Genomic DNA, 922,746 nt, shown 5'->3' on the forward strand with positions numbered 1-922,746 from the left:
AGAAACCCGTCCACCGCAAAGCTAAGGATTCCATGGCAATGCTAATCAGCCATGGGTTAGTCAGGACCTAAGGCGAACCCGAGAGGGGTAGTCGATGGCAAATCGGTTAATATTCCGATACCTGCGTATAGAGTGATGGGGAGACGGAGTAGTGACAGGTCCGCGTGCTGACGGAATAGCACGTTAAAGCATGTAGGTAATGTTGGTGTAGGCAAATCCGCACCGATAGCTGAATGTGATAGTACTGCAATCCTTCGGGAGCGCAGATAGTGACCGTAATCAGACTTCCAAGAAAAACCTCTAAGCATATGTATACGCAGCCTGTACCGTAAACCGACACAGGTAGCTGAGGAGAGTATCCTAAGGTGCTCGAGTGATTCGTGGCTAAGGAACTAGGCAAAATGACCCTGTAACTTCGGGAGAAGGGGTGCTTCCTCACCTTCGGGTGAGAAGCCGCAGTGAAGAGGCCCAGGCGACTGTTTAACAAAAACACATGGCTCTGCGACACCGAAAGGTTAAGTATAGGGCCTGACACCTGCCCGGTGCCGGAAGGTTAAGGGGGGACGTTAGCTTCGGCGAAGCGTTGAACTGAAGCCCCGGTAAACGGCGGCCGTAACTATAACGGTCCTAAGGTAGCGAAATTCCTTGTCGGGTAAGTTCCGACCTGCACGAATGGTGTAACGATCTGGGCACTGTCTCGGCCACGAGCTCGGTGAAATTGTAGTAACGGTGAAGATGCCGTTTACCCGCAGTGGGACGGAAAGACCCCATGAACCTTTACTATAGCTTCACATTGGTATTGTGTAAACGATGTGTAGGATAGCCGGGAGGCTTTGAAGCTGCGTCGCCAGGCGTGGTGGAGCCGTTGTTGAAATACCGGCCTTTGTTTACGTGATATCTAACCCGTTAGACGGGGACAGTGTGTGGTGGGTAGTTTGACTGGGGTGGTCGCCTCCAAAAAAGTATCGGAGGCTTCCAAAGGTACCCTCAGCACGGTTGGTAATCGTGCGTAGAGCGCAATAGCATAAGGGTGCTTGACTGTGAGACCTACAAGTCGATCAGGAACGAAAGTTGGGTATAGTGATCCGGTGGTTCCGCATGGAAGGGCCATCGCTCAAAGGATAAAAGGTACTCTGGGGATAACAGGCTGATCTCCCCCAAGAGCTCACATCGACGGGGAGGTTTGGCACCTCGATGTCGGCTCGTCACATCCTGGGGCTGGAGAAGGTCCCAAGGGTTGGGCTGTTCGCCCATTAAAGTGGCACGCGAGCTGGGTTCAGAACGTCGTGAGACAGTTCGGTCCCTATCTACTGTGGGCGTTAGAAGCTTGAGAGGACCTGACCTTAGTACGAGAGGACCGGGTTGGACGAACCTCTGGTGTATCGGTTGTGGCGCCAGCTGCAGTGCCGAGTAGCTATGTTCGGAAGAGATAAGCGCTGAAAGCATCTAAGCGCGAAACTCCCCTCAAGATGAGGCTTCTTTTAAAGGACGTCAGAGACGATGACGTTGATAGGCTGCAGGTGTAAAGTTAGAGATAGCATAGCCGAGCAGTACTAATTACCTGTAACTTTCCAGGGATCTCCTAAGGATCCAGTCTTAATGTACTTATGATTATTTTAAATCTGAAGTTTACTTGTGTGTTTGATATGTCAAAAGATATTGGTGTCAGTAAAAGAACTGACCAAGAGTTTATGGTGACTATAGCGAGGGGGATCACCTTTCCCCATTTCGAACAAAGAAGTTAAGCCCCTCAGCGCTGATGGTACTGCAGTTAAATGTGGGAGAGTAGGTCATCGCCATTTTATTATTTAGAACCCTGACAACTAAAGTAGTCAGGGTTTTTTTATTATAGTTCAAAGAAAGACCAGACCCTGACATTTATCGTCATGGGTCATCGCCATTTTATTATTAAGGAGCCTTGTCTAAACAGATGAGGCTCTTTTTTTGCTCTATCCTACCAAGACGACTGATCTCCACTCTCGCTCTCACACCCACTCTCCAATCTACGCCCTCCGTTCTCCTACCTTCCTTCTTTTTTATCTATTGATAAATTATAATATGATTCTTTATGCAAGCTAATTAAACAGATGATCCCTGAAAATCATGATGGATAGGAAACACATATGTTTTGAGCAAACATATTACTGTTTCATTAAGGTTAGAAGGGATATGTTAAATGTGGAAGGAGCTGGTCAATCAATATACGTTATTGACTTCTATGGCTTTAAGGTTAAATTTTAAGCTTACATTTTCTCGTACTTTAACCATGCCAAAAAATCGGTCAGGAGTATCGAGCTCGAAATCATTAAGTGAGATAGTATTAGATCCCTCGCAATTATATTGATTACTTTCTTTGGCAAGTTCAATAGGGAAGTTATACTCCTTATTTTGTCCGGCTATATTTAATGTTATTTCTGCGGTGAGATCATCAGAGGTGTTATTTGCTTTGATGAAATTAATTCTGACTTTTAAATAGGGATATTTATCAGAATCTAATGTTTCGTGAAAATCTTTAGTGAGTTGTTTGATTCCACAATTAAATGATTGGACTGGAACCTGAATATTGGCATTATTAAATCTGGCGATTGACTGATCTTTATAAACGTAAACTTTAAGTGTATCGCTTAAATTATCTGCAGATGTAGAACAGGTGAATGAGTTTATGTTCGTCTTACAATGAACTTTAAAATCCGCCTGATCAATAATAAAGTAGTGTATGTCGGGCTTTTCTGAATTCGTGGAGATCAATCCGATTACTAAAAGTAATATTATTGAATTCAAAAACGACATACACTACTTATTGGTTTATTTATACTTTATGATGATATCTTAGAAACTGATACCTGCTTCAAGAACGACTCCGTCGAAACTTGCATCCTGGTATTTAGTGCCATTCCAGCCATCACCACTGTAATCCTGAGTAACATACTCGAATTTAACAATTACGTTTTTAGTCATGAACCAACCAGCACCAAGATTTAATCTTGAGATATCTCTGGTATCTAAACCATCTGCTTGTTCACCACTTACCAGGTTATATCGACCTCCAACGTAAAAGTTTTCAGTGTTTCCAAATCTGTAGATTACTTCACCAGCATACTGGTTATATGATCCATCATTTTGTCCATCACTTATGTTTTCGTAGATACCGAAGAACTCTAAACCACCTACTTTAACAAATGGGTTGATTTGGAAAGAAGTATTCTCTCTGAATCTTGGACCGAATCTTGGTTCGAAATCGCTACCGCCATCTAAACTTTGTAATACTCCGTAATATCTACCACCTGCACGGTCACCATTGTATAAGTAAGTTCCTGTAGAAGTACCTCCGTTTGTATACCATGATCCTGTTAATCGGAATCGTACTCCGTCAGTGGCATAATTATCGTAACCTACCTTGCCGTAGAAAGACGCAGCATTATCAGTATTGTCATTTACAATAACATTTTGATTTAATTTACCATTTGATACACCAAGCATACCGATGAAATTACCTGGTAATAAGTAAAACTCGAAATAAGCTTCAGTGGTAAATGAATCCATGATATAGTTACCAACGAATGGATTGTAAATTACTCTGGCATTATCTGATCTTCTGAAATGGGCATCACCATAGTTGATTTCATCTAAACCAATCTTAAATCTAGCCATTTCCATGAAGTTTTCAAGAAATCCTTCCTGGACGAAGTTTAGGTTATCTACTTGCAAGTGTCCACCTTTAATCCATGATTCTACGTGGTGTCTTGAAGAAAGATAAGTTCTCAAGTGCATTTGTAGACCATCATATAATTGAACGTCAAAGTTTAAGTTTGCTGTAGGAAGGTTGAAGTTTGTTCCCATGTCAGCTAAAACAAGATCATCAGGATCTCCTGATCCATAAACATTTTCCTGGCTTAAACTTTGAAATTGCATAGCAAAATCACCTCCGATCACAACTCTTATTCCTTCAATATCAGTTGTGTCAACTTTTGGATCTTCAAATACATTTAAGCCTCTTTTATCATTATATCGGTAATTAGGAAGCTCTCTTTCAAACTGAGCAAACGCTGAACTGACTGTTATGAACATCAGTCCTACTAATAACGAAATTTTAATTAGTGGTTTCATAATTGAAATATGATTTAGTAAAGTCTATTTTATATAATTAACATTGAATTCTATTTTCACTTCATCCCCGGTTTTAATAGTACCAAAGACTGCTGTTGGTGGATCGATATCAAAAGATGTCATTTTCATAGAATAACTACCTTTAATATTTACTTTGGATCCTGATGCGTCAGCTGTAACGGTCATTTTAACATTTCTTGCATTCCCTGCGATAGTTAATACTCCAGAAGCTTCAATCTTGCACTTACCTCCACTTAAAGGAGTAATTTTATTCACCTCTTTAAGTTTAAAAGTTATTTTGTCGTGGTTCTTTGCCTCCAGTGCGTCATAAGTGTTATTATCCATTCCCGACTTTCCACTTTTTAAGCTTTTCACTACCACTTCAAAAGTCAGGTTGTTTATATCTTTTACTATCCCTTCTGAAACATCAAAATTTGCCGATCCCTGCAATGTATTGGCTTCGATTTCCCAATCATGCAATGAAGAGGTGCCAAAAATTGAAAGTGTTGAACTTTTGCTGTCCACCTTATATTGTGCCATTAACTCTGTGTTAAAAGCAGTCAACAATAAGAGCGAGAGTACTATTGCTGTTATTTTGCTGGTATACCTCATATCTATTGACTTTAATTAAATATTTGTTCTGTTCTTTTTATTTGACTGCATTTTAACAGGTATTTGGTGGATTAAAAGTGACAAATATTTGAGATGGATATGATATTCGTCATATATACTCTTTACTTATTCAAATCTTATTTTAGATAATGTAGTTAAGGCGCTTACTGTCAGTGTTTTTATTTAAGTTATTGTTTGTGATTTTTACTATATTTATTGTTATATCATAACAGGAAAACTATTGATTAATAAGAGTAATTGAAATGTTAGATTCATTTAGCAATCTTGGGCAAGTTCATTTGTTTTTTGCATTACTGGCACTAATAACAGGTACTCTCATTCTGATAATGAAAAAAGCGACTTCCAATCATAAGCGAATAGGTTATCTGTATGTATTTTCTATGATTGGAGTTAATCTTACTGCTTTTTTTATATACAGATTATTTGATGGATTTGGGATATTTCATGTTGCTGCGATTATTTCGGGAATCACTATTATATTAGGAATGATTCCTTTTATGTATAGAAAGCCAAATCTGTATATACACTTCTCTTTTATGTATTGGTCTGTAGTTGGTCTCTATGCTGCTCTAGCTTCAGAAATACTTACACGAATTCCTGAAAGTCCATTTTTTTGGGTTGTTGGTTTAGTTTCAGGAATCATATTTTTTATAGGAGGAATTAATTTTAGATTTAAAAAGAAAATCTGGGCTAAGAGGTTTGTTTCTTCTAAAAATCAGATTTGAATAATATTATTGCTATTATTTTAGTCTAAATTGCTCGTTAGTATCATTAAAGAGATTACATGTTTTTGCATGAAGAAAAAATATTTGATAATGGTTTAAAGATTAAAATCTTTAATGGGCGGGAGAAATTCAAAGGTTGCCTACTTGTTGCTCCAGCTAATGCTGTACCAATGATTTTTTATCAACCATTAGCAGAATGGATAGCAAAAAATCATAATATTAAAGTAGTTATAATGGATTACCTGGGTGTGGGTGAATCAACTCCTATTCATCCTAAAAAGATATCCCGAAGTGCTTCGGCATGGGCTAAAAAAGATATTAAAAATGTCATCGATTTTATTAGTAATGACCTGAAAGTTGAGACCATTAATTATCTTGGACATAGTATTGGAGGGCAATTAGTTGGACTGATACCTAATATTAATAAAATTGATAAAATCATTTTAATTGCTTCTCAAAGTGCTTATTTCGGGTTTTGGAACGGCTTTTCAAAACTTAAGATGATTGCCAACTGGTATGTTCTAATTCCTTCAATCGTTAAATTATATGGTTATTTACCCGGGAAGTTTTCATCAATGGAGGATCTCCCTGCGAATGCTGCGTTGGAATGGGCAAGATGGTCCAGGTCTAAGAATTATTTCATCGATCATGAGAAGGAAGTTTTTTTTAAAGAAATTACAAGTCCGATTGTTTCGATAAGCTTTTCAGATGATAATTATGCCCCATTAGACTCTGTAGAATGGCTTGCTGAAAAGTTTGAAAATACTGTGGTGGAAAGGATCCATTACCAACCGGTTGATCTTAAAAAAGATAAGATTGGCCACTTCGGATTATTTAAAAAGAAAAATTCAGATCTATGGCCAATTATTTCAGAACACCTAAAGCTGACCTAATTTTCGTCATCCTTATTAAGTAACTTATTCTCTAGTTTTTTTGCATAATCCATTAGAAAAGGAACTGAAAAAGAAACGATAAATTGCCATCTGTTCCAACTCAAATTACCGGTATCCTCAGTATCTACGATTGGGCCTGAGTCATTTCCATCAGGAATATTCACAGGTCTTGAAAAATCAGTTTTCCCTCCGGTGTGAGTAGCTCCCAAAGTAAAATCAGCGCCTTTAAAAGAGAGTAAGACCCCGGCAGCTGAATGAAAAAAATCAGCATTAACTGAGGAATTTGAAGCTATAGGTCGCTGATTCATAAATCCGATACCATCTTTAGGAGCAGTGTTAAAATCAGTACTAAAACTACCATATACAGTAACCTTATCATTGATAAACCATTCCGCACCGATTCCAACATTCAGAATGCTTTTGTATTCATCTACTAGCCTGAAAGATATCGTGGAATCGGATTTACTTTGCATTTGATGTGGGGTTACACTAAAGATCTGATATTGACTTACTCTATGGAAATATTCAGCGCTGAAATGTAGCTTTCTTTTTTTATCTGATTTATAAGTGGCTCCTATACCTATAGAAAGTGGTGATTTGATTTTGAGATCAAGATCCCTTTGGTAGCTATTAGCATATATGTCTTCAAAATCTGAAGACGGAGGTGTCGAAAAATAAAATTGATAGGTATATGATGCATCACCGAAAACATGAGCCCGGGGGGTCGTCAGGGTTAGTCCATAATCCCACTTTTTCTTAGAATATGCAACTGCCAGTTTAGTGATTAATCCATAGCTTTCAATGTTGTAATTTCTTTTGTAATCATAAATACTGACATCGCCTGCGTTGGAAAGTGCCCTGAGGGAATAATTTGTACCTTTGGCAGTCGTACTATTGGATACAAACAAAGATACTCCTACGCTGAGATTGTCGTTGATCAAGTAAGCTGCACTGCCACCAAACCATTCATCTTTTGATTTATTATTAATAGTAACTTCACCTTCAAAAAGTTCGTCGCCAGGCTCATCTGGAAATATATCAGCCGTAACTTCTTCTCTGTAAGTGAAGCCCAGATCATTATTGTATCGTAACAATACAGCATATGCAAAAAACAGTTTTGGCCAGTTTTTAATTTTATAGCTACCTGCGGCAAGGCTGGGAGCCCCTCCAAAAGAACTTTTGTTTAAGTCAGCTCTTTTACCTACGGCATCTTCAATTTTATATGAATTTAACTCGAAAACATCGGCACTAAGTATAAAAGCAGGATTCTCCGTTAATGCTAGTCTGGCTGGATTATAATAAACTGCACCCAGATCTGATACTCCTCCAATAACAGACCCACTTAACAACATGGATTCACTTCCATAATTCCGTGTCCAGAAATGAGAAGTCTGAGCGTTAAGGTTAAATTGAAATAATATGATTAAGGATAAAATTATCGGGTATTTCATCAACGGTTATTTTTCTTGAACCGGCAAATAAGACCTTATTTAAAATAATTTACAAATTATTAACGATTAGCATTCACATTTTTTGACATTCTTTAGTACCGAACTAATTATATCAGGAATTATATTTGATTAAACAATTTACCTGCCACTTTCATGTTTGCATATCAATTAAAAATAGTATTTCGAAAACTCCTTAGAAATAAACTGTATTCAGTTATAAATATAACAGGATTATCAATCGGATTTGGAATATCTTTCCTGGTTGGACTTTTTGTTTATAGTGAATTAAACTATGATTCTTTTCATAAGAAAAGTGATAGCATAGAAAGGCTGACAATGCATATAAACAGGCCGGGATATGATATGCACTGGGCCAGGGTTAATAATGATATTGTTAACAGGTTTAAGAATGAATTTGGTGAGATAGAACACCTGGTTAGATTTCAGGATTACCATCCAAGAACTATACAGGTTAGAAACAGCTCATATTCTTTAGAACATGCTTATTCGGTTGATGAAGAGGTGTTTGAAGTTTTTAATTTTGATCTTGTTCAGGGGGATAAATCTGCCTTATCCAAACCAAACACGGTTGTTTTGACTCAAGAAACAGCTAATAAATTTTTCGGTGATAATGATCCTGTCGGAAAAGAGATCACTGTAATCCAGGCAGATGGAGATACAAAAATAAGGTACACAGTGACCGGTATTATTAAGGATCTGCCAGGAAATACCCACCTGCCAGTTAATCTACTAACTTCGATAAACAGGGAGGAAGAAAGGACCGGTTGGGCATATGTTTATTTATTGTTAAAAGAAGGCTCAGATAAAGAAATACTCGAAAGAAAAATCGCTTCATTTATCAATCAATATGGGGATGAGAATCTGGATGATGTAGTATTCCCTCTACAGAATATTGGTGATATTCATCTTAACTCCAGATTGGCCAGAGAGATAACCCCGAATGGTGATATAACTTATGTCTATTTATTTGTTGTTATTGGCCTGGTGATTTTGATTATGTCAGTAGTTAATTTTGTCAATCTTAATACTGCTCAATCAATTAAATCTCTTAAAGAGGTTGGGATAAGAAAATTTCTGGGTTCAAGCAAAAAAGATCTGAAGCTATATTTTTTACTTGAATCAGTAATTATAGTGTCAGTTTCTGCTTTAGCATCTATTTTAATCCTTGCTTTTTCCCTGCCATTTTTCAAAGACCTGGTAGTTTTAGAATTTTCGGTTTTCCTACTGATACTATTTTTAATAGTGTTCATTCCTCTGATTTCGTTAGCAGGCGGATATTTACCTGCTAAATTTTTATCCTCTCAAAAAATTTCTGATGCCGTTAAGAATAATTTGGCCGGGTTTAATAATAACTCAAAATGGAGCCCAAAAAACTTTCTCTTAGCTTTCCAGGTCATTTTATGTATAGTTACCATTTCTATAGCGGTAATAACAAATTCCCAATTCAAATACGTAGTCAATAAAAATCTTGGTATTGAAAAAGAACAGGTGGTTGCTCTTACCGGTATTCCCGGAGCTGTAAAGTGGAGAATGAATAAGTATCGAAACGATCTTAATGCATTGCCCGGAGTCAAAGGCGTTACAACTGCTATGGAAGTTCCTTCACGTGAGATCAGAGATTCAGGTCCGGTATATGCAGAAGGCAAAATAGCTGAGGATAACAATGATGTTTCAATGGATATTCAGGTGGTGGATAAATCATTTATTGATGTAATGGGCCTTGATCTACTTGCCGGAAGAAACTTTACTCAATATAAAAGCAATGATATTTCTTCTGAAATAGATGCAGATGTTTATGGGTATTTGCAGCGTGCTCCCAGAGAGTATCTGATCAATGAAACAGCTATGAAAATGATTGGCTGGGAAGATCCAAATGAAGCGATAGGAAGAATGTTCAGTTGGAGTATCGGTGAGATTAAGCTTCAAAAAGGGCCAATAGTTGGAGTGGTTAAAGATTTTCACCAGGAAACTTTGAAGAATAAGGTCGATCCCCTGGTGATGATAAACGAACCGGTATGGATTAATAATATCCTTGTTAAAATAGATGGTAGCAATACCGAACAAACATTATCGGGTATAATCGATGCATGGGATGAAAATTATCCCGGTCTTCCGATAAAGTATAGCTTCCTTGATGATTTGTATAACGATCTCTATAATGCTGAGCAAGATCAATTAAAATTGATCTATATATTTTCTGCCCTGGCAATACTTATAGCCTTTATTGGTATGTTTGGTGTTATATCGTATTCTTTACGATCAAGAGAGAAAGAATTGGCTGTGAGAAAAGTTCATGGAGCAAGTATTAAATCATTAGGGATGTTGTTAAGTAAGGACTTTTTACTGATCACACTTCCATTATTACCCCTGGCATTTTGGTTAACTTATTCTGGAATGGAAAAGTGGCTTCAAAACTTTGTTTACAGAATAGATCTTGATATTTGGATTTTTCTGATAGGTCCAGCATTTATTTTAGCTGTGATTGCAATAAATATTTTCATTCAGCTAATTAAAGCCGGGGCGGAAAACCCTGCTGTTATTTTGAGGTCGGAATAATTTAAAATTCTCAAGGTTTTATCCCACTAACTAAATAAAGCAATACTCCACCGGATGAATGAAATTCACCGTGTTGAAGGGCATATGACTGTCGGGCATCTGCAAAGCTGTATTTGATATGATAGCTTTTATAGAAATCAAGATATTTTGTACCCATCGCTTCAAAATAGGTTAGGTCAGATAATCCTTCCTGCTGCTGCATACCAGCATCATCCCATTGATCCAACGCTGCTCGTTGTTCTTGCTTTTTATAAGGAGGATATAATGGGATGGCTTTGTCTGATTGATAAACATGGATGTTTTGTAATCCCATTCTGTTAATTACGCCGGGTAGCAGGTCTCCGAAACTACTATCTCCACGACCTAATTTCTTTTTGCCTTCTTCGACGATCATGGCATATTTAACATGATCGAGGCGAGCTTCAAGGCTATCCTGCCTGCTAAGTGAGGTCTGGATCAATGCCTGGATGCCATTATTTGGTTCGACGCATAATAGCAGGCCTCCCGGTTTTAATACCCGGATCATTTCTTTTAATGCTCGCTCAGGATCCGGAACATGAATTAACAAGGTCTGGCAAGTTACCATATCAAATGACCCTGATTCAAAAGGCAGCTCTGAAACGTCAGATTGAATAACTTCAAATGAATCAACATTATCAAAGCTCTCTTTAAAGTTTGTAATAGTAGACTGCGTATACTTACTTTCTTTGTCCACACCTGTTAATTTAAGAGGGGAACCAAGGTAGGGAATGAGCTTTTTGCTCCAGTGACCATGACCAAACCCAACATCAAGCACTTTATGCATCTGATTTAGATTAAGCCTGTTGGCAATAAGTTCAAGGAAATCTTCGTTCCACCAGTAATCCCGATAATTTCCAAAATATGCTTCTGAATGGCCACCTTTATTTTGATTCATACGTAAAATTAAATTATATAGATGATTACTTCATCCGCACTTTTAAGAATTATTTGATCTTAGAGTACATCAGTTCTTTCAATCCAATAAAATAAACCTACCTTTGTCTTATGAGTTTACCGATATCACCAAATTCTTTTATTGAATTAGATCCGGAACAAAGCGTTTTCCTGGCAGAACTTTCTATGGCTGAGGTAGATTTTATTATAGTCGGAGGTACAGCGATGAAGATTTATGGAATCGAAGCTTCTTCGGATGATCTGGATATTTTATTTAAGCCTGAGGAAAGCAATGTAAAAAAGCTCATAAAAATAGTACATGACATGGGGTACATTGAAGCGGCATTTCACCTTATGCGGTATCATAAACCGCTGTATCTCGAATTGGGTTATGGCCAATCCAAGATTGACCTTTTAAATGAAACGCCAGGACTTGATTTTCACGAAGCGTATTATGATGCCTGCCAGGTATTATTAAACAATGTCCATGTTTCTGTTTTGAGTGTTGATGACCTTTTATGTAATAAGTCTATGCTTCAGCTTGGTCATCACCAGCGAGACATCAATTATATTCTTGCTACAATGTCAAATCAATATCGAAACTGATAATTATAATTCGATATTTCGCTTCTCATTTGATGATTTAAACGCCGTCTCGATTATTTTTATGGTGTTATACCCATCAAAGGCAGTTACTTCAGGATCTTTTTTATTATTTATCGCATGAGCAATGTTTGAGTAATATCCACGGTAATCTCCCGGTATAGCGATGATTTTTTGCTTTGATCCATCCGGATTTATAATAAGCGGTGATTTCTCGTATGATTCTTTTCCCCATAAATCGGGCAAATCCTGCGGCTTGGTACCATCTTTCAAAAGATTTTCCTGTGGGTCAAGTCCGAATTTCAGATAAGCTCCCTTTGATCCCTGAATTAAAATTTTAGGACCAGCATAAGAAGCCAGCATTCCGGCTTTTAAAATCACCTTCAGTCTCGGATAGTATAATACGATCAAAAAGGAATCTTCAATAATTGCTTCGGGACGTTCTTTTCTTATATCTGCGTATAACTCAGTAGGCATCCCAAAAAGATTAAGTGCCTGATCTATCAAGTGGGGTCCCAGATCATAGAGTATTCCTGCGCCGGGAACTGCTTTTTCTCTCCAGTCATCTTTTAGATAGTCTCGAAAACGATTAAAAGTGATCTCTGCCTCATGGATAGTTCCCAGTCTTTTTTCTGATATGACCTTTTTTAAAGTAAGAAAGTCAGTATCCCATCGTCGATTGTGGTAGACGGATAATAATAATTTCCTTTCTTTAGAAATTTCAATCAACTCTGAAGCCTGGGTAGAAGTAACTGTCATCGGCTTGTCAATAACAACGTTCTTTCCAGCCTCAAGGGCTTTTTGGGCAAGCTTGAAATGAGTGTCGTTTGGAGACGGTAACACGACCAGATCAATGTCACTATTTAACAGGTCTTCGTAAGAATTAAATACAGAAGCATGAGGGTAGTTTTCTTTTATGAATTCCCTGGTATCCTCACTACTTGTGTTTATTGCTGAGAGAATAGTTTCACCACAGGAATTAATTATTGGTGCATGGAAAACTCTTCCTGACCTGCCGAAACCTGAGATACCAACCTTTATTTTATTTTCACCTTTACTCATATTTTCTTTACTTCAATAGATAAAAATTTAGCTAATACTCTGAGATTTTGTAAAAGTGAATTTTCTTCTGAGTCTTTTAATAATAGAAAATTATCTTTCTCAGTATGTAGGTAAGCCTTGAAATTATTTTTGGGTTTAATTATGCCTTTCCCTTCATCTCTTTGGGTATTTACATAATAGATATGATCTGCAATTTTGTATTTTCGGGGCTTTCCAATTCTGATAAATAAAACTGAGGTATATCGTTTAACTGTCTTATTTTTCCTGTTTATTTCAACTCCCTCAAACGATAAAATAGCAATTAAGGCCGCAATTGCGTTTAAAATACCTATAAATGGTTGTGAGTTGATATAATATACTCCAACGATGATCAGCACGATTCCAAACAATCTGAACGGAAGTGCAAACATCTTTGGTCCTTTAATATCAATAATATCTCCTTTCATAGATTAAAGATACGATTTCCTGGTACTTATTAAATCTAGTTGCTAATGAATATGAGTTCTGAAGGTGATAATGTATATTTATTAAAAGGCAAAAACGAAATATGGAAGGACTAAACGGAAATTTGTATACAGATTTATATCAATTATCGATGGGTCAGGCCTATTTTGAAAAGAATCGTCATGAAAACATTGCCTCATTTGACTATTTTTTCCGGAAAATTCCATTTAATGGCGGGTACGTAATTACAGTCGGACTGGAAGATGTAATAGAAGCTCTTGAGAACTTCAGGTTCACAAAAGAGGAAATTGAGTACTTGGAAAGCATAGGGTTTAAACCAGATTACCTCAAGTATCTCAAAAAGCTGAAATTTACAGGAGATGTATACGCTGTTCCGGAAGGCGGAGTAGTTTTTCCACAGGAACCGGTTGTCCGTGTGGTTGCACCAATGATCGAGGCTCAGCTGGTCGAAACAATGCTTCTAAATTTAATGAATTATCAGTCCCTGATAGCAACCAAAGCAGCACGGATCAGGCATGTGGCAAATGGTAGGCCGCTTGCAGAATTTGGTATGCGGAGGGCTCATGGATGGGGGGCAATGCAAGCATCCAGAGCTGCTGTAATTGGAGGCTTTGATTCTACGTCAAATGTCCTGGCAGGCAAGTATTATGGTATCCCTGTAACCGGAACTATGGCGCATTCATATATTCAAAGCCATGATGAAGAACTTACCGCATTTAGAAATTTTGCTGAAGCGAGGCCGGAAAAGTGTGTTTTGCTTGTAGATACATATGATACTTTACGCTCGGGACTTCCCAATGCAATTAAAGTTGCTAAAGAGATGCGGAGTAGGGGGCAGGAACTTAATGGTATCAGGCTTGATAGTGGTGACCTGGCATATTTATCAAGGGAAGCAAGAAAGATGCTTAATGAAAATGATCTGGAGGATGTTAAAATTGTGGCTTCTAATCAACTCGATGAAGGAGTTATAAAAAGTTTACAGGAGCAAAATTCAGCGATAGACATATACGGGGTAGGTACTAACCTTGTGGTAGGTAAACCAGACAGTGCTTTAGATGGCGTTTATAAATTAGCCTATGCTGATAATAAGCCAAGACTGAAAATTTCTGAGAATATCAAAAAACTAACCCTTCCCGGAATGAAAAGAGTCCATAGATTTACAAACAATGAGGGACAGTTTGTAGCAGATGTTATTGCGACTTTGGACGAAAAAATTCCTGAAAAAATGATTCACCCTTATGAATTAGATAAAGAAATGTCGCTGAAAGGATTTGAAGGAAAGGAATTACTTAACCAGGTAATGAAAAATGGCGAAAGAACATTTGATAAAAGATCACTCGACGAATTGAAGGATGCAGTTCAATCTAATTTGTCCAGTCTTCCGGATGAGCATAAACGATTTAATAATCCACATATATATAAAGTTGGAATCAGCCAGAATTTATTAAAACTAAGGCAAGACCTTAAAAACCAAAAGACATCTAAGCTATGAAAACATTATTAATTGTTGATGTTCAATATGACTTTCTTCCGGGAGGAGCTTTGGAGGTTCACGATGGAGATAAGATAATAGATGGGATTAATGATATTCAAGATAAATTTGACCTGATAGTTGCTACTCAAGATTGGCATCCTGATGGTCATTTTAGTTTTGTCAGTAGTCATAAAGGAAAAGAACCATTTGATAAGATTACTTTAGATAATGATGAAGAGCAGGTTCTTTGGCCAGACCATTGTGTGCAGGGATCTAAAGGGGCAGAAATTTCAAGAGACCTGAATACAAATAAGGTTCAGGCCATAATTAGAAAAGGAACCAACCCTAAGATTGATTCTTATAGTGGGTTTTACGATAATTTTAAAGAGATAAACACAGGCTTAACAGGATACCTTGAAGACAGGGAAGTATTTGATTTGTATATATGCGGGCTTGCAGGCGATTTTTGCGTTTATTTCACTGCGATGGATGCAATAGATGAAGGGTTTAATACTTTTTATATCGAAGATCTTACCAGGCCGATTGATGAAAGTGGTTTTGAGGAAGCAAAGAGTGAAATGAAAAAATCAGGAATAAAAATTATAAAATCAAAAAATCTTGACTAACAAAAGCAACCATCTGATTTCCTTTTGCATCTGAATAATATTAAGATCTATCACAAAACTAATTTGAATATGAAGCCAAGATTATTATTATCATTATTTTTTCTATCCTTTTTAATTTTAGAGATAAGAGCCCAGGATGAAGAAGTTGAAGAGATTTATCGAAAAAGAATCGATAAGACATACCACAAGGTAGGTGGTGAATTAATATTCCAGTTTGCGGACGTAGAAAGATTCGGAGTAGACCTGGGAAGTCCGGTAAGGTTTAGTGCTGTTTTTCACGTCAACCACGAATGGCATGTTGACTTTAATAATAATTTCGGAATGTATATCGGAGGTTCATTACGGAATATCGGTATGATAACAAGAGATGAGCCTGCATACACTGAATCAGATAATAAAATAAAGAGAAGGGCCTACACAATAGGCTTTCCCCTGGCTTTTAAACTTGGGAATTTTGACGAACGTATATTCTTTTTTGGTGGAGGAGAAATTGAAATCCCCTTTGCATATAAAGAAAAGTTATTTATTGATGGGGATAAAGAAGCGAAGAATACAGAATGGTTTACAGGTAAAGTCAACCCTTTTCTACCGAGTGTATTTGCCGGGTTTCAGTTTCCAAAAGGGACAAGCGTAAAATTTAAATATTATCTGAATGATTTCCTTGATGATAGTTATTCAGGCAGGTCTTTCGGACAAGACGATAATTTTTCATCATTCGGGAAGTCGCAGATATTTTATATTTCAGTTTCTCATATGATCAGAACAAGGAAGATTATCAGAGAGATTAGCGAGTTGTAGTATTGAAATATTCATGATTTTATTAAAGTGCGACCAATTTATTTTGGTTGCACTTTTTTGTTGTGGAAATGTAAACCAAATAATATTTTTTAATTATTCAGAATAAGTTGTCTGGTTCTGGTAAAGAAAATTCCATTTATTATTAGTAATTTTACATCTCAAATCCAGTTCCGCCGATTCAAGGCGGTTTTTTTTAACCACTTTAAATAAATCTTAATGAGTAAACCTACAATTCAAAGAACCAAAGCACAAGAATCAAGACAAGCCATCGAACGACTTTATATCGTAATGAGGCATTTGTTTTATCGGGGGTATTATAAGCCTTTAGGGGCATCAGGCCAGGCTTTGCTGAATTCTTTGAGAGTATTGAGTCCGGAAATCTACGGCAGTATGAATGAGACAGAAAAAGTGGAGCTCGATGGACTTGTATATGTTATTGACAGGTTACCAAAAGGAATTGAGGAATGCAGATTTGTTAAGTTGACTTCAGAAGAGGGGTATGAACATAGTACTTTTGAAGTTATAATTCCCTCTAAAAGACGAAGAAATTGTTATCGGGTAGATCGTGAAACGATGTGTATCGAGGTTACCAGGGGGCGTTCTGAGATCTATGATATTCTGACTCACTTAACCTTTATGTATAACGAAGCATTGAAGATCAAGAATAATGCAACTAATGAAAAAGGGTTAAAAAGGAGAGAATGGGAAAAACTGGAAGATATAGTATTAAGGAAAGGTGGCAAGCTCAATAAAGATGATAGGGAGGTCGCATTTACCTACCTGTCAACCTTGTTAGGACGAACCTATGAGGAAACAGAAAATGCCTTTCTAAGACTTGAATCCAACAGAGCTGAGAATAACGGCCTATACCAGGTTGTTTACTGGCTGGGTAAACTGGCAATTTTATCTGAAGAGGATGGAGTTTCCAGGGAGGTTAGTTTTACTTCTACTCTGAGAGAACGAATTGGCCATCACATTTACGGAGAGCAATGGGCTGATAGAATCAAATCAGTTTTAGCTAAGAAGGATCTTTTAGATCGCCCTATTCATATTATCAGTGCCAATTTGCACTCGGTGGTTAATAGCATTTATGCAAAGGCAGCAATATCTGAATTTAAAAAGGATGAAGTTTCTTTTGATGATATGATCGTAAAGATCGCCAAAGATGATAGTGGAGCCCTACAAAATAGCATCTACTCTTATGCCAACAAAAACGGGTTAACATTCATAGAAAGCAGAAGTGGTACTAATCTATCGGTTCAGATAATTGATACCAGTAAACTTCCATTGACCAATGTCCATGAAGAACTGGGGCTTGATGCTAAATACATTAAACAGGAGAAACCAGTAATTTTCGTAATGGATTATGCCTTTGGTGAGCAGGCTTTTGAGACAATGGATGAATTATTGAAGCCATATTACCGTGATGAAGAGGAGATAAAAATGAACATTGCCTCAATATCTATCATGGGTAAAGCAGGAATTCTGGAAGGAGATAAAGGTGATATAATGACACCCAGTGCACATATATTTGAAGGAACTACTGATAATTACCCTTTCAGGAATGATCTAACGGCAGAAGATTTCAAAGATGAGAAAGCAGATGCTTATGAAGGTCCTATGGTAACAGTATTAGGAACCAGCCTTCAAAACAAAGATATTTTACAATACTTCAAAGAAAGCTCGTGGAAGAGTATCGGTCTCGAGATGGAGGGAGCGCATTATCAGAAAGCCATTCAGCTTGCTTCTAAAATACGTGGCTTTATCAAGGAAGATGTGATAGTCAGGTATGCATATTACGCTTCTGATAACCCATTATTGACTGGTAAGACACTTGCTTCAGGCAGTCTGGGAATGGCAGGAGTAAGACCAACATACCTAATTACTAAGAAAATTCTTCAGAAGGTATTCAAACCGGCTTCTAATCAAAATAAAAATAAAGAAAAAATGGTGACGGCTTAATTAGTCGTCATCATCTTTTTTTAGTGATTTGATGAACTTAGCCCAATTAAATGGGTTAAGAAGTGGGTTAGACCAGGATCCATATCGCTGATGCATACGTTCGTACTGAATGTTTTGCATGTATCGATAATTAAGGGTTCCGTCATAAGGAGTATTGCGTAGCATTTGCTCCATGGCTTTATCGCCATATAAGTCCCTGTAGTCTATCGCATTTCTTTCTTCAGGTAAGTTAAGAGCTAATACAGCTTCTTTAAATAATTCTTCGGTTGGTAATGGAAAAACTGTTACCTCTGGTAACTGAGTAACGTCTTCGTTCATTTGAATTCTTACAGTATAATTCTCCTCCACATTTGCAGGAATAACTATTCTCTTTTTTTCGAAACCAATAGCACTGACTACAATAGTATCACCGGCAAGCGTGGGCATAGAGAAAAAGCCAATGTAATTGGTTGTGGTCCCTCTTCCGGTGCCGGGAACATATAAGTGAACTCCGGGGATACCGATAGAATCAGTGTCTATAATAATACCTGAGAATTGAATTACATTTCTGTCCTGTGCTTTAATTTCCTGTTCAGAGCCGAAAATTAATGCAAGGGAAAGTAATGTTGTTAATATAAATGCGTTGGAAAAATTCAATACTTTATTTACCATTGGTTATCTTGCAAGATAGTAATCTTAACGCACTTCTCTTATTATGTGTTTATAATATTGTGTTAAAATTCGATAAATCATGAGGCTCAAGAATTTTAGTCTGACTTTCGGAGTTCAGGTGTTTAAATCTCTTTCGGATGACGCCAGGGTAAGGATTTTAAATCTTATGCTTAATTATGGCGAATTGTGTATTACAGATATTGAGCTTATTTTATCATTTACTCAAACAAAAACGTCCAGACATTTGTCTTATCTTAAGAATGCCGGACTTGTGGGAACAAAAAGATATGACAAGTACGTTTTCTATTATATAAAAGACGAAGTTCTCGATATTCTTCAGCAGGTATTTTCATACCTGGAGAAAGATGTTCAGTTAACAGAAGATAAGGATACCTTCGTGGTGTTGTACAAAAACAGAGAGTTGGTGTTGAATAAATTAAAAGGTATACAACTTTATCCCGATTTATGAAGAAATCATATAAGCATTTATTTTTTGACCTGGATCATACCCTTTGGGATTTTCAGGTAAACAGTCATGTGACTTTAAAAGAGCTATTCTTCGAGTTTGGTTTATGTGATCTGGGTGATTTTATGGTTGATGAATTTATCTCGGTTTTTGAGGAGGTTAATTTTGAGTTATGGGATTTGTACAATAAAAATCTTGTTGACAAAGAAACTATCCGGGATGTCAGGTTTAAAAGGTCTCTTAGTCGATTGGGAGTGGAAGAAAATGCAATTCCGGAAATGCTGGGGAAAGAATATTTGTTGAGGTGCCCGACCAAACCTGCTGTAATAAAGTATACCTTTGAAATACTCGATTATCTGAATGAAAAATATAATCTCCACATAATAACTAACGGTTTCAAAGAAACTCAGGCGACGAAATTAAAACATAGTGGCTTGAATGAATACTTTCGATCGGTAGTAACTTCAGAATGCACGGGATATAAAAAGCCCCATTTAGAAATTTTCAGATTTGCTCTGGAAAATGTTGAAGCAGTACCTGAAGAAAGCTTAATGATCGGAGATAACCTGGAAGCAGATGTCAAAGGAGCAATGCAGTATAATGTTGATGCTGTGTATTTTAACCCCGAAAAAGTCCGCCACAATTCTGAAGTAAGTTATGAGATAAGCTGTTTGAGCCAGCTTAAAAATATATTGTAGTTCCAACAGGCATGATTAATTAGTTATCAATTGGTGTTAAATTTTGCAATGGTTAACTTTGCGGACAAATTTAAATTAATTGTAACATGCCAAAAGGAATATACGACATACCCTACCCAACTAACGAACCGGTAAAAAGCTATGCACCGGGATCTCCTGAACGTGCTGAATTAAAAGCAGCGTTAAAGGAAATGAAATCTCAGGAAATTGATGTGCCAATGTATATTGGCGGAGAAGAAGTGAGGACTGGAAACAAAATCCCTATGAATCCTCCTTATGAGCATTCTCATGTCCTTGGACATTTTCATGAAGGCGATTCTTCCCACGTGGAGCGAGCAATAGAAGCTTCTTTAAATGCCAGAGAGCAATGGGCAAGTCTGTCATGGGAACAAAGAGCATCAATTTTTCTGAAAGCGGCAGATCTTCTAGCTGGTCCATACAGGGCTAAGATCAATGCGGCGACTATGCTGGGACAATCTAAAAGTGCATTCCAGGCAGAGATTGACGCAGCATGTGAATTTATTGATTTCTTAAGGTTCAATGTTTATTTTATGCAGCAGATCTATGCTGATCAGCCTGACTCAATGCCAGGTGTTTGGAATAGAATGGAATACAGGCCTCTTGAGGGGTTTATTTTCGCAATTACACCTTTTAACTTTACAGCTATTGCGGGTAACCTTCCTTCTGCACCTGCTATGATGGGTAATGTGGCTATCTGGAAACCTGCTTATACTCAGGTTTATTCTGCTAACGTTATCATGGAAGTATTCAAAGAAGCAGGATTACCTGATGGTGTAATCAATTTGATCATGGTAGATGGTCCTGAAGCAGGAGATGTGATTTTCAACCACCACGATTTTGCAGGTCTTCACTTTACAGGCTCAACAGGCGTATTCAGACAGCTTTGGAAAACTATCGGTCAGAATATCGATAAATATAAAACGTATCCTCGAATTGTTGGAGAAACAGGTGGTAAGGATTTCATCGTTGCCCATCCTTCAGCAAACGCAAAAGAAGTATCCACTGCTATAGTAAGAGGAGGATTTGAATTCCAGGGTCAGAAATGTTCTGCAGCCAGCCGTGTGTATCTTCCAAAGAGCATGTGGAATGAGGTGAAAGGATATATCGAAGAAGACTTCAAGGATATTCAAATGGGTAGCCCTGAAGACTTTGAGAATTTCTTTAATGCAGTGATCGATAAAAGAGCATTCGATAAGATCAGTAAATACATTGACGATGCAAAAGCTTCAGATCTTGTAGAGGTAGTAGTTGGCGGTGAATACGATGATTCTAAAGGATACTTTATTCAGCCAACTGTATTATTAACTCAGGATCCGATGTACACTACAATGGTCGAAGAAATATTCGGGCCTGTCGTAACAGTTTATCTTTATAATGATGAAAACTTTGAAGATACGCTGACATTGGTCGATGAGACTTCTCCTTATGCATTAACAGGAGCAATTTTCTCTAAAGACAGGTATGCAGCTGACCTTGCGACTAAAAAGCTTGTTAACGCTGCAGGTAACTTCTATATCAATGATAAGCCTACAGGAGCAGTAGTTGGGCAGCAACCATTTGGTGGTGCCAGAGCTTCAGGTACAAATGATAAAGCAGGATCAATGCTTAACTTATTGAGATGGATAAGTCCGAGAACAATCAAGGAAACCCAGGTTCCGCCTACAAATTATAGATATCCATTTATGGATAAAGAATAAGTTTCTGATAATCCGAGGGTTGTAAAAAACCTTCGGATTTTTCTTAAATTTTTTTGTTTGAAGTGTTGCAAAAAAGATAGAAGCCGACTAATATTGCATTCCCATTTGAGGGGAAAACAAATTAAAAAGATTCCTCAGTAGCTCAGCTGGTTAGAGCACCTGACTGTTAATCAGGGGGTCGTTGGTTCGAGCCCAACCTGAGGAGCAAAATCCAAAAGTCTTTCATAGCAATATGAAAGACTTTTTTTATTCTGTTTTTTTACTCCAAAGAAGCTTTTAACCTTTCTTATTGCCTCTTAACATTAAATGCTAGTCTAATTATTTTTTTTTAAGATAAAATCAATATCTTATATAATTATTTAAGGTTAGTGTTCATTTCGGAATAAATAGCAATACAGTAAATGCTTTTTAATGAATGAATTTCATATCATAAATTAATGTTAGTATGAAATCAACTCGTATAGTTCCTTTTGTCTTATTTCTGGGATTTTCATTGTTCTCCTGGCAGGCAAACTCTCAAGTGTTAATATCATTGTTGTTAGGAGATAAGCTAAATACAGAAAAGCTGGAGTTTGGATTGGTTGCTGGAATAAACAGATCTTATCTTTCTAATGTCGAAGGAGCTGAAGGCCTGAATAATTTTAACCTGGGATTTTATTTTCATATCAAAATGCTGGAATCGTCATATCTGAGTACCGGAGTACTTGTTAAATCGAATGTTGGTGCTCAGGGAATGTCTACCTATTTAACAGGCGATGATAATTTAGATGAAGTTTTTGAAAACGGGGAATTAACAAAAAAAATCCGCTATTTCTATGTTCCTGTGTTATGGCAGCAGCGTTTTAAAAACAGATGGTTATTAGAAGGAGGTTTTCAGGCTGGATTAAGACATAGAGCTGAAGATGTTTTTGAGGTTGATACTGGAGGAGGTGATGCTAGTTATGAAATAGATGCGCGGGACCAATATACAAGATTTGATATCGGATTATTGTTTGGCGTAGGTTATAAGTTAAAGCCTATCCCCAAGAGTATGAGTGTAGGTATAAATTATTATCAGGGCTTTACGGATATTATGAAGATGGGGTCAAACAAAGTAAGAAATTCATCTTTGAATTTTTACTTTAAAGTCCCTATAGGTACTGGTAAGGATGCGGCTGGTGATTGATCATATAATTCTAGGTAAGGTTGAAAAATTGAAAGGGTGACTGCATATGTTCGTATTATTCGATTCACAAAAGTTAAAATAGTATCGATACTATTTTTTCTATTGACTCATAACTTTGCTTTTGCTCAGCAAACTGAGAATGAACCATTAAGAGTACCTAGTGAAGATGATATTGTTATAACAGCAGAAAGGTATGTTCCCAGGCCTACCTTCTTAGAATTGTCGTATGAGTCATTTCAGTCGTTTTTTGTTACTGCTAAATATCGTGATGTAAATGAATCTGCGCAGGTCGAACAGAACTTGGTAAGAAAGATCAAATTCAGATTTCCCATTATACTTAAAGATAGATTGAATTTAATTGGTGGGTTTGGGTACCGTCATGAACAATTTAAATTCGAAAAACAGTCAGATCCTGATTTTCCCTTATTTGTTCGATTTGAAGACAAGCCTCTGAAGCAAATAGCCTTTAAGCTGTATTTTAAAAAAGACCTGCAGAAGGATCATTTTCTATATATTTATCTCCAGAGTTCGCTCAATAGTGATGTACCTACATTTGATGATTTAAGTGATCAATTAAAATTATCGCTGACCACTATATATGGTAAAAACATTAGTCCTCATAAATCTATAGGGTATGGAATATCTTTTGGATATGATTTTGGGCGCCCCGCCATTTATCCAGTGTTTATTTTAAATAATAATTTCAATCTGAATTGGGGTTATGAATTGTTATTGCCTAAAAAAGCTCAGATCAGGTATTCGCCTAATAATTCCAATCATTTTTATACAGGTGTTGAAGTTCAGGGAGCTAGTTATCATTTGCGAAATGAAGTGCTTCAGGATTTCTCAAAATTAGAATTCAGGAGGTCATCTATTCGTGCTTTGTTTACTTATGAGAGAGAGGTGTATGATTGGATTTGGGTCGGTTTGAAGATCGGTTATCGTTATCCAATTAACATATACATAAGTGAACCCAGAAAGAGGAGGAGAGATGCTTTGATCTTATTAGATGCTAATGGTGCGCCCTATCTTCGGTTTTCAATTTTCCTGGTTCCACCGAAGGTATTGATTGATAAGGCGAAATCCAGCTTTTGATTTTGAGATCAGTAGTAAAAAAATATTAGCTATGACTTTAAGTAGAATGGAATGTGGAGGATAAAAAAAGCTCCGAAACCGGAGCTTTAATTTTTTTATAATCCTCTAAACATTCTTCCTGCCTGATCCCAGGGGATTCTGGAAAGGATAAGAATAAGAGCAATTAAGTTGTAAATTAACATAGCTTTGTATTTGCTCTTGTCTGTTGTACCTTTTTTAATCTTTATTCTTCCAATTTGAGCTACTACAACAGCAATAATCATAATTGAGATATGCTCAACAGCCCAATACCTCAAGGAGGCTTCTTTCATTACATTGGCTCCGGAGCTAAATGCATCCAGTCCGAGTGGGCTGTAAATAAAATAAAGAATCAGTCCAATAAGAAGCTGTAAGTGCATTGAGCCAATAAATGCAGCACTTAGACCATTTTGAGCCTTTCCAAATGGTTTGCCCGACATGCCTGTTAAACCCATAATAATTGTTACCAGGGCCAGGATCAATATAATCCATCTTAGCCAGCTATGAGTAAATAATAAAAATTCGTACATATTCTGTGTGTTTATTTTTCAAGGGTAAAAATATAATATAAACTATCGCGTACCAATTTGTAGATGATCTTTATATAAAACAACAGAATTTGATAATTTGAAATTTGCTAATATGACATAATGACTTGTTTATTATTTTTTTTACCATTAAAAAGCGTCATAATGACATGCTTTTTGAACGATTTTAGAGTTGGCACATTTTTGAATGATATGATTTTGAAATTGATTTTAAACATAAAATATTATAGATATGGCATTATTAACATATAAACCGAACGTAGAAAATTCACTGGATAGTGTTTTCAGAAAATTATTCGATGACCTTTCAGAGGGTGTGGTTGATTCAAAACCGAACTCATTTTCTCCGAGAACAGATATTTTCGAAACTGAAAAAGAATTTATAATGGAGCTTGCTGTTCCCGGAATGGAAAAGAAGGATTTCAAAATTGACCTGGATGATGATTTGCTTTTAATCTCAGGAGAGCGAAAAAGAGAAGAGAAAGAAGGAGTTAAATACTATAGAAATGAGCAGCTTTTTGGGGTTTTTGAGAAGTCATTTAAAGTGACGGAGTTGATAGACAAAGAAAATATTAAGGCATCCTATGAAGCGGGAATTTTAAGAATAGCACTTCCTAAAATCGAAAAGAAGGAAACCAAAAAAGTGATTGATATTAAATAAAGTTGATTGGTGAATGGTTTGAAGGGATGCGTCGTGTATCCCTTTTTTTTTGATTTTTTAAACTGCTGGGTTAAAGATTGTTAAAGGTAAACACTTTGCCAAATTAGTGCGTTAGATTAATATGTAAACTAAGAAATAGGCTATGAACAGATACAATTATTTTATTGGATTATTTGTTGCCGCATTTTTCGGAGGAATTGTGGCAATGGGAGGATTTTATTTTATAGGTGGTCAGGAGACGAAAGTAATTGAAGCCAGCCCTAACGAGACGGTCAGGTTTTCAAATTTTGTTCCTGACGAGGATTATATAGTTCCTGAAGGGTTAAATTTTATTCATGCTGCAGAAAAAACAACTCCTGCGGTAGTGCATATTAGGTCAAAGGTTATTCAACAACCTACGAGTGGAAGTTCGCAGAATCCTCTGTTTGATTTTTTTCAGCCAAGAGGAGGGCAACGCATGCCAATGGCTGCCTCCGGTTCAGGAGTAATCGTTTCTTCAGATGGCTATATAGTAACTAACAATCATGTTATTGATAATGCTGATGAAGTGAGTGTTACACTTTCTGACAACAGGCAGTATACTGCTGAGGTAATCGGCACAGACCCTAATACAGATTTGGCTCTTATAAAGATCGAATCAGAAACGAATTTACCATTTCTTAAACTCGCTGATTCCGATGATGTAAAAGTCGGTGAATGGGTTTTAGCAGTGGGTAATCCGTTTGAATTAAATAGTACGGTTACAGCAGGAATTGTGAGTGCTAAAGCGAGGAATATTAATATAATGAGAACTCGCTATGGAATTGAGACTTTTATTCAGACTGATGCAGCAGTAAATCCGGGTAACAGTGGTGGAGCTTTAGTGGATCTGAATGGAGACTTAATAGGAATCAATACTGCTATTGCATCTAATACAGGTAGCTATCAGGGGTATAGTTTTGCAGTGCCATCATCTCTTGTTAAAAAGGTTATGGAAGATTTAAGGGAGTATGGAGTGGTACAAAGACCTTTATTAGGTGTGGAGATCGTATCTAATAATGCTCAGATTGCTGAACAGGAAGATCTTGAGGTTGTAGATGGTGTTTATATTGCAAATGTATCAGCCGGAGGTGCTGCAGAAGAAGCAGGAATTAAGCCCGGTGATGTTGTGATAGAGATTGACGGTGAGAAGATCAATAATTCAGCTGAACTACAGGAAATGGTTGCACTTCACAGACCTGGCGATGTGATCGAAGTAAAAGTTAACCGTGATGGTAAAAATAAAAGTTTTGAAGCTAAGCTTAAAAACCAGAATATGGGTTATGAGGTTGTTGAGCTGGAAGAAAGGGGTGAAGCCGGAGGAGCTACAGTGGTCGTTCCATCTGCGGATGTAATGGAAAAACTGGGTATCGATAATGGGGTGATGTTGAAAGACATCTCCGGTACACGCTGGGAGCAATTAGGTATTGACGAAGGGTTTATTTTGACTAAAATCAATAATCGTCAAATCAGTAATCCTGATGAGCTGAGTCAGATACTCAGGCAGTCAGATGGTAAAAGAGTAAAAATAGAAGGAGTTTATCCTGACGGTCGTGAACTGGTTTACGGGTTCACATGGTAGTAATAATCGAATAAAAAATTGAGAGCGGTGAAATTAATTCACCGCTCTTTTTTTTACAATATGTTTCAGAGCAAAAGTTAATTATTATCTTTAAAGCCTCAATAATAAACACAACCAAAATTCGAAAGCAATGAGTATTAAAAAGTCATTTGGAATCGAGGAAGCCCTTAATTTATTTGGAATTAAAGATAAGAATCCAGGAACACTTGTCGGTGAAAAATCAATCACAGGCACAGGAGAATATATCGAAAGCTCATCCCCTGTTGACGGTGGATCTTTAGGTAGCGTTGATGTAACATCTAAAGAAGCTTATGATCAGGTCATCGAAGAAACATCTAAAGCATTTAAGGAATGGAGGATGATGCCAGCTCCAAAAAGAGGAGAGATCATCAGGCAGATCGGTGAGGCTTTAAGAGAGTATAAAGAACCTTTAGGAAAGCTTGTTTCTTATGAAATGGGTAAATCTCTGCAGGAAGGATATGGTGAAGTACAGGAAATGATCGATATCTGTGATTTTGCGGTAGGCTTAAGCCGTCAGCTTTATGGGTTAACCATGCATTCGGAAAGACCCGGGCACAGAATGTATGAGCAGTATCATCCGCTAGGAGTTGTAGGAATTATTTCAGCTTTTAATTTTCCTGTAGCGGTATGGAGCTGGAACTCGATGCTCGCATGGGTATGTGGAGACGTTTGTATCTGGAAACCTTCTGAAAAAACACCAATTACTGCATTAGCTTGCCAGAAGATTACCACAGAGGTATTGAAAAAGAATAATGTACCAACAGCCATCTCATGTGTCATCAATGGTGATTATAAAGTTGGAGAAATGATGACTTCAGACAAGCGTGTGCCATTGATATCAGCTACAGGAAGTATCCGAATGGGAAAAATCGTAGCTCAGGCAGTAGGGGCCAGATTAGGGAAAACCTTATTAGAGCTCGGTGGTAATAATGCTATAATAATTTCTAAGGACGCAGATCTTGATATAGCAATCAGAGGAGCATTATTTGGTGCTGTCGGAACTGCCGGTCAGAGATGTACAAGTACCCGACGCCTTATAATTCATGAAGATGTATATGATGAGGTTAAAGAAAGACTTGTAAATGCTTACGGAAAACTTAAGATCGGTAATCCACTTGATCAGTCAAACCAGGTAGGACCATTGATCGATACTCATGCGGTGGATCAGTACACAAAATCTATCGAAGCAGTAAAAGCTGAAGGTGGAACAACTGTAATTGATGGTGAAGTATTAAAAGGTGAAGAATACGAAACCGGTACTTATGTAAAGCCAGCAATTTTTGAGGTTGAAAATCATTTCGAAATCGTTCAGCATGAAACATTTGCTCCGATACTTTATATGATGAAATACAGTGATCTTGAAGATGCTATCGAGATGCAAAATGCAGTTCCTCAGGGGCTTTCTTCTGCTATTATGTCGACGAATATCAGGGAAACAGAGATGTTCCTTTCTCATGCGGGTTCTGATTGTGGTATTGCCAATGTTAACATCGGAACATCAGGTGCTGAGATTGGTGGTGCCTTTGGCGGTGAAAAAGAAACCGGTGGAGGACGTGAATCGGGTAGTGATGCCTGGAAGGTATACATGAGGAGACAAACGAATACCATTAATTACTCTACTCAGTTGCCATTGGCACAGGGGATCGAGTTTGATATCTAGGTATAGATCGTAAAAACATTTTGATACTAATAAGTCTCTACATATATTGTGTCACAATAAGACATATTTGAACATCATATTTTGAGGTTCACCTTAAATGTTTTATTTTGGTACCAATACAAATTATAACAGGATTTAAGATATATAATAGATGGCAGATAATAAATACTTTTCGGTAATGCTCATTGATGACAATGAGATAGACAATCTGATCAATCAGAAGATGATTGAAGCCGCAAATATTACTGAGCATATTTATGTGCACACTGGCGCTAAAAGTGCGATTGAATTTCTGAGAAATATTGAAAAACTCGGTGATAATATCGGAAAGGTTTTGCCGGAAGTGATATTCTTAGATATAGATATGCCTTTAATGGATGGCTTTCAGTTCCTTGATGAGTTTGAAAAGCTTTCTGAAGATACAAAAGGGCAGTGTAAGATTGTGATGTTGACATCTTCTATAAACCCTCAGGATGTAAACAAATCACAGAAGTACAGTTATGTGAAGAAGTACATTAATAAACCTCTTTCACAGGAAAATCTGGAAACCTTATCTATTTAGTACTGTTATTATTATTGAATATACTGTTTTAGCAAATAAAAAAAGCCGGGTTTGACCCGGCTTTTATATTTTTATACTTTCTAATTTTTACAAGTGAATTACCTCGTCATATGCTGCAGCTGCTGCTTCCATAACTGCTTCAGACATTGTAGGGTGAGGGTGAACTGTTTTGATCAATTCATGCCCCGTTGTTTCGAGCTTTCTTACAGCAACTATTTCAGCGATCATTTCAGTCACATTATTTCCGATCATGTGTCCGCCTAGTAATTCGCCATATTTAGCATCAAAAATTAGTTTAACAAATCCATCTGAAGCACCGGCGGCTTTTGCTTTTCCTGATGCAGAGAAAGGAAATTTACCAACTTTGATATCATAGCCTGCTTCTTTAGCCTGCTTTTCAGTATATCCTACTGATGCAACTTCCGGTGAGCAATAGGTACAACCCGGTACGTTCTTATAATCAAGAGGCTCAGGATTCTCTCCGGCGATCTTTTCGACGCAAATAATTCCTTCAGCAGAAGCAACGTGAGCCAGAGCCGGTCCGTGAACAATATCACCAATTGCATAATAACCAGGCATGTTAGTCTGGTAATACTTATCGACAACAATTTTTCCTTTATCAGTAGAGATGCCAACATCTTCAAGGCCAATTCCTTCTATGTTTGTAGCTACTCCAACCGCTGATAACACTACGTCTGCCTCTATCTGTTCTTCACCTTTTTTGGTTTTAACAGTTACTTTGCATTTTTTGCCTTTAGTATCAACCTTAGTTACTTCTGAGCTGGTCATGATCTTCATGCCTGCTTTTTTATAAGTTCTTTCCAGTTGCTTACTAACTTCTTCATCTTCTAATGGAACAATTCTGTCAAGGTATTCAACGACAGTTACTTCTGTGCCAATAGACTTGTAGAAATATGCAAACTCAACTCCGATAGCCCCTGAACCTACCACAACCATAGATTTAGGCTGCTTGTCAAGAGTCATAGCTTTTCTATATTCAATAACTTTTTTGCCGTCGATAGGAAGGTTAGGAAGCTCTCTGGCTCTTCCACCAGTAGCGATAATGATATGCTTAGCCTGGTATTTAGTAGCTTTTCCTTCTTCATCCGTTACTTCGACTACCTTGTTTGGTTGTACTTTACCAAAACCGTTTATTACGTCGATTTTATTCTTCTTAAATAAGAACTGGATACCTTTACTCATGCCGTCAGCAACACTTCGACTTCTTTTAACCATTCCGTCGAAATCAGGTTTAGCATCCTTTATCGTAATTCCATAGTCTTCAGCGTGGCTGATATATTCAAATACATTAGCACTTTTTAATAGTGCTTTGGTAGGAATACATCCCCAGTTTAGGCAAATTCCGCCTAGAGATTCCTTTTCTACAACTCCTACTTTCATACCAAGCTGACTGGCACGAATAGCAGCAACATAACCACCGGGACCTGATCCCACAACTATTAAATCATATTTTGCTGACATTATACTATATTTTTAATTTGGTGTGTTTGAATCATTTATGAATGTTGCAAATTTACGTTATTTGCTTAGATATGCAATGAATTAAGATGCTACAGAGCTATTTATCATCTGGCAGGCAGATTTAATTGATAAATATTCATAGATTTGCCTCACACAACCTTGTTAACTTATATTATCAGGCAATAACAGAATAGTCTGTGAGCTTTTCAAATTAAATATTTTATACGATGAAATTATTAGATGGCAAAGTAGCCTTGATAACTGGAGCTTCTAAAGGAATCGGAAGGGCAATTGCAACAGCTTATGCCGAAGCTGGTGCTGATATCGCCTTTACATATTTATCCAGTGTCGAAAAAGGCCAGGCTCTTGAAAAAGAATTAGAGGCGTTTGATATAAAAGCTAAAGGATTTAAATCTGATGCTTCTGATTTTTCTGCAGCTGAAAAACTGATCGCCGATGTGGTTTCAGAATTCGGACAGCTAGATATCCTTATCAATAATGCAGGCATTACCCGGGATAATCTTTTAATGAGGATGACCGAACAAATGTGGGATGATGTCATTAATGTCAATCTGAAGTCTTGCTTTAATACCGTTAAGGCAGCTACAAGGACATTTATGAAACAAAAAAGTGGATCAATCATTAATATGTCATCTGTAGTAGGTGTAAAAGGTAATGCCGGGCAATCAAATTATTCCGCTTCAAAAGCAGGAATTATTGGTTTTACAAAATCAGTTGCTTTAGAATTAGGATCAAGAAATATCAGGGCGAATGTTGTGGCTCCTGGTTTTATTGAAACTGAAATGACTGAGGTATTGGACGAAAAAACTGTTCAGGGCTGGAGAGATGCCATTCCATTAAAAAGAGGAGGAACTCCAACTGACGTAGCAAATTTATGTGTCTTCCTTGGGTCTGATATGTCTTCTTACATTACCGGTCAGGTAGTGCAGGTAGATGGTGGAATGTTAACCTGATGGGATTAATGAAATAAAAAATCAAGGGGGGTATTTTACCCCCTTTTTTTATGCTTCAGGAGTATTTATTTTGTAGATTTAGAAATTAACATCTCCATTGTATGATATCAGATATATCAACTCAATACAGTTTTTTATGGTTGTTGCCAATAGCAATCCTTGCTGCGGCTTTGGCTTATTTTTTATACTCCAAGAAAGCACCATGGGGAAAGAAGCTTAATGTTTTACTCAGTATTTTCAGAGCAGTACTGATCTTTATCCTGCTAGGACTTTTACTTGATCCGGTGATTAAGCAATTAATAAATGAAGATGAAATGCCATTGGTAATTATTGGAATAGATAATTCTCAAAGCATTGGTGAAAGCCTGGATTCTACAAATATTATTGACCTAAAAAATAAAATAGATGAGCTGAAAGACCATTATGAAGGAGAAGAGGTAGAGGTTATTATCACCGATATTACCGGAAATACTTATGAAAATACTCAAAACATAGAGTTGGGTCTCAACTATACAAATCTAAATCAATATTTTGACTTTATATTAAACAGGTACACCAATAGAAATTTATCTCATGTAATCATTGTTTCAGATGGTATAATTAACAGAGGAGTAGATATTCGCTACAGGAATTATCCATTTGAAGTTTCAGCGGTAGGTGTTGGTGATACAACCACATATAAAGACATTTCCATAACCGAAGTTTTAACAAATTCAATTGCATACCAGGGAAACAGGTTTCCTGTAAATATTAAGTTGCTCGCTGAAAAAGCTACTAATGAAACTATCAAAGTTCAATTATTAAAAGGAAATAAAACTGTTTCTGATACTACGTTAAAAATAAACTCGATCGTTCAGTCCTTTGATTTTACATTTTTACCCGAAGCCAAAACACAGGGATTGAATGAATATGAATTAGTTGTTTCCTCACTTGAGAATGAAAGAAACGTAATTAACAACAAGGAAAAAATATTTATAGAGGTACTGGAAGGTAAAAAACAGGTATTAATTTATGCCAATGCGCCACATCCTGATATTGGTGCAATTAGGTCTGCTATTGAGTCCAGAGATGGTTACAAAGTGAATTTGTTTATCAGGTCGATCAGTACGCGTGATACGATCATGTCTACCAGTCTTAAGCCTGATCTTGTCATTACTCATGGATTTCCTTCATCTGCAAGTGAAATGAGTATTTTTAGAAATCTGGAGCAAAAATTTGGTGCGCCTGTTTTCATAACCGGTATTGAAAGAAGGGAAATAGTATATGTTTCTAATATTTACAGGGGCCTGAATATCGATCAGATAGGATCTCAAATTGATTATGTGACTCCTGTACTAAATAATTCTTTTAATTTATTTTCCTTACCGGAGAGCACCCCCTCAGTATTATCTGAAGCTCCCCCGGTTCTTACTCCATTTGGTGAGTATTCTGTTACTAAAAGTGGGACTGTTATATTAGAACAACAAGTTAATGGAATTAATACTGGAAGGCCATTGTTGGTGTTAGATCAGGTAGAAGGAAAGAAAAAAGCACTATTATTCGGCACTAAATGGTGGGCTGTGAGATTGGTTGAACATAAAGAAACAGGGAGAAATGAAGTGTTCGATGAAATTATAAATCAAACGGTACGATGGTTAACAGCCGACTCTGATAAAAAGAAGTTTAAAGTTTATCCACAGGATAGAGAGATCCTTGAACAGGAAAGCCTGAATATGATGGCCGAATTTTATAATGATATATATGAACCTATTTATGGAAACCCTGTGGACTTGAGGATATTTTCCGGAGATTCACTGGTTCAGGAATATGAATTTAATAATAGTCGATCGCCCTATAAAATTTCAGGTTTGAATGCTGGGGTTTATCGTTACACTGCAAGGGCAGAGCTGGAAGGCGAGAAAGTGACAGACAAGGGACAGTTTGTTGTTAAACCATTTAGCCTTGAGAAAAATAACCTTAAAGCCAATTGGACGGATCTTAAATATTTTGCAAATAAGCAGTCAGGGGCTTTTTATTCTCTGGATCAGTTAGATGAAATTCATAATGATATTCCTATCGATAAAACAGTAAAGATTCATTCTAAAATTAATTACAGGTCATTGGTCGAATGGAGATGGTTATTGGCTATTCTTTTAGTTTGGGTATCTGTTGAATGGTTCTTAAGAAAATACTTCGGGGATATTAAAAAAAAGCCCGGTTTATAAGCCGGGCCATCTTGGTCAAATTTTATTCTTAATAATTACTCTTCGTCCTTTTTAGCAGATTTTTTAGATCTTTTCACCTTCAGTGTAAGATGATCTGCATCTTTCTTATGATCTGCAAGGATAACGTCACCCTCTGAGATATCCCTTTAAGGATCTCTTCTGCTACATTATCTTCCAGGTATCGCTGTATTGCTCGGTTGAGCGGTCTTGCTCCATATTGTGGGTCATACCCTTTTTCAGACAAGAAATCTTTGGCAGCGTCCGTAAGTTCGACATCATAGCCAAGATCCTTAATTCTGCTGAATAGTTTTTCAAGAGAAATGTCGATGATTTTATGGATATGTTCTCTTTCAAGAGAGTTAAACACAATCACATCATCAAGACGGTTAAGGAACTCAGGACTGAATGCTTTCTTGAGTGCACTTTGAATAGTGGACTTCATTATTTCATCCATGCTTTCCTGCTTTTTCTGGGTACTGAAACCTATACCGGCACCGAAGTCCTTAAGGTCTCTAACTCCAATATTAGAGGTCATGATAATGATAGTATTTCTGAAGTCAACTCTTCGGCCGAGTCCGTCTGTAAGAATCCCGTCGTCAAGGACCTGAAGCAGTAAGTTAAATACATCCGGATGAGCTTTTTCAATCTCATCAAGAAGTACAACGCTATACGGTTTGCGTCTTACCTTTTCAGTTAACTGACCACCTTCTTCATAACCGACATAACCCGGAGGCGCTCCGACAAGTCTGGAAACAGAGAATTTTTCCATGTATTCAGACATGTCAATTCTGATCAGACTATCCTTCTTGTCAAATAAATAAGAAGAAAGAACCTTAGCTAACTCAGTTTTACCTACACCAGTTGGTCCTAAGAATATGAACGAACCAATAGGTTTTTTGGGATCTTTCAATCCCACTCGGGTTCTCTGAATTGCTTTTGTCAACTTAGCGATAGCTTCATCCTGACCAATCACATTCTTCTGAAGCTCTTCTTTCATGCCAAGAAGCTTAACACTTTCAGTTTCTGCGATTCTTTTAGTAGGAATTCCCGTCATCATAGCGATCACGTCTGCAACAGCAGATTCATCGACGGTGTAACGCTTAGTTTTTGTTTCTTCTTCCCACTTCTTTTTCTCGAAGTCTAGTTGTTCAAGTAGTTTTTTCTCTTTATCTCTGAGTTGCGCAGCCTCTTCATATTTCTGGCTTTTAACAACTTTATTTTTTTCGTCTTTAATATCTTCTATGGCCTTTTCAAGGTTGAGAATCTCATCAGGAACATGAATGTTATTGATGTGAACCCTGGCTCCAGCCTCATCAAGGATATCTATTGCTTTATCAGGAAGATACCTGTCGCTGATATATCGGTCTGATAATTTTACACAGGCTTCAATAGCTTCAGGAGTATAATTTACATTATGGTGATTTTCATATTTATCCTTGATGTTATTGAGGATTTCCATCGTCTCCTCAGGAGATGTAGCATCAACCATAACGATTTGGAATCTTCTCGCTAAAGCACCATCCTTTTCGATGTATTGACGATACTCATCTAGAGTAGTCGCACCGATACATTGTATTTCTCCTCTGGCAAGAGCAGGTTTGAACATGTTCGAAGCATCAAGTGAACCTGAAGCTCCACCGGCTCCTACGATTGTATGAAGTTCGTCAATAAAAAGAATAACATCAGGAGATTTTTCAAGCTCGCTCATCACAGCTTTCATCCTTTCTTCAAACTGCCCACGGTACTTCGTTCCCGCTACCAGAGAAGCAAGGTCTAATGTGACGACACGCTTATTGAAAAGTACTCTCGATACTTTTTTCTGAACTATACGTAAAGCTAACCCTTCTGCTATTGCTGTTTTACCGACACCAGGTTCACCAATCAATACAGGGTTATTCTTTTTTCTTCTACTAAGTATCTGGGCTACCCGTTCGATTTCTTTTTCACGTCCTACGATCGGATCGAGCTTATCGTCATCAGCAAGCTTGGTAAGGTCTCTTCCGAAATTATCCAAAACAGGAGTCCTGGACTTTTCAGTTGACTTGGAAGAACCACTGCTTCCTGAAGATGAGCCACCTCCGAATATTCTTGATGTTTCCTCATCACCATCATCTGTATCTGATGATGCACTTGGATGATTCATCTGGTATTCCAGAAGATCTTTTACCACATCGTAGGTGACATCAAATTTTTCGAGTATCTGAGTAGCGATGTTATCTTCATCTCTCAGAATACTAAGTAATAAATGTTCAGTACCTATTAATTGACTTTTAAAGATTTTTGCTTCTAAATATGTGATCTTGAGAACCTTTTCAGATTGCCTGGTCAAAGGTATATTTGCCAGATTTTTAACGTTACTTCCTGCGGTAGATCTCGTATTTTGCTCTATGGTCTCTTTTAACTCTTCAATTGAAACGCCGAGCTTCTTAAGCAGGCTTATCGCCACACCTTCACCTTCACGAATCATGCCTAGCAGGAGGTGTTCTGTCCCAATATACTCATGCCCCAATCGCAACGCTTCTTCACGGCTCATGGAGATCACCTCTTTTACTCTATTTGAAAATTTTGCTTCCATTCTAATCCGGCTGATTTTTTATGAGAATTCAAGCGGTAAATCGCTTTAATCAATCTATTTAATTCTTTTGAATTATACTAATTAACGTAATAATTATTTGTATTGTTTTTATATCTCTTTTTATTCTTACTTAATGAAGTTTATTGCATTTGGTCCTTCACAGAAAATTAAGTCTAATACACTTAAATTACACTCAAATTTGTTGCCAAAACACTGAAAGTAAGGTTTAGGTTCAAATTTTAGCGAATCTTTTAACGATTTTTTAGGATGAATCGCAGATCTGAGGTCTTTATTATGATTTTTTGAATAAAATGAAGTCTCGTTGATTTGGACAGAAAGTCCGAGTAAGTTCCGACATGTTGTCAGAATTTCAAGGTTCAGATCCCATAAAAAATTATAATTCTTAAGAAAGAAAGGTTCGATATAGTCTATATAGTGATCGTAAAAAGGGCTTTTACCATAAGATGCCTGGATGCTTCTCAAATGAATAGATTGCCACCGTTGAGAGTTTTCTATTTTAATATCTTTGGTTTTTATTTTTTTCTGGGCTCCGATCACCGGAACTGTCAGCCGGACTATATTATTGGGCCCCAGGATATGGCATCTGTTTCTATATGTTTGTTTTTCGAAATACTCATGTTTTTCCAGGGATACTTCACTGTGGGAAGATATTGCATTCCACCAGGCGATTGAAGGGAAATACTGTGTGTCTATTACTGGTACTTCATTATTAATCATGTTGTAAAAATGCGCTAAAAAAATACAAAAAAAAATGGCTATTCATTTTTGAACAGCCATTACCAATCAACTAGCACTAATCAACTAGAACCTATAAACAACCACTATAAACCATGAAATCTTTATATCATTATAGCCAGGTTCTTTAATTCACCTGAAACTAATAATCCTTTTTCTTTAAACTGTCTGAGTTCATTTCAAATCTTAGCTTACCACCAACATTTGTGAAGTTGATCTCAGAACCTTTTTTTGCGAAGCCACTTTTTTCTGTTACGATCAGGGTAGGAGAATTTCCCACGGACTGCTTGACTTGCTGTATATTATCTACCTTATCAGTGACAAAAAGTATATTACACTGTTTGGCTTGAGCCAGGCTTGTCACCTTAATAATTTTAAATCCAGGTCTTGTTTTTGCCATGTTTACCAGGGCATTATATATCGGGCCATCACCATATACTCCATATGTAAATGATCCATTATTTCCAGGCCACTGGATATATCTGGAAAACTGATATAAAAATGCAGTTTTAATTTTTTCGTTTTGCGCGACACTATCAAAATTCAGTGTTAATGCTAAAAACCCTATCGCAAATAATTTAAAAATCTTCATGTATCAGCTATGTTTTTATAGTGCAAATCTGCTGAGTATGAATTGAATAAAAAAGTTGGTCGTGCGGTGGGGTGTGTAATTTGATGTGTGAAAAGAAACCTTTTATGATTCTTTATTGACTGAAAATATGAAATAATATTTTGTATCACACTTAATTATCACTGCTTTTATTAGTGAAAATTCTGTTATTTGTCATTTAAAACGATTGCACGATCTGCTATTTCTTCTGTAGCCTGTGATACGGGTGAAATTATGTTACAGGTAAGGTTTTTTCAGACTTCGAAATATATCAAATTAGCAAATCTTCAGTTTTTCCTAATCCTTCTCGTAAAAGTACAGCTTGGTCGTCTGAACAGTCGATTACAGTCGAAGCAATGTTACCACCATATCCGCCATCAATAACAATGTCTACAAGGTTTTTGAATTTTTCATAAATCAAAGATGGATCTGTGCTGTATTCTATGATTTCGTCCTCATCTTTAATTGAAGTGGTAATGATGGGGTTGCCTAATTCGTTTACTATCTCTCTCGGAATATTATTATCCGGAACACGAATACCAACTGTTTTCTTTTTGACGTTTAGAATTTTCGGCACCTTACTGGATGCATTTAGTATAAATGTATAAGGACCGGGTAATGCCCTTTTCATTAGTTTAAAGGTGCTGTTGTCTATGTTTTTGGCATATTCACTTATGTGCGAAAGATCATAACAGATAAAAGAAAGATTTAGTTTTTTAGTCGATATTTGCTTGATACGACAAACTTTTTCAATAGCTCTGCTATTTGTTAAGTCACAACCCAGGCCATACACAGTGTCGGTAGGATATATTACCAGTCCACCTTCTGCCAGCACCTGTGCTACCTCCTTAATTTTTTTAGGATTGGGGTTGTCCGGGTGTATTTGAATGAATTTAGCTTCCATTTATTAAGGAGTTTGACCTGTGAATAAAAATGTAAAAAGAAAAATACTAATTTTGCACTAATATGAAAATACGTAAAAGATTAATTTTTGCTTTAGTAGCGGGAACAGTGATTCTTTCAACTTTTTCACTGTACACATATCAAATGCTATATACACCAAATGTTTTGGTCGAACGAGATGCTAAAATAGTGTATGTTAATGATAGTACCGATTTCACTACTTTTCTGAAAAAACTTTTTAATGATAAGGTGGTTGAAGATCCGGCTACATTTGGTTTTGTAGCCAAAGCCATACTTGATTATGATGAAAACATGAAACCCGGCAGATATTTGCTTACGCCGGATATGACTAACCTGGAAGCGATCAGGCTCTTGAGAAGCGGTGCCCAGGAACCTGTGATGATTACTTTTAATAACGTGAGGTTTAAAGAGGATCTGGCAGGGAAGATCACCAATAATATAAAATTAGATTCTGCCACTTTTCTTCAGGCATTGAATAATGATGAATTACTTGGCAAGTATGGCTTTAATGATACCACTGTTTTGGCTATGTTTATTCCAAATACATACGAAGTTTACTGGACTGTTACTTCTGAAGAGTTAATGGAAAGGATGAAAACGGAGTATGATCGATTCTGGACGGAAGAAAAATTGGCTAAAGCTGAAAAAGCCGGGCTTACACCGATTGAAGTTGCAACTCTTGCGGGGATAATACAGGAAGAGAGTAATAAGCCGGAAGAGTATTCTAAGATCGCTGGTGTTTACATAAATAGATTGAAAAGGGGGATGTTGTTACAGGCTGATCCGACACTGAAGTTTGCTGCCGGTGACTTTTCAATAAAAAGGGTGTTAAATAAACATAAAGAAATAGACTCTCCGTACAACACTTATATGTATGCGGGATTGCCCCCAGGCCCAATTAATTGTCCGGAAATTGCTTCCTTAAATGGAGTGCTAAATTATCAGGATCATAATTACTATTACTTTGTTGCCCGACCTGATTTTTCAGGGTATCACGATTTTTCAAAAACATTATCTCAGCACCTGGTAAAAGCACGCCGATATCAAAATGCTTTAAACAAAGCTAAAATTTACGAGTAATATGTACGTACATGAAACGCAGATAAGAGTAAGGTATGCCGAAACCGACCAAATGGGATATGTGTATTATGGTAATTATGCCATGTATTTTGAAGTGGGTCGGGTTGAGGCATTAAGAGCTCTGGGCTTTAGTTACAAGCAGCTGGAAGAAGAAGGGTACATGCTCCCGGTATTGGATAGCAGGTTTAAATATCTTGCTCCTGGAAAATATGATGACCATCTGAAGGTAATTGTAAAAATACCTTTGAAACCCAGTTTAAAGTTTTATTTTGAGTACGAAATTTTAAATGAACAAGATGAACTTTTAACAGAGGGAAGTACGACACTAGTATGTGTTAATAAAGAAACTGGTAAGCCATGCAGGCCACCTGCAAAGCTTATTGATCTTTTTGATGAATTCTATTAATGAGGAAAAGAGTTGAACGACGTATATTACAATCTGAAGCTTACAGGAAAACTGTAAGAAGACTTAAAGAAAGGCGTCTGAAGAAGCACGACATTTCTTTTTACTCAGTCGTGATCATATTGTTACGAAAGCTTCAGACTGATAGAATATCAGAAAAGGCGAGTAGCGTTGCTTTTAGTTTTACCCTGGCCATATTTCCTGCTATAATAGTTCTTTTCACCCTGATACCTTATATCAACACAGGTGATATTGATTTCACTCAAAATGTAATGGATTTTCTGGCTGAGAATATGCCTGAAAGTGTCTATCAATTTACAAGTACGACTATCGAAGATATTATTAGTAAGCAACGTGGAGGACTACTTAGTATTGGTTTGATAAGTTCACTCTTTTTGTCTTCTAATGGAATGATGTCGTTGATGTCTGCATTTAACAGTATCCATAGAACTATCGAAAAAAGGGGCTTTTTAAAAGCCAGGCTTATAGGTCTGGGATTAACTTTTGTCCTTGCTTTAGGGTTAATTGTTGCTACTGCACTCCTTATTGTGGCTCAATATGCGATAGAGATATTAGATCAAATGGATATTATCTTTATTTCAGATAAAACCTTTCTTCTATTTGTCGTACTAAGATATGTTATTCTGTTTGTGGTATTCTTGTTGACAATTGCTTCGATATATCATTTTGCCCCAAGCTTACACAGTCGACTAAAATTCTTTAGTCCGGGAGCGATTTTCGCTTCTATATCTCTTATGTTAGCCTCGATAGGGTTTTCATTTTATATAAATAACTTTGGAACATACAATAAATTCTATGGTTCCATTGGTGCCTTGATCGCGATCATGGTTTATTTGTATATTTTATCTATCATCTTTCTCCTTGGTTTTGAGCTAAATGCGAGTATTGACAAAGCAAAGCATGAAGATTATGGATAAAATTTTTCTTAAAATATTGGCGTAGTTTAAAACAGTATTTATATTTGCACTCCCGTTAGCAAAGAGACGGGGAAAGATCACGAAGAGGAGTGGCAGAGTGGTCGAATGCACCGGTCTTGAAAACCGGCGTGCCGCAAGGTACCGGGGGTTCGAATCCCTCCTCCTCTGCAACCAAAAGCCGAACACGAAAGTGTCCGGCTTTTTTTATTTTATATTTCCTGTGCTTGCACAAAGGGAATAAAAATGAAAAAAGTCGACTATGCGATAGCGAAGGTGGGGCTATTGATTGCTTCCCCCCGTCAGGCCCAGGAATATCAGTGTGTAAACACCCAGTAGGTCGAGCACTGGTTCAAGATTTTTCTTGGACCGATTGCTAGTTAAATTTATGATTGACAATTATTTGTATGTATTTTTCAGCAAAACTCGTTCGGCTAATCTGTCTGAACTAATATTAAACAATTAAAGGATATAATGAATACAATCCTGTGGTAATCTCAAATCAAAGACCTCAAGTTTACTTAATGAAGATGGTACAAGAAAAATCTTGCACCTTGTAGTGAATCTAACTGAATAAAAAAGGAAAGAAAAACTAGTGCCAGAATTGGTTATGGACTCCCAATGTTTTTTTATTTTTGATTTTTATTGATATATAGGAACATCAACAACTTGTACATATGGAACACTTGGTTGTGTTACAATATCAACATATAAATGTGATGACGGAGAAAGCTGTTAAATTGTAAGTTTTATGATTATTAAATTAAGAGAATTATGTTTTTAACTGAATTTCAAGTTCGAAATATTTTTATCGGTTACGTAATATTATTTGTAATTTCAGCAGCATTAATTTTATATAACAAGAATTGGACATTTAAATCTAAGCTTTTACGTCTGATAATATTATTTTTCTTACCTGTCATTGGATTTATAATAATAGCTACGGAGTTTTTAATTGATAAAATATCCTATCATTTATTAAAAATGAAAGGAATACATAGATAGTTGAACTAAATATGGAGTAAAGTGCATTAGGCTTTTTAATGATTTTAGCCATTGTACCGACATTAATCTGAAAAGCCTTGTGTTGGTATAGTAGAAGCAGCGATCCGTGCTCTTTATTCCCCGGCAACTGGTTTAGTTTGTGCTGGGGTTGCTGTTTGTAAAATCATGAAAGAATCAAATAATTGAATATTATGAAAAATCTATTGAATTATTATTTAGTCACTATTGTCCCCTTGATGGCTATTTTGGCATTATATTATTTTACTAATATCCATTTAGGGTTGTATTTGGGTGTTTTTTTTGCTTTTTCTTTTATATACTGGCCTATTATAGATAAAAAAAGGTTAAAGGCTTTAGGGATATACAAAGGAGAAGGGTATCTAAAATTCACTTTTATTACCCGATTCAAACATTATTCTAAAATCATGTTTGGAGTATAATAATATTCTAAGTGCTAGAAAGCTTTTAGCCTGCTAGTAGTTCTAGTAGGCTTTTTTTTATAGTTTCTGCTTGGCTGCCTAACTCCACTCTGTCAGGTCCAGGAATACCAGTGTTTAAACCTAGTAGGTCAAGCGCTATCTTGGACTGATAAATGCTATTCTATTTATCATCAGCAAGTTGCATTATTGTTTTAGAATAATGCTTTCGAGCAGTATAGTATATTGATATTAAATTATAAGCTTTTAGATTATTTATGTAGGTTTTTTTGATTTTACTCTCCTCAGGCGTGTTGTTTCTCCAACACAACTAATTCACCTAATCTGTCTGAACTAAGATTTACAGGATTGAAGGACTGCATTTTATTACCATCTTTGAAATACCTGGTTTTGTGGGGTGTGAAAAAGTAATTTCTATTCTATATATAAAATCTAAGCCTCCGGCCAGTGAGGAATAAGTTAGCTTAACGACAACGGCAGAAGAAAGTACCTTGAGCAAGAAAGGGCGATCCTGATTCAGGACTAGAAAGAAAATACATGTCATAAAATCTACCCGGTATGTAAAGGGGTCGGTTGGTAACCGTGGCTGTATTTGATGGCCTGGGGTCACGGCTACACTTTAAAAAAATGCTGCTAAACAATAAAATAATGCAATACCATTGGGCGTAAGGGATTACTATGGCCAATAGCCACTAAAAATGAATGAAAACACCGTTGAATTACCTTTTGGAAGCAAATTTGAAAACTTTAATGAACAATAATTAAAAAGAAGCGTAAAGCAAACAACAAGCAAACGCATACTAAAAATATCGATTTAGTCATAGTACTATTTTCAGCAACGGATTTGTCAATACTGCATTCAATTTATGACCTATCGGCCACTCGAATGCTTAGTTAATGTGAGGCGTACTTTTTTTAAGTTAAATATCTTTTTTAAACCATACATTTCGAGTACGACCATTTGACATTCTTAAGCCCGTAATATTTCCGTTTTCATTTCTTTTTTTAACAGTTCCTACAGGCCAATGACCGGAAAAAATATTATCATATAACTGTTCTAGTTTTATTAATCCATGTCTAGAATGCTCGAGGTAAATATTAGATTTGTTATCAATGGAAATTGAATACATAGTTTTTAATTCCGGACTGTAATAATTTCCAACATGCGTATTGAACTCATTTGTTTTTATCTCTAGATTCTTTTGAAGAAAGATGAAGATTCCAGGTAAATTATTATCGGTTTTAATAATTATTTGATGTGTACTATTATCAAATTTTACGATTGATTTTATAGATGGATGATTCATTATAAACGTTTGTTTGCCTATTGGTAACAAGGGCCATTCGTTTTCCGCTGAACTTGAGTATTGTAAAGTGTCATTTTTTAAATAAATCTTGCGTCCGGATTTCTCAGAATCACTCCAGTAAATACCTTCAAACTCCTGAAGTTTTTTCTTTGACAACTTGATAAATTTAGCCGGTAATTTCGCAGATGTTGTTGCGGGTTTTGTTATTGAATTATTCTTTTTAACTAATAATATATCAGAAATCTCGTTTGCTTTAGATCCAATATTACTCCTTGAATAATTAGTTAGAATTACAATATTGAGTTGTTCTTCAGGAAAGGTTCTTGCTAACGCCCTAAAACCACCAAAAGTCATATTATGCCAAATGGTATAATTCGGATAATGTTTCTTTTAAACTTTAGGGTGATCATAAAATTTGTTTCATATTAATGATTTAAAAAAGAATATCAGCACTCACCCAGTAAACTTCTCCTTTTTCAACACCAGCCCAGCCTTTTTTATCAGGATTATTATACCGTCTTGAGTACATAAAATACCTGCCATCAGAAGTCATGTAGGGGCATAATACCGCCAATTGCTGTCATATTTAAATGGAATTTCTACCGGTTTTGACCAGCCTGTGTCATCTTTAAATGTTATTTGAAATTTACCTTGCCCATTTAAAATAGCATATTGTTCATCTGGTGAGATATACGTTAGTAGTTCATTTTTATCTGACTCAAGGCTTATCAAAACAGGTTTTTTAAATTCATCCTTTCCTAAATATTGGGCACGATATGAGTTCATGCCACCTTTATCGCTCGGTCTATTTGAAAGAAAATACAAACTACCATCAGCTATGACAATAGGGTAGGTGTCAATAAATTCAGTGGAAATTCCGAAATCAACTTTTGTAGCTATTTGCCATTTACCATTAACTTTTTTACTCATATATATGTCTGGTGGAATTCTGTAAAGAATTTCTTTGGTAACATCATTTTTATAGTTCTTTGGATCAACACCCAGAAAATACATGGTCTTTCCATCTTTGGTAATGGTGGGATCACAGGCAACAAAAGTCTTGATGCTATCATCGTATAATTTAATGGGTTTAATATCTGACCATTTGCCATTAATTAACTCGGCATGATGAATGATAAAGCTATTATCTACAATTCTTGAAAAGAACATTTCAGTATAATTATAATTAAACACAACATTAAGTTCGATGTTTTCAGTATTAACTAATGAGGAAGCAAATAATTTAGGACTGGAATCAGGAGGTTCTTGATTGAAATAAGATGTCTTTTTGGTTTTGTTTAATTCTTGCTTTACTCTTTCAAAATCTATCCAATAGATATCGCCAGTTTCTTCCTCTTCGCTGACCAACCCTCTATGGAAAAATAAATACTTACCACCCGGAGAAACACTTGCCGTGAATTCACATAGTTCCGTATTGACCAGAGGACCTAGATTTTGAGCTTTGGTCCAGTTACCATTCTCATTGAAACTGATGTATAAGTCACAATTTCCTTGTCCTATTATTTCGCTTTTGCCATCAAATATAATATAGCTTTCATCCGGAGCTATGTAGGGATGAGCGATCATCTCCAGATCCGGTAAATTAATTGCCTCACCTAGCATATTTATGGTATTATATTTTCCTTTAGAATTAACTGAACGGTAAATCCCATTGTCTTTATATTCTCCATTTTCACTTACCCAGGAAGTAAAATAAAGATTTCCTTTTTCGGTAGAAGTTAGATACATGGCAATGTTTTCTAGAAAGGGGCCTTTCAACGGAATAGGATTGCTCCAACCACTCGCTGCTTTCTCACTGTACCATTGGTGCAGTCCTGTACTTTTTGATGAATCCGGCAAAGGGCGTAAACTTCCAAAATAAAGCCGATCTCCTGTTGGATTAATATGAGGTTCAAAATCCCAACCTATAGTTGGTTTAAAAAAAGCTAGTACCGGATCTGACCAACTACCATTTAGTAATTTCGAAGTATAGATTTCATTGTCTGCTCCAGGCTTTCTCCTAGTAAAAAAGAGCTCGTCCATTTCTGGGCTGAAAGTGATGGCAAATTCAAAGGCATCCGTTGAGATTATTCCGGGGGCATATATAAGTGCTGAGTCGGTCGGTGTCTGATTGCTGAATAACTCAAGGTTTGATTTGAAGGATTCTGTATTTTCATTAGTACCACAGGAATAAAGCATTGTGGAAACTATACTTACCAGAATAATAGATTTCATATTATATGAATTGGAATGAATTTACTTCTCTTAAATACGGATGATTTAATCTTTCGATTTAAAAAATGGTAGATATGAAATGACGATCCAGAGGAATGCAAGCCCAAACCCCAATATGCCGATATTGATACCTAACAATGTTTTTTCACTTCCATCCAAATATTTCATAGACCCACCATAAGAACCCTTAATCATAAATGCGACAAGAAACCCTCCCATAACGAGTAGACTTAAGACTGTACTTAGTTTGGTGTCATTCTTGCCCCATATAAGCCATAGGCAAACTATGCCAATTCCTGTATTTGTCAGTAGCTGCCATACTTCGTGAATTTTGGCATGTGGGGTCCAGTCTGGATTAAAAACATGTGTGTCATTTATTTCTAAAAAAGGTACAATAAAAGCGAAAAGGATAACACTGACAGTAATTGAGTATTTTTTCATAGTTCGAATTATTTAAGTAAAATGAAGCTTCATTCCTTCATGTGAATTAATAAACCCAAGCGATTTATAGAATTCCAGAGCCTCAATTCTATTTTTATCCGTTGTCAACTGAATCAAATGAGCGCCATTTATTTTAGCCCTTTCAATTGCCCAGTTAAACATTTTTTGACCAAACCCTTGACCTCTATAATCTTTATTTACTCTTACGGCTTCAATTTGAGCTCTAATTCCACCTTGATAGGTCAGGTATGGAATCATTGTTAATTGAAAGGTTCCTATTACTTTTTGATTATAATCGGTCATAACCATCAGTTCTTGATTGGGGTCAGAATAGATTCGCAAATAAGCAGAAAGGTAGGGGGTAAGTTCATTGATATCCTCTCTTTTATTACCAAGATCGTCATCGGCTAACATTTCGATTATAGCGTTTAGATCTTCTACTAGTGCTTTTCTTATTTTAAAGTTATTCATGGATATGTAATGGCAACAGCTAATTGTAGATGGTGATAGCTAATACTAATTATTGTTTATGCCTTTCTATTTCAATAGCCAGATCTTCCTCTTGTCCAAGCTTTAATTTTTTAGAAAGTGCTATCCTTTTCCGTAGGTTGAAATAGGGATGAATTCCTTGATTAATTTTTTTTATTGAAGTTGTTTCAAAAAACTCATCCCCATGTCATAGGTTTATCAGACTTTTTTACCAGTCATAGACTTTGAGTAATGCCCTCATTCCAGACTCCGGTTTCGGCAGTCTTTGTTGCAAATTCTTTGAAGTCAATAGCAGGTCTTCCCAATACTTTTTCTACATCATGTGATACCACCTGGTTTTCAGAGTTACCTAATACCTCTTTAAATAAGTAGCCAAAAAGCCAAACATAAGAGTCAGGCAAGCCAGCTGCTTTCATACCTTCCTTAAATTCTTCAATTGATATTGGCTGATAATGAATTGCTTTTCCGGTTGCATGGCTCATAATTTCTACTACTTCTTTAAAAGTCATTTTTCTTGGGCCTGTCACGGTTATAGTCTGACTATTATAGGTATCGTCAAGTAAGACTTTAGTGACCACATCAGCGATGTCATTCACATCGACAAAAGGTATTTCAGCATCGGGCATGGGTAATGCCACCTGACCGGCTAAAACAAACTCTTTAAAGGCTCCTTCACTAAAGTTTTGATTAAACCAGGAAGCTCTTACCAAGGTGTAGTTCAGCCCTGAGTTAGCTACTATTTCTTCACAAGCCTCAGCTTCTTTTTCTCCTTTACCAGAAAGTAATACCACTTTCTCAAGTCCCTGCTTTAATGCAGCTTCTGTTAATTTAGAGATAGCTTCTCTTGCTCCCGGCACTGCTAAGTCGGGGTAATAGACGATATATGCTCTGTCCATACCCCTCAGAGCCGGCTCAAAGGTGTTAAAATCTTCCCAGTCAAATGCCGGGCTTCCACTTCTGGAGCCAATAGTTACATTATGGCCCAGTTTAGTTAAGTTTTCAACTACGCGGCTACCGGTCTTACCAGTGCCACCGATTACTAAGATGTTGTGTTTCATTATTTTTTAATTTACTCGTACTTGATTTTCTAATGCTTTAAGCTTTTTGAGTTTACTTTTCTTAATCATATTTTTTATAAATCCAATAAACCATGGAACACCATAACCATTTTTAGACAAGTGCTCTCCGGCAAATTGATAGATTGCATTATTGCCTTTAACACCATGTCCGTCTAGCAGACGATTGTAAAAGTTGAATAAACATCCTACTAATATTGCTTCATGCAGTGCTTCTTCAGACCAGCCAGCTTCCTTTACTTTTTTTACATCTGATTCCACAAGCTTACTTGGTGTAATGGTGAGTTTTTTGAGATAATGGAATATTGGTTTTAGTTTATCACTTACAGGTGATGAATCAATATCTTCTACCAACTGCTCAATTACCGTTGGGGGCACTCCAAATTGTTCGGCTACTGCTTTATGTGAGCCGTGACAAAAAGAACACGCATTTAAACCGGATACATAGGCTGCCATAATTTCCCTCTCGGCAATACTGAAAGAAGATTTTCCTCGCATGATTTCTTGAGAGGCTTTGTCCATAGGCCCAAGCCTTGGACGATCATTAAATGTGATGTCTGTAATGTCAGAATTTGAGTCTAGATTGCTAAAGAAAGCCATGATTTTATACGTTTAAAGTGATGCTATTTTTTCTTGTACAAATAGTGCTGTCACAGCCAGTATGAATGACAGAACAGACAAAACTGTTCTAGCCAGGTGTAGTTGATTCCATTTGGTCTCATAAAACTGCTTGAACTCAGACGCCTTACCAGCACTTAATTCACTAATATTTATATTATCTAATTGATCATTTAAAGGAACATTTCCTAAACCTGTAATTGCTAAAGGGCCAACGAGGTATATTATTGACGAAGCCAGCAATAGTGAAAAAAGTGTTTTATTTACCTCGTAACTCAAAAGGGTAGAAATTCCTAACACGATTAAGCTTCCAAAGAAAATAGTAAAGAAAGCCGGATTAAGAATTGCCCTGTTTATCGATTGCATAGTCTGTAGGTACACTTCATCGGAAACCTTTTGTGTTCCTGGTATCACTGACACAGACCACGCATAAAAAAGACCTGCTGAAAGCCCTGTTAAGATTACTGCTCCAAAAAGGATGATTGATTTAAAAGATAGTTCCATAGTTAATATATGTTTTCAGTGTTAAGCCATTTTTTAAGGGTTGCGTATTCTTTTGATGTCAGTTTGATCTCATCGCCTTTTGGCATTCGTTGTTTTACAAAGACTTGTGTATATATTTTAGCTGCTTTTTTAGACATGTTTTTACCTTTAAATACCATAAAAGGATTTTGCTTTCGATGGCAGCTATTGCATTTGGTTTCGAGAATTTTCAATGACTCTTTTTTTAGCGTATCATTATTAAATGTTATCGCTGTCGGGTGAATTACTGAAGCCTCAGAATTTTGATGGTAAGCTATTAAAAGTATGACAGCAGCTTCGATTATACCCAGAAGGATAAGTTTATAAGAGTGCTTTTTCATTGCTTTCATGATTTAATCTGAAAGCAAATTTGAGCACAATTTCTACCTTTAACTTGACTGATTAAGCCAATGATTTGACTTTTTGAGCCAAATGATATGAGTTGTTAACTTTTTCGAAATTCGACAGGGGAGAGTCCACTCCATCGTTTAAACGCACGATTGAATGCACTTTGTTCTGAGAATCCTGTTTCAAAAGCAATTTCCGCAATACTTCTAGACGTGCTTTTGAGCAGATGCTTAGCAACTTCTTCTTGGGTCTTCTTAATTAGGTCTCGATAAGATACACCGGATTCTGATAATCTTCTTGTCAACGTTCGGTTGCTCATACCAATATGCTCGGCAATTTGATGAATACTGGGTATTCCACTTGGAAGAGCATCTTTTATAAGTTTTTCAACATCGTATACCAGTTTACTTCCCGAGATTTTTAAACCACTGGCTTCTTCTTCAACCCGGGCGACAAGAAAACTGTTAATGCTTGAGTCAGCCTTAGCTGTCCTAGTCTCTAAGTCTGATGTTTTATAAGTAATAGAATAATGAGGCTGGTTAAACAGTATACAGCATTGGAAGGCATCTTTATAAGAGCTGAGATCTTTAGGTGGACTGTGCTTGAAAGAAACTTCCACGGGCCTGATGGCTGTTTCGGTCATAGCTTGTAATACCACCACAGTAGCCGATAAAGTGGCTTCGTTAGATAATTCAAGTCCTCTTCGATGAGGTTCTCTTTGTAAATAAATAACTGACTTATCAGGCTTTTTATCGACTTTAAATATATAGGTATTCGAAAGAAGTTTGAAATAGCGCTCACTTCGATCAAATATTTCTCCAGCCCAGGAGCAAGTCCTCCATGACAGCCCCAAAACACCGTAATCTGCAATTTTCATCTGCTGACCTACCCTTACTGAAAAGCCAGGGCCAAGCTTTTCATCAATCATTTCATGTAGGGCAAAAAATTCATTAGCTGGAACGGCCTGGATAGAATCAAGATCAGAAATAGGAGTAGAAAGGTGCTGAAATTCATCCTCTGTCATGCCTTCAGCAAGTGCATGGTTAATTACTTTGCGATATAGGTTTACAGAGATGTATTTCAAATGAATGAAACTTCTATTAAAGCACTATTTCTAAAGATAATCAACGCTTTTATTCGGAGCAAGGTTATTCTTGAGCCAGTCAATCGAAATTTCACCCTTATTGGTGTTATGACCAACAAGCTTCACCCCAAGTACGTCATTCCGGAAGTAGCCTGTCTGCCGAGAGGCAGGCGTAACGGATATCCGGAATCTCTTAGCCTCATTGTTTCAGTTTCTCCACAATTTCAATAGACGTGCACTGAGCACTCTTTTTAAAATCTACCCAAAGTATTGGTTTGTTTACTTTCAGGTAGGGCAGTTGAGGTATCTGCAATAATATTTGTTATCATCGAATATACCTAAAACCCCAATTATCGCTCCACTATCAGGTATTCTGCATACCTCAATGCTGTCGCTATTAAATTATTTCTATTCTTTGCCTTTTCTTTAAAAAGACTTAATTGCTCAGGATTGATTTTTCTTCCTTTTACAAAAACCATATTGGGTTTTTGAAGAGTTTTTAAATCGTCAAGAGGGTTTTCTTCCAATAGAAGGAGGTTAGCTACTTTACCATTCTCTATACTTCCTAGTTCAGTCAAAAATGCATGTGTCTTCGAAGGATTTATGGTAGCTGTCTTAAGTACCTCATAATTGCTCATTCCGGCCTCTTTATAGAATTCCAGTTCTTGATGTATAGAGAAACCAGGTAAGGTAATACCAATACCCGCATCAGTTCCGCAGACAATGTTGACTCCATTTTCATATAACTTCTTTATGATAAGCAGATGAAAATCATGTTGGTCCTTAATACGTTTTGTAACAGTTGAATCTTCCTGTTTAGTGCTATTCCATCTATCAAATTGAGCTTCGCTATCTATCGCATGTATGAGTGGATTTATATAATCCAACTCCTCAGAGGTGAGGATATTTTCATTTTGAAGCATATTGTAGATGTTATAATAAACAATGAGGGTAGGGCTCAGAGTTGCATGAGGGTTCGCTACATAACCATTAATTATTTCATTAAGCTTTGCTGTATCTAATTGATAATTCAAAGGTTGTTGCACAAACTCTTCAGCATGCTCTATAGTTGTGATCAGTGAATTAAAGTGATAATCATAAGAAACTTCTGGAGTTGGGTGAGCAACAACATCCATTTTGGAAATATCAGCTTGCTTAAGAATTGCCTCGAATAATTCCTCTGTTAGTCCATAATAAGTCTTAACGAAATCATATCCTCGGTCTTTGTAGTTGATGATTTTTTCTTTTGCTTCTTCGGGTGCTACAAGATTGACGTTATCATCGCCAATGAACTGCGGGCCTGTTAGTTTAGGAGAAGAGGTAAAGAATAATGGAGCAATTAATTGACCTTCCATCACCTCTTTTTTTATTCTTAGGTGCATGGGTTGCCCCCAAAGATTGCGAACGGCTGTAACACCGTTAGCTAAATACAAACCGAGTTCATATTTATCCCAGACATGCACGTGCATGTCAGTCAAACCAGGTGAAAGAAAGCCACCTTTACCATCTATCTCAGCCAGATTTTCACGATTCAAAGTGTCGCCTATACTACTTATCAAGCCGTTTTTGATTGTAACACTGGAATTTAATATTACCGTATCGGCAGTCATTGGAATAATGTTGACATTTCTTATCATATAGTTATTCAAACCAGCCGCAGGTTGATTCTTCAACTTCAAAAAGGAAGTCTGATAAGAATCCACAATAAGAATACTAATTAAGGCGATAAGAATTAGTACTATCAACCCTCCAAGCCCAAGAAGTGCTTTCTTTAGAATTTTCATACTAAGTTTTTAGCGTTTGCATATTTGGAGATAAATTACTTATCCTAAATTCAGTTATAAAAACAGGAGAGTCTTGACTTTTAAAGCCAAAGATTTGACATGTTATGCCAATAGATTGAACAATTCTGACAAACAAAGACAGGTTAGCCTACTGTTAGATAATATCAATGATTCAAAAGATTGCGCGTATTTCGCTTTATTTAATTAGTTTAAAATCACCTTTACTAAACTCTTTGGTTAATGGTTTAATAAAAATATTTATTGTTGTAGTGGTTTAAGCGTCCGTCTCAAATTTTTATATCTCCCAGAACTTAATAGGGATTATATTCCAAACCCATAATATAATTATCCATTGTATGAGGAGCGTGAAAATTAAAATGTCGATATTCCATCCGTTCTGATTTCTCCAAGAAACTACAATACCATAAAGTAAGGAGAAAGGCAGGGCTCCTGTAATAATGGTCAATAGTAAATTACCTATTGTCAAATCCCCCATTTGGTTAAAAGAATGAATAAAGAAAAATGGAACAGGCACAAATAGTAGCAAAATAAAAAGGAAGGGTACAAAGACGGCATGATTAATAAATAACCTTTTTTGCTTAATCAGTACAAATACCCCTTTGGATAAAATAATAATCATTCCGGCAATTCCTAAAGCAAGACTGAGCCAAAGTAGAGCCAAATAAAATGGACTTACTTTTTTATAAGTGGCTAAGCCATCTGAATATATATATTCGCCATCCAACTTATAGAAAATATGAGACGCTTTAACACGATCATCCTTTCTGTACAAATTTTTTTCTACTTTAAACAAAGAGTAATTTTTTTGTTGTAAAGATTTTATTATTAATTCCTCTTTTTCTTTTCCTGATTCAATTCTAATGCTATTAAATAGCAAATCAAGATAAGCAAACAGTTCAAATCTGACCGGAGCTAATTTGTAATATCCTTCAACATTCTTCACATTTAAAGAAGTCTGTGAATTAGATAATGGTGATGGGAGTGGCTGATGAACTTTAAGGTGTTCTATGAAAATTTTGTTGAACGCTTGATAATCTGCAGTTTTATGATCCATATTAAAGCTGATAAAAAACGACTTCTTTTCTTCAGGAAATAAGTAAAGTGATGCTCGGTACCCGATTACGTTCCCTGAATGATAATATCCTATAACACCATATCTATCTCTATAACTTAAGCCGAATTGATACCCACGATCTAAACCTTGTTTATTTACCTCTGTCTGTGTTGGTTTTCCCATTGCTCTCAATAATTCTAATTCAATGAAGGGTTTACCTTCTATTTTACCATCACTCATAAGGAAACGGGCCAATAATGCCATATCATAGGTAGTTGTAGTAAACTGTCCAGCTGGCCGCAAGTACATAGGGACACATGGCTGAATTACACCCCCATCAAAATGCCCCATTGCGAGATCGGGATCATCATCCTGAGAAACAAACTGAAATGTACTGTTTTTCATTCCCAGAGGCATCAACAGGTTCTCATCAAGGTAGACTTCATAGGGTTGGCCTGTTACATGTTCGATGATTGACCCCAACAACGTATATCCCATATTCGAGTAAGAAAAACGACTCCCGGGCTTTGTTCTAATAGTTAAAACATCAGGATCTCGGCTGAACACTTCCAATAATGGGGAGTTTGTTTGAGCTTCCTCACTAAATACCTGCCAAAACCTGGCATCCTCTAAACCTGATGTATGATTTAAGAGATCTATCACTGTGACTTTCCGTGTTTTCTGCCAGGGGTTTTCGAAAGAGATAGCAGGAATTAATTGCTCAACAGGAGTTTCTAAATCTATTTTATTTTCGGTTATCAACCTGAGGATTCCTGTGGCGATAAGTGTTTTGGTTATAGAACCAATTTGTATTTTATTATTAGCTGTTAGTTTTTCACCTGTGGTAGCATTCTTTAAACCGACTGCTCCCGTGGAAATCATTCCATCGTTAATCGTTGACCAAGAAGCTCCAATCAGCTCTTCTTGTTGCAAGGTGTTTTTTAGTTGTTTTTTGAGGTCTTCATCAGATTGCGCTAATAAGGTTGATGTGGCAAAAAAATAAATAATGAGCCAAGTGAATCTCTTCATATCAGGATCACGAGTATAGTGATGTTTTGTTTCATTTTATGATAAACTGTTTGCAACAATCTTATAAATGAAAAGTAGCTGACTTATGTATTCTATTTTTTATTTACGTTTTTTAGTGGTATACTTTTTAAACCATACATTTCGAGTACGACCATTTGACATTCTTAAGCCCGTAATATTTCCGTTTTCATTTCTTTCTATTTCAACAGTTCCTACAGGCCAATGACCAGAAAAAATATCATCATATAACTGTTCTAGTTTTATTATTCCGTGCCTTGCATGTTCAAGGTAAATATTAGAGTTGTTATCAATAGAAATTGAATACATGGATTTTAATTCCGGGCTGTAATAATTTCCAACAAGCGTATTAAAATCATTTATTTTCATCTCTAAGTTCTTTTGAAGAAAAGTGAAGATTCCGGGTAAATTACTATCCGTCTTAATAATCATTTGATGTGTAATATCCTCAAATTGTACGATTGGTTTAATTGATGGGTGGTCCATTATAAACGTTTGTTTGCCTATTGGTAACAAGGGCCATTCGTTTTCCGCTGAACTTGAGTATTGTAAAGTGTCATTTTTTAAATAAACTTTGCGTCCAGTTTTCTCAGAATCACTCCAGTAAATACCTTCAAACTCCTGAAGTTTTTTCTTTGACAACTTGATAAATTTAGCCGGTAATTTGGCAGATGTTGTTGCGGGTTTTGTTATTGAATTATTCTTTTTAACTAATAATATATCAGAAATCTCGTTTGCTTTAGATCCAATATTACTCCTTGAATAATTAGTTAGAATTACAATATTGAGTTGTTCTTCAGGAAAGGTTCTTACTAACGCCCTAAAACCACCAACAGCTCCTCCATGTTGTATTACCTTTCTACCCGAGTAATCTTCAATACGAACCCCAAAACCATAGTTTGTTTCAAAACCATTTTTTAGTGGTTTCGTGAATAGCAACTTCTTAAAGGCAGATTCCCAATTATTTTGAGGCGCACTAAAATTTTGTAGCCAGATATTCAAATCTTCTATTGTAGAGTGTATATTTCCAGAACCAAAATAACCCCAATATTCTACAGCTCGCTCAAAGTCTTCTCGCAAGTAGTATGATGTAGCATTATTCGGGACAATTTCATTTATAGAGGTTTCTACATATGTGTCTTTCATTCCCAATGGTAAAAAGACATTTTGCTTCATCCATAGATCAAATTTCAACTGGCTAATATTTTCAATAATTTTAGCTAAAAGTATATATCCAGTATTGCTGTATAAAAATTCTTCGTTAGGTTTAAAGTTGAGTTCCTTTTGATTTTTTATTATTCTATAAATATCATCATTTGTTTCCAAATCCCCTCTTCTCCAACCAGCTAACCCCAATAAACCATGTAAATCTCTCAACCCACTTGTATGGTACATTAAATGACGAATGGTAATGATTTCACCAAAATCTGGTATATCTGGAATGTGTTTTCTAATATCATCATCAAAGGAAAGTTTGTTTTGCTCTTCTAATAATACAATACCCATAGCTGTGAATTGTTTTGATATGGAACCAATATTAAAAAGAGTGTTGTTTGTATTTGGGATGTTATATTCAATATTAGCTAAGCCATAGGATTTTGAAAAAATGGTTTTTCCTTCCTTTGATACTAATACAACGCCACCTGGATGATTAGATACATTCCAGGAAGTAAAAAGGCTATCAATTTTATTTAACTGTTTCTGACTTATTTGTCCAAAGCCCTGAAAGGAAATAACCAGGAAAATAATTACAACAGAGTTTTTATGGCCTTTCAGTAATCTCAATTGGCTTCTTTTTAAAAGTGCTCCTATCATGGTGTGATTATTTAATATTGTTAGTACAAAAATCATCAGAAACCTGAAGTTATTTTTGACACCTTGGGCCACTTTTTTGACACTTTAAGCCAGATTGATATTTTTAGTATGATCTTTTACCCTTGTTGGTGTTGTCACCAACAAGCTTAATGCGTGGAAGTAAGCTCGATTCAATTCGATCATCATTACTATAAACGATATGATGTTGGCGAAAACACCAACATCGGCATAAATTAAAGCAAGGTTAAAATTTCACCCCAAAATAAATATTCGGCTCAAAGAGGAAATAATTTTTCCACTTATCATCCAGCTCTTTAAAATCAGATGGTGCCTTGGTGTCAATCCAGAATTGAGAGTGGATTTGAGGCTCCAGAAAAAAGCGTTTCTTCTTCCCAAAAGAGGTGTGATACCCAAGATGAATGGAATTATATAGTTTAAAGCCATTGCCAACTTTATTCTTGTGTTCATCGAGGTAGGTTTGAAATAGTGGTAAAACTTCAATTGTTGTAAATAGCCCTTTCCATAGCATACGTTGATATGTTATCCCTAATCCAGTCTCTCGTACGTGGCCGGGGTAAAATTCACTTTCCGTTTCAATTTTGTCTAGCAAACCATCCCACCAAAGGATACCCATAGGTTGAAATAACCGCCAGGTGGCAAATTTTATTCCTACAATGTTTTTGTTGTCCAGATTACGCCTGACATGAAATTCTATATGCTGCGTATGTATTCTGTCATCCCAGGCTTTTTCAACTAATTGAGGTAAAATGATCAGCGGCAAGCTAACCCTGTATTTGTAATCAATATCGTTGTTTACATCTGTTTGGAAGTCACTCTGTGCAAAAGCACCCATAGATAGTGCAGTTAAAAGGACAATTAATAAGCTTTTCATAAGTAAAATAATTTGTTGTTAAAATTTAAGCTGCAACACACGTTTTGTAAAGTATGTAGTTTGAAACTTCAATTGACTTTTGACCAATTGATTGTGTGAAGATGGAGCTTAAAATCTGGTCATTCGCCCGGAAATGAAATTCCGGATTAGATTATGTTATTACGGACTTTTTGGCCTTGTCTCTAAAGGTGGGAGGTTCATTTTTTGTAATTATAATCAGCTATAGCTATATTTATTCAACTATTCGAAAGAAGTTGATCAATCAAAAGTCCATAGCCGTTCTTCCTTTTGAAAATCTAAGCTCTGATCCTGAGAACGAATACTTTTCAGACGGAATGACGGAGGAGATCATCAATGCCCTTAGCAAAATAGAAGGGTTAGAGGTCACGGCACGCACTTCTACCTTTGTATTTAAGAATATAAAAAAGGATATTAGGCATATAGGTAATGAGTTGGGCGTAGAGTTAGTATTAGAAGGTAGCGTAAGAAAATCTGGTAACAGGGTCAGGATTACAACCCAGCTCATCAGAACCGACAATGGATTCCACATTTGGTCCGAGAATTTTGATCGACAGTTAGATGATATCTTTTCTTTACAAGATGATGTAAGCCTGTTAATTGCAGAAAAAATCCGTGAGAATTTTGGACATCTTTCCTTTGAGGATCATCTCGTAAAATCACAAACTACAAATATTCAGTCTTATCAGGCATTTTTGAAAGGTCGATATTTTCTGAAAAAGTGGAACCTGCATGATATAGCAAAAGGAGCAGATTACTTTGAAAAAAGTACCATACTTGATCCAAATTTCGATTTACCATTTTTTGGAGCCGGACTGTCCTATAGTTTATTAGGGTCATGGGGGCAAGGGAATTGAAACATGCCTTCGCAAAAGCTGAAGTTTTTTTTAAAAGTGGTAAAGACCTGGGTAAAAAATCTGTGTATGCCTTTCATAGCCTTGCTACACATGAATTTTGGGGATTATGGGATTATAAGAATGCCAATCAATCTCTTCAAAAAGCCCTGGAGATAAACCCAATGGATACTGATGTTCATGAATGTTTAGCGGAGATACATACTTCCCTTGGTGATTTTACATCTGCATTAACATCTATTGATAGAAGCTTGCAAACTAATCCGCTTTCGCCCAATCATTATTATACGAAAGCTAATATTTTCTACCTGCAAGGCCATTATGATACAGCTCAAAAACTCCTAAATAGGTCCCTTGAAATAGATCCTAATTTTGCCCTTTCTATTCAGCTAAAGCTCGCCACTTTTATTCATAAAGCAGAAAGAGAAAATATGCGAGCCTTCCTAAGCCAACAGCACAACTTAATCTATCCGGAGCTTTATGAAATCCTTTATGATCTTTTGTATAAAGAACGAACTTACGATAGGAGCTTTATCATTCAATTCATTCAAAAGCTTCAGGCTCTACAGCCACGGCCATTGATGCCATGGGATCTGTTTTTAATGGTACAATTTGATCGTAATGAGGCTGTGAAATTATTGTGCTCAAAAGTCGAACAGAAAATGGGGCAGGTCATCAACTTTAAACATGAGAAATTTCTCGAACCTCTAAGGAAACAAACGGAGTACAACAACCTTGTAAAGAAAACATTTCCGGACAATAGCCTTACTTTTAAGCCGGAGAGACCTCAGCCTATTATAAGGCCAAAGGAGTATTTAACTGAAAGTGAAACGGAGCATTTCTTAATTGCATTAAAAAATAAAATGCAACCTCCGGAGTCTGTTTATTTAAATGCAAAGCTTACTTTGCGTAGCTTGGCCGAAATGATTGATCTTCATCCAAATAAGCTTTCCTGGCTTTTGAATGAGAAAATAGGAAAAAACTTCAATGATTACGTTAACGGATATCGATTAAAAGCTTTTCAGAAGAAGGCTACAGACCCAAATAATAGTCACTTTACACTCCTCGGCTTGGCCTATGAAAGTGGATTTAACTCAAAATCTGTTTTTAATGATTTTTTCAAAAAATCCACCGGGCTTACCCCTAAGGAATGGGTGAAAAAAAACATTTAAAACCTCCTGTTCATCCAATCAGTTTTCTAAGCTATCAAAAATTGGTGCACTTTTCTAATACCCTCGCCAGCAGAATTACCGCATCTTTAGATGATTCCAATTGATTTAACGTGCCTACTAAATAAATATCCTCATCAGGGCAGTAGTACATAGAGGTGCCGTTGCTGCCAGAATGACCAATAACTTCCAGGTTTGGAAAAGAAGGATCAAGCTCGCTAAACTTTATTTTGCGAAGACCATAGCCATAGGTCATTCCTACAGTTTCATAGGTCCATTCTTGCATTTTATTTAAGGTTTCTTCTGAAACCAATTCTGTACCAAATAAGGCAATTTGAAATCTAATCAGGTCTTTTCCAGTCGATATAATGGCCCCACCAGCCCAATCTGCACTCAGGCTTTTAAAAGTACTGATCTCATATCCACCGGCATATAATTCAGCCATCTTACCCAATGCATTTTTACCTGTCGATCTTAGGTTAAGGTAGGTGGAGTTCATAGAAAGAGGCTCAAAGATTTCTTTTGCAAAAAAATCATGAAGCGGCATTTTACTTACCTCTTCGATAATCATTCCTAATAGCACATACTCTGTATCCGTATATAAATACCCTTTCCCTGGAGCAAAGTTGGGGCGAAAATGGGCTTTAGAAAACTGTATTAATTCCGAAGGCTGCCAGAAGTGTTCCTTATCTGTCATGATCAAATCAAAAATACCTGTAGAGCCATCAATCGTCTCTCGGTTAAAGTAATCGGGCAGCCCGGAAGTATGCTGTAATAAATGTGAAAGCCTAATGGAATCTTTATAATCTACCCCATTGAGTATATGTAATCCATCCATTATTTCATCAGGTAAGTATTTTGATATGGGATCATCGAAGTGGAGCTTTCCCCGATCTACCAATATTCCCAAAGTAGTTGCGGTAAAGGTCTTACCAATGCTTGCCGTATAGAAGGGGTTTGCTTCTGACACCAGTGAACCATCACTGAAACTTCCCTTTACAGAATGCAGATCTATGCTTTTGGTAGGTGAATAGATAGAGAAAAATACATTATGGACATTGTCCTTATCAAGCTCCTCATCCAATAGTTTGTTGATCTCCGCGATCATTCCTTCCTGAGCAACAATAATGAAATTGAGCATCAAAAAGCTTAAAAATAAAGTAATCTTTTTCATAATCTAATATTTAACAGTACGAATATCATTGGTATTTATGTATAGTTCGTCCGGAATTGTAAAAGTATGACATTTCGGACTTATTGATTTGGGAATATTAGCAAATACCATAATAAAAATTTCTGAATCTATTTTTTTAAACTGCTTTAAAATACTCTTCAGGCTTGGAACCATTAATTATAGACTAATTTTACTCATTGGGAATGGTTTTCTAAATGATGGAAATTGATAAAAATATGGCACAAGGATCACTTAAAAAATGAAATATAAATAAACTTAATAATATGGAAATAAAGTAGTTGGAAGATTTTAATCTGCCAACTGTTTCCTCATCAGTGAATTGCTTAAAAAGCAAGGTAATAATTTCAAATTCATATGGAGATTTGATGCTGTAGAATCGCACAGTGATCTTAATTCAAATAGCTTTCGATCGTCATAGTATGCGTCTCTTAGAATTACTTTTCCTATTGACCTGCAATTAATGTCAAGAGGATTTTTAGTCAGAATCAATAAGTCTGCAATTATAGCCTCATTTACACTTTAATAATCATTTTTTTAACCGCAGTACATTAATAGCCTTACTGTTGCGGACTTAAACGCCTGATGATTGTTCACCCAGTCACAATCAGATCGGCCAAATCAGTGTGTAGGCTAAATCCAGGAATAATATTAGTTTCGGGAACATCTGTACCTGACATCAGTGGAACTTTATGCTTAGCAGCCCCCTATTGCCTTGTTAGCAGTACAGGTTCAATAATATATTTAATACTTCGATTTACTATAGAGGGATAATGCTTGTTCTAAAACCATTTTCTCTAAGTAGCTGACAAAAATGATTAGTTAATTAGTCATTCCAACTCTTTAAATAAAGCACTATATTTCACTTTAAGGGGTTGAAGATTTTTAGTGTAGATTCTAAAGAGGGTATTCTTTTACCTTGTGTTCTATTTTTGCCTATGAAGACGGGGTCCACCTCCACTGCAGAAGCAAGTTTCTCTTGGGTCAATCCCTTTTCTTCCTGTATTTAGCAATTACTCCCTCATTAAAAAAATTAGTAAGTTTTAAAATATGCTTTATTATTTAAGTATCTCTAAATATCATTGACTATTTTCATTTATTAATAATATTTAATCTCAATACTAATCAACTATGTTAGCTAGGATATTTCTATTGGTTTGCATAAATTAAGCCAAGGAAGATATTATGCTCTTAATGAGTATAAAAATCAATGTTTGAAAGTTGCTCAACTTTTAAGCATTTCAACGAATAAAGGGAATAAAACATTTTATTAATGAAATCATTTACTGATATCATCAGACGTCAGTTTAATTTACTACTGTCTGTTTTTACCTTTGGTGAATCTGAAAATGAAAATAATGAAGAAATCACCATATCCAATAATTGTTCCGGTAACATGGACACTGTGGGTGATGTGCAATACTTGTACCTTACAATTCAAGGTGTTTTAGATCCGGATGAGTTTGAAAAAATCATGGAGTGGGGGCTTGAAAAAATCTCAAAAGGAAATATTAATATTATAATTAATTCCAGTGATTTGAGAGCGATGCCCGGGCAGTCTATTAAATATATGGAAGAAGAATGGTTGCCAAATGCATTAAAAGAAAATATAAAGCTAATAGTCTTTATCAGGCCAAAAGACTTATTCGGGTATATATCCCTGGAGTCAATCAGTAAAAGATACCCAATAATTAATTATAAATTCGTTCCTTCTCTATTAGATGCCCAATTGGAAATATTAAAAGCTAATTAAAAAAATAAACGGACAAATTATTGCCCGTTTATCTGATTGATAGATTAGTCTTCCGTAATTATTAACAAGTCTTTATATGTGATCGAATTTTAACTTTCAAATAATTGAAAACTAATGTATAGTGGTGGTGTTCGATTACTTTTGTTAATTATTCATGAATATATTACATATATTTTTAATGTCAAAATCTGACAAATGTTTTTTTAACATTCTGGTGAAGTTGTCGAAATGTTAAAATACTAACTGATTAATAAGATTTTACTAATTAATGATTAATTAAGACTGTACAGGTGATAGAATCTAATATTTGGAGTTTTATCGTAGAAGAGGTCTTACCTTACATTATTTAGTGACGTGTTTTAATAGGAACCCAGAACCGGCATTTTAATTTATTCAATTATTTATCTAAAAATTAAAACCGTTAAGAATTTTAATACGTTCTTAAGATATACCCCGAGACAGAATAAAAAAAGGCAGTCCTTTAAAGACTGCCTTTATTCGTTTTAACACTTTTTCTGCTATAAGCTTTTGTTCTCAAGATCTAATAGAAAAGCATATTCCAGTGCCGTTTCTTTTAAGCTTTCAAATCTTCCTGAAGCCCCTCCGTGCCCCGCTTCCATATTGGTTTTGAGTAAAAGAAGGTTTTTATCTGTTTTATAATCCCGCAATTTCGCTACCCACTTGGCAGGTTCCCAATATTGTACCTGGCTATCATGTAATCCGGTTGTTACAAGCAGGTTTGGATAATCCTGCCTTTTAACCTGATCATATGGTGAATAAGAAAGCATATACTCATATGAATCTTTGTTTTTAGGATTACCCCATTCGTCAAATTCGTTTGTAGTCAACGGGATACTTTCATCCAGCATGGTTGTAACAACATCGACAAATGGTACTGCAGCAACTACTCCATTAAAGAGTTCCGGAGCCTGGTTAATGACAGTACCCATTAGTAATCCACCGGCACTTCCACCCATAGCATACAGATGTTCAGGACTAGTATATTTTTCTTCAATCAGACCTTTTGCTACATCCACAAAATCATTGAAGGTATTTTGCTTTTTAAACATTTTACCTTCTTCGTACCACTCCCTACCTTTGAGTTGGCTACCTCTTACATGTGCGATAGCAAAACAGAATCCTCTATCTAAAAGGCTTAATCTGGCACTACCAAAATAAGGATCGATTGTATTCCCATAACTACCATAACCATATAGTAGTAATGGTCCGTTACCATTCTTTTTATATCCTTTCTTGTAAACTAATGAAACTGGAATTTCAACACCGTCACGAGACTTAATTGAAATTCTCTCAGTTTCATAATTCTCTTTGGAATATTCACCTACTACCTCCTGTTGTTTTATGAGAGTTCTTTCGTTGGTCTCCACATTATAATCGAAATGAGAGAATGGTGTTGTTAGAGAGCTGTAATAAAACCTGAGTACATCAGTATCGTAAACATCATTTGAGCCGATCCCGGTGATGTATGCATTTTCATCAAATTTTATCTCGTATTCTTTTTTGGTCTTTTTATTCCTGACTTTTAGATGAGTCAGACCATTATACCTTTCTTCAAAGACCAGATGATCTTCAAAAACCTCCATGTTTTCTAATAAAACATCTTTTCTATGTGAGACCTCTGTGTTCCATTGATCAATATCTGATCCGATTTGAGAGGTAGACATCAATTTGAAGTTCAAAGCATCCTTGTTAGAGATTATCCAGAATTTATCCTGATCAGGAAAGATATTATATTCATGACCGGGAGTTCGTTTCGTGAATTGTTTGAATTCACCTTCAGGATTATTTGATTTTAGTAAATGGTAATCGCTTGTTGTCGTGCTGCTATTCCATATAATGATATATTCACCCGTTTTTTCACGGTAAACCCCTATATAAAATGACTGATCTTTTTCCTCGTAGACAAGCTCATCATTTTGTTCATTAATGTTGTGCCTGTATACTTTTTCACTTAGGAGGGTTTCGGTGTTTTTTGAGGTGTAAAAGATGTTTTCATTATCATCAGCCCAGGCATATCCCGGTGATGTGTTGGCAACAGTTACCGGGAGTAATTCTCCCGTTTCTAGATTTTTAATGTATAAAGTGTACAATCTCCTGCTTACTGTATCTGCTCCAAATGCTAATAATTTATTATTTGGACTTACTTCTAATCCCGCTACGTTAAAATATTCATGACCTTCTGCCATTTTATTGGCATCGAGGATAATTTCTTCCTCAGACTCGAGGGTTTCTTTTTTTCTGCAATAGATTGGGTATTCCTTATTTTCTTCATATCTGCTATAATACCAATACCCATTACTTTTAATAGGAGCAGACTGATCCCGTTCTTTGATCCGGCCTTTCATTTCCTCAAACAGGCTATCCTGAAGCTCGTTAGTATGAGCAAGTAAATTATCTGTATACTCATTCTCTGATTCCAGGTAGGCAATTACCTCAGGATTTTCTCTGTCGCGTAGCCAATAATAGGGGTCCACACGGGAATGTCCGTGAATAGTCAGGGTTGTGTCTTTTTTTTCTGCTTTAGGTGCACTCATTTCTTTTTCACTATTTTCTTTATTATTGCATCCTGTCGCTATTTGTAATAGGACAATAAGAAACGCTAAACTTAAACTATAGCTGATAATTTTCATGGTTGATAAAATATTATTCTGATTTTATTTGAAGATAAATCAAATATGGTATGGGAACAATAGGAGAACCTGATATTCCAACGTTATTTAGCGATTTAGACCTGGCGATTCCAACTTGCTCAACTTTTATTCCTTCAACAACTAAACCTTTCGAGCTTAAATATTCATAAATAGGTGCATAAGCACGTGATTCGTGGATCATTACTCCGATTGCCTCATAATCATCGAGAAATGGCTTTTCATCCAGATCTAAATAATGATTAGCTAATCTTTTGAGTACATCATTAAATTTTTCCGGTTTATCTATTTGAATAGTTTTCACTTTCAAATCACCACTTTCAACAGCAGTTTCCCACATTAAGCTAAATGTAGGAATTTCATTTGCCAGATTTAAGCTATCCTTTTCACTTGCATCTATTTTATATTTAGCATGATCAAATTTCTTGGTCGAATCATTTTGATGTAAGTATAGAAATGATTGACTACTTTTTCTCTTTACACTGTATAGCTCATCGCCTACCAGGGAGGCTCTTTGCACCTGACCATACATAAGTGTTTGAAAAGCAAGCAAGATAAAAGCAAGTAAGATTCTCATTGTATTGAAATTAAAAAATGAAAGGCAATTTAAAGTTTTATTTTAATTTGCACCTATTATATTTCAATGTCGAAAGATAATACTTTTTTAATATTACTTACATAGAGGTTACTTTTTTGATTATTCCAATATTTTATATAAAACCCTCATAGGGAAATAACATTCAATTAGTATGAAAACAAAAGCAATTTTTTTAGGACTTTTTCTACTTTTTAGTATATCAGCATTTGCACAGGTAAAAGTTCATGTTGGTGCTACGACCACTGGTCAGATGAATTTTGTTTTGGATAAAGGATTAAAATCTGATCCAAGATACGTTCAAACCAACGATGTGAAATTTGCCCCGATTGGTTTAGCATTCGGAGTTGATTTAACTGATAATTTCGGGTTGCAACTGGAGTCTATTTACTCTATTCAGGGAGCTTATTACCAGGTAGTGGATATATATGAAACAGTTCAGGGGTACCGTGATTTCGAAGCAAATTATATTCATCTTCCGATGCTTTTTAAATTTATGAGTGCTTCAGCTGACAGGGCAAGATTTAATTTTATGATCGGTCCGCAGCTTTCATTTTTAACATCCGGAAGCGAACGATTACAATATGATGCTTCACAATATTATATTCCTGAAGGGGTAACTCCTCCCGAAGGAGCTGAGCCAGTTCCGGGAGAGGATTATTATGATGTTCCTGCAACAGATGGTGAGATAGTTTTATTTACCACAGAAGAGGAGATCGTAAGAGAATTTAAAGAAGCTGAATTCCAAATTGCTGCAAGTATGGGATTTGACATTGATATCGCAAGAAACTTATCAATAAGTACCCAACTAAGAATGAACTATGCTATTTCTGATTTCAGAAATGAGGATTTCATTCAGTACATGCAAGATAAAAAGTATGATGAGCTTTATGAAAGAAGATCATCTCTACTTGTTGGTGTTCAGATTGGTGTGAATTATGTTTTTGGTGGAACCAGGTTCTTTACCAGATAAATAGAAAATTGAAGGAGTCTTTTTTTAAGGACGTATACGAAGTAGTGAAATTAGTGCCTCATGGGAGGGTAACTTCCTATGGGGCTATTGCTAATTACTTAGGAGCAAAATCATCCGCCCGGATGGTTGGCTGGGCGATGAACAGTTCCCACAATATACCCGATGTACCAGCTCACCGGGTAGTAAACAGAAATGGAATGCTCACAGGCAAGCATCATTTCGACACTCCTACTAAAATGGAAGAGCTTCTGACCGTCGAAGGAGTAAAAGTTTCAGATGACAAAATTATTAATTTCAAAGAGGTATTCTGGGATCCTTCTTTAGAGTTGATCTGATCTTACCTCACTTTCTATATTATTTTGCTCTGAAGACCAGTCAGTGATTAATAAAAGTCCGATAATTGTAAGGAATCCGTTTATTAAAAGCCTTTCAAATCCAATTTCATAACCATCGAAGATTTCAGGTGAATATTCTACCAGTAAATAGGTTAGTATGGGAGCTATTATAGCTATAACAGGCACTAAATATTCCTTCGACAATTGTTTCTTAATGAAAAGGCCATAGGCAAAAAGTCCTAATAGAGGCCCATATGTATAACCTGCAGCATTAAATAATTCTTTTATAACATTGTCTCTTTCTATCTCATTGAAGACCAGGATTACCACCAATAAGATTGTTGACATCCCAATATGAGTAAGGAGTTTTATCCTCTTCCTTTCCTTTTCAGGATACTGTTTTATATCGAGAAAATCGTGACAGAATGAAGTAGTAAGTGCTGTCAGCGCTGAATCCGCACTGGAATATGCAGCTGCTATTATACCAAGCATAAATAATATTCCTGCTGCTGAGCCTAAATTATTTAGTGCTAAAAGGGGATAAAGATCATCTGTATCTTTTGGAATAGGGATACCATTTTGCTCCGAATAAATAAATAGTAATGCTCCGAGACTTAGGAAGATCAGGTTTACAAAAATAAGAACAACACTAAACCAGAGCATATTTTTTTGTGCGTCTTTCAAAGATTTACAGGTCAGGTTTTTCTGCATCATGTCCTGATCCAGCCCAGTCATTGTTAATGTAATGAAGGCTCCTGCAATAAAGTTTTTAAGCCAGAAATTCGACTCATTTATATCGGTTTCAAACCATTTGCTGTATTCAGAATTGTCGACGTTGGAAACAATCTCTGATAGACCCCAACCCATTTCATTACCTATAATTATTATTGTCACCGACACGGCCAATAACATGAATAATGTCTGAAGAGTGTCTGTCCATACCACTGTTTTAATTCCACCTTTTAATGTATAAACCCAGATCAAGGCAATTGCAACAGTCACTGTTACTCCAAAAGGAACTCCCCAATGGTCAAAAACTGCTAATTGAAGAACTCCGGCGACCAAAAATAATCGAAAAGAAGCCCCGATGATTCTGGATATTAAAAAGAATCCTGCTCCTGTTTTATAACTGTAAAAACCGAACCGTTTTTCCAGGTAGGTATAAATTGAAACTAAATTGAGTTTGTAGTAAAGTGGAAGTAAAATAAAAGCAATAGCAATATATCCTGCCAGATATCCAAGCACCATCGCCATGTAGGTAAATTCACTCGAACCTACCCAGCCTGGAACTGAGATGAAAGTAACTCCTGAAAGCGAAGCTCCAATCATGCCAAATGCCACCACATACCAGGGAGATTGCCTTCCGGCAGTAAAAAAAGTTTCTGTATCAGCCTTTTTTCCGGTTAACCGGGCAATGATAAAAAGCACTAAAAAATAAAGAGTAATTATGATTGCTACAGAAGTGGCTTCCATGCTGTTCTATTTCATTTTTTAAAACTAAAATGTCATAAAGCTGTTAAATTAAAGTGAGAAAAACTATATAATTTGTAATTTCGCCATAAAATTAAATTTGAATTAACCATGAGATTTTCCCATCAGGAAGAAACGCTTGAAGAAGTATTGGAGGTGGTCACTGACCAGTCTGAACGGAATTTGATGGTGTATAACGATGACTTTAATACTTTTGAACATGTGATCAATACGTTGATCAAGGTATGTAAACATAACCCGACACAAGCTGAACAGTGTACCTATATCATCCATTATAAAGGTAAGTGTTCTGTAAAGCAGGGTACATATGAAAAGTTAAAGCCCATGAGAAATTCGATCAGAGAGGCTGGTATAGACGCTAAAATAGTTTAAGAAAAGCTATGGAATACCCTTCTAAACTGATCGAAAATGCCGTTCTGGAAATTTCCCGACTTCCGGGAATAGGTAAAAAAACCGCTTTCAGACTTGTAATGCATCTTTTAAGAACTGAAGAGTCAGCTTCAGTCAGCTTAAGTGATGCCATTATTAAATTGAGAACTGAAACGAGATACTGCAATAAATGCGGTATGGTCAGTGAAGATACTTTGTGTAAATATTGTTCATCAGCTAAACGAGATCATTCGCTTATTTGCCTGGTTGAAGATATTCCGGATGTAATTGCTATTGAAAACACAGCTCAGTTTCAGGGAGTTTACCATATTCTTGGAGGATTAATATCTCCGGTAAATGGCATTGGGCCCGATGACCTTCGTATTAAGGAATTGTTTGATAGAATTGATAGTAAAACGAATGCTGTAAAAGAGGTGATTTTGGCATTAAGTCCGACTATGGAAGGAGACACCACATCATTCTATCTTAATAAAAAGCTTTCAGAGAAAGGAATTGAAGTTTCGACAATTGCCCGGGGAGTTCCTTTAGGAGGAGAGCTGGAATATGCTGATGAATTGACCCTTGGAAGGAGTATCGTGACAAGAACAAAATACGATTAAGCCCCTTAATTTTTATTTTTTCAGATCTTTGATTAAATAATTTCCCTTCTTTATTAAAAAAAATGCAAAGTATTAGGTCTGAATCATTCATGGTTTTAATTTTGGACATCAAATATTTTAAACCTAGATCATTATGGCAATAAAATTGGCAGACCGGGTAACTTCAATGGCAGAATCAGCTACACTAGCTATGGCTGCAAAAGCCCGGGAATTTAAAGCGAGAGGAATTGACGTAATCAGTTTAAGTCTCGGCGAACCTGATTTTAAAACACCTAAGCATATACAAGATGGAGCTAAAACTGCAATTGATAGCGGTAAATATTTTGGCTATCCTCCGGTAAATGGATATGCTGACCTTCGTGAAGCAATTGCCAATAAGCTTAAAAATGAAAATAGAATTGAAACCACTCCTGAGCAGATAGTAGTTTCAAATGGTGCCAAGCAATCCCTGGCCAATTTATTTCAGGCAATTTTAAATCCAGGTGATGAGGTGATTATTTATACTCCTTACTGGGTTTCTTATGAAGCTTTGGTGAAGTTAGCGGGTGGAGAGCCGGTTTACATTACCGGAGAACTCGAAAACGAATATAAAGCATCAGCTAAGCAACTTGCAGATGCTATCACAGATAAAACTAAGGCAGTAATTTTTTCATCTCCTTGTAATCCAACGGGATCAGTGTTTACAAAAGAAGAACTGACAGAAATGGCAGATGTTCTAAAAAAACACCCTGATGTAATCGCTATTGCAGATGAAATCTATGAATTAATAAACTATACAGGTAATCATGTTAGTCTGGCCTCATTGCCGGGAATGGTTGATCAGACTGTGACTGTCAATGGATTTGCCAAAGGATTTGCTATGACAGGATGGAGGGTAGGGTATCTTTCTGCGCCTTTACATATTGCCAAGGCATGTAGCAAAATTCAGGGACAATTAACCAGTGCTAATTGTTCGATTGCTCAAAGAGCCGCTCTCACAGCAATAACAGAAGATCTTGGCCCGTCTAAGGAAATGGCAAATGAATACTTAAGACGACGAGACCTTGTGTTAGAGTTATTGAATGAATTGCCAGGCTTTAAAAATAACACTCCAAAAGGGGCATTTTACTTTTTCCCTGATGTTTCGTATTATTTCGGAAAATCTGATGGAAATACTACAATAAATACTTCGTCTGATCTTGCAATGTATATTCTTGAAGAAGCAAATGTATCGACAGTAGCAGGAGAAGCCTTTGGCCTTCCAACTTCTATCAGGTTAAGTTATGCTGCTTCTGAAAGTGAATTAAGAGAAGCAATCGAACGAATCAAAGTTGCTTTAGCTAAATTGAAATAATGGATTATTCATCAATAGACGACATTTTAAAAGCTTTTTCCAAACTAAAAGTGCTGATCATCGGTGATGTGATGATCGATGCTTATACATGGGGAAAAGTTGACAGGATTTCTCCTGAGGCTCCGGTTCCGGTAGTAAATGTTTCCAGAAGAGAAAAAAGACTTGGAGGGGCAGCAAACGTTGCGATGAATATCAGGGAACTGGGAGCAACTCCGATCCTTTGTTCAGTAATTGGAGATGACACTGAAGGAGACGAATTTTTACACTTACTCAAGGATAATGATCTTCCCGATCAGGGGATAATCAGAAGTAAAACCAGGATGACAACAACTAAGCTAAGGGTGTTGTCGGGTTCGCAGCAAATGATGAGAATAGATCATGAAACAGATACACCCCTGGTAAACCTTGAAGAGCAGAGCCTGATCGGACATATCAAAAGATTAATTGATAAAGAGGTTGATGTAGTTATTTTTGAAGATTACGATAAGGGGACAATTAACGAACACGTAATACAGGAAACTGTTGATTATGCCAAATCCAGAAATGTCCCCACAGTAGTCGATCCAAAGAAAAGAAATTTCAACTTTTATAAAAATGTAACTCTGTTTAAACCTAACCTGAAGGAACTCAGGGAAGGATTACATCTTGAGTTACATGGTAATAACCGCCCTGAAGTAGATAAAGCAGTAAAAGTACTGAGAGATAAACTTAACGCAGAATCAGTGCTTTTAACTTTGTCAGAACACGGAATCCATTATAATGCTAATGGAAGATCTATATACCTGGATGCTCATTACAGAAGAATTTCTGATGTTTCCGGTGCAGGAGATACTGTTGTGAGTATAGCTGCATTATGCCTGGCATTAGGTCTGGACCCGGATACTCTGGCAGGATTGGCTAATTTGGGGGTGGTATTGTTTGCGAATATCTTGGTGTAGTGCCGGTTGACAGGGACAGACTGAGAGAAGAGGCATTAAAAAACAACATACCTTCATAGCGTGTTTAAATCTCTGATAGACAGGATAAATACAATTCTTTTTGATAGTAAGGACGCTGTACTTAAGGCAGTCGGTGGCCTTGGTAGTGTTGCATTCATTGCCGGATTTAGCCTTCTGATTTACCTTCAGGGATTTGACTTACCGGTAAATGCTCAAAAAGCACTGGCATTCTGGCTCGAAGTTGTCTTTGGTGTTTTTATTTTCACATTCGCTGTTAAACTTCTTTATAATTCTGAAAGAAAGCAATTTTTAAGAGCCAATCTAATAGAGTTTATAATGCTGTTCCTGATACTGTTGAACGGTGTTTTTAATTTATTTACGGAAGCCAGTTTACTACAGCGTATTTATCGGTTTTTTGGAGAAGGAGAGTATTTTGAATTCTATAAAAAAGTCTTTTCTCTCTATTTATTGATAGTCCTGCTGATCGAGTTTGTCAGGATTATAGAAAGTATATCACAGATTAATGTTCGACCAGCGGCATCATTTATTATCAGTTTTCTGATGTTGATATTCATCGGATCAGGATTGTTGATGCTTCCATCGACGACTGTTGGCACTGATTCGATGTCTTTCATCGATGCACTGTTTACTGCAACTTCGGCAACATGTGTTACAGGGTTAATTGTTGTTGATACGGCTACTTATTTCTCATTTAAAGGCCACCTTGTAATCCTTGTTCTAATGCAGTTAGGTGGAATAGGCATCGTTTCATTCGCAACTTTCTTTAGTGGATTGCTAAGACATGGAGTAGGAATAAAACAGCAATCATTAATCCAGGATCATCTGAATTCTGATTCCCTGGCATCAGCAAAAGACCTTCTAAGAAGAGTTGTGAATTTTACTCTTCTCATTGAGCTCATAAGTTTTGTAATGATTTATACATCATGGGAAGATGATGCTATTTTTTCATCCGTTGGTGAAAAGGTTTTCGTCAGTTTCTTTCATGCTGTTTCTGCTTTTTGTAACGCCGGGTTTAGCTTATTTACCAATGGACTATATAATTCGACGGTTGTAAATAGCTATGCCATCCATGTGATAGTTATTTTAACTGTTATTCTTGGTGGATTAGGTTTTTCAACTTTACAAGATCTGTTTTCAATTAAAAAGCTTCGTGACCGTCTTAATAACCCGTGGAAAGATTGGGAACTGGGAACTAAAGTGGCTGTTTATATGGCTGCCACCTTATTGATATTTGGGATGGTCATGTTTTATATTCTGGAGCGAAACAATACTCTTCAGGGTATGAATTTCATGGAGAGTATGATCACCAGTTTCTTCCAGTCGGGTACTACCAGAACCGCTGGTTTTAATACAGTTGACATAGCCTCTTTAACCATGCCAACTATATTTATTTTTGTTTTCCTGATGTTTATCGGTGCGTCTTCGGGATCAGTTGGTGGAGGTATTAAGACGAGTACATTTTTTATCATCGTTCAATCGGTGATTGCAACCATAAGAGGTAATAAAAAAGTAGTGATCAATAAATTGTACATTCCTAATAGTACGATTTTCAGGGCGTTATCGACTTTTGTCTTCGCAGTTGTTCTTAATCTTATCGGCGTTTTTGTTTTATCAATTACAGAACCTGGGGCTCGATTGGAGCAAATAATGTTTGAACAGGTGAGTGCCTTTGCTACCGTTGGTTTATCGATGGGGATCACACCTGAATTATCGATGGGCGGAAAAGTGATGATAATTATTTCGATGTTCCTGGGTAGGGTAGGAACATTAACTTTTGCGCTGGCACTAAGTTTCAGAGGATGGAAAGATACTGCCAGGTATCCTAGAGCATCATTAATGGTCGGTTGATGTCCTGGTTCAGATTACCAGCCAACGGCTTTTAAAGAAGAAGCTGTTATAATAGTCACGCGTATTGCTTTGCTACGCACGCCAGGGGAGTATTTAACAGTTTGATCAAAAATTATCTTTTTGGTAAAACCACTCACACAATAAAAGATGAAAAATAAACCAATTAGAAAATTATTTTTAATAGTAATAATTTTTAGCTTATTCTCCTGCGAGAGAAGAAAGTCACTATATATCTATATTTCTAATGAAAGTTATGATCAAAAAGAGGTCCCAATCAATGTATTCATTGATGATAGTCTGTATATAGAAGATACAATTCATTTTTCCATAGTTTCGAACAATTTTGACTCATATGTATTTAAAATAGATAATGGTGATCATGAAGTTAAGGTTGTAACAGATAATCTAATTGAAATTAAAGAAATAGATTTCCCCAAGGAAAACTATTTAACAATTTTATATAGATATAAACTATTAGGACAAGAGGGAAGGGAGTTTTATAAAAACTTATATGGTAAAGACCACGGTTATGATACTGTGTTAAATCCAAAGCAAATATTAATTGGAATTGAAGAAAATCAAGACCATGTAATGTATTAATAGCTTCCTTGCTGTTTGAAGTGTTCCGCAGGACAACTTCAAACTATTAATGAAAAGCAGGGATTGTATCTCGGGCATTTAAGAAAGTTGTCTGAACTAGGATTTTTATGATTGATAGGATGATAGGATAGCAGATTTAGTTGGGGAATAAATTAAATTCGAGACATACTATTATCAATAAAACTGCCTAATAAAAAGACTCCAAATCTCAATTTTTCCGTCTTTTCGAACGTATTTACTGATGAGCGAGAGCGAAGTCAGTATGTGAGAAATCTGTTTCATGAGAAGGTAGATATATAGGATAAGGGTCTGCACTATACAAACAGATCTCTCCTTTCGTCGAGATGACGCGGTGAGTTTTGGCTGCTACCTTTAATAGACAGATCAATTCACAGCCAAAACTTCTATATATCCCTACTATTCCAAGAATACGCGTAAGTAAACTTGGGAGGTCCTTCACAGGTTCAAAATTGATCTTGAACCACTTTGTCAGAATCAAGATTTTCAGGATTCAAGGATTAACAAGATCAAAACATAAAATGAAAACCATCAGATTTTTCTGAGGCGCTTTTATTTGATATTCGGCATTTATCATGAGTTACTCCTACCTCATTATTTATGATATTGTCAAAAAACTGAACTACATACATTAAGTTTGCTTAACGACGACGGTACAAGAGAATTCTTGCACCAGGGGAGGGCTCTTAAAAGGAGAAGCTGTTATTATAGTCACGCGTATTGCTTCGCTACGCGCGACAGAGTACCGGCAGGGTATCCTGAAGCATCATTAATAGTCGGCTGATATTCTGAATCAGATTACCAGCCAACCATCAAAATTTTATTTCTGTGTATAACTTTTTACTGTTTCAATAAAGACTTTTACCTTTTCAGGATCTGTGTCCGGGTAAACTCCATGACCAAGATTAGCTATGTGTCGAAGTCCTTTGAACTGATCAAGCATCTTGATCGTTTCAGCCCTAACCTCACTAGTACTTCCGTACAATGCACAAGGATCTAAATTTCCCTGGAAAGTCATATTAGGACCTGCCATTTTTAATGCAAAATCAACCGGAGTATTCCAGTCAAGGCCTAGTGTTTCACAATTTAATTTCCCGAGTGAATGCAAAGAAAAATAAGCTCCTTTTGAGAAAACAGTAACTGGTACCTCATCGATCGAATCTACGATCTGTTTAATGTATGGCATTGCAAATTCCTCGTATTGATCAGGGCTTAATATTCCTGCCCATGAATCAAAAACCTGGACAAGATTTGCTCCGGCATTTACTTGTTCTTTTAAATATGCTTTAGTGCAATCTGTGATAGATTGTAGTAGCGCATGAGCAGTTTCAGGTTGAGTAAAAAGCATTTTCCTTGCCTTACTAAAAGTTTTTGATCCGCTACCTTCTACCATATAGGCCATAATAGTCCATGGAGCACCTGCAAAACCGATCAAAGGCACCCGATCATTTAACTCTTTCTTTGTTATTTTAATAGCTTCAATAACGTACCCCAGCTTATCAGACATATCAGATGTCGATAACTTTTTGACGTCATCCATATCAGAAATGGTCTGAGGAAAAACAGGTCCTCTTTTTTCTACCATATCGTAAGGAAGTCCCAAAGCTTCAGGGATAACTAAAATATCAGAGAAAATGATCGCAGCATCTACATCAAGGATATCAACTGGTTGAATAGTTACTTCTGCAGCTCTTTCAGGATTTTTGACGAGGTCTACAAAACCATTCATTTTTGCTCTTACTTCTCTGTATTCAGGTAAGATTCTTCCTGCCTGTCTCATTAACCAGACAGGTGTTCTTTCTACGGGCTCACCTTTGGCAGCCCTGATTAAAAGGTCGTTTTTTAAAGCCATGTGCAAATATACATAAATCCGACCCGGCTCTGCATAACATTAAATACCATAATCCGTAAAAATTTATCTAGTTTTGCATAAACATTAACCCAATAGTAATATGAAGTTTCTTTTTGACTCATTTGAATCCTGGAAGAACCATTGTCTTGAAAATGACATTTCGGTTTTCCAACCTGTGATCGATTATGAAATCGAACAGAAAGGTAAAAAAGAAGAGCATATCTGGGATGGTATGCAAAGGGCTTTGGATGTAATGAGAGATGCTGTGAATTCAGGTCTGACCAAGGATATGACCAGCCATTCAGGGATGGTTAATAATGGAGCTAAAAAAGTCTATAAGTCTGAAAAGCATGTGTTAAACAAAGGGTTCACTGATATGATCTCACGTGCTTTAGCCGCAAAAGAGGTAAATTCCTGTATGGGGAAAGTGGTGGCTGCTCCAACGGCCGGTGCCTCAGGAATTATGCCGGGAGTTCTGAATACTCTTCAGGAGGAACATGGAATCTCTGATAAAAAGATAACCGAATGCATGCTGGTATCGGCAGGGATAGGTTTGATAATTGAAAGAAATGCAGGTATAGCAGGTGCTGTTGGTGGATGCCAGGCTGAAACTGGAACAGCTGCAGCCATGGCAGCCGGGGCAATTGTACATGCTTTTGATGGGACAATTGATCAGATATTTAATTCTGTAGGTATTACCATTCAATGTATGCTCGGACTTATATGTGATCCGGTTGCAGGTTTGGTGGAAGTGCCTTGTATTGTTAGAAATGCCAGTGCTGCAGCTATTGCACATTCATCGGCTCAAATTGCCATTGCAGATATGGATGCTGTAATCCCTGTAGACGAATGCGTTATGGCAATGGGAGAAGTTGGCCAAAGCATGGAAGACAGGTATAAAGAAACAGCTCTTGGTGGCTTAGCCAATACACCTACAGGCAGATCGATCTCTAAAAGAGTATTGATACAGGATATTGAGATGCTACCGGATGAAGATAAAGATGAGGATTAAGTAAAATACTGAAGATCAGGGATTATAAATCTGAGCGCAAATGTTATTGTTGCAGACCAGAATAATGCAGAAACCAGCATTGAAGGGATGATCTTTTTAGGGGGAGCTCCTACGGCATTAATCAAAAGTGCTCCACCGATAGGGGTGAAAATAAGGGGGTTAATAATGACACTCCCCAAATTCCGTATTTTGACCAGACTTTTACAAATTGGCGACTTCTTTTAGAGAATTTTTTTCGGGTTTTCTTTTTGTTCCTCTTAGCCTTGTACTCTTTGATTTTTTCACTTAATACAGTAATGATAATTACCGTAGTCATCATTCCGAAAGCAGTTAACAATACAGTTTCTATATAAGAGAATCCCATTGAAGTTCCAGCTACGGGACCAAAAATGAATTTCACCATGCTGCTGCCAAACACTATCAAATACTTTGAAATTTCTTCTATCATTTTTTGTTTATCAGTGTAAACTCTTTGTTAAATAATAAGTGAAAAAGAATGAAAAAAACAGGAAGTTTTTTCAACTCAACTTAAGATGATCTTCATTATATATTTAACCGAAAAAAACGGGATTATGTTTTGGGTCCGAAGGATAAATCTCCTGCATCACCCAGCCCCGGGACAATATATGAATCATCATTCAAACCATCATCAATTTTTCCCAGATATAAAGAGTAACCAAAAGGCAGATTTGCATTGAGATATTTAACTCCTTCCGGGGCAGCGATCACTGAAGCGATATGTAAAGATTGCCAGGAGCCAAAGTCAGCCAGGTGTTCTACAGCTTCGACCATCGATTTTCCGGTTGCCAGCATCGGGTCAATAACAATGACATCTCTGTTTGACAAGTTTGGTAACGCTGCATATTCTCTTTTAATTTTTATTTCTTCGTCGGTTTGTTCGACTCTGTACTCACCGATAAATCCCATATCAGCATCATCAAACATATCCATGAATCCATCGAGCATGGGCAGGCCGGCTCTTAAAATGGTTATGATTACAGGGGGTTTGCTAAGTTTATGACCAACTGCCGTTCCAAGAGTAGTTTCAATTGTCTCCTCAGCATAATTAAGATTCTTAGATACTTCGTAGGCTAACAGAGCCCGACTTTTGATAAGTTTGCTCTGAAAACAGGGCGATTTTTTTGAATCTCCGGGTTTCGAAGATTACCAAAAAAACGATCAGCAATTGATCTTTTATCTGTAAGTACAAACATGTGCGTAAATAAATTGGCTTTCGAGTTTCGAGTTAACAAATTTAATCATTCCATCAAAAGGATGTACAACTATTTAAAAAAATGCATTTTTGCCTAATGTATCAGACATTAAAAGATTTATGCGAGGTATTTGCTCCGTCGGGCGACGAAAGCAGGATGAAAGATTTCTTACTTGATTATATAAGTAAAAATCAATCAGAATGGGTTGTGCAGCCGGAAATTATCGCTGGTGATGAATGGCATGATAATGTTATTCTGGTTTTTGGAGAACCGAGAACCGCTATTTTTGCTCATATAGATAGTATAGGTTTTACTGTCAGGTATGAAAATCAATTGGTACCGATTGGAGGTCCGGATGTTCAATCAGGATATTTTCTCAGAGGAGAAGATTCTAAAGGTGAAATACTCTGCCGATTAGAGATGAATAAAGAGGGGAATTTATTTTATCATTTTGGCAGGGCGATAGATCGTGGTACTAACCTGGTTTTTGAATCCAACTTCAGAGAGACAGATGAGTATGTTCAAAGCTGTTACTTGGACAATCGACTGGGTGTTTTAAATGCGCTCAAAGTAGCAGAAACTTTAGAAAATGGAATAATTGTTTTCTCAACCAGGGAAGAACATGGTGGGGGTGCGGTTCCCCAGGTAGCAAAATTCATTTATGAAAAATATGGAGTCAGGCAAGCCTTGATTTCTGATATTACCTGGGTTACTGATGGTGTACACCATGGTAAGGGAGTGGCGATATCAATGAGAGACAGAGGACTCCCCAGGCGCACCTGGCTAAATAGAATCTTAAAATATGCTACTGATTCAGGTATCGCATATCAGCTCGAGATAGAAGGTAGCGGATCAAGTGATGCAAGGGAATTGCAAGAGTCAGATTATCCTTTCGACTGGTGTTTTATAGGAGCGCCGGAAGACCATGTACACAGTCCTGAAGAAAAAGTATTTAAATTTGATTTTGAATCAATGATAAATATGTATCAATACTTAATGAAAAAATTATAAGCCATTATGAAGGTATTAGACAAGACAGCCACATTATACATGGAGAGTGAAAAGATCCAAACTAAGGTTAATGAGCTGTCTGAAGAAATAATAAATGAATATCAGGATAAGAACCCGGTTTTTCTGATAATTCTCAATGGTGCATTTATGTTTGCATCTGATTTGCTCAAAGAGACCAAAATTCCATGCGAAATCAGTTTTACCAAAGTTTCGAGCTATGAAGAAACCAAAAGTACCGGGGAAATTAAATCTTTAATAGGGATCAATGAAGACCTAACAGACCGTCACATTGTGATAGTTGAAGATATTGTCGATACTGGTAATACCATGAAATGGTTGCTAAATGAATTAAATAATTTAAATGTCAAATCAGTAAAAACGTGTGTGTTATTAATGAAACCAGATGTTTTTAAAGGTCAGTTTGAAATTGATTACCTGGGTTTTGAGATACCAAATGACTTCGTGGTTGGTTACGGAATGGATTATAATGGCCATGGAAGAAACCTGCCCGACATCTATCAATTGGATTAACCTGTAAAATAGTCTTAAACTTCAGGGATAGTTTTTATATTTGCTCTTTATTATCCCTAAATGCAAACAAAAAATATATCATGCTTAATATAGTCCTGTTTGGCCCTCCGGGTGCCGGAAAAGGTACGCAAAGTGCCAAATTGATTGAAAAATACAATTTAACACATATTTCTACCGGAGATCTATTCCGTAAACATTTGGGAGAGGGTACGGAATTAGGTAAAAAAGCAAGAACATACATGGATCAGGGAAGATTAGTGCCGGATAGCCTGGTTATCGACATGGTCCGTGAAAAAATTAAAGGAGACGGGAAGGTAAACGGAATCATATTTGATGGCTTTCCAAGAACTGTCGCTCAAGCGGAGGCATTGGATGAGTTGATGGGTGAGTTAAATACAAAGATCGATTGTATGATAGCCCTCGAAGTACCTGAAGAAGAATTGAGAAACAGGATCATGGAAAGAGGTAAGACCAGCGGCCGTACAGATGATCAGGATTCCGAAAAAGTAACTACCAGGATTCAGGTGTACGAAAAGGAGACTCTTCCGGTGGCAGGATATTATAAAAAACAAGATAAATTCTATAGCGTAAATGGTGTAGGATCAATTGATGAGATATTTGATAACATCTGTTCCGTTATAGATGAGGTGAAATAAAACGACTTAATGTCAGGAAATAACTTTATAGATTACGTGAAATTCTGCTCCCGCTCCGGTCATGGAGGTCCGGGAGCTGTTCATTTCAGGAGGGAAAAGCATGTAGCTAAAGGAGGCCCTGATGGAGGTAATGGTGGCCGGGGAGGTCATGTAATACTCAGGGGTAACAGTCAGCTATGGACTTTGCTTCATTTGAAATATCGTAAACACGTATTAGCTGAAAATGGTGAACCGGGTGGTAGCATGAGAAGTTCCGGGGCCGCAGGTAAGGATGAAATCCTCGAGGTACCATTGGGTACAATAGCTAAAGATGATGAAACTGGAGAAGTACTGTGTGAGATCACTGAAGATGGACAGGAAGTAATTCTATCCCCCGGGGGAAGAGGTGGATTGGGAAATGAGAATTTCAAAAATTCAGTCAATCAAACACCGAGATATGCCCAGCCGGGAGAACCTGGAGAAACCAGGTGGGTGATTCTCGAACTAAAACTTCTTGCGGATGTGGGATTAGTAGGATTTCCTAATGCGGGGAAATCGACATTATTAAGCTCTGTTTCGGCTGCTAAGCCGGAAATAGCAGATTATCCTTTTACGACTTTGACTCCAAATCTTGGGGTAGTTGCCTACAGGGATCATCAATCATTTGTCATGGCTGATATTCCGGGAATAATTGAAGGAGCTGCTGAAGGAAAGGGCCTTGGACTACGGTTTTTACGACACATTGAGCGAAACAGTATGTTGCTGTTTCTTATACCAGTGGATGCTGACGATCTGAATAAGGAATATGAGGTACTTGTCGATGAACTTAAAAGGTACAATCCGGAATTATTAGATAAGCAAAGGCTGATTGCAATATCCAAAGCGGATATGCTTGATGAAGAGTTGATGAATGAAATGGAAGAAACTTTGAACTATGATGTACCATATGTGTTTATTTCTTCTGTAACAGGATATGGAATCCAGCCGTTAAAAGACAAGATCTGGCAGGTGCTAAATGCAGATCGCTGACAAATTGTCACAAGATAAGTCTTTGGCAAACTAATTGAGAAAAGTAAGCAAGATTATAAATATTAAGATATGGGTAATTCGCAAAACGAAAACAAGAATCAACAAGAACAGGAAGTGAAAGAGAAAAACCAGGAAGTGGAGAACGCTGTTGAGGAAAATGTGCAAAAAAGCGAAAACGAAGAGAACGAGGAAAGTAAACAGGAATCTCCGGAAGAATTATTAAAAGCGGAAGTCGATTCCCTCAACGATAAATATATTCGATTATATAGCGAGTTTGATAATTACCGTCGAAGAACAGCTAAAGAGCGATTGGAGATGGTAAAAACTGCCGGTGAGGATATTTTAAAAGATCTTTTACCAATAATGGATGACTTTGAAAGAAGTCTTCAGGCAATAAAAGATGAAAATCCTGACGTTGTGGCCGGGGTGAAATTAATTTATGACAAACTTGCAAGGTTATTAGACGCAAAAGGTGTGAAAGTGATGGAACTGGAGCAAGGCAGCGATTTTGATGCTGACTACCAGGAAGCAGTAACGGCAATTCCTTCACCTTCACCTGAACTTAAAGGCAAAATCGTAGATGTGATTGAAAAAGGATATATGATCGACGAAAAAGTTTTACGATTTGCAAAAGTAGTTATTGGATCTTAATTATGGCGAAACGAGATTATTACGAAATATTAGGTGTAGATAGAAATGCTTCTGAAGCAGAAATCAAGAAAGCTTATCGGAAATTAGCTATTAAGTATCACCCGGATAAAAATTCCGGTGATCCTGCAGCTGAAGATAAGTTTAAAGAGGCAGCAGAGGCATACGAGGTTCTAAGCAATACTGAAAAACGTGAACGATACGATCGTTTTGGCCATGAAGGCATGAAAGGTGGCGCCGGAGGTATGAACATGGATGATATCTTCTCTCAGTTTGGAGATATTTTTGGTGGAGGCGGCAATCCTTTTGAATCATTCTTTGGAGGTGGTGGCGGAGGCCGTACAAGAAGAAGAAAAGGTTCGAACCTTCGAATAAAATTAAAGCTCAGTCTTGAAGAAATGGCTACGGGAGCTGAGAAAAAGATCAAGGTTAACAGACTTGTGGCAGCAGATGGAGCTACATTTAAAACCTGTTCTTCTTGTCAGGGTACCGGTCAGGTCAGAAAAGTAGTTAATACGATGCTGGGACAGATGGTATCCAGCAGTACATGTCCGACTTGTGGTGGTAGTGGTCAGATAGTGGATAACCTTCCTCCAGGAGCAAACAGCCAGGGTCTTGAGCCAAAAGAAGAAGTTATTTCTATAAAAATTCCGGCTGGTGTTTCTGATGGCATGCAATTGTCCATGTCAGGAAAAGGTAATGAAGCGCCAAACGGCGGACCTGCAGGTGATCTTCTGATTTTAATAGAAGAAATCGAACACGATCACCTGAAAAGAGATGGTAACAATGTAGTTTATGATCTTTATGTAAGCTTTATTGATGCAGCTTTAGGTTCAGATGTGGAAATACCAACACTGGAAGGAAAAGTAAAAATTAAAATTGCTGCCGGAACTCAAAGTGGTAAAGTTCTTAGATTAAGAGGTAAAGGTATTAAAGATCTTAACGGATATGGTACCGGCGATCAGTTGATCCATGTAAACGTATGGACTCCGAAATCACTCACTAAAGATGAAAAGCAAGTTCTCGAAGATTTGAGGTCAAGTAATAACTTCAAACCTAACCCGGGAAAGAACGAAAAAGGGTTCTTCGAGCGCATGAAAGAATACTTTTAGCAAGAGATATGCTCAACAATTTAATCGGCAATCGTATTGAAAATACGGTTGCCGATTTTTATATTAGGGGGTTGTGCAACTAAATGAATAAAGCTTACGTTACTGTTAACGATGTGGTTAAGAGTTATTTTTTATAGTGTTATAGTCTTCTCAGCTGTGTGCGAAATTACCGCACAGGATAAGAAGCATCTTGATGTTGATCCTGAACCAGGAGCCAGATATGTGCGCTTTAATCTCACTTCATTGGAGGCGATCAGTTATTTAAAGCCATCACAAAATAACAAACCACTTAATCTTTATTTTATTTCCGATGATGAGAAAAGTCTTCCTAAACTTGAATCAAAAAAAGTAGGAGATGTTCAGGATGTAAATGTGATGCTTGAAAAGCCTGCACTTTCCAATAATGGGTTGTTAGGACTGGGGCTTTTTGGTACCAATAAATACCAGGAAAAATGTAATATGTACCTTAGCAGGGATCACAACTTCGAACTGGATCTCAAGTATGGTACGGGAAATGCATTTCTCGATCTATCCGGAATACCTGTCAGGAAAATGTCAATAACCTCCGGAAGTGCTGATGTATTTGTGAACTGCAATGAAAATACTCCTAACCCTACCTTTCTTGATACCTTGAATATAAAATCCGATTTAGGAAAGATCTACATAAAAAATCTTAATGAACTTAAAGCAAGGGTAATAAAGGCTAATATTAGTTTTGGAAGTGTCGAATTAGAGCTAAATAATAAACTTTTCAGCAATACTCATATTCAGGCCAGTCTCGGCGCAGGAAGTTTAAATGTTATTTGCACCAATCCTGAAATCCCTGTAAAAGTCGTAATTCAGGATTCACCCCTTTGTAAAATTAAATTAAACGATAAGTTTATTAAGGTTTCACAAAATACCTTTGTAAATCAGGCATTTCTGGACAGAGTTTCTCCAAATCAGTTTTACATCAGGTTTGACCTGGCAGTGGCCATGGGAAATATTTCATTTCAATAATCTCTTTCTGACGAATTAATTATATACTCGGTTTCGTTTTAAGTTTTTACTTTGTATATTATTGGTTATCAACCAAATATAACGCAAATAACCATGAAAAACTTATCTAGACTCATCGTGGCCATGATGATTATGGCCATAATGAACTCCTGTAACCTTCAGGAAAACCCTGTTCAAAAAAAGGAAATTGAAATTTCAACCAAAACTGAATTAAACTCTGTAATCGAACAATCATTATTGCAAGATGATGAGTTTAAATGGGATGAGTTATCAGACAGTGAACTTTACAGTGCTATTATATCTCATGACAGCATTGCGGTAATTGGATACCAACCATCAGAGAGTTCTTTTTCGAATTGGGAAGATTTTGACATCAAAGAAAGTGAATGGACAAAATCTTTAAATAATGTGATGCAAACTCTGGAGAGGGCGCACTTATCTGATGGAATCCAGATTCCGGAAGAAGGACTTCAAACGCAGAGTCATTCTACATTGCCTTTTTTAAAGGTAAAAATTTCATCTCCATCAGCTGTTACTATGCTCAGGCAGATGGGTGAAGTCAGGTATATTGAACCTCATACTTATTATTTTTCAGAAATTGCAGATGTTGACAGTGAAGAATATCGCACGATGGGTAAACTCGGGTGTGGGAATTCTCCTGATAGTTATTTGGAGCCTGCCGATTATGTATCAGCTTCACCTGCAGTAAAAGTATCGTGGAATTATTATACAAGTAATATACCACAAGCCTGGAATTTAACCACAGGTAAAGGAATCACGATCGGAATGATCGATACCGGGCTATCGCCTGACCAGGCCGGGCTTAATTCTCAATTTAATTCCGGATGGTCATCTGGCAGGTACTTGCGTAAATACGGCACTTATGTAAGCTCCTGGTGGTGGTGGGCCAGACCGGATGGGCCTAATGATAAATGTGGCCACGGTACTCAAATGGCAGGAGTTATAGCGGGCCAAGAGGAACTGTAGGTTCTTCAGTAGGTGTCGCTTATAATTCTAATTTTGTGGGAGTAAGAGGTACTGGTGATGTCGTGATTGAGGAAGGAAGAGAAAAAGATGGAGTGACAGATGCTTTAGTACTGCTAGGAAATCGATCCGATGTTAGGATTATCAGTATGTCTATTGGTTCTCCATTATCAAGTGGCCAGGTCGCAGATGGAATCAGATATGCCTATGCAAGAGGGAAACTGATGTTCTGTGCTGCAGGAACTTCTACTTCTTTTACGAATTGGTATGGAGTGATTTTTCCGGCAAACATGAGTGAGACAGTTGCTGTAACAGGAATTACAGATGCAGGCTACCAAAGATGTAGTAATTGCCATTCAGGTAGAAAAGTTGATTTCACTATTGTAATGCAGCGAGCAGGAGATAGTGGTAGAACTAGTCTTACACTTGCACAAAGTGGGTCTGATCCTTCAAGGGTCGGCGGGTCTTCAGTAGCTACAGCCACGACTTCAGGAATTGCCGCTTTAGTTTGGAGTACAAATCCTTCTCTTAGCAGAGAACAAGTATTAAATCGATTAACTCGTTCAGCAGATTTATACCCGTCACGTAGTAGTCAGTTTGGGTGGGGAACGATTGATGCTTATAAAGCAGTTACGATACAGTAAAATTAAAAATTCACCTTCAATATAAAAAAGCTGCCCTTCCAGGTAGCTTTTTTGTAATTTAAGAGCATTATCTACCAGATGATTTTTAATGAAACCAATTGTAGAAGCAAAGCATATTACTAAAAGCTATGGTAAGAATATAGCGTTGGACGATATCACACTAGAGATTCATTCAGGGAAAATATTCGGATTACTGGGTCCTAATGGAGCCGGTAAAACTACTTTTATCAGAATTCTAACCAGCATTATTGCGCCAGATAAGGGGAAGATACTAATTAATGGGAAAGAGTTAAATTCTCATACAATAGAAAAAATAGGTTATTTGCCAGAGGAAAGAGGCCTTTATAAAAAAATGAAGGTTGGAGAGCAATTGATGTACCTGGCCGGCCTTAAAGGTATGAAGAAGAAGGAAGCTAAAGAGGCGATTATTTCCTGGATGAAAAGATTCGAGATGAAGGGTTGGTGGAATAAAACAGTTCAGGATCTATCTAAGGGGATGCAGCAAAAAGTTCAGTTCATCAGCACTGTAGTTCATGACCCGGATCTCATAATTCTTGACGAGCCCTTTTCAGGTTTTGATCCTGTAAACGCAAACCTGGTAAGAGACGAAATAATAAGACTAAAAGGAGAAGGCAAGACAATTATACTATCTACTCACCGAATGGAATCAGTGGAAGAGTTATGTGATGAAATTGCAATGATAAATAATTCCAAATTGATATTGTATGGTGAAAAAAATGAGATAAAGAACCAGCATAAACAGAATATTTGGACTATTGGTCATGCAGAAGGAAACCTGAATCTGACATCAGGAGAAGTTGTCCACACTTTTCTTGCTAATGGTGAACAAAGGACTGACGTGAAACTGAACTTTGATCATGGAGCCAATGATTTATTAAAAGAAGTTATAGATCAGAAGGAGGTTTTTAGCTTTAATGAAAAACTACCTACGATTAACGATATTTTTATTCAATCTGTAAATAAAAAAAATGAATAAGATCTTATTAGTCATCAGAAGAGAATACCTGACTCGTGTCACGAATAAAACGTTTATTCTGATGACATTTTTAACACCATTATTAATTGTTGGCGTTTATGCCCTGATAATTTTTTTATCAGTCAAAGGAGTTGAGGATCAAAAGAAAATTATAGTCCTGGATAAATCCGAAAAATTCAGAAAGGCTTTAATATCCTCAGACAACTTAGAGTTTGAGTTTTTATCTGAATCTTTATCCGGTGAGTTAGCCAAAGAGACATACCTGGACTCTAAGGCCTATGGTTTGTTATATATTCCAGATTTTAAGGGAGATGACCCTAAAGACGTTGTGTTAAGAACTAAGGGAAACCCGGGGATTGGAACGCTTACGGTTATTGAATCAATGTTAGAAGACGAAATTGAGCGTTTGAAACTTCAGAAAAAAGGACTTTCAACAGATATTTTTGATGAAATAAATTCGGATATCGATATAACGACTATCAATTTAAGTGAGGATGGAACAGAGAAAAAAACCTCAGCTCTGGTGGGTACGATTGCAGGGGAGTAAGTGCTTATATGATTTTCATATTTATAATGATTTATGGAAGTCAGGTAATGAGAGGGGTAGTGGAAGAGAAATCAGGAAAAATAGTTGAAGTGATTGTTTCTTCTGTAAAGCCTTTCCAGTTGATGACAGGTAAGATTATTGGAATTGCAGCAGTAGGATTGACTCAATTATTTATGTGGGTGGTTTTAACAATGGTGCTATTAGGAATAGCAAGTGCATTCATTGGTCAGACAGAAGTGGTGAATACGGCAATGGAAAGTCAGCAACAATTAAATGATTTAAATCAGGGAGGTGCACCTTCTGAATTTCAGGTTAATGTAATTACGGATATTATATCATCTTTGAATCTGCCTTTGATACTAGCTTGTTTTATTTTTATTTTCTGGGAGGTTTTCTATTATATGCTTCTCTTTTTGCGATGATAGGATCAGTGGTCGATTCGGAAACAGATACCCAGCAATTTATGTTTCCTGTGATCTTGCCTATAATAATAAGTATAGGAGTCGGCTTACCAGCAGTTGAAAGTCCGAATGGCACCCTTGCCACAGTATTTTCCATGATTCCTTTAACATCTCCTGTTGTAATGATGGCCAGATTGCCATTTGATATACCGGTATGGCAAATAATTGTTAGTATGTTGCTACTAATTTTGGGTATAATAGGAACTGCATGGCTGGCGGGAAGAGTATACAGAATAGGGATTTTAACCAGGGGGCTAAAGTTTCCTATAAGCTAATATTTAAATGGATGATCAAAAATTATTGATCAGCCTGCCTTTGCAAAAGCTTTGCAAGTAGTTGAAGCCTGTTGTGGGAATTGATGTTGCATTTTATTTTTTTCCATCTTAGAACAAGGTCTGTCAAGCATTAACGATATCCAGAAAGAAGCGTACTTTCTATCCTCAGGAGTACTGGAATTGTATTTGGATTTAATAGAAGTGACATGATATTCATAGGTGCAATGGAGAGATGAAGTAGCCTTTTTAAAGTGATTATTATTTAAAATAACTTCTTCAGTGTTTAATATAAAGAAGGATATAATCACCAATAGCGAAAGGGTTACAACAGAAAACTTCATGGCTATAGATTTTGTATATTATAAACGTAAATATAATGCTATTTGGTGCGTTTGTATTTTAAAATCTTATAACTTATGTTAATTTTTTAATCCGTTTGATGATGGCTAAACGTCAGAATGATGGGAATTTCTGGTTTGAGAGCAATAATTTCGTAAGGTTACTGATCTTACTGACAGCTATTGGTATAAGTATGGGAACCATTATTTATACTAATATTTTATCCAAAAGACTTAAGGAAAGAGAGCGACAATCAATCGAATTGTTCGCCAAAGCACTGGAATTTGTAAATAACACAGAAAATGCTGAAAATTTACAATTCGTATATAATGAGATAATTGGAGCTAATTCTTCAGTACCTTGTATAGTCGTTGATAGCCTGGGGAATGCAATAATGCATCGGAATCTGGATCTTCCTGAGGATATAACCCCTGAAAAGCAAAAGTCACTTATTCTGGCTGAGCTTGAGGAAATGAAAGCCGAACATTCACCAATTATTATTCAGGCTCAACTGGATAATGTAGTTTACAATACATGGCGATTATATTATAACAATTCAAATCTGTTTAACCAGTTGAAATATTATCCTTATGTCCAGCTCTCTATCTTGTTGGTTTTTGGATTCCTGGCCTATGTAGCATTCTCTTACAGTAAAAAAGCTGAGCAAAACAGGCTCTGGGTCGGTTTGGCCAAAGAAACTGCCCATCAATTAGGTACACCAATCTCATCTTTAATGGCCTGGGTAGAGTATTTTAAGGCCGTTCCCGAATTCAGAAACAGTGATTATATCAAAGAGGTTGAGAAAGATATAGAAAGGCTGGAGTTAATAACTGAACGTTTTTCAAGTATAGGAAGTACTCCTGCTTTGAAGGAAGTTAACCTGGTTGATCATGTAAAACACACGATATCATACTTACAAACAAGAATATCCCGTAAAGTATCAATCAATATAGAAACAGTTGTCGATCCGACATTGGTGAGTTTAAATCCATCTCTGTTCGCCTGGGTTATTGAAAATATTTGTAAGAATGCAGTAGATGCAATGAATGGGCAGGGAGCGATAAATTTAAAAATAATAAAGGCCAATGAAGGAAAGGTGTTTCTTGATATTTCAGATACTGGGAAAGGAATCTCTAAAAGCCATTTGAAGACAATATTTGAACCTGGTTTCACCACAAAGAAAAGAGGGTGGGGATTAGGTCTTGCACTAGTTAAAAGAATTGTTGAGAGTTATCATCAGGGAAAAATATATATAAAGCGCACAGAGTTGGATAAAGGAACTACTTTCAGAATAATTTTACCCTCTGCCAACTCCAGGATTTAAATTCAATTCGAATTTAATAATTTGTTTCTGCTGAAACTAAATCGAATACTATCATTAACAATTTGATAATTTTTTAGCTATTTTATTAAAAATCATCTAAATAATAAGAATTGACTCAATTATTGTTTGATTTAATGCCTGTAAATTGGTAAAATAGCAATATGAAAAATTCTATAGAAACAAAAAAATCGGTCTTAAAGAAGTTAATTGAAAGTGAAAATGATGTAAACACGCTTGAGAAAATCGGCAACATTTTAGGTGATGATGCTGATTCAACAGCATTAAAGGGAGGCCACAGCCGTCGTACCCTTACGCAAAGCGGGCGCCTGCTTAGCTTACGCGAAACAGACGATTATCTCAGCAGAAGACACGGACTGTAATTTTTTAAAAAGAAAATTAAACCCTGGCAGCTATAGCTTGTCAGGGTTTTTTTATGGATAATTGTAAGGTTAAAAAAGCGGATTTAGAAATTCTTTTATGCAACCGATTGAACTTCTATCATAAATTTTATCATAAGCTTTGGTTTCAGATAAATTAGTCCTACTTTTGCAGTCAAATTTTAAGGTTGCAGTTTCTTAATATTTAGAACATACAATGGCAAATATTGGTAAAGTATCCCAGGTTATTGGTCCGGTAGTGGATGTTAGCTTCGAGGGAGGAAAACTTCCTGACATATTCGATGCACTCGAAGTAACGATGCCTAACGGGCAAAAAAACATTCTAGAAGTACAGTTACACTTAGGTGAAGATCGCGTGAGAACTATCGCGATGGACGGAACAGAAGGACTTTTAAGAGGTCTTGAAGTTGTTGACACCGGTGCTAACATTTCGATGCCGATCGGAGAAGATATTAAAGGACGTCTTTTCAACGTAGTAGGAGAGGCTATCGATGGTATCAAACAACCTGAAGGTAATAATAAACTACCTATTCACAGAGATGCTCCAGAGTTTGAAAATCTTTCAACTTCCTCTGAAGTACTTTATACTGGTATTAAAGTAATTGACCTTATCGAGCCTTATTCAAAAGGTGGTAAGATCGGATTGTTCGGTGGTGCCGGTGTAGGTAAAACCGTACTTATTCAGGAGTTGATCAACAACATTGCAAAAGGACACGGTGGTCTTTCTGTATTTGCAGGTGTTGGTGAGCGTACTCGTGAAGGAAATGACCTTCTTAGAGAGATGATCGAAGCTGGTATCGTAAAATACGGTGAAGGTTTCCTTGAGTCAATGGAAGAAGGTGGCTGGGATCTTAGTAAAGTAGATCACAGCGAATTAAAAGAATCGAAAGCAACTTTCGTATTCGGTCAGATGAACGAACCTCCAGGGGCTCGTGCTCGTGTGGCACTTTCAGGTCTTACTCTTGCTGAGTATTTCCGTGATGGAGAAAATCCAGGTGAAGGTCAGGGTAGAGATATTCTTTTCTTCATTGATAATATATTCCGATTCACTCAGGCAGGTTCTGAGGTATCTGCACTTCTTGGTCGTATGCCATCTGCTGTGGGTTACCAGCCGACACTTGCTACTGAAATGGGGGCGATGCAGGAACGAATTACTTCGACAAAAAATGGTTCAATTACTTCGGTTCAGGCTGTTTATGTACCTGCCGATGACTTGACTGACCCTGCTCCGGCAACTACTTTCGCTCACCTTGATGCGACAACAGTACTTTCAAGAAAGATTTCTGAGCTTGGTATTTACCCTGCTGTGGATCCATTGGATTCAACTTCAAGAATTCTTTCACCTGATGTAGTTGGAAATGAGCATTATGATTGTGCTCAGAGAGTAAAAGAGATTCTTCAGCGTTACAAAGAACTTCAGGATATCATTGCAATTCTTGGTATGGAAGAACTTTCTGAAGAAGATAAAATGGTTGTTCACAGAGCAAGACGTGTTCAGAGATTCTTATCTCAACCATTCCACGTAGCAGAGCAGTTTACTGGTCTTAAGGGAGTGTTGGTTGATATTAAGGACACTATCAAAGGATTTAACATGATCATTGATGGTGAGCTTGATCATCTTCCTGAAATGTCATTCAACCTTGTTGGTGGTATCGAAGAAGCTATCGAGAAGGGTGAAAAAATGCTCGCTGAGACAAAATAAATTTAATAACGCAAAACAAGAATCGCTGATTCTTGTTTTCTTATACTGTGGAAGATATGTATCTAGAAATAGTAACACCTGACGAAAAGATCTTTGAAGGAGCAGTATTATCTGCTACTTTCCCGGGATCTAAAGGGTCTTTTCAAGTCTTAAATAATCACGCTCCGATAATTAGTTCATTAGACAAAGGAACTCTGTCTTATGTAACTAAGGACAATAACAATCATGAGATCACTGTTGACGGTGGTGTTGTGGAGGTTGCAAGTAATAGAGTTGTGGTTTTGGCTGAAAAAGTTATTCAGGAATAAGAATTACAATATCATTTGATAATAAAAAAGACCGATGATCATTCATCGGTCTTTTTGTTTTTTTTACCTTTCCCGGTCATTCTTCTAAACATCTTCTTTTCAAATTCCCAAAAGAATTTAAATTGACCGAATAAAAATGCATAAGCCAGTAATAATATCTGGTAGTTGATAAATGTGATTATAATTAAAAATGGGATCTTAACCCACCACGATGTTTCCGGTCCAAAACCTGCAATATCCAGCATGAATTTTTTCAGGTAAACTGCAGTGCTTCCGGTTAGAGCAAAGACAATTAATACTATCGCTACCTGCTTACCACTTTTTAAATTCCAGTGTTTCTGTAATTTTTTAAACCATTTCATTGGATAATATTTTCTATTGGGATCTCGATCTCACCCGGCTTTAACATCGCATTGATCAAACAAACACTTTCAAATTCTCCTATGTTTTCTACATTTATATCTTTTTCAGATATATAACCGTTTTCCAGTAAATACTGTCTGCGCGTACCGGCTAACAATGGAGTTTCAGGAGTGAAGTACATCCCTTTCTTTTTAAATAACAGATTTGAATAGGAGCTGTCTGTCACTTTTCCATCTATGACAATAATTATATCCTGAGCCGGCTCTTTAAGGTTATATAGTTCAGAAAGACTCTCCCGGTTTTCAAATTTAAAGGAATAATCGAAGGATGAAGATTCTATTAATTTCAAACTATCGATTTTTTTTGGTGAATATTCGATTATTGAAAAGTCTTCTGGTTTTTCATTGTAAACTATCCTCACCTTGTATCGGTTTCCATCCTGTGGTAGCTCTTTAAAGGTTAAAAAATTGTTAAGGTCAAAAGGATTTTGTCCAGGGTAAAAATGCTCAAAAGTACGATTAACCCTTTCCTGATGGTGCTTCAAAAGAGGGAAGTCATAATCTTCAAAACAGATGGATTCAATAAACCGGAACATAGATTTTATTCAAGACTTCTTCGTATTCGGTTTGGGCTTCACTTAAATGTGTAATGCCCCCGCCGCTGCGAAAATACAATTTTCCGTTTATATCTTTTTCAATAAAACGGATCAATACACAGCTATCAAAGTTTTTACCATCATAAATCCCCGCCACCCCGGTATAGTAGCCCCGGTCTGTTGATTCGGCCTTCTTTATTATTTCAAGTGTTTTCTTTTTTGGGGCGCCACTTATAGAGCCGGCAGGAAGCATTGAAAAAATTATTGAGCCTATATTTTTATACCAGTTCTCACCCAGTAGTGTGGATATTTGAGAGGACATTTGTAATAATTTCCCGCGGTGAGTGTTGAGTACATCCAGGTATTTAAATTTTGTTACTTCAACTTTTTTCCCAAGAATGCTCATGTCATTCCGTATCAAGTCAACAATGGTGACATGCTCTGCAGTTTCCTTGTGATCATTCAACAAACGTTCAGCATCTTTGTCATTCTTTAATACTCTTGTACCCTTCATTGGATACGAATGCATTTTATCTCCCTGGATCTTAATAAATGTTTCCGGTGAAAAGCTGATGAATTTATCTCGAAGCCATAGCTTGTATTTTGCTTTAGCACATTCAATAATTTCTTCCAGGGTATAATTTGAGGTGATTTCCGATCTGAAGGTCAGGTTGAGCAGATAGCTGTTGCCTTTAAATATTTCATTTTTGACGAGATCAAAAGCTTTATTAAACTCAGCAAAGCTAACGGGATTGAAGTCGAATGTTAAAGGAGTTGAACTGTGTGAAGAAAGCTGTTCAACATTTTTTACTCCATTAAAGTTAAAAGCTATTTCTTTAGGATTTATATCCTTGAGTGGTAGACAAATCGGATGATTGTGTTCGAAATCTATAAGGAAGAAAAATGGAATATGGCGGCTGCCAAAACTATTCATTTGATCAATAGTTCGATTGACAGCCTCCATGTTGCCAATTTCTAGAAGAGGCAGTTTTCTTGTCTTCTGGTATCGATTATCGATGATATTTTCCAGTTTCCGTCAATTTTTACTAGTTCGAACACATTAACACCACAATGGCTGAACTGTTCTCCGATATAGAATTTATAAGGAACCCAAGCTGAAGCTAGTGGTCCATCAATTTTTATTTCCAGGTTATCGATAACTTCGTTATACACTTCATCATGTGGAGTGCCAACTGCAACAGCGAAATCATTCAAGGATCCCGAGTGAAGGAGAACCTTGCCTTCTTTTTATAAACGGTTTTCATAGCAGGTTGCTTGATAAAGTATGTTACAAGAACTGTACTGTCGCCTGCTCTCATGGCATCAAAAACCTTATGGATAACCTCATCTACTTTTTCTTCATCGCTTTGAGCATTCGCAAAAGATAAACTGGTAAGTAATAATGCTAGTATAAATATATTTTTCATATTTAAATTGATTTTTAATGCATTATACTTATCAAGAGATTTAAAGTCTACAAAGTTTCTGTGAGCGGTTTTAGAGATTTCCAAAGATCATTGCCTGGAACCTCGGCTCTGATCTCAACATGTTCTTTTTTAACAGGATGTTGGAAACTAAGCTTGAAACCGTGAAGGGCAATGTCGGTTCCCGGGTTTTTTATTGTCGATCCATATTTTACATCTCCCTGAATCGGGCAGCCCATGCTACTCAACTGAACCCTTATCTGATGTGGTCTACCGGTCTCTGGTTTTACCTCCAATAAATATTTATCAGCGATCCTGCCCACAAACTTATAGGATAACACAGCTTTTTTAGCCCCTTTTTTAGGTTTGATATGAGCGTGAGTTTTGTTTTTTGCAGTGTCTTTTAGCAAATAGTGCTCAAGGGTGCCTTCTTGATTTTCCGGAAGCTTATTTACTATCGCCAGGTATGTTTTGTCAACCTTTCTTTCTTTAAAAACTTCGTTCATACGAGAAAGCCCCTTACTGGTCTTGGCCATTAATACCAGGCCACTTACCGGCCTGTCAAGACGGTGTATAACACCCAGGTACACAGCGCCGGGTTTGTTGTATTCAACCTTAATAAAGTCTTTGACAGCTTCTTCTAAAGTCGGGTCCTCTGTTCTGTCTGAATGGACTAACACCCCTGATGGTTTATTTACTGCAATCAGGTGATTGTCCTCATATATAATTTCAATGTGCTTTCCTTTTCTGGCCATATCTTAAAATTCAGAAGTGAAGTGTACCTTAATATCAGGGAAATTATCCTGGATCATCTGTAACCATGCTTTGGATTCTGCCATAAATACATATTTACCATCTTTGTCTACGGCAATATGTCTTCTTTTAGACTTAATGAATTCATTCATGTCCTTTTCATTTTCTGCCGATACCCAACATGCTTTATATATATTTTGAGGCTGGAATGCCACTGAAGCTCCATACTCTTCTTTAAGTCTGTGTTGAATTACTTCAAATTGTAGTGCACCAACGGTACCGACAATCTTCCTTGAACCCATTTCATATTCGAAAAGCTGGGCAACACCTTCGTCCATTAACTGCCTTAATCCTTTTTCAAGCTGCTTAGTTTTCATGGCATCCTTATTGATCACCTCTTTGAAAATCTCAGGAGAGAAGGCTGGAATTCCCTTGAAATTACTTCCATTTGATTCAAACAGAGTGTCTCCGATCTTTAAATTGCCTGTATCATAAAGTCCTACGATGTCGCCTGGGTAGGCCTCATCAATTATTTCCTTATCCTGGGCCATGAATGCAGTTACATTTGAGAATCTCATTTTTTGATTTTCCCTGACCCTGTGGTAAAATTTGTTTCTTTCGAATTTTCCGGAACAAACTCTGATAAAGGCAATTCGGTTTCTATGCTTCGGATCCATATTTGCATGTATCTTAAATACGAATCCTGTAAAGTCTTTTTCTGTTGGTATTACTTCTCTTTCCTCAGTCTCTCTCGATTTAGGCTCAGGAGCGATCTGAACAAAGCAGTTTAATAATTCATTGACACCAAAATTATTTACTGCCGAACCGAAAAATACAGGAGCTACTTCACCATTAAGATATTCATCTACACTAAACTCAGGGTAAACACCCTCGATCAATTCAATTTCCTCTCGTAATTCAGCAGCTGCATTTTCGCCGATATAATCTTCCAGCTCAGGGCTGTTTATATCTTCAAATTCGATCTGGTTATCAGTAATTTTAGCTTTTCCCGGTTCGAAAAGATTGAGTCTTTTTTCGAAAAGATTGTAAACCCCTCTGAATGATTTCCCCATCCCGATCGGCCAGGAAAGAGGACGAACTTTAATATTCAGTTTTTGCTCTATCTCATCAAGAAGTTCGAATGGGTCACGACCTTCCCGGTCAAGCTTATTAATAAATGCCAGAACGGGAGTGTTTCTCATTCGGCATACTTCCATCAGCTTCTCTGTCTGAATCTCAACACCTTTCACACAATCAATTACCATGATCACACTATCGACAGCGGTGAGTGTTCTAAAGGTATCTTCTGCGAAATCCTGGTGACCAGGAGTATCAAGAAGATTGATCTTTTTACCATTATATTCAAAACCCATAACTGAAGTAGAAACAGAGATACCTCTCTGCTTTTCAATTTCCATCCAGTCTGAACGGGCATGCATTTTTATCTTATTACTTTTTACCGCCCCCGCAGTATTAATGGCACCTCCAAAAAGAAGAAGCTTTTCAGTTAAAGTGGTTTTACCTGCATCGGGGTGAGAAATAATACCAAATGTACGTCGCCTGGCTATTTCTTGCTCTAGTCCTTTCATCCTCAAAAATTTAAAGATGCAAAGTTAGGGAATATATGGTTCCCAATACAGTAATCGGAACGAATTACTTAGAATATTTGGCAGAGAAGCCGGGGAATGCCAAAAAGGCAAAGATTTATTGATAATTATTAATTCTGACAGACAAAAATATGTTTCAAAACTCGAATTTGGTTAAAAATGACATTTTGTCAGTGAAAAAATCAATGGCACAGTGCTTGATAAATACTGGGTGTTGAAATAATTGTGAAATCATAATATAGATATAAATTTTAGTATGGGAAAAATTATAGGTATAGACTTAGGTACTACCAACTCCTGTGTGTCGGTAATGGAGGGTAACGAACCGGTTGTTATTCCAAATAGTGAAGGAAGAAGAACCACACCTTCGATCGTGGCATTTCTGGACGATGGTAAAGGAGAAAGAAAAGTTGGGGATCCTGCAAAAAGACAGGCAATAACAAACCCAAAAAATACAATTACATCGGTTAAGCGTTTCATGGGTAAAAAATGGAGCGAAGTAACTGATGAGCGTAAGCATGCTTCTTATGAAGTGGAGAAAGGTGCGAACGATACAATCAGAATAAAAATTGGTGACAGAAGCTATACACCACAAGAGGTATCTGCAATGGTTCTTCAGAAAATGAAGTCTACTGCTGAAGATTATCTTGGTACTTCAGTTACAGAAGCAGTTATTACTGTACCAGCATATTTCAATGATAGCGAGCGTCAGGCAACAAAAGAAGCCGGACAAATCGCAGGACTTGATGTTAAAAGGATTATCAATGAGCCTACTGCCGCTGCTCTTGCTTACGGTCTTGATAAAAAAGATAAAGATCTTAAAATAGCTGTATATGACCTTGGTGGAGGTACTTTTGATATCTCTATCCTTGAAATGGGTGATGGCGTATTTGAAGTAAAATCAACTAATGGTGATGTTCACCTTGGTGGTGATGACTTCGATGATGTGATCATCAAATGGTTAGCAGAAGAATTTGAGAAAGATGAAGGCATCGACCTTAGAAAAGACCCGATGGCACTTCAAAGATTGAAAGAAGCGGCAGAAAAAGCGAAGATTGAGTTGTCTAGTTCTACTAACACAGAGATCAACCTTCCTTATATTATGCCAGTTGACGGGGTACCAAAACACCTTGTTAAATCATTAAGCCGTTCAAAATTTGAACAACTTGCAGATAACCTGATCAAGAGATCAATGGATCCTGTGAAGAAAGCAATGAACGATGCAAGTTTAAGTCCTTCAGATATTGATGAGGTAATACTTGTTGGTGGATCAACTCGTATTCCTAAGATCCAGGAAGAAGTAGAGAAATTCTTTGGTAAGCGTCCTTCTAAAGGTGTTAACCCGGATGAAGTAGTAGCGATTGGTGCTGCAATTCAGGGGGTGTTCTTACCGGTGAAGTAAAAGATGTTCTTTTACTTGATGTAACTCCACTTTCTCTGGGTATCGAAACCATGGGAGGTGTATTCACAAAGCTGATCGAATCGAATACGACAATTCCATCTCGTAAATCTGAGGTGTTCTCTACGGCTGCCGATAATCAGCCATCAGTTGAGATTCACGTATTGCAGGGTGAGCGTCCGATGGCGAAAGATAACAAGACTATCGGTCGATTCCACTTAGATGGCATTCCACCTGCACCAAGAGGAGTTCCTCAAATCGAAGTAACATTCGATATTGATGCTAACGGTATCCTTCACGTATCTGCGAAAGATAAAGGTACAGGTAAAGAGCAGAAGATTAGAATTGAGGCATCTTCAGGTCTTACCGAAGAGGAAATCGAAAAAATGAAAAAAGAAGCAGAAGCAAATGCTGAAGCTGATAAGGCTGCCAAGGAAAAAGTTGATAAGCTAAACCAGGCTGATTCAATGATATTCCAGACAGAAAAGCAGCTTAGTGAGTACGGAGATAAGCTTTCTGCGGAAAATAAATCTAAGATCGAGTCTGCACTTAACGAACTGAAAGAAGTTCATAAGTCAGAAAACATCGAAAAAGTTGACGAAGCGTTAGAAGCACTCAACAAAGCATGGGAAGGCGCTTCTCAGGAGATGTACCAGGCACAGCAAGGTGCTGCGGGTGCTGAAGGTGGCGCACAGCCAGGAGCTGAAGGTCAGGCTCAGGGCGATGATGCCGGAGGTGCAGATGATGTTTCTGATGTTGAATACGAAGAAGTAGACGACGATAAGAAATAAATCTAAGATTAAGTTATAAATTCATTAAGCCCTGACAAGCGAAAGCTTCGTCAGGGTTTTTTTATGTCTTAAATCTTTCTGAGCATAGATTAAATATGCGTTTGATAGATCGCGATCAATGAAATCCTAAGAATCACTTTGGTGTGTTTAATAGGGCTATTTATTATATTTAAATAAACTAAAACAGATAATGAAAATTACGTATCAGGATCTTACTGAAGAGATATTAAAACGAACTAAATTTTGCCTGGAATTTGCCAGGTCGATCAGAGATATCTCAGATGCTAAATTAAATCATCGCCCCACAGATATCAGTTGGTCTGCTCTTGAGTGTATTGAACACCTGAATCGATATAGTGAATTTTATTTACCCATTTTTATGAAAGAAATTGAGAATAAATCAGGTGCAAGCAAAGATTATTTTTCTACTGGCTGGTTGGGTAAAAAATTTGCAGAGAGCGTAAAGCCTTTGTCTGAAGGAGCATCTAAAATGCCAACATTTAAGAGTAAAAATCCATTACATCAGGAATTGGATCCATCAGTAATTGATGAATTCACTACAGATCTTGAAGCTTTCCTCAAATCTCTTAATGCAGGTCTTGATGGGGTAGACCTGGATAAAAGGGTTAGCACGACTTTGCCAATAATAAAATTAAAACTGGGAGATGCTATGCGAGTTTACACATTTCATAACCACAGGCATATCGAACAGGCTAGAAAAGCTTTAGAATCTTATTAAATTATTGTAAGCTATTGTAGAATATTTCAATTGGATGAATAGCTGTCCTCCCGGTTCCATCTTTAATCTGATGTCTGCAGCTAGTACCCGGTGCTGCGATTAATGTATCCTCTTCAGTGGCTCTGACTATGGGTAATAATACTGTCTCACCGATCTTCATCGAAAGCTCGTAATGTTCTTTTTCATAACCAAATGAGCCTGCCATTCCGCAGCAACCACTAGGGATCATTTCAACTGTATAGTTCGGAGGAAGAGATAGTAATTTTTTTACCGGTACCATTGAGCTTAATGCTTTCTGATGACAATGCCCGTGAAGTTTGACCTTGTTTTGCTCTTCTTTATACTTAATGTCTTTTAGTTCTCCAAGCTCTATTTCACGAATTAAAAATTCTTCTACGAGATAGGTTTGCTTAGCGATTTCTTCTGCTTTTGGTTTTAATTGAATATCACAAAGATCTATGTATTCATCCTTGAAAGTAAAAATCGCTGAGGGTTCTATTCCTAATAATGGAGTTTCAGCATCCAGTAATGGATAAAGATTACTAATATTTTTATCGGCTAATTCCTTCGCTTTTTTCAAAAGTCCCTTACTGATATGTGCACGACCACTTTCTTCGTGATCTGGAATAAAGACTTCATAGCCTAGTTTTGCCAGTAATTTAATTGTAGTTATTCCAACTTCAGTGTCCAGGTAATTAGTGAATTCATCGCAAAATAAAATAACTTTTCCCCTTGAGGGTGCCTGAAAGCCAAAATTGTCTGCTTTATTTTTATTGTACCATTTCTTTACAGTGGTTTTATGAAGAGGAGGGAGAGACCTTTCAGTAGCAAATCCATTTAGATTTTTGATCAGGTTGCCGGTTAATTTATTTCCGATTATGAAATTGTAAAATGCAGGAAAAATCGAAGCTAACTGATTGACTTTATTCACATTGGCAATCATTTTACTTCTTAAAGGGATTCCTTTTGTTTGGTAACGTTGATGAAGAAATTCGGCCTTTAATTTGGCCATATCAACATTACTGGGGCATTCAGATTTACAACCCTTGCAACTCACACAGTGATCAAGAATTTCAAAAGCCTCATCACTTTCAAACGGTTTGTTTCTGTTTGGGTCGGAAATCATCTCCCGAAGGATATTAGCCCGGGCTCGTGTTGTTTCAATCTCATCCCGGGTAGCCATATAAGTCGGGCACATGGTCCCGCCTGCAGTAGAAAGTTTTCTGCAATCACCGGAACCATTGCACAGTTCTGCAGTTCTCAAATACCCTTGGTAGTCGTCAAATCTTAGAATCGTATTAAATTCAGGAGTTTCTTGATTTACAGCATATCTGAGAGATGTATCCATGGGTGGTGTATCGACAATTTTTCCTGGGTTGAATATATTGTCAGGATCCCAGCTATATTTAATCTGTCTCATCATCTCATAGGCTTTTTCGCCGACCATATAAGAGATGAATTCGGCTCTCAATCGCCCATCCCCATGCTCTCCACTTAAACTTCCTTTATATTTTTTTACTAATTTAGAAATCTCTTCAGCGATTAATCTGAATTCATGTTGGCCTTCAGAGGTCTTAAGGTTTAAGAGCGGTCTGAGATGTAATTCACCAGATCCTGCGTGAGCATAATGAACGCATGACATATTGTGTTTTGCAAGAATTTCATTGAATTCGTTGATATACTCGGGCAGGTCGTTTACATCAACTGCTGTATCTTCAATCACAGGAGCAGGCTTTGCATCGCCTGGAACGTTTGATAATAATCCCAACCCGGCTTTTCGCAGGGTCCATACTTTTTTAGTGTCCTCACCCCAGACTATCGGATAATGATAACCAAGACCTTCGGCTTTCAAAGCTTCTATTAGCTCTTCCGTTGCTTTTTTTAATTCTTCTTCCGAATTTTTTTTGAGTTCGATTATTAATATCGCTTCCGGGTTACCCTGAACGAAGAAACGATTTTTTCGCTGTTCTATATTTCCTTTTGTACGCTCTAAAATTTTGTCATCCATTAATTCAGAAGCACTGGGGTTGAATTTTAATCCGATCAGGTTCGCTTTCAATGAATCATAGATCGTTTCAAAATGAGGGCAAACCAGGGCTGTGTATTTCGGAGGAGTTGGAAGTACATTAACTTTAATTTCAGTGATGAAAGCAAGAGTTCCTTCAGATCCTGCAATTAGTTTGCAGAAATTAAATTGTTGATCTGAGCTTCCAAATACTTCTGCATCACTTAAAAGATCTAAGGCATAACCCGTATTTCTCCTGTGGATGGTTTTTTTAGGAAATGTATCTTCTATTAATTTGCGATTTTCTTCTGGACTTAAAAGTTCAAGGGCTTTGCGATAAACATCTCTTTCAGCTTTATTGGGGTTGTTCTCGCGGCACTTTTCTTTGAACTCATCTGCAGTGATATCCTTAAAAGTGACTTTCGAGCCATCATGAAGAAATGCTTTTATTTCTAACAGGTGGTCGCGGGTGCTTCCATAAATAACTGAATTTGCACCGCAGCTATTATTTCCAACCATTCCACCAATCATTGCCCGATTGGCCGTGCTGGTTTCAGGCCCAAAATATAGGTCATAGTCAGTTAAGAAACGATTTAGCTCATCCCTGATAACGCCGGGCTGCAGCCTTACCCAGGATTCTTCCTTATTTACCTCCAGGATGTTGGTAAAATGTTTAGAAACGTCTACAATGATGCCATTTCCAACTACCTGTCCGGCTAGAGATGTACCTGCTGTTCGTGGGATAAGACCCACTTTGAATTTTTTGGCAAGCTTTATTAAACTGATAATATCTTCCTCATTCTTAGGATATGTAACAGCAATAGGAAGCTCCCTGTAGGCGGAAGCATCTGTTGCATAAATGTGACGAAGGCTATTTTCAGTATGAATTTCTCCCGCAAAAGAATTTTTCAGGTGTTCTAATTCTCCTATGATCTCTTTCTCTTTCATTTCTATTCGCTTGCCATATAATTTTTATACCATTGTTGAAAAACTATCATTGCCCAGACGGTGGCATGTGAGTCTCCCGGGTTTGAAGAATATAGTTTTTTCTTAAGTTTTTCTATTGTATGGCTATCAAAAATACCCTGTTCCTGAATGAATTCCCGATTAAGCCATTGGTTATTTATTTTATCTTTCAATTTACCTCTCATCCATGGTAGTAGAGGTACTTCAAAACCTTTCTTTGGTCTGTTGTAAAGCTGATCTGGCAGAATAGCTTTAAAAGCATCCTGTAGTATTCGCTTTTTCATCTTACCATCGATCTTGTATTCTTCAGGTAGAGATTGGGCAAAATCGATGATTCTGTGATCCAAAAAGGGCACTCTTACTTCAAGACCATGTGCCATAGACATCAGATCTACCTTTGTCAACATATCGTAGGGAAGAACAAGAGACAGATCATTCGTCAATACCTCATTGATATTGCCCTTATCAATATATTTACACAGTTCACTGGCAATATGTTTAGTATTTCCGCGGTACTCAGGGGTTAAATAGTTTTGAGCTTCCTTTTCTTGCATAAATGTTGCCCAAAACCAATACCTGTCTTTTGGATTTAATTTGGATCCACCGGCAAACCGGTTTAATTGCCTGAATGTATTTCCTATTGCTGAATTTCTCGATTGAGGAAGATATTTCCACAACCCAGCACCAGCTAAAGCTATATTTTCTTTTATTCCTGGATTTAAAGACCTGTAAAAAGCCTGGTATTTGTTATATCCTGCAAATAATTCGTCAGCACCATCACCTGACAATGCTACAGTTATATGTTCTTTTGTGAGTTTACTTAGTAAATAAACAGGTAGTGAAGAGCTATCCGCAAAAGGTTCGGATAAACTGTTAAGCATCTGGTCTAATTCTGCATACAGATCATCCAGGGTTAATGAAAAAACATGATGCTCAACTCCCAAATGTTCAGCAGTTGCCTTTGCATAGTTTGTTTCATCATAATAAGCCTGGTCTTTAAATCCAATAGAAAAACTTTTTATGTCAGGTTTGAATTTCGATGCTACAGCAGTGATTATTGAAGAATCTATTCCCCCGCTTAAAAATGTCCCCGTAGGCACATCTGCTATCAATCTTTCCTTTACAGAATTTTCAATTAGCTGGACCAATTCTTCCTTTGCCTTGTTATAGGATGTCTCCTTACTGATCTGGGATTCCGGGATCTGATAGTATTTTTCAATTGTAGTATTTCCTTCAGCATCACATGTCATGTATGAACCCGCGGGAAGTTTGCTAATACCTTCAATCATTGTAAAAGGTGAAGGGATGTAGTTCAGTTGAAGATAAAGTGAAAGAGCATCCTTGTTTATTTCTTTTTCAATGCCATATGAATGAATAGCTACAGCTTCAGAAGCAAATAAAAGCTTATCATCGTCGAGATGGTAATACAAAGACTTAATGCCTATGCGATCTCTTGCTATGAATATCGATTCTTTTTCCGAATCATAGAATGCAAAAGCAAAAAAACCGTTTAATTTGTTAAGAGCTTCTACTCCCCAATGGATCATAGAATAAAGCAAAACTTCAGTGTCAGAATCGCCGTTGAATTCGACTCCGGCATTTTGCAGTTCTTTTCTTAGTATTGGGTAATTGTAAATTTCTCCATTAAAAACGATGTGATACCGACCGGTTTTATCAGACATGGGCTGGTGGCCTGTCTGAGTAAGGTCAATGACAGAAAGCCTTCGATGCCCTAAAGCAACCCTGTAATCATTAAATAAACCCTGGTCGTCAGGACCACGATGAGCCAATGTGGAAGTTGCATTGGATAAATGGATCATTTGCATCCTTCCGATTTCATTAAGCGCAAAAACTCCGGTTATACCACACATTTCAGTAAAAAATTCAATAAATTTAAAATTGCGATCGTTAAGATACAAAAGAGACAATTAAGTAGCTTGTTGCATAATGAATTTTAATTAAATGAGTCTTTGTATTGAATTTATTATCATTAGCTATTTGAAAGAAAAGGATTTTTTTAACTAAATAAATAAATATGCTACGGTCAATAAATTATTTTAAAAAGGGTTTATTTCTTTTTATCATCTCTGTGTCTATGAGTTTTGTTTTTACCTCATGTGGTTCTGCCAAGAAAATGGCCATCAGGGAAAGTAAAGCAAATACAGCTGTCAAAGCTGCCCGATCTTATTATGGCACACCTTATAAGTATGGAGGAACGACCAGGAGTGGTATCGATTGTTCTGCATTAACCTGTAAAGCATATAATGCCATAGACCAGCCGCTTCCCAGAACAGCAAAGGCTCAAAGTAAAGAAGGAGACCGGATTAAAATGAAAAAATTAAAGCCCGGAGATCTTGTGTTTTTTAGTTTTAAGCCGGGCAGGAGGAAAATAACTCACGTAGGAATAGTTTCTTATAACGATGGTAAAGTAATTAAATTTATACATGCCTCAACTAAGCTTGGAGTGACAGAAAGCGTACTTAATGAAGGTTATTATGAACGCATATTTGTAAAGGCCAGACGCTTTTTCTGATTAAGTAAAAATATCCTATATTTGCTAGCCTCAATTATGGGGCATTAGCTCAGCTGGCTAGAGCGCTACGCTGGCAGCGTAGAGGTCATCGGTTCGACTCCGATATGCTCCACTAGAAAGACCACAAATACTGTGGTCTTTTTTTTACTTGTTAAAAGAGATTACAATCAATCAAGAGATCTGCTTAAGTGATTCTTAATAATAGAGATTACTTCTTAGGAAAGGTTATCAGAGATCGTATATAAAAAGATCTCTGATAATTTGAATATTCATATCTTCAATTCAATTAATAAGATTTGGTGAGAGTATAAAAAGTTTTAGGATATTTCATTATTAGTTAATAAAATTATTCTCAGCAGAATTACTTAAAAGCACTCTTTTTCAAGAGATTTGATGCTATTATTATGCGTATGAAAAAAGGATAAAATGCTAAATAAGCTACGAGGCTATATACTAAATGACTTATTTTGTATATTGAGCTATGAAGTAGAAATATTCTTTAATAAAATGTAGAAAAGGCTGGTAAATTAAATTTAATTAAGATTTTTCTATAAGGTAAATAAAGGTTAGGATTATAAGATGTTGCTAATCAGTTACTTAATGTATTTACAAGCTTTTGTAGAGAATATTCTATATTGTAATTTGTTCATATAATTCATTATATTGAATATCGTGTGTAAGGTTTATGCACAAAAACTAAATATAATCTTACAATGACTATAAAATAAAATATCCTATTTTTGAATACGGAATTGGAATTTTATAAATAACCCAATTTGTACCACTTACATTATGGCCAAACTCAAAAATATTATAAAGCAACTGTCTGATAATGATTATGAAACTATTTATAATCAATTAATGGATAGTGGTGCTGATAAATCAGCATATTTACTTAAATCAATGCGTGATAAGTCTGTTTCTGATACTGCAGTAATGGATGAACTCGATGTAAATACTAACGCTTATTATACTTTAAGGTCACGACTAAATCAAAAAATTGAAGAGTATTTGCTTCAACAAATGGAAAATCCGAGAACGGATATTCTTAAGAAAGTAGCAAATATTAATGAAGTATTGTTTACTAAGAAAAGAGCAATTGCCATTGCCACATTAAAAAAGCTCGAAAAAGAGTTGCTGGATTATGATCTGGCCAGTGAGTTAACTATAGTATACAAAGCGTTGAAAAAGCTTCATATAAACTCACCCGATAATTTTAATTATAGTCAGCTTTATAATAAATATGTAGCCTATACTCTTGCAGTAGATAAGGCCGAAGATCTTCTTGCTGAATATTTCAAAAAATATGGTTCTTATATTCTATCAGGAGAAGAAACTGATAAACTTGCTCTGACATTACTCAATAAAGAAATGTTGAGCACCAGTGCTCTTTATGATTCGCACAGAATGTATGTTTACAAAAGCTGTATAAATATTTTTCACAGGCTTTTTGTGGAGCAGGATTCTGAGATGGAAAATGACCTGGAGCCAATTGAAGATATTCTGGATAATGTTCAAAAGATCTTCGAATCTTATCAGTTGGACACAATATACTTCCATTTAAAGATCGTCCATGAGTTTTTAACCCTCGAGTATTATAACCACTATAAGGTTTACAGGAAGGCTGAAACTTATTTTGAGGAAGTAAATGAGGCAGCAGAAAACTTATTAACTAACTATAGCCTGTTTACCTTTCCTTCCCAATTCCTATTAACTAAAATAGACAGGCATTTAAGAATGGGACTTGAAGGGGAGATCTATGAAGAAAATGAGGCATTATTTCAGGATTACGAAAGTAATACAAATGATATACCTCAATATGTTATTTACATGACATACAGGTCTTTAAGCTGTCACTTTGCTAAAAAGCATGATGAGGCAGCAAGATGGATCAATAATTTGCTGAATGAAGTTAGTTTAAAGAAATATCCTTATGCCCAGCTTGAAGTAAAAGCTGTTCTTGCATTGCAATACTGTATTATAAATGATTACGATCTTTTTAATCAGTTGATAAATAGTATTCAAAGACAAATAAGGATATTAAATAAAGAAACTTGTGAACATGTTCAAATCCTCGCTAAAATGATGAAAATATCAATTAGTGAAGCGAAGAGAGATAAGTATGATAAAATTAAAGCCCTGGTAGATAAGTTTAATTCTGTACCAAAATCCGGATTTACTCCGACGTCATTGGTGAAAATGGATGATGAATTTATCAGGGTATTAGCAAGGGAACAATAAAAATGGCGGATGCTATCGCACCCGCCTAACTAAATCCCATATAACAATAGCAATTTTAAGCTACCGTTATTTTAAATGTAAAGTTATTTGACGTTAATGTCAAGAAAATTTAACAAATTTTGAAGAAGTTCAAGATATTCGGAGAGAACCTTAAAAGGCTTAGGAAAGCAAAAGGTTATAGTCAGGATGAGTTTGCATCCTTACTAAATGATTCGGCAGGAATCCAGTTTAAGCGTCATACTATTTCTAATTATGAAACAGGTGTGAGTTATCCTTCTTTGGATCTCGTTCCTCATATTGCTCGTATTTTGGATGTTTCTGTTGATACGATGTTAGGGGTTAAAGTCAATGAAGGGGTCATTGCTATAGATGATAATGAAGATGAGTTTTCAGTAAACAATTCACTCACAACTGAAATGATTTTAAGCATGGCTCAAATGGCACATGCAGAACCTTTAACTCCAGAGCATTTAAGTCGTGAACAACTTGAAAGACTATTTAATAGGTTTCAACAGGTAAATGACCAGCTTGTTAAAGAAGTTGTAAGATTAAGAGATGAGAATATTAACCTTAAAGACAGGATGATATCGCTTCAGGAAAAAATAGCGACCATTATTGAAAAAGAGCTTTAATTAAGCAGGTCGCTGAGAGATTTTTTCAGCTTTTCCTTTCGTTTCTTTCTTCTATAAAAATGAACTCCTACCGCTATCAATATTAGGCTTAGAACTATTATATAGGTCCAATAATTAATTTTTTTATCTGCCTGAATCCCACTTACCGCAGTAGTATATTTATATTTTGAATCAGCAAGACGGATGAGATATTGGCTTTTAGCATTATTTAAAACCTTATTTTGCTGCTGAAGTAACTTGGTTTGTTCTACCAGAATATTTGATATTTTTATTGAATTAGCAGTGTTAGAACGAGAAGAGTTTTCTGAAAGAGCAAAATACAGACTAATAGCATTGAAATAGTTTTCGTGAAAACCGGAAGGGTTTTTCTCAAGAATTCCATTTTCAAGTAATTTCATTCCTTTCTCGATATTCCCGGATTGAGAATATGCTTTAGCCAGAGTAATCAATGCGTCCGGAATATCGTATGATTCAGGATTTCCATTTGGCTTTTCTTTATAACTCAATGCTTTTTCTGCAACTGAAATTGCCTTATCAAAGTTGCCAAGTGATAAATGGATTTCTGCAAGGTTCGAATAAGCAATGCCATATCTTTCTACCGGGATTTCATCATTGGCATATATTTCCATAGATAGATGGTAGTATGATCTGGCTACTTCATAATCCTGTAATTGAAAATGTATAGCTCCAAGTAAGTTATATATTCTGGCACTTCTATCAATATTACTCACCCGTTGATTGTTCTCTAAAGCATCGTAAAAGTATGTTTTGGCAGATTCATAATCTTCCAAATCATAATAAGTAAGTCCAAGATTATAATTTACCATTGCCATATTATCGTAATTATCATAAATAGCGAAATATGATAATGATTCTTTAAAATAGTCAATGGCAGCAATGTATTCACCACCCTGGCGATACACCTCACCAAGGAAGTTGTAAGTCAGTGCAAGTTTTTCTTTATCATTCAGAGCTACGAAAATATCAGAAGCTAAAAATAGATTCTGGACACAATTAATAAGATCACCTTTGTTATTATATGATTGAGCCATCATATACCTCACCTTACCTTCATTTGGTTTTGAAAGTGCATCCAGATTTATTGCAGTGGTGCAGGAGTTTATAAAAATCTCATGTGACCTGGTCTTAAAATTTATCTTGAGTTTATTATAAACAGAATCTGATTTACTGGTTGCTTTCGTAACAGGAGTCATTAACAAGAATAGTAGAATAGCGAAATAGCTACTAATCTTGTTTTGGGTTAAATAAATTTTACAAAAAGACTCCATTGGAAATATCCTTAATAAATATTTCCTTAAAATAAAAAAGCCTGGCAGGTATTTCAAAATTATTGATCGAAAAGGCGGCTTTTTTGCAAAATAATTTTAATGTATTTTACCGATTAGTCAATATCCTTGACCTCTCCCTTCTTATCGCCGTCTGTCGCAACTAAATCTTGAACTTCTTCAAGCTCAGGGCGTAAGGGTTGAGGATCTTCAGTTTCGCATTGTGTAAAACCTAGAACAAAGAAAATTGATACTGCGATTAATTTAAGAGTTTTCATAACTTTTTGATTTATGTGATAATTATTTGATTACTTAGATAAAATATTTCAGCTCAACCCGGATAACAGGTTTGTGTTGGAATGATGAAAATTGTAATAATTTTGTTGACCCTAAATAGGTATTTTAATATAACTAATGTAAGTAATATATCATATAACTATCTGTAAATAAGTTAGTTATGTTAGTATTTCTTGACATTTAACGATAAAATGGTCAATATACTTTACCTTTTTATTTTACTTTTAGCCGTAGGTGCTTTGCTCAGTGTTTTTTTGAAATGGCTAACTCCCGGTGGTGCTGTTTTAGCATTTGTCTGTGGAGCTTTAATACTATTTGAATTTGGCGGAGTAGCTTTTATGACCTTAGCTTTTTTCTTTCTTTTTGGATCTGTACTAAGTAAATGGAGCTATCGCTCTTACCTGTCTGCAGATAGTGATAAGGGTGTCAGAGGCTGGCAAAATGTTCTTGGAAACGGAGGAGTGATTATATTGATTTCGGTGATAAGCATAATACTAAAATCAGAGTATAAATTTATCCTCGAAATAATGGTAGTGGCAAGTATAGCAGCAGCTTGTTCTGATACCTTTGCGAGTGAAATAGGGCAAAGGCTTGGTAATAAGTTTGTGTATTTCCCTTCTTTAAAGGAAGCACACAGAGGAGAGGATGGAGCGATTAGTTTAGAAGGCATAGTCGCTGCGATAATTGGTTCTTCTATCATTTCACTACTCTATTTTGTATTGATTTTCAATGTTGGATTTAAGGTATTTTTAATTGTTACTATATCAGGATTTTCGGGTAATTTAGTGGATAGTTTACTGGGTGCTACATTAGAAAGAAATGGATATCTGAATAAGCACACAGTTAATTTTTTATGTACAATGTCAGCAGCCATGTTTTCTATGCTGATGTTGCTGATTTTTTAATGTACTATTTAGTTTAAATTAGTCTTCAATAATATGAGGTGTTTTTTATTAATAATGCTGGCCTTTCAAGTTATTAGCATTTTCGGACAGGATAAAAGCTTAGGGTTTTCAGTAGATAAGGATCAAACCGGCGTTTTCATTGCTGATAAGGGAACTTATGTCACTTTATCAGGTGCTGCTGGATCTACTATAATTACTCAGGACAGTTCAGTTCACCAACTTCAAACTGTTGTAAAGAAGTTAAACCTCCTGGGTTTAGAAGCATATTCTATTAACAATACTCTTACTGCTTCCTTTGTTACTGCCAATCCTAAAGGAGATACATTTAAAAATCAGAAAGCATTGTGGAAGTCACAATACAATTCTATCAATACAACCGGAATAGATTTAACCAATAAAGCCAATACCGGATTCGGTGAAGTTGCCTTATTGAATCAGGGTAATCTTCCCGAAATCTCTTTTACATTTGAAAACGGAAATTTAAATGGTATCATAATAAATAGATCCGAAGGTGCATTATGGGTATCTTCTTCGCATATTAATTCCAATGATATTTCAGGTAAAGGTTCCAAAGGACAGGATTATTTTTATCAGGCTTATGTATTCTATTTAAATGGGCAAAAGGAAGATGCCCTGAAAGCCTTTGATAAATACTTAAGTCTCAATAATTCCGATAAAAACGCTTTTCATATAGCGATCCAATTATCTTTAGATCTTAACGATAATCAAAAAGCAAAATTATTTCTGAACAGGTTACTGGATCAATATCCCAATGATCAAAAGGCTCTTCTTACAAGAATTCAATTAAATCTTAAAGAGGAGAGGTATAGTGACGTAGTAAATGACATAAATAAATTAAACAATCCATCTGACTCTTTAATTCTTATTAGAGCACGTTCAAATTTTAATCTTAACCGGAAAGAGGATGCTATTAGCGATTACAATGTTGTGATATCGAAATTCCCTAACCTGGAAGATTACGAAAATTATACTTTAGCATTGATTGATCAGAATACATCCAAAATGAATGAAGCTGCATTAAAAGCAGCAGACCTGGGTTCTGAAAATTTAATAATTTTATCATTGGCTGGTAAAACTCTAATCGATGATAAAAGCTATGATAAGGGCATTGTCTTACTGGAAAAAGTTTTAAATGAACAGCCAAATAACCAGGTTATTCTGGAGTATTTGGCCAGAGCATCTTTTAATAGCGGAAACTGGGAAAAAGCAATTAAATATTATGATGCTCTACTAGCAATACGACCCTTAAGTGCAGAGGAAGCTTTTAATGCTGGGGAAGCATTTTTGACTTTAGGAATGACTTCTAAAGCTATTGAAATGTGGAATAAAGCTGCTGGTGCAGGGTATTCCGGAAATGATTTTTATAAGAGGAAAGGAGATCTGGAACTTCAAGCCGGGGATTCAATTGCTGCTTCAGCAGATTATAAAATGTATTTTGAAAAAACTGGAGATAAGTCAATAGCTGTAAAAATTGCAAAATTAGAATATGGTCAGAAAAACAATGATTTAGCTTTAGAGTGGTCTAAAAATGCTATAGAAGCTGGGAGTACTGATCCAAAAATGGATTTGATAGCCGGGATTTCCTCATACGAATTAAATAATCAGGAAGAAGCTTTTAATTTTCTTTCTTCACTAAGAGGAACTCAAGTCCTTTCTGATAAGGGCCACTATTATCTAGGCTTGTTAATGGCTGATAAAGAACTTTATTCGGATGCATTGGATCAACTTAACAAGGCGAAAGTCTCAGGTTATCAGGCTGCAGAACTGGATAGGTTATTAATGGAATTAAATTACCAGGCTGGAAATTATCAGGAGGCTATCAAGTTTGCAACAGAAATTTTAAAAAAGGATGCAGAAAATTCAGAAGCGCTGATCACCAGGGGAATGTCTTATTACCAACTTAGTGATAAGGATAATTCTTTTAATGATTTAAAAGCTGCAGGAAGCTCAGTGAAAAATCAAACTAAGGCTCTTGAACTTCTGGCAATGCTGGCAGTTGAACGTAATGATGATGAGGCTGAGAAATATGTCAATGCTGCGATATCAAATGGAATAGAAAAGTCAGCTTATTATATGTATCTCGCTGAACTGAATGAGTCCAGAGGTGATAAAGAAAAAGCAGCTCAAAATCTTGAAAAGGTTATCTCACTGGGTAATGGAAATGCACAGATTTTTTTAAGACTTGCCGAATTGTATTATGATCTTGAAAATTATGATAATGCTGTCTCAAATTATGATAAAGGTATTTCAGAGGCTTTGAATGATGTTAATATTGTTACAAACTACTCATTGGCTTTAGTGAATACCGGCAGAATAGATGCCGCCAGAAATCAACTTGAAAAAGCTGTTGCTTTAGAATCTCAAAATCCCGCTGTTTATTATCATCTGGGAGTGATTTATATTGCTGATAGTAAACCCAACGAAGCACTGGAGGTGTTCAGTCGTGCAGAGGATTTGGGATTGAAATCTGAAGAGCTTTATACAGCCAGGGGAAATGCATATTCGTTAAATACAAATTATGAACAGGCTTTATCTTCTTTTGATAAGGCATTAAATATTAACTCTGACTTTTTACCTGCATTAAATGGACGAGCAAAAGTTCAACTCGAACTGGGTAATTATGAAAAAGCATTAGCTGATGCTAAAATGATCCAGGAAGCCGGAAATTCCGATGCAGTAACTTATTCGATTATTGGCAGGTCGTTGTTCAACCTGGGAAAATATGAGGAAGCTCTGGATCCACTGACCAAAGCGATTAATGGAGGGATTAACAATGGGATGTTATATGGATACAGAGGCATCGTTAATTATAAGACAAATAATTGTGAAGAAGCTACAACTGATATAACAGTTGCTATGAACAAAGGCTTTAATTCTCCTGCCTTGAAAGGTGCTAAAGGAGGATGTCTATTCAAAAACAATGAATATTCCGAAGCATTACCTCTTTTAATTGAATCTAAAGAAGATGGCTATTCAGAATCTGAAATTAATAAGAAAATAGGTGTTAGTTATTATCATACTGGTGAATATGAAAAGGCTAATAAATACTTAGAGGAGGCATCTGAAGACTTACCTGAAGATAAAGAAACCCCATATATTTTAGGTAACAGCTATTTCAGATCTGAATATTTTGATAAATCAGTTATTGCCTATCAGGATGCTGCTTCAAGAGGTAATCAGGATCCGTTATTATATAATAATCTTGGAAAAGCTCTTGAAAAGGATAATAAACCAGGAGCTGCACTAGATGCATATGATAAAGCAATCGAATTAGATGAGCAGTATACAAGAGCCTTTGAAAACAGGGGAGTGCTCAATATTCAAATGGAAAATTTTGAGGATGGTATCGATGATCTGGTATTTGCTGAGCAATTAAACGGAGGTAAACTTCAAGGTGAGTTATATGTGAAGATTGCGGAAGCATACAACCAGTTGGAGAGATATGGTGCTGCAATTTCTTACTATGAGAAGGCTATTAATAATGGGGCAGGGAGCCCGGAACAACTAACTGCCCTGGGTGATGTATTTATCGAGACTGAGAGCTTCAGAGATGCCATAAACAGATATACCCAGGCACTAAATATTAATAAAGAATACCTGCCTGCATATAGCAGCCGGGCATTGGCTCATATGTACCTGGGAAATAACCAGGCAGCAGTTGAAGATCTGAATGTTATACTTGCCAATGATCCTGATAATGCAAATGCCAGATATAATCGCGGTTTCTTAATGGAACAACTAGGGAATTTTGAAGCAGCTATCAGTGATTACAATAAATTCATTGATAATAACCCCAAAGATGATCAGGTGGTATTTGACCGGGCAAATGCATATTTTTCTCTTGAATCATATTCCGAAGCTTTAAAAGATTATAATAAAGCCATTGAAATTAATCCGGAGGAAGGTAAGTACTATCGAGGAAAAGGGTCTTCTCTTTATCAGTTGAAAGATATACAAAACGCCTGTGAGGCATGGGGGAAAGGAAAAGATTTAGGAGATAGAGAGTCTGCATTTTATTTAAAACAATATTGCGAATGATTGTCGATTTAAGAAGTGACACTGTCACAAAGCCTTCAAAACAAATGAAGGAGGCTATGTTTTCAGCACCTGTTGGAGATGATGTTTTCGATGAAGATCCAACGATAAATGAATTACAGGAGTATGCTTCAAATCTGTTTGGTATGGAAGCAGCTCTTTATTGCCCATCAGGAACAATGACTAACCAGATTGCCATCAGATGCCTTACTCAGCCTCAGGATGAAGTGATCTGCGATCAAAGAAGCCATATTTATAATTATGAGGGTGGAGGACTAGCATATAACTCGATGGTTTCTGTAAGGCTGGCAGATGGCAAGAGAGGTATTTTAACGCCGGAATTAATTGAGCCAAACATTTTAAAGGAGGACATACATTATCCTATATCCAGAGTAATAGGTCTTGAAAACACTGTTAATAAAGGTGGAGGGGCGTGCTATAGAGAAAAAGATATCGAACCCATTGCCAGTCTGGCTACTCAACATGGGTTAAAGATGCACCTTGATGGAGCAAGGTTCTTTAACGCTATTGTTGCAACCGGAGAGGAGATTAAGGACCATGCAAAACATTTTGATACGATCTCAATATGCCTGAGTAAGGGCTGGGAGCACCCATAGGTTCAATACTTATAGGCACGCATGAAGTTATCAAAAAGGCTAAAAGAGTTAGAAAAGTACTGGGAGGAGGAATGAGGCAAGCTGGTTTAATTGCCGCAGGAGGGCTTTTTGCTTTAAAAAATAACATTGAAAGGCTTTCGGAAGATCATCACAGAGCCAAAACACTAGCACAGGAGTTGGAGAAAGCTGATTTCGTCAAAAATATTATACCTGTTGATACTAACATAATCATTTTTGAAGTTAGAGATGATCTTTCGGTAGAAACGGTATTGAATAAACTTGAAGAAAATAAGATTTATGCTGTGCCGTTTGGAAAGGGTGCGATAAGGTTTGTTACCCATCTGGATTTTGATGATGATCAAATGGATCGAACCATAAAAGTGATCAGGCAGCTTTCTTTTTAAAACCAGGCTGGGAAACCATATATACGCCAATAAATATGAGCAAACTGTAAACTATCTTTTCCAGGGTCAATTCATTATTTAAAATGAATACTGATATGAGCATTGCACAAACAGGCTGCAAATAGATATAAGCTCCGACTACGGAAGGATTTACCTTTTTCATTGCAAACAAATTAAGCATATAGGCTAAAATGGTAGTGCAGATGACCACGTAGCTTATTCTTAATACAACTGTCCAAGGCATTACCACATATGATGTTTGTATAGCATCGGCAATACCAAACGGGAATATAAATAATAAACCAAAAGTAAAAACCCATTTAACAACAGTCATCGCATTATATTTCACCATTAGTGGCTTTACTAATACCAGATAAAAAGCATATGAAGAAGCGTTGACTAGTATAAAAAGGTCACCTATAAAACTATCGTTGTCGAGATTGAAATTTTTTTGACCCAATAATAAACCGGCACCAATAGCTCCCAGAATTATTCCGGAGATCTTAACCGTAGTCATCCGGGTTCTCAATATAATAGCGCTAATTACCAATACGAGAATTGGGCTTAAGGTCATGATCACAGACGCATTCACTGAGCTCGTATAAACCAACCCTTTAAAAAAGAAAAGCTGGTTCATGGCTGTACCTGTAAGTCCACATATCATAAGACGTGGATAATCGGACTTACTTATCTTCTCATTACCGCCAAATAGCGGAGCTAATATCCAAAAGGCCACGGCACCTGAAGCAATTCGAATAAAAATGAAAGCATTGGGAGTTAGCCATTCCGGCATAATAGACTTTGCTATGGAATAATTGGCTCCATATATTAAAGCGACTATAAATAGCTGAATATGAGGCACAATTTGACTTTTCATCCAGTTTTTCGAGGCTAACTTTATTGATTGTTCTTTAAACTTGTGGCAAATGTATTACATTGCATTGGACCTTGGAAAATTTATTTGAATAATATGTTGTTCGAAGCTGAAAAACCATTAGCTGAAAGAATGCGACCTCAACGCGTTGCAGATATTGTTGGACAGGATCACCTGGTGGGGAAGACGGTGTACTCAATCGGTTTATTAAAAGGGGTGCTGTACCAAGTATGATTTTATGGGGGCCTCCCGGAGTAGGAAAAACCACAATTGCCGATGTTATCAGTCACGAACTAAGCCTTCCTTTTTATACTTTAAGTGCAATAAGCTCAGGGGTAAAAGATGTCAGGGAGGTGATAGCAAGAGCAAAGAAACAACAAGGTACAATTTTGTTTATCGATGAAATTCACCGATTTAATAAATCCCAGCAGGATGCTTTACTTGCTGCAGTAGAGAAAGGAACCATCACTCTTATCGGGGCCACAACTGAAAATCCAAGTTTTGAGGTTAACGCGGCGTTATTGTCGAGGTGCCAGGTTTATACTTTAAAGCATCTGACAATAGATGATCTTTTGTCTTTACTGGAAAAGGCAATGAAGACAGATGATAAGCTTAAAGGCAAGAATATTAAAATTAAAGAGCATGGCGCGCTGTTAAAATATAGTGGAGGAGATGCCAGAAGGCTATTAAATCTGTTTGAGTTATCTGTTCAAAATTCTACCTCCGAAAATGAGGCTGAGATTACCGATGAGGTTGTAATGAAGGTAGCTCAACAAAAGATGGCTATCTATGATAAGACCGGAGAGCAACATTACGATATAATATCTGCTTTTATAAAGTCAATGAGAGGGAGTGATCCGAATGCAGCACTTTATTATTTGGCCAGAATGATTGAAGGGGGTGAAGATGTTAAATTTATTGCTCGAAGGCTCACGATTTTTGCTTCCGAAGATATTGGTAATGCTAATCCTACAGCCATGGTAATGGCAGTAAATACATTTCAGGCAGTAAGTTTTATTGGGTATCCTGAAGCAGAGATAATCCTTTCTCAATGTGTAGTTTACTTAGCATGTTCTCCAAAGTCGAATGCTTCATATAAAGCAATTAAAGATGCTCGAAAATTTGTTAAGGAAACAGGAGACCTCCCAATTCCTTTACATTTAAGAAATGCACCGACCAAATTGATGAAAGAGCTGGGGTATGGTAAGGAATATAAATATCCTCATGACTTTCAGAATAATTTTGTCTTCGATGAATACTTACCGGATGAAATAAAGGATAAGAAATTTTATGAACCGGGGTTTAATGCCAGAGAAAATGAGATGAGAAAGCGTATGAAGGCTCTCTGGAAAGAGAAATACGGTTATTGACTTAAAGGTTTCCTGCCTACATAGAGAAACTTAAAAGGTCTGAGACTACCAATTCTTGCAATAATTCTGGCTTTAGGAGAAGAAATCAGCTTTTGGATATCATCTAACATATCTATCGTATAAAATAGTCTGATTACTTTCCCATTATCCCCTTTTACTCTTATATAATACTCATTGCTCATATAAATATCAGGGTCATGGCGAGTGGTCAGGTTTTTAGTTATTGGGATTCCTGTGAATTCTACCAGTTTACCTTCACTATTAGCCAGATCGTTTCCTAGTTCAGTAAATGAATTATAAGAGATTTGCCATGGAACCCGTTTATTGAACATGGAATACAATTGAGTGAAAGTCTTAGATAGTCCGGTGAAATACTCTTCTTCTTCAAAATAAGATTTGGTAATATTAGTGATGCTATCTTCAAATGACCTACCATAATGCCATTTCAGGGATTCACCGGTGATCAGAGCAAATTCATTTTCTTCTTTAGAATAAATGTAAAGTACCCCCTGGTCTATAATGTCATTTTTGGTAATTATATTGGAATATAATCTTTTCCCAACCTCATAAATGTCTTCTCCCATTAGTCCATTCAAAGAATAGAATACATATTCAGGAGCATTTTCTTCATTAATACCACGCATAAAGAATTCAAGAGATGAAAATTCTTTCTTTTTAAGCAATTCAGCATTGTCAAAAATATATCCCTCAATTTGAGCCTTTGCGGTAAGAGAAGAAATAAAAAATAAAAAATACAGCCCGACTATTCTGATCATTAATATAATCCTCCGGTTTGAATATAATATTCTTTGTTTAAGATTATAAATTTTGAATGATTTATTTTAAATCTCCGACTACAACTTTAGTCCAATCGTTATTTAAAAGGTATTTTTCTACAGTATTTTTAATATCTGCGGGTGTAATTCGATCAAGATTTTCAAAATAATTATCATAAAAGCCATAATCAAGATCATAAAAATAGAGGCTTTTAAATTTGTCCACGAGTGAATAAGGTGTATTTATAGAAGAAATAAAGTTCCCTTTTAAATAATTTATTACCGTGTCAAATTCAAATTGTTCTACTGATTCGGTAGCCAGTCTTTCCAATTCAGATTGAATTTCTTTTAAAGAATCCTCTGTTTTTTCTCTTATAACATCCGTTCCAACTATCATATAGCCCTCGTCTTCAAGATGCATTAATCTTGAATGAACTCCATAGGTGTACCCCTTATCTTCTCGAAGATTTTTCATTAATCGGCTACCAAAATAACCTCCAAATAATTCATTAGTAACTACCAATTTATAATAATCTTCATGCCCTCGGTCTATAATTGGTAATCCCATTCTTATTGTAGATTGCAGACTATCCGGACGGTTAATTACTATCAGGTCTGTGATCTGTTCTGGCTTTTTAATCTTTGAATTATTTGCCTTAGATACCGGTATTTTCTGCAGATGATCCTGCAGAGTAGTTAAAACATTATCACTTACCTTACCACTTAAAAATATTGCCGGGTTTCTATACATTGTCGGATGAAAGTCTATTAGATCTTCTCTGTTTATAGATTTGATCTCTTCAGGTCCGACAGTACGTCCATAAGGATGATTTTTACCAAAAAGAGAATTTTTGAAAACTTCTGCAGCTTTATATTGATTCTTTTTTCTCTGCTGGGCGATCTGTTCTGCTTTTTGGGTCTGATATCTTTCAAGTTCGTCTTCAGGGAAAGATGGATTTATCCAGACATCAGACATTAGTTCAATAATTTCAGGAAAAAACCTTTCAAGGGTATAGCAAGACATGTGCTGTCTGTCACTCGTATTATTAAAATCCGTAAAAGCTCCGCGGCTGTCAAACCCATCAGAAATCTGGCTGCCGGTACGACTTTTAGTTCCTTCATTTAAAAGAGATAGAGCGGTAGATGCAGCTGCCGGTTTTTGTTCAAATTTTGAACCTGAATCTGTTATGATTTCAATTTTCAACGCTTCCTGAGTATCAGAATGAACAAAAAACACAGGAGTATTTTCAAAAATGAAAGCTTCCTGTGCTTTTATAATGTCCGGCTGAACTAAATCGTTTTTGTATGGTGCTTTAGTTCTGTCAAGCATTTAATAATTTTTAGTCGTTATCAGTGTCCTCTTTTTCGTCGAAGTTATATTGAAGGGTAAATCTTAAAGTCTCAGCAAGTGGGTGGTTCTGAATAGTTGGTATCAAATATGAAAAATCAATTCCAAATTTTTGGTATTCAAGACCAAGACCTAAAGTAAAATATCTTCGGTTTCCTTTCATTTCATTTTCATAGAAATAACCTGTTCGGGCGAAAAACGCATTTCTATAGGCGTATTCCATTCCAAAGGCAATTTGAAATTCCTTCATTTCCTCACTAAAACCACCCGGAGCATCGGCAAATGAACCAAACATTCCGCTTAGTAGTCCCCTGTTAGGATCTTTTCCCTCTCGTATGATTGGATCTCCTGTATTAGGGTCAAAGATTATATTGCCATTTGAATCTCTTTCATAAATAGGAGGAGTAGGAACCATTAATTTATTTAAATCGACTGCAAAAGTAAATTTATTGTAAGGATCTATTTCTATTCCAAAAGAAGTTCCAACTCTCAGATTTGTTGGCAGCCAGTCTCTGTTGTTATCATTAGTGTATGTCATTTTTGAACCAATATTGGTTATAGCTGCGGCAAATATCCAATCAGTTGGTTTTTTCAAAAATGTAATCTCTTTATTATTATAATATCCGATATCAACAGCAACTGAGGTACCCGGTTTGGTGTCAAAAGCGCTATTAGTGAAGTTGCCTGATAAATTCGAATGAATAAATCTGAATGAAGCACCGACACCTCTACCTTCGTTAAGCTTCCGGCTATACACTACATCTATAGCAAATTCACGAGGGCTAAATGTGCCTGACTCAGTACCGTCATCTGTTGCTAAAGGTATATCACCAAGGTCAAAATATTTTAATGAAGCACCTAACGTGTTATTTTGATCAAGTTTTTTATAACCATTAAGGTAATAAAGCCCCATGTCGTTGATGATTTTGCTAAGCCATGGAGAATAGGAAAATGAAAAGCCCATGTCACCTTCCACAAATACAAGTTTTGCAGGGTTCCAATAAGTTGCATTGATATCCGGAGATAATGCTCCTCCGGCATCGCCCATTCCGGATGCTCTTGCATCAGGGCCAATAGTTAAAAAAGGCACTGCAGTAGTTATAACATTCCTGGTTGAATCCTGACCAGCAATGATAGCCCCCTGCGCAAAAGTTGATAAGTTAATTCCTAAAAATATGATTGGAACAAATAGGATTTTTTTCATTGAAAAGTGAGTTATTCTGCGGTTAAATATAGTTAATTCCTCTGTAAAATCATCCGATTATAAATTTCATTTTTGGCCCCATCCCTGTAAGAACGTATGGTAATCCGATAAACGTATACCCCATCCCTGAATTTTTCAGTATTTAAAGGCAAATTTAAGTCAGCTATTTCAAGGCTATTACCTCTACTGATAATATCAGTTGTATAAGTCAGCATGCTTTCTCCCTGTATACTGTATATCTCAATTGAAATGTCAAATAATTCTCCGGGCCTGTTGTGATCGATTACAAAGGTGGTATAATCTTTTACAGGATTTGGATAGTTCCAAGCTTTATAGATCACAATACCATTTTCGTCCTTTACCCTGAAATCTAACTGAACACTTGCAAGGTTATTGAAATTGTCTCGAACTACCAGGGTTAAAGTATGATCTCCTGGTTTAAGGCCTTCCAGTGGTAAAGAAATAGTACCTCTGGTTTCATCATCTGAAACGGCGGTATAGAACTCACTAAGCTCTATGTAAGTCGTATCATCAATTATTGCATGCGGACCAAAATCTAATGATCTATTACTTAAATTAATACCATTTTCATCTGATAATCTTGCGATCATTATGGAGGAAGAAGATACTTCCTGGCCATTTATAAAGTCGGGCGAATTTATATATGCTTTAATTTCAGGAGCTTTTTTATCCAATTGGGGAGAAGGGTTGCTGCCTGAAATTTTTAAATTCGTATAAAATCCTGAAGCGGGGATTCCCTCTGAACTCACAGAATAAAAACTAACCTTTCCATATCCTGTTCGATAATCTATGTTTTTGGAGACTGTGAATTCGAACTCAAACTTGCCATGGACGGCATCAGTTTTTCCTTTGAAAATATAATTATCAGTTGCATTATAGGTGTACGGATCACTTTCATCCCCAAGGGTAGTTCTTGAAACCGGCTGATCAAAGATGTTAATATCTACTTTTCCGTTGAAATCCGCGTCTATTTGATTTGTTGAGGGATCAATAATTTTTCCTGATATTCTTATTTTGGATAGTGCAGATAGTGTATCAGAGTTATTTGAAAGGTTTTTTACTTCCTCAATTTTAATTTCATTTTTGGGAACTGCCGGTTTTATTGCCGGATCGCCTAAAAGCACAAATCCTCTGCTTCCTCGATTGTCCTGATTGAGGTTTTTTGTTTCCTTAAACCATTGACCTAAGGTCATATTTCGGCTATTTCCCTGCCTCAATACTTCCATCAAAGCTTTGTTAACTCTGAAGTTATCAGAAATACTAACCGGTCTGGTGGTCGTTAGCATTGCTATTGCTCCGCCTGCAGGGTTATATAACATTTTCTCAGCCCCGGAGTTTTTAATGGAAAATCGAAGCGTCCATACTCGCAAGTTGCTGTTACGAAAATAGTTAATTTATCAAGGTTGTTTAGCTCTGCAATTGACTCATCATCAAAGAATTCCTCATGACCCAGATTTTCCTCTCTACCATGACCCGTGTAATTAACCATTAATGCACCTTTATTCATCGCATTGATTAGTGCTTCCTTAAATTCAGGAGATCGCTGGCCACTTGGAAGAGATCTTTGAGGATAGTCGTCTAAAGCAAGTTTTTTAATATTCAGAGCAGTTTCTCCTTGTTGAAGAAATGTTCCCAGGTCGTTTATATCTTCAATATGGGCGTTAAAGTCACCGTCGTCTGCAACCATGACCACTTTGTTTTGCCAGGCTGTGGTATCAGTCGGTGAAATCGACTCGTAATATTTTACCTTCTCTAAATAATTCCTCAGAACTTCAGGATCATCAGTAGGAATTCTGCCTATTGATATTTCCATATCATGACCCTGGCCGAATTGTTCACGCCATAATCCTTCACCTTTTTCCAGAAAACCATAATAATCATCAGAAACAAAACTATAAACAGGATCTGTGGAATTATTCGACTGGTAAGAGGAGACTATATCACTTCCCGGACGTTTAATACCCCGGAAATCATATGATGCAGGACCAGCTAACAGTAGGTATTTTAATTTACCACCACCATTATTGTATGCGTGGTAAATATAATTTCGTATAGCTGTCACATCCTTTCTACCTAATCCATAAACGTCATAAATAGATTTTGGAGTAATTATATCAACCTGGAAGTTGTTCTTTTCATTTCTGTATTGAGCGAGATATTGAGCTTCAATCTTAAGTGAAGGGGCAGAAATTATTATGTAATCAGAATGATAGGAAGGAATTGGTTTTATGATTGTACTTTCTGCTGATTCAGGTGGTGGTAATACCTGACTTTCGTTAAAAATAATAAGTCTTTGCCCTTTGACTACATTAATAAAGCAGTTATTGCTTTCGCATTGAGCAGTAATTTCTTTTGGATCATACCAATCATCAATTTCCCAAATCACTGAGTTTTCAGACACTTTTATTGATCCTGATTCAGTAATAAAAGAAGGAATGTTTACAGGAATATAAGTACCTGAATTGTAAGAATAGCTTATTAATCTATCGATGTAAAAACTTCCCTGACCTGAAAATGAAAAATCTACAGTAAATGATTCAGAATTTAATGTGGTTAATTCATATTCTTTATTAAAGGAGATGCCTTTATTAGCATAATTTGCATTAGAAATCTGTGGCAGTGAAATGTTCTCGAGAATTGATCCATTCAATGAAATGTTAACTGTTGATGGATCGGTAGCTGCACTTATAAGTTCTAATCTTAGATTATCCGATGAAATTGATCCTGTATTTATTATGGGTAAGTCGAAAGACCGGGAACTATTAGTAGTAAATAATGGATTAAAATACCAATCTTTTCCAGATATTAACATTTTAAACTCATCATCTTCTTCTATTTTTGCAGTAATCCACTCTGCACTTTCAATAGAATTTCCTTGTGTTTCTTCCTTAGTTATAATCTCAGCATCCGAATTGCCGGAAAAGGATATATAAACGAATGCGCTATCTGCATAAGCACTTTTATTATTAGTGACAGTATTAGTTATCGTAGAATAATAAGTTTTTTCAATTGCCTCTGCAAAAAAGTAAACCTCAGTTCCTTCACTAAATGAAGCCCCTTGATTTTTAATTTTTACAGGGATTTCTCTGGGCAGATTATTTTCATCATCTATTAATTGAGGAAGAGAACCTCCTGGTAAGGCAATTATTTTTAGTTTAGCAGGATTAATGTCGTCAGGATTAATACCACTTGAAATAAGGTATTCTTGATCAATTTTATAAATACCGGTTTCAGGGATATATACTTTAAATATATTTCCTGTGAATATTGAACCAGGTAATTCCTGTCCCAGGATCAATAATGGAAAAAATAATAATATTAAAAAATGATATAATCGATCTAAAAGCCTCATTACCTTCACTTAAATCACTGACTACTGGCTAATTGATTTTCCAGTATTGACATTATTATATACGCCAAAAACACAAATGGTATACCTTTAACCCCCAAAATTACTAAAATAATTATACTAAGGAACAATAGCATGTATTTAAAAGCATTGGCTTTCAGGTCATAAGATTTAAATTTAAATGCTATTAAAGGTAGTTTACTAACCAGCATGAAAGAAAAAACAACCGTACTTATCATTAAAAAATGAGGGTTACTAAACCATCCTATCCACTCTTCACTACCATTATTTATAATTAACGGTAAAGAACTAATATATATTGCGTGAGCAGGAGTTGGTAAACCAATAAAAGAATAAGTTTGGGAATCATCGACATTAAATTTTGCCAGCCGAATTGCAGACATTATTGGTATCAGGGCAGATAAATAGGGTACCCATGAATATACCATTACATCATCAATCAGGTGGTACATAATAAATCCGGGTAGTACCCCGAAAGATACTACATCAGCCAGACTGTCCAGTTCTTTTCCTATTGGAGAACTAACTTTTAAAAGCCGTGCTGCAAAGCCATCAAAAAAGTCCATTAATCCAGCAATCCAGATCATGTAAGCTGCCAGATCAAGCCTGTTAGAAAAGGCAAATGATATACCAATTACTCCACAAAAAGATTTAGTGAGGTAATCGTATTTGGGATGTTTTTTACTACCTTTTTTAACAGCATATCAGGCTTTTACAAATGGGTTTGAAACTTTTTCTTTTCCTATTGTTGTGGATTCTCCATGTCCGCAATAAACTGTGACATCCTCGGGTAGTGTATAGAATTTTTCTTTAATTGACTTAGCCAGGGTATCAAAATCTCCACCCGGTAAGTCAGTACGTCCAATGCTGCCATTAAATAGCACATCTCCTCCTAAAAGAACTTTTTCAATTTTATTATACAGTGCAATATGACCCGGTGCATGGCCTGGAACATATAATACTTCAAATAAGTCGTCACCCAGCTCTACGGTATCTCCCTCTTTTAAATAAGAATCCATATCAGTAGATTCATAATTAGCAAATCCATAAGCAGGAGCATATGTTTCTACAGCTTTTAATGTTTCTACATCATTTTCATGTCCCTCTAAATTGACGCTGTATTTTTTCTTAACATATGCATTTCCCAGAACGTGGTCTATATGGCAATGTGTATTAATGAGCTTTTTCACCTGATAATTATTCTGAGTGATAAATTTATCAAGTATCTCCTTTTCTTCTTTTTCATAACAACCCGGATCAACAATCATACAGTCTCCATTATCATTGGCTACTACAAACGTGTTTTCATAAAATGGATTGAAAGTAAAAGTGTGTATTTTCATAGAATTGTTCTTAGCGCTTTGCAAATTTGTGTAATTAATTCACTCCGGAAATATGGGCAAAGATAATAAAAGGATATTAATAATCGGGCAAGGCCTTGCAGGTACAGTTCTCGCTCTTGAATTATTAGATAAAGGTCAGGATGTGACTGTTGTGAATGATCCGGAAATTAAGGGCTCTTCATGGGCTGCCGGAGGCATTATTAATCCAATTACTGGTCGCAGGATGGTTAAAACCTGGAATGCTGATGAACTATTCCCTGTGCTGAAAGATTTTTACAATTCCTGGGAAGCTATTTTAAACTGTAAATTTTATCATCAAAAGAATATATACAGACCTTTTCTTGAATTAAGTGATTTGAATGACTGGCTTGCCAAATATGATGATCCGGAATATCTTGATTATGTCAAAAAAGTAGAAAAAGGACCTATATTAGAGAAGAAATTACAAAACCCGCATGGTGGTCTTCTTTTAAAAAATAGTGGGTATCTCGACATTCCTGTATTTTTAAAAAATGCTCAAAAGTACATTGAGGATAAGGGAACATTAGTAATAAAAGAATTTTTATATCAGGATCTTTTTCACAGTGAAAACCATATTACCTGGAACGGTAAAGAGTATGATGATATAGTGTTTTGTCGCGGAGCCAATGAGAGGCATTCTGAAATTTTTGGTTGGTTACCATTCAGACCCAATAAGGGAGAATTGTTAAATATTAAAATAGATTTGAATATTGATTTTGGAATTACCCGTGGGAAGTTTTTAATGCCTGTAGCAAAGGGGTTTTTCAAATTGGGTGCAACATATGATAACCATTATGATCATGAAGAAAAAACTTTCGAAGCAAAACAAAAAATACTGAATGATCTTAAAAACTTTCTCGATACGGAACCTGAAGTTTCCGATCATTTCGTAGGAATAAGGCCAGCCACTAAGGATAGAAAGCCAATTATCGGAAAACATCCGGAAATAAATAACGTTTTTATTTTTAATGGACTGGGAGCCAAAGGCGTTTCATTGTCTCCATGGTGTGCTAAAGAGTTGTCTGGTCAGATTTTAGAAAATAAACCAATAGATAAACGAGTAAATATCGATCGTTTTTTCTCGTTATTAAGGTAATTGCTTATATTTATTCATATGAAAAAATATCAATTGTTTTTTTTAGTGCTGACTTTTTTTGGAGCAATAAATATCGCAGCCCAGCAAGCTGATGAAGAATTTGGTCAAAACAGACTTCAGTTTAAGACTTTTAATTGGAGATATTACGAAACTGAGAATTTCAACCTCTACTTTTATGACGATGGTAATGAAATAGCCAAGAGTGCGATCGATTACCTTGACTCCGAATTTAATCGTATAAGTGATATTTTAGGATATCTACCTCCTTACAAGACGGATATTTATTTATATAATTCGATTACTGATCTTCAGCAAAGTAATATCGGCATAACCGAAAATGAATACAATGAAGGTGGACAAACTAATTTTAACCGGAATTTTGTTGAGGTTGCATATCAAGGTACACAAACGGAGTTCCATAAAGAATTGTCTTTTCATGTGGCTAATACCTTAATCAATGATATGCTTTTCGGGGTAGCCTTGGAGATATGGTTCAAAACACTTTTTTACTTAATCTTCCTGAATGGTTTAGTGTTGGAGCAGCAAGGTATATCGCTTATGGTTGGGATGAAGAAATGGATGATTATGTCAGGGCATATTTCAGAAAAGATACACAAAAAGAATTTCATCAATTATCCAAGCAGGAAGCAGTTATTTTAGGGCAGTCTGTATGGAATTATATGGTAGAGGAATACGGAAGAATATACATGAGTAACGTATTAAATCTAACCCGTATCAATCGTAATGAACAAAGTAGTATTGCCTATACATTAGGTATTCCGTTCAAACAGTTTCTAAAAGGTTGGGCTGATTACTATAAGCAAATTAATGAGCCAGTCTTAAATGCCTATGGTGATTTACCAGAAGATCCTATTAAAAAAATCAAAAATTCAAAGAAAGGAACATTTACTGATGTAGCGATTAGCCCTGATGGACGAAGACTTGTTTATGTAGAAAACATAAAGGGAAAACATAAAGTAATTCACCGAAATCTGGAAACAGGAAAAGAGAATGTCATAAGCAGGGGAGGACAATATATTATCAATCAGAGGCTGGATGATGAATTACCAAAAATAGCATGGCAGGATTCGATCACGGTGGGAATACTGAGTTCTAAAAGAGGTGTTTCAACGTTAGAAGTTATTAATGTAGAGACCAAAAAGGGTTTTAGCCGATCTACTGATAGATTTTTAAGAATCAATGATTTTAGTTTTAGTCCTTCTGGTAATCAAATCGTTATGAGTGCCAGTGTGAATGGACAGACGGACTTATTTATATTTAATCTTAGACGTAATACTGTAAGAAGAATAAATAACGATAAATATGATGACCTGAGCCCAAGTTTTGTTGAGGGGGAAAGGGCATTGATTTTTTCTTCTAACAGACCTTTAGATTCTTTATCGAATATAAAAGACCTAAACACTTTTAATCTGTATATATGGCCTACTGATAGTTCTTTTTCAAAATCATATGCCCCATTAAAAACTATAAGTAATGATACAAAGCCGATTGCAAGAGGTAAAGAGATAATATACTTAAGTGATCAAAAGGGAGTTACAAATGTATTTTATTTCAATACTGAAACCGGAATAAACAGGCAGTTAACCAAGTTCTCGCATAGCCTTGATGATCTTTCCTATAGCTTCGAAACATCTACTTTGGCTTATTCAGTTGGAGATATGGAAGGTGAGTATATTTATGCTGAACCTGATTTTGATGTCGATATAAATGTATTCACGCCTCAAACACCACGACAGCAGAGGATTCTGGCTAAAATTGTGGCAGATCGGTTAAATGCTCAGCAAGAAAGAGAGCAGGAACAATCTATTGAAGAAACTGAAGTTCTTCCTGATACGACGATCATTTCTACTGATACTATCGATACTGAGCAAGTTCAAGAGGTAGAGCCAGATAAAGAACAGGCGAATATTATTGATACAGATGACTATCAATTTGATCTGACACCTGAACAATCTGATGATTTTCTTGATACGGATGATTATGCTTTTGAGAGAAGTAATAATCAACCAACTCAAAGGAGGCAGCCCGATATACAGGGGAAATCTACATTTTTATCAAACTACAGGAAGTTCAGACGTAAGAGCCAGATTGAAGGGCCGTTTGAATACACTCCGAAGTTTAGTACTAATTTTGTAACTACAACAATTGGTGTAGATCCTTTATTAGGTTTTGGTCTAAAGCTAAAGGGGAATATGTCAGACATTCTGCAGAACCACATTATGAGTGGAGGAGTTTTTCTCTCTTTCAGAGACTTAAAAAGTGGTGGAATCTTCGCAGAATATCAGTATTTGAAACACCTTATAGATTTTAAAGCTGAATACAGGAGAGAAACATTTTTTGTTGATCCTGAAAGTGAATCCGCACAATTAGCTGATGACAGGCATAAATATGTGAAAAATGAGGTGATAATTGGTGCATCCTATCCGTTTAGTGTAAGATCCAGAGTAGAGTTTAATCCCTTCTACCTCAATACACAATTTCATAGCCTCAGTCCTCTATATACGCAGTTTCCTGATCCTGATTTATCGAGGCAGGTCTCGCATTTTGGCGGTTTTAATTTAAGCTATGTATTTGATGATTCAGAAGTATTGGGTCGAAATGCCATTGTGGGAACTCGTGCAAAAGCTGTATTTACCAGTATGAATTCGTTTACAGATAAGGAACAGTCTTTTAATAAAATTACAGTTGATATAAGGCATTATGAAGAAATATTCAGATCGATGACTTTTGCAGTAAGAGGATTCTATGGTCAATATTTCAATAATAAACGAGAAACATTCCTTTTAGGTGGAATGGATAACTGGTTGTTTTTTGATAATGCGGAAAGGCCTAATCAGCAACATCCTTTAAACTTTAATAATTTCGAAGAGAATCAGGATATCTATTTTGTAGATTATATAACCTCATTGAGAGGATTCGATTATAATACCTTTAATGGATCGAAGGTAGCATTATTTAATGCTGAGCTAAGAATTCCTATTGCCAGAGTATTGTATAGAGGTTTTATAGGATCTAATTTCGTAAGAAACTTCTCATTTGTTGGCTTCTATGATATAGGTACAGCCTGGACATCAATTAGCCCGTTTGATGATGAAAGTGAACAAAATGTAGACATAATTACTACTGGACCGAATGGTCCTTTTGTAGCAAGAGTGCAGAACTTTTCAAATAAATGGCTTTATAGTTGGGGTGCAGGAGCAAGAACCGTATTTCTCGGTTATTACATTAAATTTGATGTAGCCTGGCCAACTATTAATTATACGGTCCAGGATCCGAAATTTTATTTTACACTAGGCTACGACTTTTAAATAATTTATAAGGCAGAATACATATTTTAATTCATATTTGCATATGATTAAATCAATGACAGGTTATGGGATGGCCAGACATGAAGATGAACATTGTCTGGTTATGGTTGAAGTGAAATCACTTAACTCAAAATACCTAGACACACAAATTAAATTACCAAAGGAATTTACCTCAAAGGAAATTGAAGTGAAATCACTCATTTCAAAAATTCTTCAGCGTGGTAAAGTTTCAGTTTCTATTGATTTCCAGGTAAAGGATGATAGTTTGGCGAGGATTAAGTATAATAAATTACTTTTTCAACATTACTACAAAGAACTGACAGAACTAAAAAATGCAGTTGGTCACCAGTCTGATGCTGATCTATTCCGCCTGGCAGTCCAATCACCTGATGTAATGGAGGATTTCCTGGATGAGGAAGAAATCGCAGAATTCTGGCCTGTATTAGAAGACACCATTAGTGAGGCTTTGAACAAGACAGACGGTTACAGGCAGAAAGAGGGTGAAACTCTTTCCAGACAAATTCATGAAGAAGTAGAAAATATTGATAAATTTCTTGAGAAGGTAAAAGATAGAGATCCTGAACGTGTAGAGGTAATCAGGGAGCGAATAGAAAAAAATATTAAGGAATATATCGAAAAGGATAAAGTTGATGAGAACAGGTTTGAGCAGGAACTGATCTATTACATTGAGAAATTAGATATAAATGAAGAAAAGGTGCGATTAAAAGCACACCTAGACTATTTTATAGAAGTTCTCGATTATACAAATAGTAGTGGTAAAAAACTTAATTTTATCGGTCAGGAAATTGGCCGGGAGATCAATACAATTGGCAGTAAGGCTAATGACGCTGTGATTCAGAAGTATGTTGTAAACATGAAAGAATCACTCGAACAAATAAAAGAACAGATATTGAATATATTATAAAAAAAGCGAGGTATAAAACCTCGCCTTTTTTTGATCAATAAAACTAAATATTTAGTTAAATAAGGTGAAAAATTATTGCAATTTAAAGAAAACCGGGATGGTCATTCTTTGTCGTACTTCGCGACCACGCTGTTTACCTGGGTTCCATTTAGGAGCATTTTTTATTACTCTTAAAGCCTCTTCATCTAACCCGCCTCCAATAGGTTTTACAACTTTAATATTGGTTAGTTTACCTGTTTTGTCGACAATGAATTGAACGTAAACACGACCTTCGATACCCATTCTTCTTGCCTTTGATGGATATTTTAAATTATTTCTCAAGTATTTCATCCACGCTTCCTGTCCGCCGGGAAAGTGAGCACTTTCTTCTACGATATCATGTACTTCATTATTAATTTTCTCATCCTTCGGCTTTTCAGTTGATACCGGAATATCAATAATGGTTGTTTCATCAATTTCAATCGTAAAGTCATCCAGGTCAGGATCTTCTATTGGTTCATCTGTCTCTACAAATACAACAGGTTTTGGTTCAGGAGGAGGTGGAGGAGGATTTATATCCGTTGGAGGAATAATCAATGGATCCTCAATTTCACCCTTATCAAACACATATTTATTAATATCTTTGTCAGGCTCTGTTTTATACTCAAACGCTACCAAAACAGCTCCCATAGCTATAATAAATCCCAGGCTTAAAAACATTGGAGATTTCTTCTCAAGATTCGCTTTTTCTGATTTTTTCGGTTCCATAAAAACTAAAATTTTAGTTAAACTTTATAAAAAAAAACTATATATTAAAATACACTGGTATTATTATTTGTTGCTTTACAGGGATGCCCTGAAGCTTTCCCGGTTCAAAATCAGGGAAGAGTTTTACTATTCTAATTGCTTCCTGATCTACTATATCCTCAATACCTTTTACTACTTTTATATTAGAAATTTGGCCTGTTTCTGATATTGTGAAACGAACAAAAACCCGTCCTTCAAAGTACTTTCTATTTAATATTGAGAGGTTTATATTTTCTTTGATAAATGTTGCTATATGTTCGATTCCTCCCGGAAAAGTTGCTGATTCTTCTAAGGGACATTTAAAGATGCATGAGTTATAATCGTTTTGATCAATTTCAATTATTGACTTGTCCTCTTTCATTGGCTCCACCTCAGTTTGTTTACAAGAGATAGTAATCAATAAACTTATAAGCGCTATATTTTTAATATGTTGTAAATTAGTGTTCATATTAACTATGTCTTTAGTTAAATATAACTAATATTTTAGTTTTAAGCAAATAGACATAAAAAAAGCGTGAGAATTTTCTCACGCTTTTTATATCTTTTGTTTGTAGTCTTATTGCAACTTAAACATTATAGGGAAAGTCATTTTCTGAATCACCGGGCGACCTCTTTGCTTACCAGGCTTCCATCTTGGTGATTCTTTTAGTACCCTTACAGCTTCTTCATCACAGCCTCCGCCGATACCCTTTACAACTTTGATATCTGAAAGCTGACCAGTTTTACTAACTATAAACTGTACATAAACTCTACCTTCGATTCCCATTCTACGAGCTTGAGAAGGATAGTTCAAATTCTTTTTCAAGAATTGGTACCATGCATCCATTCCTCCTGGGAAACTTGCAGACTCCTCAACAATCGTAAATACCTGCTCAACCTCTTCTTCAACAGGCTCAGCTTCGAACTGTACTTCTTCAATTACAGTTTCCTCGTCGATCTCTACGTCAAGGTCTACTTCAATATCTTCTTCTATTTCTTCTTCATCTGGAACCTCAATAATCTCTGGTTGCTGAATTTTTGGTGGTGGTGGAGGAGGCTGTTCCGTGATCGGAATATCAATAGTCTCTTCAACCGATTCGTTCATTGCACCAAAGTTCTGAATGTCTTCATCATCTTTGAAGCCATATTCGAACGCGAATAAAACCAAAGCAAGAGTTACCACATATCCTATACTAAGGAATAGAGGTGATTTTCTTTCAAGATCTGCTTTTGGACTCTTTTTAACTTCCATAATATCTTTAACTTCAAATGAATCTCAAATATACCTATTTTATAGTACGTTTCAAATATACTAAAAGTTTAGTTTAAGACAAATTTATCCCCGCCTTGTATACAAGGAAAAAAATAAAATACCCTGTAAGGCAACCTATACTATTGGCAATCAGGTCGATAACCTCCAGGCTTCTATTTGGTATAAGGGCTTGAATGAATTCAAGCAGGAATCCAAAGATTACTGCAAAAACTACAGCAAACTTTTCAGGCCTTTCTTTAATTTCCTTGAATTTGTATTGCTTTGTGAACCCAATGCATAGTAGAAAAACCAAAATTGCGAAAAAGCCCACATGAGCAAAGGTGAATATATCCGCCTTGCCCCAAATATTTAATTCAACCATTTCTCCACCAGGAGTAAGGGTTAGCACTGCAATTATCAGTGCCCAGACAATACCGAATAAATTATATCTAAAAAACAAAACTTAATTATCCTACAAGATCTTCGTATTCTGCAGCATCGATCAATTCATCGAGTTGAGATTCATCTTCAACTTTGATTTTGATCATCCAGCCGTCACCATAGGGATCCTCATTTACTTTTTCGGGAGAACTTTCAAGTTCATCATTAAATTCAATGATATTTCCGGATACAGGCATGAAAAGATCTGAAACAGTTTTTACAGCTTCTACAGTACCAAAGGTTTCACCTTGTTCTATATCTTCACCTTCTGTTTCAACTTCTACATAAACAATGTCACCTAGTTCTTTTTGAGCGAAATCTGTAATTCCAACAGTTACAACATCGCCATCAATTTTTACCCACTCGTGATCTTTTGTGTATTTGAGGTCTTTAGGGATATTCATCAGTTTTCTTTTTTTAATTGTTTATCGTTGGCCAAAAATAAATCAAATTTTGAAGTCTGAAAATGTTTTGACGTAATATCCTGATTATTGTGCGAGGCTAAATTGTACCTGGAAGCCAAAAGCCGTAGTAGATCTTGGAAAAGTGTTGGTTATTCTTGGTCTGTTTACACTTCTCTCAAAATAAAACTGGACATTCCATTTAGGATCGATCATATATCTGATTGTTGGCTTTACCTGAAAGTTATAATTTCCATTTGTAGCCTGTGGGTCTTCTCCAATTGTCCTTTGAACAGTATAAGAATCACTGATTGTCAGGCCTAACCTGAATTGGAGTTCATTTTTTAGTGATAGATTCTGGCCTTGAACTTTAATAGGTAATTTCATTCCTGTTTTGGTATACCCCACATCAATAACCAGGTCATTTCTTCTTAATTCAGTCACTTGGCTATTGTTAATATTTAATCCAAGATTTCTTTCTTTTTATATTCAACCCTAATTGAAGCACGATTTTTAGTTCTCAGATTAATACCAATTAATGGATTGAAACTTTCTTTAATGATTACCTGACTGATTGTGTAAAGTGGTACGAGAATACCGTTGGGATCAGTTGGATCAATAGGATTTCCATTTTGATCGAAAGGAGCTGCCAGACCATAATTACCAAATCTGTTAACTAGTTCCAGGTTTTCTTTATACAATAGTGAACTCGAATAATTATTGATATTTATTGAAGAGCTATAACCATGCGTTATACTTATAGATCTGAATGATTTCTTAAATAATTTCAACTTCGATAATCCATTATAAGATACAGTCCATGATGGAATCGGGAATTTTGGTAATCTACCCAGTCGGGTATCTCTGGCATTTTCTCCGGAATATGCGGCCAGGAATGCCGGTATTAAGACGTCCTGAGCATTAGTATCATATGAAATGGTACTTTCATTATTAAAATTCAATCGATCCTGAATAATTTCCCGATTAGCAACGAACTCTTCATATGCCGGAGAATAGTAATCATCAGTTGACTTTTCAAAAGATGTAGCAATAGAAAGCCAGGAGATCTCATATGAGCCTGTTCTAACCGGGGTTAAAGACCGGAATCCTGAATTTTCTGATTGATCGTTGTTCGGGTTATACCTGAAAATTTCTTCGAAATTATCCTGGGTTCTTTTTCTTGCATCTAATGTTATCTGAAGATCATTTGCCGGTTCAATTGTTATTCTGAAATTCAAATCTTCAGTTCGCATTTGCCTGAATGGTGTTGTCAGGGTAGTGTCCTGAGTAAGCCATCCATTATTTGCAGCTCTGTACCGGATAGTTGGATCCTGACTACCAAAAACGAAACCCCATCCTGGTGATTCAAAATCAACATCCATTCCAAGAATCTGAGGAGTTCGAATATATCCTGCAAGTTGGGTTTGCTGACTTACGTTATATGAGAAATTAGCTGATCTTATCATCATCAGGAATCTCAAAATCGAGTTCCCTGCATTTCCTCCGGATTTTTCATCTTCTTCTTCCTGATCCCTGTTTCTTGATCTTGATCTCGATCTCGATCGTGAGGAAGGAGTATTAATTTTTTGTAAAGCTTTACTTTTATTGTAGAGTTTTACAAAGTCTAATCTTCCTGAAACATTTTGATCATTTCTGTTATTCAGGGTATTTCCGTATTGATCGATCTGATCTCTCGCAGCAGCAAGGAAATTATATCCTGTGGTGTATCTCAGATCAGCACTTACCCAGTCAACCAGTGGTATTTTGTCTAGTGGAACTGTATAATTTAAAGTGGCAGTCTGTTCATATCGTTTCATCCTGCCAAAGTTTTTAATATTATCCCAGATCACCTGTTTTTGGGCATCGGTAGTTATCTCACCTTCCGGTTCATCAATAATTGCATTAGCAGTCGATCTGAAATCCAGGGATAAGTTATTAGACAGGTCCCATCTAACACCATGAGTTCTGTTGAAAAAGAAAAACTTCTCGATATTGACCAGGGACGGGTCAAGTTGAAAGTCTTCTGTCCAATATTGTCTTTTAGTAAATTTCCTGTCTAATTCATACCTCACATTTATATTTTTCGGAACCGGATTGAAATTAAAATCTTTTATTAATTTCATCCATGGTGATCTCATTTTCTCACTTTCCTCAAAAGGACTCCAGCCCTGATATTGAGAAGCATAATTATAGGCTATGCTTCCACGATACTGGCGATTGATAAATGCCGCCATTTGATCATTATTCGCTTCTGATTCACTGAAAGAATATGAAAAAGCAAAATTTTCTATATCGTAAATCCTTGATTTGGCATCCGGGTCTGTTTTAGTCTTTTGAACATTGATGAAGTTAATCGAACGCTGGGTTCGACGGGCAATAGCAACTCTTTCATATAACTCTCTCTCCTCCGGATCATCAATAGCTGCAAGAGCTGCCTCCAGTCGGATATCCTGATCGAATGGATCAAATAAAGGAGTGTCTTTTTGCCCATTAAAACTCATGTACATTGGTATCTTCAATCCCCAGTCTTCCGGGAAAAATTTATCCAGATTAAATGTAGAAGTTATGTCATAATTGAGAATATCAGACCTCTGAGTTTCACTAATTCTTTGCTGAATGCCTCCAAAACCAACTGTAGAATACCTTAAGCTCGAATTTATAACAGCGAAATCAGCTAATTTCAATCCCATCCTTGCTGTTGCAGCCCAACCCCGGCTGGTAGCTAAGCCTGTCACTCTTAATTCGTCAAACCAAACACAAACATCATGAGTAAGTCCATCAGGACTTTCAGGGTTAATTACACCCATGGAAAGATTTCTTACATTTTGAAGATTTGGTCGACCTTTGATGGTAACTGTATATTGTCGAACCTGCTGAGAGAATGAAAATGCAACACTATCTCCAAATTGAAGATCTCTATTCCTTTTTACTGTCTGTATCTCATCGAGTGCAATATCTATCCAGTTTTGTTCCGGCCATATTCCTTCTCTATCTTCAGGACTAATTCCAAAAGGAGTCATTTTAAGAGGTACTGCGATCTGGTAATAGTTTTGGCCATCATCCTGACCCAATCTTATGAATGCCTGTAATTCATCATCCTGAGCAGTTCTTGAATGGGCATGTATGAACATTTTCAACCTCTCAAAGTTGACCATGTCCAGATCGTCTACCTTATATATTGATTTTTTGGTTCCATTTGGAAGATCATCGACACATAGCTGAAGTGATTGTTCATTTAATCTTCTGGCTACATTTGATGTATTATCCTGATCTCTTGAAATTCCCGGTGGAAGGTTATACGGAACATCATCGGGGCCTCCGCTACCATTTTCTTCGATATTAACTACTGAAATGTTAACCGGAATATCTTTTGGTTCTTCGATTTCTCCAAATCCCGGTAGATATGGAGATTCAAGTGATTCCCGCCATTGGCTACCTACTAACTGAAATTTGGCCATTCTAACAACTGCAGGTTGTTCGAATTCAGTCATGTAGAGTCTGACAAATTTTATCGATTTGAATCCATTAATGCTTCCATATTTCTTTTCTGGTTGCCTGATAGGGATTCTTACCAGATACCATGTAGTTGGTTCCTGAGCTTCGTTAATATTATTAGTTACTTTATCAACGATATAATTTTTTCCTACTTCCAATTCCCCGGCCTTAAATCCAACGAATATTCATAGTAGTTTTCTACATCAGAAATACTATTATCATTATTGAGGTCTTCATTATCAGGGAAATTGTTACCAACCGGCGAAAAGTTCAGATTTGTGGTATTTATAACCGGAGTGTTTCCATCGTGGTTATTATAATCTTTATATCGTTCCAGAATTTTGGCATTACTTTCATCGAGTGAAGGACCTAGATAATATTGAAAATTGTCTGCTGAAGGATCATCCTGGACTGCAATGGCAGCACCACCTGACAATCCATTTATAAAATCTTCATAAAACTCTACTTCCTGGTCATTTCTAACTCCGTCGTGACCCACATCCTGATTTTCTCTTGATTCTGCATTATTATCAAATGCATCTGTAAGGAACTGCCTGTTAGTAACTTCTCCCCATTCTGTTATATCTTCGTTTTGATCACCTCCGGTAGGATCGAGGCCATTTTCAAAGCCGTGTTTTCCATCTTTGATGACATCTTCTGAAATATCTCCCAGGTTAAACACCAGCTTACCACCAGTCGTGTTAGCTTGCGGGTTTCCCCGTCCATCATCAATTAATCCATTTGGATTTGACAGATTACCCTGAGTAACATTTATGAAAGGATCGAGCATCCAGAACTCGATATATTGTATATTATTGCGATCGAAATCGATATCACCAGTTATCGCTCGCGTAATACCACCAAAATTATCTTTGGGGTCTCCGGCAAGAGTACCATCGTTTTCAAGATCGGGATTGTAATTATACGGACCTCTTTCTTCAGGATAATAGGCAAGATCAAAAACAGGTAAGTTTACGTTGATCTGTTGCCTGTCCTGTCTTTCAAAAATTTGCTGAGGATATACCGGGGCGACATAATGATTCTGAATATCTTCATCTGTGATATTCGATGGCTTTTCTGTCCCTCCATCTCTGTAGAAAACATTATCGATAGTATACCAGGCTAATTTAGCCCTTTTAAAACCGTATTCAAGGTTATTTATACCTACGTCGCCAAAATATCTGTTGTCGTCAGTTGCCGGAGTAGACGATAAGCGCCAACCCTGTGCACCACCTCCGAGGTTAAACGGAGTTACTGCTGATTCAAAATCATCAATGTAAAATGTCTGGTCTCCATCAACGACGTTGGTAGTACCTGATATCAATTCTGCATATTCTCCTGAAATATTTACGGTCGATTTTTCTTTAGTTGATATCAGTGGTATTGCATCTACTAACCTGGTCAGGATTCTACTGTCATCACTAAAATTAAAATCGAGACCGTATTTAGTGTTTCGGGTTGGTTCATCACCAATTCTCCATCGGGTTCTGCTGCCACGCCTTTGCCAGTGATGTAGGAAAGTACCTCCGAAATTTATTTTATCGCTGATCCGGTAGTCAAGCCTTGTTCCTGCTAAAAACCGGCTGTTGAATGTAAAAACATCGTCCTTTTCGTAAGTGATCTGTATCTGTTTGCCCGAATTCAGAACACTTTCATTTAGAATAGTAACCCTGCCGATCTGATAATTCACCCTGTAGTCAACTCCTTCAAGAAGTGGGGTACCACCAGCGTATATTATAACGGATCCTTCTGCGATATTATATCCTCTCAAAGCTATTTCTGAGCTGCTTCCAGATTGGAAACTACCTGAGATCAGATATTTATTTTTAACAGTTTGAAGTTCCGCATCAGCCTGGGTATTCGTATACAATGAATCGAAAACGTATTTTGAGTACCATTCCTCAGTGACTCTTTCTTTAATTGTTTCACCAAAAGGCTCGATCACTGGAAATTTTATTAACCCTCTTTCTGTATCAATTGTGATTCCTTCAATAAAGTCAAAGTTTCCGTCAGCAGGAGGGTCATTTGCGGGCCCCAATTGATCAAGCTTTACAACTTCGATTAATGGAATATCTTTGATCTGACTTTCCGATAAGTTGGGATAATACTGACCAGTACGATCATCCTGATAAATTACTCTTAATTGAAAGTCTTCTGGGTTTATTCGGTTTGCATTTAAATTATAAATGTTTTTCATCATCAGGTCCCAGGTAGGGGCCTGTGTGAGAATCTGCCTTGGTCTGAGCATTTTCAGGTAAATAACAGATTCATTTCCCCGAGACTGATAATCAGACTGAAGTTCACCTACCTGGTATCGATCACCATTGTAAGTGTATTCGTAAGCTACAGCCAGCATTTCATCATTTTGTAATTTTCTTAATAGAGTAATATACCCTAGTTGAGAATTGATGATGTATTCTGAAGGATCAAGCTTACTTGCCGATTTTATCAATTCGAAATCCACACCTTTTTCAAGGTTAAAATCATTTTCCAGAATCTGTGATGCATTGTCAACATCAAAAATTGTCGGTCCATAATTTTGGATATCACTAAATAACGAATTGGCCTGGTTTCGGGTAGGGGAGTTGGCTGCATTCGTGGCCGATTGAAACTGATCGTTATTTACAATTACATTTTCTCCAAGGTCCATAAGAGCAACTACATTTCTGAGGGACTCTGTATCATTACGACGGTTTAAAACATATACTTCAACTCGTGGTGTTACATTAAGACCTGAGGTGAGGTTTGGAAGATTATCATGCCACGTATTATAATTTGCCCTGAAAAACTGACCTAATAGAAAGTGTCTGTTTTCATCATAGTCTGAGGCTCTAAATTGAAATTGCCTGCCCTGAAATCCCTGGTTAATTGTAATGGTTTCTGATTTACCTCTTTGTTCGGAAAAAAGTGTGGTTATAAAAAGTCTACCAAACTGCATTTGAGTTTTTACTCCAAATAAGTTTTGTCCACCTGTTATTAAAGAGTTTGATAGAGGTAAACTAACATTACCAACTTCAAGTTTTTTTATAATGTCTTCTTCAAAACCTGAATATTCCAGCTTCAGGTCATTTTGAAAGTCAAAAGAATTATTGTTGTCAAATTGAGCCGTAACTTTCATCTTTTCCCCGATGTTACCTACGACATTCATACTGATCTGCTGATCGAACTCGAACGTTCCGTTTCTTTGTTGCCTTACCGGTATGGATGGATTAAGTACTCTCTGATGTCTGTATCCTAAGTCAAGGGTTATAAACCCATTAGGCACAATATTAATTTCAGAGCCTCCAAAAATCCTGTCAAATACAGGGCTTATGTATAGTGTCGGGATTAGATTTCTACCACTTACAGCACTTTCTCCATCAAGACCTGCAGATTTCGATTTGAAATAATCCTTTTTTAATTGCTGTTCCTGAAGTTGATTGTACTTGTCAAAAGAAAGCCTTGTTGGAGGTCTATAAGGTATCCTGCCTAATTGTTCAAATACATTGTATGTTCCGGAAGTATCATATTCTAGTATGATCTCAGTTTCCTGTGGCTGACCAAGGTCAAAAGGAGAGTAAACTTTATCACTAGTAAAAGGATCGCCATACCTGTCTCTTAATTGAATATTCGGAACGAAAGATTCTTCATAAGGCTGATCATACCTGTCATCTTTCAGAGTGTCGGCCACAGCGGTATCCTGAAGTATATAATATGCTTCATTTAAACTCTCAGCTCCCGAAATAAACGGGATAAATACTACCCATAGACAAAATGTCCTTTTTAGATTCCGTAACAACAAATCAATATAAAGTTGAAAAAATCACGAGATTTTTAATGCTTGACGAATTAATTCTTCCAGACCAACCGTGTTTCCGACCTTTTTCAAAACAAGGTCTATATTTTTTTCTGCAGCAGGCTTAGCTATGCCTAAGGTTGTTAACGCAGACAATGCCTCATTTCGTATGTTTGACACTGAACTTTTTTCTTCATTAGCACCCAGATTCAGTTCTGCAGCTTCTTTCTTTAGTTTGTCTTTGAGTTCAAGGATTAATCTCTGTGCTGTTTTGGCTCCGATTCCTTTCACTCGTTGGATTGTTTTTACATCCTCGCTGACTACAGCATCAATAATTTCTGAAGCATTCATACCTGAAAGCATCATCAGCGCTGTACTCGGTCCAACGCCAGAAACACTAATAAGGTGCAAAAATAATACTCTTTCGCTTTCCTGGGCAAAACCAAAAAGGGTATGCGAATCCTCTTTAATGTGAAGATAGGTTAATAACTTAATATCTTCCTTATCAGGAATGGCCTCGTAAGTCTGTAATGATATTAATAAACGATATCCGACACCGGCAGCCTCAATGACTACCTGTGCCGGATCTTTATAATCTAATTTTCCTTTTATGTACGCAATCATTTTTTACGTTTTTTCTCATCATATGATTGAGCATCTACTACTGCAATTGCTACCATATTGATGATCTCCCTTATGCTTGATCCTAGTTGAAGAATATGAACAGGTTTATTCATTCCCAGAAGTATTGGTCCGATACCTTCTGCGCCTCCCATTTCCATAAGCAATTTATAAGCAATATTTCCCGAAGTCAAGTCAGGGAATATTAAAGTGTTAGCTCCTTTCTCTGCTAACTGACTGAAAGGGTAGGAATTTTGTTGAATTTCGGTGTCCAATGCCACATTTGCCTGTATATCTCCATCGATAACAAGGTTAGGGAATTTTTCTTTCGCCATTTTTACCGCTTTTTGAACCTTTTCAGGAATTCTCCCTGATGCAGAGCCAAAATTACTGTAAGAAAGCATTGCAATTCTAGGTTCAGAGTCAAAGAATTTTACTCCATCGGCAACTAATCCTACCAGATCCGAAAGTTCTTCTGCGGTTGGATCTACATTAACAGTCGTATCACCAAAGTAAAAAGTACCTTTATTATTTTTAATGATATAAATACCGGCTACTTTCTCTACGTCTTCAGCAGTACCGATTACCTGTAGGGAAGGTTTAATGGTAGAGCGATAATCTTTAGTTAATCCGGAAATTAAAGCATCCGCTTCACCCGTTTCGACCATCATTGCACCAAAATAGTTTCGGTCTCTCATCAGTTTAATAGCCTCACCTTTGGTAATTCCCTTTCTCTGGCGTTTTAAATATAGCTCTTCACCATATTCTTTTCTCTTCTCCTTTTCGAGATATGGGTCAATTATTGGGCAATCGTGCAATTCAAGACCGTTTTCTTCAACCAGTTCCTTGATTATTTGCTCGTTACCCAAAAGTACCGGTTTGGCGATACCTTCATCAACCAGAATTTGAGCAGCTTTTAATATTTTAATATGATCTGCTTCTGCAAAAACCACTCGCTTAGGATTTTTCCTTGCTCTTTGTATGATCCTTGCCATTAATCGAGTATCGATACCCAGCCTCTGTTGCAGGTTTATATTATACTCTTCCCAGTTCGAAATATTGATACGTGCTACGCCTGAATCTATAGCTGCTTTAGCAACAGCAGGGGAAATTGTTGTGATCAACCTCGGATCAAGAGGTTTTGGTATGAGATATTCTTTTCCAAACGACAGGGTTGGTTCATTATAGGCCTTCGTCACCATCTCCGGGACAGGTTCTTTAGCCAGTTCTGCAAGGGCATAAACAGCAGCTAGCTTCATTTCTTCATTTATTTCTTTGGATCGGACATCTAACGCCCCTCTAAAGATATATGGGAAGCCTAAAACATTATTTACCTGATTAGGATGGTCAGATCTTCCCGTAGCCATAATAGCATCAGGTCTTGCTTCCATTGCATCATCATATGGAATTTCCGGATCAGGGTTGGCCAACGCAAAAATTATTGGATTATCAGCCATCTTTTTTATTTGCTCTTGACTAAGAACATTTCCTACAGATAACCCTAAAAACATATCTGAACCTTCAATGGCATCATCCATCGTGGTTATATCACGAGCGGTGGCAAATTCAGCTTTGGTTTCATCGAGATTATCGCGATCTTTTCTTATAACGCCCTTACTATCGAGCATCACTATGTTTTCTTTTTGGCTCCCAGTGATAAATATAGTTTTGTACAGGAAACTGACGCTGCACCGGCACCATTTACTACTATTTTGAGATCCTCAATCTTCTTTTCTGTTAACTCCAGTGCATTAATCAACGCAGCCGCAGATATAATTGCGGTTCCGTGTTGGTCATCATGCATTACCGGAATATTGAGTTTTTCTTTTAGTTGTTTTTCAATTATAAAACAATCCGGTGCTTTTATATCCTCAAGGTTGACCCCACCAAAAGTAGGTTCTAAGGATTTAACAATATCGATAAATTTCTGCGGATCGTTTTCGTTAATTTCAATATCAAAAACATCTATACCTGCAAATTTTTTGAAAAGTACGCCTTTACCTTCCATTACCGGCTTACTGGCTTCAGGTCCGATATCACCTAAGCCAAGTACAGCAGTTCCATTTGAAATTACTGCTACCAGATTTCCTTTGGCAGTATAGGAATATGCTTTTTCCGGATCCTTATTAATTTCTTTACAAGGTTCGGCAACTCCCGGTGAGTATGCTAAAGCAAGATCAAGTTGAGACCCGAGTGCTTTTGTCGGTACTACTTCTATTTTTCCGGCAGGCTCCTGTTTATGATAATTCAGAGCATCTTGTTTTCTGATTTTAATCGCCATAACTGTTTTTTTATCTCCGTTACAAAGCTATTAATTTAGCTTAAAATTGCCGTATCAATTAGTTATATTATCGCTTTATCAAAATAAAAAAAGCCACTGATGTCAGTGGCTAAATATTTTATCCGATAGATTGGGATCAACTTTCGTTTGCCATCTTAAATGATTTAAGAATTAATTCTATTCTTCTCATCGGGTTTCTTTGATCTAATCCCGGAGAATACAGGAATCCTTCAATGTAGTACAACCTGTTTTTTGATTGATCCACCATGGTATAACTAAGAAAAGGCCCACCCATCGTGACATGGTTGGATCTCCATAACCCTCTCATTTCAATTGCAAAATTACCGTTGAAATTAACTGTGTCAATTTCTACATCGGCGTATTCCTGTTCTGTCGTTATGTAAGTTCGTTTATCAGCAGGATCAACAAAGAAATTTTCTTTTGTTATTTCATTTCTAAAAGCCAACAGACTATCCTTCAAGAAAATATTTTCATTATCATAGTCTGTATAATAAACGAAAATATTGTAATCAGACTTATCCAGAGCACTTCGGAACCATACCATATTGTCACTTTCCTGAGCAAGCATATATTCTCCGGGAAGCTGCATGGTAAATTCATGCTCCTTTCTCAGTTGTTCACTAACTGATTTTTTTGGTTTGTTGGCGTAAGTTCTCCTTTTTAATACCTGAATATCGCCGGAGACAAAAAGATCTCTTAATTCTTCTTTATTATCCTCAAGGTATTTTATTAGCTGGGCGGTATTATCAGCGTATAATAAACCAATAGTTTGATTTTTTGAATATACATTTCGCTGAACTGAAAAATGTATTTCAGGATCTTTTTTGATTGCTTCTTTTGCCTCAGTACTATAAAGTTCCAGAACTTCTTCAGGAGATTTAGAAGTTGCCACAATAAGAACATTTCTCATTTCTCTCAATGTTCTGTTTAATCTTTGAGGAGCAACCTGAAATACATCGTAGATTGGTTCAGGTCTGGGAAGCCCGGGAGTATTTATTCCAAAAACATTATTCACAGCTTCACTGATCATCCCTTCATACTGATTGTTATCAGCTATAATCATTAATGAAGAAACCTCACCAGCAGCTCTTGGTAAATTATTTTTGTTTTCACTCTCGTTAGAAGATTTGTCACACGAGGAGAAAAATAAAATTATAGAAAGTAAATAAGCGGTCTTGATTACTGCTCTGTACATAATTTATTTATTAGGATTTATGTAAAACTAATGGTTTAGTTTTAATTATCCTATTCTTAATTGCTGTCCAGGCTTAATTTTGCTTCCTTTAGAAAGATTATTAAGTTTTTTTAACTTTTCTACAGTAAGTCCTTCGTATTTTCTTGAAATATCCCAAAGTGTATCTCCGGGTTGTACTGTATAAACTTTAGATCCTTCCGGAATAGGTTGACGCTGAGGAGCTGAAGCTTTAGCGGTTGCAGATCCTTTAGAAATAGACTGACCAGGAATGATCCAAACACTAAGATTTTGTCCGCTGCGGATCATGTTACCCCTAATTCCATTCCATGCGCGAAGGTCTGCAATTCTGACGTGATATTTTTCGGCAATCAGCCCAAGAACTTCACCGCTTCTGACTTTATGATAAACTCTGGTTCTTCCATAGGTAGAGCCCACACTATTTCTGGCAAGGTATGCGACTCTTTCTTTTCCTTCTTCCTCAATTTTAGCGAGGATCTCTTTTTTATTTTCCAGGAAAAATGGTTTAACATCTACCGGAATATTAAGAGGGAAATTCCTTGTATCATCAGGAAGTGCGCCGTGTTTAATTTGAGGATTTAGCATTCTCAGATCATCCGCACAAACATTCAATTCTGAGGCAAGTGCATTTAAATAAACATAGTTACTGACATGCACCGTATCTACTGCAATTTCATATTCTAGTTCTGTGTCCAGATTATGCTCATGTCTATATTTTAAGGCATAGATCATCGCATAAAACTGAGGCACATAACTTCTTGTTTCTCTTGGTAGGTAAGGATAAATTTCCCAGAATGTTTTTTTATAACCAGATCTTCGTATTGCTCTTCTGACATTTCCAGGACCGGCATTATAAGCTGCAAGGGCAAGTTCCCAGTCATTAAACATATTGTGAAGAGACCTCAGATATTTACAGGCTGCAATTGTCGATTTTACAGGATCCATTCTTTCGTCAATGTAAAAATCATTGTTCAGGCCATACATACGGCCCGTAGCACCCATAAATTGCCAAAGACCAACTGCTCTTGCTCTGGATTTAACCTGTGGTTTAAGAGCCGACTCAATAATAGACAGATACTTTAATTCATCTGGTAGCTCATATTCCTCAAGATATTTTTCAAATAGTGGGAAATAAACTTCTGTCTTAGCTAATACCTGCCTGGTATGACTTCTGTTTCTTTCCACAAAATATTGAATGAACCCATATACAGTTCTGTTAAGCTGCATAGGAAGCTCAGTATCTATATTTTTTATGCGCTCTTCAACTTCTGTATAGGTGAAGTCAGGCGAATAATCAAAATTATAATGAGAGCCGTATGCCTGTGTTTCATTCAGACTATCTAACTCTTCCTCATCAGATAAAGCTACATTTACAGATGTTTGATTTATTTCGCTCCCGGAAGTGACAGGGATTAAAACTATATTATCTTCAAATTCTTTTAATCGCTCTTTCGAAACGGGTAGGGACGTAATCACATTTTTCTGAGCCTGCATGCCTAAGAAAAAAGTGACATTCAAGAAGTAAAAAATTATAACCTTTCTCATCTTATCAACCAATAGAATAACCTTTAACTACACAATATATAATTTTTTGGAGATTTAAAAAAGCTTTTCACAGCTTACTGAAAAAATTCCCAGCTTGTAAAAGTTCTTTTTCATTAAATGGTTTTCCTGTTATCTGCACTCCTACAGGAAGACCAGAGTCTTTATTCGAAAATGGAATATTTAAAGAAGGCAACCCGCAAAGTGATGCTTGAACTGTAAATATATCACCAAGATACATTGCCATTTGATCTTTATTCTTTTCTCCTAATTTAAATGGCTCAGTGGGAGCCGTCGGAGTAATGATAAAATCATATTTCTTTAATATTTCCAGTGTTTTATTTCTTATTAATTTTCTTGCTTTCAGGGCCTTAACGTAATAAGCATCGAAATAGTCTGCTGAAAGCACAAAAGTTCCAAGCATAATTCTTTTCTGAACTTCCGGACCAAAACCTTCTGTTCTGGATTTTTTATATAATATTTCAGGATTTTCGGCATGATCAGATCTATGCCCGAATCTTACCCCATCATATCTTGATAAATTACTACTAGCCTCAGCAGTAGTCAAAATGTAATAGGTGGGAAGTAAATAAGGAAGAAGATCAAATTCAATTTCTTCGACCTGGTTACCAGCTTCCTCTAATTTTGACAAAGTATCCTGAAACACATTTCTGACCTGAGGAGATAAACCCTCATGATTTAATGCTTCTGCAAGGTAGGCTACTTTGTACGTTTTTGACTGCTCTTCTTCCAACTCATAACTTTCTTTTTTGGATGAAGATGAGGTGCTGTCTTTATCATCTTCACCTGCCATAATTTCGAGAAGTAAGGCAGCATCTTCGGCACAATTTGTGAATGTTCCGATACAGTCAAAAGATGATGCATAAGAAGCCAGTCCGTATCTGCTTATTCTTGAGTAAGTAGGCTTGAAACCCCAAACTTTGCAAAAGCCAGCAGGCTGTCTTACTGACCCACCGGTGTCTGTTCCCAGAGATACAGTGCATAAACCGGCTTGAACAGCTACTGCACTACCACCACTGGATCCACCCGGTACTCTTTTATTATCGATAGCATTTAGAGTTGGTCCGTATACAGAAGTTTCGTTTGAGGACCCCATTGCGAATTCATCACAATTCAGGATACCGATAATAATCGCGTCTTCATCGATAAGTTTCTGAACCGCAGTTGCTGTATATAATGATTTAAATCCTTTTAATATTCCGGATCCACAGGTTATTGAGTGATCTTTATAACAAAGTACATCTTTAATTCCTACAACCACTCCTGCAAGTTTACCCGCTTTGCCTTCATTGATTTTCAGATCTATTTCTTTGGCTCTTTCAATGGCTTCTTCTTCAAACACTTCAATAAAAGCATTGAGGTGTTTTTGCTCATTAATAGAAGAAAGGTAATGCTTTACTACATTTTCGCAGTTAGCATTACCTTTCAAAATTAAATCTTGAATTTCTTTGATCGTCTTTGAAGGCACGGAATGAAATTATTTCTCTACTTCTTTCTTGCTTTCGTCTATTTCTTTTGAGATGTCTTTAGTAGCATCTTTGAACTCACGGATTCCCTTACCCATTCCTCTGGCTAATTCAGGAATCTTTTTTGCTCCAAACAGTAGTACAACTACAAAAGCAATTAATATTAATTCTCCGGCTCCCGGAGTCCATGCTAAAATTAAATCTAACATTACTAAAGTGTTTTAAATTCAGTTGTAAAATTAATCAATTTACGTTCACCAACAAACACAGTGGTATTATTTTAAGTCACTATGTAATGTTCTTAACGTAATGAATATTAATAAGTTATTAGAAAGGCTTCAGTATATCCGTATTCTTTTATTTTCTTCAAAGAATTCATTGCCTCTTGTTTATTCAGAAAAGGACCTACTCTATATTTGAAAAGGCCGTTATCTTCTTTATGAACGACTAATTTTTCCAAATGATCATTTGGAAGATCAAAATACCTGGATTCATCCTTTAAAGCTGCGATTTGGACAAAGAATTGACCAGGAGTGTTTTTTTGAGATATTTTATCTGATTCAGATTCTCTGGATGTATGGATATTTAGCTCTCCTTTGTAATTAGGCTTATAATCCAAAAGTTTGTAAGACCTGGTAACTAAAAAATTATCGAGTAGAGGAGAATATCTTTTTTCACTAACTCTGTAATTATTTTTGTTAAGTAATGATCTTGAATCAGTAAGAAATGTATTGATCATAGATTTATCGTTCCCATTAAGCTTTAATGAGTTAATTAAATCCATTTTGTCAGCAGGGATTATATAAAAACGCTTCAGGCCTTCAAAATACTCTTTATATACCCAGGTTAAATAGTAACCGGCATCGCCAAAGCGAATTGTATTATCAATTTTGCTTTTTTCTATTTCAAGACTAAAAAGCATTCCCCCATCGGTATATCTTTTTCTCTGATTACTAACAAAGTTTCCGAGACTATAGGCCGTTATTTTTTCTTCGTTTTCCGTTTTGTTGAATGTTCTTTTAACAGGCTGGATTACATGAGGATGCATTCCAATAATTGCGTCAGCCCCATAATCATAAAATAACTTTTCCCATTTAAGCTGGTCCTGACCCGGTAATCTTCTGTATTCTGCACCCCAGTGTACAACCACAATTATTTTATCGACATTACTGTTACGGGCTTTTTTCAGGTCTGCAGTTATTTGTTCTTTATCAAGACGATTTACAATAACAGGAGGGGAGTCAGGAATCCCATTTGTCCCATAAGTATAATTTAGAAAGGCAATTTTAAACCCGCTTTTTTCAATTATTAAAGGATAGAGTTCATCTCTTTCTTCTTTATTTCTAAATGTCCCGGTATGATTGATGCCGAGACTATCTAAAACATCTAAAGTTCTGATGACACCTTTTTTTCTTCTGTCGTTTGAATGATTATTAGCAGTAACAAGAATATCAACTCCGGAATTTTGGAGAGCCACTGCAAGTTCATCCGGAGCAGAAAATTGTGGGTATCCTTTGTATGGAGGGCCGGCAAGAGTTAATTCCAGATTGGCGATGACCAGATCGTGACTTTGAAAAACAGGTTTAATATATTTAAAAACCGGGTTATAGTTATATCCTTCACCCTTATAATATGCAGCATTTATTTGTGAATCATGCTGCATAACATCTCCTGTAAACAAGAGTGATATACTATTTTCCTGCCCGTGAGCAAAAAAGAATAATAAAACTAAAGAAAAAGTTGAAATTATTTTTTTGATAGCCATATTTCAGGATTTAATACTTTTGCTCCCTGTCTAACCTGAAATTTCATCTCTGAAAGTCCTTCACTGTTAGTATAAACCTGTCCGATAGATTGGCCAGCCTTAACCTGATCTCCTCTTTTTACTGAGACATTTTTAATATTGGTATACACAGTCCTGTATTCTCCGTGCTGAATGATCACTACAGAACCTGCCATATCTCTTACACTGCCCTCAAAAGTCACTACACCATCGAAAACCACTTTAACTGACTCATTGGCCTGGGTTTGAATATTTATTCCATTATTTTTTATAACAACCTGCCTTAATACCGGATGATTTTGTTCTCCGAATCCCTGAGATATAAACCCCTGGTTTACTGGCCAGGGTAATCTGTTCTTATTTTCAGCAAATGATGCGGATAAGATTTTACCTTCAGGAGTATTTTCAACCCGTGTGTCAGATGCTTTTGATGCTTCAGCAGCTATCAGTTTATCAATTAAATTAGAAATTTCGACTGCTGCTCGTTTATTTTTTTCTATTTCTGCAATCAATAAGTTTTCTTTTTCTCCAAGTTCTGCAATAACATTAGACTGCTTATCTTTTAGTGATTGAAGCTTTTCATTTTCAGCAATCTGTTCATTTAACAGTATTTCCTGTTCTACTCTTTTAGTTTGCTTTGAAAGTCTGTTTTCTTTTAATAATTCCTGCACTGTCTGAATTTGATTAACCTGTGTCTTTCTTGCTTCAGAGTATTGCTGAAGGTATTTCATCCTCATTAGAAACTGGTTGAATGATTCAGCACTAAATAGAAAAGCTAATTTCCCGTATGAGCTATTGTTTTTGGAAAGCCCATAAATCATTCTGGCATATTCTTCTTTTAGATTTTCAAGATCACTATCAAGGGCATCATAAAGGAGGTCAATTTCAGAAATTTCAGAATCAAGCAGGTCGATTTCCGATTCAATTGCAGATATCAATTGTGAGCGGGTTTTGATTTGTTGATTGATAGCGCTTAACTGGCCTAAAGTACTCTTTTTCTGTTTAGTAGTTTGTTTAAGGATATTCTCAGCCTCATTGATTTTTTGCAAAGTACGTTTCTTTTTTTCTTGTAACTCGGCTTTGTTTTGAGCTGTTACAGAGAAAAATGAAGTCAAAAATATTATCAATATAAAAAAATAGCCTTTACACATATCTATTCAACTCTGGTATACTTTTCTGGAAGACTAAACGGGAAACTGATTGGTTTATCTTCTATTTCGATCTTATTATATTCTAAACCTATTTGGGCCATAAATTTAGCATTGTCTTCAAAATATTCAAGATAAATTATTGAAGTGAATGCCATAGGTACCTTTTTTCCTTTTGGATAATCAAAATTTCTATATACAACATTTAATTTATGGGGTACCGGAGTATCCGTCATGGTAATATTCTCTAATTTTAGCGTTACAGAATTCACCAAATTAACGACCTCTTTATCATTATAGTCCTGAACAACCTTATAAAAATTTCCTTCTTTTTCTACTTCAGCATTTTCTATATCCTCAATAGGCATTTCACCTAATAATAAAGCCTGCACTATATCAAAATCGAGTTCGATTTTATATTTTTCGGAAAGCTCCTTAAAACTAAATACTCTATATTTTTTTCGAGCCGATTCATCATTACCATCGAATCGCGGTTGATAAGAACTCGTCCTCCTTCAATTCCAATTGCAGAACCTAAAGACATCCAAATCAAAGAATCTTTTTTTACTCTGATATTAACGGTCGCATTTGTTTCGCTGGCATCGGTTTCCAATTTTATTTTACCTTTTGCTTTCAGGTAGTTAAATGTCAGCGTTTCAACCTTTAGCTTTTTTTTCTTTCCAAAATTGAAGTTTAGATCGGAAAACTTTTTATTACAAGATGTTAGTGTCAATAATGCCAGCAAAAAAATGGCCTGGTACTTAATTTTCATATAAGCGTTGTTCTGCAATTTTTTTATCAATAAACTCACTTGTCGAACCCTTGCTTTTTGCTATCTGCCATTGTTCGACTGCCTTTTGTTTCTCTCCTAATTTATAGAGAACATCACCATAATGTTCATAGATTGTTGCATTTGCATCATTTGTATCGATAGCTGATTTCAAAAATGTTTTTGCCTCTCTATATTTCTCCTGATTGAATAAAACCCATCCATGTGTATCTAGATAACGTGCATTTCCCGGGAAAAGCTCAATAAGCTTCGAAGACATTTTATGAGCCTTTTCCAAATTATATTTTCTTATTGCCAGGAAATAGGAATAATTGTTTAATACATGAGCAAGATCAGGATTTATTTTTAGTGCATTATCGTAAGCCTGATAAGCTTTTTCAAATTCTTCTCTGGCATGATATGCATCACCTTTGAGGCCATAAAAAACAGCCTGAAGATCTTTATCATTGTTTGTGTAAGGGATTGCCTGTTCAAAATACAATGCAGCATCATTATATTCTTTCAGTGTTAAAGCGGCCATGCCAGCATAATAGTACACTGATGGCTGGTTTGGATACAAGATCATTGCTTCTTCGGAATGAACTTTCAGATCTTCGTAATAGCCTAAGCTGTATTCCAGGTTGAGGATGTTTTGCCAAACTTCAAAATCATTCTCTTCTTTCTCTATTGCAGTAAGATATTTTGTTAAGGCTGATTTTTTATCACCAGCCTGAAAGTAAATATCACCCATTAACGCATGAGATTTGGGTTCATCCGGATGGGTTTCAATAATATCATTGCCCATGCTGATAATAAATGGAGCAGCCTCCGGATTATTAATTTCTTTAATGTATTCAGCTATGATATTAACTTTTGTTTGAAAATCGAGATTTGGATTTTTTACTGCCTCAGTCAGGATCTGCCTGCATTTGTCTTCTTCTCCTCGCTTACGATAGAGTTCTGCCAGCATTACCTGGGCTTTTGCATTATCAGGGTCATTTTTTAGTAGTAATGCAACCATTTTTTCAGCCTGGTCAAATTTTTCTAAGCTTACATACAGATTACTCAGTTCAAATATATACTTTTCGTTGTCCGGATATATATTGACAAGCTTTTGTAGTTCCTTAGCGGCTTCTTCTTCCTTACCCATTTGGAGCAGGAGAGTCTTTTTCCTGAACGCGGTTTCATACGAAACTCCCAGTTTTTCTTCTGCTTCATTCAGGATCTTCAAGGCCCTGTCGAAGTCTTTTTTGTACTGATAAAGAGTTGATAAGTTGAATAAATAGACATTCGAATTAGGAATGTTCTCGATTAGCTTTTCATAAGTTTCTATAGCTTCCTTAACGTCCCCGGTTTGAGTGCTTACCTCGGCATATAACAGGTAGATGTATTTATTATCTTTCTGATATTTAAGAGCTGCTTCAGCATAAGGTTTAGCCTCAAATGGTTTTCCGAGATTAAGATAAATTTCTCCTATTTTGTATAAGACAGTAGGATTGTTTTTATCTACCTCCAGAGCGGCTTCATAAAGAGTAAGAGCGGTATCATAATCCTGAAGAATAAAATACTTATTTCCTTCTCCAAAGTAATTTTCAAATTCTCTACGCTCTTTGTAATCCATGTTTTTGGATTGAGAATAAAGCGTATAAGTACTTGAAGCTACCGCAAAAAAGAAAATAAGATATTTTATCCCTCTATAGATCATTATTTTTTAACTGTATAATCGCCTATGCTAAGATCTTCGGCTTTGCCATCATATTGAACGTAATTCCCGATCATTGAGTTTGTGGCGTTTAATCCTGTAATCTTAGTGTCATCCTGTATTAATGAAGTATCAATTATACTTCTGTTTATTTTTGTATTATTCCCCACTGAAACGTGAGGGCCAACGACAGAGTTTTTGATTTCTGCATTTTCACCAATATAAACGGGCTCTATAATAGTGGAGTTGGAGATCTTTGCTGAATCCGCTATGAGTTTTTTATCTTTTATAAAATCAAGATATCTCATATTAGTATTTACAGTTACGTCTTTATTACCACAATCCAGCCACTCATCTACGGTTCCAGGAACAAATTTGCTACCCTTGGCTTTCATGTTTTCAAGGGCATTGGTTATTTGATATTCGCCCTTATCCTTGATGTCATTATCAATTAGATACTGAAGTTCCTTTCTTAAGAAATCTCCATCTTTCATGTAGTAAATACCTATTATTGCCAGGTCACTGACAAATTCCTGCGGCTTTTCAACAAAATCTGTTATGATTCCATCCTCATCGTATTTCACGACACCGAAAGCCTTAGGATCTTCTACTTTTTGAACCCAAATAATGCCGTCTTTTGAACTGTCAAGAGTGAAATCAGCACGGAACAATGTATCGGCAAATGCAATTATAGTGTTACCGGTCAGTAATTCCTCCGCACATAATATAGCATGTGCAGTACCCAGAGCTTGTTCCTGATGGTATATATGCCCTTTTGCTCCCAGGCTATCTGCAATTTTTAAGAGTTTTTGCTCGACATCTTTTCCAAAATCACCAATTACAAAACCGATATTTTCTACTTTATCATTGCAAACTTCGACAATATCTTCGACCAGGCGTTGGACAATTGGTTTACCTGCGATCGGAATTAAAGGTTTTGGAACAGTTAGAGTATGGGGTCTCAGTCTGGTGCCACGTCCGGCCATTGGAATGATAATATTCATACTTGGTTGTTTAGTTTTATATAAGAAAAATGGCTATTTAATCAAAAATATAAAATTTTAATCAGTTTTTACTGCGATTCTCTTTCTTTCCGCGAGGAATATAGCCAATACGATAACACCTGTAATTAAAATACCTGAAATGCCATTTTGCAGGTCGAAGAAATAAGTAAGATAAATTGTAAGTCCACCTCCTATTACATATAGGACAATTCTAAACCAATTATAGGGAACAGGGAAATGTCTCTGGCCTAAAATAGCACTAAGGATAACCATAGTTAGGTAAGATAGAATAAGCGTGACAGCCGAAGCCCAGTACCCGAAGTAAGGGATAAAGAAAAAATTACCAAGGAAGGTTACAATAGCGCCTGCAAAACTGAGTAGAGTTCCAAAATAGGTTTTGTCACTAAGTTTAAACCAGATACTGAGATTTACATATAATCCGTAAAGCAGCTTACCAAATAATAAAAATGGAACGATAAATAAGGCACTTTTAAAAACATCGTCACCTAGCAGAATATCACTAATTAACTGGATGTTCAAGCTTATTCCAATCCAGATTAACACAGCGAAAACCATGAAAAAATAAGTGACAGTAGCGAAAAGTTTTGGTGAGTTTTTTTCAGTTGACTGGGAAAAGAAAAACGGTTCTCCGGCAAATCGAAATGCCTGAACTGCTATACCCATTACCATTGATAGTTTAAAAGCAGCACTATATACACCCAGGGCTTCTTTAGAACTTAATCCTTCATAAAAATTATCAGGAAGTCTTAATTCCATCAATATTTTATCCAGATTATCATTGGCCATACCGGTAAGTCCCATTGCCATTATTGGCAGGGCGTAAATCAGCATCGGTTTCAGTATTTTTTTAGAAATGTTGATTTTAACATCAAACATTGTCTTGAAAAGAACAATAATAGCAATCCCATTTCCGATTAGGTTTGCTGCAAACAAATAGGGTAAGGGATTTTCAGGATTGTAGATCTTTGATATAAATGGTCTCCATGATTGAAATATTTTACCTTCTAATACAGCCTCACAAAACCAAAGAAAAAACACCTGGATACCAATCTGAATAAAAATGCTCAATAGTTTTGCAGATGCAAATTTAATTGCTTTGTTCTGAAGCCGAAGTCTTGCGAATGGAATTGCGGTAATAGCATCTACAAAAAGTATCAGGGCCAGCCATTTAATGAATTCAGAGTAATTTGGATCGCCAATACTCAATGCCCAGAAATCTGATCCAAACCACAATACAGATGAAATTAAAATTCCGGTGATAAGTAAAAATGAAAAAGAGGAATTATAAGCAGTTTTTTCGTCGTGCTTTGTTGCAAAACGAAAATATGAAGTTTCCATTCCCATCGTGTAAAGCACCAAAAAGAAGGCAGTATATGAATATAGATAAGTGTATGTACCATATTCACCTTCGGTAAGCACACTGGTGTGCAGCTTGATCAATAAAAAATATAAAAAGCGTCCCAAAATGGTTGGGACGCCATAAATTACCGTTTCACCGGCAAGTTTTTTAAGAGGATTCACGATCAAAAATTATTCTCCGGTAAACTCTGGTTTCCTTTTTTCAAGGAATGCCTGAGTTCCTTCTTTAAAATCTTTTGACTTGCAACAGTTGCTAAAGCTGTTCGCTTCAGTCTGATAACCATTTTCATCACTTCTAAATACCGCGTTGACACAGTCAATGACCATACCTACGGCTAAAGGAGCTTTATTCATGATTTTGGCAAGTATATCTTTTGATTTTGACATTAAGTCATCATGATCTTCTGCAATATGGTTGATGAGGCCAAGTCTGTACGCCTCATTTACGTCGATCATATCACCGGTCATCATATATTCCAGCGCTTTGCTTTTCCCTATAAGTTGGGTCATCCTTTGAGTACCCCCGTATCCCGGGATAACACCAAGATTAACTTCGGGCTGTCCAAACTTGACATTTTTGGTAGCTATTCTGATATGACAAGCCATGGCCAATTCACATCCACCACCCAGTGCGAACCCATTTACAGCTGCAATTACAGGTTTAGTGCTGTTTTCAATACTTTGAAATATTTCCTGACCTTTTTCAGCAAATCCACGGGCAGTCATTTCATTCAATTGAGCCAGTTCGCTAATATCTGCTCCGGCAACAAATGCTTTTTCACCAGATCCCGTAATTATCATAGCTTTTACATCGTTGTTGTCAACTGCCAGTTGTATGGCTTCCTCAATTTCATCTAGCGTCTGAGAATTTAATGCATTAAGCTTATCAGGACGATTAACTGTAATGGTGAGGATAGCATCCTCAAGCGATAACAGTAAGTTTTCAAATTTTTGCATAAAAGCTAAATTGTCTTTTAAGAATGGTTCAAATATAAACCTACCCTATGGAATCACAAAATGTACAGGCGAAGATTTCCGTACGATACCCGGGATTGTTTTTTTTCTTAATTTATGAATAAATATAAAATAATTAAGTGTAGTTTTGTGATTTAATTGATTAAATGTATGGCTAACTTGTTGATTGCTAGACAAGATTTGCTTTTTTTAAAATTGAGGTAGCTGGTTGTTTATCGATCTATTATAAGTATTCGTCGAAGCATTTGGCCTGGATGGTTACAACCTCTGATGTCATAGTATATATATCTGATATGATACGATTTAATAGTGTGAGAATGAAGCATTTTTACTTTTTATTCATTTTTTTATTTGCATTTCAAGCTCAAAGCCAAACGTGTATCTTTCAAGGAACTGCTCCAAAAGCTAAAGATAGAACTGATTGGGATGTAGCTTCAAATTGGAGCTGTGGATTTGTGCCGAATGGATCACAAGCCATAAATGATATAGTTATTGCAGCAGATGTAGTTTTAGGTAATAATACAATATACGATTTTACCTCTACATCCATCGCTTCAATAACAATTCAATCAGGATCAACATTAACATTTGGTGCTAACTCTCAAATTATTTTACCTTCAGGTGCTGAAATTATCGTAGAGAATGGCGGAACCATCGATGCCGGGAACAATAGTAGTGGTACATTGATTGAAATCGGAGGTAATGGTGTATGGGGAAGACAATGTGAAGCAAATGGATGTACTAATGATCAGTTAGCCGGACCTTTGACAGTAGATGAAAATTCATCTCCAGGTCAACTTCCTGTCGAACTAATATATTTTACCGGAGAAATTGTTGATGGAATTGTGGAATTAGAATGGTCAACTGCTTCTGAAGAGAATTTTAATTTTTTTACTGTTGAGCGCTCTTTAGATGGAGTAGAGTTTACAGCACTAGGTAACGTTCTTGGAAAAGGAGGAGACCAGATTAACTATTACTCTTATAGTGACGATTACAATGTGCAGGATATAACATATTACCGTTTAAAAGCAACTGATTATGATGGGTTCATTGAATACCATCCGATCACTGCGGTTTATCCATCAACTCAATCTTCTAATGAAGAAGTTGCTGTTTATCCTAATCCGTTGACAAAACTCGATGATGAACTGGTAATAGATTTAAAAGATAATAAATTAGCGAATAATGCCTCTGTTAGGATATTTAGTACCTCAGGGAAGTTAGTTTTTGAACAAGATTTAATGAATAAAGTGACAGTATTCAACGATCTTGATCTCGAATCAGGATTATATGTTGCTAAAATTCAGCACGTAAAAGGGCAATATACACTAAAGCTTGTCGTAGAATAAATATTGATTTGATCGTAATGTGTGAAAAAACGCCATCTCTTAAGAGTGGCGTTTTTTTTATTTAACAGTGTCTCGTCCTGAAATAGCGTTACACAAAAAGTAATGTTATGAAGCAAAAAGATGAGAACCAGCACGTTAAGCGAACACAAAAAGACTACAGTTACACTTTTAAATTATCAGTGGTCGAAGAGATAGAAAGAGGAGAGCTTGGCATAAGAGCCGCATCAAGGAAGTATGGAATACAATCTCACTCTACCATTACAAATTGGTTAAGAAAATATGGTACCTTTGATTGGTACAACAAAACCCATTTAAACTTGTCAAAGAGCCCAGAACAGAAATTATTGGAGCTTGAACAAAAAGTCAAGCTCTTGGAGAAACAGAAAGCTTCATTGGAAAAGAAACTAGAGTTTACTGATAAAAAGGCTATTTTCTTTGATATGATGATCGATATTGCAGAAGAAGAGCTAAAGATTCCTATTAGAAAAAAGTACTCACCCGAACAATCGAACGATTCAAAGAACAGTACAAAGAAAGCTTAACAGCTACCTGTAGATTGTTTGGGAAGAGTAGGCAGGTTTATTATCGAGCAAAGAAATCTGAGGCTAAAAGAAGAGAAACAGCTTCTGTAGTAGAGAAAAAGGTTCAACAAGTGCGGATGAGAATGTCTGAATTAGGCACAAGAAAGCTCTACGAAAAGCTTTATGATGAGCTTCGGGAACTTGGGGTTGGTAGAGACCGGTTGTTTGCCATTATGAAAGCTAATCACATGCAAATACTCCCAAAACGGCAATACCACATCACGACCGACTCCCATCATAGATTCAGAAAACATCGCAACTTGGTTGAGAACTTAACCCTTAATAGGCCCGAGCAGTTGTGGGTTAGTGATATTACCTATATAGGGAACCGACAAAATCCAATGTATCTATCTCTGGTGACAGATGCTTATTCAAAGAAAATAATGGGGTTTAATGTATCTAACAGCCTCCATGCGCAAGGGGCAATCAAGGCATTAAAACAAGCGATTAAAAATAGAAAGTATTATGATCGAGAACTAATTCATCATTCAGACCGAGGTTTGCAATACTGTTGTGATGATTACCAAAAGGAACTTGATAAAGGTAATCTGTTGTGTAGTATGACAGAAAAGTATGATCCCTACCAAAATGCTATTGCAGAACGAGTGAATGGTATTTTAAAGCAAGAATTTATTAAGGGCATACTGGTAAATGATATAGTTCTAATGAATAAATTGATCAAACAATCTATTGATATTTATAACAGAGAACGTCCTCATTACAGCTGCTATATGAAGACTCCAGAATTTATGCATGGACAAGAAAAAATTAAAATAAGAACCTATAAAAAAAATAGCACCGCAAAATTGTGCGATGCTACTTAATTATTTATCCTTGTAAAAACTGTAACGTTTATTCAGGACTAGTCACAGTTTAGCAAATTAATAATTTGCATTCGATTTCTGTTATGTTTTTTTTAATTCTTGTAATTTTTTGTTGTCAATTAACTCTTAGGGGTTAAGTTCTTTTGAAATCTTGACATTATCATTAAATTCAGCATTCCAATTTCATAACAACACACATGGAGGATCAACAAATACACAAAATTCAGAAGATTCTCGTTGCCAACAGGGGAGAAATAGCGATCAGGGTATTCAGGGCAGCGTCAGAATTAAATATCAGAACAGTTGCAATATTTACATTCGAGGACAGATATTCTCTGCATCGGTATAAAGCTGATGAGGCCTATCAGGTAGGGCCCGATGACGACCCTTTAAAACCATATCTCGATATTGAAGAGATAATTAGCGTAGCTAAAAGGGAAGGAGTGGATGCAATTCACCCAGGCTATGGGTTTTTATCTGAAAACACCACTTTTGCGCGAAGGTGTAGGGAAGAAGGAATAATTTTTATTGGTCCAACACCAGAGGTAATGGAAAAACTCGGTGATAAAGTTGAGGCCAAAAAGGTAGCTATTGAAAGTAATGTGCCAATTATTCAGGATTCTCAAGAAGACCTTACTTCGTATGAAATAGCAAAAAAAGAGGCTAATAATATCGGATATCCGGTAATCGTCAAAGCAGCTGCCGGAGGCGGAGGAAGAGGAATGAGGGTTGTTCAAAATGATAAGCAACTTGAAGTTGCATTTCATGAAGCAAAAAATGAGGCAAAAAATGCCTTCGGGGACGATACTATTTTCCTTGAAAAGTTTATTGACAAGCCTAAGCATATCGAAGTGCAAATCATGGCTGATAACTACGGAAATACTGTTCACTTATACGAAAGAGACTGCTCGGTTCAGCGCCGCTTTCAAAAAGTAGTGGAAGTAGCTCCTTGTGTTAGCATTAAACAAGAAACAAAGGATAAGCTTTACAGTTACGCATTGAAGCTCGCAGAAAATGTAAGCTACAATAATGTTGGAACGGTTGAATTCCTCGTCGATAGTGAAGAGAATATATTCTTTATTGAAGTAAATCCCAGAATTCAGGTAGAGCATACGATTACTGAAGAGATTACTCAAATCGATATCGTCAGATCGCAAATTCAAATTGCCAGAGGATATGCTCTTTCCGATCCGAGGATTTTTATCAAGAGCCAGGATGATATCAAATGCGAAGGTTATGCCATCCAATGTCGTGTAACTACTGAGGATCCTGAAAATAATTTCAAACCTAATTACGGTACTATAATAGCTTACCGAAGTGCCGGTGGTTATGGAATCAGGCTTGATGCAGGAAACTGTTATACCGGTGTAAAAGTATCACCTTTCTTCGACAGTATGCTGGTGAAAATATCTGCTAGTGGAAGGACTTTAAAGGGTACTGCTCAGAGATTACACAGGGCATTACGTGAATTCAGGATCAGAGGAGTTAAAACCAATATTGGTTTTCTTGAAAATGTTATTAATCATGAAATATTCTATTCAGGAAAGGCAACCGTTAAATTTATTCCGGATCATCCGGAGTTATTTGATATTGGGATAAAATTTGACAGGGGAACAAAAATGTTATCTTACCTGGCAGATGTTACCATCAATGGTAATCCGGATGTGAAATTTGTGGACAGATCTAAAACCTTTGTAACCCCAAAGATTCCTGATTACCCTAAATTCTCATCACATCCGAAAGGCAGTAAAGATAAACTTAGTGAACTGGGGCGTGATAAATTTATTGAGTGGTTAAAGAATGAGAAGGAGATCAAATTTACGGATACAACTTTTAGAGATGCTCACCAATCATTGTTAGCAACCCGGTTCCGGACTCATGATATGATGAAGGTGGCTGAAGGTTTTGCCAAAAACCACCCAAATGTTTTTTCAATGGAAGTCTGGGGTGGAGCTACATTTGATGTTTCATACCGATTCCTGAAAGAAGATCCATGGGAACGCCTGAGAAAATTGCGTGAAGCAATTCCTAATATTTTGCTTCAAATGCTATTAAGAGGCTCTAATGGAGTTGGTTATAAAGCATATCCTGACAATTTAATCATTAAATTCATAGAGGAGTCTGCTGAAACAGGCATTGACATTTTCAGGATTTTCGATTCATTAAATTGGGTTGATAATATGAAAACCAGTATAAAGGCTGTTTCTGAGAGGACTGATTCCTTAGCCGAGGCAGCAATCTGTTATACAGGGAATGTCCTGGATAAGGACAGTAAATATAATTTGCAGTATTATATAGATATGGCTAAAAAGCTTGAGGATTGCGGTGCTCATCTTCTAGCCATTAAAGACATGGCCGGATTATTACGACCTTATGCTGCTGAAGAATTAATACCCGCATTAAAAGATGCAGTAGATATTCCAATTCATTTACACACACATGACACTTCATCTATACAGGCTTCTACTTATATGAAATCCATTGAGCAGGGTGTCGATGTAGTTGATGTAGCTCTGAGTTCCATGAGTGGGTTAACTTCTCAGCCCAACTTTAACTCCTTGGTAGCAGCCCTTGAAAATCATGAAAGGGAGCCTGATTTTGATCTCGAAAGTCTCAATGCTTACAGTAGATACTGGGAAGAAGTGAGAGAGTATTATTATCCTTTTGAATCAGGTTTAAAGGCAGGTACTGCCGAGGTATATGAAAATGAAATTCCCGGAGGCCAGTATTCAAATTTAAGGCCACAGGCGCGAGCATTAGGTCTGGAAGAAAAATTTGAAAAAGTAAAGAAGAATTATGCCGAAGTAAACAGGATGTTTGGCAACATTGTTAAGGTAACCCCATCATCAAAAGTAGTTGGTGATATGGCACTCTTTATGACTTCCAATAATCTAACTCCTGAAGATGTTATGGAAAAAGGATCTAGTATATCTTTTCCTGACTCTGTAGTTTCTTTTTTCAAAGGTGAACTCGGACAACCTCATGGTGGATTTCCTGATAAGATAAGTGAATTAGTACTTAAGAATGAGGAACCGTTCCATGATCGTCCAAATGCACATCTGGAACCAATAGATTTTGACAATGAGTTTAAGGAATTCAAAAAGGAATTTGATGAAAGTGTTTCATTCAAGGAGTTTCTTTCTTATAAACTATATCCGAAAGTTTATAAAGATTATTATGAATTCAGAGATACCTATGGAAATGTAGATTACCTTCCTTCGACGGCTTATTTCTATGGAATGAAAACAGGAGAGGAAATTCTTGTAACAATTGGAAGAGGTAAAACTCTAATTGTTACACTACTGTATATTTCTGAACCGGATGAAAAAGGGATGAGAACAGTGAGTTTTGAACTCAATGGTCAAAGCAGAAAGATTCTTGTAAAAGATAACGATATTAAGTCTCAGGTTGTCGTTAATAAAAAGATAGAGAAAGATGGTGATGTAGGTGCTCCATTACAGGGAAGGCTTGCCGATGTTAAAGTGAAAAGCGGAGAGAAAGTTGAGGAAGGACAGGTGCTTTTTGTAATTGAAGCGATGAAAATGGAATCCAACGTTACTGCCCCCAAATCCGGAGTGGTGAACAAAGTATACCTTGAACCGGGTGCGATGGTTCAACAGGATGACCTTGTAGTCGAATTGGATTAATAAAAAAATAAGAGGCTTCGGCCTCTTTTTTTATAACATATAGCCATAAAACCTTGTTGGGGATTTATATGGAAACAACTGTCAAGGAAAAAGTTTTTGAATATATAACCGAAGAAGGTGAAGTAAGGTCATGTGACAAGATTAAAGAGGATGCTTGTAATCATCAGCCCGGTAATTATTTAAAGTTTGTTGCTAATGGAGCATGCTCTAAACTAGCTGAAACACTTATTTCACCTGGAATTACTCTTCCATGGATAATATCAGCATTAGGAGGGCAGGCATTTTTAACTGGTGTACCCGTTCCTCTTAAAAACATCGGATCTCTTTTGCCACAATTGGTCATTTCCGGTAAAATCAGGGCAGAGAAAATAAGAAAGAATTTCTGGCTCTGGCATCATTGGTTCAGGCTATCTGTATGGGAGCTTCTGCCGGGTTGGTATTGATAAACAATAGTTGGGTATCATGGCTGATATTATTTTTATTTTTAATTTTTAGTATTGCCAGTGGGGTTGCTTCGGTTGCTTTTAAGGATGTTTCAGGAAAAACTATCGATAAGGGTTTAAGAGGACAGATGCTGGGTGCAAGAGCAACCATTGGTGGAGCGTTATCATTAGGTGCTGGAGTTGTATTACATTTATTTATCGCCGGATCTCAAAATATTAAAATATATGCTGCTTTATTTGGTATCTCATCGATATTATGGATCGGTGCTGCATATTTATTTTATAAGATTAAAGAACAACCGGGAGCAACTGAGGGGGGAGAAATCCTTTAGATGAGTTCAAAAGCGGATTAAAAATTTTAAAGCAGGATGATAATTTCAGAAAGTTTATCATTACCCGTGCTTTGTTGATGAGCATTCCACTAGCTACACCATTTTATGTTGTACTTGCAAAAGAATATACTGGTGATTCGATTTCAAACCTGGGTTTATTAGTTGTTTTATCTGGTATCGCTAATGTGGTAAGTAGTCCATTATGGGGAAAGTTTGCAGATCGGTCGAGTAGAAAAATGATGGCAGTAGTTGCTTTAATAGGAATTGCCACAGGGATCTATAGTCTTCTTTATCCATTATTTAATTTTGATAATTACGAGATATATTTATTTGCTCCGGTTATTTTATTTAATAACGTAGCTCATGCAGGAGCTCGGCTTAGTAGGAAAACTTATCTGGTAGATATGGCACCTGAAGATGAAAGACCGACATATGTATCTTTATCTAATACATTGATCGGTTTATTTACAATTTTGGCTGCCACATTTGGTGTGATTTCATCATTGATATCTAATCAGGCACAGATTGGATTTTTTATGGTAATGATGATCGCCTCTATCGGGTTTGCATTTAGTTTGAAAGAAGTTTGAGCCTAAAACTCATCTGTTTTAATGATATTATGTATTTCATTAACTTTTAATAGTGCAGCTGTGCCATACCATGTATGCAATTCCATAATCAATCTTCCGGCTTTTACTGCTGGATCAGTTTCAGTAAGTTTTTTGGCTTCCTCTATAGTTTCTACATTAAAAATATAAATGCCTTTAATGTCACCATCATCAGTAAATGGACCAGCAAGAACCAGGTCACCATTTTGAGCCATTCGTTTTATATTTTCAAGATGAGCCTGTTGTAACTCTGCAGCTTCTTGTTCTGATTGGTTTCTATTTGGACCTTTTTTTAAGAATGCCATAACATACTTTTTCATTCCATAATCATCTGCGCCCAGAGATTCTGTACTTAAAGAGTCATAAGCTATTACAGGATTATTTTGGGCAGTAATACCAGTAGTTAAAAAGAAGAGAAGAACTAAGGTGGTGTAAAGGTGCTTCATGATTGTTTTTTCTATAATTTATATTTTTCCAGGAATAATATTCAAGGACTTTGGCAGAATTTTAACTTTATAGGTTTTGTATCCTTTTTCGAGTGGTATTACCTCTCCATCAACATGTAAAAAATTACAATCTGTTTTTATGGTGAATGTTTTAGGTAGCTCAATAGTGCTATAGTAATTATCCGGGATTAATTTTTTCTGGAATAGTTTATATAAAAATCCTGGTAATAAATAAGAAGGCATTTTTTTTAAAATGACTAATTCTGCTTTGCCATCTCTAATATCAGAAAGTGGACTTATCCATGCATTATTACCGTATTGCCCCGCATTTGCTATAGTGATTCCGATGGCATCTACAATGATTCGGTCTTTTCCTGCCAGGAGAATTTCAAAATTTTGATCAGGAAATTTAAAATAAGAACCCACAGATGCTTTAGCATAGCTCATTAGTCCACGTTCAGGCATATTATGAAATTCATGTGTAACAAAAGCATCAAACCCGAAACCGGCAGTACAAAAGAATGCTTCTCCATTAATTTCAAGGCTATCAATAGCGGTTTTTTCCAAATTCACAGCTACTTCCCAGGCCTTCTGTCTGTTCATCGGAATATTTAGCTGTCTGGCTAATCCATTTCCTGAACCAGCAGGTATGATTGCAAGCGCTGTTTTGGAATGAACCAGCTCCCTGGCAATTTCATTTACAGTCCCATCTCCACCAACTGCGATTATCTTTTCGACACCTTGTTTGATTGCCTTTTTTGTTATTTCAGATGCATGGCCTGGATGCTGGGTTTTGAATAGGTTTTGACCAGGAGACTTTCTGATAAATTTAGCCTTTGCTTCAATATCAGGAATTAAAGTTTTATCCTTAGTCCCGGCATTGGGGTTTAATATGATCCAGGTACTGTTCATGTTTAGCAAATATACAGAGCCTGTATAAATTTTGGATAATTAATTAAAAAAGAAAGGGACCCATCAGGTCCCCATATTAAGATTATTTATAGCAGAGATTAATTATTCATGGCTTCAACTGAGCCACTTCCCATAGTGTTTGTATTTACCATATCAGGATTTCCTTTATACACTACATCTCCGCTTCCTGAAATATTACAATCTAATGATCTTGTAACATATGCTGTAATATCTCCGCTTCCGGCAATATGGATATTCATGTTTTCCACTTTGTAATCTTGCATATCAATATCTCCTGATCCGGCTACTTTAGCTGATGCATCACGGCCATTTCCTTTTAAAGTAATGTCACCACTTCCGGCAAGGTTTACTTTAAGGTTTTCAGATTCAATATCTAATATAATATCACCAGACCCGCTAAGAGAAATTCTCATATTGTCATTTTTGAAAGTTGACTCTCCCTTAATAGTTCCTGATCCAGAAAGATTAACCGATTTAAGTTTTGGAGTGCTGATATAAATTTTGATTTCATCCATGTCATCAGACCAGCTCCATCTTCCATTTTTCTTTCTTCTGATGTTAAGTTTTCCATTTTTAATTTCTGTTTCTAATTTTTCTATATCTTCAGAATCACCTTCAAATCTAATGCTGGTTGATCCCTGGCTAAGGTAAACTGTAGCCGGTAAAGAAATTGAAACTTCGTCAAAATCATCAGGGTTATTAATATTCTGAGCCTGAATACCAATAATTGACGATAAGATGATTGCAAATGCAGTAAGTAGTTTAGTTTTCATGATTTAAAATATTAGCTTTTTTCAAAGATGATCTATCAAGGATAATAGTTGCATTTGCCTGAAAAAACTTAGTAAGATATATTCAGTTTTTTAAAAATGAAGTGCATCAACCAAGCAGGGCCAATCAATAAAAATTGCAAGTCTTTAAGAAAAGAAGGCTTTTTACCTTCTATATTATGACCTATAAATTGTCCTATCCACGCCAGAATAAATATTCCAATACTAAACATCCATAATGGAATTGGTAAGATAGATTCTAACAAGTTGCATAAGAAGAGGCATAAAGCACCAAAGACCAGCATTCCTATTGCCAGCGGAACAGACAATGAGAAATAATAAATAGACACCAATAATAATATTAAAGTTGCCCAGTTGATATATGGAGTTAAACTGCCCGCTTCAATGGTTTCCAGGGGACCGGAAGGAATACTCCATATTAAGCCGACAATTGAAAAAAATATAACCGGAACACAAATCCAATGAATGGTCTTATTTGTATCATTTTTATGACTTGCCCCATATTCAATTAACAATTGATCTATTCTTCTCATTGGTTTGATATTTTTAAGCTTTAGTTTTGACTTTATCCCAGGATTTGATCTGCCAGTTAATCGTTCCGGTGCTTATTAAATTTTCTTCAGAATCGTAAGTTTTTACTATGCACGGGACGACAATTTTTTCAGCAGATTCCAGCGGAGAAAATACATTTTCTTTTAACCAGTTTTCGTCAACTGAAAAAGTAGCATAGCAATCGCTTTTTCCCTGATAATGATACTCCATTTCAAGTTTTTGCAAAATTATTCTATACTTTTTGCCTAGCTTTCTCAGAAGTAAAGCGCCACTTGAAAATTCACTAACAGTAGCCAGAGCACATGCATGAACACCTTTAATATGGTTAAAATTTCTTTTTATATATGGTAACTTTACCGTTATTGAATCATCATCGATTTTTTCGACTTGAAATCGATGTGGTTTATTAAATGGTACCATTTTATAGAGTACTGAATTCAGTATTTTTCTATATAGGTTGGATGTTTTAGCTTTTTCGAAAAGTTGATCCTGACTTAACATAGTGAATAGTTTGATTTTCTTTATCCGAAATATACATAAATAATAAAAATAGATGCTAAGCTTTTGGGAAAAGTCTGCGATGATCGATGCGGATATCATCATAATTGGAGGAGGGATAACTGGTCTTTCTACTGCCGCAGCTTTAATTGAAAAAGATCATAAGCTAAAAATTAAAGTGCTGGAAAGAGGTGTTTTGCCGAGTGGAGCGAGCACTAAGAATGCAGGATTTGCATGTTTCGGAAGTCTGACTGAGATCCTTGATGACCTCGAAACATTATCTCCGGAGGCCGCTGCCGAATTGGTTGAAACCCGATGGAAAGGTCTGGAGAAGTTAAGGAAACGTCTTGGTGATGATAAGATCGGTTACGAAGAACATGGAGGCTATGAGTTAATTAAAACAGAAGATTATGACTGTTTGAACAGGATGAGTGAAATAAATAAGCTCTTGCATCCCCTTTTTAACAAAAATGTCTTTCATGAGGATAAAGAACTGATTGATATTTTTGGATTTAACTCAGACAAGGTCGAGACAATAATTACTAATCCACTCGAAGGACAGTTACATCCTGGTATGATGATGAAATCCCTCGCCAATTATGTTAAAAATAAACATGTAGACATAATTACTGGTGCCGAGGTTATAGAAGTCAATAAAACTACCGAGCCTGTTGAGGTGAGTATTAAAGTGCCATTTGATCATAGTAAGACTATAAAGTTTAAGGCCCCCAAAGTTCTGATATGCAACAATGCTTTTGTTAAACCACTTTTACCGGACATTGATATTAAGCCTGGCAGAGGATTAGTTATGGTTACAGAACCAATAGAAGATTTGAAATTTCAGGGAGCCTTTCACTATGACCGGGGATATTTTTATTTCAGGAATATAGAAAATAGGATTCTAATCGGTGGAGGTCGAAATCTTGATTATTCAGGCGAGGAAACAACTGATTTTGGTATAAACGATCAAATAAAAAATCAATTGATAGATGACCTTAACAATACAATATCTCCAGGTATAAATCCGAAAATAGAATACGAATGGTCGGGGATAATGGGGTTTGGACCCAATAAGAAGCCAGTCATTAAAAAAGAGTCAGAAGGTGTATGGACCGCCGTCAGATTAGGTGGTATGGGAGTAGCTATTGGAAGTAGTTTGGGAAAAAAATTAGCAGAAATAGTATTAAACGATTAAATTCGAAGATTATTTTTATAAGATAGCTTAGACGTATATGACTAATACAATTAAACGGCCTCATTTTTTACTGGCACTTTTTCCTGTCATTTTTTTAACTACAATATTATTTCTTAATGTTAGAATCTTCGGAGATGCTTCTTTAGATGGTTCCAATCAAATCGGATTATTGTTTTCTGCAGCCTTAGCAGCTATAATTGCATTGTTTTTAGGAGTAAAGTGGGAAGCAATTCTTGATAAGACAGTACAGAGTATCAGTGCTGCAATGTCTTCAATATTGATTTTATTAGTTATAGGTGCTTTAGCAGGTACATGGATGCTTAGCGGAGTGGTGCCCGCAATGGTGTATTATGGTCTTGATATTATGAAGCCATCATACTTTCTTGCTGCAGCTTGTATAGTTAGTGCGATCGTATCATTAGCAACAGGATCTAGCTGGTCCACCATTGCCACAATAGGTGTGGCACTGATCGGCATAGGAAAAACCCTTGGCATTGATATCGGGTTAACCGGAGGAGCAATTATTTCAGGGGCTTATTTTGGAGATAAGATGTCTCCTTTATCTGATACTACTAACCTAGCTCCTGCAATGGCAGGTACTGATATATTTACTCATATCAGATACATGGCTTTTACCACAGTACCTAGTATATTAATTACCCTTGTAATCTTTACCATCATTGGATTAAATATCGATGCTGGAGGAGGAATGGCAGAGGTTGAGGCAGTTCAGGAAGCAATTAAAGCCCAGTTTAATATTAATGGGTGGCTGTTTCTTGTTCCGGTTGCAGTGATATTTCTTATAATTAAAAAAGTTGAAGCACTTCCTGCATTGCTTTTAGGTACCCTATTAGGTGCTGTTTTTGCATTGATTTTCCAAAATGATCAGGTATTTGAATTAGGTAAATCAATTCTGGCTGATTTGAGAGGGCTTGACGCACCAGGTGTTAAAGAATTAGAGGGTGATTCTCCTTTAACAATTTATTTTGCAGCCATAATGAAAAGCATGTATGGAGATGTATCCATTTCATCAACAAATGAAAAGGTAAGTAACTTACTTTCAACAGGAGGTATGGCAGGAATGCTTAATACAATATGGTTGATTTTATGTGCAATGATCTTTGGTGGAATGATGGAAGCCGGCGGACTTTTAAAACGTATCGCAGATGAAATTATCAGACTGGCAAAATCAACCGGGTCTCTTATATTCAGCACCGCTGCAACTTGTATTTTTTTCAATGGTACAGCATCAGACCAATATATGGCTATTGTAGTACCAGGAAGAATGTTCAGGAAAACATATAAAGAAAAAGACCTTAAACCAGAGGTTTTAAGCCGGACTCTTGAAGATAGTGGAACAGTAACTTCGGTTCTCTTTCCATGGAATACCTGCGGTGCAACACAGGCAGGAGTACTCGGTGTCGCAACCTTGGTTTATGCCCCTTATTGTTTTTTTAATATTATTAGTCCTTTTATGACCATATTGTTTGGTGTTCTGGATGTAAAGATGAGAAGATATTCTGAAGAGGAAAAAAAGGAAATGGATGAAGAAGTAAAAGCACCTGAATATGCAGAAGAAAATAAGTAAAGATGAAGTAAATGCTCTTCCTCTTCATGCATACGACGGAGAGGTGGAAATTATTAATACACCGGCAGGATATAGGAAAGCTGTAGAAGAAATTAGTGATTTTACATTATTGGGGTTTGATACGGAATCCAAGCCTTCCTTCACAAAAGGAATTAAAAATCCGATAGCACTTGTTCAATTAGCAACTGATGACAAAGTGTATCTTTTCAGACTTCCGAAGGGTGATATGCCTAAAGAGCTTAAGAAGATTTTGGAAGATGACAATATAGAAAAGATTGGCATCGGCATAGATGATGATCTGAATGATTTGAAGAGAATTGGTGTAAAAAGGCCGAAAGAATTTATTGACCTAAATAAATTAGCTACAAAGGCAGGTTTTCATAATACCGGGGCAAGGAATCTTTCTGCTATGTTATTAGGGTTTCGAATTAGTAAATCGGCACAAACATCAAATTGGGAAAGGGAGGAGCTCACTGAAAAACAAATCAGCTATGCTGCTACTGATGCCTGGATTTGCCTGAAAATATATGAGAAACTATGGCAATACGATTATTCTGATGTAAATAAATGATCAGATTAATTTAAGCTTGTGATAGTTCTTTATCTCTTCCCTGACCTGTTCAGCGTCAGATAGAGGTACATCTGCCCATAATTTACAGTCGATCATTAATTCCTGATTCACAACTTCAAGATTTCTATCTTTGAAAAATCTGATTGCATCATTGAGCATGGGATATTCACAATGAATTCCTATTCTCTCTGTTAGCGTTTTTTCAATGATTTTAGCATTATTAAGTGCTTCCTGAGCTGCAGTTTTATAAGCGTGAATAAGGCCTCCAACACCTAATTTCGTTCCTCCAAAATATCGGATCACCACGACCAGAACACCACTTAATTCAAATGATTTTATTTGTCCCAAAATTGGGTCTCCCGCTGAATGATTAGGCTCTCCATCATCATTAGCCCTGAATATTTTACCATCAACGCCAATGAGATATGCATAGCAATGATGCCTGGCATCGTGATATCGTTTCCTGAGGTCATCTAAATGCTGCTTTACTTCCTCTTCAGAATTCACAGGATAGGCGTGAGAGATGAATTTAGATCCTTTTTCTTTGTAAAAACCTTCTGAAGAACTGGCTATCGTTTTATATGAATCTTTAATTTCAGACATACGAATTCTTAGTTTCCGATCGATAATAGTAAAATAGCAACCACAGACATCGCTATGCCTACTGCTTTCTTCAAACTAATTACTTCATCATAAAAGAATTTACCTACAAGAGCACTTAATCCAATAATTGAAATATTAATAAATGGGAATACAAATGATCCGTCATTTCCAAATGATGATAATGCTTTTAGTAAAAGGTAAATCGAAAAGTAATTAGGAATTCCTAGTAATACTCCTCCGACAATTGTTTTTAAATCAAATTTTTGCTTTTTGACCAACGAACCTACCAGACCAAAAATCCCGGCAGAAAAGAAAATCACTACGGGGAAAATTTTTTGTTCACTTTCAGCTAATAGAAACCTGTTGGCATAATTTAAAGATGTGTCCAGTCCGCCAGAAAATAAAAACACTCCCACAGGTAGCAAATAAACCCATTTACTAACAACCTGCTGAGTTTGTTTTTTTCTTGAAAGGCTAACCAGGACTATGGAACAGATGCCTAATATTATTCCTGAGATCTTAAAAAAATTAGGATCACTTCCCTGGTATTTGAATACATATAATGAGAAGAACGCAGGAATAACGAGGGATATTTTGGTGGCCATACCCGCTGCAGCGACTCCTGTTTTTTGTGTTGCGGCTGCCATCAGAAAAAAGGTGAATATAAATATAAACCCTAATCCCAATGCAAAATAGGACCAGTCAGAGCCGATTAAATTGATAGTTTGAATTGAATCAACTGAAAGAATTAATCCGACAATTCCACAGATTATGTAATTAATTGTTAATGCAGGGAGTAGTGTTATATTTCGTCTACCAAACTCCTTAAAGCATACAAAAATGTATACATTGAGAAAAATGACTATAATCAAATAAAGCATGCTCAAAATTATGATTTAAAATTTCAAAGGTGGTAGTTATTGAAGGTTATATTTTATTTTAGCTAAATGATTTTTATATAATGAAAAAGTGGTCATTTGATATAATTGATGCATCTGAGAATCTCAAAATGGAAAAATTTCCAGTGTTTGAAACGGATAGGTATATCCAGTGCAAGAACAATTATGCTATAAGACTAATTCTAAGAAAAGGTGACGAACTTTTTGGCCAGATTTCATTTACTGTTCATGAAGACGAGCTTATTTCGGGTTATTGTGCTTCATATGGAGGGTTTTATTTAAAGTCATTTCCAGGGACCGAAGTTCTCAGATCATTTATTGAACAAAGTGTTGTGGTTGCCAGGCAGGTACATTGTAATAAGATTATTATCAGGCAACATCCTGAGTTTATATATCCTGAAATCACCCCTTGGATCAGCGTACTGTTGAAGGAGCAAGGTTTTGCGATGTGCGAGATGAAAATAAACCATCATTTGGATTTGAATGAAGAAAGTAATTTTAAGAAATATAAGAAGGGGAGGCATGGTAACAGGTTGAAGCATGCTGAAGATTTCAATTTAATTGAGCATTCGATAGATCATTGGGAAGAATATTTCGATTTTATTAAAAAGTGCAGAGATAAAAAGAATTATACTTTGAGCCTTACTAAAGAGCAATTAAAAGATCAACTGGATAATCTTCCTGATAATCATTTATTTTTTGCTTTAATAAATATACAAGATGAAGTCATTGCCCGGTGTATTTCGCTGATAATAAATGATGAGGTTATTTATAATTTTTATCCAGCTCATGATCCGGATTACAGTATGTTTAGTCCATATGTGGTATTACTCTTGCATCAATCTAAAATATTAAAACAACGAGGATTTAATTATATTGACCTTGGCTCATCAATGCAGGATTCATTTGTTCAGAACCAACTTGCAGATTTCAAATCATCAGTTGGGGGTAAGGTATCGACAAAATTAAATTGGATTAAATCAGTTTGAAAAAGCTTTTACCATTTTTTACGCAATTATTAAAGGGGTTATTTCAGGTTGGGATTAATAAATTATTCAGCGTGTTAGGTGGAGGTATAGCATTACTTAGCCTATCTCATTTGCTTAATTTTTTTCAATTATGCCTGGCTCCTGTTAATACCTTCTATAGTCAAAGTTTGCATCATTACCTCGGAGGTGGTGGAGAAAGAAGTAAACCTTTTTCAGGGTATCTTATTATCATTGCTACTCTTACAAGTTATTTTCTTGCTTTCATTGCCCTGATTTTTAGTCCTGTACTTTTTAAAGGGTTTGAATTGGACTTATGGGTGTTGATATTATTATCAATCGGAATACTGCCGTTTTATGTCGTTTTAACAGTGGTTGAAACTCAGTTAATTTTTAATAGTCGTTTTGATATCCAATTCAAAGGGTATTTATTAAATGTGATAATCACTGGTGCAATAGTATCGATAATAGCATGGATGGATTGGTATTATGGGATAATCTCACTGATTATATTAAGAGTTCTTGTGATATTAATAGCCTTTGTTAAGCAAAGGAAGAACATTTCATTTAAGTTCAGAAAATATTTCAGGTCCTTTTATGAAATTACACGGCCATATATTGGTATATCAGTACTCGCAGTTATATTGACTCAGTTTATTTTTCTGGCAGAAAGAAACCTGGTTAAAGGATTTGCAGATCTGTCAGCTGCAGGAGCCTGGCAGGCGGCATCTACCACCGGATTTTATATCCAACTCATTGCAATTACCATTTATAGTAGCTTCTACATACCTGAAATTAGTAAAAGAAAGGGAGCCTTATTGTTGCAATATGTCTGGCGATATTTTTTGATTCTGTCTATGTTTTTTCCAGCAGGAGCTATGATTATAGTTTTTTTTAGTGAATACCTTCACATGATGCTATTTTCAAGTAAAATAATATACAGAGCAGAACTTTATTACTTTATTATTAGTGGTTTTGTTCTACGTTCGATGGCACAGTTGTTTTCACTACTATTTTTAAAGGAGAAACTCTGGAGAGATTACCTGGCAATCTTATTATTAATAACTTCTATCCATATTTCGGGACTAATATACCTTTATAATTCAGTTTTTACTGTAAATAATATTGCTATTCTTTTCCTCATTGTATGCACAGTACAATTCATAATGTCCCTTGGTTTTTATATATTCAGGAGACAAACTTTCAGAAATGGGTAGCTTGGTCACAGTCATTTTAATATGCTATAATCAGAGAGGCTGGGTGCAAGAGGCGATCGATTCGGTACTCAACCAGACATATCCTTATGTTGAACTCATTGTTGTTGACGTAGGAAGTAATGATGGGTCAAATTTATATCTAAAGAATGTTTGTGATCAATTGGATCTGGAATTTATAGGTCTTGAGGAAAATATCGGCAACTGCAGGGCTTTTAACTTAGCATTTAAGTTTTGCAAAGGTGACTATGTTATTGATCTCGCCGGGGATGATGTATTGTTATCTGAAAGGATTGAAAAAGGAGTTAAAAAGCTGGAGGAGTATGGAACTGATTTTGGTTTTCATTACTCTGATGCGGAATATATAGATGAAAAAAGTCGCTTGATTGGACAACATAGTAGTTCTTTGAGAAATTTACCAGATGAATTTTTTTCAGATCCCTTTCCCGAAGGTGAATTATTCAATCTTATCTTACGTAATTATTTTATTTGTCCACCTACAATGATGGTAAGAAAAGATGTGGTGGAAGAATTGGCGGGGTACGATGAGTCATTATCTTTTGAAGATTTTGATTTTTGGTTAAGAGCTGCAAAAATAACCTCATTTTGTAGTTCTCAAGAACCCTTGGTTCAAAAAAGAACTGTTATTGGGTCTCAATCGAACAATCCAATTTATCATAAAGACCATGCTAGTTCCATGGTGAAAATCTGTAAAAAAATTCAGAGGAATTTACTAGAACCGACTGATGATCACGATGCTTTTAATAAAAGGCTGGAGTATGAAATGAGATTGTGTTACCGTCGAATGTTGAAAAAAGAGTTGAAAGAGTTAGCAGAAATTTACAAAGAACATAATCGGAATAATAAAAAATCCTGGAATTACTATGTCCATATTTTTTTAAGCCGAATGTAATGAGCAAACGCTTTTACCTCCTGTTGTCTTCGTCTTCTAATATACTCAAGTAGCTAAAATATCTGCTTTCACTTATTTCACCGCTTTCTATTGCAGCTTTAACAGCACAGCCCGGTTCGTTGATATGAGTGCAATTATTAAATTTACAGTCCTGCCTGACTTCTCTCATTTCGGGGAAATAATCACTTAATTCCACTTCATCCATATCAACCAGTCCTAATTCCTTGATTCCCGGTGTATCAATAATACTGGTTTTACCGTCTACAAAAAACATTTCTGCAAAAGTGGTTGTATGAACGCCTTTATCAGCAAAATCTGATATTTCAGCAGTTTTCTGATCAGCTTCAGGGATTAACCTGTTTAAAAGTGTGGATTTCCCTACTCCACTATGTCCTGCCATAAGGGTAGTTTTGTCTTCCAGAATAGCATAAAGTGGAGAAATATCTTCATCATCATGAGCAGACATTAAAATACAAGGGTAACCTAATTCCGAATAAAGATGAGACATAGCCTCAAATAACTCCAGATTATCCTCATCTAATAAGTCACTTTTATTGAATAAAAGAATGGCTGGTATCCTGAAACTTTCGCAGGCTACCAGAAATCTATCGATAAAACCAACGGAAGTTCTGGGGCTGGAAAGAGTGACCATCAAAATAGCCTGGTCTAAGTTGGTAGCGATTATGTGGTGCTTGTATTTATGCTTTGGAGATTGCCTGATAATATAATTTTTACGCTCTTTTAGCTCCTTAATTACTGCTGAACCCTCTTCGGTATCTTCCGGATCGATAATAACATAATCACCAACAGCCAGCGGGTTAGTGCTTTTGGATCCTTTTAACCTGTATTTCCCTCTCAATCTTGAATTGATTATTCCCTGATCAGTCAATACTTTATACCATGATCCTGTTGATTTAACGATTCTTCCTTCAATCATGACCCGAATATAATACCTTTTCCACGTATTTAAGAATCTGATCGGTAGCTCCTTTATTCTTTCTCACAAAATCATAAGAAATTTTTGAAATCCGTTCTCTCTCCCCATCCTGGAGGAATAATTTTTTAAGTAAAGATTCTGCTTCATCAGAATCAGCGATAGGGAAAGCCCCACCTTCTTCTATCAACAAAATGGCCTCATTAAATTTTTTGTAATTTTTATTTCCAAATAATACCGGCATTCCAAAGGTAGCTGCTTCAAGAATATTATGAAGTCCATCTTTAAAAGCCCCTCCGATAAAGGAAATCTCACCATATTGGTAGACAGAAGCCAGCATACCGAAATTGTCAATTATTAGAAAATCAGAATCAGAACTATCTAAAATTTTTTCTGATACTTTACTATATCTCATCGTCTTCTGAGGTAGAGAGCTTTCTAGTTTATTGATGCTTTTTTCAGATATCTCATGAGGAGCAATGATCACTTTTACATCATTTGGTAATGAGTTGAAAAACTTTTGCAAAGCATTAATATCTTCCGGCCAGCTACTACCAACTATTAATAATTTATTGTTTCCTTTAAACTTTTCTACTAATGGTATTTTTTTTACAGAATTACATGTATCAATCACTCGGTCAAACCGTGTGTCACCGGCTATTTTAACATTGTCGGATAATCCGATACCATGAAGTAATTCTTTTGACTTTTTGTTCTGGACGTACAGAAAATCGAATTTCTTTAACATGTTTCTGAAAAAGTCGCCACTTGGCTTAAAAAACTCCTGAGAGGATCTAAATATCGCTGAAAATAAGATAGTCGGGATATTTCTACTATCAAGTTCTTCAAGGAAATAATGCCAGAATTCGTATTTAGTAAATAGGACCAGGTCAGGTTTTATTAAATCGATGAAATCTGAAGCATTGGATTTGGTATCAAATGGGAGATAGGTTACCAAATCGGCTTTTTCATAATTCTTTCTCACTTCGTAACCACTAGGAGAGAAGAAGCTAACGATAATACAAATATTATTATCTGAGAGTTTTTCAATTAATGGCCTTGCTTGTTCAAATTCACCAAGAGAAGCACAATGGAACCAGACTTTTGACTGGCTCACACTATTAAGTGTAGTTGTTAATTTTTGTCGCCAGTTTTTTCTGCCCTCGATCATATTGCTTGCTTTTTTATTGAAGGGAGCAGCTAATTTGATGAGGAAACGATATAAATTAATACCTATGGTATAGGTTGTTTTATTCATGGGGCAAAGATAAGGTAAATTAGGATCATGGTCATTTTTAGGAGATTTGAATATGGGTATAATTGATTTAGATAGAATCTATATTATTTAAAATGTTATATCCACAATTAGACCAATTAATATTTTATTAGAATAAGTATTTCTAAACAATAATTCTAATTATGGGTTTTATAAATATGAAAGAATATACCATAATATATAAAGACGGTAATTCGGAAGTGGCGATGTTTCCTAACAAGCAATCTATTATCGATAAAAAATTTGGTGGAAATAGTGATGCTTTCGAAAAAGAGGTGAAAATGCTACAGTGGACCACATTGAGTATGAGGTATGTAGAGGATATTAAATCCGGTAAAATTAATGCAGTGATTAGTACAGCTGATGCTAATCCTTATGGGTGGAGAGGTAGAGTTTAAAAAAACGATAATTGTAGTTAAAATAAAAAAGGCAACCATGTTAAAACAGGTTGCCTTTTAAGATTATTTTAAAGCTGAATTATTTAGCATGCTTGCTAAGATAATCAGATACACCTTCTCTTGTTGCTGACATAGCGTCTTCACCTTCTTGCCAGTTAGCAGGGCACACTTCACCGTGCTCCTGAACGTGATGCCATGCATCTACAACTCTGATCATCTCATCGATATTTCTTCCTAAAGGAAGGTCGTTTCTGGTCTCGTGTCTTACGATTCCTTCTTTATCAATGAAAAATGAGCATCTGTAAGCAACTGGAGTACCTTCAAATTCTAATTCACCTTCTTCGTTATAATTCCAGTCTCCTGCAAGAGCTTCGTAGTTTGTAGCAATTGTTTTAGAAGTATCAGCTACAAGAGGGTAAGTAACACCTTCGATTCCTCCTTTATTAGTAGGAGTTGTTAACCATGCCAGGTGAGTTTCCTCTGTATCTGTAGAACAACCTACAACCACAACGCCTCTTTTTTCAAATTCTTCCAGTTTCTTTTGGAAAGCAAGGATCTCAGTTGGGCAAACAAAAGTGAAATCCTTTGGATAGAAATAGAATAAAACTTCTTTCTTTCCGATGTATTGCTCAAGAGAAAATTCCTGAACGATTGAAGTTCCATCTAATACTGCTGGTGCTTTGAAAACAGGTGCTTTTTTTCCTAATAATGACATACTAGTTATTAAATTTTAAATTAAATATATGCTTAAATTAAACTTTTCTTTTTCCTCGTAATTGTAACTCAATATCCGTAACGTCGAATCCCTGTATAGGTTTTTCTCTTAGGTATTTTTTTATTAACCCTGTAAGATCTTCATCAAAATAATCAAATACTTCATTCGATTCATTACAAACTAAATGATGATGCGGAGTATCCGTTACATCAAATCTTTTAGGTCCTTTTTCTACAGAAAGTCTTTTTGCTAACCCTTTCTCACAGAAAACATCCAGAATGTGATAAACTGATCCCTGAGACAAGCTTGGGATTTCTTCTTTTAGCTTATCATAAATTTCTTCAGCAGAATAATGTTTTGAATTTTCAGAAAGGCACTCCATCACAGCTATACGCTGCTTTGTTGCTCTTACTCCTGCTGATCGAAGTTTTAAGACTATATTTTTATCCGTTTTATTCAAGTATTTTCTAGTTCGGAATTTTTACGAAGTGCAAAGATAGGAAAGCAATTATTTTTCATCAACCCTTTTCTAACAGAATCAATAATTATTAGTTAATAAACTATAGGGTGCAGCTTGTTATATTGATTATATTTAGTTTTATTTTATTCAAGAGCAAAAAAACATGGCCACAACGAAGTTAGACGGAGAAAAAATACAGTTAGCAGGTAAAATGCCTGCAGTAGGAGGGGCTGCTCCAAAATTTACTGTTGTAAAAAAAGACCTTTCAGAAATGAAACTTGCGGATTTGAAAGGCGAAATTGTTGTTCTGATGTCAATCCCGAGTTTGGAAACCGGGGTTTGTGCAAAAGAAATAAGGACTTTCAATGAAAAGCTTTCAGGATTAAATGGAGTGAAGGGGTTGATGGTTTCTAAGGATCTTCCATTTGCTATGCACAGATTTTGTGAAGTGGAAGATATTGATAATATTATTTCAGGTTCTGATTTCCGGTATGATGAATTTGGCAGGCAGTATGGAGTCGAAATATTAGACGGCGCCTTTAAAGGATTACTGGCAAGGGCTGTTTTTATTGTTGATCAGGAATTACAATTAAGATATCTTCAGATCGTTGATGATATAGGGAACCAGCCGGATTATGAAATCGCAATGGACGTTGTGAAAAAATTACTTGACGAAACTGAGTCATGAGGTTTATTTTAATATTTTCTTTTTGTTTGCTATTTAGCTTACCTGTTTTTACCCAGGAAAATCAAATACGTGATTTAACAAGGTCAGGACCAGAAGACCTCAATAAATATATAGAAAATTATACAAGATCATTTATAGTCAATACTCCACAGCTTTTTTCTTATGGATGGTTTAATACTCCACATCTATATGAAAAATTTAATTTCGACCTTTCTATAAATTATAGTTCACTAAATATATCTCAGGGAGATAAATCTTTTTTATTTAAGAATAGTGAATACAATAATTTAAGATATACCTCTGCAGATGAGCTAGAACTTGCAAGCTTCTTAGGAATTGTAAATCCAGCAGACCAATTAACTATAATTCAATCTGGTGAAGTTTTGAATGTACCTGGCGGAGTTAATCTTAATTCAATACCTGCTCCCATCATTCAAGCTGGTATTGGCTTTAATCATGCTTCGGTTAAACTCAGATTTTTACCTGGGTACGATCAGGATGGTGTAAGCTTTTTTGGATGGGGAGTTGGCGCTATGTACGACTTTAGTAAAATGTTGATGAAGGACAAGTATGATGATGAAACTGGTGATCGACCAATTGATTTAGCAGTACTTGTTGGATATACCCGATTCAGAGGAAAAGCCGACCTTTCAGAGAACAATGTGTCTTCAGAAGATGAGGCAAGGATGATAATTCAAAACCTGACAACTCAACTTATTTTGGGTAAACAGATGGATATTTTTAATGTTTACGCAGGTTTGTTAGGAAATTTTAATTCCGGAAATACTAAAATTACCGGGACATATAACTACGAAGATCCGGAAACTAATTCTGAAAAAGAGTATTCCGACCCGGTCGACCAATATTATTCAGATGAAAATTTGTCTGCTTTGTTGGGTATGGATATTCAATTGGCTGTTTTTTCTATACACGGACAATATCATTTTATTGGATATCGCGGCTTTACAGTAGGATTTGGTTTAAGCCTGAAATAGAATTGATATAAAAAACGAGACCTTCTACAAATTTTTGCAGAAGGTCTTCAACTTTAAACAGGCCAACAAATTATAATCATTCATAGGTATATACTACAAGGCATATCCAAGGTAACCTTTGAATTAAAAAAAATAATCTGCTAGAAATCTTTTTTAGAAACTGCGATAGTTTTTGGAAATTGAACAGGCACCGCACCTTTTTTTATATTGATGGTGTCAGGTTTATTTTTCACTTCAGTTAATTCCATTTGTTTATTAGGTTGAACTTTCATTAATAGAAGTACGAACAATGAAATAACTTTAAGAAAAAAAATACGATGGTTGATCAGTGCCTTCATTGATTGATAGAAGTTTGGTGCTAAAATAAATTTTGTTCTTGAAGTTTCAATGAATTATAGAAGTTTTTCGATATTCATTAAGAAATTAAGAATGAAAAGAATCAATTGATGAAATTAATAGTCGTATAACTTAATTTAAGAATTTTAAATTTCGATAGATAGAATGATGAAAAAACGAATATTATTTGTTTGTTTGGGGAATATATGCAGATCACCGATGGCAGAAGGGATTTTCAGGCATTTAATAATTAATAAAGGTTTGGATGATGAGTTTGAGTGGGATTCAGCAGGAGTAGCGGGATATCATATTGGTGAAAAGCCCGATAAGCGAGCGATTAGTTCGGCGGCAAAACACGATGTTGAACTGGTATCTAAAGGCAGGCAATTCAGACATGCGGATTTTGACGAGTTCGATGTGATACTTGCAATGGATAAAAGCAATTATCATCATATTCTTGCATTAGCCGGGGATAATGAGAAGTATAGAAAAAAGTTCATATGATGAGAGAGTTTGATGATAACAGAGATGAGATGGATGTTCCCGATCCTTATTATGGAGGACAGGAAGGATTTGAAAATGTTTATCAAATGCTTTTTAGATCATGTAATAATTTAATTTCAGAATTAAATGCTGAATCCTGAATTATTAAAAGAAATAATTTCTAAATCCGGATTTGCAATAGAAAAAGAGCCTAAAGTAAGCTCTATTGGAGGAGGTAGTATCAACCAGGCTTATAAAGTCTCTACAGATAATTTTGAAATTTTTATAAAACTAAATACTGGGGTGAATCCATCCTTTTTCGAAGTAGAAAGAAAAGGTCTTGAGATTCTTTCTGAGAATTCAGAATTTGAAGTTCCAAAGGTATATTCTGTTGATCAAACAGGTAATTATAGTTTTCTTTCAATGGAATATTTTGGTGCCGGTAAAAGAAAACCAGATTATTGGTATACTGCGGGTAGCAGATTAGCCAAAATGCATAAGATTAGCGAAGAAAAATATGGGCTTTCTTTTAATAATTATATGGGAGCTTTACCTCAAGACAATACTTATCATGATAGCTGGGCAGACTTTTTTATAGAACGGAGGTTAAAACCCCAGGTTGAGCTGGCAATAAACAAAGGTTTAATGGATCATTCTCATAAATCATTATTTGAGCAACTATATGTCAAATTAGATTCATTAGTTCCAAAAGAAAAGCCATCCCTGATTCATGGGGATTTATGGAGTGGGAATATTATGACAGCAAATAATGGTGAAGCAACGATAATTGATCCGGCTGTTCATTTTGGACATCGTGAAAGTGATCTGGCCATGACCCAAATGTTCGGAGGTTTTTCCACAGAGTTTTATGATGGTTATGAGTCTGTATACCCATTGGAACCAGACTTCTCTTCGCGGATTGGTTTGCTGAATCTTTATCCACTTCTAATTCATGTAAATCTGTTTGGCCTTGGTTACTTGAGAGAAACAATAAATAATGTAAAAAGGTATATATGATTAAAAGGTAATGTCTTCTCCTACAACTATTCTGTAATTATTCCTGGACCTTTGTTCGAGTAAAATCTTTTCTTCCTTAAATCGTTCGATACTTTCTTCTGTGTAATTTTTAACAGTGATCAACTGCAGCTTTTTGTTAAACAATATCTTGAATTCAGAACTTAATTGTTCTATTAATCTGTTTACCTGGTACTCCTTATAGTCAATACAAATACTAAATGAAGTAGCTGAGTTTTGCATCAGGTTAAGTTTGATATTCAGGTTTGTGATAGTATGGAAAATAGTTGTTAAGTTGTTTTCATCAATAAATGAAAAATCTTTTACTTTAAATGAGACCAGCGCCTGATTGTTTTTTGTGATAAAGGCAGGAAATACTTTATGAGATTTTTCATTGCCGATCAGAGTTCCGGTTTCTCCGGGACGTTCAAAACTTCTTACGTTTAAAGGGATTTTTTTATTTGCAAGGGGTTTAATTGTCTTTGGATGAATAACAGAAGCGCCATAATAAGTCATTTCTGCTGCTTCACGATAAGAAAGGTAGTCATAAAGCTGAGCATCATGAAATATTTTTGGATCAGCATTAAGTATGCCTGGCACATCTTTCCAGATTGTTAGCGATTCTGCATTCAGGCAATTTGCAAAAATAGCCCCTGTAAAATCGGAGCCTTCTCTCCCTAGTGTGGTGGTATTGTTATAAGGGTCTGCACCAATGAAGCCTTGAGTTATTTTAATACCATTAAATTTGGTTATTTGTTTTTTTACTCGATCGTTGGTTTTCTTCCAGTTTACTTTTCCCTCTGTATATGTGCTGTCAGTAACAATTATTTCTCTGGCATCTAACCATGAGTTTTTTATACCGGTTAAATTCATATATTCAGAAACAATATTAGAGCTAAGTAATTCCCCATAGCTTACGATCTGATCATAACTGAATTGATATGATTCGACGGAACCATTATATTGATTAACTAATTCTTTAAGTTTTATTTCAAACGATTGAAAAAGGTTATTTACTAAGTTTGTAATATTTGAAGAATCATTATTCTCTAAATCAGAAGCCGTTTCAAGGTGGTAATTTTTGAGTTTATTCAGGTCTTGCATATAATCTTTGCCGTTTAAAGCATTTTGAAGGATTATTTCCAATGCATTGGTCGTTTTACCCATAGCAGAAACAACAACGATTAGAGGATGTTCGTTTTTATTACTGCAAACGATTGAAACCATGTTAATTATAGCATTTGCATTTTTTAAAGAAGCTCCGCCAAATTTGAAAACTCTCATTTTATTTAAGTTATATATGTTGTAATTTCGAGCTTAAATTAAACAACAACGATCTGGATTTCTCACAATAAGCCCCTAAAAAAATGAATGCAGAAACAGAAAAGCTGGCTTTGCCGGTAGGTACCACATTAGACAGATTCATAAAAAAGAAACAAGATGACTTTCCTTTTGCTAGCGGTGAACTATCTCAGCTTCTGAGAGATATCGCCTTAGCAGGTAAAATTATTAACAGAGAAATTAACAGGTCAGGTCTTTTGGGAATTGAGGGTGCTTTTGGTGCACAAAATGTACAGGGAGAGGAGCAGCAAAAGCTGGATGTTATTGCCGATATACGGTTTATGCGTGCTTTGAGAAATGGAGGAGAGGTTTGTGCAGTAGTCAGTGAGGAGCAAAATGAAATTATCGACCTTGATAACCCAAATGGTAGATATATCATAGCAATGGATCCTTTAGATGGATCGTCAAATATTGACGTTAACGTATCGATTGGTACAATATTTTCAATTTATCGAAGATTGTCACCAGTAGGAGGGCCGGTTCAAATGGAGGACGTTCTTCAGCCTGGTGTTGCGCAGGTTGCAGCAGGTTATCTTCTGTATGGATCATCAACGATGCTCGTTTATACAACAGGAAGAGGAGTTAACGGATTTACTTATGAAGCAGGGCTTGGTGAATTCTTTTTATCCCATCAAAATATCCAAACCCCTCTGGATGGAAAAATTTTCTCAATAAATGAAGGTGCCTATAATGTTTTTGAACCTGCGGTAAAAAAATATATCGAAGATTGTAAGGAACAAAGATTCTCTGGTAGATACATCGGTTCGCTGGTTGCAGATTTTCATAGAAATCTTTTTAAAGGAGGGATTTACATATATCCGAGAACTGATACTGCTCCGGAGGGGAAATTGAGACTTTTATATGAAGCAAATGCACTAGCTTATATTGTTGAGCAGGCTGGCGGGAAAGCTTCAAATGGAAAAACCCGTATTTTAGAAATTGAACCAAAGGAACTTCATCAGAGAACCCCGTTATTCATTGGAAGTAAAAAAATGGTAGAAAAAGCTGAGGGTTGCTTTTAATTGCAACCCTCAAATTTTATTTATTTTCGTTTCCTTCGTCTTCACCATCTTCAGACCCTTTTGATAATAAGTCTTTTTCATGCTTGTAAAGAATATTGTACCAGCTGACTAGCTTTTTGATGTCAGAAGCATAAACTCTTTCTTCATCATAATCCGGCACAAGGTGTTTAAGGAATGCATGAAGCTCATCATCATCCGAAGTTGAATTAACACCGGGATCATCATCAAACTCATCCTTTATCTTTTTGAAAACATCAGCTACTGGAACAGATCCCTCAGCATCTACTGTATAAATTGATATATCAGATAGTACCGAAACCCGGGCATTCCCTCCAACTACCAGTTTCTTCTTTTGGTCGTCTATTGTTTCAAGAATTACTCCCGCTCTTGTTGGTTTTACAATATTGAATAACCCTCCTTTTCCGGCAACAGCCGCTATATTTGTATAGCCCATAATATATAATTGATTATTTTTTATCTCTGTCTGGCAAAATTAGCTCAAAAAAAATCACTCAACCAACAATTCGCTGCGGTTAATACAAGCCATTCAATTCTTCGATATAGTTAATTACTTCTTCTCTTCCTGAACCTGTTTCAGAAGATGTTACAAAAGTTGGAGGTAATTCTTCCCAGTGTTTTTTCAAGTATTTATTGTGCCTTGCAACCATGCTTTGTGCCTTGTTTTTCGAAAGTTTATCAGCCTTGGTGAAAATTCTTGCAAAAGGAACACCTTTGAGTATTAGATCATTCATGAATTCAAGATCTATATCCTGGACATCTAATCTAATATCAATAAGGACAAACAGACATAGCAAATTTTCTCTCTTGCTGATATAATCATTGATCATGATATTCCAGTCGATCTTTTTCGTTTTCGACACTTTAGCCCAGCCATATCCTGGCAGGTCGACCAGATACCAAGTATCGTTAATTAAGAAATGATTAATAAGTTGAGTTTTACCTGGTTTAGAAGATATTTTAGCAAGTTTTTTTGCCCTGTAAGCATATTTATCAATGAAGACTTTCCCACATTAGATCTTCCTATAAATGCATATTCAGGTTTGTCAGCTTTTGGAAGACCAGTAATCTTGGTTTCGCTTTTAATAAATTTTGCTGACTTTATTAAATTATCCATATATCAGAGCAATAAATAAGTTCTAAGATTATTAAATATTCTCGCAAAAATGCTTTTTTATGGATGTTTATAATTAATAATGAGCTATTATTTTTGTAACTTTCGGCCAAATTTAGCAAATAATTGCAGGAATTAGAGATTAATCAGCTTAAAGGGTTGATTTTTTAGTAGTTGAGTTTGAATATTCTAATATACTTTAGTAATATTAATTTAATTTTTTTCTATTTTATGAACGTAATGCAGCGTATTATTTTTTATGCTGGCTTGCTGTTATTATTAGTAACAAAGCCTTTCATACTTCAAGCCCAAGAGGACAACGAGGAAGTTGCGGAACAACTTGTTGAATTGGGTAAAGAGACTATGCGGGCTACGCAGGCTCTTGAGATTGCTAAAGAACAGTTTGTACAAGCTGCAGATCTTGATCCGGATAATATAGAAGCAAACTGGCTTGCCGGAGAATATATCCAACGAACATCCAATAAAGACAGAAGCGTAAAATACTTCAAAAGAGTTCTTGAATTAGATGCAGATTACAGGTTCGATGTCCTTTACTGGATTGGCAGGGGCTATCAATATGGTTATGATTTCTCCAACGCCCTGGAATTTTATCAGAGATATTACGATAAGCTATACTCGGATGTTAATTATCGTGGTATGGATAAAGTATCTGTAAAGGAAACAGAGAAGAAAATTGAGGAGGCGAAAAATGGAATAGAGTTTATGGCTAATCCCATGAATTTTTCCATTGTTAATGTTGGATCATCGATCAATTCTCCAATGCCTGATTATGGACCGGTATTGAATGAAGATGAAACAATTATGATCTTCACTACGAGAAGAAAAGACGGGAACCTTAACCAGGACGTGTTCGAAGATAACTTTCCATATGAAGATATTTTTATATCATATAAGAAAGATGGTCAATGGACAGAAGCCAGAAATATTGGTGATGCGATTAATACACCATTTCACGATAGTAACCTCGCTCTTTCTGCTGATGGCGACGACCTTTATATTTATATGGATGAAAATGAGGGAGATATATACGTTAGTAGTCGGATTGATGACAGTACCTGGTCAGAACCAGAGCCTCTTTCAGATGCAATAAATAGTTTAAATTATAACGAGAAATCAATTTCCATTTCGCCAGATAAAAGCATCATGTTCTTTTCGTCTAACAGACCGGGTGGTTTTGGAGGTGATGATATCTATTATGCTACAAAAAATGAGCGTGGGGAATGGTCTCGAAGCAGGAATCTTGGACCTGTAATCAATACAGAATATAATGAAGACGGACCGTTTATAGATTACGACGGCAAAACTTTATACTTTTCAAGTAACGGCAGAGGAGGAATGGGAGGTTATGATCTCTTCAAGGTAGAGTATGATAGTATAGAAGATGCCTGGAGTGAACCCGTAAATCTTGGGTATCCTATAAATACCCCGGACGATGATATCTATTTCGTAAGTACCAAAGATGGTGAACGTGGATATTATGCTTCAATTAGAGAAGACGGCATGGGCTTTACAGATATTTATATGGTTACTATTCCTGAAAATCTGGATGAACAACTAGTGGCAATGAATTCTGACAATAATGTAGCAGAAGAAAAAAATGGTGAGATAGATACCCCACCGGTTGTTGAAGAACCAACTGAGGTTATCGAACCTGATCCGGAACCAGAACCTGAGGTTATATCACCTGTTCAACTGGTAGTAGCAACATTTGCAGAAGGAGCACCGGTTAATGCCAGGGTTAGATTAACAAAAAAAGATGATAATACAGTAGTTGCTGTTGGTACAAAGCAACCAGGTGTTTATGTAAGCTCTTTAACCCCTGAACAACCAACAGATTACATTTTGTCTGCTGAATATCCGGGATACGTATTTAAAAATGTAAGCGTTACAATTCCTGCGGCAACAAGTGAAACACAGACTATTACAAAAACAATAGATTTTCAGAGAGCGTCAACCGGGGCCAGAGGAGTTTTAAGAAATATATATTTCAAGTTTGACCAGGCTAAACTGACAGATAATTCATTTAACGAACTGAATAAGCTTGAACGTATGATGGCTGAAAATCCGGGTATCCGTGTTGAAATTGGAGGGCATACTGATAATATTGGATCTGCTAGCTATAATAAGGACCTTTCAAAAAGGCGAGCGATGGCTGTAGTGAATTATCTCATTGATAAAGGGATAGATCCAAGCAGGCTCACAGCTGTAGGGTATGGTGAAGAAAGACCACTTGCTTCAAATGATGATGAACGCGATGGAAGAGAGTTAAACAGAAGAGTAGAGTTTACAATTATTAAGTAAAAGAATTTATTTTTATAGATATAAAAGGGGCTTTTTGCCCCTTTCTTTTTTAACAAATAGTAATGTTACAGGTTATACTCATTAACTTTGCAACTTAATTATTTACAGATGACAGTAGTACCATATAAAAATAAGGAAGAAGGTAAGAAGAAGCAGGTTGCTGATATGTTTAATAGTATCAGCAAGAAATATGATTTTTTAAATCATTTTTTAAGCTTGGGTATTGATATACTTTGGAGAAAAAAGGCGGTTAAGCAATTAAAACAATATCAACCTGAAGTAATACTGGATATAGCTACAGGAACCGGTGATTTTGCAATTGAGGCAGCTAAAGGATTACCTGCAAAAGAAATTATCGGAGTCGATATTTCTGAGGGTATGCTGGAGGTAGGCAAAGATAAGATGAAGGAAAAAGGCCTTGATAATCTTATCACGATGGAACTTGGCGATAGTGAGAACTTACGATTTGAGGACAATAAATTTGATGCTGTTATCGTTGCATTTGGAGTAAGGAATTTCGAAAATCTTGAAGCAGGTCTGAGTGAGATGTATCGAGTTTTAAAACCCGGGGGCGATTATCTATTATTGAGTTTTCTCAACCGGAGAAATTTCCTTTTAAACAGTCTTACAATTTTTATTTTAAATATATTTTACCTTCAATTGGAAAATTAGTCTCAAAAGACAATGCTGCATACACATATTTACCAGAATCTGTTGAAGTTTTTCCATATGGTAAAAAATTTGTTAATATATTAGAGCAGTTAAACTATAAAAAAGCTAAATGTCAACCGCTTACTTTCGGAATAAGTTCAATATATACGGCAACAAAATAGTAATTATTTTTTTCCTGGTAATCATATCAGGATCCACATTTATAAAAGGACAAAACCGGTCTGATATAAATTTACCCAATTATGATGACCGGTGGTTACATTATGGGTTTCAATTAGGTGTGCACTCTTCAATGTACAAATTGAAATACAGTAATGCCTTCACATCACCAGATCTTGCCTCTTTACAGGCAATTTATACTAAACCCAGCATAGGTTTCTCTGTCGGATTTATAGCTAATTTTCGAATTAGTGAATTCTGGAATTTCAGGGTTCAACCAAAGATCGGGTTTTATGATTTTCGTCTGGAGTATATATATAATGATCCTCAGCAACCGGTGGTAGACGAATTAGTTGAGTCCACTTTTATAGAGGTTCCATTATTACTGAAGGTTAAATCTTCCAGAATGAAAAACTCCAGGGTATATCTAGTAGCGGGCATTACGCCAATGTTTGAGGCAAATGGAAAGAAGAAAAGGCAAAATGACGACAGATTGCACACCGAAAGCTTTAATCTAGCAGTCGAATTCGGGCTTGGTCTGGATAGATACAATGAATTTTATAAGTTTTCACCGGAATTGAGATACTCACTTGGAGTTCTTAATATGTTAGGGAATGTCGACAATGAGTTCAGTGAAGGGATAAAGTATATAAATACTCATACAATCACACTATATTTCTTATTTGAAGGTGGAAAATAAAACTGTATTAATAACCGGCGCTACATCTGGAATTGGCCTTGCTACAGCCAGGCTTTTAGGCTCTAATGGATTTAACATCATTGCATGTGGAAGAAGAAAGGAAAGGCTGGATGAGCTTAAAAATATACTTGAGAAGGATACAAGGATTCTTACTTTAGAATTTGATGTTCGAAATAAAAATGCAGTCAATAAAGTTTTTAATTCTTTACCTGAAGAATGGAAGAAGATCGACGTTCTTATAAATAATGCAGGAAATGCTCATGGTCTGGATACTATCGACCAGGCTAGCCTGGAAGACTGGGATTTGATGATCGATATAAATGTCAAAGGTCTGCTTTATGTTAGCCGGGCTGTAATTCCAGGAATGGTTTCAAGAAAATCAGGACATATAATTAATATCGGATCACTGGCTGGTAAAGAAACATATGCTAAAGGAAACGTGTATTGCGGAACAAAACATGCTGTTGACGCGATATCTTCCGGAATGAGAAAAGATCTTCTCGAGCATGGTATTAAGGTTAGCCAGGTATGTCCGGGGTTAGTTAATACTGAATTTAGTGAAGTTAGGTTTAAGGGTGATGAGAAAAAGGCAGAAAATGTTTATAAAGGAATGGAACCTTTATATGCAGAAGATATTGCTGAGATAATTGAATTTGTTATTACAAGACCAAAGCACGTTAATATAGCTGATTCGTTAATTCTTCCTTTAGACCAGGCCTCTTCAACTGAGGTCAAAAGAAGTTAGCTATAAATTAATTTTATTAACAAAAATAAGAAAGGGTATAACCAATGGTCATACCCTTTATATTTTTAAACTTTATTAGTTGGCTTATCTTTTGAATCCAAGTACTGCTCCTCCGCAATTATTATTGGAATTATTGAACGTAAATGTGATGTAATAGATTCCTGTAGCATTGCAGGGGTATGCAATAGTGCTATATAGCTTACCATTGGCGTTATTTGTACTTACAAGCTGCCTGTTTGAGTCGTATAAGGAAACTACAATGCCATCAGCATCATTAGTGCCTGTGCACATATTAATCATGTATTGTGTTCCTTTAGCAAAAACGTAAGAGTATTCTATCTTTTTCTTGCTACCTCCTTCACCATCGATTTTATAACTTTTTACAAAGTTAAAACCTTGTTTAAGCTTAGGTATGCAAGCTTCAGCATATGATCCTGCCTCGCATTGAGCAACAGCATCCGAAGGGTTTAGCACGAAGAGAAGGCCAAAAAATAAAGCTAGGTGGAGTATCCTTTTCATATATTTTAAAGGTTAATTAGCTAATAATATTTTTTCTGATTTCTGAAGTTATATCAATTATCTTTTTAAGCTGTTCGTCAGACATCAAGATTTCTGATGTTGTTTCCTGAACAATAGTCAATACACCGTCAACTTCTTTAAACGATGATTCACCATGAGTATATTTTATTTCAACTTCTGCATAAATATCTGCCAGTTTTTTCATCTCAGTTTCAAGTTTGGCAATATCCGGATCGTCATTATAAAATGACAACAGAAGCATTATATTTTCCAGAATGATTTTTTGCTCCCCGATTTTCTCTCTCAACGCTTCACTTTCAGGGTTTTCCTGATATACCTGTTCAGCAATATGGAGTGCCTCAAGCCATCCGCCAGTTAATAATAATATGCTAAGATTTGCTCTTTTTTGCTCTTGAAGATAGCTATTGATATCATTGAAGTTTTTCGTGGTAATCAATAGCAGCGAATCAAGATTACTTGAATTCGTGGCAAGTCTTTTAATAGTATTAAAATCAAAAAATTGTCCGATGTTAAGCTCATCCGCCAATTCTTTTATTGACGATAAATAAACAACACCATCCTGGTTTTGCTCATATATATTGGTGTATCCAAGATCCGTGCCATAAATTCCCAGGTTTAACGCTTTTTCGAAATTAGTATTATATTTCGATACATTGTCTGATGAGTTTAGATAGGACTTGTTGTATTTATGTCCTGACTCTTTTAAAAGAACCGAAATTTCCAGTGGAGAGGGGATCTGCTGTATAATGGCAGATAGCGTCTCCTGAGAAATTTCAGGTTTTAAAGAATCTCCTTCGTTAATATCTTCTAGAAGGTTTTCATCTTGTGCCGTTTCCTTACTGTCTCCGCAAGAAGCCAGAAAAAATACAGCCAGGAAGAGAACTAAAAATTTCTGTGTCAATGAGATTTGGTTTAGTTTCATTTTTCTAATATAAAAAATGGAGTTCAAATATAAAACTTTACTGATTTACCTGTGTTCAAAATACCGTATAATTATAAATATATGTAATATTTAGACACTATTTGTCTGAATCCCTACTAAAAGAAATAGTACCTAACTTATCAATCAGCTTTTTTAACAATTCAAAATATAAAATTATGTATAATACGAAAGTCATAAACCAGATGACCAAAGTATTAAATATAAAGGTAGAAAAATTAATTCCTAAAAAGTGTTTCTCCGGAGCGTAAAAATGTGCTCTGTAATCTAGTTTATGTTTCGGATATGTTTCTGTATTATAAATAGGGTTAATCTGTTGTAAAAGACCACCTTTATATTCCAAAATTCTATCTTCTGTCGAAATATTTCTTACCAGATCGCTCAGGCTTTCATTAAAATATTCATTTTTTAATTCAGCAAGGTATTCTTCGCCATATTTATCTTCAGCTTCATGAACTGTTTTAGCAAGCTTTTTATTCATGAAATTAAATATTTCATAATATCCTTCCTCTATCTGATCAAGATATTGATTAAGTTCTTCAGCTTTTTCTTCATCAAATTGTTTATAGGCATCAGCTTTTAATTCTGGCAATTCGGCATTTTCAAATTGTTTAATGTTTGCTTCATGAACTGAATAACCTGCCTTTAGCTTGTCCAGTTCTCTTAAGATTAGTGAATAATCCTCTTCCGCAATATCCAGTGTAGAATCCGTTTGGATATTTACATTTTTAACTACTGCATCAATTTTCTCCTTTAATTTAGGAATATGATAAGCAGTAGCATAATCAGCTTTCATTTGTAATTGCTCGAAAGGATATATTCCACTTTCGTATTTATTATCCTTAAACTGTTTCACTGCCATAGCTTCAAAAGCCCATCTTGATGCCATCATGTCAGCAACTATTGGTACTTCCCCTTTGCTACTGATAGTCGTATTTAGCTTATCAAAAGGAAATAACAGGCCACTGAGGATCATTTGTGGAATCAGCAGTATCGGAATTAAAATATATACAGTTACAGCTGAATTAAAGGCCGAACTGATATTGAGGCCCAGTATATTCGCAAAGCAGCTTAGACTGAATAAAATAAACCAGTAAGGAAGGGTCATTCCCTGTATTTCAAGAATAAAATTGCCGATCAGAACAAAAAGCAAAGTCTGAATTGCAGAAATTAAAAACAGGTTAGTGATCTTAGATAGCAAATAAGAATTCCAGCTTAGATTCAAGAACGCTTCCCGTTTTAGGATTTTTCTATCCTTAATAATTTCCTCTGCACTGACAGACAATCCCATAAACAGAGCCACAACGATTGCCATCATCATAAATGCAGGGATGTTTTCATTAAATCTAAAGAAATAACTGCCTGCATCAGGAGAATTTTTATACCTGATGATAAATGCCAGTATAATAGCAAGTAATGGAGCTTCAAGAAGATTAATTGTCAGGTATTGCTTATTACTAATCTTTGAAAGAAAATCTCTTTTCACAAATACCATCATCTGCTTGAGCTTAGATGGAATATTTAGTGATTTTGGAGGTTCTTCTTTAACCGGCTCAACCTTTTTAAGTGAGAATTTCTCTTTAAATAAGTTATACCAATCTTTCGGATTCATTTTCCGTTTATTGGTAAATTCCCCATATTCATCAACAACCTTGGCCTCGATGATATTAAATATCTGTTCCGGGTTAACGTTGCCACATGACGCACATTGTCCACGTTCGCTATCTACCTGGTTTGAAGCACTTTTGAAATAAGTTACTGCTCCAACAGGGTTGCCATAATAGGCAGGATATCCTCCAGTGTCGAGGATGTACATCTTATCAAACATTTTGTAGATGTCTGAAGATGGTTGATGGATTACTACAAATATTAATTTTCCTTTTAGAGAAAGTTCTTTAAGAAGGTCAATTACATTTTCAGAATCTCGAGATGAAAGTCCTGAAGTTGGTTCATCAACAAACATAACCGAAGGCTCCCTGATTAATTCCAAAGCTATATTCAGCCTTTTTCTCTGCCCACCGGAAATAGTTTTATCCAATACTGATCCTACTCGGAGATCTTTACGTTGCTCGAGCCCCAGGCTCTGAAGAACGTCCATCACTCGTTCATCTATTTCCTTATCTGACAGATCTGCGAAGCATAGTTTAGCATTGTAAAATAGGTTTTCGTAAACAGTCAGCTCTTCTATTAGCAAGTCATCCTGAGCGACATATCCTATTACGCCATGAATATTTTCTTTTTCTTCAAAAATATCAAAGCCATTAATAGTGATTTTTCCTGAGGATGGTTTGTTAATACCGGCCAGGACATTAAGTAAAGTGGTTTTACCTGCTCCACTTGCCCCCATGATACCGATGAGTTTTCCGGGACCTTCAGAAATATTGATATCTCTGAGTCCGACACCTCCGTTTGGAAACTTGTATTCAACATCGATCGCATTGAAACTAAGCTTAACATCTTCGGCATCAGATCTGAAATTTCTAATTAACTCTGAATAATATAAAGCTGCTCCGGCCGGGGTTTTGATCGTTGACCCGTGACCAAAAAGGTAAACACGGCCAGGTTTCATTATAAAACCATTAAGAACGATCTCGTCGTTCCCTATATATTTCACAAAATAGAGATCAACACTAGAAACCACCAGAAATATGATCTCTCCGTTTATGTCTGTTTGAACATGTTTAAACGGAACACCTTCTTGTGGCTTCTTATCACTCAGACAGAGTATGTTTTCAAAGTTGATCTTATCACAGCTTTCTTCAGACACAAAACTTCTGATAAGTTCGTATTCTTCGTTAGAAAATTTAAACACTTCAGAGACAGTGTTTATAATCTCCATTCGCTGTGGAGTGAACTTTTTATCTGAAGCTACAAGTTCAAATAGCTTAATTAATACAACAACCTTCTGTTTTTGAGTAAGTGTTTTATTGATCTTCTTACATATAGCAAGAGTTTTAACAGAATCTCGTACAGAGGTTAGTTTTCGTTCTTTTTTAGGTTTGTCATCGGAATCGGAAGATTTTCTCTTTCTTTCCTTTTTCTCTTCCTGAGAATACTTATCGTAAAGATCGAGATACTCCTTTACAGAGTCCTGATCAAGTTCCTGTTTGAAATAATCTATTACAAACTTCCGCTCATTATCAGTTACCCCTCCATCCTGTTTTGTAATAATGGCAAACAGTTGAGTTAAGGCTTTTAATATTTCTTCACTCATGTCCTGATCTAAAAAATCTTACCTAAAAGAAAAAAATGTATTTAGTAATTAATAGGTTTTGAATTCGAATGGCAATTCTACCAATTCAGAAAATTCTTCTCCTGCTTCTTCCATATCTTCATCATCTTCGTGGAAGTACCAGTGAATTGTCGTATTGTCAATATCTTCAAGAGCAGACAATACATCAAGGATCAGTTTCGATGACGCTGTATTAAAATATTCTAATTTAAATACAAAGTCAGTTTTATCATTTGGATCCTCGCTGTAAGATTCGAGCCATTCCAGAATTGGATTGAAAAATTCTGCTGAATCTTCAGGTAATGACCTACCTGATATCTCAAATATCCCATTTGATTTATCAAGGATGATTTTAGGAGTATCTTCTGTACCTTCGAGGTTTATAATTTCCATTTTCTTAATCGTTTTTTATTTTTTTAAACTCTTGAAATTAAAGTTTGAAGAGAGAAAAATGAATGACTATCGTCGATCTCTATAAAGTCAAAGTTAAGCGGTTTTCCTGATTTTCTTGCCATATCAACGAAACCTAATCCTGCACCACCTTTATCTGAAAGGCTTCCGCTCTTAATAGTTTCTTTATATAACTGTTTCAGGCCATCTTTATCTAAAGAATTAATCTTTTCCAGCTTTACTTTGATTTCACTTACATCAGCACTTTTACAAGCATTGCCTGATGTAATCAAATATTCGCTGTCGCTTTTCCCAAGCATAAAAATGGCGTTTTGCCTCCCTTTGCCATTGTTTTCAGTGTTTTCACTGTGCTTAACGATGTTTTGAAGTGCTTCCACCATCACATTAAAGACTTTTCTTTTAATGCTGGAATCCTCACCGATCGCATCCATGTTTCTTTCAGCCATGGATAAGACCGATTTCGTGATTTCCTGGGTGAACTCACCCTCATAAACTAGGATCAAATGATGATCCAGCATCGTTTTATGCAGGTCATATACATATTTCATTGGAACAGATTTATTAAAAATTGTGTTTAAAAAATTACTTTTATCGTTGTTATTTATTCATTCAGTTAAAAAAACGAATATAAAGATTCCAAGATAGTTATTTTATTTTGGAATTATTCTTCGTTATTATCAAAACTTGATTCCGATCATCAGAACATCATCAGTTTGTTTTTCGTCACTCTTCCAATCTTCCCAAGTATTCTTAAATATACCGTAAACATCTTTCATTGACTTAGTATGATGGTCCATAATTAGTTGTCGTGTACGTTTTGGACCAAATTTACGGTTTTGTGGGCCTCCAAACTGATCAGGGAATCCATCAGAACAGAAATATGCTGAATCTCCTTCCTTGAATTCAATCACTGTATTAGTGAATTCAGTCTGGTTTTTGAACAGTCCACCACCAATTGGGAATTTGTTTCCTTTTACTTCCATCATTTCGCCGTCTTTTACCATGTAAAGAGGCCTGTGAGCACCTGCATACTCAAGTGTTTGATCTTTTAAATTGATCTTACAAAGTGCAATGTCCATACCATCTTTGGTCTTTGAATCATCGCTGTCCTGACGTAGCGTAGATGTTACACCTTCATCCAGAAGGTCAAGAATTTTACCAGGTTCCGTTACCTTTCTTGATCTTACAATATCATTTAATAAGAAATACCCTATCAATGAAAGTAGTGCGCCCGGAACTCCATGACCTGTACAATCTACAGCAGCAATAAAAATATCGTCACCAGACTGCAAATACCATGGGAAGTCACCACTGACCACATCTTTTGGTCTGTAGAAAATGAATGATTCCGGAAGGGTTCTGTTGATCACTTTATTATTTGGAAGAATTGCCCCCTGAATACGCTTAGCATAATTTATCGAGTCATTGATCTTTTTGTTTTTATTCTGGATCTCTAACTCAATAGCCTTTCTAGCTGTGATATCGTGAGATACGACAAGAACTGATTCTATATTTTCAGCTTCGTTGTATTCAGGAATAGCATTCACCTGCATCACGAGTTTCCCATTATCTGTAGGAAAATCGATCTCATTGGTAATTTTTTCTTTATTTTCTTTAACCAGGTTAAGTACTTCTAACCAGTAATCAGTTATACCTGAATTCAGGTCCAGTTCTGCTACCTGTTTGTGTAGATAATTCTCAGGCTGCTGGCCGGTAAAAGTTTCAATTGTCGGGTTAATATAACTTACTTCCCCATCAGATTCTATCCTGGTAATAAGGTCAGGTGAGTTTTCAGAAAGCGACTGCATTTTACTTCGCATTCTTTGCTCTTGTTCTGCACGTCTTCTTTCGGTAATATCCCTTGAATTGACAATAATTCCCTGAATCGCCTTATCATGTAGAAGGTTGTTTCCGGTAGACTCGATCCAGATAAGATTACCTTCAGAAGTTTGGTATTCATACTGGATAGTAACTTGCTCATCAGGATTCTCAAGGAGCTTCTGGAACATATCGTTAAAGTGATTTTTGTATTCATCATCAACGAATTTTATATCCTTGATACCGATCATCTCTTCGGTTTTGTGTCCGAAGATTCGCTCAACCGATGGCGAAATGTATCTGATCGTCTGATCTTCTTCATAAATAGTAATAACCTCAGAGGCATTTTCAAGAAGTAACTGCATTCTTTTTTGAGTACGGTTTACTTCTTCTATTTGCTCTTCTAGCTGGTTATTAGTTCTCTTTAACTCTTCCTGAGTAGCCTCCATTTCTTCAGCATTCTGTCTTAAGACTTCCTGCTTTTCCTGAAGTTCGTTACTCATGGCCTGAGATTCTTCTAAAAGCTTTCTTGTACGGTCATTTACCTGGATATTAAAAATTGTCTGGGCAATGATAGTCGACAATTCTTCAACGAATTTCACGTGAGTAGGAGTGAATTTCTTAAACCCGGCGATCTCAACTACACCATAAACAATTTCATTAGCGATCAAAGGAACGATCAATAATGAAGTTGGCCTTTGTTCTCCGAGCAATCCGCTGGTAAGTGTTACATAATCATAGGGAATTTCAGTTCTGAAAACTGTATCTCTTTCTGCCCATGCCTGGCCTACCAGTCCTTCAGCAAATTTAAACTTTGCTTTTAATTGCTTTTGTTTATTGTAAGCGTAAACGGCTCTCGCCTCTGCAAAGTCTTCTTCTTCTTTTTGATTTTGAACAACATAAAAAGCACCTTGAATTGCTTCAGTCTTTTTAGTAATGTACTTTATCAATTCATATCCAAGAGTATCCAGGTCATTGTGTGCACGTAGGATTTCTCCGATCTCAGCCACACCAACGACGATCCAGTTTCTTTCCTGGTCACGCTTTTCAGCCTGCTGGATACTATCACGCATATTGATTAGTGATGTACCGATCGTATCTTCAGAAGAAAGAGGTTCGAATTCGGCATCGTAATCTCCTTCTCCAATATTCTTAGCAAAGTTTGCTGTTCTCTTAAGGCCTGATACAAGGTTGCGGGTTGCTGAAGCTATCTGACCGATTTCATCTTTTCCTTTTATTCGAATTCTTTCGGGAAGAACTCCTTTTGATAACTTTTTAACTATCTCTTGAAGTTCTTTTAAAGGTCTTGTCAGAGATCTCGTTACTAAAAGACTGATAACAATAGTGAAAATAAGAGCTGCTACACCACCTATGATCAGTTTTCTTAACAGGTCATAAGAAGTAGAATAAATTTCTTCCTGATCTATTTTTGAAATTATGCCCCAGTTTGTTCCTTCAACCGGTCTCCAGACTGATAATACTGGAGTTCCGGAATAATCAATGTCTTGCATGCTTCCAAGAGTATCCGTTTTGATGACTCTTCTAATGGCATTTTGTTGATTACCCTGTTCTTCTATATCAACACTTCTCTTTACCAGTTCACTACCAATTTCTCTTGATGGGCTAACATAGATTCCGCGATCCAGTATATTTGTTACCAGGAGGTTTTCACCCGTTTTTCCCATATAAGAAGTATCGGATAGAATTGAATTAATTTCTTCGATTCCATGTCCGGATACAATATACCCTACGTTTGTGCCATTAAATTTAACAGGTGCCGCAGTATAATATCTAAAGCCATCTTCAGTTTCCTGAAGATTTCCTACTGCAGGACCATCAGTTGCTTTCATTAAAATACTTTCGGCTTTATCCTCGATATTTATTCCTGATATTCCTTCGGTAGAAGTAAGGATAGTACCGGTGATATCAGTGAAATATAAGTCCTTTTCAGTTAACGAGTATATTTTTGAATTAAGGACAGGAGTTATCAGACTGTCAACACTATCAGCATTGATGTAACTATAATTGTTGTACAAAGCCATAGCCTCTCTTAAAGCAAGGTCTTCCGTGATGATCTCGACTTTGCTTTTATTTAAGTTAAGTCTGTTAATAACGTCTTTTTCAATCGACCTGTTTACAACAGAAAGCTGGGTTAAATATTCTGATTCTAGTTTATCTCTATTAAGGTTGTATGCCACAGTAATAGACATAGCAACACCTATCAGAACAATTAACGCTGTTAAAGTCGTTATTTTTCCCCCGATATTGATGTTTTTAAACATAGGTGAAAAAATTAAAATTGTTAATCATTTGTTTCTTTTGATTGTTTCGAAGCTCTTGCTGTTTTGGCTTCATTTTTCAGCTTTTTCGCAATGTAATTCGAACACTCAGCAATGTATTTTTTCTGCGCCTCAGAAAATTGTTTGAAAGAAGCTATTTCAACAACTCCATAAAGCATTGATGAGTCCACTAAAGGAGCAACAAGCAGGGTAGAAGGAGTTGATTTACCAAGTCCTGAAACAATATTTATATAGCCCTCAGGGACATCGTTTATCTCAATAAGCTTTTTTTCTTTTCCGACAGTACCAACGATGCCTTCGCCCACTTCGAAAGATATTTTCCTGCTTTCGCCAAAACTTAATGCATAACCGGATATCAAATTAAGAGTTGATTTACCATTAGCTCTTTCTTTTACATAAACGGCAGCCTGCCCCGCTTCGACCACAGTGCTTATTTTATTAACAGCTTTTTCAAGAACATTTTTAAGTTCCCCGTCCGAGTTAATAATCTTAGCAACTTCTTTGAGGTCTGAATCTTCTATTTCATCATCATTGACGATTCTTTCATCCGAATCTTCTGCATTTTCTTTGTCAGCTGCAGACTTTTTACTTGAAAAGCTTTCTGACTGATTATCTTTTCTATCATAGATCAAAAGAAAAACGATAGTAAGAAGAGCTATTCCATAAACCCCGATGACCGTGTAATACAATTCGTTAAATTGCTTTTGGGCCATCTCGATGTTGGTCAGATTTAAGTCAGGTATATTTTGGATCAATGCACCTTTAAAATTCTGCATCAAATAAGCCAATAATAAACCACCGACTAAAAAAATTATGAACAGCAGGCCAGCAATTTTTTTCAGGCTATTTTTCATTTAATTTTAAGTTTATATCTAAAAATACAGCAGCTAAATAATCAAATCATTTATACTGACTGTCCAATTGTTTCAAAAAATTAATGATCTCATCAATATCTAATGAGTAATCAATTTCCGTCATGTTTTTTGCCGCTGTAGGCATTGTATCAATCATACAAGTTGACGGATCTTGTATAATTGTCAATCCACCTCTGTCTTTGATCCGCTTCATCCCTTTTGCTCCGTCTTTGTTTGCCCCGGAGAGCAGGATACCAATCAGCTTTTCTTTATAAACATAAGCGGCTGTTTCTAAAGTGATGTCTATTGCCGGTCTGGAATTATTTTCCAGTCTGTCAGTTGATAAAGCAAACGTATGACCGAGCTCAATGTGAAGATGATAATTGGCCGGAGCCAGGTAAACTCTTCCTCGCTTTATACTTTCTTTATCAAATGGTTCATGTACCGGTTTTACACTTTTTATACTCAAGGCCTCTACAAAACCATTTCTCACATGTTTGAGTCTATGCAAACACATGATAATCGGCAACTTAAAATTTTCAGGGATATTTGATAAAATCTTAACTACACCCTGAAAACTTCCGGCAGATCCTCCGATAACTATGGCTTTATATTTATCGCTTAAATCGTACTTTTTCATAGTATTTGATTCAAGATCCGCCGATTATTCTTTTATTTTTTTATAAATTTTTTCTTCATTGTTAACAACAATAAATTTGTTTGCTATCTCGCACCAGATCAAAGATTCTTTACTTCCTATTGCCAGGTAACCATACTTGAACATTGATTCATGTATTTTCTTAAGTACCTCGTTTTGCAGATTCTGATTAAAATAAATCATTACATTTCTACATAAAACAAGGTCAAATTTATTGAAAACAGGACCATTGACCAGGTCATGTTCTCTCCAGCTAACATTTCTTACCAGTTCAGGATTCATTTGAATCTCATCACCTTTGATCGTATAGTAGTCTTTAATAGAATGTGTACCCTGAAACCTGATATAGTTCTTTTCATGAAGCTCCATATTTTTGAGCTTATATCTACCAGAACGAGCTCTTTCAAGAATCCCTTTATCAAGATCAGTAGCAATGATCTTTGATTTATCCAGGATCCCCATTTCATTTAGTAACATACACATGGAATATACCTCTTCTCCTGAAGAGCATCCTGCATGCCAAATGTTAATACTAGAATGATTCAAAAGTAAGTTGGGTACAATATCTTCCCTGAGTAACCTCCAAAATGAAGGATCTCTGAACATCTCAGTAACATTTACTGTGATTTCCTGAACGAAAGACTCAAAAAACTTAGGGTCTGATTCCACTTTGCTTATCAATGCATCAACAGATTGAAAATTGAATAAATCCAATACCCTGCTGATTCTTCTTTTAAAAGAAGACATTGCATAATTCGTGAAATCATAATTATAAGTAGCTTTGACAACTTCCGTTAGCTTCCTTAAATTAGCTATTTCTATTTCTTGCATTCCAATCACTTAACAGACTTCAGGTGTTTATATCAGAATTACCTAAAAAGTAAACACTCATTGCTTTACTAACCGTAAAAATTTACTGAAAACTAGGAATAAAATTGGAATTAACCGTTTCGATGTAAGTTATTTTTTGAAAAAGACAGCTATGATAAATACAATCCATCCAATTATAAGTGAAACGCCACCTATTGGAGTAATTATTGCAAAAGTTTTAATACCATTGAGTGAGTAAATATAGAGGGAGCCTGAAAAAATTATCATACCTATCAGGGTAAATAAAAAGGTGGCTTTAATGTATTTTTTGGGGATTCGCCTGCTTAACAGACCTATAACTATTAATAAAAAAGTATGATAGAAGTGATAGTCTGACGCAGTCTGGTATGTGTCGAGAGTTTCATTAGCCATCAGGATCGGTTCAAGCTTGTGTGCTCCAAATGCTCCAAGTCCTACTGCAATCATTCCTGAAAGGCCGGCTATAGCTAATATTGTTTTTTGCATATCAGGTATTTCGTTCTCCAAAAATTTTACTTCCTACCCTGATCATGTTAGATCCTTCTTCAATAGCAATGTTGAAATCATTACTCATCCCCATTGAAAGATATTTCATTTCGATATTAGCATCAGATTCAAGCGAGGAAATTCTATCAAAAATTCCTTTTAGGGATTTAAATTCTTTTCTGATCTGATCAGTATCTTCAGTGAAAGTTGCCATACCCATTAATCCGACGATTTTAATATTATTATATTCATCAAATTCACCACTTTTGATAATCTCTAAAATTTCGTCTTCATCGAATCCAAATTTAGATTCTTCTTCAGCAATGTGTACCTGGAGAAGGCAGTTGATTGTTCTTTCATTCTTTCTGCCTTGTTTGTTTATTTCTTTAGCAAGTCTTTTACTATCAACAGAATGGATCAGATCAACAAAAGGAGCGATGTATTTTACTTTATTTCTTTGTAAATGGCCTATCATGTGCCATTTAATATCTTTGGGAAGTTCTTCGTGCTTTTCTTTTAATTCCTGGGCTTTATTTTCCCCGAAGACCCGGTGTCCATCGTCATAAAAAGACTGTATATCTTCTTTTGGCTTCGTTTTACTTACTGCAACGAGCACAACGTCTTCACCAATTTCTTCTTGTATTTTTTTATAATTATCTAAGAGTACCGCCATAAAATATCAATCCACTAAGATGTTCGAAAAGATAGTTATTTTAGTTAATAACCAACAAAGGAACAAAGCTAAGGCCCAGTAAAGATATACGAAATAATAGTCGAAGGTATTTTTGTAACGATTTTCGTAGATTTTGGCTTTTTCAAGCTCATCAATTGTATTAAACACCCTTTGGAGTCCTTTATTATTTTCAACACGAAAAAATTCACCATTTCCAATTTCTGCAATCATTCTTAGCGTGGTCTCATCGATACTGTTTTCTACATAATATGGTTGCCCAAAATTGTCGGTACCGTATCTTACTCTTCCTTCACGACCAATTGCAATGGTGTACATCTTAATATCATAACCCGCAGCAAATTGAGCAGCGGTTTTAGGGTCAATATTACCTGCAGTATTGTCCCCGTCACTCAAGAGAATGAATACCTTTGATTTAGCCTCAGATTCTTTCATTCTGTTAATTCCCATGCCCAGGGCAAGGCCAATAGCTGTCCCACTTTTTCTGATTTTGCTAAAAGTGATGTCTTTTATCTCTGATCTAAGTAGATCATAGTCAGTTGTCATTGGGGCAAGGGTAAACGCCTCACCTGCAAAAATCACAATTCCTATTCTATCCTGATTTCTGCCATCGATAAAATCCAGGGCAGTTTGCTTAGCAGCTTCAAGCCTGTTAGGCTTTAGGTCCTGAATCTTCATTGATTCCGAAATATCCAGAAGCAACATAATGTCGATCCCTTCAGACCATTGCTCTACTCTTTCATTAGTTTTTTGAGGCCTGGCTAATGCGATAACCATACAAAAAAATGATAGAATAAGCAGGATAGTCGGAATGAACCTCAAATAAGATGTAAAATCCGTTCCCACATCTTTTTTTGGTAATGCGATTTCCAGAGTTTGGATCCTTTTTCTTAAAAATGGAATAACGGCAAGAATGACAGGTATGAGAAGTAAAAAATAGAATACCCATTCATTTTTCCAGTCAAAATATTCACCTGATCCAATCAAAGGGAATTTTTCCGGATCAAACCACTCCAGTGAATACCATGGGGTTTCTGTTAATTTATCTCCTTCTTTCATTACCTAATCGCTGTAACTTTTGTTCTAAAATTTGATCTGATAGTTCTGCCAGAGTCAGAAAATCATTATTGAGATTAGAATCCTGCTTTTTATTACTGTAGATATATCTATCAATTGATCTCAATTCGTTTTCCACTTTTGAAGTTTCAGAGAATTTAATTATTTCATCAGTGGTAAATGCAGGAACCGGAAGTTCAGTCGATACTTCAAGCATGCTTTTCCATATTGCAAGCTTTTTAGAAGCTTCATGCTTATCACTGAATTCCGTTTTGAGAAATTTATTTTTTAGTTTGTTATATTTTCTTTTAAGTACCCATCTCCTTAATGCAGTTTTTATTGGTTTGGCCAATACAATGATTAAAGTGATGATGATAATAACCGCTAAGAATGCAATTAGTGTTATGATAGGATAATTCACAAGTTCTTTTAGTGGTTGTAATGCAGTATTCTCTTTAACATTCAGCGTATCGGAAACGACCGGAATATATTCTACAAAATAAAGCGTGTCATTTTCTGTATTAATTAACCCACTATCACTTTCTGCATAATATTTAATGGGAACACTTAAGGTCTGAATATTTTCTATACTAAAACTCGTCAACTGGTACACTACACTATCATAGCTATAAATAGAATCAGATACCGTGGGATAAAAATTTCTTCCCGTTAATATAAAGTCACCAAAATTATGAGTTGTATCCGGTAAAAGAACATCATAATCTTTAGGGTACTTAATATTTAGCACGTATTCGAGGGGCATTCCAGCCTTAACACTATCACTTCGAAAGTATCCTTCGTAGGTAATATCCTGAGCGATGACATTATAGCCCAGCATGAGAAATAATAAGATGTACCTAAAAAAATTAGCCACGCTTAAAAGTTTGATTTCTGATATTAAACAATTGAATAAGTTTGGGCACGTAGTTTTCTTTTGTATCTATATGCACGTAATTAATCTGATGCTTATTGGAAAAATCCTGCAATTCTTCAGACTGCCTTTCAAATCTTTTGGCAATGTGCGTTCTGAAAAATGAAGAAGAAGAATTTATCCATTTAGTTTTACCTGTTTCTTTATCGTGTACCGGAACTATACCCAGTTTAGGCATTTTTCGTTCTCTTCTATCAGAAACATGTACGGCAATCACATCGTGCTTTCTAGCTAACCCTTTTAATGTATGCTGATAGTTTTCGTCAATAAAATCCGAAATCAGAAAAACCACACTCTTCTTTTTCAAATGATTTAATGTGTACTTAAAAGCAGCATCAAGATCAGTTTGTGAAGACTTAGGTTTTAAAGTAAAAAGGCTTTTGATCAATTGATAAATATGATTTTGACCTCTTAAAGGTTTAAAATATAATTCTTTCCTATCTGAAAATGCTATGAGCCCAACCTTACTGGCTTCCCGTGATGCAGCCATTGCGAGGACACCCGTAATCTCTTTACAGATTTCTAATTTAGTTTGATCTCTGGAGCCTATATCCTGAGAGCCACTGACGTCGATGATGAAGTAAACTATCTGTTCTTTGTCTTCAACATAAGTTTTAACAAAAGTGCCATGACCTTTTGCACTCACTCTCCAATCGATGGTTCGAACATCGTCACCATACTGGTACTGCCTGACATCATCGTATTCCAATCCGGAACCTTTGAATACAGACTTAAAGTCACCCTGCAATTGGGTGTTTATTGCCTTTCTTATTTGTATCTCGTATTTACGTAGCTTTTTTATTAATTCGCGCATACGTTATTTGATTTTCCGGATTATCGACAGTACGAATGTATTCATTATAAATGGATAATTGGCGCTAAAGTTACTATTTTATTGATTTTAGCAACGTTAAAAAATGTAAAATGAAAATAGAATTATGGGGATTTACAATATAAAAAAAGGAAATTTGAACCATATGAAGTTACAATATTTATTTCTGACGTTAATTTTCCTTTCATTTGGTTCTTGTTCTGAAGATAATTCGGAAGACAAGCCTGAAAATCTTATTGATAAGGAAAAAATGATTTCAATTCAAAAGGAATTGTACATTCTTGATAGCGAGGTCAATTATGTTTCCGGGTCAGTAGATTCTCAAAGAACAGTATTTAAAATCTATGAAGACTCTATTTTTGAACGTTTCGGCGTCGATTCGACGACTTATTTCGAATCCTACCAATGGTACCTCAAAAACCCTGATGAATTGAAAGACGTAACTAATGCTGTAATAGACAGTTTGACTCTTGAAGAACAAAAATTAGAATAATATTTAATGCTATATCCCCAAAATCTAGAAGAGAAATTAGGATTTCAATATATCCGCAAAACACTATCAGAAGGGTGCAAAACTAAAGCAGGGAAGGAATTTGTTGACAAGATCAGATTTTCCCACCATAAAAATGATGTATCTAAAATGCTTACTCAAACTAATGAGTATAAGATGCTTTTGGAGGAAGGTGTGGTGATTGATCTTGCAGATGGTATAGAGATTTCTCCATTTATTAATAAAATAAAATTATCCGGGGCATGGCTCGAAGCCATCGAATTACTTCAACTGGTACAATATTTATCTAAATCTTTGTCATTACTCACTTTTTTTGAATCACAAAGTGAGGAATTTCCTTCTTTAAAGAGGTTAGGCGAGAATTTAAACATTCCCCGACATCTCTTTAAAGAGGTTGAAAGGGCTATTGATGAAAAAGGTACTGTAAGAAATACTGCCAGCAAAGAATTAAACCTGATCCGAAAGGATCTGATCGATGCTGAGGTAAAAGCCAGGAAGGTATTAAACAGGGTGATGTCTGATGCTGACAAACAGGGATTCATACCAGAAGGCATGACTCTGACAGTGAGAGGAGGCAGAATGGTGATACCGGTTCAGGCAGAATATAAAAGAGTTTTAAAGGGGTTTGTTCATGATGAATCTTCGACCGGACAAACTGTATTCATGGAACCGACCGAAGTACTGGAGATTAATAATGATATCAGAGATTTACAGCTACGGGAGAGAAGGGAGGTAATTAGAATATTAACTTCTTTAACAGAGCAATTCAGTCCCTTCTTTGAGGATCTGGGACAAATAATAAAATACATCGGGTTATTAGATTTTATTCGGTCTAAAGCAAGGTTAGCTCAAACACTGGAAGCTGTTTATCCGGGCATCAATAAGGATGGTAAACTTGAAATCGTTGATGGATTTAACCCTGTATTATTATTAACTCACCAGGGATCAGAAAAGCCGGTGCGTCCACTCACAGTTCACCTTGAAAGAGATCAACGGATTTTAATAATAAGTGGCCCGAATGCCGGAGGTAAATCAGTTGCTCTTAAAACAATGGGTGTCATCCAATATATGTTGCAATGTGGGTTATTGGTTCCAGTTGGAGAAGGAAGTACTTTTCCTTTATTCAGAGATATTTTTGCTGACATTGGGGATGAACAGTCAATTGAAAATGATTTAAGTACATACAGTTCTCATCTTAAAAATATGTCCCATTTCCTCAAATTCTGTGGAAAGAGAACATTGTTTTTAATTGACGAATTCGGAACAGGTACCGAGCCGAAATTTGGAGGAACCATCGCAGAGTCGATTCTTGAAGAATTATTAAAATCATTAGCATATGGAGTGATAACTACCCATTATGGAAACCTGAAAGCAAGGGCAGAATCAACCGAAGGTTTGATTAATGGAAGCATGTTGTTTGATCAACAAAAACTCGAACCCCTTTACATGCTTGAACAAGGAAAGCCAGGTAGTTCTTTTGCCTTTGAAATCGCATCTAAAACAGGTATTCCTAAATCAGTTATTGAAAAAGCAAAGTCACTTCTGGGAGAAGAAACTGTAAATATGGAGGAATTACTTCATCAGCTTGAGAAAGAAAGGCTCTCTTTTTCACAATTAGTTGCAGAAAATAGCAAACTTAAAAAAGATCTTTCCAGTCAATTACAAAGCTTCCGCGATAAGGAATCAAATCTTGAGGCAAACCGAAAGAAGTACATTAACGAAGCCAAAGCAGAAGCAAAAAGGCTAATTAAGGAGGCTAATAAAGAAATTGAAAATACGATCAGAAGAATCAAAGAAGTTAATGCTGAAAAAGAGGCTACTAAAGAGGCTCGCCAAAAGTTATCAGAAAAAGAGAGTAAACTAAAAGTTAAAGAACAACCAAAAGAAACTGAAGTTGAAGGGTATGATGTTGAAGAAGGCCCAATTAATGTAGGTGATTCAGTAAGAATTAAAGGTCAGGAGGCAACAGGAGAGGTAATGTCGCTCAAAGGTAAGGACGCAACTGTAGCAGTCGGACAATTACAGACTACTATAAAATTAAACCGACTGGAAAAAGTTTCAAAGCGTAGTGCCAGAAAGCAAGAACGAGAGAAAAAATTTAGTGGTGGAGGAGTTTATCAATCCTTAAATATGAATCAACGGTTAGCTGAATTCAATTCAGAACTAGATATTAGAGGTAAAAGGGTAGAGGAGGCATTTAATGTTGTAGAGAGCTTTATGGATGATGCTCATATGTTTGGAATTAAAGAAGTCAGGATTCTGCATGGAAAAGGTAATGGAGTTCTTAAAGACTTCGTAAGGAATCAACTTGGGAACATGAGTTTTGTCAAGTCTTACAGAGATGAACATGCTGACAGAGGCGGTGCCGGGATAACGATTGTCAAGCTCGGCTAATCTTAATATATCCTTTATTAAGTATAAAAAAGGGAGCTATTTCAAATAATAGCTCCCTTTTTATTATATTAAATGTCTTTAATTATCTCGTAAACTCAAATACAAAGTTTCCTGAGATCCCCATCATTTTTGCTCCAGATGGAGGGTCAGATATTGTAAATGATACTGTCAATGTATTTTCAGTAACATTTGATAGGTTCATTTCAACACCACCGCTCACAGAAGGATTTCTGATAATCGTATTGATATCAGGAGTTCCATTGTTGTCTGCATAATCCCAGTTTCCTGACACTGGCCAAGTAGTATAAAGCTCGTTTGGAGTTGCACTTGTGTAAGTAGCAACATAAGTTTTGTTATCGTTAAATGTAACTGTCATACCTGAATATGAACCAGTAACATCCTCGCTACTATTTCTTGTTGCAGTTTGAAGATTCCATGCTCCGTTTGATAATAATTCTGTTCTTACTTCATCTGCAGGTTTAGGATTATCTCCATTCTTATCGCAACTTGATAACACTACAGTGAGAGATAAAAATAGTCCTAATAAAATGGTTAAATTCTTTTTCATATGATGCTTAGTTAAAAAATATTCTATAAATATAGTGTCTTTAGTTTAAAATTCAATAGGGTATAAAACCTAAAATTATTTATAATCCATCACATTTAAAACAAAATCAACAAATTCATATTCAAATTTTTGATTAGATGATACGATTATCAGACGTTCATTGTGGATTTTTAATATTTCTTCTTTGTACCAATTGATACCTGTTTCGTCAAGATTAGAACACGGCTCGTCAAGAAACATTACAGGAACATCGCTATAAAATGCTAACCCCAGCTTTAAACGCTGTTTCATTCCCGAAGAAAAATGTTTGATGGCTTTATTCTGGGCACCATCCAAAAGCATTTTTTCCGGAAGCCTCATTAGGTCAAGATTTCTAACTACCGGTTTAAAAGAAAAGTGAAATTCTAAAGCTTCTAATAGAGTGAATTCTTCTATCAGGTCAAAATATGGAGCAGCGTATACAATTTTTTCAAAAACTTTATCGTCGGAAATGATATTTCCATCCTCTTGTATATAATCAACCTTTCCCTTTGTTGGTAAAACAGAACCCGATAAAATTTTTATAAGAGTACTTTTTCCTGAACCATTATTGCCAGTAATAGCGTACGATTTTCCGGACTCGAATGTGTAGCTGAGGCCACGGAAAATCCACTGTCTTAAATATTTTTTACTGATACTCTTACAGGAAATTTTGGGTGTCGTCATAGGGGTTAGACGCCATATCCTTTCATAATCCCACGGTCAGAACCGGATATGAAATTAATGATGTAATCTCTTTCTTTACTTGCAGGAATCTCCAGTCTGATTTGATCAATAGACCTTGACCTGTTAAGTCCTTTCTGGTATATTATTCTATAGATTTCCTGAATCTCGTTGATCTTTTCGTTGTCAAAACCGCGTCTTCGAAGTCCTACTGAATTAACTCCGCAATAACTTATAGGTTCTCTTCCAGCCGTAACAAAAGGAGGGATATCTTTCCTGACCAATGACCCCCTGACACCATTACATGGGCGCCTACTTTAGCGAATTGATGAATGGCACTTGCCCCTCCGATAATTGCATAATTATCTACTTCTACGTGTCCTGCCACCTGAACTGCGTTAGCAATAATACAATTATCTCCTACAAGACAATCATGAGCCAAATGAACATAAGCCATAAGAAGGCAATTTGATCCTACTTTTGTCTCACCTCTATCTACGGTTCCTCTGTTTATAGTTACGCATTCTCTAACCACTGTATTGTCACCTATTACTGCAAGAGTTTTCTCTCCCTTGAATTTCAAATCCTGGGGAACAGCACCAATAACCGCTCCCGGAAAAATCTTACAGTTTTTCCCTATTCTTGAACCGGACATTATGGTCGCATTGGGACCAATCCAGGTTCCATCACCAATTTCTACGTTATCTTCGATTGTTACAAAAGGAGAGACGGTTACATTATCTCCAACTTTTGCATTAGGATGAATATAGGCTAGGTTTTTACTCATGAATCTTTTTTAACTATACTTGCGGTCATTGTCGCTTCACAAACAAGGTTATTACCTACATAGGCTTTACCAGACATTTTTGCGATGCCTCTTCTTATTTGACCAATTAATTTACACTCAATAATGATAGTATCCCCCGGAAGAACCATTTTTCTGAATTTGCAATTTTCCACTCCAAGGAAATAGGTCCAGTAATTCTCCGGATCAGGAACGGTATTGAGTACGAGAATCCCCCCTACCTGAGCCATTGCTTCAATCTGTAATACTCCCGGGAATACAGGATTATTGGGGAAGTGCCCCTGAAAGAATGGTTCATTAATGGTTACATTTTTAATACCGGCAACACTGGATTCATCCAGATGGTAAATTTTATCTACCAGTAAAAACGGGAATCTGTGAGGTAAAGTATTAGATATCTGATTTATATCAAGAACAGGAGGTAATTTCGGGTTGTATTTAGGAATATTATTATTCGTTGTTGATTCCATCAGTCGCTTAAGTTTTTTAGCAAAAGCAACGTTTGAAGCATGACCCGGTCTGGCTGCAAGTATCTGAGCTTTAATAGGTTTACCAACCAGGGCAAGGTCACCAACTACATCGAGTAATTTGTGTCTTGCAGGTTCGTTTTTATATCTAAGATCGACATTGTTCAGAATACCTTCCTCTTTAACTGCAACTTTTTCTTTATTGAAAAGTCCCGCTAAATGATCCAGTTCATTGTCATCAACAACTTTGTCAACAATAACAATAGCATTACTAAGGTCTCCACCTTTAATCAGGTTCTGACTATGCAGCATTTCCAGCTCATGTAAAAAGCAAAAAGTTCTGCAAGAGCCAATCTCTTCTGCAAATTGACTTATATCATTTAAAGAGGCATGCTGACTACCAAGAACAGGAGAATTATAGTCGACCATTACAGTCACTCTATAATCATCCAGCGGAAGTGCAGCCATTTCTACATTTTTTTCGTGGTCTCTATAGAAGATTCCTTCCGGTACCTCGAAAAAGTCTCTTAATGCACCTTGTTCTTCCAGTTCTGCATTTCTAAGAATTTCGATAAATGGCTGAGCTGATCCATCCATAATAGGAATTTCAGGACCATCTAATTGAATAAGGATATTGTCTATCTGCTCCCCGACAAGAGCGGAAAGGACATGTTCTATAGTATGAACCCGTGCACCGTCTTTTTCAAGAGTAGTTCCTCTGGAAACATCCACAACAAGGTCACAATCTGCCTCAATAATGGTTTGTTCTTCCAGGTCTACACGCTGAAACTTAATGCCGTGATCCGGCGGTGCCGGGCAAAAAGTCATGTTAGTCATCGCACCGGTATGTAAACCGACACCTTTGACAGTTACTTTGTTCTTAATTGTGTGTTGTCTCGTGTACATGCTCCCAATTTTCTACGAGGGCGTAAAGTTAATCTTTTTTTTCAAGTTTCGTAATTCTCTCAGCTAATTCAGGTAATTTCTTGAAATATATGAATGATTGCCTGAAATTACGAATATCTATAGCCGGACTACCCAACATGGTAGTACCTTTTTCTTTTATTGACTTTGTAATACCTGACTGAGCAGCTATCGTTGTTTTATCAGCGATCTTAAGGTGACCAATTATTCCTGCCTGGCCTGCAATGACACAGTTTTCGCCTACTTTGGTCGATCCGCTAATGCCAGCTTGTGAGGCTATGACAGTGTTTTTTCCGACAACAACATTATGGGCTATCTGTATCAAATTATCAAGCTTTACGCCTGATTTAACAATTGTTGAATCAAACGTAGCCCGATCGAGTACCGTATTGGCACCAATATCAACATTATCTTCTATAATAACATTACCCAATTGAGGTATTGTCTTATAAGTTCCATCTTCCTGAGGTGCAAATCCAAAACCATCACTACCTATTACCGCACCTGAATGAATGGTGCATTGACTTCCAATTTGACACCTTCCATAAATCTTAACGCCACTATAAATCACAGTGTTGTCACCCACTACACAATCATCACCTATATAACTGTTGGGATATATTTTGACGTTATTGCCAATCTTGCATCGTTCACCTATATAACTGAAAGCACCCCTGTAGATATTTTCACCTACTTGTGAAGAATCGCAAATAAATGAGGGAGATTCTACACCGGATTTTACCGGACGGATCATTTTTTGTATCTGTTCTAATAAAGTTGTGAACCGCGTATACGGATCATCAACGAATATTAGCGTTGTATTAACTTCTTTTTTTGGTTTGAAATCGTCTTTTACGATTACTGCTGACGAATCTGTTTCATAAATAAAGGGTTCATATTTCGGGTTGGAGAGAAAAGAAATACTTCCTTTTGTTCCTTCTTCAATACCCTTTATTGTATAGACTTTTTCTTCACCATTCCCCTCAACTCTGCCCTCTAGTAATTCTGCGACCTGATTTATAGTGAATTCCATTCAATTTTACTTTTTAATCCTTACAAAGATAAAGATTTGGGCCAGCATAGGTAATATTTTTTCACGATTTTGGACATAGCCTTAATATTTGGCAAATCTGACGCCTGAGCGACATCTTTTATCTCTCCATTTTTTGTCTGGATATAAATTGGTTGATTTGTCGGCATATAGGCTGAGTTGGTCATACTGCCATTGTCTATCAGGTATTCAGCTTCATGCTGAGCAATATCAAAATGTTTTTGAATCTTATCTGTAATTTCTTTTATCTGACCTTCCTGTACTGGATCAGGACTTAATTGAATTTTAAACAGTTTCCTGTCGATAATCATCCTGCACAACGATGAAAGAACTTTATCTTCATGCCTGGACCATGATTTAACTGCGTTCCAAATATCAGCATCATCCAGTTCGCAGTAATTATTGAGTATTTCAGGGTTGTTTTTAATTTGGTCTATAGTGTAATTGTTTTCTAAAAAAGGCTTTAGAAAAGGGGAGCAATGCACTTCGACTCCAGTTCTGGCAAGAAATTTTGCTCTTTTAATGGTTTGAATGAGCATTTTTTCGGCTGCAACAGCGGTTTTATGCAAATAAACCTGCCAGTACATTAATCTCCGACTATTCAGGAAATTCTCGATTGAATAGATACCTTTTTCTTCCACGACTAATCTGTCGTTTTCTATTTCCAGCATTTTTATGATTCTTGATGAACCTACCGTTCCTTCACTCACTCCGGTGAAAAAGCTATCCCTCATCAAGTAGTCCAACCGATCGATATCAAGCTGACTGCTTACTAATTCATGAAAAAAGTGTCGTTCATATTGATTAGTGAAAATCTTGAGAGTAAGGTCAAGAGTTCCTTCGAATTCCTCGTTCAGCCTCTTCATTATTTGAATTGACATTTCTTCATGTCTTATTCCAGGCATCAATGAGTATTCCAGAGCATGACTGAATGGACCGTGACCAATATCATGTAGTAAAATAGCCATTTGACAGGCTTCAAATTCTTTATCAGAAATATCATGACCTTTATTCCTGAGCTGTAGCAGGGCAAGTCCCATTAGATGGTAAGCACCAAGTGCATGATGAAACCGGGTATGTAGAGCTCCCGGATAAACCAATTCAGCAAGTCCTAGTTGTTTTATTCTTCTTAGCCGTTGAAAATATGGGTGGTCGACTGTATTCAGGGGTAAACCGTAGGGAACGGAAATAAATCCGTAAACAGGGTCATTGAATATTTTGGTTTTATTCTTCAATCTTCTTTCGGTTCCTTAATTAAATTATTTAGCGCAAAAATGTTAAATTATGCTTAGTATTATGTTCTGTTGAAACAAAATCTTTATTTAAATAAAGTCTTTTCCAATGCAAAAGTATAATATTTTATGGGCGGATGATGAAATTGACCTATTAAAGCCGCATGTCTTATTTTTAGAGAGCAAAGGTTACGACGTCACCGGAGTTAATAGTGGGTTTGATGCATTGGATGAAGTAGGTAAAAGTATTTTTGATATCGTCTTTCTCGATGAGAACATGCCCGGAATGAGTGGGCTGGAAACACTACAGAAAATTAAAATAAAACATCCTTCTCTTCCGGTTATAATGATCACAAAGTCTGAGGAAGAACATATAATGGAAGAGGCTATAGGTTCGAAAATCGCCGATTATCTGATCAAACCTCTCAATCCTAATCAGATATTACTCTCGGTAAAAAAGATCCTCGACAATAAAAGACTGGTGACTGAAAAGACCAATATGGGGTACCAACAGGATTTCAGAAATATCAGTATGGCTTTTGGTGATAACCTGGATTTTAAAGAATGGGCAGAGATTTATAAAAAGCTGATTTACTGGGAGATGCAGATTGACGAAACTGAAAATAAAAGCATGGCTGAAGTGCTTGAATCTCAGAAGACCGATGCAAATCATAATTTCGCCTCGTTTATTGCAGATAATTATGAAGACTGGCTCAATAACCCTTCTGTAGAACGTCCGGTCCTTAGTCATCAGCTGATGGATTATTTTGTTTTTCCTGAATTGAAAGATGATAGCCCTTTGTTTTTCTTTATTATTGACAATCTAAGGTATGACCAGTGGAAAACCATTGAGCCTATGGTCAATGATAATTTTTCAATTGTATCGGAGGATACCTATTACAGTATTTTACCAACTACAACTCAATATGCCAGAAATTCTATTTTTAGTGGATTATTACCACTTGAAATGTCAAAAAGGCATCCTGATCTATGGGTAGGTGAAGATGAACCAGAGGGAAAGAATAATAATGAGGATAAGTTCCTGGCAGAACATCTTAAACGAAAAAGGATCGATGCTAAGTTTTCATATCATAAAATTAAAAATATTCATGAGGGAAAAAGCCTGATTAAAGAGCTTCCAAATCTAATGAATAACCAGTTGAATGTACTGGTGTATAATTTCGTCGATCTTTTATCCCACTCCAGAACTGAGTCGCATATGATAAAGGAACTGGCACCGGATGAATCGGCATATAGATCGCTTACGCAATCCTGGTTTTCACATTCACCTTTATTAGAAGCGCTTGAAAGAATTGCTGCTGCAGGAGGGAGGGTCATTTTAAGTACTGATCATGGTACAATCAGGGTGAAAAGACCATTTAAAATCATTGGAGACAGAAATACTAATACAAATCTTAGGTATAAAACAGGTAAAAATCTGAATTACGAGCAAAAGAATGTTTTCAGTGTAAAGCATCCGGAAAAGATTTATTTGCCAAAAGTAAATGTTACCTCTACATTTGCGTTCGCGATTGAGGATAACTTTTTTGCTTATCCTAATAAATTTAATTATTACGTAAATTATTACGATGATACCTTTCAGCATGGAGGAGTATCTTTGGAAGAAATGATAATTCCGATTATTAAGTTAAAACCTAAGAATACCTGATGACAAAAGATTTGTCCGGATTAGATTTTAAATTAGAAGATATAAAAAATGTTTCTGCTAATCTGCTGCAGGCATTCGGTGATTATAAAATATGGCTTTTTGATGGAGACCTGGGAGCAGGGAAAACCACATTAATAAAAGCAATATGCGATGAGCTGGAGGTTGAGGACCAGGTAAGCAGTCCGACTTTTGCCCTGGTGAATGAATATGCTTCAAATAAAGAGGAAACCATTTACCATTTTGACTTTTACCGGATCGAACATGAAAGTGAAGCATTTGACATTGGGTTGGAAGAATACTTATATTCAGGCTATAGATGTTTGATTGAATGGCCTGAGCAAGTATCATCTTTCTGGCCTGAAAAATATATACACATCAAAATTATTGCTAATTTAGATGATAGCAGAACTATAGAAATAGCTAAGCATGACGAAACAGCTTAAAACGGGACTCGAAGCACTTTCGAGGGAGCACGGTCTGATGACTCAGGAAAAACCGGAACCAACCAAAAAGGAACATAAGTCTTTATTTATTGGTATTCCAAAAGAAACAGCCTACCAGGAAAATCGGGTTTCTCTTACTCCTGAAGCTGTTGGGTTATTGGTTAATAACGGTCATGAAATATTGATTGAAGCCGGAGCAGGAGAAAGATCTAATTTTGGGGATAATGAGTACAGTGAAGCTGGAGCAAGGATTTGTTATGATCCAAAACAGATATTTAAAGCTGATATTATTTTGAAAGTCGAGCCATTGACGAATGAGGAAATGGAATGGCTCGAGCCGGGTAAAACTTTGTTTTCTGCTATGCAAGTGGGTAATCAGACTCCTGAATATCTCAAGGCATTAATAAATAAAAAGATCACCGCCATAGGATTTGAATACATTGAGGACAAAGTAGGCGGTATGCCAGTGGTGAGAGCCATGTCAGAAATTGCAGGTAGCACAGTCATGCTTATTGCTGCAGAATATTTGAGTAGTGTAAATCGGGGAATGGGGATAATTTTAGGTGGGATTACCGGTGTACCTCCGACTAAAGTTGTTATCATCGGAGCGGGGACTGTGGGTGAATATGCCGCGAGAACTGCTATCGGCCTTGGAGCTGAAATTGAAGTCTATGATAACCAAATTTATAAATTAAGAAGAATCAAACATGCACTGGGTCAGCAAGTGTTTACGTCCGCTATTGATACTGTCAGACTTGGGCGTTCATTAGAAACAGCAGACGTAGTCATTGGTGCAGTCAGAGCTGAGAAGGGCAGAAATAAAATAGTTGTGACTGATGACATGGTAAGCAGGATGAAACAGGATTCTGTAATTGTTGATGTCAGCATCGATCAGGGAGGTTGTTTTGAAACAAGCAGAATCACCACTCATGATGACCCGATTTACAGGAAACATGGTGTTTTACATTATTGCGTGCCCAATATAGCATCGAGAGTTGCCAGAACCGCAACTGAAGCATTTTCAAATATTTTTACGCCTATTTTACTCAGAATGGGCGATTTAGGTGGGGTAGATGATATGATCTTTACTAATCCCTGGTTTATGAAAGGTGTTTATGCATACCGAGGTAGTTTGACAAATAAGCATCTGGCTCAACGATTTAATTTAAGATACAGAGATCTTGAGTTGCTTATTACAGCAAGATTTTAAAACCTATTTATTTGATAACTCTAAGAACAGTTCTTTAAAATCGTTAAAATTTTTATCTGCAAAAGCCACCGGTGCTAACTCTTCTTCAGAATGAGTAGTTGTGATTCCGGCTGTCGGCATGCCTGCTCTTCTCCCTGCTTCAACTCCGGCAAGAGAATCTTCAATTACCAGGCATTCAGCTGAAGGAAAACCAAGCATTTCTGCTGCTTTCAGGAAAATTTCGGGGTTAGGTTTGCCACTTTTAACCATATTCCCATCTACAATAACTTTGAACGCCGATTTGATATTAAAGCTGTCCAGGATGAAGTCAATGTTGCTTCGTGGAGCCGAACTAGCAACGGCCATTTTTATATCTTTTTCTTTCAGAAACTTTATGAAGTCGATTAGACCGTCAACTGGCTCTAATTCCGGTCTGATTAAGTCACGGTAAATAGCTTCTTTTTCCTCGCCTAGTTTAGTAGTTAGCGATTTATCAAGCTTTTTTCCAAAAAGATTTTCAAGAGCATCGTGATTGGTATGACCATAAACATGCTTTTCCATAAGCTTGTCATTGATCTCCAGACCGATTTTTTCACCATAGATTGGCCATGCCTTTCTATGGTAAGGATTGGAGTCAACCATGACTCCATCCATATCAAATAATACCGCCTTAATGTCGTACATTTATTTCTGTAATAATGTTTTCCAGGCTTCTTCTACTTCATTTGCACCAAGGTATTTTTGAGCTAATAAATGAAGAAATTTTCTATATTCCTCAGGCTGATCAGCGTGCTGTTCCCTTAATGAAATAATTTCAGTATCCACTTTCCCAAACTCGTCTACAACCTCCTGTTGGGGTAATTTTTCAACATTGCCAAGTTTCCCTAAGTCATTTCCGGTGAGGATGGTAGAGTTTTTTACATGATCCGGAAGACTGTCCACTCCGATTCCTTTTTTTGCCAGAGGTTTTGCAATTTCAAACAATGCATCTCCATTTGCTCGACAATACCAATTGCCGCCCATTCTGGCTACAAGGTCTATTTTGAATGGATCGATTGTTTCAGTTTCATCAAGAACATCTCTTTTGATGTGCATTTTGAGCACTTCGCATATAATTAAATTACCTGCACCCCCCTCTGATCCGGTCTCTACGATTTCATTAACCCTGCACTCAAAAGCGACTGGTGATTCACCAACACGAGGAGGTTTTACTAAATCTGATTCAACTGGTGTTAATCCGGATTTTACAAATTCATTTATGCCTTTATCATATTCTGTACTCGATAGAGACATCTGTTCGACTATATCGTAATTCACGATATTTATAACTACTTCTTTTACCTCTTTAACATTTTCAAAGGTGTGCTTAGTAGTATTGTCCCGTCCTCTGCGGGCAGGAGAAAATATCATGATCGGAGGATTAGCACCAAAGACATTGAAAAAGCTAAAAGGGCTTAAATTAATCTTTCCGTTTTTATCAATAGTCGAAGCGAAGGCAATCGGCCTGGGAGCCACTGATCCTAATAAATAATGGTGGAATTTGGGTACCGGTATATCGCCTGGTTTAATTGTCAGATATTCTTCCTGGGCCATTTTTGTTTATAGTTTAGGTAAAAAGTAAAACGGGAAGTAAACCTTCCCGATAAACAAATGTTTTATTGATCTTCTCTTGCGGGTAGAATCTTTGAAGTTACTTCTCCAAAACCAATTCTCACACCATCTTTTTCAGACCATCCTCTCATAGTGACGGTGTCACCATCCAGTAAAAATACTCTTTCTGATCCGTCATCAAGTTTTACGGGGCGTGTTCCTTTCCATGCTAATTCGAGCATTGAACCATACGAGTCCTCAGTTGGGCCTGAAATCGTACCTGATGCATACATGTCACCCACATTGATGCTACATCCATTAACAGTCTGATGAGCTAACTGCTGATTAACACTCCAATACATGTGCTTGAAATTAGAATGACAAACAGTTTTAGGTTTTCCATCTTCAGGAGTGATGTCAACTTCAAGGTTGATGTCAAAGTTATGATTACCTTCAAATTTCAAATATGGAAGTACTTCCGGTTCTTGCTGCGGTTGAGCTACTCTAAATGGTTCTAGTGCTTCTATCGTAACTACCCATGGGCTAATGGAAGAAGCAAAACTTTTAGCAAGGAATGGTCCCAATGGCTGATATTCCCATACCTGAATATCTCTGGCAGACCAGTCATTAAAAACGACCATTCCAAAAATGTGATCAGTTGCTTCATTGACATCAACAGAATCCCCCATTTTAGTTGGTTTTCCTGTGATGAAAGCCATCTCTAGCTCAAAATCCATTCTTTTGCTAGGGCCAAAAGAGGGTTTGTCAGCATCAGGGGCTTTTGTCTGACCAAGAGGCCTTTGAACAGGTATTCCTGATGGAATGATCGTAGAAGCTCTACCATGGTATCCTACAGGTAAGTGACGCCAGTTAGGTAATAAAGCGTTGTCAGGATCTCTGAACATTGTTCCGACATTAGTAGCGTGTTCAATACTACTGTAGAAATCAGTATAATCTCCTACTTTAACAGGCATATGCATGGTTGCATCTTCCATTGGGATCAATGCTCTTTCTCGCATTTCTTCGCTGTCTCTCAAAACTTCGTTGTCTTCTTGCAAGATTTCTGAAAGTCTTTCTCTCACAGCATTGGTTGTAGATTTGCCAAGTGCTATAAAATCGTTAAGATAGGTACTAGTGAAAACATCGTTTGGAAGCTCGATATCCTTAAAGAAGTCATTTACCAAAAGGTAATCCAGATCTATGATATATTCACCAATTGCAACACCTACTCTTATATTAAGGTAAGAAGTTTCAAAAATTCCGAAAGGAAGATTTTGAATCGGAAAGTCTGAGTCTTTAGAAACTGAAACCCATGATTTGAGTTTAGGATCGTTTGCTTTGCTCATGGTTTTTTATTTAATGTTGTTTATTATTTTTAATCTCGTAAAATTAAGAGATATCCTTCAAACAAAAAACCGGATAATAATACACGCTTTTCCCTGCCTAACATTACTCAAACGAGCGAAATTTGCTATTTTTGCCAATCAAAATGAAATTAAACTAATACAATGAGCATATCGGCTAAATATAACCCTGCTGAAATCGAAGATAAATGGTATCAGTACTGGATGGATAAGAAATTTTTTCATTCAACTCCTAAACCTGATAAAGAACCATATACAGTGGTCATTCCACCTCCTAATGTCACAGGAGTTTTACATATGGGCCATATGCTCAATAATACTATTCAGGATATTCTTGTAAGAAAGGCAAGAATGGAAGGAAAGGAAGCCTGCTGGGTTCCGGGTACAGATCATGCATCTATTGCAACTGAAGCCAAAGTGGTTGCAATGTTGAAGGAAAGAGGTATTGATAAAAAAAGTATTTCACGAGATGAATTCCTTAAATATGCGTGGGAATGGAAAGAGAAATATGGTGGTATCATCCTTGAGCAGTTAAAAAAGTTAGGCGCCAGCTGTGATTGGGACCGTACAAGGTTTACCATGGAGGAAGATCTGTCGGATGCTGTGATCAAGGTATTTGTCGACCTTTATAAAAAAGGAAAGATTTACCGAGGGGTTAGAATGGTTAACTGGGATCCACAAGGGAAAACAGCTCTGAGTGATGATGAGGTGATACATAAAGAGGTGAATTCAAAACTCTATTATGTGAATTACCAGATTGAAGGTAGTGACGAACATGTTACTATCGCTACGACCCGTCCTGAAACTATTTTAGGTGATACAGCCGTGTGTGTTAATCCTAATGATGAGAGATATGCTCATTTAAAAGGCAAAAGGGTGATTGTTCCGGTTGTGAACAGGTCAGTGCCAATTATTCAGGACGATTATGTATCAATGGAATTTGGTACGGGAGCATTGAAGATTACTCCGGCTCATGATGTGAATGACTACGAGTTGGGAATAAAGCACAATCTTGAAAGCATAGATGTAATCGCAGATGATGGGACAATGTCAGAAGCTGCTGAGCACTTTGTTGGTGAAGATAGATTTATAGTGAGAAAGAAGATCTCCAAAAAAATCGAAGAACTCGGTCAGTTAGAGAAAGTAGAAGAATACAAAAATAGTGTTGGTTTTTCTGAGCGAACTGATGCAGTGATAGAACCGAAATTATCTATGCAGTGGTTCCTTAAAATGGAAGAAATCACTAAGCCTGCTCTTGACAATGTAATGAATGACGAGATTCAGTTACATCCGCCGAAATTTAAGAATATGTACAGGAGCTGGATGGAAAATGTTCGTGACTGGTGTGTAAGCCGTCAGTTATGGTGGGGACATCGTATTCCGGCTTATTATTTACCAAATGGAGAGTTTGTTGTAGCTGAGTCAGATGAGGAAGCATTAAAACTTGCACAGGAAAAAGACAGTTCGATTACAGCTTCAGACCTGAGACAGGATGAAGATGTATTAGATACATGGTTTAGTAGCTGGTTATGGCCTATTTCAGTTTTTGATGGATTCAAAGATCCTGAAAATGAAGATATAAAATATTATTATCCTACTAATGACCTGGTCACAGCCCCAGAGATTTTATTCTTTTGGGTTGCCAGAATGATCATAGCAGGATATGAGTACATGGATGAAAAACCTTTCAAAAATGTATACTTAACTGGTATTGTGAGAGATAAGCAAAGACGAAAAATGTCTAAATCTCTTGGTAATAGTCCTGATCCACTAGACCTGATCAAGCAATATGGAGCTGACGGGGTAAGAACAGGTATGTTGTTTAGTTCTCCTGCCGGAAATGACTTGCTTTTTGATGAAAAGCTTGTTGAGCAGGGACGTAATTTCAGTAATAAGATCTGGAATGCTTTCAGGCTGGTTAAAGGCTGGGAAGTAGATGAGAACCTGGACAATGTTTCTAATAAAGTAGCAATAGACTGGTTCGAATCGAGGTTTAATAAAGCGTTAGCTGAGTTAACTGATCATTTTGAAAAATTCAGGATCTCTGATGCCCTTATGGTTGTATATAAATTGACCTGGGATGATTTCTGTAGCTGGTATCTTGAGATGATTAAACCAGAATATGGTAAACCGATCGACCAGGCGACATTAGATGCTACGATTGGTTTCTTCGAGAAGGTGATCAAATTGCTTCATCCTTTTATGCCTTTTATTACAGAAGAAATCTGGCATCAGATCAAAGAAAGAGGTGAAGATGAAAGTTTGATCGTTGCTGATTGGCCGAAACCGGGAAAAACAGATGAAGATCTTCTGGAGATCACAGAAAGGATATTTGAAATTGTTACACAGATAAGGAATTTCAGAAATAACAAACAAATCTCTCCTAAGGAAGGTCTGAACTTATCAATAAAATCTTCTGATTTCGGTATTTATACGCCATTTGAAGATATTCTTAAGAAAATGGCGAATCTGAATGAGATAGAAAAAGTTGATGAGCAGCCTGAAAATGCGACGGGATTTGTTGTTAAAGGAGATGAATTCTTTATTCCTATGGAAGGCTTAATTGATACGGAAAAGGAAATCGAAGAAATTCAAAAAGAATTGGAATACACAAAAGGGTTCCTTAATTCTGTGATGAAGAAATTGAGTAATGAACGATTTGTTAATAATGCTCCTGAGAAGGTAGTTTCGATGGAAAAACAAAAACAGGCTGATGCAGAGGCGAAAATCAAAGCTCTTGAAGATCAGTTAGGTTCACTCAAATAAACCTTATAAATAAAATTAAAGTAAAAAGCGCCCTTAATCCGGGGCGCTTTTTTGTTGATTGATAAACGACTGTGTAATTGATTTTCATTAGAAACAAAATAGTATGGTGGGATTGAATTATATCAACCCCACCAACTGAATGAACTATTCAACAGACCATTCCTTTAATAGTTCACCATTACTTTTGTATTTCAATGCTTTTGTTTCTTCTTCCATTTTAACATGAATCTCATAAGTGTTATCATCATGTTTCATAATTTTGGCTACGCTTTCTTTTGAGTAAGTTTTTGTAAAAGCGTCTTTTATGGCAGTAGGCAATTGTTCGTATGTTATTTCATCATTGAATTTGAATTCAGAAATAACATTTTCTTTTTCCAACGTGTTAGCTTGAATAGATACAAATTCAAAAGTACCTATTAATGCAGCTGTTAAAACTAACTTTTTCATATTGCAAGTATTTTAATATTCTTTCATTGCAATGGTGTTACAAATAATTTAATAACCATGCCAAATCCTTTAATCCGCTTTAAAGAGCATTTAGGAGGGGTGTTTATCAGTTAAGGTGTAGATTTTAGTTTCAATTTTTGTACAAATCGTGGATTTAATGCACAATTAATAGTATTGTAGGTCTTAAAAAATTAGTTTGGTGTAAATGAAGGAACACAAAAATAAAGTAGTGCTTATTACCGGTAGCAGTTCAGGAATTGGAAAAGCCGCTGTGAATTTTTTTGCCACAAAAGAATGGTGTGTGGCAGCGACAATGCGTAATCCTAAAAAGGAGCCTGATTATAAAAAAGGCAGTAATGTTAAAGTTTTTAAGTTGGATGTGACTGATCGCGCTGAAATAGAACAGTGTATTAAAGATGTTATGAATACTTTTGGGAAAATCGATGTGGTAGTAAATAATGCCGGATACGGATTAATCGGTCCGTTGGAATTAGGCACTGTTAAGCAGGTGAAAAAGCAAATGGACACTAATGTTATCGGTCTTATAAACGTTACTCAGCTTATTATTCCTTATTTCAGAGAACAAAAAGAGGGAAGAATAATCAATATTTCAAGTATTGCAGGTAAAGTTGCTTTACCTTTTCATAGTTTTTATAATGCAACGAAATTTGCAGTCGAAGGACTTTCAGAAAGCTTGTCTTACGAGTTGAAACCGTTCAATATTAAGGTCAAATTGATTGAACCCGGTGCTATAAAAACAAGGTTTTATGATGAGTCATTGGAATCAATTAAAGTAGGCAACATTAAAGAATATGATAATCACATGGCTAATTCTTTAACTAAGATTCATGAATTTGGTCGAAACGGCTCAGGTCCTGAGGAAGTGGCTAAGGCGATTTTTACGGCAGCGGTTGATCAGGGAAACAGGCTGCGGTATGCTGTTGGAGGAGGGGCTCCATTTCTTTTGTTTTTAAAACGAATTACCCCTGCTCCTTTGTTCAGATCAATGATCAGGAAGTTTCTCTGAAATATTTAGCCTGAGACATTATGATGCCAAGATGAAGTGCTTCGTGTACGTTGTTAAATGATATAGCATCTTCAACCGAATTCAATTTAACTCCATAACTGGTCTCGTATTCTTTAAATTGTTTTTGGGAAAGCAAAGCATAATCTTTTGCTAATTTTTCTGATTGAGATAGAAGGTTGTTATTTATGATGTTCACATCTTCTTCTTTTATTTCATCGTTAACCGGTTTGGTGCCTTTTCTGTATTTTTCAATAAATTTCTCAGGAATATTCATTTTTGAATTGCTCAATTGGTAAATCAATAGCTGGTGTGTAACCAGGCAATGGGCTACGTTCCATAATATATTATTTTTAAATCCATCAGGGATATGTGCCAGATCATGAGGTTTGATTGCATCCCAAAATACTTTTATATGTTTTCTGGTGTTTTTATGGATAACTATTGTGCTATTAATCGAAATATCTTGCATATACTTGACGGTTTGGGAAATATAGTTAAAAATTGTAGTAAACTTTTTTTGTATGAATTTTTTCAATACACTTTTTAATCTTGGGGTATCCGAAGATATGGATAACTCATTGAAGTATAAAGTTAAGTTAACCAATATTGTTGCAGTAACATTATTAGCGTTAATCATTGTTTATACTATTATTTCAGCCATAATATATACTCCACTATTGCCATACTGTGTTGTTGGACTTTTTGGATATGCCTCTGTTCTAGTTTTTAATAAAATTGGATTTCAATATTTATCAAGATTTTTTGTTTCCATACTTCCAACAATAGTTGTTGCTCTTTTGCATGCAGTTATCGTCAGAGCAGGAGAACAGGTAAATATAGAAGTTTACTTATTTAATTTTGCTGCATTAGTATTGCCATGGGCAGTTTTTTCCTTAAAGGAATATAAAAGTATAATCCTGACCTTTGGATTTAACCTTTTAATATTCTTTAGCATAGATGAAATTAATTCTTTTATTGAGCCAGAGGAAACTACTGATGTATTTAATACAGGGTGGGTACAGCTATCTGTTGTTCTTGGAGCTATATCTTTTTCATCATTTATTGTAATATTTCTCCAGTATCTGAATTCACAATACGGTGAAGAGATGCGTTTACTATTGAAAAAATATGATGAAGAATCAAAGCTGGCCAAAGAAAAGGAAGAAGAAACTACAAAATATTTAAAGGAACTAGAGAGATCTCAAGAGGAGGAAAAGAAAAGAAACTGGGCTACTCAGGGGTTGGCTGAAATTGGATCATTATTAAGAAAAAGTGATGATTTACAAGAATTATGTGATGAGATAATCTCTTTTACAGTAAATTATTTGAAAGCAAACCAGGGAGCTCTTTTCTTAGTTGATGATAAGGACGAAGATGCAGTTTTAGAGCTGAAAGCTACATATGCCTATTCCAGGAAAAAGTTTGAAGAAAAAATTATCAGGCCAGGTCAGGGACTTGTCGGCCAGGTATTTTTAGAAAAATCATCTTTACTGCTAAAAGAAATACCTGAAGATTATGTAAGAATTACCTCCGGACTTGGTGATGCTACTCCTGGAAGTCTTATCATTGTTCCGATGATCGTAAATGAGGAAGTACATGGCATCTTTGAAATCGCCTCATTTAAAGATTTTGAAGATTATGAAATTTCATTTTTAGAGAATATTGGGGAAAATATAGCAACCTCCTTAAACAGCATACAGGTAAACTTAAAAACAAAAAGGTTACTCGAGGAATCTCAGGAATATACGGAGCAACTCCAGGCTTCGGAGGAAGAAATGAGACAGAACCTGGAAGAAATGCAGGCTATTCAGGAAAATCAAACCAGATTGCAAAACGAAGTAGCTGAAAAACAAGCTCAATTATCTGAAAAGATCGAAAAGATCGATAATTTTAATTTTGTATTAGACAGTTTGAGAACTACCGCGGAAGTTTCAAATGGTGATCCTGACGGATTAAAATTGATCCTTGAGGAAATCGCAAAAGTTATGAAAGTAAGCATGGCTTCATTTTGGTCATACTCTCCTTCAGCATCAAATATTATTTGTGAAAATAATTATGAATTATTTGCTGATGAGCATCAGAGTGGAGAGAAGTGGTCTCGAGGAGAGGTTCCAAATTTCTTCAAGGGTCTTGACGCAGATAAAGTGATCATGGCAGGAGACATTTCAAATCATGAAAACACTTTTGAATTAAAAGAAAAATATTTATCGGGTACAGAGGTGGTTTCAATGATGAGTGTACCGGTTTATATAGGAGGTAAGAATTCCGGGATTTTAAAAGTGGATCACGAAGATAATTACAGGGTATGGAGTCAGGAGGAGCTTACCTTTATGAAATCGGCTGCTGACCTTATTACTATACTTTATCAGAATAGCGGCGAAATTTCTTAAAAAGTATCAATTATTTTTATTTAATAAAAGGAAGTCTTAATTTAAGGTTTCCTTTTATTTTTTTTATAGGGTATTAACAATGAAATGCATTTTTTTAGTATTTATCCTGGCATCTTTTGCAGGATATTCACAAAGCCTTGATAAACCATTTGATAAAAAAGAGTTAATCCGTCAGGATAGTTTATTCTGGGTTTCATTTAATAAATGTGATGTCGACCAAATGATGACTTTTTTCACCAAAGATATGGAATTCTATCATGATCGGGGTGGATTAACGAAGGGGATAAAAGAGTTTGAAGAAGATACGAGGACAGGAATGTGTAAAGACCCGGAACTATGGAGCCTAAGAAGGGTAGAGATCGAAGAAAGCACTGAAGTTTATGAAATTAGCCAATATGGGGCATTGATCTCAGGTGAACATTTGTTCTATATAAAAGAGGCTGGGAAGGAAGAATTTCTTGATGGGTACGGCAAGTATCAAAACATCTGGAAGTACAAGGATGGGAAATGGAAAATGTCCAGAATATTGAGTTATGACCATAAGGCTCCTCCTGAAAAATACAACTAGGACTATAAGGATTTTTTAATAGGAATATCTATTGACATGAAATTACGAATATTTTTTTTATTACTTTTTTTATCACCAATAATTAAAGCGCAAGTCATTCAGGAAGGATTGGTTGCTTATTATCCTTTTTCTGGTAATGCAGATGATGTAATCGGGGTAAATGAAGGTACTGTATATGGAGCAAGCCTTGCAACAGACCGTTTTGGTAATCAGAATAATGCATATTATTTTGACGGACAAAACGATTGGATTGAAATTCCTGATAATGATTTGCTGGATTTTGCTGCTAATCAGGATTTCACTATTATTATCTGGGCTAATATTGCTTCCGTTCAAAATGATATGAGAGGTAATAATCATGAGTTGATAGGTAAGTGGAATGCCTTTAGGTCTCAACAATATCCATATGCAATCAGAATTACTAATGAAACTGCCAGCAGTCCTAATCGATTAGCTACCTGGAGATTTGACTCTGATTATTGTGGTAATGGACCATATACATTTTCTGCGTGTGAGTTTAAAAGAGATTTTTGGCATCAGTTTGTGTTTAGAAAAGCCGGCGAAGAATTAACTATTTTTCAGGATGGAGTAATAGTAGGTACATTTACAGATAACACTTCATTAAACTGTAATACAGAAAATAACCATCCGATTTATATAGGGAAAAGAGAATTTGATATGCGTATGTTTACCGGCTTTATGGATGATATTGCTTTTTACAATCGCGCATTGAGTAATGAAGAAATAAAAACCACCGTTACAGCACAAGAATGGGATCCGAAATACGGGACCACTAATTTTGTTGAATATTTAATACCACAGCAAATTGAACCAGCTAAAATTGATTCGGTAAATAATACAATAGAAATTAAAGTAAATTGTGAGGCCGATATAACAAATGTTATTCCAGAGTTTAACACAAATAATGCTGTAGTAAAACTAGATGGTATTGTACAAGTCAGTGGTTCTTCTTCCATAGATCTAAGCTTCCCCCAAATTTATACTGTTGAAACCTTTACAGAGCATGGTTGTAATGAAGAAAACTGGACTGTTTCGGTTGTTAAAACCTTTCCTTCAGAGGAAGAAATAAAAGCTCAAACAAAATTCACTTCATTTTATATTCCAGGTCAAATAGGGAATTCAGAAATTGATTCTGTAAACCAGATTATCAATATTTTGGTTCCTTGCAATTTTGATAAGAGTAATATCATAGCTGAATTTGGTTTGGCAAATGAACATGCAAAGGCAACTATCAATAATGTAGTTCAAATTAGTGGTGAAACATCTAATGATTTTACTAATAAAATTTATTATGATGTTATATTTAAGGATTGTGGGACTACCAGTTGGGAAGTGAATTTATTAGAAGAGGAAATAACAACAGCAGAAATAGAAAATTATAAATCCTTCTTTGATTTTGATATTCTTGGGAAGACAAAAAGTGTAAATATTGATTCTGAGAATCATCAAATTGATGTAGTTGTTTATTGTGATATTGATTTAACCAACTTAACTCCTTATTTCGAGGTATTTGAGGGTGTAAAGGTGTACCTGGATGATGTCATACAAGAAAGTGGTGTTAATTCAAATAATTATACGAAGACAAGATATTACAAGCTTGAAGAACCAACTAAGTGCATTATACAGGAATGGAGCGTAGATATCACTAATTATGAATTAACTGATACTGAAATCACTAATAAAACATCAGTTATAGATTTCTATATCGAAGATCAAATCGGAGAAACATCAATTAATACTCAAGAGAAGGAGATAAATGTTATAGTGCCGTGCAACTTTAAACTAGATTTGGTAAATGCTGATTTTGAATTAAGTGAAGGTGCGTCAGGATATGTTTATGAGGAAAAATTATTAAGTGGAATTTCTGAAATCTCCTATGAAAGTCCTGTGAAATTTCAGGTGTTTGGAGAAAAAGGATGTGTATCTACCGAGTGGACTATAAATGTAGAGAAAGAAGTTGTGAATCCTTCAGAGGTATTGACTCCCGACAATAGGAAATATTTTGTTCCAAATGTTTTTACACCTAATAATGATGGTTTTAACGAATTTTTTGAGATTGGTGAATATCTTCAGGGTTCGGAGTTGACTATAGTTAATAATAAAGGGAAGATAGTATATCAGAGTGATGAATATTATAACACTTTTGATGGCGAAGGGCTACATAATGGTATTTATTATTATGTAATCAGAAGTAAGTGTTTTGAAAAGGAAATTGATGGGTATGTAGTAATTGCATTTAAGAATTCAGGTAAATAGTAGGAAGGGGAAATTTTTAGTAAATTATAGTTAAAGATTTTATTATGAAAAATTTAACTACCTACCTGATGTTTGATGGCAAGTGTGAGGAAGCCTTTAATTTCTACAAATCTGTTTTTGGGGGAGATTTTATAAGTTTGGAAAGGTATAAACACATGCCTCCCTCAGAAAAAGAAAGCCCTGAAATTCCTGACGAACACGGTGATCGTATAATGCATATATCTCTGAAGATATCTGATGAAATAATCATTATGGGAAGTGATACTGCCGGAAAGTGGGCAGAAAACCATAATCAGGGTAATAATTTTTCGATTTCTATAGATACTGAAAATAAAGAAGAAGCAGATAAGTTATTCCAGGAATTATCTAAAGATGGCAAAGTCACCATGCCCCAGGTAAATACTTTTTGGGGCGCATACTTTGGTTCTGTAGAAGATAAGTTTGGAGTAAACTGGATGGTTAATCTGGATACTGAATCCTGATCATGAATCTAATTTAGATTTGAACTCATTAACCTTATCCCTGCTTACAATTATATCATCTTCAGGTTGATTTTCAATAATCACTTTTAAGCGACTATTTGAATAAGCAATTATGTCTTTTATTGCCGAAAAGCTAATAATGTATTTCCTGTTCACCCGGTAAAATGAATCGGGATCTAATAATGACTCTAATTTATCTAATGAATGGTCGAGAAGTAAATTTTTCCCATCCAGCGTATTGCAAAAAGTGGCTTTTTCTCGTGAATAAAAATAATTTATCTGATTTACCGGCACTGATTTGTAATGCTCTCCTGTCTTAATTAAGAATCTGTTTTTATAATTCTTGGTAAGAGATTTCATCGTATCAGTTAATTGTTGAATTTGATTCTCACCAGAAAATGAACTTTTCAGATCTTCGAGCTTATTTAATGCTTTCTCAACATCCTCATCGTCTATAGGCTTTAGCAAATAATCAACAGAGTTTAATTCAAATGCTTTTAAAGCATATTCGTTGTAAGCAGTTGTAAAAATAATTGGAACTTTCACTTCTACATGATCAAATATTTCAAAGCTAATACCGTCAGAAATTTGAATATCTAAAAAGATTAAATCCAGGTTAGAGTTATTTTTAAGGAATTCAACAGAATCTTTGACAGAATCTATCTTTGCAATGACTTTATAATCAGGTTTAAGTTGCTTTATAATGGATTCCAGCCTTTTAGCTGCTGGTTTTTCATCTTCTATTATCAGTATGTTCATTTTTTAATCAGGGGTAAACTAACAGAAAAAGTATTTTGGTCTTTGGTTATTTCTATTGCATCTGAAGACAGGTATTTATAGCGAGACTTAATGTTTTCAATTCCTACACCAGTGTTATTTTCGTTGATCGTGTTTTTTATTTGGAGATTGTTTTCAACTATTATTCTTTCGTCTTTTATATAAATATCAATTGTCAAGGGGCTTTCAGAAGAAAGCACATTGTGTTTTATGGCATTTTCAGTCAATAACTGTAAAGTCAGAGGGGGGATCATTATATTACTGGATTCTTCCAGACCTAGAAGGTTTTCATTAATAAATAAAGCATCTTCATGTCTTATTTGCTGCAGGAAGACATAGGATCTGACAAAATTCATTTCCTCTTTTAATTTAACAAGCTCTTTATCTTTGACTTCCAGCACATACCTGTATACTTCAGAAAGCTTTTTTATAAATTTTGCGGCTGTATTTTGATTCTCAAACACCAGGTTGGTCAGGGTGTTCAAACTGTTGAAAAGAAAATGCGGATTAACCTGGTTTTTAAGAGTTTCAAATTTGGCAGTCATGATTTCCTTTTGCATTCTCTCACTATCAATAGCAGCCTGTCTCCAGGCTAATAAGAATTGTCGGGCATAAAGGATCAAAGTCATAACCAGAGTAATTCCTATTGCTATTAAAACGGTTGTTTTATAATTGGATATAGTAATTCCAAATAGCGCTGTGACTTCAAATATCACTGTCACAAGTACGAAGGTAATCAGAGAGTGGCCTATAATTCCAATAAATGCTCTGAGCAGTGGTGTTTTAACCCATGAAACTTTCAAGTCCAGTACTGCAGACAAAAATTGATTTCCTTTCCAAAGAGTCACCCAGAATGTACCACTTATAATAATGGAATAGATCTTATTCTCGCATGTTAAACACATGAGGTATCCCCAGGGGATTCCAATCAGGAATATGAGAAAGGACTCGAGAAGTTCCTTTTTGAGGTTAAAGTTAATTGCCGGTTTTTCAGACATAGTTTGCAAATAAACAGATTTTCGAACTAAAGATGAAATCGTGGAATTATTTATATTTATTCCCGGTAAATTCTTGATGAGTGGGTCTTTTAAATAAGGCTGCCGGATCAGCGGCACGTTCTACTGATCCGGCAATAATATACAAATTAGAGTGCCCCGAACAATTAGTTTACTTTAAGGTAACTGTTAACATTCTATCTTTCTGAAAGCTCATTTTAGCCGATTCATATGGTGCAGGACCATATGGGTTAGAAGCATTATTAGAATATCCCAAAGGTTCTTCCGGTCCCATCATCCCTATATCAATATTGTTATTTGAATTTAAATCCTGATAAATAATAATAGCATAATCTCCTGCCGGAAGGTTTTCAACTTTATAAATATCCGACTGTTCGTTTTTTAAGTCTACGATGACGTCTCTAAATGCCTGATCAGGATAATTTACATTAGTGTTAAAAACTCTGATCATTAACTGACCTTGTTGAGCTTTAATCCCCTCAATTTTGAGAGTGATATTAATTGATTCTTTTTCTTCTTGAGCAAAGCTGTTAAAAGCTATAAGTAAAATTCCAATTCCAATTAGTTTAAACTGTTTCATTATTCGATTATTTTTGTGTTTTTTTATGATTACACTGGAAAGTTGATGTTTTATCAGATAACCTGATAATAATTGTTGCCGAATCGTTGAATCAGCTTACTGAATCGTAGATATTTAATTTTTTCCTGTTTTGGAAATTAAAAAACTTGTAGAGATCACCGAGAGAAAATGAAATTTGAGGGACAGATTTATTTCATAATTTTTATATTATTTCTATTAAGTGCAGGTAGTATACAATCTCAGGAGATAGATAATCCATATATTGATTCTTTAAACAAAATACTTAAAACAGATTCAATTTCTAATAATCAGGAGCAAAGGCTTATCATTTTAAATGAAATAGCAAATCAACACTATATAAAAGGAGATTTCAGAGAAGCTCATTCAAAATATAACGAAGTTGTTTCTGATTCTACGAATGGGATTTTTGAACGAGAAATAGCAAAAGCTCTATCCGGTTTATCTCACATAGAATGGAGATGGGGTGATAATGTTTCAGCCATAAACAAGGCAATAAAAAGTATTGAAATTTTTAAAGCAATAAATGACACTGCTAACATCTGTAAAGCTTCTGATATTTTGGGTGGTATATATGCTAGTCTTGGAAAATACGGGGAGGCTGAAAAAACATACAGACAAATACTGAAGTTAACGGGGGCCACTAATGATTCTGTCAATGAAGGGTCCGCTCTTGAGCATATTGGAATTGTAAAGTTCTTCGAAGGTAATTATGATTCTTCAATCCTGTATTATCAAAAGTCCTATGATATATTTAATACGATAAATGCTCCAATACGTGCAGCTATTGCAAAGTCAAATATAGGAGAGGCATATCTTTATAAAGGAAATTATTCTAAGGCTATTGAATACCTTGAAGAGGCAATTACGGAAATGGAAAAGGAGTCTTTTCGTTCAGGGTTAATATTTGCTAACTATAGTCTGGGGAGTAGTAAGACAAAACTCGGTCAATACAAGGAAGGATTAAAACATTATGAAAAGGCCCTGGAGTTAATTAAAATAACTGGAGAGTTCAGGGAAAAACCCTTTGTTCTTGAACTCATGTCAGAAAACCTGGATCAGCAAGGGGATCATGCCAGGGCTCTGGAGTTGTATAAATTAAGTGCTGAAATAAAAGATTCGATAGATAATATTGAAAACAGAGCAGCTATCGAAGAAATCAGGACCAGGTACGAAGTGGCTGAAAAAGAGAGAAAAAATAAGATTCTTTCAGATCAAAATAAGCAGAAAGAAGCTTCGATTAAGGTTAAGAATCAGATGTTATTAGCTCAATTTTTGCTGGTATATTGTTGATATTAGTATTAGTCGTAGGTATATACTCTTACAGAAAGGTTAAAAAGCAAAAGAATAATCTTAATGCCGTAAATAAAGTTAAAGACCAGATATTAAGAGTAATTGGTCATGACCTGCGAGGACCTGTAGGTAACCTGAAAGTGATTACTGATATCATAACCTCCAAGGATAACATTTCAAATCCTGAAGAGCAGGCATGGATATTAAATCGATTAAAGTCAGAAATTAATGATACTTATTTTTTATTGACAGATCTTCTGGCATGGTCTCAAATGCAGAGAGATAATCCTAAGTTGACATTTTCGAAATTTAACTTAGTTGTCCTTGTCCACAGATCAATAAAAATCATGGAGCCTAACGCGACGCGTAAAGGAATTGAAATTAACTTTAATTACAGCGATAAAACAGTTGAATGCTTTTCAGATCCAAATATGATTCAATCAGTTTTAAGAAACCTTATCGGAAATGCTGTAAAATTCACACCTTCCGGTGGTTCTGTGAATATCAAACTTATAGAAGATATCCAGAAAGGTAAAGCCATAATCGAGGTATCTGATACCGGGGAAGGTATTAAAAGAACTGAAATGGATAAAATATTTACTTATCAGGGTCTCAAGTCTTCGCGGGGAACCTCGAATGAACCTGGTACGGGAATAGGTCTCTCTTTATGCTATGATATTATTTCGATGTGTGATGGACAGATAGGCGTAAGAAATAACAGTGACTTGGGATCAACATTTTACTTTACAGTTCCTTTAAATACCTGACTATTATCAAGTATGATAATAATCAGTTAAAATAATGAGAAAATCACAGGCTTTTATAGAGTTAAAATTTTAATTTATATAAAAAGGTTTTTCGTTGATATTCATACGGTTAACCATTAAAAAATAACTCAAAATACAAAGCCATGAAAGAACCAGTTGACGAGTCACGCGACGAGGTTGTTATTCACTTCGCAGGAGATTCAGGCGATGGTATTCAACTTACTGGTGGCCAATTCACTGAAACTGTTGAATTATTTGGTAACGACATTAGTACATTTCCTAACTTTCCCGCAGAGATAAGAGCTCCTATCGGAACCCTTGCAGGAGTATCAGGGTTTCAGTTAAAATTTGGATCTGTAGAGGTATTTACCCCTGGAGATATGTTTGATGTGCTGGTTGTAATGAATGCTGCAGCATTGAAGATCAATCTTAAAAATTTAAAGCCAGGTGGCATTATTATTGCGAACACAGCAGGTTTTGATAAGAAAAATTTAAATCTGGCAAAATATATCGATGGTGCAAATCCACTTATTGATCATTCCTTAGATAATTACCAGCTTCATGCTATAGATATTACCAAGATGACTCGTGAAGCCCTTAAAGACTTTGGGTTATCAGTAAAGGAAGTGGATAGATGTAAAAATATGTTTGTCCTTGGATATGTCTATTGGATGTTTAGTCAAACCCCCGACAACACGATAAAATTTATTCGAAATAAGTTTAAGAAAAATACTGAAATAGCGGAGGCTAACATTAAAGCCCTCAAAACAGGTTACAATTTCGGAGATACCAATGAAACCTTTAAAACTCGGTTTAGGATTAAAGCAGCTTCATTACCTAAAGGCAAATACAGAAATATTAATGGAAATAGTGCTTTAGCTTTAGCTCTAATTGCTGCTTCTCATAAAAATAATCTCGAACTTTTTTATGCAAGTTATCCGATAACCCCTGCTTCAGATATTCTACATGAATTAAGCAGACATAAAAATTTTGGTGTTAAAACCTACCAGGCAGAGGATGAGATTGCAGCGGCTTGTGCAGCCATTGGCGCTTCATTTGGAGGATCATTAGCTGTTACCGGTTCCTCCGGGCCTGGAATAGCTTTAAAAGGCGAGGCATTAGGCCTGGCAGTGATGCTGGAAACACCAATGGTAATTATTAATGTCCAGCGTGGAGGCCCATCAACAGGTTTGCCAACAAAAACCGAACAAGCTGATCTTTTACAAGCTATATATGGTAGAAATGGTGAAGCACCGATTCCGGTACTAGCAGCGTCTTCTCCAAAAGATTGCTTTGATGTAGCCTATGAAGCCTGTAGAATCGCAGTCGAACATATGACTCCGGTTCTGGTACTCTCTGATGGTTATGTAGCAAATGGGTCAGAGCCATGGCAATTTCCTGAATCAAAGGATTTGAAAGAATTTAAGGTTCACCGTCCTACCGGAGATGAGTTCGTCGATGAGCAGTACCTACCTTATTATCGCGACGAAAATCATGTTAGGCCCTGGGTGGTGCCCGGAATGAAGGGGTACACACATAGGGTAGGTGGATTGGAAAAAGAAGCAAACACCGGTAATGTATCTTATGATGGGAATAATCACGAGCTTATGGTTAAAACCAGGGCTGAAAAAATCGAAAAAATAGCTGATTTTATTCCTAAGCAGGAAATTAATAGAGGTGAAGCCGGTGCAGATATATTGATTCTTGGCTGGGGATCAACTTTTGGTGCTATCGAAACCGCTACCAAAGAATTAATTGAGGAAGGATTATCGGTTGCTCACATTCAATTGAAATACCTATTCCCCTTCCCTTCAAATCTGGGAGAATTGTTGAAAACATTTGACAAGGTAGTGGTTCCGGAAATGAATCGTGGTCAGCTAACTAAATTGATCAGAGATAAATTTTTAATAGATGCAAAATCGATTAGTAAGGTTAAAGGACTTCCATTTACAGTTGATGAAATCAAGGAAAGAGTTTTAAAATTGAGAGAATATGCAGACCAAAAATAAAAGTAACGGACATGGTGAAAATCTTGTAGCTAAGGATTTTGCAACTGATCAGGATGTAAGATGGTGTCCAGGTTGTGGTGATTATTCAATTCTTAAGCAGATTCAGACTATTTTACCTTCTATTAATGTTCCCAGGGAAAATATCGTCTTTATTTCGGGTATTGGCTGTTCTTCACGGTTTCCATATTATATGAATACTTATGGCATGCATAGTATTCACGGTCGGGCAGGAGCAATAGTCAGTGGACTTAAATCTGTAAATCCTGATTTAGATATTTGGATGATTACTGGCGACGGAGATAGTTTGTCAATAGGCGGTAACCATCTCATCCATCTTTTAAGAAGGAACTTTAATGTGAATATCGTTTTGTTTAATAACCAGATTTACGGATTGACCAAAGGGCAATATTCTCCAACTTCTCCTAAAGGTCAGGTAAGTAAATCTACTCCTTTTGGTTCGGTAGACAGGCCATTTAACCCGATCACTCTTGCTTTAGGAAGTGAAGGTACATTTGTTGCCAGGGCCATCGATCGGAATCCTATTCACTTGAGAGAAATTTTAAGTGCCGCTCATGATCACAATGGAGCATCTTTTATCGAGATATATCAAAATTGTAATGTTTTTAATGATGGTGCTTTTGAAGAATTCACGGATAAATCGTTAAAAGATAAAAACACCCTGTATCTTGAAAATGGAAGACCATTATTATTCGATAACGAATCAAAAGGCATTGTTTTGGATGGATTTAAGCCTGTAATCGTAGATATGGATTCCTATTCTCCTGATGATTGCTGGATACATGATGATGAAGATAAAATTAAAGCCTCGATATTGGCTGAGTTTTTTGACTATACAGAAGAGAGGGGGAATTACCTCGTCCTTTTGGAATATTTTATAAAAATCAGAGGAATACCTATGAGCAGGTATTCCAGGATCAGATCGACCTTTATAAATCTAAAAGAGAAGCTGATCTGGATTCATTGCTCAGTGGTAATAACTTCTGGGAAGTTAAATAAGGCCTAAATGTAAATAATGAAATAAAACCGAAGAGAGATCTTCGGTTTTTGTTTGTATATTAATAATATCAGAATTATTTCCTTACGGAACTTTCTATCATAATAATATTAATTACCAATGACTAAATATTTCATATTAACAGTTTTTGTAGTTCTTTTTTTTACTTCTTGTCAACCGACCGAAAAAAAGAAATTAAGTGAAACTTTGGAGATGGACACTGTACAGCAGCCGCTTTATCCATATGATGTGGAAGAAAAGATTGAAGAGTTGGGTTTAAATATAACAGAGCCTGGTACACCTGTAGCTAATTATGTGAATGCAGTAAGGTCAGGAAACCTGGTATTTCTGGCTGGTAAAGGACCCAAAAAAGAGGATGGATCTTATATAACCGGAAAGTTAGGTTCAGATCTTTCAGTAGAACAAGGGTATGAAGCAGCCAGATATACAGCTATAGAACAGCTAAGATCTATAAAAGCCGAGGTTGGAGATCTTAATAATGTAGTAAGAATAGTAAAGGTTCATGGTATGGTAAATGCAGGTCCGGATTTTGTTGATCACCCTTCAGTAATTAACGGTTTTAGCGATCTCATGGTTGAGGTTTTTGGTGAAAGGGGGAAACATGCAAGGGCTGCAGTAGGGATGGGATCTTTACCATCTAATATTGCAGTTGAAATTGAGGTGGTAGTCGAAGTAAGAGATTAATTTATAATATCGATTTTAAATGATAGTTCCCTTGGGAAAAAGCATTTTTGATTATTACAAGGTTGATACTTAAGTTTTCCAAAGATCGAATTCTGATTTAATTTCCCGGAGTATATTAGTGGCACTTTTACGATCAGTTCGTTGCTAAATACCAGAGTTTTGAAATTTCCCACATAAAAATATTCAGGTTCAGGAAATGCAGGGCTGCCAAACGATAGGTTATTAGTTTCCTGCAAATATAATTCTGTTGGGATCAATAGGTCATCTTCAGGTTTATGTGACTGAATATGGAAGCCCTGATTTATTGTAAAAAATAATACCAGAGTATCGGGATTAACTTGTGGCGACAATATGGATTTTTGGTAACTGACCCAATTATTGTCCTGAATGTTACCACAAGTTAAACCTGATAGAATTATCAGAAAGCTAGTGTTCCTGAAGAAGTTCATTTAACCTTTTTTGTAAAGAAATCAGTTTTGCGTCGAAATTCTTTGAGTCTAACAATGACATAAACTGAATATTTCCCTCGGGATCTACGATTAAATTAGAGGCCAGCATAACTTCATCTCTTGCAAGATCAGGTAAAACGTTATCCGGAGCAAAAGAGGCAGCAACTTTACCGTCAGAATCGAGTAACACCGGGAAAGTAAAGTTAAATCTGTCTTGTAATTTAGCCTTGACTAATTCCTTAGGCTCTTTGACATCAATTATCAGTACATTTACGTTCTTAGACTGGTATTTTTCATATAATGCTTGTAGATATGGAGCTTCTGCATTGCAGAAAGGACACCATGTAGTAGCAATATGAATCACAAGGAATTCACCTTTGTACTCATTCATAGAAATTTCATTTCCACTGAGATCACTTAAATTGAAATCAGGAGCTTTTTGTAAAGGGGCATCGTTGGCATTTTTCTGAGAATACGAGGTGAAAGAAAGATTAAAAAACAGAAAAGTAATCAACAAAACCCAATTTAATTTGAAATGGGTCATTGTATTAAACTGTTTTGTGGTCTATAAATTTACTTAAAATAATCTTCACTAAGATTAAAAACAGATTATTTATTACCAAAAGGGATTGTTACTCCAAGAATAGGAACTCCCACAATAAAACTTGGATAGGCAAAGTCCATAGCCAGAATAGCTCCATAGTTAAAACTAATGTTTTTCGACCCGGTCTTACCGCCAATAGTTAAAAGCATGCCCTCACCAAATTCCTGGTTTTCTATGGGATTAATTCCCGCAATAAAACCTTCTACGGTAAAATAGGTAGATTTTGAAATACGAACAGCACCGCTGATCTTACCGAGTGGATATTTTACCAAGCCATATCCTTGCTGATAGGGAACTCCTAAACCTAAGGTTAGATTTAAATTTTTATCGCCAAAAGTTGTGGCACCATATAATGCGCCAAGAACAGGCATGTCTACATTGAATAATTTCAGACCTGTAGCTCCTATAGAAAAATAAATGTTTTTTCCTTTATTAGGAAAACTGTATTTAGCAGAAAACCAAAATGGAAGAGCAATTCCATTTTGAAAATCAATTATAGGTAGTATACCTGTGCCTATAGAAAAGTTATCTGTAATCCCATAAGCCAAACTATTTGAGAATATCCAGATATTGTTGTAATATCCCTGACCTTTTTTAAGAGGAATTGCATTTCCGGTTAGTATATATTGAGAAGCATATATATGTTCATGCCAGATTTTCCCGTTTTTTATTGACTGTCCGTTGTCATGTTCAATTTCTCGAATGTCATCTCTATTAATTTTTAATTGACCAAATTTCTCTGTCTGAAGTGAAATCCTCTCATCTGATTGATTAGTTATTCTTCCTTTATAAACGGCTTTGTCTTTAGTGGATACATAAACAGTTTCTGTCGAGTCGAATTCTATCTTTTCCTGACCAGCCAGGTTTAAAGCAAGAAATGATAAAAATATCATGTAAATCATGGAGTAGACTCGCATCTCTTAAAGAAATATAGTTGATAAATTTTGATTCAAAAGAAAGGATTTTTTGTTAAAAATCATAATGCTGACTGATGTTTGTTTTGTGGTTATATCATCTCAGGCATTACATTAAGTAAGGATAAATAATGCTTTACTTATGGGAGAACATACAGTGAAATCCATATCTGATGGTCAATTAAGAGCTAAGTATATCAAGAGGTTGCTGGAAGATATTCAGATCCTCGATGAACTCATACAAAATAAAAGTTTCGAAGATGATGTTGTCAGGATAGGTGCTGAACAGGAATTTTGTTTAATAAATAAAAACTGGAAACCGGCAGATAATTCCCTTGAGGTTCTTAACGAAATTAATGACAGCCATTTTACAACTGAACTGGCAAAGTATAATCTTGAAATCAATCTCGATCCTTTACTTTTTGAAAAAGATTGTTTTTCAGTCTTGGAAACTACTTTATCCAGTTTTTTAGAAAAGGCTAAAAAGGCGTCCAAGAAACATGACAGTAAAGTGTTATTAACAGGGATTTTGCCGACAATCAGTAGAAAAGAACTCCAGCTTGACTACATGACTCCCATTCCACGTTACTTTCTGCTCAATGAGGTAGTAAAAGCCATTAGAGGGACAGATTTTAGTTTTCACATGATGGGTGTTGATGAACTTACTTTTATTCATGATTCAGTATTATTTGAGGCATGTAATACAAGTTTTCAGATGCATTTACAGGTTTCCTCAGATGACTTTGTTTCCGCTTATAACTGGTCACAAGCTATCTCCGGACCGGTATTGGGTATATGTGCTAATTCACCTTTGCTATTGGGAAGAGAGTTATGGTTTGAAACAAGGATCGCATTATTTATGCAAAGTGTTGATACCAGAATCAGCTCCTATGCATTGAAGGATCAGGAACCAAGAGTTTCCTTTGGAGATGAATGGGCAACTGGTACAGTTACAGATATTTTTAAAAAGAATATTTCTAAATACAAAGTGCTTCTCACTAAAGAACTCGAAGAGAATATTTATGATAAAATGAAAAGAAATATTTCTGAGATTCCGAAACTTGAAGCCTTGAGTTTGCACAATGGCACAATCTATCCATGGAATAGACCTTGTTATGGAGTGGGAGGGGGAAAACCACATTTGAGAATTGAAAACAGATATATTCCTTCAGGTCCAACTGTAATTGATGAAGTTGCGAATTTTGCTTTTTGGGCCGGTTTGATGAAAGGGCGTCCGACAAAATATAATGATATGGAAGGAAAAATGGACTTCAGAGATGCTAAGAGTAATTTTATCCGTGCAGCACGTACAGGTAAAGAGTCTGTTATGAGATGGGAGGGAGATTACAGTTCAGTAAGGCAATTGATAGCCAAAGAATTTTTACCTCTGGCCTATGAGGGGCTGAGAAAAATGAACGTGGATAAAAGTGATATAGAAAAATATCTTGGCATCATTGAACAACGGACCTGCGGAAAATCGTCTGCTCAGTGGATCATCAAAAATTTCCGAGAGTTAAAGAAGAATTTGAAAAGTGATGATGCCTTGATGGCATTGACGAAGTCGATGTACAAGCATCAGCAAAAAGGAAAACCTGTTCATGAATGGAAGACTTCCAAACCAATTACTGATATCCATGAATCTGCCAAGTTTGCCGGGCACATTATGTCTACACATTTATTTACTGTTAATGTGGATGATCCTGCTGAATTTGCATTTAAAATTATGGAATGGAACGATATCCATCATTTGCCTGTAGAGGACTTAAAAGGAGATCTGGTTGGTATATTAGGCGAAGGGTTTCTCAGCAAAGTCAAAAATGGCTTGCTTGATATTTCAAAATATAATGTCGGGGAGATTATGGAAAAGGATTTTCAAACTGTAGATATCCATCAATCAATTAAAGAAGTAGTCGATATTCTTAAAAATCATCACCTGACATGCCTTCCAGTGGTAGAGAAAAATCAGATGGTAGGAATAATCACAGAAAATGACCTTAAGTCGATGCAATATGGTGGAATTAACTGATCAATTTAGGGGACATAAGATCAAGGTAGGAAGACTGATCGGTAAAATCGAGGGCAAAAAGGAAGGCCCCAGCATGATATTTACAGGTGGTATACATGGAAATGAGCCTTCAGGTGTATTTGCTATTAGAGAAGTGATTGAGGAGATCTCCAGGAATAAAATAAAGGTCAGAGGAAACATTTATGGCATTAGTGGTAACCTAAAAGCCCTCGGTAAAGGGCATCGGTACGAAAAGTATGATTTAAACCGACTTTGGACCAAAAAAAAGATTGAAAGCTTACTTAACGATGTCCAAAAGGAACCGGCTCAGGATATTATTGAGCAAAAGGAGATACTTACTGAAATAAGAAAAATTTTAAATGAGGACAACGGTCCTTTTTATTTTTTTGATCTTCATACTACCTCTAGTGAAACTAATCCATTTTTGACTGTTAATGACTGTTTAGCAAATAGGAAATTCGCTGAATTATTCCCTGTTCCTATGATCCTGGGAATTGAAGAATATCTTGAAGGCCCATTGTTAAGCTATATAAATGAATTAGGGTATGTGGCCTTCGGGTTTGAAGGTGGGAGTCATGGTGATAAATCATCGGTAGATAACCATAAAGCTTTTATTTTGTTAGCTCTGGTCCATGCTGGCATGATCAAAAGAAAATCGTTTAATTATTACAAATATTACGATCAACTTGCAAAAACTTCTTTTGATTCACATGAAATATTTGAGATTTTTTACAGATTCCAGGTCTTTGATAATTCTAAATTTAAAATGAAGCCCGGGTTTGTAAATTTTCAGAAAATAAAGCAAGGGACTATTTTGGCTAAATATAACGGGGAGCGTATAAAAGCAGAAGAAAATGCACGCATATTTATGCCTTTATATCAAAATCAGGGTGATGATGGTTTTTTTCTTATCCGGAAGGTATCTCCATTTTTTCTAAAATTATCTGAAAAATTAAGAACCTTGAAAGTAGATAAGATTCTTCCGGTGTTACCTGGTGTGAAGTGGCATAATAAAGAAAAGGATACTTTAGAAGTAAATACTACCATAGCAAAATTTTTTGCAAAGAGATTTTTTCATCTCCTTGGATTTAGAGCAATAATTTTAGGGGAAAATAAATACCTCATGAAAAATCGTGAAAAAGCAGTTCGAAGCAAAGATTATAAGAATGAAAAATTTTTTCAATGACGAAATGGGGTATTATTATAATCAATTATTGAAGTGAGGTTTCGATTTTATAATTGTATTTTTCGAAGAATAATATTGAGAGTTGGTATTGGTGTAGCACGTTACCATTAATGGTTATTTTATATGGATTGATAGTTCTATTAGTATCATTAAATTAAATAATTCGGGAATAATTTAAATGGGTTTCATTTTTGATTTTGTAGTAAATCAATATTCAAAAATCCCCACTTTTATAATTGTATTTTAAGTGCTATTTTAGGGAGTAGTGAAAATTTGATGGACTCAAATATCATGAAATCCGTCGCTTCAAATTTATCAATTAGGGACCAGTTAATTGATGATTTCTATAAGCGCCTAACTATCAGAGAGTCAAAAAAGAGTTCCATAAATTAATAAATAATAAACACGCAGAAGGCTGGATAATTAGGCTGTCACTATTTATAATTGCAGCCATTTGAAAACCAATGCGCAATTAGATCTATTGAGGGAGCATGAAACAAAGTCTTATTTGGAAACATTACCACAAACCACTTCATAACTTTATTTTATTTAAGGTTAAAGATAAAGATCTTGCAGAGGATATAATTCAGGAAGTCTGGTTAGCATTACTTAGATCTATGCTGGAAAACCAGAATATTTCTAATTTAGTTGTTTGGTTATTCGATAAAGCTGCAAAAGAGGTAGCCAATTTTAATGAGAGAATAGAATATCAAAAGTGTTCATTAAAAGAGTTTAGAAATGAAGATCCTAAAAAATCAGTAATAAGCTATTTATATGAAATACAGGAAATGTCAATTCCTGAGATTTCTAAAGTAGTAGAGGAGTCTTCAGATGAAATTGTATCCTTAATTGAGGAAAATTCTAATAAGGCAGCAAACGTTAATAAGGCAGCAAACAATAGTAATGAGGACTATCTGATAATAAATTAACTAAAATTCCTTTTGTAAAGGAGTAATTTTAAATAACTCTATTAAACGGATTCGCGGGTCGCATCAATTTTAATACAAAGGTTATCCGGGTCATATAAATTTTCATCCCTATTGATCCGAATTTAAATCTGTTTTCCACACCTGGTTTAATTATTCAGTACCTTTTAACTGAATTTTAACAATTAATTTTACTAATATAATTTTTCATTTTCTAGTGGAATTTACCGATATTAAAATGGGTTTTTTTAAGTAATTACCCGATTTTATTGAATTAATCCGTCAAACCGATATACCATGAAAAATTATTTTAGAATTATACCTTTCCTTACAGGTATTTTATATTGTTTAAATGTTTATAGTCAGGTGGATGCCAGACTTTTTTATTTCCCGGATGTTTCATCCAGTCACATTACTTTTGCTTATGCAAATGACATTTGGATAGTTCCTAAAGAAGGAGGAACGGCCAACAGGCTTACAACAGCACAGGGGATTGAGATTTTTCCGAAGTTTTCTCCTGATGGAAATCATATAGCCTTTAGCGGTAATTATGAAGGAAGTGCTGATATATATGTTATACCGACAATGGGTGGTGTGCCTGACAGGTTAACATATCACGGTTCTGGAGACCGAATGCTGGACTGGCATCCTGATGGAAATAAAGTTCTTTTTGCATCTGCTCGTGAAAGTGGCAGGCAGAGGTATAACCAGTTTTATTTAATAGATAAGAATGGAGGTGAGGCTGAAAAATTACCAGTTCCGTATGGAGAAATGGCTTCCTTTTCTCCGAATGGTCAGAAATTAGCTTATACAGACAAATCGAGATTGAACAGAACCTGGAAACGCTATAGAGGAGGTATGGCTCCCGATATTACGATTTTCGATCTGAGCGATATGTCACATAAAAATATTGCTCAAAGTGATGCAAATGAAGAATTGCCAATGTGGTCAGGAAATAAAGTCTATTTTTTATCTGATCGCGGACCAGAAAAAAGATATAATCTCTGGGTTTATGATTTAGATTCTGACGAATCAACACAATTGACAGAGTTCGAAGATTTTGATGTCCATACTCCATCGATCGGACCAGAGGAAATAGTTTTTGAGGCGGATGGAAAATTACACCTTTATAGCTTATCTGACGGCTCAATCAAACCGGTCAATATTAATATCATTTCAGATCGATCAAACCTTTTACCCAAAACTGTAAAGACCCACAAACAAATGCAAAATGCATGGCTTTCTCATGATGGAAAACGTGCAGTAATTGAAGCTCGGGGAGATCTTTTCTCTGTACCAGCAAGTAAGGGGCCGGTGATCAATCTCACCAATACTTCCGGATCTGCAGAACGATTCCCTGCCTGGTCGCCTGATGGTAAAAAGATAGCCTATTGGAGTGATGAAAATGGTGAATATAATCTTCACGTGATGGATGTTGAGTCAGGAAATAAAACTCGATTAACAAATTATGATGAGGGATTTCGATATCAATTGTATTGGTCTCCGGATAGTAAGAAACTTGCATTTGTAGACCAGGCAATGGCAATTAATGTATTCAATACTGATAACAATCAAACAACAAAAATTGACGAAGGTCTATGGATGTATCAGGGTGCTTTGAATAATTTTTCAGTATCATGGTCTCCTGACAGTCGTTGGATGGTATACTCCAGAGGTGAACCCAATCGAAATAACTCTATTTTTATTTATGATCTTGAAAATGGTGAAAGAAAAAGAGTGACCAGCCAGTTCTATAGTGATTATTCACCGACGTTTGACCCTGATGGAAAATACTTATATTTCTTTACAAACCGGGCAATGAATCCTACTTACAGTGATTTTGATTGGAGTTTTATTTATTCAAAATCTGCCCAATTAGCGGTTCTTCCTCTTGAAAAGAGCACTAAAATACCTTTTGAACCAGAAAACGATGAGGTAGAGATCAAGAAATCAGAAGAAAAAGAGGAAGAAAGCAAGAAAAAGAAAAAGAAAAATGGTGATTCTGATACCGAAAAAGAAATGGAGAAAGAAGTAAATATTGATTTTGCAGATATAGAGAGTAGAATAGTTTTAATGCCTTTAGAACCGGGTAATTATGGAGATCTTTATGCTATTAAAGATAAACTTATCTATCATGACAGAACCGGAGCCCGTGGTCCTGCTCCTATAAAAATTTACGATCCAAAAGAAAACGAATCTAAGGAAGTCTTTGGAAAAGCAAATGGATTTAGAATGTCAGCAGATGGTAAGAAAATCCTTGTTCTCCAGGGTAATGACCTTGCTGTTATAAAAGCGGAGCCCGGCCAGAATATAGAAGATAAATTACCTTTGGGTGAAATGGAATCCAGGGTAGATCCTAAAAAGGAATGGAATCAGATATTCATGGATGCATGGAGATTCCAGAGAGACTATTTTTATGATGAAAATATGCATGGTGTTGATTGGCAGGCAGTAAAAGATTATTACAGTAATCTTGTTCAACAGGCAAATACCAGGCGCGACTTAAATTACATAATAGGAGAGATGATTGGCGAACTCAATGCTTCTCATACTTATCGTGGAGGGGGAGACACTGAAAATAATGAGTGGACCCAAGTTGGTTATCTGGGTGTAGACTGGAAAGCTGATAACGGATATTATAAAGTATCAGAAATTATAAAAGGAGCACCATGGGATGCGGAGGCTATAGCTCCAGTGGCTATGCCAGGAGTAAACATTAAAGAAGGTGATTATATTTTGGCAGTAAATGGAGTTCCTTTAACAGCTGATAAGGAACCGTATAGTGCCTTTTATGGTCTTAATGGAAAAACAGTTCAATTAACAGTTAATGATAAGCCTTCTATGGAAGGTGCCAGAAAAGAACTTGTTAAAACATTTAGTAGAAATGAGGATGCTCGATTGAGGCATCTAGCATGGATAGAAACAAATAGAAAACAAGTTGAGGAGGCAACGAACGGAAGAGTAGGATATATCTATGTGCGTAGTACAGGGTTAGATGGACAGGCAGAACTGGTGAGGCAGTTTGCAGGGCAATGGAATCTTGATGGGTTAATAATTGATGAACGATTTAATAGTGGTGGTCAGATACCTGATCGATTCATTGAATTATTAAACAGAAAGCCTTTTGCTTACTGGGATGTAAGAGATGGAGAGAACTGGCAATGGCCTCCGGTAGGTCATTTTGGACCAAAAGCAATGCTAATTAATGGATGGAGTGGTTCCGGTGGAGATGCTTTCCCCGATTACTTTAGAAAAGCAGGATTAGGGCCACTAATCGGATCCAGAACATGGGGAGGTTTAATCGGAATCACTGGTGCACCAGCTCTTATTGATGGTGGTCGAGTTACTGTCCCGACTTTTAGAATGTATAATCCTGATGGAACATGGTTTAAAGAAGGACATGGGGTTGAACCTGATATTAAAGTTCCTGAAAACCCTTCTGAGTTAGCGCAAGGAAATGATGTTCAGCTTCAGAAAGCCATAGAATATGTTATGACCGAACTCGAAAATAAAGATTTAGGTGTTCCTGAACACGAGGCTAAAGAAACGAGGTAGGAATATCATTATCTTTTATAGATATAAAGCTTAAACCGAAGGGGTAACCTCTTCGGTTTTTTTCTCTTAAATGTAAATCATATACCGGAGACCGTTGTCTAAAAACCTTTAAATGTATGCTAAAAAAATATCATTAAAGCTGATTATAATGTGATTTTAATTTGATATATTATATTAAATATTCAAAAAATCATATAAATCAAATTGACATGAAGAGAATACCACAATTGTTTGTCCTGTTATCAATAGGATTGATAATGGCCTGTGAGAGTAATGAGCAATCCTCTCTAGTTCAAATAGAAGTTCAACCAGAATTTAAAGATCTGGAAGCGCTGGGAATCAATGCGAGATCAGCTTCGGATATAGAAGGTTTACAGTTTGCGCTTTATAAAGCAGAATATCTCACAATCGGAGAAAATGGTGAGATGGGAAATACTGTATTCTTTATGGATACAGGAAATAAGCAACTAGATGCTGATTTTGTACCCGGTACCAGTATTGATGGTACAAATGACATTTCGTACTATATTGATGAAAACAGGCCATCTGCTGATTTGGATGTTAGTACAACAAGTGAAGCAATTGACAGGGCAATGAATACCTGGGACAACGTGCGTTGTAGCGATTTGAATGTTTTCAAGGTGCCTTCTAACTCAATGGCAAATACTGGTTTTATTTCGGCACTCTTTGGATTTGGTGGAAGTTTGGATTACTTCGGAGATGTAGTTCATTGTGGCTGGATGGGCCCTGATTTCTTTAATTTTCTCAGACCCGGAGGTGCCAATGGCATTTTGGGAGTCACTTTTACGATAATATTTGTGGATGAAAACGGTCCAACTGATATTGATAATAATGGAAAGAATGATGTGGCATTCAGGGAAATTTACTACAACGATAATTTCCCATGGTTTGATGGAGGAAACATCGATGTAGAAACTGTAGCCTTACATGAAGCGGGCCATGGTTTAAGCCAGGCACACTTTGGGAAAGCCTTCTTAGACAATGGTACAGGTAAGGTGCATTTTGCTCCACGAGCAGTGATGAATGCAACATACTCAGGAGTTCAAACAGATATTCTCAGAACTGATAATGCCGGTCATTGTTCAAATTGGGCTGATTGGGCAAATAACTAAAAGAAAGCATATTTTAAAGGGATCTATCTTATTCTAGAGATAGATCCTTTTTTATACAAAAATGAGTATTCGATTTTTTATAATATTGATTATCCTATTTATACCAGGGAAAATCTTCTCCCAGGAAACCCGGGATCAGCAATTTTCTGATTCTACCAAAACCGCATTACTTAAATTATATGAGAAAGAGCTGAATAAGATAAAGCAACGAAAACTCGAAGATTCATTGATGGAAATAATCATCCTTGATAGAATTTCGACGCTCAATTCAGATACCATTCAGGAAAAGGTTAGTGAAAATGAAAATCAGGTAATTCCAGATCCTATTAAAGAAGTGGAAATAGAAGATGGAGAGCCAGTAATTGGTGTATCAGGTGATACCCTATTTTATTTGTTCCAGCCAATAGGAACTTTAAGTATACCTCAAAGAGCTGAAAATCTGAATTTGAAATTAAAGGAACTTTTCAATGATGATACATTTTCACCAGATTCATTAAAAATTATTAATACAGGAAATGAAATTGAAATTTACTATCAGGATCAGCATTTGCTGACAGCCACTAATGAAGAAGCAAATTATTATCAACTAACCTTAGATCAGTTATCCCTGTTTTATCTAAATTCTCTAAAAAAGGATTTTGAGAAGTCGTATCGCGAAAAGAGCTTTTTTATAAATTTATTAAAAGCAGGAAAGGTACTATTAATCCTAATCGGATTATGGGTATTAATAAAGCTTATCAACTCAGGTAGTAATCGCTTATTTAAACTGGTTGAAAAACATAAAGATAATTGGTTAAGAGACCTTCAGTATAAAAACTACACCTTTTTATCAAAAAATCAGGAAATCGGATTGATAAAATTTTTGATTGGAGTAGGAAAATGGGTTCTTATAATTCTGGCGTTTTATATCTCCATACCATTAATTTTTAGTGTATTTGCCTTTACGAGAGGTTGGGCTGATAAGCTGTTTGACCTGGTGTGGTCACCGTTTTCTTCGATTGCTAACTCTATCTGGAATTTTCTTCCTAACATGTTTACAATAATTGCCATATTAGTGGTGATGAAATATTTCCTGAACTTCATCAAATATATTTTTCAGGAAATCAGAAGAGAAAAACTGAAAATACCGGGTTTTTACCCTGATTGGGCAAAACCAACTTATGGAATAATTAAATTTTTATTGATCGCATTTACTGTAGTCTTGGTTTTTCCATATTTGCCGGGGTCGGATTCTAAAATATTTCAAGGAGTTTCAGTTTTTGTTGGTGTCTTATTTTCTCTTGGTTCTACGAATGCTATTTCCAATATGGTCGCCGGTATAGTAATTACTTATATGAGGCCATTTAAGCGGGGAGATCGCGTACGAATAGGATCTATTACCGGTGATATTATAGAGAAAAACCTGTTGGTAACCAGAATAAATTCAATAAAGAATGAGGTGATCACGATACCCAATTCAACAATTCTTTCCGGAAATATTTTAAACTATAATTTGCTGGGTTCAGAAAGTGGGCTAATCATTTATACTACTGTTACGATTGGGTACGATGTACCATGGAAAAAAGTGTATAAAGCCTTAAAAGAGGCCGCAAGCCTGACTGAATTACTATTGAAAGATCCAGAGCCATATGTATTTCAAACGGAATTGTCTGATTTTTATGTTGCTTATCAATTAAACGCTTATACAAAAGAACCCAATAAACAGGCAGCTATTTATTCAGCTTTACATGCCCATATTCAGGATGTATTCAATGAAAATAATATCGAAATAATGTCACCACATTACCAGGCCAATAGAGACGGGAATAAATCTACAATACCTGGTGTTAAATCAGAAAACACAAAAATTAAAAAGAAAAGAAATCAGGAACAAACTGGGGAAGATGAACCCGTTTTAGGAGACAGAGGGCAGATCATCGAGGAGGAAATCGATGATGTAACTAAAAATAGTGATTCAACAGAGGATAAATCGACAAAAAATTCTGAAATTGAAGTCAAGGAAAAAGGTCAAAAGACTCATAGAAAAAATCAGGATGATAACAAAAAAGGTACAGATGATTCCCGGAAATCCTAAAAATAGAAATCCATATTATGTGGGTAAATTTTTAAGGATATTTATTTTCGTCTTTTTAGTACAATTAAATTACGATTCCTTTTCACAAGTCAAATTCGAAAGAGAATACAAAATAGGAGAAAATGAGGTTCCTGATAAAGCATTAAATTTCATAAATGAAAGTGAAGTTAATTCCCAAATAAACTGGTTTCGGGAAGAAAGCGAGGATGGTATATCTATCGAGGCAAAATTTAAGAATAATGGAAAATTATATAGTGTAGAGTTTTCAGAGTCAGGGGAAATTCAGGATATAGAAATCATTGCAAGAAAAAAAGAAATTCCAAAAGAGGTATGGGAAATACTGGACGAGAACCTCACTACAGAATTCGATAAATATGGAATAATGAAAATCCAAACCCAATTCACAGGGGAATCTGCCGGTTTACTAAAACTTTTAAAGGAAGGGGCGGAAGATCATGGTTGTATATTGAAATATGAAATCATCATCAAATCTGTAGTAGAAAAAGAGTGGAGTAAATATGAAATTTTAGCTGATGATGAAGGAAATATTTTACAAGTTAAAAAATTAATTGTCCGAAATACCGATAATCTTGAATACTAGAACATTTTTTATATTTCTTATTTCATTAAGTTCAAATTTATACTTGTTTTCTCAGTCTGATTATCAATTCGGAACATTACCTTCCATCAATGTTAATCACAAAATATCAGGAAACTGGACATTAAATGTGAAATGGGAGGGTAGGCAGGTTTATTCACAAGGTGAAATAAACACTGAGTTTGATGATCTACCCGTTTATGAGCGGAATGATATAGCTACATTAATAAGCTATAAAACAGACTTGCAACAAGTTATTGCTGTAGGTTATCTTATTCGATTTGAAATGGGTGAAATTTTCCATCGATCAATTCAGCAATACACATTTTTAGAATCCGGTTACTCATCACGCAGATCTCACCGGATATCAACAGACCAGACTTTTAGTGAAGTTGAAGATACAGAATTTAGATTTCGATACAGGTTTACCATTGAAAAACCATTGAGTGGAATTAAAGTTGACTCCAGGGAGTTTTACCTGAAATTTAATAATGAATATCTCAATGTTTTGCAGGGAGGAGAATACGATCTGGAAATTAGAATTGTTCCACTAGTGGGTTATAAATTTACAGAGGATTTTAAAACCGAAGCCGGGCTTGATTACAGGATCGAATCAATTATTAACAATACAACCTCTCATAATTATTGGGTATCTTTAGGAGTGTATTTATCCTTTTAAATATGAGATGGCTACCTGTATTTATATTTTCAATACTAGTTATTTCCAATTCTCTTGTTGGGCAGAGCTTTTCCGCCATGACTTATAATATTAAGTATGATAACCCATCAAGCGAATTGAATAGCTGGGATGATAGAAAAGAATCTTTAGTAGAATTGATAAAGTTTTACCATCCTGCCATTATTGGAACCCAGGAGGGATTATTCCATCAGCTCGAATATATTGATTCTGCCCTTGTTGATTATACCTATTTTGGAAAAGGCAGAGATGATGGGCAGAAGGAAGGAGAGTTTTCTGCAATATTCTACGATTCTACGAAATTCAATGTTAATAGTAAAAATACCTTCTGGCTATCTGAGAACATGAAGATTCCATCTTATGGCTGGGGAGCTAATTATCGAAGAATCTGTACATATGCTTTGTTTACATTCAAAGAGTCAGGGGAGGAATTTTGGGTTTTCAATGCTCATTATGATCACGAGAATAAATTATCGAGGGTCAATTCTTCTAAATTGATTTTAGAGGTGCTAAATAGCGTGAATAGAAATAACTTACCTGTTATTGTAATGGGCGATTTTAATAGCCAGAAGGTGGATGAGCCTATGAAGATATTGAGTTCAGTTCTATCAGATTCCTTCCAACAGTCAAAGGTTGTTTATGGACCATTCGGAACCTATAATGGATTTAATATTGAATCGCCATTAAATAGAAGAATTGATCATATTTTTATTCGAAAGATTGATGTTGATACTAGCTTAACAATAGATGATCGGAGGGATAATAATCTTTATATAAGCGATCATTTTCCAGTCTTTATTAAGGCAGATATAAAAAAAAGGTGAAGGTGTTGAAAACCTTCACCGGGTAGGAATTTCTAATATTTATTATCTTTTTAATTACTTCTTGACATACCTAGCTGCATGCTTGACCTTGCAATAAGGCTTTGGTATTCTTCCCAAATGGCTTTAGCAGAAGCGCCCTCATCCTTAGCTATTTTTTCCATAGCCTTTCTCCATTTTATATTGTCAGGACTTACTTCCCAGTTCATTTCATCTAGCCCGTCCTTCATTGACCAAACCACCATCATATCCCAGGGACCGGTTTTTAATTCGATCATTGTTTCAGGGAAGCTGGTTGCGGACATATCCGCGGCTTTCCTAAAGTAATCATTGATGATTTCCAGAGCTCTCCCCATTTTTCCAGGCTTGAAATCTACGAATACGACTTCTTTCCAGGTTGCGTTTTCTAATTTTTTAGGTTGCATTTCTTCCTGCGCCATGATATCACAAGGCATAAGAAAGTATACAAATATAAATGCTGTGGTAATTGTGGTAAGTATTTTCATTGGTGTGGTATTATTAGTTAATATTAGAATATTACTAATTAATATAAGAATAATTAATATGAATAGCAAGAGGTTTTTTTCGAAAAGGTTATTGCTTTAATATTGATTTTCAGTCTTTTGAAGACTGAATGTTCGACCATAAAATTTAAAAGACTTATGGTTACCAGGACTTCCAGATTTATTGATAAATATTATGAAGTATTAATTACAAGATTAGATATTATGAGGACCTTTAATTTTTACTAATCTTTATTTGATCATTCATAAATAAATTCAGGTTTTCCATCAATGCATACTATACCAGAAGGTTTAGCAGGCACTGAACAGTCTGAATATACTCGGTATTTTTTGTTAAATTCTATTTGTTCAGATTTATAGTCATCTACCAATTCAAGAAGTAGAGAAGTATCAGATTTTACTGAATACGGCAAATAGTGGGTTGGGCCACCACATGCCTTTGATCCTATCGGAGTGATTAGCCAATTTGAAGATTCTGTACAAGTTTCGCTGTAAGCTATTTCTTCTATTTTCTGATATATTTTTTCAATACGCTGGATTTCTTCTTCTTTCGAGATAGAATCTTCTAAGCATGCAACCGAGACCATTGCAGGAATTAATAACAGAATAAGTCTTTTCATATTGAAGGTTTTACTAAAAACACATCAAAAATCATTCCGTAAGTAACCTAGTACTAATGAAAAAACATAAAGTAATTATATTTTTGACTTTGAATTAGCCTACCTCCTTTAACTCTTCTTTCTCTAATAAATTCCTGATACTTTTTACTACAATTTCCAGATCCTTCACCTCTTTAACAAGCATAGGAATAATTATATCATAATCCTTATTCTCATTCTTATCATTCATCAGGTTCACCAAACCAATTACCCTGGCAAGAGGCCCTCTTATTTTGTGGGCATTCATGAATGAATATTTTAAGATTGTTTTATTTTGTGATTTAACTTTTTCAGTCCTCATCAACACCTCTTTTTCCAGATTAATATTCATTAATGATATTTCCTGGTAAGCCTTAATTAGTTTATTTGACTGTTCATCTAACTGTTCTTTCTGCTGAAGAATCTGACGATTGGATTTGGTCAATTCTAAATTTGCTTGTTTTCTTAACCTGTTAAATCTCATTAGGATTATCGATGCAATAATCAGAATTACAAGGCAGGATAAAGTAGCAATAATTATGATGGCTTGGTTTTGTATTACTGATTCCTGGAGTTCAGCTTCCTTTTTGAGCACCTCATTTTCATGTGATCGTTGAATGGACGCATAATTACTTTTTAGCTGTGAGATTTTGAAAGTATTTTCCCTGGTAATAAGGCTGTCTTTTAGAATAGAATGTTTTTCAAGAGCAGAAAGTGCTTTTTCCGAATTTTCGGTTTCTTTATAAAGCTTATAGAGTGATTTATATCCTATCTCTTCCACTCGCAGCATTTTCTTTTCAGAGGCAATTTCTATTCCCTTTAAAATATATTCTTCTGCAACACAAAAATTTCCGGAATTATAATGAGCTTTTCCAATACTGATTAAAATAGACGGTATCTGAACTTCATTCTTTAGTTTTTTATTTAAAGCTAATGCCCGGTCATAATAATCAAGTGATTTTTTAAACTCATTTTTATCCAGATACAAAGTCCCCAGGTTATGGTAAATAATAGCACATTCCCGCATATCTCCTTTATCTAATGATATTTCGAGTGCTTCATTATATGCTTCCAGAGCCTTTTTGAAATTTTCTTTTTTCCAATAGACAACTCCCAGATTCATGTAATAATTTCGCCAATTATCTACGTCGCCTTCTTTTAAAAATCTTTTGAGGTTCTTATAATTCTTTTCAGCATCATCGTATTGGTTCAGATACATATAAACCACTCCTATGTTGTTATATGCTTTAATTATTCCATCGTAATAATCAATTTTCTGAGCCAGGTTTAAGGAATTAATCGTTTGGTCAATTCCCTGTTCATACAAGCCGATATTAATATAAGAAATTCCCAGGCCTCTCAAAGAATTGGTAAGAAAGATATCATTCCCTGATTTTCTACTTATATCAATTGCTTTCTTGTTAATATCCAGTGCGAGTGAGGGGTCAGTATCATTTAATAATTCACCGTATAGCACTAATATTTCAGCTCTCTCTTCAATAGAAAGCGTTTTGTTCTCCAAAATGTTTGAGATACTATCTAGTTTTGGGTTAGCATCTAAAATTTCGAGGCACAAAAAAATGCCAAGAAATATAAGTGTTCTTTTCATTTTGGTGTATAGGTTGTGACCGATAATTGTTAGAAATAAGCAATACAGCATACTTATTTCTTCCGGTCACGAATATTGCACCTACAAATGATATTTCAAATTTATTTTATGATTTTTTTTAGAAAGAATTATCTGTTTAGAGTAATCCCGTCGGGTTCAATCGTTATTTTACGGTTTTTATACAGATCACCAAGTGCTTTTTTAAATGCTTTCTTACTTATTCCGAATTGATCGTAGATTGCTTCAGGTTTACTTTTGTCAGATAAAGGTAAAAATCCACCATTATTAATCAGGGTATTGTAAATGGTCTCAGCATTTTTATCATTGAAATTTTGATATCCAATTGGCTGCAGGGTTAGATCGATCTTTTTGTCTTCCCTGATTTTTTTGATATATCCTTTAGTTTTATCTCCGACATTAATATTTCTGAAAACTTCATCTTTATATATCAAGCCTCTGTGTTGACCATTAACAATTGCAGAATAGCCCATATCAGATATATGGTATATCAGTAATTCTACCTCTTCTCCTTCATTAACTGTCAATAATGCATTTTGCAGGTACTTGTCAATTTTATTAGATGCATATAATCTGTTTGTTTTTACATCAAAGTCCATATAAACAACATACCATCTGCCCGGTTGCATTTTTTGCCTTTGTTCTTTAAATGGGACCATTAACTCCTTCTCGAGCCCCCAATCCATAAAAGCCCCCACCGGGGTTACATCTGAAACTTGTAAGAAGCCAAATTCATCTAATTTTATTTTTGGTTCGAGTGTTGTGGCAACTTTTCTTTCTTCATGATCCAGGTATACAAAAACATCAAGATAGTCGTCTATTTTGTAATCTTCTGGAATATACTTATTAGGCAATAAGACTTCCTCTAAAGATTCACTTATCAAATAAAGTCCATGGTCTGTTTTACGGTTGATTCTTAGCTTATTATATTTACCGATCTCAATCATGCAGAATATTTTTTGTAAAGCTAATGCTAATATTGCAGTCGATGGTAAATTATGAGAATTAATTTATGATATTGAATGGTATCACTATAGATAATATTAAATAATGAAAAAGCACAACAGCTGTTGTGCTTTTCACCTTTATATAGTTACTGAACTTCAGTAAAATTTCCGTAGTAGCTTCCCGTCAGGGATTCGTCATCCGGATAGATAAGATTGAATGTTAAGTAGTAACGATTTTCCTCAATATTACTCTTTAATTCAATAGTACCGCTTACCGGTCTTATATCTACCTGGTTTTGATTTAGTACTAACCTGGCATCAAAGAAAAAAGTTGAATTTGCCACATCTTCCGGTGTGACCAGGCCTTCATCTCTAAACTCAAAGGTGTTATTTAAAAAATCACTTTCTTGTGGAGCATATAAATATATGTCAAGAATGATGTTTTCCAATCGATCCCCAATTTCAAAATTGTATAGATAGTGTGTAGGGTTAGAATTATTGTCTTCGTCAAATGGATCTGAAAACCCCTCTTTATAAACAAGGGATAATTCATTATCCATAAGGTAATTAGTGCCATTAAAATTAACCAGCCATTCTTGTCTTGCAACAATGGTGAAAACGGTAAAATGATCAACATCAGCCTGTATAGTTTTTGTTGATGCATTTACAATGGAAGGAAGCTCAATTAATGCTGAGTTTTCATAATATGCCATTGTAAGAAGCTCATCAGCACCTGAAATCGGTATATTGTCATTGCGATAATTATATGTCAAAACTGCAGGTATATCAAATTGCGTTCCATCAGGCCCCCAATCGTAAGCACTTTGGGCTAAAACTAATGTACCAGGAACGGGCTCCTCAGTCTGTTCAACAGTAATCGCTGTAGCTTCAGATAATGCCTCCGCAGGAACATTTAATTCCATTACTCCGTCTTGTGTTGCAACAGAACCACCTTCCTCATCAATGATATTTTCTTCTATTGGATTAGGGTTACTCTGATTATCATCATCGTCATCACAAGAAATTGTTATGATCATTACCATAGTAACTATTAAGAAAAGATTAAATTTCATAATCTGATGATTTTGGTTCAAGCCTTTATTCAACTCGGTGAGAACATATTAAAAATAACTCATTAGAATCTACTTATGAGAAATTTTCTACAAATCAAGATTAAGTATCGATGAAAGATTGTTAACGGTCAAGAGTATGTTGATTCAAACTTGAAAGCCATTACTCTTCTGTAAATAATCTGTTATAATTACCTTCTTCATTACTTCCCAGGTGATCAATTCTGCAAGGTACAAATTCAATTCCTTCAATGTTTTCATCACACCAATCACTAAATAAGTTAATAATAGGTACCAGGGATTTACCTTTATTTGTTAAGGAGTAATCAATATGGGGTTGTATATCATGAAATAATCTTTTTTCGATAATACCATCTTCTTCTAATTCCTTTAATTGAATTGTGAGCATTGCTTTGGATATCGCTGGTATACAATGCAACAATCCATCAAATTTTATCGGCTTATGTCCAATCACATGAATGATTATGATTTTCCATTTTCCTCCAATAATATTCATCAAATGTGTGATTGCACATTTTCTTGGGTTATTAATTATTTTTCTCGCCATTTTTTTAAGAGTAGGTATTAATTTACCAAAATTCAGAATAATAATTCCTAAAAAATGAAAAGATAATGATCAAAGTCTTGATAGATTGTATAGCAGGAAGTCTTGATTCCTGGAATTTTTCTGATTTGAAAGGAAAAAGGGAGCAAAAAACTCCACTTTTGATTTAATCTTCTTTTATAAACTTGAATTTGTCAACTATACCAGTCTGGTTAGTTATTATACCAATATAGTTTCCGTTTTTCAGGCTGCGTATATCTATTTTAACAGGATGGTTTATACTTATAGATCTGATAAATTGCCCCTGAATGTTATAGATGGTAAGGGTACCCTCTAAGGAATTGTTACTTTTAAAATTAAGATATTCCCTGGCTGGATTAGGGAAGGCTAAAAATTGGCTATTAAATTGATCGTCTAAAGACAGTATTGTATTCAGATCCTTATCAACATAATTATCGTTTGTAAAAACTGCAATAGTATGATCATCTAAAAATGAAGCAGATTTTTGAAAATCAGAATCCCATTTTGTTACCTCTGTTCTCAATGAAACTATGTAAGGCAAGTCTCTGCTAATTTGTTCTGCATTAGTAATGGTTATCTTGATTTTATGATATGTTGTGTCATTTACTGTTGAATTTTCGATGGTGTAACTAATATTATTTTCATATTGAAAAAGCTCCGAGATCAATTGAGTCTCAACCGTGCCTCCAATATATTCGATCAAAACTTCTTTAGTTTGTACTTCTCCTTCGCCTAAATGCATTTCAAACTGATTTATTTTACCATTATTTAAAATGACAGGCTCATTCTCTAGAGTTATTATATTAAAATCTCTGATAACATAACCAACGATATTATCAAATTGGTCAAATTGATAAACTTTTATTGCTGCTGAAAATTCTCTTTGATCAAGTAATCCCTGGGGTAGTAAGTCCTCCACATAGCCATTCCAGGATAGGTGTCCACTTACATGATTAATTTTTAAGCTATCTAAAAAATGATAATTTGGAACGGGAGAATTTTTTCCTTGTTTAGGTTCTACAAAAGAATAATATAGACGATAGTTATTCGGATCATAGCCACCCATCGATAGATTTAAATTTCCCGGGAAATAGTAAAAATTTGATTGATCTAAGTTAAATACCGGTGATTCATATCTCTGGCCGTGTATCAGGCTGAACATAGACTCTATATAAAATGGTATATCAACAGAATATCCTCCACTAATATTTTCCAGAAAATCATTTCTGTTTTGTTCAGTATAGGAGATTACATATTGACCATGATCGGGGAAGGTATGATAAACTGTTAATTCAACTTTTTGTAAAAAATCTATGTATGAGATATTGTTGATTTCAAATTCATTTGGCCTAGTTTCAATAACAGTTCCATCTCCAAAATCCAAAAAACCATAACCAAATTCGACACCTGATTCAGCATCTCTCCAACCCGTAAAAACAACTTTACATTCCAGACTATTTGGATCTTCCTGAATAATCCTGATTTCTCCGCCACGAATGTGAGTAGCCTGAGAATTAAAAAGTAATAAGAATTGTAATACTATTAAAAGTAAAAATTTATTATTCATTATTATAGTTGATAAATAAAAAATGAGACTCAAAAATAGTATTTAATACTATAAAATCAACAGTGGAATTAAATTAAAAAGGGAGCCTTTGAAGGCTCCCCTGTGTTAAATTTAAAGTACGATTTTATAATAATTCATAAACCTCTCTTTCGAGTGCTTCCTGATGATCAGGGTGAGCGATACTGATCAGGAGGTCAGTTCTTTCTTTCAGTGTTTTACCATAGACATTAACTGCTCCGTATTCGGTAACGATCCAATGAACGTGGGCCCTGGTTGTTACTACACTTGCTCCCGGAGTTAACCGGCATACAATTTTACTTTTACCGTTTCTTGTTTGAGACGGAAGAGCAATGATTGGTTTACCACCCTGCGATAGGGATGCACCTCTGATAAAATCCATTTGACCACCAACTCCTGAATATTGCCTGCTACCGATACTATCAGCACACACCTGACCGTAAAGATCTACCTCGAGCGCAGAATTGATTGCAATGACTTTAGGGTTCTGCCTGATCATTTTTGTATCGTTAATGAAGGAGGAATCTAGAAATTCAAAGGCCGGGTTATCATCAATAAAGTCATAAAGCTTCCTGGATCCTAAACAAAATCCGGATGTTACTTTACCTTTATAAATAGCTTTTTTATTGCCATTTATCACTCCCTTCTCCATCAGGTTCATTACGCCATCAGAAAACATTTCAGTATGCATACCCAGTTCTCGATGGTTTTCCAAAGCTAATAGAGCAGCATCTGGAATGGAGCCAATGCCGGTTTGAAGGGTAGAACCGTCTTCAATCAGATCTGCAATATGCTTTCCTATTTGTAGTTCGATATCACTTAATGGTTTTGTAGGATGTTCAAAAAGCGGATCATTAACAGCTATCATGTTGTCGATCTGGCTAATATGAATAGTTCCATCTCCAGAGGTCCGTGGTACGTTTGGATTAATCTGAGCAATAACCTTTTTTGCACAATTTACTGCTGCATAAGTGACATCAACAGAAATACCCAGACTGCAATATCCATGTTTATTGGGTGGTGATACCTGGATCAAGGCCACATCGACCGGGATAATTCCATTCCTAATAGCAAGAGGTATTTCACTTAAAAACATTGGAATATAACTTGCTCTACCTGCCTGGACATGCCTTCTGATGTTGGCCCCGACAAACATTGCTTTCACATTAAAACTATCGGAATATTGTTCTTCTGCATAGGGTGCATCCCCTTCAGTATGAATACTATAAATTGTTACATCTTTTAATTCATTGTGCCGTGCTGTCATTGCATTTACTAACTGTTGAGGAGTAGAAGCAGCAGAGTGAAGAAAGACATTATCACCAGATTTTATAATTTCAACTGCCTGGGCAGCTGTATCACAGACCTTCATGTTTTTTTTCTTAAAGGTCGCTGGTTAGAGATAAAAATTAGATAAGAATGGTCTGCTTATTCTATGATGTAAATCATAAGCTAATAATTGAATAGAATTTTAGTTTTTTGGTTCTAATTATTATTCAGATTTATAAATTTTGTATTGAGAGATTCAGCGTATGGTTTTATGTTTTTAATTAGTGATTCCTCATCTTTATAACTTCCAAGGTGAACCTTTTTGTTATCAGAAAACCTGATGTATGCATCGAAATCGATTTTTCTTTTAGTTGATGAATTAGCCGTGGAATAGTCTGACCTGGTTTCTAAAGTTGAGTTTATTTTGTAAAAAATACAGTCTATTTCTTCAAATGCATGCTTTTGTCCTATCTTAAATCCAAAGACTAAGGTGTAGTCATGATAGATGTTGTTTTTCAGATCAATTGAAAAACCATATTTAGTTGTTAATACGACAGCACTTAATAAGAGTAAAATTAACGAAAGAACTAAGTTGGCTTTAAGCAACGCCAGAATCCCAAATATCATTAGGATTATGAATATGACGATTCGTCCTTTGGAAAAATAATTGCCAATAATTAATGATTTCATTATACTTATTTCAGCTTATTTTCTCGCTCCCCAAACTAGGGAAATCATTCTGTAAAAATCACCCTTGTTAAAGGTATATTCATTTTCAGTATCTACCCGGTGAATTAACACCATTTTTGAAGCCGGATATACTGCCAGCATATGTATTCCTGTTCCCGTGTGGAAAAATGATCTGGAACTTCTGTTTTCTGTTTTCATTAATACATTCCATAGCATACCGTATGCTATACCATAACCGGGATCATATACTGAAATAGGTTGGGTACTGGCATCTATCCAATCTTCAGGTACAATTTGGTTCCCATTCCAGGTACCTTTATTCAAATAAAGCTGAGCATATCGAGCCATATCTCTTGATGACAATCTGAAATGGTAGGCCGGGTATTTTGATTTACTGTTTTCAAACATGTAAAAACCATCTGTATCTGGTATTTCCATGTTTTCTACCTCTCCATCGATTGAAACATAATTTGCTTTATAATGCTGCATACCCGTTGGAACAGCGATTTGTTCATAAAACAGATCATAAATTTTTTTGCCAGTTCTTTTTTCCAAAATATATCCTAGGACATTAAAATCCCAGTTGTTATAATAATAATGTTCCCCGGGTTTATGTGTGCCTCTGGGAGGCATCTTGGCCAGCATACCCTCTGAAACTGCTGCTGCATGGTGATAAATTCCGGATCGTGATTTTAATAGATCAGCTACAGTTGCCTGTAATTCGGTTTCTGTAAGCCCAGGATCTATATCATCTATTTCTAATTCTCCTAATGTCATGGTTGTATCAATGAGACCATCATCAATAGCAATCCCATAAAGAGAGTTTAACATTGCTTTTCGAATACTATGAATAGTATGAGGTTTTTTAGTATCACCGTATTCATAGACTATTTGGCCATCAACGAGGATCAATAGGGAAGAGGATCCTGCTTTTTCAAGGAATTGAGTCAGAGTATCTAGTCTTGATTTTGAAAAACCCTTACTTTCCGGATTGGCATATTCAAATTCAATAAATGATTGTGAATTTATACTTTCCACAGAACTGATAATGAGAAGGAAGGCGATTAAAAAATGATTGGTTTTCATATTAAATAATTAAAAAAATCCGTACCAAATATTTGCTACGGATAATGATAACTTATTTTATATTGTCTTAGTAACTATTTTTGATAAGTGGTGAAAACTAGGCTATAAAATCCTTCATATATTCAAATTCAATTTTCTTATCATTCTTCAATCAATCGGAAGTTTTCTATTTTCATTCCTTCTAATTGTTTGTTCCATTTATCTAACAAAGGTTTCTCCAGGCTAAACTCCCTGTATTCATCCGGATTCATTATAGGAATGCCACGGACAATAGGATAGATTCTTCTGCATTCTTTGCAGGTGAAAAAACCTTCAAGTATATTCTCAGTTGTGTCCTTAGTGACCACAGTCAAGTCAAGATCATTTTTATCAAATGGACAGCAAAGTTTATCTATCGTATCTCTTTTCATTTCTTTTTTAGCTTCTTTTTATAATTTCTCAATGCATCAAGTGGGTCTTCTGAACTCATTATTCCCGATACTATTGCTATTCCGTAATAGGGTAGATCATCTAGATCTTTCATGTTTTTTGTAGTGATTCCACCAGATAAAAATATCGGAATATCCGTTAACTCGGCAGCTTTTTAACAATCTTTGGATCGACCAGTTCACAACTATTATTGGTCTCACTCGGGAAAACCGTACAAAAGGATAAATAATCAAATCCGTAATCAATGGCCTCCTTAATTATATCAAGGTCATTATTTACAGTCAATCCAAAAATTCTATTATTAGGGACATTGGATTTGATCCGATCGAAGTCACGGGGTATTTCATCGAAGTGAATACCATCGAGTGCAAGTTCAGCAAATAATTTTTTTGATTATTTATCAATACAGGTGTGTCGAAATCTTTACACACTTTCTTGATTTCTTTAATATAATTTTTGAGATCGGGTGTTTTTTTAAAATTATCCCAAATCTGAACTGCTGCTAATCCTTCTTCCAGAAGATCATTTAATATATCAATGGTCTCTTGCAATGGCTCTGAAGGGTCAATAACAAGGTAGATGCCGCTATTAATTCTACTTTTTTTCATTATTTCCATCCTGATTTTAAAGCATTGAAAAATGCCGACCAATAAGGGTCTTCTTCAAAATAGATAATATCTTCCGAAATACCATTAGTGGTGACTTTTATTCCTTCATTTTCATCAGTCAATTCGCCAACTTCGGAACATCTGATCCCGTTTTCGTTAAGATGAGCACTAATCTTCTCTGAAGCTTCAGGAGTACAGCAAATGATCATTGAACCGGCACCGATGACATATCGTGAATCTAAATCAAAGACTGAACATACTTGCTCGATATTTTGATTCTTAGGAATTTTCTCATTATCGACTAAAACTCCATTTCCGGAGGCAATAGCTAATTCATAGATTGCTCCAAGTACGCCACCTTCAGTCACATCGTGCATAGCAGAGATATCTGAATTTTCAATTTCCGGAGTTGTTACTGCTGTAAGTGCATCCTGAAGAGATGAAGTCTGGAAAAATAATTCTTCTGTTTGTAATTGAACTTCTTTTCCAAGTTCACCTGTTAATTTATCCGGAAAGCTTTTCGCAAGAATCGCTGCCGAACTCATTGCGCAGGCTTTTGTTACCAGAATTTTATGACCTTTCTTGGCATTGTGAGATAATTTAACTTTCTCTTTTTCAGCAATAGTGGTTAAGGTTCCACCTCCAGAGATTGTCGAATTCTGTCCTTCAATAAAACCGGTATGACCTCCGGTTATTGCAGTACCTATTTCATCACAAAATTTATGTATGTAATTCCAATAAGTATCAAAATCTTCTTTAGTAAAACCAGCTGGTAGATTTAGAACAAACTGGCCAAACTGAGGAGCAAAGCCTGTGGTAGCCATATCATTAGCCATAAGATGAACCGATAACCAGGCCGATTCTTCCAGTCCTAACGATGGAATGAGAGATAAAGGGTCACTAGTCATTGCCAATGCCAGATTTCCGGGTATATCAACCAGCGATACATCTACTCCGAAACCGGGGCCTGTAATTACGTCCGGCCTATTATGACCGGAGTACTTTTTGATCTTATTGATCATTTTATGATCTGCTTTTCCTAGTATTTCACTCATTATTCAAGATCGTTAAGTTGAACATAAAGGCCGAAGAAGTCACCGATCGGAACACTCCATTGTTGTACAGGAAACCATTTTGGTAATCCTGTACACGACCACTCGATCGTGTAGTCCCTTCCCTGGAGCGCTTCATCAATTATTTTGGTAAGCATTTTAGGAGTATAAAAAGTAGCCGTTACGTAAAATGGATTTTTACCAAATAATTGCTGAACCCTTCTTCGAGCCACTTTTGGGGAATTTCTATTCATCATTCCCATGGCGATACCATGTTTAGCTACTCTGGCTGCTTCCCTGATCACTTTAACAGGGTCTTTATAATACTCGAAAGTGGTAATAAAAGCAAGAGCGTCAAAGGTGTTATCTTTAAATGGCATATGATGAGAATCAGCCATTACAAGGTCTCCCTCAAATAAGTGAATAGCCTGTGATAACATTAGTGGAGAGATATCTCCTCCTGTGGCTTCGATACCGATTTCCTTCCACCACCGTGTAAATCTCGTAGTTCCACAGCCAAATTCAAGTAATGTTTTAACTCGCTTATCTTTACTGACGAGTTGTTCCATTACTTTTTTCTGCCAGACTTCTGCTCTTTTATAACGTCCTTCGTACCACAGTTCATAAGTGTCAGTATGTTCACGGTTAAAAAACCATTCCGGTCTGCCTTGCCAGTTAGGTTGTTGTTCTGGTATCAGAACAGTTGAATTTTTTTTATCTATTTCCATTTTCAAGATGTTTAAAAACTAAAAATCCATCCTTTGGCCTGATACCAACAGAATGGATACAAAATGGAAATAATAGTTTTTGCTATCCCTACGTTGGCATTATCCAAATCAGGTTGCGGGTATGATCTCAGCCAAGTTGGCACCCCGTGCATTAATAATTACGTGAAGCTAAGACAATTGTTATTGTTGAGCAACAATTATAAGGTTCTGTTGAATCAAATTATTGCTATTCTGAAGTAAGAAAGTATCCAGCCTTATTCATCTTGTAACTACCAAAGTATAGAGTGTCTCTCGTTTGGACTGCGCTGGTAATATCATGATAAAGCCCTGATTTATCCTGAAGATTATATACGACATTTCCAAGCGTATCATACCCTATAATCATACCGTAAGGAGGAGGCATTTCTGGTGGAAATACAGAAGATACCCTGTAGGCTATTTTACGAAGCATTGGTTTAGTATATAAAGGCTCGAGGGTTCCTGTTCGAACAGATGGAAATGCTACCCAGAATATACCCTTTTCAGTATAAGTTATATTATCAGGGTACCCGGGAAGGTTATCCTGAAAATATTCTACATCACCTTTTTTAGGACCTTTTAACCAAAGCTTTTTGATTCTCATCCCGACAGTTTCATTCACCAGTACGTATTTATCATCAGGGCCTAGAGCGACTCCATTTGCAAATCGCAAACTATCCATTTCGACAATGGTTGATTTAGTGGCGGGGTTGTATTTCAAAAGCCGGCCGGTTGGTTGCAGCTCCCAAAATTCCATTAGCACCTCATCAGCGTGGTGTCTTTGGCTGGCATCGCTAAACCAAATTGTTCCATCCGAAGAAATATCCAGATCATCAGCTAACTTAATTTTAGTACCTTCAACACTATCAGCCAGTACCTCCATCTTACCGGTACTATTTATAGAAATCAGCCCTTTATATTCGTCTGCAATAATCAGGTTCCCTTGTTGGTTAAACTTCATACCCAGTGGTCTGCCTCCTGTGTTAGCAAACTCTTCTATATTGATTCCACCATGATCGAATCTAATAATTCGACCATCTTTTAAACCTGTATATAGACGGTTATCCGGTCCAAGTGCTATGGCTTCAGGTTGTGGGTAGCCTTCAAGAATTGGAGTGGCATTTCTTAATTCATTGTTGGGAGCAAGGTCTTCGACAAGTCCCGGGTTTTCCATTTGATGCCAGCTTACCGGTTCAAATGGCACTGGATAGAGTAGGAGGTAAAGAAATAAAAACAGAACAATCACTCCGAAACCTATGACAATTTTCTTAAGCATATCAGGTTATTTGGTGTGATTTCAATAAAAATAAAAACGGATTAAAAAGCAAAAACAACCAGATGATTATAATACTGGATATTTCTATTTAATAAGGTTGGATTTGTTGAATAGGTATTTTAGGGATAATAAACTCCATTCAGATCTGAGGCTAAATAGTCAGGATCTGGTAATCCTAAATAATAGGAAGTGAGAAGGATTATTCCTCCTCATGGTTGGAAAGAAGTGCCCATGTAGCAATTCCTGCAACTGTTACCACTGCTCCTACGGCTAATGCTAGGTTAAGATTTCTTTGTATACGTTGTGCTTTAGTTAGATAATTAGAACCCACTCCTTTTTTGGCTATGTAATCTTCAATCTCGTGAATTCTTTTCTCTAATTCGTCTTTAGCTTTATTTTTAATATCCATATTATTTTTATGTTAATTTACTTCCTTAAACGAATTATAAGTCATAATGTTTATTAACACTGCTTATTTCATTAGATATCACTTATTTATAAAATAATACTCATGACTTTTTAGTATTAAATTTTCATTTAACATTCAGTTTGATAAGCTGTGAATTAAATATTAAATTAAATCTAATTGACGGCTTAGATCATTTTAAATAAGAACAGCAAATGACAGAAGAACATTTACCCGAACATCTATTTAATCTTGGTCAGTATAATTATAAGTATGCTTTCGCAACTTTTCCTTCTGTAAAACTATACAGGTACTCAGACAGCGATGAATGGAGAAATCACCTGCTTTTCGGAGACATGATAAATATTATCGACACTGAAATTACAAATGAACGGGTCAGGGTAAGATGTCGAAATAATGCAGGATGGGTAAAAGTAAGTGATATTCAGAAAGACCGAGTCCTCGAAATGAATTTTATTGACGGTGGGGAAGGAGATGGCTGTCATATAATTACTCCCGATGAAAAAAATATATTGATAGATGCCGGGAATTCTGCCAATATGAATCATTATTTATTCTGGCGATTTGACCTATACAGAAAAGAAAAAATTCAACAAGCATTTTCAGCAGTTGTTACAAGAAATGACCGGAATTATTTCGGTGGATTTAAACACATATTTAATAACAAAGAACTGCCATTTGACAATCTGTACTTTAATGGTTTCCTGGCTAAGAAAGGTAATGGAGAAAGCTTTGAATTTGTAGCTGATCAACACAAATTGTCAGATAGAATAAAAACTGAAGGAACATCACTAATAAAGATTTTTAGAAATGCCTTAGATCATAATGAAAATTTAAAGTTCTACCCGATTAATAATAAGACTGAATTCTTAAATGGTTATGACAGTGAAAATATAATAAATGATAAAAAGTTTAATATCCGGGTGCTTTCTCCTCTTGCAGATAATTCTATGAGGCTTAACCAGGCCATCAGGCTGAAGGTAAGTTATGGAAATGCAGAAATTTTATTAGGAGGTGAATCAGATAAGGAAGATTCCCGGGAATTTATTGATTATTATTCTGATAATAAAAAATCCAAATGCTTGAAGGCGGATGTAATTAGTGCGGGACCATTAAATAAGAAGTTATTTGATCAAGGTTTAATCGAGGCTGCAGACAGTCGGGTAATAATCTTTTCAACAGGTGGAGATGAAAGCGATTTTAATTCAGTTAATGATATAACTGAAGCCCTGGGTGAAAAGATCAAAGATTTAAATGTACCGGTTGTAACCACTGATCTTGCACATGCAAAAGCAGAATTCAATAAAGAAAAAAAGAAGTATATATTCGATCGCCTGGAAAAGATAAAACAGGTAGAAGATGAAATGAAAAGTGAGGATAATCAGGAAAAACTTAAAACTTTTGAAGCGATAAAAATTAAAGCCAGAAAGGAAATTGATTCCATGATCACCAAATATGGAATGATCAATTTACGTACAGATGGAGAAAAGCTGGTGGTAGCCAGGGAACTCGATAAACCTGAAAAAGATACTAAGTGGAAAATACACTCGCTGGAGTATTCTGATTCCTCAAAAAGATTTGAAATTATAAAATAAAAATAACCAAAATGAAAAAAATTCTACCTTACATACTTGGAATAATAATGATACTAGGTGGAGTAAATCACCTAATCAATCCGGAAATTTACATTGAAATGATTCCGCCATTTATTGCAAATAATCTGGCAAATATTGGTGCTGGTGTAGTTGAGATTTTGATTGGTATTCTATTTTTTATACCAACCTTCAGGGGAATTGCCGGACTTGCTTTTGCTGGCCTGATGCTTGCCTTTTTGCCTTTACACATTTGGGATGTTTTTAGAGCAGATCCGGTAACCGGGAATACTTTAATTGCAATAATGAGATTAGGACTGCAAATATTATTAATTTATGCGGGCTGGTGGGTGTATAAGAACGAAAGATAGAATCTAATCGGTTATTCATATTTATTTATAATACCGAAATCAAACGGTGTCCAGACACAGGCTCTTAACCCACTGTTTTTTAACACCTTGTTTGTCCAGGAATTACAAGTGTTGAACAGGTTATAGCTACCTGTAGCTTTGTAAAAATTATCATTCGAATGGTATCCTGCTCCTTCAAGAAGCTGGACTTTGCCGTTATCGTATTCAAATGAACTGACTATCTGAGATTTTAATTTTCCTAATTGCTGATGATTTATATTTGTTTTTACCCAATGATCAGAAACGTTTGAATATTTTGTAAGATGGATAAGGGTAGGGCTATCGACAAATAAAGCAGTGATTGCATTTTTTACTGTCAGGTCTGCCCAGGTAGTAGTGTTCAAATAAAAGTTTTCATCTCCCCATCCAAAAGACAAGTATTCCACGGTTGGATTTGTATCTAATTGATTTATAAATGCTGAATCAAAATAATCTATAGGAATAATAATATCAGCGTGAACACCATTCGTACTTAGATAAATCTGATTTTCACCGGCAGATGAATCAAAATCATTATTTACCGGTATCCATGTAAGGATAATGGCGATTAAAAAATATATCAATGGAAGTAAAAGTAAAGAAAAGATTACTTTAAAAAATAATTTCAAATATTTCATACGATTATTTCAAAAGTACAAAATAGCAAATGGATAGTTTATTTCAATTTTTTTAACGAAATACTCGATTTTTTAAGGTATTTATCACTCACAATATTGCAGATATTCAATCAGGATACTTTAATGGTAGTGGGAGGGTAGATTTTCATTCTTTTTTTCACGGGCAGATCTTTTTTTGTATAAAATAATTTTTCCTCGATATTATATGGGTCAATAAAAACCCATAGAAGAATTACGCTAAATGTTAATTCCCATAATTCCCATTTTTTTGAATCATCGATAGACATCACTAAAGCTGTAATACCCAATAGAACAGCTGTTTGAGATGCTTTAGGAATAGGGATACCAAATTCATTAATTATTTTTCTTAGCGAAGTGTTTTTGCGATAGATTATATACCCAAATAAAAAGTAGATCCCGAAAATAACAGTTAACATTTTACCAAATATTAATTTGTTGATTCCGATTCCTAATACTTCAAGGTTGTGAAGATTAGTTTCCTGCTGTTTATTATTTTCCAGGAAAAATTCACTTGATTCAATTGAGAAAATTCTCTGACCCCAGGATATTTCTTCGCCAAAAACAAAGAATAATGCGAATATCATCATCAAATTAAAAAGCTTCCATTTTGCTTTTTTTTCCCTTGAGACTTTGATATATCTTGATAATAAAAGGAGTGAAAAAATCAGGCAGGTTATAGCAGTAAGATTTTCGACCAAACCGTCTTCTTTGGCTAACCTGAGAAATAATTCTAAGTCTACAAAATAGATGACACTGCAAACAATATTAATAATAAGCAGTATGGTAATAGTTATTTTTAGAGTTTTGTTCATGGTTTTAAGGACAATAAATTTGAAATGTTTATTTTCATTAAAACCGGCGAGATACGATCTGTAAATAAATTACCTAATTATTAATTAAAATTTTAGTTTTTTGAGTCTAAATTTGAATAGTCTAAAATAAAAAATGGACCTGGCATTACCAGGTCCATTTTTATTTTTTATTAGCTTTGAGATTAAGCGTTTTCTAATGTAGTGTTGGATAGGGCAAGCCAATCGCGGGCGTTTTCTAGTGAATCAAAATGGTTCATCATTTTGTTTTCAGTCTTTTTATTAATGCTACCAACATATACCTGCTTGAAAATGTCAGAATCCATTACCACAGCTATTCTTGACAATCCATACCCGATAGCTTTAGGTATTGCTTCGTCTTGTAACCATCTCGAGGACGAGGGCCCTACAACTCCTTCTTTTCTTATGTCAGATAACCATCCAGTTGCTCCGAAATCTTTCAGAAATTCGATTCCTTTTGTGAATAATAATTTATAGGTATCAGCATCCTGATATTTTTTCCAGATAAGTTCTATAGAATTGGTTTCCTGGTTAAAGTAAAGGTCTGCTTTGTCGTGTTCAAAAAGTAATTTCATATTAAAGGAATAATTGAGTTAAAAAATTTACCGCAATTTCCAGAATAACTGATTTATTCGCCATATAATGTAAGATGAGTTACTATATATGTAGGCTTTCATAAGACAGAAATCCATAAGAAAACAAGAAGGCAGATAACTTACAATTGATTTAAATCAAATAGCCTGTAAAACTCATTATTTAATACTATTTTAAATAATTATAATCAATGTTAGTATCCAGGCATTTTCGACTTTATAGCAACATTACGTTAATGTAACATTTTTCTGTTTACAGGATAGTTATTTTTAATAAGTGAGTAATTATTTAAGGAAGTTTTCCTTGGTAAAAGCAGGTTCAGGATAATTGTAAATTCCTTCACCTACAATCAACCCCATTTTCTCCTTCTTGATGAAATTTTCATAAATGAATTTTACCCGCCTGGCTGAAGCATCAGAATTTTCTTGGTTATCGATCAATTTACAAACATCGTATACTGTTTTCATACCAATCATATCCATAATTGCAGCAGGACCTAATGGGCCACCCATTCCAATCATCCAGGTTTTATCAATATCCTCAGCTGAGGCAATATCGTTTGCCATAAGATCAATAGCTGCAACTAAAAAGGAACAAGTAAAGAATTAATGACATAACCAGAATGTTCTTTCTTGATTACTATTGGCACCATTCCAATATCCCTGGCAAATTGCACTACGGTATCAAAAATTTCAGGATCTGTTTCTTTATGTCCCATCACCTCACCAATGTTTGCTTTCCAGATTTGATTGGCAAAATGCAATGCAAGAAACATATCAGGTCTTCCTGTTTCCCGTGCATACATACTCGGTATGGTGGTTGAAGAATTGGTTGTAAAAATGGTTTTTTCCGGTGCTACAATAGCCAGTTCTTTGTAAAAAGCAGTTTTGATTTCCGGGTCTTCAGGGATAGATTCGTTGATAAGGTCGGCATCTTTTACAGCTTCTGCCAAATTAGTAGTGTAGGTAAGTCTTTCATGTGTTTCTTTAATTTGCTGATCCGAAGCATTCATTTCATTTTTATAGATTTTTCCGTACCGGTTATGAAGATCTTTACAATGCTCAATTCCTTTTTCAAAAGCATCATAAACGGTAACATTAAACCCACTAAAAGCTACTTGAAAAGAAATTTGTGATCCGAGAGTTCCCCTCCTGCAATGGTGATATTTTTTATAGACATAGATAAGTTGGTTGATTGGTTTCTATTTAATTTAGCTAATAAAATATAAACAGCTAATTGAATAGATTCCTAATTTTTGATTTAAGGCTAAATTAAAGGGTACAACATAAAAACAGCCGGTAAGACTACCGGCTGTTACATATTGGTTAATTGAATTTTAGTTTACATCCCAAAAGATTCTCGTGTACTTTTCATCACCTCCAATAGCTTGTGATGCTGCTGCTACGTTGTCTCCGTTTAACTGATCTTCGATTAATGGATAAGTCAATCGTAACGGAACTGTTACTTCGGTGTCACCTTCAAGGGGTTTTAATGTGTCATGATTGAGTCTCTTCCATGAGTTCCATGATTCTACACCCATATCATATAGTGCGATCCAAAGTTGACGACCTATTTTATTTCTCCAATCACCATCAGCAGTGGCGTAAGCGACCTCTAGCTGAGAAATATAATCTTCATATCCATTGACTCCCCATTGATCAAACGATGCCTCTATACCTGCATTATAATGTTCTTCTGCCGTTCCTGATACATTGTATCCACCTCTTTCAACTGCTTCCGCAAGTAAAAACTCTACTTCTGAATAACTCATGATAGTTCCGGGAAGAGAAGGATCAGCATAAAGAGCAGGTCCTACCTTTGCATGAGTGACGAATGAATTATTTTCACCAATCAATCCACCCCTGAAAACTCTGGGGTTCAGGTTGGCATCCGAAGCCGAAATAGTGAATGTACCTTGCTGCCAGGATAATGAATCAGAACCATTGACAGCATCCCAGACAATAAAATAACCGGGAGAATCAACAATTGTCGAATCGAGTCTGTTATTATTGTCATCAGTTCGATACCCAAATGCCACAGGAGTTGCAAACGCAGTAATCCTCGGGTCCTGAAGGGAATTAAGAACATCTCCGACAGTTTCGGCAAGAATAAAGTCTTGTCTTCCGCTCAAGACAAGATCTTCATATACGGGATTGGTATTCGGTGCAGCACTCAGATATTCCAGCGATGCATTGTCAGCATTGCTTTCAAATATGCCAGCTGAAAGGGCTTCATTTACCAGCGATGTAGATCTGTTAGGATCAACATCTGCATATCGCATGCCTATTCTCAGCTTGAGAGTATTAGCAAATTTCATCCATTTACTCAGGTCATCATGATACAGGATGTCCTGTGTAGCTCCAAATGCCGGCTGTGATTCATCAAGATTGCTCAAAGCCGTATTTATTTTCATTATGATTTCATCGTAAATGGCCTGAGCATCATCATAGACCGGTGTAATATTATCTGGATCCAAAGCCTCTGAGTATGGTACATTTCCAAATACATCTACCAAAGTATGATATAAATACGCTTCGAAAATGTTTATTATCGCTATTTGATTAGTGAGCTCTTCCGGATTTGTCGGTTCATTCTCCAGATCTGAATTAATCAGATTTTTTGCTTCATTCAGATCAGAAAGAGCATCAACGTAAATTGAAAACCAGAAATTTTCCGGAATGGTTCTGGAAGTTAAATTATATCTGGTTTCTTCCGGGTACGTGGTCGTTGTAAAGTATTGAACATATAAATTAAAAACATTTTCATTTACATTTATACTATTCAGGATATCGAATCCATTTTTTAGTCCATTACTAAACAAAGAGGAGGCAGGAACCTGGGCAGGATTTTTTTTGTCCGTATTAAGTTCATCCAGCCTGTCATCACAACCAAAGGCGATGACTGAAATTATGATTATGGATATTATCTTTTTCATGACTAATTTAAATTTAACTGATTAAAAAGTTGCATCGACTTTAAACCCAAAGGTTCGTACTGTGGGGTATGCCCCGGTAATAAATCCCTGGCTTACACCTGCTCCAAGTCCGGATTCAGGATCTGCATAAGGAAGGTTTTTATCGATGATCCAAAGATTTCTTCCTACAAATGATAGACTCAGTTTTTCAAGGACATTATCAAATAGACTTCTGGGGAAAGTATAGGTCAGTGATAATTCTCTTAGTCTTACGAATCCGGCATCATAAACTGTCATTGTGTTGGGGTTATAATCATCATTACCCCAGTAAAATGCTCCATTATAGGCCATAGCTTCTCCGTAAGTAGTATTCGGTTCACCAGCTTCAGTTACACCTTCATATAGGAATCCACCTCCATCAGCAACCGGAGATCTTATCGGATTACCTTTATCGTTTAAACCTGCAGTTTCAGGATATAAACCTGTTCCCCGACCATAGTGCATATCAAGAGAGTATATGTCGCCTCCTTTTTGGATATCAATGAGGAAACCAAGGGAAAGTGATTTATAACTGAAGGTGTTATTTATACCCATAGTCCAATCCGGGTTTGGATCACCAATGATCTGATCTGTTACTGCCACGGGGTAGCCATCTGAATTAATTACTCGTTGGCCATCTATATATTGGTATCCGGTTCCTTTGAGCACGCCAAAAGGCTGACCAACCTGGGCATTTGATGTTACACCACTCTGATAGGAGGCAAAAACGTAGGTTTGGACATCACCGATCAATGATTTTACCTCACTGCGATTTCGGGTGAAGTTAACGGTCGTATTAAATCTGAAATCATTATTTTTGATCCAGTCACCACCAATCATTAGTTCTATACCCTTATTTTCAATTTCGCCGGCATTAATAAATGTTGCATCATATCCGGTTGCTTGTGATACTTTAACAGCCATTAACTGGTTGTCCGTTGTCCGGTTATAATAGGCTAAATCAAAATTGAATCTTTGCTTGAAAAGGGTAAGTGCCAGACCAACTTCCCATTCCCGTGTTAATTCAGGTTTTAGCTGATCATTGTTTTTTTCGTCTGGTAAAGAGGTTAATACAGCACCACCAAAATTATTAATCCGTTCATATGTTTGTTTTACTCTTAGTGGCCTGGTGTCATTACCAACTGTACCATAACTGGCTCGGAATTTTCCAAAATCCATCCAGTCAATACTGAACATTTCAGAGAATACATAACCAAGACCTATAGACCAGTAATCGTATTGATTATTTTCTACAGGTAAAGTTGAAGTAACATCGATACGATAATTACCATCCAGGTAGAAAGTATTTTGCCAGCCAATATTAACATTACCAAAATAGCCATATACTTCTCTTTGCCAGAGCCTTTCATCAGGAAATGGGTTTGGGAATAAAGAGTTGCTTAAGCTGTAAAGATCCGGAACTGCCAATCCTCCGCTGGTTGATTCCCATATGAAATCATAATTTTCCCTTCTTAAGTTAAAGCCTAAAAGACCTGCTATATTCAAATCGTCAGTGATTTGTTTATTAGCATTAAGTAATGCATTGTAATTAAATTCCTCACTGTCAATGGTATATTTCTGGTAACCTGAGGGTACTTCCAACCTGTTCACAGTAAATTCAGCAGGAACACTTCCTACAGCTCTTCTTTCTTCTCTGAGCCAGTTATACATGTCGCCTGAAAATCTCAGGTTCAGACTTAACCAATCGAGAATCTGGTAATTAACACCGACTTTCATAATAAAGCGATCTCTAAGGTCTGAATTAAAGTTTTTGAACCTTGTCCAATAAGGGTTATCCCAGTAAATCGGTCTTGTAGGGTCAGAAGTAGGGTCAGCAGCATTCCAGGTATAATTTTTACCTGTTCTGTGAAATATTTCCTCCTGTGCTTTAATGTCTACATTGGTTTGCCACCATTGCCTGTATTGGGACATTAGATTATCTGAATATCCGGTACTGTAACGACCTATTACATCATTACGATTATATTGAAAGAAAATATCTGTGGTAAGCTTTTTATTTAGTTTAGCACTTCCATTAAAGTTTATGGTATTTTTTGTCATTTCAGAATTGGGTAGTATACCATTTTGATTCACATTGGTATAACTCACTCTATAGGAGAGATTCTCATTTCCGCCAAAAAGAGCAATGGTGTTATCCCAGATAGTTTGTGTTTCAAAAAACTCTACCGGATCGTTTGCTCCTGCTACCCATGGTCTGGAAGTTCTGTAAAATTCAGATTCAGGAACAAAGGCATCCCAGTGATATACGTTTAGTGAAGGATCGAAAGCACCACCAAAAGAGGCATCTTCGGTAGTAGGTACTACAAGATCATCTATTCCATCACCATCAACATCTAAATCATTAAAATATCCTGTAGAGCCATAATAGGCTCCATAACCGGCTCCATATTCTTTTTGATATTCTGCAAAAGTAGACTTATCAATAGTACCAACGGTAAACCCTGAGCTTACGCTTATTCCTAATCCTTGCCTGTTCTGTCCTTTTTTGGTCGTAATTAAGATCACTCCATTCTGACCCCTTGAACCATACAGAGCAGTAGCTGCTGCGCCTTTTAATATTGACATTGATTCAATGTCTTCGGGATTTATATCGGCAGCCGGGTTGCCGTAATCGTAACCGTTACGACCATTTATCTGCCCTTCTTCATTTTCAGTAGCATTATTTATTGGTGTGCCATCTATAACAAATAAAGGCTGGTTGTTTGTGAAAGAAGAGTTACCACGAATAATTATATTCGTTGATCCTCCCATGGTATTATTCTGCCTGACATTTACACCAGCAGCTTTTCCGGAAAGAGAATTGATGAAGTTGGTTTCTTTTACTTTGCTTACAGCATCTGAGTCCAGCGTTTGTTGTGAGTAACCTAATGAAGCTTTTTCCCTGGAAATGTTCATTGCTGTCACTACTACTTCACTGAGCTGTTGAATGTCTTCTCGTAAAACAACATCGATAGTGCTTTTCGAACCAACTGGAATTTCCTGGGAAACATAACCAATAGATGAATAAACAAGAATGGATTCAGACGAAGGCACGTTTATAGAATACTTACCTTCTATGTCTGTAACTACACCTGTACTGGTACCTTTTATCAGTACATTTACACCGGGTATGCCATTACCGCCCTGGTCAGTAACATAGCCGGATACGTTTTTATCCTGCCCGATTGCGATAAAGCTAACCAGGCAGAATGCCATTAAGTAAATTTTTAACATAAGAGTGTGGTTTGGTTTAATAAAATTAACCGAGGTAAGATTTAACGAGTATTATAAATTTACTTAATAATATTTATAAATAAAATAATGTTAATTGCTTTAAAATGGATTTTTATTAAATTTAAATTGTATTATTTCTATATTTTTAAAATACCATGGAATGGGGGTTTTACGTATTTTATCCATAGATTACCTGGAAAGGTATAACCCTGCATTTATTTTAGTATTCAACAATTCGCTTTTATTAAATTATTGATAAATATGAGGAGAAAATAAAAAGAAATTCAATTAATGATGATTCACCGGCTGGAAAATATCATTCATTTTGGGGGATTAAATTGAATATTTAAATGCTGCTATTTTCAATTAAAATAAGCCTTATAGCTTTTGTATTAATGGCTATATTTTTTGAATTAGTATTATTTCTAGTTGAAAGGAATAAAAAATATTATTCATTTTATGCTTTACAAGTTCTGGACTAATTATAATATGTACTGAAGTCCTATGTTCAGACCTATTTGGCTAAAATCTTGTCTGATATCACTTTCAGTAATCTCATAATTAGCTGAATTGTCCTTTTGGCCATCAATTTTTCGATCTAAAAGTTGACCTTCGGTATAATGGAAAGAAATATTTATTATTGATATAGAAGAAACTAAACTAAGGTTATCATTTAAATCATAATTAAGTTCTATACCAGATTTTATCCCCAAATTCATTTTTGAGGTGAGGCTTCTTTTAATTTCATGATTTTCATATGTATCAAAATAGAAGTCGTAATAACTATAGCTTTGCCGTTGATATTGTTTAGAAAAGGCCATAGTGGCTCCGAAACTAAAAGCAAATTCAATTTGTTCATTTAAAGGGTGATAAATTTTTAATAGTGGAGAAATATAATATGAATTATTATAAAACTTGTTTGATCCATAGCTACCCATTATCATGAAACTGTTACAATCGCAGTTAAAATATTCAGAGACATCATTGAAGTATTCATGTCCAGTAAAAAGTTGAGTTTTAGCATCAATTGCCACTGATAATGTTGTATTTAATCGATACTCAATTTTTAAACCAATATTCATCCCTCTACCGTTGGGAACTTTAGAGGGCTTATTTTGAGCCACAGAATCTATCATCCCTGTGATTCCAAATTGTTCTTCCGGATTCATTGAAAGAGAATAGCCAGAATAAATTTCCATTGAAACCTGGGCAATAGTAGTTTTGCCACTGAAAATTAACAGGGAAACGAATAAGAGCAAGAATTTATTCATCTTCATTTTTATTAAAAGTAAAACGAATTCCTAATTCTATTGTGAGAGAATTAAGGACAAGCTGTTGTTCCGGAATATTATATTGATATTCATTTGACGGATCTATTATTGGATCTTTTCCGTAAGAGTTAAATCCAGTGATAGGGTAGAATTCTTTATTTGTGTATTTAATATAATACAGAGAGGGATCAAGGTCATACTTTTCTGCTTGCTTACTATATTTGAGATATCCTTTTTTGGGAGTATAAAATTGATTTTGAATACCAATTGAAAAATATAGTTCGGTTTGATTTTTTAAAGGATAAGTTGTATTCAGACCCATGGTATAGCCTAAAGAAAAAGACCTGCCAGTTTCATAAATTCTATAATATTCTCCGTCAAGTTCTTGTTCATGTCTGATTTTAGCTAAACCAAGCAGTAATCCTCCGTAAAAATTCATTTGAATTTCACCAACTTTGTTATTCAAGAGAACACTTGGAATAAAATTAATTGCGTTTACATCCCATGAAAGACTTATTCTATCATATAAATTACGATTGTAATTGTAGTTAGTGAAATACTGAAATTGCGTTTCCAGGGAAATTTGATCCGATATTTGCTTGCCTGCTGATAAATTGAATGATATTCCTTTTGATAAAGAGTAATCTGTTTCTCGCAGATGATCAGGCACAATAAACGCATCACGATTAGAGAAATTGCTTCGAGGATCATAGCCTGAATAGAAAGGGGTGAAACCAGAGAAATAATCTAAATCTTGAGCGTAATTAAGGGCAAAATGATTTTTCACACCAACACCAATATAAAAATTATTTTGAGCTGATAATTGAAGACTTGCAATAGTACTCAGTAACAAAATGAGAATACGAAAATACATAGTTGATAATAGATAAATCGCTTAAAGATAAATCCCTCTATCGGCATTTCAAAATGAAAAATAATATGGATTTTATGTCCAGTATTTTATACTGCTGATTTTGGATGAGTCCTAAATAGGTAACCAAATGATATAGCGAAAAGGAAATAAATAACAGAAGCAATTAGAAAGATCAATTCTGTTGTTTTTAAATAAAATTTTAGTATTAATATTCCTCCAATCATGAAATGAGATAAGTTTCCAATCACTATTGCTCTGCCATAAATTCCCCCAAGAATAGAGTTTTTTGATGTCCAGTTTGACATGGCAAATCCAAAATAAAGGGCTCCGATAACTTGAAGAATTATTGAATACTGGTTATTTCCTGATAGTTTATGCATAATCTCATCTGGAAAAAATAACAATGATATTCCCGATATGCCCAGAGTCAAAGCACTTAGAGTCATAATAATCTTTGAAGGAGATTTTAATATTTCGCTATTGCTCATTTTTTGATTTGATAAAGATTGTGGTTCAGTAAATTAAATATCGATGATAGTGATTGAAATTCATTTAATCATGTCAGCACTTACCTGTTAAACAGTTTGCTTAACTTCACTACATATTTTTTTGAGAAAATAAGAAAAATTGAAATAACTCCTACACTGATAAACGCGATGGTGCCCAGTTTACCCCCAAAACCTTTAAGAATTCCCTGTGAGTAGTAAAAGATAAGTCCGCTTAAACCACCTGCAAAAGCAATAGCTGCGAGTGGCATTAGATTAACACTGCTCATACCAACAAAAGACCCACAGAACATGGCAGCTGCAAACGCAGAATGTGAAGTATATTGACTCAAAAGCCCAGCGATTAAGCCAATAATAGCTGAGGAAAGTATCGCATTCAGTCCTGCCTTTTGTAGTGAAAAAGTAATTGTAGAACCGATAACTCCGGCGATTATTAAAAGTAAAGACTGGTGCATACCTTTTTAAACGTATTTAAAGTGAATGCGAATTTAGAAGTTTTAAAAAGAAATAAAAACAAAGAGGCACCTACAATAGGTGCCCCTCAACGGTTGATCCCTCAACAATAAACCCAAACCTTCAGGATCACTCTCCATTCTTTACGATCTCATATACACGAACGTAATCTACTATCATTTTTTGTGGCCAGACTGAATCGTCAATTCCATGTTTTCCGCCCCAGTTTCCTCCTACAGCTACATTAAGGATCAAATGAAATTCCTGGTCGAATGGCCATGTCTCAGACCCGTTATTTTCATTTTCAAAAGTATTGTATACTTTACCGTCGACCATAAACTCAATTTTCTCAGGGCCCCATTTTACCGCATAATCATGAAACTCATTTGAGACAGTTTCGACTAGTAAAGAATCCCCTCTTTGAGTACCCTTATTGTGGTTATATGCGGTTGTATGAACTGTACCGTGAACATTGCCATGGTCATAACCGACGTGTTCCATAATGTCGATCTCACCACTAGCAGGCCAGTTTCCGTATTTCCAGTTAGTCGGTAACATCCAGATTGCCGGCCATGTTCCTTTACCCCTGGGAAGCTTCGCTCGAACTTCTATCATACCATACTTCCAGTCACCTTTATTTTTGGTTTTTATCCTGGCAGAAGAATATTTCACCTTTTCATCATCTCTGTTTTTATGCACTTCAATGATCAAATTGTCATCTTCAACCCTTACATTTTCCTTATTCTTCGTATAGTATTGCAGTTCACTGTTTCCCCATCCGCAAAGGGTTGGACAACCATCTCCCAGGTCATAATCCCATTTTTCAGGGTCAGGACTTCCGGTATAATCAAATTCATCATGCCAAACCAGCTGCTTTTGGTCCTGAGAAGGTTCTGAACTTCCATTTCCACATGAAATAGCCAGGGCAGTAATGAAAAGGATTATTACATTATTGGTTATCTGTTTCATTTGGTATTAGTTTAAAGTTGGCGGATTTTAATTCGCCGGAATTTGGTCCTGTCATCACCTGAAATTCACCAGGCTCTGCTTCGTAATCAAAGTCCCTTGTATAGTAAGCCAGATCTTCAGTAGTCAATTCAAATTGAATCTCTTTTGATTCTCCTGCTTTTATAGCGACTTTTTTAAAGCCTTTAAGCTGCTTTACCGGCCTGGTAATGCTGCCAGTAATATCTCTTGTATAAAGTTGGACGATCTCTTCTCCATCAACATCACTTGTGTTTTTTACAGTTAATTTGATCTGTAACTTGTCATTCATTCCCAACTCATTTTTAGATATCTCAGGTTCGCTGTATTCAAATTCCGAGTAGCTAAGTCCATAACCAAACGGATATAATGGACTTGGATCTATATCATTATGATGAGTGTAGAACACCTGGTTCGGACCTGATGAAGGTCGTCCGGTCATTTTATGATCATAATAGATCGGAACCTGGCCAACAGATCGAGGGAAAGTCATCGTTAACTTTCCTGATGGATTGAATTTACCTGTAAGAACATCTGCAATGGCATTTCCTGCCTCGTGACCAAGATGCCAGGCTTCAACAATTGCAGGAATGTTTTCGTCTTCCCAGCTTATTGCTAATGGCCTTCCGTTCATAAGAACTAAAACTATGTTATCATTAACCTTCTTTAGTTCTTTCAACAACTCAGGTTGTAATCCAGGTAGATCAAGAGTAGATCTGCTTCGACCTTCACCGGACATGTAAGCGGTTTCACCCATAGCAACAATGACTACATCAGAGTTTTTAGCAACCTGGATAGCTTTAGCAAAACCTGATTTATCTTCTTCTTCAATAATTACCTGGTTGAAGAAGTTATTAGGGCCAATTGAAAGCTTAACTCCTTCGGCATATTCAATATCTGCATTTGGGAAGTTTTTTACGATCCCCTCGTATAGTGATACTGCAGTACCTTTATCCGCTGCTCCTCTCCAGTTACCCAGAGGACTGTCTTTATCCTTCATTAAAGGACCAATCAAGCCTATTGAGAGTTCTTTTTCTTTGATAGGCAGCAGGTCATTTTCATTTTTCAGAAGTACAATCGATTTTAATGCAGCCTCATAGGCGAGTTCCAGATGTTCTTCATGAAAAAGGGTTTTTTCCTCTCTTTCTGTATCAAAATATTTATACGGATCATCAAACAGACCCAGGTCATATTTTAATTTCAGAACTCTTCGCACAGCATCATCGATATCTTTTTCTTCGACATCTCCGTTTTCAACAGCTTGTTTAAGATTGTCAATGTATGCAGTTGCTTCCATATCAATATCACTACCGGCATTTAGAGCCATTACTGCAGCTTCGTATTTATCTGCAGCTACACCATGGGTAACAATTTCACCGATTGAGTTCCAGTCAGAAACGACGACACCATCATAATCCCATTCTCCTTTTAACAGTTCTCTCAATAAGAATTCATTAGCAGTAGAAGGGATGCCATCAATATCATTAAAGGCATTCATAAAAGTGGCAACATTCGCATCAGCTGCCGCCTCGAAAGGCGGCAGAATAGTGTTCAATAGCTGATGCTTACCTAAATAAACATTATTATAATCTTTACCGCTTTCTACGAACCCGTATCCTGCAAAATGTTTTGCACAAGCGGCGATAGTATTTATATCACTCAGGTCATTTCCCTGGAATCCATTAACTCTTGCTACAGCGATTTCGCTACCGAGGTAAGCGTCTTCACCGGCTCCTTCCATCACTCGTCCCCATCTGGCATCCCGGCTAATGTCAACCATTGGAGCAAAAGTCCACTGTATTCCTGCAGCTGCGGCTTCTTTAGCGGCAATTGCTGCAGTTCTTTCCATTAGGTCAAGATCCCAGGAAGAACTTTCAGCCAGTGGAAGAGGGAACATAGTTTTATAACCATGAACCACATCAAAGGCAAAAATTAAGGGAATACCCAGTCTCGTGTTTTCAACCACGAATTTCTGAGTCTCGTATGCTTGTTCAGCACCCAGTAAGTTCAATACAGAACCTACCTGTCCTGATTTAAGTTGCTCATATCTGATTTGCTGATTGCCTTCTTTGGCTCCTGGGCCTGTTAGGTCAGGGCCTATAGAATATTGATTTAATTGACCGATCTTTTCTTCGAGGGTCATCAAATTCAGCAAACTGTCTATTTTTTTATTTGCAATACTATCTTTTTCCGAGTCCTCAGTTGTGAGATAAGTCATTGCCACAATACCGACTACAATAAAAGCCAGTATAAGTATATGTTTGTATTTCATTTGTCTCTTGGTAATCAGTTAGCCTGAAAAACGCGTACGTAGTCTACAATCATTTGCTGTGGGAAAGTGGTAGAAGCGTCCGGATTACCCGGCCAGTTTCCACCAACAGCCACGTTAAAAATGAAGAAGAAATTTTCATGGAATTCACTTAGTTGAGCAGGTGTGATATCTGCTTCGTGATATTTGGTATCATCAATATACCATTTAATTGATGTCTCGTCCCATATGATACTGAACACATGAAATTTATCAGCTAAAGTGCCAGATGTAAGAGTTTTTGAACCAGAATAATCAGCTTTAGTACCATCATGATCCCAATGGATAGTGCCGTGAACAGTATTTTCAGAACCACCGACCATTTCCATGATGTCAATTTCTCCACAAGAGGGCCATCCCACAGTTGGAAAATTAGATCCGAGCATCCATAAAGCAGGCCAGATTCCCTGACCTTCCGGCATCAAAGCTCTGATGTCAATCCTTCCATACTGGAACGATTGATTACTCATTGTTACAATTCTGGAAGAAGTATAGTTTTGTCCACTAAAACTTTCTTCTCTGGCTTCAATAGTCAGGTAACCATCTGCAACTGTTGTGTTTTGGCTGCGGTAATATTGAAGTTCATTATTACCCCATCCATTAGATCCTGTTCCGATCTCATGAGTCCAGTCTGAAGATAATGTCGTTCCATCAAACTCATCCTGCCATACTAGGGTATATCCATCATAGGAAAGGGGAGTAGTGTAACCGTCGTCTGGTATTACAACATCACCTTTTTCTATTGTAATTTCTTCCGTATGATTAATATAAACTGAAGAGGTAGCATTTGCTCTTACCTCAAGTGTATAGGTTCCATTTTCGGCATATGTATGTGTTATTTTACCATCATCATCTCTTACCAGGCCATTTCCATCGCCGAAATCGAATTGGTAAAAATTAGCCATGTCAGCTGTTGCCTCAACGTTTATTACGCCATCTGTTATATTTGATTTATCAACAGTTACAACAAGATTTGATGGTGGCTGAGCAGAAGGTCCGTTACTATCTTCTTCACAAGCCAATAAAGTTACACTTACTAGTATCAGACTTAAAATTTTTCTCATGAGGTCAAGGATTATAACCGGCGGCTTTTACGCCACCGGTTTATTATTTAAAACTTCTTATTAACTACGATTTATTGCTGAGCAATATCATCGACATAGAATGTTCCCGCGTCAGCTACACCCCAGCCAGGGAAGATCACGATACGGGCATAAGGACCAGCAGGTGCTCCCGAAACATCAAAAGTCAATTCAACCCATTGATTAGCTGTATCAACTGAAGCATCAACCTCAATGAAATCGTCACTATTGGCAATATTCTCAAGCTTAAACCTGAACGTTCCTGTTGTAGGAGCCCAGACTTTTACTGTCATTGTTGTAGAAGCAGTTAAATCGATTGGATCAGATAGGTCAACAAATAGCCCTGCCCAGGTTTCGTTTCCATGAGTTGTTTCCAGTACTCTTGCACTGGTGTTTATACCTGAAGCATCAGGATTATCCACATATTGATATGTACTACCACCAAAAGTTACCCAGTTTGGCTCAGCACCTTCAAAAGTTAGTGGAAGAGTTGTTTTTTGTTTAATGTCATCGACATAAAAAGTACCCGCGTCTGCAACATTCCATCCCGGGAATATCACAATTCTTGCGTAAGATTTTCCTACAGCGGCAGATACATCGAAAGTAAGCTCAACCCATTCATTGGCAACAGGAACTTCCTGATCAATTTCAATGAAATCATCGCTATTGGCAATGTCTTCTAATTTAAATCTGAATGTTCCGGTTGCCGGAGCCCATACTTTTAGAGAGATCTCAGTTGACTGACTAAAGTCGATTGGCTCATCCAGGTCTACAAATAATCCAGCCCAAGGTTCATTTCCGTGCACAGTTTCTAAAACTCTTGCACTTGTATTAATACCTGATTGATCAGGGTTGTCTACATATTGATAGGTACTATTTCCAAATGTAGTAAATACTGGTTCAAATGTCTCAAATGATAGTGGAAGAGCAACCGGAGTGATTGAAACAACAATTTCTTGTGTTGAAACAGCCTCATCTGTTCCGTCGGTAGCAGTTAGAGTAACCGTATACGTGCCTTCAGCTGCATAAGTATGAACAGGATTTGTTTCAGTACTTGTATTTCCGTCACCAAAATCCCAGGTATAACCTGTAGCATTTTGTGATTCATTAGTAAATGCAACTTCTAAACCATTCGCAGAATAATTAAATACAGAAGAAATAGGTGTCACTCCTGCAGGAATTAATCTGTGATACCATCTTAAATCAGGATTAGTCGCATCCTTAAATCGAAGGAATAGTTCATTTTCACTGATAGAAACTATCTGATATGAATTAACACCCGTTGCGTACCCAATGAATCCACCATTATTAAAACTGATGTTAGTATATCCTTCCGGACCTTCGAAAATTGAGTAGTTGATGTTTTCAGGTGCTGTATAAGGAGCAGTGAAATCACCTACATCAGGATTTTCATATGCACCAGGGAAGTTAGACGCCTGCCCTGCATTAAGGTAGATATCACCATTGGTTTCCTGAATGAATACTGATTCGTTAAGAACAAAAGTATATTCATCATCATACATTCCACCACCCTCTTTTTCATTTGGTCCTGCAGCATACCACTCAGGAACATATGAAGTAGTTGGGCCAACACCAAAATGTCCACCTCTGGAGGCATCGATTACCCAGGTTTTTCCTTCAGGCATGTCGCATCCACCGGTAAGCAGTGATAATACCTCAACATTACAGATCTCAGGGTCTGTGTTTGCGATAGTAATCATTTGAGAAGAGGAAACAGACCCTCCTTTTTCATATACAGTCAGGGTAACCTCATATTCACCGGCAAATGGATAGTATGCCGTTACCTGGTCGCCTTCAGCACTAGAACCATTTCCGAAGTCCCAAACTTTTAGAAAAGCATCTGAAGAACTTGAAAAATTGATCCAGTTTTCACCTTGAGCATCTTGCTCCGCAGTAAATTGCGCATCTTGTTCTGTAGGAGGAGTACCTAAGCTGTACTCTTCCTCTTCACAACCACCCAATATTAACAGGGTGGCTACAAAGAAAATATTTAATAATTTTTTCATGATCTAAAAATATTTGGGTTTAATAATTTGGGTTTTGTTCCCATCCTGCACCTGCTAAATCGATCTCCACTTGTGGAATAGGGAATAATTCATGTTTACCCGGTGTGAAGCCATCAATTTCAGCTTCTGCCTGACCGGTTCTAACCAGGTCAAAGAATCTTAATCCTTCACCCGCAAATTCCCATCTTCTTTCCTGCCAGATATCATTGATCAGATCTTGTCCTGATGAAGAAACCGGATCAAGGTCAACTCTGGCTCTAACTTCATTTAAATAGTCAAGAGCAGTTGCTTCATCCGGAGATGCCTGTCTTGCCAGGGCTTCTGCAGCCATTAATAAAACATCTGCATATCTGATCACCTGGTGATTTAACGGACTTGTTAAATCGTCATCCGGAGCACCACGCTCATCTGCTCTCTTGATATATTTATTATTAAAATATCCTGTGTGCTGATATCCTTCTGCATAAGATACTCCGTCGTTATCAGCAGCAAAAGCCTCAATATCCAGAACAGAAGCATCTCTTCTGATATCTCCTACATTATAAGAATTATAAAGGTCTGCAGTTGGAACATTATAGCTGTTGCCATCTCCGTAAAGTGGGCCTTCATACTGTCTGATGCCGTGGAATCCTGGAGCTGCAAAGCCTTCAAGACATACAAAACATCCGTAGCTACCACCTTCAATGCCTACATATTGAATACTGAAAACTGTTTCGATGTTATCCTCATTTTCAAGGAAGAACATGGTAGAGTAATCATCAAAAAGATCATAAGGCCCCTCGTCGATCACACGTTGCAAAACTGTAGCAGCTTGTTCAAATTTATCCTGGTAAAGGTAAGCACGTCCAAGAAGCGCCAGAGCAGCACCTTTAGTGATTCTTCCTTTCACAGGATTCGTCCAAGGCAGTACTTCTGCAGCGGCCTGTAGATCAGATTCAATTTGACTATACATGTCCTCAATTGATGATCTCTGAATTGTACTAATCTCATTGATACCCAATCTTCGATCTATTATCAAAGGCATTCCACCAAAGAACTTTGTTAATTCAAAGTAGTAATATGCTCTCAGGAAATGTGCCTGAGCAAGGATTTGATCTTTTCCTTCGAACTCAATATTATCCTGATTCTCGAAAATATAATTTACCCGAGTGATTCCAGCGTAATTATATCGCATGATATCCCTCAGTTCGGCATTTACTCCACCGTGATTCATATTATCAATTTGGTGCAGACCTTCAGTATCAGTTGGGCTTTCGCCTCCTGCCAGTGAATTGTCTGATGCGATTTCTCCGATCCAGATACTTAAATAGGAAGTCTGAAGAAGATCATAAGCAGCAGTTAATGCTTGTTCATAATCCTGCGGGCTTCTGAAAAAGTTTTCAGTGTCTTGTACCCCAGTAGGTTCTACATCTATGTAATCCTCACAACCTACTGATATTGTAAGTATCGTGAGAAAAATCAATGTTAATTTATTAAAGGTTTTCATTTTTTTAGAAATTTAGGTTTACTCCAAACATGTAAGTTCTTGCTTGCGGATAGAAACCGTAATCAATACCTGCAGCTACAGGGTTAGGAGAATTCACATCCGGATCATATCCCATGTAATCAGTAAGAGTAAATAAATTATTTGCTGATACGTAAAATCTCACTCTCTCAAAACCGATGTTTTCAATAATTCTATTAGGTAAAGAATAACCGATCTGGATGTTTTTTAATCTTAAGTAAGATCCATCCTCTAAGTAAAAATCAGATATTACATTATTCCTGTTAGGTCCATTTGTTAATCTAGGCTGATCTGAAGAACCTTCTCCAGTCCATCTGTCGATACGGTATGACATGAGGTTTGCAAGAGGAGTTTGTCTTTCGTAGTTTCTCAAGATCTCGTTTCCGACCTGAGCATAAAGAAATGCAGAAAAATCAAAACCATATAGTTCAGCACCTAATGTAAGACCCATTGTGAAATCAGGAAGAGGTGAGCCAATAAACGTTTTATCTGTATTTCCACTAAAATCGATTACACCATCACCATTAACGTCCTTAAATCTAAGATCACCTGGTTGTGCACCTTCTTGCGTAGGAGCGTTGGCAATTTCTTCCTGGTTTTGGAATACTCCTTCTGTTTGATATCCGAAGAAATATCCAAGAGGGAATCCTACCTCCATTCTACTTGGGTTAACTCCACCTACTCCGAATGCTCCACTAGGGATAAAATCAACACCTTCTGGTAGAGCCGTTACCTCATTATCATTTGTGGAAAGGTTATAATTAACATTAATCCGAACATCATCAGTAATCATTTTTCTATAATTCAATGCTAACTCAAAACCTTTATTAACAATTTCTCCAGCGTTTATAAATGGAGGAGCACTTCCTGCACCATAGGCTCCACTAATTGCTGATACATCTGGTTGGAAGATCAGGTCGTTAGTTGTTTTGACATAATAGTCTAATGATACCGAAAGGTCTCCTTTTAATATGTCAAAATCTAAACCAATGTCTAATTGTGAGGTTGACTCCCATTTCAAATCAGGGTTTGCTAAAGTACCAAAAGCTCTTCCAGATACCAATTGATCGTTAAATGGATAAACACCTTCACCATTTAATAAACCTCTATAGGCAAAAGCAGATTGAGACCTATCATTACCTGCTGTTCCGTAAGAAGCTCTTAATTTCATGAAATCAAAGAAGTTATTATTAAAGAAATCTTCTTCCGAAATCACCCATGCAGCAGAAAAGGTCGGGAAATAACCTATTTGTGTATTAGTACCAAATTTAGATGAACCATCACGTCTGAAAAGTGCAGATATTAGATACTTTTCATCATAACCATACTCTCCTCGAATGAAATAGGATAGTAAAGATGTTTGTTCCTGATAACCACCTGTGTTGTTTAAAAGGTTAGTTTGGTCAGCAGCGGAAATATACGCAAACTCCCATGAATTGTAAGGAACATCATATGCTGTGCCTGTTAAAAATTTATATGTAATACCCTGTAAAGATCCCCCTGCAGTTCCTTTTACTTTATGAACATCATTGAATGTTTCTTCATAATTAAGGAAAGCATCAAAATTGTAGTTAAAAAAAGTTGATTCTGATTGTGTTACACTGTTTGGAATGGGAATTGAGGTTCCCGGAGCAATTTCTGTAGTATTAGGCTCCAAATCAGCATTAAGAGCTGTATTCTGTGCTTTTCCTGCTCCGTAATATACTAATGGACTGAAGCCTCTGAATTTTACATCTGCATAATTATATGCTGCTCTTCCAGTTACGCTGAATGCATCATTAATATCCCAGTTTAATGCTAATTTACCAGTAACCTTATTAGTATTAGATTCATTAAATGTATTAGACATTTGAGCAATCGGGTTGATCACGTCTCCAATACCGTCCGCATAGGTAAAGTTTCCGTTTTCATCATATACATCGAAGATGGGGCTGTTATTTAGCGCATTAAATAGTACAGATCCGATTACATTCTCAGGAAGTGTTTTCCTCTCTTCATTTGTATAAAGAAGAATGTTATCCAATGTTACGTTATCAGCAAGGTCAGTAGAAAAGTTTATACGACCATTATATCTGGTGAAGGAAGATTTATCACCTCCTACAATACCTTTCTGATCAAAATATGTACCACCGATTGAGTAAGTACTTTTACTTGTACCTCCTCTAACGCTCATTGTATAGCTTTGGATCGGAGCTGTTTCAAAGACCTCATCCTGCCAATCAGTGCCTTCTCCAAGATTGGTATTATTAAATGGAGGAGTGTCTCCGGCTGCAGCAGCTGCCTCATTTTTAAGAATAGCGTATTCAGTAGCATTTAATACGTCAATCTTATTAGAAGTTTCCTGCACACCATAATATGCATCAAATGATACCCGGGCTGCCTGGTTTTTCTCACCTTTTTTAGTGGTGATCATAATCACACCGTTTGCCGCCTGAACACCATAAATACCTGCGGTAGCATCTTTGAGAACATCGATAGATTCGATATCAGAAGGGTTTAAAGCTGATAGCCCACCATCGTAGATAATTCCGTCAACTACAACTAAGGGAGCAGCGTTACCATTGGTAGATGCACCACGAATATTAATGTTTTGAGCTCCACCCGGCGAACCTGAGTTAGAAGTAATGTTTACACCGGCAAATTGACCCTGCAGTGCATTTTCAATTCGGGGCGCATTTAGTTTCTCAAGGTTTTCACCTTTAACGGATGCTACAGCACCTGTCAGTTCTTTCTTGGTAGTAGTACCATAACCAACGACAACTACTTCATTTAAAGCAGTTATGTCTTCCATCATGGTAATATCGATAGTGCTTCGGTTCTGAACCGGCACCTCCTGTGGGGTAAAACCGATATATGTGTAGGTCAAAACTGCATCAGAAGGTAAAGTTAAACTGTAATTACCTTCAACATCGGTTACAGTTCCGTTATTCGTTCCTTTTTCAAGGACGTTAACACCAGGGATCGGAAACCCGTCGCTGTCAGTTACAGTTCCGCTTACTGTCTGCTGTGCATACGATGATACAGCCAGCAGCATAAACAGCAACTGAATGAGTAGTGTTTTTTTCATAAGTTTATTAGGGTTTGATTTTAAATCGTTAAAGCAAATCGTTTTTTGCAATCGTTTGAAATAACTCTTTATTATTACGGAATCAAAAAATTGTGATACAACAAGACTACATCATTGATCAAAAGTGTATTTCACAATTATTCATCATTTCAAGTGTAAATGTTTGTTTATTACATTTAAAAGCCTTTTTTTGGGTTCAAACTTTTTCAATTTTAATCAGTTTAAATACATCAATGAATATTATTGAATTTAATTTCATGATATCTGATGTGACCAGCTGATATTGATTGTTTTCAAAATGAGAAGCCTGTTTTTAATATTATTTTTATTTTCTTTCAACGCAATTGCTCAAAATGCGGAAGGACTACCTTTTACCAGGTACTTCTCAACTCAGGATTATGAAGGGGGAATACAAAACTGGTCAATCACTCAAAATAATGAGGGACTTATATATGTAGCTAATAATTTCGGGCTGTTGGAATATGATGCCAATTCATGGAATCGCTATGTCGTACCCGGTGGAACTAAAATGAGAGATGTGACCATTGGTCCCGGAGGTGAAATTTATGTTGCCATCCAGGGAGATTTTGGTTACATAATCCCATCTAATCCGGAAGGCGAACGATATATTTCTCTAGCTGACAGTCTTCCTGAAAAATATCGGAATTTTGATGAAGCCTGGCGAATATTTCACGATGGTGAGAATTTATATTTTTGCACCTTCAGGCAAATTTTTCTTTTTAATGGAAAAGGACAATTAATCGATGTGATAGAACCAACCTATCCTCCTGAGAATTTTCATTTTGTCAATAACCGCTTATTTGTTAATGAACTCGAATATGGATTGACTTATTTGGATAATGGAAAACTTAAACTTTTTGAAAAGGGAGAGTTTTTTAAGGGAAAGGCTGTCACTTCCATTATCCCTATAGCAAATAACCACTTGCTTATTTTTACTAACAGCCACGGAGTATATACCTGGGATGGGACAAAATATAAAATATGGAATGAAAATAATCATGAAATATTTTCTTCCGCCTCTGTGAATACAGCAATTAGATTGTCATCCGGAAATATGGCAATAGGAACTCAAAACAAGGGTTTGTATATCACTGATTCGAATGGTGAAATACTATTTTACCTGAATAAAGGAAATGGATTAAATAACAGAACTGTTCTTTCACTTTTTGAAGATATATATGGAAACCTGTGGGTAGGGCATAATAACGGAATTTCTGTCATTGAATTAACCGTTCCCTTTACTCTTATCAGTGAGCAATCAAATCTTCCAGGAACAGGCTATGACGGCATGGCCGTTGATGACATAATTTATCTTGGTACCAATAATGGTCTTTATTCAAAAAATATCACAGATCCCACGATTCAAAATTATACTTTCGTTGAAAATTCACGAGGTCAGGTTTACTCTATAAAAGAAATTGACGATTATCTTTTAATGGGCCATCACCTGGGTACGTTTTTGATTAATGATAGAAAAGTTGAGCAGATATCTGATGTTTTGGGAGCCTGGACCTTTGTTGAATTGCCTGATCACCCAGAATATATCATTTGTGGAACTTATAAGGGATTACTTCTGTTCAAACGGGAGGGGAAGTCACTAAAGTTTGTTAGAAAACTAAAAGGATTTGATGAATCTTCCAGGGTAATGGAGGTTGATGACTCTGGTTATATCTGGATGACTCATGGTTACAAAGGAGTTTACAGATTACACATTCATGATGAGCTTGATTCTGTACAGGTCAAATTTTATGGAATAGAGCAGGGTTTACCATCAAATTACCTGGTGAATGTATGGAAAATAAATGGGCGGTTGATCTTCTCAACAGAAACCACTATTTATTCATATAATGAAAAAACTGATCGATTCGCTCCTGATGAATATTTCTCCGAATTTTTTGACGAGAATTCGAATATTAGCTTTATGGAACAGGACCCGATGGGTAATATTTACTATTTATCTTCTACTGAAATCGGAGTTCTTCTCAGGCAATCTAATGGTACTTTTGAAAAAAACACTAAAATTTTCAACAGGCTAAAAGGTTTGTTAAATGATGATTTGCAAAATTTATCCATATTAAATTCCAACCAGGTACTCTACGGAGCAAAGGAAGGTTTTATTATGTATACAAAGCAGGGAGGGGATCCGTCTGATGCTTCTTTCGATGCACTAATCAGGAAGGTTTACAATACCAGTACGTTAAAAGACAGCGTAATTTATTCCGGATATTATTACAATGGTGAAAACCTTTTGTCCGATATTCCCGAAGAAAAAATTCCTGAATATCATTATTCTAAAAATTCGATCAAATTTGAATATAGTGCCCCGTTTTATCAAGGTTCAAAATATACCAGGTACCAGTATAAACTAGAAAATTATGACGAGGACTGGAGTAGCTGGTCAGAAACTAATGTTAAGGAATACACTAATTTGCGGGAAGGGTCATATACCTTTAAAGTGAGGGCAATAAATATTTATGATCAGATAAGTGAGGTTGATTCATATAGTTTTGTGATAGTTGCTCCCTGGTACAGGACCACTTTAGCATATATAGGAGGGGCATTTTTACTTTTGTTTATCATTGCCAGTACCTTTTATTTTGTCGATAGCAGGCATAAAAAAGAAAAGCGCTTAATGGAATTAACCCAGGAAAGGGAAATAAACCAGAAAGAATCCCAACTGCGTTCTTCTGAAGAAATGTTAGAGAAATTGAAAAGTGAAAAATTAAAGGCGGAGGTAGAAAGTAAAAATCAGGAACTGGCTACTTCTACCATGCACCTTCTCAACAAGAATAGCTTTATAAATAGTATTAAGCATAATATCAGTTCCATAATAAAGCGGAGCAAAAACCAGGAGGTAAAGAAAGAACTCAATAAGATTATGGTCAATATTGAAAAAAATATTGCTTCAGATGATGATTGGGAACATTTCGCAATACATTTTGACCAGGTCCACGGCGATTTTACAAAGAGATTAAAAGATAACTATCCAAAGTTAACACCACAGGAAATGAAGCTTAGTGCCTATTTGAGAATGAACCTTTCCACAAAAGAAATAGCACATTTATTAAATATTTCAGTTAGAGGTGTTGAGATAGCAAGATATCGTTTAAGGAAAAAACTTACCCTGGAACGTTCGGAAAATCTGCAGGAGTTTATTTTGAAATACTAACAGATAACTTAATTATAAAACCAATTTATTGTCTTATAGGTGTAAATTATTTAACTTTTAATTAACCAAACAACTAAACACTTATGACTAAAAATATATTGACTTTGATGCTGGTGGCGTTATTTGCTATTAGTTGCGGAAGCAGTGAATCATCTGACGAAGATTCGGATGATATGATTAACGAAGATGTTCCCATGGAGACCATGCCTGATCCTCCAATGACTGAAGAACCACTATCCGAACCTCATACGGAAGAAGATGTAGATCCAATGGAAAGCGCCAATGCAGATGGGTCTGTTGCTAATGTTGGAGATCCACAATTGGTTAATAAGGAAGATTCCGACTACTACACTAATGAAGATGGAATGGTTATTCATAATGTGATGGATATCAAACCAACGTATATGGGAGGTGAAGAAGAAATGGATAAATGGATAGCTAAGAACATTACTTACCCTTCTTCAGCAAGAAGAGATAATGTTGAAGGAACCATGGTTGTTTCTTTTATAATTGATAAAGAGGGAAATATAGTTAATCCTGTGATTGAAAGTGGACCTGAAAATGAAGCATTAAGAGAGGAAGCGAAAAGAGTGATTAGCGAGATGCCCAAGTGGCAGGCCGGTATGAAAAACGGAGATCCGGTGAATGCTAAATATAAACTTCCAATTACTTTTAAACTTCAATAATAATCTAATTCAGAAGTTATTTCAGATATAATACCCGGTAGAATCCGGGTATTATATTATAATATTAACTTATTTTAACATCCACTCCGTATTTAATTACGTTAAATTTATAGTGGTCTTTATTAGAAAGATATCTTCGATTTTAAGACTTCATCTATAAAACTGTTCGAAATATGGATCGCATTCTAAGTCTTGCATTAGTGATTTTTACCATTCTTTCCTGTTCAGGTCAGGAATCGGATGATAATAATACCACCCGGACGCTTATTGGAAATTGTGAAGGATGCGAAGCTGTTTTTGAATTTAATGGCAGACCATTAAATGCGACAGATACACTTCCGGGGTTTGAAAATGAAGGAACCAAGATTAAAATTTCAGGTACGATTTATGAACAAGACGGAGAAACACCGGCAAGCGATGTAGTAATGTATGTATATCATACCAATCAGAAAGGAATTTATGAACCAAAACCAAGTTCTGAAGGCTGGGAAAAAAGACATGGCTATATCCGTGGCTGGGTTAAGACTGATAGTGAAGGGCATTATGAATTTTATACGTTAAAACCAGGCCATTATCCAAACAGGAAAACACCTGCTCACATCCATCCGATAATTCTGGAACCAGACGGAAAGTATTACTGGGTTGGATCTTATTTTTTCTCCGATGATCCTCATTTAACTTCCGAAATGAAAAACAATAAAAATCCAAGGTGCGGGTCAGACGGCATATTGCAATTAACTGATGCTGATCAGGATGGCATTTTGGAAGGGCATCGCGATTTTGTTCTCGGTAAAAACATATCAGAATATCCAAATTAATTCCTTACAGGTTCATTTCCAGAATTTTAACCTTTGATATTATTTGCACTATATGGCATTTATTTTGTATTTTAAAAATAAGGCCAGACTAAATCCGACTGTAAAGGAAATTTTAACTAAATAATATCTATCAATGTCATTTTATCGACCCAATAGTAAATCCAGGAGGGATTTTTTAATAAAGTTGTCTTCTGGAATTACAGCATTTACCACATTTTCGATGGTTCCTTTTAATTTAGAAGCTGAATCATCTATTAAGGGACGAACCACATCACCAAAAAAAGTTATTATTATAGGTGCCGGATTATCCGGATTAGCTGCTGCCAGGGAATTAAATAAAGCTGGCCATGACGTTACTGTTCTGGAAGCCAGATCAGTTTCCGGAGGTAGAGTAAAAACTCTCAGACAACCATTTGCTGACGGATTAAATGCAGAAGCAGGAGGATATATGTTTTCTGAGGCATATTCCACCGCTAACCAATTAATTTCAGAGCTGGGATTAAAGAAGGAACCAGTTCAATTCCCTGTTGGAGGAACTGCTTATTACCTGGCCGGTAAACGAATGGTTTCAAGTGATAACCTGGAGGTGTTGCCCTTTGATATCAGGCCCGAAGAAGCTGAATTAGGAGCTATGGGTTTAGTAAAGAAATATATAATTGATACACTTCCGCCAGATATAAATAACCCGAATAACTGGAGTGATCCTGAAGTGATAGCCCTCGATAAAATATCCGTAGAACAATACCTTAAGAAACAAGGAGCTAGTAAAGGGGCTATTGATCTGTTAAAAACAACACAATATTATGCCACAGCTCCAGAAAAAACATCTATGCTGGCTGTTGCCAAGTCAGATTTTGGACTGTTTATGCAGGGAGCCCCTTTCATAATAAATGGAGGAAACGATGTATTGCCAGGAAAAATGGCTGCAGATCTTAGTGGTAAGATCCACTATGGTGTTGAAGTAAAGAAAATCGCTTATAATAATGATGGTGTTACAGTAGAAGGAATGAGACATAATAATTCGATGTCATTTGATGGTCATCATGTTATTTGTACCCTGCCTTGTCCGGTGATGCAGAAAGTGAATTTTGAACCGGGACTATCAGCGGGCAAGAAAAATGCTATTGAAAATTATCCTTATCTGAAAGTTACCAGGGGATATGCCCAGGTAGGTAGTGCTTATTGGAAATCAGAAGGACTGGGTAGTATGGCTTATACTGATAAATCTACTTTTGTATATACCCATCCGACATATAAGTCATTTGGAGCGAATGACAGGTGCATTATGGAAGCTTATATGGACGGTGATGAATCAATTAAGTGGGGTAAAAAGGATAAAGAGGAAATAATTAATCATACAATTAATACGCTTAATGCAGTTCACCCCGGATTAAAGAATCATTATGAAGGCGGTGCAGTGAAAGACTGGACTTATGACCCTTACTCTTTAGGAGGACCTTCATGGGCCGGTCCGGGTGATATATCTAAATATCTCGCTGATCTTCAAAAACCTGAAGGCAGGATCCATTTTGCCGGAGAGCATACCACAGTTCTTAGAAGTACTATGGAAGGTGCTCTGAGATCTGGAATAAGAGCTGCAAAAGCGGTAGATAAGGCTTAAGAAATAATTAACCAGCTAGTAAAAAACCCGGCAAGCGCCGGGTTTTTAATTTTAACTAATTCATTTTCTATCTGTCTCTCATATTAATAATGTTCGCAGTATATGCCGGATTTCCTGTTTGCCATAAACTGAAACTAAGGATATCAGCCATCTCTCTTATTTGCTGACTTTTAGTATCTCCGACACCATGGCCTCCTTCGAAATCAACTGTAAATAATATCGGATTATTAGAGGAATTATATGACTGAAGTTTGGCTGCATACTTAGCCGGTTGCCATACCGCTACTCTGGGATCGTTATATCCAGCAGTTATTAATGTGGCAGGATAGGCTCTGCCATCTTCCAGGTGATGGTAGGCGTCCATTTCCAGCAAGGCTTTATATTCCTCAGGATTTTCAGTGCTACCAAATTCAGGTATATTAACCGGGCCATTTGGTGAATTTTCCATTCTGACAGGGTTCATACAACCAACAACCGGGATTGCAGCTGCAAAAAGATCCGGTCTTTCAGTCATCGCTCTACCGATCAATATACCACCGGCACTTCCTCCGAAAATGGCTGTTTTTTGTGGTGAAGAATAATTTTCTGAATGCAGATATTCTGCACAGGCAATGAAATCTTTCCAGGTATTGGGTTTTGTAGATTTATAGCCTGCACGGTGCCATTTCTCTCCAAGTTCACCACCACCACGGACATGGGCTACGGCAAATATTCCGTCTTCGGCTGTCCACATTAAGGCTTTAGGATTGAAAAATGGGTTAATAGACGCACCATAAGATCCGTATCCTAACATCAATACCGGATTATCTCCATTTCTTTCCAGTCCTCTTTTATAGATTAAAGAAAGTGGCACCATCGTTCCATCATGGGACGGAACCATCACCTCTTCTACTACTAAATTTGCAAACTCCGGATATTCGGGTCTTTCGGTTAGTTCTTCAACCTTAAATGAATTATCATCCGGGTTATATTTAAATCTTCTGTAATCTGAAGTCCAGCCATTCAATCTTACCCAAATGTCATCATAGTTATGGCCCTTAGTCATAACATTGACATTTCCGGCAATAAACGGTAAATCAATATGATTTGGGTTTTCACTATTTTCAGATATATGATAAAGCTTTGACTGTACTCCATTTTTTCTCGTGGTATAGAAAATGCCCTTATTAGATAAGTCAAAATCTTTTAATACCTCATTTTTATTTTCAGGAATTACTGTTTTGGCTGTTGCAAAATCAGGGTTATTTACCGGCATCCTCATTACCTTATAATTAGGAGCATCTTTTGAGGTCGTGAAATAGATGAATTGTTCATCGGTTTCAAAATCCATTACCTCGTGTTCCTTATCAAAAATCTTTTGCCAGTTGATGTTTTCGTTAGTTAGTTCGTCAGCATCGGCCATATACATAGTAAGATATTTGTCAACAGTAACGGTTAACCCATACAATTTGTCAGAATGCTTATCGTAATAGACTAAAGGAAATTCCTCTGCCTTTATTCCAAGATCCGGATTGTTTTCAGTTGATAATATTTGTTTATCCTCATTTGGATCTGTTCCTACTTTATGTAAAAAGTTTTTGCTGTTAAGTTCTCTTTCTTCATCATTCAGATCGGATGAGTTAAGCCTGTTGTATAGAAAATGATTTGCATCGGGTAGCCATGATACAGTTGCAAACCATACCCTGTCGATCAATTCCGAATGAATGTTTTTTGAATCAACATCCATAATGAGTAGGTGTGCATTTTCTGATCCATTAGGAGCGACTTCAAAAGCAACTTTCTCAGCATTATCGCTTGGATAAACCCCGGTAATAACATAATTTTTGTTTTCTGCCGCCTGGTAGTTTTGCGGGTCAAATAGTAGTTGTTCGGTACCGGATATGTTATCTCGCATATAGAGCTTTCCGATTTCTTCATCTGCTGTTCTTTTTACATAAAAATATTTATCGTTTTCAGTAATGTTTACGTACGATAACCGAGCTTTTTGCCTGTTTTCAAGTTCCATTAACTTATTTTGTAAGTCATTTCTACCTGATATGGAGTTTAAAACGTTCCTGGCATAGGTATTTTGAGCTTTTAACCATTCTACAAACTCAGGTTTATCGGTTTTTTCCATATAGTGATATGGATCCTCAAGTTTATCTCCGTGATACTTGTGTGTATGGTTTTTAACCGGAGCTTCGGGGGCTGTGCATTCATGAAACTTATAGCGAATATTGCTACAAGAAAGGGGAGAAGTCTCACTGCTTTCATAACTGGTAGTTTTGATAATGATTGATAATTAATATAACTGGATATCGAGGTTGGGTAAGCTTTGTTTGCTTATCTTATTCTTTAAATGGTGTTATATAAATTATAAAATTTATTCTATAAGTACAATTTAAAAAGAATAGATTTTTGCTTTATTGTATTAATTGCTAAACATTTAATTCAGATTAGATAATTGATTTTTCTTTTTTAATATCTAGCTTTGTATTCATTCGGATTTTTAATCAAAATCCGGTGAGGGAATTTATTTATATCACAACTATTTTTTTAAGTTATGAAATGGAAATTAATCACTATCACTTTATTGATAGCATTTTTTAACACATACAGCCAAAATACAGAAATAGCTGATGTGCAATGGGGAACATCTTCAAAGGTTAAGAGAGGATTGGCTTACAGAGGGGTAATAGGTTATGAAGGAGAAAACATGATCGCCATAATGTCTAATATGTCGATTAAAGAAACAAAACAGGTTTATTTTCCCAGTTCTAAATATACAATTGTCAAAGTTGATTCTAAATTAAGAACGATCAAGGAAGAGGAAGTAAAATTAAAAGTTGAAAAATATCGTTCAGATTTAAAGAAAATCATTCAGCTTGGTGACGATATTTATTTTTTCTTAAGTTATGAAAACACCAAAACTGACAAACAAGTTCTGGTAGCTAAGAAATTGAATAAGAGTACCTTAGTTCCTCAACCCGAAGGTAAAGTACTTGCGGAGGTAGATTTTAATAGCAGTAGTTGGGACAGAACAGAGTTTCATGTAGAAATATCTGATGATAGTTCCAAAGTCCTGGTTTACAATAAAGTTCTGTCAGAGGATAAAGAAGCTAACGAGTTTATCCTATCGGTTTATAATAAGGATTTAAATGAATTATGGTCTGAGAAAATTGAATTGCCATATGACCCGGATCTCTACCAGGTAGAAAGTGTAAAGTTAGATAACTCTGGCAATGCACATGTGCTTGGAAAGTTATATGATTCTAAAAACTGGATGGGCAAGGCAAAAGGGAAAAAGAATGGAAAAGTAAATTATGGCTTCAAGCTATTAAGCTTTTACCAAAGAGGTAAAATAAAGAAAGAATATAATATTGAATTAAAAGATAAGTTTTTGAATAACCTGACTATCAGGTTTGACGAGAATGAAAATATTCTTTGTGCAGGTTTTTATTCTGAAGAAGAGGAAGTGAATGTAAAGGGTATATACTTCTTAAGAGTTGATTCTAAGACCAAAAAAGTAGAAGTAAAATCATATGAAGACTTCATAGTTCAGCATCTGAAAGAAATTTCAAGTGAAAAAGGGCAAAAAAGAATAGATCGAAAAATTGCCAAAGGTAAAAATATCGAGCTGGATAATTTTTATATAGATCATATGATGGTCAAAAATGACGGAAGTATCTTGCTGGTAGCTGAAGAATTTTATGCCACCCAAACCTATGAACCTGGTATGAACGGAGGTTCAACCACTCGAACTGAGTATAATTTTGGAAACATATTACTGGTTAACATAGATCCTGAGGGAAATATAAATTGGACTGATCATATTTTTAAGCTGAAAACAGGATTTTTCTATTCATCTTATGACATGGCTAGTGTAAATGGTAAAGTATTCTTTATTTACAATACAGCATGTGATCGTTTGGATGCCGGTCAGGAAGAAAGCCCCAAATTGCTGTTTAGTAATAATCAATGTGCTGCGCTAATAGAATATGATACGGATGGAAATAAAACTGAGCATATTTTATATCGATCAAAAGAAGTTGATATGATGTTGGTCCCTAATGGATGCCAGCAAATAAGTGAAAATGAAATGATGATTAGTAATTACCTTGGTAGGAAAGCGGCATTGGCAAGGATTAAATTTCAAAACGACAACAGAAGCGAAAGAAGTAACAGCCCTAATCAGTAGAGTTCTTGATATATTAAAGAAAATACAAAGGTAAATTAATGTAAAAAAAGGCCAGCGATTTAATCGCTAGCCTTTTTTATAATAAAGAATGAAATCAATAATTATTGTTTTATTATCTTTTTCTGAGTGATTATCATTCCTGATTCTGAAATCAACCTTAGTATATAAATTCCCGGTCTTAAAGTTTCAACACTCAAAGCGTTGGTTCTGTTACCTGAAATATTGCTAAGATCTGAAGTCAGAACATTCTCACCATTTAGATTATATATTTCTGTATGGTATCTTTCGCCAGTTCCTTTGAAGTTTAATTTGATAAAGTTTTGTGCCGGAACAGGATAAACTCTGATATCAAAATCTTCTTCATTAGTAACCAGGTTTTCAGCATCCTCGAGCTTAACTATAAGCTGTTCTCTGGCATCAGCAGATAATTTGTTGATTACTATAATGCCATCCAGATCGTAGCCGTCAGCATTTCCACCTCTGAAATCTGCAGCGTCCGAAATGTCTGTGATACGAATGTAGCTTGCTCTTTCGAGTCCACCATCAGCGAGATCAACAGCTCCATCTTTGCATATTTCTTCTGCAACAACGAACCAGTCAATTCCGTTTTCTGATGCTTCGATCCTGGCTTTTTCAGGATAACTCGAGCATGCTGAATTACTATCTCTGAAAGAAGTTTCAACGATCAGCAAATCATCTCCTTCCCGATCCATTACTTCACATCCCAGTGCAATTTCTATCGATCCACCAAATCCTAGAGAAACGAAATTGAAATTGTCATTTTCCTGTGGTTCTCCCAAAGCTTGCTCTGGATTAGATCTCGATTCTGGTAAATCTCTGCCATTTTTCCTTTGCCCTGGATTATAAGATAAAACAGATTCACCATAACATTCGGAAGAATTGTTATTGATAACTTCAAAGTTAACAGTAAGTGGCATCCCTTTAAATCCATTGCCGTTTCTTTGAGTAAATGGTGTGGCTGTAACTGTATTTATACCTAATGGGAATTCCACCGGGTAAAATTTATTGCCGTTACTAAAATCACCATTCAAAGAATACGGAGCAAAATTTTCTGTTTGGAAGGCATCCTGATCATTAAAATCAAATACTACACTTCCCACATTTTCGCCGTTTACTTCCGCGACAATACTGAATTTATTTTTACGGAAATTATCCAGGTTAAGAACATCTCCCTCAGACAGAGGACCGATTTCTTCTTGTAAATCAGCGTTGATCAAAGTAAAGCTGATTACCTCCGGAATAGGTAAAACGGTCAATGCAACAGGAATAGTTTCAATTGGAGTTATCGGATCATTACTTCTTACAGTTATATCTCCGAAATAAGTTGAGTCAGCTTCCAATTCATCTGTGAAGAATGTTACTGATACTTCATCCGTTTCACCGGGCTGTACTGTTCCGCCAACGGGAGGTGTAAATGTAACAGCCAGTTCATTAGTTAAATATTCATTATTAAATATCACTTGAAGACCGTTCATACCCATTGGTCCTTCTATGCCAACTGTACTACTTGTGGCAATGGTCGATTCAACATTTTTGTATTGAAATTTAAACGAACCATCAGGGAATAGAATTACCTGGAAGCTAACCGGATCAGGAATTGGTAAAAACGGAGGGAATCCAAATCCGGGAACTTCTTCATACTGCACGATAAAGTATTCAGAAGTTCCATGATAGAACACTCCCGTTCCATTTTGTGGCTCAAGATCATCCCATAATGGTGCAATAAAATTATTTGGATTAGTTACATCCGGAATTTGCTGATTTGTGAAATTGTTTCCAACAATTGGTCCGAAAGTAAGAAATCCGTTTGCCCCGATTGTTACTTCACTTTGATCATTTCCGAAGAAATTAAAATCAAAAGGAAGGGGAACGGTAACGTCTCCATCTCCGCCTACATCTGCAGGAGTACCGGTTGAAGAAATATCCATATAATCGTAAGCCGGTCCGCCACTGTTATTATCTACCCATGTATATCCAAATGTACCTGGTCCGCCACTTGCATTAAGGAAGGTTGGGCCTACACGTGTATCCTCAGATTCTTTACTAAGGATCTTTTCAAACTCAAGTTTTTCATAACCCTTTGAAACCAGGTCGTTTTCAGCTTTGCCAAACGGTGGTGTTGACAGGGTATAAGTTAATGGGAAATTACCTGCGTTTGAAACATTAACAGTCGAGCTGATCGAATCTGTTTTAAAAACTGATAAAGCTATCGAATCAGGATCCAGACTGATAACCGGTGGATCAACTCCTATTCCCGATAAATATACCGTTGACGTAGTATTGCCAAATGCATCATCACTTTCAATAATCACTTCATTAGCTATTAAACCAAATGATGTTGGAGTGAAAGTAACATTAACGATCCTCGATTCATCAGGCTGTAAAGAAATCGGGCCGGTTTCATCGATAACGAAATCACTATTTGAGTTTGTTAAACTAGCGACTTCCAGGGTTTTGCTTCCTGTGTTTGTAATCAGGAAAGATGCCTCACTGCTAAGACCAACAAATAGTGAATCGAAATTCAGGCTATCGGGCTCCAGAGAGATCTCCGGGAATCCAATTACTGTTAATTCGAATAATGCCGTATTGTTTTCTTCAGAAGGAGCATTGCTTGATAAGAACAATTCATCAAAATACACTCCATCATTTAGATCTGTCGCATCCAGGGTCACATCTATTTGTTTAGATCCTCCAGCCGGTACAACTCCGCTTAGTGGTGTAACATTTGAAATAAATGGCGTGAGAACTACATCTGGTTTTACAAATCTTAATGCGAGTCCATTTTCTACATAATCTGTATTAAAGGCCACTTGTGCCCCATCAGAACCATCTGCGTTTTCTATTCCTATGGTTGCGGTATTCACAAAAGATGCTGTTAAAACATCTTCATAGAACACATCGATATTTCCGTCATCATATAATACTATTTGGAATGTAACATATTCTTCAGCGGTGCCAAAAAATTCAGTTACCTGTGTCCACTGAACTATAAAGTGATCTCCAAAATCCTGGAAATGAACGGCTCCATCAAACTCCTGAGGTTCCAGATCATTCCAGAACCCTGCAATTACATTGTTTACATTATCATCAACAGGAATTTGGGTGTTTAACCACGTTGGAGCAGCAGGAGGGGTAAAAGCTAAAAATCCATTAGCATTGATAAAGACTGAATTCTGTTCTTCGCCATAAAATTCAAAAGGGAAAGACAAGGATACCTCAGTTGAGCCATCTCCTCCTAATGCATCAGTTATTTCTGTACCAGTGGAGGTAATGTCATTGAAGTTATACACTGGTCCTCCTGCCTCATCACTGTCGATCCACGAGTAGCCAAAACCATTGTCAGTACCCAGGCTCTTATCAACAGGCGTTCCTACTCGAGTGTCTTCAGTTGACTTTTCAGCAGTTTCGACATTGAAATTATCGAAGGCAAGAACCTCAGCATTTTTAAGATCTAAAGAAGGATCCATCAAGGCTGCTTTTACTGCAAGGTCAGGGAATGAGAAAATCAGCGGAGAATTACCCTCGTTTTTAAGAGTCACTGATGATTCGACTGTAGTGCCCGCATCGGTGGTTTCTTCCGTAGTGGAAGGTTCAAATAATGCTATCGGAGGGTCAACACCAACGCCATTGACAACCAGATCAAACGATGTATTGTTAGCAGCATCGCTTTCTATGCTTATCAGCCCATTAATACTTCCGGTTGATGTAGGTTTGAATGTCACTGAAACCTCTAAAGATTCTCCGGCAGGTATCTGAGCAGAGGAAACGTCGACAGTAAAATCAGAATTGTCTGAAGAAATCTCCGAAATATTAATCGCTGCTAAACCTGTATTTGATATGGTGAATGTACGAGTTCTTTCTGCTCCAATAAATACATCGTTAAAAAGCAAAAACTCTTCGGAAAAGTCAATATTTGAAACTTGTCCGCTTACCGAAAACTGAGTGTTAACTGCAACAGACGGATTTACCGGATCATTACTTGTAATATTTAATGGGGTGTTATAGGTACCATTCGCCAGTGTTGAGCCATCAAATGTTGCCATGATGGTCAGCGAATCGCCAGGTGCTATACTTCCTGATTCTGGCTCAAGCGCAATGTAACCTTCTGTACTACTGCCACTGAGTGCGCGTATAAAGAATACAAATCCTGAAGGATTATAAGTTGCACCTCCATCTCCACTAAAGAAATAAGTATCTGGCCGTTGAGTTGCATTGTCATCTACTCCCTGAGGAAATTCGATTCCATCAGGATATTTGTGAACGACCCAAAATGAATCGCCGGCTTCGAAATTAAGGGATTCTTCTAAAGTTTCTACAATTACAATGCCTTCTTCGCTTCCCTGCTCGATAGTCTGTGATAAAAGCAACTCGCCTTCTGTAGGATCATTACCACCGGCATAAATTTCAAGGATAATCACAGGATCTGAAACTGCTTCTGTTCTGAAACCATTTCTTACCGCAGTTAATGTGAAGTCATTCTCCACATCAAATTTCATCGCAGTGGTGTAGGCAGATGTTTGTAATCCAGCAAAGTTATCAGGAAAATCAATACCTGAATCGTAGTAAATAGAATCGTTGAAAGAACTATTCAATGGCTGACCAGGAGTACTTTTTCTGACTGACCGCATTAATCCTTTTTCAAAAACTGATCCTTCGGTATATTCTTTTTTATTTCCTAAGCCGTAGTTGGTTAAGTCAAGCTGTGTTACAGCTCTTCTGGCGTTAGTAGATGGAGGTTCAAATGAGGTGTTGCCCGTGTTTATATTAAACTCCAATACAGATTCTCCTGAATTTTTGATTGTAAATGATTCATTGTCTGTTGGAGGATCATCGACGGTCACGTCTACTTCGGCACTAAGATTATCCGGGTTAACACTAATTAGCGGAGGCGCCACAACTGTTAATTCAACCGGGATATTTATTGGTGAATTAGTTGAATCATTGCTCAACACATTGATTGTAGCATTGTAGGTACCTGAGGTAAGGATTCTTCCGTCAAATTTCACATTTAATGTTTCAGACTGACCAAAGGGAACAGCCCCTGAACTTGGTAGAACACTTAAGAAGAATGCGTCCGGATCACCATCTGTAACTTCCAGGTTATCAACATCAAAAGTTGAACCAGTAGTCTCCATCGCCGATAAAAAGATAACTTGTTCGATAATTGATGCAAATCCCTGTCCGGTGAAAATTAATTCACCGTCAATAAACAGAGAAAAGGATGAATCATCTTTGTCAACAACTATTTTCAGATTAAAATATCCATCTGGAACCGTTGCATTAAGCCGTGTGAAATTTGATTCTGTAAGAGCATCTATTGTTCCATCTGGATTGAACCTGATTCTTGTCACAACAGAACCTTCAGTTGGCGATTGTGGGATGAATTCCCATGTTACTCCTGATCCCTGAATATTTATATCAGCTGAAGCAGTCATAAAAGGTTCGGCCAAAGGAGTGATTGTAGGAGAAATAGCTAATATATTTCCTGGCCTTGTGCCACCAAGACCATCGGAAACCCCTCTGAAATGAAGAGTGCTGTCTTTTGGGTTTTCGCTGGAAATAATCCAGTTATCCGCATATTGACTTAGCCATCCATTTTGTCCATTAATATCTCCCTGAGTAAATGATTCGAATCCTGTGGCATAAAGGGTGGTAACCAATCTATTTTGAGAGGTATAAGGCCCTACAATTGCATTCGATAGATCATTTCCTGCAGGCTGCTTTACGCCAAATTTTTGAAATCCGGCACTTTTAATAGTTGCGTCAGATTTTTCAACTAACTGGCTGAAGGAATTTAGTGCATCATCTTCTATTTCAATATTAAATATCAAATCATCATCACCTGAATTACTAATTGTCAGATCTCTCGTTTCCTGCTGAAATTGCTCCAGTATTACTGAATAAGAAGATGGGTCTACTGATATTTCCGGGGCTTCGGTACCATCGATTACCCTCACGTTAACAGGAACTGAAATTGTATTATTAAAATTCGCTACTTCTACTATCAAGGTATCAAAGTATATTCCCTTATTAATACCTGAGGCATTGATATCAAAAGTGATCGAGTCAGTTTCGCCAGAGGCAATCGACAGCGATTGAGGAGATATGTTAGCGATTAATGTCGATCCTGAGGAAGGAACAATATTAATAATAATAAGTGAATCAGAAATATTCGATAATTCAAGCTGTTTCGATATTGTGTTTCCAGTAAATATTTCTTCATCGAATGTAGCCGGACTAACCACTACCGGAGGAGCGTCGTCATCATTAATCACCCATCCCATATCTTTAAACAATCCCCTTGTAATATCACCAATATCAAAATTTGATTCAGCAGATCCAACCTGAGGTGTCATAAGGGAGTTAGGGTTTCCCGCAGGGAATGCTGCCTCATCCCAGTGAGCGATACTCGATCCACCCTGGAATGTCGGTGGTGCGTATAATTCAGGCCTATCTCCACCTAAGGCTGCTTTAGCGAAAGTTCCATCCATAAAAATATCACCTCCGGTAAATGCGTCACCTAATTCTTGTGATGGATCAGGGAAATTGATTAGTAAATTTCCATCACCATCAACTATGAAAATTCCAAATATTGAAGGAATTCCATTAGAACGGAGAGTTCCTACTCCCGCATTATATCCTCTGACGGTAGTGAAACCAAGGCCATGACCTGCTTCGTGCAAGGCAACGGTAACGAAGTCAAACAAGCCAGCAGGTGTGTTTCCGTCCAGACCAAAGTACCACGGGATACCATTTCCCAGGTTTACAATAAGATCAAATTCTTCGTCTGGAAATAGCACTTCGCCAGCCAGTGAATTGGCTAACGCTGCCGGGTATAAGACGTCTTCTTCCGGAGCTCCGGGAAAATTGAAAACGTTGTAAGCCGGACCTGCAGAAGCCAATACTCCCGGGCCTAAGTCTGCAAAATCTGCAAAAACTTTAATCGGAACAGGAGAAACTATCTGCGTAGCCCAAATGTCAAGAGCATATTGAAATGCTGCTTTTGCTTCAGGGTTTGCTTCGGCACCTGGTCCAAAAGTTATCTGGAATTCAGCTGTAGCATTTTGTTTTAATACTCGCTGATTTTCAAGATTGTCTGAATCGGGAATATTCACCCGAGTAAACATATCTTCAAATTTTGCCGGGCATATTACAGGTTCAGCCGGGGCTTTTTGTGCCTGGGAATATGTTGATAATGGAATGAAAAGCAACAAAAGGAATAGCCAGGCTATTTTCCTTAAGGCGTATTTCTTCCAATACCAAGCTCCAGGTTTGGTAGAATTAGTAAAGGTTTTCATTGATAAGTAATTAGTGTTTGAAAATTTATTGGTTTTGGTTTTAATTAGGAATTTCTACGGCGGTCGGAAACCGAAACTGAATTCGATTCCTTTGATACTGGCATAAAGATTTACAAGAGGCAATAGAATGCTATTGCAGACTTCTTTAATCAGCATAGTGATTTACTACTTTAATATTTAGTTACCATAAGAAAATGATTGATCACCTTTTTCATAGAAAATCGAGATCTAAAACCAGTGAAATAGTTTTGGTTGATTTAAACTATTCCTGAAAAATCATTTTAATTAATATCGTAAAAATTTAACTATTTGCAAATTTAATTGTAGTATTTAATGTAAAATTAATTATGAATTGATTTTAAGTATAAGTAAAAAAATATCATCCAATAGCTTAATAATCTGGTTTAAGCCCTCCTACAAACTAAGTGAAAAAAATCTGTTCGGTTTCGGGTAAGTTTTTTAAGTTTAATCGTTTGATGTTATTTACATTTTGTCTGAAATATTTTGGATAAACCCCAATATCAATTCGGCGGTTTCAATGTTCGTACTATAAATTATACTATTTTCATGCATAAAAGTGGTGTGCTTTTTATTGAGGTTCAACGGCTCACCCCATTCATTCACACAGACCAACCCTAATTCGTTATAAATACAACAAGTAGCAGCAAAATCCCAGAAGCTTCCACCGCCTTCTGATTCTTTTGATAACTTAAAATAACAACCCGGTGCATTTTCGATTCCTTTAAGAGCATTCATCACCGCACCGTACCCAATTTTCGGACCTTCAACTTTTAATCCATTTTGTTTTAAATGATCGAGCAGGTTTTCATATCGCTCATCTTCTGTAGAACTTCTATCCAGGTAGACCGTTAGTTCACTATTTTCACTTATAGTGATCTCTTTTCCATCTTTGAAGGCTCCCAATCCTTTTGCAGCGTGGTAAAGTGATGAGTTGACCGGATCGTAAACAACACCGATATAAGGCATGCCATCCCGGGATATCAAAGCGATTGAAACTGCATACCCTTCCTGGTTTTCGACAAATGATAACGTTCCGTCTATCGGATCTATACACCAGAAAAAATCTTTTTCTAACCTGCTTTTGTCATCGGTGGTTTCTTCTGTGAGGAGGCCAAGATTATATTTAGCCATTGAATCTTTTAGATGCTCAACTATTAATGATTCTACCTCGGTATCAACTTGAGTAACTACCTGGGAGGCTAGAGTCTCCTGATCACCTTTCATTTCTACATTGACATCTTTCCTTGGAAAAGACTTAATATGTTTCCCTGCTTTCTTTACTGCATCTATTGCAGTATCACTCAATTCCTTTAAAGTCTTTTCATTCATGATCAATCTCTTTTAAACACTTTTCAACAACCTCTTCTGTGATTTTCATCGCATGATCGTTCACTTTCCAGTGACCGGGGCTCCAGCCATTTAAAAACCGCTGGAAATCTGCGATGGCGTAAGGATAGAGATCCCGCCATTCCTTTTCAATGTCATCGTTTTTTAAATTCTGGTTAATAGTAGATTTAAATTCTTTGAAATAAAAATTTAAGTAATCCTCTTCAGTTATCCTATCTACCGAGGTACAGGCTCCTAATAAATAGGCAACATCTTTCATGCCGCATCCACCTCCCACATACTGGAAGTCTACTGCGGCAACATCATCGTTATTTACCGAAAAACAAAAGTTAGCTGGTTTAGCATCTCCGTGGATAATCGTTTTATATTTACAATCCTTGAGTTTTTGGTCTATGTGGGGAGCAGCTTTTTGCAGCCGTTTATTCTCCATTTCCTTAAATTCATCCGGTCGGGTATCCAGGTGCCAGTAGCTTCCCTGTTCCCAGAGACCTTCAGGTTTCTTCATCATGAACTCACCATGAAAATTGGCAAGCCAGCTTAGGCATAATTTGATTTGAGCGGGATTTAGATCAAGGCTTCTTCCCGGAAAACCTGCGAGATCAAGGTCTTCTAATAGTATCAAAGCCTGCTCATCATATTCTTTGATTTGTAGAGTTTTTGGAACTCTGCATCTTTCATTGCATAGGTGACTGTATTGTTGATACCATTCTAATTCTACTTCATAAGAATGGAGTTTTCTTTGATGGGAAATGTTGGTATTCCATCCCCTGGGGTGGGAAGAAGCATTTCTGAAGTTTATGAGTTTGAGAATTACCGATTTTGGTTCCGAATCAGGAAGAGTTATACGCAAAATTTGCCCATATCCACTCCAAAGCTCCTGGATTTCTTCAATTTTCGAAATAGCTGAGGCGTCTGTATTACTGAGAATAAACTCTTTGATATGTTGATCAATTTCTATCATAATTGGTGTAAATATAGTTTAATTTTGATCGTCATTTCGAACCTTAGATAGCCAATTCACTAAGAAACAGATTTCCCACTATTTTCGAAATGAGGGTTAAAGTTTAGCCTTTTCATATGTGAGAAATCTGTAGAGAAGTGCAATCAGGATGAGAGTGAACATCGTTTGTAACGCTGAATTTGTTGTTTCTTATAGAAATGGATTGCAAATCCATGGATGAGGCTTCGGAATTGCAAATTCCAAAGAGCGTTAATTATTAAACCACAGTTGCTTTCCTGTGTCTCCACAGGAAAGGTGTAGTTGGATTTACATTTCAAGTGGGGACACTTGAAATCAGGGGCTGGGATGATGTGGTTACCCGACATTTGCAATTCAAATTTAAATTTCATTGCTGGATTACAAATCCACCGATAAGGCTTCGGAATTGCAAATTCCGAAGAGCGCAATTTTTCAAATGATTCATATATTAAAATTGAATCAGAGATAAAAGCCGCTGCTCGACATTTGTAAGGTCGAACTTTTATCATAGGATCTGTGATCAATTAAAAACTTATGATTCTTAAAAGAGGTTGTTATTACTGTTTTTACTTAAACAATTTTTCAACTCCTTTCTAAAAGAAATCAACAGTGGTTTTTAAATAATATGAATAGTGAAATAAGTGAAATAATAGTTACCTTTATAAAATAAACATTAAAGTGCGAATGGATATACATTCAGTAAAAATCGATCTTATACATTGGCTTACAGAGCTACAGGATAAATCAATCTTGGAAAAGCTGCAAGTGATCAAGGAACAGCAGGAGGGTACATCTAATTTAACGCCGGCGCAAAAGAAAGAATTGGACGACAGGCTTAAAAAGTATGAGTCAGGAAATATGAATTTTTCTTCCTGGAATACAGTAAAAGACCGAATCAGAAAACGCGGAATGGATGACCTATAATTATCGATTTTCTGAGGAAGCAGAATCAGATATTTATGACTCATACCTTTGGTACGAAAAGCAGCGATCAGGTTTAGGAGAAGAGTTTTTGAAAGAGCTCGAAAATGCTGCAAGAGCAATCATTAGTAATCCCACTACGTATAGAATTCGTTTTAAAAAGAAAGTAAGAGTATTTGTAGTCAACCGCTTTCCATACTTGATTTTATATATAGTAAATGGGGGCAATATTGATGCGATATCAGTATTTAATACCAATCAGGATTCTAAAAAATGGAAGAAGCGTGTAAAATAACTCTCAATAGGTTGGGTAGCTTTTTCTGCAAAATACGTTCGGTAAATCTGTCTGAACTAGGATTTACAGGATATAAGGATGATAAGATATGAAGCCTCTGTTAGATCAGGGGCTTTATTTATGAATAAGCTTTTTTAGCCTTAAAATCTCTAATCGACATATCCATGAAGTAGTAAATCTTTTCCTGGATGTCTTAGGGAAGCTTTTGCAGCTATAGCACCCGGTTAAGTGTTTTTTTATCGATGAGCTGGCAGTACTAACTAGATAATCATGGACGGCAGATTATTTCTGAAGGCTATTCCAAGTGTCAGAATCAGGATTTTCAAGAATTTAGGATTAACAGGATTTTGGGCTAGCCAGCGTAACAAGTGTGTTGATGAGAACAGCGTTAGTACCACTGAAATTATTGTTTCATTTCATTTTGATGACATCATAAACAAGAACTGCTCCATTGCTTGACTGTGTCTCCACAAGCAAGGTGTAATTTGGGGTTTACATTTCTTGTGGAGACACTTGAAATCAGAGGCTGGGATGAAGTAATTGTTCGGTATTTGCGATCCGAGTTTAGATTTAAATATCATTATTGGATTACAAATCCACCGATAAGGCTTCGGAATTGCAAATTCCGAAGAGCGTAAATTTGCGGCGATGTAATCGCATACCTCGCGCATCCTCGTTGCAAACGAGGACGATGGGCAACCCCACTCGTTCAGCAAAACGCGTTCGGATAACCTGTCTGAACTAGGATTTATTGGATAAAAGGATTTATAGGATAAGAAACAATAGCCTCTAATCCCGCAGCTGTTCGTAGTTTAGCGATAGCGTAACTACGAACTTTTAAATGAAAAGCAGGGATTGCATCCCGTTCATTCATATAGGATGATATATATTAATTTAAGTCTTTAGATTTTTCTATGGGATTTATTATGATTGCTAGGAATTCAGCTATAATTTAGTCATGCGCATTGCTTCGCTATGCAGGCCAGAGGGTGGCAGGAATTGATTGATGTTATAATGTTCTAGATTAACTGAGTTACAGACTTTGCATTTTATTATAAATTTGAAGTTGTCTTGCGGTACACTCCAAACAGCGGGGGTAGCTAAAGCTTATAACCTGGATACTATTACCTACGACCTTAATGGTAATATCACAACATTAAATCGAATGGATGGCCAGGGAGCCGGTATGGACCAAATGACATACAATTATGTCAATGGCAACCAGCTCAAAGGCGTTACGGATGCCGGAACCGAAGAAGGTTTCAAAGATGGTAATAACAGCAATGATGACTACGATTACGATGCCAATGGTAACATGATCGCTGATCGCAACAAGGGCATTACTAAAATAACTTATAATCACCTGAATCTACCTGAAGAGGTGTGGTTCGATGTTACTGGTAGCAAAAAGATTGTTTATACTTATGATGCTGCCGGTATAAAATTAAAAAAAGAAGTTTTTGAAGCTGGGAATTTGATTAAAACTACTTCCTATATCGGCGGTATGATTTATGAAAATGGCAAGCTTCAACAAATAGCTCATGCTGAAGGACGAATAGTTCCGGATACACTACCTGATGAGACTGTTCAGTTTAAATACCAGTACCATCATAAAGATCATTTGGGTAATGTACGAATGACCTATGGTGAAACGAATGATCAGGATGTTTACCTGGCTACGATGGAATCTGAAAATGCATCCACAGAAGACGGACAATTTGAAAAATTAGGCAATAGAGTGCCCAGCATCGCAGCAAATAGTACTATTAATGGAAATGAAGCGCTTCGATTAAATGGTGTGCCTGGAAATATTGTTGGAAGTGCAATAACTATTACAGTAAATCCAGGCGATGTGGTGGATATTTCGGTGACCGGTTACCATGAAAATGTAACCAATGGCAGTCCGCTTTCCACATCTATCTTGATTACAGCATTAGCTGGAGCATTTAATCCGGCGACTACAGGCATCGGAGAATCTACATCTCAAATGGAAAGTGCATTTACCGGAGCATATGGAAGCAGTGCCTTTGTTGGTTCTTCAACTTCAGATGCACCGGCTGCCTACTTGAATTACCTGTATTTTGATACTGATTTTAATTTAATCACCGGAGGATTTGTTCAGGTTCCTGCTACAGGGTTTATGCAACACTCCTTGACTTTAGATAATATAAATATCAACCAGGTGGGTTATGTTTACGTATACACCAGTTATGAAAGCGAAAGCACCGATTGGGTTTATTTCGATGATTTGACTGTTACCCACAACAAAAAACTCGAGATCATTCAAAGCGAAGATTACTATCCCTTCGGTTTAACCTTTAACGAGTATCAACGAAAGGGATTTAGGGAGAATAACTTCCTTTATAACGGTAAAGAACTTCAGGACGACTTCGATCTAAACTGGATGGATTATGGGGCTAGGATGTATGATGCCGAAATTGGAAGATGGGGTGTTGTTGATCCAATGAGTGAAGAAAGGAATTGGTTATCACCTTATAATTATGTTCAGAATAATCCACTAATTAGGATTGATCCTAATGGGGCATTAGATGAGTGGTTTAGAAATGATGAAACCGGAGAATTAGAATGGGTAGATGTTCAGGCTGACGAAAATGGCAATAAAGATTATAACATTGAAGGGAAAACATTTGTAGCAGACAATGATGCTTCTTTTTTGGAAGTTAGGGATGCTTATAATTTTTTAGAGGGAGACGGTGCATTTGGTTTGGATGAATCATATCGAGTAGGATCTTATGTGTCAAGCAGAACAATTGACGGTATATCTGAATCAATAAAATCTGTTCCTGATAAGTTACACCAAGCAGACTTGGCTGTAATTAATTTTTCTCATTCTGTCAAAAGAACAGAATTTGGGGGAGTGTTTTCTGTTGGTACTAAATCATTAAATCTATCTTTAAAATTAGGAGCCTATAGCACTGGTGAAACAACAGGTGGTGGTTTTGTTAAAATAAATGGTAATTACGATTTCAATAATGTATCCATACAGGAGTTTGCTACATTTAATACAACTGCTGCAGGATTTCTTTCATTGGATACAGAATTGAATTCTGGCGCAAATAGAGCTCAGCTTAATGCCTCAATAGGTAGAGCTTCAGTAACAGCAGATTCCAATGGTAAATATACTTTAGCTATAGGTAAAATGAGTCCGGGCTTAAGTATATCTACAGGAGTTTCAGGTAGCAAGGAACTTTTTAAGTATGAAACTAAAGAAATTCAATTAGGGAATTAATTAATTTTGCAATTTAGTATTTTTATGAAAAAGTTTATATGGATCAAATTATTTTCAATATTTCTATTTACAGTTTTTGTTATTGCTTTCACTATTAATTTAATTGATTACATAGCATATATTAATAATAGAATAATAGTCAAAGCATCAATTATTGATGTAAATCCTGGTTCAACGTCAGGATATAAAGATTACAAATTATCTATTAATGATACTGTTACTTCAACAATATCATCATCAGAAGATTTTGCAATAGACGAGACTTTAAAAGTCTATTTTGTACCCGATTATAATAGTGTATATCTAATTAATGAAAATTTATTTTTAAATTTGCTTTTACTTTTTATTGGAATACTCTTTACCCTGTTCATATTAGTTAAATCATTTAAGGAACCTAATTTTGTTAAAGATATGTTTAGTCTCAATAGAGGAGAGGGTGGGTAAAAGGATTGTCTTGTCCTGAAATAGGTTTACACAATTAGATGTAAACAAAATGAATTATTCTAAGAAAAGAGTACCCCGCTGTTAGTAGTTTAGCGATAGCGTAATTACGAACATTAAATGAAAAGCAGGGATTGTCTGAACTAGGATTTATAGGATAGAAGGATTTTAGGATAAGAAACTAAAGCCCCCACTCGGGCGCGTTGTTTTTTCAACAAAACGCGTTCGGCTAGTATGTTTGAAGAAAGGATGTCAGGATAAGAAACCCAAAGCCTCTGCTAGATCAGGGGCTTTTTTTATGAATACGCTTTTTTAGCTTTAAAATCCCGGATTGACATATCCATGAAGTAGTAAATCTTCTCCTGGATGTCTTCGGGTAGCTTTTGGAGTTCGAGTACCCGGTTGAGTGTTTTTTTATTAATGAACTCATTGGCAAACTGCTGCTGCTCGACATTTGCAATGTCGTGCTGTTATCATAGAATCTGTGATCCTAATTAAATTAAAGGCGATACAATCGCCAACCTCAAGCATCCTCGTTCCAAACGAGGACGATTGCTGCTTTTAATTACGAAGCTGCATGTTATATTGATACAGAATTTTTCATCATTTATAGATGATGAATTTTTAAAAACTACTCCATCGCCCATGTTTAGCGAAGCGTAACGAGGGTGTATTGAGAACAGCGTTTGTAACGCTGAAATTGTTGCCTCTAATTAGAAAGCTGCTGTTTGACATTTGCAATGTCGAACTGTTATCATAGGATCTGTGATCCGGATTAAGAAGGAATTGTTTGAGTTGATTTGGGCACAAGTGGGACGCATGCCCTAGTGTGGCAATTATTGGTGGATTGCAAATCCACCGATATGGCTTCGGAATTGCAAATTCCGAAGAGCGCAATTTTTCATATAAATCATATAATTAAAATTGAATCAGAATGAAAAGCCGCTGTTCGACATTTGTAATGTCGTACCGTTATCATAGGATTTGTAATCCGGATTAAAACATAGTTAGTTCGTTGTCTTACAGTTACTTGTGTAGTGTGTTACTATAAAAGTAATCATATAATTATAAATATAGTTGTATAATTATTTTTATAGTAATACATTTGTCATCATGAAAGAGTTAACTAAGGCAGAAGAACAAGTAATGAACATTGTCTGGAAACTGGAAAAGGCATTCTTAAAAGATGTCGTTGATGAGTTTCCTGAGCCCAGGCCAGCATACACGACTATATCGACTGTTATGCGGGTGTTGGTGAAAAAAGATTTCATCGCATATAATACCTATGGGAAGGTTCATGAATATTTCCCTAAAGTTTCAAAGGAAGATTACTTTAAGAATCATATAGGAGGAGTGATCAAAAACTTTTTTGATGGCTCTTTTAATCAGTTTGCTTCCTTTTTTACCAATTCGCAAAATGCGGGGGTTGATGAACTTGAAAAAGTTAAGAAAATGCTTGAGAATAAAATTGATGAGTTAAAAAAGAAAGATGAATAAGTTTTTAGTTTATATCGCAGAGGTCAGCATTGTATTTTCGCTCCTCACAGTCATCTATTATTTGTTTTTAAGGAGGCTTACTTTTTATAGTCTTAATCGCTTCATTTTGCTATCTATAATACCGGTTTCATTGATCATTCCACAGTTAAAATTGAATTTCGGATTTAGCGAAAGCATTATGGTTTCTCCTTTTTCCGAATACGGTTCTGCATCTCCGGGTGCTGAAGTAATAGCAGAAGGGAAGGTCAGTTCGGGAATTATTGATATGAATGAAATTACTTTGTGGATCTATTTTAGCGGAATGGTGATTTTCTCTTTCATATTTATTTTCAATATCACCAGGGTTTTTCTGCTTGCTAAAAGATCTTCAAGCCGGGATTACAACGGTTACAAAGTAATCCAAACAGATATTCCTCATGTGTTTTCTTGTTTTAAGATGATTTTTCTTCCGAAGAATTATGATCTGGCGAGTCATGGATCAATCCTGGAGCATGAAAAAGCACATATCCGTATGTATCACACCGTTGATCTGATTATTACCGAATTATTCATCATTCTGAGTTGGTTTAATCCTTTTGCCATACTCTTTCGAAGTCAACTCAGGTCTGTGCATGAATACCAGGCAGATCAACAAGTAATAGCATCCGGAGTCAGGAAATCTGACTATCTGCAACTAATGCTGAGTTCGATAACTATGACAAGTTCTCAGAGCATTACAAGCAGCTTTAACAGTTTAACAATTAAAGAAAGAATTGAAATGATAACAAAAAATAAAAGTAAAAGAACAGAGCAATTGAAGTATTTGGTATTAGTACCTGCTCTTGTGTTTATGATATCAGCGTTTGCTCATTTTATAGGATCCGAACCAAGGGTTATGCCGATACAAAAAGGATATGAATATAAGCTGACAGCAAAATTCAATAAACATGTGGTGATACCGGAGAAAGGAATAGATAAAGTGCATGGTGGAATAGATTTTGCTGCAAAAGAAGGAACACCAGTGGTTGCTTCCGGTGCCGGCAAAGTTATTCATGCCAAAATAAAAGGTAACTGGGGTAACCTGGTAATTATTGATCACGGAGATGGCTTAATATCCAGGTACGCTCATTTGCAGGGATTTGATGTTAAAATAGGTGAGGAGGTCAGTGAAGGAGATGTGATTGGTAAAGTCGGAAATACCGGAAAATCCACAGGTCCACATCTTCACTTCGAAATAGAACGAAATGGAAAGAAATTGGATCCGGAAGATTTCATCAAATTATAATAGCATTTCAGGTCAACAAATAAAACCGGGTGAGGATTCTCCCCGGTTTTTTTATTATAAGAGGCGCCCGTATCTGGACCTTATTATCGGCGATACAATTGCCAACCTCACACATCCTCGTTACAAACGAGGACGATAAACATCTCCTTAGGAAACATAATTAATAGTTGTTCCATCGACCTTGTTTAGCGAAGCGCAACGAGGTTGTTATCGAGACCAGCGTTTGTAACGCTGTGAATAAATACTGATTTTACATTTTATAAAAGTTTGAAGTTGTCTTGTGATTCGAGACGCTTGGTAAATTTTGATTTAAACTAAATCAACAAATTTATATCATCCAATTTTTTGATATATTAGGGATTTAGGCGATAAGAAATCATGAAGAAAAAATCAGAAATTAGAATTTCATATTTAGATAGTGAAAGCCAAATATCCCAAAATATTAGATTGGGGTTGAATGGGTATCTGAATTTATTAAAGCTTCAAGATGAAAAATGCTTAACTTTTGATAAAGCAATTAGAATTGAACTAGGTGAAGATTTAGAGAATAAGGTAATTAATTTTGATGATTTTGAGTATTTGGCAAGAGTAAAAATTAGTAGGGTTCCTGAAATTTTTAATAGTAGAAATGATTATAATGTACTTATTGAGTCAATTTTTAAAGAGATATTAAACTTGTTAAAAAATAAATTCAATTTCGATACTTCTAGTTTGGAAAAAGCAATTGAGAATGTAAGAATCAAGGAATTTATTGAGTTCAAGCAAATTGGAGAGTTTAAAGAAATTGAAGATTTTAAATTAATGCTTGGAGCGAATTTTAATATACATAAAACTAACTTTTTTGTAATTATTTTCAATTCTGATAAAAAGAAAGTATTCGAGTATAACCTTTATTCATTAATGTCTTCACAAACTATTATAAATGAATATTTTCCTGAATTTTCCAATCATAAAAAGAATCAAGTTGATATACTTTTACGAAGATTAGCGAGAAGATATAGCATAGTTTCTTATAACCACACTTTTGAAGTACAAGTGGATGATAAATTCCCATCTGATTTAGTAGAGTTAAAATTAAAAGCATTAAATCCCGATACATTACAAAAAGATAGGATTGAAATTCTAAAGGAATGCCTTCAACACGGAATTTGATAAATTAATTGTCTAATCGGACTTTCATTCTGGCTGGATTACAAATCCAGAAGAGCATCAGTATTAAATTAATCAGAGTTACAAATTGAAAGAACTTTCATGAAAGAAAGCTGCTGTTCAACATTTGTAATTTTGAACTTTTATCATAGGATCTGTGATCCGAATTTATAAAGGCGATACAATCGCCAACCTCACACATCCTCGTTGCAAACGAGGACGATTGACTTCTATGTAGGTATCATATTAATAACTGCATCGACCTTGTTTAGCGAAGCGCAACAAGGTTGTTATCGAGACCAGCGTTTGTAACGCTGAAGTTGCTGCCTCAAGTTAGTTTTGATCACTGCATAGAAGAAAGTAGCATTAGACATTTTCAATTAGTAAAATTCCATAGAGCTTTTCTATTGAGTAGTGTGAATTTTAAATGTATTATTGTGATAAAATGACCGAGTCACAGACTCTGCATTTCATAAAAAGTTTGAAGTTGTCCTTCGGAACACTCCAAACAGCGGGGGTGGAAATATATGGAAAGAAAGGTGATGGTAAAGGTGGTTGGGTTGATGGATGGATCAACAAAAAGTCAACTTTCTTCCCAGACAGCTGGTCGAAATCAAAAATACAAGCTGAAGTTGCACATGCTTTCAAGACGAAAGAATTTGATAGACTAGAGAATGGAGCAGAGATTTTTAGAGGAACAGGTTCGGATGATTCAATTATAGAAATCGTGATAAGAGGCGGAATAGTCAAGACAGCTTATCCTATAATTCCATAAAGATGATGAATAAGTCAAGATTTGGTTTAAGCATGAAGATTGTAAGTAAGAAAGAACACCAATTAAATGGATATCTTGTGATTTTTTACTTATCAAAAGATGGCCGTTTACTTGTAGACGTAATAGATGAAGAAAGCGATTCACATAGTTATATTGAAGGATTTTTACATCATTGGAGTGACTTTGGTGATATAAAGGAAGACCTTATACCTATGATAGACTCGGTTAAGAATGGTTATTCTGTAAATGAGTTTGTAAGTTCTGAAATCTCATGTGCTTATATTGAATCGGAAACAACCTTTTTTATTCATGAAAGTGATATAGGTGAAGGAAAAATAGAAGCAGCAAAAGATCCAAATAGGCATATGCCTACTTCAATATTTGAAAAGATTATCTTAAAATGGGTTGAATTTCTAGAGAGCCAAGGTAGATGAGATTTTTCACTTGGGCGCTTTGCTTTTTCAGCAAAATGCGTTCGGGATGTCTGAACTAGGATTTATAGGATAAAAGGATATCAGGATAAGAAACCAAAGCCTCTGATCACTCAGGGGCTTTTTTATGAATAAGCCTTTTTAGCTTTAAAATCCCGGATCGACATATCCATGAAGTAGTAAATCTTTTCCTGGATGTCATCGGGTAGTTTTTGAAGTTCGAGTACCCGGTTGAGTGTTTTTTTATTAATGAACTCATTGGCAAACTGCTGTTGCTCGACATTTGCAATGTCGTGCTGTTATCATAGAATCTGTGATCCTAATTAAATTAAAGGCGATACAATCGCCAACCTCAAGCATCCTCGTTCCAAACGAGGACGATTGCTGCTTTTAATTACGAAGCTGCATGTTATATTGATACAGAATTTTTCATCATTTATAGATGATGAATTTTTAAAAACTACTCCATCGCCCATGTTTAGCGAAGCGTAACGAGGGTGTATTGAGAACAGCGTTTGTAACGCTGAAATTGTTGCCTCTAATTAGAAAGCTGCTGTTGACATTTGCAATGTCACACTGTTATCATAGGATCTTTGATCCTAAAAACTCTAATGAAAGAGGTAGAAAATAGCTCGATTAGGCTGCCATCAACAGACAGATTCCTCCTTTCGTCGGAATGACGTTGTGAAGGAAGTTTCTACCAGAAAGGAACAAATCTGCTCCATTGCTTGCCTGTGTCTCCACAGGCAGGGTGTAATTTGGGTTTGCATTTCAAGTGGGGACATTTGAAATCAGCGGCTGGGATGATGTGGCTACTCGACATTTGCAAATGAAATTTAATTTTATTGCTGGATTACAAATCCATGGATAAGGCTTCGGAATGGCAAATTCCGAAGAGCGTAAATTTGCGGCGATGCAATCGCCAACCTCACGCATCCTCGTTGCAAACGAGGACGAGGGGCGTGTTAAATATTAAACCACAGTTGCTTGACTGTGTCTTCACAGGCAAGGTGTAGTTGGATTTACATTTCAAGTGGGGACACTTGAAATCAGCGACTGGGTTCTTCTAGCATCTGTCACCTTAATTACCGAATTTTAGATTATGAAATCTTGCTTAGCTGTTTTTATCTTCTCATTGATTTCCAATTGCTTAATTGCGCAGGTGCCTAATGATAATATACAGGACAGGATGAAGCTAAAAATAGGGGAGGTTGCCCATTCTAAAACGGATGATTGCACCGTCCAGTTCAACTGCATCGATCAGAGTGTTACCGGTACCTGCCTGATTTATCACAATGACCAGTGGTTTGAATTTAATTCGGGTAATCATCAAAAGCTATTTCTCAATGTTTATAATCAGCAGTGCAGAGATCTAAAAGGGGTTCAGGTGGTCGTAGTGCAAGGTACACCCTGCGATAAAAAATCTTATGACCTGATAACATGTGCTTCATTTGGAAACCAGGATGATGTCTTTTTAACCCTCGATAATTTAAAAAAGAATACTGATTACCTGGTGCTCATCGATGGATACCTCAATGATTTCTGCCGGTTTAATATCCAGGTAGGAGAGGAGGCGAAAGGTATTCCTGTCAACCAATACCTGAAATTGCCTTTTAAAGCAGCAAATAATAACGGTGTAATTAAATTTGATTGGCTTTTGCCTGATTCCATTCGGTCTGAAGTAGAAAAGTTTGAGATCTATCAGAGAACAGGGGCAAGGTTTAAAAGTGCTCTGATCAAAACCATCAATGTAAAAGACTATGCTTATGGCAATTCGGAAGGTAATTATTCCTTTATTGATACAATAAGTAGTGATACCAGCTATCATTATAAAATCGTCGCAAGGCATTTAAACGGAGCAGCAGATATTGTTTCTGAATATCTCATCACAACAGAAGATGAACTGGTACCTCTTAAAGTTTCTGAAAGTATAATTCCGTCAATTAAAATCAGAAAGAAAGACCAGGTAACAGTATTAGTAAGAGATTTTTATTCAAGGAAGGTAATTAAAACCTTTCAGTACATCGGCAGGGAAATTCCGGAAGAGGGCTTTTTAATCAATAAGGCTCAATACAAAAACCTGGGATTAGAAAGATTGAGAATTGAAATCATAAATAATGATTCTGGTCGAAAGGAAGAAATATATTTAGATATAAAGTAGCAAGGTTTGTCAACCTGAATTAATTACTGCTTGTTTTAATTCATTTAATCGCTTTTGCTTTTCTGGTTCCCTATGCTCTATCGCAAAATCTGTATGATAGTGGTGTTTTTCAAGGAAGTTTATTTGAGCTTTATTCCAGTCATCGATCGAATCAATAACACCGAACCCTTTTAATTCTTTGAAAAGCTGGTTACTGATTTCATAAAACTCATCCCCACCCAGGTAGTCAAGGTCAGCATCACAAATAATTCTTTCAAGATCGGTTTTAGGCGATTGCGGTATTTTTGTTGCCATGATTAAACCGGCGACTAAGGTGATTTCATCATCCGTATAACCGTATTTTCTCATTATTTCAGTTGTAATCACCACTCCGTGCTCTTCGTGATTTTTGTTTGAAACGGTAAATCCAATATCATGGGTAAGAGCTCCAATTCGCAATAATTCCGCCCGATGGCGGTCAATTTTATCTCGCTCGATGTATTCATTGCATACATCGTAAACCCCTAGTGTATGATCTATACTATGATAATATAATTTATCAGATAGTTTATTTCTTAAAATATCTAATGCATGTTCTTTTACCTTTGTGAATGCATCCATTACTAAAAAATTAAATAATAGCTACAGAAATATTACCCAATACAATAATATAAGGATCAGAGCAATAAAACTGACTGCAAAATATTTTATTGATAATTGTACGCTCGCAAACTTTTTGTCAATGATTTTGCTTTCAATATGAACCTGCTGACTCAACTCGAGGCATAACTCTTTAATATCTCCACAAGTTTCAATATAATTTTTATTGAATTCATCTACATCACCAAAAGCATATATCGCATCTCGAAAGAAAAATACATTACTTTTATAATTTAACACCATTCTTGGCATAAAACACCTAAAACAGTAATAAATTGATACTAAAACCAGTAAAATCCATAATCCGGCAAGAATGAGTACCACAATACTTTCCGCAAAAAGAGCCTGAAAATAGTCGAGGCGATCTACGAAAAGCCCGAGGATTAAACTATGAAATGAAAATATCACACCTGCTTTTAACTCAGATGCTCTGATTAGTCGTTCGAGGCGTTCTAATTGTAACCAGTAATTTTGAGGATCCTGGTCTCCGTATTTTATATTCTCCTTAGTTTCTGCCATTTATGATTTTAAGTGGCTTCTTTAATTTAAGAAATTTTTCCTGAATGTTTTAAATTGGCATCTATTTCTTCCTCATTTTTAATCCCTTCTACAAAATACATGTTCAACTGCCCTTTATTCTTCACATCCAGTGCACCTCGATATGAACATTCAAATTTATCTTTTACTAATTCGTAAGTTGTTTCAGAAATATTAATCTTGCCAGGTGTGGATGATGATTCCATTCTCGCAGCCACATTCACAGTATCTCCCCAGATATCATAAGCGAATTTTTTAATTCCTACAACCCCGGCAACTACCGGACCGGTATTAATACCTATTCTTACTTCAAAAGGAAATATCTCCGGCTGATCCTTTTTCACATTATTAACTATTTCAATAATCTCCATAGCCGCCAGAACAACATTTTCAGGGTTATGATTGTCAGGGAAAGGCATTCCTGAGGCACACATATATGCATCGCCAATAGTTTTTATTTTTTCGATGCCATATTTTTCCATTATTGCATCGAATTCAGCAAAATAATAGTCCACACTTTTCACCAGGTCTTCTGGGGAAAGAGTTTCAGAATAATATGTAAACCCTTTAAAATCGGTGAACATCACGGTAACCTCATCAAATCTCTTTGCCTTTACTTTACCATATTGTTTTAGTTCGTTGGCTGTTTCTTTTGGTAAAATATTCAGTAAAAGATTATCTGATCTGGCTTTCTCAATATTGATAAGTCTGTTGGTCTTTTGAATAAATCTATACCTGTTAAAAAGCCCGAGAGCAATAATAAATATTAACCCTGCACCGATTCCAGTAGCTAAAGTCAGGTTTTTTTGACGCTTTTCATTTAATTGGGCAATTTCTCTTTCCTTTTCCAGTAAACCTATTTGATTTTGTTTTTTATCCAGTTCAAATTCAAATTGTAGGCCCCTGATGCGATCATCAGTAGCTATATTAAAAAGAGAGTCTTTCTGTGCCAGGTATTGTTCATGAAAAACCAGCGCTTTTTCATAATCTTCTTTTTGCTGATACGCTTTGTATAAACCCAGGTAAACATCCCGGAGTTCTCCGGAAATCCCCATACTTAAAGCTATTTTTTCTGCTTTTTGATAACTGTCGATTGCTTTATCGGGATCTGTCTTCAGATAGATGTCGCCAAGAGAAAGTAAGGATTGAACATGATCCAGCTGCAATTCATTATCAATAGCGTATTGGTTAGCCTTATTAAGATATTCTACAGCTTTCTGATCATTATTTAAAGCAGTTTCAATCCTGCCGAGCATGATGAGGTTATAGGCGTAATCCAGACTATTTTCACTCAGGGGTATAGTTTTTTCGAACTTATCTAAAGCTTCTTCAAATTTATCCTGCTTGAAATAAACTTCCCCGATACCCATGAGTTGACCAGCCGTAAGTTGATTGTTGTTTAGCCCTGGAATGTATTCATCCATCCGCTGATAATAAGTTAATGCTTTTCATAATTTTTCATTTGAGCATATACGCCGCCAATATTGGCAAGGCTTGTAGCTATTCGGACAGGGTTTTCTTGTTTTTCTGCAATACTCAGTGATTCGAGATAATATTCCAATGCCTTCGCCTGGTTTCCTGCACTGTAAAATATTGCCCCGATATTATTAGCCATGTTTGACATCCCATCGAGATCATTTATTTCGCCAAATACTTCGTGCGCTTCAGTCCAGGTTTCTAATACTGCGCTATATTTTCCCTGGTAAAATTCCGCCATGCCAATCTGCTTGAGAGCCTGGGCTTCACCTGAACGATATTTAATATCCCTGCTTAATGAAAGTGCATCTTCTGCTATCTCTTTCGATTTACCAAGGTCTCCTTCGTTTCTAAATTCAACACTCAGACCGATCAGGTGGTTAACTTTGGTAGTATCCAGGTCAGCTTGCTCTATGAGATCATTTATACTATCAACAGCATCAGTTTGACCCTCACAAAGGAAGGTCAAACTGAATGTTATTATTAGTATTGTCTGAGTTATATACTTCATAGTTTGTTATTCTTTCATTATTGAGAATGTCTGTACTCCGGATTTACTGGTACACCTGATGACGTACATTCCATTTTGGTAATTCGTGAAATCTATTTCAATACTCGTGCCTATGCCCACCGGAATGATTGCTGAGGTAAAGAAATTGCCGTAATAATCAAACACTTCAACGGTAGTCTCATCTTCAAAATTCTTCTCAACTGTCAGGTAGGTCTGAACCGGATTAGGATAAATATTGTACGCTTCTGTTCCCTCACCACTATCACACTTATTTGAAGAAGAACTTGCATCACTACTGGTGGAGGTTTTATTAGTGCTCTCACGCGAGGTCAGATTCCATTTCAGATCATTGCCATCAAAGCGTATTTTAAATGTTCCTTCACCTGACAAGAAAATTTTTGGTAGAGAACCGGATCTTTCCGCTGATCCACTTAAGTAATTATCCGGACCTTCGAGGATATAAATAGTATAATCATTTGGATTCAAATATCTGAAATTAGCTACATAAACCAGCCCATCAGGATCGTCTGGATTATACTCTACGCAATCGAGATAAGTCCTTATTTTTCTCATATTTTCATCATCTACGTTTATATACAATTTAGCATCATTGAGATACTGTACTGCATAATTTTTAGGATCCCGGATTTTAATATCGTATAACCCGACATCTCCGGATTGATACTCGTTGCCATTCTGGTCAACAAAATAAAAATCAATACCGGATGGAAAAACACTGCCGGTTGAATCCTGGTAAACATATCCGGAAAATTGAACCTTAATGCTATCAGGATTAATTTCTTCGCCCTGGGTTATCATATAATCTCCAATTGAAGCGAAAAGATCTGCTTTTGTAATAGTGAGTCTTCCGGAGGCGTATGTGTTTTGCAGGTTTGCAGCTACAGGACCGATAAATGCACCAGGGAATGTATAATGTAAGCTGTCAGGATGTGTGACATCTAATCCTGTAATTAGATCCATCGAATATAATTTTTGAACTCCATTTTCTTCAGTGTCGGTGGAAGCATCTTCTGCATCGACAATTGTAAATGTAGAACCGTATTCCGTTTTATCGGTTTCATCACCACGCCCGGTATCATTAACTATTGCTCTGAATTTATTTTCCAGGCTTAGTTCAACATTATTTCCCAGCAGGTCAGCAGTATTCACAATCGCTCGAAACTTATTAACTATTGCACGGAACTTATTGGTAGTTCCATCATCAAGGGCAGCATCGTAATCTACAAAGTGATCTGTTTCCAGCTCGATTACATTCATTCCGTTTACGATGGCTCTGAATTTGTTTTGAATGGTTCTTTCTGTTGTTGTCCAGCTAGCGTCCTGTAAATAGGAAAGTATGTCAACCTCGTTTACGATGGCTCTGAATTTATTGATAATTATTAAGGTGTTTTCTTCAAAGAAAGTTGATTGATAATCTGTGGATACCAGTGAAAGAAAATCAGCTGGATCTGCTATGCTTGTCGGATCAAAATCAAATGTTTTGCGCAAGGTAATCGCTTGTCCATACACAAAACTAGTATCGGCAGGAGTTATTTTCATATCATTTTTAAAGACGGTAAAAATCCCAGATTTAAAGTTTAACTGATATAATTCTTTTTGCTCAGCAGTTAATTCAGTCTCTGTAATTGCCGTAAGCAAATAATTGTTGACATCCGGATAAGGAAAAACTGCCGGTGTGGTAAACTGAATTGCCGGTAGTCCTGTGCTTTCATAAGTCTGACCCTCAGGTAAACCAGAAACTAGATATTCAAATGATGTGGCCTGTCCGAAATTTATTGTATCATTTACTGCCTGGATAGATAAAGCCAATTTATTCCCATCAAAGAATCTTAAAGTATTCGAATCACCCCCATCCAGGCCTGAAGGAGTAGTAGGCTGAGTTTCAACAGTCAGGTCCGGGTTTCCGTCAAATTCAGGGACAATTGCTTTTATATAGCCATCTCCGGTTTCAACTATTGTAAGTTGTTGCCCATCAAAATTAACAATTGGGTCATCTGGTAAATATTCGCCCAGTATTGTAACGATAAAAGGTTCTGCACTCGGTGTTTTACCATCTTCCACGATCAATTTGGTAATCTTTGCTGTTTGAGATGCGATTGCTTTAAAGGCTGCTTCAACGTCAATGAATCCAGCACCTACCTGATCGGGATCGCCACCTGCACTGGTTGAAGTGTTTTTCAGTAGAGATAATATAGAGTTATTTTCACTGGTATTATTCAAAGCACTTATATCTGCCGGTAAGCCTTCGGGAAACCAGTCTCTGGTACCTTGTAATAATAAGGCATGAGCCGCAGCTGCATGAGGAGCCGCAGCTGATGTTCCAAAGAAATTCGGAAAGCCATCACCATCTACATCAGACGAAAAATCCACGACGTTAATATTTCCTCCGTCAGGAGCAAGGAAATCAGCCTGAACAACCTGTCCGTTAGGTAGTGTTCCTCCATAAGATGAAAATGGTTGTGCCTCAGGAGAGGTATTTGCATAATACGATGCACCGACTGTTGCTACTTCCGGAGTCATCTGGTGTCCACCAATAGTGGAGGCTCCGGCATATTCTGTAAACTCCAGACCATTGGCCACGTAGGCTACAAGTCTTATAGCAAGTCCTTCAGGAGCAGGGCCATTGGCACTGGTAATCACAATATTTGCCTCACCAGCCTCAAGTGCTTCAAATACAGCTATTTCACCAGCGTCTTCTCCAGTGCTAAAGCGATTTATGTTCACCAATAGATTATTATTGTCATCTACCACATAAAAATCAAGGTCAGTACTGGCTCCGGTTGTTATATCTTCACTGGAAAAAGGCTCTGACCAATGCATCGTCACAAGGAATACACCAGGAGTCACTGAAAATTTCATTTTTATATCTTCAGATCCATCCGGGTTTGTGCCAAAAACGTGTGCCCGGGTATCAGATCCGGGAGGGATAAAATCAAAGTCGGGAACAGAGGAAGAGTTTTTGAAGGTTGCTTGATATGCTTTATCATAAAAGTTACCTACAGAGCTGTATACTATCTTATCAGGAAGTGCAGAAAAATCCTGCATTAATGATCCAATCCGGGTTGTTCCAAATAATGGTGCGTTAACAAATGAGATGTCATCGAAGATAATATCAGCTCCTGCATCAACTAAATTTTGAAAGTTAACTTCAAAACTTTTTTGAGTGATTGTGCCTGTACTAAAAAGTAATTCTGCTCCGGGAGCCACATCGTGAAAAGTTTGCAGCATTGCTCTTCCCTCATCAGAAGTAGGTCCGTAAGGATAATCGAATGTCACATTTACAGGTAAGTCATATCCATTTGGATTACCTATCCCTGGTAGATCTCCGTTTTCAACATCCACCTGTGCACGTGATTTTCCTGAAGCAGCAGGTTGAGTATCAAATCCATTAGACATCGCTGCAGCTTTTACACCCGTACCATCTATGAATGCGGGCTCACCATCTACTAATGTTCGGAATGATTCTCTTACAATGTCTGAACGTTGAGTTGTGTCCCCCTGGGTGGTGGTGATTCCAACATTGTTCTGTCCCGGATATGCAGACCGTGCAAAATTAAATGCTTCACCGTATGAATTTAATTGATTTAACCTGGCTATCGGGAAAAAAACATCGATCGAAGGTAAATTTTTTGCAATTATAATATCGGGATCAATGATGAAATCTGAGCTAAGTGGATCAGTTGAATAAACCAGCCCAAATGTATTCTGTAATATGTCCAGAGAATTTTGAAGCTGTCCCGGATTGTAGATTATCTCAATGATCACCTTATCACCTGCATCATTTAATTGGTAAACTAATTTTGAAGGTATATCTCCTGCATTGCCTTCAAATAATGCATTAAGTTCAGTAGTGGTAACATCACCTGATTTTCCATCCTGGTAAGCAGGGACTATTATACCGGACTCTACATCTTTGCACCGACTGGAATTTGCATTAGCGTAAACAATATGGGTTTTTCCGTTAGGATTAACCACAGTCCATTCGACTGTTTCTTTTTCATTGACTACCTCAGAAAAAGCTCTGTTGACGGTTCCATATTTAAAATTTGTTATAGCTGATTTTGATTTGTTGCTTTTTTCAAACTTTACCCTGCTTTTTTCCTCTGAAATCTGTAATCCCTTTCGATTTGGATTTTCGTAACTGAAATTTAAGCTAATAAGTCCGTTTCCGATCTCTTCTTTACAAGCCCTCACAATAAGATCTTTCGTGCCTTTCTTTTGACCGTAAGAGAAACAGGGTAGAAATATTAATAAGAAGAAAATAATAAATTCCCTTCTTAAGCCTGTGTTAAAAAGATAGATTAGTTTGGTGGTCTGTATATTAAGCATAACAACTTTTTGATTTAGGTAAATACTACCATTAGCATATTGCTCCTAATATTGATTGAAACGCGGGCACATTTGTAAATCACTGTATTGGAATCGTAAAGTTGTTTTGCTCCGTTCGTTTATCGGAATTTGGCTCTTTATTCACTAATTCCTTAGGTTGACCCCCCTGGCATACCTGGTCAACAATGTGCAGTGATTTACCGGGATTTAGAATATCGATAAAGTTATATTTTTTCCATGAAATATCAAATTTGCAGACCATTATATTTTTACAATAATTACAGCAGTCGTTTTTTATCAATAAATAAAACCGTATATGGATGATTGAACCTGATAGTCATAATATAATTGAGAATATACCAGACATGAGTTTATATTAAGAGATCATTCAAACATGACAATTAATAAATAATACTTTTATGCTTAAGAAAAATCTATTATTACTTTTTCTGGCTTTGATAGTGGCTTCTTGTTCTTCTTCAGAAGAAGCTGGTGAAGGGTCAGATAATGAAACTGCATCTGAATTTAAGGTGCCGGTGGAATATTACAAATTAGATAACGGATTGAAGGTAATCTTATCTCAGGATAAAACTTCTCCGACAGTAGCTGTAGCCGTTTATTATAATATTGGTTTTCGAATAGAACCAAAAGATCGTACGGGTTTTGCTCACCTTTTCGAGCATATGATGTTCCAGGGATCTAAAAATCTTGGCAAAGCTGAATTTATTAATTTGGTACAAAAAAATGGCGGGGTTTTAAATGGTTCTACCAGATTTGACTTTACTAATTACTTTGAGATAATGCCTGCTCATAAATTGGAAACTATGCTATGGGCAGAAGCTGACAGAATGAAAGGGTTGGATATTACCCAGGAAAATCTAACAAATCAGCAAGGTGTAGTAAAGAACGAAGTAAAAGTAAATGTGCTTAACCAGCCTTATGGTGGTTTCCCCTGGTTGGATATGCCACAGTATGCTAATGAAAACTGGTATAACGCCCACAATTTCTATGGTGATCTGGAAGATCTGGATGCAGCTACCCTGGAAGATGTAGAAAGTTTCTTTAATACTTATTATTCACCTAATAATGCTGCTTTATCAGTAGTTGGTGATTTTGACATGGAAGAGACTAAAAAATGGATTGAACAATATTTTGGTGGTATTGCTTCCTCTGAAATCCCTCCATTGCCGGATATTTCAGAACCAGTTCAGCAAGAAGAATTAAGATTTGAGAAAGAAGATAAGCTTGCAACTAAGCCGGCAATCGCTATTGCTTATGATATGCCCGAGAAAAACTCTCCTGAATATTATGCAATGGGACTGTTAGATCAAATACTGGTTCAGGGAGATAATAGCCTTTTGCATAAAAAACTTGTGAAGGATGAAGGTTACACTGGAAATGTTAGCGGAGGCATCAATTACCTGGGTAACATGTTTAATTACAATGGTCCGATGCAATGGATGTTCAACCTCACCTATGATAATTCAACACCTGCGGATTCGGTAATTACTTCCGTAGATCAGGTAATTGCCGGGTTGCAGGAAGACGGTGTATCACAGGAAATGCTCGATCAGGCGATCATTAAAATCAGAAGTGACCTGTATGATGATCTGGGTTCATTTTTCGGTGTTGGACGCGCTGACCTGCTTTGTTCTTTCGCTTTATTTGAAGACAATCCTTCAAAGATAAATTCGATCGAAGAAGAGTTTAAAAAAGTAACTCCTGAAATAATAAACAGGACGATCGAACAATACTTGCGAAAAACTAACCGAACAATTTTAACTGTTAAGCCTTTAGGCGGTGAACAGCAAAATCTATAATCAAATTCGATAATGACCATGAATAGAATAGATATAAAAAGTTTTTTAGCAGTATTTTTTGTATTGCTAACTATCTCAATTACTGCTATAGCGCAAAATGATGCTTCAGAGCAGAAAGAAACTCCTCCCGAAGGTGGAGAGCCAAAAGACTTCACGTTACCCGAAAAATCAGTTGTGAATTACGACAATGGATTACAGTTGGTAATGGTTCAATACGGACAAATTCCAAAAGCCACAATCCGAATCGTAACAAAGACGGGTAACATCAATGAGTCAGAAAATCAGGTTTGGCTGAGTGATATTACTGCAGATATGATGAAAGAGGGCAGCACCAGTATGAAAGGTAACGAGATTGCTGATAAAATGGCCGGTATGGGTGGAGAGCTTAATTTAAGCGTATCTATGCATACGACCAATACTTCTTCTTCAGTGCTATATGAATTTGCTCCTGAAGCAGTAAAGGTGATGGCAGATGTTCTTATGAACCCTGCATTCCCGGAAAGTGAATTTTCACGGATCATTAATGACAGAAAAAGAAGTCTTGCTGTTTCAATGTCAAGGGCTCAACCTAAAGCAAGAGCAGCTTTTTATTCAGCAGTTTATCCCGACCACCCATATGGAAGGATTTACCCAACTGAAGAAATGCTTTCAAATTACACACTTGAGGATGCTAAATCGTTTTATAATGCTAATTTTGGAGCGAAAAGGACCACAGTTTATGTTGTAGGTAAATTTGATGAAAGTGCAGTTAAAAATGCTGTGGAAGAATCAATGTCTTCATGGAAGTCAGGTTCGGAAACTAACTATCCGATAGCAGAGCCACAGGTAACCGATGTCGTGAAGATTCTAAACAGGGATGGTGCTCCTCAGTCGACAATTATGTTTGGTATGCCCGTAGCAGGTCCATCAAGTGAAGATTGGATTGCATTAAATGTAACTAATACTTTATTGGGAGGTTCTTTTGGTTCGAGAATCACACGAAATATCAGAGAGGATAAAGGGTATACCTATTCTCCAAGAAGTGCAGTGAATGACAATTTTAAGTCAGCTGTATGGTATGAAGTTGCTGATGTTACAACTGATGTAACTAAACCTTCTCTTGAAGAAATAACAAAAGAAATATATAAACTTCAGGAGGAAGCTCCTTCGGATGATGAGCTGGAAGGTATTAAAAATTATAGTGCGGGAATTTTTGTATTGCAAAACTCAACTCCTGGAGGAATAATTGGTCAGTTGGTTAATATGGATGTTCACAATTTGGATGAATCTTATTTGACTAATTACGTTCAGAATATTTATGCGGTCACTCCTGAAAAGGTAAAAGAGATGACTCAGAAATATATTAAACCTGAGGATATGACTTTGGTAGTAGTTGGTGATGAATCAGAAATAAAAAATCAGGTTGAAGAATTTGACAAACAGCGCGAGTCTTACAGGCTTCCTGTGAAACAATAACCTGATAAAAATATATTAAATAATAAAGCAGGCCTGTGCAGGCCTGCTTTTTTTATTAGTTGTGAAAATATTTTCAAAAAAATCATACTTTCTGTAATAAAACTTCCTGATTCATCAACTAATTATATGAAATAAAAAAAATGATGATGTTTGATCTAATTGAAATTTCTGATGAATAAAAATCGCTTTTTATCGATGATTGATACTCATCAGGGTATTATTTACAAAGTAGCCAAAATGTACAGGGATGATCCATTGGATCAGGAAGATCTGTTTCAGGATATAGTTTACCAATTGTGGAAATCAATATCGACGTTTAGAGAGGATTCCAAAGAGAGTACCTGGATATATAAAGTGGCATTAAATACAGCCCTGGCATCATTCAGAAAGAGAAAAGTCGAAATTGATTACTCTGCTAATAAGTTTTCTCCAGAATACATTGATGAAGAAAATAAGTCAGAAAATGAGGAAAAGCTTTTCGATGCATTGAGAAAGTTAGAAAAGAGTGACAGAGCACTGATCTCATTATTTCTTGAAGGATATTCTTATAAAGAAATAGGGGATATTACAGGAATCAGTGTTACCTACGTCGGGGTAAGATTAAATCGAATTAAAACAAGGTTAAAAGAGATATTATTAATTAAAGTATAATGGAAGATCTAAAGAATTTATGGGAGAACGCCGGAAGATCTCCTTTTGAAAAAAGACAATTGAGGCAATGATAAAGTTGAAATCACATCCTCAACTCAACCGGTTAAAAATTAAATTCATTATCGAGATAGTAGCCATTTCCTTATTTGTGGTTCTTTATTATGATGCCTTCGATGGTCATCAAAAACCATTGTTACTAAATGCGATATTAATTTTTTTCGCTCTTGCCTATATAATTAGCGATCTGGCAGGAATGTATAATCTGTATAATCCTGTACAAAAGGGTAGTTTGGTTCAATCGCTTTTAACTTTTTCGAATAAGATCAGGTTTTTTGGATTATTGAACACAATTAGCGCATTCCTTTTTGGATTGGCAGTGATAGGATTTTTTGTTTATGGAATAGAAATTACCGGAACAAAGACATTGCTTATAACGGGCTTTTTTATATTTCTTGTTGTGATGACATTCATTGGATGGAGGATCTGGAAGAGGAGAATCAGGAGCATTGAAAGTATATTTATTGAATTAACCTCTGAGTAATTTTTATAGATTTTAATAAGTTATTTAACTTATTAATAATGATTCCTTTATTAATAAATCTTATAATGTGTATAAATATTCAAAGATAAATCACTATATTAATTAAGAATATTCATATTAAGAATCATCAAAACATAAGATTTATGAAGAAACATATACTTATTATTTCGTTGATTTTATGCCTGTCTGAAATTGATGCCCAAATAAAAGTCGGTATACATGGTGGTTCACCAGTAGGAGATGCTGAAGCATTATACAATTCAAGCTGGGGAATAAACGGGTACTATATGTTTGGTTCAGAACGGGAATCTTTACTCAAATTTGGTGCGGGCGCCGGATGGATAAAATATTCTGGTGAGGAGATAGTTTTACCAGGTAGTACAATAGATGTAGAGAATGCCTCATTTTTAACAATATGTTCTGCCGCCAGGGTTTATTATAAAATTTTCTTTACTGGCGTTGATATAGGTTATGCTTTTGGATTATCAGAAAGAGATGGTGGTTTTCATTGGAGACCAGTTTTGGGTGTCGTATTTCTCAAGATTCTGGAAGCTAATTTATTTTACCATAGCATTAACCCTGGAGATGGAGATGTGAGTTCACTAGGGCTAGGTTTACATATTAAGCTTTAGTCTTTTAACAAATCTATTTTATTGTTTCAAAACCACATATGGGTAACCGTTATATGTTTTTGAATGGTAATATTTAGATTATTTACCCTAAAAACACTATTTTATCATTAAAAAATGCTATATTATAAGTGAAGATGCTATTTTTCATTTAACCATTACACTTATGAAAAATTATTTGTACTAATTCTGTCTGTATTCATTGTATCATCTATACAGGCGCAAATTAAAATTGGTGTCCATGGGGGTAACCCTGTAGGTGATGCAGCTGATTTCTACCATTCGAGTTGGGGGATAAATGGGTATTACATGTTTGGCGATGAAAAGGATGCGCTCCTTAAGTTTGGTGCTGGTGCCGGATGGATACATTACATTGGAGATGATGTTAACATTGGTGGTATCGAGGTCGAGTTTGATGACGCTTCTTTCCTGCCTATTTATGCTGCAGGTAGAATTCACTTTCTCGGATTATATGCTGGGCTAGATGCTGGTTATGCCATTGGGCTTACTGATGTAGATGGAGGCTTTTACTGGAAACCCTTAATTGGAATAGGACTGTTTAAAATCCTTGAGCTTGATTTATTTTATCATAGCATATACCCCGGGGATGGTGACATAAGCTCAATAGGATTAGCATTATATTTAAGACTTTGAAGTTGTTGATTGAAAATTATAAATGATTTGCGTACTTGTTTGAATTTGGCCGGTAATTTGACCGGCCTTTTTTTATTTTGCCATTAAGGATAGTGTTCTTATTTTAGGGCAAATTAAAAACACCTGTATGACCAGTAGATCATTAGTATTACCTGTAATAGTAATTGCTCAATTTTTTGTACTTCTTTATGGTTTGCCGGAAATGCAGTAATGAATAACCTGGTTTCTGATTTTGGCCTTGAAGCGGGAGCCCTTGGAATTCTTACCTCTGCTGTTCAATTCGGCTTTATATCAGGTACATTACTGTTTGCAATACTTACTATAGCAGATCGGTTTTCACCTTCAAAAGTATTTGTGGCCTGTGCTGTCTTTGGTGCCTTGTTTAATCTTGGAACGATATATCCTGGAAGCTCTTTTCCATCGCTGGTTATTTTTAGGTTTTTAACAGGCTTTACCCTGGCAGGTATTTATCCTGTTGGAATGAAAATAGCCTCAGATTATTACAAAGAAGGTCTCGGGAAATCTTTAGGATTTCTTGTTGGGGCTTTAGTCCTTGGTAAGGGATTTCCTCATCTTGTCAAAGCATTAACAGCAGACTTGCCCTGGGAAACAGTGATTATACTAACTTCGGCAATAGCTGTTATCGGGGAATATTACTATTTCTTACAGTACCAGACGGACCCTATAGGAAGCCTGCATCAAAATTTAATTTTACAGCCTTATTTAATGTCTTTAAACATCCCCGATTTCGTCAGGCGGCGTTTGGTTATTTTGGTCATATGTGGGAATTATATACTTTCTGGGCTTTTGTTCCTGTAATATTAGTTTCATTTCAGGGGATTCATCCCGACACATCTTTTAATGTACCGGTATTATCATTTATCATTATTGGGCTCGGGGATTAGCATGTGTATTTGGAGGTTATATATCCAAAGATTTTGGTGTTAAACGAACAGCTACAACTGCATTGTTTTTATCATTTATATGTTGCATGATCTCTCCCTTTGTGATTTTATCAGGTTCTGAAGTAATATTGATCATATTTTTAATTTTCTGGGGATTAGTTGTTATTCCTGATTCCCCGTTATTTTCCACTTTAGTAGCACAATATGCACCTGAAGAATCCAGAGGTACAGCTCTTACAATTGTTAATTGTATCGGATTTGCCATTACCATTATCAGCATATTACTGATTGAATATTTAAGATTTGTAATTCCGGTAGAATGGGTCTTTGTTTTTCTCGCAATCGGACCCGGTCTCGGTTTAATTAACTTAATCATCAAACCTGGGAAATTACCTAAAATAAAAAGTTAGACATATAATAATTTTATTAAAAAATTAAATAGTGGTAACTTATATAAAAAAATATACCACTATGAAAACTAACATTTTTATCATACCTGCTTTATTTATATTTCTAATTATTACTTCCTGTGAGTCTAAGACAGACCAGGACACTGATGAATTGTCCTATTCTAACGTTACTGAAGAAATAATTACTGATGAAGATAAAGAGGAAATAAAAAACATTATTGATCAAAAGAACACCGAATTAGAAAAGCTTTATAAAGAAGGGAAGATGGAAGAGGCTGCAACGTACTTTTCTGAAGATGTAATTCAATTGGCACCGAATACTAAGCCTATCAAGGGAACTCAGATGTTTATTGATGAATGGAATAAAGCCATTAGTCAAGGGGAGTGGAATTTTGATTTCAGAGTTGAAGAAGTAAAATATTATGGAAATGCTGTGGTTGAGCTGGGTAGTTATGATCTTGAAATATTACCTGCAGGAGGTTCTGAAATGCCACCTTTTAAAGATGAAGGATATTATGTTGTATTATGGGAAAAAATTGACGGGGACTGGAAGATCGTCTGGGATGCACCGGTAAGTTCTTTACCTTTACCCGGTCAGGGAAGTGAAACAGAAATGTAAAACTTTTCAAATAAAAATAAAGCCCGGTTGAACTTTTTCAACCGGGCTTTTTAGTATAATAATTACAGACTTAATAATCGGTCTTAATATTTTTATCAAATGGTATTTTAAACTGATACATTACATTTGTATCCGTTGAATCATCCAGCACATCTAAACCATATTTTATTTTCTTCGGATCATCCATAACATAGGTTCCAAATATTCTATCCCAAAGTGAAAATATATTTCCAAAATTAGTGTCAGTCCATGGTCGCTCAAAATGGTGGTGAAATTTGTGCATATTTGGGGTTACAAATATTAACCCAAGGGTATTATCTATCCATTTCGGAGTGGTTACATTGGCGTGAGAAACATACGTAAAAAAGACTGTAAGAAAACGATAGATTAAATAGTAGGAGATAGGTGCTCCAATTACAACAATCGCCCCGAGAGCAAATGTCTCTCTTAAAAAATAATCCCCGGATGGTGCCTTGTGCCACTGGTTACATCTACTTTAGTATCACTGTGATGGATCATATGGAATTTCCACATCCATTTTATTCGGTGTAAAAGAAAGTGGATAAAGTATTGCGCTACAAGATCCAACACCATTATTGCAATGATCAATTCAACCCATACAGGAAGATCAACCATATTTAGCAATCCAATATGGTTTTCACCTATCCATTGGAAAATACCAAGAGTGGCTATTCCAAAAACGATATTAATCACAAGAGTAATACTGAGGAATATAAAATTCACCTTAGCATGACTCCATTTTTTATAAGCATGTTTGAATAATGGGTAATACCCTTCAAAGAGCCAGCAAGCTATCAGGACGCTTACGACCCAAACTAATTTTTGCCAAGCCGGCATTGTTTCAAAGAATAGTAAAAAGGACTCCATACACTTAGTTTTTCATATTTGGGTTAGAAAGGACCTTTAATCGCATTTGATCAAATAAACGATCTTTTCCGACTTTTAATTTAATTATATATTTTTAAACTGTATTGATCATGTCAGGTTTTTGCTGATTTTATATATTTATAAATATTATAGGAGGGAAATCATTTTTTAAAGTGATTATAAACTAAAAAAATGCCTTTAATTGATCTTAGCCATTTAATAGACGAAAATACGATTACTTACAAAGGATTGCCTGCACCGGTGATATGTGATTACTGGAGCAGGGAATCATCAATAGATAATTATGATGACGGCTCTTCTTTTCAAATCGGTAAAGTCGATCTGGTAGCAAATACCGGGACTTATATTGATAGCCCTTTTCATAGATTTAAAAAAGGAAAAGATATAAGCAAAATATCTCTTGAGGTACTTGCCAGCCTGGATTCCCATAAAGTGAAGTGGGATTATCAGAATAGAGGATTAGCAGTCGGTAAGGAAGCTTTTGAAGGGCTTAATTTAAAAAATAAAGCTGTTCTTATTAACACTGACTGGAGTGAAAAATGGATGACTGAGGAATATTATTCTGACCATCCGTTTCTTTCAGAGGAGGCTGCTATTTACCTTAAAGATTCAGGTGTTCTTTTAGTTGGTATAGATTCCTATAACATCGATGATACCCGCACAAAGAAAAGGCCTGTTCATACAGTTTTATTGGGAAATGATATCTTAATTGCAGAACATCTGACAAATCTTCATCTTCTACCGGATAATAAATTCAGGTTTTATGCAGTTCCACCTAAAATAAAGGGAATGGGAACTTTTCCGGTTAGGGCATTCGCTCAGTTTTGATTTATTTAGTTTTGGAAAACATCCATTCCAATAATCCCGGGTGTGCAAATGCCGGATCCCAACTGTTGTGATTTGCATCTTCAAACAAAGTTAGCATGGGGTATCCACCTGCTTCCAGAATTCCTTTAGCCATATTTAAGCTGCCAATTGGGTCAACGATATTGTCCTTTGCTCCATGAAAGATCCAGAGTGAAATCTTACTGGCATATCCCTTGACCATATCTGAATTTCCACCACCGCAAATAGGGACAGCTGCAACAAATAAATCAGGCTCTCTGTATAGTATTTCAAAAGTACCCATTCCACCCATAGAAAGACCTGCTACATAAAACCTGTCATTGTCTGTATATGATTTGGTGAGCATATCTTCCATTAAAGCAATTACTTTTGCAAGCGGGGGTGAGGGGGGAGCGGAATATTCATATTTTCTTTCAGGGATACCTTCAGTAACTTCAGTAGTCATATTAGACCAATAAGCATCCTTCGGGCACTGAGGGAAAATCACTATGGCAGGAAATTCTTTTCTATTTTCATCTGAGGCGAATAAAGAACTTCCGTGGATAAGTTGTTTCGTATTATCACTTCCTCTTTCTCCTGAACCATGTAAAAATAGAACGACAGGATACTTTTTATCTTCTGAAAAATTCTCCGGATACATGATTCGGTATTGGAGGTCACCATTTTTTGTTTCAAATACTTTTTTCTCATAAAGGTCATAATGCTCATTTTGAGCTGAAAGTATCGTTGAAGTCAATAGAAGTAGAATTATAGTTCTCATTAGTGTTTCATTTCAACTATAATTTAGCTTATAAGACTAAATAAAAAAACATTTAACAAGGTCAATGATCGTTAGTTTGCCTTAACTCGTGATCCGGAAGAAAAAAGGTAGCAATAGCAGCTAAAAGAGATACGATTAGAGCAAAAAGAAATATTCTGGACACTGCGTCACTAAAGGCAGTTATAATTGTATCCAAAGCACTTTTATAAGTTGAATTGTTACTTGTATTAACTACCTCTTCGTCTAATTTTTCTCTTAATTCCTGAATGTTTGTTTCGCTATCAACTTTGATCTCTATCGGTGAGTCCTTAAGTTTTTTAATCTCTGGTTTTTGGATAATACCGCTAACTGTTAATGCCAGGATCATTCCCATGATAGCAGCCCCGGTGACACCACCAATTTGCCTGAAAAATTGAGTCGAACCTGTTGCCTGTCCCAAAACATTTCTTTTAACACTATTTTGAACTGCCAGTGGAAACATAGGCAAGGTAGGCCCCATACCCAGTCCAGCAACAACCATCAGGATTACGACTTTATAATATTCAGTATCTGTATTAAGAGTGGTGAGCAATCCAAAGGCGAGCATCAAAATACCAATTCCAAAGAGTATTATGATTTTTACTCTTCGAAATTTATTTGATAACCTGCCGGCCAGCGTGGATCCGGTAACTAATCCCATAGATAAGGGTATCAAACTAATCCCTGCCTTTGTGGCTGAAACTCCAAGAACATTGGTTAAATACAATGGAATAAAAAGTGTCAGACTAAAAAAAGACATTCCGAGAAAGATCACCGCAATTACCGATACTTTAAAGACACTATTCTGAAATAATTGAAGATTTATAATTGGGTTAGGACTTTTTTTAGATCTAAAATAAAATAGGAGGGATCCTGCAATCGCCAGCGACACAAAAATCAGAAATTCAGGAGAGGTAAGCCCACTTTTTTGCTTATCCGTTTCAAGGGCTAGTAATAATCCACCTGTACCGATTGTTAAATAAAAAGCTCCTCTGAAATCAAAGTATTTTGAACTGTCTTTTTCAGGGAAAAGTTTTGGCATATACCTGACTATAAAATAGACTGCTATTGCTCCAAAGGGAATATTTACATAAAACACCCAACGCCATCCTTCAACTCCCGGAATAATTCCTCCGGCATAATCAGTTAATAAACCGCCAAAGAATGGCCCTAATAAGCTAGCTATTCCGAAGGCTGCGCCTATATATCCCTGGTATTTCCCTCTTTCAGCTGGAGGGAACAAATCTGCTATCACAATGAATGCCATTGAAAATAAACCGGCACCTCCCAGGCCCTGTATAGCCCTGAATAAGATTAACTGATTCATACCATCTCCGATAATAGGTAGATCACCCCAACTACCTGCTAAGCCGCAAAGCACAGAACCGGTTAAAAAGATTGTAATTGCACCAAACTCAATAGATTTTTTACTAAGCATATCTGCCAGCTTACCATAAATCGGTACGAAGACTGTACTGGCAGTTAAATAGGCAGTAGCTACCAGGCTATATCGACTAAGCCCCTGAAGATCCCTGGCTATTGAAGGCAATGCTGTTGCCACAATAGTCTGATCCAACGCTCCTAAAAATAAGGCTGTTAATACAGCAGCAAGCGTAAGTGCTTTTTCTTTGGTCATAGGCAATTAACGCCTCATATTAAGATTGGTTTTGGAATTAATTCTTAATCTTTTGAGTCACCGGTAACCATTGGTATAACGAGTATAGGAATTTTAGCTCTTTTAACTACTTTTGACGTGGTCTCTCCAATCAGAGCTTTATACATGAATGAATGATCCTCATTTCCGATAATTATCAGGTCAGCTTTTAAATCCCTGGCTTCTTTCAATAATGTATCAACTGTAGGTCCCTGGATTAAAAGCGCATGAGTTGTAATTCCTTCATCTGATTTTATTTTTTCGGCCAACTCCTGTAAGTAGCGGTGCTCCTGTTTAATAGTTTTTGCACGGTCATCACGGATAAATTGAGGCCCTGGATCGTATCCGACAAAATCCGGATCCGGAAATGTCACGTGTATCAACCAAAGTTCAGATCCAAATGCCTTTGCCTGTTTTATTGCCGAATCAATAAGAGCAGGGGAATCAACATCATCGATTGCAACAACTATGTTATTAAACATGATTTAAATTGATTTACCTTTTAGAACCTGTTTTTTGTTTCTGGAAAATCTGGATAAATGCAACTATAGCAAGTATCAAACAGGTGAGGACTAATTCCATACCGTTTGATTCCAGAAAATCTAACCAGTAAAGCACAGGGATTATTATCATAAGAGCAGAAGCTCCTATTAAAATGTACTTACCTGTCTTACTTTTCTTTTTAAAGCTTTCCAGCAGGCCATATACACCGATGCATACGAAAGCAATTCCAAATATTAAAGCCATGGTATAATTTCGAAAAAAATTAGATGAAAGACAAATAAAAAAGGCCGCATAATGTTATGCGGCCTCAAATTAAACGATTGCAACGGTAGGTTCTTTATTAATAACCAGGATTTTGTGTTAACCCGGCAACTCTTACTTCTGCAATTGGAATAGGAAGTAATTCATGTTTTCCAGCCTGGAATCCTTCTGAAGCTAAAACTTCATCAGCAATTCCCCATCTAACAAGATCTCTGAATCTGTGTCCTTCAAAAGCTAACTCAAGTTGACGCTCTAGGATCAATGCATCAACTAGTGCCTGACCAGAAAGGTCTATTGGTGCTAAACCAGCACGATCTCTTACATCATTGATATAATCAACTCCTGTACCTTCATTTCCATCTCTGATATGAGCCTCTGCTGCCATTAGCAATACATCTGCATATCTGATGATTCTGAAGTTTGTAGCGTAGTTTAATTCACCAACTGCTCCGCCTTCTAAATTTGTTTCACCAGAGTATGTTCCGTATTTTCTTCGAATATATCCTTCGTATCCATATGCATCAGGATTGGTCCAATCACCACCCATAGCACGTAGCTCTTCTTCAGACATCAGGTTGTTGATTCTTCTTTCAACATCACCGGCATCCATAAAAGCTTGATACATTGATGGTTCAGGTACATTAAATCCCCATCCACCCATTAATGAGTCTCCAGGAGCTGCCTGATAGAAGTCGCCTCTTGGTCCCATTAGCTGAATGTGTATATTAGATTCCTGGAAACGTCCTTCACCCCATGGGAAATTCCCCCAGTTATAAGCTTCCTCTGAAATGAATTGGACTTCGAATATAGATTCCATTCCGAATTCATGTTCTTTTGTGAATATTTGACCATAATATGGTTCAAGAGCATATTCTCCCGAATTTATTACTTCATCAAGTATACTTGCAGCATTTGTCCACTCTTCAAGATAAAGATAGGTTTTACCCAGTAAAGCTTTCGCTCCACCTGAAGACCATCTGAATTTTTCTCCAGCACCGTAAGCACTTTTTGGAGGAAGTGACTGTATTGCGCTTTGAAGATCGTCAACGATTTGTGCGTATACTTCACTAGCCGCAACTCTTGGAGTTGAAGAGTATTCTGCCGGAGGCACCTCATTTAATACTAAAGGTACATCTCCGAACATGGTTACTAATTCAAAGTAATAATATGCTCGTAAACATTTAGCCTCGGCTATTAGTCTTTCCTTTAAATCAGTGTCAGGTTCGGTGTTATTTATTACAAGGTTTGCACGATAAATACCATAATAAGCCATTTTCCAGTAACCCAAAATAGCACCATTATTTGAATCAAAAGTATAATTGTCAAGAGTTTGATAACCTGGCTGGTCTCCTAAACTACTTCCGCCTGCATTTGATTCATCAGATGGAAGAGTTTTTACCAGGTATGGGCTCGCCCAACCATTACTAAAATGGTATTGTAAAAGATCGTAAGCAGCAGTCGTAGCTTGCAAAACATCCTCTTCGGTAGAATAAAATTCTTCTACGGGTGCTCTACCAGGAATTTCTTGTTCCAGAAAATCTTCGCAACTCTGGAAGGTAAATCCTACGAGAGCAACCATAATAAGTGTTGATAATTTATTTATAGTTTTCATGTTCTCGTTCAATTAAAATGTAACATTTAATCCAGTTAAGAATACTCTTGGTATTGGATAAACCCCTCTGTCAATTCCAAGACTGGTGCTATTTGCACTACCGGCCTCAGGATCAAGCCCCGGGTAATCCGTAAAAGTAAAGAAGTTATCCAGTGAAACGTAGAATCTCAATTTCGAAATTCCAGCATTTGAGAAGATATCCTCCGGAAGAGTATAACCTACTTGTAACTGCCGGATTCTCATATATGAACCGTCAAATACCATTAGGTCACTGTTGTAAATGAATGGATTATCTGTATTTGCTCTGAACCAACTGTTTGTGCTTCCTTCTCCTGTCCATCTGTCTTCGTAGTAGAAAGCAGGCTTGTTAGCAGTCGGACGGTCAGTTCGGTTAAAGCCCATTAAAATGTCATTTCCTTGTTTTCCTTGTAAGAATAAAAGGAAATCAAATCCTTTGTAAGATGCTGTCGCTCTTACTGCATAGATGAAATCAGGGAATGGATCTCCAATATAAGTTTGATCATCTGGAGAGATTGATCCATCTTCGTTTACATCAACAACGATAGGATCACCTGGTACCGGGTTATATCCGGTTAAGCCTCCTTCAGAAACGTAAGCATCTATTTCTGCCTGATTTTGGAAAATTCCATTTGTTTTATAACCACTGAAATACCAGATAGGGTAACCTTGCTCAAAGAATGTTGCGGTCCATCCTGTTCCTACTCCGACACCGCCAATTTGGTCAACATTCTCATTTAAAGCAGTAACTTCATTGTCTAATGTTGTGAAGTTTGCTCCAATAGAGTAGTTAAAATCTCCAACCTGATCTCTCCAGTTAAGAGCTAATTCTATACCTTGGTTTTGAATTGTACCACCGTTAATAAAAGAAGGATCGTTACCGGAGAATAGTGGTGGAGTACCCAGTGTGATAAGATCTACAGTTTCTTTTCTGTAGTAGTCAAACTCAAGAGTTAATTTATCCTCGAAGAATCCGGCTTCTAATCCGATATCTACCTGTCGACTTGTCTCCCATCTTAAATCAGGGTTTGACTGGAAGTCAGGTTCTGCACCGATCAGGTAATTGCTTTGAGAATTTGGGTATCTGATACCTTCTGTAGTAATTAAAGCGGCATATTGACCTATGTTCAATGACCTTACACTACCATTTTCTCCCCAACTTGCTCTCAATTTCAAGAAATTCATTGGAGAAGTACGAGAATAAAATCCTTCTTCTGAAATTACCCAACCTGCAGAGAAACTTGGGAAGAAATCCCATCTGTTGTCAGGATGTAATTTTGAAGACCCATCATAACGGCCTGTGATATTTAATAGATACTTACCTTGATAATCATACAATACTCTGAAATAGTATGACATGATAGTTTGAACATTTCTTCTTCCTCCAACTCTGTCATTATCATCCGGAAGGAAATCGTAGTAAGCATATTTATCAGCTTCTTTAAACATTGGGCCACCAGACATAAAGAGGTAATTATGCTCCATTTTTTGAGCTGTAGTACCTAATGTGACATTGAAATTATGATTATCAAAAGACTTATCAATATTCACAAAGTTGTCCCACTGCCAGTTGAACCATTTATCGTCAGAATCATTTACTGTAGCAGTATTATTTAATCTTTCAGAAGAATAGTAATAACTTGGAGTCCATGTGCTAAATCGCTGGAATGCAGCGTCTATACCAAATCTAGTAGTGAATTTTAACCATTCAACCGGTTGGATATTTGCGTAGATATTTCCAACTATTTTATCCTGAACAGTACCACCTCTGGCAGTTTGAATACCTGCTAGCGGGTTAAAGATTTCACCAAATACATATTGTGAAATTCCATAGTACTGGCCGGCATCATTTGTTACCAATGTATTTCCATTATCTAATACTTGTTGAGCATAATCAGGTAATGTACCAGTGTATACTGTTGGAGTTAATGGGTCAAGCAATAGTGCGTTATTCATTATTCCACCAAACTCACTGTCTTCAGCAATTGTAGATCGCTCAAAGTGAGAGAATGACATGTTGTTACCAACTGTTAACCAGTCTTTAACTTCATGATCGGTATTTAATCTGAATGTATAACGTTCAAAATTTGACTTTTCACCGCCTACAATACCATCCTGATCAAAGAAACTTCCTCCAATAAGGTATTTTGATTTTTCAGTTCCTCCACTGATATTAAGACTGTGTCTCATCATAGGCGCTGATTCAAATACTTCGTCCAGCCAGTTTGTATTTACATTTCCAACATTTGATGGATCAGGACCGTTAGCAACTCCGGCTTCATCTAAATAAGTAGCGTATTGCTGTGAGTTCATTAAGTCCAGGTTTGGATTTGCACTCTGAATACCATATTGGAACCCGTAGTTGATCTGTGCAGCACCAGCTTTACCTTTTTTAGTTGTAATATAAACTACACCATTACCACCTTGTGCACCATAAATAGCTGCTGAAGCAGCATCTTTTAGTACTTCTATTGATTCTACTTCATTCGGATCCAGGTATTCTATTCCTCCGGTAATTACTCCATCAACAACATAAAGTGGCTGTGAGTTACCATTAGAACCAGTACCACGAATGTTAATGTTAATACCACTACCAGGAGATCCTGAATTTGGTAAAACATTTACCCCTGCTACTCTTCCCTGAAGTGTCTGATCAATTCGGGTGTTAGATACGGATTGAATTTCATCGGCATCCACACTAGATATAGCTCCAGTTAATAAACTCTTCTTTTGCTCGCCATACCCAATGACCACTATTTCTTCAAGCGAAGTAATGTCGGGCATTAAAGCAACACTGATTGTGGATCTTCCATTGATCTCTACTTCCATTGATTCGTATCCAACAAAAGAAAACACCAGAATTTCTGCACTTTCTGGTACTGTTAATGAATAATTACCATTAACATCTGTTACTGTACCATTTCCGGTACCTTTAATGAGAATGTTTGCTCCGGGAATTCCAGAGTCGTTCATGCTGTCTGTTACCTTACCGCTGATCACTCTGTCCTGAGCAATGATTGCAACCTGACAAAGCATCAGTGCAAGATAAAGGATTAGGTTTTTCGGTTTGTTTATGTTTTTCATATGCACTGAGTTTTGTGTCAATATTAAATTGTTACAGACAACAAAAGCAGGGCATTTAAAACAAATGCGCGTGGTATTTGTAACAACCGTTTGAAATGGCTCTCAGGGGCTTGTTTCAATGGTTTTTCACTGTTTCAATGTTATAAATTCCGAAGGATTCATACCAAATTGTTTTTTAAATGTGGTTCTGAAATATTGAAGATCTGTAAATCCTACCTGATAAGTTATTTCAGCAATCGAAAGTTTATTTAATTTTAAAAGTTGGGCAGCCCGTTGCATTCGGATATGGCGAATCAATTCGTTAGCACTCATTGAGATCGCATTTTTTAATCTTCTGTATAATTGCATCCGGCTCATTCCAATCTCCTTACAAATATCATTTATGGTGAAATTTGGTTCACTAATATTTTTTTCAATTATAGCGACAATTTCTTCAACGAATTTCTCGTCTGTATTTTTTATTTCCGGAGATTTTGGGGTGAGTTTATGATGTTTCTTTTGTGTGATTTTCTTTTTAAAGTTTTTGCCGGTAAGGAGCATATTGTGGATCTGCATTTTTAATTTATTCGGGTCAAATGGTTTTGTGAGGTATGCATCGGCTCCACTATAGTACCCTTTTTCAAAACTCTCATCAGAAGCTTTTGCTGTTAAAAGGATAATAGGAATATGATTTAACTCCGGGTTTGATTTAATAGTATTACAAAGTTCATAGCCATTCATCTCAGGCATAACTATATCACTGATTATAAGATCAGGTTTTTGATCAATGGCAATTTCTAATCCCCTGGCTCCATTAATTGCACTTAATATTTCAAATTCATCTTTTAAATATTCAACTATAAATTTTTGAATTTCTTCGTTGTCCTCTGCTATTAATATTGTCTGTTTCTGTGAATTATCATCATCTACTTCTTTATTTTGGGATTGAACAGAGTCAGGTTCTAAAACATCTAATTCTGATATATTATCAATCAGGCTTTGTTTTACTCCTGGTAAAGCTATTACAGTTTCAGGAATGATATCAGTAAGATTGATAGGTATATTAACATTAAAACAAGCGCCAGATTTATTGTTGTTTCCGACTTCAATCCTACCGTCATGTAATTCAACTAATTCTTTTGTCAGTGCTAATCCAATTCCTGTTCCCAGGTCATTTCTGCTTTTAGAACTTGAACTTTGGTAGTATCTCTTAAAAATTTCTTCTTTATCCGACTCAGCAATTCCATCTCCGGTATCACAGACTGAAAATGAAAATTTATTTTCTGAGCTTTTCAAATTAAAGCTAACCTCACCAAACTCTGGAGTGTATTTGATTGCGTTTGATAATAAATTGGTGATAATCTTTTCAAGTTTGTCAACATCTACTGAAGCAATAATCTTTTCCTCCGGAAAACGCACCGAAAAGCGTATATATTTCTTTTCAGCCAATCCTGAAAATGAATAAACCACGGGTTTTAAAAAAGCGGAGACGTCTATTACTGTGAATTCTGGATTTATACTGCCCGATTCTAATTTTGACAGATCAAGAATTTGGTTTATAAGGTTTAACAGTTTATCCGCTTGTCTGATGATATCAGTAATTCTCTTTCGATGTTTTGAAAAGTGTTCATCGTAATAAATAGTTTTTAGAGGTGAAAGAATTAAGGTTAATGGAGTCCTGAATTCATGAGAAATATTAGCAAAAAACCTGGATTTCATTTCATCCAGCTCTTTTAATTTTTCTAATTCAAGATGCTCTATTTTTAAATTTGTTTTTAACTTTTCTCTACTGATAATCGTATTTCTTCTCCATACCAGAAGGCTTACAATTATTGCTATATATGCTATGTATGCCCATATGGTGCCATACCATGGCGCATCAATATGAATTTTTAAGGAAGCGGTGTTTTCCGCAGGCTTTCCGTCTGCATTAAATGCCCTTACCTTAAAAGTATAATCCCCGGCAGGTACATTAGTATAGTATGCCACATTTCTTGTTTCGGCTTCCTGCCAATTCTCATCATATCCCTCCAGCTTATATTGATAGGTGTTTTTATTCGGTTGAGTATAGTTTAAATAGGTAAATGAAATATTAAAATCATTTAAAGAATAGGGTAAATTCAGATTTCTGCTATGAAGTATGTTTTTATTCTTTTCTACTAGATATTGAGTGCCGTTTTCAGAATTAAACTTAATATCTGTAACCAGTACTTTTCCGTCAGTTGGGATTTCAGGTATATTTAGTGGGTTGAATCTATTAAATCCATTGATACCACCAAAAAGTAGATCTCCGTTTTTAAGCTTTAACGAGGCTCGTTTGGTAAATTCCGATGATTGAAGTCCATCAGCTTTGTCGTAAGTCTTAATTACGAGGTCTTCTGGAGATACCGATGCAAGACCTTTATTTGTACTTACCCAAATTAATCCACTATCGTCTTGCTCAATGCTTAATATCATGTTACTGGGAAGTCCGTCAACTACAGTAATTGCGACAAACTTTTCAGATTTTTCATCAAAGTAATTTAATCCTCCACCATGACTTCCTGCCCATAATCTATTTTGAGAATCCAGAAGAAAAGAAGAAACAAATCCATGATTCAGATATTGTTTGCTATCAATTGGATGTTCAGGTGAATAATTTGTCAGAGTTTTAGTTTTCAGATCATCAGTCAGGGTTATTTTATCAATCCCATATCCTTCAGTTGCTGTCCAGATATTACCATATTGATCTTCAATAACAGCGTGTATAGTAGTGGAGGTGATTTTTCTATCTTCAATATTCGGACTGAAAAAATGAACCTCATTAGTTTCAGGGTTATATACTTCAAGTGAATGCCTGAAGGAGGCTATCCAAATACGGTTTTTACTATCCTTATGGATGTCAAAAATATACTTTCCAAATGACCCATTTCTGGTTCGTTGGTCAAAAAAGGAGATCTTCTTTTGACCTTTCTTTTTTGTGAAGACTCCTCCTTCCCATGTTCCGATCCACAAGGTGCTATCCTGATCTTGTTCGAGACATAGAATACTGTTGCTAGTCAAATTGCTATTTGACTTATTGAAATACCTGGTTTCTTCTCCCGGAACTACATAATTTAATCCCCCTCCATCAGTTCCCACGTAATATCCTTCGCCTTGCTCGGAAAAGGCACTTACTAGGTTGTAGCTCAGTGCTTTACCCGGCTTTTGGGTTTGGTGATAATGTATGAAGCGTTTTTCGTATGGATCAACTTTAAAAAGCCCCTGATCAAAAGTTCCTATCCATATAATTCCGTTTTTGGATTCGGCAATGTTCCAGATTGAATTACTTTTTAATGCGTGGTTATTATATGGATCACGAAAATATCTGAAAAATTCTTCAGTTTTAAGATCGAGAATTATCAATCCTTCATTTTCTGTACCGATCCATAAGTTATGATCTTTATCTTCAAGAAGGCAAAGTATAGTTGTCTCACCTATTAGTTTATTAAATTCTTCATTCTCAATGGTGGGTAATTCAAATTTGTATACCCCATCTTTAAAAACAAGTCTTCTTAAACCTTTTTGAAAGCCAATCCAGATATCACCATTTTTGGTGGTGAACATTGTTCGAACAACATCATGAGGTATAGAAGAATGACTCTCGGTATCATAATTGACAAATCTTTTTTCTTTCTTATTAAATAGGTATAACCCTTTCCCCCAGGTTCCTATAAAGTAATTGTTTTGAGAGTCTTCAGCAATACCTACAATACTGGTTTCAGTAATTTTCCCATTATTGATGAAACCTGTATAACTATCAACTACTTTATTTTTTGGGTTATAAGACATCACACCTGATTTTTCGGTAGAAAACCAGATTACACCCTTAGAATCAATTAGAGAGTTTGTAATTAGTTTATTGTCAAATTCAGAAGATAATTCGCTTAATCTTCCTGTTTCATTATCTAGAGAAAAGGCCCCACCACCATATGTACTTATCCAGATATTATTTTTCTCATCCACGTTCAATCCACTAACAAAACCATTTTCCAAAGCATTTTGAGTGGAGTCATTAACAAAGGTTAATATTTCTTCACCATCGAATCTGTTTAAACCATATCGTGTAGCAATCCACAAGAATCCATCTTTATCTTCCACTAATCTTGTAACACTGTTTTGAGACAATTCCACATCTATATGATGGAAATAAAGATTGTTAAGATCTTGGCTTTTAATACCTTGGGTTAGTATTAAAAGAATTATTAAAAGGGGGAGGTTTTTCATATAGCTATTTTAATAAAAAATATTTACCCATCCTTAATATATAACGCTTCTGATACAAATACCATGTATTGTTGTGTCATTTATCTACCTGTCAGTCTTAATTATTTATAGAATTTGCAATACCCAAATACGGAAATGGTGTATTGTCACTTTTACAATCCCATTTTTTTTAACCTCTAAATAAACTAAATATGAAAAACTTATGGATAGCATTTATTCTATCTGTTTTAACACTGTTGGTCTCTTGTGATAAAAGCTCTGATATGAAAACAATTGAAGCTTCAGCAGGCAACAATACTAACGCTTTTGTCGAAAGTTTGCTTGATAAAATGACAGTGGAAGAAAAGGTAGGACAGATGACTCAGGTTACCATCGATCTTATTTTAAAGGAGAATTCTACTACTGAAATTGATCCTGACAAACTCCGAAAAGCTATAGTAGAGAAAAAAGTAGGAAGTATTCTGAATGTTAAAGGTCATGCTTACTCTTATGAAACATGGAGAAATATATTGACTAGTATTCAGGAAGTTGCTGAAAATGAAACTCCGAATAGTATTCCGGTTTTATATGGTATAGATGCTATTCATGGTGCAACTTATTTAAAGGGATCTTCCTTATTTCCTCATAATATAGGGATGGCTGCTTCGCGAAATAAAGATCTTGTTCATAAATCTGCTTCTATTACAGCCTTTCAAACTCGTTCAAGCGGCATACCATGGGATTTTGATCCTGTATTAGGACTGGGACGTCAACCTTTGTGGTCAAGATTTGAAGAGACATTTGGTGAAGATGTACACCTTGTTACTGAAATGGGAGAAGCAGCAATAACCGGTTACCAGGAGGATGGTCTTAAAAGTAATACTGCCGTTGCCGCCTGCATGAAGCACTTTCTTGGGTATTCAGTGCCTTCAAGTGGAAAAGACCGTACACCGGCTGATATTTCTGATATTTTTCTAAAAGAATATTTGTTACCTCCATTTAAAGCTGCTGTAGAAAATGATGTAGCAACTGTGATGATCAATTCCGGAGAGATTAATGGGGTTCCGGTTCATGCCAGTAAGCATTGGTTAACAGAAGTGTTACGAAATGAATTGGGATTCCAGGGGGTTGCAGTGTCAGACTGGGAAGATGTTATTCGTTTGCATACTCGTCACAGGGTTGCTTCTACTCCAAAAGAAGCAGTTCGAATGGCGGTAGATGCCGGATTAGATATGAGTATGGTTCCTTATGATTATTCATTTTATGACCTGCTTGTTGAATTGGTTAAAGAAGGAACTATTTCTGAAGAAAGACTCGATGAGTCTGTTAGAAGAATTCTCAAGCTAAAATCCGATTTGGGTTTGTTTGCTCAACCAGTGAGCCCGGCGGTATCCGAAGAAGAATTGTTCAAGCCTGAGTTTGATACTGCTGCCTATACTTCTGCGGTCGAAAGTATGGTTTTAACTAAAAATGAAGGTATTTTACCTCTTAATAAAAACACAGAGATTACTATTGCAGGACCTACCGCTAATGCCTTCGGTCCATTACATAGTTCCTGGTCATTTACCTGGATGGGAAATGATGAATCTCAGTATTCTGAACAGACAAAAACTTTCTATGAGGGAATGAAAGAGGTGTTTGGCGAAGAGAATGTTAATTGTAATTCAACCAATGAATGGGATGATAAAGGTAATTATCAGCTGGGTAATGTATCCGGTTCTGATGTGATTATCCTTGCTTTAGGAGAACCTCCATATGCTGAAGGTCCCGGTGTGATCGATAATCTTGATTTAGATGAGAGGCAATTGAAATTAGCCAGGGAAGCAATGGATACGGGCAAGCCGGTGATTGCAGTATTCTTTACCGGACGTCCCAGAATAATTTCCTCGATAGAGCCTGGCCTTGATGCAATTCTCCTTGGTTTAAGACCGGCAACTTTTGGTGGTCTGGCAGCTGCAAACCTTTTAGCCGGTGTGGAAAACCCATCAGGGGTGTTACCTTTTACTTATCCAAAACATTCAGGAGATATTGTTCATTATGATCATAAACTTACTGAAGAGATCAGAGAGGATATTCCGAATACCTATGGTCAGACCGGTTATCAACCTCAGTGGGATTTTGGACACGGGTTGAGTTACACTGACTTTAAAATTGAAAATTTAAAACTAGAGGAAAAAGAAATTTCAACTGAAGGAACACTGAATGTATCTGTTTCAGTGAAAAATACAGGGAATGTAGGTGGAAAAAAAGCAGTAGATGTTTTTATTAGAGACCATTTTGCTTCAATAACTCCATCTGTTAAAAGACTTAAAGCATTCAAAAAAGTTTATCTGGATCCGGGAGAAACCACCATACTTAATTTTAAGATTTCTGCTTCTGACCTGGCTTTTATAGGGCAGGAGGGGACCCCGGTCTTAGAACCGGGTGAATTTGATGTCATTATTGGTGCTTCTAAAGCTACGTTTGCCATTAAATGATGTTTATTTGGGTTTTTTGATAAAAAGAGGAGCTAGTCTCCTCTTTTTATTTAATATTAGATAATATGAATTTTCAAAATATATTTTTGCCTGCTTTTTTACTGATTTGTTTAAATATCAGTGGTCAGAATAACTACCTATTAATAGGAAAGTACGATTCAGAAAAAGAAAAAGGTATAGCAGTTTACGAATGGGATGTAGAAAAAAAAGATGCAGATTATATGTATACATTTAAAGATGTATCAAACCCTTCTTATTTGCTTTATGATTCCATCAATTCAGTTTTATATGCTGTTGAAGAGGTAGCTTCGCCTACCGGTGGCTGGCTTACTGCTCTTTCTTTTGATAAAGAGAATGGTGAATTAAAAAAATAAATTCTGCACCTTCAATGGGTGATCATCCCTGTGTATTGGCGATGTCTCCTGACAGAAGATATATTTTAATTGGAAATTATACAGGAGGTAATTTTTCTGTTTACAGAATCCGGGAAGATGGAGCAATAGGAGAAAGGGTACAGACGATAGCTCATAAGGGAAGTTCTATTAATTCTCAAAGACAGGAGGCTCCCCACGTGCATGACCTTGTGTTTTCTCCTGACAATCAAAATCTTTTGGTTGCGGACCTGGGCACCGACAGGGTAGAAGTTTACCAGTATAATGCAAATTCTGAAAAGCCTTTTTTATTAAAAAAGAATAGAGGAATATCAGTACCTAGTGGTAATGGACCAAGGCATGTTAAATTCAATCCTGAAGGAAATAAATTGATTATAGCAGAAGAACTGAGTGAAACAGTGGGGGTTGCTAATTATAATAAAGGAAAACTCAAGTACATTAAAACTGAAAATTTAAATACGGATAAAGAGAAAGGTAAGGGTAGTGCTGCCGAAATTCAGTTTTTCCCCAATAGAAATAAATTTTTAGTTAGCAATCGGGGCGAAATAAATAGTCTTACTTATTTTGATCTTGAAGAAAATGAGAAGTTTACTTTTTCAGCAGAAGTTGAGGTTCCAAGGTATTTCATGATATTACCCGGAGGAAAAGAATTACTGGTTGCAGGGCAGAAATCTAACGATATAGTTTTAGTAGAAATACCTACAGAATCAAATGAAAATTCTGAACAGCGAACTTTACTAAAGACAGATCAACCGGTTTATATTTTACCCGTTTTTCACTAAGGAAAAAGATTTTACTGATTGTAAAATATTAAGGAATATCTTCATTGAATGTTTGTTATCGAATTGTTAATAATAAATTGAAAATCAGCTTTGTATGTTAATTTTTTAAACACCCTGAATAAATTATACTTAAATTGTATTTTTAGAATGTTTTTATATATACCTTTGAGCAATTATTAATACTATTACAATTTATTACAATGAAAAACGGAACAGTTAAATTCTTCAATGAGTCTAAAGGATATGGATTTATCATTGATGATGAAACAAAAAAAGAATACTTCGTACACATCTCAGGTCTAGTTGACCAGGTAGTAGAAGGTGACGAAGTGAACTTCGATCTTGCCGAAGGCAGAAAAGGACTTAATGCAGTTGACGTTAAAATGAAATAATTCAAGATTTAACAGATATAAAAGTTATTAATTGCCTGAATCCCGGTCCTCGACCGGGATTTTTATTTTTTAAGCCTTAAAGGACTTAAAAAATCAACAACATTTTTCATTACTGTTTTCATATGGTTTGGTAATGTTTTGTCAAGGTAAGGATGACTCATTCCAAATACATGATTCGCTCCTTCGATTATTTCTATTTTAATTGAATCATTTAATTTCCTAAGTTTTAAAGATCCTTTATAATCTACTGTTGGGTCATCTGATCCATGTATAATTAAAACAGGCTTACCAAGCTTAGCAATTTTTTCGGGGAGGTTATATCGCTCTTTATTGAGCTGAGTGTCTTCATAAAATTGATAATACATTGGCATATTTTGTCCGGTCCGTGCATTATCAATATATACAACTCCGTCTTCTTTCCACTTTTCAATATTATCAGAAGGCATCCTTTCTATTGGGTTAAATACCGGAGCAAGCGCTATTGCAATGTTTATATCAGCATTTTCTATTGCAGCCAGTAAAGCCATAGAGCCACCACGACTATGTCCCATAATTGCGATTTTAGAAGGATCAATCTCCTCTTTTGGTATTTCAGCAGGATAATTTGAAATCCAGTCAACTACCTTGTTAATTTCATTAATTTCTTTTCCGTAATTATTATTACCAAAAGCTTCCAGGTCGCCAAAATTCAGAGGGTCTTCGGGAGTGGTTCCGTTATGACTAAAGTTAAAGGTTACAGCAACAAGGTCTAATGAAGAGAATTCTTCAGCCATTAAATTCCAGCCTCCCCAATCTTTAAATCCTTTAAACCCATGACAGAAAATAATTATCGGTTTGGGTTTGTGAGAAGATTCATAACAAACATCGATTGCGATCGGTTTATCAGGTGTATCAGATTCAATTGTCGTAGTAATTTTTGCCATAACTGTATCAATTACTTTAAAATATAAATTTTTCGTCAAAAAACGTACAATTATCCATGTGCTTACTTTGCAATAGCCCTAATTGATATTAATATTGTGTCGCATAAAAATTATGACTCAGATCACAGTAAAAGAAATCCAGGCGCCGATCGCTTCAGAAATGACTGCTTTTGAGAAAAAGTTCAGGCAGTCCATGCAAACAAGGGTAATGTTGCTTGATAAAATAATGGGCTACATTATTAAAAGAAAAGGTAAGCAGATGCGTCCGATGTTTGTGTTTTTGAGTGCGGGTACAACCGGTGAAATATCTGAGTCTACTTATCGCGGTGCTGCACTAATAGAATTGCTGCATACGGCTACTCTTGTTCACGATGATGTTGTTGACGATGCAAATTATCGCAGAGGCTTTTTCAGTATAAACGCACTCTGGAAAAACAAGATTGCTGTGTTAGTAGGCGATTATCTTTTATCCAGGGGATTATTGCTATCCATCGATAATGGAGACACTCATCTTCTCAAGATTGTTTCTGAGGCTGTTAGAGAAATGAGTGAAGGGGAATTACTCCAAATAGAAAAAGCCAGGCATCTGGATATTACCGAAGAAGTCTATTTCGAAATTATTAAACAAAAAACTGCTTCTCTGATCGCATCGTGTTGTGCCGTAGGAGCTGCTTCTTCAGGAGCCAGTGAAGAGATAGTCAAAAAGATGAAAGACTTTGGCCTAAAAGTAGGCATGGCTTTTCAAATTAAAGATGATCTTTTCGATTACGGAGCCGATGAAATAGGCAAACCTCTTGGTATTGATATCAAAGAGAAAAAAATGACCTTACCACTGATCTACGCACTTAGCCAATCGAGCTGGATCGAACGTAAAAAGATTATTTTTAAAATCAGGAATAAAAGTCATAAGCCAAAAGTAGTCAGAGAAGTAATTGACTATGTAAAGCAATCCGGTGGGTTAGATTATGCCACCTCAGTGATGAACAGGTTTTATGAAGAAGCATTAGCCATGTTGGATGAATTCCCTTCATCAGAATACAAAGACTCCCTTTCTAAAATGGTGACTTATACTATTAAAAGGTCTAAGTAAATTATTTTTTATTTGGAGGTCTAAATAACAATAAAGTCGATTGAGCAAAAAATAATTTCAATTTTTAGGTAACCTTTCGATTTCTCAAACACTAACTAATACAATTTAAAAATTATTGTATTATGTGGAAATTAAAATTACTACCATTTTTATTTTTAACTGCTTTCATGTTTTCATGTGAGGATGATGATGAGGTATTGACCCCTGAAGTTTCATATTCACAAACAACCTTTAATCCAGCTTTTTACTCTGAGGGTAATTCATCAGCTCCAAATATTAGCTGGAATGGAAATCAGGGATCCTTCAGTCTTTCCAGAAATATTGAAGGATTATCGATTAATAGCACCACAGGCATGATTTCCTGGACGAAGCTTCTGCCATATGGTAATCATGAACTTGAGGTTATAGTTTCAAACTCTGCCGGACAAATCATAATACCAATTCAAATTTTAAATCCTGTACAAGGCAGATTTGTAGGAACCTATAGTGATAACAACTTTTTTGCTCTCACCTTTTTCGAGGATGGAACTATAGAAGTTGATGCTAACAGCGAGACCAATCCGACGGAAGGAAGTGGAACCTGGGACGTGGTTAATGATGAAATAGTTGCGAACTATACCTATACTGAAACTAATGAAAATTATTCAGTAAAAGGAAATATCAATCAGACGCAAAGTAATGCAGAATTTATTGGTGAATGGTACTTTGGATTTGGTGCTGCTCAAAGTTCATCCGGAGGTCCTGTTCGAGTTATATTGGATTAACCTTGTGCAACAAATAATAAGTAAGCCTTTTTAATTTTTAAAGGCTTACTTATACTTTCAATTATTTTGTCAGGCCGGGCTGTCTGATCTGGTAGTTTTCTTTTTCCTTAGCCTGATCAACCATTTCTTTTACTTCATTTAATAAATGTTTGGCATCATACACAATTCCATTCTTAATAGTATATTTTACTCCTCCCACCCGAATAACTTCATTTTGATCATTGAGTTTGATAGCACCTGTCCCATAAAGTACTTTTAGGTTTTCTAACGGGTTTTCCTCGACTATAACAAGGTCGGCAAGCTTTCCTACCCTGATTGTACCAATCTGATCTGCCATTTTCAAAGCTTCTGCTCCATTTAATGTTGCCGATTGAATAACCTCTAATGGATGAAAACCTGCTTCTCGTAAAAGTTCCAGTTCTCTAACATATGCAAATCCATAAAGCTGGAAAATAAACCCGCTATCAGATCCTGTTGTAACTCTTCCACCCCGGTTTTTAAATTCGTTTATGAAGGTCATCCATAATTGGTAGTTTTTCTTCCAGGCAACTTCCTGCTCGGTCCCCCAGTAATGCCAGTAGGACCCATGAGAAATTTTACTGGGTTGATAAAACTCCCATAGTTTAGGCAGCGTGTAATCTTCATGCCATTCGGCTCTCCTTGCTCTTTGTAAATCCCTGCTGGCCTCGTAAATATTAAATGTCGGATCTATTGTGAAATCTAATTTAATTAATTCGTCCATAACCTTATTCCAGTGATCTGAATATGGTTTAGCAGCTTGTTGCCATAACCTGCCAGCAGCTTCAAATCGATCCTGCTCATTAGCATAATTATAATCTAACGGATAGTCCTGTATAATTTTATCTGTAAATAATGCTTCCGGTAGTCCATACCAATGCTCCATGGAGGTGAGCCCGGCACGTGCTGAGTTTAAAACATTCCACCTGGCAACATCCATTTGGGCATGATGGCATGCTGATCCTAAGCCGAGTTTATTGTTCTCATCCAAAGCTGCAGCCATGATTTCAGGCTCAGCACCAAAAAACTTTATTCCATCAGCTCCCTTATCTGCATTTTTTCTCACCCATTCTCTTGCTTCTTGCGGAGTAGTGATTGGATCTTTACTACCTTCTCCAAAAACACTATAGGCGATAATCCTCGGTGCGATAATTGAATTGTTTTCGCTTTTCTTCTGTAAGTTCTGAGTAAACTTTAGGCCTCTGCCGCCTGGTTCTCTAATCGTGGTAATCCCATGAGCCATCCATAATTTAAATACATATTCCGGATCTACATTAGGTCCTCCGCCAATGTGCCCATGCATGTCAATGAATCCGGGAAGAACATACATTCCCTCAGCGTTAATTTCCTTTCCGCCATTTTTTAATTTTGGCCGGTTATCTTCCTTTATAGGTACTCCGGGAGCCCCTACTTTTTTTATACTGGTTATTTTATTGTTTTCAATTACAATATCCATAGGTCCGATCGGTGGAGCACCATCACCTGTGATCATAGTAGCTCCCCGAATGATCAACTGATCAAAAGCTCCTTTGTCATGTAATTCATCTTGAGAGTGAATTGTGAATATTGATGAAATCAAAAACGCCAAAAAAAGAATAAATCTTATTTTCATATTATATCATTACAATGATTTAAATATGTAAAATAACTGATTCACCTATAAATAAAAAGCCACCTCTTTTGTAATTAAAAAAGGTGGTCTAATCTATATTTATACTTGTTATTTTACCTCATCGGTAATAGGAGAAGCTTGTTCTTTCATTGCATTCATTTCCTCTTCTAGTGCTGGCTGGATTGTTGGCGCCTCAGGAGCATTTTCCTTGGCACGATTAAACAGGTTGTGAAAAAACTTAAATACGAAAAAATCTGGTTCCTTCCATTCCGGAGTATTTGGAAGTTCAAGTCTTAATAATCCTTTTATAGCAATCTCCCCATCTCTGTCTAGTTCGTAGTAATCATAAATCTCAAGATCATTAATGATTGTTCTCTTAGAGTGTTTGATGATATAGTTATTTTCTAATGCTTTTACGAATCCTTGAATAAAAAAATCAGATACATGATAAACACTTTCTTCAGTTCTTGGGCCGTCAGTAATAAAGACATCTATATTATCAGCCTGCACGACAGAAAGTATCCAGGAATCGTAATATTTTACTGCGTAAACTTTGTATGGAATACAGTTCTCTGCATTACCGAAATATCCGGGTTGTAAATTTTTTAATATTTCTATTGCTGCCTGCTTTGACTTGCTATCTGTTTGATTTTGAGCGCTTAATGTGTTGGTAGATCCAATAGTTAAAAATAGTGATATGACAAAAAATAATAATTTCATTGGTTAAAAGATTTTAATGTATTAATATCGTCGCGTAGTTGAGTCAGCAAATAAATAAATTGTTTTCATAAATTATATATTTGTTGATAAAATTATAATTAGATCTTTCAACCCGGTTAATTTTTTAACCGATTTATTTTAGCAGCTTTTAATTTAATTGTGCTGTAAATTTTTTGACGAATAAAACAGGATTTGTATTAATTATGCTTTCCAAAATATGTTATGTATTGTTTGGATTGGTATGCTTTCTATTAACCGAAAATATCTCTGCACAAGATGGGCTTAAAGACAAGTTCAATCAGGTTATCAGGGAGAATTCAATAGAGGAAAAAACACCACAAAATTCACCGCAAGAAGTTAAAAAAGAGGGTCAGCAATCAGCGCAATCTGACAGTGTTCAGATGGTTAAAAAGAAGGCTGAATCGCAAGATTCTCTCATGACTGCAATGGAAGATCTTTCTTTTGATGCCGGTCTTATCGAAAAGGATGCGATCGACTCCTTAAAATTTGAAAGTAGGGTTCTATCAGTTAAAAAGAGAAGGCCTTCAAAGGAATATTCCAAAGAAAAACAGTGGAGTAAATACATGGGAATTACCCATAATAATGTTTACAAGAAAGAACACGTTCTTGATACTACAAAAAATGTCTTGGGATGGCATCCATATTGGATGGGTGATGCTTATAAAAGTTATAATTTTTCCCTTCTCTCCGTAATCGCTTATTTTTCTTATGAATTAAATCCACGCACCGGAGGATATAAAACTGTACACGATTGGAAAACAACAGCATTGATCGATTCTGCAAAGGCCAATGGAACCAAAGTTGTATTAAGTGTTACAAATTTTGGTGCTCAGAATAACCTTACTTTTCTTTCCAGTAAAAAGGCTCAGAAAAACTTTATTGATCAATTGATCGACTTATTGAGGTTAAGGGGAGCTCATGGAGTTAATATAGATTTTGAGAATATTCCAAGAGCAAGCAGGGAGCAATTCACAAATTTTATTATTGATCTTTCATCAAGTTTAAGATCTATCGATAAGGATTATTTAATTACGATTGCAGTTCCTCCGATTGATTTTAACAGAGTATTTGAAATAAGACAACTTTCTCCACATGTTGACCTTTTTGTGATCATGGGTTATGAATATTACGGTGCAAATAGTTCCGTTGCAGGTCCTGTAGCGCCATTACAAAGTGGACAGCTATGGTGGGAATACAACCTGCAAAGTGCTGTAAATGAATATCTTGTAGCAGGAACTCCCGCTAATAAATTACTTCTTGGTTTGCCATATTATGGCTCTGAGTGGATGACTTACGATCTTAAATTCCCTTCTAAAGCACGAAAATATATCGGTACGACTACCTACCGGAATATCAGGAAAAAACATGGTGACCTGGCTTGTTGTGAGGATGATGTCAGTAAGAGTAAATTTTATGTTTACCGGGATAATTCTAATAATTACAGGCAATTGTGGTATGATGACAGTCTTAGTTTAAGTAGGAAATACGATTACATAAATGAACAAAATCTTGGAGGTGTAGGGATTTGGGCTTTAGGTTATGATAACGGCTACACCGAATTGTGGAAATTGCTTGCAGCCAAATTTGCACTGTCTGAAAGCAAGGCTGCTGCTGTGAAGGCGTCAGTCAGCGGCAGCCGTTTCTCATTTCGCAGGATTATGAGTCTTGCTTACAGAATAATGAGAAATCCACAAAGATTATTTACTAATCCACGACCGCTTATAGGTGTTTTTGGAGCTCTTTTTGGAGTTTCAATATTTGGTTTTTACGCTTTATACCGATGGGGATGCCGTTTTAAACGGATGTTTGGGATCGCTATTAAAAGTACACTGGCCTTGTTGATCATAGTTTTATTAGCGGTAGTATTTATCGCAATGAAATATACAGCAGTAAGAGATGTGGCTTTTCTGTTATGTGGATTTATTGTCGGATCAATTATAATATTATTTATCAGTAGAAAATTTTTAACAGAAAAAGACCTGCCGTAAACAGGTGGAATTAAATTTTTAAGAATAAACGTCTATCAACCGGACAATTTTTTAATAAACAACCAATGATCTATTCAGCTGTACAATCTGTTGCAGATGCATTAAATGATTACCTGTCAAACCGCTTCAGGCAACCTGAAGAGAAGGTTATCATTTCAAATATTATCAATATGGATGGTTCTGCCGGTGTTACCGAACCGGATAAAATCATACTTACCCTGGCTAATTTGGAACAGGAAACCATTAACCAGAAAAACCCTGTGGTGGGATCTCCTAGACCGGTGAAAATGAATCTTTTCATTTTGATTACAGCTGCTTTTGAGGGGTTGAACTATCCTGAAGGTCTTAAATATTTGTCAGGGGTAATCAGCTATTTTCAATCGCATAAAGTGATGAATCATCAGAATACTCCAGACCTTGATCCGGGTATAGAAAAATTGTCTTTTGAAATTTATAACCAGAATCTGCAAAACCTTAGTCACTTGTGGGGCTCGATGGGAGGAAAATATATGCCTTCTATACTCTATAAAGTTCGGGTAATATCTTTTGATGAAAATAATGTTGGGGCCGGATCGGCACCTTTTACCGGATTAGGTACAAATATATAAAGGATGATAAAATTACAGTTTAAGTTCAATAAGCTGATCACGCTTTCTTTAAACCATGATTACTTTGATAGTGGCAAAGCAAAGTTTATGAAAATAGAACCTACTTTTCAAACTGCTTTAAAATTAGAAAAACATGGTTTGCTGGAACGTAATCGTGATAATGAACTGGTGATTTTATTTGATAAAGAAAAGGAAGATCTCCTTGCTGATAAGCTTGGAAAATCTGAAGGACTGGAGTTGAATTTTTGGGTCTATTGTTCTGATACTTCATTGGTGAATTATACCAGCCTGCCACTCGATTTACATGAAGGCATTCTTTGTTTCGAAAAATCAAAAGGGTCAGAACTTCATCAGGATGATCATGTTTCAAAAAAAGAATTTGTAAAGGCATTACAACCGGGAGAGATAGTTAGTGATGATTATAGGGAAATTGAAATTCTTGACAATGATCAAAATGTAATTTTTAGTGCAACACCCAAAGAACACCCCGTGTGTTATATGCCTGCTATTGGAACAGGTGTCTATTATATCAGAAAAGATAAAAAACAAACTGAAAAAATTGTTTGCTTAAGTGAAAGAGTTAAAAGCAAACCTTTGGGTTTGATCAATATCACTCTGAATAAAAATGATTGTAAAAAAATCGTGAGTGATATATCTAAAGGTGATGATCCTCAAAGCCATGAATACTCAATCAATTTTAAGGCAAGGAAGACGTACTGGAAATACCTGATCGTCTCAAAATATGTCAATGGAATTGAGGAAGCGAGAGTTGAGACGAATGATAAAGAAATTAAATTCAGCAAGCCTCAGTCAACTGATTTGATCACAGGGCAAAAGGCGATAAGCTTTGAATCAGCTATTCCAATAGCTATGCACGAATTTACTCATCACCATTTCCAGCTTGTTAGAAAATCTACCGGCATTGGTAATAAGGTGATATTAAAGCACATGCCGGCACCACCTCCGGATAGGATAATTCCTGAGTCACGGTCGGCAGATAGTAAAGTATATTCTGAAATTTTAATATATGTATGATCTTTTTAAAACCAATTACTGATCAACTATGTCACAAAATCTAGCAACGCCAGGCGTTTACGTAGAAGAAAAGAACGCCTTTTCGAATTCTGTTGCAGCTGTGCCAACTGCAGTACCTGCCTTTATCGGCTATACTGAAAAAGCACGTCGCGACGGACGCTCATTAATCAACAAGCCAGTGAGAATTTCCTCACTTTCTGAATTTTATAACATCTTCGGAGGAGGCCCGACAACAACTTTTAATGTTCAGTCTGCTGATGCAAATGAAGATTATGACTTTGAAATCGGAAACAATGGATACAAAATTGTTTCTGATAACAAAGCAAGATTTATGCTTTATGACAGCATCAGGCTTTTCTTTGCAAACGGAGGAAGTACTTGCTGGGTAGTTTCTGCCGGAAGTTATTATTCAGAGGTGAAATCTTCAGCTCCTGCTGCAAAATCTAAAGACGGAAAAGATGCTAAACAGCCATCTTCAACCACAGAACTAAAGCAAAATGCTATTTCCAAAAAGGCTTTACAGGAAGCACTTGATTCACTATATGGTGAAGAAGAACCAACAATGCTTGTTGTTCCGGAAGCAGTAATGCTTGAAGAAGCAGATTGCTTTGCTCTACAACAAGATATGTTGTCTCATTGTGGCTACAGAACGAAAAGCAGGTTTGCGATTCTTGATGTATTTGACGGAACAAAGGCTCGTTCTTACGACAAGAATGATGTGATCACTCGTTTCCGCGAAGGAATCGGATCAAACTTTTTAGCTTACGGTGCGGCTTATTACCCATGGGTTTATACTTCTGTAGTTCAAAACGAAGAACTTAGCTACGCTAATATTTCTAATACTGATAAGTTAAAAGAATTATTAAGCAAAGAGGCAGAAGCAAGCGCACCAAATGCGAAGAAAGCTGATGAGATCAAAGCAGAGATCAATAAGATCGGTGATGTTGATGACATTTCATCTCTTACTCAGACTTTAAAAGTAATTAGCCCATCATTTGAGAAAATCCTTCAAAAGATCAAAACTCACCTTAACGTATTGCCTGCAAGTGCTGCAATGGCGGGTGTTTATACTATGATCGATGGAGAAAGAGGTGTATGGAAAGCTCCTGCAAACCTTACTGTAAGCCAGGCGATCGCTCCAATGGTTAGACTAACTCAGGATGACCAGGAAGATCTAAACGTTACTCCTTCAGGAAAATCGATCAACGCGATCAGAGCTTTCGTTGGTGAAGGGACTACAGTTTGGGGTGCAAGAACACTAGACGGAAACAGCCAGGACTGGAGATATATTAACGTTAGAAGAACGATCACTTATATTGAGCAATCAATCAAAAAAGCTGCTAAAGCATATGTTTATGAGCCGAATAACTCTGGAACATGGGTATTGGTTCGCAGCATGATCAATTCATTCCTTAACGATATCTGGAGACAGGGTGGTCTGGTAGGTTTAACTCCTGCTGATGCTTACGATGTTCAGGTAGGACTGGGAAGCACAATGACTCCTAATGATATATTGGATGGAGTGATGAATGTTTCAGTGAAGGTTGCTGTATCGAGACCAGCTGAATTTATCGTGATCACTTTCCAGCAAAAAATGCAGGAATCTTAATCTTTTAAACAAAACATTAACGAATAAACACTAAAAGTTATGGCAGAAGAACTATGGCCAGTACCTAAGTTCCACTTTCAGGTAGAGTGGGGCGATGTTGAGGTTGGTTTCCAGGAAGTAACCGGCCTTGAAATGGAAACTCAGTTCATTGAGTACAGATCTGGAAATGATCCGGAGTTAGTAACCCGTAAGATTCCAGGTTTGAAAAAACATGGTACGATTACTCTTAAAAAAGGAGTATTCAGAGATGACCTTACTTTTTATGAGTGGTTTGAAGATGTACAGACAAACAAAGAAAGAAGAGAAGATATTATTATCACTCTTTTAGATGAAGAAGATGAGCCTGTGATGGTTTGGACTGTATCAAATGCCTTTCCTACTAAAATCTCTGGTCCTGACCTTAAGTCAGATGCTAATGAGATCGCAGTGGAAACGCTCGAACTTGCTCATGAAGGTATTGTTCAGTCATTATCATAATATAAAATATGGCAGACATTAATTATCCGATTCCCGGTTTCAGGTTTGCCGTTTTTTTATCGAAGCAAGCCGGAGCTAAGGCCGGTGAATCGAAACAATATGATAATAGCTTCACGGAAGCAAGTGGTATTTCGGTTGAAATGCCTACTGAAGAATTTCAAGAGGGTGGGGAAAACCGGTTTATTCATCGGTTGCCCCAGCCTTTGAAATATCCCAATCTTGTCTTAAAAAGAGGGAAGTGTGCTGCCGGTTCTTCATTTGTAGACTGGTGTAAGCAAACTTTTGAGGTGGGGTTTTCAAGTCCCGTGAAGCCAAAGGATATAACAGTCATGTTACTGGGAGATGATCAGGAACCATTACTCTCCTGGACATTTTTAATGCTTACCCGGTAAAATGGTCTGTAAATGGTTTAAACAGTCAAGGTAATGAATTGGTAGTCGAGACGATTGAGTTGGCCTACCAGAGGTATGAAGAAAGTCTGACCTGATATGCCAGTTGAGATAAAGGAATTAATAGTTAGGATCAATGTAAATGAAGGGCGTAATATCATTAAAAATGATCAATCCCTGAAAATTGATAAGAAGGAAATTGTAGATGATTGCGTCGAAAAGGTAATGCATCTGCTTGAAATGAAAAAAGAGAGATAAAAGATGGAGGCTGAAGTTTCTGCTTTAAAAAAATTAGAAATCATTGCGTATTCTTCTGCAACATACGATGTGAAAGATGAGATCGGAAGAATGTTCGTGTATATGAATCCTAATTCGATTACTAACCAATTGTCAATCAGTTATAATGCTGAACAACCCGGAGATTCTGAAGCATCCGAACAACGTTTTGAAAATATAAATTCTGAAAAGCTACAATTTGAGATTTGGTTTGATGGGACTGGAGCAAATGGAGAGGTGATTAAAGTAGGAGATAAGATCAAAGAGCTTAAAAAGCTACTTTATGATTATATCGGCGAAGCACACGAAACTCCTTTTGTTGGTCTTAAGTGGGGACAATCTCTGGCATTCAAGGGCAGGATGGAAAGTATGAACATTACTCATACTCTTTTTGCGCCAAATGGAGATTCCCTTCGGGCAAAGGTCAACCTTGGATTTGTTAGTGCCCGAACTCTTGAAGAACAGGCCAAACGATTAAATAAAAATTCACCCGATCTGTCACATTTGGTTACGGTTAAAATAGGTGATAATCTTCCTCAACTGTGTAAAAAGATTTATGGAGATACCAAGTACTATCTCCAGGTAGCTCAAATCAATGGGCTAACCAGCTTCAGAGATCTGGAGCCGGGAATGGAACTTAGTTTTCCACCATTAAAGAAATAATTATCCATGAATAATCTGATAGAGAAAAGTGGGCTGGTAACTTATACTGTAATGGTCAACGGAGATGAACTCCCAGGTCAGTACGGTGTGATATTCATTCGGGTAGATAAAGAAATTAATAAGGTATCATCTGCTACAGTCGAATTGACCGACGGTGGAGTGGGTGAAAGTCAGGGCTTTGATTTAAGTAACGATGACCTGTTTAGTGCAGGAAATGAAATCGAAATTAAAGCCGGATACCAAAACGAAGAAGAAACAATATTCAAAGGAGTTATAGTCAGACAAAATCTCCGGATTATGAGATCCGGAAGCTCCCGGTTTGTAATTGATTGTAAGCACAAAGCAGTAAAGCTTACCCTCGCCAGGAAAAATAGAATATTCTTTGAATCAACTGATTCTGATGTAATCAATAAAATTTTTGGTGATTACGAAATGGAGTTTGAAGTGGAGGATTCAGAAACAGAACATCCTGAGCTGGTTCAACATCATTCGACAGATTGGGACTTTGTATTAATGAGGTCTGATATTAACGGGCTATTGGTAAACACTGGTGATGACAAGTTAACAATTAAGAAAATAGATCTTGCTGAAGAAGCAGTGCTGGAAGTAGGTCATGGTTCAGGCTTACTGGCATTTAATGGTGATGTCGATGCAAGAAACCAATTTAATGCAGTGAATGCCTATGCCTGGGATTCATCTAACCTGGAATTAATTGATGCTTCAGGTGAAGCACCGGGTGAAGTAGAAGTGGGTGAGAAAAAATCAGAGGAATTGGCTTCTGTTTTTGGTATTGAAGATGTACCTCTTCAATCACCAGCATTTATGCAGCAATCTATGTTAAAAGCATGGGCCGATGCTAAGATCACCCGTTCAAGGATGGCTAAAGTTCGGGGTAATATGACAGTTTTAGGCAACTATTACGTCAATCCGGGCAATTTTATCGAACTGAAAGGATTGAGTAAGCAATTCAACGGTAAAAATTATATCTCCGGTGTTACTCATATCATCGAAGGAGGAGACTGGACTACAGATTTTCGATTAGGCTTATCCTACGACTGGTATACCGAAGAAAGACCATATATAAATAGTCAGCCAGCATCAGGATTGGCTCCTGCTATTCAGGGACTCCATGCCGGACTGGTAAAACAAATTCATGAAGATCCTGATGGTAATTACCGGGTTCAGGTCACCATACCAACATTGCAACAAGATAACATGCCTTTATGGGCCCGATTATCAAACACCTATGCCACGGCTGACGCAGGGATGTTTTTTTACCCGGAAATAGGTGATGAAGTTTTGATCGGTTTTCTAAATGATGATCCCCAGCATCCTGTGATTCTTGGTACACTGTATGGTAAACAGAAAAAACCTAAGTACACTCCGGAAGAAGAAAATCCGACAAAATCAATTTTCACCAAAGGAGAACTGGAAATAAAATTCAATGATGCCGATAAAATTCTGACTATCTCTACGCCTGGAGGAAATACTTTCACGTTAGATGATGATCAGAAAAAAATCATTTTAGTCAATGAAGAAAATGGGAATACTGTAGAAATGTCTGATGCCGGGATCAGTTTGCTTTCCGATGCAGATATTGTACTTAATGCTAAGGGAAATATCACCATGGAATCGGGTCAGGATACGGTGGTAAAGGCAACCGGAGATTTTAATGGTGAAGGAATCAATGTTAATATGGCGGGTTCAGCAAAATTTGCTGCTGAAGGAGCCCAGGCAGAGTTATCTGCATCGGCTACTGCTGTGATAAAAGGAAGTTTAGTACAGATAAATTAAAATAAATGCTACCAGCAGCTCGAATAGGAGATAATCATGTTTGCCCGATGGTCACGGGAACAGTACCCCATGTGGGTGGACCGGTAGCAGTCGGTGAGCCAACAGTATTAATTGCTGGTGTTCCAGCTGCAAGAGTTGGTGATATGTGTGTTTGTTCCGGTCCACCGGATACGATCGCAGTGGGATCCGGAACAGTGATGATTGGTGGTATGCCGGCAGCAAGAATGGGTGATACTACAGCTCATGGTGGTTCTATAGTAATGGGGGAGCCCACAGTTTTAATTGGAGGTTAGAAGTAAACAAAATGAAAAATAAAAAATCATTTCTTGGTGTAGGATGGAAGTTTCCCCCTTCTTTTGAAAAGAGGTCCGGAAGTGTAGTACTGGTTTCTGAAGATAATGATATCAGGGAAAGCTTACAGATCCTTCTTTCAACCAAGCCGGGAGAACGAATAATGAATCCTGATTATGGATGTGATCTGAAGTTTGTGGCTTTTGAATCCATCAACAACTCTCTGATAGAAACAATAAGGATGAGAGTGGAAATGGCTGTTTTGTATCATGAACCACGAATTAACCTGGACCAGGTAGAAGTAATACCCGATCGCGAAAAAGACGGTCTTGTTCATATCAACCTGGTTTATACGGTGAGAAAGACTAACGTGAGAACTAATATGGTCTACCCTTATTACATAATAGAAGGAACTGATCTGAAATCAAAAGATAAAATTAAATAGGTATTGATAATAGCAGCGAATGGAAGCAGGTAAAATATCAATAAAGGGGAATAGTGGGACAACTCAAAAAAGTCGTTTTTTCAAAGCGCTGAATAACCAGTACGTGAAAATTGACGAACGTTCTTTTGAAGATCTTCTGGTTTACACAAAGGGATTATCAAAACTGATAAAATACTTTAACAACAGAAATGAAGTTGAAGGCGATTGGTCTTATTTTTTCTCTGATGAAACGGTAATTCTTGCGGCAATCATTGATAGTGAACCGGGAAAAATAGAAGATCGCTTTAAGAAAGCTATTTCTAAAGCCCGATTGTTTAAGAAAGAGACAAGAAAAATTAAATATCTTTTAAGAGCATTAAAAGAAGTTTACTCACTGGCATTAAACTTTAATGAGTGGTTTAATGAATTAAAAAATGTTGAGGACTTTACTCAGGGACAGATCAATATTCGAAATGAGATCTACAATGCCATTTCTTCAAAACTGAATAAGTCTTTGGACGATCTTAAATCGATCACCTCATTAAAAGAACTTAAAGCAGAAAAAACCTTTGAATTTGGAGACTTTAGTTCAGTATGGGAATTAAATAAAGACCAAAAATCTGATAAAATCACCTTCAAAGATTCTCCGGAGAAATTACAGGAAGTTTTTCAAAGCTTTTATGAAACGTTATTGTATTTAAAAAGTAAGACTCCTGATTACCTGAGGCAATCTTTGGGAAGTGATATCCACTATCCGGAAATCGCTTTATTTTTATCTTTCCTGAATATTTTTAAACATGCCCAGGATGGGTTAAATGAACTGACTACAAAGCATCTTGATTTTTATTTTACCAGGATCCTTCGTCAGGTTAAGGAAGGTTCAGAGCTTGATAAGATATATCTTCAGTTTAAACTTAATGATGAAGCTGAGTTTGTCAATATTCAGGAAGGAACAAAATTTTTAGCCGAACTCAAATCGGGTAAAAAGGATAAGATTTATATAGCTGATAATAATATATTGGTAAATAAAGCTGAAATCAAACAGCTGAAATCAATCTTTGTTGACCGGAATTATTTAAATGTTAAAGGTAAGGAGAGAATTTTAGTTAATAATGTATTAACAAATGACTTTCCTGAGGAACATTATTCTACAGGCGGATATTCTGAATTAAAGGTGAAAAAGCCCTATGCAGTATTTGGGGAATCCCAGCAGGGAAAAGGACAAAACGAACGAACAATGGATACTGCAAATATTGGTTTTGCGATATCTTCTCCGGTTTTGTTTTTATCTGAAGGAGTGAGAGAGATGCAGATCATTTTGCAGTTTTCTGAGTCATCCTTTGAGCACCTTGAAGAATATTTAAAAGACCTTAGTATCAAATATGAAAACTCAGTTGAAGAAGTGTTTGTTAAGGTCTTTTCTGATGCATTTAATATCAGGCTTACTTCGTCAGAAGGATGGTTAAATGTAAACAGGTATGTTATTACTCAAAATGTAAAAAAGAAAGCGCTAAGGATAAACTTCGATATAGATAAGAGTGCTCCATCCATCGTTGGATATAAAAAAGATATTCATGAGGGCAATCTAAATACTGATCTACCTGTTATCAAATTTGAATTAAATGATCAGACTTTTACCTATCCATTTTCATTGATCAGTTCACTGGTTTTAGAACAGATTCAATTTGATGTAAAAGTTTCTGAGTACAAGAATCTACAGGTTCACAATCAGATAGGGCGCTTAAATCATAATGCCCCGTTTATTCCATTTGGTCCAATGCCCAAGGCCGGATCTTATATGACCATCGGATCTAACGAGGTCTTTCAAAAATCTATTGATAATCTTGAAGTCAATATTGACTGGTTCGACCTTCCGGATCATAAAAGTGGTTTCTCAGAACATTATAAAGAATATAAGTCTGATATCGATAACACCTCATTTGAGTTTGCCCTTTCAGTTCTTGATAATGGTGGCTGGAAACCATTAGAAAAAGATCAACAGCAAAAATTTAAGTTATTTAGAACGAAAGATAAGGGTGCTTTTAAAGCTCCTTCACCTGCAGCTCCATTGCAATCGCATACCGTTATTTCAGGAATTGATATTAGCAAGATAAAGCAGGCTCCTAATTATTCTGCGATTAATAAGGACGTAAATCTTTCCGCAGGAACTCAGCGAGGTTTTATTCGATTAGAATTAGTGAATCCACGAAATGGTTTCGGACATGATGTTTATCCGGCCATTCTCTCTGAAGTAACGATCGAAAATTCCAGAACGGGATTACTGAAGAATAAAGAAAAAAGTAAACAGGATTTACCTGAGAAACCCTATACTCCACAGATCAGTTCATTATCGCTTAATTATGAAGCTTCATCTGCTATTTCATTAATTGATCGATCTAAGCGGGATTCAAAGAAACAGAATGATGCCGGACAGCTCTTTTATCTCCATCCACATGGTGAAAACCTGGTATATCCGGATAATGCAGCACAGTCAACTATTTTGCTACCGGGATTTGGTTACGAAGGAGCTTTATTAATTGGTCTTTCAGGTATCAGAGCACCACAACTACTCAACTTGTTTGTGGAGATGATCGATGAATATACTATTTCATCTGAAATTGATCCGCCGGAGATCGAATGGAGTTACCTCGCAAATGATAAGTGGTATACTCTTGCTCCGTCGAAAATACTTAGAGACGAAACCAACAGGTTCCTTAGAACCGGTATTATTACTATAGAGATTCCGGGGGATATTTCTACCGGTAATTCGACCCTTGATAAAGATCTTTTCTGGATTCGGGCAGCTGCAGTAAAAAATGCTGAAGCGGCTTCCAGTTTGCTGTCTGCAGGAACGCAGGTGATCACTGCCAGTTTATCATCGGATTCAATTCTTGAAGATGATTACCTGGATAATCCGTTACCGGCATTTACTGTAAAAAGATCAGTCAATAATATCGAGGGAATCCAGCGAATTACACAGCCTTTGCCTTCTTTTGGAGGAAAGTCGGAGGAAGATGACAATTCTTTTTATACAGGAGTAGGTGAGAGGCTGAGGCATAAACAACGGGCAATTACAATCTGGGATTACGAACGCCTGGTTTTGGATGAATTCCCTGAAGTTTACCGGGCTACATGCCTGCCAAATATGTCTAGCGAAAAGGTTCACGCTCCCGGAAATATTCTGATGATCGTAACTCCAGGCGCTGATAATGCTGTCAATAAAAGTGAGCCGATGGCAAGTAGTGAATTACTCTATGATATTAAAGATAGGTTGAACCACCTGATCTCTCCATTTATCAAACTTGAAGTTAGAAACCCGCATTATGAGCGGATTAAGATAATTTGTGCTGTTAAGTTTTCCGATGGGTACAACTATGGATATTATATCCAGAAGCTTAATGAGCAGATAAATAGATATTTGACAGGTACTCTGCAATCACAAAACAGGAACGTAGAACTAGGCGGTACTGTTCACAGTTCAGATATTTTGAGCTTTTTAAGAACACTGCCATATGTCGAATTTATAACTCGCTTTTCGATGATTCAGGTGGCTCGTGATTATCACGGAAATCACCAATTGATTGATACTGCACGAGTTAATTCAGAAAAATCATCGCTGACAGCCACAAAGCCGTGGTCTGTACTTGTTCCTGCTCCGGAACATCAATTGTCTGTGTTGATCAACAAATCTGAAGAAGTTTCCAGACAGGCTGGTATCGATTACCTTGAACTGGGACACGATTTTATTATTGAAGATTAAAGAATTTAACTTTTTGATTATACGAATATGCCATTACAAAACAGAGAGACACTTCGGGGATTTTTCAGAAAAGGTAATTTGCCTACTGAAAACAACTTTAATGATCTGATCGACTCAGTAATAAACAGGGTTGACGATGGTATTTCTAAAACTACCGACGAAGGACTGATGCTTTCACCGATCGGTACTTCTGAGAAGCTGGTCAGTTTTTACAAGAGTATCGAAGATAAAAGTCCTGCCTGGAGTTTTAATGTGAACAGGGGTAATTCAAACCTGAATATCAATAATCGCCTTGGAGATAGTATCATGACTCTTCAACACGATGGCAAAGTCGGAATCAATAATGAAAATCCGGAGGAAGAACTTGATGTTGATGGTACTGTAGGAATGAAATCCAGAAAAGGAAAGCTCCATACCGGAAAAATTCCTGCAGATGGTAAATGGCATCCTGTAGTTTCAGAACTCAATGGTTGCCATGCTTTTGAAGTAGTGGCAGGGGCAGGAAAGAAAAAGACCGGTAAATACGCCCTGATCCACGCCCTGGCATTATCAACGTTCGGTAAGTCAAAAAGTAAGATCCGAATTACCCAGGCATATTATGGCGTAAGGTGTAACATGATCAGGTTGAGATGGACCGGAACAACTTACAATTACCAGCTTGAAATGCGAACAAGATGTGATTACGGCGGCGATTTCTATGTTAATTATCACATTGCAGGAATGTGGGATGACACTTTTATGGATGATAGTTTAGGACTAAAAGATGAGTAATGGAAAATAATAAGAAGGAATTAATATTGAAAGTGACAGTTGAAGAAGGAAATATGATTTTTAAAGGTCTTGGTAAACTACCTTTCGAAGAAGTATACGAGCTGATCGGTAAATTGAATGAACAGGCTAACCATCAATTAGCTGACAATTCTAATATTAATAATTCGTCATTTGATCATTTGAACAATAATTAACAGGGGAACTTTTTTCAATGATTCAACCAACATTTATAGAGAAGAAGCATAAAAAGGGAAAGCAATTTGATTATGACTCTTTAAGGGCTGAGGGGATAAAGTTAATTCAGCAATTGGCAGGTGAATACTGGACTGACTTCAATTCTCATGATCCGGGTGTCACCATTCTGGAACAGTTGTGTTTTGCAATTACAGAGCTCGCTTACCGAACGGATTTTAATATTGAGGATCTGTTATTTCGGGAAGGAGAAAATGAACATTCCTTTTTCAGGCCTGACCAGGTTTTACCTTGTAATGCATTGACTATTAATGATTACAGGAGGTTGCTTTTTGACTCCGTTTTTGAAATAAAAAATGTTTGGTTACAACCGATTGATAGAAATAAGAACTCACTGAATGGCCTTTACAGTATTCTTCTTGATATCGATGAAAACATCACTTCAAAATCTGCCAGATCTAATGTGCTGGATAAGGCAAGAAAAGTTTTTCTTAACAATAGAAATCTTTGTGAAGATATCGAAGAGATCCACATTCTTGAACATCTGCCGGTGGTACTTCATGCTGAAATAGAGCTCAGCGGGACAGTAAGTGCAGAAAAAGTAATGGGCGAATTACTGTACAGAGTGGATGAATACCTTTGTCCCCAGATGAAATTCTATTCTTTACAGGAACTGATCGAAGAAGGATATACGCTGAATGATATATTTGAGGGACCTCTTCTGAAACACGGATTCATTAAAACGGATGAATTACCTCCTAAGACAGATAAGATAATGATTTCTGAATTGATGAAGGTCATTATGCAGGTTGAAGGAGTGAGCAGTGTTAAAAATTTATTTGTTGAAGCCGATGGTCAATTTCATTATAACCAGGTTGATATTCCTTTTGGAATGCTGCCAAGGCTGGAAACAAATCTCGAAGCATTCGAGGAGGAGCTTCCAATCGAACTGACTAAAGGAAGGGTAAGTTATACCCATATCGAAACACAAAAAGTCGCACGATATTTAAACGAACTCCGTTCAGCAAATAAGCGTGTTTACCGCCTTAGTGAGGAAACAATCGAGGTACCGGAAGGAAAAAAGGTTGATACCAGTTCTTATTTTTCAATTCAAAATCATTTTCCGCAGGTTTATGGATTGGGAATTGACGGTATTTCTTCTTCAGCCACACCGGAGAGAAAGGCACAAGTTCTGCAATTAAAAGGGTATTTGATGCTTTTTGAGCAAATTTTGGTGAACTACCTGGCTCAATTATCAGGAGTAGGAGAATTACTTTCTTTTAAAAACACTGAAAAGCGCACCTATTTCTATAAAACACTTGATGAAGTCCCTTATGCAGAAAAGCTTTACAGAACTGCCAATGAAGGAATTGATCCGATAAGCTTTAGACAACAGGTTATTCCGTCTAATTATATGGAGGGATTAAAAAGTCTTACTGAAGTTACAGATGATTATGTTGATCGTAGAGGAAGATTTCTGGACTATTTACTGGCACTTCATGGAGAGTCATTTCCCGAAGTTGGCACGCAATCTTTCAAGTACTATTTCCCTGAGGAAACAGATGATTTCTTGTTAAAAAATAAAACAAGACTCCTGGAGTTTATTCCTTTTATCAATAAAAACAGAAACAGAGGTGTTGATTATCAACAGGAATTCAGCAATGAAGGGAATGTTGCCGGTTTAGAAGTTAAGCTAAGTGTATTGCTGGGATTAAATTTCTATTCGATCAATGATAGTAAAATATCAGATAATATTTCCCTGATTGATCATTTTAAAGAGCAAAAATTAGCGATTACAGAAAAAGTCAAAAAACCAGGAAAACCTAAAGGGGCAATTGATAAAAAATACTTCGAGGAAAATTTCGATTATATCGATCTTGAGGAACTGGGAGAAAATGAAGTTGATGAAAAGATATTTAACTCATTAAGCATTTTTTCTGAAGGAAAAATTGATGAAGAATTTTTGAAAGAGGGCCTTATTTTGGAAAATTACCAGGTTGGGCCTGATAATCATAAGGAAGGAAGATTTATTGCTGCATTTTCTACTCCCGGTAGTTCATCACCGATTGCACTAGGGTCTTTCGAAAGTGAAGAAGAAGCTTCAAGTGTTGTTGTTGGTTTGATCGAACTGATCAAGGAACTAAATCTAAAATGCGAAGGAATTCACCTTCTTGAACATATCTTGCTCAGACCGGATGTGAACGACCGCAAATTTGGTATTTATATTCTCGATGAAAATGGGAACAGACTACTGAGAAGTAAGCAATGTTTTACTTTCTCAGAAAGACTTGCAATGGTTAAAAAATTAAAACCATTTATAACCGGCGAAGAGTATTATTCGGTAGAAACAACCAGTACGAAAGATTTTGAAATACAATTTAATGTATCTGATCAGAACATAAGTTTTGTCAGCGTTAATCCGGATATTTCCGTAGAACATACTCATGAGCTGAAGGAAAAACTTTATCGTTTTATGTCTGATGAAGATGATATCGTTCCATTTGAGGAGAAAATTGACTTCTTTATTCAGAATGATGAAAACGGACCGTTGATCCCAGAGGATTTTTTTGAATACAGGATATCCATGATCTTTCCAGCCTGGACAGCACGATTTAACGATCCGGAATTCAGATCTGTAGTAGAGGAGACAGTAAGGACAAATCAGCCAGCTAATATCGATACCAGGATATTTTGGTTTAGTATTAGTCAAATGAAGAAATTCGAAAAACTATATAAAAAGTGGATCGATGGTCTTAAGGAAGATGATAAACAAGTGTTGGACGAATATTCAAAAGAGCTGATCCTGATTTTATTAGGAGAAAAGTAAAGTATATTTTTTATGGAAGATGGACATGTGCTGAGGACTAGTGTATTTGAAATATCTTCAGATACATCTGAAAATTCCCATGATATACATAATTCACTGAATGACATCATTCAGGAAGACTTAAATCGATTACTTGAAGAGATATTTGATGAATTCTGTCCACCTGGACATAGAATTAGTATAAAAAAACTTGAGCTCGATCTGGGAGATATAAATCAATATAATTTTGAATCCGAATTTAAATCTAAACTCAAAGATGCTCTAAGATTACATCTCAGAAGGCTAATTGATGAGCATAAGTTTTCAGAAAATATCACGATCGATCAAAATTATGAAGAAAGCCTGATTCCTGATCTCCTGGAAAATTATTTAGATACCGGAAACCTGCCTTGGTTTTCCAGTTCCTTTCTAAGTAATGGAGAATCATTTTTTATGTTAATTAAAGAATTAGTCATTAATGATGTTGACTCAATAAGGAAAATTGTAAATAAAAAATTAAATAATGAGGCTGCAAGTCATCGATTATATAGAATTTTCCCTGGTTTTAATGAATGGATAGAGTTTTCATTCTCCATTTCAAATAATCATAAAGCAGGGATTTATAAAAAATCATGGATTGATTTTGTCGAATTTATCCAAAATATACTACCACTGATTAATAAGGAATTGCTTAACCGCTTATCAGGGTTTGTTGTTATTTCTTTAGAATCATCTATACCTGATGAAAAAGTTTTATGGCAGATTATCGAACAATTACTTTCACAAATTCATAAGGAAAGGCCGGACCTTTTTTCATCCACTAGTGATTTAGCACAGCAAATTATCAGATTAAAAACAGTAAAAAGGAAAAAATTTTTCGATTACGAAGTGCAGATCATATCTATCCTCGATGATGTAGCCAAAAGGGGATCGGGATCTTCAAAGGGAGAGTTAATAGTTTCAGGTAGCGTTTATTCTTTCGAAAAACTTAAAGAAATATCAAAAAGTATTTCTTTGAAGAATGAATTTATAAGAAAAATTAGTCTCATAGAACTCAAAAGGTTTATTGATAAAGAGGATTCGTCTTTGAGTATTGAATTAGGGGGTTTGTTTAACTTAATCTCTGAGGTCAATGTTCCTCATCTAGATCACGAAAAATTAGTCTTCTTTTTAAAAGAGTCGATAGTAATTGCCCTCTTTACAAAGATTAATTCCGGATCAAATATTAGCATTCAGAAAATTATCAATGATTTTCTGGAGCTCCTTGCTAAAAAAGACCAGCCCCTCAGAAAGTATATTTTATTTGAGCTTTTAGAGAAGGTAGAAAAGAAGGCAGGAACAGGAATTTTATATGGGGAATTAATAAATATTAAAAATGAGATCCTCAAAGAAGAGAGTTTTCTCTCAGGTGATAATGATCTCAAATCAGTAATAAGGAAGTTTTTTTTACTCGGTGTATTGAATGAGTCTGACAAAATTGGAAACCTTCCTCCAGTTTCAAGTAAGGCAGATGTAGAAAATCTCATTATTCAGTTGTTCCGGGAATATATAATGGATCTCGCTGAGGTATTTCGATCTTTCAATAAACAGGAAACTATTATAGCATTTCAACGGATTGAAGTTTACCTGGAAGATGAATATAAGAAAGAGGTAATGCTACGAATGGCCAAGACCCTTCCTCCTAAGGTGGTATTTATTGCAAGGGCACTATTGTCTGTGCCAGAAGCAAGTTATTCTACAAAAGAAAAAGAAGTATTTTTCGATAAACTAAAAAAACAGCCTGATGTCATCAGGATTATGCTGAAAGCATGGACGAGGGCAGGTGAAAAACCCGCTGTTATAACTCTCAATTTCAAAGAGTTTATCAAGTTTTTTGCTGAATATCAACCTGAAGAGGCTAAAGAATATTTCACTACAATTACGGTATCAGATTATAATTTTATTGCGAATCAACTTTCTGATAATGAATTGAAAAATATTATCACTCAATTGAACTTACCTCTGAGTAAGTTTTTTGGTCAGGTCTCTGAAAATTCTGATTTGATAGAGAAAACTGGTAAAAAGGATGACGAATTAAAAGATAGGGCTGAGGTGCCTTTGCACGAAGAAGAAGGTCTTCAAACAGATCCAATATTTATAAAAAATGCCGGTCTTGTATTGCTTTCACCATATTTAACCAGGTTTTTTGACCTGACAGGACTATTAAAAAACAAAAAGGAATTTAAAGGTGATTTCACGCGAGAAAAGGCCTGCCATTTAATGCATTTTTTAGCTACCGGATTAGACGACGGAAAGGAGTATATGATGACCTTAAATAAGCTGATTGCTGGAATTCCATTTTCTTATCCACTGAAAGAGAAAATTATTCTGACGGACGAAGAGAAGGAAACCTCAGAAGGCTTATTAAATGGTGTAATCAATAACTGGACTGCTCTGAAAAAGTCATCTCCTGATAACCTCAGGGGTTCCTTTTTATTAAGAGATGGAAAGCTCATCGAAAATGATAAATTCTGGGACCTTCGTGTAGAGGAAAAAGGGTTCGATGTGCTGATCGATAAAATCCCGTGGTCATTTAAGGTTATAAGGTTTCCGTGGATGAATAAACCAATTCATGTTACCTGGAGATAATTATCTGCCGTTTCCAATTATTAAATAATTTCTAATTGCCTTATCGTAATTTTTAACGCTGGTATTGATTGTGGATTGGTCATCACTGGTATCCCCCAGTTCCAGTAATTTACTTCTACGTGGCTGTTTCGTTTTGAAAGTCTGTTTATAATGATATAATGATTACCAAATCTACGCTGTAAAATATTCTGATTTGGCTCTCCGGTTTTTAGCTGGTCGATATCAAATAACCCAATTACTGAGCACCCGTCACCAATAGCCTTATTAATACCTTCGATGTCATGACCGTATTGAAGTGTTTTATCACTGAGATTAGCAAAATTGGTTGCAATATCGATCAGATCATTGGGATAAGAAAACCCCTGAAGTCCAGTATCCGACTCCGGATCATAATCAAAAACCAGGTTATAAGTATGCCGTAAAGAAGATAATACCACATAGTCCGATGGTGAAAGACCATCTGATGGATCATCATCCAGAAGATCTTCGTTTACTTCAATTGGAAAATGAAATGAATTATAGCTATGCGCTTTTCCATGTTCATATAATGAAATAGCCATTCTGACATAACTTTCGGGATCTTTTTCGGCGATTATTTTACAAATTGATGCTGGTCCACATAAATTAGTTTTCGCCTGGTTTATTCTGTCAGGGTCTTTTAACGTGTCAGTCAGGCTATGTATAAAGGTGTTTTTATCAATTGATTTCCATGGGCTTTGCATTCTTAAATCGGTATAAATGCACAGTAAAGACAACGCATGTTGATAACTGCTGGAAAGATCTAAGTTTCCGTTCATGGTTGATTGGGTTTTAATATTGATATTTAAGTAATATAATATTTTTAAGTTAAAATATAACTTTTTTACGTAAAGTCTTTTTGAGGTCCGAAACTTAGATTTCACCTGTTGAAAAATATTTATATGCTAATAAACGAAGCTTTGGATGGCACTTTAGGAAAGAAACTTGAAAAGGAAAAAACTATTATATTTTGCCTGATTTTTTCGGTTTTTATTAGGAAAAATAAAGATAATATTCTTTTATTGCCTTTTAATCTTTCAACCGATTAACGACTAAAGCAACTATGTCAATTTTTTCTAATTCCGGTCGGATTATTTCCGCCTGGGTTTTTGGTTGCTTCATTGGACTGGGGGTTGTTTCCCATAATATTTTAGCTGTTATACAGTTTTTGTCCGAGGATGAAGTAGAATCATTACCAGAACTATTTTTTTACGGTTCAGTTATTTCTCTGGCTTTATATTATTGTTATAATTATGCTAAGCTCAGGATTTCTTACTGGGGATATGCTTCCATCCTGATGTTGCTTAATTTAGTTTATTACCTGGTTCTGCTTTTTGATCCTTTTAATATTGATCAGGATCAGATTGGATCGGTAATGATCACAGCAGTTATACCTCTTACAGGACTTTATGCAGCAACGTTTTTTAGTTTTACGGAATCACTTTTTAATATTACAGATCTTAAGAAAGTCCGTCCAATTATTTATTCAGGATTGATTCTGCCGGTTTCAGCATACTTGTTTTCCATGCCATGGATAATCGAACTTGTAGAGCTGACATGGCAAATTCAGCTTATTATCTCTGGAGTTTCGATATTTTTAGCGCTCCTTAGCTTATTTGTAATTGCTGTTGACAGGAAAGAATTAAATGAATTACACTATAGTGCTCAATTTGTTAATTATTATAACTCTACAAAAAGGCTTGTAGGGAATGCATATTTTTTGAGATTGAGCTTGTTTATCGGACTGTGTACAATGATATTCATTTTCATTGAATATGCATTTGTTGATGTGCTTAATACACGGTTTGATTCCTCTACTGAATTACTGGCATTTCTTAGTGTTTTAACTGCTTCAATATTAATTGCCAGCTGGTTTATTGATTTCCTGGCAGCGAGGATTACGATTCGCACATATGGCTTAAGAACCGGGTTGCTGGTATTACCGGTGGTAGTATTAATTACCTGTGGATTAGCATTTGGTGCTGGAAGATTATTTGGCGTAACCGATGAATCAAAGACCTTTTTTATGTTCTTTGTTTTGATGATCGCACTAAAAACCGGATCAGAAGCTATCAGAAAAGGCTTCGAGTATACTGTTTTTATGAATTATTTTCTACCCGTTAAAGCGGATCTGAGATTTGATTCCAGATTTAAAGCAGAATATATTATTGGCGCTTTATTTTCACTTATCGCATCTGGCATTCTCTTAATTTTAAAAGACCAGGGAATACTAAATCAAAATTCAGTACTTATCGGAGGGTTGATCCTTGTGGTATTATGGATTGTTTCCGGTTTTCTTCTCCATTCTAAATACAAAAAAGTGCTGAAAAGCAGCCTCGATTCTGAGCAAAAACTGATCAAGTACGATAAGGCATTTTCAGTTAGTCTTTTGGAAAGATTAAAAACGGGTTTACTGGAGAGATCTACAGGTGAGTTACCACTACATCTTAACCTGATAAGAATTTTAGAGCCTATTGAATATCGAAATGTTCTGATTGACCTGCTTAATATCGATGATGATGAGGTAAGGGAAATTGTTCTTCAGCAATGCGATGAAATGTGTCTGCTTGAGTCGATCCCATTGCTGGATAATATAATGGAATCTAAATATTTCCCGGTAATGAAAACCGCTCCTTTGATCAAGTCAACCTATGGAAAACTAAGAGGAGCAGAATTCAGGTTGGAGAAGCTAAAGTATATCGAACAACTGACCTTGTCGAAGCTGGTAAATGAACGTGTATATGGAGCCATGCTAACAGCTTATGCAGAAGATACCATGAAAGGTAATTTGCTAAACAAACTTTTCAGGGATCCGCATTCTGCCGTAAGGTATCATGCTGTTGCATCTTCTGCTCACTCAGATGATAAGGATCTTAATAATAACCTTATCGAAAAACTGGGAGATGGAGAATATGGCAATGCCGCCACTGCTGCACTGGCCGCTACTGGTGAACGGGTTTTTACCATGCTCGAAACAGCATTTTACCTAACAGGTCAGGATCAAAAAACACAGTTACGTATCGTACAGATCTATGGTCGTGTAGGTAGCCGGGAAGCTGTTTCATTATTGCTTAAAAAGTTAAACTATCCGAATCAGAACATTATTGCAGCGGCACTCGAAGCGTTGAGCCGTTGCGGTTATAATGTTGACGAGAGTAATTCTCTGCAAATCCGCTCAGAGCTACAGGATGTGTGCGGTTCCATGGTATGGAATATGTCTGTAGTCAACGATCTCCGTAAAGCCGAAAGTAGCAACCTGCTTATCAATGCGATGGAAAACGAGATCGCTTATAATCTCGAAACCATTTTCAGGTTGCTGGCGTTGATCTACGATCCGAAATCTGTTGAGCTGGTTAAAAGGAACATTAATAGTGATAACACGGAAGAAAAAGAATATGCTACTGATCTTCTTCAGGTATTCCTCAATGAGGAATTAAAACCGGCTTTGCTGCCAATTTTAGGTGTAGCCAGCTATGAAGAAAAGGTCGAGCAGCTAAAGCACATTTATCCCACAGAGCCACTATCCAAATCTGAAGCTTTGTTAAATCTGGTACAGCGTGACTATAAATGGATAAACCGGTGGACAAAGGCTTGTGCGCTAAGAGAATTGGCCAATGATAAAAAAACTGATCCGGATATTTTTGCTGCTAACCTGGTAAACCCGGATCCATTATTGAGAGAAACATCAGCTAATGCCCTGGCTAGTCATTATGAAGGAGCACTGGATGAATTTTATGAGAGGTATGGGAATTTATCCCGCTATAAGGAAGTAGCAGAGACTATTAAAGCTTTTCAAAACAAAGATCAGGTAAAAGAAAAGAACAATACAAGGATAGAGATTATTGAGTTTTTAAATACTATTCCTGTTTTTGAACAGATCAGCGGTTTGGTACTTGCCGAAATTGCTAAACTGGTCAATATTCAGGTATTGGAGGCAGGCGAGCTGATCGAAACGTCAGACTCAATCAATTTTATCGATTATATCATAGTGACTGAAGGGGAACTGAATTTAAAGATCGGTAATGAAGAGGTGATGTATACCGAAAGGCAGATTATCAGTTGCCTGCAGTTTATGAATAAAAATGATCAGAAGGTTACGCTCAGAGCCGGGAGCGATTGTGTTATTTTTAGAATAAACCAGGCAGCTCTGAATGAACTGATGTCTTTTTATGATGAAATACCTGAATCATTAAGTAATAATGTATTAAATAAAAAGTCTGAAAATACTAAACAGGAAATTCTGGTTTAAAATAAATTTTAAAAGAATAATAATTTAACCGGAACTGAATTCGATCAATACTTTTATTCTTAATTTGAATAAAATTTGATTTATATATTACAATTTTAATATAATTGCATTAATAAAAAATCAACCGAATCATTAAATACAGGATTTATCACCGACATTCAACCAAATACCTTTCGGGTACCCTTGTCGGCACGGTCTGATTTTATTTTTATCAGTGCTTACGTAGGATAAGCCTTCGGCTAAACGCGTAGTCTGCATTTTTAATCTTTCACCAAAACAGGTGAAACAAATGTTAATGGTATGTCAGAATTAGTTGTTCACCATGAATTAACAGGTACAGGAGAATTAAAGAACCCTTTTCCGGGGCTTCGTCCGTTTTCTGTTGAAGAACGCGATCTTTATTTTGGTCGTGAAAATCAGGTCGGAGAAGTAATCCAGAAGCTAACAGATAATAAAGCTGTTACGGTTGTTGGTGCTTCCGGTGTAGGTAAATCATCTTTCATGTATTGCGGAGTTTTACCTGCAGTATTTTCTTCTATGGCTTCGGTGGAGACTGGTAACTGGAAAAGTATCAATGTCACTCCGGGAGATTCACCTGTTAAAATTCTTGCCCGTAAATTAGAAGAATCATTTGAAGCACTTGAATATGAAGCTACTCTTGAATCATTAAATGAAGGGATCGATGGACTGACAAATATCCTCGAGGATCTTCATGTGGTCGAAAAAACTAATTTTTTATTTCTGATAGATCAGTTTGAAGAAATATTCAGGTTTCAAACCACTGAGGAGTATGATAAACATGATGCTCAGCATTATATCGATCTGATTCTGCATGCACATCAAAGCCAGAAAGTACCATTTTATGTTTTAATAAATATCCGGGCTGATTTTGTTGGTGATTGCGCACAGTTTCCGGGTCTGACCAAACTTATCAATGACAGCCAGTTTTTGATTCCCCAGATGACGAGGGATGAAAAGAGAAAGGCGATCGTTGGGCCAATAGAGGCTTTTGATGCAGACATTGATCCGGTTCTTGTTGATGAAATCCTGGACGATATTGGTTCGAGCGCTGATCAACTGCCGATTATGCAGCATGCTTTGATGCGGACATGGAATTACTGGATGCGAAATAAGATCGGTAATGAACCCATAACTCACGCCCATTACGAAGCAATCGGAGGGATGGAAAATGCTCTTTCTGAGCATGCCCGTGAAGCGTATCTCGAGCTGACCGATGATGAAAAGAAAATATGTGAGAAGATATTTAAAGCGATAACTGAAAAAGGAGATGACGGACGAGGTGTACGACGGCCTGCAAAGCTCAATGAAGTTGTAGCTATTGTAAATGCTCCGGAATCTAAGGTTATTAAGGTAATTGATGCTTTCAGGAAGCCGGGACGTACTCTTTTAATGCCTGCTTACGATACTGAACTTGCAGATGATAGCGTGATCGATATCAGTCATGAAAGTATCATGAGAATCTGGGTTGAGTTACACTTATGGGTGGAGGAAGAGGCAGAATCGGTAAAGCTTTATTTGCGACTGGCTGAAGCTGCAGAGATGCACCAGGAAGGAAAGGCAGGATTATGGAGGCCACCGGATCTCCAGATCGCATTAAACTGGCAAACAGAACAAAACCCTTCTCCCGCATGGGGATTGAGATATCATAAAGCCTATGAACGTACCATGTTATTTCTGGAATACAGCCAGAAAGAATTTGAGCGCGAGCAGCGGATCAGGGAAAAGATGCAAAAACGTCGCTTGATCCTGGCTCGAATTGTCGCTCTGGTGCTTGGGTTAGGTATCGTCGTAGCCTTGTTATTCTTATTATATGCTGAGCATCAGCGCAGGGAAGCTGATATTCAGCGTGCCGAAGCGGCAAAACAAAAAGAAGTTGCGGAAGAACAGGCGCAGAAGGCACAAATCAATGAGAAAAAAGCCCTTGAAGAATCTCAGAGGGCCGAAGAACAAAGACTGATAGCAGAACAGGAAACAGAAAGAGCATTAAAAAATGAGCGGATAGCTCAGACGCAAATGGTTATTGCCGACAGGGAGCGTCGAAGAGCAATCGAGCAAACCCTTGTAGCAGATAGCGCCCGAAAGGTAGCAATGACAGAAGAGCAAAAAGCATACAGGCTGAGAATGCTTTCGATTGCTAAGTCAATGGCAATTAAATCCGTACAGCTAACCGATAGTGCTAAGAAATCATTAGTCGCCAGACAGGCATATAACTTTTACCACGAATATGGCGGGAAGAAACACGATCCGGATATTTATGATGGAATGTACTATGCTCTGAAGGCAATGGAGGAACCTAGTTATAATAGTCTTCTGGCTCATACACAAAACGTTCGTTCAATTGTGACCAGTAAGGATTCAAGATACGTGTATTCTGCGGGTAGTGATGGCCGAATTATTAGATGGAATGCGAAAGATCCTCAAAAAGGTCATGATATTATTGCTCATTATCCTGGCCGGATTAATCGTACACTCGCTTTAAGTAAAGACGAGCGGTACCTCGCTTGTGCAGGAGATTTTAATTATATCGAAATCTATGATTTGCAGGATGTGAAGTCTAAACCAGTAAAGGTAAAAACCAATACGAGGGAAATTTGGTACCTGACTTTCACTCCCGGAAAAAGAGGTTTGATTGCATCGGGTTCTGATAAAAGAGTTATTTACTGGGATAATGAAAAAGTAACAGATCTTTTAAGTAGTGATTCTAAGATCAATGATATCACACTGAGTCCGGACGGATCTAAATTGATCGTTGCCAAGAACAATGGTGAAGTCACAGAGGTAGACAGATCGAATGGCAATACTTCAAAAGTGATCTACCGCGACCGGAAAAACATTCCGGTTATTACCAGTGCATTTAGCCATAGCGGTAGATACCTGGTGCTTGGTGGTGAAAAAGGCGAAGTAACCATTTTGAACGTTATAAATGGCTCAATAGTTGCGAAGTTATCCGGACACCAGGCGAGAGTAAATAATATAACTTTCAGTCATGATGACAAGAGACTGGCTACGGGTAGTTTCGATAAAACGGTAAGGTTGTGGAATATGGATAACTTATTTGATCCGCCAATCGTACTTCGCGACCATGAAGACTGGGTGTGGTCAATACAGTTCACTCCTGATAATAATTACCTGCTAGCCGGTTGCCGCGATCACTTAATCAGGCTTTGGCCTACACAGACCAAGCTCATGGCCAGGAAGCTTTGCGAGAAACTGAAAAGAGACATGACAGAACAGGAATGGGAATCTTATGTAGGAGAAGACATTCCGTATGAAGAAACTTGTAAATAAATAACAACCAAAACAGATGACTGATCAATTTTTTAAGCTATTTAAAAAGACAGCTATAATTTTAGGTAGCTTGATACTATTTCCCGGTCTGATTTTCGGACAGGTAAAAGAAGAAGCAAATGGGTGTGCCAAAACACTTCAAAATGCACGAAAAACCTATGAGCAGGGAAGGATTGAAGAGATACCGGGCTTGCTGAATGAATGTCTTCAATCGGGTTTTAATGAGCAGGAAAAAGTAGAAGCATACAGGTTACTTACTCTGGCAAACCTTTATTTTGACGAGAAAGGCAAGGCGCAGGAATCGATGCTGAAAATGTTAAAAATTGATCCTGAATACGAGATCAATCCGGTTGTGGATCCGCCTGAATTTATCAATCTCTATAATATGTTCAGAACCAATCCGGTTTATCTGTTTGGAGGAATGGCAGGAGCAAATTTTACCCAGGTAAACGTAATTCAGAATTATAGTCTTGATAATCCGGAATTAACCGATGCTGAGTATCGTGTAAGAACGGGCTTTCAGGTAGGAGTGATCTTTGAATTTTCGTTAAGTAAAAGAATATCTTTGATGACAGGTCCACAGTTCAATTTTCTCACTTATGAATACAGAGAGAGTAAGCTGGGATTTGCCAAAGAAACCTTTATAGAGAAGCAAAGCAGAATTTCTCTTCCGCTAACTTTTAAGTATGAATTTAATGGGGATAAAATAATTCCTTTTTTTCGAATTGGTGCAGAAGGAAACTATTTACTTGGAGCAGAAGCTGATGTGGAACGATTTGATGATTTTGGAGACCAGGATGTTGCTGATGGAAACAGAGGAGTAAAAGGTCCTTCAGTAGATCTTTCAGAACAGCGGATGAACTTTAACTGGTCAGTAGTTGCCGGTGGAGGTATAAAAGTCAGGGAACTGTTGGGTAGAGGTTATTTTACGTTTGATGTTCGTTATGCTTATGGAATGATGAATGTAGTTAACCCGGAAAACCGATATTCAAATACAGAATTAAAATACGACTACCTTCACCTGGATGATGATTTTAAAATGAATAACCTGATGATTTCGATTGGTTATACAGTGCCGGTATATCGTCCGAAGTTAAAGAAGAATAAAAAGGATCTTATTTATTGAATTGAGGTTGGGGAAGATAATAACAACATCTGGTTCGTGGAGACACGAACCAGGGCTGTCTTGCCCGATCGAGCGCGTTTAGCGATAGTATAACGTGTTTGTGAAAGTTATTGAGTTATTAGGTTGATTAGTTATTAATCCCCCTGACTCGATATTTTTGAACCAGGATGAGCCAGGATAGAAAAGATTAATAAGATTGTTTCGAAGATGCTGTTCGAGATGTTAGCGAAGCGTATCTCGAATCATTAATAAATAGGATCTTAGATCCGTGTCTGCTGAATCACAATTACTATTATTGAATCAACCATGATTCAGGTGTATTATAATGCTTCCCTGGTTCAAGCTTCCCGCTTGGACCGATAACATCTTGCCACCAACCAACAGATTTCTCCTTACTGATTCACCTCTCGGCTCACAGCACAAGACGATCGAAATGACGGGTGAAGGATTGGTTTGTGCTTATTACTTGGGGAATGGATTAGATATAAAACAGTTACTAATTATAACCAAAGCAACACCCCGAACGTCATTTCGAATCCCTTGAGGTGAGAAATCTGTCTCATAAATAATTAGCATATGTTGCTGTTTGAGAACCAGGTTGGGCATCTTTAGAGAGAATGTAACGCGTTTGTGAAAGGTACCATAGATTGCAAGGATCGAAGAGAATTACAGATTCAATGAAATAAAAACGTTACATAAAAAAGGGAGGACCCACATCCATTGACTTTTTTGCTTCGTTTTTGTGTCAAGACAAAAATGAAGAGAAAGAAAGCGGTCTGCATCTGGATTTACAGGATTCAAAGATAAACAGGATTGCCCTCGACTCGAAAATTAAAAAAACACACCACTAAGACGCAGAGGTATCAAAGTAAACAGCAAGCTGTTTTTGTTTTTCACCACGGAGCACACAGAGAGCACGGAGAAAATTGCTGATACAATTTCTTCTAACTACCAGTATAATTAGATCTCTATAGCCCCAATTTAATTTAAGGATTCTCTGTTCTCACTCTCATACTCGCTCTGCTTTCGGGGGGATCAATTTTTGTTGCTGTTCGAGATGTTAGCGAAGCGTATCTCGAATCATTAATAAATAGGATCTTAGATCCGTGTCTGCTGAATCACAATTACTATTATTGAATCAACCATGATTCAGGTGTATTATAATGCTTCCCTGGTTCAAGCTTCCCGCTTGGACCGATAACATCTTGCCACCAACCAACAGATTTCTCCTTACTGATTCACCTCTCGGCTCACAGCACAAGACGATCGAAATGACGGGTGAAGGATTGGTTTGTGCTTATTACTTGGGGGAATGGATTAGATATAAAACAGTTACTAATTATAACCAAAGCAACACCCCGAACGTCATTTCGAATCCCTTGAGGTGAGAAATCTGTCTCATAAATAATTAGCATATGTTGCTGTTTGAGAACCAGGTTGGGCATCTTTAGAGAGAATGTAACGCGTTTGTGAAAGGTACCATAGATTGCAAGGATCGAAGAGAATTACAGATTCAATGAAATAAAAACGTCATATAAAAAAAGGGAGGACCCACATCCATTGACTTTTTTGCTTCGTTTTTGTGTCAAGACAAAAATGAAGAGAAAGAAAGCGGTCTGCATCTGGATTTACAGGATTCAAAGATAAACAGGATTGCCCTCGACTCGAAAATTAAAAAAACACACCACTAAGACGCAGAGGTATCAAAGTAAACAGCAAGCTGTTTTTGTTTTTCACCACGGAGCACACAGAGAGCACGGAGAAAATTGCTGACACAATTTCTTCTAACTTCCAGTATAATTAGATCTCTATAGCCCCAATTTAATTTAAGGATTCTCTGTTCTCACTCTCATACTCACTCTGCTTTCGGGGGGATCAATTTTTGTTGCTGTTCGAGATGTTAGCGAAGCGTATCTCGAATCATTAATAAATCGGATCTTAGATCCGTGTCTGCTGAATCACAATTACTATTATTGAATCAATCATGATTCAGGTGTATTATAATGCTTCCCTGGTCCAAGCTTCCCGCTTGGACCGATAACATCTTGCCACCAACCAACAGATTTCTCCTTGCCGATTCGCCTCTCGGCTCACAGCACAAGACGATCGAAATGACGGGTAAAGGATTGGTTTGTGAATATAGGAAATCAGGCTTGATTGATGTGATATTATTGTAAAATACCCGAGTCACAGAGTTTACATTTCATTAAAAGTTTGAAGTTGTCCTGGGGAACACTCCAAACAGACAAGTTGCTATACTGTAATAATACTTTTAAATAGATTTTTCAGGCAATGATTTAAAACCTAAGATATTACTTAAAGAAAAAACTTTTATTATTAAAAACCATCATATATATTTACCGCTGATATAATTTTTTTATTCAACCAAAAGGATTTTTAGACATGCGATTCAATAAACTAAGCCAGGGGCTACTTGCTCTTGTATTCATTTCTGTATTTTCAATTATTACATCATGCGACAATGGAGGAGAAGAACCTGTCGAGCCAGAAGTAAAAGATATACCCCGTGACGGACTGGTAGCATTCTATCCCTTCAACGGTAATGCAAATGATGAGAGTGAAATTGGAGTTGCTGCGAATGGGGTAGTAGGTAAATCTAATGGAGAAGATAATGCGATTTTAGTGGAAGATCGATTTGGTAACCCGAATAGTGCTTACCAAATGAATGGGGATGGTATTGGAATATATATTGACTTACCTGAAAAGTTAGTAGTTCAAGATGACTTAACGGTTTCATGCTGGGTAAAAGATTGTACAATTGGAGAAGTTTATGAGGGTAGTCAATATACGTTAAGATATGAGAAAAATGGACCAGGATTCACCCCATCCATTTTTACAAAAGATGCTTCTCCAGGGTTTGTGTATTATTATGATGAAATGGTCAATTCTGGCTGGTTAATGGTGACTTTTACCTGGGATAATACTGAACAAGAATTAAAACTTTATTATAATGATAATTTAGTATCCACTTCCTCTCACGATGGTATTTTTGAAAATGAGAGCACGAGTTCAGCTCTATCTATTGGCGATGGTGGAGGTAATGGAACCTATTACGATGGAAAAGTTGATGACCTAATCATCTATCACAAAAAATTGAGTGAGGATGAAATCACCGCCATTTATAATCAAACCATTACTAAATAATAAACTGTTGTGCTTCGAATTTTTGTTTTTGTTGCTATAAGCGTTCTAATATTTAACGTTTCTTATTCACAAGAAGACTTATTTATCCTAAATAGCGCAAATGAGTTTACTACTGAGGAAACTGTTTGCCAGGGAACTCCATTGGAATTCGTTATTATAAATGGATATACTGATATTCCTGGAGGGCAGTATCAAAAATTATTTCTTCACTATGATAATGGGAAAATAGCTGATAGTATAGAGTTCAAACAATATGAATTTAATACGTTAAAAGGAAGTTATCAGATCCCTTTTGATTTTGAAGTCGGAACGTTTGAATTTCGTATTATAAAAGACCCTGGAAATATTGGCGATACTATTACATATCCGGTCACAATTACTATCGAAGCTACACCTACAAATGTCACCCTAGATACATTAGAAAAAGACGGACCCCTTAAATTCACCTTTACAAATACAGATGATCCTGTGCCATTAACTGGTGGGAAACATGTAGTGCCAGATAATACATCAGTAATAGAAAAATATTCTGGCACCGCTGGAGTATACAGTGATAATAATGATAATTATTTTTTCTATCCTCAGTATACTTTGCCGGGATCGTATGAAATAATTTATAGTGTAACTGCGGTCTATGAAGATAATTTAACATGTACCCAAAGATCAGCTCCAAAAAATGTTTACGTCAATGATGAAAATGGTGTAATTCAATTTACCGATGGTGACATTAATTTGGGCTCAAATGATTTTTGCCTGGGAGGTAGCGAATCTCAATCAATCGAGTTTGCTGTTCGCTTTTCTAATTATTCTCAAGGTTTTCCTAAAACAGTTAAATCATATAATAGAATTATAGATATCGATCCAATTGATCCAATCGATCCTCGAGACCCAATCGATCCCAGAGATCCATTGGATCCTCGCTTTGATGATCCCTTTTAGTAGCTCCAGGTGAAAACAGGACTAATGTCGAAAATGAACTATTTTTAAGTCAAAGTTTAACCACTCAGTTAGCCACGACAAGTGATAATGAATGTTTTTATAGACATGATCGAATTAATTTTCAGATAACAAGTCTGGAAGTTGTAACTAATAATGGTGTCGATGTAACAGGAAATGTCCTTCAAAATTATTCTTTACCGGCAGTGGGAGACTCTACTTTCTCTGGGAGTCTAAATTATTCAAATTTAAACACCAATGTAGAATCAGTTTCAATATATGTTAACTTATCTTATTTAAATGAGTATACAGATATCGATGGCTCAACTAATTGTATTCCTAAGCCGAATAATTTCACAGCAAATACTAGAATATTAGTTGCAGAAGTGAATTTAAAAGATGCTCCGAATCCTGACATTGATTTACCTAATTTGCTAGAACTTTGCGATAATGACCAAACACAGAATGACATTGTATTAAGTTTTAATGCAACCAATGGTACTCCTAATCCAGACAATGGAGTTTATAATTTCATTAAAAATGGAGTTATAAATAGAAGAGAATCTGATTATTTTTCAGGGGAAGCTATCGGTCCAGGTGAATATCAATTATTTTACGAATACCTTGGAGACGTCCAGTTTTGTAATCAAAAATCGGATACGATTGAATTTACGGTTAATGAAACCCCGGAAATAACCATCGATTATGATGATGGTTGTGTTGGTGAACCTATAGCCTTTTCTAATTCAATTAATAATTTAACAACTTCTGAACTGCAAGGAGCTCAATACATTTGGTCTTTTGGAGATGGAGATAGAGATAGTGTATCAAATTCTCTTAAATCATTTTCAAATGATGGCCCGTATGCAGTGGAACTTCAAGTAACAACTGCTGATGGATGTACTGGTTTTTCGGCTAGAAGTTTCGTAAATATATCGCAATACCCAATAGTTGATTTTAGTTATTTCGGTGCTTGCTCAGGCAGGTTAACGAATTTAAAGCCAATAATTATAAATGAGGAAGAAATATCGATTGACTCGGTAAGGTGGAATGTCGAAAACATATTATATACCGAGAGTTACACTGATTCAATTGATATCGCGTTAAATTCATCTGGTTTTCAACCAATTAATCTTGAAGTGTTTCTAGAGTCTGGATGTAATGCAGATACAACCAAAAACATCTTCATCCAACCTGTAATCAATGTATACAACTACATCGAAGATTTTGATGATGAAATTTACCAGGGATGGGTATCTACCGGTCAGATAGATAATTCGTTAACTTCAAGCTGGTTGGAGAATGATACTTGGTTAGGGAAAAATGGGGTTTGGGCCACAAACAGAAATTCTGACTCGTATCATAATAACGAATCATCCTACCTGGAATCACCTTGTTTTATCCTCGATGATACACAGGTTCCGATGCTCGATCTTGATATCGCATCAAAAACTGATATCCAGGCAGATGGTGTGGTGATCGAATATACGCTCGATGGTGGTAGGACCTGGATAAAATTAGGCAAGAAAGATAGTGGCCTGGGATGGTATAATGCAGCTAACTTATTGGGAGCCCCCGGTTCTGAAGGTAACAACATCACGCGTGAGGGATGGGCAGGAGATTTTGACTGGCAGAAAGCTGCTTTTCAGCTGGATGATGTGAAATTTGATGCTAATGGTCAGCCTGTGAAATTCAGATTAATGTTTGGATCTAATGCTGATAATCCTTTTGGAATTGACTTGAGCGGATTTGGTATCAATAAATTTTCGATCGTTGAACGAAACAGAACAATGGTAATCGAGTCTTTCCTCAGTAATGTGCCTGGTGATAATATGATGTCTGAATCAGTTACTTACCTTGATAATTTACTGGAAGGTAAGGAAGACCAGGTGATCGATATTCGTTATCATATTAACAGCCCGAATCAGGATCCGGTATTTCCTTATAATACCGCAGACTTCAGTGCTAAACGATTGCATTACGGTATTGATGTGGCACCAAGGACAGTTTTCGATGGGTATTTTGATACCGATGTGGATCATCCTATACAAGAAGAGAATTATGGAGCAGATGTTTATGATCGAAGGTCCCTCGTTTCATCCCCTTTCAATATTGATTTGAATGTAACTGAAAATCCGGACAAACTGGATATTGAAGTTCGCATCACTAAAAATATTACTGGAGAAGATATTGAAGACGACCTGGTTCTTATGGTAGGGATGGTTCAGAAAGAATTCGAATTGGATGGTACGATGTATAAAAACGTATTGAGAAAATTCATTCCTAACGCAGGAGGCACCACAATTATCGGTGATTGGATCGATGAGGATACCACGCGTGAGGAAATTGTTAACTTAACCTGGATGACTGATTATTACAGTGATCTGAATGTTGAAGCCTCATATCGATTGGTAGCATATCTTTTCAGGGCGCAGGATATTGAGCAGACGAAAGAGATCGTGCAGGGAGCTTTTTACGATCTTGATAATGGATTGCCTGCACCGAATATTATTACCAGTGTAGATGATGAATTTATAAGTGGTGATTACCTGCTTTATCCAAATCCGGCCAACGAAAAATTAACTATCAGAGTTCCGGAGCAATTTAGCGGTAAAGCTGAATATTCTATCTATTCACTTCACGGCAACCTGGTTGAGTCTGGCGTGATAAAGAGAACTAATAGTAAGCAAATCAACACATTTAATTTTTCACCAGGAATGTATTATATCCAGATAATGGAAGAAGGGAAGAATACACCTGTGACAAAGAAGTTTAGTATAATCAAATGATAAAAAGAGTCTTATCAACAATGCTAATGACGGCAATGCTCGGTGGTTGTACCACCGATGCATTTGTCGGTGAAAATGATTCCCCATACTTTAATAAGTTTTACGGAAATGCGAATGACGATGGCTCTTACCGGGTTAGTCAACTGGAAGACGGGGGATATTTAATCGTAGGAAGTACGGAAAAGCTCACTGGTACTGATACTGATATTTTGGTTATTAAAAGTGACAATCGGGGTAATCTTGTATGGGAACAGGTTTTCGGAGGTGAACTACAAGATTTTGGTACTGACGGAGTGATTGCTTCAGATGGTAACTTATACATAACCGGTCTGATCACCAATGATTCTACCGAAGACGAAAATGTAGCTCTTGTCTCATTAAATCCAACAACTGGTGAATTGATCAATTCATCTTCTTTTGGATTGCCAGATCGTATGGAGCGCGGGTTGAAAATTTTTAATTCCAATTCAGGTTCGTTAATGGTCATGTTAAACCGTGACGATGAACAAGGTAGCGAGATGGTGATCTCAGAATTAAACCTGGCAACTCAGGATACTTTATACAGAGATTATGGTTTCATCAATAATAAGGATAGTGTCAACATGGTTCTACAAACAGCTAATGATGATCTTGTTTGGTGTGGTACTGTAAGAAACACTTCTTTAACTAAAAATATCAGAGTCACTTCGACAAATATCAATGGTCAGATATTATGGGATTATGTTATTAGAAACCAAAACCAGGAAGCTGCGGATATGGATGATGCGGGAGTAGGATATATCGTAGTTGGATCCAATGTTAATAATATGGTTCTTTCAATGGTTAATCGCAATGGTAATGGCCTTGTATGGGAATCGGAGATCGAAGAAACAGGAAAACAAAAAGCTTCGGCTGTAAGTAAAACTTCTGATGGAGGTTTTATTATAACCGGAACAACAAATTACGAAACGGAAAATGAAGAAATTATCCTGGTAAAGACAGATAGCCAGGGGAATGTTGAATGGAAAAAATACTTTGGAGGAAGCTCTAATGATCGGGGGCAGATGTACTGCAATCAACTGATGGCAGCTACGTATTATTAGGCACCTCGACAATTTCAAATAATAGCATTTTAGAACTAATAAAGACAAGCGACAAAGGTTTATTGGTGGAATAATTCATTATCCTCTCTATTTTATGAAGCCCGTTTTTTAACGGGCTTTTTGTTTTTAATCTTCCCTGGTTTAAGAGTCGGGTTTGGACCCATAACATCCAGCTATCCACAAACAGATTTCTCCTTGCTGATTCGCCTCTCGGCTCACAGCACAAGACGAGCGAAATGATTAAAAGTTATTGAGTTAATAGTTATTATGTTATTAGTACTCTTGACTCGGATAGTATACATACATACTGCAAAGACATAGAGGACTAATACTGTTTGATGATCTTCCAGATGTTAGCGAAGCGCATCTCGAATCATTAATAAATAGGATCTTAGATCCGTGTCTAGAATAATAATTCCTATTATTGAATCAACCATGATTCTGGCGTATTATAATGCTTCCCTGGTTCAAGCATCGCGCTTGGACCCTCAAAATGCAGATTCATTCCATTATAAACTAATCATCCTGCCACCAACTAACAGATTTCTCCTTGCTGATTCGCCTTTCGGCTTGCAGCACAGGACGAGCGAAATGACGAGCAGTTTGTTGATTTTTCTTATTCGATCACTATACTTTTAAGTTCCTCATTAGCATTGAAAGTAGGGAAATACATCAACTCGATCTTTGCCGGGTTGAGACTATATTTTCCTGTATATCGAGGAATCAGCTTGATTTTATATGTATAAGTTCCTTCAGGCAATCGCTGGCAAAAGATTGCTGCTTCGTTTTTAAAATATTCAGTATGAACAGCGTAAGGATGGTTCTGAGGTTTTTCTGAATATGAACATCCTGCAGGGACAGGGATATTCATCATGACATACTCAGCTGCTTTATTTACTTTGACCGTCACCTTCAGCGTTACTTCTTTACCCGCTTCAAGCATATTTCCGCTATACTCTTCAAACTCAGAAGTAATTTTAAAGTCTGCACTTTTTCTTTCTGGTGTTTCATTCCAGTATTGCTGGAAGCTAGTCAAATATACAGGGAAGTCTCCGGTTTTTGAAACACTGATAGATTCTGTGGGCTGCAATTCGGCATCAAATGGAAATGTTGTAACCAGTGAATCAATTTGACTGCTAAAACTTAATTGGGGTTTTACTGATTCACTTTTCTTTCCAAACAGATTCGGAACAATAGTTTCTATTATCCTCGCTGATTCAAAAGTGTTAGCCCAGTACCTGTTTTTACGTTTTTCAAGAATGTATCCGGTGATTTTTTGCAACGTTTCCTTATGGTTAACACTCGAATCATTAGCGTAAAGTCGATAGGCTTTCAAGCTGGTTTGGATGTCATTTTCATAGATCGATCTGAAATAAGTATTTCCATCTGTGAAATAGACATTTCCAAACATAGTTTCTTTTTTGAATGTATCTAATGTATCCAAATTTATCTCTAATCCAGCTTTTTGCTTAAGACTCATGAGGTCAAGCATCGTACCCAGGGTTTTGTATTTCATCGAGTCAATATCCAGGATCAAATCACTGTAGTTTGCCGAAGTATCCAAATCTATGAGTGTTTTTAGTATGTCTATCTTGTTGGATATCCCTGTTTTTTCACTTTTTAATTTTATGATCAGGGTCTGAGATAATTTCGAAATGTCTAATTCAACATTATAACCTTCTTTTTGAGCCTGATGCAATGCTTCGATCACATGCATACTGATCCATATTGTCTCCGGTGAGTTTTTCCACCATCCCCAAAAACCTGAATCTTTCTGGTTATTTATCAGCTTTTTAACCAGTTTGTTGATTTTATTATCATACTTAAATTCTTTTTTCTGATAATTATTGATCTTTTTGAGAGCTAAGAGGCTCTTGATTTTGGAAGCTATTTGTTCATTACATAAATACCTGTAATTAGTAACCCCGATTGCTTCATCTTCGAATACCTCCAGCAGATCAGCTCGAGCGTGAATCTTTACCGGGCCTTTTTCAGGATCAAAAGATAATTCGACCGTAGTGTCATTTCTCAATGCGATAAAACTGCCGATGGTTTCTTTCAGTCCTTTTTTATAAACTTTAATTGATCTTTCTTCACCATCGAAATAACCATCTTCTTTTTCCAGATAATATTTTGCTTTAAGAGAATCTCCTTTTCCAGTTAAATGAAGAGAATCAATACTGGAATTTATCAATTGCACATTTTTACTGAATTTTTCATCACCATTAAGCTCAAACCTGGTTTGAACCTGTAGGGTGTCAGCTATATAATTTTTTGCTTTTCCAATTGCTATAGCTTCATCACCTTCGACTAAAAATCGAGGAAGAGATAGCTGTGCCATTATCGGCTTATATGATTTGATCTGGCCGGTTGTTTTTCCTGATTGCTTTTTAGCATTCATTGCCAGGTAAATAGTTTTCCATTTGGTAACGTCATCAGGAAAGGTGACTTCAAAAGTAGCTTTACCGTTTTTATCCGTTTGTAGTTTAGGTTGCCAAAAAGCATAATCCGAAAAATTATTTCTAATCGAACTACTTTGAAGTGTCGATTCCAGAAAATCATTACCAAATTCTGCCCCACTATTTTTTAATCCCGGGGCCGGATTCCCGGTAAAACCTTTTGTGGTAATAATCATTACTCCATTGGCAGCCCTTGCACCGTACAGAGCAGTGGCTTCTTCAGATTTTAAAACATTAACATTACCGATCGTATCCATATTTAGATTTTCGGTATCTCCATCATAGATTACTCCATCGATTACTATTAAAGGTTTTGAATTTGCTATCATGCTGTTGACTCCCCGAATTTGAATATTATTTGTACTTCCCATTAATTCAGAATCAGCAAGGATATTCACTCCCGCAACACTTCCATTTAAAGTGGAAACACTCGCAGATAATGATTTTCTTTTAGAAGATACTGCATATCCAGTTACAACCACTTCGGATAGTTCATTAACATCCTCTTCAAGCTGGATATCCAGAAACGAATTATCAACGGGTATTTCTTTGATAACATATCCAATAGATGATACCACAACAATTCCAAATCCTGAAGGAATTGTTAAATTGAACTGACCTTGTATATCGGTGACCGTACCCTGGTTTGTTCCTTTAACAATAACATTTACACCTGGAATTCCCTCTCCGGATAAGTCCTTTACGATACCACTGATCCGGGCGCCCGGGCCGGTATATGTTTTTTCCTTTAGAAAAGTGTTTTTAATATTTTTCTGAACCGGATCGTTTTTATCATAAAATTTACCTCTATTGTAGATTACTGATTCAATAAGCTCATTAACTTTTATACTAAAACTATCTTTCTTCATTTCGTTTGAATAGTCTAGCCTGGTGTAGTTAAGTCCATTTGTACGTACACTTATCGAATCAAATTCACGATAATATGATCCGGTGTAAAAGTAGACCAGTTTATAATTTCCTGAATCCAGCTGGTGAAATATATTAATGTTACCAGGATATATACGGATAAAATCAGCATCATCAGATTTAAAAAGTAATATGTTTAACAGTTCTCTTTCTTTCTTTTTGGTATTTATAATTTCAGTTTTTAACCTTCCATAACCATCAAGTGTCTTTCCTGGATTATTATATTTTCGATTGCTAAGCTTTAATTTTTGTTTATAAAGATCATTCCATCTTTTAATTGAGTCGGCAGTGATGATTGTATGATCAAATTTTTGAGAAGGCGTATGATTTAATGAAGCAGGATATTTTAATCCATCATTCCACTCTCTCATTTTTATAATACCTTCTTTAAACTCATAATTGAAGTTTCGTTCGAAAAAGAAGCTAGTTTCATAATTTTCCAGGCTGTTGAGTTTTAAAGAACCGGAAACCGGACCACTGTAGTTACTATAATTACTCCTGGTATTGGGAATATTTAATAAATATAAGTTTTCACCGTCCTCTACAAATGTAAATTTATTATGAAAGGAATCCTTATAGTTTAAAATATAAGGGTATAGCAATTGCTTTTCCTGCTCGCTGAGAAATGGCTTCTTCTCTTTGAGAACTAAATTTTCATCTTTGTAATTATCTTTATCGATGGAAAATATTAATTTTTCACCGGGCATAAATCCTACATAAGGCAATGTGATCTCATTGGTTGCTGTTCTTAAAGTAATCTTGTGAAAACCAGAAGAAATGCGGAATGAATAAGGTGCCGGAATGGTATTCCATGCAAAATAGATTGGTATATTATCCACATAAATCACCTGGACAGGGTCCACCTGGCCTTCACTGATAACATAAGGAGCAAATTGGGTTACCGAATCTTTAGTGTAGAAATCGGTGCGATACATATTTTCACCAGGATATAAAAATTTATAATACTCGATGCTGTCAAGTCCTGCAAGAGCTTTCCAGGTGTCATAGTTTAGCTTTTTATCTAAATAACCCGGAGCGATTTTATTTTGAATAGTGAACTTATTAATCAGTTCTTTACCCTTTCTTTGCTCTTCAAAAGAAGGTACATCCGGTCCGTTGTCTTTGAATTTGCTTGTAATAGAATAGGCGGTCAGGTCTACTCCCTGTACCGGGTCACCATCGACATTGGTTACTGATACTGTGATTTCAGTTTTTTGTCCGGGATAAACCAGTGCAGGCCCGTCAATAGAAATTTTTAATTCGTCTTCTATCAAAGGGATAGAATAATTCTCATTGACAATTCTACCAGCCCATAAATATTGCACCGAAAGGAAATACTCATTTTTAGTATAGGTTCTTTGCGAGTAACTTAATTTTTTAGAATAACCTGATTCTTTCTCCTTATTCCTTTTATAAATATGATAAGTAAAAGGGATGTCCCTAGGGTTTTTAATGTCAATGTAAATTGAATCTGAATCGCGTGAAGAATAAACTTGTAGTCTGCTTTCTTCTAAGTTCATGTTAAAAAACTGTTTCTTTTTATCAGATTTCAAGATATACCTCTCGATGTATGGTGAAATAGGTAGTGAAGAAGGTAATTTAGTTGAGTCTATGAGCTTCTGGTTTCCAAAATGATCTTCAGAATATATTGCAGCATAGATTTCTTTTTCGTTCAAGTCTTCAAAGTACCGGAATGTCAGGGAATCAATATCCAGAGAAAGAGTGAAGTGATCTCTTGAATAATAATAATTTAATGTCTTTTCCTTTGTAATCGATTCATTATCTGAAGTCAGTAATCTGACCCGGACTTTGTATTCTATATTAGCCTTCGGAAAACAGGAAGATGGAATTTTTATTTCAGTTTCTCCGGTTTGTTTTAATGGGAGGTTTTTACTGAAAAGTGTATCGGGTACAAAGACATTTTTAGAAAAGAATCCGGTTGTGCTTTTTGTAAAGGCTGTGATTTCTAATCTACCATCAAAAACATTCAGATCATTTTCATCAAATCCCCGGGCATAAATTTTGAGTGTATCATTGTTATAATGCTCAGTTTTGCCTGATCTCAAGGTAAGATCAATACTTTTTAATTCGTATTCTTCATATTTGAAACCACCTGTAATGTAATTGTTCCAGTGGCCATCAGTCAGGGAGATTCTGTAATACCTGTCGAGCTTCATTTTTAGTGAATCATGAAGGTAAAATTGAAATGAATAGCCACCATCCCGATAAGGATTTAGTTCCATTAACTCACGATTTTTATCAGTAGTCATTTCAACCCAGACCTTCTTTTTAATGGTTTACCTTTTTTATCGACTATAAACGCTTTGACTTTAACTGTATCACTGGGCTTGTACATAGGTTTGTTAAAAGCCATATATCCGGTGTACTTATTATTGAAATCACAATAATACGGATCGAAGATACAGGCAGTTTTTTCATAAGTATTCACGAAAAAATCTTTAATTGAATAAATAGTTCCCTGAGGCCAGCCGTATTTAATCGAATAGTATCCATCTATGGGGATATCCAGTATAAATGTGATTGGATGCCAAATATATTTTAAGGGAGTGCCGTAAAAAGTTTTTCTATATGCCCTGGTCAATCCTGAATTAGCAAATTGCCGATCGAGTTTATAATAAGAAGTAATTCCTTCATGGGTAACTGTGACGATTCCATGCTTGTTAGATTTTTTGTCGGTAAATGAGCGCGTCTTCTTTGAGTATTTGAGCTTTTTATCATTAACCCGTACTTCGGCATCATCAATGATATTACCTTCAAGGTCATAGATCTGGATATCCAGGTCACTGGTATTGTTCAATGAATAAATATTAAAATCTCTTATGCTTGTCATCTCGATTTTTTGTTCTCCTCCATAAGAGAAAGTTTTTAAATAGTGGCCCGGAGGAAGTTTTTCATCGTATCCCTTATCTGTTGGGAAAGAGTCTATTTTAGTATGGAAAAAAGTCGAATCAAGCTTTACTATTTTGGTGTTATAAATAAGTTTGGCTTCCTGATCGGTAATCTGATAGATGTAGGTAAAAGGACTGGTTTTCCTGCTTTCGAGGAGATCCTGGGCAGATATTTTTAAAAAACCGATTATAAATAGTATAAAAAATAGAGGTAGAGGTTTAGAATAGATTTTTTGCATAGTCAGATATTTTCTTTCAGGATGCAGCGGTTGATGAAATTCCATAAAAAAGTTTAAAAAATATTTGAAAGAGATTTGTGGAAATAAATTAATTCCCAATAGTTGTAAATATAACTAATTTTTTAGTTATTTAATATCACTAAACCTTTGTAAGAAACGAAAACATTATGAAAAGACATATTTTAATTATTTCAACCTTGTTAATTTTCTTTTTATGGGGATGTAAAGAGGATGATAGAATGATGTATGCTGAAAGTGCAAACGATTATGCTCTTGATATTCCTGCTACTTCAATGTCTCCAATGCCACCACCCTCCAATGTATCTCATGATGAGTCGATTACACGAAAAATCATAAAAACCGGTCAAATTGAGATTGAGTCGAATGATATAAGTGAAGATTATCAGAAATTGAAGGGTCTCCTGAAAGGAACAAACGCATATATTGAATCAGAGGACCAATATAGGTCAGATAGAGAGATTTCCTATACTATAAAAATTCGTGTTCCTTCTGAAAAATACGATACACTTTTTAATTCGATGGTCAGCACAGCAGATCGATTAATTCGAAAACAATCGAATATTGAAGATGTTACAGAGCGCTACCATGATCTAAAGACCCGGATCAAAAATCAAAAAGCTCTGGAAAAAAGATACCTGGAGATATTAAGAAACGCTACAAAGGTTTCTGATATACTTGAGATTGAATCCAAGCTTACGGAAGTACGGTCAGAAATTGAAACGCTTGAAGGAAAATTCAAATATTTAAGCAAGCAAATTTCGTTTAGTTCGATTACTCTCTTAATGGTTGAGAAACTTCCCTACACCCATATACCAGAAAAAAATACAGGCTTCGGAGAAAAATTGCTTGGTTCATTTGATAATGGCTGGAGTATTTTCTTATCATTTATAGTTGGTGTTTTCAGTCTTTGGCCTTTCTTAATTCTTTTGATTGTATCTTTTTATCTTTTTAAGAGATATAGAAAAAGAAAAAGGCAAACTACTAGTAAATAAATACTGCTCTGAATCAAGGCTTCACTGGTTCAGGCATCGCGTTTGGATCCATAACACACAGGTATCCACATACAGATTTCTCCTTGCTGATCCGCCTCTCGGCTCACAGCACAAGACGAGCGAAATGACGATTAGGGGATTGGTCTGTGCATTTAACAAAAATGATCGAGCGCGTTTAGCGATAGCGTAACGCGTTTGTGATAGTATTGAGTTATTAGGTTGATTTGTTATCAGTAATCTTGACTTGATGATGGTTTGAACCAGGATTTAAAAAGATTAATTAGATTGTTTTTGAAGACGTTGCTCCAGATGTTAGCGGAGCGCATCTGGAAGTGAGAATAAAAAGGATCTTAGTTCCGTATTAACTGCTTCGTGGGAACATGAACCATGGCAATAAAGAAAATTGCTTATGCAATTTGTTCAACCACGAGAATCCTTTATTGTTTCAAGCGTCGTGCTTTGACCGTCATTATATAAAAATAAACAACCAAATCAAGATTGAATATTATATCCTTGGCTTGATTCGCTTAATTTTTGTTAACTTTTATACTAATGAAAGAAGACATTACCATATTAGCTGTTGCATTAGGATTAGGTCTGTTGGTAGGACTACAAAGGGAGAGAGGTAAGATCAAGATCGCCGGAATCAGGACTTTTAGCCTTATCACTTTATTTGGTGCAGTTACTGGCTTAGTAGCCAGAGAGTTTAACGAAATATGGCTGGTTGCTGCCGGAATAATTGCCTTAGCTTTCGTGGTGGGAATGGCGAACTTTCTAAAGAGGAAAGAAGAAGAACCGGATATTGGTCAGACAACTGAAATTGCGGCATTATTAATGTACTCTCTTGGCTTTTATCTTGCTATAGGAAATATGACTATCGGAGTTGTGGTGGGAGCAGCAGTGGCACTGTTATTATATCTGAAGGGATTTTTTACTCGTACAATCCCAAAACTAGGAGAAAAAGATATCCAGGCCATCATGGTTTTTGCCGCGGTATCTTTAATTGTTCTTCCAATATTACCCGATAAATATTATGGGCCATATAATGTTCTCAATCCACAGGAAATATGGTTAATGGTTGTGCTGATCGTCGGGCTCAGTGTTGTCGGGTATTTCGTTTATAAATGGCTGGGTAAACGTACAGGTACAGGTGTAAGTGGAGTGCTTGGTGGATTAATATCCAGTACGGCCACTACTGCAACATATTCAAAACTTTCAGGCCAGGTAAAATCTTCAACAAAAAGTATAGCCTTTATAATTATCGCAGCATCTGCAGTATCTTTTATTCGAATTATCATTGAGGTTATCGCAGTAGGGCCTCAATTTACCGGGACGGTTATCCCACCTCTTTTAATTGTTGCTATAGTTTTTTGTGTGATTTCAGTTTTTGTATTTATTCAGAGTGATAAAGCACAGGAAGAAAAAGTGCCGGAGCCTGATAACCCTGCCCAGTTTAAAACAGCTATTATTTTCGCTGTATTGTACGGAATTATTATTCTTTTGATCGCTTTTGCTAAAGATAAACTTGGTAATAGTGGTCTTTATATTGTTTCGCTCCTAAGTGGTTTAACCGACGTGGATGCCATCACCCTTTCAATGACTAATACGATGCAAAAAGGTACTATTGATCCGACGCAGGGATGGAAATATATTATGGTTGGAGGCTTATCAAATTTATTATTCAAAGGTGGAATGACCATATCAATGGCAAGTAAAAGGGTAACCAAGATTGTAATTCCTGTTTTTCTAATAATTATCGGAGTAGGAGTGGTGTTGATTTTCATTTGGCCGGATATTAATCTGTTCCAAACAATATCTTTTGACTTTTTAAATACACAATCAGAATAATTGGGAGTAAATCCAAACTATTGCCGGCCTTGACTTTGGCTATAGAGATTTTAACAAAGTCACTGAAAAATACCGGCTGGGCACTTTAAAATCGATAAATATTTGAGAATGGGGGTAGAGCTCTAAAAGCCTATGCCTGAAAATAAAAATCCCACAGGTTTTGCCCGTGGGATTTTTTATTATCTCCAAGATTTTTACCTCTTCCTAATTTCAGATTCAGAGACCAATTTAAACAAATAGGTCACCATATCATCATCAGTTTTCCCGTCGATCAATATCCCCTTGGGAAATACTTTTGGGTCATTGATGACCAAATTAAAATTTCGCTCCCTGTAATTATATGCTCTTTTATCTTTATATCTGATCACCAGAATATAATCATACCTGTCGCTATCCAGTACTTTTTGGACTTCGTATCCGGTTATAAAACCTCTTTTTAAAGCTACTTTGTGTTGCTTTTCCCAAACCTCTTCAAGGTACTCAACAAAATTTCTCGTTTCACCTTCTTTGACTTTTAGATATTGTTGAGATACAATGTCTTGAGAAAAAGTATTGACCTGAAAAAATAAAAATACTAGTGTAAAAAAAGAAAAAAATCTAATCATGGCTCAATCATTTTTATCAAAGATAAGCATTTAGACATCTGTTACATAAATAAGTTTTATCCGAAACATTACAATTCACTATAAAAAGTCAAGATAATCATAAACAAAATTTTATATAATAAGTTAAAAGAAATGTAAACAGTAATAAACATAAATAATCAGATGAACTTCACATTGCACCAGTTAAGAGTTTTTGCTGCAGTAACCGAGCATCAGAGCGTAACAAAGGCAGCGGAATCATTATTTATGACCCAGCCAGCAGTCAGTATTCAATTAAAACATCTACAAGATCAGTTTGACGTCCCATTAACCGAGGTAATTGGAAGAAAGATACATATTACAGATGCCGGCGAGGAATTAGCTACTCTGGCGAAGGAGATATTGGGCAATGTCGATGAAATACAAACGAAAATGTCGGCTCTTCGTGGGGTCACTGCAGGTAAGCTCAAGTTAGCTGTGGTATCAACAGGGAAGTATTTTATGCCTCACTTTATCAGTGAGTATCATGAAAAATATGAAGAAGTTAAATTATTTGTCGATGTAAGTAACAGGCGAAAAGTTCTTTCATCTCTTCAATCTAACGATGTGGATTTTGCGGTGGTTTCTATCCTTCCGGATCTTGAAGGTATAGAATATGAAGAAATTATGCCAAATCCACTATATGTTGTTTCGGGAACTAATTCCAATATCCCCGAGAAGAAGTTTTATGAACCTCAGGATCTTGAAGAAATACCTTTTATTTTCAGGGAGGAGGGTTCCGGAACCCGGACCATGCTGGAAAAATATATCGCTGAGAATAAAATAAATCCTAAAGTAATGCTGGAGCTCACCACTAATGAGGCTGTAAAACAGGCAATTATGGCAGGATTAGGAGTTTCAGTAATTTCAGCGTATTCAATGCGACTGGAATTAAAGAATGAAGAATTAAAAATACTACCGGTAAAAGGTTATCCGCTGGTAAATACCTGGTACCTGGTTTGGTTAAAAGGAAAGAAATTCTCCCCGGCATCTTCTGCATTTCTTGATTTTATTCGATCTGAAAAAGAACGAATTTATGAGGATAAATTTGCAGATTATTATTTTGAAAAAGAAAATTTAAAGGGAACGAAAATGGCAGTAAAAGAGTGAAATACTATTTAAAGGTTCAGGTTGTTTAACGTTGATGAATAGAAAAGGAGAAGCAAATCAAGCTTCTCCTTTTTTTTATCAAATCAGACTTTTTCTCTCGCTAATTTTTCGATCAGTTCCTTAAAGTGTTCTGTAAACCTGATGTAATGATCTCCAGTTCCGGGTCCACTAAATCCGGTGTGAATATATCTTATCTCCTGGTCTTTATCCAAAACGATCGTCGTAGGAAAAGCAATCACTCTGTTTAGCATCGGTAATGTTTCTGCGGCTCTTTCTTTATCTGCATTGCCAGCAATCAGAACGGGATAGTCAACTCCCAGTCTCTCTTTCATTTTGGATACTCTTTTTGCGGCATATTCAAAGTCATCCTTCTTTTCATACGCCAATCCTACGATCTCAACCGGTAAATCCTGGTTTTTCTTATACCAATCTGCAAGGAAGCGCGTTTCATCCATGCAATTAGGGCACCAACTACCAAGTAACTGGATAATAACTACCTTGTCTTCGAATCTTTCATCGTTTAGGCTGACCATATTTTTATCCAGGTCGGGGAATTCAAAATTAAAAGAATCATATCCTTCTTTCATGTAAGTCATTTGAGAAGGATCAGGTAAAGATGCATCGGGATCGGGTACTGCAGTCCAGTCTTCATACCAGTGGATTCCAGACCAAAAACTACCATTTAATTGTCCGTTATCTTCAATTTTGGCTGTGAATAAAAATGCATGATCACCGTCAAACGTACTCAATTTAAGGCTGTCACCATCAACTACTCCGGTCAGATACCTGTAATCGCCCGTTGGAGTTAAAAAAGTTCCTTTTACATCAGTTCCATTTTGAGTGAACTCACCCACAGCTTCTGTCGTATCACCATCATTGGTTACAAATGTAACAGCATATCTTTCCTCGATGTCTGCTGGTGAAGTATCAGAGACAGAAAATTCCGGATTATCAGATATCTGAGCAGTGACAGGAATTCGATAATCATTCTTTCGGTAATATTTAACAAATTCTCCTGAGAAGCTTTCTTCTTTAAATTCAACCTCGAAAGCACTATCAAAAATACTTAAAGATATTATTGCTGAATCACCTGATAAAGAAAACGTATCAGAGGGCATGCGTTCTTCTCCGTTGACAAAAGTCATAAGATATTTTTCATCTCCCACTTTGCTGAGATCAATAGTAAATGGAAGGATCTGTCCATCCATATTCATTTCAGCTCTGTACCTGCCAGTTGCAATCTCATAATTATTTTCAGTTTTTTCCGATTTTTTTCCACATCCTCCCACCAATGCTGAGAATATTATTATCAATACGAATTCAGAAAGGGTCTTTAAGCTCATAAATATTCTTTTTTAGCCGTAATTAACGATTTTAAGCAATTCAAAGATAATTTTTTTTATCAAACTGTCGTCATTTTGACTAATAATATGCCGAAGGTCATAGGTTTTACGGAATTTTCTCCCACCTTTCCCCACTTTCGCTTATCTATTTTATTTTAATCAGTATAACTAATTGTAATTCAATTATTTATGTGTTGTTATAATTTATTTAACTCCTTGATTATAAAAGTTTTAATACCTTTTGTTTGGTACTAATTAATAAGAATTTTATATTAGGTGGTAAAAAGTGGGGTGAAGTGGTGGAAATTGTCAGACTTTACTCTACATTTGTGAATTGAAAAGGAATAAATAATTAGCGCGCGTTTAAATGGCCTTTTTTACAAGTGAATATGAAATTAAACTGGATGCCAAGGGGCGGCTTACGCTGCCTTCGAAGCTGAAGTCCGGTCTCCCAGAATCGAATGGGGGTGAGCTTGTATTGAGAAGAGGTTTTGAACAATGTTTGATATTATACCCGATGACTGAGTGGAAAAAGATCTACCAGAAAATTGCCGGGTTAAATGAATTTAATGAGGAACACAGAAAATTGCAGCGCAATTTTTTCAGGGGAAATTCGGTTGTAGAATTAGATAGTTCAGGCCGGATCCTGATTCCAAAGCCAATGATGAGTTTCGCAGAACTCGATCGTGAGGCAGTATTAGTGGGGGTGGGAAACAAGATCGAATTGTGGAACCCGGATATATATAATAATTATTTGATCGACGACCAGAAAGAGTTTTCTGCATTGGCAGAAAAGTATCTGGACTCGAACTAATGTTCTTTGAAAGCTATGATGTACCATAAGCCGGTAATGCTTGAAGAGTGTCTTGAAGGTCTGGCCATAAAACCAGAAGGAATTTACGTTGATGTAACCTTCGGTGGGGGCGGTCATTCAAAACCTATTTTAAAGTATTTATCGGAGGGTAAACTGTTTGCATTCGATCAGGATGTTGATGCAAAGGCGAACGCTGACCAAATTGATTCGCCTAATTTTGAGTTTATTCAGAGTAATTTCAGGTATTTAAAAAAGTATTTAAAGCTGTACGGTATCAATAAGGTTGATGGAGTTCTCGCTGACCTGGGAATTTCATCCCATCAGATTGATGTACCGGAGAGAGGCTTCTCTACAAGATATGAGGCCCGGCTTGACATGCGGATGGACCAGAACACTAACCTAACAGCCGAAGAAATTGTCAATACCTACTCTGAAAGTCAACTACATCGTATTCTGGGTATTTACGGGGAATTAAAAAATGCCCGTACCGCCGCAGCAACGATCGTATCACATCGAATAAATCAACGAATTCAAACCGTTACTGAATTAAAGGAAGTTTTGAAGAAATGTACACCACGGGGTAAGGAGAATAAATACCTGGCCCAGGTGTTTCAGGCGCTTCGCATTGAAGTTAATGACGAAATGAAAGCCCTGGAAGATTTTCTTATGCAAACAGCAGAAGTGATCAGGCCGGGAGGTCGTCTGGTAGTGATGTCATATCACTCCCTGGAAGACAGACTGGTAAAAAACTTCATTGCTAAAGGCAATTTTCAGGGGCAACCTGAAAAAGACTTCTACGGAAATCTGATTCGTCCTTTCGAGCCGGTAAATCGAAAACCCATCATAGCGTCTGAAGAAGAAGTGGCTGTAAACAGTCGCGCAAGAAGTGCAAAATTGAGGATTGGTGAACGACTAAAAGATGAGTGAAAACAAAAACAAGGTAAAAAGTCAAAGCAACAAGGCTGCTAAAAACAGGGTTTTTTTTCCCGTTTTGAGCAGGTGGTCAGCTTTGAGACAGTCTTTCGAGACGGACTGCCTGTCAAGTTTTTACCCTACATATTGTTTTACACTGCGATATGCATCTTTTACATCGGGCACACTCATTATGTAGATAAGACCATTCTCAAGATCAACCGTCTTGAGCAAGAGGTAGAAGATTTACGGGCTGACTTCCAAACTTCCCAGGCTGAATACAAAATTCAAAGTAAGCAGTCTGAGGTAGCAAAAAGGGTCAAAGCCCTGAAGTTAAAAGAAAGTGATGAACCGCCGTATAAAATTGAGTTGACGGAAAAATGAATATAAAACGTTCCATAGTACTGAGGGTCAGAATTGCCTTTATTATTATGTTCGTTTTTGCCCTGGCCATTATTTATAAGATCATCGAGATCAAGTATATCGAAGGCGATAAGTGGGTGGAAATGGCAGAAAGTATTGGTTTTCGCGACAAGGAGGTAAATGCCGTCCGGGGTAATATCTATTCCGATGATGGGTCTTTACTTGCGACCTCTTTGCCTTTTTATCGTGTGGCATTTGATGCTACTGTTTGCGATGATGAGGTGTTTAACTACGGAGTGGATTCACTTTCCATGATGCTTGCAGCTCATTTTGGAGACAGAAATAAAGCATCCTACAAAAGATTGATCAAGCAGGCCCGTGCCAAAGGAGACCGATACATTGTTCTGGGAAAAAGATACATCAATTACAGGGAGAAGAAGGAGCTTGAGTCATGGCCAATTTTTAGAAAAGGTCAGATGAAAGGCGGGGTAATTTTTGAAAAAGAAAATCGCAGATATAAACCTTTCCGACAGCTTGCAGCCCGAACTGTTGGTTTTACTAACAGTGAGAAAAAAGGAGTTGTAGGTCTCGAGTTTAGCTTTAATAATAATCTGGCCGGTCAGAATGGCCGTGCTGTGTTTCAAAAAGTTGGAAACGGAAACCTTAAGCAGATTTATGATGGCAATGAAGTAAAGGCAATCGATGGTTTTGATATTCAAACTACCATAGACATCAACTTACAGGATGTAGCAGAGTCGTCGTTGCGTAAACATCTTCAGAAACACGATGCTAATTACGGATGTGTTGTCGTGATGGAGGTGGCAACCGGTGAGATTAAAGCAATCGCTAATCTCAGTAAAAATTCTGCCGGGAAATACCGTGAGCGTTACAATTATGCTGTAGCCAGTTCTGTAGAGCCTGGATCTACTTTTAAGATAGCTTCCGCCATTGCATTAATGGAAGAAACAGGACTTGAGCTTTCAGACACTATTTATACCGGTAAAGGAGAGTTTAAATTTTATGATCGCACAATGCGTGATCACAAACCAGGAGGTTATGGTACTGTTACTCTTAAGGAGGCGATAGAAAAGTCTTCGAATATCGCCATTTCGAGATGGGTTGATCAGAGTTTTAACACTAAGCCTCAGCGATTCATGGAGTATGTGAGATCTTTTGGTCTTTCTGAGCCTCTTAACTTTCAAATGGTCGGTGAAGGAAAACCTTACTTCAAGGATCCGAACGCTTCTGATTGGTATGGTACTACTCTTCCCTGGATGTCTATCGGATATGAATTGAGAATGTCGCCATTGCATATGCTGACTTTTTACAATGCAATTGCCAACGAAGGAAAGATGGTGGCTCCTATCATAGTTAAAAGTATCAGAAAAGCTGATGATGTTATCGAGCATTATGATACGAGGGTAATCAGAGATCAGATATCAAGAAAAGAGACACTTAGAAAAGTACGAAAGGCACTTGAAGGGGTAGTTGAACGAGGTACGGCGATGAATATTAAAGGAACTGATTATAACATAGCTGGTAAAACAGGAACTGCTCAGAAAGTTAAAAACGGACGATATACAAAAAGCTACTATACCAGTTTTGCCGGTTATTTCCCTGCAAAACAGCCCAAATATTCATGTATAGTGGTCATTGATAGCCCAAAAGGATATTTCCAGTACGGTAGTGATGTAGCGGCCCCGGTATTTAAGGAGATCGCTGATAAGATTTTTTCTCTCGATCTGAATCTTCATCAGCCACTTCCATCAAAGTTTGCAGTGGAGAAAGGAATTTTCCCGGTCATTCAATCGGGTAAATATGACGATCTGAATCTTATCTGCAATAAGCTTGGAATCAGTAATCATTTGAGTGAGCCTGCAGAATGGGTGAAGGCATCAATTGATGGTACAAGTATAAAATGGAATGAGAAGTCACAATCTGAAGGATTGATGCCTGACTTGAGAGGAATGACAGGTAGAGATGCTCTTTTTCTTTTAGAAAATAAAGGAGTTCGAGTTGAAGTTTCCGGTAAGGGTAGGGTAGCTAAACAATCACAGTTGCCAGGATCGAGATTGATCCGTGGCAGTTATGTAACACTAACATTAGAATAATATATAGTGAATAAATTAAGCGACATATTATATAAAGTTTCTATCAGGCAGGTAAAAGGCGAAACTGCCATGTCTGTCAGTGCACTGGAGATCGATTCCAGGGCAGTGAAACCTGACAGTTGCTTTGTCGCGATTAAAGGAACTGTGGCAGATGGGCATGATTACATAGACAATGCGGTAGAAAAAGGTGCAAAAGCTATTGTTTGTGAAACATTGCCAGATAAACTTTTTGATAACATCACCTACGTTGCCGTAGAGAACACCGCTGTTGCCTTAGGCACAATGGCCTCTAATTTTTACGGCAATCCGTCTGCCAGGTTGAAACTAGTTGGTATAACCGGAACGAATGGTAAAACTACCGTTGCAACCATGTTATACAGGTTGTTTCAATCTCTGGGACATAAGAGTGGGTTGATTTCTACTGTGGAGAACCGGATCGATGATAAGATAATCCCATCAACACACACAACTCCCGATGCGATCAGATTAAATAAGCTATTAGCAGATATGGTCGCCAATGGATGTTCCTTTGCTTTTATGGAAGTCAGTTCTCATGCGCTTGTGCAGCACAGGGTAGCAGGAGTTGATTTTGCCGGTGGGGTATTCACCAATATCAGCCATGATCACCTGGACTACCATAAAACTTTCGATTCGTATATCGAAGCTAAAAAATTGCTTTTTGACGGGTTAAAGCAAGATGCTTTCTCCCTTGTAAATATTGATGACAAAAGAGGAAGAGTGATGGTTCAGAACACTCGCTCTTCAGTAAATACCTATGGACTGCGACAGCTTGCTGATTTTAAGGCAAAAATGATCAGTAATACTTTACAGGGTATGGAATTGCAAATGCACGATCAGCATGTTTGGTTTAAGCTGATCGGTAAATTCAATGCTTATAATTTATTAGCAGTCTTTGGAGTGGCAGTTCTTTTGGACGAGGATCCTACTGAGGTTCTTTCGGCTATGTCGGAACTCAATGGCGCCCCTGGAAGATTCGAACTGGTGATCTCACCAAAGGGAATTACAGGGATCGTTGATTATGCACATACTCCGGATGCCCTGGAAAATGTATTGGAAACTATCGCAGACCTGAGAACTGGTAATGAGCAGGTGATCACCGTTGTAGGTGCAGGAGGTAACAGAGATACTTCTAAGAGACCTGAAATGGCCTCAATCGCTGCACGATTTAGCGACCGGGTGATTTTAACCAGTGATAACCCAAGATTCGAGGATCCGATGGAGATCATCAAGGATATGGAAAAAGGCCTTGGGCCAACACAAGTAAAAAAGAAGGTAAGCCTGCCGGACAGGAAAGAAGCGATTCGTTTGGCGGTGAATTTTGCCGAACCAGGAGACATCATCCTTATCGCAGGAAAAGGACACGAAACCTATCAGGAAATTGAAGGGGTTAAACACGATTTTGATGATCGTGCTGTATTGAAAGATATGTTTGAATTAATGAATGACTGAATATAATGCTGTATTACCTATTTGATTATTTAGACCAACAATTTGACATGCTCGGAGCAGGAGTGTTCCAGTATATTTCATTCCGTGCGGGTATGGCAGCATTATTATCATTATTGATAACAATACTTTTTGGTAAGAAGATAATCTTATGGCTACAGAAAAAACAGGTTGGTGAGACAGTCAGAGACCTTGGTTTAGAAGGTCAGCTTCAAAAAGCAGGAACTCCTACAATGGGAGGTGTTATTATAGTTGCTGCAATACTTCTACCGGTGATCTTGTTTGCAAAGCCAGATAATATTTACATCATACTTTTATTAGTAACAACTGTTGTAATCGGATCAATAGGTTTTCTGGATGATTATATCAAGGTCTTTAAGAAAAATAAGGAAGGTCTAAGAGGTAAGTTCAAAATGATCGGGCAGATCTCTCTTGGATTAATAGTTGGGCTAACCCTTTATTTCCATGAAGATGTAGTGATCAGACAATTCGAAAAAGCTGAGCAAAAAGATCAGATAGAGGTAGTTGAGGCTACTCCTGAATATGAGGATGTAAAATCAATGAAGACCACTTTCTATTTTTTAAAGAATAATGACTTTGATTATACAGAATTAACTGAAGCGATAGGTTTAACCGAAGACTTTACCTGGTTGATCTATACTTTGATAGTAGTATTTATTGTTACTGCTGTTTCTAATGGAGTAAACATAACCGATGGAATCGATGGGCTGGCTGCAGGTACTTCTGCGATCGTCGGACTTACACTGGCAATATTAGCCTATGTATCTGGTAATGCTGTATTCAGTCAATATCTGAATATCATGTACATACCGATGTCTAGTGAACTAGTAATCTTTTGTGCTGCTTTTGTAGGAGCATGTATCGGTTTCTTATGGTATAACGCTTATCCCGCACAAGTTTTTATGGGAGACACAGGAAGTTTATCACTTGGTGGGATCATAGCTGTACTAGCACTTGCAATAAGAAAGGAATGGTTAATACCAGTTTTATGTGGTGTATTTCTAATAGAAAATTTATCGGTAATTCTTCAGGTAAGCTATTTCAAATATACAAGGAAAAAATATGGTGAGGGGAGAAGGATATTTTTGATGTCACCACTCCATCATCATTATCAAAAGAAAAATTACGCAGAACCTAAAATAGTAACAAGATTTTGGATCGTGGGTATCCTTTTAGCGATCATATCGCTGGCTACCCTCAAACTGAGATAATAAAAATTAATGGCTGACAGAATAATCATATTAGGCGCTGGAGAAAGCGGTACAGGTGCAGCTTTGCTTGCTGATAGCAAAGGCTTTGAGGTGTACCTTTCCGACAGTGGAGCTATTGCCTCAAAATATAAGGCAAAGCTCGATAAAGCCAATATACATTATGAAGAAGGAGGTCATGATTATTCTAAATGGGTGGGAGCCGTGCTAATGGTAAAATCACCAGGTATTCCACCTCAGGCTGATCCAATTAAATGGTGTAAAAAGAATAATATTCCTGTAATAGGAGAGATCGAATGGGGAGCAAGATTTACTAATAAACCGATAATCGGAATTACAGGTACGAATGGTAAGACTACAACTACCTTACTTACTCATCACCTTGTGAAATCCGGTGGGCTTAATTATGCGCTTACCGGTAATGTAGGAAAGAGTTTTGCAGAAGCGGTAATCGAAAATGAAAAATACGACGGATATGTAATTGAAGTCAGTAGTTTTCAACTTGATGACATTGTAGAGTTTAAGCCAAAAATTGCTGTGCTTTTAAATGTAACTCCTGATCATTTGGATAGATATGATAATAGCATGGAGCTATATCTCTCTTCTAAAATGAGGATCGTAGCTAACATGGATAAAAATGACCATTTCATAGCTAACATATCCGACGAATATACAGCTAAGGGTGTAAAAGAAGTTAAAGAAAAAGTAAACCTCATAACCCTGGGTGCAAATGACACTGACATAAATATTGATGTCAGAGAAAATGAAATCAATTTCAATCTGGATAAAAGAAATTTCACAGTAAAAAGTGATGATCTACCAGTTAAAGGTCCTCATAATATGATCAATGCCGGGGCAGCGATTGCCGCAGCAATTAAATCCGGAGTATCTGAAACTGATATAAGAAAAGGACTGGATTCTTTTGAAAATGCTCCACACAGGCTTCAACTGATAACAGAGATTAATGGTGCTTCCTATGTAAATGATAGTAAGGCTACAAATGTGGAAGCTGTTTACTACGCATTGAAAAGTTTTGATAATCCGATTATCTGGATCGCAGGAGGAGTCGACAAAGGAAACGATTACGAAATGATTCTTCCACTGGTAAAGGAAAAGGTCAAAGCCCTGATTTGTATGGGTACTGATAATAAAAAATTAGTCGATGCTTTTGGTGACCATGTCAGAACATTTGATACAGGATCGCTTAAAAAAGCAATGGCAGTAGCTTATGCAGAGGCAAGACCCGGAGATATCGTATTGCTTTCTCCGGCCTGTGCAAGTTTTGACCTGTTTAAGAATTATGAGGACAGGGGGAACCAATTTATTGAAGCGATAAATAATTTAAAAGAGGAGGTGAGTGATGACTGAAAAGATCAGATTGTGGACTCAGGAAAACCTTAAGGGTGATCCGGTAATCTGGGGTGTAATGTTCGCCCTGGGACTGATCAGTATCTTCGTGGTTTATTCTGCCACGAGTACGCTTGCTCACAGAAATCACTTCGGTAATACTGAATATTATCTGATCAGGCATACTATCCTGGTATTTCTGTCATTTTTCACCGCATACCTGGCGCATAAAGTTGATTTCAGATATTTCAGTCTTTTATCAAAGCTTGCGCTATGGATCAGTGTTCCTTTGCTGCTTTATGCATGGCTTTTTGGTAACACGATCAACGATGCCAGTAGATGGATTACCATTCCATTGATCAATCAGTCTTTTCAGCCATCAGATCTTGCTAAAGTGGCATTGATTGTGGCATTAGCATCGATGCTGAGTAAGAGACAACAAAAAATTGAGAATGTAAAAGTCACTTTGCTACCAATATTGATCTGGATCTTTATTGTATGCAGTTTGATCGCAATGACAAATATGAGTACAGCAATTCTTCTTTTTCTGACCTGCATGCTTTTGATGTTTATCGGAAGAGTTCCGGTAAAATATCTGGCTATGCTTGTTCTAATTGGTGCAATTGCCGGTACAGCCGCTTTTACTGTTGGTCAGCGTGGTGAAACAGTAATTAGCAGGGTTGAGGCATTTTTAGATGATGACCATATCGGTTACCAGGAAAAACACGCCAAACTTGCTATTGCTTCCGGGGGAACAATTGGTAAAGGCCCTGGAAAGAGTGACGGAAGAAATTTTCTACCTTCTGCTTATGCGGACTTTATCTATGCAATCATCCTGGAAGAATATGGTGTGATTGGCGGAGTTGCAGTATTGATACTGTACCTGGTGCTTCTTGTGAGAGGTATGCGGATGGTGTCGAATAGTGAAAAGGCATACGAGGGATTATTGAGTGCCGGAATTTCCTTTTCCCTGGTATTACAAGCTATGGTGAACATGGGAGTTGCAGTTGGCCTCGGTCCTGTAACTGGTTTACCACTACCTTTTGTAAGTATGGGGGGAACGAGTTTGTTATTTACCGGACTGGCATTTGGAATCATGCTAAGTGTGAGTCGTGGTCCGCAAGTGGCACTCAACGAAGGAAAAGTTAAACAAGGAAATAATTTTGCTAAAGCAGCTTAATGAGTAATAAAAGACCATATCGAATAATCATCAGCGGAGGAGGCACCGGAGGACATATTTATCCTGCTATTGCCATCGCACAGGAGATCAAAAAGCGTCATGAAGATGCAAAGATTCTCTTTGTCGGCGCAAAGGGTAAAATGGAGATGCAAAAGGTGCCTGAAGCCGGATTTGAGATTAAAGGTCTGTGGATTAGTGGTATTCAAAGAAAGGCTTCTGTCAGAAACCTTCTGTTTCCGGTGAAACTGATGAAGAGTCTGATCGATGCTCGCAGAATTATTAAAGCATTTAAGCCAGACGCAGCTGTAGGTGTTGGAGGCTATGCAGCCGGTCCATTGCTTTATGTTGCGGCTAAAAGAAAAATACCAACGTTGATCCAGGAGCAAAATAGCTTTGCAGGTCTCACGAATAAGTGGCTGGCAAAAAGTGTGGATGTTATTTGTGTTGCATATAAAAATATGGGAAGGTTTTTCCCTCCCCATAAGATCAAACTAACGGGTAATCCGGTGAGATCGGAGATCGCTGAAAATATGCCAGGTAAAGCTGAAGCTGCTGAGCATTTTGGATTCGACAGTAACAAGCCAATATTGTTGATTTTGGGAGGAAGCCTGGGTGCAAGGAGCATCAACGAAGGAGTTCTTAAAAATCTAAAGAAATGGACACGTGATGGTATCCAGGTCTTTTGGCAGTGTGGCAAATTCTATCATGAGGAGATGCAACACAGGATAGATAAGATTTTAGGATTAGATAAATCAATGGTGAAGGTTACACCTTTTATTAAGGAAATGAATAAGGCGTATGCTTTAGCTGACCTGGTGGTGAGTCGTGCAGGAGCTCTTTCAGTCTCTGAATTATGCCTGGTAGGCCGACCGGTAATATTTATTCCTTCACCTCATGTTGCCGAAGACCATCAAACAAAAAATGCACAGGCTTTAGAAGAAAACGGAGCAGCAATTTGTCTGAAGGATTCAGAGCAAGGTGAAAAGTTAGGTGACATGGTTAAAAAAGTGATCACCGATGAAAATAAAAAATCAGCATTAGCAAGTGCTATTAAAAAGATGGCTCTTCCAAATGCGACAAAAGATATAGTAAACGAATTAGAAGAATTATATAAGTGAAAATAACGGATTACGATAACGTGTATTTCCTTGGGATCGGAGGCATCGGAATGAGTGCCCTGGCTCGCTGGTTTGTCGATAGAGACAAGGCAGTAGCCGGCTATGATCGTACTTCCTCAAATCTCACAGACAAATTGTCTGCTGAAGGAATGGAAATACATTTTGAGGATAATCCGAATTATATACCGGCTAAGTTCAGAGATCCTGAAGCCACGCTGGTTATTTATACACCTGCGATTCCTGAGCATCACGATGAGTTTGATTTTTTCAAAACCAGTGGGTTTACAATTTATAAGAGATCAGAAGTACTTGGAATGATCACTAAGGATCATAAAACTTTAGCGGTGGCCGGGACACACGGGAAGACTACCACGAGTATTATGCTGGCTCATCTTTTATATCAGGCTGATATGAATATGGAAGGGTTGCTGGGAGGTATTGCAACAAACTATAATTCCAATTTATTGCTTAATCGCAAGGATGAAGAACCAATAATCGTGGTTGAGGCTGATGAATTTGACAGGACATTTTTACGATTGAATCCAACTTCAGCAATCATTACTAATATGGATGCAGATCACCTGGATATCTATGGTGAGCATGAGGAGTTGGTTAAATCATTTAAGGAATTCATTGAATTGATTCCTAAAGGTCAAAAGATCTATTACCACAATTCACTTTCAGACCAATTATCAGGTTTAATTGAAGAAAGAGGACTGAAAGGAATTAGCTATGGAATTGATGAAGGGGATGTAAAAGCCTCTAACATAAGAGTTGAAGAGAATGCTTTTGTTTTTGACATGTCCTACGAAACTGAAAATTTGTTTTTCGGAGGACTGGTTCTTCATCAACCCGGATTTCACAATGTGCTAAATGCTATAGCAGCATCAGCGATTGCACTGGATAATGGATTGGAAAGAGAAGATCTTTTTAGTGGTCTGGAAAGCTATAAGGGTGTTAAAAGGAGATTTGAATATATCTGTATTACAGATCAGACCATTTACATCGATGATTATGCTCATCACCCGACTGAAATAACATCACTCATTGATTCTGTCAGGAAATTATATCCTGAAAAGAAAATGACAGTGATTTTTCAACCTCATTTGTATTCGAGGACAAGAGATTTTGCAGATGGTTTTGCTGAGTCACTGGATAAGGCTGATGATGTGATATTGATGCCGATATATCCGGCAAGGGAAGAACCTATTGAAGGAGTTGATTCTGATTTGATTCTGAATAAAATGAAAAACATCAATAAGGTAGTAATCGACAGAGAAGATTTGATTGCCTTATTGAAAGCCCGGGAACCTGAGTTACTATTAACTGTAGGAGCGGGAGACATAGACAGAGAAGTAGTAAGAATTAAAAATATGCTTGAAGCATCGTGAAGAAATTTTTAAATAAAATATCGATTAAAACACCTGTGAAGATAGCTATTCTGGTAGTAGTCTTTGTAGCTGTGGCTGGGTTTGCCGGAAACAGGTACAATACCCGGACCTGCTCAGAAATTAATGTCAGGTTAAATGGTATTGAGGATAATTATTTCATCAATGAAGAGGATGTGGTATCGGCTCTGACATACAATGGAGTGCCTTTATCAGGAAATAGCTTTGAAAATATCAACCTTAAAGATCTTGAAATTAAGATCCTGAAGCAACAATACATTAAATCTGCAGAAGTATTTCGTGGACTTGGAGGGAACCTCGTTGTCGAAGCCGAATTGGTAAAGCCGGTAGCAAGGTTAGTTCAGAATATGGCAGCAGACGCTTATATAGGTATTGATGGTAGGATCATTCCGATTTCGGATCGATATACACCAAGAATGATGATCATAACAGGCGATTATGTAAAGAGTATAATTACCGGAAAACTTACCGAACAACCTGGTAATCCGATAATGAACCTTATCAAAAAGATAGAGGAGGATGAGTTTTTAAAAGCTCAGATAGCCCAGATCGATATAGATAAGAAAGGCAATGTTATTCTTTACCAGCAGGTAGGTAAGCAGCGGATCGAATTGGGTAAACCAGTTGATCTGGATAAAAAATTAAAAAAGCTGGAAGTATTCTATAGTGAGATTCTACCCCGAAAAGGATGGAATCATTATGACAGGGTTAACCTGGCTTATGAAGATCAAATTATTTGTGAATAAAAAAACAGACACCACCATAAATTATACAGTATCATGGATTACGAAAAAATAGTTGTAGGCTTGGATATTGGAACCACCAAGATCGCAGCCATTGTAGGAAAGAAAAATCAACATGGGAAACTCGACGTTCTCGGAATGGGACAGGCCGTTTCTGATGGCGTAGTAAGAGGCGTAGTTAATAATATTGATAAGACAGTTGCTGCTATTCAAAAGGCAATAAGAGAAGCTGAAGAGCAGTCTGGCATTGATATCAATGTTGTGAATGTTGGAATTGCAGGTCAGCATATCAGAAGCTCGATGCACCATCACAGCATCACGAGAATTTCTGATGATGATGAGATCAAAGTTGAGGATGTAAACCGTCTGACCAACGAGATCTATCGTATAATGATGCCTGCAGGAAGTGAGATTATTCACGTAATGCCCCAGGATTATATGGTTGATTACGAAGAGGGGATCCTTGATCCTGTAGGAATGGCCGGGACTAAACTCGAGGCTAATTTCCATGTGATCACAGCTAAGACTAACGACATTAAAAATATTCATAAGTGTGTAAAAAGAGCCGGGCTTGAGGTTGAAAACCTGATACTGGAGCCGCTTGCATCCAGCTTGTCAGCACTTAGCGATGAAGAAAAAGAGGCTGGTGTTTGCCTTATTGATATCGGAGGTGGTACTACTGATATTGCAATTTTCCATGATAACATAATAAGACATACCGCCGTGGTTCCATTTGGTGGAGATATAATCACTTCTGATATAAAGCAGGGGTGTAGCGTAATGCAAAATCAAGCTGAATTGCTAAAGACCAAATTTGGTCGGGCAATCGCTGAGGAGGCAAGTCCTAACGAGATCATTAGTATACCTGGCCTCAGAAACAGGCCTCCAAAAGAGATCTCGATTAAAAATCTTGCTTTCATTATTGAAGCCAGAATGGAAGAGATTATCGAATATGTACATAGCGAGATTATCGCTTCAGGATACGATGATAAGCTTGCAGCCGGGTTGGTGGTCACCGGTGGTGGATCACAATTACTGGGTATAAAACAATTGTTCGAATATATGACTGGCAAGGATGTGCGCGTCGGATTCCCGAACGAACACCTTGGCAAAAGCAAAATTAATATTGTGAAGAGCCCGATGTATGCAACGGGTGTCGGATTGGTACTGACCGGATTCAGATCGCTGGACGAGCGTGAAGAACGATATAAAGCATATCCAGCCAACCGTGAAGCAGGAAATGAGAACACCAGTAAACCGAATGGAGGTGATTTTTTCAAAAAGATCATCAACAAGACCAAAGGGTTACTGATCGATGATATCGATAACACTAATTATTAATTATTTAAAGAACTAACTAACCGTCCCGGGTCACGCCGGACGGCACTATAACCACAATTAAAACCGTAGAAATTATGTCAGACAACGGATTTACTTTTGATATCCCCGAGCATCAAAAATCGATCATTAAAGTGATTGGTGTTGGGGGAGGTGGTAGCAATGCTGTTAACCACATGTATAACCAGGGAATTAAAGATGTTGAATTTGTCGTCGTAAATACAGATTCACAGGCGTTAAAAGCCAGTCCGGTACCCTACAGGCTTCAAATCGGGACTCACCTGACTGAAGGGCTGGGAGCTGGAGCTAATCCTGAGATCGGAAAAAACGCCGCAATCGAAAGCAAGGAAGAAATCAGAGAACTTCTTGGCGATGGAACTAAAATGGTTTTTGTCACTGCCGGAATGGGTGGTGGAACAGGAACCGGAGCAGCTCCACAAATTGCCAGAATAGCAAAAGACATGGATATCCTGACTGTGGGTATTGTCACTGCACCTTTTGGTTTCGAAGGCAAAAAGAAAATGGCTGCTGCAGAAGCAGGAATAAAAGATTTAAAAGAATGCTGCGATACAGTTATCGTCATTCTTAATGATAAACTGAGAGAGATATTTGGTAATCTGGCCATCAGGGAAGCATTTGGTCGGGCAGACAATGTTTTGACCACTGCTGCTAAAGGTATTGCAGAAATAATTACTGTTCCGGGATATGTCAACGTCGACTTTCAGGATGTAAATACAGTAATGAAAAACAGTGGTGCTGCGGTAATGGGATCAGCCCAGACTGAAGGTGAAAACAGGGCTCTGAAGGCTGCGGAACTAGCAATAAGCTCTCCTTTATTAAATAACCGTGACATCCACGGTGCAGAAAAAATTCTTCTTTCGATCATCTCCGGTGAAGAAGCTGAGCTGCAAATGGATGAATTGACTGAAATCACTGAATACATCCAGGAAGTAGCTGGAGACGAAGCAGAGGTGATCTTTGGTCATGGTATTGACCCTGATCTTGGTACAGCATTGAGAGTGACTTTAATCGCGACAGGATTTGATGCTCCAAGTACGATCAAGGAAAATGTCGAATCAACAAACTCGAAGAAGGTCTTCGACTTAGAATCAAACAGGCAAATTAAGTTATTCGGAGAAAACAGCGATTCAAAATCATCAAAGAATGAAACGCTTGATGACGGCCCGTCCCAATCAAGTCAATTCATTGCAAGAGATCAGGAAGAAGAGGAAAATGCCAACAACCTCTTCGACCTGGATGATGATTTTGAGGTTGTTGATGATGAGGAAGTTACTAACAAAGAAGAATCTACTGAAAAGAATGACAGTGGAGAAGTTAAAAGGACATTCGTATTCAGTGAGATCGAAATGAAAAAGCAAAAGCTTCAGGAACAGGCAATGGAGCGAAAGCAAAAACTAAATAATTATAACAGTACTCCTGAAAAAAAGGATGAGGAATACAAGGAGAAATTCAAGGTGCCAGCTTATTTGAGGAAAAAAGTTGACTTGAAAGAATCTCAGCATTCTTCAGAGCGAAACATGAGTAAGTATAATTTAAACGATGATAATGAGATCCTTGGGAACAACAAGTATCTGCATGACAATGTAGATTAATTCCCGATGGTCGCGAATATATAATCATTCATGGTTCCGGAATACGTCCGGAGCTAAAAATAATATGTAGTTATGGTGGTGTAGAAAGAACATGGGCCGCCACTTTTGCGTCGAGATTGATATTTATTTTTTCCATAGCCTTATTTTTTTTGACGAAGGTCTGTGTTCTTTTTTTAAAATCTATGACTACAAAATTATTTTTTATTTACGGTTAGTTAGGTGGTAAATACCGGCCACACTTTTTGCAGAATGATGGCTTACAAATCTTTGCGGGCCGGTATTTTTTTTCTAACCATTAAGACTTGGTTAGTTAGGTAGAATGCCGGAATTTTTTGCGGTTCCCCTGGTCCGGGAAAGGCTTCAGTGCTCCGCTTCCGGCATTTCTTTTTTAAAATTCGAGAAATGCTTCTACTTGCTCGTCAATAAGTTGCTTGTAAAGATCATTAAGTACTTCCTCCCCATCAAAGTGCTTATGAATAAATGAAAGCTTTGGCTTTTGTGCCAACACGTGAGTACCACAATAGTTAAAAATATCTGTTAGGTGACTCAAAGCCAGGCCTGCACCCTGTACACCAGAAGAAAGTCCAACTAAAGCACATTTCTTATTAGAAAAGGTATCAGGATATTCCATTCCATCGATAAAAGCTTTCAGGACCCCGGGAAATGATCCATTGTATTCAGGAACAATAAATATAAACTTGGTTGTATTTAACATTCGTTCTCTGAACTTATTAAAAACTTCATGTTTTCCGGCATTTTCATATAGTGCCGAAAAAACAAAATCATCAGGAAGATCATCCAGTGAAAGCACTGGTGCTTCAATACCTTTATCACTAAGGCATGTTTGGTAATACGCTGCAAGCTTTGGACTTACCGCATCTTTTCTGTTAGTACCACTTATTATTGTATAGATCTCTTTCTTATTATTCATAAAAATGAAACTTCATGATCCATCGTCAATACAACGGATATAATTAATATTTATTCTCGGTAATTATTTTATGCTGGTTGATTTCCCTCTTTCCATTTAATATTACATCCCATACTTGGGTGTTGAACAGCAGGAATGTCATCACCATCCAAAATAGCCTCCAAAACCTCAACAAGATCTTTTCCTGTGACAGGTACGTCATTTCCTGGTCTCGATTCATCAAATCTACCACGATAAATGCATAACAAATTTTCATCAAAAACAGAAAAATCCGGGGTGCAGGCCGCATCATAAGCTTTTGCTACCTCCTGTGTTTCATCATACAAATAAGGGAAAGGAAATTCAAGAGCATTTGCTAATTGCTTCATGTTCTCCGGTGAATCATCCGGATAATTAGTGATATCATTGGAGCTAATCGCAATGAAGTTGATACCCTCATTTTCATATTTTTCAGCAACTTCAACAAGTTTCTTCCTTATGTGAATCACATATGGACAGTGATTACAGATGAACATGACTACAGTAGCTTTAGCACCCCTTAGATCATTTATAGTGAAAGTTTTTCCGGAAACAGTATCTGGTAAATTAAAATCCGGAGCCTGGAATCCGAGCGGTATATCTTTTGTTGGCGTTAATGACATATTATTAGTTTTAATATTTATACCGTAAAAACGGCTGATTAGTTTATTTTAATTCAAAATTATAGATTATCAGAAAGGATTGCATTTAAGGATGGAATAAATTAACCTTAAGCTCCCATTTACTTATTGACTAAATCAGAAAAATTAAACCCGTGGCAGACTCTATACTCGATCAACTCAATAAATCTCTTGCAGTAATTAAAGAATTGGACATTGAAAAACCTGAATTTGGTATTATTCTGGGTACCGGTTTGGGTAAGTTAGTAGAAAAAGTTGATATCAAACAGACTATTTCATACGAATCAATACCTCATTTTCCTGTTTCGACTGTTGAATCCCATTCTGGACGATTGATATTCGGAAGAATAGAGAATAAGCCTGTTGTTATCATGCAGGGACGTTTTCATTATTATGAAGGGTATTCAATGGAACAGGTTACTTATGGTGTAAGAGTGATGAAATTACTTGGCATCAGTAAGTTAATTATCAGTAATGCGGCAGGTGGATTAAATAATGATTATGAAAAAAGTGATTTGATGATCATTGAAGACCACATTAATTTATTCCCTGAAAATCCTTTGAGAGGTAAAAATGAAGATAGCCTCGGGCCGAGATTTCCGGATATGTATGAGCCATACGATAAAAATATGATCAAAATAGCCATGGAATATGGGCGTGATGAAAAGGTTAGAATTCACAAAGGAGTATACGCTGGTGTCCAAGGTCCTAATCTTGAAACACCTGCAGAATATAAGTTTTTAAGAATTATTGGAGCAGATGCTGTTGGTATGTCGTCGATCCCCGAGAATATTGTGGCCGTTCATATGGGGCTTCCTGTTTTTGCTATTTCAGTGATTACGGATCTTTGTACACCTGAAAAGCTGCAACCAGTTTCTGTACCAGAAATCATAGCTGCTGCAGAGAAAGCTGAACCGGCTATGACAAGGATAATAGCAAGAATGGTTGCTGAATTTTAATCCTGAAAAATCAGCTTGCCACCACTAATCTCTTCAATGTCTACTACAGGAGGACGCTGAATAGAATAAACATCGCCAAAACCAGTTATTACACCGGTAATACTTTCAGTTGGGTTTATGGTGACATCATTCTTGCCGCCATAGACCATATTCACTTTTCTGCTTTCAAGGGCGGATGCTTCAAATTGGCCGAAATTATTTCTGTATTGAAAATGAAGTGAATCTGCTGTTCCGGATAAATGTACATTTGAGAAGCTATTATTGTATACTGATACTGTACCAACAGTAGCAAAATTCAGGTAAATATCGCCCATCCCGTCGTCGATATGCAGATCAAATGTATTTATTGGCTCGATAGTTTGAAGTTCTATATTACCATAACCCCTGTAATATATTTTTACATCAGAGGGGATGGGTAAATGGATCATCGTCCTGACCGGAGATCTCACCCAGGAGCACGAATTGCTATCTTTTATATAAAGTGTATCCCTGTTAATATTCGTTTCTATTTTATGCAATAAATTTTCAGGACCTTCAATAGAAATTGTTTCTGTTTGGGCATCTGAAAAACGAATATCAACTCCTGTTTCAATGATGACATTTGAAAATGCACCGATAGGTCTTTCCTCAATTGCATGACCCCCGGCTTTTTTGAAGCACCCAAATGAATCTGGGTCATTACACGAAATGGCCAAAAATAATAGTATCGGTAATATATAGATCAACTTCTTCATAATCCTACAAATATTCCCAGTTCTATATTTTCTGCATTTCCTAAATGGGTTCGCAATCCAAAATGAATCCCCATAAAATTAGTAAGTTGATACCTTGCTGAATATCTCTGATAAAATAGTTGCCCTGGATGAGCGTCGTTATACAGGTAATAACCAAGTTGAAATAAAGCCCCAAACCTTCCAAAACTAACTTCATATCCACCTGTCATACCCACACGACGAAAATCCGGAGGAGTATCATTAATAAATGACGGATGACGACTTAGATCTTTTTTTAGTGCCAGATTGTGAAAATAATCCAATCCAACAGCCCATTTTCCACGGTTTTGTAAAATAGGATAGTAGATGAATAAAAAATTGTAAAAGGGTTCTCTTTCGTTTACATCAAAAGAAGATTCCTGCTGCATACCCCCTGAAACAGTAAGTGTATATTTTAAATTTTTAGGACCCTGATCTTCAAGCTCAGGCATTTCTGACAGGTCAGGTTTTGAGGTAAAAGGAGTGTATCTGGCTCCAATTCCACCATTAATAATATTTATTCCTTTGTTGGGTTTAGTATAAGATCCGTTACTGGCATGATATATTCCAATATTCATGAAAGTAGCCCAGTTATCAGTAACGGCATATGCAAACGAAAGATCCCCTCTGATGACAGTATTTATATGCGAACCAAGCAGAACATTTTTATTGTTGGTTTCCATATCAAAAGGCTTGTCATTATAGCTGACGCCAATTCCTGTAGCAAAATCGATTTGAAATTTTTCTTTTTTTAATAATGGAAACTGCAAGGTGGTAGTTAGTCCGAACAGGTTACCAAGGTATTGCTGGTTGAGATCGAAATAATTAAAAGAGAATTTGAAAGTAGGATAATTGTGTTCCTTTTCCCACTTTCTGTAACCGTATGTGTGTTTTATAAGGTGAAATGCAAAGCCATTAGGACGGGCATCCCTCGAAATAATACCGACCTCAGGTCCGTGTTTCATTATAAAACCACGATTTAATTCTGCTACATACGAATATCTGTAGGGAGATTTTTCCCCCTGGGCAGATGTTAAAAAATGTGAACCCAAAAACAGGGTAAAAACAGCTAAAAGCCTGATATTCATTGAAATGTAAATCTTTAAGAGCCTCAAAATTACCCATTGCAAATGTATTAGGCAATAGAAAAGAGCTGACAAATTAAAAATCTGTTAAATTAGAAGATAATTTTCCTAGTTTTGCATCAAATCCTGCTATGTCAATCAGCGTAAAAAACATATCAAAAGTATACGGAGAACAGCTCGCGGTTAAAGATTTATCTTTTGAAGTAGCTAAGGGAGAGATCCTCGGATTTCTTGGGCCGAATGGTGCGGGTAAATCGACAACAATGAAAATTCTTTCCGGCTATATTCCCCCTTCTAACGGTGAGGCAATTGTATGTGGCCACAATGTAGAAAAGGAACCATTATCTGTTCAGAAAAAAATCGGTTACCTGCCCGAACACAATCCGATGTATTTGGAAATGTACGTTCACGAATTTTTAAGATTTTGCGGAAAACTACAGGGATTGAAAGGAAAAGAATTGAATCAGCAAGTAGAAAAAATGGTTTCTCTTTGTGGGTTGACCCGGGAGCAAAACAAACAAATTGGTGCCTTGTCTAAGGGATACAGGCAACGTGTTGGACTGGCAAAATCTCTCTTACACGATCCGGAGGTGTTGATTCTTGATGAACCAACCAGTGGACTTGATCCTAACCAGATCGTTGAGATTCGTAACGTAATCAAGGAAGCTTCTAAAGATAAAGCGGTGATTTTTTCTACTCACATAATGCAGGAAGTACAAGCTTTGTGTGATCGCGTGGTTGTTATAAATTTAGGATCTAAAGTTGCAGACAAAACAGTAGAGGGGCTTGGGCGTGAAGTATTTAAGGAAAAAGTAGTGATCATTGAATTTCTGGAGGATGCCAACGAGGAAATGTTCAAAGAAATTAATGGTGTTGAGTCTGTGAAAATGGTCAATCCTAAGAAATTTTTGATTAGTAGTAATGAAAATATTGATATCAGACCCGCGCTATCAGCCTTTGCAGCAAATAATTCATTGACTGTAGTTGGATTGCAACAAGAAGAAAAATCTCTCGAAGAAGTGTTTCATAAATTAACCGGAGGAGGGAATTAGATCATGTGGACAGTTTTTATAAAAGAACTCAATACTTTCTTTAATTCTCTGATTGCATACCTGGTAATCGGTGTATTTCTCACCGCCGTTGGCTTACTGGTCTGGGTATTTCCCGATACTTCTGTATTAAATTATGGATATGCTGATCTTGAAACTCTTTTCGGATTTAGCCCTTACGTATTTATGTTTCTTATTCCGGCTATCACTATGCGGATGTTCGCAGAAGAAAAGAAAGCTGGTACGATGGAATTACTTTTTACCAATCCGGTAAGCGATACTGGTTTGATCATTGGAAAGTTTCTATCCTCTGTAGTCATAGTTTTACTGGCAGTGTTGCCAACTCTGGTATATTATTATTCATTGGTAGAGTTAGGTCAACCTGAAGGTAATATTGACGGAGCCGCTGTTACCGGATCGTATATCGGTTTGTTATCGCTAGGAGGAGTATTTGCCGCAATTGGAATAATGTCGAGTGCAATCACTATAAACCAAATCACCGCATTTATTATAGCTGTTTTTCTTTGTTTTATTCTTTATACCGGGCTTTCATCATTGGCGCAAGTCGATGTATGGGGGAGCTATTCATTGTTACTTACCCAATTAAGTCTCAGCTATCACTACGAAGCTTTAGGCAAAGGATTAATTGATTCCAGAAACGTGATTTATCTTTTTTCAGTCATAATTATCATGCTGGCTATTACTAAAACCGTATTATCTTCGAGAAAATGGTAAATCAAAAGAAATTAGCTGCGATATTGAACCTTACCATAATCGTTCTTATGGTGATCTTGCTGAACCAACTGGCTTTCAGGTATTTTACTCGTGTTGATCTAACGGAAGATAAAAGATATACTATAAAGGAACCTACAAAAGAACTGCTAAAAGAGCTTGATGATGTAGTTTATATAGAAGTTTATCTCGAAGGAGAACTTCCTGCAGGATTTGAAAGATTTAAAAAGAGTATCAGGGAAACATTAAATAGTTTTCAGGTATATGCAGGAAGAAATATTCAATATAATTTTATTGATCCTTCTATTGCCGCATCTACACAAGCCAGAAATACATTTTACAGAAGGTTAGTAGAAAAAGGAATTCAGCCGACAAATCTTTTCGATAACGAAAATGGAAACAGGGTAGAAAAACTGATATTCCCTGGTGCCCTGATCTCTTACGGAGGAACTGAGGTAAGTGTCAACTTACTTAAGGGTTCGGGGGGACAGACGGCCGAGCAAAAGTTAAATACTTCAATTGAAAATCTTGAATATGAATTAGCTTCAGGGGTTAAACAGGCACTGGGGCTTGAAAGACCTAAAGTTGGGTTGCTAAAAGGACATGACGAGGCTGATTCGGTGTATATTGCCGGAATTACAAACCTCATTGCTGAACGATACGACGTGGTCGATGTTGATATATCTGAAATTCAGGATCTTTCTGGATATGATGCTATACTTGATATTCAGCCCAAGTCTGCATTTTCAGATCTTGATCTTTATAAGTTGGACCAATACCTGGTTAGGGGAGGGAACGTATTAATGTTTGTTGATCCGGTCAATGTAAATATCGATAGTGCAGGTAATGGGCAGGGAGGAACAATAGCAGTACCGATAGACCTTAATCTAACGCCTTTCTTATTCAAGCATGGTTTAAGGATCAATGCTAACCTTGTACAAGACCTGAACGCAGGAACATATCCTGTGGTAGTAGGTAACTTTGGTGAAGACCCACAAATAAAGCCGCTACAATGGCCTTTCTTCCCGTTATTTAATAATTATACAGATCACGAAATTGTTAAAGGCCTGGGTGTATCACTGGGTAAATTTGTCAGTACTGTTGATACAGTTTTATCACAAGGTATAGAAAAAAGATATCTGATTTACACAAGTCAGTATTCCAGAGCTTTAAATACTCCGTTACCAGTTGATATCAATGACATGCGTGATATTGTGGAGGAAAATTTTGTTAACCAAAAACCTTTACCGGTTGCGGCACTTAATGAAGGTAATTTTACCTCAATGTATGCCAATAGGTTTTTACCTGCTGGGGCTGATAAAGCAACCTTTGCCGTAAGTGGAGAAAAGGGTAAACTATTAGCAATGGGTGATGGGGATTATCTCATCAATGATATAGGTATCAGGCAAAACAGGCCTTTACCTGTTGGTTTTGATCAGTTTACACAGACGCAATATGCTAATGGAGAGTTTTTAATGAATGCTCTTAGCTATATGATAAATGACCAGGGAATAATACTGGCAAAAAACAAAGAAATTAAAATAAGACCATTGGATAAAATTCAGATTCAGGAAGAGAAAACTTTCTGGCAAGCTTTAAACTTAATATTGCCTTTGGTTTTGCTTATTTTGTTTGGAGTAATTAAAGCGTTTATCAGGAAGAAAAAATATACCGGTTTTGGGAATTATAAGTAATGCAAATAAAATCAGAATAGCTATTGTGGCAGTTTTAGTACTGGCGATAGTTCTGTTGCCGGGAATTACTGACAGCGGGAAAAGTCTTGAAGTATCCGAAAATCATTTTGCGGTTAATGATACTTCCGGAATCACAATGGTAGTTTTGAATTCGAATGAGGGTGAAATTATCGTAAATAATAAAGGCGGTAATTGGTATGTTGGTAATTCTGAAATTGATGAAGCATTAAGACAAGTTTTAATTGCTGTTTTAAATAAGGTAAATGTAAAAAGGCAACTACCGGATTCTCAGGAAAAAGAGACGGTAAAACAATTAAAAGAAAACGGAATTCAGGTTTCTGTTTTTAAAGGGGATAATAAAGTGAAAGAATTCGTTGCCGGTGGAAATGAAAACAGAACCATATCATATATGGCATTGCCTGACTTATCTGAAATCTATATAGTCAATATCCCGGGCTACCAGGATTATGTTACCGGTATATTTGGGTTGGACAGGTTAGCCTGGAAATCTAAGGCTTTTTACAAGGGAGATCCAAGAACACTTAAATCCTTCGCAATTGTAAATAACGAAGGAGACACAGCAGTAAAGATTAAAGGAGAAGGCGTTTATTTTTCTGTTAATAACCTAAGTAGTCAGCTGGATTCGACAAGGATGGATCAATATCTGAGTGCTCTATTTAATTTGCGAATAGATACCCATTTAAATCCTGAAGAATACCCTGTGTATGCTTCTTATATGGAGGAGAATGATCCCGCATTCAGTTATATTATTGATGATATCTCTTATGATTCTCCAAGAATTATAGAATTTTATCCTGTACCACAGAGACAAGGCTTTTATTTTACACAAATGGGTGCAAATCTGGCAGTTTTCAGACAAAATGATGTTGAACAATTAATCGTTCCGGCAGAATTTTTCAAAAAAGAAACCAGCAATCAGTCCTTATTCTAAATTTTTAATAAAAGACAATTTGATTATTCATTTCTTTTCCATTACTTTGTAATTCAAAGTACTTTTAAAATGAATCAACGAGAAAAATACATAGATGATCTTAAGGATATCAGGGAAATGATGAATCGTTCATCACGTTTTATTTCTCTAAGTGGGATGTCAGGAGTATGTGCTGGAATATTTGCTCTAATAGGCTCATATCTCACCTATGATTTGATCTATACCGACGTCGAACAATTAGGATCATATAGATTGTCGCTCACTTCTGATCAATCAACAAAATTGATGGTCATTGGTGCAGTAGTCTTCTTTGCGGCAATTTTTTCAGCAATCTTTTTTACAGTTCGTAAAGCTCGAAAAAATAACCAGCGAATTTGGGATTATCAAACCAGGAGGCTTTTAGAAAACTTCTTTATTCCATTAACCGGAGGAGGAATAGTTTGCGTTATTCTGCTCTTTAAAGGGTATTATGATATTATCGCAGGGTTAACACTTATGGTATATGGCCTTTCATTAATAAATGCTTCATCAGTTACCTATAAAGAAGTTAAAAGTCTGGGTATAGCTGAATTGATACTCGGAATCCTTGCTGTGATACTAACTGGTTACGGACTACTTTTCTGGGCAGTTGGATTTGGTGTTTTGCATATTGTATATGGTGTTTTAATGCAAATCAGACATAAGTAGTGAAGGAATTCTTAAAGGATCTTAATAAGGCATTTGAAAATAAGGTAAGGCTGGGAATTATGTCAGCACTTATAGTGAATGATGCTGTGGATTTTACCGAGTTAAAAATTTACTCGGTGTTACAGATGGGAATCTCGCCGGTCACCTAAAATATTTGGAAAAGAATGAATTTATTGAATATGAAAAGACATTTGTTGATAAAAAGCCCAATACTAAATATATGGTAACAAAAAGAGGCGAGATCGCTTTTAAAAAGCATATTAAAGCAATTGAAAAACTCCTAAAATAAAATTTTTTATCTAATAACTTTGTAATATAAAGTACTTTAAAATTATGGAACACAATGAAAACCAACCAATGCAAAATCAGGAGGCACCCTCATACTTTGAGAGGTTGATGACTTCCCTGAGAAACTCTGTCATGCTTAAAATGCTTGTGGTGGCATTCTTAGTGTTATTGCTGCTTATTCCAACGGGAATGATCATAAATCTAATCGAAGAACGAAAGGAATTGAACGAATTCGTTACGGAAGAGGTAAGTAGTAAATGGGCAGGAGAGCAAACTTTGGCAGGTCCTATATTAACGATACCTGTAATAGAGAAAAAACTGAAATCTAACCGTGAGGATGAAGGTCCGGTTTATAAATATACTACTAAATATCTTCAGGTATTACCACAAAATTTAAGGATTAATGGAGAAGTGGTACCCAATAAATTAAGCAGGGGAATTTATGAAGCGATCGTTTATGAAAGTAATATTCAGATTAGCGGAGACTTTTCTTTTGAACCAAAAGAGGACCTGGGTAATTATGACAGTATCGATTATCAAAATGCTTTTCTGACAATAGGTATTTCTGACCTCAGGGGTGTTGAAGAGCGAATTGTTATTAACTGGAATGGCACCGAATCTAAAGTCAGGCCTGGTAGCAGAATCAGAGAGATCATTGAATCGGGTGTTAGTGCCAATGTAAATGCAGAAGAGCTAAAGAACAAGAATGTTTCTTTTGGATTAGATCTGAAATTAAAAGGAAGTTCGGACCTCTCGTTTATTCCGTCAGGAGGTGAGACAGTAGTTAAAATGAAATCTTCCTGGCCTTCACCGAAATTTGGAGGTATTATCATACCTGATAACAGAAATGTAACATCAGATGGATTTAGTGCTACATGGAAAACCCTGGAAATAAACAGGAATTTTCCACAGTCATGGTTTGGTGATGAATATTCAGATGCTTTTAATCGTTCATCTTTTGGATTATCCTTACTAAATCCTGCTGATCAATATCAAAACACACTTAGAGCAGCAAAATATGCAATTCTAACTATCACCCTTACCTTTTTAATATTCTTTTTATCAGAAGCGATTAAAGGACAAAAAATTCATCCATTTCAATACATTTTGGTTGGGTTTGCCCTGTGTCTATTTTATGCTCTTCTAATAGCCTTATCAGAACACATGCCTTTTGATACAGCTTATCTTTCTGCATCGGTAGCTATTATTAGCATGATCTTCTTTTATTCACTTAAAGTGTTTCAATCAAAAAGGTTTGCTTTCGTTGTTTTAGGATTACTTGTCGCATTGTATGGTTTCCTATATGTGACACTAAAGCTTGAAGATTATGCATTATTAATGGGCACTTGTGGACTCGCTATTATTCTTGCATTAACAATGTACTTTACCAGAAATATTAACTGGTATAGGCTTAGTAGCAGTACGACTTAATTTTTATTATTTCAATATTTAAAGGCATTGCAGGAAAATTGTGATGCCTTTTTTTATACAAAAAATACTAATACAGGTATAACTGATATTGATTTGGTAAATTGAATATAGTTACAATTAAATCTGATATTAATTAATGGCCATACTTGGGAATATTATTAAGTCTGCTCTGGAATTTAGTGAAAAAGTATTACCAGAGAAGTCACCTGTAGAAGAACAAAAGGAGGAGCTTTTAAAGATTTTAAAAAAAGCTTCATCGACATCCTTTGGTAAGTATTACGGTTTTAATAAAATCTTAAAGAGTGATGATCCCATTAAAATGTTCAGGGAGCATGTGCCCCTTCATGATTATTCACAGATCTATGATAGATGGTGGTCTCAGCAGGTTAAGGGTTTTGAAGATATTACCTGGCCGGGAAAGCCAAACTACTATGCATTAAGTTCGGGCACAACCGGTAACCAGGCAAAGAGAATACCTGTTACTGATGATATGCTGGCTTCAATCAGGAAGGTAGGCATTATGCAATTGCTTTCAGTATCTAATTATGATCTGCCCGGAGATTTTTTCGAAAAGGAAATTATGATGCTGGGCAGCAGTACAGATCTGAACGATGCAGGAGACCACTTAGAGGGTGAGATTAGCGGAATATCAGCGAGCAATATTCCATCGTGGTTTAGAGGAGTATACAGGCCAGGTAATGAGATCGCATCGACAGATGACTGGGACACACGATTAGAAAAGATAATCGAAGATGCACCTTCCTGGGATATTGGAGCGATCAGTGGTATTCCATCCTGGAATGAATTAATGCTAAAGTCAATCGTAAAGCATTATAATCTTGAAAATATCCATGAGATATGGCCAGGGCTATCAGTTTTTGTTTCCGGGGGAGTGGCGTTTGAACCTTATAAAAAGAGTTTCGAACAACTTATGGGTAAACCGATCACCATAATTGATACATACCTTGCTTCAGAGGGGTTTTTAGCCTACCAATCACGACCAAATAAAGATCACGCGATGAAACTCGCTTTCAATGCAGGGATATATTTTGAGTTTGTTCCTTTTAAAGAAAAGAATATAGATGAAAGAGGAATGATCAAAGAGGGAAGTCCTGTTTATGATATTGGAGATGTAGAGGAAGGAGTTGATTATGCGATGATTATTTCTACTAATTCCGGAGCATGGAGGTATATGATTGGTGACACGATAAGGTTTACAGATGTAGAGCGAGCAGAAATAATAATTACCGGAAGAACCAAGCACTTCTTAAATGTAGTAGGTTCTCAGTTATCAGTCATTAAAATGAATGATGCAATTAGGCAGGTGGAAGAAAAGTTTGAAATGGCAATACCTGAATTTACTGTTTCCGCAGTACGTGAAGATGATGGAGAGTATTACCATCACTGGGTTATTGGATCTGATGAAGAGAGGGATTCAACAGAAATCGGAAAAGAAATTGACAGATATCTATCAGAATCAAATAAAAACTACGAAGTAGCCAGGGGTAAATCTCTAAAAGGCCTTAAACTACGAATTGTTCCAACAGAAGTATTCTACGACTGGAATGAAGCCAATAAGAAAAAAGGCGGTCAGGTTAAAATGCCACGAGTAATGAAAGAAGATAAATTCAAAGAATATATTGAATTTATAAACAAACGATTATTTAATCAGCCTGGCCAATAGAAGAATCTGCAGTTTCTTCTATTAAAGCCATGATTTCTTCTGGAGAAAGGTATAAATTTTTGATTCTGTTTTTGTAATCCTCGGGGATATCAGACCTGTTGAGGATAAAGTTTTTTGTCTTGCGTATTTTACTGCCTAATCCCTGGTTTACAGCATAGATGTCAGCAGTCTGTTCTGCACTCATGAGGAATTTTTTATTTAATGAATAACTAATTCCAAACCCCATCATAGCCAGAGCAGATCTGTCTTTGTAATCCATGATATGTCCAAGTTCATGAGCTATCCATCCCATCAGAACATCTTCGGGAAGCTCTTCGACAGGAATCGAGCCTTCTGTGAGTTGTAAAGCAGGAGTAATTTTAATTCTGTATCTTCGTTTATCTTTTCTTTTTAGTATGTCAGAAAAGTTAGGCTGAGCCTGCATGAAAGATTTGCTGATATTTTTTGTAAATACAAAATCTATATGCGTGTTTTTTAACTCCGGGAAATAGATTAAAGTTTCATATACGACATTTCTGATTTTATCAGGCACTGTTTTATTACTCATCATTTGGATAGAGTCACAATAATCTTGTGACTTACTGCTAAAAATAATTGCTAAAAATAAGAAAATTGAAAATGTAAATTTCTGCGTACTCCTGATCATAGCTTTAAAACTACGAAAGAATGAGTGCAATTAGAAATATATTGGTTATCACTATGTTGAATATGGTACATCTGTGCCGGTATATAGAAAATATATGAAGTATTTAGCCACATTCTTTTTCGTTTTATTGATAATCAGAAAATTTATTCACGAGAATAATTCAAAAATCCTTTGATTTATTATTGAATAGGGTAATTTTAGTTGTTTAAAAATGACTAAAGGAAATAGTGAGGAAAAGTAGGCGTGTTTTTTTAATCTTACGCTCTTTATTTTATCTTTACGCCCATTAAACAGAACCTAAGATTTAACTGTTACTATGAAGTTCATCGTTTCATCATCAGCATTACTGAAGCAACTCTCCGGAATTAACGGGGTGATCACCTCAAGTCCGGTAGTACCTATATTAGAAAACTTTTTATTTGAAGTAAGTGAAGGTAAATTGACTGTAACTGCGTCAGACCTTCAAACCAGCATGATCACTGAGATCGATGTTGAATCAAAAGAAAGCGGAAGCATTGCGGTTCCGGCAAGAATATTACTCGATACTTTAAAAAACTTACCTGAACAGCCGGTAACTTTTTCGATTGATGAAGATACTTATGCTGTGGAGATCAGTTCTGATAACGGGAAGTATAAATTATCCGGAGAGAACGCAACAGATTTCCCTAAGGTACCAACAGTTAATGATGGCTATTCATTTAATGTTAGTACAGACATCTTCTCAAAGGCAGTAAACAATACGATCTTTGCAACCAGCAATGACGAATTGAGGCCTGCAATGACTGGTGTATATATGAAGCTGACTGATACCAATGCTACATTTGTAGCAACTGATGGTCACAGGCTGGTTCGATACAGAAGGGTAGATGTCGCTGAGGATATTGATCATCCAATTATAATTCCACGAAAGGCACTTAATTTGTTGAAAGCAACTTTACCTTCAGACAATACGAATGTAAATGTTGAATACAATGCAACAAATGCATTCTTTAAATTCAACAATATTCAAATGATTTGTCGTCTTATCGATGAACGTTTCCCTGATTATGAGAACGTTATTCCAATGGATAATGACAATGAGATGTCAATCGATAAAGGTGAATTTTTAAGTTCGCTAAGAAGGATTAGCATTTATGCCAACAAAACTACACACCAGGTCAGGCTTAAAATTACTGGAAGTGAACTTCAGATATCCGCTGAAGATTTGGATTTCAGTAATGAAGCTAATGAAAGACTGAGTTGTGAACACGATGGGGACGATCTGGAAATTGGTTTCAACGCAAAATTTCTAATCGAAATGTTAAATAATGTTGATTCTAAGGAAATTTTGATGAAGTTTTCAGCTCCTAACAGGGCTGGATTAATTTTCCCTAAAAACGGGGATGAAAATGAAGATATTCTAATGCTGGTTATGCCTGTAATGCTTAGCAATTACAACTAAAATAACCCGTTTATAAAAAATATAAAGTCCTCTCGATCTGAGAGGACTTTTTTATTAACCATAATGATAATTTAATCGTTTGTTAACAGGAAGGGTTTTATTTTTTTAGTCTGCTAGGCTAATTTTACTTTTTTTATAAGGATTTAATCATGATTAAAAATAAGATTTACTTCGCTTTTGCAATAACGCTGATTACATTAGTCAATTTTTCATGTGATAACAACTTGAAAAATGATGAAAGTAATGAACAAACAACTATTAAAGCAAAGATAGAGAGCGAGAATAATTTTAATGAAAGTCAGGTGTATATCTCAAAAGATATATATAATACTGACATAGAATTAAAACATGAATTTGATAATGCCGGGGTTAAGAATATCATTCTTTTAATCGGTGATGGTATGGGGCCTGCTCAGGTTTATTCTGGTAAAACTGCCAACAAAGGGAATTTATTTTTAGATCACTTTCAGGTAGTTGGAAAGTCTAAAACGAATTCTTCAGACAGCTATATTACAGATTCAGCAGCGGGAGCTACTGCATTTAGCACAGGAGAAAAAACATATAATGGAGCGATTGGGGTTGATCCTGATGGTAAACCTTTAAAAACTATTCTGGAAATTGCTGAGGATAATGGTTTATCTACCGGTTTAATCGCTACCAGTACAATCACTCACGCAACACCGGCATCATTTATAGCTCACCAACCTGAGCGAAGCATGCATGAAGAAATTGCATCAGATTTTTTGAAAACAGATATAGATATCTTTTTAGGAGGAGGAAAAAAATATTTCACAGAAAGAAAAGATAATAAAAACCTTCTTGAAGAACTTAAAGGTAATGGATACAGTCTATTATCGAAAACTGAAGAATTACAATCTGATCTAAACGGTAAAGTAGCCGGTTTATTCGCTGATGATGCAATGGATAAATATCCTGCGAGAGGAGAATTTCTTCCAACAGCTACCGAAAAAGCTCTTTCACTACTTTCTCAAAATGAAAAAGGATTTTTTCTGATGGTCGAAGGATCACAGATTGATTGGGGAGGTCATGATAATGATCTTGCATATGTCATTAACGAGTTTAATGATTTTGATCGCACAGTTGGAGTAGCCTTAAAGTTTGCTAGCGAAAATGAAGGTACGCTGGTTATCGTTACTGCAGATCATGAAACTGGTGGATTAACACTTGTCAGTGGAGATTTGACTGAAGGAAAAGTAGAAGCTAAATTTTCGACAGATTATCATACTGGGATTCCTGTACAAGTGTATGCCTATGGTCCGCAGCAGTCATTGTTCTTAGGATCTTATGAAAATACAGCAATTTTTAGTAAAATGAAGGAAGCATTTGGGTTTTAACCGGCTTCTATATGTCAAAACTATTCTTTTCAACTACTATTAGATCACGGTCTCTTGGAGTTGCTCTTTTAATTTATCGTGTTGCTATAGGTGGCATGTTATTAGGTCATGGGATCCCTAAATTATTAGAATTTGAATCCTTAAGTCAGTCTTTTCCCGATCCTCTGGGATTAGGCTCTGTATTAAGTTTGATACTTGTAATCGTTGCCGAAGTTGTTTGTGCAATATTAATAATTACCGGATTGCTTACGAGATTTGCTGTGATTCCTGTTCTAATAACGATGTTGATTGCCGTTTTTATTATTCATGGTGAGGATGGTTTTTCAGCTCAGGAAGCAGCTCTTCACTATCTCCTCGCAAGTGTATTTTTAATGATCGTCGGTCCAGGTAAATTTTCATTTGATTCCTGGGTTTCAAAAAAGAGAAAATCAAAATTCTTTAAATAAAAAAAAGCCCGTAATCATTTGATCACGGGCTTTATAATCTTTTCAATTTTTTTATTGACCTAACACTTCTGCATCAACGAAGAAATTAGAATATACAGTTATTTCATGATCCTCACTAAGGATTTGATCTGTTGTAACATCCGTTTTTAATGAATAAGTACCTGCTTTAATGTATTCTGATAAGTCTACATCTTGAGTTTCAAGACTGAATTGCTTCACCCCGGCAGGAACATTAGTTTCAGTTGCAATCAATTTTTCCGGAAGACCGTCAGCAGATATATAAATGCTGATTTCATTTAAGAAATCAAAATCACCAGTCTCCGGAGTTGTAAGGGTTAATGTTAATTCAACCAGCTTACATGACTCAATCATATCTACTCTTGAATCATTATTCTCAAATTCTTGTGATCCACTAGACTGCATTTCTGGTGTGGTAATATCACCTATCAGACCTACACTGGTTTGACCTGGAATAGTAAATGAAGTCTCTTCATCATAATAAAACTGTGTAAGGCTATCAATTGCTTCACAACTGCTTAATAAAAATGCAAATACTGTAAGACTTAAAAATGTTAATTTTCTCATAAAAAGTTTATTTAATCTTCAATACATAAAGATGCGGCTCCTAATATCCCTGCATTATTCCCCAAAGAAGCTTTTTTGATATTTAAATCTTCCGTATAGTATTCTGGAAGATGTTGATTCAAAACTTTTCTCAACTCGGGTTCAACGATCTTTAATCCGGCAGACAATCCTCCACCGACATATATATCGTTAATATCTAAAAGTCGTAGAGTGGTAACCAGTGCTTTTCCTAAAAGTTCTCCTACTTTTTGAAAAACTTTGATTCCTACAATATCACCTTCTAATCCTGCAAGTGCGACATCCTTGGGGCGAAAAGATTTGAGATCATTAATTTCACTTTCCGGGTGCTCCTGAAGGATATTCAGCGTCATCCTCATGATTCCTTTTTTTCCAATATGAGACTCAAGAACCTTGCCATCTTCTGATAAAATATGACCAAGTTCAAGCGCATTGCCTTTCCCCCCGTTAAAAATTTTCTTTTTAAAAATCAATCCTGATCCAACACCGGTACCAAGGGTAATAAACAAGAATGTTTCCGGCATCTTTCCTGAGCCGAAATTGTATTCCCCTAAAGCAGCTGCATTAGCATCATTTTCAAGTTTGAATTTCTTATCAGAAAAAGCATTTTGAAGCTCTTTATAAAATTTTCTTCCTCCGAGGTTAGGGATATTTGGCAGATTGAGAATTTTCTTTCTGTCTTCAGAGAGCATGCCTGGCAATCCAATACCTATTTTGTCTATTTCAGGATATCGTTTGATTTCACTACCCATTACTTCAATAAAATGATTGATAAAGGTGGTGTCATCGGGTCGGTCTTTAGTGGTGCTATATTTTATTTTCTCAATTATTTTACCTTTTTCACTAACGACACCAATTTTTATGTTGGTTCCTCCTACATCTACACCAAAATATTTTTTCATGAGTATTTGTGGTTTATTTTTCTAAAAATAGTCAATCACTTATTATTCTAAAAATAGTAGTTATTTGGATGATGCATAACCAGGTGGCATACCTTTATGTTTTTTTAATAAAGTTGAAATAGCACCTGTTTTCAGGCTGTTTGCCATAAAATGAAAAACAGATTTAGTTTTTACCCTGTCAAATTTTATTTCTCCGTAATGAAAATGTTTGTTTCCCAATTGATTATCAGAATCCAGAAGTGTATTTGCCAAAAAGGATTCGACTGGTTTTACTTTTGAGGTTTTATGTTTATGAAAAAGTTCCACTTTGAGGTTAGTGTAGGGCATTAACAACCAGCCATTAGATCTGTAATTGTTTCCTGTAAACGAAAATGTTAATGGCTCCAGATTTCCCGCTATTTTCATATGTGTTATTGGGGTCACAAAAGAATTTAAGGCCGACATTTTCATCCTGGAAAGTTTACCTTTTACATTAAATGATTGATCAGAGCTATTATAGTTTCCTGTGATATTAATTAGGAGGTCAGTTCCATTCATAAATTCACTTCTGGCATTTATTGTATAATCACTATTCAACGAGATTTTATCAGCAAGATTGGTTAGGTTGAAAACTTCGACATTTAGAGAGGTTATATTGAGTTTTAAAAGGTCTGCATCTACGTTGATTTGCTTTTCGGAGTACTTCACTGAAGAATTTTTAAGAATCAGCTTAGGAATGAAAAATTTGACTGGTGTTGATTTTATCATTCCTGCAAAGAGAGGTTTTATTGGTTGTTTAGGGAGTGGCAGATTTTTATTTCTGAATAATTCCAGGCCGGCAGAATCAACGAGCATGGAATCTAATTTAATGTATGCATCCAGCGAATCGATTACCGGGTTAAACAGCGTAATTGATTTTACTTTAACAGTTGGGATATCAGTCTGAATCCCTTTTTTCACCGATGTTTCATGAACAGGATAATTTGGAGAATATTTTATTCCATAAATTGTTAGTTGTTTATCCTTATAATCCATTTTCTGGATTGTATAATCAAACAGACTATCCACATCGTGATATTTGATGTTTTTTATAGAAATGATCGCATTTTTTAAATCAAAAGGTTTATCTCTATGGACCATTGCACTATCCGTACTTAAGTCAGTGATTCTGATATTAACCGGTTCTGCACTGAGTTGGAGGTTAGAATTATCATGTGAATAATAAAACTTATAACTACAATCCTTTAATTCCAGTCCATTTATTAGAATTCCTGAAGATATAATTTTCCAGATCTGATTTTGACTACCTTGATGGGTTACATCAGAAGAATCAGAAGAATCGATTTGTTTTCTATATAGAGAAACATCAAGATTATCTACCAGAAGTAAATCAGCGTCAAATTTATTATTCAATAGTAATTCAGGTATTGAAACTCCCGATAATAAGAATTGCTGGGCTGTTGCTTCTATATAATTTTTCGAGGTGTCTTTTATTAAATCATCCTGGGGTGAAATTTTTACGTCAGTCAATCGGACACTTTCTGAGAAAATTGAAAGATCAACATCTCTGACTTCGAATTTATGACCTGATTCTGCATTATTGATTGCATTTAAGACCTTTCTTTCACTAATAAACTTGAGAGAAATTAAACCGATCAATAAAATGGTTGAGATTATAATTATCCAAAGCCATTTTCCCTTTAAAATAGATGGTGCCATCTATTTAAATTACACGATTACTTTATAAAATGCATCATTTATGCTCGGAAATGTAAACTGAACGTTGTCTCTTTACCTACTTCCGAATGCGTTTTTATATCACCACCATGTAATTGCATAATTTGTCTTGCCAGTGCAAGCCCGATACCTGAGCCTTCTTTTTTAGTGGTATAAAATGGAATGAATATCCTTTCCAGTTTAGACTGATCTATTCCGGGTCCATTATCAGTTACAGCAATACATCCCAGCCCTTGTCCATTATTAAATGCTCTGATAGATATATTTCTTTCGTTTTGTTCCAGTAAGGCTTCTCTGGCGTTTTTAAGCAGATTGATCAAAACCATTTCGATAAGCTCTTCATCGGCATTGATTATCATTTCATCAGGTTTTATGTCACAGAATAGTTCAATATTGTCTTTTTGAAAATCTTCTTTTAATAACTGTAAAATTGATTGAAGTAAAATCTTAACATTAACTGGTCTGATATTAGTTTCGGGTATATTACTGTATTCCCTGTAAGCATTAACAAATCTCAGCAGACCCCGGCTCCGATTTTCAATGGTTTTTAACCCATCACAAAGGTCTTGATAGGATTCTTCTTCGATTTTGAAATCACCACTTTCCATTTTGCTGGCATCTTCTACAATAATTTCGTTGAGAGAACTGATTAGTGTAGAAATAGGAGTAATACTGTTCATGATTTCATGGCGTAAAACTTTAGTTAGATTTTGCCATGCATCCAATTCATGTTTTCTAAGTTCATTCTGAATATTTTGAATGGCTACTAAAGTCCAGTTCTGGCCTTCCATTTTTAGTCCGGTTGTATTAATTGATAGCTGAGTTTCCGGGTCAGTTTTCAGCAGGTAATTTTGTCCGGGACCAAGTTTCTTAAATGTTTCATATAACTTACTGTTTACCACTTCCAGATCTTCTATGTTTTTCATTTGGCCAATTCCGAGAAGTTTTTTTGCAGAGTTATTAATTATCCCTATTCGTCCATTTGAATTATATGAAATGATTCCGGTTTGAATATGCTGTAGAACGGTGTAAAGCACGAGGTTTTGAGTCTCAGCTTCTGACCTTATTTTTTTAAATGCATTTAAAACCTCATTAAAAGCAGTATTCATGGTTTTAAAAGTCTTTCCTTTATTATTTTGAGTACTGAAAGTCGAGTTGAAATCAGCATATCTAATTGATTCCAGGAACCGGGTAACTTTGATATTTATATCATTACAATAATATACCAGACTGCCCATAGTAATCAAAGTAAATACCACCCAGATAAAAAACAATAATGAAAAGCCATTATTAATAAATGTGATACTGGCAAGGAATGTAAAAGCAGTAATTATTATTACTCTTAAAATTACTCCGTATATAAAGTTTTTAAAGACCATATTTTTCTAACCTCCTATACAATGATGATCGGGTCAGCCCAAGTTCCTGGGCTGCCTGAGTAACATTTCCATTAAATTTTTTAAGCGCTTTTCTTATGAGGATCTTTTCGACTTCCTCGATATTAAGCTGGTCCAGATTTTCTTCATTAAAGCTTTTGGAGTGGGGAGCTCCCAGATTGCTAAAAATGTCCTCTGGTTGAATAATTTTATTGTTTGTCATAATTATAGCACGTTCAATAGCATGTTGTAATTCCCTGATATTGCCTGGCCATTGGTACTTCTGCATTCTCGATATAGCTGCTTCACTGGCTTTAACTATATCTTTGTTGTATTTCTTAGCATAATGCTGAATGAAATGATCAGTTAATAATGGGATGTCTTCAATTCTATCTCTCAGGGCTGGCAGTTGAACTTCTATAGTGTTTATACGATATAAAAGATCTTGTCTGAACCCACCACTATTAACCATCTCATTTAAAGGCATATTAGTCGCTGAGATCAGTCGAATATCTACTTCTACCTCTTTATTACTCCCCACCCGGGTAACCCTTCGGTTTTGAAGAACAGTAAGTAATTTGGCTTGATGTGAAGGTGAGATATTTCCTATTTCATCAAGGAATAACGTACCCTTATTAGCCATTTCAAATCGTCCTGCCCGGTCTGCTTTTGCATCAGTAAAAGATCCTTTAACATGACCAAAAAGCTCACTTTCAAATAATGTGTCAGTAACTGCTCCCAGATCCACAGAAACAAAAGCTTCATCATTTCGATGAGATGACCGATGAATAGCCCGTGCGACCAATTCTTTTCCAGTTCCGTTTTCGCCAGTAATTAAAACATTAGCATCTGTAGCAGCAACCCGTTCTATTGTTTCAAAAACCCGTTGCATAGCAGGGCTTTGACCAATTATTTCAGAAAATTTCTTGTCTAGATCGGCATATAACTGTTGTTTTTCTCCTTTTAAGGCGTCAACCTCAAGCTTGCTTTGCCTTAGTTTAAGAGCGGAATATAACGTTCCTAATAGTTTTTCATTTTCCCAGGGCTTTAAAACAAAGTCTGTTGCTCCTTCTTTTATGGCACGTACTGCGAGATCAACATCTCCGTACGCAGTAATTAATACCACAACAGCTGCCGAATCAATCTCCAGTATTTTATTTAACCAATGAAAACCTTCTGAACCACTACTTACATCCTTTGTGAAATTCATATCGAGCAGAATGACATCATAATGTTCATTATTAAGTAGGTTTGGAATATTCTCCGGCTTAGATTCTGTATCTACTCTTAAAAAGTGCCGCTTCAAAAAAATTCTGGCAGCCCTGAGAAGATCTTCATTGTCATCGACTATTAAAATAGTGCCTTGTTTTATTTCGCTCATATTTTATCAAATATTCTGTTTGGATAAAGGCTAAAACCATACCATAATGAAAAAGTGCTCTTTTTTAATTGACGTAAAATGTCCGAAACTAATCAATTGATGGATTATGGCTATTATTTTCCCTCTCAAATTATTTTTAAGTTTGATTTCTAAGATAATCAATTTCTCTTTAAGGGTGTCCGTCAGCGGACGGTTTTGTTCGGCTGGATACACCAAGTCTTAAAAAAGTGCCTGAAATAGCTCTTTTAGACTATATTTTGTTCTGGCACGACTTTTTCAATATTGTATTTGAAAATAATTTTTTATGGATCGAAAAATTGAAACCAAACGTTGGACATGGAAAAAAATCAGTGGAGTTGTAATCGCTTCAGTAATTGTCATTTTTTTAGCGTTTCAGCTGATATTTGGTGATAACAGAAGTTCTTTGAATGTTGAATCTGAAAGAATAACCACTGCAACTGTCAAACAGGGAGCTTTTCAGGAATTTATTCCTGTTAATGGGAATGTGGCACCCGGGGAAGTGTATTTTCTGGATGCGATAGAAGGAGGAATAATACAGGAAGTAATAAGAGAATCCGGAGCAAACGTGGATGAAGGAGATACAGTATTAACGCTGACTAATTCTAAGCTTCAGCTCGATGTGATGCAAAGAGAAACTCAATTATATGAGCAGATCAATAATTTGCGTCAGACCAGGTTGCTATTAGATCAGAATGACTTGAGCCAACGAGCACAGCTTGCTGAAATAGATTATCAATTAAATATTTTAAAACCGCAATTCGAACGTAATAAAAAGCTTTACAAAGAAAAGCTGATTAGTGAACAGGAGTTTGAACAAATAGATGAGCAATTAAAATACAATCAAAACCGCAGAGCATTGACTTATCGTTCTTATCGCAATGATTCGATAGCACGAGCGATTCAGATGAATCAGTTATATCAATCAGAAAAAAGAATGTTAAGGAGTCTGGAAGCTGTGGGACAGATTCTTGATAATCTGATTATCACTGCGCCGGAATCCGGTCAGCTGTCAGCACCACAATTAGAGGTAGGACAGTCAGTAAATGCAGGTCAGCGACTTGGACAGATTGATGTAATGGATGATTACAAAGTGAGAGTGGGTATCGATGAGCTCTATTTACCAAGAGTAGATATTGGCCAAAAGGGCACGTTTAATTTTGCAGGGAAACAATATACATTAGAAATAAATAAGATCTATCCGAATATTTCAGATGGGCGATTCCAGGTAGATATGGTTTTTGCTGGCGAAGTACCTGAAGGAATAAGAAGAGGGCAGACTTTAAGAATAAGACTAGAATTAGGTAATCTGGAACAAGCCATATTGCTACCGACAGGAGGATTCTTTAATGATACCGGAGGCCGTTGGATATATGTGCTTAATAGCGATAATACAAAAGCCTATAAAAAGGATATATCTATCGGAAGAAGAAATCCGGATTATTACGAAGTATTAAGTGGCCTTCAGCCAGGTGACAGAGTGGTAATCTCAGGCTATGACAATTTTGGTGACAACGATGTATTGAACTTAAAATAACTAACATAATGGAGAACATTTTAAAAACTGTTGATCTTAAAAAATTATATCGAACTGAGGAGGTTGAAACAACAGCCCTCAATGGAATAAATATTGAGATCAAAAAAGGTGAATTCGTAGCAATTATGGGGCCTTCAGGTTGCGGTAAATCTACTCTTCTAAATATACTTGGATTATTAGACAACCCAAGTTCAGGTGAATATCACTTTATCGATACTGAGGTATCAAACCACAGCGAAAGACAAAGGGCAAAGCTGCGAAAAGGGAATATAGGTTTTGTTTTTCAGAGCTTTAACCTGATCGATGAACTGACTGTATTTGAGAACGTTGAGCTACCACTATTGTATTTGAAAGTTCCTTCCAGTGAAAGAAAACAAAAAGTAGAGGAGGTACTTCAACGAATGAATATAATGCATAGGAGAAACCACTTTCCACAGCAATTATCAGGAGGTCAGCAACAGCGTGTAGCAATAGCCAGGGCAATTGTTGCCAGACCATCAGTGATATTAGCCGATGAGCCAACAGGTAATCTGGATAGTGCTAACGGTGAGGAGGTAATGCGCTTGCTTGAACAACTAAATGGAGAAGGTACTACTATTGTAATGGTTACACACTCTCCTCATGATGCGAATTATGCCCACAGGATCATTAATCTGTTTGATGGCCAGGTGGTAACTGAAAATATCAAAGAACAATTTCATGTTTAAGTAATCAGGATTCACCTATTGACCAACCTTAAATCTCACCATCATGTTTAAGAATTATTTCAAAATTGCTTTCAGGAATCTCTGGAACACAAAATTTTATTCGACAATAAATATTCTTGGTCTTGCTATCGGAATAGCTTGCTGCATTCTTATTGTTCTCTTTATTCTCGATGAAGTAAGCTACGATAAGCATTTTAAAGATTCTGACAGAATATACAGGGTGACAAGTGAGATTAATTTTGGTGGCAATCATAATCATTATACAACCGGACCGGCTCCCCTGGGTCTGGCACTTCTTGAGGATTACCCGTATGTAGAAAGTTATGGCAGGTTCAGAACCTGGGGTGATTTCCTGATGAAAGTGAAGGAAGGGGATCAGAATAAAAAAGAAAATAATGTCATTTATGCTGATTCGTCGTTATTTACTGTTTTTTCAATTCCATTTTTGCATGGAGATCCCGCAAAGGTTTTAAAAGAACCTAATACCCTGGTAATTTCAGAATCAATCGCTTTGAAATACTTTGGAGAAACTGATGTGGTGGGTAAAACTCTCATTGTGGATGACGATACAAAATTCAGAGTTGATGGGGTGATCAAAGACTTACCTTCCAATACTCATTTTAATTTTGATGTATATTTTTCAATGCTTAACAGGGAGGATAGTAAAAATGACGTTTGGTTAAGCAATAATTTTCAAACTTATTTTAAGCTAAAAGAAGGGGTTGATCCCGAAGAGTTTGAAGCGAGAATCAGAGAAGATTTTTTAACTAAATACATCGGTCCTCAAATCACAAATTTATTAGGCACTACTTATGATGCTCTGGAAGAGGAGGGTAGTTTTGTTAAATATCATGTGCAACCGATAGAAGATATTCATTTGCACTCTCAATTAAATAATGAATTATCTGCAAATGGGGATATAAAATATATATACATCTTTATTACTGTGGCAGGTATAATACTATTAATTGCCTGTATAAACTTTATTAACTTATCTACTTCACGTTCATTAAAGCGCTCAAAAGAAGTAGGGATCAGAAAGACATTAGGGTCGAGAAAGAAACAGCTGGTTTTTCAATTTTTGACAGAGAGCCTTCTTATATCATTCTTTTCCTTATTACTTGCTGTTTTGATTGTTGAACTGGTAGTTCCCTTATTTAATAACACATTTGATAAACAGATTACAACTGATTACTTCACACAACCTCAGCTATTATTGGTTTTAATTTTCATTTTAATTATTACTGGATTAGCAGCAGGAAGTTATCCGGCATTAATGCTTTCTTCTTACAAACCGGTGGAGGTACTAAAGGGAGGTAAAACTGTAGGCAAAGGATCTTTTTCATTGAGAAATATTCTTGTAGTAGGGCAGTTTGCAATTTCTATTATACTTATTATAGGAACCCTGGTAATCACTGGTCAACTCAATTATATACAAAATAAAAATCTGGGCTATGAAAAAGATCGGGTTATAATTGTTAATGACGTATGGAATTTAGGTGATCAATCCCTTGTTTTTAAAGAAAAAGTCAGGAATTTGGCTTCCGTAACAAACACTTCTTTAACAAGTTTCCTGCCAGTTGAAGGATATAGTAGAAGTGATAATATGTATTGGAGAAATGGTACCAATCCATCTCCGGAATCATCAGTTAGTATGCAAAGCTGGGGTGCAGATGGAGATTATTTCAATACTCTTGGGATGGAATTTATAGATGGCCAGCCATTTGATTCTGATTCTCAGGCCGATTCTGCTACAGTAGTACTAAATGAGGCGGCAATAAATCAATTTGGATTCAAAGGTGACCCTGTAGGCCAATACATTCATACTTTTGGTTTTGATGATGTTACAGGACAAATAGATAGAGAAAAAATCCTGGCCTACCGCGTGATCGGGGTTGTTAAGAACTTTCATTTTAATTCTCTTAAGGAAAGCATCACACCACTTGGAGTTTTCAATCGTAATAACAGGGGTGTTTTATTGATAAAGCTGAAATCTGAAGATTATAAAAAGCAATTGGCTGGCATTGAGAATATCTGGAATTCAATTAATCCGGATCAACCTTTCCTATACAATTTTCTTGATAGTGATTTTGAATCAATGTATGTCGCAGAACAGCGAGTTAAAAAGTTAATGCTGGTTTTTTCCGGATTAGCAATATTGGTTGCCTGCCTGGGGCTTTTCGGTTTATCAGCTTTTACCGCAGAAAAGCGATTTAAAGAAATTGGTGTCAGAAAAGTAATGGGAGCAGAGACCAACCAGGTGGTATTTATGCTACTGGGGGATTTATGAAACTGGTATTTATTGCTTATCTGATTGGTGTGCCCATCGCATGGTTTGCTATGAATGAATGGCTACAAGACTTTGCCTATAAGACTGATATTAATGCAACCTATATTCTAGGAGCTCTCGTACCTGCATTTCTGATTGCTCTGGTAACAGTTTCATATCAGTCTGTAAAAGCAGCGCTCAGCGATCCTGTTAAGGCTTTAAGAACCGAATAAAAATCTAACCGATAACCGAATATGTGGATCAATTATTTCAAAATAGCAATTAGAAATTTACTTGCTAAAAAGCAGTATACGCTTATTAATCTGGTGGGATTGTCTGTTGGATTAGGGGTTTCGATGGTTATACTCTTTTTTATAGTTCAAGAGCATAGCTTTGATAAATTTAACTCTAAATATGATCGAATTGCGAAGGTGATGATGCACGAAGTGGTGGATGATGAAGAAAATTATTCTACTTCAACACCTCCTGTATTAATGCCTACGATAAAAGAAGAATTTCCACAAGTAATCGCTTCTACCCGATTTATCAATACATTAAATATGACCAGGGTGGCAGGAGGGAAGAGCATTAACCAACTTACTCACCTTGTTAGTTCTGATTTTTTCAGGATTTTTGATTTTGAGTTTATTGCCGGGACACCGGAAAATGCTTTATCCTCATATTCAAATGTGATTTTAACCGAATCTACTGCCAGGAAGTATTTTGGTTCAATTGATGTGATTGGTCGGCCGATGGAAATTCAGGTAGGTCCTGAATACGAAGAATACCTTGTTGCTGGAGTAGTAAAAGATCCCGATTCAAATTCGAGCATTCAATTTGAGGTCTTGCTTCACGATGAACAATTCAAGCAGGTTTTTGGTCAAGGCGGGTTACAAGGATGGTTTAATGTATTTGGTGAAACTTTCATACTACTTGAGAAAGGGGTAGAATTTGAAAAATTGGAAAGTATTCTACCTAAGATGGTAAAAAAGGCTTTAGGTGAAGATTATGTGGAAGGAACATATTGGTTTACCTTATTACCATTACCGGATATTCATGTAAATGGTGTTGATCCACCCGGAATGTCAATAACAACTGATCCACAGTTGCTTAGAATACTTGGGGGAATTGCAATACTGGTTTTAGTAATCGCCTGTATCAATTTTACTACTATGGCTATTGGCCGTTCAATTACCAGGTCTAAGGAAGTAGGGGTTAGAAAGACAATGGGAGCAAGATATAACCAGTTGTTCATCCAATTTATGGTTGAGGCTTTTCTTATAACATTTTTTTCTGCCATAATAGGTATTGTAATTGCACAATTAATACTTCCGGTATTTAATGATCTATTTGATAAGAATGTAGTCCTCCTTTTTGAGCCGAAATACATTCTCATTTTGCTCGGATTGATATTGATGATCACTTTTGCAGCGGGAGTATATCCGGCAATCTTTCTGTCTTCTCTGAAACCTGTAAGAGTTTTAAAGTCACATCTGACATTGAGTTTTGGAAAGCAAAATCTTCGTAAAGGATTGCTGGCTTTTCAGTTTTTCATATCAATATTTCTGATCACCTGTACTTTAATTATGTACAGACAAATTGAAGAAATAAGAAACTTTGACCTGGGGTTTGATAAAGATGCAATAATTCAAGTTCAGGTTTCTCCCAAACCTTCACCAGATCTTGGTCCATATGTCGTAAATGGGTTTAAAAAAACGATTCCATTTCTCAATCAGCTTAACAATAACAGTTTTATTGAGAATACTGCAATCACATTGGCAACATATGGAAATAATACGTGGTGGATGGGAGGATTTCCTTTAAAAGATGGCTCTTTATTCAAGTTTAGAATGAACATTGTAAGTCCTCAATATGCAGAAACCCTAGGATTGGAGTTTTTAGATGGTAGAAATTTTACAAATAGTCCATCTGATAGCTCAGCGATGATTATTAATGAAAAAATGGCTGAGTTATTGGGTATGAAGAGTCCGATAAACAAACAATTACCAAGTGCTGAGAAATTTGATCCGCATAAAATAATAGGTGTGGTTAAAAATTTTCATCATGCTTCACTTTATGATGATATCGAACCGATAGTACTTGTACAAGATCCGGAATTAATATTTTCAGGATTGCGTCATCTTAATATCCCTGGTGGACTTACTCCCACAGTTATTGCAAAGATCAATTCAAATGACGTCGGAGAGAATATTAATAAGATTGAAGAGATATATTCTTCAATATATCCCGGAGATCCTTTTGAATTCAGGTTTCTAGATGAAACAGTTCAAAGGCAGTATGAAGAAGATGAGAAGTTAAGCAAAATGGTAACTGCGGGTGCTCTAATTTCAATAATCATAGCTGCAATGGGTCTCTATGCCCTGGTTTCCCTGGCGATCAATAGTCGAACAAAAGAAATTGGCATTCGGAAAGTTATGGGGGCAGATACATTATCCTTATCCGGGATGTTTAATATGGAGTTTATCAAGGTAACAATTGTCGGAATAATCATTGCCCTTCCAGTGAGCTTGTTATTTATGCAGAAATGGCTGAGTTCATTTGTTTACCAGGAAGTTAACTGGGTGTGGATAATGGCTATTGCAATACTGATCGGCCTGGTTTTTACACTTACCATAGTGACAGTCAATACGCTAAAAGCAGTTTGGGTTAATCCGGTTGAAACATTAAAAGACGAATAACTATGAATAACTACTTCATTAACTCTTTTATAAGAGATATGAAAAAGAACAAAATGTTCTCTTTCATTAATATTTTCGGTTTAGCAATTGGTTTTGCTTTTAGCCTGATCGTTTTGGTATGGATTCATAATATGTATTCAGTTGATAAATTCCATACAAAAGCGGATCGCATTTATCAGGTTATGGAGCATCAGACATATAGCGATGGTAATATCCTGACTACAAGGTCTACTCCCGGTATCATGGGTCCTGAATTTGAAAAGGAAGTTCCGGAAGTTGAAAAAACTGCACGGGTTAGCTGGGGATATGATATGGTGACCTCATTTCAGGATAATTCAGTAAGGCAATTAATTCGATTCTCCGATCCAAGCTTTCATGATATATTTTCCTTTCCCATTATAGAAGGTTTCCCTTCCTTAGTGGAACCTAACCAGGCAGTAATTTCCAAAAAAGCAGCTTTGGAACTTTTCAATTCGGTAAATGTGGTGGGTAAAACCTTTACTGTGAATGGAAACGAAGATTATAAGATTACTGCAGTTATTGAGCTCAATGAAGCAAAATCAAGTATTTTTTTTGATGTTCTATTACCTTTTCAACCTCATTATGAAAAAAGTCCATGGTTGCAAAATTGGAGTAGTAACAATACTCCCTGCTATGCACTTTTATCAGAGAATGCAGATTATAAAGAGGTTAATAAAAAGGTAGTAGACTTTATTAAAAAACGAGACGAAGGGTCAGTTGTCGAAATATTTTTATACCCTTTTACCGATGCATATTTAAAAGGTTCATTTGAGGGGAAAGAAGAAAAAGGCGGACAGATTGAAAATTTAAAAATATTTATAGTTATAGCTGCTTTCCTGCTGATTATCGCCAGTATCAACTTTATGAATTTATCTACTGCACAGTCTACCAAAAAGGCGAAAGAGACCGGGATCAGAAAGGTGATCGGAGCAAGCAGGATATCTTTAATTAAAAATTATTTAATAGCTACTTTTATTTATGCGGCTTTGGCAGTTCTACTGGGACTGGTATTAGTTGAACTAATGTTACCGTTTTTCAACACCATATCTCCAATCGAGGTGAGTGTGCCATATCACAGTTGGATATTTTGGGTGATATTGTTGTTAATTGTATTGATAACCACCTTAATGTCAGGAATCTATCCGGCGGTATATTTATCTGATTTTAAACCGGTAAATATTTTAAAAGGGAAATTAGAGAAGGGAAAGTCAGCTTTGCGATTCAGACAATTTCTTGTTGTCTTTCAGTTTACTTTATCTATAATTCTTATTAGTGGAACATTGTTTACTCATAAGCAATTAAACTATATGAGGAACAAAAATATCGGTATGGATAAAGATCGAATTTTATATTATTACCCTCATCATTCTATTTTGGAAAAGTTTGAAGCCTGGAAAAATACTGTTGAAAAACTACCGGGTATTGAGGTTGTTTCCAGAGCTGATCAAAACCCAATTAGAATAAGTAATAATTCAGGTGATCCCACCTGGGAAGGGAAAAATCCCGATGATGTGATTTTATTCGATGTGGTGAGAGTAGGTGAGGATTTTATTGAAACCATGGGAATTAAAATTGATAAAGGAAAATCCTGGGATGGAAGAGCTACCGATTCTTTAAGATTTATAATTAACGATGAAGCAGCGGCTCTTATGGGTATGGAGGAGCCTGTTGGTCAAAAACTTTCTTTCTGGGGGAAAGAGGGGACAATAATCGGTGTTTTTAAAGATGTACATACCGGATCTTTAAGAAGACCCATAGCTCCTACCATTTTAAATTATGATCCCAAAGGCAGCTGGCGTGTTCTGGTAAGGTTTGAGCCTGGTCAGGAGGATCAGGCATTAGAATCACTTAGATTAATACATGGAGAATTTGATCAGATTTCACCGTTTGATTATGAATTTATGCATGATGATTATGACCGTCTTTACAAAAATGAAGAGGTAATCGGAAAACTTACCGGTGTATTTACTCTGGTAGCTATAATAATTTCATGCCTTGGGTTATTTGGGTTAGCCTCTTTTTCGGCTGAGCAAAGAACTAAGGAAATTGGAATAAGAAAGGTGATGGGAAGTTCTGTGAAAGATATTGTCTTAAATTTTAATCTTTCATTTATTAAACTGGTTTTAATTTCTATCGTGATAGCAATCCCGGCCATTTATTTGCTATTACAAAAATGGCTGGAAGATTTCACTTATCACTTACCAGTAAGTATGTCGATTTTCATATTGGGAAGTGCAGTTACTTTTTTCGTGGCAATTCTCACTATCACATATCATGCATTAAAAGCAGCCCGGACAAATCCTGTTAATGCATTAAAAAACGAATAAGATATTTCACTATGAATAATTATTTTATTAATGCCTTTTTAAGAAATATGAAGAAAAATAAGTTGTTTTTTTTCATAAACATTTTCGGTTTAGCAATTGGGTTTGCTTTTAGTCTGATGGTATTTATTTGGGTATTTCAAATGTATTCAGTAGATAAATTTCATTCAGAAATAGATCGTATCTACCAGGTATTGGAACACCAGTCTTTCACGGATGGCACGTCTATGACTTCAAGATCTACCCCTGGATTATTTGCTGAAGAGTTTAAAAGAGATATCCCAGGGGTAAATTTGGCAGCCAGATCTACCTGGGATTACAATATGGTCACTGCATATCAGGATAATTCGGTTAAGCAATCAATTCGGTATGTCGATCCGGAATTTTTAGACATTTTTTCTTTTCCAGTGTTGGATGGAGCTCCTTCTCTCGAAGAATCATCTGATGCAATAATTTCAAAGCAGGCTGCGATTGAGCTTTTTGGTCTGGAAGATGTGGTTGGGAAGACTTTTATCCTGAATGGCCAGGAGCAATATACTGTTTCTGCAGTTTTAGATGTGGACAAAAATGCTTCAAGTATTCAATTTGATGTGTTGCTTCCTATGCAGCCCTATTTTGATCAAAATCCATGGCTTCATAAGTGGGGTAATAATACTCTATTGACCTATACGTTGTTGGATAAAGGTGTGGATTATCAGGAAGTCAGTTCCAAAGCCAGGCATATGGTTAGAAATCATATTAGTGGTACTAATGTGGAAATGTTTCTTTATCCATTCAGTGACATATATTTGAAAGGAACATTTGAAAATAAAGAAGAGAAAGGAGGGTTGATTACCACCCTTAATACATTCATAGTAATAGCTGCCGTTTTACTATTAATTGCATGCATTAATTTCATGAATCTTTCCACTGCCCAATCAATGAAAACGGCTAAAAACACAGGGATCCGCAAGGTTATTGGAGCCAGTAGATTTTCATTGATAAAAAGCAATCTTTTATCAACGTTGATTTATACTGTAACAGCTATTTTATTAGGTCTTGTATTAGTAGAACTATCTTTACCTGTTTTCAATACAATATCACCGATTTCAATATCTGTCCCTTATTATTCCCCAATATTTTGGTTAGGCACTTTTATAATTCTCCTTTTAACTACTTTATTGTCTGGTATATATCCAGCTTTTTATCTGACAAATTTCAAACCTGTAAAAGTTTTAAAAAATGAAGTTGAAAAGGGCAAATCAGCATTAAAGTTCAGGCAAACGCTTGTGGTCGTACAGTTTTCTCTTTCAATTATCCTCATAATTGGAACCATATTCACGTATAAGCAATTGGAGTTTTTGCGTACCAAATCAATAGGGATGGACAAGGAAAACGTTTTATTTTATTATCCCGGGGTTCCATTATTCGAGAAATTTGATTCGTGGAAAACAGAAATTGAGTCAATGCAAGGTATTGAAAAAGTATCGAGGGTAGATGAGAATCCTGTTAGAGTAGGATCAAGTACAGGAGATGTTATTTGGGATGGGAAAAAACCTGATGAAATGGTTTTGTTCAAGGTATTGAAGGTGGGACATGATTTTACTGATGTAATGGGAATAGATATTAAATCAGGGCGGTCATTTAATAAACTATACAATGATTCTGTAAGTTATCTGATCAATAATGTTGCAGCTGAATTGATGGGTATGAAAGACCCGGTAGGTAACCGGTTAAATTTCCGGAATACTGAAGGGAAAATAATCGGAGTGTTTGAGGATGTTCATACCAGTTCTCTAAAATCTGCAATCCCCCCGACTATAATTACACTGAATACAAATTATGTCTTTAGAGCTGTAGTAAGGTTCCCGGAAGGCCAGGAAAGTCAGGCACTGGCTTCTTTAAAATCTATCCATAATAAATATGACCAGGTAACGCCTTTTGATTACAAATTTATGGACGAAGAGTACGATCAGCTTTACAAAAATGAGGAGGTTTTAGGCAAGCTTTCAGGTGTATTTACGATGGTCGCAATTATTATTTCCTGCCTGGGTTTGTTTGGTCTTGCATCTTTTTCAGCGGAGCAAAGAACAAAGGAGATCGGAATTAGAAAAGTACTTGGAAGTTCGATAAAGGACATTGTTATTAATTTTAATTTGTCTTTTGTAAAACTGGTGTTAATTGCTGCAATCATCGCAATACCGATATGCTATTTTATACTTACAGATTGGGTCAGAGATTTTGCCTATCATATATCGTTGGATATCCTGGTCTTTTTGGTCGGTTCTGGAATAGCATTTTTAGTTGCTGTTGGTACAGTAACATATCATGCCTTGAAGGTGGCTAATACAAATCCTGTTAATGCATTAAAAAGTGAATAAAATGATAGAAATAAATAATCTTGATAAATACATCGATGCAAAATTCCAACGATTGTTTTTACTTAAAGCAATCGACTTAAAAGTTGAAAAGGGTGATTTTCTCACTATAATGGGGCCTTCAGGAGCCGGTAAATCTACTTTACTCAACATTATCGGAATGTTGGATAATGCTTCGGCTGGAAAATATCTCTTAGATAATAATGATATCTATACCCTTAAAGGCAAAAAGCAAAGTGAACTGGCGAAGCATTACTTTGGATTTGTTTTTCAGGCGTATCATCTGATTGATGAGTTAACTGTTTATGAAAATATTGAAACACCCCTTTTATATCGAAAAGTTCCTTCAAAAGAAAGAAAAGGTTTGGTTGCGGAAGTGCTGGACCGCTTTAATATGGTAGCTAAAAAGGATCTGTTTCCTAATCAGCTCTCGGGTGGCCAGCAACAACTTGTAGGAGTTGCAAGGGCAATAATAGGTAAGCCCAGGGTATTACTAGCTGATGAACCAACCGGTAATCTTCACAGTAAGCAGGCAGCTGAGGTTATGAATATTTTCAGAGAACTAAATGAGGAGGGAACTACCATAGTTCAGGTAACTCATGATGAACATAATGCCTCATATGGCAAAAGAATTATTGAATTGGTAGACGGTGCCATTGAACGTGATTACCTGGTGGAAAGGGAAGAGATTAAATAAAGATAAAGTTCAATAAAAGGCAGCCCAAAGTGCGCTTTGCCAGCAAACTATTTAGGGCTGCCTCTGTTTATTATACCTTTACGACCATTTTACCTTTATTCTCTCCCGAGAATAAACCTAAAAAAGCTTTCGGTATATTATCAAACCCTTCTACAACTGTTTCTTCATATTTTAGTTTACCCTGCTGAAGCCATGAAGCGATCTTTTTGATTCCATCTCCAAATTCATTCTGAAAATCAGAAATTATAAATCCCTGCATTTTCACTCTTCGCGTTAACAGTATTGGCTGTATACGTGGACCAGTGGGCATGGAAGTAGCATTATATAATGCAATTTGTCCACATAATGACACCCTGGCAAAATCGTTTAATTGCATGGTCACAGCATCGGAAATTTCTCCACCCACATTATCAAAATATACATCAATCCCATCCGGACATGCTTCTTTCAGGTCTTTTTTAATATCATCTGTTGCTTTATAATTTATGCCTGCATCAAAACCGAATTCGTTAGTGAGCATATCGATTTTTTCATCACTACCTGCAATACCAACAACTCTACATCCCTGTATCTTGGCGATCTGGCCAACGACTGAGCCTACTGCACCTGCTGCACCTGAAATTACCACGGTATCACCCTCTTTTGGTTCGCCTACTTTCATTAATCCGAAGTAGGCAGTTAAACCAGGCATTCCCAGTATTCCCAGGTTGTAACTTGGTGGTGCAAGATCCGGGTCTATTTTTCTAAGGTTTTTATCATCAGCTACCTGGTGTTCAGCCCAGTCAAGCATTCCGAATACTGTATCACCTTCTTTGAAATTTTTTGATCTGCTTTTTTCTACTTTAGCTATAGCACCACCGTTTAAAGGCTTTCCAACTTCAAATGGTTCGGTATATGATTTAGCATCACTCATTTTGCCTCGCATGTATGGATCTACTGAAAACCACGTCGCTTTAAGTAAAACCTGACCATCCTTTAATTCAGGTAATTCTGTGGTTTCAAAGTTAAAAGTAGAGTCATCAGGCATCCCTTTTGGACGCTCTTTAAATATGATTTGTCTTGTTTGCATTTATAATTGGTTTTAGGTCGAATCGATATAACCCTGTTCGGGAAATAAGTTCTTTAATTTATTAATTAACTCAACAATGAACACAGTATTTCGTTTAAATACTACAAAAACAACCTTGACCTCAATCAGTTTTGTTTCAACTATAATTAAAAAAACTATTGACCATGGCACATTTAAGACTGGGCGATACAGCGCCTGACTTTACCGCTGAAACTACCGAAGGTAAAATTAATTTTCATGAATGGCTGGGAGATTCCTGGGGAGTTTTATTTTCCCATCCAGCGGACTTCACACCAGTTTGTACTACTGAACTGGGTACCGTGGCAAGGTACAGGGGTGAATTTGATAAGCGGAATGTTAAAACAATTGCATTGAGTGTCGATCCTTTAGATCAACATAAAGAATGGGTAAAAGATATTAATGAGGTAAACAAAACCACAGTTGATTACCCGATAATAGCTGATGAGGACAGAAAAGTGTCTAAGCTTTATGATATGATTCATCCTAACTCTGATGAAAATGCAACTGTTAGATCTGTTTTTATTATCGGTCCTGATAAGAAGATCAAATTAACACTTACCTATCCTGCTTCAACTGGAAGAAATTTTGATGAGATAGTAAGGGTAATAGATAGTCTCCAATTAACGGCTAACCAATCTTTGGCTACCCAGCAAATTGGACTGAGGGAGACAAAGTGGTAATATCACCATCTGTTAGTGATGAAGATGCAAGAGAGCGATTCCCAGGATATGATACTGTCAAACCATACCTAAGAATGACTGATGCGAAAAAGAAATAGATCAAATTAAATTGGAAAGTCCGCTAAAAAGCGGGCTTTTTTAATTGATATTTACTATTTCATCAGTTGTTAAAGTACTGTAAAATGAAAGTAATGATTTTTCCGGATCCCAGTTAAATTTTTCCCGATCGATACCTGAAGGTTCGGATTTTAATCCATGAACTACAATTTTATAAACTCTGTTTGAAGGAGATCCTTCAAAACTATCTCCTTGTTTATCTGCAGCAAAGGTGATGGAAGATGGTTTGGAAATGACATTTACGGTAATTAAGTCATATTTATTTTCCAGCCAGCTATTATTAGTTAATCCATCGTCAAAATATATCTGATCTTCATAAGTCCCTTCATTATAGTAATAATTGATGTGAACTGAATCAGTATCGTAATAATCAGTTGAGGTAACCAACTCTGCAGTAGGAATAATACTTCCTGCTTTTACAAATACAGGAATTTTTTCAATTGTAACAGCTACTTCTATCCATTTGCCCCCATCGATCTTTTCATTACTCCAGTAATTATACCATTCCCCTTCCGGTAAATAAACTTTTCTGTTTTTAATTCCCTGATTTAAAATAGGAGCGACCAGGAAATTATCACCCCACATATATTGGTTATGCAGGGTATCCGGAATTGCAGGGTATTCAATAAACATAGGTCTCATTAAGGGCATCCCAGTAGTAGTGTTTTCCCATCCCAGGGTATAATTATATGGTAAAAGTTTATAACGAAGTTCAATAAATGGTTTGACATTTTGCTGTACTTCTTTACTCCACATAACAGGTTCTGCCGGAGCAGATTGATCAGCATGTGGCCTGAATATTGGTGAAAAAGCAGCGAACTGTACCCAACGTGTATAAAGTTCAGGATCTCTCTCTTCAACGAAAGTAAATCCACCAGCATCAGAATGCATATACCCTATTCCAGAGAGCCCCATGCTCATGATAATTGAAGGTTGTGGTTTAAACCCAGACCAGTTTCTGCCGACATCGCCAGACCACGGTATCAAACCATATCGCTGAGTACCGGCAAATCCAGCTCTTGCCAGTAAGAATAGCCTTTCATTAGGGAAATCTGCTGCATAACCATTGTGCATTACCTTGGCCCATTCGTGACCATAAGCACCGTGGACTTCATAGCCTCTGCCTGTATAGTGATACATTGAATCCGGGTGAGTTTCAGGTTCTCCAAGATCTACCCACCATCCTGCTGCACCGTATTCTTTCATTCTTTTATATTCCTGCCAGATCCATTTTTGAGCTTTCGGATTGAATATGTCCAGTAATCCTGCATCGCCAAAGTAAAAATCCGGTAATTCATATACTGAACTATCTTTGTTCATTCCCAACAATCCATTTGATGCTAAATATTTATAATGTTGAGATTTTTTAGTAAAGAAAGGTTCTGTGATCAAAATAGTTTTAACACCTTTATCCTTAAAATTATTGATCATTTTAACAGGCTCCGGCCATTTTTCTTTATTCCATTTAAGATCTCCCATTCGGCCATCTTCAATTTCAGGTCCAAACCAAAAAATATCTAAAATAAGCGCATCAGTAGGATACCCTGCATTTAAAGATTGATTTAGTATATTTTCTGCCTCTTGCTGACTTTCGTAACCAAATCGAGATTGGAAATTGCCAAAGGCCCAGATCGGAGGTAGTGGTTGATTGCCTGTTAGTTTGGTATAATTGCTAATTAATTCACTGAAGTTGGCTCCATCTATAAAATAAAAAGAAAGATTTCCCTTATAGCTTGAATAGATTAACTCTTCTTTATCAGTTTTTCCGATATCAAAAAAAGATTTTGAAGGGTTATCAATCATCATCATATAGTTGGACGAAGACATCCAATGTGGAATTGAGTAATTTAAATTTGTGGCACCCTCTCCATAGGCATATTGAGGTTGGTTGTAAGCCATAAAACTATAACCACGACGATCTAAAGGGATTGCTCTGAAACCAGTACCATAAATTGATTCATCCGGTTTTAATGAGAATTTTACTGCCAGACTATCACCAATTCTATTTATCCCGTCATTTAATTCAAGCTTTAATTCTCCTGTATTATTGTAATATTTTATATTCAGGGGAGATTTATTTACGATTACAGTAACTCCTGAAGTCTTTGCTGTGATCATGGAGTCGTTTTCGGCAACTTCCATTTCAATTTCTTCGGTTATTACAGGAGCGTAAAACTTATCTGAGGTAATGATCGAATCCTTAAAAGACAGTCTGATAATATCTTCAGAAATGGCTGATAGATAATAAATGCCATGATCACTACTTATAGTTACGATCTTCTGTTTGACGAAATTATTTTTCTCAGAATTATCTTTACAACTAAAAATAATTACTGAGATCAGTAAAAAAAATGCACTTATTTGTTTCATGAGTTCTTCAGGTTATACTGAGGCTAATATAATTAAGAATGGACTTAATTTCTTATTTTCATTAATGATCTGAATAATAATATCAGGTATATTGATTTGTGGATATATGCTTAAAACTAGATATTGAAGTGTTTTGTATTAGCTTTTAGTTCTTATATAGTATCCTTGGTTGATAAATAATAGTTAATATAATTATATTTAATCTAAATAAAAGATTATATTTATATAAAGAGCTAAGAATCTGAATCCCATCAGAAAAGTGTGAAAATTTCATTGGTCTAAATCAAGAGAATATGTAATCAATTATTCTAAAATAACCAATGTCATCATGAAGCATAACCATCTTACCACGCTACCTTTGAAGAGATCTTCATTTTCGATTTTGAAGGTCTGTTGTTTGTCATTATTTATCCTGTTTGCAGGATGCGAGAGTGAACCGGATTCTTTTGTTCCTACCGGTAAAATGAAAGTCGATGGCTTTGAGTGTTGTGACGGAGATAAAGATCTCAATAAGCAATTACTTAAAGAGATTAACGAAGTAAAAGGCTCCGTAGGGAAGTTACAAAACTTTGATGTTGCATATTCCCTCGGTTGGAACGATGATGTAACTGGCTATCTGCCAAATATGGGTCATCATTTCGTGAATTGGTCTACAGTAGACGGAACTTTTGATCACCGAAATCCAGAAGCAATGTTGTTTGTTCCCGATGAAGATGGAAATTGGGAATTTGTTGCAGTTGAATACCTTGTATTAAGATCTGAAAGCCCTGATCCGCCTGAAGGTTTTACAGGAGATCTGGACCATTGGGAAGTAATCGGACCTTTCTGGGCACTGCATCTTTGGATTAAACTGGAGAATCCTGATGGTATATTTCATCATACCAACTCACGATTACCATGATAAACACATATCCCTGACAGTTTATTCTGTCAGGGTTATTTTTTAATTTTAAAATCTTATTAGGGCCTATTATTGTCATTAACCATTTTTGCAGGCAATTCACTTGGTTTTTAAATAGGTTAATTTCCCTTCTATTTATCTCATGAGTTGTCTTAGTCAGCCAGGAATATTTGAGTTAAATCGATTAAATTAAAATAATACCTCCAGAGGTAACAATAGATTAGTGATATATGTTATATTTTATATAATCAAAACTAGTTTTTAATTAAGGCAATTAGATAATGAAAAATTATACCACAATTCTTTTTTTACTAATCTTTTTAATATTTAGCTGTAAACCTAATCAACCAAGGTACGGTAAATATGGTGGTGATAACAGCACCCTTTATATTGATTGGATCGGTTATTATGAAGGAATATTACCCTGTGCTGATTGTGAAGGTGTAAAGACAGCAATTACATTAAAAGAAGATTCTACCTATATTAAAAAAGTAGTTTATTTAGGAAAAGAAGGTGAGGGGTTTGAGAAAAAAGGTGAATTTGAGTGGTTTGATAATGAGAATAAAATTATACTAGACAGCAGGGGAGGTACTCCTGATATGTATTTGCTTGGCGAAGATAAACTGATTCACCTCGATAATGATGGTAAAAGAATAGCAGGGGACTTAGAGGAAGATTACATATTAAACAAAGTTCAGATGGAAGCAAAATTTGAGTTGACTGCACCAAAATGGAGATTGACAGAGATTAGAGGTCAGAAAGTGGAGAATATGTCCGAAAAGGAAATATTTATGGCTTTTGAACCTGATAAAGCTCGTGTTTATGGCTTTGCCGGTTGTAATAATTTCTTTGGTCAATACGAATGGGAAGGCCAGACAAGGATAAACTTTTCTAACTTAGGTAAAACTCAGAAAATGTGTGTTAAGGGAATGGAGATTGAAGAGCAGTTAATGAAAGTTCTTGAAATGACAGATAATTACACAATTACTAATGACATTCTTAATTTGAATAAAGCGAGAATGGCTACATTGGCAAAGTTTGAGAAGATGAAATAATTCTTTAGTAAATTAAATATCATTTTTCATTTATTTTATCAATTAACAGGCAAAGTGTTTCTTTCATTTGCAAAATTTCACTAACGGAAATATCTTCTGAAGATAATTGCTCAATCAGTTTTGAAGGAATTGATTGGGCTCTTTCTTTTAGTTTTTTACCTTTTGAAGATAGTTTGATATAAACTGTTCTTTCATCTTCTTCAGATCTAGATCTTGTGATCAGGCCAGAATTTTCCATTCTTTTGAGAAGTGGCGTTAAGGTATTGGTTTCAAGGATTAATTTGCTGCTTATTTGTTTTATAGAAATATTATCCTTTTCCCATAATACAAGTAATACCAGGTATTGAGGGTATGTAATTCCCAATTCATCTAACAGAGGCTTGTAGGCTTTGGTAATGAGACGAGAGCCTGCATATAACGGGAAGCAGATCTGGTTTTCAAGCTTTAAGATATCATCCGAATTCATAATTATTCTGCGAAATTTATCATAATTGATAATAAACTTAATGAAGATTGAAGGATGAATGAAGAAAAATTGTCAAAAACCATAAGAGACTTTATTAGTAGTAATAGTTTTCAAAATTTCACTTTCAGCTTTAACAAGTTATCAGGAATCATACCGATCAAATACTTGAGTTCCCTTATGCCAAACAGCATCCACTTTTAATTTATTCAATGAAATACTTTCTACCTCATGAGGATTTTCTTCCAGAAGAATAATATCTGCATCAAATCCTGGTAATAACCTTCCGGAGGATTTTTCAGTATGATTTAAAAAACAGGGTGAAGTACAATAACTATGGAAGGCCTGATCAATTGTTATCTTTTCCTGTGGCTGCCAGCCTCCCTCCGGGTTGCCATTGTCATCCGTTCGATTCACTGAACTAAAAATGTGTTCCATTGGATTTAAAGGTCCAATTGGAGCATCTGAACTCGCAGTAAATATCACATCATTTTCAATCAGGCTTTTTCCCACCTGAACAAACTGGCATCGGTCTTCTCCTAACCATTGGGAGTATTCCGGATATTCTTTTTGTAAAAATCCAGGCTGAGTTTCGATAGGTACTCTAAATGTGTGAAGCATCTTTAAAAGATCAGGCCGAGTATTTTGCATGTGAATAATTCGATGTCTCATCGGATTTTTTTCTTTCTTATTTGCCTGAATAATTGCTTTTAAGGCAGTTTCGACTGCTCTGTCACCAATGCAGTGCATAGTAACTTGCATATTGTTTTTTTCAGCAAAAGAAACCATTTTGTTTAATTCCTTCTGATTGTAAATTAATGTTCCGGTAGTGCCAGTATCAAAATACGGTAAATTAAGGGCTGCGGTATGAAGTCTATATGTCCCATCTACAAAGATTTTAAATGCTCCAACTCTAACATTTCCTTCACCATCACCTGTTCTGAATTTATAATTATCGATATAATACTTCATGTCTTCGATATTAAAAACATAGTGGTGCAGGTATGCAGAACAGGTTAGCTCTCCTTTCTTATCAAGGTCAGAATAGGCTTTCCATACCTTAGAATAGTCTCCCACGTAATTCAGATCATCCGAATCGATATGGGTAATTCCGAATTCAGCTAAATGTGGAAGTCCATCGATGATTGCATCTTTAGCTTCTTTAGTGGATTTATTTCTGAAGTGCATTTTTATAAAATGTACAGCAGTATCTTTAAATCTGCCTGTCCAATTGCCATTGTTATCTTTTTCTATAAATTCATCATGACCTTCTTCAAGGAGATCGTCTTTACGCACGATTTCTAAAGCCTTAGTATTAAGCACACATTCATGTCCATCCTGGTGCAATAAGAAGATGGGATAATCTATATCTATTGAATCAAGGTCTTCTGCAGTTAATAATGTGTCTTTATCGCTAAATTTATTATCCATCAAGCCTCTTCCAACCAACCAGTTATTTTGTTGTAATGCCACTTCCTCAGCACCATCACTTAGTTGTTCTTTAAGGTGTTTCCAGGTGGTGATCTTTCTAAGATCCCGTTCTTTTTTCATAAGCGAGTATCTTAAGAAATGAATGTGAGAATCTTTGAAAGATGGACACAAGACTCTCCCTTTGGCGTTAAAGGATTTTTCAGGATTTTTGCCTTTATATCCGTTTTCTTCTATTGAAACAATTCGTTGATCTACTATTCTAACCTGGTAATATTTGTTATCGTGAAGGTCGAAAGGACGATATACCTGGGCGTTGGTGATTAAAGTATGGGACATAAATATTTAATTTGTTATTATTATAATTTATTAAATATTTATGTCCCTTTTTAGGATAATTAAGGAAACTTTAAGGATTTGAATTTTCGATTTCCTTTAGTTTTTCTTTAGCATTTTTATTTTCCGGATCTAATTCTAATACTTTGTTGTAAAGATTTTTAGCTACTTCATAGTTTCCCGCCATGACATTCGCTTCTGCATAACTATCATATACATTAGGTTGATATTTGAAGATATACATATTTGTTTCGAACACAAAAAGAGCTTCCTCTATCCGGTTAGCGTCTAATAAAACATACCCTAGTGTATTTAGCTCATTTGATTTACCTGTTTTATAGTAACATTCGATGACGTGCTTTCTTTTTTCGGCCTTTATTTCTTCAATAGTCTGGTTTTTAAAAAGCTCCAGAATATAGTCAGCCGCTCTGTAATTAGGTATAGATGGATAACCCAATGCTATTTGTGCCAGATCAGTTTCAAGATCATTTACCGGAGACTCGACTATTCGTGCAAATTCTTTATCGTTTCTGTAAAATATAAATGTCGGGACCCTATGGATTTTTAAGCCTTTTTCTTCTGCATCAGGACCTTGCTTATATTTTCCTTCTACTTTACCATCATACAATGCATACAATTTTAACTGGTTTTCTTTAAGGCCTATTTCTTTCCAAAGTTTAATGAATTTTGGGACATAATTCTTGCTATCACCACACCAGCTGCCAAAATAAATATTCACCTGGACATCTTGAAGATTATTAGCCCAGCCAATGTCTTTTCCCGATAGTTCAAATTCGTCCGCACTTGACTCGTACCAGCCAGAGTAAGCCGTATCAGTCTCTAAATATTTAATGGAATCTGTCCACAAAGATGTTTATCACCGTTATCATTAAAATAAGTTATATCCTCCTGTGAAAGAATTGGAAAGTATAAAAGAATAAATGTAAGTGTAAATAAATTTTTCATTTGATTGATTAAGGTTGAATGCAATCTTAATCAACAATGAAGAAGAGTTATGCTAGTCAGGTGTTAATAATTCCTAACTAATCGATGATTTTGTTAAAAAATCCTTCAATAGAATCTGATTATAATATTCCTTTAATGTTTTTTAATTGAGGATCAACATTTTCACCTCCATATAAACCACATATTTCTGCTTCATTATGAATATTGTCACAGTGCCTACAACCAATAGCGAATCTGTTTTGGTCTATTATGAATAATGTAGTGAGCTATTAGCGGAGTTAAAAAATAATTAAGTAATAATGCACACCAGTAATTTATTTTCTAAAGGCGATAGTCGAACCAACTAATAATTATTGGTAGAGTTAAATAAGTTATTACGAAAGTTGAAGAAATGATATTTAAAAGACTCATTCTATTTTTTTGGTATGCCTTTAATAATTAAAATGATGCCCAGAATTAAAGGTATATAAAAAATAATTGAATAATGACTATTTAATATAACATCCCGGTAATTTACAAATGACAAAATCAGGCCTGATATGAAGATTATGATTCCAGAGATAAAAATTTTATTGGCTTTGCTATTTTCAGCTTTAGTTTTAGCATCTTTTTTAAGTTGAGCCTCTATGTATTTTATTATGGCTCTAACTTCGTCATCAGGCAAACCTTTGGTTTCCATATCTTTTTTTATCAAATCAATATGAGAACCAGGCTTCTTTAATTCAGCCATATAAATATCAATTATTCTAGCTCTACTCATAATTCACTCATGTTAAATCCCTTTTAGTAATTTAAATTTTAATTTGCTTTCTTAAAAGAATTTTTGAAGCTTAATATCTTAATAGAATTTCTTTAGTGTTGCATAAAAAATGTCACCTATTTATTACTTAATATATATTGAGAAGTTGTAATTGATTTCTTATTACATATTTTGATCATTACATGATTCGCAATAGCTACTATTCAGAAATTCATTATTTCTCAATTGAAAGCTTGCGCCTCCCTGGGATTTCGAATTAAAAAATTGACAGAATCTATCTTTATTTCTGGCCATAGCTTTTCTCACCATTAGCTTTGTGTTATCATTCAACCTAAGTCCGTTTTTGTTGAAGTATAATCGCAAATAATAAAATAATAAGTCTTCCGATACGCCAAATTTATTTACTTCCGGAGTTAGGATATTCAGGGCTGAGTCAAATTCTCCATTAAACGAAAGGAATTTCGAAATACTAAGAATTTCAATTTCATTTAAATTTGAGCTTCTATAATAAGCCAGGATCTTTTTTATGGCATCTTGCTTCATATCATAATCATTATTCAGAATATGATATTGTCCTGAAACCAGGTAATAATTAATTTTTAACCTGGCCAGTAATTTTGAATCAAGTGGGGTATAATTAAGGCTTTGAATTTGGTCAAATAAATTCTTTTCGGAAATAAAAGCTGAATCACCTTCGGAGTACTCCTCAAGCTTTAGGGATATTAAATTGTATTTTATTTTCCAGCTATTACCAGTAAACTTTTCTATTTCTTCGAACTTCTCAATAATCTTTTTACGATTACTTATTTTATAATCTAATTCAAATAATAACAAATTATTAAATAGTGGGGAAAATTGAGATTTTTCCGGTATTTCAAGCAAGTTGATAAATCTTGCTGGTAGCTCTCTCTCCTTGATTTCTTTGAAAATATGTTTCTGAATAAGAAGAGCTTTATTTAAATCACCTTCTCTGATAGTTTCATTAAAAAATGAAATGAGTAATTCAGTGTTTTTAAGATGGATTTTTTTAATCTGAGATCAAGTTTAATTTCAGCAAAACGTTGTTTAGCTAATATGGGCTCAATTTTAGTAAGTAGTAGTTTGTCGGTTGAAAGTATAGATTTTACTTCTTTTTTTGAATAATTTCTCAAATATTCAAATTCTGTATTTTCAATTGATCCGGCAAATTGGCTCCAGTTTTCAGAAGGCTTTATATGAGGTTTTATTTTGTTAGTTTGAAATTTTTCAAGTGCCTGAATAATGCTTTGTGCTCTTGCAAATTGGAGGTAATTGTTTTCTTTATACGTTCCTTCCACCGATGAATAGGTTTTGATCCAGACATCAGTAATTTCATAATTCGTTACATTGAGAGAGTCATAAAGAGGTTTTATATCTGCAGAGTCATAAGTTGATTTATTTTTATTAAAAGGAATTCTGAAAGTAATAGATTTTTGAAAAAATCGATCTGAAAATTCCTTTCGTGACCTGGGAACCGTATCCCAATACAATCCATTTTTGAGCAACGTCCAGTTTTTTGTTTGCAGACCAACTGTTGATTGGTAATCACAAAGGGCTTTTTTCTGTAGGATCAATATATTGTATTCTACATTCTCAGGTTCGAATGAATATGGCAAAAATCCGATATCTACAGATACGGTGTTTTGATCAGTTAAAACATAATTTTTAAGCAGCTTATTTTTGAAAACAGGGTCCAGCATCAATCCCCTGTTAGGCCAGGCATCAAGAAATTCATTATTTTTTCCACAGCTATATTGGTTTTTATCGATGATGTCTACGGCAATACCATCAAAGGAATCATCAAATAGTTTTTTGAATTGTTTTTCGCTGGGAAAAATCAGGGTTATTTGTCTGTCCTGAACTATTACATCAAATTTAATATCTCCGGGAGTAGAGCTGATTAGCTTTTTATATTCCTTACACCTGTCTCCAAGTATGCTTTCTGGTCCTTTTATTTTGTTTCTGTATTCACTTTGCTGACTAAATAATGCTACCTGGAAGAAGCAAAAAATAGTTAATAATAAAATTTTCTTCATCGGTTAAAAAAGGTTGTTAATTGGTCCTTAACAGCCTGTTACTTCTGATGGCTTTTGCTCTGTTCATAGTTTAAAAAAAAGCAACAAACTCGGACGAAGATAATTTTATCTTTTTTTAATACAAAATAAATTTTTAAAAAACCTTATATATACCAATTTCTAAAAGGAGAATGGTAAGATTATTTACAGACTACCATTGAAGAATTCTGACTTTTGAAGGAAATTATGGAGTCAGGCAAGCAAGAATTAATAATATAATTTAAATCTGCTAAATACATCTATTTCTGTGGTAAAAGTGTATGCGGTGAAGAATCCTTTATCACTTTTACCTGTTAATTGATAGATGTATTCATCTCCAACATCACTTAAAACCACTCTGTAAGGATGGGTGCTTTCAATAAAAGTGAGTTTAAATGATGAAGAATCTATCCATTCAAATTTTAATTTTGAATATGTTCCATCTTTAAATTTTTCATACCAAATCCCATTATTTATCGTGACCCGGATCGTATCGCCGGTAGACTCTATATATTTGAAATCTTTAATGTTAGAGAATTTTTTACAATCTCTTTTTGAAATTTTAGATGGAGGTCGCGAAGTTGTTAAAATCCAGTCACCTTTTTGTGGAGAATTCTCGTATCCGAAAAATATAAACTCCTTACAACTTTTACTTAGTCTGATAAATGAATTATTAATGATTTCATTAGCTTCATTCTGAGAATTAGCATGTTTCTTAAGATAAGGTATCATTGCATTCATAACTGTATTATGTATTCTCATGCTGTCAGGATCATCTTCAGTAGCGTTAAATGCAATACATAGCTCATTAACTAACGAATCTCTTTCTGATTTTGATTGTGAATAAGTTATGTTCCAGGATATCAAAATAATTGATAGAAATAAAAACGATCTAAAAAATATCATAGTTATAAAAGTATAATTTTAGGTATGAGGATACCTGTATAAAAATAAATCCTAAATAAAGTGCTAAGATAATTGTGGGTTTCTCTAATTCAAAATAATTGAAAAGGTTTGATTTTTAAGATTATCTGTTCATGGTTAATAAACATTCAATCACTGAATTTGAGAAGCTTGAATTATTGATTTTATAGTTATTTAGATGTCGTTTAAATATACTAATATAAATGAACCTTCGTTTTTCCACGTATTCTTTTTGAAGTGCTTTGTATTCTTTTTTAGGAGCATACTTTTTAGCAATAATTAATTCTACGGTGCGAACAATGTGTTCATTTATTACCGCATCCCAATTGTTATATCCCTGGTTAGACATGACGTCTTTTATTGGAGTTAATAAATGTGTGGTTGCTTCAATCAAAGAATCAGGGATAGCGGCCCATGACTTATATACAAATGAATGACCAAATTCATGGATGCTTAATTCTCTTAATTTCACCTCATTCCTGAATCCCATATTCAGGGAATCAGGATTTGATATATTTTGAAAATCCAGAGCTCCGAAAATATTATATATTCCACCATCAGGATATGAGCCACCAAAACCCATAGTCTTTGGTAAAGTAAGGCTGGGGATCATATGGTATCTGGTGTATTCATTATCAAAATAATTTTCCAATCCTGAAATGAAATCAAATGACGGAAGTGTATTTAAGATCTCTTTTTCTGCCTGAAGATAGTATTGTTCATTTTTTACAAGGTAGTTGTCAAAATCTACTTCCTTATAGTATTCATTTAATCCATGGAGAAATATCCTTGCGTTGTCCCTGGCCTCAATACTATCTTTTGATTTTGAAAAGCTTAAATAATAAACAGGGTTCAGATCTTCCGGAATACTTGCATGTGGGAATTCAGGTACTCTTATTAGAAAATTTGCCAGTTTATCCAGCCAAATGTGATCTGCTACTGAAGCAGCTCTGGCAAGGTTTTTAGAATTTAAGGTCGATTTGTATTCTTTATAAAAAGAATATCCGTAAACATGCCAGTCTTTTTCTATTAATTCTTTGCCATCGACTGTAATTTTTTGTGTTTCTATATCATTGGCTTCATAGGCCATGGAATATATGAAACCGAGGAACTCAATGTTTTTTTCAAAGTGTACTACTAATTTTTTATTCGATTGAATTTTTTCCTGTCCGTAAATGTTGCTTAAGCAAATCAGGAGGGTCAGAATTATGCTTACTTTTCGTTTCATTTGAATAATTTTTTTCTTCAAATAAACTGTGAAAAGTAAGTCTTATCGACCGGAAACGTATTTCCGGACGTCCGAAATAGTGTTTCCGAACTAATTAGATTTATTCGGATTAAAATAATTAGTGGGTGAGTTTCCTTTAATATCTTTAAAAGCCTGGTTAAATGTCGATTTTGAACTAAACCCTGAATCCATTGCTAATCCAAGCAAGGTTTTTTTATCGAGTTCTCCATTTTCTATTTTTTTGATCACATCATTTATTCGGAGTGTATTTACATAATTCCTGAAATCCATGCCATGATATGTATTGATCATTTCTGATAGATGTCGTGGGGAAATATCCAATTCGGTTGCAGCTTTTTTAACAGTTAGTTGTGGCTGATGGTAAAGCTTTTTCTTGATAAACATTTTATGAATACGTTCAGCTTCTGTTCTGGACTCTCTTGCATTGTCACTAAAAGATGTTTTTCGGGTCAACAAAGGTGGCAGGGAGAAAAAATCAGGGTTGAAAAACGAAATATAACCTAATGCAAAAATAATTATACATAATATGATAACCGTATATTTAAATACAGGTAAGTGGATGATAGCCTCTAAAAACCAGAGCAAGGTTATTAATAAAAAGCATATAAAGAAAACAAAGACTTTTACCAGGTGTTTTTGTGCTTTCTTTCCCGGTAAAAATTGAATAGAACTTCTCAGCTTTTGAATATCCTTACCAACTACTGCCAGTGCAAGGATCATTACCAGGAGGGGAAGAATCTCTGTAAACCAAAACCAGGCTGGGTTATTTATAAGGCTATAGGAAGTTGTGAGGTATCTATTTGAATAAAATGAACTCAATTCAACTACTATTTCAATTATCGCCGGAAAAAAGAGTGCCAAATGCCAAAACTTTATTTTAAATCTTGCCTTGGTAGATAATTTACCAAAAAGAAATAGTGCCGGAGGTAAAGCGAGGTAAGAACAAAATATCCAAAAAGGAAATACATTCTCAACGTTAGTCGTATTTGTTTTTACTGCCCATCCAGTCAGGATTTCTAGTGAAATAATCAGGGTGATCAATCCCAGAAATAGGTTTTGCTTTTTACCGATCACACCACTACTGATCAGGGCAAGACTTAGTAAAAGCCCCTGGCCCGCGGAAATGAGTAGTATGATCTCCAGTAAATCCATTTCAATTCAAATTATCTGTAATTTCTGACAAGATAGTTTATCCTTGAGTAAAAACTTAATTTTTTACTGATTCCAATCTTTATAAAATTAGATTTTGAATTTTTGTTAATTATAATTCCCGTTGGTAATCGATATTTTATTATATCTGTGAAAAAACTTTTTGAAGAGGTGGTTTATGAAACTTGAAAGGAGAGACCGGTTTTCGGCATTCTATTTTACATATCTAATAATCAGCCTAATAGTCGCTCCTTGATATCCTTAATAAAATTTCTGCCTACCGGAATATGTTGCCTTCCAATCAGTAACATATTCCCCTCCATTTCTGAGACTTTAGTCATGTTGGCAATAAAACTTTTGTGTACCCTGTAAAAATCATTATCAGGAAGGATTTTACTTACTGAATTTAAATTGTGGTGAGTAATCAGGCTTTTGTCTTTTGTAACGATACGGATATAATCCTTCAGACTTTCAATCCATAATATTTCATCAAAAAACACCTTGACCTGTTTTTTATTCACTTTAAAAAAAGCAAACTCTGATCGTTGGTCGTCTTCGTTAGTTAATTCGGCTTTATTATATTCCCTTCTTATTCGTTCTACTGTTGACATAAATCGGTTCATTGCTATAGGCTTAACAAGATAATCAAGGACTTCAAGCTCGAATCCTTCAACAGCATAGTCTCGATAAGCCGTTGTCAAAACAACGATTGGTTTCTTCTTTAATGTTCTCAACAAGTCCAGACCACTAAGCTCAGGCATATTTATATCGAGAAATAATACATCTATTTTTTCTCTTTGTAATATGTTATAAGCCTCAAGTGCATTATCAGCTGTATTAACGATTTCCATATCATCCACAGCATCGATAAATCGATCAATAATTTTTATTGCCAGTGGTTCATCATCTACTATAAGGCACTTCATGATTTTTTGAGGGGTATTGTAAGTTTTAACGAATAGGTTTCTGAATCTTCATTTATTTTAAGCTGATATTCACTTCCAAAAAGAATATCGAGTCTTTTTTTAACGTTTTCATTGCCAACTCCTCCCGTTTCGTTTGCAGTATGTCTAACTTTTTGTTTGAAATTAAAAGTTTCAAATATTAAATGATTATCTGTCAGGTCTAAATTAATCTGTATAGGGATATTCCCTTGTTTATCTCTTCCTGCATGCTTAAAATTGTTCTCAATAAATGGCAGCAAAGTAAGTGGTGGAATCAGTTTATTTTTTGAACCTACCGGAGGATTGTAATCCAGGATTAGTTTTTCATTATACCGTAATTTAACCAGATCGATGTAGTTATTGATTTGAACAAAAGCGTCTGCTGTAGAGATATATTCATCTCTCGAACCATAAATTACATATCGCATTAAATCTGATAATTTAACAATCATATCTGCAGCTTTATCAGACTTTTCAAGGACTAATGCATAGAGATTATTGAGGGTATTAAAAAAGAAGTGCGGCTGAATTTGAGAGTGAAGGAATGCCATCTCCGCTTGCATTTTCAGCCTCTCCAATTCACGGGTCTTTTTCTGAAAGTTTACCCAGTCAACTCCAAGTTTTAATGCTGTGGTTAATCCAACAACATAAAGCTCACCGATAAAAACAGCCAGTATATAATTTGCTCCAAAAAGTTCTGCAGGCTGTCCTGATTCTTTCCAAACCTCCGTAGTGACAAATTCATAAGTTATTACAATTCTGATCATAGATATAGCCAGTGTAGCAACTATTAATAATATGAAGTACCATATCCAATGTTTAGGAATCAGTTTTGGCAGTAAAAAATATAAATTAAAGTAAACTAAAATGATATGTAAGGGAAATTCGACCAGGTTTGATTCAAGCGAATACTGATAATCATCAAAATAAGATCCCCAGCGTAAAAAATTGAAAGTAAAATAGATCAACCAGAAAATTGTATGCTGAACCCAGGTTGTCTTTAAAAATTCCTTCATCCGAAAATCGGCAATTTGATTATTACTATGGGTAAGATAAGTCGAAAATGTCATCTTTCTAAAAATTTACACTTGGGAATATGTGAACTTTTACTCCAGATGGGAAAGTTTTTTATCTGAGACGTTACATTTCATCGCTGAACTGTGATTTCTTAACTAATCTGTATCAATGTGAAGGATATAAACCGAATAGCGATGTTTTTTGCAGTTGAGATAATTTTTTCCGCAGGTTGGCGAATAAATTTCCTGACAACTTTTAATCCATCTATATTGGTTGTGAAGCAAAAATGAAAAAGCGCCTTTTTCTTCAAAAACCTAAAAACTCACAAAATGAAAAAACTATATCTAATATGGATGATGATGGCCCTGGTTACTTGTGCTACATATGCACAGTCTACCGTTACCGGGACAATCAAAGATGCCACAGACAATACTGGGATACCCGGAGTCAATGTACTCGTTAAAGGATCTACAACTGGTACTGTAACTGACATCAATGGTGATTTTTCTATTGATGTGTCTTCTACAGATGCAACATTAGTGATTTCTTACGTTGGGTATGAATCCAAAGAAGTTGAACTTAATGGAAGAACATCGGTAAACATAAGTTTAAATCCTTCAATGGAAGAACTTTCGGAAGTAATTGTGACTGCTTATGGAATCCAGAAAGAAACTAAATCTCTGGGATATTCTGTAGCACAATTGGAAAGTAAGCAACTTAATACTGTAAAAGAAACCAATGTAGTAAATAGCCTCAGTGGTAGGGTTGCAGGTCTTCAGGTATCTAAAACCGCTTCCGGACCGGCAGGTTCTTCCCGGGTGATAATAAGGGGGAATAACTCGTTGGTAGGAAATAATCAACCGCTTTATGTAGTTGATGGTATTCCAATAGACAACCAAAATCTCGATGCTGCTGGCAGATGGGGTGGAATTGACTATGGTGATGGTATAGGCGACATAAGCGCGGATAATATAGAAAATGTAACGGTTCTTAAAGGACCAAACGCAGCTGCACTTTATGGCGCACGGGCTGCTAACGGTGTAATTCAAATTACTACCAAATCCGGAGGTCAGAGAAAGGGTGTTGGGATAGATTACACCTCGACATTTACAATTGACCAGGTGATGATCTCTCCTGAATATCAAAATGTTTATGGTGCGGGAACCGGTGGAGAAGCTCCAGCCAATGCCGATGAGTATCTTGCACTTGGTACAAATGGCATAGGAACAAGTTGGGGTGCCCCAATGAACGGCCAGATGATCACCTATTGGGACGGTGTTCAAAGACCTTATTCTCCAAAGCCTGATAATTTTACAAATTTCTGGGAAACAGGTCAGACCTTTACAAATACTCTTGCTTTTTCCGGAGGAAGTGAAACTTCAGCTTTCAGAGTGAGCCTATCCAGAATGGATAATCAATCTATTCTGCCTAATAGTAAGTTTAACAGAACTTCCATTACAGCTAAAGGCAATACTGATTTAACAAGTAAGCTAAATGTCGCTGCGAAATTTACCTATATCAGAAATAAGGCAGACAACAGAGCAAATCTGGCTGACATAATGGATAACCCGGTTAATGGATTGATCTGGATGCCGAGAAACGAGGACTTATCAAATCTATTGCCTTATAAAGGTGAAGATGGATTACAAAGACTTTATACTACAGAAACGTTCAGGCTTAATCCATATTGGGCAGTAGAAGAAAACGGAAATGAAGATAATAAAAACAGGATAATCAGTTTTCTTAAGTTGAAATATGAAATTAATGACTGGCTGTCTGCTGAATTAATGTCAGGTATGGACTGGTATACTTCCGAAAGGCTGCGTTATGTAGCAAAAGGGACAAGATACAGACCCGGAGGAGAGATACAGGAAAATACTTACCAGGTGCAGGAATTCAATAACATGTTCCTCCTGAAATCCAATCATTCCTTGACAGATAAGTTATCTTTGAAAACTGTAGCCGGGGGAAATATTCTCAGGCAAACAACAAACCAATTTGGAGCTATTGGGACAAACCTTGCAGTAGATGGATTTTACAATCTCAGTAATGCAAGCGCGATAACTTTCTCCAGAAATAAATTTGAAAAGGAAATATGGTCGATATTTGCCCAGGCAAGCTTTGATTATAATGGATATTTATTCCTTGATATCACAGGTAGAAATGATTGGTCTTCAACTCTACCTCTAGATAACAATGATTTCTTCTATCCTTCAGTGTCAACCGGTTTTGCATTCAGTGAAGCGTTTGATCTTTATAATGATGTCTTCAATTATGGTAAGATTCGCGCCTCCTGGGCGAGAGTCGGTAACGACACAAACCCTTACCAGTTAACTACTTCTTTTGGTTCCATGGGCAGTCATGCAGGAGCATCGATGTTTGGATTAGGTCCTTATCAGGATCAATATGTTCCTTATCAGATTATTCCAAATTTCAATTTGAAACCTGAACAAACGACAAGTATCGAAGCAGGAATAGACCTTGTATTCTTTAAGGACAGACTTGATCTTAGTGTTACCTACTATAAATCAAATACTGAAAATCAAATATTACCAGTTACTGTTTCAAGTACCTCAGGGTACCAGGGAGCCATAATAAATGCAGGTGAAATGCAAAATAGTGGTATTGAAGCCAGTATTAACGGTACTTTAATCAAAGCCGGGGATTTTTCATTAGATCTTGGATTCAGATTCGCTAAAAATAAAAATAAAGTAGTGGCATTAACTGATGGTCTGGATCAGTTACTCCTTGGGGCTGACAGAGGAATTTCAGTTGTTGCTTCACCGGGTAATCCATATGGTGACTTATTAGGATATGATTTTCTAAGGGATGCTAACGGACAGGTAGTCGTTGGCGATGACGGGATTCCTCTAAGAACAGAAGGTGTTGAAGTCCTTGGTAATATCAATCCGGATTGGTTAGGTGGAATAACCCTTGGAGCATCTTATAAAAACTTTCGTTTTAATGCATTAATTGATATCCGTCAGGGTGGAGACATTTATTCCATTACAAACAGGTATCTCCATGCAAATGGCAATCACGCAAATACCCTGGAAGGACGTGAAGAGTGGTATGCGGGAACTGGAGGATTGGTGATTGATGGAGTAACTGAAGGTGGTGCAGTAAATACTGTTGCTGTCGATCCGGAAGTTTACTGGGCGAGCATTGCGAGGAATGGATTGGGAACTTCCATAGACAAGCCGTTCGTTTATGATGGGTCCTATATAAAGATGCGGGAAATGAGCCTGACTTATACCTTGCCTGAGTCAGTGATTGATGGCTCTTTCATTCAATCGCTTGATGTTTCTCTGGTAGGAAGAAATTTATTTTTCTTAAAGAATAACCTTCCTGGTATAGATCCGGAATCCACATATAACAGTGGTAACGCGGGTGGTCGGGAGTCTGCCTCTTTCCCGGCTTTTAGAAGCTACGGTATGACTCTGAATGTATCCTTTTAATTAAGACCCAAAAGAAATTTAGTTATGAAAACATATAATATATCAAAGAAGATACTTGCTGCTTTATTGGTGGCTGGAATGATCTTTACAAGTTGTGATGATCGCTTTGAAGAACTTAATAATAATCCTAACCAGGTTGTTGAGGTGAGTCCTGATCAAATCCTTCCTTACATTCAAAATGGCATGTCAGCTCATCGTTTTGAGTCATGGAGGGGGAACATTCTTTACGCCATGCATTACTCCTGTCTGATGTCATCACCCTGGCTAGGAGGAGTGGAGTTTCAGGCTGCAAATGATGCCTGGACTCAGGGGATGTGGGATCGTGCTTATCAAAGACTGGGAGGAAACCTTCAGGCTATGGAAGATTTTATAAATGATCTTCCGGAAGGGCCAGACAAGGATGCTCAACTCGCAATTGCAGATGTAATGCGCGTATTGATCTATCATAGATTAACAGACTTTTTTGGTGATGTGCCTTATTCTGAAGCAGGGTTGGGTATGGAAGGAATATTTCAGCCTAAGTATGATGCTCAGGAAGAAATATACAAGGATATGTTGTCACGGTTAGAAAGTGCCTCCGCACGATTACGAATGGGTGAAAATACCTATGGAACCCAGGATATCTTTTATAAAGGAGACGAGGAAGGCTGGATTCGTTTGGCAAATTCACTAAGGTTAAGATTAGGTATGAGAATATCTGATATTGATCCTCAGCTTTCTGCCCAGCATGTGGGTGCAGTGATAAATGAACCACTAATAACTACTAACGATTGGAATTGCCTGATGCCTCATGAGAATGATGGTAGCCAGTGGTCTTCAGCTTCAAATGGAACCAGTGCACCTATATCAGCTTTTGCAGCTCATTATATGGCTAAAGCATTGGTGGATAATATGCAGGGAGACCCCCGACTGGAATTTTATGGTGCCGCTCTTGAGAGTGGAGAAGTTGTCGGTCGTCCTTCGGGAACAATTCCGTCAGATGTATCTCTACCTGATTTTACAGCTGATAATTATTCGCTGTTGAATTCATCAGAAGGTGCGGTTTTCGATCTGGGAAATGACTGGATTCACATCTCAGCAGCAGAAGTTAACTTTCTTCTTGCTGAGGCGGCATTAAGAGGTATCGGAAGAAACCAATCTGATGCTGATGCTCAAATGTACTATGAAGAAGGTATAAATCAGGGGCTTTCGTATTGGGGATTATCACCAACTACTGAAATGGAAACCAACACTGCCTTTGACCCTGCCCAGGGAATGAATCAGATTATTACTCAGAAGTGGATTGCTTTATTTCCTGATGGCTTTGAAGCATTTGCTGAATTAAGAAGGACTGATTATCCAACTTTTGCCTCTGATCAGGTTTATGGAGATATTCCTAAAAGACATAAATATCCGGTGATAGAACAAACCTTAAATGGTAAAAACTATTCCGAGGCTATTTCAAGACAGGGACCGGATGTGGAAACTACATCAGTATGGTGGGATGTTAATTAATGTTGCATTTGAGATGGAGGTGTGGGGGAACCCGGCCTCCAGCCTTTAAAAAACTTATAGAATAAAAATCGAAATCACTTACTTATGAATGAGGTAATAAATGGTGTTGACATCAGTCATAGTGCTCCGGGTGCTGATGAAAAGACGAGGTATGAAAAAATTCACACAGTAATTTTTGATGAAAGTGAAGAAGCATCAATATCAGTAGCTGCTGAAATTGGAGAATTGATCCGTGAGAAAGCAAAGTTGTCACAAAAAGCAGTAATTGGACTGGCAACCGGAAGTACTCCCAAAGGAGTTTATAACGAACTGATTCGGTTGCACAGGGAAGAAGGTCTTAGCTTTAAAAATGTAGTCACTTTTAACCTTGATGAGTATTACCCAATGACACCTGACTCTCTCCAAAGTTATGTCAGGTTCATGAATGACCATCTTTTTGATCATATAGATATAGAAAAAGAGAATATTCACATACCTGATGGGACCCTTGATCCGGTAGAAATTCAGGCATATTGTGAAAGATATGAATATAAAATTGAAGAACTGGGAGGGTTAGATATTCAAATTCTCGGTATAGGCCGAACGGGTCATGTCGGATTTAATGAACCGGGATCACAAATCAATAGTCGTACTCGATTAATCACTCTTGACCATATCACGAGAATAGATGCAGCTTCTGATTTTTTTGGTGAAGATTTCGTCCCGAGAAAGGCTATAACGATGGGCGTAGGTACGATTATGAATGCCGATCGCGTGATCTTAATGGCCTGGGGAGAAGGTAAGGCTGAAATTGTTAAGAGAACTGTTGAGGGTGAAATATCGGATACTGTTCCTGCTACATTCCTTCAAAAGCATCCAAATGCTTCTATTATTATTGATAAAGCTGCTGGTGAAGAACTTGTCAGAGTAAAATCACCATGGCTGGTTGGAGATTGCGTATGGACTAATAAAATGATCAGAAGAGGGGTTATCTGGCTTTCCTTAAAACTTCAAAAACCCATTTTAAAGCTTACGGACAGAGATTATAATGATAACGGTATGAGTGGGTTGATTGCTGAATATGGTAGTGCTTATGAAATTAATCTAAAACTCTTTAATACACTGCAACATACGATCACTGGTTGGCCTGGAGGAAAACCAAATGCCGATGATACGCATAGACCCGAAAGAGCTTATCCTGAAAAAAAACGGGTGGTTATTTTCTCTCCTCATCCTGATGACGATGTGATTTCAATGGGTGGTACATTTATCAGACTGGTTGATCAGGGCCATGACGTACATGTTGCCTATCAAACTTCAGGAAATATTGCTGTCTTTGACGAAGATGTAGTCAGGTTTGTTGATTTCTTTAAAGATTTTAATGGTCAGCATAATTTTAGTGATGAAGATGGTGTTGCATTGTATAATGAGATAAAAGAATTTATAAATGATAAAAAACCCGGAGAGATCGATCACCCGATTGTCCGTCAGGTAAAAGGATTAATACGAAGGGGAGAAGCTAAAGCAGCATGTAGGTATGTCGGTCTGGACGATGTTGAAAAGGCTCATTTTCTGGATTTGCCATTTTATGAAACAGGGCTTGTGAAGAAAAAATCTATTGGAGAAGAAGATGTCTGCATTATTGTTGATTTACTAAGGGAAGTTAAGCCTCACCAGATTTATGCTGCCGGAGATCTTTCAGATCCACATGGAACTCACAGAGTATGTCTTACTGCTATTTTTAGGGCTATTGAAGAGCTAAAGCATGAGGACTGGATGAAAGATTGTTATATATGGTTGTACCGTGGAGCGTGGCAGGAATGGGGAGTGGAAGATATCGATATGGCTGTACCGATTAGTCCTGTGGAACTTATGAGAAAACGGAAAGCCATTTTTAAACATCAATCTCAAAAGGATTCAGCAGTATTTCCCGGCTCAGATAAGCGTGAATTCTGGCAAAGAGCAGAGGATCGAAATCATCGTCTGGCTGAATTATACGATAAACTTGGTATGGCGGAATATGAGGCAATGGAAGCCTTTAAAAGGTATTATTTTTAATAGAAAGGAACAGTTTTGAGATCGGCATATATAAAAAATATTTATTTGGGTTTAGTAATTAGTTGTGGTTTGATTTTTACAACAGTAAAGATTAATGCTCAGCAGATGGATCATCAGGTTATGCCACTACCAAAAGAAGTAGTGGCCGGCCCTGGTGAGTTTATTATTAATTCTAAATTGAAGCCCAGAATTGAAGGGAGTGAACGATTAATTAAAGCGGTAGATCGGTTTTATAATGTATTAAGTAAAAAGACTGGGATTTTTTATAATCTCCGGGATTGGTCAGATGATGATTCCGCCAATTTTGAAATAATTGCAGAAGAGAAAGCACCTGTTGAGTTAGGCATTGATGAATCATATTCTTTAAAAATCACCAATGACAAAATCCAGATTAAAGCTAAAACCGATATCGGGGCAATGTATGCTCTTCAGACCTTATTACAGCTTACTGAATCAAATGAAAAGGGATATTTTTTCAAGAGCGTGGAGATTTTCGATGCACCGCGCTTTCCCTGGCGAGGTTTGATGCTCGATGTGTCCAGGCATTTTATGCCGGTAGCGGCTGTAAAAAGACAACTGGATTTAATGCATACCATGAAAATGAATGTTTTTCATTGGCATTTATCTGACGATCAGGGGTGGCGGATTGAAAGCGATTCTTTTCCTTTACTAACAGAAAAGGCCTCGGATGGTAAATTTTATACTAAAGAACAAATTCATGAAATAGTTAAATATGCTGACGATCTTGGAATCAGAGTCATTCCTGAATTTGATGTACCTGGTCATGCTACGGCTATTTTAACTGCTTACCCTAAGTTGGCAAGTGAAAATAATGCAAATTATACAATCGAACGACATGCCGGAATTTTTGATCCGACTTTAGATCCAACAAAAGAAAAAACGTATAATTTTATTCATATACTATTCAATGAAATGGCCCTTTTATTTCCTGATAAATATTTTCATATAGGTGGTGACGAAAATGAAGGGAAGCACTGGGATCGTGATCCGGAAATTATTGCCTTTAAGGAGAAAAAAGGATTTGATAACCATGAATTGCAGGCCTGGTTTAACTCTCGTTTAAATAAATCATTGGTTGATGCAGGAAAGATAATGATGGGCTGGGATGAAATTTTACACAAAGACCTGATCGATTCAAATCCTGTTATTCATTCGTGGAGAGGAGAAGACGGAATAATTAAGTCCATCGATAACGATCTCAGGGTAATTAGGAGTCATGGGTTTTATATCGATTTAATGCAATCAACATCATATCATTATTTTATGGATCCTGTGCCTCAATCGTTAATTGATAATGAAAAGGCAAAAAAACTAATATTTGGCGGAGAGGCTACTATGTGGTCGGAACTTGTCGATCAAAATAGTGTAGATAGTAGGATATGGCCACGATCAGCAGCTATCGCAGAAGTCTTTTGGTCAGAACGAAACAAACTGGATGGTGAGAATTTATTTCAAAGACTGGATAAAATATCCTCTCATCTTGAGCTAAATGGCAGTGAACATATATCCAACAGGCATAAGATAATAAGGCGATATACGGAAAATCAGCAAGATTTCTCTGACCTGCTTTATTTTAATGATTTAATGGCACCTTATAGATTTTATCATAGAAATCCGAAAGGGACATTATATTCTATGTTATCACCGCTGAATCAGTGGGCTGATGCATGTATTGCAGATCCTGTAGAATCAAGAAAGTTTTCAAACGCAGTTAAAAATTATATTGCGAATCAAAACCCGGAAGATTTACAAAAATTAGAAAACCATTTTAAGAAATGGGCGGAGCTTGAAGACTTGATAAATTCTCTGATTCAAAAATCACCTCAATTAGATAGTCTAAGGCAAGTAAGTCAATCTTTTAAGATAGCAGGAGAGGAGGGACTCAAACTATTAGATTTTTTAAGTGGTAAAATTATCCTATCTGATGCGGAAATGATTTCTATGAGTGAAAGGATTCATGGATTGAAATTCAAAGGGGGAGAACTCGTTTTGAAGCACTTCCCGAGCTAAAATTATTGTTTGATTATGTTAGAGGTATACGAATCAGTTCAGAGGAGAAAGCGGCTTATTTTCAAATGCCGGAACTATATGAAGAACATCCATCTTCACATATAGGTTTTGCTCTAAACTATTCCGGAGATGGAATTGAGGTGTTGTTGAAAATGAAAAAAGGCCAGCATGATATTGATCAGATTGAGTTCAGATTAGGTGATAAAGACGGAAAAGAATTGACGACATTCATTTTTAAAGGCAATAGTCCGGAAGAATTAATTCTTATTTCCAAAAAAGGAAAGGCAAGGTCTTTAAAGGTAAGTAAAGAAAATGATGATTTGTATAGAGCGCTACTTCCCTGGAAAAAAATTGGAATAATGCCTGAAGGAGAAAAAAACACTATTGGGGTAACTATTAAAAAAATTGATCCAAGGGGTAATTTATACAGGTATGGAATTAATGGTGTGATTCTCAATGATGGAGAAAAAACTCCAGTCATGACTTTAAAACTTGCATCAGGTAAAAATTAATTATAGTTGGTTGGAGTTGATTTCATTCATCGGCAGAAGGACATTTATATTAACAGTAAAAATTGTTGGTTGTAATTTTCATTCGTTATTTTTCCTATTTTGATCATTTAATTAGCTTTTTGATATACTGTCTTTGCCGGTGATTGAAATGTTCTTCGAATCCTGGTAAGGGAAATTTTTATACTTCAACCATCCGACATTGTAAATTCTATTTATATATTTAGCTTTTGTTTTAACCCAAAAAAACTTTTTGAGGAGGTAGTTTATGGAACTCGAATGGATAGACTGGCTTTCGGTCGCTTTATTTTTTATAATTTCTCTTGCGATCGGGGTATGGTTTGCAAGATCAGCAGGTAAGAGTGCTAAGGATTTCTTTTTATCCGGTAGAAATATGCCGTGGTGGCTTTTGGGTATTTCAATGGTAGCAACAACCTTTTCTGCAGATACCCCAAACCTGGTAACGGAGATTGTAAGAAAGGATGGAGTTGCAGGAAACTGGACCTGGTGGGCATTTCTTCTTACAGGTATGCTTACTGTTTTTATCTATGCTGCATTATGGCGTAAATCAGAGGTAGTAACCGATCTTGAGTTTTACGAATTGAGATATAGTGGAAAAGCCGCTGCCTTTCTGAGAGCATTCAGGGCAGTTTACCTGGGTGTTTTCTTCAATGTTATGATCATGGCTACCGTTTGCCTGGCTGCGGCCAAAATGGGTAATGTGCTTTTGGGGCTAACAAAAGGAGAAACTTTGATTATTGCTGGGGTGGTTACTGTTGTTTATTCATCTCTCGGTGGATTGAAAGGTGTGTTAGTTACAGATTTTATCCAGTTTATTGTTGCAATGGTGGGATCCGTGTGGGCTGCCATGATCATTCTCGACCTGCCGGAAGTTGGCGGACTGTCAAATATGATTTCAAGTCCTGCGCTTTCGGGCAAGCTGGATTTTATACCGGATCCAACTGATCTCAATGTTTTTGTGCCTTTATTTCTTATTCCTATTGCAGTACAATGGTGGAATGTCTGGTATCCGGGAGCTGAGCCTGGAGGAGGGGGGTATATCGTACAAAGGATGCTATCGGCCAAAGATGAAAATAATGCAGTAGGAGCGACCTTGTTTTTTAATATAACACATTATGCTTTAAGGCCATGGCCATGGATCCTGATCGGACTGGCTTCTTTACTGGTATATCCTGATCTGGCTTCACTACAAAGTGCGTTTCCAAATGTAGATAAATCAATTATCGGACACGACCTCGCATATCCTGCTATGTTAACTTATTTACCTCATGGATTACTGGGAGTGGTGGTAGCCTCGCTTATTGCAGCTTTTATGTCTACTATCTCAACTCATCTAAACTGGGGATCTTCTTATGTAGTTTACGATTTTTATCAAAGATTTATAAAACCAGAAGCAGAGGAAAAGGAATTAGTACTTGTAGGTAGAATATCAACAGTGGTATTAATGGTTCTGGCAATGCTCTTTGCCCTTGTTCTGGAAAGCGCCCTGGAGGCTTTTCAAATATTATTGACCATTGGAGCAGGTACAGGACTGATTTTCATTCTTAGATGGTTCTGGTGGAGGATAAATGCATGGTCAGAGATTACAGGGATGATCGTATCCTTCCTCGTAGCTATATACTTTAATGTAATTCACGAAGAATTCTTCCCTGATCTGGAAGCTTACCAGGTACTATTGATAAGTATAGCAATTACAACTATTGCCTGGCTTACAGTTACATTCCTTACCAGGCCAACTGATGAAGAAAAGCTTTTGAATTTTGTTAAAAAGATAAATCCGGGTGGGATAGGATGGAAAAGGATATACCAAAAGATTTCATTGGAAAAAGGTGTAAAATCTCAGCCAGGTGAAATGTACAATAAGAGCAAAATTCCTTTAGGTCTTGCAGGAATGCTTACAGGAACATTTTCAGTATATTCAGCTCTCTTTGCAGTTGGCTATTGGTTATATGGAGAAGTTTACCTGGCGTCATTAATGACAGCAATATCAATTGTGTCATTTGTCATCATGTTTCGAATTTGGGGAGCACTAAGAAAGGTTTATATTTCAGAAAGATAAATCAGAATGAAAGTTTTCCTGCACGCATAAATATCTTTTGCTTTATAGCATAGCTTTCTTCTTTCAGATTATTTTTCAAAAAACCCATTGGATCAGTTCCGATGGCTTTTTTGTAATTCTTTACTGCTGACCAGGTAGAGATATATCCCAAGAGTTGTTTGCGCGAATATTGTGCGTGGATTTCAAGGTTAGGAGATTTAAATTCGTCTATGGGTAAATCAAAATCCCTGTATTCATTATCTACATACTTCCTTTCATCCGGCCAGTAAGGTCCGATGAGATCGTTATAAAATTCTTCGATAAATTTTTGATCCGGCGATTGAAGATCAATCAGATTATATCCCCATGAAGCGAAAATTGCATCTTCCGTAGCCACTCTTTTAACTTGCTCGAAAAATTCATCAATATCAAACCAATGCAGAGCCTGTGCTGCTACAATCAGGTCAATACTTTCTCCAGGCCAGAGTGATTCTTCCGATCTACCAGTTTTATATACTATATTTTCGTTTTCAGGAGCTTGTTCAATCTGTTGCTCACTAATATCATTAGCATACACTGTAGAAAATTGCTTAGCGAGTTCGATCGCCACCTGGCCATTTCCACAAGCGGCATCCCATGCACGGTAGAAGCCCGTACAATGCTCATACAACCACTTATACAACTCTTGTGGGTATTTAGGTCTGTACTTTGCGTATTCAGCGGCAAATTCGGAAAAATGATCTTGTTGTTCTTTCATAAAGTGATTGACCAGGGTATTAATTATTAGTGAAATTAATAAGAATTATTTCTTACTTACTCATTTCTCAGGTTAATTATTTTAAAACTTTACTTAGTTTTCTATTTAAACGAAAATTATGATATAAAGTACATTTTATGCATTTCAGATGATTTTTTGATTAAAAGAGGCTATACTTTCCTAACTTTCAACCGACAACATTAATGACCCCTAAGAAAGATATTAGATGAAAGACGAAATTCTTAAACGCCTTCAGAAAAAATATGATGATATAAATCAATCTGCCGATGCTTATCTGGAAGGCTTATATCATGCTAAACCAATAAATTACTGGGATTACATCCAGGTCGATACTCTTTTGACATTACAGAAAACAAGGACTGATTTTCACGATGAAAAAATTTTTATCGTATATCACCAGGTGACAGAATTAGTTCTTAATCTGATAATTCATGAACTGGAGAAACTTACTTCAGGGGAAATTCCTGAGGAAAAAGAATTGGATATTCGTATGAACAGATGCGTGAATTATGCGGATATGCTAATTAATAGCTTTAGTGTGATGAGTAAGGGAATGTCTTACGAGGAATATAATCAATTTCGTATGACATTGACACCTGCAAGTGGATTTCAGTCAGTACAATTCAGACTGGTAGAATTTTATTGCACTGATGTTGAAAACCTTATGAAGCCTGAGGACAAAGAAAAGCTGGAAGGTAATGAGTCGATTAGAGATAAATTTGAGCATCTATACTGGCAAAGTGCCGGAAAGAATCCTAAAACCGGTGAAAAAAGCCTTACGCTGCAAAATTTTGAAGATAAATATAAAGATGAAATGGTTTCTCTAGCAGAGAAAATGCAGGATAACAATTTAAACAGGCGCTTAAAAACCATCGAGAACGAAAAAGGTTTGTCACCGAAATTGTTAGAAACCGTAAAAGCATTTGAAAGGAAATTCAATTATGACTGGCCGATGGTTCATCTCGAAACAGCAAGATTTTACCTGACGGGTAATCCTAAAAAAGAAGCAACTGGAGGTAGCGACTGGGAGAAATATTTACATCCGGACTATCAACAGCGAAAATACTTCCCGAAATTTACCTCTGAAAAATAATCACATCAAAGGACTGATCATTCTGCAAACTCCCTCGAGGATTTTTTGTCTGATCGGTCTTTTTTTGAATTCTACCGGATCGATTTTTTCACTACCTTCAAGATCAGATTTGAAGTTGTCAGATAAGGTTGAAGCAATTTTCTCATCATAAATAAAAGCATTCACTTCAAAATTCTTCTCGAAGCTTCGTTCATCCATATTCGCAGTTCCAACTGAAGAAAATATTCCGTCAACTACCAGTACTTTGCCGTGATTAAAACCTTTTTTGTAAATGTAGACTTCTACTCCGGCATAAATCAGGCGACTGGCAAAATTAAGAGAAGTATAATAAAGAATCTTATGATCGGGCATCCCGGGAAGAAGTAAAACCACTTTTACACCACTTAGTACTGCTGTTTCTAAAGCTGTAATTATTGGTTCATTAGGTACAAAGTACGGAGTTGATATATAAATATGATCTCTTGCCGTAGTTATGGCAGTAAAGTAGGCTTGCATAATCGCCACTTCTCTTGAATCTGGACCAGATGCAGTGATCTGTACCAATGTATCAGATTCTGTTCTGAATTTGGGGAAATATTCAGGACCTTCAAATACTCTATTACAGACAAACCTCCAGTCTTGTAAAAACACCGATTGAAGGCAAGTTGCAGCTTCACCTGTAAGTTTAATGTGAGTGTCTCTCCAGAAACCGGTGTCCTTTTTGATCTTTGAATAACGCTCAGCAATATTGAGTCCGCCGGTGAACCCAATTTTTCCATCTATAATTAGTATCTTCCTGTGATTACGATAGTTTAGTCTTGTAGTAAGTAAAGGAAACCTTACTGGCATAAATATCTCTACCTCTATACCGGTATTTTTTAACAAAGTGATTGTTTTTTTAGATAATCCCCACGATCCAATCCCATCGAAAATACATCTGATAGCAATTCCTTCTTTTGCTTTCTTAAGAAGAAGATTAATAAAATCCTGTCCTATATCATCTTCTTCAAATGAATAGAAACACATATGGATGTGGTGATTGGCATTCTCAATCGCTTCTAACATGGAAGGAAAAGTAACAGAACCGTTTTCGAGAATTTCAGCGCAATTGCTTTTTGTTAGCATTGCCTTATTAGCCGCTGCTGCTAACTTCATGATCTTATTAAAAGGGAAAAACTTTTCATCTTTTGTCAGGATATCAGTACCAGAGAGATCAATATCTGAAACTTGTTCGATGATCTTATTAGAATCCTGTTGTGATTTAGCAGTAAATAATTTTTCTTTTCTGAAATTTCGTCCATACCTAAGATATAATAAAATACCAATCACTGGTAGAAACAGGACAATGAGCATCCAGGAGATCGACTTTGTAGGATTTTTCCCTTCAAGGATAATTACGGTAACTGTAAATGTCAGTGTTAACCCATAAAACACTAAAAAAATAGCTACCAGAATTTCCGTTGTCAGGGGTCCTAAAAATGCAGAAATTTCCATTTATCAAAAAATACCAATTTGATTATTCTAATCTAACGCTTTATAACTGTGATTTCGAAGATTTTTGTTATTAAATTAAATGAGTAAAATCAGGAAAAGACCAATTGTAATTATTAAAAACTCTATCAATAACATGTCAACGACTGTAGGTTTTTTTATTTATGATAATATGGAACTCATGGATTTTGCCGGTCCATGGGAAGTATTGTCTGTTGCTTCGGAAATTGTAAAAGATGAGCAATCGTTAAAACTTTATTCATTTGCTGATGTCAGGCGTTCAATCAACACGATTAATGGAGTTACTATAACTCCGGATTTTGTGATTGATGAGATTCCCGATACTGATATTTTGATCATACCGGGAGGTAATGGTTCAAAAAGAATCATTGATCAGGATCATTTGATGAACAGCTTGAATAAAATAATTTCCTTGGTAGAATTGACGGCTACAGTGTGTAGTGGTGCCAGGATAGCTGCATCTTTAGGGTTATTAAAAGAGAGAAAATTCACGACTCATTATTCAGTTTTCGATGATGTGATGAAAATTGAGCCTACAGCAAATCCGGATTTTGATAATCGATTTATGCACGATAGCAAAATTATAACGTCGGCCGGAGTTTCAGCTGGTATTGATATGGCTATTTATCTTGTTTCCACTATTTTTGATGATGATATAGCTCAAAAAACAGCTAAGTTTATTGAATACCCATATTATATTTATAATACGTGATGAAAAAAAACTCGTACAATTTTTACCAGGTAGATGCTTTTGCAGAAAAGATATTTGAAGGAAATCCGGCAGCTGTAGTTCCATTGGATTTCTGGTTTGATGATGAAGTTATGCAAAGTATCGCTAAAGAAAATAATCTTTCAGAGACAGCCTTTTTTATTCCAATAAATGCAGAAGAAAATGAGTATCAGCTAAGATGGTTTACACCCGAGGTTGAAGTAAATTTATGTGGACATGCTACATTAGCGTCAGCATTTGTTCTTTTTAATATAATGGAAGTGCCTGGAGATTCTATTAGATTTCAATCAAGATCCGGAATGCTTGAAGTGAAAAGAAGTGGAGAATTATATTGGCTGGATTTTCCGAAAATGGAATATAATGAGGCAGAGGTGAGTCCAACGATTGTAGAATCAATGGGTATCGCTCCTTTAAAAGTGTATACATCAGAAGATGACTGGTTGTTTTTATATCAGTCGGAAGATCAGGTCAGATCTTTAAAGCCTAATATGGAAATGCTTAAAGATTTTCCTGCCAGGGGAGTAATAGTGACTTCTAAATCTGAAGAGTACGATGCTATTTCCAGGTTTTTCGCACCTTCGGTAGGTATTGATGAAGATTTTGTGACAGGATCTTCTTTTACCAAATTAATTCCGTTCTGGTCTGATAGGTTAGACAAGGACGAACTCCATTTTTACCAGGCTTCAAGCAGGGGAGGAGTAGTCTTTGGAAATGTTAAAGGAGAAAGAGTTGATATTGGAGGAAAGGCAAAATTGTATTCGAAGGGAAAATTTTATATTAATGGGGAATAAATTATTTATTCATTAGAAATAAAAAAAGCCGGCGTTAGCCGGCTTTTCAATATATATTTCCAATAAGTTATTATCTTCCCAGATAAGCGATAAGATTTCTCGCTGCAGGACTTTTAGACAGTTTTCGAATAGCTTTTTCCTTGATCTGTCTTACACGTTCACGTGAGAGACCAAGATTTTCGCCAATGTCTTCCAAAGTCAAACTTTGCTGTCTTCCGATACCGAAAAACTGACGGATAACTTCTCTTTCTTTTTCAGATAATATTGATAAGACCCTTTCAACCTCAGATTTCAAAGAATCCTGATGGATAAGGTCGTTGTCAACCTGGTTGGCATCTTCGTTTTCAAGCACATCAAGAAGAGAGCTACTTTCTCCTTCTTCAAACGGCTTATCCATAGATACCGATTTAGTTAATGACTTCAATGTGTCCTGCACTTGATCAACATCCATTTCAAGAACGTTAGCCAACTCCTGAGGAGTAGGTTCGCGATCAAATTTCTGTTGCAATTCAGCTGCAGCCTGATCAATTTTAGAGAGTGTACCGATTTTGTTTGCTGGAAGCCTAATCATTCGAGACTGTTCTGCTAAAGCCTGGATAATCGACTGCCTGATCCACCACACTGCATAAGAAATGAATTTGAATCCCCGGGTTTCATCAAATTTTTTGGCTGCTTTAATTAGCCCTACATTACCCTCATTAATCAAATCATTCAAAGGAATTTTAGTGTGCTGATATTGCTTGGCAACCGAAACAACGAATCTTAAATTAGCTTTAATTAATTTAGCTAACGCTACTTGATCACCTTGTTTAATTCGCTGGGCTAGCATTACTTCCTCTTCTGGTGTAAGCATTTCTTCTTTTGAGATTTCGAAGAAGTACTTCTCAAGGGTCTTACTATCCCTGTTGGTAATCGTTTGCGTAATTTTAAGTTGTCTCATATTATATAAGCTTGAAAATCAGTAGTTTTTATTTTAAAACCTTTAACTCAAACGTCAATGGTATATATATGTTGCAATAAATTGCAATACTATTTTTTTTATTCTTACATCAATAAATTATCAGCGCTGCTGATTAAAAGAAGGAGCTATCGTGATGAATTTGTAAACGCAGGTGGTTAAATTTAATGTAAAGTCGCAAGTGTTTTAAACGTATAACCATGTAATAATGTTTCAAATTTCATCCTTTTGTGGATACTTCGCTTAACTAACCCGGAGGTCAAAAGTCGAAATTAACCGCAAAACTAGTGTTATTTTTCATAAAAGCAAAATTCAATCTTTATTTTTAGTAAATTGTTTTCTGATGATCAGTATTCTTCGCATGCCGGATCAGATTATCTATAACTGATAAACTACATGTATTAAAATTCTCATAGTAAGTTGATACAAACCTGAACTCAGGTGGTTGCAATAATGAAATAAGGTGATCAACTTTGCCTTCAATTTTATTTAATCCAATAGGCGAACCAACTGGTACGGCTATAGTTATACTCTTCGGATCATGTTTTTTTATATATTCAATAGCTGAAAGCGCAGTAGCACCAGAGGCTATTCCATCATCGACAATAATAACATCTTTGTTATTGAATGATTCATTTCCAATTGACAATGAATAATATTCCGCTGAATTTGCTAAATCTCTTTCAATTATCTTACATTGAGTATCAAGGTATTTTTTACTTATACCATGATGAGCAAAAAGCTTGACCGACGATTGATTGACTGCGCCGACTGCGTATTTTTTATTAACAGGGTGTGGAATTCGTTTTACCAGGACAAAACCAAGCGGGGTATGGAGCGCTTTGCTTAATACATGTGCTATTACCATACCTCCATTGGGAATACCTACAACCAGAGTGTCATTTGTTACTCTGTCATGCAAGGATGGGTATAGAGCTAAGGCTGCGTCAATTCTATCCTCGAACATTATTTTTTGTTTAGATAATGATAATAATAATTTATTTATACTTAGTCAAGAAAAAATATAATTATATACTGAAAATAGAATGAAAAAAATATCATGGAAAGTAACTCCCAAAGCAGGGAGTATGAACAAATTAAAAATTGTAACTGAGGAAATAGGTTCATTGGGTGAGAATGAAATCAGAATTAGCAACAAAGCTATCGGTCTTAATTTTGCAGACATTTTTGCCATATTCGGACTTTATAGTGCAACCCCGGAAGGTGAATTTATACCAGGGCTTGAGTTTTGCGGTGAAATAGTAGATGTGGGCAGTAATGTATCTGATTATAAAATAGGTGACCGAGTGATGGGGTCCTCAAGGTTTGGTTCATATACTTCTTTGATAAATATAGATCAACGATATGTTTTAAAATTACCTGAAAGCTGGTCCTTTGAAGAAGGAGCCGGTTTTATAGTTCAAGCCTTAACTGCATATTATGCTTTGGTAGAACTTGGGAATGCCCAAGCAGGCCAGAATGTACTAATTCATTCAGCTGCGGGTGGCGTAGGGATTATGGCAAACAGAATTGCAAAAAAAATAGGGCTTTACACTATTGGTACTGTAGGGAGTGAATCTAAAACTGATCTTCTACAAAAAGAGGGATACGATAAATATATTGTACGGGATAAAAAATTCGGACAAAAGCTGGAAGATTCGTTAGACGGTCGTCCTTTGAATATTATACTTGAATGCATAGGTGGAAGGATCTTTAAGGAAGGTTATAACAGATTAGCAAAACAGGGGCGGCACGTCATATATGGATCGGCAAGGTATGCACACCCGGGGAAATCTCCGAACTATCTTTATCTGATCTGGAAATACCTGACAAGGCCAAAGATAGATCCACAGAAAATGATCGAAGAAAATAAATCGCTAATGGGGTTTAACCTGATCTGGTTATATGAGCAAGTCGATGAGCTCATGGCGATGCTTAAAAAGATCGAAGCAATGAATCTGGAGCCGCCTTTTGTTGGACACACATTTAAATTTGAAGAACTTATTGATGCACTGGAGATTTTTCAATCAGGAAAGACTACAGGAAAAGTGGTGATAACGATTGATTAAAGGTGTTATTGAGACCCATTCTCCCTGTTAAATCTAGGCTTCATATCGCCAGTATCAGAAGGGTTATAGTTTTCATTCTGACTTCTTACTTCACCCGATTCTAAAGCCCGGTCTAAGTGGATTACAAGATCTCGTACTTTAGTACTTGAACCGCCATCGATGTCAAGGAAGTATCGTATGACAACATAGACATTATTGTCTTCTTCATCTTTGTAAAGCCTGCGAATTGGAAGAGCCAGGTCTTCTATTCCTCGACGGATGTAGACCTCCGGTTTAGAAATTCTTTCGGGTTTTGGAATAAAACAATATCGGTAATGGCTCGCAGATGCTTTTCCAAATGTGATTAACATGCCTGCATGATAAGTAGCACTATCGATAGCTGTATACACCGGGAGCCTGGAAGTTTTTGGGTATTGAGCTTTTATCTCATGACTAAAGCCAAAAGTAAAAAGGATCAAAAAAATAAAAATATTTTATTCATTACCCAAAATATGAGATACCTATAAAAATTAACGAAATCCGTAATTATAGTTGCGGATTTTGCCTTTTAAAATTGAGATGATCAACAATGACTATTTTGTTTGCTCTTGTTTAGTATTGTTTATGTTGCTGAAATCGTGCCAAATTATTAAAAATTAAATTATCTACTTTTAAAATTTGATAAATTCAATTTATTGCTCGATAAACAATATTTCTTATAATATAAGCATCTATATTATAAAATAAAAAAAACCGACTAATCTATAGTCGGTTTTGGTGAGGTTCCGAGCGGATTCGAACCGCTGTAAAAGGTTTTGCAGACCTCTGCCTAGCCGCTCGGCCACGGAACCTTTTTGTTTTAAGGTGATGCAAAACTAGTTAAAACAAATGTTTTGCACAAACTGAAAAGTCAATTTTATTAGATAAAAAAAATCCGCCTGCTAGGGCGGATTTTTATCTTATTGAAAAGGAGACAATTACTTGTCGTCTTTGCCTTTTTCCATTTGTTGTTTAAGCTGAGAAAGGGCGTCAAGATCACCTAAGGTAGCTTTGTCTTCCTGTGTTTTAGGAGCGGCTTTCTTAGTTGATTTTTTCTTAGGAGTAGCTGCTGGCTTCTCTTCAGCTGCTACTTCAGAGTGAGTAGCTTTGTGCGAAAGAACGATCTTTTTATCGTCTTTAGAGAATTCCATCACTTTAAAGTCTAATGACTCACCTACGTCAGCTTTGCTTCCGTCTTCCTTAATCAATTGTTTTGTGTTAGCAAAACCTTCGATTCCGTAAGGAAGCTCAAGGATTGCTCCTTTGTCGTTTTTATTAACGATAGAAGCTTTATGTACAGAACCAATTGAGAATACTGTTTCGAAAGTATCCCATGGGTTCTCTTCAAGTTGCTTATGTCCAAGAGCAAGTCTTCTGTTATCAACGTCAAGCTCAAGTACGATTACTTCAAGCTCATCGCCGACTTTAACAAACTCAGAAGGGTGCTTGATCTTCTTAGTCCATGATAGATCAGAAACGTGTACAAGACCATCGATTCCTTCTTCAAGTTCGATGAACAATCCGAAGTTAGTCAGGTTACGTACTACACCTTTATGCTTAGTACCAACAGCATATTTAGTAAGGATATCTTGTTTAGTCCAAGGATCCTCAGTAAGCTGCTTAATACCTAGTGACATCTTTCTTTCGTCTCTGTCGATAGTTAATACAACTGCCTCAAGTTCATCACCAATGTTAATGAAGTCTTGTGGATTGCGTAGGTGCTGAGACCATGACATTTCTGATACGTGGATCAGACCTTCAACTCCAGGCTGGATTTCAAGGAATGCGCCGTAATCAGCAACGTTAACGATCTTACCTTTAACTTTTGAACCAACTTCGATCTTCTCATCAAGTGAATCCCATGGATGAGGAGTAAGCTGCTTCATACCAAGAGAAATTCTCTTCTTCTCATCGTCAAAGTCAAGTACAACAACGTTAACTTTTTCGTCAAGATTAAGAACTTCTTCAGGGTGGTTGATTCTACCCCATGAAATATCAGTAATGTGAAGTAATCCATCTACACCACCAAGGTCGATGAATACACCAAAGTTTGTCATATTCTTGATAACACCTTCAAGAACCTGACCTTTTTCAAGGTTGTTAAGAATTTCAGCTTTCTGAGCTTCGATATCTTTCTCGATAAGTACTTTGTGTGATACAACAACGTTGTCGTTAGCGTAGTTGATTTTAACAACTTTAACTTCCATTTGCTTTCCAACAAATACGTCAAAGTCGCGAATTGGCTTAACATCGATCTGTGAACCAGGAAGGAAGGCTTCGATACCGTAGATGTCCACGATAAGACCACCTTTTGTACGACGCTTAACCGTACCCTCGATCACTTCATCATTGTCAAGAGCAGACTGGATTTTTTCCCATGCCTTAACGATTTTCGCTTTTCTTCTTGAAAGAACTAACTGTCCGTTAGCATTTTCTTTTTCTTCAACGAAAACCTCAATTTTCTGTCCAACTTTCAGATCCGGCACGTCACGGAATTCAGAAGCAGATACCAGGCCGTCAGATTTGAAACCGATGTTCAAAACAACATCTCTGTCGTTGAAATCAACAACAGTACCCTCTACAACCTCTTTTTCAGTAACCTCATTTAAGGTCTGGTCGTAAAGTTTTTCCATTTCAGCTCTTTCTTTCTCAGAATAGCTGTCTCCAAACCCCTGGTCACTAATGTCATCCCAGTTGAAGTCTTGATTTTTTGATTCTTCTGCCATAATAATATTAAAATCACCCGTTTATACAGCATAAAACCCGGGCTGCTTTTTATGCCATTTATTTTACAATATTCTGTAAGCCAATAGTTTACAGAATCGCTCACCTGAGCGGAGCGCAAAATTAACCAAATTATTTGATTTTCACTAAGTAAGCTCCTTAATCTTTGTCCTGATTCAATATAAGTAAGGGCTTTCTGATGTGGGTGGCGAGATAGTGACTTTTACTTTTTCCGAGTAAATTTTGCCAGAACCCTTTTTCGCGATGCAAATTTACTACAAGGTCTATTTTATTCTCTTCGAGGTATTCTTCTAATGCCGGGGTAAACTTTGCTGAAGGTACAAAATGATATGAATGAGGAGAGTCTTTTAAAATGTTTTCAAGAACCAATCCAGCCTTGATTTCCTTTTCGGAAGGATGTTCCAGATCTTCACCTGCATACATAACATGAACCCGAAACCCAAAAGCCTTACTTAAAGTATTAAATACTCTCATGTTCTGGTTGTCTTTAACTTGCTTGAAGTCATAACTGAACACTGCTTCCCTGAAATCAAAATTCTCCTGCTCCTCTGGAATGATCAGTATAGGTTGGGTAACTGTGTGAAGGACATCGGTAATTGTATTGCCCAAGATCGGTTTTTTGTTTTTATATTTTACCGGGTTTCCCATAATTAGAAGGTCCGGGCGAAAAGATTTGATATTATCTAGAATAGCCTCTAGAGCAAATGCCAGGTCCGGATTAAATTCAATTTTCGATTCATTTAATTCTGGAATGTCTTTGACGATGTTGTCATATTTCTTTTTTGCCTCAGCCAGATATTCGTCTATAATTGAACGGTCAAAGGTATTGGCAACATCCATCATCGGAAATGGCGCGTTGGTACCGTGAAGAATCATTATTTCACAATTCTCAATTTTTTTACCGATCAGAGAAGCTGCTTTTAAAGAAGGTATTGCAGCTTCATTAAGATCAATTGGAACTAATATTTTCATCTATCTGCCTGTATAACTAAAAGAGGTATTTCACTGTGAAAGGCTAATTGTTTTGTAATGCTACGCTTAAATAATTTAGTTATTATATCATGTTTTCGTGGCATAACAGCTAGAAGATCCGCATCGGTTTTTTCTGTGAAAGAAAGAATTCCTTCTTCAACTTTTTCTGCTTCCAAATATTTAAATTCATGTGGTATGCTTTTGAAGTGCAAAGCCAGTTGTTTAGCCTCAAACCGCTCCTCTTCGTCGAGACCTGTGACACCATCAGTGTCAATATGTAAAATATGAATTTTTGCCCCGACGAATTTAGCCAGGTCTATTAGGAAAGCAATAGTTTCTCTTTTTGGTACATGTCGAAAATCACTGGTAAAAACGATTGTCTTGAGACTTTTTAAAGAAGCTTCTTCGGGAATGATTATAATAGGTATCTTAACTGTTTTTATAACGTTATACGCATTACTGCCTATAAGTACCTCATCTATTCCTTTAGCCCCATTGGTGCCCATAATAACGAGTTCAATATTTTCGCTTTCTATTGCATCTTCTATTGCGTCGTTGACAAAATCATAGGTAGACTTTAATTGAAAGGTCACTTTTTTTAATTCCGGAATTTTTTCTTCCAGATTCTCAAACTCCCTATCAACATCTTCCTTAACTTCTTTATGCAGTTCCGGGTCTACTGCAACTCCGGATTCCATTTCTACCCCGTAACAGGAATACGGTATGCATGTAAAAGTACTACCTGTGCATTCATCGTTCTCGCTAAGGCGACTCCCTCTTTTGCTGCATTTAATGAGCAAGTACTAAAGTCTATTGGAATTAATATTTTTTTGATGACCATTGCTGTCTTTTATTTAATTGGTTTTACGGACTGATCCCCGTAATTGTGATAGATCTAACTTTTCAGTTTATTTAATCAGCTAACGCCTAAAAAGCGTAATAAATGATAGACTGCAGCGGAAAGTGAAATATCAATCTGGTAATCACTCTATTCTGTCAGTTTCATTACCTAATTAAATATAGTTTACAAAGGACTAATTATCAAGCTATGCAACTGATAAGAATCAGTAAACCAAAAGACTTTTACCAACGTATTCCAAAAACAAAAATACCCGGACTTAATGCCCGGGTATTCAAAAAAATCGTACAAGTTTAGGTACAGGTATAGTTCAAAAAATCGTTAAGTTTAAAAAATGGCTTAGTTTAAAAAATCTTTAGATTAAAAAAATCAACTTCTCAGTTAAAAAATGATTTGTATCAATTAAAATATATTCTGATCATCTGATCCATCTCATGTGAATATATTCTTACAAATCTCGCGTTATCAAAAGCTTTTTCCATGTTCTCTTCTCTTTTCATTTCACATTTGTAAAGATAGGCCCTTATTGTCTTTTTCCATGAAAAAAACGAGGTCTACCTTTCGAGTGTAATAAATATCACCTAATATAAATTTGCTAAAAATATTAGTTTACTAAAAAAATTAGTATCATTGCTAAATGAAGGGTAGAGGATCAGATTTTAATTTTAATAACCGATTCTATAAAGAGAAAATTGGTTTATTCGAACCAGATGGGATAGATATTTTTGATTCAGGTGATGTAGTAAATACAAAATATTATAACGATAATCCAAAAAAATAATAAATAAGGTCAATAGCCCGGATCTCAGGCTGGATTTTTCAGTCAACCCTTACCAGGGATGTGAGCATGGATGCAGTTATTGCTATGCCAGAATGAGTCATGAATACTGGGGCTGGAATCCCGGACTCGATTTTGAGTCAAGGATAATAATTAAAAAAGATGCACCCCGACTATTGGAAAAGGAACTGATGGCACCTTCATGGAAAGTTTCTCCTATAATGTTGTCTGGTAATACTGATTGTTATCAGCCAGTAGAAAAAAACTAAAGATAACAAGGGCACTTCTTCAGGTATTTAATAAATACAAACATCCCGTTTCCTTAATTACTAAGAATTCTCTGATTGAAAGAGACATTGATATACTTGAAGAATTAACAAGTGAAGATTTGTGCCATATATATATAAGTATAACCACGCTGAATGAAGAGCTTAGAAGAGCAATGGAACCAAGGACAGCTACTTCAAGGAAAAGGCTGGAAGTTATCAGGAAATTTTCTGAAAGGAATATTCCTGTTGGTGTGATGGTGGCTCCCGTTATTCCGGGACTGAATAATACCGAAATACCAAAAATAGTTGAATCTGTTGCTCAGGCCGGAGCCATTAAGGTTGGCTATACTGTAGTAAGGTTAAGCAAGCCTGTTTACCAGGTTTTTGATCGGTGGCTAAAACAAAACTTTCCCGACAAGTATAAAAAAGTGATCAACCAGGTTAAGACTTTGCACGGAGGAGACGTGTCAGATTTGAAATGGGGCAGGAGAATTAAAGGTGATGGTCCTATAGCAGAAATTATCAGGCAATCTTTTCAATCAAGTATAAACAAATACATGCCCGACAGAACTATGCCGGCCTTTAATCTTAATTCATTCAGGAAAGGCGGAACACTTAAATTAGATTTTTGATGTAATTTTCATGTAAGAAAATTCATATAAAACAACAATTGATGTTTTGTTTAAGCTTTTATCAATCAGTCTCTTAAATGATTAAATAACTCATATTCGTAATTATCGCATCAGTTAATTGTAACTATTGTAATGAGTCATACTTATTAGGCTTTCTTTGAAAAGTTAAACAAAACAATATACCAGGAATCTTATTTAAAACAATTCTAAATTAAATAGCTTTCATATTAGAAAAGACTAATAAATCGCTGAAAAGCACTGTTTTGAGCAAAATGCAAGAAATTATGTATGATTTAAAAGTATTTTGTCAAACCTCTTTGTTTGAAAACAAGCGTTCGCATAGTAGATTTGTAGCGATTTTAAAGGATGTAGTATACTGAAATGAGTATAATCAATTACTTAAACGAAAAGAAAATGGCTCTGGGTTGCAAAATGAGGAACTTTTTGTTCCTAATTTGTATTCTGTCGGGTACTGTGGCGTATGCCCAGCAAGACTCGGCTACTGCTGCAGGTGATGCTGCTGCGGGTGGTGAACAACAGGAAACAGCTGCTGCAGATGATGCTGCTTCAGGTGGAGGAGAAAAATTCCCTGGGATTCCCACGGATCAGGCTTCAATATCAGCCGGTCAGGAATTATTTGAAGGAAACTGTAAAACTTGTCACAACATCCACACTAAGTTAGTTGGACCTGCTCTGGCAAATGTTTACGAACGAGTTCCGGGTGAAGGAGAAGAATCGATAGAATGGCTTCACAATTTCATCTACAACTCACAAAAAGTTATTGCTTCTGGCGACCCATATGCTGAACAGCTCTGGGAAGAATATAAGCCAACTGTTATGACGTCTTTCCCTTTCGAAAAAGAGCAGGTAAAGAACATCTTAGCTTATATACAGCAGGAAACTATTAATGGGCCAGAGGAAAAAACAACTGTGGTTGATCCTCAGGATCCAAATGCTGCTCAACAAACAGGAATAAGCAGTACTTATATGTCTGTTATTCTTGGCGTATTGATCTTTGTACTTGTTCTGATCTTAGTTGTATTAATCCTGATTGTTAATATCCTTGTTAAGTATCTTAAAGACAAAGAGGATCTTGATGAGGCCGACAGAGAAGTAATCGAACAAAAGTTTAGCTTTAAGGATCTTGCAACTAATAAAGTATTCCTGGCAATTATCACAGCGATTTTTATTGCCGTAGTTGCTAAGACAGCTATCGATGCTTTATATACTGTAGGTATTCAGCAGGGATATCAGCCGACACAACCTATAGCATTCTCTCACGCATTGCACGCTGGTGAATACGAAATTGATTGTAATTATTGCCATACAGGTGTGAGAAAAAGTAAAAATGCGAATATTCCTTCAGCTAATATTTGTATGAACTGTCACTCAGTTGTTAAAACAGAGTCACCGGAAATACAAAAAATTTATGCTGCTGTCGAGGAAAATAAACCAATTGAGTGGATTCGTATTCATAACCTTCCTGACTTAGCTTACTTTAATCACGAGCAACACGTTGAAGTTGGAGAGATCGAGTGTCAGACTTGTCATGGTCCGATCGAAGAGATGGAAGTAGTATATCAATATGCTCCGTTAACAATGGGATGGTGTATAAACTGTCACCGTGAGACCGCTGTTAATGCAGGTGGTAATGACTACTACAATAAACTCGTTGAATTACACAATCAAGAGACAGATGAACCAATGACTGTTGAGGATATCGGTGGTCTTGAATGTTCTAAATGTCACTATTAATTAAAGAATTTCTTTCCCTAGATATAGATAGATTGAAATGAAAAAAGTAAACAAAACATACTGGAAAGGCCTTGAGCAGTTGACAAACGATACTGAGTTTGTTAAGAATGCACAGAACGAATTTCCAGAAGTCCCTGGTGAAGGTGAAGATGCACCCTCGAGATCACGTCGTGATTTCCTTAAAATGATGGGATTCAGCATCGCAGCAGCATCTCTTGCAGCTTGTGAGGCTCCTATCAGAAAAGCAATTCCATACTTGAACAAACCGGTTGATGTTGATCCGGGAATACCTAACTACTATGCATCTACCTACTTTAATGGTGGTGATGTTTATAGTGTGGTTGTAAAGACCCGTGAAGGTCGTCCGATCAAATTAGATGGTAACAAGCATGGTGTGTCAGGTGGTGCTATCACTGGACAGGTTGAAGCTTCTGTGTTGAATCTGTATGATACAGCCAGACTTCAGAATCCCAAAAAAGGAGAAGCTGATATCACCTGGGAAAAGCTTGACGCTGAAGTAAAATCTAAGTTGTCTTCAATTCAGGCTAGTGGTGGTAAAATTGCTGTTGTTAGTGAAACAGTTAATTCACCATCTCTTAAAAAAGCATTAAACAAATTTGCTGATAAATATCAGAATGTAGAGCATGTTATGTATGACCCGATCTCTGAATACGGAGTGATGGCCGCACATAAAGCGACATTCGGAGTTGACGCAGTACCTTCATACAACCTTGAAAACGCAGATGTTATTGTTTCAGTAGCCTCTGATTTCCTTGGTTCAAGAAGTAATTCAGGACAGTTCTCTAAGGCTTACGGTAAGATTCGTAAAGTAAGTAAAGACAATCCTGAAATGGCTCGTCATTACCAGTTTGAATCAAATCTTTCTTTAACTGGTGCAAATGCAGACTACAGAACTCCAATCAAACCTTCTCAGGAAGGATTTGTAGTTGGGCAGCTTTATAACTTATTAGCTAGAAAAGCTGGGGCTTCTCCACTTTCAGGTGTATCAGGAGCTGAAGTAGCCAATCTAGAGAAAGCTGCAAACGATCTGTGGAAAGCAAAAGGTAAGAGTTTAGTAATTGCGGGTTCAAATGATCCAGATGTTCAGATCGTTGTAAATGCAATAAACAACTTACTTACAAACTACGGTTCAACTATCAACATTGATAAGCCTGCTTATTACAGATTAGGTAATGACAGGAAAATGAACGCATTTGTAAATGGTTTGGCTAAAGGAGAATACAGTGCTGTTATCTTCTATAATGCTAATCCGGTTTACAACCATCCAAAAGGAAACCAGATTGCTTCTGCTTTACCTAAAGTAGATCTTTCAGTTTCAACTAATGGTACTGTTGATGAAACTTCTTCATTGACTCAATATATTGCTCCGGATCATCATTTCCTTGAAGCATGGAACGATGCCGAGCCTATGAAAGGTCATTTTACTCTTGGTCAGCCTGCTATCAGGCCGCTGTTTAAAACCAGAAATGCAGGAGAGTCTTTCCTTGTATGGTCAGGAGACAACACTTCTTACTATGACTTCTTAAGAAAAAACTGGCAGGAAGGGCCATTCGCTAATCAGTCTGAATCAGGTGATTTCGATAATTTCTGGAACGAGACTTTACATAAAGGTGTTTATACCGGAAATGTAGAGATGGCTGAAGTTACAGAAGCAGTTGAATCTGATGAAGACGCTACTAGTGAAGCGCAGACTTCTACCGGGTTTAATGCAAACCTTGCAGCTGTAGCATCAAATATAAAGAAGAATTACAAAGCCTCGAGTAAGAATGTCGAGCTTGTACTATATACAAATGGAACAGGTAATGGTAGCATGGCTAACAACCCATGGTTACAGGAAATGCCTGATCCGATCACAAAAGCAACATGGGATAACTACCTGACAGTTTCTCAGTCTTTCGCCCGGGACAATGGGTTAGATATGAAGGAAGGACAAACTGTTACAGCTACCCTAAAAGTTGGCGGACAAACTATGGAAGTACCGGTTCTTATCCAGCCAGGACAGGCTAAAGGAACAATGGGACTTGCATTAGGATATGGTCGTCAGAAGGCTGGTAAGGTAGGAAATGAAGTTGGAGTAAATGCTTATCCTCTTCTTGCTGTTAAAAATGAATTCGTATCATTTAATGTAACAGAGGGAGTTTCTGTAGAACCAACAGGTAATACTTACAGAATAGCACAAACTCAGACTCATGAAACCGTAATGGAAAGAGATAGCATTATTAAAGAAGCTACTCTTAAACAATATAAAAAGGATCCTAAAAGCGTTGTTGATCACCCAGAATTCCATACTTCTGAAGGTTTAAAAAGACCTGAAGCGATTACTTTATGGAATGGGCATGATTACAACAACCACCACTGGGGTCTTGCTATCGACCTTAACTCATGTACTGGTTGTTCAGCTTGTCATATAGCATGTCAGGTTGAAAATAACATCCCGGTAGTAGGTAAGGAAGAGGTTCTTAACCGTCGTGAGATGCACTGGATAAGAATCGACCGTTACTATAGCTCACCAGAATCTGCTGATTCTTATGACGAGCTAGAAAATGCGGCAGACAATCCTGAAGTTGTATTCCAGCCAATGATGTGCCAGCATTGTAATAATGCTCCTTGTGAAACGGTATGTCCGGTTGCTGCTACGACTCACAGTACTGAAGGTGTTAACCAGATGACTTACAACAGATGTATCGGTACTCGTTACTGTGCTAACAACTGTCCTTACAAAGTAAGAAGGTTCAACTGGTTCAAATACCATGACAACAAGCAGTTCGATAAGAACACTTCAATGGACAACGTATTAGGTAAGATGGTTCTTAACCCTGATGTAACTGTTCGAGCAAGAGGTGTTATGGAAAAATGCTCTATGTGTGTTCAGAGAATCCAGGCTGGTAAGTTACAGGCTAAAACAGAAGGTCGTCGTCCGAATGACGAAGATGTTACAACTGCCTGTGCTGCGGCATGTCCTTCAGATGCAATTGTATTTGGAGACCTTAAGAATGAGGATTCTAAGATCCACAACTTATTGAAAATAAGAGAAGTAGAGAATGATGCAGATGGAATGGAGATCGGAGAGGAAAGAGCATACGCTGTTCTTGAAGAACTTCGAGTAGATCCTAATGTATTCTACTTTGCTAAAATTAGAAATAAAGACGAAGCTTAAGTTTAACCCGGAGATTGTAAATAAATTATGCAGGTTACTTCAACAGTAAGAAAGCCCTTGGTTACGGGTGGTAAGTCATACCACGACGTAACGCAGGACATATGCCAGTATGTGGAACAAAAGCCACCAAAGACTTGGTTAGCCGCATTTACTTTTTCTTTCCTTGTACTGATAGTAGGTACTTATGCAGTAGTTGAAACGCTGTGGGAAGGAATTGGTGCATGGGGTCTTAACAAAACAGTCGGCTGGGCATGGGATATTACCAACTTCGTATGGTGGGTTGGTATTGGTCACGCAGGAACGCTTATTTCTGCAATTCTATTGCTCTTCAGACAAAAATGGAGAACATCTATTAACCGTGCAGCAGAGGCGATGACGATTTTTGCCGTTATTTGTGCTGCTATGTTCCCGGTACTTCACATGGGTAGACCATGGTTAGGAGCATACTGGGCACTACCATTACCAAATACATTCGGATCTCTTTGGGTGAACTTTAATTCACCACTTCTTTGGGATGTATTTGCGATATCAACTTATTTCTCTGTATCATTAGTTTTCTGGTACATTGGTTTAATTCCTGATTTCGCTACAATCCGTGATAGAGCAACGAACAAAATAAGTAAAGCTATATACGGCGGTCTCAGCATGGGCTGGGACGGAGGTGCTAAAAACTGGATGCACTACGAAGCGGTATCATTGATACTTGCAGGTATTGCAACTCCACTAGTACTTTCTGTACACACTATTGTATCGTTTGACTTCGCTACTTCAGTTATACCTGGATGGCATACAACGATCTTCCCGCCTTACTTCGTTGCTGGTGCGATCTTCTCTGGGTTCGCAATGGTATTGACCTTAATGTTGATAACCAGAAAAGTTTATCACCTGGAAGACTATATAACAATAAACCATATCGAATTGATGAATATAGTGATTCTAATCACTGGTTCAATTGTTGGTGTTGCCTATATCACAGAGCTATTCATGGCGTGGTATTCCGGTGTTGTTTTTGAACAATATGCATTCATTAACAGGGCAACCGGACCATACTGGTGGGCTTATTGGTCAATGATGACTTGTAATGTTATCTCTCCACAGCTTTTCTGGATCAAAAAGATCAGAACGAGTATTGTCTCTACTTTCGTATTATCAATAATCGTGAATATCGGTATGTGGTTTGAGCGTTTCGTTATTATCGTAACTTCGCTTCACAGAGACTACCTACCATCGAGTTGGGCAATGTTCACTCCAACGTGGGTAGATATGGGAGTTTACTTATTTACCTTCGGTCTGTTCTTTACGGCGTTCTTCCTATTCGCGAAGTTCTTCCCAGTAATCAACATGGCTGAGGTGAAATCTGTTTTGAAATCTAGTTCTGAACGCAAAGCTTAAGATCGATGGATACAGGAAAAAATTACTTGGTAGGTATATTCACTGACGAAGACGATGTAATGTCAGGAGTACCCAAAATAAAAGAAGCAGGAGTTAAAATTGAAGAAGTTTATACTCCTTACCCTGTTCATGGACTTGAGCATGTACTGGGTTATAGTAAATCAAAATTGCCAATGATCGCATTTTTCTTTGGATTGACAGGTACTACCCTGGCTTTGGTAATGCAGATTGGAATGATGTATTGGGATTGGCCAATGATAATTGGTGGTAAAGACTTTTTAGCATTGCCGGATTTTATCCCGGTTACTTTCGAGTTAACAGTACTACTTACCGCTTTTGGTATGGTTGGTACATTTTTCGTCACCAGAAATCTGAAACCATGGGCAAAACCAAAGATATTCGATATACGAAGTACTGATGATAAATTTGCTATGGCAATTGACCTGGCAGATAATAAAAAGTCAGTAGAAGAAATTCGAACTATCCTGAGTGAAGCGGGTGCTTCAGAAGTTAATGAGAAAAGCTTTGAATAAACAATCGAGAATGATGTCATCAATACAAAAATATTTTTATGCGTTAGTTGCCATTTCAGTATTGGCTTCATGCTCTGCAGATGGTGATAATCCGGGCGTTGAATATGCACCTCAGATGTATCATACAAAGCCCTACGAACCATTATCTCAGATCACAAATGAGGAAGCTGGAGACTGGTTAAGCAGTGACGAGGATTCATTAGGTGAATTTTATAATTCAAACCCTTTTAATCCGCATAACATGACTATGCGTAAACCTGCAGATAACACTGTCAGATATACTGGAACTGCTCCACTACCTTATGAAATTCCTAAGGATAGTTTTGATCTGGCTGCACGAACTCTGTCTAACCCTATTGATTCTACTGATGCAATAATCACACAGGGTAGAGCTCTATATGACCGTTTTTGTCTTCATTGTCATGGACCTGAAGGAAAAGGTGGTGAAACGGGTACAGTTGGAAAAGTATTTGCCGGTATCACAAGTTATTCTTCAATGGGTGTGAAGGATAAACCTGCTGGTCATATATTCCATGTAATAACTCATGGTAAGGGCCGTATGGGCGCTCATGGTTCTCAAATAAGCCAGGAAGAGCGTTGGAAAATTGTTCGTTACGTACAAATTCTGCAAAAGAAATAATAAAAGAAATGCAAGCTGTAAATCACAACCTTGACGAAAAATTTAATTTCACCTCTTCCCTGAAGAAAAAGGTGTTTATCGTCGGTATCGCAGGCTTATTGCTTATGATAGCCGGTATTTTCACAACTTCATCAGGAGATCATCATGGTGAAGAATCACATGAAGCAGTTGCTGAAGTAGTTGTTCAGGACCAGGATCAACATGGTGAAGATCATGCTTTGGATGCAGAAGACAGTCCGGGTGAAGCTTCTCATGGAGCTGAGTCTCATGGAGAATTTAGCTGGGCAGACAGATTAAAAGCTGATCTGTGGATTAATAATATGTATTTTACTGGTCTGGCAATTATTGGAGTATTCTTTTTTGCAATACAATATGTTTCCCAATCAGGATGGTCGGCAGGAATACTTAGAATACCAATGTCATTTGGAACCTGGTTGCCTATAGCATTTGTATTAATGCTTGTAGGATATTTCTGGGGAGGCCATGAAATATTTCACTGGACTCACGGATATTTATATGACAAATCAAGTCCTTTGTTTGATTCAATTATAAATGGTAAAGCGGCATTTTTCTTTTGGCCAACTGAGCCATCGGGAGATTATCCTTTCCCTATTTTTGGTTTGTAAGATTAGTATTATTCTTTGCACTTTGGTACTACATGTTCGTTACAATGCGTAAAACAGCATTGAAGGAAGATTTAGATCCAAATACAAAGTATTGGCATAAATTAGTAAAACAAGGTGCTGTATTCTTAGTGATCTTTGCAGTAACAAGTTCTGTATCTGCATGGGATTGGGTTCTTTCAATAGACACTCACTGGTTCAGTACTATGTTTGGCTGGTATGTATTTGCCAGCTGGTGGGTAACTGGATTAGCAGCTATCACATTAATAGTTTGTTTATTGAAGGGTGCTGGTTATTTAACTGTAGTTAATAGTAACCACCTTCATGACCTTGGGAAATTTGTCTTTGCATTCAGTATTTTCTGGACCTATATCTGGTTCTCTCAGTTCTTATTGATTTATTATGCGAATATTCCGGAAGAAACAATTTATTTTATTGAGAGAATGAGCAGTCATCAATATGCACCGTTCTTTTATTTCAATTTAATCATAAACTTTTTCTTCCCATTCTTGTTCCTAATGACAAGAGATTCTAAACGTCATATGACATTCTTGAAAATTGCTTGTATTGCAGTTTTAGCGGGTCATTGGATTGACTTTTACCTGATGATAACACCAGGTGTATTGAAAGAGAATGGTACTTTTGGCCTGATGGAAATTGGTTCAGCTATGTTCTTTGGTGCAGCATTTACTTTTGTAGCACTAACTAGCCTGGCTAAATATCCGTTAGTACCGAAAAACCATCCGATGTTGGAGGAAAGTTTACATCATCATATTTAATTAAACTGTAACACTCGATAAAATGGATAATACGTTATTAATATTAGGGGCTTTCGGAGCGATTCTGATACTTGTGATTCTAATTACTGTATTCAGAGTAATCACCCTGGTTGACGTTGCGAAAGGTTCCGATAAGAAACGTGCCTCAAGTAGTAATTTTAATAATGCCCTTTTAATGCCAATCTTCGGATTGTTGTTTTTAGGAGGTATATTTTATTATTCCTGGGCAAGTTATGAAGATTACAAGCTTCCTGTAGCTTCAGATCACGGAGTTAGGACGGATGAATTATTCTGGATCACAATGCTTGTTACTGGAGGAGTTTTTGTTATCACACATATTCTGTTATTCTGGTATGGCTGGAGATACAGATTTAGTGAAAAGAAAAAAGCATTGTTCTATCCTGACAATACTAAACTCGAATTAGCCTGGACTATCGTTCCTGCTATTGCATTAACGGTATTGATTCTTAGCGGTCTATTTGTTTGGAATGATATGACTGCCGAAGCACCTGAAGAAGCTATAAATATTGAAGTAATGGGTTATCAGTTTGCATGGGGAGTAAGATATCCTGGCGACGATGGTGAACTGGGAGATTATAATTATCAGTTGATAGATAATGTAAATGCGTTCGGAGTTAACTTTAATGATAAAGCCGCTCTTGATGATTTCATGCCATTAAAACTGGTAATTCCTAAAGGTACTCCTGTAAACTTAAATATCAGGGCAAGAGATGTACTACACAGCGTATTCTTACCTCACTTCAGAGTGAAGATGGATGCTGTGCCAGGTATGCCGACAAACTTTCATTTTGTGGCGACGAAAACTACAGAGGAAGTTAGGGCTGAAACAAAAAATCCTGATTTCAAATATGAAATGGCTTGTACTGAAATTTGCGGAAGAGGTCATTTCTCAATGAGAATGGAAGTAGAAGTCCTTACTAAAGAAGAGTATGATAAGTGGGCAAGTGAGCAAAAGACATGGGTAAATATGAATCAGGACTATTTCACAGAAGGAAAAGGGAAACGATTCGAATTACCAAAACTGGCTGAAGAAGGTCAGGAGAACGAAGAGAAATTATCTGTTAAAGCAGCACTTTAAGATTAAAATTAGGGACAATGTCTGAAGTTAAAACACAAAACGTGCACATCGATTCTCATGACGAACATCATGATGATCATGCACATCACGAAACGTTTATTTCAAAATATATTTTTACTACCGATCATAAAATGATTGGTAAGCAATTCCTGATGACAGGTATTTTCTGGGCACTAATTGGTGGTGCACTCTCCCTGATATTCAGGATTCAGTTAGGTTTCCCTGAAGCTGATATTTCATGGATGAAACCGATGCTGGGTGAATGGATTACTCCTGAAGGAAGATTAGACCCTGAGTTTTACCTGGCTCTAGTCACAATGCATGGTACGATAATGGTATTCTTTGTATTGACTGCAGGATTGAGTGGTACCTTCAGTAACTTTCTGATTCCATTACAGATTGGAGCCAGAGATATGGCTAGTGGATTCATGAACATGCTTTCATACTGGTTCTTCTTTGCTTCCAGTGTGGTTATGTTCTCTTCACTATTTATTGAAACTGGTCCGGCCGCTGGTGGATGGGTAGTATATCCTCCATTAAGTGCACTAGAGCAAGCTATACCGGGATCCGGTCTTGGTATGACTATGTGGCTGGTTGCAATGGCGTTGTTTATCGTTTCTACTTTATTAGGTGGTATTAACTATATAACTACAGTAATTAACTTGAGAACTGAAGGAATGTCTTTTTCAAGACTTCCACTTACAATTTGGGCTTTCTTTATCACAGCTGTGATCGGATTGCTTTCATTCCCGGTTCTTTTTGCTGCCGCGTTGCTATTAATATTTGACAGAAGCTTCGGTACAGCGTTCTATTTATCTGATATTTATATCGGTGGAGAAGCTTTACCTCAACAAGGTGGTTCACCAGTTTTATACCAGCATTTATTCTGGTTCCTGGGGCACCCTGAAGTATATATTGTGATTATGCCGGCTTTCGGTATCACATCAGAAGTAATTTCAACAAATGCCAGAAAGCCAATATTTGGTTACCGAGCTATGGTTGGGTCACTTCTTGGTATCGCATTCCTTTCATTTATTGTATGGGCACACCACATGTTCGTATCGGGTATGGATCCGTTCTTAGGTAGTGTATTCATGCTATTAACTCTTGTGATTGCGGTTCCATCTGCTGTAAAAGTATTTAACTATCTGACCACACTATGGAAAGGTAATATCGTGTTCACACCTGGTATGCTTTTCTCAATAGGACTAGTTTCCCTGTTTATTTCAGGTGGTCTGACAGGTATTTTCCTTGGTAACTCGGCTATTGATATTCAGTTACACGATACTTACTTCGTAGTTGCTCACTTCCACCTTGTAATGGGTAGTGCAGCATTCTTCGGTATGATGGCCGGAGTTTATCACTGGTTCCCTAAAATGTTTGGTCGAATGATCAATGCTAAACTGGGCTATGTACACTTCTGGTTAACTTTTGCAGGGGTTTACCTGGTATTCTTCCCAATGCATTATATTGGTATTGCCGGATTCCCTAGAAGATATTATACATGGAGTTCATTCGAAACATTCAGCAACATATTCCAGGATCTGAATGCTTTCGTTACAATAGCAGCTATTATAACATTTGTAGCTCAGTTCATCTTCCTTTTCAATTTCTTCTATAGTATTTACAGAGGAAGAAGAGCACCTCAGAACCCATGGCATTCTAATACCTTAGAGTGGACAACACCAGTAGAGCCTGGTCATGGAAACTGGCCTGGTGCAATACCTACAGTTTATCGTTGGCCTTATGATTACAGTAAGCCTGGTGCAGCTGAAGATTACATTCCTCAGACAGTACCATATTCTGAAACTCCGGAATCTAATACTGATTTCGAAAATGAGCTTGCTGCTTTAGAGAAGGAAAGTGGAGTAGAAGAAGTTGACGAAACTAAAGAATAAGACTAAATATATTAATCTATTCAGAAAATGCGGTGTACTCACCGTATTTTCTGTTTATATACTCATTCTTGTAGGGGAATAGTTCGTTCTACCGGAGCAGGTATGGGGTGCCCTGACTGGCCAAAATGTTTTGGACAATGGGTTCCGCCTACCAGTGAAGAACAACTTCCCGAAGGATATGAGAATTACTATACCCAAAAGAGGGTAGAGAAAAATAAGAAACTTGCTGGATATCTAAATGCTCTTGGGTTTTCATCATTAGCATATGACATCTCAAATGATCCGATGGTACTGGAAGAACAACCATTCAATCCAACTAAAACATGGATTGAATATGTGAACCGACTAGTCGGAGTGGTAATAGGTCTGTTTATCTTTGCTACTCTTGTCTTTTCTGTTCCGTTTGCCTTCAGTAATAAGAAAGCATACTTTTGGTTGGCTTTTCTTGCCTTTATTCTAGTTGGAATTGAAGGTTGGATAGGAAGCATCGTGGTTTCCACTAACCTTATGCCATGGATGATCACGGTTCATATGTTACTGGCTCTATTCATAGTATTGATTTTAGAGAGACTTATCTTTAAAGTCATGGATCATGATGAGGTTGATTTACCTGCCAGGTTTAAAGTGATTCTCTGGGTCGGATTAATACTGTCGTTTGTTCAGATAGTACTAGGGACACAGATTCGTGAAAGTATTGATGAAATTGCATTAGCATTCGGAAATAGTCAAAGAGAATTATGGATCGGTGAATTAGGACTTGGGTTTTATATTCACAGAAGTTTTCTTTAGTTATCTTTGTGGTGCATTGTTATGTTGCATGGATATGCTACAAGCTGGGACGCACCTCCGGGAGTTTTTGGAAGTGGTTAACTATTGTTCTTGTAATAATAGGAGTGGAGATCATTTCCGGGGCTATTATGGCATATTTCGCTATCCCGGCATTGATGCAGCCTATACATCTTGTATGTGCAGCATTAATGGTTGGAATTCAGTATTGGATCATACAGATCGTTAATAAAAAGAAAGAAGTAATAACTGTCCATGAATAATTCGGCAGAAATAATAAATACTAATACAGCTTCAGTTCGCTTTAGGGCATTTGTTATGCTATTGAAACCGAGGCTGTCTATGCTGGTAGCTTTTTCATCAGCCTTTGGGTACGTATTAGCTATCAACGGAGCTGTTGATTGGTTCATACTAAGTATGCTGTCAATCGGAGGGTTTTTAGTTTCAGGTGCTTCAGTCATATTTAATCAGATCATTGAAAAAGATCTCGATGCGATGATGAACCGTACTAAAACCAGGCCTTTACCTCTCGGAATAATATCATCTTATGAAGCATTGATTTATGGATTAATTGTAGGTATTGCCGGCCTGGTAATGCTATATATTTATACAAACCCATTAACAGTTCTTCTTTCATTTATATCCATGCTTCTTTATAGCTTTGTATATACGCCACTTAAAAGAGTGGGGCCGATAGCTGTATTTGTAGGAGCAATTCCAGGAGCTTTACCACCGCTTATCGGATGGGTTGCTTTTTCAGGAGATATTACTTTCGAAGCATTAGTAATCTTTGGAATTCAGTTCATTTGGCAATTCCCGCATTTCTGGGCGATAGCTTGGGTTGCTGATGATGATTATAAACGAGCCGGTTTTAAATTATTACCAAATGGAGGTCGTAAAGATTTTAATTCAGCTGTTCAGATAATGACTTATACATTATTTTTGCTGCCATTGAGTTTGCTACCGGCTAAGTTTGGAATCACCGGAATAGACTCTGCCATTGTAGCAATTGTGTGTGGTGTCTTATTTTTGGCGCAGACCTTTAAATTAATGATTGATACAAGCAGAAAATCTGCTTTAAAAATAATGTTTGGTTCTTTTATATACCTGCCGGTTGTGCAGATAGCATTTATGTTGGATAAGGTTTAGATATGGAAAAGGAGAAAGAAAATATGGAAGGACAATTAAAAATAACCAGGGAGTCGAAAGGCATCCTGAATATGCATCCGCAAAAATTTGCAATGTGGCTGTTTTTAATAACAGTTTCTATGATTTTCGCGGCTTATACTAGCGCTTATATTGTTAGGCAAGGCCAGGGAAGTTGGATACCTTTTGATTTACCTGTGACATTTTTGTATAGTACAGGAATTATAATATTGAGTAGTATTTTTATGCAACTCGCATATTATGCTACTACAAAGAATAAAAAATTACAAGTAAGGTTTTATATTATATTAACTTTTATAGCTGGAATTGCATTTTTATTTATGCAACTGAAAGGTTATGGGAATTTAGTAGATATGAATCTTCATTTTTCTGATCCTAATAATGTTAGTGGATCATTTATTTATGTAATTACCGGAGTTCATGGTTTTCACCTTATAAGTGCGTTAATAGTTCTTTTAGTTATACTTTTAGATACATTTAAAGTAGAAAATATCAAAGAGAAACTTGTACGATTGGAGATTGGTACAACTTATTGGCACTTTTTAGGTGGACTTTGGATTTTTTTATATTTATTTTTGCAACATTATTAATAATCTAAAATAAAATTAGATGGCTACAACAGCAACAATCAAATCGCCTTCGAAAAGCACATGGAGTGGTGGGCAGCCACCGATGAAGGCTAGTTACGGAAAATTAATGATGTGGTTTTTCCTATTGTCGGATGCATTTACTTTTTCGGCATTACTAATCACATATGGTGTAATTCGTTACAGCTATCCTCAATATGATCCTGAAGTACATGGTGAGGTATTTAAATTCTCTACTGAATACTGGCCTATTCCTGATTACGTATTTGATGGTGTGCCTTTCCTTCATGGACTTCACTTACCATTGATATTCGTATCAATAATGACTTTCATACTGATTTTGTCTTCTGTGACCATGGTACTTGCTGTTGAAGCCGGTCATAGAAATGATAGAAAAGACGTTGAAAAGTGGATGCTATGGACAATTGTTGGAGGTCTTACCTTCCTTGGTTGCCAGGCTTGGGAGTGGTCACACTTTATAACAGGTAAAGAAGAAGGCCTGAAAGGTGTTGCTGACGCTACAAAATTCTTTGGAGCTAATCTTGTACAGAATCAATACGGACCTCAGGGATTCGCTGATCTTTTCTTCTTTATTACCGGATTCCACGGTACTCACGTATTTAGTGGTGTAGTATTAAACTTTATCGTATTTTATAATGTGGTAGTTGGAACGTATGAGAAGAGAGGCCACTACGAAATGGTTGAGAAAGTTGGTCTTTACTGGCACTTTGTTGATCTTGTGTGGGTATTTGTATTCACGTTCTTTTACCTTATCTAAATTTTTAAAGGCAGAATCTAATTATCATGGCTAATATACATACAGAACATACCACAGAAGTGGCCCCTAAGAACAAAGAAACGATCAAAAAGATCTGGAGGGTTACCGCTATTCTTGCTGTAGTTACACTGGTAGAGGTAGGAGCAGCTTATGTTTTCCCTAGAGGATTACTGTTATTCTCTTTCTTTATCGGATTAACATTAGTTAAGGCATTTTATATCGTATCAGAATTCATGCACTTAAAGTATGAGACGAAATCCCTTATCTGGTCGATAATGCTTCCTCTACTTTTTGTTATCTGGTTACTGGTTGCATTGAGAACAGAAAGTGCTGAAATTTTTCAGACTAAGTTTTCTGATGAAACTAAAACAGAAATACCTGTTGAGAATAAAGAATAACATTCATATATGAATAAAACTTTTAAAGTCGGCATACTGCTCGTAATACTAGCTGTGCCGGCTTTTATTTTTGTTTTTCTCCATAGTTTCGGGAGAAATCACTTCGACACTCAAACTTACTATCCAAATGGTGTTGATTCTGTTCTGTCCAATTGTGTTAAAAAGACATCTGGCCAGTACAGAGTATCTCATTCTTTTTTTAGTAACGATTCAATTAATGTGTTTTTGTTAAATTCAGATCCTGTTATTCATTCTGGTTTAACATCTACCTGGGAATCCTGGTTTAATGCGTATTACGAAATGCCAGTTTCCTTCAAGCAAATACTTCCTGAATCCTTATGTCTTCAAAACACCTATAGTATTGACAATATACAGTGTGTTAATTCTGAGGAAATGGAAGAACTTTACTGCGATTTAATAGTTAAAGAAGAAAGTCTTAATAATCCATATGGGGTTTTAATTAATGAAGATAAGGTGATTAAAGGCTATTTCGAACTTAATGATAGGAAGGAGATTGATAGACTTTTTTCTGAAATTCAAATATTATTAACGAATTATGAATAGTGGAACTATTAATAAACCTACCCAGTGGTTTGTAGGTGTTGTGTCTGTTGTCGTACCATTATTAGTTGCATATTTACTTTATGCTGACCTGGGTTTAGCTGCTGATAAAGGATGGGTTTACTCATTACCTGGATTAAATGCAGTAATAAATTCAGCTACAGCAATTATATTGATTCTTGGGCTTTACTTTATTAAAAAAGGAGATATAGCTAAACATAAGACAATGATGCTTTCAGCGTTAGCTCTGGGAGTGATATTCCTCGTGTCCTATATAATTTATCATTCTTCAGTATCAAGTACTGCTTATGGTGGACAAGGAGCGATTAGATACATCTATTATTTCCTGCTGATCTCCCATATTTTACTTTCAATAGTAGAAGTACCACTCGTATTATTAGGCTTAATTTATGCTTTTACAAAACGTTATGAGAAACATAAACGTATAGTAAGGTGGGCATATCCTGTTTGGCTATATGTTTCTGTAACAGGAGTCATAGTATATTTAATGATTAGTCCTTATTATAGTTTTTAAGTATTTTGAAGTATGAAAAGGGTCTTATTTACATCGTTTTTATTTCTATTTAGTTTTCTGGCAAAAGCACAATGCTCAATGTGTGCTGCAACACTCGAAACGAATGTAAGCGAAGATGGTGGAAGCCTGGCTTCAAACCTGAATACTGGTATACTTTACTTATTCCTGACTCCATATATAGCCATTGGGGTGATTGCATTTTTATGGTACAGAACAAGTAAACGAAATGTCCGAAATAAGCTTAATAGCAGCTATTCTTAAAGAACGCTGTCCTCGATGCCGTAAAGGGAAATTATATAAATACCCTTTTTACAGAATCTCTAAATTTGCCAAGATGAATGATAAATGTTCATGTTGCGGATTGAGATTCGAAATTGAGCCGGGTTTTTATTTCGGGGCGATGTATATAAGTTATGCTTTTGTTGTGGCTTTATTTGTTGCAACCTCACTCTTTTTAAAGGTTATTTTCGATCCTGACCTGATCTACTATCTGATAACACTTCCAGTAATTTCTGTTATATTAATGCCGATTATATTCAGATTTTCGAGAACCATCTATTTATATTTGGTTGGAGGTATAAAATTTGATCCCAATCGTGTAATTCAGCACGAAAATTGCTAAACTGTAAATTAGTTTAGTAATGAAATATTCAAATAAATTTTTAAGCCTGTTTCTGGCTGTCCTCAGTATTCTTATTTTTTCTGTATTGTGGTTTGTTTATGACTACCAAAAACAGAATGAATCCTACTATGTAGAGAGAGTAACTACCAACATAAGCGATGCGATTTCTGATATAGAAAGCCTTTACGCGGAGCTACCAGCTTCAAATGATTCGATTCGGTTTTCATTTGATAAATTAAATGATAGAGTTGATAGACCTCTTATTATTCTTAACGAAAATAATGAGCCGGTTTACTGGTCTACTTCCAAATATTTGCCCTACGAAAATATTGATCTGACTCCGGGTATTAACCTGGTAGCCAATAATAATGGAGAGTATTTAACCTATATTTTTCTCAGGAATGAATTTAAACTGGTATTTTATATTCCTCTTTTTGAAAAGAGTGAAATAAATAATGCGTATATCGGCCCCAGGGCTAATCCTCAAATTTTTGAAAACAATGACATCCGTATTTCAACCGATTCTGATCAGGAAGGGTATTACGCTATTCAATTAAATGATAATGAGGTTTTCAGTGTCGCTTTTCAACCTTCCTACAGGATACATTTCGGAGTTGCGGATTTTTTTATGTTTGTGTCTATTATTTCCTTTGCAATATTTATTACTATTTATATCACCCTATTAGTAAAAGGATATAACAGGGGATAGCATTGCCAGCAGGTATGATAACCTTATTTTTATTCAGAATACTTGCTTTAATATTAGAGTTTCCATATGAATTTATAAATCTCCGTTTATTTAATCCTAAATTTTTCTCAGCCTCCATGTTGGTACCTACTCTGGGGGATCTTTTATTGAATATTCTGGTTGTTTTTATTTTGGCTATAGGATGTCTGTATTATTATCAGAAACCTAAGGTAGTCAAATGGATTCACAAGTTATCCGGCAGGAAGAAAATTGCATTATCAATATTTTCATTCTGCTTAGGAATTGCCTCTTTGTCTTTGCAGATGTTTGTTTTCAGAACACTCTATCATCATTCATCATGGACTTATGATATAACTTCTAATCTTTCTTTTTCCGGTTTAAAACTAATTTCAGTATTAATTATTTTCCTGAGTGTGGCAATTTTTATTTTATTTGGTCACATCGCTTATCAGATAAATAACCATATCTGGAAAAATAAGATCCGGGTATTTTGGGGGTTGCTTGGATTTACTTCATTATTTTTTGTCAGCCTTACCTATTTCACTGACAATAACTTTTTACCAATTGTAATAATTTATATTGTCTACACCCTTTTTATGTTTGGTACTCGGGCAGGGAAATTATTTATCAGGGTACGTTACAATACTTTATTTTATGTAATAGGCAGCTTAATAATTGCTTCTATAGCAGTAACAATTAGTGTATGGACCTTTGAACAAGAACGAATTCGTGAAACAAAGGTAAGGGTAGCATCAAAGCTTATTGAAAAAAACGATGTTTTAGGAGAATTTCTTTTAAATGAGGCAATATCACAGATAAGGCTGGATAATTTTATTAAGGCACGTTTACTTTCACCATTGGTAAACCGAAGAGCAGTTGAAGATAAAGTTCAAAAATATCATCTCGGGCCTTATTTTGATAAATATGATGTTCAGGTTTCGATTTTCGGTATAAATAAAGAACCTATAGGTTTTTCTGCAACACAGGTTCCGTATCAATTTTATAAGTTTTATTATGAATCAGAGGAATTTCGTACGGAATATGAGAACATTTATTTTGAATCGGTCAAGGGGAAACCGCTATTAGGCCATTATATTGCTTTAATAGACATACCCTACAATGATCGGGTGATTGGTTATTTAAAAATTGATCTCAATCTTCTGAATAATCAATTAAATACTGTTTTTCCAGAATTGCTGGTTGATACAGGAGTGAGTTCTGAGGTGGATGAATTTAGAGATATCAGTTATGGATTTTATGAAAACGGGGAATTGATTACTGCTGGAGGTGATTTTAATTATTCTCTTCATATCCCTTCAACTGACAATGTTGATAGCACTGAGTTATTTAATAAAGGAATATTAGAAGAAAACTACAGGCATTTTGGACAACAGGCAGAAGGAAACCAGGTTTTGCTGGTTAGTATGCCTTATAAACCGGTTGGTTTCCTGGTAAGTAATTTTTCTTTTTATTTTGTATTACCTGTATTTTTCATTCTTCTTTCCTCCCTGGGACTTACAATATATCATTTTATAAATTCAAGCAGGGTTTCATTTACAACTAAACTCCAATTATATCTGAACCTGGTATTTTTGATCCCTTTGATCGCGGTAAGTTATTCAGCTATAAATCTTATATCGACAACTTATAGAAACGATATACGCGAGGAATATATTCAGAAAAGTAAAAATACCAGTGATCAGTTAATCGATGATATTAATAAGGTATTTACCGGTGATATGTCTCGTGAAGAATTGGAAAGGGAGTTAAAAGAGATCTCCCGCTACGCCCAGTTGGATATCAATTTATTCGATGTTGACGGGCAATTACTAGCCACTAGTCAACCGAGAATATTTGAAAAAAAAATCTTTTCAGAGCAATTAAATCCTGAAGCTTATGCTAAAATAATTGAGAAGGGATATGAAGAAATTATACTTGATGAAAAGGCTGGTGACCTTTCATTTAAATCTTCATTCTCTGGTGTAAATGCTTTCAATAGTAACAGGAAATTAGGAGTTATTAATATCCCTTATTTTGAGTCTGGTGAAGAACTTGAAAATCATATTATTGATGGTATCGTTAATATATTAAATCTGGCAGCTTTTACCTTTTTGATATTTTTGGCAATCTCTTATTTTAGTTCTTCAATGCTTACTAAGCCATTGAGGTATATAGCTAATAAAATAGGGAAGACTTCCCTTGGTGATAATGAGCCGTTGAATTGGAGCTCTAATGATGAAATAGGTCTGCTGGTAGATCAATATAATAGAATGTTGAGCAAGCTCGAAGAAAGCCGGCGAGCACTGTCTGCATCTGAAAAAGAGTCCGCCTGGAGAGAAATGGCTAAACAAGTAGCTCACGAAATTAAGAATCCATTGACTCCTATGCGACTCAGTTTACAACACTTACAAAGATTAAATGATAGTGATGTAAAGCTTAAAAATCTTTCAGAGAGTCTGATCCGTCAGGTTGATACCTTGAGTGATATTGCAACTTCTTTTAGTGCTTTTGCTAAAATGCCAATTCCGGAAAGTGAAGTGTTTGATTTAACGAAAGTAGTGAAAGATTCAGCTGAAATATTTAAGCGGCAGGAAGGTGAGTTTAAAACAGTCATACCAGAACGGGAAGTAATAGTTAAAGGAGATGAAAAATTAATTGGAAGAACTATCAACAATCTTCTTATTAATGCCAAGCAGTCTGTCGATGATGGTGAAAAACCTGAAATTTATCTTGAAATGTCAGTTCAGGACGATAAAAATGCATTGATCATGGTGCAGGACAATGGACAGGGGATTCCTGATTCATTAAGAGAAAAGGTATTCATTCCTAATTTCAGTACTAAATCAAGTGGTTCAGGTATCGGATTAGCAATTGCTAAAAGAGGTATAGAACATGCACAGGGTAATATTTGGTATGAATCTGTAGTAGGCGAAGGAACCGTATTTTTCATATCTTTACCTTTGTACAATGATGCTCAATGAGATATGTGGTATTAGTCATACTGATAACTACTGTTCAATCAATTTTCGGACAGGACAAAAAGGAAATTTGTTTTAGTGTAGAAATTTCTCGTGGAGATACGATAAATATCAATGCTGATTCGGTACTTCTTAATTCTCTTCATGTCAAATCCGTTCCTCTCAGCGATTATGAAATTATTAGCAATAAAGCACTTGTCTGGAGAGGGGAATACCACAATATCACTATTTGTTATTCAAAACCTGACTTGATCTTTAAAGATCATTACCGGTATTCTTATGATGAATATGATAGTAATGCCTTTTTTTATGACAAAAAAATAAAAAAATCAGGTCTTGATAAGGTATTGCCATTGAAGGATAAACGATTGCAAACTTCAGGAGTATTGAGTAGAGCAGTAAATAGTGGTACCAATAGTGATGCCGGCATTCAATCTGAATTACTCCTAAACCTATCTGGAAAATTATCTGATGATATAAATATTAATGCCAGGATATCGGATAGAAATATACCTTATCAACCGGAAGGTAATACCGCTCAGCTACAGGATTTTGATAAGGTGTTTATAGAAGTTTTTAACGATAAGTATTACCTGGAAGCCGGAGATATTCAATTAAAGAATGATTATAATTATTTCCTCCGGTATCAAAAGAATGTACAAGGATTAGGACTTAGCATGAATATCGGTGAAGATAGTCTGGGTACTTTTGCTAGTGTCAGAGGTGGTATCAATAAAGGGAAATTCACAACTATATATATTACTCCTTTAGAGGGTGTCTCAGGCCCATACAGACTTTCAGAGGGAATAAATGAATTATTTCCCGTAGTGATAGCCAATAGTGAGAGAGTTTACCTGGATGGCCGGTTAATGCAGAGAGGATTTGAGAAAGATTATGTGGTAGATTACAATACTGCGGAAATAACTTTTTCACCCGATATATTAATAACTGAATTTTCCAGGATAAGAGTAGACTTAGAGTATGCTGTATTATCATATCCCCGATCTACTTTAAATTTTACAGCCGGTCATAAATTTAAGAATGGCCAGCTTTCGGTTGAGTATTATAGTGAACAAGATAATTTCAGAAAACCACTTCGATTTGAAAACACTGATCAGATTTATCAGGATCTGATTAATGCAGGAGATACTTCACAAGCAATGATACCGGGTTATAACAGGTTTGAGGGAGATCCGGGTCAAACATTAGAAGTTCTCTATTTAAGAAAAGATACCGTAGTAAATAATGATACGATCAGTATTTTTGATAGATATTCTGGTTACTTACCAGCTGACTCTTTGTATAAAATTAATTTTGAGTATCTCGGTCCGGGAGAAGGAGCTTATGCCCGTACAAATGAGGATGGTCAACAAGTTTTTTATTGGATCGGAGAAAATGGAGGACAGGATGCTTCCTATGCACCTGTTTCTATAATCCCACTCCCTAATAAAAATTCTATGCTTGTGGTGTCTGGTGAAATAGATATTACAGAGAATGAGAAAATAAGCTTCAATTCCGCATTAAATATTCATGAAAATAATAGATACTATGCACGGACAGAAGGAAGCCCTGATAAAGGATTTGCAAATAATATCAGCCTAACCAGTAAACGAAAAATAGGGCAAAAGAATTTGAATCAGCAAGTATCTTTTGATTATATAGGCCATAATTTTAAAGGGATTGACAGATTCAGGAATATTGAATTTGACAGGGATTGGGGTCAAACCAGAGATACATTAAGCAGAGAAAATTTTTTCTATTACAAAGGAAGTTTATCCGATAAAAAATCAACTTATAGTTATAAGATAAGTTATCGCGATAAGAAGGGTGTCCTGAATGGTATCAGTCATGATGCAAGCTTTGAAAAAGAGTTTTCAGGATGGAAGGCCATCGGTTCATTTAATAGAATGGCAAGTAACTATTATGGTAATGACAATCGATGGAGTAGAGAAACTGTTGTATTAGAAAGGATTAAAGGTAAATTCAGGCCGGGCTATTCATTTATGTCAGAGAGAAATGTGCTTAGAGTGGATTCTGATGAAGAAGTGATTAGCTCATTACAATACTTTTATAAGCATGATTTTTATATAGCCTTTGAGGATAGTGCTAAGAATAGTTTAAAGGCGGGTGCTTTTTATAGGGAAGATAAAATTCCTCTTGAAGGAGTATTGCAAAATTATAACAAATCGTATAATGGATATCTGAAGGGAAAGCTTAACCTTCGAAGTAATCATCAGGTCAACGGAACAGTAATAATAAGGAGTATTGATTATCAAATAAATAAGAAGGACGAAACGTATGCTCAGGGTAGGATAGGGGTTAAGGGTTATTTTAATAAATTAGGTTTACGATATAATACAGGTTTGAATCTTCAAAGCAGCAGGGAGCTCAGGAGAAACTTCACATTTATAGAGGTACCCCTTGGTCAGGGGACTCACACCTGGATAGACGATAATGAAAATGGAATTCAGGAATTGGGTGAATTTTATGAGGCATATAACCCAGATGAGCGGAAATATTCTAAAGTTTTTACACCTGGTAATGATTATGTAGATGCTTATTTAAGTCGTTTTGATTTTCTTTATCGATGGAACTTTTCAGATTTTACGAAGTCATCTTTTCTTGAAGGCTTTTCATTTAATGGAAATCTGATATATGAACAAAAGACAACCGGGAAATCATTTTCGGAGAGGATAAACCCATTTAAGGAGAATATTCAAAGTGTCATTGCCAGCAATGTTCTCAATAATTATTTGTTTAAATGGCGGTCAATCAAAAATGATTGGTTTATTCAATATGGTCATACGATCAGATCGAGAAGACAATTATTATTTAGTGGATTTGACACATATAATACCACACGATCCAGAATTTTAGTAAGTGTACCTATATCAGATGAATTGACCAGTGAATTAGAATTAGAGTCAGAATTCAAATTGAATGAGGCTGAAAACATAGAGCAGAAAAATTATCGAACTAGACAATATATTATACTACCTTCTTTGACATGGAATCCTTCTTCTAATTTCAGAGCAAAATTGAGCTTTAACCGAAAGCAAAAAATAGATCTTAATTCTGACGTAGCAAATAAATCTGACTGGCAGCAGTTAGGGATCAGTATTACCAGTATTGGCAAAGGAGATTTTAGAGGAACCCTGAATTTTGAATTTAAAAATATTGATTATGACGGGGAAATCAATTCTGTTGTTGGCTATCAATTACTGGAAGGTTATCGCGCTGGAAATAATTATTTATGGAGCACAAATTTAAGAAAGGAAATATTTAATGGACTTGTATTGAATTTATATTACCAGGGAAGGAAACCATCTAAAACAAGAGTAATTCACTTCGCTTCGTTACAAGGAAGTATCCTTTTTTAAGCTTTTTCCTTTAAACGGCGGAGAATATGATTGGCAAATATGAAATCCTGTAATTCAGGGACATCATTTTGAAGGATGTTATCTTTTGTTCCTTCCCATAATTTGTTGCCCTGATACATAAATAAAATATAATCGCCAGATTCAACAACTGAGTTCATATCATGACTAACTACTACAGTTGTGATATCATATTCATATGTAATCTCTTTAATTAATTCATCAATTAAAATTGAAGTTTGCGGATCTAGTCCCGAGTTAGGTTCATCACAAAAAAGGAATTTGGAGTTGTTAACAATAGCCCGTGCGATACCAACTCTTTTCTTCATACCACCACTTATTTCAGATGGCATTTTCTTATTAACATTTTCCAATCCTACACGTTTCAGGCAAAAGTTTACTCGATCGAGCTTTTCATCAGAAGGCATTTTCGTTAATACATCCAGTGGAAACATGACATTTTTCTCAACTGTCATAGAGTCAAATAGTGCGCCTCCCTGGAACAACATGCCAATTTCTTGTCTTATTTCACGTTGAACGTCTTTTTCAGAATTAAAGAAATCTCTGCCTCTATAGATAACATTTCCCTCGTCAGGGGTAACTAGGCCAACGATACATTTTAATAATACACTTTTACCAGTACCACTTGCGCCAATTATCATATTGACCTTTCCCTGCTGAAATTCTCCGGATATCCCCTTAATAACTTCAGTTCCCTTAAATGATTTTCTTATATTCTTTATTTCTATCATTATTATAAGAGTAATTGAGCAAGTAGATAATCAGCTAATAGAATAGCTATAACACTATTGGTAACAGCACTGGTACTGGCTAATCCAACTTCCAGTGCCCCACCTCTCGTAAAGAATCCTTTATAAGCAGAAATGCTGCTAACGAGAAAGGCAAAAACCACAGATTTAATTAATGCAAATGTCACTGTATATTCATTAAAGTCAAGCCTGATTCCGTAGATATATTCTTGTTCTGTAATAATGTTAGTCATGATTCCAGCTAGATAACCGCCTGTTATAGAGAGGAATGCAGCCATTATAACCAGCAATGGATACATAAAAACAGAAGCTAATATTTTAGGAAGTATAAGATAAGAAGCGCCATTAATTCCCATTACCTCAAGTGCATCAATCTGCTCGGTTATTCTCATTGTCCCTAATTCACCAGCAATGTTTGATCCAACCTTACCGGCGAATACAATCGCCATGATTGTCGGAGCAAGCTCCAGAACAGTCATATCGCGAACAATTAATCCAATCACGTTATTGGGTATTAACGGGCTCACGAGGTTATACGCTGTTTGTACAGCTGTTACAGCTCCCATGAATGTACTTACTATAACTACAATGACAATTGAGTTCACGCCTATAAGGACACACTCATTGATTGTGAGTTTGAAATAAGTTTTGAAAGACTCTCGATTTTTAAAAAGTGATCCGAGAAGAATGAAATATTTGCCTAAACTCTTCAAAATATTTTCGGCGATTTAAGTGATGTCGTCAAAAATAACCAAAATAATAAGAAATAAAACGTTTACCGGAGGTTAGGTAAAAGTATAGTGAATTTAGACCCCTCACCGGCTTTAGTATTCAGTGAAAGTTCACCATCCAGTTTTTCAACAGTTTCTTTAACAATAAATAATCCCAGGCCGGTACCTTCTGAAGAATCGTGTGCTCTGTAGAACATATCAAAAATTTTATTTTTATGTTCCTCATCTATTCCAAGACCGTTATCTTCAACGACTACTTTTAGTTTATTATCAATCATAGAAACACAGATCTTTACATGAGGATTAACCTTTTCCGGATCGTGGTATTTTAAAGCATTGCCGATAATATTGGATAATATCACTTTAATACGGTTTATATCAGAATATATGGTGCCATCATTTAGATTAAATCGCGTATCTAAAGTGACATTTTTATAATCTTCATTATACCTTAAGTTTTCAATTATCTCATTAACTATTTTTTCTGGTTCGACCTCTTCAATAACTAATTCAGCCCGACTGTTTCTTGAGTAATTAACCAGATCTTTTATAAAGCTTTCCATTCGGTCTATAGAACCTTCCATTCTGGAGAAATACTCATCAATAGCTGACTGATCTGTCTCATGCTTCAAAAGATAGATCAGGCCTTTCAAACTACCTAATGGTGCTTTAAGATCGTGTGATGCGCCATAGACAAATTTATCAAGTTCACTATTAACTCTGCTTAATTCATTGTTGGTTTTTTCAAGCGTGTTTTCTTTAATCTTGTGGTCAGTTATATCATTTAAAAATGTAGCTACACCTGACACATTTCCGGAAGCTAAAATAGGGAATAGTTGTACTTCGAGATAGCGGGTTTCTCCTTTGATATTGTAAGAGTATTCAAAAGTTATTTCCTGACCATTTAAAGCATTTTCATATCTTTTGAACCATGAATTCATCACCGGAATATCATGCAACACCTCATTTAGATTAGTATCGATTCCGAAATTGACATATTTATTTAAATGGTATATAAATTCCTTAGCTTTATGATTACACTCTATAACTCTTAATTGAGTATTTGTAAGCCAGATGCCAATATCGTTATTCTCGAGGATAGTTCTTAGGTTAACTTCTTTAATTGCGAGATCCTGTGTACGGGTATTGACAGTGTCTTCCAGGTCCTGATTGAACCTCTCAAACATTTTTCTTTCATTAATTGCATTTAGGATCTTCTGCTGATCAACCTCCTTTCTAATACTTCTGATTCTTTCGATCAGAACTACAGATAAAAATAACAGATGAATTGTATATCCTATATGAAGAGAATAATATGTGAATTTATTTGCTGGAATGGCTCTGAATAAATATAGTGCAGATATGAAAATGAAAATGCTGAAAATCAAATATGCAAGAACTAAATATATCAGAGATTTATCGCCTTTCTTATAGTAATAGATTGATGTAGCAGTAATTAACGGAGCCCCTATAATTGCATTACTAATCACAATATAAAATCCTACATCAGGGATGAAAAAATAAAATATAAATGACAACAGATTGGCTGCGATAAGAAAAGCAAAGACTTTAAAAAAATTATTTTTAAAAGATTTTATACCAAGAAAAGAAGCGGCAAACAACAGGGTGAAAATATTGGAAAGACCGCCACTTACTAAGTCGTGATAACCGTTAAATAATTTAACAAACCACGGTAATAAAAAACCGGTGAATCCATCATATGCACCTGTTACTATCGAGAAAAAGAAGGTTGCTATTGCAAAATATAAGAACCATCTAAAGCCGGAACTGATATAAAAGAACAGCGCATAAATAATTATTGCAGTAATCAGACCGTAATAAATTCCAAATATTAAAAAGTGAATCGAGGTCTCGTTACTATATCCTTCTACTGAATACAGTTCAGAGCTTAGTGAAGTAAAGTTTTTTAAGGTAAGTTTTGCTATAAATGTATATTGATGACCTTCTGAAAGCTGAAACTTAAAAGCGTTGTCTGTATTGTTTGTGTTTTTAAGCTTTCCTGCAGCTAATCCGGATCTATAATCAATTTTTTCACCAGTATTGTGGTCTATAAGAATCCCATATACATCATAGATGCTTGGATCATCAAGATCAAAGAATACCTCCTTATCTAAATCCGTATCATTATTTATTGATATTAATATATAGGTATATAATTCTGTAGGTTTAGATTGAAAAATACTATCTATATTTTTCCATTTTTGATTGCGGTAATCTATCTTATTCAGATCTATATCCCGGGTAGACTGAAAAACATGGATGTCATCAGCTACAATTAACTTTTTATTTAAATCAGATAAATAAATAGTATCTATGGAAGCAGCAGATGCTGTTCCTTTAAAAATAAAAAGGATTATAGAGATGTAAAAAAATGCTCTTTTCACTCTAAAATATTTAAATTCCAATATACAAAAAAAGAAAATATCAGCCTATTAATTCCTTAGCGCTCTTGAATGCTGATTCTGAAGGATTTTTACCACCAATCATTTCTGCAATGATAGTAACTCTTTCTTCTTCGTTGACTTCTTTTATTTTGCTCTCGGAAATATCGGAAGAATGATCCTTAAATACAAAAAAGTGGCGATTTCCTTTTGCAGCAATTTGTGGTAAGTGTGATATAGCAATCAATTGATGATGTTTTGACATTTCTTTCATCATCTGAACCATTTGCATAGCCACTTCTCCTGAAATACCTGTATCTATTTCGTCGAAGATAAGTGTCGGCATTGCAGTTTTATTAGCGAGAATATATTTTATTGAAAACATCAACCGGGAAAATTCACCACCAGAAGCAGCTTTTTTTAATGGTTGAGGTTCAACTCCTTTATTGGCGCTGAAATTAAGTGAAATTTCATCCAAACCATTATTGGAAATCTCTTTTTTAGAAACCTGAATTTCTAAATTAGCATTCGGGATTCCGAGCTGAGAAAGTAGTGTGTTTACACCATTAGAAAATTCAGGGTAACTTTTACTTCTCTCTTCGGATAGCTTGACAGCCTCTTTGAGTGCTTTATTGTATAGGTTTTGTTTTTGATTTCTTAATTCGTCAAGATCAAATTTCAGATTTACTGCCTTGCTGATCTTTTCCTGTAATTCTTCTTTTATGTTAATCAATTCCTGAATATCAGAAGCTCTGTGTTTGGTAAGTAATTGATATATCAAATCTATTCTTTCCCTTACCTTTTCAGTTTCTTCAGGATCATAAATTATTTCTTCAGATTTTCGATTTAATTCATCTGTAATATCCCGAATTTCTATCCAGGAACTATTAATCCTTTCAGCTAAATCTTTTAAAGAAGAAGAATATTTTGATGCCTGATCAATTGAGTTTCCGGCCTCTTTAAGACCTGTTTCCACAGAGAATTCATTTTCATTAAGGACAGCTAATGCCTGGTGAATTTTTAATTTGATCTCTTCAGCATGCTCTAATAATTGTAACCTATCCTCCAGGTTATCTTTTTCTTCCGGGTCGAGATTTGCTTTATCTAATTCATCATACTGGAATTGATTGAAATCTTTTTCCTGTTCAATTTCAGCTGCTTCACTCTCTAAATTTTCTAATTGAATAGATACACTTTTATATTGATTATAAATTCCCTGGTATTCTTTTAATAATTGATTAGTCCCAGCGAAGTAATCTATCATTTGTAACTGGTACTCATTACTGGCTAATAATAGTGTGTCATGTTGTGAATGAATATCAACGAGGTAACCACCTATTTTAGAAACTACATCCAGAGTAGTAGGAGTATCATTAATAAAAGCACGACTTTTTCCTGATGGACTGATCTCTCTTCTTATTATGCATTCATTTTCATAATCAAGATCATTATCATCAAAAATTACTTGAAGATTATATTGTTTGATGTCAAAAATTCCTTCGACGATACATTTTGTATTTGGGTCTAGTAAAGCCTTTGTATCAGCTCTTTTACCTAATAATAACCCCATTGCACCTAAAATAATTGACTTTCCGGCTCCAGTTTCGCCAGTAATCGTATTAAAGGAGTCTGAAGGGTTAATCTTCAGGGATTTAATTAAAGCATAGTTTTGTATAAAAAGGCTTTTTATCATAAGATCCAGATACTTTTATGCAAAATAACTGATAGTGATTTAAAAATTATATCAAAAAATGATTTAGTTTAATTTCTGATTATTTGGGTGTAATCTGAACTTTTACTTGGTTCAAGTCTTAGCATTATATTGTAAACCTGTCGACGCTGTGCCATGTCCCCCTCTGAAAATATATTGATAATCTCTTCTCTTTTAGAGTCAAGAAATGTGGTGATCAAAACTGAATTCGGACTCACTTTATTAACCTCACTTATTTTTTCCAGCGCTTCAATAATATTTCTTCTGGCTTCATCAGGGTTATCAGTAAAAACATCAAGACCAAGACGATGATATTGATACATAGCTTCCCTGTAAGGTAGAAACTGCGGACTGATCATATTATTGACTAACCAGTATCTGTTGCGGTTATTAGAAAACTGATCCCAGCCACCACCTTGCTGTTGGGCGTTGTTAACTATTCTATTTGCTATTTCAAAATAAGGAGTTCCTCCTGATTCACTGAATGTATCATAGTCCATACCAATTATCATATATGCATAAAAGGCAAGTAGAGAACTTAAATTATCAGTAAATGAATTTTGATTAAATATGACCGGCTGTGAAATAGTATAGCTAAAATTCCAGTCACGATCACCATAATTTAAGATTCTCGTTTCATAAGAAGCATTATATACAGGCCTGAACGACTGGATCTGTACAGTAGCATTAAAATTCCCTATCGATGGACTGCTTGTTATCGTAATTAGAAATGTACAATAAATTCGCTCATAGGGTTCATAAGAGTCATTTGTCCATTTAGATTCATTGAGAAATCTAGTCAGTGATTGTTCGAGATCATTAAAAACTGACTTGTCAGTAAGATCAACTTGTTGATCATCTACAACAACACGACAGTTCAGTTCCTGTGCAATTCCCGAATGAGATACTGTTAGAATTGTTAGAAACAAAAAAAATATCTTCACAATGCTCGAATTAGAGATCATCTATTATATATTTAACTATATCCTTAGCAAGGCTTCGCTTATCTTTTAACGGCAAATCCAGATGTTTCTTATTTTTGCCAATTATTGAGATCTTATTGGTGTCATGTCCAAAGCCAGCGCCCTCATCATTTAATGAATTTAATACAATAGCATTGAAATTCTTTTTCTCCAGCTTTTTTTCGGCATTAGCCTGTTCATCATTAGTTTCAAGAGCAAACCCCAGAGAGTATTGATCTTTTCTTTTCTTTTTCCCAATAGTTAAGGCAATATCCGGATTTTCGGTAAGATCGATAGTAGGAGGAGTAGAGGATTCTTTTTTGATCTTGGTTGATACAGGTGAACTTGGTCGATAATCTGATACAGCTGCAGAAAAAATAAGTATATCTGACGATGAAGACATTGAATCAGTAGCTTTCAACATCTCTAAAGCGGATGTCACCTGAGTTACCTTGATATTCGGGTTATTTGTTTTTAAACTAACAGGTCCCGAAACCAACTGCACCTCGGCTCCATGATTGGCACACTCTTCAGCTATAGCAAATCCCATTTTACCGCTGCTGTGATTTCCTATGAATCTGACAGGATCTATTTTTTCATAAGTTGGACCCGCAGTTATTAATACCTTTTTACCTTTCAGGGAATCTTTTTTGTCGAAAAAAAAACGAACTTTTTCCAGTATCTCTTCTGGTTCGGCCATTCGTCCTTCTCCTTCTAATCCACTGGCTAATTCACCCTTACCTGCCGGTATAACGATATTACCAAATGAAAGAAGCTTTTCAATATTATTTTTAGTCGATGGATGCTGGTACATATCCAGGTCCATAGCAGGAGAGAACATTACCTGGCAGCGGGCACTGAGATAAGTTGCTATCAGTAAATTATCACAAGTTCCATTTACACATTTTGAAATTGTGTTAGCACTGGCCGGAGCGATAATAAATAGATCTCCCCATAACCCGAGCTCAACATGGTTGTTCCACTCTCCGGCTTCATTCTTTTCGAATTTGGTTAATACCGGGTTCTTAGATAACGTGGCAAGAGTAAGGGGGGTAATAAATGAAGAAGCAGAGGAAGTCATTACAATCTTCACCTCTGCACCTTCTTTTATCAACAACCGCGTGAGAAGCGCGCTTTTGTAAGCCGCGATACTCCCGGTTATTCCAAGAATAATTTTTTTCCCTTTAAGAGACATTATTAGATTTCAAGTTGAGGATCTTCCGGATCTCTCCAGTAGACATTTCCTTCAAGAAATTCTTCAAGAGCTATTTTTGAAGGTTTTGGTTGTCTTTCGTAAAACCTTGAGATCTCAATTTGTTCTCTGTTTTCAAAAACTTCCTCAAGATTGTCTACACTACTGGCAAACTCCACAAGTTTGGAATTTAATTCTTCTTTTACTTCTGTAGATATTTGACGTGCTCTTTTGGCTATAATGTTTATTGATTTATAAACATTGCCTGTTTGGTTAGCAATTTTATCTACGTCTCTGGTGATAATTTCAGCTCTAGACATTATAATCAGGAATTTTGTGTTTTCAATTTATTAATTTCATCAACAGCATCTTCATAGAGGTTTTCAGCCTCTTTCATGTAAGTGCTACTTGGGAATTTAGATGCAAAATTTTCGTACGCATCTATGGTATTCTTATATCTTTCTTCTTGCTTAGATCGAATACTTAATTTTGCATGGTTATAAGTTGCTCTAAGCTTAAGGAATTCTGTTTCTTCTAAATATTTTGAATCTGGATACTCTTGTCTGAAATTTTCTAATGCAGTCATTGCAGACTTGTAAAGTCTCAGATTGTAATATGTTTTAGCGTTTTCGTATGCTTTCTTTTCTAGTTTTACCCTTAACTCACTTATTATTTGTTCTGCTCGTGGAGCATACTCGCTTTCAGGATATTTATTTAAGAAATTCTGAGTCAGATCAATTGCTTGTAGCGTATAGGTCTGGTCAAGATTATATTGCGGACTTTGTTTATAAAGACAAAAAGCCTGCATAAATCTGGCTTCGATGGCTTTATCAGACCTTGCATAGGTTGTATAAAAAGACTCAAATAATGAGGCAGCATAAATATACTGATCCTTATAATGATAATAAGAGTAAGCATATTTGAAAAGCAGTTCTTCACCCTCTTTCCTCACTTTTACATATGGCTGAACTTCTTCGAAAAGAAAGATAGCCTTGTAATAATCGCCTTTTTCGTAGTATTTAAGCGCAGTTTGATATTTATACTCCCAGTCATCTGATTTTTGTGCTCTTCTGAATTCAGAACAAGAAGTGAGTATTGCTATCAGAGCCAGTGCTGTTATAAAAATTGAAGATTTCCTCATAAGGGTGCAAATATACACGGTAAATAATAAATAACCAATGTGTTAAAACGTGTAAAAGATGTTAAATGTTATTGAATGATAAACTTTTTCGTCGCGGTGTTCTGATCATCGATTACTAAAGTGTAAAAATAGACACCTGGGTTTAGACCTTCAGTGCTGATCTTTAAGGTGTTCTCGTAAGGACTAAGTGGGATTTCTTCAATTGTACTACCCAAAACATTTTGTAATAAAACCTTAGCTTTAATGTTCTGAGCTTTAATATTGAATTTTAAATAACCGTAACTAGTTACCGGGTTTGGATAAATATTACCTACAGATAACTTGCTATCCGCATAAAGGACGTCAGGGTTATTACTGTTATTGAAAGTTATGGTCTTCTCGACGTAAGTGTTCGGGCTATTCAAATTGAAAAATCTAAGAGTGATATCACTCAAACCCTTTTCTCCATTTCCGGGAATGTATTTTCCTGTAACTTTTAAAAAGTCTGATGAACTGTTGATCACTAAAAAAGATTCCGGGAATTTTTCAAAAACACTAATACAATTTCCGTTATAGCAGATTTTTAGGTCTTCATCAAAATCCATGCTGTGAGATTCGATTTCAACACCAATTCTGACAGGTTCATTTATTCTTGTTGATGATAAAGTGATCGGGAAATTTCTCTCTGAATCTGAAGGTGTAAAAGCTATTTTTTCATCAGTATTAATCTCTAACTGTTGCGCATGGCACAGAAGAGAGAAAATAAACGTAAATGAAAAGAGTAAAAAATTCCGCATACCCAAACCTTATTTTAGGATATTCTATATAAACCTTAATATAATATATTGAACGTTGCAAAACATTTTTACGGCTAACTTTTTTTATAAAAATGCAATTTTTTTAAAAATTTAACGTTCTGTTTGAATTGCAGCAAAAATCCTGCCGATTAAAACGGATTTCTAAGTTTAATTTCCTCTTTTTCTCCGTTCTTCGATGCGATCCTTTAATTCTCTGGAGTTTATGTTTTCAGTTGGTACATCTTCACCGTTTCCTTCTGGTGCGATTTCTTCAGGTTTTTTGTTTGGTTCTGAGGTGAAAATATCCACTTTGTCCGGTCTTTCCTCATCACGCCAGGAAAAGCCTTCAAGTGTTGTTGTCGCAGCTCCCATTTTATTTGATGGTGTGAAATTCCCTTCGGGTTTACCCAGGAAAGATAATTTTTTTATCCTTTGCTCTTCAAAAGTCATATTTATATCAGAAGAAACAATCTTATTGAGTCCTTCCAGCTGAAGATTTTCATTTACCCTGAAATAAATGCTTTGTCCGTTTCCCCTTACTTTTACATCATTTAATTTACCTTCTAAGAAATCAACAGTAATATTTTTTCCTTTTATCTGATTGTAATTCATTAAAGTGTCTTCCTGGATAACAAAGGAATTGTTAGACAGAAACATTTTGTCAAGGGTTTTATTAGTTATTCGGGCAGTAATCGTATCTGCTGTCATCTGGTTGTCCCCGGTCCAGAGAACAGGGTCTCTGAAAAAAGTTAATAAGCTATCATAGGTGAAATATGCCAGCGAATCGGCTTTCCCCTGCAGATCTGATTTATAGAGTCTGATATTGTTAAATGCTAAAATTCGTCTTTCTTCCACTGGGCCTCCCTCCAATGCAATCAAAGTATCCGATCGCATAAGCAAAGTGTCTGTATCCACTGGCTTTTTCATGACAACCTGCCCATAGATAAGTGTCTTTTTAATATCATCCCAATACCGGGCATGGTTGCCGGTTATGATCAGATCATTTTCTTTACTGACCATTAGTACATTTTGGTCGGCTTCAGCTGTGCTTTGTTTCTCATTAAAGCGCAATTCGTCACCTGTCAAAATATAATCGGGTGTATTAATAGTCCCTCTTTTAAGAAATGTCTTTCCGGTAAGTGTACGGTATTCACCTTCAACAGCACTTACTGTATCCCCTTTATTGCCTACCAGGGTCATAAAACTTTCTGTCCGAGCTATTTTAGAAATGGTGTTGTAGACCAGCGTGTCAGTATATAACGTATAATCCGGATTCTTTAAAACCACATCATTTTTAAAGCTCATAATTTTTGATATAGTATTGTAGTAACCCTTTTGGGATGTCAATACATTAGATGTGTCTACCAATTTTCCATCATTAAAGTAATATGCAAGGTTATCCGGCCTTACGTAATCAAGGTAATCTGTATAAAGTTTTCTTGTTCCGTCTTCAAAACGAACCTTACCTCTTAATTCAGCTCTTTTCTCATCTCCATAATAAGTGGCTTTTTTAGAAAAAATTCTGATCGTATCACCATCAAATATTTTTACATTGCCAAATACGATTATTTTATTGGCATCTTTAAACTGATAGACACTATCTCCGAATATACGGGTGTCTTTTTGATGGAATTGTACCTGATTCCCGGGGGATCCTACGAATTTCCCAACTCTGGCAGAATCAGTTTCAATGTATTCAAAATAGTCACCACCATTCTTAAGCAAGACTTTATCTTTCGAAGCTTTCTGAGCAGAAAGAGTCGTTACAGAAAAAATGACTAATAATAAAAATAAGCTTTTACGAAGCATCGTTCAGTATTTTTTGCAATATTACAACGAATATAGGAGAATCTCTTTAATTCAATGGTTTCCGATAGTCTATCTGTCAATTTTATAAAGAATATTTCTCAGGCATTAGATCTCAAAAATAATGCCGTTTGTTATGTTGCATGTAGTGGAGGACTAGATTCAACAGTTTTAGCATATCTTTCTGTCCATGCAGGACTAAATACCATTTTACTACACTGTAATTTTCAATTAAGGGGAGAGGAATCAGAGAATGATGAAGAATTCGTCCGCCAGTTAGCCAATGATCTTGGCGTAAAATGCCTGATAAAGAAATTTGATACCGATAGGGTTTCATCATCAACAGGTGAGAATACACAAGTTACAGCCAGAAACTTACGATATAATTGGTTCGAATCCATTTTAGGAGAAAAGGATTATCTGCTAACCGCACACCATCATAATGATAATGTAGAGACTTTAATTTTTAATTTAATAAAAGGCGCAGGAGTTAAAGGATTAAGGGGTATTCCTGAAATAAGAGGAAAGATTTATAGACCATTGTTGAATTTCTCCAGGGATCAACTGGAAAGTTTTGCGACCAAATATGGTATAAAGTGGAGGGAGGACAGCAGTAATTTTTCAGATAAGTACAATAGAAATTACCTTAGAAATAATGTTATTCCGTCGTTTAAGGAAATAAACCCTTCGTTTATTGAAACAATGAAGTCTCAGATGGAATATTTCAGAAGGCTGGAATCATTTTATGACAGGGGATATAAAGAGTTTATAAAAAAGGAGTTAGTAGAGTTTAAGGGGTTTAAAGCTTTTGAAATTTCAAGAGTTACATACCATCCTGATCACAAGTTGTTTTTATCTGATTTATTTAATCGCCTTGGGTTTACAGAAAGTCAGGCGAATGATATATTTTCCTCTGTCAAAGGATCTTCTGGTAAAATATTCGAATCTCCAAATGCAAAAATAATCAGGGACAGAAATCATTGGTTGATTGATTTTTCAATGGGCGATGATATTAAAATTAAAAAGGAGTTGACTTTTCCAGGTGAAAGTCAAGTTCAGGGTAAGACAATAGTTTCTTCAATATTTTCTGTAGATGAATACAAGATTGATCCGGACCCGAATAAGGCTGCTTTGGACCTTGATAAATTGAAAAAGCCATTAATAATAAGAAGTTGGTATGAAGGTGACTGGTTTGTTCCTTTAGGGATGAAAGGTAAAAAAAAGTTGAGTGATTTTATGATTGATGCCAAAATTCCGCTATCATTGAAAAGCAAGATTTTGGTAGTCGAATCTGGTGGAGAGATAGTTTGGGTAGTAGGTTTCCGGATCGACAACAGGTTTAAATTAACTTCTAATACAAGAAAAATACTTCAGCTAAGTGTTAAAGATTAAAAATCCCTTTAAGAGAAAATATTCCGAGAAGGAACTCGAAATGTACGAGTTTCTCAAGGAGCTGACGTTATTTAAAGAACTTACGCTTGAGGAATTATCTAATTTTGTGCCCTACATGTTTTTAAGGCGTTATAAGCACAACGAGGCTGTTTTCTTTAAAGATGATCCCAGTCATGCATTATATATTTTGAAATCAGGAAAAATAAGCCTTAATCTTGATCTTAAAGGGAAATTTGAACGTCTTGCTGTTATACATGCTACTGATACTTTTGGAGAAAATTCAATTCTCATTAATAAAAAGAGACTTTATCATGCATTGGTGATGACTGAAACTGCCGAGATTTTTGCTATTCCTCAAATAAATATTCACGAAATTTTCAGTAATCAACCGACGATAAAAGCTAAAATGATGGAGAACTTATCTGGTATGAATAATAAATTCATGGAGGACCTGTTCTTTGCCTACCAATCTTCATTCGGCTTTTTCTCAATGGCTCTTGCTTATAAGAATAAGTAAAATTTGTGTTTCATTCGATTTAGACTGAAAGTATGGGACTTTCTTTATAAATTTGTCTGCGATAAAAATGACACAATTATCTTAAACCGAACACAAATATGAAAGTTACTGTAGTAGGAGCGGGTAATGTTGGTGCTACTTGCGCTGATGTTCTTGCTTACCGAGAAATTGCTAACGAAGTAGTATTGTTGGATATTAAAGAAGGGGTGGCAGAAGGAAAATCCCTTGATATCTGGCAAAAATCTCCAATAAACCTGTATGACACCCGAACTATAGGTTCTACAAATGATTACTCAAAAACTGCCGGAAGTGATGTAGTTGTAATTACATCAGGCCTTCCAAGAAAGCCGGGTATGAGTCGTGATGATTTGATCGAAACTAATGCGGGCATTGTAAAACAGGTAACCGAAAATGTGGTAAAACATTCACCTGATGCAATCATTATCGTAGTATCGAATCCACTGGATGTAATGACCTACCAGGCTCACATTACTTCTGAATTCCCAAGAACGAAGGTTATGGGAATGGCTGGTATCCTTGATACAGCAAGATACAGAGCTTTCCTTGCAGAGGAATTAAATGTTTCTCCAAAGGATATTCAGGCTGTATTAATGGGAGGTCATGGTGATACCATGGTTCCACTTCCAAGATACACTACTGTTGGAGGTATTCCTGTTACAGAGCTTATCGATAAAAGTAAACTTGATGAGATCATCGAAAGAACTAAATTCGGTGGTGGTGAACTTGTTAAGTTAATGGGGACTTCAGCATGGTACGCTCCGGGATCGGCAGCAGCTCAAATGGTTGAGGCTATCGTTCGTGATCAGAGAAGAGTATTCCCTGTTTGTGTGAAATTAGATGGTGAATATGGTATCGATGACGTTTATCTTGGAGTACCTGTTATTCTAGGAAAAAATGGTATCGAAAAAGTGATAGAACTTGATCTTAATGATGATGAGAAAAAACTTCTTGAAGAATCAAGAAATCACGTTAAAGAAGTGATGCAAGTATTGGATAGCAAGAGATAATTAATCTTGCTTAGATAAAACAAAAAAAACCGCCCTTTTCGGCGGTTTTTTTGTTACTGGAGAAGTAGAACATCTCCTACCTTTGTTGTTTCTTCATTATTATTAAAAACTGCCCTTATCTTATACACATACACATCTTCCTGGCATAATTTATCTTTATAATAACCATCCCAGCCTTGTTTAGTGCTAAAGCTTTCAAACAATAACTCACCCCACTTATTGAATATTTGTAATTGATATTCTTTCACACCTTCTATCAAAGGCCTGAATATGTCGTTTCTTCCAACTTCACCATCCACATATCCTCCGGAAGGCCCGGTAGGGTCAGGACTGAATACGTTTGGTACTCTGAACCTACCCGTTGTAATGGTTTCTACAGCTCCCTCTATTGTTAGAGTATCTGCACAACCATTTTCACTTTGTGCAATAAGGGTGATGGTATAATCACCCTCCGTTTCATATTGATGAACAGGATTTGTTTGTGTAGAGGTATTTCCATCACCAAAATCCCAGAAGTATGAGGTAGCATTAGTACTTCTGTTAATAAAAGTAGCCTCATCATCCGGCAGGTAAACAGGGAATGGCCTTATTACAAAATCAGCATATGGAGTTTCCAGGACTTCGATTTTTTGTTCCGAAACTAAAACATCTTCTCCAAAATCTGAGGAGGCTGTCAGGCTGACCTCGTAAATACCAGGTGATCTGTAAGAGTGTATCGGATCAATTTCTGCAGATGTATTTCCATCTCCAAAATCCCATAGATAATTCGTGGCATTTTCTGATAAGTTTGTAAAATATACTGTTAATGGTGAACAACCAACCCATGGTTCAAAAACGAAATCTGCAATAGGACCAGATGGAGAAATTGTTACTTGCTGAGAGATTTGTTCAATACATCCTCCGTCACTTACTGTTAACGTAATAATGTAATTACCAGCCTCTGCATAGGTATGTGTGCCCGGAGCATAACCTGTAACTATCGTTCCATCTCCAAAATCCCATTCATAGCTTAATTCGCTACTTTGAGTAGAATTGTTGATTAAAGATACTGTTGCATTTGGATATATCTGGTTCTCCGGAGTGGCGCTAAATGCAGCCATGAAATTAGTCTGAGCAGGAATCGTGAATGTTTGTTCTTCTGTACTGCTTTTACATAATGTGGAATTAGTTGTGGTGAGGCGAACAGTAATCGTTTTATCAGCTTCACCTGCAGCAGGACGCACATATGTTTGCTCAATGAAATCCTGATCATTTGGAGGGAAAAATGAATTACCCTCATTAATGATCTCCCAGGTATATTGATATAATCCCTTCTGATCTGCATCATATATTACAGTATATTCTGTACAAGTAATCTCAGGTTCTGAAATTGTAAATGTTCCAGAAGGAATAGGGTTAATTCTGATCAGCATAGAGTTTCCTCTAAAACAAACACCGGTTTTTGCAGCTTCAACATAGACTCTGTATACTTTAGCTATTTGTTCTGAATTAGAGAATTCATAACTAAAAGATGGATTGGTTCCGCTATTTGTTACAGTATACAGCTGGTTACCTGTGTCTTCATCATAGACCGTCCAGGTATAAGTATCAGGTGAAAGTGACTGAGTTTCCGGAGTAACACTAAAGTTATAGGTCTGAGGAGAGCAATTGTTGGCATTTGGATCATAATCTGAACTAACAAAGCTGGTAACAGGTGCAGGAGATACCGAAATACTTAAACTATTAGATCGATTGATACATCCCTGAGCAGAAACTGCTTCCATATAAACCTCATAAACCAGGTTTGAACCTGTATCATTTATAAAAATTTCATTAAATGATGAAGTATAACCACTAACACCAGGTTCTCTGGTTGCAAATAATTCAGGCCCTGAACCAGAATCCCTATACCACCTGTATTCATTGATTGTAGCTGTCTGGGTGGCATGGGAAGTATTATTTAGAGTTACTTCCAGGTCACTACATCCGGAAAGAGTATTAGCAGATATTGCAGACTGCGGCTGTGGGTTGATAGTTAACGCCTGTGTGAATATTTTAGCACATCCTGCACCATCTGTGGTGACTCTCAGGGCAGCAGTATACATACCACTGGAAGTATAGTTGTATGTTACATCATCTCCATTACTTGATGTCTGATCGGCATTAAAGGTTGTTCCGTCATAATCAAAATCCCATTCATAAGAGATGATTCCTTCGGAAGCTAAAGCATCATAAGTTGAGGCATCAGCAAATAACACATCTTCACCAGAACAACTTCCAGTTGCAGAAAAATCTGGTTGTGGAGTATCGTAAAATGTAATGCTTTTCTCATCTATGGATTCACAGTTTGTTCCTGCATCCTTAGTTGTTAACCTCACCAGGTAATTTCCCTTCTGATCAAATATCCTGTTAAAAGGTCCAAGTTGGGTATCTGAAAAACCTGTTGAGGGATATGAATTAATCAAATTTCCATTTTGATCAAAAAACTCCCATTTCCACCTGGTATTCGCATCAATATTTTGTGTTCCGTCTACAAAAACCAATTCCTGTACTGTTCCTTCCTGTGAGTCAATACAAAATTGATTTTCAGATACAGGATTGCCTGAAACATCTTCTAAGTTAATATTTGCTACAGCTGTAGGTGAAATAGTAATTACCTTTTGAATTTCTACCTCACAATTACCTGCAGCGTTAATATCCCTCACTTTATAGGTAATCAGTTTCTGACCGGGGTTTGAGAATGAAAATGTAGGATTTTCATCATTAGAAGTTCCCAGACTGTTCGTTCCTGTATTATCATCGAAGAATTCCCAGGTATACCAATATCCCGCCCCTGCTATAGGAGGAGTTTCATTATCAAAATAAACCGGATCATCTATACAAAACAGGTCACTTAATGCACCCGAAGCATCCCCTTTTCGTGTGACAAAATCGGGTTCAGGGGACTCAACAATGACCACCCTGCCTGAGGCAACCACAGGGTCATTGTCACCATCTATCATATCACCAGTGACCGGGTTTAAGCCATTACCATCAGTGACATCATTATCATATGCATTACATTGATTCCAGTTTCTCCAGGTTATCTCAAATTCTTTTCCAATATCTGCATTTGTTGTTGCGGGAACTGAAATGACATCACTCGTTTGAGCTAAGTCATCTATTGGATAGATTGGAGTTACATCAGTTTTATAAGGAAAAGCAGGAGCCGAACCGCCAACAGCAATTCCCGGAATTCTATTAGTTGCATCACCGGTACCATAGATCCATTGTCCCCATCTTGATGCAGCATTTTCACGAGTAGGCCTGGGATTACAATTCCAGTTACTATTATCTTCAAAAGTGATGTCAGCTGCATAGCCGGCGCAAACCCTATATGTATTTGGAGCTACCGCTGGTTCATCCTCAGTCCATACCACAACAGGGATTTGGAGTGGTTCAATACTTCCGAATGGACAGGCAGTATTTTCTGCATCAATGTTTATTATATATCCACAATCTGTGGGAGAGGAGGCATAGGTATGTTCAATGATGGTTCCATTATTAGCTGCAGCGGAATAATCATCAGTTTGCTGATATGTTTCGATAGGGCTACCATCTCCCCAATCCACATAATACATTGTACCCGCGGTGGAATTTAAGTATCGTAGCATTAATCTAACCTCAAAAGGAGCACATCCTGATGAAGAGGTTAAGAAATCAGAACCAGGTTCTACATTACAGGTTTGAGAATATAAATAATTTGGGCTTACTGCAAAAAAAATAAACAGCAAAAGCCCCAAAACTTTGTTTTGGCGATTTTCCATAAGCTGGTGGTAATCGAAAAAATTCTTTCAAGTATTTCTTTCCATTACAAAGGTTCGTAATAATATCCAATAATTCTGTCGAAAGAGATTTCAAACCTTACATTCAAACAGAAATATATATAGTTGAGATTATAAAATTTTTGTTTTTCAAGAACTTTTTGCACTTCCGTTGTATTGGCATTTCAATAAATATTATTTTGCAGTAGAAAACTAAAATCAAATTTTTTATTACCGTGCTAAAAAGACTTCTGACTATTTCGCTGGCCCTAATAATTATTGCAGGTATTTTGTATTTCTTTTTTTGGGAAGGAGAAAAAGTTTCTAAATGGAAAATAATACCTTCTAATGCACTGGCAATAGTTGAGGAACCTGATGTGAGTAGATCAAGAGATTCACTTTATCAAAGAGATGACTTTTTTGCGTTTTTCCTTGGTGATAATCCGGTAATTAAACTTAAAGATTCATTAGTTGAAAATTATGATTACAATCCTGATGTTGAATTAATAAATAAGGGTCTTAGTTATAGTGTCCATCAAACTGGTAAGGGACAATTAGATTATGTTTTCTATATCGATAAATCTATAGCAGGGTTAAATAAGGTTATAAATAATATTCACGGTTCGCTGCTGGAAAAAGATTTTTCTTTACAAAAAGAACCTTATGACGTCGAGGGTAAAGAAATTCAGACATTTTTTAAGTCTAAGGATCTTTCAATTCATTATGTCGAGATCGGGTCCTTTGGCATTTTCTCTGATAATAATTTATTAATAGAAGATGTTATTAGGTGCTATAATGGCAATCAAAAGTCATTTGAAGAAAAGTACAATAGGTCAGCACAAATAAAGGGAGCTGTCAGAGATGAAGGTAATGTTTACCTGAATGGAGATCAATTTCAGGATTTCTTAGAACAAACTGTTGATCTGAAGTTTGCCGATAATTATGCCGGTTATAATTCGCTTTTTGAAGTAGGTGTTATCGATGTTAAAAGTACCAAAGAATCAATTGATCTAAACGGATTTGCAATTAAGTCAGAAGATAAGCAAAGTTACCTGAATCTTTACGCTAGTCAAAAGGGGAGGAAATTCCGATCTCCACAATATATTCCCCTGCAAGCTATTGAAGCAACATTCTTTTCAATTTCTGACAATGTTGTCTGGCAAAATGAATTGCAAAATTATCTACAAGTAATTCAAGGGCAGGAGCTCAGAAAGCAATCGTCTATAAATAATAAATATGGTGTTAATATCGAACAATGGTATAAATCAGTCGGTTCCGAGCTGACCCTGGTTGAATTACCAACCGGTGATTATCAGAGTACGACTCATGCCTTGATCCAGGAACTTTCAGATATTGGAGCAGGCCTCAATATTTTGAATAAGCTGGCAGAATCTTCCATGCAATCTGATTCTGTATATATAGAAGAATATGCAGGTATCGAAATAAGCGAGATTGCGATAAATGGAGTCCCTGAGTCATTATTTGGGCCTTATTTTTCAGGCTTTTCATCATTGTACTATTCGGTAATTGACAATTTTCTGATTGTTACAGAAAGTGTTCCAGTGATGAAAAATATAATAAGAAGCCGGCAGGAAGAGAGCACTTGGGGCAAAAACCTTAAAATAGCATCAAGACTGGAAAAGAACATTGATGATGCTTCAATAGGAAAGCTAATAAATCTGAACAGAGCCTGGGAATTTTTCCCTGCTGTCGCTTCAGAAAAATATAAGACTTTACTAACAGATAATCCTTCTCCTTTAAGGGCTTTTGAATGGATGGCGATTCATTTGAGTGAATTAGATAGGAAATGGTATATCGCTGCGAATCTTGAGAAATCCAAGCGAATAAATATAGCCAGTCGGGAAACTTATGAATCAGTATTCAGGACAGAATTTGATAATCCAATAAGAACTAAGCCTTTTGTAGTTAGAAATCATAATACTTTTGAAAACGAGGTTTTTTTACAGGATACAGCTAATGTGATCCATTTGATTGGTAATTCAGGCCAGATTTTATGGAGTGATTCTTTGAGTGAAGAAATCAACGGAGAAGTTGATCAGGTTGATTTTTATCAGAACAATAAACTTCAATACTTTTTATATACTGATTCAAGAATTCATATAATTGACAGGCTTGGAGATGAAATTGATGGATATCCATTGTTTGCAGAACCATCAACTTCAATCAAAGCATCAAATGTAATAGATTATGATAACTCAAAAAGATATAGGATTACTTATTCCGATTATTCCGGAAATGTATACCTGTATAATAAGGATCGGCAATTATTAAAAGGATGGAATCCGAAATCATTTGAACATCGGCTTATAGAACCGATGAAACATCTTCGGGTCAGAAAGAAAGATCTGATGATTAATATGACTGAAAACGGAATGGTGCACATCACTAACCGCCGTGGTGAATACTATGATAACTTTCCTCTTAACCTGGGTGACCAGGTAAGGAATGACCTTTTTATCAGACAAGGAGCATCTTTTAAACAAACTTTGCTGGCAACAATTTCTGCAGGGGGTAAATTATTTGAATTTAATCTGAATGGTCAAATAACCAGAGAAAAGCAGTTGATAAAGATCGGTCCGAATACTCGGTTTGAAATAATTCCCGATGCCCTGGAAAAGACTTATTTAGTTGCAGCAATAGACGGAACCCGGGTCAGGATTTTATCAAAAGACCTGAATGTATTATTTGAAAAGGATTTTCTTAAAACAGACCAGTTAAGTTTCCAATATTATCAGTTTTCTGCCACCGAACAGATCATCATTATCAACGATGGGGTTCAGCAAATGTCATATTTGTATAATAGACGCGGTGATTTATTAAACGGCAGACCGTTTCAAAGCAGTCATGATATTGCCTTATTGTATTTTGAAAATGAGAAAAGCTACAAAGCCTACTGCGTATATAAAGATGCACTTCAGGTTTATGAGTTTGATGCTTTACCTCCGATTTAAATTAATATTAATAGCCTCTTTGCCTTACTGCTTCGAAGGTTATTACAGCTGCTGATACAGATACGTTAAGGGAGTCAATTTCTCCCTGCATTGGGATTATAATATTTTGGGTGGAATTCTCCAGCCAGGTTTCGGTAAGACCTGTGCTTTCGGTGCCAAAAACTAAAGCTGAGCCCTTTTGATAATCTATTAGGTCATATCTTTTCGATGCTGATAATGCAGCGCAATAAATATTGATACCTTCATTTTTAAAGAATGAAATTGCTTCTTCCGAAGTACAGGAAATGATCTTTGTAGTAAATACACACCCCAGGCTACTTCTAATCACATTCGGATTAAAAAAATCAGTTTTAGGATCACAGATAACTAATGCATCAACTTGGGCAGCATCAACTGTTCTTAACAAGGCTCCGATATTTCCTGGCTTTTCTACAGATTCAGCTACAAGAATCAAAGGGTTTGATATATTCTTCAGATCGTTGAGTTGAAAATATTGCTGTGACGCAATGGTAATAATACCACCAGTTGAACCACGGTAGGCTACTTTATCGAAAACCTCTTTTGAAACGAAGAATATACTATTTTCATCCAGACTGTCTTTTATTGAATTAAATAGCTCTTCATTGATTAGTTCAGGGCAGATGTAAGCTTCTTTTAATTGATATTCGGAATTTAATAGTAGCTCATTTTCTTTTTTACCTTCAACAATAAAAATGCCTTGTTCGCGTCTGGCCTTAGCTTTTGATTGAAGTAAGGTTAAATTTTTAACCCGTGGATTCTTTGTAGAAGTGATCTCCAAAATGGTAATTATTTAATTTGGGTGTAAATTCTAAAATTTTAAGCAATTTTGCATCACAATTTATAGGGGTATTCAATTCCAGTAATACATTGCTTCTTGAATATTAGCAGGTAATTAGTTGAAAAGATTTAATTGACCTGAAAGATTAGCTGATAAATCTCCCAATATTTGGTATTTTAAATAAGTTACATATATCTATGCTTATCAGAAGTATGGATTAAAAAAATATAAATAATGAATTCAAAATTATCTTTTGAAGCGCCCGCAGATGGTAAAATAGCAGATCTTTTGAAGGAGGCTTATCCTCATATGTCTGTTAGCCAGAAAAAAAAGTGGCTTAGCGGCGATATTTATTGCAATGGTAAGCAGGTTAGATCTGCGGGACAAAAGGTTAATAAGGGAGACCTGATCGAATTAGGTCATAAGAAAAAGGTTAAGAGTGAAGTTGATAAGGCAATGAAGTTACCTTTTAAGGTCCATTATCAGGATGATCGAATTATGATCATTCATAAACCTGCTGGTCTATTAACAGCTGCTCAAAAAGCTAAAGAAGGAATGAGTTGTGAGGAAATCATCAATAAAGCCTTTGCTAAAAACAATATTAAAAGAAAGGTAAGTGTAATTCATCGCCTTGACAGGGAGGTAGAAGGACTTGTTTCATTTGCATTCAACAGAAAGGATCGTGAAGCAATCATGGAATACTGGCCATCTGCTGATAAGCGATATCTTGCCCTGGTAGAAGGTCATATAAAAAATGAATCCGGTGAAATAGTTACCGAAGTGACTGAGGGTAGGAGAGGTAAGATGGAAGTTACTAAGAATAAGGATACTGAAGCAAAGACTGCCATTACGAGTTATAGATTATTAAAAAGACTGGATGATCACGATTTGGTAGAACTTTCTTTAGTTACAGGAAGGAAAAATCAGTTAAGACTTCATATGCAGCACCTGGGTACACCAATCGTTGGGGATTATAAATATGGAGCCGATGATACTTACCAAAGGCAGATTCGACTTTTAGCTTATCAGCTTAAGATATGGCATCCTGGAAAAAAAGGATGGGTGTCTGTTAATATCGAACAACCAAAATGGTTTACTCGTTTAAATCCGGAAGATGAAAATTACAAAAAGAACTGGACCAAGTTTATTAAAAGTGGAAAAGCCATATAAACCTATATCGTGTTCATTTTACGATTACCTTGAAGCATACATCATAGAGGGTAGCAGTCATAAGGTGATTTATAAAAATGAAAAAGGGAGTGTAGAAACCATTTATGTTAAACTTTACGATCTAAAGACAACATCAGGAGAAGAATTTCTTTATTTAGATAACGGAACTGCGCTTAGACTTGATAAGTTGATTGGAATTGATGAAATTTTAGTAGATCAATTTCCAAAGACATGTTAGAAATAAGCGTAATTAAAGATGACATCACCACTCTTAATGTAGATGCAATTGTAAATGCTGCCAATAAATCTCTTGCCGGAGGGGGAGGGGTTGATGGAGCAATTCACAGGGCTGCCGGTCCGGAATTAAAAGAAGCGACTAAAAAGTATGATGGATGTGCTACGGGAGATTCAAAAGTGACCAAAGGATTTGATCTGCCTGCCGATTACGTTATTCATGCTGTGGGACCTGTATGGAATGATGGTAACTCTGATGAAGACGAATTACTAGCCAGTGCTTACGAATCAAGTTTAAAAAATGCTGATTCTGAAAAATGTAAAACAATTGCTTTCCCGAATATATCAACCGGAATATATGGATTCCCAAAAGAGAGAGCAGCCAATATTGCTATTAATACAGTTCAAGACTATGAGCCAGAAAATCTGGAGGAGGTTATTTTCTGTTGTTTTGATGATGAAAATTTTGATATCTACAAGAAGATATTAAATGACTAAAAATCAGAAACCACTTTATTATATAGCTTGTCTGGTTCCTTCTCCATTAAAAGGGGAGATAATAGGTTTTATGAAAGAAATAGAGAGACTGGTTGGAGCAAAACACGCCCAAAAGTCTCCTCCTCATATAACCTTATATCCTCCATTCAGAATAGACGAAAATAAAGAAGTTAAAGTAATTCAATGTATTGAAGAAATAGCAAAATCGATTGATTCTTTCGAGGTAGAATTGAATGGGTTTTCAGGGTTTCCTCCCCGAACTTTTTATGTTCAACCAATAGAGAATCCTGAATTAGCTATATTAAGAGAAAAAACTCTAAATGAGGCAGGAAAGGTTATCGGAGTGGATATTAGTAAACTGAGAGCCAGGCCTTTAAACCCACATATTACAATAGCCAATAGAGATCTTGAAAAAGAGGATTATCCCGTCCTGGTTAAGCATTTTTCCACCATTAGTTTTAAAAGGAAATATGAACAAAATTCGATTTCTCTTTTAAAACACAATGGAAAGAACTGGGATGTCCTCGCAACTTTTATTTTTGAACCTCACTTGTAAAAGTGACCTCTGCTCTTCCTTTTAATGAATCAGTAACAGAACAATATTTTTCAACAGCCAGTTTAACCAGCTTAGCGAATTCTTCTTCGGTGCAATCAGGAGATTTTAGTATGAAATGCAGGTTAATAGATTCGTAACTTTTTGGAATACTATCTCTGCGAGTTCCTGTTGATTCAATTTTAAGATCATCAACTGTCTTTCTTCTTTTCTTTACCATCTCAACCAGATCCACGGCAGCACATGCTCCTGCAGCTCCTAAAAGTAATTCCATAGGAGCTAGTGCTTTCTTTTCATCGGCAGGATACATGTCAATAGAAACCTTATTACCAGATTCATTGACGATTTCATATTCCTTGTCATCAAGATAGTGTGTAGTTACTTTTTTAATCATTAGTTCGGTTTTTTTATACTGTAAATGTCAGTTATCCCTCGAATTACCTCTGCAGCACAATGTAATCCAAATAACGCAGGCATATAAGAAATAGTTCCGTAAAAGGACTTTTTATAATTAGAACCATCAGTAAGTTTTAATGAATCTTTCTTCAGTTCATCGTAAGAATAAACCACCCTGACATTTTTATAAATATCATCCTTTTTAAGTCTCTTTTTGATTTGACGAGCAAAGTTGCACTGCCTGGTTTTCCAGATACTTGCTGTTTTTATCTTTGCAGGATCAAGTTTCCCTCCTGCACCCATCGAACTAACGATTTTAGTCTTGGTAAAAATCGCAGCTTTTATCAGATTTATTTTTGGAGTGATAGAGTCAATACAATCAACTATGTAATCGAACTTCTCATTTCTGACGATACTGTTTGTCTCTTCCGGCTCCAGAAATTTATCTATTATTTCCAGTTGGATATCTTTATTGATATCCTTTAGTCTTTTACCTACTATGGAAGCTTTGGGTTCACCTATTGTAGAATCTAAAGCAGAAAGTTGCCGGTTTTTATTTGTCGGATCGAAACGATCTCCATCAGCAATAGTAAGTGAACCAACTCCTGCCCGAACAAGAAATTCCGCAGCGAATGATCCTACACCACCTAAGCCAACTATTAAGATTTTTGAATTTTTAAGTTTGTCAACATTCTCATCACCAATCAATAATTCGGTTCTCTCCAGCCAATTATTATATTCCATTATTCAGATATCAAAAATTTCGGTGCAAAGATATCCGATTTCTTCTTTTAATTGCTCTTCATTTTTACCTAAAATATTAGCTGCCTCCTGGTAGATTGTATTAATCAATTTATTTTCCTGATCATCTGTTTCAAATAAGAAACTGCCTATACCTAATTCCCTGATTACTTTTCTTGCATTGGATTTATCCTCCAGTAGTGCTTTTCCAAATGATAAAATTATATCTCTTTCAAGTAAAGAGGTCAAAGATTTTAATTTCTGGTTTACTCCATGAACAATCCACTGTTGCTTGGCCCGCGTCTTTTTTCTGACTCTCACTAATTCGTTATGTGCTTTTACACAATGTATTATCAGCGGTTTTTTGGTTTGATCACTTAATTCAATATGCCTGATGAAAATTTCTTCCTGAAACTTTCTATCCTGATTAATGGCATAATCCAGTCCTGATTCGCCAATAGCTACAACGTTTTCCGCTCCTGACCATTCTTCAATTTTAGCCCACTGATCTTCTATATTCTGATCTTCAAAATGCCAGGGATGTATGCCAATACTCAAATTGGGGAGGTCTGGCAAAGTTTCGTATTCATGAGCCATAACCTGGTAAATCACCTGGTCTTTAAAATCTTCAGAGGGAAAATCATGGCTATGGATATTAAAAGGTTTGTTCATAAATGAGATAATAAAAACGCATGCTACTTAAATTAAAGTCACATGCGCTTTAAACAAAAACAAAAATCAGATTCTCGTATAATTTATTTATCTTTTTTTCTATAATTCTGGAATTTATAGGAAACACCAAGATTAAAAGCCTGGGCTATTTGCAATCCATCGATTTGATCTTTGTCATACAAAAGGTTTGCTCCCAGAGAAGTCGAAAGCCAGTCATTTACATTCGCAGCAATTGTAATATCAAGTCTCTGGTCAGTTTCATTTAAAGGTTGTTCCATATTCCAATAAGCAGTATAACGCCATTGCAGGTTTACATTTTCAAATACCTCTTTATTGAATTCGGCCATTAACTGAGCCGAGACCCATTCAGTTCTTACTGTCTCTCCGATAGGCACACCATAGTTAGTACCGGCTGTCAGATAAAGTTCATCATCGGTTACTATCGTCCATCGTGGAGCAAAAGGAGAAAGCCTGACAAAGAAATAATCTGTTGGATCATATTCGATACCAAATGAAGTAGTGATATAACCCGGGGCCATAAATTTGGAAATTAATACTGCCGTTTCTTCGCCAGTGTTTGGATCCTCACTAAATTCAAAACCTTTAGCAAATTGAGTGAGTATATTTAAAGCACCATATACACTCCATTTGTCGTTGAAGGAATAGCCATATTTAGTATCGATAAACAGCCTGTCATTAGCTTTTCTGAAGCCAATACCTTCAGTGTCAGTAAACCCATATTGCAATTCTATATTGGTGTCCCAGGTTCTTCTGTCTTTTTTATAATTAGCTTTATAATAAAAGAAAGTTCCTAAACCCAGTGAATTGACACCACCACCGGTCCATCTGGAGTTAAATGAAGCCTGATTGAATAAAAATCCGGTATTCATTTTTACTCGCCAGTTTATTGAATCGTAGTGTGGTTTTAATGAATCGGATTCCTGAGCTAAAGATTTATAGTTTATAAAAATGCTACTTAATAAAATAAACGTAAAAAGCGTTTTAATTCTCATTATTTGAAGATTCAGATTGAAAAATGTGAACATCTCTTTGAGGGTAAGGTATGTTGATTCCTTTTTCGTCGAATTTTCTTTTTGCGGTTTCCATTAGACTCCAGTAAACTCCCCAGTAATCAGCAGTTTTGACCCAAACCCTTGATGCGAAATTAACACTACTGTCACCAAGTTCGTGAAGCTGAATAATTGGTTCAGGATCAGATAAAACTCTGTCATCGCTTTTAAATACTTCAGCAATAGTTTCTTTTACTAAATCAATGTCATCGTCATATCCAACACCAAATAGAAAATCTACTCTTCTTGTTGACTCCGCTGAATAATTTATCATTGAGTTATTTGAAAGATTACCATTTGGTATAATGATTTTTTTATTGTCGGGTGTATTTAACACTGTGTACAGAATAGAAATTTCCATTACAGTCCCTGCATGACCTTGTCCTTCTATGTAATCGCCAACTTTAAAGGGTTTGAATAAAAGGATCAAAACGCCACCGGCAAAGTTTGCAAGGCTTCCCTGTAATGCCAGGCCGATTGCCAAACCGGCAGCACCTAATACAGCAATGAAGGAAGTGGTTTCAACACCTACCATTTCTGCAACGGCGATGAAGAGCATGATCTTTAAAATGGCACCTATAATTCCTGTTAAAAATGGGATAACAGATGGATCAACATCGCGATTGTTAAGTGTCTTTCTTATAAACCTGACAACGGGTTTAATAATTGCTAATCCAACAATTAATACAATAATGGCCAATAACAATTTGGGGCCATATACCATAATGAGTTCTATAGCTTGATCACTATATTTTTCAATATTATCCATGATCGTGTAGTGGTTTTAGTGATATTTGGAATAATTAGTTTAAGAACTATTTTTTCAAAAATTTGTTTTGTTTAATCGCAATAATTATTTAATCGTTCAAATATTTTTACTATTGGAATTTACAAATCACTCTAAAGCGAAATAATGTCATTTATAATAAAAATATTCATAATTTTTAATATAAAAAATAAAAGTCTGGCTAATTGCCAGACTTTTGATATTATGAAAATTAAAATAATTACATATTTCTTCTATACTGACCGCCCACTTCAAAAAGAGCATGAGTGATCTGACCAAGTGTACAGTACTTAGTTACTTCCATTAATTTCTCAAAAAGGTTGTCATTAGCCACTGCAGATTTTTGTAAATCTCTCAATAACTTCTTACCGGTTTCATCATACTTTGTTTTGATAGCCTCGCAAGCATTGATCTGACTTTCTTTTTCATCTTTGGTAGCCCTGATTACCTCTTTAGGTATAATAGTAGGAGAGCCTTTGCTTGATAAATAAGTATTAACACCTACAATAGGGTATTCACCAGTATGCTTTAAGGTTTCGTAGTAAAGGCTTTCTTCCTGGATTTTACCTCGTTGATACATAGTCTCCATTGCACCAAGAACACCGCCTCGTTCTGTGATACGATCAAATTCAGTTAAAACTGCTTCTTCCACAAGGTCAGTTAGTTCCTCGATAATAAATGAACCCTGGATTGGATTTTGATTTTTTGCCAGCCCTAGTTCTTTATTTATTATCAACTGAATAGCGACGGCTCTTCTTACTGACTCTTCTGTAGGAGTAGTAATGGCTTCATCATAAGCGTTAGTATGAAGAGAGTTACAGTTGTCATAGATCGCGTAAAGAGCCTGTAGGGTAGTTCGAATATCATTGAAATCTATTTCCTGAGCGTGAAGAGAACGTCCCGAAGTTTGAATGTGATACTTCAACTTCTGAGCGCGATCATTTGCCCCGTATTTAATTTTCATGGCCTTAGCCCAAATTCTTCTGGCGACCCTACCGATAACGCTATATTCGGGGTCAACACCATTTGAAAAGAAGAATGAGAAATTTGGTGCAAACTTATTGATATCCATTCCTCTGGCCAGGTAGTATTCAACGAATGTGAATCCATTTGCTAAGGTAAATGCAAGCTGGCTTATCGGGTTAGCACCTGCTTCAGCGATATGATATCCTGAAATCGATACAGAATAGAAGTTTTTTACAACGTTATCGATAAAATATTGCTGAACATCTCCCATTAATCTCAGGCTAAACTCTGTACTAAATATACAGGTGTTTTGAGCCTGGTCTTCTTTTAGGATATCTGCCTGGACTGTCCCTCTTACTCTCGAGATCGTTTCAGCTTTTATTTTTTCATATACATCTTTTGGTAACACCTGGTCTCCGGTAACACCGAGTAACATCAGACCCAAACCGTTATTACCCTCCGGAAGCTCACCTTCGTATTGAGGGCGGGGCACACCAAGATCTTTATAGATTTTCTCAATTTTAGCCTCAACCTCGCTTTCCAGTCCATTTTCTTTAATGTATTTTTCACAAGACTGGTCTATTGCAGCATTCATGAAGAAAGCGGTTAATGTTGATGCTGGACCATTAATTGTCATTGATACCGAAGTCATCGGATCAGAAAGATCAAATCCTGAATAGAGTTTTTTAGCATCATCCAAAGAACAAATGCTTACTCCGCTATTACCGATTTTACCATAAATATCAGGTCTGTAATCAGGGTCCTCACCATATAGGGTAACTGAGTCAAATGCCGTACTTAATCGTTTGGCAGGCATATCCTGTGATAGATAGTGGAATCGTTTGTTTGTCCGTTCCGGACCGCCTTCACCTGCAAACATTCTTGTTGGATCTTCGCCTTCCCTTTTGAATGGGAAAACTCCTGCAGTATAGGGAAAGTCACCCGGTACATTTTCTTTTAATTGCCATTTAAGCAAGTCACCCCATGCTTCATATTTAGGAAGAGAAACTTTAGGTATTTTAGAATGTGAAAGAGATTCGGTATAAGTCTTAACTTTTATTTCTTTACCTCTGACCTTGTAAACATATTCATCACTATTATAATTCTCTTTTACCTCCGGCCATTTTTCAATTAATTCTTTATTGCGAGGGTCAAGATCTAGAGATACATTATGATATGTTTCTTCCAGTTGTTTTAGAAGTCTGTCTTTATCTTCAATTTCAGAATTTCTTAATATGTCAATACTGTTTTGAAGACTGTATAATTTTTGAGCTACTTCTTTTTGCCCTTCAGTCCACTCATCATATTGACGACAAGTTTCAGAAATTTCTGATAAGTATCTTACCCTGTTTGGAGGGATAATATGAACTTTTTCAGACGGTACATCATCAATTGAAAGAGATGACTGCAAATGGTCAACACCCGTTTTTTCTATGATGACATCCATAAGCTTCCTGTAAAGCCTGTTAGTCCCGGGATCATTGAATTGAGAAGCAATTGTACCAAAAACAGGAATATCTTCATCCGTTGCATGCCACATACCGTGATTCCGCTGGTATTGTTTTTTAACATCTCTGAGTGCGTCCAGAGCCCCTTTTTTGTCAAATTTATTCAGAGCAATAACATCCGCAAAATCGAGCATATCGATCTTTTCCAGCTGTGTAGCAGCTCCATATTCAGGAGTCATTACATACAGTGACATGTCTGAATGTTCGATAATTTCGGTATCTGACTGACCAATTCCTGAAGTTTCCAGGATTATGAAATCAAATCCAGCTGCTTTAACTACATGGATAGCTTCCTGAACATATTTTGATAAAGCAAGGTTACTTTGTCTCGTCGCCAGAGATCTCATGTAAACCCTGTCATTATTTATCGCATTCATTCTTATTCTGTCACCAAGAAGAGCCCCTCCTGTTTTTCTTTTCGACGGATCGACAGAAATAATGGCGATTTTTTTATCATCAAAATCAATCAAAAACCTTCGTACAAGCTCATCTACAAGAGAAGATTTCCCAGATCCTCCAGTACCAGTTATACCCAGTACCGGAACCTTCTTTTCATCAGACAGATCATGAATTTTGCTGATAATTTCAGCGCTTTCATCAGGGAAGTTTTCTGCAGCAGAGATAATTCTTGCTATGGCTTGTTCATTTTCAGGATTTAATTTTGAAAACTCACCATTTAAATCTTCTCCAACCGGGAAATCTGATTTTTCAACAAGATCATTGATCATGCCCTGTAATCCCATTTGGCGCCCATCATCAGGAGAATAGATTCGGGTTATGCCATAATCGTGCAGCTCCTTAATTTCTTCCGGGAGGATAGTTCCGCCACCACCACCAAAGATCTTAATGTGGCCACAACCTTTTTCATTTAACAGGTCGTACATGTATTTGAAAAACTCAACATGACCTCCCTGGTAGGAAGTAATAGCTATTGCCTGTGCATCTTCCTGAATTGCAGTATTAACAATTTCCTGTACAGATCGATTATGACCTAAATGAATAACCTCACATCCTGTTGACTGGATAATCCTTCTCATTATATTGATTGCCGCATCATGGCCATCAAATAAAGAAGCTGCAGTTACTATTCGAATATGGTTTTTTGGTTTATATGGAGCAGATACTTGTGCTGACATAATTTTAAATTTTATTTAACAGGTTAATGTCGTTAGCCTACAAAATTACTATTATTCGACGTAAAATCGATGAATTTTACTAACAAGTGTAAGGTAGATTACTTTTCAGGACAGTTTACCAGCCCTTTTATTTTCTGGATGGCAAGAATATTATGTGTTTCGCTAATATTACGGATAATATTTTCTTTTTCTCTATTGGTAAGCCTCCAGTTAAGGGTAGCTCTTTTTCCCTCTATTTCACCTTTATTTCTTTCCGGGATATATTCAATTGGAACTAAATTCACAGGTACCTCAAGTAAGGCCTTTAATAGTTCCATTTCCTTGTCGTTACTGTAATCCTGTAAATTAGGAAGGTTGTTATAGACTCCGGTAATTGGAATAGTGAATTTTTCCATTAGCGTCTGACTGATATCGGAATCAGGAGGAGAATGTACGGCAGAATCTCTGATTGTTACAATAACTATTCCTGAGGTGTTTCTGGAAATCCAGTTTCTGAAGCTTAATAAAAATCTTATTGCATCGCTAATACCAAAGTTATCGACTAATCCTGCATCTAAAATTTTAATTTCAGGATCCGTAGGCAGGCCTACATTCGGAAGGATGTACGGATATGTAGCATTCATTCTAAGGGCAGAAAGAATAGAAACATCTTCTGCATCATGTTCCTTAAATGCGCGCATGAATTCTATGCCTTTTACTTTTTGTTCACCAGTAAACGGTACCGCAATAGTAGCCCTGGACATGTAGCTAATATCCTGTGCTCCGATAAAAAGTTTTCTTCCGTCATTTAATATTGTTGGTGATATAATAAGTTGGGGAATAATACCATTTTTTTCAGGCTCCCGATATTCAGAAACCGGTACATTTAACACATCGTTGGTATTAGCCAGAAGCTGTCTTTCAAAGGCTATTCCCCGATCGGCAATATATTCTTTTCCTTTATAATCAAATCTTTGCAGACGGACAAAAAGATCGTTAACCAGCATGGTGAAAATCACATGATTCAGGGCATCTTTACTGATGTTGGTCCGATAGATACTGTCATTGGGATTATCAATATTTCCTAGAAGTTTTTGTCTGTATAATTCCCTGTAATAAGCAGCTCCGATTAATCCTCCGGAAGCACCTGTAATCAAGGCAGTATGATTCATTAATTGGTTTTCTAAAGCAGTGTCGAGAGATTGCATTGCGGTAAGGCTCCAAAGTGATGCTCTCTGCCCACCTCCGCTATTAGTAATCACTACCATCACAGGTTTTTCTTTTCCTGTATTTTTTTTCCAGTTTTCAAGAATGTCTATTCCTTTCAGAATATCATTTTTTACTGTATCCGAATGTGTTAATTCTCTTAATTTAGGGATAGAGTAGGGGATCTCATTTTTTGAATAATCAATCCCAGGTACCTGATATTCTGATTTGAAAAATTCGAAAGTTGGAAGGAAGTTTAAAAAAATAAGTATTAATAAAATCATTAATACAGACCAACGTTTAAACCAGTAAGAAAAAGCCCCGGCAAACATCATCAAAATGGTTAATAAAAGAATACAGCTTGCTGCAGCAGGGATTTGGAAAAAAGGGTTTTCCCGGAAGACCCCGATCAGAATTATGGCTGCAAATGCAGTGAATTCAAGCGAAACGGCATTAAAACTATTTTGACCAAAGACCTTTAAAATGGCAAATTTAGTAACGTATGCGGGAGGTTCCTGGACTTTATGAAACTTGAAGTCAGTCCCAAGAAATCCCTTTACTTCAATGTCAGGTTTATTATATTCATTTTTATATCTCCTGAGTAAATTTTGCCTGGCGATTGGTACTTTTCTTATCTTTTTTTCGACACTTTCTCTTATTACCTGGAATACATCCTGATTTGTAAATATGAAATAAGTGTACATGATAGCTTGCATGCCGGTATAGCCTAATAGCAAACCACCAACCCTTGCAACAATTTCCTCAGTCCCTGCTAATTCATAATTTTTTTGAAATCCGATGATTTTAAGTATATAAAATGATAAAAATATCATCGGAATGATAGAATTATTGATCGCGTAATGAGTAAATGGTTTGCGTAACTGACCAAGAAAAGGATACCTGTGTCCATCCATTAAATAGCAGGTTATATGGAAGGTCATGGCAAACCCTCCCAGAATTATACCTACTACAGCGAAACTATAAAAAGAGACTTCATTAAGGTATTCAGGAGATAAAAAGAGGTAGGGAATTCCGAATGTATTTCCGAAAAGCTCACCGGCAGCTGCAAAGAGCCAGACCCAACCCAAAATTAATAAAAGCTTTCCCTGAAGATGATGTAAAATCAACTTAACTGGAAAGAAGTAATAAACCTTTTCGAGGAATTTTCTCATATGATTAAAAAATCATTCCTTTTTGCTGCCTTTATAAAGATGGTATTCAGCAAGACGGCATTCTAATTTACCGTTAAAATAAGTCTTTCTTGATGAAGTTCTTAATCCTACGCGCTTTAATAATTTTAAATTGCCTGTAAATATGTATCCGGTATATCCGGTAGCTTCATTTTTGAAGAAATCTCCTATTTCCTGATATAGTTCTTCAAGTTTCTCGTCTTCACCTTCACTAAGTCTGATTCCATAATCAGGGTTGATTACAATTACTCCTTCATTATCAGGCAGGGGAGTTCTTCTAAAGTCATCCGTGTAAAAATCGATCAGGTCTTCAACACCGGCAGCTTTGGCATTTTGTTTTGCAATGTCAACTGCTTTTGATTCGATATCACCTGCAATTATTCTTACATTATCGCCGCTTTTCACCTGATTTTTAAGGTTGATCATTTCTTCTTTATAATACTCGACATCGAAAAGGTGAGTATGCATAAAGCCGTAATTAGAGCGCATCAATCCTGGTCGTTTGTTGATTGCTATCAGTGCTGTTTCAATAGCTAAAGTGCCACTACCACACATAGGATTCACAAAAAGCTGATCCGGAGTCCAGATAGTGCCCATTATTATTGAGGTAGCCAGAGCTTCAATCAGAGGAGCTTTCCAGGGGTGAAGCCTGTATCCATGCTTAGAAATTGTGTGACCACTTGTGTCAAGATAAACTACGGCTTTATTTTCAGACCAGTGTAAATAAACTGACGAATCATCTCTTTCAGGCCCAGTGTCTGGTCTTGTGTTCTTTTCTTTTCTTAATCTGTCAACGATTGCATCTTTTAATTTAACCTGAGCAAATCGTTTGTCCTTGATGGTATCGTTTTTAACATAAGAGTCTACAGTAAAATAGCCATCCGCTGGAAGGATATCCTGCCAGTGAAAATTATACACTTCGCGATATAATTTATTGGCATCCGGAGCATAGAAAGATTTTAATTCAAAAAGAACCTTATTGGCTGTTCTTAGCCATAAATTAAGTTTCACACAGTCATTAAATGACCCTCTTATATTGATCCCAAAAAAGGATTTTTTCACAATATCAAAACCCAGGTCGGCTACTTCTTTTTCAAGGTAGTCAGTTTGACCCGGTAAAGAACTGATAAAGATATTATTTTTCATGAGGCAAAGGTATAAAAAAAAGGAGCGTGAAAGCTCCTTTTTATATCATTGAATTGTGTTTATATCACATTTCTGTATTCTCAGACTTAGCTTTCGCAGAGAAATATTCTCTGTTCATTTTTGCTATATTTTCAAGACTGATTTCTTTAGGACATTCAGCAGAACAAGCACCGGTATTAGTACAAGCTCCGAATCCTTCAGCATCCATTTGAGCGACCATTTTTTCTGCTCTTGTTTTTGCTTCAGTTTTACCCTGAGGCAACATAGCAAGCTGAGCTACTTTTGCAGAGGTAAACAACATTGCCGATGCGTTTTTACAAGCTGCTACACAAGCTCCACATCCGATACAAGTCGCTGAATTAAATGCTTCATCAGCGATTGGTTTAGGGATAGGTATTTCGTTAGCATCAGGTACACCACCAGTATTTACGCTTACATATCCACCTGCCTGTATAATTCGGTCAAATGAAGATCTGTCTACTACAAGGTCTTTAACTACTGGAAAAGCTCCTGCTCTCCATGGTTCGATGGTGATAGTGTCACCGTCTTTAAAAGATCTCATATGTAGCTGACATGTGGTTACAGCTTGTTGTGGTCCGTGTGGACGCCCATTGATGTGCATACTACACATACCACAAATACCTTCGCGGCAATCGTGATCAAAATGAACAGGCTCAATGTCTTCCTTGATCAATTGCTCATTGAGCACGTCCATCATTTCAAGGAAGGACATGTCCGGTGAAATGTCAGAAACCTGGTAAGTTTCCATTTTTCCCTTATCATTTTGATTTTTTTGTCTCCAGACTTTTAGTGTAAGGTTCATAAAATCGTCCTCCTTATTTATAACTTCTTTGAGTCAGTTTAACATTTTCAAATTCAAGCTCTTCTTTGTTGAGCTTTTCATCCTGGTTTTCACCCTGGTATTCCCATGCAGCTACATATGAGAAGTCTTCATCATTTCTAAGTGCCTCACCTTCTTCGGTTTGATACTCTTCTCTGAAGTGTCCTCCACATGATTCTTCACGGTTAAGGGCGTCATCAACCATTAATTCTCCAAGCTCAAGGAAATCAGCTACCCTGTTTGCTTTTTCAAGTGATTGATTTAATTCGTCGTTTGTACCAAATACTTTAACGTTATCCCAGAATTCTGCTCTAAGCTCTTTTATAAGACCTTTTGCTTTCTTTAAGCCTTCAGCATTTCTAGACATTCCGCAGTAATCCCACATGATCTTTCCTAGTTCTCTGTGGAATTCATCAACAGTCTTACTACCCTTAATGCTCAATAATTTATTAATCTTGCCTTTTACATCCTTGATAGCCTCGTCAAACGCAGGGTGGTCATTAGAAACCTTCTCCATTGGTTGAGTAGCAAGGTAATCGCCAATTGTGTAAGGAAGGACAAAATATCCATCTGCTAGTCCCTGCATAAGAGCTGAAGCTCCTAATCTATTCGCTCCATGATCTGAGAAGTTAGATTCTCCGGTAGCATAAAGACCAGGAATAGAAGTTTGAAGATTGTAATCTACCCACAGACCACCCATTGTATAGTGAACGGCTGGATAAATCATCATTGGTACTTCATAAGGGTTATCACCAGTGATTTGGCGATACATATCAAAAAGGTTACCGTATTTAGCCTCTATGGTATCTTTACCATCTCTTTTAATTGCATCAGCAAAATCCAGGAATACAGCTAATCCGGTTTTACCTACACCTCGGCCTTCGTCACAAACGTATTTGGCATTTCTGGATGCCACATCACGTGGAACAAGGTTACCGAAGCTAGGATATTTTCTTTCAAGGTAATAATCTCTTTCTTCCTCAGGAATATCAACAGCATCCTTAGCAGAAAGTCCTTTCGCTTTTTCTTCACTTTTTGGTACCCACACGCGACCATCATTTCTTAATGATTCAGACATCAAGGTTAATTTTGACTGATGGTCACCTGAAACTGGTATACAAGTAGGGTGAATCTGAGTAAAACAAGGGTTAGCGAAAAATGCACCTTTTTTATGCGCTCTCCATGCTGCAGTAGCATTTGAGCCCATTGCATTAGTAGAAAGGTAGAAAACATTGCCATAACCACCAGAAGCAAGAACAACCGCATTAGCAGCATGCTTTTCTATTTTACCGGTGATAAGGTCTCTGGTTATAATACCTTTTGCTTCACCATCGATAAGAACCAGGTCAAGCATCTCAGTTCTTGGATAAAGTTTTACTTTTCCAGTAGATACCTGGCGGCTAAGAGCCTGGTAAGCACCTAATAATAATTGTTGTCCAGTCTGACCACGTGCGTAGAAAGTTCTGGAAACCTGTGCTCCACCAAACGAACGGTTGTCAAGTAATCCACCATATTCACGAGCGAAAGGAACTCCTTGAGCCACACATTGATCAATGATGTTTACGGATACTTCTGACAGTCGATAGACATTGCCTTCTCTTGATCTGTAATCACCACCTTTAATAGTGTCATAAAATAATCTGTAAATACTATCACCATCATTTTGATAGTTCTTTGCAGCATTTATACCTCCCTGAGCGGCGATAGAGTGAGCTCTTCTCGGACTGTCCTGGAAACAAAATGCCTTCACATTATATCCAAGCTCGGCTAAGGTAGCTGCAGCAGATGCTCCTGCAAGACCGGTGCCAACTACGATAACCTCGAATTTCCTTTTATTGGCAGGGTTTACCAGTTTAACATTAAATTTATGCCTGGTCCATTTTTCTGCCAGCGGTCCTTCCGGTATTTTTGATTCTAATTTCATAATGTCTCCTTAACTAATATTATTAAAGTACATATAAATTGGAATAATGGCGAATCCTATCGGAACCAGGATGGCAAACCATTTTCCCACTGCTTTGATAGCAGGTGTATATTTTTTATGATTTAATCCAAGAGTCTGAAAAGCACTCTGGAAGCCATGTGCTAAATGGAAAGCTAAGAATACCATACTCAGAACGTAGATACCTACGATCCAAAGTTGTGAGAATCCTTCGTTAACCACTGCAAAATAATTTTTTACAGTCGATCCATCTTCTAACGTAGTAGTAGGAACTTCCCCATACTTAAACACCCACCAGAAATTACTCAGGTGGATAGCAATAAAAATAAAGATTACCGATCCTAAAACGCCCATATTTCTGGATGACCAGGTGCTATTGGCGTTTCCGTTAAAGTTTTCGTAACTGACAGGACGGGCCTTACTATTATAACGAGTAAGAATAATTGCAACAATTATATGCAAAAGAATCAATGCGAAATTGACCTTCGAAACGATTTGGATAAATGTGTTGTTACCCATTGTTTCAGCATAGATGTTGAAAGATTTCCCTCCGTCAGGGATCAGCAACTGTAAGTTTCCGGCAAGATGAACTACCAGAAATAAGATTAAGAATATACCTGTCAGGGCCATTAAAAGCTTCCTTCCCAGGGTACTTCCAAATGTTCGTACAAACCAGCTCATGTGTTTATTTTATTTTTCAACCGTTTTAAATGCGACAAATTTACATCTGCGCAGTTTAGTATCCAATTAGTTGTGTTATTTTGAAACTTTCTAAATAATAACCGGTTAAAATTTCAAATTTCAATGTCATAACTATTACAAATCATTATTGTTTGACCTTAGTTTTATTTGCATTATGACCATAATATGGTAATATTAGGTAAAGTAAATGTTCGGCTTAATTTTTGCTATATTCTGGACATGAATTGTACATCAATACAAAACCATTCGTTTATTAAATATATTGTCATTAACAAATGAGTATTAATATAAATAGATATTCAAAACTTATCTCCTCACTATTGATGCTAGTGTTGATATTTTTTGCTGACTATTCAGTAATGGCTACACACATCAGGGCCGGGCAAATTACAGTTCAGAGGATATCACCTTCATCACTTACCTATCGAATAACCTTTGTTGGTTTCAGAGACACAGAATCAGGAGTTGAATTTGGAAACGGGTTTCTCAATTTTGGCGATGGAACTATAATAGAAACGGCTCCAAGCCAGTTCACCACTGAACAATTACCTCAGGTGCCCTTTCTTCAGAAGGTAACTTTTGTTATAGATCATACTTATCAGGCTCCAGGATTTTACAATATTTCATATACTGAACAAAACAGAAATGATTTTATTCAGAATATTAATCTTGGGAATTCGGTAGATATACCTTTTCATGTTGAGTCTCAAATATTGATCGATCCATTTTTGGGAATTAACAGTACTCCACAATTATTGATTGACCCACTTGATTTTGCAACAGGGATAAATTTTATATTCATAACCCCGGAGCTTTTGATGCGGAAGGCGACAGTCTTTCATATAAATTAGTTATTCCAAAGCAAGGAGCAGGGACAGATGTTCCAAATTATGTCTTTCCTGATAATCCTTTAGCTTATCCAAACGGTACAATTCCTGATAAGGAGGATGGAACGGCGCCTCCTGAATTTTCTCTGGATCCAATTACAGGAGATCTGGTTTGGGATGCGCCTCCGAATGTTGATGAAGTTGAATATAATGTAGCTTTCATAATTGAAGAATGGAGGAAGGTAAATGGCGAGTATCTACGTATCGGTTTTGTGACACGTGATATGCAAATTATTGTTCTGGAGTCTGAAAATGAAAGGCCTGAGCTCATCATTCCCGAAGATACTTGTATAACTGCAGGAACGGTTCTTTCGCTTGATCCAGCTGCAACCGCCACTGATCCTGATGGAGATAGTGTTAAAATAGAGGCTTTCGGAGGTCCTTTTGTGATTTCAAACTCACCAGCCTCTTATTCCCCGGATCCTCCTGTATTCCAGGCGCCCGAGGCTCAATTAGACTTTGAGTGGAATACAAATTGTTTCCATATCAGGGAAAATCCGTGGCAAGTAGTATTTAAAGTTTCCGATTTACCTTTAAGAAATGGAAGTGACACACCTTTGCCAGCCCTGGTAGATTTCAAAACCTGGAATATTACTGTAGTTGGTCCTCCGCCAAATATTACAGAGGTGGTTCCCAGAACTGCCAGAAGTACTGAAATCTCATGGGATGAATACGAATGTGATAATCGAATAGTTTCCGGTTTTCAAATCTGGAGAAGAGTTGATAGTAATCCTTTTGAGCCAACAAGTTGTGATGTTGGTATGCCTGAAGGAACCGGGTATGAATTGATCGATATAACTACAAATGATGTCAATAATTATATTGATGATGATAATGGAATGGGACTAAGTCCGGGTGCAAAATATTGCTATCGAATAGTAGCTGTTTTCAGAGATCCGCAGGGAGGAGAAAGTTATGTATCCAATGAAGTTTGTACCACAGTTGTTGCGGAAGCTCCCGTCATTACCCAAGTTTCAGTACTTGAAACAGATCCTGCTAACGGAGAGATAAATGTTGAGTGGTTACCACCATTCGATTTAACAGATCCTTCATTTCCTCCTCCATATAATTACAAGCTTTACAGGCATGCAGGCTTTAATGGTGGAGCTGGAAGAACATTGGTATACGAAGGAGAACAAACATCTTTTACAGATACTGGCTTTGATACACAAAATCAACCTTACCATTATCAGGTAGAATTATATGATTCGAATGATAATTTTGTAGATACCTCTTCTTATGCTAGTTCTGTTTATCTTGATATTTTTTCAGAAACAGATCAGTTAACGCTTAGCTGGTCAGCAGATGTTCCATGGTCTAATCAGATCGAAGCATATCCATATCATCGTATTTACAGAAATAATGTAGATCCGGATAATCCAGATCAACTAGTGCTAATCGATTCGGTTAATGTTACTACTAATGGATTAAATTATACCGATACCGGTGAATTTAATGGTACGGCATTGGTTGATTCAATTGAATATTGTTACGTAGTGAGAACCGCTGGTTCATACGGTAATCCTGATATTCCTGAACCATTACTAAATTTCTCACAGGAAGCCTGTTCATTTTTGTCGGATTCCATTCCACCATGCCCACCGATAGAATTGACAATAAATAATTTGGATGTTGGAGAGTGTGAAGACTTTCTGTTCAACCAGCCATGTGATTTTAGTAATTACTTCAATGAACTAACCTGGGATCCTGAGTTGGAACAGGAATGTGCTGAAGACGTAAGGTTGTTTAATATCTATTACAGTAGGACCGGTGACGAAGGTACCTTTTCCCTTGTTGGAAGTACAAGAGAGCCAAATTTCACACATTTAGATCTCGATGAATTTGCTGGCTGTTATTATATAACTGCGGTTGACAGATCGGGAAATGAAAGCGCACCTTCTAACGTTGTTTGTAGAGATAATTGTCCTTATTATGAGCTTCCAAATGTGTTTACTCCAAATGGTGATGGATTTAATGATACTTTTGAGGCGTATAGTAACCAACAAAATGATTTTTCGAAATGCCCACGATTTGTAGAGAGTGTTGAATTTAAGGTATTTAATAGTCATGGGAAAGAAGTATATACTTATTCCTCAGGCAATGAAAAGTCGATATTAATTAACTGGAATGGTGAAGGTAATAATGGACAGGTGTTAAACCCTGGTGTTTATTATTATGTTGCAAAAGTAAGATTTAGAGTCCTTGACCCGGCTAAGAAAGAAAGAGAATATAAAGGATGGGTTCATTTACTCGAATAATATAAATTTATTATAATATGAGGCAGGCTGGGGAAAATCAATTTTCTTCAGCCTGTTTTTATATAAATCAAAAAGTAGAATAAATATCCTATCTTTGTCATCAAAATAATTGTGATTTGAGGTCACAATAAGTATTAATCCAGTTAGAAAATAATATATACCATGAAAAAAGCATACGTTTTTCCCGGACAAGGAGCGCAATTTCCGGGGATGGGAAGAGATTTATTTGATTCTTTTGATCTGGCAAAAAAAAGATTTGAAGAGGCTAATGATATTCTGGGCTTTGATATTTCGAAAATTATGTTCGAAGGAAGCGCTGAAGAGTTGCAACAGACTAAAGTAACCCAACCTGCAGTTTTTTTACACTCAGTAATAGCAGCGGAAGTTTCGGAGAATTTTTCGCCTGATATGGTTGCTGGTCATTCTCTGGGAGAATTTTCTGCTTTAGTAGCAAATAAAACTTTAAGCTTTTCAGATGGCCTTACTTTAGTTTCTAAAAGGGCTATGGCAATGCAAAAAGCATGTGAACAGAATCCTTCTACAATGGCAGCTATTTTAGGGCTGGATGATGAAGTGGTTGAAAAAATTTGTAAAGAAATAGATGATGTAGTAGTTGCAGCAAATTACAATTGCCCTGGTCAGCTGGTGATTTCCGGTTCAAATTCAGGAATTGAAACAGCCTGTAATAAAATGAAAGAAGCCGGAGCAAAAAGAGCACTTCCTTTGAAAGTTGGAGGAGCTTTTCATAGTCCATTAATGTCTCCGGCACAGGAGGAGTTAGAAGAGGCAATAAAAAACACAGATTTTCAAAATCCGATTTGTCCGGTTTATCAGAATTATGATGCTAAACCAAGTACCGATCTTGAAGTAATAAAGGATAAGTTGATCAAGCAATTGACTTCACCGGTAAGATGGACACAAACTGTTCAGAACATGGTTGAAGACGGAGCAACAGATTTTATTGAATGTGGCCCTGGGAAAGTATTACAAGGACTGGTTAAGAAAATACACAGGCCAGCGGAGGTTTCAGGTATTCAATAATAAAAGAACTATTAATATTAAGCCCGGAGATCTCCTTCGGGCTTTTTTTTGTCAATTTTTTTCACCTTTAGATTATCGCTGCACGACTTTAGTAACTCATGTTGAGTTTTGAGAAAAATCGGGTGTTTAAAAGTTTTATTTAATTCGTTCATTGGAATGAGCGTAAAAGCTCTGTCCTGAATCCTTGGATGGGGTATCCGTAAATCATTCGTTTTTACAATCCAGTCATCCATATATAGTATGTCGATATCAATTAATCTTTCAGCCCATTTTTCAATTCTTTTTCTGCCCATTTCTTTTTCGATAAGCAAGCATTTTTTAATGAGGTCTTCAGGTGAGATATCAGCTTCTATTTCAAGTACAGCGTTATAAAAATTCGGCTGATCCGTTTTTCCCCAGGCCGCGGTTTCATATATAGACGAATAATTTAATATTTGTCCCACCTGTTCTTCAATCTTCATGGAGGCGATTTTAAGGTTTTCTTTTCTCTCGCCAAGATTCGTTCCCAATAATAGGTATATTCCTTTCATCATTTAAAATTACCAACAGTTAAAAATCTGTTGTATTAAATAAAAATTATTTTAATTTTTGAGCTTGAATTTAATAAGAATAATTATATGAATTTCTTAAAAGGTGTATTAGCAACAATAGTCGGACTGATTGTTTTTTGTGCGATTTTGTTCTTTATAACAATTGGAATAGGATCTGCAATAGCTTCCGGCGACAAAATAGTTGTCAAGGACAATTCTGTTTTACACATTAGATTGGATAAACCAATCACCGAAAGAGAACTTACAGACCCGTTTTTGATACTTACAGGTCAGGGTGAGGGTTCTTATTCATTACACAAATTGAAGAGAGCGATAAAAAAAGCTTCTTCTGATCCAAGTATAAAAGGAATTTTTCTTGAACCTGCCGGCTCTGCAGCTGGATATGCAACTTTAAGAGAGCTGAGAAAAGCACTTTTAGAATTCAAAGAAACTGATAAATTCATCGTCGCTTACGATGAGATCTTAACTGAAAGAGGTTATTACCTTGCATCGGTTGCAGATGAAGTTTATTTGAGTCCTGAGGGAATGATGGAACTCGACGGATTTAGTGCAACGGTTACCTTTTTTAAAGGTACCCTGGACAAGCTTGATGTTAAACCATATGTTTTCAAAGTCGGTGAGTTCAAAAGTGCAGTTGAGCCTTATCTTAGAGAAAGCATGAGTGAAGAAAGCCGTTACCAGACGCAGGTATTCTTAAATGGAATGTTTAGAACATATGTTAAAGACGTAAGTGAATCAAGGGGATCGAAGAAGAAAAAATAGTTCAGATTGCTGATTCTATGTTAGTTAGAAACGGAAGAGACGCAGTTGAATACGGCTTAATCAATGAATTAAAATATCATGATGAAGTAGTTGATGTATTGAGAACTAAGCTAGGGGAGGAAGAAGATGAAAAAATCAATTCTGTAAATATCAGTGACTATCAGGATCTATCTGTGGATTTTAAAGTTACTGATAACAAAATAGCGGTACTGGTAGCAAATGGAGCAATTGTTTCTGGTGATGAAGATAATCCGGAGATGATAACAAGTGGTGCTTTAATCAAGCAGATTAAAAAACTCAGGAAAGATGATAATGTTAAAGCTGTAGTTTTAAGGGTTAATTCACCCGGAGGAAGTGCGCTTGCCTCAGATGTTATCTGGAGAGAATTAGAAGTTTTAAAAAGAGAAAAACCAGTAATTGCATCGATGGGTGATGTAGCTGCTTCCGGAGGGTATTATATTTCTGCAGGATGTGATACCATAGTTGCAGAACCAAATACAATAACCGGCAGTATTGGAATATTTGGTCTTTGGTTATATGCAGGCGAGGGTCTGGATAAACATCTTGGTATTACTACTGATAATGTTACTACAGGTAAATTTTCAGATCTGTTTTCCAGAAATAAAAGACTTACAGAATATGAGCAAAGCATATTCCAGGAAATGGTTGAAGAAGGATATGATACTTTTACCAGTAAAGTAGCACAGGGTAGAGGCTTGAGTCAGGATTCTGTAAAAGCAATTGGAGGAGGAAGAGTCTGGATTGGAACTGATGCGAAGCAAATTGGCCTAGTAGATGTGTTGGGAGGAGTTGATACCGCAATTGAAATAGCAGCAAAGAAAGCCGGTCTGGAAGATGACTATAAGGTGAGTATTTATCCTTATCGTAAAAAGAAATTTATAGAGGAACTGGTTACGGGACTTGCTGATGAGACGTCAATAAAAGCCAGAAAAGAAAAACTAGGAGTATTAGCTCCTTTCATGGAAGCAATTGATGAACTTAACACGCGAAATGGCGTTCAGGCCAGATCACCTTTTGACTTCGAAATACACTGATCAACAACTTGAATATAAATTAAAGCAGTCATTTGACTGCTTTTTTATTTCATGTAAATCATATAGGATTTTTAAACAGTTAACTTTAGTTTTGTTATACTGACAAAACAATTTGCTATGAGTGAAATCAGAAACGATTGGACACGAGAAGAGATTGAGGAAATATACAACTCACCCATCCTGGATTTAATTTACAGAGCCGCAACTGTACATCGTGAAAATAACGATGCTCAGGAAGTACAGGTTTGTACACTTTTATCTGTAAAAACAGGCGGATGCCCTGAGGATTGTTCATACTGCCCTCAGGCTGCAAGGTATCATACTGATGTTAAAGTACATAAACTACTCGATGTTGATGATGTCCTGGAAAAGGCTTCAAATGCAAAGGCAAACGGGAGTACTCGTTTTTGCATGGGTGCAGCATGGAGAGAGGTGAGAGATAACAGAGACTTTGATAAAGTTCTTGAAATGGTTAAAGGTGTTAATGGCATGGGTATGGAAGTTTGTTGTACGCTTGGTATGCTATCAGAGGATCAGGCTAAGAAGCTTCAAGAAGCCGGGTTATATGCTTATAACCATAACCTCGATACCAGTGAAGAACATTATAATGAGATAATTACAACAAGAAATTACGATGACAGGCTTGATACATTGGAAAATGTGAGAAAAGCTAAAATTTCTGTTTGTTCAGGAGGTATAATAGGACTTGGCGAAACAGAGAAAGACCGAGTTGGCATGCTACATACCTTAGCTACTTTACCAGAACATCCTGAATCAGTTCCTGTGAATGCTTTAGTGCCTGTTGAAGGAACTCCTATGGAAAAGCAACCAAAAGTGCCAGTATGGGATATGATCAGAATGATAGCGACAGCGAGAATCATAATGCCTAAAGCAATGGTAAGGTTATCAGCCGGGAGAGTGAGAATGTCTCAGGAAGAACAAGCACTTTGTTTCATGGCGGGAGCGAATTCGATATTTGCCGGAGATAAACTTCTTACCACTCCAAACCCTGAAGTGAATGAAGATGAAGAGCTTTTCCAGGTGTTGAATCTGAAACCAAGAAAGGCATTTAAAGATCAGGAGAAAGCCACGGTAGCTTAAAAAATTAAAACTGAAATCATTATTAAAGCTGCCAGAAATGGCAGCTTTTTTATCTTTTATGGGGTAGGGATATAGAATGAAATCAATAAATAATTTTATTACAGAGTTTCTTGAGAAAAAGAAAGCCACAGGTACTTACCGGCGATTGGTAGGGATAGGCGATGGAATTGATTTCGTTTCAAATGATTACCTGAACCTTAGTAAAAGCGAAGAATTGAAATTAATTCTAAATGAGGAATTAAATAGAAGGCCTTTTAAAGCAGGTAGCTCAGGTAGCAGACTTTTAGGTGGGAATAGTGATTATATCCAAGAAACAGAAGACTATCTGGCTAATTTTTACAATGCCGAGGCCACATTGATTTTTTCATCGGGATACCAGGCAAACCTAGCAGTACTTTCATCTTTGCCTCAAAGAGGAGATACTATTTTCTATGATGAATTGAGTCATGCTTGCATGAAGGATGGTGTCAGGTTAAATTTTGCTGAATCATATCCTTTTAAGCATAATGATTTTGAAGACCTTGAAAGGAAAATTGACCGATTTGGCCAAGGCAAAATATTTATTGTTGCTGAATCAGTATATAGTATGGATGGTGATTTTGTAAATCTTCTTAAGCTTGTGGAAATTGCTGAGAAGTTCGATGCCGGAATTATTTTAGATGAAGCACATACTACAGCGTGGTATGGGATTAATGGAAAAGGCCTGGCCATTGCAGAAAATCTTGAAAATAGACTTTTAACTCGAATTTATACTTATGGAAAGGGCCCTGGGACTCATGGGGCTTTGGTAGCCGGTAATAGTGAATTAATAGACTTTATAATAAATACTTCTCGCCCCTTTATATATACTACAGCTCCTCCTGATCACCAGGTAGCATTAATTAAAGGGGCAACTAAGCTCTTTTCTGGTGAATATGGTGAAAGAAAGAGAATAGGATTACAAAGAAATATGGCATTGTTTTCTGAAATTGCGAAGAGAGCTGATTTTGGTTTAGAAATGAACCTGATTGATTCAAAAGCACCTATAAAATCAATTATAATTCCGGGAAACGAAAGGGTAGACCGGGTATGCGAAGTACTTAGAGCTGATAATATAGAAGTTCGGCCGGTAAAATCACCTACAGTTAAAAAGGGATCAGAAAGAATCCGGGTGTGCTTGCATTCTGATAATACAAAAGAAGATATTAACAAATTGTTTGACGGACTAACACTTTAAATTGTCAATAATGGCTCATAGATTTTTTGTAACTGCAATAGGTACAGATAGCGGTAAAACTGTTTTTTCAGCTATATTATGCGAAGCGTTAAAGGCAGATTACTGGAAACCGATTCAGGCTGGCCTTCCAGGTGATACGGATTCTGTTCGTACATTAGTGTCTAATAAAAAAAGTAAATTTCATGAAGAAGGAATAAAACTGAAGACACCTGCTTCTCCTCACGCAGCTGGTAAGAAAGAGGAAGTCGAAGTTTCTTTACAAAGAATTGAGTTACCGGAAACTAATAACCATTTGATTATTGAAGGCGCAGGGGGTGTACTTGTGCCCTTAAACGATCAGGAAAATGTTATTGACATAGCGAGAAGAGTAAATGCAGAGGTAATAGTTGTTTCAAATTTATACCTGGGATCCATAAATCATACTTTGTTGACACTGGATTGGTTATCACAAAATGAAATTCCAGTGAGGGGGATTGTTTTTAATGGTGATCCGAACCCGGAAAGTCAGGAGATAATCTTACAACGAAGTGGATTAGAGGAGTTACTGCACATTTACACCGAGGAGAAGATTACTAAAAAAGAAATTAAAAAATACGCAGAAAGAATAAGAGAGAAAATATAATATGGCAGATAATCTTATTTCAAGAGATAAAGAAGTAATATGGCATCCTTTTACCAGCTTGGGTGGTAATGAAAACCCTTTACCAGCAGTAAAAGGAGATGGTATTTATATAGAATTAGAAGATGGCAGGCGAATTATTGATGGCGTATCAAGCTGGTGGGTGAATTTGCATGGTCACGGTAATAAGCATATAGCAAAAGCGGTCGCAAAACAGGCAGCAGACCTTGAACATGTGATATTTGCTGGTTTCACCCACGAACCTGCAGTCAAACTGGCTGAAGAGGTTTTAAGCATAACTCCCAAAAATCAAAAGAAAGTATTCTTTTCCGATAACGGATCAACAGCTGTAGAAGTCGCGTTGAAAATGGCTTTTCAGTACTGGCATAATCAAAAGATAGAGAAAAAAAAGGTCATAGCGATAAATGGAAGTTACCATGGTGATACATTTGGAGCAATGTCTGTGGGTGACCGGGATGTATTTGTAAAGCCTTTTATACCATACCTTTTTGATGTTGAATTTATTGATTTTCCAGGTTCTGAAAATCAACAAGATGTTTTAAAGCAATTTGCAGATATTATTGACTCAGATGATGTGGCTGCTTTTATTTTCGAACCTTTGGTTCAGGGTTCTGCCGGAATGAGGATTTACGATACTGAGGTTTTAGATACCATGTTGAGTATGGCTAAAGGAGCCGGTGTTGTTTGCATAGCTGATGAAGTGTTTACTGGCTTTGGCAGAACCGGTAAAATGTTTGCTTGCGACCACCTAAGACACAATCCTGATATTATGTGCTTATCAAAGGGCTTGACAGGTGGAACCATGGCTTTAGGAGCTACAACATGTACTCTGGACATCCAAAAGCCTTTTCAAACCAGTGATCTTTTAAAGACGTTTTTTCATGGGCATAGCTATACCGGTAATCCAATAGCATGTGCCTCAGGTGTTGCAAGTATGGAATTATTAAAGTCTGATGAGTGTCAAAAAAAGATCAAAAAGATCAGTGAATGGCATAAATCGTCTTCAGTCAGGCTTGGTGGAAACAGGGCAATCAAAAACGTCAGGCATTTAGGGACTATACTTGCTTTTGAAGTTAAAACATTAAAAGATACGGGTTATTTTAACGAAGTAAGGCACAGGCTTTATCCTACATTTTTAAAACATGACGTCCTCTTAAGACCGCTTGGGAATGTTGTTTATTTTTTACCTCCTTATTGTATAACTGAAGAAGAATATGAAAAGGTAATAGAGGTGATAGAGAAGGTGATGAGAGAAATTAATAGTTAATAAAGGAAAGTATTGCCACAATCAAGGCATTGATATTTTTTATCATTTGTTTGAATTTGATTGTCAGGGGTAAATATTTTAAATACTCTGGCGATCAAATTCATTATTAATTCATCTTGAATTGGTTTAGAATTAGTTGAATTACAGTGGGGACATACGACTATTTTTGAAGGAGATTCATATTTTAACCCAAGGATGTCACGAGCCATTTCGTAATCGTCCTCTAAGACCATTAACCCAATTCCTCCAATAAGAGTTTTTAGATGGGGAAGGGTAACTGAAGTCTCTTCATCAATCAACACGACAGGAACTCCATGTTGTTGAAGCTTACTTCTCATGATGTGTGCATTATTATAATCGTATTCTCTTAATAAAAGTACTAATCCCATTGACTGATTCCCTGTTGGTAATTAAACGATTAACAGAGCCTTTTAGATTTAATATACAAAAAAAACAGAATAGATATTCGACGAGTTTTGAAAAAAGAAAAGATAACAACAATTTCTATTTAGTAATGCGATAAGGTTTTTTATCATATAAGATTAATCACTTTTAGAATTTCATACTCGTCATTAAAAAGGTCACTAAAGCCGTAATTACTTAATAAAATGAATTGAGTTTTAGTACCCGGGAAATAATAGAATAACACATTGTATCCATCACATTCTCCTTCGAAACCATAACCAGGGTTTTCTATTGATCCTATTTTTTTGAATAAAACAGGGGATGTATTTGAACCCAGAACTTTTTCAAGTGTACCATCTGATATATATTCACTTTGAAAAAGAAAATCATACATCTTTAATATGTCATTTCCTCCTGACCATAAATTTCCCTCAGGATAATTGAGCGTCTCGTTTTCAGGATCCATTTCGATTATTTCTTCTGACTGAGTCTTTTTATATCCTAACGCATATCGGCTATCTGCTTTAGAGTGTTTAAAAGCTGTTTTTAAGGTAATGAATTCGGTTCTGGGTAATCCAATAATCGGACTGATAGTTTCATAGAAAAAATCCTCAAATTTTAGACCAGAGATTTTCTCAATTACTGCAGCAATGATAATGCTATTGACGTGACTATATTTATAATTCCCTGTATTAACATTGTCTTGTTTCTGAATTATTTCCTCTATTAGAGATCGATTGTCGTTATATTTTGTCAGTTCATTATCTGGATTTATATCCTCAAGTCCTGAAGTGTGTGTTAGTATATTTTTTAATGTTATATAAGGGTATTTTTCAAATTCAGGAAGGTACTGAGAAACGGAATCTTCAAGAGAAACTTTGTTTTGCTCAATTAGCCAGCTTATTGATAATAATTTAGCTATATCAGATCCATTACAGAGATTGAATTCTGAATCGGTGAATAATAGCTCCTCATCTTTAAAATCAGCATAGCCAAAAGCTTTTTCATACTTTACTTTTCCGTTAACACTGATCAATGATATACCGGAAAAATCACCTGTTCGATACTTTTCTTCCAGTATCTCATCAAAACGATTGAAATCTATATTCTTTTGAGCATAAAGACTATAGGTACAAACAACTAGGATAAAAAATGTGCGAATTACTATCAAATCTTTAAAAATCGTGTTATTTGACAGTAAATATAATTAAATAAAAATTAAATATTACTATTCTTTGATTAGGTGGGTGTGGCATTTATTTTTCAAGTGTCGTAGTTATTTCGCGAATAACCTCGTCAAGCTCATCTAAAGCATTTTTTAGCCTGCAGTTATATTCTTTTTCTTCGAATGCATTTATCATGTCTTTATTCAGAAGATGGATTAAACCTAGTATCGTAGCAACAGGGCTTCTTAATTTGTGAGAATTGATGAATGCATACTCTTGTAATTGCTCATTCTTAGCTTCAAGCTCCCGTGTTCTTTCTGCAACCCTTTTTTCCAGATTTTGATTAAGAGAGTTTAATTCTTTTGACTGTTTCTGAATGAGTTTATTCTTCTTTTTGAGTTCTGCTATATATTTGACTTTAGTTTTATACCTGTTCCTGGCAACGTAAAATAAGTAGCCAATCAAAATTAATATAATAAGCGCCATAAGGATTATGTACCATTGCATCCTTACTTTTTTCTGGCTATAGGATAACTTTCTGTTTTTTAATTCATTTTCTTTTTCAAGTAGAAGAATTTCGTTTTTCTTTTCTTTTAGTTCGAAATCCTTTTGTAAAACTTCAATACCTGCATCTAGTTCACTTTTATTAATGTTGAACCTCAAGCTGTCCGCTATGTCGAGATATTTCAACGCATTTTTATAATCTTTTTTAATTTTAAAAGCTTCGTGTAATAACAAGAGTCCTTCTACTTCTTCTTTAAAACTATTAGCTGACTTTGCGTTTTCTATATTTTTTTTTGCCCAGAAAATGGCTTTATCAGTCTGGCCGCTTTTCAGGTAAATGTTTGATAATACTTTATAATTATTCGATCTCAATCGAGGGTTATTAATCTCCTTATTTATATCAATCGAAAAATTGATGTAAACTATAGCTTTATCATAATTTCCCAGATATAGATTTACCTCACCGAGATTGGAATAATTAAATGCCTTCATGGACTCGTTTTGAGTGATCTCATTAAGATCTAATGATTTATTCAAATGAAAAGTCGCAGAGTCATATTGGGTAGTTTGAATAAAACTGTTTGCCAGATTATTGTGGGCCCTACATACCTTAATGTAATCTTCAGCTCTTTTTCCTGTTTCTAATGATTTATAATAGTATTTAACAGCCTCTTTATAATTATTATTATTGTTATAGATCATACCAATTAGATTGTAACAATCCGAATGATCAGCATAATTATCAGGACGCGTTAAGCTATGTTCCAGCGCTATATATGCTTTTTCCAGGGCGGTAGAATGTAATCCAATATTCATATAATAGAGTCCAATCACCACCAGGTTTTTTTCAATCCCGTAACTGTAATCGATTTTTTCAGCTATTCTTAAACCTTTTTGTCCGTAGTAAAGCGAACTATCTGGACTAATTTCAAAAAATAAATAACCGATATTAGCACATAGTACTGATTCTACTGTATCAGATTCTGCTTCTACTAATAAAGATTTCAGTTCTTTAATTTCTGAAACTCTATCCTTGTTATCCGCAAGTACCAGAGGATTGTAAAATATAAAGAAGGCTAATAAAAAAATAATAATCTCATACAGTCAACATCACAATAAAAAGTATGTCTTTGACATAAAAAGCAATATAATTATACGGGTATTATAAATAAGATAAAATATTTTCCAATTATTAATCTAAACTTTATTAATTAACTACTGAATGTTTTACTGTTAAATGTAAATAATCCTAATAGATATAAAAATAATTAAAATGACATTCGACTATATTATAATTGGTGCCGGATCGGCAGGTTGTGTTTTGGCTAATAGATTATCTTCTGAAGAAAAATTAAGTGTTGCCTTACTAGAAGCAGGAGAAAAGGACAAGATGCCTGAAATTAAAATTCCAGGTGCTTACTCAAAATTGAATAATACTAAGATAGATTGGTCTTTTTGGACTGAAGAACAAAAGAATGTACTCAATAGAAAGATTTTCGTTCCACGGGGAAAGACATTAGGAGGGAGTAGTAGTACGAATGCAATGGCCTATGTAAGAGGTAATAAAAACGATTTTGATGAGTGGGAGAAACTGGGAAATAAGGGGTGGTCTTATGATAACGTTCTTCCTTATTTTATAAAATCTGAAAATAATGAAGATATCGATAATGAGTATCATGGAAATAAAGGACCTTTAAATGTAGCTTTCTCAAAGCAACCTACAGAGTTGGGGAGTGCTTTCATAGAAAGTTGTCAAATCCATGATATACCTTATAACTACGATTACAATGGTAAGGAGCAGTTAGGCGCAAGTATGCTTCAGTTTACAATAAAAGATAACCAAAGACATAGTACAGCAAAGGCCTTTTTGAAACCAATTCTAAAAAGAAATAACCTACATGTATTCACTAAAGCCTTTGTCCAAAGGATCATTATTGAAAACAATAAAGCAGTGGGGGTGGAGGTAGATATTGATGGTGAAAAAACAATTATCAAATGTAAGAAAGAGGTTATCTTATCAGCAGGTTCAATTCAGTCACCACAGGTTTTAATGTTGTCAGGTATTGGGCCATCAAAAACCTTACAAAAATTTGATATTGAAGTGAATAAGGATTTAGGAGGAGTAGGGCAAAATTTAACGGACCATATTTGGAGTGGTATTTCCGGAGAAGTAAATATACCTACTGGTAATACTTTACTTAAACCCTTCAATATGTTCAAAGCAACCCTGAATCATTTGGTATTTAATTCAGGTCCATTGAGTAATAGTCCTCTTGAAGCAAATGCATTTTTAAAATCTGATCCGGACCTGAAAAGGCCAGATCTGCAATTTCATTTTACACCTATCGGTATAAAAAATGACTATTCTACTGATATTTACGATCTAAGTACGTTTCCCAGGAAGGATGGATATGGGATAATGGTAATTTTGATCAGACCTGAAAGTCGGGGTTTCGTATCAATCAGGAGTAAATCAGCTTATGATCCACCAATTATTCAACCTAATTTTTTATCTGTAAATAAGGATTTGTATGTTTTGCTTTCAGGGATAAAAAAGCTATCGGTGTTGCACATTCAGAACCATTACGAAAATACAATCCTAATGGAGTGATATTTCCAACTAATCTGTCAGACGACAAAGCATTAAAAGAACATATATTAAAATCATTAGAAACACTTTATCATCCTGTCGGTACCTGTAAAATGGGAACAGATGATATGGCAGTAACGGATCATGAATTAAAGGTTAGAGGAATAGATGGACTAAGAGTAGTTGATGCTTCAATAATGCCAACTATAATTTCAGGAAATACTAATGCAGCGACAATAATGATCGCAGAGAAAGCAGCTGATATGATTCTGAAAAGCGTTGATCAAAAGGAATCAACAGAAACAGTTAAAATGAAATAAATAATAATTGCAAAAAAGGGATACAGGAAAATTTTTGATGTAAAGGCCGCTGTTGCATAAAAATGCTTATCACTGACTTTATTGAGAATTAGTTTGTTGATAAGTTTTCTTGGTATGTAAAAAATAATATCAGAGATAAGATAAATCGACCATTTTAATTTGCCCACCGGGGCATACCAATTGCCAGGTTTGTTAATCTCAGTTTGACTATCAAATTTGAGTATTTCCTGAATCAATTTTTGATCAGATTTAAATTGTACAGCTACTTTTTTCTTTTTCAATCTTTTTGAGTTGAAGATCTTTAGCATTGAGGTGTAACTAGAAGCTGAATCAAAATTTAAGATTAGTGTTTTCATTTTTCTGCTAAGATCTTCTAACAAATTTTCATAACCTTGTCTTTCATTTTGAATGAAAGCGGGAACATGATCTTTTATCAGGACCGGATCGCCAATAGTAATTAATACCCTGCTTCGACTTTCAAAATGATCCTCGTAATGAATTCCAACAGGGACTATTTTAACCCCTTTTTTATAATCATTTCTTTTTTCTGTCTCAAATGCAATTCTGGCAATACCTTTTTGTAAAGGTCTAAGCCTGTATTTAAGGTCATGGTTACCTTCAGGAAAAATTCCTATTGCCTGATTTTTCTCCAGCACTTGATGAGCAGATTCAAAACTTTGAGAATTTTTACGAACACTTCCGATACCATCTCTGAATCTGAATACCGGGATCATTTTCAGGCTTTTTAAAATGGATGCAATTATTTTATTTTTAAATACACTGGCTCTTGTTAAGAAATGTGGATTCCTTTTAGAAATAACACTAAGAATCATTGCATCGAGTAATGCGTTTTGGTGATTTCCAGCAATGATAATTGGCCCTTCCGCAGGAATTTTTTCTAACCCATTAACTTTAAACTCGCTGAAATAAAGGCTGCATGCAATTCTGACCCAGATTTTTAGGGGGTAGTATAATATGTTGCCTAAAAGAATTCTCATATGGAAGCTGGCTGGCCTTTATCGGTGGATCTGAAATTGAATACCTGCGAAATGACGAGTCCGGAAATTATATGCCAAATTCCCCACCAGGCAGCAATTAATGCCATTCCACCCTGGCCCTGGAAATAATTAAAAATAATTACAAGGCCCAGACCCGAATTTTGAATACCCGTCTCTATTGTAATAGTTTTTGTATCAGCTAGTGTTTTACCGCTGATTTTACCAACTGCAAAACCAAGTAAAAGAGCTAGTAAATTATGAATCAGTACTAAAAAGAATACATAATGCCAGTACTTTAAAAAGAGGTCAATATTCTTTGAAAAGGCAATAACGATTATTGCTAAAAGTATGATCATTGAAACAGACTTTATGATCTTTTTAGCCTTTTCACTAAAAACCGGAAAATATTTTCTAGTAAGCATTCCTGAAATTAATGGAATCCCGATAATGAGGCCTATAGTTTTCATCATTTTCCAGAAATCAACTTCTACGGCGATATTTTTTTTATTTCCTAGCAATTCACCCCAGACCTCGAGATTAAGCGGGGTGAAAATTATTGCAAGAAAAGAAGCTATAATGGTAAGGGTTACGGATAATGCAACATTTCCTTTGCTCAGATGGGTAAAAAAATTGGATACATTTCCACCCGGGCATGCTGCTACTAATATCATACCCATTGCTAGTCCCGGTAGGGATTCATGATTAATACTAACAGAAATGTTAATGCTGGCAATAAGATAAATTGGGAAACGACACCACCAATGGCAGGACTTGGATTTTTAACTACTTCTCTAAAGGATTTTAAATTTAGATCCAGTGAAACCCCATACATAATAAATGCAATACTGAGATTTAAAAGAAACAGACTTTCTTCATTGAAATTAAGTCTTATACTATCCAGTTCTGACATTAATTTAATTTTTAAGACAATTGCAAAACTATCTAATTTAAGGTTAACAGGCTTAAAAAAAACTATTTTAGGTTGTTAAATTCTTACATAAAGTGGTTCAACCGGCAATAATTTGGATTATTTTTGTGCAGATTAATTAAATATCTAATAAATGAAAGCTGAAATAATAACTGAAAAAGGAACAATGAATGTGGAGTTTTATGAAAAAGACGCTCCAAACACAGTTAAGAATTTTGTAGACCTTTCAAAGAAGGGTTTTTATGATGGTTTAACATTTCATAGGGTTATTCCTGATTTTGTTATTCAAGGAGGATGTCCTGATGGAACCGGGGCAGGTGGTCCGGGCTATTCTATAGACTGTGAACTTGATGGTGAAAATCAATATCACGACAGAGGAGTATTATCTATGGCACATGCAGGTAGAAATACCGGTGGGTCTCAATTTTCATTTGTCATAGTCGTAATAACACTTCACACCTTGACAGGAACCATACCTGCTTTGGTAAGGTTATCGAAGGACTTGACGTCATTGACGATATCAGACAAGGAGATAAAATCGAAAAGATTAATATAATAGAAGATTAAAATGAATAACGGGCTTTGAATTTATTTTAGAATAAATTTTAAAGCCCTTTTTTCTGACCAATACATTCGATCCTGGTTAAATTCTGTAAATCCTACGTGCCCGCCTCTTTCAGGGAATTCGAATGTTATCATTTCATTTTTACTTAACAACTCTGCCGGGTAGCACTTTGCCGGTAGAAAAGGATCATTTTTGGCATTAATAATCAGGGTAGGTATTTTGATATTTGTCACATAATTTATTGAACTGCATTTGGAGTAATAATCAGAGGCATTTTTAAATCCGTGAATAGGAGCAGTATAAAAGTTATCAAAATCGTATAAAGTTTTTATTTTTTTGATGTGGGCTGTCGATAGTTTATCAGGCATTATTGCAGCTTTTTGTTTTACTTTTTCAATCAAATTATTTAAAAAACGCCTTTCGTAGATAAAGTTTGAAGGCTCCGCAATCCTGTTACTTCCTGCTTCAAGATCTAATGGCACTGAAAATGCCACAACTTTTCTCACCTGTTCCTGAATGTTTTCTTCCTTTTCACCACAGTATTTAAGTACAAGGTTTCCTCCCAGACTAAACCCTATAAGAAATATTTCATGGTAGCCTAATGAAATGCTATGGTTTATAACTAATTCAAGATCATCTGTCGCCCCACTATGATAAAACCTGAGGTTATTATTTATTTCACCACTGCATCCACGGTAATTCCATGCGAGGATATCAAAATTGCTGTTATGTAATGCTTTGGCCATCCCTTTTACATATGGCCTGTCACTGCTGCCTTCAAGACCATGGCAAACAATCACCAGTTTTTTATTATCGTCATGTAACCAGTCAAGGTCCAGAAAATCATTATCCGGAGTGGTCAAACGCTCTCGTTTATATTCAACTCCTTCTACTTTCCTAAATAATGATGGGAGTATTGTTTCAATATGTGGAGAGAAGTATAAATACGGAGCTTTGTATTTCATGAAAATAGAATCTGTTAGCTTATTTCTACTAATTTAATTAAACCGGTTAATATTCTGCCAAATGATTTTCGAATAAAAAAAGCCCGGATATCATCCGGGCTTATATTTGAATTGGATATTTTTCTTATAGATCCTGATTTACATTAAATTTCTCAAGATAATCAGCTACTCGTCTAACGAACATGCCTCCAAGAGCCCCATCTACAACTCTATGGTCATAACTATGAGATAAGAACATTTTGTAACGGATAGCAATTGCATCACCAGTTGGAGTTTCCACTACAGCAGGTTTTTTCTGAATTGCTCCTAATGCTAAAATTCCTACCTGAGGTTGCATGATAATTGGAGTACCCATTACGTTACCGAAACTACCAACATTTGAAACAGTATAAGTACCGTTTTGAAGATCATCCGGCTTTAGCTTATTTTCTCGTGCTCTTTTTGCCAGGTCATTTACTTTTAGTGTTAACCCGGTAATATTTAACTGATCTGCATTATGAATGACAGGTACAATTAAGTTGCCAGTAGGAAGGGCCACAGCCATTCCTATATTGATATTTTTTTTCTTAACAATTTTATTGCCGTCTACCTGGATATTTATCATTGGATAATCCTTTATGGCTTTTACCACAGCCTCGATCATAATTGGTGTAAAAGTAAGACTTCCACCGTATCGGTTTTTGAAATCGTTTTTATGTCTGTTTCTCCAATTAACAAGGTTGGTAACATCAGCTTCTACAAATGAAGTCACGTGAGGTGAAGTGCGTTTAGAATCAACCATTCTTTCGGCAATCATTTTTCGCATTCTGTCCATCTCTATGATTTCATCATCACCACTGACAGAAACAGGTACTGAAGGTTTAACCTGCTGACTTGCCGCGCCATTACTAGATACAGTAGGTGCAGCTGATGAGGTTTTTCGAGTATCAAGGTAATTTAAAATATCTTTTTTAGTAACCCTGTTATCTTTTCCAGTACCTGGGATTTTTTCTAATTCTTCCTCTGATATATTTTCTTCTTTAGCGATATTCTTAACCAAAGGAGAATAAAAACGGTCACTTTCAAATCTGGATTTATCTTCTACCGGAGCAGGAGTTGCTTCTGCAGCTATTTTTTCTTCCTTCTTAGCAGGAGCTTTTTCTTTTTCTTCTTCTACTTCTTCTGATGAGGTGTCATTAGCATCGTCAGATCCTTCGCCTTCTGTTTCGATTACACAAATTGGTTTCCCAACTTCTACCACGTCGCCTTCTTCGACAAGAATCTCTTTTAATACTCCTGCATGGGTTGCAGGAACTTCTGTGTCAACTTTATCTGTTGCTACCTCTAGAACTGATTCGTCTTGCTCGATGGTATCACCCACCTGTTTTAGCCAAGTGAGAATAGTGCCTTCCATAACACTTTCTCCCATCTTGGGCATCACCATTTTTTCTAATGCCATGATTCGAGTGTTTTCGATGTTGTTTATTGAGTTCTTCAAAAGTAACAACAATTTCATAGATATTCAATAAGGAGCTATTGAAATAATCGTCTGTAAATACTGATTTAACTAAGATTGTTTAATATAAAATTTTGTTAAATTATTTTTTTGTAGAATATAATTCTTACATGATGTGTTTTTTTAGCAGGTTTAAGGCAGCAATTGTTGTATATTCGATATTCATAGCCCGGTCTTTTCCCAAATTGATTTTTTTTGCAATCACTTGATTTTCATCAGCATACCCTAACCAAATAGTTCCAACGGGCTTTTCTTTTGTTCCCCCTCCAGGTCCGGCAATACCACTAGTAGATATTGCAATGTCAGTTTTCAGAAGGTTTTTGGCTCCAACTGCCATTTGTTTTACTGTTTCTTCACTGACAGCTCCTTCTTTTTCAATAGTCTCTTTTTTTACACCCAACACATTAATTTTAATATCATTGCTATAACTCACTACTGATCCGAGGAAATATTCAGAACTCCCCGGAACAGAGGTGATTTTATGCGCTATTTTACCTCCGGTGCAGCTTTCAGCAGTCCCAATTGTTTTTCCCTGAAATTTTAATACTCTCCCTATGGCTTCTTCCAGCTTTTCATCATCATATCCGTATATGTATTTTTCAATAAGGGGTCTGAAATCATTAATTGTATAATTAACATCCTTTATTAGCTGTTTTTTATCGGTACCTTTAGCAGTAAACCTGAGTTTGACAATGCCTGGGGAGGGGAGGTAAGCCAATCTGATATGTGGTGGTAGTTCTTTTTCTTTTTCACCAATTATTTCACTCAGCCAGGATTCTCCTATTCCAACTGTGTTTATTCTACGGTGGACAATCGAAGGAGGCTTAAACCTTTTTTTTATTTCAGGAAGGACTCTTTCTTTCATCAAAAATTTCATTTCATAAGGCACTCCCGGCATTGAAACGAATACTGTATTCTTTTCACTTTCCATCCAGATCCCTGGTGCAGTACCCATATCATTTTTTAGATATTTTGCTCGGGTAGGCAATTCAGCTTGTTTTTTGTTGAGAGGAGAGAGTTCCTTGTCTAATTTTTTAAATAAATCTGACAAATCATTTAAAGCTTCCTCCCTGATTTCGAGCTTATCGTTAAAGTATTCAGTAAGACAAGGCTTAGTCAGGTCATCAGGCGTAGGTCCTAATCCCCTGTGATTAATACTAAATCTGAATCTTTTTCTGCTTCTTCAAATGCTGAAAGGATTTCGTCTTTATCATCACCAATAGTTAGCCTCCTTATTGTTTTTATACCTGATTCATCTAGTAAGGCACTCATCCATTGTGCATTTGTATCTACAATTTGACCGTATAGGATTTCATCACCGATTGTTATGATATATGCTCTAATTTCTTGCATGGTATGGTTGTTGATACAATAATTTAATTAAATTCGAATTTAAGTTATTCTTTTTATTAGAACGCAATTTTTTTAGTCACATGAGAAAGAACAGATTATTATACTTGCTTGTTTTTTTATTTACTGCCTGTACTTCTTCACAGATTCAACAGACAATAGATTCTGTTAATGATGCCATCGGGAGTTCCGGAACAGGGCTAACATCTGAGGATGTATCTAATGCATTAAAACAGGCCCTGAAACAAGGGACAATAAAAGGAACTAATGAGGCTTCGGAACTAAATGGTTATTTCGGGAACCCACTGATAAAAATTCCTTTTCCCGAAGAAATTGAGAAGGTGGAAACCAGGTTAAGAAGTGTAGGGTTGGATAAACCCGTTGACGATTTTATCCTTTCAATGAATAGAGCAGCAGAAAAAGCCGCTATTGAGGCAAAACCTATTTTTATTAATGCAATAACTTCTATGACTATACAGGATGCATGGAATATTTTGAAAGGGGAAGATGATGCAGCAACCAAGTATTTACGTCGAACTACCTATGATCAGCTGGTCGGTAAATTCCAGCCACCGATCCACAATTCATTAGAAGATGTTAATGCAACAAAATATTACAGCGATGTTGCCTCTGCTTATAATAAAATTCCGTTTGTTGAACCTGTGGAAGTAAATCTTGACAAATATGTTACTGAAAAAGCAATTGATGGATTGTTTGAATTAATAAGAAAAGAAGAGGCTAATATACGTGAGAACCCAATAGCACGAACCACAGATCTGATGAAAAGAGTCTTTTCACAGCAATAAAATATATTACCGCATATAATTAAGCATTACTAATTCTTAATGAATGGTAGTGCTTTTTTATTTACTATTAGATAGTATATGCCTGCTGCATATGGGGAGATATTAATTGTATTTCCTTGTCCATTTTCAATTTCATTCCCTGCTGCATCGATAATTTTCCAGTCCTCCACTATCTTTTCACTTTTGATAAATAGATAATCAGATGCAGGGTTAGGGAATAAGGAAATCAGTTTTGTTAGATCATCATCGATATCTAATAAAGGCTCATTTACTACTTCAATTGTTATAAACCCGGTATGATTACAGCCCAGGCTATCTGTTCCTATTAAACTAAACGAATAAAGGCCTGGTTCTGAAAAGGAGTATTCGATTTGTAAACGGGTGGCAGTAGCTCCATTTGGAAATTGCCATTGATATTTTACAAACTCTTTTTTTTCGATTGTTAAATTAACTGTCTTATTAGATGCCAGGTTTAATGATTCATTATTTGCTATAATAACAGGTTTTGATTCTGGTAGTTTTCTCAGGATAACTTTCTGTGGTGAACTTTTATGGAATTCAGTGAAATTAACTATATAAATAGAGTCTGTTGATGAAATTAGAGGCTTTTCATAGTATCTGCCTTTATGAACTAAATTAGTTAATTCGCTGTCAGTATAATAAAGATAAGTACCCTCTTCATCCGGATTAATTTTTACTACTTGAGAATCGTGACAGATCAGGATAGTATCTTTTATCATCACATTTAATTCACGTGGTGATAAAGTCTTTTGAATAGTTCCTGAACAACCCATAGAATCAATCACTTTTAATTCGAAATACTGATCTTCCGAATTCAGAATTTCGTGTTGGACTAGTGGTGTTTCAGTTAGTAACAGGCCATTGATATTCCAATCATAAGACACATGAGTATTATCATCTGCTTCAACTAAAACAGATGCCCCTGATGCAGGGTCAGGATTATGTGAAAATTGAAAATTGGCATTTGGTTGGTAGGATTTAATAATAATCTTTACAGGTTCTGAATATATATTGTTTTCTTTTCTTGATACATATACAGCTGTATCCTGATCAATATTGGAGATTAATATTTTATTACCTGATGAGATCAGATCATTCATGTCACTTTTTCTAAAGAAATAAAGTTCTTCCTGCAGTTCTATTAATATTTCCAGATCTTCATTTTTACATACTTCGTAATATGTATTTTTAATGTCAGGTTTATTTGGTCTGTTAATCACCTCCAGGGTAGAACTAAACTTATTTTCGCAACCAAACGGGCTTTCTATTGTAAGTGTAATATCATAATAGCCTTCCTGGTTATATTTGATAGTCTGATTTTGATTTGTAGAAGTCAATCCATTTTCAAACACCCAGTTATATGATTTTGCATTTGAAGGGTAAGCTTTAAAAGTAACGGTGCTATCAGATGATTCGCTCAAGTATAGAGGGTTAGAGGATATAGAAAATGAATCCTGAGGAACATCAATATTAATAATTGCTGTTTTCATTATTCCCATTCCTCTGACGTCATGGCTATTATAATAGATAGTAGTATCATTTTGAAGATTTTCTATCAAAAAGGAGCCTCCATTACCAATTTTATTCGAACCGGTCGGGTCAGAGTAAAAATTAAAAATTGAGTTTCCAGGATTTATCTCAGCATTTTCACCCTTACAAATGGTTGTGTAAAATTCATTTTCAGGGCTTTGTTTTATTTGAGCATAAGCTTCAGATGCTGTTGAGATATTTTCCTTTAAGGCTTCTAGTGAATTTCCTGCTGTTATTACAAAAACGACATTCTTTAGTTCCCCAGAATTTAAACTGGTTATTTTAGTTCCTGAGAATCCAGCTATGTCGTTTCCATTACCGTTGAGTCCGGCTTCATTTTTTAAATTATTTAATATAAAATCAGCTTTCTCGGTTTTAGTAAATGGTAAATTTATGTCACTGCTATTACCATTATAATTCGATAGGTCGATACCTCTGCTTATAAAATTGTCAGTATTAATCGCAGCAATACCGGTATAAATATTATTATTTGCATCGAACGCGTAAGTCAATTGTGATTCTACATCAGTGAACAACCTATTGGAAGAATCTTCATTTATAGAATAGTCTGAAAGTAATGAAATGTAAAAATCATTAATTGGGGAGGTGGAACTATTGAATATGTTATATTCTAAAATAATAAAGTCCTTGTCAGTAGTTGTGTTGTCGGCAAACAAGTGCTGTTCTATTTGGATGCCATCAGTGGATTTTTCAAATCTGCTTGAAATTTCCTGATAATTAATGTTTTTCCTCTTTACTTTTTTAAATATTTAGTAGCCTGGAAATCTTTATTATGTATTGGTTTTTCGATTGTCAGGAAGCTATTGTCAGCTGAATCAGAGGAGTGAAAATAAAATAACCCTAAGCTTCTGGAAATTAGCGTGTCATTATATACTAAACCGATTCCATTTCTTAAAGAATCGGAATCAAATGCCAATGTACCTGAAGATCCTACTGTTAACTTTAAGTTTTTACCTTCAATTTCGAAAAAGGAAGGTTCAGTAAAAATGTCAAATGGTTGAGAGGCTGCATAATCATTATCTGAAAAATGAAGTGTAAACCTAAGCTGTTGACCAGGTGGAGTTGTCGGGTCAATGTAGATTTTAAATGGAGAATTATTATTATTTTTCCATTCATTTGAATTTAGATTTCCAATATTAAAAACAGAATCAATGATTGTGACATAAGGGCTATTACTCTTAATTACTGCTTTTGCATCCGAAGATGTACTTAATAAATTAGATATCGTTGTTTCAATTGATAGAGTATCGTCGTAAAAAGCATAATTCCCAAGTTTTGAATAATATTTCAGATCAATCATTCTTAAAGAGGGAGTAGTATAATCTAGTAAAGCCCGGGCAACATTTAACCTGCCATGACCAAGTTTACCCTTATATGGTTTATTGGCTTCAATGTGATAAATGTCATCAGCTGTAACTCTAATCCTTTCCATTACTTGCAAGGCTGTAAGATCAGGATATCTAGCCCTTATTAATGCGGCAGTAGCTGAGACCATCGCTGTTGAAAGGCTTGTCCCCTGAGAATAATATTTAAAATCATTATTAGCAGTGACAAATATTGATTTTCCGGGTGCCATAACATCAATATACGGACTATAGGAAGCGAAATTGGCTTTTTCATCATTATAATTAGTGGAGCCTACTGAAAGTACATTTGTGTAAGAAGCAGGATAGAAATCGTATTCACCATTCGTATTCCCTGCAGCTGCTACCACTACAACATCAAGTTCGAGTACTATGTAATTAATGATTTCTTCAACATATTTACTTCTTGCGCTTGGTGCGCCCCAGCTTAGGTTTAAAACTTTACATCCATTTTCGGCAGCAAATATCATCGCCTCATATCCACGATAGAAAAAGTTGGATTGTGAAGTAAAAATTTTATATGGTACAAATTTGGTATTAAACCCTACACCGGCGAATCCATAGTTATTATCCGTCACAGAAAAACCGATTCCGGTAACGGATGTTCCATGTGAACTTTTATCCGCTTCCGGTTCATTATCATCGTTTGAAAAATCATACCCCCTGTAATTGTCTACCAGGCCATCTCCATCATCATCAATTCCATTTACAGGGTCATCTTCATTGATTTTTATATTTCCTGTTAAATCGGGATGATCCATATCCACACCGGTATCCAAAACTCCTACATAAACATTATTATCTCCTTGTTCATGACTCCATGCCTGGTATGCATTAATTGTTTCCAGATATTTCTGTTTCCCTGTTGACGGATCTGCTTCCGGATCATTCGGTGTATAAAGAGGTTTCATCAAATAAAAAGGTTCAGCATATTCAATGCCCTCCATTTTATTTAATTCATTTATTAAACTATCCGGTGATGAGCCTTTGTCTAATTTTAAATAATAGAAAGAGGAAAGGATATGATTACTTCGAACCCGAGTGTTTTTATTTGAAGATCCTTTAAATGGTTGTTTGTATCCCTTTATTTGTTTGATTTTCAGAATTTCATCAAGAATTTCAACTTGATTAATTCTTGCATTTTGCTTTTCAGGCAAGTTTTTAGTACCCACTTTTACGACGATGATGTCATCGGCAATTAATGGGTCTCCTTGTTGAGCATTTAGGTTAAATGCAAATATGAGAAAAAATATGATGAAAGATCTCTTCACGTCTTAGTCAATTTACTTCAAAATTAAATAATTCTATAGTAATCTGACTGTGAAAAAGTTATGATTTTAACGCTGAACTTACTTTGTATTAATTAGAACAGTAAAGTCATAATTATAAGGATTTTTTTCATCTGCAGGCATTTTTATTCGGGAGACTTCTTTGAACATTTTTTTATCTAATTCCGGGAAAAAGGCATCACCCTCGAATGTTTCTTTAATCTCCGTGAGATATATTTTATCAGTAGAATCTAAAAACTGCCTGTAAATATGCTCTCCACCAATTATAAAAACTTCCGATTCATTAGTTTTTCTAGCTTCTTCTAAAGCTTTTTCTGCAGAATTCACAACAATACATCCAGGTGCTTTGTATTCAGTGTTTCGCGACATAATTATGTTAGTTCTTCCGGGTAGGGGTCTGAAATTTTCGGGAAGAGACTCATAATTTTTTCGACCCATGATAATACACCTTTTCCTGGTTACAGCTTTAAAATAATTCATGTCTCCTGGCATATGCCATATCAGGTCATTGTCTTTGCCAATAACATTATTTTCGCTTTTGGCAGCTATCATACTTATTCTCATAATCAGAAATTATATCCTCTCAACAATTCTTCTGTGGTCATTCTTTTTTTCCTGCAGCTTGTAATTCTTCAATAACTAACTTTTTATCACTACAATTAATTTTTAAAAAAGTTTTGTTATCTGTATCGATCGTTCCCGGTTTACTATCTGCCTCTTCTTCTGATTTGGTAGTCCTGAATATTTTAAAATTCTTTTCTTTAAGTAAGGTCCATGCAGCAGGATAGGGAGATAACCCTCTTATAAAATTATAAACTTTTTCAGCAGGCTGATCCCAATTTATTTCACACGTCTCCTTAAATATTTTCGGGGCATTCTTTATTTGAATTCCAACAGTATTCTGAGGTATTGGCTTTTCATTTTCAATTTTTATTGCTTCAGCAGTTTTCACTACCAGTCTGGCTCCTTTATACATTAATCTTTCATAAAGATCACCAACGTTATCATTTTCATTGATAGGTTCTTTTTCCTGATAAAGGATGTTTCCGGTATCTATTTCATGTTGGAGAAAGAAAGTAGTTACTCCTGTTTCCTTTTCACCATTGATTATGGCCCAATTAATTGGTGCAGCACCCCGATAATTGGGTAAAAGCGAGGCGTGTAGGTTGAAAGTTCCATATTCAGGCATCGACCATACTGATTCAGGTAACATTCTGAAAGCCACTACGATCTGAAGGTTTGCTTTGTAGCTTTTTAAAGTATGCTGAAATTCTTCATCTTTTAAATTTGTAGGTTGAAGAACATCAATGTCATGCTCCTCAGCAAAGATTTTTACAGGTGAAGGAGCAGGTTTTCGTCCTCTGCCTTTTGGTTTGTCGGGAGCGGTTATTACTGCAACAATATTAAACTTATTTTTAACAAGTTCTTCAAGAGATGCAACAGCAAAATCGGGAGTTCCCATGAATATGATCCTTAGGTCTCTCATTTTTTCAGATTTGAATTTTATATGTAATATTAGTGAAGCTAAATTTATACACGAAATTTTACCATTTTTCTGTTTACCTTTTTCAGTTTAAAAGTATCAATGTCTAACCATATATAATCCATTTAACCAATTTTTTCATGTTTAAGAACTTTTTATTTTACATTCTCTTAACTTTTTGTTTTACCACTGTTGTTCAGGGTCAAAATGTCAAGCTCGTTGGATCTTCCTCAGCCTCAGGTAGTAAAGGAGGCGGGACAGTATTCAGGTATAGTAGTGCCGATAGCAAATTGGTTTCTATAAAAAATTTCCAATCTACTCCAAGAGGTATAAACCATGGTCTTATTGAAGGGATTGATGGATATTATTATGGAGTAACCACAGAGGGTGGTAATAATGAAAAAGGAACTATTTTCAGAGTTACCAAGGATTGGACCACTTACGAAATTCTGCATCATTTTAGTTCGGGAGATTCTCCATCGGGTCAGGTTTTATTAAATGAAGCTGGTGACAGATTATATGGTCAAACATCGAATGGAGGAACAAATAATTCAGGTTTAATTTATTCAATAGATATTGATGGAACTGATTTCACCATTCTCCATGAGTTTACAAATTCTACCGGAAGTAACCCAAACGGACAATTAATAATGTCAAATGGAATTTTATTTGGTGTAGCAAGAAGTGGAGGAACGAATTCAGATGGAGTAATCTTTAAAGTTAATACTGATGGTACAGGGTACTCTGTAATCCATAATTTTAATAATGCTTTAACCGGGTCAAATCCACGCGCAGGACTAATCGAAATTGAAGGTGTTTTGTATGGAACAGCCTATAATGGAGGGGCTAATGGATCAGGAACTATTTTTAAGATAGAAAAGGATGGAAGTATGATGGCAGTTATTGCTGACTTGCCTTCAGATGCTAGTAATCCTTCTACAAAACTGACATATGGAAGCGATAATGTGATTTATGGAACTACTGAGAATGGAGGGAATAATGATGCCGGTAGTTTTTTCAAGCTGCAGCCAAATGGATCAGGTTTTGAGGTATTTAAGATCTTTAATTCAACCAATGGCGCTGATCCTTCAGCTTCAATTATTGAATTAAGCGGTACGGAAATTTTAGGTACAACTTTTAGTGGTGGTGATTTCGATGCAGGGGTATTGTATAAAGTAAACAAAGATGGAACCGGTTATACCAAATTAATAGATTTTAATCCTGCATCGAATAGATCAAAGCCTAGAGGTAATATTATAAAAACCTCATTAAATACTTTAATAATTCCTCTTAGCCAGCAATCAGAAAGTATTATTACTAATCCTTTTGGAGGATTTGTGCAATCAAACTTTTCAGGGTCAATTAGTACGGAGTTTTATATGCCGGAAACAGGAGGTTTCGATCTCCAGACCAGTATAATTAAGGCTTCAGATGGAAAATATTATGGTTCTACTTTAAGAGGAGGTACTTATGATCTTGGTGTTATCTTCTCAGTAAATTCTGATGGATCTGGTTATCAGGAGTTAATATCTCTGAATGATGCTACCGGGGGAAAAATTTATAGTGATATTTTAGAACATTCAGACGGTAAAATGTATGCAGTTACTTCTGTTAATTCAGATGGAAGATCATATTTAATCTCATTTGATAAGAGTGGAGCTGGTTTTACTAAAGAGGCAATCACTTCGATTTCAGGAAGCAAAGTCATCGGAAGATTACTTGAAGATAGTGACGGATATATCGTAGGGATGAATTATTCCGGCGGATTGAATGATTTAGGGACAATCTGGGCATTTGACCCTTCAACATCTCAATATCAAAAATTATGGGATTTCGATGGGACTACAGGTCAATATCCAACCGGGGGACTTATCCAATCTGCTGTTTCTAGTGAATATTATGCAGCTACTACTAGTGGTGGTGCGAATGGATATGGAACTATAATAACTTTTGCTTCACCTGTCAGCAGCTTTTCTATGCCATCGGTATTACATGATTTTTCGACTTCCGATGGTAGTAAACCTTCCGGACTTACTATTGATAATGAGGTTTTATATGGATTATGTGAAACAGGAGCAAACCTAGAACAAGGATCTGTATTCAAATATGATTTAGGGACCGGTGGATTTACTGTTTTAAAGAAATTCAACGGAACAGACGGGAAAAATCCTAAAGGCAGGTTAGCATTAACACAAAGCGGATCTTTATTTGGTACAACATCAGTGGGAGGCGCTAATGATTTGGGTGTCATCTTTAAGATTGAAACAGATGGTACAGGATTTAATGTAGAGTCAGATCTCACCAGTGCTTCAGGTGGAATACCGATGAATATTCAGTTGCTTGAAGATGATTTTGATGGTGCCCCAATTGCAGAAAAGGAACTTGTCCTGACATTAAAGGAAGATGATAATATTGTAATCTCTTTATTCGAATATTTTTTAGATGAAGATCCGGATGCATCATTAACTTATTCAAGAGTTGGAGGATTTGATGCTAATCTATTTGATAATGTTGCTATACTAAATGGAGAATTGACTGTAGATACCAGGCCAGATAAGTTTGGGTCTTCCATTGTAGAAATTCAAGTTGAAGACACTCAGGGACAATCAAACATTTTTCAATTTAGTATAAATGTAGATCCGGTTGCAGATACTCCATTTTTATCAAATAGTGAAACTACATATGGACAAATGTCTTCTACAGGACTGGTTGCCGAAAGAGCATTTGTTGATGGTGAAGAAGTGAAATACTTTAAGGTTAATTCTATCAATGGAGGTTCGTTGTTCCTGAATGATGGAGTTACCCCGGTTTCACAAGGAGATTTTATTAGTGCAGCAGAAGCCAATAAAGGGTTTAAGTTTGAACCTTTTGCAGCGGGTTCAGGAAGTGTAAGTATTTTCGCATCCCTTTCGGATAACGATGCCGGAATAGGAGGGGAAGAAGTAACCGCATCAATTAATATTCTTAAGGCAGAAGTAACTATTACAGCTAAAGACATTACCAGGGTGTATGGTGAAGAAAATCCTTCTGTTTCAAGGTCTAATAGTTATGAGATAAGTGGCCTTGTTAATGGCGATGACGCAGCTGTTATTGATGCATATCCAAACATTAATTATGGAGCAACAAAATTCTCTAATGTCGGAACTTATCCAATAACACTTTCTGGAGGAAGTGACGATAACTACAATATCAATGGAAATAATGGGATTTTAACAATTATCAAGGCAGATCTTTTTGTAATAGCTGACAATAAATCAAAAATATATGGCGAAGTAAATCCAGCCTTTACTTATACATTTGAAGGATTTAAATTATCTGATACAGAAGCTGAATTAAGTGGGACAGGCTCATTACTAACTACTGCGGGTCAGTATAGTGATGTTGGGGTTTATCCAATCATGATCAGTGGTTTCTCATCTCAGAATTATGAACTTATCTATCAGGACGGAAATTTAACTATTTCAAAAAGAGAACTGACAGTAGGGTTAAACAGTGCAGAAAAAACATATGGTGATCCTAATCCTGATTTCAATTTAACTTTTACAGGATTCGTCGGGTCAGATTCTAAAGCAGATATTGATAATTTGCCTACAGCTAGTACAACAGCGGTTCAATCTTCTGATGCCGGAACTTACCCGGTTAGTTTATCAGGTGGAAGTGATAATAATTATTCTTTTGTTTTGGGAGGAGATGCTCAGTTAGTAATTAACAAGGCAACTTTAACTGTTACTATTCAAGATGCTTCAAAAGAATATGGAGAACCTAACCCCGTATTTAATGCAGTTTATTCAGGGTTTGTTCTTAATCAAAACTCATCTGTGATCGATACTGAAGCGACAATATCTTCAGTAGCAACTGAATTATCTGATGTAGGATTATATGAAATTACCGGAGCTGATGCTACTGACAATAACTATGATTTTACTTATCTTCCAGGTGAGCTTACAATTACTAAAGCACCTTTAACAGCAACAGTACAAGATGAGACGCGTGAATATGGAGATATAAATCCAGCCTGGACAATAATATATAGTGGATTTAAAAATACTGATGATACAAATGTTATCGATCAGTCACCGGAAGTGTCTCTGGAGCAACCTGGTTCAGAAGGTTATATACCAGGTGCTTACAGGATTTTGATTCAGGGAGGAGCTGATAATAATTATTACTTTGATCAATATATCACCGGCTACCTGACTATTACTAAAGCGCCTCTTACTGTTACTGCTCCGACGGTAACAAAATTATATGGTGAAACAGTACCGTCATTGGCACTTATATATGATGGATTCAAAAATAATGATAGTCCTTCAATTCTGGACCTGAAGCCATCTTTGAGTTCCAATGTAACTACAAATTCTGATGTAGGTGTTTATGAGGTCGTAATTGTTGCCGGAAATGACCGCAGGTATGATATGGTGTATACCAATGGTGAGGTAACAATCGAAAAGGCTGAGCTCACATTCAGAGCTGATAATAAGTCCAGAGGATATAATCAGCCCAATCCAACGTTAACTTACCAGGTTACAGGCTTCGTTTTAGGACAAAATCAATCTGTTATTGACCAGCTGCCACAAATTACAACAGAAGCAACTCAAGCATCTAATTCCGGTACCTATCCAATTACATTTACAGGAGGTACAGACAATAATTACAGTTTTAATTTTGTAAATGGAACATTGACAATTTCCGGATTGTCCGCTACCATTCAGTTTGCAGACCTAAACCAGGATTATGATGGAACACCAAAAACAGTAAGGGTATTTACAAATCCATCAGGTATTTCTTATAATTTAAAATATACTTATAACGGTGAAGTGGTTGAAGAGGCGATCTACCCAGGTACATATACAGTGTCAGTTACGATCACAGAACCAAATTATGATGGCTTTGCTACTGCACAACTTACTATTAATGATGTCTTAAGTGTGGATGATGAATTAGAAAAGGAAAGCTTTAAGGCCTGGCCAAACCCAACTAACGGAATTGTTACCATTAATATTCCTAAATCAGAATGGAATTCGGTAAGAGTCTATGGAATAGATGGTAGAGAAAATAAACTTGGAGGATTAACTGTTTATAATGATAAGATTGAATTAAATCTCGGATCTCATAACGCAGGAACCTATCTAATTCGTTTAGTTGGAGAAGATCAGTCTCATGAATTTAAAGTTGTGAAACATTGATTTTAATACTATTAATATGAATAAAGGCCGGCATTATGTCGGCCTTTTTTTAGTTTTACACTATGAAGAAAAATACTCATCGGGGTTTTAGAAAGAGATTTAAAAAACCAAAGCCGGAAAAACTATATTATTTCCTGGCTTGGAAACCGTTTGGTATGTTGAGCCAATTTAGTCCGGAAGGTAAAAGGGAAACTTTAGCTGACCTTGGCCAATTACCCTCTGATGATATCTATTCTATAGGAAGATTAGATGGTGATAGTGAGGGATTATTGATATTAACTAACGATGGACAGTTTAAAGCTGAATTACAAAGCCCGGCCAAAGAGCACTGGAAAGAATATTGGGTGCAGGTTGAAGGAGACATAACTGAACCAGATCTGGCCAAACTAGCAGATGGAGTAGAGATCAGTATTAAAGGAAAAAAATATAATACGTTACCAGGTCAGGCTTCATTTTTAACTGAAGAAGAGATATCCTGGATTCCTGATCGACATCCTCCGGTAAGACAACATCATAAAACTCCATGGATTAAATTAAAAATCCAGGAAGGTAAAAACAGGCAGGTCAGGAGAATGACAGCTGCAATCGGATTTCCAACCTTGAGGTTACTGCGCTATAGAATTGAAGATGTCACTATCGAAAATATGACTCCCGGTCAATTAAAAGAAGTAAATAAAGAATGGATTTATAATAATACCAATGTGAAAATTTAATCTTCATAAAGAAGATATCTCTTTCTTAAATTTTTATAGTTCTTTAGATCTTCTTTCCAGGACTTTTTAATTTCTTCAGCACTTTTCCCTTCTTTTATCTGTTTTAATAATTTATCAGTACCTGAAAGTTTAATGAAAAAACCTTCACTGGTAAAAAAGTTGTTCATCTCAGGATATCTGTTGTATGCTTCAATAATTAAATCCATCCTAATCTCCGTAGGTAAGGGATTGTTTTCTAAGTTATAACCATAACACGTTTTATTTTCATGCTTAGGATATTTAGACATCCCATCGATGGAAACAGGCTTAAATTTATAAGGTCCAAAATTCTCTATTGGCGCACCATAAATTTGGAATGGTTCATAAGTCCCTCTTCCCACGCTTATGTTTGTGGGTTCAAAAAGACATAGGGTAGGGTACCATGCAATAGAATTTTTATTGGGCAGATTTGGACTTGGCTTAATGGGAAGCTCGTAAGGCATTGAATGTGTATAACCACTCATAGGGATGATCTGTAAGGCACATTGATCCTTATTTTCCAACCATCCTTCGCCATTAATCATTCTAGCCAATTCTGCAACTGTTAAGCCATGGACTATTGGAATTGGATGCATACCAACAAAAGATGAATATTTAGGTTCTAAAACCGGACCGTCTATATAATGACCATTTGGATTAGGTCTGTCAAGAATCATTAAAGGAATATTCGCTTCAGCACAAGCTTCCATTACATAATGCATTGTGCTTATATAGGTATAAAATCTAACCCCCACATCCTGAATGTCGAAAATAATTACATCAAGACCTTCCAGCATTTCCTGAGATGGCTTTTTATTTTTACCGTAAAGAGAGTAAACAGGTAAACCCGTTTTCTGGTCTATCCCATCTTTAATAACTTCGCCGGCGTCAGCAGTTCCCCTTAGTCCGTGTTCAGGGGCGAATATTTTTTTAATGTTGATATCAGCAGATAAAAGTGTATCAATAAGATGAACTTCATTGACAAGTGACGAAGCATTCACTACAAGTCCGACTTTTTTATCTTTTAACAGATCAAAATATTCTGTAGTTCTTTCTGCACCGGTAGCAAACTTTTCCTGCGATTGAAGGTTGTAGGCCAAAAGCAAAAAAAGTATTATATTAAAAATAATATTCCTTAATAAAACCATTAGTTTTGAATTCTGTATTTCAAATTATTCAAATCAAAGCAATAAATTGCAAATATGCCCTTTAATGTTGCCTATTTTATAGCACAAAAGACGAGCCAGACTGAAAAAAGCACTTTTTCATCTACAGCCACAAAAGTTGCTTCTATAAGTGTAGCTATTGGGATTGGTATATTGGTGATTTCCTTCGCCATACTTGGAGGGTTTCAAAAAACGATAAAAAACAAAGCTTACAGCCTTAGTGGACACATAGTTGTATCTCGCTTTAGTCTGAACAGTTCGGTGGAATTGCCTCCCATTCCAGGGTCTAATGATTTTATAGAAAATTATAAATCATATAATGGAATTGAGCATTTACAGAAGATTGCCCTTAAAGGGGGTATACTGAAAACTGATGAGGAAGTTCAGGGAATAGTTTTAAAGGGAGTTGACGAAAATTATGACTGGGATCGGTTTAAGGTAAATATGATTGCCGGTGAGGCTCCGGATTTTTCAGGTAATGATGATAGCAAAGAAGTAGTAATTTCTAAAAAGCTAATGGACTTGCTTAAATTATCCCTCAATGATACAGTTATGGTGTTTTTTGTGCAGGATCCGGTCCGATTCAGAAACTTGATTATTAAGGGAGTTTATGAAACCGGACTGGAAGATTTTGACGATAAAGTTGTAATCGGTGACCTTGCATTAGTGCAAAACCTTAATAACTGGTCAGCAGGTCAGATCGGTGGTTATGAAATATTTATTGAAGATCTTGAAAATATTGATCAGATACAGGCCACGATTAATGATAATACTCCTGCCGGTCAATATGCCGATAAAACAAGCGATAAATACAGACAAATTTTTGATTGGATGGGATTGATAGATATGAATGTGTTGATCCTTCTGGTTATTACCTTATTTGTAGCTGGGGTCAATATGATAGCTCCCTCATTACTATTAATGATGGAACGTACACAAATGATTGGTATGTTAAAGGCTCTTGGTGCCAGGCAATCTTTAATTATCAGGATATTCACCATTCGATTGTTAAAAATAGTGCTGAAAGGACTGTTCTTTGGAAATATATTTGCTTTTGGTTTTTGCTATATTCAGTATAAGTTTAAATTGATCCCTCTTGATCCGGTAAACTATTACATGAGCTATGTGCCGATTGAATGGAACTGGAAGGCTTTTGTCTTGGTGAATTTATTGACCTTTGTTTTGATTGGAATAATAATATTATTGCCGGCATATATAATAAGCCGGGTGAAACCGGTTAAAGCGATTCGCTTTGACTAACATGTTTCGGAGGATATTTTCTGAAAAGGCTGTTCACTTTCATGCTGATCACTCCAAAAATTGCCTCTTTAAAAATATTTACTGACATTTTAGATTGGCCCTTTGCTCTGTCTGTAAAAATTATTGGAATCTCTTTAATCTTAAAACCATAATTCCAGGCTTTAAATTTCATTTCAATCTGAAAGGCATATCCTATAAACCTGATTTTATCTAATTCGATGCGTTGAAGAACCTTTCGAGAATAACATTTAAATCCTGCTGTGGCATCATAAATAGGCATTCCAGTTATAAATTGAACATATTTTGAGGCGAAATATGACATCAAAACTCTGCCCATTGGCCAGTTAACCACATTTACACCTGTTAAATATCTTGAGCCTATAGCGAGGTCAGCTCCCTCATCATTGCAGGCATGATATAATTTTACAAGATCCTTAGGATTATGAGAAAAGTCAGCATCCATTTCAAAAACGAAATCATAATCGTTTTCCAGAGCATATTTAAAACCAGTAATATAGGCAGTACCAAGTCCTAATTTGCCTTTTCTTTCTATAAGATGTAGCCGGTCTTTAAATTCCTTTTGTAATTCTTTAACAATATCACCCGTTCCGTCAGGAGAACCATCGTCAACAATAAGAAGATGGAAAGCAACAGGCAAAGAGAATACCTCCCACACCATTTCTTCGATGTTTTCCTTTTCGTTATAGGTCGGTATAATTACAAGGGCTTTACTCATAATGTTATTTAAGAGTAGCAAATATATAATCTTTCTCGTCAGATAAACAGACAATGTTAAGGCAAATTTTCATAAATCTTGTTAATTAGCGGTATGCAACCAAAAGTAAATAGTTACAAAAATAAAGCCATATTTCTAGATCGTGATGGGGTAATTAACAGAGAACGAGGTGAATATACTTTTAAGGTTTCAGATTTTGAGATCTTGCCAGGAGTAATCGATGGCTTAAAAAAATTAAAGCTGGAAGGTTACAAATTATTAATAATTACAAATCAAGCCGGAATATCAAGAGGACTTTATTCAAGAGCGGATATGCAGGCATGTCATGATTATTTACATCAACAAACTGATAATATAATAGACGCAGTTTATTTTTGTCCATGGCATCCGACGGTTAGTAAATCACTTTCAAGAAAACCTGCAGCTTTAATGTTTGAAAGAGCAATAAATAAATTTATGATCGATCCTGATGTTTCATTTATGATTGGCGATAAAGACAGAGACCTGTTACCAGCTAAAAGATTAAAAATTAAAACTGTTGGAACTGGTGATAAATTTGAATATGCCGATCTTATTGTAGATTCATTCCATGAGTTTGTGAAGCACGTATTATCGTAATTAAAAGGTGTAAAATTTAAATTTTTCTATTTCTTTTTGTATAATTGCTGGTTGTGGAAAGAGCTGATTTTTTATCGTTAACTATAAATTAATGTCCCCTGAAAAGAAAATATTTTTAAGGGTTTTAACACTGAGCATTCTTGCTACGATTTTATTGCTATTAAATAATCTTTATATAGCTAAAGATATTAATCTGGTCATATTCGAAATAATAGCTCTTATTTTTATCGTATCATTATATTTCTTTTCAAGAAGGATCACTAATATCACTTTAGTAAGCAAGATATTTGGAGTTACTGTTCTGCTTATTTTAAATATGACCTGGTTTCAGTCGGGAGGATTCAGAAGTTCAATTCCTTATCTTTTTATATTAATCGTACTTTTCTTATTGGTAGTATTTGATAATATCTGGAAAAAGGGGGTGGTTCCAATAATAATAATAAATATCCTAACATTATTTTTTCTTGAATATAATTACCCCGATAAGGTAAATAATTTTGAATACCCGCAAGTTTTAATTAGTCACGGACTAATTCTTATAGTAGTAATTTCTTTAGCAGGCTACATTTTATCTAGTTATAAGAAATATTACCTAAGGGTTCAATCAAGACATGAAAAGGCTATCAGCTTATTGAAAGAAAAAAATAAGAAAATAGAAGAGCAGCATTCACTCATAACAGAACAAAACCTCCAGCTCCAAAAATATAATAAAGGATTGGAAGATGATGTATTCAAAAATAATGTGGAGTTGGAAAAGAAAAATAAAGAGCTTCAAATAAAGAATGAAAATCTGGAAAAATTTGCTTCTATTATTGCTCACGACTTAAAACTGCCTATTTCTCAAATCTCAGGACTATTACAAATAATTCCATCAGACTTTACTGATGATTTTCGAGTTGAAGAAATCATTTATAGGATAAGGGCTTCTGCCAGTGAACTCAGGGAAATTACAGATGATCTCTCAAGAGTTGTAGATGTTCAATTAACTGAGAAAGTTGAAACGGTAAATATCACTGATATTTTAAATGCTGAGTTAAAAAATCTTGAAAAATATACTTCTGAAAATAACACAGAAATTAATTCTGAAATTGAGAGTGATATTATAGCAAATGGTAATCCTGCTTTTTATTCCAATATTTTCAACAATATTATTCATAATGCAATTAAGTTTTCTTCCAGAGAAGACAGACCCGAAGTCAAGGTGTCTTTAATTTCAAAAAGTGGATTAGCGTATTTTAAGGTTATCGATAATGGAATAGGCTATTCAGGTAGTAAAAGTGATTTCGGGATTGGAATGTATAATAAAGGAGGTGAGACATTAAGTGGAAAAGGATACGGTTTATACCTTGTTAAATCTCAATTGGATAAAATCGGTGGTCATTTAAGCATAAACGGAAAAGATATTAAAGGAACAGAAGTTAAGATTTCCATTCCTTTAAAAGTTTCTGATTAGTTATTTCCCGTATCCAAGTATTTCAAGCATACTCTCATGCCTTTGTTCTTCACTAAATAAATAAGAAGTTATTTCTCCGTTCTCATCCCTATCGATCACGACATGCTTGGGGGCGGGGATAAGACAATGCTGAATACCTCCATAGCCACCTAAGGTTTCCTGATAGGCTCCTGTATGGAAGAAACCAATATAAAGAGGTTCGTCATTTTCGATTTTAGGAAGGAATACCTCAGAACTGTGCATTTCTGAATTATAATAATCCATACTATCACAAGTCAGGCCACCAAGGTTTACCTTATGAAAATTATCATCCCATTTATTTACTGATAAAAGGATCCATTTTTGATTTAATCCCCAACTATCTGGCAGATTGGTAATAAATGAAGAATCGATCATATACCAGAGTTCTTTATCATTTTGAAGCTTCTGATCCAGAATGTTATAGATGAAAGCTCCTGCTTCTCCCACAGTAAAACTGCCGAATTCTGTGAATATATTAGGAACCGGAACATGATTTTTATTGCAGATCCACTTGATGTTTTCGATGATCTGATCGACAATGGCTTCATAATCGAATTCAAATCCCAGAGAGGTTTTAATTGGGAATCCACCTCCAATATCTATCGTGTCCAGTTCAGGACAGATCTTTTTAAGTTCGCAATATTTGTAAATGAATCTGCTTAATTCACTCCAGTAATAGGCGGTGTCTCTTATCCCTGTGTTTATAAAGAAATGGAGCATTTTGAGCTTGCCCCTGGATTTATTTTTTATCTTATCTTTATAAAAATCAACGATCTCATTATAACGAATGCCTAACCTGGAAGTATAAAATTCAAATTTTGGTTCTTCATCTGCAGCGACCCTTAATCCTAATTTATAATCACCTTTCACATTTTCTTCATAATAATCCAGTTCGCGCATGTTATCGAGCACAGGAATGCAATTGTGAAAACCATCATTTAATAAATTGGAGATATACTCTGTGTAAGTAGGCCTTTTAAAACCATTGCAAACAATATAATGATCCTTAGTTATTTTCCCTTCGTTGAATAAGGATTCCACAATCTTTATATCAAAAGCAGATGAAGTTTCTATATGGACTTTATTTTTTAAGGCCTCATCGATTACAAACTTAAAATGAGATGATTTTGTACAATAACAATAGGTGTAATCACCATCGTAATTATGTTTTTTCATGGCCTTATGAAACCACTCCCTTGCTGAATTTATATTTTGACCTATTTTTGGCAGATAAGTCAATCTCAGAGGTGTTCCATATTGTTTAATGATATCCATAAGCGGAATATCATTAAATAAAAGTTCGTTATTGCTGACTTTAAATTCTTCCTGAGGGAAATAAAAAGTCTGTTCAATAAGATCAAAATAACTTTTCATTCAATATTTATTAATTAAGGCATTTAATAAACCGCAATAATCAGATATTTTCGTTGAATTTTTGCTATATGTGGTAACGAAAAATATGATCATTAATAAAAGAACTTATTTTAAGTAAGACTATATATATAATGTAATCATATAAAAATAGGAAATATTGACTCGGTACAAAAATCTTTAATTTAACTAAAGTGATTTTGAACTGGTTTTATAGTCCAATACTTTTATTTTTGCGCATCCAGTTTTGTATTTTTGAACATTGAAAAATCTTAAGATTAGCCCAGATGAATAAAGTTAAACTTATAGAAGTAAGGTCCGAAATAGCCGCAGGTACCAGAGGAGCCAGCCTTGGTATAGAAGCTTTGAAAGTTGCCAGCCTGGATAGAGATTCACAATATTTTGGCACTTTCGATTCAGTAAATGTGGATGATGAGAATAATTTACTTTTTCTGAAGAATAATTATCCGCATGCAAAACATATAGATGGAGTTCATACCATGGTTCGAAGAGTTTGCTCTACTGTGAATGATGTGATGAATGAAAAGAGGTTTCCGATAGTTCTTGCCGGAGATCATTCTACAGCTGCAGGAACTATATGTGGTATTAAAAAGAACAGGCCAGATCAAAGGCTTGGCGTGATATGGATTGATGCGCATGCAGATCTTCATTCACCCTACACTACACCTTCCGGAAACATGCATGGTATGCCACTGGCAATGGTTACGGGTCTGGATAATAAAGAAATGCAGGTAAATGATATCACCGAAGGGACTCGTGAGATCTGGGAGGACATTAAAAATGTTGGAGTAAAAGGACCTAAAATTGATCCTGGTGACATAGTTTTTATTTCGGTCAGAGATACTGAAGATCCTGAAAAACATTTAATGGAAAAGCACGGTATCAAAAACTTTACTCCGGAAGAAATAAGCAGAAAAGGGATAAAGCAGGTTGCTAAAGAAGCGACTGAAATGCTTAGCCACTGCGAAAATATTTATGTTTCTTTTGATGTTGACAGCATTGACTCTCGCATATCAAAAGGTACTGGTACACCAGTTCCTGGTGGATTGTCAGTTGAAGAAGCAAAACTTCTTAATGAAGAAATAATCAAGGAAAAAAAGGTTTGTTGTTGGGAGATAGTAGAGGTGAATCCAACCCTTGATACTGAAAATTTAATGGCAGAAAATGCCTTTGATATTCTTGAGAATACCACAAAATCACTTATAGAAAATTTCTGATTAATAGTTATACGCGAAGAAGATGAATTTAGAAGAAACGATCATTAATAATATTAAAGATGCTTTTAAAAAAGTATTTGATCATGAATTACCAGAAGATATTTCACTTCAGCCAACAAGGAAAGAGTTTGAAGGTACGTATACTTTTGTTGTTTTTCCCTTCCTTCGCGTAACCAGGAAAAGCCCTGAGGAATCCGGGGCTGCAATTGGTGATTATCTAAAAGAAAATTGTGATGTAGTAAAAGATTATAATACTGTTAAAGGATTTTTAAATCTTTCACTAACTGATAAGGCTTTCATCGATACTATAAATGAAGTATTATCCAACAAAAACTTTGGTACCTTACCTCAAAAGGATGAAAGATTTTGTATTGAATATTCATCTCCAAATACGAATAAACCTCTTCACCTTGGGCACTTAAGAAATAACTTTCTTGGTTATTCAACAGCTAATATCCTGAAGGCTAATGGATATCCTGTAGATAAGGTTCAAATAATTAATGACCGTGGTATCCATATTTGTAAATCGATGGTTGCTTATATAAAATTCGGAGAAAATGAAACTCCGGAATCAGCAGGTATCAAGGGTGATCATCTGGTAGGAAATTATTACGTAGCGTTTGATAAGGCATATAAACAGGAAATAGCTGCTCTGGTAGCTGATGGAATGGATGAAGAGGAGGCCAAGAAAAAAGCACCAATTCTTCTGGAGGCTCAGGAAATGCTTAAACAATGGGAAGCCGGGGATTCTGAAACCGTGGAATTGTGGAAAAAAATGAATAGTTGGGTTTACCAGGGTTTTGAGCAGACTTATGACCGTATGGGGGTCGATTTTGATAAGTATTATTATGAATCTGATACTTATTTGCTTGGAAAGGATCTGGTTAATGAAGGTCTTGATAAAGGAGTTTTCTACAAAAAGGATGATGGTTCTGTCTGGGCTGACCTCAATGAAGAAAAGCTTGATGAAAAACTTTTACTGCGAAGCGATGGAACTGCAGTATATATGACTCAGGATCTGGGTACTGCTGATCAACGATATAAAGACCTTAATTTTGATAAATCCATTTATGTAGTAGGTAACGAACAGGATTATCACTTTACTGTTTTGTTTACTTTATTAAAGAAATTAGATAAGCCATTTGCCGGTGGTTTATACCATCTTTCTTATGGAATGGTCGATCTTCCAACCGGGAAAATGAAGTCTCGTGAAGGTACTGTTGTTGACGCTGATGACCTGATGAATGAAATGGTAAAAACAGCGCAGGAACATACCGAAGAACTTGGAAAGATCGATGGATTTGATGAGGAACAAGCAAAAGAACTTTACGACACATTAGGTCTTGGAGCTCTAAAGTATTTCCTGCTCAAGGTAGATCCTAAGAAAAGAATGCTTTTTGATCCGAAAGAGTCGATTGAATTTCAAGGTCATACGGGGCCATTTATTCAATATACTCATGCTCGAATTTCTGCTATCCTTAGAAAAGCTGATCAGCTCGGTATTGAATATCAAAAAGGCCTTTCTGAATCAATAGAAATATCAGACACCGAAAAAGATCTTATCTACCTGATCTCTGAATATCATAATAAACTAAAACTAGCCGCAGAAGAATTAAGTCCTGCAGTAATAGCAAATTATGCCTATGACCTGGCAAAGGAATATAACAGGTTTTACGCGGAACTTTCTATCCTGGGAGAAGATGATAAAGATCTTCGTACTTTCAGAGTTGCCTTAAGCGCACAGTTAGCAAGAGTTATAAAATTATCTATGGGATTATTAGGTATTTCAGTACCTGAAAGAATGTAACATGAAGGTTTGGATTGAAGCTTTCAGATTAAGAACCCTACCTCTCGCATTAGCTTGCGTGGGAATGGGAGCAGTATTAGCTAAAGCTGATGGTCAGTGGAATACGACTATTTTTATTCTGACCATCCTGACTACTATTCTTTTACAAGTGCTGTCTAATCTGGCAAATGACTATGGTGATAGTATCCATGGTGCCGATTCTGTGGACAGGTTGGGACCAGCTCGTGCAGTTCAATCTGGAACAATATCTAAATCTCAAATGAAATGGGCCATAATTATTTGTGGTTCATTAGCATTCATAAGTGGATTAAGTCTGCTGATAGCATCTTTCGGAGATAACCTTAAATTGCTATTTATTTTTCTTGGATTGGGTTTAGCTGCTCTATTTGCAGCTGTTAATTATACCGCGGGAAATAATCCGTATGGATATAAAGGATTTGGAGACCTTTTTGTCATGATCTTTTTCGGATATGTTGGTGTTGGAGGTACTTATTTTTTGTTTTCAGAGACTTTTAGACCCGATATTCTACTACCTGCTTCAAGTTGTGGCCTATTAGCCACAGGTGTTTTGAATGTTAATAATATCAGAGATATAGATTCTGATAAGAAGGCAGGTAAATACAGTATTCCCGTAAGAATAGGAAGAAAGAATAGTGTCATATATCATGCTTTTCTTCTTTTTGGGGCGATAGTTTGTGCTGCTGTTTTCACCTTTTATAATTACTCATCTGTGTGGCAATGGCTTTTTTTATTGGTGATTCCACTTTTGGCTAAGAATCTATACGCAGTTATCACTATTAAAGACCCTAAGCATCTTGATCCATATTTAAAGCAGTTAGCAGCTTCAACACTAATATTTGTAATACTTTTTGGTATCGGCCTGATCTACCCTTGACTTATATCACTGGCTATACTGATTTTTGTTAGCCGGGGAACTGCACAGTACGCATATTTTTACTTGGTAAAATGGCCTGATAGTAAAAAGTATGCAGCAGAATTCGTTTCAAGAGGTATTAGGTAAAACTTCGATTGATAATAAATGTCGTCATTGTAATGATGCTCTTCCTGAGCACCAGAATGATATAATTTATTTTGAAAATGAAGCATTTTGCTGCGCTGGCTGCAAAACTGCTTTTGAAATCCTCTCTGCCAGTGGTCTTCAGGATTATTATAAAATTGATCCTGATCCCGGCTTAAAAGTTTCAGAGGATAATGAAATTTATGATTTTCTCGAAAATGAAGAAATACAATCATCTCTTTTAAAATATTCCTCCGAAGATTTTAATAAAATAATATTCCAGGTTCCAGCGATACATTGTAGTTCTTGTTTATGGTTGCTGGAAAATCTCTACAGGTTAAATGAAGGAGTTATCAGGTCTGTTGTAGACTTTGGTAAAAAGAGAGTAACCATTGATTACAATCCTGAATTATTGTCTTTAAAAGAATTGGCAGTTCTTCTGAAGAAAATTGGGTATCCACCTCATATCTCACTGGAAGATGAACAAGCTGAACAGATCGATAATGAATCGCGAAGTTTGATGATCAGGATTGGTGTTGCCGGTTTTGCATTCGGTAATATCATGCTTATGAGCTTTCCTGAATATCTTGGCCTGGATGATGATCTTGGTGAGTTCGCTCCATATTTTGGTTTAGTTAATTTTTTACTGGCAATCCCTGTATTTTTTTATTGTAGTACGGTATATTTTAAATCTGCATGGAGTGGAATGCAGCAAAAATATCTGAATATTGATGTCCCTGTCTCTATCGGTATAATCACCTTGTTTTTTTATAGTTCCTATGAGGTCTTTTCCGAAACAGGGCCGGGCTATTTTGATTCACTAGCCGGATTATTATTTTTTCTCCTCACAGGTAGATGGTTTCAAAACAGGACTTACAGAAATCTATCTTTCGACAGAAGTTTTACTTCATATTTCCCTCTGGCAATACATAGAATTAAGAATGACAATTCCAGAGAAGTAATTCCTGTACGAGACCTTGCTAAAGGAGATGTTATCCAGATTAGAAATACGGAAGTAATCCCTGTTGATTGTATTGTCAAAGATGATTCAGCATTAATTGATTATAGCTTTGTAACGGGAGAGTCTCGTCCTGTTAAAAAAGGTAAGGGGGAATTGATATTTGCAGGAGGGAAATTGATAGGGAAATCATCTTCTTTTGAAGTGAAAAAAGTATTGTCTCAAAGTTATCTTACTTCACTATGGAATAATGAGATCTTTAATAAATCAGATGAATTTGTTGCTGATAAAATATTAAACAGAGTAGCAAAATATTTCACCTGGGTGATTTTATTTCTGGCCTTCTCTTTTGCCATCGGCTGGTATTTTATAGAACCTGGGAAAACTGTTAGTGTATTTACAGCCATTTTAATTGTTGCATGTCCCTGTGCTTTATCTTTGACAATACCCTATACTTTTGGTAGTGCACAAAGTGTATTGGGAAATATTGGATTTTACCTTCGAAACTCTGATCTCATAGAGAAGCTTCTAAAGATCGACCACATTATTTTTGATAAAACAGGAACTCTTACTACTAAGGATAATTCAAAAGTCAATTTCGTAGGATATAAACCACTTTTAAGAAGCCAGAAAGCAAATATTGCAACGTTGTGCAGTCAGTCAGTACATCCACTCAGTGTTGCTGTTTCTGAATATTTGTTGGAATCAAATACGAAACTTGATGCCCTTATTGAAGAATTCACAGAGGTTTCAGGGAAAGGAATATCCGGAAGAGTAAATGATGAGATTTATAAACTGGGGTCGAGAGAATTTATTGAAACCAATAAGGAAGTTCCTTCATCGTCAGTTTGTCTTTCGATCAATAATGAATTTATAGGATATTTTGAGATTAAGCCGGAATACCGGGATGGGATTGATGATCTCTTCGATCAACTATCCAAGATGAAATATGACTTATCAGTCTTAAGTGGCGATAACGATAACGAAAAATCCAATTTAGCAGACCTTTCAGGTAATAAAGCTGAGCTTCATTTCAATAAAAAACCTGATCAAAAACTTGAGAGCGTAATTGATCTGAAGAAAAGTGGTAAAAAGGTTCTAATGGTAGGAGATGGTCTTAACGATGCAGGAGCATTAAAAGCAGCTAATTTTGGGCTTGCTGTCACCGATCAAACCACTTCTTTTACTCCTGCCAGTGATGCCATAGTAATCGGAAAAAACCTTTCTAAGCTACCCCAAATATTAAGATTCGCAAAAAGCTCCGGTAAGGTTTTGTGGGCAGGGATTACTATTTCTCTTTTGTATAACCTGGTCGGATTGACCTTTGCAGCGGCAGGTATGCTGACACCTGTCTTTGCAGCTATTCTCATGCCTCTGAGTTCAATCACTATTGTCGCTTTTTCCACGTTGGTAATAAAATTTCTTGGTAAAAAATCTCTAATAAAATGAAAATAATAATAATTCTGATAGCCACCAGTCTGGTAGTTGCTCTTACCTTTTTAGTCTTGTTTATCAGGGCAGTAAAGGCCGGACAATTCGATGATACTGATGCTCCGGCCCGGAGAATGTTGTTCGACAGTAAGTCAGAAAATCAATCTGATTCGTCCTAATATGATTTTTATCACCACCCGAAATGAATCCTGTCAGCGGGGAAATTTCAGCTGAAAGATACCTTAGCGATTAAATACAGAAAATAGATTACAGAAATCAAATAAGATTATGACACTAGAAAAGTTTGAGTACGATAACCGGATAGTCAGGGCATTTATCATTGCCACTGTGGTATTTGGGTTAGTCGGTATGCTAGTGGGGCTTACCGTAGCTATTCAGTTATTTTACCCTGATCTTAATCTGGGTATTCCCTACACTACTTTCGGAAGGCTTAGACCTCTACATACCAATGCGATCATCTTCGCATTCGTTGGTAACAGTGTTTTTGCCGGAGTTTATTATTCACTGCAGCGATTGCTTAAAACCAGAATGTTTAGTGATGCATTATCATGGATCAACTTCTGGGGATGGCAAACAATAATTCTGGCGGCAGCAATTACTCTCCCTCTGGGTATAACAACATCAAAGGAATATGCAGAGCTTGAATGGCCGATAGATATCGCTATCACTGTTATCTGGGTGATATTTGGTATAAACATGATCGGTACTATTCTGAAAAGGAGGGAGCGACATATGTATGTGGCTGTCTGGTTCTACATAGCCACTTTCATAACAGTTGCAGTACTACACGTGGTGAATTCATTCGAAATGCCCGTAACTTTTCTTAAAAGTTATTCGTGGTATGCCGGAGTACAAGATGCATTAGTTCAATGGTGGTACGGGCACAATGCTGTGGCATTTTTCCTTACGACACCTGTTTTGGGGCTGATGTACTACTTCCTGCCTAAGGCGGCAAACCGACCGGTATATTCTTATCGATTGTCTATCATTCACTTCTGGTCGTTGATATTTATTTATATCTGGGCTGGACCTCACCACTTACTTTATACTTCACTTCCTGATTGGGCTCAGTCTTTAGGCACAGTGTTTTCTATCATGCTTATTGCACCAAGCTGGGGTGGTATGCTTAATGGTCTTCTTACTCTTAGAGGAGCGTGGGACAAGGTTCGCGAAGATCCGGTTCTTAAATTTATGGTAGTAGCAGTTACTGCTTACGGTATGGCTACGCTTGAAGGACCACTTTTATCTCTGAAAAATATTAACGCCATCGCTCACTTCAGTGACTGGATTATTGCCCACGTTCACATCGGGGGACTTGGATGGAATGGATTCCTGGCATTTGGTATGCTTTACTATCTGATACCAAAAATGTATCAGACGAAACTTTGGTCAACTAAATTGGCTAATACTCACTTCTGGATAGGAACACTGGGAATTGTGATCTATGCTCTTCCAATGTATGTAGCAGGTGTTGTTCAGAGTTTGATGTGGAAACAATTTACTCCTGATGGATTATTGGTTTACGGTAATTTCCTTGAAACGGTGAATTCAATTAAGCCAATGTACGTTATGAGAGCCGTTGGAGGCGCACTTTACCTGACAGGAGCGATCATGATGTCTTATAACCTGGTTAAAACTGCAAAACAGGGTAAATTCTTATCAGATGAAGCAGATGAGGCTCCTGCTCTTGAGAAGAAAAAGATCACCGGTGGACACTGGCATAGTGTACTGGAAAGAAAACCGGTTCTATTCACAACACTTGCTTTTGTAGCGATTGTAATTGGTGGAGTAATTGAAATGGTACCAACATTCCTGGTGAAATCGAATGTTCCGACGATCAGTAGTGTTAAACCTTATACGCCATTAGAACTTGAAGGCAGAGATATTTATATAAGAGAAGGTTGTAACAACTGTCACTCTCAAATGATCAGGCCTTTCCGAAGTGAAACTGTCAGATATGGAGAGTATTCTAAGGCTGGTGAATTTGTTTATGATCATCCGTTCCTGTGGGGCTCTAAGAGAACCGGTCCGGATCTTCATAGAGTTGGAGACCGACTTACTGAAAGCTGGCACTTTAGCCACATGTACGAGCCAACTAGTACATCACCAGGTTCGATTATGCCTCCATACCCATGGTTGTATGAGGATGTCGTAGATCCAGAGACAGTTCTGCCGAAGATTTCAGCAATGAGAAACCTTGGAGTTCCATATCAGGATGGGTATGAAAAAATCGCTGTACAGGATTATATGGCCCAGGCAAATAAGGTAGTCGAAGAGATCAAGTCGCAAAATGAGGAGCTAAAAGATCAGGTGATCGTTCCTGAATCAGAAATTGTAGCTCTGATTGCTTACCTCGAAAGATTAGGTAAGGATATTAACGCGAAAACTAAAACAGAAGAAACCGCAAATAAATAAAATTATGTTTAAGCATTATTTCGAACAAATTGATAACGTGGCCATCTGGCCAATAATCAGCCTGGTAATTTTTGTGGTATTCTTCGTGGGTCTGACTCTCTATGTGATGAGTCATGACAAGGAAACGATTGATGAGATAGCTTCCATACCACTAGCTGATGATGATGTTTTACCTGAATCCGGAGAAAAATCATGAAATACTTATCTCAAATTTTAAATAAAGCAATTTTAATTCCGGTACTGGCTTTTTTTACTTTGAATTATGCCAGTGCTCAGGAAGAAAGTGAAGGATTATATGAAACGATACAAAATCTTTCCGAGACAGAATTAATTCTGGGTGTATTAACATTAGGCCTGCTGGTAGTTGCTTTACTAGTGCTTTTGGCAGTAGTATATACGCTGAGCGTGGTTAAAATGATCGTTCGTGAAAAAAGGGTTAAAGAGGGATTGCCGGTCGAAGAGGAATCTGAAACTACCTGGAGTAGCTGGCTTACAAAAGTCAATGATGCTGTTCCTGTAGAGGAAGAAGAAGATATCGAACTTGATCATGATTATGATGGGATTAGGGAACTCGATAATCACTTGCCACCCTGGTGGAAAGCTTTGTTCTGGATCAGTATTGTCTGGGGTATTGGATATATGCTGGTTTATCATGTGTTTGATGCGGCTCCACTACAAGCAGAGGAGTATGAGATCGCAGTAGCTGAAGCAAAAGCAGAAGCAGAAAAAATGGCAAATGTTATTGATGAATCAAGTCTTTCTTTTACGGATGATCCTGCTCATATAGAGAATGGAAAGTTAGTATTCGAGGCAAATTGTGCAGTATGCCATAGAAATGATATGGGAGGTCAGGTTGGTCCTAATTTAACTGATGAGTACTGGATACATGGTGGGTCTGCTGAGGATATCTATATGACTATCAAAAATGGAGTTCCAGCAAAAGGGATGATCTCATGGGAAGACCAATTAACTAAAGTTCAAATGCGAAATGTAACATCGTATATTCACAGCATGTACGGAACTGAACCAGAAAATCCAAAAGCACCCCAGGGAGAAGTATTTGAATACGAAGAAGAGTAGAAGGAGAGATAGATAATGAGTGAAAACAAAAATAGCGTACAGGAAGATCTTTATTCATATGATGAAGAATTTCGAGATACGATTGCCACTGTTGATAGCGAAGGGAAAAGGGTCTGGGTTTATCCCAAAAAACCAAAAGGACGGTATTATAATGCCAGAAACATTGTTTCAATTGTATTACTTGTTCTGTTTTTCGCTACACCTTTTATCAAGATCAACGGCAACCCGTTTTTACTTATAAATATTTTCGATAGAGAATTTTATGTTCTGGGCAGGCATTCTGGCCCCAGGACTTTTTTCTATTGGCATTGATCCTTATAATATTTTTTGTTTTTATTATTCTGTTTACTACTGCTTTCGGGCGTTTATGGTGCGGATGGGCCTGTCCTCAAACCATTTTTATGGAATTGGTATTTCGCAAGATCGAATATTGGATAGATGGAGATGCAAACAAGCAAAGAAAGCTGGCAAAGCAAAAATGGAATAGTGAGAAGATCTTTAAAAGGGGACTTAAATATGGTATTTTCCTGATCATTTCAATTCTTATTGGCCATACTGCAATGGCCTACCTGGTAGGAATTGAAACTGTCGAAAAATTAGTTACCTCTCCACCGACTGAAAACTGGAGTGGCTTTCTTGGCCTGATCTTTTTTACCGGAATTTTCTTTTGGGTATTTACCTATTTCAGAGAGCAGGCTTGTACGGTTGTTTGTCCATATGGTCGTCTGCAAGGAGTCTTGCTCGATAAAGATAGTATTGTAGTTGCTTATGACTGGGTAAGAGGAGAGCCAAGAGGTAAGCTGAAACGGGGGCAGGTACAGGAAGATAAGGGAGATTGTATCGACTGTAAACTTTGTGTTCATGTTTGTCCGACTGGAATAGATATTCGAAATGGCACTCAGCTGGAATGTGTGAATTGTACGGCTTGTATTGATGCCTGCGATGAGGTGATGACTAAAATCGGAAAACCTAAAGGGTTGATACGATATGCTTCGTTTAATAGTATCAAGGATGGGGTTAAAAAATTGATCACACCTCGAAGAATTGCATATACCGGGGTTTTAGGTGTTTTGATGATATTATTTAGTTTTCTATTGTTTACACGTAGTGATATAAGTTTAACTATACAGAAAAAACCAGGCTTTACTTATCAAAAAGAAGATGAAACCGGGCTTTATATTAATCTGTATGATGTTCAGCTTACCAATAAAACGCAAAAAACACAGAGAATAGAATTTAAAGTAATTGATAGTCCACATGCATTGCTTAGCGTAGGAGATTCAAAAGACATGGTTCTTGAACCGGCTGAAAGGTATGAAGGAAGTCTTCTGCTTAAATTCGATGATACGGATCTCACCGAAACAAAAACCCCGGTTAAAATAGGGGTTTATAATGAGGAGGGTAAGTTAATAGATAGTGAAAAAGTGAATTTTCTTGGACCAATAAAATATTAAATCATGAATTGGGGACATAAAATTATTATTGCTTTTGTAGCCTTTATTGCCATTATGGGAACATTGGTTACAGTGGCGATGAAACAGGATTACTACCTGGTAGAAAAGGAATATTATAAAGAAGAACTTGCTTATCAGGATGTGATTGATAAAATGAAAAATTTCAATAATCTTGATGTTAAGCCGGAAATAGAGTTAAACGATAACCAACAAACTCTTTCGCTGACCTTTGCAAAAGGTAATATTCCGGTTGAAGGATTAGTTCATTTTTACAGAGTCGATAATCCAAATCTGGACAGGAAAATAACCCTGGCTGAAAATGGGGATGAATCATCTTTCAATTTTGATCTGAAGGGAATGACTAAAGGGCAATATTTGCTGAAGCTGAGATGGAAGGATACTTCCCGGGAATATTATACTGAAAAGCCTGTATTTATCCAATGATACTTCCAGCGCTGATATTAGGACTGACCGGCAGCTGGCATTGTGTTTTAATGTGTGGGCCACTAGATATGATGGTTACCACAAAAAGTAAAGGCAGTGCATTGATTGGTCGAAAACTACTCTATCATTCAGGAAGGCTGGTTACCTATGCTCTTCTTGGTTTAGCAATTGGTCTTGCCGGAGCCGGATTGAAATTTACAGGCATTCAGCATTATTTTGCCATTCTCATAGGTTTGATGTTAATGGTTCTTGCATTATTCAATGGGATAAAAAAGTTTGAGAATATAGTATCCAAGCCAGTTACCAAATTACTTTCCGGATTAAAACTTAAAGTAAGTAAAGCTTATAAAACACAAAGCTCTGCTGGCGTTTTTCTCATGGGAATGTTTAACGGCTTTTTACCATGTGGGCTGGTATATGTTGCTCTTGCAACTGCTCTTGTTCAGCCGGAGATAAAACAATCCGTACTTTTTATGGTGCTTTTCGGATTAGGTACATGGCCAGCCTTGATGTTTATTTCTATATTTCCTGTCGTGCGATCTGGTGTATTGAGGCTGTTAAGTTCAGGCAGAGCGGCAATATTTGTTTTTATAATTGGTCTTTTAGTAGTGGCACGCACTTTTTATGTAATCAGCCCTGATTTTCAGGAAGTCGTGCGAAGAGGTGGTGATGCAGCTATTACTATCTGCGGGGGTTGATCATATATTCTTTTTTGTTCCTCCCTCAAATCTTGTGTATTTTTACAAAAAATATCGAAATGGGACGTCAGAAGAAAAATAAATTTAAGAATAGAGAAGGAGTTGTTTATTCTACCAGTGATGATTTTGAGTATTCCTATGAAGGCGGCGAGGAAGAGGAAACTCTTGAGCCATCTGAACAAGATCTAAGAATCTGGCTGGATAGAAAGGGTGGAGGAAAGATAGCTACAGTGATTAAAGGATTCGTTGGTACTGAGGAAGATTTGAAATCGCTTGGTAAAGAATTGAAATCAAAATGTGGAGTGGGTGGATCTGCGAAAAATGGCGAGATAATTATCCAGGGAGATAACAGAGACAAGGTTGAGAAATACCTGACTGAAAAGGGATATAGTGCTAAAAAAGCTGGTGGTTGATTAGCTGGCTGTAGATTTTTTCAATTCATTTTTAAATGAATCTTCTAATTGAGAATCCATCGAAATATCTACAGTCTCTCCGTCACTAAATTTCAATCTTAATCGCTTATTGGATAATGCCGGAGCAAGTTTGTAGGAATTGACGTTTTCTATCGATTCCAGCTTATTCAGATCCAGTTTTTTAGTATAAAAAAAACCACTTAAGATATACAGACTATTATTATGTACTCTGTAAAATGTCCTGATAAAAGTTAAAACAAATAAGAATATTGATCCTGCTATAGCAGCAAAGGCCCACCAATCTACTACCACACCATACGTTGTGACAATTAATAATACCGTTACAATACTTAGATATAATCCTCCCGGTTTGCTTTTAACTACCATATGGTGAAATTACATAATATTATGTGCGATTACCAGTCAGATAGCTTAAGTATTAAATTAAAAAAATCTTTTATCACCTTTTATATTTAAAAAAAGGGGTATACATTTGCCATCGATGTACAAGGAAATCAAAAATATGATCACACTTCAAAAAGCTGTTGCCCAAACAGCTACATGTGCTCATGTACATCATCATATCCATCATTCCTCCTGAGGAGGAATTATTATTATATATCACCCATAAAGGGGATTTTCCCCATATTGAAAAACTGAAAACATTTTTTCAGCTAATCTATTATATTCAATCAGAAGACATTTATCATGACGAAATTAAAAATAGCAGTACAAAAATCAGGGAGATTAAGTGAAGACTCTCTCAAGTTAATTAAAGAATGTGGCATCAAGTTTAACAATGGCAGAGGAACATTAAAAGCTGAGGCTTCAAACTTCCCCATCGAATTTTTATTTCTCAGGGATGATGATATTCCAGGATACGTAGAGGATGGTATCGCCGATCTTGGTATTGTTGGAGAAAATGTTCTTGTTGAAAAGTCAAAAGGCCTTGATATAAATAAAAGGCTTGGGTTTTCTAAATGCCGCCTTTCTCTTGCTGTCCCGAAATCAGAGAATTATACCAATGTTAACTATTTTGAAGGTAAAAACATTGCAACCTCATATCCGAATTTATTACAAAAATACCTCGATGAAAAGGAAGTAAATGCAGATATACACGAAATCTCAGGATCAGTTGAAATCGCACCAGGGATAGGACTTGCTGAAGGAGTTTGTGATATAGTAAGCTCTGGTAGTACCTTGTTTATGAACGGCTTAAAAGAAGTGGAGGTCATATTTAAATCAGAAGCAGTTCTGGTATCATCACCTGAAATGCCCGCAGAAAAAAGGAGATACTGAACAAGCTGATCTTTCGTATAGATTCAGTTCTTAAAAGTAAAAACAATAAGTATATTCTTCTTAACGCACCTAATGATAAGGTGGAAGAGATCATTGATATACTTCCAGGAATGAGAAGTCCTACTGTATTACCATTGGCACAGGAAGGATGGAGCAGTCTGCATTCTGTAATCAATGAAGATGAATTCTGGGATAGAATCGAGAAGCTTAAAGATGCAGGTGCGGAAGGTATCCTGGTTGTCCCAATTGAAAAAATGATCCAATAGTCCCTAAGAATTTGAACAATGAAAATAATTAAGAACCCATCACGCAGTAATTGGAAAGAAATACTGGCAAGGCCAACCTCTGATATTTCAGAGATGGAAAAGGTGGTGAAACCGATTCTTGAAGAAATTAAAAAATCAGGTGATACTGGCTTGGATAAATATTGCCAGAAGTTTGACGGTATCGGTATTGAAAATATCAGAATTACCGGTGAAGAAATTTCCAGGTCTGAAGAAACAATTTCTGCAGAATTAAAGTCTGCAATTGACCAGGCAGCAATTAATATCAGGAAATTTCATGAAAGCCAGGTAATTAAGGAAAAAGAGGTAGAAACGATGCCCGGTGTAACATGTTACCGCAAATCTGTAGGGATAGAGAAAGTCGGTTTATATATCCCTGGAGGAACAGCACCCTTGTTTTCTACGATATTAATGCTTGCTATACCGGCTAAAATAGCTGGATGTAAAGAAATAATTTTGTGTACACCTCCAAATAAAAAATCCGGAGTACATCCTGCAATGCTTTATGCTGCTAAGGTTGCCGGTGTTTCTGAAATTTACAAGATAGGAGGAGCACAAGCCATCGCTGCAATGGCCTATGGTACAGAATCTGTTCCGCAGGTTTATAAGATCTTTGGTCCAGGAAATCAATATGTAACAGCAGCGAAGCAACTATTGAATAGTGAAGGTGTTGCAATTGATATGCCTGCGGGTCCTTCTGAAGTTCTGGTTTATGCTGGTAAAGATGCTGATCCTGAATTTATTGCTGCAGATCTTCTTTCTCAGGCTGAACATGGTGTAGATAGTCAGGTGGTTTTTGTGACCATAGAAGAAGATATGATTCAAAAGGTTCAGAATGAATTAACAATTCAGCTGGAAAACCTTCCCAGGAAAGACCTAGCAGCCAAAGCTCTTGAGAATTCAATGTCTATCTTTATGACTGATGAAACAAACGCTGTTGAATTGATTAATTCTTACGCTCCGGAGCACCTTATATTATGCGGCGAAAATGCAGATGAAATTTCCGGTAAAATAATTAATGCCGGTTCAGTTTTTATTGGTAACTATACTCCTGAATCTGCAGGTGATTATGCAAGTGGTACTAATCATACGTTGCCTACTAATGGTTTCGCCCGGGCATATAGTGGAGTATCCGTTGATAGTTTTGTAAAGAAAATAACCTTTCAGAAGATAACGGAAAAAGGCTTGCAAAATATTGGCAATACCGTGATGGAAATGGCTGAAGCTGAAAATCTTGATGCTCACAAAAATGCTGTAAAGATTCGTTTATCTAAACTTACTTCAAATGGTTAACATAGATAATCTAATTAGGACTCATATAAAGGCATTGAAACCATATTCTTCTGCCAGAGATGAGTTTGATGGCCTTGCTTCAGTTTTTCTTGATGCGAATGAAAATCCCTTTGGTTCAGCAGACGGTAATAAGTACAATAGATATCCGGATCCTTTACAACAAAATGTAAAAGATAAACTGGGACTTCTTAAAAAGATCGATCAAGGTAAAATATTCTTAGGAAATGGAAGTGATGAACCAATAGATCTTCTTTTCAGGATATTTTGTGAACCTGGAGAAGATAAGGTGATGATTACTCCACCTACTTATGGAATGTATAAAGTTTCAGCAGACATTAATAATGTAGAATGTTCTGAAGTTCCTCTTTTAGAAAATTATCAATTGGATGTTGAAGCAATTAGTAAAACCATTGACAAGGATGAAACAATAAAACTCATCTTTCTTTGCTCTCCTAATAATCCAACTGGTAATCTGATGCATGAAAAGGATATTGAGAATATTCTTAAATCTTTTAATGGAATTGTGGTTATTGATGAGGCGTATATTGATTTTACTACTTCTCAAAGCTGGATCCATCGATTGAAAGAATTTTCTAATCTGATTGTTTTACAAACATTTTCAAAAGCATGGGGGATGGCCGGACTTAGATTAGGGATGGCCTATGCTGATCCGAAAATAGTGGCTTATCTAAATAAAGTTAAGCCACCTTATAATGTGAATGAAGCAACTCAAGAAGCCGCTTCAAAAGCAATGGATAATTACAAACAGGTTGATGAATGGGTAGCATCCTTGGTTGCCGAAAGGAAAAGATTAATTCAGGAATTTGTTAAACTTTCGGCAGTAAAAAATGTATATCCTTCAGATGCTAATTTCATTCTGGTTAAGATTGAAAAGGCAGCAGAATTATATCGAAGTTTAATTAAAAAAGGTGTAGTCGTAAGAAATCGTTCTAATGTAGTTTTATGTGATGATTGTTTGAGAATTACTATTGGAACCCAAAATGAAAACGACATATTGCTCAGTGAATTAACAACCTTAGTTGTTGATAAATTAAATACTTGAATTAAATGAAAAAAGTACTTTTTATAGATAGAGACGGAACAATTATCGTAGAGCCTCCATCAGATTTTCAGGTAGATAGTCTCGAGAAACTGTCTTTTTTACCAGGAGCAATCTCAAATTTGAAAAAGATCAGTCAATTAACCGACTACTATTTGGTTATGGTAACAAATCAGGATGGTCTGGGAACAGATTCATTTCCGGAAGATACATTCTGGCCTGCTCAGGAAAAAATGCTTGAGATATTAGAATCTGAAGGAATTGTCTTTGATGCAATACATATAGATCGATCTTTTGAGCATGAAAACTTACCTACACGAAAGCCTGGTACAGGAATGCTGTCAGAGTATATTAATGGTAATTTTGATTTGGAAAGTTCATATGTTATTGGAGATCGTGAAACTGATATTCAACTAGCAAAAAACCTGGGTGCTAAAGGCATTTTTGTCGGTGATTGGAAATCCGAAGAGGCTGTTTTATCGACCAATTCATGGGACGAAATAGCAAAGTTTCTGGCTATGCCGGATAGAACTGGTGCCGTAATCAGGAAAACGAATGAAACAGACATCAGCATTACACTAAATCTTGACGGAAAGGGAAAAACAGATATTGATACGGGACTTGGTTTTTTTGATCACATGCTCGATCAGCTTGGCAAACATGGAGGTATAGATCTTACTATAAAAGTTAAAGGGGATTTACAGGTTGATGAACATCATACGATTGAAGATACAGCACTTGCATTAGGTGAAGCATTTCTGGAGGCATTAACAGATAAAAGAGGCATTAACAGATATGGATTTTTACTGCCTATGGATGATTCCTTAGCTCAGGTGGCCATTGATTTCGGTGGTAGGCCGTGGCTTGTCTGGGATGCTGAATTTAAAAGAGAAATGATTGGTGACATGCCAACTGAAATGTTTTATCATTTTTTTAAATCATTCTGCGATTCTGCGAAAGCAAACCTGAATATTAAGGTGGAAGGAGATAATGAACATCATAAAATTGAAGCAATATTCAAAGCCTGGGCTAAATCGATTAAATTGGCTGTGTCAAGAAATGAGAATGAATTAGATCAATTACCGTCAACCAAAGGATTATTATAATGGCCAGTATTAAGAGTAGTTACTACAAATATTTGCTTTCTCTTCAAGATAAAAAGAGAGGAGGCAGAACTGCTCATCCGAAGGTCGTTAGAAAAGTATTTAATAAACTAGCGTCAAAAGTAAGTCATTTATCAGGACTTGAACAGGTGAAGTTCAAAGTGAATAGAACCGGAGTATCCCGAATAACATCAGGAAAGGTAAATGAAAAGCAAGCTATCGTTTTTATTCATGGTGGTGGATATTGTTTTGGATCTGTGAGAACACATTTATCTCTTATGGGTCAGATTTCCAAATCCTGCCACCTACCGGTTTTTGGGGTTGAATATAGTTTGGCTCCGGAAAATAAGTATCCAAAAGCTTTAGAGGAGATTAGTCTGGTGATCGATCACCTCCGTGAAGGCTATCCGGAGATAAAAAAAATTCACTTAATGGGAGATTCCAGTGGTGGAGGTCTGGCACTTGCAACAGCCTTGTACCGTAGAGACAAATTAAAACCGAATGTTGATAGCCTTGTATTGTTATCACCGTGGGTAAATTTGGATGTGAATTCGGGGATTTATGACCTTCCTTCAGGTAAAGATCACATGTTTCAGCCGTCAGACTTGAAATGGATGGCTTCTTATTATGCAACAGATGAACAAATAAAATCGGATGAAGAATATGCTTCACCTCTGGGTTGTGATCTATATTCTCTTCCACCAATGTTTATTCAGGTAGGTAGCCATGAGATCCTCCTTCATGATGCTGTAAAACTTGCTGAGAAAGCAGCCTCTTCTGGAAATAGGGTGGAGTTGGATATCTGGGACAAAATGTTTCACGTATGGCATTTTTTAGCACCGAGTTTACCCGAGGCCAATAAGGCTTTATTAAAAGTTGCCCAATTCATCGTAAACTCCGAATGATTCGTAGAATGATTCTTTGCTCAATTAATTCCTTTTTATAACTTCAGGGTTTAAATTTTTTCAGGTCATGGTCTACATTCTGTTTGTTGTTGGATTTGTTATCTTGGTTAAGGGAGCCGATATAATGGTTGAAGGTGCTTCATCCCTTGCTAAGCGTTATAATATTTCCGACTTTATTATTGGTTTGACCATAGTTTCGATTGGTACCAGTATGCCAGAGCTTTTGGTGAATATAATGGCTGGTATACAGGGGAAAAGTGAAATTGGGGTGGGTAATGTCCTGGGTTCAAATGTCGCAAATATCTTATTGGTACTGGGGTTATCAGCATGTGTGAATAATCTGCCAATAAAGAAAAACACACTTTTTATTGAGATACCTTTTAGCTTAACAGCTACACTACTTGTTGGTTACCTGGCTAATGTTGCAATATTTTCTAATCATAGAAATGGACTGATGCTTGATTTTGGCGAAGGGATAGTATTGCTATTTTTCTTCGCTTTATTTCTAGGATACATATATAACTATGCAAGAGAAAAGAAAGATAACGTAATAGAAGGTACGATCACTACTCAACCTGTGGTGAAAAGTATAGCTTTTATAGTTATTGGTATATTAGGGCTTTTCTTTGGAGGTAAATGGGTGGTAGACGGAGCCATTGAAATTTCCAGAATTTTTGGTTTTAGTGAAAGTTTTATAGGCTTGACATTAGTTGCACTCGGAACTTCATTACCAGAACTGGTTACATCCCTTGTAGCAGTGTCCAAACGAAAAACGCAATTGGCTGTAGGGAATGTTATAGGAAGCAATATTTTTAATCTGTTATGGATATTGGGAATTAGCTCCATCATTAATCCCATTGAATTCGAGACAGTAAATAATACAGATGTATTAATGATCATAATCAGTTCCAGCTTACTTATTCTCTCAATTATAGTGGGAAAAAGATCAGTAATTACTCGTTATGAAGGAGTTGTTTTCCTTCTTGTTTACGCTGGTTATATTTATCACCTCTTCCTTCGCGGGTAGTTTATATTAATTCTTATCAAATTGACTGGTATTAACTGATAAAGGGTGTTATTTTTGTGCCCATGTCAGAGCAAATACTTATCATCGATTTCGGTTCGCAGTATACACAGCTGATAGCCAGGCGTGTTCGCGAACTAAATGTTTATTGTGAGATCCATCCTTATAACAATATTCCGGAGATCTCTGAAAATGTCAAAGGTGTAATTTTTTCTGGTAGTCCTTGTTCAGTTAGAGATGAGGATTCGCCAAGAATTCCAATCGAAAAATTCCGCGGTAAATTACCAATTTTAGGAGTTTGTTATGGTGCCCAGCTATTAGCATTCACTGAAGGTGGTTTTGTAACTCCTTCAGAGAACAGAGAATACGGAAGAGCAAACCTGAGCAAAGTCAATTCATTAAATCCATTATTTGATGGAGTAGATATTGATAGCCAGGTATGGATGTCGCATGGTGATACGATTAAAGATCTGCCTGAATCTTTCGAGATCATAGCTTCAACAAGATCTGTTAATGTAGCTGCCTATCATGTAAAGGGAGAAGACACTTATGGAATTCAATTCCATCCAGAGGTAACACATTCAACTGATGGAAAGGCAATATTGAGGAATTTTATCGTTAATATTTGCGATTGTAGTCAGGACTGGACCCCGGCTCATTTTATTGATGAAACTGTTGAGCAATTAAAAGAGCAGTTGGGAGATGATAAGGTAGTGCTTGGGCTTTCTGGTGGAGTGGATAGCTCCGTTGCAGCAATGCTTATTCATGAAGCAATTGGTAAAAATCTACATTGTATATTTGTAGATAACGGATTACTAAGAAAACATGAATATGAAGATGTTCTTGAGTCTTATAAGCATATGGGCCTTAACGTAAAAGGTGTTGATGCAAAAGATTTATTTTATGATGAATTAAAAGGTAAAACTGATCCTGAGGCTAAGAGAAAAGCCATCGGAAAAGTTTTTATAGATGTATTTGATACTGAAGCTCATAAAATACAAGAAGTTAAGTGGCTTGCTCAGGGTACGATATATCCGGATGTTATTGAATCTGTTTCTGTAAAAGGACCTTCAGCAACTATCAAATCTCACCATAACGTGGGAGGTCTTCCTGAAAAAATGAACTTAAAAGTGGTAGAGCCATTAAATAGTTTATTTAAGGATGAAGTTAGAAAAGTGGGGTCAGCGTTGGGGCTTGATGAAGCGATTCTCAACAGGCATCCTTTTCCCGGACCTGGTCTGGCAATAAGGATTCTTGGAGACGTTACCCCGGAGAAGGTTCATGTACTTCAGGAAGTAGATTACATTTTTATTCAAGGTTTGAAGACTGCAAATCTATACAATCAGGTTTGGCAGGCAGGAGCTGTTCTATTACCAATTAATTCTGTTGGAGTAATGGGTGATGAAAGAACTTATGAAAGAGTAGTAGCTTTAAGAGCTGTTACCAGTGTGGATGGAATGACTGCTGATTGGTGTCATTTACCTTATGAGTTCCTTGCGGAGATTTCAAATACTATTATAAATAAAGTAAAAGGCGTAAACAGAGTTGTTTACGATATTAGCTCTAAACCACCTGCAACTATCGAGTGGGAATAGAGAAAATGATCTTATTATGAAGAAATTCTTTCTGTTATTGATTTTTTGCTTTGCAACGCTGAACATTTTTGCTCAAGAATCAGCAAAGCTTCGATATGAAAATGGTAAATCACTTTTCAGAGAAGGCAGATATGCCTTGGCTCGTGAAAATTTTGAGACTGTACTTGAGACTGAAAATTATGGAGGAGCTTATGCAGAATTAGCCTCTTATTATTACGCACTATCCAGTTTGCGATTAGGTGAACTTGACAGAGCTAAAAGTATGTATTTGCAAATACTAAACAAATACCCTGATTGGCCTTACATTGATGAGGTTAAATACGGTTTGGCAGATGCTTATTTTCAGTCCGGAAACATCTTTGAAGCAGTGGAGATGCTCAAGTCAATTGAAAATAAAAACCTCAGGGAAGAAGGTCGTAATATGAAAATGTATTACCTTCTTGCAGTAAGCGATTTAAGTTATCTCACAGAGTTGCTTCAAAAATACCCTAAGGATAAAGATCTTGCTATTTTACTCGCAGAAAGAAGTTATCTTCAACCACTTTATGAGCAGGACAGAAATCTTTTAGATTTTCTGGTAAAAGAATATGATCTTGATGCTGAGAGATATAATGCTCTCGGAGGATTGAGAAATATAAAGAAAGATGAATATGATGTAGCAGTGATGCTGCCTTTTCAAAGCGATCGTTTTAGAGGGGCTAAAACAAAGAAAAACTTTGTGATGGACCTTTATGAAGGGATAAAAATTGCCATCGATTCACTTGAAAGGAATGGGGTGAATATTAAATTATTTGCCTTTGACACCAAGGTTGACTCATTGCATACTGCTAAAATTATTGAATCCGGAGATCTTGATCGTATGGATTTAATTATAGGGCCATTATATGAAGGGCCTTTTAAAGCGGTTTCTCAATTTGGTTTTGATAAAAAAATAAATGTCATTCATCCGTTAAGTGATAAAGTTGAGTATATAACTGAAAACCCATTCAGTTATCTACTAAAAAGTAGCTACGTTACACAGGCAATGAACGCTGCAAACTATGCCGCTCAAAATCTCAACAGGAATAAAAATTATATGATTTTTTATTCTGACAATAACAGAGATAGTCTGATGGCTGCCACTTATCGTAAATATCTGGTAGATGAAGGTTTTACCAACCTTATCTTCAGAAAAGTGGAAGTTGATGAAATTCAGGAATCAATGGACTTCCTGGCTAAGATGAATGATGACCGTGTTTTTAAGGTTGCAGAGGATAGTGTTGGTCATATTTTTCTTGCTACTCATGATAAAAGACTAATAGCCAAAGCGCTTAGTACTCTTGATATCAGAGATGAAAAGATTCCAATGATAACAACAGATGAAATTTTCGATATCAGTACACTATCATATGACCAGGTAGAAAGACTTGGGGTAAGAATCATTTCTACCGATTATGTTGATCGTGAAAATGGCACATTTGATTCATTCAGAAGATTTTATATCGGTAAAACCGGCACTTTACCATCCAAGTATCTATGTCTTGGTTTCGACTTGATGTACTATTTTGGAACTCAAATGGAAAATAACGGAAAATATTTTCAGTTAGAGATTGACGATCAGTATTTTGAAGGTCAATTAACCCCTGCTTACAATTTCTTTCAGTCAAATGATAACAGGTACACACCAATTATTCAATTTGTGGATGCTAAATTATTGCTTCCGGACCAAATAGAAGATCTAAAATATGAACCGATCAATAGAGACAAGTAAAAAATTATTTAACGAAGCTCAAAACTATATTCCCGGAGGAGTAAATTCTCCCGTTCGGGCTTTTAAAGCTGTAGGTGGAGATCCTTTATTCATAAAGTCGGCTAAAGGAGCTTATATGTATGATGAGGATGGGAATGCTTATTATGATCTAATCAATAGCTGGGGCCCGATGATAATTGGGCACGCTCACCCTGAGATAGAGAGTGCTGTAAGAGAAGCCATAGGGAATTCATTATCATTTGGAGCTCCTAATGCTAAGGAGGTTGAAATTGCAGAACTGATTACTGAAATGGTTCCTTCCATTGAAAAGGTAAGAATGGTAAACTCAGGTACTGAAGCCACCATGTCTGCTATTCGTCTGGCAAGAGGATATACAAACAGAAATAAAATTATTAAAATGGAAGGATGCTATCATGGTCATGGTGATAGCTTTTTAATAGCAGCCGGAAGTGGAGCGATGACACTAGGTACACCAAATAGTCCTGGTGTAACTCAGGGTACAGCAAATGATACTTTGACCGTTCCATTTAATGATCTTGATTCAGTCGATAAATTAATCGGGGAAACAGGTGATGATATTGCAGCGATAATTCTAGAGCCTGTTGCAGGAAATATGGGTTGCGTTCTTCCTAATGATGGATATTTAGAAGGGCTTAGAAGGAGATGCGATGATAATGGGATATTATTGATTTTTGATGAAGTCATGACTGGATTTAGATTAGCTCCGGGGGGAGCTCAGGAAGTTTACGGAGTGATTCCTGATATGACTACATTGGGTAAGATTATCGGAGGCGGAATGCCAGTAGGTGCCTACGGAGGTAAAAAAGAAATCATGGAATTTGTTGCGCCAACAGGCCCGGTTTATCAGGCTGGAACACTTTCAGGTAACCCGGTTGCCATGGCAGCAGGTTTGGCTATGCTAAATCATTTAAAGAATAATCCAGAGGTATACACAACTTTAAGTACCCTTACAGAAAAACTACATATAGGTATTCAGGAAATTCACGATAAAAAGAATTTACCTTATACTATCAATAGACTAGGGTCAATGATCTCTGTCTTCTTTACTGATAAAACAGTGACTGATCTGGAAACTGCTAAAACATGTGATGCCGAATTGTTTGGTAAGTATTTTCAGGCTATGCTGGATGAAGGTGTATATTTACCACCGGCTCAATATGAGTCCTGGTTTCTTTCTTATTCTTTAAAGGAAGAAGACATAGATAAAATAATTAATGCCCATGAAAAGGCACTGGAAAAGGTTCTATAAAAATAAAAAAATAAAAGAATCGCAAAGCTGTACAATTTTGTACAGCTTTTTTATTTTAAAATAGATATAAACTCAGTATAATTTCTATTGCAAAGGCAATTTGTAAAAAGGAAATATAGAAAAATCCCAGGATATTGAATTTAATTAGAGTTTTAAACCAACCCTGTTTATATACATTAAGGAATGATATGTAACTATAGGTAGTTACCAGGATGAAAGCGTAAAGAGCTATGCTTGCACTCAGATCGTATTTAAATTGGATCAGTAATACTATGCCATAAACCAAATAGGCCAAAGAATGCAGGTATAGCGCATGGATTATATGATGAATGTAAAGTGTGTCTTTACTTAAATATAAAACTTTCAATAAGAGCGCAAATACTGGTAAAAGAATAAACATCATAAGAGGCAGGTTTTTTAAAATATAACCTGTCAAATATTTTTTATCGCTTCTTATAACTTTTATCGTTTGATAGGTAGCCGAATATGTCAACTTCTCAGATCTATTTACATCAAGGCTATCCATGCATTCCTCTATCGAAAGACTTTCATTTTTTGCTAGTTTATATAGTTTATCCAGGTAACTGTCTTCACTCCATTTGACAATTTCATCGTAATCATTTTTTAATTCATCAGTTGAATCCTTGTTATTAGTCAATACTGAATCAGGTATTTTTAACCCGGTATCATTTTCTATTGTATTTTTGAGTGAATCCAAGTTAATTTTTTTGTCTGTATTTTGATTTAAGATAGAATCAATTTTTCCGGAAGCATTTTGATCTATTGATGCTGACCCATTCAAAACATTTTCAGTCTGTTTTTCTATCTTCTCAGCAACATTCTTCCCGATATATCCAATCACAAAAAAATAGAATAGCGATAGAACCAGGTACATTCTGATGGGATTGAAATATTTATTTCTTTTTCCGGAATTATAAGTATTAGTTAGTTTACCAGGTTTAAATAAAAATGGAATAAAACTTTTAGGAAGTTTTCCATCAAGTGCAAATGCATTGGAAATAAATTCTGATAATATTATACCTACTGAGACATTTTGATCTGTATTTTCCTGACCACATTTAGGACAATAATTATCCTCTATTTTTAGTGGAGCATAACAATTCAGACAATAAGGATGTTTTCGCCTAGACTTCATTGGAGCGAAAATACGAAATCATTTTAAAAATTTAATTACATTCCAGTTCTTACATCATAATTCAATATCATGGTATTTACTAATTATCTAGTTGAAGAGATATAATTTTATAAGTATTATTGTATTGATATTGGAATACTTTAGAATATCCCTGAATATCACTATATTTATATGTTGTAAAAATTTTTTTATACTGTGGTCAAACGTCTTTTCACTTTTTTTATAATATTATTTGTCGCTGGAGCGGTAAATGTATTTGGGCAGGGTAAAACTGTAACTTATAAAGAGTTATACGATGACCCATACGATACGAAAAAGTTATTTATTCATTTTCAGCCACTTTATGGAGAGGTTTGGAGTACAAATACTAATATAGGGTTTGGACTGGAAGCTGAGTACCTATTAGAAGATAAGCTTCAAATCCGAGCTGCTGCAAGAAAAGCTTATGGCCAGTCATTTGATCTTACCAGAGATGCAGCAATTAAAAATTCAACAGTAAATACAAACATAGAATCGCCCTGGAATATTCTAAACTATTATGAGGCTGGTGTTACTTATCATATAAAAGATTTTGAATCTGACTCGGAAACAAAGATAGTTCTATATTCTGACCGATATAGAAAAAACAACAAATGGGCTGCGTCTACCCCGAGCTTATAAAAATACCAAGTAAAGTAAGAAAGATTTATGGAGCCAGATTAGGAGGAATATATTATGATTCTTCAGTAGACCTTGATCGGGCAATGAAAAATCAGGGGACAACAATGAGCTCACCTTCAGGTGAACCCTTCCCTGATGATGCAAAGGTCTATTCAAATATGAGTAGCTATGCAATTTACCTGGGAGGGTCAATGTCCTGGTATAAAAATATTGCTGTTGATCCGGATAGAAGTTTTGGAGTCCTGATAAATGATCTGATGTTCACCACATATTTTGATCTGATCTATGCTCCCGGATTACAGGTAGAAGATGTTTTCTATAACGGTGAAATATATAGTGCTGACAATATCGAATTAACAAAATTTGGCTTTAGAGCAGGAATACAAGGTAAATTTAATAGAACCTGGGGATGGAGTTACAACATTGAAACCGGACTCAGACCAACTGTTAAAACTCAGGGTTTCTATATATTAGGAAAAATCAGCTTTCCGGTATTTGCAACAAAGCTTGAGAATACCAGAGAAGCATTTGGAAAGTAATATTTTGACATTATTGATATATAAAAAGGGACTTTCGAGTCCCTTTTTTTATTTTTACACTATGGAATTAGTAGTGAAAAACATAAAAACCTTAGCCCAGGTTGAAGAAAAAATAAGAAAAATCGTTTCTGGTGAAGAAATAAAATCTGTACCGACAATTGAGAATGCCTGGATGCATATCAAAAATGGTATAATAGAAAATTTCGGGGAGATGAAAGACTTTCCTTCAGAACTGTCAAATATAGAAGAGGTAGATGCCACAGACAGAATTGTCCTTCCTGCATGGGTTGATTCCCATACTCATTTGGTATTTGCTGGAACCAGGGAGTCAGAATTTGTTGATAAAATCAATGGGCTTAGCTATGCAGAAATAGCCCGAAGAGGAGGAGGGATTCTTAATAGTGCGAAGAGATTACAAGAAACTTCGGATGATGATTTGTTTGAGCAGACTCTTGTAAGAGCAAATCAAATTATGTCAATGGGCACAGGCACTGTTGAAATAAAAAGTGGATATGGTTTAACAGTGAAGGATGAAATCAAGATGCTTCGCGTTGCCAAACGAATAGGAGAGGAGACTCCTTTAAATGTTAAAACCACCTTTCTTGGTGCCCATGCCGTACCGAAAGGTATGAACAAAGAAGATTATCTTGACCTGGTAATAAAGGAAATGATTCCTCAGGTTGCTGAAGAAAAGCTGGCCGAATATTGTGATGTTTTTTGTGAGGAAGGATTTTTTTCTGAAGATGAGACAGAAAGAGTATTATTGGCGGCATCAGAATACGGTCTGAAACCAAAAGTACATGCTAATCAACTCAATTTCTCAGGAGGTGTTCAGGTTGGAGTTAAATGCGGTGCAATTAGTGTAGATCATCTCGAATCCAGTGGAGATGAAGAGATCGAAGTTTTAAAAGGAAGTAATACCATTCCTACTCTTTTACCGGGAGCTGCATTTTTTATTCGTACATCTTATCCCCCTGCAAGAGATATGATTGAAGCTGGTTTACCGGTATGTCTTGCGACAGATTTTAACCCGGGTAGCTCCCCAACCGGAAATATGAATTTTATGATGTCCCTGGCATGTGTTCAGATGAGGATGACGCCTGAAGAGGCAATCAATGCATCAACTATTAATGCTGCTGCGGCTCTGGAAATGTCAGAAAAGGTCGGAAGTATCGCAAAAGGAAAACAGGCAGACTTCATAATTACTAATGAAATTCCTTCCTTAGATTTTATACCCTACAATTACGCACAAAACCACATTCATAAATTATTTTTAAAAGGACAGAAAGTAATCCAAAATGAATTTTAATAAAAGAAGCCCGGTTTTAAATCGGGCTTCTTTTTATAATATCTGATAGAGTTCGTCAAGATTTGGGGTTAATATAATCTCTGTTCTCCTGTTTTTCGATCTGCCTTCTGAATTTTCGTTACTCGATACCGGGTGATATTCACCTCTTCCTGAAGCAATGACAATTTTTGGATCTATACCATTATTTATAAGCGTTCTAACTACTTCCGTAGCTCGCATTACAGATAGGTCCCAATTATCATTCATGTATTTGCTTTGAGCACTTATCGGTACATTATCTGTATGGCCTTCCACCATTATATTAATGTCTTCCTGTGTATTTATTGCTTCAGCCAATTGATTCAAAGCTTTTTTTCCTTTAGGATCTATTTCTTTACTTCCTGATTTGAACAGTAATTGCTCGGATAGTGAAACATAAACTTTACCTTCTTTAATACTTACTGTCAGATCATTTTCTTTGAAATTTAAAAGTGCCTTACTTACGATATTTTTGATTTTCTCAACAGCTGCATTTTTTTCTTCTATTAAAGTCTCTAATTCCTGAATTTTAGCAATTCTATTATTTAGGTCAGATGAAAGCTTTTCATTAACCTTGATCGCTGAATCAAGTTTATTCTCCTTGTCTACAAGTTGTCTTTCCTTATCAGACAGGCTACTGGTTAATTCTGTTTTTGTTTGTTTCAATTTAGATCGAAGTGAATCATTCCGCGATTCTAAATATTCATTTTTTTTGATTAAAGCCTTTTTATAATCTTTTAATGCAGCATTTTCTGCAAATAGTCTGGAATTTTCAACCAAAGCCTCATCATGTCTTTTTTTAGATACTACGCAACTGGAAAGCATGATGAATATCAAAAAGTAATATATTTTCATAGGTATTAAAGTTGGTTTGATTTTGTATATTGAGCGCAATTAAAACCAAAATATCGTCAATAAACCATCAAAAACAATGAAATATACCGAAGGAATGTTAAAAGAGGATGCTCTAAAAGGAAAAACTATTGTAGTTACAGGTGGAGGAACTGGTCTGGGAAGATCAATGGGAAAATATTTCCTAGAGTTAGGAGCTAATCTTGTGATTACCAGTAGAAAATTAGATGTTCTTAAAGAATCAGCTAAAGAACTGGAAGATGAAACCGGTGGTAAGGTTCTTCCCCTTTCATGTGATATCAGAGATTACGAACAAATTGAAAAAGTAATTAATGATACATTAGATCATTTTGGTAAGATAGATGGCTTTTTAAATAATGCTGCAGGTAATTTTATTTCTCCAACAGAAAGGCTTTCTCACCGTGCATTTGATACGGTAGTTGATATAGTTTTAAAAGGAACATACAATTGTACTTTGGCGATGGGAAAAAAATGGATAGATAATGAAGAGCCAGGAGTATTTTTGAATATAGTTACTACCTATGCCTGGACGGGTACTGGTTATACAGTTCCATCGGCATGTGCGAAAGCTGGAGTTTTAGCACTTACCAGATCGTTGGCAGTTGAATGGTCCAAATATAATATCAGAACAAATGCAATAGCTCCTGGACCTTTTCCTACAAAAGGAGCATGGGAAAGACTACTACCTGGTGATCTTGCTGAAAAGTTTAGTATGAAAAATAAAGTTCCTGTAGGAAGACATGGCGAACATCAGGAATTAGCAAATCTTGCTGCTTATTTAATGTCTGATTATTCTGCTTACGTAAATGGCGATGTTATTACTATTGATGGTGGTGAATGGTTAAAAGGTGCCGGGCAGTTTAATATGCTGGAAGAAGTAACTCCTGAAATGTGGGATATGCTTGAACAAATGAGGAAAAAGTAATTAGACTAATAATACTTTTATACAAGTAAGGGTCGCATGTCGGCCCTTTTTTAATTTTTAATTTCTAATGAATAAAACCTTACACTGTATAATTTTTTTTCTATCTCGATAAAAAAATAATTATTGAGATGATAAATAATATCTTTATCTGAATATTTTTCAATTATTCAATCTATCTGCTCATCTTGGTTTTGTACAATGTTATTAAGTTTTATTGCTAATATTGTTAAGCACTATTAATGTTTTGCGAACATATAATTAGCAAGTAAGCTTTATTTTAAGGTTAATAATTATTTTTCTGTAAATGAGTCGGTTAGGGGATGTGTGTGATAATTACAATTATTTAATAGGTCTAAAATTCATATAAATACTTGAAAATATTCAATAAAAACTTTCAAATAGTACATTAGGTCAGGACTAACTTATAACCTAGAATAATTATATTGCGTTAATAATATTAGACAGGGAGAACAATAAAAGATTGTTAATCACTGTTTTATAATTAGGAAATAAATAGTGTTTATTATTTGGTTTAAGAAAACAATCAAGTGTTGAGTCACTTGAAATTGTTGATCGTGTGTAGTGGTAAAAAAAGCTGTCCTCCTGGACAGCTTTTTATTTTTATACTTACTCTTTATTGATCTTGTTTTTGATTCATCCGTTTTCTTTCGGTTTCATCAAGATAGATCTTTCGCATTCTCATATTTTCAGGAGTCACTTCAAGATATTCATCCTTTTGAATATATTCTAATGCTTCTTCAAGGCTAAATTTTTTCGGAGGTGCAATTTTTACACTTTCATCCGATCCTGAAGCTCTCACGTTACTTAATTTCTTTCCTTTTTGAACATTTACTACCAGGTCGTTATCACGTGAATGCTCTCCAATTACCTGTCCGGCATATAGTTCATCACCAGGAGCAATAAAAAATGTTCCTCTATCCTGTAACTTATCTATAGAATATGCTGTACATGGCCCGGCATCCATACTGATGATCGATCCGTTGATTCTACCGGGGATTGGACCTTTAAAAGGTTCATATCCTTTATATCGGTGAGTCATTATAGCTTCACCAGCAGTGGCAGTTAAGACCTGATTTCTAAGACCAATCAATCCTCTTGATGGTATGATGAATTCTAAATGTTGTAAATCTCCTTTAGGCTCCATTACTACTAACTCACCTTTTCTTTGAGTTGCAAGTTCAATTACTTTGCCTGAAGTAGTTTCTGGTACGTCAACAACTAATGATTCAATTGGTTCGTGCTTAACACCATCTATTTCTTTGTAAAGTACCTGTGGTTGTCCAACCTGAAGTTCATAACCTTCTCTTCTCATAGTTTCAATGAGTACAGATAAATGAAGAACTCCACGACCATAAACAATGAATTTATCTTCGCTTTCAGTTTCCTGAATTCTTAAAGCAAGGTTCTTTTCAGTTTCTTTAAAAAGCCTGTCTCTAAGGTGCCTTGAAGTAACGAACTTACCTTCTTTACCAAAGAAAGGAGAGTTGTTAATTGTAAATAACATACTCATGGTAGGTTCATCGATAGCAATCCGTGGTAGTGGTTCAGGATTTTCAATATCAGTTAACGTATCTCCAATATCAAAGCCTTCAATACCTACTAATGCACAAATATCTCCGCTTTCAACTCTCTCGGTTTTTTGTCTTCCCAGACCTTCGAAAACCTGAATTTCTTTGACTTTTACTTTCTTTACAGAACCATCTTTTTTGCAAAGACCGTATTGTTTGCCTTCCTCAATCATTCCACGGTAGATTCTACCAATTGCAATTCTACCAGTAAACGAACTGAAGTCCAAAGATGTAATTTGCATTTGAGGAGTACCTTCGTTTTTTGGTGCTGGTGGAATAAATTCCAATATTGCATCTAATAACGGGGTTATCTCATTTGTTGGCTTTTTCCAGTCAGTACTCATCCAGCCTTCTTTTGAAGACCCGTAAATGGTAGGAAAGTCTAACTGCTCCTCAGTTGCATCAAGATTGAACATCAGATCAAAAACCTGCTCATGAACTTCATCCGGACGGCAGTTCGGTTTATCAACCTTATTTATTACCACAATTGGCTTCAAGCCTAATTTGATCGCTTTATCTAATACGAATCTTGTTTGAGGCATAGGTCCCTCAAAAGCATCGACTAAAAGTAAAACACCATCAGCCATTTTCAATACTCTCTCTACCTCACCACCAAAATCGGCGTGACCTGGAGTATCAATGATATTTATTTTTACGTCCTTATACTTAACAGATACATTTTTGGAAAGAATAGTAATCCCTCGTTCTCTTTCCAAATCATTATTGTCAAGAATCAGTTCTCCTGACTCTTCGTTATCGCGAAATAATTTACTCGCATAAATAATTTTGTCAACCAATGTAGTTTTACCGTGGTCAACGTGGGCAATGATCGCCACATTTCTAATTTCCTGCATATGCCATTTAATTTGGGCGCAAAATTACACAAACAGATCGTATAAAACAGGTTATTATCTGTTAATTAATTGTGACCAAAATTAATCTGGCTTTCAGGACGTTAATTATCTGAAGTCTGTTTCTATTCTGTCTGTCGCCAGATTAGTTGTAACTACCTCTGTTTCTACTTTAATTTCCTTATTTATTTGATTTTCCTGATCGTTATTTAAAGTAAATGCAGTGATTGAGATAATAACTCCTGCGCCTGATAATATTGCTAATAACTTTTTCATGACTATTAAAAGTTTGAATGTTTAAAATGATTAAATGGATTATCCTCTGATGTCTTCACCGCGTTTGATTACTTCACCTCTGATATCTTCACCACGCTTGATAGTTTCAGCTTTTTCATCTTCTGGTAATTGAGGTTCAACGGTTTCAGTTTCACAAGCAAATGTGAAAGAGATAATAGCTGCGATTGCAAAAGTTTTGTAGAGATTTTTCATAGCGTTAAAAGTTTGAATGTTTAAAATGATTAAATGGATTATCCTCTGATGTCCTCACCGCGTTTGATTACTTCTCCTCTGATATCTTCACCACGCTTGATAGTTTCAGCTTTTTCATCTTCTGGTAATTGAGGTTCAACGGTTTCAGTTTCACAAGCAAATGTGAAAGAGATAATAGCTGCGATTGCAAAAGTTTTGTAGAGATTTTTCATAGCGTTAAAAGTTTGAATGTTTAAAATGATTAAATGGATTATCCTCTGATGTCTTCACCGCGTTTGATTACTTCACCTCTGATATCTTCACCACGCTTGATAGTTTCAGCTTTTTCATCATCTGGTAATTGAGGTTCAACGGTTTCAGTTTCACAAGCAAATGTGAAAGAGATAATAGCTGCGATTGCAAAAGTTTTGTAGAGATTTTTCATAGCGTTAAAAGTTTGAATGTTTAAAATGATTAAATGGATTATCCTCTGATGTCTTCACCGCGTTTGATTACTTCACCTCTGATATCTTCACCACGCTTGATAGTTTCAGCTTTTTCATCATCTGGTAATTGAGGTTCAACGGTTTCAGTTTCACAAGCAAATGTGAAAGAGATAATAGCTGCGATTGCAAAAGTTTTGTAGAGATTTTTCATAGCGTTAAAAGTTTGAATGTTTAAAATGATTAAATGGATTATCCTCTGATGTCTTCACCGCGTTTGATTACTTCACCTCTGATATCTTCACCACGCTTGATAGTTTCAGCTTTTTCATCTTCTGGTAATTGAGGTTCAACGGTTTCAGTTTCACAAGCAAATGTGAAAGAGATAATAGCTGCGATTACAAAAGTTTTGTAGAGATTTTTCATAGCATTTGTCATTATTATTAGTTTTATATGTTTTATTAACTTTTAGAAGTTTTTTATTTAAAAAACTTGATTTTTTTTATTTAGAAATATTAATGCAAATTCATATATTCACGAATACATTCGAATGCACTACGAATTTTTTAACAATTAAATAATTGAATATTTGCATTTAGAAAAAAGCAAATCTTAGGTAGGAGCTCCTGATTTAATTATTCCAACACTTAGAAAAATTAAAATCTAAAGCGAATATATAAGATAATATTTAAAATGTAAATATTATTATATTATTATAAGGTGTTAAAAATGAGATTGTTGTATTCTTACAAATAGATATAGTTTTTTTTATATTATATGAGGAATAATTTATATAAATTCAATTTTTTTTAATTACTTTTTGCATTTATCTTATATGTTTTTTCAAAGGATTTTCTCAAGAGAATAATACGGGATTAGAAAATACAAACGATAGAATCCAAGAATTAAAAGATATATTAAGCCATTCATCGACAGAAGAAAGAATTAAAGTCCTTTATGATTTAGGATATGAATATTGGGGTATTAGTTTTGATTCTGCTCTTTACTATGATTTTCAAGCTTTAGAAATTGCAGAAAATTTAAATGATAAAGAATGGGAGGCTAAAGTATTAAATGATATTGCTCTTGTTTACAAAAAGAAAGGATCATTTAAATTATCCTTAGAATATGCTAAAAAGGCATTAGAAGTCGCACAGGAAAATAATAATTCATATCAAGTACGAAGTTATTTAAATAATCTGGCAAATCTCTATAGACGATTTGGAGATTATGAAGCTTCTCTGGAATATCATTTTAAGGCTCTCGTTATGATGGAAGAGTTGAATGATTCTGTGGGAATAGCTATATCAAATGGTAATATTGGCTTGGTTTATGATGAAATAAAAGATAACCAGACTGCTTTAGAGTACTATCAGAAGGCATTGAAAATTAATAAATCATTAAATAGATACGAAGGTATTATTATTAATTTAAATAACATTGGGCATATCTATATTGATTTAGAGCAAAGTTCAAAGGCAAAAAACTATTTTTTGAATCAGAAAAATTGTCTCGTTTACAAGGAGATTCAGCTAACATATCCTATAGCTATATCGGCTTGGCTCAAGTTTATAATAACTTAGAACAATATGATAGCTCAGAATACTATGTTGATTTAGCATATATTACTGAAAGAGCTACCGATGATAGGTTATTAATGCCGAGTGTTTTAAGGGTAAAAGCAGAAGTTGAAATGAATACCGGCTATTTAGATTCTGCATCAATTTACCTTGATTCAGTTTTATATTACTCTAAAGAATTAAATGTAGAACAAGAATTACTTTCTGTTTATAAGCTTAAAGGTCAGGTTTATGAACTACTTGGTGAATATAAAAATGCCCTTAAATATCAGGTGAAGCACGATAGTATCAGAGAAAAAATATTAGGTGAAGACGTATATAATAAAATAGCACGCGTTCAAAAAGATTACCTGGAAGAGCAAAAGCAAAGTGAAATCTCTGTTAGAGATCAAAAAATCAAACAGAATCGCTTGTTTATCATTCTCTTAGTGGCAATAGTATTAATATTGGTACTCTCTGCTATTATCATTTATATTAGCAAAGTCAGAATGGCTAAGATTAATAAGCAGCTAGAAGAAGCAAATCTTAAAGTTGAAGCAGCAAAAAATACTATTGAACAACAAAATCAACAATTAAGTAATGTCAATGCCTTTCAGGAAGAAATGATTAAAGAAAGGACTAAAGAATTACAAAAAGCAAATAAAGACCTTACTGATACTAATAAAGAACTTGACCTGTTTATTTACAAAGCCTCTCATGATCTTCGGGGTCCTTTAGCCAGAATTAACGGTTTAAGTTATCTCGGACTGCTGGAAGCTCCTGAAAAAACGTCTAAAAATTATTTCCAAATGGTCTCAGATGAGACTAAAGAATTGGAGTTTGTATTAAGTCGCCTTATGGTTATCCATACCATTTATAAGCACAAACTAAAAAAAGACAGTGTTTACCTGGAGACTCTTGTAAGAGAAACTGTCACCAAACTGACAGAGACTAATAAAAATATTGATATCGTCTATGATTTTGAAGTTGAAAAAGGAACTGTCTGGAATAGAGATGAACATCTCTTAAGACTTATACTGGAAAATATGCTTGAAAACACCCTGAACTATAAAGGGGATGAATTATTGAAGGTATGTATGAAAATCTCAAATTCAGCTGAAAATGTAATTAGAATTACAGTATTAGATAATGGTATTCAGGTTCCTGAAAGATATAGGGAAGATATATTCGACATGTTCTTTAGAGTTGCTCCAATAGCTTATAAAACCGGTCTGGAGCTAAATATTGCTAAAAAAGCAACATTGAGATTGGGAGGCGAAATAACTTATCATCCGGAAAATTCCGGTAACACATTTAATATAATTTTACCTAGCTCGGAGTGATCCGGAAAATCATATATTAAGGAGTATAATTCTCATAAAAAGTTATCTTTGCAGTCAAAGAAAACAATATGAGTAATTCACCTAAAAGATATACAGTAACTTCAGCTTTAACCTACGCTAATGGCCCCATTCACATCGGACATCTGGCCGGAGTTTTTGTGCCCTCAGATATTTATGTCAGATACCTGCGACTGGCAGGAAATGATGTTCATTACCTGGGAGGAAGTGATGAACACGGGGTTCCGATTACAATAAGGGCAAAAAAGGAAGGTAAAACACCTCAGGAAGTTGTGGACAAATATCATAAAATGATCGAAGATTCTTTGAGATCATTTGGTATTAGCTTCGATGTATATTCCAGGACAAGTAGTAAAACTCATCATAAAACAGCCTCTGATTTTTTCAAAAAATTGTACGAAGATGGAAAGTTCGTAGAACAAACTTCTGAACAATATTTTGATGAAAAGGAACAACAGTTTTTATCAGACAGATATATAGTAGGTACTTGTCCTAAATGTGGCAATGAAAATGCATATGGAGATCAGTGTGAAAAGTGCGGCTCCAGCCTGAGTCCAAATGAATTAATAGAACCTCGTTCAACTCTAACTGGTGAAAAACCGGTTCTTAAAGAAACTAAACACTGGTATCTTCCTTTAGATCAGTACGAACCATGGTTAAAAGAATGGATATTAGAAGGCCACAAGGAATGGAAACCAAATGTTTATGGTCAATGTAAAAGCTGGATTGAAGGCGGACTACAGCCGAGAGCGGTAACCAGAGATCTCGATTGGGGTATTCCTGTCCCGGTTGAAGGTGCAGAAGGTAAGGTATTATATGTCTGGTTTGATGCCCCGATCGGTTACATTAGTGCATCAAAAGAATGGTCGCAAAACACCGGGAATGACTGGGAAGATTACTGGAAAAACGATGATACTAAGCTAGTTCATTTCATCGGAAAGGATAATATAGTTTTTCATTGTATTATTTTTCCTTCAATGTTAAAAGCTCATGGCGAGTTTGTATTACCTGAAAATGTTCCAGCTAATGAATTCTTGAATCTTGAAGGAGATAAAATCAGTACTTCGAGAAACTGGGCAATATGGCTTCATGAATATTTAGAGGAGTTTAAAGGTAAAGAGGATGTCTTGAGATATGTTATTTGTGCGAATGCTCCTGAAACTAAGGATAATAACTTCACCTGGAAGGATTTCCAAACTCGTAACAATAGTGAATTAGTTGCCATACTTGGGAATTTTATCAACAGGGCAGCAGTTCTTACTCAAAAGTATTATGACGGCGTAGTTCCTGAGAGGGGAGAACTATCGGATTTTGATAAGGAAGTTTTGAATGATTTGAAAAATATACCTTCTCAAATTGGCACTCTGATAGAGGGGTATAAATTCAGAGAAGCATCTCAAAGATTAATGGATCTGGCCAGACTGGGAAATAAATATCTTGCTGATACAGAACCATGGAAACTGATTAAAGAAGATGAGGAGAGGGTTAAAACCATTATGAATATCGGTTTGCAAATTTCAGCTTCACTTGCTGTAGTTATGGAACCTTTCCTGCCATTCTCTGCCGAAAAGCTTAATGAGATTTTAAATATAGAATCTGGTAAATTCACCTGGCAAAATGCCGGTGAAGATGATTTTCTAAAAGCCGGGCATAAAATCAATAAACCAACTTTATTATTTGATAAAATAGAAGATAAAACGATCGAAGAACAAATGGCTAAACTTGAATCAATCAGAGAGGAAAACGAAAAGGAAAACCAAGAGACTGAGGTAGCCCCACTTAAACCTGAAATTGTTTTTGATGATTTTATAAAGCTGGATATCAGGATTGGAACAGTTACTGAAGCTGAAAAAATGCCTAAGTCTAAAAAGCTTTTAAAATTAACTATCGATACCGGTGTTGATACCAGGGTAGTTCTTTCTGGTATAGCTCAGCATTTTTCGCCAGAAGAGGTTGTAGGTAAGCAGGTATGTATATTAGCTAATCTGGCGCCACGAAAAATGATGGGTATCGAATCTAATGGAATGGTTTTAATGGCTGAAGATTCGGAAGGGAATCTGAGATTTATTCAGCCCGGAGAAAAAGTAAATCCAGGAAGTATTGTGAGCTGATAAATCGAGTATTACTAGAGATAAAAAGGGGCCATTTTTTGGCCCTTTTTTTAATTATTGAATTCACTCATTGTAAGGTTTATTCCTTTTGTTCCAAAGCTAAGAACCATATCACATGCTTTATTTATTAAGAATGGAAGCTCTTCTTTTTCTTCTTTACTAAACTCGCCTAATACAAAGTCAACTTGTCTCCCTTTCGGGAAATCACTTCCAATACCAAATCTTAATCGTGGATAATTACTACCACCACATAGCTGTTCTATATTTTTGAGTCCATTATGGCCGGCAGAAGATCCTTTACCACGCATTCTTAATTTTCCAAAAGGGAGGGCCAGGTCATCAACGATTACCAGCAGTCTTTCATAGGAAATGTTTTCCTTTTGCATCCAGTATTTAACTGCTTTACCACTCAGGTTCATATAAGTGGTAGGCTTTATCAGAATGAAAGTTCTGCTTTTGTGTTTGAATTCAGTTTTAAAAGATTGCTTATCAAGAGAAAATTCGACATTGTTCTTTTTTGCAAGCTCATCAGCCACAATGAAACCAATATTATGTCTTGTAGCTTCATATTCAGGGCCGATATTTCCCAATCCGACAATTAAATATTTCATATTACTTTTTGATATAAAAAAAGGCTGCTAAAAAAGCAGCCTTTAAATATAAATAAATTAGAAATTTTATGCTTCTGCACCTTCAGTACCTTCTGCATCTTCAGCACCTTCTTCTCCTTCCATATCCTCATCAAGTTCATCCTTAGATTTACCTCTAAGTGCTCTTGGGATCTCAACTACCGCTACTGATAATCTGTCAGCATCCATGATCTCAAAGTTTTCAGTTTCAATGTGCTGAACTTTTATTGAACTATGGAAATCCAGATCACTGATATCAACAGTGATATGCTCTGGCATATTTTTAGGAAGAGCTTTAACTCTTAGTAGTCTTCTTTTCTTAACAAGAGTACCACCTTTTTCTACACCTGGAGCTTTACCTTCAAAGTGAACAGGGATATCCATTTTAATTGGTCTTCCTTCATGGATTTCAAAGAAATCAGCATGTAGAATAATGTCACTTACCGGGTGGAATTGAATATCTTGTAAAATAGCTCTGTATTCTTTTCCTTCAACATTAATGTGGGCAAAGTGGGCTTCAGCAGTGTAAACCAGCTCTCTGAATAAATAAGCAGGAGCGTAGAAATGAACTTGCTCATCACCACCATAAAGAACGCAAGGTACGTTTCCTTCTACTCTAAGGTCTCTTGCTTCTTTTTTGCCGAGATTTGCTCTTTTATACCCTATAATCTCAACTGTTTTCATAATTTTTATTTGTTAAATTTTAAAATGTGCGCAAAGTTAAATAAAAAGTGAACTAATTGACTCATGATCGTGAATTTTTCTTATCGCCTTTGCAAAAAGATCTGATACAGTGAGCACTTTTATCTTTTCACTTTCCTTTTTTAACGGTATAGTGTCTGTTACTACCATTTCTTCCAGAACACTGTTTTCAATGTTTTCATATGCTTTGCCACTCAAAACAGGGTGAGTAATTACTGCTCTGACAGATTTGGCTCCTTTTTCCTTTAAGATACTAGCGGCTTTACAGATTGTTCCTGCAGTGTCGACAATATCATCTACCAGGATTACGTCAGCATCTTTGACATTACCAATTACCTGCATACTGGCAATTTCGTTTGCTCGTTTTCTGTGCTTGTCACATATTACCATCTCAGCATTAAAATGTTGAGCGTATCTTCTTGCTCTTCCGGTACTACCTACATCCGGTGCAGCGAAAACTACGTTTTCAAGCTTTAGACTTCTTAGATAAGGCACAAAAATTGATGAAGCATCCAGGTGATCAAGAGGGATATCAAAAAATCCCTGGATTTGCCCAGCGTGTAAATCACATGTCATAATCCTGTCTGCACCTGCTGCTGTTAAAAGGTTAGCCATAAGCTTAGCTCCAACACCCACTCTTGGCTTGTCCTTTCTGTCTTGACGAGCATAACCAAAATATGGCATAACAACTGTCACGTATTTAGCGCTTGCCCTTCTTGCTGCATCAATCATTAAAAGTAACTCCATAATGTTGTCTGATGGAGGAGAAGTAGATTGGATTAGAAAAACATCACAACCTCTTACACTTTCGTTAAAAGATGCTGATATTTCCCCGTCGCTAAATTTTTGATGAGAAATAGATCCTAATGGCTTACCGTAAAAATGAGAAATTTTTTCGGATAATTCTGCGGATCCTGATCCGGAAAAGAATTTTACTGAAGACATGTTTTTAGGGCGGTCTGATTTTTTACAATAAATAAAAAATCCCGAAAAAAAGATATTTTTCCGGGATTTTTTTGTTGCCCGACTAGGGCTCGAACCTAGACTCTTCTGGACCAAAACCAGACGTGTTGCCAGTTACACCATCGGGCAGTTTGTTTTTCCCATCGTTTTGGGATGACAAAAGTAGAAAGGATTTTTAAAATCCCCAACTTTGCAATGAAAAAAAATTAATTTTTTTTACTGTTGATTTATAAGTTTTTGATTTACAAAATATTGTATCGCCAGCGAATAACCTTCGAGTCCAAGACCTGAGATCATTCCTATACATTCTTTACTGATAATGCTTTTGTGTCTGAAGCTTTCTCTTTTATAAATATTACTAATGTGAACTTCCATCACCGGAACATTTACACCGGCTATGGCATCAGATATGGCAACACTGGTATGAGTATATCCTCCGGCATTTAGAATGATAGCAGTATCGGCATCGAATCCAACTTGGTGGATCTTATTTATTATTTCTCCCTCAATATTCGATTGATAATATTCAAGTTTTTCGTCCGGATATTTTTCCTGTAATTTTTTATAATATGATTCAAACCCTTCATTACCATATATTTCTGGCTCTCTTTTTCCTAATAAATTAAGGTTTGGGCCGTTAATAATTATAATATTCATACCGGTATTTTTTCGCAAACTAACATATACATTGTATAATTCGAATTATTTGGTTCATTTTTGAATTACATGAATTGGGGTCAGCTAATTAAATCGTTTTGTACATACCTTAAACTTGAAAGGGGAGTAGCAGAAAATACTATTCAGGCTTATCATAGGGATGTTCGCAATTTATCTGTTTTTTCCCAGGATAGATCCTTAAAAGTTGGTGATATTAAACTAAAGGATCTGGAGGAGTTTACTAATGAACTGGCAAGCCTGGGTTATTCTCCTTATTCTCAAGCCAGAATGATATCCGGAATAAAATCCTTTTTTAATTTCCTGATAGTTGAAAAAATACTGGAAATTGATCCCTCTCAGTTATTAGAAGTACCACGAATTCCCAGAAAGCTTCCCGATGTCCTGGAAGTCCATGAGATAGATGAAATTCTCAACTCTATTCCATTAAATACTTTTGATGGAGCAAGATCAAGAGCTTTGATAGAACTACTATATGGGAGTGGCTTGAGGGTAAGTGAAGCAGTGGGCTTAAAACTGAGTGATATTTTTATGGAACCTGGGTTTCTGCGAATTATTGGTAAAGGAAATAAGGAAAGATTAGTTCCTCTTGGGTCTTCAGCTAAAAAACATATTAAGATTTATATTGAAGAATGGAGGAACGAATTAATAGATAAAAATAAAGTTAAAATAGAAGCAGCAGATGCTTTATTTCTTAATCAAAGGGGAGGGAAACTATCCAGAATATCAGCTTTTACTAAGGTAAGAGAACTGGCGAAGAATGTAGGAATTAAAAAAGTTGTTAGTCCTCATACCTTCAGACATTCTTTTGCAACTCATTTGATTGAAGGAGGTGCCGATCTTCGGGCTGTACAGGAAATGCTCGGACACAGATCTATTACAACCACTGAAATCTACACACATATTGACAGGGACTATCTGCAACAAGTTATCAATGATTTTTTACCCGGCCGCGATAAGTAGCTTTAGCTTGCTCTTAAGTACTTTACCGTAAGTTGTTTAATGAAAGACAGGTCTGTTTGTACATTTAGCTTCTCGAGGGAAAGGGTTTTCCACTTTTCAAATTTAGCTTTTACTAAACTTTGGCTTTCATCCCGGGAAACGTCTTTAATTATTTTTAATATTTTCGGACTAAATCCGAGATTTTTCAGGGCCTGAATAGTTTTTTCATAACCAGGATCTTCACTTTTTTCTGTGATTAATTTTGCAAAATTATTATAGAAAGCAGCAAGAACTACTTCATCATCCTGGCCATCTTCTACTGCCAGAATTGCTAATTGATAGCTATAATCCATCTCTGAAATAGAGTTTTGAAGCTGTAATTTGCTTCCTTTTGAACGGTAGAGCCTCATTAATCTTTCTGCTGTATTTACAGGAATATCAATCATTATAGGGCTGGTTTATAAATTTGACTCGATCATTTTGTGAGTATTGTTTCTTAATTTGTTAGCTGAATTTCTGATAGGGGTATAAAGTATGCCGTATATGGAAAGAATTCCCGTAATAATGATGCTTTGAATCTCCAGGTAATTTGAAGAGATAAGGCCTGTGAAATCTATTAGTATTAATAATGAAAAGAATATAATCCCAATATATAGTGTCTTATAAATAGATAGTAGTGATGTTTTATTAGATTTCAAATAGGTGTTTATCGGATCAAACAATCCAATCAGAATAAATATTAATACAGTTTGTAAAGAAAGGTTATACAGAAAATTAATGAGGCTATCGATCATATAAAATTCACTGATAAATCCTGTAATAAAGGCAGTACATCCAGCAATGTAGGTGATAGATAGCCTGGTGCTTATTTGTTTTGCTTTATTTTTTTTATTCTCTGTCAGTACTAAGAGTAGGCAAGTACTAATTAAAGCAATTGAATTTTGTTCAAAATGAATGGATGCTTCTTCTATTAGTTTTTTTGCTAAAAGGAATGAACAAGTGCCCACTATTAAGCCAAAGAAAATCAGACTGTCTCGATAGTTTCTCAGACTCTGAAGATGCATACCTCTGTGAATGCCTTTTTTTTCAACTTTTGGTTTTAAGAATAAAAGTGAATAAGCTCCAAAAATAAAGGTGGGAATTGAGACAATTGTCGTTAATGGTAAATCAATTGAAATCAACTTATTAAAAAGAGTTAGTTGGAATTCCCCGCAAATTATACCAAATATTAAAGCTGAGTATAACCAACTACTATATGTTTTCCCTTCACAAAGTCGATAATAACAGGCAAGGAGTAAGCTTGTGCCAATTCCTCCCAATACCAAAAATAAATATCTTAAAGGTGGAGTAGCTAAATTTAGAAAAATGCCCGTAAATAGAAATATAATTAAGCTATAAATAAAAACAGATTTAATTTCTTTAGACGGTGCGCCAGCCACGAATTTAAAAGAGAAAGGAATAAATATTAACAAACCTAAGATGAAAAAGAAAGAATAACCCGTCAATTCTAAATGGGAAATTGACAGAGTTCCGTTAAAGAAGTTTGAAAAAATTATAGCGATTGCAAAACCTAAATTAAAGCTACCAAGAACTTTTAATGACTTGTATTGATTACAGCTTTTCATAATAACAAAAATGAATATTTACTGTTAGCTGTATTTTTACTATTAGTCAATTTTTTGTTAACTCTTTGTGCTTGAGAAAAATAGAATGTTAATTTTTGTTTTTCTTAAGATTTCTTAATAATTTATTAATACAAGTTATGGAGTGAAATCTTTTGTTAATGTTCAATTTTGCATTGTTGAACGAAACAAAAGATTAAAATTCGTTAAAAACGGAACGAAAAATACTGAAGTTCCGTTAATAGATATAGATTTGAGATAAAGATTAGAGAATTACGATTAAAAATATTTAAGATTTTAGGTTTAGGTTTAGGTTTAATGGGGCTGTTCAATTTTGGACAGCTTCTTTTTTTTGTAGATTACAACTATTATTTTTGCCAAAAAAACTGTGATATACAAATTATTAATTCGCCCCTTATTTTTTTTATTCGATCCTGAATCTATACATCACTTTGCTTTTTCGGCACTGAAATTTTTCTATAAAATTCCTGGTGTTCCCTTTCTATTACATTCCTTATATCATAAAAAAGATGAACGGCTGGAAAGAGAGGTTTTTGGTATAAAATTCCCGAATCCTGTCGGTCTGGCAGCTGGCTTTGATAAAGATGCCAGACTTGTCGATGAACTTGGTAATTTTGGATTTGGTTTTATAGAAATAGGGACTCTTACACCAGTAGGACAGCCTGGTAATGAAAAGCCTCGCTTATTTAGATTACCTAAGGATAAAGCAATTATTAACAGAATGGGCTTTAATAATGAGGGGGTATCTACAGCTGTAGAAAGACTTAAGAAGAAAAACTCAAATGTAATCGTTGGTGGGAATATTGGCAAAAATAAAGTAACCCCTAATAAAGAAGCCGTAGATGATTATATCGCTTCGTTTAAAGCATTATTCCCGTATGTAGACTATTTTGTAGTAAATGTAAGTTCACCAAATACGCCAAATTTAAGAGAATTACAGGAAAAAGAGCCTTTGTTAGAATTACTATCCGAAGTTCAACATGTGAATTACCACATGGAAAATGCCAAGCCTCTATTATTAAAGATAGCTCCTGACTTAAGCGATCATCAACTAGATGATATTGTCGATATTGTGAAAACTGTAAAATTGGATGGGATTATTGCTACAAATACCACCATATCCAGGATGAATTTAAAGACTGCAGATTCTAAAGTAGATGCTATTGGGGCTGGAGGGTTGAGTGGCAGGCCTTTAAAGGACAGGTCGACGGAGGTAATAACATATTTGAATAATAAACTTGATAATAAAGTCCCAATAATTGCAGTTGGTGGAATATTTAATGGTCAGGATGCAATTGAAAAATTAAAAGCAGGAGCATCATTAGTGCAGGTGTATACTGGTTTCGTATACGAAGGACCTTCAATAATTAAAAAGATAAACAAGCAGATTATCCGCGAAAATCTTTAATTTCGCTAATGAGTCAAAATTTGAATAAATACTTAAATATTATTTTTGGCGTTATAATTAATTGTATATTTATATAACGAGGGAGTTGATTTTTTAACATGGCGGCTAACACCTATAAATCAAATAATTTCAAAAAGAAAAAATCAAAAGGTAGTAAGAAAAAGAAAAAGCTGAATTTCAAGTTTTCTTTTCTGTCTGACCGTAGACTTCACCTTATTTTCGGGTTTTTCTTTTTAATCACTTCTTTGTTTCTCCTTATTGCTTTTATATCCTATTTGTTTACAGGAAAAGCAGATCAAAGTATCGTGGAATCACTTGGTGATGCATCATTGATTACAGAAGGTAGAGAAGCAGAAAACTGGATGAAATTATTTGGAGCAGTAGTTTCTTATTATTTCATCTTCAAATGGTTGGGAATAGGAGCTTTCCTTATTCCTCCTTTAATGTTTAATTGGGGTTATTCCATAGTATTTAAAAGGACTCTTTTACCGGTTAAAAGTTCTACTGTATTTGTGATTTTTACTAGTTTCTGGCTGAGTACCTTGTTAGGTTATGTAGTTGTTAAATCACAGGATGAAAGTGCGCTCGGATTTTTATGTGGAGGTATCGGTTATGAACTGGCAAATGTTTTTAATAATCTGATAGGTTGGGGCACACTATTATTGCTATTCTTTAGCTTGATAGCATTTATTATATACTTTTTTAATGTGACTTCAATTGGAGGGCTAACCACAAGTGTAGAAAAAGGGATCAGAGATGTAGAAGATCACCTTCAGGATGAGTGGTCAGAAATGAAAAACTCCGTAGAAGAAAAAGGTGATTCTGACGAAGAAGATCAATCAGACAGGACTGATTATGAAGAAGAAGTGCTCCAGGCTCATCAAAAAACAGAAGAGGAAGAGTTAAACTCCTGGGAAATTTCTAATAAGGAAAAGAAAGAAAAAACCAGAAAAGCGGAGGATTCTGATAAACTAACACTTGAAGTTGAAGACCCTCTTGATACTTCTTCACTCGAGGATGACCTTTTAAAAGATGAGGAAGAAGATGATGGATTAAGTCTGGAAATAGAGGAAGGAAAGAAGTCAGAAAAAACTGTTGATCAGCTTGAAAATTATGATCCGACACTGGATCTTTCATCTTACGAATATCCACCACTTGACCTGCTAAAAAGCCATGATTCCGGTCAAGTTAAGGTTACTAAAGAAGAACTAGAGCAAAACAAGGATAAGATTGTTGAGACTTTAGTAAACTTCAAGATTGGAATTTCCAGTATAAAAGCGACTATCGGGCCAACCGTTACTCTTTATGAAATTGTCCCTGAAGCAGGTGTTAAAATATCCAAGATTAAAAATCTTGAAGATGATATTGCTCTTTCGCTTGCTGCATTGGGCATAAGAATAATTGCACCAATCCCGGGTAGAGGTACCATCGGTATTGAAGTCCCTAATAAAAACAGGGAAATGGTTTCATTGAAGTCCCTTCTTTCTACAGAGAAATTCATGAAATCAGGATATGAATTACCGATTGCACTCGGTAAAACCATATCAAATGAAGTATTTATCACTGATTTGGCCAAAATGCCACACCTATTAATGGCAGGTGCCACAGGTCAGGGTAAATCAGTCGGGTTGAACGTAATTCTGGCTTCATTAATATACAAGAAACACCCTTCTCAATTAAAATTTGTATTAGTTGACCCGAAAAAGGTAGAACTGACACTTTTTAATAAAATAGAGAGGCATTTTCTCGCAAAATTGCCAAACAGTGAGGATGCTATTATCACAGAAACCAAAAAGGTTGTTTACACTCTGAATTCTCTCTGTGAGGAGATGGACACCAGGTATGACCTCTTAAAGGATGCCGGGTGTAGAAACCTCAAAGAATACAATAATAAATTTGTTAATCGCAGGCTCAATCCTGAAAACGGGCATAGATTCCTTCCTTATATAGTAGTAGTAATAGATGAGTTAGCAGATTTAATGATGACTGCTGGCAAAGAAGTTGAAACTCCAATCGCCCGCCTTGCTCAGTTAGCAAGAGCTGTTGGTTTGCACCTTGTTATTGCAACACAAAGACCTTCAGTAAATGTGATTACTGGTACTATAAAAGCAAACTTCCCGGCCCGGTTAAGTTTTAGAGTAACTTCAAAGGTAGACTCAAGAACGATTCTGGATACCGGTGGTGCGGAGCAGTTAGTGGGGATGGGAGATATGCTGTTAAGTTCTGGTTCTGATATGCTTAGAATTCAGTGTGCATTTATCGATACGCCTGAGGTTGAAGAAGTCTGTGAATATGTCGGAAGTCAACGTGGTTATCCTTCGGCATACTTATTGCCTGAGTATGAAGGTGAAGAGGAATCAGGAGTTGGAGAAGTTGATTTATCCGAAAGAGATGTATTGTTTGATGATGCTGCAAGGTTAATAGTTATGCATCAGCAGGGAAGTACTTCTCTCATCCAGCGTAAATTGAAACTCGGATACAATAGAGCAGGTCGATTAATTGATCAGCTTGAAGCTGCCGGAGTAGTTGGAGGGTTTGAAGGAAGTAAGGCCAGAGAAGTTTTAATTCAGGATGAATCAAGTTTGGAACAATTATTGAACGACCTCAATAACAAAAAGTAAATAAAACTTTTATACTTTTGCATTATGAAGAAATTATTGACACTAGTACTTTGTTTAACTGTATTTGCGGTGCAGGCACAAAAAGATCCGCAAGCAATGCGCATACTTAATGCTATGAGCAATAAGTACAAGAATTACGATACTTATAAAGCTAATTTCACTTATTCTTTAATTAACGAGGTTGAAGATATCAGAGATGATTTTAGTGGAAGTATCCTTGTTAAAGGAGATAATTATAAACTGGATCTCGGAAATCAGGTTATTTATAACAATGGAGAATCTGTATGGACATATTTACCTGAGGTAAATGAGGTTAATATAAGCAATGCTAATGAAGGAGAAATGGATATGACGCCATCTTCAATTTACACTGTTTATAAGAAAGACTTTAAGGTTATATATTATAATTCTACAACTATCAACGGAAAAAAATATCACCTGATCGACCTTATTCCAAATGATAGAAGAGATAAGCCATACTGGGTGAGATTAACTATCGAAGATGGAACTAACGATCTGAAAAGTTATACTATTACTGAAGATAGTGGCAATAAATATGTGTATGACATTAAAAGCTTTAAGCCAAATACGTCTGCAGCATCTTCAGATTTTACGTTTAACAAATCGAAATACCCGGGAGTAGAGATAATCGACCTGAGATAATATTTAAAAGCCGTTTTCTACGGCTTTTTTTATTTGCGATATGGACAGAAAGAAATTAATAACAGAAATAAGAAGAAAAAAATCTTTTCTTTGCGTTGGTCTTGACACTGATATAAGAAAAATCCCTGAACATCTGCTTAAAACAGAGGACCCCATTTTTGAATTCAATAAGCAAATTATTGATGCTACCAAAGATTATTGTGTTGCGTATAAGCCCAACATTGCTTTTTATGAAGCTCATGGTCCTAAAGGATGGGTGAGCTTAAAAAAAACTATCGATTACATTCCCAAAGATCATTTTACAATAGCTGATGCGAAGAGAGGGGATATAGGCAATACTTCAGGATTGTACGCTCGTGCATTTTTCGAAGAAATGGATTTTGATAGTATAACAGTTGCCCCTTATATGGGAAAAGATTCTGTAACTCCTTTCCTGGAGTTTGAAGGCCGCTGGGTTATTCTTTTGGGACTCACAAGTAACCCTGGAGCTGATGACTTCCAGCAACTTGAATTAAAATCAGGTGAAAAGGTCTATCATAAGGTAATCGAAAGGTCTTCTGCCTGGGGCAATGAAGATAATATGATGTATGTGGTAGGAGCGACCCGTGCAGAAGCCCTGACTGATATACGCAAAATTATTCCAGATAACTTTCTTTTGATACCGGGAGTAGGAGCACAGGGTGGAAGTTTGAAAGATGTTATTAAATATGGAATGAATGATGACGTCGGGTTATTGGTTAATTCTACCAGGGGTGTCATTTATGCCGATTCCTCCGAATCATTTGCAGAGGCTGCAAAAGCTGAAGCAAAAAAAATACAAAATGAAATGGCAGCTTTTTTATAAGCTGCCTTTTTTTATTTGATCCTTTTTATTTTCTTCATGGTATCTTTCAATCAACCAACTATCAACCATGCAAGAAGACTTTCTCCACTATCTGTGGAAATATCAATCTTTTGATAAAGATGAATTAACCACTCATAGAAATCAACCATTAGCCATTATTAAATCAGGCACTTTTAATAATAATGACGGTCCCGATTTTAACAGGGGTCTTGTCGAAATAGATGATCTCAAATGGTTTGGTAATATCGAGATTCATATCAAATCATCAGATTGGTATAATCATAAACATCACGAAGATCCGGCTTATGATAATGTCATCCTTCACGTTGTTTGGGAAAACGATGTAGATGTATTTAATGCTGCAGGAGAAATAATACCCGTTTTGGAATTAAAAGACCGGGTTAGCCCATTGTTGGTGCGTAAGTACAAGCAATTTTTACAACCTCCCGGTTCCATTCCATGTGGTGTCTTCGATCCAGTTAATAATTGTGATACAGTCAGGATCAGACAGGCTTTGGATATGGCAATGATTCAAAGGATGGACGAAAAGAAATTACGAATATTAAATGAGCTTAGCGATGAAAATAATAACTGGGAGAAAGTTGCCTATAAGCAGCTGCTAAGGTCTTTTGGTTTTAAAATTAATCAGGATGGGTTTGATCAAATGGCCTATCTGTTAGATGAAACAATTATCAGGAAAAACTATCATCGTCCTGTAGTGATTGAAGCATATTTGTATGGCCTGGCAGGAATGCTAGATGGTGAACCCTGCGATGATTATTCTGCTTTACTCAAATCTGAATTCGATTTTCTCCGACATAAATATAATCTCAACCAAAAAGTTGATCCTTCATACTGGAAATATATGAGATTAAGACCATCAAATTTTCCGGCAGTAAGAATTGCTCAATACTGTGCAATAATTTCGGAAAATAAGAATCTTTTTGATGCTTTTTTAAACTTTGATTCTTATTTATCTATTCAAAAAATTTTAAAAAAAGAACCTTCAGAATACTGGAAAAATCATTATAAATTCGGAACTGAATCTAAATCAAAATCCAAAACTCCCGGTAAAGCTTCAATTGATCTTCTTGTTATAAATACGATCGTTCCCTTGATTTATACTTATGCAGAGTACATAGGAGATATTGAATTAAAAGAAAAAGCTTTATTGATCCTGGAGTCAATCAAACCAGAAAAGAACAGAATTACTAAGAGGTTTTCAGACCTGGGGTTTGATTTAATTAATGCCTACGATTCTCAGAGTGTAATCGGACTAAATAAGATGTTTTGTGAAAGAAAAAAATGCTTATCTTGTCCTGTAGGAATAAATTTGTTAAAAAACAATCATGCTTCCGGAGTTCAGACCCCGTAATTTTTTCATTTTTCTGTTTTGTGTAAAATTACTTTTTGCGATATCAGTAACTTACTATTATTCTGAAGTTACTACCGGAGATCAAGGAAGTTACATTCACGATCTGGAGGTGTTGGCTGATTATTTTATTGAATCGCCTGGAGCTATAGCGGATTTATATTTTGGCAATCAATATGAAGGAGGCGATAATCTTATTTATGGTAATAATAAGCGAAGTCTGAACTTTGAAAAAATAATTCTTCCGATTTACATAGTTTCATTTAGATCAGTCTGGATTACAATAGTATTTATTGCTCTTTTACAAGCTTTACTTATGACTGCCATCTGGACTGATAAGAAAGTGCCTGAATATCTGAAATTAATACTAATATCCTTATTTATAATTCCGGGCATTACATTTTGGACATCAGGAATTCTAAAGGAAAGTATTTATCTGGTTTTTGCTCTTTTGTTCTTTATAGGTATATTTTTTTACGAGAAATATTTTGCAGCCCTGATAATTTTATTTTCAGCGATAGTATGCTTTTCTATTAAGCCATATAATTCTATTCTTATACTCCTTCTGATATTGTTTGCACAAATAATGCTAAGGCAAAAGGCTTCCAAAATTGTAGTAGTTGCCATTCTATTTTTCATCGTTTTGGGATTATTTATTTTACCTTTGGTAGATCCTAATTTTGGAATTTCAAGATGGAGTGAAATAATAAAAGAAAATCAGTCTTATTATTATGCAAATGCCTGCAATGGTGAAAACTGTATACCATTTGATACCAGTTCTTCTTCATTGCATGTAAAAAATATTCTTATTGCATTGTTCTACGGTTTATTTGGCCCTCTGGATCTTTCAGCATCTAATTACCTCGTTTTACTGGCTTCGATACAAAAAATGATTTTGATTGGAGTTTCATTTTTATGTGGATTTTTTGTAATAATAGAAAAGACTAATAAATATTTGATAGGATCTTTAATTATTTATTTAGTTGTAAGTTCTGTTTTAACCGCTTTGACTACAATAAATTTTGGTACATTGATGCGGTACAGTGTTTATTATACACCAGTTATTTGGGGTGGATTTTTTTATTTTTCTATTAAGTATTTCATACAATTACGAGCAAAAAGATCTGACTTTAATAGCTTTGCAAAAAAGAAATAAAGTGATGGAAAAACCGGTAATAATTTTTGGAGCAGGAGCGCTGGGTAAAGCAGCATTAGAAATTCTGAACAAGAATAATATAGAAGTTTATTGCTTTTTAGATGATCATGAAGAGCTGCACGGTACTGAAATTAATGATGTTAGTGTTCTGGGCTCAACAGATGATGATGGTTTTCTTAAATTCATTGGCAAGAAGTGCGAAGCATTTATTGCAGAAGAGGAAACAACCTTAAGAAAAAGGCATGTTAAGCTACTCAATGACCGAAGAAAGGTAATGCCTGTTAATTTAATCCACCCGGATACTTCTATCTCTGATCATGCTGAAATGGGACATGGAAATTTCCTCAATGCAAAGGTTATTTTAGGCTCATCAGCCAAATTAGGTAATCACTGTATCCTAAATACAAATGCAGTAATTGATCATGAAGTGAAAATAGGAGATTATGTTCAGTTGGGTGCCGGAGCAATTGTAGGGACAGGAGCAGAGATTGAAGATGAGGTGTTTATAGGTACTGGAGCAGTACTTGTGCCGGGTGTCAAAATAGCAAAGGGTGCAAGAATCGGAGCGGGCTCTATTGTGATAGGAAATGTCGAGTCAGGAGAGACAGTATTTGGAAATCCTGCAAAACCAGTATAATTTACGTATCGGAAATTTTAATTCCATTTTATAATATACCAGCTTTAAAATGTCACTCAAGGAATCCGAACTTATTCTAAATAAAGATAAAAGTGTCTATCACCTTAATTTGAGGCCTGAAAATATTGCAGATACTATACTTACTGTTGGTGATCCTAGTCGCGTGCATATGGTGAGTAAATATTTCGATGATATCGAATTTGAAATGAATAAGAGGGAATTTATTACTCATACAGGTAGAATAGGCAATAAACGGATTACAGTGATGAGTACTGGTATGGGTACAGAAAATATTGAAATAGTTCTCACAGAACTTGATGCCCTGGTAAATATCGACCTTAAAAAAAGAGAGGTAAAAAAAGAAACCAGATCTTTAAATGTTATAAGAATTGGCACTAGTGGAGCCTTACAGGAAGACATTCCAATTGGAAGCTTTTTAATATCAGAGTATGGTGTCGGGCTCGATAATCTGATGGTTTTCTATAATCTGCCTCAGACTGATTTCGAAAAAGAAATTTGTGATCAGTTAAAAGGAGAAATTCCTCTTCCAATCACTCCTTATTGTGTTAAAGCTGATGAAACTTTATTGAAAATGTTTGATAAAGATGTGTTTATTAAAGGAAATACAATAACATCTCCTGGGTTTTATGCTGCGCAGGGCAGGGCATTAAGAACACAGCTTGCCTTCGATGGGTTTATGGATAAGCTGGTTTACTTTCACAAGGATAATTTCTGGCTGACCAATTTTGAGATGGAGACATCAGGTTATTACGCCATGTCCAGACTTTTAGGCCACAAGGCAATTTCTACAAATGCGATCCTCGCAAATCGTATTAAAGGTGAGTTTGCGAAGGATGGTCAGAAGATTGTAGATAAACTCATTAAATGTGTAATTGAAGCAGTTGTAGAGGATAATTCAGAGGAATAAATTAATTATTATTCATTTCATCTAATTCCATCCATCTTAGTGTGATTTCTTCCAGTCTTGCATCGATTTTTTCAATTAATGAACCGGTTTTGGAGAGTTCACTATGATCTAATGAACCGGAATTCATTTCCTCAATAGCCTGTTTTTTCTCGCTTTCCAGCTTATCAATTTCCTCTTCCAGATCTTTTAATTCTTGTTTCTCTTTAAATGAAAGCTTTTTAGAGTTACTCTTTTTTGGTTGACTCTTCTCTTCTTTCTTTTCTTTTATGGGTTTTTCTGCAATTTTCTCTTCTTCAGCTTTTACAGTTCTAAATTCATCATAAGTGCCGGGGAAGTATTTAATGTCACCATGATCGATTATAAATAGATGATCTGCTAAAGTGTCTAACAGATACCTGTCGTGAGATACAATCAATAAACATCCATCATATTGGCTTAAAAATATTTCGAGAGCATCGAGAGTTTGTAGGTCCAGGTCATTAGTTGGCTCATCAAGAATCAAAAAGTTTGGCCTTTTAACTAGTACCTCAAGAAGCTGTAGTCTTTTCTTTTCACCACCACTTAGTTTATATACATATTCATGCTGTCTTTTCGGCGAAAATTGAAATAACTGAAGAACCTGGCTTGCACTAAGGGTTTGCTTTTCATTTATTTTGATTACTTCAGCTATATCAGTTATTCTGTCAATTACCTTTTCATCCTGATTGTAGGTAGGGTCCTCCTGTTTAAAATAACCGAAATTGGTGTTCTGGCCTTTAATGATCTCTCCTGAATCTGGTTTGATTTCGCCAGTTATTACTTTAAGGAAAGTTGATTTTCCTGATCCATTTGGTCCAACTAGCCCTATCCTGTCTTTTTTCTTAAACGTATAGGTAAAATCTTTAAACAATTGCTTATCGGGAAACGACTTCGAAACACCATAAATTTCCAGTATTTTTTTCCCTTTTTGAGAGCTATCGAAATCCATTTTGACCTGTTCTCTTATCTTAGGTTGCTTTGCCTTGGATTTCAGGCCTTCAATAGCATCCATTCTGTATTTAGCCTTTGTTGTTCTGGCCTTAGGCTGTCTTCTGGACCATTCTATTTCTTTCTTTAAAAGATTTGCTGCTTTTTCGGCTTCTGTGGTAGCCTGGATGAGTAATTCTTCCTTCTTCTTAATAAAGTTATCGTATGGGCCGTCAAACTTTCTAATTCCACCGTGATCAAGATCCAGAATAGTGTTACAAACTGCATCGAGAAAATATCTGTCGTGGGTAACTAGAAACAATGCCGAGTTAGTAGCTTGCAAATAGCTCTCTAACCAAATTATTGCTTCGATATCCAGGTGGTTAGTAGGCTCATCCAGAATTAAAAGCTCCGGTTTTTCGAGAATCACTCTCGAAAGAGCTGCCCTTCTTTTTAATCCACCTGAAAGTTTCCCCATCTTTTTATCAAAATCAGTAATACCCAGATAGGTCATTACTTCTTTAACTTCATTATCGTAATTCCATGCCTGAAGTCTGTCTACTTCAGCCATAGATTTTTCGATCAATTCATTGTTACCGGATTCTAGTGCTTCATTATACTTATTGTAAGCTATGGCTCCTGGAGATTTGTTGTCCTTAACATAATCAAATGCTGTAAGGTGTTGAGGTACCTCGGGTTGCTGGGGCAGATAGCTTATTGAAAGGTTGTTTTTTTGCCTTATTTCTCCTTTATCTTTGCTTTCCTGGCCATTTAATATTTTCATCAGTGTTGACTTACCGGTTCCATTGGCTCCAACGAGCGCGATCTTTTCTCCGGGGTTGATCTCAAAGCTTACAGATGAAAATAATTTCCTCTCACCGTAATATTTCTCAAGATTATCAGCACTGATCAAACTCATAGTTATTTATCTAAATGTTTGATGCAAAAATAGTGAATTGAAATCCTTTATTTTATTTATAAAAAATATTGTAATTGTAATTTTTTTATTTTAATTTGAATTATTCATTAAAAATAAGGCAAATATACGATCTTGGTCACCTAATAGGGTGGCCATTTTTTTACAGAATTGATTTATTGAGCAGGTTGCTGGTGCTGAGAGGTTTTTTAAAAAACGAATTACAGATAGAGTCATATAAACATGAAAGCTTTAAAAATTTCAGGGTTTGTTTTTCTGGCTATTTTATTGGCCTTAGCATTAACAATAGTTTTTGCTCCATCCAATGTGAAATTAGAGCGAATAGTTTCAGTAAAGGCTAGTCCAGAAGAGATTTATCCTCATATAAGTGATTTAAAAAAGTTTAATGAATGGTCTCCCTGGTATAAATTAGATCCGAATGCGAAATATTCATTTATTGGATCTGGGCATGGTATAGGATCGATAATGAAATGGGAGTCCAAGGAAAGGGATGTAGGTAATGGTCAAATGGAAATTATTGAAATTAAGCCCAATGAATCAGTTACCATGGAAATGTATTTTGGGCAGGATGATGTTCCGGCCTATGCAACACTTGCATTGTCACCAATTAATCCTGCGGAAACAGAGGTAAGCTGGAATTTCGAAGCTGAAATGACCGGATTCTCTAAATTATTTGGATTAATGATGGAGACTATGCTTGGCCCGAGTTATGAAGAAGGGCTAAATAATCTTAAGAATACTGTCGAAGCTAAATAATAGAAGACTCCTTTAATCAGGAGTCTTCTTCATTTTTATTTCTTCTCAAAAAACTTTCAAATTTTTCTTTAATGGTTAATGAAAGGTCTTTACCTTCTTTTTTCCATTTGCTGAAATTGTCTTCGTTTTCTTTTGCGAAATCTCTGAAATGCTTTTCAAGAAGCTCACTCGTTTCTTTTAATTCAACTTTTTTCTCATCTATTTCGGTATTGATCTTATCGATTACATCTTTGTTTTCTTCGATCCAGTGATCAATTTTTTTTCCTATAGAAGAAAAGAATTCTGTTCTACTCGATTCTGCCATGTTAATTAGTTATTGGTTATAAAAAGTGAAATTTTCAGCGTCAAATAATCCCTTATCACTTAGTTTGATTTTAGGAATCACCAGTAAAGCCATAAAACTTATAGTCATGAACGGAGCATTTAATGTGCTGCCCATATCTTTAACGAATTTATCAATATTTTGATACTTTATACCTGTGTCAGAACCATTTTCATCAGTCATCAAGCCTGCAATAGGTAGGGGGAGGCTTTTTATTTCATTATTCCCGGAAGCTGCCAGGCCTCCTTTTGTTTCCATTAATTGATTAATAACTTTTATAATGTCTTTATCATTAGTGCCCGCTACAATTATATTGTGTGAATCGTGAGCGACAGTTCCTCCAAAAGCGCCTTCTTTTAACCCAGTGCCTTCAATATAACAAACAGCAGGTATTTCTTCCTTGTACCGATTCACTACGACCAATTTGCAGAGATCCTTATTAACTAACTGTTTTTCAGTGAACTCGCTAATTTCCGAATGAAAAAATGATTTTTCTGTAATCAATGAGCCATCAATAGCTTTAATTACGGGAATCTCCTTATCAGACTTTTTTATTTTCAGGTCACTTTCAGATACTGAATAAGAATAAAAATTATTAATGATAAGTGATTTTGGGGCTTTAAATTTTACTTTCTGCTCATTCTGCACAATTTCACCATTGATCCAGGTTTCAAGTACTTCCATTGAATCAAGGTCTTTGATTTTTATGAAATCTGCATTATCACCTTTTTCAAGCTTACCAACATTTAAATTATAATGATCAATCGGGTTTAGGCAAGCTGCCTGAAGAACATTGAAAAAGTCGTAACCCAAAGAAATAGCTTTAATAACAAGTTGATTTATATGTCCTTCCATAAGGTCATCAGGATGCTTATCGTCAGAACAGAACATAATTAATTCAGGGTATTCATTAATAATAGGAATTAAAGCATCAAAATTTTTAGCTGCAGAACCTTCCCGTATTAGTATTTTCATTCCTTCGGAGGCTTTATCCCTGGCTTCTTCCAATGTGAAACATTCATGGTCAGTGCTTATACCAGCCGAAATATATTTCTTGGCATCATTGCCTTTTAATCCCGGGGCGTGCCCATCTACAGGTTTTCCGGCTTTTTGAGCTGATCTAATCTTAGCCATAACATCCTTATCGCGGTTTAAGACCCCAGGCCAGTTCATCATCTCAGCCAGGTAATGAAGATCAGGATCCTGGATCAGTTTTTCAGTAAGTGAGGAATCAATTATTGCACCCGCAGTTTCAAAAGGGGTTGCCGGCACACAGCTGGGGAGACCAAAAAAAAATTTAAATGGGACACTTTTACTATTATCGATCATGTACCGTATTCCTTCTTCTCCCATAACATTGGCAATTTCATGAGGATCTGATACAGTAGCTATTGTTCCATGTTTAACTGCAATCTCTGCAAATCGTCCGGGAACAAGCATACTACTTTCAATATGCACATGTGAATCGATAAATCCGGGCATGTAATAAGGTTTATCCTTTTTCTCTGGTGCGGAGACATTTATATCTATAATTTTGTCATTGTGAATTTTAATTTCACCAAATCCGATGGTTTGTTGTCGGATATTGATAATATTGCCCGATAATATCATGTTGATCTTTTTTTTTAACTTTAAGTAATGACGAACGATAGTTCTAAATTAATAAACTTCAGTAGTTTGGTAAGAAAAGCTATGTTTTTCTTATTAGCTGCTGCATTATTATTTGGTTCCTGCAAAGCTACTCAAAAGAGAAACAAGCCTCCAAAACCTGGAGAGCCTATTCCATGCCCAATTAAAGACTGTTGATCGATATGAAAAAAATTAATATCGCTATCGATGGATATTCCGCATGTGGAAAAAGCAGTACTGCTAAGATGATTGCTAATCGTCTGCAGTACAAGTACATCGACAGTGGGGCAATGTATAGAGCTGTAACTCTTTATTTTATAGATAATTATGTAGATTTGACCAATGAAAAAAAGGTTGATAAGGCATTAAAAAACATTCAAATCGATTTTCGATTTAATAGTAAAAAGGAAAAAAGTGAGACTTATCTCAACGGATTAAATGTCGAAGAGGATATCCGGACGATGAGAGTTACTAATATGGTAAGTGAAGTCAGTGCTCTTCCTGAAGTGCGTAAGGTTTTGGTTGATCTTCAACAAAAGCTGGGAAAGAAGAAAGGAGTGGTAATGGATGGTCGTGATATTGGATCGATAGTATTACCTGATGCTGAATTAAAAGTTTTTATGACAGCCGATATGAAAGTCAGAGCTTTAAGAAGACAACAAGAATTGCTTGAAAAAGACCAATTAGTGGACTTAAACGATATAATTGATAATCTGGCAAAGAGAGATAGAATCGACACAACAAGAAAAGTAGGTCCTTTGACAAAAGTGGATGAAGCAGTGGAAATTGATACTACTCATATGACTTTGGAAGAGCAAGTAGAAGAAATTTTAAATGAAGCAACATCCAGAATGGTAGATAATAAACAAAAAATATAAATATTAGTAGTTATTTAAAATAATTCTAAATAATATATAATACCTATTTTTATACCCTTTAATTGGTGAAAAAATTTTTATTTTTGCACCGTTTGTATAGAAAATGACCTGTTATAGCAATGTCTAAAACTATTAAGCTTAAACGAGGATTCGATATAAATCTTGCCGGTAAGGCTGAGAAAAAACTCGTGGAGAATATTAAGGCAACGACCTATGCCTTTAAACCGACTGATTTTGAAGGGATTATGCGTCCGAAATTATTGGTAAAAGAAGGAGATACTGTGAAGGCAGGAACTCCTATTTTATACGATAAAAAGAATGATGCAATTAAATTCACAGCTCCGGTAAGTGGCGAAGTCGTTGAAATCGTAAGAGGAAAAAAGAGAAAATTGCTTGAGATTAAAATTCTTGCGGACTCTGAAATTGTATATGAAGAGTTTAACAAGTTTTCAGTTTCGGACATAGAGTCTCTGGATGCTGAGAAGATCAAGGAGCAATTATTAAAGAGTGGAGTCTGGCCTAATTTAATACAAAGGCCATATGGGATTTTAGCCAATCCGGAGGAGAATCCTAAAGCTATCTTTATATCAGGTTTCGATACCAATCCTCTGGCGCCGGATACTGATTATCTTTTAAAGGGTCAGGAACAATATTTCCAGGCTGGAATTAATATCCTGAAAAAATTAACTTCCGGTAAGGTTCATTTGAACTTAAATGCTTCAGGTGAGGTTTCTTCCTTATTTTCTCAAATACAAAATGTAGAGATCAATAAATTTAGCGGTCCACATCCTGCAGGTAATGTTGGAGTGCAGATCCACCATATTGATCCAATCAATAAAGGTGATATTGCCTGGACAGTAAAGCCTTTCGGAGTTGCTCAGATAGGGAAATTATTCCTTGAAGGTAAGTATGATACTAAACGTGTAATTGCACTTGCAGGATCAGAGGTGAAAAACCCTCAATATTATTCTATATATACAGGTGCTTGTGTAGATAAATTACTTGAAAACAATTTGAACACTGATAATGTTCGGGTTGTTAGTGGAAATGTATTAACGGGAAGAGGTATTAAGAAAACTGGTTATGTAGGTTATTTCGATGATCTGGTAACTGTAATACCTGAAGGAGACGAGTATGAATTCTTAGGTTGGATATTACCATCAACCAAGAAAGTGAGTTTCCATAGAGCATTCGGTTTACTTGCACCGTTTTTTGCAGGTAAAAACAAAGAATTTGTAGTTGATACTAACTTACACGGTGAGCCAAGAGCATTTGTTGAAACAGGTTCATTTGAGAAAGTTACACCAATGGATATTTATCCTGAGTTCCTTATCAAAGCTATTATGGCTGAAGATTTTGATGAAATGGAAGCTCTAGGGATATATGAAGTAATTGAAGAAGATCTGGCTCTTTGTGAGTTTGTTGATGTTTCAAAACACGATATTCAAAAGATTCTTCGTGAAGGTATTAATTTATTGCAATTTAGCTGATAAGACTGTCTATGAAGTTTTTACAAGACATATTTGAAAAACAAAAACCTCACTTTGAGAAAGGTGGGAAGTGGGAAAAGTATTATTATATTTTTGAAGCTCACTATACTCTTTTATTTGCTCCAAAGGATGTGACGAGCAAAAAAGGGGTTCAAATCCGGGATGCTGTGGATATGAAGCGTATGATGATGACAGTTATCATTGCTTTACTTCCAACATTAATCTTTGGAATCTGGAATGTAGGACACCAGCATTTTCTGGCAACAGGTCAGGAAGCGGCAACTATTCTTGATAAGTTCGCTATTGGTGCATATGCAGTTCTTCCAATCGTAATCGTATCGTATGCTACTGGATTAGGTATCGAATTTACTTTTGCGACAATAAGGAGGCACCCTGTTAACGAAGGTTTCCTTGTTTCGGGGATGTTAATTCCTTTGATTATGCCAGCTACAATACCTTTATGGCAGGTAGCTCTTGCAACTGCTTTTGCAGTAATTATTGGTAAAGAAGTATTTGGTGGTACTGGAATGAATATTTTGAACGTTGCATTAACTGCACGTGCATTTCTATATTTCGCCTATCCTGGAGATATTTCAGGTGATAATGTTTGGACCTATTTTGGAGATAGTCTTATCGGAATGAGCGATCCTGTACAGGCATTTTCAGGTGCAACTCCTTTAGCAATGGCTGCCGCAGATGGTATCAGTTCATTCTCTAATTTCTGGTTAAGTGATGCTTACACTTTTCAGAACATGTTCCTTGGAGTTATCCCGGGATCTATCGGTGAAACTTCTACTTTAATGGCTCTTATAGGTGCTGCTATCTTAATAATTACAGGAGTTGGAAGCTGGAGAATTATATTATCAGTATTTGGTGGAGCATTCCTGATGGGATATTTATTCAATTTCATTTATGATATTAATTATACCGGTCAGTTGGGTACTGGTGTAAAAGTAGCGTTCTTAGTAGGAACAATTATTTTGTTCATTGTGAATCAAAAGTTCATCAAAGGAGAGTTAAAAGCAATAATCGGAGTACTGGCAGGCATGTTGATATTTACAGCAGTCATGTTGTTCTCAGGTGCTGCAAGTGAATTCATGAAGGTTCCTGCTCAGTTTCACCTTGTTATGGGAGGAATGGCATTTGGAGCTGTTTACATGGCCACTGACCCGGTAACCGCATCACATACTTTCCAGGGTAAATGGATCTACGGAATTATGATCGGAGCCCTTACAGTGTTGATCAGAGTATTTAACCCTGCATATCCTGAAGGAATTATGCTGGCAATACTTCTGATGAACGTATTTGCTCCGCTTATCGATATATATGTTGTAAAAGCTAATAAGAAAAGGAGGTTGAGCCGTGCGACAGTCTAACGGATACGTAATATTTTTCACCGCAATTCTAACAGTCGTTGTTGGCGGTGCAATGGCATTGACATCTGTAGCCTTAAAGCCGGCGCAGCAAAAGTCAATCGAATTAGATACCAAGTCCCAGATCTTGAGTGCTGTGACAGATGTATCTGAAATGAAGAACAACAAGATATTAACTTTTTATGACGAGCACATTTCATCACTTGTGGTAGATGTGAACGGCGAAGAGATCAGCGACGTTGTAGCTGAAAAAGTTAATGTAAATAAGCAGTTCAGAATGCTTTTTAAAGCTCAGAAGCAGCGCAGAGAAGCAGCGAAAATGACTCAATTAGCAGAAAGAACAGGAGATGAAGAAGCTAAACAAGAAGCTGAAGCATTGATTGAAAGTGCTAAAGCTATTGAGGAAAAAGCTTATTTCCCTGTTTTTAAATATACTGAGGGTGAAGGTGATAATGTGGATGCTTATATTTTTCCTGTTTATGGTAATGGACTTTGGAATAATATCTTCGGATATATTGCTTTAGAAAATAACCTTAATGTAATTAAAGGTGTATCTTTTGGTCACGTTGGGGAAACGCCGGGTCTTGGCGCCAGAATTACGAACCAGGATGTTAAAAGCCGTTACAATGGTAAAACTATCTTTAGCGATGGCGGAGAGCTTGTTTCTGTTACAATGGTTAAAGGAGAAGGCAATCCTGAAGAGAAGTTAGGACCTCACAAGGTCGATGGTATGTCGGGTGCAACTTTAACGGCAAACGGTGTAAACCAAATGCTGGATGCCTACCTTCATTATTATTTAAATTACATAGACAAAAATAAGTCGGGCGAAGTACAAGCTGCGCTTTAATTAAAAATATTAATTACTGTAATTATGAGTACAGAAACTACCGAAGTACAAAGCGAGGTAAAGGAACCTAAAAAGGTTTCTGAACCATTATTGTCAAAACGTAGAAAGCAAATACTAAGCGATCCTCTTAATGAGGATAACCCGATCACAGTTCAGGTATTGGGTATTTGTTCTGCACTGGCTGTAACAGTGAAATTACAACCTACATTGATCATGTCTATTGCTGTGATCTTTGTGATTGTATTTTCAAACCTCATCATTTCATTGATGAGAAACCTGATACCAACAAGGGTACGTATTATTGTCCAGCTTGCTGTAATTGCATCACTAGTAACAATAGTGAGTGAGGTACTAAAAGCATATAGTTATCCGATGTATAAAGTTCTGGGAGCTTTTGTTGGTCTGATCATTACTAACTGTATTGTAATGGGTAGACTTGAAGCATTTGCAATGGGAAATAAACCTTATGATTCACTTCTTGATGGATTTGGATCAGGTTTTGGTTATGCATGGATTATTTTGACAGTAGCTTTCTTTAGGGAACTACTTGGTTCAGGATCTATTTTTAACTTCAAAGTGTTTGAAGAACTTGGTATAGCTTACCAGGCCAATTCAATGATGGTTGACTCTGTGGGAGCATTCATTATTCTGGGTATCCTTATATGGGTACAGCGCTATGTAACAGGTTATGTTGAAAATTAAAAATATTATATAGATGGATTTAGTAAGCTTAGCAGTCCGGTCGATCTTTATCGACAATATGATTTTCGCCTATTTCCTTGGTATGTGTTCATTTCTTGCTGTATCTAAGAAAGTAAGTACTGCACTGGGATTAGGTCTGGCGGTTGTTTTCGTTCTTTCGATCACAGCTCCTGTAAACTGGTTATTACAACAATATGTACTTAGAGAAGGTGCTTTGACATGGGTAAGTGCTGAATTTGCCAACGTGAACCTTGAATTCTTACAATTCATCATGTTCATTGCGGTGATTGCAGGTATGGTACAGCTGGTAGAGATGGTAATTGAGAAATTCTCTCCTTCTTTATATGGTTCATTAGGTATATTTCTTCCATTGATCGCTGTAAACTGTTCTATACTTGGTGGTTCTTTATTTATGGTACAGAGAGACTATACACTACCACAAGCATCTGTTTATGGGTTTGGTTCAGGATTAGGGTTTGCTTTGGCTATCGTAGCTCTTGCAGCTGTACGTGAAAAGCTAAAGTATAGCAATGTTCCTAAACCATTAAAAGGAATTGGAATCACAATGCTTATTACTGGTTTGATGGCTATTGCTTTCAAATCGTTTATAGGAATTGCAGTATAAGCGTTAAGAAAATATAATAAAAAAAGCCTCTCAACGAGAGGCTTTTTTTATGCTATCTGTCTAATCTGTAAATACTCTAATAATGCCTTTCTTAAGTTTGAGTAAATATAATCACAGGTATCCTCATCATCTTCCAGCAAGGTAATTCTAAATCCATCCAGTTGGCTGCAGAAGCTACTCACCGGAACTACGCAAATACCATAAGCCCCCAGTAGATAATAAACAAATCTCTGATCATTGTTAATATTTGGCTTGTCTACCCATTCTTCAATCAATTTTCTGACTTTTGTATTTTCAATTCTTAACTTATTTTTTGAATCGATAACTCCGTCTTCGAAGATTATTGAATTATAAAATGCACCGTTTGTCCTGTTAAATTTTATCCCTGGTATGTCGGCAATGTAGGATTCTAACAACCTGCTTTTTTTACCAATTTTATCATTTTCATCTTTTCTGTATTCTTTGAAGTTACTGTTTTCATAAATTCTGGGAATAGCAAGTTGTGGAAGCTTGGTAGCACAAACTTCAATCATTTTTGCATTGATTAAAGCTCTGGCGAATTTATCGAATTCATCATTTTTCTTTCGATTATAAAACTCTATCCAACCACACCTGCTTCCTGGCCATGGCATTTCTTTTGAAATACCCTTCATTGAAATCCCCGGATGATCCCCAATTAATTCTGCAAGGCTGGCTGTTTGGGCATTGTTATAAGTTATATTCTCATATATTTCATCAGCAATAACCAAAAGGTCAAATTCTTTTGCTATCGCAACCATTTTTTCCAGTATTTCCCTTGGGTATACCATACCTGTGGGGTTATCAGGATTTATAATTAATATTCCTGTGATTGAAGGATTGTACTTTATTTTATTATAAAGATCGTCAAGATCCGGAAACCAATTATTATCCGGATCTAACAGATAGGTTACCGGACTTTGATTTGCATGTGCAGCTTCAGCGGAACTGTGAGTACTATAAGAAGGGGATGGGCCGATTATTCTACTTGCAGGCTCAATAAATTGATAAACTGTGGAAATCGCATCACCGAGGCCATTAAAGAACAGGATGTCATCCTCTGTGATTTGACATCCGTTATAACAATTTGTTTTTTGTGCGAGATATTTGCGTGTAGAAAGTACACCCATACTATGGCAATAGCCGTAAGTATTATCTTCTTTTAAGAGATTGGCAATTTCATTTTTCATCCATTGAGGAATTTTATGATGCTTTTGAATCGGGTCACCGATGTTTTCCCAATAGATTTTTTTTCCTAAAGCTTCTAATTTTTCTGCTTTAGATACTATTGCCCTAATCTCGTAATTAAGTTCTTTGGAACCGTCGCTTAATAATTTTTGTCTCATAACCAAAATAAAAAATGGAGACAAAATTTTGTCTCCACTCAAATTTCAGTAGATAATTTTATTTATAAAAATTAATTAAAACATTATTTTATATAGTCTTTATTCCAGCCACTGATACCACCCGAAACAAGGAATTTCATTGCTTCAGATGAAGATACTTCTACCGGGTTCACCCATTCCCTTGGATAAAAGAAGATATTTCCTGATACATTATACGAATGAGGAAAATAGACTGCTACTTTGTCATCAATACCTAAAACTGAAAGATCATTTCGAGTTATGAAACCCAATCGCTGAACTTCTTTCTGACCATTGATGTTTACTACTACCGGGTGTTTAAATTTTTTCTTTTCACCCACAAATGCTTCCGTCAGGTCTTTAATTGAAGTAAATAATAAGCTTATTAGAGGTATTCTGACAATTGTTTTTTCAAAAAGATCGATTATCGGTCTTGAAATAAAAGTAGATCCGATATAACCTATAATTGTTATTAAAGCAAGAATAGTAACGACTCCCAGTCCGGGAATATTTATAGGCAAAAGATTATCCAGCCATCCAACTACAGAGTATAATACGTAAATAGTAATCGCTACTGGAGCGATAAAAAGCAATCCATTAAAAAAATATCTTAATATCTTTTTACTTAGCTTTTTATCTTCAGGTTTTGGCTTATTTATTTTATTTGGCATGTTTTTAACAGAATAAACGGTTTAAGGGCAATAATAGGTTGAAATTAAGAGAAAGAAAAAAATTGTTTAAACAATAATACTTTATGTGTGTTTAGAATATCTAACTAAATAATTTTTATGGATACTATAAATACTACTAACAGTCAGCTTGTTAAGTCATTTAATAATGCTGATCTATATTTTTCTAATGACCATAATTCTGTATTGATTGTTAAGTCTACACAAAATTATATTCCTGAAAATCAGTTCAGGGAAATATTCAATTATGTTACTGATACTGTTTTATTAAAAAATAAAGTTAAAAAATTAGTTTTTGATAAGCGGTCGCTTTCAGTATTTAATCAGCCATCAATGGAGTGGTATTATACCCAATGGAAAAAAAAAGCATCTTCTTTAGGATTAAAAGTTCATAGAAAAATCTTACCAAATGATGACTTGTTTAATAAAAGTGTAAAAATTGGCAGGGAAGGAATAACTGCAAAATATCCGGATGCGGCATTTAATAACCTGGATATTCAGTATAGAGATTCGTTGGAAGAAGCCATAAGTTCATAGTTTTGAAATGGGTGTTTATCGAAAAAAATAGATCGCTGATTGAAAAATCAGTGATTTTTTTTGCTTTTTATTTTCACAGTATAATATTTCAAGCTTGTTATGTAATAGATGTATAAAGTTTGGTTATAAATTGATATTTTAAAATTTTGTTAAACAATCATTAAATTTTAGTTTCGTGTGTCTATCAATTTAAACTTAAACGATTTAATATGACAAAGCTTAATTTTAAGATTGTGCTTACATTGTTTGCAGTATTGTTTTTTACTGCTTGTGAGAAAACAGAAGAACTTTCAACTTCAACCGAAATCCAATCTGAAGAAACTGCATCTTACGAATATCAGGTTATCCCTGGTAAATACATTGTAGTTTTCAACAACGATGCTAATGGCAGATTTGCACCTTCATCTTTTACCGAAGGACAGCAGATCATGGTTGCAACAGCTGAATCATTCCTAAGAGAGAAAGCATCTCAATTTGCTCTGGAAAGAGTGTTTAGTGGTGGTATTCAAGGTTTTGTCGCTGAGATCAGCGATTATGATGTTGAATCGATCAAAAATGATTCTCGAGTAAAATCTGTTGAGCCAGATTATCAAATTATTATGAAAGCCCCACCTTGGGACAGAGATAATGATGGTGGTTCAACTGGCGAAGAGGTTCCATTTGGTATCACAAGAGTTAACGGTGGAGCAACTTATACTGGTAGCAATGTAGCTTGGATTATCGATTCAGGAGTTGATCTTGACCATGAAGATCTTAACGTGGACGCATCAAGAGCATTTAATGCCTTTACTTCTGGTAGAGATGCTAAATCTGCAGATGACTTCAATGGACATGGTACTCACGTTGCCGGGACAATCGCAGCAGTTGATAATGAAACCGGAGTAATTGGTGTTGCTGCAGGTGCAACTGTTGTACCTGTTAAAGTTCTGGATTCAAGAGGTAGTGGTTCTTACTCTGGAGTAATTGCCGGTGTAGATTATGTTGCTGCTAACGGTTCTAATGGAGACGTTGCAAACCTCAGTCTGGGAGGTCCGGTATCTTCTGCTTTAGATGATGCTGTAAAGGCGGCTGCAGCAAATGGGATTAATATGTGTCTTGCAGCTGGTAATGAGAGCACTGATTCTAATGGTTCATCTCCAGCAAGGGTAAACGGTAATAATATTTATACTATATCTGCAATGGATAGTAATGATCAGTGGGCTAGCTTTTCAAATTATGCAAATCCACCGGTTGATTATTGTGCACCTGGTGTAAGTATTAAATCTACCTGGAAAGATGGTGGTTATAATACTATTTCGGGAACATCAATGGCGACTCCGCATGTTGCTGGTATCCTGTTACTTGGTAACATTAGTACTGATGGTACAGTTATTGGCGATCCTGATGGAAATAGTGATCCTATTGCAGTTCACTAAAATTTAATAAAATATTACATTGATAGTAAAAGGCAGAGTCTGAAAATGGCTCTGCTTTTTTATATTCTAAGCATTTATATTAATGAAGTTATAGCCTTTCTTGAATAATTATAAATTGAGCTTTTTTATATAAAATAGAAATTACATCACTGATATTTTAGTTGTTTTCGTCATTTTAAGACCTCTGATAGATTTGATGAAGTATTAGATTTGTATAAAATTTTTTAAACCTAAAGTTATACTTAACCAAATATGGATCGATTACTAAACTTAAGAACAGTCTTAGCACTTTTTAGTGTGATCGCTGTATTTATTTCGTCATGTAGTGATGATGAAGAAGAAGCTCCAACAACAGGTACCTTAATGGGAATGGTTACAGATGGAAGTACCCAGACTGCCATCGAAGGAGCCTCAGTAGTTATTTACGATGCAAATACTAATTCGCCAGTGTTAACTTTAACTACTGATGTTGACGGAAATTATACTACGGAACTTGATCCGGGTAGTTATTTCACAAAGGTTTCCGCACAAGGATATCTGGCAAATCCACCTGCTGGAATTTCTGCAGTACCTTTTGATATTACTGTAGGAGTTGAAACTGAAAACAATGTTGTTTTATTTCCGAATGATCAAACAGGTCTTGGATATATTTCAGGATCAGTAACTGAAGGCAGTAACCCGGTAGCAGGAGTGTTGGTAATTGCTGAAGCAGGAGATATTGCTTATTCGGCAATCACTGATGAAGAAGGTAATTATACTATTTACAATGTAGCTGCTGGATCTTATTCAATTAATGGTTGGATTGCCGGATATAATTCACAAACTGAAACAGCTTCAGTTACTGCAGATACTGAAACTACCGATGTAAATGTTTCGCTTACATCAGGAGCATCAGGAGAATTATCAGGTATGGTTACTAACCTGGCAGCTGAGAACAAAGATGTTGACGTTGCGCTTGTACATCCTATTACTAAAGAAACTCTTCCGGGATTAACTGGTTTTACTCAGGATGGACAATATTTGATTACAAATATTCCTAATGGAACCTATATCGGACGTGCTAGTTATGCGAATGACCAGCGTGTGATGGATCCGGATAGAATATTTAAATTTGGAGAACCAACTGTTGAAATCACAGGTGTGGCAACAGAATTAGATTTCGATATCACTGGTTCAGTTCAGGTTTCATCTCCATCTAATGAATTATCAAGTACAATTCCAGTTGAAATTACAAATACAACTCCTGAGTTTAGTTGGGTAGCGTATTCTTCAACGTCTGATTATGTTATAGAGGTAACTGAAGCAGCTACTGGTAACGTGATCTGGGGCGGATTTGATACTACTGGAGAACTTCCCGTGAAAAATATCTCTATTCCTTCATCACAGAGATCTATTACTTATAACTCTGATGGAAATGCTACAGTTCCTGCATTAGAACCTGGTAAAGTATATCGATGGAGAGTTTATGCAAGTAAAGATGATAATAACTCTACTACTGGATGGACATTGATCTCAGCAAGTGAGGATCAGATGGGACTAATTAAAATTGTAGAATAATAATAGTAGTACCTGAAAAAACTTAAGGCAGCTTTTAGCTGCCTTTTTTTATGTTTGGAATTTCAATAATAAATTCGGAACCCTTATCGATTTCTGTCTTTACTGTTATTCGACCATTTAATTTTTCTAATGTTTCAGCGACAATATAAAGACCCAGGCCTGAACCGGATGTTTTTTCAGTAGCTCGGTAAAACATTTTAAATATATTGTTAATATGATCTTTACTTATTCCGGTTCCATTATCCTTTATACTTATTGATGCGATTTTTTTGAACAGGTAATCGAGATAATAACTTCAGGGTTTTCCTGTCTTAAATTATGATATTTTAAAGCATTGGAAATTAAATTTTTTAAGATGATCTCCAATCGTTTAGGGTCAGTACAAAAACCAATATTGCAAGAGTTTTCTATTTTGATGGTTATTTTTCCGGATTCATCAAGATATTTAATCTCTTCAAGTATACCTGATATTAATTCTTCAAAATTTATTTCTTCAAGTTCTAAATCAGTACGGGCATTTCTACTAAAGTCAATAATGTCTTTTGTGAACCTATCTAACTTTTTTACACTGTGTTCAATTTTTTGAAAGTAGATTCGAGGATTAGTCTGATTATCTATTTTAGCTAAATTCACTATACCAAGAACAGAAGCTAATGGAGCCCTTAAATCATGGGAAGCACTATATACAAATCTATCTAGCTCACTATTGAGTTTTTTAAGTTGTTTATTCCTTTTTTCAATATCATTTACTCGCCATTTATAAACTAAAAAAAGTAAAAACACGAGGATAATGCATACTAGAAAATAAAACCATGTAGTTTCATAATAATATGGTTTTACTATGAAGGTTATTTTAGCACTATCATTGCTCCATTCTCCGAGTACATTCGATGGTATAATCTCAAAAGTATATGTCCCTGGTTTGAGGCTGGTGTATTGTAATTGTCTTTTATTTTGAATAATAGTCCATTCTTCTTTAGAGCCGTGAAGCTTATATTTAAACTTTATTGCTTCCGGAGAAGTGAATTGAGGAGCTGAAAAATGAAATGTATATCTCATATTTCCCGGACCTAATTCAATAGTATCATTTTGATAATTATTTCCGCCTGACTCAAGGGATTTAATGTAAATGTTTGGGAAATCTGTATCAATTTTAGTTTTTGAAGGATTGATAATACTCAATCCGCCAATTGTAGGGATTGCTATTTTATTATCCGACAAGAGTATTGATCTCGTAGCCCCGGTACATTCCTGATTAGCCATTCCATCACTTGCATCCATGATTATTGATCCTACAGAACTTATTTTACCTGATAAATAATCATTAATATCTTTTTTATATATTCTGAGAACTCCTTGGTTAGTAGTAATCCACATAGATCCTGATTTATCTTCTACAGCATCAAAAAAACTAACTCCTGTCAGGGAATGTTGAATTTCTATTTTTGATAGGGTTTTATTTTTGAGAATATATAAACCAATATTAGTAATTAAATAAATTTCATCATTATCGCTTATATGAATATTAAAAATGAGAATGCCGGAGTCGTCATCCTTTATTTTTAAGTTTGTAATGTTTGATTCAGGGGAAATAATTGATAATCCTCCACTATGCGTGCCTATGTAGACATTACCTTTGCTATCTTCCTCAAGAGCAAGTATAAAATTTGATTTTAGTCCATTGTTTTTGTTAATAGTCTTTTTAATAACCCCATCTTCACAAATTATAACTCCACTTGTGCGGCTGGCAATCCAAAATTCTTTATTAACAGGTAATATCCTCCTTAGATCGAGGGAGGGGAGTCCATCCTCCCTGGTTAATAGTTTTTGCTTTCCAGACTTAACAAGTAATAGTCCATCATAAGAGGCAATCAATATCTTATCCTCATAAAATAATATATCTCTTATTCCACTTTTTAAATCTACTTTAAATGGGAATTGAGATATTTGTCCGTTTGAAATGATATTGATATTTCCGTCATCAGTTCCGACATATAAACGTCCTTCGTGTTCCAGGATGATATTTGTCTTATTAATAGATAAGTTTTCATCTGTGGTGTAATTATTGATACCAGTATTACGTAAGTGGAGTAAGCCATCTTTACCTGTCGAAACCCAGATATTATTTTCTTCTTCAATATCTATTCTGGAAAGTCGGGTCAGGGTCATTCCTCCCTTTTTCTGAGTGAATAAAAATTTATTCTGAGTTTTAGAGAATTTGCCTATGCCTGATTCTATAGCCAGCCAAATATGTTCTAGATCAGGCCTTGAATTTATGTGATTTATATGTAAAGAATCGTAAAAGGTTTTTTGAAAACTGCTATCGCTAAAGGTTTGCAATCCTCTTTGTGTTCCTATATACAGCTTTCCATTTTCAAAATATAATGATCTGATATAATCGTTTATCAATCCATTTTTGGTTGTATAATGATTGACTTCCCCATCCTTATATTCGTATAATCCGCCTCCCTCAGTTCCGATCCAAATATGATTTTCACCTGCAGATTTAATATCTGTTATACTCAGATCATCAGGTAATTTTTTGCTTATCCTGAAAATAGAATCATCATGAATTTTATAAACTCCCTTGTTGTATGAACCAATATAATAGGTATTATCTTTTACGAAATTGAGACATGTCACAGTCTGGGGAATCTTATTATTCTTACTTTTGACCTGTGAAAATTTCCCATCGGTATATTTCACCAATCCTGAGCCCTGTGAAACAAAAAATAAAGTGCTATCGGGGGTTTCATAAATTTGGTAAAAGGCATCTGTAATCAAAAATGGTAAATTACGACGGTCAAAAACATCAATATTTACTCCATCAAATCGCATTATACCATTATATGAGGTAATCCATATGTAACCTGATTTACTTTTTAATGAGGAAGTGATGTTATTGGATATGAGGCTGTTTTTTCCCGACCATTGATAAATAGACATATCACTGATTTCATTGTGATTTGTCTTCTCCTGAGATTTAAGGCCAGGTGAAAATATGAAAAATAAAAATATAGTTAAGTAAAAACTATTGTGCATTGATGCCTACCATATATCTAAAGTATTAAAATACAAATCAAAATTTATAATTTCGATATTATTTTAAGACAATATGGTAGTAGGGCCTAATAAAAAGTATTGATTTTTGAGAAAAATCACTCCATTATCTTAAGAGATTCTTCGAGATAATTCTTTACATAAGTTTTAAGTGATAAAGGAGAAAGAATTTCAATTTCTTTGGATATGCCGAGAATAAACCGACCTACTCCTTCATATCCATTTATACTGGCACGAAACCTATAAAACTCTTTTTGCTGAGTGAAATCCCGGGTTATAAATTTTTTGCTTGTGGGAAAGTTTCTTGCAGTAAATTTTTAGCCATAATAGTTAAACGAAGATCGACCTCTAATTTCTCTCCGGAAAACATACCAAAAGCATCAGGTTTTAAATGTGTATGATGTTTGTGGTGAACTATTTCGTCTTCAAGTGCCATTACTTCTTCTGCTCTTGAAATATGAAATACTTTAGTTTCTTTTACTTTAGGTTCGTAGGCTACTAAATAGTGGCCGTTAATTACATTGATTGGCTCCAAAACGCGATCAAAATATCCTTTTGAAGTATTTGACCTGTATTTCCTGAGTTCAATTACTTTCCTGTCCTGAATAGCTTTTTGAATTGTATCCACTCTATCAGAAAAATCATTAACTAATTCTTCATTTTGAAAGGTGAGCTCTGGTATCTTGGCAGCCAGCTTTTCTTTTAATGAATGAGATAATGGAGAATTGCCATTAATACTTTGATGAGCAAGTTTAAGTTCATTCTCAGTCAGGCTTATTAAGAAGTTATCATTATCACGATCGCTCACGATAAAATATCTGTTATGGTAATCCATGTCTATTGGAAAGAATTTCTCCAGACTCTTTATGTCTCTTCTTACCTGTCTTTCACTTTTATTTAAAACCTGTGCTAATTGAGTTAGCGTTTTAGGTTTTCTGTATTTTAATAAAATAATTAACTTCAGGATCTTTTCTAATCTATCCTGTGCATTTAATACCCCATCACCTTTTTCAAGGTACCCATCAAAATAATCCATCGATTTTTAACTCTATTATAAATTCCGCAAAAAGTGTAATCACCCTTTATTTAGGATTTAAAATTGGCTCTTTTTAAAAACTAAATTTTCTTCAATAAAATAAAAAAAAACGAAAAATGCATTTTATTGGTATATTACTTTTAAATTTTCATGTAATTAGCTGTTATTCAGAGTGATACTTTTTAGGGGCGCTGTGTTTAATAGTATTTAACCTTGATAAAGGATTGCTTTTTTAGGGCATCTAAAAATCTGTTTTGGATAATTTTTATATTAAAATAGAATACGACTATGACCGCTATTATTCTTTATTACCTTGATTTGTGTATTAATTCTATCTCTAAGTAAGGGTACGTGAGATATTAATCCGATCATTTTACCGGTTTGAGCTTGTAATGTTTCAAGCGTAGATATAACTATATCAAGAGTCTGTTCATCTAATGTGCCAAATCCCTCATCAATGAATAAGGTGTTCAGGCTAATATTTTTAGAATTCATATCAGCCAGGCTAAGGGCTAATGACAGTGATAGGATAAAAGATTCTCCTCCTGATAAACTATGAACCGAACGGCGTAGGTCTCCTTGCCAACGATCAATGATGTACAAATCGTTAACATCTTCTGTATCTTCTTCAAACCTTGCAAATAAATATCTGTCAGTTAACCTGGATAGCCTGTAATTAGCGAATTCAAGTAGATGATAAAGGATCATGTCTTGAGCGAATCTTACAAATTTGTCACCATCAGCAGATCCGATCAGATCATTAAGGAGTCTCCATTGATTGACCTTTAATCTTAATTCTTTGATTTTAGATAAAGTGGTTTCTAGCTTTTTTCTTTGAGTAAGATCATTATCCAGTTTCTGCTGAATAGCTCCCTCTTTTTTAGAATTGCTATTGATTTGAATTTCTAACTCATTTAATTCGTTTTGTAAATTTAAATTTTCCTCTTTGTAAGCTTATAATCACTATTTTTTTGTATTTCATTTTTAAGTTGATCCAGTCTTTCAACCTTGTTTTCTTTTTGAGTAAAAAGTTTTGTCTTTAATTCACTTATTTGATCAAACTCTTCTTCAGTGATTATATAATTTGATAATTCCTCTATCGTATCAATGAAATCGGGAAAATTTTTGCTTATTTCCTCCTTTAATTTATTGGATGATTCCTGAATGTTTTCAAGACTTTCATTGTGCTTTTTTGTTTGTTCCTGAATAGAATCAACCTTATTCGATATTGCAATTAAATCTTTTTCAATAGCAATTATTTCTTTTTTCTTATTTTCAATTGAAGAGGTAAATCTTGATTCCACTTCTTCCGGTTCCTCTCCATTCAGAAGTTGTTTAATTTTGTTATTATGATCTTCTATCTTTTCCTGGAGAAGAATTTTTTCTTCTGTTAGGTCATTTTTATTTTGCTCACTTCTCTTAAGTTCCTTTCGTAGCGCTTCTTCACGAGCGTTTAACAGGTTAAGATCCTCTTTAAGTTTTTTTAAGTTCTCAGCCTGGGCTCGGTATTCTTTTATTTTTTTAATGGAAATAGATATATCATCTTCTACAGAGACGTATTTTTCAATTATTGAGGCATTTTTTTGCTTTGAAGTATATAAGCTTTGTAAATGATCTAGCACAGGGTATCCTTTTTCGATTGAAGATAACCTGTTTGCCATCTCAACATTTGTTTCCAAAGATTTCAACCAGACTTCTAATTCTTGGGAAGGAATATCAATTTTGTACCCTGATAATCTTTCCTCTATTTGAGTAATTTCAAGTTTCAAATCTTTAAGCTTATCCTTATTTGAATTGATATTTTCTCTTCTGGATTTGATATCAGAATCTAACTCTGTTTTTGATAGCAGTAATTTTTCTCTTCTTAATCTGCTATTTTCAAGTTCTTTTTTGTCGATATCAATCTGATTTAATAATTCCTTGAATATTTCTTCCTCTTTTGATGGCTTTAATGGTTCAGGATGATCTTTACTGCCACATAAAGGACATGGTTCATCTTTACTCAATTCAGTTGAATAAGCAGCTAAGCCGACTTTCTTTTTAGCACTTTCTATCTGTTCTTCAATTGTTTTTATTTTAGAATCTATGGAGTTAATAGCGCTTTCCTCAGCGGATAAACTCTTTTTAACCTCAAGTAATTTTTGATCTAAAGATTCAATTTCCTCATTTTCATTTTCATTTTCAATTTTCTGCTTTTCCTTAAAAAGGGATATGTAATGCTGTCCGAGGTCTTTGATTTTTAATTGAAATTCAGGATCGGAATTATTATTCAGGGAGGTTTTTATTTCCTTAATTTTATGATCCAATTTAGACTGTGTATCCCGTAGATAATTGATTACTTCTTTAGTATCAGAAGTATCAGAAATTCCATTTTTAATTTTTGGATATTTGTCCAGGACCTCAGCTATGTTGTTTTCTGCTTCTAATACTAATTCGATACTTCTTTCTATATCAGAAATATTTTCAGATCCAGCCTGATATTCTTTTAATTGAGACAAATTGTCTTCCAGCTTGTTCTGTTGTTTGCTTAATACAAGCTGTTTATCAAGGAATTCATTGGTTTGATCTTCAGCTAATTTTAATTCTTTAGTGGCAGATTCCAGATTACTATTATTCCTGGTATATTCAGTTTTTAGAATTTTTAAATTTGCTGTCAGTTCCTTTGCTTTTTTAATTTTAGGCTGAATATTGAGATATTCATCATTGACCTTGTTAAGTTCTTTAGTCTTTTGTTCTAATCTGCTTTGTAAACTATTTTGTTTTTCGTTTAGCTGATTCTCTTTTTGATTTAGATCAGTTACTGTTTCACTAATTTCTGCAATTTTCGACTTGTGATTTTCGTATTCAGAATATTTACTTTTTAGAGGGATAATTTCTTTATATCGGGCAATTTTTTCAAAAGAATTTTGATTTTGATCTATTTCATTAGAGATTTTTAATACTTCATTCTCAGTATTAGCATATTCTTGTTTCAATTGGGAATACTTTGCTGCAGAAGTGATTTTTTCATTTATAGCTTTTTCTTTTTGCTTTAGAGCAATTTTCGAACTGATTAGCACCTTTAATTCAGTATTGAGATCATCAACTTCTTCTTCGGAAAGTAATTGAATGCTTTCTTTACTACTTTCTTCTATAGCAAGATTAGTTTCAGCCTGCTTAAATAGTTCATAAACTTTTCGGCTTATATCTCTGAAAGAAGTGAGTCCAGTGATTTTTTCAAGTAGGTTGGACCGTTCATCCCGGTTGGCTTTTAATAGTTTTGCAAAATCGCCCTGTGATAACATTATAGCTTTTATGAACTGGTCGTATGAAAGACCAATAAATTTTTCATTTGCTGCTGGAACTTCACTCTTTTTTAGGTCGATTATTTTGCCTTCTGTAATATCTGTGAGTTCCATTTCGTAATCCTTGAGATTACCAGTTTTAGTATGGGCTATTTTCCAACTGGATCGGTATAACTTGCCACCAGCTTCATACTCTACTTCAGCTAGAGACTCTTGTTCACCTCTTGTTATGAGTAACCCTTTTTGCTGAATAACATTTTTAGTAATCTGTTTATCGATTCGTGGAATCTTATTATACAATGCCAGAGTAATGGAATCTAAAATAGTTGTTTTACCAGCACCGGTAGGGCCTGTAATCAGAAATAATCCGGAAGCTGACAAATCTGAATTCTCAAAATTCACGCAATGCTCCCCTTTAAATGAATTAATGTTTTTTAATCTGATCTTTAATATTTTCATATTTTATTCAGCACTTTCCTGGTTTGATAATTCCTCGGCTTTTTTAAAAAGGTCCTTGATTATTTCGATTTGTTCTTCTTCTATATTTTCACTTCTGATCAATGAATTAAAAATTATATCTGGTGTGAACTCATCAAGATCAGGTACATCCTCCTTTCTTAATTCCTTTTTACCAGTTATGTTAGTCCTGTATTTAACAAGTTTAATGTACTTGAGCTCTTCGGAAATTTTGCTCATCTGATATGGGATGTCGAGATCTGAATTTTCCTGAGTAATTATTGCTTCAATGAGATAGTTATTATGTTTCTCATTATCCAGAGATCTTAATTCGGAGAGTACATTTTGTAAAGAATCGTTTATCGTGATTAATTTTCGATAGGTTGGTATTGTGATTTTTTTTGGTTGTTCAAAAACGCCTTCACTATTTAGAGTAGTTACCAATACACTGTGCTCATAATTTTTTTCAGTAAAACTCAATGGCAATGGTGATCCGCAATACCACATATTCGAATGCCCTTGTAGTTTTTGCTGACGATGAATGTGACCAAGAGCTATATATCCAAATCGCTCAGGAAATGAAGAAGACTTAATCCCAGCCAGATTTCCAACCTGAATATCTCTCACAGCATCAGATTTTTCTTCAACCCCGGCAACAAATAAATGACCTGTTGCAAGTATCGGGACATCCTTTCCATACTTATGAGTTATTTGTTCTGCCAGCTCTGAATAATGATTGATAATGCCTTGTCTTACTTCTTCAGTTCTGTCATGATACGTTCTTCCTTCATTTACCTTTAGAAGGTCTTTATCTCTTAAGAAAGGCACTGCTGCAACAATAAATTTAAGATTTCCCTTATTATCATTGATTTCAATCACCTGATCATTGTAAGAGTCTGTCAGAGTACCAATTATATCTACATTCAGAAGTTTTAGTATTTCTTTAGGGGCTTCTAAAGATTGAATACCATCATGATTGCCTGCAGTTATTATTATGTTTTTGCAGCAAGTGTCTTTTAATTTTAATAAAAAGCTATAATATAGTTTTTCTGCACTGCGTGGAGGGTTACTGAAATCAAATATATCACCTGATACCACAAGAACATCTATTGAATTGTTTACAATTATGTTAAAAAGCTCTTCAAAAAACAGCTTATGATCTTCTTCAAATTCAGTTTCATGTAGTTTTTTCCCCAGATGCCAGTCTCCTGTATGAAGTATCTTCATCTCAATCAAATTATTTATCTTAAAGATGATTTCTATTATTGACAATACATGTCAATTTAATTTATTTGATTTCTTAAAAATAAAAAAAGCGGACTAAATGCCCGCCTGGTAATCTATTAAGTATTTTCTATTAATTAAAATTTTTCATTTGTCTTTCAAATGCAAGTTCAGCATATTCGTGATCTTCAATTACGTATCTCGCGCCGATATATTTCACAGGTTTTCCTTCATTATTTAATTCAGGAGAAATAATAGCATCAACCCAATAAACTGATCCATCTTTTGCTCTGTTTTTAATTATACCTCTGAATGTATCACCTTTTTGAATCGTATCCCATAATTTTTTGAATACTTTGGAAGGCATATCCGGATGTCTGAAAATATTATGTGGGCTACCAATCAATTCTTCCCTGCTGTATTTACTAACCTGGACTAACTTATCATTGGCATAAGTTATTGTGCCAAATGGATCTGATTCAGAAAGAATGGTGGATACATCAAGCACATTTTGTCTTATCTGAAGATCTTGTTTTAGCTCTTCAGTTTTTTTCATGTAAAGCTCCATTTCTTCTTTCTGAGCCTCGAGTTCTTCGAGGTGCTGCTGCATAATCTCTTCTTGTTCCTTTAGCTTGTTATTTTGCTCTTCAATCTCTACAGCCTTTCGGTCCATTTCTTCCTGTGTTGTTTGAAGCTCTTCCATGTTTTGCCGCATAGCTTCTTCCTGTAGACGTAGCTGATCGTTCTGATCTTCAACTTCCCTGGCTTTTCTGGCCATTTCTTCCTGTGTAGCCTGAAGCTCTTCCATGTTTTGTTGAAGTTCCTCAGCCTGGCTGCGCATTTCCTCTTCCTGTTGCTTAGATAACTCCAGCAGATATTTAGTCTGGAAGTTGATTTTACTAAGACTAAAAGAAGAAGCAAGACTCTCTCCAAGGTCAGCGAGATAATCCATCTTGTAATCTTCCAGCTCCTGGAACGAGGCTACCTCTATAATAGCCTCAACCTTTTCATTATTTATCAATGGGTATATAACTAGAAAACCCGGTGTTGAATCACCTAATCCACTGGTTATATTAATATAATTTTGTGGTATATCTTTTAATATAATTGGTTCGGCCTCGAGAAAAGCCTGACCGACAAGTCCTTCACCTATAGATATCTTTTTGTCAATAAATTTTTTTCTGTCAAAAGCATAGGCTCCTTGTAATTCAAGATATTTTTCGGATGTTTCATCGTCTTCTTCCAGCAAAAAGATTGATCCTTGATTAGCTCCTAAATAAGTTACGATCTCACTAATTACCGATTCAGCAAGTTTCTTTGGATCATCGTGCTTTCTGATAAGGTTATTTATTCTACCTAATCCTTCAACAACCCATGCACGGTTTTTTTCTTTTTGCTGAACTGTTTTTGCATCCTCTAATTGTTTTTTTAATTCAAATTGAGAATTTTCAAGTTCTTTATTATGCTGTTCAATCTCGAATCTTAAAGTTGCGTTGTTAGATTCAGTTAGCGATTGACTGCGGCTCACAGCAAATAAAATTAGAAATAAAAGTATAGTACCAATGAAATAACCGCTGTAAGTTAAAAAAGGATCTTTACTAAGGGCCACAACATCATCAGAAACCTGAACAAGGTCGGTTGTGAAAGGGATAGTAAAGGTGAATACCAATAATATTAGAGATACTAATAATGTCAGTTTGTTTTTAAATGAATATAAACCGAAAGGAATAACTGCATAGCCGACTAAGATGAGCAATTGTCCATAATTAACTTCTTCACTACCGGCATTAATATTAAGATTCCATAGATAATAAAGAAAAAACGAACCAAAAATAGTAAACAATTTAGCTGTTCGATGTTGATATTGGCTGGCTATAAACAAACTGGCTGCCGAAACTAATATTAATGCACTGGGGTAGATTATTATTGATTCATGTTTTATAGCCAGAAAGAGATTTATGGATCCGACAATAATGATATTTATCAGATTCATAAAGTTGTTTAAATAAATTCTCCGGTTATCTTCAAAGGAAAACTTTTCGCTTGTTCCGAAAAGAAATGGATTCATATTTTATATTAGATTTTGATCTTAACAGTCGGGCAAAGTTATCCAAGAACAAAGGAAATTTGGATCCCACGTGATGTTTGTAAATAATATTGACGATTTTACACTGATTTATAATGTAATGAAATAAGTGTTATTTTTTGATTGAAATAAGCTAATCAGAAGTGTGTGACAATATCTGTCAATTAAATGCCCTATTTTTGAGAATTAGTATGTCATAATATGGATGAATTTTTAACTATTTATAAAGCATCGGCCGGGTCAGGAAAGACTTTTACATTAACTTTTAATTACCTCAAGTTACTTTTAAGAAGCCCGGATCCTTACCAGTATCGCAGAATTCTGGCTATTACCTTTACAAATAAGGCTACCCAGGAAATGAAAACCAGGATTGTTAAATCCTTGCATGAACTAGCTACCGGAAAAGATACCGTTTTCAGGTCTATGCTGGCAGATCAATTAGGTCTTGATCATGAAGAAATCACCAAAAGATCCAAAATATCACTTTCAAATATTCTACATGATTACAGTCACTTTTCTGTTTCAACGATCGATGCGTTTGTACAAAGAGTGATCAGAAGTTTTAGCAGAGAGTTGGGCCATAAGGGTAATTATGGTATCGAACTGGATGTTAACCGTGTTATGGAAACGCTGGTTAGAAGGCAGATCAGCAAAACCGGTAAAGATAAATTCCTGACCTCATGGATCAATGACCTGATTAAAGATAGAATAGCAGACTCTAAGAGTATTCGAATTACCAGCATGCTCAGGGAATTAGGACAGGAATTATTTTCAGAACAATATGTTCTGCTTACCCAGGACATTCCTGAAAAAATTAATGAGGATACATTTTCGAAAGTAAAGGATAAGCTATTAGGAATTATAGGCTTATTTGAAAATACAATGCATAAAATTGGTGAATCAGCTGAAGAAGCATGCATCAATAATGGGTTTGAACTTGCAGACTTTAGTTATGGAAAAGGAGGAGGAGCTTATTTTTTAAAGAAAATTCAATTGCCTGTTAATTTTCCGGACGATTATGAAATAAAAAAAAGACCACTGGAAGCAATTGAAAATCATGAAATTCTACTTAAGAAAACTGAACTGAAAAATGATGTCAAGGTTTCTGTTGCCAGAGATATAATTTCTCCGGCCTTAAATAAGGCCATAAGTCATATCCAAAATAATTATCCGGTTTACGTAACGGCTAAACTTATCCTTAAATCTCTTCATGCTTTTGGTTTGATTAACCGTCTGGAAGAAGCTCTATCCGATTATCGTGATGAGGAGGAGGTGATGATGATCTCAGATGCCTCACAACTACTTAATGAGATAGTTACCAAAACTCATGCTCCATTTATTTATGAAAAAATAGGTACTCAATACGATCACTTTCTGATCGATGAGTTTCAGGATACTTCCACTTTGCAATGGCAAAACCTGGAACCGCTAATTTCTGATAGTATTGCCTCAGGCAGAGAAAATTTACTCGTTGGTGATGTTAAGCAATCCATTTATCGCTTTAGGGGAGGTAACTGGAAACTCATGCATTCACATCTTTACCGGGTATTTGGAGATATGGCAGAGACAGTTACTCTGGGGAATAATTTCAGAAGTAAAAAAGAGATAATCGATTATAATAATGCACTGTTTCCTGAATTAAGTAACCTCTTAGCCACCAATCTAAATGACCAGGTGAGTGAATATACATCTTCTGAAGAGATACTAAATGAAGTAAAGTCAATAAGTAGCATTTACCAGGACGTTACTCAGAAATGGTCGGATAAGCCTGAAAAGGAAGGTGGATACGTTCAATTTAGGTTTTTTGAAGGAAATAGAGATAAATATGGAAACAAAAAATCAGATGATGATGATTTAAATTTCGAAGAAAAGGTCTTTGAAAACCTTCCTTCTCTACTTGAAAAAGTTCAGGATCGGGGTTATGATCTATCAGAAATGGCGTTCCTGGTTAGACGTAAATCTGAAGGAACAAAAATAGCTGATTACCTGAGAAGTTTTGCCAATTCCGAAAAGGCCAAACCCGGATATTCTTACAGAGCTGCTTCCTCAGAAGCTTTTAAGTTATCAGAGAGTGCTTCACTAAATCTATTCTTTTATCTGATGAAATGGCTTCTTTATGAGAAAGATACCTTTTCTCTTTACAAGGCTGTTTATAATTGGAAGGAAAGATTAAATAAAGAGGATACCGGACTTATTTATGATAAAGTAACCAGGGAAAACCTGACAAAGGATCTAATCGGGAAACTCCCGGATGAGTTTATTGATGGTTACGGATCCTGGTACCATAAAGACCTTTATTCTGTTTATCAGAACTTTAAAAAGATCTTTAATATCGAAAATTATCCTGGTGAATTTGCTTATCTGTCAGCCTTTGAAGATGAATTATTAAATTTTATTCAAAGAAGATATAGCCTTTCAGGTCTTGGCGCACTGCAAGCTATTTGTGAATGGTGGGATGATAAAGGTAGTGAGGTGAAAATTGATAGTTCCGGATCAACAGGAGCTGCAAATATACTAACGGTGCATAAATCAAAAGGACTGGAATTTAAAGTCGTGATAATGCCATTCATGAAAGGAGACTTTCATACCAGCTCAGGTTTTATTAAGAATTATCTATGGCTGGAAGGAAAACCGGAAATGCCTGAAGAACTGCCATATTACCCTTTAGAGATATCCTCCCGGATGAAAGAGTCTCTATATGCAGATAATTATGCTCTTGAAGATACTTTGTCTTTCATAGATACTTATAATATGATTTATGTTGCGATGACAAGAGCTGAAGATGCCATGATAATATTCAGCGAGTATTCAGATCCAAAAAATGGGCCCATTAAAAGAATTGAGGAGCTCTTCACTGCGTTTTTTGAAGGTAAATCCGATGGCCTGCCTGGGAAATACGATTCTGATCTTATGATTTATGAGCAAGGCAAATGGCCGGAAGTAAAAACTGAATTTAGAAAAAGTAAATCCACTACACTCAAACCTTTACCTGTTTCTGAATGGAATAACAAACTGAATATCAGACAAAGCAGGGACTTGATATTTGAAAAGAATGAAGAGAAACTGGAAAAGATTAATCTTGGAATAACCGCCCATAATTTTTTAGCCAGACTTCAGGATTTAGATGATTTGGATAAGCAATTACTTGAATTTAGCAGGGAAACTGGAGTAAACGATGATCAGAAGCAGAGGGTAAAAGAAATGGTGGAAAATGCACTTTCTGACATCCAGGTTAGATCCTGGTTTGAATCAGGTAGAAGAGTGATTTCAGAGAGGGCTCTGTTATTACCTGATGGTACTCAGGTAAGACCAGATAAATTACTTTTTGATGATGAGAGAAATGAAGTTGAAATCGTTGATTTTAAGACTGGTGAAGAGAAGAAGAAAGATGAGAACCAGGTGAAAGAATATGCCCGTTTCTTAAATCAGGCTGGTTATAATGTCAGCAAAGTTGCTATATGCTACATCGGTGATAGCGTTAAAATTAAAGAAGTGAAATGATTACATTTTTAGAGTCAACTGCAAGGGAATTAATTGATCTGACTGGTAACGATTTTCGAGATGTTACTATTGTGTTTCCCGGAAAAAGAGCAGGGGTATTTTTTCAGCGTGCTTTAGGTAAACTGAATGATAAGCCGATTATTGCTCCTCAGATATATAGTATCGAAGAATTTTTTAATTCATTCACTAACAGATCTGTGATCAGTCCTTTGCAAGCATTGATATTTTTACACAAATCCTGGGTGAAAAAGATCGGTGATGAGTCATTCGATGACTTCTTTTATTGGGGTGAACTTTTGCTAAAAGACTTTGAGGATATTGATAAATATCTTGTTCCTGTAGATGATTTATTTAAAAGTGTAGAATACCAAAAAGAAGTGGAGTCTGGTCTGAACTATCTGGATGAAGAACAGGTGAAAATCCTTCGAAAGTTCTGGAAATCATTTGAGGGTAGAGATGAAGCATACCTTGAAAAGTTCAGGGAGCTTTGGGAAAAGCTCCCATCAGTATACATGGATTTTAAGAATACAATTCAGGAAAATGAGATTTCCACAAGTGGATTAATCCAAAGAGAAGTTGGAGAGAAAGTAATTAATGGTGAATTCTCTTCAGAAATGGATAATGTATACTTCGTTGGTTTCAACGCCTTAACTGCCGCCGAAGAAAAATTAATTACCTGGTTCCGAAGCAATAAAAAGTGCAAGTTGTTCTGGGATACTGACGCTTTTCTTTTAAATGATAAAAAGCAGGAGGGAGGACGCTTTCATCGAGAATATTTTAATAGCCAGATTTTGGGTCAGGATTTCCCAAAAGAACTACCAAATGAAATTCTAGATCCTGCAAAGAAGATTGTGGTTACCGAATTACCGGGTTCACATTCTCAGCTTACCCAGATGTCGGTAGATATAGGGAGAACTCTCTTTGAAGGTGGCTATCAAAGAGAAAATACTGCAGTTATTTTGCCTGATGAGACTTTATTATTTCCAGCACTCTACCAACTACCTGATTCAGTAGACAAGATCAACGTAACAATGGGAGTTGGTGTAAATCAATCAGATATTTACGGTCTGTTTGAAGATGTCATTTCTCTTTACAAGGAGAATTCACCGGGTAGTGAAGGATATTTTTACAGGGCTATTCTTTCAATTGTTGGCCATGCGCTTTGGAAACATTCTGAGGAGGCTACGGAATTCTCGAAGCAAATACTAAACGAGGGGAAATTGTATTTTCAGATAAATGAAATTCCTGAAAATATCCCTTATTTAAGATCAGTTTTAGAATTAAAAAATGAACCAAAAGCTTTAAATGATCTTTTTATTGATATTTCTAATGCATGGATACAAAGTAAAGATATTGAAGATCATGAGAAAGAAATGGCTTTTAGAATGCGCAATGCCCTGACGATACTGGAGCCGGAATTTGAAAAAAGTCTGAAATCTATAAATATTACTGTTTATTCAAGATTATTAAGAAAACTGGTAAAAAGCGAAAAGGCAGCTTTTGAAGGAGAGCCAGTAGAGGGACTTCAGATCATGGGTATGCTGGAAACAAGAGGGCTGGATTTTGAAGCTATTTTTATTCCGAGTATGAATGAAGAAATTTTTCCTTCTGCACCGAATCTTCATTCGTTTATTCCATACAACTTGAGAAGAGCCTTTAACATGCCAACTTTTGAGCATCTTCATGCTATTTATGCATATTACTTTTACAGATTGCTTAAAAAGGCAAAGGAGGTATATTTATATTCTAATAAATCTACTATTGGAAGTATCCCCGCTGAAATAAGCAGGTTTATCCGGCAAATGGATCTTGAAACTGATCTTAATATCGATTTTCGTCAGGTTGACCTTGCTTCTGATGTTTATCCTTCGAGGGAAGGTGAATTGGATAAAAGCTTAGGGATTCAGGAAATGTTATATCGTTTTACTGAAGAAAGCGGGTCTGATGAAAAATATGCTTTATCACCGTCAGCAATTAAAGAATACCTGGTTAATCCTGAATTATTTTATACCCGATATGTATTAAAAGTTCAGGATGAAAATCTCAAAAAGGAAGATATTGCACCCAATATCCACGGGCTTTTATTTCATCGGGTAGCTGAACTTATTTATGAAGATTTTATCGGTAATGAAGTAACCGTAGAAATAATTGATGATATCCTTAAAAATGAGAGATTCATTGAGGAAACTTTAGATAAAGCATTTGAAGAACAATTCACCGGGTTAAAAGATTACAAAGGAGAACATCTGATTTTCAGAAATGCTATCAGGGATCACTTGCGTAAACTTTTATCAAATGATAAGGAATATGCACCTTTTAAAATTATCGGACTGGAAGAGAATGTCAGGACTACAATTCCTGTAGAAGTGAAAGGGACAATCTATAATGTGCGAATAAAAGGAAATATTGACCGGATTGATCTAAAAGATGGTGTTTATAGAATTTTGGATTATAAAACAGGGAAAGACCAGCCTGATTTTGAGTCTATCGATGCCTTATTTGATAGAGAAAAAGAAGGTAAGTTTGGAGCCGCATTGCAGGTGTTAATTTACGGTTGGTTATTTTCAAGATCCAATCACGTTGATCAGGAAATGTTAAGAGCCGGTGTTATCAAAGTAAACGAATTGTTTAAAAATGAGGATCCGTTAATAAAGATGGGGAAGGGGAGAGGAAAGTCCGTTTTTTCATTTCTTCCACCGGATATGGATCATTTTGAAGATCAGATGGTGAAACTGATTTCTGAAATGCTAAATCCGGATATTCCATTTCACGAACCAACAGTTGAACGATAACCTGATTATTTAAAAAGCTTATCAAAAACAGTTTCAGCTGCATTATAGCCACACATTCCATGTACTCCACCTCCGGGTGGAGTCGATGAGGAGCAAATATAAATGCTTGAGTTAGGGGTGGTGTAGGGGTTTAACCTGGCTACCGGCCTGGTGAAAAGTTGGGTAACGTCGGTAGCACCACCTGAAATAACACCACCAATGTAATTAGGATTATATTCCTGGTACATTTTAGGTGAAAAGTGGCTTTTTGCCTGTATTACATCTTTAAATCCCGGAGCAAATCGTTCAATTTGATTTTCTATGATGGAAGACATATCTTTTTCTGATCCGTATGGGACATGGCAATATGCCCAGCATGTATGTTGACCCTCAGGGGTTCTGGTATTGTCAAATTCACTTTGCTGAGCTAGCAATACATATGGCTTTTCAGCATGTTTCCCGTTCCAGACTTGTTTCTCAGCAAAAGCAATTTCTTCAATAGTTCCACCCAAATGGGCTGTGGAAGCTTTAAGACACCTTGGATCCTTCCAGGGAATAGATTCCTTAAGTGCGTAATCTATTTTAAATACTGCCGGTCCGTATTTGAATTTACTCAACTTCTTTTTGTATGAAGCGGGAAGTTGCTCACCGGCAATATTTGAAAGCTGAGTTGGGTCAGTATCAAAAAGATAGGCTTTTGCTTTAGGCAGATTTTTTAGGCTTTCTACTTTATGTTCATATTGAATCTCACCACCATTTTCTTTGTAATAGTTTAATAATGCCTTGGCTATAGATTGAGAACCTCCCTTAGGAATAGGCCAATTTACTTTGTGGCCACTGATTAAAAAATTAAACCTAAGGCTGTTGTAAAGAATTTATCAAATGGAAGAGTGCTGTGTGCAGCACATCCTGCAAATAAAGCTTTAGCCCGATCACCCTTAAATGTGTTTTTTGCATATGTGTTTGCTGGGAATACTGCTTTGGAGCCAAACTTGACCATTGTAAACAAATTTCTGGGTATTCCCGGTTTATGAAAACTGTCCTCAAAAATTTGATCTGCCTTATCTACCAGTGGTTCTATAAGCTTAATGTACTGACTGGCATCTATACCTAAATTGTCAGCTGTTTCCTGAATGGACTTATTTAATAAAACGGCAGGTTCATTATCCAGTGGATGTGCTACCGATGCTTCAGGGTAAATCCATTCTAATCCATGGTCTTCCAGTTTTAACTTTTTGAAATATGGAGATAAATAGCCTATCGGGTGAACAGCTGAACATACGTCGTGATGAAAACCTGGGAGAGTCAATTCCTGTGTTCTGGTACCCCCTCCAGGTTCACTGGCAGCTTCAAGGATTAGAACTTTAAGTCCTTTTTCAGCCAGGTAGATACCGGCACTTAATCCATTCGGCCCTGATCCGATTATAACAGCATCATATTCATATTTTTCAGCCATTCCGGTTTACTGATAGATTTAAGAATTAAACTTATGATATATATGGGTAATATAATACATCTTAAAGTTTATACTATAATAATCCAGGCCTTTGAATGAAAGTTAGAATAATTTACAATCCTATCATAAAAAAGTAATTGTACTCATCGCGTGAAACGAATTAGTCTTGGCAGAATAGCCTGGGCCGAGATCAGATTTTAGCCTCAGATTACTTTTTCTAAAATAAGGCCCAATTCCAATGGGTAAGTAAACAAAAAAAGAATTTTGATCATCATCTTCCCAATTAAATCCTGTATTCACGCCTAAATAAAGATTGAACTTACCGGGGCTGAAATCAAAAGGGTAGTAGTGTCCTCCTACTGAAAATGCCTCAGGAGAAATGAATAAGTTCGTTCCATATTTTTCAGCAAAAATATGTTCATAATTGGCATATAAAAGGAACTCCGGAGTAAAAACAAATGCAAAACCAAGAAAATCTTTTCCACTTGGGGAATATTCGCCTGGTGTGTATCCGAATAGAAACTTTTGAAGTTTTGTTCGTTCAGGTTTCTCGGCATTTTGAGCATTTCCGATATTAAAAAAGATTAAAAAAATAATAGAGATTAAATAATTAGATTTTAGCATTTAATAATACCAGTTTAAAAAATAGAAATACTCTTTATTTCGTTAATATTTATTGCCGGGCAAATAAATAATCCTGATATTAATATTCAAACTTTTAAAAGTATAGACACAAAAAAAGCTGCCTCATTACGAGACAGCTTTCTATATTTTAAATATGGCTTAATTATGCCATTTGAGATTCTAATTTATCAGCAAGTACATTTTTTGGTACAGCACCAATTTGCTTGTCAACGATCTCTCCACCTTTAAATACTAATAAGGTTGGAATACTTCTGATGCCATATTTTGCAGATAGGGTAGGGTTTGAATCAACATCAACCTTTCCGATCACTGCTTTTCCATCATATTCACCAGCTAACTCCTCAACTACAGGTCCGATCATTTTACAAGGTCCGCACCATTCAGCCCAAAAGTCAACCAAAACTGGTTTATCACCATTTATGATTTCTTCAAAATTCGCGTCAGTTAATTCTATTGCTTTTGCCATGATAATTGATTTATGTATTTCTATATTTTGTCAACTTACATTTGTTTACACAAAATTAGTGCAAAAATCTACAATTAAAACTTTACAAGCCTTTATGTCAGTATTTTGTATTAAGACCGACAATTTGGCGAATTATTGTAGTCATTTAGGCACCTTTTTATGTAACGATTTTCATTCTTACTTGTTCCAGATTTTTTAATTCTTCTATCAGGTCGTTATCCGGTGAGACCTGATATTTTCTTGAATATACCGGAACCTGAACTTTTCCGTGTTCTTTATCCTGGTAATGCAACATTAGTTTCAAAGCACAAGATCCTTTTCTGGTAGTGGCTAATTCTTCAAGACGGTCAATCAGGTCTTCAGTTAACTGATTGAGATCAACCTGCAGTAAAACTTCTTTAGCCTTCTTATCCCTGATATCATTTAACAGGGTTATGTTTTTAACTTTAAATTCTTTTCCTTCCCTCCATTTTTGTTCTTGCGCTCTTCCTTCAATATATAAAAACCATCCATTCATGAAGAACTCCTTAAACCTCAGATAATCGTCACCAAACAAAAAGAAGGTATGCGACCCACCATAATCTTCGACAGTGAGCGTACCGAAAGGTTTGCCGTTTTTGGTTGTTCTATGTGCAAATTCAGTAACAATACCACCTAATCTGCACTCACCTTTCATTTGTAGCCTGTCCAGATCTGTAAGTTCATTAAATGAAGTGTTGCACAAATGCTCAAGTTCAAATTTGAACTGATCTAACGGGTGACCAGATAGATAAAGTCCTACGACTTCTTTTTCGATATTTAATTTCTCGAGTTCCCCGTAAGGCTCCATATCGGGTACTTTCGGCCGCGGTACTTCTACAGAACTGTCTCCACCAAATAGTGAATGCTGGTTTGAGTTTTCTTCCTGGATTCTCTTCTGGGCATATTTAATTGTCTTTTCAATTAAAGACTGCTCTCCATCAGGCGCTTCAAGGTAATGTCTTCTGTGATAATTATCAAAGCAATCGAATCCTCCTGCCATGGCAAGACTTTCGAAAGTTTTCTTATTTACAGTTCTGAGATTTATTCTTTCAGCAAAATCAAAAATATCCTTGAATTTCCCGTTCTCCTCACGCTCAGCGATGATATGTTCAACCGCTGCTTCTCCGGCACCTTTTATCGCTCCAAGGCCAAAACGTATGTGCCCGTCTTCGTTCACAGTAAATTTAGTCTTCGATTCATTTACATCCGGACCTAATACCTGTAATCCCATTCGCTTACATTCCTCCATAAAGAAGGTTACATCAGTGATGTTATTCATGTTGTTACTCAACACTGATGCCATGTATTCAGCAGGATAGTGGGCTTTAAAATAAGCAGTCTGGTATGCTACCCAGGCATAACATGTGGAGTGAGATTTATTAAATGCATAAGATGCAAATGCTTCCCAGTCCTTCCAGATTTTTTCCAGTTTACCTTTATCGTGCCCTCTTTCGGCTCCCCCTTCAATAAATTTTGGCTTAAGCTTTTCCAGAAGGGCGAATATCTTTTTACCCATAGCCTTACGGAGCATATCCGCTTCACCCTTGGAGAATCCTGCCAGCTTCTGTGATAAAAGCATTACCTGCTCCTGGTAGACCGTAATACCATAAGTTTCCTCAAGGTATTCCTTCATATCGTCCAGGTCATAGACGATCTCTTCATGTCCGTGCTTACGCTTAATGAAGCTTGGAATATATTCAAGAGGACCCGGCCTGTAAAGAGCGTTCATAGCGATAAGGTCGGCAAAGGCAGTTGGCTTAAGATCACGAAGGTGCTTCTGCATTCCAGGAGATTCATACTGGAATATACCGACAGTTTCTCCTCTTTGGAAAAGAGCATAGGTTTCTTCATCCTCTAAAGAAATTGAATCCGGATCAATCTCAATACCATGGCGTTCCTTAACGATTTTTACAGTATCCTTAATTAAGGTTAGTGTTTTTAATCCCAGGAAGTCCATTTTTAACAGTCCGGCATCCTCAACCACGGAGTTGTCAAACTGCGTACAAACCATATCAGAATCCTTCGCCACTGCCACCGGGACAAATTTGGTAATGTCATCCGGAGTAATGATGACCCCACAGGCATGAATACCTGTGTTTCTAACTGATCCTTCAAGTACTGTTGCCTGTTTTACGATCTGTGCCGGAAGGTCGCTACCTTCTGCTATGGATTTCAGCTCATTAGCTTTATCCATATTTTCAGCATTCTTAAGCTTTTCTTTTAAAGCTTTATCATCCAGACCGAAAAGCTTCCCGAGTTTGATATCCGGTACAAGCTTGGCTATTCTGTCAGCTTCTGATAAGGGAAGTTCTAATACCCGTGAAGTATCCCTGATTGAAGATTTGGCTGCCATAGTACCATAGGTGATAATCTGGGCAACCTGGTTTTTACCATATTTTTCAATTACATAGTCAATAACCCGGCCACGTCCTTCATCATCAAAGTCAATATCAATATCGGGCATTGATACCCGATCAGGATTCAGGAAACGCTCAAATAGAAGATCGTATTCAATCGGATCGACATTTGTAATTCCTATACAATAGGCCACTGCCGAACCTGCAGCTGAACCCCTTCCGGGACCAACTGATACGCCCATTTCCCGTGCTGCTGTAGTGAAATCCTGTACGATCAGGAAGTAGCCCGGATAACCTGTGTTCCTGATTACTTCAAGTTCAAAATCCAGTCTTTCCTGGATTTCTTCGGTTATCACCCCATATCTTTTCTTGGCACCTTCATAGGTAAGATGTCTCAGGAAGTTGTTCTCGCCATTTTTTAATGTAGGATCTTCGTTGTCTGCTGGATCTTTAAATTCATCCGGAATTTCAAAGGCAGGAAGAAGTACATCACGGGCAAGTTCAAACTGCTCGATCTTTTGATAGATCTCATAAGTATTACTTACTGCCTCAGGAATATCAGCAAATAAGGCCTTGATTTCGTCCGGAGTCTTAATGTAAAACTCATCATTAGGGAAGCCAAATCTAAATTCTCTACCTCTTTTTCCTATATATTTTTTTGGTTTGCTTTGTGTTTCGCCGTCTTTTACACAAAGTAAAATATCGTGAGCTTTGGCGTCTGCTTTTTTGGAATAATAGGAGTTATTTGCTGCAAAATATTTTACGCCATATTTATTGGCAAATCGTATTAATACCTCATTTACAACATTTTCTTCTTCAAGTCCATGGCGGTTCAATTCGACATAAAAGTCCTCTCCAAAGAGATCGTGCCACCATTTAAAAGCTTCTTCTGCAGCCTCTTCACCCTCATTAAGTATTTTAAAAGGAATTTCACCCCATAGACCTCCTGTAGTGGCAATTACCTGGTCTTTATGCTCTTTAAGGATTTCTTTGTCAATTCTGGGTACATAATAAAATCCATCCATATAGGCAGCCGAAGCAAGCTTTGCTAGGTTATGATAACCATCCTTGTTTTTTGCTATCAGTACAGTTTGGTAGCCATTATCCATCCTGGACTTGTCCATACGATCAGTACAGACATAAAATTCACAACCAACAATCGGCTTTATCTCTGCTTTAATGGCTGCACGAACGAAATGGAATGCAGCCATCATATTACCATGATCAGTCAGTGCTATACCCGGCATCCCATTTTCTTTGGCAATGGAAACCATTTCTCCAATTTCAGAAGTCGCCTGGAGAATAGAATATTGTGAATGACAATGAAGATGTACAAAAGGAACATCCTCAAGTTGCTCAAGAGCTTCTTCTTTTTCCTCTTTAGAAATTTCAGGTGTTTCGGCACCACCTGTTTCTTTCTTTAGATGTTCAAAATTGGCTGCTTCCAGTTCAGGAGGCTCGTAATTTACCTGGTCAGGGTCGAGGCCCTCCAGCGTGTCAACAACATTTTCTTTTATAAGTCCGAAAAAACATTTAGCGGTTGCATCTACATCATATGCTGCATCATGAGCATCGTCAAATGCAACACCAAAGAGCTTTTGATGTAATTCTGTAAGTGTAGGCCATTTATATTTTCCTCCTTTGCCCCCGGGAATGGCACAAAAATCAGTTCCTTCGTCTTTCGTATCGATAGGTTGTAATTCGAGAAGTGTTGTTTCAACTTCTTTCCGAAGGTATTCAGCTCCCATAATATTGATATCGAATCCAATATTATGTCCTACCACATGGGTAGCTCTCTTAATGTCTTCCCCGAAAATATTTAGTACTTCTTCAAGATCACTACCTTCCTCTATCGCTCGCTCGGTTGTAATTCCGTGTACTTTAGTAGAGTTGAACGGGATGGTAAACCCTTCCGGTTTGACAATGAAATTACCACTGTTGATTAATTTTCCACTGGCATCATGAAGTTGCCAGGCCAACTGAACCAGCCTGGGCCAATTTTCCAGGTCTGTAATCGGGGCATTCCAGTTCTTTGGTAAACCAGTAGTCTCTGTATCAAATATTAAATACATATTCGGGTTAGTCAGGGTAAAGATTTAACTTCAAAGATAAACTTTTTTAGCATTGAAGGAAATGAAATTTTTGTGAGTTTTAATCGAATTTTAAGTAGAGAAATAGGATCACGGTAACTTTCAAATAATCAATTAATTAGAGCTTGCTGTAAGTAAAATGTGAATTTTAATATAAAATATTGAAGTTTACTTTTGACTTTAATTGAACTAATTATTTTATTAGGGGTTTTGGGGATATTTATTAACACAACACAACCAATGGAAACAAGTACAATGACAGTAGGAACAAGGCCAACGTGTGAGATAATCGACTACCAGGGGAGAAAAATAGTTTTTACGGATATTGCCGGTGCGCGACCAGAAGATGCAATACCTGCTTTTGAAAGAACGACAGTTTTAGTGCCGACTCTTGGTGAAAAAGGTGCATTGTCACTGGTAGACGCTAAGGATGCAAGATTTAATAAAGACCTTATCAGCAAAATCAAAGAGGTAGTAAAAAGAACAATCCCTATGTTAAAGCTACCGCTGTTTGTGGGTTAAGTTCACTTACCTCGTTAATGGTAAACAGCATAATTACTTTTACAGGAAGGAAAATGAAACTCTTTGATACAATTGAGGAAGGAAAAGCGTGGTTGATTGAGCAATGATCAAAATGGAACGTGAACGATTTTTTTGGTTTCAAAAAAATCTTCTTTATACCATTTATTGATATCAAAAATCTGGTATGAGCGGTTCAGTTCATCCATTTCTTCAGAAATATCACCACCTTTAAGATATATGATACCATGGTCTACATCTCTATGTGGACCTGGTTCTATTTTATTTTTTACCCAGGAATAGAATGGTTTCATTCGTGTTACAGCACGGCTGATAACATAATCATATTTCCCTTTTACTTTTTCAGCCCTGGCTTGCTGATAAGTCACATTTTTAAGTCCGCATGCTTTAGAAACTTCTTCTACGACTCTGATTTTCTTGGCGATGCTATCAACCAGGTGGAATTGAACATTTGGAAATAAAATTGCTAACGGGATTCCCGGAAAGCCACCACCTGTTCCTACATCCATCACCTTGGATCCATCATTAAAACTTATAATTTTTGCTATAGCCAATGAATGGAGAAAATGCTTTTCCTCAAGATTTTCTATATCTTTTCTGGATACAACATTAATCTTTTCGTTCCATTCCCGATAAGTTTCTAATGCTTTTAAAAATTGATTTTCCTGCTTTTCCGTGATATCGGGAAAGTATTTTTTTATTAAAGAAAGATCCGGCATGGGAATTAAATGTGTTCTTTTTTGTTTTTTACCAGGTCATACATTAATTCTCTGGCTCTGTGAAGCTGTGCTTTCACTGTACCAAGGGGAGCATCAAGTTCCTTAGCTATTTCTTCATAAGAATACTCTTTGAAATATCTAAGTTTTACAAGGCGCTTGTATTTAGTAGGTAGTTTATCTACAAATAATCTGACCAATTCAATTTTTTGACTTTTTATAGCCTCTTCCATCGGGTCAAGGTTTTTGTCCTTGACATCAATCTGAACTGCTTCACCATCATCATCTGTATATCCGGTCTGAAGACTGTAGGTTTCCAGTTTCTTTTTACGGATAAAATCAATAGCATTATTTGTAGCAATCCTGAATAACCAGGTACTAAAAGTATAGTCTTTTTTAAATCTGTGTAGGTTTTTAAATGCTTTAGCAAATGCTTCAATTGTTAAATCTTCTGCATCATCGACATTTCGCACCATTTTCAGGATCATGTGATAGACGGGATTTTTATACCTTTTCATCAAATCAGCATAAGCCTGTTGATTTCCTTTGTCGACTGCTTCATCAATCAACCGGAAGTCTTCAAGTGCCTTTTTTGAAAATTGTCTTTTTAATTCCATTTAGTAGTTTTCGAGTATAATGATGCAGTTCCAAGGGAAACTACATAGAATATATACAAAATTTCCAGTACTGACAACATGACAGTGGTTAATGGTAAATTTAACCTTTTTTTTGCCCTTTTGTATACTATCATACCAGTAAATAGCCTTATAAGTAATAAGCTTAAAAGCGGTATGATCAGTTTCGGAAACCAAATTAAACTAATTAAGCTTCCATACTGGACAATTAAAGACATCCAATATGATGCCGAAAACAGTTTGTCTGCCAAATTGTATCTTTTTCCAACGGAAAGGTGCCTTTTTTTCTGCCTTATATATGCTTTCAGATCTTTCTTTGCAAAGGTAAATACTGCTGATTCCGGTGAAGTATTAACTTTCGTGTGGTTTCTTTTTGCGTAGCGATTGATAATTATATCATCATCACCTCCCGTCACATTAATAAACGATGAAAACCCACCCGATTGTTTAAAAAAACTTTTAGTATATGACATATTTCTGCCAACAGCCATATAAGGTTTTCCTTTTATAGCCTTACCCATGTATACTAAAAGAGTGGTTGTAGTTTCAAATTCAATGAACTTACCAAGGATGCCAGGGGTAGGGAAATGTGGCGAATAACCAATGATTACTTCTGTATTCGGTGATCCTGAGTATATTTGGCCATAACTACTAAGCCAATTATCAGATACAGGCCTGCAATCTGCATCTGTGAATATCAAATGTTCGTATTTTGCATTTTCTATTCCTTGTAAGAGAGCATTTTTTTTAGGATCTCTATCAGGAAAAGGAGTGTCTATATTTATGAAGCTAATTCTTGTGTCATTTCTATAATTTTCAAGAATCGATTTGGTTTGATCCTTTGATCTGTCATTAACAATAATCAGTTCAAATTCCGGATAATCTTGCTTTAAGATTGAAGGAATTAATTTTTTAAGATTTTCTTGTTCATCGTGTGCAGCAACTATGACAGAAAGTGGAGGAAGGCCTTCGTTAGATATTTTTGGTTTCCCTTCCCTCACAGCCTCAAAGTAATAGAGGTAAAACCATATTAGTATTACTGAACTAATAGAATAAACTAATACAATTATAACCTCAGTCGCATTCATTAAGGCTAAAAATATGACTTCAATATCTGTTTAACCACATTTTTTCTGTTTTTGATCATCGTTAAAATAAATATATGGGTTTTCGAACATCTTGAACTATTTTTGCAACTTTGATCAGAATTGAATTATGGAATTTAAAATAACCGGCAAAGACTCAAATTCATCGGCAAGAGCAGGCGTTTTAAAAACAGATCATGGAGAAATACCGACTCCTATTTTCATGCCTGTCGGAACTGCTGGTACAGTTAAAGCTGTTCACCAACGAGAACTTGAAGATGATATTCAGGCTAAGATTATCCTTGGGAATACGTATCATTTGTATTTGCGTCCGGGACTGGATGTACTGGAGAATGCCGGTGGTATTCATAAATTTAATGGATGGGAAAAGCCGATCTTAACTGATAGTGGGGGATACCAGGTATATTCTTTATCAAATACCAGGAAAATTAAAGAAGAAGGTGTTGAGTTTCGCTCTCACATCGACGGGAGCAAACATTTTTTTACTGCTGAAAATGTAATGGACATCCAAAGAACTATTGGTGCGGATATAATAATGGCATTTGATGAATGTACTCCTTATCCGTGTGATTATGATTATGCAAAGAAATCAATGCATATGACTCACAGATGGTTGAAGAGATGTATTAAAAGAGTTGATGAAACCGAAGGTAAATATGGTTATTCTCAATCTCTTTTTCCTATTGTGCAAGGTAGTGTTTATGAAGATCTCAGGAAGCAATCTGCTGAAGAAATTGCCTCCCACGAAAGAGAAGGAAACGCAATTGGTGGATTATCTGTTGGTGAACCTCATGAAATGATGTACGACATGACTGAATTGGTCTGTGAGATTCTTCCGGAAGATAAGCCACGATATTTAATGGGAGTAGGAACTCCTGCCAATATTCTTGAAGGAATTGCCAGGGGAGTTGATATGTTCGATTGTGTGATGCCTACCCGAAATGCAAGACATGGAATATTGTTTACAAGTGAAGGGGTGATTAATATTAAAAATAAAAAATGGCAAAAAGATTTCACTCCTATTGATCCGGAGATCGGAGGCTATGCAAGTACTTTTTATACGAAGGCATATTTAAGACATCTTATTCATACAAATGAAATTTTAGGAGCCCAAATTGCAAGTGTCCATAATTTAACGTTTTATTTGTGGTTAGTTAATCAAGCCAGAGATCATATAATGGCAGGAGATTTTAACTCATGGAAAAACGAAATGGCACTAAAATTGTCGGAAAGACTTTAATTCATGAAGATACTAGATAGGTATATATTTTTTAAGTTTCTGGGTGCTTTTACATTTACTGTACTGGTCCTGATTCCGATCATTGTAATCATTAATTTGACGGACAGAATCGACGATCTTTTACAGCATGGAGTAGGTGTTATTGATACAGTATTATACTATTTTGATTTCAGTGCCTATCTGATGACTTACCTGATGCCTATCATCGTTTTTATTGCTGTTGTTTTTGTTACTGCAAGACTTGCCGGTAATACGGAAATAGTGGCAATGCTGAGCTCAGGAATGAGTTATCAAAGAGTAATGAGGCCTTATCTTTATGGAGCTTTAGTACTTGCTATTATCAACTTCGTATTAGTGGGTTGGATTACCCCTAACTCAAACAGGGACAGGATCGATTTTGAAAGTGCCTATTTTCATGGACCTCAATATAATAACGACAGGAATATTCATATTCAAATACAACCCAACGTATATTTCTATCTCGAATCCTACCGAATTCAAAGTAAAACAGGGTATAAATTCACTCTTGAAAAATTTGATGAGAAGGGAAACCTTAAAGAAAAACTATATTCAAATAAATTAACCTGGACTGAGGATTCACTTGGCAATGGATTCTGGAGGACTGATGAATATGTTTTAAGGAAAATTCTTGATGGAGAAGTCCAAATAGATAAAGGGGAGAAGATAGATACCACTTTTGCTTTAACACCAAAAGATTTTGAAAGTAATGAAGATCGAAATGAGACTTTCACGATTCCTCAGCTAAGAGAATATATTGCTTTACTTGAATTGCGAGGGTCAGATGATAAGAATATCTACCTGATTGAATTATATGTCAGGTATATGTCTCCGTTTACAGTTATTCTACTGACATTTATCGGGGTGATTGTGTCCTCTAGAAAAACAAGGGGAGGATCAAGTTTTCAGATCGCACTTGGATTCCTTTTAGCCTTTGTGTACATAATTCTATTTATTATGTCCCGGTCATTTGCTCAGAATAATGGTGATTATTTGCTACTTCCTATGTGGACTCCTAATATTATCTTTACTGCTATTGGTGTATACCTATATCTGAAAGCTCCTAAATAAATGCCTGGAAAAGATTTCTTAAAACTGCACCTGATTGTTTTTGCATGGGGATTTACCGCGATTTTAGGTAAACTAATCTCTATTCCTGCAGTGGAGATGGTGTTCTATCGTACTTTTTTTGCTGCAATTATTATTTATTTCTTATTAAGATTTAAGAAAATTAAAATTGGAGTGCCCGGCAAAGATATATGGAGACTTTTGGGTACCGGTCTGATTATTGGGGCACACTGGATCATGTTCTTTGGTTCTATCAAAGTAAGTAATGCTTCTATTGCTTTAACAGGAATGGCAACAGCAAGCTTATGGACTTCTATATTGGAGCCTATAGTACTCGGTAGAAGAATTTTATGGTATGAAGTCCTTCTTGGTACAGTGGTGATTATCGGTCTTGCTATTATTTTCTCCCTCCAACTCGAAAATATTATCGGGGTTATTATGGCGCTTCTTTCTGCTTTCCTGGCATCATCTTTTTCAATAATAAATAGCCGTTTTACCAGGAAATATGACCCTTATGCCATTACTTTTTATGAGATGACCGGGGCGACAATATCAATTGCATTATTTTTTCCTTTGTATCAATTATGGTTCACAGGAGGGACTCCTTTACAACTTGGCCTGACAGGAATGGACTTTTTGTACTTATTGATTTTGGCTGGTGTATGCACAGTTTACGCTTTTTCGGCATCAGTGGAAATTATGCGAAGAGTCTCTGCATTTAGCGTTAATCTGGCAATTAATATGGAACCAATTTATGGAATTTTAATGGCTGTAGCCTTATTTCCAGAAGATGAAAAGATGACCCCTCAATTTTATCTTGGAGCAGTAATTATCCTTGCTGCGGTATTTTCTTATCCACTATTTCAACGATTACATAAAAGACGGATGGCAAAATAAAAAAATAAAGCCACTTAAGTGAAACTTTATTGTTTAATATTTGTTTAAACAAATATAAACTAAAGATATTAAGACATGACATATTTAGAAAAAGCTACCGATCTTTACGAAATGATTAATGGAGGTAAGCTAATGGATGCCTTCGAAAAGTATTACAGTGAAAACATCGTAATGCAGGAAAACAGTGAAGACCCTAGAAAGGGTAAAGAAGCTAATAGGGAATATGAAAAAAACTTCCTCGAAAGCATAAAAGATTTTCACGGAGCAGGAGTAAACAATATTACTTCTAATGAGGACGAAAAAGTAACTATGGTCCAGTCATGGATGGATGTTACTTTTAAAGGTGATCAAAGAGTAAAAATGGAACAGGTTGCCGTACAACAGTGGGAGGGAGACCAAATTGTACATGAGAGATTTTATCATGAATAAAAGTTTATTATAGTCCTGTATTTTATGCAGGACTATAATTTTCCTTTCCACACAAGAAAGTCTTTAAGGTTTCCGATTTCATTTTGTTCCTCTTTAAATATTCCATAGACACTACTGCCTGATCCAGTCATTGAGGCATATACAGCACCCTGTGTATATAGATCACCTATGATTTCTCCAATCAATGAATGTTCTTTAATTATTGGATCCTGGAAATCATTTTTAAGATTACCTTTCCAGTTTGAAGGCCCGGAGTTAATCAGTTCTACCAAAGAAAAATCTATCATATTGGGTTTGATCATGCTATAGGCCTTTGGAGTGCTTATATGAATGCCGGGATTTAATAAAAGGAAATAATATCCATTTAATGATAAATCAATTTCCTCTAATTCTTCTCCTCTTCCTGTTACATATGAGGGTTCATTCTTTATAAAAAAAGGACAATCACTGCCGAGATCTGAAGCATAAATTTTTAATAATTCATCTTCGAGATATAACCCAAATAGATCGTTAAGTTGTTTGATTGCAAATGCTCCATCTGCAGAGCCGCCTCCAAGACCCGCTCCCATTGGTATTTGCTTGTGTAGGTTTATCTGTACAGGATCAATATTAAAATCTTTTCTAAGTGCTTTATAAGCTTTTAAAATTAAGTTATCATCTTTTTTACCGGGAATTTTAAGTCCGGTTGTTTCAAATGAAGTTTTAGAGGCAAAGTTTATTTCCAGAATATCATTAAAAGGAATTGGATAGAAAACACTCTCTATATTATGAAATCCATCCTTTCTTTTTTCGGTTATATAAAGGCCGAGGTTGATTTTTGCATTTGGAAAACTGATCATAGATCGATTGCTAATTTAATTGAGGGCTAAAATAAAAAAAGCTGCCTTTAAGACAGCTTTTAGTTAAATTATTTTTCCCAGTGGTCTATCACTTTTTGTGTTATGCCGCTTGTACTAAATCCTCCATCGTGATACAAGTTTTGCATCGTAACCATTCTGCTCAATTCAGAAAACATTAAAATGCAGTAATCTGCACAACTTGTTGCATCAGCATTCCCTAAAGGAGATATTTTATCGGCAAAATCAAAGAAAGTATCAAAGCCTCCTACACCTGTTCCGGCAGTAGTCATTGTCGGAGATTGAGAAATTGTATTTACTCTCACTTTTTTAAGCCTGCCATATCGCTCTCCATAACTTCTTGCGATACTTTCCAATAGTGATTTAGCCTGGGCCATATCACTGTAATCCGGGAATGTACGTTGAGCTGCGATATATGAAAGACCTAAAACTGAACCTCCTTCATTTATGAAGTCCATTTTTTCAGCAACCTGAAGCATTTTATGAAATGAAATCGCAGAAACATCAAGTGATTTCACCATCCAGTCGTAGTTGAGATCTCCGTAATCTCTACCTTTTCTCACGTTTGGAGACATTCCGATTGAATGAAGAATGAAATCAACTTTACCACCCAAGATCTCTTCAGACTTTTTATAAAGATTTTCAATATCTTCAAGACTGGTAGCGTCTGCAGGGATTACCTCAGAATTAGTTTTTTCAGCTAATTCATTGATTTTACCCATTCGCATTGCAATAGGTGCATTGGTTAATGTAAATTCAGCGCCCTCTTCTTTTGCTCTTTCAGCAACTTTCCACGCAATTGAATTTTCATCTAATGCTCCTGTAATTATACCTTTTTTTCCTTTTAGTAAATTATAAGCCATGGTTTTATTGGTTTCTTGGCGTGCAATTTAATTTTTTCAATGGTAAATCTAAAGAATTATTTAGTTTGATAACTTATTAGTAATTCAAACTCCCTGAATTTCTGAGATTTATCGAGGGGTGATCTTTCGAAATTTTTATAACTACTAAGTTTTCCTCCAAAAATGAAGTTTTGTAATTTGTACCTGAATGTCAGGAAGTGTCTTGAGGTTTTTCCCGTCCCAAGGTTTACATAAGGGAATGAATTATAAAATCCATTTTCATAAAAATATACCCCTTGGTTATTTTTTGATATTCCCAGAGAAGTTCCTAAGGTTGCTGATAATCGATTTTTTTTAAAAAATACTCTTTGTGAATATCCATATGAATAGCTGCTTTCTAAGTTGGTTGATTTCCTGTATTGAAACTGAATGTCCCATCTTAAATTCTCATTGATTTTCATCCTTCCTTTCAAAGCTGATTTGAAATTTAATTCTCTGATTCTGTACCGGTTTTTTTTATCTCTGGATTTATCAGGTCTATGCTGACTTTCATAAGCAGTAATTAATTGTAGTGATGAAAATGGAGATTTTTTTAAAAGAATTTTAGTTCCTAATTCCTCATTTAATCCGGGTAGGGGCAGAAACCTTGATATAATTTTAAGTTTGTGAATGTCAAAATATAAAATCGCTGAAAGTCTCTTATTTTTCCTGAATGTTAAGGCTTGATATACCCCTTTTTCTCCGGCAGGATTTGTTCTGGCACCAATTCCACTTCCGAAAATTGAAAAATAGTAAGGCGTTGTATATCGTAACTGCATTAAATAATCCCATGACTTATTTATGGCAATTAGAAGACCCTGGTTAAGTGAAAAGCTTTGTTGAAAGGGTAAATAGCTTATCTCCCCAAAAATAGTTTTATTTTTATATGTAAACTGATGAGCAATGCCAAAATGAATTTGTGATATAAATGGGGTATTTATCGAATTACTTGCATTGAAAATGTTAGACCACTTATTGAAGTCTGAAATAAATGAAATATAACCTTTCTCCCCGAGGCTCCTTCTCAAAATTATTCCACCATTAAGGAGTTTTGCAGTATTTCTATTTAGTCTTTCTGTTTCTGATCGATGGATGCCGGACTTGTAAAGAGTAACAATTGTATCATTAACTATCCTGGCATCAACACTTTTGTATGAAAGAAAACCTGTAAGAGTCAATCCAGATCTTATTTCACTGCTGATGGCTATTCCACGAAGGAAATGAAATTCATCAAATCCTCCATACGAACGAATATCGCGTTGAACTCTAATCTGATTATGAATAGGGAAGGATCCTAAACTGGAAAAAAAAGCATTGTTAAATCTGGTTCCCTGACCAAAACCGGGCTTAAAATCGCCAAGAATAATAGTGGTTTTACTTTTGTTTAATTGAATGTTTCCCCCAAAATATTCAGGATAGATGAGTTTGTCTTTTCCTTTAACAAAAAATTGCTCATTGGCATCCTTCTCAATTTTTAAATTGATTGAATAGTTTTTTCTGTGATAATCTACATCTATTCTAGTTTTGAAGTCATTGTATTTGGCATCATAGGCCGAACGTGTTGTGATAGAAAAATCTGATTTTACAGTTTGGGTTGAATTAATATGGATAAGCTGTTCTAGAAATTTAATTTTCTCTTTAGATATGCCTTCGATCATATATAATTCTTCAACCAGATAAATGTATCCGAACTTTTCAATGTGATTTTTTATTGCGATTATTTCATTTAGAGTTAAGAAGGGGATTCTTGAAAGTTCTTCTTTGGAAGCATTATTTATATCGATTGGGTGCTTCTTTAAATCATTTAAAAGCTGTGCCAGGTCTTCGGTATCAAATTGTACATCCGGGTTTTGGTTTTGGTAAAACCATATTATCGATTCTATATCTGTTTCTTGTGCCAGGCTAATTAAATTGACACCTGAAATCAGGATAATTATACAAAAAAATCTCATTATAATTTGAATTTCAGGTCAAAGCAATGACTTAAAGGGAAATCAGGAATCCATCGGGAGCTGTAATGGAGAGTAACTTTTTGTAGAATCAAATGTATTCCGCCATTTAAACCTGATGGACTAAAATTTGTCCCAAAATCAAATCTTAGAGATTCTTTTACCAGGTTTGAAATTGCTATTGAGCCGTTAAGTTCATCTTCTAATGATGATCTGATAGCACTCATTAATATTAGATTGTTGGTTATTTTATGACCAAATCCAAACCTGTATTCATAATAATTTGGTGTCTCGCGTTCATTATTCCAGGTGCTGTGAGTCAAATTCCTGACAGATGCAGCAATCAAAGAATTATCTGATAGGTGAAATTTTCCTGATACATCTATTGAATAGGTAAGGTGTGATCTGATCTCGGACATTGTTAGTTGATCGATTCGAATAGAAGAACCAAAAGAGAAATTTTCTTTTTTTATTGCACCTTGTAAAATTACCTGGTTTGAGTACAAGTTTTCGCCACCAAAATGGCTGAAACCCGCACCTAAAGAATAATTTTGACCTGGTATTGTTATTGCTGTTGTATATAAACCGATTATTGGCTGATTAAAAGGAATATAACAACCAGCTTCAATGGTAGTTTTTTTATAACTTAACATAGCTACCGGATTGTCGAAAAAAGTTATTTCCTGGTCGGATGCGATACCTGCAGACCCTAATCCGGAGAGATCGCTCACCGGAGATAAATTTTGCCCGATAATGGTATGCATCGCCAAGACAAACAGGATGAGTCTTAGCATTTTCATAGTTGATTAGTATTGAAAGATTCTCAAATATATGAACGTACTCGGATATATTAAAAAGCTTGTAGTATTATTTTTTATATTAAACGTTTACTATTGTTTTGCTCAGGATACTACCTTTTATGATGCTGAACACGTAAGAAGTATTTCCTATTTGCTTGAAGATGGAGGCAGGAAAATAGTAACCTATTATAAAAATGGAAATAAATCTGCTGTGGAACATTTTAAAAAAGGTGACCTTCATGGGTTTGCAACTTATTTATATCCTGATGGCACTATCAAAGGACAAGAAATGTGGAAAAACGGATTGCTACATGGAAATGCTAAATATTTTCATCCTAATGGATTAATTGATAAAACTGGTGATTATGATCGTGGTCTTTACACTGGGAAGTGGGAACATTTTCATCCAAACAGTAAAATGGAAAGAGTTGTCTATTATGAAAATGGTCTCCCTGATGGGCCATGGAAAGTATATAACGAAAAGGGAGTATTAATACAGGAGGGGTATTATGAAAATGGCAAAGAGGAAGGGAATTGGCTTTTTTATACTAATAAGGGAAGATTAGAATTTGAGGGAATGTATGAGGATGGGGTTAGAGTAGGAGACTGGTATTATTATGATAAAAAAGGCAGAAAGTCGAAACTTGATAAAGAAGATTACTAATCTATAAGGCGGTTTTAATGTTAAAGAAAAATCTGCTTTGTCCAACTGAATTGAACGAATATTCAAACCTCATAACAAAATCGTAATAAGTCACCAGGTCAAATCCCATACCATACCCAAAATTGATTTGGTTGACAAGATCATTGTCTGGTCCGTAATTAATATTGTTATCGACATAGCCAATATCGAAATAAGATTTAACATATAAAGCTACAGGGACCGTTCTGAATTGTTCAATTGGCATCCATTTTCCTAACTTAAATAAATTGCTGAACAGTTCTTTTTTAAAGGTAGACTTATTAAGCAGAAAGTGTTGACCATCGATGACATTCAATTCAAAACCACGAATAATTTCTTTGCTGTAACCCAAACCTCGAAAAACAAAATAGGGCTGCTTCGGAGGGAATGAAGCTTTTCCGCTAATTCTATTACTAAAATAATACCCCTTACCTAAATCGAGATATTTTGCATATTCTGCTTGCAGGGAGGTTTGAAATGACCCGGATAAAATACCCGCCCCAGATTGATTTACACTACCACTTAACAGAAAACCTCTGAGGGGATAAGCAGTAACATCTCTAAGATCTCGCGTGAATTGATAACTCAATGAAAAAAATTGCTTTTCGGTATCTCCATCCAGAAAGTAATCCGGGTTTTCGAGGGCTACAGTATCGTCAATTTTAATATTTTGATAAGCCAGTCTGAAGCTATGAGTATTTTGAATTGATTCTCTTATTCTAAGTGTTTCTGAAATTCTAAATTCCCTTCTGATTTTGAATTCTGAATCCAGAAATTGTTGTCTATTATTTCGGGTTTCGAATGGGATATTTCTGTTATCATTAAAAAATATTACTGTTTCAAGTCCTGTTTTTAACCCTTTATTTATATAAGGTATGTTATAGCTAACTAAAAACTCCCTGGTATAACCAAATTGTAATCCCAGGTTTAGTGTTTCATCCATTCCTCTGAGATTGTATTGGTAAAGCCTGACTCCGTAGTTAACACGATCCAGCGATTTGCCCTGATTAATCCACCACTCACTAAAATTTCTATCTGCTAGTTCAAATACTATTGTCGGGAAGGTATACCATCTTTCTTTTAATTGTACCAGAATATCTATTTCACCCTGGCTTGCAGGAATAATTCTGAGCTCAACTGTCACGAATAAGCTGGTATTAAAAATGTTATTTCTATCCCTCGTAAGGAGGTCTTTTAATTTAGCCACTTCAATGGTTTTACCGGGTTGAAGCTGCATTTCACGAAGTATAATTATGTCTTTAGTTTTTTTGTTTCCTACAATAAATACTTTGCCAATCGTCACAGTACTATCATTGAGTGATTCATCCAATGTGACACTGGTAGTATCTTTTTGCGCCTTTAAGGCAAATGAAACAATAAATAAAATTAGACTTATATACAGCCGCATTAAAAGTTTATTCAATTAATAAAAAAGTAATCTAACTTTTAGAATACAATATTGCATTTTTATGTTGTTAATTTATGCAGTATTTTAGATAAAATAATGGCAGAGGATTATCAAAATTATACAAAACAACAATTGATCTCAAAGATCCTGAAGCTTGAAGAAGCTAATTCTCCTGAAAATAAGAAATTACACGCTCAGCGTGAAACAAAAAAAAGGAGAGAGGAACTTACTGGTTTGTTGAATAATGCTGATCTCATGACTATTACTATTGGTCTTGGAGGAACTATCCAGCATGTTAACAATAACACCTGTAATGAGCTTGGATATAGAAAAGGAGATCTTATTGGAAAAGATGCATTTGATATATTTGTTACGGATTCTCATCGAGATGATCTGAGACTAATATTTGATCAGATTTTTAAAGGCCGAATGGTCCAACAAGGATTTCACCTCCAGGTAAAACGGAGGAATGGTTCGATTATGCCTGTGAAATTCAGGTCAATGCTATTTTATAACGAGGAAGAGGATGTCGAATCAATAACAATTATTGGTGAAAATATCGAAGATCAAATCCATGCTCGCGAAGCATTAAGGCTTAGTGAAGAAAAGTTCCGTAAGATCTTTGAATATTTTCAAGATATATATTTTAGATGTGAACTAGATGGGACGCTAACTATGTTAAGTCCCTCTGTCGAAGAACATACAGGATATTCGCCTGATGAGCTTGCCGGAAAGAATATATCTGATTTTTATCTTTTTAATCCTAAAACTAAAGATCTGATAAGAAGACTGATTCAGCATCAAAGAGTGAGAGATTTCGAAGTCAGTATTATTAGAAGAAACGGAACAATCCTTCAATGCCTGTGCAATATCAGGTTTTTATATAATGATTTAGGTAAACCCGAGCAAATTGAAGGTGTGGCAAGAGATATTACTCAATTAAAAAGAGCCAATATCGATTTAATGAATGCCAAAGAAATTGCTGAAAAATCTTTAAAGGTAAAGGAACAATTTCTTGCAAATATGAGTCACGAAATCAGGACACCTATGAATGGTATAATCGGGATGCTTGACCTGATTTCGGATACCAATCTGGATGGAGAACAAAAAAAATATATAGGAATCATTAAAAAATCATCCGGTACATTGCTGAATATTTTGAATGATATCCTCGATCTTTCGAAGATTGAAGCCGGGAAGATGCAGATTAAAAAATCTCCGGTTAATATTGAAGATCTTTTAGACAAATCAAAGTCATTATTTTCACAGAAAGCCGAAGAAAAGGGAATAAAAATCAAGTATCATCTTCATAAATCAGTTCCTTCCTACCTTATGGCAGATGAAACGAGGTTACTTCAAATCATGTCAAACCTCATCAGTAATGCGATTAAATTCACAAATAAAAATGGGGCGATTGATTTAAATATCAGGTCAAAATTCAGTAGCGAAGGCAAACATTTAATCAGAGTTGAAGTATGTGATTCCGGTATAGGTATTCCTCCGGAGCAGATCAATGAGTTATTTAAATCATTTAACCAACTCGATAACAGCACTTCAAAAAATTATGGAGGAACCGGTCTAGGGCTAGTGATTTCGAGAAGGTTATCAAAACTAATGGGTGGTGATATAGGTGTTTCATCCGCACCAGGAATGGGTTCTATGTTCTGGTTTACTTTCCAGGCTAATGAAACAGAGGCGCCAGTGGTTGAAGAAATGCCTCTGGAGGAATATTCATCAAAAAACTATTTTGAGCATCCGCCTAAAATATTATTAATTGATGATAATCTGGTTAACCGTCAGGTGGCTGGAGAAATTCTTCAAAAATCAGGTTGTGAAATTACAATGGGGGATAGTGGGCTCAAAGCAATTGAATACCTGACTGAAGACAATTATGATATTCTTTTCCTTGATATTCAAATGCCGGATATGGATGGTATTGAAACATTACAGGAATTGAAAAAAAGAGATATGTTAAATGAAACTCCGGTCGTTGCCATGACAGCTTATTCAATGCAGGATGACAGAGAACGATTTTTACAAAGTGGTTTTGATGATTATCTTCCTAAACCAATAAAAGCAAAGGACCTGATAAATAAGGTGAGGTTCTTGATGGGAGTCGATCTAAAAAGAGATCAGGACGAAATAAAAGATATAGAAGAGCAAAGAGCCAGACTAATTGTAAATGAGAGAACAGTTGCGGAGCTTGAAAAATACGGAGGTAAGGAATTAATTGATCAGGTTTTTAATGATTTTAAAAACGAAACAGTAGAACTGATCAGAGAAATCGAATTCGGATTGATGAATCGTGACTATGACATAATCAAGAAAAGTTTACACACAATCAAGGGCAATGCCGGAACCCTTGGAATTGAGAAGGTTGCGGGAATTGCTGAAGCGATTGAAGCACGCATTAAACAACAAAATTATGAAGGTCTCATTGAGGATATTTCGTATTTAAAATCTATATTTGGAGAATTCAGAAATAGTTATCAGAGTATATTAAACCTCTAAAAGAGATGTCATCAGCAAAAAAAGTTTTGATCGCAGAAGATAGTTCTGTAATCCAAAATCTTACTAAAAAAATACTTACAATTCAGAATTATAAGATCACTTCTGCAAAAAATGGAGAAGAGGTAATTAAAGCACTAAAGGATACTGATTTTGATGTAATCCTAATGGATATCAACATGCCAAAGATGGATGGAATGGAATGTGCCAGGCAGATCAGATCAATGGAAGAAAAAGAAAAAGCAAATACGCCGATCATTGCGATAACAGGTAATGCCAAGAATTATTCAATGGATGATTTTACATCTGTAGGAATAAACGATTATATTCCAAAACCAATCAATTTTGATACATTAGTCAAAGCAGTTAAAAAATACACTTCATAATATGGAAGTAAAGTATACTAAGTCGTTTTTAAACAAGCTGGAAGATGTTTTTGCCGAGTCTGATTATATACTTCGGTATGAAAAAGGCAATTTTAAATCGGGTTATTGTATACTAAATGACAACAAAGTTGTAATTGTCAATAAATACTATACACTAGAAGGAAAAGTAAGTTGCCTTATCGAGATTCTTGGTCAGGTAGACTTAAACACTAAAGACCTGTGTGATAAAAATCGAAATTTCTATTTAGAACTCACACAAACTTCACTTAAGCTTTGAGGGTAACTTTTTTAGGCACCGGAACATCACAGGGCGTACCGGTTATAGGATGCGAATGTGAGGTATGCAGATCAATTGATTTTCGTGATAAACGATTAAGAACCTCTATCCATGTAGAAGTAGACGGTAAGAGTTTTGTAATTGATACTGGCCCTGATTTCCGACAACAAATGATCAGGGAACGCATACATGATCTTGATGCTGTTATTTTTACTCATGAACACAAAGACCATGTCGCAGGGCTGGATGATGTCAGAAGCTTTAATTTTCGACTTAAAAAGCATATGCCCTTATATGCTACCCAACGAGTGATCAATCAGCTTGAAAACGAATTTCACTATGCATTTGGTGAAATAACCTATCCTGGAGCTCCCAGATTTGAAGTAAATCAAATCGAGACTAAGCCATTTAATGTTCAGGGAGTAGAATTTATTCCAGTTGAGGTTTTTCATTACAAATTACCTGTCCTTGGTTTCAGAATTAAAGATTTTACCTACATTACTGATGCAAATAGTATCTCAGAGGAGGAATTGGAAAAAGTAAAAGGTTCCAAAATACTCGTTCTTGATGCACTTCAAAAAGAAAAGCATATATCTCATTTTACATTAGACGAGGCAGTAGAATTGATTCAAAAAGTAAATCCGGAGCAAGCTTACCTGATCCATATTAGTCACCGAATGGGTAAACATAAGGTTGTAGAAGCAGAACTTCCAGATAACATATCTTTAGCATACGACGGTCTTAAGATCCAATTGTAATCATGCATTTAACAGCCTATTTTATTTCAGTCCAGGCAAATGAATTAGATAACTATTTTAGAGGAAGCGAAGAACATTTATATATGGCCGAATGTTATTCACAAAATAAGGATGAGGTCATTTTCGGGTTTGCTAACTCATCTACAGAACTTTATATAAAGGCCAGTTTTAACCCTAAATACTCATTTCTTAGTTTTCATTCTAATCAAAGCCGAGCCAATCGAAATTCCGTAGAATTATTTACCGAACTACTCGATAAGCAAGTAGAAGGTGTCTCTGAAATTAATAACGAAAGGGCTTTTACTATTGATTTTACAGGTGGTTATCGTTTGCTGTTTAAATTATTCGGAAACAGGTCAAATATTATCCTTTATAAGGAAAAGGAGTTGATTTCGCTATTTAGAAATGATCTGCAGGCAGATAAAGATTTAAGTTTAGCTGATCTGGGTACTGTGCTTGATTTGAGTACAGAAGGAATCATTGATAGGTTAGAAGACGGAAAGCCCCCGATCGTTTTATGGGATAAGGATATATTAAAGGTATTTAAAAAAAGAATTCAGGGTATTGAAGAGATTAATGACCAGGCCGAAATTGCCTTATCATTACATGATGAACTTTCGGAGGCTGAAGAATATTCTGTAATTTTCGATCCTGAAAAATCAAATTACATTCTTTCTTTGTTAGATCCGAAGCATTACGAAAATGATAATGTAAAATTTTCTACCAGGGATCCACTTGAAGCATCAACGAAATTATTTTATTCCTTTATAGGCATTTTTGCTCTTTCTGAGCTTAAGAAAAAGATTAATTCATACATAGATAAAAGGCTTAAGCAAACCAGATCTTATATTAAAAAGTCTGAAAAAAGGCTTGAATATCTTGAAGGTGAAGCCAGGTTCAGACAGTTCGGGGATATTATAATGGCTAACATGCATAATATTTCGCCGGGTATTAAAAAGGTAGAGCTTCAGGACTTTTACAATAATAATGAAATGGTTGAGATTCCATTAAAGAAAGGACTTTCTCCTCAGAAAAATGCTGAGAATTATTATAGAAAGGCAAAAAACCAGGAAAAAGAAATAGAAATGCTTTTGGAGAAGATCGAAGAAAGTAACGAAAGAATTGACGAATTAGATTCGCTTAAGAAGTTTGTTCAAAATGAAAATGATCTGAAAGCATTAAAAAAGACTGTTAAAAATCTTGGACTCGATTCAAGAGGAAGGCAAACTGAAATAATAAAGCCATACAAACCATATGAAAAAGATGGATTTCAGATATGGGTAGGGAAAAATGCATCCTCGAATGATGAGCTTTCTTTGAAATATGGGTATAAAGAAGACCTATGGTTGCATGCTAAGGATGTGCCGGGTTCACATGTACTAATAAAGCATCAATCGGGTAGAGAAATTCCCAAAACAGTTATTGAGTTTGCAGCTGCATTGGCAGCTAAATACAGTAAGAGGAAAAATGACACTTTATGTCCTGTTATAGTTACTCCCAAAAAGTATATCAGGAAGGTTAAGGGGAGTCCGGCTGGAGCAGTAATGGTAGATAAAGAAGAAGCGGTACTCATGATTGAGCCCGCTCCATAGAAATTTATTAATATCCCAATACCTGATCAGATCATATCAATCTTCAGGGTATTGGTTCTTTTCTTATCTTCTAAAGGCATACTAGCCATCTGAACGATGAGATCTCCTTTTTCTACATAACCCATTTTTTCAATGATCTTTTTCTGATCTTCAAAAGTTTCGTCAGTAGTTGGGCCACCATCGTAATAAACACCTCTGACACCCCAAACCAGGCTCAGTACATTCAATAATTTTTTATTACTCGTGAAGATGAAAATACTGGCTTTAGGCCTGTGGCAAGAAGCTCTGATGCCGGTATAACCTGAATTAGTAATGCCAAAAATAGCTTTAGCCCCGGTTCTTTTTGCAAGACGACAAGCAACAAGTACGAGGTTATCACTTACGAAAGTTGGAGATTCATCTCTTACGTAACTGGTATGATGAAAATAAATACTTTCAGTTCTCGATTCAACGATACTAATTGTCTTAGCCATACTAGTAACTGATTCGACTGGATATTTACCAGCGGCACTTTCGGCAGAAAGCATAATAGTATCTGCTCCATCCATTACTGCGTTTGCAATGTCATTTGTTTCAGCCCTTGTAGGTCTAGGATTCTCGATCATACTCTCCATCATTTGAGTGGCAATGATCACCGGTTTTCCCATTAGATTACATTTATGAACAATGCTTTTCTGAATGGTAGGAACCTCTTCCATAACTACCTCAACACCAAGGTCTCCACGAGCAACCATAATAGCGTCAGTAACCTCAATTATCTCATCGATATTCGCTACTGCCTGAGGTTTTTCAATTTTCGCAATTACTCTTGCAGACCGACCAGCTTCAGATATTTTTTCTTTAATATCCCGAACATCATCTGCCTTTCTTACGAATGAAAGAGCAATCCAATCAACATCCTGCTCAAGTCCGAATTCAAGATCTTTTTTGTCTTTTTCGGTTAAAGAAGGAGCAGAAACCTCTGATTGAGGCAGGTTGATTCCTTTTCTGGATTTTAATGGTCCTCCATAGATTATTTCAGTAACAATTTCAGTAGGACTTGTGGAAACGACCTTTAATTCGATTTTTCCATCGTCTATGAGAATCATTTCTCCAGCTTTCACATCATTTACGATGTCCTTATAGGTGGTTCCGATCCGCTCTGCATTACCAACAATATCCTCAGTGGTTATTGTTAATTTATCACCTTCCTTTATGACTACTTCGCCATTTTCAATTTCCTGGGTTCGAATCTTGGGTCCTTGAAGGTCTTGAAGCAAAGCCACGTGAGTATCGAGTTCATCATTGAGCTCCCGAACATATTGGATGACTTTTCTATGATCATCATGTGTCCCATGAGAAAAGTTAAGCCTGAACACATCTGCTCCTGCTTTTATAAGCTTCCTCAACATATCCTTATTGTTACTGGCGGGACCAACAGTAGCAATTATTTTAGTTTTATTAAACTTAATTTCGTCTGACATGAGTTAAAATAATAGGTTTTCTTTTGACTTAATCTGTGTGTAATTTATCGGTGTTATAAAGTTTATTTCATTTAAGGTCTTGATTTTATTAATTATTTCATCGGCATTAAACGAATCACTTTCTTTAATAAGAAACAGGAAATCAAATTGTTTTAATTCAGGAATTAAAAACAGATTTCCAACGCGTTCATGATTGGCAGCTTTATTTTCTATTAACTTTAGATATCCGGCAGGTGTTTCATAAAGATAATTACAAATTTCAATATTTTCATTACCGCTTTCAAGCTGAAAGTCATTTTCTTTTACTAATTGAATATTTAAAAGTTTATTCAATAGCCACGCTAACTTGTATGCTTTTAAAGTACAAGATATCCCAACTGCCTTAAAATCAATAATTAAGCTTTTTTCAAGCTTGGTTTTCTTCATTCCTGTTTAATTTTCAATGTTAACAAGCATTTTCTGACTCATAATAACAGCCTTGAGAAAAAGTACATCTAAAGAAGGATAATTTAGTTATTTTTGAATATTTTAGTTACTGTATTGCGAAATAGTTAAGAAATAACATCAAATAAGTCAGTTATTGCTTTTATTAATAACTTTATTGAATTTGTTTGATTTTATAACATTAAATCTATTTCTTTGCAGTGGATTTTAACTAAATACTTTTAGCGATGTCTGAAATAGCACAAAAAGTAAAAGCAATTATCGTTGATAAGCTTGGTGTAGAAGATTCAGAGGTAACACCTGAAGCAAGCTTTACAAATGACTTGGGAGCAGATTCCCTTGACACTGTTGAACTGATCATGGAATTTGAAAAAGAGTTCAATATTTCTATTCCTGATGACCAGGCTGAAAACATTCAGACTGTAGGTCAGGCAATCAGCTACCTCGAGGAAAACGTTAAGTAAATCTTATCTAATCTAAACGTATTTCATTTCTAATTATATGAAATATACGAGACGAGTTGTTGTAACAGGAATTGGCGCGCTGACTCCTATCGGTAATACAGCCCGGGAATTCTGGGGTGGATTAGCGAAGGGAGTCAGTGGTGCTGCTCCTATAACCCGCTTCGACGCAGAGAAGTTCAGAACTAAATTTGCGTGCGAAGTCAAAAATTTCGAACCAAATGACCATCTGGATCGTAAAGAAGCGAGAAAGATGGATCCATATACGTGGTACGCGATGGTTACGGCTGAAGAAGCTTTTAACGATAGTCAGTTAAAAGATTTTGATTCTGACCGTGCCGGAGTGATCTGGGGTTCAGGAATTGGTGGATTAAGGACTTTTACCGATGAGGTAATGTCTTTTGCCAATGGTGATGGAACACCTAGATTCAATCCATTCTTTATTCCGAAAATGATCGCTGATATCTCAGCGGGTTATATATCAATCAAATATGGCTTTAGAGGCCCTAACTTTGCTACGGTTTCTGCCTGCGCATCGTCTACTAATGCCATTATTGATGCAATGAATTATATCAGGCTGGGACATGCTGATATTATTATGACTGGAGGGTCTGAAGCTGCTGTTACCGAACCAGGTATGGGTGGTTTTAACTCGATGAAAGCGCTTTCAGAGCGTAACGATTCACCAGAGACTGCATCAAGACCGTTTGATAAGGATAGAGATGGTTTCGTTCTTGGAGAAGGTGCAGGCGCACTGGTTCTCGAAGAATATGAGCATGCAAAAAAACGAGGTGCGAAAATTTATGGAGAAGTGATCGGTGGAGGTATGTCCGCTGATGCTCATCATATTACCGCCCCACACCCTGATGGACTTGGAGCAACCAATGTTATGGTCAATGCATTGAGAGATGCTGAGATCGATCCTTCAGAGGTACAATACATTAATGTGCATGGTACTTCTACTCCTCTTGGAGATATGAGTGAAGTGAAAGCTATACAAAAAGTGTTTGGCGATCATGCATACAATCTTAACATTTCATCTACAAAATCGATGACTGGTCACCTTCTGGGTGCTGCCGGTGCAATCGAATCTATCGCATGTTTGATGGCGATAAATAAAGGGATTATTCCTCCGACCATAAATCATTTCACTGATGATGAAGAGATTGACGGACGTTTGAATTTTACCTTTAACGAAGCACAGGAAAAAGAAGTAAATATTGCTCTTTCAAACACTTTTGGCTTTGGAGGACACAATACTTCAGTGATATTTAAAAAACTGGTTGATTAGTGTGGAGATTGCTTCCTCGCATCATTGCGAAATTCAAATACCGTAAAGGTAAAAATAAAAAACTTTCAGAAGCTGTAAGGAATATTGTCGGGTTCAGACCCGTCAATATTCACTTATACTTCTTAGCCTCTCAACATACTTCTGTAGCACAATTTAATGTAGCCGGTAAGCGAGATAGCTATGAGCGACTTGAATTTCTGGGCGACGCAGTCCTGGGAATGGTCGTTGGAGAATATCTATTCAATAAGTATCCCTATAAAGATGAGGGTTTTCTAACTGAGATCCGTTCCAGGATAGTTAATCGTGAAAGCCTAAACAGGCTCGCTAAAAAGGTCGGAGTAAGTAATTTTGTAGAATACAATCCCGGGGGAAAGAAACATAATTACAAATATGTTTTTGGCAATTCTTTGGAAGCACTGATCGGTGCTGTTTATTTAGATCACGGCTATCACAAATGTCGAAAGTTTATAATCAGACGATTGATTATACCTCATTACGATTTAGAAAAGCTAATTAAGAAAAATACCAATTTCAAATCTAGAGTAATAGAGTGGTCACAAAAAATAATGCCTCGATTGATTTTGTCGTACAGGAAATTGAAACTGAAGGACATTTGAAGGAATTTAAGGCCGAACTGATCGTTGATGGCAATAAACTTAGCGAAGGTATTGGTAATAGTAAGAAAAAAGCTGAACAAATTGCCGCAGAACGTGCTATAGATAGTATCTTCGATAAGAAAGATTAATATCTTTAGTATATGAAAAAAATGCGTTTGGCAGGTGCCGCACTAAATCAAACTCCCTTAGAATGGAAAAGTAATCTGGCTAATATCAAAGAAGCTATTTTACAAGCTAAAAATTCCAATGCAGATATTTTATGCCTTCCCGAACTTTGCATAACCGGGTATGGATGTGAAGATCTCTTTTTAAGTGAATGGCTTCCCGAAAAAGCTTTTAATAAATTAGAAGAGATAGCTTCCTGGGTGGAAGATTGTTTCACAATCGTTGGTTTGCCTGTTAGATATGAAGGAAAAACATACAACTCAGCAGTAGCTATTTACAAAGGTGAAATTCTCGGTTTCTATTGTAAGCAATTCCTGGCAGATGAGGGCGTCCATTACGAACCCAGGTGGTTTTCACCATGGTCTTCTGAGTATATCAATTACATCGAATTCAATGGCAAAAACTATCCCATTGGAGATATTACCTTAGACTTCAAGGGCATCAAAATTGGATTTGAGATTTGTGAGGACGCCTGGAGGGGAGAAGAACGACCCGGCTATCGATTAAAAGAAAAAGGTGTAGATCTGATACTTAATCCCAGCGCTTCACATTTTGCCTTCGGGAAAAGCAGGTTTAGAGAACATCTTATTGTTGATAGTTCCGAAATATTTGAATGTGTTTATTTGTATTCGAATCTACTCGGGAATGAAACTGGCCGGATGATCTTTGATGGTGAAGTGTTCATCTCTCAAAAAGGAAAGCTTATTCAAAAAAATCGCAGGCTTTCTTTCCAGTCGGTAAACCTTGTAACAGCAGATGTTGATTTTAGTGGTGAAGAAGTACCACAGGAATTAGCTTATGATGACCAGGACAAATACCTTGAATTTGATAAAGCTATTGCCTTAGCATTATTCGATTATCTTAGAAAGAGCCATAGTAAAAGCTTCGTTCTGTCTTTAAGTGGTGGTGCCGACAGTGCATGTTGTGCCATAATGGTAGCAGAAATGGTTAGAAGGGGTGTAGAAGACCTGGGTATTAATGAATTCATAGCTAAATCAGGAATTCCTGACCACGGATATAATACTGTTGAAGACCTCACAAAAAAAATGTTGTATACGGCATATCAGGCTACAAAAAATTCATCTGAGGAAACTTTTCTAGCTGCAAAGGAAATTGCCGAATCCGTTGGTGCTACTTTCTTTTCGTGGAGTATTGATGATGTAGTAGATGATTATACCAAAATTTATGAAAATACAACAGGTGAGAAGCTAACCTGGGAGGATCATGATATTCCTCTACAGAACATTCAGGCAAGATCAAGAGCACCGATGATCTGGTTATTGACAAATGTTAAAAAGGGACTTCTTTTAGCCACATCTAATCGTAGTGAAGGTGATGTGGGTTACGCAACGATGGATGGTGATACCTCCGGGGGAATATCCCCAATTGCCGGTGTGGATAAAACGTTTATCCGAAAATGGCTAAAGTGGGCAGAGAATGAACGCGGCTTTTATGGATTAAATAGAGTCAATAGCTTGTCACCGACAGCTGAATTAAGACCTTCGGAAAGACAGCAGACTGATGAATCCGACCTGATGCCTTATCATATTCTGAGTAAAATAGAAAGAGAAGCCATCTTCCATAGAAGATCTCCGGTAGAAGTTTTTAAAACTCTGAATTTTGAAAATCTTTGTGAAAAAGAAACCTTAAAAAATTATATAATAAAATTTTTTAAGCTCTGGTCGATCAACCAATGGAAAAGAGAAAGGTTCGCCCCTTCATTTCATCTGGATGAATTTAATGTAGATCCAAAAACATGGTGCAGGTTTCCTATATTAAGCGGAGCTTTCAGAGAAGAAATTGAAGAGTTAGAAAACTTTTAAAACTAAAATGGCTAATCCACTTATTGTTTTTATTGGAGGACCAACAGCTAGTGGGAAAACCGGTTTAGGTATATCATTGGCAAAAAGGTATTCGACTTTTGTGATCAGCGCTGATTCCAGACAAATGTACCAGGAAATGACTATTGGTACAGCAAAACCATCTTCTGATGAATTGTCCGAGGTGAAGCACTTTTTAGTTGATGATAGAAGTGTTCAAAATCCGATGAATGCAGGGGATTTCGAAAGAGAAGCCCTGGATATAATTAAAAATTCAGAAGAGAAAATAATATTTGTCGTTGGGGGTACTGGCCTATATATGAAAGCACTTTACGATGGATTGGATGAATTTCCTGAAGTCCCATCTGAAATCAGGGAGGAATTAAATCGAGAATTTGAAACAGAGGGTATAGAGCATTTACAGGAGAAGTTGAAATCTGCAGATCCGGAATATTATGAAGTTGTTGATTTAAATAACCCTCGGAGGCTAATAAGAGCTCTGGAGGTGATTGAAGCTTCAGGTCAAAGGTATTCAGCCTTTAGAAAGGGATCGTCTGGTAGAAGCGATTTAAACGTTCTAAAGATGGCTATTGATGTTGACAGGGATAGGCTATATCAGAGAATCAATCATCGAATGGATAAAATGATTGAAAAAGGATTATTTAAGGAGGCCGAATCTTTGTATGAGTTTAAAGAACTGCAGCCATTAAAAACTGTTGGTTACCAGGAAGTGATTAGTTACCTGGATAATGAGTATGATTATGACGAGGCAGTTAGGTTATTAAAAAGAAACTCACGCAGGTATGCTAAAAGACAACTGACGTGGTTTAAAAGAGAAGATTTTGAATGGATCGATCTGAAGGATTTTGAATCGATCACAGACAGAATTGATAAAGAAATAGAGAAAATAAAAAAGGGCTGATAAACAGCCCCTTTTTTATATACTACCTATTTATATGCTTAAAATTTCTACCATCCGGATAAGGTCTTTATTTAATGGTTTCTGCTTCGTTATGCTATCACCAAATGATGTAAATGTAACTTCATCATTTATTACACCAACCATTACTCCTGATTTTCCGTCTCTTAATCCTTCTACAGCAGATAGTCCTAATCTGCTTGCAAGGATTCTGTCTTGAGCAGTTGGTGTTCCACCTCTTTGTACGTGCCCGAGAATGGTAACTCTAATATCCTTAAGGTCTTTAACCCTGGCTTTTACTTTTTCCGAAATTTCAAATGCGTTACCCTCTTCATCACCTTCAGCAATCACAACGATACTTGAAGTTTTGCTTCGGCTCCATCCTTTTTGCAGCGCTTCAATTACTTCATTGATAGTGGTCTTGGTTTCAGGAACCATAACCATTTCTGCTCCGCCACCGATTCCAGACTGAATTGCGATATAACCTGAGTCACGTCCCATAACTTCAATAAAAAATACCCGATCATGAGAATCAGCTGTATCCCTGATATTGTCTACGGCACTTAAAGCTGTATTGACAGCAGTGTCAAACCCAATAGTTTTATCAGTACCATAGATATCATTGTCAATAGTGCCGGGGATTCCTATTACAGGAATGGCATGCTCTTCAAAAAATACCTTAGCTCCAGTGAATGTACCATCACCTCCAATTGCAATTAATGCATCGATACCAAATTTTTTCAAGTTGTCAAAAGCCTTTTTTCTTCCTTCGGGCTCTCTGAATTCCTGGCATCTAGCAGATTTAAGTACTGTTCCGGCTCGTTGAATAATATTACTTACAGAATGAGAGTTGAGTGGTATGATATCACCTTCGATCATTCCTTTATATCCGTACCTTATGCCGTATACTTCAATACCATAGTAAATACACCCTCTGACTACTGCTCTCAGGGCAGCATTCATACCCGGCGCGTCACCACCTGAAGTAAATACACCAATTTTTTTCATGCCTATTTTAACCTTTTTAAATTAATTCGCATAATATTAATTTATTTTCAATTCATGCGGTATCTTCAAAATTTATATTTGCAAAGATTTGACAAAACTTAAATTAAATGCACAATATTTTAATAATTTCTTACTATTGGCCTCCCAGCGGAGGGGGAGGAGTGCAACGTTGGCTAAAATTTACCAAATATTTACCAGAGTTTGGTGTAAACCCGGTTGTCTTTACTCCAGAAAATCCAACGTTTGCATTCAAAGATGAGTCACTTCTGAAGGATATAGATAACGAACTGGAGGTTATAAAATTTCCTATTTGGGAACCTTATAAATTATTACCTGGTAAGTCTGATTCTGAGAAAAAGGCCGGGCAGGCCTTTGATAACAAAAATCGCACTCTACTTCAGGAAATGATTGTCTGGGCCAGGGGTAATCTTATTGTTCCTGATCCAAGAGTGTTTTGGGTAAAACCGTCGGTTAAATTTTTATCTCAATGGCTAAAGGATAGAAATATTGATTTGATTATTTCTACCGGACCACCTCATAGCATGCATTTAATAGGTGAAAAATTGAGTAAAAAGACTGGTATACCCTGGATTGCTGATTTCAGAGACCCCTGGTCTGAATGGCATCAATTAAAACACTTGAAGGTTTCTGCTCCTGTTTTAAAAATTCATCGAATGTATGAAAAGAAAGTGTTTAAAAATGCCAAAGCGGTTATTACCGTAAGTCCGGGAATGGCTGATGACCTGGGAAGATTGGGAGCAACAAATGTAAAAGTAATTAGTAATGGATTTGATCATGAAGATATACCGGAGAGATTGAATGAACTTTCGCCAGAGAAGTTTTTAATTTCGTACGTCGGAACTATTGATGATTTGAGAGATCCAAAACCCTTTCTGGAAGCATTAAAACAATGGTTAGAGGAACATCCGGAACGAATTGAAGAAACCGAAGTTCGAATTCATGGTATTATAAGCGAGTCGTTTTTTGGTGATATGCTTACCGATCAGACTTTAAAGGATGTCGTTAAAATTGGAAAGTACCTTTCACATGATGAAGTGTTTGATTTGGTTGGACGATCAGCTGCTCTTCTTCTTTTGTTATCAAAATTCAGTAACAGTAAAGGGTTTCTGACAGGCAAGTTGTTTGAATATGTTGCATCCGGAAGACCAATAATTGGAGTTATAGATGAAAATGGAGATGCTGCTGAATTAATTAGAGATGGTGAATGTGGTTGGGTTGCCGATCCGGATGATATTAATAAAATCAAGGGAAATATCGAGTCAGCGTATAATCGATACATAGAAAATCAAAATAAAGGATATAAGATTCGCAAAGAATCACCATATTCCAGAAAAAATCTAACTAAGAAACTTGCTTCAGTTATTGAAGAGGAGGTTTGAGAGAATTGAGCAATTAAATGATATTAAAATAACAAAGAGGCAATTGAATTTTATTCAGTTGCCTCTTTTTTTATGTGTTTCGTATCTTAATCTCTTTTGGTGAAGAATGAATATCCGATGCCCAGAATTAGCACTATAACCATTAACCAGGAGCTTATTGCTGTTAAGGGATTAAGACTATAATACACTTCAGGTCTGAAAATTAGCGCAATTTCAAAATCTCCACTTCTGTCAATTTCAATTGCCCTTAGCAAATAATTCACTCTCTTAATTGGAGTTTCTTTCCCATTAACTATAGCTGTCCATCCTTCGGGGTAAAATATATCGCTAAATACAAAGACTGTTTTTCCATTAGTTTTTGCGTTATAAACCAGGTTACTTGGTTCATACTGAGTCAGAGAAATTTGAGCATTAGCATTATAATTACCAGGTGTAATTTTATGTTCATCATCAGAATAAACAAGTGCTGTAGTTTCGGTATTAATAGCCGAAAGGTTTTCAAGAACAGCTTGAGCCGAACTTAATTCTTTCACTTGTGATATAGCCCATGCCGGGCCGTTTGCCTCTGGGTTTCTAATTACCTGTTCTGCCTGATCACCATATTTAATGTATTTGGTGTTAAGCATATTGATAACAGGGATTGAGTTAAAAGAAGCATTTCCTGATTGAAGATTTTGAACCAGGCTTTGCATTTCAGGACTGATATTATATTCTATTAGATCCTGGTATCTTCCCAGTTTTGCGCCGTGATACCCTCCAATTGATTCATGAAAATAAGATGTTCTTGCTTCATTAAATGGATTGGCCAGGTTTAATACACGGTAATGTTCAGCCGGATCTGATAAGATTGCTTCATCTGCCGGAGTTTTCGATATGTTCAATGCATTTCTTGCTTTGACAAAATTCTTGTCTCCAAAATATCTGTTATCCACACCCCAATGATCGATTAGAACTAAAACAATTATTGCTATCATGCCGATATTGAGGCTTATTTTCTTTTTCAAAGTAAAGAAAATTGCTGCTGCGGCAAGTAAGACGTAAATCAATGACCTGAAACTATCAGCCCTCATAAGAGCCACTCTGTCCTGTTTGAGAGCATTTGTAAACCATGCCGGGGCATTTAATTGCTGATCAACAGCTCCGGAAGTATTGATCCCTCCTGCAACTAAAATAATCAATAAGCAAATACCAGATGCCACGCCGGCACCAATTAAGAATTTCTTTTGGATCTCTTTATTAAATTCATTTTTTAATAGTTCATTGAAGCCAATAAATCCTAATAGGTTTATTGCAAAAATTGAAATGATAATTGTGAAAGTTACAGACCTGAATTTATTGTAAAGAGGGAAATTATCAAAAAGGAAATAATTTAAAGAAGGGAGGTTATCTCCCATCGATAAAAATATTCCAATTACAGCAATTGTCACCAGCCACCATTTATTTCTGGAATCTGCAAATATGATGCCCAGGATAAAAAGAAAACAGGAAATAGCTCCGGCATAATAAGGAGCAGTCAGTCTCTGGTCACCCCAATAAGTAGGTAAGCTTTTGATTTGCGATCTAATCTGGTTTTGAGGAAATCCCTGTGCAGCCATCGCATTGGCTACATTACTATCTTCACTCAATTCTTCACCTTGAGATCCTCCATAAATATTCGGAATAAATAATGTCATCCATTCAAATGTGCCATTGCTATACTCGAATGCATAATCTTTTGAAAGTCCTGTTTGATCTGCAGATTCAATTGGTGATTTTCCTCGAATCGAATACTTACTGTATTTATATGTGGCGGCCATTTCACCTGCGAATGTTCCTACACCAATAATAGCTGCGAATACTAAAACTCCTACTTTTTTAAATAATGAAGAGAAATGCTTTTCTTTAATAGCAAATACTAATTCATTAATACCAAAGCCAAAAACGATAAATAGTAAGTAATAGGTGATTTGAAGGTGATTTAATCTTAAGTGAAGCGCTAATGCAGCTGCAGTCAATGCGGCGCCTAATATGAACTTATCCCTAAAGACGAGCTTTATTCCTGCAAGTACAAGAGGCATATAAGCAATAGCACCTATTCTGGCATTGTGTCCAGCACTCAATCCGATAATTAAAAAACTGGAGAGTCCAAAAGAGATTGCACCTGCTATTGCAACGTATGGCCGGACTTTATATGAAAGTAATAATATATAAAAAGATAAAAACGCAATGAAGATCATTCGGACCGGATGCGGTAATGCTACACTGAAAATTTCATGCAATGCCTTAACAGGCCCATTACTCCAGTTTACATTAACTAAATAGGCAGGCATCCCGCTAAACATTCCATCAGCCCATAAAGTTTCCTTATCAGTATTATCTCGATATTCGATTACAGACTGTGCTCCGCCTTTCCATTGAGTAATATCATGCTGATTTATAGCCATGTTATCAAAGAATACCGGAGAAAAGAACCCCACAGTAATAAGTAAGAAAACAATAATTGCTATAATATGAGGTAGAACTTCCGTAGCGAAATTTATTTTTTTCAATTTCATTATTGAGTTGATTTATTTCTTTGCGTATCCTTAAAAAATACCTTTTAGTAGCAGGCTTACTTAAAATCTAATTGTAAATTTGAGGCAATATCAGCAAGGATTTTGGATTATACAATTCATGGGCTGTTAAATGAGGTATTTTTGCTTAATTTTGCGACAAAATAAAACTGGATATGTTCGAAAATCTTTCATATAAATTAGATAAGGCCTTTCAGACGTTAAAAGGTAAAGGTCAGATCACAGAAATCAACGTTGCTACTACCGCTAAGGAAATACGTCGGGCTTTAATTGATGCCGATGTAAACTACAAAGTGGCTAAGGAAGTTACGGATACTATTAAAGAAGAGGCTCTTGGTAAAGATGTATTAACCACAGTTTCGCCTGGTCAATTATTAATTAAGATTACTAATGATGAGTTGACCAAGCTGATGGGAGGGAAGCAGGAAGATATTTCCCTAGAGGGTTCACCTGCTACTATTCTTATCTCCGGTCTTCAGGGTTCAGGTAAAACTACTTTTAGTGGTAAGCTTGCAAATTACCTGAAAAAACAGGGTCGTACTGTTTTGTTAGTTGCCTGTGATATTTACCGTCCTGCTGCGATCGATCAGTTGAAGGTGCTGGGTGAACAAATAGGTGTTGAAGTTTACTCAGAACCCGAAAATAAAAATGCAGAACAAATTGCTGAAAATGCAATTAAGTACGCAAAAGACAATGGTAAGAGCACTGTAATCGTCGATACAGCGGGTCGTCTCGCAGTTGATGAACAGATGATGAATGAGATCGAAGGATTAAAAAAATCTTTGGATCCATCAGAAACATTATTTGTTGTTGACTCAATGACTGGTCAGGATGCTGTTAATACGGCAAAAGTATTTAACGAGCGATTAGACTTTGATGGTGTTGTACTCACCAAATTAGACGGTGATACCCGAGGTGGTGCAGCACTTTCGATCAGAACTGTAGTAGATAAGCCAATTAAGTTTATCTCGACCGGAGAGAAGATGGATGCCATTGATAAGTTCTTCCCGGAACGTATGGCAGGAAGGATTCTTGGTATGGGAGATGTTGTGTCTTTAGTAGAGAAAGCGCAACAAACTTTCGATCAGGACGAAGCTCAGAGGCTTAACAAGAAAATCAGGAAAAACCAGTTTGATTTCGAGGATTTCTTATCTCAGTTGCAGCAGATCAAAAAGATGGGTAATCTTAAGGATCTGATGGCGATGATACCAGGGATGGGGAAAGCAATCAAAAATCTGGATATAGATGATGATTCATTTAAACCGATTGAAGCAATAATTTTTTCTATGACTCCTGAAGAGAGATCTAACCCGGATGTTATCAATGGAAGTCGACGACAGAGAATTGCAACTGGTAGCGGTACTACAGTTCAGGAAGTAAATAAGTTGCTAAAGCAATTCAATGAGATGAAAAAGATGATGAAAACAATGAATAAAATGTCTGGAAATAAACGGGCAATGTCAGCAATGAATATGTTCAAAAGATAGTCATCCTAAAATGAAAATATAAAACCCGGAGCATTGCTTCGGGTTTTTTTTATGATTAAATAAAAAAAGGCCAAATAAGGCCTTTTATTTTTTATATAATACAATTAAACTATCTGTATAAAACAGCATTTACAGCATCAATAGTTCTTTTAACATTTGGTAGAGTTGCTTCAATTAAAGTAGGAGCATATCCTAAAGGAATATCTTCATTGGTTACTCTTTTTACAGGAGCATCCAGATAATCAAATGCATAATGCTGGATATGGAAAGCAATTTCCGATGAAATAGAAGCCAAAGGCCATGCTTCCTCTACAACTACCAATCTATTTGTTTTCTTTACAGACTCGACTACCTTCTTATAATCGATAGGTCTTACAGTTCTAAGGTCTATTACTTCAGCTGAGATATTATCTTTACTTAACTCATCAGCTGCTTCAAGAGCTATTTTCATCATTTTACCAAAAGAAACAATTGTTACATCATCTCCTTCTCGTTTGATGTCTGCAACACCAAGAGGGAGTAAATACTCGTCTTCAGGCACTTCTCCTTTATCCCCATACATCAACTCTGATTCCATAAAGATAACCGGATCATCATCTCTGATAGAAGATTTTAGTAATCCTTTAGCATCATAAGGGTTTGATGGAACTACAACTTTGAGTCCCGGAGTATTTGCATACCAGTTTTCGAAATTTTGTGAATGCTGAGCAGAAAGTTGGCCTGCATTTCCGGTAGGTCCTCTGAATACCATAGGAACTGGTACCTGGCCACCTGACATATAAAGCATCTTAGCTGCAGAGTTTATCACCTGGTCGATAGCTACAAGCGAAAAGTTAAAGGTCATGAATTCTATTATAGGTCTCAGGCCATTCATCGCTGCACCCACTCCTATACCGGCAAATCCAAGTTCTGTAATTGGTGTATCGATTACTCGTTTTGCACCAAATTCATCTAGCATGCCCTGGCTAACCTTATAAGCACCATTGTATTCAGCTACTTCTTCACCCATGAGGAAGACGTTTTCGTCTCTTCTCATTTCTTCTGACATAGCTTCACCAAGTGCTTCTCTGAACTGTATTTCTCTCATTGTTAACTTCGTTTCAAAACTGGACAAAAATAGCAATTACAACCTAATTATAAAAGCTATTATCTATTTAGCATTTTATGTATAAATAAAAAAGGTTGCCCGTAAGGACAACCTTTTTATTAGAATTATAAATTTCTTATTTCAATGCCTCAGTAAAAGCAGCGTTTCCAGCTACTGCAGCAAATTCAAGATCTGCAAGAGCCTTTTGCTTCAATGAAGGATCAGCAGAAACTGCATCACTAAGGTGCGATACAACCTGATCAACGTTGTTGCTTCTGGCAGCAGCTACTGCAGCAGCATAATGTGCTTTTGCAAAGTCGTTATCAGCTGCAATTGCATCTTCGAAAGAAGACATTGCTTTTTGAGTCTCGCCGTTTAATAGCTGAGCTAAACCTTTGTTGAATAGGTTAGTAGCATTTTCTTCAGCGTTAGATAGAGAAGTAGTCGCAGGACCATACTCTCCCATCATAATTTGAAGAGCTCCTTTAACACCGTTAAGGCCAGCTTGATTTTCAGCGCTTGGACTCATTTCAGTAACCGCTCTAGCTACATCATATGCTTTTTGGTTGTTACCCTGCATTACGTAAGCAGCTGCAAGAACAATGTGAGAAGGAGCATTTTCTTCCATTCTGTTAGCTATTTCAGCTTCGTTGATAGCAGAAGAAACTAATGCTTCATCACCTGATTCGCGAGCTTGTAGTAGATAAACAGCTCCAAGGTTATTGTGAGCTACCCAGTTATCTTCTTTTTCAATCGCGGCTTTGTAGATAGCTTCTTTCTCATCAAGAGAAGGAGTTAAAGTAGCTGCATATAGTAGTTCTTCCATTGAAAGAGTATCTGCATCAGCGTTTCCTTCTGAAATACCTTTTGCAAGAACTGAAATTTCAGCGTCAGTTTTCTTCTCTTTAACTGTTAAGATTTCAGTCTCTGAGAAACGTAACTGAGGATATACATCTCTGAACATTTTTCTGTAGAAAGGAAGGTCGTGTAATTGATCTTCTTTTTCTTCGAATACGCCAGGACCATTTACAATGTCGTAAACCTGCTGCTTCTCTTCTTCAGTAAGACCATCATAGTTTGCTAATGAATCTTTTAATGGAGTCCAGTCGCGAACAACTTCCTTAATGATGAAGTTGATGCTGTCAGCAGCTCCTTTGTAATCGTAACGATCCATTTGATCTTTGTAATACTTTTCGATTACTTCAGCACGGTTTCCTGCAAGATCAGTGTTAACTGTTTCAGGACCTTCTGGAGAGTGAGAACCAGTGATTGTCACTGTTCGTGTTACGTTTTTCTCAGCGATGAATCCTCTGAAGTATTCACCTCTGTCACTTCTTCTCTCTGAACTTCTTAATACAGAGCTTCCTTGTAAGAAGTAAAAGTTAATTTCTGTTGGTATTAATTCTTCCTGGTTGTTATAACCATGATCCGCAAATGCAGCGAAGAAAGGCTTTTCAACCAATTTAGATGTTGTGATTATTCCAGGAGCAACTGTCATTCTTTCAGTTTCCTTGAACTTTCCGTTTTCAGGGTTTGAAGCAACGCCCATAACCTGAAGTTCTCCTTTGCTCATTGCAGGGTCGTAAGGGAAAGAAAATGTTTTACTTTCTCTTGGCTGCTCATCGCTTGCATTAGGATAATCTTCAGCTCTGAATGAAACCTCTCCTACACTTACTTCCTGATCACCATAAACATAATAGTTTTTAATGGTGTACACTTTGCCTTTTTTCAGCATCTTAACAGGAAGAACTGCGGACATTTCATACTCAACTGTATCTGCATGAACCTCTAATGGATTCGGAGTTACAGTCAATTGTTGCTCCTTAGCCGCTTTTGTCATTTGGCTAAGACTACAACCTGACAATGCCAACATTCCTGTGATGGCAGCGGCAAAGACTAGTTTTCTCGCTTGAGTCATAATTTAAAGAAATTTTGATTGATCGTGTTTTCTTATTTTAAAGCTCAAATATGTTAAATTATTTGATTTCTACAAAATAAATGGACTTCATATCCTCCTATTCAATGAAAACAATTATATTTGATACTATGAAATTGAAGCTTGTGGATAAAATACAGGAATATTTTGAGAAACGTGCCTTTGGCGTGTGTAGTGCACTGGGCGATAAACTTGGAATTGCTTCTTCAAGTGTACGACTATATTTTATCTATGCCTCCTTTTTAACTTTTGGGTCTCCTTTGATCTTATATCTTGTACTGGCATGGATAGTAAATATTCGTAAACATCTTCGAAGACGGAATAATACTATTTGGTATTAATTTTTGATTCCAGTTCCTCAAAAGCACTTTTACCTTTTATATAATGTTCCAGAATCAATGAGGCATTAAGGACACCCGTCATATTTGCGCTTTTTGAGGCAGAATTAATTTCATGCCTTTGTTTAATCAAGTTACGAAATTCTGCGTAGACTTTAAAATGAGCTCTTATTACCGCCCAAAAGTGCTTAATTCCACTGTCTAAGGAGATTTTAATCGCGCCAGGAGCATCTAATAATAATCTTAAAAAGAATATCAATACCCATTCTTTTCCAGGATAATTACGTATGATCATCCGAAGATTATTCCTGAAATTAAGATAGGTTTTAAATGGGGATTGTTTTTGTAAAGTCCCACCTCCCAAATGGTATACCTTACTTTGTGGTAAGCAATAAAGATCCAGTCCTAATTTTTGAATTCTCCAGCAAAGGTCAATTTCTTCCATGTGAGCGAAAAAATCTTCAGCAAATCCTCCTGCCTTATCAAAAACATCTTTTCTGATTAGCATGCAGGCTCCTGAAGTCCAAAACACTTTAGTTGGATTATTATACTTTCCTGTATCCTTTTCAAGGTGATTGAAAATCCGCCCACGACAAAATGGGTAGGCCAGTTTATCCATAAAGCCACCTGCAGCACCTGCGTATTCGAAATATTGAGGTTCCCGCAGTGATAGGATTTTTGGCTGGACAGCAGCAGTATTTGAGTTTTTATCAAGAAAATCTACTAATGGCACTAACCAGCCTTCAGAAACTTTTATATCTGAATTAAGGAGTAAAAGGTATTCATTATTTATATGCTGAAGTCCTCTGTTATAGCCGCCTGCAAATCCGTAATTCTGATCAAGCTCAATTAGCTTAACAGATGGATGATGTTCCCTGATCCATTCTAAAGAACCATCAGTACCTGCATTTTCAATTACATAGATATCGGCTATATCAGAACTTTCTTTAATTACTCCCGGTAAATAATTTTGTAAGTGGGGGAGGCCATTATAGTTTAGGATTGCAATTGCAGTTTTTTTCATTCAGCTTACTTCATTAAGCTATCCAGGTCAAGACCGGGAATATTTGGAATCATTCCCTCTGTTTTGGATTTCATATGTGCTCTTGCCTCTTCATCAGCTTGATCCATCGCTTTATTAATAGCAGCAACTGTAAGGTCCTGGATCATTTCTCTATCATCCGGATTGATAAGGGATTCATTTATCTCAATTGATACTACTTGCTTTTGGCAATTTACGATGGCAATTACCATTCCTGCCCCCGCTTCACCTTTTACCTGAATGTTGGCAAGTTCTGCTTTTGCCTCTTCCATTTTCTTTTGGGCTTCTTTGATTTTGCCCATCATATTCCCTAAATCAAACATTTTCTTACCTTATTAACGTTATACTTCCTTTTTGATTAAAGGGGTCTCCGGATTCTGTCACTCCTTCAATTACATAAACATAGGTTCCGGATTCCACTTCATTTCCTTTAACGATACCATTCCATGTGGGGTTATTACTGTCTAATTCTTTTATTAATTCACCCCATCGATTGTAAAGATAAATATTATAGTTGGATATGAAACGACCAAAAAAAGTGATTTCATCATTTAGCATGTCTCCATTTGGAGTGAAAGCAGTTGGGTGTATAATAGCAGGAGATAATTCTGCAGGAATCAAATTGCTATAAACGACTGTCCCATCTGATAAAGTGATTCTGACTCTTAAGAATGCCGAACGTACAACATCTAATGGCTTTTCAATTATACTTAAATCCTGACCTGAATATAATGTTTCTAGCAAGACTCCACTCTCGTCAAGATATTCTACTTCATACTGAGCTACTACAAATTCATCGCTCAAATATTCTGTCCATTCAAGATCAGCAGTACCACTGGAAGTAATAAATTCGCCTTGCAAAATAGTTGGACAAACTACCGGGTCATTTTCAGAAAAATTACCACAATTATCTGCAGTTCTCACTGAATAGCAATTAATGAGATCTAGATCGGTTGCCTCATCTGTATATTGTTCAGCATTAACCCGGTCTATGGGTACCAGGTTACTTGTATTAGTCGATTTTAAAATCTGAAATTCATATTGTGGATCTGGTGATATCCATGTCAGTGATATACTTTCATCTGCGTTAATATCTGCAACAATATTACTGATCCCTGGTAGTGGTTCATTAAATAAAGCTGTCAGAGTAACTGAATTTGAAGTCATCGAGAAACCATTAAGGTCATTAGTACCAGCATAAAAAGTTTCTGAATAATAGGTATAACCCTGGTTGCATATCAGGTCAATATCATTCCATGAGCCAGTATTAGTTGCAGGAGAAATATTGTCAAACGGATTCCCATCTCTATAGATAGCCAAATTACTCAATGGAGTAGTATTGGTCACCCAGGATATTTGGTTCTGAGCATTAGTTGCCTGACCATTTATTTTCAGATTGCAGGCTTCGACTGATTGATTATAAGTGTTATCGCAAGCATCATAGGCGTCAATACGGAAACAGTAAGTATTAGAAGCGGTATTTAGTCCGGCATAGGTTAGCGTTGTTTCTGTGCCATTGATCGTGTCAATTTCATTAAACCCACTATTTCCTGCTGCACGGAATACTCTGTAAATATTGTTGTCAGAAAGATTAAAGTTCAATGTTATCCTACCATCATTAGAAGATGCATTTTCAGTGATTACCTCTTCAAAATCAGTCTGGGTCAAAGAGCCCGGAATAGGAATTACTGATTCAGTTTCATTTGGACAATTTTGTGCATCACCCTGATTGAATCCTCTAACAGTAACATTAAAAGGACCAGCTAAAGTATAAACATGTCTTACTTGCTCTGCTGGAGAGGATACAATATCGCTTGAACCATCATTGTAGAAAATTTCAAAATTGTCAAAATTCGGATCTTTTGAAAAATCGATCAGAATCTCATTGTTTTTACAGGTAAAAATGTCAAAATCAGGTGCTGTCCCTGAGGGTAAAATTTTTACAGTGAGAAAATCCAAAGGCGGATCTCCTCCGGCAGCAGAGGAATTTCTGACATATGCTATAGTATAGGTGCCTGGTTCTGTATAGGTAAATGATTGGTCAGTATCAAGAACAAGGTCCTGGCCTTGATTATAGTCAAATATATATCCATCCGCAGGATCTGAAACAATATTTGTAGTAGCTGTTACAGTAAGATCAGCGCATCCTGATGCATAGTCAACTGTAAACCATCCGTTGTCACTATCAACTTGTCCAAATGTAAATTGAAAGTGACATAGGATGAATAAAATAAATAAAAGGCTCTTTGTTATATTAATATTTATCGATCTCAACACGTTTTAAAAAATTAGATGCATTGACAATGTCATCATGTAAAACACGGTCAATATCTATAAACGAAACATCTTTACAAAAATTATTGAGAAAATCTTCAAGTAAAGGACTTGTTTTCAATGGTCTTCTAAAGGAAATGGCTTGAGAAGCACAGATTAACTCAATCCCGAGAATAGAATAAAGGTTATCAATAACCTTGAAAGCTTTAACAGCTGAATTTGCACCCATACTGACATGATCTTCCTGTCCGTTTGAAGAAACAATTGAATCAGTGGAAGAAGGTACGGCTAGTTGCTTATTACTGCTTACCATAGATGCAGCAGTATATTGAGGAATCATCAATCCTGAATTCAAGCCTGGTTTTGCAACTAGAAAATCAGGCAGGTCTCTGGAACCACTTACTAATTGAAAAGTGCGTCGTTCAGATATATTGCCAAGCTCAGCCAGTGCAATAGCTAAAAAGTCAAGAGCTAATGCTAAAGGCTGCCCATGGAAATTACCACCACTGATTATTTCATTTTCTTCAGGAAAAATATTCGGATTATCAGTAACACAGTTTACTTCGGTTACAAATACATCATAAGTATATTTTAAGGCATCCTTGCTTGCCCCATGCACCTGAGGAATACATCTGAATGAATATGGATCTTGCACATGTTTCTTAGCCTGCTTAATCAATTCGCTACCTTCTAATAATTTCCTGATTCGTTCTGCAGTGGCAATCTGGCCTTTTTGAGGTCTGATTTTATGAACAAGTGCATTAAATGGTTCAATTCTTCCATCAAAAGCATCCAAAGATGTAGCTCCGATAACATCTGCAAGAGTACTGATTCTTTTTGCATGGATAAGACACCAAACTCCAAAAGCACTCATGAACTGGGTTCCATTTAATAAAGCAAGACCTTCTTTAGCTTGAAGTTGAATTGGTTCCCAACCCATAATGGTATTAATTTCTTTCCCACTCAGAACATCATCTTTATAATGTACTTTTCCCTCTCCAATCAAAGGAAGGCATAGGTGAGCTAAAGGCGCAAGGTCTCCAGAAGCTCCCAAAGAGCCATATTCATATATTATTGGAGTAATGTTATTATTGAACATCCCGATCAATCGTTCAACTGTTGAAAGTTGAACCCCGGAATTACCATAAGAAAGAGATTGAATCTTCAATAATAGCATTATTCGAACGATCTTCGGATCGATTTCTTTTCCCGATCCGCAAGCATGAGATTTTACCAGGTTTTCCTGTAGTTTCCCCAGGTCTTCTTTGCTAATGCTATGCTTGTATAGAGAACCAAAGCCGGTGTTTATTCCATAAATTGGCTGATCAGACTCTTTTATAGTTTTATCGAGATATTCGCGACACTTAATAATGTTGTTCTTTGCTTCGTCAGAAAGCTCAACCTCAATATTATGAGTTACCAGATCATTGATCTTATCAAAGTCCAGATGCTCACTGGAAATAAGATGTTTTTCTTTTTGCATTACTTAGGGGTTATGGGTTTTTTCTGTTATTTCAATTTCTCAATGATTTGGTCAATAGTAAGAGATTCCTGATCTCCGGTTTTCATATTTTTAAATGAAAGTAATCCACTTTTAATTTCTTCACTGCCAATAACTATTACAAAAGGGATGTTTTTATTATTTGCATAAGTGAATTGCTTTTTTGGCTTCGCAATGTCCGGATAGATTTCTGATGAAATATCATTTGCCCTGAGTTTAGAAATAACTCCCAGACCATATTTGAGAGACTCATTATCAAAATGAGCGATCATGACATCGATTGTTTTCAATCCTTCATCAGGAAACAGGTTTAATTCTTCCATTACATCATAGATGCGGTCAACTCCAAATGAAAAACCAACTCCTGAAAGTCCGGGCATTCCAAAAACTCCGGTCAGATCATCATATCTTCCACCACCACTGATGCTACCCATTTTTACATTTAATGGCTTTACCTCGAATATAGCCCCGGTATAATAACTAAGACCTCTTGCTAAGGTGAGGTCCAGAGAAACTTTATCTGTAGGGGTGTTGGTTGTATCAAGTATTTCGAAAATTTCTTTGATTTCTTCGGTTCCTTTCTTTCCGGTTTCTGAGTCAGAGAATAATGATTCCAATTCGGATATTTTGTTCTGATTTGGCCCGGAAAGATCTAAAACAGGCAGGATCTTATTCAGTGACTCATCACTAAATCCTTTACTTTTTAGTTCTTCAACTACTTTATCGATCCCGATTTTATCGAGCTTATCGATTGCTACAAGAAGGTCACTTTCTTTATCACTTGCTCCGGCCAGTTCTGCCAGTGCTCCGAGAAGTTTTCTGTTGTTTATTTTGATCTCATAATTCTCCAAGCCCAGTTTTCCGAAAACTTCCGTCATCATCATGATTATTTCAGCTTCGCAGATAAGTGAATCCGTACCCACAACATCTGCATCACACTGAAAAAATTCTCTGTATCTACCTTTTTGAGGCCTGTCTGCACGCCATACTGGTTGTATCTGGTATCTTTTGAAAGGAAGATTGACATTGTGTCTGTTCATTACCACGTACCGGGCAAATGGAACAGTAAGGTCGTATCTGAGACCTTTTTCAGCTATTTTAGGCAACATAGCTTTCTCACCCGATTCATATTCAGCGGGGGAAGTTTTTTTGAGAAATTCACCAGAATTCAGAATTTTAAAAAGTAACTGATCCCCTTCATCTCCATATTTTCCTGTTAAAACCGAGAGATTTTCCATCGAAGGAGTCTCCAAAGGTTGAAAGCCATATTTTTCGAAGGTTCTTTTTATCTTATTAAAGATATAATTTCTTCTGGCCATCTGTTCCGGTCCGAAATCTCTGGTTCCTTTTGGTAATGAAGGTTTTTGCATTTTATAAGCTACTTTAAAATTTTTGCACAAAACTAGGAAATATTCCTCCTAACTGCTATTCGAAGCATGGGATATGCTGATAGAATTATTAAAATGAATTATTATTTAAGATAATTTTAGCGATTTATATCTTAATATTTAGCGAGATTGAAAAAATATTGTACTTTTGCATTCCAATTAACAATACAGAAATAAGAATTTAAAATTATATATAGCGATGGCAGTTACTAGATTAAAAAGAAAAGCGCTTAAAAATAAAGCAAGATCTGCACAGAGAAAGCAAAAAATGAAGATTCAAAATTTTCAGCCTACTATAAATAAGGTAGATGTTGAAGAGGCTGCTGCAGAATTCAAGAAAGCACCAAAGAAACCTGCAAAAAAGGTTGCTAAGGAAGAAGAGAAAAAAGCAGAAAAGAAAGAAGATTAATTTTTCTTTGTTTATGAAAATACAATGCCCTGTTTCTGACAGGGCATTTTTTATTTAAGAGAGGCGCGTTTCCCCAATTCAATTACTTCAAGATCTGAAATATTACCTGCATTAATTGAAAATCGAAGGACTGTTTTGATTTTATGAAAACCTGTTTTCCCTGCAGCACCCGGGTTCATGTGAATAAGGTTTCTTTCCCGATCGGGAATTACCTTCAGAATATGAGAATGACCACAGATAAATAGACCGGGCTTTATTTCTTCTAATTTTTTCTTAATTCTGGAAGTGTATTTTGGAGGGTATCCACCAATATGAGTAATCCACACCTTTAAACCTTCTATTGTAAATATTTGATCTTCAGGAACCTCCTTAATAACATCACTTCCATCAATATTTCCGTAAACTGCCCTGACAGGTTTGAAATTTTCTAGAGTATGTAAGACTGATATATCACCAATATCTCCTGCATGCCAGATCTCATCACACTCTTCAAAATATTTAAGAACATTTTCTTCAAGGTGAGAATGTGTATCTGATATCAAGCCAATCCTCATAATTCTTTGGTCTTTTTTATTCGGGTTTGAATTTTATCACATGTAATCTCCTTATAAATGATATTCCCAACAAGTTTTGACTTTCCTTTATTAATACTGATCATTTCTTCTGCAAGCTCAATCATATTTTTGTTCAGGGGAATGTTTCGTTTTCCAATTTGTCTGCCTGCCCAGTCTATAGCTTTCAATACAATTCTTTCTTTTTCGCAAATGCTTCTATTTTTTATCAGGTCAAAATATTTCTCAAATTCTTCATTTTTTAATTTTTTATTATGAACTGCTGATGAAGCAATAGTTGCAAAAGAGGCTCTTCGTTTAAATGTATGTTCCGAATCAGCCCATTCATAAATCAAATCACCATAAAATGTAGTTTTATCAAGGAGGTCCATACATAGATGGTCGCAGACTGCCCAATTGTCCAGGTCTTGGGCCCAGCCTTCTATTATTTGCCTTTTTATCGTTTTGGGGTCAGCTATCATTGATGATAAAATACGAGCTTCCAGATATCCCGTGTTCCATAACTTTTGGGCCAAATCATTATTTTTTGGTTTAATGGTTTTGGCGATTCTTCTTATTTCGGGATTTCGCACACCAAAAGATTTATTAGATGAGATACCGAACTTTTGTTTCCCAATTCGGTCCCTCTCAGAACCAGCTTGTTTAAGTTTATTTATGATCCAATTCAATCTATTTTCAATATTCATATTTGTATAATTTCTTACACTTGTTTATAAAAGTACATTGAAATAGAATTTGATGAAACAAAATCTAATCAATGTGCGTAAATTTGTATTATATAAAGAGTTTTCCAATGAGCTTTTTGTATCTGTTGATTGTTTTTGTTTTTTTTTAATTATAAATCTATGTTGGACCGGAGAATTTTCTCAGGACTGTTGTTTTTTTGTGTTTATTCAATTCAAATTCTCGGATCAGAAGATTTTTCAGAGAACAGTCTAAAGGCTACAAGATTTACTTCAGAACAAAGCATATCCATCGATGGAGATCTTGATGAAGAGGTCTGGAATGATATTAATTTAGGAAATTCAAAAAAGTTTATTCAACGAGTTCCAGAGAATGGAGCCAAATCAAATTACAGGTCCTCTGTAAAGGTTATTTACGATGATTTTGCAATCTATGTTGCTGCGAAGTTATATGATCCAAATCCTTCAGATATCCCTGTTGAAATGGGAGAGAGAGATAATCGTGGGTTGAATTCTGATTATTTCGGAGTGTTTTTTGACACCTATGCCAAAGGTCAAAATGCATTTGGATTTCAAGTAACATCCGCAAATGTTCAGGCAGATGTCTATTATACTCAATCTGGTGATGATACAAACTGGGATGCAGTTTGGAGTAGTGCAGTTAAGATCACTGATGAAGGCTGGCAGATTGAAATGAAAATTCCTTATTCAGCATTGAGGTTTCCCGAGAATGAAATTCAAAACTGGAATATTAATTTCATGAGAAGAATTCGCGAAACTAATGAGGAGTCCTATTGGAATTTTGTTGATAATTCAGTTTCCGGTTTTGTAAATCAGTTTGGTAAGCTTGAGGGGTTGAGGAATATAAAGCCACCTGTGAGATTACAATTATATCCATTTATTGGATATGTAGGAGTAGTAGAACCTAATGGCAGGATGTCCAATCAGATGTCTTTCGGTATGGATTTGAAATACGGGCTTTCTGATGCTTTTACTCTTGACATGTCACTTATACCTGATTTTAGCCAGGTCCAATCAGATAATGTAGTATTAAACCTTTCTCCGTTCGAAGTTAAGTACGATGAAAACCGTCCTTTTTTCACTGAAGGAATAGAACTTTTTGATAAGAATGGTCTTTTTTATTCAAGGAGAATCGGGCAGTCATCAGGAGAAATTGCTGGCGAATACTCTGATTTAGATAGTACTGCAATTTTCCCCGGAGACCCGTCGTTAATCAATTCATTAAAAATTTCAGGCAGGACTAAAGGTGGCCTGGGTATCGGATTTTTAAATGCCGTGACCAATAAAACTGAAATGACCGTAATTAATACTGAAACCGGCGAACAGAGAAATGTAACTGTTGATCCATATACTAACTTTAATGTTATGGTTGTGGATCAAAATCTTAAGAACAACTCAAACTTTAGCATTATCAATACAAATGTCACCCGGGGAGAAGGTGGTCGTGATGCTAATGTTACTGGTACAGAAATCAGGCTCAGGGACAAAAAAAATAAATTTCAATTTTATGGCTTTGGAGCGTTAAGCAATGTGTGGGAAAATAATGAAAGTGGAGAAAGAGTTCTTGATCAGGGTTTTTCTTATAGATTATCAGCCAGTAAGATAAGTGGAAACTTAAGATATGGAGTTGACAGAAGTGTTGAATCTGATAATTACGATATAAACGATCTTGGTTTTTTAAGAGCACCTAACGACTTTAATCACAGTGCTTTTATTGGTTATGAAAAGTTTAACCGCTTCGGAATTTTTAACAGGGCCGAGGCCTATGTTTCAGCATCTTACAATATGCTTTATGAGCCAAGAGTTTTTACAAGAGCATCAGTAAATACCTCCATTTGGGCACAGACAACTAATTTCTGGAGTTTTGGATGGAATGCATCTTACAGGCCTGTAGATGAAAATGATTATTTTGAACCACGTGTACAGGGAAGATTTTTTAATAAACCCGAGAATTTTAATACCGGAATTAATATTAGTTCTGACAGAAGAAAACGATTTAGCTTTAGAGTAAATGCAGGTTTCTGGACACTTCCTGAGAGAGATCAATTCGATAATTGGGTTTCAATATCTCCAAACTTTAGAGTTTCTAATTCACTCTCTTTAAATTATGACTTGAGTTATTTAAAGGTAAGAAATGAACATGGTTTTGTAGATCTTGAAAGTACAAATGATAACGTAAATATATATTTTGGAAGTAGGGACAGAACTGAGGTGACTAACACTGTATTTGCCAGGTATACTTTTAACCCTAAAATGTTTTTTACGATCAGGGCGAGGCATTACCTTTCAAATGCGAATTACGAGGAGTTTTTTGAACTCGGTGATGACGGAAATATGGATGAGACAGAATTCGGTAATATTTCAGAAAACAGCGCTTCAGAATATAATGTGAATTTTAATTCATTTAATGTTGATTTTGTTTATTCATGGCAGTTTGCTCCGGGAAGCTTTTTAACATTCAGCTGGAAAGATGCAGCTATTGATCAAACTAACATTGTTCAATCTTCTTACAGAGATAATCTCGAAGGTATATTAGATTCAGGGCATACTAATAATTTTTCTTTGAGGCTGACTTATTTTCTGGATTATTTATCTATCCGCAAGGCGTTTAATAAATCTTGATATAATCATCTGTTGATTTTTTAGATATCGACGGAACATAAGTTTTCTCAGCCGGATACCCTATCGGTAATAATAAAAAGGGTCTTTCATTGCCTGGTCTTTCAAGAATATTATGCAGGAAATTCATGGGGCTCGGAGTATGGGTGAGTGTCACTAATCCTGCATTGTGTATAGCTGAAATAAGCATACCACAAGCCAGTCCCACAGATTCATTCACATAATAGTTATTGTGCTTTTCTCCGTTCTCCATTTCGAAAACCCTTTTAAAAACTATAATTAAATATGGTGCTGTTTCAAGAAAAGGCTTGTGGTGATCAGTGCCAAGATGTTCCAGATCTTTTAACCATCTTTCACTCATCCGTGACTCATAGCTTTGCTTTTCTTCTTTCTCAGCTGCTTCTCTGATCTTTCTTTTTATTTCAGGATCCTTTACTACACAAAAAGTCCAGGGTTGTTTATTTGCACCACTTGGGGCTGAGGAAGCTGTTTTCAGGATGTTTTCAATCACCTCGTATGGTACTTCTTTATCGGAATAATCTCGTACAGAACGCCTGTTGAGAGATAGTTCTAATAATGCCTTTGACCTCTCAATCATTTCTTCGTTTGAATAAAAATCCTGGTAATAACGCTGATGAGTGTAACCGTTAACTTCTATTGTGTCTTTTGGATCGATCATTTGAATGTATTTTCAAATTAAAAGAATAAAAGTAAGTAATTCTTTCTTATAATTATGTCAGCTGAAAGCTATCTTTAACAAAAAATCACCTGGAGTTAAGATGAAAAATCTACACATATTGTTATTTATATTAATTTTTATTTTTTCATGTGGTAATGACGATGACCATACGGCAAAATTTAAAGAGGCTAATACTCTTTTAAATAAGGGAGAATATGAATCGTCAATCAAACTTTATAAATCCCTGTTAGCAGATTCTATAACAGATAAGAGAATATATAACAACCTGGGAGCAGCATTCTTGAGAAGTGAACAGCCAGATTCAGCGATACTTTATTTAGGAACAGCAATACAACTTGATGAAAACTACTATGATGCAAAATTAAATAAAGTGCAGGCGTTATTGGCAAAGGGAGATTTTAAGAAAGTTGTAAATGAAACTGCTCAAATGGAAATAAATTATCCTGATTCGACCATATTAAAACTGATAACAGGAATGGGATCAATGCAAATTGGAGACTTTAATATAGCAGAGGAAAAATTCTTATATGTTTTAGAAAGACAACCAGATAATATTGATGCGAAGATCAATCTCGGAACGATTTATTTATTTAGAGATGAATCTGATAAAGCAAGGGATCTTACTCTTTCTGTAATAAGTCAGGATGCTGAAAGGCATGAAGCATTTAATTTGTTTGGAATGATTTTGTTGGCAAACGAGGATTATAAAGCGTCTATTGATGCTTTTGACAGGGCTATCAAATTAGGCAAAAGTGCAAATTATTACAATAATAAGGCACAAGCCTACCTTGCCATGGGAAAAGTTAAACAGGCAAAAAAAATGCTGGATAAAAGCGAAAACATAAATAGTGATAATTTCTATTTATGGAGAAACTTTGCATGGTATCATTCTCTAAATAAATCAGACTCGGTTAATTATTTTTTAGATAAAGCCCGAAATGTAAAGAATTCTAAATATTTGAGAATTGAACAAGATTCCATATTTGAAAGATTAAGTTCTACTTATTAATCTATCAATAGCCGATTTCATTTGTTTTATCTTTTGCTCGTGATTTAATACATGAGGAGGTGCGGCACGTTCGTTACAGTCTACTGCTGGACATCTTTCACAAGTTTCATTTACCATCCGGATGTTTATTCTGTCGTCATCAGAGAATTTTATCGTTTTTCTCAGTTTACTATTAATTAGAATTCCAATAGAAATACTGTAATTAACTGTTTTCGTTCCGGGGCGAGGCATAGCAACAGTAAATAATAAGTATTCATTTTCACCATTGATATATCTCGACTTCTGTGCTTTAAGTATCGGAGTAGTATATTTTCCTGATATTTTTAATTCTTCCAGGTCATCCATTAGGGTCAAACTCAGCCATCTTCGACAATAATGTTGGTTTAATGCAGTAGCGTGAGGATTGTGAAGTCCTGCAAGGTGCATTTCCTTGGTAAGGCTAATATCTTTATTCTCTTCATTCCTGGTAAAGCGTAGGAAAAATAGCTGTTTAAGTCCAAAATGCTTTGGTAAAATATTGGTCATCCTGTGAAAAAACACCTCCGGAGTGCAATGGTATTTTTCTATTATAGCTGTGAAATCATCCGGGCACCACCCTTCATTATTAAATAATTTTTTGAGATCGGCTGTAATTGCTTTTTCTCTTATTAAAAGTGCCCCTGCAAAATATGCTGCCTTAAAATTGTTGAGGACCTTTTCAAAGCTGTTTACTTCAAGCATAGATCCTGCATATTCTCTGGTATCTAACTTTAAGAATATATATCCAATCTCTTTTGCTAAAATAAACGCTTTTTGTTCACTAGTCAGAAATTTATTTAACAGCAACATGGGCTGTTTTCCAGGTACGAGTAACGATCTTAAATCTCTTAAAGAATTGTGGGTGTCCTGAAGTGTGTATGATATTTTTACTCCAAAATCTTCGATGAGAATTTTTTCCAAATGCTTGTGTTCCAATATTTCTCCTTTGGTCAAATGAAATTGTTGATAGAACTTGTCAACTGATCTTTCGAGTTCATCGAAGTAATTTTCATTCATTTCCTGATAAGTGCGAAGTACAGAATAGTAAAAGTTTTCTACCCCCATATCGTAATTTCGGCCAATTTCAATCAGGGTTGATATAAAAGCATTGAATTTAGTAGGGGTAGTCATCAGGAGATTTATTAGTTCAACAGGTTCTATTCCAAAAATCTCCAATGGTAATTCATTTAAAATATTTGAGCGAATAAGGTCGGCGATTGGAGCTAATTTTTTACCCAATTGTAAAGAAACCAACCAGTCGTAGGTTACTTCAAATTGCTCAGCGAGTGCAGCGATTTTATCCGCTTTTGGATACTTTTTTCCTTTTTCAATTTCATTGAGATATGATACCGAAATGCCCGTTTTCTTGGATAAATCGGACAAACTTAGTTCGTTATCCATCCTGAGTTGCCTGAGTTTTAAGCCAAAGATTAATCGGATGTTTTGTTCGTTTATTTCCTGCATAGTTGTAATCATTTTCGCGTAATATAACAAAATGGCGTAAATATTTCAATAGCGAAAATTCGCTTTTTATTTATTGTTCGCTCGTCTACATTTGTAACAGTCATAAACGCAAACCAAAAAATATTATGATTGACCAACTGGAAAAGATCGAGGGTCTGCAAATAGTTGCTCCCAGTTTAGACAAGGGAAAAGAACTCTTAACTGAGGACGCATTAGAATTTGTAGCAGCCTTACACAGAAAATTCAATAATCGAAGAAAGGAATTATTGGAAAAAAGAAAACAGGTTCAGGAATCAATTGATAATGGGAAAATGTTATCATTTCTTCCGGAAACTGAAAACATCAGGAATTCTGACTGGAAAGTAGCTCCAATCCCTGAAGATCTTCAGGACAGAAGAACTGAGATTACTGGTCCGGTCGACAGGAAAATGGTAATCAATGCCCTGAACAGTGGAGCTAAGGTCTTTATGGCTGATTTTGAAGATGCTAATTCTCCTACATGGGAAAATTGCATAAATGGTCAGGTCAACTTATATGATGCAAATAGGAGGCAGGTTGATTTTACAGCAGCTAATGGTAAAGAATATAAATTAAAAGAGGAACCAGCAGTTTTAAAGGTCCGTCCAAGAGGTTGGCATCTGACTGAAAAGCACATTAAAGTTGATGGTGAAGAAGTATCTGCATCTCTTTTTGATTTTGGAATCTATTTCTTTCACAATGCAAAAGAGTTATTAAACCGAGGAAGTGGGCCGTATTTTTATTTGCCTAAACTAGAAAGCCATCTTGAAGCCAAACTATGGAATGATGTTTTTGTAATGGCACAGAATTACCTGGAAATTCCTCAAGGGTCCATAAAAGTGACAGTGTTGATCGAAACAATTTCTGCTGCTTTTGAAATGGAAGAGATAATCTATGTGTTAAAAGAACATATGGCCGGGTTAAATGCCGGAAGGTGGGACTACATTTTTAGTATTATCAAAAAATTCAAGATTAATCCTGATTTCATAATGCCTGATCGTAGCCAGGTGACAATGACTACACCATTTATGGCAGCATATGCTGAGCAATTAGTAAAGGCATGTCATAAAAGAGGTGCCCACGCTATTGGAGGAATGTCAGCATTTATTCCTTCCAAAAATGAGGATGTCAATAAGCAGGCTTTCAAAAAAGTAAAGCAAGACAAAAAGAGAGAAGCTTCAATTGGTTATGACGGTACCTGGGTAGCTCACCCTTTACTTGTACCAGTAGCTATGGAAGAATTCAATAATGTTTTATCAGAAGGCAAGGTAAACCAGAAAGATGACCTTAGAGAACAAGTAGAATTCAAGGCTGATAATCTGTTACAAATCGAAGTCGAAGGTGGAAAGATAACTGAGGCTGGATTCAGAAATAATATAAACGTAGCGATTTTATACATCGAAAGCTGGCTGAATGGAGTAGGGGCTGCAGCACTTTATAACCTGATGGAAGATGCAGCGACTGCTGAAATAAGTCGGGCACAGATCTGGCAATGGCTCCATTCAGGGGGCTTAAAGTTCGCCAATGGCAACCCGATAGATTTTCAAATATATGAGCATTTCTTAAACGAGGAACGCAAGTCGATCGAAGAAATGCTGGGTGATGAACGAGTAGCAACTGGCAATTTGAATAAAGCTGTGAGAGTCTTTGATAAACTTATAAAAAGCCAGGAGTTTCTTCCTTTCCTGACACTTCTGGCATACGAATATTTAGATTAATTGAACACCAAAACATATACTATCATGAATAAGAAAGAACAAATACAGAAATTACAAAATGATTGGAAAACTAACCCGAGATGGAATGGCATTAAAAGACCATATACGGCTGAAGAGGTTATAAAGTTAAGAGGTAATTTCAATATTGAATATACAGTTGCCAAACAAGGAGCTGAAAAGCTTTGGGCAAAATTAAATACTGAAGAGTTTGTCGCTGGACTTGGTGCTTTAACCGGTAACCAGGCTGTACAGGAAGTAGAAGCAGGTTTAAACGCTATCTACCTGAGTGGATGGCAGGTTGCTGCAGATGCTAATATTGCAGGTGAAATGTATCCTGACCAATCTCTTTATCCTGCAAACTCAGTACCGATGGTTGTAAAAAGGATAAATAATGCGTTGCAGCGAGCAGATCAGATTCAGAGTGTTAATGGAACAGGTGATACTGATTACAAGGTTCCAATCGTAGCAGATGCTGAAGCCGGATTTGGAGGTAACTTAAATGCCTATGAATTAATGAAAGGAATGATCGAGAATGGTGCATCAGGTGTTCACTTTGAAGATCAGTTATCTTCAGCAAAAAAATGCGGTCATCTGGGTGGTAAAGTCCTGGTTCCAACACAAGAAGCTGTAAATAAACTAATAGCTGCCAGGCTTGCTGCCGATGTAATGGGGACTCCTACACTTATTATTGCTCGTACAGATGCAGATGCTGCAACTCTAATTACTTCAGATATTGATGACAGAGATCATAAGTTTATCAAAAAGGAGGAAGGCAGGTCTCCTGAAGGATTTTATAATGTTCGTAATGGGATAGAACAGGGTATAGATCGTGCTTTATCATATGCACCATACGCTGACCTGTTATGGATGGAGACAAGTAATCCGGATCTTGGACAGGCCAGAGCTTTTGCAGAAGCAATTCATGAAAAATATCCAGGAAAACTATTAGCATATAACTGTTCGCCATCTTTCAACTGGGCTGCTCATCTTACTGAAATGGAAATGGAGACTTTCAGGGAGAAGTTAGCTGAAATGGGATACAAATTTCAGTTTATCACCCTTGCTGGATTCCACGCTCTGAATACTTCTATGTTTGAGTTAGCAAGTGCTTACAGAGAAAAAGGAATGGCAGGATATTCAGCTCTGCAGGAAAGAGAGTTCGCCTTGCAAAATTATGGCTTTAGAGCCGTGAAACATCAGGCCTTTGTTGGAACTGGTTACTTTGATGCAGTTCAGAATGTTGTTACCAGTGGTTTGTCTTCTACTAACGCTATGGAAGGATCCACAGAAACAGCCCAATTTAATTAATGTATTTACCCGGTGAATTAATTCATCCAACCTGTTAGTAATAAGTGCCACCCGAATGTAATATGGGTGGCACTTTTAGTTTAGGATTTATTTGGACTTATTCTAAACAAGCGCTATTTTTGTTTCAATGAAAAATCAGGGAACACATCTTGTTTATAAAAATTGCCTGGGAAGCATTTCTCAAAATGATGAGAATTATGCTTTTGAATTGACAATTCATGATAAATCGGTGTTCCTGTCACCTCAACAGTTTCTTAGACTCAAGAATAAGGTGAAAAATTTTAATCTTGAGGCAATGCTACTTCAAAATTCAAATCCAGTTGAAATTTTGATAGTACCGGAGAAAGATGAAATTTTCGTTTTAACATGCATTGAAATGGTTCAGATCAGAGATCTTTTCGATGGGGCAATGGTAATGTTATCACTTAATTCAATTCTTCGGGATGCTCTGAATCCTGCTTTATTTTAAAGAATCACTGATTTAGACTTATTCTGAATTGGTTTTTTACTGCTGTTTTTCAGCAACTTCTTTTTACATTTACAGTTATTAAAGTATAAATAAAATCTTATAACACATGAAAGATTTAATAAGATTGAATACATCACTGACTGAAAAAGTTGAAAGTCAGCTGAACGAACAAATAAGAATCGAGGCTGCCTCAAGTTCTCATTATCTTGCTATGGCATCCTGGTGCGAGGTCAATGGATTTGAAAATAGTGCAGAATATTTCTATAAACAATCTGATGAAGAAAGAGCTCATATGCTTAAAATTTTTAAGTATGTGAATGATGTTGGTGGACATGCTGTTTCTCCAAAAATCACAGAAATCAGACAGGATTATGGAAGCTTCAAAGAAATATTTGAGGTTGCACTGGAAAATGAAATAGCAGTATCAAAGTCTATTAACAACCTTGTGGATATATGCTACAAGGAGAAAGACCACAGTACAATTAATTTCTTACAGTGGTTCCTTGAGGAACAGCGTGAGGAAGAGTATGTTGCAAGAAGATGCCTGGAATTATTTGATGTGATAGGAGAGGAAACGCAGGGTCGTTGGATGATCGACAAGCAAATTCCGGAAATCACATACAGAGAAGAATAGAGTTAGAAAGATACAAACTAAAAAAAGCCGGTTTAAGCCGGCTTTTTTAGTTTCTGATAAATTTTCTTATTAGTAGGTTAATTCTGCTTCAACCCTGATGTTCATCATGTATTCAGGTTCGGTACAGTCAACACCATCAACGCATTTATTAATAGGTTCAGATTCTCCAAGGCCAAAAGCCTGGATTCTGTCTTGATCTATATCTTTAAGCACAAGGTAGTTTTTAATTCCTCTTGCCCTTTTTTGCGTTAATTTCATATTCTCTACAGCATCGCCACGGCTATCAGTATGCACATAAAATTTAATTTTATAAAATTTCTGAGCATTTAGCACTTTAGCAATATTGTTTAGTTCAGTTTTTGCATCTTCAGTTAAGGTTGCAGACCCTTCATCAAACATAATATCATCGAAAAGCAGTTTTTCACCTGATATGACTGGGTTCATGTCCACTGTATAAGAAATCAATCCGTAATTTAGACCAAATGATTCAATATCGAGAGTTTTCTCAAAAAAGCCCTCTTTAGTAACAAATAGAGAGTAATCAGAACCTTCCTCCATGATAAAGTCATACATACCATCATCACCGGTTGTATATTCATAGAAATGTCCGTTGGTCTCATCAACTAATATAACCTTAGCACCTTCTATAAATCCCGAGTTTTCCTTATCTCTGATTACACCTTGTAATAATAATGATTCCAGTACAAGTGGTAATTTTATCAATTGATTATCAACAAACAAATCTGAAGTGTTTACAACAGTTTCTTCTGAAGCAAATCCTTTTCTTCGAGCCATCAATTTGTAGTTTCTGTTTCTTTCCAGTTCGAAACGGAATTGAGCATTACGCCCACCAAAGAATTGCTCTAATATCTCACCAGACTCATTCATTAATAGGATTTCAGCACCTCTGACTTTTAAGTTATTATCAAAATCCATAATAATTCCGCTTAGGTGAGGCGATGGAACAAGACTTTTATGAAATCTGAATACTTTGTCTGAATTGCCACTTTTGGTAGGACGATTAGATGAAAAATAACCCGATCTTTGTCCCTCTTTAAAACTAATTCCAAAGTCATCATTCGGGCTATTGATCGGCGCACCCATGTTTTCAACTTTAACTACCTGAGTATTGTGAACGATGGATCTATAAATATCCATACCTCCTAAACCTCCATGGCCATTTCCAGAGAAATAAAGTGTCTGATCATCCAGTAATGGGAAGAGTTCATGTCCCTCTGTATTAACCTCATCTCCCATGTTAACTGGCACACTCCATTCACCATTTCTATCAAAGGTGATGTAAAGATCCATTCCACCTTCTCCTCCTGGCTTATCACTGGCAAATATTAAAGTCTTGCCATCTTCAGATATTGCGGGGTGACCACATGAATAACTGTCATTGTTAAACGAAAGTGGCTCAGGATTAGACCATTTGTTTTTCTTCTCATGTATAAGTTCGGAGTAAAACAATTGAAGAACTCCCTGAGGTTTTACCTTTGTAGTTACAGTACGTGTAAATATTATTTTTTTACCATCGTCAAAAAACGTAAGGGGCCCTTCGTGACTATTTGAGTTAATTGGTGAAGGAAGTTCGGTTTTGATTGTTTCATTATTGAAAAAATCGAATTTAAAAAGGTCATAATCAGATACACTTCCTTTAAATGCAGGGTGTCCTGTTTTATTACTTACACCATATAATTGATCATTGTAAATATATGGAGAAAATATATTTGAATTTTCAGAAACGAAAATCTCTTCGACACTTAAATAAGCAGTGTCTTCGAAAAAAGTGTTTAACTGATAAATTCCTTCAAGTTTATTCTTTGGCCTGCTAACCTCATTAGTGTTTTTTCTGTATAGGGTATAAAATGTGCCTGCTTCAGTGTACTTACCCTGACTACTTAAAACCTCTGCGTAATAAAGAAAGAAACGAGGTTGATCTAATCCTCCGGATTTTAATCCCTCTCCGAGCCATTTGGCCGCTTTCGAAGGTTTGTTGCTTCGATAATAACATTCACCTAGCTGAAGTTTGATCAGGTCAGGTACATTCTTATTTTCGTCAATCGCCTGGTGAAAATAAGGTATAGCCTGTTCGAATTTTTTATCATCATAATAGTTCTGAGCAATATCAACAGGATTTTTAAGGTTAGTGAATATAGAACCTTGTGCTGCTACTTCTGTTGAAAAAAAACAGTTTAGCGATATAAATAGTATAATTAAATATTTAAAGTCGTTCATCCGGTATTAGAAATATTTTGGAGTTACCGTAGTGTTTTTATCAAATGAAAATCTATAGCTTAGCATTAATTCATGCGTTCCGGAACTATATAACCTCCAGTCTTTGTTTGTCATAAAGTCATAGCTATAACCAAATTGTAAACCACTAGAAACCTGAAGCTTAAGCAATCCGGTTATTGACTCCTGGTATCTGTAAGATACACCGGTCCATAATACATCACGGAAAATACCAGTGACATTCATGTCAAATCCTAAAGGCGAACCATTGGCGTACTTAATAAGTAAGTGCGGCTTAAGTTTGAAGTCTGCATTTATATCAAATACATAGCCTCCGGTTATAAAAGCATGGGAAGTTAAAACTGCCTGAGAGCTATCATTTGTATCATCGATATATATCTCATTCATTTGAGGCATAGATGCTCCCAGATAGAACTTATCAGTATAATAATAAATTCCAAAGCCAAACGTAGGTTTCCAGCTATTGATAGTCACATTTCTAAAGGCAGGATCGGTAGATGATATTTCAGAATAATCAGCATCATAATTTATGACGCCTGCCTGCAAACCAAAAGACATAATTCCCTTGTCACTTGGAATTCGGTAAGTGAATTGAGGAATGATAGCTCTGTTGGTAGTTACTCCAATCTGATCCTGATAAAGTAAACCTCCGATTGCAATCTTTTGGTTTTTTAACGGACTATGAATCGATAGGGTTTGAGTAGAAGGAGCTCCTTCCATACCAACCCATTGTTCTCTCCATAAAATTGAAGCGTAAAAAGCATCCTGGCTGCCAGCGTAGGCAGGATTGATCGCCGAACCGTTAAACATGTATTGTGAATACATAGGCATTTGTTGAGCCTGAATATTCCAGCCTGCGATATTTAAAAAAATGAATATTATTAAAACCCGTTTCATTTGTTACCTTTTTAACACTAAAAATCCTTGTAAGGGCTTAGAAGAACCTTCGATGTATAAGAAATAAAAATATGTTCCGTCAGGAGCTCCCTCTCCTCCAAGGCTTAATTCTGTATTTTGGCCTTCCCAACGAACATTGAAATTGTCGTAACCAGTAGCCTGATAGATCAAATTTCCCCATCGATTGTAAATCTCTACTCTGTTTTGAGGAAACTCGCCGATTCCTTCTATCGTCCAGAAATCATTATTACCATCACCGTTTGGTGAAAATCCTTTAGTTGGTTTTAAAGGTTTAATAACTATTTCTTCTTCCCTGTAATCAAGTATACCATTGTTATTGAAATCTGCCGGATTACAAGGGTCACTACCAGCTTCTTCCGCATCCGGTATATCGTCACCATCACTATCCGTTGAAAGATAATCAGGTGTCCCATCATTATCAGAATCTAAAGGATTGTTCACCTCATCTCCAATTTCAATATGATCAGGTATTCCGTCCTCATCGCTATCCATTACAATAACAGTAATTGCTAATACAGATTCCGCACAAAGACTACCATTATCACATGCAGAATAAGAAATATAGTCTGTACCACTTGAGCAATTATTAGCTTCATATTCAAACCCAGTGTTATTATAAAGAATATTTCCAAAGTCAGTCTGATAAGATCCAGATGAAGCCAGGTTTACAGGATCATTTTCAGGGTCGTTAACGTACTTAATTATATTATCTACAATCATTTCACCACCTAGTACCTCATAAAATAATGTATCTGCGGTAGGGGCTTCGTTTATATCTAAAATTGAAATAGTAATCGTTGTTGAGGCTTCCAGATCAGTATTGTCGATTACACCTAATTCAAGTGTCCAGGATTGCTGTGATTCATAGTCTAACAGAGATTCGTCATCAATATATATTTCTCCATTATTTCTAATTCCAAAAGGAGTGTCAGGGTTTCTTATAAATATCCTGAGAACATTGTTTTCAGGATCTGTTACATCAGCTGTTGTGACTACAGTACCTTCCGGGCTATTTTCCTCAATAGTTTCGTTTGTTGCAGAAATAGTCGGTGGTTCCGGAATATCGTTTATGTTGATTGTAATCTGCGCTTCACTACTAAGGCCCCCGTCATCGACAACCCTAACTGTTAAAACGAATTCCTGATTTTCTTCATAATTCAGAACAGAAGCGTCGGTCACGGTTAATCTACCATCCTGGCTCAGATTAAAATATGTCGCTCCACTTCCGTCTATGATTTCGAACTTATCAAAGTTTCCATCTTCATCAAAAGCTTCCAGAACAGCTACTAACATATTCGTAGGGGAATTTTCATCTATTTGGAAAACTTCATCTGAAGTTAATGGGGCCTCATTTATATCATTTACATTGATAGTAATTGTAATAGAGGAAGATAGTCCACTATCGTCAGTAACGGTCAATTCCAGGTCAAATTTTGGATTTATTTCAAAATTTATTGCAGCGCTGTCGTTAACTGTTATATTTCCATTTTGATCAATACTAAAAGCATTTTCGATATTACCGTTAGTAATTTCAACAACGGAAATGTTATTCTCAGGATCTGAAATCTCAGCAGAAGTCACCTGCAATCCAGAAGGACTATTTTCATCGATTGATGTATTTGAAGCACTTATTTGAGGGGCCTCGGGAATATCGATAATTTTAATTATTATCTGAGCTTCACTTCCCAGACCGAGGTCATCAACTGCTCTGATTATCAATGTTAACTCACTATTTATTTCAAAATTTAACCCAGAGGGATCTGTAACTGTTAATTCTCCATCAGCACTTAGGTTAAAATATGGAGCACCATCTCCTCCAATGATTTCAAATCTATTGAAATTTCCGTCCTCATCATTGGCAGTAAGTGTAGCTATTAAGGTATTGACCGGTACATTTTCTTCAACCTCAAATGTTTTACTATCTGTTGTTGGTGCTTCATTAATATCAAGAACAGTTACTTTAATAATGATTGTTGCGGTTAATCCTCTTAGGTCTGTGACGGTTATTTCTAGATTAAATTCAGGTGTTTCTTCAAAATTAAGCGCTGAAGAATTGTTGACTGTTAAATTTCCGTTCAAGTCAATTGCAAAAGCATTATTAATATTGCCACCAGTGATCTCAACGGTTTCTATATTGTTTTCAGGATCTGTAATAACCAGGGTTGTAAGTAAAAAACCCGAATCGGTATTTTCTTCAACATCCTGATCTGTACCTGATATTGAAGGGGGCTCGTTAACGTTATTTACAGTAATTATAATTGTTCCCTGAACTTTATTACCATTCCTGTCCCTTACTTCGACTATTATTTCGAAAGATGGGTTGGTTTCGTAATCAATTGCATCAGGATTATTTACTGTAATTAGTCCGGTATTTTTATCAATCGTAAAGGCATTATCTATATTACCTCCAATAATCTTAAACAGAAGGTTGTCGCTGTCAGGATCGGTAGCATCGACGGTTACAACTTCAGTTCCTGCAGGTACATTTTCATCAACATTGGCATCAGTGGTATTTATTACTGGTGGTTCTCCGGCTAAAGTAAAATACTGGAATGTTGAAATACTTTGCTCAAGAGCAGCATTTATATCGGTAATCCCTGAGTCGTCAATATTATAAATATCCGAGATATCCTTATCAAAAACACTACTGGATGCATTTGCAACTCCTGTAAAGTTATTTCTGTTCCTGGCAATTACGGTTGTTATCTTAATATCCTGATCAGCAGATATCCCTATCTCTGAAAGTGTAAAATACATATCCGTAAAAACAGGAACTGTACAACTTCCGGCATTTGGATTAGCTAAACTGTGCTGATATACATTTTCATAAATATTTGTTTCCTGGCCAGTCTCCAGGTTAAAGATACTTTTCAACTGTAATCTAAAACCAAAAAATCTGTAAGTAGAAATGGAAACCTCCCTGTCAAAACCATTGTGATCTGGATTCGATTCTATTAAAATATGAACAGAAATATCATTAGTATTTAAATCACCAGTTCTGGTTCTAAAAATAACACCATCATCAGCTGTATTCAGGGTGCTGTCGGGGTTTACGTAATAATAGTATAATCCTGTTTGATTCTGACCCGTAACGAGATCATAATTTCCACAATCACCTCCTTCAGCAGCGTCACCGTTAATTTCGTTGGGTCCGGGGATACCCATAAAACTTAATTCGAATTCCGAATATTCATTTGCTCCGGTAAAGGAGGAACCTGAATTTGTTATCCACCCGTCACCATTTGGATCGAGGATCGCATCAATTCCTGCATCAGAAGAAGGCTGAATTATTTCACCCGGGCTTTGAGCATTAATAGTATGCCCTGTTCCTATAAAGATTACTATTGCTAGTAGAAAAATATACCTGTACATATCAACAAAAAATGGCGTCTTAGAAAAAGTATCTCAGATTTCAATCTGAAAAATGCAATAAAATAACCGAAATCTAATACAATTAATTACTCAAAACAAATTCTTGTAGTAAAATAGCTGGTTTTGTCTATTTTTAAAGTTTATAAATCAAAGCAAATATAAAATGCTTAGGTTAAACCTTATTTATGGAGGAGTTAAATTTTAATAGTTTTATAGATAAACTGGAAAGGATATTAAAAAATCCACTACCGGGAAGATCTGCACAACTTGAAATGTCGGCAAGATTTGACGAAAATCTGGCCGAAAAATACTTTAATCCCGGTCGTGATGCCAGAATGGGAGGTGTAATGGTCTTGTTTTATCCCGAAGATGATGGTACAATATCACTACCATTGATGCTAAGACCTGAATATCCCGGAGTTCACGGTGGGCAGATCAGTCTTCCGGGGGGTAAGATGGAGCCTGGTGATAAAGATTTAATTGAAACAGCAAAAAGGGAAACTGAAGAGGAGATGGGTGTTAATTCTTCAGATATTAATATTTTGGGTAATTTATCTGAGCTTTTTATATTCGCAAGTAACTTTTTAGTCATACCTTCTATTGGTTATCTGGATTATAAACCAGACTTTGTTCCGGAAGAAGGTGAGGTAGAAAAAATTATACCGTTTCCGGTTAAGCGTTTAATTGATCCGGAAACTGTAAAGACAACAAATATTCAGGCTGCAAGAGGCATCAGGTTACACGCTCCTTATTTTGACGTTGGAGGGCATATTGTCTGGGGAGCAACAGCAATGATGTTGTCTGAATTACGAACCATACTTAAGAACCTTAATTCATGAGAAACTTATTATCACTATTACTTTTTCTTTCGGCTTTATATTTTGGGATAAGTCAGGAAAAATCTGACTACACATTTGAGGATACTTATTCCGATGGAGTAGAGATAGAACTGTTAAGACCCGAAAGTGCTTATTTTCTTAAAGAAGGCCCGTTCTACATTCATTTAGATGAATATATGGAAGTTGGAAAGGACAGTTTAATAATCGAAGCATATGGTTTGGAAACCATTCCGGATAAAAAATTCCTCAAATTAAGTGGTTCGAGACATGAAAAAATTAAGGTACAGATAATTTCCGGGGAGGAAGAGATTAGTAAGTCTTTCTACTTAATTAAAAAAAGACCTCTTGTTGAGAATGATGCTGTTGTTTTTGGATTGTTAATGTTTATTCTTGGGTTGATATTTTACACTTCCGGTAGTAAAATTCCATTCTTTAAGAAATTTTATTCTGTAGTCCCGGCTCTATTATTATGTTATTTCATCCCCTCACTACTCAGTTTATTCGGGATTGTAAATGCCTCTTTGTCTAATGTTTATTATGTGGCATCAAGGTTTATGTTACCTGCCGGACTGGTTTTGCTTACTTTAAGTATAGACTTTAAAGAGGTTCTTAAATTAGGTCCTAAAGCCCTCATCATGTTTTTTACAGCAACTATTAGTATAATAATAGGTGGTCCGGTTGCTTTATGGCTTGCTTATACCTTATTCCCGGGCTTGATAGGAGAAGAGTTTTTTGATTCTCTATGGAGAGGAATGTCAACTGTAGCAGGTTCGTGGATAGGAGGCGGAGCCAACCAGGCTGCAATGTACGAGGTATTTAGGCCAAGTGGGCGGTTGTACTCTGTTATGATAGCTGTAGATGTATTAGTAGCTGAACTCTGGATGGCATTTTTACTTATCGGGGCAGCAAGGACACATATTCTGGATAAAAAGCTTAAAGCTGATACTTCTGCAATAGATAATCTTAAAAAGAAGATGGAAGATTTTAGTCTCTCTGTAGCGAAAATTCCATCTTTCAGAGATATGATGATTATTCTGTCTGTAGCATTTACGGCTGTGGCTATCGGTCATTTTGTTGCAGATAATCTGGCCCCATGGTTTACGGCTAACTTCCCGGATGCCAGCCGTAAAATGAGTTTAGGATCATCTTTCTTTTGGTTAATTATAGTAACAACTACGATCGGCTTTGCACTTTCATTCACCCAGGCTCGTAAATTAGAAGGGTCAGGAGCAAGTAAATTTGGAAGTATATTTATTTATATCCTCGTTGCTTCTATTGGAATGCAAATGGATGTTGGAGCAGTTGTCGAGTATCCACAATACTTTCTTATTGGGCTAATCTGGATGTCCCTACATGTCATTATTTTATTAATTGTGGCTAAATTAATTAAAGCACCATTCTTTTTTGTCGCTGTAGGTAGTAAAGCAAATATAGGTGGTGCAGCATCTGCGCCAGTTGTTGCGGCAGCCTTTCATCCCTCATTAGCACCTGTAGGAGTACTTTTAGCTGTTTTAGGATATGCTTTGGGTACTTACGGAGCCTATTTTTGCGCATTATTAATGCAGGCTATTGGAGGGTAAATTATTGATGAAAGATTTTATAGGTTTTTGCTTAAAATTCAATTAACAAATGAGGAATTATTGCGTTACATGAGTTATGAGTAAAAAAGATGCTGTAAAACATTTTGCTTTTGTGTGTAACGGAAAATCATGCAAAAAGTGTGGAAGTAAAGAGTTAGAAAAGAGCTTATCACAAGCGGCAAAAAAACATGATCTCAAAGGGAAATTTAAAATAATAAAAACCAAATGTACCGGTAGGTGCAAAGAATCACCCGTTCTAATTGTAAAAGATAATTGGCATGTAAAGGTAAAGCCAGATGAAGGAGAAAAATATATTCAGAAATACATTTTAAAATAAAAAAGGGATCGAATTTCGATCCCTTTTTTATTTTATCTATCAGCTTAGTGATTAAGCATTTTGCTTTTTGATAAGATTTAATGCAGATCCTGCTTTAAACCACTCAATCTGACCTTCATTGTAAGTATGGTTTGTTACAATCGTATCAGTGCTACCATCAGCATGAGTAAGCTTTAAGGTAATTGGTTTGCCAGGAGCAAAAGAATCAAGATCAATGATATCGATTACATCATCCTCAAGAATCTTATCATAATCATTTTCATTTTCAAAAGTAAGTCCCAGCATACCTTGTTTCTTAAGGTTGGTTTCGTGGATACGAGCAAATGATTTTACTAATACCACTCTAACACCCAGGTGACGAGGCTCCATAGCTGCGTGCTCACGAGAAGAACCCTCACCATAATTATGATCACCAACTACAATAGAAGGAATCCCTTCAGCTTTGTAATGACGAGCCACATTTGGTACACTGTCATACTCTCCTGAAATCTGATCTTTTACGCTATCAGTTTCTTCGTTAAAGAAGTTAACAGCACCAGTTAACATATTATTTGAAATGTTATCAAGATGACCTCTGTACCTTAACCATGGACCAGCCATAGAAATATGGTCAGTAGTACATTTACCTTTAGCTTTAATAAGAAGCTTCATACCGGTAATGTTCTCACCGTCCCATGCGTCGAATGGAGAAAGTAATTGTAATCTTTCACTATCAGGATTAACGATTACGTCAACATCACTACCGTCTTTAGCAGGAGCTTGATATCCGGCATCTTCAACAGCGAATCCTTTGATTGGAAGTTCGATACCCTTAGGCTCTGGAAGCTTTACTTCTTCACCCGCTTCGTTTTTAAGCGTATCCGTCATCGGGTTGAAAGTCAGGTCACCTGCAATGGCAAATGCTGTAACTATCTCTGGAGAAGCTACAAATGAATGAGTATTCGGGTTACCGTCATTTCTTTTTGCGAAGTTCCTGTTAAAAGAAGTGATGATCGAGTTTTTACGCTTTGGATCGTCAGTGTGTCTTGCCCACTGTCCAATGCATGGACCACAAGCATTTGCAAGAACAACACCACCCATATTCTCGAAAGTATTCAGATAGCCATCTCTTTCAACAGTATATCTTACCTGTTCAGAACCAGGAGTAATCGTGAACTCAGCTTTAGCTTTAAGTCCTTTAGCCTGTGCTTCTTCAGCAACTGAAGCTGCTCTTGTGATATCCTCATAAGAAGAGTTTGTACAAGAACCGATCAATCCAACCTCAAGAGTTTCAGGCCAGTTATTTTCTTTTACTTCTTTAGCGAACTGAGATAAAGGAGTAGCTCTGTCCGGAGTAAAAGGACCATTGATATGAGGCTCAAGCTCAGAAAGATTGATCTCAATTACCTGGTCAAAATATTTTTCAGGATCAGCATAAACTTCTGCATCACCAGTTAAATGTTCTTTTATATTATCAGCTAAATCAGCTACTTCAGCTCTTTCAGTTGATCTCAGGTATTCTGCCATGCTGTTGTCGTATCCAAAAGTTGAAGTAGTTGCTCCAATTTCAGCACCCATGTTACAGATAGTCCCTTTACCTGTACAAGAAAGAGACTCAGCACCTTCGCCAAAGTACTCAACAATGGCACCAGTACCACCTTTTACAGTAAGTATACCCGCAACCTTAAGGATTACGTCTTTTGCTGATGTCCAGCCACTTAATTTACCGGTTAACTTAACACCGATTAGTTTAGGGAATTTAAGCTCCCACGGCATTCCGGCCATAACGTCCACGGCATCTGCACCACCAACACCAACAGCGACCATACCAAGACCACCTGCGTTTACAGTGTGAGAGTCAGTACCGATCATCATTCCACCAGGGAAAGCATAGTTTTCAAGTACAACCTGGTGAATAATTCCAGCTCCCGGCTTCCAGAAGCCTATTCCGTATTTATTAGATACAGAGCTCAGGAAGTCATAAACTTCTTTATTGTTTGATTTAGCTTTTTCAAGGTCTTTATCAGCTCCGATTTCTGCCTGGATAAGGTGGTCGCAATGTACAGTTGAAGGTACAGCTGCTTGTTTCTTTCCAGCCTGCATGAACTGTAACAAAGCCATCTGTGCAGTAGCATCCTGCATAGCAACGCGATCTGGAGCAAAATCAACGTATGATTTTGCACGCTCGAAATTCTCGAGTGGCTGATTGTTATGGAGGTGACTATATAAGATCTTCTCAGTTAAAGTAAGTGGACGGTTTACAAGTTGCCTGGCTTTTTCAATTTTGCCGGGCATCGACTCATAAACTGCCTTAATCATGTCAATATCAAATGCCATATTTTTACAGTCTAATTTTAGCTTAAACTAATTTGAGCCACGAAGATAAATAAAAGGAATTAATCTTTAAAGACAATTTAAGGGATAAGGTGTTTTTGGCGCTATTTTAGATACGGTCTAAAGAAGAGTAAATTATAAGTGTAATATATTAAGCCTTTTAATCCTTTTTAAACGAATTAAGAGTGCCTAAAATTGTATTTTTAATTGGAAAATGGCTATTATTATTAATTAATGATGTAATTTCACGGGATAGTATATGCTTTCTCTTGCTGAATTTTCTTAAGATCAGCCTTATTTTTTAGATTAGTAAGAGAAAATTATCGATGGAATAGGAAAATTTAATTGTTAAAGAGGTTACAAAAGTGTTTTATAGCCTATTTATAAATAAAGTTAATCCGGATTTTTTATATATGAAAAAGGTATTCTTTTCTTTATTGCTACTAATAGCGTCTTTCAGCGCTTCTTTATCATTTAATTCAAAAGATACTCCAAGCAATGATCCAGTTAAATTTAAATTAATTGATCAGGGTGGTGATAGTTTTTCTATTGAAATTAATTTAACTGACAAACAAGAAGGATTGAAATATCAGCTTTTTGAAGGTGAAATGCCAGATTATGAAATTGTAAAAAAAGGTGTAGTCACTAATGGCGAAATGATTATTAGCGATCTGGATAAAAATAAGGAGTATGTTGTGAAGTTTTTTCAAAATGATGGAACAAGCTTTCATACTGGACTTATTCAATTTAATAGCGGTCAATAAATATTAAATTATTCATTACAGAATGAGTAAACGAAATCACATAACGAAAAATTTATTTCTGGTTCTATTTTTTATAATATCTGGTTATACAATTAATGCCCAGATAATTATCACAGCAGTTTCAACTGACGTATCCTGTAATGGGGCTGATGATGGCACTGTTGAAATAACTATCCAAAATGGAACTCCAGATTATACTTTATTCCTTTTCGATGCAGATGCGTTTCCAGGGGGCTTTTACAAACAGTACCTGGTATTTCATCGGATACTTATACATTTACCGATCTGGAGGCCAGAAATTATCAGGTATTTGTGCGTGATAATAATGGTACAGGACCTTCAGTAGGATCTAATACGGTTTCTGTCGCTGAACCAGACCCGATAACTTTTACTTTTAATAGTACTAATATCACCTGTAATGGGGCAGACGATGGAACATTAACTTTTGAAAACGTTTCTGGGGGAAATGGTGGTTATGAATATAGTATTGATGGTGGAGTAAGTTATCAAGGAAGTTTATCATTTAATAATCTGATACCGGGCTCTTACGACCTGATTGTAAGAGATTCGGAAAGTTGTTTATCATCTGTCAGCAATATTGTTCTTACAGAACCTGATGTTGTGACATTAGGAAGTATTAGTGTTACTGATGCTATTTGTTTTGGTGAGACAGGAACACTAGAAATTAATGGTATATCAGGAGGAACAACTCCCTATGAATATAGTATTGATAATGGGACAACCTTTCAAATTTCTAATGTTTTTAATCCTTTAGCTGGGTCCTATGACATTGTAGTAAGAGATGCTAATGGATGTACAGTTACAGGTAATGCAACTGTAAATGAGCCAGTTGCAGTGACTATCGATGCTGTGTCCTCGACTGATGAAACGTGTAATGGTGCCTCAGACGGAACTATTACGGTTGATGCAGTCAGTGGCGGAGCCGGAGCACCTTACGAATACAGTACCGATGGTGGGGCAACCTTCCAGGCTTCGAATACATTTTCAGGATTGGCCGCCGGAACGTATGATGTTATTGCCAGAGATGAAAATAACTGTGAATCAGCTGTTACTCAGATAACAATCAATGCAGCCACAGAAGTTCTGATTGACAATATAGCTACCATCGATGCCACTTGTAATGGGGATACAGATGGTGAATTAACGATAACCGCTTCTGGAGGAACCGGAACCTTTGAATATAGTATTGATGGTGGTGCTACTTTTCAGGCATCCAATACTTTTAGTGGTCTTTCAGCAGGAACATACAATGTTCAAGCCCGGGATGGAAATGGATGTTTATCAGGTATCACTCCAGCGACAATCAATGAACCAGCTGCAGTAACGATAGATAATATTACAGCGAGTGATGTTCTTTGTTTCGGAGAATCAACGGGTTCGATCACTGTAGATGCAACATCTGGTGGTAGTGGAACCTATGAATACAGCATTGATGGCGGAACTACATTTCAGGCATCAAATATATTTAATGGATTAGCTACCGGGACTTATGATGTACAGGTAAGAGATTCAAATGGCTGCTTGTCAGCGATATCAAATATTGTCATCGATCAACCAGCGGCATTAACAATCGGATCGATCGATGCTACTGATGCAACTTGTAATGGAGCATCAGACGGCACGATTACAATAAATAATGTGACTGGTGGGACTACACCGTATGAATACAGTATTGATAACGGAGCAACGTTTCAAGCAGTAAATAACTTTACAGGAATAAGTGCTGGGACTTATAATATTGTCGTGCAGGATGCTAATGGATGTACAGTTACAGGTAATGCAACTGTAAATGAGCCAGTTGCAGTGACTATCGATGCTGTGTCCTCGACTGATGAAACGTGTAATGGTGCCTCAGACGGAACTATTACGGTTGATGCAGTCAGTGGCGGAGCCGGAGCACCTTACGAATACAGTACCGATGGTGGGGCAACCTTCCAGGCTTCGAATACATTTTCAGGATTGGCCGCCGGAACGTATGATGTTATTGCCAGAGATGGAAATAACTGTGAATCAGCTGTTACTCAGATAACAATCAATGCAGCCACAGAAGTTCTGATTGACAATATAGCTACCATCGATGCCACTTGTAATGGGGATACAGATGGTGAATTAACGATAACCGCTTCTGGAGGAACCGGAACCTTTGAATATAGTATTGATGGTGGTGCTACTTTTCAGGCATCCAATACTTTTAGTGGTCTTTCAGCAGGAACATACAATGTTCAAGCCCGGGATGGAAATGGATGTTTATCAGGTATTACTCCAGCGACAATCAATGAACCAGCTGCAGTAACGATAGATAATATTACAGCGAGTGATGTTCTTTGTTTCGGAGAATCAACGGGTTCGATCACTGTAGATGCAACATCTGGTGGTAGTGGAACCTATGAATACAGCATTGATGGCGGAACTACATTCCAGGCATCAAATATATTTAATGGATTAGCTACCGGGACTTATGATGTACAGGTAAGAGATTCAAATGGCTGCTTGTCAGCGATATCAAATATTGTCATCGATCAACCAGCGGCATTAACAATCGGATCGATCGATGCTACTGATGCAACTTGTAATGGAGCATCAGACGGCACGATTACAATAAATAATGTGACTGGTGGGACTACACCGTATGAATACAGTATTGATAACGGAGCAACGTTTCAAGCAGTAAATAACTTTACAGGAATAAGTGCTGGAACTTATAATATTGTCGTACAGGATGCTAATGGATGTACAGTTACAGGTAATGCAACTGTAAATGAGCCAGTTGCAGTGACTATCGATGCTGTGTCCTCGACTGATGAAACGTGTAATGGTGCCTCAGACGGAACTATTACGGTTGATGCAGTCAGTGGCGGAGCCGGAGCACCTTACGAATACAGTACCGATGGTGGGGCAACCTTCCAGGCTTCGAATACATTTTCAGGATTGGCCGCCGGAACGTATGATGTTATTGCCAGAGATGGAAATAACTGTGAATCAGCTGTTACTCAGATAACAATCAATGCAGCCACAGAAGTTCTGATTGACAATATAGCTACCATCGATGCCACTTGTAATGGGGATACAGATGGTGAATTAACGATAACCGCTTCTGGAGGAACCGGAACCTTTGAATATAGTATTGATGGTGGTGCTACTTTTCAGGCATCCAATACTTTTAGTGGTCTTTCAGCAGGAACATACAATGTTCAAGCCCGGGATGGAAATGGATGTTTATCAGGTATTACTCCAGCGACAATCAATGAACCAGCTGCAGTAACGATAGATAATATTACAGCGAGTGATGTTCTTTGTTTCGGAGAATCAACGGGTTCGATCACTGTAGATGCAACATCTGGTGGTAGTGGAACCTATGAATACAGCATTGATGGCGGAACTACATTCCAGGCATCAAATATATTTAATGGATTAGCTACCGGGACTTATGATGTACAGGTAAGAGATTCAAATGGCTGCTTGTCAGCGATATCAAATATTGTCATCGATCAACCAGCGGCATTAACAATCGGATCGATCGATGCTACTGATGCAACTTGTAATGGAGCATCAGACGGCACGATTACAATAAATAATGTGACTGGTGGGACTACACCGTATGAATACAGTATTGATAACGGAGCAACGTTTCAAGCAGTAAATAACTTTACAGGAATAAGTGCTGGAACTTATAATATTGTCGTACAGGATGCTAATGGATGTACAGTTACAGGTAATGCAACTGTAAATGAGCCAGTTGCAGTGACTATCGATGCTGTATCCTCGACTGATGAAACGTGTAATGGTGCCTCAGACGGAACTATTACGGTTGATGCAGTCAGTGGTGGAGCCGGAGCACCTTACGAATACAGTACCGATGGTGGGGCAACCTTCCAGGCTTCGAATACATTTTCAGGATTGGCCGCCGGAACGTATGATGTTATTGCCAGAGATGGAAATAACTGTGAATCAGCTGTTACTCAGATAACAATCAATGCAGCACCTTCTGTAATATTAGACAATATTGATGTAACTGATATTACTTGTAATGGAGATGCTGATGGTGAATTAACAATAACTGCCTCTGGTGGAGATGGAACTTATGAGTATAGTATTGATAATGGTAGTACGTTTCAATCTTCAAATACTTTTATCAACTTATCAGCAGGAACGTATGATGTAGTAGTTAGGGATGGAAATGGATGTCTCGCTAATAATCAGGCTGTTGTTAGTGAACCTGCAACCTTATTAATAGATAATATTTCTACTGTAGATGCTGGATGTACAACTGGAGCGGACGGAGAAATCACAATTACAGTTTCCGGAGGAACTCTTGATTACGAATACAGTATAGATAATGGTAATACATTCCAGAATTCTAATACTTTCACTGGATTAACAGCTGGTACGTATGACATTGTAGTCCGTGATGCAAATGGTTGTACTGTTAATTCCACTGCCACGGTAGATCCAGGTGCAAATATTACCGTCGATAATATTGTAGTCACTGATGAATCATGTGAAGGAAATGCTGATGGAAGTATAGAATTACAAAATATAAATGGAGGAACTCCGCCATACCGATTTAGCATTGATGGTGGGGCAACATATCCTTTTAATGATCCTCTAATCGGTGGTCTACTGGCAGGAACTTATTCGTTATTTGCCATAGATGACTCAGGTTGTTTCGTTGATCTTGGTACCCAGGTAATAAATACAACACCTAGAGTTACTCCGACAATATCTATTGCGGCTGACCAAAATCCAACTTGTACTGGAAATACGATAACATTTACAGCGAATGTAAGTGATGCAGGAACAGACCCTGAAATTGCATGGTTTGTAAATAGTGTTGAGGTTCAGGCCGATAATTCAGGTATTTATGTTGGTTCTTCATTAAACGACGGTGATGTTATATCTGCTGAAGTAAGGATTACCGATCCGACATTCACTTGTGTAACATCTAATACAGGTGTTTCAAATGATATTGTAGTTGATTTCCAGGATAATTTAGTAGCCTCTGTTAACCTGGTAGCTGACCCGGATCCGGCATGTAGTGGAGATCTTATTACTTTTACTGCATTACCATCAAATGGTGGATCTAATCCAACCTATGAATGGTATGTAAATGGCAATTTACAGGCCGGTGAAATTTCTGAAACTTTTGCAAGCTCTACTCTAACTGATGGAGACAATGTGGAAGTTATCATGACAGCTGATCCATCCTTAACCTGTGTTAATGGCAGTCCGGCAAGTGCATCAACAAATGTTACCATTTCTCCGTCAGAAAATTTAACAGTAGATATCACTGCTGATCAAGTAGAAATTTGTGAAGATGGAACTATTAGTTTCAATTCAACAATAAATGGAGGAGGAACCAATCCTTTCTACCAATGGCAGCTTGATGGCAATGCTATATCTGGTGAAAATAGTGATTCATTTATATTATCAGGTTTAGCACCAGGTACCTATGATATAACTCTTGAAGTTGTATCAAGTAATCCATGTGCTGTTGGAAGTCCGGCAGTTTCTGCTCCGATTACTATAACAATAGATCCAAATCTAGTTTCAGATATTTCCATTTCTGTAGATCAAAATCCGGCCTGTATAGGCGATGATGTTACGTTTATAGCGAATGTGACAAATGGAGGAGCTAATCCGGATATTCAGTGGAGAGTAAATGGTGTCGATGTTTCAGGCGAAACCGGAACAACATTTATATCATCTACCTTGAACGATGGTGATATTATAACCGCGTTTTTAACTGTTGATCCGACAGCAAATTGTATAACACCAGCAACATTAGAGTCAAATTCAATTCAGATGGCAATTGGCTCTAATTTTAATCCACTGGCAACTATCTCTCCGGACCAAAATCCTATCTGTTCCGGAAATGATGTATTGTTTACGTCTTCAGTAAATGCTGTAGGACCAAACCCATCATATCAATGGAGCATCGATGGTGTGGAACAAAGTGGAGAAACAAATGACACATTCCTTGCTTCAGGTTTAACTGACGGACAAGAGGTTTCTTTAATAGTAACTGTAGATCCTTCATTTACCTGTGCATCTCAGACTGAAACAGGTGATACAGTAGCGATTAGTGTCTCGTCTTCTATCGATCCTGTGGTGTCATTATCAAGTAACAATAATCCGGCATGTCCTGGTGAGGATATTGTATTTGAAGCCCAGCCAACTAATGGAGGAGCAAATCCTTCATATGAATGGTTCCTGGACGGGAATTTAATAGCCGGTGAAAACACAGAAACATTAGTTATAAATACCACTTCACTAAGTGGTGGAGAAGTAGTAACAGTGGAAATGACTGTAGATCCCTCATTGACTTGTGCTACTTCCAATACAGTATCTGATTCTGAAACAATTCAGCTAAATACAGCTACTCCAGTTGGGGTGAGTATTACAGCTGATCAAAATCCGGTTTGTAACGGTGAGGTAATAACTTTCACCGCTACCCTCAACAATGCTGGTGCTAATCCGACAATATCATGGTTAGTGGATAATGTAGTTGTTCCAGGAGAAAATGGGCTTTCCTACTCAGCAGTACTATCTGATGGACAGGTGGTGAACGCAGTAGTTGAAGCTGATCCTTCTCTGACCTGTGTGTCCAACAATCCAGCGGAATCAAATGAAATAACTGTTAATACAACATCGAATATAGATCCTGAGGTTACGATTTCTGAAGATCAAAATCCTGTTTGTATTAATGATGTCGTAACATTTACCTCAACGGTAAGCAATGCAGGAGCTAATCCAACATTTGAATGGTATGTTAACGGTACTATTGTATCAGGACTTAATTCTGACACTTATGCAACTGATACCTTATCAGATGGAGATGTAATCAGGCTTGATGTAACTGCAGATCCTTCATTTAGTTGTGCATCAACTAACCCTGTTCAATCAAATGAAATTACTTTATCTGTTGTTGATCAGTTGACTGCATTTGTAGCTATCCAACTAGATCAAAATCCATCGTGTACTAATGATGAGGTGACATTTAGTGTTGCTTTAAGTATTGGTTCGGGAGTTAACCCAACCTATGAATGGTTTATTAATGGAAATCCAACTGGGGAATTTGGAGAGAGTTTCACTACTAGTTCAGTTGTTACAGGAGATGAGGTATATGTACAAATGACTTCAGATCCGTCTGCGAGTTGTATACAGGGAAGCCCTGCCACATCAAATACTATTCAGATCCAACGTGTTTCTGAGTTGACAATGGATGTAACTATAAATGCAGACAGAACACAAATTTGTGATGGAGAAGAAGTAAATTTCACCTCTCAAGTTCAAAATGCAGGAGCAAATCCATCATACCAGTGGTTGGTCAATGGTTCTATTGTGGATGGAGAAATTTCAGATTCGTTTACGACCAGTACCTTAAACGATGGAGATGAAGTAAGTGTAATAGTTACGGCAGACCTTGCATTAAGCTGTGTTACTAATTCTCCTTTAGAATCTAATCAAATAGAAATTAGCGTAGGAGGTGCAGATCCGGTAGCTGTAAATGTAACCGCATCTGAAACTGCGATTTGTTCAGGTACGGTGGTGACTTTTACAGCTGAAGCTTCTAATGCCGGTCAGAATCCTTCATATCAGTGGATTATAAATGGTGTAGATGTTGCAGGAGAGACTTCTTCCACATTTACTACAAATACTTTATCAAACGCTGATGTAGTTTCTGTTAGATTAACAGCCGACCCAGCACTGACTTGTGCGATAGGCAGCCCGGTCGAATCAGATGGTATCACAATACAAGTAGATGATTCAGCACCAGTTTCTCCTGTATTAGATCCAATCACCAATGCAATATGTGAATCAATAACTATTAGCTGGAATAATGTAACAGGGGCTTCGTCTTATGAATTGGATGTATCTGAGGACAACTTTGCTACATTTATTCCGGGGTATGATGCCTTTACGACTGATCAAAATTCAGTAACTGTAACTGGCTTAACACCTGGTACGAATTATCAGGCAAGAGTCAGAGCATTAAACGGCTGTGGAGTTTCCTCTGATAGTAATATAGAAACCGCTGCACCTTCCAATGAAGGTCCACAGGCTCCTCAAAATATTCAGGCCACTGCCTTAGATTGTGATGCATTTACACTTTCATGGGATGCTGCAATAGGTGCATCAGGATATTTTGTCGATATAGCTATTGATGCCGGTTTTACAAATAAAATAATAGATAACGCAGATGCAGGTAATAATCTGACCTTCGATGTTAACGGGTTGAATCAGAATACTGATTATTTTGTAAGGATAGCAGCATACAATACTTGTGCAACGGGGCCTTATTCAGCAACAGCAACTATTACAACTCTCGGAACACCAAATGCACCTGCAATTACTTCTTCAAATGAATTGTGTGATCGCTACACTGTAAGTTGGAATGCTGTTCCCTCTGCAAATACATATGTGATAGATGTTGCCTTTGACGCAGGATTTAATACTATCCTACCAAACTATACCAACAGGGATATTGGTAATGTTACTACTTTTGAAGTAACGGGTATACCTGCGGAAACAACAGTGTTTACTCGATTAAGAGCTGTAAACAATTGTGCAACAAGTATAAATTCAAATGTAGTACAATCTACTACACTTGCAGAGGATGATCCTGCTTGTACAGGAGGAGGAATTGGTGATTGTGCAACTGTTCAAATAACACCAGAACCGGTTGCAGCTACATGTTCAAATTCTGATGGTGGAGTATTCTTTGATATCGTACCTGAAACACCTGCAGTCAATAATGTGGGAGTGATAATAGATATTAGTGGTCCTGCAGAAAGAACTAATTTTAATGATTTTACTTTCGACGGGCTTCCTCAGGGTATATACGACTATACAATAATATATGGTGATTCGTCATGTGTTAAATCGGGACAATTCACTATCGACAGATCAGGAACAATCGGGGAACCAGTTGTATCGCAAGTTCAGAATTCAACTTGCGTAAATGATCCATCAGGATCAGCCAGAGTGACCTTCCCTGATGAACCTTCCGGAGATGTATTGCAATGGTCAGTTGATGGTGTGAACTGGAATAACTTTATTAATGGAGATGTTATTACCGGATTACCTGCAGGAGCAGAGCCTTCAAACGAATTAGTGATTAGCTTTAGAAGAAGCGAAAATGATGCTTGCTTTGCAGGAACAACAATTATAATCGGAAATGAATATGAAGATTATAACGCTGATATTACAGTGCTGGAAGAAGCAACATGTAATGCAAATGATGGTGTTGTTGAGATTTCAAATATAACCGGAGGTACCGGAAGTTACGAATATCAACTGGATGGAACACCAACAGCATTCCCTGCTGACGGTATTTTTGATGGCCTGACAGGTGGTACACACGAACTGCTCATTATTGATACAGGAGTAGATTGTAGTAAGGCTATACAATTCTTTGTTCCTAGTCCGGGATTAGTAGATTTCACAACAAACGCATCTGATCCGACATGTGCCGGAGACGGGCGAGATGGAGCTATTGAAATACAGATAGATCCTTCATTCCTGCCTGGAACTTATGAGATCGCTATTGCTGAGCAACCAGGCGTAGATACCGGGTTTGTTGCAGTTCCATCTAATGGTAGGTTTGTATTTAGTGAACTTGATCAAGGCACTTACTATGTGGCTGTGAAAGGAGTTGGCGATGATGCATGTCCAAATGAAGAGGTGATAACTATAAGTGGTGGGCCTCTGGCTGTTGCCTTTGAAACACAGCTTATATGTCAGGATAATGAACAAGCATTACTATTAACAAATATCCAGGGAGAAATTGGAGTTGATTTTAGATTACAGGTTCGAAATATTTCAGGAGGTGCCGGAGGGTATAATAAAACATTCAATGTTCCTTATTCAGATATCTCAGGAGGTAACTACTTGATTGAAGACAGTGATCTCTTTGATTTCTTACTAATACAAGATTTTTATACTGCAACACTTTCTCAAACACAATCAAATTGTTCTCCTGCAGAGGAAGTAGAAAGTGAAAATGTTGATTTCCAGATTCGCGAAATTCTGGATTTTGAAGTAGATAATCTTGTAGAATCTTTCCCTGATAGAGCTACCGGGTCGATGAGAATAACAAATATAACCGGAGGAACACCTGGGTATGAAGCATCAATTGAATTGATAGCTCCTATATTCGCTGATCAGGGAATCTTTATTGATTGGACAGACGTGCCACAGGATAATCAGTCATTGAAGTATGAAATCACATTTGATGATCTTTATGCCGGAGATTATAGTGTGATGGTAAGAGATGAAGGAGGCTGTGAAATAGAGAAAATCATCGAACTACCACTAGATGAGAGCATTTTTATACCAAATGTCTTTACTCCAAACAATGACGGGTTTAACGATACATTCTATATCCGAAACCTGCCTGATAATTCCAGATTAGTAATTACTAACAGGTATGGTCGTACTGTTTATGAAACTGATGATTACGACAATGAAAATGGATTTGATGGGGGTGATGAGCCGGATGGAGTTTATTATTACTATCTGGAAGTTCCAGGAGGAGATTCATTCTCAGGTTGGGTGGAGATATGGAAAGGTCCAACTGACTGATAAAATATAATATAATTGTAAGCCGGATTTTTGTCCGGCTTTTTTTATTTATAAGTGTTTGGTTGAAAACACAGTATATTGTATTATTGAACCCGATTCGAGAAATATCTTTCAACCATTGATCGAATTCATTTTTTCAACCATAACACAATTTTTATGCTGGATACCTTACGAAAAACCAGTCAAGGTAAACAATCGATTAATTCAGCTGGTAAGTTTGAAAACTACGAATATTTAGCACTGAATATATCCGCTTTTAGTAAAGTAGAGTCCTGGGTGAAAAAGGTAATGCATTCAAGACTCAGTGAATTAAAAGACAATAAATCACCTCGGGAGTTTAAAGATCTATGTGAGATACCAGAAATACCTGAAAATTCTTCATGGCACCAGTTAGTTGATGAATTTGATACATCAATTGCTGAATTATTTATGATTTCAGTGGTATTCACTTCTCAGTTTCAGCCATTTTCTTTATTACCATTATGGTCTAATGAAAAACTTAATTATTGGGCCGGGGGAGGAAAAGTAAAAGATCAAGCCACTATCTCACCAACAATAAGAACCATTTTGTTTTTACTGGCAGGATTTGACGGAGTGAAAAGGGCTTTATACTTAAATCAGTTGATAGATAGTCGATTGATAAAAGAGCAAGTGCTACATGTAAGCAGAGCCGAAACAGAAACATTTGAGAATGGGATATTAAGAATCAGCGATGAACATTATTGCTCATTGATGACAGGAAAGAAACCCGTGATTAAAGTTTCTGCAGATTTCCCAGCCACCTTACTCACAACCAATAAAACTTTTTCTGATCTCGTACTAAAAGATAATACTAAAGAACAGCTTAATTCGCTTATTAACTACGTAAAATATAGTAATGAATTATATGAAAATGCTGACTTTACTAAAAAAGTAAAGAGAGGCTATGTAGCTATGCTCTATGGTCCTCCCGGCACCGGAAAGACATTGACTGCATCTGTATTGGGAAAGGAGCTTGACACGCCTGTATATGCTGTTGATCTGTCTAGAGTGGTTTCTAAATACATAGGTGAAACCGAAAAGAACCTGGAAAAAATATTTGATCGACTGGAGTCAAAGGAATGTATCCTGTTTTTTGATGAGGCAGATGCTTTATTTGGTAAGCGAACTGAGGTGAAGGATGCAAAAGACAGATATGCTAACCAGGAGGTTGCTTATTTACTTCAACGAATTGAAAAATTCCCTGGTCTGGTATTACTAGCAAGTAACTTTAATCAAAATCTTGATATTGCCTTCAGAAGGAGGATTTTAACTTCAATTTTTATCCCACCTCCCGGAAAAGAAGAAAGAGAATTTTTATGGAAACAGAGTATTCCTTCCGGTTTTAAATTTGAAGAAGGCCACGGAGCTCAATATCTTGCGGAAACTTACCAGCTAACCGGGGCTAATATTAGTAATATTATCAAACTGGCTTGTCTTGAAGCAAAAAGCAATAGCACTAATACTCTTACCCTACATGTTTTATCAAAGTACGTAAAGGCAGAGCAGGCAAAAGAAAGAAGCTAATATGTTTGAAAAGGAAATAGCATATGTTGAGCCGCTTACTGCTGTAAATAATCTCAAAGATAAGTATAGTGGTAACATTTCATTAGAGAATCTTTCATCCTCAGAAAAGGAGGCATTGATTGATTTGGTAGAAAAAACTTCCGGAATGGAAGCCAGAGATATATCATCTCTATCTACCAATGAAATTATTGAAATTCTCGAACCGGCAGCTAAAGACGTGTCAAAAGGAACTCTGGTTAGAAAAGTTTCTGAAATCAAAAAGAGGGTCGGAAAAAAGAAACCAAAAATTAAAATTCCTTCAACAGATAAGCCTGTTGATAATTTCAGGAAAAAGAACCCTCTTAACCAATCTAAAGATAAGCTGCTAAAAATGCAGCAGATCACTGAGATAAGAAAAAGAAAGATCAAGTTCTCAAGCCTGTTAAAAAATTTTATAGTGGACTTAAAAAAGCTGAAATAGCTTCAGTAAAAGGGTTTAGAGAAAAGAATAAAATCAGGAGGCAGTTTGATGATTTTGAAAAAAGTCTGGCTTCAAAAAAAATCGAAGTAGGAACGAGCGATTTTAAAAGAGAATTAAATAAATATTTTCCAGATATTCAGTGGCAGCAGCCCGATATTGATTTATCGGGTCTTGAAAATCAGCTTAAAACCTTAAAAGAAGGATCGAATACCTCTTTAGATGATGAAAAAGAGAATACCGAAGATGAATTATCTCCAGATAAAAAGAATTTAAATAAGAAACCTGATGATTTAAGAAGAAAATCATCGACTAAAAACCAAAACAAAAAGAAGAAGCTGGAAAGGATCAGAATAATAAAAAGACCAGGGAAGAAAGGTCTACGGAACCAAGTAAATCGAAAGGGCTAAACGAAGAAAAGCAAGCAATTAAAATACCTGGTGGAACAGGTGTGAAACGTTCACCGATAGAGTTAGTTAAAAATCCGGATATTATCGCCAAAACCCTTTCTGAAGACTTTTCAGATCAACATGATAAAGCAAAAAAATCGATACCTGAAATTAAAAGTCCTACAGGATTATTTCCTGGCAAAACCGAGCTGCCTAAAATAACTCCAGAAGACAAAGGTGTTGAAAAGAAACAAGAGCTTAAAGAAAATGAAGAGCCTAAGAAAAAAGAGATTCCAGCCAAAGTTGAAAAGTCCCAATCTAAGGCAGTAGAAAAACTACCCGAAGATATTGGCGAGTTTCCAGACTCCTTACCAAGTGTAGAAGTTGACCTGGGGCCTAAGCCTGAATTACCATTGGAAGGGAAAGCTAACCCTGACAACATTAAGAATTTAAAGGAAGATACCACAATAGAGGTAGATGATAGAAAAAAGCGGTTTAAAAAATTTCTTGAAGCAAATCGCGGAATCGATTTAATAAGGCCCAAACCAGACAATGAGATACTAAAGGCTAAAAATAAACTTCCTGAAGAAACAGAAGAACTTAAGGCATCAGTTCAGGATAAAGTAAAAGATTCTATTCCGGAAATCGATCAGGGGTTTGTTGTAGAATCTGAAAAAAGTGTTGGACAGAAGTTACAGGAAGAGCAAAATAAGTTAGATAGTGGTCGCGAGGAGCTTAGCGCAAATAAGGAATCTGCAAAAAATGACTTCGACAAGAAAATTCAGGAGAAGGCAGCCGAAACCGAAAAAAGGCAGAAAGAAGCAAAATTAAAAGCCCAGGTTGAAGCCGATGCAAGAAAGAAAGAATGGGAAGAAGAGAATGAGGCAGTCTACCAAAAATATGAGAAAGATGCTGAACAAGCTGATAAGGAAACCAATGATAAAATTCAGGTAAAGCTTACTGAAACTGATAAAGAAGTCAGTGCAAAATTAACCGAAGCTCAACAGAAATCAGATAAAGCTATCGCTGATGCTGATAAACAAGCTGAAAAGAAGAAAAAAGAAGTTGAGGAGGATAAAAGCTGGTGGGATAAAGCAGCTGATGCTATATCAAGTGTATTTGATAGTCTTAAGTCTGCTATTAACAGCATTTTTGATGGATTGGTAAAGCTTGTTGAATCTATTGTTGAAGCAGCTAAATCGGCAGTAAACGGATTGATAGATGCCGCAACAAAAGCGATTACAGGTTTTATAAAAGCTTTTGGAGATATATTAAAAGGCATTGTCTCAGTTGCTTTTGCGGCTTTCCCCTCAATAGCTAAAAAATTTAATGATCTAATAGATAAGGCTGTTGATTTTGCTGTTCAAGCTGTTGAAAAAGCAGCTAAATTACTTAAAAAAGCTGTGAGCATGTTGCTTGATGCTTTTGCAGCAGCTATTAAATTTTATTTAGAAGCTTACAGGGCACTAGTTCATGCTGTTTTAAGTGTTGTTGAAGGTTTAGTTGCAGGCTTAATAAAAATATATAAAGGGATTACCAATTTGGGAAAGGCTGCTATGATATCTCCTGATCATTTTATGGGACAGATGTCTGAAGAATTATTGGGGCAGGATGTAACTAAACCTTTACCAAATGAGAGACCACTGGTTGAAAATCCAGAAGGAGCAGAATTAGATAAGGCTATAGCTGACTCTGAAATGATCAGAGAGGATAAAAACTTATTAGCTAAACAGTCTTATGAAGAATCTGATGTAGTCGCTGATGAAGTATTAACTGATGTTCAGTTTGATAAGGAACTGATGGCACAGATAGCATTAATGTCTGAGGGAGAAACTGTTGAATTTGGAGAATCAGATGATCAGGAACATGGTATAGAAGCTGTTAAGCAAGATGTGGTTAATTATTCCTCCCAGGATTCTGATACTGTCGAGACAACAAATCAACAAACGGCACAATCAGGATCGGCACAAGCAGCTATACAACAGGGTGGACAAATGGTAGGACCATTTAAAACACCAATGGAGCGTGCGGGCTATTTAGTAGGTACAATGCGTGATGCTGTTGTAAAATGGTTTAGTGAAAATAAAGCCAAGATCATTTTAAGCCTGATTGGAGCAATTGGAGGATTGATTTTAGCTAATATTTTAACTGGAGGGGCTATAATGGCAGCTATTCCATTACTTCTTCAGATCGTCGGGGCATTTTTTGCTGTTGAAGGAATTTACCAGATGGCAAAACATTTTGGTTCATATTTAGGGCAATCCTGGCCTGGCAATTTAGTTCAGGGAGCTACTCACCTGGCAAGGGGATTAGCTGCGTTAACTATTGAATTGGTATTTGCATTACTGTTTGGAGGAAAAGCTGCATTAAAAGGAGCTAAGACTGCCGTTAAAACAGTAGCTAAGCAAGGAGTGAAGGGCGCGGTGAAATCTGGAGCCAAAGCAGCTAAATCAAGTGTAAAGAAATCCTTTAAAGAGACAGGAGAAGCCGTTGGTAAACTTGGGAAAACAGCAAAAGAAGGGGGCAAGCCCTTGTTAAAAACGGTAAAGTAGCTATGAAAGGTGTCCGGAAAGGCATGGCTAAAGGAGCAAAGACCTTTGATGACCTGGGCAAGAAACTTAGCAAGAAGCTGCGGTTTAAAAAATTCAGAATTAGGGTTCAGAAGCGTCGATTTAAGCTTGAAGGTGAAGTAAATCCATGGGTTCTATTAGCTAATGGAGAAGTGAAACATGTTAAAGCTGATGATCCGAGAGTTAAGGGCAAACGGGTTGGAAGTAAAGTCAAAATGGATAAAGGCAGCGATGCGAAATGGAATAAAGAAAAGGATGGAGTATTAGTTGGATGGCAGGATTCTGAGGTTGGTAATAAATTAAAAGAAATTGATGATACCAATTTAAATGGTAGCAAATATGTTCAGGATTTAAATGCCGATGAAGCTAAAGCTATTGATGAATTCGCTGAGTTAACAGACCCAGGTATGTCTGATGAATTAAGAGGTAATAGAATACGAGGAGGCGCTAAAAGTGAAAGGGTTTCTTTGAGAAAATCAGTCAGGGAAGAGATCTTTAAAAATGCAGATTCCGGAAGAACGGATGCAAATGGTTACAAAATTTATCTTGATCAGAAGACAGGTCTTGAAATTCCGAACTACGGCAAGTATTATCCTAAAAAGACACCACTTGGTCATCCTCACCCTAAAGCTGGCCAAAAAGTTCCTGAAAACCTGGTTGGTAAACCAAGAGCTGATATAGGTCATACAGATGGTAATGAATGGAAAAAAAGATTAGAGGAATATAAAAAAGAAGGAAGGACTCGTGAGGAAATAATTGAATTAGAAAATGATCCAAGCCTATACGGTTTAGAGGAGAGGAGTTCCAATCGAAGTAGGAAAGTTATAAAGTCAGAGACACGTTCTGACGAAGATATTTTCAAGTCTGGATGGAATAGAGAAAAAGTTCAAGAAATCCCAAAAGGAAGTCGTCCGCATCCTAGAGAATATCTAAGAGAAGAGATAATTAAGTCTCATGCTAAAAAATTTAAAGAAGAAGGTGCATCTTTTATCGTAGTGAAAAGTTGGACGGAAGGTGGAAATCCAAGATACATATCTTTACCGCCTAAAAAGTTTGTTGGGTTGCAAAGTGAAATGGATGAAGTTTTAAATAAATATAATATGGATAAGGATTGGACCATATTAAGAGATGAACTCAATCTCGGAAAAGATGTAGATTTAAGCTCGGAAGAAATTTTTTATGTAAAAATTTCTCCTGAAAATAAAGAGTTTAAATTTGATATTCCTGATGGCAACGAGTTGGGTGCAATCGAGGGAGAATGGGTGCCAGGAGGTAAAACCAAAAGCGGTATAAGTGAAGCCTCCTTAATCGGTTCTGAAAAAGTTATTCACAATAAAGATATAAATCAATTATTAGAAGCCTTTGGTGAAGGGAACTGGGAAAAAATAAAATAAAGATGAATCAATTTATAAAAGCAGTTGAAAATAACGAATTAACTGAATTTAGTTTAGGATTAAATTCTTATTATTTACAAGATCCACAAATAGATGAACATTGGATCTTAGGTCAATGGAAAAAGTTTATTATTCCCGCCATCGAAAATGACCCTGAATTGGAAAATTCAGTTATTCAGATGCTTAAGAGTTTAATTAAAAATAAAGAGCATGACCTTGAGGAAAGAGTAGAATCCTTATTGTATCATCTTTATGTATATTTTTATTTTAAAGATCAAAAAGTTATAAATTTTGAAATTGAAGAAATCACAGAAAATATTAATGCATTTGTAGAAGAATATTTCAACTATTTAAATAAAAGCAAAAATGCCACCAAATTAAATGAATTAAGTTCTTCGATTGAATCTATCAAACGAAAAGGAGGGCTGCCTAACCTCAATCTTGACTTTAAAAATTATCAGGAGGAATTTGAAATCGCTGTAGCCAGAGGGGAAAAGGATAAAGTAAAACAACTTTTAGAGAATAGACCTATAGATATAAATAAATCAAATGAATTTGGTTATCCTCCTTTACATAATGCGATTCGAAAAAAAAATGAAGAAGTAGCATTATATTTAATAGATCAAGGTGCAGAAATTGATAAAATTGATGCTGATGGATATCCTCCTGTTTATTACACTGTCAAGAGGAACCTGCCAAAAGTACTTGAATCTTTAATTTCCCAAGGGGCAAATTTAAATTTCAGAGATGAAGAAGGGAATAATTTGATCTGGCTTGCACTGATGACAAATAGAGGTGGAGACAATGAAATAGTTGAAATCTTATTAGATAAAGGGGTAGATCCTAAGCAAAAAAACTTTCATGGAGTGGATGCCTTAGGTTTGTTGTCTATGCCTAAAAATGACTCAGTTAAATCATTATTCATGGATTTTTTATAGCATGGGTGGGCCTATTTAATTTACCTGCATTTTGTTGTTAGCTAAAAAGTGAGCATTCCCCAAAAATCAGGACAGTGAATTAAGTTAATATTTATACTTAAATTTACTGCAATGACTAGAAGAAAATTCACCTCGAAGTTCAAGACCAAAGTGGTTTTGGAATTATTAAAAGAACATGCCTCCCTGGCAGAGCTTGCTCAGAAATACGAGCTGGCCCCACAGCAGCTCAGCAACTGGAAGCGGGAGTTCCTCAACAATGCTGAAGAAGTTTTTGAAAAGGGGCCCAAGAGCAAGCAAGCCCAGGCCGATGAAGAAAAAGACAAGCTGCTTAAAACCATTGGCAAACTGAAGGTGGAAAATGATTTTTTAAAAGACGCTTTGCGCTAGAATCTCTGGCAAAACGACGTACAATGATACGCAAGGGTCATTCTAATTTGAGTCTGAAAGCTCAGTGCAAACTTCTGAATGTTCACCGCTCAGGCATTTACTATAAATCAAAACCGGAATCATCGCTGAACCTGGAACTCATGCGGCTGATGGATGAGCATTATCTGCATCATCCCTACAAGGGGGCGCCTCGTATGTACACCTGGCTCACCCGGGACAAGGGCTATACCATCAGCCGTAACCGGGTGGAACGCTTGTATTATCGCTGCATGGGCCTGCAGGCAGTGATGCCCGGAAGGCATACCTCGCGGCGCCATAAAGCCCACAAGGTATATCCCTATCTGCTGCGCAATCTGCAGGTTAGCCGGCCCAATCAAGTCTGGGCCATGGACATCACCTACATACCAATGAAGAAAGGATTTATGTACATGGCAGCCATCATCGACCTGTATAGCCGCTATATCGTAGGCTGGTCGGTCTCCAACAGTATGGACGCAGATTGGTGCAGGGAAGTACTGGAAGAAGCCGTCAATGAATATGGGCAGCCGGAGATCATCAATACCGATCAGGGTAGCCAGTTCACCTCTGAGGCTTTTACCAGAGCGGTCCTCTCAAGGAACGTTCGCTTGAGCATGGATGGCAAAGGAAGAGCGATTGACAACGTGTTCATCGAACGCTTCTGGCGTACGTTGAAGTATGAGGAGATCTACCTAAATCCACCAGCAGACGGTGTGAATCTATACGCTCAAGTGACTGAGTTCATGAACAAGTACAACCACCATCGATGTCACAGCAGTCTGGATGACCGTTTTCCGGCAGAAGTATACACAAAGATTGAGCAGGCGGCATGAGAAAGAGTTTTCCACATTCCCACACTATAATGAAAATCTTTGAAGAGATTTTCCGGTGTGGAAATATGGAAAACTCAGCAAACAGTTGTAAACTTAAAAATCAAGAAAAGCTGTCCTACCTAATGGGGGATGCTCATTTTAGCCTGATTTAATAATGAAGCTAGTTAATGGTAAACGCAATATATAAAATAAAATGACCTCAGGATTTTTTGCTCTATTAGATGACATAGCAGTACTTATGGATGATGTAGCTGTTATGAGTAAAATAACTACCAAAAAAACGGCTGGCATCCTTGCTGATGACCTGGCGGTGAATGCAGAAAAAGCTTCTGGTTTTGTATCATCGCGAGAATTAATCGTCCTGTGGAAAATTGCCAAAGGATCTTTTTTGAATAAATTGATAATTTTACCTGTTGCATTTCTGTTAAGTGCTTATTTCCCAATTGCTATCACTTATCTTCTTTTAATCGGAGGGGTATATTTAGCTTACGAAGGAGCAGAAAAAATATATGAATATCTTTTCCATAGAAAGGATATTGAAGATAAACCCAAAGTATCAGAGATGAAGCCTGAACAGGCATTGGAATATGAAAAGAAAAAAATAAAGTCTGCTATAATAGTAGATTTTATACTATCAGTAGAAATAGTAATTATTGCTTTGGGTACTGTAGTTGAAGAACCATTAAAAATGCAAATAATTGTAGTTTCATTAGTGACCTTATTAGCTACGGTAGGTGTTTATGGATTGGTGGCACTATTAGTAAGAATGGATGATTTCGGTCTTAAATTAATAGCAACAAGTGATTCTAAAGTTTCTAAAAACATTGGTAAAGCAATGGTAAACACATTGCCTTTTTTAATTAGAAGTTTAGGTGTAATTGGTACGTTGGCAATGATTTTAGTTGCAGGAGGTATTTTTGTTCACAATCTGGATATAGTGCATGATATAGTACACGGATTTCCTTCAATATCAGGTGAATTTACTGTTGGATTATTGGTAGGAATTGTTGCTTTGTTTGTTGTTAAAGTCATCTTAAAAATGAAAAAGGTAATCATTAAAAATAATTTTTAAGGTAAAATATTAAATGAAAACGATGGAACTATGACTTAGTTTCAGAGTGGTTGTAAATTATAATAGCATAAATTTTGTGAACTAATAAGGCTATTGTTTTAACTTAATAAGAATTACTATCATAGATTGAGTATGAGAAAGCAGCTGAAAAAGTTAATTACCACTTTATCATTTTTGATCATTATTGTGTTTGTGATCTTCACAATAAATCAGCTGGTAGACCTATATGCCAATTTAATAGTTATAAACGAGACCCTGGCAATAGTAGTAACTTTATCAGTAGCGCTTATTCTTTTAGGTTTATTAATTACACCATTTATCTTATTCATAAGGTTGCCCAAGGCCATCTCTAAACCATTAACTGATGATGAGTTTCCGGAATATAGGAGGAAAGTCATAGCAAGATTAGCCACAAATCAATTAATTAAAGGTAAATATGATCTTTCAAATGAAGATGGAATATTTGAGGCTCTGAATTTATTAAATAGTAAAGCTGATAAGGTGATTCATGAAACTGCATCGAGTGTGTTTTTAACCACTGCAGTTTCTCAAAATGGTAAGCTTGATGCTTTCACTGTATTAATTACGCAAACACGTATGGTTTGGAAAGTTGCACACATATACTGGCAACGTCCTGCATTAAGAGATATGTTAAACTTATATGCAAACGTAGGTGCGTCAACATTTTTAGCTTCGGAGATAGAAGATTTGGATCTTTCAAGGCAAATCGAGCCTATTATTAATGCGATGGTTAAGAGTCCGGGAAGGTCACTTCCGGTAGTAGGCCATGCAGCACATATTATAACAGATTCATTATTGGAAGGATCCACCAACGCTTTTTTAACATTAAGGGTAGGAGTGGTTACTAAGAGATATTGCGGGGCAGTTGGTGCTTTGGATAAGAGAGAAATAAGAAGGAATTCATATTTAGAGGCCTCAGGAATGCTTAAAAACCTGGTTTATCAATCTTCTTCTAAAGTTATAAAAAGTCTTCTTAAAGCCACTCGTGATTCAGGTGTTAATACTGTAAAATCAGGATTCGGGGTTATTAATAAAGCTGCCAGGAATGTTAAAGAAAAACTGGAGAATCTTACCAGAAGGACTAAAAAAGACATAGATCAGCAACCTAAAGCTGACCTCAATTAATCCTGCAGGCTTTCTTCGAGATCAATATTGTAATAGCCTCCCACATTAATAGTTCTTTTTTCAGAGCTTTTAACGATCGTATAACAAACATCGATCATATTCCTAAGCTCACAAAGCTGAGTAGAAATGATGAGTTGTTTATATAATGCATTGGTTTCCTCATACATAACTTTGAGTCTTCTCAATGCTCTTTTTAATCTTTCTTCAGACCTAACAATACCTACATAATCACTCATTAGAGTCTTGAGTTCGTTCATACTACAAGTGATAAGTACCAATTCTTCGGGTGGTACAGTAAGATCAGCATTCCATGCGGGTAAATCTTCATTAATCTTTACCGAATCAACTTTTTCAGTAATATCTTCAAAACAACGATGAGCATAAACTATTGCTTCGAGTAATGAGTTGCTCGCTAGTCTGTTAGCTCCATGCAATCCCGTTCTGGAACATTCACCACATGCATATAAGTTATTAATGTTCGTTCTGCCTTTCAGATCAACATTTATGCCACCGCAAACATAATGAGCAGCAGGTGCAACAGGAATATATTCTTTAAATGGGTCGATACCTATATCGATACACTTATTAAGAATATTTGGAAAATGTTCTTTGAACTTATCATTATCTAAGTGAGTGCAATCCAGAAAAACACATTCATCACCCAGTCTTTTCATTTCACGGTCAATAGCTTTGGCTACAATATCCCTAGAAGCTAATTCACCTCTTTCATCATATTTAAACATGAACCGCTCACCTGACCGGTTCTTTAATTGGGCTCCAAACCCTCTTACAGCCTCTGAAATTAAAAAAGAAGGGTTCTCTCCCTGCTTATACAATGCTGTAGGGTGGAATTGAACAAATTCCATGTCTCGTAATTTAGCTTTAGCTCTGTAGGCCATTGCAATACCATCGCCAGTAGCTATTAAAGGGTTGGTGGTTGTACGATATACCTGTCCGATTCCACCAGATGCCATCACAGTGAATTTGGCTTTAAACGTTTCTATAGAATCTGTTTTCTGATTGAGAACATAGGCTCCATAGCAATTTAATTTCTTTCCCTCTTCATATTTGCGAATTCTTTGGGTAACCTGATGTTCAGTAATCAAATCAATAGCAAAATGATGTGAGAGTAGAGTTAAATTGGGGAGTGACTTAATTTTACTTAGCAGGGTGCTTTCCATTTCAAATCCAGTAATATCCTTGTGGTGAACAATTCTATTAGCGGAATGTCCACCTTCCAGGCCAAGATCGAAATCCCCCTCCGGTGTTTCATCGAATTGAGCTCCCCAGGAAATGATTTCTTTAAGTCTGTCAGGACCTTCTTTAACCACCGTTTCGATTACATTGGGATCACCCAGTCCGGACCCTGCCTTAATCGTATCATTGATGTGCTGTTGGAAAGAATCAGATAATTCATCCAAAACTACCGCTATGCCACCTTGTGCATATTTAGTGTTTGATTCACTTTCATCAGCTTTAGTGATGATAGTGACATTTTTATCAGGGAATCTTTCGGCAAACTTTATTGAAAAAGTTAATCCGGCAAGACCGGAGCCAATAACCAACACATCACTTTCTGGCATAGATTAAAAAGTTATTTTGATAACTCCAGCATTCTTTCGATTGGTTTTAATGATCTTAATCGAAGTGATTCATCAATATTAATTTCAGGAGTTTCATATTTCATACATAGGTATAACTTCTGAAGTGTATTCATTTTCATGAATCCACATTCTGAGCATGCACAAGTATTGTCTTCATGAGAAGGTGCTGGTATAAGAATTTTTTCCGGTACTTCTTTCTGCATTTCATGGAGTATACCTGCCTCTGTTGCTACAATATACTTATCGTTTTCATCATTTTTTACAAAATTAATCAGACCACTTGTAGATCCGATGTACGATGCTGTTTTCAATATATGACTTTCAGATTCAGGGTGAGCTATAATAGTAGCCTCTGGATTTTCCTTATGTAATTCGAGAAGTTTATCAATAGAAAAAGCCTCATGGACGATACAGCTACCATCCCACAGAAGCATATCTCTACCAGTTTCTTTAATCAAATATCGACCAAGATTTTTATCTGGTGCAAAAATGATTGGTTTATCTTCTGGAATTGAATCAATGATCTTTTTTGCATTAGAAGAAGTACAAACTATATCACTTAATGCTTTAATCCCTGCTGAACAATTTATGTAGGTCACTACAACATGATCAGGATGTTGATTTACGAACTTTTCAAATTCCTCGGGAGGACAAGACTCGGCTAAAGAGCAACCTGCATTGAAATCAGGTAAAACAACTTTTTTAGTGGGATTTATGATTTTTGCAGTTTCGGCCATAAAATGAACTCCTGCAAATACTATCATATCTGCATCGGTTTCAGCTGCCTTTTGCGAAAGGCCCAGGCTATCACCAATATAATCAGCTATTTCCTGTATTTCAGATTCCTGGTAATAATGAGCTAAAATAACTGCATTTTTTTCTTCGCGAAGTCTGTTGATCTCTTCAACTAAATTAGTGTTTGCTGGTACTTCTACATCCAGAAAACCTTTTTTCTCAACAGCTTTTCTATCAATATTTTTAATCATCATTTTAGGTAGTTGCTGGGCAAAGTTAATCAATAATTAAATTTCACTACACATTTAGTTAACGCCAATCTTAATATTTAGTTTACCAAAGAGCCAGGCTTATTATATATAGTGTAGCACCGACCCCAAATATTGCCAAACAATACGGTATAAGGCGGCTGGCTTTTAAGCCTGTAATTCCCAATAATGGTAAAGCCCAGAATGGTTGAAGCATATTTGTGATCTGATCACCATAAGACATAGCCATGACCATTTTACCCATTGGAACATCTAACGATTTAGCTGCATCTATCAAAATGGGACCTTGAACAGCCCATTGTCCACCTCCTGAGGGAACAAAAATATTTAAGATACCTGCGCTTATAAATGTAAATATGGGTAATGAATCTTGTGAACTCCAAAAAACAAATTGATCAGAAATGGTTTCAACTAAGCCTGAATACTGCATTATCCCCATTATTCCTGCATATAAAGGAAATTGTAAGATTATACCAGCACTTTCAGAAACAGCAGAGGTAGCAACTTTTTGAAATTTCAGCAAACTACCCTGACCAATAATGCAAACACCAAATAAAATGAAATTGATGAAATTCAAATTTAAAAATGCTAAGGGCGAACTATTTTGTTGATTTAAGATTACCACTACAATTGCTGAAATAAAGAGTATACCCAATATTATGGATGTGATAATACTCTTTTCCATTCCAAGTGTATCTTCTTTTTGATATGGAGGTTCTTCTGGCCTTGAATTTTCCTCATTATCATCATCTTTGTCCTCTTCTTTATCCTCATTTTCATATAAAAATGAGGGTAGATTTAAACTCCGTCCGGTAATTTGATTTCTTGCCAGAAGACCTAACGGAACGATGACTAAAATAGCCACACAGGTGAGTATATTTTCTATAGTAAAAATAGTTTGACTGACAGGTAATACTCCCATTTGATCAACCAGGAAATGATCTGGTTCGGCAACAGTTAAAGGAGCTGATCCTGAAAGTCCTCCATGCCAGATCATCATGCCTGCATATCCTGCAGCTCCAAGAGCACCATAATTAAGTTTCCAGTTATTCTTAGCTGCAAGTTCACCGGTTTTTCTAACTAGCACGGCGCCGAAGATCAAGCCTAAACCCCAGTTTATCCAACCCATAATCATCGAACTTACGGCAATTATTATTATTGCTTTGGCATTTGAAGTACATCTGCAACTAAAAAAGTTAATTGCTTTATCTACCATAGGGGTTTTGGCAAGTGTATGTCCTAATATTAATATTAAAGACATTTGCATGGAAAAAGCCAGTAAGTCCCAAAAACCCCTGTTCCAATACTCCAAAGTGGCCATAGATTTATTAAGAATACCTGTCTCTTCCTTAGAGCCAAGGATGATCGATAGGATCATTGTTACTACCGTGAGAATAACTGCTATTCCAAAAGGAGAGGGTAAAAAATCAAAATAACTCTTTTCGTCTGGATGTTTCATTAAATTTTAATTTTTTCCAACTTACTGAAGATTGCTCAAAAAATGAAGTGTATCGATATTATCAGCATAATCCCAGGGTTTAGGATTTTGGGCTTCACCAAAACCGATAAACTTATCATCCTGTCCTACAATACATTGTATTTTATCATTGGCGGATTCCAGGTAATTATGCAGTTCTTCCTTGTTTTTATATTCCTTGTAATAAACCACGCTGATTGGAGATACTATTTGATTGTCTGTTTTTTTCAAAAGTAAAAATCCATTATCAAGGTGATCTTCTTTATTGACCAGGTAAATTGATTTGTTGTAGTCGTAATTGTTATTATACTTATGGTGATTAATAACAGAATTAAAATCTTCTATAGCCTCGAAAAATTTTTTAAAATCATATCCTTCAGGAACTAAAATCAAACTTACATTTCGACATCCTAGTCCAAAATATGTAAATATATCTTCACCAAGTTTTTTTAATTCCTTATCAGATTCTTCTCCTGTCAAAATCGCGGCAGAGGTTCTGTTTCTTCTGATTATATTGGGGTATTTTCCAAAATAGTAATCAAAATACCTTCCTGTATTATCGCTACCCGTTGCTATTACTGCATCAAAATCCTTTAATTTGTCTACAATCTCTACTTTATCAGACAGTTGTGGGTTTAAATTAAAGAGTTTGTTTAAAATAAAGTTTATAATTACCTGATCTTGAGAGCTATACTTAACTTTAGCAATGTGACCACTCAAAAGTATACTTAATAAATCATGAAATCCTACACCTGGTATATTGCCTGCCATAACAACACCTATTTTCTTTGGCAAGTCAACTGGGATGTCCGGGTAATTTTGTACCCAGGATTTTAAATTTTCTTCCTTAAGTAGTGTGGCGATTCCATTAATGGCCTTTTCTACTGAACCTTTTGTAAACCATGGATTTCTTTGCCCTGCCCTGAATGCCAGGTCTTCCAGGGTTTCCTCACTTATAGATTTGAGTTCATTGCCTAATTCTATCCAGGTATCTAGTTGTGGATGATTCATGTTTATTTAAATTTGATTCAAAAATAATCAAATGAATGAGAAAAACGTATAATGAAAGTAAACTGGTTTGATTGCAAACTTTAAGTGCTTATTTTTGTTACGCAATAAAAAAGACAACTACTATTATGGCAATAATGATCACAGACGAATGCATCAACTGTGGTGCATGTGAGCCCGAATGCCCCAATACAGCTATCTACGAAGGTGGTGTTGAATGGACCTGGGGTGGGGGTACTGAACTTGACGAAGTTGAACTTGAAGATGGGTCTTCAGTAGATGCCGAGGAGCCACAAGAACCGGTATCTGACGAATTTTATTATATAGTACCGGCTAAATGTACAGAATGCACAGGATTTCATGAAGAGCCTCAGTGTGCAGCTGTTTGTCCTGTGGACTGTTGTGTGCCAGATCCGGATTATGAGGAAACTGAGGATGAACTGATGGAAAAGAAAGCTTGGTTACACGGAGAATAAAATTAAAGCCTTCCTTATCCGGAAGGCTTTTTTTATCTCATTCTTTTCCTTTTGTTCAGATAGGTCAGTAAAACATTTTTTAGATCCTTCCTGATATCTAAGGGTACAAAGTCCATCTTTAATTCTCTGCAACGGTTTTCTATTTTAGCAAATTCTTCTAGTTGGGTTTTGTGGTACTCTTTCTTGACTTCACTAGGATTTAATTTTAGTTTTTCTCCGGTTTCTTTATCTATAAATAGATATGGTCTGTCATCAAGATTTAAATTAAGTTCAGTTTCACTATCGTAAACATGAAAAATTACCACTTCGTGTTTTTTATGCTTAAGGTGTTGTAGTGCCACAGATACTTCTTCTAGTTGTTCTGCATCTGAAATAAAATCAGAGAATAAAATTACCAGCGATCTTTTATGAATAGTACCTGCCACTGTATGTAACACTTCACTAAGCTTAGTAACTCCTTTTGGTGCTTGATTAAGTAATTCTTTTTCGAGCAGGGAATAAATATTAGAAAGGTGTTTTTCGGTTGATTTACAGTCAGTTTGGGTATCCATTTTATCACTAAAAAAACCAACAGATACTGCGTCCCGTTGTTTTTGCATGAGGTAACTTAGTGCAGCAGCGGCAAGTAGTGAATATTGTAATTTTTCCTTTTCAGGCTCCGGATAATGCATACTTGCAGAATGATCAATCAATAATCTACATCGCAGGTTTGTTTCTTCTTCATATCTTTTAGTATAAAGCTTATCTGTCCGTGCAAATACTTTCCAATCGATATGACGGGTCGATTCTCCCGTGTTGTAAGGGTTGTGTTCAGCGAATTCTACTGAAAATCCATGGTATGGAGATTTGTGATGACCTGTTATGAATCCTTCCACAAGTTGCCTCGCTAGGAATTCAAAATTCTTGTAGATTTTATTATCCTGATCTTTCATTATTATTGAAAGTTAATGATACGGTTAATAAATCACTAAATTTTAATTGCAGTATTGATAATTTGAATGAAAATATTTTTTCCATTTGCATTTATGAATATTTATATACTATATTGGTGACTAAAATTGGATTGAGAATGAAAGGTAGTCGGGTAGATTTCCAGTCCTTCCGGTTGTTTTCATTCATGATTATTTAAACTTAAACTTTTGAATTGTGGAAGATAACAAAGACAAGAATGAGTTATTCGCTCAACGTGTGAAAGCGGGAAAGAGGACTTATTTTTTTGACGTTAAAGCAACCAGGTCAAATGACTATTATTTAACTATTACTGAGAGCAAGCGTCGTCATAAAGAAGATGGGTTTTATTACGAAAAACATAAAATATTTTTATATAAAGAGGATTTTGATAAATTCATTCTTGCCCTTCAAAATACTGTAGACCACATCAAAACTGAATTACTTCCAGAGGTAGATTTTGATCAGTACAGACCTAAAGAAGAAGAGGAAGCAGACGAAATAGGATCTTCATTTGGAGATGAATTAAAATGGGACTAAAATAAAAACTCAAATGGCTTACCAAATTAGGTAGGCCTTTTTTATTTTTAGCCATGTTCCAAAAAAGAATCGTATATTTAGTTCTGGGTGTAGCACTTTTTATTTTCCTCGCCTGGTTTTTCTCCAATATATTTATTTACATAGTAATCTCTGTAATCTTTGCAGCCATATTAAGAGGTCCTGCAAATTATCTTAGCCAGATATCTGTTTTCGGGTTTCAGGTTCCCAGAGTAATTGCTGTGATTTTCAGCTTTCTGGTACTATTACTTGTGGTATTACTATTTGTCATTACATTTATCCCTCTTATTTCAGACCAGATTAATGTCCTCGCTAATTTAAATTATGACAAGCTTTTCAGAACAGCTGCAGAACCTGTTAACTGGCTGGAGGAATTTTTAATCAATAATAATTTAACATCCGAGTCAAGAGGTTTTATCAAGGATTCGATAAAAGATAATTTTGTTGGATTTATAACCAGAATCAACGTTAGCAATTTATTAAATACATTAGTTGGTTTTACAGGAAGTCTTTTTATTGGAATTCTTGCTGTTGCTTTTATTACTTTTTTCCTCTTATATGAAAAAGGGATGATAAGAAGGCAATTTAATAAACTAATACCCAATAGCTATTTTGAAGTAACTATAACTGCAATAACCAAAATTGAGAGACTGTTAACTAATTACCTGGTTGGGTTGTTGTTGCAAATGACTGCAATATTTACAGTGGCCTCTGTTGGACTGTCAATCCTAGGGGTGAAATATGCTATAACCATTGCTTTATTTGCTGCACTAGCGAATTTGATACCTTATGTTGGCCCGATAATGGGGGCTACTTTTGGAATTCTTATCGGATTGAGCACTCAATTATTAGGAAATGGAGATGGTGGGTCATTGCTTATACTCGTGGTGAAGATTTGTGCAGTTTTTGCGGTTGTACAGATTATGGATAATATGATATTTCAGCCATTAATTTTTTCAAAAAGTGTAAAAGCTCATCCTCTTGAGATTTTTGTTATTATCTTTGTGGGCGCAAATCTGGCGGGTATCGTCGGAATGATTGCAGCTATCCCTGTATACACAGTATTGAGAGTAACAGTATTGGAGTTTTACAGCGGATATAATCAATATTACGTGTTTAAAAATAATTAAAAAGCATGGGTTTACAGTGTGGCATTGTTGGGTTACCCAACGTTGGTAAATCAACATTATTTAATGCATTGTCTAAAAATAAAGCGGAAGCGGCAAATTTCCCTTTTTGTACCATCGAACCAAATGTGGGAGTAATTAAGGTACCTGATGAAAGATTAGGTATTCTTAAAAATCTAGTGGATCCTGAAAAGGTTTTACCAGCTATCATTGAATTCGTTGATATCGCCGGACTTGTTAAAGGAGCAAGTAAAGGAGAAGGTCTTGGAAATAAATTCCTTGGTAATATCAGGCAGGTAGATGCTATTATACATGTTATCAGATGTTTTGAAGATGATAATATAGTTCATGTTGATGGTAAGGTTGATCCTGTTAATGATAAAGAAGTTATCGATACTGAACTTCAACTCAAAGATCTTGAAAGTGTTGATAAGAAAATTCAGAAAGTAAAAAAGATCGCTAATACAGGGGATAAAGCTGCCAGGGCCGATCTGGAAGTTCTTGAAAAATTTAAAAAGACTCTTGAGTCGGGTAATAATGCCCGCTCTGTGGAAGCTACAGAAGAAGAACTGAAAGTAATTGAAGATATACAGTTGTTAACAGTTAAACCTGTTATATATGTTGCAAATGTAGATGAGGATTCAATAATTTCCGGCAATAAATATGTAGATACCCTGAAAGACTCAGTAAGCAATGAGAATGCATTAGTCATTATGGTTTGTGCATCTATTGAGTCTCAAATTGCTGAAATGGATGACGAGGAAGAGCAACAGATTTTTCTTGAAGAGTATGGACTTAAGGAAAGTGGTTTGAACAGGTTAATCAGAGCTTCCTACGAGCTTCTGGATCTAATTACTTACTTCACTGCTGGTAAAAAAGAAGTCAGAGCCTGGACTATTCGCAAAGGGTGGAAAGCACCACAGGCTGCTGGGGTTATTCATACCGATTTTGAAAGGGGTTTTATTCGTGCTGAAGTAATTAAATTACCAGATTACGAACAATATAAAACTGAACAAGCTATTAAAGAAGCAGGTAAGGTTGGTGTTGAAGGAAAAGACTACATAGTAAAAGATGGAGATATAATGAATTTCAGATTTAACGTCTGATATTTCATATACATTATATAAATTAAACAGTAATGCGACATATAATATATTTGGCATTACTGTTTTTTTATTTTATGTTTGAGTATTATATGGTTTAAAAACCATGTCGTAAACCGTTATAGCAAGGTCCTCGATAATAAATTTAAATTTTTTCTTAAAAAAGTTATATTATCTTGCTACGATAAATTTTTTTTGTGTATTTTAGTTAAACACGATCTATTATTATTTCATTATTGCTATTTCCATAGTTGATCTAATAGTAGTTTTTAGCCGTAACCGTAAACTTTATTTTTTTGAGCTTTGAGAATTCGTATAGTTTTTTTACTTAAGAACCGTGGAGGATTTGTTCCGTTCCACCACCAATACCTTTTAGCACAATTGATCAAGGGTCTTTTGTTAAAAGGAGGTAAGAAGGAGTATGTAGATTTTCAGGATTATAACTTCTCCGGGTTAAAAGGACAAACTAAGATTAGTAGAAATGGTCTTCATTTTTATTCTTCACGAGTAACGTTGGTCCTGGCATCCGGGCAAAAGGATTTTCTGGATTATTTTCTATCTGTTCTATTTACTGAAAAACAAATTGAGGTTGGGAATCTTCATTTGACGCCTGAAATGGCAGAATTGGAAGCAAAACCTGATTTTGAAGAGGAGATGAAATATATATGTATCTCTCCAATGTTAATTATCCCGCCATCATTAGATTATAGAGAAAGTAAGAAATTTATTAATCCAATGGATGAAACAGTTTCAGATCTCCTTTATGATTCTACTATGGCAAGGATGGAAGCATCTAACCAATTTCCTGCAGAAAAATTCAAAGATTATTTTAAATTTCAGATCGTTCCGGACGTGAATTATATCAGGAAAATTAATGAATCCCAGAAAAAATTTGCCAGGATTTATCCTGCTTTTGATCAGGATGTAAAATATGAGGTCAGAGGGTATACTTTCCCTTTTACCTTATACGCTCACCCGGAAGTTCAGGAGTTCCTTTTTATTCATGGTATCGGACATTTTACCTTTAAAGGATTTGGTATGCTGGATTTGGCAAATCATGATCCTTCAAAAAGAACAACAAAATATCATCATAAAAATATAGTTGAAAGAAAATCTACTCCGGCTGGTTGATCAATTATTTACTTTAAAAGATTGATAGCCTACAGGAAGATCACCTCTTCCACCAGGAGGACGATGATAAACAAGGATTTGATAATCATTTTCTGTATCAAAAAAACTGCCCTCATAATAATATGAGGGTTTTTCTTTGTCTTCTACATAAAATAGATAGTTATATCTACCTTGTTTTAAAAGTACTGAAGTTTCGTATACTCCTTTTTCCGAATTATAAATCATCTCCGAACTTTGATCTTTTTTCCAATAGTTAAAAGCACCAATAATATATACTTTACCGTTTATTTTATTTGATTTTAAGGTTACAACTGTTTCTGCATATTCAGAAGTTAGTGAAGTTTCATCTCTAAGGCTATTGCTGATATAAAACTGGCCATCGAGGTCGTCATAAACAGGCCTGGCATATGCAGAATTAGATCTTCTTTCGGCAGGGAGTAATCTTACACTGGGGAATTCTCCCTCAGGTCCGTCATGTGTTACCTGTAGACCCCTTAGATCTATAAAACGAAATTCATTCCATCCTAAAAATTCATTTTTTTCATCTATTGATTCAAATCTGAGCTGTTTGGCATTTTCATTAATAAATGTAGGGCTAATATTATATTTCATATTATCCCATCTTTGATTTTGTAATACTATTGTTTTTAACTCATTAGCAGGGTTTTGGACATTTAATCCACCATAGCTTACAATATAATTTAATCGTTGGTTTTTTGCTCTGCCAACAACAGAGTTACTTCTTTCAAGGCTAGCTCCAATAGATGTTTTTTCATCATAGATAATGCATCGGTGAGTAAATAGAATTTCATCAGGATCCTGATCGCGATAAACTATGACAGCATAATTACCTGGTAATTTAACTCTTGGCAGTTCAAATCGGTAATGCACATAGGGAGCCTTTGTATTCAAGGAAAAATCAAAATCTTCTATTAGCCATTCATTGTATTGATTTAAATAGTCTCTTTCAAAAAAGTCTGATGATGTCCAGTCTGCATTACAATGGATTAATTTCACGTATAAATATCCAGCATCGTAGGTGAGTTCATCAAATTCTAAATAGAGTTTCGAACGGCTATTGATATTTATAACTGGAGGAGCAGTAGGGTTGAAAACATTGTTTTGAACAGCATATATGTTCGCTGTCCTGATTTTACTGTCATAAATTTTATTTTCATATACTTTTATTTCACTACCTGACAAATTTAATGCCTGTGAAAATATGATTAAAATCAACAGTATTAGGTGATTAGAGGATATTGTGTTATATATTTGCTTTAGAGTTACAACCATAATTGTTATTTTAGTGTCTTAGTATTAACGCATGGCTAACGAAAAATTACTTATTGAAGCTTGCAAAAGGCAGGATCCAAAAGCTCAAGAGGAATTGTATCAGCAATTTTCTCCGAGTATGTATGCCGTTTGTCTTCGCTATAGTAAGTCAACGTTAGAAGCTGAAGATATTTTACAAGAGGCATTTATAAAAGTTTTCAGGAAGATTTCAACTTATAAAGGAGAGTCTTCTCTGGGCTATTGGATTAAAAGAATTGTTATAAATACAGCTATCAATAGCCAAAGAAGTAAACTTTATATGTTTCCGATGGTAGATGTGGCTGATGCTAATATTGTAAAGCCCGGGATTGATGCCTTAAATAATTTAAATCATCAGGACTTGCTTAAAATGATAAAGTCATTGCCTGATGGTTGTAGAGTGATTTTTAACTTATATGCTGTTGAAGGATATAAGCATAGTGAGATAGCAAAAATGCTGGAGATTTCTGAGGGTACATCTAAATCGCAATTTGCAAGGGCAAGACAATTGTTGAAGGAGATGGCTCGTCAGAGAGATATTTTTAAAAATGAAAGAGCAAGATAGCGACCATAACAGAGAATATTGGGTAAACAGACTCAATGATTTGGAAGTAACACCTCCACCATCTGCCTGGAGAGGTGTTAAATCTGCTATGGATGCTGACAGGGCCTCTAAATATAGAAAGACAGCCTATTTTTATCGTAGAATAGCAGCCAGTTTATTACTTTTATTAATAGGTCTCGGAGGCTTAGGAGGTTATCTGTTCAACCAGAATTCTCAGCTTAAAGATGAATTGGCTTATTTGAATGCAGAACAACCTCAATTGGCTGTTTCTGAAATTGAGTATGATAATAATAAATCTGAAAGCCTCATTGAACCTAATAAAGAGGTTAATCTGGATGATTTAAAGGTAGAAAATGATAAAATTGCTTCACGAACTTCTGAAACTGGAAATAAAAATAAAGTTTCTGTATATAAGGAATCAGATCAATTTTTAGCTTCAAGTTTAAAAACTAATGCCAGTGACGAATTAAAACATGAAGGAGGTTCTGGTGATAATAGTTCAAATAGCAATGTCTTTTCTTCTAATAGTATTTCTGAAGCAAGCCATGATTTATATTCTGACAGTGAAGATCAACAACAACTTGACTATTTATCAGGAAGATCATTCGCATATAGTCTGAATGTTAATGCCGATGAGCCTGAGCTCAACGGAATTGTTGTTTTAAATTGGGATAAAGTTACCAGGCTGAAACCTAAGAGCATTAGAAAACCAAATGGTAACAATGTAGAGGATGTATGGATCGGGTTTAATATGGGATCAGGATCTGTTAATCAGAACTTTTCGCAAAGCGAATTGACATTAACAGAGTTAATGGAGGAAAATATTGAACCAATGGTTTTAACAGAAACATCTGGATTTAATACAGATGCTATTCCCGGACCGAGTTACATGGCCGGTCTTGAACTTGGTGGTAAATTAACTGATAGATTAGTGCTCCAGGGAGGAATGAATTATTTATATCAGGAGGCCATAAGTTCTTCTAATGTTGCTTTTTCAAGAGATCTGAATAGTATTTCAGAAACTTTAAATATTACTAATATCAGGGATTTGAAAGAGCAAAGAAACACCACTGAACTTTCTTATATTCCGGATACTGAATTAACCACTACATATGAATATATCAGTTTTCCTTTAGAGGCTGGTTATATTTTGATGGATAAAAGATTTTCTATTACAGGAAATGCCGGTTTAATTACTGATGTTTTCATGGCTGGTAAAGTTACAGCTCGTCAGGGATTATTCGAGGTTACTCGATTTGGGAATGATGGTGATTCTCCTTATAATTCGTTTAATTTCAGAGCTTCAGGAGCATTAATGTTTTCTTATGATCTGAAAAGTAATTTAAAGGTTCTTTTAAAACCTCAATATACACATGCAATTTCATCCTATACCAAAGTAGGAACCAACCTTAATTCAAACCCTTATTCACTTTTATTATCTGCGGGGTTGAAATACAAATTTAAGTAAGCTTACAACTATTTTTTCTTTAAAAGTGTCCTATATGAAACGGATACAATTATTTAATTATAATTTTTATTGGTAAAATTATATTTATTGTTTACCAACTATATCGAAAAGAATTTTAATATGAAAAAGGGCTTTACGGCAATACTGGCATCAGTTGTTCTAATAATTATATTAGATACAATTTTTAATATCACTTCGGGAAAAGTATATCCGGAATTCGGAACTTATACCGGAGTCTTATATAAAGTTTCTGGTGAAGATAGATCCAGAGAAGAAACTTTTGAAGTATCATTTAACTCAGGTAATTATGAGCTTATTATGGAAGGTCAAAAAATCGCAGATGGTAAATATCGACTAATAAATAACAAAATTAAGTTTATAAACTCTATAGAGGAAGTAAGTGATATAAGTCAAGTTTTCGATGGTTCATTTGAACGAATAAATTCAGGCACACTTTTTGTTTTAGAAAGAACACTAGATGAAATAGTGTACAGATTACACTTAGAAAAAAATAACTTGAATGAATAAATATAATTATATATCGCCCGAGTTTTCCAGCTCTTCTACTAATACAAGCCAGGTGTCACTTAACGATTGTAGTTTATCTTTAACTTCTTCATATCGTTCAGTTAATGCTGTCGACTTTTCTTCATCAGAGAAGTTTTCAGGTTTCGCTAATTCCCTTTCTAATTTTTCCTTTTCAGATTCCAGAACAGAAATTTCTTTTTCAGCATCATCTACTTCCTTTTGAAGTTTTTTTAAAGATCTTTGTTTCTCTTTAAAAGAATTTTGATCTGTTGTATTTTGTCTTTCTTTTTTGGTCTCTACCTTTTTCTTATCTAATGGTGAAGGCTTTGTTTGTTTATCAAGAGTAATATCATTTTCCTTCAGCCACAATTCAAATTCTTCATAAGTACCAGGATACTCTTTTAATTCTCCCTGATCTATATACCAGATTTTGTTAGCTACCGATTTTATAAAGTGCCGGTTGTGACTTACAGTAACAAAAGTTCCTTCATATTGATTAAGTGCCTGGATAAGCATGTCGACTGAAAAGAAATCTAAATGGTTTGTCGGTTCATCCAGGAGTAGGAAATTGGCTTCAGAAATAATAGTTTTAGCTAACGCAACTCTTGATTTTTCTCCTCCTGATAATACTTTAATGGGTTTATGGACATCGTCGCCTGTAAATAAAAAGCAGCCTAATAAATTTCTTAATTCAAGTTCACTTTTACCACTACCGCTTTCCATTAACTCCTGTATGATAGTGTTTCTAAGGTTTAATGCCTCAAGCTGATGCTGGGCAAAGAAGGCCAGGTTAACATTATGTCCTTCATTTCTTTCACCCTTAAAATTCTCATCGTTTGCAATGATGCGTAGCATAGTCGATTTCCCCTTTCCATTTGCTCCAATCAGTGCAATTTTATCACCTCTTAGAATATGTTGGGTTGCATCTTTAATTACCTCTTTCTCACCATAGCTTTTTTCTACTTCATTAAATGACATGACCTGTTTACCGGATGGTCTTGACAGCGAAAAGGAGAAATTTATATCGACTGTTTCGTCTTGCACCTCTTCGATCATATCCATTTTTTCCAGGGCTTTCACTCTGGATTGAACTTGTTTTGCTTTGGTTGCCTTAGCCCTGAAACGCTCAATAAACTTTTCAGTTTGTTTTATTTTTTGTTGCTGATTTTCATATGCATTTTGCTGTAATTCCTTTCTTTGTTCCTTTTCTTCAAGGAAAAAAGAATAATTACCATTATAGACATTTAATTGTTGCTGGGAGATCTCAACTGTTTTACTTGTTGCACGGTCGAGAAATTCTCTATCGTGGGATACAATGATCACCGCACCTGAATAATTCATTAGATAATTTTCCAGCCATTGAATTGATGGCAGGTCGAGGTGGTTGGTGGGCTCATCCAGCATTAATAAAGAGGGCTTCTCCAGAAGCAGTTTGGCCAGCATCACTCTCATTCTCCAACCTCCGGAAAACTCTTTAAGCGGTCGTTGAAGATCGGAAGTTTTAAAACCAATACCTTCTAAAACCTCCTCTGCAGAGGATTGCAAAGAGTATCCATTATTGCTTTCGAATACATCTTGTAACTTACTGTATTCATTGAGGACTTCTTCACTATAATCTGTCTCCATTCTTTTAGCTAATTCATCCATTTTATGTTTTACATGGATCAGATCACTAAAAGCCTGCATAGCGACATCAAGGATCGGATCATCACTGACAAATGAGAGAAGATCCTGGTTTAGATATCCAATCGTACATTCCTTACTTTTAGAAATTGAGCCTTCATCAGGAGTTAGATCACCATTAATTAATTTTAATAATGTTGATTTTCCTGTTCCATTAAGCCCTACCAGGGCTATTTTATCTTTTGAATAGATATGAAGCGAAGAATTTTTGTATAAAGCTCTGTCTCCGAGAAAATAAGATAGTTCCGAAATTGAAATCATTTTGCAAAACTACATTAATTAGCTCATATGGAACAATAATCATTTGAAAGAGTTTATTACATTACAGTACATAACACCATTAAAAACCAGCAACATGAAAATTAAACTATTTAACAATCTATTTATAGCTGTATTATTAGTCAGTGGTTTTTCTTGTAGTAATGATGAAGATAGTGATACTATAAAAGGTACAGTTGAAGCGACCGTAAATGCTCCAGAAGAATGGTCAGACGAAGATGGCCTGAAACTGGATGAATTAAATCTGCCTGAAGGCTTTGAGATTTCAGTATATGCGAGGGTGGAAAATGCCAGGTCAATGGATATGGCAGAAGGTATCCTTTTTGTCGGTTCAAGAAGTGCTGAGAAAGTATATGCTGTGGAAGATAAAGACAATGACGGGTATGGAGAAACTGTTCACGTCATTGATGAAGAACTATTGCAGCCCAACGGGGTAGCCTTCAGGAAAGGTGATCTGTATGTCGCTGAAATCAACAGGATTTTAAAATATCCTGATATACTTAATAATCTTGAATCTCCTCCTGAGCCGGAAGTAGTGTATGATGAATATCCTGAAAAAGCCGATCATGGATGGAAATACATCGCTTTTGGCCCTGATGATAAATTATATGTACCAGTGGGGGCGCCTTGTAACATCTGTAAAAGCGAAGATGAGATTTTTGCGACCATTACAAGAATGAATCCCGACGGCACTGATATGGAGATATTTGCTGAAGGAGTGAGAAATACTGTCGGTTTTACCTGGCATCCGGATACTAAAGAAATGTATTTTACGGATAATGGCAGAGACCATTTAGGGGATAATTTCCCTCCTTGTGAATTGAACTACGCACCTGAGAAAGGCATGCATTTTGGATATCCGTATTGTCATGGTGGAGATATTGCTGATCCTGAATTTGGAGAGAAAAGACCTTGTTCTGATTTTGTCAGACCAGCTCAAAACCTTGGTCCTCATGTAGCTCCTTTGGGATTAACCATTTATTCAGGAGAAAATTTTCCTGATGAATATAAAGGTAAAGCACTGATAGCCGAGCATGGAAGCTGGAATCGCAGTAAAAAAATAGGCTATCGAATAACTATGGTTGATCTGAAAAACGGAGAAGGCACAAGCTATAAACCTTTTATTGATGGCTGGTTAAATGAGGAAGAACAAACCGTTTGGGGAAGGCCAGTTGATGTGATCGAACTAGAAAATGGATCCCTGATGATTTCGGATGATTATTCCGGAACAGTTTATACCATTAACTATGGTAAATAATTTTAGAAAAGATTACGGCAAAGCATATTGTATCGTTTAATAGCTTTTAATAATGATATTAAACTAGGCTGTTAGTCAATAACAGCCTAGTTTTATTCATAAAATGTAGCTCAAAATTTGTAATTTTAATATAAATATTAACAACAGTATCCGCATTCACAATATTCAAACCAATCAGTAAGAAAAATGAATGATTTTACGTAGCAGTATCTAATTGCTCCACCATTAGCCCCACCTCTCGGTTTCCAATCTGTACAATGAACTTCTGGTGGAGCCATTCTGACATTTGTTTGGTCTTTCATAGGATTAACATCTGCAAATTCTTTAGCAAATCGCTTTTCTACTAATTTTAGAATTTTAATTTTCTCATTACTTGAATTCATTGCGATTTTTAAATATCCTTTTCTTGTAGGAATAGGAATGAATAAATAACTACCGAGGTTTCCTTCTAATTCTTTTGGATTTTCTTTAATTAACTTTGATATGTCTCCAGGCAAAATTTCTGCACTAAATACACGTTCCTCTAGCGTTTTTTTCTCTAAAGTTTGTTTAGAAATATCTTCATCCGTGCAATTTATTAATCCAAATATTATTAATAAAAAAAAGAATAATTTGAAATGATTTTTAATTTTTAAATTAAGCATAGTTATAAATAATTATTTAGTTGATATCCTTTTAAAATAATTAAAAAAAGATTTAATAATCAAATTATTTGTAAATTTTATTATTATAATATTTTCTAACCTATTCTTGGAAATATGCCTTGAAGGTGATTTCCCCCATGTGAGTTGAATTATGCACCTGAGAAAGGCATGCATTTTGGATACCCGTATTGCCATGGTGGAGATATTGCTGATCCTGAATTTGGGGAACAGAGGCCTTGTTCTGATTTTGTCAGACCTGCTCAAAATCTGGGGCCTCACGTAGCGCCTTTAGGATTAACCATTTATTCAGGGGAGGATTTTCCGGATGAGTATAACGGTAAAGCACTAATTGCTGAACATGGAAGCTGGAACCGAAGTAAAAAAATAGGCTATCGAATTACCATGGTAGACCTTAACAATGGAGAGGGAACAAGCTACGAGCCTTTTATTGATGGCTGGTTAAATGAGGAAGAACAAACCGTTTGGGGAAGGCCAGTTGATGTAATCGAACTAGAAAATGGATCCCTGATGATCTCAGATGATTATTCAGGAACAATATACAAGGTATCTTATAATGAAGAAGGATAAAAAAAGCCCGGTTTTCCGGGCTTTTTTATATTATTCTGATATTTGAAAATCGATTGGGATGCTTACTTTCGTTTTATCCCAGCTCATGGTCATATATGTTTTATCCTGTCTTTGTTCAAAATCGATTGTAAATGCTTCCCAGGTTTCTTTAGTTTCTGAGGTCGGCACATCAAATCTCATAAGATCATTTTCTTTATTATAATTGTATGCTCCCCACAGACCAAGTTCCTTATTTACTATTATTGTCCACTTATCTTCCTGAGGAATAGCGAATAAAGAGTAAGTTCCGGCTTCAAGATCTCTTCCTGCCATTTTTATGTCTTCGGTAATTGTGATCTCTGTTGCTTCGTTTGCGCCTAATCTCCAGACTTTACCATAAGGCACGAGATCTCCAAAAATTATCCTATCCCGTTTATGAGGGCGAGAATAAGTTACTTTTACATATGAATCTTCATTTTTAACTGTTTTGACCTCTAGAGGACTTAATCTGGGGGTAACAGCTTCCTGAGCAAAGACGTTCAGGGTCGAAGAAAATAAAAAGATTAAAAAGACAGTGGTTAATTGGTTCATTTGTTTTTGTTTTTATTCTTAATATTGCCAAATATACACAATAAATGTGCTTAATTTCCAAAACTCTATAAATGGAACGACCACAATTTGATGATATTTTTATGGAACTTGCCGTAAATCTGGCAAAACGTTCTCATTGTATCCGCCGACACGTAGGCGCGGTACTCGTAAAAGAAACCAGAATAATCAGTATTGGTTATAATGGCCCGCCAGCAGGAACGCACAATTGTGACGAAGAATTTCCGGAAAACGGATGTGGTAAAGATAGTAAGGGTAGTTGCACCTTAGCTTTGCATGCAGAACAAAATGCAATAATTTATGCGGTTAAGAATAATGCCTCCGTTTCAGGATCCACTCTATATGTCACTTTATCACCCTGTATTGCCTGTGCAAGAATTATTTACAGTATGGGTATAAAGAAAGTGATTTTCCTTAAATCTTATGCAGAATATAAAGGCTTAGCTACTGATGAAGGGGTCGACTTCTTAAGCAAGTTTGGAGTAGAAACGGAACAGTATAGTGGTGACCTGAGTAATGTTACTCATATGATCTAGATAATATTTACTTCTCGTTCAAGGTTTATGCCAAATTTATCCCGGACACTTTTTAGTATTTGTTCCGATAGGTCAAATATTTCCTGTCCTTTTGCATTTCCGTAATTAACGAGAACAAGAGCCTGATTTTTATGGGCACCAGTATTTCCAACTTTTTTGCCTTTCCATCCACATTGCTCTATTAACCAGCCAGCAGGAACTTTTACAGTTTCATCAGGCTGAGAGTAACCCGGCATATTCGGGAATTGCATTTTTAACTTTTCGTAAGCTTCATTAGGTATGCTTGGATTCTTAAAAAAGCTCCCTGCATTACCGATCTTACTTGGATCAGGAAGCTTAGAACTTCTTATGTGAATAACAGCCTTGCTGACGTCTTCAGGAGTAGGAGAGGAGATTCCCATTTCATTCAGCGTTTGGGAAATAGCACCGTAAGAAATATTCAATTCAGGAACTTTAGATAATACGAAATTCACCCTTGCAATTATATATTTATCACGTTGAGTAGTTTTAAAAACACTGGTCCGATAGCCAAACTGACATTCCTCATTGTTAAATCTTTCTAATTCTTTGGTTTCCCTGTGAACAGCATCAAGATGTTTGAATACCTCTTTGATTTCTACGCCATAAGCACCGATGTTCTGCATCGGTGCAGCTCCGACTGTACCTGGTATCAGGGAGAGGTTTTCGATTCCATAATATTTATGATCAAGGCAATAGAGAACAAAGTCATGCCATATTTCTCCGGCACCTACACTTAATTCAACTTCTTTTTCGGTTTCCCGAACTACTTCTACTCCGGTAATTTTGTTTACAACAGTCAGTCCTTTTGGATTGGTTTTGAAAAGAACATTGCTACCACCGCCGAACACATTTAATTTTAGATTATTGGATCGGGCGTAATCTATTGCCTCTCGAATATCTTCTATTGAATGAACTTCAGCCAGGTATTCAGCAATGGCCGGCACACCAAATGTATGATAGTTCTTTAAATCTGCCTGTTGTTTAATTTCGATCATATTAGAATATATCAACCACAATTATAAGAAAAATTGAAGTGATACCATTAAAAAAGAGAGACATGATGGCCTCTCTTTTTAACTTTATTTTTTTTATCAGATTTATAATCCGAGATCTTTTTTAATCTTTTCAGCTTTTTGATTAAGTGAATCCAGAGAATTATCAAATTCAGATATTTCTGCTAAACCTTTCTTTACACTAATGTAAAATTTGATTTTAGGTTCGGTTCCTGAAGGTCTTGCTGAAACCTTAGAGCCATCTTCTAAGAAAAATTGTAATACATTGGACTTAGGCAGATCGATAGAGGTAGTCTTACCGCTAACCAGATCTGTAGACTCTTGAGCGAGATAATCGCTTACTTTTATCACCTTGATACCACCTAATGTGTCAGGAGCCTTCTTTCTCATGTCTTCCATCATTTTACTGATCTCTTCTGCACCTGACTTTCCTTTTTTAGTCAATGAAAATAGATATTCATTATAATGACCGAATTCTTTATAGATTTCCAGCAATAAATCAAAAAGTGATTTATTTTCACTTTTAGCCCATGCAGTCATTTCTGCAATTAATGCACATGAAGCAATCGCATCTTTGTCTCTTACTGCATCTCCAATCAGGTAACCATAACTTTCTTCTCCACCAACAAGATATTTTTCTTTGCCTTCAAGTTTTCTGATTAAAGCAGCTATATGCTTAAATCCTGTTAACGTATCATATGATTGGACTCCAAACCTATCAGCTATATCTTTGATTAATTCTGTCGTTACGATAGTTTTAACAATGAACTCATTTCCTTCGAAACCATTTTTTTCTTTATATGCCTGAAGGACATAATAGATCAAAAGAGCTCCTGTTTGATTACCATTGAGTAGTTGCCATTCATTTTTATGATTTTTTACTGCGATACCTACTCTGTCACTATCAGGATCAGTGGCCATAAGAAGATCAGCATCTATTTCTTTAGCCTTGGCAAGACCTTTTGAAAGTGCTTCTGACTCTTCAGGATTTGGATAGACGACAGTTGGGAAATTCCCATCCGGTTTCGCTTGCTCTTCTACAACATGAACAGAATTAAATCCGAATCTTTCCAGAATCTCAGGTACGAGTGTTACTCCGGTTCCGTGAAGAGGTGAATAAACAATTTTCATTTCTGAATTGCTCTTGATGGCCTCTTGATTCAATGAAAGAGATTTTATTTGATCAAGATATTTATTGTCAACATCTTTTCCGATCGGAATGATGAGATCTGTATTTCCCTCAAATTTAACCTGACTGAAATCTGTGATCTTGTTTACTTCTGCAATAATGTTTTTATCATGTGGTGCGATAACTTGTGCGCCATCATCCCAGTATGCTTTGTAACCATTATATTCTTTTGGGTTATGAGAGGCAGTTAATACTACACCACTCTGACAGCCAAATTCCCTAATTGCAAATGATAATTCCGGTGTTGGTCTAAGATCTTCAAAAAGGTAAACTTTAAAGCCGTTTCCACTGAATACATTAGCAGTAATCTCAGCGAATTTTCTGCTGTTATTTCTTGAGTCATGTGCAATGGCTACTTTAATTTCCTGATCACCAAAACTCTGTCTAAGATAATTTGCTAATCCCTGAGTGGCCATTCCAATGGTATATTTGTTCATCCGGTTCGTTCCCGGCCCCATTATACCTCTAAGTCCTCCGGTGCCGAATTCGAGATCCCTGTAAAATGAATCTACCAGTTCATCATTGTTACCATTACTCATTAGTTTTTCGATCTGGGATTTCAGGTCCTGATCGATATTGCTTTCTAACCAATGATCTATTTTTCGTTGAATTGACTGCTCCATAGAAATAATTTAATCTAAAAAAATAAAGACAACCTGAAATTAACAGATTGTCTTTAAAATAGTAAAATTTTTATTTAAAAATTACAAGTTACCTCGTAATTCTTGTTCTCTTTCTATTGCTTCGAATAATGCTTTAAAATTTCCTTTTCCAAAAGACTTAGCTCCTTTTCTCTGGATAATTTCAAAGAAAAGAGTTGGTCTGTCCTGAAGTGGCTTGGTAAATATCTGAAGAAGGTATCCTTCGTCATCTCTGTCAACAAGAATGTTCAGGTCTTTTAAAGGCTTAATATCTTCATCGATCGAACCGACTCTGTCAAGCAGATCATCATAATATGTAGCTGGAACTTCAAGGAATTCAAGTCCTCTTTTTCTTAGTTCTCCAACAGTTTCGATGATATCATCTGTGGCAATGGCCAGGTGCTGAACACCAGCTCCGTGATAGAAATCAAGATATTCTTCTATTTGAGATTTTTAACACCATCAGCAGGTTCATTAATAGGGAATTTAACGTATCCGTTTCCATTTGAAACCACTTTTGACATCAGGGCAGTATACTTAGTGCTTATATCTTTGTCGTCAAAAGTTACTAATAAGTTAAATCCTAATACATCTTCGTAGAATTTCACCCATTCGTTCATCTTTCCTAATTCCACATTACCAACGGCATGGTCTATGTATTTGAAACCGACACCTTCAGATTCAACATTATTTTCTCTGGCTTCGTATCCAGGTATGAACGGCCCTGAATAATTTGATCTTTCGACAAAAGTGTGGATAGTTTCTCCGTAAGTGTGAATAGAAGCAGTTTTCACTTCTCCGTTATCGTCTTTAAGCGTTTTTGGCTCAGCATATGATTTGGCACCTCTTTTCATCGTCTCATAATAAGACTTTTCAGCGTCATCAACCCAAAGAGCCATAACTTTAACTCCATCACCATGTTTTAAAACATGCTGGCATACCGGAGAGTCAGGATGAAATCCTGAAGTAAAGACAAATCTTAATTTATCTTGCTGAAGTACATATGAAGCCCTGTCTCTTACACCTGTTTCCGGGCCGGCGTAAGCGACTAAATCAAAGCCAAACATATATTGGTAGTAAACAGCGGCTTGTTTTGCGTTACCTACGTAGAATTCTACGTGGTCTGTACCATTAATCGGTAGAAAATCTTCCTGGTTACTCATATTTATTTATTGGTTAATGTTACACAAATTTAAGGCTTTTGTCATAGAATTTAAAGCTTTACAATAACACTTCACTTTAGAAATATAACAGATTAGAATGTTACATTTAACAGGTAAGAAAAGGGTACTAAAATATCTTATTATTTCTTGCGTTAGTCAGGCTCAATGAGGAAGTTTGTATAAGATAAACCCAAAAAATCATGGAAATAGAAAAGCTAAATGAGGCGATAACTGAGATAGCTGAAAAAAGGGCTGCTCTGACAAAACTCAAGAAAGGTGATGAACGGTATGATCTTGTGAGAAATGATCTGGATCATTTGGAGGCTGAATTTAAAGAGAATTATTATGCCGACATGAATGAGATACTTTATCACGTTCATGATGAATTTTGTCCTGATAATGAAGTTTGGAGTCCGATAAAATATTTTGCAGAAGAATATACCATAGGTGATGGTGGTAAATATACCGCTGCCAAAGATCAAGGACTGAAGGTTCAGGTAGATGACTTTAATGGCAAAGAATGTCGTTTGGTTATTTTGCCATCACCTGCACGTATAGAATTAAGGGTAGATGGTGAACCAACAATAGTTGCCTGGCATATGGATAAGGAAAAGACAGTGTGACAAAATATAAAAAAGGGGCTCGAAACCCCTTTTTTATTTATATCCTAAAACCTTTCTGACTTTATCCAGAGTCGGTCTGGCAATTTCTCTGGCTTTTTCTTCTCCTTTCTCAAGTTCTGCATGAAGTTCCTCAAGATTCTCCATGTAGTAATTATACTTTTCTCTCTCCTCACTAAATTTATCCAATATCAATCCGAGAAGCTCTTTTTTAGCATGGCCGTATCCAAAATTTCCAGCCAGGTATTTTTCTCTCAATTGTTTAGTTTCCTCTTCAGTACCTAATAGACTATAAATACCATAAACGTTACAGGTATCCGGATCTTTGGGTTCTTCTAATGGAGTACTATCAGTGATAATTGACATTACCTGTTTTTTCAGTTGTTTTTCAGGTAAAAATATATCGATAGTATTACCGTATGATTTACTCATTTTCTGACCATCGGTACCTGGAATAGTCATTACTTTTTCATCAATAATTGCTTCCGGTAATACGAATACTTCACCATACCTGGCATTAAATGAAGAAGCAATATCTCTGGTCATTTCCAAATGCTGCTTTTGGTCTTTACCCACCGGTACATATTCGGCATCGTACAGAATAATATCACAAGTCATTAATACCGGATAAGTAAATAATCCTGCGTTTACATCACTCAATCTATCAGATTTATCTTTAAATGAATGAGCATTTGCTAACATTGGAAATGGCGTGAAACAATTCATATACCATGTTAACTCGCAAACTTCAGGAATTCTGGATTGACGGTAAAAAAGATTTTTATCAGTATCAAATCCGCAGGCTAGCCAGGCTGCAGCAACAGCATCGACATTGTTCACTCGCTCTTCGCCGTCTTTAATGGAGGTTAATGAATGTAGATCTGCTATAAAAAACAGAGAATCGTTATTTTCTTTTTTCGAAAGTGCAATAGCTGGTTTGATCGCACCTAATATGTTCCCCAGATGCGGTTTTCCTGAACTTTGGATTCCCGTTAATATTCTTGGCATGATATTATCTTCTATTGTTATTTAAAGGTGCCAAAGATAACTAAGGATTATTTAAAAATGTAATTTGTTTTTTAATAACAATTGTTAATTAAATGTTCTTTTTGGTATTAATGATTAGATTTACAATGATTTTAAAATTTTTTAAATATGAATAGGTCAGTTGCTATTTTGTGTTTTGCGATCTTTTTAGCCATGGATGTGTTTGGCCAGGCTCAAATAGAATTTCGTAACACGAAACATAATTTTGGAGAGATAGAAGAGGAGGGAGGACCGGTGAAGTACACCTTTGTTTTTGAAAATACAGGTGACGACACACTGAAAATAAATAACGTCAGAGCTAGTTGTGGTTGTACTACCCCGGCCTGGACTAAACAAAATATTCTTCCTGGAGATACAGGTTATGTTATTGCTCAATATAATCCATTTAACAGACCTGGTGGGTTTAATAAATCTCTTACAGTAAGCACTAATGCTGAAAAGCAGGTAACAACATTACAAATTAGTGGTAAAGTAAAACCAAAGCCAAAAGGCCCAAAGGACGACTTCCCGACTCCAATGGGAGATTTAAGAGTTAAATATCGAGCTTTGCCTTTAGGAAATATCACTAACCAGGGGTGGTTAAAAAGGAATTTGAAATTTATAATCAGGGTGAAAAGGAAATAGTTTTTGATCCGAATTTAATAGAGACTCCTGAGCATATTACTGTTTCATTTAATCCTGCTAATCTTGCTGCTAAGGAGAGAGGAAAGCTGGTTGTTTCTTATGATACTCAGAATAAAGACGATCTGGGTTATTTTACTGAACCGGTGAGTTTTATTACTTCAGAAGACTCTGACAGCCTGAAAACTTTATATGTAACTACTTTCATAAAGGAGTATTTTCCTCCAATGACAAAGGAAGAATTAGCAGATGCCCCTAAAATATCTGTATCTAATCGCAAGCACGATTTTGGAGCATTAAATGAAGGAGAAACTTCTGAATATGAATTTACTATTTCAAATTATGGTAAGGAGCCCCTTTTGATTCGTAAAATTCTTGCCAATTGTGGTTGCATAGAAACTGAAATTAGAAAGGAAAAGATAAAACCCGGGCAAAGTACAACTGTGAAAGTGAAATTAGATAGTGAAGGAAGGGTTGGTTACCTGACTAAGAACCTGACTATTTTCAGTAATGATCCACGTAAAAGTACTATACAGGTAACTATAAAGGCAAAAATTGACAATTAGTATAAAGAATAAAGATTTTATTAGCAAGAGGCCTTATTGTAAGGCCTTTTTTTATTGTTTTAGCTTGAATTTTGTTTACAATTTGCGTAAATAAGGTTATCACAAATTTATAAAAGGCTAAAAATGAAAAATCAATTTAAGACGATCTTATTATTTTTTGTTACTGTATTTGTTTTTGCAGCATGTGGAGGCAATTCAGGGACGAAACTACTGAAGAAAGTGAAGCAGAGGTTGAAGTTCCTGAAATGGAAACTGAAGAGCCAAATTTCTGGGAAACAACTATACAGGATATTGATGTATACAAAATAGAAAATGAGGATGGTTCGCCATTATCTCTTGAAAGTTTTTTAGAAGAAGTAGGTCCGTCAATTTCGAACGCTGCAGAAATTGAATCTGTTAAAATAATAGCGTTAAAGGAAATGGGAGATTGTCGTCTTCTTGCTTTCAAAACCCTTTCTGGAACCAGATCTCAGATCGGATTAGTTACCGTTAATAAAAACTTTGAAGCCGGTGTGTTAAATTGGTATCCTGAGAAGGATGAAGGAGGTGAAGTTTCACCATCTTCAGATACATTATCTAACATTTTATATACTCCAAATGGAGTCAGAGTAGAAATGTACCATTCTGCAGATACAACCAATGCATTTAATATTGAAGAATTAGAATTGACGGAAGATTGTAATCTTGTAGTTAAAGAAGACTAATAAAAGTTTAAAACCGATAATTGGAGCAGCGGATTTTCATTCGCTGCTTTTTTAATCTACTTTTTTAAATGTTAGTTTCCCTCTTTTATTCTGAAGAGTCATATTTCGTTTATCAAAATTATAATCTAACACTCCAAAAGTAAGGATTTCCGAAAATTGGGTTTCCAGACTTTCTGCCTGGCAGCTCATTTTTGTTCCTGAAATATCCGTTACAATTAATGAGGATTGATTAAAACTTAAATTTCCTTTTACCCTGTTGCAACCAGTGAATCCCGTCAGGTGTCTTTGGGTAAGATTCAATTCCAGAAATGGAGACTGTTTAAATACTATGCCCGGATCCAGTGGTTTGTTATTGATCTCAGTTAAAACCCAAATATCATGAAGCCTGTAGTCTCCCAAAAATCTTCCGCAACCTTCAAGAGTAACTGGCTCATTCATGCTAATTAACTTAAGTGTAGCTGTAATTGAGTAATCAAATGTTTCTTTTAATTGATCATCAAAGCATTCTTGCTTATTTAATGTCAAAGTTAATTCACTTTTCTCGGATTCAACCACATAGATCAGGGTATTCCCACTATTGTCGGCAACATTTTCAGGAATCGGTGTTGAATAATCAATCCTTTTGTCAGGATATTGAATATGAATGTTTTCATCAAAATCTATATCAATTTCCCATTGAGGGTGATGGCCCGAACCAGTAAAATCAATTCCTTTTATAGCTTTATTGATATAATAGCTTGAAGTACGGGGTTTAGAAGATTTTTCCAATGATTCATTTTTTGGACCTGTCAGTAGTAATTTTTCATTATCAACTTCGAGCGTTTTATACTCATCCTGACTATTCGAAGCATAAAGTGTCAGTATATCTCCTTTTAATCTCCATTCACCCTTTTTTATTAATTCGTTACCGGCTTTATCCTGATGGACAATCAATTCATAATATTTGTTATTTTCAAGGAGTGTAAGTTCATAATTAATTCCACTACATTCATCACAACCAATAGCTCCAACCCATGTGGCTAGAACATCCTGTTCTGAGATTTTTTCGCCAGTTTTTTGGCTGGTTTTACATCCGGAAAAGAGAATAATAGCAAAAGATAAATAGTAGAAATATTTCATTTTAATTTCTAATAATTAGTAAGGGATGATAAGTTATTTTAATTGTTCATAATCTTCAGGCCACATTGGTATCTTTTTATTATAAACTTTATCGATAATTATGTTCCTTATTTTTAAACCATTCGAAGAATTGGTGAAATAAACAAAACCAAGATCATTGTTTTTATCATATATCAAATATGATTTGAATGAGCCATTATCTCCCCAATGGAATAAATATTCGGCGCCTTGATTATTATCCATAATGCCTATACCCGGAGCCCATTTAATTTGGAAATTGTCCAAAGTATCAACCTCTATAACCGGATCCATTAAAGAAGATTCATCAGTTATGTAATGCTGAAACATCTTTGCATATTCTACTGCATTGGAATGTAAAGATGCTGAAGCTAATGTCACATTTATTATTTGTTTACTGACTCTTTCATTGTCTTCATTATAAGGAATGGAGGCGTTTTTATCAATTTTTGGATAAATAAACGTTGAGCTATTAGCTTTAGCCATAGCAAAGATTGTTTCAGAGGCAATTTGTTGAAATGGCTTATCTGAAACTTTTTCTATTGCTCCCTGAAGCCATATATATCCTTCACCGGAGTAACCGAATTTACTTCCAGGTTCGAATTTGAAGTTCAGGCTATCTGTTTTTTTAAATACTTCAGATAGTGATTTTGCTTTAGTATCCGGCATTGCTCTCCAATTTGGTAATCCGGATTGGTGGCTTAGGACATGAAATGGAGAAACCTTCTCAAGGTAATCAGTATTGTTTGTTATAGATTGATCATAAAAGCTAAGTAAAGATGTATCCAGGGGAATTTCATCTTTAAAGTGTTTCAGATAAATATGTGCCAGAATGGGTTTCGATAAAGAGGCAGCTTCAAAGTTTGTAGTTTCCTTGACTTTAACTGAATCACTTAAATTAGCATATCCTGATGTATGAACCATTATAATTGAGTCCCTGGTAAAAACACTCATCGATATACCTGGAGTGATTCCAGCAGTTGTTAAAGAATCAAGTGTGTTTTTCAGACCAGAAAATGGGTCATCAATATTTTGTTTTTGTTTACCACATGCAGAGACAATAAATAGAAGTGAAATATATATTAATGTTTTTTTCATTATTTAATATTATCTAATAAATACGCTACCTGAGCTTCTTCGTAGCCATAAATAGGGGCTGAGCTTTTAAATTTTTCAATTAGCTTCAGGTCATCTTCTTTTTTATCACCACGTATTTTATCAAGAACTTTTCTGGCATATGTATAATCTTTGTGATCAGCTTCAATCACTCGGATTACCTCAGAAAGAAGAGGAAGTATGGAAGAAAGCGGACGAGATAATTTATGCATAGCAGCAAAATTTTTCTCACAGTATGCAGTCCATAAATTCTGAAGTGCTGTAAACTGATGATAGGTTAAGTTTATTTTATTTTTGAATGTCTTTGCTATTTGAAGCTTATTCATATTCTCAAAACCATTTTGATGCCCTACCGATGGTAATACCAATGATAATTCTTTGATGGAATTAAAATTTATTAAGGAACACGTAAACCAAAGATTCACCTGGCTTACTATATCATGCTCAAACCAAAGGTTTACCTTTGAAAATCTTTTAATTGCCGGTAATTTCATTATTTCAGGCATTGATTCGCCAAAATACACTTCTTCAGAAATTGAATAAGCATCCTTGAAAAATTGTGCTCTTTCTTCAAATAACTTTGGCAAAGTGTCATTAGACACAGGACCTTGCGATAAAGTTTCTTTTATAACTATTTTTTTTCCTGAAGCCTCTTTGGGCAATCTTTCTAATAGTTTATAACTGTTTATTATATGAACATTCATGTTATGGCAGATTTAATGAAAAGTATATGATCCTTTCTATGTGGAAATGATGGCAAATTACCTTCAAAACGCAGATTTAACAAGTTTAATTTTTGATCATATTATTTTCTTCCATTTGCTCAACCATATCTTTCATAGTTGTATTAAAAGGCCTGTAATCTATTTCTAAATTTTTAATACTTTTTGAATTATTAAAACGCAGAGGATATCCGATATTCTTTTTGACGAAAGAAGAGTTGATTCCAAACAGTGGTCCTACTATGTATAAAAGCCATTTTGGACTCAAGGATTTTGGTAGCTTGTATTTTTTATCAGATTCTATTCTCACAGCTTCAGCCATTTCAAGTACTGATACACTTTTATTGGATAGAATATGTCTGCCAGTAACGTCTTCCATCTCAACTGCACTGGCATGAGCTTTAGCTACATCCCTGACATCAACCACTCCGAAAACAAGGTCAGGAGCCCCAACTTGCATTTTACCTTTTAGCATGTCGCTCATAAATTTGAGACTCTCCGAATTAGAGATTTTTGTTAGTGAAGGACCCATGACGAAACTTGGATTAATCACAGCTAAAAACCATTGCTCCTGTTTATCATGTAATTCCCAGGCTTTTCTTTCAGCGAGAGTTTTGGAATATGGATATGGCTGATGGTCTTTATTGCTTGTCGTATTCCAGTTTTCTTCCGTAAATTCATTAAGTCCCTGATCCTGCATATCTTTTGCGTCACCATAAATCGCTGCTACACTTGAAGTGAGAATAACCTTTTTAACAGTTGCGGCTTTTGAGGCAGATGCCAATACATTTTCAGTCCCTTCTAATGCCGGCTTTACCAGTTCTTCAATTGGATCTTTAACATCAAGGATAAAAGGAGAAGCCATATGAACTACAGTGTCACAATCTTTAATAGCTTCATCATATGAGCCGAATTTCAACAGATTTGCTTCATAAACTTCCAACTCTCCAGGACTTTGATTTGCTATTTCCTGTAGGAAATTATATTTCTCTTCTTTAGACTTATCTCTTACAGTAAGTTTAACAATATGTCCTCTTTCAAGAAGTTCTTTGACAACCCATGAACCAATATAGCCGGTTCCACCTGTTACCATTATTTTTTTCGCCATAGCTCGAATATATGTTTAATGACTTAATTTAATCATTAAACTTAAGAGTTTTGGTTTCAGGCACCTGATATCTGTTGATAAGATTTTAAATTAAAGCTGAAAGCACTGCCTTTTCCGGGTCCTGATTTTATGCTTATAGCAGTATCATGTAATTCCATTATTTTTTTGACTATAGCAAGACCCAAACCTACGCCTTCCTGCCTGACATTATTTTCTGTTTGTCTGTACCTGTCAAAAACAATAGCTTGTTCCTTTTCACTCATACCCGGACCTGAATCAGCAATTGTTACTTTTACTCCATCATCAGTTCTGGAGAGTAAAAGCTTAATTTGACCATTTTCAGGGGTAAATTTGAGTGCATTTTCTACGAGGTTTTGAATAGCTCGTTCTACCAGGCTAATGTCGGCAAACACCATTGGCAATTGTTCAGAGGTTTTCTCTATGGAAATTTCAATGTTTTTACTTTCTGCCTTGAGTTTAAATTTATTGATAATATCCATGGCGAGATCAGTGATTCCAAATGGTTCCTTTTCGGGCTCTATCTGCTTAGATTCAAGTTTTGAATATTCGAAAAGTTGAGTAATAAGATTTGAAAGTTTGTCGGAACTCTCCTGGATTATCATTAAATAATTTTCTTTATCGGAGTCACTCAGCGATTCTTTTTTGATTTGTAGTGTTTCCACATAACCTTTCATAATAGAAAGTGGGGTTCTAAGATCATGAGATACATTTGCTATTAATTCCCGCCTTAAATTATCCACAGACTTTATTTCCTCCATGTTTCTAACTATCGTATCCGCCATCGAATTAAAGTTTGTAGCGAGTACAGAAAGATCAGAGTTTTCAGCATTTTGAATTCTGATTTTATAATCTCCTTCAGAAAATCTTTTAACTGTATTAGTTATGTTTCTTAAATTTCGTGTGAGATAATAAAGAGCAGCAAAGCCTACAATAAGAGTTAAAATCATGGTTATTATTGTTGCTCCAATACTCATTCGGGTGAAATATCCTGTAACTAAAGACCCATAAACGGCTTCCTGCTCACGGCCCTCAAGTACTATGTAGATATAACCCTCACGTCCATCGACATTAAATTCTGCTGCGGAGAAGATTTTCTTTTTATTTATATTTCTGGGATCATCGCCGGTAATATAACTGCTGCCATTTGTAGAAATAAACTTTTTGATAGGATTCACATCTACTTTTTGTGAAGGAGCATCGGGGTCAGAATGATCAAGCACTACAGAATACAATATAGTTCCTGATTTATCGAGAAGGTAAACTTCAATAGATCTGTTAACAGCCATCATATCATGCATGATGTCACCAAATAATTCTTTATTTACGCTTCCGTCGGGTAAAAATGGAGCTTGATCTTTGAATTTTTCTTCTATCAGGTGATTTGCAACATTAGCGTTTAGCTTTTGAGTCGTTTCATCATAGAGTTTAGAAGTAAAATAGAAGGAAAAAAAGACGTAAATACTTCCCATCAGGATGATCAGGAAGAAAAAGGTTAGCATCAATTTTTTTATAAACCGAATCGAAAGTGTGTCTTTGATATTCATATTGTTACTTCTTCGTTAAACTTATAACCGATCCCCCATGTGGTTTTTATATATTTAGGGTTGTTCATGTCAGGTTCGATCTTGGCTCTTAACCGATTAATATGAGAATTAACGGTATGCTCATAACCATCAAAATCATATCCCCAGATTAGTTTAAGCAGATCAGACCTTGAATAACTTCTGCCGGGATGAGCAGCCATAAGGGTCAGGAGTTCAAATTCTTTTGGAGATAATTCGACCTTATCATTTCTTACTATTACTTTTCGTTTTTCAATATCGATTGTAAGCTCATCAAAACGAAAAGTTTTGGATTCCGGACTGGTTATTCTGTCTTCGATCATTTTTGTCCGGCGAAATATTGCTTTTACTCTTGCGATGAACTCACGGATACTAAAAGGTTTGGTAATGTAATCATCAGCACCCATTTCAAGGCCCAGGACCCTATCAATTTCTTCAGATTTGGCTGTAAGCATAATAATTGGTGTGCCCTGATGTGCCCGGACTTCTCTACAGACATTCAAACCATCTTTTTCCGGAAGACTTAAATCAAGAATGATGAGATCCGGATCATGAGATAGAGCTTTATCGACACCTGTATTACCATCATAAGCTTTTAATACCTCACAATTGAGGTCCTTAAGATGTATTTCAAGTAAATTGACTATCTCGGGATCGTCTTCAATGACCAGTACCTTTTTCATTGTTATAAAGAAAAATAAAATGTATCACAGATTTATCACAGGAGTTTTACATTTCCCTGTCTTTTAAAGTATACAATTATGGTTGAGCAGATTAGATATCAATTACAATAATGTACTAAGTGTCGCCTAGCCGTCTATTTCTGATGTTTAGGTTATTTATCAGTACTTGCGGTTTTAAGTTCAAAAGGCTGAGAATCATAATTTTTCAACTCAAGAATATTGCCAGGCATATTAAAACCGGATTCATCTAGGGCATTCCAAACCCTCCGCATTGCATCTGTTTTTATGTCAAATCTCCTGTGTTTTGTATCAAAGAGGTCGACCCAGATCGTATAAACCAGGTTTGCAGTATTCGAACCATATTCTGTAAGGTAGACCGTGGGTTTTGGCTCTTTAAGCACTCCATCAACTTCTTCAAGAGTTTTAAGGATTATCTCTGCTACTTTACCGAGGTTCGAGCCGTAATCAATTCCAAGTGGGATCTCATATCTGAGATAACCATCTACTGTGTAATTAATGAGATTATCTTTTATGATTCGTGCATTTGGAATATATACATCTTTTCCGTCATAAGTTTTGATCCGAGTTAATCTTAAACTCATTTCCTGAACCCGTCCTTTTTGATCACCAATCTGAATTAAATCGCCATGCTTGAAAGGACGATTGAATGCCATTATCAGTCCTGCTATGAAATTTTCGCCAATATCTTTAAAAGCGAAGCCAAATACTATTGCAACTACCCCTGCTCCTGAAAAAATACCAATGATCACATTGCCGTAACCCATCACCCGAAGGAAAACCAGGATACCAATAAGGAATATTGTATAAAAGATTATATCTGTGATGAATTTAGCCATCACAAAATCCTGTATCCGCTTTTGAAGTCGGGGTCCGATAATTCGTTTAATTCCCCTGGCTACAAAATAAAACACCAGGAAGAGGATTATAGCAACAGTGAGTTTTGGAATGATTTCTACCAATTCTTCATAGTAGATACTGATTTGCTCGTTAAATGAATTACGAATCTTTTCGAACATAGCTTTTTATTTAATTAGGAAAGGAGCGAGTTTAAATTAATAAATTAGTTTTTAAGAATAGCTATGAGAGGAGGGAAAACAATTCATAAAAAAAAGGGCCGAAGCCCTTTTGATAATTTATTTAATCCAGATTATAAATTTCCATTATTTCATCCAGAATTTTTTTGAAGTCGATTTCAAGGTCAATAAGTTTACCGGTCTTGATATCAAAAACCCATCCGTGAACCTGAATGCCTCTATCTTTGTTAGCTACCTGAACATCTGCAGTTTTAAGAACATTTACACATTGTTCCTGAACATTCAATTCTACCAGCCTTTTATATCTTTCTTCTTCGTCATGAATACCGTCCAGTTCTTCTTGATGTAGTCTGTAAACATCCCGAATATTTCTTAACCAAGGATTCAATATTCCAAGATCGGCTGAATCCATTGCTGCTTTAACCCCGCCACAATAATAATGACCACAAACCACTACGTGGTTGACTTTAAGATGAGAAACAGCATAGTTTATAACTGAGGCACTGCTTATGTCTAAGTTGGACACTACGTTAGCTATATTTCTATGAACAAAGACATCCCCAGGGCCTAATCCCATAAGTTCTTCAGCCGTAACACGACTGTCAGAACAGCCTATGTATAAAATCTCAGGGCTTTGACCTTTTGCCAGGTTATCAAAATAATCAGAATCAACATTCAATTTTTCCTTGATCCAGGATTCGTTGTTTTTAAATATTTGCTTTATGTCCATTATTAATTTTATTTATGTATAGTCAAATTTAATTATCAAGGCCTAAACATCGTAGGAAAATAACAATTAATACCTTAAAGGAATTAGTCTTCAATATAACTTTTGATGTTGTTAAGGGTATCATTCCAGCCCTTTACGCAAGCATTATAAAATTCATTTCCTTTCTCATTTTCCGGAAAGCCATGATGTTCAACAGTTAAAAGGGTATGGTTATCATGATCGTATAATTTAAAAACTACCGTAAAGCCCCGACTAAAATCAGGCATGCTTCCATCTGCAGAGTATTTATAATTTTCTAACTTAAACGATTCATTAATTATGAAATCTTTTATTTCAGCAACACTGGTATATTCTGGATTATCTATATCTTTTCCCCATGAAACTATGTAATAGCCTTCCCTTTGAGGTTGAATCATTGCATAATCTGCTTCCCACCATTTTATAATGTCAGAAGGCGTTAATAAAGTTTTAAATACAGAAGATCGCTTTTCTGCTATCAGAATAGATTTTTCAATAGATTTCATAATTTATAGAATTAAAAAAGTCCCGTTTTAGCGGGACTTTAACATTATTCGAATGCCGGAATGCCGGTAATTTCTTTTCCAAGTATCAGAAGATGAATATCATGGGTTCCTTCGTAGGTGATGACTGATTCGAGATTTGCCATGTGCCTCATAATTGGATAGTCACCCGTAATTCCCATACCACCATGTATTTGCCTTGCTTCTCTTGCAATTTTCAATGCCATTTCAACATTGTTTCTTTTAGCTAAAGATATCTGCGAAGTTGTTGCCTTGCCTTCATTGAATAATTGTCCTAATCTTAAATTCAGCAGTTGTGCTTTCGTGATTTCTGTTAGCATCTCAGAAAGTTTCTTTTGGGTAAGCTGGAATCCTCCGATCGGTTTACCGAACTGAATTCTTTCTTTAGAATATCTCACTGCAGAATCATAGCAATCCATTGCAGCACCAATTGCCCCCAGGCTATACCATATCTTGCTGAATCAAGGCACATCATTGGAGCTCCGAGTCCGCTTTTTCCTGGAAGGAGGTTTTCCTTTGGTACTTTAACGTCATTAAAAACCAATTCACCGGTTGTTGATGCTCTTAAACTCCATTTTCCATGGGTTTCCGGAGTGGTGAAGCCTTCCATCCCTCTTTCAACTATGAGTCCGTGAATTCTTCCTTCTTCATTTTTAGCCCAAACTACAGCTATATCTGCTTTTGGTGAATTAGAGATCCACATTTTGGCACCATTTAAAAGATAATGGTCGCCCATGTCTTTGAAATTTGTGACCATACCACTCGGATTAGAACCGTGGTCAGGTTCTGTTAATCCAAAGCAACCCAGCATTTCACCAGATGCCAGTTTCGGTAAAAACTTCTTTTTTGTTCCTCAGAACCAAACTTATAAATAGGATACATTACCAGAGAACCCTGAACTGATGCTGTTGATCTCATGCCAGAGTCACCTCTTTCTATTTCCTGCATGATCAGGCCATAACTGATATAATCAAGTCCGCCACCTCCGTATTCCTCTGGAACCGTTGGACCAAATGCACCAATATCACCAAATTTCTTTACTATCTCGTAAGGGAAATGAGCTCTTTCTGCCCAATCTTCGATAAATGGAGTGATTTCTTTCTTAACAAAATCCCTGATAGAAGACCTGATAAGCTTGTGTTCTTCAGTTAGCAAGTCGTCGATATTGTAAAAATCAGGTGATTCAAACAGATCCTGTTTTACTGCTTTTTTGTTTTCTGCAGTTGTTTCGGTATTCATGAGTTTAAAGGTTTGTTGTTTATCAAGTTCATCAAATTTACAAAGACATTTTTATTTCAATTATATTCTTTAAAATAAAAGTCAGCCAGACGGACTTATTTAACTAAACTTAAATCATTTAAATGGCTGTAATAATGGTTTTGCCTTAATATTCATTCTTCTTCTTATTTATATAGATGACTATGCGTATTTTTGCAGTTAAATTTAAGGATAACTCCCTTACAGCAACATGGTTAAAGAATTATCATTAAAACTACCACCTCATCTGGCATATCAGGAGGAGGAGTTAAAAAAGATCGTTTCATCTGAAACAGGGTTTGATATTAAAAATATTGAATTTCTAATCAGGAAAAGATCGATAGATGCACGTAGAAAGCAAATAGTTATTAATGTAAACCTGGAAGTTTATATTAATGAGCCCGCTCCCGATCCTGTTCCAACGCCAAAAGAATATCAGGATGCTACTGGCAAACCAGAAGTTGTTATTGTCGGTGCCGGTCCGGCAGGCCTTTTTGCTGCTTTAAGAGCGATCGAATTAGGTTATCGACCAATCGTTTTCGAAAGAGGCAAAGATGTCAGGACCCGAAGGCGAGATCTGGCAGCTATAAATAAGCATGATATTGTAAATCCCGAGAGTAATTATTGCTTTGGAGAAGGTGGTGCAGGGACCTATTCCGATGGCAAGTTATATACCAGGAGTAAAAAAAGAGGAGATATTATGAGGATTCTGGAGATCCTTGTTGCTCATGGAGCACGAGAAAATATCCTTTACGAAGCACATCCTCATATTGGAACTAATAAATTGCCTCCACTTGTTGCCTCACTAAGAGAAAGTATTTTAAAAGCTGGCGGTGAAATTCATTTTGAAACTAAGGTTGTAGATTTTATTCTTGATAAAGGAAGAATGAAAGGAGTGGTTACCGAGGAAGGTAATTCTTTTGAGGGAATAGGCGTTGTGCTGGCTACAGGTCATTCAGCAAGAGATATATTTATTTTGTTACATAAAAGAAATATAGAAATTGAATTTAAGCCTTTTGCTTTAGGAGTCAGGATAGAACACGACCAGGAATTGATAGATAGCATGCAGTATCATGCGAAAAGCAGAGGTCCATATTTACCACCGGCTGCATACAGTATTAAAACCCAGGTTGATCTTAAATCAGGCAGACATGGAGTGTTTAGTTTTTGCATGTGCCCGGGTGGATTTATAGTGCCATCTGCGACAGCTCCCGGGGAACAAGTAGTAAACGGAATGAGTCCAAGTAGAAGAGACGGGCGGTATGCAAACTCAGGAATGGTTGTTACTGTATCTGAAAACGATCTTGCAGAGTATCACGAACACGGTCCGCTGAAAGGAATGGCCTTTCAGTCAGAAGTCGAGAAAAAAGCCTTTAAAACTGGAGGTGAAAGTCAAAAAGCACCGGCTCAAAGAATGGTAGATTTTGTGAATCGAAAAGTAAGCCCTACATTAAGGGATACATCGTACCAGCCGGGACTTGTTTCTTCTGATCTGAGAGAATATCTCCCTGATTTTGTGAGTGAGTCATTAAGGCAGGGATTTTTAAATTTTAAGAGGAAAATGCCTGCATATTTTACGAATAGTGCTCAATTGATAGGTGTTGAAAGCAGGACATCATCTCCGGTTAGAATCCCTCGCGACAAAGAAACGTTAGAACATATAAATGTTAAAGCGCTTTATCCTTGCGGGGAAGGAGCAGGATATGCAGGAGGAATTATGTCTGCTGCAATGGATGGTGAAAGATGTGTAGAAAAACTTATTGAATCTTATGGATAAGAAAAACAAAAAAACAGTGATAATCGGTGCAACGCCAAATCCAGCGAGATTTGCCTTTAAAGCTGCGGATATGTTTAATGATTACGAAGTTCCTTTTGTACCGGTAGGTATAAAACAAGGGGAAGTCTTTGGGGAGTCCATTCGCGATATAAGGCAAAAACCGGAAGTTGATGATGTTCATACAGTGACCATGTATATCGGGCCCAGGCATCAGGATGAATGGATCGATTATATAATTTCATTAAAACCTGAAAGAATAATTTTTAATCCCGGGACAGAAAATTACGAGTTTTATAAGAAGGCAGAAAGTGCTGGAATTGAACCTGTTGAGGCCTGTACGCTGGTAATGTTGTCAACCGGTCAATTTTGATTAAATAGTATAAATATTATTTTTGAAAATATAGTTTGAATAAATCTGTTTTTAGCACTTTATTACGTATTTTTGAACGTTTGTATAATTCAAAATTTATATAATTTTGGCAGAAAAAGGAAATAATTACTCGGCGGGTAATATTACAGTTCTGGAAGGACTGGAAGCTGTAAGAAAAAGACCAGCCATGTACATTGGCGATGTTGGTATAAAAGGTCTTCACCACCTGATCTGGGAGGTGGTAGATAACTCTATCGATGAGGCGTTAGCCGGGTACGCAAAAAATATATCAGTTACTGTCCACAAAGATAACAGTATCACCGTCGAAGATGATGGACGGGGTATTCCTGTTGATATTCACAAAAAGGAAAATAAGTCTGCACTTGAGGTTGTAATGACCGTACTACACGCAGGTGGTAAGTTCGATAAAGATACTTATAAAGTGTCTGGTGGACTTCACGGTGTGGGTGTATCCTGCGTGAATGCACTTTCCGCAAATTTGAAAGCAACTGTTCATCGTGACAACAAGATCTGGACACAAAGCTATGAGTGCGGTGTGCCTAAGACACAAGTTGAATCTATCGGAGATACGGAGATTTCAGGAACTACTATTTGGTTTAAACCTGATACAGATATTTTCATTGTTTCTGAATATAAGTATGAAACAATTGCTTCAAGACTGAGAGAGTTGGCCTACCTGAATGCAGGGATCAGGCTAAAACTAACTGATGAAAGGGAAACTGATGATGATGGAGAATTTCTTCACAGTGAATATTTCTCAGAAGGTGGCCTTCAGGAATTTGTTGAATACCTTGATGAATCAAGAGAAAAGTTAATTCCAACTCCAATCTATATTAATAAAGAAGATGGTGAGGTACCTGTAGAGGTAGCTTTAAGTTATAATACTTCTTATTCAGAAAATGTTATTTCTTACGTGAATAACATTAATACGATAGAAGGAGGGACTCATATTGCCGGATTTAGAAGGTCTTTAACAAGAACTCTAAAAGGATATGCTGACCGTTCAGGATTACTTGAGAGAGCAAAGGTTGATATTACCGGTGATGACTTTAGAGAAGGACTGACAGCAGTTGTGTCTGTTAAAGTTGCCGAACCTCAATTTGAAGGTCAGACAAAGACTAAACTTGGTAACTCTGATGTTTCGGGTTTTGTAGATAGTGCTGTTTCAGAAATTCTTTCAGATTACCTGGAAGAAAATCCAAAAGAAGCTAAAGCGATCGTACAAAAAGTTATTGTTGCTGCTCAGGCTCGTCAGGCTGCCCGTAAAGCAAGAGAAATGGTACAGAGAAAAAATGTACTTACTTCAACTGCTCTTCCTGGTAAATTAGCCGACTGTTCAGAGAAAGATCCAACTATTTGTGAATTATACCTCGTGGAGGGAGATTCTGCAGGTGGATCAGCAAAGCAAGGTCGTGACAGAGGATTCCAGGCTATTTTACCATTAAGAGGTAAAATTCTTAACGTAGAAAAAGCCCAGGAATATAAGATATATGAAAACGAAGAAATAAAGAATATCATTACAGCGCTTGGTGTATCATTTGGTACTGAGGACGATAAGAAAGCACTGAATATGGAAAAGTTGAGATACCATAAGATTATCATCATGACGGATGCTGATGTTGATGGATCTCATATTAGAACACTTATTCTTACTTTCTTCTTTAGATATATGCGAGATCTTATTGAAAAAGGATACTTATATATTGCTTTACCACCACTTTACCAGCTAAAAAAAGGAAAAGATGTCAGGTATTGCTGGTCTGAAGAACAAAGAGTTCAGATCGTTCAGGAACTAGCTGGAAATGGTAAAGAAGAAAATGTTGGCGTTCAGCGTTACAAAGGTCTTGGAGAGATGAATCCTGAGCAGCTTTGGGAAACAACGATGAACCCTGATAACAGAGCTTTAAATCAAGTTACAATTGACTCTGCAGCGGAAGCAGATCACCTATTCGGAGTATTGATGGGTGATGAAGTTGCACCACGAAGAGAGTTTATCGAGAAAAATGCTAAATATGCTAATCTCGATGTATAATTGATGAAAATAAGACTTTAATTCGTAATTTAAAGCCCCGCTCAACTGGGGCTTTTTTTGTTCACTGAAACCCGATCTACTAATGGCAACTATTCATTCTAAAAAGATTGAAGAGTTAATACAGGAATCTAAATATATTAGCCGCGATCTTAGCTGGCTACAATTTAATTATCGAGTTCTGGATCAAGCCCGTAAGGATAATAGAACCTTGATCGATCGGCTGAAATTTTTGGCTATTACCAGTTCAAATCTCGATGAATTCTTTATGATAAGAATAGGGAGTTTATACAATTATATAGACTTCGGAAAAGAACGGATTGATTATTCAGGTTTAAGTGAATATCCATTCAGAGATAAGCTATTTGATGAGTCTCATAAGTTCTTTAATCTTCAGATGAAGGCTTATACTAAAGAACTTGCTCCTAGTTTTAAAGATTACGGAATAAAGGTCCTGAAATTTAGTGGTCTGCATAAAAAGGAGAAGGAAAAGGTTACAGATTACTTCAAAGAAACGGTGTTTCCGATGTTAACACCAATGACCTATGATGGTATGCATTCTTTCCCAATCCTTATGAATAAGGTACTGATATTCGGAGTGGTGACTCAGAGTAGCGGCAATGGTATTCAAATGAGTAAGAAGAATACCTCACGGAGTAAAATATCTTTTATTCAGATACCAAATAACCTACCTCGCTTTTTTGAGATCAGAAGAGAAAGTGAAATAGTTTTCATTCCTATTGAGGAAATTGTCAGAGAACATATAAGCTGGTTATTTAGAAATGTTGAGATCATATCAGCTGACTTGTTCAGATTGACTCGTAATGGAGATTTCACACTTGAAGAAAGTGATGATATTGAGACAAACTTTTTAGATGAACTTAAGAGTAAGCTTAAAACACGTCAGACCGGAAGGGTTGTGCGAATTGAAGTCGAATCGAAGTACAATAAAAACTTACTCAGGTTTCTAAAGAAAAGATGGAACCTGGAGGACTTTAATATTTTCAAAGCTCCAGCGGGGGAATAATTGATTTCACCAGTTTCTGGCAAGTCATTAAGCATAACGAATTCAAGCATTTACTTCCGAAATCACCTCCGCCAAGAGACCCTATAAACTATCATGCCAGTGAAAATGAGGATTTGATGGAAGTGCTCAAGGAAAAGGATGTGCTATTGCATCACCCATATAATAGCATCAGTCCATTGATCGAATTACTAGAACGATCAGCTGAGGATCCGCAGGTACTATCGATTAAAATGACAATATATCGTCTTGCGAAAGATAGCCGGATAGTAGAAGCATTATTGAAAGCCGCAGAGAATGGTAAAAACGTAGCCGTTCTTTTCGAAGTTAAGGCACGATTTGACGAAGAAAACAATATCAGGCAAGCCAACAGGCTTAGAAAGGCAGGTTGTTATGTAATTTATGGTCTGAGTGCTGTTAAAACTCATACGAAATTACTGAATATCGTGCGTCAGGAAGGTAAGAAGGTTACTAGTTATGTTCACCTTGCCAGTGGTAATTACAATGAAGATACTGCAACTCTTTATACTGATATAGGCATTTTAACCACTAAAAATGAATATGCTCACGACGTATCTGAATTCTTTAATGTAATTACAGGGCACTCTGTACCTGGAGGTTACGAGACATTATTGACAGCCCCGAGAGATATGAGGGAGCAGTTGATATCATTAATCCGTAATGAAGCTGATAATGCTAAAAAGGGTGTTGGCTCCGGAATCGTGATCAAAATTAATTCACTTCAGGATGATGTTATTATTGATGAGCTTTATGAGGCTTCAAAAGCTGGTGTGCCAATTCGATTAATTGTCAGGGGAATCTGCTGCCTGAAACCTGGAGTGAAAGGATTGTCGGAGAATATTAAGGTGATCTCAATTGTAGGTAATTATCTTGAGCATTCGAGAATTTATTATTTCCACAATTCCGGAGATCCTAAACTATATGGTGGCAGTGCAGATGTTATGGTAAGATCACTTGATCGTCGCCTTGAATCGCTTTTCTTAATTAAAGATGATGTGATAAAGAATTACCTGGTAAACGTTCTTTATTTTAATCTGATTGATAATGTTAATTCATATAAAATGAACAGTGATGGTACTTATATTATGAAGCAGCCATTAGATAAAGAAGAACGAATTAGTGTTCACGAAGCGTTTTATAGTTTAACTGAAGAGAAACTTGAAGAAGTAGATTTGTTGAGTATATAATATGAAATTAGCTGTTATCGATATAGGCTCAAACGCAATACGTTTTCAGGTTAATACTGTCAAAGTTTTTAGAGGTTCTGTTTATAGTAAAAAGCTTGAATATGTCAGGTTTCCATTGCGTCTCGGTAAGGATGTGTTTAAGCATGGCAGGATTAAAAAAAAGAAAGTTGAAAAATTTGTGGAGCTGATGTCAGTTTATAAAAGTCTGATGGATCTTTATGAGGTAGATGATCATATGATCTGTGCAACTTCAGCTATGCGCGAAGCAGATAATGGCCCTGAAATAGCTAAAAAAGTCAGAGATACCTCCGGATTGAAGATTAAAATAATTGATGGTGATGAAGAAGCATCCATGATCAATAATGCACTTAAGCAATATATCGCCGATGAAATGGTAATTCACGTGGACGTTGGTGGAGGTAGTACCGAACTTAATATTTATAAAAACAGGAAAAAAATTGTTGCTCATTCGTTTAAACTGGGTTCAGTCCGTAGCCTGGGTCATCATGACAATCCTAAGACCTGGGAAAAGATACACTCATGGATTGGGGAGCAATTAAAGAAATATAACAAGAAAGATCTTCCTGTTTCAGCTGTGGGTACTGGTGGAAACATAAATAAAATAATGGATATTTCTGAAGGTGGTGAAAAAGGATTTGTTACTGCAGATCAAATCAAAGAAGTTAAATCCAGACTTTCTGAAATGACCTATGAAGAACGAGTTTATTTATTAAATCTTAATGAAGATCGCGCCGACGTGATATTGCCTGCTGCCGATATTTACCTTGCTGCAATGGAATGGGCCAGGGCAGATAAAATGGTTGTGCCTACAGTTGGACTTAAAGATGGAATGATTCAAAAATTGATCGATAAATATTTTGAGGAGGAAATGGCCTTAAAAATATAAATAGTTATTATTAATGATTTTAATAGAATGGCAAAGGAATTAAAAATCTCTTAAAAGTTTTATTATTTCCTTATCATTTGTTTATTTTGTTTAATGCTTATCAAGAAAGACAGAGGGATTGGGCCCTGCGAAGTCTTAGCAACCTTGGTTAAACTTGGTGCTACTTCCCATCTCGGCAAGACCGGGAAAAGATAAGTTTCAAGCCCGTCTGAAACTCTTTCTTGATAACTAAGTTGTAAATTAAGATAGAGTGGATATAAAACTAGCATTACAAAAACGGATATTAATTCTCGATGGAGCCATGGGTACCATGATCCAGCGGTATAATCTTGATGAAGAAGATTTCAGAGGTGAAAGATTTAAAAACCACACTTCTTCATTAAAAGGTAATAATGATCTTCTCAGTATTACCCGGTCGGATATAATAGAAACTATTCACAAGGAGTATCTGGATGCCGGAGCTGATATAATTGAAACGAATACTTTTAGCAGTACTTCCATCGCACAGGATGATTATAATCTTAGTGAGCTTGCTTATGAACTGAATTATGAATCAGCTAAAATAGCAAAAACTGCTGCAGAAGAATTTACCAGGGCTAACCCGGAAAAGCCCAGATGGGTGGCTGGTTCGGTAGGACCGACCAATAAAACAGCGAGCCTTTCACCAGATGTGAATGATCCCGGTTTTAGGGCAGTTTCTTTTAATGATCTTGTTAAAGCATATAAAGAACAAATTAAGGGACTTGTGGAGGGTGGCTCTGATGTGTTATTAATTGAGACTGTTTTTGATACGCTTAATGCTAAAGCAGCCCTTTTTGCCGCCCAGGATTATTTTGAGGATGGAGGAAGAACGGTGCCAATCATGGTATCCGGAACAATAACTGATGCATCTGGCAGAACATTAAGTGGTCAGACTACCGAGGCATTTCTAGTATCTGTTTCTCATGTTGATCTTTTATCTATCGGATTAAATTGTGCACTAGGAGCTAAACAGTTACGTCCGTACTTACAAATATTGGCCAAAAAGTCACCTTTTGCAGTAAGTGCCCACCCCAATGCAGGTTTGCCAAACGAATTTGGTGCTTACGACCAGACACCGGAATCAATGAAAAATGAAGTTGAAGTGTTTTTAAAAGAAGGCCTCTTAAATATTTTAGGGGGATGTTGTGGCACAACGCCAGAACATATAAAACAACTTGCTCAATTGGCTGAAAAATATCAGCCAAGAAAAGAAAGTGAAGAAAATTTAGCCGTTTGATGAGTGAAAATAACTTTACATATAAGCCATTAAGATTAAGTGGCCTGGAGCCATTGTACGTAACTCCTAATGCTAATTTTATCAATATCGGAGAAAGAACGAACGTAACAGGGTCCAGGAAATTCCTCCGATTGATTCGGGAGGATAAATATGAAGAAGCCCTGGATGTAGCCCTCGACCAGGTAAGGGGTGGAGCCCAGGTGATAGATGTCAATATGGATGAAGCCATGATCGACGGAAAGGCGGCAATGGTTAAGTTTTTACACCTCATGGCATCTGAACCTGAAATTGCCCGGATACCGATAATGATCGATTCTTCCAAATGGGAGATCATTGAAGCTGGGCTGCAATGTATCCAGGGAAAAGGGATTGTAAATTCCATCTCTTTAAAGGAAGGAGAAGAACAATTTTTAGAGCAGGCCCGATTGATTAAAAAATATGGAGCTGCTGTAGTTGTTATGGCTTTCGATGAGGACGGTCAGGCTGATAATTATCATCGAAGAATTGAAATCTGCGAACGGTCCTACAAGCTACTCACTGAAATAGCTGACTTTCCTGCTCAGGATATAATTTTTGACCCGAATATTTTTCCTGTAGCCACAGGTATGGAAGAACACCGGAGAAATGCACTTGATTTCTTTGAAGCTACGGCATGGATCAAGCAACACCTACATGGGGCAAAAGTTAGTGGAGGGGTCAGTAATGTTTCATTTAGCTTCCGGGGTAATAATAAAGTCAGGGAAGCGATGCATGCTGCTTTTTTATATCATGCGATCAAGCATGGAATGGATATGGGTATTGTAAATCCGACAATGCTTGAGGTTTACGATGAGATTCCGGATGACCTTCTTGAAAGAGTTGAAGATGTATTACTAAACAGGAGGGAAGATGCTACAGAGCGATTACTTGAATTTGCAGAGACAGTTAAAAACGATAAAAGGGAAGATAAAAAGGCAGAAGAATGGCGGTCAGGGACTGTTGAAGAACGATTGTCTCATGCTCTTGTAAAAGGGATAATTGATCATATTGAAGAAGATACAGAAGAAGCATTTCAGAAACTAGGCAGGCCTCTTAAAGTAATTGAGGGTCCTCTAATGGATGGAATGAATATAGTAGGAGATCTTTTTGGCTCTGGTAAAATGTTTCTTCCTCAGGTAGTGAAGAGTGCCAGGGTTATGAAAAGGGCTGTTGCCTATTTGACTCCTTATCTCGAAGCTGAGAAAAAAGCTAATCCTAATCAAAAGCCCAAAGCAAAAATTCTTCTAGCTACCGTAAAAGGTGATGTTCACGATATTGGTAAAAATATTGTAAGCGTTGTCTTGGCCTGTAATAATTTCGATGTAGTAGATCTGGGAGTTATGGTCCCTGCAGAAAAAATCCTTCAGGCTGCGATTGATGAAAAAGTAGATGCCATTGGCTTAAGTGGACTAATCACACCTTCATTAGATGAGATGGTTCATGTGGCTAAAGAAATGGAAAGGTCGGGATTTGATATGCCTCTTTTGATTGGAGGAGCAACAACATCCAGAATCCATACAGCTGTAAAGATCGACCCTCATTATTCCGGTGTTGTCACACACGTTTTAGATGCGAGCCGGTGTGTTTCAGTTTGCACTAATGCCCTTTCTGATGAGAGAAAAGAAGAATTTAAGCAAAATCTGAAAGAAGAATATGAAAAAGCAAGGGCAGATCATGCGAATAAAAAGCAAATCAAAAAATACATAAGTTACGAGGAAGCGGTTCTAAATGCAGAGAGGCAGGACTGGGAAGGGTATGAACCTCCTGCCCCGAATAAAACCGGTACATTCGTTTTTAATGATATCAATATTGAAGAGTTAATTCCATATATTGACTGGACTCCTTTTTTCTCTGCATGGATGCTTAAAGGGAAATTCCCACAAATATTAAATCATGAGGTAGTGGGGGTGGAAGCTTCAAAATTGTATTCTGATGCTCAGGATATGCTGGCTGAGGTGGTTGAAAATCGAAGTCTAAAGGCACATGGTGTGGTTGGTATTTATCCGGCAGTTAGAACTGGAGCAGACACAGTTAGTGTTATGGATGAATCGGGAAAACCTCATTTCAATTTTGAATTCCTGCGCCAGCAAGGTCAAAAAGGTAAAGGACTGCCAAATTTGTCGTTAGCCGATTTTATTTCACCTTCTGATGCAGGAAAAACAGATTATATTGGAGGATTTGCAGTTACAGCCGGTGATGGTATCGAAGATCTAATTCAGGAATATGAATTAGATGATTACAAGCAAATAATGATAAAAGCATTAGCAGACAGGCTTGCTGAGGCTTTTGCTGAATATTTACATGAAAAAGTCCGTAAAGAAATTTGGGGCTATGCTGCAGGAGAGAATTATGAGAACGAGGAACTAATTAAGGAAAGATATATTGGGATAAGACCAGCGCCTGGTTATCCGGCATGTCCTGATCATACAGAGAAAATCAAGTTATTCGATTGGCTAAAAGTACCTGAAAATACGGGTATAACATTGACTGAAAGCATGGCTATGTATCCGACTGCAGCAGTATCAGGTTATTATTTTAGTCACCCTGAATCGAGATACTTTGGACTTGGGAAAATCGAAAGAGATCAGGTAGAAGAATATTCAAAAAGAAAAGGATGGGATATAGAAACTACAGAAAAGTGGTTAGCGCCAAATTTAAACTATGATCCCGAAAAACTGGTTATACAAAATTAAACTGAAGGCATTTTTACATATATAATATGAAAGTTACTGAGCATTTCGAGAAGGCTGATAAAACACTTTTTACGTTTGAGATTCTCCCACCATTAAAAGGAGAGAATATTCAAAAGCTTTACGATCATTTAGATCCTTTAATGGAGTTTAAACCACCTTTTATTGATGTTACTTATCACAGAGAGGAATTTACCTATAAAAAAAGAGAAAACGGCTTGCTTGAACGGCAGATCATCAGAAAACGGCCGGGTACTGTTGGAATATGTGCTGCTATAAAAAACAAATACAATGTAGATACAGTGCCACACCTGATTTGTGGTGGGTTTTCGAAAGAAGAAACAGAAAATGCTCTGATAGATCTTCATTTTTTAGGTATAAATAATGTTTTAGTTCTACGCGGTGATGCCATGTCAAGTGAACCAAAATTCAGAGCTGAAGAAAACGGACATAACTTTGCTTCTGAGCTTTTAGAGCAGGTTAAAAATATGAATGACGGCATTTATCTTGATGAAGATTTGACAAATGCCGAGCATACTGACTTTTGTATTGGTGTGGCAGGCTACCCTGAAAAGCATTTTGAGGCACCTAATATGGCTACGGATTTAAAATACCTCAAACTTAAAGTCGATATGGGGGCCCAATATATCGTTACCCAAATGTTTTTTGACAATAAAAAGTTTATCAAATTCGTCGAGGATTGTAGAAAAATGGACATAAATGTTCCTATTATTCCGGGCTTAAAGCCAATCACAACGCTTAATCATCTAAGTTCACTACCAAGGCATTTTTATATTGATCTTCCGGATGACCTGGTAAATGAAGTTGAAAAGTGTAAAAATAATACCGATGTAAGAGAAGTAGGGGTAGAGTGGGCTATTCATCAGTCGAAAGAATTACTGGATTTTGGCGTTCCCAGTTTACATTTTTATAGTATGGGCAAGGCAGAACCTGTGAGAAGGATTGCTTCAGCTTTATTTTAGTCTGTAGGGTTGTACGTTGAAACTGCTTATGCTATTTTAGAAAAAAAAATGCAAATTGTAGAGTGCCCTAGAGATGCCATGCAAAGCTGGCATTCATTTATCCCTACTGAGAAAAAAGTTGAATATATTAATCAATTATTAAAAGTAGGATTTCATACAATTGATTTTGGGAGTTTTGTTTCTCCTAAAGCTATTCCTCAGATGAAAGATACTAAAGAGGTTTTATCTCAATTAGATCTCTCAGAAACCAGTTCAAAGCTTTTGGCTATTGTAGCAAATGTTAGGGGAGCTAATGATGCTGCCGAACATGAAGAGATTGATTACCTTGGTTTTCCTTTATCTTTATCTGAAACTTTTCAACTCAGGAATACAAACAAGACAATACAACAAGCGAAAGACAGCCTCAAGGAGATCCAGGATATTTGTAAGAAAACCGATAAAACATTGGTGACTTACCTGTCCATGGGTTTTGGTAACCCGTATAACGATCCTTACAATGCAGATTATTTATTGCAATTCACTGAAGAATTGAATGAAATTGAAGTGGAAATCATTAGTCTGGCCGATACTGTAGGAAGTGCAAAGCCAGAGGATATTGATTTTGCATTTAAAAACACGATTAATACTTTTCCGGATATTACTTTCGGTGCACACTTTCACAGTACTCCTGAAAAAGCTCCTGAAAAATTAAAAGCTGCTTACGAGGCCGGATGCCATAGATTTGATACGGCAATGAAAGGTTTTGGTGGTTGTCCTATGGCTAAAGATGACCTGACAGGTAACATTGCTACAGAAATTTTGATGAAATTTCTCGATAAAAATGACGTGGATATTGAGATCGATAAAACTCATTTTCAGGCTTCAGAAGCACTTGCAAGTAAGGTATTTATATAAAAAATTGATAGAAGTGATTTAATCTTACATATAGGATTTATGGGATTAGGTCACTATTTGTATAATAAAGGTATATACTTTTACTGGTCAATAAACTAACTTTTTTATGAAACGACTATCTTATTTTTTAATAATCGTTCTAACAGCGTTTAGCCTTCAGGCAAAAAATAATAGCGCTAAGGAAATCACCGAAGAGGGGATGAAATATTTTGAAGCCCGAAATTATAGGGAGGCTTTAAAACTTTTCAATAAAGCGATCGAAGTAGATGAGAATTTTGATCCGGCATTTTTTAACCGTGGTAAGGTGAAGAAAATTTTACAGGATTACAAAGGTGCTATGCTTGATTTTAACAGGGTAATTGATATTAATCCTGAGGCTCATGAAGCTTTTTATGAAAGAGGAGGTGTTAAGTTTGAGATGCAGGATTATTATGGAGCCATTGCTGATTTCACTAAAGCTATTGAACTTAACCCAAGTTTCGTAGATGCTTACTATATGAGAGGTCAGGCAAAACTTGAGCTTGAAGCATACAAAGATGCAATTAATGATTGCTCAAGAATTATCGAAATGGAACCAAAGAATCCGGATGCATATTATTTAAGAGGTGTTCTGAGAGTAGAATATGGACAAAAAGAAGATGGATGCCTTGATTTAAGTAAGGCCGGTGAGCTTGGTGATTTCAATGTGTATGAAGTTATTAGAGAAAAATGTAATAAATAAAGTTTTTTGTAATTCAGTACAAATAAAAAGCCGCGTCAAGCGGCTTTTTTTATATCGTAAAGGTTTTACCCGGTAAGGCTTTTATAATACCCTGTAATTCAAGAGATAATAAAATTGATGCTATTTTAGGAAGAGGTACCTGGCTTCTCCAACTCAATTCATCTATGTGTAATCCATTTGGATTATCCTGAAGAACTGAAATAAGTTGCCTCTCTTCAGCATCAAATATTGAAAGGTCTAAGGATTGTGGGACCATTTTTTCAGTCATTTCTTCCAGATCCCAGTTGAGTGCCTCAATGATATCCTCTGCTTTGGTAATTATCGCTGCCGTATTTTTTCTGATTAACTCATTGCAACCGATGCTATAATTAGATGTTAAATTGCCGGGTATGGCAAAAACATCCCGACTATAACCTTGTGCTAAGTCTGCAGTAATAAGGGCTCCGCCTTTTGCAGCTGCTTCAACTACTAACACTGCATCTGCGATCCCTGCTACTATTCTGTTTCTCATAGGAAAATTATGATTATCAGGTAGAGTACCAGGTGGATATTCAGATAGTAAGCAACCATTTTCTGTCATTTCCCTGGCTAAGTTTTTATGAGATGCCGGGTAAATCATGTCCAGTCCATGACCCAATACACCCACAGTTGGTACATTACTACTTAATGATGCTCTGTGAGCCTTAGCATCGATTCCTTTTGCCAGGCCGCTGATGGTTATAATTTCATTCTGGCCTGAGAGATCTTTTATGATGTTTTCAGTTATCTGAAGTCCATATGGAGAAGCGTTTCGGGTTCCTACAATTGCTAGAGCTTTATTGCTTTTTAAGCAGGGAAAATTTCCTTTATAGTATAAAATCAAAGGAGCGTCAACACATTCCTTTAGCCTAAGAGGATAATCATCATCGTAAAAAGAACAAATCCCGATATTCAGTTTTTTGCATTTTAAAATGAGATCATCAGCTTTTTTAAGAGCTTTTTCTTTTGCTTCTCTGGTTATTCTTTTAATAAATGCGTCACCTATCCCGGGTATGCTTTTTAGTTTGCCTCTGGGCATAAAGAACAACTTCTCAGCTGATCCAAGATAGCTGATCAATAATTTAGCTGTTTTTGAGCCAATACCAGGGATATACTGCAATGCAATAATATATTGCAGGCTATCCTTCATAAGTAAAAAATAATTAAGTCAATAAATCTTAATCCAGTTTCCTTTTTAGTTCAGTAAGAAATGATCGGATGTCTTTTAACTTTCCGATAACTTCTAACCTGGAAACTACATCCTGGTTGTTATTTTTTAAAGCATCTTTTGCTCCCTGTAAAGTATATCCTTTTTCCTTTACGAGATGATAAATCATTTTAATGCTTTCAATGTCTTTTCTGGTGAAAATTCGGTTGCCTTTTTTATTTTTTTTTGGCTTGATCACATCAAACTCAGATTCCCAGAATCGGATGAGGGAGGGTGCTACATTGATAATTTCAGCAACTTCTCCGATTGAAAAATATTTTTTTTCTATTTCTTTTTCCTTATATGGCACTATCTGATGATCTTTTTATCCGGTTTTCTAAAATCCAAAATAAGTAATTTTTCCTGAATCATCAATGAATATTTTTGATTCGGGAAAATCTTCTGCAGTTAATTGTTGTAACCGTCTGATTACTCGTTTATCAGGATCAACTTTAGGAATTCCTCTTCCTTCCTGAATTATTGGAACAATATCACCAAATAAAAACTCTCCGTTTCTTGTTGTATAAACTTTTACTAAAGGCGCAATACCATTTACACCTCTGAGGTTAAAGCGATTGTACGTGGCAAAGTTACCTAATGAATAAGAAATAAATCGGTTGTTGTAAACTTCCATCGCTCTTGTAACATGTGGGCCATGGCCAAAAACGATATCAGCACCATTGTCGATTACCCAATGAGAGAACTTATATACGTTACCTCTGTTTTCACCATAGAATGTCTCAGTTTCTCTCGTTACATGTTCATGTTTTGATCCTTCAGCTCCACCGTGGAAACTTACAATGACTATATCATTCAGGCTATCGAGGTGTTGTATTATTCTTGCAGCAGCTTCGTAATCAGTAATGCTCTGCGTAGCCGTATTTGGAGCAAAGGCAGCAAAGCCATATTTGATGCCTTCTTTTTCAAACATAGTGTATGGTTTTACAGACTGCCCTGCGTGTTGTATCCCATGTTGGTCGAGAGTCTTCATGGTGGTCAGGCGACCGGTATTGCCGAAGTCACCTGCATGGTTGTTAGCCGTACTCATTACATCTATACCTGCATCGACGAAGTGCTGGGCATAGTATTCCGGGGATCTGAATAAATAACAAATGCTCGGGTCTTTGCAATATTTAGGTTCACCACCATCATCGAGTAGTACACCTTCTAAGTTCCCGAATGTTATATCAGCATCTTTTAAATACTCCTTTACATGAGCCAATTGATATTTTCCGCTATCAGAAGGTAGGTATTCGGGTTCAGGGAAATTAGTGCCGATCATAATGTCCCCGACTCCAATAATGCTTATCGTATCAAGTAAAATATTGATTTCATGAGCTGCATATTGTGCTTTTATCAGAGCATCGTTATTGTTTAATGCAAGATTTCCTAATAAAACAGGAGTTTCACTCAAGTCTTTCTTTACCAATGGAGCAGGAGGGGTTATTCGCTTGGTTCCTGCACAAGATGATAACAAAACAATAAGAACTGTAAAAATTGACAAAAGCTGGTTTCTCATAATTTGAAGCTGAATAAGTTTAAAAAAAGCAACACATTAAATGAAGGTGTGTTGCTTTAAAATATTGTATATGACTATCTATTACCCAAGAGATTGGTTTTCGATAGACGCAAGATCAAGTAATTTTTGATATTCTTCGTCGGTTACATCCATGATCATATATAAGATCGGATCGACTTTTTTACCATCTTTCATGATTTCGTAGTGACAATGTGGAGCAGTAGATCCACCGGTATTACCAACTTTTCCGATAGTTTCACCTCTGCTTACCTTTTGTCCAACTCTCACAGATATAGTCTGCATATGAGCATACCGGGTTTTAAATCCGTATCCATGATCGATTTCTACATAATTACCGTAACCAGTTCTTTTATTAGATCGGACAACTCTGGATATTTTACCATCTCCTGTAGAATATATTGGCGTTCCTCTTGGTGCTGAGAAATCGATACCCCAGTGCATTTTACGTACTTTGTAAATAGGATGCATTCTCAAACCATAACCCGAAGCCAGTCTGGTTAACTCTTTGTTACGAATAGGCTGAATTGCCGGAATGCTGGCCAGCATTTTATTTTTATTTTCTGCCAGTTCCTCAATTTCATCAAAAGAAAGAGACTGAGCATACATTTCCTTATTAAGCTTATCGATCTTTTTCCTAGTGTCAGTAAGAACTTCCGGCAGATCTAGTTCTCTGTATTTTTTATATCGATCGGCACCGCCCATTCCCATTTCCCGAACCGAAGATGGTAGAGGATCAGCTTCCATGATTTGCCTGTAAATTCTTTCATCTCGCTGCTGAAGATAAGCTACGTAATCTCTCTGCAGGCTTATTTCTCTTTGCCAATTGTTAAGAGAATCACGCAGAGCACGGTTTTCCTGTTTTAATATTTGCTCCTTAGGAGAGTCAAAAATAAAAAAGTATGCTAATACGAGCCCGAAAGCGATCAATACTGAAACGAACATGAAACCCATAAAATTCAGCACCACATCCCAAGTTGACACTTTCACACGCTCGTACTTACAGGTTTCTGTGTCGTAATAATATTTTATTCTAGCCATTTGTCGTATACAATTTTAAAACTTGTATTTTTGCCCGACATGTTAAATAATGATTAACAGAATCGTTGGTCAATTAACAGTAACGGCAAATATCGGTAAAAAATAATTAAATATTAAATTAGATTTTTGCCAAAAGTCATTATATGTACGATTTTAAGAAAAATTAAAGGTTATTCATGAATTCCGCAGAAATAAGGCAGCAATTTTTAAATTTTTTCGAGGGAAAGCAGCATAAAATAGTTCCTTCTGCACCAATGGTAGTAAAAAATGACCCTACCTTGATGTTTACTAACGCGGGGATGAACCAGTTCAAAGATTATTTTCTGGGGAATACAGATCCACAGGATAAACGTGTTGCAGACACTCAAAAGTGTTTAAGAGTATCAGGAAAGCACAATGACCTGGAAGAAGTAGGGATGGATACTTACCACCATACCATGTTCGAAATGCTGGGTAACTGGTCTTTTGGAGATTATTTCAAAAAAGAGGCTGTGGCATGGGCTTGGGAACTGCTGACGGAAGTATATAAATTGCCGAAGGACAGACTCTATGTAACGGTTTTCGGTGGAGATAAAGAAGATAACCTTGATTTTGATAAAGAAGCATTCGACCATTGGAAGGAATGGATAAGTGAAGACAGGATTTTATCTGCTGGTAAAAAAGATAACTTCTGGGAAATGGGAGAAACCGGGCCTTGCGGACCATGTTCTGAAATTCATATTGACCTTCGGTCTGATGATGAGAGAAAACAAAAGGATGGTAAGGGACTAGTTAATGAAGACCATCCTCTGGTAGTTGAAATCTGGAATCTTGTTTTCATGGAATTCAACAGAAAAGCTGATGGATCTCTGGTTGACCTTCCGAATAAACATATTGATACAGGAATGGGATTTGAAAGACTTTGTATGGCGATCCAGAACAAAGCTTCAAATTATGATACTGATGTTTTCATGCCGCTTATTAACCACCTGGAGAAAAAAGCCGGAGTGAAATACGGGGCTGATGAAAAAACTGATATTGCAATCAGAGTTATTGCCGATCATATCAGGGCAATCTCTTTTGCTATTGCTGATGGACAGTTGCCTTCAAATAATAAGGCAGGATACGTTATCAGAAGAATCCTGAGAAGAGCTGTTCGATACGGTTATACTTTCCTTAATTTTTCATCTCCATTTCTATTTGAATTGGTTGATGTTCTTGCTAAGCAATTCAAAGGTGTTTTTTCTGAGCTTGAGCAACAGCAGGCATTCGTTAGTAAAGTGGTGAAAGAAGAGGAAACAAACTTTCTTCGTACTCTTGAAAATGGTCTTAAGCGTCTGGAACAAATAACTTCTAATCTTAACAAAGGAGAAGTAATCAGTGGAAAGGCGGTCTTTGAACTTTACGACACCTACGGTTTTCCTGTTGATTTAACTGCATTGATTGCTCGTGAAAAAGGTTATTCTATAGATGAGCCAGGATTTGAGGCTGAAATGAAGATCCAGAAGGACAGGTCCAGACAAGCTGCAGTACAGGAAAAAGGTGACTGGATGGTAGTTGAAGAAGGGGAAGAAGTAACTTTTACCGGTTATGAAGAACTCGAAACTAACTCAAGATTATTAAGATACAGAGAAGTAAAAGATAAAAAGAACACTATTTATCAGCTGGTATTTGAAAAGACTCCTTTTTATGCTGAGTCAGGTGGACAGGTGGGAGATAAAGGCATAGCAATTGGTGCAGATGAAAAGATTCCAATTTTCGATACTAAGAAAGAAAATGAACTGATCATACACTTTTCTAAAAAGCTTCCTGAAAACCTGAATGCAGAATTTACACTAAAAGTGGACAGGGAGAAGCGAGTGAAGACAATGAACAATCATTCTGCAACCCATTTACTTCATGCTGCACTGAGAAAAGTACTGGGAGATCATGTTCAGCAACGTGGATCATTAGTTTCTCCTGAAGTATTGCGATTTGACTTTTCCCATTTCCAAAAAGTTACTGAGGAAGAAATCAGAGAGATAGAGAAAATAGTCAATGATAAAATCAGGGCTAATATTGAACTAAGCGAAAAACGTAACGTACCGATAGAAGAAGCTAAAGAGGCAGGTGCAATGGCTCTTTTTGGTGAGAAATACGGTGATTTTGTCAGGGTCATAACTTTTGACAAAGATTATTCGGTAGAGCTTTGTGGTGGAACTCACGTTCCGTTTACCGGGCAGATCGGAATTTTTAAAATCATATCAGAAGGGTCTGTTGCTGCTGGAGTGAGAAGGATTGAAGCAATAACTGGCTCTGCAGCCCAGGAATATATAGAAAAGGAACTCCAGCTTTTAAATGAAGTCAGGGAGTTACTTAAAAATCCTAAGAATCTCGTTCAGGGATTGACCAATGTTATCGAAGAAAAGAATAAGCTTTCAAAAGCGGTTGAAGAAGCAAATAAAGAGAAAGCACAGATTGTAAAAAAACAACTTTTCGAAAAGATCGAAGATAGAAATGGGACGAAAATCCTTGCTGAAAAGGTTTCGCTGCCAGATGCTGACTCTTTAAAGAATCTTGCATTTCAGCTTAAGAACGAACATGGTCCGATCATAGCAGTGATCGCAGCAGATATTTCTGGTAAACCACAGATCGCAGTTGTGATTAGTGAGGAACTCACCAATGATGAAAGAAATGCCGGACAGTGGGTTCGTCAATTAGCTCAAAATATTAAAGGCGGAGGAGGTGGACAGCCATTTTTTGCTACAGCCGGTGGAAAAGATGTCAATGGGTTGGATAATGCTGTTACCGAAGCCAAAAAACTGATTCAGGAAAAAATATAATTTTTATGGAGATTTCCGGACAACAATATGAGCCTGTGATCGGACTTGAGGTCCATGTTCAGTTGAACACAAAAAGTAAAATATTTTGTGAAGATCCGGTGAAGTACGGAGCAGATCCAAATACATTAGTAAGCCCCGTTTCCCTGGCACATCCCGGAACTTTACCGGTGGTGAACAGGGCTGTTTTAGGCAAAGCCGTAAAGCTAGGTATGGCATTAGACTGCAAGATTGCTAAACGGATGTATTTCGATAGAAAAAACTATTTTTATCCTGATTCTCCAAAAGGGTATCAGCTAACCCAGGACAGGACTCCTATTTGTAAAGGAGGGGGAGTGAATATAAAGACCGAATCCGGAGATAAATTTGTTTCGCTCGATAAAATTCACATGGAAGAAGACGCCGGGAAATCAATTCACGTTGAGGGAGAAGATTTCTCTAAAATTGACCTTAACAGAGCCGGAACCCCTTTATTGGAGGTCGTAACTGATCCATGTATGGCTACTCCAGCAGAAGTAGCCTTGTTTTTAAACTACTTACGAAGACTGGTTCGATGGCTGGATATCTCGGATGCTAATATGGAAGAAGGTTCTTTGCGTTGTGATGCCAATGTTTCGATTAAACCGATTGGGTCTGAAAAGCTCGGAAACAAGGTCGAGATCAAAAACATGAATTCTGTCAGAAATGTCCAGAAAGCAATCAATGCGGAACTAAAAAGGCAGGCAGAATTAGTTCGTTCAGGCGAAACTATCATTTCTGAAACAAGATTATACGATCTTGAAAAGAATCAGACGCGATCTATGCGAACTAAAGAAGCATTAAATGATTATCGGTATTTTCCAGATCCCGACCTTTCTGAAATTGAACTCTCTCAGGATTTTCTCAATGAGATAAAAACAGCAATGCCCGAGTTGCCTGAGCAGAGAGAGCAAAGGTTTATAAATGATTTTGGTATTGAGCAGGAAAAAGCCCGGATAATATGTGAAGAAATATCTCAAGCTGAATTTTTCGAATCCTTGTTAAAAGCTGGCACAGAACCAAAAGTTGCCTCTAATTGGTTTGTAGGGCCAGTTAAAGGATTTATAAATCAAAATACCGAAATCAAGCTTGAAAACATAAACCCAAAAGCTCTTAGCTCGTTAATCGAATTAAGTACCTCTGGTAAGGTAAATCAGCATATAGCTGTAAGAGAACTTTTGCCAGGGGTTATTGTAAATGGTGATATGCCTGAGAAACTGGCTGCCGAGAAAGGCTTACTTATAGAATCTAATAAAAATGAATTATTAGATTGGGTCGATGAAGCTATTTCTCAAAATCCCGAAAAGGTAAAAGCCTGGAAAAATGGTAAGAAGGGCTTGTCAAAATTTTTTATGGGCGAAGTAATGAAGAAAAGTAAAGGTAAGGCTGATCCCAGACAAACAATTTCTTTGATAGAAGAACAATTGAAAAATCAATAAACAACTTATGAAACTATCTAAATTTAGTTTTTTACTAATTTTTTTATCAGCACTAATATCTTGTGATGAAAATGGACAGGAAACTGAAAATTCCAGTGGAAATTATTCGGGTTCAGTTCAGGGCGAAATAAATAATGGTACTGATGTTAACCAAATTACTGTTTCACGACAGGAAAATAACAGGTTTATCGTTATTGATACCCTGGAAGTTGATGAAGATGGTAATTTCGGTGGAACAATAACAGTGTCTCAGCCTGCTTTTGTGGCATTTAATTTTGGAAATAACGAACAAATTTTTGTCCCATACGATGGAGATGATATAGAAATCACTATTGATATGGAGAATCCTAAAGAGTCTGTCAAAGTAGAGGGTTCTGATGATTATAACTACTATAATGAGGTGAGCGAAATGGTTAGAGAATTCCAGATGGAAAATCGCGACCTCATGCTGGCTTATCAAAAGAATGCGTCTGAGAAAAATATGCAGGAGGCAGATTCCCTGGCTGAAGTTATAAAAGAAAAACAACAGGCCTTTCAGGAGGAATTGAAAAATAAAATCAACGATATTCTTCCTTCAATTGTCGGCATAGAGGCTGCCAGGTTATTACCGGTAGGAGAAAATGTTGAATTTATGAGAAATTTAGTGGCTCAATATGAAGAGGCATATCCTGATGCTGATTTTTATATGCCATTTAAAGACCAGGTAAGTAAAGAAGCCAAATTGGCTATTGGAGCTGAGGCCCCGGATTTTGCGTTGCCAACCCCGGATGGTGATACAGTTAACTTGAGTGATTTCAGGGGAGAATATGTTTTAGTTGACTTTTGGGCTCAGTGGTGTAAACCATGTAGAATGGAAAATCCGAATGTTGTCGCTGCCTACGATAAATATAAAGACAGCGGATTTCAGATTCTCGGAGTTTCACTGGACAGGAGCAGAGATAAATGGTTACAGGCAATCGAGGAAGATAATTTAACCTGGACTCAGGTTTCGGAATTATCAGCGACGCAATCAAAAGTAGCCGATCTGTATAATATTACCGGAATACCATTTAGTATTCTTGTAGATCCACAGGGAAAAATCGTAGCTAAGAATCTTCGTGGACAATCTTTACATGATAAGCTTGCAGAGATTTACGATAAAAAATAAAAAAGAATATAATTTAGATGTGAAGGTGGAGTGAAAGCTCCACCTTTTTTATTGTCAAAATGGGGGTATTAATATCTGTAAATTAGCAGATGGAATAATATTTGTTCTGATTCATTAGAATCAAACTCAATCTACTATGAAATCAGATAAGTACACCAAAATTATTCTTACTGTAATAGCTTTAAACCTGACATTAATTTCACTGGATAATTTATCAATTTTTGATAAAGCCTATGCAGATGATAGTTCTAATAATCACAATCCCAATAATATAACTCTCCCGCTTAATGAAAATGGGACTATCGACGTACGAATTGTTGATAGCGAAGAATTAGATGTAAGCATTACTGATATTAATACCTCTGATAAATTGAAAGTCAGGCTTGAAGAGGTTGACGGTAGTGCCTTTTTTTTCGCTGATGTTCCGGTTGTTATCCAGGATTAAATTATCATTAACTTTGATAAGTAAATATTAGTAAAAATCATATGGCTGAGATCATAGAAGAACATTATGTAGAACATTATAGTCCTCTATTGAGACTTAGTGACTATGTTATTGGTGTTTTTAATGATTTGCCTTCCCGGAAGAGTGTAAAAAAGGCTATAAAAAATAACCGCGTACTTATTGACAATTCAGTTGCCGGAACCGGTGCCTGGGTTAAAGAGGGAATGAAAATCTCTTTATTAAAAGCTGATGAAGGTACTTTCAAGGTTTTTGAGCTTGATATTCCTGTTGTCTATGAAGACGATTATTTAGCTGTTGTAAACAAGCCAGGAGGAATACCAACCAGTGGTAATTATTTCCGAACACTGGAGAACGCATTACCTTATAATATCAAGAATACGAATAATTATCTACCTAAACCTGTACACAGACTCGATTCTGCTACCTGTGGCCTGGTGATAGTAGCAAAAAATAAAAGGACTAGAATTGATCTGGGAGAATTATTGAAATCAAGGAAAGTAAAAAAGGTCTATCATGCAGTTGTAACAGGAGAGCCACCTGAATCTGGCATGATATCAAGTAGGATAGATAATAAACCTGCTGAAACTTTATTTGAAAGAATTTCCAAATCAAAAGACGGCCGCTTTTCATTGATACAATTATCTCCACTCACAGGCCGAACTCACCAACTAAGAATTCATTGTTCAGATATGGGTTTTCCAATAGTAGGGGATAAGCTATACAATGGTTTTGATCGGGGAAAAGGTCTGTTTTTATGTGCGAACAGGTTAGAATTTAACCATCCGGTCACTAATGAATTAGTAAATATAAAAATTGATCTTCCGAAGAAATTTACAAAGCTATTCTATAGTTGTTAAAGCAGAATAATCTATATTTATTAGATGAGAGTATTATATTTAATTTTTGCTTTATTAATTTTTACCACTGAAATAAATTCCCATCCTGATTTATCAAATCCAGAAGATAAAAGTCTGACTGATTATTCAGAACTGGAAAAGTTATTTATTGAATGGCGAAATTTTGAGAATCCACCATTAAGAAACGGCGCCCCTGATTATACTTCAGAAACCTTTGACAAAAGGTGGGACGAATTTCAAGATTTCAAACAGAAACTGATATCTATTGATACAGCAGGTTGGAGTGTAAACCAGAAAGTTGACTGGAATATCTTACTTGCCGAAATGAATGGGTTTGACTTTAATTACAATATCCTTAAGCCTTGGGTAAGAGATCCTGCCTTTTATAAAACCATATGGATGGCCAGGAGCGATGTGCCGGCTCATGAAGGTCCTACTCACCATATGACCACTGAAGTATGGCAATATGATTTTCCATTAGATGAGAAGGGCGTAAATACCTTAATTGAGGATCTTAAGATTATACCGCCATTACATGCTCAGGCAAAATTTAATCTTAAAGGTAATGCCCGCGAATTATGGATCACAGGAATAAGGACAATTGATAATCAGATTGAAGACTTGAATAGCATTAAAAAATTTCCCGGGGTAAGTAAGAATGGTAAATTAATTCAGGTCATAGAGGAAGCAATCAGTTCAACCAGGAATTTTTCGCAATGGTTAAAAACTGAGGCAAAGAAAAAGACAGGTCCTTCGGGAATTGGCAAGGAAAATTATACCTGGTATTTGCAAAATGTACATCTTGTTCCGCTGACCTGGGAGGATGAAGTGATGCTTATGAAAAGGGAACTTGCAAGAGCGTGGTCAGCATTAAAACTTGAGGAACATAGAAACAGAGATTTACCTGCGATTGAACCGGCATCTTCAGAAGATGAGTATATCGAACTTGCTCGTCGTTCGGCGAAAAGTCTGATTAATTTTCTTGAAGAGGAAGAAATTGTTTCAGTTAAAGAATATTTTGAACCTGCACTAAATGTGCATCTTGGAGAGTTTATTCCTGAGGAAAAAAGACATTTCTTCTGGATTGGAGCTCACTTTGATCCACGGCCGTTGTATTCGCATTTCTATCATTGGTTTGAGCTTGCAAGGATGGACCTGGAGCCCAATGAAAGTATTATCAGGCAACAACCATTATTATATAATATTTTCGATTCAAGAAACGAAGGCCTGGCAACAGCAGTAGAAGAAATATTTATGGATGCAGGCCTATATGATGAAGATCCAAGAGTAAGAGAGATAGTTTACATTATGATTGCTCAACGAGCAGCAAGAGGCCTGGGGTCTTTATATGCCCATGCAAATATGATGACAATGGAGGAAGCAGGAGGTGTTCATACTGAATATACACCACGTGGATGGATGAAGACAGAAAAAGATTTGATGATCTTTGAACAGCATTTGTACATGAGACAACCTGGATATGGAACTAGTTACATAACAGGGAAGTATCTGGCTGAAAAAGCAATGATGGAGTATGCAATGCAAAAAGAATTATCAGGAGAGGAATTTAAATTGAAGGAGTTTTTTGATAAACTCAATTCCATTGGAAATATTCCTATGACACTGGCAAGCTGGGAAATGACAGGAAGTAAACCTGAATTTTAAATTAGTTACTTCAGTGGTAATTGATTACAGAAATGAAGCTGAAAAATAACATAAAATATTCTATAGGTGCGGTGTTATCATTGCCATTACTTCCCATACTTATTTACGATGCCTACAAAATTAGAAGAACAGTTCCCAGACTACCTGAAGCTTCTGATATTGAAGGCGTAGTGGGAGAGAATTATAGAAAGACTATTAATCTACTCACAATAGGAGAGAGTACTATTGCAGGAGTTGGAGCTAAAAGTAATGCAAGCGGATTTACCGGGGTATTGGCCAGCGAATTGGCCGAACTATATCAATCACGTGTAAACTGGAGGGTATATGCTAAAAGCGGCTATACGGTCACTGATGTTAATAGAGTATTGATCCCTGACATTAAGGAAGAAAAAGCAGATATTATTGTTGTTGGTCTTGGAGCAAACGATGCCTTCAAGTTTAATTCACCATTAAGATGGCAAAACCAACTTAGATTATTAATAAAAAGTCTTAACAGTAAATTTCCTCAGACACCAATTTTCTTCAATAACATGCCGCCAATAAAAGAGTTTCCGGCTTTTACCGCTTCACTAAAGTATACAATAGGCAACCTGGTAGAAATGTTAGGTGAAACATTAAATGATACCGTAGCGGACTTTGATAATGTTTATTATAATAATGAGGTGATAGAGATAAAAAAGTGGAGAAAAAAATATAGATCCCAAATTAACTCTGGTACTCAATTTTTTAGTGATGGAGTACATCCTTCCGAATTCACATATAGAATTCTGGCAATTGATATAGCTGAATTTATCAAATTAAAAAATCCATTGATGTAAAATATTTTATTTATTGGCATCATAATTGATATCAAATTATTCTGAAATCTAATAAAACCTAAGCCAGACTAATTATGAAGCAATTGATTTTTGCCTTACCGATTATTTTCTCTTCGATTTGTATAACAGCACAAACATCCCCAAATGGGCTAAATATAGGCGTATATTATTCAATCGATCAAAATACAGGAGTAGATCGATCGCCAACAGGAGATTGGACAGGCTACATTAATGATTATGATGAGTTGAATTATTCTTTTGGATTAAAAATTGAAAAAGCAGTAAATAATCACTTTACAATAAATAGTGGAATTGGATATTCAGATAAAAGTTATATAGCTACATATTATTGTATGGTCTGTGATTTAAACGCCTTTCCGCCAGAAGAAATAGACTTAGAATATCTGGAGATACCCGTAAGTTTAAGATACTATATTTTTGATAATTCAAAATTTAATTTATTTGGAGATATAGGCTTTCTAAATCAGATTGCTCTAAAAACTGACCAGGAGCAAAACGGGTATATTATTTCCGGGAAAGTCGGAGCTGGAATAGATTATGTTTTTACAGAAAAATTCCGAATTCAATTATCAGCAGATTATGTTAACGGATTAACTGATGCCTTTAGTGAGCTTAATTATAAAACACAATCTATGGCATATCGATTAGGAATAGATTATTCTTTATAAATCAGAAATTATAAACTATGAAAACCATATTTAAACCTATTTTATTTTTATTCCTTTTAATTACATTTAATTCATGTAGTTTAAAAGAAGAATGTCCAAGTTGCTTTACACCCCCAGTAAATTTTTATTTTGAATTTGTCGATTCAACTACTGGCGAAAATTTAATTACAAATGGAACTTATGATCCGGAGCAAATCCAGATCATTAATATTGATGATGAATCTACCATTGAGTATAATTTAGTTACTGAGGATGATTTAAATATTATTAAAGTAAGCTCAATTGGGTGGGAAACAGAAGTTGTTAATTATCGCTTTGATCTTGCAGGTAACGAATTGTTTACTTTTAGAGTAGACGCAACCAGAAAGAATGAAGATTGTTGTAGTTATACTGAATATAATGAAATTGCAGTATCAGGAATTGATTATGAGATCGTAGATGGGACAAACATTTATAAAATAAAACTCGATTAAATCAGATAAAAAAGGTGAGAATTTTCTCACCTTTTTTTAATTAAATATTTCTTTTAAACCCTGCCAGAGCTTCATTTTGAGTTCCTTATTAGCTGCTATTTTTTCCAGTTCATCACATAATAAAGACTTAACGTCTCCGACGTCATCTACTTCATAGAGATTCTGTCCTGCAAAAGGACCTTGTAAAAGTTCTTCGCTACCAAAACTGATAACTACTTCCTGTGGCTCAATCATGAATAATGAATCTATATCAGTAGTAAGAGCAATATCTTCCAGATTCAAATTAACAGCACTTATCACTTTAATTAAAAAGGCTTTTTCAGGATCAGATAATTGAGAAGCATAAATGCTAACAGCCTTTTTATTTCCACCTTCAAATAAGGTTGGACTATCTGCCTCCGGAATTTTTGATGAAGATTGATTTACCTCATCATCCTGTTCCCCTGTTGAATCGCTACTATCAACTGGTTCCTGAGTTTCTGGTTCAGTAGATTGGCCTTCAGGGTTTTCGTTTATAGTAGTTTCGTTGGATTTTTCTTGAGTATCAGGAGCTTCATCTGCACCGGAATTCAGATGAAGGTCAATTTCATCCTCTTTTAAAAAAATGATATCATCAAAAACCAGTGGTAGGTGTTCGTTTTCCTGATTCTCCATATTAATCTTCTTTAATTGGTTCTAAGTTTTCGAAAAGAGCTTTCAATTCTGTTGCTTCAGCAGGTTTCATTCTTTTTGCTAAAACTAAACGTAATTGTCTCCTTCTAAGTGCACCTGCATAATGCTCTTTTTCTTCTTCTGTTTCAGGAACTACTTCTGGAACATCAATAGGACGTCCGCTTTGATCTACAGCAACAAAAGTAAAGAAAGCACTATTACAAGTATAACGTTTATTTGCTGGAATATCTTCTGCAGTAACTTCAATAAATACCTCCATAGAAGAACTAAAAGCCCTGGTAACCTGTGCTTTTAGTGAAACAACATTACCAAGTTTTATCGGTTTTCTAAACGAGATATTGTCTACTGAAGCAGTAACAACTACTCTGTTGGAATGCTTCTGAGCGGCTATTGCTGATACAATATCCATCCAATGCATTAATCTTCCACCCATCAGGTTATTTAATGTATTAGTATCGTTCGGAAGAACCATCTCAGTCATGGTTACTGCTGAATCCTTAGCAAATTTCTGCTTTTTAGCCATTGTGTTTTTTAATTTCCCCAACCGTGTTTTCCTTTTAAAGGTACAAAACTAAATAAATCGTATTCTTTTTTCGCTATTTTGTTCTCTTCAATTTTTTTGACTTTTACCATCTTTTGCCTTTCATTATCTCCAACAGGGATAACTAATATACCTCCAACTTTTAATTGCTCTATTAATGGTTTTGGAACAACCGGAGCTCCGGCTGTAACTATTATCCGATCGAAAGGAGCATGTCGGGGCACACCTTGAGAACCATCACCTTGTAAAAATGTTGCATGATATCCCATTTTAGGCAAGACTTTTCGTGTTTGTTCGTATAACTTTTTCTGATATTCGATGGTGATAACTTTTGCCCCCATTTCTAATAATATACAGGCCTGGTAACCACTTCCTGTTCCTATTTCCAGGATCTTGTTACCTGGTTCAACCTCCAGAAGTTCTGATTGAAAAGCTACAGTATATGGCTGGGAGATAGTTTGTCCTTCTCCAATTGGAAATGCCTTGTCCTGGTATGCGTGTTCGAGTAAGGCCTGATCGAAAAAATAATGTCTTGGAACATTATTAATTGCGTCGAGTACCCTGGCATCTCTGATGCCTTTATTTTCAATTTGTTTTACAAGGTTTCTTCTCAAACCTTTAGTTCTGTAATTATCTTCAAATACTGCAGCAAACACTTATCCGGATATTTAGTATTATTGTAAATATTTACAGTAAAGTTAACTCATTAGATATAGTTTTGGATATATGTTTACAGGAATCATAGAAACTCTTGGGAAAGTCATTGAAATTCAGACAGAAGGTTTAAACAAACACTTCTTAATTGAAAGTGAAATTAGTAATGAGTTAAAGGCAGATGAAAGTGTAAGCCATGATGGCGTTTGCCTGACTGTAACTGAAGTGGAAAAAGGAAAGCATAAGGTTACAGCGGTAGATGAGACTTTAAAAAAATCAAACCTCGGAAACTGGAAGCCCGGAGATAAAATCAATCTGGAAAGGGCAATGTTAGCAAAAGGTAGGTTTGATGGTCATGTAGTTCAAGGTCATGTGGATCAGAAGGCCTTCGTTAAAAATATAGAAAATGCCGAGGGAAGCACAGTTTTTACCTTTCATCTTATTCAACCATCTCCTTTAATGGTAGAGAAAGGGTCAGTTACTGTAAATGGAATTAGTTTGACATGTTTTGATGTTGCACTGGATTCATTTAAAGTTACTATTATACCATATACAATGGAGCATACTAATATGGGAAAGCTAAATAAGGGAGATGAAGTCAATATAGAATTTGATATTATAGGGAAATACGTAAAAAAATTAACAGAATATTACCGCTAACAACATTGAAGCATTATATTGTAGAAGCGTTCAACTAGTCGAAAGATTTTTTATTATATGGATTATAGGTGTATGATTGTTGACGATGAGGCATTGTCGAGAGGTATTGCCAAAAATTTTGTCGAAAAAACAAAGGGCTTAACATTAACATATGAGTGTAGTAGTGCTATCGAAGCAATAAACTTTCTCCAGGAAGATGATGTAGATATTTTGCTGGTGGATATCAATATGCCTGAAATGACCGGCATGGAGCTCATGAAAAGTCTTGATGAGAATTACCAGGTTATTCTGATAACAGGTGATGAGAATTATGCTATTGAGGCATTTGAGAATAGTGCTACAGATTATCTTGTCAAACCCATTGAATATAGTCGTTTTATAAAAGCAATTAACAAAGCTAAGGCTAATATTGATGCTTTCAGACAACGAAATGAGCGTTTTGATGAAATTTATGTCAAATCAGATTCGAAGTTAGTGAGGTTGCAACTTGACAATATTTATTTCATTGAAGCTCTTGCTGATTATGTGATGATCAATACAGCTAATAAAAAATATATTGTTCATAGTACAATGAAAGGATTGATCAACAGGCTCCCACAGAGTATGTTTGTCAGGGTACACCGTTCGTATATAGTGAACACTAAAAAAATAGAATCACTGGAAGATCTCAATATCGTAATAAAAGATAAATACATTCCTGTTGGTGCTAGCTACAAGGAAAGTTTTATGAAAAGATTGAACATATTAAAATAAAAAAAGGCCTGAAATCAGGCCTTTTTGTTTATCCAGTCAATATCTTTTTTTAGCAAATCAATAGTTTTTTGTTCTGTTTTGTTGGGCTCATATTTATATGGCCACATGGCATAAGGAGGAAGACTTGCAAGGATTGACTCTGTTCTTCCATCCGTATCAAGGCCGAATTTTGTGCCTTTATCCCATACCAGGTTAAACTCGACATATCTCCCGCGTCTTAAATTTCTCCATTTTATATTATCATCATTAAAATTATCTTGATGATGCTTTTCCATCATTTTTTTATAAAAAGGAGCAAACATCTTTCCAACATCTTTAACGAACTCAAAGATTTCTTCTTTTGGTTTATCATTTAACCTATCAAAGAAAATACCGCCAACCCCTCTGGTTTCTTTTCTGTGTTTCACATAAAAATAATCGTCAGCCCAGGTTTTAAACTTATCATAATAGTCCGGGTCATGTTTGCGGCAAACAGCTTCTAATTCGGTATGGAATTCTCTTGCATCTTCTATATTTACGTAATGAGGTGTAAGGTCAATTCCACCACCAAACCACCAGGTTCCATCACTCATTTCGAAATAGCGGACATTCATATGAATGATTGGTACAAATGGATTAAATGGGTGTTGAATAGTTGAAACACCAGTAGCGTAAAAATCAGCATGATCAAGATTCAAAGCGTCCAGTATTTTCCTAGGCGTTTCTCCATAGACAGCACTAAAATTTACAGCACCTTTTTCAATGATATTACCATCAGCAATAATTCTCGTTTTACCGCCACCGCCACCAGGTCTGTCCCAGGCATCTTCAATGAATTTACCTTTTCCATCTGTGTTTTCCAGTATTTCACAGGTTTCGTCCTGTAGAGAGGTAAACCACTTTGTAATAGAGTTTTTATCAACCATATCACAAAGAAACAAAAAAAAACAGGTAGAACTCTTCTACCTGTTTTAAATTTTATTTGGAACTTTTATTTATTTCATTCTAAAAACAATAGGAATTGTAACTTGTTGTCTTACTGTAATACCCTTGTTTTTTGCTGGAATCCAGCGTGGTGATTTATTCATTACCCTTATTGTTTCCGCATCACAACCATTTCCAAGCCCTTTAAGTATAGTAAATTTACTTAAAGAACCATCTTTTTCTACAATAAAGGAAATATATACTTTTCCCTGGGTCTTTGTTTTAACAGCTTCTTTTGGGTACTTCAGGTTCTTCCGTAAGAATTTACCAAAAGCTTCAGCTCCACCATCGAATTGAGCTTTCTCTTCAGCTGTCAGGTGAACAGAATTGTCGTCTTCTAATTGAATAGACAGATCAACATCACCAATTGCAACTTCAATATCCTCCTCAGAAATATCTTCTGCGTTATCTTCCGACTGTTCAGTTTCACCTTCTTCAACCTCATCATTCTCTTCAGGAGCAACAGGAGATTGCTCGGTTTTTTCTTCTTGAGTAACTTCTTCAGAATCATTTTGAACATCTTCTGACTCATTCACGCTAAATGATTCTTCCGGCTGTTCAGATTCATTTGATGGAGTTACATTTTCATTAACAACAAAGAAATGCTGATCCTGACCAAAGTAGTCAGATTTCAGAATAGAAAGTTCATTAACTTTTTTCTTGTACTCCTCTTTTTTGTCCTTATTTGGAGCTTTTAATGACAATAAACGATAAACAAGTTGACCCTTGTCATATAATTCTTCATTCAGTTTGGGAGCATAAAATAACAGCCACTCAAGATGTGGCTTCGATCCTGCCCAGTCTTTGTTTACCAAAGCCTGATTGAATGAATTCCATTTCTTTTTTGCCTCAGCTTCATCCTCACCCCAGTTCCAGTTGGATTGAGCTGATAATGAAAAACTAATTAATAGCACCAATGTTCCGATTAAAATTCTTAAAGTCCCCATAAAAAAATTACTTTAAGGTATATATTAAATTATTGAAGTTAACAGAGCAGAAACTTTGCCAATCTTCAAAATTTATCACTTCGCAATACTTACCTATTTTTATAAAGTTTTCCGACTGCTTATTAAAAATGTCATCCGTTAAAACCTCATATTGTATATGCTTGTCCGGAGAAAAATCATGATTCCACGGAGTATTGTCAATACAAAAATAGAAGTTTTTCTCAGATAGAAAACTTTTTTTGGATTTAATTGTACTTTTTAAGTCGTTTAATGGCTTTCCTTTAAGAATTAGGGTGATGCTTATGAATTTTCCCCACCATATCATTGTCCTTATCGTGAAGATATTTTTACGATCAAATATCGCCGGATAGTCCAGAACGAGATAAGGAAGACCTTTATAATTATTGCCTTTTGAAACTTTTCTATGACTACTGGATAAAAATTGAATGTTTTGGTTTGAAGACTCAAATAAAATAGATTCATATTCATGTTGAATATCATATAGAAAAGTCTCTAGCTTTTTATTAACCTCTTTGGAGAGTCTCCAGAACTCAACTTCTTTTAAACAATTAATTTCCTTTTCTGATAAATTAAGGCTCATTAATGATGTTGGTCTGGTCTTTGGATTATTTTAATTACCACTTCATGTTTGTCACCATCCTCGTCAGTAAGATGCAGAGTAACCGTTGGATTATCGATTTCCGTGTTTTCTGTAATATGAATTTCTTCATCAATACCAATTTCTTTAGCTATTTCATTTTTTAACTTAGAAATCGCTTCAGCAATCTTCACTTCGAGTACGCTAGGATTATATTTTGATGTCTTCATCGTTCTGGTTGGGTTTAAAAAATGGGGAGGGATTAATAACTCCCTCCGTAAATATATTACCATCTGATCAAAGCGGATGCCCAGGTAAAGCCACTGCCAAATGCAGCAAGGCATACCAGATCATTTTCTTTTATTTTACCTTCTTGTTTAGCTTCACTTAATGCAATCGGAATAGAAGCTGCGGTAGTATTACCATATTTTTGAATATTACTAATAACTTTCTCCTCTGGAAGCTTCATCGTATCCTGCACGAACTTCGTGATTCTCAAATTAGCCTGATGAGGTATAAGTACATCAACATCCTGTGGAGAGTATCCGTTATGTTTTAATGCTTCTCCTATTACCTCAGGGAAACGTTGTACTGCATGTTTAAATACATAGTTCCCGTTCATGATCGGATAAATCAATCCTCCCGGCTTCATCATCTCTTCTGTAAGTCTTTCATGTCCGGAACTACTAGGAGCCACCACGCATAGCTCTTTTGCAAATTTACCTTCGGAATGTAAATGAGTGGAAAGAATTCCCTTTTCATTATTTTCTGACGGGCTTAATACCACAGCACCAGCACCATCACCAAAAATAACAGAAACGCTTCGACCCTCATTGCTGAAATCTAATCCACTACTATGAATTTCAGAACCAATAACCAGGACATTATTATACATACCTGTTTTGATGAAATTATCACCCACGGACAATGCATAAATGAAACCTGAACATTGGTTTCTGACATCAAGAGCACCGATTGTATCTATTCCTAATTCTTCCTGAACAGTAACTCCGGGTCCCGGAAAAAAATAGTCAGGAGATAAAGTGGCAAATACTATGAAATCTATATCTGAAGGTTGTAGTCCGGCATCATCTAAAGCCATTCTCGCCGCTTTAACACCCATGTTTGCTGTAGTATCTTTTTCAGGGTTATAATATCGGCGTTCTCTGATTCCGGTCCTTTCTCTGATCCATTCATCAGAAGTGTCCATTAGTTTTGCAAGATCATCATTGGTAACTACTTTTTCAGGGACGTAGTGACCAACTCCTGCTATCCTTGAGTTTTTCATGTTTATTCTTTTAATGTCAATTTAATTAAAAATTAACTGTCAAATTAATCAAAGTGGGTTAAAAAAGCATTTCTGTTGCCTTTGTTAAATACAATAATTCGAATAATCTAATTAATTATTGAAAAAGGGTATAATTTCCATTCTGATCAACCGGTGGTGCAGGTTCAATGAGGGCAGGACCATCACTATTTGGTGAATTGATCAGAGGTGTAATAGAATAAAAAGACAGGAGTTCTTCCTCAGGGGCCTTTAGTAAATCAATTAATTCTTCAGTAGCAGAGTCAGGGTTAAGCCAGATTTTTTCTTGTTCTTTGTTAAATATTACAGGCATTGAATTGCTGATCTCTGAAATATCATCGTTTGAATTAGTTGTGATTATTCTGAAAGTATGGACCATTTCTCCATTATCAGCTTCATATTCATCCCAAATTCCGGCAAAAGAAAATGGCTCATTATCGTATCTTATAACTCGATAGGGAATCTGGCTTTTTTTACCTAATTTCTTCCATTCGTAGTATCCATCTGCAGGGATAATGCATCTTCTGTCAGATAAAGCTTTTTTAAAACTGAACTTTTCAGTCAGGTCCTTATCTGAAGCAGCGTATAACTTAGGACTAACTGATTTGTTTTTAGCCATATCGGGAGTAATTCCCCAATAAAACCAACTGATACCTTTCTCTTTTCCCGAAGTTATGACTGGCATGAGTTTAGTCGGTGCTACATTATATGCAGCTAATAAGTCTTTTTTAAATTCTACATCAAACCTAACTTCAAGTTTTTCTTTTTCTGATATCAGTGAATATCTACCGCTCATTAAGAATTTTTTTTGTATAATTCAAAACTATTAATTTAACATCCAAAATCAAATCCGAAATGGGCAATTATTTCAAGTTATTGTGCTTTTTGTTTTTAACTCAGCACTATTTTCTTTTAGCACAAGAACCCATACTGGAACAGCATAAACCCGGGCAAAAGTGGCAAGCCAAAAACAAGGGCAATGTTACTTATGTATTTCCTTCGGCTCATAGCCAAAGATTAAAAAGAAGCTTTTTTGTATTAGATTCCTTAAAGTCAAGTATTTATTCCGGTATCGACCATGTGCCAAGGCATATTCGATTCATTTATAATAACCGAACCATGGTAAGCAATGGTTTTGTGACCTTCTTTCCATGGCGATCAGAAATTCAAACTCCTCCATCTCAGGATTTTTCTCTAAGCGGTAATGCACCATGGTTAAATATGGTATCAATACATGAATACCGTCATGTAGTGCAATTGGATGCGATTAATAAAGGATTTAATAAGTTTTTATATGTTTTGTTCGGAGATCAGGCTCTTGCTGGTATACGGACCATTTCTATTCCTGACTGGTTTACGGAAGGTGATGCAGTCTTTATTGAAACTATGCTCACGCCTGGAGGAAGGGGCAGGTTGCCTTCTTTTTATCAGCCCTGGTTATTGAACCTTAAAGAACTTGGGGATAAATATTATGAAAAACAATACCTTGGTTCATATAAACATAATATTCCGAATCACTATGTTTTCGGTTATCTGATGTCAGCCTATTTGTATTCAAATTATGACTATGAAACCGTTGGGTCTGCAATGGTTAACTCAGGTAAAAACTGGTTTTTCCCATTTTCTTATGGACTGGCTTTAAAAAAGAAAACAGGGAAAAGTTTAAATAAGAATTATAAAGAAATGGCTTCTTATTATAATTCACTGATACCTGAAGAAAAGGAGGTAGATGATTTAGTGTTTGACAATAATATTAAGCGCTACACAAATTATGATTATCCTAAATACTATAAAGACGGAATTTTATCAATTAGAAACGGTATTGGAGATATTTCACAGATAGTTTATACTAAAAATGAGAAGACCAGAAAAGTTAAAACAGCCGGACTGGTTTATCAGAATAATCAAATTTCTTTGGCTGATGATAGACTAGCTTGGGTTGAGTACCTGCCTGGAAGGAGATGGCAAAAGCTAACAAATACCCAGGTCAGAATTCTGGACATCGAATCCGGAGGTACAAAAAGAATAATGAAGAGAGAGGGAGTAACTAACTTTTTATTTTCTCAATCGGGTGACAGAAGTCTTACATTACATTATTTCCACGATCAGGGCCAGGTATTGAAAGTCCATGACCTACTAAAAGAAGAAGAAATTTTCCAACTTAAATCTAATGTAGGTCAACAGTGGATATCTCCATTTTGGGTAAATGAAAATCGCATTGGCTTTTTTGAACAGAACGGTAAAGAACATGTTCTGGTGATAATAAATATTACAAACGGATTCCGTAAGGAATTAATTATAGGTAACGGTACCCCTGGACCTGCTCATAGCTACAAAGGATATGTGTTTTTTTCTTATCCGATAGGAAGTGTTGATCATATTATTGCTATGAATAGAGCAAACGGAGAGATAAGGCAAATAACAAATGAAGGGTATGGTAACTATTTCCCTTACATAGTTAATGGGCGAATGATCTATAATTCATTGACAGCAGCCGGTCGAAATGTTGCTCAAAAGAATGTAAAAAATATAGGTGAATTTCCAGTAATAGAACTTAATCCGATAAAGCCCTTTGGTTTAAAAGGTATTGATAAGCAATTTTCTCAAAATAATTCTATTAAAGAATCCGATAACGATAATGAAACTAAGAAAAAATCACCGGGAGCTTTAATGCCTTTTGCATGGGGAGTGGAATTTTTAAATGATGATCTTGATATGTCTATCGGGCTTAGTGCCCGGGATGCATTAATGAGGTATTCTTTGACCGGAGGATACAGGATTTCTACCGACCTGGATGAAAGAGGGTGGTTTTCCAGGTTCAGTTATCAGGCTCTCCCTATTATTCTCGATTTTGAATATGAAAATCTACAAAGAAGCCTGGATAGGGCAATTGAAGGTGGTAATGTCAATTTTAACTGGAATGAAGAAATTATTTCTGCAGGACTAAGATTGCCTTTGAATTTCACCAGTGGTAAATATTTTAATAATTTATTAATGGGGGCCTCATTTAATCAGGCTATAGTTGAAAACTTTAATCAGGATATCAGATTTTTAGACCAACTGAGCAACGGGACATTTCAATTTACTGATGTGACTTTAAGGTTCAGCCATATTTTAAAAACCTCTCATCGGGATTTTTTACCTCGCTGGGGATTTCAGGTAAATGCGGGTAACAGAATAAGTTTAGATGAGGATGATTTTTCGGCTTCCCAGGTTTATGGCTGGGGAGATATATTTGTACCGGGACTATTTAAGCATCATAGTTTTAAAATTAGGGGGTCTGGTTACTGGCAGCAGCTTACAGGAGAGAGTTTATATATTTTTAGTAATCGTGTGCCGTTGGTTAGGGGATATTCTAATATACTATTTGGTAATTATGGGATGTTTTCGTTGGAATATAGCCTTCCTTTATGGTATCCGGATATTAAGATAGGTCCTTTTATTTACTTCAAACGATTTCGGGGAAGCATATATTACGATAGGGGAAAAGGAGTAAACAACGAGAATAATTTTATCCTGCACCAGGAAAGTTATGGCGGAACGATTAAAACAGACCTTAATATTATGAGGTTAAGAAGGGATATGGTTATTGGGGTTGATATTAATTACAGACCTGATACCAAAAATGTGTCATATAACTTAGTTTTGAATACATTTGTATTTTAATGATTAGATTTAAATAAAATCAGTAAAAAATTACTGGTTGAGATATTGAAACATTATTTTTGGGTCTGAGTTCAAACTTAGCTCCCTTTAAAATAAAATAAATTATGGCTGAAGTTATTAAAATGCCAAAAATGAGCGATACCATGGAAGAGGGTGTTATTGCTCAATGGTTGGTTAAAAAAGGTGATAAAGTAGAATCCGGTGATATCCTGGCAGAGGTTGAAACTGACAAGGCAACAATGGAATTGGAGTCCTACGAGGATGGTACAATATTATATCTTGCGGCAAACGAAAAAGATGCCGTACCTGTAAATGGTATCATCGCTATAATCGGAGAAGAAGGGGAGGATATTGATGATTTACTTAAGGAAGTAGACAGCGGAGATGGATCTTCTGATTCAGATGATAAATCTGATGATGATTCCGGAGACAAGAAAGATAAAGAGGATAAAGAAGAAGATGATTCTGATTCTTCAGGTGAGGAAATTGATACCTCAGACATTAATGCTGAGATCATTCGAATGCCTAAGATGAGTGATACGATGCAGGAGGGTACTATTGCTTCATGGAATAAGAAAGTTGGAGATAAGGTAGAATCCGGGGACATATTAGCAGAAGTAGAAACTGATAAAGCTACTATGGAACTGGAAGCATATGAAGACGGTACTTTACTTTACATCGGGGTTGACGAGGGAGATTCTGTAGAGATAGACGGTGTTATTGCAGTAATTGGTGAAGAAGGCGCTGATTATGAAAAGCTATTGAAAGCCTCAAAGCAAAAGTCCGGAGATAAGAAAGAAGAGAAAAAGGAAGAGAAAAAAGAGGAGTCGAAATCTGAATCATCAGATAAAAAAGAAGAAAAATCTGAAAGTAAAAAAGAATCATCTGGTACTCCTTCGCCAGAAAGAACATCAGATACTACAACTGAAGGTGGCAGGTTAAAAGCCTCTCCACTTGCAAAAAAATTAGCAGAAGAAAAAGGATATGATATCCGTACCATAAAAGGTAGCGGAGAAGGCGGACGTATTGTTAAACGCGATGTGGAAAACCATACGCCACAACAAGCTGCTGCTTCCAAAGCTGCTACCCCTATGCCTGCATCAGTGGGAGAAGAGAGCTTCGAGGAACAGAAAGTTTCTCAAATGAGAAAAACAATTGCCAAGAGACTTGCTGAAAGTAAATTTACTTCACCTCACTTCTATTTGACCATGGAAATCAACATGGATAAAGCGATAGAAGCGAGAAAAAGCCTGAATGAAATATCTCCTGTTAAGATTTCATTTAACGATATGGTGATTAAAGCATGTGCTGCTGCATTGAAGCAACATCCTCAGGTAAATTCTTCATGGCTGGGAGATACCATAAGAATAAACCATCATATTCACGTAGGTATGGCTGTTGCAGTTGATGAAGGCCTTTTAGTACCAGTGATTAGATTTACTGATAATAAAACATTATCTCAGATTGCAGCTGAGACGAAAGACCTAGGAGGGAAAGCTAAAAATAAACAACTTCAGCCAGCAGACTGGGAAGGAAATACATTTACTGTATCGAACCTTGGAATGTTTGGTATCGAAGAATTTACAGCAATAATAAACCCACCTGATGCGTGTATTTTAGCAGTTGGAGGTATCAAACAAACTCCAATTGTAAAAGACGGTGAGATTGTTCCAGGCAATGTGATGAAAGTAACTCTTTCTTGCGATCACAGGGTAGTTGATGGTGCAGTTGGATCAGCCTTCCTGCAAACTCTTAAGAGCTTGCTTGAAGATCCGGTTAGAATTCTTGTTTAAGAAATAACGATTTTATTATTATCCCGTTTGAAATTCAGACGGGATAATTTTTTATAACGATATTATAAATATGGAAAAAATTAAATCGACAACGGTCGTTGCAATAAGTCATAATGGACAGATAGCTATTGGTGCCGACGGACAGGCCACCATAGGTAATACAGTAGCAAAAAGTAATGTAAAAAAGCTTCGTCGATTAAATGACGGAAAAGTCCTTGCGGGCTTTGCGGGGTCAACTGCAGATGCTTTTACTTTACTGGAAAGGTTTGATGAAAAGCTGGGAAACTATAACGGTAACCTTAAACGTGCTGCTATAGAGCTTACAAAGGACTGGAGAACTGACCGGTATTTAAGAAAGCTTGAGGCAATGCTCATTGTCGCTGATAAAGAAAATGTATTGATCCTTTCTGGTACTGGAGACGTACTTGAACCCGATCATCAAATTGCCTGTATAGGTTCTGGAGGCATGTATGCACAAGCAGCTGCTCTTGCATTAAAACAAAATGCTACTGATTTATCTGCAAAAGAAATGGTTGAAAAATCTCTGACCATTGCTGCTGATATTTGCATCTATACTAATCACAATATTATTTTAGAAACTTTAGACTAAATAATTAAAATTATGAAGATCTATCACAACCCAAGATGTGCAAAAAGTCGTGATACACTAAAGATCATCAAAGAACAGGGTGTTGAACCTGAAATAGTAGAATACCTTAAGGAAACACCCTCAAAAGACGAACTGAAGGACGTAATAAATATGCTTGGAGTTTCTCCGCAGGATATTATCCGAAAAGGTGAAGCTGCATATAAAGAAAACTTTAAAGGAAAAGACCTTTCTGATGATGAATGGTTAGAGGCAATGGTTGAATATCCTAAGCTTATAGAAAGGCCAATAGTCATTAAGGGAGACAAAGCTGTGATTGGCAGGCCTCCTGAAAATGTTAAAGAACTACTTTAAAAATATTAAGTCCGGTACACTCACCGGACTTTCTTATTTATTACAAAATTTAAAATGGTGAGGGTTTATACAATTTTCATTATCAATTTTTTCTTTGTTGATAATATGGATCTGCCTTTCTGTTCCCAGGTAAACATCGTTGTATAGAAATTCAATTACGTCTTTAAATTCACTTGTCCATGGCCTGTCGTTCCATTCATGGCCACCGCCACACCCAGTTACCATATAAAATGGTTTACCAATTTTCTGTAATTTTTTCATTATTGAATAGCTGCCATAAAGCATCAGGTATCCTGGTTCATTTCCGCTGCAATAGTGATGAGGAGCTTCATCATAAGGGACAAGATTATCACAGGTACCATGAAACAACTGTGTGGGAATAGCTGATGAACTATTGACCCAGTCAATATTTGGAAGAGCACCAGCCATACTGATTACTCCGGCAAATTTAAAGTTATCATTTAATACCCCTTCCTGAGTTTTTTTCCAGTAAGCAGCATTTATAATTGCTTCTGCACCTGCACTACTTCCGGATAAAATAATCATTTCAGAATCGATATTAAGAGAATCACTTTTTACAATAAGGAATTTTATCGCTTGATTAATTTCTCTGGCTGTTTCATAAAATACATTCATTTTGGTTGAAGCAGGCTGATCACAACCAAAGCCTTTTCCTTTCATCATTAATGTATAACTAACAGACGCTACGGCATATCCTTTTTTTGCTATTCGTTCACAGAAATCAATAATTTTAGGTTCATCCCTTTTTCCTCCTGCAAATCCGCCTCCATGAACATAAACTACTAAGGGTTTATTCTGATCATTATTTTCAACAGGATCGTAATAATCAAGCTTTAGAGATTTTTCATTACTATTCAGGTAAGTAATGGTATTGCGATTTATGCGGTCGTAATTGTCAGAATAATATTTTTGACCATAAATCCCGATCAAAAAACCGGAAATCAAAAATAAAAGAATCGATAGATAGTATTTCATAATACTTTTTTTAAAGAATCCCCGGAAGTTTCGGGGATCCTAAACCTAAATAAACATAAATCACCTTATAAGTGACAACCTACTAGTAGGTACCTTTGTATTTGTGGTCAATTTTAGTTCCATGGTCTTTTCTTACAGGAATATTAAGTCCATTGGTTTCTTTCAGCCACTCGAATAAATCCTGATTTAGATTTTTAGCGATTTCTTTATATTCCGGATCTCTGATCAGGTTATTTGCTTCCCATGGGTCCTTTTCAAGATTATACAATTCATTTATATCCCAAATTCCGTGGTAGCGGATGTATTTATATTTTTCAGTTCTAACCGCATAGGTAGTAGGAGTTTGAGGAAATGGACGCTCCCAAAAATATTCATAATAAATTCTATCCCTCCAGTCAACATCCTGTCCGTGAAGGAGTGGTACAAATGACTTTCCATCCATGTTGTCAGGTTTATCTAATCCGGCCATATGTAAAATAGATGGTGCTATATCAATATTCTGAACCATCTTTTCAATATCATTTCCATTCATATGTTCAGCTCCATACAATAGAAGGGGGACACGAATAGACTCCTCATATGCATGTCTTTTATCGATCAGGCCATGTTCACCAAATGAAAAACCATTATCTCCCATGTAGAAAACAATGGTGTTTTCTAACAATCCTTCTTTCTCAAGGTAATCCAGAATTTCACCTATGCTTTCATCAACAGAGAGTAACGTTTCGAGGTATCTTCTGTAAAAATCATCAAACTTGATTTGTCCGTGATACATGTAGTCAACTCCATGCCAGCTGTGGCGCTGTTCTTTAACCCAGTCGGGCACATCTTCATAATTATATTCCACGTCTGAATTTGCCCCTGTCACTTTTGGGTTCATAGTAGGAGGGTGTTGAGGGTCTTTATCTACATATTCGTCCACATGCCTTTCAGCAGGCTGAAATTCGGAATGTACACCTTTATGAGAAACATAGAGAAAGAAAGGTTGTTGTTCGGTTTGTTCTTTTAAAAATCCAGGCTGTATTGAGTAATAAGATCTGTGATGTAGGAACTATCAGAATATACTTTTTCAGTTCCGTTAACATTTAAAGTAGGATTATAATAAACACCCTGACCTCGAAAACTTACCCAATAATCAAATCCGGGTCTGGCTCCGGAGTGATGCTCTCCCATATGCCACTTGCCTACATATCCTGTTTTGTAGCCGGCTTTTTGTAAATATTGAGGAAAAAAGGTAACTGAGTCTGCCACCATTGACTGATTATCGACAACACCGTGATGATGTGAAAACTGCCCGGTCAGAATTGAGGCCCGGCTGGGTGAACACAATGAGGTAGTGACAAAAGCATTTTTAAAATGCACGCCTTGTGTACCCATTTTATCCATATTTGGTGTTTCCAGAAAAGGTACTTTACCAGTGAACCCCATAAAATCATATCGATGATCATCACTCAAAATGAATACTACATTTTTGGGTTTAGAAACTGAATCAATTTTGTGAAGGACTAATTCTTTGTCCCCTTCATCCGAATCTGGTTCATTAGACTCATCAATTGTTTCTGATTCTCCGCATGATATGAGTATTATTCCCAGGAGTATGGTGAAATATTTCGTTAAATCAGTTTTCATGATTAGAGTTTTTAGTTCAGTTTGGTTATTTTAATTCCATTTATAAATGATTCTTCATCCTGTTCAGATGGGAATTTTATAACAATATCAGACTTTGTGTAAATTTTCGTAATAGCATTAACAGGATAATATTTCCTTTCAGTTTTATCTATCAATAAAGGCTTGTCATTTACCAGAACCTTTGAATTCAGATGATCAGAATTTTCCAAAATGGAAAATAATAACTCAACCTGGTAATACCCTGCAGGACAGTTGATTTGGTAACTTTTAAGTCCTCGATTTTGCGTTTGATATACTGGGTCTATTTCAGTGTTAATTATACTTTTATCAGTGCCAATTCCCCTGTTGCGCGGCTTGTAAAATTCTCCCTCGATGTAGCCAAAAGTATTATTGAATTCATATACCTGATCAGGTAGCCATAATACGCCGGTTTTATCATCATAAAAATAAAATGTCGATCCTGCATTTATAGCAATTTGATCAGCACCATCATGAAAATCTGTGTAAATAAGATCGATTTGACGAACATCTTTAATAATTGAATCTCCTGCACTTGATTTTGCTTCTAATAGAAGTAGTCCTTTAGGAATATTATCTAATTCCCATGTTACTAATCCATCTTCTACATCTTTAGATCCAATTTTTGCATTGTTAGCATACAATGTGACTTCATTAAGATTGGTAACAATTGAAACAGGTATTTTTTTATTGGCAGGATATTTTATGCGTGAATTGCCTAGAATTTTAATATACGGTTGGTTTGATAATTTTGACTGGTAAATAAAATAAGCATCTTTTGGTTTACGGTTAAAAGTCATTAATCCTTTGTTGTTCATACCGGGAACTGCATCAATTCTTGATTCACTCCCAAAATCAAATAAATTCCAAACTGCTGCTCCCGATAAATAAGGGATGTTTTTAATTTGATTAATGTGTGAAAAATGAAATTTAGTTTCCCAGTCAGCTGAAAAATCAAATCGTATTGGATCATTTGAAAAAATCCGGGGATCAGCACCTGCTCCGTATTCAGTTACGATCATTGGTTTACCAGGTATTATCGCATGAGCCTTGCTGAGAAATTCAGTAAATCCTTCAAAACCTTTTGCATACCACCCATAGTATAAATTCCAACCTACGATCATTGGAACCTCCGTAAGTCCTGATTTATGATAAATATTGAGATCGCCATGATTTGGAATCATTGTATACCGGGTTGGATCTGTTTTTCTGGCAATTGAATCCAGCCTTTTGGCAAAATCTACTATTTGATGAATCTTGACACTATCTTTATTCAGATTCCTTCCCAGGAACATTTCATTCATATATGCCCAGACCAGGATACTTGGATGATTATAATTCTGATGGATCATTTCCCGTAGCATTTGCTCAGAATTAATATAGAATTCTTCAGCGTCTGTTATATCATGATCTAAAGGGATTTCCATGGTAACGATCAGGCCAAGCTTATCGCAGGCTTCTAAAACAGCAGGATCTTGCGGATAGTGGGCAGTTCGATAAAAGTTGGCACCCATGTCCTTAAGTATTTTTAAGTCTCTGAAATGATGGTCATTATTAAGTGCATTTCCAAGCCCCAAATAATCTTGATGACGATTAGCTCCGATAAGCTTTAACGGATTGCCATTCAAGTAAAAACCAGTATTCGGGTCAAATCTAAAAGATCTGAATCCAACCGGATGAGTGAATTCATCAAAAGTGTTTCCCTTTTTGTCTGAAATTATTGCTTTAAGTTGATAGAGATAAGGGTTTTCAGGAGACCAAAGAGTCGGATTTTTAATCTTCAGATTTGTAGAAAACTCATTTAACCCTTCATATGTTGATAATTTTTGTTTGTTGGAAATTATCTCTTTTCCTGAATGATCTACCACTGTGGTCATCAGGAAAAGATTTTCTTCTTTATTTGAGAGATTGGTGATCTTTCCTGATAATTTGATCAACCCATTTTGGTTATCAATTTCCGTGGTGATTTTGAATGCTGTTGAGCCCAGGTTTGATTCTGTGAAATGAATCTTCTCGTTTAACAGGATCCAAATATCCCGGTAAATTCCTCCATAAAAATTAAAATCTCCTTTTAAAGGGATAATATCCGGATCATGGGAGTTATCAACTTTTATGAGCAATTCATTTTTTTTCCTGATTTTAAGATCTTCTAATGGAACATTAAAAGAAGTGTAACCACCCTTATGACTGTAAATTTCCTTGTTATTCAGATATATGGTGGCAACCTGGTTAACGGCCTCAAAATGTAAAGTAATTGACTTTCCTGACCACGAACTATCTGGTGTAAATGTTTTTTTATACCAACCTAATCCCCTGTAATATCCTTCCTGGTCATCAAAAGGGTCCAATCGATTCCAGGTATGAGGTATTTTAACGGGTTTCCAGTTAGTTGTATCAGAAATACTAAAAATCCAACCGGTATTAAAAAGCATCTCACGGGCAAAAATGTCCGGTGAAAACAGACTTAATAGGGTTAAACAAATAGCGTATATTTTCTTGTTCATTTTTATACCCGATGGTTTAGAAAAAGGATACCCGATTCGGGTATCCTAAACTGCCATTATTTTGAACTCTTATTATTCCAAGTAATCATTTCAGATTGTGTGTCAGCTGAGCTTGTACCGACCATTATTTCAAATTCTCCAGGCTCCCATATTTTTACAAGTTCCTTTCCACTATCGGAATCCGGATAGGTATAATATTCCAGATCTTGGGTTGTTAGATTAAAGGTTACCTTGCGACTTTCTCCGGCTTTAAGGTATATTTTTTCAAATTTTTTCAATTCCTGTACTGGTCTCGTGGTAGATCCGACCATATCCCTGATATACAACTGGACAACCTCAGCTCCATCTCTGGATCCGGAATTTGTTACCTGTATACTAACTTCCAATGTTGCATCACCGGTTAAGTCAGTGGAACTTAAGGTCATGTCTCCACATTCAAATTTTGTATAACTTAGACCATATCCAAATGGATAAAGAGGTGTGTTTGGAACATCGAGATAATTAGATTTGAATTTTTGAAACCATTCCTGGGTAATAGGACGACCCGTATTTTTATGATTATAGAAAATAGGAATCTGTCCTATATTTCTTGGGAAGGTCACTGAAAGTTTTCCAGAAGGATTTACATTACCAAATAATACATCCGCGATCGCATTTCCAGTTTCTGTACCTCCGAACCAGACATTAAGTATTGCAGGTACATTTTCATCTTCCCAACTTAAATCTAGAGGCCTGCCAGTAAAAACTACCAGCACTACTGGTTTACCGGTTTTGAGTAATTCCTTTAATAAATATCTTTGGGTCTCAGGAATCTTGATAGAAGTCCTGCTGGAACTTTCTCCTGACATCTCAGAAGATTCTCCCAGGGCTGCAACGATTACATCTGATTTATTAGCAATATCCAAGGCTTCTTTAAGCATTTCTTCTTCTGAACGCTCATCTCTATAAGTTGGCTTACCGAAGACACTAATACGTTCGTCAAGCTTGGGATCTTTGACAAAATTAGCTCCTCTTGCAGTAAGAATTTTAATATCGGAACCTACGACATTCTTTAATCCATCCAGAACAGATACACTTTTCTTGAAATCAGCAGCAACACTCCAGGTTCCGGGCATATTTTCCCTGTTATCACTCATTGGACCGATAAGAGCAATCGTACCTTCTTTTTCCAAGGGTAATGTATTTTCATCATTTTTGAGAAGTACAAAGGAGTTTGCTGCTATCTCCCTGGCTTTATTTCTGTTTTCCTCAGTGAAAATTTCACTTTTCGAACGCTTCTCATCCATGTATTTGTACGGGTCATCAAAAAGGCCAAGCATGTATTTAGCTTCCAGGATTCTTCGGCAAGCCTGGTCAATATCTTCTTCTTGGATTTTGCCTTCTTCCAGCGATTTTTTTAGTGTGGTAAGAAAACCTTCACCAACCATATCCATATCAATACCTGCTTCGAGTGCCAGGGCCGAAACACGTTGAAGATCTCCCATTCCATGGGCAATCATTTCATTTATTCCAGTGTAATCCGTGACTACGAATCCATCAAACCCCCATCTATCTCTTAGTAAATCCGTCATTAGCCATTTATTACCGGTTGCGGGAATACCATCTATTTCATTAAAAGATGCCATTACACTTCCTACACCTGCGTCAATAGCCCCTTTGTAGGGCGGGAGGTATTCATTGAACATTCTTATTCTGCTCATATCGACAGTATTATAATCTCTGCCGGCTTCAGAAGCTCCGTATAACGCGAAATGCTTTACACAAGCCATCATGGTATTATTTTTTGTCAGATCATCACCCTGATAGCCTTTTACCATGGCATAGGATATTTGATAACCCAGGTAAGGGTCTTCTCCGACACCTTCTGCAATTCTTCCCCACCTTGGGTCTCGTGAAATGTCTACCATTGGAGAAAATGTCCATGCAATTCCATCTGCTGTAGCTTCATTGGCAGCTATGCGGGCTGATTCTTTTATCATATCCATATCCCAGGTGCAGGATAATCCGATGGGTATAGGGAATACCGTTTTATATCCATGAATTACATCCATAGCAAAAATTAAAGGGATACCTAGACGACTTTCTTCAACGGCCACTCGCTGAGCCTCCCTGATTTTATCCAAACCCCTTATATTAAATAGACCACCAACCTTTCCATCTTTGATTTTTACAGCGATTCCTGAACTTTGAGCCAGCCCGGTACTGATATCGCCTGCTGCCGGTAAATTCAACTGCCCAATTTTCTCTTCGATCGTCATTAAGTTCATTAAGGAATCGATCTTCGCTTCATAGGGGCTTGCTTCATCTGAAGAGTCTCGAAATGCAAGGACACCAATCAGGAAAGAAGCCAGCGCTATTCCGATTATTATTAATGATACCTTTTTCATGTTCACGGTTATTTAAAATTCAAATAGAATATTTTTATTTCTAATTAGAGTTCGCATCAAAATGAGGGCTTTTAAAACCGAGTTTTGTTAACCCATTTTGAACATCTTCATTTTGCATAAATAGCTTCCAGAGTAACCCGGATTTATGATTTTCCATCATTACAGCTATAGGTCCCTGATCAATAGCCAGGTATCTTTGAATAAACCAATTGTGTTCAGGGTTAAATGCATCATAAAACCCATATGGTCCCAAAAGCTCATCTCCATACTGCTCATAAAATCCTCTCATGGCTTCCATGGAATATTCTGGAGTATAGGGTATTGATGATAATGCAGCCGTTGGTGAGATAGTTCCGTTGTCTCTGCTTGGTGCGTGGGCTTTATACCCTATTTCACCTCCTTCTTTACGAGTGTAACTAGCAGTCAGTCCCCAGCAGTTTTCTCCGTATCCTTCAAAATTTTCAGGGTTTTCAAGGCACCATTGCCTGTTAATTAATGTGTGGTTTTTATTTTGTTTCCAGTAATTAGCATATTGGTCTTGCAGACCTTTAGGATTAAGACCCAGGTAAGAATAGTGGGCCCAGAATAGCGGGCCACCATATACTGGTGCTCCATTACTTTTTAATGGTAATTCATAATCGTAAGTGACCTGGTCTGATTTGATGTCTCCACCTCTTGCCCAACCTTCATGATAGACTACAGGATCAATATTATAAGTAGGAGAGGAGGAAGCCAAAATATAATATATCAGGCATTCATTATAACCTCTCACTTGATGATTCATTTTCCAGCCTACATTGGGAGACCAATGCCAGTATAAGACATTCTCACCCTTTGTAAACCAACTCCACTCCGCTTCTTCCCAGAGTTTGGTTATTCTGGAAACTAATTCTTTTTCTTCATTATTTCCATCTTTGAAATATTCTCCTACAGTTAAAAGACCTTGAAACAGGAAGGCTGATTCTACTCCATCCGCTCCATCATCAAATTTGCTAAATGGCTTTACTTTTCCTGTCTCACCATTTAACCAGTGAGGGAATATTCCGTGAAATCTGTCAGCAGACTCAAGAAAGGAAACAATTTTATTAAATCGGTCAAAGCCTTCTTTTCTGGTTATAAATCCCTGTTCAATCCCTGATAAAATTGCCATGACCCCGAATCCACTTCCCCCGGTAGTAACCACATGCGCATCATTTTGTGGATAAATACCATCTATGTGAAGCCTTTCTCTTGCCATGCCAGAATTTGGTTCAGCACCTTCCCAGAAATATTGAAAAGTGCGATAATGAATTAGCGTATATAGAGAATCATCCGAGATAGAAGAAATTGATTCTTCAGAATTTGAAGTTTCGCTTTTATTTGTTGATTCTTTACAACTAAATATTGTAGAAAGGATAATTATACAGACAGTAGATAAAATGTAGAGATTGTTTCGTTTCATTTATTCCTAATAGTTAAATCCAAGTTTATTTAATCCGTTTTGAATGTCTTGATCAGCCATGAAAAGATTCCATAACATCTGAGATCTGTGGTTTTCGATCATTACTATGATTGGACCCTGATCAATTGCCAGACAAGAAGAGGCGACCCAGTTTTCAGTAAAATTAAAGGCATCGTAAAATCCATATTTTCCCCATAGCCGGTCTCCGAGAATGAAGTAGAAATATTTCATGACTTCCATTGATTCCTGAGGAGAATAGGGGATTGAAGATAATGCTGCAGTGGGAGTTATTACACCCAGATCATTAGTCGGGCTATGGGCCGAGTAGCCAATGTGATTATCCGAGGCTGTGAGTCCCCAGCTTTGTTGAGAGTATCCAACATAATTTTGAGGGTTATTTATGCAATAAGCCCTGTTAATCAATGTGTGAGCCATTGTTTGTTCATTGTAATCGGCATATTGATCAGTGAGGTTTCTGGGGTCAAGACCTAAAAATGAGTAATGTTCAAAGAACAGAGGTCCTCCAAGCTGATTCCCGAGAGGTAAAGTGATGTTATAGTAAGTATTACCATTTACAATGTTTCCTGATCGGGCCCATCCTTCATGATAAACTTCTTCTGTGATGGTATGAGTAGGAGAGGAGGCAGCTAAAACGTAAACAATCAACGCTTCATTCCATCCCCTTACTTTAAGATTTTTTTCAAACCCAAAATTAGGAGACCAATGCCAGGTGATCGAATTTTCTGCCTGGGTATACCAATCCCATTCAACTTTTTCCCAGAGTAAGGTGATTTTATCAATTATTGATTTTTCAGTTGGGTTCTGAGGGTCCAGATATTGTCTTACTGTAAGTAAACCCTGAATCATGAACGCTGTTTCTACAATATCACCACCATCATCATCGGCACTAAAGGGAATTGTGTTTCCTGTATTTCCATTCATCCAATGAGGCCAGACACCGTGAAATCGATCTGCAGTGGTGAGGAAATCAACTATTTTTCCCAAACGTGTAACACCTTCCTGCCTGGTTATAAATCCTCTGTTTATCCCTGCTAGTATTGACATCACTCCAAAACCTGAACCACCGATTGTGACAAGGTCGCCTGAAGAATTTCGTTCTCTTGCCAGACCGGAATTTGGATGAGCAAAATCCCAAAAGTATTTGAAAGTTTGAGACTGAACTTTTGTCAATAACTCTTCATCAGTTATTTCAGGAAACTTAAGTGTTGAATCTACCCTGGTATCGACAATAATATTATAGCCTTCAAAAGGTTCCCCCTGTGAACCCAAATTTCCGCTTTCAATAGCGAAATTATACCGGTTAAGATATCTTAATTCTGTACTTGAAGTGATCATTACCGTTTGATCATTATTGCTGTAATTAAATGTGAGGCCAGGCGAGGTGGGACCGGTTAAATTAACCGAATTTTCAAATTCAGAAGGATTGACCGGATCAGTAAAATTGATAGAAGCATTTAAGTTTAAAGGGATATTTTTAATTGTCCCACCATTTGTTCCATCCTTCCCTCCGAAATTTATTTCTGTGATTTCAATATTTCCCATTAACGTTTGAAATTCGATGGTCACAGATTCAAATGATTGCCCCTGGCTACCTTTTAAATTTGAGCTGATATTGAGCTGATAAGATTGATTATTATCTAAAGATCCAATAGGAGACAGGTTCACATTAGATCCCCGGGAACCAATGTTATAGTTGAAAGGAACCTGGGATCCATTAGTAGTTAAAGAAACAGATTGATCAATTGTACTTTCGTCGATTGAAGTACTAAAAATCAGATTTATGGACCTGTCTACTGGAATATTCTCGTTGGGTTGTCCTGGTATAATTTCAATGTTTCCAATAAAAATGTTTTCAAGCGTTAATTCAGGAAGATTTTCATCTTCTGAACAACTTATAGAAATAATAATTATAAAAATGCAGTAAATAAAATATTTTAATTTGAGCATAGTAGATTAAAGAACAACCGGCCGGAGCTTAGAGCCGGTCCGGTTGTTATATTTTAAATATGAAAATACTATTGCGGTCTTTCGTTTTCGTAAAGCGTAGTTACCTCTTCCTGGGTAAACGCTCTGTTAAAGAATCTTACTTCATCAAGTTCACCTGTTAGATAACTAGCCCAGGGTTGATTTCCAGTAGCGGAAGTTAAACTTGGATCCGTTTGAAATTGCACTGCTCCAAAAACCATCGGACCGGCATTTTCAAAGTTGAGAGGGCCACCCCAACTGCTTGTTGCAGTAGTAGTCAGCACGCCATCAACATAGTAATTAAAGATGGATGTTGACGCATCATAGGTGACAACCTGGTGAGACCATTCTCCAAAGAACCCGGCTAAATCATTTACATCAGTGATCCATGTTTCATCGGCAGAATTATGAGTAATATGTAGCCTGATTCGAGTTGCATCCGGGTTACTTCCATTTTCGACGAAAAAGTCAAAATTACCCCAGAATCTTTCGATGTTGGAAAAGTTCACCAGTCCAAGAACACCATCTATACCGCCACTATTGTCAGAATCAACAAATTCAGGTCTTACCCAGAAAGAAAGAGTAAAGTTTTCAACCCCGATTACATTATCTGAAGCTTCGAAAATAGCGTAGGCTTGTCTGGCAACGTTTAAACTCAAAGCTTGGCCTGCTACACCGTCTGCAAATGAAATATTAGATCCCTCTCCAGAATTAAGAGTAATCAAATCCAATACTTCTCCATCAAAAGGAATATATAGTACCTCTCCATCCATTGGCTGGTAGGGTTCAGCTTTGGAAAAATTGACAGTAGATGTCGTGGATTTTCCGGATTCATCAGTAGCAGTTACACTAACAGTGTGTTCACCATTATCAATGCCATCATGGGTAATGACATCATTAAAATTTCGGTAGTCGATGAAATCTTCGCTACCATATGTAGCTATTACACTTCCGTCAACACTTACTGTTGCGTCGTTTAGCCTAATATCGTCACTGATTTCAAATTCAATTGTGATTGAGGTAGTTTCCTCAAGCACTCTAATCACTAATCCTTCGCCTGGCCTTATAATATTTACAGTTGGATTTTCTTCATCCGGGCCAGGATCAACTCTTGAAATATCATCAATGTAGCCGTCATCACATGAAAATACTATTGAGAATATGGCTATATATATAAATTTAAGTGGTTTCATAACTTTTTACTTTTTATTAATCGTTACTTAAAAACGGAATTAGATCAACTTGAGCCTGTGGATAGGGGAGGTAAATATCACCTGGATTTTGAAATGTCCTTCCACCATAGTTAAGTTCATCGAACATGTCATGTCGTATAAGATCATAATATCTTATGCCCCATTCCATACCAAATTCTGCAAATTTTTCATCAATAACATCTTCAAGAGTAACCCCTGAAATTGGTAATAAGCCAGCCCTGTCTCTGACCAAATTCACCGCTTCATCCGCTGTTAGTGCACTGCTTGTAGCACCCATGGTTATAGCTTCAGCATGAATTAAGAGAATTTCTGCATATCTGATCGCAATGAAATTTTTATTAGAACCATATGAAGTTCTTCCTGGGATCATTTGAGTTGAAGGGAGATAGTGTTTTCCACTAAGAAAATCTAATCTGGCACTATTGTTTATAACATCACCGTCTCTGGTTACATTACTAATCCATTCAGGAAGGTTTTGATAATCAGGATCTGATTGGATTGCATCTATCCCATCTGGAGTGAAAAGAACATTTGTTTCTAATCTCAATTCTTCCCCTCGGTCAAGCATAAATTTGACGTATTTTATTGAAGGTTCCCAGAAACCCCAGCCTGGACTGATTCCTTCTACAGCAGGATCCCATGAAGGAGGACCAAAAAATGCATACAGGTAAGCTTCTCTTTCTCCAGAACCCTGATTGAAGTCAGAATACTGATACTCAAGCAGAATTTCATCATTTAATTTTCCGGGTATTTTCCATAAGTTATAATAATCAGGTTCTAGAGAAAATCCACCATTATTGATTATTTCAGAAGTAGCATCAGTTACTCCTTGCCAGTTTTTTAATTCAAGATTGGCCAGAGCTTTTACTGCTAATGCAGTGTAAGCTGTTACTCCACCTGGAATATCTGATCGCTCATTAGGTCTGACATTCGGCAGGTTGGGAATTGCTTCATCCATTAAGTTGGATATGTAAAGTAGAGCATCCTCTTTTTCAGTTATTCCTGCATCAAAAGCATCTTGTGGGAATTCTGATTGTGGAATAATGATGTCTTCCCAGAGTCTGACTATTTGAAGCATTTCAAAACCAATCATTACCTTGATTTCTGCAATATATTGATCTCCAATTGCTGGATTGGGAGCAAATTCCTGGTATTTTTCAATTTCAGCTATAGCTCCTTTCCATCGTATGATATCATCATAAAGATTGATCCAAGTATTACCATTCATCCAATGAGTAGGGTTGTATAAATACCTATCCATTTCTTGTAATGGAGCCTGATCACCTGCTGCATTTACATCGTCACCTCGTACTCCAAGCACAGCATATGTTTCCCATTGTGAATTGTAAAGCAATCCGTATGCTCCATTAACAAAAAGAACCATATTTTCGGTTTGGGAATAATCCGTTTCTTCAGATAATTCAACATTTTCTAATGGCTCATCAACATCACATGCTGATATTACTAAAATTGAAATAAATAATATCAGAGATATATTTTTTATGAATATTAGATTTTTCATTTTGTTTTTCCTGTTAGAGTGTAACATTCAGACCAAGTGTATAAACTGCTGGTATCGGATAAGTTTGCCTATCCACTCCACTAGGTACTTCTGGAGTAAAACCATTGTAATCAAAAACAGTAAGTGGCCTTTCTGCAGTTAGATATATATTTATTTCAGGGATATTATTGCCGATTTTTTCATCTCCTCTAATTGTATAACCTAACCGTACATTTTGTATTCTAAAGTAGGATCCATCTTCAACATAATAATCACTCATAGCCTGATTATATCCTTTTCTCAAGCCAGCAGCAGAAGGATAAATATTAGATGTTCCTTCACCTCTCCATAAATTGTTCGCTAAATCCGCATCAATATTTGTATCATTAGTAAAAATGATTTCTCCACGTTTTCGATTAAGAATGCTATAACCAGTTTGTCCCTGGAAATTTGCACTAAAGCTAATATTACGCCAGTTTAAACCAATATTGAATCCGTACGTAAATTCTGGAAGATATGACCCAAGTACTACTCTATCTTCATTATCAATAAACCCATCGTTATTTTGATCAACATATTTAAAATCGCCAGGTTCTAAATTTTGTTCATCAATAAACTCGGCATCTAAACCACTATTTGAAATGTCACTTTCACTTTGGAAAATTCCTCCAACTTCATATCCAAAAAAGGCATTGATAGGTTGCCCGATAATAGATCTTTGCCTGAATTCAGCTTGACCGGCATCTAGATATGCTTGTCCACCTAAATCGGTTACTTCGTTATTTAAGGTAGCAATGTTTCCACCAAATGAATATGATAAATTCTCTGAAATATAATCAGTCCAGTTTGCCGATAATTCAAATCCTGTATTTCTGAATGCCGCTTTATTTTCTCTAATACTGGCTCGTACTAGTGGAAGAAATATTGGGACAGCAACATTTTCTGAATTTCTAATAAAATAATCAGCAGAAAGCGATAATTTTTCTTCAAAAAACCTGGCTGTTAATCCAATATTGGTTTCCTCAACTCGTTCCCAACTGCCGATAAAATCAAACCAATTTTGAATTATATTACCTGCTACTCGAGTATCATTAATAGCAATAAAATCACCTGAAACAGTAGGAGAACCTACTGCTGGATCTATTCCATCATTTCCTAACTGTCCCCATCCACCTCTTAATTTAAGGAAATCAATAAATTCCACATCAAAGAAGCTTTCTTCTGATATCACCCAGCCAGCACCAATAGTAAAAAATTCCCCGCCTAATTCCTGAAACTTATTATTTTCATCTCGTCTAAAGGTTGAATAAAGTAGATATCTTTCATCATAATTATATGAAACCCTCGCAAAATAGGATTGATAAAATAATTGTGATCCAAAATCTCCTGAAGCACCATCGTCGATACCACCAGTATTTTGTGATATATACCATAATTCTTCAGCGCTATAGGAGGGGTTTGGGCTGATTTCCGTACCTCTTAGAAAGATCCCTTCGCTGTACTCGTCTCTATAAGAATATCCACCCACAACATTCAGGTTGTGCAAGCCGAAGTTTTTATTTAATGTTAAATAGTTATCCCATATCTGCCAGTAAACAGTCCTATTACTTTTACTAATTCCTGATTGAACGTCCGTTAGTCCACTATTATATGCGAAATCAACATTCCTTGAATTATAGTTTTCATAACGGTAATTATATTGAGACTTAAAAGTTAATAGGTTAGGAATGATTTCTGCCTCTATGAAAAAGTTCCCGACGATTTTTGCTATATTATTTCGGTTATCATTATAAAATAAATCAAAATAAGGATTTTGAGAACCCCTGTAACCTAATAATCTGGCATTCCCAAATTGATAAGGCGTAGCTTCTGTATTGGTTTCGTCATATACAGGTAGTATTGGTACTGCAAAATAAGTTTTAAACCAGACAGAATTTTCTCCAACATATTGTTGGGCATTACTTATATTTAAGTTACTCCCAACAGTTAACCAATCAGTTACAAGAAAATCTAATTTTGAACGAAGGTTTAATCGTTCATAATCATTTCTTGTATTTTTCATAAGGCCATCTTGTGAAAAATAATTTACGCTAACTGAATATCTGCCTTTAGATCCGCCTCCTCGAAAGCTTATTGTATGACTAGTTATAGGAGCGTAATCTTCTAATACTTCATTGTACCAATCGGTATTTACATTGGGAACATTAGGGTTTAAATCACTCCTGCCATATCGGCTAAAAGCATTTTGAACAAAAGAAATGTCTGCTTCCGAACCAGTTTCATTAATATATCTGACGAATTGTTCAGAATTAGACATTTTCAGGACATTTTGTGCCACCTGGACACCATAATATCCATCATAAGTAATCTCTGCAGGTTGGTTATAAGATCCTGATTTTGTTTCTATTAAGACAACTCCATTAGCACCTCTTACGCCATAAATAGCTGAAGCAGAGGCATCTTTAAGGATGTTTATAGATTCAATGTCATTAGTGTTTAGAAAATCTATGTTGTCAACGAAAACACCATCAACGACGTAAAGAGGCTCTGTATTACCAAAAGTTCCAACCCCACGTATTCTCACTGTAGGTGCTGCTCCCGGGACTCCGCTATTAACTATTTGAACACCGGGAACTTTTCCCTGTATGGATTGCATCGCCTGAGCAGTCGGAGTTTTGGTAATTTCATCACCGTCAACTTGTTCTACTGCTGTTGTCAGCTCTCTTTGCGTCTGTGTTCCATAACCTACTACTACCACCTCATTTAGTGTTTCAATATTTGGTGACATGGCCATATTAATAATGCTTCTGTTATTAACAGGAACAACCTCATTAAGGTATCCGACATAACTAAATACCAGATTTGCATCAGGGGGTACATCTAATGTATAGTTACCCTCTACATCTGTAACGGCACCATTCTGCGTACCTTCAACTACAACGTTTACTCCGATCAGAGGCTCCTCCGAGACCATATCAGTAACTTTTCCAGATACTGTTATCGATTGTGCAAACGATTGAAATTGAAACAACAAAAATGCCGTGGCTAAAAGCAATTGTAAGTAGTGTTTCATGTTTATTTTGGATTTTTTTGTGAATTCGATATCCGGTTTCAAGATATCGTTACATCTATTTTATCATGTTCCTGACATTTATAAAAATTTTTTATCAACTTATTTAGAATACTTAAACAGATGTTTTACGGTGTTTGTATTAGAATAAAAACAATAAAAAATGTTTATTTATATAAAATATAAAGTAGTTATAGTTTTTATTGTCTTATAAAAAAAACATAATTATAATTAGTGGTATTCTACGAAAAAATATAAACGGTTGTTTTTTTAATGATATGAGTGAAATAATGGTCCAAATTATAAGAGTTTTTTAAGATGTATTTAAAATTGCACAATATTAATTTTTTAGATGATTTAAAGATTGCTTTAATCTTAATAGTGTCTTTTTTTAGTGCAATTAATTCTTATTGTGATGATACTAAATTAAGATATCTACCAATAGAGATATCAGACTCTGTTGATCAACAAATTTTTACTTTGGTTGATCTTCCATTTTATGTTGATAGTACAAATAATCTTGAACTAAAATCCATACTGACAAATCCCTCTGAATATTTCAGATATGATAGAAACTATTCACCTCGTAAATTCAGGGCAGGAAATAATTACTGGATCCGTATCGATATAAAAATTCCGGAAAACTCAGATAAGTATTGGCTACTTGAATTTTATGATCAGACCATTGATGAAATAGTTGTTTTTAAGCCTGAATCTAAAAAATTAAAAAATTTAGTTTCTGTTGATTATTCTAAAATTGAATTAGGAGACAATAATGAGTTTGATGAACGGACTTTTAAGCACAAAAATTTTGAAGTGCTTATTAATCATACCCAATTCGGTGTTTATAGTTATTTTGTTAAGATTAATTCTCATAGATTTGCTGACATTCGAATTGCAGTCAGGTCTGTCAACCGGTTTGTATATTATTCTCTCAATGAATATTTTCTTTTTGGTCTGCTATATGGGATGATTCTGATTATCAGTATTTATAATCTGTTGATGTACCTGGTAATCAAGGAAAAGAAGTACCTCTACTATATTTTTTATATTCTGAGTGTGGGTTTTTATGCAATGTGTGTGGATGGAATTGCCTTTCAGTATCTATGGCCTAACTGCCCGGAATGGAATGAAATTGCTTATGGGGTATTCCTTTATTTTATAATATTGTTTGCCTTATTATTTAGTAAAAAATTTCTTGTTACCAGGATCCATGCACCAGAACTTAATGCGATAATCATTTCATTGATAATTATCAGGAGTATTTTCTTTTTGTATACCCTGTTATTCGACCAGAATTTATTCGATCATCGAATACTCGATATTCTGATTATGGCATTTATATTTTTTACCGGTATAATCGTCTGGAAGAGAGGTTATTTACCAGCGAGATTTTTTGTTATTGCTTATGGAGTTCTGTTTATCGGTTTTTTTATAAAAGCTTTAGTTCTCTGGGGTGATATACCGTTTAATACATTTTTACATTATTCATTAAGAATTTCTTTCATTATTGAAATGATCCTTCTGTCATTCGCTTTGGCAGACAGGGTGCGGATTTTAAAAAGAAACCGAGATAAAGTATTAAAAAGGATGATGACTGAGCAGCAGGATAATCTGCAAATAAAAGAACAGTTAAACCAGGAGCTTGAACAAAAGGTAGCAGAAAGAACTAAAGAACTTTTTGAAAAAAATCAGCTATTAGAAGTTTCCTATGATAAACTTAAAGATCAGGCGAGTGAAATTTATACTATTAACAATTTACTTGACCTTGAAAACTGGAAGTTGAAAAACAGGTTAAAAAGCGTTGTCAAAGGAAGAATGTTGATGAAGAAATTGACATTTGAGGAATTTGCCACCGTTTTTCCGGAAAACGATAAATGTTTGCATCAGGTAGCTCATATGAAATGGAACGAAGGATTTAAATGCAGAAGATGTGATAATAAAAAGTTTTCTGAAGGTTCAAAGCCTTATTCCAGACGTTGTAGCAAATGTGGTTATAATGAATCTGCAACAGCTTATACTTTATTTCATGGAATAAAATTTCCTTTAGTAAAAGCTTTTTATATTCTTTACGTTGTACTTAATCACGAAGACTATATGTCATTGGAAGAAATGGCTAGAGCATTAAGTCTTCAAAAAAATACAGTATGGAATTTTAAAAAGAAAGTAAATAACTTTCTGCATGATGAAGAAGAGCACGGGCATATTCATGCCTGGAAAGATGTTATGATTGATCTTGAGATTATTGAATCAGAAGATAGAAAAAACGAATAAGAGATACTTAGATTATATACTTGCTTTTGAAAAATTTGAATTTAATCAGCTTATGGGAATATTAGAAAAACTGTTTGGTAGTGATACTAAAGAAAAGAAAAGTCACTTGAGAAATTTAATTCTGGTGGCCTTGGTAGATGGAGAAATCGATAAAAAGGAACTGGAATTATTAAAGAGACTTTCAGAACATCTTGACATAAGTAAATCTGAATTTGAAAATCTTATTGAAAATCCACACATTGGAGATTTTGTCGTTCCAAAAGATTATGATGATAAAATGCTCCAAATTCTAGATCTTGTATCAATGATTATAGCAGATGGAAAGATACAAGATGAAGAAAGAGATTTGTGTAGATCGATTGCCTTAAAATTAAATATTAATCCCAAGGTAATTGATGATCTTCTTCTTAAAGTAAGGGGCGATCTTGAGTCGGGAAAATCTAAAGAGGAAGTGATTAGAAGTTTGTATAAAGAATAAAAAAAAGCCGATTTATTTCGGCTTTTTATCCTTCATAATATTCCTTAATACTTTTATTTTCATTTATGTGCCTTATTGCCGTTGCAAGAAGAGGAGCACAACTGATTATTTTTATTTTGTCATTAACTTCGATATTCGGAAAGGTGTCACATACATAAAGATTTTTTAAAGCCGAATTTTCAATTTTTTCTTTAGCATTTCCAGATAAAATAGCATGAGTACAATATGCAGAAACAGATAGTGCGCCACTTTGAATAATAAGGTCCGCAGCCTTGCATAAAGTCCCGGCCGTATCAACCATATCGTCAATTATAACAACGTTTTTCCCAGATACATCTCCAAGAATCTCCATGTTTGAGATTTGATTGGGCTTAAGCCTTTCTTTATGGATAACAGCCATATCGCTGTTTAGCTCATTTTTGTATTTCTTAATTCTTTTTAGTCCTCCAAAATCAGGGCTGCAAAGGCATAAATTCTCCTGGAAATTTTCTTTAATATGTGGAATAAATACTTTTGAAGTATCCAGATGGTCAACATGAATTTTATAAAATCCTTCTATGCTGTTAGTATGAAGATCTATAGTGATCAGTCTGTTTACCCCGACATCCTGCAAAAAATCCGCAACAACCCTGGATGCAATCGATGTCCTGTCTTTATCTTTTCTTTCTTGTCTACTATGAGGGAGGTAAGGGACAACACAAATAATTTCTTCAACACTGGCTCTCCTGGCTGCATCAACTGCTAGAAATAATTCAAAAAGATTACTGTATGGCATGTTAGCCTGTGCTAAGATAAATATTGTCTGGCCACGAACAGACTCATCAAATCGAACAAAAACTTCTCCGTCAGAAAATTTTTGAGAATGATATTTACCAACAGGAACATTAAGTATTGAGGCAACCTCTTTACCTAACTTTTCTGTATTGGAAGTGTAGAATAATTTAAAATTGGAAGACATTTATATATTGTTTGAGAGCTTAACTAATTACTTCAAAGATACTTTTTCAAAATCAAATTGAAAAGAGGAATATGTTCCGGAGCTAAATCATTTCCTGCCTCCATCTTTTTTATTTCTGTAAGAGAAAACCATTTCAATTCCTCAATATCATCCCTTGCATTTATATTACCCTCGATATATTCACAACTATAAAAAGAGGTGATAATTTTATCTCTTTCATATCTGTATCGCCAATCATCTACTTTAAAAGAACCTTCATATTTTAGTTCTCCATGTTTGATTTCACCGACTTCCTCAATTAGTTCCCTTTGAGCAGCAAATTCAAAAGATTCATCAGAAGGGTCAGAAAAACCACCAACAAATCTCCACCACATTTCCTGTGGTTTTCTGGCAAGAAGAAATTCTTCATATTGGTTTTTCCATAATGCTACATCAACGGTAGGGAATACTTTTGGATACTGCTTTACTAATGCATCTTTAACACCAATGAGATAATCATTTTCATTTTCGGGTAATAATATGTCATCAGAATTATCTAGGTCCTGTACCGAGGTGAATTGTTTATATTTTCCGGTATATCCTTCCTGACCTTCCTCAGACATGAAAATTATTCGGTCGATCAAGGCACCGGTTGTATTAATCAGGTTGTCAAGTTCCTCAGACCATTCTTCATCCGATGGATTATCAGGAATAATCTCAATCAATGATTCAGGAAATGCTTTTTCTAAAAGTGTTTTTCTTTTATGTGCAGAAAACGGATGATATGCTGTAGCTGTTAATTTGGAATCGGTTATTACAAATATAATATTTGCATTATCAAGGTCACTAAACAAATGCTTGAAAGAATAAGGTAATTCAAGCCATTGAAATTGACCGACTACATAAGTTTTTGGATTATCGTAAGTATTTATTGTCATTTTTTACAAATAAATATACATTCGGTAAGTAAATTAATTCCACACAACAAATAAAGTGAATTTCCTGAAAAAGAAAATTTCTGGCTGGGGTAATTACCCAATGATCGAAACTAAACTTAAGCAACTGACAGGGATTGATCAGTATGAAAGCATCCTGACTTTTAATGAGCCAAATATAGTCAGAGGTTTAGGTAGAAGTTATAGTGATCAGGCTGTACTGGCTAATGGCTTAACGCTGAGAAACAAAATGTCGAGAATTTTAGAATTCAATTCCGATACAGGTTTATTAAAAGCGGAAAGTGGAATTTCTATTGCAGAAATTATAGAAGTTTTTTTAGATAAAGGATGGTTTCCACCTATAGTTCCGGGAACGAAATTTATTACCCTGGGAGGTGCGATAGCAAATGATATTCATGGTAAGGCTCATCATGTGGATGGCACTTTTGTGAATTGTGTTTCAGAATTTTCGATGGTTACTCCCGAAAAAGGGAGGATTATCTGTTCACGTTCAGAAAATGAAGATGTATTTTATGCTACATTTGGAGGATTAGGTTTACTTGGGTGGATCGATACGGTCACTGTTCAGTTAAAAAAAGTAGAGACCTCTTATTTTAAAACTACAGCTGTTAAAGTAAAAAATCTCAGAGAGATGATTGATGCTTTTAATGAGTACGATCAAAATTACCGCTATAGCGTGGCATGGTTTGACCCTTTAGCAAGAGGTGAAAATTTGGGAAAAGGAGTTTTGTCTTTAGGAAATATTGCAAAATATCAAGATGTAGATTCGGGGAAACAAAAAAATCCTTTAAAACTTCATAGTCAGAAAAAACTTGATCTTCCTGTTTACCTTCCAAATTTCGCCTTGAATAAACTTTCAGGACAAATTCTTAATAAGTTAATCGAGTATTCTCAGTCTAATGCTCCAGCATTAACTCATTACGATAAGTTTTTCTTTCCCTTAGATGCAATTGGTCAGTGGAATAGAGGCTATGGTACGAGAGGGTTTATCCAATATCAATTCGTTATACCCATGAAGGATGAGTATAAAATTCTTAAAGAGGCAATGAATTTAATCTCTTCCAGTGATTGCACTCCCTTCCTTAATGTATTAAAGAAAATGGGCAAAGGATCAAAATATTTATCATTTCCAATGGAAGGATATACCCTGGCAATCGATTTTCCTATTTCTAAAAAATTGCCAGAACTAGTAAGAAAACTTGACGATCTTGTTTTATCAGCAGGAGGAAGGGTTTATCTTGGAAAGGATGCTTTTCTTGAGAGAGACGTTTTCAGGAAAATGTATCCTGAATGGGAAGAATGGCAAAATATTAAGTGCCAGCTCGATCCTAAAGGGAAAATACAAAATGAAACTTCGAAGCGTTTAGGTTTATTGTCTTATTTATGATCAGGAAATTATTCAATCAACTTGGAATAGCTATTAAATCATATAGCTATAGTCTGGATTTTGTTTTTTCAAAAAAGCCAAAATGGCTGATCATACCGGCATTAGCAAACTTTGTATTATTACTGATCGTTGTTTCCTCAGCAATTTTGTATGCAGATGAAGTAATAACCTGGGTATTTGGTATGTTATCTTTATCTCCGGAAGATTCCTGGTGGGGAAAATTTATATACTGGATGAGTTTAATTTCAATCAGAATATTTGTGATTTTATTATTTATAAAATTCTACAAATATTTGATGCTGATTTTATATGCTCCGATACTTGTTTGGCTCAGTGATTCTTTCCAGGAGTATATGACAGGGTATAAAAGACCTTTTTCATGGCCTTCTTTCTTTTCTGATGTTTGGAGAGGAATAGTTATCGCAGTGATAAATCTGACTATTGAATTTGGACTTTACTTTGTGCTATTTGTTATTACGATTTTATTTCCAGTCTTGTCTGTCGTAACACCTGCTTTATCATTTTTGATTAGTTCCTATTTTCTGGCTTTTGCCTTTATAGATTACAGGAATGAATATTATGAAGTATCCGCTTCAGGTAGTAGGAAATTTGTCTGGGCCCATAAGATTTTTGCTATGGGTATAGGTATTATGTTTAATCTGATGTTATTCATACCTATTATAGGAGTTATGGTTGCCCCATCTATATCACTTGTTGCTGCCGGATATGGAGCTAATATAATCGATAGAAGGGCTAGATATAACCGAATAAAAAATATGCAACGTAGCCGACCCACTCCTTTATAAGTTTACTCCATAAGTAGATACTATCAACACTTGGAATAAAAAGATCATCCGGATTCCAATCATTTTCTCTAGTGTAGTAATCGACAGGAAATGACACAATGTTTTCAGCTCCTGCTTCTATAAAACAGGCCTTTGCTCTTCTCATGTGAAAGGCAGACGTAATGAGCAAAGCATTTTCCGATGATATATTTCTTTTATTTAATATAAGAGTAGAGTTGACAGCATTTTGAACTGTATTTTGAGAGAGACTATCAATTATAATGTCATTTTCAGGCACATCACAAATTAAAAGGACCTCTTTCAATTTTGAAGCTTCCGATATTTTATCATTTTCAAGGCTACCTGCCCCTCCAGAAACCAAAATTTTTTTAATGTATCCTTCCTTATATAATTGTATTGTATGTAACAATCTGTCAGCACCTTTGTTAAAATATACACGGTCCTGGGTAGGAGCATCGTACTGAGTAATACCGGTCAGAAGTACTCCAATTTCGTAATTCTTCTCAAGGTCTGTGAATTTAACAGGAGGTAACTCCCATATTCTGAAAGCGTTATTTGCTAAAAAAGGGTTAGAAAATATTAAAAAAAGTGAAGAAAATAACATTATGAACACTTTTTTAAGCTTCTTCCGTTTAACAAATAGTGACAAGATTGCTAAAATAGCCAGAATTGTAACCGGCATTATCATGTAATAGAAAACTTTGGAAAGAATGAAAAACATGCATTCGATTAATTATCTTTAAAGACTGTATTTTGCCTGAAAAACAAAGATGGTATATTTTTTGAATTGATAAAATTGAAACAATAATTAAAGTATGCGAGAGCTTAATATATCAAAAAACTAACTGCATTAATCATAATGGTATTGCTGCTATTTAATGGCAATATTCATGCATCTCCGGTTTCTGCAGACACATTATCTAACATAGAGCCGTCTAAAGATCAGTCTGAGGAAATTCAGATTATGACTGCTTTATTACTAAGACATCATTATAGAAAGGAAAAACTTGATGATTCCCTTTCAGCGGAAATATATGATAACTATTTGAATTCACTGGATCCAAATAAATTATATTTTACTGCATCAGATCTTGAACCGTATAATTTATTTCGTTTCAGCTTTGATGATTTCGTAATGCAGGGTAATCTCAACTTACCTTTTCAAATGTTTAACAGATTCAGGGAAAAGTTAATTTCCCGTGTGGAAGAAAACATCAAAACTATAAACAGTGGTTTTGATTTTAGCAAAGATGAGTATTACGATGCTGACCGTGATGATGCTAAATGGGCAGCTTCTGAAGAGGAGCTTGATGAAAACTGGAGAAAACTGTTAAAGAGTCAGTATTTAAGTTTGAAACTAGCAGAAACTGAATCACCAGATTCAATTCTTATCAGCAGATACGAGAGAATGCGAAATATCTTTTTAAGGTATGACAGGCAGGATGTATTCCAGTATTTTGCTAATGCTTTTACATCAACATTCGATCCACATACAAATTACTTTTCCCCAAGGGCTAAGGAGAATTTTGATATTGAAATGAGCCGTAGTCTTGAAGGTATTGGAGCAACTTTAGCTACAATAAATGATTATACAACTGTTATGTCAATCGTGCCGGGTGGACCTGCAGACAAATCCGACGAACTATTCGCAAATGACAGGATTATAGCAGTTGGCCAGGGAAAATCTAAACCATTTGTAGATGTAGTAGGATGGAGAGTAGAAGAAGTTGTGAAATTAATCAGGGGACCAAAAGGGACTCTGGTAAGATTAAAGGTATTGCCAGCTTCTGAAGGAGCTAACGCAGTAGCTAAAACAGTAACCATAGAAAGAGATAAGGTAAAATTAAAAGACCAGTCAGCTAAATTGGAAATGATTCCCTACAAAACACAGGGTAAAGAATACAATTTTGCATTGATTGATATTCCGGCATTTTATTTTGACTTTAAAGCGTATCAAAATAATGAAAAAGACATTAGTAGCACTACTAATGATGTTAAGAAGCTTATAAATGAGGCTAAAAATAAAAATGTTGATGGAATTGTAATTGATCTTCGAAGAAATGGTGGTGGAGCCTTGCAGGAAGCCATTAATCTGACCGGATTATTTATAGATAAAGGGCCGGTAGTTCAGGTAAAAAATAGTTATGGGTCAGTTGAGGTAGGCACGGATACCGATGAAGAATTGGTGTATGATGGTCCACTGGCTGTGTTGACCAGCAGAGAAAGTGCATCTGCCTCTGAAATTTTTGCAGGTGCAATTCAGGATTATAAAAGAGGAGTTATAATAGGTGAAGTAACTTATGGAAAAGGCACTGTACAAAGTGTGGTAGACCTTGCCAGGTTTATTAAGAATCCTGATGGTAAGCTGGGTGAGCTAAAATTAACGCAGGCTAAATACTACAGGATTTCTGGTAATAGTACCCAAAACAGGGGTGTAATACCTGATATTGAATTCCCAAGTGTTTATGACTACTCTAAATTTGGAGAAAGTTCTTTAGAAAATTCTTTGCCATGGGATGAAATAAAGTCTGCAGATTATAAACAGGTTTCTCTAATTAATGATCGTTTTTTAAATAGTTACAGATCAGATTTCAAGAAGCGTTTAAATGCTGATTCTAATCTTAAAGATTATGTAAATGATGTTAAAGAAGCACGCGATATAAGAAGCAGTACCACTATTTCATTAAATGAAAAGGAAAGAAAGAAGGAAATAGAGGAGCAAAATGAGAAAAGAGCTAACTCCGATATGCTTGATCAGGAATTGGAAGAAGATGAGATAAAAACAGGAGAAAAGAAAACGGAGATTGATGATGTTATGGTCGATGAGGCGTTTAAATTTATATCAGCGTACATAACAGCAAAATTAGGATAAAATATTATAGCTAAATACTTACTAAAAAAACCGGGATATATTCCCGGTTTTTTTATTTACATTGATTTGTTAATCAAGCCTCATAGGAGATGATAAAATATCAGGTTATATAAGATTTTAGACTGCAGGTTGGGTGTTTAAAGCCACTGATGTACTTATAAAAACGGGAGTGGGCCTTGGGTATGAATGAGTCATTTGATAGATAAGATTGAAATATCAATAGCATTATGGAAATAAAAAAAGACTGGCCTAAACAGGCCAGTCTTTTTTATCAGTTCCAAATATTTTATTACCTACATGGTTTCAGATACCATTATGTCACCAAGGAGTACATCCCAGAAGCTAACAATATCTCCACCGATTTGAGTTTCTTTTTTCTTCACATAAACTGTAATATCCTTCTTTGTAGTATCCTTGTAAACAATATTATCACCGGATACTCCTTCAAACTTTTGATAAATTGTAATTACTCCAACATATTCTCCATTTGGCAGTGGTTGTAGGTCAGATATATATTGGATATCAAACCAAGTAATATTTACCTGGTCATAATTCAGGGCCATTAACCTTCCAAAATATTCCTTAATGGCATAGTACATTGTTTCATCACTATTTACAGAACTAACTCCAACCTCACTTCCTTCAGCAAATAATTCCAGGGCTCGGTCAATTACCCTGTTAGCTTCACTAAATGGGGTAGCTTTACTACCTATAATTGAAATGTACTTACTTAAATCCCTGATTTTCTCAAGAGCTAATGAATCAATAGCTTCAAGGTTGTCATCATCAGGACCTCCCTGTGCGTTCGCTTCAAAAAATGAACCTGCGAACAGAATAAAAATAAATATGAATATCGACTTGTTAATCATTTTCTTTTTCTATTTGGATAACACTAACTTCGTTATCTTTTCGTCTTTATTTACAGTGATCTCATAAATTTTAAGGTTAAAAGATTTTTTATCCTTTAAATAGTTAAGATACTGTTCTATAGTCATAGGTCTGTCAAATACAGGCCTTTCTCCTGAAAAAGTAACTACGGTCAAAACCGGAGTTTCTTTACTTTCAAAATAGCTGTATATCTCTTCTATTTTGTCATTGATTTTATCGTAGAAGAATGTTTCGCTAAGTTCCGCAAGCTCATTAAAATCTTTATTGACCCGTGTGTAAGTTTCCTTTGAGACAACATAAGTTTGTTCAACCACGTTCTCTTTTTCAACGGGTTCAGTAGAAGAATTATCAACTGAAGCCTGATTATCAGATGCTGCAGCCTGGCTTGATTTACAAGATGAAAATGAGATCAATACGAAAGAGATCATCAGCAAAAGTACTCCTATTGAGGTTCTTCTCACGGTAAAAAAATCTAAAATGAAAAAATATTACTGTTTTTAATCGACATCAAATATCAATATTAAAAATTATTTTTAACAATTAAAATAATAAAAAATCATTCTATGTGATATTTATGTCTTTTTTTAACTCATTCAAAAACTTTGCCAACTTATTGAATAGTGATTCTTACAAACCAACGTAAGGTGAAACTGAATTATTATTTGATCTTTAGATGTTATTTATATAATTTACGACATTGTTTTTAAACTATATATGATTTTTTATTTATAGGATGACTAGTTGAAGTTAACTTTTTAAGAATTTTTGAAACCAGCTAAATCAAATACTTTTCGAAAGTAAGGGAAATGCCATGAGGCTAATTATTTGCTCTATATTGTTTTTAAGCGTCTTTGCTAATGACGTCCGTGCACAACGTGCTCCTGCATGGTCTAATTTTTATATGAATCCGTATGTTGTGAACCCTGCAATGGGTGGGATATATGGCCGTGGATTGGTAGAAGTAAATTACAGACGACAATGGGTTAAGATAAATGAAGCCCCTTCAATTGCAAGTCTTGCTCTTCAAATGCCATTCGAAAACCGGGTGACATTTGGAGTAAACATATATAATAAGGATTACAGTTTATTTAATACTACTTCATCGAATCTTACTTTAGGATACACAGTTCCGTTCGAAAGAGATCACTTTATTAGTTTTGGACTGGGCGGAGGAGCAAATTTTAACAGTATTGATTACGGCTCTTTAGATGATTCGCAATTATCAGATCCGGCAATAGGAGCTTTAGGAGAAAATACCGTTTCTTTCCAGGCTCAATTTGGGGTGCATTATTTTATTAAAGGGTTAAATCTTTCTTTAACTCTTCCAGCTCTTTTTCAGGATAACATCTTAAATAGTGAAGATTTTGATCAATTTTCATTTCAACCTGTCGATGTACTTCATGGTATGGCTTATTACAATTTTAAGCTCCCAACTAATGATATTACTGTAACACCTTACGCTATTTATAGATACGGATATACCGGTCAAAGTTATTACGAAGGCGCATTAGTTGTTGATCTGAGAGAAATTTTATGGTTTGGAGGAAGTTACAGACAGGATTACGGAGCCTCTCTGCTAGTTGGATTTGGTCAACCTGATAAATTTAAAATTGGATATGCTTATGAGTTTGCCAGTAACCTTGATGTTGGAATCCCTGGTGGAACCCACGAAATACAAATTCAGGTATTGTTTGGCAACAACATAGATATATTTAAAGGACTGGCAAAAAAGAAACAAAAAGAAAGAGCTCAGCCTGATTGGTTAGATGAATACTATACAAGAAAAGAAGATGTTCAGACTAAGTCTACAGAACCGCCAATTGTTGAAGTTGAACCAGAACCGGAGCAGGAGCCAGAAGTGATAGAGCCAGAGCCGGAAATTACAGAACCTGAGCCGGAACCAGAAATTACAGAGTCAGAACCGGAACCAGAAATTACAGAGTCAGAACCGGAACCGGAAGTTATAGAGCCAGAACCGGAACCAGAGCCTGAAGTGACAGCATCGGAGCCGGAAGTAATTGATACTGAGCCAGTAGCAGTGGTTGAACCTCCTATTGAGCAACCGGATAAGGTATACAAAGAAAGTGATGATCCAAATGGTCTCAAACCTGGTCATTACGTAGTAGTTGATCAGTTTGATAGTGAAGCTGAAGTTGAGGCTTACATAGAAAAAATGAGACAAAGAGGGTTTTATGGTCAGTATGGCTATAGTTCAACCCTGAAGAAATTCATTATTTATACTTTTAAAACTGAAAGTAATGAGGACGTATTGATAGAAAGAGACAGGATTAAAGGTATAAGTTACTATAAAGATGCTTATTATCTATATGTTGAATAATTGAGCACATGAGAAAGATACAGACATTTATATTTTTTTTAATGTTTATCGGGACAGGTATTTATGGCCAGGTACCGGTAATAAATTCTATTTCACCAACTGATACCACAGTAAATGGTATCGTTACCGTACAAGGATCGGGTTTTGGAACTACTGCCTCTGATCTGGATGTTTCCTTCGGTGGAATAAAAGCAAATATTGTTGATGTAACAACAAATGTCATCAGGGTAAGAGTTCCTGCCGGGTCTCACCATGCACCTATTTCGGTACTTCGAAAATCAAGTGGAAATATTTCTTATTCCAAACAATACTTTGATTTAAGTTATTCAGGTGTACCATTAAATGCATCGAGTTTTGAAGCAGCCTCGATTCAAGGTGCATTAGGACCTCAACTTGATATTTTAGGAGGAGATTTTAATAATAACGGGCATAATGATGTTGTCGTAGTTTATCCGGCACCTCAAACCAACTTTTCAATTTATTTTAATAATGGAACGGGTTCATTTACTAAATCTGATGTAGCCCTCCCCGGAGCTGCAAAATTTGTTGAGAAAGCTGATTTTAACGGCGATGGTAACTTGGACCTGGCATTTACTGAGGATAATAGCCAGGGAAGCCTGGTCTATATCATGATCAATAACGGGAGTGGGGGATTTACAAATGTGCAAAGCTTAACCATTGAAGGAAATAACCCCAACAGATTAAGGGCAGCAGATTTTGATAATGATGGCCGATTGGACATTGCTGTTGTGAACGAAACAAATAATACTTTGGTAAGTATCTTTAGAAATCTTTCTTCCGGAGGTGTGACAAATTTTGAAACTACACCGGCGACTTTCCCGATAACAGTTGATAATGCCAGGGGAATGTCTATTGGTGATTTCAATAAAGATGGTAAAATGGACCTCGCTGTTAATGCTAGTTTAGGTGCTGAGGTATTCGTAATAAAAAATAACAGTACTCCTGGGAATTTTAGTTTTGGACAATATCAAACTTTTGTAATAGGAGGGGATTTAACCAGAATTTTAGTAGCTGATTTCGATAATGATGGATTTGAAGATATTGCCACTTCTAAAATACAGAATCAAATATCAGTAATCAGAAATACATCTACTGAAGGAGGAGATATCAATTTTTCCTCTCCATACTCATTTACTTCATTGACAAGTACTTATGGTATTGAAGCAGGTGATATTAATGGTGATGGAAATGTAGATATAATAGTAAATAGTGCTGCATCAGCTCAAATAAGAGTTTTTGTTAATACCAGTACTCCGGGTTCTATATCCACTACGACATATGATCTGGATACTCCCTCTCCAGGACTGGGAATAAAAGCTACAGATCTTACAGGAAATGCCAGGCCAGATATATTTTTCACATCCAGAACTGAAAATAATTGGTCTTATTTAAAAAATATTAACTGTGTACTTCCACAGACAAGTCCAGAGTCATTTATGAGTATATGTCTTGGTGATGTCAGACGGGTTTATGCTACTCCTACGATTACAGGGCAATATGCCTGGTATAAGGATAATGTATTACAAAAACAGGGTACAGATAATTTTCTTGATGTTTCGCTGGGAGGAAATTATACAGTAAGACATTTAGAAGGAAGTTGTAATGTATCTTCAAATGTTTTAGGAGTTGTTTTAAATAATGCTACTTCACCCGGTGAACCAGCAGCATCTAATGATGGGCCTGTTTGTCCGGATGGTTCCCTGACTTTATCAGCCGGAACAGTTTCCGGAGCAACCTATCAATGGACTGGACCAAATGGTTTTGAATCAACTGAGCAAAACCCTGTTATCTCTCCTTTTAATGTAGAAAATGCAGGATATTATTATGTGCAGACAGTTAGTGGAGATTGTAAGAGTGACCCGGTTGAAACATATGCAGGGCTTGCGAATCTACCTTCATCTTCTATAATTCCAGATGGTCCCACATCATTTTGTGATGGTAATGATGTTGTACTAGAGGTACCGGCCTCAGCCGAAATTACTGGTTTTACCTGGAAAAAAGATGGGAGTGTAATTAGTGGAGCTACGACAGGTAGTCTTACCGTAACTGAGTCCGGAAGTTATAGTGTAGTAGTAGAAAACACTTCTGGTTGTACACAAGAATCTGATCCGGTTGTAGTGACTGTTTCTGCAGCTCCGGTTTCTGATTTTTCTATTTCCGGGAATTTATGTCGTGGATCGACATTAAGTTTCTCAAACTCCTCTACTGTTGATGGTAGCCAAACAGTAAGTTATAATTGGAATTTTGGTGATGGAAATTCTTCTAATGAATTTGAGCCAACAAAAACATTTAATACTGCTGGAACTTATGATGTAAGCTTAACCGTTTCCTATGGCCCGGCCTGCCAGGATATTTCTACACAGACAATAGTTGTAGAAGATGCTCCAATAGCTGACATTGAACTTGTTTCAGGAACAATGCCTTTCTGTGAAGGAGATTCTGTGTTACTTCAAACGGTATCTGAATACAGTTCATATGAATGGTCGAATGGTTCAACAGGAAGGCAGGCTTATTATACTAGTGGAACCGAAGCTTCAGTATCTGTTAGCAGTGGAGCTGGCTGTCCAGGTGCTGGTAGTTTTACACTAAACACCCTCCCGGCTCCAGTGATTGATATTACGGCTGAACAAACGGAAATATCCCGCGGTGATACGGTTATTTTGAACGCAAGTGGTGGCATAGACTATGCTTGGGAACCGGCAGAGTTTGTTGATTTTGCAGACATATCCAATCCATATGCGTTCCCAACAGAGACGACGACTTTTTCTGTAAATGCTACCGGATCCAATGGTTGTGTAGGGACAGCTGAAATAACTATTACTGTAGAAGGTTCATTTGAATTTAAGGCAAATAAAATCTTGTCTCCTAATGGAGATGGAATTAATGATACCTGGGTAATTCAAAGTATAGATCAGTTTCCTGGATGTGGAGTAAAGATCTTTGACGAATTAGGCAGAATTCTTTTTGAAGCTAATCCTTATAATAATGATTGGGATGGCACTTTTAATGGAGATTACCTTGAAAAAGGTGCTTATTACTATGTTATTCAATGTGATGATGAAAATATAGGGGGAAGCGGTAGTATAGTAATAGTCAGATAATTGAAATATTTCAATTTACAATAGAATTATTGGTTACCTTTTGCAGGTGAAACGGATATAATTTAGGATAAACTCCTAAATACTAAGGATAAATAGACTTTTAGACCAAATAATATTTAACTCCGATGAATATTTTTTATAAAAATAAAGGAGACAAATTTTTTAACTTGCTAACCCTCAAGGTACTTACCTTGTTTGTCTTAGCTTGTTTGTCTTTTTCAGGATATGCTCAATTTGATACTAAACTTTGGTTCCCACCGGTTTGGAATGCAAATCAGCCTAATCTTAATGCGAGATCTGAATTTTTGATTACAACCAAATTTCCCGTAGCAAATGTCAGAGTTTATACTGTAGATGGTGCGGTAGATCAAAATTTTGTGGTTAGACCTGGCCAGCCGGCAAATATGGCATTAAGTCCTACTTTAGGAATGACACTTAATCTTAACCAGGTAGAAAATTCCAAAGGTTTAATCGTTGAATCAGATTATCCTGTTCAGGTAACGTATAGATTAGCTGCTGTTAATAACCAGAATATTGTGACTTTAAAAGGTAAACAAGCTCTGGGAACTTTATTTTACGCTGGTTCGCAAACCATAAATATGGATCGTCAATATGCCAGGGGTAAAGAACACCACTTTATTTCTGTGATGGCTACTGAAGATAACACAATTGTAACATTTGAATTACCTGCATCATATACCTATGATTTTGCAGGTCTCGGAACTAAAACTCATTCAGTTACTTTAAATGAAGGAGAAACTTATTTGGTTCGTGGGGAAGGGCCTTTACAGCATATCACCGGAACTAAAGTTACTACTAACGGTAAAAGTATCGTGGTTAATTCAGGTTCAGAGCATACCAGAATTGATGGGCCTCCAGGTACTACTTCTGCTGAAGGTGGAGCAGATCAGCTTGTGCCAATTGAAAGAATAGGAAGTGAATATATAGTAATGAGGGGTGAAAATGACCCTGAGTATGAATATAGTATTATTGTAGCAACTGAAGACAATACAGAAATTTTTATTGACGGATCAGCAACTCCTGTTGCAGTTATCAACGAAGGGGAGTATTATAACTTCATGCTGGGCGGTCCTTATACTGATGTGGGTCGAGGTCATTATATTACTTCTAATAATCCTATATATGTTTACCAGGTGAGTGGATCAGATCCCGGAAGGGTAAGGGATGAGGTCGGTATGGCGATTGTTCCTCCTTTATTTTGTGCAGGTAGTAAATATATAGAGTTTGTTCCATTTAAAAACTATTCGCAGAAACAGCGAATCAATATAGTGATTCCTCAGGAAGGATTATCTTCATTAACATATAATGGGCAATCATATTCTTCATATTCAGGTGTTTCTGTTTATCCGGTTAATGGCAGACCAGATTATTATGCTGTGTCTTTCCCAACTCAACATGTGAGAAGTCAGGATAATCTGATAATAACTTCAGACGAATTTCTTCAGGTAGGATATATGACCGGAGCCAGTGGTACAGGAACGTATGGTTTCTTATCAGGTTTTGGTAGTAAAATTGAAACCATTGACCCGTACTATTATAATGAAACGGGAGATAAAGTTTATACTTCTATTTATGATTTTGATGCTGACCTTGCTACACCTGGTTACCAGGGTGTAGTTCAGGGGAATACTGTTGATATGTGTATATGGGGAGAAAGTTGTGCCCCTCCTAATCTTGTTAATGATGTAACAAGTTCAGGTAATGGTGAAGAAGTTCAATTTACACCAGCTACTGATTCCTGCTTTACCTATACTGCTTCAAAAACGTATTATGGAAAAGATACTGTCGAAGTACAGATAATCAATGAAATAGGTGCTGTGGAAACAGTATTTATAATAGTAGATGTTATTTCGGCGCTGGACTTAGCGATTGATGAAAACTCAATCAATTATAATTCTCCAACCTGCCCTGAAACAGATTTCACGGTTTCATTTGATATTACCAATCTTTCAGATATTCCTTTTAATGATAATCTGGATGTCACCTTTTACGATGGAGATCCGACAGTGAGTGGAGCACGGCGATTAAATTCAATATCCGTCCCCATAAATAATTTAAATCAAAACGACGTATTTACGGTAAATGATGCACCGGTCCAAGGTACAGGAGCGGCCATAGTCGACTTATATATTGCTATTAATGATAATGGAACAAGTGGTGTTCCAATTAATTATCCTTCCACGATAATATTAGAAACCGATTATACTAATAATGTTGGGGCTCAACCAGTTCCTGCATTACCTTTCCCACTTGAAGCAGAGAAATTAAAAGACAATATTAATTGTGATCCTGCTTACCCGGATAATGGTGCAGCCAGAGCAAATGTTATTATAAATGGGAATGTGCAAACTTCTGGTTATAGTTATAGATGGTTCGATGGGCCAACACCAGTAACCGGAAATGCGGATTTTACTCAGAGAACTTATCCAAATCTGGCTGAAGGAACGTATAGTGTATATGCAATTAATGATCGCTTTGGGTGTCAGTCTGACACAGTTGAAGTAGAAATTGGTTTGCAAGCTGAATTTTTCTCAGCAGACATCGAAGAAATATCACCATTGACTAATTGTGTGAGTCCAAATGGTGCACTTAGAGCAACTGTTCCAACTGCTGATGATGATGATTTTGATTTTTATTGGTATAATGATGAATTCGTTCAGGACAATACTACTCTTGTAGGTGTTGGTCAGTTATTGGAAAATATAGATGAATCAGATTATACTGTTAAAGTTATAAATAAAACTACTGGTTGTTTTGAAATCACTAGTGCCTCAGTTTCTGACCAAAGAGTCTATCCAGGATTAAATCTGGATTCAGAACCTCAAACAAGGTGTGATCCAGCTAATGGTAGATTGATCGGTGGTATAAACCAGAATCCATTAGATTATGATTTTACCTGGACAAATGAAGAAAATACCCTGATAAGTAATAACCAAAATGTTAATGAGGTTGAGGCAGGGAAATACTATTTGAATGTTGTGAATCCTACTACGCAATGTCAGGCTAATGATTCGGTTATTGTTGATAATAATATAGCTGAAGTTGATTTAGAAATAACTGATGGAGTTGAGAATACATGCTTTTTATCGCCTGTAACAGTTACTGCAGAATATTCTAACGGCCAAACTGTACCAGGTGCTCAATTCTCATGGTATTACGGTACTACAGAACCGGTAACCTCTGATAGATTGTTTGCTACAGGATCAGTTGTTGATAATGTTTCTCCAGGAAATTATATAGTAGAGGTGTTAAATCCTGCAGATAATTGTAAAACAACAGAGCCATATAGCGTTGATGCTACAACTCTTACTCCGATTATTGATCCAGATGCTGAAGCGTCAGAAAATTGTACTCCATTTGATGGTGAAGTATCTGGAAATGTCACTAACATTCCTCCGGGATATAATCAAACTGATTATACTTATTATGTATTTGTAGGAGAAAATCAAAAAGATATAAATGAAGCTGACTTCGTATTGGTTGGAGAACCAACAGGATTGAATTTAGCTGGACTTGAACCGAATTCTTATACCATTATAGCTCAGCAAAATTATGATAATGAGTGTTTATCTCTTCCTGAAACGGTAGAGGTAGATGATGATGCTGTTTATCCAAATTCAATCGACGAAAGTATTTTAAATGCTAACTGTCTGAATGCAGAGGGAAGAATTACATTAACTTCTACTCAACAATATGATTTCCAATGGTTTGCTGGTGATATTGAAAATGATGAAACTGTTGAAGACCTGAATTTAACTGATACTGAGGTTACTCAAAGTCAATTAAATAATTATCCATCAGGTTTTTATTCGGCGATTGTTACTAATCCAAATAATGGTTGCCAGGATAGCATAGTTTCATTCATTGATATTCCAACGCTTGATGAATATGTTTTAAGAACAAATAAGCACGATGATCCATTCTGTTTTGTAGATAGTGGAAGGGTTTCTGTGTCACTTGCGAATACAAACTTTAATTATCCATTTGAATTTACTTACCGATTAGAGCGTATTGACGAGGAAGGAAATTCCTTTGTAGTACCATATTCAGGAGATCCTGCTAATCAAACATATCTTTACAGACAACTTCCTCCGTCTGATTATCGAGTCTCATTAATTCAATTAGATGAGAATGGTAATCCTGCGTATAATTGTAAATCTGAAGAGATCGAGGTACTGGATACAGAAGTTAATCCGGTAATAGAAGCTGAAGGAACTAATCCTTTGACTGTTTGTAGTCCTAGAGACCCTGATGGACAAGCTGAAGTACGAGTTACAAATGGAGATATATTCTTGCATTCATTTGAATGGACAACAACAGATGATCAAGGCAATCAAACATTAATTGCAACTGGGTCGGAAGTATATAATTTGTTAAATGGGACCTATACGGTTACAGCGACTAACACTCAGAATTATTGTGAGGCTACTACTACAGCTATTGTAGAAGATGCCAGAGTTTATCCAACTGTAATTCCTGAATTAGTTAAAGGAAGGGAGAATTGTATCGAGCCTGATGGTATACTGAATGCTTATGTACCAACTACCGAAAATCAAGATGATTATAAATTCGAATGGTATGATCTGGTTGATGGTTCGGAAGAACTGGATACAATAGATCATTACTATACCGGTCAGACTTTTGATATGTTTGATATTGGTGATTATACAGTTGTTTCAATAAACCGGGCTACTTCTTGTAGAAGTGAAGCGGTATATGCTTTTGTACCAGATGAAAGAGTTTATCCTGAATTCTACGTCAGAGCTCAGCCAGCCGCTTGTGATTATAGTAATGGCTTTGCAAGAGCAGTTGTGACAAATGATGTTGATGTAGAATCAATTCGATGGGATATGGGTGGTGTATATAGCTTTGGATCTGATTTGATCAATATTTCTTCAGGATTGTACAATGTCGAAGTTACTACTGTATTTGGTTGTGCAGATTCGACAGATGTGGTTATCGAACCAGACATATTTGTTTACAATGGTGTTTCTGCAAACGAAGATGGTAAGAATGATCATTTCATTATCGACTGTATCGAGTGTTTTGAAAACAATAACGTGAAAATATTCAACAGGTACGGTGATCTTGTATATGAAACAGATGGTTATACCAATGATTCTGATCCAGATGCACAGTGCCAATCGGTTGATGATACATTAGGCAATAACTTTAGAGGAACTGGAAATCGCGGTATTTATGCAGGAGGTAAAAAACTACCGATAGGAACATATTTTTATGTGATAGATAAAGGAGATGGTTCCGAACCAAAAAATGGTTATCTGGAACTAGTGAGATAAAAAAACGCCAGCAATTATAATGAAAAAATCAACTTTAATATTAGCCATTGCTTTCATTTCTTTAATAGGAATGAAAGCTCAGCAAAGACCTGTGTTTTCGCAGTACATGTTTAACGGTATGGCCATAAATCCGGCTTATGCCGGGGTGCATGAAACTATTCATGGTATTGCTTCATACAGGGATCAATGGATCAATATGGATGGGGCTCCGAAGACTCTCTCATTCGCAGTTGATTCAAAACTTTCAAAGAAAAACATTGGTCTTGGTCTGATGATTACTAATGACAGAGTTGGAATTCATTCTGATATTGGAGTATATGCAGCCTATTCTTATAAAGTTAAGACGATGGGAGGTACTCTATCCATGGGATTACAGGCTGGTTTTAATAATCTGAATTCCGATTATTCAAGACTTACTCTGGATGATATTACAGATCCAAACCTTCAGGGAGTAAATAATTCGTTTAATCCAAATTTTGGTGCCGGAGCATATTGGCACAATAATTCATCCTATGTAGGATTGTCTGTGCCTTATATTCTTCATAATAACACTTTTGATAAAAATGATATCAGTACTGTTACTGAATCAATTGAAAGACGCTATTATTTTTTAACAGGAGGTCATGTATTCCCTGTGTCACAGAATTTACTGATAAGACCGAGTGTCTTGTTAAGAATTCAGGAGGGGGCTCCTGTAGGAACTGATTTTAACTTAAATTTTATTCTTTATGGAAGATTAAATCTGGGAACATCCTATCGTACCGGTAGATCCCTAGTCACCTTCTTCCAGATTCAGGCTACCAGAGAATGGAGTTTTGGTTATGCATACGACTATGTATTCAGTGATTTGAACCAATTTAACAGGGGTTCTCACGAATTCATCATTCAATATGGCGTAAATATCGACAACAGTCATAAGTCGATGCCTTGCCCGTCTTATTTCCTTAGATAATATTTATCTACAGAAATCAAGCGATAACAAGTGGTTGAGGGCTGAATGATATTATAAAAATAAATATTGCTATCCACCCAATTACTTTTCTCCAGGGAGATAAAGGTTTATTATATATTGCCGGAGGATGATATATACCTATGAATCTTCCGATAATTAATCCAAAAAATAACCAGCCTGAATAGCCCTTTATATCGGGAAAGTAAAAATTTATGAAGTATTGAACAGTGTATATGCCTATTGCTATGATGATCTTGGTCATCGGGTCTTTTGATACCCTTCCCATTATAAAATACAGGAATAAAAGATATAGAGGGACGGCCAGCATCAGATCTGAAATGCCCTGTCTGCTATTTATAAATCCTATACCCGCATAAAGAATAAACAGTAGATAAAAGCCCAGGGAAAGTTTGCCTTGTAATTTCCTTCCAAAAAGTCCAAATAAGACATGTCCTCCATCTAATTGCCCTATTGGTAATAAATTAAGAGCTGTAAATATTAAAGCGAGATAGCCAACAAATAAAAACGGATAATGAAATAATTCGTGCTTATTTGGTAGCAATTCTGGTTGATCGACAACATAATTTTCGAAGAATAATGACAGAAGATTATCGCCAACTAAAATGTCTATTGTATTCTCATCTGCTTCTGGTCTGAAGTTAAAGCCTTTTCCCTCCACATTATATTCAGGGTGTATTTCATATTGATATTCCTGAGGTGGAAGGTGTGTATATCCATACCATAATAAGCCAAAAGCAATTACAAAACCAGCCAGAGGGCCTGCTACACCGATATCAAAATATTCTTTTCGGCTTTTTACCAGTCCTTTTAACCTGATAACCGCACCCATTGTCCCAATGGTAATTGGAAGCAAATAAGGGAGAGGAGGGAAGGGAATATAAAATGGGAGAGTGGTTTTTACCTTATGCTTAATGGCAGTAAAAAAGTGGCCAAATTCATGAACAGTCAGAAAAAGCAGAAAGGGCCATGCATACATGAATCCGGAGTACCAATCATGTCCGGTCCATTCTGTTATCATACTAACAGGCTTGCCTTTTACCCAGAAAACCCCGGCAAGTACCGCAGCTCCAAAGGTCAATAAAAATAATGCTAAATGCTTTATTATATCTTTTGCAGAAAAGTGATTACCTGTCATGATTAAAATAATTAATTAGGACTTCAGGTCCGTCAACGTGGATAGCATTAATTCCTAATTGTTGGGCTGAGTTTATGTTTTGTTTCAGGTCGTCAAAATATAAAGTTTCAGAAGGCTCCAGATCATTTTCTTCTAATATTTGCTGAAAAACCTCCGGATTAGGTTTTCTCTTTTTCATAGTAAAAGAATAATATGTTCTGTCAAAAAATGAACTGATATCATTTATATCTGCAGTTCTTTTTAACACTTCATTTACTCCATCAATGTGAATAGGAGATGTATTACTCATGAGATATAATGAATAATCATCCTTTAATTTTTCGAGCAAGGATAATCTCTGGTGTGGTATATCCAGTAACATTGCATTCCATGCATTGTCTAAATCTTCATCACTTAAATTGTGATTTAATATCTCTCTCATCTCATCTCTGAATTGATCATCGGTTATTTCACCCAATTCGTACCGTTCTGTTATTTTAGAATTAAAAATTCTCGATTTAGCTACATCGACATTTCCATTGCAATAAGATACTAGTTTAGAGTAGGTTAAGTCGGTGTCTAGGTTGATTATAACACCACCGAGATCAAATATTATGTTTTGAATCATTAATTTTTCTTTAATCAGTTTGGGATTTTATACTGCAAATATGTAACATTGCATTCCCAATTCAAAGCTGATGTAACAAAGGCTTTTCGGGCCCTTAGCTCAGTTGGTTAGAGCACCTGACTCATAATCAGGTGGCCGCTGGTTCGAGCCCAGCAGGGCCCACAAAAATTAAGCTCCACAAATATATGTGGGGCTTTTTTATGCCTCATAGTTTTTGCACTTCTAATCTATCTGTATATCCTCATAGCTATCAATTTTTATGTCCCCAATTTCCCTTTTAAAAATAGCCTGAGACTTAAATAACATAGTTAGCAAGGGTAAATATTTCAATTTCTGCAATATCTGTCCGCACAATCACCTGATAAAATAACCCTCTGTTTTTGTGAAAATGCTCGTTGTATTTTGAAAAAATCACCTTGTATAATTGTTGTATCAGTTTTTGAAACACTTATGAAAGACATAAAAAATAGTCCGGAAAAAACAGAAGTAACTAATAAAAGAAAGTTGAGAAAACTTTTCTTTCTTGAGTTAATCATAATAGGGCTATGTCTTATCATTGCCTTAATTGCTTACATTAATTACCTATAAACATGAAAGCCAAATATATAGTCTTTACTATTTTATTATTATTCCATATGCAATTGATCATGGCTCAGCGATCAATTTCAGGTAGCGTCAGGGATTCTGAAGGAGATGGATTGATCGGTGCTACTATCCATGTAGAAGGAACGCAGATTGGAACTACAGCAGGTATTGATGGGAGCTTTTCTTTAGAAGTCCCTTCTGAAGAGTCGGTATTAGTTATCACTTATATTGGATTCGATACTAAAAGAGTTCAGGTTGGTGATCAGACAAATTTTGACATCATTCTCCAGGAAAATATAGAATTGCTTAACGAGGTGGTAGTCGTCGGATATGGAGAGGTTAAGAAAAGTGATCTTACCGGATCTGTAGGATCTGTCGATCCGGAACAAATTCAAAAATTAGCAACTGTGGATATCGGTAGAGCTATTCAGGGAAAGGTTGCGGGAGTGCAGGTTACCACTAATTCCGGAGCTCCCGGCTCCGGAACTAGCATTAGAGTCCGGGGTATTGGATCATTTTCTAATTCAAATCCTCTTTACGTAGTTGATGGATTTTTAACAGGAGATATAAGTAACATATCACCTAATGATATAGAAAATATTGAAATATTAAAGGATGCTTCGGCCACTGCTATTTATGGTTCCAGAGGAGCGAATGGAGTTGTTATCGTAACAACAAAACAAGGATTGCCCACCGGAGTGCAGGTAGAATTTAATAGCTACTACGGGACTCAAACGGCCTGGAGAACAATTGATTTACTGGATGCACAAGGATATGCCAAGACATACCTGGACCTTAAAGGCGGACAACTTAGTGATATAGAGTCTGAAGATTTGAGATCGTGGATTCAGCAGACTTTGTCAGGAAATAACGATGGCACAGACTGGCAGGATGAGGTACTTCAAAATGCACCCATTCAATCTTATGATGTAAGTGTCAGAGGAGGCTTTAAGAAATTAAGATATAGTATAGGAGGAACTTATTTTAAGCAGGACGGTATTGTGGTGAATTCTTATGGAAAAAGATCACAGGCAAATATTCAATTGGAATTTAATGCTACTAAAAAACTCAAATTATCAGGAGGAATAAAGTATTCATTAAATGAAAACACTGTTTACAACCAGGGAACTTATTCAAGTGTTTTAGGTACAGCTATTAGAAAAGACCCTGTTAATCCTATCAGGGACCCTATTACTGGCAATTGGGATAGAACAAATTTGACTGATATTGAAAATCCTGCCAGACTAGCCTATATAAGTCAGTTCAGAGTTCAGGAATCTGAAAGAATACAACCAACTTTTGGGTTGTCCTATGAGATTTCCAGATCTCTTACTTTTAAAAGTAATGTAACTTGGGATAACAGAGATATCGTAGGGAATTTTCTAACACCGGTTTATACGACTGTGGAAAGTAAAAATCTTGATGAAAACGGATTGCCAATTATCAATCCACAGGAAACAAATACAACCGAAGAACTTCAGGTTCAGACTAATAATTTAAATGTATTACAAAATTCCAATACTCTTTCATATGATAAAACAATAAATGCACATAGTATAAATGCTGTTTTAGGTTTTGAAATTTATCAAAGTGATGCCAGCAATGTTACTGAGCAAATTTTTGCAGACTCTACAGGGGTATCAGATCCATACAGGGAAAGAGCTTTTAATTTGATGTCATATTTTGCAAGAGCTGTTTATTCTTACGATAGCAAATACCTGGTTACAGCAACTATTCGAAGGGATGGGTCAAGTAAATTCCCTGAAGAGAACAGATGGGGAACTTTCCCCTCATTTTCGGTAGGCTGGAATGTTGATAGGGAATCTTTTTTTCCTGAAACAAAAGTCATTACCGGGATGAAAATACGGACAGGCTGGGGAGAAGTAGGAAATCAGGAACCCATCCAACCGTATGCATTCTATTCTGTTTTGAGTCCGGGTTGGCAATATGCATTTGATAATAATACTCCTTACCAGGGTTATGCACCAACCTTTATACCATCAGAAAATATTACCTGGGAAGTTTCTCGAATGACCAATTTCGGACTGGATTTTTATTTTCTGGATAACAAGTTGTCTTTAACTACTGAGTATTATATAAAAGACACAAAAGATTTATTAGTTGACTCGCGTTTTGTTCCGGCACCTGTTTTTGCAGGAGCACAAGCTCCTACTTCCAATGCAGGCTCAATGACAAATAAAGGTCTCGAAATTACTCTTGATTTCAGACAGGAAATTGAATCCTTTACTTTTAATGTCGGAGGAAATATATCATTTATTGATAATGAAGTTACTGCTATAGGAGCTGCTGATAATATTCAGGGAGCAGCATACGAACCTAAAACTCAAATACCAGCTACTCGCACTGTAGTTGGAGGAGAATTTGGTGCATTTTATGGATTGAAATCACAAGGAATTTTTCAGTCACAAGAAGAAATAGATGCTCATGGTGCTCAACCCAGGGCAATGCCTGGAGACGTAAAATGGTTAGACCACAACGGTGATGGTGAAATTACTGTTCAGGATGCCGTTTTACTAGGTAGCCCTATTCCTGATTTCACATATGGATTTTACTTGAATGCAGGATTCAAGAATTTCGATTTTAGTGCTTCATTTATGGGAAGTCAGGGAAATGAAATAGCCAATATAATGACTTATTACTATGAGGGTTCTGATGTAATTGAAAATAATCTATTGAAGTCCAGGGTAGAAAACGCATGGACAGGTCCCGGCTCATCAAATACTGTCCCAAGACTAACAGAGTCGATCACTCAAAATGACTGGTTTAGTGACAGGTTTATTGAAGATGGTTCTTTTCTAAGATTACGGAATATACAGTTAGGTTATACTTTACCTGATCAGATAACAAATAAGGTCAAACTTACCTCAGTCAGATTTTATCTATCAGCTGATAACTTATTAACCTTTACAGATTATTCAGGCTTCGATCCTGAAGTCGGGTTGGCATTTAATGGAGATCCCTTTGGAAATGGGGTAGACCTGGGGAATTATCCTCAGGCAAGGACAATCATTTTTGGTACGAACATTAAATTTTAATATTCATGAAAGCATTATATTCATTCTTAATACTTCTGTTATTGATAACTTCTTGTGATGATTATCTTGTTGAAGAGCCAACAACAGAAATAACAGAATCAGATTTTTTTACTTCTGAAGAGAATGCAATCAGAGCTGTGAATGCAGTATATGATCCATTAGGTTGGGGAGAATCCTCAATTCTTGGCTCGGGAGGTCATTCATATGAATTTATAATAGGAGATATATGTACTGATGATTCCGAGAAAGGGTCTACTAATGGCGATCAGGCAGGGATTACTTTTCTAAAAAACTTCACCTCAGGAGCAGGATCAAGTAATTTGTCGGTCCTATGGAGCAAGCATTATATAGCAATAGCGAGAGCTAATTTTGTCATCAAAAATCTTGAAAATTCACCGCTTGATGAGGCAGTTGTCAGGGAGCTTGAAGCCGAAGTGAAATTTGTCAGAGCATATAGTTATTTTTTGCTGGTCAGAATCTTTGGTCCTGTTCCGTTATTTGACAGGCCAGTAACTCCGGAGCAGATCAATGCGAAAGACTTTACTAACACTCCGATAAATGAAATTTATCTTCAAATTGAAGATGACCTGAATTTTGCCATAGAAAATCTCCCGGTAAAAGGAGTAAGAGAGATTGGTAGAGCTAATAAAGGAGCAGCAGCTGCTTATTTAGCCAGAGCAATCATGTATCAACTGGGTACAGATAATACCAATCAGCATACATGGCAAGAAGTTCTGGAGTTAACTGACGATTTTATTGATGGTCAATATGGAAGTTATTCATTGGTTTCCAATTATGCTGAATTGTTTGATCCAATGGGTGAAAACAATGAAGAATCTATCTTTGAAATTCAAGCCATTGATAATGATATTGATCCATTTAATGAAGGACCTTATGTTGGTTCCCAATGGTCTATTTTCCAGCATCCTCAATTTATGGGTGGCTGGGGATTTAATACTCCGACTGAAGATTTAGCTAACTCTTTTGAATCTAATGATCCCCGAAGACATAATACAGCATTGGCAATTGGAGAACATGCCTACGGAGTTGAAATGATTGAAAGCATAAGGAATCAAACAGGATACTATCCAAAGAAGGCCCTTTTACCACCTGATATCTGGGGATCTGGAGGAGATGGTAAGAGAAAAGGTTCAGAATACAATGTTCGAAAATTCAGATATGCTGATATCCTTTTAATGAATGCTGAGGCAGCTTATTATACTGGTAATACTTCTCAATCTATTCTCAGACTTACTGAAATAAGAAATCGGGCAAGCCAAAGTACTTTTCCTCGCGGATTTGATGTAAATGATCCGGAAGGATTTACCCTAACCGGTTTTTCACCACTTGATAATTCTATTATCCCATCATCAGGACAAGAACTACTTGATTTTATCTACCTGGAAAGGAGAAGAGAATTTGGTATGGAACAACTACGGTTTTGGGATCTGGTTAGAACCGGACGTTACGTAGCCACCATGGAAATGAAGTATGGCACTTCCAGTTCAGTAATTCTGGATCACTCATTTGTTTCCGGAGGAGAAAGAACAGCAGGCTTGACAATTGTAAATCCTATTCCGGTTTTTCCCATTCCGGCTTTCGAGGTAGCGGATTGGGGTATACTTCAAAATCCCGGATATAATTAAAATGTAACAAATTAAATAAACCTATAAATCATGAAATTGAAATTTAAAACCTTATTGATGAGTCTGACACTTGTTCTAGGAACAATGGTCATATTGAATTCTTGTGATGACGATGATGATCCGCTCACTTTTGATTCAAACCCTGAACAATTTTGTGCTGAGAATCCATCAGATGCAAGATGTTTTGCTGTAGATCCGGATGCATTTTGTGATGAAAATCCGTTTGATGAGCAATGTTGTATTCCAAGTCAGGACCTTGATTGCTATTGTACAACAGGAGATAATGGTACAACAGATACTGATAACTGTTGCCTGTTTGAATATAATCCAGAATGCTTCTGTACAGATAATCCTGATGATCCACAATGTGCACAGGATTTTGGAGTCGGTAATGGTCTTGGATTGTTAATTGATTTCGAATCGGGAACAGAATCTTTTGCACCTGATTTCTATAATCCTTCAGGACAGGTAGAATTTAATGGCAGCACCGAAATAGATGCAGTCGAAGGTGATAGTTATATTTCACTTGTAATGGCGGCAGATGATCCGGACAGGGACTGGCATGACTTTAAATACTGGCCTTCTGCTATGGATAGTGATCCAAACAATGATAACGAAGCTCTTATAGACTTTTCTACAATGGCAGACCCTCATTTGAATTTCTGGTTGAATACAGGTGCAGATAGTGCGGCAATCACCATAGATTTTCAAACACAATTTGAAGATGGTACAACAGGAGAGTGGGCTTACCACACATTTCTACAGGATGCAACAGAAGGTAAATGGAAATTGTATAGTGTAAGCTTAACTAGATTGTTTAGTAACGATGAAACCTTAGCGGAAGAAATACCTGGATTGGCACTTCCAAATCAATCATGGGGTGGAACAGACAGAGAATTCTCATTGACAAGTTATAATCATCAAATGATCAAATTTGCGCTAATGGCTCAGGATTGGGCTATAATGGGAGATTATGAAGCTCATTTAGATGCAATCTCCGTTACAGACGGACCATTAGAGCAGTTACCCTGGATAGAATAAAAAAGCAGAATTCGGTTCATGCACAAATCAATAAAAGGCCGGCTCAACTGAGCTGGCTTTTACTTACCAATTCCTATGAGAAGAATATTATTTTTCCTTGCCGGACTTTTATCGAGTTGTCTTTTGCATGCTCAATCATCGACCCTTTCACTTACAGATGAGGAGGCCACCAAAAAAACTAAAAACCTATACCTGTTTCTTGGGTCGTTAAAGAATGATCAAATTATGTTCGGGCATCAGGATGATTTTTTATACGGTATTGACTGGAAATATAATCATGGGTCTGATGTCGAATTAGTTTCCGGAAATCGCCCGGCTGTAATAGGATGGGATATAGGCAAGCTTGGCCAGGAAGTTAATATTGATAGTTTTCGGTTTGAAAAAATTCTCAAAGGAATAAAGTATGTTTATAAAAAGGGAGGGATAAATACAATCTCCTGGCATATGGATAATCCATCAACAGGAGGGTCTTCATGGAATAAAGAATCGGGGATAAGTGAGATTCTACCTGGAGGATCCGGTCATAAGGCTTATCTGGATAAGCTGGATCAATTTGCAAAATTCATCAAGAAATGCAGAGTCGGATTATTTACCAGGATTCCGATTGTTTTCAGGCCTTTTCATGAACATAACGGAGATTGGTTTTGGTGGGGTAAATCAACTAATAAAGAGGAAGATTATATCTCTCTGTGGAGATTTACTGTCGATTACCTGAGGAACGAGAAGAATCTGCATAATTTAATTTATGTCTTCAGTCCGGATAGAAGCCGGATGAATCTGACGATGGAAAGCTACCATTATGGATATCCCGGAGATGAATACGTCGACATCATAGGTCTGGATAATTATTGGGACCTGGGGCACCCTGTAAATGATAAATCACCTGATGAACAATTTTCAGATTTTCAAAAAAGCCTTAAGCTCATTACCCAAATAGCCAAAAAGAAGAATAAGGTTGCTGCTTTGAGTGAAACTGGTAATGATACTGTGAAACCACTAAACTGGTATACAGAAAGATTACTAGAACCTTTAAAAGGCAATGATATAAATATAGCCTGGGTGCTTGTTTGGAGAAATGCTCATATGAAACATTTCTATGTTCCTTATAAAGGTCATCATAATGAAAAAGATTTTATTGCCTTTGAGCAAGACGAGAGTACAATGTTTCTCAGTGATATCAGAAATCCCTATAAGAAAAATAAATGAGATTTTCATTCATACTATTAATGAGTATCCTCATGCAATGCCTGATAGCGCAACAGGCGGATGCAGGACGTGATACTGTTGTTATGACTGAAGTTTTTCCCGCTAGCTATACGTTGAATGCTTCACAAAGCATCTCTGAAAATCCTATACTGAATTATTACTGGATATATCAAAACGATACTATAGGCAATGATATTTTTCTTGAAGTCTCAATTACTGAAAATCAAAATCGATTCACTTTAATTATTGAGGACGACCAGGGAAATACAGATACGGATATTGTAGATATTTATCTTGGGCATTCTACCAATTATGGTAAAAACAGACTCTCCCTAAGAAGCAAAACTCTGCAGCGATTTGTTTCGGGTATGAATATAGCCTGGAAAGACTATGCTAACGATCTTAACGAATTCACACCGGAGGATAAAAAATACTACCAGGAAATGTTTGATTCAATTTCTGCAAATGGTGGAAATGCTGTTCGCTGGTGGCTTCATACAAATGGAGCAAACACACCTGTAATCAATGCAAATGGTTTTGTAGAAGGGATTGATCTGGAAACTATCCAGGGAATGAAACAAGTATTGGATATGGCTTATGATGAAGGAATAGTAATCAGTATGTGCCTATGGTCATTTGATATGCTGCAAAATCAAAATCAGGATAGAAGTGCATTGAAATTACTCCTCACTGATCCGGTTAATATTCAATCTTATGTTGACAATGCATTGATTCCGGTATTGGAATTATTAGGGGATCACCCGGCTGTAATGACCTGGGAAATATTTAATGAGCCAGAAGGAATGACTACCAGATTTGGATGGACTCCTGAACGTATAAAAATGTCTGATGTTCAGAGGTTTGTAAACATGTGTGCAGGTGCTATCCATAGAAACACTACGCAAGCATTGGTTTCAAATGGAGCGTGGAATATAAGATCAAGCTCAGATGTTGATAATTTTAAAAATTACTATTCGAAAGAAAACCTAGTTACCATCGGTGGTGATCAGGACGGATATTTAGACTTTTACCAGGTTCATTTTTATCCTGAACATTTTGGTCCGAATCAGTCTCCTTTTCATCGTCCGGCATCCTATTGGGAACTTGATGGTCCTATAGTCATAGGCGAATTTCCTGCCGATACTGTGGCAGGCCGGATAAACCCCGGGTTTTCTGTAGAAAGGGCTTATGAATTGGCAGTTCAATATGGGTATGCAGGAGTAATGTCCTGGTCCTGGTCCTCAACATCTGACTTTAATAGAGACTTTGGAACAACTTCCAGGGGATTGAATGCGGTATCTGAGTTAATTCCTGACGACCTGGTAATACCAGCTAATATAGATATCGAAAGAATACCACAGGTGGTTAAAAATGTAACTCCCTACAGAGCTATCGTTGAAGATATTACCGGAAGCGAAGTTTACCTTGATCTTAAAAACTTCTTTAGTGATGAGGAACAGGGTGTTGATTTAAATTATAGCATCAAAGAAGTAACTGGCGAAACAGGTACAACCCTGGTGATTCATAACAACTCTGAAGTGAAGTTGGAATTTGCAGATCCCAAACCAGGGCTAACTCAAATTTATTTTC

Annotated in this window: 760 protein-coding genes, 6 tRNA genes, 2 rRNA genes, 21 pseudogenes and 2 riboswitches (2 of these 791 only partly in view); of the genes and pseudogenes, 421 read left to right on the plus strand and 368 right to left on the minus strand. The window is 36.1% G+C overall.

Features of this window, described 5'->3' with window-relative positions; translation table 11 throughout:
• Nucleotides 1-1,576: ribosomal RNA gene (locus tag DCC35_RS05420) — 23S ribosomal RNA — on the plus strand (it extends 1,314 nt beyond the left edge of the window).
• A 114-nt stretch (nucleotides 1,577-1,690) separates the two neighbouring features.
• Nucleotides 1,691-1,802 (plus strand): 5S ribosomal RNA (gene rrf, locus DCC35_RS05425).
• 394 nt (nucleotides 1,803-2,196) lie between these two features.
• Here the strand turns inward: rrf and DCC35_RS05430 are convergent.
• From DCC35_RS05430 to DCC35_RS05440, 3 genes are read right to left on the minus strand one after another with little or no spacing between them, the layout of a single operon-like run.
• Nucleotides 2,197-2,790 carry a YceI family protein gene (locus DCC35_RS05430; RefSeq protein WP_137089825.1) on the minus strand — a complete coding sequence of 198 codons (594 nt, stop codon included), beginning with the start codon at nucleotides 2,788-2,790 and terminating at the stop codon, nucleotides 2,197-2,199.
• Nucleotides 2,791-2,829: 39 nt separating this feature from the next.
• A complete protein-coding gene (locus DCC35_RS05435; protein WP_137089826.1) occupies nucleotides 2,830-4,107 on the minus strand; it encodes a porin in 1,278 nt (425 codons plus the stop codon).
• Between the two features lie 24 nt (nucleotides 4,108-4,131).
• Nucleotides 4,132-4,647: a YceI family protein gene (locus DCC35_RS05440; RefSeq protein ID WP_175402724.1), complete on the minus strand. Its 516-nt coding sequence runs from the start codon at nucleotides 4,645-4,647 to the stop codon at nucleotides 4,132-4,134.
• Nucleotides 4,648-4,982: 335 nt separating this feature from the next.
• On the opposite strand from DCC35_RS05440, the gene DCC35_RS05445 reads away from it, so the two are divergent.
• Nucleotides 4,983-5,465: a DUF2306 domain-containing protein gene (locus tag DCC35_RS05445; protein ID WP_137089828.1), complete on the plus strand. Its 483-nt coding sequence runs from the start codon at nucleotides 4,983-4,985 to the stop codon at nucleotides 5,463-5,465.
• A gap of 65 nt (nucleotides 5,466-5,530) precedes the next feature.
• Entirely contained in the window at nucleotides 5,531-6,358 is an 828-nt protein-coding gene (locus DCC35_RS05450) for an alpha/beta hydrolase family protein (protein WP_217495917.1), read from the plus strand.
• Here the strand turns inward: DCC35_RS05450 and DCC35_RS05455 are convergent.
• On the minus strand, nucleotides 6,355-7,809 hold the full coding sequence (locus DCC35_RS05455) for an OmpP1/FadL family transporter (protein WP_137089830.1): 1,455 nt from the start codon (nucleotides 7,807-7,809) through the stop codon (nucleotides 6,355-6,357). The genes DCC35_RS05450 and DCC35_RS05455 overlap by 4 nt on opposite strands.
• A 153-nt stretch (nucleotides 7,810-7,962) precedes the next feature.
• Between DCC35_RS05455 and DCC35_RS05460 the strand changes: the two genes are divergently transcribed.
• Nucleotides 7,963-10,386 (plus strand): ABC transporter permease, encoded by a 2,424-nt coding sequence (locus tag DCC35_RS05460; protein ID WP_137089831.1) that lies wholly within the window; start codon nucleotides 7,963-7,965, stop codon nucleotides 10,384-10,386.
• A 10-nt stretch (nucleotides 10,387-10,396) separates the two neighbouring features.
• On the opposite strand, the gene DCC35_RS05465 is transcribed toward DCC35_RS05460, so the two are convergent.
• Complete coding sequence (locus DCC35_RS05465) at nucleotides 10,397-11,302, minus strand: class I SAM-dependent methyltransferase (RefSeq protein WP_137089832.1); 906 nt, start codon at nucleotides 11,300-11,302, stop codon at nucleotides 10,397-10,399.
• A 110-nt stretch (nucleotides 11,303-11,412) separates the two neighbouring features.
• On the opposite strand from DCC35_RS05465, the gene DCC35_RS05470 reads away from it, so the two are divergent.
• Nucleotides 11,413-11,907: a hypothetical protein gene (locus tag DCC35_RS05470; RefSeq protein WP_137089833.1), complete on the plus strand. Its 495-nt coding sequence runs from the start codon at nucleotides 11,413-11,415 to the stop codon at nucleotides 11,905-11,907.
• 3 nt (nucleotides 11,908-11,910) lie between these two features.
• On the opposite strand, the gene DCC35_RS05475 is transcribed toward DCC35_RS05470, so the two are convergent.
• Both DCC35_RS05475 and DCC35_RS05480 read right to left on the minus strand, forming a co-directional pair.
• Complete coding sequence (locus tag DCC35_RS05475) at nucleotides 11,911-12,966, minus strand: oxidoreductase (protein WP_137089834.1); 1,056 nt, start codon at nucleotides 12,964-12,966, stop codon at nucleotides 11,911-11,913.
• On the minus strand, nucleotides 12,963-13,412 hold the full coding sequence (locus DCC35_RS05480; RefSeq protein ID WP_137089835.1) for a hypothetical protein: 450 nt from the start codon (nucleotides 13,410-13,412) through the stop codon (nucleotides 12,963-12,965). The genes DCC35_RS05475 and DCC35_RS05480 overlap by 4 nt, the downstream gene beginning before the upstream one ends.
• Nucleotides 13,413-13,513: 101 nt before the next feature.
• On the opposite strand from DCC35_RS05480, the gene DCC35_RS05485 reads away from it, so the two are divergent.
• From DCC35_RS05485 to DCC35_RS05500, 4 genes are all read left to right on the plus strand, one after another.
• Nucleotides 13,514-14,923 carry a nicotinate phosphoribosyltransferase gene (locus DCC35_RS05485; RefSeq protein ID WP_137089836.1) on the plus strand — a complete coding sequence of 470 codons (1,410 nt, stop codon included), beginning with the start codon at nucleotides 13,514-13,516 and terminating at the stop codon, nucleotides 14,921-14,923.
• A complete protein-coding gene (gene pncA, locus DCC35_RS05490) occupies nucleotides 14,920-15,531 on the plus strand; it encodes a bifunctional nicotinamidase/pyrazinamidase (RefSeq protein ID WP_137089837.1) in 612 nt (203 codons plus the stop codon). The genes DCC35_RS05485 and pncA overlap by 4 nt, the downstream gene beginning before the upstream one ends.
• A 69-nt stretch (nucleotides 15,532-15,600) precedes the next feature.
• Complete coding sequence (locus DCC35_RS05495) at nucleotides 15,601-16,329, plus strand: hypothetical protein (protein ID WP_137089838.1); 729 nt, start codon at nucleotides 15,601-15,603, stop codon at nucleotides 16,327-16,329.
• A 216-nt stretch (nucleotides 16,330-16,545) separates the two neighbouring features.
• Complete coding sequence (locus DCC35_RS05500; RefSeq protein ID WP_137089839.1) at nucleotides 16,546-18,291, plus strand: DUF6909 family protein; 1,746 nt, start codon at nucleotides 16,546-16,548, stop codon at nucleotides 18,289-18,291.
• Here the strand turns inward: DCC35_RS05500 and DCC35_RS05505 are convergent, their stop codons facing one another.
• Complete coding sequence (locus tag DCC35_RS05505; RefSeq protein ID WP_137089840.1) at nucleotides 18,292-18,942, minus strand: carboxypeptidase-like regulatory domain-containing protein; 651 nt, start codon at nucleotides 18,940-18,942, stop codon at nucleotides 18,292-18,294.
• 79 nt (nucleotides 18,943-19,021) lie between these two features.
• Between DCC35_RS05505 and DCC35_RS05510 the strand changes: the two genes are divergently transcribed.
• The 6 genes from DCC35_RS05510 to DCC35_RS05535 all read left to right on the plus strand — a co-directional run bounded on the left by DCC35_RS05510 (nucleotide 19,022) and on the right by DCC35_RS05535 (nucleotide 24,084).
• Complete coding sequence (locus DCC35_RS05510; protein WP_137089841.1) at nucleotides 19,022-19,411, plus strand: ArsR/SmtB family transcription factor; 390 nt, start codon at nucleotides 19,022-19,024, stop codon at nucleotides 19,409-19,411.
• The gene (locus tag DCC35_RS05515) at nucleotides 19,408-20,106 is read left to right on the plus strand and encodes a YjjG family noncanonical pyrimidine nucleotidase (protein ID WP_137089842.1); all 699 of its coding nucleotides are present in this window, start codon (nucleotides 19,408-19,410) and stop codon (nucleotides 20,104-20,106) included. The genes DCC35_RS05510 and DCC35_RS05515 overlap by 4 nt, the downstream gene beginning before the upstream one ends.
• An 86-nt stretch (nucleotides 20,107-20,192) precedes the next feature.
• Nucleotides 20,193-21,824, plus strand: coding sequence for an L-glutamate gamma-semialdehyde dehydrogenase (pruA, locus tag DCC35_RS05520; RefSeq protein ID WP_137089843.1), 1,632 nt, complete (start codon nucleotides 20,193-20,195; stop codon nucleotides 21,822-21,824).
• Nucleotides 21,825-21,955: 131 nt separating this feature from the next.
• Nucleotides 21,956-22,029 (plus strand) — tRNA-Asn (locus DCC35_RS05525).
• A 240-nt stretch (nucleotides 22,030-22,269) separates the two neighbouring features.
• Nucleotides 22,270-22,989: an outer membrane beta-barrel protein gene (locus DCC35_RS05530; protein ID WP_137089844.1), complete on the plus strand. Its 720-nt coding sequence runs from the start codon at nucleotides 22,270-22,272 to the stop codon at nucleotides 22,987-22,989.
• Between the two features lie 36 nt (nucleotides 22,990-23,025).
• A complete protein-coding gene (locus DCC35_RS05535; protein WP_217495918.1) occupies nucleotides 23,026-24,084 on the plus strand; it encodes a LamG domain-containing protein in 1,059 nt (352 codons plus the stop codon).
• A 95-nt stretch (nucleotides 24,085-24,179) separates the two neighbouring features.
• On the opposite strand, the gene DCC35_RS05540 is transcribed toward DCC35_RS05535, so the two are convergent.
• Entirely contained in the window at nucleotides 24,180-24,632 is a 453-nt protein-coding gene (locus DCC35_RS05540) for a hypothetical protein (RefSeq protein WP_137089846.1), read from the minus strand.
• Nucleotides 24,633-24,882: 250 nt separating this feature from the next.
• On the opposite strand from DCC35_RS05540, the gene DCC35_RS05545 reads away from it, so the two are divergent.
• The 4 genes from DCC35_RS05545 to DCC35_RS05560 all read left to right on the plus strand — a co-directional run bounded on the left by DCC35_RS05545 (nucleotide 24,883) and on the right by DCC35_RS05560 (nucleotide 29,154).
• Nucleotides 24,883-25,311: an Hsp20/alpha crystallin family protein gene (locus DCC35_RS05545; protein ID WP_137089847.1), complete on the plus strand. Its 429-nt coding sequence runs from the start codon at nucleotides 24,883-24,885 to the stop codon at nucleotides 25,309-25,311.
• A 142-nt stretch (nucleotides 25,312-25,453) separates the two neighbouring features.
• Nucleotides 25,454-26,911 (plus strand): Do family serine endopeptidase, encoded by a 1,458-nt coding sequence (locus DCC35_RS05550; RefSeq protein WP_137089848.1) that lies wholly within the window; start codon nucleotides 25,454-25,456, stop codon nucleotides 26,909-26,911.
• 130 nt (nucleotides 26,912-27,041) lie between these two features.
• Nucleotides 27,042-28,592: an L-piperidine-6-carboxylate dehydrogenase gene (amaB, locus tag DCC35_RS05555; RefSeq protein ID WP_137089849.1), complete on the plus strand. Its 1,551-nt coding sequence runs from the start codon at nucleotides 27,042-27,044 to the stop codon at nucleotides 28,590-28,592.
• 151 nt (nucleotides 28,593-28,743) lie between these two features.
• On the plus strand, nucleotides 28,744-29,154 hold the full coding sequence (locus DCC35_RS05560) for a response regulator (protein WP_137089850.1): 411 nt from the start codon (nucleotides 28,744-28,746) through the stop codon (nucleotides 29,152-29,154).
• An 87-nt stretch (nucleotides 29,155-29,241) separates the two neighbouring features.
• Here the strand turns inward: DCC35_RS05560 and lpdA are convergent, their stop codons facing one another.
• Complete coding sequence (gene lpdA / locus DCC35_RS05565) at nucleotides 29,242-30,639, minus strand: dihydrolipoyl dehydrogenase (RefSeq protein ID WP_175402896.1); 1,398 nt, start codon at nucleotides 30,637-30,639, stop codon at nucleotides 29,242-29,244.
• A 224-nt stretch (nucleotides 30,640-30,863) separates the two neighbouring features.
• Between lpdA and fabG the strand changes: the two genes are divergently transcribed.
• Both fabG and DCC35_RS05575 read left to right on the plus strand, forming a co-directional pair.
• Complete coding sequence (gene fabG, locus DCC35_RS05570) at nucleotides 30,864-31,610, plus strand: 3-oxoacyl-[acyl-carrier-protein] reductase (RefSeq protein WP_137089852.1); 747 nt, start codon at nucleotides 30,864-30,866, stop codon at nucleotides 31,608-31,610.
• A gap of 101 nt (nucleotides 31,611-31,711) precedes the next feature.
• Complete coding sequence (locus DCC35_RS05575) at nucleotides 31,712-33,814, plus strand: hypothetical protein (protein ID WP_137089853.1); 2,103 nt, start codon at nucleotides 31,712-31,714, stop codon at nucleotides 33,812-33,814.
• A 35-nt stretch (nucleotides 33,815-33,849) separates the two neighbouring features.
• Here DCC35_RS05575 and DCC35_RS05580 read toward each other — a convergent pair.
• The 4 genes and pseudogenes from DCC35_RS05580 to DCC35_RS05595 form a co-directional block, all read right to left on the minus strand.
• A pseudogene (locus tag DCC35_RS05580) lies at nucleotides 33,850-36,389 on the minus strand (ATP-dependent Clp protease ATP-binding subunit).
• Nucleotides 36,390-36,515: 126 nt separating this feature from the next.
• Nucleotides 36,516-37,127, minus strand: a complete 612-nt coding sequence (locus DCC35_RS05585) for a WbqC family protein (protein WP_137089854.1) — start codon at nucleotides 37,125-37,127, stop codon at nucleotides 36,516-36,518.
• A 160-nt stretch (nucleotides 37,128-37,287) separates the two neighbouring features.
• The gene (locus DCC35_RS05590) at nucleotides 37,288-37,737 is read right to left on the minus strand and encodes a YfiR family protein (RefSeq protein WP_137089855.1); all 450 of its coding nucleotides are present in this window, start codon (nucleotides 37,735-37,737) and stop codon (nucleotides 37,288-37,290) included.
• Between the two features lie 289 nt (nucleotides 37,738-38,026).
• A complete protein-coding gene (locus tag DCC35_RS05595) occupies nucleotides 38,027-38,659 on the minus strand; it encodes an L-threonylcarbamoyladenylate synthase (RefSeq protein ID WP_137089856.1) in 633 nt (210 codons plus the stop codon).
• A gap of 62 nt (nucleotides 38,660-38,721) precedes the next feature.
• Here DCC35_RS05595 and mltG point away from each other — a divergent pair, with 62 nt between their 5' ends.
• The 4 genes from mltG to DCC35_RS05615 all read left to right on the plus strand — a co-directional run bounded on the left by mltG (nucleotide 38,722) and on the right by DCC35_RS05615 (nucleotide 41,268).
• Nucleotides 38,722-39,759: an endolytic transglycosylase MltG gene (gene mltG / locus DCC35_RS05600; RefSeq protein WP_137089857.1), complete on the plus strand. Its 1,038-nt coding sequence runs from the start codon at nucleotides 38,722-38,724 to the stop codon at nucleotides 39,757-39,759.
• A gap of 1 nt (nucleotide 39,760) precedes the next feature.
• Nucleotides 39,761-40,165 (plus strand): acyl-CoA thioesterase, encoded by a 405-nt coding sequence (locus tag DCC35_RS05605; RefSeq protein ID WP_137089858.1) that lies wholly within the window; start codon nucleotides 39,761-39,763, stop codon nucleotides 40,163-40,165.
• Complete coding sequence (locus DCC35_RS05610) at nucleotides 40,165-41,100, plus strand: YihY/virulence factor BrkB family protein (RefSeq protein WP_137089859.1); 936 nt, start codon at nucleotides 40,165-40,167, stop codon at nucleotides 41,098-41,100. Before DCC35_RS05605 ends, DCC35_RS05610 begins: the two co-directional genes overlap by 1 nt.
• 83 nt (nucleotides 41,101-41,183) lie before the next feature.
• Nucleotides 41,184-41,268: transfer RNA gene (locus DCC35_RS05615), tRNA-Ser, on the plus strand.
• A gap of 2,191 nt (nucleotides 41,269-43,459) precedes the next feature.
• Here DCC35_RS05615 and DCC35_RS05620 read toward each other — a convergent pair.
• The 10 genes from DCC35_RS05620 to DCC35_RS05660 all read right to left on the minus strand — a co-directional run bounded on the left by DCC35_RS05620 (nucleotide 43,460) and on the right by DCC35_RS05660 (nucleotide 50,659).
• Nucleotides 43,460-44,200 (minus strand): hypothetical protein, encoded by a 741-nt coding sequence (locus tag DCC35_RS05620; RefSeq protein WP_137089860.1) that lies wholly within the window; start codon nucleotides 44,198-44,200, stop codon nucleotides 43,460-43,462.
• A gap of 79 nt (nucleotides 44,201-44,279) precedes the next feature.
• Nucleotides 44,280-44,420, minus strand: coding sequence for a hypothetical protein (locus DCC35_RS20600; RefSeq protein ID WP_175402726.1), 141 nt, complete (start codon nucleotides 44,418-44,420; stop codon nucleotides 44,280-44,282).
• Nucleotides 44,396-46,081 (minus strand): PD40 domain-containing protein, encoded by a 1,686-nt coding sequence (locus tag DCC35_RS05625; RefSeq protein WP_137089861.1) that lies wholly within the window; start codon nucleotides 46,079-46,081, stop codon nucleotides 44,396-44,398. The genes DCC35_RS20600 and DCC35_RS05625 overlap by 25 nt, the downstream gene beginning before the upstream one ends.
• Nucleotides 46,082-46,126: 45 nt before the next feature.
• Nucleotides 46,127-46,522 (minus strand): hypothetical protein, encoded by a 396-nt coding sequence (locus DCC35_RS05630; protein ID WP_137089862.1) that lies wholly within the window; start codon nucleotides 46,520-46,522, stop codon nucleotides 46,127-46,129.
• 12 nt (nucleotides 46,523-46,534) lie between these two features.
• The gene (locus DCC35_RS05635) at nucleotides 46,535-46,993 is read right to left on the minus strand and encodes a GNAT family N-acetyltransferase (protein ID WP_137089863.1); all 459 of its coding nucleotides are present in this window, start codon (nucleotides 46,991-46,993) and stop codon (nucleotides 46,535-46,537) included.
• Between the two features lie 233 nt (nucleotides 46,994-47,226).
• A complete protein-coding gene (locus tag DCC35_RS05640) occupies nucleotides 47,227-48,069 on the minus strand; it encodes an NmrA family NAD(P)-binding protein (protein ID WP_137089864.1) in 843 nt (280 codons plus the stop codon).
• Nucleotides 48,070-48,075: 6 nt separating this feature from the next.
• The gene (locus DCC35_RS05645; protein WP_137089865.1) at nucleotides 48,076-48,687 is read right to left on the minus strand and encodes a carboxymuconolactone decarboxylase family protein; all 612 of its coding nucleotides are present in this window, start codon (nucleotides 48,685-48,687) and stop codon (nucleotides 48,076-48,078) included.
• A gap of 12 nt (nucleotides 48,688-48,699) precedes the next feature.
• Nucleotides 48,700-49,209 carry an anthrone oxygenase family protein gene (locus tag DCC35_RS05650; protein ID WP_137089866.1) on the minus strand — a complete coding sequence of 170 codons (510 nt, stop codon included), beginning with the start codon at nucleotides 49,207-49,209 and terminating at the stop codon, nucleotides 48,700-48,702.
• Between the two features lie 2 nt (nucleotides 49,210-49,211).
• The gene (locus tag DCC35_RS05655; RefSeq protein WP_137089867.1) at nucleotides 49,212-49,568 is read right to left on the minus strand and encodes a hypothetical protein; all 357 of its coding nucleotides are present in this window, start codon (nucleotides 49,566-49,568) and stop codon (nucleotides 49,212-49,214) included.
• A gap of 104 nt (nucleotides 49,569-49,672) precedes the next feature.
• The gene (locus tag DCC35_RS05660; RefSeq protein ID WP_137089868.1) at nucleotides 49,673-50,659 is read right to left on the minus strand and encodes an AraC family transcriptional regulator; all 987 of its coding nucleotides are present in this window, start codon (nucleotides 50,657-50,659) and stop codon (nucleotides 49,673-49,675) included.
• Here DCC35_RS05660 and DCC35_RS05665 point away from each other — a divergent pair, their 5' ends adjacent.
• On the plus strand, nucleotides 50,660-50,890 hold the full coding sequence (locus tag DCC35_RS05665) for a hypothetical protein (protein ID WP_137089869.1): 231 nt from the start codon (nucleotides 50,660-50,662) through the stop codon (nucleotides 50,888-50,890).
• 119 nt (nucleotides 50,891-51,009) lie between these two features.
• Here the strand turns inward: DCC35_RS05665 and DCC35_RS05670 are convergent, their stop codons facing one another.
• From DCC35_RS05670 to DCC35_RS05685, 4 genes are all read right to left on the minus strand, one after another.
• A complete protein-coding gene (locus tag DCC35_RS05670; RefSeq protein ID WP_137089870.1) occupies nucleotides 51,010-52,443 on the minus strand; it encodes an amidohydrolase family protein in 1,434 nt (477 codons plus the stop codon).
• A 295-nt stretch (nucleotides 52,444-52,738) separates the two neighbouring features.
• Nucleotides 52,739-54,547: a serine hydrolase domain-containing protein gene (locus DCC35_RS05675; protein ID WP_137089871.1), complete on the minus strand. Its 1,809-nt coding sequence runs from the start codon at nucleotides 54,545-54,547 to the stop codon at nucleotides 52,739-52,741.
• Between the two features lie 99 nt (nucleotides 54,548-54,646).
• Nucleotides 54,647-56,380, minus strand: a complete 1,734-nt coding sequence (locus tag DCC35_RS05680) for a serine hydrolase domain-containing protein (protein WP_175402727.1) — start codon at nucleotides 56,378-56,380, stop codon at nucleotides 54,647-54,649.
• Between the two features lie 244 nt (nucleotides 56,381-56,624).
• Entirely contained in the window at nucleotides 56,625-57,272 is a 648-nt protein-coding gene (locus tag DCC35_RS05685) for a hypothetical protein (protein WP_137089873.1), read from the minus strand.
• A 176-nt stretch (nucleotides 57,273-57,448) separates the two neighbouring features.
• Here DCC35_RS05685 and DCC35_RS05690 point away from each other — a divergent pair, with 176 nt between their 5' ends.
• Together DCC35_RS05690 and DCC35_RS05695 are read left to right on the plus strand one after the other, a co-directional pair.
• A complete protein-coding gene (locus DCC35_RS05690; protein ID WP_137089874.1) occupies nucleotides 57,449-58,147 on the plus strand; it encodes a hypothetical protein in 699 nt (232 codons plus the stop codon).
• On the plus strand, nucleotides 58,129-59,316 hold the full coding sequence (locus DCC35_RS05695) for a tetratricopeptide repeat protein (RefSeq protein ID WP_137089875.1): 1,188 nt from the start codon (nucleotides 58,129-58,131) through the stop codon (nucleotides 59,314-59,316). Before DCC35_RS05690 ends, DCC35_RS05695 begins: the two co-directional genes overlap by 19 nt.
• 34 nt (nucleotides 59,317-59,350) lie before the next feature.
• Here the strand turns inward: DCC35_RS05695 and DCC35_RS05700 are convergent, their stop codons facing one another.
• The gene (locus DCC35_RS05700; protein ID WP_246070154.1) at nucleotides 59,351-60,487 is read right to left on the minus strand and encodes a serine hydrolase domain-containing protein; all 1,137 of its coding nucleotides are present in this window, start codon (nucleotides 60,485-60,487) and stop codon (nucleotides 59,351-59,353) included.
• A 1,291-nt stretch (nucleotides 60,488-61,778) separates the two neighbouring features.
• Between DCC35_RS05700 and DCC35_RS05705 the strand changes: the two genes are divergently transcribed.
• Nucleotides 61,779-62,258, plus strand: a complete 480-nt coding sequence (locus DCC35_RS05705; protein WP_137089876.1) for a hypothetical protein — start codon at nucleotides 61,779-61,781, stop codon at nucleotides 62,256-62,258.
• 518 nt (nucleotides 62,259-62,776) lie between these two features.
• Here the strand turns inward: DCC35_RS05705 and DCC35_RS05710 are convergent.
• Nucleotides 62,777-64,909 (minus strand): S9 family peptidase, encoded by a 2,133-nt coding sequence (locus tag DCC35_RS05710; protein ID WP_137089877.1) that lies wholly within the window; start codon nucleotides 64,907-64,909, stop codon nucleotides 62,777-62,779.
• Nucleotides 64,910-64,922: 13 nt separating this feature from the next.
• Nucleotides 64,923-65,504, minus strand: a complete 582-nt coding sequence (locus DCC35_RS05715; protein WP_137089878.1) for a hypothetical protein — start codon at nucleotides 65,502-65,504, stop codon at nucleotides 64,923-64,925.
• 172 nt (nucleotides 65,505-65,676) lie between these two features.
• Between DCC35_RS05715 and DCC35_RS05720 the strand changes: the two genes are divergently transcribed.
• Together DCC35_RS05720 and DCC35_RS05725 are read left to right on the plus strand one after the other, a co-directional pair.
• Nucleotides 65,677-66,495: an outer membrane beta-barrel protein gene (locus DCC35_RS05720; protein WP_137089879.1), complete on the plus strand. Its 819-nt coding sequence runs from the start codon at nucleotides 65,677-65,679 to the stop codon at nucleotides 66,493-66,495.
• An 8-nt stretch (nucleotides 66,496-66,503) separates the two neighbouring features.
• Nucleotides 66,504-66,830, plus strand: coding sequence for an MGMT family protein (locus DCC35_RS05725; protein ID WP_246070156.1), 327 nt, complete (start codon nucleotides 66,504-66,506; stop codon nucleotides 66,828-66,830).
• Here the strand turns inward: DCC35_RS05725 and DCC35_RS05730 are convergent.
• Complete coding sequence (locus DCC35_RS05730; protein ID WP_137089881.1) at nucleotides 66,816-68,303, minus strand: sodium:solute symporter; 1,488 nt, start codon at nucleotides 68,301-68,303, stop codon at nucleotides 66,816-66,818. The genes DCC35_RS05725 and DCC35_RS05730 overlap by 15 nt on opposite strands.
• A 108-nt stretch (nucleotides 68,304-68,411) precedes the next feature.
• On the opposite strand from DCC35_RS05730, the gene DCC35_RS05735 reads away from it, so the two are divergent.
• From DCC35_RS05735 to DCC35_RS05760, 6 genes are all read left to right on the plus strand, one after another.
• Nucleotides 68,412-68,693 (plus strand): ATP-dependent Clp protease adaptor ClpS, encoded by a 282-nt coding sequence (locus tag DCC35_RS05735; protein WP_137089882.1) that lies wholly within the window; start codon nucleotides 68,412-68,414, stop codon nucleotides 68,691-68,693.
• An 8-nt stretch (nucleotides 68,694-68,701) separates the two neighbouring features.
• Nucleotides 68,702-69,310 (plus strand): recombination mediator RecR, encoded by a 609-nt coding sequence (gene recR, locus DCC35_RS05740; RefSeq protein ID WP_137089883.1) that lies wholly within the window; start codon nucleotides 68,702-68,704, stop codon nucleotides 69,308-69,310.
• Nucleotides 69,311-69,443: 133 nt separating this feature from the next.
• Nucleotides 69,444-70,643, plus strand: coding sequence for a pyridoxal phosphate-dependent aminotransferase (locus DCC35_RS05745; protein ID WP_137089884.1), 1,200 nt, complete (start codon nucleotides 69,444-69,446; stop codon nucleotides 70,641-70,643).
• A complete protein-coding gene (locus tag DCC35_RS05750; RefSeq protein ID WP_317128991.1) occupies nucleotides 70,643-71,581 on the plus strand; it encodes a bifunctional heptose 7-phosphate kinase/heptose 1-phosphate adenyltransferase in 939 nt (312 codons plus the stop codon). The genes DCC35_RS05745 and DCC35_RS05750 overlap by 1 nt, the downstream gene beginning before the upstream one ends.
• A 60-nt stretch (nucleotides 71,582-71,641) precedes the next feature.
• Complete coding sequence (locus DCC35_RS05755; RefSeq protein WP_137089885.1) at nucleotides 71,642-73,450, plus strand: TrkH family potassium uptake protein; 1,809 nt, start codon at nucleotides 71,642-71,644, stop codon at nucleotides 73,448-73,450.
• Between the two features lie 147 nt (nucleotides 73,451-73,597).
• Nucleotides 73,598-74,050 carry a hypothetical protein gene (locus DCC35_RS05760; RefSeq protein WP_137089886.1) on the plus strand — a complete coding sequence of 151 codons (453 nt, stop codon included), beginning with the start codon at nucleotides 73,598-73,600 and terminating at the stop codon, nucleotides 74,048-74,050.
• Nucleotides 74,051-74,888: 838 nt separating this feature from the next.
• Here the strand turns inward: DCC35_RS05760 and hemE are convergent.
• Nucleotides 74,889-75,920, minus strand: a complete 1,032-nt coding sequence (hemE, locus tag DCC35_RS05765) for a uroporphyrinogen decarboxylase (RefSeq protein ID WP_137089887.1) — start codon at nucleotides 75,918-75,920, stop codon at nucleotides 74,889-74,891.
• A 100-nt stretch (nucleotides 75,921-76,020) separates the two neighbouring features.
• Here hemE and sdaAA point away from each other — a divergent pair, with 100 nt between their 5' ends.
• The gene (sdaAA, locus tag DCC35_RS05770) at nucleotides 76,021-76,932 is read left to right on the plus strand and encodes an L-serine ammonia-lyase, iron-sulfur-dependent, subunit alpha (protein ID WP_137089888.1); all 912 of its coding nucleotides are present in this window, start codon (nucleotides 76,021-76,023) and stop codon (nucleotides 76,930-76,932) included.
• 121 nt (nucleotides 76,933-77,053) lie between these two features.
• On the opposite strand, the gene DCC35_RS05775 is transcribed toward sdaAA, so the two are convergent.
• A complete protein-coding gene (locus DCC35_RS05775; RefSeq protein WP_137089889.1) occupies nucleotides 77,054-77,380 on the minus strand; it encodes a hypothetical protein in 327 nt (108 codons plus the stop codon).
• A gap of 122 nt (nucleotides 77,381-77,502) precedes the next feature.
• Nucleotides 77,503-78,045, minus strand: coding sequence for a uracil phosphoribosyltransferase (gene upp, locus DCC35_RS05780; RefSeq protein WP_217495948.1), 543 nt, complete (start codon nucleotides 78,043-78,045; stop codon nucleotides 77,503-77,505).
• 197 nt (nucleotides 78,046-78,242) lie between these two features.
• Between upp and DCC35_RS05785 the strand changes: the two genes are divergently transcribed.
• The 13 genes from DCC35_RS05785 (at nucleotide 78,243) to DCC35_RS21470 (ending at nucleotide 88,019) form a co-directional block, all read left to right on the plus strand.
• Nucleotides 78,243-79,157, plus strand: coding sequence for a zinc-binding metallopeptidase family protein (locus DCC35_RS05785; protein WP_246070157.1), 915 nt, complete (start codon nucleotides 78,243-78,245; stop codon nucleotides 79,155-79,157).
• 6 nt (nucleotides 79,158-79,163) lie between these two features.
• Nucleotides 79,164-79,688 (plus strand): hypoxanthine phosphoribosyltransferase, encoded by a 525-nt coding sequence (gene hpt / locus DCC35_RS05790; protein WP_137089891.1) that lies wholly within the window; start codon nucleotides 79,164-79,166, stop codon nucleotides 79,686-79,688.
• A gap of 80 nt (nucleotides 79,689-79,768) precedes the next feature.
• The gene (locus tag DCC35_RS05795) at nucleotides 79,769-80,344 is read left to right on the plus strand and encodes an adenylate kinase (protein ID WP_137089892.1); all 576 of its coding nucleotides are present in this window, start codon (nucleotides 79,769-79,771) and stop codon (nucleotides 80,342-80,344) included.
• A gap of 9 nt (nucleotides 80,345-80,353) precedes the next feature.
• Nucleotides 80,354-81,352 (plus strand): GTPase ObgE, encoded by a 999-nt coding sequence (gene obgE, locus DCC35_RS05800; RefSeq protein ID WP_137089893.1) that lies wholly within the window; start codon nucleotides 80,354-80,356, stop codon nucleotides 81,350-81,352.
• A 69-nt stretch (nucleotides 81,353-81,421) separates the two neighbouring features.
• Nucleotides 81,422-82,003 (plus strand): nucleotide exchange factor GrpE, encoded by a 582-nt coding sequence (locus tag DCC35_RS05805; protein WP_137089894.1) that lies wholly within the window; start codon nucleotides 81,422-81,424, stop codon nucleotides 82,001-82,003.
• A 2-nt stretch (nucleotides 82,004-82,005) separates the two neighbouring features.
• Nucleotides 82,006-83,112: a molecular chaperone DnaJ gene (dnaJ, locus tag DCC35_RS05810; RefSeq protein ID WP_137089895.1), complete on the plus strand. Its 1,107-nt coding sequence runs from the start codon at nucleotides 82,006-82,008 to the stop codon at nucleotides 83,110-83,112.
• Between the two features lie 156 nt (nucleotides 83,113-83,268).
• Nucleotides 83,269-84,111, plus strand: coding sequence for a hypothetical protein (locus DCC35_RS05815; RefSeq protein ID WP_137089896.1), 843 nt, complete (start codon nucleotides 83,269-83,271; stop codon nucleotides 84,109-84,111).
• A 93-nt stretch (nucleotides 84,112-84,204) separates the two neighbouring features.
• Nucleotides 84,205-85,098: a S8 family serine peptidase gene (locus DCC35_RS21455; RefSeq protein ID WP_217495919.1), complete on the plus strand. Its 894-nt coding sequence runs from the start codon at nucleotides 84,205-84,207 to the stop codon at nucleotides 85,096-85,098.
• Entirely contained in the window at nucleotides 85,044-85,739 is a 696-nt protein-coding gene (locus tag DCC35_RS20825) for a S8/S53 family peptidase (protein ID WP_217495920.1), read from the plus strand. The genes DCC35_RS21455 and DCC35_RS20825 overlap by 55 nt, the downstream gene beginning before the upstream one ends.
• Before the next feature lie 88 nt (nucleotides 85,740-85,827).
• Nucleotides 85,828-86,736 carry an ABC transporter ATP-binding protein gene (locus DCC35_RS05825; protein ID WP_137089897.1) on the plus strand — a complete coding sequence of 303 codons (909 nt, stop codon included), beginning with the start codon at nucleotides 85,828-85,830 and terminating at the stop codon, nucleotides 86,734-86,736.
• Complete coding sequence (locus DCC35_RS21460; protein WP_137089898.1) at nucleotides 86,729-87,283, plus strand: ABC transporter permease; 555 nt, start codon at nucleotides 86,729-86,731, stop codon at nucleotides 87,281-87,283. Before DCC35_RS05825 ends, DCC35_RS21460 begins: the two co-directional genes overlap by 8 nt.
• Before the next feature lie 8 nt (nucleotides 87,284-87,291).
• A complete protein-coding gene (locus tag DCC35_RS21465) occupies nucleotides 87,292-87,705 on the plus strand; it encodes an ABC transporter permease (RefSeq protein ID WP_137089899.1) in 414 nt (137 codons plus the stop codon).
• Nucleotides 87,702-88,019 (plus strand): ABC transporter permease, encoded by a 318-nt coding sequence (locus tag DCC35_RS21470; protein WP_262710373.1) that lies wholly within the window; start codon nucleotides 87,702-87,704, stop codon nucleotides 88,017-88,019. Before DCC35_RS21465 ends, DCC35_RS21470 begins: the two co-directional genes overlap by 4 nt.
• Nucleotides 88,020-88,048: 29 nt before the next feature.
• Here the strand turns inward: DCC35_RS21470 and DCC35_RS05845 are convergent, their stop codons facing one another.
• The gene (locus tag DCC35_RS05845) at nucleotides 88,049-88,360 is read right to left on the minus strand and encodes a hypothetical protein (RefSeq protein WP_137089901.1); all 312 of its coding nucleotides are present in this window, start codon (nucleotides 88,358-88,360) and stop codon (nucleotides 88,049-88,051) included.
• 101 nt (nucleotides 88,361-88,461) lie between these two features.
• Here DCC35_RS05845 and DCC35_RS05850 point away from each other — a divergent pair, with 101 nt between their 5' ends.
• The 4 genes from DCC35_RS05850 to atpC all read left to right on the plus strand — a co-directional run bounded on the left by DCC35_RS05850 (nucleotide 88,462) and on the right by atpC (nucleotide 92,090).
• On the plus strand, nucleotides 88,462-89,682 hold the full coding sequence (locus DCC35_RS05850) for a sensor histidine kinase (protein ID WP_246070159.1): 1,221 nt from the start codon (nucleotides 88,462-88,464) through the stop codon (nucleotides 89,680-89,682).
• A 161-nt stretch (nucleotides 89,683-89,843) separates the two neighbouring features.
• Nucleotides 89,844-90,062 (plus strand): hypothetical protein, encoded by a 219-nt coding sequence (locus DCC35_RS05855; RefSeq protein WP_137089903.1) that lies wholly within the window; start codon nucleotides 89,844-89,846, stop codon nucleotides 90,060-90,062.
• Nucleotides 90,063-90,276: 214 nt separating this feature from the next.
• On the plus strand, nucleotides 90,277-91,782 hold the full coding sequence (gene atpD, locus DCC35_RS05860; protein WP_137089904.1) for a F0F1 ATP synthase subunit beta: 1,506 nt from the start codon (nucleotides 90,277-90,279) through the stop codon (nucleotides 91,780-91,782).
• Between the two features lie 56 nt (nucleotides 91,783-91,838).
• A complete protein-coding gene (gene atpC / locus DCC35_RS05865; protein ID WP_137089905.1) occupies nucleotides 91,839-92,090 on the plus strand; it encodes an ATP synthase F1 subunit epsilon in 252 nt (83 codons plus the stop codon).
• Between the two features lie 38 nt (nucleotides 92,091-92,128).
• On the opposite strand, the gene DCC35_RS05870 is transcribed toward atpC, so the two are convergent.
• The 7 genes from DCC35_RS05870 to DCC35_RS05900 are packed head-to-tail and all read right to left on the minus strand — an operon-like array spanning nucleotide 92,129 to nucleotide 96,814.
• Nucleotides 92,129-92,452, minus strand: coding sequence for a DUF6787 family protein (locus DCC35_RS05870; protein WP_137089906.1), 324 nt, complete (start codon nucleotides 92,450-92,452; stop codon nucleotides 92,129-92,131).
• Nucleotides 92,449-93,048, minus strand: a complete 600-nt coding sequence (locus DCC35_RS05875) for an aminotransferase class IV (RefSeq protein WP_137089907.1) — start codon at nucleotides 93,046-93,048, stop codon at nucleotides 92,449-92,451. The genes DCC35_RS05870 and DCC35_RS05875 overlap by 4 nt, the downstream gene beginning before the upstream one ends.
• Nucleotides 93,032-94,012 (minus strand): aminodeoxychorismate synthase component I, encoded by a 981-nt coding sequence (locus tag DCC35_RS05880; RefSeq protein WP_137089908.1) that lies wholly within the window; start codon nucleotides 94,010-94,012, stop codon nucleotides 93,032-93,034. The genes DCC35_RS05875 and DCC35_RS05880 overlap by 17 nt, the downstream gene beginning before the upstream one ends.
• An 11-nt stretch (nucleotides 94,013-94,023) precedes the next feature.
• Nucleotides 94,024-94,263 (minus strand): hypothetical protein, encoded by a 240-nt coding sequence (locus DCC35_RS05885; protein ID WP_137089909.1) that lies wholly within the window; start codon nucleotides 94,261-94,263, stop codon nucleotides 94,024-94,026.
• Nucleotides 94,260-94,475, minus strand: coding sequence for a hypothetical protein (locus tag DCC35_RS05890; RefSeq protein ID WP_137089910.1), 216 nt, complete (start codon nucleotides 94,473-94,475; stop codon nucleotides 94,260-94,262). The genes DCC35_RS05885 and DCC35_RS05890 overlap by 4 nt, the downstream gene beginning before the upstream one ends.
• Nucleotides 94,476-94,522: 47 nt before the next feature.
• Nucleotides 94,523-95,227, minus strand: a complete 705-nt coding sequence (locus tag DCC35_RS05895; RefSeq protein WP_137089911.1) for an RluA family pseudouridine synthase — start codon at nucleotides 95,225-95,227, stop codon at nucleotides 94,523-94,525.
• 3 nt (nucleotides 95,228-95,230) lie between these two features.
• Entirely contained in the window at nucleotides 95,231-96,814 is a 1,584-nt protein-coding gene (locus tag DCC35_RS05900) for a peptide chain release factor 3 (protein ID WP_137089912.1), read from the minus strand.
• A 274-nt stretch (nucleotides 96,815-97,088) separates the two neighbouring features.
• Here DCC35_RS05900 and dnaK point away from each other — a divergent pair.
• Nucleotides 97,089-99,022, plus strand: a pseudogene (gene dnaK, locus DCC35_RS05905) (molecular chaperone DnaK).
• A 190-nt stretch (nucleotides 99,023-99,212) separates the two neighbouring features.
• The gene (locus tag DCC35_RS05910; protein ID WP_137089913.1) at nucleotides 99,213-99,761 is read left to right on the plus strand and encodes a DinB family protein; all 549 of its coding nucleotides are present in this window, start codon (nucleotides 99,213-99,215) and stop codon (nucleotides 99,759-99,761) included.
• A gap of 1 nt (nucleotide 99,762) precedes the next feature.
• Here DCC35_RS05910 and DCC35_RS05915 read toward each other — a convergent pair whose 3' ends face one another.
• Together DCC35_RS05915 and asnB are read right to left on the minus strand one after the other, a co-directional pair.
• On the minus strand, nucleotides 99,763-102,714 hold the full coding sequence (locus DCC35_RS05915) for an FAD-binding and (Fe-S)-binding domain-containing protein (protein ID WP_137089914.1): 2,952 nt from the start codon (nucleotides 102,712-102,714) through the stop codon (nucleotides 99,763-99,765).
• A gap of 2 nt (nucleotides 102,715-102,716) precedes the next feature.
• Complete coding sequence (gene asnB / locus DCC35_RS05920) at nucleotides 102,717-104,603, minus strand: asparagine synthase (glutamine-hydrolyzing) (RefSeq protein ID WP_137089915.1); 1,887 nt, start codon at nucleotides 104,601-104,603, stop codon at nucleotides 102,717-102,719.
• Nucleotides 104,604-104,827: 224 nt separating this feature from the next.
• Between asnB and DCC35_RS05925 the strand changes: the two genes are divergently transcribed.
• From DCC35_RS05925 to DCC35_RS05940, 4 genes are all read left to right on the plus strand, one after another.
• Nucleotides 104,828-105,265 (plus strand): C40 family peptidase, encoded by a 438-nt coding sequence (locus DCC35_RS05925; protein ID WP_246070161.1) that lies wholly within the window; start codon nucleotides 104,828-104,830, stop codon nucleotides 105,263-105,265.
• 38 nt (nucleotides 105,266-105,303) lie between these two features.
• Nucleotides 105,304-105,377, plus strand: a tRNA-Ala gene (locus tag DCC35_RS05930).
• Between the two features lie 680 nt (nucleotides 105,378-106,057).
• The gene (locus DCC35_RS05935; RefSeq protein WP_137089917.1) at nucleotides 106,058-107,506 is read left to right on the plus strand and encodes a hypothetical protein; all 1,449 of its coding nucleotides are present in this window, start codon (nucleotides 106,058-106,060) and stop codon (nucleotides 107,504-107,506) included.
• 119 nt (nucleotides 107,507-107,625) lie between these two features.
• Nucleotides 107,626-108,138, plus strand: a complete 513-nt coding sequence (locus DCC35_RS05940; RefSeq protein ID WP_175402730.1) for a helix-turn-helix domain-containing protein — start codon at nucleotides 107,626-107,628, stop codon at nucleotides 108,136-108,138.
• Here the strand turns inward: DCC35_RS05940 and DCC35_RS05945 are convergent.
• Both DCC35_RS05945 and DCC35_RS20605 read right to left on the minus strand, forming a co-directional pair.
• Entirely contained in the window at nucleotides 108,135-109,352 is a 1,218-nt protein-coding gene (locus DCC35_RS05945) for a tetratricopeptide repeat protein (RefSeq protein ID WP_175402731.1), read from the minus strand. The two genes, DCC35_RS05940 and DCC35_RS05945, sit on opposite strands and share 4 nt — an antisense overlap.
• A gap of 188 nt (nucleotides 109,353-109,540) precedes the next feature.
• The gene (locus DCC35_RS20605; RefSeq protein WP_175402732.1) at nucleotides 109,541-109,702 is read right to left on the minus strand and encodes a hypothetical protein; all 162 of its coding nucleotides are present in this window, start codon (nucleotides 109,700-109,702) and stop codon (nucleotides 109,541-109,543) included.
• Between the two features lie 210 nt (nucleotides 109,703-109,912).
• Here DCC35_RS20605 and DCC35_RS05950 point away from each other — a divergent pair, with 210 nt between their 5' ends.
• From DCC35_RS05950 to DCC35_RS05960, 3 genes and pseudogenes are all read left to right on the plus strand, one after another.
• Nucleotides 109,913-110,626, plus strand: a complete 714-nt coding sequence (locus tag DCC35_RS05950; protein ID WP_137089920.1) for a DUF92 domain-containing protein — start codon at nucleotides 109,913-109,915, stop codon at nucleotides 110,624-110,626.
• 54 nt (nucleotides 110,627-110,680) lie between these two features.
• Nucleotides 110,681-114,685: a tetratricopeptide repeat protein gene (locus DCC35_RS05955; protein ID WP_175402733.1), complete on the plus strand. Its 4,005-nt coding sequence runs from the start codon at nucleotides 110,681-110,683 to the stop codon at nucleotides 114,683-114,685.
• Between the two features lie 56 nt (nucleotides 114,686-114,741).
• Nucleotides 114,742-115,703 (plus strand): annotated as a pseudogene (locus tag DCC35_RS05960) (threonine aldolase family protein).
• Here the strand turns inward: DCC35_RS05960 and DCC35_RS05965 are convergent.
• Entirely contained in the window at nucleotides 115,684-116,580 is an 897-nt protein-coding gene (locus DCC35_RS05965; RefSeq protein ID WP_137089922.1) for a DMT family transporter, read from the minus strand. The pseudogene DCC35_RS05960 and the gene DCC35_RS05965 sit on opposite strands and share 20 nt — an antisense overlap.
• Before the next feature lie 93 nt (nucleotides 116,581-116,673).
• Between DCC35_RS05965 and DCC35_RS05970 the strand changes: the two are divergent.
• A pseudogene (locus DCC35_RS05970) lies at nucleotides 116,674-117,947 on the plus strand (replication-associated recombination protein A).
• Here the strand turns inward: DCC35_RS05970 and DCC35_RS05975 are convergent.
• The 6 genes and pseudogenes from DCC35_RS05975 to DCC35_RS06005 form a co-directional block, all read right to left on the minus strand.
• Nucleotides 117,941-118,723 (minus strand): TPM domain-containing protein, encoded by a 783-nt coding sequence (locus tag DCC35_RS05975; protein ID WP_137089923.1) that lies wholly within the window; start codon nucleotides 118,721-118,723, stop codon nucleotides 117,941-117,943. The pseudogene DCC35_RS05970 and the gene DCC35_RS05975 overlap by 7 nt on opposite strands.
• A 61-nt stretch (nucleotides 118,724-118,784) precedes the next feature.
• Nucleotides 118,785-120,053, minus strand: a complete 1,269-nt coding sequence (locus DCC35_RS05980; protein WP_137089924.1) for a M16 family metallopeptidase — start codon at nucleotides 120,051-120,053, stop codon at nucleotides 118,785-118,787.
• A gap of 10 nt (nucleotides 120,054-120,063) precedes the next feature.
• A complete protein-coding gene (gene porV / locus DCC35_RS05985) occupies nucleotides 120,064-121,275 on the minus strand; it encodes a type IX secretion system outer membrane channel protein PorV (RefSeq protein WP_137089925.1) in 1,212 nt (403 codons plus the stop codon).
• Between the two features lie 32 nt (nucleotides 121,276-121,307).
• Nucleotides 121,308-124,648 (minus strand): annotated as a pseudogene (gene porU / locus DCC35_RS05995) (type IX secretion system sortase PorU).
• A 14-nt stretch (nucleotides 124,649-124,662) separates the two neighbouring features.
• Nucleotides 124,663-125,301, minus strand: a complete 639-nt coding sequence (gene pssA, locus DCC35_RS06000; RefSeq protein ID WP_317129014.1) for a CDP-diacylglycerol--serine O-phosphatidyltransferase — start codon at nucleotides 125,299-125,301, stop codon at nucleotides 124,663-124,665.
• Nucleotides 125,302-125,370: 69 nt separating this feature from the next.
• Entirely contained in the window at nucleotides 125,371-126,009 is a 639-nt protein-coding gene (locus DCC35_RS06005) for an MBL fold metallo-hydrolase (RefSeq protein WP_137089928.1), read from the minus strand.
• A gap of 52 nt (nucleotides 126,010-126,061) precedes the next feature.
• Here DCC35_RS06005 and DCC35_RS06010 point away from each other — a divergent pair, with 52 nt between their 5' ends.
• The 3 genes from DCC35_RS06010 (at nucleotide 126,062) to DCC35_RS06020 (ending at nucleotide 131,380) form a co-directional block, all read left to right on the plus strand.
• Nucleotides 126,062-127,126 (plus strand): NAD(P)/FAD-dependent oxidoreductase, encoded by a 1,065-nt coding sequence (locus DCC35_RS06010; protein ID WP_137089929.1) that lies wholly within the window; start codon nucleotides 126,062-126,064, stop codon nucleotides 127,124-127,126.
• 488 nt (nucleotides 127,127-127,614) lie between these two features.
• Nucleotides 127,615-130,455 (plus strand): PD40 domain-containing protein, encoded by a 2,841-nt coding sequence (locus tag DCC35_RS06015; RefSeq protein WP_137089930.1) that lies wholly within the window; start codon nucleotides 127,615-127,617, stop codon nucleotides 130,453-130,455.
• 43 nt (nucleotides 130,456-130,498) lie between these two features.
• Nucleotides 130,499-131,380, plus strand: a complete 882-nt coding sequence (locus DCC35_RS06020; RefSeq protein ID WP_137089931.1) for a YicC/YloC family endoribonuclease — start codon at nucleotides 130,499-130,501, stop codon at nucleotides 131,378-131,380.
• Between the two features lie 72 nt (nucleotides 131,381-131,452).
• Here DCC35_RS06020 and DCC35_RS06025 read toward each other — a convergent pair whose 3' ends face one another.
• From DCC35_RS06025 to DCC35_RS06130, 20 genes and pseudogenes are all read right to left on the minus strand, one after another.
• Nucleotides 131,453-132,127: an energy transducer TonB gene (locus DCC35_RS06025; protein WP_246070163.1), complete on the minus strand. Its 675-nt coding sequence runs from the start codon at nucleotides 132,125-132,127 to the stop codon at nucleotides 131,453-131,455.
• Between the two features lie 37 nt (nucleotides 132,128-132,164).
• Nucleotides 132,165-132,614: an energy transducer TonB gene (locus DCC35_RS06030; protein ID WP_137089932.1), complete on the minus strand. Its 450-nt coding sequence runs from the start codon at nucleotides 132,612-132,614 to the stop codon at nucleotides 132,165-132,167.
• A 108-nt stretch (nucleotides 132,615-132,722) separates the two neighbouring features.
• Entirely contained in the window at nucleotides 132,723-133,397 is a 675-nt protein-coding gene (locus DCC35_RS06035) for an energy transducer TonB (RefSeq protein ID WP_137089933.1), read from the minus strand.
• A gap of 73 nt (nucleotides 133,398-133,470) precedes the next feature.
• Nucleotides 133,471-133,857, minus strand: coding sequence for a VanZ family protein (locus DCC35_RS06040; RefSeq protein ID WP_137089934.1), 387 nt, complete (start codon nucleotides 133,855-133,857; stop codon nucleotides 133,471-133,473).
• A 7-nt stretch (nucleotides 133,858-133,864) separates the two neighbouring features.
• Nucleotides 133,865-134,242 (minus strand): glycine cleavage system protein GcvH, encoded by a 378-nt coding sequence (gene gcvH / locus DCC35_RS06045; protein ID WP_137089935.1) that lies wholly within the window; start codon nucleotides 134,240-134,242, stop codon nucleotides 133,865-133,867.
• A gap of 84 nt (nucleotides 134,243-134,326) precedes the next feature.
• Nucleotides 134,327-134,683 (minus strand): hypothetical protein, encoded by a 357-nt coding sequence (locus DCC35_RS06050; protein WP_137089936.1) that lies wholly within the window; start codon nucleotides 134,681-134,683, stop codon nucleotides 134,327-134,329.
• A gap of 17 nt (nucleotides 134,684-134,700) precedes the next feature.
• Nucleotides 134,701-141,404: pseudogene (gene sov, locus DCC35_RS22020) on the minus strand (T9SS outer membrane translocon Sov/SprA).
• A 132-nt stretch (nucleotides 141,405-141,536) separates the two neighbouring features.
• On the minus strand, nucleotides 141,537-142,133 hold the full coding sequence (ruvA, locus tag DCC35_RS06065; protein WP_137089939.1) for a Holliday junction branch migration protein RuvA: 597 nt from the start codon (nucleotides 142,131-142,133) through the stop codon (nucleotides 141,537-141,539).
• Nucleotides 142,130-144,411, minus strand: a pseudogene (locus DCC35_RS06070) (NADP-dependent malic enzyme). The gene ruvA and the pseudogene DCC35_RS06070 overlap by 4 nt, the downstream one beginning before the upstream one ends.
• Before the next feature lie 136 nt (nucleotides 144,412-144,547).
• A complete protein-coding gene (locus DCC35_RS06075) occupies nucleotides 144,548-145,627 on the minus strand; it encodes a DUF4837 family protein (protein ID WP_137089940.1) in 1,080 nt (359 codons plus the stop codon).
• A gap of 45 nt (nucleotides 145,628-145,672) precedes the next feature.
• Nucleotides 145,673-147,139, minus strand: a complete 1,467-nt coding sequence (locus DCC35_RS06080; RefSeq protein WP_217495922.1) for a lytic transglycosylase domain-containing protein — start codon at nucleotides 147,137-147,139, stop codon at nucleotides 145,673-145,675.
• Between the two features lie 118 nt (nucleotides 147,140-147,257).
• Complete coding sequence (gene gatA / locus DCC35_RS06085; protein WP_246070164.1) at nucleotides 147,258-148,637, minus strand: Asp-tRNA(Asn)/Glu-tRNA(Gln) amidotransferase subunit GatA; 1,380 nt, start codon at nucleotides 148,635-148,637, stop codon at nucleotides 147,258-147,260.
• Nucleotides 148,638-148,685: 48 nt separating this feature from the next.
• Complete coding sequence (locus DCC35_RS06090) at nucleotides 148,686-148,883, minus strand: Sec-independent protein translocase subunit TatA/TatB (RefSeq protein ID WP_137089943.1); 198 nt, start codon at nucleotides 148,881-148,883, stop codon at nucleotides 148,686-148,688.
• A 107-nt stretch (nucleotides 148,884-148,990) separates the two neighbouring features.
• Entirely contained in the window at nucleotides 148,991-150,439 is a 1,449-nt protein-coding gene (locus tag DCC35_RS06095) for a CapA family protein (RefSeq protein WP_137089944.1), read from the minus strand.
• Nucleotides 150,421-151,506, minus strand: coding sequence for a murein hydrolase activator EnvC family protein (locus DCC35_RS06100; protein ID WP_217495923.1), 1,086 nt, complete (start codon nucleotides 151,504-151,506; stop codon nucleotides 150,421-150,423). Before DCC35_RS06100 ends, DCC35_RS06095 begins: the two co-directional genes overlap by 19 nt.
• 104 nt (nucleotides 151,507-151,610) lie before the next feature.
• Nucleotides 151,611-152,377 (minus strand): annotated as a pseudogene (locus tag DCC35_RS22025) (DUF4292 domain-containing protein).
• Complete coding sequence (locus tag DCC35_RS06115) at nucleotides 152,367-153,995, minus strand: tetratricopeptide repeat protein (protein WP_175402737.1); 1,629 nt, start codon at nucleotides 153,993-153,995, stop codon at nucleotides 152,367-152,369. The pseudogene DCC35_RS22025 and the gene DCC35_RS06115 overlap by 11 nt, the downstream one beginning before the upstream one ends.
• 83 nt (nucleotides 153,996-154,078) lie before the next feature.
• On the minus strand, nucleotides 154,079-155,080 hold the full coding sequence (locus DCC35_RS06120; RefSeq protein ID WP_137089949.1) for a sugar phosphate nucleotidyltransferase: 1,002 nt from the start codon (nucleotides 155,078-155,080) through the stop codon (nucleotides 154,079-154,081).
• Between the two features lie 57 nt (nucleotides 155,081-155,137).
• A complete protein-coding gene (locus DCC35_RS06125; protein WP_175402738.1) occupies nucleotides 155,138-156,622 on the minus strand; it encodes a lipopolysaccharide biosynthesis protein in 1,485 nt (494 codons plus the stop codon).
• A 9-nt stretch (nucleotides 156,623-156,631) separates the two neighbouring features.
• The gene (locus tag DCC35_RS06130; protein WP_137089951.1) at nucleotides 156,632-157,417 is read right to left on the minus strand and encodes an enoyl-CoA hydratase/isomerase family protein; all 786 of its coding nucleotides are present in this window, start codon (nucleotides 157,415-157,417) and stop codon (nucleotides 156,632-156,634) included.
• 335 nt (nucleotides 157,418-157,752) lie between these two features.
• Between DCC35_RS06130 and DCC35_RS06135 the strand changes: the two genes are divergently transcribed.
• From DCC35_RS06135 to DCC35_RS20845, 7 genes are all read left to right on the plus strand, one after another.
• Nucleotides 157,753-158,784 carry a T9SS type A sorting domain-containing protein gene (locus tag DCC35_RS06135; RefSeq protein ID WP_175402739.1) on the plus strand — a complete coding sequence of 344 codons (1,032 nt, stop codon included), beginning with the start codon at nucleotides 157,753-157,755 and terminating at the stop codon, nucleotides 158,782-158,784.
• Between the two features lie 107 nt (nucleotides 158,785-158,891).
• The gene (locus tag DCC35_RS20830) at nucleotides 158,892-159,326 is read left to right on the plus strand and encodes a helix-turn-helix domain-containing protein (protein ID WP_217495808.1); all 435 of its coding nucleotides are present in this window, start codon (nucleotides 158,892-158,894) and stop codon (nucleotides 159,324-159,326) included.
• A 14-nt stretch (nucleotides 159,327-159,340) separates the two neighbouring features.
• Nucleotides 159,341-160,189, plus strand: a complete 849-nt coding sequence (locus DCC35_RS06140; protein ID WP_246070037.1) for an IS3 family transposase — start codon at nucleotides 159,341-159,343, stop codon at nucleotides 160,187-160,189.
• 197 nt (nucleotides 160,190-160,386) lie between these two features.
• Nucleotides 160,387-163,836, plus strand: coding sequence for a pyruvate carboxylase (locus DCC35_RS06145; protein WP_137089953.1), 3,450 nt, complete (start codon nucleotides 160,387-160,389; stop codon nucleotides 163,834-163,836).
• A 68-nt stretch (nucleotides 163,837-163,904) separates the two neighbouring features.
• Nucleotides 163,905-164,279, plus strand: coding sequence for a hypothetical protein (locus DCC35_RS20835; RefSeq protein WP_217495924.1), 375 nt, complete (start codon nucleotides 163,905-163,907; stop codon nucleotides 164,277-164,279).
• Entirely contained in the window at nucleotides 164,252-164,611 is a 360-nt protein-coding gene (locus DCC35_RS20840; protein WP_217495925.1) for a hypothetical protein, read from the plus strand. The genes DCC35_RS20835 and DCC35_RS20840 overlap by 28 nt, the downstream gene beginning before the upstream one ends.
• A 77-nt stretch (nucleotides 164,612-164,688) precedes the next feature.
• Nucleotides 164,689-165,201 carry an MFS transporter gene (locus DCC35_RS20845; RefSeq protein ID WP_217495926.1) on the plus strand — a complete coding sequence of 171 codons (513 nt, stop codon included), beginning with the start codon at nucleotides 164,689-164,691 and terminating at the stop codon, nucleotides 165,199-165,201.
• A 2-nt stretch (nucleotides 165,202-165,203) separates the two neighbouring features.
• Here DCC35_RS20845 and DCC35_RS06155 read toward each other — a convergent pair whose 3' ends face one another.
• The 5 genes from DCC35_RS06155 to DCC35_RS06175 all read right to left on the minus strand — a co-directional run bounded on the left by DCC35_RS06155 (nucleotide 165,204) and on the right by DCC35_RS06175 (nucleotide 168,442).
• Nucleotides 165,204-165,665, minus strand: coding sequence for a YciI family protein (locus DCC35_RS06155; protein ID WP_137089954.1), 462 nt, complete (start codon nucleotides 165,663-165,665; stop codon nucleotides 165,204-165,206).
• 18 nt (nucleotides 165,666-165,683) lie between these two features.
• Nucleotides 165,684-166,577, minus strand: a complete 894-nt coding sequence (locus DCC35_RS06160) for a diacylglycerol/lipid kinase family protein (protein ID WP_137089955.1) — start codon at nucleotides 166,575-166,577, stop codon at nucleotides 165,684-165,686.
• A gap of 98 nt (nucleotides 166,578-166,675) precedes the next feature.
• Complete coding sequence (locus DCC35_RS06165) at nucleotides 166,676-167,371, minus strand: head GIN domain-containing protein (protein ID WP_137089956.1); 696 nt, start codon at nucleotides 167,369-167,371, stop codon at nucleotides 166,676-166,678.
• A 68-nt stretch (nucleotides 167,372-167,439) separates the two neighbouring features.
• A complete protein-coding gene (locus DCC35_RS06170) occupies nucleotides 167,440-167,922 on the minus strand; it encodes an Mpo1 family 2-hydroxy fatty acid dioxygenase (protein ID WP_137089957.1) in 483 nt (160 codons plus the stop codon).
• A gap of 13 nt (nucleotides 167,923-167,935) precedes the next feature.
• A complete protein-coding gene (locus DCC35_RS06175; protein WP_137089958.1) occupies nucleotides 167,936-168,442 on the minus strand; it encodes a YiiD C-terminal domain-containing protein in 507 nt (168 codons plus the stop codon).
• 52 nt (nucleotides 168,443-168,494) lie between these two features.
• Between DCC35_RS06175 and DCC35_RS06180 the strand changes: the two genes are divergently transcribed.
• Genes DCC35_RS06180 through DCC35_RS06190 form a run of 3 tightly spaced genes read left to right on the plus strand, consistent with a single transcriptional unit; the run spans nucleotide 168,495 to nucleotide 171,793 of the window.
• Nucleotides 168,495-169,634: an NAD(P)/FAD-dependent oxidoreductase gene (locus DCC35_RS06180; protein WP_137089959.1), complete on the plus strand. Its 1,140-nt coding sequence runs from the start codon at nucleotides 168,495-168,497 to the stop codon at nucleotides 169,632-169,634.
• A gap of 37 nt (nucleotides 169,635-169,671) precedes the next feature.
• The gene (gene nhaC / locus DCC35_RS06185; protein WP_137089960.1) at nucleotides 169,672-171,222 is read left to right on the plus strand and encodes a Na+/H+ antiporter NhaC; all 1,551 of its coding nucleotides are present in this window, start codon (nucleotides 169,672-169,674) and stop codon (nucleotides 171,220-171,222) included.
• Entirely contained in the window at nucleotides 171,203-171,793 is a 591-nt protein-coding gene (locus DCC35_RS06190) for a 3'-5' exonuclease (protein WP_137089961.1), read from the plus strand. The genes nhaC and DCC35_RS06190 overlap by 20 nt, the downstream gene beginning before the upstream one ends.
• Here DCC35_RS06190 and DCC35_RS06195 read toward each other — a convergent pair whose 3' ends face one another.
• Nucleotides 171,794-172,396: an IMPACT family protein gene (locus DCC35_RS06195; protein WP_175402740.1), complete on the minus strand. Its 603-nt coding sequence runs from the start codon at nucleotides 172,394-172,396 to the stop codon at nucleotides 171,794-171,796.
• 8 nt (nucleotides 172,397-172,404) lie between these two features.
• Nucleotides 172,405-173,277: an EamA family transporter gene (locus DCC35_RS06200; RefSeq protein ID WP_137089962.1), complete on the minus strand. Its 873-nt coding sequence runs from the start codon at nucleotides 173,275-173,277 to the stop codon at nucleotides 172,405-172,407.
• Nucleotides 173,278-173,357: 80 nt separating this feature from the next.
• Here DCC35_RS06200 and DCC35_RS06205 point away from each other — a divergent pair, with 80 nt between their 5' ends.
• The 3 genes from DCC35_RS06205 to DCC35_RS06215 are packed head-to-tail and all read left to right on the plus strand — an operon-like array spanning nucleotide 173,358 to nucleotide 176,408.
• Nucleotides 173,358-174,284: a GNAT family N-acetyltransferase gene (locus DCC35_RS06205; RefSeq protein WP_137089963.1), complete on the plus strand. Its 927-nt coding sequence runs from the start codon at nucleotides 173,358-173,360 to the stop codon at nucleotides 174,282-174,284.
• Entirely contained in the window at nucleotides 174,281-175,498 is a 1,218-nt protein-coding gene (locus DCC35_RS06210; RefSeq protein ID WP_137089964.1) for an MATE family efflux transporter, read from the plus strand. Before DCC35_RS06205 ends, DCC35_RS06210 begins: the two co-directional genes overlap by 4 nt.
• On the plus strand, nucleotides 175,491-176,408 hold the full coding sequence (locus DCC35_RS06215) for a glycosyltransferase (protein ID WP_137089965.1): 918 nt from the start codon (nucleotides 175,491-175,493) through the stop codon (nucleotides 176,406-176,408). The genes DCC35_RS06210 and DCC35_RS06215 overlap by 8 nt, the downstream gene beginning before the upstream one ends.
• Nucleotides 176,409-176,421: 13 nt before the next feature.
• On the opposite strand, the gene rsgA is transcribed toward DCC35_RS06215, so the two are convergent.
• Together rsgA and DCC35_RS06225 are read right to left on the minus strand one after the other, a co-directional pair.
• A complete protein-coding gene (gene rsgA, locus DCC35_RS06220; protein ID WP_175402741.1) occupies nucleotides 176,422-177,345 on the minus strand; it encodes a ribosome small subunit-dependent GTPase A in 924 nt (307 codons plus the stop codon).
• Entirely contained in the window at nucleotides 177,338-178,600 is a 1,263-nt protein-coding gene (locus DCC35_RS06225) for a 3-deoxy-D-manno-octulosonic acid transferase (RefSeq protein ID WP_137089966.1), read from the minus strand. The genes rsgA and DCC35_RS06225 overlap by 8 nt, the downstream gene beginning before the upstream one ends.
• A gap of 176 nt (nucleotides 178,601-178,776) precedes the next feature.
• Between DCC35_RS06225 and DCC35_RS06230 the strand changes: the two genes are divergently transcribed.
• Nucleotides 178,777-179,016: a hypothetical protein gene (locus tag DCC35_RS06230; RefSeq protein ID WP_137089967.1), complete on the plus strand. Its 240-nt coding sequence runs from the start codon at nucleotides 178,777-178,779 to the stop codon at nucleotides 179,014-179,016.
• A gap of 79 nt (nucleotides 179,017-179,095) precedes the next feature.
• Here DCC35_RS06230 and DCC35_RS06235 read toward each other — a convergent pair whose 3' ends face one another.
• Complete coding sequence (locus tag DCC35_RS06235; protein WP_137089968.1) at nucleotides 179,096-179,731, minus strand: peroxiredoxin; 636 nt, start codon at nucleotides 179,729-179,731, stop codon at nucleotides 179,096-179,098.
• A gap of 37 nt (nucleotides 179,732-179,768) precedes the next feature.
• Complete coding sequence (locus DCC35_RS06240) at nucleotides 179,769-180,191, minus strand: Fur family transcriptional regulator (protein ID WP_137089969.1); 423 nt, start codon at nucleotides 180,189-180,191, stop codon at nucleotides 179,769-179,771.
• A 163-nt stretch (nucleotides 180,192-180,354) separates the two neighbouring features.
• On the opposite strand from DCC35_RS06240, the gene tpx reads away from it, so the two are divergent.
• Both tpx and DCC35_RS06250 read left to right on the plus strand, forming a co-directional pair.
• The gene (gene tpx / locus DCC35_RS06245) at nucleotides 180,355-180,879 is read left to right on the plus strand and encodes a thiol peroxidase (RefSeq protein WP_137089970.1); all 525 of its coding nucleotides are present in this window, start codon (nucleotides 180,355-180,357) and stop codon (nucleotides 180,877-180,879) included.
• The gene (locus tag DCC35_RS06250) at nucleotides 180,876-181,874 is read left to right on the plus strand and encodes a DUF6588 family protein (protein WP_137089971.1); all 999 of its coding nucleotides are present in this window, start codon (nucleotides 180,876-180,878) and stop codon (nucleotides 181,872-181,874) included. Before tpx ends, DCC35_RS06250 begins: the two co-directional genes overlap by 4 nt.
• Before the next feature lie 140 nt (nucleotides 181,875-182,014).
• Here DCC35_RS06250 and DCC35_RS06255 read toward each other — a convergent pair whose 3' ends face one another.
• Nucleotides 182,015-182,212: a hypothetical protein gene (locus tag DCC35_RS06255; protein ID WP_137089972.1), complete on the minus strand. Its 198-nt coding sequence runs from the start codon at nucleotides 182,210-182,212 to the stop codon at nucleotides 182,015-182,017.
• 217 nt (nucleotides 182,213-182,429) lie between these two features.
• Here DCC35_RS06255 and DCC35_RS06260 point away from each other — a divergent pair, with 217 nt between their 5' ends.
• Genes DCC35_RS06260 through DCC35_RS06265 form a run of 3 tightly spaced genes read left to right on the plus strand, consistent with a single transcriptional unit; the run spans nucleotide 182,430 to nucleotide 183,710 of the window.
• Nucleotides 182,430-182,714 carry an arsenate reductase/protein-tyrosine-phosphatase family protein gene (locus DCC35_RS06260; RefSeq protein WP_262710375.1) on the plus strand — a complete coding sequence of 95 codons (285 nt, stop codon included), beginning with the start codon at nucleotides 182,430-182,432 and terminating at the stop codon, nucleotides 182,712-182,714.
• Complete coding sequence (locus tag DCC35_RS21475; RefSeq protein ID WP_262710376.1) at nucleotides 182,714-182,854, plus strand: arsenate reductase/protein-tyrosine-phosphatase family protein; 141 nt, start codon at nucleotides 182,714-182,716, stop codon at nucleotides 182,852-182,854. The genes DCC35_RS06260 and DCC35_RS21475 overlap by 1 nt, the downstream gene beginning before the upstream one ends.
• Entirely contained in the window at nucleotides 182,841-183,710 is an 870-nt protein-coding gene (locus tag DCC35_RS06265; RefSeq protein WP_137089973.1) for a fructosamine kinase family protein, read from the plus strand. Before DCC35_RS21475 ends, DCC35_RS06265 begins: the two co-directional genes overlap by 14 nt.
• Here DCC35_RS06265 and DCC35_RS06270 read toward each other — a convergent pair whose 3' ends face one another.
• Nucleotides 183,711-184,991, minus strand: coding sequence for an aspartate kinase (locus DCC35_RS06270; RefSeq protein ID WP_137089974.1), 1,281 nt, complete (start codon nucleotides 184,989-184,991; stop codon nucleotides 183,711-183,713).
• A gap of 83 nt (nucleotides 184,992-185,074) precedes the next feature.
• Between DCC35_RS06270 and fbp the strand changes: the two genes are divergently transcribed.
• Nucleotides 185,075-186,070: a class 1 fructose-bisphosphatase gene (gene fbp, locus DCC35_RS06275; RefSeq protein ID WP_137089975.1), complete on the plus strand. Its 996-nt coding sequence runs from the start codon at nucleotides 185,075-185,077 to the stop codon at nucleotides 186,068-186,070.
• 16 nt (nucleotides 186,071-186,086) lie between these two features.
• Here the strand turns inward: fbp and DCC35_RS06280 are convergent, their stop codons facing one another.
• From DCC35_RS06280 to DCC35_RS21770, 3 genes are all read right to left on the minus strand, one after another.
• Complete coding sequence (locus tag DCC35_RS06280) at nucleotides 186,087-186,524, minus strand: DUF5606 family protein (RefSeq protein ID WP_137089976.1); 438 nt, start codon at nucleotides 186,522-186,524, stop codon at nucleotides 186,087-186,089.
• 79 nt (nucleotides 186,525-186,603) lie between these two features.
• Entirely contained in the window at nucleotides 186,604-187,086 is a 483-nt protein-coding gene (gene yihA / locus DCC35_RS06285; RefSeq protein ID WP_317129015.1) for a ribosome biogenesis GTP-binding protein YihA/YsxC, read from the minus strand.
• A complete protein-coding gene (locus DCC35_RS21770) occupies nucleotides 187,002-187,205 on the minus strand; it encodes a GTPase (RefSeq protein WP_317128992.1) in 204 nt (67 codons plus the stop codon). Before DCC35_RS21770 ends, yihA begins: the two co-directional genes overlap by 85 nt.
• Nucleotides 187,206-187,442: 237 nt before the next feature.
• Here DCC35_RS21770 and DCC35_RS06290 point away from each other — a divergent pair, with 237 nt between their 5' ends.
• The 4 genes and pseudogenes from DCC35_RS06290 to DCC35_RS06305 all read left to right on the plus strand — a co-directional run bounded on the left by DCC35_RS06290 (nucleotide 187,443) and on the right by DCC35_RS06305 (nucleotide 191,800).
• Nucleotides 187,443-189,524, plus strand: a complete 2,082-nt coding sequence (locus DCC35_RS06290) for an OmpA family protein (protein ID WP_246070166.1) — start codon at nucleotides 187,443-187,445, stop codon at nucleotides 189,522-189,524.
• A 108-nt stretch (nucleotides 189,525-189,632) separates the two neighbouring features.
• Nucleotides 189,633-190,357, plus strand: a pseudogene (gene ubiE / locus DCC35_RS06295) (bifunctional demethylmenaquinone methyltransferase/2-methoxy-6-polyprenyl-1,4-benzoquinol methylase UbiE).
• Nucleotides 190,306-191,055 carry a type IX secretion/gliding motility protein PorT/SprT gene (gene porT, locus DCC35_RS06300; RefSeq protein WP_137089978.1) on the plus strand — a complete coding sequence of 250 codons (750 nt, stop codon included), beginning with the start codon at nucleotides 190,306-190,308 and terminating at the stop codon, nucleotides 191,053-191,055. Before ubiE ends, porT begins: the two are co-directional and overlap by 52 nt.
• Entirely contained in the window at nucleotides 191,045-191,800 is a 756-nt protein-coding gene (locus tag DCC35_RS06305) for an SDR family NAD(P)-dependent oxidoreductase (protein WP_137089979.1), read from the plus strand. Before porT ends, DCC35_RS06305 begins: the two co-directional genes overlap by 11 nt.
• An 84-nt stretch (nucleotides 191,801-191,884) precedes the next feature.
• Here the strand turns inward: DCC35_RS06305 and DCC35_RS06310 are convergent, their stop codons facing one another.
• The 14 genes from DCC35_RS06310 to DCC35_RS06375 form a co-directional block, all read right to left on the minus strand.
• Nucleotides 191,885-192,319: a hypothetical protein gene (locus DCC35_RS06310; protein WP_137089980.1), complete on the minus strand. Its 435-nt coding sequence runs from the start codon at nucleotides 192,317-192,319 to the stop codon at nucleotides 191,885-191,887.
• A 16-nt stretch (nucleotides 192,320-192,335) separates the two neighbouring features.
• The gene (locus DCC35_RS06315) at nucleotides 192,336-193,241 is read right to left on the minus strand and encodes a hypothetical protein (RefSeq protein WP_246070167.1); all 906 of its coding nucleotides are present in this window, start codon (nucleotides 193,239-193,241) and stop codon (nucleotides 192,336-192,338) included.
• Nucleotides 193,242-193,359: 118 nt separating this feature from the next.
• Nucleotides 193,360-196,494 carry an ATP-binding cassette domain-containing protein gene (locus DCC35_RS06320; protein ID WP_137089981.1) on the minus strand — a complete coding sequence of 1,045 codons (3,135 nt, stop codon included), beginning with the start codon at nucleotides 196,492-196,494 and terminating at the stop codon, nucleotides 193,360-193,362.
• 48 nt (nucleotides 196,495-196,542) lie between these two features.
• On the minus strand, nucleotides 196,543-196,905 hold the full coding sequence (locus DCC35_RS06325) for a DUF1987 domain-containing protein (protein WP_137089982.1): 363 nt from the start codon (nucleotides 196,903-196,905) through the stop codon (nucleotides 196,543-196,545).
• A gap of 23 nt (nucleotides 196,906-196,928) precedes the next feature.
• Nucleotides 196,929-197,471: a SiaB family protein kinase gene (locus tag DCC35_RS06330; RefSeq protein ID WP_137089983.1), complete on the minus strand. Its 543-nt coding sequence runs from the start codon at nucleotides 197,469-197,471 to the stop codon at nucleotides 196,929-196,931.
• Nucleotides 197,472-197,600: 129 nt separating this feature from the next.
• Entirely contained in the window at nucleotides 197,601-201,023 is a 3,423-nt protein-coding gene (locus tag DCC35_RS06335) for a PAS domain S-box protein (protein ID WP_137089984.1), read from the minus strand.
• A 20-nt stretch (nucleotides 201,024-201,043) separates the two neighbouring features.
• On the minus strand, nucleotides 201,044-201,895 hold the full coding sequence (locus DCC35_RS06340) for a GAF domain-containing protein (RefSeq protein ID WP_137089985.1): 852 nt from the start codon (nucleotides 201,893-201,895) through the stop codon (nucleotides 201,044-201,046).
• A 46-nt stretch (nucleotides 201,896-201,941) separates the two neighbouring features.
• The gene (locus DCC35_RS06345; protein ID WP_137089986.1) at nucleotides 201,942-202,535 is read right to left on the minus strand and encodes a chemotaxis protein CheB; all 594 of its coding nucleotides are present in this window, start codon (nucleotides 202,533-202,535) and stop codon (nucleotides 201,942-201,944) included.
• A 24-nt stretch (nucleotides 202,536-202,559) separates the two neighbouring features.
• Nucleotides 202,560-203,384 (minus strand): CheR family methyltransferase, encoded by an 825-nt coding sequence (locus DCC35_RS06350; RefSeq protein WP_137089987.1) that lies wholly within the window; start codon nucleotides 203,382-203,384, stop codon nucleotides 202,560-202,562.
• Between the two features lie 129 nt (nucleotides 203,385-203,513).
• The gene (locus DCC35_RS06355; RefSeq protein WP_137089988.1) at nucleotides 203,514-203,888 is read right to left on the minus strand and encodes a DUF423 domain-containing protein; all 375 of its coding nucleotides are present in this window, start codon (nucleotides 203,886-203,888) and stop codon (nucleotides 203,514-203,516) included.
• 1 nt (nucleotide 203,889) lies between these two features.
• Nucleotides 203,890-204,561, minus strand: coding sequence for a YggS family pyridoxal phosphate-dependent enzyme (locus DCC35_RS06360; protein ID WP_137089989.1), 672 nt, complete (start codon nucleotides 204,559-204,561; stop codon nucleotides 203,890-203,892).
• A 6-nt stretch (nucleotides 204,562-204,567) separates the two neighbouring features.
• The gene (locus tag DCC35_RS06365; protein WP_137089990.1) at nucleotides 204,568-205,638 is read right to left on the minus strand and encodes a vWA domain-containing protein; all 1,071 of its coding nucleotides are present in this window, start codon (nucleotides 205,636-205,638) and stop codon (nucleotides 204,568-204,570) included.
• A complete protein-coding gene (locus DCC35_RS06370; RefSeq protein WP_137089991.1) occupies nucleotides 205,622-206,509 on the minus strand; it encodes a hypothetical protein in 888 nt (295 codons plus the stop codon). The genes DCC35_RS06365 and DCC35_RS06370 overlap by 17 nt, the downstream gene beginning before the upstream one ends.
• A complete protein-coding gene (locus DCC35_RS06375) occupies nucleotides 206,502-207,380 on the minus strand; it encodes a DUF58 domain-containing protein (protein ID WP_137089992.1) in 879 nt (292 codons plus the stop codon). Before DCC35_RS06375 ends, DCC35_RS06370 begins: the two co-directional genes overlap by 8 nt.
• A 163-nt stretch (nucleotides 207,381-207,543) precedes the next feature.
• Here DCC35_RS06375 and DCC35_RS06380 point away from each other — a divergent pair, with 163 nt between their 5' ends.
• Together DCC35_RS06380 and DCC35_RS06385 are read left to right on the plus strand one after the other, a co-directional pair.
• Entirely contained in the window at nucleotides 207,544-207,891 is a 348-nt protein-coding gene (locus tag DCC35_RS06380) for a DUF4296 domain-containing protein (protein WP_175402743.1), read from the plus strand.
• Between the two features lie 6 nt (nucleotides 207,892-207,897).
• Entirely contained in the window at nucleotides 207,898-210,303 is a 2,406-nt protein-coding gene (locus DCC35_RS06385; RefSeq protein ID WP_137089994.1) for an endonuclease MutS2, read from the plus strand.
• Nucleotides 210,304-210,385: 82 nt separating this feature from the next.
• Here the strand turns inward: DCC35_RS06385 and DCC35_RS06390 are convergent, their stop codons facing one another.
• From DCC35_RS06390 to DCC35_RS06415, 6 genes and pseudogenes are all read right to left on the minus strand, one after another.
• Entirely contained in the window at nucleotides 210,386-210,871 is a 486-nt protein-coding gene (locus DCC35_RS06390; protein ID WP_137089995.1) for a hypothetical protein, read from the minus strand.
• 75 nt (nucleotides 210,872-210,946) lie between these two features.
• Nucleotides 210,947-211,576, minus strand: coding sequence for an ABC transporter ATP-binding protein (locus DCC35_RS06395; protein WP_137089996.1), 630 nt, complete (start codon nucleotides 211,574-211,576; stop codon nucleotides 210,947-210,949).
• A gap of 5 nt (nucleotides 211,577-211,581) precedes the next feature.
• Nucleotides 211,582-212,360 (minus strand): annotated as a pseudogene (lpxA, locus tag DCC35_RS06400) (acyl-ACP--UDP-N-acetylglucosamine O-acyltransferase).
• Nucleotides 212,357-213,751, minus strand: coding sequence for a bifunctional UDP-3-O-[3-hydroxymyristoyl] N-acetylglucosamine deacetylase/3-hydroxyacyl-ACP dehydratase (locus tag DCC35_RS06405; RefSeq protein WP_137089997.1), 1,395 nt, complete (start codon nucleotides 213,749-213,751; stop codon nucleotides 212,357-212,359). The pseudogene lpxA and the gene DCC35_RS06405 overlap by 4 nt, the downstream one beginning before the upstream one ends.
• Before the next feature lie 28 nt (nucleotides 213,752-213,779).
• On the minus strand, nucleotides 213,780-214,802 hold the full coding sequence (lpxD, locus tag DCC35_RS06410; protein WP_137089998.1) for a UDP-3-O-(3-hydroxymyristoyl)glucosamine N-acyltransferase: 1,023 nt from the start codon (nucleotides 214,800-214,802) through the stop codon (nucleotides 213,780-213,782).
• Between the two features lie 20 nt (nucleotides 214,803-214,822).
• Nucleotides 214,823-216,055, minus strand: coding sequence for an HD domain-containing protein (locus tag DCC35_RS06415; protein WP_137089999.1), 1,233 nt, complete (start codon nucleotides 216,053-216,055; stop codon nucleotides 214,823-214,825).
• Between the two features lie 106 nt (nucleotides 216,056-216,161).
• Between DCC35_RS06415 and porX the strand changes: the two genes are divergently transcribed.
• From porX to DCC35_RS06430, 3 genes are read left to right on the plus strand one after another with little or no spacing between them, the layout of a single operon-like run.
• Nucleotides 216,162-217,721, plus strand: coding sequence for a T9SS response regulator signal transducer PorX (gene porX / locus DCC35_RS06420; protein WP_137090000.1), 1,560 nt, complete (start codon nucleotides 216,162-216,164; stop codon nucleotides 217,719-217,721).
• The gene (gene tsaE, locus DCC35_RS06425) at nucleotides 217,721-218,164 is read left to right on the plus strand and encodes a tRNA (adenosine(37)-N6)-threonylcarbamoyltransferase complex ATPase subunit type 1 TsaE (RefSeq protein WP_137090001.1); all 444 of its coding nucleotides are present in this window, start codon (nucleotides 217,721-217,723) and stop codon (nucleotides 218,162-218,164) included. The genes porX and tsaE overlap by 1 nt, the downstream gene beginning before the upstream one ends.
• Nucleotides 218,148-219,374, plus strand: coding sequence for an alanine dehydrogenase (locus DCC35_RS06430; protein WP_137090002.1), 1,227 nt, complete (start codon nucleotides 218,148-218,150; stop codon nucleotides 219,372-219,374). The genes tsaE and DCC35_RS06430 overlap by 17 nt, the downstream gene beginning before the upstream one ends.
• Before the next feature lie 3 nt (nucleotides 219,375-219,377).
• On the opposite strand, the gene DCC35_RS06435 is transcribed toward DCC35_RS06430, so the two are convergent.
• From DCC35_RS06435 to fahA, 3 genes are all read right to left on the minus strand, one after another.
• Nucleotides 219,378-220,037 carry an HAD family hydrolase gene (locus DCC35_RS06435; protein WP_137090003.1) on the minus strand — a complete coding sequence of 220 codons (660 nt, stop codon included), beginning with the start codon at nucleotides 220,035-220,037 and terminating at the stop codon, nucleotides 219,378-219,380.
• On the minus strand, nucleotides 220,038-220,946 hold the full coding sequence (locus tag DCC35_RS06440) for a flavin reductase family protein (protein ID WP_137090004.1): 909 nt from the start codon (nucleotides 220,944-220,946) through the stop codon (nucleotides 220,038-220,040).
• A gap of 62 nt (nucleotides 220,947-221,008) precedes the next feature.
• Nucleotides 221,009-222,289 (minus strand): fumarylacetoacetase, encoded by a 1,281-nt coding sequence (fahA, locus tag DCC35_RS06445; protein ID WP_137090005.1) that lies wholly within the window; start codon nucleotides 222,287-222,289, stop codon nucleotides 221,009-221,011.
• Nucleotides 222,290-222,451: 162 nt separating this feature from the next.
• Here fahA and DCC35_RS06450 point away from each other — a divergent pair, with 162 nt between their 5' ends.
• Nucleotides 222,452-225,073 (plus strand): valine--tRNA ligase, encoded by a 2,622-nt coding sequence (locus DCC35_RS06450; RefSeq protein ID WP_137090006.1) that lies wholly within the window; start codon nucleotides 222,452-222,454, stop codon nucleotides 225,071-225,073.
• Between the two features lie 144 nt (nucleotides 225,074-225,217).
• On the opposite strand, the gene DCC35_RS06455 is transcribed toward DCC35_RS06450, so the two are convergent.
• The gene (locus tag DCC35_RS06455; RefSeq protein ID WP_137090007.1) at nucleotides 225,218-225,520 is read right to left on the minus strand and encodes a PepSY-like domain-containing protein; all 303 of its coding nucleotides are present in this window, start codon (nucleotides 225,518-225,520) and stop codon (nucleotides 225,218-225,220) included.
• A 205-nt stretch (nucleotides 225,521-225,725) separates the two neighbouring features.
• Here DCC35_RS06455 and DCC35_RS06460 point away from each other — a divergent pair, with 205 nt between their 5' ends.
• On the plus strand, nucleotides 225,726-226,547 hold the full coding sequence (locus tag DCC35_RS06460; protein ID WP_137090008.1) for an SDR family oxidoreductase: 822 nt from the start codon (nucleotides 225,726-225,728) through the stop codon (nucleotides 226,545-226,547).
• Here DCC35_RS06460 and DCC35_RS06465 read toward each other — a convergent pair.
• Nucleotides 226,531-227,016, minus strand: coding sequence for a DinB family protein (locus DCC35_RS06465; RefSeq protein WP_175402744.1), 486 nt, complete (start codon nucleotides 227,014-227,016; stop codon nucleotides 226,531-226,533). The two genes, DCC35_RS06460 and DCC35_RS06465, sit on opposite strands and share 17 nt — an antisense overlap.
• Nucleotides 227,017-227,068: 52 nt before the next feature.
• On the opposite strand from DCC35_RS06465, the gene DCC35_RS06470 reads away from it, so the two are divergent.
• The 4 genes from DCC35_RS06470 (at nucleotide 227,069) to DCC35_RS06485 (ending at nucleotide 232,264) form a co-directional block, all read left to right on the plus strand.
• A complete protein-coding gene (locus DCC35_RS06470) occupies nucleotides 227,069-228,937 on the plus strand; it encodes a GAF domain-containing protein (protein WP_137090010.1) in 1,869 nt (622 codons plus the stop codon).
• 79 nt (nucleotides 228,938-229,016) lie between these two features.
• Nucleotides 229,017-229,505 (plus strand): nuclear transport factor 2 family protein, encoded by a 489-nt coding sequence (locus DCC35_RS06475; RefSeq protein WP_137090011.1) that lies wholly within the window; start codon nucleotides 229,017-229,019, stop codon nucleotides 229,503-229,505.
• A gap of 36 nt (nucleotides 229,506-229,541) precedes the next feature.
• Nucleotides 229,542-231,782: a LamG-like jellyroll fold domain-containing protein gene (locus DCC35_RS06480; RefSeq protein WP_137090012.1), complete on the plus strand. Its 2,241-nt coding sequence runs from the start codon at nucleotides 229,542-229,544 to the stop codon at nucleotides 231,780-231,782.
• A 44-nt stretch (nucleotides 231,783-231,826) separates the two neighbouring features.
• A complete protein-coding gene (locus DCC35_RS06485) occupies nucleotides 231,827-232,264 on the plus strand; it encodes a VOC family protein (protein ID WP_137090013.1) in 438 nt (145 codons plus the stop codon).
• Here the strand turns inward: DCC35_RS06485 and DCC35_RS06490 are convergent, their stop codons facing one another.
• The 3 genes from DCC35_RS06490 to DCC35_RS06500 all read right to left on the minus strand — a co-directional run bounded on the left by DCC35_RS06490 (nucleotide 232,265) and on the right by DCC35_RS06500 (nucleotide 234,637).
• On the minus strand, nucleotides 232,265-233,023 hold the full coding sequence (locus tag DCC35_RS06490; RefSeq protein ID WP_137090014.1) for a LytR/AlgR family response regulator transcription factor: 759 nt from the start codon (nucleotides 233,021-233,023) through the stop codon (nucleotides 232,265-232,267).
• Nucleotides 233,020-234,039: a sensor histidine kinase gene (locus tag DCC35_RS06495; RefSeq protein ID WP_137090015.1), complete on the minus strand. Its 1,020-nt coding sequence runs from the start codon at nucleotides 234,037-234,039 to the stop codon at nucleotides 233,020-233,022. Before DCC35_RS06495 ends, DCC35_RS06490 begins: the two co-directional genes overlap by 4 nt.
• Nucleotides 234,040-234,208: 169 nt before the next feature.
• Nucleotides 234,209-234,637 (minus strand): DUF2141 domain-containing protein, encoded by a 429-nt coding sequence (locus tag DCC35_RS06500; protein WP_137090016.1) that lies wholly within the window; start codon nucleotides 234,635-234,637, stop codon nucleotides 234,209-234,211.
• 168 nt (nucleotides 234,638-234,805) lie between these two features.
• Between DCC35_RS06500 and DCC35_RS06505 the strand changes: the two genes are divergently transcribed.
• From DCC35_RS06505 to DCC35_RS06525, 5 genes are all read left to right on the plus strand, one after another.
• Nucleotides 234,806-235,948 carry a tetratricopeptide repeat protein gene (locus DCC35_RS06505; protein WP_137090017.1) on the plus strand — a complete coding sequence of 381 codons (1,143 nt, stop codon included), beginning with the start codon at nucleotides 234,806-234,808 and terminating at the stop codon, nucleotides 235,946-235,948.
• Nucleotides 235,945-236,715 (plus strand): sensor histidine kinase, encoded by a 771-nt coding sequence (locus tag DCC35_RS06510; RefSeq protein ID WP_137090018.1) that lies wholly within the window; start codon nucleotides 235,945-235,947, stop codon nucleotides 236,713-236,715. Before DCC35_RS06505 ends, DCC35_RS06510 begins: the two co-directional genes overlap by 4 nt.
• A gap of 143 nt (nucleotides 236,716-236,858) precedes the next feature.
• Nucleotides 236,859-238,724, plus strand: coding sequence for a 2-oxoacid:acceptor oxidoreductase subunit alpha (locus tag DCC35_RS06515; protein WP_137090019.1), 1,866 nt, complete (start codon nucleotides 236,859-236,861; stop codon nucleotides 238,722-238,724).
• Entirely contained in the window at nucleotides 238,708-239,748 is a 1,041-nt protein-coding gene (locus DCC35_RS06520; protein ID WP_217495927.1) for a 2-oxoacid:ferredoxin oxidoreductase subunit beta, read from the plus strand. Before DCC35_RS06515 ends, DCC35_RS06520 begins: the two co-directional genes overlap by 17 nt.
• Nucleotides 239,749-239,952: 204 nt before the next feature.
• On the plus strand, nucleotides 239,953-240,444 hold the full coding sequence (locus DCC35_RS06525) for a RidA family protein (protein ID WP_217495928.1): 492 nt from the start codon (nucleotides 239,953-239,955) through the stop codon (nucleotides 240,442-240,444).
• Here the strand turns inward: DCC35_RS06525 and DCC35_RS06530 are convergent.
• The 3 genes from DCC35_RS06530 to DCC35_RS06540 form a co-directional block, all read right to left on the minus strand.
• Entirely contained in the window at nucleotides 240,441-240,893 is a 453-nt protein-coding gene (locus DCC35_RS06530; protein WP_137090021.1) for a protein-disulfide reductase DsbD domain-containing protein, read from the minus strand. The genes DCC35_RS06525 and DCC35_RS06530 overlap by 4 nt on opposite strands.
• Nucleotides 240,871-241,437: a peroxiredoxin family protein gene (locus DCC35_RS06535; RefSeq protein WP_137090022.1), complete on the minus strand. Its 567-nt coding sequence runs from the start codon at nucleotides 241,435-241,437 to the stop codon at nucleotides 240,871-240,873. Before DCC35_RS06535 ends, DCC35_RS06530 begins: the two co-directional genes overlap by 23 nt.
• 65 nt (nucleotides 241,438-241,502) lie before the next feature.
• Nucleotides 241,503-242,390 (minus strand): hypothetical protein, encoded by an 888-nt coding sequence (locus tag DCC35_RS06540; protein ID WP_137090023.1) that lies wholly within the window; start codon nucleotides 242,388-242,390, stop codon nucleotides 241,503-241,505.
• Between the two features lie 163 nt (nucleotides 242,391-242,553).
• Between DCC35_RS06540 and DCC35_RS06545 the strand changes: the two genes are divergently transcribed.
• The 9 genes from DCC35_RS06545 (at nucleotide 242,554) to DCC35_RS06585 (ending at nucleotide 255,430) form a co-directional block, all read left to right on the plus strand.
• Nucleotides 242,554-244,437, plus strand: a complete 1,884-nt coding sequence (locus DCC35_RS06545; RefSeq protein WP_137090024.1) for a CBS domain-containing protein — start codon at nucleotides 242,554-242,556, stop codon at nucleotides 244,435-244,437.
• Nucleotides 244,421-245,623 (plus strand): succinylglutamate desuccinylase/aspartoacylase family protein, encoded by a 1,203-nt coding sequence (locus DCC35_RS06550; RefSeq protein ID WP_175402745.1) that lies wholly within the window; start codon nucleotides 244,421-244,423, stop codon nucleotides 245,621-245,623. Before DCC35_RS06545 ends, DCC35_RS06550 begins: the two co-directional genes overlap by 17 nt.
• 491 nt (nucleotides 245,624-246,114) lie before the next feature.
• Nucleotides 246,115-246,552: a hypothetical protein gene (locus DCC35_RS06555; RefSeq protein ID WP_137090026.1), complete on the plus strand. Its 438-nt coding sequence runs from the start codon at nucleotides 246,115-246,117 to the stop codon at nucleotides 246,550-246,552.
• 294 nt (nucleotides 246,553-246,846) lie between these two features.
• Nucleotides 246,847-250,104, plus strand: a complete 3,258-nt coding sequence (locus DCC35_RS06560; RefSeq protein ID WP_137090027.1) for a S41 family peptidase — start codon at nucleotides 246,847-246,849, stop codon at nucleotides 250,102-250,104.
• Nucleotides 250,105-250,313: 209 nt separating this feature from the next.
• Complete coding sequence (locus DCC35_RS06565; RefSeq protein WP_137090028.1) at nucleotides 250,314-251,237, plus strand: hypothetical protein; 924 nt, start codon at nucleotides 250,314-250,316, stop codon at nucleotides 251,235-251,237.
• Nucleotides 251,238-251,298: 61 nt separating this feature from the next.
• Complete coding sequence (locus DCC35_RS06570) at nucleotides 251,299-253,311, plus strand: mechanosensitive ion channel family protein (RefSeq protein WP_137090029.1); 2,013 nt, start codon at nucleotides 251,299-251,301, stop codon at nucleotides 253,309-253,311.
• Nucleotides 253,271-253,912: a hypothetical protein gene (locus tag DCC35_RS06575; protein WP_137090030.1), complete on the plus strand. Its 642-nt coding sequence runs from the start codon at nucleotides 253,271-253,273 to the stop codon at nucleotides 253,910-253,912. Before DCC35_RS06570 ends, DCC35_RS06575 begins: the two co-directional genes overlap by 41 nt.
• A complete protein-coding gene (locus DCC35_RS06580; protein WP_175402746.1) occupies nucleotides 253,902-254,588 on the plus strand; it encodes a DUF2490 domain-containing protein in 687 nt (228 codons plus the stop codon). The genes DCC35_RS06575 and DCC35_RS06580 overlap by 11 nt, the downstream gene beginning before the upstream one ends.
• A 2-nt stretch (nucleotides 254,589-254,590) precedes the next feature.
• Entirely contained in the window at nucleotides 254,591-255,430 is an 840-nt protein-coding gene (locus DCC35_RS06585) for an endonuclease/exonuclease/phosphatase family protein (protein ID WP_217495929.1), read from the plus strand.
• A 50-nt stretch (nucleotides 255,431-255,480) separates the two neighbouring features.
• On the opposite strand, the gene DCC35_RS06590 is transcribed toward DCC35_RS06585, so the two are convergent.
• The 17 genes from DCC35_RS06590 to DCC35_RS06670 form a co-directional block, all read right to left on the minus strand.
• The gene (locus DCC35_RS06590; RefSeq protein WP_137090032.1) at nucleotides 255,481-255,933 is read right to left on the minus strand and encodes a hypothetical protein; all 453 of its coding nucleotides are present in this window, start codon (nucleotides 255,931-255,933) and stop codon (nucleotides 255,481-255,483) included.
• A gap of 257 nt (nucleotides 255,934-256,190) precedes the next feature.
• Entirely contained in the window at nucleotides 256,191-256,571 is a 381-nt protein-coding gene (locus DCC35_RS06595; protein WP_137090033.1) for a hypothetical protein, read from the minus strand.
• Between the two features lie 94 nt (nucleotides 256,572-256,665).
• Complete coding sequence (locus DCC35_RS06600) at nucleotides 256,666-258,198, minus strand: tetratricopeptide repeat protein (RefSeq protein WP_175402747.1); 1,533 nt, start codon at nucleotides 258,196-258,198, stop codon at nucleotides 256,666-256,668.
• Between the two features lie 128 nt (nucleotides 258,199-258,326).
• Entirely contained in the window at nucleotides 258,327-259,163 is an 837-nt protein-coding gene (locus tag DCC35_RS06605; protein ID WP_137090035.1) for a CvfB family protein, read from the minus strand.
• A gap of 146 nt (nucleotides 259,164-259,309) precedes the next feature.
• On the minus strand, nucleotides 259,310-260,236 hold the full coding sequence (locus tag DCC35_RS06610) for a hypothetical protein (protein WP_137090036.1): 927 nt from the start codon (nucleotides 260,234-260,236) through the stop codon (nucleotides 259,310-259,312).
• 160 nt (nucleotides 260,237-260,396) lie between these two features.
• Nucleotides 260,397-260,801 carry a winged helix-turn-helix transcriptional regulator gene (locus DCC35_RS06615; RefSeq protein ID WP_137090037.1) on the minus strand — a complete coding sequence of 135 codons (405 nt, stop codon included), beginning with the start codon at nucleotides 260,799-260,801 and terminating at the stop codon, nucleotides 260,397-260,399.
• A 163-nt stretch (nucleotides 260,802-260,964) separates the two neighbouring features.
• Nucleotides 260,965-262,386, minus strand: coding sequence for a T9SS type A sorting domain-containing protein (locus tag DCC35_RS06620; protein ID WP_137090038.1), 1,422 nt, complete (start codon nucleotides 262,384-262,386; stop codon nucleotides 260,965-260,967).
• A gap of 124 nt (nucleotides 262,387-262,510) precedes the next feature.
• A complete protein-coding gene (locus DCC35_RS06625; RefSeq protein ID WP_137090039.1) occupies nucleotides 262,511-263,776 on the minus strand; it encodes an acetyl-CoA hydrolase/transferase family protein in 1,266 nt (421 codons plus the stop codon).
• 113 nt (nucleotides 263,777-263,889) lie between these two features.
• Nucleotides 263,890-264,363, minus strand: coding sequence for a hypothetical protein (locus DCC35_RS06630; RefSeq protein WP_137090040.1), 474 nt, complete (start codon nucleotides 264,361-264,363; stop codon nucleotides 263,890-263,892).
• 15 nt (nucleotides 264,364-264,378) lie between these two features.
• Nucleotides 264,379-265,449 (minus strand): serine hydrolase domain-containing protein, encoded by a 1,071-nt coding sequence (locus tag DCC35_RS06635; protein ID WP_137090041.1) that lies wholly within the window; start codon nucleotides 265,447-265,449, stop codon nucleotides 264,379-264,381.
• Nucleotides 265,450-265,589: 140 nt separating this feature from the next.
• Nucleotides 265,590-265,859, minus strand: a complete 270-nt coding sequence (locus tag DCC35_RS06640) for a Trm112 family protein (RefSeq protein WP_137090042.1) — start codon at nucleotides 265,857-265,859, stop codon at nucleotides 265,590-265,592.
• 157 nt (nucleotides 265,860-266,016) lie between these two features.
• Nucleotides 266,017-266,235 (minus strand): thiamine phosphate synthase, encoded by a 219-nt coding sequence (locus DCC35_RS22030; RefSeq protein ID WP_137092603.1) that lies wholly within the window; start codon nucleotides 266,233-266,235, stop codon nucleotides 266,017-266,019.
• On the minus strand, nucleotides 266,160-266,486 hold the full coding sequence (locus DCC35_RS06650) for a thiamine phosphate synthase (protein WP_175402748.1): 327 nt from the start codon (nucleotides 266,484-266,486) through the stop codon (nucleotides 266,160-266,162). Before DCC35_RS06650 ends, DCC35_RS22030 begins: the two co-directional genes overlap by 76 nt.
• Complete coding sequence (locus tag DCC35_RS06655; RefSeq protein ID WP_137090044.1) at nucleotides 266,486-267,541, minus strand: AIR synthase-related protein; 1,056 nt, start codon at nucleotides 267,539-267,541, stop codon at nucleotides 266,486-266,488. The genes DCC35_RS06650 and DCC35_RS06655 overlap by 1 nt, the downstream gene beginning before the upstream one ends.
• The gene (locus tag DCC35_RS06660) at nucleotides 267,541-268,266 is read right to left on the minus strand and encodes a class I SAM-dependent methyltransferase (protein WP_175402749.1); all 726 of its coding nucleotides are present in this window, start codon (nucleotides 268,264-268,266) and stop codon (nucleotides 267,541-267,543) included. Before DCC35_RS06660 ends, DCC35_RS06655 begins: the two co-directional genes overlap by 1 nt.
• 67 nt (nucleotides 268,267-268,333) lie before the next feature.
• Nucleotides 268,334-268,423: riboswitch (TPP riboswitch) on the minus strand.
• A 69-nt stretch (nucleotides 268,424-268,492) separates the two neighbouring features.
• Entirely contained in the window at nucleotides 268,493-269,560 is a 1,068-nt protein-coding gene (locus DCC35_RS06665) for an SMP-30/gluconolactonase/LRE family protein (protein ID WP_137090046.1), read from the minus strand.
• A gap of 199 nt (nucleotides 269,561-269,759) precedes the next feature.
• Nucleotides 269,760-269,969 carry a hypothetical protein gene (locus tag DCC35_RS06670; RefSeq protein WP_137090047.1) on the minus strand — a complete coding sequence of 70 codons (210 nt, stop codon included), beginning with the start codon at nucleotides 269,967-269,969 and terminating at the stop codon, nucleotides 269,760-269,762.
• Between the two features lie 212 nt (nucleotides 269,970-270,181).
• Here DCC35_RS06670 and DCC35_RS06675 point away from each other — a divergent pair, with 212 nt between their 5' ends.
• Nucleotides 270,182-271,582: a ComEC/Rec2 family competence protein gene (locus DCC35_RS06675; RefSeq protein ID WP_137090048.1), complete on the plus strand. Its 1,401-nt coding sequence runs from the start codon at nucleotides 270,182-270,184 to the stop codon at nucleotides 271,580-271,582.
• An 11-nt stretch (nucleotides 271,583-271,593) separates the two neighbouring features.
• Nucleotides 271,594-271,950: a hypothetical protein gene (locus DCC35_RS06680; protein ID WP_137090049.1), complete on the plus strand. Its 357-nt coding sequence runs from the start codon at nucleotides 271,594-271,596 to the stop codon at nucleotides 271,948-271,950.
• Between the two features lie 11 nt (nucleotides 271,951-271,961).
• On the opposite strand, the gene DCC35_RS06685 is transcribed toward DCC35_RS06680, so the two are convergent.
• The 17 genes from DCC35_RS06685 to DCC35_RS06760 all read right to left on the minus strand — a co-directional run bounded on the left by DCC35_RS06685 (nucleotide 271,962) and on the right by DCC35_RS06760 (nucleotide 294,314).
• Nucleotides 271,962-272,606, minus strand: a complete 645-nt coding sequence (locus DCC35_RS06685) for a TIGR02117 family protein (protein ID WP_137090050.1) — start codon at nucleotides 272,604-272,606, stop codon at nucleotides 271,962-271,964.
• Nucleotides 272,607-272,716: 110 nt separating this feature from the next.
• Entirely contained in the window at nucleotides 272,717-273,439 is a 723-nt protein-coding gene (locus DCC35_RS06690; RefSeq protein WP_137090051.1) for a hypothetical protein, read from the minus strand.
• Between the two features lie 182 nt (nucleotides 273,440-273,621).
• Complete coding sequence (locus DCC35_RS06695; protein WP_137090052.1) at nucleotides 273,622-274,032, minus strand: STAS/SEC14 domain-containing protein; 411 nt, start codon at nucleotides 274,030-274,032, stop codon at nucleotides 273,622-273,624.
• Nucleotides 274,033-274,335: 303 nt separating this feature from the next.
• A complete protein-coding gene (locus DCC35_RS20850; RefSeq protein ID WP_217495930.1) occupies nucleotides 274,336-274,617 on the minus strand; it encodes a 3-hydroxyacyl-CoA dehydrogenase family protein in 282 nt (93 codons plus the stop codon).
• A gap of 17 nt (nucleotides 274,618-274,634) precedes the next feature.
• Nucleotides 274,635-275,246: a 3-hydroxyacyl-CoA dehydrogenase NAD-binding domain-containing protein gene (locus DCC35_RS20855; protein WP_217495950.1), complete on the minus strand. Its 612-nt coding sequence runs from the start codon at nucleotides 275,244-275,246 to the stop codon at nucleotides 274,635-274,637.
• 141 nt (nucleotides 275,247-275,387) lie between these two features.
• Nucleotides 275,388-276,986, minus strand: a complete 1,599-nt coding sequence (locus DCC35_RS06705; RefSeq protein WP_137090053.1) for a SusD/RagB family nutrient-binding outer membrane lipoprotein — start codon at nucleotides 276,984-276,986, stop codon at nucleotides 275,388-275,390.
• 21 nt (nucleotides 276,987-277,007) lie between these two features.
• A complete protein-coding gene (locus DCC35_RS06710; protein WP_137090054.1) occupies nucleotides 277,008-280,238 on the minus strand; it encodes a SusC/RagA family TonB-linked outer membrane protein in 3,231 nt (1,076 codons plus the stop codon).
• 482 nt (nucleotides 280,239-280,720) lie between these two features.
• A complete protein-coding gene (locus tag DCC35_RS06715) occupies nucleotides 280,721-281,515 on the minus strand; it encodes a hypothetical protein (protein ID WP_137090055.1) in 795 nt (264 codons plus the stop codon).
• Nucleotides 281,502-282,383, minus strand: coding sequence for a hypothetical protein (locus tag DCC35_RS06720; RefSeq protein WP_137090056.1), 882 nt, complete (start codon nucleotides 282,381-282,383; stop codon nucleotides 281,502-281,504). The genes DCC35_RS06715 and DCC35_RS06720 overlap by 14 nt, the downstream gene beginning before the upstream one ends.
• A gap of 86 nt (nucleotides 282,384-282,469) precedes the next feature.
• A complete protein-coding gene (locus DCC35_RS06725) occupies nucleotides 282,470-282,871 on the minus strand; it encodes a hypothetical protein (protein WP_246070168.1) in 402 nt (133 codons plus the stop codon).
• Between the two features lie 80 nt (nucleotides 282,872-282,951).
• A complete protein-coding gene (locus DCC35_RS06730) occupies nucleotides 282,952-283,344 on the minus strand; it encodes a hypothetical protein (RefSeq protein WP_137090057.1) in 393 nt (130 codons plus the stop codon).
• A gap of 127 nt (nucleotides 283,345-283,471) precedes the next feature.
• Complete coding sequence (locus DCC35_RS06735) at nucleotides 283,472-284,311, minus strand: glycoside hydrolase family 16 protein (RefSeq protein WP_137090058.1); 840 nt, start codon at nucleotides 284,309-284,311, stop codon at nucleotides 283,472-283,474.
• Nucleotides 284,292-286,598, minus strand: coding sequence for a beta-glucosidase BglX (gene bglX, locus DCC35_RS06740; protein ID WP_137090059.1), 2,307 nt, complete (start codon nucleotides 286,596-286,598; stop codon nucleotides 284,292-284,294). Before bglX (DCC35_RS06740) ends, DCC35_RS06735 begins: the two co-directional genes overlap by 20 nt.
• 14 nt (nucleotides 286,599-286,612) lie before the next feature.
• Nucleotides 286,613-287,698, minus strand: coding sequence for a family 16 glycosylhydrolase (locus tag DCC35_RS06745; protein WP_137090060.1), 1,086 nt, complete (start codon nucleotides 287,696-287,698; stop codon nucleotides 286,613-286,615).
• A gap of 71 nt (nucleotides 287,699-287,769) precedes the next feature.
• Complete coding sequence (locus DCC35_RS21775; RefSeq protein WP_317128993.1) at nucleotides 287,770-289,743, minus strand: PKD domain-containing protein; 1,974 nt, start codon at nucleotides 289,741-289,743, stop codon at nucleotides 287,770-287,772.
• A gap of 19 nt (nucleotides 289,744-289,762) precedes the next feature.
• Entirely contained in the window at nucleotides 289,763-291,229 is a 1,467-nt protein-coding gene (locus DCC35_RS06755; RefSeq protein WP_137090061.1) for a RagB/SusD family nutrient uptake outer membrane protein, read from the minus strand.
• 4 nt (nucleotides 291,230-291,233) lie between these two features.
• Nucleotides 291,234-294,314 carry a SusC/RagA family TonB-linked outer membrane protein gene (locus tag DCC35_RS06760; RefSeq protein ID WP_137090062.1) on the minus strand — a complete coding sequence of 1,027 codons (3,081 nt, stop codon included), beginning with the start codon at nucleotides 294,312-294,314 and terminating at the stop codon, nucleotides 291,234-291,236.
• A gap of 298 nt (nucleotides 294,315-294,612) precedes the next feature.
• Here DCC35_RS06760 and DCC35_RS06765 point away from each other — a divergent pair, with 298 nt between their 5' ends.
• The 4 genes from DCC35_RS06765 to DCC35_RS06780 all read left to right on the plus strand — a co-directional run bounded on the left by DCC35_RS06765 (nucleotide 294,613) and on the right by DCC35_RS06780 (nucleotide 300,629).
• On the plus strand, nucleotides 294,613-297,504 hold the full coding sequence (locus DCC35_RS06765) for a triple tyrosine motif-containing protein (RefSeq protein WP_137090063.1): 2,892 nt from the start codon (nucleotides 294,613-294,615) through the stop codon (nucleotides 297,502-297,504).
• Between the two features lie 83 nt (nucleotides 297,505-297,587).
• Entirely contained in the window at nucleotides 297,588-298,190 is a 603-nt protein-coding gene (locus tag DCC35_RS06770) for an energy transducer TonB (RefSeq protein WP_137090064.1), read from the plus strand.
• Between the two features lie 173 nt (nucleotides 298,191-298,363).
• A complete protein-coding gene (locus DCC35_RS06775; protein ID WP_137090065.1) occupies nucleotides 298,364-299,008 on the plus strand; it encodes a dioxygenase family protein in 645 nt (214 codons plus the stop codon).
• Between the two features lie 133 nt (nucleotides 299,009-299,141).
• Nucleotides 299,142-300,629 carry a flavin monoamine oxidase family protein gene (locus DCC35_RS06780; protein WP_137090066.1) on the plus strand — a complete coding sequence of 496 codons (1,488 nt, stop codon included), beginning with the start codon at nucleotides 299,142-299,144 and terminating at the stop codon, nucleotides 300,627-300,629.
• A 67-nt stretch (nucleotides 300,630-300,696) separates the two neighbouring features.
• Here the strand turns inward: DCC35_RS06780 and DCC35_RS06785 are convergent, their stop codons facing one another.
• Nucleotides 300,697-302,904 carry a prolyl oligopeptidase family serine peptidase gene (locus tag DCC35_RS06785; protein WP_317129016.1) on the minus strand — a complete coding sequence of 736 codons (2,208 nt, stop codon included), beginning with the start codon at nucleotides 302,902-302,904 and terminating at the stop codon, nucleotides 300,697-300,699.
• Nucleotides 302,905-303,171: 267 nt separating this feature from the next.
• Between DCC35_RS06785 and DCC35_RS06790 the strand changes: the two genes are divergently transcribed.
• Nucleotides 303,172-304,806, plus strand: coding sequence for a hypothetical protein (locus DCC35_RS06790; protein WP_137090067.1), 1,635 nt, complete (start codon nucleotides 303,172-303,174; stop codon nucleotides 304,804-304,806).
• A 101-nt stretch (nucleotides 304,807-304,907) separates the two neighbouring features.
• Here the strand turns inward: DCC35_RS06790 and DCC35_RS06795 are convergent, their stop codons facing one another.
• The 3 genes from DCC35_RS06795 to DCC35_RS06805 all read right to left on the minus strand — a co-directional run bounded on the left by DCC35_RS06795 (nucleotide 304,908) and on the right by DCC35_RS06805 (nucleotide 314,454).
• Nucleotides 304,908-312,125: an Ig-like domain-containing protein gene (locus DCC35_RS06795; RefSeq protein WP_137090068.1), complete on the minus strand. Its 7,218-nt coding sequence runs from the start codon at nucleotides 312,123-312,125 to the stop codon at nucleotides 304,908-304,910.
• A 483-nt stretch (nucleotides 312,126-312,608) separates the two neighbouring features.
• Nucleotides 312,609-313,475, minus strand: coding sequence for a 3'(2'),5'-bisphosphate nucleotidase CysQ family protein (locus DCC35_RS06800; protein ID WP_137090069.1), 867 nt, complete (start codon nucleotides 313,473-313,475; stop codon nucleotides 312,609-312,611).
• Complete coding sequence (locus DCC35_RS06805; protein WP_137090070.1) at nucleotides 313,468-314,454, minus strand: phosphotransferase; 987 nt, start codon at nucleotides 314,452-314,454, stop codon at nucleotides 313,468-313,470. The genes DCC35_RS06800 and DCC35_RS06805 overlap by 8 nt, the downstream gene beginning before the upstream one ends.
• Before the next feature lie 702 nt (nucleotides 314,455-315,156).
• Between DCC35_RS06805 and DCC35_RS06810 the strand changes: the two genes are divergently transcribed.
• The 10 genes from DCC35_RS06810 (at nucleotide 315,157) to DCC35_RS06855 (ending at nucleotide 326,656) form a co-directional block, all read left to right on the plus strand.
• Complete coding sequence (locus DCC35_RS06810; protein WP_137090071.1) at nucleotides 315,157-315,396, plus strand: addiction module protein; 240 nt, start codon at nucleotides 315,157-315,159, stop codon at nucleotides 315,394-315,396.
• Nucleotides 315,386-315,688 (plus strand): type II toxin-antitoxin system RelE/ParE family toxin, encoded by a 303-nt coding sequence (locus DCC35_RS06815; RefSeq protein ID WP_137090072.1) that lies wholly within the window; start codon nucleotides 315,386-315,388, stop codon nucleotides 315,686-315,688. The genes DCC35_RS06810 and DCC35_RS06815 overlap by 11 nt, the downstream gene beginning before the upstream one ends.
• Before the next feature lie 1,060 nt (nucleotides 315,689-316,748).
• Nucleotides 316,749-318,938 (plus strand): RHS repeat-associated core domain-containing protein, encoded by a 2,190-nt coding sequence (locus tag DCC35_RS20860; RefSeq protein WP_137090073.1) that lies wholly within the window; start codon nucleotides 316,749-316,751, stop codon nucleotides 318,936-318,938.
• Between the two features lie 24 nt (nucleotides 318,939-318,962).
• Nucleotides 318,963-319,382 carry a hypothetical protein gene (locus tag DCC35_RS06825; protein ID WP_137090074.1) on the plus strand — a complete coding sequence of 140 codons (420 nt, stop codon included), beginning with the start codon at nucleotides 318,963-318,965 and terminating at the stop codon, nucleotides 319,380-319,382.
• A 1,110-nt stretch (nucleotides 319,383-320,492) separates the two neighbouring features.
• Complete coding sequence (locus tag DCC35_RS06830; protein ID WP_137090075.1) at nucleotides 320,493-320,876, plus strand: BlaI/MecI/CopY family transcriptional regulator; 384 nt, start codon at nucleotides 320,493-320,495, stop codon at nucleotides 320,874-320,876.
• Nucleotides 320,869-322,140: a peptidoglycan DD-metalloendopeptidase family protein gene (locus tag DCC35_RS06835; protein WP_137090076.1), complete on the plus strand. Its 1,272-nt coding sequence runs from the start codon at nucleotides 320,869-320,871 to the stop codon at nucleotides 322,138-322,140. Before DCC35_RS06830 ends, DCC35_RS06835 begins: the two co-directional genes overlap by 8 nt.
• 378 nt (nucleotides 322,141-322,518) lie before the next feature.
• The gene (locus DCC35_RS06840) at nucleotides 322,519-323,292 is read left to right on the plus strand and encodes a hypothetical protein (RefSeq protein WP_137090077.1); all 774 of its coding nucleotides are present in this window, start codon (nucleotides 322,519-322,521) and stop codon (nucleotides 323,290-323,292) included.
• A 442-nt stretch (nucleotides 323,293-323,734) separates the two neighbouring features.
• Nucleotides 323,735-324,064, plus strand: a complete 330-nt coding sequence (locus tag DCC35_RS06845) for an EndoU domain-containing protein (protein ID WP_175402750.1) — start codon at nucleotides 323,735-323,737, stop codon at nucleotides 324,062-324,064.
• Nucleotides 324,065-324,066: 2 nt separating this feature from the next.
• Nucleotides 324,067-324,498, plus strand: a complete 432-nt coding sequence (locus tag DCC35_RS06850; RefSeq protein WP_137090079.1) for a hypothetical protein — start codon at nucleotides 324,067-324,069, stop codon at nucleotides 324,496-324,498.
• Between the two features lie 1,186 nt (nucleotides 324,499-325,684).
• A complete protein-coding gene (locus tag DCC35_RS06855; protein ID WP_137090080.1) occupies nucleotides 325,685-326,656 on the plus strand; it encodes a hypothetical protein in 972 nt (323 codons plus the stop codon).
• A gap of 9 nt (nucleotides 326,657-326,665) precedes the next feature.
• On the opposite strand, the gene DCC35_RS06860 is transcribed toward DCC35_RS06855, so the two are convergent.
• The 5 genes from DCC35_RS06860 to DCC35_RS06880 are packed head-to-tail and all read right to left on the minus strand — an operon-like array spanning nucleotide 326,666 to nucleotide 334,169.
• Nucleotides 326,666-327,256: an HD domain-containing protein gene (locus DCC35_RS06860; RefSeq protein WP_137090081.1), complete on the minus strand. Its 591-nt coding sequence runs from the start codon at nucleotides 327,254-327,256 to the stop codon at nucleotides 326,666-326,668.
• Between the two features lie 21 nt (nucleotides 327,257-327,277).
• Nucleotides 327,278-327,814 carry a Pycsar system effector family protein gene (locus DCC35_RS06865; protein ID WP_137090082.1) on the minus strand — a complete coding sequence of 179 codons (537 nt, stop codon included), beginning with the start codon at nucleotides 327,812-327,814 and terminating at the stop codon, nucleotides 327,278-327,280.
• 26 nt (nucleotides 327,815-327,840) lie between these two features.
• Complete coding sequence (locus tag DCC35_RS06870; RefSeq protein ID WP_137090083.1) at nucleotides 327,841-329,256, minus strand: adenylate/guanylate cyclase domain-containing protein; 1,416 nt, start codon at nucleotides 329,254-329,256, stop codon at nucleotides 327,841-327,843.
• Nucleotides 329,257-329,270: 14 nt separating this feature from the next.
• Nucleotides 329,271-329,819, minus strand: a complete 549-nt coding sequence (locus DCC35_RS06875) for a tetratricopeptide repeat protein (protein WP_137090084.1) — start codon at nucleotides 329,817-329,819, stop codon at nucleotides 329,271-329,273.
• Nucleotides 329,820-329,825: 6 nt separating this feature from the next.
• Nucleotides 329,826-334,169, minus strand: a complete 4,344-nt coding sequence (locus tag DCC35_RS06880; protein ID WP_137090085.1) for a S8 family peptidase — start codon at nucleotides 334,167-334,169, stop codon at nucleotides 329,826-329,828.
• Nucleotides 334,170-334,588: 419 nt separating this feature from the next.
• On the opposite strand from DCC35_RS06880, the gene DCC35_RS06885 reads away from it, so the two are divergent.
• The 9 genes from DCC35_RS06885 (at nucleotide 334,589) to DCC35_RS06920 (ending at nucleotide 341,853) form a co-directional block, all read left to right on the plus strand.
• The gene (locus tag DCC35_RS06885; RefSeq protein ID WP_137090086.1) at nucleotides 334,589-335,989 is read left to right on the plus strand and encodes a M16 family metallopeptidase; all 1,401 of its coding nucleotides are present in this window, start codon (nucleotides 334,589-334,591) and stop codon (nucleotides 335,987-335,989) included.
• An 18-nt stretch (nucleotides 335,990-336,007) separates the two neighbouring features.
• The gene (locus DCC35_RS06890; protein WP_137090087.1) at nucleotides 336,008-337,444 is read left to right on the plus strand and encodes a M16 family metallopeptidase; all 1,437 of its coding nucleotides are present in this window, start codon (nucleotides 336,008-336,010) and stop codon (nucleotides 337,442-337,444) included.
• A gap of 171 nt (nucleotides 337,445-337,615) precedes the next feature.
• Complete coding sequence (locus DCC35_RS06895; RefSeq protein WP_137090088.1) at nucleotides 337,616-338,095, plus strand: RNA polymerase sigma factor; 480 nt, start codon at nucleotides 337,616-337,618, stop codon at nucleotides 338,093-338,095.
• 67 nt (nucleotides 338,096-338,162) lie between these two features.
• A complete protein-coding gene (locus tag DCC35_RS06900) occupies nucleotides 338,163-338,636 on the plus strand; it encodes a hypothetical protein (protein ID WP_137090089.1) in 474 nt (157 codons plus the stop codon).
• Nucleotides 338,637-338,779: 143 nt separating this feature from the next.
• Nucleotides 338,780-339,268, plus strand: a complete 489-nt coding sequence (locus DCC35_RS06905) for a hypothetical protein (RefSeq protein WP_137090090.1) — start codon at nucleotides 338,780-338,782, stop codon at nucleotides 339,266-339,268.
• Nucleotides 339,269-339,574: 306 nt separating this feature from the next.
• Complete coding sequence (locus DCC35_RS06910) at nucleotides 339,575-339,919, plus strand: hypothetical protein (protein WP_137090091.1); 345 nt, start codon at nucleotides 339,575-339,577, stop codon at nucleotides 339,917-339,919.
• A 210-nt stretch (nucleotides 339,920-340,129) separates the two neighbouring features.
• A complete protein-coding gene (locus DCC35_RS21180) occupies nucleotides 340,130-340,738 on the plus strand; it encodes an MFS transporter (RefSeq protein WP_246070169.1) in 609 nt (202 codons plus the stop codon).
• Between the two features lie 106 nt (nucleotides 340,739-340,844).
• Complete coding sequence (locus DCC35_RS21185) at nucleotides 340,845-341,234, plus strand: MFS transporter (protein ID WP_246070225.1); 390 nt, start codon at nucleotides 340,845-340,847, stop codon at nucleotides 341,232-341,234.
• A 61-nt stretch (nucleotides 341,235-341,295) separates the two neighbouring features.
• Entirely contained in the window at nucleotides 341,296-341,853 is a 558-nt protein-coding gene (locus DCC35_RS06920; protein WP_137090092.1) for a YybH family protein, read from the plus strand.
• Between the two features lie 70 nt (nucleotides 341,854-341,923).
• Here DCC35_RS06920 and DCC35_RS21480 read toward each other — a convergent pair whose 3' ends face one another.
• Together DCC35_RS21480 and DCC35_RS21485 are read right to left on the minus strand one after the other, a co-directional pair.
• Complete coding sequence (locus DCC35_RS21480; protein WP_217495951.1) at nucleotides 341,924-342,277, minus strand: sterol desaturase family protein; 354 nt, start codon at nucleotides 342,275-342,277, stop codon at nucleotides 341,924-341,926.
• Between the two features lie 23 nt (nucleotides 342,278-342,300).
• On the minus strand, nucleotides 342,301-342,741 hold the full coding sequence (locus DCC35_RS21485) for a sterol desaturase family protein (protein WP_217495932.1): 441 nt from the start codon (nucleotides 342,739-342,741) through the stop codon (nucleotides 342,301-342,303).
• A gap of 192 nt (nucleotides 342,742-342,933) precedes the next feature.
• Between DCC35_RS21485 and DCC35_RS06930 the strand changes: the two genes are divergently transcribed.
• Nucleotides 342,934-343,590: a cyclase family protein gene (locus DCC35_RS06930; protein ID WP_137090093.1), complete on the plus strand. Its 657-nt coding sequence runs from the start codon at nucleotides 342,934-342,936 to the stop codon at nucleotides 343,588-343,590.
• Nucleotide 343,591: 1 nt separating this feature from the next.
• Here the strand turns inward: DCC35_RS06930 and DCC35_RS06935 are convergent, their stop codons facing one another.
• From DCC35_RS06935 to DCC35_RS06965, 7 genes are all read right to left on the minus strand, one after another.
• Complete coding sequence (locus tag DCC35_RS06935) at nucleotides 343,592-344,368, minus strand: carboxylesterase family protein (RefSeq protein ID WP_137090094.1); 777 nt, start codon at nucleotides 344,366-344,368, stop codon at nucleotides 343,592-343,594.
• A gap of 61 nt (nucleotides 344,369-344,429) precedes the next feature.
• A complete protein-coding gene (locus DCC35_RS06940) occupies nucleotides 344,430-346,022 on the minus strand; it encodes an MDR family MFS transporter (RefSeq protein ID WP_137090095.1) in 1,593 nt (530 codons plus the stop codon).
• Nucleotides 346,023-346,066: 44 nt separating this feature from the next.
• On the minus strand, nucleotides 346,067-346,522 hold the full coding sequence (locus tag DCC35_RS06945; protein WP_137090096.1) for a universal stress protein: 456 nt from the start codon (nucleotides 346,520-346,522) through the stop codon (nucleotides 346,067-346,069).
• 13 nt (nucleotides 346,523-346,535) lie between these two features.
• Nucleotides 346,536-346,787, minus strand: a complete 252-nt coding sequence (locus DCC35_RS06950; protein WP_137090097.1) for a hypothetical protein — start codon at nucleotides 346,785-346,787, stop codon at nucleotides 346,536-346,538.
• Nucleotides 346,788-346,884: 97 nt separating this feature from the next.
• Nucleotides 346,885-348,417, minus strand: a complete 1,533-nt coding sequence (locus tag DCC35_RS06955; RefSeq protein ID WP_137090098.1) for a RagB/SusD family nutrient uptake outer membrane protein — start codon at nucleotides 348,415-348,417, stop codon at nucleotides 346,885-346,887.
• Between the two features lie 12 nt (nucleotides 348,418-348,429).
• Complete coding sequence (locus tag DCC35_RS06960; RefSeq protein ID WP_137090099.1) at nucleotides 348,430-351,519, minus strand: SusC/RagA family TonB-linked outer membrane protein; 3,090 nt, start codon at nucleotides 351,517-351,519, stop codon at nucleotides 348,430-348,432.
• Nucleotides 351,520-351,645: 126 nt separating this feature from the next.
• Nucleotides 351,646-355,743, minus strand: a complete 4,098-nt coding sequence (locus DCC35_RS06965; protein WP_137090100.1) for a hybrid sensor histidine kinase/response regulator transcription factor — start codon at nucleotides 355,741-355,743, stop codon at nucleotides 351,646-351,648.
• Nucleotides 355,744-356,006: 263 nt separating this feature from the next.
• Here DCC35_RS06965 and DCC35_RS06970 point away from each other — a divergent pair, with 263 nt between their 5' ends.
• The 3 genes and pseudogenes from DCC35_RS06970 (at nucleotide 356,007) to DCC35_RS06985 (ending at nucleotide 359,765) form a co-directional block, all read left to right on the plus strand.
• Nucleotides 356,007-358,199: a glycoside hydrolase family 3 N-terminal domain-containing protein gene (locus tag DCC35_RS06970; RefSeq protein WP_246070170.1), complete on the plus strand. Its 2,193-nt coding sequence runs from the start codon at nucleotides 356,007-356,009 to the stop codon at nucleotides 358,197-358,199.
• A gap of 65 nt (nucleotides 358,200-358,264) precedes the next feature.
• Nucleotides 358,265-359,373 (plus strand): annotated as a pseudogene (locus DCC35_RS06980) (lactonase family protein).
• A gap of 200 nt (nucleotides 359,374-359,573) precedes the next feature.
• The gene (locus DCC35_RS06985) at nucleotides 359,574-359,765 is read left to right on the plus strand and encodes a cold-shock protein (RefSeq protein WP_137090104.1); all 192 of its coding nucleotides are present in this window, start codon (nucleotides 359,574-359,576) and stop codon (nucleotides 359,763-359,765) included.
• 62 nt (nucleotides 359,766-359,827) lie between these two features.
• Here the strand turns inward: DCC35_RS06985 and DCC35_RS06990 are convergent, their stop codons facing one another.
• Nucleotides 359,828-360,688: an alpha/beta hydrolase family protein gene (locus DCC35_RS06990; RefSeq protein ID WP_137090105.1), complete on the minus strand. Its 861-nt coding sequence runs from the start codon at nucleotides 360,686-360,688 to the stop codon at nucleotides 359,828-359,830.
• Between the two features lie 112 nt (nucleotides 360,689-360,800).
• On the opposite strand from DCC35_RS06990, the gene DCC35_RS06995 reads away from it, so the two are divergent.
• The gene (locus tag DCC35_RS06995; RefSeq protein WP_137090106.1) at nucleotides 360,801-361,778 is read left to right on the plus strand and encodes a polyprenyl synthetase family protein; all 978 of its coding nucleotides are present in this window, start codon (nucleotides 360,801-360,803) and stop codon (nucleotides 361,776-361,778) included.
• A gap of 122 nt (nucleotides 361,779-361,900) precedes the next feature.
• Nucleotides 361,901-362,542: a hypothetical protein gene (locus tag DCC35_RS07000; RefSeq protein WP_137090107.1), complete on the plus strand. Its 642-nt coding sequence runs from the start codon at nucleotides 361,901-361,903 to the stop codon at nucleotides 362,540-362,542.
• 61 nt (nucleotides 362,543-362,603) lie between these two features.
• Here DCC35_RS07000 and DCC35_RS07005 read toward each other — a convergent pair whose 3' ends face one another.
• Nucleotides 362,604-364,172 carry an amidohydrolase family protein gene (locus tag DCC35_RS07005; RefSeq protein ID WP_137090108.1) on the minus strand — a complete coding sequence of 523 codons (1,569 nt, stop codon included), beginning with the start codon at nucleotides 364,170-364,172 and terminating at the stop codon, nucleotides 362,604-362,606.
• Nucleotides 364,173-364,280: 108 nt separating this feature from the next.
• Complete coding sequence (locus DCC35_RS07010) at nucleotides 364,281-364,892, minus strand: hypothetical protein (protein ID WP_137090109.1); 612 nt, start codon at nucleotides 364,890-364,892, stop codon at nucleotides 364,281-364,283.
• Between the two features lie 203 nt (nucleotides 364,893-365,095).
• On the opposite strand from DCC35_RS07010, the gene DCC35_RS07015 reads away from it, so the two are divergent.
• The 16 genes and pseudogenes from DCC35_RS07015 to DCC35_RS07085 all read left to right on the plus strand — a co-directional run bounded on the left by DCC35_RS07015 (nucleotide 365,096) and on the right by DCC35_RS07085 (nucleotide 384,624).
• Complete coding sequence (locus tag DCC35_RS07015; protein WP_137090110.1) at nucleotides 365,096-366,901, plus strand: glycosyl hydrolase family 18 protein; 1,806 nt, start codon at nucleotides 365,096-365,098, stop codon at nucleotides 366,899-366,901.
• Between the two features lie 65 nt (nucleotides 366,902-366,966).
• Entirely contained in the window at nucleotides 366,967-367,509 is a 543-nt protein-coding gene (locus DCC35_RS07020; protein ID WP_137090111.1) for a DUF4255 domain-containing protein, read from the plus strand.
• 3 nt (nucleotides 367,510-367,512) lie between these two features.
• A complete protein-coding gene (locus DCC35_RS07025) occupies nucleotides 367,513-368,544 on the plus strand; it encodes a hypothetical protein (RefSeq protein WP_137090112.1) in 1,032 nt (343 codons plus the stop codon).
• 28 nt (nucleotides 368,545-368,572) lie between these two features.
• Nucleotides 368,573-370,153 (plus strand): phage tail sheath family protein, encoded by a 1,581-nt coding sequence (locus tag DCC35_RS07030; RefSeq protein WP_137090113.1) that lies wholly within the window; start codon nucleotides 368,573-368,575, stop codon nucleotides 370,151-370,153.
• Nucleotides 370,154-370,192: 39 nt separating this feature from the next.
• Complete coding sequence (locus DCC35_RS07035; RefSeq protein ID WP_137090114.1) at nucleotides 370,193-370,630, plus strand: phage tail protein; 438 nt, start codon at nucleotides 370,193-370,195, stop codon at nucleotides 370,628-370,630.
• Between the two features lie 8 nt (nucleotides 370,631-370,638).
• Nucleotides 370,639-371,117: pseudogene (locus DCC35_RS07040) on the plus strand (phage tail protein).
• A 1-nt stretch (nucleotide 371,118) separates the two neighbouring features.
• Entirely contained in the window at nucleotides 371,119-371,277 is a 159-nt protein-coding gene (locus DCC35_RS20615) for a DUF5908 family protein (RefSeq protein ID WP_175402751.1), read from the plus strand.
• 3 nt (nucleotides 371,278-371,280) lie between these two features.
• Nucleotides 371,281-371,958 (plus strand): CIS tube protein, encoded by a 678-nt coding sequence (locus DCC35_RS07045; protein WP_137090115.1) that lies wholly within the window; start codon nucleotides 371,281-371,283, stop codon nucleotides 371,956-371,958.
• 6 nt (nucleotides 371,959-371,964) lie between these two features.
• A complete protein-coding gene (vgrG, locus tag DCC35_RS07050) occupies nucleotides 371,965-373,752 on the plus strand; it encodes a type VI secretion system tip protein VgrG (protein ID WP_137090116.1) in 1,788 nt (595 codons plus the stop codon).
• A gap of 5 nt (nucleotides 373,753-373,757) precedes the next feature.
• Entirely contained in the window at nucleotides 373,758-374,045 is a 288-nt protein-coding gene (locus DCC35_RS07055) for a PAAR domain-containing protein (RefSeq protein WP_137090117.1), read from the plus strand.
• Between the two features lie 11 nt (nucleotides 374,046-374,056).
• A complete protein-coding gene (locus DCC35_RS07060; protein WP_137090118.1) occupies nucleotides 374,057-374,488 on the plus strand; it encodes a GPW/gp25 family protein in 432 nt (143 codons plus the stop codon).
• Nucleotides 374,489-374,507: 19 nt separating this feature from the next.
• Nucleotides 374,508-378,227 (plus strand): baseplate J/gp47 family protein, encoded by a 3,720-nt coding sequence (locus DCC35_RS07065; protein ID WP_137090119.1) that lies wholly within the window; start codon nucleotides 374,508-374,510, stop codon nucleotides 378,225-378,227.
• A gap of 27 nt (nucleotides 378,228-378,254) precedes the next feature.
• A complete protein-coding gene (locus DCC35_RS07070) occupies nucleotides 378,255-378,998 on the plus strand; it encodes an adhesin (protein WP_137090120.1) in 744 nt (247 codons plus the stop codon).
• Nucleotides 378,998-379,192 (plus strand): hypothetical protein, encoded by a 195-nt coding sequence (locus DCC35_RS07075; RefSeq protein WP_137090121.1) that lies wholly within the window; start codon nucleotides 378,998-379,000, stop codon nucleotides 379,190-379,192. The genes DCC35_RS07070 and DCC35_RS07075 overlap by 1 nt, the downstream gene beginning before the upstream one ends.
• A gap of 17 nt (nucleotides 379,193-379,209) precedes the next feature.
• Complete coding sequence (locus tag DCC35_RS07080) at nucleotides 379,210-382,017, plus strand: hypothetical protein (protein WP_137090122.1); 2,808 nt, start codon at nucleotides 379,210-379,212, stop codon at nucleotides 382,015-382,017.
• A 12-nt stretch (nucleotides 382,018-382,029) separates the two neighbouring features.
• Entirely contained in the window at nucleotides 382,030-384,624 is a 2,595-nt protein-coding gene (locus tag DCC35_RS07085; RefSeq protein WP_137090123.1) for a contractile injection system tape measure protein, read from the plus strand.
• A gap of 20 nt (nucleotides 384,625-384,644) precedes the next feature.
• On the opposite strand, the gene DCC35_RS07090 is transcribed toward DCC35_RS07085, so the two are convergent.
• Complete coding sequence (locus DCC35_RS07090; protein WP_137090124.1) at nucleotides 384,645-385,421, minus strand: hypothetical protein; 777 nt, start codon at nucleotides 385,419-385,421, stop codon at nucleotides 384,645-384,647.
• Nucleotides 385,422-385,705: 284 nt separating this feature from the next.
• Between DCC35_RS07090 and DCC35_RS07095 the strand changes: the two genes are divergently transcribed.
• The 7 genes from DCC35_RS07095 to DCC35_RS07125 all read left to right on the plus strand — a co-directional run bounded on the left by DCC35_RS07095 (nucleotide 385,706) and on the right by DCC35_RS07125 (nucleotide 401,298).
• Nucleotides 385,706-388,891, plus strand: a complete 3,186-nt coding sequence (locus DCC35_RS07095; RefSeq protein WP_137090125.1) for an MFS transporter — start codon at nucleotides 385,706-385,708, stop codon at nucleotides 388,889-388,891.
• A 300-nt stretch (nucleotides 388,892-389,191) separates the two neighbouring features.
• Nucleotides 389,192-392,200: an nSTAND1 domain-containing NTPase gene (locus DCC35_RS07100; RefSeq protein WP_137090126.1), complete on the plus strand. Its 3,009-nt coding sequence runs from the start codon at nucleotides 389,192-389,194 to the stop codon at nucleotides 392,198-392,200.
• A 16-nt stretch (nucleotides 392,201-392,216) separates the two neighbouring features.
• Complete coding sequence (locus DCC35_RS07105) at nucleotides 392,217-393,326, plus strand: porin family protein (RefSeq protein ID WP_137090127.1); 1,110 nt, start codon at nucleotides 392,217-392,219, stop codon at nucleotides 393,324-393,326.
• 2,403 nt (nucleotides 393,327-395,729) lie between these two features.
• Nucleotides 395,730-396,491, plus strand: a complete 762-nt coding sequence (locus tag DCC35_RS07110) for a LamG domain-containing protein (RefSeq protein WP_137090128.1) — start codon at nucleotides 395,730-395,732, stop codon at nucleotides 396,489-396,491.
• A 9-nt stretch (nucleotides 396,492-396,500) separates the two neighbouring features.
• Nucleotides 396,501-397,430 carry a hypothetical protein gene (locus DCC35_RS07115; RefSeq protein ID WP_137090129.1) on the plus strand — a complete coding sequence of 310 codons (930 nt, stop codon included), beginning with the start codon at nucleotides 396,501-396,503 and terminating at the stop codon, nucleotides 397,428-397,430.
• Between the two features lie 203 nt (nucleotides 397,431-397,633).
• Nucleotides 397,634-400,216 carry a T9SS type A sorting domain-containing protein gene (locus tag DCC35_RS07120; protein ID WP_137090130.1) on the plus strand — a complete coding sequence of 861 codons (2,583 nt, stop codon included), beginning with the start codon at nucleotides 397,634-397,636 and terminating at the stop codon, nucleotides 400,214-400,216.
• Nucleotides 400,213-401,298, plus strand: coding sequence for a hypothetical protein (locus tag DCC35_RS07125; RefSeq protein ID WP_137090131.1), 1,086 nt, complete (start codon nucleotides 400,213-400,215; stop codon nucleotides 401,296-401,298). Before DCC35_RS07120 ends, DCC35_RS07125 begins: the two co-directional genes overlap by 4 nt.
• Before the next feature lie 616 nt (nucleotides 401,299-401,914).
• Here the strand turns inward: DCC35_RS07125 and DCC35_RS07130 are convergent.
• Entirely contained in the window at nucleotides 401,915-406,954 is a 5,040-nt protein-coding gene (locus DCC35_RS07130) for a carboxypeptidase-like regulatory domain-containing protein (protein WP_137090132.1), read from the minus strand.
• Entirely contained in the window at nucleotides 406,951-407,877 is a 927-nt protein-coding gene (locus tag DCC35_RS07135) for a hypothetical protein (protein WP_137090133.1), read from the minus strand. Before DCC35_RS07135 ends, DCC35_RS07130 begins: the two co-directional genes overlap by 4 nt.
• Nucleotides 407,878-407,999: 122 nt before the next feature.
• Here DCC35_RS07135 and DCC35_RS07140 point away from each other — a divergent pair, with 122 nt between their 5' ends.
• A complete protein-coding gene (locus tag DCC35_RS07140; RefSeq protein ID WP_137090134.1) occupies nucleotides 408,000-408,845 on the plus strand; it encodes a DUF4349 domain-containing protein in 846 nt (281 codons plus the stop codon).
• Nucleotides 408,846-409,397: 552 nt separating this feature from the next.
• Entirely contained in the window at nucleotides 409,398-410,693 is a 1,296-nt protein-coding gene (locus DCC35_RS07145) for an MgtC/SapB family protein (protein WP_137090135.1), read from the plus strand.
• A gap of 194 nt (nucleotides 410,694-410,887) precedes the next feature.
• Here the strand turns inward: DCC35_RS07145 and DCC35_RS07150 are convergent, their stop codons facing one another.
• A complete protein-coding gene (locus tag DCC35_RS07150; RefSeq protein ID WP_137090136.1) occupies nucleotides 410,888-411,298 on the minus strand; it encodes a hypothetical protein in 411 nt (136 codons plus the stop codon).
• A 162-nt stretch (nucleotides 411,299-411,460) separates the two neighbouring features.
• Here DCC35_RS07150 and DCC35_RS07155 point away from each other — a divergent pair, with 162 nt between their 5' ends.
• Nucleotides 411,461-412,426 (plus strand): LysR family transcriptional regulator, encoded by a 966-nt coding sequence (locus tag DCC35_RS07155; protein ID WP_137090137.1) that lies wholly within the window; start codon nucleotides 411,461-411,463, stop codon nucleotides 412,424-412,426.
• A gap of 83 nt (nucleotides 412,427-412,509) precedes the next feature.
• Here the strand turns inward: DCC35_RS07155 and DCC35_RS07160 are convergent, their stop codons facing one another.
• Nucleotides 412,510-413,769, minus strand: a complete 1,260-nt coding sequence (locus DCC35_RS07160) for a peroxiredoxin family protein (protein WP_246070171.1) — start codon at nucleotides 413,767-413,769, stop codon at nucleotides 412,510-412,512.
• A gap of 367 nt (nucleotides 413,770-414,136) precedes the next feature.
• Here DCC35_RS07160 and mraZ point away from each other — a divergent pair, with 367 nt between their 5' ends.
• The 13 genes from mraZ (at nucleotide 414,137) to ftsZ (ending at nucleotide 429,413) form a co-directional block, all read left to right on the plus strand.
• The gene (mraZ, locus tag DCC35_RS07165) at nucleotides 414,137-414,583 is read left to right on the plus strand and encodes a division/cell wall cluster transcriptional repressor MraZ (RefSeq protein WP_137090138.1); all 447 of its coding nucleotides are present in this window, start codon (nucleotides 414,137-414,139) and stop codon (nucleotides 414,581-414,583) included.
• Between the two features lie 15 nt (nucleotides 414,584-414,598).
• Entirely contained in the window at nucleotides 414,599-415,510 is a 912-nt protein-coding gene (rsmH, locus tag DCC35_RS07170; protein ID WP_137090139.1) for a 16S rRNA (cytosine(1402)-N(4))-methyltransferase RsmH, read from the plus strand.
• Between the two features lie 72 nt (nucleotides 415,511-415,582).
• A complete protein-coding gene (locus tag DCC35_RS07175; RefSeq protein ID WP_175402752.1) occupies nucleotides 415,583-415,879 on the plus strand; it encodes an FtsL-like putative cell division protein in 297 nt (98 codons plus the stop codon).
• On the plus strand, nucleotides 415,876-417,969 hold the full coding sequence (locus DCC35_RS07180; RefSeq protein ID WP_137090140.1) for a penicillin-binding protein: 2,094 nt from the start codon (nucleotides 415,876-415,878) through the stop codon (nucleotides 417,967-417,969). Before DCC35_RS07175 ends, DCC35_RS07180 begins: the two co-directional genes overlap by 4 nt.
• Before the next feature lie 6 nt (nucleotides 417,970-417,975).
• Nucleotides 417,976-419,439, plus strand: coding sequence for a UDP-N-acetylmuramoyl-L-alanyl-D-glutamate--2,6-diaminopimelate ligase (locus DCC35_RS07185; RefSeq protein WP_137090141.1), 1,464 nt, complete (start codon nucleotides 417,976-417,978; stop codon nucleotides 419,437-419,439).
• 5 nt (nucleotides 419,440-419,444) lie between these two features.
• Nucleotides 419,445-420,668, plus strand: coding sequence for a phospho-N-acetylmuramoyl-pentapeptide-transferase (gene mraY / locus DCC35_RS07190; protein WP_137090142.1), 1,224 nt, complete (start codon nucleotides 419,445-419,447; stop codon nucleotides 420,666-420,668).
• A 9-nt stretch (nucleotides 420,669-420,677) separates the two neighbouring features.
• Complete coding sequence (gene murD / locus DCC35_RS07195) at nucleotides 420,678-422,033, plus strand: UDP-N-acetylmuramoyl-L-alanine--D-glutamate ligase (RefSeq protein ID WP_137090143.1); 1,356 nt, start codon at nucleotides 420,678-420,680, stop codon at nucleotides 422,031-422,033.
• A complete protein-coding gene (locus DCC35_RS07200; RefSeq protein ID WP_137090144.1) occupies nucleotides 422,026-423,192 on the plus strand; it encodes an FtsW/RodA/SpoVE family cell cycle protein in 1,167 nt (388 codons plus the stop codon). Before murD ends, DCC35_RS07200 begins: the two co-directional genes overlap by 8 nt.
• Nucleotides 423,192-424,310: an undecaprenyldiphospho-muramoylpentapeptide beta-N-acetylglucosaminyltransferase gene (murG, locus tag DCC35_RS07205; protein WP_137090145.1), complete on the plus strand. Its 1,119-nt coding sequence runs from the start codon at nucleotides 423,192-423,194 to the stop codon at nucleotides 424,308-424,310. The genes DCC35_RS07200 and murG overlap by 1 nt, the downstream gene beginning before the upstream one ends.
• A complete protein-coding gene (gene murC / locus DCC35_RS07210) occupies nucleotides 424,307-425,701 on the plus strand; it encodes a UDP-N-acetylmuramate--L-alanine ligase (protein ID WP_137090146.1) in 1,395 nt (464 codons plus the stop codon). Before murG ends, murC begins: the two co-directional genes overlap by 4 nt.
• Nucleotides 425,698-426,465: a cell division protein FtsQ/DivIB gene (locus DCC35_RS07215; RefSeq protein ID WP_137090147.1), complete on the plus strand. Its 768-nt coding sequence runs from the start codon at nucleotides 425,698-425,700 to the stop codon at nucleotides 426,463-426,465. The genes murC and DCC35_RS07215 overlap by 4 nt, the downstream gene beginning before the upstream one ends.
• 33 nt (nucleotides 426,466-426,498) lie before the next feature.
• Nucleotides 426,499-427,803, plus strand: coding sequence for a cell division protein FtsA (gene ftsA / locus DCC35_RS07220; RefSeq protein WP_137090148.1), 1,305 nt, complete (start codon nucleotides 426,499-426,501; stop codon nucleotides 427,801-427,803).
• 74 nt (nucleotides 427,804-427,877) lie between these two features.
• The gene (gene ftsZ, locus DCC35_RS07225; RefSeq protein WP_137090149.1) at nucleotides 427,878-429,413 is read left to right on the plus strand and encodes a cell division protein FtsZ; all 1,536 of its coding nucleotides are present in this window, start codon (nucleotides 427,878-427,880) and stop codon (nucleotides 429,411-429,413) included.
• A gap of 388 nt (nucleotides 429,414-429,801) precedes the next feature.
• On the opposite strand, the gene DCC35_RS07230 is transcribed toward ftsZ, so the two are convergent.
• On the minus strand, nucleotides 429,802-430,344 hold the full coding sequence (locus tag DCC35_RS07230; protein ID WP_246070173.1) for an NADPH-dependent FMN reductase: 543 nt from the start codon (nucleotides 430,342-430,344) through the stop codon (nucleotides 429,802-429,804).
• 68 nt (nucleotides 430,345-430,412) lie between these two features.
• Nucleotides 430,413-430,985, minus strand: a complete 573-nt coding sequence (locus DCC35_RS07235) for a thioredoxin family protein (RefSeq protein ID WP_137090150.1) — start codon at nucleotides 430,983-430,985, stop codon at nucleotides 430,413-430,415.
• Between the two features lie 152 nt (nucleotides 430,986-431,137).
• Here DCC35_RS07235 and DCC35_RS07240 point away from each other — a divergent pair, with 152 nt between their 5' ends.
• On the plus strand, nucleotides 431,138-431,962 hold the full coding sequence (locus DCC35_RS07240; protein ID WP_317128994.1) for a purine-nucleoside phosphorylase: 825 nt from the start codon (nucleotides 431,138-431,140) through the stop codon (nucleotides 431,960-431,962).
• Here the strand turns inward: DCC35_RS07240 and DCC35_RS07245 are convergent.
• Entirely contained in the window at nucleotides 431,959-432,696 is a 738-nt protein-coding gene (locus DCC35_RS07245; RefSeq protein WP_137090151.1) for a GIN domain-containing protein, read from the minus strand. The two genes, DCC35_RS07240 and DCC35_RS07245, sit on opposite strands and share 4 nt — an antisense overlap.
• Complete coding sequence (locus DCC35_RS07250; protein WP_137090152.1) at nucleotides 432,693-433,802, minus strand: acyloxyacyl hydrolase; 1,110 nt, start codon at nucleotides 433,800-433,802, stop codon at nucleotides 432,693-432,695. The genes DCC35_RS07245 and DCC35_RS07250 overlap by 4 nt, the downstream gene beginning before the upstream one ends.
• Nucleotides 433,803-433,930: 128 nt before the next feature.
• Here DCC35_RS07250 and gldA point away from each other — a divergent pair, with 128 nt between their 5' ends.
• The 8 genes and pseudogenes from gldA (at nucleotide 433,931) to DCC35_RS07290 (ending at nucleotide 442,316) form a co-directional block, all read left to right on the plus strand.
• Entirely contained in the window at nucleotides 433,931-434,851 is a 921-nt protein-coding gene (gldA, locus tag DCC35_RS07255; RefSeq protein ID WP_137090153.1) for a gliding motility-associated ABC transporter ATP-binding subunit GldA, read from the plus strand.
• A 3-nt stretch (nucleotides 434,852-434,854) separates the two neighbouring features.
• On the plus strand, nucleotides 434,855-435,583 hold the full coding sequence (gldF, locus tag DCC35_RS07260; protein WP_137090154.1) for a gliding motility-associated ABC transporter permease subunit GldF: 729 nt from the start codon (nucleotides 434,855-434,857) through the stop codon (nucleotides 435,581-435,583).
• Nucleotides 435,577-437,274, plus strand: coding sequence for a gliding motility-associated ABC transporter substrate-binding protein GldG (gldG, locus tag DCC35_RS07265; RefSeq protein ID WP_137090155.1), 1,698 nt, complete (start codon nucleotides 435,577-435,579; stop codon nucleotides 437,272-437,274). Before gldF ends, gldG begins: the two co-directional genes overlap by 7 nt.
• Nucleotides 437,258-438,226: a DUF4340 domain-containing protein gene (locus DCC35_RS07270; RefSeq protein ID WP_137090156.1), complete on the plus strand. Its 969-nt coding sequence runs from the start codon at nucleotides 437,258-437,260 to the stop codon at nucleotides 438,224-438,226. The genes gldG and DCC35_RS07270 overlap by 17 nt, the downstream gene beginning before the upstream one ends.
• Nucleotides 438,227-438,295: 69 nt before the next feature.
• Entirely contained in the window at nucleotides 438,296-438,913 is a 618-nt protein-coding gene (locus DCC35_RS07275) for a hypothetical protein (protein ID WP_137090157.1), read from the plus strand.
• Between the two features lie 151 nt (nucleotides 438,914-439,064).
• A pseudogene (locus DCC35_RS21780) lies at nucleotides 439,065-439,202 on the plus strand (transcriptional regulator); the annotation flags it as partial.
• Nucleotides 439,203-439,246: 44 nt separating this feature from the next.
• The gene (gene creD, locus DCC35_RS07285; protein ID WP_137090158.1) at nucleotides 439,247-440,632 is read left to right on the plus strand and encodes a cell envelope integrity protein CreD; all 1,386 of its coding nucleotides are present in this window, start codon (nucleotides 439,247-439,249) and stop codon (nucleotides 440,630-440,632) included.
• Between the two features lie 136 nt (nucleotides 440,633-440,768).
• Nucleotides 440,769-442,316, plus strand: coding sequence for a GH3 family domain-containing protein (locus tag DCC35_RS07290; protein WP_137090159.1), 1,548 nt, complete (start codon nucleotides 440,769-440,771; stop codon nucleotides 442,314-442,316).
• On the opposite strand, the gene DCC35_RS07295 is transcribed toward DCC35_RS07290, so the two are convergent.
• Nucleotides 442,297-442,863, minus strand: a complete 567-nt coding sequence (locus DCC35_RS07295) for a hypothetical protein (RefSeq protein ID WP_217495934.1) — start codon at nucleotides 442,861-442,863, stop codon at nucleotides 442,297-442,299. The two genes, DCC35_RS07290 and DCC35_RS07295, sit on opposite strands and share 20 nt — an antisense overlap.
• Before the next feature lie 415 nt (nucleotides 442,864-443,278).
• Between DCC35_RS07295 and dnaN the strand changes: the two genes are divergently transcribed.
• The 3 genes from dnaN (at nucleotide 443,279) to DCC35_RS07310 (ending at nucleotide 446,204) form a co-directional block, all read left to right on the plus strand.
• A complete protein-coding gene (gene dnaN / locus DCC35_RS07300; protein WP_137090161.1) occupies nucleotides 443,279-444,403 on the plus strand; it encodes a DNA polymerase III subunit beta in 1,125 nt (374 codons plus the stop codon).
• Between the two features lie 149 nt (nucleotides 444,404-444,552).
• Nucleotides 444,553-445,758, plus strand: a complete 1,206-nt coding sequence (locus DCC35_RS07305) for an alkaline phosphatase (RefSeq protein WP_137090162.1) — start codon at nucleotides 444,553-444,555, stop codon at nucleotides 445,756-445,758.
• Between the two features lie 11 nt (nucleotides 445,759-445,769).
• Entirely contained in the window at nucleotides 445,770-446,204 is a 435-nt protein-coding gene (locus DCC35_RS07310; protein ID WP_137090163.1) for a DoxX family protein, read from the plus strand.
• Between the two features lie 51 nt (nucleotides 446,205-446,255).
• Here the strand turns inward: DCC35_RS07310 and DCC35_RS07315 are convergent, their stop codons facing one another.
• The 5 genes from DCC35_RS07315 to DCC35_RS07335 are packed head-to-tail and all read right to left on the minus strand — an operon-like array spanning nucleotide 446,256 to nucleotide 452,182.
• Nucleotides 446,256-446,789, minus strand: a complete 534-nt coding sequence (locus DCC35_RS07315) for a hypothetical protein (protein WP_137090164.1) — start codon at nucleotides 446,787-446,789, stop codon at nucleotides 446,256-446,258.
• Between the two features lie 11 nt (nucleotides 446,790-446,800).
• On the minus strand, nucleotides 446,801-447,709 hold the full coding sequence (locus tag DCC35_RS07320; protein ID WP_137090165.1) for an ROK family protein: 909 nt from the start codon (nucleotides 447,707-447,709) through the stop codon (nucleotides 446,801-446,803).
• Nucleotides 447,710-447,769: 60 nt separating this feature from the next.
• Complete coding sequence (locus DCC35_RS07325) at nucleotides 447,770-449,407, minus strand: AsmA family protein (protein WP_137090166.1); 1,638 nt, start codon at nucleotides 449,405-449,407, stop codon at nucleotides 447,770-447,772.
• A 38-nt stretch (nucleotides 449,408-449,445) separates the two neighbouring features.
• Nucleotides 449,446-450,804, minus strand: coding sequence for a sensor histidine kinase (locus DCC35_RS07330; protein WP_137090167.1), 1,359 nt, complete (start codon nucleotides 450,802-450,804; stop codon nucleotides 449,446-449,448).
• Nucleotides 450,794-452,182 (minus strand): sigma-54-dependent transcriptional regulator, encoded by a 1,389-nt coding sequence (locus DCC35_RS07335; protein ID WP_137090168.1) that lies wholly within the window; start codon nucleotides 452,180-452,182, stop codon nucleotides 450,794-450,796. The genes DCC35_RS07330 and DCC35_RS07335 overlap by 11 nt, the downstream gene beginning before the upstream one ends.
• Nucleotides 452,183-452,486: 304 nt before the next feature.
• Between DCC35_RS07335 and DCC35_RS07340 the strand changes: the two genes are divergently transcribed.
• From DCC35_RS07340 to DCC35_RS07375, 8 genes are read left to right on the plus strand one after another with little or no spacing between them, the layout of a single operon-like run.
• A complete protein-coding gene (locus DCC35_RS07340; RefSeq protein ID WP_137090169.1) occupies nucleotides 452,487-453,737 on the plus strand; it encodes an efflux RND transporter periplasmic adaptor subunit in 1,251 nt (416 codons plus the stop codon).
• A gap of 8 nt (nucleotides 453,738-453,745) precedes the next feature.
• Complete coding sequence (locus DCC35_RS07345; RefSeq protein WP_137090170.1) at nucleotides 453,746-454,444, plus strand: ABC transporter ATP-binding protein; 699 nt, start codon at nucleotides 453,746-453,748, stop codon at nucleotides 454,442-454,444.
• A gap of 43 nt (nucleotides 454,445-454,487) precedes the next feature.
• A complete protein-coding gene (locus DCC35_RS07350) occupies nucleotides 454,488-456,734 on the plus strand; it encodes an ABC transporter permease (RefSeq protein WP_137090171.1) in 2,247 nt (748 codons plus the stop codon).
• The gene (locus tag DCC35_RS07355; protein ID WP_137090172.1) at nucleotides 456,731-456,946 is read left to right on the plus strand and encodes an ABC transporter permease; all 216 of its coding nucleotides are present in this window, start codon (nucleotides 456,731-456,733) and stop codon (nucleotides 456,944-456,946) included. Before DCC35_RS07350 ends, DCC35_RS07355 begins: the two co-directional genes overlap by 4 nt.
• Before the next feature lie 21 nt (nucleotides 456,947-456,967).
• Complete coding sequence (locus DCC35_RS07360; protein WP_137090173.1) at nucleotides 456,968-459,412, plus strand: FtsX-like permease family protein; 2,445 nt, start codon at nucleotides 456,968-456,970, stop codon at nucleotides 459,410-459,412.
• Nucleotides 459,413-459,450: 38 nt separating this feature from the next.
• Nucleotides 459,451-461,760 carry an ABC transporter permease gene (locus tag DCC35_RS07365; protein ID WP_175402753.1) on the plus strand — a complete coding sequence of 770 codons (2,310 nt, stop codon included), beginning with the start codon at nucleotides 459,451-459,453 and terminating at the stop codon, nucleotides 461,758-461,760.
• A gap of 11 nt (nucleotides 461,761-461,771) precedes the next feature.
• Nucleotides 461,772-464,117 carry an ABC transporter permease gene (locus tag DCC35_RS07370; protein WP_137090175.1) on the plus strand — a complete coding sequence of 782 codons (2,346 nt, stop codon included), beginning with the start codon at nucleotides 461,772-461,774 and terminating at the stop codon, nucleotides 464,115-464,117.
• Between the two features lies 1 nt (nucleotide 464,118).
• Complete coding sequence (locus tag DCC35_RS07375) at nucleotides 464,119-464,811, plus strand: ABC transporter ATP-binding protein (protein ID WP_137090176.1); 693 nt, start codon at nucleotides 464,119-464,121, stop codon at nucleotides 464,809-464,811.
• Between the two features lie 70 nt (nucleotides 464,812-464,881).
• On the opposite strand, the gene DCC35_RS07380 is transcribed toward DCC35_RS07375, so the two are convergent.
• Nucleotides 464,882-465,880 carry an NADP-dependent oxidoreductase gene (locus DCC35_RS07380; RefSeq protein ID WP_137090177.1) on the minus strand — a complete coding sequence of 333 codons (999 nt, stop codon included), beginning with the start codon at nucleotides 465,878-465,880 and terminating at the stop codon, nucleotides 464,882-464,884.
• Between the two features lie 164 nt (nucleotides 465,881-466,044).
• Here DCC35_RS07380 and DCC35_RS07385 point away from each other — a divergent pair.
• Nucleotides 466,045-466,679 (plus strand): annotated as a pseudogene (locus DCC35_RS07385) (peroxiredoxin).
• 40 nt (nucleotides 466,680-466,719) lie between these two features.
• Here DCC35_RS07385 and DCC35_RS07390 read toward each other — a convergent pair.
• Nucleotides 466,720-469,068 (minus strand): TIM-barrel domain-containing protein, encoded by a 2,349-nt coding sequence (locus tag DCC35_RS07390; protein WP_137090178.1) that lies wholly within the window; start codon nucleotides 469,066-469,068, stop codon nucleotides 466,720-466,722.
• A 328-nt stretch (nucleotides 469,069-469,396) separates the two neighbouring features.
• Between DCC35_RS07390 and DCC35_RS07395 the strand changes: the two genes are divergently transcribed.
• Together DCC35_RS07395 and DCC35_RS07400 are read left to right on the plus strand one after the other, a co-directional pair.
• On the plus strand, nucleotides 469,397-469,969 hold the full coding sequence (locus DCC35_RS07395; RefSeq protein ID WP_137090179.1) for a hypothetical protein: 573 nt from the start codon (nucleotides 469,397-469,399) through the stop codon (nucleotides 469,967-469,969).
• Nucleotides 469,970-470,250: 281 nt separating this feature from the next.
• Nucleotides 470,251-471,024, plus strand: coding sequence for a copper resistance protein NlpE N-terminal domain-containing protein (locus tag DCC35_RS07400; RefSeq protein WP_137090180.1), 774 nt, complete (start codon nucleotides 470,251-470,253; stop codon nucleotides 471,022-471,024).
• Between the two features lie 19 nt (nucleotides 471,025-471,043).
• Here DCC35_RS07400 and DCC35_RS07405 read toward each other — a convergent pair whose 3' ends face one another.
• From DCC35_RS07405 to DCC35_RS07455, 11 genes are all read right to left on the minus strand, one after another.
• Nucleotides 471,044-471,490, minus strand: a complete 447-nt coding sequence (locus tag DCC35_RS07405) for a MarR family winged helix-turn-helix transcriptional regulator (RefSeq protein ID WP_137090181.1) — start codon at nucleotides 471,488-471,490, stop codon at nucleotides 471,044-471,046.
• A 141-nt stretch (nucleotides 471,491-471,631) separates the two neighbouring features.
• Nucleotides 471,632-473,254, minus strand: coding sequence for an amidohydrolase (locus tag DCC35_RS07410; protein WP_137090182.1), 1,623 nt, complete (start codon nucleotides 473,252-473,254; stop codon nucleotides 471,632-471,634).
• Nucleotides 473,255-473,324: 70 nt separating this feature from the next.
• Nucleotides 473,325-474,119 (minus strand): hypothetical protein, encoded by a 795-nt coding sequence (locus DCC35_RS07415; protein ID WP_137090183.1) that lies wholly within the window; start codon nucleotides 474,117-474,119, stop codon nucleotides 473,325-473,327.
• 510 nt (nucleotides 474,120-474,629) lie between these two features.
• The gene (locus DCC35_RS07420) at nucleotides 474,630-474,947 is read right to left on the minus strand and encodes a hypothetical protein (protein WP_137090184.1); all 318 of its coding nucleotides are present in this window, start codon (nucleotides 474,945-474,947) and stop codon (nucleotides 474,630-474,632) included.
• Nucleotides 474,948-475,139: 192 nt separating this feature from the next.
• Nucleotides 475,140-475,859: a hypothetical protein gene (locus tag DCC35_RS07425; protein WP_137090185.1), complete on the minus strand. Its 720-nt coding sequence runs from the start codon at nucleotides 475,857-475,859 to the stop codon at nucleotides 475,140-475,142.
• A gap of 74 nt (nucleotides 475,860-475,933) precedes the next feature.
• The gene (locus tag DCC35_RS07430) at nucleotides 475,934-477,031 is read right to left on the minus strand and encodes a hypothetical protein (protein ID WP_137090186.1); all 1,098 of its coding nucleotides are present in this window, start codon (nucleotides 477,029-477,031) and stop codon (nucleotides 475,934-475,936) included.
• 246 nt (nucleotides 477,032-477,277) lie between these two features.
• Nucleotides 477,278-477,955, minus strand: a complete 678-nt coding sequence (locus DCC35_RS07435; protein ID WP_137090187.1) for a hypothetical protein — start codon at nucleotides 477,953-477,955, stop codon at nucleotides 477,278-477,280.
• Nucleotides 477,956-478,076: 121 nt separating this feature from the next.
• Nucleotides 478,077-479,201, minus strand: coding sequence for a DUF4932 domain-containing protein (locus tag DCC35_RS07440; RefSeq protein ID WP_137090188.1), 1,125 nt, complete (start codon nucleotides 479,199-479,201; stop codon nucleotides 478,077-478,079).
• 90 nt (nucleotides 479,202-479,291) lie between these two features.
• Nucleotides 479,292-480,374 carry a helix-turn-helix domain-containing protein gene (locus tag DCC35_RS07445; protein ID WP_137090189.1) on the minus strand — a complete coding sequence of 361 codons (1,083 nt, stop codon included), beginning with the start codon at nucleotides 480,372-480,374 and terminating at the stop codon, nucleotides 479,292-479,294.
• Nucleotides 480,375-480,604: 230 nt separating this feature from the next.
• Nucleotides 480,605-481,297, minus strand: coding sequence for a LytR/AlgR family response regulator transcription factor (locus DCC35_RS07450; protein ID WP_137090190.1), 693 nt, complete (start codon nucleotides 481,295-481,297; stop codon nucleotides 480,605-480,607).
• Nucleotides 481,294-482,331, minus strand: a complete 1,038-nt coding sequence (locus tag DCC35_RS07455; protein WP_175402754.1) for a sensor histidine kinase — start codon at nucleotides 482,329-482,331, stop codon at nucleotides 481,294-481,296. The genes DCC35_RS07450 and DCC35_RS07455 overlap by 4 nt, the downstream gene beginning before the upstream one ends.
• A 330-nt stretch (nucleotides 482,332-482,661) precedes the next feature.
• Here DCC35_RS07455 and DCC35_RS07460 point away from each other — a divergent pair, with 330 nt between their 5' ends.
• From DCC35_RS07460 to DCC35_RS07485, 6 genes are all read left to right on the plus strand, one after another.
• The gene (locus DCC35_RS07460) at nucleotides 482,662-485,790 is read left to right on the plus strand and encodes a SusC/RagA family TonB-linked outer membrane protein (RefSeq protein ID WP_137090192.1); all 3,129 of its coding nucleotides are present in this window, start codon (nucleotides 482,662-482,664) and stop codon (nucleotides 485,788-485,790) included.
• Nucleotides 485,791-485,814: 24 nt separating this feature from the next.
• On the plus strand, nucleotides 485,815-487,284 hold the full coding sequence (locus tag DCC35_RS07465; RefSeq protein ID WP_137090193.1) for a SusD/RagB family nutrient-binding outer membrane lipoprotein: 1,470 nt from the start codon (nucleotides 485,815-485,817) through the stop codon (nucleotides 487,282-487,284).
• Between the two features lie 84 nt (nucleotides 487,285-487,368).
• The gene (nagB, locus tag DCC35_RS07470) at nucleotides 487,369-489,321 is read left to right on the plus strand and encodes a glucosamine-6-phosphate deaminase (protein WP_137090194.1); all 1,953 of its coding nucleotides are present in this window, start codon (nucleotides 487,369-487,371) and stop codon (nucleotides 489,319-489,321) included.
• A gap of 45 nt (nucleotides 489,322-489,366) precedes the next feature.
• Nucleotides 489,367-491,352, plus strand: a complete 1,986-nt coding sequence (locus DCC35_RS07475) for a beta-N-acetylhexosaminidase (RefSeq protein WP_137090195.1) — start codon at nucleotides 489,367-489,369, stop codon at nucleotides 491,350-491,352.
• A gap of 5 nt (nucleotides 491,353-491,357) precedes the next feature.
• Complete coding sequence (locus tag DCC35_RS07480; protein ID WP_137090196.1) at nucleotides 491,358-491,864, plus strand: hypothetical protein; 507 nt, start codon at nucleotides 491,358-491,360, stop codon at nucleotides 491,862-491,864.
• A 265-nt stretch (nucleotides 491,865-492,129) separates the two neighbouring features.
• Nucleotides 492,130-493,941 carry a sodium:solute symporter family protein gene (locus DCC35_RS07485; RefSeq protein WP_137090197.1) on the plus strand — a complete coding sequence of 604 codons (1,812 nt, stop codon included), beginning with the start codon at nucleotides 492,130-492,132 and terminating at the stop codon, nucleotides 493,939-493,941.
• Nucleotide 493,942: 1 nt separating this feature from the next.
• On the opposite strand, the gene DCC35_RS07490 is transcribed toward DCC35_RS07485, so the two are convergent.
• Nucleotides 493,943-494,677 (minus strand): class I SAM-dependent methyltransferase, encoded by a 735-nt coding sequence (locus DCC35_RS07490; RefSeq protein WP_137090198.1) that lies wholly within the window; start codon nucleotides 494,675-494,677, stop codon nucleotides 493,943-493,945.
• Between the two features lie 226 nt (nucleotides 494,678-494,903).
• On the opposite strand from DCC35_RS07490, the gene DCC35_RS07495 reads away from it, so the two are divergent.
• Entirely contained in the window at nucleotides 494,904-495,791 is an 888-nt protein-coding gene (locus tag DCC35_RS07495; protein WP_137090199.1) for a tryptophan 2,3-dioxygenase family protein, read from the plus strand.
• Here the strand turns inward: DCC35_RS07495 and cls are convergent, their stop codons facing one another.
• Complete coding sequence (cls, locus tag DCC35_RS07500) at nucleotides 495,792-497,264, minus strand: cardiolipin synthase (RefSeq protein WP_137090200.1); 1,473 nt, start codon at nucleotides 497,262-497,264, stop codon at nucleotides 495,792-495,794.
• A 79-nt stretch (nucleotides 497,265-497,343) separates the two neighbouring features.
• Here cls and DCC35_RS07505 point away from each other — a divergent pair, with 79 nt between their 5' ends.
• Together DCC35_RS07505 and DCC35_RS07510 are read left to right on the plus strand one after the other, a co-directional pair.
• Nucleotides 497,344-497,994 carry a DJ-1/PfpI family protein gene (locus DCC35_RS07505; RefSeq protein WP_137090201.1) on the plus strand — a complete coding sequence of 217 codons (651 nt, stop codon included), beginning with the start codon at nucleotides 497,344-497,346 and terminating at the stop codon, nucleotides 497,992-497,994.
• Complete coding sequence (locus DCC35_RS07510; RefSeq protein ID WP_137090202.1) at nucleotides 497,994-498,803, plus strand: PhzF family phenazine biosynthesis protein; 810 nt, start codon at nucleotides 497,994-497,996, stop codon at nucleotides 498,801-498,803. The genes DCC35_RS07505 and DCC35_RS07510 overlap by 1 nt, the downstream gene beginning before the upstream one ends.
• Nucleotides 498,804-498,873: 70 nt before the next feature.
• On the opposite strand, the gene DCC35_RS07515 is transcribed toward DCC35_RS07510, so the two are convergent.
• Together DCC35_RS07515 and DCC35_RS07520 are read right to left on the minus strand one after the other, a co-directional pair.
• Nucleotides 498,874-499,743 carry a sigma-70 family RNA polymerase sigma factor gene (locus DCC35_RS07515; RefSeq protein WP_137090203.1) on the minus strand — a complete coding sequence of 290 codons (870 nt, stop codon included), beginning with the start codon at nucleotides 499,741-499,743 and terminating at the stop codon, nucleotides 498,874-498,876.
• A 343-nt stretch (nucleotides 499,744-500,086) separates the two neighbouring features.
• Nucleotides 500,087-500,728, minus strand: coding sequence for a phosphoribosyltransferase (locus DCC35_RS07520; RefSeq protein WP_137090204.1), 642 nt, complete (start codon nucleotides 500,726-500,728; stop codon nucleotides 500,087-500,089).
• Nucleotides 500,729-500,807: 79 nt separating this feature from the next.
• Between DCC35_RS07520 and DCC35_RS07525 the strand changes: the two genes are divergently transcribed.
• Nucleotides 500,808-501,830 (plus strand): zinc-binding dehydrogenase, encoded by a 1,023-nt coding sequence (locus DCC35_RS07525; RefSeq protein ID WP_137090205.1) that lies wholly within the window; start codon nucleotides 500,808-500,810, stop codon nucleotides 501,828-501,830.
• Between the two features lie 5 nt (nucleotides 501,831-501,835).
• Here DCC35_RS07525 and DCC35_RS07530 read toward each other — a convergent pair whose 3' ends face one another.
• The 6 genes from DCC35_RS07530 to DCC35_RS21490 form a co-directional block, all read right to left on the minus strand.
• Entirely contained in the window at nucleotides 501,836-502,288 is a 453-nt protein-coding gene (locus DCC35_RS07530; protein WP_137090206.1) for a hypothetical protein, read from the minus strand.
• A 301-nt stretch (nucleotides 502,289-502,589) separates the two neighbouring features.
• Nucleotides 502,590-502,660: transfer RNA gene (locus DCC35_RS07535), tRNA-Cys, on the minus strand.
• Between the two features lie 126 nt (nucleotides 502,661-502,786).
• Nucleotides 502,787-504,574, minus strand: a complete 1,788-nt coding sequence (gene rpsA, locus DCC35_RS07540; RefSeq protein WP_137090207.1) for a 30S ribosomal protein S1 — start codon at nucleotides 504,572-504,574, stop codon at nucleotides 502,787-502,789.
• A gap of 157 nt (nucleotides 504,575-504,731) precedes the next feature.
• Nucleotides 504,732-505,565, minus strand: a complete 834-nt coding sequence (locus tag DCC35_RS07545) for a universal stress protein (RefSeq protein WP_137090208.1) — start codon at nucleotides 505,563-505,565, stop codon at nucleotides 504,732-504,734.
• Nucleotides 505,562-506,263 carry a universal stress protein gene (locus tag DCC35_RS07550; RefSeq protein WP_137090209.1) on the minus strand — a complete coding sequence of 234 codons (702 nt, stop codon included), beginning with the start codon at nucleotides 506,261-506,263 and terminating at the stop codon, nucleotides 505,562-505,564. Before DCC35_RS07550 ends, DCC35_RS07545 begins: the two co-directional genes overlap by 4 nt.
• Before the next feature lie 2 nt (nucleotides 506,264-506,265).
• Complete coding sequence (locus DCC35_RS21490; RefSeq protein WP_137090210.1) at nucleotides 506,266-506,406, minus strand: universal stress protein; 141 nt, start codon at nucleotides 506,404-506,406, stop codon at nucleotides 506,266-506,268.
• Nucleotides 506,407-507,061: 655 nt separating this feature from the next.
• Here DCC35_RS21490 and DCC35_RS21195 point away from each other — a divergent pair.
• From DCC35_RS21195 to DCC35_RS07665, 25 genes are all read left to right on the plus strand, one after another.
• Nucleotides 507,062-507,205: a hypothetical protein gene (locus DCC35_RS21195; RefSeq protein WP_246070175.1), complete on the plus strand. Its 144-nt coding sequence runs from the start codon at nucleotides 507,062-507,064 to the stop codon at nucleotides 507,203-507,205.
• A gap of 92 nt (nucleotides 507,206-507,297) precedes the next feature.
• Nucleotides 507,298-507,471, plus strand: a complete 174-nt coding sequence (locus DCC35_RS21200) for a hypothetical protein (RefSeq protein ID WP_246070177.1) — start codon at nucleotides 507,298-507,300, stop codon at nucleotides 507,469-507,471.
• Nucleotides 507,444-508,103, plus strand: coding sequence for an SPL family radical SAM protein (locus tag DCC35_RS21205; protein ID WP_246070180.1), 660 nt, complete (start codon nucleotides 507,444-507,446; stop codon nucleotides 508,101-508,103). The genes DCC35_RS21200 and DCC35_RS21205 overlap by 28 nt, the downstream gene beginning before the upstream one ends.
• A 432-nt stretch (nucleotides 508,104-508,535) precedes the next feature.
• A complete protein-coding gene (locus tag DCC35_RS07565; protein WP_137092608.1) occupies nucleotides 508,536-509,858 on the plus strand; it encodes a c-type cytochrome in 1,323 nt (440 codons plus the stop codon).
• Nucleotides 509,859-509,895: 37 nt separating this feature from the next.
• On the plus strand, nucleotides 509,896-513,036 hold the full coding sequence (locus DCC35_RS07570; RefSeq protein ID WP_137090211.1) for a TAT-variant-translocated molybdopterin oxidoreductase: 3,141 nt from the start codon (nucleotides 509,896-509,898) through the stop codon (nucleotides 513,034-513,036).
• Between the two features lie 27 nt (nucleotides 513,037-513,063).
• Nucleotides 513,064-514,428, plus strand: coding sequence for an NrfD/PsrC family molybdoenzyme membrane anchor subunit (nrfD, locus tag DCC35_RS07575; RefSeq protein WP_137090212.1), 1,365 nt, complete (start codon nucleotides 513,064-513,066; stop codon nucleotides 514,426-514,428).
• A gap of 5 nt (nucleotides 514,429-514,433) precedes the next feature.
• Nucleotides 514,434-514,961 (plus strand): DUF3341 domain-containing protein, encoded by a 528-nt coding sequence (locus DCC35_RS07580; RefSeq protein WP_137090213.1) that lies wholly within the window; start codon nucleotides 514,434-514,436, stop codon nucleotides 514,959-514,961.
• A gap of 10 nt (nucleotides 514,962-514,971) precedes the next feature.
• The gene (locus DCC35_RS07585) at nucleotides 514,972-515,601 is read left to right on the plus strand and encodes a c-type cytochrome (RefSeq protein WP_137090214.1); all 630 of its coding nucleotides are present in this window, start codon (nucleotides 514,972-514,974) and stop codon (nucleotides 515,599-515,601) included.
• 8 nt (nucleotides 515,602-515,609) lie between these two features.
• Nucleotides 515,610-516,227 (plus strand): hypothetical protein, encoded by a 618-nt coding sequence (locus DCC35_RS21785; protein WP_317128995.1) that lies wholly within the window; start codon nucleotides 515,610-515,612, stop codon nucleotides 516,225-516,227.
• Nucleotides 516,228-516,271: 44 nt separating this feature from the next.
• Nucleotides 516,272-517,003 (plus strand): hypothetical protein, encoded by a 732-nt coding sequence (locus tag DCC35_RS21790; RefSeq protein ID WP_317128996.1) that lies wholly within the window; start codon nucleotides 516,272-516,274, stop codon nucleotides 517,001-517,003.
• 22 nt (nucleotides 517,004-517,025) lie between these two features.
• Nucleotides 517,026-518,102, plus strand: a complete 1,077-nt coding sequence (locus DCC35_RS07595) for a cytochrome c oxidase subunit II (protein ID WP_137090215.1) — start codon at nucleotides 517,026-517,028, stop codon at nucleotides 518,100-518,102.
• A 17-nt stretch (nucleotides 518,103-518,119) separates the two neighbouring features.
• Nucleotides 518,120-520,000, plus strand: a complete 1,881-nt coding sequence (locus DCC35_RS07600; RefSeq protein WP_137090216.1) for a cytochrome c oxidase subunit I — start codon at nucleotides 518,120-518,122, stop codon at nucleotides 519,998-520,000.
• Nucleotides 520,001-520,027: 27 nt separating this feature from the next.
• Entirely contained in the window at nucleotides 520,028-520,789 is a 762-nt protein-coding gene (locus tag DCC35_RS07605; protein ID WP_246070181.1) for a COX15/CtaA family protein, read from the plus strand.
• Nucleotides 520,790-520,800: 11 nt separating this feature from the next.
• The gene (locus DCC35_RS21210; RefSeq protein ID WP_137090217.1) at nucleotides 520,801-521,049 is read left to right on the plus strand and encodes a COX15/CtaA family protein; all 249 of its coding nucleotides are present in this window, start codon (nucleotides 520,801-520,803) and stop codon (nucleotides 521,047-521,049) included.
• Nucleotides 521,050-521,128: 79 nt separating this feature from the next.
• Entirely contained in the window at nucleotides 521,129-521,935 is an 807-nt protein-coding gene (gene cyoE, locus DCC35_RS07615; RefSeq protein ID WP_317128997.1) for a heme o synthase, read from the plus strand.
• Between the two features lie 2 nt (nucleotides 521,936-521,937).
• The gene (locus DCC35_RS07620) at nucleotides 521,938-522,543 is read left to right on the plus strand and encodes a cytochrome c oxidase subunit 3 (protein WP_246070183.1); all 606 of its coding nucleotides are present in this window, start codon (nucleotides 521,938-521,940) and stop codon (nucleotides 522,541-522,543) included.
• A 19-nt stretch (nucleotides 522,544-522,562) separates the two neighbouring features.
• Nucleotides 522,563-523,318, plus strand: coding sequence for a cytochrome c oxidase subunit 3 (locus tag DCC35_RS07625; protein ID WP_137090219.1), 756 nt, complete (start codon nucleotides 522,563-522,565; stop codon nucleotides 523,316-523,318).
• A gap of 26 nt (nucleotides 523,319-523,344) precedes the next feature.
• Nucleotides 523,345-523,716, plus strand: a complete 372-nt coding sequence (locus DCC35_RS07630; protein ID WP_137090220.1) for a cytochrome C oxidase subunit IV family protein — start codon at nucleotides 523,345-523,347, stop codon at nucleotides 523,714-523,716.
• Nucleotides 523,717-523,725: 9 nt separating this feature from the next.
• A complete protein-coding gene (locus DCC35_RS07635) occupies nucleotides 523,726-524,280 on the plus strand; it encodes a hypothetical protein (RefSeq protein WP_137090221.1) in 555 nt (184 codons plus the stop codon).
• Nucleotides 524,273-524,812, plus strand: coding sequence for a DUF420 domain-containing protein (locus tag DCC35_RS07640; protein WP_137090222.1), 540 nt, complete (start codon nucleotides 524,273-524,275; stop codon nucleotides 524,810-524,812). Before DCC35_RS07635 ends, DCC35_RS07640 begins: the two co-directional genes overlap by 8 nt.
• Before the next feature lie 12 nt (nucleotides 524,813-524,824).
• Nucleotides 524,825-525,073, plus strand: coding sequence for a hypothetical protein (locus DCC35_RS07645; protein ID WP_137090223.1), 249 nt, complete (start codon nucleotides 524,825-524,827; stop codon nucleotides 525,071-525,073).
• 73 nt (nucleotides 525,074-525,146) lie between these two features.
• Nucleotides 525,147-525,434 carry a DUF983 domain-containing protein gene (locus DCC35_RS07650; protein WP_175402755.1) on the plus strand — a complete coding sequence of 96 codons (288 nt, stop codon included), beginning with the start codon at nucleotides 525,147-525,149 and terminating at the stop codon, nucleotides 525,432-525,434.
• A gap of 19 nt (nucleotides 525,435-525,453) precedes the next feature.
• Nucleotides 525,454-526,143 carry a hypothetical protein gene (locus DCC35_RS07655; RefSeq protein ID WP_137090225.1) on the plus strand — a complete coding sequence of 230 codons (690 nt, stop codon included), beginning with the start codon at nucleotides 525,454-525,456 and terminating at the stop codon, nucleotides 526,141-526,143.
• A gap of 116 nt (nucleotides 526,144-526,259) precedes the next feature.
• A complete protein-coding gene (locus DCC35_RS07660) occupies nucleotides 526,260-529,124 on the plus strand; it encodes an MFS domain-containing histidine kinase (RefSeq protein ID WP_175402756.1) in 2,865 nt (954 codons plus the stop codon).
• Entirely contained in the window at nucleotides 529,121-532,501 is a 3,381-nt protein-coding gene (locus tag DCC35_RS07665; protein WP_137090227.1) for a hypothetical protein, read from the plus strand. Before DCC35_RS07660 ends, DCC35_RS07665 begins: the two co-directional genes overlap by 4 nt.
• Here the strand turns inward: DCC35_RS07665 and DCC35_RS07670 are convergent.
• The 10 genes from DCC35_RS07670 to DCC35_RS07715 form a co-directional block, all read right to left on the minus strand.
• Nucleotides 532,498-533,250, minus strand: a complete 753-nt coding sequence (locus tag DCC35_RS07670) for an ABC transporter ATP-binding protein (RefSeq protein ID WP_137090228.1) — start codon at nucleotides 533,248-533,250, stop codon at nucleotides 532,498-532,500. The genes DCC35_RS07665 and DCC35_RS07670 overlap by 4 nt on opposite strands.
• Nucleotides 533,251-533,252: 2 nt before the next feature.
• Nucleotides 533,253-533,981 carry an MlaE family ABC transporter permease gene (locus DCC35_RS07675; RefSeq protein ID WP_137090229.1) on the minus strand — a complete coding sequence of 243 codons (729 nt, stop codon included), beginning with the start codon at nucleotides 533,979-533,981 and terminating at the stop codon, nucleotides 533,253-533,255.
• A gap of 62 nt (nucleotides 533,982-534,043) precedes the next feature.
• Nucleotides 534,044-536,404, minus strand: a complete 2,361-nt coding sequence (locus DCC35_RS07680) for a 7TM diverse intracellular signaling domain-containing protein (protein ID WP_137090230.1) — start codon at nucleotides 536,402-536,404, stop codon at nucleotides 534,044-534,046.
• 40 nt (nucleotides 536,405-536,444) lie between these two features.
• Nucleotides 536,445-538,094 (minus strand): DNA repair protein RecN, encoded by a 1,650-nt coding sequence (recN, locus tag DCC35_RS07685; RefSeq protein WP_137090231.1) that lies wholly within the window; start codon nucleotides 538,092-538,094, stop codon nucleotides 536,445-536,447.
• Nucleotides 538,095-538,162: 68 nt separating this feature from the next.
• Nucleotides 538,163-539,056 (minus strand): type IX secretion system protein PorD, encoded by an 894-nt coding sequence (porD, locus tag DCC35_RS07690; protein ID WP_175402757.1) that lies wholly within the window; start codon nucleotides 539,054-539,056, stop codon nucleotides 538,163-538,165.
• A gap of 10 nt (nucleotides 539,057-539,066) precedes the next feature.
• The gene (gene coaBC / locus DCC35_RS07695; protein ID WP_137090233.1) at nucleotides 539,067-540,269 is read right to left on the minus strand and encodes a bifunctional phosphopantothenoylcysteine decarboxylase/phosphopantothenate--cysteine ligase CoaBC; all 1,203 of its coding nucleotides are present in this window, start codon (nucleotides 540,267-540,269) and stop codon (nucleotides 539,067-539,069) included.
• Nucleotides 540,270-540,271: 2 nt separating this feature from the next.
• Nucleotides 540,272-540,586 (minus strand): DNA-directed RNA polymerase subunit omega, encoded by a 315-nt coding sequence (locus DCC35_RS07700; RefSeq protein ID WP_137090234.1) that lies wholly within the window; start codon nucleotides 540,584-540,586, stop codon nucleotides 540,272-540,274.
• 5 nt (nucleotides 540,587-540,591) lie between these two features.
• Nucleotides 540,592-541,407, minus strand: a complete 816-nt coding sequence (locus tag DCC35_RS07705; RefSeq protein WP_137090235.1) for an outer membrane protein assembly factor BamD — start codon at nucleotides 541,405-541,407, stop codon at nucleotides 540,592-540,594.
• Between the two features lie 68 nt (nucleotides 541,408-541,475).
• Complete coding sequence (locus tag DCC35_RS07710; RefSeq protein ID WP_137090236.1) at nucleotides 541,476-542,183, minus strand: T9SS type A sorting domain-containing protein; 708 nt, start codon at nucleotides 542,181-542,183, stop codon at nucleotides 541,476-541,478.
• A gap of 168 nt (nucleotides 542,184-542,351) precedes the next feature.
• Nucleotides 542,352-543,992: an OstA-like protein gene (locus DCC35_RS07715; RefSeq protein ID WP_137090237.1), complete on the minus strand. Its 1,641-nt coding sequence runs from the start codon at nucleotides 543,990-543,992 to the stop codon at nucleotides 542,352-542,354.
• 54 nt (nucleotides 543,993-544,046) lie between these two features.
• Here DCC35_RS07715 and tilS point away from each other — a divergent pair, with 54 nt between their 5' ends.
• From tilS to mdh, 3 genes are all read left to right on the plus strand, one after another.
• A complete protein-coding gene (gene tilS, locus DCC35_RS07720; RefSeq protein ID WP_137090238.1) occupies nucleotides 544,047-545,381 on the plus strand; it encodes a tRNA lysidine(34) synthetase TilS in 1,335 nt (444 codons plus the stop codon).
• A complete protein-coding gene (locus tag DCC35_RS07725; RefSeq protein ID WP_246070185.1) occupies nucleotides 545,368-545,898 on the plus strand; it encodes a cyclic nucleotide-binding domain-containing protein in 531 nt (176 codons plus the stop codon). The genes tilS and DCC35_RS07725 overlap by 14 nt, the downstream gene beginning before the upstream one ends.
• 98 nt (nucleotides 545,899-545,996) lie before the next feature.
• A complete protein-coding gene (gene mdh, locus DCC35_RS07730; protein WP_137090239.1) occupies nucleotides 545,997-546,926 on the plus strand; it encodes a malate dehydrogenase in 930 nt (309 codons plus the stop codon).
• 53 nt (nucleotides 546,927-546,979) lie between these two features.
• Here mdh and DCC35_RS07735 read toward each other — a convergent pair whose 3' ends face one another.
• Nucleotides 546,980-550,711, minus strand: a complete 3,732-nt coding sequence (locus DCC35_RS07735) for a PKD domain-containing protein (RefSeq protein WP_137090240.1) — start codon at nucleotides 550,709-550,711, stop codon at nucleotides 546,980-546,982.
• Between the two features lie 233 nt (nucleotides 550,712-550,944).
• On the opposite strand from DCC35_RS07735, the gene DCC35_RS07740 reads away from it, so the two are divergent.
• Nucleotides 550,945-553,680 carry a hypothetical protein gene (locus DCC35_RS07740; RefSeq protein WP_137090241.1) on the plus strand — a complete coding sequence of 912 codons (2,736 nt, stop codon included), beginning with the start codon at nucleotides 550,945-550,947 and terminating at the stop codon, nucleotides 553,678-553,680.
• A 7-nt stretch (nucleotides 553,681-553,687) separates the two neighbouring features.
• Here the strand turns inward: DCC35_RS07740 and DCC35_RS07745 are convergent, their stop codons facing one another.
• On the minus strand, nucleotides 553,688-554,479 hold the full coding sequence (locus DCC35_RS07745; RefSeq protein ID WP_246070187.1) for a TrmH family RNA methyltransferase: 792 nt from the start codon (nucleotides 554,477-554,479) through the stop codon (nucleotides 553,688-553,690).
• Nucleotides 554,480-554,713: 234 nt separating this feature from the next.
• On the opposite strand from DCC35_RS07745, the gene DCC35_RS07750 reads away from it, so the two are divergent.
• Genes DCC35_RS07750 through DCC35_RS07765 form a run of 4 tightly spaced genes read left to right on the plus strand, consistent with a single transcriptional unit; the run spans nucleotide 554,714 to nucleotide 556,937 of the window.
• A complete protein-coding gene (locus DCC35_RS07750) occupies nucleotides 554,714-555,649 on the plus strand; it encodes an RluA family pseudouridine synthase (RefSeq protein ID WP_137090243.1) in 936 nt (311 codons plus the stop codon).
• Entirely contained in the window at nucleotides 555,633-555,887 is a 255-nt protein-coding gene (locus tag DCC35_RS07755; protein ID WP_137090244.1) for a hypothetical protein, read from the plus strand. Before DCC35_RS07750 ends, DCC35_RS07755 begins: the two co-directional genes overlap by 17 nt.
• Nucleotides 555,881-556,381: an O-acetyl-ADP-ribose deacetylase gene (locus DCC35_RS07760; protein ID WP_137090245.1), complete on the plus strand. Its 501-nt coding sequence runs from the start codon at nucleotides 555,881-555,883 to the stop codon at nucleotides 556,379-556,381. The genes DCC35_RS07755 and DCC35_RS07760 overlap by 7 nt, the downstream gene beginning before the upstream one ends.
• Nucleotides 556,374-556,937, plus strand: coding sequence for a 2'-5' RNA ligase family protein (locus tag DCC35_RS07765; protein WP_137090246.1), 564 nt, complete (start codon nucleotides 556,374-556,376; stop codon nucleotides 556,935-556,937). The genes DCC35_RS07760 and DCC35_RS07765 overlap by 8 nt, the downstream gene beginning before the upstream one ends.
• Here DCC35_RS07765 and DCC35_RS07770 read toward each other — a convergent pair.
• The 11 genes from DCC35_RS07770 to DCC35_RS07820 form a co-directional block, all read right to left on the minus strand.
• Nucleotides 556,915-557,328, minus strand: a complete 414-nt coding sequence (locus tag DCC35_RS07770; RefSeq protein WP_137090247.1) for an OsmC family protein — start codon at nucleotides 557,326-557,328, stop codon at nucleotides 556,915-556,917. The genes DCC35_RS07765 and DCC35_RS07770 overlap by 23 nt on opposite strands.
• Nucleotides 557,328-558,074, minus strand: a complete 747-nt coding sequence (locus DCC35_RS07775) for a tRNA threonylcarbamoyladenosine dehydratase (RefSeq protein WP_137090248.1) — start codon at nucleotides 558,072-558,074, stop codon at nucleotides 557,328-557,330. Before DCC35_RS07775 ends, DCC35_RS07770 begins: the two co-directional genes overlap by 1 nt.
• Nucleotides 558,075-558,077: 3 nt before the next feature.
• Nucleotides 558,078-558,743, minus strand: coding sequence for a TatD family hydrolase (locus DCC35_RS07780; protein WP_137090249.1), 666 nt, complete (start codon nucleotides 558,741-558,743; stop codon nucleotides 558,078-558,080).
• A gap of 83 nt (nucleotides 558,744-558,826) precedes the next feature.
• Nucleotides 558,827-559,756 carry a DUF3078 domain-containing protein gene (locus DCC35_RS07785; protein WP_175402758.1) on the minus strand — a complete coding sequence of 310 codons (930 nt, stop codon included), beginning with the start codon at nucleotides 559,754-559,756 and terminating at the stop codon, nucleotides 558,827-558,829.
• Nucleotides 559,746-560,582, minus strand: a complete 837-nt coding sequence (locus tag DCC35_RS07790) for a mechanosensitive ion channel family protein (protein ID WP_137090251.1) — start codon at nucleotides 560,580-560,582, stop codon at nucleotides 559,746-559,748. Before DCC35_RS07790 ends, DCC35_RS07785 begins: the two co-directional genes overlap by 11 nt.
• A gap of 238 nt (nucleotides 560,583-560,820) precedes the next feature.
• Nucleotides 560,821-564,210 carry a methylmalonyl-CoA mutase family protein gene (locus DCC35_RS07795; protein WP_137090252.1) on the minus strand — a complete coding sequence of 1,130 codons (3,390 nt, stop codon included), beginning with the start codon at nucleotides 564,208-564,210 and terminating at the stop codon, nucleotides 560,821-560,823.
• Between the two features lie 98 nt (nucleotides 564,211-564,308).
• A complete protein-coding gene (locus DCC35_RS07800; protein ID WP_137090253.1) occupies nucleotides 564,309-566,567 on the minus strand; it encodes a patatin-like phospholipase family protein in 2,259 nt (752 codons plus the stop codon).
• A gap of 12 nt (nucleotides 566,568-566,579) precedes the next feature.
• A complete protein-coding gene (locus DCC35_RS07805; RefSeq protein ID WP_137090254.1) occupies nucleotides 566,580-567,731 on the minus strand; it encodes a THUMP domain-containing class I SAM-dependent RNA methyltransferase in 1,152 nt (383 codons plus the stop codon).
• 64 nt (nucleotides 567,732-567,795) lie between these two features.
• A complete protein-coding gene (locus DCC35_RS07810; protein ID WP_137090255.1) occupies nucleotides 567,796-568,554 on the minus strand; it encodes a succinate dehydrogenase/fumarate reductase iron-sulfur subunit in 759 nt (252 codons plus the stop codon).
• 13 nt (nucleotides 568,555-568,567) lie between these two features.
• Nucleotides 568,568-570,496 carry a fumarate reductase/succinate dehydrogenase flavoprotein subunit gene (locus DCC35_RS07815; RefSeq protein ID WP_137090256.1) on the minus strand — a complete coding sequence of 643 codons (1,929 nt, stop codon included), beginning with the start codon at nucleotides 570,494-570,496 and terminating at the stop codon, nucleotides 568,568-568,570.
• Between the two features lie 9 nt (nucleotides 570,497-570,505).
• Entirely contained in the window at nucleotides 570,506-571,195 is a 690-nt protein-coding gene (locus DCC35_RS07820; RefSeq protein WP_137090257.1) for a succinate dehydrogenase cytochrome b subunit, read from the minus strand.
• A 296-nt stretch (nucleotides 571,196-571,491) separates the two neighbouring features.
• On the opposite strand from DCC35_RS07820, the gene DCC35_RS07825 reads away from it, so the two are divergent.
• Nucleotides 571,492-572,067, plus strand: coding sequence for a hypothetical protein (locus DCC35_RS07825; RefSeq protein WP_137090258.1), 576 nt, complete (start codon nucleotides 571,492-571,494; stop codon nucleotides 572,065-572,067).
• 64 nt (nucleotides 572,068-572,131) lie between these two features.
• Here the strand turns inward: DCC35_RS07825 and DCC35_RS21495 are convergent, their stop codons facing one another.
• Nucleotides 572,132-572,266: a hypothetical protein gene (locus tag DCC35_RS21495; RefSeq protein ID WP_262710380.1), complete on the minus strand. Its 135-nt coding sequence runs from the start codon at nucleotides 572,264-572,266 to the stop codon at nucleotides 572,132-572,134.
• A gap of 61 nt (nucleotides 572,267-572,327) precedes the next feature.
• Between DCC35_RS21495 and DCC35_RS07830 the strand changes: the two genes are divergently transcribed.
• The gene (locus DCC35_RS07830) at nucleotides 572,328-574,361 is read left to right on the plus strand and encodes a T9SS type B sorting domain-containing protein (RefSeq protein ID WP_137090259.1); all 2,034 of its coding nucleotides are present in this window, start codon (nucleotides 572,328-572,330) and stop codon (nucleotides 574,359-574,361) included.
• A 162-nt stretch (nucleotides 574,362-574,523) separates the two neighbouring features.
• A complete protein-coding gene (fabD, locus tag DCC35_RS07835; RefSeq protein ID WP_137090260.1) occupies nucleotides 574,524-575,402 on the plus strand; it encodes an ACP S-malonyltransferase in 879 nt (292 codons plus the stop codon).
• A gap of 17 nt (nucleotides 575,403-575,419) precedes the next feature.
• Here fabD and folK read toward each other — a convergent pair whose 3' ends face one another.
• Nucleotides 575,420-575,935: a 2-amino-4-hydroxy-6-hydroxymethyldihydropteridine diphosphokinase gene (folK, locus tag DCC35_RS07840; RefSeq protein ID WP_246070188.1), complete on the minus strand. Its 516-nt coding sequence runs from the start codon at nucleotides 575,933-575,935 to the stop codon at nucleotides 575,420-575,422.
• 84 nt (nucleotides 575,936-576,019) lie between these two features.
• Between folK and DCC35_RS21215 the strand changes: the two genes are divergently transcribed.
• The 6 genes from DCC35_RS21215 to bioA all read left to right on the plus strand — a co-directional run bounded on the left by DCC35_RS21215 (nucleotide 576,020) and on the right by bioA (nucleotide 581,994).
• The gene (locus tag DCC35_RS21215; RefSeq protein ID WP_246070189.1) at nucleotides 576,020-576,715 is read left to right on the plus strand and encodes a S49 family peptidase; all 696 of its coding nucleotides are present in this window, start codon (nucleotides 576,020-576,022) and stop codon (nucleotides 576,713-576,715) included.
• A gap of 17 nt (nucleotides 576,716-576,732) precedes the next feature.
• A complete protein-coding gene (gene sppA, locus DCC35_RS21220; protein ID WP_246070190.1) occupies nucleotides 576,733-577,770 on the plus strand; it encodes a signal peptide peptidase SppA in 1,038 nt (345 codons plus the stop codon).
• A 117-nt stretch (nucleotides 577,771-577,887) separates the two neighbouring features.
• Nucleotides 577,888-578,871 (plus strand): biotin synthase BioB, encoded by a 984-nt coding sequence (bioB, locus tag DCC35_RS07850; protein ID WP_137090261.1) that lies wholly within the window; start codon nucleotides 577,888-577,890, stop codon nucleotides 578,869-578,871.
• 76 nt (nucleotides 578,872-578,947) lie between these two features.
• Complete coding sequence (locus tag DCC35_RS07855; RefSeq protein ID WP_137090262.1) at nucleotides 578,948-580,087, plus strand: aminotransferase class I/II-fold pyridoxal phosphate-dependent enzyme; 1,140 nt, start codon at nucleotides 578,948-578,950, stop codon at nucleotides 580,085-580,087.
• A gap of 10 nt (nucleotides 580,088-580,097) precedes the next feature.
• Entirely contained in the window at nucleotides 580,098-580,709 is a 612-nt protein-coding gene (bioD, locus tag DCC35_RS07860) for a dethiobiotin synthase (protein WP_137090263.1), read from the plus strand.
• 1 nt (nucleotide 580,710) lies between these two features.
• On the plus strand, nucleotides 580,711-581,994 hold the full coding sequence (gene bioA / locus DCC35_RS07865; RefSeq protein ID WP_137090264.1) for an adenosylmethionine--8-amino-7-oxononanoate transaminase: 1,284 nt from the start codon (nucleotides 580,711-580,713) through the stop codon (nucleotides 581,992-581,994).
• Here the strand turns inward: bioA and DCC35_RS07870 are convergent.
• The 3 genes from DCC35_RS07870 to DCC35_RS07880 form a co-directional block, all read right to left on the minus strand.
• Nucleotides 581,991-582,383, minus strand: a complete 393-nt coding sequence (locus DCC35_RS07870) for a putative signal transducing protein (RefSeq protein WP_137090265.1) — start codon at nucleotides 582,381-582,383, stop codon at nucleotides 581,991-581,993. The two genes, bioA and DCC35_RS07870, sit on opposite strands and share 4 nt — an antisense overlap.
• A 143-nt stretch (nucleotides 582,384-582,526) precedes the next feature.
• Complete coding sequence (locus tag DCC35_RS07875; RefSeq protein WP_175402759.1) at nucleotides 582,527-583,570, minus strand: serine hydrolase domain-containing protein; 1,044 nt, start codon at nucleotides 583,568-583,570, stop codon at nucleotides 582,527-582,529.
• Between the two features lie 85 nt (nucleotides 583,571-583,655).
• On the minus strand, nucleotides 583,656-584,885 hold the full coding sequence (locus DCC35_RS07880) for a tetratricopeptide repeat protein (RefSeq protein WP_137090267.1): 1,230 nt from the start codon (nucleotides 584,883-584,885) through the stop codon (nucleotides 583,656-583,658).
• Nucleotides 584,886-585,342: 457 nt separating this feature from the next.
• Here DCC35_RS07880 and DCC35_RS07885 point away from each other — a divergent pair.
• A pseudogene (locus DCC35_RS07885) lies at nucleotides 585,343-586,979 on the plus strand (GMC family oxidoreductase).
• On the opposite strand, the gene DCC35_RS07890 reads toward DCC35_RS07885, so the two are convergent.
• Both DCC35_RS07890 and DCC35_RS07895 read right to left on the minus strand, forming a co-directional pair.
• Nucleotides 586,943-587,977: a lysophospholipid acyltransferase family protein gene (locus DCC35_RS07890; RefSeq protein WP_137090268.1), complete on the minus strand. Its 1,035-nt coding sequence runs from the start codon at nucleotides 587,975-587,977 to the stop codon at nucleotides 586,943-586,945. The pseudogene DCC35_RS07885 and the gene DCC35_RS07890 sit on opposite strands and share 37 nt — an antisense overlap.
• Nucleotides 587,974-588,887: pseudogene (locus tag DCC35_RS07895) on the minus strand (bile acid:sodium symporter family protein). Before DCC35_RS07895 ends, DCC35_RS07890 begins: the two are co-directional and overlap by 4 nt.
• 151 nt (nucleotides 588,888-589,038) lie before the next feature.
• On the opposite strand from DCC35_RS07895, the pseudogene DCC35_RS07900 reads away from it, so the two are divergent.
• Nucleotides 589,039-589,472 (plus strand): annotated as a pseudogene (locus DCC35_RS07900) (peptidylprolyl isomerase).
• A 21-nt stretch (nucleotides 589,473-589,493) separates the two neighbouring features.
• Here the strand turns inward: DCC35_RS07900 and DCC35_RS07905 are convergent.
• The 3 genes and pseudogenes from DCC35_RS07905 to DCC35_RS07915 all read right to left on the minus strand — a co-directional run bounded on the left by DCC35_RS07905 (nucleotide 589,494) and on the right by DCC35_RS07915 (nucleotide 593,283).
• Nucleotides 589,494-590,435, minus strand: coding sequence for a YheT family hydrolase (locus DCC35_RS07905; protein WP_137090269.1), 942 nt, complete (start codon nucleotides 590,433-590,435; stop codon nucleotides 589,494-589,496).
• 124 nt (nucleotides 590,436-590,559) lie between these two features.
• The gene (locus DCC35_RS07910) at nucleotides 590,560-591,873 is read right to left on the minus strand and encodes a dihydrolipoamide acetyltransferase family protein (RefSeq protein WP_137090270.1); all 1,314 of its coding nucleotides are present in this window, start codon (nucleotides 591,871-591,873) and stop codon (nucleotides 590,560-590,562) included.
• A gap of 163 nt (nucleotides 591,874-592,036) precedes the next feature.
• Nucleotides 592,037-593,283: pseudogene (locus tag DCC35_RS07915) on the minus strand (competence/damage-inducible protein A).
• 80 nt (nucleotides 593,284-593,363) lie between these two features.
• Here DCC35_RS07915 and DCC35_RS07920 point away from each other — a divergent pair.
• Nucleotides 593,364-594,086 carry a DUF4197 domain-containing protein gene (locus DCC35_RS07920; RefSeq protein WP_137090271.1) on the plus strand — a complete coding sequence of 241 codons (723 nt, stop codon included), beginning with the start codon at nucleotides 593,364-593,366 and terminating at the stop codon, nucleotides 594,084-594,086.
• A 29-nt stretch (nucleotides 594,087-594,115) separates the two neighbouring features.
• On the opposite strand, the gene DCC35_RS07925 is transcribed toward DCC35_RS07920, so the two are convergent.
• The 4 genes from DCC35_RS07925 to fmt form a co-directional block, all read right to left on the minus strand.
• Nucleotides 594,116-596,314 (minus strand): PKD domain-containing protein, encoded by a 2,199-nt coding sequence (locus DCC35_RS07925; protein WP_137090272.1) that lies wholly within the window; start codon nucleotides 596,312-596,314, stop codon nucleotides 594,116-594,118.
• A 77-nt stretch (nucleotides 596,315-596,391) separates the two neighbouring features.
• Complete coding sequence (locus DCC35_RS07930; RefSeq protein WP_137090273.1) at nucleotides 596,392-598,293, minus strand: S8 family peptidase; 1,902 nt, start codon at nucleotides 598,291-598,293, stop codon at nucleotides 596,392-596,394.
• A 78-nt stretch (nucleotides 598,294-598,371) separates the two neighbouring features.
• On the minus strand, nucleotides 598,372-598,875 hold the full coding sequence (locus DCC35_RS07935) for a dihydrofolate reductase (RefSeq protein ID WP_137090274.1): 504 nt from the start codon (nucleotides 598,873-598,875) through the stop codon (nucleotides 598,372-598,374).
• 37 nt (nucleotides 598,876-598,912) lie between these two features.
• A complete protein-coding gene (gene fmt, locus DCC35_RS07940) occupies nucleotides 598,913-599,797 on the minus strand; it encodes a methionyl-tRNA formyltransferase (protein WP_137090275.1) in 885 nt (294 codons plus the stop codon).
• Between the two features lie 137 nt (nucleotides 599,798-599,934).
• On the opposite strand from fmt, the gene DCC35_RS07945 reads away from it, so the two are divergent.
• Nucleotides 599,935-604,980, plus strand: a complete 5,046-nt coding sequence (locus DCC35_RS07945) for an MBG domain-containing protein (protein WP_137090276.1) — start codon at nucleotides 599,935-599,937, stop codon at nucleotides 604,978-604,980.
• Between the two features lie 62 nt (nucleotides 604,981-605,042).
• The gene (locus DCC35_RS07950; protein WP_137090277.1) at nucleotides 605,043-605,693 is read left to right on the plus strand and encodes a pseudouridine synthase; all 651 of its coding nucleotides are present in this window, start codon (nucleotides 605,043-605,045) and stop codon (nucleotides 605,691-605,693) included.
• Here the strand turns inward: DCC35_RS07950 and DCC35_RS07955 are convergent.
• A complete protein-coding gene (locus DCC35_RS07955; RefSeq protein ID WP_246070191.1) occupies nucleotides 605,690-606,811 on the minus strand; it encodes an exo-beta-N-acetylmuramidase NamZ family protein in 1,122 nt (373 codons plus the stop codon). The genes DCC35_RS07950 and DCC35_RS07955 overlap by 4 nt on opposite strands.
• Nucleotides 606,812-606,913: 102 nt before the next feature.
• On the opposite strand from DCC35_RS07955, the gene DCC35_RS07960 reads away from it, so the two are divergent.
• Entirely contained in the window at nucleotides 606,914-608,137 is a 1,224-nt protein-coding gene (locus DCC35_RS07960) for an ABC transporter permease (protein WP_137090279.1), read from the plus strand.
• Here the strand turns inward: DCC35_RS07960 and DCC35_RS07965 are convergent.
• The gene (locus DCC35_RS07965) at nucleotides 608,115-608,873 is read right to left on the minus strand and encodes a polyprenol monophosphomannose synthase (RefSeq protein WP_137090280.1); all 759 of its coding nucleotides are present in this window, start codon (nucleotides 608,871-608,873) and stop codon (nucleotides 608,115-608,117) included. The genes DCC35_RS07960 and DCC35_RS07965 overlap by 23 nt on opposite strands.
• Nucleotides 608,874-608,966: 93 nt before the next feature.
• Between DCC35_RS07965 and DCC35_RS07970 the strand changes: the two genes are divergently transcribed.
• Nucleotides 608,967-609,491, plus strand: coding sequence for a D-glycero-alpha-D-manno-heptose-1,7-bisphosphate 7-phosphatase (locus DCC35_RS07970; RefSeq protein ID WP_137090281.1), 525 nt, complete (start codon nucleotides 608,967-608,969; stop codon nucleotides 609,489-609,491).
• A gap of 91 nt (nucleotides 609,492-609,582) precedes the next feature.
• Nucleotides 609,583-610,944, plus strand: coding sequence for a sensor histidine kinase (locus DCC35_RS07975; RefSeq protein ID WP_137090282.1), 1,362 nt, complete (start codon nucleotides 609,583-609,585; stop codon nucleotides 610,942-610,944).
• Here the strand turns inward: DCC35_RS07975 and DCC35_RS07980 are convergent, their stop codons facing one another.
• Nucleotides 610,945-612,339: a type III PLP-dependent enzyme domain-containing protein gene (locus tag DCC35_RS07980; RefSeq protein ID WP_137090283.1), complete on the minus strand. Its 1,395-nt coding sequence runs from the start codon at nucleotides 612,337-612,339 to the stop codon at nucleotides 610,945-610,947. It lies immediately after the preceding gene.
• A gap of 284 nt (nucleotides 612,340-612,623) precedes the next feature.
• Here DCC35_RS07980 and rocF point away from each other — a divergent pair, with 284 nt between their 5' ends.
• From rocF to DCC35_RS08040, 13 genes are all read left to right on the plus strand, one after another.
• Nucleotides 612,624-613,574, plus strand: coding sequence for an arginase (gene rocF / locus DCC35_RS07985; RefSeq protein WP_137090284.1), 951 nt, complete (start codon nucleotides 612,624-612,626; stop codon nucleotides 613,572-613,574).
• Nucleotides 613,575-613,596: 22 nt separating this feature from the next.
• Nucleotides 613,597-615,381: an arginine--tRNA ligase gene (gene argS, locus DCC35_RS07990; RefSeq protein ID WP_137090285.1), complete on the plus strand. Its 1,785-nt coding sequence runs from the start codon at nucleotides 613,597-613,599 to the stop codon at nucleotides 615,379-615,381.
• Nucleotide 615,382: 1 nt separating this feature from the next.
• Nucleotides 615,383-616,276, plus strand: coding sequence for a 1,4-dihydroxy-2-naphthoate polyprenyltransferase (locus DCC35_RS07995; protein WP_137090286.1), 894 nt, complete (start codon nucleotides 615,383-615,385; stop codon nucleotides 616,274-616,276).
• A 91-nt stretch (nucleotides 616,277-616,367) separates the two neighbouring features.
• Nucleotides 616,368-618,806, plus strand: a complete 2,439-nt coding sequence (locus DCC35_RS08000) for a heavy metal translocating P-type ATPase (protein WP_137090287.1) — start codon at nucleotides 616,368-616,370, stop codon at nucleotides 618,804-618,806.
• Nucleotides 618,803-618,967 carry a cbb3-type cytochrome oxidase assembly protein CcoS gene (gene ccoS, locus DCC35_RS08005; protein WP_137090288.1) on the plus strand — a complete coding sequence of 55 codons (165 nt, stop codon included), beginning with the start codon at nucleotides 618,803-618,805 and terminating at the stop codon, nucleotides 618,965-618,967. Before DCC35_RS08000 ends, ccoS begins: the two co-directional genes overlap by 4 nt.
• A gap of 109 nt (nucleotides 618,968-619,076) precedes the next feature.
• Complete coding sequence (ccoN, locus tag DCC35_RS08010; RefSeq protein WP_137090289.1) at nucleotides 619,077-621,224, plus strand: cytochrome-c oxidase, cbb3-type subunit I; 2,148 nt, start codon at nucleotides 619,077-619,079, stop codon at nucleotides 621,222-621,224.
• Nucleotides 621,225-621,228: 4 nt separating this feature from the next.
• Nucleotides 621,229-621,420 (plus strand): cbb3-type cytochrome oxidase subunit 3, encoded by a 192-nt coding sequence (locus DCC35_RS08015; RefSeq protein WP_137090290.1) that lies wholly within the window; start codon nucleotides 621,229-621,231, stop codon nucleotides 621,418-621,420.
• Nucleotides 621,417-622,304, plus strand: a complete 888-nt coding sequence (locus tag DCC35_RS08020) for a cbb3-type cytochrome c oxidase N-terminal domain-containing protein (RefSeq protein ID WP_137090291.1) — start codon at nucleotides 621,417-621,419, stop codon at nucleotides 622,302-622,304. The genes DCC35_RS08015 and DCC35_RS08020 overlap by 4 nt, the downstream gene beginning before the upstream one ends.
• 15 nt (nucleotides 622,305-622,319) lie before the next feature.
• Nucleotides 622,320-622,616 carry a hypothetical protein gene (locus tag DCC35_RS21800; RefSeq protein ID WP_317129000.1) on the plus strand — a complete coding sequence of 99 codons (297 nt, stop codon included), beginning with the start codon at nucleotides 622,320-622,322 and terminating at the stop codon, nucleotides 622,614-622,616.
• A complete protein-coding gene (gene ccoG / locus DCC35_RS08025; protein ID WP_317129017.1) occupies nucleotides 622,613-623,758 on the plus strand; it encodes a cytochrome c oxidase accessory protein CcoG in 1,146 nt (381 codons plus the stop codon). The genes DCC35_RS21800 and ccoG overlap by 4 nt, the downstream gene beginning before the upstream one ends.
• A gap of 3 nt (nucleotides 623,759-623,761) precedes the next feature.
• Entirely contained in the window at nucleotides 623,762-624,202 is a 441-nt protein-coding gene (locus DCC35_RS08030; protein ID WP_137090292.1) for a FixH family protein, read from the plus strand.
• Nucleotides 624,199-624,900 (plus strand): sulfite exporter TauE/SafE family protein, encoded by a 702-nt coding sequence (locus tag DCC35_RS08035; protein ID WP_137090293.1) that lies wholly within the window; start codon nucleotides 624,199-624,201, stop codon nucleotides 624,898-624,900. The genes DCC35_RS08030 and DCC35_RS08035 overlap by 4 nt, the downstream gene beginning before the upstream one ends.
• A 59-nt stretch (nucleotides 624,901-624,959) precedes the next feature.
• Nucleotides 624,960-625,313: a translation initiation factor gene (locus tag DCC35_RS08040; RefSeq protein ID WP_137090294.1), complete on the plus strand. Its 354-nt coding sequence runs from the start codon at nucleotides 624,960-624,962 to the stop codon at nucleotides 625,311-625,313.
• Here the strand turns inward: DCC35_RS08040 and DCC35_RS08045 are convergent, their stop codons facing one another.
• Nucleotides 625,314-625,700, minus strand: a complete 387-nt coding sequence (locus DCC35_RS08045) for a PH domain-containing protein (RefSeq protein WP_137090295.1) — start codon at nucleotides 625,698-625,700, stop codon at nucleotides 625,314-625,316. It abuts the gene before it with no gap.
• Nucleotides 625,701-626,021: 321 nt separating this feature from the next.
• Between DCC35_RS08045 and hisG the strand changes: the two are divergent.
• From hisG to hemL, 9 genes and pseudogenes are all read left to right on the plus strand, one after another.
• Nucleotides 626,022-626,878 (plus strand): annotated as a pseudogene (hisG, locus tag DCC35_RS08050) (ATP phosphoribosyltransferase).
• Nucleotides 626,879-626,896: 18 nt separating this feature from the next.
• The gene (gene hisD / locus DCC35_RS08055) at nucleotides 626,897-628,189 is read left to right on the plus strand and encodes a histidinol dehydrogenase (protein WP_137090296.1); all 1,293 of its coding nucleotides are present in this window, start codon (nucleotides 626,897-626,899) and stop codon (nucleotides 628,187-628,189) included.
• Nucleotides 628,182-629,252: a histidinol-phosphate transaminase gene (gene hisC / locus DCC35_RS08060; protein ID WP_137090297.1), complete on the plus strand. Its 1,071-nt coding sequence runs from the start codon at nucleotides 628,182-628,184 to the stop codon at nucleotides 629,250-629,252. The genes hisD and hisC overlap by 8 nt, the downstream gene beginning before the upstream one ends.
• Nucleotides 629,253-629,257: 5 nt before the next feature.
• Nucleotides 629,258-630,355, plus strand: coding sequence for a bifunctional histidinol-phosphatase/imidazoleglycerol-phosphate dehydratase HisB (hisB, locus tag DCC35_RS08065; RefSeq protein WP_137090298.1), 1,098 nt, complete (start codon nucleotides 629,258-629,260; stop codon nucleotides 630,353-630,355).
• Nucleotides 630,355-631,257: an alpha/beta hydrolase gene (locus tag DCC35_RS08070; RefSeq protein WP_137090299.1), complete on the plus strand. Its 903-nt coding sequence runs from the start codon at nucleotides 630,355-630,357 to the stop codon at nucleotides 631,255-631,257. The genes hisB and DCC35_RS08070 overlap by 1 nt, the downstream gene beginning before the upstream one ends.
• Before the next feature lie 67 nt (nucleotides 631,258-631,324).
• Complete coding sequence (locus DCC35_RS08075; RefSeq protein WP_137090300.1) at nucleotides 631,325-632,284, plus strand: calcium/sodium antiporter; 960 nt, start codon at nucleotides 631,325-631,327, stop codon at nucleotides 632,282-632,284.
• 62 nt (nucleotides 632,285-632,346) lie between these two features.
• Nucleotides 632,347-633,876 (plus strand): glutamine-hydrolyzing GMP synthase, encoded by a 1,530-nt coding sequence (guaA, locus tag DCC35_RS08080; protein ID WP_137090301.1) that lies wholly within the window; start codon nucleotides 632,347-632,349, stop codon nucleotides 633,874-633,876.
• Between the two features lie 16 nt (nucleotides 633,877-633,892).
• Nucleotides 633,893-635,626, plus strand: a complete 1,734-nt coding sequence (locus tag DCC35_RS08085; RefSeq protein ID WP_137090302.1) for a tetratricopeptide repeat protein — start codon at nucleotides 633,893-633,895, stop codon at nucleotides 635,624-635,626.
• Nucleotides 635,601-636,896, plus strand: coding sequence for a glutamate-1-semialdehyde 2,1-aminomutase (gene hemL, locus DCC35_RS08090; RefSeq protein ID WP_137090303.1), 1,296 nt, complete (start codon nucleotides 635,601-635,603; stop codon nucleotides 636,894-636,896). Before DCC35_RS08085 ends, hemL begins: the two co-directional genes overlap by 26 nt.
• A 55-nt stretch (nucleotides 636,897-636,951) precedes the next feature.
• On the opposite strand, the gene DCC35_RS08095 is transcribed toward hemL, so the two are convergent.
• Nucleotides 636,952-638,052, minus strand: a complete 1,101-nt coding sequence (locus DCC35_RS08095; protein ID WP_137090304.1) for a DUF3667 domain-containing protein — start codon at nucleotides 638,050-638,052, stop codon at nucleotides 636,952-636,954.
• A 195-nt stretch (nucleotides 638,053-638,247) separates the two neighbouring features.
• On the opposite strand from DCC35_RS08095, the gene DCC35_RS08100 reads away from it, so the two are divergent.
• The 3 genes from DCC35_RS08100 to hutI all read left to right on the plus strand — a co-directional run bounded on the left by DCC35_RS08100 (nucleotide 638,248) and on the right by hutI (nucleotide 640,560).
• Nucleotides 638,248-638,712, plus strand: coding sequence for a hypothetical protein (locus DCC35_RS08100; RefSeq protein WP_137090305.1), 465 nt, complete (start codon nucleotides 638,248-638,250; stop codon nucleotides 638,710-638,712).
• Nucleotides 638,685-639,251: a hypothetical protein gene (locus tag DCC35_RS08105; protein ID WP_137090306.1), complete on the plus strand. Its 567-nt coding sequence runs from the start codon at nucleotides 638,685-638,687 to the stop codon at nucleotides 639,249-639,251. Before DCC35_RS08100 ends, DCC35_RS08105 begins: the two co-directional genes overlap by 28 nt.
• Before the next feature lie 61 nt (nucleotides 639,252-639,312).
• Nucleotides 639,313-640,560 carry an imidazolonepropionase gene (gene hutI / locus DCC35_RS08110; protein WP_137090307.1) on the plus strand — a complete coding sequence of 416 codons (1,248 nt, stop codon included), beginning with the start codon at nucleotides 639,313-639,315 and terminating at the stop codon, nucleotides 640,558-640,560.
• A gap of 33 nt (nucleotides 640,561-640,593) precedes the next feature.
• On the opposite strand, the gene DCC35_RS08115 is transcribed toward hutI, so the two are convergent.
• Nucleotides 640,594-641,433: an OmpA family protein gene (locus tag DCC35_RS08115; protein ID WP_137090308.1), complete on the minus strand. Its 840-nt coding sequence runs from the start codon at nucleotides 641,431-641,433 to the stop codon at nucleotides 640,594-640,596.
• Nucleotides 641,434-641,509: 76 nt separating this feature from the next.
• On the opposite strand from DCC35_RS08115, the gene DCC35_RS08120 reads away from it, so the two are divergent.
• A complete protein-coding gene (locus tag DCC35_RS08120) occupies nucleotides 641,510-642,376 on the plus strand; it encodes an SDR family oxidoreductase (RefSeq protein WP_137090309.1) in 867 nt (288 codons plus the stop codon).
• 634 nt (nucleotides 642,377-643,010) lie between these two features.
• Here DCC35_RS08120 and typA read toward each other — a convergent pair.
• The 7 genes from typA to DCC35_RS20645 form a co-directional block, all read right to left on the minus strand.
• A complete protein-coding gene (gene typA / locus DCC35_RS08125; protein ID WP_137090310.1) occupies nucleotides 643,011-644,819 on the minus strand; it encodes a translational GTPase TypA in 1,809 nt (602 codons plus the stop codon).
• Between the two features lie 105 nt (nucleotides 644,820-644,924).
• Nucleotides 644,925-645,092 carry a hypothetical protein gene (locus DCC35_RS20620; RefSeq protein WP_175402760.1) on the minus strand — a complete coding sequence of 56 codons (168 nt, stop codon included), beginning with the start codon at nucleotides 645,090-645,092 and terminating at the stop codon, nucleotides 644,925-644,927.
• Nucleotides 645,093-645,131: 39 nt separating this feature from the next.
• Nucleotides 645,132-645,305 carry a hypothetical protein gene (locus DCC35_RS20625; protein WP_175402761.1) on the minus strand — a complete coding sequence of 58 codons (174 nt, stop codon included), beginning with the start codon at nucleotides 645,303-645,305 and terminating at the stop codon, nucleotides 645,132-645,134.
• Between the two features lie 38 nt (nucleotides 645,306-645,343).
• The gene (locus tag DCC35_RS20630) at nucleotides 645,344-645,517 is read right to left on the minus strand and encodes a hypothetical protein (RefSeq protein ID WP_175402761.1); all 174 of its coding nucleotides are present in this window, start codon (nucleotides 645,515-645,517) and stop codon (nucleotides 645,344-645,346) included.
• 38 nt (nucleotides 645,518-645,555) lie between these two features.
• Nucleotides 645,556-645,729: a hypothetical protein gene (locus DCC35_RS20635; RefSeq protein ID WP_175402762.1), complete on the minus strand. Its 174-nt coding sequence runs from the start codon at nucleotides 645,727-645,729 to the stop codon at nucleotides 645,556-645,558.
• A gap of 38 nt (nucleotides 645,730-645,767) precedes the next feature.
• On the minus strand, nucleotides 645,768-645,941 hold the full coding sequence (locus DCC35_RS20640) for a hypothetical protein (protein ID WP_175402762.1): 174 nt from the start codon (nucleotides 645,939-645,941) through the stop codon (nucleotides 645,768-645,770).
• 38 nt (nucleotides 645,942-645,979) lie between these two features.
• A complete protein-coding gene (locus tag DCC35_RS20645; RefSeq protein ID WP_175402763.1) occupies nucleotides 645,980-646,153 on the minus strand; it encodes a hypothetical protein in 174 nt (57 codons plus the stop codon).
• A 602-nt stretch (nucleotides 646,154-646,755) separates the two neighbouring features.
• On the opposite strand from DCC35_RS20645, the gene DCC35_RS22035 reads away from it, so the two are divergent.
• The 3 genes from DCC35_RS22035 (at nucleotide 646,756) to metG (ending at nucleotide 650,758) form a co-directional block, all read left to right on the plus strand.
• On the plus strand, nucleotides 646,756-647,310 hold the full coding sequence (locus DCC35_RS22035) for a tetratricopeptide repeat protein (RefSeq protein ID WP_394347722.1): 555 nt from the start codon (nucleotides 646,756-646,758) through the stop codon (nucleotides 647,308-647,310).
• Entirely contained in the window at nucleotides 647,286-648,629 is a 1,344-nt protein-coding gene (locus DCC35_RS08140; protein ID WP_137090312.1) for a sensor histidine kinase, read from the plus strand. Before DCC35_RS22035 ends, DCC35_RS08140 begins: the two co-directional genes overlap by 25 nt.
• Nucleotides 648,630-648,697: 68 nt before the next feature.
• On the plus strand, nucleotides 648,698-650,758 hold the full coding sequence (gene metG, locus DCC35_RS08145; protein ID WP_137090313.1) for a methionine--tRNA ligase: 2,061 nt from the start codon (nucleotides 648,698-648,700) through the stop codon (nucleotides 650,756-650,758).
• A gap of 50 nt (nucleotides 650,759-650,808) precedes the next feature.
• Here metG and pth read toward each other — a convergent pair whose 3' ends face one another.
• The 5 genes from pth to aroQ form a co-directional block, all read right to left on the minus strand.
• Nucleotides 650,809-651,369, minus strand: a complete 561-nt coding sequence (pth, locus tag DCC35_RS08150) for an aminoacyl-tRNA hydrolase (protein WP_137090314.1) — start codon at nucleotides 651,367-651,369, stop codon at nucleotides 650,809-650,811.
• Nucleotides 651,370-651,435: 66 nt separating this feature from the next.
• Nucleotides 651,436-652,071, minus strand: coding sequence for a 50S ribosomal protein L25/general stress protein Ctc (locus DCC35_RS08155; protein ID WP_137090315.1), 636 nt, complete (start codon nucleotides 652,069-652,071; stop codon nucleotides 651,436-651,438).
• A 36-nt stretch (nucleotides 652,072-652,107) separates the two neighbouring features.
• Complete coding sequence (locus DCC35_RS08160) at nucleotides 652,108-653,034, minus strand: ribose-phosphate pyrophosphokinase (RefSeq protein WP_137090316.1); 927 nt, start codon at nucleotides 653,032-653,034, stop codon at nucleotides 652,108-652,110.
• A gap of 74 nt (nucleotides 653,035-653,108) precedes the next feature.
• A tRNA-Gln gene (locus tag DCC35_RS08165) sits at nucleotides 653,109-653,181 on the minus strand.
• A gap of 87 nt (nucleotides 653,182-653,268) precedes the next feature.
• The gene (gene aroQ / locus DCC35_RS08170; protein WP_137090317.1) at nucleotides 653,269-653,709 is read right to left on the minus strand and encodes a type II 3-dehydroquinate dehydratase; all 441 of its coding nucleotides are present in this window, start codon (nucleotides 653,707-653,709) and stop codon (nucleotides 653,269-653,271) included.
• 69 nt (nucleotides 653,710-653,778) lie between these two features.
• On the opposite strand from aroQ, the gene xerD reads away from it, so the two are divergent.
• The gene (gene xerD, locus DCC35_RS08175) at nucleotides 653,779-654,690 is read left to right on the plus strand and encodes a site-specific tyrosine recombinase XerD (protein WP_137090318.1); all 912 of its coding nucleotides are present in this window, start codon (nucleotides 653,779-653,781) and stop codon (nucleotides 654,688-654,690) included.
• Nucleotides 654,691-654,692: 2 nt separating this feature from the next.
• Here xerD and DCC35_RS08180 read toward each other — a convergent pair whose 3' ends face one another.
• Both DCC35_RS08180 and DCC35_RS08185 read right to left on the minus strand, forming a co-directional pair.
• Nucleotides 654,693-655,115 carry a hypothetical protein gene (locus tag DCC35_RS08180; protein WP_137090319.1) on the minus strand — a complete coding sequence of 141 codons (423 nt, stop codon included), beginning with the start codon at nucleotides 655,113-655,115 and terminating at the stop codon, nucleotides 654,693-654,695.
• A 12-nt stretch (nucleotides 655,116-655,127) separates the two neighbouring features.
• Nucleotides 655,128-656,294, minus strand: a complete 1,167-nt coding sequence (locus DCC35_RS08185; protein ID WP_137090320.1) for a hypothetical protein — start codon at nucleotides 656,292-656,294, stop codon at nucleotides 655,128-655,130.
• A gap of 388 nt (nucleotides 656,295-656,682) precedes the next feature.
• On the opposite strand from DCC35_RS08185, the gene DCC35_RS08190 reads away from it, so the two are divergent.
• From DCC35_RS08190 to DCC35_RS08225, 8 genes are all read left to right on the plus strand, one after another.
• Complete coding sequence (locus DCC35_RS08190) at nucleotides 656,683-657,720, plus strand: quinone-dependent dihydroorotate dehydrogenase (protein WP_137092612.1); 1,038 nt, start codon at nucleotides 656,683-656,685, stop codon at nucleotides 657,718-657,720.
• Between the two features lie 98 nt (nucleotides 657,721-657,818).
• The gene (locus tag DCC35_RS08195; RefSeq protein ID WP_137090321.1) at nucleotides 657,819-660,341 is read left to right on the plus strand and encodes a DNA translocase FtsK; all 2,523 of its coding nucleotides are present in this window, start codon (nucleotides 657,819-657,821) and stop codon (nucleotides 660,339-660,341) included.
• Between the two features lie 24 nt (nucleotides 660,342-660,365).
• On the plus strand, nucleotides 660,366-661,004 hold the full coding sequence (locus DCC35_RS08200; protein WP_137090322.1) for a LolA family protein: 639 nt from the start codon (nucleotides 660,366-660,368) through the stop codon (nucleotides 661,002-661,004).
• Between the two features lie 40 nt (nucleotides 661,005-661,044).
• The gene (pyrF, locus tag DCC35_RS08205; protein WP_137090323.1) at nucleotides 661,045-661,848 is read left to right on the plus strand and encodes an orotidine-5'-phosphate decarboxylase; all 804 of its coding nucleotides are present in this window, start codon (nucleotides 661,045-661,047) and stop codon (nucleotides 661,846-661,848) included.
• A 67-nt stretch (nucleotides 661,849-661,915) separates the two neighbouring features.
• Entirely contained in the window at nucleotides 661,916-663,223 is a 1,308-nt protein-coding gene (locus DCC35_RS08210) for a DUF2851 family protein (RefSeq protein WP_137090324.1), read from the plus strand.
• Nucleotides 663,198-664,376 (plus strand): hypothetical protein, encoded by a 1,179-nt coding sequence (locus tag DCC35_RS08215; protein ID WP_137090325.1) that lies wholly within the window; start codon nucleotides 663,198-663,200, stop codon nucleotides 664,374-664,376. The genes DCC35_RS08210 and DCC35_RS08215 overlap by 26 nt, the downstream gene beginning before the upstream one ends.
• 4 nt (nucleotides 664,377-664,380) lie before the next feature.
• Nucleotides 664,381-665,013: an acetyltransferase gene (locus DCC35_RS08220; RefSeq protein WP_137090326.1), complete on the plus strand. Its 633-nt coding sequence runs from the start codon at nucleotides 664,381-664,383 to the stop codon at nucleotides 665,011-665,013.
• Between the two features lie 49 nt (nucleotides 665,014-665,062).
• Nucleotides 665,063-665,941 carry a nucleoside phosphorylase gene (locus DCC35_RS08225; RefSeq protein ID WP_137090327.1) on the plus strand — a complete coding sequence of 293 codons (879 nt, stop codon included), beginning with the start codon at nucleotides 665,063-665,065 and terminating at the stop codon, nucleotides 665,939-665,941.
• Nucleotide 665,942: 1 nt separating this feature from the next.
• Here the strand turns inward: DCC35_RS08225 and DCC35_RS08230 are convergent, their stop codons facing one another.
• Nucleotides 665,943-667,805 carry an ABC-F family ATP-binding cassette domain-containing protein gene (locus DCC35_RS08230; protein ID WP_137090328.1) on the minus strand — a complete coding sequence of 621 codons (1,863 nt, stop codon included), beginning with the start codon at nucleotides 667,803-667,805 and terminating at the stop codon, nucleotides 665,943-665,945.
• A 240-nt stretch (nucleotides 667,806-668,045) separates the two neighbouring features.
• Here DCC35_RS08230 and DCC35_RS08235 point away from each other — a divergent pair, with 240 nt between their 5' ends.
• The gene (locus DCC35_RS08235) at nucleotides 668,046-668,579 is read left to right on the plus strand and encodes an SRPBCC family protein (RefSeq protein WP_137090329.1); all 534 of its coding nucleotides are present in this window, start codon (nucleotides 668,046-668,048) and stop codon (nucleotides 668,577-668,579) included.
• Nucleotides 668,580-668,595: 16 nt separating this feature from the next.
• On the opposite strand, the gene DCC35_RS08240 is transcribed toward DCC35_RS08235, so the two are convergent.
• Entirely contained in the window at nucleotides 668,596-668,883 is a 288-nt protein-coding gene (locus DCC35_RS08240; protein ID WP_137090330.1) for a hypothetical protein, read from the minus strand.
• Nucleotides 668,884-668,892: 9 nt separating this feature from the next.
• Nucleotides 668,893-670,512: an adenine deaminase gene (gene ade / locus DCC35_RS08245; protein ID WP_137090331.1), complete on the minus strand. Its 1,620-nt coding sequence runs from the start codon at nucleotides 670,510-670,512 to the stop codon at nucleotides 668,893-668,895.
• A 27-nt stretch (nucleotides 670,513-670,539) separates the two neighbouring features.
• Between ade and DCC35_RS20650 the strand changes: the two genes are divergently transcribed.
• The 7 genes from DCC35_RS20650 to nqrE all read left to right on the plus strand — a co-directional run bounded on the left by DCC35_RS20650 (nucleotide 670,540) and on the right by nqrE (nucleotide 676,445).
• Entirely contained in the window at nucleotides 670,540-670,707 is a 168-nt protein-coding gene (locus DCC35_RS20650; RefSeq protein ID WP_175402764.1) for a hypothetical protein, read from the plus strand.
• Nucleotides 670,708-670,712: 5 nt separating this feature from the next.
• Nucleotides 670,713-671,408: a (d)CMP kinase gene (gene cmk / locus DCC35_RS08250; protein WP_137090332.1), complete on the plus strand. Its 696-nt coding sequence runs from the start codon at nucleotides 670,713-670,715 to the stop codon at nucleotides 671,406-671,408.
• A 119-nt stretch (nucleotides 671,409-671,527) separates the two neighbouring features.
• Nucleotides 671,528-672,898, plus strand: coding sequence for a Na(+)-translocating NADH-quinone reductase subunit A (locus DCC35_RS08255; protein ID WP_137090333.1), 1,371 nt, complete (start codon nucleotides 671,528-671,530; stop codon nucleotides 672,896-672,898).
• An 11-nt stretch (nucleotides 672,899-672,909) separates the two neighbouring features.
• Nucleotides 672,910-674,274: a Na+-translocating NADH-quinone reductase subunit B gene (locus tag DCC35_RS08260; protein ID WP_137090334.1), complete on the plus strand. Its 1,365-nt coding sequence runs from the start codon at nucleotides 672,910-672,912 to the stop codon at nucleotides 674,272-674,274.
• Entirely contained in the window at nucleotides 674,261-675,118 is an 858-nt protein-coding gene (gene nqrC, locus DCC35_RS08265; protein ID WP_137090335.1) for an NADH:ubiquinone reductase (Na(+)-transporting) subunit C, read from the plus strand. Before DCC35_RS08260 ends, nqrC begins: the two co-directional genes overlap by 14 nt.
• Nucleotides 675,119-675,142: 24 nt before the next feature.
• Nucleotides 675,143-675,820: an NADH:ubiquinone reductase (Na(+)-transporting) subunit D gene (locus DCC35_RS08270; protein WP_137090336.1), complete on the plus strand. Its 678-nt coding sequence runs from the start codon at nucleotides 675,143-675,145 to the stop codon at nucleotides 675,818-675,820.
• A 13-nt stretch (nucleotides 675,821-675,833) separates the two neighbouring features.
• Nucleotides 675,834-676,445, plus strand: coding sequence for an NADH:ubiquinone reductase (Na(+)-transporting) subunit E (gene nqrE, locus DCC35_RS08275; protein ID WP_137090337.1), 612 nt, complete (start codon nucleotides 675,834-675,836; stop codon nucleotides 676,443-676,445).
• Nucleotides 676,446-676,492: 47 nt separating this feature from the next.
• Here nqrE and DCC35_RS08280 read toward each other — a convergent pair whose 3' ends face one another.
• Together DCC35_RS08280 and DCC35_RS08285 are read right to left on the minus strand one after the other, a co-directional pair.
• Nucleotides 676,493-677,809 (minus strand): pyridoxal phosphate-dependent aminotransferase, encoded by a 1,317-nt coding sequence (locus DCC35_RS08280; protein ID WP_137090338.1) that lies wholly within the window; start codon nucleotides 677,807-677,809, stop codon nucleotides 676,493-676,495.
• Nucleotides 677,810-677,892: 83 nt separating this feature from the next.
• Nucleotides 677,893-678,498: a DUF502 domain-containing protein gene (locus tag DCC35_RS08285; RefSeq protein ID WP_137090339.1), complete on the minus strand. Its 606-nt coding sequence runs from the start codon at nucleotides 678,496-678,498 to the stop codon at nucleotides 677,893-677,895.
• Between the two features lie 117 nt (nucleotides 678,499-678,615).
• On the opposite strand from DCC35_RS08285, the gene DCC35_RS08290 reads away from it, so the two are divergent.
• The 3 genes from DCC35_RS08290 to DCC35_RS08300 all read left to right on the plus strand — a co-directional run bounded on the left by DCC35_RS08290 (nucleotide 678,616) and on the right by DCC35_RS08300 (nucleotide 682,025).
• Nucleotides 678,616-679,053: a hypothetical protein gene (locus DCC35_RS08290; RefSeq protein ID WP_137090340.1), complete on the plus strand. Its 438-nt coding sequence runs from the start codon at nucleotides 678,616-678,618 to the stop codon at nucleotides 679,051-679,053.
• A gap of 209 nt (nucleotides 679,054-679,262) precedes the next feature.
• Nucleotides 679,263-680,468, plus strand: a complete 1,206-nt coding sequence (locus DCC35_RS08295; protein ID WP_137090341.1) for a S8 family serine peptidase — start codon at nucleotides 679,263-679,265, stop codon at nucleotides 680,466-680,468.
• A gap of 252 nt (nucleotides 680,469-680,720) precedes the next feature.
• Complete coding sequence (locus DCC35_RS08300) at nucleotides 680,721-682,025, plus strand: carboxypeptidase-like regulatory domain-containing protein (protein WP_137090342.1); 1,305 nt, start codon at nucleotides 680,721-680,723, stop codon at nucleotides 682,023-682,025.
• A 34-nt stretch (nucleotides 682,026-682,059) separates the two neighbouring features.
• Here the strand turns inward: DCC35_RS08300 and DCC35_RS08305 are convergent, their stop codons facing one another.
• From DCC35_RS08305 to DCC35_RS08335, 7 genes are all read right to left on the minus strand, one after another.
• Nucleotides 682,060-682,302, minus strand: coding sequence for a sensor histidine kinase (locus DCC35_RS08305; protein WP_137090343.1), 243 nt, complete (start codon nucleotides 682,300-682,302; stop codon nucleotides 682,060-682,062).
• Entirely contained in the window at nucleotides 682,278-684,971 is a 2,694-nt protein-coding gene (locus DCC35_RS08310) for a sensor histidine kinase (protein ID WP_175402765.1), read from the minus strand. Before DCC35_RS08310 ends, DCC35_RS08305 begins: the two co-directional genes overlap by 25 nt.
• Before the next feature lie 388 nt (nucleotides 684,972-685,359).
• On the minus strand, nucleotides 685,360-686,121 hold the full coding sequence (locus DCC35_RS08315) for a helix-turn-helix transcriptional regulator (RefSeq protein WP_137090345.1): 762 nt from the start codon (nucleotides 686,119-686,121) through the stop codon (nucleotides 685,360-685,362).
• 270 nt (nucleotides 686,122-686,391) lie between these two features.
• Nucleotides 686,392-686,829, minus strand: a complete 438-nt coding sequence (locus tag DCC35_RS08320; protein WP_137090346.1) for an SbcC/MukB-like Walker B domain-containing protein — start codon at nucleotides 686,827-686,829, stop codon at nucleotides 686,392-686,394.
• Between the two features lie 224 nt (nucleotides 686,830-687,053).
• A complete protein-coding gene (locus tag DCC35_RS08325) occupies nucleotides 687,054-689,864 on the minus strand; it encodes an AAA family ATPase (RefSeq protein ID WP_137090347.1) in 2,811 nt (936 codons plus the stop codon).
• Nucleotides 689,865-689,867: 3 nt separating this feature from the next.
• The gene (locus tag DCC35_RS08330) at nucleotides 689,868-691,088 is read right to left on the minus strand and encodes an exonuclease SbcCD subunit D C-terminal domain-containing protein (protein ID WP_137090348.1); all 1,221 of its coding nucleotides are present in this window, start codon (nucleotides 691,086-691,088) and stop codon (nucleotides 689,868-689,870) included.
• A 130-nt stretch (nucleotides 691,089-691,218) separates the two neighbouring features.
• Nucleotides 691,219-693,153 (minus strand): PAS domain-containing protein, encoded by a 1,935-nt coding sequence (locus DCC35_RS08335; RefSeq protein ID WP_137090349.1) that lies wholly within the window; start codon nucleotides 693,151-693,153, stop codon nucleotides 691,219-691,221.
• A gap of 219 nt (nucleotides 693,154-693,372) precedes the next feature.
• Between DCC35_RS08335 and DCC35_RS08340 the strand changes: the two genes are divergently transcribed.
• Both DCC35_RS08340 and DCC35_RS08345 read left to right on the plus strand, forming a co-directional pair.
• Nucleotides 693,373-696,672, plus strand: coding sequence for a UvrD-helicase domain-containing protein (locus DCC35_RS08340; protein WP_137090350.1), 3,300 nt, complete (start codon nucleotides 693,373-693,375; stop codon nucleotides 696,670-696,672).
• On the plus strand, nucleotides 696,669-699,464 hold the full coding sequence (locus DCC35_RS08345) for a PD-(D/E)XK nuclease family protein (protein WP_137090351.1): 2,796 nt from the start codon (nucleotides 696,669-696,671) through the stop codon (nucleotides 699,462-699,464). Before DCC35_RS08340 ends, DCC35_RS08345 begins: the two co-directional genes overlap by 4 nt.
• Before the next feature lie 5 nt (nucleotides 699,465-699,469).
• Here the strand turns inward: DCC35_RS08345 and DCC35_RS21805 are convergent, their stop codons facing one another.
• From DCC35_RS21805 to dnaE, 5 genes are all read right to left on the minus strand, one after another.
• A complete protein-coding gene (locus DCC35_RS21805) occupies nucleotides 699,470-700,060 on the minus strand; it encodes a phytoene desaturase family protein (RefSeq protein ID WP_317129001.1) in 591 nt (196 codons plus the stop codon).
• Between the two features lie 224 nt (nucleotides 700,061-700,284).
• Nucleotides 700,285-700,899 (minus strand): phytoene desaturase family protein, encoded by a 615-nt coding sequence (locus tag DCC35_RS21810; RefSeq protein ID WP_317129002.1) that lies wholly within the window; start codon nucleotides 700,897-700,899, stop codon nucleotides 700,285-700,287.
• 123 nt (nucleotides 700,900-701,022) lie between these two features.
• Nucleotides 701,023-701,523, minus strand: coding sequence for a hypothetical protein (locus DCC35_RS08355; RefSeq protein ID WP_137090352.1), 501 nt, complete (start codon nucleotides 701,521-701,523; stop codon nucleotides 701,023-701,025).
• 163 nt (nucleotides 701,524-701,686) lie between these two features.
• Complete coding sequence (gene trxA, locus DCC35_RS08360) at nucleotides 701,687-702,010, minus strand: thioredoxin (protein WP_137090353.1); 324 nt, start codon at nucleotides 702,008-702,010, stop codon at nucleotides 701,687-701,689.
• A 157-nt stretch (nucleotides 702,011-702,167) separates the two neighbouring features.
• Nucleotides 702,168-706,460 carry a DNA polymerase III subunit alpha gene (gene dnaE, locus DCC35_RS08365; protein ID WP_137090354.1) on the minus strand — a complete coding sequence of 1,431 codons (4,293 nt, stop codon included), beginning with the start codon at nucleotides 706,458-706,460 and terminating at the stop codon, nucleotides 702,168-702,170.
• A 258-nt stretch (nucleotides 706,461-706,718) separates the two neighbouring features.
• Between dnaE and DCC35_RS08370 the strand changes: the two genes are divergently transcribed.
• Nucleotides 706,719-707,000, plus strand: coding sequence for a hypothetical protein (locus DCC35_RS08370; RefSeq protein WP_246070192.1), 282 nt, complete (start codon nucleotides 706,719-706,721; stop codon nucleotides 706,998-707,000).
• Nucleotides 707,001-707,107: 107 nt separating this feature from the next.
• On the opposite strand, the gene rsmG is transcribed toward DCC35_RS08370, so the two are convergent.
• The 3 genes from rsmG to DCC35_RS08385 are packed head-to-tail and all read right to left on the minus strand — an operon-like array spanning nucleotide 707,108 to nucleotide 709,457.
• On the minus strand, nucleotides 707,108-707,737 hold the full coding sequence (gene rsmG, locus DCC35_RS08375) for a 16S rRNA (guanine(527)-N(7))-methyltransferase RsmG (RefSeq protein ID WP_137090355.1): 630 nt from the start codon (nucleotides 707,735-707,737) through the stop codon (nucleotides 707,108-707,110).
• Between the two features lie 5 nt (nucleotides 707,738-707,742).
• Complete coding sequence (locus tag DCC35_RS08380) at nucleotides 707,743-708,351, minus strand: RNA polymerase sigma factor (RefSeq protein ID WP_137090356.1); 609 nt, start codon at nucleotides 708,349-708,351, stop codon at nucleotides 707,743-707,745.
• Complete coding sequence (locus DCC35_RS08385; protein WP_137090357.1) at nucleotides 708,342-709,457, minus strand: glycosyltransferase; 1,116 nt, start codon at nucleotides 709,455-709,457, stop codon at nucleotides 708,342-708,344. The genes DCC35_RS08380 and DCC35_RS08385 overlap by 10 nt, the downstream gene beginning before the upstream one ends.
• 127 nt (nucleotides 709,458-709,584) lie before the next feature.
• Between DCC35_RS08385 and tgt the strand changes: the two genes are divergently transcribed.
• The 4 genes from tgt (at nucleotide 709,585) to DCC35_RS08405 (ending at nucleotide 713,127) form a co-directional block, all read left to right on the plus strand.
• Complete coding sequence (gene tgt / locus DCC35_RS08390) at nucleotides 709,585-710,715, plus strand: tRNA guanosine(34) transglycosylase Tgt (protein ID WP_137090358.1); 1,131 nt, start codon at nucleotides 709,585-709,587, stop codon at nucleotides 710,713-710,715.
• A 3-nt stretch (nucleotides 710,716-710,718) separates the two neighbouring features.
• The gene (locus tag DCC35_RS08395; protein WP_137090359.1) at nucleotides 710,719-711,804 is read left to right on the plus strand and encodes an LptF/LptG family permease; all 1,086 of its coding nucleotides are present in this window, start codon (nucleotides 710,719-710,721) and stop codon (nucleotides 711,802-711,804) included.
• Nucleotides 711,805-712,698: a DMT family transporter gene (locus DCC35_RS08400; RefSeq protein WP_137090360.1), complete on the plus strand. Its 894-nt coding sequence runs from the start codon at nucleotides 711,805-711,807 to the stop codon at nucleotides 712,696-712,698.
• A gap of 75 nt (nucleotides 712,699-712,773) precedes the next feature.
• Complete coding sequence (locus DCC35_RS08405) at nucleotides 712,774-713,127, plus strand: SnoaL-like domain-containing protein (RefSeq protein WP_137090361.1); 354 nt, start codon at nucleotides 712,774-712,776, stop codon at nucleotides 713,125-713,127.
• A 32-nt stretch (nucleotides 713,128-713,159) separates the two neighbouring features.
• Here the strand turns inward: DCC35_RS08405 and ispE are convergent, their stop codons facing one another.
• The 4 genes from ispE to DCC35_RS08425 form a co-directional block, all read right to left on the minus strand.
• Nucleotides 713,160-713,966 carry a 4-(cytidine 5'-diphospho)-2-C-methyl-D-erythritol kinase gene (gene ispE, locus DCC35_RS08410; protein ID WP_137090362.1) on the minus strand — a complete coding sequence of 269 codons (807 nt, stop codon included), beginning with the start codon at nucleotides 713,964-713,966 and terminating at the stop codon, nucleotides 713,160-713,162.
• Between the two features lie 68 nt (nucleotides 713,967-714,034).
• Nucleotides 714,035-714,847 carry an enoyl-ACP reductase FabI gene (locus DCC35_RS08415; protein WP_137090363.1) on the minus strand — a complete coding sequence of 271 codons (813 nt, stop codon included), beginning with the start codon at nucleotides 714,845-714,847 and terminating at the stop codon, nucleotides 714,035-714,037.
• Between the two features lie 56 nt (nucleotides 714,848-714,903).
• Nucleotides 714,904-716,817 (minus strand): helix-hairpin-helix domain-containing protein, encoded by a 1,914-nt coding sequence (locus tag DCC35_RS08420; RefSeq protein WP_137090364.1) that lies wholly within the window; start codon nucleotides 716,815-716,817, stop codon nucleotides 714,904-714,906.
• Nucleotides 716,817-717,614 (minus strand): hypothetical protein, encoded by a 798-nt coding sequence (locus tag DCC35_RS08425; RefSeq protein WP_137090365.1) that lies wholly within the window; start codon nucleotides 717,612-717,614, stop codon nucleotides 716,817-716,819. Before DCC35_RS08425 ends, DCC35_RS08420 begins: the two co-directional genes overlap by 1 nt.
• Nucleotides 717,615-717,645: 31 nt before the next feature.
• Between DCC35_RS08425 and DCC35_RS08430 the strand changes: the two genes are divergently transcribed.
• Complete coding sequence (locus DCC35_RS08430) at nucleotides 717,646-718,278, plus strand: toxin-antitoxin system YwqK family antitoxin (RefSeq protein ID WP_137090366.1); 633 nt, start codon at nucleotides 717,646-717,648, stop codon at nucleotides 718,276-718,278.
• Between the two features lies 1 nt (nucleotide 718,279).
• Here DCC35_RS08430 and DCC35_RS08435 read toward each other — a convergent pair whose 3' ends face one another.
• Nucleotides 718,280-719,704, minus strand: coding sequence for a BamA/TamA family outer membrane protein (locus DCC35_RS08435; RefSeq protein WP_137090367.1), 1,425 nt, complete (start codon nucleotides 719,702-719,704; stop codon nucleotides 718,280-718,282).
• 96 nt (nucleotides 719,705-719,800) lie between these two features.
• On the opposite strand from DCC35_RS08435, the gene DCC35_RS08440 reads away from it, so the two are divergent.
• Genes DCC35_RS08440 through DCC35_RS08460 form a run of 5 tightly spaced genes read left to right on the plus strand, consistent with a single transcriptional unit; the run spans nucleotide 719,801 to nucleotide 725,225 of the window.
• On the plus strand, nucleotides 719,801-722,215 hold the full coding sequence (locus tag DCC35_RS08440) for a PAS domain-containing hybrid sensor histidine kinase/response regulator (RefSeq protein ID WP_137090368.1): 2,415 nt from the start codon (nucleotides 719,801-719,803) through the stop codon (nucleotides 722,213-722,215).
• Nucleotides 722,216-722,220: 5 nt separating this feature from the next.
• Nucleotides 722,221-722,598 carry a response regulator gene (locus tag DCC35_RS08445; RefSeq protein ID WP_137090369.1) on the plus strand — a complete coding sequence of 126 codons (378 nt, stop codon included), beginning with the start codon at nucleotides 722,221-722,223 and terminating at the stop codon, nucleotides 722,596-722,598.
• Between the two features lies 1 nt (nucleotide 722,599).
• Nucleotides 722,600-722,875 carry a hypothetical protein gene (locus DCC35_RS08450; RefSeq protein WP_137090370.1) on the plus strand — a complete coding sequence of 92 codons (276 nt, stop codon included), beginning with the start codon at nucleotides 722,600-722,602 and terminating at the stop codon, nucleotides 722,873-722,875.
• Nucleotides 722,872-723,633, plus strand: coding sequence for an MBL fold metallo-hydrolase (locus DCC35_RS08455; RefSeq protein WP_137090371.1), 762 nt, complete (start codon nucleotides 722,872-722,874; stop codon nucleotides 723,631-723,633). Before DCC35_RS08450 ends, DCC35_RS08455 begins: the two co-directional genes overlap by 4 nt.
• Before the next feature lie 2 nt (nucleotides 723,634-723,635).
• Nucleotides 723,636-725,225, plus strand: coding sequence for an NFACT RNA binding domain-containing protein (locus DCC35_RS08460; protein ID WP_137090372.1), 1,590 nt, complete (start codon nucleotides 723,636-723,638; stop codon nucleotides 725,223-725,225).
• Between the two features lie 26 nt (nucleotides 725,226-725,251).
• On the opposite strand, the gene pyk is transcribed toward DCC35_RS08460, so the two are convergent.
• Both pyk and DCC35_RS08470 read right to left on the minus strand, forming a co-directional pair.
• Complete coding sequence (pyk, locus tag DCC35_RS08465; protein ID WP_137090373.1) at nucleotides 725,252-726,688, minus strand: pyruvate kinase; 1,437 nt, start codon at nucleotides 726,686-726,688, stop codon at nucleotides 725,252-725,254.
• Nucleotides 726,689-726,691: 3 nt separating this feature from the next.
• On the minus strand, nucleotides 726,692-727,114 hold the full coding sequence (locus DCC35_RS08470) for an IPExxxVDY family protein (RefSeq protein WP_137090374.1): 423 nt from the start codon (nucleotides 727,112-727,114) through the stop codon (nucleotides 726,692-726,694).
• 245 nt (nucleotides 727,115-727,359) lie between these two features.
• Here DCC35_RS08470 and DCC35_RS08475 point away from each other — a divergent pair, with 245 nt between their 5' ends.
• The 6 genes from DCC35_RS08475 to miaA are packed head-to-tail and all read left to right on the plus strand — an operon-like array spanning nucleotide 727,360 to nucleotide 732,408.
• Nucleotides 727,360-727,596, plus strand: a complete 237-nt coding sequence (locus tag DCC35_RS08475) for an acyl carrier protein (RefSeq protein ID WP_137090375.1) — start codon at nucleotides 727,360-727,362, stop codon at nucleotides 727,594-727,596.
• Nucleotides 727,597-727,633: 37 nt separating this feature from the next.
• Nucleotides 727,634-728,884, plus strand: a complete 1,251-nt coding sequence (gene fabF / locus DCC35_RS08480) for a beta-ketoacyl-ACP synthase II (protein WP_137090376.1) — start codon at nucleotides 727,634-727,636, stop codon at nucleotides 728,882-728,884.
• Nucleotides 728,884-729,501 (plus strand): ribonuclease III family protein, encoded by a 618-nt coding sequence (locus DCC35_RS08485; RefSeq protein ID WP_317129003.1) that lies wholly within the window; start codon nucleotides 728,884-728,886, stop codon nucleotides 729,499-729,501. The genes fabF and DCC35_RS08485 overlap by 1 nt, the downstream gene beginning before the upstream one ends.
• The gene (locus tag DCC35_RS21815; RefSeq protein WP_317129004.1) at nucleotides 729,498-729,629 is read left to right on the plus strand and encodes a putative dsRNA-binding protein; all 132 of its coding nucleotides are present in this window, start codon (nucleotides 729,498-729,500) and stop codon (nucleotides 729,627-729,629) included. The genes DCC35_RS08485 and DCC35_RS21815 overlap by 4 nt, the downstream gene beginning before the upstream one ends.
• A 12-nt stretch (nucleotides 729,630-729,641) precedes the next feature.
• Nucleotides 729,642-731,489 (plus strand): NAD(+) synthase, encoded by a 1,848-nt coding sequence (nadE, locus tag DCC35_RS08490; protein ID WP_137090377.1) that lies wholly within the window; start codon nucleotides 729,642-729,644, stop codon nucleotides 731,487-731,489.
• A 7-nt stretch (nucleotides 731,490-731,496) separates the two neighbouring features.
• Complete coding sequence (gene miaA / locus DCC35_RS08495; protein ID WP_137090378.1) at nucleotides 731,497-732,408, plus strand: tRNA (adenosine(37)-N6)-dimethylallyltransferase MiaA; 912 nt, start codon at nucleotides 731,497-731,499, stop codon at nucleotides 732,406-732,408.
• A gap of 30 nt (nucleotides 732,409-732,438) precedes the next feature.
• Here miaA and pfkA read toward each other — a convergent pair whose 3' ends face one another.
• The gene (gene pfkA / locus DCC35_RS08500; RefSeq protein WP_137090379.1) at nucleotides 732,439-733,413 is read right to left on the minus strand and encodes a 6-phosphofructokinase; all 975 of its coding nucleotides are present in this window, start codon (nucleotides 733,411-733,413) and stop codon (nucleotides 732,439-732,441) included.
• Nucleotides 733,414-733,520: 107 nt separating this feature from the next.
• Here pfkA and DCC35_RS08505 point away from each other — a divergent pair, with 107 nt between their 5' ends.
• Nucleotides 733,521-734,813 (plus strand): glycosyltransferase family 4 protein, encoded by a 1,293-nt coding sequence (locus DCC35_RS08505; protein WP_137090380.1) that lies wholly within the window; start codon nucleotides 733,521-733,523, stop codon nucleotides 734,811-734,813.
• Nucleotides 734,814-734,899: 86 nt separating this feature from the next.
• Here the strand turns inward: DCC35_RS08505 and DCC35_RS08510 are convergent, their stop codons facing one another.
• A complete protein-coding gene (locus tag DCC35_RS08510; protein ID WP_137090381.1) occupies nucleotides 734,900-737,347 on the minus strand; it encodes a hypothetical protein in 2,448 nt (815 codons plus the stop codon).
• 173 nt (nucleotides 737,348-737,520) lie between these two features.
• On the opposite strand from DCC35_RS08510, the gene ffh reads away from it, so the two are divergent.
• Nucleotides 737,521-738,852 (plus strand): signal recognition particle protein, encoded by a 1,332-nt coding sequence (gene ffh / locus DCC35_RS08515; protein WP_137090382.1) that lies wholly within the window; start codon nucleotides 737,521-737,523, stop codon nucleotides 738,850-738,852.
• Nucleotides 738,853-738,961: 109 nt separating this feature from the next.
• Here ffh and DCC35_RS08520 read toward each other — a convergent pair whose 3' ends face one another.
• Nucleotides 738,962-739,939, minus strand: coding sequence for a pyruvate dehydrogenase complex E1 component subunit beta (locus DCC35_RS08520; protein ID WP_137090383.1), 978 nt, complete (start codon nucleotides 739,937-739,939; stop codon nucleotides 738,962-738,964).
• 136 nt (nucleotides 739,940-740,075) lie between these two features.
• Complete coding sequence (locus tag DCC35_RS08525) at nucleotides 740,076-741,857, minus strand: tetratricopeptide repeat protein (RefSeq protein WP_137090384.1); 1,782 nt, start codon at nucleotides 741,855-741,857, stop codon at nucleotides 740,076-740,078.
• Nucleotides 741,858-741,961: 104 nt separating this feature from the next.
• Here DCC35_RS08525 and DCC35_RS08530 point away from each other — a divergent pair, with 104 nt between their 5' ends.
• Nucleotides 741,962-742,216, plus strand: a complete 255-nt coding sequence (locus DCC35_RS08530; RefSeq protein WP_305067168.1) for a PspC domain-containing protein — start codon at nucleotides 741,962-741,964, stop codon at nucleotides 742,214-742,216.
• Here the strand turns inward: DCC35_RS08530 and DCC35_RS08535 are convergent.
• From DCC35_RS08535 to hisS, 5 genes are read right to left on the minus strand one after another with little or no spacing between them, the layout of a single operon-like run.
• The gene (locus DCC35_RS08535) at nucleotides 742,203-743,237 is read right to left on the minus strand and encodes a glycosyltransferase family 2 protein (protein WP_137090385.1); all 1,035 of its coding nucleotides are present in this window, start codon (nucleotides 743,235-743,237) and stop codon (nucleotides 742,203-742,205) included. The genes DCC35_RS08530 and DCC35_RS08535 overlap by 14 nt on opposite strands.
• 5 nt (nucleotides 743,238-743,242) lie before the next feature.
• The gene (locus DCC35_RS08540) at nucleotides 743,243-743,578 is read right to left on the minus strand and encodes a YbaB/EbfC family nucleoid-associated protein (RefSeq protein WP_137090386.1); all 336 of its coding nucleotides are present in this window, start codon (nucleotides 743,576-743,578) and stop codon (nucleotides 743,243-743,245) included.
• 4 nt (nucleotides 743,579-743,582) lie between these two features.
• The gene (locus DCC35_RS08545) at nucleotides 743,583-745,532 is read right to left on the minus strand and encodes a T9SS type B sorting domain-containing protein (protein WP_137090387.1); all 1,950 of its coding nucleotides are present in this window, start codon (nucleotides 745,530-745,532) and stop codon (nucleotides 743,583-743,585) included.
• A complete protein-coding gene (gene hutH / locus DCC35_RS08550) occupies nucleotides 745,510-747,012 on the minus strand; it encodes a histidine ammonia-lyase (RefSeq protein WP_137090388.1) in 1,503 nt (500 codons plus the stop codon). The genes DCC35_RS08545 and hutH overlap by 23 nt, the downstream gene beginning before the upstream one ends.
• A 26-nt stretch (nucleotides 747,013-747,038) precedes the next feature.
• Entirely contained in the window at nucleotides 747,039-748,400 is a 1,362-nt protein-coding gene (hisS, locus tag DCC35_RS08555; RefSeq protein ID WP_137090389.1) for a histidine--tRNA ligase, read from the minus strand.
• Nucleotides 748,401-748,617: 217 nt separating this feature from the next.
• On the opposite strand from hisS, the gene DCC35_RS08560 reads away from it, so the two are divergent.
• Nucleotides 748,618-748,827, plus strand: coding sequence for a hypothetical protein (locus DCC35_RS08560; protein WP_137090390.1), 210 nt, complete (start codon nucleotides 748,618-748,620; stop codon nucleotides 748,825-748,827).
• A gap of 50 nt (nucleotides 748,828-748,877) precedes the next feature.
• Here the strand turns inward: DCC35_RS08560 and DCC35_RS08565 are convergent, their stop codons facing one another.
• A complete protein-coding gene (locus DCC35_RS08565) occupies nucleotides 748,878-749,381 on the minus strand; it encodes a metallophosphoesterase family protein (protein ID WP_175402766.1) in 504 nt (167 codons plus the stop codon).
• On the minus strand, nucleotides 749,378-750,085 hold the full coding sequence (locus DCC35_RS08570; RefSeq protein ID WP_137090392.1) for a DNA alkylation repair protein: 708 nt from the start codon (nucleotides 750,083-750,085) through the stop codon (nucleotides 749,378-749,380). Before DCC35_RS08570 ends, DCC35_RS08565 begins: the two co-directional genes overlap by 4 nt.
• Nucleotides 750,086-750,244: 159 nt before the next feature.
• On the opposite strand from DCC35_RS08570, the gene DCC35_RS08575 reads away from it, so the two are divergent.
• Entirely contained in the window at nucleotides 750,245-752,725 is a 2,481-nt protein-coding gene (locus DCC35_RS08575; RefSeq protein WP_137090393.1) for a DUF5916 domain-containing protein, read from the plus strand.
• Here DCC35_RS08575 and DCC35_RS08580 read toward each other — a convergent pair.
• Nucleotides 752,712-753,401 carry a nitroreductase family protein gene (locus DCC35_RS08580; RefSeq protein WP_137090394.1) on the minus strand — a complete coding sequence of 230 codons (690 nt, stop codon included), beginning with the start codon at nucleotides 753,399-753,401 and terminating at the stop codon, nucleotides 752,712-752,714. The two genes, DCC35_RS08575 and DCC35_RS08580, sit on opposite strands and share 14 nt — an antisense overlap.
• Before the next feature lie 100 nt (nucleotides 753,402-753,501).
• Here DCC35_RS08580 and DCC35_RS08585 point away from each other — a divergent pair, with 100 nt between their 5' ends.
• Complete coding sequence (locus DCC35_RS08585) at nucleotides 753,502-754,431, plus strand: tetratricopeptide repeat protein (RefSeq protein ID WP_137090395.1); 930 nt, start codon at nucleotides 753,502-753,504, stop codon at nucleotides 754,429-754,431.
• Here the strand turns inward: DCC35_RS08585 and DCC35_RS08590 are convergent.
• Nucleotides 754,414-755,913, minus strand: coding sequence for a helix-turn-helix domain-containing protein (locus DCC35_RS08590; RefSeq protein WP_137090396.1), 1,500 nt, complete (start codon nucleotides 755,911-755,913; stop codon nucleotides 754,414-754,416). The two genes, DCC35_RS08585 and DCC35_RS08590, sit on opposite strands and share 18 nt — an antisense overlap.
• A gap of 125 nt (nucleotides 755,914-756,038) precedes the next feature.
• On the opposite strand from DCC35_RS08590, the gene aceB reads away from it, so the two are divergent.
• The 4 genes from aceB (at nucleotide 756,039) to DCC35_RS08610 (ending at nucleotide 760,060) form a co-directional block, all read left to right on the plus strand.
• A complete protein-coding gene (gene aceB, locus DCC35_RS08595; protein ID WP_175402767.1) occupies nucleotides 756,039-757,649 on the plus strand; it encodes a malate synthase A in 1,611 nt (536 codons plus the stop codon).
• A gap of 24 nt (nucleotides 757,650-757,673) precedes the next feature.
• Nucleotides 757,674-758,957: an isocitrate lyase gene (aceA, locus tag DCC35_RS08600; RefSeq protein ID WP_175402768.1), complete on the plus strand. Its 1,284-nt coding sequence runs from the start codon at nucleotides 757,674-757,676 to the stop codon at nucleotides 758,955-758,957.
• Nucleotides 758,958-759,084: 127 nt separating this feature from the next.
• The gene (locus DCC35_RS08605) at nucleotides 759,085-759,426 is read left to right on the plus strand and encodes a hypothetical protein (protein WP_137090397.1); all 342 of its coding nucleotides are present in this window, start codon (nucleotides 759,085-759,087) and stop codon (nucleotides 759,424-759,426) included.
• Between the two features lie 106 nt (nucleotides 759,427-759,532).
• Nucleotides 759,533-760,060, plus strand: coding sequence for a ferritin (locus tag DCC35_RS08610; protein ID WP_137090398.1), 528 nt, complete (start codon nucleotides 759,533-759,535; stop codon nucleotides 760,058-760,060).
• Nucleotides 760,061-760,129: 69 nt separating this feature from the next.
• Here DCC35_RS08610 and DCC35_RS08615 read toward each other — a convergent pair whose 3' ends face one another.
• The 3 genes from DCC35_RS08615 to DCC35_RS08625 are packed head-to-tail and all read right to left on the minus strand — an operon-like array spanning nucleotide 760,130 to nucleotide 766,606.
• Nucleotides 760,130-762,298 (minus strand): OmpA family protein, encoded by a 2,169-nt coding sequence (locus DCC35_RS08615; RefSeq protein WP_137090399.1) that lies wholly within the window; start codon nucleotides 762,296-762,298, stop codon nucleotides 760,130-760,132.
• A 6-nt stretch (nucleotides 762,299-762,304) separates the two neighbouring features.
• Complete coding sequence (locus tag DCC35_RS08620; RefSeq protein WP_137090400.1) at nucleotides 762,305-763,213, minus strand: PorP/SprF family type IX secretion system membrane protein; 909 nt, start codon at nucleotides 763,211-763,213, stop codon at nucleotides 762,305-762,307.
• A 3-nt stretch (nucleotides 763,214-763,216) separates the two neighbouring features.
• Complete coding sequence (locus DCC35_RS08625; protein ID WP_137090401.1) at nucleotides 763,217-766,606, minus strand: cadherin domain-containing protein; 3,390 nt, start codon at nucleotides 766,604-766,606, stop codon at nucleotides 763,217-763,219.
• A 185-nt stretch (nucleotides 766,607-766,791) separates the two neighbouring features.
• Here DCC35_RS08625 and DCC35_RS08630 point away from each other — a divergent pair, with 185 nt between their 5' ends.
• The 3 genes from DCC35_RS08630 to DCC35_RS08640 all read left to right on the plus strand — a co-directional run bounded on the left by DCC35_RS08630 (nucleotide 766,792) and on the right by DCC35_RS08640 (nucleotide 769,362).
• Nucleotides 766,792-767,445 carry an NUDIX hydrolase gene (locus tag DCC35_RS08630; RefSeq protein ID WP_137090402.1) on the plus strand — a complete coding sequence of 218 codons (654 nt, stop codon included), beginning with the start codon at nucleotides 766,792-766,794 and terminating at the stop codon, nucleotides 767,443-767,445.
• Complete coding sequence (locus tag DCC35_RS08635) at nucleotides 767,442-769,025, plus strand: DUF819 family protein (protein WP_317129005.1); 1,584 nt, start codon at nucleotides 767,442-767,444, stop codon at nucleotides 769,023-769,025. Before DCC35_RS08630 ends, DCC35_RS08635 begins: the two co-directional genes overlap by 4 nt.
• A gap of 76 nt (nucleotides 769,026-769,101) precedes the next feature.
• On the plus strand, nucleotides 769,102-769,362 hold the full coding sequence (locus tag DCC35_RS08640; RefSeq protein WP_137090403.1) for a (2Fe-2S) ferredoxin domain-containing protein: 261 nt from the start codon (nucleotides 769,102-769,104) through the stop codon (nucleotides 769,360-769,362).
• Nucleotides 769,363-769,413: 51 nt separating this feature from the next.
• Here DCC35_RS08640 and DCC35_RS08645 read toward each other — a convergent pair whose 3' ends face one another.
• Complete coding sequence (locus DCC35_RS08645; protein WP_137090404.1) at nucleotides 769,414-771,678, minus strand: aconitate hydratase; 2,265 nt, start codon at nucleotides 771,676-771,678, stop codon at nucleotides 769,414-769,416.
• Between the two features lie 410 nt (nucleotides 771,679-772,088).
• Here DCC35_RS08645 and DCC35_RS08650 point away from each other — a divergent pair, with 410 nt between their 5' ends.
• From DCC35_RS08650 to DCC35_RS08705, 12 genes are all read left to right on the plus strand, one after another.
• Complete coding sequence (locus DCC35_RS08650; RefSeq protein WP_137090405.1) at nucleotides 772,089-772,439, plus strand: hypothetical protein; 351 nt, start codon at nucleotides 772,089-772,091, stop codon at nucleotides 772,437-772,439.
• Nucleotides 772,440-772,461: 22 nt separating this feature from the next.
• A complete protein-coding gene (locus DCC35_RS08655; RefSeq protein ID WP_137090406.1) occupies nucleotides 772,462-772,785 on the plus strand; it encodes a SprB repeat-containing protein in 324 nt (107 codons plus the stop codon).
• On the plus strand, nucleotides 772,752-783,044 hold the full coding sequence (locus tag DCC35_RS08660) for a fibronectin type III domain-containing protein (RefSeq protein WP_137090407.1): 10,293 nt from the start codon (nucleotides 772,752-772,754) through the stop codon (nucleotides 783,042-783,044). Before DCC35_RS08655 ends, DCC35_RS08660 begins: the two co-directional genes overlap by 34 nt.
• A gap of 156 nt (nucleotides 783,045-783,200) precedes the next feature.
• Complete coding sequence (locus DCC35_RS08665; protein WP_137090408.1) at nucleotides 783,201-784,589, plus strand: ATP-binding protein; 1,389 nt, start codon at nucleotides 783,201-783,203, stop codon at nucleotides 784,587-784,589.
• Nucleotide 784,590: 1 nt separating this feature from the next.
• Nucleotides 784,591-785,049: a hypothetical protein gene (locus DCC35_RS08670; RefSeq protein WP_137090409.1), complete on the plus strand. Its 459-nt coding sequence runs from the start codon at nucleotides 784,591-784,593 to the stop codon at nucleotides 785,047-785,049.
• A gap of 448 nt (nucleotides 785,050-785,497) precedes the next feature.
• Nucleotides 785,498-787,987: a hypothetical protein gene (locus DCC35_RS08675; protein ID WP_137090410.1), complete on the plus strand. Its 2,490-nt coding sequence runs from the start codon at nucleotides 785,498-785,500 to the stop codon at nucleotides 787,985-787,987.
• Between the two features lie 2 nt (nucleotides 787,988-787,989).
• Nucleotides 787,990-789,399, plus strand: coding sequence for a GH-E family nuclease (locus DCC35_RS08680; protein WP_137090411.1), 1,410 nt, complete (start codon nucleotides 787,990-787,992; stop codon nucleotides 789,397-789,399).
• 2 nt (nucleotides 789,400-789,401) lie between these two features.
• A complete protein-coding gene (locus DCC35_RS08685) occupies nucleotides 789,402-790,337 on the plus strand; it encodes an ankyrin repeat domain-containing protein (RefSeq protein WP_137090412.1) in 936 nt (311 codons plus the stop codon).
• A gap of 111 nt (nucleotides 790,338-790,448) precedes the next feature.
• On the plus strand, nucleotides 790,449-790,724 hold the full coding sequence (locus tag DCC35_RS08690; protein ID WP_137090413.1) for a transposase: 276 nt from the start codon (nucleotides 790,449-790,451) through the stop codon (nucleotides 790,722-790,724).
• 5 nt (nucleotides 790,725-790,729) lie between these two features.
• A complete protein-coding gene (locus tag DCC35_RS08695; RefSeq protein ID WP_394347723.1) occupies nucleotides 790,730-791,575 on the plus strand; it encodes an IS3 family transposase in 846 nt (281 codons plus the stop codon).
• Between the two features lie 193 nt (nucleotides 791,576-791,768).
• Nucleotides 791,769-792,647, plus strand: coding sequence for a DUF808 domain-containing protein (locus DCC35_RS08700; RefSeq protein WP_137090415.1), 879 nt, complete (start codon nucleotides 791,769-791,771; stop codon nucleotides 792,645-792,647).
• Nucleotides 792,648-792,779: 132 nt separating this feature from the next.
• Nucleotides 792,780-793,793, plus strand: coding sequence for a DUF697 domain-containing protein (locus tag DCC35_RS08705; RefSeq protein WP_137090416.1), 1,014 nt, complete (start codon nucleotides 792,780-792,782; stop codon nucleotides 793,791-793,793).
• Here the strand turns inward: DCC35_RS08705 and nadB are convergent.
• The 4 genes from nadB to DCC35_RS08725 all read right to left on the minus strand — a co-directional run bounded on the left by nadB (nucleotide 793,790) and on the right by DCC35_RS08725 (nucleotide 798,889).
• A complete protein-coding gene (gene nadB / locus DCC35_RS08710) occupies nucleotides 793,790-795,376 on the minus strand; it encodes an L-aspartate oxidase (protein WP_137090417.1) in 1,587 nt (528 codons plus the stop codon). The two genes, DCC35_RS08705 and nadB, sit on opposite strands and share 4 nt — an antisense overlap.
• Before the next feature lie 11 nt (nucleotides 795,377-795,387).
• Nucleotides 795,388-796,386, minus strand: a complete 999-nt coding sequence (gene nadA / locus DCC35_RS08715) for a quinolinate synthase NadA (RefSeq protein ID WP_394347719.1) — start codon at nucleotides 796,384-796,386, stop codon at nucleotides 795,388-795,390.
• Nucleotides 796,387-796,465: 79 nt separating this feature from the next.
• Nucleotides 796,466-797,860 carry a TIGR00366 family protein gene (locus DCC35_RS08720; protein ID WP_137090418.1) on the minus strand — a complete coding sequence of 465 codons (1,395 nt, stop codon included), beginning with the start codon at nucleotides 797,858-797,860 and terminating at the stop codon, nucleotides 796,466-796,468.
• Nucleotides 797,861-797,881: 21 nt separating this feature from the next.
• Nucleotides 797,882-798,889, minus strand: a complete 1,008-nt coding sequence (locus DCC35_RS08725) for an acyl-CoA reductase (protein ID WP_137090419.1) — start codon at nucleotides 798,887-798,889, stop codon at nucleotides 797,882-797,884.
• Nucleotides 798,890-799,014: 125 nt separating this feature from the next.
• Here DCC35_RS08725 and DCC35_RS08730 point away from each other — a divergent pair, with 125 nt between their 5' ends.
• Entirely contained in the window at nucleotides 799,015-799,362 is a 348-nt protein-coding gene (locus tag DCC35_RS08730; RefSeq protein WP_137092618.1) for a 4Fe-4S dicluster domain-containing protein, read from the plus strand.
• A gap of 32 nt (nucleotides 799,363-799,394) precedes the next feature.
• Here the strand turns inward: DCC35_RS08730 and DCC35_RS08735 are convergent, their stop codons facing one another.
• Entirely contained in the window at nucleotides 799,395-800,294 is a 900-nt protein-coding gene (locus DCC35_RS08735; protein ID WP_137090420.1) for a DUF58 domain-containing protein, read from the minus strand.
• A 214-nt stretch (nucleotides 800,295-800,508) separates the two neighbouring features.
• On the opposite strand from DCC35_RS08735, the gene DCC35_RS08740 reads away from it, so the two are divergent.
• The 4 genes from DCC35_RS08740 to DCC35_RS08755 all read left to right on the plus strand — a co-directional run bounded on the left by DCC35_RS08740 (nucleotide 800,509) and on the right by DCC35_RS08755 (nucleotide 804,229).
• Complete coding sequence (locus DCC35_RS08740; RefSeq protein WP_137090421.1) at nucleotides 800,509-800,850, plus strand: DUF3276 family protein; 342 nt, start codon at nucleotides 800,509-800,511, stop codon at nucleotides 800,848-800,850.
• A 53-nt stretch (nucleotides 800,851-800,903) separates the two neighbouring features.
• The gene (locus DCC35_RS08745) at nucleotides 800,904-801,998 is read left to right on the plus strand and encodes an AI-2E family transporter (protein WP_137090422.1); all 1,095 of its coding nucleotides are present in this window, start codon (nucleotides 800,904-800,906) and stop codon (nucleotides 801,996-801,998) included.
• 5 nt (nucleotides 801,999-802,003) lie between these two features.
• Nucleotides 802,004-803,101 (plus strand): redox-regulated ATPase YchF, encoded by a 1,098-nt coding sequence (gene ychF, locus DCC35_RS08750; RefSeq protein ID WP_137090423.1) that lies wholly within the window; start codon nucleotides 802,004-802,006, stop codon nucleotides 803,099-803,101.
• A 300-nt stretch (nucleotides 803,102-803,401) separates the two neighbouring features.
• Nucleotides 803,402-804,229, plus strand: a complete 828-nt coding sequence (locus DCC35_RS08755; RefSeq protein ID WP_137090424.1) for a CRISPR-associated endoribonuclease Cas6 — start codon at nucleotides 803,402-803,404, stop codon at nucleotides 804,227-804,229.
• On the opposite strand, the gene DCC35_RS08760 is transcribed toward DCC35_RS08755, so the two are convergent.
• Complete coding sequence (locus DCC35_RS08760) at nucleotides 804,230-805,432, minus strand: type IX secretion system plug protein (RefSeq protein ID WP_217495936.1); 1,203 nt, start codon at nucleotides 805,430-805,432, stop codon at nucleotides 804,230-804,232. It lies immediately after the preceding gene.
• A 121-nt stretch (nucleotides 805,433-805,553) separates the two neighbouring features.
• Here DCC35_RS08760 and DCC35_RS08765 point away from each other — a divergent pair, with 121 nt between their 5' ends.
• The 3 genes from DCC35_RS08765 (at nucleotide 805,554) to DCC35_RS08775 (ending at nucleotide 808,101) form a co-directional block, all read left to right on the plus strand.
• Nucleotides 805,554-806,105: an RNA polymerase sigma factor gene (locus DCC35_RS08765; RefSeq protein WP_137090426.1), complete on the plus strand. Its 552-nt coding sequence runs from the start codon at nucleotides 805,554-805,556 to the stop codon at nucleotides 806,103-806,105.
• Entirely contained in the window at nucleotides 806,089-807,573 is a 1,485-nt protein-coding gene (locus DCC35_RS08770; RefSeq protein ID WP_137090427.1) for a hypothetical protein, read from the plus strand. Before DCC35_RS08765 ends, DCC35_RS08770 begins: the two co-directional genes overlap by 17 nt.
• An 87-nt stretch (nucleotides 807,574-807,660) precedes the next feature.
• Entirely contained in the window at nucleotides 807,661-808,101 is a 441-nt protein-coding gene (locus tag DCC35_RS08775; RefSeq protein ID WP_137090428.1) for a hypothetical protein, read from the plus strand.
• A gap of 6 nt (nucleotides 808,102-808,107) precedes the next feature.
• Here DCC35_RS08775 and DCC35_RS08780 read toward each other — a convergent pair whose 3' ends face one another.
• Nucleotides 808,108-810,045: an ABC-F family ATP-binding cassette domain-containing protein gene (locus tag DCC35_RS08780; RefSeq protein ID WP_137090429.1), complete on the minus strand. Its 1,938-nt coding sequence runs from the start codon at nucleotides 810,043-810,045 to the stop codon at nucleotides 808,108-808,110.
• Nucleotides 810,046-810,139: 94 nt separating this feature from the next.
• Between DCC35_RS08780 and DCC35_RS08785 the strand changes: the two genes are divergently transcribed.
• On the plus strand, nucleotides 810,140-811,321 hold the full coding sequence (locus tag DCC35_RS08785) for a PQQ-dependent sugar dehydrogenase (RefSeq protein ID WP_137090430.1): 1,182 nt from the start codon (nucleotides 810,140-810,142) through the stop codon (nucleotides 811,319-811,321).
• 137 nt (nucleotides 811,322-811,458) lie between these two features.
• Here DCC35_RS08785 and DCC35_RS08790 read toward each other — a convergent pair whose 3' ends face one another.
• Nucleotides 811,459-811,965: a hypothetical protein gene (locus DCC35_RS08790; protein WP_137090431.1), complete on the minus strand. Its 507-nt coding sequence runs from the start codon at nucleotides 811,963-811,965 to the stop codon at nucleotides 811,459-811,461.
• 168 nt (nucleotides 811,966-812,133) lie between these two features.
• Between DCC35_RS08790 and DCC35_RS08795 the strand changes: the two genes are divergently transcribed.
• Nucleotides 812,134-812,553 carry a PQQ-dependent sugar dehydrogenase gene (locus DCC35_RS08795; RefSeq protein WP_137090432.1) on the plus strand — a complete coding sequence of 140 codons (420 nt, stop codon included), beginning with the start codon at nucleotides 812,134-812,136 and terminating at the stop codon, nucleotides 812,551-812,553.
• Between the two features lie 30 nt (nucleotides 812,554-812,583).
• On the opposite strand, the gene DCC35_RS08800 is transcribed toward DCC35_RS08795, so the two are convergent.
• Nucleotides 812,584-813,123 (minus strand): DUF2911 domain-containing protein, encoded by a 540-nt coding sequence (locus tag DCC35_RS08800; protein WP_137090433.1) that lies wholly within the window; start codon nucleotides 813,121-813,123, stop codon nucleotides 812,584-812,586.
• A 71-nt stretch (nucleotides 813,124-813,194) separates the two neighbouring features.
• On the opposite strand from DCC35_RS08800, the gene DCC35_RS08805 reads away from it, so the two are divergent.
• Nucleotides 813,195-813,677, plus strand: a complete 483-nt coding sequence (locus tag DCC35_RS08805) for a deoxycytidylate deaminase (RefSeq protein WP_137090434.1) — start codon at nucleotides 813,195-813,197, stop codon at nucleotides 813,675-813,677.
• On the opposite strand, the gene murB is transcribed toward DCC35_RS08805, so the two are convergent.
• The 3 genes and pseudogenes from murB to hppD all read right to left on the minus strand — a co-directional run bounded on the left by murB (nucleotide 813,674) and on the right by hppD (nucleotide 817,704).
• Nucleotides 813,674-814,693 (minus strand): UDP-N-acetylmuramate dehydrogenase, encoded by a 1,020-nt coding sequence (gene murB / locus DCC35_RS08810; protein ID WP_137090435.1) that lies wholly within the window; start codon nucleotides 814,691-814,693, stop codon nucleotides 813,674-813,676. The genes DCC35_RS08805 and murB overlap by 4 nt on opposite strands.
• Before the next feature lie 102 nt (nucleotides 814,694-814,795).
• A complete protein-coding gene (locus DCC35_RS08815; RefSeq protein WP_137090436.1) occupies nucleotides 814,796-816,523 on the minus strand; it encodes a phospho-sugar mutase in 1,728 nt (575 codons plus the stop codon).
• A gap of 81 nt (nucleotides 816,524-816,604) precedes the next feature.
• A pseudogene (gene hppD / locus DCC35_RS08820) lies at nucleotides 816,605-817,704 on the minus strand (4-hydroxyphenylpyruvate dioxygenase).
• 200 nt (nucleotides 817,705-817,904) lie between these two features.
• Here hppD and DCC35_RS08825 point away from each other — a divergent pair.
• Nucleotides 817,905-818,327, plus strand: a complete 423-nt coding sequence (locus tag DCC35_RS08825) for a hypothetical protein (protein WP_137090437.1) — start codon at nucleotides 817,905-817,907, stop codon at nucleotides 818,325-818,327.
• A gap of 33 nt (nucleotides 818,328-818,360) precedes the next feature.
• On the opposite strand, the gene trpS is transcribed toward DCC35_RS08825, so the two are convergent.
• Nucleotides 818,361-819,332, minus strand: a complete 972-nt coding sequence (trpS, locus tag DCC35_RS08830) for a tryptophan--tRNA ligase (RefSeq protein WP_137090438.1) — start codon at nucleotides 819,330-819,332, stop codon at nucleotides 818,361-818,363.
• A gap of 147 nt (nucleotides 819,333-819,479) precedes the next feature.
• Here trpS and DCC35_RS08835 point away from each other — a divergent pair, with 147 nt between their 5' ends.
• The 3 genes from DCC35_RS08835 (at nucleotide 819,480) to DCC35_RS08845 (ending at nucleotide 821,262) form a co-directional block, all read left to right on the plus strand.
• Entirely contained in the window at nucleotides 819,480-819,995 is a 516-nt protein-coding gene (locus DCC35_RS08835) for a DUF1573 domain-containing protein (protein WP_137090439.1), read from the plus strand.
• Nucleotides 819,947-820,558, plus strand: coding sequence for a DUF1573 domain-containing protein (locus tag DCC35_RS08840; protein WP_137090440.1), 612 nt, complete (start codon nucleotides 819,947-819,949; stop codon nucleotides 820,556-820,558). The genes DCC35_RS08835 and DCC35_RS08840 overlap by 49 nt, the downstream gene beginning before the upstream one ends.
• Nucleotides 820,559-820,740: 182 nt before the next feature.
• Nucleotides 820,741-821,262, plus strand: coding sequence for a hypothetical protein (locus DCC35_RS08845; RefSeq protein WP_137090441.1), 522 nt, complete (start codon nucleotides 820,741-820,743; stop codon nucleotides 821,260-821,262).
• A 51-nt stretch (nucleotides 821,263-821,313) separates the two neighbouring features.
• On the opposite strand, the gene DCC35_RS08850 is transcribed toward DCC35_RS08845, so the two are convergent.
• The 10 genes and pseudogenes from DCC35_RS08850 to DCC35_RS08895 all read right to left on the minus strand — a co-directional run bounded on the left by DCC35_RS08850 (nucleotide 821,314) and on the right by DCC35_RS08895 (nucleotide 831,177).
• The gene (locus DCC35_RS08850) at nucleotides 821,314-822,381 is read right to left on the minus strand and encodes an META domain-containing protein (protein ID WP_137090442.1); all 1,068 of its coding nucleotides are present in this window, start codon (nucleotides 822,379-822,381) and stop codon (nucleotides 821,314-821,316) included.
• 33 nt (nucleotides 822,382-822,414) lie between these two features.
• Entirely contained in the window at nucleotides 822,415-823,497 is a 1,083-nt protein-coding gene (locus tag DCC35_RS08855; protein WP_137090443.1) for a serine hydrolase domain-containing protein, read from the minus strand.
• Entirely contained in the window at nucleotides 823,497-824,219 is a 723-nt protein-coding gene (locus tag DCC35_RS08860; RefSeq protein WP_137090444.1) for a DUF1835 domain-containing protein, read from the minus strand. Before DCC35_RS08860 ends, DCC35_RS08855 begins: the two co-directional genes overlap by 1 nt.
• Nucleotides 824,220-824,304: 85 nt before the next feature.
• The gene (locus DCC35_RS08865) at nucleotides 824,305-825,345 is read right to left on the minus strand and encodes an NAD-dependent epimerase/dehydratase family protein (RefSeq protein ID WP_137090445.1); all 1,041 of its coding nucleotides are present in this window, start codon (nucleotides 825,343-825,345) and stop codon (nucleotides 824,305-824,307) included.
• Nucleotides 825,346-825,401: 56 nt separating this feature from the next.
• Nucleotides 825,402-826,910, minus strand: coding sequence for a sensor histidine kinase (locus DCC35_RS08870; RefSeq protein WP_137090446.1), 1,509 nt, complete (start codon nucleotides 826,908-826,910; stop codon nucleotides 825,402-825,404).
• Nucleotides 826,907-827,611, minus strand: a complete 705-nt coding sequence (locus tag DCC35_RS08875) for a response regulator transcription factor (RefSeq protein ID WP_137090447.1) — start codon at nucleotides 827,609-827,611, stop codon at nucleotides 826,907-826,909. Before DCC35_RS08875 ends, DCC35_RS08870 begins: the two co-directional genes overlap by 4 nt.
• A 152-nt stretch (nucleotides 827,612-827,763) precedes the next feature.
• Nucleotides 827,764-828,648 carry a mechanosensitive ion channel family protein gene (locus tag DCC35_RS08880; protein ID WP_137090448.1) on the minus strand — a complete coding sequence of 295 codons (885 nt, stop codon included), beginning with the start codon at nucleotides 828,646-828,648 and terminating at the stop codon, nucleotides 827,764-827,766.
• A 121-nt stretch (nucleotides 828,649-828,769) separates the two neighbouring features.
• Nucleotides 828,770-829,396, minus strand: coding sequence for a carbonic anhydrase (locus DCC35_RS08885; protein WP_137090449.1), 627 nt, complete (start codon nucleotides 829,394-829,396; stop codon nucleotides 828,770-828,772).
• An 83-nt stretch (nucleotides 829,397-829,479) separates the two neighbouring features.
• A complete protein-coding gene (locus DCC35_RS08890; protein WP_137090450.1) occupies nucleotides 829,480-829,920 on the minus strand; it encodes an SRPBCC family protein in 441 nt (146 codons plus the stop codon).
• A gap of 44 nt (nucleotides 829,921-829,964) precedes the next feature.
• A pseudogene (locus DCC35_RS08895) lies at nucleotides 829,965-831,177 on the minus strand (acyl-CoA dehydrogenase family protein).
• A 229-nt stretch (nucleotides 831,178-831,406) separates the two neighbouring features.
• Here DCC35_RS08895 and DCC35_RS08900 point away from each other — a divergent pair.
• From DCC35_RS08900 to DCC35_RS08945, 11 genes are all read left to right on the plus strand, one after another.
• On the plus strand, nucleotides 831,407-832,972 hold the full coding sequence (locus tag DCC35_RS08900) for an NAD(P)/FAD-dependent oxidoreductase (RefSeq protein WP_137090451.1): 1,566 nt from the start codon (nucleotides 831,407-831,409) through the stop codon (nucleotides 832,970-832,972).
• Complete coding sequence (locus DCC35_RS08905) at nucleotides 832,965-833,342, plus strand: CoA-binding protein (protein ID WP_137090452.1); 378 nt, start codon at nucleotides 832,965-832,967, stop codon at nucleotides 833,340-833,342. The genes DCC35_RS08900 and DCC35_RS08905 overlap by 8 nt, the downstream gene beginning before the upstream one ends.
• Before the next feature lie 106 nt (nucleotides 833,343-833,448).
• Complete coding sequence (gene gyrB / locus DCC35_RS08910; protein WP_217495937.1) at nucleotides 833,449-835,395, plus strand: DNA topoisomerase (ATP-hydrolyzing) subunit B; 1,947 nt, start codon at nucleotides 833,449-833,451, stop codon at nucleotides 835,393-835,395.
• A gap of 82 nt (nucleotides 835,396-835,477) precedes the next feature.
• Nucleotides 835,478-836,419: a polyphosphate kinase gene (locus DCC35_RS21820; RefSeq protein WP_317129006.1), complete on the plus strand. Its 942-nt coding sequence runs from the start codon at nucleotides 835,478-835,480 to the stop codon at nucleotides 836,417-836,419.
• A 26-nt stretch (nucleotides 836,420-836,445) separates the two neighbouring features.
• Entirely contained in the window at nucleotides 836,446-837,624 is a 1,179-nt protein-coding gene (gene ppk1, locus DCC35_RS21825) for a polyphosphate kinase 1 (protein ID WP_317129018.1), read from the plus strand.
• 1 nt (nucleotide 837,625) lies between these two features.
• Nucleotides 837,626-838,531 (plus strand): Ppx/GppA phosphatase family protein, encoded by a 906-nt coding sequence (locus DCC35_RS08920; protein ID WP_137090454.1) that lies wholly within the window; start codon nucleotides 837,626-837,628, stop codon nucleotides 838,529-838,531.
• A 94-nt stretch (nucleotides 838,532-838,625) separates the two neighbouring features.
• Nucleotides 838,626-838,729: riboswitch (SAM riboswitch) on the plus strand.
• A gap of 103 nt (nucleotides 838,730-838,832) precedes the next feature.
• On the plus strand, nucleotides 838,833-839,789 hold the full coding sequence (locus DCC35_RS08925; RefSeq protein ID WP_137092619.1) for a homocysteine S-methyltransferase family protein: 957 nt from the start codon (nucleotides 838,833-838,835) through the stop codon (nucleotides 839,787-839,789).
• Nucleotides 839,789-842,500: a methionine synthase gene (gene metH, locus DCC35_RS08930; protein ID WP_137090455.1), complete on the plus strand. Its 2,712-nt coding sequence runs from the start codon at nucleotides 839,789-839,791 to the stop codon at nucleotides 842,498-842,500. The genes DCC35_RS08925 and metH overlap by 1 nt, the downstream gene beginning before the upstream one ends.
• 26 nt (nucleotides 842,501-842,526) lie before the next feature.
• Nucleotides 842,527-843,480, plus strand: a complete 954-nt coding sequence (gene metF, locus DCC35_RS08935) for a methylenetetrahydrofolate reductase [NAD(P)H] (protein ID WP_137090456.1) — start codon at nucleotides 842,527-842,529, stop codon at nucleotides 843,478-843,480.
• A 48-nt stretch (nucleotides 843,481-843,528) separates the two neighbouring features.
• A complete protein-coding gene (locus tag DCC35_RS08940) occupies nucleotides 843,529-844,374 on the plus strand; it encodes a hydroxymethylglutaryl-CoA lyase (RefSeq protein ID WP_137090457.1) in 846 nt (281 codons plus the stop codon).
• A gap of 106 nt (nucleotides 844,375-844,480) precedes the next feature.
• Nucleotides 844,481-845,095, plus strand: a complete 615-nt coding sequence (locus tag DCC35_RS08945; protein ID WP_137090458.1) for a tetratricopeptide repeat protein — start codon at nucleotides 844,481-844,483, stop codon at nucleotides 845,093-845,095.
• Between the two features lie 49 nt (nucleotides 845,096-845,144).
• Here DCC35_RS08945 and dprA read toward each other — a convergent pair whose 3' ends face one another.
• From dprA to DCC35_RS08965, 4 genes are all read right to left on the minus strand, one after another.
• Entirely contained in the window at nucleotides 845,145-846,263 is a 1,119-nt protein-coding gene (gene dprA, locus DCC35_RS08950; RefSeq protein ID WP_137090459.1) for a DNA-processing protein DprA, read from the minus strand.
• 28 nt (nucleotides 846,264-846,291) lie between these two features.
• Nucleotides 846,292-846,630 carry a MerR family transcriptional regulator gene (locus DCC35_RS08955; RefSeq protein ID WP_137090460.1) on the minus strand — a complete coding sequence of 113 codons (339 nt, stop codon included), beginning with the start codon at nucleotides 846,628-846,630 and terminating at the stop codon, nucleotides 846,292-846,294.
• Nucleotides 846,631-846,657: 27 nt separating this feature from the next.
• Nucleotides 846,658-847,839 carry a CapA family protein gene (locus tag DCC35_RS08960; protein ID WP_137090461.1) on the minus strand — a complete coding sequence of 394 codons (1,182 nt, stop codon included), beginning with the start codon at nucleotides 847,837-847,839 and terminating at the stop codon, nucleotides 846,658-846,660.
• 81 nt (nucleotides 847,840-847,920) lie between these two features.
• On the minus strand, nucleotides 847,921-848,898 hold the full coding sequence (locus DCC35_RS08965; RefSeq protein WP_137090462.1) for a M23 family metallopeptidase: 978 nt from the start codon (nucleotides 848,896-848,898) through the stop codon (nucleotides 847,921-847,923).
• A 176-nt stretch (nucleotides 848,899-849,074) separates the two neighbouring features.
• Between DCC35_RS08965 and alaS the strand changes: the two genes are divergently transcribed.
• From alaS to DCC35_RS09010, 9 genes are all read left to right on the plus strand, one after another.
• Complete coding sequence (alaS, locus tag DCC35_RS08970; RefSeq protein WP_137090463.1) at nucleotides 849,075-851,699, plus strand: alanine--tRNA ligase; 2,625 nt, start codon at nucleotides 849,075-849,077, stop codon at nucleotides 851,697-851,699.
• Between the two features lie 5 nt (nucleotides 851,700-851,704).
• Nucleotides 851,705-853,153, plus strand: coding sequence for an Asp-tRNA(Asn)/Glu-tRNA(Gln) amidotransferase subunit GatB (gatB, locus tag DCC35_RS08975; RefSeq protein ID WP_137090464.1), 1,449 nt, complete (start codon nucleotides 851,705-851,707; stop codon nucleotides 853,151-853,153).
• A 7-nt stretch (nucleotides 853,154-853,160) separates the two neighbouring features.
• On the plus strand, nucleotides 853,161-854,300 hold the full coding sequence (locus tag DCC35_RS08980; RefSeq protein ID WP_137090465.1) for a TlpA disulfide reductase family protein: 1,140 nt from the start codon (nucleotides 853,161-853,163) through the stop codon (nucleotides 854,298-854,300).
• Between the two features lie 136 nt (nucleotides 854,301-854,436).
• Nucleotides 854,437-854,745: a hypothetical protein gene (locus DCC35_RS08985; protein ID WP_137090466.1), complete on the plus strand. Its 309-nt coding sequence runs from the start codon at nucleotides 854,437-854,439 to the stop codon at nucleotides 854,743-854,745.
• A gap of 41 nt (nucleotides 854,746-854,786) precedes the next feature.
• On the plus strand, nucleotides 854,787-855,623 hold the full coding sequence (locus DCC35_RS08990) for an RluA family pseudouridine synthase (RefSeq protein ID WP_137090467.1): 837 nt from the start codon (nucleotides 854,787-854,789) through the stop codon (nucleotides 855,621-855,623).
• A 24-nt stretch (nucleotides 855,624-855,647) separates the two neighbouring features.
• Nucleotides 855,648-857,288: a DUF885 domain-containing protein gene (locus tag DCC35_RS08995; protein ID WP_137090468.1), complete on the plus strand. Its 1,641-nt coding sequence runs from the start codon at nucleotides 855,648-855,650 to the stop codon at nucleotides 857,286-857,288.
• A 32-nt stretch (nucleotides 857,289-857,320) separates the two neighbouring features.
• Nucleotides 857,321-858,106: an SGNH/GDSL hydrolase family protein gene (locus DCC35_RS09000; protein WP_137090469.1), complete on the plus strand. Its 786-nt coding sequence runs from the start codon at nucleotides 857,321-857,323 to the stop codon at nucleotides 858,104-858,106.
• Between the two features lie 74 nt (nucleotides 858,107-858,180).
• The gene (locus DCC35_RS09005; RefSeq protein WP_137090470.1) at nucleotides 858,181-858,795 is read left to right on the plus strand and encodes an outer membrane beta-barrel protein; all 615 of its coding nucleotides are present in this window, start codon (nucleotides 858,181-858,183) and stop codon (nucleotides 858,793-858,795) included.
• 17 nt (nucleotides 858,796-858,812) lie between these two features.
• Complete coding sequence (locus DCC35_RS09010; protein WP_137090471.1) at nucleotides 858,813-859,268, plus strand: hypothetical protein; 456 nt, start codon at nucleotides 858,813-858,815, stop codon at nucleotides 859,266-859,268.
• A 36-nt stretch (nucleotides 859,269-859,304) separates the two neighbouring features.
• On the opposite strand, the gene DCC35_RS09015 is transcribed toward DCC35_RS09010, so the two are convergent.
• Genes DCC35_RS09015 through DCC35_RS09025 form a run of 3 tightly spaced genes read right to left on the minus strand, consistent with a single transcriptional unit; the run spans nucleotide 859,305 to nucleotide 861,137 of the window.
• On the minus strand, nucleotides 859,305-859,922 hold the full coding sequence (locus DCC35_RS09015; protein WP_137090472.1) for a hypothetical protein: 618 nt from the start codon (nucleotides 859,920-859,922) through the stop codon (nucleotides 859,305-859,307).
• 1 nt (nucleotide 859,923) lies between these two features.
• On the minus strand, nucleotides 859,924-860,463 hold the full coding sequence (locus tag DCC35_RS09020; RefSeq protein ID WP_137090473.1) for an acyl-CoA thioesterase: 540 nt from the start codon (nucleotides 860,461-860,463) through the stop codon (nucleotides 859,924-859,926).
• An 8-nt stretch (nucleotides 860,464-860,471) separates the two neighbouring features.
• The gene (locus tag DCC35_RS09025; RefSeq protein WP_137090474.1) at nucleotides 860,472-861,137 is read right to left on the minus strand and encodes a protein-L-isoaspartate(D-aspartate) O-methyltransferase; all 666 of its coding nucleotides are present in this window, start codon (nucleotides 861,135-861,137) and stop codon (nucleotides 860,472-860,474) included.
• Between the two features lie 70 nt (nucleotides 861,138-861,207).
• Here DCC35_RS09025 and DCC35_RS09030 point away from each other — a divergent pair, with 70 nt between their 5' ends.
• The gene (locus tag DCC35_RS09030; protein WP_137090475.1) at nucleotides 861,208-861,795 is read left to right on the plus strand and encodes a riboflavin synthase; all 588 of its coding nucleotides are present in this window, start codon (nucleotides 861,208-861,210) and stop codon (nucleotides 861,793-861,795) included.
• A gap of 57 nt (nucleotides 861,796-861,852) precedes the next feature.
• The gene (locus DCC35_RS09035; RefSeq protein ID WP_137090476.1) at nucleotides 861,853-862,548 is read left to right on the plus strand and encodes a LytR/AlgR family response regulator transcription factor; all 696 of its coding nucleotides are present in this window, start codon (nucleotides 861,853-861,855) and stop codon (nucleotides 862,546-862,548) included.
• Nucleotides 862,549-862,562: 14 nt separating this feature from the next.
• Here the strand turns inward: DCC35_RS09035 and hemF are convergent, their stop codons facing one another.
• The 6 genes from hemF to DCC35_RS09065 all read right to left on the minus strand — a co-directional run bounded on the left by hemF (nucleotide 862,563) and on the right by DCC35_RS09065 (nucleotide 867,158).
• Nucleotides 862,563-863,453, minus strand: coding sequence for an oxygen-dependent coproporphyrinogen oxidase (hemF, locus tag DCC35_RS09040; RefSeq protein WP_137090477.1), 891 nt, complete (start codon nucleotides 863,451-863,453; stop codon nucleotides 862,563-862,565).
• Nucleotides 863,454-863,522: 69 nt separating this feature from the next.
• Nucleotides 863,523-864,458 carry an energy transducer TonB gene (locus DCC35_RS09045; RefSeq protein WP_137090478.1) on the minus strand — a complete coding sequence of 312 codons (936 nt, stop codon included), beginning with the start codon at nucleotides 864,456-864,458 and terminating at the stop codon, nucleotides 863,523-863,525.
• Between the two features lie 7 nt (nucleotides 864,459-864,465).
• The gene (locus tag DCC35_RS09050) at nucleotides 864,466-865,059 is read right to left on the minus strand and encodes a hypothetical protein (RefSeq protein ID WP_137090479.1); all 594 of its coding nucleotides are present in this window, start codon (nucleotides 865,057-865,059) and stop codon (nucleotides 864,466-864,468) included.
• Nucleotides 865,059-865,286 carry a hypothetical protein gene (locus DCC35_RS09055; RefSeq protein ID WP_137090480.1) on the minus strand — a complete coding sequence of 76 codons (228 nt, stop codon included), beginning with the start codon at nucleotides 865,284-865,286 and terminating at the stop codon, nucleotides 865,059-865,061. Before DCC35_RS09055 ends, DCC35_RS09050 begins: the two co-directional genes overlap by 1 nt.
• A gap of 56 nt (nucleotides 865,287-865,342) precedes the next feature.
• Nucleotides 865,343-866,344 carry a 3-oxoacyl-ACP synthase III family protein gene (locus DCC35_RS09060; protein ID WP_137090481.1) on the minus strand — a complete coding sequence of 334 codons (1,002 nt, stop codon included), beginning with the start codon at nucleotides 866,342-866,344 and terminating at the stop codon, nucleotides 865,343-865,345.
• A 115-nt stretch (nucleotides 866,345-866,459) separates the two neighbouring features.
• Nucleotides 866,460-867,158, minus strand: a complete 699-nt coding sequence (locus tag DCC35_RS09065; RefSeq protein WP_137090482.1) for an SOS response-associated peptidase — start codon at nucleotides 867,156-867,158, stop codon at nucleotides 866,460-866,462.
• A 59-nt stretch (nucleotides 867,159-867,217) separates the two neighbouring features.
• Here DCC35_RS09065 and DCC35_RS09070 point away from each other — a divergent pair, with 59 nt between their 5' ends.
• The 4 genes from DCC35_RS09070 (at nucleotide 867,218) to arsC (ending at nucleotide 872,782) form a co-directional block, all read left to right on the plus strand.
• Nucleotides 867,218-870,028, plus strand: a complete 2,811-nt coding sequence (locus DCC35_RS09070; protein WP_137090483.1) for a BamA/TamA family outer membrane protein — start codon at nucleotides 867,218-867,220, stop codon at nucleotides 870,026-870,028.
• A 104-nt stretch (nucleotides 870,029-870,132) separates the two neighbouring features.
• Nucleotides 870,133-871,821: a pyruvate dehydrogenase complex dihydrolipoamide acetyltransferase gene (locus DCC35_RS09075; protein ID WP_137090484.1), complete on the plus strand. Its 1,689-nt coding sequence runs from the start codon at nucleotides 870,133-870,135 to the stop codon at nucleotides 871,819-871,821.
• A 70-nt stretch (nucleotides 871,822-871,891) separates the two neighbouring features.
• Nucleotides 871,892-872,431, plus strand: coding sequence for an ATP-dependent protease subunit HslV (hslV, locus tag DCC35_RS09080; RefSeq protein WP_137090485.1), 540 nt, complete (start codon nucleotides 871,892-871,894; stop codon nucleotides 872,429-872,431).
• Nucleotides 872,432-872,443: 12 nt separating this feature from the next.
• Complete coding sequence (arsC, locus tag DCC35_RS09085) at nucleotides 872,444-872,782, plus strand: arsenate reductase (glutaredoxin) (RefSeq protein WP_137090486.1); 339 nt, start codon at nucleotides 872,444-872,446, stop codon at nucleotides 872,780-872,782.
• Between the two features lie 33 nt (nucleotides 872,783-872,815).
• On the opposite strand, the gene DCC35_RS09090 is transcribed toward arsC, so the two are convergent.
• The 10 genes from DCC35_RS09090 to DCC35_RS09130 form a co-directional block, all read right to left on the minus strand.
• The gene (locus DCC35_RS09090; RefSeq protein ID WP_137090487.1) at nucleotides 872,816-873,778 is read right to left on the minus strand and encodes an alpha/beta hydrolase; all 963 of its coding nucleotides are present in this window, start codon (nucleotides 873,776-873,778) and stop codon (nucleotides 872,816-872,818) included.
• A gap of 82 nt (nucleotides 873,779-873,860) precedes the next feature.
• A complete protein-coding gene (locus tag DCC35_RS22040) occupies nucleotides 873,861-874,802 on the minus strand; it encodes a sulfatase/phosphatase domain-containing protein (protein WP_394347724.1) in 942 nt (313 codons plus the stop codon).
• Nucleotides 874,784-875,407, minus strand: a complete 624-nt coding sequence (locus DCC35_RS22045) for a sulfatase-like hydrolase/transferase (RefSeq protein ID WP_394347720.1) — start codon at nucleotides 875,405-875,407, stop codon at nucleotides 874,784-874,786. The genes DCC35_RS22040 and DCC35_RS22045 overlap by 19 nt, the downstream gene beginning before the upstream one ends.
• Before the next feature lie 11 nt (nucleotides 875,408-875,418).
• On the minus strand, nucleotides 875,419-877,929 hold the full coding sequence (locus DCC35_RS09100) for a glycoside hydrolase family 2 protein (RefSeq protein WP_137090488.1): 2,511 nt from the start codon (nucleotides 877,927-877,929) through the stop codon (nucleotides 875,419-875,421).
• Between the two features lie 56 nt (nucleotides 877,930-877,985).
• The gene (gene bglX / locus DCC35_RS09105; protein WP_137090489.1) at nucleotides 877,986-880,316 is read right to left on the minus strand and encodes a beta-glucosidase BglX; all 2,331 of its coding nucleotides are present in this window, start codon (nucleotides 880,314-880,316) and stop codon (nucleotides 877,986-877,988) included.
• Nucleotides 880,317-880,356: 40 nt separating this feature from the next.
• Nucleotides 880,357-881,757 carry a glucoamylase family protein gene (locus tag DCC35_RS09110; protein ID WP_137090490.1) on the minus strand — a complete coding sequence of 467 codons (1,401 nt, stop codon included), beginning with the start codon at nucleotides 881,755-881,757 and terminating at the stop codon, nucleotides 880,357-880,359.
• A 6-nt stretch (nucleotides 881,758-881,763) separates the two neighbouring features.
• A complete protein-coding gene (locus tag DCC35_RS09115) occupies nucleotides 881,764-883,725 on the minus strand; it encodes a glucoamylase family protein (RefSeq protein ID WP_137090491.1) in 1,962 nt (653 codons plus the stop codon).
• A 68-nt stretch (nucleotides 883,726-883,793) separates the two neighbouring features.
• Nucleotides 883,794-884,936 (minus strand): LamG domain-containing protein, encoded by a 1,143-nt coding sequence (locus DCC35_RS09120; protein ID WP_137090492.1) that lies wholly within the window; start codon nucleotides 884,934-884,936, stop codon nucleotides 883,794-883,796.
• A gap of 16 nt (nucleotides 884,937-884,952) precedes the next feature.
• Nucleotides 884,953-886,479 (minus strand): RagB/SusD family nutrient uptake outer membrane protein, encoded by a 1,527-nt coding sequence (locus tag DCC35_RS09125; RefSeq protein WP_137090493.1) that lies wholly within the window; start codon nucleotides 886,477-886,479, stop codon nucleotides 884,953-884,955.
• A 13-nt stretch (nucleotides 886,480-886,492) separates the two neighbouring features.
• Nucleotides 886,493-889,531 carry a SusC/RagA family TonB-linked outer membrane protein gene (locus DCC35_RS09130; protein WP_137090494.1) on the minus strand — a complete coding sequence of 1,013 codons (3,039 nt, stop codon included), beginning with the start codon at nucleotides 889,529-889,531 and terminating at the stop codon, nucleotides 886,493-886,495.
• Between the two features lie 378 nt (nucleotides 889,532-889,909).
• Here DCC35_RS09130 and DCC35_RS09135 point away from each other — a divergent pair, with 378 nt between their 5' ends.
• Both DCC35_RS09135 and DCC35_RS09140 read left to right on the plus strand, forming a co-directional pair.
• The gene (locus DCC35_RS09135; protein WP_175402770.1) at nucleotides 889,910-891,802 is read left to right on the plus strand and encodes a 7TM diverse intracellular signaling domain-containing protein; all 1,893 of its coding nucleotides are present in this window, start codon (nucleotides 889,910-889,912) and stop codon (nucleotides 891,800-891,802) included.
• On the plus strand, nucleotides 891,774-892,280 hold the full coding sequence (locus tag DCC35_RS09140; protein WP_137090496.1) for a tellurite resistance TerB family protein: 507 nt from the start codon (nucleotides 891,774-891,776) through the stop codon (nucleotides 892,278-892,280). Before DCC35_RS09135 ends, DCC35_RS09140 begins: the two co-directional genes overlap by 29 nt.
• Nucleotides 892,281-892,305: 25 nt before the next feature.
• Here DCC35_RS09140 and DCC35_RS09145 read toward each other — a convergent pair whose 3' ends face one another.
• Nucleotides 892,306-893,238, minus strand: a complete 933-nt coding sequence (locus DCC35_RS09145) for a ribose-phosphate diphosphokinase (protein WP_137090497.1) — start codon at nucleotides 893,236-893,238, stop codon at nucleotides 892,306-892,308.
• A gap of 32 nt (nucleotides 893,239-893,270) precedes the next feature.
• Nucleotides 893,271-894,155: an NUDIX hydrolase gene (locus DCC35_RS09150; RefSeq protein ID WP_137090498.1), complete on the minus strand. Its 885-nt coding sequence runs from the start codon at nucleotides 894,153-894,155 to the stop codon at nucleotides 893,271-893,273.
• 100 nt (nucleotides 894,156-894,255) lie between these two features.
• On the opposite strand from DCC35_RS09150, the gene DCC35_RS09155 reads away from it, so the two are divergent.
• Nucleotides 894,256-895,560, plus strand: a complete 1,305-nt coding sequence (locus DCC35_RS09155) for an FAD-binding oxidoreductase (RefSeq protein ID WP_217495938.1) — start codon at nucleotides 894,256-894,258, stop codon at nucleotides 895,558-895,560.
• Nucleotides 895,557-896,366 (plus strand): EI24 domain-containing protein, encoded by an 810-nt coding sequence (locus DCC35_RS09160; RefSeq protein WP_137090500.1) that lies wholly within the window; start codon nucleotides 895,557-895,559, stop codon nucleotides 896,364-896,366. Before DCC35_RS09155 ends, DCC35_RS09160 begins: the two co-directional genes overlap by 4 nt.
• Here the strand turns inward: DCC35_RS09160 and DCC35_RS09165 are convergent.
• Nucleotides 896,314-896,970 (minus strand): YdcF family protein, encoded by a 657-nt coding sequence (locus DCC35_RS09165; protein ID WP_175402771.1) that lies wholly within the window; start codon nucleotides 896,968-896,970, stop codon nucleotides 896,314-896,316. The genes DCC35_RS09160 and DCC35_RS09165 overlap by 53 nt on opposite strands.
• Before the next feature lie 255 nt (nucleotides 896,971-897,225).
• Here DCC35_RS09165 and DCC35_RS09170 point away from each other — a divergent pair, with 255 nt between their 5' ends.
• Nucleotides 897,226-899,238 carry a carboxy terminal-processing peptidase gene (locus tag DCC35_RS09170; protein WP_137090502.1) on the plus strand — a complete coding sequence of 671 codons (2,013 nt, stop codon included), beginning with the start codon at nucleotides 897,226-897,228 and terminating at the stop codon, nucleotides 899,236-899,238.
• 293 nt (nucleotides 899,239-899,531) lie between these two features.
• Here DCC35_RS09170 and DCC35_RS09175 read toward each other — a convergent pair whose 3' ends face one another.
• Nucleotides 899,532-900,107: a hypothetical protein gene (locus tag DCC35_RS09175; protein ID WP_137090503.1), complete on the minus strand. Its 576-nt coding sequence runs from the start codon at nucleotides 900,105-900,107 to the stop codon at nucleotides 899,532-899,534.
• Nucleotides 900,108-900,116: 9 nt separating this feature from the next.
• Nucleotides 900,117-900,587 (minus strand): hypothetical protein, encoded by a 471-nt coding sequence (locus DCC35_RS09180; RefSeq protein ID WP_137090504.1) that lies wholly within the window; start codon nucleotides 900,585-900,587, stop codon nucleotides 900,117-900,119.
• A gap of 350 nt (nucleotides 900,588-900,937) precedes the next feature.
• Between DCC35_RS09180 and DCC35_RS09185 the strand changes: the two genes are divergently transcribed.
• The 4 genes from DCC35_RS09185 to DCC35_RS09200 all read left to right on the plus strand — a co-directional run bounded on the left by DCC35_RS09185 (nucleotide 900,938) and on the right by DCC35_RS09200 (nucleotide 911,859).
• Nucleotides 900,938-902,464 (plus strand): PorP/SprF family type IX secretion system membrane protein, encoded by a 1,527-nt coding sequence (locus DCC35_RS09185; protein WP_137090505.1) that lies wholly within the window; start codon nucleotides 900,938-900,940, stop codon nucleotides 902,462-902,464.
• 8 nt (nucleotides 902,465-902,472) lie between these two features.
• A complete protein-coding gene (locus DCC35_RS09190; RefSeq protein ID WP_137090506.1) occupies nucleotides 902,473-905,586 on the plus strand; it encodes an FG-GAP-like repeat-containing protein in 3,114 nt (1,037 codons plus the stop codon).
• Nucleotides 905,587-905,711: 125 nt separating this feature from the next.
• The gene (locus tag DCC35_RS09195; RefSeq protein WP_137090507.1) at nucleotides 905,712-910,907 is read left to right on the plus strand and encodes a gliding motility-associated C-terminal domain-containing protein; all 5,196 of its coding nucleotides are present in this window, start codon (nucleotides 905,712-905,714) and stop codon (nucleotides 910,905-910,907) included.
• A 19-nt stretch (nucleotides 910,908-910,926) separates the two neighbouring features.
• Nucleotides 910,927-911,859 (plus strand): PorP/SprF family type IX secretion system membrane protein, encoded by a 933-nt coding sequence (locus tag DCC35_RS09200; RefSeq protein ID WP_137090508.1) that lies wholly within the window; start codon nucleotides 910,927-910,929, stop codon nucleotides 911,857-911,859.
• Nucleotides 911,860-911,875: 16 nt separating this feature from the next.
• Here DCC35_RS09200 and DCC35_RS09205 read toward each other — a convergent pair whose 3' ends face one another.
• Nucleotides 911,876-913,015, minus strand: coding sequence for a site-2 protease family protein (locus tag DCC35_RS09205; protein WP_137090509.1), 1,140 nt, complete (start codon nucleotides 913,013-913,015; stop codon nucleotides 911,876-911,878).
• Nucleotides 913,005-913,622: an HAD family hydrolase gene (locus tag DCC35_RS09210; protein ID WP_137090510.1), complete on the minus strand. Its 618-nt coding sequence runs from the start codon at nucleotides 913,620-913,622 to the stop codon at nucleotides 913,005-913,007. The genes DCC35_RS09205 and DCC35_RS09210 overlap by 11 nt, the downstream gene beginning before the upstream one ends.
• 88 nt (nucleotides 913,623-913,710) lie before the next feature.
• On the opposite strand from DCC35_RS09210, the gene DCC35_RS09215 reads away from it, so the two are divergent.
• The 6 genes from DCC35_RS09215 to DCC35_RS09240 all read left to right on the plus strand — a co-directional run.
• Nucleotides 913,711-913,784, plus strand: a tRNA-Ile gene (locus DCC35_RS09215).
• Nucleotides 913,785-914,212: 428 nt separating this feature from the next.
• On the plus strand, nucleotides 914,213-917,263 hold the full coding sequence (locus DCC35_RS09220) for a SusC/RagA family TonB-linked outer membrane protein (RefSeq protein ID WP_137090511.1): 3,051 nt from the start codon (nucleotides 914,213-914,215) through the stop codon (nucleotides 917,261-917,263).
• Nucleotides 917,264-917,268: 5 nt separating this feature from the next.
• Nucleotides 917,269-918,909 (plus strand): RagB/SusD family nutrient uptake outer membrane protein, encoded by a 1,641-nt coding sequence (locus DCC35_RS09225; protein WP_137090512.1) that lies wholly within the window; start codon nucleotides 917,269-917,271, stop codon nucleotides 918,907-918,909.
• A gap of 30 nt (nucleotides 918,910-918,939) precedes the next feature.
• The gene (locus tag DCC35_RS09230) at nucleotides 918,940-919,950 is read left to right on the plus strand and encodes a hypothetical protein (RefSeq protein WP_137090513.1); all 1,011 of its coding nucleotides are present in this window, start codon (nucleotides 918,940-918,942) and stop codon (nucleotides 919,948-919,950) included.
• Between the two features lie 75 nt (nucleotides 919,951-920,025).
• Complete coding sequence (locus DCC35_RS09235) at nucleotides 920,026-921,156, plus strand: glycoside hydrolase family 26 protein (protein ID WP_137090514.1); 1,131 nt, start codon at nucleotides 920,026-920,028, stop codon at nucleotides 921,154-921,156.
• A protein-coding gene (locus DCC35_RS09240) for a T9SS type A sorting domain-containing protein (RefSeq protein ID WP_137090515.1) crosses the window boundary here: on the plus strand, nucleotides 921,153-922,746 show its 5' portion. 1,031 nt of this gene lie beyond the right edge of the window; only the first 1,594 of its 2,625 coding nucleotides appear in the window; it begins with the start codon at nucleotides 921,153-921,155; its stop codon lies beyond the right edge, outside the window. Before DCC35_RS09235 ends, DCC35_RS09240 begins: the two co-directional genes overlap by 4 nt.

The sequence above is a fragment of the Mangrovivirga cuniculi genome (genome assembly GCF_005166025.1).
Taxonomy (GTDB): Bacteria; Bacteroidota; Bacteroidia; order Cytophagales; family Cyclobacteriaceae; genus Mangrovivirga; species Mangrovivirga cuniculi.

What these genes read in the sequence shown, in the direction of transcription:
- DCC35_RS05430 (WP_137089825.1), bottom strand. Translation starts at nt 2,790, where the DNA reads ATGTCGTTTTTGAATTCAATAATATTACTTTTAGTAATCGGATTGATC.
- DCC35_RS05435 (WP_137089826.1), bottom strand. Translation starts at nt 4,107, where the DNA reads ATGAAACCACTAATTAAAATTTCGTTATTAGTAGGACTGATGTTCATA.
- DCC35_RS05440 (WP_175402724.1), bottom strand. Translation starts at nt 4,647, where the DNA reads ATGGCACAATATAAGGTGGACAGCAAAAGTTCAACACTTTCAATTTTT.
- DCC35_RS05445 (WP_137089828.1), top strand. Translation starts at nt 4,983, where the DNA reads ATGTTAGATTCATTTAGCAATCTTGGGCAAGTTCATTTGTTTTTTGCA.
- DCC35_RS05455 (WP_137089830.1), bottom strand. Translation starts at nt 7,809, where the DNA reads ATGAAATACCCGATAATTTTATCCTTAATCATATTATTTCAATTTAAC.
- DCC35_RS05460 (WP_137089831.1), top strand. Translation starts at nt 7,963, where the DNA reads ATGTTTGCATATCAATTAAAAATAGTATTTCGAAAACTCCTTAGAAAT.
- DCC35_RS05465 (WP_137089832.1), bottom strand. Translation starts at nt 11,302, where the DNA reads ATGAATCAAAATAAAGGTGGCCATTCAGAAGCATATTTTGGAAATTAT.
- DCC35_RS05470 (WP_137089833.1), top strand. Translation starts at nt 11,413, where the DNA reads ATGAGTTTACCGATATCACCAAATTCTTTTATTGAATTAGATCCGGAA.
- DCC35_RS05475 (WP_137089834.1), bottom strand. Translation starts at nt 12,966, where the DNA reads ATGAGTAAAGGTGAAAATAAAATAAAGGTTGGTATCTCAGGTTTCGGC.
- DCC35_RS05480 (WP_137089835.1), bottom strand. Translation starts at nt 13,412, where the DNA reads ATGAAAGGAGATATTATTGATATTAAAGGACCAAAGATGTTTGCACTT.
- DCC35_RS05485 (WP_137089836.1), top strand. Translation starts at nt 13,514, where the DNA reads ATGGAAGGACTAAACGGAAATTTGTATACAGATTTATATCAATTATCG.
- pncA (WP_137089837.1), top strand. Translation starts at nt 14,920, where the DNA reads ATGAAAACATTATTAATTGTTGATGTTCAATATGACTTTCTTCCGGGA.
- DCC35_RS05495 (WP_137089838.1), top strand. Translation starts at nt 15,601, where the DNA reads ATGAAGCCAAGATTATTATTATCATTATTTTTTCTATCCTTTTTAATT.
- DCC35_RS05500 (WP_137089839.1), top strand. Translation starts at nt 16,546, where the DNA reads ATGAGTAAACCTACAATTCAAAGAACCAAAGCACAAGAATCAAGACAA.
- DCC35_RS05505 (WP_137089840.1), bottom strand. Translation starts at nt 18,942, where the DNA reads ATGGTAAATAAAGTATTGAATTTTTCCAACGCATTTATATTAACAACA.
- DCC35_RS05510 (WP_137089841.1), top strand. Translation starts at nt 19,022, where the DNA reads ATGAGGCTCAAGAATTTTAGTCTGACTTTCGGAGTTCAGGTGTTTAAA.
- DCC35_RS05515 (WP_137089842.1), top strand. Translation starts at nt 19,408, where the DNA reads ATGAAGAAATCATATAAGCATTTATTTTTTGACCTGGATCATACCCTT.
- pruA (WP_137089843.1), top strand. Translation starts at nt 20,193, where the DNA reads ATGCCAAAAGGAATATACGACATACCCTACCCAACTAACGAACCGGTA.
- DCC35_RS05530 (WP_137089844.1), top strand. Translation starts at nt 22,270, where the DNA reads ATGAAATCAACTCGTATAGTTCCTTTTGTCTTATTTCTGGGATTTTCA.
- DCC35_RS05540 (WP_137089846.1), bottom strand. Translation starts at nt 24,632, where the DNA reads ATGTACGAATTTTTATTATTTACTCATAGCTGGCTAAGATGGATTATA.
- DCC35_RS05545 (WP_137089847.1), top strand. Translation starts at nt 24,883, where the DNA reads ATGGCATTATTAACATATAAACCGAACGTAGAAAATTCACTGGATAGT.
- DCC35_RS05550 (WP_137089848.1), top strand. Translation starts at nt 25,454, where the DNA reads ATGAACAGATACAATTATTTTATTGGATTATTTGTTGCCGCATTTTTC.
- amaB (WP_137089849.1), top strand. Translation starts at nt 27,042, where the DNA reads ATGAGTATTAAAAAGTCATTTGGAATCGAGGAAGCCCTTAATTTATTT.
- DCC35_RS05560 (WP_137089850.1), top strand. Translation starts at nt 28,744, where the DNA reads ATGGCAGATAATAAATACTTTTCGGTAATGCTCATTGATGACAATGAG.
- fabG (WP_137089852.1), top strand. Translation starts at nt 30,864, where the DNA reads ATGAAATTATTAGATGGCAAAGTAGCCTTGATAACTGGAGCTTCTAAA.
- DCC35_RS05575 (WP_137089853.1), top strand. Translation starts at nt 31,712, where the DNA reads ATGATATCAGATATATCAACTCAATACAGTTTTTTATGGTTGTTGCCA.
- DCC35_RS05585 (WP_137089854.1), bottom strand. Translation starts at nt 37,127, where the DNA reads ATGATTAATAATGAAGTACCAGTAATAGACACACAGTATTTCCCTTCA.
- DCC35_RS05590 (WP_137089855.1), bottom strand. Translation starts at nt 37,737, where the DNA reads ATGAAGATTTTTAAATTATTTGCGATAGGGTTTTTAGCATTAACACTG.
- DCC35_RS05595 (WP_137089856.1), bottom strand. Translation starts at nt 38,659, where the DNA reads ATGGAAGCTAAATTCATTCAAATACACCCGGACAACCCCAATCCTAAA.
- mltG (WP_137089857.1), top strand. Translation starts at nt 38,722, where the DNA reads ATGAAAATACGTAAAAGATTAATTTTTGCTTTAGTAGCGGGAACAGTG.
- DCC35_RS05605 (WP_137089858.1), top strand. Translation starts at nt 39,761, where the DNA reads ATGTACGTACATGAAACGCAGATAAGAGTAAGGTATGCCGAAACCGAC.
- DCC35_RS05610 (WP_137089859.1), top strand. Translation starts at nt 40,165, where the DNA reads ATGAGGAAAAGAGTTGAACGACGTATATTACAATCTGAAGCTTACAGG.
- DCC35_RS05620 (WP_137089860.1), bottom strand. Translation starts at nt 44,200, where the DNA reads ATGACTTTTGGTGGTTTTAGGGCGTTAGCAAGAACCTTTCCTGAAGAA.
- DCC35_RS05625 (WP_137089861.1), bottom strand. Translation starts at nt 46,081, where the DNA reads ATGAAATCTATTATTCTGGTAAGTATAGTTTCCACAATGCTTTATTCC.
- DCC35_RS05630 (WP_137089862.1), bottom strand. Translation starts at nt 46,522, where the DNA reads ATGAAAAAATACTCAATTACTGTCAGTGTTATCCTTTTCGCTTTTATT.
- DCC35_RS05635 (WP_137089863.1), bottom strand. Translation starts at nt 46,993, where the DNA reads ATGAATAACTTTAAAATAAGAAAAGCACTAGTAGAAGATCTAAACGCT.
- DCC35_RS05640 (WP_137089864.1), bottom strand. Translation starts at nt 48,069, where the DNA reads ATGAAACACAACATCTTAGTAATCGGTGGCACTGGTAAGACCGGTAGC.
- DCC35_RS05645 (WP_137089865.1), bottom strand. Translation starts at nt 48,687, where the DNA reads ATGGCTTTCTTTAGCAATCTAGACTCAAATTCTGACATTACAGACATC.
- DCC35_RS05650 (WP_137089866.1), bottom strand. Translation starts at nt 49,209, where the DNA reads ATGGAACTATCTTTTAAATCAATCATCCTTTTTGGAGCAGTAATCTTA.
- DCC35_RS05655 (WP_137089867.1), bottom strand. Translation starts at nt 49,568, where the DNA reads ATGAAAAAGCACTCTTATAAACTTATCCTTCTGGGTATAATCGAAGCT.
- DCC35_RS05665 (WP_137089869.1), top strand. Translation starts at nt 50,660, where the DNA reads ATGAATGAAACTTCTATTAAAGCACTATTTCTAAAGATAATCAACGCT.
- DCC35_RS05670 (WP_137089870.1), bottom strand. Translation starts at nt 52,443, where the DNA reads ATGAAAATTCTAAAGAAAGCACTTCTTGGGCTTGGAGGGTTGATAGTA.
- DCC35_RS05675 (WP_137089871.1), bottom strand. Translation starts at nt 54,547, where the DNA reads ATGAAGAGATTCACTTGGCTCATTATTTATTTTTTTGCCACATCAACC.
- DCC35_RS05680 (WP_175402727.1), bottom strand. Translation starts at nt 56,380, where the DNA reads ATGATAGGAGCACTTTTAAAAAGAAGCCAATTGAGATTACTGAAAGGC.
- DCC35_RS05685 (WP_137089873.1), bottom strand. Translation starts at nt 57,272, where the DNA reads ATGAAAAGCTTATTAATTGTCCTTTTAACTGCACTATCTATGGGTGCT.
- DCC35_RS05695 (WP_137089875.1), top strand. Translation starts at nt 58,129, where the DNA reads ATGGGGGCAAGGGAATTGAAACATGCCTTCGCAAAAGCTGAAGTTTTT.
- DCC35_RS05700 (WP_246070154.1), bottom strand. Translation starts at nt 60,487, where the DNA reads ATGAAAAAGATTACTTTATTTTTAAGCTTTTTGATGCTCAATTTCATT.
- DCC35_RS05705 (WP_137089876.1), top strand. Translation starts at nt 61,779, where the DNA reads ATGAAATCATTTACTGATATCATCAGACGTCAGTTTAATTTACTACTG.
- DCC35_RS05710 (WP_137089877.1), bottom strand. Translation starts at nt 64,909, where the DNA reads ATGAAAATTATCAGCTATAGTTTAAGTTTAGCGTTTCTTATTGTCCTA.
- DCC35_RS05715 (WP_137089878.1), bottom strand. Translation starts at nt 65,504, where the DNA reads ATGAGAATCTTACTTGCTTTTATCTTGCTTGCTTTTCAAACACTTATG.
- DCC35_RS05720 (WP_137089879.1), top strand. Translation starts at nt 65,677, where the DNA reads ATGAAAACAAAAGCAATTTTTTTAGGACTTTTTCTACTTTTTAGTATA.
- DCC35_RS05730 (WP_137089881.1), bottom strand. Translation starts at nt 68,303, where the DNA reads ATGGAAGCCACTTCTGTAGCAATCATAATTACTCTTTATTTTTTAGTG.
- DCC35_RS05735 (WP_137089882.1), top strand. Translation starts at nt 68,412, where the DNA reads ATGAGATTTTCCCATCAGGAAGAAACGCTTGAAGAAGTATTGGAGGTG.
- recR (WP_137089883.1), top strand. Translation starts at nt 68,702, where the DNA reads ATGGAATACCCTTCTAAACTGATCGAAAATGCCGTTCTGGAAATTTCC.
- DCC35_RS05745 (WP_137089884.1), top strand. Translation starts at nt 69,444, where the DNA reads ATGGCAATAAAATTGGCAGACCGGGTAACTTCAATGGCAGAATCAGCT.
- DCC35_RS05750 (WP_317128991.1), top strand. Translation starts at nt 70,643, where the DNA reads ATGGATTATTCATCAATAGACGACATTTTAAAAGCTTTTTCCAAACTA.
- DCC35_RS05760 (WP_137089886.1), top strand. Translation starts at nt 73,598, where the DNA reads ATGAAAAATAAACCAATTAGAAAATTATTTTTAATAGTAATAATTTTT.
- hemE (WP_137089887.1), bottom strand. Translation starts at nt 75,920, where the DNA reads ATGGCTTTAAAAAACGACCTTTTAATCAGGGCTGCCAAAGGTGAGCCC.
- sdaAA (WP_137089888.1), top strand. Translation starts at nt 76,021, where the DNA reads ATGAAGTTTCTTTTTGACTCATTTGAATCCTGGAAGAACCATTGTCTT.
- DCC35_RS05775 (WP_137089889.1), bottom strand. Translation starts at nt 77,380, where the DNA reads ATGATAGAAGAAATTTCAAAGTATTTGATAGTGTTTGGCAGCAGCATG.
- DCC35_RS05785 (WP_246070157.1), top strand. Translation starts at nt 78,243, where the DNA reads ATGTATCAGACATTAAAAGATTTATGCGAGGTATTTGCTCCGTCGGGC.
- hpt (WP_137089891.1), top strand. Translation starts at nt 79,164, where the DNA reads ATGAAGGTATTAGACAAGACAGCCACATTATACATGGAGAGTGAAAAG.
- DCC35_RS05795 (WP_137089892.1), top strand. Translation starts at nt 79,769, where the DNA reads ATGCTTAATATAGTCCTGTTTGGCCCTCCGGGTGCCGGAAAAGGTACG.
- obgE (WP_137089893.1), top strand. Translation starts at nt 80,354, where the DNA reads ATGTCAGGAAATAACTTTATAGATTACGTGAAATTCTGCTCCCGCTCC.
- DCC35_RS05805 (WP_137089894.1), top strand. Translation starts at nt 81,422, where the DNA reads ATGGGTAATTCGCAAAACGAAAACAAGAATCAACAAGAACAGGAAGTG.
- dnaJ (WP_137089895.1), top strand. Translation starts at nt 82,006, where the DNA reads ATGGCGAAACGAGATTATTACGAAATATTAGGTGTAGATAGAAATGCT.
- DCC35_RS21455 (WP_217495919.1), top strand. Translation starts at nt 84,205, where the DNA reads ATGAAAAACTTATCTAGACTCATCGTGGCCATGATGATTATGGCCATA.
- DCC35_RS20825 (WP_217495920.1), top strand. Translation starts at nt 85,044, where the DNA reads ATGTGGCCACGGTACTCAAATGGCAGGAGTTATAGCGGGCCAAGAGGA.
- DCC35_RS05825 (WP_137089897.1), top strand. Translation starts at nt 85,828, where the DNA reads ATGAAACCAATTGTAGAAGCAAAGCATATTACTAAAAGCTATGGTAAG.
- DCC35_RS21460 (WP_137089898.1), top strand. Translation starts at nt 86,729, where the DNA reads ATGAATAAGATCTTATTAGTCATCAGAAGAGAATACCTGACTCGTGTC.
- DCC35_RS21465 (WP_137089899.1), top strand. Translation starts at nt 87,292, where the DNA reads ATGATTTTCATATTTATAATGATTTATGGAAGTCAGGTAATGAGAGGG.
- DCC35_RS21470 (WP_262710373.1), top strand. Translation starts at nt 87,702, where the DNA reads ATGATAGGATCAGTGGTCGATTCGGAAACAGATACCCAGCAATTTATG.
- DCC35_RS05845 (WP_137089901.1), bottom strand. Translation starts at nt 88,360, where the DNA reads ATGAAGTTTTCTGTTGTAACCCTTTCGCTATTGGTGATTATATCCTTC.
- DCC35_RS05850 (WP_246070159.1), top strand. Translation starts at nt 88,462, where the DNA reads ATGGCTAAACGTCAGAATGATGGGAATTTCTGGTTTGAGAGCAATAAT.
- DCC35_RS05855 (WP_137089903.1), top strand. Translation starts at nt 89,844, where the DNA reads ATGAAAAATTCTATAGAAACAAAAAAATCGGTCTTAAAGAAGTTAATT.
- atpD (WP_137089904.1), top strand. Translation starts at nt 90,277, where the DNA reads ATGGCAAATATTGGTAAAGTATCCCAGGTTATTGGTCCGGTAGTGGAT.
- atpC (WP_137089905.1), top strand. Translation starts at nt 91,839, where the DNA reads ATGTATCTAGAAATAGTAACACCTGACGAAAAGATCTTTGAAGGAGCA.
- DCC35_RS05870 (WP_137089906.1), bottom strand. Translation starts at nt 92,452, where the DNA reads ATGAAATGGTTTAAAAAATTACAGAAACACTGGAATTTAAAAAGTGGT.
- DCC35_RS05875 (WP_137089907.1), bottom strand. Translation starts at nt 93,048, where the DNA reads ATGTTCCGGTTTATTGAATCCATCTGTTTTGAAGATTATGACTTCCCT.
- DCC35_RS05880 (WP_137089908.1), bottom strand. Translation starts at nt 94,012, where the DNA reads ATGGAGGCTGTCAATCGAACTATTGATCAAATGAATAGTTTTGGCAGC.
- DCC35_RS05890 (WP_137089910.1), bottom strand. Translation starts at nt 94,475, where the DNA reads ATGAAAAATATATTTATACTAGCATTATTACTTACCAGTTTATCTTTT.
- DCC35_RS05895 (WP_137089911.1), bottom strand. Translation starts at nt 95,227, where the DNA reads ATGGCCAGAAAAGGAAAGCACATTGAAATTATATATGAGGACAATCAC.
- DCC35_RS05900 (WP_137089912.1), bottom strand. Translation starts at nt 96,814, where the DNA reads ATGAAAGGACTAGAGCAAGAAATAGCCAGGCGACGTACATTTGGTATT.
- DCC35_RS05910 (WP_137089913.1), top strand. Translation starts at nt 99,213, where the DNA reads ATGAAAATTACGTATCAGGATCTTACTGAAGAGATATTAAAACGAACT.
- DCC35_RS05915 (WP_137089914.1), bottom strand. Translation starts at nt 102,714, where the DNA reads ATGAAAGAGAAAGAGATCATAGGAGAATTAGAACACCTGAAAAATTCT.
- asnB (WP_137089915.1), bottom strand. Translation starts at nt 104,603, where the DNA reads ATGTGTGGTATAACCGGAGTTTTTGCGCTTAATGAAATCGGAAGGATG.
- DCC35_RS05925 (WP_246070161.1), top strand. Translation starts at nt 104,828, where the DNA reads ATGAGTTTTGTTTTTACCTCATGTGGTTCTGCCAAGAAAATGGCCATC.
- DCC35_RS05935 (WP_137089917.1), top strand. Translation starts at nt 106,058, where the DNA reads ATGGCCAAACTCAAAAATATTATAAAGCAACTGTCTGATAATGATTAT.
- DCC35_RS05945 (WP_175402731.1), bottom strand. Translation starts at nt 109,352, where the DNA reads ATGACTCCTGTTACGAAAGCAACCAGTAAATCAGATTCTGTTTATAAT.
- DCC35_RS20605 (WP_175402732.1), bottom strand. Translation starts at nt 109,702, where the DNA reads ATGAAAACTCTTAAATTAATCGCAGTATCAATTTTCTTTGTTCTAGGT.
- DCC35_RS05950 (WP_137089920.1), top strand. Translation starts at nt 109,913, where the DNA reads ATGGTCAATATACTTTACCTTTTTATTTTACTTTTAGCCGTAGGTGCT.
- DCC35_RS05955 (WP_175402733.1), top strand. Translation starts at nt 110,681, where the DNA reads ATGCTGGCCTTTCAAGTTATTAGCATTTTCGGACAGGATAAAAGCTTA.
- DCC35_RS05965 (WP_137089922.1), bottom strand. Translation starts at nt 116,580, where the DNA reads ATGAAAAGTCAAATTGTGCCTCATATTCAGCTATTTATAGTCGCTTTA.
- DCC35_RS05975 (WP_137089923.1), bottom strand. Translation starts at nt 118,723, where the DNA reads ATGATCAGAATAGTCGGGCTGTATTTTTTATTTTTTATTTCTTCTCTT.
- DCC35_RS05980 (WP_137089924.1), bottom strand. Translation starts at nt 120,053, where the DNA reads ATGCTTGACAGAACTAAAGCACCATACAAAAACGATTTAGTTCAGCCG.
- porV (WP_137089925.1), bottom strand. Translation starts at nt 121,275, where the DNA reads ATGAAAAAAATCCTATTTGTTCCAATCATATTTTTAGGAATTAACTTA.
- DCC35_RS06005 (WP_137089928.1), bottom strand. Translation starts at nt 126,009, where the DNA reads ATGAAAATACACACTTTTACTTTCAATCCATTTTATGAAAACACGTTT.
- DCC35_RS06010 (WP_137089929.1), top strand. Translation starts at nt 126,062, where the DNA reads ATGGGCAAAGATAATAAAAGGATATTAATAATCGGGCAAGGCCTTGCA.
- DCC35_RS06015 (WP_137089930.1), top strand. Translation starts at nt 127,615, where the DNA reads ATGGTTCAAAACACTTTTTTACTTAATCTTCCTGAATGGTTTAGTGTT.
- DCC35_RS06020 (WP_137089931.1), top strand. Translation starts at nt 130,499, where the DNA reads ATGATTAAATCAATGACAGGTTATGGGATGGCCAGACATGAAGATGAA.
- DCC35_RS06025 (WP_246070163.1), bottom strand. Translation starts at nt 132,127, where the DNA reads ATGGAACCGAAAAAATCAGAAAAAGCGAATCTTGAGAAGAAATCTCCA.
- DCC35_RS06030 (WP_137089932.1), bottom strand. Translation starts at nt 132,614, where the DNA reads ATGAACACTAATTTACAACATATTAAAAATATAGCGCTTATAAGTTTA.
- DCC35_RS06035 (WP_137089933.1), bottom strand. Translation starts at nt 133,397, where the DNA reads ATGGAAGTTAAAAAGAGTCCAAAAGCAGATCTTGAAAGAAAATCACCT.
- gcvH (WP_137089935.1), bottom strand. Translation starts at nt 134,242, where the DNA reads ATGAATATCCCTAAAGACCTCAAATACACAAAAGATCACGAGTGGGTA.
- ruvA (WP_137089939.1), bottom strand. Translation starts at nt 142,133, where the DNA reads ATGATTGCGTACATAAAAGGAAAATTAGATTATAAAGATCCGGCACAG.
- DCC35_RS06075 (WP_137089940.1), bottom strand. Translation starts at nt 145,627, where the DNA reads ATGTACAGAGCAGTAATCAAGACCGCTTATTTACTTTCTATAATTTTA.
- DCC35_RS06080 (WP_217495922.1), bottom strand. Translation starts at nt 147,139, where the DNA reads ATGCAGGCTCAGAAAAATGTGATTACGTCCCTACCCGTTTCGAAAGAG.
- DCC35_RS06090 (WP_137089943.1), bottom strand. Translation starts at nt 148,883, where the DNA reads ATGTTAGATTTAATTTTAGCATGGACTCCGGGAGCCGGAGAATTAATA.
- DCC35_RS06095 (WP_137089944.1), bottom strand. Translation starts at nt 150,439, where the DNA reads ATGGCTATCAAAAAAATAATTTCAACTTTTTCTTTAGTTTTATTATTC.
- DCC35_RS06115 (WP_175402737.1), bottom strand. Translation starts at nt 153,995, where the DNA reads ATGGATTACAAAGAGCGTAGAGAATTTGAAAATTACTTTGGAGAAGGA.
- DCC35_RS06120 (WP_137089949.1), bottom strand. Translation starts at nt 155,080, where the DNA reads ATGAATATTATCATTCCAATGGCCGGACGTGGCACCAGACTGAGACCC.
- DCC35_RS06130 (WP_137089951.1), bottom strand. Translation starts at nt 157,417, where the DNA reads ATGCAAAAATTTGAAAACTTACTGTTATCGCTTGAGGATGCTATCCTC.
- DCC35_RS06135 (WP_175402739.1), top strand. Translation starts at nt 157,753, where the DNA reads ATGAAGCATTTTTACTTTTTATTCATTTTTTTATTTGCATTTCAAGCT.
- DCC35_RS20830 (WP_217495808.1), top strand. Translation starts at nt 158,892, where the DNA reads ATGAAGCAAAAAGATGAGAACCAGCACGTTAAGCGAACACAAAAAGAC.
- DCC35_RS06145 (WP_137089953.1), top strand. Translation starts at nt 160,387, where the DNA reads ATGGAGGATCAACAAATACACAAAATTCAGAAGATTCTCGTTGCCAAC.
- DCC35_RS20835 (WP_217495924.1), top strand. Translation starts at nt 163,905, where the DNA reads ATGGAAACAACTGTCAAGGAAAAAGTTTTTGAATATATAACCGAAGAA.
- DCC35_RS20840 (WP_217495925.1), top strand. Translation starts at nt 164,252, where the DNA reads ATGGGAGCTTCTGCCGGGTTGGTATTGATAAACAATAGTTGGGTATCA.
- DCC35_RS20845 (WP_217495926.1), top strand. Translation starts at nt 164,689, where the DNA reads ATGAGCATTCCACTAGCTACACCATTTTATGTTGTACTTGCAAAAGAA.
- DCC35_RS06155 (WP_137089954.1), bottom strand. Translation starts at nt 165,665, where the DNA reads ATGAAGCACCTTTACACCACCTTAGTTCTTCTCTTCTTTTTAACTACT.
- DCC35_RS06160 (WP_137089955.1), bottom strand. Translation starts at nt 166,577, where the DNA reads ATGAACAGTACCTGGATCATATTAAACCCCAATGCCGGGACTAAGGAT.
- DCC35_RS06165 (WP_137089956.1), bottom strand. Translation starts at nt 167,371, where the DNA reads ATGAAAACTAAACTACTTACTGCATTTGCAATCATCTTATCGTCAATT.
- DCC35_RS06170 (WP_137089957.1), bottom strand. Translation starts at nt 167,922, where the DNA reads ATGAGAAGAATAGATCAATTGTTAATTGAATATGGGGCAAGTCATAAA.
- DCC35_RS06175 (WP_137089958.1), bottom strand. Translation starts at nt 168,442, where the DNA reads ATGTTAAGTCAGGATCAACTTTTCGAAAAAGCTAAAACATCCAACCTA.
- DCC35_RS06180 (WP_137089959.1), top strand. Translation starts at nt 168,495, where the DNA reads ATGCTAAGCTTTTGGGAAAAGTCTGCGATGATCGATGCGGATATCATC.
- nhaC (WP_137089960.1), top strand. Translation starts at nt 169,672, where the DNA reads ATGACTAATACAATTAAACGGCCTCATTTTTTACTGGCACTTTTTCCT.
- DCC35_RS06190 (WP_137089961.1), top strand. Translation starts at nt 171,203, where the DNA reads ATGCAGAAGAAAATAAGTAAAGATGAAGTAAATGCTCTTCCTCTTCAT.
- DCC35_RS06195 (WP_175402740.1), bottom strand. Translation starts at nt 172,396, where the DNA reads ATGTCTGAAATTAAAGATTCATATAAAACGATAGCCAGTTCTTCAGAA.
- DCC35_RS06200 (WP_137089962.1), bottom strand. Translation starts at nt 173,277, where the DNA reads ATGCTTTATTTGATTATAGTCATTTTTCTCAATGTATACATTTTTGTA.
- DCC35_RS06205 (WP_137089963.1), top strand. Translation starts at nt 173,358, where the DNA reads ATGAAAAAGTGGTCATTTGATATAATTGATGCATCTGAGAATCTCAAA.
- DCC35_RS06215 (WP_137089965.1), top strand. Translation starts at nt 175,491, where the DNA reads ATGGGTAGCTTGGTCACAGTCATTTTAATATGCTATAATCAGAGAGGC.
- rsgA (WP_175402741.1), bottom strand. Translation starts at nt 177,345, where the DNA reads ATGATTGAAGGAAGAATCGTTAAATCAACAGGATCATGGTATAAAGTA.
- DCC35_RS06225 (WP_137089966.1), bottom strand. Translation starts at nt 178,600, where the DNA reads ATGAATAAAACAACCTATACCATAGGTATTAATTTATATCGTTTCCTC.
- DCC35_RS06230 (WP_137089967.1), top strand. Translation starts at nt 178,777, where the DNA reads ATGAAAGAATATACCATAATATATAAAGACGGTAATTCGGAAGTGGCG.
- DCC35_RS06235 (WP_137089968.1), bottom strand. Translation starts at nt 179,731, where the DNA reads ATGTCATTATTAGGAAAAAAAGCACCTGTTTTCAAAGCACCAGCAGTA.
- tpx (WP_137089970.1), top strand. Translation starts at nt 180,355, where the DNA reads ATGGCCACAACGAAGTTAGACGGAGAAAAAATACAGTTAGCAGGTAAA.
- DCC35_RS06250 (WP_137089971.1), top strand. Translation starts at nt 180,876, where the DNA reads ATGAGGTTTATTTTAATATTTTCTTTTTGTTTGCTATTTAGCTTACCT.
- DCC35_RS06255 (WP_137089972.1), bottom strand. Translation starts at nt 182,212, where the DNA reads ATGAAGGCACTGATCAACCATCGTATTTTTTTTCTTAAAGTTATTTCA.
- DCC35_RS06260 (WP_262710375.1), top strand. Translation starts at nt 182,430, where the DNA reads ATGGCAGAAGGGATTTTCAGGCATTTAATAATTAATAAAGGTTTGGAT.
- DCC35_RS21475 (WP_262710376.1), top strand. Translation starts at nt 182,714, where the DNA reads ATGAGAGAGTTTGATGATAACAGAGATGAGATGGATGTTCCCGATCCT.
- DCC35_RS06265 (WP_137089973.1), top strand. Translation starts at nt 182,841, where the DNA reads ATGCTGAATCCTGAATTATTAAAAGAAATAATTTCTAAATCCGGATTT.
- DCC35_RS06270 (WP_137089974.1), bottom strand. Translation starts at nt 184,991, where the DNA reads ATGAGAGTTTTCAAATTTGGCGGAGCTTCTTTAAAAAATGCAAATGCT.
- fbp (WP_137089975.1), top strand. Translation starts at nt 185,075, where the DNA reads ATGAATGCAGAAACAGAAAAGCTGGCTTTGCCGGTAGGTACCACATTA.
- DCC35_RS06280 (WP_137089976.1), bottom strand. Translation starts at nt 186,524, where the DNA reads ATGGGCTATACAAATATAGCGGCTGTTGCCGGAAAAGGAGGGTTATTC.
- DCC35_RS21770 (WP_317128992.1), bottom strand. Translation starts at nt 187,205, where the DNA reads ATGGATAATTTAATAAAGTCAGCAAAATTTATTAAAAGCGAAACCAAG.
- DCC35_RS06290 (WP_246070166.1), top strand. Translation starts at nt 187,443, where the DNA reads ATGCAGCGTATTATTTTTTATGCTGGCTTGCTGTTATTATTAGTAACA.
- porT (WP_137089978.1), top strand. Translation starts at nt 190,306, where the DNA reads ATGTCAACCGCTTACTTTCGGAATAAGTTCAATATATACGGCAACAAA.
- DCC35_RS06310 (WP_137089980.1), bottom strand. Translation starts at nt 192,319, where the DNA reads ATGAAAAGGATACTCCACCTAGCTTTATTTTTTGGCCTTCTCTTCGTG.
- DCC35_RS06320 (WP_137089981.1), bottom strand. Translation starts at nt 196,494, where the DNA reads ATGAGTGAAGAAATATTAAAAGCCTTAACTCAACTGTTTGCCATTATT.
- DCC35_RS06325 (WP_137089982.1), bottom strand. Translation starts at nt 196,905, where the DNA reads ATGGAAATTATAAACCTCGAAGGTACAGAAGATACTCCTAAAATCATC.
- DCC35_RS06330 (WP_137089983.1), bottom strand. Translation starts at nt 197,471, where the DNA reads ATGAAATATGTATATGACCTGCATAAAACGATGCTGGATCATCATTTG.
- DCC35_RS06335 (WP_137089984.1), bottom strand. Translation starts at nt 201,023, where the DNA reads ATGTTTAAAAACATCAATATCGGGGGAAAAATAACGACTTTAACAGCG.
- DCC35_RS06340 (WP_137089985.1), bottom strand. Translation starts at nt 201,895, where the DNA reads ATGAAAAATAGCCTGAAAAAAATTGCTGGCCTGCTGTTCATAATTTTT.
- DCC35_RS06345 (WP_137089986.1), bottom strand. Translation starts at nt 202,535, where the DNA reads ATGAAAAAGTACGATTTAAGCGATAAATATAAAGCCATAGTTATCGGA.
- DCC35_RS06350 (WP_137089987.1), bottom strand. Translation starts at nt 203,384, where the DNA reads ATGCAAGAAATAGAAATAGCTAATTTAAGGAAGCTAACGGAAGTTGTC.
- DCC35_RS06355 (WP_137089988.1), bottom strand. Translation starts at nt 203,888, where the DNA reads ATGCAAAAAACAATATTAGCTATAGCCGGCCTTTCAGGAATGATTGCA.
- DCC35_RS06360 (WP_137089989.1), bottom strand. Translation starts at nt 204,561, where the DNA reads ATGGCGGTACTCTTAGATAATTATAAAAAAATACAAGAAGAAATTGGT.
- DCC35_RS06365 (WP_137089990.1), bottom strand. Translation starts at nt 205,638, where the DNA reads ATGAAAGAAGGAGATAAATTAACAGAAACCCCATGGTATTCACTGGAG.
- DCC35_RS06375 (WP_137089992.1), bottom strand. Translation starts at nt 207,380, where the DNA reads ATGCGCGAATTAATAAAAAAGCTACGTAAATACGAGATACAAATAAGA.
- DCC35_RS06380 (WP_175402743.1), top strand. Translation starts at nt 207,544, where the DNA reads ATGAAGTTACAATATTTATTTCTGACGTTAATTTTCCTTTCATTTGGT.
- DCC35_RS06385 (WP_137089994.1), top strand. Translation starts at nt 207,898, where the DNA reads ATGCTATATCCCCAAAATCTAGAAGAGAAATTAGGATTTCAATATATC.
- DCC35_RS06390 (WP_137089995.1), bottom strand. Translation starts at nt 210,871, where the DNA reads ATGAAAAAGAATTTAACCATTTTATTAGGACTATTTTTATCTCTCACT.
- DCC35_RS06395 (WP_137089996.1), bottom strand. Translation starts at nt 211,576, where the DNA reads ATGACGACACCCAAAATTTCCTGTAAGAGTATCAGTAAAAAATATTTA.
- DCC35_RS06405 (WP_137089997.1), bottom strand. Translation starts at nt 213,751, where the DNA reads ATGTACACGAGACAACACACAATTAAGAACAAAGTAACTGTCAAAGGT.
- lpxD (WP_137089998.1), bottom strand. Translation starts at nt 214,802, where the DNA reads ATGGAATTCACTATAAATCAGGTCGCAGAATTACTAGAGGGCAGAGTT.
- porX (WP_137090000.1), top strand. Translation starts at nt 216,162, where the DNA reads ATGCAAAAGTATAATATTTTATGGGCGGATGATGAAATTGACCTATTA.
- tsaE (WP_137090001.1), top strand. Translation starts at nt 217,721, where the DNA reads ATGACAAAAGATTTGTCCGGATTAGATTTTAAATTAGAAGATATAAAA.
- DCC35_RS06430 (WP_137090002.1), top strand. Translation starts at nt 218,148, where the DNA reads ATGACGAAACAGCTTAAAACGGGACTCGAAGCACTTTCGAGGGAGCAC.
- DCC35_RS06435 (WP_137090003.1), bottom strand. Translation starts at nt 220,037, where the DNA reads ATGTACGACATTAAGGCGGTATTATTTGATATGGATGGAGTCATGGTT.
- DCC35_RS06440 (WP_137090004.1), bottom strand. Translation starts at nt 220,946, where the DNA reads ATGGCCCAGGAAGAATATCTGACAATTAAACCAGGCGATATACCGGTA.
- fahA (WP_137090005.1), bottom strand. Translation starts at nt 222,289, where the DNA reads ATGAGCAAAGCAAACGATCCTAAACTCAAATCATGGGTTTCAGTTTCT.
- DCC35_RS06450 (WP_137090006.1), top strand. Translation starts at nt 222,452, where the DNA reads ATGAGCATATCGGCTAAATATAACCCTGCTGAAATCGAAGATAAATGG.
- DCC35_RS06455 (WP_137090007.1), bottom strand. Translation starts at nt 225,520, where the DNA reads ATGAAAAAGTTAGTTTTAACAGCTGCATTAATAGGTACTTTTGAATTT.
- DCC35_RS06460 (WP_137090008.1), top strand. Translation starts at nt 225,726, where the DNA reads ATGAAGGAACACAAAAATAAAGTAGTGCTTATTACCGGTAGCAGTTCA.
- DCC35_RS06465 (WP_175402744.1), bottom strand. Translation starts at nt 227,016, where the DNA reads ATGCAAGATATTTCGATTAATAGCACAATAGTTATCCATAAAAACACC.
- DCC35_RS06470 (WP_137090010.1), top strand. Translation starts at nt 227,069, where the DNA reads ATGAATTTTTTCAATACACTTTTTAATCTTGGGGTATCCGAAGATATG.
- DCC35_RS06475 (WP_137090011.1), top strand. Translation starts at nt 229,017, where the DNA reads ATGAAATGCATTTTTTTAGTATTTATCCTGGCATCTTTTGCAGGATAT.
- DCC35_RS06480 (WP_137090012.1), top strand. Translation starts at nt 229,542, where the DNA reads ATGAAATTACGAATATTTTTTTTATTACTTTTTTTATCACCAATAATT.
- DCC35_RS06485 (WP_137090013.1), top strand. Translation starts at nt 231,827, where the DNA reads ATGAAAAATTTAACTACCTACCTGATGTTTGATGGCAAGTGTGAGGAA.
- DCC35_RS06490 (WP_137090014.1), bottom strand. Translation starts at nt 233,023, where the DNA reads ATGAACATACTGATAATAGAAGATGAAAAACCAGCAGCTAAAAGGCTG.
- DCC35_RS06495 (WP_137090015.1), bottom strand. Translation starts at nt 234,039, where the DNA reads ATGTCTGAAAAACCGGCAATTAACTTTAACCTCAAAAAGGAACTTCTC.
- DCC35_RS06500 (WP_137090016.1), bottom strand. Translation starts at nt 234,637, where the DNA reads ATGAAACAGTTTAAACTAATTGGAATTGGAATTTTACTTATAGCTTTT.
- DCC35_RS06505 (WP_137090017.1), top strand. Translation starts at nt 234,806, where the DNA reads ATGAAATTTGAGGGACAGATTTATTTCATAATTTTTATATTATTTCTA.
- DCC35_RS06515 (WP_137090019.1), top strand. Translation starts at nt 236,859, where the DNA reads ATGAAAGAACCAGTTGACGAGTCACGCGACGAGGTTGTTATTCACTTC.
- DCC35_RS06520 (WP_217495927.1), top strand. Translation starts at nt 238,708, where the DNA reads ATGCAGACCAAAAATAAAAGTAACGGACATGGTGAAAATCTTGTAGCT.
- DCC35_RS06525 (WP_217495928.1), top strand. Translation starts at nt 239,953, where the DNA reads ATGGACACTGTACAGCAGCCGCTTTATCCATATGATGTGGAAGAAAAG.
- DCC35_RS06530 (WP_137090021.1), bottom strand. Translation starts at nt 240,893, where the DNA reads ATGAACTTCTTCAGGAACACTAGCTTTCTGATAATTCTATCAGGTTTA.
- DCC35_RS06535 (WP_137090022.1), bottom strand. Translation starts at nt 241,437, where the DNA reads ATGACCCATTTCAAATTAAATTGGGTTTTGTTGATTACTTTTCTGTTT.
- DCC35_RS06540 (WP_137090023.1), bottom strand. Translation starts at nt 242,390, where the DNA reads ATGATATTTTTATCATTTCTTGCTTTAAACCTGGCTGGTCAGGAAAAG.
- DCC35_RS06545 (WP_137090024.1), top strand. Translation starts at nt 242,554, where the DNA reads ATGGGAGAACATACAGTGAAATCCATATCTGATGGTCAATTAAGAGCT.
- DCC35_RS06550 (WP_175402745.1), top strand. Translation starts at nt 244,421, where the DNA reads ATGGTGGAATTAACTGATCAATTTAGGGGACATAAGATCAAGGTAGGA.
- DCC35_RS06555 (WP_137090026.1), top strand. Translation starts at nt 246,115, where the DNA reads ATGAAACAAAGTCTTATTTGGAAACATTACCACAAACCACTTCATAAC.
- DCC35_RS06560 (WP_137090027.1), top strand. Translation starts at nt 246,847, where the DNA reads ATGAAAAATTATTTTAGAATTATACCTTTCCTTACAGGTATTTTATAT.
- DCC35_RS06565 (WP_137090028.1), top strand. Translation starts at nt 250,314, where the DNA reads ATGAAGAGAATACCACAATTGTTTGTCCTGTTATCAATAGGATTGATA.
- DCC35_RS06570 (WP_137090029.1), top strand. Translation starts at nt 251,299, where the DNA reads ATGAGTATTCGATTTTTTATAATATTGATTATCCTATTTATACCAGGG.
- DCC35_RS06575 (WP_137090030.1), top strand. Translation starts at nt 253,271, where the DNA reads ATGATAACAAAAAAGGTACAGATGATTCCCGGAAATCCTAAAAATAGA.
- DCC35_RS06585 (WP_217495929.1), top strand. Translation starts at nt 254,591, where the DNA reads ATGAGATGGCTACCTGTATTTATATTTTCAATACTAGTTATTTCCAAT.
- DCC35_RS06590 (WP_137090032.1), bottom strand. Translation starts at nt 255,933, where the DNA reads ATGAAAATACTTACCACAATTACCACAGCATTTATATTTGTATACTTT.
- DCC35_RS06595 (WP_137090033.1), bottom strand. Translation starts at nt 256,571, where the DNA reads ATGAAAAGACTTATTCTGTTATTAATTCCTGCAATGGTCTCGGTTGCA.
- DCC35_RS06600 (WP_175402747.1), bottom strand. Translation starts at nt 258,198, where the DNA reads ATGAAAAGAACACTTATATTTCTTGGCATTTTTTTGTGCCTCGAAATT.
- DCC35_RS06605 (WP_137090035.1), bottom strand. Translation starts at nt 259,163, where the DNA reads ATGATTGAGATCGGTAAATATAATAAGCTAAGAATCAACCGTAAAACA.
- DCC35_RS06610 (WP_137090036.1), bottom strand. Translation starts at nt 260,236, where the DNA reads ATGAAATTTAATCTTTTCTTAATAGTTACTATGGTAATGATCATAACA.
- DCC35_RS06615 (WP_137090037.1), bottom strand. Translation starts at nt 260,801, where the DNA reads ATGGCGAGAAAAATAATTAATAACCCAAGAAAATGTGCAATCACACAT.
- DCC35_RS06620 (WP_137090038.1), bottom strand. Translation starts at nt 262,386, where the DNA reads ATGAATAATAAATTTTTACTTTTAATAGTATTACAATTCTTATTACTT.
- DCC35_RS06625 (WP_137090039.1), bottom strand. Translation starts at nt 263,776, where the DNA reads ATGAAGGTCTGTGATACAGCTGCCCAGGCAGTTGAAATTATAAAATCT.
- DCC35_RS06630 (WP_137090040.1), bottom strand. Translation starts at nt 264,363, where the DNA reads ATGAAATCATTAATTATTGGCAATTATTTTTCCAAAGGACGAATCGTC.
- DCC35_RS06635 (WP_137090041.1), bottom strand. Translation starts at nt 265,449, where the DNA reads ATGAAAACCAATCATTTTTTAATCGCCTTCCTTCTCATTATCAGTTCT.
- DCC35_RS06640 (WP_137090042.1), bottom strand. Translation starts at nt 265,859, where the DNA reads ATGAAAAGAGATACGATAGATAAACTTTGCTGTCCATTTGATAAAAAT.
- DCC35_RS06650 (WP_175402748.1), bottom strand. Translation starts at nt 266,486, where the DNA reads ATGAAAAAAAGTAGAATTAATAGCGGCATCTACCTTGTTATTGACCCT.
- DCC35_RS06655 (WP_137090044.1), bottom strand. Translation starts at nt 267,541, where the DNA reads ATGAGTGAAATACTAGGAAAAGCAGATCATAAAATGATCAATAAGATC.
- DCC35_RS06660 (WP_175402749.1), bottom strand. Translation starts at nt 268,266, where the DNA reads ATGGAAATAGATAAAAAAAATTCAACTGTTCTGATACCAGAACAACAA.
- DCC35_RS06665 (WP_137090046.1), bottom strand. Translation starts at nt 269,560, where the DNA reads ATGCTTAAGAAAATTGTCATAGGTTTCGGAGTGATTGTTCTGTTTTTA.
- DCC35_RS06670 (WP_137090047.1), bottom strand. Translation starts at nt 269,969, where the DNA reads ATGGATATTAAAAATAAAGCTAAAGACGAATTAGAGAAAAGAATTCAC.
- DCC35_RS06675 (WP_137090048.1), top strand. Translation starts at nt 270,182, where the DNA reads ATGACAGAAGAACATTTACCCGAACATCTATTTAATCTTGGTCAGTAT.
- DCC35_RS06680 (WP_137090049.1), top strand. Translation starts at nt 271,594, where the DNA reads ATGAAAAAAATTCTACCTTACATACTTGGAATAATAATGATACTAGGT.
- DCC35_RS06685 (WP_137090050.1), bottom strand. Translation starts at nt 272,606, where the DNA reads ATGAAATATTTGAAATTATTTTTTAAAGTAATCTTTTCTTTACTTTTA.
- DCC35_RS06690 (WP_137090051.1), bottom strand. Translation starts at nt 273,439, where the DNA reads ATGAACAAAACTCTAAAAATAACTATTACCATACTGCTTATTATTAAT.
- DCC35_RS06695 (WP_137090052.1), bottom strand. Translation starts at nt 274,032, where the DNA reads ATGAAATTACTTTTTGAACACGACAAAGCAGACCTTTACTTTAACCAG.
- DCC35_RS20850 (WP_217495930.1), bottom strand. Translation starts at nt 274,617, where the DNA reads ATGGCAAACGATATTGCCTCAGCTGAGGATATTGATAAAACCTGGATG.
- DCC35_RS06705 (WP_137090053.1), bottom strand. Translation starts at nt 276,986, where the DNA reads ATGAAAAAGATAATATCCATAATCATAATTTCAGTCATCGCCTTTGGT.
- DCC35_RS06710 (WP_137090054.1), bottom strand. Translation starts at nt 280,238, where the DNA reads ATGTTAAAAATTTACTTAATGGCATTCTGCCTGGTTAGCTTTATCGCA.
- DCC35_RS06715 (WP_137090055.1), bottom strand. Translation starts at nt 281,515, where the DNA reads ATGAAGATGAATAAATTCTTGCTCTTATTCGTTTCCCTGTTAATTTTC.
- DCC35_RS06720 (WP_137090056.1), bottom strand. Translation starts at nt 282,383, where the DNA reads ATGTATTTTCGTATTCTCATTTTGTTACTGAGTACTATTGCAAGTCTT.
- DCC35_RS06725 (WP_246070168.1), bottom strand. Translation starts at nt 282,871, where the DNA reads ATGAGCAATAGCGAAATATTAAAATCTCCTTCAAAGATTATTATGACT.
- DCC35_RS06730 (WP_137090057.1), bottom strand. Translation starts at nt 283,344, where the DNA reads ATGCACCAGTCTTTACTTTTAATAATCGCCGGAGTTATCGGTTCTACA.
- DCC35_RS06735 (WP_137090058.1), bottom strand. Translation starts at nt 284,311, where the DNA reads ATGAAACAGATAACCAATAATGTAATAATCCTTTTCATTACTGCCCTG.
- bglX (WP_137090059.1), bottom strand. Translation starts at nt 286,598, where the DNA reads ATGAAATACAAACATATACTTATACTGGCTTTTATTGTAGTCGGTATT.
- DCC35_RS06745 (WP_137090060.1), bottom strand. Translation starts at nt 287,698, where the DNA reads ATGAGAAAAATTTTAAGTCTGATACTAGTAAGTGTAACTTTATTGGCT.
- DCC35_RS21775 (WP_317128993.1), bottom strand. Translation starts at nt 289,743, where the DNA reads ATGAAAAAATTATTAAATATTTTCTTTGTAGCCACCCTGTTAATATTG.
- DCC35_RS06755 (WP_137090061.1), bottom strand. Translation starts at nt 291,229, where the DNA reads ATGAAAACCTTTAATAAATTAACATTGATTTTTCTCACGATACTTACA.
- DCC35_RS06760 (WP_137090062.1), bottom strand. Translation starts at nt 294,314, where the DNA reads ATGAAAAAAACACTACTCATTCAGTTGCTGTTTATGCTGCTGGCTGTA.
- DCC35_RS06765 (WP_137090063.1), top strand. Translation starts at nt 294,613, where the DNA reads ATGAGAAGCCTGTTTTTAATATTATTTTTATTTTCTTTCAACGCAATT.
- DCC35_RS06770 (WP_137090064.1), top strand. Translation starts at nt 297,588, where the DNA reads ATGACTAAAAATATATTGACTTTGATGCTGGTGGCGTTATTTGCTATT.
- DCC35_RS06775 (WP_137090065.1), top strand. Translation starts at nt 298,364, where the DNA reads ATGGATCGCATTCTAAGTCTTGCATTAGTGATTTTTACCATTCTTTCC.
- DCC35_RS06780 (WP_137090066.1), top strand. Translation starts at nt 299,142, where the DNA reads ATGTCATTTTATCGACCCAATAGTAAATCCAGGAGGGATTTTTTAATA.
- DCC35_RS06790 (WP_137090067.1), top strand. Translation starts at nt 303,172, where the DNA reads ATGAAATGGAAATTAATCACTATCACTTTATTGATAGCATTTTTTAAC.
- DCC35_RS06795 (WP_137090068.1), bottom strand. Translation starts at nt 312,125, where the DNA reads ATGAAAACCTTTACTAATTCTACCAAACCTGGAGCTTGGTATTGGAAG.
- DCC35_RS06800 (WP_137090069.1), bottom strand. Translation starts at nt 313,475, where the DNA reads ATGAATGAAAAGACTTTAAAGGAATTGAGTGATACTGCAATAGATGCA.
- DCC35_RS06805 (WP_137090070.1), bottom strand. Translation starts at nt 314,454, where the DNA reads ATGATAGAAATTGATCAACATATCAAAGAGTTTATTCTCAGTAATACA.
- DCC35_RS06810 (WP_137090071.1), top strand. Translation starts at nt 315,157, where the DNA reads ATGGATATACATTCAGTAAAAATCGATCTTATACATTGGCTTACAGAG.
- DCC35_RS06815 (WP_137090072.1), top strand. Translation starts at nt 315,386, where the DNA reads ATGACCTATAATTATCGATTTTCTGAGGAAGCAGAATCAGATATTTAT.
- DCC35_RS06825 (WP_137090074.1), top strand. Translation starts at nt 318,963, where the DNA reads ATGAAAAAGTTTATATGGATCAAATTATTTTCAATATTTCTATTTACA.
- DCC35_RS06830 (WP_137090075.1), top strand. Translation starts at nt 320,493, where the DNA reads ATGAAAGAGTTAACTAAGGCAGAAGAACAAGTAATGAACATTGTCTGG.
- DCC35_RS06835 (WP_137090076.1), top strand. Translation starts at nt 320,869, where the DNA reads ATGAATAAGTTTTTAGTTTATATCGCAGAGGTCAGCATTGTATTTTCG.
- DCC35_RS06840 (WP_137090077.1), top strand. Translation starts at nt 322,519, where the DNA reads ATGAAGAAAAAATCAGAAATTAGAATTTCATATTTAGATAGTGAAAGC.
- DCC35_RS06845 (WP_175402750.1), top strand. Translation starts at nt 323,735, where the DNA reads ATGACCGAGTCACAGACTCTGCATTTCATAAAAAGTTTGAAGTTGTCC.
- DCC35_RS06850 (WP_137090079.1), top strand. Translation starts at nt 324,067, where the DNA reads ATGATGAATAAGTCAAGATTTGGTTTAAGCATGAAGATTGTAAGTAAG.
- DCC35_RS06855 (WP_137090080.1), top strand. Translation starts at nt 325,685, where the DNA reads ATGAAGCTAAAAATAGGGGAGGTTGCCCATTCTAAAACGGATGATTGC.
- DCC35_RS06860 (WP_137090081.1), bottom strand. Translation starts at nt 327,256, where the DNA reads ATGGATGCATTCACAAAGGTAAAAGAACATGCATTAGATATTTTAAGA.
- DCC35_RS06865 (WP_137090082.1), bottom strand. Translation starts at nt 327,814, where the DNA reads ATGGCAGAAACTAAGGAGAATATAAAATACGGAGACCAGGATCCTCAA.
- DCC35_RS06870 (WP_137090083.1), bottom strand. Translation starts at nt 329,256, where the DNA reads ATGGATGAATACATTCCAGGGCTAAACAACAATCAACTTACGGCTGGT.
- DCC35_RS06875 (WP_137090084.1), bottom strand. Translation starts at nt 329,819, where the DNA reads ATGAAGTATATAACTCAGACAATACTAATAATAACATTCAGTTTGACC.
- DCC35_RS06880 (WP_137090085.1), bottom strand. Translation starts at nt 334,169, where the DNA reads ATGCTTAATATACAGACCACCAAACTAATCTATCTTTTTAACACAGGC.
- DCC35_RS06885 (WP_137090086.1), top strand. Translation starts at nt 334,589, where the DNA reads ATGCTTAAGAAAAATCTATTATTACTTTTTCTGGCTTTGATAGTGGCT.
- DCC35_RS06890 (WP_137090087.1), top strand. Translation starts at nt 336,008, where the DNA reads ATGAATAGAATAGATATAAAAAGTTTTTTAGCAGTATTTTTTGTATTG.
- DCC35_RS06895 (WP_137090088.1), top strand. Translation starts at nt 337,616, where the DNA reads ATGAATAAAAATCGCTTTTTATCGATGATTGATACTCATCAGGGTATT.
- DCC35_RS06900 (WP_137090089.1), top strand. Translation starts at nt 338,163, where the DNA reads ATGATAAAGTTGAAATCACATCCTCAACTCAACCGGTTAAAAATTAAA.
- DCC35_RS06905 (WP_137090090.1), top strand. Translation starts at nt 338,780, where the DNA reads ATGAAGAAACATATACTTATTATTTCGTTGATTTTATGCCTGTCTGAA.
- DCC35_RS06910 (WP_137090091.1), top strand. Translation starts at nt 339,575, where the DNA reads ATGTTTGGCGATGAAAAGGATGCGCTCCTTAAGTTTGGTGCTGGTGCC.
- DCC35_RS21180 (WP_246070169.1), top strand. Translation starts at nt 340,130, where the DNA reads ATGAATAACCTGGTTTCTGATTTTGGCCTTGAAGCGGGAGCCCTTGGA.
- DCC35_RS06920 (WP_137090092.1), top strand. Translation starts at nt 341,296, where the DNA reads ATGAAAACTAACATTTTTATCATACCTGCTTTATTTATATTTCTAATT.
- DCC35_RS21485 (WP_217495932.1), bottom strand. Translation starts at nt 342,741, where the DNA reads ATGGAGTCCTTTTTACTATTCTTTGAAACAATGCCGGCTTGGCAAAAA.
- DCC35_RS06930 (WP_137090093.1), top strand. Translation starts at nt 342,934, where the DNA reads ATGCCTTTAATTGATCTTAGCCATTTAATAGACGAAAATACGATTACT.
- DCC35_RS06935 (WP_137090094.1), bottom strand. Translation starts at nt 344,368, where the DNA reads ATGAGAACTATAATTCTACTTCTATTGACTTCAACGATACTTTCAGCT.
- DCC35_RS06940 (WP_137090095.1), bottom strand. Translation starts at nt 346,022, where the DNA reads ATGACCAAAGAAAAAGCACTTACGCTTGCTGCTGTATTAACAGCCTTA.
- DCC35_RS06945 (WP_137090096.1), bottom strand. Translation starts at nt 346,522, where the DNA reads ATGTTTAATAACATAGTTGTTGCAATCGATGATGTTGATTCCCCTGCT.
- DCC35_RS06950 (WP_137090097.1), bottom strand. Translation starts at nt 346,787, where the DNA reads ATGGCTTTAATATTTGGAATTGCTTTCGTATGCATCGGTGTATATGGC.
- DCC35_RS06955 (WP_137090098.1), bottom strand. Translation starts at nt 348,417, where the DNA reads ATGAAAACTATAAATAAATTATCAACACTTATTATGGTTGCTCTCGTA.
- DCC35_RS06960 (WP_137090099.1), bottom strand. Translation starts at nt 351,519, where the DNA reads ATGAAAAACATAAACAAACCGAAAAACCTAATCCTTTATCTTGCACTG.
- DCC35_RS06965 (WP_137090100.1), bottom strand. Translation starts at nt 355,743, where the DNA reads ATGAAAAACCTCCCCCTTTTAATAATTCTTTTAATACTAACCCAAGGT.
- DCC35_RS06970 (WP_246070170.1), top strand. Translation starts at nt 356,007, where the DNA reads ATGAAAACAATTGAAGCTTCAGCAGGCAACAATACTAACGCTTTTGTC.
- DCC35_RS06985 (WP_137090104.1), top strand. Translation starts at nt 359,574, where the DNA reads ATGAAAAACGGAACAGTTAAATTCTTCAATGAGTCTAAAGGATATGGA.
- DCC35_RS06990 (WP_137090105.1), bottom strand. Translation starts at nt 360,688, where the DNA reads ATGGCAAAAATTACTACGACAATTGAATCTGATACACCTGATAAACCG.
- DCC35_RS06995 (WP_137090106.1), top strand. Translation starts at nt 360,801, where the DNA reads ATGACTCAGATCACAGTAAAAGAAATCCAGGCGCCGATCGCTTCAGAA.
- DCC35_RS07000 (WP_137090107.1), top strand. Translation starts at nt 361,901, where the DNA reads ATGTGGAAATTAAAATTACTACCATTTTTATTTTTAACTGCTTTCATG.
- DCC35_RS07005 (WP_137090108.1), bottom strand. Translation starts at nt 364,172, where the DNA reads ATGAAAATAAGATTTATTCTTTTTTTGGCGTTTTTGATTTCATCAATA.
- DCC35_RS07010 (WP_137090109.1), bottom strand. Translation starts at nt 364,892, where the DNA reads ATGAAATTATTATTTTTTGTCATATCACTATTTTTAACTATTGGATCT.
- DCC35_RS07015 (WP_137090110.1), top strand. Translation starts at nt 365,096, where the DNA reads ATGCTTTCCAAAATATGTTATGTATTGTTTGGATTGGTATGCTTTCTA.
- DCC35_RS07020 (WP_137090111.1), top strand. Translation starts at nt 366,967, where the DNA reads ATGATCTATTCAGCTGTACAATCTGTTGCAGATGCATTAAATGATTAC.
- DCC35_RS07025 (WP_137090112.1), top strand. Translation starts at nt 367,513, where the DNA reads ATGATAAAATTACAGTTTAAGTTCAATAAGCTGATCACGCTTTCTTTA.
- DCC35_RS07030 (WP_137090113.1), top strand. Translation starts at nt 368,573, where the DNA reads ATGTCACAAAATCTAGCAACGCCAGGCGTTTACGTAGAAGAAAAGAAC.
- DCC35_RS07035 (WP_137090114.1), top strand. Translation starts at nt 370,193, where the DNA reads ATGGCAGAAGAACTATGGCCAGTACCTAAGTTCCACTTTCAGGTAGAG.
- DCC35_RS20615 (WP_175402751.1), top strand. Translation starts at nt 371,119, where the DNA reads ATGCCAGTTGAGATAAAGGAATTAATAGTTAGGATCAATGTAAATGAA.
- DCC35_RS07045 (WP_137090115.1), top strand. Translation starts at nt 371,281, where the DNA reads ATGGAGGCTGAAGTTTCTGCTTTAAAAAAATTAGAAATCATTGCGTAT.
- vgrG (WP_137090116.1), top strand. Translation starts at nt 371,965, where the DNA reads ATGAATAATCTGATAGAGAAAAGTGGGCTGGTAACTTATACTGTAATG.
- DCC35_RS07055 (WP_137090117.1), top strand. Translation starts at nt 373,758, where the DNA reads ATGCTACCAGCAGCTCGAATAGGAGATAATCATGTTTGCCCGATGGTC.
- DCC35_RS07060 (WP_137090118.1), top strand. Translation starts at nt 374,057, where the DNA reads ATGAAAAATAAAAAATCATTTCTTGGTGTAGGATGGAAGTTTCCCCCT.
- DCC35_RS07065 (WP_137090119.1), top strand. Translation starts at nt 374,508, where the DNA reads ATGGAAGCAGGTAAAATATCAATAAAGGGGAATAGTGGGACAACTCAA.
- DCC35_RS07070 (WP_137090120.1), top strand. Translation starts at nt 378,255, where the DNA reads ATGCCATTACAAAACAGAGAGACACTTCGGGGATTTTTCAGAAAAGGT.
- DCC35_RS07075 (WP_137090121.1), top strand. Translation starts at nt 378,998, where the DNA reads ATGGAAAATAATAAGAAGGAATTAATATTGAAAGTGACAGTTGAAGAA.
- DCC35_RS07080 (WP_137090122.1), top strand. Translation starts at nt 379,210, where the DNA reads ATGATTCAACCAACATTTATAGAGAAGAAGCATAAAAAGGGAAAGCAA.
- DCC35_RS07085 (WP_137090123.1), top strand. Translation starts at nt 382,030, where the DNA reads ATGGAAGATGGACATGTGCTGAGGACTAGTGTATTTGAAATATCTTCA.
- DCC35_RS07090 (WP_137090124.1), bottom strand. Translation starts at nt 385,421, where the DNA reads ATGAACGGAAACTTAGATCTTTCCAGCAGTTATCAACATGCGTTGTCT.
- DCC35_RS07095 (WP_137090125.1), top strand. Translation starts at nt 385,706, where the DNA reads ATGTCAATTTTTTCTAATTCCGGTCGGATTATTTCCGCCTGGGTTTTT.
- DCC35_RS07100 (WP_137090126.1), top strand. Translation starts at nt 389,192, where the DNA reads ATGTCAGAATTAGTTGTTCACCATGAATTAACAGGTACAGGAGAATTA.
- DCC35_RS07105 (WP_137090127.1), top strand. Translation starts at nt 392,217, where the DNA reads ATGACTGATCAATTTTTTAAGCTATTTAAAAAGACAGCTATAATTTTA.
- DCC35_RS07110 (WP_137090128.1), top strand. Translation starts at nt 395,730, where the DNA reads ATGCGATTCAATAAACTAAGCCAGGGGCTACTTGCTCTTGTATTCATT.
- DCC35_RS07125 (WP_137090131.1), top strand. Translation starts at nt 400,213, where the DNA reads ATGATAAAAAGAGTCTTATCAACAATGCTAATGACGGCAATGCTCGGT.
- DCC35_RS07130 (WP_137090132.1), bottom strand. Translation starts at nt 406,954, where the DNA reads ATGACTACTGATAAAAATCGTGAGTTAATGGAACTAAATCCTTATCGG.
- DCC35_RS07135 (WP_137090133.1), bottom strand. Translation starts at nt 407,877, where the DNA reads ATGGAATTTCATCAACCGCTGCATCCTGAAAGAAAATATCTGACTATG.
- DCC35_RS07140 (WP_137090134.1), top strand. Translation starts at nt 408,000, where the DNA reads ATGAAAAGACATATTTTAATTATTTCAACCTTGTTAATTTTCTTTTTA.
- DCC35_RS07145 (WP_137090135.1), top strand. Translation starts at nt 409,398, where the DNA reads ATGAAAGAAGACATTACCATATTAGCTGTTGCATTAGGATTAGGTCTG.
- DCC35_RS07150 (WP_137090136.1), bottom strand. Translation starts at nt 411,298, where the DNA reads ATGATTAGATTTTTTTCTTTTTTTACACTAGTATTTTTATTTTTTCAG.
- DCC35_RS07155 (WP_137090137.1), top strand. Translation starts at nt 411,461, where the DNA reads ATGAACTTCACATTGCACCAGTTAAGAGTTTTTGCTGCAGTAACCGAG.
- DCC35_RS07160 (WP_246070171.1), bottom strand. Translation starts at nt 413,769, where the DNA reads ATGAGCTTAAAGACCCTTTCTGAATTCGTATTGATAATAATATTCTCA.
- mraZ (WP_137090138.1), top strand. Translation starts at nt 414,137, where the DNA reads ATGGCCTTTTTTACAAGTGAATATGAAATTAAACTGGATGCCAAGGGG.
- rsmH (WP_137090139.1), top strand. Translation starts at nt 414,599, where the DNA reads ATGATGTACCATAAGCCGGTAATGCTTGAAGAGTGTCTTGAAGGTCTG.
- DCC35_RS07180 (WP_137090140.1), top strand. Translation starts at nt 415,876, where the DNA reads ATGAATATAAAACGTTCCATAGTACTGAGGGTCAGAATTGCCTTTATT.
- mraY (WP_137090142.1), top strand. Translation starts at nt 419,445, where the DNA reads ATGCTGTATTACCTATTTGATTATTTAGACCAACAATTTGACATGCTC.
- murD (WP_137090143.1), top strand. Translation starts at nt 420,678, where the DNA reads ATGGCTGACAGAATAATCATATTAGGCGCTGGAGAAAGCGGTACAGGT.
- DCC35_RS07200 (WP_137090144.1), top strand. Translation starts at nt 422,026, where the DNA reads ATGACTGAAAAGATCAGATTGTGGACTCAGGAAAACCTTAAGGGTGAT.
- murG (WP_137090145.1), top strand. Translation starts at nt 423,192, where the DNA reads ATGAGTAATAAAAGACCATATCGAATAATCATCAGCGGAGGAGGCACC.
- ftsA (WP_137090148.1), top strand. Translation starts at nt 426,499, where the DNA reads ATGGATTACGAAAAAATAGTTGTAGGCTTGGATATTGGAACCACCAAG.
- ftsZ (WP_137090149.1), top strand. Translation starts at nt 427,878, where the DNA reads ATGTCAGACAACGGATTTACTTTTGATATCCCCGAGCATCAAAAATCG.
- DCC35_RS07230 (WP_246070173.1), bottom strand. Translation starts at nt 430,344, where the DNA reads ATGAATAATAAGAAAGAGATCTATACAATAATAAGTGGTACTAACAGA.
- DCC35_RS07235 (WP_137090150.1), bottom strand. Translation starts at nt 430,985, where the DNA reads ATGTCATTAACGCCAACAAAAGATATACCGCTCGGATTCCAGGCTCCG.
- DCC35_RS07245 (WP_137090151.1), bottom strand. Translation starts at nt 432,696, where the DNA reads ATGAAGAAGTTGATCTATATATTACCGATACTATTATTTTTGGCCATT.
- DCC35_RS07250 (WP_137090152.1), bottom strand. Translation starts at nt 433,802, where the DNA reads ATGAATATCAGGCTTTTAGCTGTTTTTACCCTGTTTTTGGGTTCACAT.
- gldA (WP_137090153.1), top strand. Translation starts at nt 433,931, where the DNA reads ATGTCAATCAGCGTAAAAAACATATCAAAAGTATACGGAGAACAGCTC.
- gldF (WP_137090154.1), top strand. Translation starts at nt 434,855, where the DNA reads ATGTGGACAGTTTTTATAAAAGAACTCAATACTTTCTTTAATTCTCTG.
- gldG (WP_137090155.1), top strand. Translation starts at nt 435,577, where the DNA reads ATGGTAAATCAAAAGAAATTAGCTGCGATATTGAACCTTACCATAATC.
- DCC35_RS07275 (WP_137090157.1), top strand. Translation starts at nt 438,296, where the DNA reads ATGAATCAACGAGAAAAATACATAGATGATCTTAAGGATATCAGGGAA.
- creD (WP_137090158.1), top strand. Translation starts at nt 439,247, where the DNA reads ATGGAACACAATGAAAACCAACCAATGCAAAATCAGGAGGCACCCTCA.
- DCC35_RS07290 (WP_137090159.1), top strand. Translation starts at nt 440,769, where the DNA reads ATGGCCATACTTGGGAATATTATTAAGTCTGCTCTGGAATTTAGTGAA.
- DCC35_RS07295 (WP_217495934.1), bottom strand. Translation starts at nt 442,863, where the DNA reads ATGAGTAATAAAACAGTGCCTGATAAAATCAGAAATGTCGTATATGAA.
- dnaN (WP_137090161.1), top strand. Translation starts at nt 443,279, where the DNA reads ATGAAGTTCATCGTTTCATCATCAGCATTACTGAAGCAACTCTCCGGA.
- DCC35_RS07305 (WP_137090162.1), top strand. Translation starts at nt 444,553, where the DNA reads ATGATTAAAAATAAGATTTACTTCGCTTTTGCAATAACGCTGATTACA.
- DCC35_RS07310 (WP_137090163.1), top strand. Translation starts at nt 445,770, where the DNA reads ATGTCAAAACTATTCTTTTCAACTACTATTAGATCACGGTCTCTTGGA.
- DCC35_RS07315 (WP_137090164.1), bottom strand. Translation starts at nt 446,789, where the DNA reads ATGAGAAAATTAACATTTTTAAGTCTTACAGTATTTGCATTTTTATTA.
- DCC35_RS07320 (WP_137090165.1), bottom strand. Translation starts at nt 447,709, where the DNA reads ATGAAAAAATATTTTGGTGTAGATGTAGGAGGAACCAACATAAAAATT.
- DCC35_RS07325 (WP_137090166.1), bottom strand. Translation starts at nt 449,407, where the DNA reads ATGGCACCATCTATTTTAAAGGGAAAATGGCTTTGGATAATTATAATC.
- DCC35_RS07330 (WP_137090167.1), bottom strand. Translation starts at nt 450,804, where the DNA reads ATGGTCTTTAAAAACTTTATATACGGAGTAATTTTAAGAGTAATAATA.
- DCC35_RS07335 (WP_137090168.1), bottom strand. Translation starts at nt 452,182, where the DNA reads ATGAGCGAAATAAAACAAGGCACTATTTTAATAGTCGATGACAATGAA.
- DCC35_RS07340 (WP_137090169.1), top strand. Translation starts at nt 452,487, where the DNA reads ATGGATCGAAAAATTGAAACCAAACGTTGGACATGGAAAAAAATCAGT.
- DCC35_RS07345 (WP_137090170.1), top strand. Translation starts at nt 453,746, where the DNA reads ATGGAGAACATTTTAAAAACTGTTGATCTTAAAAAATTATATCGAACT.
- DCC35_RS07350 (WP_137090171.1), top strand. Translation starts at nt 454,488, where the DNA reads ATGTTTAAGAATTATTTCAAAATTGCTTTCAGGAATCTCTGGAACACA.
- DCC35_RS07355 (WP_137090172.1), top strand. Translation starts at nt 456,731, where the DNA reads ATGAAACTGGTATTTATTGCTTATCTGATTGGTGTGCCCATCGCATGG.
- DCC35_RS07360 (WP_137090173.1), top strand. Translation starts at nt 456,968, where the DNA reads ATGTGGATCAATTATTTCAAAATAGCAATTAGAAATTTACTTGCTAAA.
- DCC35_RS07365 (WP_175402753.1), top strand. Translation starts at nt 459,451, where the DNA reads ATGAAAAAGAACAAAATGTTCTCTTTCATTAATATTTTCGGTTTAGCA.
- DCC35_RS07370 (WP_137090175.1), top strand. Translation starts at nt 461,772, where the DNA reads ATGAATAATTATTTTATTAATGCCTTTTTAAGAAATATGAAGAAAAAT.
- DCC35_RS07375 (WP_137090176.1), top strand. Translation starts at nt 464,119, where the DNA reads ATGATAGAAATAAATAATCTTGATAAATACATCGATGCAAAATTCCAA.
- DCC35_RS07380 (WP_137090177.1), bottom strand. Translation starts at nt 465,880, where the DNA reads ATGCAAACAAGACAAATCATATTTAAAGAGCGTCCAAAAGGGATGCCT.
- DCC35_RS07390 (WP_137090178.1), bottom strand. Translation starts at nt 469,068, where the DNA reads ATGAAACAAATAAGTGCATTTTTTTTACTGATCTCAGTAATTATTTTT.
- DCC35_RS07395 (WP_137090179.1), top strand. Translation starts at nt 469,397, where the DNA reads ATGAAGCATAACCATCTTACCACGCTACCTTTGAAGAGATCTTCATTT.
- DCC35_RS07400 (WP_137090180.1), top strand. Translation starts at nt 470,251, where the DNA reads ATGAAAAATTATACCACAATTCTTTTTTTACTAATCTTTTTAATATTT.
- DCC35_RS07405 (WP_137090181.1), bottom strand. Translation starts at nt 471,490, where the DNA reads ATGAATTCGGATGATATCTTAAAGCTTGAAAACCAGATCTGCTTCCCG.
- DCC35_RS07410 (WP_137090182.1), bottom strand. Translation starts at nt 473,254, where the DNA reads ATGTCCCATACTTTAATCACCAACGCCCAGGTATATCGTCCTTTCGAC.
- DCC35_RS07420 (WP_137090184.1), bottom strand. Translation starts at nt 474,947, where the DNA reads ATGGCTGAATTAAAGAAGCCTGGTTCTCATATTGATTTGATAAAAAAA.
- DCC35_RS07430 (WP_137090186.1), bottom strand. Translation starts at nt 477,031, where the DNA reads ATGAAGAAAATTTTATTATTAACTATTTTTTGCTTCTTCCAGGTAGCA.
- DCC35_RS07435 (WP_137090187.1), bottom strand. Translation starts at nt 477,955, where the DNA reads ATGATATTTTTTAGATCGTTTTTATTTCTATCAATTATTTTGATATCC.
- DCC35_RS07440 (WP_137090188.1), bottom strand. Translation starts at nt 479,201, where the DNA reads ATGAAACGAAAAGTAAGCATAATTCTGACCCTCCTGATTTGCTTAAGC.
- DCC35_RS07445 (WP_137090189.1), bottom strand. Translation starts at nt 480,374, where the DNA reads ATGGATTTACTGGAGATCATACTACTCATTTCCGCGGGCCAGGGGCTT.
- DCC35_RS07450 (WP_137090190.1), bottom strand. Translation starts at nt 481,297, where the DNA reads ATGAAGTGCCTTATAGTAGATGATGAACCACTGGCAATAAAAATTATT.
- DCC35_RS07455 (WP_175402754.1), bottom strand. Translation starts at nt 482,331, where the DNA reads ATGAAGGAATTTTTAAAGACAACCTGGGTTCAGCATACAATTTTCTGG.
- DCC35_RS07460 (WP_137090192.1), top strand. Translation starts at nt 482,662, where the DNA reads ATGAAAAAACTATATCTAATATGGATGATGATGGCCCTGGTTACTTGT.
- DCC35_RS07465 (WP_137090193.1), top strand. Translation starts at nt 485,815, where the DNA reads ATGAAAACATATAATATATCAAAGAAGATACTTGCTGCTTTATTGGTG.
- nagB (WP_137090194.1), top strand. Translation starts at nt 487,369, where the DNA reads ATGAATGAGGTAATAAATGGTGTTGACATCAGTCATAGTGCTCCGGGT.
- DCC35_RS07485 (WP_137090197.1), top strand. Translation starts at nt 492,130, where the DNA reads ATGGAACTCGAATGGATAGACTGGCTTTCGGTCGCTTTATTTTTTATA.
- DCC35_RS07490 (WP_137090198.1), bottom strand. Translation starts at nt 494,677, where the DNA reads ATGAAAGAACAACAAGATCATTTTTCCGAATTTGCCGCTGAATACGCA.
- DCC35_RS07495 (WP_137090199.1), top strand. Translation starts at nt 494,904, where the DNA reads ATGAAAGACGAAATTCTTAAACGCCTTCAGAAAAAATATGATGATATA.
- cls (WP_137090200.1), bottom strand. Translation starts at nt 497,264, where the DNA reads ATGGAAATTTCTGCATTTTTAGGACCCCTGACAACGGAAATTCTGGTA.
- DCC35_RS07505 (WP_137090201.1), top strand. Translation starts at nt 497,344, where the DNA reads ATGAGTAAAATCAGGAAAAGACCAATTGTAATTATTAAAAACTCTATC.
- DCC35_RS07510 (WP_137090202.1), top strand. Translation starts at nt 497,994, where the DNA reads ATGAAAAAAAACTCGTACAATTTTTACCAGGTAGATGCTTTTGCAGAA.
- DCC35_RS07515 (WP_137090203.1), bottom strand. Translation starts at nt 499,743, where the DNA reads ATGAGACAACTTAAAATTACGCAAACGATTACCAACAGGGATAGTAAG.
- DCC35_RS07520 (WP_137090204.1), bottom strand. Translation starts at nt 500,728, where the DNA reads ATGTTCGAGGATAGAATTGACGCAGCCTTAGCTCTATACCCATCCTTG.
- DCC35_RS07525 (WP_137090205.1), top strand. Translation starts at nt 500,808, where the DNA reads ATGAAAAAAATATCATGGAAAGTAACTCCCAAAGCAGGGAGTATGAAC.
- rpsA (WP_137090207.1), bottom strand. Translation starts at nt 504,574, where the DNA reads ATGGCAGAAGAATCAAAAAATCAAGACTTCAACTGGGATGACATTAGT.
- DCC35_RS07545 (WP_137090208.1), bottom strand. Translation starts at nt 505,565, where the DNA reads ATGAAAATATTAGTTCCAATTGATCTTAATGAAGCTGCAATACCTTCT.
- DCC35_RS07550 (WP_137090209.1), bottom strand. Translation starts at nt 506,263, where the DNA reads ATGGAATCCGGAGTTGCAGTAGACCCGGAACTGCATAAAGAAGTTAAG.
- DCC35_RS21490 (WP_137090210.1), bottom strand. Translation starts at nt 506,406, where the DNA reads ATGGTCATCAAAAAAATATTAATTCCAATAGACTTTAGTACTTGCTCA.
- DCC35_RS21195 (WP_246070175.1), top strand. Translation starts at nt 507,062, where the DNA reads ATGAAGGGTAGAGGATCAGATTTTAATTTTAATAACCGATTCTATAAA.
- DCC35_RS21200 (WP_246070177.1), top strand. Translation starts at nt 507,298, where the DNA reads ATGAGTCATGAATACTGGGGCTGGAATCCCGGACTCGATTTTGAGTCA.
- DCC35_RS07565 (WP_137092608.1), top strand. Translation starts at nt 508,536, where the DNA reads ATGAGGAACTTTTTGTTCCTAATTTGTATTCTGTCGGGTACTGTGGCG.
- DCC35_RS07570 (WP_137090211.1), top strand. Translation starts at nt 509,896, where the DNA reads ATGAAAAAAGTAAACAAAACATACTGGAAAGGCCTTGAGCAGTTGACA.
- nrfD (WP_137090212.1), top strand. Translation starts at nt 513,064, where the DNA reads ATGCAGGTTACTTCAACAGTAAGAAAGCCCTTGGTTACGGGTGGTAAG.
- DCC35_RS07580 (WP_137090213.1), top strand. Translation starts at nt 514,434, where the DNA reads ATGGATACAGGAAAAAATTACTTGGTAGGTATATTCACTGACGAAGAC.
- DCC35_RS07585 (WP_137090214.1), top strand. Translation starts at nt 514,972, where the DNA reads ATGATGTCATCAATACAAAAATATTTTTATGCGTTAGTTGCCATTTCA.
- DCC35_RS21785 (WP_317128995.1), top strand. Translation starts at nt 515,610, where the DNA reads ATGCAAGCTGTAAATCACAACCTTGACGAAAAATTTAATTTCACCTCT.
- DCC35_RS21790 (WP_317128996.1), top strand. Translation starts at nt 516,272, where the DNA reads ATGCGTAAAACAGCATTGAAGGAAGATTTAGATCCAAATACAAAGTAT.
- DCC35_RS07595 (WP_137090215.1), top strand. Translation starts at nt 517,026, where the DNA reads ATGGATAATACGTTATTAATATTAGGGGCTTTCGGAGCGATTCTGATA.
- DCC35_RS07600 (WP_137090216.1), top strand. Translation starts at nt 518,120, where the DNA reads ATGTCTGAAGTTAAAACACAAAACGTGCACATCGATTCTCATGACGAA.
- DCC35_RS07605 (WP_246070181.1), top strand. Translation starts at nt 520,028, where the DNA reads ATGCGGTGTACTCACCGTATTTTCTGTTTATATACTCATTCTTGTAGG.
- cyoE (WP_317128997.1), top strand. Translation starts at nt 521,129, where the DNA reads ATGCTGGTAGCTTTTTCATCAGCCTTTGGGTACGTATTAGCTATCAAC.
- DCC35_RS07620 (WP_246070183.1), top strand. Translation starts at nt 521,938, where the DNA reads ATGGAAAAGGAGAAAGAAAATATGGAAGGACAATTAAAAATAACCAGG.
- DCC35_RS07625 (WP_137090219.1), top strand. Translation starts at nt 522,563, where the DNA reads ATGGCTACAACAGCAACAATCAAATCGCCTTCGAAAAGCACATGGAGT.
- DCC35_RS07630 (WP_137090220.1), top strand. Translation starts at nt 523,345, where the DNA reads ATGGCTAATATACATACAGAACATACCACAGAAGTGGCCCCTAAGAAC.
- DCC35_RS07635 (WP_137090221.1), top strand. Translation starts at nt 523,726, where the DNA reads ATGAATAAAACTTTTAAAGTCGGCATACTGCTCGTAATACTAGCTGTG.
- DCC35_RS07640 (WP_137090222.1), top strand. Translation starts at nt 524,273, where the DNA reads ATGAATAGTGGAACTATTAATAAACCTACCCAGTGGTTTGTAGGTGTT.
- DCC35_RS07645 (WP_137090223.1), top strand. Translation starts at nt 524,825, where the DNA reads ATGAAAAGGGTCTTATTTACATCGTTTTTATTTCTATTTAGTTTTCTG.
- DCC35_RS07650 (WP_175402755.1), top strand. Translation starts at nt 525,147, where the DNA reads ATGAATGATAAATGTTCATGTTGCGGATTGAGATTCGAAATTGAGCCG.
- DCC35_RS07655 (WP_137090225.1), top strand. Translation starts at nt 525,454, where the DNA reads ATGAAATATTCAAATAAATTTTTAAGCCTGTTTCTGGCTGTCCTCAGT.
- DCC35_RS07660 (WP_175402756.1), top strand. Translation starts at nt 526,260, where the DNA reads ATGTTGGTACCTACTCTGGGGGATCTTTTATTGAATATTCTGGTTGTT.
- DCC35_RS07665 (WP_137090227.1), top strand. Translation starts at nt 529,121, where the DNA reads ATGAGATATGTGGTATTAGTCATACTGATAACTACTGTTCAATCAATT.
- DCC35_RS07670 (WP_137090228.1), bottom strand. Translation starts at nt 533,250, where the DNA reads ATGATAGAAATAAAGAATATAAGAAAATCATTTAAGGGAACTGAAGTT.
- recN (WP_137090231.1), bottom strand. Translation starts at nt 538,094, where the DNA reads ATGATAAAAAGCCTTTTTATACAAAACTATGCTTTAATTAAATCCCTG.
- coaBC (WP_137090233.1), bottom strand. Translation starts at nt 540,269, where the DNA reads ATGTCTCTTAAAGGGAAAAAAATTATTCTTGGAATAACCGGGAGTATC.
- DCC35_RS07700 (WP_137090234.1), bottom strand. Translation starts at nt 540,586, where the DNA reads ATGTCTAGAGCTGAAATTATCACCAGAGACGTAGATAAAATTGCTAAC.
- DCC35_RS07705 (WP_137090235.1), bottom strand. Translation starts at nt 541,407, where the DNA reads ATGAGGAAATCTTCAATTTTTATAACAGCACTGGCTCTGATAGCAATA.
- DCC35_RS07710 (WP_137090236.1), bottom strand. Translation starts at nt 542,183, where the DNA reads ATGCGGAATTTTTTACTCTTTTCATTTACGTTTATTTTCTCTCTTCTG.
- DCC35_RS07715 (WP_137090237.1), bottom strand. Translation starts at nt 543,992, where the DNA reads ATGCTTCGTAAAAGCTTATTTTTATTATTAGTCATTTTTTCTGTAACG.
- tilS (WP_137090238.1), top strand. Translation starts at nt 544,047, where the DNA reads ATGGTTTCCGATAGTCTATCTGTCAATTTTATAAAGAATATTTCTCAG.
- mdh (WP_137090239.1), top strand. Translation starts at nt 545,997, where the DNA reads ATGAAAGTTACTGTAGTAGGAGCGGGTAATGTTGGTGCTACTTGCGCT.
- DCC35_RS07735 (WP_137090240.1), bottom strand. Translation starts at nt 550,711, where the DNA reads ATGGAAAATCGCCAAAACAAAGTTTTGGGGCTTTTGCTGTTTATTTTT.
- DCC35_RS07750 (WP_137090243.1), top strand. Translation starts at nt 554,714, where the DNA reads ATGAATTCAAAATTATCTTTTGAAGCGCCCGCAGATGGTAAAATAGCA.
- DCC35_RS07760 (WP_137090245.1), top strand. Translation starts at nt 555,881, where the DNA reads ATGTTAGAAATAAGCGTAATTAAAGATGACATCACCACTCTTAATGTA.
- DCC35_RS07765 (WP_137090246.1), top strand. Translation starts at nt 556,374, where the DNA reads ATGACTAAAAATCAGAAACCACTTTATTATATAGCTTGTCTGGTTCCT.
- DCC35_RS07770 (WP_137090247.1), bottom strand. Translation starts at nt 557,328, where the DNA reads ATGATTAAAAAAGTAACTACACACTATCTTGATGACAAGGAATATGAA.
- DCC35_RS07775 (WP_137090248.1), bottom strand. Translation starts at nt 558,074, where the DNA reads ATGGAATATAATAATTGGCTGGAGAGAACCGAATTATTGATTGGTGAT.
- DCC35_RS07780 (WP_137090249.1), bottom strand. Translation starts at nt 558,743, where the DNA reads ATGAACAAACCTTTTAATATCCATAGCCATGATTTTCCCTCTGAAGAT.
- DCC35_RS07785 (WP_175402758.1), bottom strand. Translation starts at nt 559,756, where the DNA reads ATGAGAATTAAAACGCTTTTTACGTTTATTTTATTAAGTAGCATTTTT.
- DCC35_RS07790 (WP_137090251.1), bottom strand. Translation starts at nt 560,582, where the DNA reads ATGGATAATATTGAAAAATATAGTGATCAAGCTATAGAACTCATTATG.
- DCC35_RS07795 (WP_137090252.1), bottom strand. Translation starts at nt 564,210, where the DNA reads ATGTCAGCACAAGTATCTGCTCCATATAAACCAAAAAACCATATTCGA.
- DCC35_RS07800 (WP_137090253.1), bottom strand. Translation starts at nt 566,567, where the DNA reads ATGAGAAAATTCCTCGAAAAGGTTTATTACTTCTTTCCAGTTAAGTTG.
- DCC35_RS07805 (WP_137090254.1), bottom strand. Translation starts at nt 567,731, where the DNA reads ATGAAAAATAATATCTTTATCAGTTCTTTACCGGGTCAAACTGACTAC.
- DCC35_RS07810 (WP_137090255.1), bottom strand. Translation starts at nt 568,554, where the DNA reads ATGAACCTTACACTAAAAGTCTGGAGACAAAAAAATCAAAATGATAAG.
- DCC35_RS07815 (WP_137090256.1), bottom strand. Translation starts at nt 570,496, where the DNA reads ATGAAATTAGAATCAAAAATACCGGAAGGACCGCTGGCAGAAAAATGG.
- DCC35_RS07820 (WP_137090257.1), bottom strand. Translation starts at nt 571,195, where the DNA reads ATGAGCTGGTTTGTACGAACATTTGGAAGTACCCTGGGAAGGAAGCTT.
- DCC35_RS07825 (WP_137090258.1), top strand. Translation starts at nt 571,492, where the DNA reads ATGAGTATTAATATAAATAGATATTCAAAACTTATCTCCTCACTATTG.
- DCC35_RS21495 (WP_262710380.1), bottom strand. Translation starts at nt 572,266, where the DNA reads ATGAAAGCTACATTATATTCAACTTCATCAACATTCGGAGGCGCATCC.
- DCC35_RS07830 (WP_137090259.1), top strand. Translation starts at nt 572,328, where the DNA reads ATGCAAATTATTGTTCTGGAGTCTGAAAATGAAAGGCCTGAGCTCATC.
- fabD (WP_137090260.1), top strand. Translation starts at nt 574,524, where the DNA reads ATGAAAAAAGCATACGTTTTTCCCGGACAAGGAGCGCAATTTCCGGGG.
- folK (WP_246070188.1), bottom strand. Translation starts at nt 575,935, where the DNA reads ATGATGAAAGGAATATACCTATTATTGGGAACGAATCTTGGCGAGAGA.
- DCC35_RS21215 (WP_246070189.1), top strand. Translation starts at nt 576,020, where the DNA reads ATGAATTTCTTAAAAGGTGTATTAGCAACAATAGTCGGACTGATTGTT.
- sppA (WP_246070190.1), top strand. Translation starts at nt 576,733, where the DNA reads ATGTTAGTTAGAAACGGAAGAGACGCAGTTGAATACGGCTTAATCAAT.
- bioB (WP_137090261.1), top strand. Translation starts at nt 577,888, where the DNA reads ATGAGTGAAATCAGAAACGATTGGACACGAGAAGAGATTGAGGAAATA.
- DCC35_RS07855 (WP_137090262.1), top strand. Translation starts at nt 578,948, where the DNA reads ATGAAATCAATAAATAATTTTATTACAGAGTTTCTTGAGAAAAAGAAA.
- bioD (WP_137090263.1), top strand. Translation starts at nt 580,098, where the DNA reads ATGGCTCATAGATTTTTTGTAACTGCAATAGGTACAGATAGCGGTAAA.
- bioA (WP_137090264.1), top strand. Translation starts at nt 580,711, where the DNA reads ATGGCAGATAATCTTATTTCAAGAGATAAAGAAGTAATATGGCATCCT.
- DCC35_RS07870 (WP_137090265.1), bottom strand. Translation starts at nt 582,383, where the DNA reads ATGGGATTAGTACTTTTATTAAGAGAATACGATTATAATAATGCACAC.
- DCC35_RS07880 (WP_137090267.1), bottom strand. Translation starts at nt 584,885, where the DNA reads ATGAATATTGGATTACATTCTACCGCCCTGGAAAAAGCATATATAGCG.
- DCC35_RS07890 (WP_137090268.1), bottom strand. Translation starts at nt 587,977, where the DNA reads ATGAGAATTCTTTTAGGCAACATATTATACTACCCCCTAAAAATCTGG.
- DCC35_RS07905 (WP_137090269.1), bottom strand. Translation starts at nt 590,435, where the DNA reads ATGAAATACAAAGCTCCGTATTTATACTTCTCTCCACATATTGAAACA.
- DCC35_RS07910 (WP_137090270.1), bottom strand. Translation starts at nt 591,873, where the DNA reads ATGGCATTAGAAAAAATGGTGATGCCCAAGATGGGAGAAAGTGTTATG.
- DCC35_RS07920 (WP_137090271.1), top strand. Translation starts at nt 593,364, where the DNA reads ATGAGAAAGAACAGATTATTATACTTGCTTGTTTTTTTATTTACTGCC.
- DCC35_RS07935 (WP_137090274.1), bottom strand. Translation starts at nt 598,875, where the DNA reads ATGAGAATAAGTATGATAGCTGCCAAAAGCGAAAATAATGTTATTGGC.
- fmt (WP_137090275.1), bottom strand. Translation starts at nt 599,797, where the DNA reads ATGAGAGACCTAAGGATCATATTCATGGGAACTCCCGATTTTGCTGTT.
- DCC35_RS07945 (WP_137090276.1), top strand. Translation starts at nt 599,935, where the DNA reads ATGTTTAAGAACTTTTTATTTTACATTCTCTTAACTTTTTGTTTTACC.
- DCC35_RS07950 (WP_137090277.1), top strand. Translation starts at nt 605,043, where the DNA reads ATGAAGAAAAATACTCATCGGGGTTTTAGAAAGAGATTTAAAAAACCA.
- DCC35_RS07960 (WP_137090279.1), top strand. Translation starts at nt 606,914, where the DNA reads ATGCCCTTTAATGTTGCCTATTTTATAGCACAAAAGACGAGCCAGACT.
- DCC35_RS07965 (WP_137090280.1), bottom strand. Translation starts at nt 608,873, where the DNA reads ATGAGTAAAGCCCTTGTAATTATACCGACCTATAACGAAAAGGAAAAC.
- DCC35_RS07970 (WP_137090281.1), top strand. Translation starts at nt 608,967, where the DNA reads ATGCAACCAAAAGTAAATAGTTACAAAAATAAAGCCATATTTCTAGAT.
- DCC35_RS07975 (WP_137090282.1), top strand. Translation starts at nt 609,583, where the DNA reads ATGTCCCCTGAAAAGAAAATATTTTTAAGGGTTTTAACACTGAGCATT.
- DCC35_RS07980 (WP_137090283.1), bottom strand. Translation starts at nt 612,339, where the DNA reads ATGAAAAGTTATTTTGATCTTATTGAACAGACTTTTTATTTCCCTCAG.
- rocF (WP_137090284.1), top strand. Translation starts at nt 612,624, where the DNA reads ATGAATAAAGTTAAACTTATAGAAGTAAGGTCCGAAATAGCCGCAGGT.
- argS (WP_137090285.1), top strand. Translation starts at nt 613,597, where the DNA reads ATGAATTTAGAAGAAACGATCATTAATAATATTAAAGATGCTTTTAAA.
- DCC35_RS07995 (WP_137090286.1), top strand. Translation starts at nt 615,383, where the DNA reads ATGAAGGTTTGGATTGAAGCTTTCAGATTAAGAACCCTACCTCTCGCA.
- DCC35_RS08000 (WP_137090287.1), top strand. Translation starts at nt 616,368, where the DNA reads ATGCAGCAGAATTCGTTTCAAGAGGTATTAGGTAAAACTTCGATTGAT.
- ccoS (WP_137090288.1), top strand. Translation starts at nt 618,803, where the DNA reads ATGAAAATAATAATAATTCTGATAGCCACCAGTCTGGTAGTTGCTCTT.
- ccoN (WP_137090289.1), top strand. Translation starts at nt 619,077, where the DNA reads ATGACACTAGAAAAGTTTGAGTACGATAACCGGATAGTCAGGGCATTT.
- DCC35_RS08015 (WP_137090290.1), top strand. Translation starts at nt 621,229, where the DNA reads ATGTTTAAGCATTATTTCGAACAAATTGATAACGTGGCCATCTGGCCA.
- DCC35_RS08020 (WP_137090291.1), top strand. Translation starts at nt 621,417, where the DNA reads ATGAAATACTTATCTCAAATTTTAAATAAAGCAATTTTAATTCCGGTA.
- DCC35_RS21800 (WP_317129000.1), top strand. Translation starts at nt 622,320, where the DNA reads ATGAGTGAAAACAAAAATAGCGTACAGGAAGATCTTTATTCATATGAT.
- DCC35_RS08030 (WP_137090292.1), top strand. Translation starts at nt 623,762, where the DNA reads ATGAATTGGGGACATAAAATTATTATTGCTTTTGTAGCCTTTATTGCC.
- DCC35_RS08035 (WP_137090293.1), top strand. Translation starts at nt 624,199, where the DNA reads ATGATACTTCCAGCGCTGATATTAGGACTGACCGGCAGCTGGCATTGT.
- DCC35_RS08040 (WP_137090294.1), top strand. Translation starts at nt 624,960, where the DNA reads ATGGGACGTCAGAAGAAAAATAAATTTAAGAATAGAGAAGGAGTTGTT.
- DCC35_RS08045 (WP_137090295.1), bottom strand. Translation starts at nt 625,700, where the DNA reads ATGGTAGTTAAAAGCAAACCGGGAGGATTATATCTAAGTATTGTAACG.
- hisD (WP_137090296.1), top strand. Translation starts at nt 626,897, where the DNA reads ATGAAAATAATTAAGAACCCATCACGCAGTAATTGGAAAGAAATACTG.
- hisC (WP_137090297.1), top strand. Translation starts at nt 628,182, where the DNA reads ATGGTTAACATAGATAATCTAATTAGGACTCATATAAAGGCATTGAAA.
- hisB (WP_137090298.1), top strand. Translation starts at nt 629,258, where the DNA reads ATGAAAAAAGTACTTTTTATAGATAGAGACGGAACAATTATCGTAGAG.
- DCC35_RS08070 (WP_137090299.1), top strand. Translation starts at nt 630,355, where the DNA reads ATGGCCAGTATTAAGAGTAGTTACTACAAATATTTGCTTTCTCTTCAA.
- DCC35_RS08075 (WP_137090300.1), top strand. Translation starts at nt 631,325, where the DNA reads ATGGTCTACATTCTGTTTGTTGTTGGATTTGTTATCTTGGTTAAGGGA.
- guaA (WP_137090301.1), top strand. Translation starts at nt 632,347, where the DNA reads ATGTCAGAGCAAATACTTATCATCGATTTCGGTTCGCAGTATACACAG.
- DCC35_RS08085 (WP_137090302.1), top strand. Translation starts at nt 633,893, where the DNA reads ATGAAGAAATTCTTTCTGTTATTGATTTTTTGCTTTGCAACGCTGAAC.
- hemL (WP_137090303.1), top strand. Translation starts at nt 635,601, where the DNA reads ATGAACCGATCAATAGAGACAAGTAAAAAATTATTTAACGAAGCTCAA.
- DCC35_RS08095 (WP_137090304.1), bottom strand. Translation starts at nt 638,052, where the DNA reads ATGAAGTCTAGGCGAAAACATCCTTATTGTCTGAATTGTTATGCTCCA.
- DCC35_RS08105 (WP_137090306.1), top strand. Translation starts at nt 638,685, where the DNA reads ATGGGCTGCGTCTACCCCGAGCTTATAAAAATACCAAGTAAAGTAAGA.
- hutI (WP_137090307.1), top strand. Translation starts at nt 639,313, where the DNA reads ATGGAATTAGTAGTGAAAAACATAAAAACCTTAGCCCAGGTTGAAGAA.
- DCC35_RS08115 (WP_137090308.1), bottom strand. Translation starts at nt 641,433, where the DNA reads ATGAAAATATATTACTTTTTGATATTCATCATGCTTTCCAGTTGCGTA.
- DCC35_RS08120 (WP_137090309.1), top strand. Translation starts at nt 641,510, where the DNA reads ATGAAATATACCGAAGGAATGTTAAAAGAGGATGCTCTAAAAGGAAAA.
- typA (WP_137090310.1), bottom strand. Translation starts at nt 644,819, where the DNA reads ATGCAGGAAATTAGAAATGTGGCGATCATTGCCCACGTTGACCACGGT.
- DCC35_RS20620 (WP_175402760.1), bottom strand. Translation starts at nt 645,092, where the DNA reads ATGAAAAAGTTATTAGCAATATTATCAGGCGCAGGAGTTATTATCTCA.
- DCC35_RS20625 (WP_175402761.1), bottom strand. Translation starts at nt 645,305, where the DNA reads ATGAAAAATCTCTACAAAACTTTTGCAATCGCAGCTATTATCTCTTTC.
- DCC35_RS20630 (WP_175402761.1), bottom strand. Translation starts at nt 645,517, where the DNA reads ATGAAAAATCTCTACAAAACTTTTGCAATCGCAGCTATTATCTCTTTC.
- DCC35_RS20635 (WP_175402762.1), bottom strand. Translation starts at nt 645,729, where the DNA reads ATGAAAAATCTCTACAAAACTTTTGCAATCGCAGCTATTATCTCTTTC.
- DCC35_RS20640 (WP_175402762.1), bottom strand. Translation starts at nt 645,941, where the DNA reads ATGAAAAATCTCTACAAAACTTTTGCAATCGCAGCTATTATCTCTTTC.
- DCC35_RS20645 (WP_175402763.1), bottom strand. Translation starts at nt 646,153, where the DNA reads ATGAAAAATCTCTACAAAACTTTTGTAATCGCAGCTATTATCTCTTTC.
- metG (WP_137090313.1), top strand. Translation starts at nt 648,698, where the DNA reads ATGAGTAATTCACCTAAAAGATATACAGTAACTTCAGCTTTAACCTAC.
- pth (WP_137090314.1), bottom strand. Translation starts at nt 651,369, where the DNA reads ATGAAATATTTAATTGTCGGATTGGGAAATATCGGCCCTGAATATGAA.
- DCC35_RS08155 (WP_137090315.1), bottom strand. Translation starts at nt 652,071, where the DNA reads ATGAAAACAGTTGAGATTATAGGGTATAAAAGAGCAAATCTCGGCAAA.
- DCC35_RS08160 (WP_137090316.1), bottom strand. Translation starts at nt 653,034, where the DNA reads ATGTCTTCAGTAAAATTCTTTTCCGGATCAGGATCCGCAGAATTATCC.
- aroQ (WP_137090317.1), bottom strand. Translation starts at nt 653,709, where the DNA reads ATGAATATTATAATTATTAACGGCCCAAACCTTAATTTATTAGGAAAA.
- xerD (WP_137090318.1), top strand. Translation starts at nt 653,779, where the DNA reads ATGAATTGGGGTCAGCTAATTAAATCGTTTTGTACATACCTTAAACTT.
- DCC35_RS08180 (WP_137090319.1), bottom strand. Translation starts at nt 655,115, where the DNA reads ATGATTGATATTCCTGTAAATACAGCAGAAAGATTAATGAGGCTCTAC.
- DCC35_RS08185 (WP_137090320.1), bottom strand. Translation starts at nt 656,294, where the DNA reads ATGAAAAGCTGTAATCAATACAAGTCATTAAAAGTTCTTGGTAGCTTT.
- DCC35_RS08195 (WP_137090321.1), top strand. Translation starts at nt 657,819, where the DNA reads ATGGCGGCTAACACCTATAAATCAAATAATTTCAAAAAGAAAAAATCA.
- DCC35_RS08200 (WP_137090322.1), top strand. Translation starts at nt 660,366, where the DNA reads ATGAAGAAATTATTGACACTAGTACTTTGTTTAACTGTATTTGCGGTG.
- pyrF (WP_137090323.1), top strand. Translation starts at nt 661,045, where the DNA reads ATGGACAGAAAGAAATTAATAACAGAAATAAGAAGAAAAAAATCTTTT.
- DCC35_RS08210 (WP_137090324.1), top strand. Translation starts at nt 661,916, where the DNA reads ATGCAAGAAGACTTTCTCCACTATCTGTGGAAATATCAATCTTTTGAT.
- DCC35_RS08215 (WP_137090325.1), top strand. Translation starts at nt 663,198, where the DNA reads ATGCTTCCGGAGTTCAGACCCCGTAATTTTTTCATTTTTCTGTTTTGT.
- DCC35_RS08220 (WP_137090326.1), top strand. Translation starts at nt 664,381, where the DNA reads ATGGAAAAACCGGTAATAATTTTTGGAGCAGGAGCGCTGGGTAAAGCA.
- DCC35_RS08225 (WP_137090327.1), top strand. Translation starts at nt 665,063, where the DNA reads ATGTCACTCAAGGAATCCGAACTTATTCTAAATAAAGATAAAAGTGTC.
- DCC35_RS08230 (WP_137090328.1), bottom strand. Translation starts at nt 667,805, where the DNA reads ATGAGTTTGATCAGTGCTGATAATCTTGAGAAATATTACGGTGAGAGG.
- DCC35_RS08235 (WP_137090329.1), top strand. Translation starts at nt 668,046, where the DNA reads ATGAAAGCTTTAAAAATTTCAGGGTTTGTTTTTCTGGCTATTTTATTG.
- DCC35_RS08240 (WP_137090330.1), bottom strand. Translation starts at nt 668,883, where the DNA reads ATGGCAGAATCGAGTAGAACAGAATTCTTTTCTTCTATAGGAAAAAAA.
- ade (WP_137090331.1), bottom strand. Translation starts at nt 670,512, where the DNA reads ATGATATTATCGGGCAATATTATCAATATCCGACAACAAACCATCGGA.
- DCC35_RS20650 (WP_175402764.1), top strand. Translation starts at nt 670,540, where the DNA reads ATGACGAACGATAGTTCTAAATTAATAAACTTCAGTAGTTTGGTAAGA.
- cmk (WP_137090332.1), top strand. Translation starts at nt 670,713, where the DNA reads ATGAAAAAAATTAATATCGCTATCGATGGATATTCCGCATGTGGAAAA.
- DCC35_RS08255 (WP_137090333.1), top strand. Translation starts at nt 671,528, where the DNA reads ATGTCTAAAACTATTAAGCTTAAACGAGGATTCGATATAAATCTTGCC.
- DCC35_RS08260 (WP_137090334.1), top strand. Translation starts at nt 672,910, where the DNA reads ATGAAGTTTTTACAAGACATATTTGAAAAACAAAAACCTCACTTTGAG.
- DCC35_RS08270 (WP_137090336.1), top strand. Translation starts at nt 675,143, where the DNA reads ATGAGTACAGAAACTACCGAAGTACAAAGCGAGGTAAAGGAACCTAAA.
- nqrE (WP_137090337.1), top strand. Translation starts at nt 675,834, where the DNA reads ATGGATTTAGTAAGCTTAGCAGTCCGGTCGATCTTTATCGACAATATG.
- DCC35_RS08280 (WP_137090338.1), bottom strand. Translation starts at nt 677,809, where the DNA reads ATGAGACAAAAATTATTAAGCGACGGTTCCAAAGAACTTAATTACGAG.
- DCC35_RS08285 (WP_137090339.1), bottom strand. Translation starts at nt 678,498, where the DNA reads ATGCCAAATAAAATAAATAAGCCAAAACCTGAAGATAAAAAGCTAAGT.
- DCC35_RS08290 (WP_137090340.1), top strand. Translation starts at nt 678,616, where the DNA reads ATGGATACTATAAATACTACTAACAGTCAGCTTGTTAAGTCATTTAAT.
- DCC35_RS08295 (WP_137090341.1), top strand. Translation starts at nt 679,263, where the DNA reads ATGACAAAGCTTAATTTTAAGATTGTGCTTACATTGTTTGCAGTATTG.
- DCC35_RS08300 (WP_137090342.1), top strand. Translation starts at nt 680,721, where the DNA reads ATGGATCGATTACTAAACTTAAGAACAGTCTTAGCACTTTTTAGTGTG.
- DCC35_RS08310 (WP_175402765.1), bottom strand. Translation starts at nt 684,971, where the DNA reads ATGTCTATTTATCAATGGTCGGGAAAAAACAGCCTCATATCCAATAAC.
- DCC35_RS08315 (WP_137090345.1), bottom strand. Translation starts at nt 686,121, where the DNA reads ATGGATTATTTTGATGGGTACCTTGAAAAAGGTGATGGGGTATTAAAT.
- DCC35_RS08320 (WP_137090346.1), bottom strand. Translation starts at nt 686,829, where the DNA reads ATGATCCTTTATCATCTACTTGAATTCGCTAATTACAGGCTATCCAGG.
- DCC35_RS08325 (WP_137090347.1), bottom strand. Translation starts at nt 689,864, where the DNA reads ATGAAAATATTAAAGATCAGATTAAAAAACATTAATTCATTTAAAGGG.
- DCC35_RS08330 (WP_137090348.1), bottom strand. Translation starts at nt 691,088, where the DNA reads ATGAAGATACTTCATACAGGAGACTGGCATCTGGGGAAAAAACTACAT.
- DCC35_RS08335 (WP_137090349.1), bottom strand. Translation starts at nt 693,153, where the DNA reads ATGAATCCATTTCTTTTCGGAACAAGCGAAAAGTTTTCCTTTGAAGAT.
- DCC35_RS08340 (WP_137090350.1), top strand. Translation starts at nt 693,373, where the DNA reads ATGGATGAATTTTTAACTATTTATAAAGCATCGGCCGGGTCAGGAAAG.
- DCC35_RS08345 (WP_137090351.1), top strand. Translation starts at nt 696,669, where the DNA reads ATGATTACATTTTTAGAGTCAACTGCAAGGGAATTAATTGATCTGACT.
- DCC35_RS21810 (WP_317129002.1), bottom strand. Translation starts at nt 700,899, where the DNA reads ATGGCTGAAAAATATGAATATGATGCTGTTATAATCGGATCAGGGCCG.
- DCC35_RS08355 (WP_137090352.1), bottom strand. Translation starts at nt 701,523, where the DNA reads ATGCTAAAATCTAATTATTTAATCTCTATTATTTTTTTAATCTTTTTT.
- trxA (WP_137090353.1), bottom strand. Translation starts at nt 702,010, where the DNA reads ATGGCAAAAGCAATAGAATTAACTGACGCGAATTTTGAAGAAATCATA.
- dnaE (WP_137090354.1), bottom strand. Translation starts at nt 706,460, where the DNA reads ATGTATTTAATATTTGATACAGAGACTACTGGTTTACCAAAGAACTGG.
- DCC35_RS08370 (WP_246070192.1), top strand. Translation starts at nt 706,719, where the DNA reads ATGGAAACAAGTACAATGACAGTAGGAACAAGGCCAACGTGTGAGATA.
- rsmG (WP_137090355.1), bottom strand. Translation starts at nt 707,737, where the DNA reads ATGCCGGATCTTTCTTTAATAAAAAAATACTTTCCCGATATCACGGAA.
- DCC35_RS08380 (WP_137090356.1), bottom strand. Translation starts at nt 708,351, where the DNA reads ATGGAATTAAAAAGACAATTTTCAAAAAAGGCACTTGAAGACTTCCGG.
- DCC35_RS08385 (WP_137090357.1), bottom strand. Translation starts at nt 709,457, where the DNA reads ATGAATGCGACTGAGGTTATAATTGTATTAGTTTATTCTATTAGTTCA.
- tgt (WP_137090358.1), top strand. Translation starts at nt 709,585, where the DNA reads ATGGAATTTAAAATAACCGGCAAAGACTCAAATTCATCGGCAAGAGCA.
- DCC35_RS08395 (WP_137090359.1), top strand. Translation starts at nt 710,719, where the DNA reads ATGAAGATACTAGATAGGTATATATTTTTTAAGTTTCTGGGTGCTTTT.
- DCC35_RS08400 (WP_137090360.1), top strand. Translation starts at nt 711,805, where the DNA reads ATGCCTGGAAAAGATTTCTTAAAACTGCACCTGATTGTTTTTGCATGG.
- DCC35_RS08405 (WP_137090361.1), top strand. Translation starts at nt 712,774, where the DNA reads ATGACATATTTAGAAAAAGCTACCGATCTTTACGAAATGATTAATGGA.
- ispE (WP_137090362.1), bottom strand. Translation starts at nt 713,966, where the DNA reads ATGATCAGTTTTCCAAATGCAAAAATCAACCTCGGCCTTTATATAACC.
- DCC35_RS08415 (WP_137090363.1), bottom strand. Translation starts at nt 714,847, where the DNA reads ATGGCTTATAATTTACTAAAAGGAAAAAAAGGTATAATTACAGGAGCA.
- DCC35_RS08420 (WP_137090364.1), bottom strand. Translation starts at nt 716,817, where the DNA reads ATGAGATTTTTTTGTATAATTATCCTGATTTCAGGTGTCAATTTAATT.
- DCC35_RS08425 (WP_137090365.1), bottom strand. Translation starts at nt 717,614, where the DNA reads ATGAAAATGCTAAGACTCATCCTGTTTGTCTTGGCGATGCATACCATT.
- DCC35_RS08430 (WP_137090366.1), top strand. Translation starts at nt 717,646, where the DNA reads ATGAACGTACTCGGATATATTAAAAAGCTTGTAGTATTATTTTTTATA.
- DCC35_RS08435 (WP_137090367.1), bottom strand. Translation starts at nt 719,704, where the DNA reads ATGCGGCTGTATATAAGTCTAATTTTATTTATTGTTTCATTTGCCTTA.
- DCC35_RS08440 (WP_137090368.1), top strand. Translation starts at nt 719,801, where the DNA reads ATGGCAGAGGATTATCAAAATTATACAAAACAACAATTGATCTCAAAG.
- DCC35_RS08445 (WP_137090369.1), top strand. Translation starts at nt 722,221, where the DNA reads ATGTCATCAGCAAAAAAAGTTTTGATCGCAGAAGATAGTTCTGTAATC.
- DCC35_RS08450 (WP_137090370.1), top strand. Translation starts at nt 722,600, where the DNA reads ATGGAAGTAAAGTATACTAAGTCGTTTTTAAACAAGCTGGAAGATGTT.
- DCC35_RS08460 (WP_137090372.1), top strand. Translation starts at nt 723,636, where the DNA reads ATGCATTTAACAGCCTATTTTATTTCAGTCCAGGCAAATGAATTAGAT.
- pyk (WP_137090373.1), bottom strand. Translation starts at nt 726,688, where the DNA reads ATGTCAGACGAAATTAAGTTTAATAAAACTAAAATAATTGCTACTGTT.
- DCC35_RS08470 (WP_137090374.1), bottom strand. Translation starts at nt 727,114, where the DNA reads ATGAAGAAAACCAAGCTTGAAAAAAGCTTAATTATTGATTTTAAGGCA.
- DCC35_RS08475 (WP_137090375.1), top strand. Translation starts at nt 727,360, where the DNA reads ATGTCTGAAATAGCACAAAAAGTAAAAGCAATTATCGTTGATAAGCTT.
- fabF (WP_137090376.1), top strand. Translation starts at nt 727,634, where the DNA reads ATGAAATATACGAGACGAGTTGTTGTAACAGGAATTGGCGCGCTGACT.
- nadE (WP_137090377.1), top strand. Translation starts at nt 729,642, where the DNA reads ATGAAAAAAATGCGTTTGGCAGGTGCCGCACTAAATCAAACTCCCTTA.
- miaA (WP_137090378.1), top strand. Translation starts at nt 731,497, where the DNA reads ATGGCTAATCCACTTATTGTTTTTATTGGAGGACCAACAGCTAGTGGG.
- pfkA (WP_137090379.1), bottom strand. Translation starts at nt 733,413, where the DNA reads ATGAAAAAAATTGGTGTATTTACTTCAGGTGGTGACGCGCCGGGTATG.
- DCC35_RS08505 (WP_137090380.1), top strand. Translation starts at nt 733,521, where the DNA reads ATGCACAATATTTTAATAATTTCTTACTATTGGCCTCCCAGCGGAGGG.
- DCC35_RS08510 (WP_137090381.1), bottom strand. Translation starts at nt 737,347, where the DNA reads ATGAAATTGAAAAAAATAAATTTCGCTACGGAAGTTCTACCTCATATT.
- ffh (WP_137090382.1), top strand. Translation starts at nt 737,521, where the DNA reads ATGTTCGAAAATCTTTCATATAAATTAGATAAGGCCTTTCAGACGTTA.
- DCC35_RS08520 (WP_137090383.1), bottom strand. Translation starts at nt 739,939, where the DNA reads ATGAGAGAAATACAGTTCAGAGAAGCACTTGGTGAAGCTATGTCAGAA.
- DCC35_RS08525 (WP_137090384.1), bottom strand. Translation starts at nt 741,857, where the DNA reads ATGACTCAAGCGAGAAAACTAGTCTTTGCCGCTGCCATCACAGGAATG.
- DCC35_RS08530 (WP_305067168.1), top strand. Translation starts at nt 741,962, where the DNA reads ATGAAAACAATTATATTTGATACTATGAAATTGAAGCTTGTGGATAAA.
- DCC35_RS08535 (WP_137090385.1), bottom strand. Translation starts at nt 743,237, where the DNA reads ATGAAAAAAACTGCAATTGCAATCCTAAACTATAATGGCCTCCCCCAC.
- DCC35_RS08540 (WP_137090386.1), bottom strand. Translation starts at nt 743,578, where the DNA reads ATGTTTGATTTAGGGAATATGATGGGCAAAATCAAAGAAGCCCAAAAG.
- hutH (WP_137090388.1), bottom strand. Translation starts at nt 747,012, where the DNA reads ATGCAAAAAGAAAAACATCTTATTTCCAGTGAGCATCTGGACTTTGAT.
- hisS (WP_137090389.1), bottom strand. Translation starts at nt 748,400, where the DNA reads ATGCAAAAACCTTCATTACCAAAAGGAACCAGAGATTTCGGACCGGAA.
- DCC35_RS08560 (WP_137090390.1), top strand. Translation starts at nt 748,618, where the DNA reads ATGGCAGTTACTAGATTAAAAAGAAAAGCGCTTAAAAATAAAGCAAGA.
- DCC35_RS08565 (WP_175402766.1), bottom strand. Translation starts at nt 749,381, where the DNA reads ATGAGGATTGGCTTGATATCAGATACACATTCTCACCTTGAAGAAAAT.
- DCC35_RS08570 (WP_137090392.1), bottom strand. Translation starts at nt 750,085, where the DNA reads ATGAATATTGAAAATAGATTGAATTGGATCATAAATAAACTTAAACAA.
- DCC35_RS08575 (WP_137090393.1), top strand. Translation starts at nt 750,245, where the DNA reads ATGTTGGACCGGAGAATTTTCTCAGGACTGTTGTTTTTTTGTGTTTAT.
- DCC35_RS08580 (WP_137090394.1), bottom strand. Translation starts at nt 753,401, where the DNA reads ATGATCGATCCAAAAGACACAATAGAAGTTAACGGTTACACTCATCAG.
- DCC35_RS08585 (WP_137090395.1), top strand. Translation starts at nt 753,502, where the DNA reads ATGAAAAATCTACACATATTGTTATTTATATTAATTTTTATTTTTTCA.
- DCC35_RS08590 (WP_137090396.1), bottom strand. Translation starts at nt 755,913, where the DNA reads ATGCAGGAAATAAACGAACAAAACATCCGATTAATCTTTGGCTTAAAA.
- aceB (WP_175402767.1), top strand. Translation starts at nt 756,039, where the DNA reads ATGATTGACCAACTGGAAAAGATCGAGGGTCTGCAAATAGTTGCTCCC.
- aceA (WP_175402768.1), top strand. Translation starts at nt 757,674, where the DNA reads ATGAATAAGAAAGAACAAATACAGAAATTACAAAATGATTGGAAAACT.
- DCC35_RS08605 (WP_137090397.1), top strand. Translation starts at nt 759,085, where the DNA reads ATGAAAAATCAGGGAACACATCTTGTTTATAAAAATTGCCTGGGAAGC.
- DCC35_RS08610 (WP_137090398.1), top strand. Translation starts at nt 759,533, where the DNA reads ATGAAAGATTTAATAAGATTGAATACATCACTGACTGAAAAAGTTGAA.
- DCC35_RS08615 (WP_137090399.1), bottom strand. Translation starts at nt 762,298, where the DNA reads ATGAACGACTTTAAATATTTAATTATACTATTTATATCGCTAAACTGT.
- DCC35_RS08620 (WP_137090400.1), bottom strand. Translation starts at nt 763,213, where the DNA reads ATGAAACGGGTTTTAATAATATTCATTTTTTTAAATATCGCAGGCTGG.
- DCC35_RS08625 (WP_137090401.1), bottom strand. Translation starts at nt 766,606, where the DNA reads ATGTACAGGTATATTTTTCTACTAGCAATAGTAATCTTTATAGGAACA.
- DCC35_RS08630 (WP_137090402.1), top strand. Translation starts at nt 766,792, where the DNA reads ATGGAGGAGTTAAATTTTAATAGTTTTATAGATAAACTGGAAAGGATA.
- DCC35_RS08635 (WP_317129005.1), top strand. Translation starts at nt 767,442, where the DNA reads ATGAGAAACTTATTATCACTATTACTTTTTCTTTCGGCTTTATATTTT.
- DCC35_RS08640 (WP_137090403.1), top strand. Translation starts at nt 769,102, where the DNA reads ATGAGTAAAAAAGATGCTGTAAAACATTTTGCTTTTGTGTGTAACGGA.
- DCC35_RS08645 (WP_137090404.1), bottom strand. Translation starts at nt 771,678, where the DNA reads ATGGCATTTGATATTGACATGATTAAGGCAGTTTATGAGTCGATGCCC.
- DCC35_RS08650 (WP_137090405.1), top strand. Translation starts at nt 772,089, where the DNA reads ATGAAAAAGGTATTCTTTTCTTTATTGCTACTAATAGCGTCTTTCAGC.
- DCC35_RS08655 (WP_137090406.1), top strand. Translation starts at nt 772,462, where the DNA reads ATGAGTAAACGAAATCACATAACGAAAAATTTATTTCTGGTTCTATTT.
- DCC35_RS08665 (WP_137090408.1), top strand. Translation starts at nt 783,201, where the DNA reads ATGCTGGATACCTTACGAAAAACCAGTCAAGGTAAACAATCGATTAAT.
- DCC35_RS08670 (WP_137090409.1), top strand. Translation starts at nt 784,591, where the DNA reads ATGTTTGAAAAGGAAATAGCATATGTTGAGCCGCTTACTGCTGTAAAT.
- DCC35_RS08680 (WP_137090411.1), top strand. Translation starts at nt 787,990, where the DNA reads ATGAAAGGTGTCCGGAAAGGCATGGCTAAAGGAGCAAAGACCTTTGAT.
- DCC35_RS08685 (WP_137090412.1), top strand. Translation starts at nt 789,402, where the DNA reads ATGAATCAATTTATAAAAGCAGTTGAAAATAACGAATTAACTGAATTT.
- DCC35_RS08690 (WP_137090413.1), top strand. Translation starts at nt 790,449, where the DNA reads ATGACTAGAAGAAAATTCACCTCGAAGTTCAAGACCAAAGTGGTTTTG.
- DCC35_RS08700 (WP_137090415.1), top strand. Translation starts at nt 791,769, where the DNA reads ATGACCTCAGGATTTTTTGCTCTATTAGATGACATAGCAGTACTTATG.
- DCC35_RS08705 (WP_137090416.1), top strand. Translation starts at nt 792,780, where the DNA reads ATGAGAAAGCAGCTGAAAAAGTTAATTACCACTTTATCATTTTTGATC.
- nadB (WP_137090417.1), bottom strand. Translation starts at nt 795,376, where the DNA reads ATGCCAGAAAGTGATGTGTTGGTTATTGGCTCCGGTCTTGCCGGATTA.
- nadA (WP_394347719.1), bottom strand. Translation starts at nt 796,386, where the DNA reads ATGATGATTAAAAATATTGATAGAAAAGCTGTTGAGAAAAAAGGTTTT.
- DCC35_RS08720 (WP_137090418.1), bottom strand. Translation starts at nt 797,860, where the DNA reads ATGAAACATCCAGACGAAAAGAGTTATTTTGATTTTTTACCCTCTCCT.
- DCC35_RS08725 (WP_137090419.1), bottom strand. Translation starts at nt 798,889, where the DNA reads ATGAATCATCCACAACTAGATACCTGGATAGAATTAGGCAATGAACTC.
- DCC35_RS08730 (WP_137092618.1), top strand. Translation starts at nt 799,015, where the DNA reads ATGGCAATAATGATCACAGACGAATGCATCAACTGTGGTGCATGTGAG.
- DCC35_RS08735 (WP_137090420.1), bottom strand. Translation starts at nt 800,294, where the DNA reads ATGAAAGATCAGGATAATAAAATCTACAAGAATTTTGAATTCCTAGCG.
- DCC35_RS08745 (WP_137090422.1), top strand. Translation starts at nt 800,904, where the DNA reads ATGTTCCAAAAAAGAATCGTATATTTAGTTCTGGGTGTAGCACTTTTT.
- ychF (WP_137090423.1), top strand. Translation starts at nt 802,004, where the DNA reads ATGGGTTTACAGTGTGGCATTGTTGGGTTACCCAACGTTGGTAAATCA.
- DCC35_RS08765 (WP_137090426.1), top strand. Translation starts at nt 805,554, where the DNA reads ATGGCTAACGAAAAATTACTTATTGAAGCTTGCAAAAGGCAGGATCCA.
- DCC35_RS08770 (WP_137090427.1), top strand. Translation starts at nt 806,089, where the DNA reads ATGAAAGAGCAAGATAGCGACCATAACAGAGAATATTGGGTAAACAGA.
- DCC35_RS08780 (WP_137090429.1), bottom strand. Translation starts at nt 810,045, where the DNA reads ATGATTTCAATTTCGGAACTATCTTATTTTCTCGGAGACAGAGCTTTA.
- DCC35_RS08785 (WP_137090430.1), top strand. Translation starts at nt 810,140, where the DNA reads ATGAAAATTAAACTATTTAACAATCTATTTATAGCTGTATTATTAGTC.
- DCC35_RS08790 (WP_137090431.1), bottom strand. Translation starts at nt 811,965, where the DNA reads ATGCTTAATTTAAAAATTAAAAATCATTTCAAATTATTCTTTTTTTTA.
- DCC35_RS08795 (WP_137090432.1), top strand. Translation starts at nt 812,134, where the DNA reads ATGCATTTTGGATACCCGTATTGCCATGGTGGAGATATTGCTGATCCT.
- DCC35_RS08800 (WP_137090433.1), bottom strand. Translation starts at nt 813,123, where the DNA reads ATGAACCAATTAACCACTGTCTTTTTAATCTTTTTATTTTCTTCGACC.
- DCC35_RS08805 (WP_137090434.1), top strand. Translation starts at nt 813,195, where the DNA reads ATGGAACGACCACAATTTGATGATATTTTTATGGAACTTGCCGTAAAT.
- murB (WP_137090435.1), bottom strand. Translation starts at nt 814,693, where the DNA reads ATGATCGAAATTAAACAACAGGCAGATTTAAAGAACTATCATACATTT.
- DCC35_RS08815 (WP_137090436.1), bottom strand. Translation starts at nt 816,523, where the DNA reads ATGGAGCAGTCAATTCAACGAAAAATAGATCATTGGTTAGAAAGCAAT.
- DCC35_RS08825 (WP_137090437.1), top strand. Translation starts at nt 817,905, where the DNA reads ATGGAAATAGAAAAGCTAAATGAGGCGATAACTGAGATAGCTGAAAAA.
- trpS (WP_137090438.1), bottom strand. Translation starts at nt 819,332, where the DNA reads ATGCCAAGAATATTAACGGGAATCCAAAGTTCAGGAAAACCGCATCTG.
- DCC35_RS08835 (WP_137090439.1), top strand. Translation starts at nt 819,480, where the DNA reads ATGAATAGGTCAGTTGCTATTTTGTGTTTTGCGATCTTTTTAGCCATG.
- DCC35_RS08845 (WP_137090441.1), top strand. Translation starts at nt 820,741, where the DNA reads ATGTGGAGGCAATTCAGGGACGAAACTACTGAAGAAAGTGAAGCAGAG.
- DCC35_RS08850 (WP_137090442.1), bottom strand. Translation starts at nt 822,381, where the DNA reads ATGAAATATTTCTACTATTTATCTTTTGCTATTATTCTCTTTTCCGGA.
- DCC35_RS08855 (WP_137090443.1), bottom strand. Translation starts at nt 823,497, where the DNA reads ATGAAAAAAACATTAATATATATTTCACTTCTATTTATTGTCTCTGCA.
- DCC35_RS08860 (WP_137090444.1), bottom strand. Translation starts at nt 824,219, where the DNA reads ATGAATGTTCATATAATAAACAGTTATAAACTATTAGAAAGATTGCCC.
- DCC35_RS08865 (WP_137090445.1), bottom strand. Translation starts at nt 825,345, where the DNA reads ATGGCGAAAAAAATAATGGTAACAGGTGGAACCGGCTATATTGGTTCA.
- DCC35_RS08870 (WP_137090446.1), bottom strand. Translation starts at nt 826,910, where the DNA reads ATGAATATCAAAGACACACTTTCGATTCGGTTTATAAAAAAATTGATG.
- DCC35_RS08875 (WP_137090447.1), bottom strand. Translation starts at nt 827,611, where the DNA reads ATGAAAAAGGTACTGGTCATTGAAGACGATCCCGAGATAGTCAATTTA.
- DCC35_RS08880 (WP_137090448.1), bottom strand. Translation starts at nt 828,648, where the DNA reads ATGTTCGAAAAGATTCGTAATTCATTTAACGAGCAAATCAGTATCTAC.
- DCC35_RS08885 (WP_137090449.1), bottom strand. Translation starts at nt 829,396, where the DNA reads ATGGACATAAAGCAAATATTTAAAAACAACGAATCCTGGATCAAGGAA.
- DCC35_RS08890 (WP_137090450.1), bottom strand. Translation starts at nt 829,920, where the DNA reads ATGAAATCTATTGAAAAATCTATTCTGATAGCAGAAAAGCGATCTTCT.
- DCC35_RS08900 (WP_137090451.1), top strand. Translation starts at nt 831,407, where the DNA reads ATGGTTAAAGAATTATCATTAAAACTACCACCTCATCTGGCATATCAG.
- DCC35_RS08905 (WP_137090452.1), top strand. Translation starts at nt 832,965, where the DNA reads ATGGATAAGAAAAACAAAAAAACAGTGATAATCGGTGCAACGCCAAAT.
- DCC35_RS21820 (WP_317129006.1), top strand. Translation starts at nt 835,478, where the DNA reads ATGGCAACTATTCATTCTAAAAAGATTGAAGAGTTAATACAGGAATCT.
- DCC35_RS08920 (WP_137090454.1), top strand. Translation starts at nt 837,626, where the DNA reads ATGAAATTAGCTGTTATCGATATAGGCTCAAACGCAATACGTTTTCAG.
- DCC35_RS08925 (WP_137092619.1), top strand. Translation starts at nt 838,833, where the DNA reads ATGGGTACCATGATCCAGCGGTATAATCTTGATGAAGAAGATTTCAGA.
- metH (WP_137090455.1), top strand. Translation starts at nt 839,789, where the DNA reads ATGAGTGAAAATAACTTTACATATAAGCCATTAAGATTAAGTGGCCTG.
- metF (WP_137090456.1), top strand. Translation starts at nt 842,527, where the DNA reads ATGAAAGTTACTGAGCATTTCGAGAAGGCTGATAAAACACTTTTTACG.
- DCC35_RS08940 (WP_137090457.1), top strand. Translation starts at nt 843,529, where the DNA reads ATGCAAATTGTAGAGTGCCCTAGAGATGCCATGCAAAGCTGGCATTCA.
- DCC35_RS08945 (WP_137090458.1), top strand. Translation starts at nt 844,481, where the DNA reads ATGAAACGACTATCTTATTTTTTAATAATCGTTCTAACAGCGTTTAGC.
- dprA (WP_137090459.1), bottom strand. Translation starts at nt 846,263, where the DNA reads ATGAAGGATAGCCTGCAATATATTATTGCATTGCAGTATATCCCTGGT.
- DCC35_RS08960 (WP_137090461.1), bottom strand. Translation starts at nt 847,839, where the DNA reads ATGAGAAACCAGCTTTTGTCAATTTTTACAGTTCTTATTGTTTTGTTA.
- DCC35_RS08965 (WP_137090462.1), bottom strand. Translation starts at nt 848,898, where the DNA reads ATGGCTAGAATAAAATATTATTACGACACAGAAACCTGTAAGTACGAG.
- alaS (WP_137090463.1), top strand. Translation starts at nt 849,075, where the DNA reads ATGAATTCCGCAGAAATAAGGCAGCAATTTTTAAATTTTTTCGAGGGA.
- gatB (WP_137090464.1), top strand. Translation starts at nt 851,705, where the DNA reads ATGGAGATTTCCGGACAACAATATGAGCCTGTGATCGGACTTGAGGTC.
- DCC35_RS08980 (WP_137090465.1), top strand. Translation starts at nt 853,161, where the DNA reads ATGAAACTATCTAAATTTAGTTTTTTACTAATTTTTTTATCAGCACTA.
- DCC35_RS08985 (WP_137090466.1), top strand. Translation starts at nt 854,437, where the DNA reads ATGAAATCAGATAAGTACACCAAAATTATTCTTACTGTAATAGCTTTA.
- DCC35_RS08990 (WP_137090467.1), top strand. Translation starts at nt 854,787, where the DNA reads ATGGCTGAGATCATAGAAGAACATTATGTAGAACATTATAGTCCTCTA.
- DCC35_RS08995 (WP_137090468.1), top strand. Translation starts at nt 855,648, where the DNA reads ATGAGAGTATTATATTTAATTTTTGCTTTATTAATTTTTACCACTGAA.
- DCC35_RS09000 (WP_137090469.1), top strand. Translation starts at nt 857,321, where the DNA reads ATGAAGCTGAAAAATAACATAAAATATTCTATAGGTGCGGTGTTATCA.
- DCC35_RS09005 (WP_137090470.1), top strand. Translation starts at nt 858,181, where the DNA reads ATGAAGCAATTGATTTTTGCCTTACCGATTATTTTCTCTTCGATTTGT.
- DCC35_RS09010 (WP_137090471.1), top strand. Translation starts at nt 858,813, where the DNA reads ATGAAAACCATATTTAAACCTATTTTATTTTTATTCCTTTTAATTACA.
- DCC35_RS09015 (WP_137090472.1), bottom strand. Translation starts at nt 859,922, where the DNA reads ATGGAGAATCAGGAAAACGAACACCTACCACTGGTTTTTGATGATATC.
- DCC35_RS09020 (WP_137090473.1), bottom strand. Translation starts at nt 860,463, where the DNA reads ATGGCTAAAAAGCAGAAATTTGCTAAGGATTCAGCAGTAACCATGACT.
- DCC35_RS09030 (WP_137090475.1), top strand. Translation starts at nt 861,208, where the DNA reads ATGTTTACAGGAATCATAGAAACTCTTGGGAAAGTCATTGAAATTCAG.
- DCC35_RS09035 (WP_137090476.1), top strand. Translation starts at nt 861,853, where the DNA reads ATGGATTATAGGTGTATGATTGTTGACGATGAGGCATTGTCGAGAGGT.
- hemF (WP_137090477.1), bottom strand. Translation starts at nt 863,453, where the DNA reads ATGGTTGATAAAAACTCTATTACAAAGTGGTTTACCTCTCTACAGGAC.
- DCC35_RS09045 (WP_137090478.1), bottom strand. Translation starts at nt 864,458, where the DNA reads ATGGGGACTTTAAGAATTTTAATCGGAACATTGGTGCTATTAATTAGT.
- DCC35_RS09050 (WP_137090479.1), bottom strand. Translation starts at nt 865,059, where the DNA reads ATGAGCCTTAATTTATCAGAAAAGGAAATTAATTGTTTAAAAGAAGTT.
- DCC35_RS09055 (WP_137090480.1), bottom strand. Translation starts at nt 865,286, where the DNA reads ATGAAGACATCAAAATATAATCCTAGCGTACTCGAAGTGAAGATTGCT.
- DCC35_RS09060 (WP_137090481.1), bottom strand. Translation starts at nt 866,344, where the DNA reads ATGAAAAACTCAAGGATAGCAGGAGTTGGTCACTACGTCCCTGAAAAA.
- DCC35_RS09065 (WP_137090482.1), bottom strand. Translation starts at nt 867,158, where the DNA reads ATGAGCGGTAGATATTCACTGATATCAGAAAAAGAAAAACTTGAAGTT.
- DCC35_RS09070 (WP_137090483.1), top strand. Translation starts at nt 867,218, where the DNA reads ATGGGCAATTATTTCAAGTTATTGTGCTTTTTGTTTTTAACTCAGCAC.
- DCC35_RS09075 (WP_137090484.1), top strand. Translation starts at nt 870,133, where the DNA reads ATGGCTGAAGTTATTAAAATGCCAAAAATGAGCGATACCATGGAAGAG.
- hslV (WP_137090485.1), top strand. Translation starts at nt 871,892, where the DNA reads ATGGAAAAAATTAAATCGACAACGGTCGTTGCAATAAGTCATAATGGA.
- arsC (WP_137090486.1), top strand. Translation starts at nt 872,444, where the DNA reads ATGAAGATCTATCACAACCCAAGATGTGCAAAAAGTCGTGATACACTA.
- DCC35_RS09090 (WP_137090487.1), bottom strand. Translation starts at nt 873,778, where the DNA reads ATGAAATACTATCTATCGATTCTTTTATTTTTGATTTCCGGTTTTTTG.
- DCC35_RS22045 (WP_394347720.1), bottom strand. Translation starts at nt 875,407, where the DNA reads ATGAAAACTGATTTAACGAAATATTTCACCATACTCCTGGGAATAATA.
- DCC35_RS09100 (WP_137090488.1), bottom strand. Translation starts at nt 877,929, where the DNA reads ATGAACAAGAAAATATACGCTATTTGTTTAACCCTATTAAGTCTGTTT.
- bglX (WP_137090489.1), bottom strand. Translation starts at nt 880,316, where the DNA reads ATGAAAAAGGTATCATTAATAATAATCGGAATAGCGCTGGCTTCTTTC.
- DCC35_RS09110 (WP_137090490.1), bottom strand. Translation starts at nt 881,757, where the DNA reads ATGAAACGAAACAATCTCTACATTTTATCTACTGTCTGTATAATTATC.
- DCC35_RS09115 (WP_137090491.1), bottom strand. Translation starts at nt 883,725, where the DNA reads ATGCTCAAATTAAAATATTTTATTTACTGCATTTTTATAATTATTATT.
- DCC35_RS09120 (WP_137090492.1), bottom strand. Translation starts at nt 884,936, where the DNA reads ATGAAACCACTTAAATTTATATATATAGCCATATTCTCAATAGTATTT.
- DCC35_RS09125 (WP_137090493.1), bottom strand. Translation starts at nt 886,479, where the DNA reads ATGAAAAATCTAATATTCATAAAAAATATATCTCTGATATTATTTATT.
- DCC35_RS09130 (WP_137090494.1), bottom strand. Translation starts at nt 889,531, where the DNA reads ATGAAACACTACTTACAATTGCTTTTAGCCACGGCATTTTTGTTGTTT.
- DCC35_RS09145 (WP_137090497.1), bottom strand. Translation starts at nt 893,238, where the DNA reads ATGTCTTCCAATTTTAAATTATTCTACACTTCCAATACAGAAAAGTTA.
- DCC35_RS09150 (WP_137090498.1), bottom strand. Translation starts at nt 894,155, where the DNA reads ATGACAATAAATACTTACGATAATCCAAAAACTTATGTAGTCGGTCAA.
- DCC35_RS09155 (WP_217495938.1), top strand. Translation starts at nt 894,256, where the DNA reads ATGATCGAAACTAAACTTAAGCAACTGACAGGGATTGATCAGTATGAA.
- DCC35_RS09160 (WP_137090500.1), top strand. Translation starts at nt 895,557, where the DNA reads ATGATCAGGAAATTATTCAATCAACTTGGAATAGCTATTAAATCATAT.
- DCC35_RS09165 (WP_175402771.1), bottom strand. Translation starts at nt 896,970, where the DNA reads ATGTTATTTTCTTCACTTTTTTTAATATTTTCTAACCCTTTTTTAGCA.
- DCC35_RS09170 (WP_137090502.1), top strand. Translation starts at nt 897,226, where the DNA reads ATGGTATTGCTGCTATTTAATGGCAATATTCATGCATCTCCGGTTTCT.
- DCC35_RS09175 (WP_137090503.1), bottom strand. Translation starts at nt 900,107, where the DNA reads ATGATTAACAAGTCGATATTCATATTTATTTTTATTCTGTTCGCAGGT.
- DCC35_RS09185 (WP_137090505.1), top strand. Translation starts at nt 900,938, where the DNA reads ATGAGGCTAATTATTTGCTCTATATTGTTTTTAAGCGTCTTTGCTAAT.
- DCC35_RS09190 (WP_137090506.1), top strand. Translation starts at nt 902,473, where the DNA reads ATGAGAAAGATACAGACATTTATATTTTTTTTAATGTTTATCGGGACA.
- DCC35_RS09195 (WP_137090507.1), top strand. Translation starts at nt 905,712, where the DNA reads ATGAATATTTTTTATAAAAATAAAGGAGACAAATTTTTTAACTTGCTA.
- DCC35_RS09200 (WP_137090508.1), top strand. Translation starts at nt 910,927, where the DNA reads ATGAAAAAATCAACTTTAATATTAGCCATTGCTTTCATTTCTTTAATA.
- DCC35_RS09205 (WP_137090509.1), bottom strand. Translation starts at nt 913,015, where the DNA reads ATGACAGGTAATCACTTTTCTGCAAAAGATATAATAAAGCATTTAGCA.
- DCC35_RS09210 (WP_137090510.1), bottom strand. Translation starts at nt 913,622, where the DNA reads ATGATTCAAAACATAATATTTGATCTCGGTGGTGTTATAATCAACCTA.
- DCC35_RS09220 (WP_137090511.1), top strand. Translation starts at nt 914,213, where the DNA reads ATGAAAGCCAAATATATAGTCTTTACTATTTTATTATTATTCCATATG.
- DCC35_RS09225 (WP_137090512.1), top strand. Translation starts at nt 917,269, where the DNA reads ATGAAAGCATTATATTCATTCTTAATACTTCTGTTATTGATAACTTCT.
- DCC35_RS09230 (WP_137090513.1), top strand. Translation starts at nt 918,940, where the DNA reads ATGAAATTGAAATTTAAAACCTTATTGATGAGTCTGACACTTGTTCTA.
- DCC35_RS09235 (WP_137090514.1), top strand. Translation starts at nt 920,026, where the DNA reads ATGAGAAGAATATTATTTTTCCTTGCCGGACTTTTATCGAGTTGTCTT.